Raw genomic sequence first — 922,746 nt, 5'->3', positions numbered from 1 at the left:
AAAGCCGGTCCGTTTTCAATGGCCTGAGCAAGAGCAGCCTCTACTTCAGCTTGTTGTGCGTTGCCTGCGATTTTTGCATAAACATCGCCTAAACCGTTTCGGGTATCAATATTCAAGGTTTTAAAAAGATCGGCATATTTTGTAAAAACATCAGCAAAATAAACTTCCACGATGGCGCCGAATATAATTGGATCAGAAACTTTCATCATGGTTGCTTTTAAATGCGCTGACAACAAAACGCCTGCCGCTTTAGCTTCCTCGATTTCTTTAGCAACAAAAGTTTTTAATGCCGATAAGCTAAGTGCAGAGCTGTCAATCACCTCTCCTGCTTTTAATGGCGAAAGACCTTTTAATTCAGTTACTGCACCATCTTCAGCAACAAATTCAATTTTAAACTGTGAAGCTGTTTCAACAGTGGTAGATTTTTCTGAACCATAGAAATCGCCTTCTGTCATGCTGGCTACCTTGGTTTTAGAATCTGCAGACCATTTGCCCATTGAATGTGGGTTTTGCTTAGCATAATTCTTAACCGCTTTGGGTGCTCTTCTGTCGGAGTTTCCTTCGCGTAAAACAGGATTTACCGCCGAACCTAAAACTTTAGCATATTTAGCTTTGATTGCTTTTTCCTCTTCAGTTTGAGCATTATCCGGATAATTCGGCAACGCAAAACCTTGCTGCTGCAATTCGGTAATGGCATCAACCAATTGTGGAATAGATGCTGATATATTTGGTAACTTGATGATGTTTGCTTCTGGAGTGGTTGCCAATGCACCCAGCTCAGCCAAAGCATCGCCAATTTTTTGATCGTCTTTTAAATACTCCGGAAAGTTAGCCAAAATTCTTCCTGCTAAGGAAATATCTCTGGTTTCTACATCAATACCTGCAGATGCGGTAAAAGCTTGTACGATAGGTAAAAGTGAATAAGTTGCCAACATTGGCGCCTCATCGGTTTTGGTGTAGATAATTTTTGATGTATTTGACATGTTTAAATTGATTTTGCTTTAAAAGGTTAACTATTGATCGGTTAAAATAAAAAACCGAGCTTTTTTTTTAAATCGCCTAAAGATAAAAGAATCGAATGAATTAAGGAACATTGTAATGTTATTTATGGTTTGATTGTTTTTATCATAAGTCAATCCAGTATTTTTTATTCAAAAACATCTGCACATTTTTTCTGTTGTATTTTCTGTGAAACATATCCCAATTTCCTGAAAAATATTAATTATGAAAAATCAGATTTTATACGCAACAATGTTGTCAGCTTCGGTTTTAGTAAGCTGCCAATCAAATTCAAACAAAACCTCTGAGCCGCAGGGCGATTCAACAACTTTAACTACAGAAACCCAGCAAGTAGAACTGCCTGCACCTGATACCACAGCAGCTAAAAACAAGTTTAGTAAGGTGCTCGGCTGGCCTGAGAACAAAATGCCGGTTGCGCCGGCAGGATTTGTAGTGACAAAATTCGCATCCGATATTAAAAGTCCGAGAAATACTTACATTGCTCCTAACGGCGATGTCTTGATTGTTTTAAGTAATTCGGAACGCAGTACCAAGGAAAAAATTGCCAACACCGTAACCGGAAAGGCAAAATCGGAGGTAGCTGGTGCCAGTGCCAATACCATTTTATTATACCGTGATGCCAATAAAGATGGCGTAGCGGAAATTAAAACCACTTTTTTATCTGGTCTTAACCAGCCTTATGGCGTAACAATCATCGGAAACTCATTTTATGTAGCCAATACCGATGGTTTGTGGCAATACCCTTATAAAACAGGCGACACCAAAATCTCCGGAACAGGGAAGAAAATTTTAAGTTTGCCAGCCGGAGGTTACAATAATCACTGGACAAGAAACCTGATTACCAACGAAGACAAAAGCAAAATTTATGTAACAGTGGGTTCAGGAAGTAATGTTGGCGAAAATGGCATGGAAAACGAGGTAAGAAGAGCCAATATCCTAGAGATTAATCCAGATGGAACAGGCGAAAAAATTTATGCCAGCGGTTTAAGAAACCCGGTTGGTGTAGATTGGGCACCTGGAACCAAAATGCTTTGGACTGCAGTTAACGAGCGAGACGGATTAGGAGATGATTTAGTTCCGGATTACATTACCAGTGTAAAACCAGGTGCTTTTTATGGCTGGCCTTATGCGTATTTTGGTCCTAATGAAGATCCGAGATTAAAAGGGAAAAATCCAGAATTGGTTAAGAAAACCATTGCTCCTGATGTTCCGGTTGGTTCGCACACTGCTTCGTTAGGTTTGGCCTTTTACAAAGACAAAAAATTCCCTAATAAATATCAGGGCGGCGCTTTTATAGGGCAACACGGCTCATGGAACCGTTCGGCATTGGCGGGATACAAAGTATTATTTGTACCTTTTAAGGATGGAAAACCAACAGGAAAACCAGAGGATTTTTTAACTGGTTTTATTGCTGATCAGGATAAAGCCGAAGTTTATGGCAGACCAGTAGGAATTACCCAGACACCAGATGGCGCTTTACTTGTTGCTGATGATGTTAGCGGCGTGGTGTGGCGAGTGGCTGCAAAATAATTTACCCTTAAATCCGCAGATATTACTAATTTATCTGCGGATGTTTTTGCTTGATTTTTAAACCAACAAATATTGAAATCTACATTTACTACTCTTTTGTTGCTTTGTTGCGGCATTAGCTTTGCTCAAATTACGAAAGTTGATAGCACCAGAAAGCTCAAGGACGTAGTCATCCAGGGGTATTATAATACCCAACCGCTGCTAAGGTCGGTATCTGCAGTAACATTACTGGACAGCAACCAACTCAAAAATCAGCAGAATAGCTCATTGGTAAGTTCGTTTAATACCATCACAGGCGTTAGAATGGAAGAAAGATCGCCGGGAAGCTACCGTTTATCTTTGCGTGGAAGCTTGTTGCGATCGCCTTTTGGCATTAGAAATATTAAAATCTATATTGATGAACTTCCTTTAACTGATGCCGGCGGAAATACCTATCTGAATGCTCTTGACCCCACTGCGATACAATCAGCTGAGGTGTATAAAGGTCCGGAAGCTAATATTTTTGGCGCTAACACTGGAGGTGCAGTTTTAATCCGTTCTGCTGGTTTGGATCAAAATAAAATTGAAGCCTCCTTAACTGCTGGATCTTATGGCCTGTTTCACCAGACCGCAAATATTGAAAGAAGTTTTAAAAATTACAGTTTCAGCCTCGTAGAAGGTTATCAGCGAAGTGATGGCTATCGCCAGAATAGTGGCATGGAGCGAAAATATCTGCAAACTTTGCACCGCTGGAATTACAATAATAAAGGCAGTTTGAAACTTTTTGCTTTCTACAGCGATTTAAGCTATAAAACACCAGGAGGCTTAACCTTGACTCAAATGCAGCAAGACCCTCAAGCCGCCCGCCCCGCCACGCCAACCTTGCCCGGTGCTGTTACCCAACAGGCGGGCATTTATAACCAAACTACATTTGCCGGCATAACCAATACTTATCAACTATCTGAAAATTTTAAGCATGTTGTATCAATTTTCACTACTTATACCGATTTCAAAAATCCGTTTATAACCAATTACGAAAAACGTTATGAGAGCACTTTGGGCTTGCGGACATTTCTTGAATATATTCATGCAAAAGAGAACTTAAAAGTAAATGCCCAGCTAGGTATTGAAAGTGCAGGAACCAAAACCCAGGTTCGAAATTTCAATAACAATGCAGGCGAAGCAACAGCAATGCAAGCATCAGACTGGTTAAAGGCCAACCAGGATTTTGCTTTTTTGAGATTGAATTTTGATATAGGTCAAAAACTTTTAATAGAACTTGCTTCAAGTATCAATTTCTTCAATTACAAATACGAAAGCATCTTCCCTATTTCGGTTGCAAAGCAAAAGCGTACATTCAGTGAACAATGGATGCCAAAACTGGCCGCTTCGTATTTGCTGAACACTAGCCTTTCTTTAAGAGCTTCCATCAGCAAAGGTTATTCGCCACCTACCATTGCCGAGGTAAGATCCTCAGATAATAACATCAATAATAATCTCCAGGCCGAACTGGGTTGGAATTACGAAGCTGGCCTAAGATTTAACAGCAGGAACAATCGTTTCTATGCCAATGCAAATGTTTTTCAGTTTGAACTTCGTGATGCCATAGTAAGAAGGTTGAACGCCAACGATACTGAATTTTTCATTAATGCTGGCGGTACCAGGCAAAAAGGCATTGAGTTAGAAACATCTTTCTGGATTATAAAAAACGAAGAATCATTTTTAACAGGCATTCAACTGAGAAGCAGTTATAGCTACAGTCATTTTCGTTTCAGTGATTTCCAAAATGGGAATACTGATTTTACAGGAAACAAACTCACAGGGGTTCCGGCAAACGTAATTGTTAGTAATTTACTGTTTGAATCAAAGATTGGCGTTTATCTCTTTGCCCAACATAACTATACCAGTATGATTCCGTTAAATGATGCCAATACGGCTTTTGCAGACAAATATCATCTGATAGAATTAAAAGCGGGTATTCGTGATTTAAAAATGGGCAAAACAAAAATCGAATTTTTTGCAGGCATAAATAATCTTCTAAATGAAAAATATAGCTTGGGCAACGATTTAAATGCTGTAGGCAACCGATATTACAATCCTGCAGCAGGCCTCAATTTCTATTCTGGATTAGCTGTAAAGCTTTATTGAAATGCAGTACCCATTTGATTTACTGCATTTCAATTAGTGACGATCTTAGTTCGTTAATGCCATTTCCTTTACAATTAATTCGCTCACTACAATATCTGTAGTAAATCTTTTTGAACCATCTTTCGCTTCATAACTTCCGGTTTGTAACCGGCCTTCAATGGTCAATTGTGTTCCTTTTTTAATCTGGGCTAAAGCCAGCTCTGCTTTGGCATTCCAAAAAGTTAAAGTAAACCATTGTGTTTTCTTTACCTCTTCACCCGAAGCACTTTTAAAATATTCATTTACCGCCAGATTAACTCTTGCTAATTTTTGATTTCCTGACAGGTTTTTTAATTCTGCATCTGCTCCTGCAAATCCAGTCAATACCACTTTGTTAATTGTACTTTCCATGATGTTAAAATTTAAATAACTTGATGTTTAACGAGCAGCAGTCACCACAACTACCGACAGGACAAAGTTGCAACAAGCAGTAAAACTTAGTCGGAGTTTAAGCATTTATAGTCGTGTATAAGCGTTTAAAACGGATAATGCTGCTCGTACTGCCTGTTTCGAAATCTAATTGACTAGCAAAAGCTTAAAATTTTTGACGTTCAATTTTGAAATGCTTACAATTCTTTTTAGTTTTAAACATCATCCCATAATAAATAAATCAAATTATTATGGACCGCTCTTGCTTAGATTGCGGCAAAGCCCTGGTAGGCAGAGCCGATAAAAAATTCTGCGACGATTCTTGTCGAAACAATTATAACAACCGCATAAAGAATGATTATTCTATTGTGGTTAAAAAAATTAACCTGATTCTTAAGAAAAACCGGGCAATTTTAGCTGAATTTAATCCCGATGGCAAAGTAAAGATGAAGAAAAGCAAACTCAATTCAGTAGGGTTCAATTTTGACTATCATACCCATACCTATATCACTCAGGCAGGAAAAACCTACCACTTTTGTTATGAATACGGGTTTTTGCTTTTAAATGATGATGAGCTTTTACTCGTAAAACGAGATGAAAAGTTATGGCTGAGCTAATTTACAAAACTGTTGGTTCCATTAACGCATGCATTCAAGGGATATCAATTTCCCAGATTATTTATACAGGACCGACCCAGATTATGTTCCTCGGGAAGCTCCGAGAAAAGCTAACTAAAAAAAAATCCGCTGGCAAAGGTTTTGGAATTTCGAGCAAGTTATAACGCCCTGCCTGCCGCAAGCAGCGACTTAAAATCATCCTAACTTCCAAAAGTTAGCTTAACCTTATACAAAAACTATAGCAAACATTGATAAAATATGGATCACTCAATAAAGGAAATACTGTGGAATCAACTTGGGGCAAGTATAGATATGCTTTTAAACGTCATTTCAAATTGCCCCGACGATTATTTTCTCATGAATAAACGATTTTATTTTATAGCATTTCACAGTACAATTTTTTTAGACTATTATTCTACAATTTCACCACAAGATTTTTCTCCGCTACTTTCTTTCACACAAAAAGAGCCGTCAGAAAGACCAAAAGAAGCTATTGGCGATTTAATACCCGATGAAATTTATAGCAAACAAGAAATAATAAAATACCTTAAACAAATTAGAGCGAAGTGCAAACGAATAATTTTCAGTTTAACAGCTGATGAATTGAATAAAAGGTTTAAAGAGGGAGATCAACCATATGATATGGATTATCCTATTTTGGAAATTTTACTTTATAATATGCGACATACGCAACATCACGCTGCACAATTAAATATGCTTTTACGACAGGATTTAGATAAACATATTGAATGGTCATTTCGAGCAGGTGATATAATCGACGAGTGATCACCACTAATTGCCGTGGATATTGACCTGATATTATCATTTTGAAAATAGATTTTAGTCTTGAACTAAAATTCATAATCCTCAACTTCATCGAAAAAAATTGCCGCACCACCATTGGATTCATTCTCCTCTGTCAATGATTCTGGTTCCTATTATCAGAGAATAGAAAACGAATAAAAATTTAATCCTGACACTTTTTTTGTAAAACCTATTCGAATGCTAATTAATCTAACTTTTTAGGAAATATGACTATAGATTTGATTAGTCCTGACAGGTTGGCGAATGGAAATACTTCGATAAAAAAGGAAAGTTTGTAAAAAGAGAATTCACTAAAATGATAACACTATGAACAGATCAAATAAACGGAATAATCTTTTTCACATTAAGTGGATGTCAAAAATTTCGATCGCAATATTGCTTTCATTTTCTTTTTGTTCATTTGCTCAGCAAAAAATACCTCCACCACCTGTAAAATCTGCAAAAAAAACACATACCATTCAGAGTAACGACACAACTTCTAAAGGTAGTTGGTCTTCGGAAAAACCAACTTTAAAAACTAGCCGAAATCAACATATTAATATTGGCTATGGTGAAACATACCAAAAGTTGCCGAAGTTAATTTTCGAAACTGCCGATGAAGCTGAGTTTTTAGCTCTTGAAAAGAAAAAATATATTGAAACTTTTAAGCCTGAAGGAGAAGGGAATTACTTTTACATTCAAACAAGGCTAAAAAAGCATAAGTTTAAGAAATATAATGATTACGGTGGAAAATTGGGTTGGAGCGGATATGAGTTCTCAGGATATTATCCGGCTACTAAACTTTATGCCATTACAGAACATTCAACGTCTGAAAATTTAAACTTTAGTCAATTATTTTTATTAGATAGTTTGAATGACTATAACTATAATATCATTTCGTTTGGTGATGCGAGTGTAGCCTTACCAGTTCCATCCATCAATAATAAATACTTTGTTTATTTCTACAACGCGGTTTATGAGCATAAAAACTGCGACATTGGAATTTTAAAAATAAATCATAAATCAAATCCCAAAACTTATTTAAGTGAATATGCGAGCTATCGCTCTGCTGATTTTGCAGTCGAAAAAATTATTTGGAAAACAGACAATAGTTTCATTGTAAAAGGCTACGAGGAAGTTTATGAGAATAATCAATGGATAAAAAAATACAAATATTTCAAAACGCAATTTAAATAAATGGATTAACTCCTGGTCGAGCTGTGCTGGTGTCGCTCTGCGGAAAAAGCTGAAGCTGAACATATATATTCCTATCAAATAATGTACAAGCTGTTATGAGTTTCCAGACTAAATGAATAAGCCATCATATCAAAAAAAGAAAAGAAATCGTAAAAATTAGTAAATTCAATATCTTAGTTAAAAGAATATTAAAATGTGCCAACAATATGAATTGTAACAGGCATTGACTATTGGATATGAAAACAACCCCTGAACACGATGAGCGGATTGCAAACATCACTTTTGCATCGGTTTACCCACATTACATCAAAAAGGTAGAAAGCAAAGGCAGAACGTTGGCAGAATTACATCAGGTTATTGAGTGGCTTACAGGTTTCGACATTCAAAAGCTGCAAAAACTTATAGAAGATAAAGCCACATTTGAAACTTTTTTCAATAAAGCAGCATTAAATCCAAATGCACAGTTAATAACAGGTGTAATTTGTGGCTACCGCATTGAAGATATTGAAACACCCTTAACTAAACAAATACGGTATTTAGATAAGCTGATTGATGAATTGGCTAAAGGAAAAAAGATGGAAAAAATTCTAAGGCAGTAGTTTAAATCAATATTATGGCAAAAACAAAAACAACTTATACCGGACAAAATGTAGCCGATTTTATATACGCTTATGTTGATAACGAGCAAAAAAAAGCTGATAGTTTTCAACTGATTAAATTGATGGAAGAATGGTCGGCCGAAGAAGCTAAAATGTTTGGGCCAAGCATTATCGGTTTTGGTAACTATCATTACAAATACGCCAGCGGACATGAAGGCGATGCGCCTATTATTGGTTTTTCGCCGAGAAAAAATGCACTTACTTTATATGTTTGTGCTGAAACAGAAGTAAGTAAATTGCTGCTTCCAAACCTTGGCAAATTCAAAATGAGTAAAGCTTGTATTTACGTCAAAAAACTTTCTGATATTAAGCTGGAGGTTTTGAAAGACCTTTGTTTGGAATCAATTAGATACATAAGTGAGCACCATGAATGTTCATGCAGGTAAACGACTTAGATCTACAAAAGGAATCAACCTTCCTTCAAGCGATATCATTAATTTTCCGCTTAATTAGGATGGATAAGGTTGCAAACACTTCCAAAGCTAAAAAAATGGCCAATATCAGTTTTAACCCCTTTCCTGTTTTGAAAAGTGAAAGACTTACACTCAGGCAATTATCATTAACCGATCAGCAAGATGTTTTCGCTTTGCGTGCTGACGAAGAAATTAACCGATTTCTGGACAGGAAACCAGCCGAAACGATAGAAGATGCCATCAGGTTCATCAATGTTATTAATGCGAACATCAAAAACAATATTTCGGTTTACTGGGCCATTACCCTCACCGAAACCAGAGAATTTGTTGGTACCATCTGTCTGTTTGATTTTTCGAATGATAAAACCAGTGTTGAAATTGGCTACGAACTCCTGAAGCGTTTTCAAGGCCAGGGAATTATGAGCGAAGCAATCGAAAAGGTGATCAACTATGTTTTTAAGGTGTTAAAATTTCAGAAAATACTGGCCGTAACCCATTATCAAAACTATGCTTCAGCTAAATTATTAACCCAATTTAACTTTCTTCCATCTAAAGAGATTGATAATCAACACATTGATTTTAGCACCTTTACATTAACTAATGTATATTTAACATCTTTATAAACTAACAAAAATACTACCTATGGCAATTATTAATCCACACGTTAACTTCAATGGCAATGCCGAAGAAGCTTTTAATTTTTATAAATCAGCATTTGGCGGCGAGTTCCAAAGAATTGTTCGTTTTAAAGATTTATCAAGTGAAGAATTTCCGGTAGATGAAAGTGAGGCAGATAAAATCATGCACATTGCTTTGTCTATTGGCCATAATACGCTAATGGGTAATGATGTTCCGGCTTTTATGGGTAAAGTAGATGAAAATGAAAACCGATCAAAAATTTCTGTAAGTGCCGAAAGTCGTGAAGAAGCAGATCGGCTATTTCAGGCACTTTCAGCAGGCGGAACTGTTGAAGTGCCGATTGACGACAGTATGTGGGGATCGTATTTTGGAATGTTTAGAGATAAATTTGGGATTGAATGGATGGTAAACTTCGAGCCGGCAGTGTGATCGGCGAGCAGCTCACAACTAAACTTGAAATCGGGATGGTAAACATTCACGCTCTTATGATTGAAATCAATAGTGAGACAGATAGCGGAAACTTATGAAATCCATCGTATTGCTTTTTTCATTGGTGATGTTTACATTTCCATCTTACAGACAAAAAATTGAGACATTGAAAATGAAACAGGAGAGCAATGATCATTTGACATTCACTAGCGGATATGCTGAAGTGAACGGATTGAGAATGTATTATGAAATATACGGTGAAGGAAAACCGATTGTGTTGTTACATGGTGGCGGTTCAACCATTCAGACGAATTTCGAAAAACTCATCCCCTTATTGGCTAAAAACAGAAAAGTTATTGCTGTTGAATTACAGGCGCATGGAAGAACGAGCGACCGTAATGCTGAGTTGACTTTTGAGCAGGATGCCGATGATGTAGCTACATTCCTCAAAAATCTCAATATCAAAAAAGCCGATTTTTTTGGCTTTAGTAATGGCGGAACAACTTGTTTACAGCTTGCCATCAGGCATCCAAAACTGATTAACAAACTGATTTTAGGCTCTGCATTAGCCAAACGAAACGGTGTGCCCAACTGGTTTTGGGATTTTATGGCACAGGCCAGACTGGATAATATGCCGGAAGCCTTAAAAAAAGGTTATAAAGCAGTTGCCGCAAATGAAAATGGCCTGCAAAACATGCATGATAAGGATGCCCGCAGAATGGTAAATTTTAAAGACATTCCAGATGAGCAGCTTAAATCGATTCAATCCTCAACCCTAATCATCATCGGCGATAAGGATGTGATCACACCTGAACATGCCATCAACTTACATCATTTAATTTCAAATTCATCGTTGGCCATTATCCCGGGAGGACATGGTGAATATATTGGAGAAATTACGACGATCAAACCTAACTTTAAGGAAAGTGATTTGGTAGTGCCAATGATAGAAAAGTTTTTAAATGATACGAGCCATTGATAGAAAGCCTGGTTTAAACATTCTCACCCGGTTATTGCAAATAATAATCCATTCTTTACGAATCATTAAGCAAATGAAGCGAATTTAAAATGTAGCCTGACGGGTTGAAATAGAAACTTTATTTTAGAATTATTAAACATATTTTAATTTATTGTTATGGCAAACGCAACCAACCAGGAAAATAAAAAATTAACAAAAGCGCACATCTTCTTATTGGTGGGTGTATTAGCTGCATTTATTATTTATGGTTTATATGAGGTAGTATGGAAGACAAAACTGAACGGAACCACACTGATTGATAATCCTACCGGTAAGCCACTGGCTGTAACCATTGATGGTACAGATTACGAAATTCCCGCTAATTCTTTTGAAAAAATCGATCTGGAAATTGGTCATCATAAAATTAGTTGCAAAGCATACCAAATCGCCGACCAGGATTTGCATCTCGACCCAACTGAATACGGGGTAATTAATCCAACAAAATCGAAGTACGTTATCTATAACATCATTTACACAAAAAAAGACTTGAGCAGCAAATTCAAGGCTTATCAGGTAGAAGGCAAGGAAATTTATTCGTTGCTTGGAGAGCCGGAAGTGACGACTGCATTATTTATCCCCGATAGAACTCTAGGAAAAGGTAATATTGATGATAAGGAACCTGCTATTGAGAATTACAATCGCATGAATCAAGATTATGCTTTCCTCACTAAAATATTCAGATTGAATGATTTCTTTGAGTTTTATGATAAGAATAATAAGTAGTTTTCATTATAGAACACTTATTAACCTGTCGCATTGAACCCTCAATATTGCCGTATTTGCATAGTTGAAAGCGCATTTTATTTGTAGATATTTAACTTATACTTTCTAAATCAAAAAGATAGAAAATAAGGAGTTAAATATTATGAGAAAAATAACAGTATTATCGATGATCACTTTAGATGGAGTGATGCAAGCGCCAGGTGGACCTGAAGAAGATTTATCAGGAGGCTTTGAATATGGTGGCTGGAGTGCACCTTTCAATGATGAGGAATCGGGGAAGGTAATGCAGAAGTTAATGCAACCTTCTGATCTGCTATTGGGTAGAAAAACTTTCAAAATATGGGAAGATTACTGGCCTAAGAATACCAACTACTGGCCAAGCATAAATGCGGTAACAAAATATGTCTTGTCGACTACAGTTACAAAATCTGATTGGCAGAATACAGTTTTTATTAACGGAATTGAAGATATTAAACAAATCAAAAATTCAGATGGATCAGACTTACAAGTTTGGGGTAGCAGCGAACTTATTCAACTGTTGTTAAAAAATGATCTGATTGATGAATTATGGCTTTTTATTCATCCACTAACACTCGGAAAAGGAAAAAAATTATTTATTGATGGTGCCATTCCAGCATCTTTTACCCTTAAAGAGAGTGTTGTTACGCCAAAAGGATTAATTATGGCCAATTTCTCAAGGGCTGGAAATGTGAAAACCGGCAAAAGTGGAAGTTAAATTTAACATTTTCTCTATCTTTAGGATTGGATAATCAAAATTTGAGCATCTCGATTTTGAAGTCAAAGTATTTACCCTAATCCGAATGAATTCATTTTTACCCATATTGGGTTTGATTATTTTAGCGGTAATTATCATCGGGACTTACCGCATGATCATTATAAAAAGACAACACAGAAAACTGAATGACCTCCGTTTTAACAGGGTAAAACCGCTTTATGATAAGCTCAATACGGGGACAGAACTTACGCCTACGGAAGTAAGGCCTTATGCCGAAAATCTGCTTGCCCGTGAAACGACTTATCAATTGTTAAGTGAACATCAAAAATTATCGCTGTTCCCAGGAGAATTAGTTACGATTGAAAAAGCAGCTGAAAGTAATCTGGCGAACTGGTTAGAATTTCCTACAGAATTAGGCACATGCCCTGATGAAATTGAACACATTAAGCGGGTGGGCATTGATTTTGATGGAAAACGCCACATGGTTTTTTATGAAGTTTTTAAATATAAAACGCTCGAGCCACATTGGGCAGCAAAAGACGGTTGGATTTTGGGAGTGGTTGGTCCGTATTTTGAAGATAGCAAACCCTATGATTTTCCTCAGGCAACTTTCAGCAGAGTAATCAGTACGTTGGAAACAACAAGCCCGGATGAAGAGGCAAAATGGGTACACGAACATATTTCGCGAAGACGATAATTTCTTGTTTTCTTAACAACAACAGTATGGATATTAAATCAACAACCATTCACAGTCCCTTTGCGCAGGCTTATTTTCATGGTACCAAGGCTGATTTAAAGCCAGGAGATTTGATTAACGTGGGAATTAGTTCCAACTACGGGCAAAAAAAAGCAGCTAAATACATCTACCTTTCTGCTACCTTAGATGCTGCAATTTGGGGTGCAGAACTTGCTTTGGGCGATGCAAAAGAAAGAATTTACGTGGTTGAGCCTACCGGCGATATTGAGGACGACCCTAATTTAACGGATAAAAAGTTCCCGGGTAACCCAACCAAATCTTACCGTTCAAAAGATCCATTTAAAGTGATCGCCGAGATTACAATTTGGCAGGGCCATCCTCAGGCACAGATTGAAACTATGAAAGCAGCCTTGGCAAAACTCAAGGATCAGGGCATTGAAGCCATTGAGGATTAGTTGTTTTTTTAATTCTTCTCCTTCATCCCAAAAAACTAGAGCCCGAATAACAAACCAACTTTTTACCAAATGGCAAATTCTTTATTTGTTTCTTTAGCTACCTTGTGCGCATGAAAGAATTGTTTGACTTCATCTTAAGGTTTGGAAATCTCAATCCGCAACAAATAGATTTTATTGCCGGTAAATCGATAACGCTGGAACTTAAAAAAGATGAATATTTTTCTGAAGCTGGAAAAATTGCCCGCCAGGTTGGCTTTATTGTCGATGGAATTTTACGCGTTTGCTATTATAATAACCAGGGAGAGGAAATCACTAAATATTTTATTGAAGAAAATAATCTTGTTGTCGATTTGGAGAGTTTCAATAATGAAATTTGTTCCAGTGCTTACGTTCAGGCAGTTACAGACTGTAAAATGATTGTTTTCCAACGGAAAGACTGGCTGGAGCTTCTGCAAACCATTGTAGGTTGGGACACCATCGTAAATAAAATTACCACCAGAGCTTTAATGCAAAAAGTAGAAAGAAGAAGTCCTTTAGTTTCCGAAGATGCAACTACCCGTTACCTGAAATTTCTAGAAATCTATCTCACTGTAGTTAACCGGATTCCACTATCTTATATTGCTTCTTATCTGGGTGTTACCCAATCTTCGCTCAGTAGAATCAGAAAAAATATCCGCTAGAACACTTTTTGCCAAATGGCAAATGATTTCAGTTTTTAAAGCCGCAGCTTTACATCATTAATTAAAAGATAAGAAAATGAAATCAGCATTAATAACAGGAGCCAATAGAAGTATCGGTTTGGAAACAGCCAAACAATTATCAAAACAAGGTATTTTCGTTTATTTAGGTAGCCGCGATCTTGCAAAAGGTAACGAAGTTATAGGTACGTTAACCGAAGAAGGATTTGAAAACATTAAAGCCATTGAAATTGATGTGACGAACGCTGATTCGATTATTGCCGCGAAAAATATCATTGAGCAGGAACAGGGAAAACTGGATATATTAATCAACAATGCTGGCGTTCTAGGTGTGAATCCTCAAACCGCAACGGAAACTGCTGTTGATGACATTAAAGCAGTTTTTGAAACCAATTTTTTTGGCGTAATCCAGGTTACCCAAACTTTTTTGGATCTGCTTCAAAAATCTGATGCGCCAAGAATCAGCAACATTACTTCAGGATTAGGTTCATTAACGTTGCATAGCGATCCAAGCTGGAAGTATTATCAGGTTAAAGCGGCCGCGTATGGCCCATCGAAATCGGCATTAAATGCTTACACCATTGTTTTAGCTTATGAGTTAAAGGATTCAGCATTTAAAGTTAATGTAATTGATCCAGGTTATACCGCAACAGACTTCAATCACCACAGCGGCCCCGGAACCGTAGAAAGCGCAGCCAGTTTCATTATTAAACATACGTTAACAGATGAAAACGGACCAACCGGACAATTTTTCAGTAATGATATTGAAGATGAATCAGGAATCAGTCCATGGTAGATTAATTCTTCAATAAAATTTCTAATGCCCTGCAAAGCTACGCAGGGCATTTTTTATGTAATATCTGTTAAGTTCTATTATATCCCTCAATCAACTACAGGTTGTGGGCTATAAATAATTTTGCTAATTTTATTTGAATCAAAATATACTTCATCAACTATTATGAGCTCAAATCACAGAACACTTTCGCCAGAGCAAATAGAAAATTTATTAAATATCTTAAAAGCCAGATTTGAAAAAAACAAGCATCGCCATGAACATATCTCATGGGATGATGTACAGGCAAGGCTTGAAGCTCATCCTGAGAAATTATGGTCGCTAGATCAAATGGAAGCAACCGGTGGTGAGCCAGATGTAGTAGCTATTGATGATAATACAGGCGAATATATTTTCTTCGATTGTGCCGCCGAAAGTCCTAAAGGAAGGAGAAGTTTTTGTTATGATCGCGATGCCTGGGAATCAAGAAAAGAACATAAGCCTCAAAATAACGCTCTCGGGGCAGCAAAAGCAATGGGCATTGCAATACTTACCGAAGACGAATATCGGCAATTACAGCAACTGGACAAATTTGATTTAAAAACATCAAGCTGGGTGAAGACCCCGGAAGATATCAGAAAACTTGGTGGCGCTATCTTCTGTGATCGACGATATGGTAAAGTGTTTACTTACCACAACGGAGCAGAATCTTACTACGGCGCCAGAGGCTTTCGTGGTGTATTGAAAGTTTAGTACGCTTTATACCTAACAATAAATTTATGCTCAGAAAAATTATCTTATTCTCATTTTTTAGTTTTGCATTTTCTCAGGCGTTTAGCCAGGTGCCGAGAAAAGTTTCACTTTATCTCTTTTCCCAGTACAACAAAACGCTTTCCGACCAAACCAAAGGCAATAATCCCTGGGGTTTTGGATTAGGAATGCAGGCAACGGCCAACACAAAAACTAAACTAAAACCTATGCTTGAAATTACCGGAGATTGGTATCTGGAAGACGATAAGGTATTGAGGTTAAATCCAGATGGCAGTTTTCCAACACAAGATCATACTGTGAATGAAATGATAAACGTGTTTGCCGGCACTACTTTCTCCCCTATTCCTGAGATTTATACTATGATAGCTGCAGGTCCGAGTTTTATTGGTGATCAAGTTTTATTAGGCATTAAACCCACATTTGGCTTTTATTTTTCAAAATCGAAAAGGTTAACAGCAAAGCTTGCCTACATTCATATTTTTAATCGGGATAAATTATCTGCTAAAGATTTCGGCACACTAAGCATTGGCGTTGGTGTAAAACTATTCTAGTATAAGTTCGCAATTGTCTTAAATACCGCCAAAAAATGCCGCTTTTACTCTTCCAGATACTGGAATACACCTTTAACTTTGATCAAGAAAAAGCAACGCGATGAATACAAAAAAAACCGATATTGAAAGTTACATTGCAGACTTTCCGGAAGAAACCAGAGCAAAACTTCAATTGATTCGGGAAGTCATTCAAAAAGCCGCACCGGGCGCTACCGAAAAAATAAGTTACGCCATACCTACTTTTGATTTGAAAGGAAATCTGGTACACTTTGCTGGCTATAAAAATCATATTGGCTTTTACCCAGGCAATGGTGGTATTGAAGCATTTAAGGAAGAAATTTCGAGTTATAAAAGTGCCAAAGGATCAGTACAATTTCCATTGAATGAACCCATACCAATAGATTTAGTAGCAAAAATCACTATGTTTAGAGTGGCTCAAAACCTGGAGAAAGCCGCCCTGAAAACCAAAAAAAAACAAGCTGATATTAAACAGAGCAAGTTTCGGGTGGTATAGCGTTTAAATCTAAAGTACTTTTGTTAAAATATCGATCATGAAAGCACAGGATGAAATAAACTTTAACAGGATTGCCAGAGCCATAAATTATATTCAGGCTAACTTTAAAAATCAACCCAGCCTGGAAGAGATTGCTGAAGAAGTAAACCTGAGTCCGTTTCACTTTCAGCGCCTGTTTAAAGATTGGGCCGGTACAACGCCAAAACGATTCTTGCAGTACATCAGCATCAGCTACGCGAAAAAGCTGCTACAGGAAAACGATAAAACCTTGTTTGATACAGCTGTAGAAACTGGCTTTTCCGGAAGCAGCAGATTACATGATTTGTTTATAAGCGTTGAAGGCATGACTCCTGGAGAATATAAAAATGGTGGCGAAAACCTAAAAATAAATTACAGTTACTCCGCAACACCTTTTGGAAATATACTAACGGCATCAACAGATAAGGGCATTTGTCATATCGCATTTTATGATGATGAATTTGCTGCATTCGCTATTTTAAAAAGCAAATTCCCAGCAGCAAATTATCAACAATGTGAAACCCTGGAGCACCAAAATGTACTGCAGATTTTCCATAAAGACTGGACGGAGATCAGTCAGATCAAGTTACATCTTAAAGGAACTGATTTTCAATTAAAAGTTTGGGAAGCGCTGCTCAAAATTCCGACAGGAAAACTTTCAACCTACGGCATACTTGCAAAAAAAATTAATCAACCCAATGCATCACGAGCTGTTGGTACCGCAGTTGGCAGCAATCCTGTAGCATTTCTTATTCCCTGCCATCGTGTAATTCAAACAAGCGGTGCGCTTGGCGGTTATCATTGGGGAACAGATCGCAAAATGGCTATGATTGGTTGGGAAGCCTCATTAGCAGATACATTACAGCATCGAGATAAATGATCATTAAACATCAGGAAATATCTGCTTCAGAATTAAGAAAGAAGATTAGAAACAGGCAGATTTGCTTTGGTGGAAATGCCGCTTTGAAGATATTTGGATTGCTAAGCTGCAAATCTGGTAAGCGAATGAAAGTTAAAAACCGGGTATTTTTTAAGACAGAAAGTGACGCATTATCGTATGGCTATCGCCCTTGTGGCCATTGCATGTACGCAAAATATACAAAATGGAATTATTCAGCAGAGCCGTAGATACATCCAAAAACTTACTGCCATACAACGGTACCGTAAATTACTATGGAAAGCTTTTTTCATTGGAACAGGCCAATCATTACTTTGATGAGCTAATGAAAAATATCGAATGGAGAAATGATGAAGCCTATATTATGGGAAAACACATCATTACCAAAAGAAAAGTGGCCTGGTATGGCAACGAAGGTTATGCTTACACCTACTCTAAGGCGACCAAACATGCTTTGCCATGGACGAATACTTTACTGGAACTGAAAAATATTGTAGAAGAAAGAACAGGAACATTGTTCAACTCATGCTTACTTAACCTATATCATAATGGCGATGAGGGAATGGCTTATCACAGTGACGATGAAAAAACACTAGGCAAACATACGGCTATCGCATCAATGAGTTTTGGTGCAGAAAGAAGATTCTTATTTAAGCATAAGCAAACCAAAGAAACCATTACGACATTTTTGGAACATGGAAGTTTGTTGGTGATGAAGGATGAAACACAGTCGCATTGGTTACATCGATTACCACCAACAAAAAAGGTTAATTTGCCGCGGATAAACCTTACGTTCAGAACAATGGTTGTTTAGGCCAAAGGATCGTGAAATCGCTATTTTTTAAATTCGCTAATATCTACAATGCGGTCATCGTCAGGATTTTCCTTTAAAAATGAAGTTCCCCGACTGTTCTTTTGCCAGCTGTAGTTCTGCTGAATTTCGTTAACCATTGTTGCCGAGTTGAGTACATTTGCAGGAACAGGTAGGTTAAGTGTTTCTCCAGTCAAATAATTTACCTGATACAAACCATCTTTTACAGTAAAAACCAACGTTGTTTTATCTGATGAATAAAGAATAAACTTGCCTTGAATCAGCTCATTAGGATTTTTTCTTTTGATCTGATAAACTTTCCCCCTAACGGTAGCCACCACAAAATCATTATTTACTACCAAGGTTGTGCGGGTAATCTCCTGCAGTCCCTTTGCAAAATCCTTGTCTCCCTTACCATTTGAAGCAATATTTAAAGCAACTGCATTTGGCACCCCTTCTTTAAGCGTGATGATATAAAATGGTGACAAGTCTCCAGCACCATCTTCTATCTGCACCAATACAGCTGTTTTTTGTGAATTAACAAATCTAGCCTCACGAAATTTATGCGCTACGGGTTTCGAACCCTCCTGAATATACAACGTCGTATCTTTCAGTTTCACGCTGAAACCACCTGAGCTATCAGGGTTTTTATCATAAACGTCTTCAATGCTTAGAATTTTATCTTTGTATTTCGGAAATTCATTGAAGTCATCCTGATCGGTAAAAGGCTTTGATACTAACGTTTTTTCTAATTTCCCGGAGCAGCTAAATAAAAAAATAGACAGGAAAAAGGCGATGATTGTGTTTTTCATAAAAAGGAATAGCTTTAATTTTTAGCTAATTTATTATGTTTATACTTAGCGAAACAACAAATGACTGATAAAATTTTTGCTTAACAGAAAAAATACAATTTTGATAAATCTGAATATTATCCAATATTCTAAAACTAAATATCAAAAACCACTATTTTAGCTAAGATAAACAACTGAAAATCTAACCATTAAGAATTATGTTAGTACAAGCGCTACTGGGTGAATTTCTTCAGGAAGCTGAAAGCACCCGAAAATTGCTAAACGCCATTCCTCAACACGTTTTGGAATATAAACCTTCTGAAAACTCGTGGACTACCGGGCAACTGGCCTGGCACATCGCTGAGATTTATAATTGGTATCCTTACACTGTTAAAGGTGCTGAATTTAACATGGATGACTACGAAGATGTAGAAAGGGATTATTCTGATATTGAGAAAATAAGAGAAAGATTTGAACGTAATTTTAGCAAAGCAAAGGAAAGCCTTGAATCCATCACTGATGAAAACTTAGATGACTTGTGGAAGATGACGGTTGGAGGTCAGGTTGCTATTCCAGAAACGCCAAGGGCACAGATCATCCGCGGTTTTTTAATGAACCACATTTACCACCACAGAGGTGAAATGATCGTTTATCTTCGCCTGAACGGATGTAAAATACCGGGATTATACGGACCAACTTTTGAAGATGAGCAAGCCATGCAAGCTAAACAATAACTAATGAATGCCTTTATAGAAACAGAACGATTAATGCTTAGGGAATTGGAAATTACAGATGCCAGGGGAATGTTTGAAATGGATTCTGATCCTTTGGTGCACCGGTTTTTAGGGAATAACCCGGTTTCAACCATCAGTCAAAGCACTGCCGATATTGCTTTTATACAGGCACAATATCAGGAAAATGGGATTGGCCGATGGGCGGTAATTGAAAAAGATTCTAATCAGTTTATCGGTTGGAGTGGTTTGAAACTAATAAGAGATATCAATAACAACCACAGCAACTATTACGATATTGGTTACCGGTTTAATAGGAAGTTTTGGGGTAAGGGTTATGCCACTGAATCTGCCCGAGCTGCTATCAATTACGGCTTTGAGGAATTAAATTTGGATCAAATCATTGGCATCGCCGATGTAGAAAATCATGATTCTATTAAAGTTCTGGAAAAACTGGGTTTAATAAAAATCAATGTATTTGATTATAAGGGACGGGATCATCATTGGCTAGTGTTAAAAAAAATAGCATGAAATCATTTCATGATGACTATCAATCAAATTTTGATTTTCTTGGTGGTCATCGTCATATCTAAAACCAAAGGTGTGTCACTAATCTCCTACAAATTTTAAATTTTCAGCAGGAACTTCTAAAAACTCCTGATAACTATTTGAATAAGGAGGTTGATCGTTTTCATTTCTATGCGCCGCTATTCTAATTAAAATAGTATTGTTATTGATCTGGTTTCCTTCTACACGTTCTCCCGCAGCAAAACATTTTTCCCTTATGCCTACAACACCCCCAACTGTAACATATGCGCAGTATGATTTTATAAATTGGTAGTATTGGACATCATCTTTCTTTTTACAACTACATAGTAAAATTAAAACGATGTAAAAATACCTGAAAATGTCAATTTTTTCATAATATATCTTCACTTAAAATTAAGATATTTTTCAATGAAGTAAGAATACCGTAGCTTTTTAAATAAATCTGAGACCGCTATTTGGTTTAATTTTTGATAAACAGAACTAAAATCTTAACACTATGAAAAATTTACTGATCTGCGGATTATTACTTGCTCTATTTTCTTCTTGTCTGGAAAAAATTGACCAGAAGAAACTTGCCCAAACTAAGTGGGAACTTACGGAACTTCCTGGCTTAACATTACCAGCAACAGCCAAGGCGACTTTGAATTTTGGCGATAGCCTTAAAGTAAGTGGAAAAGCTTTCTGTAATAGCTATGGCGGACAGGGAGAGATTATCGACAATAAACTGGCACTAAAAAATCTGTTCAGTACAAAGATGTTTTGTCAGGATTTAGATGCGGCCGAACGTGCTTACTTGCAGGCAATGAATCAGGTGAATACTGCAAAAATTGAAGGGAATCAGCTCTTTTTATCTAATGGAGAGAAAAATCTATTGACATTTAAAAAATTAGATTGATAACAATATCATATACAAAAGTCCGAAACAAACTATTTTAAGTAAATTCGGACTTTAGTTTATTTCCAAAGGATGCCATTAACCATCAAAGAAGATTTGAAGTTCTTTTTCTCAACGGCGAGAAATGCATTCATCTTATACCAAAAAAACGATCCCTTACGTTTAGCTGGGGCCACAGCTTTTTTCACAAATTTTGCTTTGCCACCAATCCTGATCATTTTAATCAGGTTATTTGGCATGTTTACCGATAGGAGAATGCTGGCCACGCATTTGTTTGAACGATTGGCTAATATTCTCGATGAAGATAGCATCCAGCAAATCAGATCAACTTTAAGAAACATTCGTGGTATTGATCAGGCCTGGTACATTACGTTATTCAGTTTTGTATTTTTCCTTTTTGTAGCCACTACGCTTTTCAACGTAATTAAAAATTCTTTGGAGCAAATCTGGAATATCGGACAAAAGGACAAAAAAGGATTTTTGAACACAATGAAGTCCAGAGCAATCTCAGTTATCATTATCTTGCTGGCCGGAATTTTATTTTTTATAGGTTTACTAGCAGATAGTATTCAGGCAATTATCGGTGCGTATTTAAACACCAATTCTCCTTCTTTTGGATTAATACTCACCTCCATACTTAATCAAATTATATTTGTATTTATTGTAACTACCTGGTTTACGATGTTATTTAGATTTTTAACCAATGGAAGGCCAACGTGGAAAGCTGCACTTTCTGGAGGATTGCTTACAGGGTGTTTATTTACTGCCGGAAAATATATTTTAAGGATTTTATTACCACTCAGCAATATCAGTAACATTTACGGGTCTGCCGGATCATTGATTGTAATCATGTTATTTGTCTTTTATTCTTCGCTGATTTTTTACTTTGGTGCATCATATATTAAAGCACTCAGCATCGGAAGGGAAACGCCGATTATCCCTAAAAACGGTTCATTTGCTTATGAGATGACAGAAGTTGAGCTGGAGAAAAACGATTAAATTAAAAAGGCAAATCCATGGTAGATTTGCCTTTTATTTATTAGAAATACAGTTCGCTTAGAACAATCTATATCCTAAACCAACCGTAAACAGATTTAATTTTGTTCCGGGATAGCCGGCTTTGTTAAGTTTAGATAAGCCCAATTCATATCTGGCTTCAACACTTAATTTTTTTAAATCAACACCTGCACCAAATTGCCATGCAATTGCCTGATTTTTGAAATTTGCTCTGAATACATTACCTGCCGCTTGTCCGAAACTCTGATTTTCATCTAAAATTAAAGAAAACATTGGACCTGTATTTAAGCGTACCCCAATTCCGGCAGCACCAAATTTAGTTCCTACTAACAAAGGAACATCAAGACTTGTAAAACTCACCTTGTTTACCTCTCCGGTGGCTTCACTAATTAAATCTGCTTTTTTGCCTGAAATATAAAGTTCCGGTTGGAAATGAATTCCTGCTGCACCAATTCTTGCCCAAACACCGCCATAAAATCCTGCCCGGTTATCACTTGCAAAGGTATTTTCTGAATCAAATTTAGAGAAATTGGCTCCCGCCTTTAATCCGAATTGAACTGAGGGTAAAACTTGCGCACTCGCAAAAAAGCAAACCATAAGTAAGGCCGCTGTTAAAGATAAAAATTTCATATTGGGAATGATTTAAGGTTGTTTAGCTTGTTGCATTGTTAATGGCTTCTTGTTCTTTCAAGGCCTCAACATTGTTTTTACTGCCAAAATTTTCCGTTTTGTTTGCAAAATAGTCTAAAATTGAAACAATCGTATCTAAATTATCTGACAATCTTTGGTGCATATCTCCCGCATCTTTCTCCAATCTGCTATCGCCCAACTCAATGTTATCCACTTCAATTTTACCAATCTTCTGAATAAGTGCCTGTTGTGAATTTTGTAAATCCTCAAGTTCACGCACAATCTTTTCCATTAATTCAAACTTCTTTAAAGTATTCATAGGTCTTATTATTTAATTTTTAAACTGTTTTATAATAAACCCCTACCTACTCAATTTGTTTTTATTTCAATTCATTTGGAATTCTGAAAAACAACTAATAAATTAGTTTAAAATTATTTCCTTATGAAAAAGCTACTGATTATCTGCATGTTATTTTCTCTCCAGGCCCTAGGCCAGGCACAGACTGTTGCAATTGATAAAGAAAAAATCTTTGATTTGTACCAGAACCAACGATATGCTGAAGCCGGAGAATATCTAAAAACAAGTTATGGTTCAGAAACAACAGATTTGAAGGCTTTAACGCAGATAGGTTATTGTTTTTTAATGGCCGGAAATAATGTGGAAGCTGAAAAATATTATGCAAAGGCTGATGCAATTCAGCCAGGAAATTTGCCTATTCTTTTTTCATTGGCCAGTATCAATACCAGACGAGGAAATACTGAAAAAGCAAAGTTGTATTACGGCAATATTGTAAAGCTTGATAGTAATAATTTTATCGTTTATAAACTTTTAGCGAATCTTTACCTTTCAGATAAAGATTCATTGAAAATGGTCTATCTGTTAAAGGCCAATAAATTGGTACCTACAGATGGAGATGTAGCGGCTGATCTTGCTGCTGTACATTCGGTTTACCAGAATTATGATCGGGCTTATGAGGTGTTGAATGTTGCGATAAAGGCAGATCCTGAAAATTTAGTTCTTCAACGGACTAAGCTGCCGATAGCGAATCTGCTTAAAAAATATGATGAAGTGATTGCTAGTGGTGAATCATTGTTGAAAGATAATAAAGATGCAAGCGTAATTAAGGATCTTGCAAAGGCATATTACTATACCAAAAAATATGATAAAGCCGTTACGCTTTTTAGGCAACTGGAGGAAATGCTGATGCAGAATGAGAATACGCTTTATGTTACCACGTTATGTTACCGGAATTTGAAAAACTATAAAATGGCAACCCTTTATGCGAAGAAGACAATAGACGAGGCCATTTCGCCAAATACTTCAAGCTACTACGCCTTGCTTGGCCTGGCTTACGAGGAGGATGAAAAATTTACGCTTGCTGATGCAGCTTACAAAAAAGGCTTACAGTTTAATTCAAATCCCAACTTGTATTATCGCCTTGCGACATTACATGATACTAAATTTAAGAGGAGTAAAAGTGCAATGAATTATTACCAACTTTATTTAAAAAGCAAGCCAAATCCAAAAAATGATGCAGAGGAAATCAAATTTGTGCAGGCAAGGATAGAACAGATGGCACTACTCACTAAGTAAGGTCTTCGAAAACAGGCTTTACATGATCCCAAAATTCATCAAGGGCGATAATTCTCGGTTTGAAAAACGAGATCAAATCTGGCCAGTGCTGCTGATTGAATACGCTTACTCCGTTGAGTGTTAAAGAAATCTGACTAACTGTTTTACCATATTCGTCGGTAAAGTCCCGGCTCCAATCCCACTCCTCATTGATCATGTTAGTAAACATGAGTTTAAACTCCTCAAACTGATCAAATATCAAATGTCTGATCTCAGCATCTGGATGGGTGAGCTGAATGGAGATTATCGCCTGTTTATTGGTCACATCCATTTTAAAGAAGATGTTTTTTACACCTGTTTTGTAGTTTACCCAATGAACAGTTGAGCCACTGGCAGAAGGAACAGGTTTCATATACTGTCCAAAACTGATCCAAAATTGTTGCCTTAGCCTCGCTGCCTCGTCTTTACTATACATATATTATTATGGCTATAGCGCCTGAAATTACTACAGGCTTTTAGCAAGCTGCAATATTATAACATTAATATTTGTATTCAAAATGGTAATCTCCCGAACCGATTTTCTCCTTTCTATCAGTATTGGGTAGCAACACAGTGGCGGTTGAGTTTGGCGGAACGGAAACATCAAGTTTGAAGACACCATTTTGCAAAGTCCATGATGATTTAACTTTACCATAAACAGTTTGCAGTTCGCCAGTTGCACTGGATAATTTTCCACCAGGTTTGGGAGCGATTAGTATTTCTTTGTAACCTGGATTTTCCGCTACAGGATTAATTCCTGCGATATTTTTATACATCCAATCGCCAATGGCACCATAGGCATAATGATTAAATGAATTCATATCTGCCGTTTGGAAGGTTCCATCTTGTTTAATGCCGTCCCATCTTTCCCATATGGTAGTCGCCCCCATTTTCACAGGATATAACCAGGAAGGATAGCTTTCCTGCATCAATAAATCGTAAGCAACGTTATCATAACCAAATTTACTTAATACATGGCATAAGTAAGGCGTACCTAAAAAGCCTGTGGTTAAATGGTTGCCGTAATCTCTGATGTTCTGAACCAGTCTTTCTGCTGCCTGTTTTCTATTTGCTTCTGGCAGCATATCAAACTGCAAAGCTAAAACGTAAGCCGTTTGCGTATTAGATGCAAGCTTACCATTTGCAGTCATATTCTCATTCACGTAAGCTTGTTTAATTCGTTGTAGAAGTGCTTCATATTTGCTCACTTCATCATTTTTCCCCAAAGCCCTTGCCGCATTAATGAGCAATTGTGTAGAATGTGCATAAAAAGTTTGGGCAATCATATACTTGTCGGTTACTGCTGCTCTGCCGTCGTTATCATCATTCGGGCGATAAAAAAGCCAATCGCCGAAGTGAGAGCCGGTGTTCCACAAGTCGTTTTTTGCTACGGAAGAAATATAATCCACCCATTTTTTCATGCTTGGATATTGTGCCGATAAAATGCCTTTATCGCCGTAAGCCAAATACATATCCCAGGGAATAATGGTGGCAACATCCGCCCAGCCGGCAGAACCAGCATCTCTCTTGGTAAGCACATTCGGTACCACGTATGGTACACTGCCATTTTCCAGTTGATCTGCCGAAACATCTTTCATCCATTTGGTAAAAAACCCAGCTACATCCATATTAAAGGCTGCTGTATTGGCAAAAGCTTGTGCATCTCCGGTCCATCCTAAACGCTCATCCCTTTGTGGGCAATCAGTAGGTACATCAACAAAATTGCCTTTTTGCCCCCATTGAATATTATGCTGTAGTTGATTAATCAAGGAATTTGAACTGGTAAAAGTTCCGGTCGTTTTCATATCAGAATACAATGCGACAGCGGTTAACGCATCAGCTGTAAGTTCGCCGGGATAACCATCTATCTTTACGTACCTGAATCCCTGAAAGGAGAAATGTGGTTCAAAGGTTTGAGCTACATTTCCTTTTAAAATATACTGGTTGGTCTGTTTTGCAGAGCGAAGATTGGTAGTGTAAAAATTACCTGCCTTATCTAACACTTCAGCATGGCTGATGCTAATTTTTGTACCTGCAGCTCCCTTCGCATTCAACATCACCCAGCCCACCAGATTCTGGCCGAAATCAACAACCGTTTCTCCCAGTGGGGTTTTAAAAATTTTAACCGGTTTAAAAGTTTCATGTTTTCTTACAGGCGGCCCACTCATGCCAACCAACTTTTCATTGCCTTTCGGGATAATTCTTACGGCTTTCCAGGATGAATTTTCCTTGAAACCTAGCCGATCCCAACCGGGTTGTTCTTGCCTGGCATCATAGGTTTCGCCATTGTAAATATCAGAATATAAGATGGGGCCATTTGCACTTTTCCAGGTATCATCAGTAATAAAAATTTCTTTAGTTCCATCCGTATAAGTTACTTCTAACTGAAAAAGCAGTGCCCTGGTATCACCGTAAAACTTGTTCTGCCCAGCAAAGCCGATGTTCCCCTTGTACCATCCATTTCCTAATGAAATGCCAAAAGCATTCCATCCGGTTTTTAATGAATTTGTTAAATCATAAGCCTGGTATTGGATGTGATTTTTGTAGCTGGTCCATCCGGGGGCAAAATAATGATCGCTGATTCTGTTTCCGTTCAGGTGCGCTTCATAAAGTCCTTTCGAAGTGATAAAAGCCATGGCGTTTCTAACCTTTTTGCGGACATTAAATTCCTTTCTAATCATCGGACTGCTTGCAGCGGTATCATTTCCGGCAACGTTAACCCAGTTTGAAACCCAGTCTTCCGTTTTTAAACCTGTTTGGAAAAATTGAACCGTAGACCATTTTGAAGTATTCCCATGGTTATCTTTCACCCTTACCTGCCAATAATATCTGGTATTAGATTTTAAATCGGCGCCGCTATAGGGAATTAATACAGACTGATCATTATTTTCTTTAGTACTCCAAACCTGTTTTTTTTCGATTGACTCATTCAGTCCCACACGGATCTCATAGGAGGTTTGCATCGTATTTTTGACATTGGAAACTATCTTCCAGCTAAACCTGGGATGTGCATCATCAATAGTAAAAGGATTTACTAAATGCTCAACAGTTAAATTTTCAACGGCAATTTTTTGAGAAAATCCTGTTATTGAGGCGAAGATAAGAAAAGCAAAAATAGCTGTAAATCTGGGCATTAATGAAGATGGATTCATATTAGTTGGCTCAATTTGGTTTGGATATACGATAATGGCGAATATCAAACGGCTAACCGTCCTGTACTGTTATGAACCAAAAGCAAAGAAGCCCCGATTAGCTATAAACGGGGCTTCTTTGCTATAAAATTTTTACTTTAATTTATTTGTTTCCCATTAAACGGGCAACATATTTTCCAATAATATCAAATTCTAAATTTACAGTATCACCAACCTGCACCTGGTGTAAATTAGTATGTTCGAACGTGTAGGGTATAATGAAAACTGAAAACTCATCAGCTTGTGAATTCACAACGGTTAAACTAATTCCGTTTACGCATGCAGAACCTTTTTCAACGGTTACGTTCCCGGCGGAACCGTCGTATTTAAACCGATATTCCCAGCTGCCGTCCAGTTCTTCCCTTTTTATACAAACTGCAGTTTGATCAACATGCCCCTGAACAATATGTCCATCGAGGCGGGCATTCATTTGCATGCAACGTTCCAGATTGATTTTACTGCCGACTTTTAAATCGACAAGATTAGTCTTTTTCAGTGTTTCATCGATAGCAGTTACAGTATGTGTATCATCGTTTAAGGCTACCACTGTTAAGCAAACACCGTTATGTGCTACGCTTTGATCTATTTTAAGCTCATGACTAATGGCTGAGGAAATGGTGAAATGTACGTTAGTATGATCGTTTTTGATGGCTTTTACTTCGCCTAGATTTTCTATTATTCCGGTAAACATTATTTAATATTTAATTCTGTTTTTTCTCCAATCAGATGTTTTTACAATCATTTTATCTCCCGTTTGCCCACTTTCTTTCTGATCGAAAAGCTGAGCAGCAATCAATGCAGCAATCATTGCCTCCTGCTTATCAGCCTTTTTCAAACTTTCCGGATTAAAATATTTACTAACAAAGTGTGTATCAAAAGCACCTGATCTAAAAGCATCATGTTGCATGACAAATTTACCAAAAGCCAGCGTTGTTTCTATCCCGGTAATATCATATTCTTCAATTGCCCTGATCATTCTATCAATTGCCTCTTCCCTATCCTTTCCGTAGGTGATGAGTTTGGCAATCATTGGATCATAATAAATAGGAACTTCCATTCCCTGTTCAAAACCATCATCAACCCTTACCCCATTGCCTTTTGGTGTTTTGTAGGTTTTCAATGTACCAATATCCGGAAGGAAATTATTGTTAGGATCTTCGGCATACACCCTCAATTCTACAGCATGACCATTTATTTTTAGATCATCTTGTCTAAAACTCAATGGCTCTCCTGATGCAATTCGGATCTGTTCTTTAACCAGATCAATTACTGTAATGAGTTCGGTAACGGGATGTTCTACCTGCAACCTTGTATTCATCTCTAAAAAAAAGAAATCGAGGTTTTCATCCAGAATAAATTCCACGGTTCCAGCCCCCGTATAATTAACCGAACGAGCTACATCAACAGCACATTTACCCATCTTAGCCCTGATTTCTGGCGTTAACACTGAGGAAGGTGCTTCTTCTACAACTTTTTGATGCCGCCTTTGAACAGAGCATTCGCGTTCAAAAAGATGTACGATGTTTCCGTGTTGATCTCCAAGCACCTGAATTTCGATATGCCGTGGAGAAGTTACGTAACGCTCGATGAACACTGCGCCATCGCCAAAAGCTGAAGTAGCTTCGCTTACTGCTAATTGCATTTGTTCTTCGAAATCATCCACCTGTTCAACAATCCGCATGCCTTTGCCGCCACCACCGGCAGCGGCTTTAATTAAAATCGGAAATCCCACTTCAACGGCCCGCTGTTTGGCTTCTCCTATATCTTGTATTGCTTCTTCAGTTCCAGGAACCATCGGAATATTGTATTTTAAGGCCGCAGCTTTTGCCGATAATTTGTTACCCATAATTTGCATGGCCTCTGGTGACGGACCAACTAAAATTAACCCGGCATCAGCAACCTGCTGAGCAAAACCTGCATTTTCTGATAAAAATCCATATCCGGGATGGATAGCCGTAGCGCCGGTTGCTAGGCAGGCTTTAATGATTTTTTCTCCAACTAAATAGCTTTGATTCGAAGGAGCTGGACCAATACAAACTGCTTCATCTGCATAGCGCACATGCAAGGCATCGCGGTCTGCCTCCGAAAAAACAGCGACGGTTCGGATGCCCATTTCTTTTGCAGAACGCATAATACGCAGGGCAATTTCACCGCGGTTCGCAATTAGTAATTTAGAAATTTGAGTTTCGGATTTTTTAAACATTTGGCTATTCACTAAGAATTATACTAAAATCAACCTGGTTACAAATGCAAAATGATTTCGATGGCTTCATCAATCATAGATTGACTCAAATCTAAATGCGTTACCAATCTGATGGTACTTGCACTCGTGGTATTGCAATGTAAACCTTTTTCTTTTAATTGATCAACGATTTTTTGTGCACTTCCTGATGCAACTTCGAAAACCAAAATATTGGTTTCAACAGGCATAATCGATTTTACATAACTTGTTTTAGCCAGCGCTACTGCCAGGGCTTTTGCGTGGTCATGATCTACTTTCAGGCGCTCTACATGATGATCGATGGCGTAAATACCTGCTGCAGCTAAAAAACCGGCCTGGCGCATACCGCCACCAAAGGCCTTTCTAAGCTTTCTGGCTTTTCTAATCATCTCTTTACTGCCAAGCAAAACAGAACCAACAGGTGCCCCAAGTCCTTTAGATAGGCAAATTGAAATTCCATCAAAGTACTTACCATAAGCACTTGCTTTATCGCCTGTGGCTACCAAGGCATTAAAAACACGGGCACCATCTAAATGCAATTTCAAACCTTTAATGTTACATAAATGATGAATAGGTGCGATTTGATTTAACGTGTAACATTTGCCGCCGCCTTTATTTACGGTATTCTCTAAAACCACCAAACTCGAATTTGGGTAATGGATATTATCTTCATTAATCTCGGGCTCGATTAATTCAGGCGTTAGAATTCCACGCTCTCCATTCAGCAGCCTTACCGAAGCCGCAGAGTGAAAAGCGATACCTCCGATTTCGTAGCGATAAACATGAGCCGTTTGGTCGCAGATTACCTCATCCATTGGCTGGGTGAAACATTTAATGGCGATCTGATTAGTCATGGTGCCAGACGGGCAGAATAATCCTGCCTCCATATTAAACATTGTAGATAGTTTTTGTTCGAGTGCCGCCACCGTTTCATCTTCACCAAAAACATCGTCGCCTACTTTGGCGCTCATCATCGCATCCAGCATGCCCGCTGTAGGCTTAGTCACCGTATCACTTCTGAAGTCTAAAAATCTGCTGTTCATTTCAATATTAATTGTAAAATATTTCTGACGATTAAAAAAAAGACCAATGCCTTTTCGAGTATAATTTTAAGGTTTTTAGGCCATTAAACGCTGTATATAGTGTATTTTTTACACACTTAAATTTTCACAACAACAAATTGTTAAAAAATTATTAAAAAAAAAGATACAAAATATAAGAGTTTTTATACTTTTATCGTGCTAAAACCAAAAATAAATAAAATGATAGTAATTGCAGACGGCGGATCTACCAAAACAAATTGGTGCTTGATTAACGAGGCCGGCAGAAAAATTTACTTTAACACCGAGGGTTACAATCCTTATTTTTCTAAGGGAGAATATATTGTAAAGTCTTTGAATGAAACTCTTCCAGACCACTTGGAAAGAGAAAAACTAACGGGAGTTTACTATTACGGTGCCGGATGTTCAACCCCGGGTAACGTAAAAATCGTTGCAGACGCAATGAAGTAGGTTTTTACAAATGCTGAAATTTTTGTTGGTCATGATCTTCTTGCCTCTTGCAGAGCACTTCTTGGAAACGAGCCAGGATTTGCCGCTATTTTAGGTACGGGAACCAATTCATGCCTATACGATGGAACTGACATCACTTTAAATATTGATTCTTTAGGTTACTTTTTAGGTGATGAAGGTAGTGGCTCTTACATCGGTAAGCGTATTTTGAGCGATTACATGAAAGGTTACATGCCGAAAGGTTTACGTGAAGCGTTTTATGATAATTATGCTTTAACTAACGAAGACATTTTCGATAACATTTATAATAAACCATTGCCAAACCGTTTTTGTGCAAGCTTTAGTAAATTTTTATACGATTTTAAAGATAACTACGAAGATTACGCTTTTAGCACAATCGATTATGCCTTTACCTCATTTTTCGAAGCTTTGGTTATTCACTACCCGAATTACAAAGATCATAAATTAAATTGTGTAGGTTCTGTAGGTTACAGTTTCCGTGATATTTTAAGTATTGTTGCCGATCGCTATGAAATGGGTGTTGGCAAAATCATCCGTTCACCTATAGATGATTTGGTTCATTATCATTTAGAATTGGCTCCTAAAAAAGCTTAGTCTAGACGCTTAGACCACAAAAAAAACCGATTTGAAATCCAAATCGGTTTTTTTATGCTAAAAAGTTATCAGCTCGCTTTATGGTCTTTCGACTTTTTACTTTCTACTTTATACTGTTTACTTTCTACTTAAAAAGAAATTTCCTTCCCAAAAAGCTTCGCATATTTTCGCTTATCGAAACGATACAGGGTAGCAGCCCTGTAAGAAACGCCTTTTTGTTTTTCGTCTAGTTCTTTTAATACGCCAAAACTTACAATCTTTTTCCTGAAGTTTCTTTTGTCTAGCTTTTTACCTAGTACCAACTCATAAACATGTTGCAATTGCGTCAGGGTGAATTTTTCTGGCAATAACTCAAACGCAATGGGCTGATGTTTAATACGACGCTTGATTTTCTCAAGGCCTTTATCATAAATCTTTTGGTGATCGAAAGCAAGTTTAGGTAAATCAGTTATCGGCAACCAGTTGGCTCGTTTTGCATAATTACTAATCGGACGAACCTCTTTATCTCCACCTAAACGGATCAAAGCATAATAAGCTAAAGTAATTACCCTACCCTGAGGGTGCCTGTTTGGATCGCCGAAGGCATAGTATTGTTCCATGAAAATACCACGTAAACCGGTAAGTTCATATAAAATTCGAGCGGCCGATTGATCTAAACTTTCATCAGCACCAACAATGTTACCGGGCAATGCCCACCAATCTTTAAACGGTTCTTCATTCCTTTCGATGAGCAGGATTTTAAGTTCCTTACCATCAAATCCAAACAAAACGCAATCTATCGAGAATACTGAATCTAAATGAGGTAAAATTTGTTCCAAGGTAAAATTTAGTTATTTTAAGCAGATAAAGGTATGACTTTCAATATTAAGTAAAAAAAATAAAAAAAATTACTTAGTGTAAAAATTACACACTATATTCGTATCATAGATGAAGCCAAATATTAAAAATATAGCTGTACTTACTTCTGGTGGCGATGCCCCAGGAATGAATGCCGCAATCAGAGCTGTTGTACGTACCGGAATATATCATGGCATCAATATGTTTGGTGTAATGCAAGGATATCAGGGACTAATTACTGACAACATAAAACCAATGGACGCCCGATCTGTAAGCAATATTTTACACTTGGGCGGAACGATATTAAAAACCGCACGTTGCCTTGAATTTAAAACTGATGAAGGGCAACAAATTGCATACAATAACTTAAAGAAAAATGATATTGATGGATTAGTGGTGATTGGTGGAGATGGTACTTTTACCGGTGCTAAAAGATTTTCTGAAACTTTTGGCGTGAAGGTAATTGGTATTCCGGGCACCATTGATAATGATTTAGTTGGATCTGACTTTACATTGGGTTACGACACCGCCATTAATACTGTAATTGAAGCGATTGATAAAATCAGAGATACTGCTGATGCACACGACCGTTTATTCTTCATCGAGGTAATGGGAAGAGATTCTGGCTGTATTGCCTTAAGAAGTTCAATTGCCAGCGGGGCTGAAGCCGTGCTTTTACCTGAAAAAGAAACCAGCGTAAATGATCTGATTGATAAACTTGCTTTAGGCGCTGCAACTAAAAAATCATCGAGTATTGTAATTGTTGCCGAAGGGCATAAACAAGGAGGTGCTTATGATATTGCAAAAAAAGTAAAAGAAACTTTTGATCATTACGATACAAAGGTTACGATACTCGGCCATTTACAACGTGGCGGAAGTCCAAGCAGTTTCGATCGGATTTTAGGCAGCCGTTTAGGTTTTGCCGCAGTTAACGCTTTAATTGCAGGAGAAACGGAACAAATGGTAGGATTAAAAGGAAATGAAATTAAGTTAACCAGCATTAAAGAGGCATTATCATCGCACAGCTTTAAACTGGAACCCGATTTAATGGAAATGACCGAAGTTTTATCCATTTAAGTATGATAGCGGTTGTTTATAGTGGATCGAGAACAGCATTTTGGAAATTAACCCAAAATGGACAGGTTGTAGCACATTGCAACACAACAGGGATCAACCCAACTTTTGTTGATCCGAAAACTCTTTTGCAAATACTAAACAAAAAAGTTGTTCTGGTAAATCATGCAGAAAACATCAAGAAGATTTATTTCTTCGCAGCCGGCGCCTCCTCTGCTGATCGTAAAGAGGAATTGGCAAAAACCCTTTCATCATTTTTCAGATACAGCAAGGTTTTTGTAGAAGATGATTTATTCGGGGCAGCGAAAGCAGCTTGTTATGATCAGCCAGGAATAGTTGGAATGTTGGGAAGTGGATCACACTGTGCTTATTTCGACGGCAAAAAACCATTGCGGAATAACTATGGCTTAGGTTATATCCTCGGTGATGAAGGTTCTTCAAATTACTTTGGAAAAATGCTCTTGAAAGATTTTTTAAGTGAAAAACTACCGAAAGATCTGGAAACGAAATTTATTAGAAATTATAATCTAGACCGCCCTCAAATACTGGAAAGGATTTACAACAAGCCACAAGCCAATGTATTTTTAACTTCTTTCTTTGATTTTTTTACACAAAATATTGAACACGACTATATCATCAAATTAATTGATGATGGATTTGAAAAATACTTCCAGAATTACATCATCCCTACAGTAAATAAATATGGTGATGAGGAAATTCATTTTGTTGGCAAGGTAGCTGCAGAACTGGAAGATCGTTTGCAATTGACTGCAGAACGACATAAACTTAAAATTAAAACAGTTATTAAAGAACCAATACTTAATTTATTAAAACATTACACTAATTAACAAAACAATGAGCAAAATTGGAATAAACGGCTTTGGCCGTATCGGCAGACTGGTTTTCAGAGCTGCATTAAAAAGAGGATTAGAGATTGTAGCAATTAACGATTTAATTGAGCCAGATTACATGGCTTATATGTTAAAATATGATACTACCCACGGTAAGTTTGATGGTACAATTGAAGTTGTAGATGGAAATTTAGTAGTTAATGGCAAAACAATTCGCGTAACTGCAGAAAGAAATCCTGCTGACTTAAAATGGGATGCTGTAGGTGTGGAAGTGGTAATTGAATCAACAGGTTTATTCTTAACCCGTGCTGACGCAGAAAAACACATTGCTGCAGGTGCCAAAAAAGTAGTATTCTCAGCTCCTGCTAAAGATGCTGATATCCCTACATATGTAATGGGTGTTAACCATGATAAATTAACTGCTGATCAAACGATCGTTTCTAACGCATCTTGTACTACAAACTGTTTAGCACCAATTGCTAAAGTATTAAACGATAACTTCGGTATCGTTGAAGGTTTAATGAGTACTATTCACGCTGTAACTGCAACGCAAAAAACAGTTGATGGTCCTTCTGCAAAAGACTGGAGAGGTGGCCGCGGTGGTTTCTCAAACATTATCCCTTCATCAACTGGTGCTGCCAAAGCTGTAGGTATGGTTCTTCCTGAATTAAAAGGAAAACTTACCGGTATGTCATTCCGTGTTCCTGTTGCTGACGTTTCAGTTGTTGATTTAACTGCCCGTTTAGAAAAACCAGCTACTTACGAGCAGATTAAAGCTGCAATGAAAGCAGCATCTGAAGGTGAGTTAAAAGGTGTGTTGGCTTATACAGAAGATGAGGTTGTATCATCTGATTTTATCGGAGATGATCATGCTTCAATTTTTGATGCAAAAGCAGGTATTTCTTTGAATGATAACTTCGTAAAAGTTGTTTCATGGTACGATAATGAGTGGGGATATTCATCTGCACTTGCTAAATTCGTAGAATACTACGCAAGTTTAAAATAATTTAAGGTTAATACCATAAACCGGAAAGCGACTATTGTAAATACATTAGTCGCTTTTTTTTGTGAAAATGATTTTCACTAATAAAATAATAGATAAAATCTTAACTAATTTATGTCTAATACATCTTTTTCTGACCAATTTATGCTTAAGACTTAAAACAACAGATTAATACACGCTTAAAAATTAAAAAAAAGCGTATAAAATTTATTTTTGAGAATATTTTTTAATGCTATCAGTGTATTTCAACAATATTTAACATTTACTTAACACAATTTCCGCTTATATTTGCAGCTCTATCATTTTAAAACATCAAAATCATGTTAAAAACATTTGTAAATAAAAAATGACAAAAAAAATATTAAAAAAAATCTTAGTGTATTTTTTACACTAAGATTTTTTTTACTATATTTGTAGAGTAATAAACGGAACGATATTTGTTTATTCATGACAAGAAAAATCATCCTCGAAAAAACTTTAAGTTTTAAAGAGGATTAAAGACAAAGCCTGGCTCATAACAGGTTTATATTTGGTTAGAAAAAAAGGAGACGCTTGGATGAGGTCTCCTTTTTCTTTATATAAACTTTTTATCAAGAGATTATTAAGTCACAATCATAGAGTAATGCATTGCGGATATCAGCTCGGAGAAATATGAATTAAAATTCAAAGAAATATTGCAGACTTAAAAGACCTATTACAAACTACAGCATTTTCGACTGATGAATTTGAATCAGCAGGAAAACAACAATGGAAATATTATTGGTATGGTTAGCAATGTCAATCGCATGACACGAGCCATGTTGTAGCCAAAATTGAACAATTTCTAACTACCATTAGCCCTTAAATTCAATTGGACAGATTAAGACGAAATTAATTTCTGTTTATTGGCAATTTGATTCATCCAGGTAAATAGTCTGGTGCGTGTTTCATCAAATGATGAGATAGAATTCCAAATTTCGATGAAAGTGAGCTCAAGAATCTGTTTAGACTTTAAGTCATCATGAACTGTTCTTTTGATGTTCCCGTAAATCGCACCTGAATACTGATGATACAATTCCTTAAATGCTGATTCATCATGATTTCTTAATCTATTTAAGAAAAACTCATAATCCGAACTCCAAACTTTAAGGTTTGATTTTACCAGATGATCAGAAAGAGGGATTGACAATTGCATTTTACAGTGTTACAAAATTACAACACCATATTCTTAGGTTTTGTTCTTGTTGTGCCTTAGTTTCAAACAACTAGCTGGAATACAATCCCTAAGAATATCTCATGCAGTTCCGGTAAGATGCTGGTTGAGTTGGCGTCATTAAAGTAATATTATTTAGCACAAATAGCAGATGATTTGTACATTTGCCTAACAATGAAGTTTTTGATCTACATATTGAGTTATGCAATACTCAGCCTGTCCTGCATTACTTGCGAGGATGTGGTTGAATTAGCGGCTAACCAATCTGAATATACTTCTGCGAAGATCGAAAAGCAAGGTAATGCAGCAGATCCTGATACCTGTTCTCCACTATGTACTTGCAATTGTTGTGGCCAGCCCTTAGTTGTTTACGCGAATACATCGGCGGCTAAAACATTAAAGTGTGTGCTTCCTAAGCATAAATTGACTCGATACAACAATCAATTTATCTCTGCTTATATTCAGCATATCTGGCAACCACCAAAATTGAATAACATTTATATCGGTTAACCGATTTATCCAACGGATCAAATGATCCATTTATTCAATTACATATATAACACATGCGAAAAATATTTTTATTGCTGTGCGCCCTGGTGTGCATGGTTAGTGCTTACGCACAAAATTCTCTTAAAGTAAGAGTTAAAGACAAACAGAATAATACGGCCTTAGCAGATGCCACTATATTGGTGAAGGGCACAAATATCATCCTTAAATCTGCTGCAGATGGCACGGCAAACTTAAATAACATTCCAAACGGACTGCAAACGATATTGATTCGAAATGTAGGATTTGAAGAACAAAAGTTAATGCTCACTTTCCCTTTCACTCAAAACGAAGCAATTGAAATTTTGATGGAACCGGCAGAAGATGAGTTAGAAGAGGTTATCGTTTCATCAACAAGAACGAGCCGAAGCATACAAAACACACCTACCCGGGTAGAAACCATCGAATTGGAAGAAATTGATGAGAAGAGCAATATGCGCCCTGCCAATGTTTCTATGATTTTGCATGAAAGTACCGGAATAGCCGTTCAGCAAACGTCTGCCACCAGTGCCAATGCCAGTATTAGGATACAAGGTTTAGATGGGCGATACACACAACTATTGAAGGATGGTTACGCCAGTTTTGGAAATTTCGCCAGCGGTTTAAGTATACTTGAAATCCCTCCTCTCGACCTTGCGCAGGTAGAAATCATAAAAGGACCGTCATCAACATTATTTGGAGCAGGAGCCATTGCTGGCGTAGTGAACTTCATTTCGAGGGTTCCGAGAGAGAAGGCAGATTTAAATTTTATTTTAAATCAATCAAACGTTGGTCAAACCAATATCGGAGCCTTCAGCATGCAAAGGGGAAAAAAATTTGGATACAGTCTGCTAGCTTTGGCTAACTTTCAAAAAGCTTACGATGTAGATAAAGATGACTTCACCGAACTTCCAAAAACAAATGATTTTACAATCCATCCAAAGGTATTTATTTACCCAAGTGAAAGAACGATGATTACGATAGGAAATGCTTTTACAAAAAGTGATCGAACCGGTGGAGATATTTTCGTTATCAATAAAGGGATAAACGCTGAACACCAGTATTTCGAAACAAATAACAGCACCAGAAATACATCTACACTCGACTTTAGCTATAAAACCGCTGAAAAAGATCTGTTAAAAATTAAAACGAGTTTCAATTATTTTAAGCGAGGGATATCGATTCCAGATTATAAATTTAATGGCGTCAATTACAATTCATATACTGATTTCAGTTACCTCAAAACATTGAAAAATCAGAGTTTGATTTTTGGCGGAAACCTGGTTTACGATAAATTCTCTGAACAAAATCAGGAGCCTGGTTTGAAAAAGGATTTCACGACCAGAACTGCTGGTGCCTATGCGCAACACACCTGGGATCTTTCAGAAAAATTAAAGTTAGAAAGTGGATTGAGAGCTGATTTTGTAAATTATTTTAATGCCAGCTACCGTCAAAACGAGGTTTTTATTTTACCCCGTGTTTCAGCTTTATACAAATTCGATGACCAATGGAGTTCCAGAATTGGCGGAGGCTTGGGCTACAAAACCCCTACCCTTTTCACTGAACAAACCGAAACTTTTCAATACCAAAACCTCTTGCCATTAAATCATGTGAAAGCAGAGCGAAGTTTTGGTGGAACTGCCGATGTGAATTACAAAACGGCTATAAGCGATGACTGGATGCTTAGCTTTAATCAAATGTTTTTCTTTACCAGAATTAATAATTCTACCATTCTTTTGCAGGATAACGATGGCAACTTTAGTTTTGGAAATACCCGTGAGCCTGTACGAAGCCTGGGTTTTGAGACCAATGCAAAGCTAATATTTCATGAATACTTTAAACTTTTTGCGGGTTATACTTTTACTGATGCAAAAGCGAATTACCTTCCGGTGATTCAAACCATCAGACTGTTGCCGAAAAACAAGCTTAACCTGGCCCTTCTTTACGAAAAGGAAAGCAATTTTAAGATGGGATTGGAAGGCTATTTTACTGACAGACAATACCTTTATAATAATCAGCAAACCAACGCTTTTTGGGAATTCGGTTTTATGGCCGAAAAAGTTTTTGGGAAGATATCTGTTTTTATAAATGCTGAGAATTTTACGGATACCAGGCAAAGCCGATATAAAAGTGTAGTGAACGGATCACATCTAAATCCTACTTTTGATGATATCTGGACGCACACAGAAGGTAGAACCTTCAATGGGGGAATTAAATTAAAGCTGTAATAATTAAATAAAACTTGCGAGTACAAAGAGTTATTGTATCTTTGCACCCTCTTTGGAAGCTTCCACTCCAAGGATTAAGAAAGCCTTTCAGCAATGAGAGGCTTTTCTTATTTTATCATTTAGCACTTTTAAACACCACCAAGGCCAGTGGCGGAAGCGTTATCTCAATTGAATACTCCTGCCTGTTAAAGCCCTCCGTTGATGGAACAATATCTCCTCTATTATTGATACCACTGCCATAATAAATGATATCATCTGTATTGAAAATTTCTTTCCATTTACTTTTGAATGGAACACCGATCCTGTAATTTTCCCTCACAACCGGAGTAAAGTTCAATGCGATAATTAATGTATCTTTTGCTTTTGGCCCTTTTCTCATGAATACAAAAACCGACTCGTTGGCGTTATCAGCATCCAGCCATTCAAAACCTTCATAACTAAAATTGAAATGGTACAAGGCTGGTTCTTTGCGATAAAGAAAATTCAGGGCTTTTACTGTTTCCTGCATACCCTTGTGGGGTGCATATTGTAACAAATGCCAATCTAACGATTGAGTGAAATTCCATTCATTGGTATCGCCAAATTCGTTACCCATGAATAGAAGCTTGGCGCCCGGGTGGGTAAACATATAACCATAAAGTGCCCTTAGATTAGCAAACTTTTGCCATTCATCTCCAGGCATTTTATAAAGCATCGGCGATTTTCCATGCACCACCTCATCATGTGAGAAAGGCAGCATGAAGTTCTCGGTAAAGGCATAAGTCATGCTGAAACTTAACTGGTGATGATGATGTTTTCTGCCTAATGTGTCTACCTTAAAATATTTCAAAGTATCATTCATCCACCCCATCATCCATTTCATTCCAAAACCTAAACCGCCCGCATGCACCGGATGGGTAACGCCTGGATAGGTACTGCTTTCTTCAGCAATGGTTTGAACGCCACTGAAATTTCCATAAACGGCTACATTCAAATCCTGAAGAAATTGAATTGCGCCGAAATTTTCTGGCCCTCCCTGATCGTTTGTCGCAGCATCACCATCCTCCCTCGAAAAGTTAAAATATAACATTGAAGCCACGGCATCAACCCGTAAGCCGTCGGCATGGTATTGATCAATCCAGAAAATGGCGTTGCTGATTAGAAACGAGCGAACCTCAGGCCTGTCGTAGTTGAAAATATAAGATTTCCAATCTGGATGAAATCCTTTACGCATATCGGCATGTTCATACAGGTGCGTTCCGTCAAATTCATATAATCCGTGTCGATCGCCAGGAAAATGAGAAGGAACCCAATCCAAAATAACAGCGATATTAGCTTTATGCAGTTCCTCAATTAAATACATGAGGTCTTGAGGAGTGCCGTAACGAGAACTTGCTCCAAAATAGCCTGTAATTTGATATCCCCAACTTGGAAAAAAAGGAAATTCCATCACCGGCATCAGCTCTACATGTGTAAACCCCATTTCCTTAACGTAGGGAACAAGTCTGCCGGCTACTTCTCTCGCTGTTAGCACCCGTTCCGGATTATCAGGATCGCGTTCCCAGGAACCTAAATGTATTTCATACACTGAGATCGGTTGATCCAATGCATTCATTTTTGCTCTTTTTGAAAGCCAGGTTTTATCTTTCCACGAATAATCCGTATCCCACACTACTGAAGCAGTTTGTGGAGGGTGCTCCCATCTTCTGGCATAAGGATCACCCTTTAAATGTTCTGACTCATCAAAGCCTTTAACGAAATATTTGTAAATCTCTCCTTTTGCTATGCCAGGTAAAAAGCCCTCCCAAATACCCGATTTATCCCAGCGTTTGTGAAGTGGATGAGCTTGGTTATCCCACTGGTTAAAGTTGCCAACAACACTTACCCTTATTGCATTAGGTGCCCAAACGGCGAAATAAGTTCCATTTGTTTTTTCGACATTGATGAGGTGAGAACCTAGTTTTTCGTACAACCGAAAATGCTTTCCAACTAAAAAAAGATCAATGTCGTAATCGGTAAATAAACTGTGTACCCAAACTGATTTACTGGTATCAACCTTGGCTATTGCTGTTTTTTTCTCTGAAACTTTTTTCGTTTTTGGCATGGTGAGTTTGGCTAGATAGATGAAGCCCCAAATGCTAAACAACATTTGGGGCTAAAAGATTTACAGACTTAAAATCTGAATTTCACTAAAGGTTTTTAGACACTTGAAGTGTAAAATATTTTGATCATCAATATGAAAATCACTTACTTCTTTGTTATCCACAATGATCTTTTTAACCTGGAACTTCAAGCCCATCACATTACAAACATAAAATTCATAATTAGGGGTATATAAGCCTTCAATACGCTGATTCACTTTAAACAAATGCTGATCAGCTTTTACGGTGAACTTCTTCTCGAGATAAATATCCTGTTCAAAAGCAAAAGTATCGCCGTGATCCTCATACATGTAAGAATTTACTTCGTAATCGCTTTGATAGATATTTAATACCACCTCTGTGATTGCTTTTTCATCAACATACTGCATTACCGGGTATTCCGGAATAACAGATCCCGCTCTAACAAACATTGGCATGCTGTCAATTTTAGCTTCAACGGTATATTCGTTTCCACCTTCTAAAACTTCATTGGTCCAGAAATTATACCATGTTCCTTTGGGAAGATACACTTTTCTTGAAATTGCACCTTGTTCTAAAACCGGGCATATTAATAGTTTATCACCATAACAAAACTCATCCTGGCGGAAGCTATTACTGATATTTTCTTGCTCCAGCATTACCAACGGGCGTAAAATCGGGAAGCCGTAACGGTGATGTTCCCAGAAAACTGAGTACAGGTAAGGCATTAAACGATACCGCAGCTCTATGAATTTGCGGTTGATGTCTTCAAAAAATTCGCCGAAACTCCATGGCTCACGTTCTGCAGTATCACCAGCAGAGTGTGCTCTCATAAAAGGCGAAAAAGTACCTAACTGAATCCAGCGAGTAAATAATTCGCCATCTGGCTCGCCACTAAAACCTCCAATATCTGTTCCACAGAAAGGAACGCCAGACACTGATAAACGCTGGCACTGAATATTCCCGATTTTCAAATGCTCCCAGGTGGCAATATTATCTCCGGTCCAAACACTGGCGTAACGTTGCATACCCGAATAGCCCGCTCTGGTAATGGTAAACGGACGTTTATTGCGCATCAGTTTTTTCAAGCCTTCGTAGGTTGAACGAACCATTTGCATGCCATAAACGTTATGGGCTTTACGGTGAGAGCCGCGGTAGCCATCATAATTATGGCGCACATCATTCGGAAACGTACCCGAACCAAACACTGCCGGTTCGTTCATATCGTTCCAAAAGCCAGCAACACCCATATCTACCAACTCTTCATACAATTTACCCCACCACTTTCTAACTTTCGGATTGGTAAAATCAGGGAATTGGCAACGGCCTGGCCAAACATGGCCTTCCATAAAATAATCATCGCTTCTTCTACAGAAGTATTTATTGTCTTTTCCTTCTTTAAAAACCCAATAATCGTCATCTACCTTAATTCCCGGATCGATCATAACAACGGTTTTAAAACCATCATCAGATAGCTCTTTGATCATTTTGCGTGGATCAGGAAAATATTTTTTGTTCCAGGTAAAGCAGCGATAGCCGTCCATATAATCGATGTCCAGGTAAATGGCATCGCAGGGAATTTTTCTATCTCTAAACTGCTTCGCAATTTCTTTTACTTTTGTTTCCGGATAATAGCTCCAGCGACATTGCTGATAACCTAAAGTCCATTTTGGAGGCATTGGATGCGTGCCGGTTAAGCTGGCATAACGTTTCACTACATCCATAATGTGCGGGCCGTGAATATAATAGTATTGCAATTCACCGCCATCTGCCCAGAAACTCGTTTTGCTTACATCCTCACCACCGAAATCGAAATAGGATTTGAAAGTATTATCAAAAAAGATTCCGTATGCAGCCTGATTATGAAGACCAATATAAAATGGAATGGTTCGATACAGTGGATCCTGGTTCCAACCGAAAGAATAGGCGTCGGTATTCCAATTTTCGAAACGTCGACCACGAAGATTGAAATTTCCAGATTTATCACCTAAGCCGAAAAAATTCTCTTCGGGGTGACATTTTTTAGTTGCATAAATATAGTAACCGCCGAAATCGACATTTTCCTCCCAGTGCATGGAATTTGCTTCATCAACCATTACCAAATTGGTAATGTTATCAGAAAATGAAACATGAAAATTAGCTTTTTCTATTTTACAGGTTACCGAATGTGTAGAAACGGTATAATGATCTTCATGCTCCTGCATTTTAAAAACAGAAACTTTTTGATCTACCTCGGGTACAGCGTAAGAAAAATCATCAAGAAAAACACCATGTGGTGCAAGCCTAACGCGAATAATCTCATCACTAACTACTCTTATTTCTACTTTGGCATCGCCATCAGAAAAATAAAAACGATTTCCTTCTTTCTTTACCTTTTTTACCGATCCAAGATATTGTTTAACAATCGGTTTTACCGATATATCAACAGGGTTATTTAAATGCTGTATTTCTTGTTCTTTTTCAATCAGGTCGTTTATCTCACTTGTCTTGTCGTTGGTATCTTCCATCCTTATTTATTCAAAATTTTAAATTAATTACCCTTAAACTGAGATGTGTTTAAGAAAGTACTATAATACAAATATTTTATAAAAGGGATGTATTAAAAATAAAAAAACCCTCTTCACTTTAAAAGTAAGAGGGTTTCAGAAAGCGCATATCTTTTAACTATGGATTATAAGAAAATGCTAAGTAATAAATTGCTCCCGCAGCCGGATTACCATAAGAAGTAATGTAATATTTGTTCATTACGTTAGATCCACCCAATTTGATTGATGATTTTACCGAAGGTATTTTAAAACTAACCTGAGCATCTAATGAACTGTAGGCCGGAACTTCTCCTGAAGCAAATGACGAATTCCAGTAGAATTTATCTTGCCAGCGATACGAGAGGTTATATCCTACATTTTTGATGATTTCCTTGTTTCCGAATCCTAGGTTAAAACGTACTTTCGGTGTATTGAAATCATTGATGTAATTTGCAGGAAGATCACCAATCTGGTTATACGAAACGTTTCCGCTGATATTATAGTTACCCACCAAATAATCTAAACCTAAGGCCGCACCATATGAACTTACCTCGCCGGCTGCATTTACCGGAACGCCAAATTTAACGAAAGTTGGAGCCGCCAATGTACCTACATTCTGATACACATCAACCGCGGTGATAAAATCTTTATAAATATTGTAATAGCCGTAAGCATCGACTAATAAATTTGGTAAAATTAAACCTTTATAACCCAATTCATAAGACTGAACACTTTCGGAGCGAACACCGCGATCATCAAACGTATATTGTTGTAATAAGGTTGGATTTGGTGTACCCGTAGCAGCTGATGCCAGGAATGCACGGTAACTCACATCTGTAAAAGCCTTATTGCCATTCAAATTGTACTTACCAAAGATGATTTCCGGCAAACCGCCAATCAAACGCTGAGAACCACCGCCCACCGATAGATCGATATACTGATTTTGGGTAGTTGGGTTACGGTAACCGGTTTGATAAGAAGCCCTGATGTTGTTATTTTTAGCCACAGTAAAGACCCCGGTGATACGTGGCGTAAAACGACCTTCGAAGTTCATGCTCTTATCATACCTACCAGCGAAGGTGAATTTAACTTTATCATTGAAAAACTTTTTACCGATTTGTCCGAAAGCACCATATTCGTTGATATCAATCGAATTGTTTAAATCATTGAAAATAGTTCCGGCAGAGTTCAAATCATATAATCGGTAAGAAGCACCAACCTGAAATTCTACCACGTTGTTGAAGGCATTGGTAAAATTATACATTCCCTCATAGTGATATAAGTTAGTTTTATCATCAAATTTAGCCCCATAAACACTTTGCGAAGGATTTGCAGAATTGATGGCAGTTGCGCTGATGGTGGTGTTCATGATATTGTTCATTGCCGTGGCAAACTGCGGACTTCCCGGCTCAAACCGGCCTTGATTAGCCACACCTCTTGCGGTTACATGCGCTGCTGCATCACTTTGGCCCGCTGCTCTTGCACCAACATAATTACCAATATATTGCGGAAACCAGGTGGTAGAAGGCTTAGAAACCTCATTAATATAACTTCCTAAGATAGATGAGATATAAGAATCGCCTGAGCGTTCCTGGGTAGTGTATCCTTTGATGGAGAAATCCTGACCTTTAACCTCCAATTTATATTGCCCGATATTAAAATTTCTGAGCGAATAGCGGTCAGAACCGGTGTAAACAGATGTTCCTGTTCCCCAGTTGGCTTGCGCAACGGCTTGAACGGTGTTGGTGATGTTGTAGTAAACTGCACCTGAAGCTTTTAACGATTTGGTATCATAATCAACCAGATCGCGTTCGTTGTAACCTGTTCTGGAAACATTTTGATCAGGAATTAAGTTAGCTTTTAAACCCACATAAAAAGGAAGATAGTTTTGTACTGCCGGACGCAATGCTGCTGGCAACCCCGCTAAAAATCCTGCTTGTTGTGCTGCATTTGGAATGGCAGCACCAAATGCACCATCCATTAAAGCTTTAATATTCGGTATGGCACCACCAGAACCAGCATTAATACCTGAAATTGTTGCATTTTGAACACTTAAAGCTACGTTACGCATGTTCTGGCTCACCTCATCACCATAAACATTTATCCCATCGTAATTGGTGTCGCTGTTACGATCGCCAGACTTGAACATCCTTGCATTACGGTCAAAGTTTGAATAGTTGGTGCCCATCCAGTCTTTAGCCTGCAGAAACGAAAAAGCCGCTTTCACGCCAAATTTATTATTCCACGATTTTGCCACGCGAACATCCAGTTGATTAAAAGGTTGTACGCTTGAATTGTCGTCATTTACATGGTTAATTCCTGTTTTATATTGAAAACTAGCGCCCTGATATTTGAAAGGATCTTTTGAAGTCATCAGTAAAGTTCCATTAATACCACCGGCACCGTACAAAGCTGACGAGGCGCCTGGCAAAAGTTCCACATTATCTACATCAAGCTCGGTAATACCCACAATATTTCCGACAGAGAAGTTCAGGCCAGGTGCCTGGTTATCCATGCCATCGATGTATTGGTTAAAACGTGTATTACCGTTTGAATTAAACCCACGGGTATTGATGGATTTGAACGTTAAACTTTGCATACTGCTCTCTACCCCTTTCATGTTGTTTAACGCATCATAAAAAGATGGTGCAGCAATTTCTCTGATGGATGCAGCACTCATTCGCTCAATAGAAACCGGCGATTCCAAAATACGTTCGGGCGTTCTTGATGCGGAAACTACCACGTCACCTCCTAAGGTAACAGCGGTTTCTAATTCAATATTGATACCCGCTGTGTTCCCGGTTACCTGGCGCTCAACAGTTCCATAGCCTACATAAGAGGCAACTAAAGTAAACGGAACTTTCGCGTTTGTTGTAAATGAAAAACTACCATCGCCTGATGAAGCTGTACCACCGGTTTGCCCTTTAATGGTTACACTTACACCCGCCAGTCCTTCTTTCGATTGCTTATCTTTAACGGTTCCACTAACCGTGATGTTTTGTGCCTGTGCTGCAATATTTAATGCAAACACTAAAAATAACACATACAAGATCTGTGTAAAGTTTCTTCTCATAAATGATTAAAATTTGGTTAGTTGTATTATTAGTTAGGATAAACTTAAATGCTTTTTTCGAATTAAACAAATTATGTTTGCATAATAATTTCAATTCATTTTATAATTTTGATTGATAGTCAGTTTGTTGTATTTTCATCTCATTAAATCAGCATTTTACCCGTAACTTAGTCAACTGATAGTTTTTAGCTAACCATTATTTATGAATAAAATTAAAGCGCTATTCTGTGTAATTATTCCTATAGCCCTAGCCTTCTTATTTAATACGAAAATTGGTCAAAACCCACCCCTTTTAAAGTTTTTAAATCCTTTTATGGGTTTTTGGCAAAATGCTGAAAACAATCATTTTATTTTTAACCACAAGGTGAAGATTAAAGGGGCTTTCGATAAGATTGAGATTGTTTTCGACGACCGGATGATTCCTCACATCTTTGCTCAAAACGACCATGATCTTTACCTCGCTCAAGGTTACGTTACCGCCATGCATCGCCTCTGGCAAATGGATTTTCAAACCCGTTTTGCGGCCGGAAGAATTAGTGAAGTGGTTGGGGAGAAAGCCATCGAAGTAGATCGATATCAACGCCGAATGGGTATGGTGTATGGTGCTGAAAATTCGTTAAAAGGGATGATGGCCGACCCTAAATCTAAAGAAATGATTCTGGCTTATACCGATGGAATTAATGCCTACATTAAAACACTTTCTAAAGCCAATTACCCGCTTGAATATAAATTACTTGATTTCAAACCAGAAAACTGGACACCCATAAAATGTGCGCTTTTATTGAAGCAAATGTCGGCAGTATTAGCCATGGGTTCCGATGAGTTTTACATGACCAATATCCTTAAAAAATTCGGTCCTGAAGTTACAAAAGATCTTTTTCCAGATTATCCTTTTCGGGAAGACCCAATTATCCCGGTAGGAACTAAATGGGATTTTACGCCATTGCCAACACCTAAAACGCCTGAAAGTTTTACCGCAGCTTTAACCGGTGATGTTAAAACAAAGCAAAAAATTGAGGGTATTGGCAGTAACAATTGGGCATTATCAGGTTCGAAAACGGCTTCAGGTTTCCCAATACTGGCGAATGATCCGCATCTGGACTTGACCTTGCCATCCATTTGGTACCAGATTCAATTACACGCACCGGGCATTAATACGTATGGAGTTTCATTACCGGGTGCACCAGGTATAATTATCGGTTTTAATCAAAAAATTGCCTGGGGGGTAACCAATGTAGCGGCTGATGTGCTGGACTTTTATCAGATTAAATTTAAAGATTCATCGCACAATGAGTACTGGTACAACAACAAATGGAATAAAACTACCAGGCGTTTAGAAACCATCAAAATCCGAGGCAGTAAAACAGAAATTGATACCGTGTATTATACCCACCACGGCCCGGTTGTTTATTTCCAGAAACCAAAATACGGAAGAGCAGATAATGTGCCTGTTGGCGATGCCCTAAGATGGATTGCGCATGAAAAATCGAATGAGTTGATGACCTTTTATCAGCTAAATCGTGGCAGCAATTATAACGATTATCGCAAAGCTTTAACCTATTACACTGCACCGGCTCAAAATTTCGTTTTCGCCAGCGTGGATAATGATATTTCCATTACGCCTAATGGAAAATTTCCGCTTAAATGGAAAGATCAGGGAAAGTTTATTCTGGATGGCACCGATCCGGCTTACGATTGGCAGGGATGGATTCCGGCTGCTCAGAATCCAACAGTTAAGAATCCACCACGTGGTTTTGTCAGCTCTGCCAATCAATCTTCTACCGATAAAACTTATCCATACTACATCAATTGGGAATTTTCTCCATATGAAAGAGGAAAACGGATTAATGATAGATTGGGAGCGATGAATAAAGCAACGATGGATAGCATCAGGCTCATGCAAACTGATAATTACAGCATTATGGCGCAGAATCTGATTCCAGCGATAGTTCCATTATTGAACAACGAAAGCTTAAACGCCACTCAAAAAGAAGCTTTAGGCTACGTATCAAAATGGAACAAACGTTATGATGCGGAGGAAATTGCTGCCAGCGTTTTTGAAATCTGGACCAAGCGCTTATCCTTCAACATCTGGAATGATGAATTTGTGGTTAAAGGCATTCCAATGCGTTATCCATCCAGAGACCGCACTGTAGAAATGATTTTAAAGGAACCAAATTCTAAATGGTACGACAATGTGAATACCAATCAAAAAGAATCATTGGCAGGTTTGGTAAATGAGGCATTCAAATATAGTTGCGACAGTTTAGAGCGTAGGTTTGGGCCTATCAATAAAGATTGGAGATGGAGTAATGTGAAACAAACCAATGTACCTCATTTGGCAAAAATACCTGGATTGGGCTCGAAGGTGTTGCAAATTGGAGGAGCAAAAAGCACCATCAATGCCATCAGCGAAACCAATGGACCTTCCTGGCGCATGGTGATTGAATTAGGTAAAGCTCCAAAAGGTCATGGCGTTTACCCTGGTGGCCAGTCAGGAAATCCGGGAAGTAAATTCTACGATAATATGGTAGATACCTGGGCAAATGGTCAATTATACGACTTGTTTTACATGAAAAGTGCCGATGATCAATCGGGCAAAATAATTTCTCGTTTAAAAATTTCCAAATAGCTAAACATGGTTTTCATCGTTATATTAATAATTTGTTTCTTTCTTCAAATGATTGCGCCTTGGTGGGTGATCATCGTAATTTCCTTTGCTACTTGTGGCATTATTGGCAAAACCGGGAAAATAGCTTTTTGGCAATCTTTTTTTGCTATATTTTTACTATGGATCGGTTATGCTTTATTTAAAAGTTTACCCAACGATAATGTGTTGGCAGGCCGGGTTGCGGTAATGACAGGCATTAAATTGTGGTGGGCTTTGCTTTTAGTCACCGGAATTTTAAGTGGACTGGTTGCAGGCATTAGCGGGTTTTGTGGTTACCATTTCAGAATGGCCATGCTTGCTAAAAAAACTGACGAGAAAATAGCATAAGGCTTCGTACTTTTGCAATACAATGCTTAATCAGGAAGATCTATTCGCTATAAAAACTGCAGAAGAGTTTAACGCTCATGCCCTTTCCATTTTTAAACATCAAGCAAAAAACTGCCAGGTTTATAAAGAATACATTCATCACTTAAAAATTGATGTTGATCAGGTAAAGAATATTGAGCAAATTCCGTTTCTCCCGATCAGTTTTTTTAAAACGCATCACATTTTAAGTAGCCGCAATCCGGTTGAAATTACCTTCAGCAGTTCGGGCACCACAGGCATGGTACAAAGCAGTCACCACGTTACAAATGTTAGCCTCTATGAGCAAAGCTATTTAAAGGCATTTGAACATTTTTATGCTGAAGTAAATGATTATTGTTTTCTGGCTTTACTCCCATCCTACCAACAGCGCTCGGGATCGTCATTAATTTACATGGTGAATGATTTGATTGAAAAAAGTGGCCATCCGCAAAGTGGCTATTTTCTGTATAACCACGATGAACTATTACAAACTTTGCTGGCTTTGAAAGCAAAAAGCCAGCCCACGGTACTAATTGGTGTAACCTATGCCCTGCTTGATTTTATTGAGCAGTTCGAGATTGATTTCCCTGAATTAATTGTGATGGAAACTGGCGGCATGAAAGGAAAAAGGAAGGAAATGGTTCGTGAAGAATTACATGAGCAATTAACAAAAGGCTTTGGTGTGCCATCTATTCACAGCGAATACGGCATGACCGAATTACTTTCCCAGGCCTATTCTTTAGGTGATGGTGTTTTCAATTGTCCAAGTTGGATGAGGGTTCTAATCAGAGATACCAACGATCCGTTAAGCTTAATTCATCACGGCAAAACCGGAGGAATCAATGTTGTTGATTTAGCGAATATCAACTCCTGCTCATTTATCGCAACACAAGATTTAGGCAAAATTAACCCAGATGGAAGTTTTGAGGTTCTAGGAAGGTTTGATAATGCTGACATTAGAGGTTGTAATTTGCTGGTGCAATAACTTACAACAATCGGTTATCAAAACTAAAAGGTTTGATTTCTAAAATTTTAATATTTTCTGCCAGCGGATGATTGACGTTCATCAAAAAATTGAATTCATCTTCTATAATTGCAGAAGGCACTCTTAATAATAAATATTTGTTTGTTTTTACAAATTCATCGCCGATCTTTTGCAATTCAAAAGATGATGGATATGCTCTCCAATTTTTAGGAAGTTGATTGAGGTTACAAAGCTCAATACTTTCATCACTAAGTTCAAAGATTGATAAGCACAGCTGGCTTGTATCACTAACATTGTCTATATTAACCAATACCTCCAGTGCAGCTAGGGCCCTGTTTTCTGCCATATAATGCATGGGCGTACCTGCAGAATTCCAGCGGCCACCAAACATTTTAGCACCAGTTCCACTGATATCTCTAGCATAATTGCAGTTACTAATACGATATAAAATCATTTAACTAAAAACACCATACTCTATCCTACCTAAAACCTGCAAAACCATTTCGAAACCTATACCCGTATCAAGTAAATTCAACGGCGTTTCATTATTCAATGCTTTATTGGGATGCCTGATCCAGGAGTTGAACGCTTTGGTTGTACCTAAAACTTCAATGCCACGTTCATATAGCTTAGCAAGAGCAATCGCTCTATCTGCATATTCGGTTTTAACAAGGGTATCTTGTGTGTAACGCTGTAACGTCCTATCCGAAATATGTAAAATGCTGGCAATTTCCTCCATGGTTAAAGAAATTTGTTTCCCCAAAGCTGTTAAAGATTTTTTTGGTATTCCTTTACGGGCAAGCGCTATTAAGTCAAAATCAGAGGGACTTGAATGCTGATTTCCCATCATGGCAGCCATAAGTGTTTCGTTTATAACACCATACGTTACCACTGGTTCCTCTGCATTTTTTAAATCATCAACTTTCTTTTTCATAACAGACAAATATACTCAAATATATACATTTTGTCCGATTCAGAAAACTTCATAAAAAATCCCAATCAATTGATCGGGATTTGTGAGATATAGTTTTTATGATTATTCAGCAATCAGCAAGAAATAATTTTTCTTTCCTTTTTGAACCACAATGAATTGATCATTAATCAGATGATCAGCATTGAATACCTGAGTGGCTTCAGCCACTTTTTCTTTGTTTACCGAAACTCCACCACCCTGAATTAATTTTTTAGTTTCTCCTTTTGATGGAAACACCGATGCTTTTTCAGCGAGCAATGTTGCTGCATCAATTCCGGCAGCTAATTCAGCTTTAGAGATTTTGAATTGTGGAATACCTTCGAACATTTCTAAAACCTGCTTCTCAGATAGACTTTTCAAAAACTCAAGTGATCCGTTTCCAAAAAGAAATTCAGAGGTTTTGATAGCCGTTTCAAGCGCTTCAACCGAATGCGTTTTGATGGTGATGTCTTCCGCCAGCGCTTTCTGTAAAATACGCAAATGAGGCGCAGCATTATGCTCAGCTTCCAAAGCTTCAATTTCGTCTTTAGTCTTTAAAGTGAAAATTCTGATCCACTTTTTCACATCATCATCAGAAGCGTTTAACCAAAACTGGTAATATTTGTACGGGGAAGTTTTTTCAGGATCCAGCCAAACTGCACCACTTTCGGTTTTCCCAAATTTGGTTCCGTCTGCCTTTTTGATCAGTTGGGTAGTTATAGCATAAGCTGTTCCTGCATCTTTTCTTCTGATGAGCTCCGTTCCGGTTACAATATTACCCCACTGATCTGAGCCACCCATCTGAACCAGGCAGTTTTCGTTTTTCCATAAATGATAAAAATCGTAACCTTGAATCAACTGGTAGCAAAACTCCGTGAAAGATAACCCTGAATCGCCTTCTAAACGTCTTTTTACACTATCTTTCGCCATCATATAGTTCACAGTGATGTGTTTACCAACATCTCTGATAAATGTAAAAAGGTTCATATCCTTAAACCAATCGGCATTATTAACCATAACAGCACCATTGCCACCTTCTTCAAATTTTAAAAACTTGGCCAATTGCGTTTTCATTCCTTTGAGATTGTGCTCAATCATTTCTGGAGTCTGGAGATTACGCTCATCAGATTTTCCCGATGGATCGCCAACCATTCCGGTGGCACCACCAACCAAAGCAAAAGGTTTATGTCCGGCTTTCTGGAAATGAATTAAAGTCATGATTTGCGTTAAATGGCCCACATGCAATGAATCGGCAGTAGGATCAAAGCCAATATAACCAGAAGTCATACCCTCTTTTAACTTCTCTTCCGTATTCGGCATAATATCATGCAACATGCCACGCCACCTTAACTCTTCAACAAAATTCGTCATTGTACAAACACTTTTATAATTGTGCGTGCAAAGATAAAATTTTAGCTTAGTTTAAAGCAAATTAGTTGGCAACCGTAAACCACGTTTTAAAATCGGCTTTGGCAGTATTAAAATCAGCATGTCCAATCAGGCAATTTAGTGCACCGTCATTTCTAATGGCCTGGTTCGGAACGCCTGCATTATTCAGCCAGTTATCACATAGTTTTACAATTAATGAAACTTCCTTATCCTCAACAGCATCCATATCCATTGAATTTAATGTTGCATATTCCTCGTTATTAATGCCGGGAGGTAAATCCCAATGTTTACCGTTCGCATCATTAATCATCATCGGGCGTAAAACAGGGTTCATCCTGATAAAATCAACTGGTTTGGCGGGCATAGATGAATTTAAAATCATATAAGCTACAAATGCCGCGGTATCTGGTGGGTCATTTAATATACTGGTTCCCATTTTCTGGATATCTTTTATCAAACCAGGTTCCTCATGTTTTGCTTTAAGTTCCTGATATTTTACTGGTATTTCCTCATCAAATTGCAACTGTGAAACTGTGCCTGTACCAATAGACAAAACCTGAATATGTTCAATTTCGTATTGTTCGCGGTTGCAAATGGCTTCGGTAACCGCTGCCAGAACCGGATTGTTGTTACCAGTTACGCCTCCGTCCCAATAATATTTTAATTTATTGTTTACCTTAAAGGTAGCCGGCTCATTGAAATAATTCACTGGAGCTGTACTGGAAGCATGAATCGCATCTACCAAACTTACCAAACAATCGGATGAGCTTTGTACAGCAGCTGGCAATTTTTTCAATTTACGTTCAATTACTGATGTTGAAGCCAAACTGTCACAATCGGTTCTGAATAACTCGGCCCGGTTGCGATAATAGTCATATCCGATGATTAAAAACTGTGTTTTAACATCATCCCCTATCGAAACGTGCTTTGGTATATGCATTAAATCAATTTGAGAGATTTTGGGCAATATTTCTTTTAAAGCCTGATGTTTTCTTTTAGTGGCATACTTTGCTCCTATTTTAAACAACCTTGCGGCACTTGAGAGTAAACTTTTCTCCCAGAAACTTAATCTTGAAAAAACCTTGCTTCTTAGTTTTTCGTCGCCAAAGATCTGCTCAATTTCAGATAAACGCAAATTTTCAGCCATTGCCGCAGCTACCAAACTTCCACCACTATTGGCGGCTACCAAATCAAATTTCGATAACACCTCATGCCCGGTGGGGTCAGGACTATTGAAAGTTTCGGCAAAGAGTTTACGTAAACATTTTACTTGAATGAGCGCCCAGGATCCACCTCCATCTAAAGACAGTATCCTGTATGTTTTCGAATTAGCCATGATGATTTATTAGGGAAATTAAATTTATAATTTATTAGTTTACAAAACAATACGATTTCTACGCTGAATATCACTTAGTTTAAGTTTTTGAACATCAAAGAAAACATTAACTTGTGACCATGAACTTCCTATCGCATTACTACTTTGATAGATCAAATGATGATGCCAATGTGGTAATGGGAACCGTATTACCAGATCTGATTAAAAACGCATCCAAAGAGGCAAATTTATATCCTCAAAAAAATGAATTTTTATTTCTTGGAAAACCTGATGAGGAAGCCTTGCTAAAAGGTTGGAAAAGACATTTACAGGTAGACTTAATATTTCACTCCTCGACCTTTTTTTTGGAAAAAACAACACAGCTCAAACAGTTGATTAAGCCTGTTGTTGAAGAGACTTCAGTACGTCCTTCCTTTTTGGCACACATAGGCCTTGAGCTCTTACTAGACCATTTACTTATCGAGCACAACCTTATCCAGGTTAATCATTTTTATGAAAAACTGGTTGCAGTTGAGAAAACTTCCTTAAATGATTTCCTGGCCCTTTCAGGATTAAAAGACCAATCAGTTTTCTTTAAATTTCTTGATGGATTTATCAGCAGTAAATACCTGTTGAGTTACCAAAAACTGGAAAATATCAGTTATGCCCTCAACAGGATTTGCATGCGGCTCTGGCCCGAGACTTTAAGTGAAAAACAATTAGAGGCGCTAACATTTGAGTTATCGATTTTTAAAACTGTATTAGAAAAAAATTTTATGGAAATTTTTGAAGAAATTGAGGGAAAGATGGTAAAATAGTTATGCCGTTAGATTTTAAAGAACGATAACTATTCTACAAATAAAAACTGGAAACCATGCAATCTGAAAGTTGAACTTTCAAATTACATTGGTTTATAGCGTTTTTGAACTTATTAAATACGGATAGTGCATTAGGCATTGAATAATTTCATTTTACCGATTTAAAATCTTTAACAGGTAAAAAAGTATCCTTCTATTTCTAAACCATTAAAATCAATTTATATTTGCTCTTATGTCGCTATTTGCAATAAGAGAAGAAATGGATGCGCTGGTTGCCGAGCTGAACCAGCATAATTATAATTATTATGTTTTGGCGATGCCAACCATTGGCGATTATGAATTTGATAAAAAGTTAAAGCATCTAGCCGACTTAGAAAAAGCCAATCCGGATTTTGCCGACCCAAATTCTCCAACCCAACGTGTTGGTGGCGACATTACCAAAAACTTTATTACCGTTCAGCACAAATACCCAATGCTTTCATTGGGTAACACCTACAATGAGCAAGATCTTCGAGACTTTGATGAGCGTATTCGTAAAGCCATTGGCGATAATTTTCAGTACGTGTGCGAACTCAAATTTGACGGACTATCAATCAGTTTGACTTACGAACATGGAAAACTAGTTAGAGCAGTAACCCGCGGTGATGGTACCAAAGGTGACGACGTAACCAACAACGTTAAAACTATTCATACCATTCCTCACCAAATTAAAACTGAAAAAGCACCCGAGCACTTTGAGATACGTGGTGAAATTTTTATGCATAAAGCAGCATTTCTTCGCTTAAATGCTGCCCGCGAAGAACTGGGCGAAATTCCCTATGCCAATCCACGGAACTTTGCTTCAGGAACAATAAAAATGCAAGATAGCAAGGAAGTGGCGAAACGCCCTCTGGATGGCTTTATCTATTTTTTATACACAGATAAAAACGAATTTAAAAACCACTGGGACAGTTTGAATGCTGTTAAAGATTGGGGTTTCCATGTTTGCGAGCATAACCGTTTGGTAAATAATATCGATGATGTACTGGCATTTATCCACCATTGGGAAACGGAACGATTCAAACTAAGCTACGATATCGATGGTATCGTAATTAAAGTAAATAGCTATGCGCAACAACAGGAGCTCGGTTTTACAGCAAAATCTCCACGTTGGGCAATTTCCTATAAATACAAGGCGGCAGAGGTTGAAACGGTCTTAGATAAAGTTACCTATCAGGTTGGTCGAACAGGTGCAGTTACGCCTGTTGCCAATTTGAAGCCGGTGTTACTTGCAGGTACCACAGTGAAGAGAGCCACCCTTCATAATGCCAACGAAATCGAGCGATTGGATTTGCATGAAGGAGATACAGTCTACGTAGAAAAAGGTGGAGAAATTATTCCTAAGATCATTAAAGTTAATCTGGATAAACGGATAGCAGGATCAAGCAAAGTACATTACCTGCACAACTGTCCGGAATGCGGAACCGAACTGATTAGAAAAGAAGGAGAAGCGGTACACTACTGTCCAAATGATGAGGGCTGTCCGCCGCAGATTGTAGGCAAAATTCAGCATTTTATTGGTCGAAAAGCAATGAATATTGATGGTTTGGGTGATGAAACCATTGAAACTTTTTACAAAAGAGGCCTGATTAATCACATCAGTGATTTATACACCTTATATCAAAAAGCAGATCAGTTAAAAGGAATTGAGAGATTCGGGGAGCGCTCCATTGAAAACATGCTTGCTGGGATTGAAAAATCAAAAGAAATGCCTTTTGAAAAAGTTCTTTTTGGATTAGGCATTCGATATGTTGGCGAAACAGTTGCGAAGAAGTTAGCTGCTGGTGTTAAAAATATAGATAAACTTTCTACGGCAACTGTAGAGGAATTGATAGCCATTGATGAGATTGGGCAGCGTATTGCCGAAAGTATTGTTGAATATTTCTCAAATCCTGAGCATTTAAGGCAGATAGAATTATTAAAATTAGCGGGATTAGCTTTTGAAATTGAAGAAAAGGTAATTACACTTGATAGCGATACACTTATTGGAAAAACATTCGTAATTTCGGGCGTTTTTGAGCAATACAGTCGCGATGAGTTGAAAGATCTTATTGAAGCCAATGGCGGAAAAATATTAAGTAGCATTTCTGCTAAATTAAACTTCCTTGTTGCCGGAGATAACATGGGACCATCAAAACTAGAGAAGGCTACAAAGTTAAATATTCCAATTATTAGTGATACAGAACTTTTAGCAATGATAAAATAAAAAATTATAGAACGAGTAAAAACGATTGAACATCCCTCAATCTATAATCAAAATTCAATAATTACAATATATAATGAACAAATTTCAGGGTACTGGGGTAGCATTAGTTACACCCTTTAACACAGATGGATCAGTTGATTATAATGGTTTAAAAAACCTGATTAATCATTTGGTGGAAGGAGGAATTGATTACCTCGTTTCTTTAGGAACAACCGGCGAAACCGCTACAATGACTAAGGAAGAGAAGAAGAAGGTGTGGGCCTATACCGCTGAAGTTAATGATAACCGATTGCCACTTGTTGCAGGAATTGGCGGAAACAATACCCTAGCCGTTGCCGAGGAAATAAAAAGCTTCGATACAAATGGTTACAGTGCAATTTTATCGGTAAGCCCCTACTATAACAAACCCACACAAGAGGGAATTTACCAACACTACAAATACCTGGCAGAGGTTTCTCCTTTGGATTTGATGTTGTATAACGTTCCTGGACGAACAATGACCAACATGAGCCCTGAAACAACTTGCAGGCTAGCACATGACTTCAAAAATATTATCGCAACCAAGGAAGCCTCTGGAAGTTTTGATCAGTTCAATCAAATTATGAGGGATAAACCTGAAGACTTTCTATTGATTTCCGGAGATGATCCTGTTACCCTACCGATGATGGCATTGGGCGCATCAGGAATTATTTCTGTAATCGGAAATGCATTGCCAAAACAGTTTTCAGATATGGTAAGGTTGTGCATGGCTGGCGATTTTAAAGGTGCTACACCGGCACACTTAAGTTTAGTGGAATTTACCCGCTTGGCTTTTGTAGAAGGCAATCCGGCAGGAATAAAGGCTGCCTTAAAACAATTGGGTATATGCGGAGATACAGTGCGTTTACCATTGGTTAAAGCCTCATCGTCATTAGAGCAAGCTATTGCGCTAGAATTGGAAAAACTTAGTCAGCCGGCATAAACTGCGCTAAAAAATATTTGGATTCCTTTCCGATCAAAAACAGGTTAATCTTTTGCTGCACAAAGCATCTGGATTAACCTGTTTTTTTGTGAGTAATTGCAAAATTACAAATTTTCAAAACCATAAAATCAATAAATTACAAGTTTCGAAATTGCTTTATTGAGTATAGCCAATGGTAACAAAACAAAGATATTGAGACAGGCATCATTATTGAATCTCGATCAGTACACACAAATTAAACATCACGGAAAAATTATTTATATAACTCTGGCAGGTATCATGCCAGGCTGCAAAGTTCTGCCATTGTTCCCATCGGAACAACGGAGACAACTTTTAAGCAATCAAAGAAAACAGCTGATGGAAATAAGATCTATCGCGTTTCAAGAAGAACTTTTGATTCCATTAATGCCCCTTATTTTTCCTTCTACTTTTTTATAATGGTAAGTTGGTCCGTTATGAGCAGTCGGAAAGAAGTGATGATTACAAATTTATCCTATAAACAGGAAAGTCCCGATGCGTATCGGGACTTTACTGTTATAAATATCTTTAGGTTTAAGCTTTGTTTTTAGTATCCTGCACTTCTAAACGAATGGCTTGAGCTAAGTTTTTTAAATCCTGCATGCCTTTACGTACTCTGGTTCCAGCAGCGCTGTTTCCTTTGTTATAAAACTTGTCTGCATCAGCTTCCAAAGCTGCAACTAAACTTTTTACTTCTTCAAATTTTTTCATTTTTTAGTACTCCTATAATTTTAAAGGTTTGAGTTTTAATTATCTAACTCTAATTTAAACTGTTTGTTGTATAAAAAAAATTTTTAGCCGCATAAAAAAATACCTTTAAAAGCGTTTTTTTCCACAATTAAACGATTTATGAACAACTACAATCACCACACACTAATTAAAACGCTATAAGACAGTAACTTACGATCATTCTAAAATAAAAAAGCCCTTTAAACGAGTTTAAAGGGCTTTAAAAAATTATGCTGATCTTTTATACAATGGCGAACTGATTCTCCTTATAATAGCCATTTTCAAGCTTTTCAGATACTTCACTGAATGCATCTAATGTACGTTGTACATCTTCCAGTGTATGAACAGCCGTAGGAATTAAACGCAATTCAATCATTCCTTTTGGAATAACAGGGTAAACCACGATCGAACAAAAAATACCATAGTTCTGGCGTAAGTCGAAAGTAATAGCGGTTGCATCTGTTAACTCTCCCTTTAAAAATACAGGTGTAACAACTGAATCTGTCACCCCCAAATCAAAGCCGCGTTCACGCAAGCCTTTTTGAAGTGTCATCGCAATTTCCCAAAGTTTATCTTTAAGCTCAGGCTTACTTTTCAACAATTCTAAACGTTTGATCAATCCTTTCACCATTGGCATAGGCAATGCTTTAGCGAAGGTTTGCGAACGCATGTTGTACCTTAAGAAATTAGTAATCTCTTCTGTAGAAGCTACGAAGGCGCCAATGCCAGCCATTGATTTAGCGAATGTACCAAAGTAAACATCAATACCTTCAATACAATCCTGCGCCTCATGTGTTCCGGCACCAGTTTTACCCATTGTTCCAAAACCATGTGCATCATCAACCAAAATACGGAAATCGAAGTCTTTCTTCAGATCTACAATTTCTTTAAGCTTGCCTTGTGCACCACTCATACCGAAAACACCTTCGGTAATTAATAAAATACCACCGCCAGATTCATTGGTTAATTTGGTAGCACGCTCCAGTTGTTTACGGGCACTTTCGATATCATTGTGTTTGTAAACAAAACGTTTACCCATATGCAAACGTAATCCATCGATAATACAAGCGTGAGATTCAGCATCATAAACGATTACATCATTCCGATCTACCAAGGTATCAATGATGGAAACCATCCCCTGATAACCATAGTTTAACAAAAACGCATCTGGCTTACCTACAAACTCGGCAAGTTCCTGCTCCAGTTGTTCATGATATTTTGAGTTACCGCTCATCATACGGGCACCCATTGGGTAAGCCATACCAAATTCGGCAGCAGCATCAGCATCTGCTTTTCTTACTTCTGGGTGGTTGGCCAGGCCTAAATAGTTATTTAAGCTCCAAACCAAATGCTCTTTTCCTTTAAATTGCATGTGTGGTGCAATTTCTCCCTCTAATTTTGGAAATGAGAAATACCCATGAGACCATTTCTGGTGTTGACCAAGTGGCCCCATGTGCTTTGCTATCTTATCAAATATATCCAATGTATTATGTGTTTTTTTATAATAAATTTTTGCGAATTTACGGTTTATTCGTCTTAAAATCAACCACATTAATCTGCTGGCTGTAAATTAAGATTTTTTAACAATCTAAATTTATGCCAAAAAAGCCCCGAGGATTAATCGAGGCTTTATAATTATATTTGGTTTGATCTAGTCAACATTATCGTGTAGGAATGAATTGTTTGGTCTAATTTCTGTACCGCCGTCCTGATCATTACTTAATGTGAAACGACTTACTTGTGATTCAGAAGAATGCTGAACCTGTTGCAACTGCATTTGCTTGCGTTTATAAGCCGGCTCATTCTCTAGCTCCTGTAAACCATTGGTGGTACGCAATTTCATGCTCAAATCTTTTAAACGTAAAATACGCTCTTTAGATTTTTTCAATTGTTCCTCCATCGATTCATCACTTTTATCATCATCTAAACCGGCAACAGGAATTTCAGGTTCTGGCTCTGGCGCTGGTGTAGGTGCAGGTTGTGCTACCGGGGTTTCGAAAACAAAATTAGTTTCAACTAACTTCACCTCAAATTCATATCCAGTTTCCTGTGGCTCTTCCACCTGTGGTTCTTCCTCTACCAAAGTATGGCGAATTACATTATTTTCTGGTTCTTGAACTTTCTGAGCTTCCGCTTTTGCGAACATTCCACCAAAAAGATCTGCTTGTGAAGCTTCTTCTTTCGCTTTCATTACAGGTTCGTAACTTGGCGCAGCTTTTGGCTGTATGAACGAGTTTACTGGCTCCACCGGACGAACCAAAGGTGCTTCTTCAGGTGTTAACAAAGAGATTTTCTTCTTGTTTTTTTCCTCGTGAACACGTTCTTCTGAAGTTTGGAAACCAGTAGCAATAATGGTTACCGATAGTTTATCTTCCAAAGATTCATCTGTACAGTTACCCCAGATTAAATCAGCAGATAATCCTGCCTTTTCCTGAATGTAATCTGTAATAATCGAAACTTCATCCATAGTAACCTCACGGGCACCAGAACTGATGTTCAATAAAATATAACGGGCACCTTCAATTTCATTATCTTTCAATAAAGGAGAAGCTAATGCACCTTCAACGGCTTGTAAAGCCCGGTCATCACCTTCAGCAGCATGACTACCCATAATGGCTACACCACTCTCTTTCATCACGGTGCGCACATCTTTAAAATCCACGTTGATATATCCCGGAACCGTAATAATCTCTGCAATACCTTTTGCAGCTGTAGTTAAGATATCATCAGCCTGTCCAAATGCAGAACCTAAGGTTAGGTTACCGAAAATTTCACGCAATCTATCATTAGAAATCACAAGATATGAATCTACGTATTTCTTAAGTTCCTCCAATCCTTCATCAGCCTGAAGCCTACGTCTTTTTCCTTCGAAAGAAAAAGGCGTGGTAATGATTGCAACAGTTAAAATATCAAGTTCTTTAGCAGCTTTGGCAATAATTGGCGATGCACCTGTACCTGTACCACCACCCATTCCTGCTGTAATAAAAAGCATTTTGGTTGTACTGCCCAGCATGGCTTTAATATCATCAATATTCTCTATTGCTGAGTTTTTTCCAACCTCAGGGATAGATCCAGCACCCATTCCTTCAGTTAAACTAGCGCCTAGTTGCACCTTGTTAGGGATAGGACTAGACTCTAAAGCCTGCGCATCTGTATTACAAATAATAAAATCTACACCAGTAATACCCGACAGGTACATATGGTTTACTGCGTTGCCGCCACCGCCTCCAACACCAATTACTTTGATGATTGACGACTTATCTTTTAACATTTCGAACTGCATATCTTTATGAATCAGTTGTTTAAAAAGTTTTAAATTCTGTTCATTACTCAACGTAATATTAACACTTTTTCAACAGACGTTTTCCACAAGTGTTAAGAATGTGGAAAACTCATCTTTTGTTGAAAAATAACTTAGCTTTTTAGATAATCTTCATCACTAACATTCATATCATCCTGAATGAAAGTTTTAGTTTTAGCCAGTAACTTATCAAATAAACCTGGTCCTCGTTTTTCTTTTTCTTTAACGGTTTTTGGTTTTTCTACGTACACGCCTGGTTGTTTCATTTCTTCAATCAGCTCTTCAGCTTTCTGAATTCCCTTAATCAGCAGGCCAACACTTGTAGCATACATCGGGCTTTTTAAATCATCATAAATCGCCTTAGGCATATCTTCGTATTTAGACAAGTGCTCATTTGGATAACCAATACGACAATCTAAACCTGTAACATATTCAACTGCCTGCGACAAGTGCTTCAATAAGGCACCACCACCGGTGATTACGATTCCACCTATTAATTTTTTCTCGTATCCTGAAGATTTGATTTCGTAGTACACATGTTCGATAATTTCTTCCATACGGGCCTGGATAACATAAGCGAGGTTTTTGACAGAGATTTCTTTTGGTTCACGACCACGAAGACCTGGAACACAAATGATTTCATTCTCTTTGTTTTCTTCCGCCAACGCTGAACCGAAACGTGTTTTTAAAAGCTCTGCCTGATTACGCATTACCGAGCAGCCCTCTCTGATATCTTCAGTAACACTGTTTCCTCCAAACGGGATTACTGCAGTGTGGCGAATAATTCCTTCATGGAAAATAGCGATATCTGTAGTACCCCCACCAATATCAACCAATGCAATACCAGCTTCTTTTTCTTCATCGCTCAACACCGATTCAGAAGATGCCAATGGCTCAAGAATCAAGTCCTGAGTTTGTAAACCAGCATTGTTTACACATTTGATAATGTTTTTTACCGCAGTAACCTGACCAGAAATAATATGGAAGTTAGCCTCAAGGCGTACCCCAGCCATACCAATCGGATCTTTAATGCCTGGTTCATTATCAATTGTAAATTCTTGTGGCAATACATGAATAATCTCCTCACCCGGAGGCATTACCAGTTTGAACATATCGTCGATCAACTTGTCGATATCTTTTTTACCGATTTCGTTGTTCAATTCTCTTCTTGTTAAAATCCCTCTGTGTTGCAGGCTTTTGATATGCTGTCCTGCAATCCCCACATTTACCACCTGTATTTCTACGTTGGATTGTCCGCTTGCCACTTCAACTGCCTGAGCAATGCCCTGAACAGTTTTTTGAATGTTAGAAACCACACCTCGTGTTACACCCGCCGATTCCGCCTTTCCTATTCCTAAAATTTCTATCTTACCGTGCTGGGTTCTACGACCAACGATAACACATATTTTTGTAGTACCGATATCCAATCCTACTACAATGGGCGACTGACTGGTAAATTTTGCCTTGTCCATATTCGTTAATTTTGTTGAGTTTTATATTGTTTTTCTAGGGATCTGATTTCTTTTTCTCTTTCTAACTTAAGCTGTGCAGCAGTTTTGGTTTTCTTTTTATCTGCAACAACCGAAGTCGTTTGTTTTTTATCCGCAGGTTTTGATTCCTTTGGTTTAGTCGCAGCGCTTGCTGCTGGTTTACTCTCTTTCGGTTTAGCGGCTTCCGGCTTCTTCACCTCCACCTTTTTAGCTTCAGCTTTTTTTGGTTCTGGTTTTTTAACCGTTTCAACTTTTTTAGGCGTAGCTTTGGCAGTTTGTTCACTAACAGTTTTTCCAATTACGGCATTGATCAAAGAGTCGGAAACTTTTTGTTGTATTCTCAAACTATCAGCTGACGAAATTGTTTTTGGTCTTCTGGCAATTTCAGTAGAATCTCTTTTTTCACACACAATTTGGTTGGTATATTTAATATTAATTGTGCGGTAAGTATCCCATCCAACCTGTGGCATTGCCTTTTTGTAAAACAACAATAAATTGGTCATTTTCTTTTCCAGTGAATCGGCATCACCTAAAATAATACGCTGATTGCCTACCCTGGGGATCAATTCAATATCATCTTTACCATCTACAACAATCTGTTCAATTTGTGAATCCCACAAAGTATCTCTTTTAATAAATAGCGCAGCTTTGTACAGATCACGAGCCAGCTGAGTATGCAGCGTATCAACCCGGCTTCCAAAAACCTCAGTAATATTTCCTGTAGCTACCAGAACATTTGCGGTGAAGTTTGACGATATGGGCATTTTTAATCCATCATTGTCAATGTAAAAATCCTGACCGTTATTGTTTAATATCCTTACTACAGGCTGTCTTTGTTTTACTTCGATATGCAATACGCCATCCATCTCTACATAAACCTTCGCAAAAGCGATGTAAGGATTAGACTGTAATTTCTTTTCAATCTGATGAATGTTGATGCGTTCAATATTTCTACCCAGCAATACCCCCTGATCTTCTCTTAAAATGGCATCAATTTCTTCCCGCTCAATAAAATTATCGGCTCCAGGAATGAGTATCTTAACATCGGTACATTTTACCGTTTGCTTCTTAACATTGATGAAACTTAAAAGCACCACCACACCTGCCAGACTAATCAGCCAGGCAAAGCCAGTAAATATTGCGCTCCAGTTAATCCTTTTAAGCATTGTTTAATATATTTTTTAGTGGATCGATAATGGTATCAATGTCTCCGGCTCCAACCGTTAAAATTAATTCAGGTTTGGCATCCTTAACATATTGAACCACAAAATCTTTTCCACATACTTTTTTATTTTTTAAAGTAATTTTATCAAGCAAAAACGTTGAATTTATCCCCTGCAAAGGCAATTCCCTGGCCGGATATATTTCCAACAACAGCAGTTCATCGGCTGTGCTTAAAACTTTCGCGAACTCATCGGCAAAATCACGGGTACGCGTAAACAAGTGCGGCTGAAAAATGACCGTCAGTTTTTTATCAGGATAAAGTTGGCGAACAGCATGAAAACAGGCACTCAGTTCTTCCGGATGATGCGCATAGTCATCAATATAAATTTGGCTTCCGTTGTTTACAATGTATTCGAAGCGGCGCTTTACACCTTTAAAGTTTGCTACTGCCTGTTTCACTTTTTCAGCTGCGATACCTAATTTTAATGCAATGGCGATGGCAACGGTTGTATTTTCTACATTGTGTTTGCCTGGCAACATTAAACTAATGTCGTTGATTTCGGCAGTATCATCTTTGTAGTCAAAAACAAACTTCGCCCCTTCCACTCTTATATTCTCCGCTTTTGCATTCGCGGTAGCACTTGCTGCATAGCTGACGCTATGATCTAAAGGCAATCCTTCATGAGCGTATAAAGTTCCGTTTTCTTTCAACTGACCAGCGTACAAACGAAAGGACTCCTCCAGATGAGATTTATCACCATAAATATCCAAATGGTCTGCATCCATCGAGGTAACCACCGCAATATCCGGATGCAACGTGAGGAACGAGCGATCATATTCATCTGCCTCAACAACTACTACATTGTTTTTCCCAAACAGCACGTTGCTATTATAATTGCTGGTGATGCCACCTAAAAATGCCGTACAATCGTAGCCAGTATCTTTTAATATATGCGCCACAATTGATGAAGTGGTTGTTTTACCATGCGTACCGGCTATACCGATGCAAAACATTCCTTTACTAATGATGCCTAAAACTTCTGAACGTTTTTTTAAGCTAAAGCCTTTGTCTCTAAAATGGCTTAATATTTTCGAATCTTTTGGAATTGCAGGCGTATAAACAATTAAAGTATCCTCATGATGATCTAGAAAAGCGCAGGGCAAGGCAGATGATTCATCGAGATAGGTGATTAAAATTCCTTCTTGTTCAAGCGCTTCGGTAAGTCTCGTTCTGGTTTTATCATAACCACAAACTACCTGACCGCGTTTGGCAAAATAACGTGCAAGCGCACTCATGCCGATACCACCGATACCTACAAAAAATACTCTGTTTATTTTACCTAATTCCATTTTTATTTAAGCTAAAAGTAGAAAGACCAAAGCTTAAAGCTTTTCTTTCTATCGTTTATTATATTTTGTTTGCTCTAATATTGCTTCGTACCTCGCAATGACGGATTGTCGATTTCGCTTTGGTCTTCCGCTCTATTCTCTAAGCTTTTATCAGTTTCAACACTTCACCAGCGATAATCTCATCTGCCTCTGGCAAAGCCATCTTTCCAAGATTTTCAGATAATTTTTCACACTGTTCTTTGTTACCTAAAAGTTCCAAGGCTTCTTTTACCAGGGTATCTTCAGCAGAACGATCATTAATCAGCAAAGCTGCGCCATTTTTAACCAATGCCATAGCATTTTTAGTTTGATGATCTTCTGCCACATTTGGCGAAGGCACCAGAATAACCGGCTTTTTGATCAGGCAAAGTTCAGCAATTGTTCCCGCCCCTGCCCGGCTAATAATTACATCAGCTGCAGCATACGCCAGATCCATCTTATTTAAAAATTCCAGGATACGAACATTTGGATGGTATTCCATTCCAAGGCGTTCAATAATTCCTTTGTAATAGTATTTACCTGTCTGCCATACTACCTGCACATCTTGTGCGATGATTTCAGGCAAATGCTTTTCGATGGCTTTATTTAAAGTACCTGCACCTAAGCTTCCACCCGTTACCATGATGGTTTTCTTCAGTGGATCGAGTTTTAAAAGCTCGGCCCCTGCATGGTGTTTGCCTTTGATATCAACCACTTCCTTGCGAACCGGGTTACCCGTTTTCAGGATGCGGTCTGCCGGAAAAAACTGATCCATTTCATCGAAAGCCACACAAATTTTGGATGCTTTTCTGCCCAGCCATTTATTGGTTACCCCTGCATAAGAATTCTGCTCCTGGATAAGATATGGAATTCCTTTTAACGATGCTGCGTATAATAACGGCCCAGAGGCGTAACCACCCACACCTACCACTGCATCAGGTTTAAAATCGGCTATAATCTGCATCGCTCTGCGAACGCTTCCAATTACCTTAAACGGCAAAGCAAGGTTCTTTACTATCGAACCTCTTTGCATGCCACTGATGTTTAAACCAATGATCTTATATCCGGCTGCCGGAACTTTTTCCATTTCCATGCGACCGTTTGCACCCACAAACAAAATTTCACAAGCGGGCACCAAGCGCTTTAGCGCATTGGCTATGGCTACGGCGGGAAAAATATGCCCGCCGGTGCCACCACCTGATATGATAATTTTTGGGGAATTATTCATTTTTTATTTAATTATTTTGAAATTACGCTATCGTCATTGCGAGGTAAGAAGCAATCTGATTAATATTTTTTTTTAAATAGATTGCTTCGTCATGCTTCCTCGCAATGACGACTAACCCTAACCAAACGCCGGTATCTCTCCAACAATTACTTTATTTTTTACTTTTTCTTTTTCTTCTTTTGTTGCTGCTCCGGCATTTTCTTCTACATCTCTGCTCACACTTAAAATAATACCAAACGCTACACTGGTAAAAATCATCGAAGTTCCACCCATACTTACCAATGGCAAGGGAACTCCGGTCACCGGACCCAAACCAACTGCAACCGCCATGTTTGCAAAAGCCTGAATGGTTAAACTGAAGCTCAACCCAGCTGCTAATAACGCCCCGAACGCCTTGGGGGCCCGGGTCACTATTTTGATACATCGGTATAAAAGCACCAGGTAAAGTACCATGATTATAATTCCTCCCAGTGTCCCCCATTCTTCAATAATAATGGCGAAAATAAAATCCGAATACGGGTGTGGTAGGAAATTCCTTTGCGTACTGTTACCTGGCCCTTTACCAAAAACCCCTCCAGTGGCCAAAGCAATTTTTGCCTGATCTGCCTGAAAAGTTTTATCTGAATGTTGCATCTCCGGATGCAAAAATGTATTAATACGCGACATATAAGTTTTTCTTCTCGGACCTAAGAAGAAAACGAACATGAGTAATACAAATCCTCCGGCACAAACAATAGCAATTTGTTTGATACTGATACGCCCGATGATTAATAATAAAATACTTACGCCAAATAACATCAATGCGGTAGAAAGGTTGGCTAATGCAATTAAAACAAACACCACACAAACTGAACCCATAATCGGAAGGAAAGACTCCCTTACGTTTTTGATGTTTTCCTGCTTTTTGGTTAGCATTCGAGCTAAAAAGGTAATCAATGCCAGTTTTGCCAAATCGGAAGTTTGGAACGTTAAACCTATTACCGGAATTTTAACCCAACGCGATGCATCATTTAAATTTGTACCAAATATCAACGTGTAAACCAATAGCGGTACCGTTACAATCATCAATATTTTAGATATACCTGCATAATATCGATAATCCAATAAATGGGCAATGTAAATCATTCCAATACCCATCAATACAAAAATGAGGTGTTTGGTTAGCAGTAATTTTTCTACCGCCTCCCCTTTTTTATACGCTAAAGTTCCTGTGGCACTGTAAACCGCCATTACAGATATAAGCGAAAGCAGGATGATGATCAGCCAGATCCATCTATCGCCTTTAGTTTTATTGAGTAATGCTTGGAACATATCTACCCTCCTTTTATAATTCTCTTACTGCCGCTTTAAACTGGTTGCCGCGGTCTTCATAATTTTTAAACAAATCAAAACTTGCACATGCTGGCGAAAGTAATACCGCGTCGCCACGTTTTGCTAAATGGAAAGCAATCTGCGCAGCTTCTTCAGCAGAGAAAGTATTAACAATAACTTCTACGTCATCTTCGAAAGCATCGTGAATACGTTTATTATCCTTACCCAGGCAAACAATCGCTTTCACTTTACTCTTCACCAAATCCTTTAGCATATTGTAGTCGTTGCCTTTATCTACCCCGCCCATAATCAGTACCACATCACTTGTCATGCTCTCCAGTGCATACCAGGTAGAGTTCACATTGGTCGCCTTGCTGTCATTGATAAAATCAATACCCGAAATCTTAGCCACATGCTCTAACCGGTGCTCAATATTTTTGAAATTGCCCATGCTTTCGCGAATGGTGTCATTTCTTAACTCTAAAACCTTCGCTACAATGCCCGAAGCCATGGAGTTGTAAATGTTGTGCTTGCCTTGCAAGGCTAAATCTGAAATAGACATGGTTAGTTCTTTATTTGGTTCTGTAAGGATGTGTATTGTATTCTCTTCTAAATAAGCACCTGTATCGATGTTTTTGGTAATCGAAAAAGGGAATGTTTTTGCCAAAGGGCTGATATTTGCTAATGCCTTTAAACTTTCTTCATCATCAGCGCAATAGATAAAAACATCATCAGCTTTTTGATTTTGGATAATACGCATTTTTGATGCAGCGTAATTCTCCAGTTTATAATCGTAGCGATCTAAATGATCAGGAGTGATATTTAAAAGGACAGCGATATCTGCTTTGAAATCGAACATATCATCGAGCATAAAACTCGAAATTTCAAGCACATAATAATCATAGCTTTCTGCTGCAACCTGGGCCGCAAAGCTATGGCCAATATTGCCTGCCAAACCTACATTCAATCCTGCATTTTTTAGGATGTGGTAGGTAAGCAAACTGGTGGTCGACTTTCCGTTCGATCCGGTAATGCAGATCATTTTGGCATCGGTATAGCGACCGGCAAATTCAATCTCAGAAATTACCGGTGTACCTTGAGCAAACAATTTTTTAACAATCGGAGCCGTGGCCGGAATGCCTGGACTTTTGACTACCTGTGTGGCATTTAAAATAAGTTCTTCCGTATGCTTTTCTGATTCGAAAGGAATATTCAGCTTCTCCAATGCCGATTTGTATTGGTTTGAAATGATGCCAAAATCTGAAACAAAAACATCAAATCCTTTCTGCTGCGCCAATTTAGCTGCACCCACACCGCTTTCACCAGCACCTAAAATAACAACACGGCCCTGCCTTGCCATTGCTGACGGAGTGGTGCTGGTTATGTTATTTTGATTGGTGCTCATGAGCTCTTCTATTTACTTTAAGTTTATAACTTTTAACTTTCTACTTTAAACTTTCCTTTATCTTAATTTCAATGTGACAACCGTAATGATCGCCAGCATAATCCCAATAATCCAGAAACGGGTAACAATTTTTGCTTCGTGATAACCTTTCTTCTGATAATGGTGGTGAAGCGGAGACATTAAAAATATTCTTCGTCCTTCGCCAAATTTTTTCTTGGTGTACTTGAAATAGGAAACCTGCATGATCACCGAAACGAGTTCTACTAAAAAGACGCCACACAACACCGGAATTAAAAGCTCTTTACGAATCATCAGTGCAAATGAGGCTATTATCCCACCGATAGCCAAGCTCCCGGTATCACCCATAAAAATTTGGGCTGGATAAGAATTGTACCAAAGAAAGCCTACACATGAACCCACAAAAGCACCGGCAAAAATCAGCAGCTCACCAGAATTGGGGATATACATGATATTAAGGTAGTCGGCCATTACAGTATTACCTGATACATAGGCCAAAATGCCCAACGTGATTCCTATTACTGCAGAGGTTCCGGTAGCCAGACCATCAATCCCATCAGTAATATTGGCACCGTTTGATACAGCAGTGATAATAAATACGGTAAACAGGATGAAAACCAGGAATGCGTATTTCTGATAATCGCCACCTAAAAACTTAAATACCTTTGCGTAATCGAACTCATTGTTCTTATAAAATGGCATATTGGTTTTGGTCGACTTCACATCCTGTGTATAGTAAAAAGTTTCCCCTTTCTGACGCAATACCATGGGTACAGTTGATGTGGGTTTTACATCATCCTGAACTGTTTCCCTTACTACAATATTAGGATGGAAATACATGGTACAGCCTACAATTAAACCTAACCCAACCTGTCCTACTACTTTAAAACGCCCTGCTAAACCTTCTTTATTTTTTTTAAATACTTTGATATAATCGTCCAGAAAACCAACAGCACCCATCCAAACGGTCGTAATGATCATCAGGATCACATACACATTTGTAATGTTGGCAAATAATAAGGTTGGAATTAAAATACCTAACAAAATAATGATTCCGCCCATTGTTGGCGTACCTTGCTTTTGCATCTGGCCTTCTAAGCCCAAATTCCGCACGGTTTCACCAACTTGCTTTTTATGAAGGAAATCAATTAACCTGCGGCCATAAACCGTAGTGATCACAAGTGATAAAATAATGGATATTGAGGCACGGAAAGTGATGTACTGGAACAACCTTAATCCAGGAATATCGTAATGCTTATGCAGGTATTCAAATAATAAATATAACATTAGCTGTTTGGGTTTAGTTGTTCAAGTAAAATTTCCTTATCATCAAAATGGTTCCTTACCCCATTGATCTCCTGGTATTTCTCATGACCTTTACCGGCCACCAAAATAATATCACCACTTTGTGCCAAATGGCAAGCGGTTTTTATTGCTTCTCTCCTATCTAAAATGGATAATGTTTTACGTTTATTGCTTGGCGATACACCGGCCTCCATGTCTGCAATAATACTTTGTGGATCTTCCGTTCTTGGATTATCTGAAGTTAAGATCACTTTATCGCTCCAATCGCAAGCCACCTGTGCCATCACCGGACGTTTAGTTTTATCACGATCTCCGCCACAGCCAATCACCGTAATCACCTGTTCCGTTCCTTTACGAATATTGGCAATTGTACTCAACACATTCTGAACTGCATCAGGCGTATGTGCATAGTCAACAATGCCTATAATTTTATTTTCAGAAGTAATATAATCAAACCTTCCCTCTGCGCCTGTTAAGCGGCTGAGAAGGGTCAGCACTTTTAATTTGTCTTGCTCAAGCAAAATCGCTGTTCCGTAAACGGCCAATAAATTATAGGCATTAAAGGAACCTACCAGCTTAAAGAACACCTCTTCATTATCAATATCCAGATGTAAACCACTAAACTGGTTTTCAATGATTTTAGCTTTGAAATCAGCAAGTTGCTTTAGTGCATAGGTTTTTTTATGTGCCTTTGTATTCTGCAACATTACCATTCCGTTTTTATCGTCGCTGTTGGTTAAAGCAAAAGCCGATTTCGGAAGGATATCAAAAAATGTCTTTTTTGCCTTTAGATAACTATCAAAGGTTTTGTGGAAGTCAAGATGATCATGCGTAATATTGGAAAACACACCTCCAGAAAAAGTTAGCCCTTCAATCCGGTGTTGTGAAACCGCATGAGAACTTACTTCCATAAAACAATAATCGCAGCCCGCATTTACCATCTTGCTCAAAAGTTCATTTAAGGCAATTGGGTTTGGTGTAGTATGCGTTGCCGGCACAACAGTATCATTAATATAATTTTCAACTGTTGACAACAGGCCTGTTTTATATCCTAAATCCCTGAAGAGTTTAAATAAAATGGTTGCAATGGTCGTTTTACCATTTGTTCCGGTAATTCCGATCAATTTTAGATCTGCTGATGGATTACCAAAATAATTGCCTGCCATAATACCCAGGGCCACTGAAGTATTTTCTACCTTGATGTAAGTCACCGTAAAATCGTGTACTTCTGGCAAATTTTCACAAATAATTACAGAGGCACCCTGAGCGATTGTTTGCTCAATAAACTGATGCCCGTCAGCCAGCGTTCCAACCACAGCGAAAAAGACATCGTTTTTTCCAACTTTACGCGAATCAAAGTTCAGGGCATTGATTTCCCTATCGGTTTTACCAACCAATTCTTTAATCGTGATGCCGTAAAGTAACTCCTGTAATTGCATTTTAATATTAAGTAGCGAGTAACAAGCATTTAGACTTTTACTCTATTATTATTTATCTCCAGACTTTCTGACTTTAGATTCCGGACTTTCTTCTAATTCAATTCTATCTGTACACCTAATCCTTTTCCTACCCGGGTGCCTGCAGCTATCGATTGGCTTGTAACCTTACCCGATCCAATCACTTTGGTTTTTAAACCTGCATTACCCAATAGGTACAAGGCATCTTTTAATCCCATACCAGAAACGTTAGGCATTACACCTTTACGTTCCGTGTTTTCCTGGAAAACTTCACCTGCACTGGTATCAACAATGTTGTAATATTCCGACTTGGAAGCAAAAAGCGGCTTAAACCCAAATGCTTTATAAACTTTTTGAGTGGCTTTGCTTTGTCCGGCCTTGGTTGGAGGATTACCCGTATTACCCACCAGACGTGTTGGCACATCATTGTACATCTGCATGTCGCTGGCGTAAATTCTATCTGCCACTTCTCTAAACACCGGACCAGAAACTAAGGCTCCATAGTAACCACCTCTAGGATCGTTAATTACCACAATCATAGAATACTTTGGTTTATCAGCAGGAAAATAGCCTACGAAAGAGGCCTGATACTGTTTTTTCGCTTTATAACCTTTGTTCGCATCTGCAACTTGCGCAGTTCCGGTTTTCCCAGCTATTTTATAAAGTGGATTGTGTACATATTGTTTACCACTTCCATCAGTCACCACACCTTCAAGCATCTTCTTAACCTTACTTAAAGTGACATCCGAGCAAATTTTATCATTGATTACTCTTGCTTTAAACTGCTCAATTGGATTACCTAATCTTCTTATTTCTTTCACAAAAATGGGGGCAATATATTTACCATCATTTGCAACTGCATTATAAAAAGAAAGCATTTTCAAAGGTGTCAGTTCCATCTCATAACCGTAGGCCATCTGCGGCAAAGTCATTTTACCCCAGCTTTTATTAGATGGATTTTTAATTGTTGGCCTAGCTTCACCAGGAATCTGCAACTGCAATTTTTCGTTCAAATGCCAGTCGTACAAATGATCCGTGAATTTTTTTGGATTTGCACCATACTTACTATTGATCAAATAGGCGATCGCCGCGTTGGACGACTGCTCAAAAGCTTTTTTCACGGTTACCACGCCAATACTTCCGTGAGAATCTTTAATCATGTGGCCAGGAATTTTATAATTTCCGGTTCCTACCATCATATTTGTGTCGATCAACTCATCTTCCAGTAAAGCCATGTAAGAGGCCAGCTTAAAAGTTGAGCCCGGATCCTGATTTCCGGCAATGGCGTAATTAAATTTCTCTTTATAAACACCTTCCTCAACTTTCGAAAAGTTTGCAACAGCTCTAACCTCACCAGTAGCAACTTCCATAACGATCACCACTCCATGATCCGCATCATATTTGATTAATTGTTTTTCCAGGGCACTTTGAGCCAGATCCTGCATATTCACATCAATAGTTGAAATGATATCTGCTCCATCTTTTGGCGCAACCTCTGCCTCTTCGTTTACAGGAATATAAACACCTCCGGCAATACGCTGCATCAATCTTTTTCCAGTTTCTCCGTTAATGTATTCTTTATAAGCACCTTCTAAACCCACACCATTCGCCACGTTTTCATTTTTGTAACCAATGGTACGGGCAGCCAATGCCTGAAAAGGAAGAATTCTTTTATTCTGCTGAACAGCGATTAATCCACCACTGAATTTACCAATATTATAAAGCGGAAAAGTTCTGATGGTTTTTAAATCAGAATAACCAACCTTACGGTGAATCAATAAATAACGGGCACTATCCTGACGACCTTTTCTTAGGTAACGGGCATAATCTTTTGCTGATTTATCCTGAAAAATCTGTGCTAATTTAATGCCCAGTGAATCAACTTTTTCATTAAAAACCTTATCATCAGCAATCCCGCCGGCGAACATATCCATACGGAGTTCATATTCCGGAACAGAAGTTGCCAGCAAGCTGCCATCGTTGGAATAAATGTTTCCACGGGTAGCCTCTACATTAACATAACGGGTAGATAAACTATCCGCCATGGCTCTCCATTTTTTACCTTGTACAAACTGCACCTGACCAAGGCGTAAAAACACCGCCAAAGCAAAAAGCACAATTAAGCCAAATGCCAGATATACACGAAGCAAGATGTTTGCCCTAATATTCATCGCTTTTAACAATTATTTTTTTTGGTGGTTCAATTAATTCTTTAATTCCGAGCGTATCTACCTTTTTGGCTACTTCTGTCAGTTTACTTTTAAACATCAGCTCTGCCTTTAAGGACTTATACTCCCATCTTAACTCTTTAACTTCTTTATTCAGCTTATCAATACTGCGCACATTGTTTACAGCAAAATGGCTGTTAGCGATGTAAATCATCCCTAAAAAAGCCAGGAAACACAAATAAGGCAAGGCATCGGTTGCCGCCTCTTTTGACACCAGCTTATCATTAAACAACCTGGAGATGAACGAATTACTATCCATTTTCTCCTCAGCCGTACGCGGTTTTTTGGGCGCAGCTTTTAACTCCGGTTCAGGCCCGATCTCTTCCTCTTCTTCTACCTCTTCTCTGAACTTATTCATATCTTTTCCGCTATTCTAAGTTTCGCACTGCGAGCCCTGTTATTTTGCACAATTTCTTCATCAGTTGCTACAATAGCCTTACGCGTAATCACATTAAATGGCTTTTGCTGGTTTCCAAAAAAATCTTTTTCTACCTCACCCTGAAACTTACCTTTTGCCATAAAATTTTTCACCGGGCGATCTTCTAAAGAGTGATACGACATCACCACTAAACGACCATCCGGTTTTAATACCTCAGATGCCTGCTGAAGAAAATCTTCCAACACCTGTATCTCGGCATTTACCTCAATACGCAAAGCCTGAAACACTTGCGCCAAATATTTATTCTCTTTACCTTTTGGAATGTGTGCTGAAATTGCTGATTTCAAACTATCAATATCTGTAAAAGGCTGATCAAGACGAGCAGTAACAATCGCACGAGCCAATGATTTCGCATTTTTTACCTCTCCGTAAATTCCAAAAAGCTTATGTAATTTATCTTCCGAATAAGTATTCAGCACATGAGCTGCCGTAAGATCACGGTGCTGATCCATACGCATATCTAAATCTGCATTGGAGCGGATAGAGAAACCACGTGCCGGCACATCGAACTGATGGGAAGATACACCCAGATCAGCCAGAATGCCATCTACCTGCCTGAACCCCTTTAAGCGAAGATTATTTTTTAAGAAGCCAAAATTCTGATCGATAAAAATAAAACGATCATCAGCAGGAATATTTGCTTGCGCATCAGGATCCTGATCGAAAGCAATTAAAATGCCTTTTGGACCAAGATGCTTCAATATTTCTCTTGAATGTCCGCCACCACCAAAGGTAACATCCACATAAACACCATCAGGTTTAATATTTAAGCCATCAATACAAGGCTGGAGCATTACTGGAACATGGTAATTATTCGCCATCAGCACCTCCTTTCTTACTACCCATTACTTTTTGCGCCAGGTTAGCAAAGTTTTCAGGCACGTCGTCGAAAATATCTTCGTATGATTTTTTATCCCAAACCTCAATACGATCTAACTGACAAGCTAAAACCAGATCACTTGCGATACCTGCGTATTCTGTTAAAGATTTTGGCAATAGAACGCGTCCGGCAGCATCCAGTGAGATTTCAGTAGCTCCACGCGTGAATGCCCTTACAAACCTCCTGTTTTCTTCATCGTAGATATTCAGTTTGGCCAAATCTGCCACTACAGCATCCCAAACATTTTTTGGATAGATAACGAGGTTTTTTTCAAAACCCCTATTAATAATAAGCCCCTCATTCTCTGCATTAGGCAATTGTTTCTTAAGCGCAGCAGGCACCATAAGGCGTCCCTTTGCGTCAAGTTTACAATCGAATTCTCCTAAAAGTTGGGTCATAGTGGTCTTTACACTTTTTATCTAGTGTAAAAGTAAAGAGTTCTACCACTTTTTACCACTTTTTACCACAAAAAAGTTTTCCACACCCTTTTTGTTACATTTTACCCATAAAATAAGACTAAATGAGAAATTAGCCTACTGCATATCAAAGCTTATACACTGATAACTAAGCGTTTCCAACCTTGTTATTTAAAAGTGGAAGAAAATCCCAAATTATTGGTATGGTGGGAGAAAAAAATTCCTAGAATAGTCATATTAAGCCTTAAAGCTACTAAAAAGCACATCAAGATCTGAAAGATTAAGGTTTAAATCTCACATACCCCAAAATTGCAAATTTTTGGGGTATGAAAATCTGAAGTCGACTGCGTGTTAGAGCAAATACTACACCCTTAAAAAGAAGATTGGTTATTGTCCAAAATGGTATTTAACTACATCAATACAGTTATGCTTCCTGAAAGTATTGCGCTTCCATCTGGGAAAGTAATTTTATAAAAGTAAGTACCAACAGGAACAGGTTTTCCATTGTAAGTGCCATTCCAGGGAGCAAGATAACCTACAGAAGAGAATATTTTATTACCACTTCTATTGAATATCTGAACTGTGCAATCAATATGTGTTTCTAGATTTTTAATTTGCCAATAGTCGTTTATTCCATCCCCATTGGGACTAAATGAATTTGGAACAAGCGCGACGGGTTCAACCGCCAGAACGCTGAGCAAACCCGGAATATATAAGAATTCATAATTTATAGAGGCTGCGTTGGAAACGCTGATCACATAATCTCCCGCTGGCGAATCCAAAACCGCAAGCGTACTGAGCCAAGGGAGAGTAATCAAATTTGCCGGAGTTTCTCCATTTACAAACCCAAAATATTGGGCTGTAAGAATTGGATTTTCACGGTGTTGATACCTCGACAGGGAATTTACCATGATCGTTAGTATTGCCGGAGAAACGGAACTTTCAGGTATTTGCAGGCCAATTGAGGCAGCACCATCAGAACTAATGAGAAGAGCACCATTATATTTGCCTACTGTAGCCTTGGCCGAGAGACGAACAAAAATCTTCTTACCAATGATTGTCCCGGAATGAGACACATTAAGCTCGTCGAAATAATTGACCTCATCAGTGCTAATTTGAAAGCCATCCGGAGCCTTCAGCTTTACATCAGAACTTAGGTTTGACCCGGACAAAGAGAACGAAGTAGGTTCTGATGGCGTACCATATCTCGTACTTAAGGTAGTCACTGGACCTTCGACTAAAAGAGATGGAACCGGTATAGTTGGATTAACGGTTATTTTAAAGGTTATTGAACCACTGTTACAACCAGACACGAAATCGCCCATAGAGTAAGGATTGGAACCCACCCTAATTCGGTTAATAATTGTATTGTTCACTGTGTTGATTACTGACACAGTGCTTCCAACCTGACCGATCACATAAAGACGGCTCCCATCCTTTGTTAAAGATAGACCTTCAGCATATTGATTTACCGCTATGTTGGCAATGATACTATTGTTACTTAAATTCACTATCACTACCTTATTTCCTTGCGAGGTTACATATAATTGTTTGCCATCAGCACTCACTGTCATAACATTCGGGTAGTTAATACTAATAGTTGAAATTAGTGTTCCAACTGCGGCGTCTAAGACCAAAACAGTTTGATTTCGTGTACTTACATAAAGTCTCGAACCATCAGGACTTAACACAGCGGCATTGGATCCTGAACCTATAGAAAATGTAGCCTCAATGGTATTTGTTAAAGTATTGATCACATGGAGCTCATCGCCATAAGCATTTGGAAGATAAATTTTGCTACCATCTTTATTAATCGACATAAAATAAGTAGATGCCGGAACAGAAAGACTGGCCATCCGGGTGTTGGTGAGTGCATCGATGGTAATCAATTTACCACTAAGATCAACGACGTAAACTCTTTTGCCATCGGGACTGACGCGTATTGAACCAAGGGCATTGTCCAACTGAATGGTTGCAATGACTTTATTTTCCAAGGCATCAATTACTGATACATTATGCGAATCGTAATTGGCCACATAAACTTTGCCTCCATCTGGACTTACAGCGACACCCGTCGGACCTTTGCCCACAGGGATCCTTGCAATAATATTATTGGTGTTAATATCAATAACCGATACAACATCTAGATAAACATCGGCAATGTAAGCATAACCAGAAGATGCAGGTACTGCTGTAATAGTGGCGACGATAGGGACCTTCGTATTATTTACTGCAGTAAAACTGGGAATATTACCAGTGCCACTTGCTGGAAGCCCAATCCCGGGTTGATCATTTGTCCACCGATACCCACAAATTCCTTGCGAAAAGGTTAAGGGAGTAGTGACTGATCTATTATCAACAATTTGACTGTTTTGCGCAGATGCCTGAAAAAAGAAAAAGGATATAAAAAAAATATTAACAAAATACTGAAGTGTTAATTTCATTGGGAGCATTAAGATACGTTGCTAAGATAAGGCTAATGATTAGCAAATATAGCAATGCTATAAAATTCTACACTGCTTCGCAATAACTAGCTTTCAAAAAAAAATGGGCAAGGAATTAATCCACGCCCATTCGCATTGTTTTTTCAGCAGAAACTGAAGATAAATTTATTCGTTAATGGCTTTTACCCCTGGCAACTCCTTACCTTCCATGTACTCCAGCAAAGCGCCGCCTCCGGTAGAAACATAACTTACTTCATCTTCCAAGCCAAATTTAGCTATTGCCGCAGCAGAATCACCACCACCGATCAATGAAAAAGCACCATTATCTTTTGTTGCTGCCACTACAGCTTCAGCGACTGCTTTGGTTCCTACCTGAAAGTTCTCCATCTCGAAAACGCCCATCGGACCATTCCACAATAAAGTTTTAGAATTTTTGATTACATCCTGAAATAAAGTTACTGATTTTGGACCGATGTCCAGCCCCATCCAATCTGCTGGAATCTGACCAGAATCTACCGATTTTCTATCAGCATCATTGGCAAATTTGTCTGCTATAACGGTATCAACAGGAAGAATTAGCTTTACCCCTTTTGCTTTAGCTTTTTCAATTAATTCCAAAGAAAGCTCTTGCTTATCAGCCTCTAAAAGCGAAGTTCCTATCTCACCACCTTGCGCTTTGGCAAAGGTATACGCCATGCCGCCACCAATGATGATATTATCAACTTTTTCAAGTAATTTTTCGATTAATAAAATCTTATCAGAAACCTTTGCCCCCCCCATAATAGCGGTAAACGGGCGTTCTGCATGGTTTAAGATTTTTTCTGCATTTTCTACTTCAGATGCCATCAGGTATCCGAAGTATTTTGCATCAGGGAAAAATTGTGCAATGATAGAGGTAGAAGCATGCGCACGGTGAGCGGTACCAAAAGCATCATTCACATATACATTGCCTAACTTGGATAACTTTTCAGCAAAAGCTACATCGCCTTTCTCTTCTTCTTTATAAAAACGAAGGTTTTCTAATAAGAGCACTTCTCCGGGAAATAGATTTTTTGCTTTTTCTGCTGCATTTTCCCCAATACAGTCATCTGCAAACTTTACTTCTAAATCCAGCATACGGGAAAGATCACCTAAAATATGCTTTAAAGAATACTTATCTGTCGGCCCTTCTTTCGGTCTACCCAGGTGAGACATTAAGACTACTGAGCCACCATCGTTTAGTATTTTTGTGATCGTTGGCAATGCAGCACGCATTCTTTTATCGTCTGTAATTTTGAAATCATCATTTAAAGGAACATTAAAATCTACTCTGATAAGCGCTTTTTTATCTTTAAAGTCTAACTGATCTATTGTTTTCATGTTTATATATTATTTTAGTTTTAGTCTCATTTCGTAATGGAAGCCGATACCCGGAATGTCAAACTCGGGCGACTCATTAATAAAACCCAATTTCTTGTAAAATGTTGCGGCAGTTGAACGGGCATTACACCATAAATAATCTGTATTGTATTCCTTAAGGTATTCTACTGCAAAATTGATCAGCGCTGCACCATAGCCCCTACCACCATAGTCGGGATGAGTGGCCATACCACGTAATTGATAACCTTCACCCTTACCCGGAAAAAAATCATTTCGCATTAGACTCGCAATTGATTTAATCTGCCCATCTGAAATATACCCCAGGTGAAAAGTATCGTATGCCTTGTCTCCATCAAAAACGCAATCCTGAAAAGGTTTTCCGTTTCTCAATACCATACTCCTAAGCGGAAGCACTTCTTCTGGAAGGATGAATTTAACCATAAATATATTATTGCAATGAAATATTAGACATCAAAATGACCTCTCGCAGGCTTCGCAAACGTTTGCAAAGTTAACAAAGCATTTGAAAGTGCATACGCATCAATCGTCACAATTTTGAATATTTTCCAACAATAAAAATCAAACCACGTTATTGATATTAACTAGATTAGTTTTGACCAGGAATTAAGAAATTTTGTAGTTCCGAATGATCAACAAAATCAAAACTAATTCTCTACCGAATACAGTTCCCAATTTCTATTCTCAATCACTTGCCTAAACCTGATACCCTGGCTTCGCCAGGAATGAAGAGTATTCTGATTTAAAAGCCCAAATCCATTAAAAGGATTTTGAGTTTTACTAATCAGAACATAGGACACATTGTGCTGAGGCTGGCCTAATGCAGCGAGAAACTTTCCTTCTCCAGGTGTTAAAAAACAGCGGGTAGAGCCAGTTAGTGCTATGATTCGGTAGGAGGTGGCATCATCAGAGAGAATGCCCTTATTGATTTCCAACTTTGCAATAGCCTCGGAAATCGCTTTGTCCTCATCTACCTCAATCTTCTGGGTTAAAAGTATACTAGCTAAAGCATTTAAATACTTACGTTCTTCTGGAACAAAACTTGAGCTAATTAGCAGGTATCCGGTAATAATTTGCAATAAGATTAATGCAAAATAAAACTGTTTGGTAAAGCGAAAAACGCGTATGTTCCGTGAATTTATTATAAGGGCCCAGCAAACGCAGATGAAGGCAGCATAGAACTGAACGGGAATATACACGCCAGGATACTTCATTTTCAGAAACTCCATAAAAAAAAATAGCGCAAGAATAACCATTACATTTCTGCTCATATTTTTGAGCATCCCAACACAAATCAGCAGTAAGGGGGCAAAAATCATGATACGAATTGTGATCAGAAAGTTTACCTCAGGAAAAACGCTATTGAACCTAAGCTCATTGTAGCTGTTGAGATTTTCGGTTTGGTTGATAATGGCCGAGTGATTTGCATAAGGGCTGTCAAGAAAATGGTTCGCATCTCCGGTGTAGGATAAATTAAGCAATCTAAAGACGAATATGGCTACAATAGGTAAAAGGAATACAATCAAATAGACTGCAAGCGTTTTATTGACTAGCTTTCGCCTGACTGAAATCTTATTGAATGCAAACGCAATTTTTTCCATGGGCTCACTTTGGACAATTTGCATGGATTGAAGTGCTGCAAAGAAAATTACCGGAAGTAGGAAAAGCGTGAGCCAGACGAATTTAAACCAGCAAAAAATCAGCAGTGAAAAATGGATGCTGGCAACTGAAATGTGATAGGAGGTATTACTGTGAAAATATTTGAACAGACTTGAAATAAAAAGATAAAAAAATATGAGTCCGAGATAAGCACTTTTTCCTGATACGGCGATGAATATAAATGCAGGGTGGAGAACAAAAGTCAGCAAGACTCCCAGAAGAAGCCAAGATCCGTATTGATGGCCTCTTGTTGAATTTACAATGATAAAGAACAATGCTGCCGTTCCGACTGCAGAGGTGATAAATGGTGCAAAGGTGGCATTGAAAATTGAAAAAAGAAAGGTTACCATAAATGGCAGCTGCGGAAATGTAAGCCCCACTAGCTTTACGCCATCAAGATTTCCTTCAACTAACAGTGCGCCCTTTTCCGCAAAAAAAAGTCCTTCATTACTATACACTCCCATAAAGAACAGTTTCTGGGCAATAAGAAGGTAATAAATAAAAATTAGCACCGACAGACCAAAAAGTTGATCGGTTGATATCTTTCTCATTATACTTTAATTTTTGAATGATGGGAATCAGATACCTTGCTTAAACCATGGTCAGTCTTTTCCCAATAAAATGGTTTAGTAATCAATTGCCATAAGCCTTTATAGGCGGCGATAGAGTGCAACAGCCAGTAAATCGGATTTGCGATCGAGAATAAAATTAGCTCATAATAACGTCTTTTAAAAACAGCGATCATGTTAAGATAAATCATTAGCATATTACCTATCGCTAAATTGAACATTGATATATAAAGAACCCAACCAGGGAATATCGTTCTGATATTCTTAAGATCAAAAACCAGATAAAAAACAAATAGCGTCAGCAAAAGCGGATAAAGCAGGAAAGTTACTGGTGTTGCACCAATAAAAAAATTAAAGCCAAGAAAACCTTTCCATCCTATTTTCCTAATGAGCTGGGCAGGGTTCCTCATATGTACCAAATAGGTTTGCATGTATCCCTTGATCCACCTGGATCGTTGTCTGATCCAATTGAAAGGCTCATTATTAGCCTCCTCATAAGTAGTGGAGTTGACCAATGCAACCTTATAGCCCTTTGCAAATGCCCGGATACCTAAGTCAGCATCTTCGGTAACATTAAAGGGGTCCCAACCACCAAGTTCAAGCAAGTTGCGAAGTTTAAAATGATTGCTTGTTCCGCCTAAAGGGATGGGAATATCCAAAGTCCCGAGTCCAGGCAACATATAGTCAAACCAATAAGAGTATTCCAAAGTGAACATCCTGGTTAGGAGATTTTCATTCCTGTTAAAATAGTTCAATGCACATTGGATGCATATGTAATTGGACGGAAGTTTACGGAATAAGGATACCACCTTCTTTAACTGGTCAGTGTCGGGAACATCCTCAGCGTCATAAATGGTGAGATATTCCCCTCTGGAGAAATGAAGCCCGTAATTACATGCTTTAGGCTTGGTTTTTGGCAAATGGAAAGGAACTACGATTACCTCGAAAATCGCTGGAAAGTCCAGATCCCTTACTGCGTTAAGTGTTTTATCATCATCCTCCTCAACCAGGAGTTTGATATCGAGCCTTTCTCTTGGATAATCAAGGGATTGTAAATTCCATATTAACTTTCTTATCAGCTTATCTTCCTTGTAAACTGGCAACTGAATAGTAAATATCGGAAGATCGATATCCCGGATGGAAGCAAGTTCTTTTTTGCTTACAGCCTGAAAAAGTTCAAGCTTGGAGCCGGTGAGGGCTAAAAAAAGCTTAAAAACAATTGCAATGAGAAAAAAGCTACTCATTAAAATGTTAATTAATATCGTAGTATTAATGAAGCTAAGAAATAAAGAAACTGTAGTAATTGCAATAGCAGAAAAAATGAAGACAAGCTGCATACTGCTAAAAGTGATGAATGCAGAGCTCTTAGGATCCCGTTCTAGCAAATCAAATACTGCTGCCTTTACATATTTATCACCCAGAAGTTTGTGACCAAGCCACACAATATCAAGATCAGACACTAGAAGTGGCTTCACCTTGCAACCATATTTATTTGAGATAAGCAACATATCAGCCGTCGCGGTGGGGTCAGCAAGGGCAACAATCAATTCATCACCTTGCATCCTTAATGGCAAAACCAAGTCCCGGTCAACCACTTTAAGGTCCATCTGACTAATGATCGCCATATCGATCTCCTCTTGACGGAGATCAGAGAATTCATAGCCCCCTTTTTTCAGACAAAGTTGATAGTCCTTTCGACTGACATATCCAAAGTTAAGTAGCACTTTTATAAGCGAAATGCCACTTGATTGAGAAAAACGAGCTATGCGCTGCCTGTCTTGATAATCCAGAAGTCCGTGCTCACTAAGTAGGTTAACAATGTATCGCTGTTCAGGCATATCAAAAGCGAAATATGCCTGTAAGTGTGCCCCCTTCTCCGATTCCAGAATTCCTATTAACTATATCGTGAAAAACACCTAAAAAGATCCAATTCTCTTTCCACACTCGTTGTCCGATTGCGATATTGGCTTTTACAAAAGTAAACTCTGTGTTGGAGGCAGGGTTCGCTGGGGTGAATTGACTTGATCTAAAAGAACTCACGCCGCTTAACTCACCAACCAATTGATTGCTTTTTCCTAAGTGCAGTCCTGAGGTTGAGATATAAGTCAACTGTCCAACCTGACCTGTAGGGTTTCCATAGTATTGCCTATACCCCCCTTCAATATTAAAATAAGCACGCCTTTCACTTCCACTGATCATAAGTTTAAGTTCTGATCCAAACTTACCATAGCCTGTTGCGGGATTTCGATTTTTAGAATAAGCAGGAATACTTGCCAGTGCCTGAGCGGAGAAATAATATTTTTGTTCATTGAAATGCAGAATATTATATTTCAGACCTACTTCTAAATCTGAGGGGGCGTTGTTAACATTGTTGAGATAATCATCTTGATATTGGGAAAAGGAGAATGGGATTTTGGCCACAAAATCCAATCTATCCGTAATTCCATATTCAAGATAGATTTGTGCTGTTACTGAACTGAACCGTCCATTGTTTCCATAAGGGGCTTTATTACCACTGAGATCTCTTGAGCTGGTACTTGCGAAATAGCTAAAGTATGGAGAGAGAAGGGTTTTACGCCTGCCCATTGGAAATCCGCTGGCCATAGTCTCGATGCTTATCAGTGAGAAAAAGCAGAAAACAATCAGATTTAATCTTTTGACATTCATTTGGATCAACATTATGATGAGATAATTTTTTGCGCATTTTTAACTTTAGATCGGACGTACAAATAGCCTAAAAAAACAAGTACAAGAATTAGCGATAGCGCGAGCAATTTGTATTTCTGCCAAAAGATTGCCCAGCGTCCAAGTCCCTGGCCCTCATAGACAATATTGTTATTGCTTGTCTCCAGATTGAAAACCAAATGACTATCCTGGTTGCTGATTAAAGTATTTCCGGCCAGCAGGTTTACCTGCTCATTGAGATCCTTGATCGCGTTTGCGAATAAATATTCCGATCCGCGATCATTTGGAATTGCAATTGAGAGTACGACGGGATAATCCTTGGTTTCAAATATTTGAGAGATAGCGGATCCTTTTGGACTGGACAATTTATATAGAATCTCATTTTTATTGTCACCGTAAATAGTAAAGTCATTCTCGTAGGCTAAGGGCATTTGAGCGAAAGTCATTAATAGTTTCTCAGTACGGTCACTGATCAGAATAAGGTTATTTCCTTTATAAGATGCTGCCCTACTTGCCAAATCAATACCAGGAAGGTAGGTGAGGTGATTACTGTAGTGATCATTGAGGTGGGCGAAGAGTTCACACACAGCTCTGATGGAAGAATGAAATACTTTGTTAGAGATCAAAATTGTTGACTGAGACTGAAAACAATCCGGATAAGCATAGAAACTCCTCTGCGCTTCAGTCAACTTATCACTAAGATCCACATAGGAACGTTCTTCATCGACCTGTCCAACGAAATTTTCAAACTTTCCAGAACAAATTCCGCTAGCAGGATAAAAGACAAACTCAGTTTTTAGCGTATTAAACTTCTTGATTTGATAGCGGTTAGCAGTGGCATTCACCTCAATAGCACCAGACTCATTCAGCTGCCGACTACTCAATAGCACATCATTTAGGTATATATTAAAATAGCCGCGATCGTCTTTAGCCATCGCCGTGAATTTAATCTGCATTTTTAAGTTGAGCTCTGAGGGAATTGTAGCGAATGCAGAGGTCTTGAATTCATACACATGACTTAAACTGCCAATACCACTCATCAGCTGATGACTATTCTGAAGATTTGCCAAAATCAGCCTGTTTTGTTTTTCAAAATCACGATGAACGCTTTTCTCAACAATTAGCTGATCCTGAAATGTACCAGAAAGAATTGCAGGGTTGATAAGTGCATCGGTTGCTTTATTCAATCCAGCAATATTGTTGGCTGTAACAAATAGTATTTGTTGGGGAATCTGTCCGGGTAAGTATTCTTTCTGCTTATAAAGATAGAGCAATCCACCCTGTTTACCAGCATCCGCTTTAATCTTTATACTGAGCCTGGATCCCGCCTTGTGTAATAAGCCAACAAAGATAAAGTCTGATAACGAATCTGGCATCTGCGAGACTGAGTATAGCGCGATCTTATCTACACCACTTTTACGAAGCTTAGTGTAACTCATTGCCACAGCCCGAAGTTCTGCTGGAGAGATTTCATCTGGATAAACTATGGCCTGTTTACTATAGATTGCATTCGAAAGGTTTACTTTAGAAAGGTTTATCTTGCCAATGGTTGCCCACCTAAGAGACGAGGAGGGAAGAATTTTGAGCCACAGACCCGGATTAGTATAATCCTGACAAGGATCATCACCTATGAAAAGCTGGGTTTTGATGGTCACTTTTAAAAAACCAGAAGAACTCACCGCTCTGGACAATACAATACTTAGCCCTGTCAAGCTGTCAGCATCGATCCTAACACTAGTTATAGGCTGATCATCTATCAAGACATGGATAAAGGATTTCTGGAAATTGATCACTTTGGAAGTTTCCACATCCAGCGATAATGTGCTCCCGGTCAACCGCTGAATCGGTAAAACCCTGATATAGTATGTATACTGTCCTTCAAGCCCTCTAATTACCTGCTCGCTAAAATTGTAACTTTGCGGAGGTTTTTGAGCGTATGTGAATATTGTTAAAATAGTAAAAATAAAAAATAGAATTATATTTTTCATGGAGAAATATATGGTTACGCGATTTCGGATTTAAATTTAAGGGTGTAGGAAACATGTTGTTGCCCTTGGTCATAGGTGAGCTTCCCCCCCATCTTTTCAGTGATCAACCTGGCCACATAAAAACCTGGGCCAAGGCCGCGTTTGAGACTTTGAACGGTAGGTGTTTTGGATTTCAGAGTGTCTTTGTGTAATGGAAAATTCACGTCTTTTGGCGCACAACTCAACACAAGCTCTGTCTTCAGGTTGTTCTTTACTACCTCAGCATAGATCGCATTTTTATTGTCTGAATGTTTCAACGCGTTGGCAAAGAGATTATAGAGGACTTGATCGAAATATATCCTGTCGAGTGGAATGAGTTCTTTTCCACCAGAACTGATCCATTGAAAAGCAATATTTTTCTGGTCAAATTCCGACTTCATCAAATTGACCATTGTTTGGATGCACTGATAAATATCAATCCAGGTCAAATCAATCTGGATATCACTTGCAAGCGTATTTTGCTGATCTGGAAATATTTCTGTGAGTTGCTGAAGACTTGCAATATTTGCATTAATCCCCTCCACGCATTCACTCGCCTGGTCCCCCTTGGTAATTCGTTCTCCGTCTATTCTGCCAGATAGGTCTTTGAGCGAAATCACGAACTGTTGAATATCCGATCGGACCAGTGCTAAAAAGCTATCTTGTTGAATAACCAGTTCCCCTAGTTTAGCATTAGAATGTTCAATCTGGTTATTTTTGTCCATTAATTCTAAATGAAGGGCATACAACTGGGTTGTCGTATTTTGGATCTTCAATCCATTCAGCGTGTTCTTCATGATAATGCCGTATCGGGCCAGCGGAATAAAGCAAGAGAAAAATCCGATCATAATAAATAATCCGGCACCTTGAGACAAATAGGTCTCCAAGGTCACTTGATTTATAGCGTGATATCCTATTGACAACATAATCAGCGTAGACAGTAGCTGAGCAAATGAGTTTACGGCTGGCCAGAAGACGGCCAGATTGAATAGCATAAATAAACTGGAATAGACTAGAAAAAACACAGAGGCGACCTCGAAGCTCACAACATTGCAAACCAGCGCTGCATTTGCAGAAATCAAAAAGAAAGTGGCGTGCAGCGAAACATTAATCGATCTGCCTGTTCTTCTCGAAAGATCATATACCACATAAATTAATAATATCGTAATGATTTTTAGAAGAAAGAGTTCCTGAAAAATAGAATTAGCGTATATAAAGTCCAATATACCCAGTAATGGATATAAAAACATCACTGTCCAAACAATAATGTTAGCATAATACAAAGAGTTTTTCTTAATTTGTTTATTATACTCGACATCATCGACGACAATAGCTTGCGGCATGCCGTAATTAGGGCGAAATTTCATAGGAAACGGGACAACTTTATAAATCTAAGACAAATAGCACATTGAAGCAAGGATTATTTTTATTTTCATTGACATTATTTTGTTTTTATGATTTATCCGCTCAGCAGGACCTTGCCTCCTCGCGTTTGAAAACCATTGGATCCGGTATCAATGTATCCTGGCTAGAACAAACCTGGAATTCGGGAGGGCTATATCATAAAAAACTCAAGCAGGAAGATTTTAATCTTCTTGCTTCTGCCGGAATTCGTACAATAAGACTGCCCGTTGCGTTTGAGAGATTTTATTTATCTGGAAACGATGAAGAAAAAAACGCAATAATTTCCAACATTGACAATGTGTTAAAGCTATGCCAGCGTTTCGCTTTTAAGCTTATCCTAGTTAATCATTCCGGGAGGCTTCAGAACCAAAGCTTAAATGAAGATGAAGAAAGACTTAAAATGCTTTGGGCAATGCTTGAAAAGAGATATCGTCATGTATCCTCCTCGCTATTGTACTTTGAACTCTTTAACGAACCCACATTAGAGGATGCAAAATGGTTACCTATCGCCGCTAGTGTAACTAAGCTAATCCATCAATCATCTCCGAAACGTACCTTGATCATTGGCGCTTCAAACTACAATAGCATTTACGAACTAAGCAGAATCTCCCCCTTATTGGATAAAAACATCATTTATACCTTTCATTTTTACGAGCCGTTTATTTTCACCCATCAAGGGGCTACATGGATCGGAAAACAGGTAACAACGACTGGAATTCCATTTCCCTATGCTGCAGATAAAATGCCCAAACTAAACACTGAAGCTAAAGGGACGGCCGGTGAAAAAAATTATTTAAATTATGTAAATGAGGGCAAAAAAGGGGCGATTCACGATAAGCTGATGATTATTAAAAATTGGTCGAAAAAAAACCGCGTTCCAGTACTTTGCAGCGAATATGGAGTATACCGCAAGCATGCACCATTCATTAGCGTATGTAACTACTTATCAATAGTAAAAAACGAATTGCAATCACTTGCCATTCCGGGAATTATATGGGACTACGACGATAATTTTTCCATTTTAGCTGGCGAGCCTAAGAACAAAAAGCTACTTCCATGCCTATTCCCTTAAAGGCTTGTACGAGTATAAATAAAGCGTTTAAAAATCATCTATGGAGAACCAAAGCGTAAAGAAATAAAAATCAAGCTCTTATACATCTTAATCAATGTTCACATCAGCATTCAATGAGCTGATTTTTTTTATCACATCGATTAGCCGGTTGCTGTATCCATACTCATTATCATACCAACCTACCACTTTTACCATATCGCCAACGATGGATGTTAGTAATGAATCAAAAGTGCAAGAGTGCGGATTATCAATGATATCAACTGAAACTATCGGATCTTCTGTATATTCAAGAATGCCCTTTAGTTCGTTTTCAGCAGCCAGTTTAAACGCAGCATTGATTTCTTCAATGGTGGTTTTCTTTTTCAAAAGACAGGTAAAATCGGTAAGGGAGCCATTCAACACTGGTACCCTAATTCCTGCTCCGCCTAAACGTCCTTCCAACTCCGGAAAGATATGGGTAATGGCTTTCGCCGCACCTGTGGTGGTAGGAATAATGGATGATGAAGCTGCTCTTGCCCTTCTTAAGTCTTTATGGTTAGCATCATGCAAATTCTGATCGCCAGTCATGGAATGTATGGTGGTGATATAACCTTCCTCTACCCCCCAGTTATCGTTCAAAATTTTGATCATCGGAGCGATGTTATTGGTGGTACAACTTGCATTTGAAAGTATCTTAAACGACAAATCAATTTTATCGTCATTCACCCCCAAAACGATCATCGGTATTTCGTCTGCTGCTGGTGCAGAAATTAATACCTGCCGGGCACCAGCTTCAATGTGTTTTTCCGCAGCTTCCATTGTTAAATTTCTGCCGGTGCAATCAACAACAAGATCAACTCTCAAAGCAGACCAGGGAAGCTCTTGCGCTTCTTTTATCGAAAAAACAGGAATTGATTGTTTCTCAATCACGATGGCATCGGGTTTGGCGCAAACCTGTTTTGGATAAACGCCGTGAATACTATCATATTTAAATAAGTGTGCCATTGTTTTAGCATCGGCTAAATCATTAATAGCCACAACATCAAAGCCTTCGGCCAAAGCCAAACGCAAAAATGTTCTCCCTATCCTACCGAAACCATTAATTGCCAGCCTCATTCATTTCTATAATTAAGGCGTAAAATTACTTTTTATTTTGATATTAAAGCAGAAGACCTGTAATGCAGTAATTTGTTTACAGAAAATTAACGTTTCAATCTGGATAAACGCCAAGTCAATAGCGAATTGAACACAATACAAATGGAGATGAGCAGCGCAATGAGCAGGAAATTACCCATATGCTGAAGCATAACCGTAGCCAAAATGATCAAGATATTGAGTACTGAGGTAATCGCAACAATTTGGTTTGGTTTTAAGCCCAAACGTTCCAGACGATGGTGAATATGATCACGATCCCCAAGAAACGGAGATTTTCTGTTCAATATACGAACGGTGAAAACCCTTAAAGAATCAAATATCGGTACAATCAATATCGACACTGCAATAGCAGGCGCTGAGTAAAAGGTTGGCTGATTATCACCGGTAAACTTGTTGATCTCAATAAATTTTATAGCCAAGGCAGCGGTGGTAAGACCGATGATCAAAGCCCCGGTATCTCCCATGAAGATCTTAGCGGGAAACCAGTTATGTTTTAAGAAACCCGCTATTGCTCCGGCAAGCGAAAAGCCAATAAATGCATAAGGTATCTGATCTGCCATCGCAAAGGCGATCCCGAAACAAAGACTGGCCAGTATTCCTATACTGGCTGCCAAACCATCGATTCCATCAATCAGGTTAAAGGCGTTATTGAGAAAAATGATGAGTACAATAGAGAAGATACCGCCCCACAGCAGATTCATATCGTTAATGTTGAGTACGCCGTACAAGCTGCTCAAGCGGAAACCACCAAAGAAAACCAGTATTGTGGCGACCATTAACTGAAGTATAAATTTTGTGCTGGTATTGGTGCCATATACATCATCTTTTAAACCCAGTGCGGAAAGTATGATACAAGAAACGGTTAAGAAATTCGCTTCATTGAAATTAATCATCGCAGAAAACAGCAAAATGCTTATGGTAAAGCTAGCTACTATTGCCAAACCACCTAAACGCGAAATACTTAAATCGTGATTTTTCCGGTGCAAGTCATTGCGATCGTACAAATTGTATTTACGTGAAGTGAATATAATTGAAGGAATAGTTAATAGCACCATAAAAAACGCCAATATGGCGATAAGGCCATAAAATAGGCCAGGATGTGCGCTGATCAAATCTGTAAACAAAACGGGAACGGTTTGAAACAAATATAAGGATTGATGTTGGTTTTGTGTTTATGATTTGATAATTACCTTGATATAGATCAAAGATAGGCAGTATTATACTAGTTAATTACTATCCTAATGCTATTTTGCAGATGATTTTGTCAAAATTCACGTGTATTTTTTTAATTTGAAATGGATCTTTTACCTTCGTGCGACCAAAAGTATCGAACAAAGTTTTCTGAGCGCATTGATACAAAAAGTCAATATCAAAACATTGACAAATGCCGGTTCGACAGTTCTTTCAAAATAGCAAGTAACCAACTTGTTATGCCGAAATCTATACCACATCGGTAAAATAGCAGAACTTTACACCAACGTAAAGGCTTAGCTGGTGCTTAGATAAAATCATGAGGTAACAGGAAAGAATCTTAAAATTGATTTAATTTACTTAATTTTTTCCTTAATAAAACTAGCAATGCTTTTGGGATCTTATTCCGTTTTAATGCCTTGTAATCGAATTTCATTGCTTTCCAAAGACTTAAAATATTCCGATTACTAAGTCCACCCAAACGCATATTAACCATTAAAAAAGGCAAATAAACCGCTTTCAGGTTGAAGGTATGAAAATATCGTAGTATCAAATCATAATCTGCCGCAGTGCCCATATTCAAGGCATAATTACCATAAGATTGAAATAGTTCTCTTTTTATATATAGGGTTGGGTGAGCAGGCATCCATCCTTTTTCGACATCAATTCTATTTGCCTGGTATGATCTCCACTGCCGAACCACTTTCATATTTGCTGGGTTGATATAATTAAGATCTCCGTGAACAGCCTCTACTCCTGGGTAAATAGTAAAAGCATTAGCAATTTCAGAAATCACTTCATTATTTATCAACATGTCATCTGCATTAAGTAGCCCTACCACATCGCCCGAAGCCAGTTTTATACCTTTGTTAATGGCATCGTAAAGCCCTTCATCTTTCTCGGATTTGAAATGAGTAATGTATTGTAGATACCTTTCTATTATCTCTAATGTACGATCAGTTGAACCGCCATCGATTACGATATATTCGATATCGGGATAGGATTGATTAATAATTGATTCGATACAATATTTGATGTATTGCTCTGCATTATAAACTACAGTAATGATGGAGATCTTCATTTTTAATTAACGATTGCCTCTTCCTGATTTGCAAAAAAGATATACCAGCAGTAAAGATAAATAATAACGGGATATAATGAACAAAGTCACAGTTGGTTGTCACTACTGTATAATAACTAATGAAACAACTGCTGGTGATGGCGGTATAGTACATGTAGCCTAAATTATAAACATTTCAAATGATTCCTCTATTTTCGAAAAATCTGGTTGAGGTTCTAAATTAAATCCTCCGTCATTTGAACCATCCTGATTCCATTCAACGGGCCGTCACTACCTGCAGTATAGGGTTATGTCAGAGTTGAGACTGCATAATAAATGCGGTATTGATATGAAAACCATCGACACCGTATGTCTAGAAAAAAAGGATTATCATTATCGTGTTGGTTAAATTTACCGTTTTCATGGAACGTACTGTTAATAATTTATTGATGCAGGAAGTTTTTCTAAATGCACATATTTCACTTATTCAAAACACGTATTCAAGAATATAAAAATTCTAAAAAAACTATCAGCGTGATGAATATTCCTGAATGAGCATTTCACCGCTAATCTAGTGAGAGACTTCGACCGCTGAAATGGAATGGATGCTAATCAATCAGACAAATAAATACCCATTTCCGCAAAAATTTAACCTTCTTAAAGCTTATTCTCATTTATAGTGGAAATTATGAACTAAACTTCTAAAGAGTTTTTCTTTTTCGAATCAGAATTAAACCAAAAGCAGCAGCGGAGGTGGTAAGTACCCAAGAAAAGTTATCAAGGTTGCAATCTATGATTGTGAATGATGAATAATAGTTACCTGTATAAATAGCGCCATCTCTTGGCCCCAAAATATCTGCAACACATACAAGAACACCTGCAGCTGCAACAGCAGTACCATTACAAACTTGACAGCTTCCATTTGGCGCAGGCGCCCAACATCTTCCATTCGCATCTGTAAACGCAGATGTAGTAAAAGCAGGTCCTGAAAGTATAGAAATAGAAGCCCTACTAGTGTACATCCTATTTGCAACTAAACAACCCTCAATAGCATTCACAGATATCGATAAAGTAAGCATCCCAACCATCAAAAGTGATTTAAAAAGATTCATTTAATTAGGTATTGATATATTGCGAAATTACATCATGCCTAAAGTTTAATCTATATTCACTTTATTCATTACTTCTTCAGGGAATAAAACAATTACAACTATAGTGCTATAATTGATTGTTTCCCCTTTATAAGAAAAACCGAAATACCATCTGCTATAGTTATTAGAAATACAATATAATAGTCAAGAGGTACATTAGTCACTGAAGACCCAGCTTTCACATACTTAACAATTGGATAATTAGCATTTCCATCAATAATACAATTTCCCATATCTGCATTGTAAAAGGATTCAGTCCTTGGGTTGATGATTCCAGAAATGTAGCCATTGCTATCATTATAATTTATATCGTAAAACTTTGGATCACTAGTTTAATTAGGCAAAGGGGTATTTGGGCCATATGGATATCTATCGCCTTTATAATTCTAGTATATCTTATTATTTTTTAAAAACCCATACTGAGCACTTGGATCACTAGCCATTAAGTTTTTGGTAAAAATTATAAGAGCATCAATAAGAGGATAGTTTGTATGGAAAAAATACAATTTTTTTTGTGTTGTTGATAATACTAATCTATAATGTTCATAAATTATAGAACTTAGCGATATTAGTTATGTTATTAATGATTTTTGCATGACAACTTATGTGTGTTGATAGAAATGCAGTTAGGCTATTCAAATGACAATGAAAACCAAACCAATGATTAACCAGATTATAAGACACATTATATAAAATTAACTAGCTATTTATCAGAATTAAGCGACTTTTAGGTTAAAAACAAACATTTAAGAATTATCATGAATAAAATGAACAACGATTTTAAAAAATTATGTCTACCGTTAATTTCTACATTTAAAATTGCCAGATATTTTCGATTTGTGACTACCAATAGTTCACAAATAGACAACTAATTCAATGAATTTATTTAAAGTTGAGAGGACTAGGTTCGGCCAGAATTCCCACAACACCCGCGGACCAAATTGTTGCTAACACCTACTTAAGGATTAACCGTTTAAAGAGTATACTCGAAAAATCTATGCAATTGGTAACAAAAAGACGGAACTCGCTATAAAGAGTCTAATTCGTAGTTTTGAAAGTTCTTAGATAAAATCTAAGTTTTCACTATTTTAGAGAAACTACCTGTGACTGCATTATCCCAACAATTTCCTTTCCGGTTCATAATTTGAATTATTGGTAATCACATCAACAGTTTCCAAAACTCCAAACAAGCATACTGAACTCCCTGATCAGAGTGGAATATTTGTATATCTTCAATCCTCCTGTTTGCTTTTGCCACCTGAAATGACTTAACCGTTATGTTTTTGGCTTCCATATTATTCCTGCCTTTCTCATTATCCTGGCAACTCTTGGCCTGGAAGCTTAAATAACTTTTTCAGCAAGCATAGCTGCAATTCTCGAATTACCATAAATTTTCTTGCTTTCTTGGTGAATCTTATTGATTTTTTCAAGTAGCAAGGTACTATCAACTAGACGTTTTCCCTTAGCATTTTAAGCAATAATAGAACCCGCCGTTATTTACCTGAAATACCCTACACATCATTTCAACTGAAAATATTAGTCGATGTTCCTTTATGAATCCGAATATCTCCAGTCTCCCTAAAAAAAAGATGCCGATAGCCTTTTTTTAGGATGTCGCTTTCCATTTGAGCATCTTTAAGCACTTTTTGCAGCTCTAATCAGCTTCTGATTCTTGGTCAATTCAGTCGTTCCTTGAACGGCCTCTGATTGCCGTTGTCTCCATTTACTTAAAAGAGTTTGGCTGATACCTAACTCATCAGCTACTTCTTTTAGAGATTCCTTGGTATGAGAAAGCTCTACGGCCATCTTTCTGAAGGATCCATCAAACACCCCTTTGCTCTTATAATTAAATTTAAAAGTTTCTTTCTAATCTGATGAATAATCCCTCTAGTCAAATATAGCAACACCACAAGCAGTAAATCTTTTTAAATTTGTAAATCAACTTTTTGAAAGCACTTCATTTATTATCACCACCAACAAAATGCCTGCTGACTGGGCTAAAATACCGGATAAAGAAGTGCTGGCCACAGTTCTACTAAACGGCTTTTATTTCGGTGCGAGGTAATTAGTCTTGCGGGGAAATCTTAAAGAATGGAAAATAGGAAAACAATACTTGCAAGTTAGAACCAGAAGATTAACTTTATACTCTTGTTCCCGTTTTCTGCGCGCTCTTAATTGACAATTCTTGTGCAGTACTGTTTCCCGATTACATCCATATAAAGAAGAATCCTAACTTGCGACGAATATTCAATCAACTAATTCTTCTAAGCGACTGATTGCGTAGTATGAAAAAACCGAAGCATGAGAATAAAAAAGAACCGGGAATTAAAAAATCATCAATAGGTAAAGGCATGGTGGAAGCGGAACAGTATGCAGGTTTGTTATAAGAATAGTTAGCCAACACTCCATTACCGCTAATAGATCCTCCTAAGCTGGATGATATTATACAAGGACTACTGGTGTCAGCAAATTCATATTGGGCGGGGCCTGTAGGACTAGCGTCGAAATAATTGATTTGTCCACATTTATAACCGTAATACGTTGGTGGTTTGGATCCGTCATAGTTATTATAATTAATAGGCACATTGTTGCCTGGGCTCTTATAATAGCTTATTGGAGTGCCAGGGCCATAAGGATATGCAATACCAAGATATTCAGTATAAATATTATTACTTATACGACACCCAGTACCAGATGTTTGAGCAATAGAGCGAACGGAAGTAAGCATTATTGCTAGAAAAAAAATAGACTTCATAAAGGGACAACGACAAATCAAAACAGTAGTATTTCTACTACAGAAATGCAAAATTCGTAATCTTTTGTTATATATTTATGAACAGACCTTGGAAGCTGGAATAGAAATTACAAAACATAGACAATTTGATTGGTATAAACATTATGAAAATTTATACTAATTTATAAGTTTAATGTTCCTAGGGGGCTTGTAGTAGATTATACTCAAGATTTGGAGGAAAAAAATCTATTATTGTTCGCCATACGAGCATTGTAAAACATTTGACATATATCATATTAAATTTCAAGATAACTTTAAATTTATCTTGTTATCCTTATTCTAATTTATCAAAATCCTTTCACCTAGCTATATAAAACGATTAATGAGCTAGTTAAGAATACTGTACTATTCAGAAAAAATCGAAGGAAATTAATTAAGGCTTAATATCGAACAAAAATGGATTAAACAAAATTCCATCTTGCAGTAACGCAACTAACATATAACTATTAATTAATTAGCATTGAATAATACATGATTGGGAAATCTGATTACTGACTGTTATTGAAAAATGGCTAAATGTGAATTTCGATAATGAAGAGATTTAAATTATTATATTAAGATAACCTTGCGATGACAGATATTATTCAAATAAGTTGCAGTTACCAAATTATTTAACGGTTGAAACCTTCCGTCTAATAAAATAAATACCTACAATGGCAAATAAAATATTTCCATAAATGATGTTGTGGTCAATAGGACACGGTATCATTCTGAAAGTCCCAGATGAACCAGGCTGCGTAGCCAATAGAGTGTTATCGCCCTCTGATACCTGACATCTTCCGGTATTAGCGCCGGATGTGATAAGCCAACCTGGGCAAACTCTGCAATTACTGGTTGAAGTAGTGGGTACCCAATTGCAATATCCAGGGAGTAAGCTTACTCGTCCGGTATTATTAGCATAGACATTATTCGCCCCATATGGTCCGTAGGTATGGGTAGCATTGTCCCATGAGGTATAACAGCCGGTTGCTGTTGTTTGCGCCAGTAAATTGAATTGCGATTTAAAGATAATCAAAAAAAATAAGATCAGTTTTTTCATATGGACAACGGGACGATGACGTCACAAATTTATGGAATCAACATTAGAAAAGACAAATAAATCTACCTAATCATACACTAATTGATTCTTCTTTACTTATAAGTGAGTATATACTAAAAAATTACTAGATGTGATATGTTCAATTAGCGACTGTTTTTGAACATAATGAAAAGGAGTTGCGTCTCAGTAAAAAGACATCCGATAGCCGCTATTATTGAACCAAATAATGTTAAATAATCGTAAATCGGCTATTTTACATATGTATGGGTATAACCATCTTGACATACTGTATTATTGTCCAGGACAGGGTACTATGTCATCTGTATCTACAGTACTATGTGGGTCAGAGAAAGGTGATCCTGAATCAGCCGACAAGTGACGGTAAAATTAAATAAAAATAGCTAATTATCAATAATTGCATTAGAATCCGAAACGCTTGAAGACGGACAGATTCTTGATGTTACAAGGGAAGTGAGATAGACGCATACTTCAATAGAATTAGAATAGCTACCATAATACATTGTATTTCCAAACCTGCAACCTTCGAAAGAATCTGCTTCTACAATCCAGAAAACTGATAACTACGCTTCCAATCCAAAATGGGGTAATTCTAATAATCTTGAAGCCAAATAATAACTGGCTCTTCCATTTAGAGAATTTTCCAGAATTAACTTATCCACTTGATTATAAAACGAACAAAAAAATATATCTAGAATAAGTTTGATAAAAAAAATAAGCACCCACTTTTAAGGATGATATTTTTACCAATATAGATTATTGTATTTGATTTTTTTTAAGCACAATTAAACAGTATTTTTGCAATAGAAGTGATCTAACATCATTATTTTCTTAAACATGATTCGAACAAAATTCCCGTTAAACTTCGTTTTATTAATTGCAATAACTTTTTTATTTAGCTGTGCGGCTCGCAAGCGACATGCGTTATTTAACGCACCTAGCGATATCGTCACAGATACAATCAAACAGGTCTATGTGGTAAATGACCAAGGGCTCAGTGATATTTATTACAAAATCAAAGTAAACGACCAGCTGACTGTCCGGAACGTGCAAAATCCTGAGTTTGGTGCAACAGGAAGTACGGGCGCAACAGGTGGTAACAGCATTTCTGGTAGCCAAACCGGCTCAAGTCAAAATGTACTTTCCTACCCTGTGGAACCTGATGGCATGGTGAATCTCCCTGCAATAGGAAAGGTTCAGGTTGTAGGTTTAACGAGAAGGGAGGCTGCAGTAAAAATTCAGGAAATTTATAAAACAAAGTTATTGAAAGACCCAATTATCGAACTTACAGTAGTGAATTTGAAAGTAACTTTGCTAGGTGAATTTGGCAAACAAGGCAATTTTTTGCTAGAGAAGGAAAATACTGACCTAATTGAGATCATCGGGGAAGCTGGGGGAATTACTAAAGTAGCAGATCCTAAAAGCCTGAAAATTATCAGAGGCGACAGAAGCCATCCGGAGATTATCTATGTAAACCTGAATGATATCAACAGCTTAGCGAGTAAAAAACTGATTTTGCAAAATCATGACGTCATTGTGCTTCAGCAAACCAAGGGCCAAGCATTAAGTGATCGTCTGCAAAGTTTTAATAACATTGTACAACCACTGCTGGTAATTATAAATCTGGCCACCTTAATTTTCGCTTTAACTCGCTAGCCAATGGATAAGGAACAGAATTTGGAGGCGAAAGCCGTAAGTCAGCAAATTGACTTTTATAAAATATTTCGTGTATTCTGGAGTAGGTGGTATTGGATTGCTGGTTGTGTTGCCATTGCCTTAGCAATTGCGAAAGTGAGAGTATTATACACAACACCAGTATATCAAACTTCGGCTTCATTAAAGATCCAAGATACTAACCCTGGTGTTAGCACAAATAATCAAATGCCTACCCAGGTTTACAACTATACTGATAAAATTCAAGCAGAAAGCTTTGTAATCAAAAGTAATGACGTAGTATTGAATGCAATTGCCAACCTAGACTACAAAATCTCCTACTATATAAAAGGCAGAATCAGAACGACTGAATTGTATCCTAATATTCCGTTTCAGATTGAAATTATTAAACAGGATTCACTTAACTTCAGCAGAGGTTTATATATTGTAGAGTCTATAGATAAAAAAACATTTAAGATAGGCGATCCAAATAATGGAAAGGCGAAGCTCACAACCCATCGCTATGGAGAACTGTTAAATCTTGGCAATATGCAGTTTCGTATAAAATCTGAGATTCCCGAGGGTGACTACAGATTTAAGTTCAATACGAAGGAAGATTTTGTCGGTAGAGCGATGGGCTTATATATTGCGGAGGCGGCACGGTTTACAAATGTAATGAGCTTAAGCTTAACAGACGGTAATCCAGTATTTGCTGCTGATATGCTTAATGCGATAATGAAAGAATATGTCCGATATGATTTGATTCAGAAGCAACGCTCGGCAAAACAGACAGTTGAATTTATAGATAATCAGTTAGGGTTTATAAACACAGAGGCTGGTAAATCAGGTAGTAATTTAGCTAACTATAAAACTCAAAACAAAATCATAGATCTCGGATCAGCAACAACAATGACGGTCAGTAAACTGTCTGAATACGAAAAACAAAAAGAGGACCTCAAAATCAAACAACTTGGAATTAAGCAGCTAGAAGATCAGGTCAATAACAATAGGTCGAAAGTCGAAATCGGACTAGATTTAGAAGGAGATTTAAATACCGTCTTGGGTTCCCTAGTAACCCAGTTAAATATTCTGCTATCAAACCGCGACACCAAATTGAATCAATTCACAGCAGACTCGCAACCAGTAAGGCAGATCGAACAGCAGATCGCTAATACAAAATTAAGCATTAGAAACAATATAAGGTTGATGCGTGAAAACAATGATCAAACAATAAGATATATAGACCAACAAATTTCTGGAGTCAATCTAAGGATGAGTACTATTCCTTTGAAGGAGCAAAACTTTGTTAAACTGAGCACCAATTTTGAAGTGAATAACAGGGTTCGTTCATATTTGTCAGAGAAAAAATTAGAAGCTGAAATGAATGCAGCAGCTACTGTAGCAGGTGCAGCGATAGTCAACCTAGCCTTTCCTAACTATAATTCTATCGCAGCAGACTCAAACAAGGTTTACACATTTGCGATTTTATTTGGCATTGGTGCGGGAATGGGATTGATTTTATTAGTACGTTTCTTGAATCCATACATCTACGATAAGGAAACTGTTGAGGGATTAACCCATACACCAATAATAGGTGTTATTCGCAAATTCCCAGATTTTATTGATCAGGATAATCGTCAGGCATTATCCATTGCAAAACCAAAGTCTGTGTTTGCTGAATCAGTACGTTCAGTAAGGACTAATCTAAGCTTTCTTGCCAGCCATAAGCAAAGTAAGATTATTTGCATTACTTCTGAAATATCAGGAGAAGGAAAATCTTTTGTAACAATTAATCTCGCAGGCACTTTAGCGTTAATTGAAAAAAAAGTAATTTTGATTGCCGCCGATTTACGTAGATCAAGGCTACATAAAGTTTTCGATGTAGATAATAAAAAAGGTTTAAGTTCAGTTCTTTCAGGTCAACATCAGGTTGAGGATGTTTTAGTTCATGATGACGTACATCATATTGACTTTATTCCTTCAGGTCCAGTTCCTCCAAATCCTTCTGAATTATTACATACTGTAGCCATGCAGGATCTTTTGAGAAAACTGGAAAGGGATTATGATTATGTATTAGTCGATACCGCTCCTGTAGGATTGGTATCAGATGCTATACCTCTAATCCGCCAGTCTGATGTCAATCTTTTTGTGATCCGATCAGGGGTATCGCAACAAAGGGCCGCAGCTATTCCTGAAAGATTATCAAGAGAGTATGGACTAACGAATCTTGCCATTATCCTGAATGCCTTCGGTGATGATGCCTTGTACTCGAACTACTATACTACAGATTATTCACGCGGTGGAGGAAATAGCACCTACTATTATTCTGACTATTCTGGATACTCTGGTTCAGGCTATTATGATGACGAAAACAGGAAATGGTGGATGTTCTGGAAAAAGAAATAGGATCCTTGTTGACCCTTTGTCCATAACATTAGCCCACTGTTAATTTAGTCATTATAAGCTTATATGCACCTATTTTTAACTTTTTCTGAACCAACTACTAAACCTATTGTTAGCCTTTGGAAATACTTCAATTAGTAAAGGTCGACAACAGGAGAAAATTACTCTCCTTGAGTCTAGTAAACACATAATAACAATAGCTTATAAATAAAAAACACAATTAATAAGTTAGTGCTAACTGTACTCTATTATTAATTGTTTACTTTTGATTTCGTTCCCACAAATCCAAACAGATTTAATTGCAAAGCTTATCGACATGATGATTGTTCCCCGAATTTATTCCTCCTATTTAAGCATTAAACCCAAAAATGCCATTCTAAATTCTCTTCAGGCAGAATCTTCTTTTTCTTACGAATAAATAGACAAATATAGTTTTACACGATTTGTTTAACGAACGAAAAAATACTCAATGCTGCATTATTTTCAAATAGTCCTGAATTGAAATATGATTGATCAACATTACAAATGGTATCCGGTTTATACCCGTTCTCGAGCGGAAAAAAAAGCATATGACGAGCTATTAAGGAAGGGTATTATCGCTTATCTCCCATTAAAAAAAACAGTCAGACAATGGAGCGACCGGAAGAAGATTGTAGAAGAGCCCCTCATTAAATCTTATCTATTTGTGTATATTTCGGGGAAAGAATATGCGGATGTTTTAATGACGAACGGTGTTGCGAGATTCCTTTACTTCTCGGGTAACATCACCAGCATCCCCGAGCAACAAATGAACGACCTCAAACTGCTACTTGCTACGGATGCAGATTTGGAGGTTTTCGATTATGATATCCAGCCAGGACAAAAAGTTTTAATCAAGGCAGGCCCGTTTAAGGGTATGGTTGCTGAAATGGTTTCGTTACATAATAAACACCGTATCATCCTACGTTTACATAATATGGGGTATGCGATTGAGATTAATACGTCGATGGGTTTTGTGGAGCCGCTATAATATGTGAGACAAGAGATATGAGAAAGGTTGATTGGAGCATAAATAAAAAATACTGAACTTTGTTCAGAAGAGTTGTGTGAGGAAGATTTACAATTAAAATTAACAGTCATTTTTTAAAAAAACGTGACTGAGAGGGCGAAGCTGTGTTTGGGAATAATTAAAATAAGAAACCTAGACTAGAAATCTGAAGCTTGAAAAAACCATGTGTAGGATAGCGGGAATTATTGATCATCAGGCTAATATAAGTCAACTACGGAAAGAGGTGAAAGCCATGTGTGATATAATGGCGCATGGGGGTCCCGATGGTGAAGGCTATTGTAGCGATGAAGCAAATGGCCTTGCCTTTGGGCACAGGCGCCTGGCATTGATCGACCTCTCTTCTAACGGACATCAGCCCATGTCATACAATAGTGACCATCTGACAATCACCTTCAACGGCGAGATTTACAATTTCCTTGAACTTAAAAAAGACCTGGTGGAAGCGGGATTTGATTTCTCCTCTCATAGTGATACTGAAGTAATCCTGGCGGCTTATCACCATTGGGGAGTTGCCTCGTTTAACCTATTGAAAGGCATGTTTGCTTTCGGGCTGTATGATCAATTGAAGAACAAAACTTTTCTGGTCCGTGATCCATCAGGGATTAAACCGTTACATTATTACAACGAATCAGGAAAGCTGGTATTTGCTTCAGAAGTGAAGGCATTTAAAAAAGCTAACATATTACTGAGCGAACTACCCGAATGGAAAGTCTACTTTTTAGCATTTGGACATATTCCTGAGCCCTATACCACATTAGCAGAAGTAAAGATGTTGCAGAAAGGCTCCTACCTTTGCTGGAATCATGAATCACATCAGGCAGAAATAAAGCATTATCACAGACAAAACCTAATACCTTACATCAAGGATTTTGAGGTTGCAAAACAATGCCTTCGCGATACACTTAAACGAGCAGTAAAGCGTCACCTCATTTCAGATTCACCTATAGGTGTATTTCTAAGTGGAGGTATAGATTCGAGTTTAATTACCTTAATGGCTGATGAAACAATAAATGAGACATCTGATCAGCAGACTCTCAAAACACTTTCAGTAAATTTCACTGAACAGGAATTTTCCGAGCAGCCTTATCAAAAGTTAATTGCTGACCAAACAAATAGCAATCATTCGGAATACCTCATTAACCAAAGTATTTTCAATCAATATTTACCTGTAGCATTAAGTGGTATGGATCAACCTACCATAGACGGTATTAATTCTTGGTTTGTGAACTATTTTGCAAAGGCAAAAGGCTTAAAGGCTGTGTTATCTGGAATTGGAGGGGATGAATTATTTGGTGGCTATCCGTCTTTTAAAAGAATGCGAATGGTTAGATACCTTGCGAAGCTTCCACAGTTTATACTCAAAAAGGGAATTCTTTTCAGGAAAGCCGCTTTGAAACGTTCCTACTACTTGAGTTATAGAAATACAACAGGCAAATATCTTTTTTTACGTGGCATCTATACACCTGATGAGATTGCTGAAATATTAAATCTTTCAATTAATAAAATCGATGATGTGCTCACCACAATGACTATATCTGAAGTACCTGCTCATCTTAGTCCTATTGAAGAAGCCGGGTGGTTGGAATCAAATTTATACATGCAAAATCAGTTATTACATGATACCGACGCAATGAGCATGCAACACGGTGTAGAAGTACGTTTACCATTCCTTGATCAGGATTTAATACAGCTACTTAACTACACTTCACCTGACATCAAATACCAGCTGCAAAAACCAAAGGGGTTTATGGTTGATGCCTTTATGAGTATTCTACCGGAAGCAATATGGAACCGAAGGAAAATGGGATTTACGTTTCCCTTTCAACGCTGGCTAAGAAGAAATGAGTTTTTTTTGAGGGGTATTAGTGACGACAGCCCGAAAATAGCTAGATTGAAAGCAGACTTTATAAATGGAGACTTGCATTGGGCTAAAGCCATCACCCTATTCTTGATGGAGGATTTAAAGTGGAAAGCTTGAGATATATGAATTTTCAAAATGCATAAAAAACAAAAGATTTTGTTTTTATCATTATATACTTTTGGATTTACTGGAGGAATTGAAAAAGTTTGTAGAGCGTTTCTAAAAGCTTTGTCTGAATTCAAAGAGGATGGAATTATTGGGGAATACAAATGCCTCAGCATGTATGATACTCAGGATGATCAACGATATACATCTGTCGAAAAATTTAAAGGATTTAATGGCAAACGATTTAGCTTTGGATTAGCATTCATCAAACATAGTTTACAGTCCAATATAATTGTCCTGAGTCATATCAACCTGCTCATTTTTGGATGGTTAATCAAAAAAATAAAACCTGCAACAAGGCTTATTCTTTTTGCTCATGGCATTGAAATCTGGAAATCGTTGAATGACTGGAAAAAGACTTTCTTAAAAAACCAAGTTGAGATATGGGCCGTAAGTCAATACACTGCTGGCAGAATCCAGGAAGAGCATGGAATTGCTGCTGATAAGCTTAGCGTAATAAATAATTGCCTTGATCCCTTTTTTGAAGTTCCAAAAGATTTTGGGAAGCCAATCGAACTGCTGGAGCGTTATGGTTTAACTAAGGATAGAAGAATAATTTTAACATTAACCAGACTATCTTCTAAAGAGCAGTATAAAGGTTACGACCAGGTATTATCAGCAATTAGCGGCTTGCCTGAAGATATTCATTATATCCTTGCGGGGAAGGCAGATGAAGCAGAGTTCAGACGCGTTAAAAAATTGCTGGAGCAATCAGAGTTACAAAATCGAGTAACCTTTACTGGCTTTGTTGCAGAGGAAGAGATTACACAACACTACCTTCTGGCAGACATTTTTGTGATGCCTAGCACTGCAGAAGGTTTTGGAATCAGTTTCATTGAAGCTTCAGCATGTGGGTGCAAAGTAATTGCAGGCAATCTTGATGGAAGTACAGATGCTTTATTAAACGGTGAATTAGGTACATTGATTAATCCAAAAAGCTTAGTCGAATTGCAAGACGCCATCAATAGTGCATTGGCAAATCCGGTTACCCCTAAAAAACAACAAGGTAAAACGCTTGAGAATTTTGCTTTTTCTAAATACAAACAAAAACTAAAACAACTTTTAATACATTGACAAACGAACACGAACATTCCTGGACCATTGAAGCCAAAAGTTCTATGTTTGATCTCAAACTAAATGAGGTCTGGGCATATCGTGATCTGTTATGGCTACTAGTCAGAAGGGATTTTGTTTCATTCTATAAGCAGACTATACTCGGTCCATTATGGTTTTTCATACAGCCCTTGTTTACTACCATTATTTTTACATTCATATTTGGTAACCTTGCGGGTATTTCAACAGACGGCTTACCTAAACCGTTATTCTACATGGCTGGAATCACCGCTTGGAATTACTTTGCAGACTGTTTAACCAAAACTTCTACAGTTTTCAGAGATAACGCGGGTATATTTGGGAAAGTCTATTTTCCAAGGTTAATTGTGCCATTAAGTATAGTCTTCAGTAATCTTGTGAGATTTGGCGTGCAGATGTTACTGTTTTTAATTCTCATGGTTTATTATCTTGCAACAGATGCACAATTCAACATTAGCTGGGCTATTTGCCTTTTCCCAATAGTTATTGTATTAATGGCCCTTTTAGGGTTAGGCACAGGAATGATTATTTCAGCCATGACTACAAAGTACAGAGATCTTGCTTTTTTAATCGGTTTTGGGGTGCAATTGTTAATGTATGCGACCACTGTGATTTATCCCCTATCGACAGCGCTGGAGAAATATCCAAAGTATGCCTGGATCATCGAGTACAACCCGATGACCCCCATTATAGAAACTTTTAGGTATGGATTTTTAGGTGAAGGACGTTTTAGTTGGTTTAGCTTAGGATATGCAACCGGGGTTACGACTGTTGTCCTACTTTTTGGAATCTTAGTTTTTAATAAAGTGGAACGAAATTTTGTGGATACTGTATAGATGATAATTTTTTTAGGAATGGAAAGTATAATGCTACAGGTATAATGAGAATTTGCTGGTATGTCTAATATTGCAATCAAAGTAGAAAATTTAAGCAAAGCCTATCAATTAGGTCAGATTGGCACAGGTACGATTAGTCGTGACCTTGAGCGCTGGTATGCGAGAGTTCGTGGTAAAGATGATCCATTTCTGCTAATTAGTGAGAACAACGATCAGTATATTAAAAGGGAAAGCGATGTCGTTTGGAGTTTAAAGGGCGTCACTTTTGAAATCGAGCAAGGAGATGCTGTGGGCATTATTGGTCGAAATGGCGCAGGAAAAAGTACGCTGTTAAAAATATTAAGTAAAGTGACAGCACCAACTATCGGCAAGATTTCCGGTAAAGGGCGAATTGCCAGTTTACTTGAAGTTGGTACAGGTTTTCACCCAGAGCTTTCCGGCAGAGAGAACATTTTTCTGAATGGCGCGATTTTAGGAATGCGCAAAAAAGAAATTCAGAGGAAGTTGGATGAGATAGTAGCATTTGCAGGTATCGAACGTTATTTAGATACACCTGTAAAAAGATACTCATCGGGGATGTATGTTAGACTGGCATTTGCTGTCGCAGCACATTTAGAGTCAGAAATATTAATTGTAGATGAAGTGTTGGCTGTTGGAGATGCAGAGTTTCAGAAAAAATGTTTGGGGAAGATGAGCGAGGTCAGTAAGAGTGAAGGAAGAACTGTTTTATTTGTGAGCCATAATATGAATGCTGTACAGAAACTTTGCGAAAAAGCCCTTTATCTGGATAATGGCCAAATTAAATTATCGGCAAACACGAGTCACGTGATCGAGCAATATTTATCTACCGCAAGAAAATATCAATCTATTTTTCATTTCGAAGCCCCCAGCGATGAAACTATTCAGGCTTATATTTACCAGTTACAGATAGAGGATGTATATGGAAATCAAATATCTGAAATACCGGTGGGTAAATCATGGCAGATCAAGATATTGTTTAAAGTTAACACCCTCCTACCGGAATTTATTGTGGCCATAGGCATTAATAATGCTTCAGAAATTGGTATAAGAACCTGTTGGAGCAATAGAATGACTACAAAACCTGGTTATTATCAGGCCGTTTTCAAAGAAGATAAATTATATTATTCTCCCGGTACTTATTACTTAACCCTTGGCTTATCCAACAGTGAAAAATCTATATTTTATAACGAAAATGCAGCATCTTTTTTCATTTCGGACATTGCAGATGCGGATTTGGATAAAAGTATTCTCAAAATCAATAACGTGGGGTTGATCCTAAATCCTATGCCTATTGAAATAACTCCGATTGATAGATAATATGGTAAGTTTCTTTAAAAGAATTATACGTCCATTATTAACTACTAAAGCACCGGTTGTTGAAGAGCTTAAAAGAGATGATAATTCAATTATTTATGAATGGGAAAAACAGGGCAAACCCGCTCCTCCACCTCACATTATTAAGCAAAAAGCAATTTTACAGGCAAAAAAGGCCTCGGGCTATAATATATTGATAGAAACCGGAACCTACCTCGGAGAAATGATAGAATCGCAGAAAAATACTTTCCGCATCATCTATTCCATAGAACTAGGGCACGACCTGCATATAGCGGCCAAGGCAAAATTTAAAAAAGAGGCCCATATTAACTTATTGGAAGGTGATAGCGGAAAGATACTCAAAGTGTTAATGCCCCAGATTAAAGAACCCGCAATTTTCTGGCTTGATGGTCATTACTCGGGTGGAATTACCGCCAAAGGCGATAAGGATTGTCCGATATTTGAAGAACTTACTGCTATTTTAAATGCTGATAAGCTGCCTCACATTTTAATGATAGACGATGCACGGTTATTTAATGGAGCTGATGGTTACCCTACCGTTGCTGAACTGAACAGTTTTATCAGGACTTTTACAACAGCATTTAAACAGGAAATAGAAAACGATATCATTAGCATATCCCTCTTTTAACTTTTTATCCTCCAAATATTTCTGAAATATTAAAATGATAATGAACACCTTAAAAAGAATACGGGGCAGAATTTATAGATTGATCAGCGGAAAATCTTTTAAACAGATCAATTTCGAATCCGAGTTTAAGGCATTTAAGGGAATGGATGTACTTAAAAGGTTCGATATGAACTTTAAAGAAGTATATCGCTGCTTGGATGATAATACCTCCGAAACCGGTTTTGATGCGCATTACGTATATCATGTGGCCTGGGCAATAAGGGTCGTAAAAGTAATAAACCCAGTAAAACATATCGATATTTCATCATCCCTTTATTTCTGTAGTACCCTGTCGGCATTTATCCCAACCGAATTTTATGATTACAGACCCGCAAACCTAACCCTGGATAAGTTACAGACAGGAAAAGCGGATTTGACGAAATTACATTTCGAATCTAACAGTGTGGATAGTTTATCATGTATGCATACGATAGAGCATATTGGATTGGGCAGGTACGGCGATCCTATCGATCCAGAGGGCGATGTAAAGGCAATTGCAGAACTAAAAAGAGTGATTAAACCAAATGGGAATATCCTTTTTGTAGTGCCTGTGGGCATGCCAAAAATTGCTTTTAATGCACACCGAATATATGCCACCAAGATGGTTCTGGATTTATTTAAGGGTTTTACCCTAAAACAGTTTTCGCTTGTTACCGATGCCAATACATTTCACTACGATGCCATTTTGGAAGAAGCTGATAAACAAAATTATGGCTGTGGCTGTTTTTGGTTTACAAAAGATTAAATGGTAATTGTTAAGTTAATGGGGGGTCTGGGCAACCAGATGTTCCAATACGCAGCGGCACGTTCCCTATCCTTTAAAAGAAAAGTATACCTCGATAAATCATTTTTAGATGAACATAAGGTAAGCAGCACTGATTTTACGGCAAGGGATTATGAACTTGACAAATTCAAAAATATCCAGGCCCGAAATGGCATTAAAAATTGCATTACTTTTTTTACCGATTTCCGTTTTCCGTTCAATATCCTGAGGTATTTTTTTGCCCGTTATGCTATTCTGATAAAACAGGTTGAAAATGAATTTATCGATTTGGCGAGTTGTAAAAATTACACTCTGATATACTTGGATGGATATTTCCAGTCCGAAAAATATTTCAGTCATATCCGTAAACAATTATTGAAAGAATTCGAATTTCCCCAGTTGGATACCGAAAATACCGCAATTAGAAATAAGATTATCCGGTCAGAGAATACGGTTAGTTTACACATCCGCAGGGGCGATTATAACAGTTCAGAAATAATCCATAACATCCACGGCGTATTGCCCTTAACTTATTATCATCAGGCAATAACTGCTTTAACCTTAAAGTATGGCAAACTTTCGATATACATTTTTTCCGATGATATGAAATGGGCAAAAGAGCACCTGCTGATCAATGATCAAGAAGTGCACTATGTAGATTTAAACCACAAAAAAAAGCACTGGCAGGATATGGCTTTAATGAGTGCCTGTAAACATCACATTATTGCGAACAGCAGCTTTAGCTGGTGGGGCGCTTGGCTGGCAGATACCGGTGGAGACACTTTTGCTCCATTGAAATGGTTCAACAGCGACGCAACAAAATTTGAGATAAATGATTTTATACCCCAAAACTGGACAATCGTGAATTATGGATAACCCGATGGTTTCGGTGATAATGCCTGCTTACAATGCCGAAAAATATATTGGCGAAAGCATTGAAAGTGTAATCGGCCAAACTTATACAAACTGGGAATTGATTATTGTTGACGATGGCTCTACTGATAAAACTTCCGAAATTATTAAGCAATATCAGGTAAATAATAATAGGGTATTTTACATATACCAGGAAAATGCAAGGCAGGGTTATGCAAAAAACAATGGCATAAAACACAGTAAAGGCAGTTATATCGCTTTTATAGATGCCGATGACCTATGGTTGTGCCATAAACTGGAAATCTGCATTAACGAAATCCAGAATGGTAAATACGATCTTGTTTTTACAGATTGTTTGCTATTTGAAGATCGTTTGCCCTATGATATTAGCACTTTAAAAAACATGGGCGTAACCAGCGCTATATGGCAGGGAAAAAAGGCAATTTTGGCTTTCTTGCATTATAACAGAATTCCAAATCTCACCGTTCTTGTTAAAAAGGACTCCTTACTAAAAGCCGGTAGCTTTACAAATAAACAAGCCGCAGAAGAATATGAAATGTGGCTTAAGCTTTTGGCAAATGGGGCAAGTTTTAAGGCCTTAAACACTCCACTTGCGCTATACAGGTTACATACCCAATCGGTTACCGCTACAGATAGGCATGCCACATTCGAACTGATACAGATTATCAAAGAATTTGGTATTAAACACCCAGCCTTTAAGGCAAGGACTTTAGAAATTGTGAACGAAAAATTAAGACATTGGTTATATCATGGTTCATATAAATCGACCAAAAATTTGAGAATGCTGATCAGTGGTTTATATCCTCCATTGCAAACACTTTTTTATAAGGCCATAAGTTTAGTTTTACCATTTGATATCTGCAAAAAAGTTATCATCAGGCTAATTTAATCTTGAAAAAACATCTCATTTTCACAAAATTGTTCGATACCGGCGGAAGTAACTCCAGCCTCAGGTCGTTAGTAAAGGTACTCGGTGCCGAGAATGTGCTTTTGATTGTGGAGGATAGCAATGAAATTTCATTCATTGATGATATAGATCCTTCCGGACGGTTACAAACAAAAGTTTTTAAAAACTTACATGGTTATGCGCACCTCGAATACAGATTAATTTCCAATGTTAAAGAATTTCTTAAAATACTTTGGTCGCTGATCAGGGTAATATTTTTATGCGCCAGATGGCGTACTTCCACCATCACGGTTTCCTCCGTAGAGCCGGAAAAATTCCTTTATTTTTTTTGGCTACCATTTCTAAGGGTTAATTATACGTTACACACCGTGCCCGAAAGAAAATATACAGCTTTTACCTCTTCTACCTGCAATTTCCGCCTCGGCAACCAAAAAAAAATAATTGTTGTTTCCCATTTTATGAAAAACACAATAATTAAGGCTTGGGACATCAAAAAACAGCGCGAGCAATCTATTATTGTAATATATAACTGTATCGATAAATTGCCGGTCATTAAAACACCTTATTACAACAAGGAAAGAAACAGAACAGTTGTTAGCGTTGGTAGGCTTGATAACAACAAAAATCCTGATACCTGGTTAAAAGTAGCCCAGACCATTACGGCAAAACACCAAAATATTTCTTTTATCTGGATTGGAAATGGTGACGGTCAAAATACCTATACTAACCGCAGCAAGAATCAGGAGGACATTAAATTTATCGGGTTTCAGGCTTATCCGGAAAATTGGTTAAAAGAAGCTTTCATTTATTATCAGCCCAGCAAAATGGAATCGCACGGAATAGCCGTAGTAGAAGCTATGAGCTGGGGTTTGCCCTGCATTGTATCAAATAGGGGCGGTTTATCCGAATCGGTAACCAATCAGTACAACGGTTTTTTGGTAGAGCCTTTAGATGTTGATAGTCATATTATAGCTATAGAGGAGCTACTGCAGGATAATGGAAAAGCCACCGAGATGGGAGATAATTCAAAAAAAAGGTTTAACGAACTCTATACCTATCCTATTTTTAAGGAGAAAATACAGGCATTATACGCTATAAATTAATGATTGCGCGATACAAACCAGGAGTTTCAGTTTTAATCTGTTGTTATAACAGTGCTGCACGGATTGCGACCACGCTAGAATATCTGGCCAAACAAAAAGATATTGAAAGTATACCTGTGGAAATTCTGATTATAGATAATGCATCAACAGATGATACCAAAGCGGTTGCGCTAAATACCTGGAATGAGGTCGGCAATAAAAATATAGACTTTGACATACGAAATCAACCCATTAAAGGAAAATCGTACGCTTTTAAATTGGGTGTGCAAAGAGCCAGTTTTGAATTTATATTAATCTGCGACGACGACAACTGGCTCGATGAAACCTATATCAGTACGGCTTTCCGTATAATGACCGCAGATAGAAATATAGGTGCACTTGGAGGGGTTGGTATTATTGAAGCAGAAGAGCCTACATTGATTTCTGAAGACTTATTAAAGAGGATTACTGTACACGGAAGGCAATTTTGGGCCGAAAACGATCATTGGGTTTATGGTGCCGGTTCTGTATACCGTAAAAATGCTATTGATGATTTTTTTGATAAAGGGTGGCTAAATGTTACCACTGGCCGTAAGGGAAAAAGCCTGATATCCGGTGAGGATGTGGAAATCTGTTATATGATTTATTTATTGGGCTATAAAATAACCGAAAACGAAAACCTAACGTTTAAACACTTTGTTGACAGGGCAAAACAGAGTAAAGATTTTATCCTCCGCATATCCTTTTGGTTAAGTTATTCGCAGTTTTTGTTGTTTTCTTATACAGACCACTTTAGCGAAAAAAAATCTGGTTTGTTTCGCTTTTCTATTGGCCTTTTGAGGTTAACGGGTTTAAAAATAATAAAAACAGAATTACGAATTGTTTTGAGGTACCTAACTGGAAAAGGGCATATTGATTTCGATCAAAAGCAGAGACTAGCGGAAAATCGCGGTTTACTTTATTCTATTTTACAAAATTTCCTGAAAGTAAAAAGGCATAGAAAACATGTTCAGCATGTATTGAACAAAGGTATATAAAAATAACGTTTTGGAAATTCCGCCGATATTATTTTTGGTATTTAATAGACCTACCCACACAAGAAAGGTTTTTGAAACCATTAGGGTTCAAAAACCAAAACACCTATTTATTGCGTCCGATGGCGCACGTAATGGAAATGAAAACGATGAAATAAATGTTAGCCTGGTACGCGAAATAGTTAAGGATATAGATTGGGATTGTGAAGTTAATACCTTATTCAGGGATAAAAACCTAGGCTGTAAAACAGCTGTTAGTGAAGCCATAACCTGGTTTTTTAACCATATTGATGAAGGCATTATTCTAGAAGATGACTGTTTGCCAGACCCTTCTTTTTTTAATTTCTGCGGTAGTCTATTGGATAAATACAGGTTTAACGATAAAGTAATGGCCATATCCGGTTCCAATTTACTCACTAAAAGAGAGGGTTATAATAGCTCTTACGTGTTTGGTCTGGGTGGTATTTGGGGCTGGGCAACTTGGAAAAGGGCCTGGAACCTTTATGATTTATCAATGGCGGGCTGGAACGACCCAAAAATAAAAAATAGGGTAAAAGCCCAGTTAAAAAGTAATTGGTATAAGCATTATTATCACATGTTCGATGCTGCTTTTAATCAAAGTTTGAACACCTGGGACATCCAGTGGTTCTATGCCATATTATACAACGAAAAGCTGGCCATTAACCCAGCTGTTAATTTGGTGCAGAATATTGGATTTGATGCTAACGGAACCCATAGCCATGGCAAAGAACTTTTTGCCCTGACAGAAAAAAAGGAGGCCATAAATTTCCCATTGATACATCCTGATAAATTAAAAATTGATTATCAATATCTTGATCTGTTGTACAGCGAAACATCATCGGGAGAAAAACGCAATATATTTAAAAGCGTTTTAAAGAAAGTGTACCGGGCATCAATTACCCTGACGAAAAAAAAATGAAAAAAATCCTTAAACGGTTTTTAATGTGGTTTATTGAAAAAATAAACCTCCACCACATGATCAGTGAAATTCAGCAGAAGAAAAACACGGAAAACATCCAGCATAGCTTAACCCATCATGGTGCAACTTTTTATGCCGAAGCGATAGTAAACAATCCAGACGGTGACAAAGCAAATATCACCATTGGCAACAACACCCACGTAAGGGGAATGTTGAATGTTTTTGCCTACGGCGGTAAAATCAGCATAGGCGAAAACTGTTATATAGGAGATCATTCAAGAATTTGGTCGGGTGAAAGGATTACCATTGGCAATAATGTTTTAATCTCCCACAATGTGAACATTATAGATACAAATTCGCACGAAACAGACGCGATTGAAAGATCCGAACGTTATATGGATCTGCTCAAAAACGGACACTGGCAAGATAAGGGCAGCCTTTTAACTGCTCCAATAATCATCAAAGATTACGCGTGGATCAGTTTCAATGCAACCATACTTAAAGGAATTACCATTGGCGAGGGTGCCATCGTTGCCGCAAATGCCGTTGTAGTTAAAGATGTACCCGATTATACACTTGTTGTTGGCAACCCTGCAATGGTAATTAAAAATCTAAAAGCATGAGGTTACTGATACTGGGATCCAAAGGTTTTATAGGTTCGCATTGCTATAGCCTGTTTAAAAACAACAAACAATTTGAAGTATTTGGAGCCGATGTGGTGGCGGATTATAACGATCCCGATTATACCATCATAGATGCCTCCAACGCAGATTTTAAAGTGTTGTTCGCCACAAATAAATTTGATTATTGTATCAATTGCTCCGGTGCCTCTTCCGTGCCCGATTCTTTTTTCAATCCTTCAAGAGATTATTTACTCAATGTGCACCATGTGGTACTCCTCCTTAATGCGATAAAAGAGCTAAACCCCACCTGTAGGTTTATACAACTTTCAAGCGCAGCTGTTTATGGCAATCCGCAGGTTTTACCCATCAAAGAAGAACATCAGTTAGCACCTATATCACCTTATGGATTTCATAAAAAACAGACAGAAGAAATCTGTATGATGTACAATAAGCTTTTCGATATCACTACTTCAGTGATCAGGATATTCTCTGCCTACGGAAACGGGTTAAAAAAACAGCTTTTCTGGGACCTTTACTTAAAATCGAAAGAAGTTAGCGGAATTCAGCTTTTCGGTACTGGTAACGAAACCCGCTCATTTATACACGTTATGGATATTGTTAATGCCATACAGGCTATTTTAAACCATCCAAATAAAGGTTTTCAGGTTTTTAATGTAGCGGCATTAAGTTCCCTTTCAATTGCCGAAGCTTCCCAGGTTTTCCTGGCAAAACTAGGTTATGAAGGCGCCATTAAATTCAACGGACTTGTACGTGCCGGCGATCCATTATATTGGCAGGCCGATATCACTAAACTTGTTTCATTAGGCTACACACAAACAATAAGCTTCGATGAAGGAGCCAGCAATTACGCAAAATGGTTATCAGAAAAAGAATAGGACTAAGCTACAGCTACAATGAAAACTGGATTGGTGGCACCTATTATATCGAAAATTTAATAGCGGCACTCGAACTGCTTCCGGATGATAAAAAACCGCATATTGTTTTGATTACAAACAATGCACACGATGCAGTAATTTCCAAAAAGAAGATCAGCTACCCTTATATAAGTTATCAGATAAGTTCGGGCGAAAAAAGTAATTTCTACCGTTTCATCAACAGGGTAAGTAATAAGTTATTTGCTGTGAGGTTATTTTCGCAACAGATAAAAAATCTGGATGCGGTTTTCCCCTATTCTAATAATGTACAACATTCCCTTGCCAAAACAAAGATTTATTGGATAGCCGATTTTCAGGAACATTTCGTGCCCGAATTCTTTAGTGAAGGGTATATTGCCGAAAGAAGATCGGTACAGTTGGTTATACAGTCATCGCAAGAAACATTGGTGTTGAGCAGTAACGATGCCCTATCTCATTTCGAAAGCTTATACCCCAACCATAAAGTTAAAACCAGGGTAATTCCATTTGCCGTTACCCACCCAAATTTTGAAAATTTAGCCATACAGGAACTTTTGAGCAAGTTTAACCTGCCATCAAAATATTTCATCTGCCCCAACCAATTCTGGAAACATAAAAACCATTTCACTGTACTGCAGGCAGTAAAAGAATTAAAAGATAGGAAGATAGAAATTACTGTTGCATTTACCGGGAAACAGGAAGATTATAGAAACCCCACTTATTACAGTGACCTTTTAAGCTATGTAGATGAAAATAACCTGCACCAAAATATCAAATTCTTGGGTTTTATCGACAGGGCCGAACAGTTAAGATTAATGGACCAGTCCGTTTCGGTTATCCAGCCCTCACTGTTCGAAGGTTGGAGTACAGTTGTTGAGGATAGCAAATCGCTAAACAAGGCGCTCATTGTATCCAACATCAAAGTACATGTAGAGCAATTGATCGATAGTACCGCTATCTTTTTCGATCCGCATAACAAAAAGGGATTAGCTGATATACTGGAAAATGTACATAATAGCACCAGCGAAATTCCATTATATGACCATGCAGATTATCGCGCGGATATTAAAAAATTCGGCGAAAATTTTATGTCCCTTTTAGGTTAAACCAATGAATATTCCAAACTTAAGCGTATACAGATCTGAATATGAAGCAGCTGGGCTATCATTGCCTTTATCGCCCGTAAAAAAAAACCATGGCGGTTTATTGAGCGTATTGCCAAAAGCAGCAGCCGAAAAAAAGGGCTGGCCATGGACAACGGAAACAGATGTTAAAGTTTTCGACAGTAACATCAATTGGCCTAAAATTACAGTGGTTACCCCTTCATTTAATCAGGGGGTGTTTATAGAACAGACAATCAGATCTGTTTTGTTACAAAATTATCCCAATTTAGAGTATATCATTATCGATGGCGGAAGTAAGGATGAAACCCAGGCCATCATTGAAAAATATGCTCCATGGCTAAGTTACCAGGAAAGCAGAAACGATCGCGGCCAGGGTCATGCCATTAACAAGGGCTTTAGTATAGCATCCGGCCAATATTATACCTGGATAAATAGCGATGATTATTTCCTCGAAAATGTTCTTCATAAAGTTGCCTACAAGTTTTTAACTACAAAAGCAAAATTTATTTATGGTTATGGCTACAGTTATAATACCGCTACCAATACCTTTCTTTTGGTCAAGGTTCCACCTGTATTAGATTTTTTCCTGAAAATACCCTCAATTATACAGCCTTCTACTTTTTGGACCGCAGCTATAAACCAACCAATATGGGAAGATCTATATTGTTCACTCGATTTTGAACTTTGGTTAAGGATAGCACGTGGGAACAGGAAATTGCTGATAAAAGAACCCTTATCAGTAGCAAACGGCCACGATATGGCCAAAACATTTAATCCGGAAATGAAGCATAAATGGGATGATGATGAAAAGAAAATATGGGCGGCAGATGCCCACGGACCTGTTCCGCATTGGCATAAGGTCAATTTTATCAACCGCATAAGACTAAAATTATTAGCGATCTTCAAACTAATCTAAAGCCAATATGAGGATCGCATACATTTCTTTTGAGTTTCCACCTGATACCACTTTTGGTGGCATTGCTACCTATGTTGATCAGGCGGCTAGGATTATGACCAAAAAAGGGCATGATGTTGAAGTTTTTACCTCCTCCCCAAGCAGGAACATTACAGAGGATTTAGATGGTTTCAAAATACATAGAATACTGACCCAAGACCGCAAAAACTTTAACCAGGAAATTTTAAGCATTTTTGAAGAGCGTTTTAATACAAAAGCATTCGATTTGATCGAATCTCCTGAATTTTCGGCAGATGGTTTGGCAATAAAAAAACAACTTCCGTCTCTCCCATTAGTTGTTAAACTGCATACGCCATGGTTTTTGATCGACAGAATCAACTTTAGTTATTTAACACCATTAAATAAAATAAGGTATTTATTAAGTGGTTGGGTAAGGGGTAAATTTTATAAACCTTTTTGGAAAGAGAAAAAAAAATCAACCGATCCTGATTACCAGATTACCCAACTTGCCCAACAGGTACACAGTCCTTCGGTTGATTTGGGCAATATTGTATCCCGGCACTGGATGTTGCCAAGAAACCGTATTATAACCGTTCCTTACCCTTACATACCCTCTCCGGCATTAACAGACATTGATATACAGAATGAAACCGGGATTGTTACCTATGTTGGGAGGCTCGAAATCAGAAAAGGACTGGTAGAATTGGCCAGGGCTATTAAAATTATATTAAAGCATAAACCCCATACCCGTTTCAGGTTTGTTGGTAGTGTTCAAGAATCGCACAAACCGGGGCTGAACATGAAGGAATACTTAAAAGTAGAGCTTCGCAATCATTTGGATAACCTTTCTTTTATGAAAGTAGCGGCCAACGAAATCCCTAACGTTTATAAAGAAACAGATATATGTGTTTTTCCCAGCATCTGGGAAAATTTCCCAAATGTATGCCTGGAGGCCATGAGTGCCGGAAGGGCAATTGTCGCGGGCAAAAATGGTGGAATGTACGATATGCTGAACGATTGCAACGGAGGCATACTCATCGATCCCTTAAAACCCAGGGAGATAGCCGCAGCTGTAATCAAACTGCTGGATAATAAAAAACTGAGGGTCGAAATGGGTACAAATGCTCGGAATAAAATATTAACAGTTTATAATCAGGACCAGATTGGCGAACTGATGGAATATCATTATAAACAACTTTTAAAATGATCCTGATTTCAGTTGTTATTTCCACCTATAACCCACACTTAAGCAGGTTAAAGCTTACCCTTGATGGACTCCGCAATCAAACATTGGCCTATTTCAACTGGGAGTTGATTATCATTGACAATAATTCTGACAATAATTTCCATGAACATTTAGACCTTACATGGCAACCTAATTTCAGGTTATTAACGGAAGAAGAGCAGGGTTTAACCTATGCTCGGATTAGAGGATTTAAAACTGCAGAAGCCGAAATAATTGTGATGGTTGATGACGACAATATTTTGGATGAAAACTATTTAAGCAATGTAGCTTCCATTTTCAATGCTAATCCATACTTAGGGGCCATTGGGGGTATATCAACGCCCCTATTTGAAACCACGCCCGCCAAATGGGTTGAAAGTTTTTACCCTAACCTGGCCCTGAGAGATTTAGGGAGGAAAAACATTATTAATAGATGGGAAAATAATTATCCCGAAGCCTCGCCGATTGGTGCAGGTATGGGATTGAGAAAAACAGCGTTAAAAAACTATTTACATAAGATCTGTTCCGGAAATAATATTGTTAAAGATAGGACAAAACTAAGCTTAAGCTCAGGCGGTGATAATGACATTGTTTTGGAAGTGCTTAAAGCAGGATGGGAAATCGGGTATTTTCCTGATTTATCCTTAACACACATTATTCCGGATGCTCGCACCGGGGTTAGATACCTGGCCAAATTAATATACGATTCAAATGTTTCGTGGGTTAGCCTGCTTGCTTCCCATCAAATTTATCCATGGCGTAACATTCCTCCCTACACTTATGTACCTAGGTGTATAAAGGCTTGGTTTATGCACAAAGCCTGGATGGGCAATAAAAATTATATCCAATGGAGAGGCGCCTGCGGACTATTTAAAGGATTATCAATCGATGGAAAAAAATAGGAATAACATTATCGATATCCTACGTTTTTTTGCAGCCTGTTGGGTTGCAGTCTATCATCTTAACCATCCAAATTTTTTCCCGGATAATGCTTACGGCAGCTTTATCAGGCTAGGATATTTAGGAGTGCCCATCTTCTTTGTCATTAGCGGTTATTGCATAGCTATTTCTATAAAAGATGCCACTACCGCCAATCAATTTCTTGTGAGACGCTTCTTCCGGATTTTTCCTACCTACTGGTTTAGCCTTGCATTGGTAGTGGGGGTTATATGTATTAATGTTTTTGTTCACGGCAGCAACTCATCAGCCATACTCCCCAAAAACTTAACGGGTATTTTAGCAACCCTTACCTTATTAACAAGCCCATTTTCATCGGTAGAACCAATTAATTGGATTTACTGGACACTGACCATCGAAATTATTTTCTACGCTATTATCTACATTTACCTCATTGTTCCAACTTCTATACGATTCTATTTACTATTGTTAGTTTCCTTGTTGCCCATATTTTTACACCACGAAAAAGGCGCACTATGTTTTATATCCTATTGGCCAGGTTTTCTTTTAGGCTTTTACCTTAAACAAGCACAAAAAAATGCGTACCGGTTTTTCGATAGGGAAATTTTACTGCTATTGACCGCATTAATAGGAATATATTATAATCCGAGTAAAGATTATTTCAACATGGCATTATACGCCACCGGTATTATTTTATTACTCAACTACTATGCACCCATCAAAAAAAACTTTGCTATTTTAGGTAACTTTTCCTACTCCATTTACCTCATACATGTTCCTATAGGCGTATATTTATTGGGTTATTTGAGGTCTATGCAGCTTTTCAAGGCGAATCTCTTTTTAAACATCGCCTTTGATTTCACAGTACTCCTATTGGTTGCCTTTTTGGCAAAACTTATTTATAAAAAAATTGAGGAGCCTTTCATTCTCAGGGGTAAAAAAGCATCAGATCTCTTAACTTTCCACAAACCTTTATAAACACACAATGAGATTGCTCCAACAGTTTATCAATTATTTTTATCGGTACCCACTTGCCAAACACCAATATATTATGCATATGGGTGGCTATTCCACCTATAATACAATGATTGAAGATCAAAAAAGCATGATAGAAAGTTCTAGTTTACTACCACCTGTAAAATCGTACGGAGACGGACTGGAGATTTATTTTTTAACCGGAAAGAAATACCTTTACCAAACCCTTTTCTGCATCCACTCATTGGTAAAAGTTTCGCAGCAGCAATTCAGGTTTATCCTGATCGATGATGGAAGTTTCGACGAAAATCTGATAAACCTTATTCAAAAACAACTTCCGCAGTCAGAAATTATAACGCAGGAAACCATCAATAAAAATTTAGCGCAGCAACTGCCCTTAAACCTTTTCCCGGTACTACACCAGAAGAGAAAAGAATATTCGCACATTAAAAAATTAACCGATATCCATACCATTAACGGTGGATGGAAACTGGTGCTCGATTCCGATATGCTATTCTGGGCCAATCCGGTCGAATTGATTTCGTGGCTCCAGAACCCGCAAAGGCCTATTTACATGTACGATTGCGAACAATCGTACGGTTATTCCGCTACTCTGATGCAAAATCTTTGCGGTTCGCCGATCCCCGATCGTGTAAATGTCGGGGTTATTGGCCTAAACAGTAAACAGATAGATTGGGTAGCAATTGAAAAATGGGTTGCAGCGCTCGAAAAAAAAGAAGGAACAAGTTATTACCTCGAACAGGCCATTAGTGCTATGCTTTTATCGGACAGTAAAAACCAAGTGTTGGATGAGTTACAATATATCGTAAATCCAACTGTTCAACAATCGCAGCGTAAAGAAGAAATGTTGCACCATTATGTAGATCGGTCTAAAATACTTTATTATAAAAACGCCTTGGATTTTGTTAATTAGCGTGATTAAAAAGCAATTGCTTTGGATAGCATTTTAGTCTCTTTTTGTATACCGGCATTCAATTGCTCTGATTATATTCATCAAACCTTAACATCAATCTGTAGGCAAACCCATGCCAACCTCGAAATCGTCATCGTAAACGATGGCTCTACCGATGATACAGCTGATAAAATTTCAAAAATTGATGATCACCGCATCAAGCTTATACAAAGCAAAAATCTGGGTGCAGCTAATGCCAGAAATACCGCTTTTGAAAACTCAAGTGGTAAATACATCATCTTTTTTGATGCCGATGATATAATTGCTCCAAACTTTGTAGAAAAACAGCTTCAGTGGATGGATAGCTGCAACAATAACGTTGTTTTATCGGGCTGGGGAAGATTTTATGCAGATGATATAAAAACTTTTGTTGCAGAGGAGATTCCGGAAGGTGGGATTTATTTTGAAGCCTGGATAAATGATTACTGGTATAACTGCAATCCTATGACTACTCCAGGCAGGATCATGATACCCCGTAACATAATTGACGAATCGGGAAGGTGGGATAGCGAATTAACACTGAATGATGATCTGGAGTTTTTTACGAGGGTTTTTCTCCAGGCAGAAAAAATAGTCTTTAATCCATCGGCCATGTTTTATTACCGGTCGGGGATTAATGGTTTATCCGGCAAAAAAGGAAGTAAAGCTTACTACTCTCTTTACGTTTCTATAGTAAAATCGGTTGATGATGTTTTAACGGCTTTTCCAGATCATCCAAAAATAAAACAAAGCTGCGCAAACATGCTTCAAAGTGGAATTTATGAAATTTATCCTTCAGAAAGACATCTGATCAAAAAAATGGAGCTAAAGATCAAAATTTTAGGCGGATCGGAACTAAAACCAAATGCCGGCGGTATTACCAAATACCTCAACCATATTTTTGGATGGAAATTAGTTAGAGTTGTGAAAAGGTTTTTAAAACTTGAAAACTAAACAATTTGACCGTACCCAGCATAAAAGTATTGGTTATTACTTATCGACGGCCCGTCTTATTAAAGCGTGCATTAATGTCACTAGTACAACAAAGTTATCCCCATTGGATTGCCGAGGTTCTGAATGATGATCCAGCAGATAACAGCGTGATCAACCTCATTAATGAAATAAACGACAAACGAATTTCGCTTTCCCAACCTGCTGTTAAAAGAGGTGGTACCGGCAATTTTAACTATGTATTCGATCATACCATAAATGAAACATTTGCATGCATTTTGGAAGATGACAACTGGTACGAAGCGGATTTTTTACACGATATGCTATCGGCTTTAAATTCGAATCTAGGGGTAAAAATGGCTGTTGCCAACGAAAAAATATGGAAAGAGGATATTAATAACAACTGGGTGGATACCGGGCAAACCATATGGCCAATTGAAAACGAAAACGAATTTTTCCCATTCCGATTGGTTGATAAATGTGGAACTGCAAAAATATGTAACAGCTCGATGTTTTGGCGCACTACAGGTGCCAACTGGCTTACCCCAACAGAAATCCCCATTGATGTTACAGAACATTTTAGGGAAAGGGCAATTCCGCATCCCATTTTATTAGTTAAAAAACCTTTGGTTAATTTTTCTGAAACCTTACAATCCAGTCGCACTTATAAAAGCAATGCATGGTCCGTTTACCAGGCGTTGCTTATCGCTTCTGTTTTCGAAGGCATTGAGCCAAATGAAAGAATAGTGCTTGCAGAAAAACTATGGGAGAAAGCCCGGACTGATGAAAAACTGTTTAAAACAGCATTGTTTAATGCGGCATGGGTATCAAAAGCTCCATTTATATTATTCAAAAAATCGACCCTCAGCGAGAAAATAAGATATGCATTAACGCTTATCAAAAATCCGAAGCTTATAACCGATTGCGCAGGTGCCGCGAAAAAACATCATTCTTCGTGGCAATTTTTATTAACCCATATACATGCTTAAACCAAAAAACAAAATTTGCATTATTTCGCATACCCACCTATGCAGAAATCCGCGTGCGCTGAAAGAAGCCCTTACTCTAGCCCAAGCTGGCTACAATGTGCATGTTTTAAATGCGGTTTATGATTCAAATCTTTTAGAAGAAGATAAAAGTCTGATAAAAAATCATCAGATAGGACTCCAACATGCTTCAGATTTATCAATAAAAAATACCTCATCCTTTTCTGACCGTTTAATCAAAAAAATAGCCGATTTTTTGGTTAAATTTTTGGGCGTCGAAACTAAATATGCATTGGGTTATGCGCCTGATAGGTATTATAAAAAAGCCGAAAAATTAAATGCTGATCTATATATCTGTCACCAGGAACTTCCGGTTTATATCGGGCTAAAACTTAGTGAAAATGGCTTTAAAGTAGCTTTCGATCTTGAAGATTGGCATTCGGAAGACCTAAACCCTAGTGCCCGTAAAACTAAAGCAATCCGACTCTTAAAAAAAGCTGAAAAATTTGCCTTAAGAAAGGGTATATACTGTAGCACAACTTCTAATGTATTGGCCAAGAAATTATCAGAATCTTATAAATCCAAAATACCAGCGGTAATTTACAATGTTTTCGATATCGCATTACCAGCGCTTAACCAGACTCGAAACAGTATTTTAAAACTAGTATGGTTTTCGCAATATATTGGCGAAGGCAGGGGCATCGAAGAATTCATTGAAATTTTACATCGAGTAGAAACACCCTTGGAGCTCAATTTAATTGGCAATATTGAACATACTTTTAAAGCCTTTCTGATTAAACAAATGCCCAAACAGCATCAGATTGTTTTTCATAATATTATCCAAAATCAACAACTTGATGTAGCGTTGCAACAATTTGATATCGGGCTCGCCATAGAGCTGTGTGAACCCGCCAGTAGAGCTTATACTATTACCAACAAATTTTTTCAATACATTCAAAACGGACTTCCGGTGATTGCAACAAATACAATTGGACAAAAAGAAATTTTTGAAGTGAACCAGCCGGGCATATTGATCAATTTTAACAGTTCTGATTACAAAAAACTTAATATATTCCTTGGTTCTGTAAAAAAATTAACCGATGCAAGAGAAATGGCATTAAATATGGCTAGCAAGTATAATTGGAAAATAGAGTCATTAAAACTCATAAAACTAGTTAATAATGCTTTACAATAAGAAAAAAGTTAGTTTACAAATCAATATTTCGCCATCCGATTATCCATCTGCCAAATTTATCCTACCCCACCAGCTATCTGCATTAACAGATCAAGTGGACGAAACGGTTTTAATTATCGAATCGAAACCCAGCAAAGGTAGATTTTCATTTGGCTGGCAGGAGAACGAAAGCAAATTGAAGGGTCTATTGAACGATCTTTCCCAAGATTATAAAATCAGGGTTATATCCGTAGATTACTCTGAAAAAGCAAAGGAGAAAATTGCCAAATATTTTTTTGGGATTAACCATATTCCCGATAAAGATTTTAGGGGTGGTCCATTCTATTGTTATTTTTTTGGTTTGTACCACTGCAAAAATGATCTGGTACTGCATTTAGATGCCGATATATTTTTAGGTGGGCGAAGCAGCACATGGATAACAGAAGCCGCAGATATTTTTGCCGAAAACAATTCTGTTTTTTGTGTCTGTCCACTTCCTGGCCCGCCCGCAGATGATGAAAAATTAATAGGACAATATATTATACACAAATTTGAAGATAGCTCCTACAAATTCCAATTAGGTGGTTTTAGTACACGGATTTTCCTAATCCTGAAGTCTTTGATCCACCAAAAAAAGCTAAGGCTTAAAAAACCTAGGTTAAAATATCAGCTCAAAGCACTAATAAGTAGAAATGCAAATGCCGATCTACCTGAAAATTTTGTTTCGGATTTTATGAGCGAACATCACTTAAAGCGTATTGATTTTTTGGGCAAAGGTAAAGGATTATGGTCTCTGCACCCCCCATATAGAAATGCATTTTTTTACGAAAACTTACCTTCCATCATTAAGAGAATAGAAAAAAATGATCTCCCAGAAAGTCAGAAAGGCTTTTACGATATCGTAGATGAAGTTTGCGACTGGAATGATGTAAAGATTAAATAGCAAATATTTATAATGAAAAGAGCCTTGATCATATCGCCCTACTTTGCTCCTTCTAATGCGGCAGATATGCAAAGAGTGAGAATGAGTTTACCATTTTACCGCGAATTCGATTGGGAAGTTGAAGTAGTTTGTGTTGCAGAAAAGTATACCGATGCAGTATTCGATTATTTATTAAACGAATCTGTTCCCAATGATATCAAAATACACCGCATTAATGCTCTGTCCAAAAAGATAACCTATAAATTTGGTCTCGGGAGTATTGCCTTAAGATCTCTATGGCATTACAAAGCTTTTGTAAATAAGCTTTTAAATAAAGAAAAATTTGACCTCATATTTTTTTCGACCACACAGTTTCCGGTTTGCGTGCTTGGCCCTTATTGGAAAAGAAAATTTGGAATACCTTATGTTATCGACATTCAAGATCCATGGTTTACAAACTATTATGAAGATAAGCCAAAACATAAAAGACCTAAAAAATATTGGTTTTCTTATCGATTAGATAAATATCTAGAGCCTATAGCAATGAAAAGCGTTAGCGGTCTAATGGCGGTATCTGATGCTTATATGGAAGATCTAACCATACGTTATCCACATCTATTGAAAGTGCCTAGGGCAACTATTACTTTCGGTGGCTTTAAAAAGGACCTGGAGATTGCCTCTAAGCACAACTCAAATTTTAAGCTTTCTTTTAATAAAATCCCTGATTACAGACATATTGTATATGTAGGTAGAGGCGGATTTGACATGCAAAGAGCAGTGATGATTTTGATGAAAGCGTTTAAGGAAGGTTTAAAGAGTTTCCCTGAAAAGTTCAAAATATTAAGATTTCATTTTATAGGCACTAGTTATGCTCCACTGGGAAGTGGACAGAAAACATTGCTAAGTGTTGCCGAAAAACTCGGAGTAGGAGATTATGTAACAGAGCAAACAGACCGCATATCTTTTTATGAAAGTATCTATAACCTTCAAAATGCCGACGCACTATTTATCCCTGGACATGAAAAGCCTGCATACACGGCATCGAAAATGTACCCATACATTATGACGGAGAAACCTATTATTGCCGTATTTAACCTAGAGAGTAGTGCAGCCCAATCATTAATAGCTTGCAAGGCTGGTTTTGTTGCTGATATATTGGATTTCAAAAAATCGATTATTGAGATTAAATTCTTTCTGAAAAACATAGCAGAGGATAAAGCTTTTGAAATTGAAACTGATTGGAACGAATTTGAACAATACAGAGCTAAAGCGACGACTAAAAAGCAATGTGACTTATTTGATGATGCTTTAAAAATATCTTAAGGTGGAAAAAGTTTCAATATCAGATCATTTAGGCTTCGGCTGTGTGGGTTTAGCTACCTATGATAGTTTAAACTATGCTTTGAAACTATTGGAACAGGCTTACGATAATGGTCTAAATTACTTCGATACGGCACCCATATATAGCAAGGGCTATTCTGAAATTATTTTGGGCAAGTTCTCACAAAAGAAGAGGGATAAAATTTTAATTGCCACAAAATTTGGGCTGGGTCAGGTAAACAGTAATTTAGTGCCAGCGGCCATGGCCATTTATCTGAATCAGAAACTCAGATCAAAAGAAACAGCGCAACAATCGGATAGCCCGCCTTCAAAAATAGATTTCCGTAAAATAGATAAACCCGATATTGAAAAAAGTTTGATGGGTTCGCTTAAACGTCTGAAAACAGATTATTTAGATTGCTTTTTACTTCACGAAGGTTTATCCAGTTTTTTAACGGATGAAGCATTCTTTTACCTGCAAAACATTAAAACTGCGGGGATTGTAAAAAAAATCGGCCTTGCTACCAATTATTTTTACCTTAAAGATGATCAGCAATTAAAAGACTGGGATATGCTGCAATACGATCATCATCCATTTAGCCAAAATCATGAAGCGTTTGTAAGCCAGTATCACAGTCAAACACACATACATCACAGTACCTTAAAAAAAATAAAAAAAGTAACAATTCCAGGGACTGAAGCAAAAGAGATAGCGGGAATAGTACTGGCCGCAGAGATCAGGAAAAACCCTAACGGGAGGATTTTATTTGCAACCTGTAACAACAATCACCTACAACAGAATTTAATAAGTACGGCAAAATATTTGTCTACAGATATTCACACACTAAACGAACTATTAAACCATGCCTTTTAAAGCATTTAACAGTTCGTTCTCCTTACCCGAAACCACATTCGATTTTACCATCATCGGCGCTGGTGCTGCAGGTATATGTTTAGCGGTTAATTTATGCAAACAAGGAAAACGTGTAATGCTGATAGAAAGCGGATCGTTTGAACCAGATCCGAAATACCAGGCGCTTAATAAAGTAGTTTTAACCGGAAAAAAGATGAATGGTATTACCGATGGGAGAAAAAGAGCTATTGGAGGTACAACTATAGCCTGGGGAGGACAATCGTTACCTTTTTCTCCGATCGATTTTGAACACAGAACATGGGTAACGGGCAGCGGATGGCCCATTCATTACGATGATATTAATCTTTATTATGCCAAAGCAAACAGCTTTATGGGCATTAGCAGCAATCATTATTATGGCGAAATGGCATTGGCAGAAATAAAGCTGAAAAACCCCGGTTTTGATGAAACGTTATTTGATTATCATACCTCAAAATGGGCAGATGAACCCAATTTTAAAACGCTTTATTACGACTATTTAGAGAAAAATGTTTTTGTAGTCTATCATGCTACTTTAAACAATATCGTATTGAAAAAAAATAGCATCGAAAGCATCGAAGTTATCAATTTTGAAAAAAACAGGCTTAATATACCCGTAAAAAACCTCATTATTGCAGCGGGGGGAATAGAAAGCAACAGGATTTTACTGAACTACCCGGAGCTATGCGGATTATATAAAAATTATGACTTGGTTGGAAAGGGCTTTATGGATCATCCCTGTTTGGATATTGGCGAGGTTATTACAAAAGACGGATTTAGATTGCAGCAATATTTTAATACACACCTCTACGGAAAAACAAAAACAAGTATACGCTTAAGCCTAAGCAAAATCCAACAACAAAAAAAACAATCTTTAAACGGTTCGGTAAGTCTATTTTTTGAGCTTGATCCAAGCCTTGATGTTTACCATAAAATAAAAGGACTAAAGCAAAAATGGTCTAAGGCTACACTATATGCCATTTTAAAAAATACAGACAAGTTATCCAAAAGCCTATATGCTTATCTTGTTAAATCATTTATCTATAAACCCAGTGCAAGGGCCATTATCTCGTTAATGATTGAGCAGGAATCGATCCCATCAAGTTATATTTCATTGGCAGATGAATTGGATGATTTAGGGCAAAAAAAAGTTAAGGTAAACTGGGACATCAGTTTTGCAACATGGAAAACTGTTATGACCATAACCGATAACCTGAAAAATGAATTTGAAAGGTTAAGCTTTGGAAAGGTAAACTATTATGAAAATATCACTACGGAGAATAAGGACTGGAAAAAGCTGTTATCTGATGTAAACCACCACATGGGTGGCTGCAGGATGAGTGATGTACCAGAAAAAGGTATTGTAAATGGTGATCTAAAAATATGGGGAATAAACAATGCTTATATTGCAAGTACAGCTGTTTTTCCAACCGCCTCACACTCCAATCCAACACTTACTCTACTTGCATTATGCCAAAGATTGTGTGCACATTTGAATAACGTCCATGAATCATAAATTAAAGAAAAATATTAAGTCTATCCTTTCCAGAATATTTGGTAATAAAAAAGGAATAAGTATTGTTAGGGTATTGTCAGGTAGTGCTAAAGGCGTAAAATTAACACTTGATCTTAAAAAAGAATCGTCATATTGGCTGGGTACTTATGATAAATGGATACTCGATAGGATAAATCTTGATCAAATTATTAAACCGGGATGGGTGGCCTGGGATTGCGGCTCTTATGTTGGTTTTTATGCCTCTATTTTTCGAAAACTGGTTGGTACAAACGGTTTTGTTTATGCTTTCGAAGCATCAAAAGAGAACTTCGAGAGGTTAAAAAATCTTCCGACCCTCAATAATTGGGATAATGTTATTATCCTACACGAGGCTGTTGGCCCCGATCATGCTGTTATCGATTTTATATCGAATCAGGGTGGTGCATCTGGCCCAGTAAATGATACCAATGAATTAAACGAAGGCATAAATATCGAATCGGTTGTTTCAAGGGGAATAGATGAGCTTGTACTAGAAATGGGGATAAAACCTCCAGACCTTATTAAATTCGACCTAGAAACAGCAGAAATATTTGCACTTGCAAATGGAAATCATGTTTATACAACCTATAAACCCATATTATTGTTAGAATTGCACGGTAGGGATTGCTTAATAGCTGCTTCTAAATTTTTAGATAAGTATAACTATAGGGCACAGGATATTTATTTTTTGCCGGAAAAAGAGCGCTTTTGGTATTCATCAAGCAATCCCCTCTCAAACGAAACTTACGAACCCCACATGTTATACTGTATCCCTGTAAAAAATAAACCTTGAAAAAACTAGCTATTGTCGTCTCGCATCCCATACAGTATTATGCACCTGTTTTTGAAAGATTATCTAAAGCATGTATACTAAAAGTGTTTTATACTCTTGGGGCCCAAATTAATGAGGAAGGTATATCTGATGAAGGTTTTAATCAAAAAATAACTTGGGATATCCCATTATTAAGCGGTTATGACTATGAAATTGTAAAAAACACTGCAAAACAGGTAGGTCATCATTATTACGGAATAAAAAATAAAGATCTTATTGCAAAAATTGGCTTATTTGCTCCAGATGCAGTATTAGTTTACGGTTGGGCATATACTAGCCACTTAAAAATACTAAAATACTTTAAGGGTAAGATACCCATATGGTTTAGGGGAGATTCGAATTTACTTGATTCGAAGAACCAAATTAAAAGCCTGTTTCGTAAGCTTTTTCTTAAATGGTTATACCATGATATAGATAAAGCTTTTTACGTAGGTACTGCGAATAAAAATTACTTTTTAGCATATGGTTTAACAGAAAACCAGTTAATATTCGCGCCACATGCTATAGATAATGAGCGATTTTCGAAGAAAAGAAGCAATGAAGCGCAGAAACTAAGGCACAAACTAACCATTGATCCCGCTGATAATTTAATTTTATTTGCTGGAAAATTCGAGCGCAAAAAAAATCCAAATATTCTTTTGACTGCTTTTATTGAGTTGGATCAGCCTGGCATGCATTTACTTTTTGTTGGTACAGGTGTTTTGGAAGAAAACTTAAAACTAACTGTCGAAAAATTAAAATCTGATAATCCAGCGTTATCTAAAAGAATTCATTTCTTAGATTTTCAAAATCAGACCCAAATGCCTATATTTTATCAGGCTTGCGACGTTTTTTGTTTGCCATCGCAGGGACCAAACGAAACTTGGGGATTAGCAATAAACGAAGCAATGGCTGCAGGTAAAGCTATTTTGGCCTCGGATAAGGTTGGTTGTGCTACAGATTTGGTTAAGAATAATGAAAATGGTTTCATATTTAAATCAGGTGATATTTCAGATTTGAAGAACAAAATAAGTAAACTTAACAAAAAAGCTATGTTGCATCAATTTGGAAACAGATCACGCACCATTATTGCTCCATGGAATTTTGATCGTCAATGTGAAATTATAATAAATCAATTTAATGGAAAACGTATCCACTAAAGTATATCAAAACGATGGTAACTTAACGGTTATCAGCCACGTCAAAAAAGAGGGTGCCAGAATTTTGGATATTGGCTGTGGAGTTGGAGATAATGCACGTTTACTAGTTGCCAAAGGACATGTTATTGACGGAATAACGCTTTCTCCACAAGAAAGAGATCTGGCACTGGAACACTGCAGAAATGTTTACATTCATAACTTGGAACTAGGCCTGCCAATGGAAGTATTAAGTGAAAAATATGATTATATCATATGTTCGCATATCTTGGAGCATATCGCATTTCCAACCAATTTACTTTTAGATATGCACAAAATTGCAATAGCAAATTTGGCAGAGGTAATAGTGGCGCTACCAAACCTAATGTACTATAAAACCCGTATAAAGATACTTTTTGGGAATTTTGATTATACCGATAGTGGTATTATGGATTATACCCACTTAAGATGGTATACCATGAAATCATCTACGGCATTATTTGAAAGCTTTAATTTCAATATTAAGGTCTCTTTCGTAGAAGGACTAGCTCCATTTAACCGTATTTTTAGTTTGATGAGTAAAAAGGCACCGAATTTCGTAAAAAAGTTCTTATTTTCAATGGCTCCTACTCTATTTGGGTCAGAATTAATATTGGTATTAAATTGCAAAGTCATTGAATAAAATAATTTCTGTTATTTTACCGGTTTACAACGCAGGCGATTATTTGACACAATCTGTTAACTCTGTTCTTAATCAGGATATTGATGATTATGAATTTGTGATATGTGATGATGCCTCAACTGATTCGGGCTTGGTTTATTTAAGAAGGATAGCGGAAAAATATCCTTCAAAAGTTAAAGTGTTGGCAAATGAAAGTAATTTGGGTTTATTTAAAACACTCAATAAGCTTATCTTAAATAGTACCTCAACACTGATCCATCTTTGGTCTCAGGATGATCTGATGAAACCAAATTGTTTGCGTAACTGTATCGAATTTCATACCCAACATCCGAATGTAAGTATGAGCTATCATAACCTGGATTATATCGATGCAGATAATAATATTATTCCTTTCCAAAAACTTGATGGTACACCAACTATTGTTTCTACTAGGCAATACGCTCTTACCTCATCAAAATGGGGATGTATGGCAGGTAATATTGCAAACGTTACCCTAAATCGAAAATATTTAAATGAAGTTGGGCTTTTTAATGAAGCAATGGTAGTAAGCGGAGATTTTGACCTATGGACCAGATTAGCAACAATTTCAGATATAGGGCGTAATACGGCAAATTTAATCTATCTCAGGAGCCATCTTGGGCAGCTTAGCAAAAGCTACAAAACAATTGCATTAAGAATAAAGGAGGATATTCCCATTCACAAGCGTATAATCGACCTTTTGCATAATCACGAAAAAAAAGTTGCATTAAGGTTTTGGAAATGGAAAATCCTACCTTCCTATTTTAATGACTTATTATTTCTATATTATAAGAAAGAATTTGCAGAATATCGCATACTTCTAAACTTGTTGAAAAAAGAAAGCAATATTTATTTGCTATCAACCAAGTGGATTGTCATTAGAGTTGCGAGATTTGTTAAAATGGATCTTTTTATCTATAAAAATATACTGGATAGCTAAGCATGAATAAGTTTAAAAAAATTGGCCAGTCTGGTAAAATATTATTATTCCTTTTCTTAGTTTATTCGGTAACTTCTCATAATCCATTCGAAACTGCAATAGCAGTGCTTGTGCCTTTCATCCTTATGCCCTTGCTATGGAAACGAAATGAATCTCCTTTTTTATTCTTAGGTATAATGCTTCAGTGGGCCTCGATTAACATTAAAGTATTTTATGCTAATTTTGAGGGATTAAAGTTTGAGGATGTTTTCGATAATTATCAGCATATACAAGAAGCTTTCTTTTACAGTAATATTGGATTGATTTCCATTGCTTTGGGAGTGTTTCTGATTGTTAAAAGATATGAACTTAAAGATCAGGGTTATGCCCATTTGGCCTTATCCTACGATTCAAGAAAGATTATTCCTATTTACATTATCATAAGTTTGGTGTACCCATTTATTTCAGAAGGTTCATTCAATTTTGGCGGTTTACAGCAACCTATTTCAAAGTTGGCCGATTTTAAATGGATGGTGTTCTTTATCTTTATGTTAAGCTGCCTCTACACCAAGCAGTTTAAGTTATTTACAATTATTGCCCTTGCCGAGGTGGTAATTAGTTTAACTGGCTTTTTCTCCAGTTTTAAAGATTACTTTCTCGTGGTATTTGGAGGAATTGTTGTTATTTATAGCAAAGATTTAAAATTTAAACAAGTTTTGCCCTTAGCGGCAATTACAGTTTCACTAGTTTACATGATGATCATCTGGCAATATGTAAAACCAGATTATCGCAGTTATCTCTCCGGTGGGCAACTTAATCAGAATGTTATTAGGTCAACAGGTGAATCTTTAGGCAAGCTCGGAGAACTGATAAAAAATGTGGATGATGACGCCATTAACTCTGGTTTCAAGCAAACAGTCGATCGTTTATCTTACATCGATTTTTTCTCTGCAACTATTGATTATGTGCCTAGAGTTGTTCCCCACACACACGGTAGACTGTGGGGAGATGCAATAGGACGTGTCCTTCAGCCACGTATTTTTTTCCCTGATAAGGCCGCCATTGATGATTCTGAAACAACTAGAACATACTCCGGTATTATGGTCGCTGGCACAGAACAGGGCGCATCTATCAGCCTCGGCTATATGACAGAAAACTATATCGACTTTGGGATGCCTGGTATGTTTATTAGCTTATTTATTTATGGACTTGTAGTTGGGCTCGTTTATAAATACGTAATGACAAGTAGTCCTAATAAATTAATCGGAACGGCAATGATTATTCCCCTATTTATTTTATTTTATCTATTCGAATCGGCTTTAAATAAACTAATTGGAGGGTTGTTAATGTACTTATTAATCTATGAACTCATCCGTCGTTTTGCCCTAAAAAAATTTCTGCAGCAAATTAAGATCTGAATGAAAATTCTCCACATCACTCCTTCCTACAAACCAGCATACATCTACGGTGGTCCCATTCAAAGTGTAGGGAAGTTGTGTGAAGAAATGAGCAGGTTAGCTAGTACCAGTTCAGATAAAAATGGTAATTTGAAAAGTTTGGGAGACGAAGAGAAATTAAATATAAATGTACTCACAACTACTGCTAATGGTATAGTAGAGTTGGATGTAAAAACCGGACAACCGTTTATGGTTAATGGCGTTCGAGTAACATATTTCAAAAGGTGGACAAAAGATCACAGTCATTTCTCAACGGGTCTATTATCATATTTAAGAAACGATATCCTTGGTTTCGATCATAACGACAGGCTCATCATACACATTCACGCTTGGTGGAATCTGGTTTCTGTTTTGAGTTGCTTTATTGCCAAATGGTACAGAGTGCCTGTTGTACTTTCTCCCAGAGGTATGCTTACAACCTATAGCCAGAATAACCGCAATTCATTTTCAAAAAAACTGCTACATAATATTATCGGAAAAAGGCTTCTACAATACTGCCACATCCACGCTACCAGTGAGCAGGAAAAAGATGATATACAGAAGATTATATCCCCAAAAAGTATTGCAGTGATTCCAAATTTGGTGAATTTAGAGGATAATGAAGAAGGTATCAAATATCAAGGAGAGGGGTATCTAGTACCTATCATCAAATATCAACAGGAAAGTTCGGGTAATGAAAAACTTCTAAACCTAATTTTCCTGTCACGGATAGAAGAAAAAAAGGGTTTGGAACTATTATTTGGTGCTTTAGCACAACTGGAGATAAACTGGCAGATCACCATCGCTGGATCCGGTAATAATGAATATGTCAAGCACCTTAAAGATAAAGCAAAAAGCCTCAATCTTAATTCACGAATCACCTGGATCGGTCAAGTAAACAATGAAGAAAAGTACAAGCTTATGGCGAAGCATGACCTATTGGTACTTACTTCATACAATGAAAATTTTGCCAACGTTGTGGTAGAAAGCTTGAGCGTGGGTACGCCTGTTTTGATTTCGGATCAGGTTGGAATATCAGATTACGTGATAAAGAACGAACTGGGATGGATTTGCGAATTGAACCCAGAGGGCATTAAAGACGAGCTAGTGAAAGCATTTTCGCAGCAGGAAAAAAGAGACCACATCAGACTGAATGCGCCTGCATTGATCACGCATGACTTTGATGACACTGTATTGGCGAACAAGTATCTAAAGCTTTATCAACAACTGCTGCGATGAACAGGCCATTTAGCTTTATTATTTTGACTTATAACGAGGAGATTCATTTGCCCCGGCTGCTTGAATCGATAAAGGATTTGAAAGCCCCCATATTTATCTTGGATAGTGGCAGTATAGATCGGACCCTCGAAATATCTACAAGTTATGGAGCAGAAGTGAAGACCAATCCTTTTGAGAACCATCCAAAGCAATGGGATTTTGCATTAAAGAATTTTGCTATTCAAACTTCCTGGACCATTGGGCTGGATGCGGATCAAATAGTTACGCAGGAACTGTTTGAGATGCTGGAAACATTTGATGATGAAAAACATAAAGAGGTGAACGGCATCTATTTCAACCGCAAGAATTTCTTTCAGGGCTCCTGGATCCGCTATGGCGGCTACTACCCTATCTATCTTTTAAAGATGTTCCGTACGGGTATTGGTCATTCTGACCTCAACGAAAACATGGATCATCGCTTTATCGTTCCTGGTAAAACACTCGTATGGAAAAAGGGGCATATCCTGGAAGAGAACCTTAAAGAAAATGACATTGATTTCTGGTATAATAAGCATAAGCGTTACAGCGACCTGATTGCACAGGAGGAAATAGAACGCATGCAGAACCTCAGGAAACAAGCGCTAAACCCTACCCTGTTTGGCAATCCTGATGAACGGAAAACCTGGATGAAACGTTTATGGTGGAAGCTACCTTTAGGTATCAGACCCTATTTGTATTATGGTTTTAGGATGTTTTTCCAAATGGGCATAATGGACGATAAAACGGCCAGACATTTCCATTACCTGCAAGGCCTGTGGTTTAGAAAGCTGGTTGATCAGAAAATCAAAGCGCTCCAAAAACGACAATAAATTAAATCTCATGATATAATTTTTATCTTTAACTGAATTTTAGCCGAACAAACCAGATGGACGAAATACAACTGAAAGCCACGAAAAAAGATGCTGATAAGAAAGCAATTAAGTTTGTGATTGCATTGTTTGCACTTTATATCCTGTTTAGTCAGGGCAATATATTTATGAATAGCGTAATGAGTCCGGGTGGAAGATTTTACAACGCCAGCATTGCGGAACATTTCAATTACATTCAGGGATTAAAATCAGGCTTAATTGTTCCATCAGTGTGGATTATTAAAGCTTTTGGCTTATATGCCATTTATAATGACTCAGATGTAATGGTAGTTGCAGGACCTTATCTACGCGTAAACTATTCTTGCCTGGGTTTGGGTGTGATGAGCTTCCTGGTAGCTTTTGTACTGGCTTTTCCTGCCTCATGGAAATCAACCTGGAAAATGATGGTGATTGGTCTGGTGAGTATTTACATTTTAAATATTTGCCGGATAGCGGGGCTTGGTGTATTACTTGGTTTCTTTCAGTCTCAGCGAGAAAACTTCACTTATCATCATGAGATTTTCAATGTAATTGTATACATCTGCATATTTACAATGTTATACTTCTGGATCAGGAAGAACACCGGAAAATCCACTTTTAAAAATGAAAACGACAGCCGTTCTGCTATCGGTTAAAACCGTCATTTTGCAAAAAACACAATTACATAAAAAATTTAATACCGGCAGTTATCGGATTGGTGCATCCAGACTGAAACAGTTTTTATGGTATTTTACGGATGTGTTTTTCTTCAGGAGCGGAATGATTCCAGTGAGTTCAATACTGGTGTTTTTGCTCCGCTTGTTTGGTGCCCGGATTGGTAATGACGTGAGAATTAAACCGGGTATACACATTAAATATCCCTGGAAACTAAGCATTGGTGATTACAGCTGGCTGGCCGATTGTTATATTGAGAATTTAGCTTGGGTAAGGATAGGTGCAAACTGCTGTATATCGCAACAGGCCATTCTGATGACCGGAAATCATAATTATAGTAAAACGTCTTTCGACCTGATCACTAAACCAATTACACTCGAGGAGGGTGTTTGGATTGGTGCGTGTGCTAAAGTTTGTCCGGGGCTTACTTTATTCAGCCATGCAGTACTCACCATGGGCAGTACAGCGACGAGCAATCTTGATGCTTATAGTATTTATCAAGGCCACCCTGCGGTTAAAGTAAAAGACAGGAATATCAGTTGATCACAGTTCCCATTATTATGCTGCATCATGTGGATGATTCTCCTGCAAGGGCATCTGAAGGCTGGACGATTAGCGTCAAAAAGTTTGATTTATTGCTGGACAGCATAGAATACCTCGGTCTTGAAACCACCACCTTCGAAGAAATCGTTCGGGAAGGCTGGGAACTGAAACAGTTAAAGGAAAAAGTGATTCTTACCTTTGACGACTGCGCTGCGAACTTATTCGAGTATGTAGTTCCAACCCTGTTGCAGCGTGGGATGAAGGCTGTGTTCTACATTCCAGTCGCTCAAATTGGCGGCTACAACAAATGGGATGTCACCAGTGGCAACATGCCTAAAATTAATTTGATGGATGCCAGTCAACTGCGCTACCTTTCCAAAAATGGAATGGAAATTGGCAGTCACGGTCATGAGCATTTACATGGTTTTAAGATTACAGAAAGTCAATTTGTAGAAGAGCTTAACACCTCTAAAAATATCCTCGAAAATCTTCTTTCCAAACCAGTCATTTCTTTCTGTTATCCTTATGGCGAGGTTCCTAAGCGATATAATAAACTCCTACGCACTGCTGGCTACCACCAAGGCATTTCTATTTACCAGCCATTCTCCAACCGCTATGCCTTACGCCGGACTGGTATTCATGCCTCGGATACGAAAAAATCAATCTCTTTCAAATTATCGAAACGCTATGCCCTTTATCGCTGGCTAATTGATAAGTTATTGAAGGTGTTTAAATGATTATTAGTTTGGAAGGGTTGCTACTGGTTTCCCTGTTAATCCCTTTTTCACTAGATAGGCTATAAATCTGGCAAATGGTTCAATGTCGAGCCACTTACCCGCCTGATCCAGGGTCTTGATGTATTCATCTCTCTTCTCTAACAGAATAACTGCCCTTACAGAAGCCTCAGGTTCACTTGTTAATAACTCAAAGAATACAGGCATGCAATCCCTCATCGCTTCAACATTTAAAGGAACATGTTGCGCGTTACTAATGTAACCTGATTGCGTCGGTATCTGGCAAGGTCTGAAAGTTTTAAAATCCCTGCAGCCATACTGGGATCAAAAAGCTCTCGATACCAGCGCGGGTGATCCTGATCGACCTGCTTTCCTGGATTTTGGCCATTCAGAATATTTTGACCGATTCTTTTACCATTAGAAAGGTTTGAAAATACCCACGCGCAGCCACGGCATCCTTTTGCTGCCTATCCGCTTCGTTTCCATCACCATTCCAGTCGCCTTCGGTAACTTTCTCTATTAACTCCTGAGAAACCCGATACCTTTCTATCGATAAAGAATGGTATGCATCAGTTACGTACATAGAATCAATATCATTTAAATAGCTATGATGATGATCAGGAAGCCCGGGGGATAGCGGGAAACTTTTAATAATCACCTCCCCCCTCTGTTGCCACATTAACCTGATTCGATTGACAAAGGGTGACTTTTCACGAGGAGATAGGTCTATTTTAAATTTGCTTTATAAGGGATCATTCTCTTGGACAGCATAGCCGGCCTGTTGAATGGTTTCAATAATCTGATCCGCAATTTTGTCACACCCGATATTTCTGAATGCACCTGCTAGCCTGCCGGCAATGACGGTATGTCCGTTTTCCAGCAAAACTGGGAGTAACTCGGAGGCATCCTGAATTAAGGAGAGTATTATTCTCGCATCTAATCCATTTTCTCCAAATACCGCCCTGGTTGAATGAATGATGCTGGTAACTGATACACTTTTAACCCGTTTATTTCAGTGACTAGTTCCTTAGGCGGCAGTTCTGCTCTATAGCTGAACAAAGATGTGTGATGAGCCAAAGGAGTCGGCCTATTATTCCCTTTTGGCGACCTGAGAAATAACTGTGCTGGTACTGACCAGTTATCTGCATGAATTTTCAACAATTGATCAGCAGATAAGATCCAGCGATTTCCATACCTAGAATTTAAAAATTTAACACAGAAATCCCAGTATGAACTATACCATGAGATAGTTTCACCAAAGCTGCCGCTGGATCTGAAAAACTGATATACCAGCCTTTAATGTTTCTTTTATAAATCCGTTCTTCAAAAGTAATTCCCTATAGTTAAGATTAGGGAGATCGCTGGAGGTCATGGCAATTTCCTTTTTATCCTGCAAATCCTTTAACGCATGCAAAGCTGCTGCTAGTTTCTACTGAGGTGTAGCCATCTGATTCTGGTTGAATGAATATACAAATTGTTACGAGGGTAAAGATACCAAAAACTGTAGTATATTTATTGTTTGATGTTGTCGTATTTTTATTATTTGGTATTATAATGACTTTATTGTTTGATGTACAAATGGATCCATAACCCCCACTTTCCAAAGTTGTCCCTTCTTATTAGCAATCTCCTTTAATGAACTAAAGGCATACTTACACTTTAGCTTCTGCCAGATCACATCATGTCCCTTAAAATCGCACATAGAAATAATGAATTGCCCGTTTGTCTTTAAATGATGCCTAATGCATTTATCGATTATCTTCAAAGGCTGATTAAAATAATATAGCGACTCGTTAAAAATGATAATATCGAATTGCCCTTCTAAACTGGAATAGTCAAAATCCAGCTGACTAAAAGTTGCTTCAGGAAATGTTTTTTTTGCCAGTGCAATAGCCTTCCCCGAGATATCTATGCCAAGATAATTAGTGCCCTGCTGCATGCTTTTTAAATAACTGTACAATACCCCTTGACCGCAGCCGACATCCAGAATACTTCCGTTTTTGTCTTGTACGCATTCAACAATGTATTGATAATGTGCTTCCTCATCTTTACCATACAGGTAATTCCAGGTTCCATCGGCAAACTGCTGTTCCCAGATACTTCGTGATACCCGGTTTCCGAAACCAAAACGGGATAAGAAAAGATTATAAGATTGACGACGGATTTTATTTTTAATTCTATCTAAAAGCAACTTCATAAAAATGGAAAAGGCAACAAATAACTAGATTAGAAAGATAGTCTTTTGAAATAAAAGTTCACATAAAAAGTACAGAAAATCTTCCTGCACCTGAGTAAGCGGGCGAACTCCAACCTATTCCTTATCCAGCAGGGTAGCGATCTCCTCATCAAGTTCTTCTGCAGAATCTCGCCTTCGAAGCTAGTAGTACGATACCAAAGGTTTACTTTTCGCAGAAGCAGACACGGTGAGCAATTGGCCTGAAAACAATTACCGAGTGGACCATTAAGCCGGCGGGAAGTGGTTTGCGCACTTATTAACTCCGAAGATCTAATCGTTAGAAATACCTGAGGCCTTTAATACGGCATCTTTTGGCATTACCTGATACTTTTGGATAATGGTCGTCCTCACCCATTCATCATTCCAAAAGCTAACAAATGTTTACAGTTTCTAAAGATCGCCTTTTATGAATTCATTTTTGAACTATCTGGAAAAGCTTCATCCGCTTTTACCACAGTTTATTGACGACCATGAAATGACCTGCCAGCTGGCTAGTGTATATAAAAAATTCATCCTCTCCAATCGATTCAAACAATGCAACATACTTTTTACTTAGCGATCTGGTTCGCGGTTTTAGCAAAGAAGGAAAAGAAGACATTAGCACCTGGTTTGGTTTGAAGACCAAAGTCTAGAGGCTAAGTGCCATCCTTATTAGCGTTCCATATACTCGGTGGAGTACCTTAAGGCCTTCGAAGATCGTGAAATAATTAGAATTAGTTACAGCATTACCGATGGAATGTATACGCAATTTCCTGAAGCTGCCATCATTGCAATAAGGCTGACGAAAATGCAATATCATAAGGCTAAGCAACGATCAATACCTAAACATAACACTCTCGTTATTAGCTAATTTACCTCAAAATTAAAAGCATTGAATTTAACATTGCCGGAATACCGCACATCATTTGGCGGGATATCTGGGCACGAGGTTGAAGACGCTCAGCACAGTCAGGAAGAGGGACGTTGTTGAAGGTTTGCCGAGCATGGCCTAATATCATACGAAAGATCGAATATTGGAGTTGTGAGACTGGATACTTGAGTCAAAGTACCACCTACTGAACGTTTGGTATCGGGGCTGGGAATAACGGCGAAGATTTTTACTTTTGTAATATACCAGTTATTTAGCTGGCAAGCATAAACATTGAGCATGAACATAATATTGGCTTCAACCACAACGTTATACGGCGGAGAATACCTAGCTTATCTGACAGATGAAATCATTGAACTTTTCTCAGGGCTAGATGAGATCGTTTTTATTCCTTACGCAAGGCCTAGTGGGATGAGTCATGAAGATTATACTAAGAAAGCAGCAACCTTTTTTCAGGGCATAGATATTAAAGTTTCGGGCCTTCATGAGTTTAAGAATCCAACTTTGGCTATTGAGAATGCAAAAGGGTTTTTCACCGGTGGAGGTAATACCTTCCTTTTGGTGAAAAAGCTGCATGATCTAGGGTTAATGGAAGTTTTAAAAGAAAACATTGAAACTGGCAAACCTTACCTTGGTTGCAGTGCAGGCAGTAACATCGGCGGAATCAACATGAAAACCACCAATGATATGCCCATTGTTTATCCTTCCTCTTTTGATTGTATGGGCCTTGTTCCCTTTAATATTAACCCACACTATCTAGATTCAAATCCGGATTTAAAACATAATGGTGAGACCAGAGAAACCCGTATAAAAGAATTTTTGACTCAAAACGATACTAAAGTAATTGGTTTGAGGGAAGGAAACTGGATTAGAAAAGTGGGCGAAAAAATTACTGTAGAAGGAACTGAGTTAACCCGCATTTTCGAGCAGGGTAAAGCCCCATACGAGTTGAATCCTGGTGCTGTATTACTTTGATCATAATAAAAAAGCCACCTAAATATCGGCAGATGAGTACCGTCAGCAGGGATTAAATATTCAATTATAGAAAAGAGAAAACCTGAAGATGAATAGTTAATCTTGGGTTAAGCGGTAAAATCTGTGTCAAATCAAACTCATCAAAGGGGTAAATACTTAAAAACCTAAATCGGATTAATACCGTATCTCTAATTGTACATCTGGAACTAACTGATGTATAACTTAGGTTACCTTAGGCGAAGCCTGAGAAATATAACATGACGCACTATCACTTTTGACACACAAATTAAAAGGGATTTATAAGCAGATACATTCAGTTGTATCTGCTTTTTTTTATGCCAAATGATGATAAAAGCTCTGATTGAATGAAGTACAACTTTTTTTTAAACCGAATAATGCTTTAAGTTAACAAGCATTAATTAGACGATTTTTTTGTATCATCGTTATTGATACTGCGCTCACTCTTCTTAATTGATCCTTTAAGTTTTCCAAATTTCCAGTTTAGTGAGCAGCTTACCCGTCTGAATGGGTTTTCGCGAATGCGCTCCTGCGTGAAGTTCACGCCTTCTGTAAAACTCCTGTACTCCCGGTTTTTTTGAAAAGGGTTCGCCACCATGGCAGATACAGTTAGTTTATCTTTAATAATATCCTTGCTGCCACTAAATCCCAGGTAATAATAATTGTTAGATTGCCCTTGCAACATTACATCTGGTGCTCCATAATTAAAAGACACACTTGTTTTCCAGGTTTTCTCAAATTTATAACTGGTGGTAAAACTAGAGTACCCGGTTAGGCCACTGTTTTGTGCCAGCACTCCATTAATCATACCTTCCAGCCAAATGTAATTTATATTGGCACTAACGTTCAGATTCCATTTTGCCGTTAAAGGATAATTAAAATTGGCGTTGGTACCTAATAATCGGGTTTTACCAATATTAAATGAAGTAACACGGGTCAGGTTTTCTGCAGGAAAATAGGTCGAAACCTCCTGCTGGGTATTGTTAGCGAAATTATAGCTTAAGCTTAAGTTTAACGATCCTTTTTTAAAGTTACTGTAGGTCAGTTCGAAATTGTTACTTAACGTCGCATCTAAATCAGGATTCCCGAAATATTCAAAATTAGGTCTCGATTTATCTACAAAGGGGTTCAGGTTCCATATCCCTGGTCGCTGAATTCTCTGGGTAAAACCAAGGCTTAAACTCTGACTGTTTTTTAAAGTCCGGTTGAAAGATACCGAAGGGATCAGGTTAAAATAATATGTTTTTACACTTGTGCTGGTAGTTTCGAAATTACCTGTAACATAAGTTCCTTCCAGGCGGGCGCCTGCTTTGAAAGTCCAGTCTTTAAGTTTGAGCGTATAGGTATTGTAAACACCAAATATATTCTGATCATTTCCATAAACATTACTCTGAGCCGGATCTATGATGTAGCTATTTTGAGCTGAATTAAAACCAAGGTATTGGAAATCACTATCACCCCGCCTTAATATTGCCTTTACTCCGGCTTCCAATGTTAATTTCTTCCAGGGGTTTACGTAATCAATCTGGGCCGTTTGTTCCTTCGAGCTGCTCACATTATCTTGTCTGTAATTCACACCTGTAAAATTTAACCGGTTGTTAAACATTACATCGTTGGTTTGCGGCTCTGAACTGTCGAAAAACTTATAAGAAAAAGTCAACAGGTGCTCTTTTTTATCCTTGAAGCCTTTTTGATAATTGAAAGTATAATCTGTTCCTCCCCATTCATAACGGGTTTTTCCGTCGAGATCATAGGAAGATAATACCGAGCCATCCCGCAAATCAAAATGCTGATTCAGGTTTTGCTGGTTATAACCGGCGTAGGGATTAATTTCTACTGTTATCAGGTTCAATGAGTCGATCTCATAACTTAACTCTCCTCCCCCCCAGGCCCATTTATTATCGGTTTGCTGAAAACCTAGTGAATTCAGGCTTGATGGAATCGCTACGCCGCGGCTGTTTCTTGCATCGGTGATTTTTACGCCATCTACCTGCCAAACGCCGGTCCCTGCATAAAAGTTTGCACCAAAGTTGCCTTGTTTAATGGTAAAGTTCAGGTTTCCGCTGGGTCCACCTGGAGATTGGTAACGGGCATTTAAGTTTCCGTTGTAGCCATTGTCCATCTTTCTGGAAGTGATGATGTTAATTATTCCTGATAATCCTTCGCTCTCATACTTCGATGGTGGTGTGGTAATGACTTCGATTTTTTGCACACCGGCTGCAGGCATACTTTTTAAATATTCTTTTGGATCTCGTGTCAGAATTCCTGAAGGCTTTCCATTAATTAAAATACGGTAATTACCAGTTCCTTTGAGTTTGACGTTGTCATCCGCATCAACTGATAATAGGGGAACTTTTCGCATCATATCCATCACAGAAAGCACCTTACTTTCTGCATCTGCCTGAATATCATAAACGATTCTGTCCGGCTCCTGTTTAATCAGCGGCCTGCTGGCTGCGACAGCAACTTCTCCAAGTTCATTACCTGATGAAACCACTAGGATTTTATTCAGATCCGTATCACGGCTGAGCTTCACCAGAATAGTTTTCGATTTATATCCCAAGGCGCCAATAATAACTTTGTAGTTTCCTTCCACAATTCCGGAAAAAGAAAATTTCCCATGTTCATTGGAAACAGCGCTTTTGATCACGGTTGAATCCTTGCTAAGCGCAATGGTAAAAAATTCCCCTGGTTTTCCCGAAACACTATCTATAAGTGTTCCTGAAAGCTGAAATTTGTTTTGCTGGGCCGTAGCCTGATTTGAGATGAGAATGCATTGAAAGACAATGCATAGCGTTAATAAGTACCTGCTCATAAAATAGTTTTGTCTGATCGGCTATATGCGATTTGTTATATACTAGATGCAAAAAAATTGAAAGTGTTGCATGGACAATGAATATTTTTCAGAATACTTTGAAAATCAATAAGATATTTTGTTTTACCATCGCCATGCTGATGATGAAATTAGTCTGAAAACCTGTAACCGCTACTACTGAAAACAGCATGACTCTGTTATAATTGATCGTTAAGTTTAACAGTTGTGCAAAAAATTAGATTGGAATAATGGGGCAAAGGGCATTAAAATGTGAGTCTTGAAGTGTTCCTTAAAGCAATATTGAGCTTTTTCGGCGGCATCAGGCCAGCAAACTCTTTTATATTGCGCAAAAATCACTTGGACCTCAAGAATAAAAAACGTTTAAAAACAATTCTCGGAATAGATTGTCTGAGTATTTAGTTTGTTTGGTTTAGTTTTAAAGACGGATGTCAATAGAACATAAAATATAGCCCCTTAGAAATATGGGGCTTTCTCCTTTTACAGACTCACTGAAAAGCATTCTAAACGAATCACATTCCTTTTCAAACAGATAAAACTAAATTGATGGGCAGAAAGCATGGTTAATATAAACTTTGTCAAACCTAAAGAGCGATTTTGTATTTCCTCACGGTCTAGAGAGCAATCGTTACCTAGACATCAATCATACAGCCCTGATTTTAAGACAAATGTTATCTTTTAAAATTAACAGAATTTGTGCGTTCATTAACTTCCGTAATGATATCCGGCGTCTGGGTGGATGGAACTGCCAAAGATTGGTTATTGGAATTTTGCATTTCTGAAAAATCTGGAAACAGTTGCTGCCTGGTCAGGGGAACCATTTCAGTATCGAAGACGTCCAGGCGTTTAAGCTCCGGGTTTGCTGAAACATAGACAGGAATCTTCTTTCCATCAAGCTCCATAGATAGAGAAATTAAATTGCCGTAACTGAGTGCCTTAATGCTCGCCATTTTTTTCTCCTCGTCCTGAAAATCCATAAACGGATATTTTTCAATGGTTTGCTGAAGGTTAAAGCCATATTCAGGAAAAAACCATTTTAAAGGATGCTCGCCATTTTTATCGGTTACTCCAAGATCGAGCTTGAACCAGACGGTCACTCTTTTCCGGCTATCTTTTTCTAGGTTATCCAAATCCTTGACAAAAATGTCCTTTTGCAAAGAAAGCCCGCACATCAGCTTATAACACTGAAGGGCGGTCATTCTATGATCCTGTACGATGTCGAATCGTTTATTTACCGGTTCAGTGGAATTATAGCGTTGCAGTTTGGCCTCAACTGCATTTAAAAAATAGACCTCACTGGTTGCTGAGCGGCTGAAGCGAATTTCAAAGTGCATGTTGTCAACTCCTTTTGAAGGGTCTGAGCGAAATTCTGCCGGGATATAGCGTTGATTGATACCGATAGAGAATGAGCGGGATCCTTTGTAAATCGCATCCTCCAATACCGAATTTAAGCGTGTCCCAAAGCCTAAATAGGCGAGTGATTTTTGCAAATATGCTAAGTTATTCTGATCCATGTGTTTTCTGTTTTAAGTGAACTGGTAATTAAACTGAACTAAATCACCTTGATATTTTTCTCATCGCAGGTTCTGTCTGCCGGGCAGGGATATCTTCGGTCCGGTGCCGCAACTTTCTTGCGCCCTCCATTTCTGAAAGCGCCTGATTAAACGCTGGCGTTCGGTGATCGAGCTGCTGGGCGTTCTCTTGCAGCGCAGCAATGCCCCGAAGAAGCAGATAGCTGATACCGCCGTCAAGTAGCACCGAAAGCACCAGCGCTTTGCGGTCAGATAAGATCCCATTAAGCGCTATAGCGCGATGCCTTAAACGGGTCCCGTCTTCAAGTTCCAATACTTCTCCTCTGCGAAAAGTGGATTTTTCTTCCTCAGATAGCAGCATGCCATTTACCCGGTCAGGGGCCTGGACTTTGGACACATCATAACTGACAAAGTCTTTAGTTAACGGATCGTATTCAATGTTCACCATGGTTGACCTGCCCTCTTCCTGCTCAACAGCTTTCCCTATGAAACTTCGCTTGCCGCTGATCAGCTCCTGGGTTTCCTGGTGATTAAGCAAAGGATGAACGCGCGGCTGTTTATAAATGGGGTGAATGAATAGTTCAACTTCGCCAGAATCCTGCCTGCGCAGGGAAAGCCTGGCATCTAACCGCTCAATAAGAAAATCTGCCCCTTTGATTTCATGCAGGGAGATCAGATCCGTTCGTCTTCCAGCAAGGAGGGCCTGGACCTGCGAGGGAGAAAGCAGCAACTGTTGATCATGATAAATACCTAACGCTTCAAGCTTGGAAAGCGGAAGCTCCTTCACATCAAATGGTGTTTTCATAGTCTTATCTTTTTTTGGTTGATGATGGTAAATTATTTTTTAATGTTTCGGCTGAAATCTGCTCAAGGGAAATCAATGGATGCTGAGCGATTTTTTTCTCCAGCAACTCACCATATAGCGGGTCTGCACTAGAAAGGGTAAACTGTATGCCAGAAGGCAGTTGCTCCATGCGAAGCCGCCCCTGTTTCAAATGCCCCTCGACCCTATAAATCTGGTCCTTATATAGGATCTCATCGCCCGTTGAAAGAAAAGGTCTTGGAGTCTCCGTTGCTGAAGCCAGCATTGTGGGATCAAGCTCAATACTTTGTTTTCGCTCGATGGCTAATAAATATTCAAAGATCTTTTCCGCATCAGCCGCCGCAGCATGAATTTCAAATGGGGTATCCTCGAGTACTGAAACCCAACTTTCTACATATGCCGCATGTTGTCCGGGGTCATGTCCGATTCGAAGTTCAGATCCAATTAGCATCGAGGCAATTTCTGCCCTAAGCTCCTCCTTGCTGTACTCAATCATACCATTATGAAGTAAACTTGCCCGGTCTAACCTGGAGGGATGTCCTGTCCAATGCGCCAGCTCATGCAGGGCGGTGGCATAATACAGATCAGCCGCTGCAAACTGGGACCGCTCAGGCAAAGTAATTGCATCGTATCTCACGTCATAATAAGCGGAATCAATGTAGCGATGATTGATTTCTGCACTGCTGTTTTTTATCAGCGCTTCTGCGCGTTCCATGGGATCCCATGAAATTTCTTTGGGGCCCGTTTTTACTATGGCTTCAAGTCCTGATATTTGCTGGGCATTGAAAACCCAGGCCGATGAAACTATAGGCCGGGATAGCGGAAGTCTTTGCTTTACTGGATTCCCCAGCTCATCAAAGACCATGCTACCCTTTTCATCCCGCATCGTTTTTTGCTCATGGGTTTTGACGAACTGAATCATGGTTCCTTTTTCGCCTTTAAGGATTTTGGCGCCCATGGATTCAGCCTGCTTAAAGGTGAGCCACCTGGGGTCCTCGTAGCCCGAGAGCAGCAAATTCATGGCATTAATCCCTTTATACCTGTTACCACTTTGCGCATTGTAAGGCAGCATCTGAATGGGCATTCCCTCTGTATTCCATGGTTTCTGCCACGGGGCAGTCCCTTTCTTCAATTGCTCAATGAGTGTTGATGCAACCTGTTCATGCAAGGGGCGTGATTTATTTTCCATCATTCGCCTCCTCTTCTGTTGGTAACTGATCTGCCACTTCTACCCCATACTGTTTTGCCTGGAGCGGAGATAAAGAAATCGAACTGTGATGGTTAAGCAATGAAAGCAGCACAGCTAAAGGCAGCTCATCATTTTGAATGGGCGCTAGGTTTTCCATAAGATTGTTTTGGTTTGTAGTTTTCAGAATTTCAAGGGTTCGCACAGGGTCAATGAATTTTCCGGCCACTTTAATAGATAGATGCAAATGAGGCGCAGTGGATCTGCCGGAGTTTCCTGAGATGCCTAGTACCTGCCCACTGTGCACCTGCTCAGAGGGGATGACAAAAACTTTGGAGAGGTGAGCATAAATGCTTTCTATTCCTCTATGGTTAATTTTTACATATTTTCCAAGAATGCTGTTCTCTCCGCTATCACTCACCATGCCGGCCATTACCGACATCACCGGCTCATAGTGAGCGCGCAGGTCTGTTCCGGAATGAAACTGCCATATTTTAGTAATGGGATGTATTCTCAAGCCAAAGGCGCTGGTTGGAATAAATCTGTTCAACGGCCAACTTACCTGGGCTTTCAGCGGGCAAGTGCAGCATAGCGAAATTAACAGCACAGATAGTGGAAAGACGGAAGCAAGCATTCTCATCGCTTAGGATGATGAAGATTGGCCTGCTGCGGGATTTCAGCCACATGCAAACGCTCACCAAGCGGATCAGTAGCCAGTGCTGTGGCAGATGGGGAGAACTTTAAAAGCTGAAAGGCATCCAGCAAAGCGGAAGGGTCTCCCCGATCCTGAAGCATATTTACTTTGAAAAGGGTTTTGAAATCTCCTAAAGGTATACTGCCCGAAGCCGACATCAGCAGCTGATACAGCGAATGCCTGTCTTTAAGCACATGGACCTGATGAAGGGCAAACTGCTCTTTTTGCAGACTGGCAAAGGTAATATCTACTTTGCCAAGCAGCGGGTCAATTGCGGATATGATGCCGATCTGCATCTGTTTAACTACGCCACCATTTATTTCGCTTACCAATGCGATAGTTCCATTAAAATTTTCCATAAAAATTTCGGTTTAAAAGTTTGGACTTAGCTGTTTGTTCTCAGGCAACGCAAAACCACGCCGTCCACTTCTTTATTGATTCTTGCAAAATTCTCTGTGAGAACTTTCTGTTTATTGCCTTTGAAATCATAATACCTTGGAAGTTCTATTGGCTGGGATTCTTCCTGAGCGATTGCTTTTAGGTCTAAATTTATTTTGCAATTGACCACTGAAGGAGAAAAACTACCTTTATATGCATGATCGGCTTCTCTGGCCAGCATCCCTACCATCTCTCCAGTTCCAAGTGAGGCAATTTTACCTGATGGGATGAGGTATTCCAGGCGTTCAGATAAAGAAAGCGAAGTTTTTGAACGGTCAATGGAGAGACTTTCAGATTCCTGTTTGATCTTGCCAAAAAGCTTTTCCAGCCAGTCCAGTGTTTCTTTGCTCCTGACAGATCCTGAAAGCACATTTCCTACGACCGAACAGATAGTATTGGCGACCTCTTTCCCGTAATGCTGATGGAACTGCGGAAGTTCCTGCAAACCCATCAGTACGGCCACTTTATTAGACCGTGCAGTGGCGATCAGGTTTTCAATGCGGTGTACAAAAATCGTCGGAAGCTCATCCAGTATCAACGCACTTGGCAGATTGCCTTTGGAATTGATGAGTCTGGTCAGCCGGTTAAGCACTACTGAATAACAGACGGAATTGATATTCTGCGTAGAGGGATCATTTGCTAACACCAGTATCGATGGTGAATTCTGATCGCTGATCTTGAGCGAAAAATCATCGCCCGAGAATACCCAGAATGTTTCCAGGGTGGCGAGCCGGGAAATAAATATTTTCAAAGTGCCCACCTGCCCTTCCAATTGATCGAATGCCTTGGCGTGGTAAGCGCTCATGAATGGTGATAATAGTGAGGCCAGCTCTATATTACTTACCAAGCAGTCGAAAATTTCCTGATAAGACCGGTTTAAAAAGGCGAGCACATGAGGAAGCGAGGAATAGCGGCCTGATTCATAGCGGGCAAAAAAATAAATGCAGGCGGCTAAAAAATTTATAGCACTTTGGGTAAAAAATTGGTCACTTCCTCCTGACTTATCTCCTTTTTTAAGCGCTTCTACCAGCGCTTCAGCCGTTTCGGCAGCATCTGCCAGGGTGGCAATATAATCACGCCGGAAAACATTTACCCTTCTGCTCATCTCAACTTGGTTTAAGTTCACAACGTTAAACTTGCGTCCGGATGGCGAAGCCTTTTGTGCTGATAAGTAGCGGCGGTAAGCCAGCGAAGCCAGATCGGGAAACTTAAAATCATAAAGACACATCGTGTATCCCTTATCGATCAGCTGCCGGATAAAGGGAATCACTACGCCAAAAGATTTCCCAGAACCAGGCGTACCAATGAGCAAGGTTCCCCGGAATATATTTTCAATATTGATAAATCCTTTTCTGACTTTTTTTTCATAGTAAAACAGCATAGGGATACTCACCGCATGCGCGATCTCGCTTGGCCTGGTCTCCTGCATAAAAGATTCTCCTTCCACATTCCACTTATCTTTGCCCAGTTTGGAAGAAATGATTTTGGAAATGTTATCCATCGCGATGTGCAGAACAATTGTTCCGCTTAAAAGCAGCATACCGTATATTGCCTGAAAAACCATTGGTGAGAAATTACGCCATGAAACTTCCAGCGAATAAACCAGAATACCTGCAAAGAGCAGCACAAGGCTAATAAATAGCGGAAGAAGGATATGCCGTTTTGGGGAAAGCGTCCTTTGCTTTTTACTCCTTGTTCCAATAGCTACCAGCATCACTAGCAGCATGATAAAAATCCTGCTGTATAAAGGATGTTCATAAATCTGAACCCTGCTCATCACCTGGTGCAGATTCACCAGCGCCTGCATCGATTGGAGATGAATCCCGGGAATGGCTGGAATGATGATAAAATACAGCAGATCCAGGAATACAAAAAAATAAATGGTAAACTGCATAAACCGGTGTAGCCCGATCAGCTCGCTGCGTTCTTCCATAATGAATTAAGGTTTGATGATGCAATTCACTCTCGCGTGATCAAGCTTTGGATGGCTGGAAAGCAGTGAATTTTCTGACGCTTTAAACAGGCTAAAAATCCTAAAAGCTATCTGCAGAGAGGATGTCGCGATAATTTAATGATAAGCTGACCAGTCTGGATGAGGGCTGTTTTTCACTTAGCTCAATGACCAGTTTTTTATCCGAAGAAAATGTAGCTTTATCAAGGACATAAATGTTTCTCCCCTGCTTGGAAAATTTATCCAGGGGATGCAAGGCTTGTTTTATTTTCAGGGGGAACTGCTGAAAATTGGTGGCCTTAAGGATTTTTTTATCGCTGATACTAAAGCTTATCCGATCAATCTGATATTCCAGTGCCGTAGCATTTTCAAAGCCAAGATCTAAAAAAATCAGCTCCCCGCAGCTTAATATCTGATGCACGCTGAGGCTGATGCCCTGGTTGCTAGCTTTAGCCAGCGACCTTATCGGCTTACTGGATATCACCTCGATGGCCTTTGTCCGGATCTGGGGCGTAGACAATGATGATGCAGCAGGCACAAGCGGAAGCATATGTTGGGGCAGTATTTCTATTTCGCTATTCGCCTGCGCTGCTTGTGGTGAGACCAGAATGATGCGATACTGGGCCAGAAACTGTTCTCCGGTAACAGTTAGAATACCCAGTTCACGGGGATAGCTAACAGAAGAATCCTGACGCAAAATCCGAAGGCGAAGCAGATTTTTCAGTGGCAGGTCTCCGGAAATTTTGCCAGTGGGTAAATCGACATAACTGATGGGCTCTGGTGAGCGTAAATGGACAGCACTTGTAGTGCTGATGTAAATAACAGGCAATGGATTTGCGGATGCATGAGCGGAAAAAATCCAGCTGCAGATTGCAAAAAAAACGATGATGTTGGCGCTTAAATTTTTCATAACAGCGGTTTATTTTTTAGTAGTGGTTGACGCATCTATCAGATAGATCATTGAAGGATAGCGTATCTTTGCTTTGTTGGAACGTATCATTCTATTCACCGCTCCGGTAGTCGACTGAAACATCCGCCCGAGTAGACTCATGAGCTGCTGGTTTTGATCAGTGGATGCTTGCATCGTGATTCCTGAAACCGAGCTAGATGCAAGCTCCCGGCTAAATTCACGGTAAGCTGAGGCCGGTACATAGATACCCTTAATCCCATCCAGATCATAAATCTCCAGCTTCACCGGGAAGATAACACCCTGATTGGCAATTGAAGATATACTCATCAGTACCCTTTGAGCAGAAAACCCGGTAATGAGCGCATAAACCAAAGTGCCTTTTTTAACTAATTGCTCCCCGATGCGGATATCGTCTAGCAATCTGATGCCAACGCGTGAGCCATTGAATCCTGTCAGCGATTGATCAATCATTGCCTGCATCAGCTCTGGAGATTCCCTACTTGCAAGCACCGTCAGGGAATCTGCAGGCCGGTATTGCTGCTTTCTGGCCTGTAATGGCGGAGGATCTTCTTTTAACTGGACATTGATTATTTGCGTCTTTAATTTTTCAGTTGATTTTATTGGCGCCAGTGAGGCCTTGTTCATGCTATCTACAATGGCCATCTGCGCGCGGAATAGCGTCATGGGATCAGCGGGCCTGGTGGGTTCTTTATTTACTGACCGCTGATAAGCCGATAATATTTCCTCAAGTTCTTTTTGAGTGGCGCTTTTGTTTTGAATCTTGGAACCTCTATCTGGATAGATTGACCTGGTTGCAACCAGATTGGACCCCTGTGCCAGAGAAACATCTCTGCGGGATTTCAGGGCGGCGCTAATGGAATCAAGCATTCTTTTTTCCCTGTTGTTATAAGCAGATGTCATCTTTTCCTCATCACTCTTTTCAAGATCAATGGTTTCCAGGGCGGTATATCCATCTCCTTTTTTATATCGGCGCTTAAAGGCTTCAAGCTTATCTTCAATTCCCTTACCGCGGACCTCCGCTGATACCCCGGAAATGCCGGTCTGCAATTCAGCCTCGGGCGTGCGGGGATCTTTATTAATTGACCTGCTACGCTGATAGACATAAAACAAAAGCAGGATGAATGGAAGACATATCAAAGGGATGACGTAGCGTGGCTTTTTAAAGTCTATTTTATTCATGGCCGTTTTAATTTTGAATGGAGTTGCTGAATTCTGTCCAAGATTTCCTCCATCCTTGAGCTATCTTGAGCATCTGGTGTTTTTTTATCTAAAAAGGTTTTAAGTTCTGCCTGCAAGGCCACTACTTCAAGCAATGCTTCAGGACCCGCCGGCAGTTTAAGCCCGGGCGCAGTTTCAGCCATATTAATCATTGGTTTAGCAGAAGGCGGCTGGCGAAGTACAGTGAAGCTCACTAGCGCCGAGAAGGCCATTGTGAGCACCATTGCCGAGAAAAAAACCTTGGGGTGGGATTCACTATGTGATTTCAGAAAGGAGATTGCCCGGAAAAAAAACATGGCAAAGCCCGTCCGGGCAGCAGCCAGAGAAATTTTTGGTTTGTTCATTGCTTATCGGATTAAAGTGGATTTTTTTCAACCGTAGAACGGTCCTGGTTTTCAAGGGTTTTCCAGGCGGTGATCAATACTGCATGGGGATTATGTTCTGAGCGTGCAGGCAGGTCGCGAAGGCGTCCCTCGGTGATGAGCGATCTGAGGGTCACTGCACTTTTCCGGTCAATCCGCTGAGTGGCGTAATACCGGAAGTAACCCCGCTTTTCATCTAGAGAAATCGAATCCATACGGATGGTGAGTACTGCAGAAGAAGAAAGCACGGCACTGAAAAAATTCCGCTCTTTTAAGTTATTATACTGCTGGGCACCGCTTTCATCAATCAGGTACATCGCCTCACGCATCTGAGACTCGATAAAGCGCTCATCAGGAATGAGCGAGAAAAAAAGGGTATGAAATCTGGCGATATGCGCCCTGTACTCCGCGCCCCTGTTGAGTTCAATATCAGTTCTTTTCGCCAGCATGGGATTGACGCCATCCTGAAGCACATAAATGGATTTTCTGGAATCAGAAACCTGCCGGTAAGCAAAATAGGAAACTGCCAAAGAGATGGCTAAAGCTAAAACAAAGCTCATAGCAGATAAAAATGTAGCCAGGCGTACCTTGGCCTCAATGTTTTTGACGATCATCTTGGCTATCCTCCCGAGATTGCGGCCGTAGCCATGTGACTCATTCTGGATGCCCCGCTTCCCATTGCGCTCGCTGCGGAACTTACGCCCGAAGTACTTACAATCCAGGTGGATATGCTCGGAACGGTAAACATGGTGAGTGCGCCGATAATAAAGGTTATGATGACAACCCCGAAAGAGAGTACCCCGTTTGCGGCAAACCAGCTTAATTTTTCAATACTTTCTCCATCCCCGCTGAGCAGCTCGGTGTATCTGGAAATCTCCGCTTCCAGCGCATACTGCTGAAAGAGTGAGGCTACATACATCACAAGATATGCAATACCTGAATATAAACTTACCGATATAAACCGGGCAATCCATTCGGTAAAAGATCTTTGATACCAGGGCAAAATGCTGGCCGCTACAGAGAAGGGTCCCAGGATAATTAAGATGGTGGAAAAGATAATCTGTACAATAAAAATCACATATACACTAATTCGCAGCACCCAGATAGCAAGGGTTTCCAGTAGCGAACTGGCCAGAAGCTGAAGACTAATCTGAAGCCGGTTCCGCATCTCTACGACCGGGTTCCAGACTTCAGCAAAACCTTCTTTAACTGAACTTTTTACTGATTCCCAGGCATTTTCATACCAGGTATCCGCCTCGGTTTTGGCCACTTCGGTGCTCGCCTGAAGCTTAAAGAGTTCATCGGCAACATCGACCATTAGCTTTGCCCTTTGCATGCGCAGGTCATTGATGTGCGTCTGGCTTCCGTCAAAAAGTTCTTCGGTTCTGTTTTCGATCAGTTCCCCCGGATAGGCAAGCACTTTTGTAAAAGCTGGCCACCAGAGAATTACCATGACCAGCCCGAATGGGCGCAGCAGGGGCATAATTTCCAGCCGCTTATCCCCGGAAATCATCCCGTAACTTCTCGCAGCGAAAAAAATGAGCATAAATATCGCGCTCAGCGCCTGCGCGTCTGCTAAAAACACATCATAATGACTCCATATGGTCTGCTTCATGGTTTTTAAAAAATGCATCATTCCCTCTTCATACACGCCGTTCCCCTGGAGAAAATTGAAGGTTTCTTTAAATGAGTCTGGCACATCAGCCGCCAAAGCATTTACTTTAGCGAGTGAAGAAAATACAAAATATCCGGTGTTCATAACTTTGAGTTTTTGAGTACTTTATCTGCGATCTCTATATCATTTAAACTCTGATCTTTAAAGCCCTTGGACCTTTCCTTGATCTTTTCTCTTTGTAAAGAAAGACGCAGGTAAGTTTTGCTTCTCCGAATTTTATCTTCCCATGCAGCCTGCAATTTGCGGTATTCTAGAAGTAACCTGTGGTATAAAAGAATTCTTGATCCTCTTTCCATATGGGTTGTCCTGGCCAGGTGAAGTCGCTCGGCTAAGGCCTGATGCTGCTGGGTATACCAGGAAATCATGCCTGTTTCGCTTAAATATTTTCTTTGCGCGGATGTCAATGAACCTAAAGGGATTTTCGGTAAATCATCCAGTGGGGATAGCGCTGAACGGTAATAAATCTGCCATAAAGGATCAGCACTGGATAGCGCGGCAGAATAAGCGGCATAGCTTGATAGCGCTGTATTGCGGATCGTATCGGCATGAAGCTTATAGGCATCTGCTGAAGATCTCATTGCTGCAATCAGTCCAAGCCGGAGCGTTTGCGGCCCGGTGGGGCTCAGGGGGCGAAGGTCAGTATCAGGATAATTGGGATGGAGTCCCCAGGTCATCCAGTACATGGGATTGAGTCCTAAAAATCCGGGTTTTGGTGTAAATTTATCAGCGTCCCAGGATTTAAACACCATACGTTCCTGCTGATTGATGATGGCCTGATCATGGATGGCCACCTGAGCGCTCAGGGCCAGGGGTAGCCAGGCCAGGCAAAATAAAAAAGTTAAAGCTTTCATTTTTTTAGCGTTTTATAGTTGTTAATGATTTTTAAAACCAGTTGTCTGTCAATGTTGATGAAATTTCTGAATGGGTTGAGCTGGGAAAATAGTGAGCGTTTTGAGGCCCAGTACATACTTTTTCGCATCGAATAAACCAGGGCCCTGATCACCCTTAATTCTAAAGAAATCTTTTTAAGCAGCGCGTCGCGTTTTTCAAAATTTAGCAGCAGGTCACTTTTCTCGGAAAGCACTACTGAGGATACGTTTTCAACCAGCGCTGCACCCCGCTGGCGAAGCTGGCTTGATACCTGCTCTGCAAAAAGAAGAAGATGAGGATGTTTTGATGCAAAGGCGATCATCTGATTGGTTTCTGAAAAAATCTCCGCGATGAGTGTGGAAATTTCTTTAACCGCAAGGATACTTTTCATTCCCTGATCTACCTGGGTAAGTGAGCGGTAGATGAGCTCCTCGGTCAGCACCAGGGCCCCGATATTGATTTTAATATCAGAAAGCCGCTCATGAATGGTATCGTAATAATTATGTGTGGCCATTTCAGCAGAAATCCTGACCATCCCATTCTCATTTACAGTTAGAAAGTGATCACGATCAAAAACAATCATCTGCGCGCTGGAAGACCCAAAGAGCCCTGCAGCTAAGAGTAGCAATATCCACTTTTTCATTTTTTGCTGATCTGTTTGAGTCTGGATAGAATACTTGATGCCAGCTGCTTATCCCGCGTGCCGGTATCAGAAAAGAGTTTCGCAGCAGGCTTGATTTTTCTTTTGGCAGCCGTCAGGGCATTGACTAAGCCAGAGAGATTTAGCGAAATGGAATGAAGTTCACTGATGACAAAGCTGGTGAGCATTTGACGGTCTGACCGGGACATGGCGTTTAATTCTCCTGCGCTTAAAATCAGTCCATAAAGGTATCGCAGCAGCATTTGCGAGCGGTAAGCAAAATCAATTTCGCTACTTATCGCCAGCAGTGATAAGCCAGGTGAGGCGCGTAAGAGTTGCATCAGTTTCTGCTGATCGGCGCTAATTTTATCCACCAGCGGAATGGCTTCCATTCCAATCTGTACACCCTCTATGGCCATGCCGACGGCGGAAAACTTTTTCTGGATATCGCGGTAAGTTGTTTTGAGCTGACTCGCCTGCGACCTATTGATCTCTTCAGTGGCGGAGGATATGGCCTGTTTGCCTCTTAGCTCGGTTTGCCTGGAATGCTCAGAGCGGCTGTTATCGACGAGCTGATGGAGTAAAGCGACATTGATCTGCGCCAGGCTGCCGGTCCAAATCAGCACCAGTAGCGAGATAAATACCATTCTCATCTTTTCAAAAGTTTACTTTTCGCCAACACCTCATCTGCAATGCGTTTATCTAAATTGATAAAGCCTGCATAAGGATTGATTGAATTCCAAAATCCGCGTATCGAGGCCCAATACATCACCCGGTAGATTCCATAAACCACTCCCCTGATAATAGATAGCTCAGTGACAATTTTTCCAAGAAGCTTGGCGCGCTCGCCGGAATCCATCAGGTTATCTCTAGATCCGTGCAGCACAAAACTGCTCACCTGGGCAGATAAACGCAATGCCCTGGCGTGAAATTCTTCTGCCCCGCTTTGGGCAAAGAGCAAGAGGGCAGGGTTTTTACCCGCAACCGCAACCGCTTTCTGACCATCGCGGATAATATCTTGGGTGATATCATAAATGTCTGCTACGGCAAGAAGCGAACTCACCGCGGAAGAAACTTCACTTAAGCCGCGAAAGATCCGGCTTTGCAGATCATTGGCAATGCCCAGCTCAGCGCTTACTGCAAGTTGTGCGCGTTGTAAGAGGGTAAGTTTTTCACCAGAAGAGCTCAGCTGGCTATTGATCATCACCGATTGGGTGGCCATCGCAGCTGAGGTAGTAGGGTCTATATAAATCTGCGCCTGTAGCTTTACTGATCCCAGGATCATAAGCAGAAAAAAGAATATTGTTTTCATGTCTACTGGTTTAGGTTAACTTTTTTGATGAATTCGCTTAAAGAAAGATTAGCGGCCTGGAAATCTGAGATAAAGGCATCCAGGGCTTTTCTGTATTCCCCATGCAGGCTGAGGTATCGTTCCAGTGCCCGCTTTTCAGGTTTTTCGGTAGAAAAAGTCATGTACTGTTTTAAAGAAACCTCTACGCCATATACCTCCCCTGAGTTGCCCCTTTTTATATAGACTTCCTTGAATTTACTGCGCCCTTTTTTATTGTCAAGCTGATTGATGGTAAAGATTTTTTTCTGTTCTCCCTCGCTAAGCGAAAGCAGTGAGGCAACCTTTTCATAATCATCCCTGAATTTGCCCTGATCTAAAAGACACACGGTGTCGGAATTGGCAATGATGCTGTTTTTTACGGTTTTACTCGAGATAATATCTTCCAGTTCCTGGGTCACTACAATCGCCTCTCCATAGAACTTTCTGACTGTTTTATACATGTACACCAGGTAGGAGGCCATGAGCTCTGAGGCGATCGCTTTCCAGGCCTCTTCTAAAATCAATGCTTTACGCTGGTGGTGGCGAAGCCGCATTTTTTGAAGAAAGACATCCATGATAATCATGGTGACTATTGGAAAAAGGACTCTGTGCTCCCGGATGGAATCGATTTCAAAAACCACGAGTTTTTCTTCGAGTAAAGATGCATCAGTGGATAAATTAAGGAGTTCCCCGAATTCTTGCCCAAGACAAAACTTTTTAAGCACAAAGCGGTAGGAGACGTAATCAAAAGAGATGTGATCTTCCTGACAGATGCTTTCGATGCGGGCAACTGAATAGTGATAAAACACATCAAAGTTCAGCTGCGCAGAATCATTATTACCGGCAAAATGATCGCTATAAAACGAAGCGATGACGCCGGAGATTACGGTATCTTCCACCGTAGAAACCTCGCCCTGAGGCCCTTTAAGTAATAAAAACACGAGCGTTTTTAAAAAATCGCGCTTCTCAATATTGTATTCATCGATACTGAATGCAAAAGGATTCATGGTAATGGGCTTCTGCTCAGAATAAGTGAGGTACGTTCCCTGGTAATAAGCGCAGAGCCCGCTGTAAGAATGCCCGGTATCTACGATGACCACATCCATGTTATACAGCAGATATTGTTCTACCAGGCTGTTCATAAAAAAGGATTTTCCGGATCCCGACCCGCCAAGCACGAATTTGGACCGGTTGGAAATTCTTCCCGATTCCATTGGCAGATCTGCCGGATCTATCGCGATCGGAATGCCCATCCGGTCAGTGAAGCGGACCAAAAAATCCGATTTTTCATTTTGCTGCAGCTGCTCTTTGAACATCAGGCATAACGCTGCCTGGCTCGGCAGCAGCACCAGATCATAGCCTTTCAGCATGGTTGCATTCGCAGGCAAAGAAGCCCTGAAAAGCTCCAGCTGGTTGTAGGCATTTTTAGAAGGGATGATGCCGATAGAAAATAGAGCAGATTCAATAAAGTTGGAGACCTCATCGATTTTATCCGCTTTCGCGCAGAGCATGATGTTGAAGTGTGCATGAATCAACAGCTGATTATCCCTTGCCACCTCAGCCAGCAGTGATGAAATATCTTCCATGCATAGCCTGTTTGCCGGATCGGGAATCCCGGAATGACGTTTTTGCTTTAATGTTAATGAGGAGATGACTGAACGCTGAGAGGGAATAGAAATCACCTGGTTATAAATCATGCAATCATAACCAGGGGTCTGATGAAGGAAAGCAAGGTTATCCATTGCAAAGTCACGCATACCTTTTCCGTCATTTTTGAGCTGATAGGCAGCCATGGAACCGGGCAAATCCATCCGGTCACAATCGATCAGGGATAGGCAGCGAACAGATTGTTTTCCGATATCAAGCTGGTTATCTCTCACGGAGATATTTTCTCTGGCCACCTGCCTGAAGGAGAAATCCATCGCCAAACACTGTCCGATATAGCGGTCCATCTCGGCTTTACTCAGTAAAGTTGGGTGAAGTCCCGAATCGTTCAGTAAATCCAGGATTTTAAAGACCGTCCTGGAAAAGGCATTTAGAGATTTGGCATCAAAGACATAAAATCTGCCGCGGTCAACCTGCCTGGTTAAAACAAGGTAGGTTTTAATCTCATGATATCTCCGGCCTGAAAAATGAGCGTCGTAAGACTGCTGAAGATATTCTTTGCTTTCCGCAGGCTTATAGTTTCGCTTGATAAACACATCCTGCTTTTGTAGCACATGCCCCTCTCCCATGATCTTAATCACCTTTAAAAGCAGCTCATGGTAATTTAAATACCCCCGCTCATCAGCACAAAGCAAAGTGACCGGATTTTCAATTTGCATGATCACCGAGAAATCTCCCGCCGCCGTGTAAAGCAGGTCAATCCCGGCATTACTGCTATAACCAATGTAGGGTAATTCGAAAACCTTCCTTTTCATAACCTGATCTTGTTTTGATGAACAAAAACTCCAGTTTCCCGTCTTTTATCATGCAGTCCTTTCTTTTGCCGGTATAAGGTATACCAGAACATTCCACCCCCTAACGCCAGGCTTAAAAAAACGCCCAGGTACATGTTGAAGATCGCTCCAAACAACCCTCCGGTAAATATCCCTGAAGCCAGGGAGCCAATCCCCCAACCAATGTATTTTCCTTTAAGTCCCTTGTAGCTCAAGGGCTGCTGGAGCCCCTTGTAGATTAAAAAACGCTCCATAATTTAGCCCTTAAACCCCAAAGAAGGCTTTGATGACTACCGAAACCAGCACTAAAAAAATGCAGGATCCTCCCCAGCTCATCACTTCTTTACTGATATCCCTATCCCCTGAATTCCACTTGATATACACCATAATCCCTCCTATAATACCCACCACCGCACCTATGGCCAGCGTCAGTGTGGATACCGGATCAATGTAGCTGGTCAATGTGGAAGTTGCGGCATTGATTCCGGTGGTTCCTCCCCCAGTTTGTGCATGCGCATTAACAGCAATGGTGATCATTCCTAGAATGACAATTGCGCTTTTGTTTGTTTTTTTCATTTTTGATTTTGTTTGATGCTTGATTAATTAATTATAACCCGAATAATCCCCGTAGAAATACGCCGCAGAGGTTTAAAAAAATACAGGAGAACAGCCATCCGGCTACCTGCCGGTCCACATGGTGGCGCCCCCCCTGCCAGTTGGCATAGACCCTGAGCCCCCCTAAAAGTCCAGTGATTGCTCCGATGACGAAAATGAGATCTGACAGGGAGAAATAATAGTGCCTGATCTCAGCGCTAGCCTGGTGAAACTCGGACAGGCCAGGCACCTGAGCAGCGTTGCTTTGGGCCAGAATTAAGGTAATCAGGTTAGCTACCAAGAAGATAACTGGGACACGCGGGCCCATTTAATAAGCAATTTTTTTGATGCATTCAATTGATTCACTCCTAGCCGCGGCCATTAGTCCATCAAAATCCAGCTCACCTGTTGCGCTAAGGGGTCCACTTTGAAGGCCTGTATGGTCGCCTATTACCTCACCGGCCTCGATCAGCTCCGAGCTGTCAATAGATTCTTGCAGATCAATCACCTGGAAAGACTGGTTTTGAAGATTTGACTGGGAAAGTTCACTTTTTTTCAGCCACAGGTCTGTCGATAGGTTAAGGGCATAATAAATAATATAAGCTATTCCCAGATAGGAAATAAAGTTGGTCCAGTTCATATTTTAAATTTTAGCATTTAGGTTCTATATATTTTGAGTAGAGCAAATCCAGGGAAACTGCCAGTTCATACAGGCAGGAAGGTGGCAGGCTCATGCTTGGGAGCTCAAGCAAAGCCGGATGAAGCGAAATCGCGCTTGAAAGATCGCCGAGTGATCGCAAAGATTTTTGCTGGGCAGATAATTCATCATCAAAGCCACCTGATGAGCTCATATTCGGGAGGAATATACTGCTTGACATGGGAGAAATCTTTGAGCTCAAAAGGGCGAATCTGCTTGCAGCGCTAGTGTTTAATAATCCATACTGGATGGGAATAATGAAAATTTCCACACACCTCATTAGCCTCATCAGGGATGGATTGGCGAATGCCTTTGGCAGATCGAGCAAAATAATCGCTTCCTTTTCAGCTTGAAGCTTATCAATTAAAACTTCGATCCTGTTGAGGTCCGAAGTGAAGAACTCAAATGGAAGCCGCTCGTTTAACAGCATAGATTTAGAATACAATACCTCCAGCGATCCTTCATAGGTCAGATCGATGAGGAATACCTGCTTTTTCTTTTGGGAAAAATAATGGGCCAATACAAGAGAAAGTGTTGTGCAGCCGCACCCGCCTTTTAGGTTACTTAGCGCAATAATCATGTTTTAAAATATTAGAATGAAACAGATCCTATCTCGAGAGGAGTTGCCGCGAGATACTTTCCTTTTTGACCGGAGAAATGAGCCGATCCAGATCCATGATTTCCGTTCCAGCCACAACACGGCGTTTATGATGGTCAATGATGGTGAAGCCGGTGATCTGATTTTTATTGGAGTGATAGCAAATTTCTATGTTTTTTTCAGCAAGCAGGTAATCTGAAAGCTCCGAACGAAATGCTTTGAGCTTCCTGGATGAACCATGAGGCAATGATTGGTAAACTGGAATGCAGGTATTATCCTTAGTAAGCAAATTAGAATTAATCATCCACCGGATTTCATCCAAATGCCCGGTTTCTATCTGGGGCTTTAAAACCATATGCTGAATTTTACCTTCGCTGATTTTAAGCAAAACCTGCCCGTACTTGACCATGTAAAAATATCCTCGTCTGCAAAATCCACGATAACCTTTTTGCCCGAGTAAGGTGGTAAGCTGATGAAGGTCTGAAAAGTGGTAAGCGAGTAGGGGCGAAATATCACGTTTAAATTCAGCCTGTACATCTACTTTTAAAATACGGTGGATGGCCGCAATCGCCCGGGGGCGATCAAAACTGTCGCTAATCTTTGACCTATCCAATCTGACATCAGTGGATACGATATGTACATGCATATTCGGCGTATCTGAATGGGAAAAAATCAAATAAGGCTGTTTATAATAGCCCATTTCAAGCATCCATCTCTCAGCGAGATTTTTCAGTGCATCTACAGACATCGATCTTCCTCTAGCTGATAAAACTGCATGAAACTGATCGAAACGGCTACGTGAATTGAGCGTTGATAACGCGCCAAGATAATGTTCAAAATCTGCACAACCCGGATTAATCAACCCATGAATGACGCCAAAATTCTTATAGCAAAGGAGTTCCGCGCACCCGCTACTGACTTTTTCCATATTGTATCTTACCGCAGGAAAACCTGTTGAAGTTGTAAAAAGCCTCACAATTAATTTCATTTTAGTCCTTTCGTTCTATTCTCATCAATAATTTACGAATCTGTTGCTCCAGTTTTTTCTGCTGCAAATGGTAGGAATTAATAAGCGCTTCCAGTTTTTCAGTATCGCCATTTTTGCAGTCAACACCTTTCTGCTGATGATCAATACTGGCATTAAGCAGGCTCATTTGCATCCCGATTTCACTTAATACACTCAGCAGTTTGGCTGAATTGATATTAAGCATATCCGGATGCAGAAGACGGTTCCGTAACAGCTCAGATTTATTCCAGCCCAGATCACTGCAAATCCTATTGATCACTGAGAGTTCCTCATCTGAGAGATAACACCTGACAAGGTTGCCGCGGTTTCCACTTCTTCGCTTGCTCATACTGATTTCCTTTTACCGGTTCCGTAGTGGAACGTTATTTGGGTTTGCTTTTCTTATCTCCGGATCTTTCTCAGCATGGATCATCGCGGTCAACTTCTCGTTAAAATCATTATACCCTTCATATTTAGCGGACTGATCCACCGCCTGGGGGAGCTGAGATAATGCCAGCATCGTAGCTTTTTTTCCTGCAGAGTCATGATCAAAAAAAAGCTCAATGGTCCTGTATTTACCTGCTCTTTGTATTGCGGAGTCGAGAAATGAAAGTGAATTGAGTACAAGTACACTTGCATCCTGTAAAGGAGAAAGCTTTTTCCAGCTTAAAAAGTCTAGCATACCCTCAAAAAGTACGATGGTCTCCGGATTACCTGAAATAAAACTCATTGCTTTTTTCCCTAAACATCCTTTGAAATAAGCATTACGCACCTCCCATCCACCTAGCTCATTTTGCCAGCCGGCAGCGAACATTTCACGTCTGGTACCATCTTTTAACTTTACACTGTAATAGAGTTCTTTTAAATGATTAGCTGAAACATCCATCACCCCTCTTCCCTGCAGATAATTACTGATGGACTTGTTACCACCAAGTTCTTTGCTTTCCCGGATGATGTAGCTGGGTAAGTGGAGTATCAGTTGAGTTTGTCTGGGGACAAAGGGCCTGCCCTGAATTTCATTGACCGAATTTCCTGAAACTTTGATCAGTTCCTCCACCGCTTCTTTGAAAGTTAGATTTGGCCAGAAATAAACAGCAAAATCTATCACGTTACCTCCTTTACCCATACCGTGATCATACCACAGACCCGCTTTTTCATTGACGCAAAACGAAGGAGCGGAATCATTGTCTCTCAGCATGGACAAGTAAAAAAGTTCTCCTCCGCTCTTTCTTAAGGGTTCATATCCGAGCCTGCTTAAGGTATCAACCAGATTAAGGTTTTCTCTAATCTGGTTCAAATCAAATCTGGGATTTTCCATATGTCAGCGTTTTGAAGGAGCGGAATGGTTGATATTGGTCTTATACCTTAAATAAAAAACAGGTTTGCCGCTTAACGCAACAAACCTGTTTGGATGAGGATAAAGCCTCAACATATTTCCGGAATTACTCAAGTCAGTTTCTAAAAACCGGGCCCTCGCCTGCCAATGCGTTTTCAGCTCGGGACTCTCACCTCCGCCTTCGCAAAATTTCCGGCTTTCGCCGGATAATATTTCATTCCCCAATGTCAAAGACCAGTAGTTTGCTGGTCAAAAATCATGATGAAATCATTGGGGATTTGACACTATGGCCAAAGTGCCTGCGATTTTCAAAAAATTTGAGTCTATCGAAAAGATGGAAGGAAAAAAAAGTTAAAGCTGAATGAGCAACGGTCCCGACGCCAGAAAAGGAAACTGAAAAAATTTCAGCTCAACAACTGAAAAAAATTCAGGAAAAATGAAAAAAATTCAGAAGAACGCCCCTGAAAAGCCCTTGAAACAGGCTGGCACAAGAGTTGAACAGTAAATAGCGGGACAAGTTCCAATGTAAGTTAATTGATTTATAGTCCATTTTTTTATTAAACCATTAAAAGGAGAACACACTATGACATTGGTTAAATTCAATCCAGAAAAGAAAAACAGCGCATTATTGCCAGGCTTTAATGACATTTTCGAATCCATACTTGGCGACACATTTTTCACAGATCGCCGCACCGCAAGCGTTCCTGCGGTTAACATTTCTGAATCAGCAGAAGCCTACCAGATTGAGTTGGCAGCGCCAGGGCTTAAAAAGGAAGACTTCAAGGTATCTATTGAAAAAGATATACTGAGCATTTCTTCTCAAAGGTCCGAAGAAAGCAGTTCAGAAAGCAAAACTTACAACAGGCGTGAATACAGCTACTCCGCTTTCACCAGGTCATTCACCCTGCCTGAAAGCGCAGATGCGGACAGGATCCATGCCAGCTATACTGACGGGGTATTAAAAATCACCCTTCCTAAAAAAGAAGAAGCGAAAGCAGTATCCAGACAGATTGAGATCAGCTAATCGCCGTGGAGAAAAGAATGCCGCCCGGGGCGGCATTTTTCTTATTGCACCAATATAAGACTGAAAGCCACCAAAGCCTAAAAGATAAAGCCCATGGAAACCGCATTTTCAATCACGGTCACGCTCAATCTGAAGCATAAAAAACTTCCCTATGGAAAATTCAGCCTTGGCAGGGATAAGGTTTCTTCAATGGAGATATTTTCAATGCTAAAAGGGAGAGGTGGATCCGAGCATTCCTGCTCCATTCAGATGGACCTTACTCAGGAAATCACCGGCCTTCCCGTTCCCATAGGCATGATCCATTGCAGCCTTGAAGAGTTAAAGGAAAATGTTTCGGTCATTTCACGAGAAATCTTTCGCATAGCCCAGCTCGAAGAGGGTGAGATCATTCCACTCAAATAAACAGAAATCAGAAGATGGAATTTAGCAATTGGCATCAGCGTTTAAATAATGAAAAAAAACGCATGCTGCCAAAACCATATCTAACGACTAAATCTCTTATATACAATCAAATCAGCAAGAAAACAATGACAAAAAAGAAGATCTTCATCGTTGAGGATGACCTCATGCTCCTGGAAACTATTCAGGATATCCTGCGCGAATATGGCTATGACTGCCAGGGATGCTATCATCCGGAAGAAGCACTGCCATTAATTGAAGCTTATCATCCTGATCTGGTGATATTGGACTACATGCTTCCTGAATGGAACGGCGGAGAATTATGCAGCGCGATACGGGCCATTGATCGTTTTGAATACATTCCTATTATCATTACCTCAGCATACGCCAAAATCCTGCTTTCGCTTTCTGAATACGGTTGCGATGCGGTACTCGAAAAACCCTTTGGCATACCAGAGCTCATGAGCCTGATCGCATCGCTATTGTCTTCAAGGCGAACGGACAGTGGGTTATTGCCCAAAATTAAATCCGTCATTAAGAGTGCACTGCCGGAGATATAAATGCACCCAACAAGCGGTTCTTCTGCCTGATCACACAAAAAGGCTTCATTTATTTTGCAAACGAGCAAATGTAAACAGCATCCGGAGTCAAGGTTATGCCGGAATATCTCATATTATCAAGCTTTGGGTGCTGGGTAGCGCATAGGGTTACATCTAGGAAACTCGCTAAACCAATTAAATTTACTATTCCTCCCTAATGAACACTGCCATCAAGATCCGCACGTTTGTTCAAATCCATCCTATTCATCTTACATTGAACCATCTTTTATTTTCTCTTTTAACTCCGAGCCAGCCGCCACCCATTCTTCGAAAGCTTTGATGGCATCGCTAGCCATGATTCGCCCAAAGCTGATATCCTGCTCCTCTATCTTTTTCCCTAACTGTTCACTTATAAATTCATCACCAAATCCTGCCCACTCAGCATCCCGCTTGGTATTCCCATAATATACCTGAGAGATATTTGACCAGTATATTGCGCTTAAGCACATTGGACAGGGTTCAGCGCTTGTATACATAATACATCCACTCAAATCAGCCTTCCCAATTTTTTTTGAAGCAGATCGGATGGCATTGATTTCAGCATGGGCAGTAGGATCGCAGTCAAGGGTAACGGTGTTTGGCTCCGCACTCAATACTTTCCCATCTCTAACGATAACGCAACCAAACGGCCCGCCATCCAGGGTTTTGAGATTTTTCTGGGATAAGGAAATCGCCTTTTGCATAAATTTCTGATGTGTTTCCATAGCCAATCAACAGATAGAAAAGCAAGAAGTTTCCACAACAATGATTAGGCTTTAAAAGACTTGGGCACATATTGATTTTTCTCAGAAATATACCCTACAATTTTATTTCTCATCTCATCGAGATATTTCGTGTAGCTTACATTCTTTCTTCTGCCTATCGAAATAAACTTCCGGTACGCCACTCCCAGATCAACATTCAGGCTCTGCTCCAGCCAATGCACCACCTCTGCAATCTCCAGCTTCCCATTATTTAGTGAACCAGAGAGAAAAATTCCATAGGCAAGCTCCACCAGCTTAATTTTTTCATCAGTCCACTTCAGCTTTCCTGTTAACAGAAGCGCATCGGGAATAACCGGCTCAGAACGAACGTAAATCAGCCTGATTCTTTCCAGAATATATTCCTGTAATTTCTCCAGTGCCCGGAATTTAGCGAAATTATAATCCTGATTCGTTGAGAAACCGTCATCACAGATCCCGATAACGCCGATTCCGGCCACATCAGGCAGCAGCGAATCCAGGTTACGGCGAAGAAAAAAAGTATCATCCATCACCTCTTCTTCCCTGGAATAATAATCATATAAAAAACTATGTAGCGAATAAAAACGCTTTATAAAGCTGAGCTCGGAAAGATAATAATCCCGGATCATATCATCTGTGCCAACGGGAACCCCTGAAATCAGATTAAAAAGTTCCACTTCATAGATATAAAGCATATAAAACCTGGGCTTCACAAACTTAAAAAACATCACTTCATCCAAATCACTTAAAAATCCCAACCGGACAACATGCGCTTTCAATTCTTTTAACGCGCCTGAAATCGCGGCAAGGCGGCGTGGGTAAAACTCAATGTTACTCCCCAATTCGAGTAATTCACCTTCAAGCCTATCATAAAGTCCATCAACAAATTTAGTATCCATAAATAAAAAATAAAGTATGTTAAAGCATCGGCCACTTGCTATGATGATCAATCCACCCTACAGGTATGATTATCAAATAAATAAGTTCTTATTTGTATATCTGTGTAGCAAAATATGCGGCCAGGTATTACCACTTCAGTCCTTTACTAACATCACCAGACAATCCGGTTCTGGCAATTGCAATCTTGCCCGAACTGATATCTGCAACCAGCTTCTCATTATAATTCTTGAATCCCGCATAAATCCAGGAGTTGTCCCTGCTGATATCCAGATCGGCTATAAATGCGCTGGTCGCCGCCCTCCCCGCCCGGTCATGATCGAAGTACAGTTCAATATTATCATACTTAATAGCCCTGGCTTTTGCAGTCTGCAGCATAGCGAGAGAATTAAGTACCAGAATAGATGCAGGATCCATCGGATGCTCTACCCTCCAGCTTAAAAAATCGAAATATTCTTCGAATACGCAGAGCCTTTTCGCTGAGCCCTGCAGAAAGCTTACACCTTTATGGCCCAGGCAACCCCTGAAGTTTTTATTCCTTACCTCCCATCCCCCGTTTTCGTTAGGCCAGCCAGGGGCAAAATATCGCCGGAGCTTTTTTCGATCATCCAAAGCAGCATAATAAACCTCATACAGATGGCCCTTCGCTACCAAGCAAATTCCCCTGCTGGCTAGATACCCGTTTATGGCGGCATTACTCCCCGGTTCATCCATCCGTTCGATTTCATAACGCTGGAACCGGACCGGTCTCTCCGTTTTAGCCTCACCGGAAGCCCTGTATTCTGGGGAATCAATGTCGACCTGGGCATACTCCACAATCTTATGCAATACTTCTTGGGGACCAGAGGGATACCAGTAGGCCAACGCAAAATCAATCACACTTCCGCTCCTGATTCCTGAAACGCCTGCCCCGCCGTAGTCAAACCAGACACCAAGTTTTTCGTGAACACACAGCGAGGCTGTATATTCCTCCCTAAGCATACTCAGGAAAAAATGTTCGCCATTAGATACTTTCTGTGGGGAATAACCCAGATTCCTTAGAAAATCAAGTAGGGATACCTTTTCCTTGATCTCCTTAACATTTAAAAAACCAGACATAGTATTTAATTTAATCATCCAAAAATCTGAGTAGAAAAAATTAACTTTTCAATATATACACCGACGACCAATTAATAAGGGCCAATGAGGCGGAACAATCCAGCAGGTCACATATTGCTGTGAGATAAACATTTCGAAAAATTATGCCTGCACTAAAATTATCACATCCGCTGTTTTGGAACTTGCCAAATCCTTACTAATGATCATCCACCAACTGTTCCCCTATGCAAAAGAAACATAAATTCATTGTGATACAAGCCAGAGCGTGTGGCTGAAATGTTTTGAATGATTTTGACCACATTTGATTCAAGCCAGGGTTAAATGGTGAGCACTTTACTTTGATCTTAACGCGGGAAATCTAAGTTCAACAAAAAGATTTCTGCCCCTATGTTCATATCTCAAATGTCCTTTTTCTTTAAATCGCCCTTTGAGGTATGCATCAAGACTGGCGAATTCAGTTTTTAATTCGGCAGAGAGAAAATGAGCTTTTAAGTTTTCAAAAATAATAGACAGCATTTGATCAGTTTCCTTTACTGAAAGCGTCTGCACTTGCTTTTCACCTGTAAATTCGCAGTTTTTAAGCAGCATGATAAATAATGGCATAAGAACCGATTTTGGAATGATGTAGTCTATACTTGGCCGACTTATTTTTAAGTAAATGGGTTGACTCGCAATTATGTTTTTGAGTTCAAGTCTGATACTTAACTGGTCTAATTCATCTGATAAGCGCAGAAATGTTGCAGAGGATTTTGTTGAAGTAGTGTAGCGTAGAACATCAACAAATTGATTGATCACATGCCGACCAATTTGATCTGTTTTGATTAGTCGGCTACTGATAAAACTCATCATACTAAAAAAGAAGTGATAGTCAATGTGATCGTTTAACATTGTCCCTTTATGCCGGTCCAGTAACTTCTGGGTGATTTGATCCTCCAGCATTTTATTGTATTGCGACTGAATAAACAGCAGCTTGTTTTGCTTTTCTTTTTCAAACCTTAATAAGTTATATATCCCGATGGCTGGAAAGGCGAAAGCAGCCGAACGATAAAAATATCCGGTAATACTTTGCATGCTAAACATTTCCTGACCAATTTCACGACCAGCTCCCAGCATCAAAAGCATATCTACCACCAGTTTCATTGCGACGAATATCGATGCTACAAGTAATATCAGCGCTGCTGAAATGGCAATACTTTTAGGATTTGACCAGGACAGTCTGGGGAAAGTTATCTTATAAAGCACATAAAACAGCACAATATTCACGGTGAAGTGTGCAAGGGAACTTGTGATTTGGGGCATCACACCTACATAGCCCCAGGCGAGTAAATATTCAAAAATAAAATATCCAGCCCATAATGCAATGTGCCACATCACATTATACGCTGGTCCGGGATATTTTTCCATATACACAATATTGGTATTTCACCCCCCAAAAAAGGGCTTATACAATTAAACAAAGCATTAAATAACGATGAGTCACATGTTTACTGCATGAAACAAAAGATCATCAAAAAGCTTAATGCAAGAACAGTTTTTGTATTTAAACAAAGGGGTAACATGAATGTAAAGACAACTGACCCTACGACAGTATTTACCACCCTGCTCACCCATGTTCAGCAGGACTTTAAATAATCAACCGAGCTTGCCCAATAGGCGATCTGAGAGATAAGCATGGAAAATTTCTGCATAATCGGCGCCGATGGACATCTTCTTTTTCATCGGCCCCATGATTACTTTTCCCGCGCTGAGGGTGACAATGTGCTTTAAGTTAATAATGCAACTCCTGCTAATCCGCATAAATCTGCTATCCTGCTGGAGATATTGTTCGATAGCGTTTAGCGTCACATGCATTTCATGTATTGTTTCTTCCGTATATATTTTGGTATAGTTCGTGCCCGTTAGTGGTTCAAACATCACAATATCCGCCCTGCGGACCCGCGCTGATATTCCTTTGATCTCTGTAGGTATAAATAGGTCATCATCGATCTCGCTATTCGATTGCAGGGGCTGAGCTGACCTGGAAATCACTTTAGAAATACATTCCACAAAAGCCAGCTTACTGACCGGCTTTAATAAATAATCATCCGGACTCGCCGAGAAAGATTTCAGGGCATATTGCTCGAATGCTGTGATAAAGACCAGATGCCTGGTATTTGCTCTTATAAGTTTCGCGAGATTTATTCCGTCCAGTTCCGGCATCTCAACATCCATAAAAACGATATCGATGTTGTCGTTTTTTTTAATGCCAGCAAGCGCTTTAAGGGAAGAAGAGTAAGTCTTCAATAAGATTAAATCCGGATGGGCACGTATTAATTTTTGTATTACTGACAACTCATGAGTTTGATCATCGACAGCAACACATTTAAGTTTTGTGGTCATCATGAACAATGGTTTTCAGCAAAATTAGCAATTACAGGAATATTTGCGCCTATTTTATCACACAAAACTCAAGATCTTTGGTAATTTAAAAAAATTTCATCCTTAAATATTCTGTTTCCATCATGATAATATGGGTTTATACCACTTTTATCTTTTGCTAAGAAAAAAGATGTTAAAATTCCGCAACTGAGGTAAACTCACTTGAACATGTTTTTATCCATTGTATTTGAATTCTTCAAAATCCGGAAGTCTATAATACCATTTACCTGAGATTTTGGCGGACTGAATGGTTTTAGACCTTCTAAGCCTGAAAAGTGTGGCTGTACTAATATTTAGTAGACGTTTGATATCTGCACTATCGTACCAATTGGTTATTAGGCTTTTCCGATAGATATCAAATGAATTGAGTTTTAGAAGGATATGCTGCTGGACTCTCATCAGCTCATCAATTCTTTTAATGATGTCTTCATTCATGGGAAAATGCATTAGGTGAGAATAGATAAAATTACATGGGTTAAAATAGTTTGTCGATGAATAAATAAAAAGTTGATTACCTAAATTATTGCGAAAATGAGTTTTGAAATTTTTAAAGATTATCTAACCAGCCATATTCCGTTAGAGGAAAATCTGCTGGCTGAACTACAACTCCGGACAAAAGAATTTACTATTAGTAAAGGTAATTTCCTGCTTTTACCAGGAGAGGTAAACAGATATACCTATTTTATCGTCTCCGGGTTCTTCAGAAGTTTTACACATGAAGAAGGCTTTGACAGGACGCTGGGCTTTTTTGGCCCCGAAGAATTATGCTGTTTAACAACCAGTTACCTCAAACAACAAAAAAGTAAAGAGGGCATTCTATGCGAACAAGAAGGAACAATTTACAGGGTGAGCTATTATGACTGGAGAGCATTGGAAGATATATCGCCAGAATTTTTACGACTAACCAAAAAAATATTAACAGATGAACTACTTAAACTCATTGATTATAATGAGTTAATCAGAACCTCATCTACCACAGAACAATATTTATCGCTAAAGAACAATCATCCAAATATTTCCATGCTGGTCAGCCAGAAAAGTATTGCTTCTTATTTGGGTATTTCAGAATCCACAATGAGCGGGATTATCAAATCATTACTTTTTAGTTCAAAGAAATAAGCAGGCTGTTTCTTTAAATTTTGAACTGCTGTTTTCCCTCGCAGCAGCAAACTTTGTATAGACAATCAGTTCATATATGTCTATAGTTACAAAAACAGCACGCCTGGAAAGGCTGCTCTCACTCATTCGGCGAGGGATGGTCAGTACTTCGGTTAAAACCGGAGCACTGATGGCCTGCAGTGACCGCACTATAAAATCTGATATTGCTCGGTTACGAAAAAGTGGATTTGATATTCGTTACAATCGGGGTATGAGAAAATACAATCTCATTGAAGACTAATCAAATTATGGTAATACCAGCGTGATGACTTCCATTGCTGTGGGAAATAACAGAAACAAAATTGGCGAGGTGTCCGAGACCGAGCCTGCAGATGATTCATAAAGCCCGAGGTGCTGGAAAGAGAAAGCAGGGGATCTGGTAAAGGGAACGTGGAGACAATGATAAAGTGCAAAACAACGGGAAGGGCCGTTCAAGGCTTGCACCGCTTTTTTAAAAGAAAAATAAATCAGGCTAAAGAAATGAAAATTTTAGACAAAGCAAAGATGACACAGGTGGCAAGGATCATTTCCATCAGGGCCACTGCCTATGTGGTGGTGCTGCTTATCGGGTTTATGATTTGTTTTATCAATGTGCTGATCCGGATTGAACTCCATCGGTGCAAACTAGCCTTGACTTATTCCAATACTAAAAAGAGGGTTATCCATAAATTCATTCACAACCGTAAGCATAGCCTATTCACGGTTATCCCGGATGATGGAGGCAACATTATCCGGGAAATGGAAACCATGGTCATTATGTTATGAAATAGTTTCCGGCGAGGTCCGCCAAAGGACAACCTTAAATAAATAAAAAACAAAAGTTTTTGGAACACTTTTTTGATGCTATAAAAAGTCAAAACATATGAACAGATTGTTCAATTTCAGAAACATTGCTGTAGCAGCAATACTTTCCCTTGCAGGTGTGATTGGCTTAAGTGCCTTTGCTCAACCTGAAAACCTAAGAACCGTTAAAGAAAAAAGAGCCAAACAATGGTTCGTGTATACAGGAAGCGACATAGCTGGTGAAAGCAATCAGCTAAATTACACCGAATATACCGCTGGTGGAGAGCCTGAGGATTGCGGTGGTGGTGAAATGCGTTGTGCCATCTATGCAGAGCCGGTAACCGTTTCAGGTACAGTAAGACCTGACTTGTCTCAGATTGATGCTTCCCAAACCAAGCACCAACTGCAACCTTAATTTTTAAGTAATCAAACCGTTGGCGCCAATCACGCCAGCGGTTTGTTTTTTTGCAATAGTTTTCTCGTGAAAATTCATGTAAACTAATCGTATCCATCTTCCAAGGTCAGTTCTGGGGTATCCCGCTCAGCTCGATTACACTATTTGGTATTGCCAGCGCATACTTTCGGTCCCCAGGTAGCAATTCAAAAATATTTCCATTGAGATTTCGCTTCAGGGTTATCCTAAACCGGCTTTCTTTATTAAGTCTTTTCAGATCTGCCCATCTTAAACCTCTAAATAGCAATTCCTTCCTTCTCTCAGTGAGTATAAGACCCAGTACATCTGCTGTATTGGTAATGGTATATGGAACAAATTTACCGGTGGCGTACCTTTTCACAAGCAGAGCATTCAAGTCTTCCAATGCCTCTGCGCCGGATCCTTTCCTGGCCTTGCTTTCCGCACGTATCAGCAGCATCTCATCTGTTGCAATCCCATTAAAGAGGTTGTTGGCAGCATAATAGCTTCCCTTGAAACCAAATCCTCCGCCCGTAGCTGCCGTGAAAGCCTTGAAGTATAATTTCTTCCGAAGATCATTTTCTGAATAGGAACGGTAAAGCGTACTGTCAATCCGGCCATTGACTGAGTTGGTCTGCGGGATTATGGCAGTGCTGAACACAATTTCAGCGTTAAAGCGGGGCAATGGAAAAGCGGAAGTGCTATTTAAAACGTTATAATCAATAAGTGTATTTTTCAATTGAAGGCATGAATCCGCATAAAGCCCTGCATTCTCATAATCCTGCATCACCAGGCAGGTCCTGGCCAGTAAACCAAATGCGGCAGGACGCGAGGGACGCATCACATGTTGCGGAGTAACAGGAAGCAGCATTGCAGCCATTTTTAAATCCGCTATAACCTGGTCATAACATTGCCGGATACTGGATCTTACGGAGACTTCATTAAAATCTGATCCTAACCGTAGAGGAATTCCTAAAGTATTAGTTGCCGAGTTATGATCATAAGGCAATGCCCATACCTGCAACGCTTCAAAAAACGACCTTGAACGATATAAAAGTGCAGACCCCTTGATCTGATCATATTCACTAGCGTTTGAGGGAATCCTTTCTAGTTTCTCTAAACCCTCCAGCACCACATTAGCCTTGTAGACAGGAATGTAAGTGGAAGCCCATTCTCCGGGCGTTATATTATCGTTGAATACATCCCTTTCCCATATATAAAGATTTTTTCTGGACACTGAGGTAAGGGAATTCCAGACATTATCAGGAAGATAATAGTCATCAGAGCAGACCTCAAGAGCGGGTGCGGATATGTTATTCATGTCATCGGCATAGTCCAAAAGTGCCTGCAGGTCGGCTATAGTTTTAGGGATCTGAATGGATTTTTCCGGTTTTGCATCCAGGTATTTTTTGCAGCTGCCAAATAGAAGCAATATGGCTACAAGGTGAAAAAACGTTAAAATTCTAGCGTAGTTTTCGGTTGGTTTTAATCTTTTTCTCATCGTCTTTATTTTAAAATTGAGCCCTTAATCCAAATGAAAGCATTTTTGGCGGGCTGATATCATAAGGGTAGTCCGGGTCAACGCCATCTTTGTTGGCGACCCAGAGCATTCCAAGATTTGAAGCATTCGCTGTTATGCTAAGATCCCTGACAGGTAGTTTTTTTAACTTTATACCAGGGACATTGTAAGCTATAGATACATATTGAAGCCTCAAATGATCGGCACGCCTTACAAGCGTTTCTGATCCTGCATAAAAAGCGTCCCTGTTTGGATCAGCCGGGTATATAAGAGAAGGGATGTCGGTAAAGCGTTCATCACCTTCTTTTTTCCATCGGCTCATATAGTCCGCATGCTGTACCCAGCCCGCAAACAGTGAACTGTATGCTACTGAACTCTTCCGGAAATAATAGCCGAGTTTATAGGTGATGTTAACGGAGAGTTCAAAATTTTTATAGTTTAGCGTATTTCTGATTGCACCTGAGACAACCGGTGTTGATGGGCCATTGTAGACAAGATCTGAAACCTGGGTTCCACTACCTATAATTGCTGTGTAATCAGTGCTGACCTTATCCCCGAGGTATCCCAGTGGATTTCCTGTTTGCGGATCAAGGCCGGCTGATCTATAACTAAAGATTGAATATACCGGGTATCCCTCTACAGGGGTAATCAGGTTACCCTGGGGTGTGATGTAATTAGATCCCTGATAAGTGCTCAGGTAATAATTCCGTACCCGGTTCTGGTTGTAAGCCAGTAATAATGTACTTCTCCATTTAACCTTGCTGTCTATATTTAATGTATTCAATGTCAGATCGATCCCCTTACCGCTCATGGCTGCGACATTTTTACGCACAGTAGTGACCTTCAGCCCGGTTGTGATATCAATTAAAGCATCGCCCAAAAGATCTGTCCCTTTTTTTTGATAGTAATCCAGGCTTCCGGAAATCCTGCCGCCGGAAGTTGCAAAATCGATTCCGATATTAAACATGCCGGTCTTCTCCCATCTTAGATCAGAATTCGCAAATTTGTTAATCACTGCCTGGGTAAATCCGGTGAGCGAATTTGGACTTCCTGTGTAGCTCATCGTCGTAAGGGCAGAGAGCGAATTATCAACATTCCCGCTGGTTCCATAAGTGGCTCTGACCTTGAAGTAGGAAAAGGTCGAAAGCGGAAAAAAAGCTTCCTTTGTCAGGTCCCAGGCTACTCCTGCTGACCAAAAAGGTCTTCCCTTTTGATTCGTTTTTACCGCAAAAATATTGGACTGGTCTTTTCTGATACTTCCGGAGAAACTGTACCTGCCTAAATAAGTATATGCCCCACTGGCATAATAGGCTATAGATCGGTTATCTGTCCCATAAAAGGTATTGTTGTTTCCAATAGTCGCCGTCCCGCCGTAAAATAACGGATAACTGTTGACCGGATCGACCAGTCCTGTTGCCACGCCAAGTTCATCATTGTAGCCAAAAGTACGATATGAATTACCATTGGTCCGGCTCTGTCCTACCTCAGCACCTATTACTCCGCTGATGCTGTGATCGCTCCATGATTTATCAACATCGACTTGCGTCCTGAGATTCTGAGAGGATAGATCAATTTTATTGAGGTCTAAAATGGAGCCTCTAGGAATGATGTATTTCGGGGCACCAGTCACCTGATTGAGCTGGGTAAATTGATTAATCATGTTTCTGGTGAAAAAACTTCCTTCCGTATTAAGCGTTTTTCCATCTGTGATTTGTTTTTCAAACTGATATCTCGCCCCAGCTTTCAGCCATGGTAAAATCTGGTACTCCAGATTAACATTCGCCAGAAAATCCTGTGATTTTCTTGAACTCTCTGAGTTTTTATAGTCTTCAAGTGGATAATACTTCCAGTCCAACAGTTTGCCATTTCCAGCTGTTGCAACATAACTTTCACGATAGATCTTGGGAATCGCAAGAGAATTACCTTCCCCGTCAGCAAGCATTGCATAAGGGTATAGCCCTTGAGATACTCCTGATCTGATCGATGCAGGATCCGGCTTTCCAGACCGGTTTGTGGTTGCGGTATACAATAGATTAGTTCGTAGTGAGAGCCTGTCGCTCAGGTTAAAGGCGTTTTGGGCTTTGATTGATAACCTGTCGTTTGTGGCAGATAGTTGGTTCTTTCCCTTATCGTATCCTGCTGAATAAAAATAAGTGTTCTTTTCACTGCCACCATTAATGCTAAGCGCGTACTGCTGATTGTAACCTGTGGAATATAAGTAGCGGTCGATATCCCCTCTTACATCATTTCCCTTCAGATCCTCAATTTGTCTATCAATCTGGGCTTGTTCTTCGGCTGTAGCGGCTGATCGTTTCCTAAGCAGTTCCACTATCTGTGATACTACGGGATAATTACTAGTGTTCTCTAGCAGGGACTGGTAATAGCCTTTTGAGTATAGAAACTTTTCGAGATCAATATAATCTGAAGACGATATAAAATTTTGGCTTTTGTAAATATCCGGCCTAGATGTTATACTCAAATTGCTGTTCAGCGCGATGGACATTTCCTGATTCTTACGTCCCGCTTTCGAGGTAATTACAATAACGCCATTACCAGCCCTCGCCCCCCAAATTGAGGATGCTGCTGCATCTTTTAAGACAGTAATGCTCTCGATATCATTTGGATTGATGTTGCTGATTTCACCTGCGTATGGGAAGTTATCCAATATAATAAGGGGAGACTTTGAGGCATTGATACTGCTGATTCCCCTTACCGTTAATCCCGGACGCTGGCCATCCCTGTCAAAGGACACTGCCGGAGTCATCCCTTCTAATCTGTTCAAGATGTTGGGTCCAAATTGTGCGTTCAACTTTTTATTGTCCACCAGATCCACGGAGCCTGTCACCCGTTCCCTCGCTTTTCGTTCATATCCGGTGGAAATTTCGACCGAGCCTAGATCAAGTGAATCCACTTCGAGGACTATTGACATTACCGTGCTTTTGTTGAAGTCAAAAGGAATCAACTTTGTTTTAAACCCTACAAAGGATACTTTCAAATCTCCTATTTCCATAGTGGTAGAAATGGAGAATTTTCCATCGCTATCAGAATTAGTCGATTTTTTTCCGATAGTGAGTATGGCTCCGGATATAGGGTTGCGGTCATTGGAAGAAATGACAGTTCCAGACAGCAGTCTTTCTCTTTGCTGTGCTAGCGTTTTAAAAGGACAGCAAAAGTAGGTTAAAATGAATAGCGTAGCCGAAAAACCCACACGCATGCAATGGTTAAATATTAATTCTTTCATTCCTCATTTGGATTAGAGCGTGGAGCAAAGTCATTCTTGAGCGGAAAGTCAATTGGATTTCCATTAACGATTTGCTGAATATTTTTGATTTTGGCCCCATTAATTCCTGTTATAGCCCTAACAATCCCTTTACTGTCGATAAAGATTTGATGTGATATGCTTCTGTGAGGAAAATGGCTGTTGAGAATGGAGTCGTTGAGTATAAAGGGCAATTTTACTCCCTTGGCATAATCGTTATTTTTCAGGAATTTGCTTAGTATTTCGTTGGTGTTTTTGGTGACCAGTACTACCTGTACTTTATCTCCGAACATTTTTCCTATTGAATCGAGTTCAGGTAATGACCGAATGCATGGGCCACACCATGTGCTCCAGAAGTCCAGTATCAAAAGTTTTCCTCTGTATGGTTTAATACTATGATTAACAATCTTGCCCTCTTTGTAAACATTATGGCTCAAATTCCACAGGCTCTCTGGGACAGTATCTCCAATGGAAAGCACTTGCTTTTGTGCAATTTGTCCGCTTGAGTCTAATGCCAGGAAGAAAAATAAATTGATAAAAAGAAAAGTTTTGATAAGATTTTTTAAAATAAGTAGCATGAATTTATACCTCACTAGCAACAGTAACTGCATGAGTGTACCTGGACGGTCATTGTTTTTGAGATTTAAATAAAAACAATTTGTAAGTAAAAGGCATGGCACAGCCATCACGGCTATAACTATTGGTTTTTCCATGAGTTTGTTTGATTAGTTGAAGGAAATTTTAGATTTATTCATAGAAAACCAAGGCAGGTTATCATTAAAGAACCTATATCTATTTAACCATTCAGGTTACCTGCCTTGATTTCAATGGGTTATACCGGGTTCTTAGGCTTTAAAGCATAAAGCCTATCGAAAGGATAGCGGTTGCTTAAGCTCATGTGATCTTAAATTGAATTATATGGTGTGTTAGAAAATTCAGGCAAAAACCAGCCCTTCCCCCATAAAATCATGCGGATACGGTAAACCGTATTTGTTATTAGGAAAAAGATACTTACCTTGGGATTGCGAAAAACCATCGTACTGCACCTTTGCCTAATCAGCAATAAAGGGCTGGTACCAAGCTAAATTAACCCGGCGGGACTCTGAGCGCTCTCTCTTTCACACAGCCTCCGCTCTTTTGGGCTATATTTTGACTTGGAATTCTGGCACGTATTACGATGGAGAACAGATAATGTTCTTTAATAATAGTTGTAAGGAATAATTACGAATCACTTCCTGGAAAAGAGGCGGTTTGACGGCGGTTAATTTTTTCGTTTTCATAAATGTTAATTTTTATGTAAAGCGATGTAATCTCTAAAGAGCAGAAGGCAAACCAGATTGGTATGAACCAATAGGGCGAAACTCAATGCTTTTGAAAGAGGTACCGTCAAGAACCACTTAAGCCAAGGCTTAAGTTCCACAAAAGACTGACATGAGTTGCGCCCTATTGAATAATATATCACGAAGATAACAAAACTCAATAGATACGGCGAACTCACGATCGGCTCATGTGGAAAGTTTGACGGTTTTCTTTCATGAGAGACATCGTAAAAAGCAAGATCTAATACTTACTCTATTTGTCGCTATTAAACTAATTATTAAACAAATATAAATATTACTTGACTATTATGCAAGTTTTTATCAAGATAAAATGTCTAAGAAAATAAATGATATAGCAAAAGCCATTAAAGATTCTCCTCTTCAGGTTACTGCGTTGGCATTATATCTTGACGTTGATGATACAACAATAAGCAAATGGAACTCCAATATTGCCCAGCCTAGTTTAAAACGCCTAAATGAAGTTGGTGAAATTTTAGAAGTTGATAATAAAGAGCTGCTTATTACACAGCCAAGAAAACAAACAGGGCTTGCTGCTGCGTTACAAGTCGAATATAAAAGATTATTATCTATTGGATTGACTAAAAAAGTAATAATAAAGGATGATAATGGCGACAATAAAGAGGTTAATAATCCGGAAATGGTGAAAAGATTGAGGGAGTTTGCCTCTAAATATGAGAATAATGCTAAACCATAAACAATTTTATTTCACCATATACCAATTACATTAAGGATTAGATAACCAGCAAGCTCATATTTAAACAACTAAATTAAGCGCTAACTTTTCATGACTAAGCCGATAATATTTGGAGAGATAAAAGGTATCCCAGAAGGCTATCAATTTCAAGATAGAAGAATAATGATGAAGGATAGTTTCCATAGAAACTGGTGGCATCACTCATAAACAATGCACCATGCTCATGGGCGATTTCGGCGATCTCAGCAACGGGCTGGATAACCCCTGTTTCATTGTTGGCCCACATCACGCATACCAGGTATGTCCCCGCCCTAAAAGTAGCGCGGAGCTGACTTAAATCTAGCACTCCATCACCACTTACCGGTAGATAACTTACCTCGACCCCACTTCGTTCTAAAAACCTACAAGTATCAAGGACTGCTGGATGTTCAGTTTCCAGAGTGATGATGTGTGGTGCGGGGTGTCCGGATAGCGAAATGCCTCCCCTTATCGCAATGTTAATCGACTCGGTTGCACCTGCTGTAAAATAGATATCTTCGGGATTGGAATTGATGAGCTCTCCAACTTGTTCACGGGCTTTTATCTCCGCGATTCTAGATGCTTTACCCAACTCGTGGGTGCTGGATGCATTGCCGTAAAGCTGAGTCAGGTACGGCATCATTTCGGCAAGTACCCGGCCATCGAGTGGCGTGGTAGCATTGTGGTCGAAGTAAATCATTTCCTGTGTCATCTCTTTGGTATCCGGCGCTTTGTAAATCGGGCTGCAAATATAGTAAACATGGCTTTAGCTTGCCTCCATAGTAGGCAAATAAAACACTGAGAAAACAATCTAAATATTCTGCGGCTTGCCCACAAGCTAATCATTATCGGAGGAAAATTTCAGGCTAACTTTTCCACATTTTCGCTATCTACCTGTAGATGAAATGCTCCAAGATAAAATATCCGCTATAGAGCAACACAATACGGTTCGTTAGCGTCTGTAAACTGTGTATATTTTTTACTCTCCGTTCTTTCGTTTTCATCCACAAAAGTTTCTCTGGGTTGATCCGGTTTTATAAAAATAAAAGAGCAGCCGCCATTTCAGTCTTTTTAAGTAATGGGGTTAAAATCCCAGGTCGATATCAAAAGGAGTTGGGTTAAAATCCCACCCATTCCGTTTCATGAGCGCTTAAATAAAAACCTTCTCACCGGTTTGGTTTTTGCTTTAGCGTTTTTATAAGCAGCTTAAACAATACCTGCTGTATTTCCCTTGAAAACTTAAAGACCGATTTATTGGGTTCAAGAATGTTTAGGCTAGGTCTCAAAAAGGAAAATAACAAATTAGCCCTGAGCTTGACATCAACCATTTCCAGATATGCTAAAATTGGCTGTTACCAGAAAATTTTATTTCTAGTTTGAAGGGAGCGTTTTTTGATAAAATTTTAGCTAGGGAATCTATTAATATCAAAAGATATCAACCTCTCATTCCTGATGTTCAAAGACAAATAAGCGTCGTTAGGCTTCGCCTTTAAGCACTTATCTTATAAGTCAGACTGTCTTCACATGAAAACATAATCCTTTATATAATGGAAAATATCGAAATTTTTGATCAAGCAAATCTAAGGCATATCGAATTAGTCATCATTCTTGCGCGTAAGACAACAGACTTTCTTTGAAATTTCTGAGGTAGTAAGAAATCAGGATAGATGTAGACGCTGCTGATTTTGCCAATTCGGATCACTTGAACAAGGGGTATTGAAACTACAGCTGCATTTAATGAAGGTCAAGGATCAGACTGCAACTTGAAACTGTGAGATGCACATACGTTATGAAACCCACGAATTGAGTTTGATAAATTGTGTCTATGGCAAGGTATACCGCTCAAGAATGAAAACGTCGAGTGCTGCGCTAAGCGAATGATATGTGAATATGAGTTAGCTCGTTGTGAATAGCAATACACTGAGGTATAAACAAAAAGAATTCCACCGCCCCCAAAAATAATGTAGATGATAAAAGTTTCGCAATTTAACGTTTGCGATCTTTAGCGGTCATGTTCGCGAGTGGGTATCGAAGCAGTCTCAGATGTTTACAAAAATTCAGAAAGATGGTTATATTCGTGCCAAGTAAAAAAACGCTAACTCAAATATGTCGAATCCCGAAGATGACTTCAAACTCCTGGCCATCAAACCCCTTAAGGGCTGTCAGAAAAAGTACGCTAATAATCTAATTCCCGGAACGCTCTACCCATTCTATCAAGATTATGAATTTAATCCAAAAAAGGGGCCGATCACTCAAATTAGGCAACTCGACACTGGTCATGAAATTTTTAATGCCTTTGTTCCTGAGCAGCGTGAGCTAAAAATAAATGTATCGGCTATTGTAGGTAAGAACGGTTCTGGAAAAAGTACCTTAGTCGAACTTTTCTACCTGTGCGCCTATTTAGTCGCTAATGCACATGGACTTCTTCCGATCAACCCTGTCTCCAAGGCTGGTATTAATGAAACCAGAGAGTTGGGCGAGATTAAGGAAGGTCTCAAACTGGAAGTCTACTTTCAGTCGAAGAGTACATACCATTGCATTGTTATGGACGCTGATTATACGCCCGGGGACCGAGAAAAATCAGACATTGTTTTTTATAACGTATTTGGTGAAACACTTATTCCAATGGCAAACTTTTTTTATACCATTGCCATCAATTATTCAATACATGGATTAAATGAAAGGATTGTTGGAAAGTGGCTTAGCCGTCTGTTTCACAAGCGGGATGCTTATCAAACCCCAATGGTTCTTAATCCCTTTCGCGATGAGGGTCTGGTCAATCCGAATGCGGAAATTCTTTTTGCGCAGAGCAGGCTACTTGCCAATATCCGTTTTAGTGCAGATCAGGCAGAGGAAATATTACCTGGGAGATCGGTGAAGGAAATTAAGTTCGTTATCGATCGCCAAAAACTCAGCAGAACTGCAGAGCATCATAATGATTTGGTCTTTGAAAAACTAGAGCAGGTTAGCAAAATGAGCAAGCAAGCTATTTTCAGGATGATCTATCTTAAAATGCTTGGTGAGGAAATATCTAATGAGGAACTTTTCAATAATGAATGGGCTGAACTCACCGTGAATTATGTGCTGAGCAAAATCATCCGGATTGCAAAAAACTACCCAGAATATAAAAAATTCTACAAAGAAGAGCAGAAAGAAAGCCTCCCTGAACTTACAGGCTTGCCTGCCTTCCTTAGCGCACTTGAAAAAGACAGAAGTCACATTACCCTTAAACTTCGGCAGGCGCTAAACTTTTTCAGGAATGATCCGTTAAAACTGGGAGAGCAGGGGATCTCGTTCAACGATGACATCATTACTATTGAAGGTTCGCTTTTTGCAAGGCGACTCCGAGAAAACCGGGAAAAATATCCATCGCTCGATCCTATGGAACTGATGCCGAATGCACCTTTTTCTGCCAAGATTGTCCTCAACGATGGACAATTTTTTCACCACCTGAGTTCTGGTGAACAGCAACTCGTGCATTCGGTTCAGGCAGTGCTTTACCATTTACTCAATCTGGATTCAGTCTTTCATTACAATGGTGAGGCGGTCAGGTTAACCTATTCAACCGTTAATATTATATTTGATGAGATAGAACTTTATTTTCATCCCGAATTCCAGCGAATGTTTGTCTCGGAAATACTCAAAAGGCTCAGTGCGTTGGATGTGCCAAATATTTCAAGGGTAAATCTGCTTTTCCTCACCCATTCGCCGTTTATTTTGTCGGATATCCCGGTAACCAATGTGCTGCATTTAGAGAACGGGATGATTAGGGAGCGAAAAGGCTTAACCTTTGCCGCAAACATCCATCAGATGCTTTCTGATAGTTTTTTTATGAAATCGACAACCGGAGATTTCGCAAAATCCCAGATTGAACAGATTATTCGATTTTATGAAAGCGTGCTGGCTGCCTTAAGCAAAGAGCAGGATGTTCAGAAATTCAGTATCGCGCCTATCCAATCATCAGGACCTGAACTAAGTGAGCTGGCTAGACAATACCAGGTGCAGAAAAAAAAATATCGTTTTATCATTGATCAGATCGGAGAACCAGTTATAACCGGGGTCCTGGAAAATCACATCACATTTATCGAAGACTGGCTAACTGGTCAGAGCCAAGATTGGTTGACCATTCAAAAGCAAAGATTGGAGCGGGAACTTGCAGCAATCAACAAGAAAATAACCAACAGGTCATGATTAGGATTCGCTATCCAAAAGACCCTGAAAAGCCGGATGCTTTTCAGGATAACTACTTCGAAAAACTGTCAGAGGCTTTCGACAATCTTTCCTTGATTGAAAAGGATCTTGAAAAAGTGAAGACTATAGCAGGAACGAAACTAACCTTCAAAAATCTGGTGACCGCGCCATTTGTGGAGCTAAGTAGCTTAAGTGCGGACTTGAATGCCTTAAGTAAAGCGGCCAGAAAGCGTCTTGGAAAGCTGATCGATTACAGCCGTTTGCAGCCTACTATTGCAGATTTTTTTATGCAGGAGATGAGCAGCGAACTGCACAGTTGTTTCTATTGCAATATCGACACAATCTATGCTTTTACCGAAATTGGGGCGTATAGCGATACCATACAGTTCATTAACCAGGCAGATAGCAAGGAGCTGCAACTGGTTAACCATATCGGACCTGTTACCGCCGCCGCGATAATTGCAAAAAGAAAGGTACATCCGATTTCTTCGCTGGACGAACTGAATCTGCGTCCTCAGGTAATCGATGCCATAAAAACCGCTCATCAGACACCTACACACAATCATTTTACACTCGACCATTTCTTTCACCAACAGGCCCACCCCTTTTTATGCCTGTCCTTATTTAATTTTGTCCCTTGCTGTTACGCCTGCAATTCAAAATTTAAAGGGACAAAAAAATTATACAGCACCAGTTCTTCATTATCTAGTCCAAGTTCGAGTGATTATAAATTTGCAGATGATGTCCGCTTCAAGCTTTTTTTTAAGGTTGAAAAGGATGAGGTAAAAACTGCAGATGACTTTACTGTGGATCTGGTTACGGAGCGAAATGTCTTGGATCACCAGGAATTTATAAGTGTTCTGAAGTTGAGAGGAAGATATGTCCATCATAAAAAAGAAGCGTTGAAACTTTTGCTGCTTAAACAAAAATATCCGGATTCAGCCCTGGAGCAACTTTCGGCTGTGACCGGCTTACCTGTTGATCAGATCAAGCGGGACCTGTTCGGGGCAGACTTATTTGAGGCAGCGTTCGATCATGCAGGTCTGGTCAAATATCGGCGGGATATCGCCCAGGGCATTGACGTAAGGGGTGTGCGAGAAACCTAAGCTTCCCTGGATCTGGCGATTGGTGTGGATCTTAGTCAGGTTCATTACGCATGGCCAAATTCAAGGATTCTAAAACGGCATTTTATTATTTTGATTTTTTATCATTTAACGCATCGAAATGGAATTTACAGCACTCGATCTGATCTGGACAAAAAATGTAACCAGAGACAAAGGAAATGCATGGGCCTACCAAGAGTTTCAGATTGGCGATACTTTTGATCTCAACTTTCCTTTGGGACATAACCGGATGGGTATAGCCAGCGCTCAGAAAGCAAAGGCAAACCAGTTGATACTCCTGGTCCAAAGCATAAAGAACCGTTTGCTCGGAAATCCCGGCACGTACCTCTCCCACATCGTGGCACCAGTAGACGACAATGTAGAACTTGACCCAACGGGAAGTCATCCTGTGAGACGGCTGGTGAGTGTAATTGCCCGTAATCCGCTGATGATCGTTAAGCCGGACTTTCTTGACTTTAGGGAGCCAAACCGCGGATGGACTTGTAGCCTTGACCTAATCAAGCCAATCAAAGCGAGTGGATTATCGTTTACCTTGGTAGAAAAGCAATTACTGCTATGGAATCTCTTTGAGCAAAAAGATATTTCGATTAAGGATTTGATCGATGAAAATTTGCGCTTACCGATAGATCCTCAAACGGGCTCAATGGAAGGCGAGGAAAAGTATAAGTTCGCTAGACATAAATACTATGAGCGAGACCCGCGTTTGATCCAGGATAAGAAAAATGAAGCATTAAGGTCCGGTGGATTAAAGTGTGAAGTCTGCCTGCTTAATTTTTCGGATAAATACGGCGATCATGGACTGGGTTTCATGGAATGCCACCATCGTTTTCCAATTGCGAAACATGGAAAACGCAGGAACCGGTTGGAGGATCTTTCCCTGGTCTGTGCTAACTGTCATCGCATGCTGCACCGCAAAAATGCCGAAAATTCCTACTACTCAGTTGAGGAACTTAAATCTTTAGTGGAGGGATTGCCAGGTGGATCAACAGCCCAGTTGAGCAAAGATTAACCTGTTAAACCTTGCGAGATTCAGGGGGATATGGTGCATCCTTATCTGCGTCGGCGGAATGGAGAAGAGCCGGTGGAATATCCTTCGCCGGAATTGAAAGAGATTCTGGGTAGAACATTAGGCGTGCCTTTATTCCAGGAGCAGGCGATGAAGATTGCGATCGTGGTGGCAGGCTTTACTCCTGCTGAGGCTGATGCCTTGAGGCGAAGCATGGCGACTTTTAAATTTAAAGGTTTAGAAATTCCTGTAACAGAATTAGGGTAAATATTTGCAATTCCTGTAATAGAATTAGGGTAAATGCATCAGGAGTTTACCTAAAAATTTTGGTTTTTTAGTGGACAAAACAACCTAATAAAAACAGCATTTTGAATCCCTTTTGATATTGTACTAAGGCACAAACAAATCATCCATGGTAACTTTGTTCTGTACCAGGCCAATAGAATACATATTGTCTTTGGTGCCATAGGTTGTAACCATGGCTAAGAAAAGTGCTTTTTTAGTTTTACTCTCCCGACGAAATATATCAAGTTTGTTCTTTAACTCAGTCGCATAGGTTTTATCTATGGCAAACTCAGCATTTGAGAACTTCATTTCACATATGCTTATCACATTATCCTGTCTGTCCAGCAAAAGATCGATCTGTGCACCATTTCCATCTTTAGGAGAATGCCGCCAAGCTGATGTTTCAGTGAATACTCCAGAAATACCAAGCGCTTGTTTAATATTATCTGTATGCTTCATGCAGATCGCTTCGAAAGCGTAGCCACTCCAACTCCTCCAAGAAGACGTTGATGATTTTTTTAACCATGTACCTCCACCGGTGGCTCGGGAATGTTCAATAAATTTAAGGTAGAAAAGGCTGTATTCATCGCTAAGCTTGTAAATACTCTGATTGGCATTCTTCTGGAAAGGCAGGTGCGGTGTAATGAAGCCAGATTCCACAAGTTCCTCAAGTAAAACACTGGTAGTCCCCCCACTTTGTAGGTTGCATGTCTGTATAATTTCGTTTCTTGTCAATCCCGAGGGTTTATCCGCGAGTGCCTTAACTACGGAAATATGCCTGTCTGCGTTTTCGAAAAGAGAACGGTATAGGTTTGCGAATTCTGTTGAAAGGAGACCATCCTTGGTGAAGCAAAGCCTGTCAATGACCTGGGTAGCACTTTCCCCTTTTTTTAGTTCTTTCAGGTAATGGGGGACACCCCCCATTGCCATAAAAATGGTTAGCACCTGGTAACGGTCAATATGTATATTATTACTTTTTAGGTACTGTTCTGTCTCGTACAATGTGAAAGGTAACAGGCGGATTTTACGTGTTAAGCGATTGTGCAGGCCTCCTTTGCTATTGACAACTTTTTTGATCATCCAAGTGGCAGCAGATCCACAGATCGTAACAATCAGGTTTGGCTGTTGTGAGGCCCATTGGTTCCAAAAATATTCAAATGCAGAAAGAAATCCAGATTTATGCGAACTTAGCCAAGGGAATTCATCAAAGAAAATTACAGCTTTTCTTTTTTTAAGTATAGGGGCTGCAAATTCCCTAAGTTGCCAGAAAGCTTCCGTCCAGTTCTTAGGAGCTGCAGGAGTTAATCCTGAGCCTAATGCATCTGCGATAGCCTTGCTAAAATTGAGTAATTGCACGCTAGCATTCGCGTCGTGAACTCCCGACAGTTCAAAAATGAGCTGTTTGTGGAAGACCGATCGGATCAAGAAAGTTTTTCCGACTCTTCTCCTGCCAAAGACTGCTAAGAGCTCTGATGAGGACGAAGCAAGCGCCTCAGATAATATTTTCTTTTCCGCTATTCTTCCGATGAGCACTTCCATATTTCTTCTTCTAAGAGATTAAAATAATTTTATCCACAGCCAAAACATTGTTCAAATATAGTGTTTTGGCTGTGGATAAAAAAAATATCTTCAGCCAAAACGTATATAAAATGAGTTAATTTGGCTGTTGATAGATAGATTTGCCTGAATAAAAGTTCTTTAAATCGCCCTATTATTTGCTATTTCCTCAGCTAAAGTCATATCCTTTGGAGATTCTTGCAATTTCAACTCCACTCTCTTTCCGGCAGCAATAATGTGCCCAGGAATTACATCTACATTCAAATTATAATCAAAGCAATTTTTCAATTTGTCACAATTTAGATCTACTGCCGAGTTCTCACAGACAAGGGATTCGAATATTTCTGATATCTGAAAAAAACTAAACTGCAGTAACTTTCGTAAGTTCCCTTTAAACTATCTTCAATAGTTTGTTCTCAACCAAATATTACTGTAAGTGAAGAAAAAAGAAAAAATTGAGCTTTTAAAACAAGAGCTTATTTACCAAGCAATTGAGTCTGAAATCCTAAGCCCAACTCTAAAGTTATTAATCAATCAGGCTGACAATCTTCTCTCAACACAACATCATATGAATGAGCATACTGTATGCTTCTTCAAAAAGCTTATAGATTATTTAGAAAGAACTAAATCTATGGAATCGATTTGTTTGGAACTATCAGTTTCAAGTTATCCCGATGCGATCATAAATTCGATGAAGATGGCCAAAGTATTTGCAAATAGAAAAGCGCAGCTCAGTATGAAAATTCGAGTCTTAAGACCAATCATTTTAAATTGCATCATGGAAAGTGCATCCCTAGAAACAAAAGTATTGCTTAACTCCGAATTATACGGCCGATATCTCAAACGATCGGAAGATTTCATGTTCGAATCGATTAAGGGCTAATACATATAAAAACTAAATGATTTGATTTTTACAGTGTTGGTGTTTTCAAAGCGACTATATTAACTTCTCCCCTGCATTCGGCATCAGTAAAGTTATGATGCAACTATAGACTACCGAGAGCCATAACGTTCCAAAAAAAATATCTGATGATTAAAGTTCCAAAGTGCGGTACTTATAAACACACAAATTACAATATGATAAGAAAATAATCGGATTAACAGGTGTGGATAGCTGTATCAATAGTATATTTTTTTATAAATAATAATAGCAAGGCAGGTAATTGGTAAGTCCACTACGTCGATAATATCATACAATTGGTTTTAAATCAAAATTTTAACTTTGAGAACTTCATTAGATCCGGGACGATTTAATTAAAAAGTATGAGCCTTGCAGGATTGCAAGGCTTTTTTTATAATACTAAAGGGCTATTTAGCTAATAAGCCAAACCTGTATTTTTGTAATGCGAATCTATATACATTACCATTTATTAACTTATGCCCGGATGGGATAGGATGACTTTAATTGCAAAAGCTTTTAAAGCTTTTGTGTTTGTTTGAATCAGAAAGCCTTGCAGGCATGTAAGGCTTTTTGTTAAGCTTTTAGTAACCCGTATTTGTAAGCAAATGAGATCAGGGATGCTGAATTTTTTGTTCGGGTTTTAGTAATGAGATTTTTGCGTAGTTTTTCCACCACACCTGGCTTACTCTGTAACTCTTCACTAATTTCCAGGTTTGTAAGGCCCTTGGCAACTAATTCTATAACCTTTCTTTCTGTTTCATCTATTCCCATAAAATCAGGGATAGGGGCATTAGCTTGATTCATAGCGGATGCAATGTCTAATTTTATGCCATTTTTTTCTTTTAAGACTAATTAAACATACAAGTTTTAGACTTATAGTATCCGGTGAGCCCCGTACTGCTAATATTTTGATATAATAACTAAAATTTAGTTGAGCTTCATGTAAACACCTAAAAGTCAACAAAGAAAATAATTAAAATTGATACCTAGTAAAAGCATTTAAGCGTATACATAGGGAGATAAAATTTGTTTGTTGAAGAATTTCAATGTTGTCGTGGATGTAAGTTTATCCAATTAGGAATTCCCTTTAGTACAATCGATTACCTTTAACATCCAATATGGTATTATTCGCCAGCAGACTTAACTTATTAAGCAATTTGACCTGGTGTTTAGTATTCTTTTCATATTTAGTGCGCTTAGTAATTACCCTAACCATGTCAAATAAGGATAAATATTCAAAATTAAACTAAGTTACACCTCTTATAGGGTGCAAAATTTACAGTGAGCAAAAAATTATAATCCGTCAGGCGATATGGAATATGTTGCCTATTAGATCATAGCCGGAAACGATAGGTAGTGACTGCTGGGCTATTAACAGTCTTTACCTAAATAAAAAGACAGACAAGCTGAAATCAACTTTAACGTATTAGTACCCTATTTTTAGTCTCGCTTTTACTCGTAATATGAAATTTTTATTATTGCATGGACAATTCAGTCTTGAGGATCAATGGATGACGATCCTTTAATTCTTTCGGATGAAAGATATAAATCCCTCTCGCCATTTTGCTTGAGGGATTTGCTTTATAAATTTTTCCTCTTCTCATGTTCCAATCGCGCACTTCCATGCCATTTTAGGTACTGATTGTAAAGGACAAATGTTAATATTTCCGACTTTTATATTCGCGTTTGTTTTAGAAATACAGATTAACATTCTGCTATTTTTTCAATACAGCAAAATGTTGATTCAGTATTTTAGTTATTTTTCAATGTAGAATAGATGTTTAGAACAATAGCACTATATAATAAAGAAAGAACTGCAAGGCTTCTACCTCAGTATTTTCAAGATTAATCAAAACCTCGTTGTTTCCAAAGTATTATGTAGTATTGATGTTCTAAAATTCCATACTAACTATTTCAACTTTTGTTCTCTCTGCTTCGCCATCAGATCTGCCCATGAATATAACTCTTTTAAGTTCAAGCGGGCTTATTGCAATAGCAGAATAAGCTAATGGTTTATTTAAATATTGGTTATGAAAAATCATAATGAAACTGCGCTAGATATGCACGCTATGGCGAGAGATTGAGAATCAATTTATTAAGCAAGTTTTTGAGATCATGCGCCTCCTGCGCATTAATACCCAGATTCTCTTTTATTTGGCTATGCAGGCGGTGCGCCTGCTGCTGCAAGTCCATCCCTTTTTTTGCTAAGGAAATAATGATACTGCGTTCATCTTTTTCAGATCTGGCACGTTTTACCAAGCCTTGCTCCTGCATGCGCTTTATTAGTGGAGTCAGTGTATTCGACTGCAATCTTAATTTATTGCCTAGAATACTCAAGTTGATATTATCGGTTTCCCATAAAACCATCAGGACAATATATTGCGGATAGGTAATTTCAAGATCATCCAATACGGGTTGATAACATTTTGTAATTAAGCGAGATGCGGCATAAAGAGGGAAGCAAAGCTGGTCTTCCAGTTTAAAATATGTATCCATGTTTACTGCTTTATCTATTTATTGATGATGATATGATCAACCAAAGCGTCAAAGATAAAAAATGTATAGCATAAAGCGCCGGCATGGTCACTTTATGCCTTAATTAAGGCTTATACTAGCTCTAATGCCACTTCAACATTTCCACGAATTGCATTCGAGTAAGGACAAATTTTATGTGCTGTCTCTAACAGTTCCTGCGCTTGAATAGTTTCGATGCCTGGTAAGCTTATCTGCAGACTTGCACCTAATACAAAGCCACCTTTTCCATCCGGATGTAGTGCAATATTTGCCTTAACGGTTGTTGGTACAGCAACCTTTATTCCTGCCTGATGCATTACTAAATTTAATGCGCTATCGAAACAGGCAGCGTAGCCCGCAGCAAATAATTGTTCCGGATTGGTATATCCTGCCCCGTTTCCTCCAAGTTCTTTTGGCATTCTCACTTCTAGCGATAATGCGCCATCTTCACTGGATACTTTTCCATTGCGGCCACCACTTGCTGATGCGCTAGTTTGGTATAATGTTTTCATTTTAATAATTTAGTTAATTTATATCGCAAGCGATTATATCGTTTGCGATATAAATATCCGATATAAATTTGATCTATCAAAATGTTTATTGAAAATTGTATTGATTGTGAAATTCTGAAACGCATGTATTGTAAGTCCGAAGACACTCATTTTAAAGTCACTAAGTTGATGTCTTGGTTTGTTTTAAAATGTTAATTTTTTCATTCGCGATAATATTTTCGTAAATTGATTTAACCAAAATATAAAGATTATGAACTTGCTTAAGAAAATTCAACACTGGGGCGATCAGCATCACCCAAAATGGCTTGATTATTTTAGAATAGTACTTGGTTTAATCCTCATATGGAAAGGGGTTACATTTTATACCCATATGGAAGCCTTCAGTTATTTGATGCGTGGCGCCATGTTAGGTACAGCGGTGAGTATCAGTTTACTTGCCCATTTAATTATCGTATTACATATTTTAGGTGGAATAGCCATTACATTGGGCACTCATACCCGATTATTTTGTCTTTTAAATCTGCCTATTCTTATCGGAGCCGTATTTTTCATCAACATATCAGGAGGGATTTTTAAACCCTACGCCGAATTCTGGCTATCATCTTTAGTTTTAACCGGATTAGTTTGTTTTATAGTAGAAGGCAATGGAATTTTATCTGTTGAAAGCGAAAAAGCGGTGAGTTAGTCGAGTATTTTAAAGCGAAAAAGAAATAAAAGTCAAGCTAACTAAATGATAAACAAGCGGTAATGTTTTGATTTAAATATTATAGTAAAAATCATTTGCAGATTGGCGCCAAATTCCTACTTTTGCAGCGGAGAGCTGGCAGAGTGGTCGAATGCGGCAGTCTTGAAAACTGTTGACTGTAACAGGTCCGGGGGTTCGAATCCCTCGCTCTCCGCCAGAAAAAACAAAAGCCCTTTGTCAAATGATGAAGGGCTTTTTTCATTAGGGTGGCATAATTTCTTCATTTGATTGAAATAAGAGATCAATTAATAACTCACGTCCAAAGGATTAAAAAGTCTTCTGAACCAAACAGGAAGTGTTTTCATTTGAAAAGCAGATTGTATGGTATGTGTTGGGCTGCTGTTTTCAATAAACAGATGTGAAATAAATTATGTATTTTTACCCCTGATCCTAAGAATCATCCAATTCATCACATCGTTGTCTTTTAGCCTTTTATTGAAAAAAAATGAGTGTACTGAAAAGAAATAATGTACATCAACTGGGTAATGGCAGCACTGCGATGATGTTTGCCCATGGTTTTGGGTGCGATCAGAACATTTGGCGCTTAATTGTTCCAGCTTTCGCTGAAAATTACAAAATCATTTTGTTTGACCATGTTGGAGCAGGGCTTTCAGACCTTAAAGCGTATGACCCTGTAAAATACAACGAATTGGATGGTTATGCCGATGATATCGTAGAGATTGCAGAAGCGCTCCAGTTGAAAGAAATCATTTTTGTAGGACATTCGGTTAGTGCCATGATGGGTATTATGGCCGCAGCACAATCGCCAGGCTTATTCAAAGCGCTTATTTTAGTTTCTCCTTCACCCTCATACATTAACGATGGCGATTATATTGGCGGTTTTAGCAGAATAGAAATAGACGAATTGTTAGCTTCACTGGATCGAAATCATTTGGGTTGGTCGATGACCATGGCACCAATGATTATGGCCAACGCCGACAGGGCTGAGCTGAGTGAGGAATTAACCAATAGCTTTTGCCGTACTGATCCAACCATTGCCAGGCAGTTCGCCCGTGCGACATTCCTAACTGATAGCAGAAGCATCCTAAAAACCTGCCAAACTCCTACACTTATTCTCCAGTGTTCTGAGGATATCATTGCCCCTGTGGAAGTTGGAGCGTTCATGCATCAGCAAATGAATAATAGTAAGCTTGTTATTCTGGAGGCAACAGGTCACTGCCCGCACTTAAGTGCACCGGCAGAAACCATTTCTGCGATCAAAGAGTTTTTATAATCGCTTTACCATTTACCCGATGAGCAATTTACCACACGAAGATCAGCTGGAGGAATTTTTAGAAAATTCGCTTTCAGGATATATTTCGACTACGCCAAAAGGAGAAATTATTAAAGCTAATGCGAAAATAGCTACATGGTTAGGATTGGAAGAGGAACAGCTCATCGGCAAACGCATCACCAGCATTCTGGCAGTAGGCAGCAGGATATTCTATGAAACACATTTGGCTCCGATGTTAAGGCTTAAAGGCTTTTTTGAAGAGGTTGCCGCAGAACTTTTGTTAAGCGATGGCAGCAAAATGCAGGTATTGATCAATGGCTATGCAAAAAAAGACGAAAAGGGGCATCCGCTGGAGATGCGACTAAATATTTATCGTGCCACAGAAAGAAAAGTTTATGAAGACAATCTTAGGCATGCCATCAGTGATGCTGAAAACACTATTCAAACCGAACGGGAGCTAGCCATTTTAAGGGAGCAATTTATAGCTGTTTTGGGTCATGATCTTCGTAATCCTCTTGGTGCGATCAAAACCGGTTCAGCATTACTTGGACGTTCCGTATTATCCGATCGTGATAAATCCATTGTATCTACAATTGCTAAAAGCAGCCTTCGCATGGAAGAATTAATCACCAATGTAATGGATTTTGCCAGGGTGAGATTAGGAGGCGGTATTTTGCTGGAGCTCAACGATGTAATGATTGAATCCGTTATTACACATGTCATTGATGAACTCATGATCTCTTATCCGGAGCGTAACGTGACCACTTATTTTAATGCGAAAAAATCAGTGCGCTGCGATATCAACCGCTTATCTCAAATGTTATCTAATTTACTGGCCAATGCGCTTACCCATGGATCAGTAGACACGCCCGTTAAAATTATAACTGAAATACAAGATGATATTCTGAAAATTACAGTAATCAATGGTGGGAGAGCAATTCCAACGGATGTACTCGAAACGTTATTTGAACCTTTTACCCGGGAAGCGAACACACCAAGCAAACAAGGTTTAGGATTGGGGCTGTATATTGCCTCACAAATTGCCAAAGCACACGGCGGACATTTAACTGCCAGTTCTGATACGAAAGAAACAAGTTTTACATTTCAGATGCCGCTGTAGCATTTGCTATTGCCAGTATTGATATCAATTTAAACAGGATACAGAGATCTGCATCCTGTTTAAGATTGTAATTATTGGGTTGGGTTTTGGGTTAATTTTCCAGGATAAGAGTTGATGGCACTCTGCGGAATATAATACACTACCCGAAAGTCGTTGGCAGATATATCTGCCGTTTGATTCTGCGGTCCCGGATATCGGCGTACTAAAGGTTTTCCGTTACGGAAAACATCAAAACTTCTTTCTGCCTGATAAGCCAATTCCAGCTGACGCTCCTTATCAATTAAATTGCCTGCATTTGCCGCAGTAAGTGATGAGTAGCCACCATTTACAATTGAACGTGTACGGATGGTATTCAAATCACTAAGCGCTTCTGTATACCGCTGTAATTTTGCATAGGCTTCTGCCCTGTTTAAATAAATTTCTCCAAGCCTGCTGATTACCGGTGAATGAAGGTGTGAATTTTCGCCTTCACGAGAATCTTTTACAATATAAAATTGTGGATAAACCCGGTTCAAAGTAATGAAGTTATCAATTACTCCAGTATACGTTTTTCCGTTCTTATAATTAATGCTGTAAATTTCCTGAGCAGCATCAACCGGTGTCAGGGTATATACATCTGCACCTTCGGTACAGGTTATTGTATTTCCATTTCGGGTGATATTGGCCTGCACATAGTTTAAGGTACTGGCAGCATCATCTTTAATAAACCGAAACACTTCTGTAAAAGCACCTGAAGCATTTGTAGCATAAGTTGGCTCAATAAAAGCAGCCCGGGCATCTACAATTTTATATTTTGCCGGGCGCCAGTCGTTCCTGCCGGTTTCATTTAACAGATCAATATATTTCGCACTGGCATACATTTCTCCCCAGCCCTGGCCGCCAATATTTGCATACATCCCACCAATTCCATAGTAATGATCTGATCCGGAGAATTCGGAAGCAACACGTTTAATGGCAAAAATGGTTTCCTTATTGGTTTCGGGTAAAAAGGTGTTATACTTCATAAAATCGGCTCGTGGAAGTAGGCTGTAACGCGTTGAGCCTGATATAACTTTTGTGGCATAATCTACCGACAGTTGAGCGAATGCCTGATTAGGATTTTCATAAGTTCCACTCATGTATAAATAAACCCTTGAAAGTAATGCCTGGGCAGCTTCTTTCGAGGCAAAAATAGAACCCTTGTTTACGTTAATGAGTTCTTCGGCTTTTTTCAAGTCAGCTATCACCTGCTCGTACGTTGCTTTCACACTGGCCCGATCCGGCAGATTTAAATTGATGACGTCGGCTGGTGTTCCGTTTACAATTGGAACGCCAAGGTTAGTTTCAGGGTTTTGGTAATATGGGCGACCGTATGCCCTCACCAGATAAAAATAGATTAATCCGCGGATAAAATAACACTCTCCTAACTTACTGTCTAATGTTGTGCTTTTACCCTGCGGTATCATACTGATGATGTTGGATGCCTGTGCGACAGCTTTGTAGCCGCTATCCCAAAAGGTTGATAACCTGGAATTGTTCGGTGTTCTTGCAAAAGAAATGAACTCATAAAAAGCATCTGTAGAAGAACCCCTGATCATGATGTTATCTCCGGCATATTCACCCAAGCGGTGCATCGGATCTGACCAGGCTTTCAGCTGGGCATAAGTTCCATTAAGTAATGCATCGATGGATTCTTCCGGATTGCTATTTATTTTTTCAGACTGTAGTGAACCAAATGGCTCTCTGTCTATTTTGCAGGATGATATTGCGATCACTGCAAACAATATAATTATGATCTTTTTCATTATGTATGAATTAGAATGAAACATTAAGTCCGAACATAAATTTTCTGGTCATTGGATAAACTGACGGACCTGTTGAGAAAAGCACATTTCCGGTATCTTCTGCAACCGGAATCTCCGGATCAACACCTGAGTATTTGGTGATGACAAACAGGTTTTCGCCGGAAATAAAAGCTCTCAGATTTCTGATTTTATACTTTTTCAGCTCGAAGTTATAGCCTAGCGCCAATGAACGCATTCTGAAAAAGTCATTGCTTTCGATATAACGTGAAGACACTGAATTGCCTTTATCCTGATTATTGTATCTTGCGACCGGATGGGTGGCAATATCTCCTGGCTTTTGCCATCTCGACCAACCTTCCATCAATTGCATTTGATTTCGATCCGTATATGTACCATCGGCATCATATTCCTGACGGGAGTAGTTATAAATTTTTCCACCAATAGAATAACCAAAAACTGCATTTAAATCGAATCCTTTATACCTCAGATAAGTGGTAATGCCACCAAATAAATCAGGAGAAGCATTGTCTAATTTTTCTTCCGTAGCTTTTGAATAATCTGAAGTTGTGGTTCTTGATATCTCATTACCCTCAGCATCTCTTGTTACCGTATACCAGGTGGGTTTACCATCTGCCGGGTTTACGCCTGCCCATTCCCTCATGTAGTAGGTATCTACGGGAAGGCCAATCTGGATTACCCTGTTGGCTGATCCGGCAATCCCCAAGCCATCACCAACAATCAGTGGCTTTGCGGTATAAGTTCCATCCAGATTTCTGGTTTTATAAATATCAGTAAGTTTATTGCGGTTGTGACCTAAGTTTACATCTAAACTCCAGGTCAAATCTTTCGTTTTAAAAATATCACCTCCCAGCGCAACCTCAATTCCTTTGTTGCTCATTTTACCAATATTTTGTGAAATACTGGTGATACCTGTTAAGCCGCTAATCGGTACGTTGTATAAAATGTTATCTGTGTTTTTGATGTAATAATCTACGGTTAACCTTGCCCTGTTTTTAAAGGCATTTACATCCAGGCCTATGCCACTGGTATAGGTTTGCTCCCAGGTTAAATTCGGGTTACCCAACTGACTGATTAACAAGCCAGGAATGCCATTATAACCTGCCGCTGGATTTACCGCATATAAATCATATTGAGGATATAAACTCGACGGACGGTTACCTACAGAACCGAAGGCCGCACGAAGCTTAAGTGTATTGATATATTTTGCTTTGAACCATTCCTCGCGACTGATATTCCAGCCTCCACTTACAGAAAAGAAATTACCGTACTTCTTTCCAAAATTGGAAGCACCATCTCTACGAAGCGATACCTGAGCCAGATACCTGCCATCATAATCATAATTGGAATTAAACAAAACGGACTGTACCGCCCACTGGCTAATTCCACCTCTGGTTCTTTCTGGTTTTGCAGTTACATCCAGCACCTCAAAGCCCGGAACTATACCTGTTCCATATGCATCAAGTGTTTTGCTCGAAAAATCATTAAATTCATAGCCCACCAGTGCATTTAAATTATGCTTTGCCCAGTTATTGCCGTAACGTAAAATCTGGTTGGTATATCTCCGGGTATATTCTGAACGATAATCCGTTACCCTTCCATTCACACTTAAGCCGCCATTAGATCGTGGATCGGTATAACCTGCTGCCGCATAACTGTTATAACGATAATTGTTAACGGAAGCGAAGGTGAGGTTTTTAGTGATTTTGATATCGAAATCTAAGTTCCCCATAAATTCATAATTCACGTTCGAACCTTTATTCCATTGCAAATCATACAAATAGTTGGTACTTGCTGTATTCACCCAAAGAGATGAACGGTGTGGCACCAAATTTCCGTTTGCATCGTACGGGCTATCCCACGGCAGATTCGAATAAATTGAGGTAACTGAATATTGCTGATCGAAAACGCTGCGTCTGGAGCCAACCACCGATGGCTTAATCGTTAGCCATGAATATGGCATATAAGTGGTATTTAACCTGAAATTATAGCGCTCATAATCATATCCTCGCACTGCTCCCGATTCATCATAATACCCTACGGATAAGAATGATTGCAGTTTTTCCGTTCCGCCCTGGAGCGATATATTGTGATTTTGGTTAAATCCTGTTTTGGTAGCCAAATCCCACCAATCGAAATTGCTGTTACGTAACTCTGGTTTCCAGCGTGGAAAGCTGATGGTGTTGGCGTTAGCAAAGGAAGAAAAGTAATCATATAATTCCGCTCCGTCCATCATCTGCAAATTGCCGTTTGTTAACTGGTTTACCCCTACACGTGAAGATACATCAATTGTCATTTGACCAGACTTGGCTCTTTTGGTGGTGACTAAAATGACCCCGTTGGCACCCTGCGAACCATAAATCGCAGTGGAGGCCGCGTCTTTTAATACTGTCATCGATTCGATATCCTCCGGGTTCAGTTCGCCGGGGCTTGATCCTACAATTACACCATCTAAAACCCATAGCGGGTTGGTTGTTCCATTTAAAGTAGCCTGACCACGAATAATAACCGAAGCTGCCGCTCCAGGTTTGCCCGAACCTGGTGCTACAAATAATCCTGGCGCTTTCCCGGCCAATAGATTCTGTACGTTTGGTGAGGTTACGTTCTTTAATTTATCTCCACTGATGGTACTCAAGGCGCCAGTTAAACTTTGGCGTTTTTGTACACTATAACCCACTACAACAAGCTCGTTTAGTGTTTCAGCAGATTCGGATAAAGTAATAACACCCATCGCTGCACTGGTAACGGCTACTTCCCTGGTGGTAAACCCAATTGAGCTGATCACAAGTGTTTCGCCAGCCTGTGCATCAATACTGAACACACCTAAATTATTTGATGAAGTGACACGAGTAGTTCCTTTTACCGTAATACTCGCTCCAGGGATGGCCCCGCCCTTTGTATCCTTTACCGTTCCGGTGATGATATCAAAAGCAACGGTTTCATTTAAACCTGCAAATTCATACTCGCCTGCTTTGTTTATCAGGGGATAACGAGTTCCGCTTACCGGTTTTACTTTGGCATAAAGTGATGTTTCTGCATGTGCCGCAACGGAGATACCCAGGTGGGCCAGGATCAGCATCGTTAGCGGCGCCAAAAATCGCTTCTTGTTTTGTTTTTGGTTAGTTGTTGGTTTCATTGAGTTAAAGTTTGTTGAATGGTTTTAATCAATTTTTTGTTTAGTCTCTTAATGGTTTGTTGGTTATTGGCATACGCTTTTATTTTGGTTAATTATTAAATTCATAATCCCTTCCGGCTTTCGTCATGTCACATCCAATAAGGCTGATAAAATCAGATTTAATCAACTTGATTTATTTCTATTGTCGCTATAAATTTTTCGAATGCAGCTATCTTTTCAGTGTATTTATTTAAGAGATGGATCTGGTTTTTCGCACGGTTGAGGTTATGTTCAGGGTAAGTTGCGCCGTAATAAATGTCGCCGTTCAAAAAGTCGGTCAAAAACCGTAGCGCCTGCATAAATATGATAAACTGACCTGCGTAGATGAACAATTCACGTTCGGATGATGTGAGTACCGCATCCATCTCACTCATGTAACCCCGATAGATTGCTTCAAAAATCTCGACACGAATATCGATCAGGCTAAAATCTGTTTCTTCTTCCGTAACCGGCGAAAGGTAGGTCCGCATCATATCCCCAACATCGCTTATAAAATATCCCGGCATCACCGTATCCAAGTCGATTACGCAGATTCCAAGCCCTGTATCCTGATGCAGAAGCACATTACTGATCTTCGTATCGTGATGAAATATCCTGGCTTTAAGCTGATTTCCTGCGATGATCTCATCATACTTTTGAGCGATATCCATATGTTTGGCCAACTGTTGAATGGCCCAGGCCGCAGCTGATAATCTGGACTCATCTGCCAGTTTCAGTGCTTGCCTGTATTGCGCCACACGCAGGCTTAAATTGTGAAAATCGCGGAGCGGGAAGTTGATTTTGCTTACATCGAAATCTTTAAGCAATCTGCTAAACTGTCCAAACTGCTTCGCCGCCTGATAAGCCTGATTCGGATGTACCACTTTATCTATCGTAATCGATTCAGGAACGAAGGGAAAAACCCTAAAAGTGTAGCCCCCGATATTTAGTACAGATTGGCCCGAACTGGTTTGAATCGGCCCAACAAACAAATATTCTGGCGCTGTCTGGTGCAGATAGCTTTTTAAATTGACGATATTTTCGATAATCTCTTCCGGGGATGTGAAAATATCGGTATTGATTTGCTGCAGGATAAAATCACCATTTTTGGTGCTTACCTTCCAGGTATTGTTAATTAATCCCCCACCAAAAAGACTGTATTCTGTTTCCGGCCCATCTAAATTAAAGGCTTTTAATACTTCTAAGATCATATTGTGATTGCTGGCTGCTTTGTATCAAGAATTAAAAGATCAGTCTGGAACAATTAAAAGCCGCTGTCATCAAGAGCAAAAACATTTTTCCGTTCTTTCCACTTCCCGTTGGTAAAGTCAGGGAATTTTTGTGGCATGTTGCCTTCTTTTAAAGACTGTGTAGATAGCGGAGCGATCACACTCATGGTTACCGAGTCATAAACGTCAATTGGAGTTTGTTTTTTCTGTTTTACAGCCTGAATAAAACCATTAAATACAAACCAGTCCATGCCGCCATGGCCAGCTCCTACGGCTTCTTTTTCGTATTTTTTCCATAGCGGATGATCATATTTCTCAAACCACTCTTTTACCGGCTGCCATTTGTGATCGCCTTTAGATTCTTTTTCGATATAGATAGATTTATTGACGTCCATCCAAATCCCGTCTGTTCCCTGTACCCTAAAACCAATAGAATATGGGCGGGGCAAATGCGTATCGTGGCTAAGCATTACGGTTTCGCCATTGGCGCAATTGATGAGTGTTGTTGTTACATCGCCGTTTTTATAATTGATTTTGGCATTTGGGTGGCCTGGAGACAAATCTTCCACGTAGGCCGCCAGGCCTCTCGCCTTTGAACTGAAAGATACCAGATTGGTGAACCGGTTTCCGCGGTTAATATTTGCGTATTGCATAATCGGCCCGGCGCCATGAGTCGGATATAAATCACCATCCTGATCGATGTTAAATTGTGTTCTCCATTGAGCCTCGCTTCTCGCATTCGGGCCAAATTCCACTCCGCCCCCATAGTAGGCCTTACCATCATTGAATAACACATTTCGGAGGTTATGCTGATAGCCACCCTCAAGGTGAACCAACTCTCCAAAAACGCCTTGCCTTACCATGTTTAAAGCAGCCATGACATCCCTTCTGTAACATACATTCTCTAAAGTCATGTATGGCATTCCGGTTTTTTCTGAAGTTTTTACGATATCCCAGTGATCTTGAACGGTTAGGCCGGCAATTACTTCGCAACCTACATACTTGCCAGCTTTCATCGCATCAACCGCCTGGTCTCTGTGAAATTGCCATGGTGTGGCAATGATTACCCCGTCGATATCTTTCCGATCTAAAAGTTTTTTATAAGCATCAGTACCACCGGTATATTCCTTTGCTGCAGCACGCCCCGCCTTGGCAATGGCTGCCCTGCAGATTTTAAGTGAACTTTCCTGCGTATCGCAGATTGCAACAATCTCTACATCATCGCGTAAAAGGCCTTCAGAAATATGGCTCATTCCTCTGGCGCCCACGCCGATATAACCAAGCTTAACCTTACTGTTATCTGATTTCGCAAATAGTGCCCCGCCAGGTAAAATCGTCAGGCCGGCAGCTGTCAACGTACTGTTTTTAATAAATTCTCTACGCTCCATTGTTTACCTAATTTGTTTGTTTTATGAGTTTTCCGCTTTGGAATTAAGATAAAACTAGGCGCAATTGAAGCGAAAAACGACAAATGAAACATCCAAACAACAGACAAAAGAATGAATGATTAAAATTTTGATTTTCAGCTACTTAAAATCAAATTTAAACATAGATGGATGATAAAATTTATGGATTAGCATGCAGAAAAAGGTATAGCAGCGATGAAGTAATTTGAAAATGAAGGCTGATTAATAAGATTCGCCGGTATTGAGATCGGATAATTCAGGAGATGCAGCCGTGCCTATTCCATTAAATAAAATTTTAACCCCCAATACTTTACCAATAGATTTATCATAGGTAGTGTTGAGCAAATTTTTATCATTAATAAACAAGGACACTTTTTTATTTTTTACTAAAAGTTTTACATTGCCTCCGGCACTAAAATCATAACTCATGTTGCTTAGATTTTTAGAGGTGCCATTTACTTGAAGTTCAGAAAAGTTATACTCAGAAAAAGCAGAACAACTCGGTTTTACCATTAATACACGGTGCCGACCCTCACTGCCAAGGATAAAGATGCTGGCTTGCATACAGGCAATTCCGGGCCTGCTTTCTTCAGTTTTTAATTGACACTTAAATAAAAAATTATCGCCGCTGATGTTACTGGTATGAATGTTACTAAAACCTATCATAAAAGGTTTGGAAAGGTTTATTCCGGCCGAATCCAACTGTTTGGCTGAAACAAATAATTTTTGCTTCGATAGCGGTTTGAGGCGGGCGATTGGGAACGCACTGAGCGAATCATGACCAGAATTTGCTACCCACCCCTTGGTTTGCATGGAAACCGCAATCGTATCGATCGCTTTATTTTTATAGAACAACCGAACATGTACTACACCAGGATTTTTAAAAAACTGCACCACTTCCTGGTTTGCAGTAATCGTTTTCAGCGGTCCTTCATCCATAAAGTTTATTGTAAACTGCTTATCTTCGTTTACATTACCTAGTCGCGATAATTTGAATATCGCCGTGTGCGGCACCTCACCATTCGGATTTTCACAAATCAGACTAACTTCACCAGGTTTAACCTGATCAATTTGGTTGAAGACTATAAACCCACCCACTGCAACGGCCAGTATAAATATAGCTACACCAATAATTAGCTTTGAAGTGCGGACTTTAGAAAGCTTTTCGTTGGGGGCGGCATGCTCGATATCAGCTACTTTAATTTCTTGTTGAATCGCTGGTGCCACCTGAGGTGCGAAACGGTTAATCAGCTCGAATTCCTGCCAGTCTCTATAACCGATAAATTGCGCCAATGCATCCCGGGTAGCTTTTTGAGGATAGTATCGGGTGGGCGTTTTCAGCCTTCCAAAAATCCTTTTTAACGTATTTTCACTCAAATAAACTTTGGTTTGCCTCCCTAGCTGGCTGTTTAAAAGATTATAATCCGGAGAGCGCCAATCTGCTATTGGCTTAGTGCCCATTTTTTCTTCGATCTTTTTACAACATAAATCTAAAATTTCGAAGAACCGTTTATCGTCAGATGGTGTAGGGATAGTTGTCATTATTAAGTATGATCTGAAGCTGTTTCAAAATTAATTAATGTTGTTCAGGATATTTAAAACTTATATGAAAAAATGCCAGACCAAGGATGATTCAGAAACCAGGAATGTGCTTTATCTCATCAACCCTGAGGTCTTGTACCCAAATAATCAATGCTCAATATCAAACCGGAAAGCGATTGACAAGTAATAGCCATCATGATGTAGGGAATAATTTTATGTAAGATGGCAAAAAGATAGCTAAAAAAGCTACGCAAACGTTTGTCCGTTTTCTCAACATTAACGAGCAAACATTTGTGGCGGAGGAAAAATTAAAGTTCGAGCATATTCAGGTAAACAACAGATTGAAAATATCAACCTGGAACTGATTTGAAGGAAAAAGGGCTGTATCATAGATCAGGTATCCTTTAAAGCCTTTATCTTTAACCTGAAAATAACCCGCAAGGGCGAATTACAGGTTTCAGACACTTATTCTGATTTCTCAGAAAGCAAAGGATGCCATTTCGTATTGATGATACAGCCGCTTAAATATTTTATATTTGGTTAGAAAAAAAACGCTCTACCTTGAGCGGCAGAGCGTCCACTATTTAATCTATCGTCCCGGAAAGACTAAAGTCTAAAGTTATCGCATATTTATTTTATTTATTATAGCCCTTTTGAGCTATGAGAATCACAAAACAAAGTGAATATTTTTATGGTTCAATTTAATTAAATGAGAGAAACTAATAATTCCCCAAAAATAATGGGTATAGATGACCTTGAACTCAAAATGATAGAATTGATAGCGCAAGGATTGACTTATACTGAAATAAGTGAAAAACTTAAATTAGAAGAAAATAAAGTTGAAAACATCAGGAAAAATCTAATTATCAAAACCCGAACGAAAAATACAGCATCGCTGGTGTCGTTTGCTTACAAGTATGGTTTATTAAAGGTTTAAAATTATCCAGCTCAATTGATTGATTTCAAATTAAATCTGGTGATACTTGGAAAGTTTCTGAAGATACCAAAAACAAAAAATGCGCTGCAAGTAGACAGCGCATTTTTTTTGATTGTTATTTCGCTATGAGTGATACTCAAAGCTTAATTTTTTGGATTAAGGTTTAATTTCAATCACATCGCCGGCGGTAAAAATTCCAAATTCAGCCTGACTGAACTTTATCAAGCCTTTACCGGTTTTTTTCAAATTCTTCGGTTTAGCCAAACGGATTACCTGGCTTTCGCCTGCAACTGTAGCGTTATTGCCGTGAACAATAATTGCAGTACTTTCATCAATGCCGACACATACCAGATCAGGATAAGCAGCCAAAGCTGAAATCAGGCGGTTGTAGCGATTGCGTTTTAGAAAATGCTGATCGATAATGGTATTTTCCAACAAACCCATACCCTGAGAAAACTCGATATTTTTATCCCAAAGTTTATTAAAGGTCTCTTTGTAAACCGTATCCAGCAATTGCTTTCCGGTAATCATGTACTTACTCATTACCGCAGCGCCTGCACTTGTTCCGGCAATGGTTGCACCGTTTTGGTAAGCTTTATGAATGGCTGCGTATACTGGAGTGTTCAATACTACATTCATAAAACGGCTTTGATCACCTCCCAGAATATAAATCAGCTTTGCATTGGCTAAAGAATCGGTCCATTTCCTGTCATTTACATCATGCCTTGCGAAATTGAAATTTTTAATGGTACGTGGATCGAGCTTTTGCAACTGTGTGGAAAGCGTTCCAAAACCGGCATCAGGAACTTCACTTGCCATCGGTAAAACTATGATGTAATCACTTGGTTTCAGTTCGGCTGTGTGGAGCATCTGCTTCATCAACGCATCAGAGCGATTGCCACCGCCGATAATAAATAGATTTCCTTTTGCTGTTTTGCTTTGCGCATTCGCGAATAACGAAACCCCAAGTAAAAAGGCTAATAAAAAAGCGTTTTTCATTATTTATAAATGTTGACTTCAATTTTACCATCGGCAGTAATTGCACCGCGATACATTCCTTCGGTATTAAAAGGCATCGAGATATTTCCCTTTTTATCCAATGCAATTAAGCCACCATCGCCACCCATTTTACCCACTTTATCCAACACAATTTTAGAAGCTTCATTTACCGATAGACCTTTATATTCCATTAAATCGGAAATGGTTTTTGCCACCACGTTACGGATGTAAAATTCTCCCCATCCAGTACATGAGACGGCAGCTGTTTCATTATTACAATAAGTTCCAGCGCCAATAATTGGTGCATCACCAACGCGGCCATACTTTTTATTGGTCATGCCGCCTGTTGAAGTTCCGGCTGCAAGGTTACCTGCTTTATCTAAAGCCACGCAACCCACAGTACCAAATTTGTAATCGTGGTTTTTGCTACCCAACAATTCTGATTTTTTGCTGCCATGATCTAAAACCGCTTTGGTAGAATCCTCTTTAATGGCTTGTTGTAAGCCATCCCAGCGCTCTTTAGTCCAGAAGTATTTCGGATCTACGATTTCTAACCCTGCTTCTTTAGCAAACTGATCAGCTCCGGCACCCACCATCATCACATGCTCAGATTTTTCCATCACCGCTCTTGCCGCAGAAATTGGATTTTTTACAGTAGTTACGCCGGCAACTGCTCCTGCCATCAGTGTTTTTCCGTCCATAATTGCTGCATCCAGTTCGTTTCTGCCGTCATGAGTAAAAACAGCACCTTTACCCGCATTAAAATGGGGATCATTTTCCAAAACATGAATGGTGGCTTCCACCGCATCTAAGCTGGATTTCCCGGATTTGATCTGGGCGTAACCGGCCTGCAAAGCCTGTGTTAAAGCCGCTACATAAGCAGCCTCTTTTTCAGGCGTCATGTTTTTCTTTAAAATGGTTCCGGCACCGCCGTGAATTACCATTACATATTTTTTCTGCTGCGCCGAAACATTCAATGTAAGTACACTGAATAATACTACCGCAAATAATTTTAATGCTCTCATTTTTATCTATTGATCTTTTTTATTTAACGCTCCGTTATCAATCCACCACCAATACCATTTTCCACCTGTAGCTTCATTAGCCTTAAAGTTAGCAACATTAAAGTTTCCGCCACCATTAACCGAGGCCGTAATTTCATAAACTGCCAATGCTTTTTCACCGTTGTTCCAGATTGCTTTTTTAAAAGCTTCCATTTGCTCGGGCTGTTTACCTGCATCAGAAGAAATGAAATAGGCATAACTGTAAGGTCTGGTCACCGAATAATCTCCAAAAACTTTGGCCATTCCATCTTTATCAATACAAACAGCAGTACGTTCATCAGCTGCGATACATTTAGCCGGGGTTTTCCAATCCTTATTGATCCTACCTAGAAACACAGCAGATCTTCCATCGCGATCGCGGGTTAAATAATGCTGATCAGTAATTACATTTTGCAAATACGGTGCTTTCAAAAAGTCGTTATTGTAGAGTGTAATATTGGCATCATAAGTATTGGCTAAAGCTTGTGCAGAGGTAACGCCACCAGTTTCTCCGCTGTAATAAAATCCACCTAAAATGGCACAACCGGCGCTTGTTCCGCCAACGGGCGCTTTTTTATCATTTAACAAATAATTTAATGCCTGTTCGGTTTTAGTTCCTTTCCAATTTCGCATGTAATCAGATTGATCGCCACCGGCGATGAAAACCATTTCTGCGTTCCTAATGATGTAAGCCACCGTATCATTGTTCGCCAATGCTTTGGTATTGATCAGCAAAGTTTCTACAGAATTTACGCTACCCAATCCGTTAATGTACGGGTTGTAAGCATCCGTTCCGGTGGCACGTAATACGACAACATCACCTCCTCCACTTCTTTCAATCATCCATTTAAAAGCCGCATCAACATCAGCACCGCCACCCATTAGAACCATTCCTCCATTTGTAGGCTTCACCACATTAGAAGTATCGCCAACAATGCCTATCGAAGCTGGACGGCGTTTAGCCATTGGTGTTGCCGTCCCGCCGCCTGTTGGCTGACTCGGTGTTTCAGTAGTTTTTCCGCAACCCGTTACTGAAAAACAGGTGGCCATCAAAAAAATAAATAAGGATTGTTTCATCATTAACATTTAAAAGACTGTATCATTATTTAGTTTGTCAACCTGAGCCTGTCAAAGACTAAAAGATTATCTTTTTGCGTTTCGACAGGCTCAACATGACAAGGCACAGGAATAATTATTTATAATTAGCCTAGTAATTAGGGTTTTGAACAGTTTGTTTATTTACAGAAATTTCTGCGGCAGGAATTGGAAACGCATACTGCGCCTGAGTAATTGGCAAAGTTATCGCTCCAGACGCATTTGCAGCATCAGCAGCTAATCTTACTACAGGTAAACTTCTTCTTTTTAAATCGAAAAAACGATGACCTTCGAAAGCCAGTTCTTTATAACGCTCTTCTAAAATAGCCGCAATTAAAGTTGGTTTATCAGCGAAAGTAGCATTTACATAACCATTGATTCGGGCATTACGTAAAGCGTTCAAATCTCCTGCTGCATCGCCAGTAGATTCTGCTTCAGCTTCCGCTTTAATCAGATACATTTCTCCGGTACGGAATAATTTAATATCAGTTAAACCTGGAGCTGTTGAAGTACCGCCGACATATTTATTTACCAAATATTGAGATCTGGTTCCTGTTCTTGTTGCATCAAATCTGATGTATGCCGGATAGCGTAAATCGTTCACTTTATCAAAAGTGTTGATCAATTTAAAAGCTGGCGCATATAAAACAATTCCCCCAGTTTGGCGGAAATAGAAATCGCCTAAACGTGAATCTGTTGTACCAACACGTTTTGCTTTCCAGATGACTTCGCTATCATTTGCATCCGTCCAGATGCCTGGAAACTGTGCTTTTGTAGCCAGTGGAAAAGCTGCAATCGCCTCGTTCGCATACGTGATGGCTTCGCTCCAGTTTTTCTCATACAAAGCCAATCTGGCCTGAATGGCTGAAACAGCCGCTTTGGTAATTCGGGTTTTATCTGTAAAAGTGGTCGGAATTAATGGTTTTGCAGCCACTAAATCTGCTTTTGCATTGGCCACAACCACTTCGAAATTATCTCTTGCAGGATAAATAATTGCTGAGGCTTTCATATAAGGAACGCCCAGGGCACCTGTTTGATAAGAAGATGCGTAGTTACGCAAAAGTTCAAAATGAAAGTAAGCCCTTAGCGCCAACAATTCTCCACGATAACGAGAACCGGTAGTGGCATCGGCTCCTGTTAACGTTAGTGCATCCAAACCCGCCAAGGTTCTGTTAATGCGATCGATGGCCACATAGAGAGTATAATACTGAGAAGTAACAGAGCCACTTCCGGCATTATATAACCATCTGAAAGCATCGCTATTTCCAACCGTGTTTTCTGTTGGGAAGGTTGCTTCATCTGAAACGGTAGAGACTACACCGATGGTGCCGCCATCTAAAAGTGCATAAGCACCCAAAACGCCTAAATTGATATCACTAATATTTCTGTAGGCCTTATCAGGGGATATGGTATCTGTTGGGACTAAATCCAACTTTGCACAAGACGATGTTAAAACTAACAACGAAAATATAAGTACGTATTTTTGATAGATTTTATTAATCATTGCTGTAAATATTAAAAGTTAACGTTTAAGCCTGCTGTGTAAGTTCTGGTATTTGGATATTGAAAACGACCGTAAACTGCATTATTTTCAGGATCTAAACCTCTCCATTTTGTCCAGGTTAATAAATTCTGACCTTGAACGAAGATTTTAACCACCTTAATGAATTTAGTTTTTTCCAGTAAGCTTTTTGGTAAAGCATAACCAATGTTTACATTTCTCAATCTTAAGAACGAAGCATCCTGAATATCTTTTGAAGTAAAGTTTCGTGGAAGATCGAATTTTTGCAAGATGGCATCATTTCCTGTATCACCTGGAACCTGCCATCTATTGTCTAACATCCTCACCGATTGGTTACTGGTCGCATAACGTTGGTTTTCATTATAAAAATCTTCGTTATTCCAACGCATTACATTAGATACGAATGAAAATAATGCAGATGCAGTGATGCCTTTGTAACTTAATGAAGTATTAAAACCTCCTGTAAAGGTCGGATATAAACTTCCCGAATTGGTGTTACTTTGCGTATTTACGTTATATGCTGTAGTAATCGATCCATCAAGATTATAATATTGAGGTTCTCCGGTTTGCGGATTAACACCTCCCCAATCCGGAGCATAATAAGTTCCGTATGGCAACCCAACTTTCAAAATCCTGGTGTCACCATCAGGATAGGAATCCACTAAATCGGTAACATGCAGGATTTTGTTTTTGTTGTAACCCGCGTTAACGCCAATTGTCCAGATGAAATCCTGGTTTTTGATCACATCTCCGCTCACCTCAAATTCTACCCCTCTGTTTCTCATTACACCAGCACTTAAATTCAACTCACTGAAACCCGATGTTGCTGAAAGTGGTTGATTAATGAACATATTGGTGGTTTTTCTATTGTAGTAATCAACTGTTACACGCAATCTGTTTTTCAACATGGCTAAATCAAAACCCGTGTTAAATTCTTTTACATATTCCCAGTCGAATGCATCGTTACCTGGCGTAGTTGCCCTTAATGCTGCCGCACCGCCGTAAGAGGTGTTTACTGCGTAAGTTGGTAAATACAAGAAATCGCCACCGAAAGGACTTGCCGTGATACCGTAACTTGCTCTTAAACGTAAATCATTAATTAATTCATTATTCTTTAAGAACTCTTCTCCTTTAACATTCCAGTTTGCACCAAATGAATAGAAACCATGCCATTTATTTTCTGGCGCCACTCTGGTCGATCCATCGTAACGGTAGCTTCCCGTCAAGGTATATTTATCATCATAAGTATATCTCGCTACACCCATGATTGATGCTAAAGCATTTTTAGTTTTGCCACCAGTAGTACTTGGTAAAAATGTTGCACTACCATTTGTTGCACCTGCCGGTGTTTCTGGTAAACGACCATCAATACCATAAGCGCTAAAACCAAATGAGTTGTAATTATTATAAACGTACTCATAGAAAGCAGAAGCTTCAAAATCATGGACTTCGTTGAATTTCTTAGCGTAAGTTAAACCAGTTGTTGAAATAATGTTGAAGTTTCTTCTGCTTGCATCCGTTAAACGACCTTTTCCACCCAAGGTGTTTGCAACACTTCTTGATCCGTAATAAGAATCCGGATTTACAAATTGCTGGTCGGTAGATTGACGGTAATCGATACCTGCCCTGGTTGTAATCTTCAATTCTGGCAAAATCTGATAAGCAAAATTGGTGCTGATGATTGATTTAAACTGTTCTGTTTTATCTGATGAATTTAGCAAACGTTCTAAAGCCTGACTACCTTCACGCTGATCTAAAATAAAATATTGAGATCTGTTTCCTGGGTGTACCAATGTACCATCAAATGCATAAGGATTTTCGTAAGGCAAAGCATAATAAACAGAGGCCATTGCTGTTCCTGCTCCGGTTCCACCCTCGCCTTCAGTAAAGCTGGATTGCGAATAACCGATGGATACATTTGTGCTTCCACTAAATTTACCATCATTAAAATCCAGGTTACTTCTTAAAGAGTAGCGGTCCAATCCAGTACGTTTCGCTACACCTTCCTGGCTATAATAATTCAATGAGTTATAAAAGCGTAGTTTCTCGTTTCCACCGCTGATGCTCACTTGTTGTTCCTGGAATTTACCACGTTGGAAGAAAATATCTCTCCAATCGGTATTAATTTGTTTTAAACTGTCAATGATATAATCCGCACGGGCACGAGATGCTGCCGTTCCTGCAGCATAGGTTGGGTTTTTTGGAGAATATGTCCAGCCTGGACCAATGTTACGGCCGAAACTTGCACCTATTTCCTCTTCGAACTGTAAGCGTTGCGAAGTGTTCATCATTTCGAAATTTGGTCTGCTTAAGTTTGAGAAACCATATTGCGAAGTATAATTAACAGCAACTTTACCGGCTTTTCCTTTTTTGGTTGTGAGCACGATTACCCCGTTCGATCCTCTTGAACCATATAATGCTTTTGCTGATGCATCTTTTAAAACCGTCGCAGATTCAATATCTTCTGGATTGATGGTTTGAAAATATCCGGCTTCAATTGGCACACCATCTAAAACAAATAATGGTGTAGATGAACCATTTACGCTACCAATACCACGGATCACTACCGAGGCACTTTGGCCTGGCTGACCAGAAGTAGAAATAACACTCATACCCGGAACGCGACCCTGTAAAATTTGATCCACTGTTAATCCCGGAACGGTATTAATTTTTTCAGCGCTAACCAAAGAACTGGCCGCGGCAGATTGCGTTTTGGTGTAATTGGTATAACCTGTAACCACCACGTCGCTTAATGTTCCGGCAGACGGTGTTAGCTTCAACGATCCCAATTGTGCTCTTGCAGTTACTTCCCTATCGGTATAACCGATATAAGAAATAACTAAAGTTGCGTTTTCATCTACATTTCTGATGGTGAAATTTCCATTGGCATCTGTTACAGAAATTGCAGACTGCCCTTTAACACGTACTGAAGCACCCGGCATTGGGTTTCCGTTTTCATCAACAATTTTACCTGTTACATCAATGGCTTTTGCAGCCTCATTGCGATTTGCTTTTGGAAAAATTAAAATGGTGTTTTCTTTAATCTCCCAACCAAAAGGCTGTGATTTTAAGGCTTGGGTCAACACATCATTCAGCTCAGCGTTTTTTAAGTCGATGGTCACTGGTTTCGATTTTTGCTGAACCAAATCGCTATCATACAAAAAGAAATAGCCGGTTTGGCGTTTGATTTCCTTTAAAACACGTACCAATGGCACATTTTTTTGGCTAATATTGATGCGTTGAGAAAATGCAGCAGCACTTACCTGAATGCATAAAACAGTCATTAGAAAAATAAAAATTTTCATAGCCCTAATAAATTGTTGGTTTAAGTAATTTGTAGTAAAGCCCATTGGTTTTTCGGCCGTGGGTTGACTACCTTGAGTGTAAAGATTCATACATTCAGTTGGGTTTAAGGTGGTTAATTGATTAGTTATTGTTTGGTGGCGGTTAAGCCGATTATTCTTTATTTATGATCAGCGATTACTTTTAACTGCCGACCTTCTAAAAGTTCAAATTTGATATTTCCTGTTTTTTCCAGCATTTTTAACACTTCAGATAGTTTTGATTTTCTGGGTACCATACCATTATACCTTTTGTTTGGAACCGTAGAATAGTCGATTTTGATATTATACCATCTTTCGAGTTGATTCAAAATAATCTTTAAATCAGAATCATTAAACTGGAAAAGGCCATTTTTCCAGGCGGTTTCATCATTTGTATCTACATCAGTTGATACATCGATTGTTGAGTTTTTTGCTAAGCCGGCAATGGCTTGTTCACCTGGCTTTAAAATTTTAGAAGATTTCAGATTACTGACTTTCACCTGGCCTTCCAGCAGTGTAGTTTTAATGGTATGATCATCCATGTAACCATTGATATTGAAGTGGGTACCTAATACCACCACATGTTGATTTTGAGTCTCCACCTCAAAAGGTTTTGCCTTGTTTTTTGCCACTTCGAAATAAGCTTCTCCAATAAGGGTAACCGAGCGTTGTTTACCCGAAAATACTTCAGGATATTTTAATGATGATGCTGCGTTTAACCACACTTTTGTGCCGTCAGGCAATATAACCTGGTACTGCCCGCCTTTCGGCGTGCTTATGGTATTGTATGCCGTAGTATTTAATGAATCTTGGCTACCTGCAACAGTATAAACCAGTAGACCATCTTTGGTTTTTGAAATTTTAACGCCATGCCTATCACTGATGTTTTCAGGCGTTTCATCGTCCAATACAATTTTTGTTCCGTTGGCTAATGTTAAAGTGGCTTTATCAGTACCTGGCAAAATATCAAGATTTTCAGTTTTTGCTGAGGGTAACGTTGCCGTAGTAAACGATTTCCTATTTAATAAAAAATACCAACCAGTCGATAATGTGATCAATAGTGCGGCAGCCGCTGCATATTTATAGAAAGGTATACTTCGAGGTTTCTGCTGAGAAGCAATATTGGCTTGAATAGATTTGAAAGTCTGTAATTCAAGATTACTGATTTCATCTGTCTCACCGGTTTTATCCGCTCCCTCCCCCAAAAAATTATAATATTCCTCTATGAAACGTATTTCTTCGGCGCTTGCATGGCCGGCAACATAACGTTTAATAATATTTTGTAGATCTTTTTGAGGAAAAAACTTACCCATAGTTCTGGCATTTATATATACATGTACCAGAAACTTAAAAATATCCCAAAATTATTTTAGTTTTTTTCAAAGAATTAATTTCTATGGATAATTTATTTCAAGAATGAGAAGCAAAATGCAGCGACAAGCAAAAAAAGGTGGGTTAAGCGGAATTTTAACGCATGCGTCGCCGTGGTTAACTGATTTTGAACCGTTTTTTGAGAAATATTAAGCTTTACGGAAATTCTCGCTGTTGATAAACCTTCAAAATAATGCATTAAAAAAATCTTTCGGCGTTTTTCGGGCAGTGCTTTGATAAATAATTCAATTAAAAGCTTTGCTTCGCGATCTAATAGTGCACCATCTGCATCAAGCGGAGAGATCAATTGATTTTCAAAAGATGTAGCGAAATAGTTGTTTTTTGGCGTTCTGGCAATGTGTTTCAACACTTGAAAACGAACAGCCGTATGCAAATAAGCGAGTGGTTTTTCTAAATCAAGCTCCGTTTTCCTGTTCCAGAGATCGGTAAAAACGTTTTGAATAACGTCCTGACATTTCTCTTTTTCGGGCAAACGCTTGTAAGCCGCGTTGTAAAGTTCTACCCAATAAAGTTTATAAATTTCACCAAATGCGGCCTCATCTCCTTGCTTTAATAAGTCAAAAAGTATTTTATCGTGCTCACTATTTCTCGAGGCGTTCAATGATCAGGTTTGTTAGGAAAACCAAACATAATCATTTTTAAGAACTTTTTGCTATTCCTCCTGATGAGAACTGAAGATCGTAAAGCTTTTTGTAATAACCATTTAGCTTCAGCAATTGTTGGTGGGTTCCTTTTTCCTTAATTTCACCTTTATCTAATACTATGATCTGATTTGCCTTTTGAATGGTAGATAAGCGGTGTGCAATCACAATTGAAGTTCGTCCATCCATTAAATTATCAATGGCCTTTTGAATTAACAATTCGGTTTCAGTATCAACAGATGAAGTTGCCTCATCTAAAACCAAAATGGCAGGGTTGTGCACCAGGGCACGAATAAAAGATATGAGCTGTGCTTGTCCGGCAGAAAGCGTAGCACCTCTTTCCATCACATTGTATTGATAACCGCCAGGCAAACGTTCGATAAATTCGTGTGCACCAACTTTTTTAGCTGCATTTACCACTTCCTCAATTGTAATTTCAGGATTATTTAAAGTGATGTTATTTAAAATGGTATCTGAAAAAAGAAAAACATCTTGCAGGACGGTAGCAATATTACTCCGCAAATAGTCGAGGTCAAAATCTTCGATACGAATTCCATCCACTGTAATTTCACCTTTTTTCACTTCATAAAAGCGATTCAGAATATTAATGGTTGATGACTTTCCGGCACCGGTTGCGCCAACCAACGCCACTGTTTCTCCTGCTTTAACATCGAAAGACAAGTCTTTCAACACGTAATTTTCATCGTTATAGGCAAACCAGACATTTTCGAATTTAATGTTTCCATCAAGTTTGGCTGGTTTTTCCGTTCCGGTATTCACCGTAACCTCATCTGTATCTAATACTTTAAATACCCGTTCTGCACCAACCATACCCATTTGCAGGGTATTAAATTTATCAGCCAGCTGGCGGATTGGCGTAAAAACCATCCCTAAATACATGATGAATTGTGTAATGGTTCCGGGTGTAACATCCAGCGGTTTCTCCAGAATACTTTTTGCACCGTACCACACCAGCAAACCTAACGACATGGCAGAAATTAATTCAACAACAGGAAAAAATATGGAATAATACCAATTGGAACGGATGTTCGCATCGCGGTAGCGTTTATTAATGGCGTAAAACTTTTTGTATTCCTGTCTTTCTCTTGCAAAATACTGAACGATAGAAACACCTGTGATATGCTCCTGCAAAAAGGTATTGAGGTTAGAAACTTCATTTCTGATTTCCTGAAAGGCAACTTTAATGGCTTTCTGAAACTTCCGTGTTGCGATAATTAACAACGGAATTGGCAAAAGCACCACTAAACTCAGCTCCCAATCGGTGTAGAGCATTACGCCCACGATTACTACCACCTGCAGCGAATCGCCAATCATCGAAATTAATCCTTCAGAAAAAATATCAGCTATGGTTTCTAAATCAGAAACGGTGCGGGTAATTAACTGGCCAATTGGTGTTTTATCAAAATATTTTAAACGTAAACTGGTAATATGGTTAAAAACTTTGATTCTTAAATCGCGGATTACCGATTGTCCAAGCGTGTTGGTTAAAAGCGTATGGTTATATTGAATCAGCGTTTGCAAGATCAACATAAAAATCATCAGCATGGTCATCTTTACCAAACCTGAATAATTACCCAGTAAAATATAATGATCAAGTGTGTATTTTATGAGGAAAGGACGAACCGGAGAAATTGCAGCAAGCAGAATCGTCAGAATAACCGACCATACAAAAACAGCACGGTAAGGCTTCACATATTGAAAAATACGTTTTAGCAATCCTGTATTGTATACTTCGCCTGTTACTGCCATTTTTAAGGATTATAAGTTATAGGTTATAGGTTATAGGTTATAGGTTATAGGTTATAGGTTATAGGTTATAGGTTTGGAAAGTGTTTTCTAAAAAGGTTTAATAAATATTTTCATGTTTTATCTCGAATGGTAAATGAAACTGCCAACTCATTACTTCAAACTACCTCAAATACGGATATTCTACTTTCACTAAATACAAACCACAGGCAGGTACCGATTGTCCGGCTTTGCTTCGGCTTTTACTTTCAATTACTGCTTTAAATTCTTCCAGGTTGATTTCATATTTCCCTACCCTGACCAAGGTACCCATAATTGCCCTCACCATGTTACGTAAAAAACGATCGGCTTCAATGGTAAACACCAAACCTCCATCTGTTTCTTCAAAAACAGCTTTTACAATTTTACAATTATTGGTAAAAGTTTGGGTATTTGATTTACTGAAACAAGAAAAATCGGTGTAATCTAACAACAATGCCGCCGCCTGATTCATTAAATTTAAGTCGAGCTTGTCTTTAACCAGCCATGACCGGTTTAATTTAAAAGGATCTTTTTCGAAATGAAGGTAATATTTGTAAGCTCTTGCAGTGGCATCAAATCGGGCATGCGCTTCTTCGTGAACCGGAATAATTCTTTTTGCGGCGATTTGATAGGGTAACATTGCGTTAATTCCTGCAACAGCTTGCAACACTTTTGATTCTTCCAGATTTTCTACGTCGAAATGCGCATAAAATTCAGTAGCATGAACACCAGCATCCGTACGACCACAACCTAACGTTTCAATCGGCTGTCGATAAAAAGTAGACATCGCTTTATCTAACAACTCCTGAACGGTAACGGCATTGGGTTGAATTTGCCAGCCGTGATATTGGCTGCCGTCGTACGCAATTTGTATGAAATACCTTTTTTTATTCAAAACGATGCAAAAATACTTTTTCCTTTTATTAGATAAGCCTGTAAAATGGAATTAAATATATATTTGTACACTTTATTAACTTAACATGATACAAAGAATACAAACGATCTGGCTTTTACTGGCAACAATTGTTTTAATTTTAATGTTGTTTTTACCAATTGCAACCAACCTTGGCGTTCAGGAATCAACGCTTTATATAAAAGGAATTCAGCAATCTTACAGCGGCGATGGTTTACTGGTAAAAACGAATATTCCAATATTATCCACCGCTATACTCATCACACTAATTTGCTTCATTAATATCTTTAATTTTAAAAGAAGAAGCCTACAAAAGAAGATAATTATTTTTACCATCGTTGCAATTATAGGCTTTGCTGTCTGGTGTAGTATCTACCTTAAACAACTTCCCGGTGGCATCGAAGGTGCATCTTTCGGCGTTGGTGCTTACCTGCCTGCGGTGGCAATCTTATTTTTATTGCTAGCAATTTTCGGTATTAATAATGATGAAAGGTTAATCCGCTCTGCAGAAAGGTTGCGTTAATATTTATAAAATTTTTCTTTTAAATCCGATTATAATGGAAACACTTTTATCTGTTATCCATAACCTCATGCTGAGGCACAAAGCATCTTCAACTGAATGAAAGAGATGCTTCGTCCTCAGTATGACAGCAACAATTAAAAATATTGCAGTGTAAAGCAGGCCTATTTTACAGCACAGCGTACATGTTATGCTTTTCAAAACGAAATGTTTATAGAAGATTTTAAGAAGCATTTTTAAACTTGCACATCATCCACTTTTCATCTTCTTTTTTGTATCTTTTGTTTCTTCCTTATTTTCAAATATTTAGCCCAAAAAACTATTTCCTTAACTATCAGTAAAATACGGATTATTAACCGTACCTTTGCGGCTCAATTAAAATAAAAGACGAATGACAAACCCATTTCAATTATTGGGGATAAGTGATGACGTCGTTAATGCCGTAAAAGAGCTTGGATTTGAAACTCCAACGCCTATTCAGGAGCAAAGTATTCCTGTACTGTTAGAAGGCACTAATGATTTTGTTGGTTTGGCCCAAACAGGAACAGGAAAAACAGCCGCATTTGGTTTGCCGCTGTTAGAACTAATCGATTTTAAAGTTAATAAACCACAGGCATTAATTTTATGCCCTACCCGTGAGTTATGCTTGCAGATCGCTAACGACCTTAAAAACTTTTCTAAAAACATTGCTAATGCCCACGTTGTTGCCGTTTATGGTGGAGCGAACATTATGCAACAACTACGCGAAATACGCCAAGGCGTTCAAATCGTAGTGGCCACGCCCGGCCGTATGTTGGATATCATTGGCCGTAAAGCCATTGATTTTTCAAATGTTAAATATGTGGTGCTTGATGAAGCAGACGAGATGTTAAACATGGGTTTCCAGGATGACATCAACGATATTTTATCAACTACTCCTGATGACAAAAAAACCTGGTTATTCTCGGCTACCATGCCGGCAGAAGTTCGCCGTATTGCTAAAAAATACATGCATGAGCCTGTTGAATTAACCATGGGCACAAAAAACACTGGTAACGTTAACATCGAACACGAATATTATATTGTTCGTGCCCGTGATAAATATGCTGCCTTAAAACGTATTGTAGATTTCAACCCTGAAATTTTTGCTGTAGTATTTTGTAAAACCAAATTGGATACACAAGATGTTGCCGAGCATTTAATTAAAGATGGTTACAACGCTGATGCTTTACACGGCGATTTATCGCAGCAACAACGTGATAAGGTAATGCAACGTTTCCGTGAGCGTAACATGCAATTGTTAATTGCTACTGATGTTGCTGCCCGTGGTATTGATGTAAACAACGTTACTCACGTAATCAACTATTCTTTACCTGATGAAATTGAAAGTTATACCCACCGTTCTGGCCGTACTGGTCGTGCCGGTAAAACAGGTATTTCAATCTGTATCATCAACTCTAAAGAATTAGGAAAAATCCGCCAGCTGGAGCGTATTATTGGTAAACAATTTACCAAAGCTGAGCTTCCTACAGGCTTTGATGTTTGTGAGAAACAATTATTCTCATTGGTACATAAAGTACATAATGTAGAAGTTAACAACGAACAAATCGATCAGTACATTCCTCGTATTATGGATGAATTTGCTGACTTAACTAAAGAAGATGTAATCAAACGTTTCGCTTCATTGGAGTTCAACCGTTTCTTAGACTATTATTCTAAAGCACCTGATTTAAATGCAGCTGTTGGCGATGAACGTGGTGAAAGAGGTGAGCGTGGTGAAAGACGCGGACGTGGTAGCGAAGGTTACACCCGTTTATTTATCAACTTAGGTTCGGTAGATGAGTTTACCCGTGGCGACATGTTATCATTTATCTGTAACAACGGAAAAATTGCTGGCAAAAGCGTTGGTAAAATTGATTTAAAAGGTGTTTTCTCTTTCTTTGAAGTAGAAGATGATGTAGCTGATAAAGTTTTCGAAGGATTTAAATCTGTAGAATTCAATGGCCGTCAGGTTCGTATCGAAAAAAGCGGAGACGGTGGACGTGATGGTGGTGAAAGACGCGGTGGCGGAGAAAGACGTAGCGGTGGTTTCGGCGGTGAACGCAGAGGCGGCGGTGGCGGTGGTTTCCGTGGCGGCGACAGAAGATCATCTGGTGGTAGCGGAAGACGTGAAGGCGGTAGTCGTGAAGGTGGAAACGCTGGTGGTGGTTTCAGAGATTTCTCTGGACGCAGCCGTGATGAAAAAGGCGGAAGCGGACGTAGAGAAGGTGGAAGCAGAGAAGGTGGAAGTGGCGAACGCAGAAAAAAATGGTAAATCACTAAAACCAAATATTTTACAACCGGTCTTGTTTATTCAAGGCCGGTTTTTTTTTGCTTAAATTCTTCTCAACTAAAAAATATTAACACAACATTTAAGCTGCGCAAATCAATGTAAGTCGGGCTATTTGTTATACATTATTTTTTACTGTTACTCTGAGCCGTCGAGTGCAGCAAAAAAATATGCCACTCCTATCCCGTTTAATTGGTTTCTGGTGCTACAACTATTAAAGGTTTCATGTCAAAGTGCTAAAATATCTTCATTTTTTTCAGCCAAAGCGCTATATTTAATCGTCATCTAAAAAAATTAAATGAGCATTTTAAATCGGCTGTTAACTTTTATTTTGTTAATTAGCATACAAGCCAGGGCACAAAATAATAGTCCAAAACCACAAAAAATGCAGTGGTTTGCTGATGCCAAACTGGGCATTTTCATTCATTGGGGTATTTATTCTGTAAATGGGATTTCAGAATCGTGGTCATTTTTTAATAACTACATCAACCACGACGCCTACATGAAACAATCAGCTGGATTTGGTGCCGAAAATTATCGTCCGCAGGAATGGGTAAATCTTATTAAAGAAAGCGGTGCTAAATATGCGGTGATTACTACCAAACATCATGATGGTGTTGCGCTTTGGGACAGTAAGGCCTCAAAAGCAACCACAACCTTAAATCACAGTGCAGCAAGAAAAGATTTAATTACGCCATTTGTTAGCGAACTTGAAAAATCAGGATTGAAAACAGGGCTTTATTTTTCACTTCCCGACTGGAGTTATCCAGACTATGATATTTTTACCCGGGAGCGAAAACGTTACGACATTAACAAGGAACCTAAACGGTGGGATACCTTTGTAAGCTACTATCATGCACAACTTAAGGAACTTTCCTCAAGGTACAATCCTGATTTGCTTTGGTTCGATGGCGATTGGGAACATACAGCGGAAGAATGGCAAAGCAATAAAGTTCATAGCATACTAAAAGCTAAAAACCCGAATATCATCATCAATGCAAGATTAGATCAACATGGTGACTATGAAACGCCAGAGCAAGGTGTGCCCACCATAAGGCCGCAAGGCAAGTATTGGGAACTTTGCTACACCATGAATGATTCGTGGGGCTATCAACCATACGACAGCCATTACAAATCATCAAACATAATCATCAGAACACTGGTAGATTGTATCAGTATGGGTGGCAATTTGTTGTTGGACATCGGCCCAAAAGCGGATGGAACCATCGCACCGGAGCAAGTTAAAATTTTGAAAGATTTAGGGCGCTGGATTAAAAAACACAGCGAAGCTATTTACGAAACACAGGCCGGAATTCCAGAGGGACATGTAAATGCAAAAACAGCATTATCAAAAGATAAAACACAACTCTACATTTATCTTGATTTCAAAACCACAAAAGGCATCTTGCTGAAAGGCATTAAATCAACAATAGAAAAGGTTGAAGTTGTGGGCAGCAAATCTGAATTAAAATCGACAAAGGTTAACGATACGGATTATATTTTTGATCTTCAGGAAAATGACTTTGATCATGATGTCACCGTGCTAAAAGTTTCCTTCAATAAAGAAATTTTGTTCTCAGAGAAAAAGGAGCAGCCACTTTCTTTACAGACATTATTTGAAGTTACGCATACCATGGATTTTTCTAACTTAAACTTGCGAACCCTCGCCGGTAATATCAATAGCGGAATAAATATTTTCGATAACACAAATCTTGCAGCAGATGGTTTAGGTTTTAAATCGGAAGTGAAAAATGCAAAAAACAGTATAAATGCCTGGGTAGTTAAAAATGCAGAAGCTTTATACAAAACTACTGCAGGAATTCCTCCTGGTCATTATATCGGCAATACGGCGCTATCTGCAGACAAGCAAACCTTGTATCTTTTTGTAGAGGGCACACCAACCGGACCAATTGCTATCAAAGGGCTAAAAAACAAGATCAGCAGAATAAGAGTTGTTGGCGAAGGTACAATGCTTGCCCATGAGGTTTACAATAAACTGTACTGGAGTGAAGTTCCGGGAATCGTTTATATCGATATTCCTAAAGATAAATTGGATAAAGAGTTAACCGTTATCGCAGTGCTATTAGACAGACCGATTGATTTATACAGAGAGAAAGTGGGTGCAGTGGAAAGCAATCTATAATTATTTAACAATTGTAAAATAGTAATTCAGCATGATGAATATTCTTAATTTGCAGTACTTTCGCTAATTATGCAGGCAAAATATATCTCCTATCAGGAAACCGGTTCATTTTCGAAACTGGTTTTGGATTATATCAATAACGAAGAAGCCCTTAAGGCTTTTTACAGTTATCGCCCTGATATGGAAGGCTTAGCCGAAGCCATTGAAAAACGGAATTTCTTGGGTGACAGAAACATCCTGGTTGAGGTGCTTAAAAAGCAGTATCAGCACATCCAAACCAATAAATCAGTAACCAAAAACATAGAGCTTTTAGCGTTAGAAAATACGTTTACCGTGACTACTGGTCACCAGCTTAACCTTTTTACCGGACCGCTTTATTTTATTTACAAAATTGTAACCGCCATCAATTTAGCTATTGAATTGAAGATGGCACATCCGGATAAGAATTTTGTGCCGGTATATTGGATGGCCACCGAAGATCATGATTTTGATGAAATCAATCATGTAAGCGTTGATGAAAAAAACATCAGCTGGATACAAACTACAAATGGTGCGACAGGCAGATTGAGTACCAAAACTGTTGCCGCTGCTGTTACCGCCTATAAAGGCTATTTAGGCATCTCCAAAAATGGAAAACACATTGCTAAACTCGTAGAAAAAGCTTACCTCGAACATGATAATTTAGCGGATGCCACCAGATATTTAGTAAATAAACTTTTCGAGAAATATGGCCTGGTGATCGTAAATGCTGATGAACCGGCATTAAAAAAACTATTTGCTCCTATCATCACCGCCGACATTGTTGAACACAATAGTTCAAGAAATATCGAAGAAAGTTCAAATAAGCTGGAAGAATTAGGGTTTAAGGCTCAGGTAAATGGTCGTGATATCAACTTTTTCTATTTAAAGGATGATTTGAGGGAGCGTTTGGTTTTTGAAAATGGAAAGTATTTGGTTAACCATACCGACATTAGTTTCACTGAAGATGAATTAAAAGCTGAGATTGGATCAAATCCGGAAAGGTTTAGTCCGAATGTGGTGATGCGCCCCATGTACCAGGAAGTGATTTTACCAAACATTGCCTACATTGGCGGAGGTGCCGAAGTGGCTTATTGGATGCAATTGAAAGCAAATTTCGATTTCTATAAAGTTGATTTCCCGGTGTTGTTGTTGCGAAATTCAGCTTTGCTGATTGATAAACGCAGTGCGGAAAATTTATACCATCTGGGTTTTTCGCTGGAAGATGTTTTCTTGCCCACCGAGGAATTAAAAAATCTTTGGGTCAGGAAAAACTCAACCGCTCAATTAAGTTTAGCCGACGAAACCAGGGCGATCAACAGTATTTTCGATCAGATTAAGTTAAATGCCTACAAGATTGATAAAACCCTTTCTGTTTCTACCGATACGGCAAAACAAAAAACTAACCGTTTAATTGAGAATTTAGAAAAGAAATTATTCAGAGCTGAAAAGCGCAAGCATGAAACCGCTTTGATGCAAATAGAAAATGTAAAAAGGCGACTTTTCCCGAATGGAACCATGCAAGAAAGAACCATGAACCTCGCCCCAATGTATGTAAACTATGGGGAAGATTTTCTTTCTTCCTGCATCGAAAATTTTGAACCTTTGGGTGGCGATTTTACTTTGCTTTTGCCCTAGACAAACCGTCATTGCGAGGTACGAAGCAATCTGATTATGAGATTGCTTCGTACCTCGCAATGACGAAAAATTAATATATAATGAACTTCATTACTTTTACCGAATCACACCTCCGTAACTTTACCTACAGCGTTTTTAAAAAAATGGGCTGCTCTGATGAACATGCTACACTGGCTACAGATGTATTGGTTCGTTCTGATTTGCGTGGGATAGATTCGCATGGCGTTGCCCGGTTGAGTGGCTATGTTAGGTTATGGGAAAAGAACAGGATTAATGCAAAGCCAAACATTAAAATCGTTCATGAAACCCCTACCACAGCAACCATTGATGCTGACGCTGGTTTAGGATTAGTTGTGGCGCCATTCGCCATGAAAGTAGCGATCGAAAAAGCCGAAAAATATGGCAGTGGCTGGGTTTCTGTTAAAAATTCAAACCATTTTGGTATTGCAGGTTACCATGCTTTGATGGCCGTTGAAAAAGATATGATTGGCATCAGCATGACTAATGCGAGTCCGCTGGTTGCCCCTACCTATGCGAATGAACGTTTGTTGGGTACAAATCCAATGTGTTATGCTTTCCCTGCAGGTAAATACCCCCCGGTAATTGTAGATATGGCTACATCAGCTGCTGCAAATGGAAAATTAGAGATTGCACAGAGAGCAAACAAACCCGTTCCTGATGGTTGGGTTCAGGATAAAAATGGAGAGAGTTCAATCGATCCAAACGAGTTGAAGAACGGCGGCTCACTTTTACCACTGGGAAGTGATAAGGATCATGGCAGCCATAAAGGTTATGGATTAAGTGCAACAGTTGATATTTTATCAGCTGTGCTTTCCGGAGCAAATTACGGACCTTGGGTCCCACCCTTCGTAGCCTTTTTAGAGCCCTCAGCAAATCCGGTTGGAGAAGGCTTGGGTCATTTCTTAGGTGCCATGCGTGTTGATGGTTTCCGCCCAGCTGAAGATTTTAAAAAGCACCTCGATAATTGGGTAGAACGTTTTAAAAATGCTCAAACCATGGATCCTGATAAAAAAGTAATTATTCCAGGTGAACCTGAGCATGAGTTTGAGCAGGAAAGAAAAGTAAGCGGAATTCCATTAATTGATGTAGTGGTAAATGATTTGAATGAATTGGCCTTAAAGTTGGGCATTCAAGGCCTCAGTTAACCATAAAAAAAGCCGCGAGTGTAACCAGCACTCACGGCGATAACTAACTAAGTACATATGGTTAACCTACCATAAAAAGGCAAAATCTTATTGAACCCGAAGCGTTTCCTTAAGGATTAACGCTTTACTGGAAGCACCAATCATAATTCTAAAGTCGCCAGGTTCCACAACAGCTTTCATATTTGCGTTTAGCATTTTTAGCATATCTGGTGTAATTTCAAAACTAATTTCTTTTGTTTCGCCTGGTTTAAGAAAGATGCGTTTAAACCCTTTTAGTTCTAAAACAGGTCTTGCAACTGTTGCCAGCATGTCTCTGATGTATAGCTGAGCAACTTCTTCTCCGGCCAAAGCACCAGTATTTTTTAGTTTAAATGTGGCAGTGATTTTCTCATCCACTTTAATTTCCTTTTTACTTAAAATCAAATCACTGTATTCAAATCTGGTATAACTTAATCCATAACCAAAAGGGAATAATGGTTCGCCACTCAAACTATTGTAGTCATCTCCCCTTCCGGTGGGCTTGTGGTTATAAACTAGCGGCAGCTGAGATTCGTGAATGGGATAAGTAATTGGTAATCTTCCGCCAGGATTATAGTCTCCGAAAAGCGTTTCCGCTATGGCGTTGCCACCTTCTTCGCCAGGATACCAGACATTTACGATAGCCGAAACCTGATCCATCCAGTTGCTCATGGTAATGGCACTTCCTCCTACCAATAGAACCACCACTGGTTTGCCAGTTTTGGCCACTTCAGTGATTAGTCTTTCCTGGTTTCCCGGAAGACTGAGCATGGCACGGTCCTGGAATTCTCCTTCTTTAATTCCGGCAGCAATAACCACAGCATCCGCCTGTTTTGCCAGCGCAACAGCTTCCGTTAATTCCTGTTCCTGGCGATCTTCAACATCTAAATTGGAAATTAATTTGATATAAGCATTGCCCCTAGTTTCCTGAAATTCTACTCGGATAATGTATTCTCTGCCTTTTTCGAATTTGTAAGGGATCAACCGGGTATGGTAAGATGTTTTTTCCCATTGATCGATGGCCAGTTGATCATTGATGAATAAGCGGAATCCATCATTTCCTTCCAGCCCAATTTTGAATTCTCCTGTTTTCGGAGCCATTAATTTACCTGTCCAACGGGCAGAATATTGATCTTTTGATAAGTTCCGATCCGGCGCATAGAGTGTCCACATGAAGTTGATTTGTTCATCAATTCTGATGAGATCGGGCTTGCCAGATAATGTTAAATTATTGAAATATTCCCCTTTTAATCCACTGGAAGTATCTGTTTTCAAATAAGCTTTTGGAATGGGCTTATACAATTGCGGATTGCGGCTACTGCCTTTTGCATAATTTACTTTTATCGTAGCGCCTGCTCTTTTTTTAATTCCATCTAGCATGTTCACTTTTCCATTGCCTGAACCACTGTAACCACCAAGACGAGCTTCAATGGCATCTTCGCCCAACACAAGAATATTTTTGACGTTTTTAAATGGCAAAATGGCTTCGTTATTTTTGAGTAATACGAAAGATTTTTGAGCCGCTTGTTTGGCGATGATTTTATGGCTTTTATCTGTAACTGCCTTTTGCGCATCCTTTTCTGAAACATAAGGATTTTCGAATAAACCCAATTCAAACTTTGCCCGCAGCACCCTGGAAACCGCATCATCTATGCGTTGTTTCGAAATTGAACCATCTAAAAAAGGTGGAATAAATAATTTATAATGATCGAATTCTGTTTGAAAGATCACATCTAGTCCGCCTTCCATAGCCTGAATGGTTGATTGCGAATATCCGCTTGCAGTGTGATGCAACACACTTGCTCCTCCAACAGCGCCTGCATCAGAAATTACGAAACCTTTAAAACCCCATTCGTTTTTCAATTTTTGGGTAAGCAACTGATAATTGGAAGTTGCAGGGGTTCCATCAAGCGAGTTGTAGGCTGTCATTAACGACCGGCTTTTACCTTGTTTAATGGTAGCCTCGAATGGCGGAAAGTAAATCTCTTCCATCAACCTGGCGTTATAATGTATCGGATAACTATCCCGGCCACCATCGCCAACATTGGCAATAAAATGTTTGGGTGTGGTTACGATATTTTGTTTTTCAAACGCACTGACAAAGGCAAGTCCCATTTGCGAAGAAAGAAAGGGATCTTCGCCATAAGTTTCTTCGGTTCTGCCCCATCTCACATCTGAAGCAATATTGACAACAGGAGTCAAAATATCCCTTATCCCTCTTAATTTGGTTTCCCGGGCAATAGCATTGGCAACGTTAGCCATGCTTGTTGTATCAAAACTTGCAGCCAAACCAATTGCCTGCGGAAAAGCAGTAGCGCCTTGTCGAACTAAGCCATGAAGGGCTTCATCAAAAGCAATAATTGGAATGCCTAAACGGGTTTCATTGATAAAATATTTTTGTATGGAATTGATTTTTTTAGCAAGCGTAAAGGCATTTTCAGTGGTATTGTAACTTAACATTTGGTTGGCTCCGCCACCACCTTGTGCCACGGCACTTACCTGCAAACCAAATATTCCGTTTTGATACCGCTTTTTATCTACGCCATCCAAATCTCCAGGAATCATAAACAACTGCCAGAATTTTTCCTCTGGTGTCATCCTGGCCAGTAAATCTTTTACCCGATCATCAATACTCGCCTTTGCGTCTTTGTAAATTAATTTTGTTTTTTGCTGAGCGGATGCAGAAAGACCCCCAAGAACGAAAAGACTAAATCCAACAGAAAGGATGATGTTTTTTATTTTCATTTTAACTGGGATATTATGGAGCCGTAAATTCGAAAGCTAAGGCCGCGGTTTGTTCAATCTTTGGAAGTGAAACAATAATTTCACCATTCACATTTTGCCATTTTATCTTTTTTCCCGTTGATAAAAGCCTTATATCGCTTCCTTTTTTAGGTGTGTTACCTTTCCATTTTAAGTTTGTTGGAACAGATTCATTAGGTTTTAAACAATAGATGGCGAAGATTTTCTTGGCATCCTTACTTTGAGTAAACCAGGTTTGTCCATCATTATAGTATTTTGTAATCCGGGTACCGTAAATGGCCTTTCCATTTTTTGAAGTCCATTTTCCTATTTCATTGAGTTGGTGCGTAACTTGTTCTGGCAAGGTTCCATCTGGTTTCGGACCAACACCGAGTAATAAACTTCCTCCCTTGGCTACAATCTCCACCAGCTTGTGTACTACTTCGGTTGATGATTTATATTGATCATTGGGAACAAAACCCCATGCTCCGCCTAACGTCATGCAACTTTCCCAGGGATAATCCAATTGCTTTTCCGGAATTCTTTGCTCGGGTGTTTGATAATTTTCAAAGGGGCCATGAACCGTCCGATCAACCATTAATAAGCCAGGTTGCGCTTTTCTGGCCATTGCAGCAATCTTAGGCATATCAATATCCTGGCTCCATTTCGGAATATTAGCGCCCCATGACAACACTTCTTCATTTACCGTTTCCAACGGACGAACCCATCCGCCATCGAGCCATAAGATATCTACAGTTCCGTAGTTATTCATCAGTTCGCTAATCTGGTTGTAAGTAAAATCCTTGAATTTGTTCCAGCGCCATGGATATTTCCGGATATCATAATTGTTATTGCGATCTGCTGTAGCATATTTTTGCCACCAATAATATTGCGAGTGCCAATCGGGTTTAGAAAAGTAGGCACCAATCATGAAACCATCTTTTCTAAAAGCATCAAAAACGTATTTGGCTACATCAGCTTTGGGGTTACTGGCAAAAGGACCTTTGGCGATGCTAAAATCACTTTGCTTGGTATCGAACATGGCGAATCCATCGTGGTGTTTCGTGGTAAAAACCAGGTATTTCATTCCGGCATTTTTGCCAGCGGCAGACCATTGTTCAGGATTAAATTTTGTGGGGTTAAATTGTTTACTGAAATCCCAGTACCACTTTTTATAGTTTTCATAAGAAACCGTAGAATCTCTTTCAATCCAGTCTTCTGAACAGATAGACCACGATTCGATGATACCCGGAATGGCATATAATCCCCAGTGAATGATCATTCCAAACTTTTTATCCTGCCATTGATCTAATTTGTCTTTTACCAGTTGATCTTTTGGCCATTCGTAAGTGGCCGATTGTTGCATGATATCATTGCGTTCTTGTGCAAACGAAAACACAAAGCAACATAGGAACGCAAAAACAATAATTAATTTTCTATTCATCTTAAAATATAAAAATCCCAGCCAAATGACTGGGATTAAATGAATTATTCAACTAGGGCATCCAGAAAATTTTTGTTTTTCTGGTGTCTTTACTTACAACTGCCTGATAGTTTTCACTGTTGAGTGTTTTTTCCTTCGCAGGATAAATCAATCTTGTTGGCGGCGTATCAAAACCTGATAACTTTCCTGCCGTTGGAAAAGTTAAAAGAGGGAAGCCCGTTCTTCTATACTCAGACCACGCTTCTGTTGATTGTAAAACTCCGTAATGAAGCCATTTCTGGTTGTAAATCAAGGTAAGTTTAGCCGCAGAAGATCCTGTATAAGTTGCTGTAGAAGAATTCACCCATGCATCTACAACTGATGCAGAAGGTGCTGTTACATTTCGGTAACCGCCACCTTGATTTAAATTATTAAGGTAATGATAAAAAGTAACGGATTGTCTTAAAGCCTTATCATATGCTGTTTTTGCAGAAGCAGTATTTCCCCATCTTTCAAAGGCTTCTGCTTTTAGGAAATTAACTTCTGATGAGGTAATTAATATGCCTGGTAACTTTTGGTTAAACAAAAACGTTGCTGAATCCAATACAGAATAATCCGCGAAGCTAGATTCTTGCTGAGCAGTTGTAAATGTGATTGGCATTGCTCTATAGTTGGCATTCTGAACAAATACATCCCTGTTGTTAATCTTTACTGTTCTACCAAATTTATCATAAATAACCGGAATCCTTGGATCATTGGCTGGTAACATCAAAGTATTTAACGCATAATCTGTAGCATACCAGCTACCTTCAAAAAAGGCATCTCTCAAATCACTTGTACTGTTTGTTAATGTTTGTAATAAAACATCTGATGTTGCCGGGTTGTATTCGGCTGTGTTATCGCCATCTATTAAAGGCGAGGTAGCCTGATTAGCAAGCATGGCTAAAACTGCTGTTCTGGCGGTTGCTTCATCAGTTCTGGAAATACGCATTAATAAACGCAGGCGCAATGAATTTGCATAGCGAGCCCACATATTCATACTTCCCTTTAACAGAATATCAGATTTTGAAAAAGCTGATGTTGTCGTATTGGTGTTGAAGTAAGTTGCTAACGCTTCCAAATCGGCAATAAAAGAAGTATACAATGCCTTTTGCTCATCGTATTTCGGATTGCTAATTGTACTGCTTAAGTTTAAGCTACCTGCTGCAGTGTATGGAATATCACCCCATAAATCTACCATTTTCGCCGCCTGTTCAATCAAAACAACTTTGGCAGCTTGCATGATTGCTTTCTGATTGGCTTGTTCAGCAGCAGATAACGATTGATATTTAACCTCCATTGTTCTGTATTGAGCCAATACACCACTACCATTTCCACCAGTGCTGTAAAAATCATCCCAATATTGTTGAGAATAGCCATCGCTTTGCTGATAAATGGTATTGCCATTTGCTATATAACTTGTTTGTGCATAAACACCTGGCATTTGTGTTAAAAACGTACGTACATTCCAATATTTAGCCGCAACACGGTCGTTATTGAGCATACCGGTGAATAATCCATTTAAACTGGGATCTAAAACCTTTTCCGGATTATTAAATTTTTCATCAAGTTCTTTTTTACAACCAACTACAGTCGATATTGCAATTAAAAGAAAGCTTGCTTTTATAAATAACTTTTTCATAATTTCTTATTGATTAGTTGGTTAAAAATTAGCGTTAAGTGAGAAACCAAAGTTTCTTGAAGCTGCTGTAGAACCTACATCAACACCTTGAGACCACCATTTATTTCCCAGAGGTGCCTCAGGATCTAAATCCTTTAAGGTACGGTGGATGTAAAATAAGTTACGTCCAATTAATGAAAACCTAAGGTTTGTGATACCTATCTTTTTGGTAAAGGTTGCAGGTATTTTATAGCTTAGGGTGATTTCCCTCATTTTAATGTAGTTATTTTTGAAAATTTCTGCTTCCGTCAATGAACCTTCACCCCAGTTATAAGTTGTGATATAATAATCAGCAGCAGAAAGTATTTTGGTATTTGGCAAGCCTGTTGTTTGGTTAACCCCTTGTAACAATACACCATCGTTGTAGGTTTTACCATTGCTTGTGTAAGTTAACCCACCGTTTTCAGCATCTCTAAATTCCATTGAATTTTCAAGCATACCTGCACCACGCATGTACTTTAAGTTTGGAGCAATCATTTTGCCGCCAAAACGATAATCAATAGTGAAATCTAAAGCAAAATTACTATAGCTTAATGTGTTGGAAAAACCACCAACAGCCTTTGGCATAATATTTCCAGCTTTAACATATACCGAATTATCCATTACATAAAAACCATCATCATTAATTAAATAATTTCCGTTAGCATCGGTTTTTCTTGGGCGAATGTAAATGTTACCTAATTCTTCACCTGCTTTTGCTACGATTTTTGCAGTAGCCTGATCCGAGCTATAGAAGTTAATTTCTGAATTGGCATCTTTTAAGGAGTTCACTTTAGATTTGTTGGTGGAGAAGTTTAAACGGGTATCCCATCTAAATTTGCCGGCAATTGGAGTAGCATTTAATGCCACCTCAAAACCTCTGTTCCCAATTTCGCCCACATTTATGATTTGACTTTGTGCACCATTTGTTGAGGTTACATCAAGCGGTAAAATCTGGTTCTTGATTTTGTTGTCATAATAACTAACATCAAAACCTAATCTACCTTTTAAGAAACGTGTTTCTAAACCAAATTCAGCCTCATGTTTTTTCTCCGGCAATAAATTTAAATTACCAAAAGATCTGGCGGTAACAATCGATGGAACTGAACCATTTACACTTTGAAGCGAGTTTTGAGTGTAGGCAATGTTAGCTTCATAAATTGGAGGGGCATTACCCACTACGCCATACGATGCCCTTAATTTACCATACTCCCAGAATGATGGCAACTTAACAATATCGCTAAATACAAAACCGGTATTTACAGAGAAATAAGAATATTGGTTGTTTTGAGGAGGTAATGTAGAAACATATTCTCTTCTACCAGTAGCTTCCAAAAACAGGAAATCCTTATAGCTAAAGTTTGCAATTCCCAGATAAGCATATTTTAATTGTTCTTTTCTTGTTTCTGCTGTTTCTGCAACGTTAAATGAGTTGGATAATGCAAAGAAATTCTCAGAAACTAATCCATCTCTGGTATTTGATCTTAAATCTTTAAATGTTTCTTTTCTTCCCTGATAACCTCCGCTTAGAGATAATCCGAAATCTTCACCTATTCTATTCGAATAAGTTACCAATGCATCACCATACAATATAGCATATTGGCCTTGATTAGTAGTGTAAGAACCTGTACTCGTGTTACCATTTAATGCACTAGGAATTTCAGTAAACTGTCTGTTTTCTGCTTTTATGCTTGTATAGTCATTACCAATACGACCTCTAAATTTCAGGTTTTTTGCAAAATCATAATTTAAAGTGAAACTAGATAATAACCTATTCTCGTTTTCCTGATAATTGTTTTTTAATTGTTGCCAGTAAAAATCCAGCAAATTTGTCGCTCTGATATTGTAAACAAATGGTTCAGGGCGAGCAGTTTGATCAAAAGTAGAATACTTGTAACCATTACTGGTTTGGTATTTTTCTTTCATCAAACTCATATCTTCTGCACGACTAAAAAAACCGGCGAATGAGCCCAAAACCTGACCCAACTGATATGGTCTGTTTACCGTTTTCGTGTTAACATAACTTACGATAACATCAGCAGAGACTTTTGGAGCTATTTTGATTGTAGAGTTTAAATTGAAGGTATTTTTAGAACCCGTATTACCAGGCTGTGTACCTTTATAGTCTAACCTTGTTGCAGAAAAGCGATAATTTAATGCATCAGTTTGGTTTGATATGGCAATATTCGCATTTGAGGTATATCCATCCTGATAAACATTCCTGTAATTGTTGGGTTGAGGTGAATAAGGGCGAATAGAACCATCCCACCATCTTACTTGCTGTCCTTCCATTTTAGGACCAAAATTAGCATAAGCTCTAAAGTATGGTCTTAAGCCAGTTGGCGATAATGGATCAGCAATCCAACCATCTTCTGTTGCACCATTCGCTACGTTAGTTTCTCTATCGTATCCAGGCCCGTAAGTATTCTGAAAATTAGGCAAGAAAGCAACTTGATCAATCGAACCCTGATAGTTAAAATCGATGCCTAAACCGCGACTTTTTGACCCTTTTTTAGTTGTAATGACAATCACACCACTGGCTGCATCAGACCCATATAAAGCAGATGCACTAGCACCTTTTAATACTGTTAAACTTTCAATATCTGCCGGGTTAATGTCTAAAATACCATTTCCACGAACACGCTGATCATCCCAGTAGTTGTTATTATTAGCTCCTGCAGCACCGTTTTGACCATCATTTCTAATCATTACACCATCAACAACATATAAAGGTTGCTGATTATAATTAATGGAATTAATACCGCGAATCTGAACGTTTACCGCACTACTTGCACCACCAGGCGCCGTCGTAATTTTCACACCTGCTGCCTTTCCATACAATGCAGATGCAAAATTTGTATTACCCGCCTCTGTTAGTTGCTTCGCTGTAACAGTGCTCACAGCATAACCTAAAGATTTTTCTTGTCTTTTGATGCCTAAGGCAGTTGTGACAACACTAACCTCATCTAACTGATTAGTACTTTCCTTTAATGTTACGCTTACTGTAGCCTGATCATTGTAAGCAACTTCCTGTCTTAAATAGCCAATTGCCGAGAAAACCAGGGTTTCTTTTGGAGATACGGCAATAGAAAATTTTCCACTACCATCTGTTTGGGTAACTTTTGTTGTTCCCTTGATGGAAACGCTCACACCTGGAAGCGGTCCAGATGCATCTCTCACCGTTCCGGTGATTGTTTTTTGTGCGTAGGATGTTATTGTTAACATGGTTAACAACAAGATACTCAAGCACCTTAAGTACACTCTTTTCATATTTTTTTAGTTAGGGTTTTGATTAGTTGTTTTAGGGATTTGGTTTTGGTTCTTTTATATATCCATAATTAATAGTTTATGCTTATTCAAATTGACTATGTTCTACAATCAGACTTGCGGCCGCCAATAGCTCAGCCTCATCAGTTAGCGTAGATAATTTTATAGTGGTTTGCCCCGCAATACGAGGGATACAGAATTGATTAATGGCTTGCTGAATGGATGGCAACAGCATTTGACCAGCCTTGGCACCTCTGCCACTCAACACAATACATTCCGGATTTAGAATATGAATTAATGTAGCCAGTCCTTTGCCAAGCTGAAAGCCCGCTTTTGACAGAATAGAAATGGCCAGAGGGTCTTGTGCAATCACAGCATCTAAAAAATGATCTCTCGGGTGTTTGCTTTTATCTTTGAAAAGCTCTTTCATGTTTGATTCACTACCCTCTGCCAGTGCTTTTTCAGCCTTCTCCGCCATTACGAGCAATGAGGTATCTACTTCAAGGCAACCCCGCCGCCCGCATGAACACAGATTATTGCTGTCTGACAAAGGGATATGGCTAAACTCACCTGCATATCCGCTGCTTCCGCGATAAAGTTTACCGTCCATAATCATCCCTAAACCTGTACCCCATCCAATATTCACCACCATAGCATCTTTCAGATCAATCGCTTCCCCAAAATTTAATTCAGCCAGTGCAATTAAACTGGAGTCATTATCGATAGATACTGGTAGTTTTATTTTTTTGCTGAGGTATTCGCGGAGGGTATCGCCCTTTTTAACAGGCAGATAAGATAAGTTTACTCCTAATTCTGCATTTACAAAACCCGGCATACCTACTCCAACCCCTACAATATTTTTTCTATTGATGCCTGATTCGTCAATACTTTGGTTAATGAAATCGATGAGCGCTGAAACATCACTGTTCTCATCCGACATATCAAATTCCAGATATTGCATTGGAATCACCACATTTCTGGAAAGGTTATAGATCGTTAGCCTGGTAATGAGCTGATCCATGGCTACGGCAACAATATATTTTTGATGATCAGCATTAAGCAAATACATAGATGGCCTTCTGCCACCCGTTGAAGGCGCTAAGCCTTGTTCAAGAATATAACCTTCAGCAATTAAAACATTTACTAATGAGGTAACCAATGGCAAACTTTTTTTAGTAAGCTTACTTAAATCAGTTAGCGATAAAGCCTTTTTATAATAAAGATGTTTGATAATGTCGGCCCTTAAGCGTTGACCTTTCTCAATAATGACAGACATATTTATTTGGTTTATAAACAAACTTAATAAATAAATTCAAAACATTCGCCAACTTATTAATTTTTTTTAAAAGTAATTTCCAAACAAAAAAAGGCCTAAATTTCTTTAAGCCTTTTTTTGTTTGGATTTAGATCATCAAACTAGTCAATTCCTTTGAATAACCTGCTCCAGCGTATTTTACTAAAGAACGAAGCGTCGCTGTCAATGCTCATCCAGATGAATAATGCTTTACCCACAATATGGTCTTCAGGAACGAATCCCCAGTAGCGGGAATCGGCAGAATTGTGACGGTTATCACCCATCATCCAATAGTAGTCCATTTTAAATGTATAGCTGGTTGCAATTTTATCATTAATATGCCATACACCGTCTTTTTTCTCAACTTTATTACCTTCATAAGTTCTGATTGCTCTGTAATAAAGTGGCATAGTAGTGCTATCGATTTTAACCGTCCAACCTTTCGAAGGAACTTTAATCGGACCAAAGTTATCCCGATTCCAAACCCGATTTGGATCGTGTGGGAAAACACCGCCTTGTTCAGGACCTGGTGCATCAGGACTTAAGGTTACCGAGCCCACAAAATCAAATGTCTTCAGTTTTTCAGCAATTTCCGGTGAAGCGTTTACAATATAGGTTTTATCTGAAATAGCCGGACTGTTACCTAAATCAAGTTTGAATTCATCTAACACAGCGTAGTTAAAATCCATTGTTTTAAAAACGACGCGATAAGGCATCATGCCGGTATTTTTTAAAGGTTCTTGTTTGCCATTTACCGATGCCACCCCATTACTCATGGAGATTACATCTCCGGGAATCGCGATGCACCGTTTAATGAAGTTTTCACGTTTATCAACCGGACGATCGACAATGGTAAAGTTGCTTCGAACCTGTTCACGCCCCATGTTGCGTACCATGTTGTAATAACTATCTGATTGATTTTCTACCGCTACGGTATCTCCTTCAGGAAAGTTAAACACCACTACATCATTTCGCTTAATTTCTGACAAACCTGGTAAACGATGATATTTCCACTGAACGCCGTCCCAATAAGCTTTTGTTGACGTAGTAAGTGGCATAGTATGATGCGCAAATGGAAATGCTACAGGTGTCATCGGGATGCGGGCACCATAGTTTACTTTACTCACGAAAAGAAAATCGCCAATTAATAGAGAACGCTCCATTGATCCTGACGGAATGGTATAAGCCTCGATAAAGAAAACACGGATGATGGTAGCTGCTACAACAGCGAAAACAATGGCGTCAACCCATTCCCTTGTCTTTGTTTTTTTCTTTTTTGTGGCATCCTTTTTTCGTTGCCAGAATTTATAATTCATATTATTTTTTATTGGTTAACTGTTATATAAACCGGTTAACTGTTATCTGATTTTATTCGATTTTAAGCCTATTAACTCCTGCTCTTTGCTCCCTCGTCTTTGCTCCTTATTCTTTGTTCTTTTCTTCCTGCTCCTACTCGAAAATATCGGTAATACTGAAAAACCCTTTTTTATCCTTTACCCATTCTGCCGCTACAACAGCGCCTAAAGCAAAACCAGCCCGGCTATGTGCAGTATGTTTTATCTCAATATCATCTACCTCACTGCTGTAAATTACCGTATGCGTTCCAGGTATATTTTCAATACGGTGCGATTCGATCAGCAATTGTTCCGCTTTCGGAAAAACTTCCACATCAGTTCCAATTACTTCATTCAACCATTCCGCTTTCCGTTCCAGATGATCTACAATCCCTTCAGCTAAAGTAATGGCTGTTCCACTTGGTGCATCAAGCTTTTGTGTATGATGAATTTCCTCAACCTGAACTTCATAAGCCGGGTAGTTATTCATCAGTTTTGCTAAAGTTTGATTTAATTTGAAAAACAAGTTAACGCCAATACTAAAATTAGACCCATACAACAGTGTATTGTTACTGGTGTTGCAATCATTTTTAACCTCCTGAAGTTTGCCATACCAGCCGGTGGTACCTACCACAACGGGAACATTTGCATCGAAACAAGCATTAATGTTATTTAAAACCGAATCTGGCGTACTAAAATCAATGGCCACATCTGCTGATTTCAAGTTTTGCCTGGTTAAATCTTCCTGGTTATCTATTGATATTTTTAAAACGATTTCATGACCACGTTCAAGGGCAAATTTTTCGATAATTTGTCCCATTTTGCCATAACCTAAAAGCGCAATTTTCATGAGTTGGAATTTAAAATGTTAGGGAGAGTTTTATTGCAGGTGTAGCGTTAAAACTATATATGCTATTTGAGTTGATCATTGTTGGCAACACCTTAAAAGATAAAGTGTCATCAATATTGAAGAAATGTAAACGGGCAGCCACATACGCATCAACTACATTGGCGAAATAAACCAATCCATAAGAGAAAAGCACAATTTGCTTGTTTCTACGGTAAGTGTCTTTTCCTGTCGTAATTCCCTGAGTAGAATATCTTGAAGTTATCTTATCTGGGTTTACAAATGGTCCATTTGGATCTGGTCTGTTATTATTTTCGTTACGGTATTGCAGCTCTGTCAAATAAAGATTGTATTGCTTACTGCTTTCTATAAAAGATAGCGTTAAAACCGTAAAACCACCATAAATTGCTCCTATTTTACCTATAGTGTAAATGCGTTGAAAGGTAAGGTTTTTGCCTGCCCTCGATCCATCATTTAGCAATTGCATGTTATAAATTTGCCCCAAACCAGGTAGAATGAGCGATTTAATTACAGCTTTTCTTCCGGCAACCTTGCCTGGATTAACATATTTAGCCTTCATTGAATCTCTTCTGGTCATTACCTTTGGAGAATCAACTTTCATAGGCCTGTAGTTCCGACTCTTTATAGTGTCAGTAGCTTTTGATACAGTATCTTCTACCTGAGCCGAAGCTTGGTTTACAAGAAAAAAAGTAAATAAGGAAACCAGTATTAAAAGCCTATGAAGTTGCATTACCAGTCTAATAATTCTAAAATCCTGTTTAAATCATCATCGCTCATAAAAGGAATTTCGATTGCACCTTTACCATTCTGACTTACTTTCAGTTTTACCCTTGTAGCAAATTTTGAAGCTAAATCATCCTGTAGTTTTTGATATTGAAAAGAAACAGCTTTTGTTTTCGGCTGATCTTCCACCTTTAGCGGCGCATGTTGCAAATTACGAACGAGTTCTTCTACTTTTCGTACGGATAAACCTTTTTCTAAAATTTCCTGGTGGATGAACAATTGTTTATCCACACCATCAACATTGATTAATGCCCTGGCGTGCCCCATGGAAATGCGCTGATCACGAATGGAAGCCTGAATAGCTGGGGGAAGTTTTAACAAACGCAGATAATTGGTAACGGTGGTACGGTTTTTACCTACCCGTTCACCCAATTGCTCTTGCTTTAAACCCACTTCATCAATCATCCGCTGAAAACTTAAAGCTACTTCAATGGCATTTAAATTCTCCCTCTGGATATTTTCAATCAATGCCATTTCCAGCATTTGCTGGTCGTTGGCACTGCGAATATAGGCCGGAACCTTTGTTAGTCCTGCAAGTTTAGAAGCCCTGAATCTACGTTCGCCAGATATTAACTGATATTTATTGGCAGATAATTTTCTTACCGTGATTGGCTGGATCAAGCCTTGAACTTTTATGGAATCAGCAAGCTCGTTTAATGCTACCTGGTCAAATTCGGTACGTGGCTGATAAGGATTGGTTTCAACTTCGGTTAAACTTACATGACTGATATTGCCAATCTGCTCAGTTTCGCTCACGTCATTCACCTGCTGTTTTGGTGGATGAGAAGATTCGCTATCATCTAAAAGCGCACTTAACCCTCTTCCTAAACCTGTTTTTCGCTGAAAAGATGTCATCTATAATTTATAAAGTTGCTGTATTTATGTTTTCTTCTTCCTTCAATAATCCGTTTTTCTTCACGATTTCGCGGGCAAGATTCAGGTAGTTAATGGCACCTTTGCAGTTTGCATCATGCATAATTACCGATACCCCATAACTCGGCGCCTCACTCAAGCGGGTGTTTCGTTGAATAATGGTATCAAAAACCAGTTCGTGAAAGTGCGTTCGTACTTCTTCTACCACCTGGTTCGATAAACGTAAACGAACATCGTACATGGTCAATAAAATCCCTTCTATCTCCAACTGAGGATTTAAACGGTTTTGAACAATTTTAATTGTATTAAGCAATTTACCTAAACCTTCCAGGGCGAAATACTCACATTGAACCGGAATGATAACCGAATCGGCAGCTGTTAAGGCATTGATGGTAATTAAACCCAATGAAGGAGAGCAATCTATAATAATAAAATCATACTGATCTTTAATTTTCTCTAAAACCGCTTTCATTTTATACTCACGGTTGTTCAGATTAATCATCTCGATTTCAGCACCCACCAGGTCGATGTGCGCAGGAAGTAAATCCAAATTTGGTGTATCAGTTTTCTGAATCGCCTGTAAGGGATCAATATCGTTGATGATACATTCGTAGATACTGTCTTTTATATTCCGGGGATCAAAACCAATGCCTGAAGTTGAATTCGCCTGAGGATCAGCATCTACCAATAACGTTCTGTATTCTAATACGGCTAAACTCGCAGCCAGGTTTATAGATGATGTTGTTTTACCAACGCCACCTTTTTGATTTGCTAATGCAATAATTTTGCTCATCTATCTATCCGAAATTTACTTAAAGCTTATACGGGCGTTGCTAAATCATGCCTTTTAATCGGCAAAAAGTTCTATTTTTGCGTTGTTTACGCCCTTTTTATCAATCAGCTAAGATACAAACTATATGGCAATTTTAGCAATAAGGGCATTTGGGTTTTGAACATCTTATTAACAATTCATCCATGATTACAATTATAGCAGCCACCAACAGACCCAATAGCAATACGTTAAAAGTTGCTAAATATTACCAGCAACAACTTAAATTCAAAGGTTCGGATGCTAACTTGTTCAGCCTTGAACATTTACCTGCAGATGTTTTAAATACTGATATGTATGGCAAACGCTCGGTGGCATTCCAAAAAATACAGGATTTAATTTCATCTACCGAGAAATTTATTTTTGTTATGCCAGAATATAATGGCAGTTATCCTGGCGTTTTAAAAGTATTGGTTGATGCCTGTAATTATCCGGATAGCTTTTATGATAAAAAAGCCGCTTTAATTGGGGTTTCCTCAGGTAAATATGGCAACATCCGCGGTGTAGATCACTTTACAGGCGTTTGCCACTACGTTCACCTGCATGTTTTGCCTTTGCGCATCCATATTCCGAATATTAAGCAAGAGCTGAATGAAAACGGAAATTTGTTTAAAGAAGATACCCTTAAGTTTACGGATGAGCAAATTGACAAGTTCATCAAGTTTTAAACAGGATTTTTGATTTCGAAGTCAGGGTCTGTTAAATTTCCCCTTAGATTCAAACAAATAAAATACACAGATTACCGATTAGCCGTCATCCTCCATTCACGCCTGCGCTCGTTTCTAACGAGTGCATCATAGCTATACGATTCTATCGTATTTTAATCTCCACCTTACTATTCTAAAGCATAAACAGCGAAAGATGCGAGCCAATGGTCGCCGCCATAATTACCAGCAAACACCAATGGAAGTGCATTGGCTAGAAATTTATCGGCAGTAAGTTCAAAGTGTTTTTTCCACTTATGGTTGTTAGGCAGCTCTTTGGCAATACCCTTCATACACCAGGCCCGGGTAAAAGATAAACCAACTAAATGAACACCCTGATAATCGTTAATATCGCTGATGATGGGCAAATCACTGATGCGCTCGATGCTTCTTTTCTCGTAAAACTTATTTAACCAAGCCAAAAAATCCTTATTTGGAAGCACCTTTCTCATTAAATCAGCTATTTCTAAACTCGGCGAAAAGAAGTCTGAACCATCTGGCTCCAGATAAGCGGGAGTTGCAGTATTATCTAAATAAAAGGCTTTTGCTTTATCGTTGATTTGTTTTTCAAAGGCTGAATCTTTAAAGGTTCTTGCCCAATCCAAAGCAAACACCAAACCAAATGCAGTGTTTGGATGAACGCCCGTTCTATTTGGATAAGTTTGTTTGGGCAGATAAGCTTTCCAAAGTTTTAATATCTGTTGTGTTAACGGTTGCAATGCAGCATACCATTTTTTTGCATCCGGATTATCCCAGGTATACAATTCCTGATCGAGCTTTAATAACCAGGCCCAGCCATAAGTACGTTCATAAGTATTGGCTACCTGATACTTGGTAAAATACTCGGCCTCTGCCTGCATTTTTTCAAGCTTAAAAGTTTTATTTAAAATGGCGATGATCTCCGCCTTATTCTTCAAATCTGGAACCGTTTTGAGTAAACGCAAGAGCATCCAGTGCCCATGAACTGAACTGTGCCAGTCTAAACAACCGAAAAATGCCGGATGTAATTCACTTGGAAGCAAACGCCCGTCAACTGCGGAATTTGCTACATGCGAAGTTTTATTCGGAAATTCCTGTCCTATACAGCGTATAGGCATTTTGGAAAGTTTTTCTGAAACATCAGCCGTTAATGTTGGTACAGTTTGCGAGTGAGCAAACAAAGAGATAAAAAGAAACGTTGCGATAGCGAAAAACTTCTTCATTGTTGAATTGACTAATAAGTTATGATTTCTTTTTGTGAGAATTAAACCATGTTATCCACGAATACCGCACGTCATCCATCTAATTTAGGCACCAAATCTAATCCATTTATCACCCTCATGCCCAAAAATAAAGGATCCCGGATGCAGCATCTCCGCCATATCTTCAATTAGTGAAACCGCATTTTCTGCATTTCGCTCACGATCAATATCATCGTTCAATAAAATGATTCTGTTGTTTGTTACGGCCTGCCAATCGGCACTTAAAACTGCAGGTACTTCACGCATCAGATCAGTAAGCGTTTTACCAGGCTGATAATAAATAATAAAAACTGCACTCATAATGTCTGATTCTATCATTCCACCTGCAAATGCAATCTCTTCTGAAAGGAAATAACTTGGGTTATTATTCACATCTAACAAAGCAATCGGCATTTTATCCATAAACTTAATCTTATGCTCCACAATATCTAAACGTTCTTGTAAATCTTCTTGCTTTGCGGCATCCAGGCCAATAAATAAATCGTTTAAAAAAGACATCTCCATTAAATTTATTAATTTGTGCAAAAATAACATTCCTGATCGCATGCGAGGTTCATTTCATTATATATTTTGGATTTTTAGTTGTTTAATTTTTGCCGGATGCAGGCAAACAGATGATCATAGCGACAAAAAAGTCTTTAGCATTAATCTGGATCAGGGCTTAACCTCCTTAGATCCGGCTTTTGCCCGCAATCAGAATGCGATCTGGATGACCAACCAAATCTTTAATGGTCTGGTTCAGATCGATTCTTCATTGCAAACTGTTCCATGTATTGCAAAAAGCTGGGCGGTTTCCAAAGATGCTCTGACTTATACTTTTAATCTTCGTGATGATGTTTACTTCCAGGATGATCCTATTTTTAGAAAGGGTAAGGGAAGAAAAGTAATTGCCAGCGATTTTGCTTATTCATTTTACAGATTAATTGATCCCAAAGTAGCATCTTCAGGCGGATGGATTTTTAGTGACAAGGTGAAAGATCAAAATAGTTTTATCGCCGTAAACGATACTACCTTTCAGATTAAACTGCAACGTCCTTTCCCGCCTTTCATGAACCTGCTGACTACTCAATACTGTTCGGTTGTACCAAAAGAAGTGGTAGAACATTATGGAAAAGATTTTAGAAGTCATCCTGTTGGAACCGGGCCATTCAAATTTAAATACTGGAAAGAAGGAGAGATTTTGGTGCTGCTTAAAAATGAGCATTACTTCGAAAAAAATAAGGCCGGACAAAAACTACCTTATCTCGATGCGGTAAAAGCTACTTTTATTACTGATAAGCAAAGTGGCTTTATGAGTTTCTTGAAAAAAGATCTGGATTTTTATTATAACGTTGATGGCAGTTACCGCGACGATATTTTAACTAAAAACGGGGAAATGAGTTCCAAATATAAAGGCAAGTTTACATTAACCAAAAGCCCGTATTTGTGCACAGAATACGTCGGAATTTTAGTCGATACTAATTTAGCACTTGTAAAAAATTCACCATTAAAAGTTAAAAAAATCAGGCAGGCGATTAACTACGCCATTGATCGGGATAAACTCATCAGATACTTAAGAAACGGGATTGGTCTTGCTGCTACCTCCGGCTTTATTCCAAAAGGGATGCCTGGTTTTGATAGTCTGGCTGTTCGTGGTTATTCGTACAACCCTGCTTTAGCTTCCAAATTATTAAAAGAGGCCGGTTTCCCGGAAGGTAAAGGAATGCCAGAAATAACGCTGAATACCACTACAACTTATAAAGATTTAATCGAATTTATTCAGGGCGAGCTTACTAACGTGGGCATCAAAGTAAAGATTGATGTTAGTCCGAGTGCTAGCTTGAGAGATTTGATGTCGAAAAACAGCGTTAATTTTTTCCGGGGTTCATGGCTTGCAGATTATGCAGACGGCGAAAATTTCCTTTCGATGTTTTACTCAAAAAACAAAGTTCCCTTCGGACCTAATTATTTCGCATTTTACAATAAGGAATTTGATCAGCTTTTTGAACAAAGTTATTACGAAACCGATGATGAAAAACGTTTCGCACTTTACCGCAAAATGGATCAGCTGGTGATGGAAAATTCACCTGTTGTTCCGTTATTTTATGATCAATCTGTTGTCATGCTACAGAACAATATCAGCGGCTATGGTTTTAACGCCTTGAGTTTAATGATCCTGAAAGAAATTAAAAAAGATTGATCGGTTACATTACTTTTTGTCTATGAGTTTACGCTTTAAAAAATCGGCTGTAGCTTCACTTACTTTTACTCCGTTAGAGAACTTCATCCAATGATGGGTATCATCAGGAATCACCAGAAACTCAAATTTGAACTTTTTGTCTTCAAAACGTTTCGCAAGGTCTACACTTTGAGAAAATGCAACATTGCGGTCATCATCCGCATGTATAATTAGTGTAGGTGATGTCCAGGTATTGATATAAGTTACTGGCGAAGATTGCATGGCTAGTTTAGCAGCCAAATCTGCATCTGGCGCCGGTGCTTTCCCTTCCACCCCACTATTGCTAAATCGATTATTTACGCCATGAATATCAACACCCGCAGCAAATAACTTCGAATCTTTCCCTAATGCCAAAGCCGTTAAATATCCTCCATATGAACCGCCGTAAATCCCAATTCTTTGACCATCTATATCAGGTTGTTTGGCCAGCCACTCGCCAGCGGCTTTAATATCCTGGTATTCTGAAGCACCTTGAGCCCCGGCATTTGCAGGCTTATGAAAGTCGTAGCCATAACCTAAACCTAAACGGTAATTCACAGATAAAACTGTAAACCCCAGCTGAACCAAATATTGATTTAATGCATAATCAATAGAATAATAATCCATCGGACTCCAGCCCAAATACATTTGCCGCTGCGGCCCACCATGAACATATACAATTGCCGGATGGTTTTGCACGGCTTTTTTAGGCGAAAATAACTGGCCATAAACCGGTTTCCCATCCGGAGCATTAAAGCGAACATGTTTGGGCTCAACCATTTCATTTAAAGGAAAATCAGCTGGAATGAGCTGCTCACCTATCAATTCCACCTTTTTATCTTTCGTTATTAACGCAGGTAACAATGGTCTTTCAGCAGTCGAACTTAAACAAATTACAGTCTGGTTATCTCCGGCCATTACCGGATAAGTTTCTATTCCTTTACCAGATGTTAAGGCCTCCATGTTTGCCCGATCAACCGAAACTTTGTAGATATGTCTTCTGTCCAGATCATGAACATCTACAATTTTGTTTGCAGAGAAAACAATCGTTTTTTTATCGTGACTCAGTTTAATGTTTTCGACAGTGAAATTTCCTGGTGTTAATAAAACTTTATTTGACCCATCTGGATTCATTGAATATAAATGTGGCCAACCATCTTCATAGGAAGAAAAAACGATTCTATTTGCTGCCCAAGTTAAATTTGCCCCGCCTTCAATTGAGGGATAAGAGCCCATAATGGTTTCGGGTGCTTTCCATATTGGTTTCCCTGTTCCATCGTTAACGTTAACAGTCCATATTGCCCAGGGCTGATGTTTTTTAGCTAAAATCGAATCCGTTTCTCCACCAGATCCGGGTGTTCTGATAAAAGCCAAATATTTACCATCCGGAGACCATGCCGGTGCATTATCTTTAGAAAAAGATGGTTGTAACCATTGTATCGACGTTTTCTCTTTGCTGTAGATGCCAATAAAAGAATGATCTGTTCGATTACTTACAAATGCAACCTGTTTACCATCCGGCGACCATTTGTAAGCTGAGTTTACACCTTTGGCATAAAAAAGATTTTTTGCTGTTATCGCCCCATTTACAGGAACAGTTTTTATCTGGCCTGCATTTACAAATAAAACTTCGTTACTTTTCGGAGATAACACGGGATAATCACCCTCGCCTAATGGAATTAAATCTCCGCCTGTAAACGGAATAGAAAACACCTGAACTTTTGGTGCGGTGATTGATGAATTGGCATTAACCGGACCGCCATCTCTACCCCCATGATCGCCACCTCTTACAAACACAATCCATTTCCCATCAGCTGAAATAGAAACGCTGGTTAATTCCTGACCATCATCTTCTTTAAAATCGGTAACCTTCTTCACTTTAAAAGATGGGGCTTCTGCCGTGTAAATATTTCTTATGCCTTGTTCATTAGCAGCCCATGAAATTTTAGCACCGTTAGCGGATGCTGTTAACTGATTCGGGAATGGATAGCTTAGTACTGATTTTAATGTGAAGGATTGAGCGAATATCTGAACCGATGAAAGGAGCAGCAAGAGAAAAAGCAGAGATTTTTTCATGTTAAATATTTAACGATAAATTACAAAAAAAGCCCTAACCGACATACGATTAGGGCTTCATATTTATTCTTTCAATAAAATTGTTACTGATCCCACCATAACTTAGTTGTTCTAGGCACTTCTGCAGGAACGTTAGCACCATTCTTACTACGCTCACCTTGCGGATAATCATTTCTTCTGATGAAATCAGGAAGGGTAACGTTCACCGGTAGTGTGAAGTCTTTGTATTTATAATCGTAACGGCGGGCATCATTCCATGCTTCTGGATTTAAGTATGTAGCTACATATTTTTCTTTAAAAATTAAATCCTTCGTGAATGCCGCCACACCAACTGCCACACGCGGATCTGCAAGGTACGTTGCCTTATCGGCTGCTGCTACCTGAAATTTATCCATATTGGCTGAAATTGCTGCCAGGTACGCGTTGTAGGAACGTGTCTTATCTGTTGTGAATGCAGCTTCAGCTTCAATAAATTTCATCTCTGCATAGGTGGCGATAAAAATTGGTGAGGTTGGACTGGTCCAGGGTGAATTTACAGAAATATAACATTCATCTTTTACAGTATTTGCTCCCGGCAATCTATTTCCAGCACCGTTTACGGTACCGATATAAACGTTATTAACTGTTCTATCTGTAATCTTCGCAATACGCGGATCAAACAAACCGTAAGTGGTACCGTTTAAGTGATCAATTAATTGTTCCGATAACCATCCACCTAAAGATTGTGATGCATTACTGATGGCAACACCTGCCCAAAAGTTGCGGACACTGAAAGTTGCCATTTGAGCATCTTCCGCGTTAGAAGCAAATGAACTTCCAACTGCTGATAGCACTGCTGTAGGATTATAGGTGCTCGTTTTGCTGACTTTATTTAATAACCGAGCTTTCAACGCGTAAGCAAATTTCAACCAGTTTGCCCTTTCATTAGCACCTGTTGTTCCGTAAATCAAATCGCTAGTTGCAGCTAATTTTACAGTAGCGTTGGTTTTAGCCAACTCTACAATAGCCTCATCTACTAAAGCCATGCTTTGGTTATAAATTTCCTGAGCTGAATCGTATTTCGGGAAGAAATTTGTAATATCAAAAGCCTGAGAAAATGGTGCACTTCCCCACATATCATTAACCATAATCAGGTTATAGGCCATCAGTACATCCGCAACACCTTTGTACTCACTCGAGCCCTGGGCAACGGCCATTTTTTTCATTTCATTGGCATCGGCTATGGCAAAATAAAGCGCATCCCATGTGCCACTAAAATCTATTGACTGATAAGTATCACCTGCACCTGCAGCAGCAGGATTAGCGGTGTACTGAACATATGGAACGATGGCACTCGCAACATTATAGTTATTTACGCCAGCCTTACTGGTTGATGTAGCCAGCAGAGACGCTAAAGTTGGCGTAGTTACTTGGTTAGGGTTTTTAGCAACGTTATCAAAATAGCTGTCTTTACAGCCTTGAAGTGCAATACTTGCCGTCAAAACCGATAATACTGTATATTTTAAAATATTTTTCATCATGATCAAATTAAAAACCAACATTTAGAGCAAACATAATTGTACGGGCAGTTGGATAGGTAAATCCGGCTGAACCATCATTGTTACTACCCGCATCATACGAACTTGACTCCGGATCTACACCGTAGTATTTGGTCCATAACCAAAGGTTATTTCCTGTTACTGAAACCGAAGCAGACCTGATTGCTTTTTTAGGTAACCAATTTGTTGGCAAAGCATAACTTAAACTCGCAGAACGAAGGCGAACCCAAGATGCATCTGTTACAAAAGGCTCAGAAACGTTTCTGTAAAATCTGCGGTAGTAACCTTCACCATAATCTACACCATCAGGACCGAAACGCTGACCTAACCAAACTTGCTTTGTATTTGGCGTTCCATTTGCAAGCACACCTTCAAACGTTCTGAATGATCTTCTGTCGGCAGTGTAATCTGGCAAACCGAAAGCAGAATAAAAATCTTCCAGCCAGTTATATTTTTCGAAGCCTAAACGGGCATCAAACAAAACATTCAAACTAAAACGTTTGTAGCTAAAGTTATTCCCCATACCGATAACATAATCTGGTTGTGAGTTACCTAAAATTCTTTGTGTACCACCAGAAATGATCGGGAAGCCATCAGCTCCAATAAGCAATGGCAAATTCTTATCCAAGAAGTTAGGGTCTTGAGGTTGTCCACCTGAATACCTGTTAAAATACGAACCATAAATGTTACCAAAAGCCTGCCCTTCAACCAACTTCATAGTTACACCAGCATTTCCATAACCCCTTGCGGCACCATAAATAATATCAGTTGGTAAGTAAAGGATTTTGTTTCTATTTGCTGATACATTTAAGTTAACACCCCATTTAAAATCTTTTCCATCAATAGGTTTTCCATTGATCACCAATTCGACTCCTCTGTTACGAATATTGCCAGCGTTGATTGATGTGGTTACATAACCTGTTGCTGAGGTAATTTGTGCCTGAATAATCTGATCCTTACTCAATGAATAATAATAAGTAAAATCAAATCCTAAACGACCTTTAAAAAAAGACATCTCCAAGCCAGTTTCGAAAGTATTTGTAAATTCAGGGCGAAGGCTTGGATTTCCGAGGTTAGACGCAAGCGTTAAACCTGTGGTTCCCGTTGGTAAACTGCCATAAGTAGCGAAACCTGACGATGCACCTGCATAAATTGGTGCGTCTTTTCCAAGTTTAGCATACGATAATCTTAACTTGGCCTGGCTAATTGCCGAAGGAAGTTTAAATTGGTCAGAAAATACGTAACTAATACTTGCTGATGGATAAAAGAATGATCTGTTTTCTTTAGACAAGGTTGACGTGATATCATTTCTACCAGTTAAGGTTAAAAATAAGTAGTTCTTATAATCGAAAGTAGCCTCTCCAAAATAACCTACTAATCTTTTCTGCGTGATGGATTGCGACACGCTAATTACTTTTGCATTGGCTAGGTTAAAAAAGTTGTAAATACTCAACTGACTTCCTAAACTACCGATGTTTTTTAACCGGCTATCATACATCTCCTGTCCCAACCTCAACGTACCATTAATATCACTTGTTATTTTTGAAGTTAAGGTTGCTAAGAAAGTACCATTTAATGTTCTAACTTTTGAATTATACTCGCCATAGAATCCCTGGTCATTGTCATACACCTGTTCGCCGGTAATGCCCATTGGGCCCGGTGCAGTTCTTACACGGTTATCATTATAGGTATCTAATCCAAAACGGTATGAAAAGTTCAACCATTTGGTTGGCTCGTAAGTTAATGCTGCTCCGCCAATGAAACGATTCACATCACTTTTCAACTGGTTCGTTTCTGTTCCCCAAATTGGGTTATTTGTTCCGATATACTTTTGTGTACCATTTTCGTTGATGTAATCTGCAACATCATAGCGAGGCGACCAATATGCCAAACCTTCACCAAACCGATCTGCACTGTAAGTATAACCACCTGCATTGCTAAAGTTCATATTCACTGAAGCTTTAAACTTAGGGCTAATGGTGATATCGGTATTTAACCTACCTGAAAGATTTTTGTAATCAGTATTTGGCATCATACCTTTTTGATAGAGTTGCGATACCGAAGAGAAAAACTTTACCGCTTCACTTCCACCGGCTACTGAAACTGAATTTTTAATCTGTTGACCCGTTCCAAAAGCCCTGTCATAATTGTCGTAAAGTTGATCCGGATGTGTTGGATCAAGTAGTTTTGCTTCTGCTATTGTTGGTCCCCATGCTGGCCCAATACCGCTTGGCGGATTTGCATAAACACCTAAAACACCCTGAGTATATTCAGTTTGAACAGCAGGTTTCTTCAAAACCTCATCAAAACCATAACTACTATTTAAATTGATGCTCAAGGCGCCTGCAGCACCTCGTTTAGTGGTGATAACCACTACCCCATTTACACCTCTTAGCCCATATAAAGCGGTTGCCGCACCACCCTTTAAAATGTTAATTGTTTCAATATCTTCCGGATTAATATCTGACGCTCTGTTGCTCACTCCTCTGGCTCCGTAAGCGGTGCCACCCGGATTTGCGCCCAATGTAGAGGTAGAATTATCAATCTGCACACCATCAATAACATAAAGCGGATCACTTGGAATACTTGGATCGATGGAGTTAACACCTCTGATTCTAATATTCGCACCCTGACCAGGACCACCGCCCATACTGGAAATGGTTGCACCTGCAACTTTTCCCTGCAAGGCATTGATTAAGTTCGGTTGGTGGTTAAAGTTTAAAGCTTTGTTGTCAACCTGTTGTGCAGCATAACCAAGTGATTTCGCCTGCCGGGTAATCCCTAATCCTGTAGAAACCGTTACCTCTTCAAGTTGTTGCGAATCTGAAGCAAGTGCCAGGTTTACGGTGGTTCGATTCCCTACTGTAACCTCCTGTGTTTTGTAACCAATTAAGCTAACTACTAAAACCGCGTTCGAGGAAGAAACCTGAATGGTGAAGTTTCCGTTTCCATCTGTCGAGGCTCCGGTATTTGCCCCTTTGACTTTAATACTTGCTCCAGGTAAAGGTCCGTTATCATCTGAAGAAGTTACTTTCCCTGTGATGGTTTTTACTTGCGCAAATGACGAGATGCCAACAAGCAACATACACACGAAAAGTAGCGAGGTAAAGATTTTTCTCATATCTCTATTGTTTAGGTTAATGTTTGTTAGTTAAATGCAATATATAGTTTTTAAAAATAAATTGCCGCATAAAACCTAAGCAAAAACTCAACACCTTCAAGCAAAAATCACAAAACACCACAGATTATCACTACAAGGGCATTAAGCCTAAAAATAAACTGCAAAATCAGGCATAAAAAAATACATTACTGCAAAAAGTTAACAAAAACAAATCCACTAAGTGTATTTTTTACACACTAAACAAAAAAAGTCCCCGATTTTACAACCGGGGACTTAAATTTATAATTGATTTGGGTTTTTATTGTTGTACACCGCCCATTCCACCACCACCTTGTTGCTGGTCTTGCTTAATGTCGTCGTTTTTGATTTTCTTTTTCTCCGTGAATTTCAATTTACCAAAGCTATAGCTAAAGTTAACACCAAAAGAACGTAAAGGATAGTAAACATTGGTACTTTGATAAAGTGTACTTACTTTATTGCCAACAGTTGTAACCGAATTGTTTACTGTTTTAATGTGTAAATCACGGGTGAAAGGATTTAGTGTATTGATACCAATTGAGCCTTTTTTATTTAGAATATCTTTTTTGAATGATGCTCCATAGAATACCATGGCATCAGTTTTACCTTGATAAGTTCTTCTTGGCGAATTAACAACACCAAACAATTCAAAATTATAGCCTTTACCAAATCCATAAGCCGATCGTCCGAAAATGTTATAATTTAAAAATGTTCCTGTACTTACGCCTGTTTGAGTATTGCTTACTTCGTAAGTATTTACGCCTAGGTTGGTCATCAATGTCCATTTTGGTTTCGGGTTGTAAGATGCAAAAACATTTGCTCCATAAGTTTGTGCGGTACCTACGTTAATATAGGTAGTTAATGTTTTATCAAAACCATTCTCTCTTAATGAGATAATTGAACTTTCAATTACATCGCCAGTTCTGCGGTAAAATACTGAGGCGTTAATCACAGATCCTTTAATGAAAGTAGAATAGCCTAACTCGAAGTTATCACTTAACTCAGGATCTAACGTAGGTTCTCCTTGTCTGATATTAAACTGATCACTTTCGTTACGGAAAGGATTCAGGTAAGCTAAACTTGGTCTTTGAACCCTGCGGTTATAACTTAATTTTAAAGTTGCATTACCTTTTAAAGTTTGTGAAATGATGGCACTCGGGAATAAGTTAAAGTAGTCGTTTTTCTGAATTCCACCTTGTGCGTTATTAAATCCGATACTGGTATATTCAGATCTTAATCCGCCTTTAAAATTTAGCTTTTTACTCAGCTTAAAGCTAATTACGCCATAAGCAGAAGCTACATCCTGGTTGTAATCGAAATTTTGGTTTGCATTATTTGAAAACGCACTGCTGATATCGCGAAAAATTCCTTTAGCTCCAACTTCAAGAATAGTTGATTTTGTGAAAGGATAAGTGTAATCCGTTTGAACAGTATATTCTTTGTTTTTACCTGTATTATCGTTGTTTACTGCCGGAAAATTACTGCCAATGATTTCGTTTTCAAATTCAGTGGTATTCCTGCCTGAAGATAATTGACCAGCAACAGTAAACTCCTCTCCTTCTTTTTTCGTAGTGTGTTTATAATCCACATTCCAATCGAAGTTGTTAAAGCCCATATCCATTGAACTGATGTTTCTGAATTGTGCTCCGTTTAAGATATAATTAGCACTTCCTGGACCTCCATTAGAGAAATTATTATACTTAATGGTGGAGCTTAGATTATTGTAAGCATTAAAATCATAATCAGCACCGAAGCTACCATTATACCCATTACGGCTCCATTTTGACACACCATCCTGGAAAATACTGGTGATATTTGTTTTGCCGACAGAATCTGTTCGAGTATTGTTTTCAAATAAAACTCTTGAATCCTGAGCATAAGCAAGGTTAGCACCCAAACTTGTATTGACACTTAGACGCCCAGTTTTTGCCGTTAGGTTAAATGCACCATTATTTTGACGGGTTCCGGCAGATAAATTTACCGTACCACTTACACCTTGCGCATTTGATTTTTTAGTGATGATATTGATAATACCTCCAGAACCTTCTGCATCATACTTTGCTGATGGACTGGTTATTACCTCAACACTTTTAATTTGCTCTGCAGGTATCATTTTCAACGCATCGGAAACGCTGCTGGCCATGGTACCAGAAGGTTTTCCATTAATTAACACACGAACGGCACCACCACGAAGCTGAACATTACCATCAACATCCACCGAAAGCATAGGCACTTTACGCATCACATCTGTAGCATCGCCACCTGCATTTGTCCCATCGGCCTCTGCATTATAAACCATTCTATCGATTTTATTTTCGATAACGGCTTTGGTTCCCTGAACCTGAACATCGGCAAGTGTATTTTCTGAGGAAGAAATATAGATTGTTCCTAGGTTTTGATCAGGCTTAGCTGGTGTTGTAGTAACCAAAATAGATTTGGTTTTATAGCCCATAAAGCCAATCATTAATTTATACGCATCTGGCGCAACATTTTGCAATGATAATTTACCTTTTGGGTCTGTTACCCCACCATTTACCGACTTACTATCTTTTACAGCGATTAGCGAAACTGTTGCATAATCAATGGGTTGTTTTGTTACTGAATCTAAAATAGTAGCTGTGATACGACCGAAAACTGTTGGCTTCTTAGCACCCCCACCAAAACCACCTGCAGGAAACTGTGCATGTGCGTTTATAAAAATTCCGACAGAGAGGATTAAGAGTAAAATTCTTTTCATGTTAATTTGTTAGTATTTGGTATTAGTCTGCGCAAGTTGCAATTTGTTACAACAGAGTAGAATACTTTTTACGCGACTTCGTTAATTTAGTCGGCAAAGGTGCGACTTTTATCGGTAAAAAAGATGTCAGATTAAAAATGTTTGGTGAATGATGTATTTCTTCAAAAAAAATGGATAATTAGCCATCGCTTATTATCCATTCCAGTATCTATTAACTTTATAATTAAAATTCAATTCCTCATTACCATCTTCAAATTAACATAAGTATATATTATCTCGATGTATTATTTGGCCTCGTATAGACCAGTTGCATTACATTGATGTTGCGCATGGCGAAAGCGGCTTCACAATAGTTTAGGTAATAATTCCATTTACGGATGAAATTTTCATCAAAACCTAAGGCTTTAACTTTATCCAAATGTTTGTTAAATTCCAGATACCAAAGATGGAGTGTTTTTGCATAATCTAAACCCATATCCTTCAAATCGACCATGGTCAAATCTCCGGTATTATTAATGGCTTTGTTGATTGCGGAAACCGACGGCAACAGTGAGCCCGGAAAGATGTGTTTTTGAATCCAATCTACACCGTTCCGTAATTTATCATACCGGCTATCTGGAGAAGTAATCACTTGAAAAGCGAAAATACCGTCTTTTTTCAGCAACGATTGGCATTTCTCGAAGTAAGTTTCCAAATATTGATGACCGACGGCTTCTAACATTTCAATGGAAACGATCTTATCAAACGTACCTTCGATTTTGCGGTAATCCTGAATGATGATTGAAACCCGATCTTCAAGTCCCTCTTCCTTTACTCTTTGTAGAGCAAGTTTTTGCTGTTCCTTTGAGATGGTTACTGACGTAACTTGACAGCCGTAGTTCTTTGCCAAAAAAATTGCATTGCCTCCCCAACCACTGCCAATTTCCAGAACATGATCTGTAGCTTTAACCTTTAATTGTTTTGCAAGGCGATCATATTTAGCATATTGCGATTCTTCTAAACTGACGTGATCATTAATAAAATAACCACTCGAATAGGTCATGGTTTTATCTAAAAATGTTGCAAAGAAATCATTGTTAAGATCGTAATGTGCTGAAATATTTTTCTGTGAACCGGCAAGCGTATTGGCCCTGCGGACATGGGCAAGCTTGTTTACCATTTTAAAAAGGTTAAGCGCAATTGATTTTGCTTTGCTTCCGGTAACCGAAGGCGCACTTTCGATATTTAAGAGCACCCATTTAATTACGTTTGTAATATTCGAAGTATCCCAAAGGCCCAGAGTATAACCTTCTCCAAAGCCGATATCGCCATATAAAGCTATTGATTTGAAAAAATCAGGATGGTTCACCTGAATATTGGCGGAAATCTTGTCTTCATGGTTACCAAAAGTGAGTGTTTCGCCATTTGGCAAGGAAAGCTCCAACTTACCTAGGGTCATTTTGGAAAGCGAATTTAATACCACTTTTTCAAAAAAACCAATATGTGTTTTGGTGGCGGCAAGCGTACTCATAATCTAAATCTATTTTGTTTGTGGTTTATAGGGTTTATATACGTTGCGTTGCAGTTCAGGGTTTTTAGCTTTTGGGTGAAATGGTATTTTTTTCATCCAAAGTTTAAAGGCCTGCCAATGAATCATGCCCATCACCTGCAATGGAATAAAAGGAATAGAAAAAAAATATTTTAGCAAGCTGGCATTGGTTAATGCTTTACTGCTACCTAATAAGGTACTGATAAAAAACCGCTTACCGTTTTTATCAATGTCATCTATTTTAATCTCCAGTTTCTCTCCGGGGATTTTCAGATTAAAATCAAAGGAATCGTCGTGATCAATAAATGGCGAAACGTAAAAATACTTTGTCGTAATTTTTTTGAAGCGATCACCATCCAGTTCTTCCTTCCCAAAGAAAAAAAGTTTCATTTCGCGATAGGTATTGCTAATTTCTGCAACACAACATACCGGATTTTCGTTTTCATAAAAGCAGAAATAAAATGAAACCGGATTGAAATTATATCCTAAAACATTGAGATTAGTTAGCAACTTAATTTTCAGTTTTGTTCCATCAACACCATAACCCTTTAAATAACTTTCAAGATGCTGGCGAGTGTTTTTTGTTGAATCCGGATTATTTCTTGGCAGTTGTAAATGTTCCGAATCGCGAAATGAAAACAGGTTAAATTTGTTGCGACTAAACCACCGAAGTTTTTTTGCCAGCAAATCAATCTCGTCTAAATCGATATAAAACATATATACATTATACCAAAAAGTATGTTTTTTTGGTGCCAGCCGATGGTGCATGACTTTGGCAGTGTATATTTTGGATGTAAGATGTGAAATGGATGATGGATTATGGGACATATTCGTTAAACCGGATTCAAAAATTTCTATTTACTAGATGAAATCTTAATGGTAGTAAATATTTTCTTCAACTCTAATGCTTCTGCTTTAAACCGTTCAAAATCTATTTTATATTTATCATCAGGATAAAGCTCACTTAGTGTCTTTAACCAATAAACACTTTCTCTCGCTTCTCTGTAAGAAATTCCAATCTTATAACTGAAATCTCGTTTACTAAACGCTCCTTGAGCTTCTTCATAATTTGCACCTATTGATGTTGAACACCTGCTTAACTGTAACATGGGTACTTTATAAATAAAATTATAAGGAAGTGTGCTTAAGAATTTCAACACATCAACGCCAAAGCGAAATGTTCTTTCTAACAATTGAGTAGTTTTTTCGTTCATCTTTAAAAAAATTAATACATAATATTTCGAAGGATGACCAATTAAAACTAACAAAAAAAATGGAGAACGTAAAGATGTAAGATGAATGACGGAATTGAAATGGCTTCATTAGTTAAATCGTCATAACCATTATCCATCTAAAACAGTCCATCAACATCATGCTACCCCATTCCCATCTTATATCTTACATTAAACATAATGCTACTCCATTTTCCATCTCACATCTTACATATTAACTCATTAAACACCTTACATCTTTAAACATAAATCCACTGCACTTTTATACGCATCTTCATGAAAACCATATTTAAAATAACTTCCGCAGTAGTAAATAGGGCCATTTTCATTTAACTCATGTAATCGCTCTTGTGCCCGCATGGCCGGAACGTCAAATAAAGGATGATGGTAATCTATTTGCTTTATGACTTTATCCGCATTTAAAGTTGCCGAAGGGTTAATAGAAACAAAGTAATTCGTTTTCTTAGAAACACCCTGCAAATTATTCATCCAATAAATAGTGCTTGGCAACAATTTATCGCCTTGTTTTTCTACACGATAATTCCAACTGCTCCAGGCCAGTTTAGCTTTTGGCATTTGATCTTCATCCGTATGCACCACAGCTTTATTAAGCTGATATTTAAACTTCGATAGCAATTCCGTTTCTAAAGTTGTTTTATTTTTTACGGTTTCAAAAGTTTGGTCTGCGTGGCAGGCCATAATTACCTTATCAAATTCAAAACGTTCGTTTATTGAATTTACCACTTCTACCTTTCCGTTCTCTAATCGTTTTACGGAAATAATTTTATTATTAATTCTAATTCGATCGCGGAATGGAGCAATTAGTTTTTCACGGTAAGCCTGACTTCCATTTTGCAAAGTGTACCATTGGTGCTGTGTATCTAAACCCAAAAAACCGTGATTTTTAAAAAAACGGATTAAAGTCACCGCTGGGAAATCTAAAATCTGTTCCATTGGTGCACTCCAAACCGCTGCACTCATGGGAATCAGGTATTGCCAAAGCATATCATCGCTATAACCAAATTCTTTGAAAAACTTTCCAATAGAATAGTCCTGATATGCTGGTTGATCTAAAATTTCGATGCTTTGTTTGTTGAAACGATTAATCTGCATCAACATTTTCAGGTAAGAAATATTAAAGATATTCTTCCGCTGTGCGAATAAATGGTTTAAACTGGAACCGCTGTATTCTAACTTTTTTGGCAGAAACTGAACACTGAAAGACATATCGGTTTTGATTACCGGAGCGGTAATCTCAGCAAACATTTCCGTCAGATTTGGATAAGTTTCATAGTTAAAAACCATGAAACCAGTATCTAAATAAATGGGTTTACCATCTTCTTCGAGTGTAATTGTATTGGTATGCCCCCCAATATAATCGCCTTGCTCAAAAACTGTGATATCATATTGATGTTGCAACTTATGGGCGCAACCCATTCCTGCTATTCCGGAGCCAATAATGGCTAATTTTTGCATTTTCTTAAATTAAATTGAGTATTTGGCTTCAGTCCTTTAGCTTTTGTTTAAGCTGTTTTTTCAAACAAATAATGACAAACCATCCATTCGTTTCCCTTATTATAATTAAATAACTCGGCACAACTCATGTAAAATAAACGCCAGTAAACCCACCATTTTACGGCCTGATCTTTACCATAAGTGTTTTCCAGAATTGGCATGATTTCTTGTTTGTGCTTATCCATATTACTCAGCCAGGCTTCAGAAGTTTTTCCGTAATTGGTTCCGTTTACTACCCAATGCCTGTCAATTTTAAGATCATCATTGAAATAGAAAAATAAATGGTTGGAAGGCATAATACCACCTGTAAAAAAGTATTTGCTCATCCAATCGGTTTCATCAATTACCTCGAATTTGTATGCCAGCGTTTTATGCGTAAAAATGTGAACGAACAATTTTCCGTCAGGTTTTAAGAAACCGGCAACCTTGTTCAGCAAAAATTTATAATTACGCATGTGTTCAAACATCTCAACAGAAACCACCCTATCAAAAGTATCTGCAATGGTAAAAGTATTCATATCAGCAGTTAAAACGGTTAAGTTTTGAATGCCTCGTTGCCTTGCCATTTCATCAATAAAAACTTTTTGCGTTGCTGAGTTTGAAACTACAGTAAAGGTGCTTTCAGGAAATTTCGACGACATGTACAATGATAGCGAACCCCAGCCACAACCCAGTTCCAGCACATTCTGACCATTTTGCAAATCTGCCCGTTCGCAGGTTAAAGCCAACATATCATCTTCCGAGGTATCAATATCCTTTACGCCCGGTTTCCAATAACCGCTGCTATATTTCAGATTTTTGCCTAAGCAATACTGGAAAAATTCTGTAGGCAATTCATAATGTTGCTCGTTAGCCTCGGAAGTATTTACCGCAATTGGCGACTGTTTTAACTCGGCAACCAGATCCATAAATTTCTCTTGTTGCAAAGCTTCATCGCCTAAGGTTTCATCATCTAAACGTTGTTTGCAAAGTTTCCTAATCCCCATACGCAGAGCGGTATCAGGAAGTTTGTCGTTTTCTAAAAGTTTATCGTACCACATTTGAGTTGTAAATTATATTTAAAAGTGATCGGTTCGGATGCAAAACCAGGGTATAAGGTTTAGGCCTGTAATCCACTACCGCTAACTTTTATAACCTTTTTCCATGGGAAAAAGGCCGAAGTTGTTTGCTGGTATTTTTTGTAAGCTTCGGGTTTGCTCCTTAAATTTTGTTCTTCATTGTTTGGAACACCTGTAACCCGGGTTAATAGATAGAAAATTATTGCCGGACTGATGATGGCAAGGATGCCCCATGGCGACGCTAATGCGAAGATGAAATACGCCATCCAGGTTAACCATTCAAAAAAATAATTGGGGTGGCGACTGTAATACCACAACCCTGTATCGCAAACCTTTCCTTTGTTTTTGGGATCTTTTTTAAAAGCAGCGAGCTGTTTATCGGCAACCATTTCACCCACAAAAGCAATTGCCCAAATGGCCAAGCCGATATATTCGAAAATAGAAATTTCTGTAGAGGTATTGGCTGTGATAATAAAAAATGGGATAGCGAGAATTACATTAGAGATAGCTTGAAACTGAAAGAAGACAAAGAAGTTTCGGTCGGCATTTTCGCCCCACTCACTGCGAAGTTGCTGATATCGGCCTTCCTCTTCATCTAAATGACCGATTACCCGTTGCCACAAATGAATACCTAATCTCAATTCTGCAATTAAAAAAATAGCACAAATTAAAATCTTGCGCATTTCATAACCTTCAGCTAAAAAGAAAGTGATAATGGTAATTACTGGAAAATTTAGCGCCCAAAAAACATCTACTACACCAGCATTTCTAATTTTTTTCGCCCATAACCAAACCAATACCATAATGGTACAGCAAGCAATTAACGAAATGAGTGCAATAAATAGTAGATGTTGATAATCCATCGTTAGGTTTAAGTGTTAAGGCGCAAGGTTCAAGGGAACGCATTTCGCCATTCACTTTCTACCTTTTTACCAGCAATTCTTTAACGCCCTCGCCTTCTTTTAGTTTATATAAATGAACCAAAACATAGGCTAGAGTGGCTATACTACCTAAACATACGAACAAAATTGTAACAGAGATTTTAAGAATAATGCTTTTTTCTTTGTAGAGCATCCATAGCGTGATAATGAATATGTTAGCATAAAAATCCCAAAGCGTAGCTCGCATCCATGGGATGGAACCAAGAAAATCCCACTGATCAAAAAGATTACTTTCTAAAGAAGTAGCAATTACTTTATAGCACATGAAAACTAAAAGTGCAGAGAAAACGATTTTTAGGAGGTTGATCATAGGGTACGATGTTATAATATTTGAAAAGCAAGTTCCTGTTCATTTCGGTTCCGAAAGTCCCGCCATCTGCTTTACTTCGTTACACTTCGTGCTCGCTCCTGTTGGGTTTAACCAATAAAACCTGTTTAAAAAATTAACCGTAACACTTAACCATCCAAAAATCTTCCTGGACCGTGGTGAAGTCTCACTCAAACACGATCACTGCACCACTTTAAGCAGTGGCCAACACACAAATATTTTAAGCTGGCAATTCTTCATTCTTTTGCCTCGAACGAAAAAAGCCTATGATCAGGACAACAATAAAGAAAGAACCAATACCAACTACAAGCTCAGGATGAAGAATGAATTTAAACCTTTCTAATCTTGATAATTTTCATCCAGTGCAATACTTTCATTACCGGATAAGTGGGGTCAAACTCCCACCATTTAGTTGCAAAGTTCGGGCTATTTGGTTTCTTGTGATGGTTATTTTGAAATAACTCACCCATTAACAGGAAATCCCAGGGTAATGAATTTTTGCTATGGTCATCATTATCGTGATTGGAGTAACCATATTTATGCCCGCACCAGTTCACAATAGCACCGTGTAATGGTCCCATTAAAAAGTGAATGGGTAACAAAATAAATAACCACCAGTGGTTGGCAAACATAATATAAAAACCGATGTAAAATAAGCCACAACCAATTCTCCAAAACCATGAATCACCAATTCGGTCAATCAGCGGCCATTCAGGATAATTACCCTGAAATGCAGGTTCTGGTTGGATTTTGAAATGCAGGTAATTCATGTACATATTTTTTGTTGCAATCATCATCCCAAACACATCCTTAAAAAAATGTGGAGAATGAGGATCTTTCTCTGTATCGCTATATGCATGGTGCATGCGGTGTAATATAGCGTACGCTCTTGGATTTAAAAATGATGAACCCTGAGAAATCAGTAAAACGAGATAAAAGAACTTTTCCCAAAAAGGCTCCATTTTAAACATCTTATGGGAGGAGTAACGGTGAAGAAAAAAAGTTTGACTGAATAAGGATAAAAACCAATGGCAAACAAAAAAAAGGAAGATAATCATGTATGGTGTGTATACTTTATAAACGTATTTTTTTAACGTTTAGTTTTTCTAATGGCTGGAAACCAAAAGCAGAAGTGTTATAATAAATGAGAATCCTGCACTGAATAGTCAGAACAGGATTCTAATGGAATATTTTTATCTACCGAAATCGTCTTGAACACGAACAATATCGCTTTCATCGGATGGATTTGAAGCATCAGTATGTTGCCAGATCTCCGCAACCACACCCCAATCTTCTAAACCTATCAAACGATGACGTTCGCCTTGTTGCAATTTTATCTGATCTTTTGGCGCATATGTTTTTACTTCACCCTCTTCATCAGTTTCGCTGGTTTTAATACCAACGGTACCTGTAACTACTTGCCAAATTTCAGCTCTGCGGTGGTGATATTGCCACGATAAACGTGTGTTTGGTGCAACTATTAATATTTTCGGGCTTAATTTGCCACCTATTTTTAAACTTTCTACATCTAATCCGTCAAAGTAGGTATCTGCAAACTGCTGAGCCTGTGCCTCATCAATAACAAAGAAACCACCCCAAGGACGTGTCTCATCGCGATTTACTACATTAAAACCTTCAATTTTTAAACGTTGCGCAACGTTATCGAATATTTCTTTTTTGTCGTTTTCCATAATTGGCGTAAAAATAACGCTTTGAAATTAAAAAAGCCCTTTCGGGCACTTTATTTTTTAAGAACTATTGATGTAGTGTTTAATTACTGTCGCTGATCGCCTATGCGGCTTAATAGCAGCTATTTAGTCTCGGCAAACAACACTTCCTGCCTAATTGAAGAATTAGTAAACATCTGAGGAACATTTACTTTATCCATTGCCAGTTCGATTGTTACAGAGGCATTCGGCTTACGTAGCTCCCGAGAAATATCACCAGTAATAGATGAGATTTGTTTAAGGGAAGAGAAATATTGCCGATCAAGGTTTTTAATATACTGGAGATTTCTTTTATCCTTTTTATACTCTGCATTTACGGTTTCGGAACAATTTTTCTGAAGATGATCCAGTAATGATAGTTTATCCGTAATTGCCGCCAAGGCAGTTTTAGAAACTTTGATACCGCTGATTTCTACAACCTGTTTGTTATTTATCACATAATCACGTCCGGCAAAAGTAATGGTAAATTTTCCTGATTTTAAAATGGATTGCGATACTGGCAACCGGGTTAAGCCACCTTCATGCTTGATCAATCTCTTATTAAATAGATACCGGTCGTTGTGCAGTTGTTCAATTAAATTACTTCCGTCAATCTTCTCGGAGTTGAGCGAACTTTCCTGAGCCAAAAGATGGTTTATGGAAAAAATGGAGAGCAGGGCGATAAAATAGATGTTTTTCATTTGTAATGATTGAACATCAAAATAACACAAAAGATTTGATTATATGTATAATTTAGTTTACAATTTACTTTACAAATGAACAACCTAAGGTTGTAAGATTTTTCGGAATAATTTAAGGAAAAGCAGAATTATTGTTTAACAGGATGAAATTGTTTATTGGTAAAAGGATGGGCTGCGAAATAACAATCAAAGTAATTCAAGGTGAAAAACTTTCGGCTTACTACGTTTGAAAGATACGCGTTCGATTAAGATTTTATTCTGCTAATAATTCTTTTGCTGAAACGTGAAATTATGAAAGGAAGTAATACAATCTGAAGCCGAAATCACAGCTCTCGCTTGTTTCTTCACCTAGATAAACATACATTTTTTAGTGTGTATTGAAAGTTTTCAGAAGATAGGCGTAAAACGATAACTTGCGATATTACCTCAAACTGAGATCAGTTTAACAAATGAAATGTATTTAAACATCGATCACACTTATATCGTTTTACTGGAATAAAAACTAAAATATGTTTAAACAAGAAACTTCGTGGGATACGATAAGTTTCAAAATTATGGCACCTCGGACAATTATGATCGCCAGGCGTTTTTATTAAAGAATTCATGTATAATAAGGATAGACATAAAAGTACTTAAAAATCTGCATGTTATGTTTTTTTCGAATTCTTTTTTTTCATTTCTTTGATAAATATCAATTCTGATGTAATAAATGTTAATTGATAAATTCAAACGAAAATTGAGCAGGGAGTTCGGAACTTCTATAGATAGTTGAAGCTTGCGATACATTTTTTCAAAAAAACCAATACAGAGAGTCAATATTGATGAAATAAAAAAGCCTCCATCATTCCTGATAAGGCTTGGTGGAGAATATCGGATTCGAACCGATCACCTCTTCACTGCCAGCGAAGAATAAATTTTGATTTAAATATCTAATTATCATTTATTTACAAAATATAGTATATAACAGTGTAACATATTTGAACCAAAGTCAATAAAAACAGAATAGTTATATTCAATATTACTAATATTTTTAGCGATTACAAACTGTGTTTATAATTTTGCTAGATGGCAAAGAAATTCAAATTCAGAAAAATGTATTTTGTTTGCGAGGATGGCAGAGTAAATGAGGATAATGTCGCAATGACGCTGGCTTATAATGATAGAGAAGTTGCTGAAAGAGTGTGTGAAAACAGAAGGTAACAGAACCATAAAATGTGGGATGATAAAACTAAACGGTTTCCCAAACACGCCGTGGAGGGATTTTATTTATTGCATGAAAGTTTGTTTGATCAGGGGAAAGGGAAATAAAAAAAAGCGTTCTGACATTTACAGCAGAACGCTCACTATTTAATCTATCGTCCCGGAAAGATTAAGTATCAAAATTAATAATCGAGTTGTATATGGTATATAGCCCTTTTGTAATATGCAAAAAGCCTTACTATCACGCAAGGCTTTCACTTCATTCTAAATCGTCCCGTGATTTACAAAGTCCAATAAATATAGTCTTATTAATTATACGAAAAACTATATTATAACGATAATCACGATTTAATGACTTATGTCAAGAAAAATGCGAATTTTGAACAAGATGAATAGCTAGTTTTATCAACTGTAGTTCTATATTTGACCTGTTAAGAAATTAGAGTTTAATCAAAAATCGTCCCGATATTTATAGACTCGAGCAGGTAGGCAAATGTTTACCTGCTTTTTGTTGATAGAAAAAATCCTTTTCGTTTCTACAAAATTACGTTGCAATGGGATAATTCAAAGAAGATCCAGCTTTTGATAATTTAATCCCTATTTTCTTACCCAACTTTGCAGAATTGCGTTCTACAATCATATTAAATATCCAAGCGATAAATATTGCTATTGGCAATCCAATTAATATAATGATAGATACGGGAAGATCAGAATGAAGCTGCTTATAAAAGAATGCTAAAATAGGAATGTGAACAAGATAGAGGCTGTATGATATCTTCCCGAAAAATAATAATAAAGGGTGCTGAAGAATACTTTTCTCTTTGGAAACAGCTATTGCTGAGACTATCAAAATTGAAGCCGCAATGGCTGTTAAGAAGTCTTCAAAAATAAAACTGTATTCGAGCAATCCAAGTCGTGGCAATTTCATGAATACATAGATTATTGTATGGGAATAGCTATAAATAATAACAGCAACTGTAAGTAATAAAACCTTAGTCAAACTGCTTAGTGAGGAATATTTTATGACTAAAGAACTTTGATTAATTACAATCAAACCGCCAGCGACGAACAACCAGAAATAATACAAAGTATGAATGTAACTATTTAGGTATCCCAAAGAAGGCAATATCTCTTTCCCTATTATGATTCCTGATGCAATACAAAGAATGACGAAAATTATTTTGTAAGAAACGCTTTTGAAGCTTAAAGCTATTAATATAAGCGGAAATAATATCGATAGCCTCATTTCATGAACCAATGACCAGATGACGTGATTGAGTTGATTGGTGTCAAAGTTTGTTATGAGAATTAAGTGATTGATGATCGTCTCTGAAGTAACTGGTGATTTCCAAAGAGAGCCAAAGAAAGTATCATCAATAAAATTAGCCCCTAAATAATACAATAAAAGGGAGAGCCCAATACTCGCAATGTAAGGGATGTAAATTCTAAATACACGCGCTGTAAAAAACTCTAAATAGTTAAAATAGCTTTTAGATTTGTATTGGTAGACTAATACATAACCTGATAATATGAAAAAGAAAACAACCGCCTCATGAGCTGCCTTGAAAAAATATAAAGGGCTTTTATCAATAAAGGAAGGGTATTGGAAGTTTCCTGAACAATGAGCAATTACAACTGTCACAGCAGCTATTCCTCTAAGAGCATCTAAAGTTTGGATTCTTGGTTTATGTTTACGTAGGACTTCCTCAGGCATGGCGTTGAAATTTTCTAAAATTATATATATAATGAGTTAGCCTGAATAGCCCTAAAATACTAAAAGCCCACCCCGAGACAGGTGGGCTTTGCTTTATTGAACCGTCCAGGATCCATTCGTATATCGATAAACACCTCGTGTTGAACCATCTGAAATATCCACTATCATTCCCTCAATAGGTGTTAGTGTAGACCTCTGAGCAATGGTCATTGGGGCACTACTTGAATTTAATGTGTAACTTAATGGCGTAGTGCTAATCGTTACAAAGGTATTTTTAAAAGCTAATAACTTATAGAGGCTTAAAATCTTCCAGGAATCATTAATAACCAGATTTTCCGAGACAAAGGATTTACTATTATCTGATTGCGGATTAAATGCCTCAACTGCTCCATTGTTTGAATTTGTTGTTGACGCAGTCATATCGAAAATATTATCTTTAATAACCCAGTCATAACCGTAAATCGGTATTACGCTTTCAACTGCAAAACGACTTCTAAAGGTATTGCCTTGAATAAAAACTTCCTAATCTTTTCATTTGTGCAATCAATGGCCCGGTGAGTAAAACCCAATATCACATTTCCTTTAATGTTCCAGTAAGCTGAATAATTGCATATACCAATAAATTTGACTCCCTTTCGCCTATTTTAAATTGACACCCAGAGTTGTTGCTTGAAAAAAGCAGAAATTGTTGTGCAAAAAGGCATTTTAGAGTTGATCTTTTAAGTCCTGTCTAACAACTGTTATTTTACAAAAATACGTTTTCAATCGTAGAGTTTCTCCTCCTCATTGATTCGCCGAATAATTCAACTCTCAAGGAGTGATGAACATACGGTCAAGAACGGCGTCAGCTATCGTTTTCTCGCCAATTATATCATACCATTCCTTAACCGGTATCTGTGAGGTAAGCAAAAATGACATAACTCGTATTCGAGGCAACTACCTCAATTAAGCCGATGAAAAGTGCAGAAGCATCGGTCGCATTTATACCTCTTGACATGGATAAAGCTTAGAATATGCTTGAATAAATAGCCTCTTGGAATTCGATAGGTTTCAAAATTTCTGCAACGAGGACAGTCTTGCCCATCTTGACTTGATTTGGTTAGAGTATTCATTAAAATAAGGATAGATCAACACAGAAACCAAACTGAGAATAAAATGTTTCGTATATTATTATTATTTCAAGAATTTATTAATAAAAAATTGCCTTCTCAGAAAAAAATTCAGTCATTGTGGTTTATACGATTAACTATGAAAAATATGATCATAAACTTTGGTTAGTTGATGATCAAAATAGGGCTTTCAATAAGTTGGTAGTCCTTTCCTAAAGAATTTGTTTGTTTGGTTTATAATAATTATAGGCTGTCGTGAGATAGCCTTTTTTGTTAAAACTAATTGTACTTTTTACGATTATTTATATGCTGAATTCAGCACACACTAAGATAGACAATAGCGGCCTGGATGTGGGAGTTCAGGCCGCATTTTAGTGTTTATCCGGAATTGCGCAAAGATGATTTAACTGGGTGGCATTCATCTAATTAATAGATAATTTAAAGGATTCGAAAATCATTTGGTATATGGTCAGTCTAAATTATGCTCAATGAATAGACCACATCGTACTAGAAGAGAAACAGCCGCGAATTCTGAACAAAATTCACCTACTAATAATCAACCCACAGTCTCCCCGACAATTCAGCCTGATAGATCATGGACTGAGTGGATCAAATTTTCCATTGCCATACTTGTTCCCTCTAAAATTTCGATACTAACAATCTATATCGCTAATGGTAAGGCAGTTGAGAATGAGCGTGCAACTAGACTTTTAGATATAAAAATTGAATATCAAAGGGAAGCTTTTAATAATCTTTCTTTAGCTATGAATTATGCAAGATATGGGAATTGGATATTCCGACCCATACTACACCACCCATTCCGAGGCATAGTACACCAGTCATTCCGAGCCAAAGTACACCAGTTTTTGTTTGAGCTAATTAAATATTCCGAGGCAAAGTGCGCCATTTTTGGTTCATTTCAGGATTATTTTTCTCTGCCATTCCGACACATACTGCACCATTATATTTAACCATATTACGCAATTGGGCATAGTTTAACCCGCCAATTATATAGGTTTGGTAAGCATCAAGCTTACCCCTGTAGATATGGCGAACAAACTGCTCAGCATGAATAAGATTAGACAGATACTCATTTTCCTGGATCAGGGTGTCTCCCAACGGAAAATAGAAAAAGAGGTCAGGGTCAACAGGCGTACCATCGCGAGTTACCTCGAAAAGTTCAGATCGACAGGTTTGACTTTTGGTGGCTTGCTAAAGCTCTCTGATAGGGACATCGATGAGATTCTTGGCCTTATAAACGAAGAGGTAATGGAGGATGCTGACCCCAGGCGGGTTCATTTTCTTGAACATTTAGAATATCACAATGAACAGCTCGCCACCAAAGAAGGCGTAACCAGGTTATTGCTGTGGGAAGAGTATATTACCAATTATCCGGAAGGGTTCCAGTATTCCAGATTCTGTGATCTGCTGCAGGAACATAACCGGGCCTCGAAGGCCGTTATGCATTTTGAGCATAAGCCAGCTGAGATGATGCAGGTTGATTTTGCCGGTGCGCCACTGCATTATCTGGATACTTCTACAGGAGAACTGGTTAGCTGTCCGGTGTTTCTTGCCATTCTTCCCTTTAGCGGTTACGGTTACGTGGAAGCACTTGTAGATGCAAAGTTGCCTCAGGTTGTATCGGCACTGAACAAAGCACTCATCTATATCGGTGGTGTGCCCAAAGGGGTAAAATCGGATAATATGAGGCAATGGGTATCCAAAAGCTCAAAGTATGAACCTGTCTTTACCGAGATGCTGGAGCAATGGGCTAACCATAATAAGATTGCGCTCTTTGCTGCACGCCCGTATAAGCCAAAGGATAAACCAAGCATAGAGAACTTTGTGAGGATAGCCTATATGCGCATCTATGCCAAACTTAGGAACCAGACCTTCTACAGTCTCAAGGAATTGAATGAGGCAATCAGAATTAAGCTTAATGAACACCACCAGCTTAGTTTTCAACGCAAAAGTTTCAGCCGCTATGAGCTATTCCACAATAATGAGTCTGCACTTTTGCAACCACTTCCAGAAACATCATTCTCTATCCAGCACTACACCAGGGCAAAAGTTCAGAAGAACTATCATGTCGTCGTAGGTGAAGACTGGCACTATTACAGCGTTCCCTTCAGATATATCGGCAAGGAGGTCAGGATTTCATATTGTATGGACAGCGTTGAAATCTTCCATAATTGCACCCGGATTGCCATACATGTCCGGAGTTTCAGAAAACACCATTTCACAACCGTAAGGGAACATATGCCTGAAGCTCACCAATCCTTTTCGGATGAAAAGGGATGGGATCCTGAATATTATCTGAAACAGGCTGAAAAAGCAGGTCAGAACACTTATGACTTTATTCAAAAGCTGATGCAGAGCAATCCCGTCATCCATCAATCATATGCTGGCTGCGCCGGACTGATGCGGCTCTTGAAAGCCTACGGGGCGGCAAGAATGGAAGCTGCCTGCAAAAGAGCACTCACCGGACACAGGTTTAAATATACTGTGATAAAAAACATTCTTGACAACAATATGGACATGGTCGAGGAAATAGAACAGAAAGAATACAGGACACCGCTACACCAGAACGTGCGAGGAGCTGAAGCATACAAAACCAACTAATAAAGATCAATATGAATACACAGAACACAGTAGACCAGATGAAAAGCCTAAGGCTGGGCGGAATGGCAAGGCGCTATGAGGCAACGCTACAATTGCCAATACACGAAATCCAGGACCCACATTCAATGCTCGCTATGCTTATCCAGGCAGAAATCGAGTACCGCGAGTATGCAAGAACAGAAAAATATCTCAGGTACAGTAAACTTAGATATCATGCCCTTCCCGAAGATATACTCTGTACTTCCGAGCGTGGCATTACCCGCGAACAGGTACTAAGACTCTCGGACGGCACTTTCATTGAACGTGGTGAAAATGTGCTTATTACCGGCGCTACCGGGTGCGGCAAAAGTTTCCTTGCCTGTGCACTGGGACGCAGTTCCTGCCTACTTGGATTCCGTACGCTATATTTCAGTATGAATAAGTTTCTGGATGCTCTTGCCCAGGCAAGGCTCGATGGAACTTACCTCCGATGGATTAAGGGGATATCCTCAAATAGGCTACTGATATTAGACGACTTCGGGCTTAAGCCCCTGAGCAATGATGCCAGGATTGCAATACTTGATATTCTGGAGGATAGATATGGCAACGGTGCGACAATAATAACCTCACAGCTGCCAGTAGATAACTGGTACAACTTTATAGATGAACCTACACTTGCAGATGCAATTATGGACAGGCTGTCAGCATCTGCTCACAGAATTGCACTCACGGGCAAATCCATGAGAAATAAAAAAAATCATTAAGTTTACAGAATATCGCTTTGTCCAAAAGTGATATGGTTAAAAGTTAGTGCTAAAGCCAGAACCAAACTGGTGCACTATGCCTCGGAATGTGGTGTACTTTGTTCGGAATAATCAGGAAAGATACACTATCTGTGGCACTAACAGATAAAGCGTTTATTGCGATTCAATTTTTTGGAACCCATGAACAGATTGGATTGTTGCAACAACATGTAATTGATATAAGGCAAGCTCAACTTGACACAAATAGGAGGAATGTTGGTTATCACAAAAAAAAAATAATAACGAGTATAGATACCATCATGAATTCATTAAAAAATGACTTAAGAAGGGAATTGAAACTCGAAGTAGAAACTAACCCCATATTCCATTTGACATACAATGAGGAAGAGGCTGCAAAAATAAAAGATTCTTTAAATAAAGCCAAAAACGCATATCAACTAGGTGAAATCAAGAAAGTGCCAAAAACAAAAAATACCTATTCAGATAAAAATGGAAATGTCTTCAGCAATACCAGAGAATCACGAATGGCCGATAAGAAAATTCGAAATTGAGCTATGCTTGTTGCGCCACAACAGGAAATATCCTTCACATAAAACTCCTATTGGTTTAATCGTTAGATAAATGAAATTAAATTGTATTGTGGAAATCAATCTAAACACATTTGGATTGTTGGGATAACGCTTTGGCTTATGACTATTGCATTAGGGATGATCTGGCCACAAGAACAATCCTACCCTAAATGTCACTATCAACCTGCCATTGACCTGCTGCTTTTGCATTCAGATGCACATCGAGCAGAATTATTTACGAAATAATTATGACATTCGTTTGCGAACTACCAAACCTCCAACTCCAGCCATAACGACTAACAGTATCCCAGAATTCGTATCAATAGGGCATGGAATGTTGGTGAAATTATACACTAGGTTATTTGTGCAATCTGTTGCACCGATGCAACATGCTGTTGTTGGACTTGCTACTGTAGCGCTAGTAAATCTTGGACAAATAGCTGTATTTGTTGTTAGCGTAGAAATCGGTGCGTCGTAACGTGGTAATAGAAAATTTAAACCACTACCAAAACCATTTCTCTGATAATAAATTTGAAAGCTGCCAACCTTCCCGCAACCTTGTAAATTTTGTGCAGTAGCATCCAAAATGGTTAAAGTTAATAGGCAGAAGCTGAATACTGCAAATATTGATAATTTTCTGGACATACAGCAAGTTATAGATAACCTACTGCTAATCAGCTGTTCACTTTATTCAATGATAGAAGCCTACATTTCTGAATGGCATCACTTGGATTTTGGTTACCCTAATTTATCATATGGTTCAAGCTAACTGAAGCTTGCCGAAAGTCTTTTAATTTTAAAACCAAACCTACATCCGGAATCCTTTCATTAGTGAATGATTGATAGTTTGGGAAAACTTGTGATTTCGGTATACTCGGTTTATTTAAAAATGATTTGCAAATATTCCAGAAAACTGAAACACTGATATCTGTATCAATCAATGACCATAAATCATAAAAATATCTTGCTGCTTGGGTTTTATGTTGAATGGCAAAATTTAATACGGCTTTGGTAACATCCTTTTGTCTTTCAACTCTTGCTTGATCATCATATGCGGTTCCAGCCACTCTTACTCTCGCGTATGCTAATGCCTGGTCACCAGTCATTTTTATGGTACCTGTTTTCGTCAATGGCAAAAGTGATACACCTTTCAATGATGCCTGCTCATCGATATAATTGTTAACATATTGATGAATTCCCTTATCAATCTGCAAAGTCACTCCTCCAAATTTATCGATTATGTCTGCTGTGTTGCTAAAATCAGTAACAATCGTATGAGATAAATTCGTTTTAAAGTTAGCATTGATGGTGCTAACCAATAATTCCTTTCCCCCCAGTCGATAGGCTGCATTTAGTTTTCCATTGCCATATCCTTTTATATAAACATAGGTGTCCCTTAGAATAGATGTGAGTCTTATTTCACTTTCTTTAACAGTTATGACCATTATTACATCTGCATTACCACGCCTCCCTAGTTCCCTAGAATCCGATCCAATCAAGAGTATTTGACTTGCAAATATTTGTATTGTGCTGGAGAGAATTATTAGGCTGAGGACAAGTATGTTCTTTAGCATAGGTAATGTTATTGGTTAGATGTTTTAGGGATTCAAAAATACTAACAGCGTGTCGCCTAGCATATAGCCTTTTTTGGCTAGGGTGCTGCTAATATTTTGAGTTGGAATCATCAGCGATAGCCTCATAAAGCCTTTAAAGTCTCCGGCTATAAAAATATTCTATTCACCACCTCAACCCCACCAGGTGAGTAGTGAGGCTCTGGAAAGAGGTAGACGTTTATTCCTATTGCGTATTGTTGATTACTCTTCCTCTCTAAAATAGAGCTTGTAGAAATTCATGGATTTATCTTCATCGTATCCACGCTCAATCAAATCTTCGCTGCCCATTACTGACACCTTGAAATTCTTATCAAGCTTGATCTCATTCTTAAACTGTCGGATTTTAGATTTTACTGCGGGCTCGGAAATTTCAGACGACTCACCAATACTTACTTCGTATTCTGATTCGTAATTTGACTTGTAGTCAGAAAATGTTTCAATAGCTTCCTTATTACCGATCACCTCGTTGGTGAATTCATCCTGATCATAGCTTTCCTTCTCTTTGAAGTATTTAACGGATCTATTAAGTAAATCGATTTTATCCGATTTGCTCATTTCATACTCATCATCAAGCTTCTCGGTAACGAAGTTTTTGAATACGCCCATCAGGTTAGCTGTTTTGGTGTAATCATCATTACGCACGATCAGCTTTAAGAATTCATCCTTCCAGTAAATGGCCTGAGCGGTTTTCTCCTTGTCAAACACAACCACTTTAAAACCTTCCTCGTTTTCAGTATTGAAGATTAAGCAATCTTTATCTAATTTGTTAAGGCTGATTGCATCCTGCTTGTATGACATCCCAAAACCATCATTTTTTGTATAAACATCAAGGTATGTTTCTTTGGTTTCGCTTTTAAAGATTCCAATTGCATCAAGCTGCTCACCTTCGATCTGTACCTTTTCGAAATAAGCCACGTACAACTCACTAGATTTTATTGTAGGATGGTTGGCGACATCATAAATGTGTTTGGCTAACAACTCCGATCCTTCGTGATGGCCTTCTGGCGTTTCGAATATCTTCCCTACTAATGCATAAACCTCATTCAACTGCAGGTTATTGTTTGGGTAGAAAACTAAATACCTCATTGCTTTTTTCGAGTGGTTTAAGGAAAAACTGCATTAAGAGATTATTCATTAACTCGTCGTCGATTACCAATGGTGCATCAGATAACTTGTAATACTCTTCCAGTAATTTGTTGCCGGTATGATGCACCGATAACGGTTTCATTGAAGCTTCAAAAAATGATATCATAATTTAAAATTTAGTTTGTATTTTTAGTGTATGGCTAAACGTGCTCCCAATCAAATACTGCTTATGGCAGGAAACGTCTTATTGAAGATACCCAAAAATGGAAGGCTAATCTTTCTCCAGAAGAACATGAGAAAGTAGAAAGCTTTTCTTTCGGGTAGACAATTACCATTGTTGCCATTATAATGCTAATTGTCTTTTTAGTCGCAGGTGCCGATGGATTGTTGAAATGGCTAAGTTGATCTACTGCTCCCCATTCCTATCAGCCAAATCGAAATCTTTCAGATTATAAGCTGATCCATTAGCCTGCTTACTTAACCTTGCCAATTCCTCCTGATCAATTATTCCCATATTGCCCTTGTACTTAGCCGCTAGGCTGACTGCATCTTGCAGAGTTTCTTTTAGTTCGCGCACCTGGCGCTGTAGTATTATTGTTGTGTTCATTACGCCGCTCTCCTTCTTTTGAGTTATTTCTATTTTTACATCTGGATCTTCCGACGATTAAATTGTGATTTTTGACCAATCACGTTTACCGTCATCAATCCAATTGAAAGCTTCCATCTTTAATCGTTCATATGGCAACTTCTCAATCTCACAAACCTTCTCAACCATTTATCCATATTGACAAGCGCTTTAAGTGTTGATCTGAAGTCTTCAATGATTAGTGGAAGGTTTTCTTCTGTAACCAGTCCAGCAAACTGTTCAATGGTCTTAATCTCATGCGTTCGCCCCGTAGGCTCGTAGTTTGTTCGCTCATTACACCGCTCTCCTCCTCAACTTTGCATTGTGAGTAAACCTCAATCTGTTGGATTTGCACTTACGCGATTTACCAGTTCCATATCTCAACCCGTATTCTTTGTGCGAAAGGCCGTAATCTCCCGGATAGTGCGTAAGAATCTAATCCACCATTGATATTGATTTCTTCTTTCGCCTTTTTGCGTTCATGGATTGTTTTAGCAACCTCGTTTACATTTTGGCTAGTAACCAAAGTTTCGCCTTTAGCCTGCGCTGTTCCCATCAATCCTGCCAGTGCCATGGCGAACCCTGCGCCCAACACTCCTAACCTTTTAGTGTTTCTTCTCATAATATAATTTTTAGTGTGTAATAGATAATTGTAATTGCGTTGGCTAAGCTGATCAGAATGATTGCTTTCCAAATAGTTCCTGTTGTGAGTTTAATGGCGGGTACACCAGCTCCTTACCGGTTAATACGAAGTATAAGTTTTGAAGTTGGTGGAGGTGATAAATATTCCAGGCAAAGAATTGGATGCTACTCGTATTGTTTATTCCAATAAACCACCAGTCATCTTGCTGTTCAATCACATATTCTACACTATTGACCCCTGTAAAATTGAATCTTTCGTCGGTTGAAGTATATCCAAGGTTGCACTGCCAAAGAACATCTTCTGTTATTGGAATACCTTTGATATTTTCCAGCATTATTGTACTTTCACCCAAAGCGAACCAATCTCGATCAGTCCATTTAAAAATGCCCTCGTGGTTAGCATAATTCCATTTGCCATTGTGATTGTAATTGGCATTTAGGAATAATTCATTTGCGTTTATCATATAGTTGCTGTTAAATAGGATGCTATGGCCATGCACACCCACCAAAGGATATGCTTTGCCTTTGTTGTGTTGGCGTTGGATTGATGCATAACTAGCGTATTATTTCAGGTAAAAATTCTCTATGATACTATTTGATAATTACTCATTTCTGTGTATTTTGAGGTTTTAAATCACTAACCAAATCCCTTTATTATGAGCACATTCCTTGTTTCACTACTTGCTTTCAATTTTTTATCGATGTTATTATTCATCATCGGCGTTCGATCAGCGAAACAGAATCCAGTTGATGATGATCATTAAACTTTAGGTATTAAAAAAGAGAGGGGAACCACTCCCTCTCTAATCGCCAAGTCACACGTAGTGTATCTTGACTAACCTAAACCTCAAACTAAACTGCCCAAAGGGCGAATGTCTTGCAACCCCGATCAGGATACCCTAGTGGGGTTGGGCTTGTTATGGTGCGGACTATTGCCACCCTCACATCTCTCAGCTGCTCGTTTCTAAATGTACTCGTCTAGTCCTTGTGGAGCACCCGCCTTCGATGCTATGCGCTTGACTGATTACCACGCCGTGCCCCATTGCCACTACTATATTAATTTCCCTATAGTAAACTTCATAGTTCCGATTGACTTACCTTTGTTTCACTCATGTACCTTTATGGAATCAATCCATCTGACCTACATAAAAACAGTTTCAATCTTAGTTTAAGCCTAAATGCGACCTTGCCAACTTTATACATCCTACACATTTAAGTGGTCTTTGGGCGGGTAAATAAGATACTAACCTACCGTTGCAATCGTTTCATTTGTCAGGATAAAAGGACTCGAACCTTTGACTTCTTGCTCCCAAAGCAAGCTATCTACCAACTGATATACATCCTGATGCGCTCGTCTTTCCGAGCTGTCCGCTGCCTCGCTGGAGTAGTCATCCGCGGTATGCCATCCCAACTACTAATCAGGTGATCTGCTTATTTTCCGCCTATGAGCGTTGCGTGGGGTCGGACTCGAACCGACGACCTTTGGCTTATGAGACCACTGAGATACCAACTGCTATACCCCACAATAAAAAATTTTATATCTTAGATCAACTAAACCACATAACCATGCACCTATTATTCATTGGCACACCTGAAATTATAATGTTAGTCGTTTTCGTTTTAATCGTTTACGGCTTCTATAGACTGATAAAGTATATGGTTGGCCGGTAAGCAAACGAGCCGAGCAATATTGCCCGAGATCGTAACGCTCTCAACGCCCTAAACCCAAGCCTATCATAAGCGTTGAGGTTTCAGGTTTAATGCCTTTAGGTAGCTTGAACCATCTAATTTCTATTCGGTTTATTTATCAAAACTCTGCTGCAAGTATCCACCACTGGATAAGGTTAGACCCCTACCTCTGCAACGCCAAAGCCACGACTTGTTTCAGATCGTGGCGAATTAGAAGAGTGACTTCAAATAACGTTCGGCGTGCTTGCCTTTACAATTATAATTATTATAACAAATAGTTATATAAATATTTTTAAAATTATTTTTTAATAGCATTTTGATGCTGATTTTTTTTTGCACTAGAAACGAAAAAAGCCACCCGTTGGGGAAGCTTCTAAGTTGATTAACATTCGTTTTATTTTATGTAATGCACGTACAAGTAGTCATATTCGGTTATACCAGCTTGGCGATTATAAAAAGCAAATCCCTGACCGTAATTTACAACATACTCACACGAAGAAAGTAACGTGTTATTCAAAAAGAAATAAACTTTGTTATTATATTTTCTGATCTTAACCACGCCTTCCATTGGAATATCAATTGGTGATCTCGTCGCCATTTCTCTAATGAAGGTAACTCCATGATAATAGAGAAATTTATTATCTTCTAAACTCATGGCATGGAAACTTCCGAACCCCGATCCATCTTTTGCTCCCCAGTTGAACTGAACCCTTCTATTTACTGAAAGATACTTAAATTCAATCTCATAATTCTTGGTGTGGTCAAAATTTATCGAAGTGGTCCACCCATATGAGCCACCATAATCCGAAGTAAGTTTGTATTTTCCACCAGCTATTTCCTGTTGATCACCATAACTCGGTCTTCGGCCCTGCACTAACCATTTGTTTGTGTTGTCGTTAAAATCATCTTTGAACGCTACCGTGAATTGATCGGCTGGGATTCCGTCACCTTTGTCGTATTGCACAATTACAGGTGGAGTTGGTTCTACAGGTTCATTCTTAGGTTTTTTACAACTAATCATACTGGCGGCTATCATCACCAGATAAATGTACTTTCTCATTTTAAGCTTAATTTAGATATTTATATAACTGATTTGAAGATAATCTACTTGCATTTTGCCTTTCTCGAAAGAATAGTATCCTATGTTTTGCCCCCTATGAAAGATATATTGTCCTTCATAAACTAAATTGCCATTCAGGAAAATGTAATAACGGTCTTTTACTCTGCGGATTTTCAACGTGTTTTGAGTTAATATTTCCACGTTTTTACCCAATACAATATATCCACCGTTAAATTCATTGTTGGCATCAACAAAATCCATTCGGTTGGTTCCAAACAAAATACGACTGCTTTGTCTCCCTGGTGCAGAATTCCACCAAAATGCAAAAGATTTACTTTCGTTGTTAACCTTCGTTTCGATTTCCCAATCTTTCGTTTGATCAAAGCTTATTTTATCTGTGGTTCCGTTTATTGTATTGACAACAGGATTGGTGAAGGTGTAAAAACCATCAGTAATTGCCACAGTATGGCTATAGTTTGGACTAGGGGCCTGCAACGTCCATGCGTTTCGATTGTCAACAAAGTCTTCTCTGAAATGCATTGAGAACTTGCTGGCGGGAATGCCAGTCGATTTGTTTAATTCGAACACCTCCGCAGGCACAGGTTGTGGTTCTGGTTCAGGTGTTAAAGTCTTTTTCTTGCAACTTATCAGTGCTGTAGTTACCATTAATAGGTAAAGATATTTCTTCATATTAGAGCGTTACTAAATCTTCGCCCAAAAATATCAAAATAATTGAGAAATGGAACTATTCAACAATAGGTTGTTTAGCTTTAGCAGCTGCCGCCCGTTTCGTCACCTCTTTCTCAATGGCTTCATTCTCTTCCTCGATATTATGAACTAAGCCAAGCTTTGTAACAGCTGCCCTGGTGCTTCATAACCCTGCTCCTACTAAAGCAATTATGTTCGCATATTCCTCGGTTTCATTAGATGGAAGATAAACTCGAAGCGTGGCGATATATCCAATCCCTGCGCTGGCTTCACTGCAATATTGATCTGGCATAGTGCTGCCTTTAAAAAGTTGCACCTACGCTGAACGCCCATACCCCATGCACCAGACTATTTGTTCATGGCCTTTAATGTTGCAGGAAGGAAACGAATCTTGATACCAATGATCGGCAAATTACTTCCAATTCCTTCTCCATCAAAAATGCTCATGTTTGGCGTGTTCGTATCGTAGTAAATGCCGTTTAGCAAATTTTCACGTTCCATCTTTAACGACTCAGGAGTACCAGCCGCTTCAAGCATTTTAAGATTACCACCCTCAGTTACTTCAAAGGTTTTACCGGTTTCACCACGCTTGCCCATGCCGAGTAAACCACTGGCCACCAATATCGGCGAGCCTGTTACAATGTTCTGATCGGCATGATCTGAATCCAACGTTTCTAAGCGTTTACGCTTTTGGATGATATCTTCATATTCCAAACGATCCTGGCTGTAATATACGAATGACGCCTTACCACAAGATTGTTTAATGTTACCCACCTCTTCCCAATCAGTCACGCCCTTAAGATAAGTGATGTAAGCGCCATTGATCCAGATATCAAACATCTCAACATCCTTATCCTCATCATCTTTGTTTTATACTCCCTGGTAAGCGCAATTGCATCACCAACATTATCAGTAACTAAAAAGATGGTGTCACCAGTTTCCTGGCTAAGGAGCATCATTCTTATGCGCTTTTTAAACTTACCAATCGCGCCCAATGGAACTCATCGCAATCTTCACTAAACCAAACTTCAGCACAACGTTTATATGTGTGGAGATTTCGCTGAAATTGGTTCTTCCCCACTTTTGGTGGTAAAACACATTAAATATCCTGCTTTCTGTCGTTAGTAACTTAATGAATGCCAGTAAAGCAATATTCAATAATGCCAGTCAATTTAAGGTTGTTTCGATAGAAAATCTATCGGATAGCTTTATAATCTATATTTCAAGTAAGAATAAAATGTCAATTTGTCCAAATTGTGAGGAAGACTCATCGAAAGTTCATAGTTATTATACAAGAAAGTTTGCGGATCTTCCTGCATTCGGAAAGCTTTCCCGAATTGTTTTGCGAGCTCGTAAATTTTATTGCAGAACTTTGGAATGTCCGCTTAAGGTTTTCATGGAGCGATATTCTGATCATTCCAAGCCATATCAAAGAAGAACCGACAGGCTACATGAAAAATTATTAAACATAACCATAGAGTCTGGTGGGAAATCCGCAGAACGTATTTGTAATCAGCTTTCGATTCCTACCTCAGACACTACTTTATTAAAGATAATAGAAAAACAAAAACTTCCCTACAACAAAGGTGTGATTACCTTGGGTGTCGACGATTGGGCTATTAAGAAGCGGGAGCGTTATGGAAGCATCCTTGTGGACCTAACTACGAATCGCCCAATCGCATTACTAAGTGATCGTGAGGAAAATACGCTTACAGAATGGTTAAAGCAAAGAAATCATGTGAAAATTATCTCCAGGGATAGATACGGTGATTATCAGCGGGCATCTACTAAGGGAGCTCCTGACGCTATCCAGGTTACGGACCGATGGCATCTGTTGAAAAATTTAGGTGAAGTGATGCGAAAAATTCTGGATCGGGAACATTTAGCTTCAAAAAAATTTAGGGAGGCTAAGCGTGCAACTAAAGTTACTGAACCGCAATCACTAAAAACCACTGCCCCAACTGCTCAACAAAAAAAATTTAAAGATGTGAGACTGCTGCTTGAGCAAGGCAATTCTATAAATGAGATATCAAAAAGAATCAAAATGAGCCGTGTAACGGTTAGGAAGTATAAGTATCTTGAGGAACTACTGAAAAAGAAGTATATCTCACCAACTGGGCTTGAAAACCATCTTCAATATATAAAGAAAAGAAAGGCAGAATTGCCAGAAATCCAGCTTAAGGCATTACATCAGGAGTTATTAGAGTGTGGTTACAGAGGTGCGTATTCTACTTTATCTGATGGTTTGGCGAGGTATGAAATGGCAATTGGTAATAAAAAAGTATTACCAACTGACCTCAGTTTTTGGAGGCCATCAATCACTTCCAAGCTGTTTTTTAAGGAAGAAAAAAAGCTTACAAAAAATGAAACCGATATTCTAAATGATCTCTGTGATTCCTCGGCAACACTAAAAAAATCCCTTAGCTTCATAAGAGAATTTCGTCACATGATGCTAAAGGATCGAAGTAGTGAGGGTTTAGATTCTTGGATTTCAAAGGCAATAATGTCTTCAATTAATGAACTAAGTGGATTCGCAAATGGATTAAAGCAATATCTAAAATCCATAAAAAATTCGTTCGACTTAGCCTAGAGTAATGGCCAGTTGAAGGAAACGTAAATAAGCTTAAAACGTTAAAACGGCAAATGTACGGGAGGTGTTCTCTTGGGCTTTTAGAAAAAAGACTAGTATTGGTCCTTCATAACCACCAAAATTGGGGAAGAACCAGTTTCTCCGAAATATACAAATTGTTAAGTATTGTTAACTGATTATGTTATATTTACCTTTGTTATTGTTATGTGATACACATATAAGTACAATACTTACAATGACAAATTTGTAAGTGCTTATATTTACAAATAATTTATAAATGATTGATTATCAAGGAGAAAATTTTCGCCATTTTCTTAAGAAAAGTAAGATTAGTGCCGACAAAGCAGCTGAAATTCTCCAAAAAAAATAGAGTTACTGTATATCAGTATTTCAAATCAAAGAACTTGAGCCAAGAAGTTGCAAGCAACATACTTACATCTTTTAAAGTTGACGAAAAAGACATTTGGGGCGTGGAAGTGCACCGAGTTGACGCAATTCCTACCAGGGTAGCGGATCCTTACGGATTTGAAGCTACAAAAGATAAATTTTATAAACTTCCTGACGACTCTCAAATTATGCAAGTTCCCTTGATTACCCAACGGGCCTACGCAGGCTATCTAGTAGGATTTTCCGATCCCGAGTTTTATGATGATTTAGAAACCATCCCCCCTTCCTGTTGATGCAACACATAGAGGTTCATATTTAGCATTTGAAGTTTCCGGAAGGAGCATGGTTTGTTACGACACCGATGAACTGGCTGACCTTAGTATTAGACCAGGCAGAATCGCAATTGGTCGAGATATACCAAAAGACAAGTGGAAGTAAAAACTTCATACGCATACTACTGACACTTGGATAATCGTTCACCGAGAAAAAGGAATATTAATTAAGCAAATTGCAAGTCATGATGTGGAGAACGGCACAATAGTTATACATTCTCTAAATCCAGAATATGAGGATGAACTATTAAATCTTAAAGACATCGAACAAATATTCAGTGTTGTACAGGTAATTAATAAAAAAAGGTAATGAAAAACATAATATTAGCACTGCTGACCATCCTCCCCTTCTTGGGCTTCTCACAGAAACAAGACACTACCATTTTCAATGGCGCCAAAAAAATAATTGTTAAAAACTCTGCTACCGCAAAAAGAATTACACAGCGGCTGGCGTTAGGTTGGTGAATACGGGATATTCATTCGACAAAAAAGATCAGGAGTTTAATCTATTAACATCACAACCAAAGGAGATCGAAGGCCGTAACTATTACCGGCAATTAATTTTCGAGGTGATTGCAAAAGACAACGAGCTAATCATTACGCCAAAGACAAAAAGGTTAAATAACGCTATCGGTAATTTGGGATCAGAAAATCTATTTGAAGAGGTGCCATACAGCAAAGCTAAATTAGCTATTGATGTTTATACAAGATTAACGGAACTCGCCAATTCAATCGGCGGCAAAATTATATATTCCCAATAATGAAACCCATCACCAAAGCCGAACAAAAGCGAATTGAAAACGAGGTGAAAACTTTCGTTATTCAAACTGCTATTGATCGCTTGCAAAAGATGAAGAAATCAAAGTACTGGCCAGAAGGTGGATTTCGACAGGGCTATGGGTTTAGTCACAAAATATATGGCTATTTAGATATTGTTGCGGTGAGCGCCCGATTCTTTGAGGGAGGAAATATGCAGGACAGTCGAATGATGGTAAATACATCACAGCAAGATGAAAATCTGATTGAAAAACAGTTTAATCGGGTAATCAAACTACTCGATGGATATGAAGCTGAAGGAGTGTCGTATAAATTTGAGCATGAAGCGGCAGCGGGATCTTCCTTCTGGTTCAAGTTCTCCATCCAATAATTTGGTACTTATGTAGTATTGACCAATCCCCAATCCAACAATACCTTTGAAGAAAATAAATGATAATGAGACCAACTAAGAAAATCAATAAAGTTAACGAAGCTGATCAGAAGCAATTAAATAGGTTTTTGTATTTTATAAATAAGTATGTTGGAAAAAATCAAACAGCAGTCGCTGAGGCTCTGGGAATGACACAGGCATATTATTCTTTGATCGCAAGTGGAAAAAGGAGAATCAGCATAGCTATTTTAACTAAGCTCAAGGAAAAGCATAAGCTAAACATACACTGGCTTCAAACTGGGCTAGGTAATGAAGTGTTTCAGACTGATCCGGATAACAAACCACAATCTACAGTAGGCAAAATTATTGATCTGCAGGCTGAAATTCTATCGGCTCATACTAAGATAGATATACTTGAGGTCAACTTGAACCAGGCTTATAAATTAATCCAGCAACTTGAAGCTAGGCTGGAAAAGTCTGGATTATAGTAATGCTATTAATGCAGACTGTATAGTTTCTACTTTCCCCCAATCCTTTTTTATATACTTATCAGTTATTTTATTAGCTTGAATTTTGTGGTTTAACGCTTCGGCTACATCATCAACTGAAAAACCACATGTATTGCGCGCTTCGGTACCAACCGTGTGCCTCGCTGAATAAAAATCAATGTATTCCAACTGGACATCCCTACTATCGTTTATTATATCTATAACTTGACGTAACCCAATAGCAAAGGCATTATTCAGGTAAGTGCTTCTTTGATAGCGTTTACCCAAATGTCCCACGTATTTATCTAATATCACCCTTGCCTCTTTAGCAATTGCCACACTAAACAAAGCTTTATCAGATCTTTTTCCTGCACTTTTACTTCTATTGTAATTAATCCTTGAACCTTTGATATCTCCAGGTTTCAATTCATACAAATCTTTTGAATTCATTCCTAACAAATAAATAGATGCCATGTAGAGATCTCTGGCAAGCTCAGCGGTCCCGCCATTGGGAACAACACAATCTCTGATCATTTTAATTGTTGATATAGGTACCGCTCTTTTTTCTGGAGATGGTTCGGAACCAATCTTGTACTTATTAAAAGGATTGTTCGGTATACGTATAATTTCAGTATCTTCATCATTATAAAAAGACCGAGCGGCGCTAAATAATATCCTAAAATTCTTCATGTAGTGATAAATCCCACTATCATTAAGTCCAGGATTGTGAACTGTTGATTTTCGCCCAAGTTAATTTGTCCTGACTTGAGTATAGGGCTTTCGAAGGTATGCTTCGTATCCTTTTAAGAATAATGAAGTGATCTCCGCTGTTGGCAACACTTCTCCATGATAATCAACCAGGTTATTGACAACGGCCTGAAAAGACCCTGCATAAGTGGACCTGCCTTGCGCTTTCAATTCTGATACCCGTGCCCTGCCAAATTCTATGAAATTTATTGCTCCATCTTTAACTTCATTCTTGCCCAGTATTAAACTGCTTAAATCCTGAACAGAAATATGATGTATGGTGTCTCCCAGAGAACTAATTTTTTTCTATAGTCAGCAAGCTCGCCTGTTAACACCGCGAACAAGTCTTTATCTTTTATGGTTGAATCTTTTTTTAATTGAGCATCTATAACAAAATGAGATGCACTTAAATAAGTTCTCTTGTATTATGATAAATCATCAATTTGACGTTATATTGCCCGTTCTCTTTTTTGTGAAGCTTAAATACTTTGAAATCTACATTAGCCATAAGCGAAATTCTGTAGCACAATTGTAACAAAATATTTCGTAAACCACCCTAATTTATATAGGTCATTTGTAACTCTAACAAGAAAGAGTTGATCATTAAAACGCCACCTAGCGCCATATAGACACAAAAAAAGCCCTTAAAAGGGCTTTAAATAATGGTGGAGAATATCGGATTCGAACCGATCACCTCTTCACTGCCAGCGAAGCGCTCTAGCCAAATGAGCTAATCCCCCAAAAAAAATGTTAATGATTAATTGTGGAGCAAAAATAGTAAATACTTTCTCTAAAGCAAATGAAAATTAATCTTTCAGCTTAAAAGCAAATAAAGCCATGATACATATGACTCCTATCGCCGACTGCAGCGGATAATTTATAAAAAGAAAAAGCACAAAATTCGCGATAAGCAGCATCAGGAAAAACATCAGTGCTTTATACCATGAATCCATGAAACACATGGAAATAATTGCAAGAATGTAAATTGGAATAATAACTACGGCCAGAAACATTGGCCGAAATTAATTTCCCTATGTTAAAAATCAGTTAACCTCTTATTAACTTTCAGCTTTCTGCTTAAGTAAAGCCTGGTATTCATCAACAAACTGACTCACATGAAAACCATCCATTAAAGCGTGGTTTACATGAATGGACACCGGCATAATTTTGCTTCCTTGTTCATCCCGGCACTTTCCGAAAGAAATTTTCGGACAGCTATCGTTAAATGAAAACTTTCGGGCATGAGACATTGATGAAAAATTTAGCCAGGGCAACGCGGAATAATGGATAACATTTTCTCCTGAGGACGAAGGAATTAACCCGGTTGTTTGTTGCACCTTTTCAATTTCTTTACCTGCTGCGATTTTGAAATCTTCAAACTGCGAAAAAAAATCCATGTAGCCGAAGCCAAAAGTTCCATTCGGACGATTGATTGTTGTAGCTGCATTTACGCTATCAAATTTCCAAACTTCCCCATCTATAATCCGGTACTTAAAAGCCTCGGTTCTATTTGCTGCCAGCAGCGATTTATGTAAGTAAAGCAAGAAAAAGGAAATGCCTTTTTCTTTTGCCTCCTGATAAGTTGCTGTGCAATCTACATCTACAGTAACACCGAAAAAAGGCTCTTCAAAAGTGTTAAAAAATTCAAAATGATCTTTTCTGATCCAGGTGTTTATATCTATTTTTTCTCTCATTTAATTAGTTGGGGTAAAACATCGGAAAGATTTTCTACCTGGTAAAAATTTGCATGCTCGACAGTGTGATCTATACGCTCATGCACCCAGGTGGTGTGATACGGTATATGAACGGCATGACCACCTATGGCCAACACGGGCAAAACATCGGATTTGAGCGAATTACCCAGCATCAGAAATTCTTCAGGCTTGCAATCAAGATGTTTAATCAGCTTTTGATAATCCCGCTCTTGTTTATCGCTCATGATTTCAATGTGATGGAAATAATGATCCAGACCTGATTTGGTTAACTTTCGTTGCTGGTCTAGCAAATCGCCCTTGGTTGCCACCACTAAGCGATATTTCCCATAAAGTGCTTTTAAAACTTCTTCTACGCCAACTAATAATTCGATCGGCTTGTTAAGCATGTCCTGTCCGAGTTGAATCGCTCTGCTAATCACCGCAGGGTTAACTTTCCCATCAGTAATTCTTAATACGGTTTCAATCATACTCAGCATAAAACCTTTTATACCATAACCATATAGCGGCAAATTGTTAATTTCGGTTTTTAGCAGTTCCGCTACAATACTGTGATGTGGCATAAAATCTTCCAGCAGACCTGCAAACTTTTCTTCCGTTTCGCGGAAATAAGGCTCATTAACCCAAAGCGTATCATCGGCATCAAAAGCGATAACGGTAATTTGATTGTTCATTGCTATGCTGTAATTTCGTGATGCAAATGTAAACCGCTCTGGCTACAGAATAAAGGACATTTGTCCATTTTCGAAAAATATGTTGAGAACAAACCCTACTTTTTTATCTTTCATCGAACGATTTTATGAGCACAACCAGGACACCGGAATTACGCTCAAAACATTTCGAAAGGGCTTTAGATTTGTTGAGCAAGGAGAAATAATCAAAAACATTTATATTGTTAAAGATGGAATTACGAAATGTTTTATCTCTGAAGAAAATGGTAAAGACTTTATTATAGAATTTTTGGGTAAAGGTGAAATTGTTGGAGAACTGGAAGCGATCAAAAAAATTAATTGCCTTTGTAATGTAGCGGCTATTAGTGAAGTAACAGCTTATGCCATTCCCAATCATGTTTTCTTATTTCTAACAGAAACGAATCAAGAATTTACCAGGATTTTATTGCAGGAGCTTTCTACAAGAATCATTCAAACAAGTTCTAGAGCTTCATTTCAGCAACTATACACGCTTGAATATGGTTTATTAAAATTATTAAGGCTTCAAGCTGATGAACATTTTTCTATTTCGAAAGAGGATATGGCCGCCTACTTGGGTATTTCAGTACGCAGTTTTAATAGAACTTTGCAGCAGGTAAAATCTAAAAACGAAGATGAGAAATTCAATAAATTTCTGGAAAATTTAGGTTAGATTCTACAGTTAGTAGAACATTTAAACCATTAGCTTGTTAATCAGCTATGCCTGAAATGCTAATTATTAATGGAAGTGCCCGATTAAATGGAGATACACAAAAATTTATCAGCCGGTTAACCGAAGGCATGGATTATACTCTGATTAGTTTAGTTGAGCATTACATCCTTCCCTATCATTACGAAAGCAGTTACCCTCCAGAGGATCAGTTTGAGCTATTAGCCAAGGAGATTTCGTATCACAAACACATTGTTTTTGCTACACCGGTTTATTGGTATGCCATGAGCGGAAGGATGAAAAATTTATTCGACCGTTTAACGGATTGGGTAACTTTAAACAAAGAAGCTGGTAGAAATTTAAAAGGGAAAACTTTAAAAGTAATTGCGGTGGGCACTGATGGAGATTTGCCCGATGGATTTATCATACCGTTTTCAAGGACAGCTGGTTATTTGGAAATGGATTTCAAAGGGTATCAATATTTTAATAGTGCTAATACAATTACAGAGGAAGAACTTACAGAAATTCGAAAATCTTTTTTTAGTTTTATATCAGTTTGACATTTACAACATTTTATATCATAAATAAATTTAAGAATAATACACATGAATGTAGAAGAAGTTTTCAAAAATAACGAAGAATGGATTGGCAGAAAATTGGCCAATAATCCAGATTATTTCACTGAATTAGCGAAAGGACAGACTCCAGAATTTTTATATATTGGATGTTCTGATAGTCGTGTTACTGCTGAAGATTTAATGGGTATACAGCCTGGTCAAGCTTTTATCCATAGAAATATTGCCAATTTGGTTAATAATGTTGATTTAAGCGTAATGACGGTTTTAAATTATGCTGTTCGTCATCTAAAAGTTCAACATATTATTGTTTGTGGTCATTACAATTGCGGTGGCGTAAAAGCGGCTATGCAACCAGCCGACATGGGTATTTTGAACCCTTGGTTACGTAACATCCGTGACGTTTACCGTACACATAAAGACGAATTAAATGCGATTGAAGATGAAGGTGTTCGTTACAACAGATTAGTGGAATTGAACGTTCAAGAGCAATGTGTAAATTTACTAAAGACAGCCGCTGTACAAGAAGCGATTACACTTAGAGGTTTAACCGTGCAGGGATGGGTTTTTGATATTCACACTGGCCGACTAATTGATTTAAAAATCGATTTCGAGAATATTTTGAAGGATATTAAAGAGATTTATAACCTGTTTGAGCCGAAAGACTCAAAGATTTAAGCTTACTAAGATCGCTTCCTAAACCTGTTAATTCATGGAAGCGTTCTATTCCAAAAAAATGAAAAGACCGATGTCTGAAAATATAGAAATTCACTTCATATTTCAAACATCGGTCTTTCTTACTATTGACGCTAAACTTTAGACTTTACACGTTCAACTAGCGCCCCATCCAACCGCCATCAACGGCTAAAATTGTTCCATGAACGTAGTCGCTTGCGCTTGAAGCCAAAAACAAAGTTGGTCCTTTAAAATCTTCAGGTGTTCCCCATCTTCCGGCAGGGATACGGGCTAAAATTGAGCTGCTCCTATCGGCATCTTCCCTTAATGCAGTTGTATTATCCGTTGCAATATAACCAGGCGCAATGGCGTTAACATTTACTCCTTTTGATGCCCATTCATTTGCAAAAGCTTTAGTTAAGGAAGCAATGGCGCCTTTACTGGCTGCATAACCAGGCACGGTAATTCCGCCTTGAAAGGATAAAAGTGAGGCCGTAAAAATTACTTTTCCACTTCCTCTCGCAATCATATCCCGACCAATTTCTCTGGTTAAAATAAATGGCGCAGTTTGGTTTACGGCGATTACCTCATCCCACATCTCATCAGGATGTTCTGCAATTGGCTTACGTAAAATGGTACCGGCATTGTTCACTAAAATATCAATTACCGGATGATCGGTTTTTACCTTTGCAGCAAATTCCAATGTACTTTCGCGTTTACTAAAATCACATTGATAAGCATAAAATTTTCTGCCTAAGGCAAGCACTTCTTTTTCAATTGAACTTCCTTGAAGTTCTAAGCTTGCAGAAACGCCGATAATATCTGCACCAGCCTCTGCCAATGCTAAAGCCATGGCTTTACCAATGCCTCTTTTACAACCCGTTACCAATGCAGTTTTACCTGCTAAATTAAATATGTTTGACATTTTTCTTTTCTTATTGATACTCAGACTTGTTTATCAAGTCATCTTCATTTCGAACTAAGTGGAGAAATCTTTTAAATTTTTTCGCTAAGAATATTCGTGAATTAAAATCTATTTCAATTCCGTGATGGCACAGTGATCCATATCGCCATAATCCAGGTTTTCGCCTGCCATACCCCAAATGAAAGTATAGTTGCTTGTTCCGGCTCCGGAATGGATAGACCAGTTTGGTGAAATTACCGCCTGATCATTTTGCATCCAAATGTGGCGGGTTTCTTGCGGCTGCCCCATAAAATGACAAACACTTTGCCCCTGCGGAACTTCAAAATAGAAATAGGCTTCCATTCGTCTATCATGAGTGTGTGCCGGCATGGTATTCCAAACACTTCCAGATTTCAGCTCGGTCATTCCCATTTGCAACTGGCAGGTTGGCAATACACTATTTACCAGAAGTTTGTTAATCACCCTATGATTAGCGGTTTCAGGTGTACCCAATTCTACAATTTCAGCATCAGCTTTGCTCACCTTTTTTGTTGGATAGGTATGGTGTGCAGGTGCCGAATTTAAATATAGTTTTGTTGGCTGAGCTGCATCAGCCGATTCGAAAGTAACTTCTTTTGTACCTTTGCCAATATATAAAGCTTCCTTATATTCCAGTTCAAAAATATCGCCATCAGCAGTTACAATAGCCTTACCACCTACATTGATCATCCCTAATTCCCTTCTTTCTAAAAAATAAGTAGCTTTAAGGTCATCAGGATTAGGCAAAACCAACTTTCCGTTTACTGGCATTGCACCACCAACAATGTACCGATCAAAATGAGACAAGGTTAAGTTTACCTGGTTCGCCTCAAAAACGTTTTCGATTAAAAAATTTTCCCGCAGTGAGGCGGTATCCATTTGTTTAACTTCTTTTGGGCTTTGAGCGTAACGACTTTCGAATTTATTCATTGGTTAAAGTTTGAGATAAGATTTAGAATCGGAAATCAATTCTTGTTCGCAAATATATTTATACGATACTTATTATTGGAATTAATACTCAACTTTATAATCTTTTTTTACGGCCTCTCCGGAATTGGAATAATTATCTTCCGCCCAAAAGCATAAGTAGTACGAGTAACAAAACCGAAAGTATGCCAATATTAGCTAAAAACTTGTTTAACAACTTTTTCCGGTAAAGCCAAATTGCTTCGATAGCTAAAAATAAAACGCCGATAATCGCCAGGGCTAAAAAAGCGTAAACTAATCCCAAACCCATTGAGTCTGATCTCCCACCCAAAATAATCATATATAGCATTATAAAGGCAATGGGCAGTGCAAATATCCTGATGAGTAAATGGCTAATCCAATTCTTATCACTCATATAGCTGTTTTAATTTTATGCTATATTTTCCAGGTATCTTAAAACCTCTTCCTTCTTCCTGCTCGAAACCAAAATATTCTCCTTGTTTTCCATCTGCAGATAACCCCCTCTGTAGTACTTTTTTACATATTTAAAATTTACTAAATAAGATTGATGACATCTTAAAAAGCCAAAAGGTGTAAGCAAACTTTCATATTCTTTTAGACCTTTGGATACCACAATTTCTCGCCCGTCATTGAGATAAAAACTAGTGTAGCCTTTATCGCTTTTACAAAACATGATATCCTCAATCGCAACCACTTCTATATATTCTACACTTTTTAGAGCGATGCGCTTGCTTGCACTAACCCCTTGCGCTAAATAATGTTCTTTTGCAATTGCTAGTTGTTGCTGCCCGAAGCTTTCATGTTCCCGGTGATGATAACACTTATTTAGTGTTGTGGTTAGCGAAACATCGTCAATAGGTTTCAATAAATAGCCAAAAGCGCCTAAATTTAGTGCCTGAATGGCATACTGATCATAGGCAGTGAGAAAGATGACTTGAAAATCCAACGTCCCTATCTCATCAAACAAATGAAAACTGTCGCCATCTTTTAATCTGATATCAGCAAGTATAATATCGGGTTTTAATGCAGGTATCTCCTTTGCTGCAACAGAAATTTCTCCGGCAAAGCCGACAACTTCCAGGTAATCAATTTTTTTTACGATTTGCAGGATATGCTGCAAAATGCGGATTTCATCCTCCAGTATATAAAGTTTCATAACATTTTATTTAGTCATTAATTATTGGGATCAGGATTTTTACCAAAACACCCTTTTCTGCTGACTCTTTTTTATCTTCTACCTTAAAGTGTGCAAGCTGTCCTTTAGAAGTAAAAAGCAAATCGAATCTTTCCTTTATAATAATTTGTGCAAGTGATTTCTTTTTTTGTTTATCGGCAACTTTCGCAGTTAGCCCACTACCATTATCATCTACCTCAATTAACAAACAATTATCTTTTGTTTTAAAAGCGATGTTCAAAAAACCTTTGTGTGAAATGTTTCTAAAACCATGTTCTATTGCATTTTCTACAAAAGGCTGTATTAGCATTGGCGGAATAAGTGTTTCGTTTAAATCCAGGTCATCATCAACAGTTATTTTATAATCGAATGCACCAGCATAGCGCATTTGCTGAAGCTGGATGTAATTATTTAAGGAAGCAATTTCTTCTTCAATTTCAATAAAATCTTTACGGTTTTGCTCTAAAATGCTTCTCAATAACCCAGAAAAAGATTTCAGGTACTTTACTGATTCATCGATATGGCCCGAAGCTACCAAACCCTGTAAATTGGCAATAGCATTAAAAATGAAGTGTGGATTTAATTGCGCCTGCAACAGCTTTTGCTCCATATTGAGGCGCTGGTTGTCAGATTTTAGCAAGTTATTTTTCGCTTTTAAACGTTGCTGACGGTAGAAGATGAAGAAAAAAGAAATGACGCCAAGGAAAATCAACACTATCAAAAACATTGAAGAACGTTGCTGTTTAATGATGGTTTCGTTCAGCTTGTTACGCCCATTCAGTTCTGCTATGTTGCGGTCTTTTTTTTCAGTTTCATATTTTTCGCTCATTTCTGCAACTTTAACTGCTTCAATGGCTTCGTTATTCTTAAGCTCTATTTTATGGGCAGCCTGGGCCGCTTCCAAAGCCCGGGCATAATCGCCTTTCATTTTATAGGCATCAATTAATCCTGCATAATGAACTTCTTTTTGCTTTCCGGAAACATCACGTTTCTCAAATTCAATGCCCTCTTTATAATATTTGATAGCAGAATCAGGTTGGTTATTTCGAATGAAAGTGGTTGCCAGATTATTAAACGCGATATCATTTAAATTATCCGTTTTCTTTAGATAATTAAAATATGTTTTGCTGGAAACCAATGCTTTTGCGGGTTCGCCTTTCTGACTGTAAAGCTGCGCTTCGTTATCGTATGTGCGGGCAAGCGCAAGGCTATCACCAATTTTTCCGGCCAATAAGCGGGCTTGATTATTATAGTAAGCCATCTTTTTAAAATCATTTAACCTGGAAGCCAGCAAAAACGATATATCGAAATAACGTTGCTTAATTACAGGATGAAAGTTAAAGGGATGGTTCTGAAAGTAGATCGCTGCATATTTTAATGAATTTTTCTCGTTGTGATTTTGAAAGTAAGCCTGCGCCAGTAAATCGTAAAACCTATAGGTTAACCGGCTTTTCATTTGCTCAGATTCTTTTAAAGCGGTAAATATTTGACTGGTTAGCGCCGATTCTACCATTGACCCATTGCCCATGTTTTGAGTTAAAATACCAAAGGTTTTCAAGAGCGAAACTTCATCGTTTGCTTTTGCAGGTTTTATCTTTTCATATTCTAATAAGGCGCTATCACGCTTTTTTTCCAGGCTATATTTTCTCGCTCTGAAATAATGAAAGTAAGGATTGGCGGCGTTATCAGGAGAAAGGCTTAATATACTATCTTCCTTAAGAATGTTTTTTTTAACCTTAAGTGCAGATAATGTATCAAATGAAATGATGAGGGATATATAATCTTTTTTTACCGCGGGATTTTGCGTGGTTGATTCGGCCGTTTTTGTGGCGCCATTTTTATTTCTGCAGGAAGAAATAAAGAGGATACTGCAAATGGAGCAAAGTAAAAATACGGTTCTGGCATTTAATATCATTAACGAGAGATTGATTTTATAAAATCTATAAATAATTTTTAAATATATAAATAGAAAACTTCCATCAAGAAATCAGTTAAACATTCGCTGCTTTTCAATCTATATCCGTATCGGATCGATGCTTATTTGAAAATCAACATCTCTCCCACCACTAAACTTTCGGAAATAATGATTAAACAAACGAATATCAGTTGCCAGTAAGCAGTTGTAAGTTGGCCCTCTTTCACTCCTCTTTTTCTCCTCAAATTCAAATCAGAAATAAGAAACCATCCTCTGATTTCTAAAAATTATTAACCATTTACTTAAAACAAAAAAAATCATGAAAAAACTAATGCTTTGAATCATTTATCCATTCTTCGAATAATTAAGCAAGCAATGGGGATAATAATCCAATATTGGCGAATAATAATCCCAGCAATATTTTTCACACAAGAGACTTATATTTATTTAAAATTTAAAATCGATGAAAACTTATAACTACCTGGAAGTAAATGCTGGCAAAGGAATTGGTTTTGCCCTGGCTTACGTAGCATTAATTGTGATATTATCTTTTGTTTTTGGAGGTTTCTTAGGTCTTGCTGATGCTGTAAATAATTTTGGCAGTAGCAAGGTACTGGGGTTTTTAGTGGGTATTGCCTGCATCGCTCCTATTTTCTTTCTGATGAAGTTTATTTACCCGAAAATCAATCTGACGACAAATGATAAATATGTATTGGTGAATCGGAAAAATCAACCCGATCTAATAATTAATTATGATCAGATTAATGCCATAGCATTAAATGCACAGCGTTTAAATACATTAACCATTTATGGCCAATCAAATGAGGTATTATTCCATATTCAACCTTTTAATAATCATCATTTCATGGCCGAGTTAGTGAAAGAGATTACCTCGAAAAACAGCTATAAGAAATCTGTAACGCAGAAGAGAATGTTAAACACGAATTATGACATGGTCGTTTATCAACGTGGTTAAGTAACTGTAAGTTGCATCCTCCGTTTTCCTTCATTCCCCTGGTTTTTAAATAGCAAACTAGCACATTGAGAAATTTGAGAAGACGACTAGGATTAGAAAGTCTGTACTTCATCTATGCAACTTGCTCTTCAACCCAGATCCTTTCTACTTCTTTAATTTAATCAAAAATAACTCCTTAGCATTTGGCGAATAAAAGGAAAAACCATTTGATGAATGGTAAAAAGCAGGCTTGTAAAGATTGGTTGCACCGCCTGCTTCCTCAACGGTAAACAAACTTGGCCGGTAACCGTTATGTTTTTCCTTTTCAACAACCAGTTTGGTCACCATGAATTGAAAATTCTTATCCGCAACAGTGGTTTCGAAAAATCCTTTTCCACGCCAATTGTAAACGCTGAAGCCACCATCTCCACCACCAATAATATGTGAATATTTCATTTTTGCTTCAGGATGAAAATGTAAAAGTTTAACGTCTTTGGGGATTTCAAAACTCACTTCTCCACTGCGAAAAACATCTTTACGATATCGGCTTGCACTTTCCTCATCAGGTATTTGGGTATAACCTGGCATCTTTTGCCACAGCAATTGCCATTCTTTATCCGCGTAGAAATAACATTGACGATACCAGACGTTTTCATTGGATAGTGAGCTGAAAAAATAATATTTCGCAGCTGACTTTATCACCTTAATTTTTGTCTCCACCCTGTCAGCATCCCAGCTTAAATCAGCATTTAGCTCTACTACTTTATGTCTGGTAGTATCACCATTTAGCGGCCAGGTATTGTAGTAGCTATTTCTATCGCTTGTGTAAACCATAAAATTATCAATAAACTGCCCCCAATACCCATTATAGGCTACATAAATTGAATCGATAACTGTTCCCCTTTGATCTATTTTGTAATAACGAATATCATGTTTTGTGTCCTCATCAACCTTTGCATCGCAATCTAAAATGAGTTGATGGTTTACGGATGGAAATATGCGAATGGGATTTGGCGATGCGGCACTTGATACCACCACACGGACTACCCGCTTTACTTCAAAAACACCTGATTTATAATGTTCATCAATTTTCTGAAAGCCAGAGTACCTGGAATCCACAGGTTCGTTATTTCTTTCTAAAACCAATTTCTCAGTCGGAAAGAAAATGTAAATTCCAATGCCCAGGATAAAAATTATACCGATCCCGATCCACATTTTCTTCATCTCCTATTCAACAAAAATCTATTTAAAAAAAGTATAAGTTACCTGAACGGCATTGGGCGATGCATAGTCACCTTCACCGCGTTTTTGAGTACTGTAAAAGGCTTTAATGATTCCATTTTCCAATTTGTAAATCCTTTTTGAACTTTTGTATTTATTTACATTTTCCAACTGTAATGCTCCGTCTTCATTAAGGCTAAAAGTTCTGGTTTGAAGATCGCCACCAAAAGTTTCAGTTAGGGTAAGTGGTAAAGTGTACTGATTGTTGCTATAACATATAGTAGAGGCAAGACGATTATCTAAAAATGAATACTCCAAACAGGTTTGTCCATTCTGCTTAATAATTTGATAAACACCATGCGATTTGATTTGTAAGTTTTCATAATCCTTTTTTGCGGTAGCATACCGAATGGAATCAAAAAATACTTTGCCGATTAATTTGTAACTTTTAAGTTGATAAGGATCTTTTACTGATATCGTGTTGCCTTGGTAATAGAAGTGTTTTTTTACGGTTCCTTTCTCGGAAATGGTAAATGGCAGATTATTTTGATAAGTAATAATATTGTGTTCCTCCCTACCATCTATAAATTCAACCCATTGCCCCAATGTATTAAATTTAAAAGTGAATTTTTCTTTTCCATTGGGCTGTAAGGTAATGCTGCTTACATTTTTTAAATCCATAAACTGAAACGGCAGTATATATTCCCGCAAAATCTCGTCTTGTAAGAAAGCGTTCATGTTTGGCTGAACCTCCTCATTTGCTTTAGTTGTTTTCGTCAGCTTTTCAACTGCTAAACTATCTTGCAAAAAGCTGCTATAATATGATGAGGTTTTATCAACACCCGTAGCCTTTGCAATCTGTTCGGTGAGTTGAGCCATCTTACTGCTTTGGAGAATTTTAGCATCAGGTTTACCATTCCAGAATAAAAACCCTTCATGACGCTCCTGGCGGTTGAGTAGGCTTAAATCCTGTTTCCCAACATTTGGTACTTTGATGAAAGTATTGCGGTAAATGTGATGGTAATTGACATCCTTTGCGGGGAAATTTAATTGCAATTCATCCCATTCTCTTTTAACAAGGCCACGCATGCCGTAATAATCCCTAGTCAAATCACTTTCTGTAGGTTGTTTCCGGTAAGTTCTGCTTTCCCTGTCCGACATCCATTTCACATCATAAATCACAATGTGGGGTTTGCCAGCTTCCAAGACCAAGGTATCGCAATCCGTACATATTTTCTCGCGTTCGTATTTGTCCTCTTGTGGCGAAACAGAAATCATTGGCGCCTTGCTTTCAAAAATTGCAATCGATGGTGGAGCGGCTTCGTGTATCGTTTTCACAACCGGTGGCGGTGGCGGTACAACATAGATCTTGACAGGTTTTGGTTTTTTCTTTACCACTTTCTTTTGTGCGGAAACTGTTCCCACTGTTAATACTGCAGTGATCATTAACAGTATTTTTTTAATATTTCTCTTGAGCATCATATTTACTGCTTTTTAATTCCATTGCCTGAGCGAATCCATGGCCTTGTTCATTTATGTATCTCCTCAACTTATTCCTTATGATTTAATTACCATTTTTCAGCACCATGCAATTCTTTACCGAACTCATTGTAAACTACACCTCCATTAACTTTTATTTTCCAAGAGTTGGTATCTTCATCATAATCCTGGCTGTAATAATCTCCATTCAGGTTTTTCACAACCACACCTTTTTTATTGATTAATACATAAGATTCATTTTGCAATTGAACCAGCGCCAACTTTGAAGTTGGGTAAAAACTATTGGCATACTTAAATTTAAACGGAATGGCCAGATTACTTGCGGTATTGATAAATCCTTTATCTCCGCTGGCATCTTCCACAAGAGCCAAACCTTCGCTAAAAGGTTCAGGATCTTCGTAACCTTTATCAGTAGCTCTTATTTTGATATTATGCTGTTTATCAACATAGTAATATTTAGTAACGGTACTTTCATCTTTCTTTTCTGCTTTCTCAATTAAAAGCAAACCATCATGGTAAGTTCCCTTAATCGTTTTGAATTTATTCTGGGTCAGGTTCTTGCCACTTGCATTAAAAATATTTACCTGATTATTTTCTTTCACTTTAAAATAATCACCATCTATATCAATATCGTCATATTTTAAAGGCAGAATAATTTTAAAATTTCGATCAAGAACACCTTCCTTACCATTTTTTAACACCCACCAGTACTTGCTATTTTTAAACTTTACATTATCATATTCCATTGGCAATACAATTTGCCCTGTAATGGCATTCACCACACCGTTATCTCCATTTACACGAGGCTCAATCTTTACATATTTGCCATCATAAATTTCTGACTCATCGATTTTATAAGACACTTTCTCCACCTTCTGGCTTTTATAATTGATCCAATAAGTATTATCAACGTTATCATATTGGTCCCAGTAAAAATATTGATTCAGTTTGCGGAAATGCTTATTAAACTGCGGCTGTATAACCCACTCACCTTCCTTATTGATAAACCCGGCTTTTTCTTTAGCAAAATCCATCGCCAGAAAGTAGCCGCCATCTCCCTCTTCATAATCTAAATTGTAAGTGGCATTGAAATTTCTTATCTGTGCCAGGCTGTCGCTAACTGAAAAACCGACACTACTTACCGGACCGGCAAAGGTGTAAATAACTTTTTTGCGATTACCTTTTTCAGCATCGGCTAAAGCTGCAGGCGCATTTAATTTAAGCCATTTTTCAAGATCTTTTTCAGTTTTTATTGCATCAGCATTCACCTGCTCTTTTGCCTTATCCAGTATTTTAATATAATCTTCGTAAAGCTTTCTTTTCGCCGGTGTAATTTCAGTGTTGCTGCTACTTCCCTTCTGAGACAAAACCCTGCCATCTTTGTAGTAAGCCTGTATTTTAATATCACGGTCGTTTTCAACATCAGGCAAGCTACAATGCACCTGATTACCCACAATGGTATCTAAGCGGATAATTCCGTAAGGTGTTTTAACTTCTGGACTGGCCACACTAACCTTGTACAAAGTTTTACTGGCCAATGGGAGACTAATTTTAAATTGAATGCTTTTAATTGGTTTAGGTGACAGCACTGCAATGTTATCATCAAAACTACTGGCTTTCCAGATGTATTTTTCCAGTTCATTCATTCCTTTTTCATCCACAAATTCATAATCTTCGCCCTTATCTTTTTCAATTTTTGTATGCTTTTTCGCGATACTATCACGGGTTAAAAAACCTTTATTTGTTTCGGTACCATCTAAAAAAACAAATCTCTGAAGAGCGTAGACAGGCTCCATGTCTGCATTGTCCATAAAGTAAGTGCTCTTCTCTCCCATTAACGCCAGCAAATCATATTCATCCTTATCTAAAGCAATAATATTATATGGGTATAGCAAACTGTTGTTCACGCTACGGTTTGTAAAAAACTTATTCAACACACTGTCGCTAACTTTTTTGGTGTTGTCTGATTCAAAATTGCTTTGCTGATCTGGCGAAAATTTTTCAGTCGTTGCCGCAGTGATCATGATTCTGGTTTCGCTGATTTTAATAATGGTATTCAAACCATTGATATCATCATCAATTTTTTCAATCAGATCTTTTTTTGATTGCGCCACGCAGGAACTAAAGCAAACCACAATAAAAACGGTCAGGTATTTTTGAATTTTCATCATATGAGATCAACAAATTTGGCTTATACACAAAGCATCTTTACGAATTTATTGATCTTTCAACTAGTAAATTGAAGCGATTACAATTCGTAGGGTTTGAAGTAATATTTGGTAGGTTTAGGCTATTATTTGCCCTTATTAGAGATCTTATTGACTTACTTTATCATGCAAAAAAGTATTAAGACCTATCTGTTAGTATTACTTTCAAAACAATTCAACCGCTTCTCTGCTTTTATAAATACGAAACCATCATGATTTTTTGATCCACAGATCTGATCGCTTCATCATTACTAAAAGATATATACAATGAAAGTTTTGAAAGCAATTTTGGCGGGCTTTGCCGGTGCCGCAGCCTTAAATATATTACATGAAACAGTGCGTAGATTTGATGCCGATGCACCTCGGGTCGATTTATTAGGTGAAGAAGCTTTGACCCGATCCATGAACAGTTTGAACCTCGAAGCGCCAACCGGAGATAATTTGTATGCCGCTACTTTAGCAGGCGACATCATTAGCAATGGCATTTATTACAGTGCAATTGGTATGGCCGGTAGTAAAAACATTTATTTGAAAGGTGCCGTTGCTGGCTTAACCGCTGGCTTGGGAGCAATTAAACTTCCCGATCAAATGGGATTGGATGATAAACCGGTAACCAAAACCGATAAAACGAAAGTGCTGACAGTAGCCTGGTATTTAATTGGTGGCCTGGTTACCGCGGCTGTTTTTGATCAGTTAAATAAACGATAAGTAGATTGATAATCACCTAATGGTGCAGTTTTCGTTCCTTTAAATATTGAATTAAATCTGCAGGGCGATCACTTTGAATAAACACAGGGTTAAAATCGGTTAACCAGCCCCAGCTTTCTTTCTTCTGATTTTGTTCTACTGCCCGATCGTCATCATGACCGCCATTGAGCGATGGCCATAAACTGTTCAGCCAAACGATTTGATTTTTGGCAATTTCAGGAAGCTTTTGTAAACTGGATAAAGTATCGGTATTGAAAACCGGTTGGATTACACTTTTTGCAGCGGATTGATACCCCTTAATAATTTCCATTGCATCTGATTTGGCCATGTTCACCACCACCATGATATAGGCATCCGCTGGAATTTTTTCTGCTGAAATCAGTTTTTGATAAGAAATATTGTCGCCAACATTTACGACGGCTTGCTGCATAGTTTCTGTTTCCCTCAAAACTTTAAAAACCTCCGGGAGATGATCATTTCCCTTATCTACATTGATTAGAATCTTTCCTTTTGCCTCGAGCATCATTTCTTTAAAAGTTGGTATTGGGTTTATCGTAACTCTGCCCAAACCATTTTTCAGCTTAAATTTGCTGATTTCCTCCAAAGTGAAATCGCTCACTTTCCCTTTACCATTTGTAGTGCGATCAATGGTATTATCATGCATCACCACCAACTGACTGTCTTTAGTCATTTTAACATCCAGCTCCATCATATCGAAGCCTTTGTTGATACAGTTTAGCAAAGCATTCAGAGAGTTTTCGGGTGCATTTCTCCAGTCACCACGATGCGCTGCAACAAAAATTTGCTTGTTGGTGCGGCTAAATGCAGCACTTAACTTGGCCGCAGGACTTTGTGCGAAAGCGGCAGTAAAGTCTATCCCTATCAAGAAAAAAACAACAAAGTAAAATCTATTTTTCATCATTCTAATTTAAAAATAAAAGGCGGTTAATTGCTCAACCGCCTGATGCAAACAATCATTAATAACCAGGGTTCTGATACATTTTTGCCGGGTCTAACTTGTACTCGTCAAAAGGAATAGGAAAATACCTGTCTTTAGTCGAAAAGTTACTCAGTTTGGCGTTGCCAAAATTAGCTTGAAGTTTTGCTCTAAAATAAGTGACCAGTTCAGCTGTGGTAAAGTTACGCAACAGATCAAACCATCTGTGGTTTTCAAAAGCCAATTCCACTCTACGCTCATGTAAAATAGCCAGTTTAAGTGTTGGATATTTTGCACTATAAGTTGCATTATTACGAACCACAGCATACAGAGGCACTCCTGCTCTCGCCCTCACCATATCTAAATATTGAATTGCCACAGCATCATTACCTTGTAGCATATTCACTTCTGCCAGCATTAAAATGATATCAGCAAAACGCATTAAGGGGAAGTTATTTCCACCATAACCGTTTACTGTTGCTGCTTCACTCGCATCGCGGTATTTGGTAATAAACCAGTCTAACACTCTGGTGTCAGCAGCGTATTTGATTGAAAAATCCTTACGGGGATCACCGCTTTCATAATCCAAAACCAAATCTGGCGTTACATTACCCCCAACACCTGTTGGTGCTCTTCTCGAATTTAGGGTTTCGCCAAAGGCCTGGTTATTTGCTGCAATGCTAGAAGCATAAGTAATATTTCCCTGGAGATTTACAATCTCGAAAATGACCTCCGGATTGTTTGTTTTCTTTGTTACATCAAATACATCTGCGTAAGGAATAGCTGCAAGCGAGTTAAAATTTTTCAGATTATAAGCCGACAATAAATAAGTATTTGCATTGGTTAAATTCTCTGCTTTACCACTTTCTAGCGTAGTAGCCATGGTTAAATAAACCTGACCTAACAATCCATTGATAGCTGCCTTTGAAGCACGCCCGGCAGATGCGCCTGTGGCTAAATTTGGCAGGTTGCTATTCAATGCATCTTTTAAATCGGCTACTATCTGTGCATACACTACTGACTGCGGTTGTCTGAATGTATTTTCAACCACTTCATTATTGCTCGTTAGTTGTTTGGTTACCAATGGCACATCGCCCCATTTTCTCACCAGATGAAAATAGATCAATGCCCTCACAAATTTAGTTTCTGCCAGGTATTGCGCTTTTAAATTGGCATCGGCAAAAGGTACTTTATCGATATTCGAAGTAATCACATTACACCTGGTAATGGTTGAATACAAACTTACCCAGTGATTTTTTAAATAAGTATTACTCGGTAAGATACTAAAGTCACCGAACTGGAACGGTTCACCGGCATTTGATTGGTTATCATTGGTACCAGTATTATCCGAACGTTGCTCCGTATATAAGTTACTGCTCTCGCCGATATTATTGCTGCTTCTCAAAGATTGATAAACGCCATTTACCGCAAGCAACACATCATTGGGTGAAGTGAAAAACTGATCAACCGTTATTGCATTTGGGTCCGTTTGTTCAAGAAAATCTTTTTTACAGGCCGATAAAGAGATCAATCCTATAAAAACTATGAATATATTTTTTCTCATTTTGATATATTTTAATGGTTTCATGGAAGATTAAAAAGTTAGTTTGATACCCAAATTATAGGCTCTGGCCAGTGGATAGTTACCATAGTCTACACCAGGCGTTAAATTGGCACCAGCGTTATAATCTACTTCCGGGTTATAACCTTTGTAATCGGTAATGGTAAAGGCATTGTCTACACTTCCAAAAATTCTGATGTTTTCTACATGAAGTGTTTTCGCAGCCGACTTTGGAAAATTATATCCCAAGGTGATGTTGGTACATCTTAAATAAGATCCATCCTGCACATAAAATGAGGATAAACGGGTACTGTTACTTTGCGTACCTGCCCGTGAAGCACGGTAATTTAGACCGCTGCCGGGATTAGCTGCGTTTCGGTAACGATCTGCTACTTCTACATACTGGTTACCCGATCCTTCAAAATTGTATAAGTAATAATCCTGACCATCCAATACATCGTTTCCTTGCGATCCGTTAAATGAAGCCCTGATATCAAAAGATTTAAAGTTTGCATTCACGGCGAAACCATAAGTAAAATCCGGATATGGGTTACCAATTACTTTTTTATCAGCGTCGTTCACCACGCCATCGCCATTGGTATCTTCAAAATATAAATCGCCTACTTTATATGGGTTAGACTGTGCAGATGATGGTGCAACTTTACCCAGTAGTTCCGGTGTTACCCTTCCTGCAACCTGGTAACCGTAAAACATACCAATCGATTGACCTTCCTGTGTCACATGGGTAATGTACCGTCTTTCTGCCCCAACACTAAAAATGGTGCTGTTACCACCCAGATTTAATACTTTGTTACTGTTGAACGAAATATTTCCGCTTAAACCCAAATTGAAATTATCGGTGCTAACCACACGACCATCCAACTGAAAATCGAAACCTTTATTTCTTACTTTACTATCTCTTAGATTGGTCAGGATGGTTGATGATCCTGAAATAGCAGATATCGGTTGGTTAAATAATAAATTGTAAGATAAACTGTAATAATAATTGGCAATTAATGATAAGCGTCCGTTGAAAAAGCTGAGGTCTGTTCCAAAATTATACTGTGAAGTTGATTCCCAACCTAAATTCTGGTCTTTAATACCTCCTGCCCAAACCGCAGTAGCAATGGCATTACCCGGACCAAAAACAACTCCACCTGGCGAACTCATGGTTTGGGTGTGGTTATAATCGCCAATGTTGTTGTTACCACTTAAACCCCAACTTGCTCTTAATTTAACCGAAGAACCTCTGCCCAAGAAATCATTATACCAGCTTTCTTGTGATAAATTCCATCCTGCCGCGGCCGATGCAAAAGCGCCCCACTTATTGTTCGGACCAAACCTTGATGAACCATCCATACGGAAAGTTCCACTTAGATAATATTTGCTGTCGAAGTTGTAGCTGGCACGACCGAAATAAGACAGTAAAGTGGTTACTGATTTGTTTGCTTCATTCAATACAAAATCTGTATTTGCAGCGCCTTTGTCTGATATTTCACCGATTTTATCACTTGTAAATCCAGTCGCAGTTACCCTAACTAAATCGCTCGTGGTATGTTGTGCAGAATATCCTGCCAAAACATCTAAATTATGTTTGCCAAAACTTTTAGCGTAATCTAAAGTAAATTCAGCCAGTTTATCTACCTGAGTTAAATTTCTAGCCACCGCATTTGCTGCTGCAATAGATGATGGCGAACCTGGTGCATTACCACCGCCGTTACTTAAACTGGTCGGGCGATAATAATCATACTTTTCGCTATAGTTATTGGTACCTAAATTGGCTTTGAAATTTAATCCACTTAAAATTTCGTAGTTAGCATAAGCATTGTAAGTATTTCTATTACCCAGGCGATTTACTTTCATTTCAGTAACGGTAGCTACCGGATTCTCTAGTCCCTGGTAACCAAACTGGTTGGCCAATGCAGACATGCCATATTTTATTGGATTTCCGTTGGCATCATTTGCAGGTAAGTAAGGTAAATAAAGCAATGCCGACATCATCGGACTAAAACGACCTTCGCCCACTTCTTTATTATTGGTTTGCGTTAACGAGATATTTGCACCTACTTTTAATTTTTTGCTGACTTGTCCTTCGATATTTGAACGAAAGTTCAAAGCCCTCATGGCGGTGTTCGTAACAATACCATCCTGATCCTGATAACCACCGCTTACAAAATACTTGATGTCTTTATTACCGCCAGAAAAGGCTAAATTATGACGTTGAAAAAAAGCGTTTTGATACAATTCATCCTGCCAATCGGTATTGAAAGCAGGGGCTTTTGCTGTTTGGCTGGCGAAATCGTAAATATCTTCCGGAATACTTACTGATGATCCATTACCCACATTTGTGGTTCTGGTGGTATTGTTATCAGAAAACATGGAATCGTTCCACGTCAGTCGCCCGCCATTTACCACTAAATCTTTGTAGGCATTGTTGCGGCCATCGATCATTAACTGAATAAACTGCGATGCATCCAAAAGCTTTACCTTTTTGTGCAATTGTGTAACACCGGCCTGCACATCATATTGAAACCGACCTTTTCCATCCTTACCGCGTTTGGTGGTAATCATCACCACACCTCCGGAAGCTCTTGAACCGTAAATGGCGGCAGAAGCGGCATCTTTTAAAATGTCAATGGTTTCAATATCCTCCGGATTGATGAATACGTTATTACCGGAAGGATAACCATCAATTACGTACAATGGATTTGAACTGGCGTTGATGGAACCCACACCCCGTACCCGGATTTTAGTTCCTGCGTACGGTGCGCCACTGGTTTGCGAAACCTGAACCCCGGCAACTTTACCTACCAAAGCCTGACCCACAGTTGGTGCACTTAAGTTCATTTCACTGGCTTTCACGCTACTGATTGCTCCGGTTACATCCGATTTTCTGATCTTTTGATAACCAATAGCCACCACTTCATTTAATGTATTGCTACTTTCCTTAAGTCTTATATTAATCCTTTTACCAGACGCAACCGAAATTTCCTGAGTTTCGTATCCGATGTACGAGAATACCAAAGTTGTTCCATTAGGAACGTCTAACGTAAATTTACCATCGCCATCTGTGGTGGTACTTTTTTTACTTTGTTTGTCGTAAACACTAACGCCCGGAAGCGCTTGTCCTTTTTCATCCGTTACCGTTCCACTAATTGCTGCAAAAAAACTGTTCAGCTTTATGGTGGGATTTAGTTTTCCATTGCCTACGGCCATGGCAGTTGAATTACAAACGGCCAAAAATCCAAGGGGCAAAAGTAATTTCCTACAAGTGCTTTTAATACTTGGAGCTAAAAAAAATGATACCATCTTTTGTGTTTAATGATTGTTTTTGAATAATAATTTGTTTGGAAAGTGATTTTACTGAGGGCAAAAGTATATGTGTACTTTTAACACTATGTATGCCTGAGGTTAACTCTGGAATAACAAATCCCAGTCAGTGTTAAATGATTATTAACAGTGAAATTGAAACGATAAAGTATGTCAATCATAATGAGGTTGGTAAAAACTTGTGATCCAAATAATTGTTCTTCAACTATACACATACTGAATATGCAGCTACGTTTTTTATTATTTATAGCTCTCCTTACTTCAATTACCATCATTTCCTGTAAGTCAGGAACGGTTAATCTATTCAAAGCAGCTAGCCCACATGAGCAATATCGTAGAAAACTCGAAACGGCAGGATTGGATAAAACCGCGATGGGATCGGCCTGGATAGCTGCCTCATCAAACAGTTTGCAAAAAGCATTGAACATTAATATTCCTTATCGTGAAACCGGTTATTTCGATGCAGGTAAAGTTCCTGCAGCTGCTTACCGCTTTTCAGCTACTAAAGGGCAAAAAATCACGATTGATTTAATAAAGAAACCCACCACTACTGCACTCTATTTAGATTTATGGGAGCTGAATGACGTGAATAATCCTAAGCGCATTGCATCTGCAGATACATTGAATCATCCCATTCAATACGAAATTGATGCGACAGGGAATTACCTGATCAGGTTACAGCCAGAATTACTGCAGAGCGTGGAATATACGTTGGAAATTACTTCAGGACCATCGTTGGCCTTTCCTACACAATCAAAAACAAAAAGCATTGGCAGTTACTGGGGAGATGGAAGAGACAATAATGCCCGGAAACATGAAGGCGTTGATATTTTCGGAAGTTTTAGAAGTCCGGTTGTAGCGAGCGCCGGAGGAACCGTTACCAGAGTTAATGAAAATAATTTAGGTGGAAAGGTGGTTTGGTTAAAGCCAAGTGGAAAAGATTATACCTTATACTATGCGCACTTAGATGAGCAAATCGCCGTTGAAGGGCAAGAAGTAAAATTAGGTGATACTGTAGGCTTAATGGGCAATACCGGAAATGCCAGAACTACGCCAACGCACCTGCATTTTGGCATTTATACTTTTGGTGGGGCAATTAACCCTTTACCATTCATCGATCCAGTGACCAAAACGCCAGGTAATATTAATGCTTCAGTTTCCAATCTAAACAAAACACTGAGAACAACTGGCAAAGTGAATTTATACTCGCTGCCTCAAAATAAATCTACACCCATTGCTAACCTAACTGCAGGTACAATAGTGAATATTAATTCGGCTACAGGAAATTTTTATAAAGCTGAATTGCCAGATGGAATTATAGGCTTTATTAATAGCAGTGAATTGACGCAAACCTCTAAACCTTTGCAAAAGTTTAAAATAAAGGCGGCTCGACAGAAAGCATTTGATCAACCGGATAGCCTGGCTGCTGTGAAACTGAATTTAAGAACAGGTGAAACGGTAGAAGTTTTAGGGAATTTTAATAACTATCAATTAATCAGCAATGAAACTGCACAAGTTGGCTGGATTGTTAAGTAATTTTGAAGATGAATATTTATCAGCAGACACTATCACTTAGCGAACGAAGAAGAGGTTTTCACATTATTACCGATGAAGTAGAAAATGCGTTACCAGAAATTAGGGGAATGAAAGCCGGTATTTGTCAGGTATTCATTCAACATACTTCGGCATCATTAACCATTAATGAAAACGCAGACCCAACTGTTCGGGTAGACTTTGAAATGTTCTTCAACAAAACTGTCCGGGAAAATGACCCGGATTACGAACATGATTACGAAGGGTCAGATGATATGCCTGCCCACTTAAAGGCAGCACTATTGGGCAGTTCGGTAACCATTCCTATCCGCAACGGAAGGCTGGCACTCGGAACCTGGCAAGGAATTTACCTTTGCGAACACCGGAATCGTGGTGGGCAAAGGCGCCTAGTTGTTACCGCATGGGGAGTGTAGAAAAATACGATTGTAAATGATCGTCTCGAACGCTGTTTTTAATGGCGAAGCAATTCACTTTAGCAAGCCTATTCGTTAAATTCTCAACAGCAAAACTCGTTGGTTTACAATCATGAATTTATTCAAAATTACTTCTCCTCTTCTTTTTTAACCTGGTCTATAATTTCCGGATGATTATCCTGAATGGATTTACGGGTAGACTCAACCTCCACCTCTTTTGTTGTAACGGCATAGTGGGCGGGATAAATCGCCGATCCATAAGCAATGGCATAAGCTTTTGTAAACTCCGCCCCAAAATAAAGAATGATAGACGAATAGTATGTCCACAACAGCACCACAACCAGTGAGCCCGTTGCGCCGTAGGTGCCGCCCACATCACTTTTTCCGATGTATACCGAAATGGCAAACTTACCGATCATAAATAAAACAGCCGTAACTACGGCACCGGCCAATACATCTTTCCATTTGATAATTGCATCTGGCAGAACTTTGAAAATCACCCCAAAAATCAATGTGATGACACTTAAGGTGACAACCAGATTGATAACGTAGAAAACATAAAATGAAACATCAGCAAAACGTGCCTGTAATCTATCGCTGAAAGCATCTAAAACTGAAGTCACTGCAAGTGATACGAGTAATACAAATCCTAAACTAATGATTACTGAAAAAGATAGAAAACGGTTTTGCAGCATCTTAACCCAGCCATGTTTGGGTTTTGGTTTTAAACCCCAAATCGTATTAATTGAGTCCTGAATATCACCAAAAATCGTAGTCGAACCAATTAACAAAGTTACTATACCGATGATTAATGCCATCGTTCCCTTGTTATCGAGATAAGCATTTTTGATTAGTTCCTGTAGCGAAGTTGCTGACTCGCGGCCCAGGAAACCTACTAGCTGATCATAAACTTTTCCTTCTGCAATTTCTCTTCCTAAAAAAATACCGCATAGCGAGATAATTACCACTAAAAGCGGCGCCATAGAAAACACCGTATAGTATGCGAGCGAGCCACTCAATTTTGTTACTTTATGATCGCCGAATCCTGTGAAGGCTGCTTTTAATACACCCCAAATTCCTTTTAATGTTACTTTTTGCTTCGCCATGATAAGAATAGTATTACGTTTATCTAAAACTTAAACCTCTTATATTTCGAATTGTTTGTATTAATTATTCCTAATGATTGTAAAAGCATTCCAATCTGCCTATTCCTTAATCACTGGAATATTAAAGCCAAAAGTAGAACCTTTCCCTTGTACCGAATTTACCCATATTTTGCCGCCGAGGCGTTTTACGATTTCTGAAGAAATATAAAGACCTAAACCTAAGCCAGGAAAAGTATGCTCTTTGTTTCCGCTCACCCGGTAAAATTGTTCAAAAACATGATCTTGCAGTTCAGGACTGATCCCGATACCGAAATCCTGTACACAAACTTTAACAGTATCCTGTTCATCTTTGGTATAAATCACTACCTCATTGGCATCTGGCGAGTATTTTATCGCATTGGTTAACAAGTTAGTAACTACCTGGCAAATACGGTCGCGATCACCGAAAATAGTTTTGTTAAAGCTCAGTTCCTTTTTAATAATGTGCCTGAAGGAAGTCCGTTGAACATCCTCAATCACCTCTTCTACCATTTCGTTGAAATCAAATTCGGCATTGTTAAATTGAAGGCGGCCAGAATTAATTTTCGTTACATCCAATAGATCACTAATCAAATTGGTGAGGCGATCTACTTGTTTGTTCATTTTACCCAGAAGATCTGCATTTTTGAAATCGCCCGAGCGTTTAAACATTGATTCCATTACCTGCGCATACGCTTTTAAACTGGTAACAGGCGTTTTTAACTCGTGACTCGCGATACCTAAGAAATTATCTTTCTGCTTTTCGAGTTCTTTTTGATGATGGACATCATTATTGGTTCCATACCATTTCGCAATATTGCCTTCAGCATCTTTCAGTGCCATGGCTCGCACCAAATACCATCGGTAGTTTCCGAACTTATCCAAACACCTGAATTCGATCTCATATGGCGATCCGGTTTGTAAAGCCACCTCCCAGGCTTTTTTGGCTAGCAAAAAATCATCCGGATGGATACTTTCCATCCAACGGCTGCCCAGGGTTTCATCAACTCCCTTGCCTGTTTGATCAAACCATCGCTGGTTAATGTAATCAAGATTTCCATCGGGCTTACTTGTCCACACGACTGAAGGTACCGTGTTCGCTAAAAACTCCAGTTCATTTACCACGCTCTGCAAAGCAAGATTTTTATCAGCCAGAATTTTTCTAATGTTCAACTCTGGTCGTAAATCTCTGGCTATGCCAGCAATGGCAACAGGTAAATTTGTAATCTCTTCCCTAATCATATACAATTGTTTATGAATGGGAATAATCTCTTTGGTTTCCTGATGAAGCAATTCTAACTCACCCGACCAACGTCCTTTAGAAAACAGGAGAGGTAAAATTTCATTCTTTATTTTTTCGTTGGATGAGTCGCTATGGTAATCAAACAGATTACTTTTCGGAATATTTTCTTCACTGATGCCGATTAAAGCCCTACCCGACGGATTGATGTAAACTGTATTCCCGTTCGTATCACAGTAATTGCAAAAATCTTCGCTACTCCCTACAATTGAAGCGAGTTTTTCCAGCTCAGCCTTCGCTTTAAGTTCCGGTCTTAGATCTCTGGCGGTTGCTCCCCTGCCAATAATTTCACCGGTCGCCGGATCTTCTATCAATAAATAACTTACCCTACAAGGGATAGTTTCCCTGGTTTTTAAATTCACAAGGCTAATGTTTCCTTGCCAACCTTTCACCTTATCTATTTCCTGAATGATGTGGTTTTGAACCCGATCAAGCTCTTCTGAAGTATAAAAATCTTTGGCACTGAGTTGAGTCACGTCTGCTGTAAGTTCAACGCCGAGCATCAGTCGGGATGCTTTGTTCATGTATATCACATTACCTTGCATATCGGCAACAGTCATGTGATCTGCATTATTATTAATCAATGTAAGCAACTGCTGTTCACGCCTGTCAGCGGCAATTTCACTGGTAATATCTTGTGCAATACCGGCAAAACGGTAAGCAACACCATCTTCATTGAAATATGCTTTACCTTTACAATGGACCCAGCGCAATACCTGCCCAATCTTACTTAACGTTCTGTATTTAATATCATACTGCCCGATGTTACTAGGATTGATGGCTTTAAGCACCGCCGCATTTACCAGTTGCACATCATCTGGGTGGATGCAACTCAATACATCTTCATATTTTATTTCGCCATCGCGGGGGAAACCAAAAAGCTCCCTGCAACGGGCATCCCAGTTTACAGTATTATGGATGGGATCTAAGTCCCAGGTTCCAATATCAGCAGAAATCAAAGCGAACGTTAAACGTTCCTGAGTATCGGCAATTTGTTTTCTTGCTGCAACCAGTTCTGTTAGGTGAGCAGCAGTATTTATAATGGCAAAGGTTTCGCCAGCCTCATTTTTTAGCGGCTTATAGGTAAACGTGAAATAGAAAGTTTGCAGCTGGCCATCCACTACTAAATCTGCAGGCGATTCTTTGGTATGGTAGGTTTCTCCTGTAGCGAAAACCTCATTTAATATTCCTATGAATGGTTGATTTTTTAACTCTGGAATACCCTCGATAAGTGGTTTTCCGATAACAACATCAGTTTTGCCCCATAAATCAAGCATGGCCTGGTTAGCCGCACTGATGATCATTTCTTTTCCCTGGTAAATGGCAGTAGGCATCGGTGATGCTTCAACCAAAGAATTGAATCTATCTTGCTCTGAATATAGCGTTGTCATTTTTTGTTTAGTTCATTAAAGATAGGAAATCTGGGAATATTAAGGCAAAAAAAAACAGCCCTGGCTTTAGCCAAGGCTGTTTTTTAAAAATTTTTTATTTTCCTTTTATCCATGCTGATAAATCATTGACCAGCACCTCCGAAACACTTACGGGCGTTTGGTATTGGCCCATAGTTCCTTTTTCAGTTTGTGGACTTAGCAAATGATTCAAATCGGGATAAAACTTTAGGGTTACATTTTTTTTCTTCGCGAGTGCGGTATTCCATAAATCGAAATCCGTTTTTCCTACCTGGAAATCGTTGCCACCTTGCAGCACATAAACTTTTTTAGTTAAGTTTTTGGCAGTAGCAACCTGGTTATAGGCATTTAAATCAGCCCAGTATTTTGCCGGCAAACCTAATATCACCGAATCAGGCTTGATGGTTGTTCCCAGTTGGGTGATTCTACTTTTATTAATTTGAAGAATCGCATCGTCCAGGTATTTTTTATTTTCTGCAGTGGTATCTTTTGATAAGTCGAACATGTACTTATTCTGATCGATAATAATGTCGCTCATTTTTCTTGCCGGAGCCGCTGCAACTACGATACCCGCCACATCCAGAGAAGTTGATGCTATTTTCGGTGCCAGCATGCCGCCTAAACTATGCCCAAAAACATAAATTGCTTTTGGATTAGCTCCTGCTACAGTTTTGGCAGAAGCAATCGCTGCAACTGCATCATCAAGTACTTCTTCTTTAACGGTATAAGGTTTTGAGAATTCGTTTGGATAAATCAACGTTCTTTTCACATAACGGATAGAACCAATGCCTTTTGACCCTAAACCACCAGCCAGATCCTTAAAAGGTTTATTTGCCCCAACGCTTTCATCCATATCACTCGGGCCAGAGCCATGAACAAAAACTACCATTGGAAAGTTTTTTACATTTTTGGGCACTGTTACAATTGCGGCGAGCTGTTTCCCTGCCGGGCCAATGTAAATCTGCTTTTCGCTATACAAATTGGTATCTGCATAAATGGGTTTTGCATAGGCAACCGCACTTTTCGGCGGCGCCAGAAAAATGCCCACTATCCTTTGTAACTTATTAAAACCTAAAATGAAATTTTGCTCGCCATTGGCAAACTTACCTTCAACAGTAACAGCAAAAAATTCTCCTTGCGCTCTGCTTTGAATTGCATCAAATGTTTCGGCCTTACCATATTTGGTACCAATATCAACCCAAAGTTTTTTTAGGTTATCTTCAGTAAGCTTTGTTTTGAGCGTATCATCAAAAAAGGCATGTGCATCAGCAAATTTCTCTTCCTGCAATACTTTGAAGAAATCATTTGCACTATTGAATAACTGGATAACATTTTGAGAAAATGCTGTGGTCGTAAAAAGTAAGGCAATTACAAATAAGATACTTCTCTTCATCATAAATCTTGTGTCATGTTTGGTTAAATCACAAGTATCAAAGTTAAGAATATTTGCCTCTTAATAACCTATTGAATAACTAACAAGTTTGTTTTAACTATTTTTAACATTTTCATACTTTTTCCATAAGATGTATGGAATAAACATAATCATTATTGCTACAACCGGAGGGATAAGCAACGCGATCTCATCGCCTACCAGGGCTCTTGAGGCGAAAGCACCGATAAAATTAATGGCAAAACCTGCATAAGCCCATTCTTTAATAACTTTTAAAGAATTCTGTAAGATGGCGATGGCCCCTAAAATTTTTGCCACCCCACAAATTTCAAGCAAATACATAGGATAACCCAAATGCCTGAATACTTCCTTTCCTGCTTCTTGCTGGGTAATGCCTCCAAAGCCGTCCATTAACATCAACAGAGCGAAGATTATGGTAGCCACCCAATACCAGGTTTTGATTGATTTCATTTTATAAAAATTTCTTATCGTAATTAATTAGCCAGTTGTTGCCGTAGCGATCGACCAAATTGCCAAATAGCGAGCCCCAAAAAGTTTCCCGCAAGGGATGACTGGCTTTTCCACCCCTGGCCAATCTTTCGTAACAAACTTTTGATTCGAGCGCTGTATCACAATTTAACATCAAGGCAACGGTATTGCCACTTACCAAACCGCTATCATCAATCATATCAGTTCCCATGATTACAATATCGTTTACTATGAGTACAGCATGCAATATTTTATCGGCCATAATTTGTGGCATATCACCTGCCATTGCAGATTCACCAATACTTTGCAGGGTTAACTCTCCACCCAAACAATCCTGGTAAAAGCGCATGGCTTCTTTACAATTGCCATTAAAAGTTAAATATGAATTTATACTTGCCAATCTATTTTTCTTTATTAATACCCACCATACAACGCACATCATTTTCATTGATGTATTCTTCTATACAATACCCTTCTGGGTCGATATCCGGCTGCCTGATTAGCTTTTGAAATGTGTTACCAATCTTTGGAACATCATTCATAAAATCTGTAATTAATTCTGCCAGATATTCTCCTTTTTTAATTGTAAACCTCTCCAAATCAGAATGATCAAACCTATCGCCTTCCCCTAGCTCTGCTGCAGCTTTGTAAATAATCTCTGCACCTTCTGGTCTGCTGATTCCGAACACTCTTCGTTGTTTGATATCAGGAATCAGGGCATGGAGTTTCTGATGTGCAGCCATGATCCCGTTTGGAAACGACCCTGCCTGAACACAAACTACATTGATATCGCTTACTAGATTATATTTTTCCATTGTACCACTTTTAAGCTAAACAAACCTACCTGCTAAGGATGTGAATATAAAGATGCAGAAACGACAATTGATGGGGTTGTTTCCGACAAGCCTCATGATTATATTTGTGTAAGAAAAAAGCATCTAGTCATAACCAAATTATAAGTGATGAAACATATATCCATTTTAGTTCCTCAAACTGCAGTAATCGAAGCGATTGCCGATCCGCGATATTTATTTACAGCAGTAAATGAGTTTTTGCAGGCATCAGGAAAACAACCGCTTTTTAAGGTTGAACTGGTGGCGGCAACTAAAGAAGTACGCCTGAATAACAGCGTGTTTTCTGTTCATGCAGATAAACTATTGGAAGATATTGATCACACGGATTTAATTTTTATACCGGCCATCAGCGGAAATATGACCTGTGCACTTCAGCTCAATCAAGAATTGTTGCCATGGATTACTAAACACCATTCCAGGGGTTCGGAAGTTGCTTCTTTGTGCATGGGCGCATTCTTGCTGGCATCCACCGGCCTGCTCGACGGGAAAAAATGCTCTACCCATTGGTTATTCGCCAATCAGTTCAGAGAAATGTTTCCAAATGTTGATTTGGTTGACGGAAGTATCATCACAGAATCACAGGGAATTTATTCTAGCGGTGGCGCAAATTCTTATTGGAATTTGTTGTTATACCTGGTAGAGAAATATACAGATAGAGATACCGCAATTTTAGCAGCCAAATATTTTGCCATAGACATAGATCGGGAAAGCCAGTTGGCATTTATGATGTTTCAAGGCCAGAAAGGCCACGAAGATGAGAAAATTAAAAAGGTGCAGGAATTTATCGATGGAAATTATCAGGAGAAACTTACCGTTGATCAACTGGCAGACATGCTGGCTTTGGGTAGGCGAAGTTTCGAACGCCGGTTTAAAAGTGCGACAAAAAATACGGTGATAGAATATATCCAGCGTGTTAAAATTGAAGCTGCAAAAAGAAGTTTCGAATCGAGCCGTAAAAATATTACAGAGGTGATGTTTGATGTGGGTTATACTGATAATAAATCTTTTAGAGATGTATTTAAAAAAATCACAGGATTAACGCCTATTGAATACCGAAACAAATACCATAAAGAAATTCCGGTATTACAAGCCTGATATTTTTAAAAAAAATTACTGTTTCGTACAATATTTTCAGATCTCGGCGTTTATGTATGTGAGAGCGTTAATTTAGATGACGGGGATGCTGCCTATAATGGTGGAATCCCCGTTTCTTTTTTCTAGCGGTTTTAAATTTTGGCCACAAAAAAAAGGGACAAAATGTCCCTTCTTGATATATGATGGAGTTACGAATTTTAAGTATTTAAGTCTGAAAAATCTGCTTTCTTTTCTTGCTGGGTATTTTGAAAATTGATCTTTCTTTCTGGTTTCAACATCAGATATAATCCGAGGGCGATAAACGCTAAAGCGCCGGTTATTTTTGAGATTTCAAAATCGAATATCACAATATGTTTCAACGTAAAAATTGCTCCTATAATGGTTAAAGCTAACCAGCCACTACCCTGAAAATTTTTACGATAACCCATCCATAAGCCAGCGCCTAACATAATGGTGTGCCAGCTTAAAATCCAACGTGGGATATCGAGGCCAGAGTTTCTAAGTAAGAATACTGAACCGATTACAACAATTAAAATTCCTAAACCTAATTGTTTGTCTGCCTGATTTTTTTTGATGAAAGTTTCCATAACCGTTTTGTTTTATGATTCAAATGTATCATGGAATTAATAGCTGAAGAATGGTCTTTCCACCAATCAATCAAAAACGTCGGTAAGTGAAATCAAATCGTCGGTTAAAATTTTTAGATGTTTTCAGTAAGTTCTAATTTACCGGTAGAAATTACTCGAAAACCATGATTTGATCTCCGGTACTCATCATTACTTTAGAAGTCAGGTTGATGAAAATACCGTGAGCCAACAAACCATCTACCTGGTTTAGTGCTGAAGCAAGTTTGGCAGGATCATCAATCAATCCAAAATCAGCATCAATAATGAAATTACCATTGTCGGTAATGAAAACCTCATTATCCTTTATTCTTTGAACGGCTTTGCTTCCCAAAATCAATATTTGATTAAACACATATTGATAAGCCTGTGGAACAACTTCAACAGGCACCTTAAATGCACCCAGCTTTTTTACCTTCTTTGATGCATCGGTGACAATAATTGAATTTTTACTTAGTGAAGCCATGATCTTTTCGCGGAATAGCGCTCCGCCTCCACCTTTGATTAAATCTAATGATTCGGTAAACTCATCTGCGCCATCAATACTGATGTCTATGGAAGATAACTCTCCCAGTGGAAGAATTTCAATACCTAAAGATTTTGCGAGCTTTTCGGTATGGATAGAGCTTGCAGCAGCTTTAATTTTCAATCCGTTTTTTACCATGATTCCCAGTTCCTGTATGGCAAATGTTGCTGTAGAACCGGTTCCTAGACCCACAATGTCACCATCTTTCACAAATTTTACCGCAGCTTTTGCAGCAGCCAGTTTTTCAGCATCCTGGTGGGTTGTTTCCATGAGTTAAAAATAGAAATTTTTTTCTGCGGATTTGAAATTGAAATTTGCAGATGGAATAAACATACTAAGTTAAAATTAGTGTTGCCCACCGAAAACGAGCGAAAGCAGAAATGAAAAACACCTTAAGCAAAAAAAATTATTGCAGCCGTGCAATAATTTCATTTTACAACGTTTATATAATTGAGAGCGTTAATTTAGATGATGGGGATTCTGCGATAATGTGGAATCCCCATTTCTTTTTTTGATCTTATTTTTGGGGTAAAATCGGACTGTAGGTAGCAAACTTCAGTCCGATTTTTTTTATTTTTCTGTTGATAATGAATAAGGAAAATCAGCCGGGTTTGAACCTCTCGTTTTATTCGGCGTTGCAGACATATTAAAGTTAAACACTGCTCCTTTTTGTAAACCACTATGGCTGATCCAGTTTTTGCTGTAAGCCTTACCATTCATTTGCAATGATTGTACATAACGGTTGCTATCGCTGTTCGCTGCTGCATTAATTACAACTTGCTTGCCATTCTCTAACGTTAAGGTTACCTTTTTAAATAAAGGCGCACCCAATACATACTGATCAACAGCAGGTGTTACCGGATAAAATCCCATCGCAGAGAAAACATACCAGGCAGAAGTTTGTCCGTTATCCTCATCACCGCAATAACCATCAGGCGTTGCTTTATACATTCTGTTCATGGTTTCGCGAACCCAATACTGTGTTTTATAAGGCGCACCACCGTAGTTGTACAGGTAAATCATATGCTGAATAGGCTGATTTCCGTGAGCGTACTGACCCATGTTGGCAATCTGCATCTCACGTATTTCGTGAATAACACCACCATAAGCGCTCTCATCAAATACTGGTGGCATAGAGAAAACAGAATCCAGTTTGGTTACAAATTTATCATGACCGCCCATCAATTTTGCTAAACCATCAACATCCTGGAAAACCGACCAGGTATAATGCCAGCTGTTACCTTCGGTAAATGCGCCGCCCCATTTAAACGGGCTGAACGGACTTTGGAATGTACCATCCTGGTTTTTACCTCTCATCAATCCAGACGCCGGATCGAAAAGATTTTTATAATTCATGGCTCTTTTCTTGTAAATATCAATTTCGGAAGCAGGTTTATTTAGCGCTCTGCCTAGTTGATAAATCGTGAAGTCATCATAAGAATATTCTAAAGTTTTAGCTGCATTTTCGTTTTTCTTTACATCGAAAGGCACATAGCCTAATTCATTGTAATATTTTACACCATCACGTCCAACGGCCTCCATTGGACCTTCATTGTTTGCACCATGTTTTAAGGCTTCCCACAAAGTCTGAATATCGTAACCACGCAAACCTTTAATGTAAGCATCAGAAACTACAGACGCTGAATTGTTGCCGACCATAATATTTGCATAACCCGGGCTGCTCCACTCAGGCAACCATCCACCCTCTTTATAATCGTTAATTAAACCTTCTTGCATTTCTTTGTTAATCGATGGATAAACTAAGTTTAAGAAAGGATATAACGCTCTGAAAGTATCCCAGAAACCTGTTCCAGCAAACATATAACCTGGTAAAATTTTTCCATTGTATGGACTCCAATGCACTATTTTATTGTTAGCATCTAACTCATATAATTTGTTAGGGAAAAATAAGGTACGGTACAGGCATGAGTAAAATGTACGCATCTGATCAATAGAACCACCTTCTACGGCAATTTTGCTTAAGGTTTTGTTCCAGATTGCCCTTCCTTTAGCTTTTGTTGCATCGAAGCCATCATTAGCCAACTCTCTTTTTAAATTTAAATCTGCCTGTTCAAAACTGATAAATGATGAAGCAACTTTAGCGGTAACCTGTTCGCCTTTTTTGGTACTGAAACCAATAATAGCACCGCTATGATCACTTTCCAGCTCCAGTTCATTATCCTTAAGTTTATTTCCGCTCCAGGTTTTAGCCAGTTTAAAATCTTTATTAAAATAAATAACAAAATAATTTTTGAAATTTTTAGGCAACGGCCCACGGGCATATTTAGTGGTATAACCTATAATTTTGCGTTCGGCAGGAATAATTTTAATGTATGATCCTTTATTAAGCGCATCTACTACTACATAAGAACTATCCGTTTTCGGGAAAGTGAATCTAAATTGAGCAGCTCGCTCTGTTGGTGTAATTTCAGTAGTTACATCAGCATCTGCTAAATAAACGCTATAATAATATGGTTTAGAAACTTCAGCTTTATGGCTAAACCAACTTGCACGTTCATCATCAGTAAAACGTAACTTACCGGTAACTGGCATAATTGAAAAAGCGGCATAATCATTCATCCATGGAGATGGCTGATGCGTTTGTTTAAATCCGCGGATTTTATCAGCATCATAGGTATACGCCCAACCATCACCCATTTTACCAGTTTGTGGAGTCCACATGTTCATTCCCCAAGGCAATCCAATGGCTGGATAAGTATTACCATTTGATAAGCTGGGTTTGGATTGTGTACCCATTAATGGATTGATCCAGTCTACCGGATCAGTAATTTTACCAACTGTTTGCGCAAAACTTGCAGATGCTGCAAAGCTCAACAGGGCGATAAATAATTTTTTCATTTGTTATTCTTATTGATGTGTTTTGGTTGTACAATTTTAAAGTTCCGGATTTTTCACATATTCTGCCCAAAGTGCATCCAAATCTTTACCTGTTAAGGTTGTCCATAATTCTGGTTTATAACTATGGTTTCTTAATGATGCATCTACCGCTTTGATGGTACCTGCTTTTACATGTTTTTCAATCCAGGCAAAAAAACGAGCTGTAATTCTATAGCTGTTTTTATAAGTATGTTCTGGTTTTAGTGCTGGCAAGGTCCATTTAGCGCCGGCATTATCTACGCCGAATTTGTAACGGGCATAATCTGCAACTCCTTCAGTTAACCAACCCGGCCCAACACTGTTGCCATAATCCTGAACAATGTGCATGACCTCGTGTGTCACCACATCGATATCTTCCGGGTGTTTGTCCATCCAAATTGAGCTGTAGGTTACTTTTCCATTCGATGTTGCAGCTACACCTTTGTAAGCGGTATCAACTGAAAACTTAACAGATTTTAAGGTTTTAGGATTATATTCTTTTGCCAGTTTTGGATAGACTACAAAAAATGTTTCAATTAAACGAGTTTTCAACTTCGGATCGAGTGCTGAATAGTTGCTCTCGAAAGTTAGTGTATAGCCATTGCGTTTTATAACTTCTTGTGCATTCGATTTAAATACCGTTGCACAAGTGAAGATAAATAATAAGGAAAGAAATGTTTTTTGTTTCATTTGATAAAGGTTTGCTTATTTAGTTAGCATATTGTTCTGCAAAATAAATATAATATGTAAAACGTTTTAGTAAACCTTAAAATATTTTTATAACATTTTTGTTCGGGAGATTAAACAGCATTTAAATCCGCCTTAAAAATAAGAAAGGAAGTTTGCGAAATACCTTTCGGCATACGCAGACTTCCTTTCTTATCAATTGAAAAAATTGGTTTTTTTAATCGATGTCTTTATTTACCAAATACATTGCCAAAAGTTCGTCGACAGTTTTTCCTGTAATTTCTTTCTAGGAAGCCGATGAATACGTGTCATCTTTCAGTTTCGCATTAAGCATAGCAATGGTATTCGGTTTTTGATATTTATCTATCCACAGCAAAAACCGGGCAGTTACTCTGTACCCCATTTTATAGTGCTGAAATGGTGCAGCTGGAGGCAAACTCCAATCGGCAGCTACGTTATTAAGACCGTACTGAAATCTACCGCAATCTGCCAAACCTTCTGTTAACCATTCCGGGCCAAGCGCTTTAAAATTCTGGACAATGTGCATCAGCTCATGCGTTACAATATCAGTGTCCTCCTGATGCTGAGACATCCATTTGGCGCCAATCAATATCTTTCCATTTCCAGAGATGGCCACTTTTTTATAACCCGTATCAATTGAAAGAATAACCCGTTTAGGTGCTTTTTCATTATATGCCTTTACCATTTTAGGGTAAACTTCGAAAAATGTGTTTATCAATTTCTGACCAAGCTCTTCGGAAATCATGCTTGAGTTATCCATAAAAGCAAGTGAATATTCACCACGTTCTATGAGTTGATCGCCCTGGGCGGCTGCCTTTATGGTAAACATACCACAAAAAAGAGAGAGCTTTATTAAAGATTGTTTCATTTCAACTGTTATTTACTTAGATTTTTTATCACTATATTTTAGGTTAACCTTATCAGGATTTTTACCATAATCGTCCCAAAGCTGATCAATATTTTTGCCGGTTAAATTAACCCACGATTGCTCGGTGTACTGATGTGCCCTTAACTGCTGATCGAGACTAGCAGCTAAGCCTGATTTAACATTTTGTTCTAACCAGGCAAAAAACCGGGCCGTGATGCGGTAACTGTTTTTGTAACTTTGTTTCGTGTTATAAGCTGGCAAACTCCATTTCGACCCTACATTATCAACGCCATATTGGTAACGAACATAGTCAGCTATGCCTTCTGTTAGCCATACCGGACCAGCGCTATAACCATAACCCTGAACAATATGCATTGTTTCATGTGTTACCACATCAATATCCGTTGGATGTGCTTTTAAATAATTGGCACTAAATAAAATACGGTTTCCGCTGGCTTCTGCAACAGCCTTGTAAGCTGTATCAACCACGAATAATACATCATGAGTTGATTTCGGATTGAATTTTTTTACCAGTGTAGGATAAATTTCGAAATAGGTATCGATCAGGTTCTGTCTCACTATGGGATCTAGTAACGGATCTTTACTGATAAAGGTAAGCCTGTAACCCCTGCTTTTTTTAGTACTGTAAAAAGACCAGCTTTTTGTCAATGCCTCTTTAAATTCGGCGTTGATTTTCTTTAGTGATTTCCCTTTAATCCATTCACTGTTAACCTTTATTTCTCCTGCTTTCGCCTTGATCGTTTCTGTTTCATTGTTTGCTACCTCCAGCATCACATCCCTTTTCGTTCGATAGCCATCAGCCGAAGCAAAACCAGGGTATAATACGTTAAACGCAAAAGTTAAATGACTTTTAGTTTCCGCATCCAATACATTCAAAGGATCGGCAATGGTAATCGTGAAGTCGCGTTTTCTTTGTGCTATTGCCGCAGTACCGATCGACACGAGCAAAAGGAGCGTAAAAAGTTTTTTAATCATGATCATGGATTTCAAAATAAATGAGCCTGCATTCGCAAGATCATTTTTAACATTTATTGTTTTTAATTAGTAAGTAATACCTGGAAAATCGGTTTTGGCTTTGGCCAACATTGGTGCCCAATCTGTGCCTTTCTCATCCTTTGCGCCAAAAGCACTTAATGCCAGCGGTGCCAGATCAAACTTAGCAGCGCCGCTCCAGAAATGTATAAATTCTCCGAAGAATGATTAATTTTGAATTTACACTAAAACGTTTTAGTTTTTTATTCTTAAAAAAAGTATCAACCAAACGGCGGACACCTTATTCGAAAGCAAGGGATTTCACTCCCTTAAAACTAAACCGTTTTATTAAACAATAATAAAGATTTACTTTTCAAAACAAAAATTTATTTCAACATTATATGAATTACTATTTTTTAGGTATAAATACGGATGAAATTCAAAATTTCAAGATTAAATGCCGATATCAAAACTAAATTTCGATAGATCTTTAAATATTTTATACAGAAATTTTGATTCTACCGACTTACCTTACCAAAATCACTGGACATTGCGTAAAATAAGCTAAGCAATCAGTTAAATCAAGCTTACATCACATCTACTGGCCGCACCTATCAACGCAGCATGCTCTTTCAATTCAGATATTTTAATTCCGGCATAGATGTCATTACCCTTTAAGGTTGCAATAAGTTCTGGCGAGAATTCATTAAATGCCTGTGCAATATTTCCACCAACAATTACTGTATCAATTTTATGCTTATTAATAATTGGAATTAAAAATTGCGCCAGATTATAACCAAACTCCATGAAAACCTGTGTTGCCAAATGATCGGTTTTTGCAGCATTAACCAACTCTTTCACGCCATCCAAACTAATACCACTTAATTGAGAATATCTTTTTACAAACCAGCGTGTTGCTAAATAATCTTCAGCAATACCATCTAAAAATGGAGAGTTCCACAGCGCTGCATCAGTTGCTTTATGGTTAATGCAAAGAGATGAGCCTAGACCGGTGCCTAATGTTAGTCCTAAAACATTGGCATTTCCTTTCGCAGCACCAGCAAAAACTTCACCCTGCAAAAAGCCCGCTGCATCGTTAATAAAATGAATATTTTCTGATGGAATATCTAATCGCTTTGCTAATTCGTCTTTGACGTTAACCTGGTACAATGATTTAAACTTATCCTGATCTTTAATTAAGGAAACGCCAAGTTCATAATCGAAAGGACCCGGCATTGCGATTCCTATCAATCTTGATTCAAACGGCAAGCCATCAAAAGCATCATTAATAATCTCCACCCAGGCGTTTAATATCACTTCTTTACTTTCCTGCGAATTTACAGCACTACGCTTTATCGAATTCTCAATCAAAGTTCTTTTTTCCAAATCAATTAAGGCGGCTGTGATGTGCGAGCCACCAATATCTACACCTAATGCTACAGGCTTTTCCATTCTTTTCTCTAAATATTTCTGTAAAAATAATTTTTTCTAACCATTACTAAAACGTTAAACTAGTTTGTTAATGAAAATGGCTTATCACTTTCTGTTAAACCTTTATCCAAAGCAGGTTTATCGCTCATTTCTAATTTTAATGTTCCTCCCTTGAGTAAATCCTGATGGGTAATAAAAGTGCGTGTGTAAGATTTACCATTCAAGCTGGCAGACTTGATATACACATTTGATACACTATTTTCCGGAGCATCGACCACAAACTTTTTCCCATTTTCCAGGTTAATGGTGGTTTTTTTAAACATTGGGCTACCGAACACATATTCTCCTGTTCCGGGCGTAACGCTGTAAAAGCCCAATGCACTTAACACATACCACGACGAGGTTTGTCCCTGATCTTCATCTCCAGGATACCCGTTTTCGGTCGCGTTGTATAATTTGCTCATTACCTCCCGTGCATGAAACTGAGCTTTCCACGGTTGATTGGCATAATTATACAAATAAACCATGTGCTGAATCGGTTGATTGCCATGCGCATATTGCCCCATGTTGGCCATTACCATCTCCGTCATCTCGTGAATCATACCACCGTATGTACCCACTTTCACTTTATTCGGCTGCGAAAATACAGAATCTAACTTAGCAACAAAATTTTCATTGCCGCCCATCATGTTAATTAATCCTTTTGTATCCTGAAAAACCGACCACTGCCAATGCCAGGCATTGCCTTCTGTAAAGGGTCCACCCCACTCGATCGGATCAAAATTTGGCGCCCATTTTCCATTAACATCTTTACCTCTCATAAAATGGGTTGCGGGGTCATAAACATTTTTATAATTATACATCTGGCGCTCGAAAATATCCATATAAAATTTATTACCAGTCATTTTTGCAAGCTGATAACCACAGTAATCATCGTAAGCATATTCCAACGTTTTTGCTGTCGCTTCGCGATATTTTGGATAAGGAACATAACCTAACTGATAATATTCTCTCCAACCATCACGCCCGTTTGCAGGCCCCCAGGGCCCTTTATTGGTTGCTTCATGCAGATAGGCCTCTAAAGCTTTGTTCGGATCGAAAGTGTGTAAACCCTTCGCCCATGCATCGGTAAAAAGTGAAATGGCATGATTGCCGATCATGCTTCCAGCCTCGCTCGGAAACGACCATGAAGGTAGCCAGCCACATTGCTCATAGGCTTCAGTCATTGCTTGCATGTATCGTCCCTGCATCTCTGGTTGAACCAAAGTATTCAGTGGAAACTGGGCCCTGAAGGTGTCCCAAAATCCTGTATCCGTATACATATAACCTGCATGAACCGTTCCATCATACGGACTAAAATAATGCGGTTTACCATTCGCATCGATTTCGTAAAATTTTCGTGAGAAAAGGCTGGCCCTGAAAAAACACGAGTAAAACGTCTCCATGTCGGCTTTAGTTCCGCCTTCAACCACTATCTTCCCTAACGATTTATTCCAAACTGATGCAGCTTTAGCTTTAGTTTGTTCTAAAGTTTTGTCAGCCCCCAGCTCTGACTTTAAATTTAATTCGGCCTGTGCCAGACTAATATATGATGAAGCCGTTTTAACCTGAACTTTTGTACCGGCTTTAAATTCGATATAAGCACCCTTTCCAAGTCCATCTGCCAAAGTTGAATCAGGATTAATGGTGTTTTTTCTGTTTTCCCAGGTTCCGTAAGCTTTAATCGGTTGATCAAATTTCAATACAAAATAACTCTTCCATCCTTTTTTAAAACCTTCGCCGTTATTTACATAGCCCGTTATTTTATTTTCCTTCGGATAAATTTGAACGCCACTTAAACGGGTGTATCCATCCAGAATCAGAAAACTTTTCTTTGCCTTTGGATAAGTAAATCTTAAATGTGCACCACGTTCTGATGGCGAAATTTCAGTGGTAATCTGATTATCTAAAGTAACCTTATAATAATTAGGTTTAGCAATTTCATTGGCATGACTAAACTTGGTTTCACGTTGATTTTCATCAACAACCAATTGGTCAACCATCGGCATTAACGAAAACACCGCATAATCTCTACTCCATGAACTGCACTGGTGCGCCTGCTGAAAACCCCTAATCTTATCTTTAAAATATTGATATTTCCATCCATCTCCGTTTCTGCCCGTTTGAGGTGTCCAGGTATGCATGCCAAAAGGCAGCGCTGTAGTTGGATAAGTGTTCCCCCGGGTCAGTTCGTGTTTGGAGTTTGTTCCCTGAAGGGTATTGACATAATTTACCAAATCTATCTGTTGCGCCAATAACCCTTTGGCAGCAAAACAAATTAAAATGGTGGCTAAAAATTTAAGTTTCATTTGTGTGGTTGTGTGGTTGATCAATTATGTATTTATTTTTCGCCTCAGCGAAAATCAATGTCTTGTTAATGAATGTGCTCTGCTCAAACAACTGCTTGAGCGATGTTTTTCCAGCGCAGAAAACTCATTTATTCTCTCTTAGGAAGGCATAAAATGATGAAGTATTTAACTTACCAGCTGATGTTAACGTTCACGCCTTCGCTAAAATTTTCGAAGCCCAATAAAAGCGTCTTCGATTTTTCATCCCAGTTATTTTGCATAAGCGATAAATTTTTACCCCCTGTACTGGCTGTAATTTTTGTGGGTTTACAGGCTAATAAAATGCGCATGATGCTATTTGTTTTAGATGGGCTCTTTGCTAAAAACTGATAGGATTTTTTGGCCGAAACTTCATCGGTTATTCTCGCCGCTGCTGCCAAAACCTGCGGTTTATTTTTATTTTCAGTTTTGTTAACATCAAATAAGTAAGCCTGCGTATTGGGTTGGATAGTTTTCGTATTTAACACAGGGAGTGCAGGATCAAATAAATCAATAAAAGTCCCGTTTAAAATTAAAGGTTCTTTGCTCTGACCTTCATCTAAAACAGCTGCAATAACAAATGGGCCACGCTCTAAAACAAAGTTGTTCTTTATAATAAATTTACCCGCTTTCGCATCGTTCTCGTACGCTCGTTTTACATTAACCATAAAATCGTCATCGCCATTGGCTTTTAAAATAAATTCTTTTGGATCTTTACGAATCAGATAAACCTTACCTCTACCAACCTCATAAATCCCCCCACTCTCACTTTGTGGAACATTCAACAATCTAAATAGGTGCTCAGAAGGTGCCTTAAAAGTATTACCATTGCTGTTCCACCATTCTTTTACATTTTGAAAAGGATCGTTATCTCGTCCATAATAAAGCAGTACGCCCCCATTTTTCACCCATTTAGCCAACTCCAGGTGAAAATCAGCTGATAAAGGTTTCATGTTTGCATAACTCATGATCAAAACCTTTATGTCTTTTAAGGTATTTTTATTGGCAAGATTTTCAATATGCACGGTTTCTAACGGAATACCTTGCTTCAACAAGGGAATAGCCATTCCATAAAAGTTTGATAATTGTGGATCATCATATCCCTGATGGGTAGGGAAACGCTGAAACATCATAGAATTTGATAGCAAAACACCAATACCATGACTTCCATTTAATGTGTTTTTTGATAATGGCATTTGATTTAGGGAATTGACCATTACCTGCATCTGCGTGGCATAAGCTGGTGAAATCGGCTGACGTTCTTTCATTCCCTCAACCGGAAATTTACCTCTGTAGATACGGTTCGGCCATGGCATCACCTCATAATTATCAACCATTGGATATAACAATTCTGCAGTGAAAGTAGCCTCATAGTTCACTTTGTAATCACCCCACGATCTGGATCTGTCTTCAATAGGATCGGTTAAAAAGTAAATCTTCCGGCCTGTTGGTGCGGTCATCGAAACCATTGATCCGTATTCCAGAAAGGCATTTTCGAAAACACGTTCCTTTTCCAGTCCATTATAATAAATCGGTTCACGCGAGGTTCCTGTCCATACCTGGGCAATGTAACCATCCATACCTTCCAAATTAGCCAAACTGGCCTCCGGACTTACAATTTGCCATGAGGAGTAATTGATTAAAGAATGTGTAGGCACAAAACATTTTACCCTTTTACCTTTGCTTTCACTATATGTTTTTACATAACTAAAAACTTCTTTAAGCGCATTGAAGTAAAGCTGATATTTCAATTTAGAAGATAAATAAGTTGCCTCTGGCGATTCATGCTGAGCCATCCACGGGAAACCATAATATTTTTGCCACTCGTCTTTAAAAGTCTGGCTGTAACCAGCCCGGGCCCAAAATTCTGGCTCTTCGAGATAAATTGCTGTTACACCAGCATCAATAGCCCGTTTTACATGGGTTTTCATGTAAGTAAGAAACGTAGCCGTTGGTACAATGTAAGGTACATTTTTACCATGCCAGATGGTTTCGCCATTACGCATCATCTGGCCTTCATCCAGATGATTTTTTCCATCCCATTCACCCAGGAAGTAATCTTTATATTGTCCCCAGGCAATTCCAGTCATGAATTGGACTTCATAGCCTTTATCACGATATCCCTTCACCCGCTCTTCAAACTTTCCGCCATCATCATTTATGCCATACACCATTGCGATATCTGAACGTACATCGTAATCAGGACTCCAGGGTGCAGAAACCTGAAAGGAAGTTTTTTGCTTGGATTTTACCTGAGCAGCAACATTACCTTGATCAATGCAGGCCCAAGCCAAGAATGAAATTGATGCGTAGAACTTTAACTTTTTCATAGCTGCATCTAATTAGTTGGAGCAAAAAGCTGCATAAATGCAACAGCACTACTCGATTCATACGATTGAACAATTCCTGTTGGGCAGGGAACTTTATAGTTTCTGTGCATAATGCCGCGGCCGAAATCCCGGTTGCCCCATGCGGTATTAGCATTAAAGACAGCCCATTTTGCATAATCACCAGCAGGATAAGCTTTGGCTAAATCTGCTAAGTATTGAGCAAAAATTGCTTTTAATACGCCTTGTTCGTTCCAATCTCCCTCAGCGGGTAAAATCCCGCTCGGATCGCTCATGGTATTTTTAGTGTAATTTGCAGCAATTTTGGCATCGTCTAAATAACTTTGCGTATTGGTATTTTTATACAGCATTACCGCAGCACCAATCGCTGTGCCCTGGTTGTATGTATAATCTTCGAAACCCGGATTATTGTCGCCAACCTTATGGTCAGCCACTCTGCCTTTCGCAATATCAAACAGGTTTATTCTAGACCACGCATAAATATCTTTTGCTTTTGTGAGATAAGCTTCATCTTTCGTAACGTTGTATAATCGCATGGCCGCAATTACCGTTGGATAATTAATACAGGCATTTTTACCGCTGTGTTTAAAATCCCAAAACATGCCACCTTTTACCGGATCGTAAGAGCCGCTCCAAACTTTTGCAAAACCAGATTTGGCTTTATCCAGATAGACTTGATTTTTAGTGATTTCATAAGCACGGGTGAGCGACATTACCCACCACATCATGTCATCATAAATAAACCATTCTACGGAATTATCCCAGTTGTAATTGTCGAAACGTTTTGCACCCCCGTCATATATATCTGTAATCATTTTGTAATAAGCGGGATCTTTGGTCCGCTCATAAGCATTCATCACAATATCCCAGTAAATGGCCTGCGTCCAGATGGCTGCAAGCCCCTTTTGCTCTGTGGTACTGTAATAAAGTTTATCGGCAGTGCTGTAGTAAATTTTATTGAATGAATTAAATGCAATGGTTGCATCGCCAGCAGAAAAACTCGTTGGCACAGTTGGAGGCAAGGTTGGTGGATTTGGCGTAGGTTCTTCGGTGCCTTTTTTGCTGCAGGAACTGAAGGAAATGAGCAGGATTAAACTTAGAAACGCAGCAATTATTTTTGATGTACGCCATTTTTTAGATATAGAGATGTTTTCCATAATGTGTGGTTCTTATGGTTTAAAAGATATCAGGGCGGCACTTACATAAGTAGATGAATGTAAGCGCCACCTGATTTTAGTATTTAGACCTGTTGGATTTACCAGCCAGGATTCTGCACCATTAAATCATCAGAGTTAACGTCTTTTGCAGGGATTGGGAATAAATAATGTCTTTTTGTAAACGTTCTCGTTTCAAAAGGAATTACGGTTAAGAAAGCCGGTAAATTCTGAGTGATATTTAAGCCATAAATTGGCCCGTTATCGGTAGTTTCAGCTATTTTCCATCTTCTGGTATCAAAATACCTTACGTTTTCGAAAGCCAATTCTGATCGGCGCTCGTTCCTGATGGCTTGTCTCATTGCTGCCTGATCTGCCGGAGCAGGAATTTGACCAGCGCCTGAGCCATATTGAGGAATACCAGCTCTTTGTCTGATTTGGTTTAAGTAATTTAAAATATCAGGATCACCAGGCGTAGATTCATTTAAAGCCTCAACATAATCAAGGAATAAATTTCCAACGCGGTATAAAATAACCGGACGGTTACCTTCATTCCAGTTCCCTAAACCTTGTGCTTTTCTTACGGCATAACCAGTAACCGTATAATCATTACCCCCAGTAGCTTTGCCTGAATTTCCGTTATTGTTGAATTGAGTAATAATATTGCCAAATCTGGTGTTTAACCACACACTGTTATGATAGGTAATATTCACGTAAAAACGCGGTTCGCGGTTAACCCATTGGTTATAGGTATCTGTTGCAATCGGACTTCCCGGAGCCTGAAAGTTTGTAGAACCCGTTCTTACATATCCAGAAGCCGGATCATCAATGGTACGACCATTAGCTGTGAAAAATGCGTCAACCTGATTTTGTGTTGCACCTAAACCTGCCGAACCCCGCACCTCTGAGTTCGAACCATTATGATATGGAGTCATTTCATATTGGCGAGATCCAATTGAAGACTCAACCCGTGTCATGATGATTTCATTGTTGAAACGATCAATAAATAAATCACGACAAGACAAATATGGATCGAAATTACCAGCGGCATTATTTTTTCTGAACAAACTGTAAGTACCCGGAACAAACTGTGTAATATATGCTTTAGCCGCATCCGAAGCTCTCTTCCATTTCGAAGCATCGAAAGTTTGATTGATTAATTGTTTACCATCTTTGTTCTTAAGGTTAGCCAAATCAGTATTACCATTATACAATGGGCTAGCTGCCAAAACCAATGCCTGAACTTTATAACTTAAAGCCATGCCTTTGGTAATGCGACCATAATTATCGTTACTCGAAGCATTAACAGGCAGGTTTGCTGCGGCTGCATCTAACTCACTTACAATATAATTAATGCACTCATCAAAGCTGCTACGAGGTAATCTTAATGTTTCGGTTGGTGCATCAGGCTCAATTACACTTTCGCCTAAAAGGACTACTGGTCCGTAAATACGTGCCAGGTAAAAATAATACATGGCTCTAAGTGCTCTCGCTTCATTTTTATATTGTACTGTTAATTGTGGTGTAATGTCCTGCGTCACCCTATCAATATTGGCGATAAAGAAACTGGCAGAGCGAATACCACGGTAAAAGTTGTTCCAGTAGTCGTTTACAAAACCGCTGTTGGCATCCCAGCTACCAATATTCATGTTATTACACTGGTTGAAACCCCACACCCATTCTGCTTCGTCGGATGAGCCTGTCCAAACGCCGGCATTACGCCCCGTATTTGGGTTACGCTGACCAAATTCATCAGGAATTTGACTGTAAATATTTGCCAGAAATTTTTCAGCTGTTTGACGGGTTGTAAAAGTTTGATCAAGTGTCAACCTATCATCAGGTACTTGATCCAGAAATCCTTTTTTACACGATGTTGCAAATGTTAAACCTGCTACAAGTGTGATGTATAATATTTTTTTCATTGTTGTAATCTTTAAAATTTAAGATTTAATCCTAACGATAATGTGGCTGTTTGCGGGTAACGGTTACCATTTGCTCTACCTCCCGTATTTAATTCTGGATCCCAAAGTTTCCAATCACTGAAAGTAAATAAGTTGGTACCAATTAAGTAAACCGCAGCATTTTTGATTTTAACTTTTTCGGTTAAGCTTTTTGGTAAGTTATAACTTAGCTGCGCCGTTTTAAGCCTCAAAAAATTTACATCTTTAACCCACCAAGAACTTTCTAAAGTATTGTTGGTATTATCCGCTTCGCCGTATGCTAAACGTGGATAAAATACATCCTGGCTAGGATTAGATGGTGTCCATCTATCTGTTGCAATGGTATAAGCATTACTTAAACCACCGCCACCATTAAATGGAAATATACCTGAACCACCTAACATAATATCGGCTCCGTGTACGCCCTGAAAGAAAGTGCTTAATGCAAAACCTTTATACGATACATTTAGGCCAAAACCATATACTTTGTTCGGAATATCGCCACGACCGATGTAGGTTTTATCATAATCATTAATTAAACCATCACCATTTAAGTCGGTATACTTAATATCCCCTGGGCGAATAGAAGCTTTTGATCCAGGAGTTGCACTGGCATCAATTTCTGCTTGTGTATCAAATAATTTCTCAGCAAGATATCCATATCTTCCTAAAACGTTGTTACCGATACGGTTCATCCATGGGTAAGGTTGCGCAGGGCGATCATCTTCTACAATTTTATCCTTATTGTAAGTGAAAGTTCCTCTAAAACCAACATCAACCTGACCCAACTTAACGTTATATTCCAACGTAGCGTCAAATCCGCGGTTATCAACCACACCTAAATTCCCGAAAGGCTGATTGGTTAGACCAATATAACCTGGAATTGATGCTCGTTGAAAAAAGATTCCTGTTCTATATTCTTTAAATAAATCGACAATTAAATAAAGGTTATCATTTAATGTTCTAATCTCCATACCCAAATCCTGCTTGCGTGATTCAGCCCAACTTGCATCAACGCCGTAATCGGTAACGTTAATTCCACCTGGGTTTGCAAAGTTTTGTCCAAACTGATAACCTTGCACATTATCTGGCGCTCCTCCATTATCTGATACTAATGTTAAATACGCGAAACGACGACCAGGTAAATCACCGATACCGGTAACCCCATCAGAGTATCTAAATTTCAAGAACGATATGGTGTTTTTCATGCCTTCCCAGAATTTTTCATTTGATGGAATCCATCCTAAACCAAATGCCGGAAAAGTACCAAAACGTTTATTTGGCGCAAAAGATTCTGAGCCATTATAACCTAAGTTAAATTCAGCGAAATAACGATCGTTATAAGAATAGGTCGCTCTAGCGGCTAATCCTAACTGACGGAAAGGAATCGATGAGGCAAAATTAGCGGCGAAAGGTTCTGTACGATCTTCTGAATAACCTAAAACTAAACCGCCAATACGGTGTTTGCCAAATGCTCTATCATAATTAATTGAACCCTCAGCATAAAACTTACGGTTACCACCTCTTGAAGGTTCATAAGACAAGTAATTTTGTGAACTGGTAAAACTCTGAATTAAATCCAATGATCCATCTGCTTTATAAGGGTTATTAATATCTCTTAAAAAGAACGTGCTTTCGCGTTTTGAGCGTTTTATAGAATTATTACTTGCATTATCAAACGCTGCCATTACGGAAGCAGATAATCCTTCAGTAAGCATTTTTAAATCCTGGGTAATTCTTAAATTACTATAAAGCTGATTGCCATATTCCGTTCTGTAGCCACGACGAGTTAAATCGGCATAAGGATTCCGGAAACCACCATTTGAAGAACGTCCTGGAACCAATCCGCCTGGATAAATTACTGGATACTCAACAGGAGATACATCTAAGGCTGAACCGAAAATCGATTCTGTTGTTTCCCCAGGATAGTTACCAGCAGAAACAAACCCCTGCAAGCCTAAATCTAGTTTAGTTGTTCCGGTAAGTTTCAAATTTAAATTACTGGTAAAGTTGTAACGTTTATAATCCATATCTGTATTATAAGACGCTAAATCGGATGTTTTTAAGAAACCCTTCTCGTTATAATACGCTAATGACACATAGTATTGTGCATTATCTACACCACCACTAGCATTTAAATTGGCCCTACGGAGACGACTATAGTCTTTAAATAATTCATTCATCCAGTTTACATTTGGGTAAACCAACGGATCGACACCAGAAGCCGTACGGTTGATATAATCTTGCGAATATTTTGCGGCCTGACCGCGACCAGTTAAAGCCTCATTAGCAAGATTCATGTAAGTTACACCATCTAAGGCTTCTGGATGGCGAGTAAATGTGCTTAAGCCTTCATTATAATCAAAAAAGATTGATGGTTTTCCAACTTTACCTCTTTTCGTATTTACAATGATTACACCATTAGCACCGCGGGCACCATATACAGCTGTTCCTGACGCATCCTTTAAAACTGTAAATGATTCAATATCTTCAGGATCGATGTTGGCAATGCTACGTTGAACCCCATCTACTAATACCAATGGCGAGCTGCTGCCGCCACCAAAGGTAGAGATACCACGCACCCAGATATCTGCTGCACTTCTTCCTGGTTCACCCGTACGCTGTACACCAACTACACCTGCAATTCTACCAGCTAGCGATTGGGTAACACTGGCTACTGGAATCTTAAGTTCTTTCGAATCAATGGTAGACTGGGCACCAATTAATGATACTTTACGCTGCGTACCAAAACCTACCACCGCAACCTCTTCTAGTGAATTAGAACTTGGCGCCAATTGAATGTTCAAATTTTTCTGGTTACCCACAGTTACTTCTTTCGCCTCGTAGCCTACATATGAAACAATAAGTACTGAAGATTCTGACGGTACACTAATGCTAAACGCTCCATTTACATCCGTAGCGGCAACTACTAAAGAGCCTTTTACTTTAACACTTGCCCCAGGAATTGGTGTTCCGGTTTCATCCTTAATTATACCTCTAATTACAATATCGGCGGCAGGACGCTTTGATTCCTTCGTTGCCATTGGTGAAGTATTAATATTTATTGCACCCGCTGATGCATTAAATGTTAATCCAAGTGCCAGAGAAAGTGCACCTAACTTGCAGGCGCTCTCTTTAGTCATAAGCCTTAGCTTAATGAGCCTAGTAAATTTTTTGTTCATAATGGTTGGTTTTGTACTTGGTTAGTTATCTTTTCAGATAGATTAGTTATTCTTTTTGCTTGTTCTTTTTATATGTTGGTTAGTACTTTATGGTTTATTTAATTCCCCAGCTATCGGCCAGCATTTTGATAAAATATCCACCTACAACACTCCTGGCCTGGAAGCCTGCTTTTTTTCCTGATATGGTCTCGTGCCAATCACTTAACGGCACTTTATCAGTAGTTTCAGCAGCATACTTGTAAATGGGCTTTATAAATTTTTGAAATTCCGGTTGATTATCGGTTAACGTTGCAGTCCACATAATCCAATCCGATTTGGTGTAAGCTTTACGACTGTCAAGCGGTAAGCCGAAAGTGTTCTGTTTGGTTAAATAGTAGTTGATTTCTTTGCGATAAACATCATTAGGAAATAAATTTAACTTCAGTAATTTATCCCAAACGAGGTTATATTTTTGGCTCCAGGTATTTTTATCGTTAAAGGTTAGGGCATAATGATCTCCCGCATCAGCCAATTTCTGCCAGTTCTTAACCATATCCAAAGCCGCACTTCTATATTTGGTGGCGATTTCCGTTTTCCCTAATTGCTGAGCCAGCTGGGCGTAAACACCCAAACCTACAATTGCTTTCACCGATAAATTTGCATTACGGGCTAAGTGACCGGCAAAATCATCTGTACACAACTGGTTTGCCGGATCAAATCCTTCTTTTAATAAGTACTCTGCCCATCTCGACATTTCCTTCCAGTGCTTTTCTGCGTAGCTTGCATTTCCTTCGGCCTTGGCAATTGCGCCAACTAAAATGATCATGTTACCGGCTTCTTCCACCGGCATATCTTCCCCATAAATCTGACCGTTGGCAACAGGATAAGTACCAATATCATGGGCAGGATAATCTTTTTTCCATTTCCCACTTTCTGAGTAGTAGAATATGCCGTTCAGCATGCCTTTTAACAATTCAGGATTATACAGCAGATACTGTGGTGCTGAGGGATAAGTTACATCCACCGTGTTGATAAAGCCTCCGCTAAAATTTTCTTTCGATAAAAATAAAATATCACCATTTGGTGCATAAACAATCTTGTGCGCCGCAATACTTTGGCGGTAAGCATACTTGCATAAATCAGCATATTCTTTACCACCAGCTTTTAGTGCATCGGCAACTAACTTCGCATCAAAAGCTTTTGTTTTTGCTTTTAAAGTTGCATAATCGTTATTAGCCTGTGTAAGTTGATTTTCGAAAGTACTTGATGCTGATGTTCTCCAGATTGGTAATAACTGATCGCCGAAATACTCTATAGATTTCAAATCATCGTAACCCAGCATCACATATTTTTCAACTGATTTTGGACCAACGGTGCCAAAAGGTATCACCGTACTCAAGTCTTGTGTTTTTACGTTTAACGCCTGACTTTGCTGAGGATATTTAGCCGATTTAAAACTGTTTAGGTTGTCGATTTGATTACCGATGTATTGCTTTGCACCAAATTTTGTCGGCACCGCAACATACATATAACCCCAATCGATTCTTAAATCATCATTTTTCTTTTTCAGTACTGGTTGTTCAACTGTACCTGCTTTTAAAATCGACAGATTGTTAGTGGTATTTTTCCAAACAGAAACCGATTGATTCGGCGTGTTTACTGCCAAATTTGAAGATGCACTAAAATATACATCAACTTTATGCGCTTTTCCATCAGCAGATTTGGCAGCATAGCTGATATAACTAATTGGTCTGGCTGTTAGTTTAATATTGTTCAATAATAACGGAGAAGTAAAAGTTACCTTTAGGTTTACGCCACCACATTTAAAATCGTAAATGGTGTTGGTTGCCTCAACAGCAACATTGGTTTGAACGGCTTTTAACACTTGGGAGCCATTAGGAATTTCTTCTACAATTCCAGCATCCAAATGCCTTCCTCCCGCAGTATTTTTACAATTGATCGCCAACAAATTTTCACCTTCTTTTAAAAGGTTATTTTCAATCGGGATATAAATATACTCATGCACCCAACCATCTTTCTGGAAAATCATTTTTCCGTTCAGGTAAACAGTAACATTATCATCATGACTAAGCTTTAAATATTTCTTCGCCGAAGAAGTGGAATGGAAAGCAAATTTTCTGCGATAGTAAATCTCGTCAGTGTTCCATTTTGTTTTAGCTGTTTGATCGTCTCCAAACGGCGCATCATCTTTTTTCCATGAACTATCGTCGAATGATAAACTGTTCCAGCCATCAGCTGCTTTTTTAGTGAGGTAACTGGCCTGATAACTGGTTTCATCTGCTGCCGGAAGAATAGTTTTGTAATTTTTGGATTCAGCACCTAAGAATCTGTAAAACTTTCCATCTACCTTAATTACACCCAAAAGCGATTGCTCTTTTCCAGTCCAGTGTTTGGTAACGGAATTGTTTAGTCCATCGCCGAAAGACCAGATGCTTAAATAGGTGTCATGTGCGATTAAAGGATATGCAGGAATTTTGTCTTGCGCCTGAACGCTAAAATGTAGGACGTAGCAGCATACTAACAGGTAGAAATTTCTCATAAATGGCTAATTTGGTTAATATCATTAAAACGTTTTACTAATCTTACCAATTAAAATCTTTCAGTTTGTAACGAAAGAAAAATGTTAATGTATGATATTGGTTAGCGACTAGTTAAGCCTGTCTGGCGTAAAACGTTTTACTAGATCAATATTAAAGAATTAAAATTCATTTTGAAAGCTCCAAAATGCAACATTTATGTGACGATGAACTATTAGTTATCTTTCGATTAGCTTTGCCGGAATAATCACCTTTTGGTTTTCTAGTTTATTTTTAGAAGAAAGCTGATTGAGTATTAGCTGAATAACGGTTTCGGCAATCTCTTCTAATGGTTGCTGCACAGCAGAGATGCTTGGTGTGTGGAGTTCGAAAACTTCATGATCATCGTAAGCGATAACGGAAAGTTCATCTCCTATTTTTTTATTGAGCTGCTTTAAAGCCTTTAATCCACTGATGGCTAAATAGTTGGTAGCGAAGAGTACAGCATCAATATCCTTAGAGCTGAATAATAATTTCATCTGTTCTATGGTTTCAGCCTCATCCTGGTTGAAATGGATTTTAAGTACCAACTCATCATTGTATGGGATATTATGGTCGATGAGTGCCTTCTTATATCCCTCAAAACGTTCGATAATTTGTTCTACATCAATATCGGTAGTTACCAGTGCAATTTTCCCTTTGCCGTTTTTAATAAAGCTTTCAATAGATTGATAGGAAGCCTGGAAATGATCGGCGCCCACGTAATGTGTATCAATATCTGATAAATTCCTATCAAATAAGATCACTGGTTTATTATCTGAAAGGAGCACCTGAATATCTTCTTCAATGCCTTTGGTTGGCGAAATGATGTAACCATCTACCTTCCTCGATTTGAACATATTGATCAGTTCCTTTGCCTTTTCTAAATTGTTCTCCGTACTGGAGTAGATAATTTTATATCCTTTTTTATATGCTTTATCTTCTATTAAGCGAGCGATACGGGAAAAAAATGAATTTGAAATATCTTCAATAATTAAACCTATAATATTGGAATTGCCTGTTCTTAAACTCCTGGCGATCTGGTTGGGTTTATAACCACTTTCTTTGATAATTTTTTCTACCTTTTTAATAACAGCTTCACTAATCGATTTTTCTTTGGCTTTACCATTGATGATAAATGAAACAGTTGTGATGGAGACACCTGCCTTAACAGCAATATCTTTGATTGAAAGGGTTTTCATTATTGGGCGTTCAAATTATTACATTTTCAAAAAGATACCATCCTCAGAATCGTTTTTGAATTTTTGCTAATATAAAGTATAATGATTAATATTTTTTGAAAATTAATCGATTTAGTTCTGAGGCAAATGTAGTTGGCTTGAATGTTAATTTTTGTTAAAAACACAAAAGGCACTCTATAGTGCCTTTTGTGTTTTTAAATTAATATCCTGGGTTTTGACGCAGGTTTTCGTTAAGTGTTCTTTGAATTAGTGGGATTGGGAAGATTTGCCTAAAAGCTGCTGATGGTGTATGATCCCACCAACTTGCTGTATGGAATTTACCAAAACGAATCAAATCATCTCGTCTGAAACCTTCGAAAACAAATTCACGTCCTCGTTCATTTAATAATTCATCCAATGTTAAGGTAGCCGTTGTATATTGATTTGCAGGCCATGTAGCGTCAGTAAAAGCACGTTTTTTACAGTCGTTTATTAACTGAACCGCCTCGGCATTCGCTGAACCCCCATTTTTACGCATTAACGCTTCTGCCTTTGCAAAATATACCCAAGTTAAACGATATAAGTTCCAATCGGTACAGTTATAGTTTAAATCGATAGGAATTGCTTGCCCGTTAACAGTGCCCACAACATTGTTTCCTAACTTATATTTGTTAAACCGAATACCGCTATTTTCTTCGCCCTCACTCATGTTAGATACCGTAGAATTGGCTCTCGCTCTTCGAATTTCATCAACAAAATTAATTTGCTGACCATCATACTCATTACCACCCGAAGCAAGTGCTGCTGCACCATTATCGAATCTAACTTGAGGACCCTGTAACAACCAGGTTGATTTTCTCAAATCATCATTAACGTATTTAGTGTAATTCCCCGGAACCATTACAACACCGTTATTTCCATTTCTAGAGCCACCATAAATCCTATCTTGCTGAAAATGGAAGAATTCGCCGGTCCAAGACGGCTGGGAGTTTGCTACCCTAAACTCATAAGCAATAGCAAAAATCACTTCTTTCGAAAGGTCGTTGGTACTCTTAAACTGATCCGTAATATTTGGATCTAGCGCCATATTTCCGTTTTGACCACCAGCTTCATTATTGATTAATTTATTGGCAGCAGCGATACAATCATCCCAACGGGCCGTTCCTGTCCAAACTTCTGCATTCAAATAAAGTTCCACTAACATAGCATATCCACCTGCTTGTGTCATGCGGCCAATCATATTTCTTGAAAGTTTCGGCGCTTTATCAATGTTATCTTTAATTTCTTTTTCAATAAAAGCGAAAACTTCAGCTCGGGGTCTTGTTTCTGGCTTAGCTGGCACACCAATCTGAGTAACAATTGGAATGTTTCCAAAAAGATCCATCAATTTAAGATAATGATAAGCTCTCAAAAGTTTCAACTCGGCAATGTATGCATCTTTCTCTACCTGAGTTACACCCATCTGTTGTAAAGTACGTTTCTCTAGATTTTCAATAGGATCATTACAATATCCAACCCCGCCAAACATTAGTGCCCAAGCATTATTTAATGGCCCATCATCTACTAACCAAGTGTGGTAGTGCAAACGTTTCCATTTACCACCATCTTCACCATGACGACCTTTAGTTGGCCAGGCCAGTTGGTCGCCAGAAAGTTCTGCTGGCCTCCACCAGCCATCCTGGCCTGAAGGAGTTGCCCAGGCATTGGCATGAGTATAAGGTCTTAATACTGCAGAAAGCACCTCGTTTTTATTATTGTAATAATTATCTGTAATTAATTGACTATATACCGTCTCATCTAGTTTAGTACATGCGTTAAAAAATATCGGCGATACTATTAATGCAGAGAGGATGATTTTTTTATATGTTTTCATTTCTTTTATTATTAAAATCCAAAATTAACACCGAAAACAAAGCTTCTTGTTGTTGGGTAAGGACTTCTAACATCGATACCTAAACTGCGTCCATTGATTTCATTTCCTAAACCAACATCCTGAATGGTATCAGGGTCGTTGCCTGTATAACCTGTTAGTAATGCCAAGTTTTGGCCTACCGCATAAACGCGTAAGCTTCTGAACGCTTTATCTTTGAATTTAAATGTATACCCAAGCGTTACCTCATCGAGTTTTAGAAAACTTGCATTCTCTAAATAATAATCAGAATACATGTATGTATCATTGATTTCAGCGTATTTGGTAAAAGCACTGTTTAACAAGTTACCTTGAGTTCCAAATTTATTTCCGTAAGATAAGGCAACGGTGTTAAGTGCGTCAAAGTCCAACTTGCTTCTTAAGAAAATTCTTAAGTCAAATTGTTTGTACGTAAAAGTGTTCCCCAATGAAAGATAATATTTCGGAATGGCATTTCCAATTGGCTGAAGATCAGTTTGATCTCTAAAAGGAGAAGTATTGATTTGCGCATTCGGAACTGCCTGTCCGGCACGGTTGGTAAACAACCATTTACCGTCTGGTGTAAAGCCTGCAAAACGCTTACCCCAAAACTCGCCAATATTACGACCTTCATAGGTACGGTATGCATTTCCGAGGGCACCTGCGCCACCAATGCTACCAAACTCCACCATATCTCTTTTATAGATATCGTTAGAGAAAGTCACTAATTTATTGTCGATAGTACTTCCTGCAAAATCAATATTCCACGTAAAATCCTTTCCTTTCATTGCAGCATAGCTTAATGAAAGCTCTAAACCTTTAGCTGAAATAGTACCTACGTTGGTATATATTGAACTTTGAACAAATGGAGGTTGAGGAGAAGTATAAGTATAAAGTAAATCAACAGTGTTACGTTTGAAAACCTCTATTGAACCACTTAATCTGTTATCAAACATTGCAAAATCTACACCTAAATTGTATTCACGTTTACGTTCCCATCTTAAATCTGGATTTGGATTACGAGAAGGACCGTATGTTTGTAGCCAGTTATTTCCTGGGAAAGGATATAAATTACCAGTACTTAGTGTTACTAGCGATGCATAGTTTTCAAAACCAGAGTTACCCGTTTCCCCATAACCTGCTCTTAGCTTTAAGAAATTAAGCCATTTGGTATTTTCCATGAATTTCTCACGGGTAATTTCCCATGAAGCAGATACAGCAGGAAAGCTAGCCCACTTATTGTTTTTTCCAAATCTTGAAGAGCCCTCTCTTCTTAATACCGCTTCAAAGTTCACTTTACCATCAAATGTATAGTGTACACGACCGAATAATGCAATTAGCGTATTATCGTTTTTATTACTAGCGATGCCGATTCTGTTTACTCCAACGGGCACACTACCTAAGTTATTTTCTTCAAAAAGATCATTCGTGTAGCCACGGTTATTTGCACTAAATTCTTCATTTACTTCATAACGATAAGAATATCCTACCATTCCAGTTAAACGGTGTTTTTCATTAATCGCTTTATTGTATTCTATCGTAGGTTCAAAGTTGAAATTTTGTTCTAGCCGAGTCCCTTTGTAAGCGTAGCCACCACCTGGAGAATCACCATTTTCAACAGAATTTTGACTTCCGATCTGGCGATACTGGTTATCAACAAACTGATTTCTCTGATAAGCAACAAATGCCGAAGCTTTCAAATCTTTTATAATATCAATGTCGATCTTACCATCCACTGAATATGTTTGCTGACTTCTTTTGTTTTTTTCCTGTGCTAAACGAGCAACTTCGTTAGTAATGTTTCTAGTAAATAAATAAGAGCCATCAGGATTAAAATATGATTCTGTAGGATTTTTAACTAACACAGTTTCCCAACCTCCGCCACCTAATAAATTGGCATTATTAATATTGGATGCAATATTAAACATTGCAGAAACCTTGTCTTTAAAACCCTTTTGTGTTAGGCTCATTCTAAACTGATATTGCTCTCTGCTGTTCGCCTGGGAGAAACCGTCCAATTTATTATAAGTAAATGAAGCACGATAGCTAGATTTATCGCCACCACCAGCAACAGAAAGATTTTGGTAATTGGTTAGATTATCTTTGTTAATCAGGTCATTAAAATAATCAAAGTCGCCTCCAAAATCCTTAGCTACATATTGTCCGCTTGCCAGTTTTTCCCGAAACTGAGTTGCATTCATAAAATCAGGGCGTTCATATAAGGTTTCATGTCTGAGGTAACCGTTGTAGCTGAACTGAGAAGGCCCTTTACGCCCTTTCTTAGTAGTTACTAAGATTACACCGGCATTGGCACGAGTACCATAAATTGCTGCTGCCGACCCATCTTTTAACACTGTAAAAGATTCGATGTCGTCTTGTTGAAGTAAATCCAAGTTACCTCCCGGGATACCATCGATAACAATTAGTGGAGAAAGTGATCCGGAAATGGAAGTTACCCCACGAAGCTGTATAGCTACACCTGAATTTGGATTTGAACTATTTCTTGAAATTTGCAGGCCGGCTACTTTACCTTGCAATAAATCAAGGGCGTTTCTAGCACCACTTTGTCTGAACTGTGAGGTATCAACTTTGGTAATTGCCGATGTCAATTCTCTTTGGCTACGTGTACCGTAACCAACTACTACCACATCATCAAGCTTAGTATCGGCCGATACTGCAAGTTTAATGTTTAAGCTGGTTTGAGTACCTACAGTTATATTCTGAGTTTTATAACCGATGTACGTAAATTGAAGCACATCATTTGCATTTGCTTCAATCTTAAACTGTCCATTCGGATCCGTAATTGATGAAACACCAGATGTGATATTTTTAACACCAACACCGGGGACAGGAAGATTTTGTTCATCAACAACTTTACCTGTAATCGTTTGCTTAGCACTAACTTGATGCCAGGGGATGTCGAATCCGAATAATTTCTTATGATCTTTATGATCAAAGCCTTCCGAAAACGCTGGCAAACTCGACAATACAATTGCAGAGAGACCAGTAAGTTTTAGTAAATTAATTTTCATTAGCTATTTTGTTATTTTGTTGGAAATTGAATAGGTTCTCGAAGATGTTTTATGGAAATAACTTTATAAAAATTCCATTACACATAGAAATGCATGATTTATTTAGGTTAGCGCTAGTTTAAAGGGTATGATTAATTTACCAATGTTAAAAAAATTTCAAGTGTAGTAAATCGATTTAATAGTAAAAAAAATGTTACAAAAACGTTTTACTTAAATTTACCTCATTTCTCACTGAGTTATAGGCATTGGAGCTCCTGTACTCTAATTAAATTTTAATCATTACAATATTTATTTTTTGAGATAATTAAAAATTAACTTCGCTGTTTTTTCAGATGCGCCGGGCTTTCCCATTAATAAAAGTAAATCCTCGTAATTACTAAGCATGGTTTTTCGTCCCTCACCTGAAACTATTGCCTGAAGTTCTTCGCTTAATTTCTTTGAATTACAATCCTCCTGAATGAGCTCTGTAACAATTTTTTTATCGACGATCAGATTGACCAGTGAAATGAACTTAATTTTCACCAACATCCTCGCGATAGCAATAGAAATGGCCCCACCGCGATAAACTACCACTTGTGGAACCTTGAATAAAGCCGTTTCTAATGTTGCAGTTCCCGAAGCCACTATTGCAGCGTGAGCGTGATGAAGTAGATTGTAAGTATTACTAAATAAAAGAGTGACTTTTTTGCCTTTTATAAATTGATGATAATATGCCTGATCAAATGTTGGTGCAGCAGCAATTGCAAATTGATAATCCGGGAACTGATCAGTAATGCTTAACATGACGGGCAGCAACCGCTCTATTTCCTGCCTTCTGCTGCCAGGTAGTAAGGCGATGATTTTTTTGCCGCTTAAATTGTGATTTGTTAAAAATTGAGGATCAGGTGAAAATGCTGCTTGCTCATCCAAAAGTGGGTTTCCGACATAATCCACGTCCATGCCCCACTCCTTGTAAAAATCTACCTCAAATGGAAGGATGCAAAACATATGATCGACAACCTTTTTAATTTTGAGCACACGCTTTTGGTTCCATGCCCAAATTTTCGGAGAGATGTAATAGCAAACCTTGATATTATTTTCTTTTGCAAATTCAGCAATTTTTAAATTGAAACCAGGAAAATCGATCAGGATCAGCACATCAGGTTTCCAGCTTAAAATATCTTCCTTGCATTTTTTAAGATTTTTGAAGATCGTTCTTAGATTTAGTACTACCTCGGTAAAACCCATGAAAGCCATATCGGCATAGTGTTTTACCAATTCACCACATTCAGCCTGCATTTTATCGCCACCAAAATAACGGAACACGGGATCACGATCTTCCAGCTTTAAAGCTTTCATTAAATTTGCACCGTGTAAATCGCCTGATGCTTCTCCGGCTACGAGGTAGTATTTCATTGGAGTAACTCACTTATCGTCATTGCGAGGTACGAAGCAATCTTAAATCGGATATCTAAAATAAGATTGCTTCGTACCTCGCAATGACGGTTATAGTTTTAAAAAACTTTATAGGCGAAAAAAATGAAGGCACACAAAAATGTGGCGGCTAAAATTCCCCGGCCAATATTTAATTTATTGTATTTGAAAAAGTGTTGCATCACATAAGCGTTAACTGCTATGCCACCGATGTATAATAAATCCGCTTTTGCTAACGATGCGACATGATGAATGATGTACCAGGCGATGGAGCATAAAATTGCAGGGATCATCAGTCCGATACCTAATCCGATCCATACCGAATCGTTCAGTTTTCTTAGCTTTTCGTTCATCGCTGAAAACTAGCCCAGGTTAATTCCGTCAGGGGCGGAAATGGTCGCTTTGCCTTGATCAGATTTCAATTGATCAGCACCTGTAAAATTCCATCCGTTTAAAGTTTGAATGGCGTGGTGTGCCGTTAAATCAAACTGAACCGGAACAACTGAAACATACCCGTGTTCCAAAGCCCAAACATCGGTATCTTCGCCTTTATCAAAATTCTCAAAAACTCCGGTTAACCAATAATATGGACGTTTGTATGGATCAACGCGTTCTTCGAATTCTTCCATCCATTTTGCATTTGCCTGGCGGCAGATTTTCACGCCTTTCAATTGATCACCTTTTGGAAAATTCACATTGAGCAAAACACCTTCCGGCAAGCCATTTTCCAGCACCTGTAAACAAATATCTTTAATATATTTTTTGGTATGGCTAAAATCTGCATCAGCTGCAAAATCATCCATGGAGAAACCAATAGATGGAATTTTTTCAATAGCTCCTTCCACTGCTGCCGACATGGTGCCAGAATACAAAACGTTAATTGAATTATTTAAACCATGATTGATTCCAGATACACATAAATCAGGTTTTTGGCCTTTGAATATTTTATTAACGCCAAGTTTAACGCAATCAACCGGCGTTCCACTGCATTTATACATTTCCACGCCGTTGTAAAGGTCAACTTTATCAAACCGGATCGGCTTGCCAATAGTAATCGCATGCCCCATCCCGCTTTGCGGACTATCTGGTGCCACCACAACTACATTACCAATTTCCTGCATTACTTCCATCAGGTTTTTTATTCCTGTAGCAGTAATTCCGTCATCGTTAACAACTAAAATATTTGGTTTTGCCTTGTGCTTTGTCATGTCGGTAAAAATACAGAATATAAAATCAAGGCACAATAACGCATAGTTTTATCTGCTAAAATGATTTATTACTACATGATTAGTTAGAAAATTCTTAAAGCATTTCATTCCATGATTGAAACCATATATATTTGGATAAATAACTTATTAACTGACTGCTGTAATTGGTTTACAGTAACCAAATGCTCCAATCACAATCATAAACCAAAATCAAATAAATGAAAATCAAACTATTTACGTTAGCTTGTTTTCTTGTTGCAAGTTCGGGCGTGAAAGCTCAAACCGCGTACCAATGGAAAACAGGTAATTCTGGTGGCTACCCTTATAAGTATGTAACCAACGACCCTACAAAATCGCGTTTCTATACGCTGAAAAACGGATTGACCGTCATTTTATCGCAAAATAATAAGGAGCCGAACATTACTTACAAAATGGCAGTAAGAGCGGGTAGTAATACCGATCCGAGAACCAACACGGGTTTGGCCCATTACTTAGAGCACCTTTTGTTTAAGGGTACTGATAAGTTTGGAACTTTAAACTATGCTAAAGAAAAACCATTATTAGATAAAATAGAGGCACTTTACGAAACTTATAATAAAACTACCGACCCAGCCAAACGTAAGGAAATTTACAAAGAGATTGATAAAGTTTCTGGCGAGGCATCTGAATATTCAATTGCAAATGAATATGATAAGATGATGAAATCGATTGGTAGCAATTCTACCAACGCCCATACATCAGTTGAAGAAACTGTTTATGAGGAAGATTTGCCATCAAATGCAATAGATAAGTTTTTATCACTTCAGGCTGAACGCTTCCGTGCTCCGGTTTTCCGTATTTTTCATACAGAATTAGAAGCCGTTTATGAAGAGAAAAACATTGGAATGGACAATGATGGACGTAAAATGTACGAGAAAATGCTTTATTCATTATTTCCAACACATAATTACGGTCAACAAACTACCATTGGTACCATCGAGCATTTGAAAAACCCTTCACTGGTTGAAATCAGAAAATATTACAACAAATATTATGTGCCAAATAATATGGCTTTAATTATGTCGGGTGATATTAACTACGATGATTTAATCAAAAAAATCGATAAGAATTTTTCATACATGGCTTCAAAGCCATTGGCATTGTACAATCCGGCACCTGAAAAACCACTAACTCAGGTTCAAAAGGTTGATATTTATGGCCCAAGCGCCGAAAGTCTTTATGTAGCTTATCGTGGTTTTGCACAAAACAGCCGCCAGAGTTTATTGCTTGATCTGATTGGCAGCATCTTATCAAACGGTAAAGCTGGTTTAATGGATATCAACATTAATAAACAGCAAAAAATGTTGAGAGCTGGAGCGGGTTATAATCAAATGAAGGATTATGGAATCTTTATTTTGTCTGGATCACCTAAAGCCGGACAAAGTTTAGAAGACGCACAAAAACTATTATTAGAACAAGTTGATTTGCTTAAAAAAGGTGAATTCGACGAAAGTTTAATAAAAGCAACGGTTGCCAATATCAAATTAGCAGAACTTCAGGGCTATGATAACAATGATGTTCGTGCCAACGCAACCATGGATGCTTTCATTCAAAATCGTGGTACCGAGTGGGACAAAACTTTAGCTGCAACCGATGCGATGGCAAAAGTAACGAAGAAAGAAATTGTAGATTTTGCCAATCAGTTTTTCATCAATAATTATGTATCCATCTTAAAACATAAAGGTGAAGATAAAAGCATTATCAAAGTTGAAAAACCAACCATCACCGCAGTAAAAACCAATGCTAATGAGGTTTCTCCTTTCACCAAAACCATTATCAGTTCTCCTGTAAAACCAATTGCACCAAAGTTTTTAGATTATCAAAAAGATTTGAATTTTGGTAAAGCTGGTATTGCAGATGTGATTACCGTTCAGAATACAGAAAATGGTATATTTCGCATGAGCTACCGTTTTGATATGGGTTCTTACAATTACAAATTATTGCCATATGCATCGCAATATTTGGCATTTTTAAGTACAGATAAATATTCTGCGGAAGACATTAGTAGAGCATTTTATAATCTTGCCTGCAACTATAACATTAATGTAGGCACCGAAATCACAACAGTTTCTTTAAGTGGTTTACAAGAGAATTTTGATAAAGCAGTATTGTTGTTAGAAGACGTGCTTGCAAACTGCAAGCCAAATGAAAAAGCTTTGGAAGATTTAAAAGGTCGCTTATTGAAATCGAGAGAAAATGCAAAATTAAACAAGGCTTCTATTTTAGGAGGTTTGATGAGTTATGCTCAATATGGCTCGGATAATCCTTTCAATTACGGATTAAGCAATGATGAAATCAAAAACATGAAATCTTCAGATTTGATTTACTTGTTGCATAACTTAACCAATTATAAGCACACCATCACTTATTTTGGCCCGAAAACGTTACCTGCATTTTCTGCTGATATTACCAAAGTTCATGCATTAGCTAAAGAATTTACGCCTGCAGCACCAATGAAAAAGTTTGTGTACACCAAAACCGATTCTAACAAAGTTTACTTTGCAGATTATGATATGGTGCAGGCTGAAATCCGCTGGGTACGTAATTCTGGATTATATGATCCGGCAAATGCGGCAAAAATTGGCTTATTCAATAATTACTTTGGTGGTGGCATGGGTTCTATCGTGTTTCAAACCATCCGTGAATCTAAAGCTTTAGCTTACTCTACTTTTGCAGTTTATTCTTCGCCAAATAGCAAAGAAAAAGAAAATACGATGATTGCTTACGTAGGTACGCAAGCTGATAAAATGAACGAGGCTGTAGCAGGAATGAACGAGTTGTTGACGGTATTACCGGAGTCTGATAAATCATTTGATCTTTCTAAAAGTAATTCATTGAATGGAATTGAAACGACAAGAATCACTAAAGATGGTATCATTTACACATATTTAGCTGATCAGAAATTAGGTTTCGATCATGATTCAAGAATTGATGAGTATGCAGCTTTAAAGCCGTTAACTTTCGCTGACGTTAAATCATTCCATAATGGTAATATTTCTGGTAAACCATATAGTTATTGCGTTGTGGCTTCAGAGAAAAAAATCAACCTTGCAGATTTAGCTAAATTTGGCGCTGTTACCAAACTAAATTTAGAACAGATTTTTGGATACTAAGAGAAAGCTTAAAGCAGAAAGACCAAAAATTAAGGCAAAGCCTAGTAAATAGAAAAGTGTTCCGGTTTAAACCCGGAACACTTTTTTTTTGGGCTATCACCTACAGCAAGCAAACATTTCATCATTTATTAAACTAAAAATGAATAATACCATCATTTCTATCTTCGGCATATAAGACCAATACATCCGTTCAACTTCATGCTGACGAAAAAAAGCACCACCCTAAGGCAGTGCTTCGTTAATTTAAGCGCATAAGTAGATACTTATTTCTTCATATAGTCGATCACGATTCCGTTTGCGACTAGTTTTTTATTAGTGGTTGTTAATTTGCTTCCGGCAGGTACCTCTACAATTAAAACAGAATGATTGCCAGCAATAGAAACATTACTTTTAGCGGCAATATTTTTACCAATTACCTTTTGACTAATTGCATCGTATAGATCAACTTTTTTAATTCCTTTTACTTTGTACGCAACGGTTTTACTTTGCGCATAAGGGTTATAAATTAAATAGGTTGGATAAGCTTTATTTCTGTAAAAATCAGTAGCCAAAACATCCAGTTTCAACACACCTTCGATATTAGTTTTCTCCACGATGGCGCCGAATATTCCGACGTGGCCGCTACCATAAACACTAAATTGGGATACATCAGGGTTTTTACCTGGTACCCATTTTGGCCCATCTCCCTGCGCAACCGGCCCTTTTTTGTCCATGTAAAGGGTATCAAAAGTAGAAGTTTTGGCGAAGCCTTCATAAGCGATTACACCTTTAGTTACAGCAGCATGTTGCGGGATGGTCTGTCGATCAGCAGGCATATACTGCGGATAAAAAAAACGTGAAGCGTTTACGGCATTTAACATCCATTTCCCAATTGCATTGGCATAAGATGGATCATAACGAACCGTTGGGATCAATGGCCAGGCTGCATCAAAAGTATTCATTAAAAAACCATAACCGCCATGATCAACGGTACTTCCAACCACGCCAGAAATATCATATCCATTCCACTTCCCCGTTAAAACACCCCAACCCTCACGGCAAACGGCCGTTCCATCGAACGTCCACGCAAGTAGCTTTTGCACATCGAAATTCGTTCCCTGCTCAACATTCATTCTTGCTGCTAAATAAGCACCAAATGGCATCAGCAATTCGTAAGTAGGATTAATCTTATTGCTTTCCAAGGCCGTCATCGCACTGATAGCACCTTTTAAATAGCGCTTATCGCCAAACTTTTTATAAGCAGCATATAACACCCAGGCATGGCCAGCCGCTGCATCTTGCTGTGCACAAATCTGGTTTTTCATAGGCTTCATTGCTGCATAGTCGAAATACGAATAGTTGTAATCGCCTTTTAAGATGGAATCGGCCTGATAAAATTTTTCAGCAATACTTTTTGCCATCCAATCGAAATCTTTCTCTTCCGGATATTGCTCGCAAACGGCATAAAACAACACATTCGGATACACATCATACCACCAGTCTCTGCCATAACCACCACCTAAAAGGGCTACTTCAGGAGCAGTATTGTTCATCATGATATTCCATTTGGTGTCGCGATTAAAATAGTTTTTCAACATCGCAGCATAGTTTACACCATTTTGTTTGCTCTTGTCTATCCCCACTAAACTTGCGCCCATCACAGCGCCCATGTTGGCCAAAGCCTCGTGGAACATGCCTTTATTGTTTTTACCCTGACGAACATCGCCAACAGCTGTGTAAATGCCCATTACCGGCTGATCGAAATTTTTGCGGGTGCTGTCCATCCAAATCATTGGCCAATATTCACCTTTTGCATTAAAATCGTAAACGGTTTTATCGAAGTTTTGTGCCATCAATTTCCAGTTAATAATTTTTAATGGCTGAGGCAAATTCGCCATTTCTTCTACCCTACTTAGCTTAAGCTGTTTTACCTGGGCATGAGCAAAGTTCCAGCTTGAAATAAAAATGATTGCATAAAGTACCTTAAAATTCAATCTCATATTATTGATATGTTTCGACCTGTAAATACAGATCAATTGGTTAATCTATTTGGTTTAAACTGGCGCAACAACGCCAGGTTCTTCATTACTTAAAATTGGTGCTTGATCAACATTTTCGATTTTGCCCTGTTTAATAATGTCTTTGGCCACCCAGTAAGAAGCCAATTGTAATATCGCTACAATAACTATGGCGTATCGCAAGGCAACTTCAACTGAAAAATAATAGGCCAAGATTAAAAATGTACCTGCTCCGGTTAGGCGTCCAATATACAAACCAGTTTCGTGATTTAAGATGTAGGCAAATTCACTTCTTTTCTCCTTTTTAGTTAGAATATCAATTACGCTAAACTGAATCGGAAAGTAAGCTAAATCAAGAAGCGGCTTAGCTAACAATAAAAATAACATGAAAAGAATTACGCCTAAACTACTGTACAATACACCATTGATTATCGCAGCAATTGCAAAAAGCACTAAGCCTGTTCCAAAAATATATAACCTGTGTTTCGGTGATGTATTTCTTCCGATGATGTACATGGCTATAGCCGCAATGATGGCACCGATTGATTGCGCAGTTCCTAATGCACCTTCTTTACCAACCAAAAGCATAATTAACATGGCAGGTGCAGTAACCAGAAAGCCCTGAACCAAGCCCTTTAGTGTAGCCAATCGCAATAACTTGTACCAATATGGATCAAACTTAAAATAAACAAATTTCTTTTCGGTCGGATTTTGAAAGTTCCCTCTGAAACACATGATAGAAGCCAAAATCGTAATTACGAAAACCATCCCGGTTACAATTTTATAAGCCAGATGCGCACCGCCACTTACCGCGTTAAATTCGATAAACCAACCAATCAATACTGGAATTACAACTGCAATAATGGTATAGAAAAATGTTTCCAAACCATAGTAATAATTTCGGTTTTCATCATTTGTAATGGCAAGTGCTAAGAAGTCTCTGTTCGCCCAATAAAAACCAAAAGACATCCCCATAATTAAACCGGCAATACCAATCCCGGTATTATCCAGGGTAGTTAACGACATCATTACCATCATGGAAACGCCGCTTAACATCATGCCCAACGAATACAAGGTTTTGATGGAAAACTTGCTGAGCAGAAAACCGTTCAGGAAAAACGTAATTGGAATGCCTGTATAGATCGTTAATTGATAAATGACAACTTTAACAGGATCATTGGAGCTACGCATAACGTAGGCTGCCACAAAAATATCGATTACAGGAAGTACAATACTGTAAATTAAGTTGGTAAGGGTAAGTACCCTGAAATTATACGACTGATTTTTGAAGTGCGTAATTTCTGATTTAAGTTTAGTCAGCATGGTTATATTCTAGTTGCGATAAAATATCTTGAATAGAGAATTTAGCACCGCAAACAAATTCATCTGCAGCACCATAGTAAATGGTCAGTTCATCGCCGTTAACGGTGTGGCCATTGGTAAAAACTACCTGACCAAAAAAACCGCACATCTCGTATTCAGCAATTGGGCGCATAATAGGTTCATCGGTTTGAGCGATTACCTTAGATGGATCGTTCAAATCCATTAAAAATGCGCCTAAACAATATTGATGTTCAGCATTGGCACCGTGATAAATCTCCAACCAGCCTTTTTCAGTTTTAATTGGGGCTGCACCGGCACCAACTCGTTTACTATCCCAATTATTTTTGCGGGTTTTGATAATGCACTTATGATTTCCCCAATGGATGCCATCAGGCGATTCGGCCAGCCAAATATAATTACCACCCAAATCGACACTGCTCGGGCGATGAAGTGTATAAAACTTCCCGTTGATTTTCTCTTCGAAAACAGCACAATCTTTATTATGTGGCGGAATAATCATTCCGTGTTTTTCGAAAGTTTTCCAATCTTTAGTTGTCCGCATACCCACACCGACACCTTCTGCTGAAACTGCTGTAAAGGTTAAGTAATAGGTATCATCAATTAATGCTACCCGGCAATCTTCAATTCCGAAAGCTTCAGCCGGTCCTTCTCCCTGTAATAGTGGATAACCTTCAGGTTGGTAAAAATTGACACCATCATCACTGCAAACTAAACGTAAATGTGAAAGTGTAGTTAAGTAATCGGCCCCTTTGTAATTGATTACACGAGGATCGTCGGCAATCAAATCAGGATCATTTTCCTTGATCTCAATAATTTCTATACCGTCACCTTTTAGAATTGGAAAAGAGATAATACCTTCTTTTTGTTGGGGTCTTTCTGCTACGCGAATAAGCAACCAGGTTTTATTTTGAAAAGTAAAAACGCCTGGGTTAAGCAAACAAGCAATTTCTAAACCTGGCCTGCTTGGAACTAAATCTTTTGGAGATAAAATTGGGTTCTGAGAAAATCTTTTAGCACTATCTGTCATAATATTTAGGGAATAGTTATCCAATAGCCAATAAAAATTGACCTGAAATGAGTTTAAAAATTAATTGCTGTCTGTTGCATGTATAACAGACAGCAATTAATTAACGATTAATAACCTGGGTTTTGTTTTAGCGTACCAGCAGAAGCATCAACTTCGGCCTGCGGTAGCGGATATAGATAATGTTTATCCTGGAAATTTTTGCCTTTCGCTGTCATAACAGTTTTAGCTAATTTCCAGCGTTTAAGGTCTAACATTCTTTGCGATTCGAAACCTAACTCTACTCTACGCTCAGAAATTAACCAATCTTTGATAACGGCTTTATCTGTTGATGCAGCACGATTAGGTAAAGTTGCAGCTGGAGGCAAAATACCTGTTGCGCCCACACTGGTTCTTGCTCTTGTTCTGATCTGATTGATGATGGAAACCGCATCAGCATATTGACCCAACTCGTTTTGAGCTTCAGCTTTCCATAATAAAACATCGGCGTACCTGATGTAAACTTTATTGTTTGCAGCATCGTCATTTCCTTTATTTGATCCGTTTGTGCTACCCAATAATTTATTTACATTTTGATTTGGAACATCAACCGTATAAAGTTTTCTTGGGTCATTTGCTTCAAAAGCATTTAAGAAATCGGCACTTGGAGCAAAGAAGCCCCAACCTAGTGGTGCACAAATACCATTACCTTTTAATGGATTTTGGTTTGACTGGTGATCGTAAACAAAAATATTTTCGTTTTCTGTAAATTCTTTTGTTTGATTAAAACTATCAAAATAATTGCTGTTCAAGCTGTAAAAGCCTAAACCTTGCAATTCATTAACGTTTGTTACCACATCTGCCCATTTCTCTGTATATAGCGCCGCTTTGGCCAACAAAGCAATAGCAGAACCTTTATTGGCTCTCCACTTCTCAGTTGCTGAACTGTATTTCGCATTTGGCAACAAACCTTTAGCTAAGTTTAAATCTGATTTGATTTTGTCCCAAACTACATTTTTATCAGCTCTCACTGCTACTTCGAAAGCTTCCTGATAGGTACTTACTGGTTTTAAGATTAATGGCACATCGCCAAAATTGGTAACTAAAGAGAAATAGTAATATGATCTTAAAAAATAAGCTTCACCCAATAGTTGATTTTTGCGGGCTGTTGTTATACCAGTAATCGCTTCAATATCAGGCTTAGTTAGTAGCTCAATGGCAATATTTAATCTTTTAATCCCCTCGTAATCATATTTCCATAACCCGTTCGGACCTCCGTTTGTAGATGTAAAAGTGAAATTGTTTACATCGTCCATCCAGGGCTGATCGCCATCCGGGTTCCATTTTTTCTCCATATCATCTGATGCGATATCCTGCATCACCAAATCATTCTGAAAAACCAAACCTCCAGACCAATCCCATTGTGCCAGAATATTCAAGCGGTTTGATAATAGTTGATAGGCAGAGTTAACCGAATTTTCTACTGTTCCTAACGTTGGTGTTGTATTTACCTGCTCTAAAGTTGTTAAACCTATCGCTTCGGTAGTAAGTTGCTTTTTGCAACCCGCGAATGTTACCACACTGAACATTGCGCCTATAAATAATATCTTTTTCATAATAATTGCAAAAAGGGTTTACAGATTAATTTTTAATCCTAAAATAAATGCTTTTGATTGTGGGTAAGTTCCCTGATCAATCAAAGAAGTCGACTCCGGATCTAAACCTGTATAATCTGTTACGGTGAACAAGTTTTGACCTGAGGCATATAAACGAACATTTTTAACACCTATTTTTTTAACATCGAAAGTATAACCAACTTCGATATTTTTTAACCTTAGGTATGATGCATCCTCAACAAAAACGCTGGAAACATTACCGCCACCATTATTATTAAAAGTTACTCTTGGTAAGGTGTTGCTTGTACCTGGGCCATTCCAGCTATCTAAAACAGAAGTCATGGAATTGAAAGGGCGGCTATCAAAATTGATAATTTGTTTTAAATCATTGTAACGATCTACACCTTGAACACCCTGAAGTAAGAACGAGAAATCGAACTTTTTAAACGATGAAGAAAAAGCAAAACCATAAGTTAATTTCGGAACCGGGTTACCGATTGTTGTTCTGTCATCAGCATTGATCTGTCCATCGCCATTCAAATCTTTAAACTTGATATCGCCAGGTAATGCACCATTTGCATTTGTAAATAAATGACTGCTTACTTCAGCTGGTGTTTGATAAATACCATCGAAAACTAAACCGAAATAAGAATTGATTGGCTGCCCAACTTCAGTTCTGGTATGCGTTCTGTCATCATTGATATTTTTTACAAACTCCTGCAATTTATTCACACGGTTTGTTAGCGTAGCGATGTTGGCATTTACGTTATACTTGAAAGCATGTTCCTGATTTCTGAAATTTAAACCAAATTCGAAACCTTTATTGGTTACTTCACCCGCATTTACGTAAGTACGATCAATTACCCCTACCGATACAGCTGGCAAGCCTACGGTTAACAAAATATCATCGGTTTTTTTCACAAAATAATCAGCAGTTAATGATAGTCGGTTTTTCAACACACCGAAATCAATACCGAAGTTGGTTTGTGTAGTTGTTTCCCATTTCACATCTGGGTTACCATAACGTACCACGTTTACGATACCGCCAGATTCTGAAACTAAAGTTTGGTAAGTATTATTTGGAATTTCCTGATTACCTGCTTGTCCCCAACTTCCTCTTAATTTCAATTCAGAAATCCATTGCGCATCTTTCATAAATTCCTCATTAGAGATAATCCATCCTGCTGATGCTGAAGGGAAATAACCCCATTTATTTGAAGGTCCGAAACGTGAAGAACCATCGGCCCTTAAAGTAGCTGTTGCGAAATATTTATTGTCGAAGTTGTATGTTCCGCTACCGAAAAACGATACCAAATTAAACTCACTTGCTGAACCTGAATTATAAATATTGGTTAAACTTCCATAGTCTAAGTACTGGAAACCTGAAGTGCTTTTATTAAAATTCTGTCTGCTGCCACCAATTGCTGATGATTTACTGGAGATATTCTCAGCACCAAGCAAGAAGTTTACATTGTGTTTCTGTGCGAAAGTTTTTACATAATTCAAAGTATTGGTGAACGTGAAATTCATTACTTCACCTCTATTCTCATCTAAATTATTAGGCTTATTATTTCTGCCTTTACCTGGATAAAGTTCATCAGGATTGTTGTCATTATCATCACCATAATTCTGAGCAAAGTTTTTATTGTGAGAAAAACTGATATCAACACCCACGCTTGATCTGAAGGTTAAAGATTTATCGCTTAAAAAAGCATATTCAGCATATAAATTTCCGAATGTTTGGAAAGTTTTACGCTTATCGTTTGTGAAGTTTACGATCGCAATTGGGTTTGAACTGAACTCGAAATTTTTATCCCATCCGTTATTATTACCAGTGTAAAAAGGTAAATCGGTATAAGGGTTTGCAGCCGAATAAGTAGGATCAGTAACGCTTTTGTAAACACCCAAAACTGGCGGACGCAATAATGCATGACGAATTACACCAGGAACATCGCCGCTTGAGGACAATTTATCTTGCTTCGCAAAACTTAACTGAAGATTTGTTCCTACTTTGAAGCGATCTGTAATATTTGCGTTTACGTTAGATCTGAAATTAAAACGTTCGTAACCATCATGATCTTGAACCACAATACCATCCTGTTTGTAATATCCTGTTGAAATTAAATACTGAACCTGGTCAGAACCACCGTTTACCGATGCCTGTAGATTTTTTGATTTTCCGGTTTCGAACAGTTCGCCTAGCCAATCAGTATCTGCCAAATCCGTTCTGCTTCTGGCCGCCTGATAAGGACTCACTGCGTTTGCCGCATTGCCTAAAGTGTTATGCCATGCCCGATCTTTAATGGTTAAATACTGATCTGCATTTAACATCTTTGGCAAATTAGTTGCCTGATGAAAACCTGCAAAATATTCAACATTGATATTCGCTTTGCCTTTCGTTCCGTTAAAGGTTGTAATTACCACCACACCATTAGCAGCACGGGAGCCATAAATGGCGCCAGCAGCAGCATCTTTTAAAACCGTCATCGATTTTACATCGCTCTGGTTTAAAAATGAAATATCGCGAGTAGGAACACCATCAATTACGTAAAGTACGTCGTTATTACCTAAGGTTCCCTCGCCCCTGATTCTCAGTTTGATACCATCGCCAGGAGCACCCGTATTGGCTGCAACGAATACACCGGCAACCTGACCTTGAAGGGCTTGCGCTACATCAACAATTCTGGTTTTTTGTAAATCGTTCATATCAACCGTAGCTACTGATCCGGTAATTGAAGCTTTCTTTTGTGAGGTATAACCCACTACCACAACATCGCTTAAAGATTGCGAAGCTGGCTTTAAAGAAATATTCAAACTACCTCCAGCTGGTGATAAAGTTGTGGCATTGTAGCCGATATAAGTAAAGGTTAAAGTTTGTGCTGAACCTGGCTGAAGTGTTAAAACATACACCCCGTTTCCATCAGTTGAAGTTTTGTTTTGTGTGTTGGTTTGCATCACAACTACTCCAGGCAAAGGCTGATTAGTTTCATCAGTTACTTTACCGGTTATTCTAGTTTGTGCATAGCTTGTAAAACCTGTAACGGCTAAAAACAAGAAAACCAACGTTGCATAAATACGTCTGTTTTTTTTCATAAAGATTTATATTTGATTGAGAGCAAATATAGAAAGTGTAGCAGGCAAGAGTAGTGTACTATAATAACATTTTAGTTCACTATTCTTGCAAAACAGCCATTTAAAGCTATTTTAATTAGGAAACCTCCGAGGTTGCTGTTCCTTCGTGTTGCTTTTGCCGATAATCATTCGGAGCCAAATGATAGATCTTTTTAAATTCCCTGAAGAAGTAAGATTTGTTATTAAAACCAGTTAAGTAGAAAATTTCCGAAACGTTAAGCTTTGAATTTTGGAGTAAAACCGCAGCATGTTTTAATCGGATCCTTTTAATAAATTCAGATGGTGTCATGCCCGCTAAAGTTTTAAGTTTGCGATACAGCTGCATCTTACTGATGCACAAAATATCTTCGAGTTTGGCAGCATCTAAATCAGGTTCTGCCAGATTATCTTCAACGGCCTTTACCAAGCTATTCAGGAATTCTTTATCACCCTGATCCATATCTACATCAACAAATTGGTTGTTAATGTTTCTATCCCTGATTAAATGGTTCATGCGATTGCGATAATCTAAAAGTTTACGCACACGCATTTGCAAGTAATTTACATGAAAAGGTTTGGCAATGTAAGCGTCGGCACCAGTTTCATAACCTTCAGTTTTACTCTCTTCTGTTCCTTTGGCTGATAACATGATAAATGGAATGTGGCAGGTTGCAGGCGCTGATTTAATATGTTTGCAGAGCTCAAGTCCGTTCATATCGGGCATCATCACATCGCTGATGATCATATCTGGTGCATTATTTTTCAGAAAATCGAGGGCTGCTTTTCCATTTTCGGCTTCATAAACGGTATACTGGTCTTTCAAAATATTTCTAATCAGGAAACGGAGCGACGCATCGTCTTCCACGATTAAAATGACAGCCTCTCTATCGCTCTTCAAATCGTTTATCAAGGCTTCCTTGTTGTTTTCTTCAACTGTATCCTGATGATAAGGCTTCAAAATCGATTCAAACAAATAAGAAGGCGCAGATGCCACCACTTCATTTTCTTTGCCCTCGATACTTTGTTTTAGTTGCAACCTGAAGCTAAAATAAATCCAATCGTTCTCCAGGTTCACTTTAATATCGCCGTCCATAATTGAAATCAGTTCTTTGGTGAAAGCAAGGCCAATACCTGTGCTTTGATTATTGATCTGCTTATTGTTCCCGATATGAAATTCCTTAAAAATGTTTTTTAAATCGCCTTCTTTAAGCTTGCAACCCGAATTGGCAACTAAAATCTCCAGCTCATTTTTCTCTCCTTCGCAGCTTGCTTTGAATATAATTTCATCTCCTTTACCAGAATGTTTAAAAGCATTTGATAATAAGTTGAAAAGAACTTTTTCAAACTTATCTTTATCAATAAAACCGGCAATCCCCTCTGGAATTTCTCTTACAAATTGCTGTTCATTTTTTTCAGCAGCAGGAATAAACAACTGAGTTAAGCTGTTGAGTAGTTTACTGATATCGAAATAATCATCACTTCTTTTCAGGTACCCTGCTTCGGCTTTTCTAAATTCTAGTAATTGCTGTACCAAATAAGTTAAGCGAGCCGTATGCTGGTGCACAACTGACAGGAAATAATTTTTATCTACAGACTTATCCAGTAACGATTTCTTTTGCATAAAATGCTCAACAGACCCCAAAATGAGTGTTAAAGGCGTTTGGATTTCATGAGCGATGTTGGTGAAGAAATTAATCCGCTGGCGATGTACCTCTTCATCTTTTTGCCTGAATAAATATTCGCGTTCAAGCTTAAATTTCATCTCCAGTTTATTCTTGCGGTAAAGGTGAAATGCATATCCCCCAGCAATTAAAAGCAATAAATAAAAGGCGTAGGCCGGATAAGTAAGCCAAAAATATTGCTTTACATCCAGTTTCAAAGCAACAATATCTTTAGTCCAAACGCCCTCGCCGTTGCTCCAGCGCACTAGTAATTCATATTTCCCCGGCGGAATATTGTAATAAGCTATTTTACCATCACTTCCAGTAAAACGCCAGGCCTGATCTAAGCCTTTAAGTTTATAGGCAAACTCATTTTTCGATGCATTAAAATAATTTAAAGCGTTGAAAGAGAATTGGAAAAAATTACTTTTTCGTTCCAGCTCGTAACTTTGGATAGTTTGCTGCTTTGCCTTTACAATTAAATATTGATTATTTTGGAATGCCTTGCCTCCAAGTTGTAAATCGGAAATGAGCAGGTTGGGCTGTTTTGTATTTTCAATAATATCTTTCGGATAAAAATAATTAAAGCCGTATATACCACCGAAAAATAAATTGTTGTTGGCTGCCATAAAAGTTGCACCATCGCTAAATTCATTGCTCTGTAAACCATCGCTCTCCTGGTAATTGGCAATGCTATTGTTCGCGGGATTGATTTTAGCCAACCCTTTATTGGTACTCACCCAAATATTCCCTAGGCCATCCTCCTGAATAGCATGAATAGTATTGTTTGGCAACCCTTTATCTGTCGTAATTTTTATAAATTTTGGCTTCTCTTTTAAAGATTCTTCATTCGACAAATAATTCAGGCCATAGCTGGTACCAATCCAAAGCCGGTTTTTACTATCGTAGAATAACGACAATACATCACTATGTGATAAACTTCCTTCGTAACCGAAGGCCTTGTAAGTTTTAAACTGACCAGTTTTTTTATTTAACACACTTAAGCCTCCGTAACGACAGGCAATCCATAAACGATTATCCTTCCCTTCTGCTAAAGCATAAATAATATCATTAATGGGCCCGTTATTTTCTGCTGATGAGGCAAACTGTTTAAAGTTTATTACTGCTAATGATTGGTCTGCGTTGCGAACGATGTTGGCGTGAATTAAGCCGTAACCGCTGGTCCCCATCCAAACTGACCCATTTTTATCTTGTATAATCGAATAAACCGACTTAAATTCAGGCAACTTCTCGGTGTTTTTGATGTCTTTCCAGTTAATGGTTCTCTTCAGCTTTAAGTCGTGTACGGAAAGTCCTCTGCCATCCGTACCAATATAAATTAACTGATCTGCACCTTTTCTAATGGCAAAAACAGAATTATTCTCTAAGCCAGAACTTACGTCTATTTTTTGCGGTTTTTTATTCCCTTCCGACCAGAAATTATTAAAAATAAAAACGCCGTTACCTTTTGTTCCTACCCATAAATTGCCAGAATTTTCTGCAAACGCCCTGATTGGTTTATTAATTTTAGTGCCGTTTATTTTCGTTAGCAAACCGAAAAAATTTTCTTTCGGATAAATTTGAATTAACCCGTTACCATCGGTTCCAATCCATAATACCTGGTCATTTCCTACGTTAAACCCAGTAATTTTCAGATTTTCAAGCGCACTGACTTCATTTCTTAAAAAATCAGTTTTTTTGAAAGTCTTATCAAAAACACTCATTCCCTGATTTTCCCATGCTATCAAATAGTGCGCTTTGTAAGCTGCAATGGCTTTAATTTTTCTAAGTGGCAAATCAAGTGGTTTTACAGCTAAGTTGCCATCCACTATAAATTGATGCTCCGTATTTGTGGTATAAATGATTTGGTTATTAACGCTGAAGAAATTGCTTATACCAGAAGGATCTGATATAGACTTTATGGTTTGGAGTTTATTTTGGCTAACTTTTGTTACAGTTAAAATACCCTTTTTATTCAGGTAACACAGCTTGTCGCCAACGAAATTCATTTTAACAATGGTCTCTTTGGTACCAAATTTTTGAAATGAAACAAATTGATCATGATCAAAATCAAACTTGCTTAAAACGCCATTCACAGCAAAACAAAAAACTTCACCTTTATCATTCACAATCAAATCATACTCGTTTTCACGTATTTTTTGAGGGGCAGTTTTTTTATAAAAATATCGGCTGAATTTTCCGCTTGGCTTATTGTAACGCGAAATTCCGCCAATCGTACTAATCCAGATGTTTTGATTTTGATCTCCTTTGATAGACAATATCACATTGCCGCCGATGCTATTTTCAACCTGATCTATATTATGATTGTATACACTGAAATGTGCACCATCATAACGATTTAGCCCATCCCAGGTTCCTACCCACAATAGTTGATCCTGATCCTGGAAAATAGTGTTAATCGAACTGTTTGAGAGACCATTTTTACTGTCGATTTGCCGATAATAAAAGGATGTTTTTGGCTTTGTATCGTTGGCCACAACATATTTAGAGGTTGTTAATCCTATAAGTAAGAAAAAAAATAAAAAATATGCTTTGCTCATATGAAGCTGGTCAATCAAAAATTTTACTGGCTAGAAATTCTGGGATGATTAAAGCTAGGCAAAAATATTCAATTCAAATTAAAAAACACCATATACCAAAACAGGCGATCAATTTCTTGACCGCCTGTTTTGATTATAATTGATGAAATTATAGCGAGTTAATCCACTTCACCAGTTCATCTCTTCCTTTACCGGTTTTTTGCTGAAGTTTCCCTAACAACTCATCATCCTGCCCGTCTTCATGTTTCAAATCATCATCAGTTAAATCAGCATAGGCTTGTTTAACTTTTCCTTTTATTTCGTTCCACTTTCCTTTAATTTCTAACTTATCCATTTTGATATATTTTATGTTTATACTCAATATTTGATATAACTAATTAACAGTGTTTGGCATTTTTTGTTTTCAAATAAGCTATTCAGCCGATGTAAACTGTTAAATCGAATTATTCCTAAAGGTTTTATGTGTATTTTTTATTAAATTGAGATATCATTCCCTCAATAGCCAAAACCTTATTAACTAAAACTAAAATTTGATGAAAAAACTACTCCTAAGTATGATTTTATCTTTCGGATTGATTTCACTTGCTTTCGCACAAAACAAGGTCATCATCGGAAGGGTTACATCCAGCATGGCTGGAGCAATTCCAGGTGTGAGCGTATATGTAAAGGGGGCTCCAGCCAACGGAACCCAAACAGATGCCACAGGTGCTTATAAGTTAAGCGTTCCGGGTGATGCGAAAACTCTAGTATTTACTTTTATTGGTTTTAAAACCAAAGAAGTTTCCATCACGGGCGCTACGGTAAATGCTAATTTAGATGAAGAAAATACAACACTTTCTGATGTTGTAGTTGTGGGTTACGGAACGCAAATTAAAAGAGATGTTACCGGCTCAGTTGCTTCAGTAAAATCCAAAGATCTTGAAAACCTGCCCGTAACGAGCTTTGAACAAGCTTTACAGGGTAAAGCTGCTGGTGTACAGATTTCGGCCCAAAATGGAAAACTCGGCCAGGGAATCACGGTTCGTGTTCGTGGTGCAGCCTCAGTTACCGCTGGCAGTGAGCCATTATATATTGTAGATGGAATCCCGATTACTTCCGGAGACTTTTCCAGTACAACCGCACCAACAAGTGCCTTAGCTGATTTAAACACGAACGACATTGAATCAATCGAGGTATTGAAAGATGCATCAGCTTCTGCTATTTACGGAGCAAGGGCTTCTAATGGTGTTGTGTTAATTACCACTAAACAAGGTAAGGCTGGAAAAACGCTTATTCAATTTAATGCTTTAGGCGGAATTAGCACGCCATCTAACCACAGAGAATTTCTGAATGCCGAACAATATGTACAAATTATCAGAAGAGCAGGTGCCGGTGCTGCAAATCAGGATTTTCTAAACGGCGATTATGCCACTCTTCAGGAAGGTTTAGATGATTACGCATCAATTGTTGAAGGCAGATTAAACCGTTACTCTGCAGGAAATAATGATTATCAAACATACAAAGTGAATACCAATTGGGAAAGAGAATCATTTCAGAACAACCCGATTACACAACAGTATGACTTAAACTTAACCGGTGGAAATGAAAAAACGAAGTTTTATATCGGTGGACAAGCACTCGATCAAAAGGGTATTGTTGTAGGAAATAGTTATAAGCGTTACAGCGGAAGGCTAAACTTAACCAATAAAGTTACCGACTTTCTAGAAGTAGGTGTAAACCTGAATTTCTCCAACAGCATTAACAATCGTTTATCAAATGACAACGCCTTTTCAAGTCCGCTACAATCCGTGGCCTTATCTCCTATTACGCCTTTTATCGATCCAAGATCAGGTTTAATTAGCGGAACACTTCCAGGTGCTGCATCTAATTACCCGGTTTATTATAATCCTTTCATTGGAATTGAAAATGCAGCCTACAAAGCAACTGTTTATCGCACCATAGGAAAAGCATTTGCCAACGTAAACCTGGCTAAAGGGTTAAAATTCAGCACTGATTTCTCTATTGATAATTTAAACCAAAATGAGGAAAGTTATTATGGATCGTTAACCTTTAGAAATACTGGTACCGCTAATGGCGATGGTCAGAATATTTCCACTTTTGTAATTAACACCAATACCAATAATTTCTTTAGCTACAATACAACTGCTGGCAAGAGCACTTTTGATGCGATTTTAGGAACCAGTTATCAAAAATCAACTACTAAATACAGTACGATTGAAGGACAGGATTTTCCTAGTGATGCCTATATCAAATTAGGTTCGGCAGCAACTAAAGTAATCGCGACCAGTAACGAAAGTGCTTTTAGTTTCCTTTCTTATTTTTTCAGAGCAAACTATAAATACAATGATCGTTATTTGGTTGGATTTAGTGTAAGAGCAGATGGTTCTTCCAGGTTTGGAGAAAACCATAGATATGGATACTTCCCGGCAGGATCAGTTGCATGGATTGCTTCAGAAGAAGATTTCTTAAAGAGTAGCGAAACCATCAGTTTGTTAAAATTAAGAGCCAGTTATGGATTGACAGGTAACGCTGAAATCGGTAATTATTCTGCCAGAGGATTATTTAGTGGAACAGGTGCTTACGGTGGAGTTGCAGGTCAGATTCCATCCCGCATAGCTAACCCTGATTTAACCTGGGAAAAAACCAAACAATTGGATTTAGGATTGGATTTCGGTATTTTAAAAAATAGAATCACAGGTACATTTGACTTCTATCAAAAAAATACCACCGATTTATTGCTTGATGTGCCTATCCCGCAAACAACTGGTTTTGCAACCATCACACAAAATCTCGGCAAGTTGAAAAACACTGGTTTTGAGCTGGGAATTAATACGGAAAACTTTGTTGGTGCTTTTAAATGGTCTACTGCACTTACGGCCGCAATTAACAATAATAAAATCACCGATTTAGGCGGACAAGTTTTAAACAGTAACGAAATCAATGCTGCCATTGCCGGGCAACCCATTGGCGTATTTTACTTACCGGAGTATGCAGGCGTAAACCCCGCTAACGGAGATGCTTTGTATTACCGCAATACCACAGATGCTGCAGGCAATTTAGATAGATCGACGACAACAGATATCAATCAGGCACAAAGAATTTTTGCCGGGAACCCTAACCCAAAATACACCTTCGGTTTTAATAATACGTTTTCTTATCAAAACTTTGATTTGGGTGTGTTTTTTCAAGGAGTGGCTGGTAATAAAATATTCAATGCTGGTGGCCAATACATGAGTGCGAATGCATCTAACGGTTATGATAATCAAACCGCTGATCAGATGGCTTATTGGGATAAGCCTGGTGATATTACCTCTGTTCCGGAACCAAGATTATTTTATGGAAACGGAATTGGCAATTCAACAAGATACATATCAAGTGGAAATTTTGTTCGCTTAAAAACGCTTACACTGGGCTATACCTTTCCTGCATCTGTTTTAACAAAAATAAAACTGAGTAAGTTAAGATTGTATGCTACTGCACAAAACCTGGCAACCATTACAGGCTACAAAGGCTGGGATCCGGAGGTTAATGCAGACTATCAATCAACCAATATTAATCAGGGTGTCGATTTCTATTCTGCACCTCAGCCACGCGTAATTTCTTTTGGTATTAACATTGGCTTATAATTTAAAGACGAACAGACATGAAAAAGACATATATATATAAATTTCTATTGGCATCAACGTTACTATCAGTAGCGTCATCATGTAAAAAAGCGCTTGAAATTTCTCCTGTAGATACCATTGAGCAAAGCAAAGCACTATTAACTTCTAAAGATGTAGAAGTTGCTTTAGTTGGATCATATTCAGCATTGGGAAGCAGAAATCTGTACGGTGGAAGACCTTTTTTAATGGCAGATTTCCTGGCCAATACCAATGCAATTGAATGGTACGGAACTTATGAAGAGCTTACGCAAACCATAAATAAATCACTACTGAAAACAAACACCTTTGTTAATAATGTTTGGGCAGCGGGTTATACTACTATTAATGATGCTAACAATGTTTTAGCCGCCATTGCAAAGGTTGATGCAGCGAAAAAGGATAAAGTTGAGGGAGAAGCTAAATTTATCAGGGGATCAGTTTATTTTGATTTGGTTAGATTGTTCGGTAAAGCCTATAATGATGGATCACCAACAACCAACCTGGGCGTACCCATCGTGTTGACACCAACTACAGCTGTTAATGATCAAAGTTATGTAAGCAGGGCAACTGTTGCTGCTGTATATGCCCAGGCTATTGCCGATTTAACCGATGCTGAAGCTAAGCTACCTGCAACAAACGGTTTTTTTGCAACAAAATCTGCAGCAGCAGGAATGTTGGCCAGATTGTACCTGCAGATGGGCAACTATGCCGCAGCTGGTGCGGCAGCGAACAGGGTAATTACCTCAGGAAATTATTCCTTAACCTCATCTTATATTGCTGCTTTCCCAACCATGGGATCCAGTGCCGGATCGAATACTACCGAAGATGTTTTTTCTATTCAGGTGACCACCTTAACAGGATTTAATGGTTACAATGAATTTTACGGTTCATCTACTTATGGAGGTCGTGGAGATGCTGTAATCTCTCAAGCCTGGATCGATGCAAATTATGTTGGAACAGATGATAGGGTAAATGCATTATATGATGATGGAGATATGTATACCTCAAAATTTGCAAATCCATATGGCAATGTTTCCATTATCAGGTTAGCCGAAATGTATCTGATTAGAGCAGAATGCAATGTTCGTTTGGCACCTGCCGCACCAATTGGAGGTAGAACACCTTTACAAGATTTAGCAGTGGTAAGAAGCCGGGCTGGCCTAACCACCACGAGTGCAACACTTGCAAACATTCTAAATGAACGTAAACTGGAACTTGCTTTCGAAGGTTTTGCCCTGCATGATGCAAAAAGGACGCAAACTAATATTGGATCGATTCCATGGAATGCAAATAATTTAGTTTTCCCAATTCCTCAAGTAGAACTGGATGCAAACAAAAATTTAACGCAAAACCCTGGGTATTAATCAAGTTAAATCCAACAAAAAAAGCCGATCAATAGATCGGCTTTTTTTTTAGCATTTTATTTTAAAGTTTTCGAAGCTTCGATAATTTGCTCCACTACCGCCGGATCCAATAGCGTTGAGGTATCACCTAAATTTGAGGTATCGCCTTCTGCAATTTTTCTTAAAATTCTACGCATAATTTTACCTGAACGGGTTTTAGGCAAGCCAGAAACGAAAAGTATTTTATCAGGCTTTGCTATCGCACCAATTACCCTGGTTACGGTTTGCAGAATATCTTTTTTAGTTAGCTCCTCTTCTCCATGCATTTCGGGATTTATTACGAAAGCGTAAATCCCTTGTCCTTTAACATCATGTGGATAGCCAACTACAGCGCTTTCTACCACACCTGCATGCATGTTGATGGCATTTTCTACTTCTGCAGTTCCAATTCTATGTCCGGAAACATTCAACACATCATCTACACGACCCGTGATTCTATAATATCCATCTTCATCACGTAAGCAACCATCACCTGTGAAATATAAATTTTCATAAGTAGAAAAATAGGTTTGTTTACAGCGTTCATGGTCTCCATAGGTGGTCCGCAGCATGCCTGGCCACGGAAACTTAATACAAAGGTTTCCACTCACACCATTTCCTTCAATTTCCTTCCCATTTTCATCAACTAAAATTGGCTGAATGCCAGGTAAAGGCAAAGTAGCATAACTAGGTTTGGTGGGCGTTACGGTTGCAATCGGCGAAATCATAATGCCCCCGGTTTCAGTTTGCCACCAGGTATCAACAATTGGCGCTTTTCCGTGTCCGATTTTCTCATCGAACCAGTGCCAGGCTTCTTCATTAATTGGTTCTCCTACCGAACCCAGTACGCGAATGCTGCTCAAATCCTTTTCATTTAAAGGATCATCACCAAAACTCATCAACGAACGTATGGCCGTTGGTGCTGTATAAAGAGTATTTACTTTATGCTTTTCTACAATATCCCAAAATCGCGAAGCATCGGGATAGGTTGGAATGCCTTCGAATAATACTGATGTAGCACCTTGAGAAAGCGGTCCGTAAACAATGTAAGAATGGCCTGTTATCCAGCCAATATCTGCAGTACAAAAATAAACTTCGCCAGGTTGATAATTAAATACATTGGTAAAAGTGTAACCTGCGTAAACCATATAGCCGCCACAGGTATGCACTACGCCTTTAGGTTTGCCGGTTGATCCTGAGGTGTAAAGAATGAAAAGCATATCCTCCGCATCCATTTCTTCTGCTTCACAGATATCGTTCACGTGTTTCACTTCATCTTCCCACCAAACATCACGGCCTTTCAGCATAGAAACGGGTGTACGGACATGCGTTAAAACGATACATTTTTCAACTGTCGGGCAGCCAATCAAAGCATCATCAATTACATCTTTAAGCGGAATCTGTTTATTGCCGCGGTAGGCGCCATCAGCAGTGATGACAAGTTTGCATTGAGAATCATTAATACGGTCGGCTATTGATTTTGCTGAAAACCCGCCAAAAATAACAGAATGAACTGCACCAATTCTGGCACAAGCTAAAACGGCAATAGCCAATTCAGGCACCATCGGCATATAGATGCATATGCGGTCACCTTTTTTAGCTCCGTTGCGTTTTAACACATTAGCAAAACGACAAACCCGTTCATGCAACATTTTATAAGTCAGGGTTACACTTTCTTCTTCCGGGTTATTAGGTTCCCAAATAATAGCGGGTTTATCCCCATTTTTTTCCAAGTGTCTATCGAGACAATTTTCAGTAATGTTAAGCTTTGCCCCTTCAAACCATTTAATATCCGGCTCATTAAAATTCCATGATAATACTTTAAACCAAGGTTTGCGCCATTGAAAATTCTGGGCAACCTCTCCCCAGAACTGCTCGGGGTTTTCTATACTTTTTTTATAATCTTCTTCGTATTGCTTAAAAGATGTGATTTGCATGGTGCTAGGTATATATTTTGTTAGTAGCGGCTAATTTAAATAAATATTGATGGAATTAAATATTCGAATTGTATCAAAAACGTTGTGGTTAATTAACGCGGAAAAAAACCGACAATTGCCGAATTATCTTAATTTTGAATTATGAGAAAAATTATCGCCATCATCTTTTGTCTGTTACTTACAAATTCATTGGTTTCATCGGCCAGTGAACATCTAACAGATACCTTAAAAAAAACAAATCAATACATCTTGTTTGCCAAAACAGCAAAGATCGATGATGTATTTTTTAGTAAAAACAAAAAATCCAAAGAGGAAATTGTCAATGTAAAGATCAGTTTTGCGACAGCAGAATCAAATTCCAATGCTATTAAAACTGCAGTTTTACAGGGAAATAAACAATATGGAGATGATAACCTTCCAACCATTTCTGCTGTGAAAATTTTGAAGGGAAAATATGAGGATATGAAGGGTGAATCAGCCACTAAAACATCAAGTTTATATACGTTTACCAAGCTCGAATTTCCCTTACATTTGCAAATAGTAACCATGGGTGAAACCCTTGATTTTGAGCTTTTAGAATCAGGGAAGTGGGATATCAATCTAAATTTAAAAAAATAAACACAGTACTATTGTCTTTTTAAATTATTATTCAGATATTTGCACACTCTTAAAAAAATTAAGCGACGATATTTTAACAACTATATTTACAAGTCATGTCAAGAGTTTGTGATTTAACAGGAAAAATGGCAATGAAAGGTAATAACGTATCACACTCGAACGTTAAAACCAAACGCAAATTTTATCCTAATTTGAAACTTCAGAAATTTTATATCCCTGAAGAAGACCGTTGGATTACGTTGAAAGTTTCTACTTCAGCGATTAAAACCATCAATAAAGTGGGTATTAGCGAAGCGATCAATCGTTTTGTAAAAAAAGGATTTTTGTAAAAACATTAACTGTTGAGATTAACAGTTTACAATTAATATTAAAATGGCAAAAAAAGGTAACAGAGTTCAGGTTATTTTAGAATGTACTGAGCACAAAGAAAGTGGCATGCCAGGTATGTCTAGATATATTTCTACGAAAAACCGTAAAAACACTACTGAGCGTTTAGAATTGAAAAAATTCAACCCAGTATTGAGAAAAGTAACAGTACACAAAGAGATTAAATAAGATTGATGATTTAACGGTAGAAGGTTTAGGGTGTTTTAACCCGCATTCTATCAATCTATCATTCAATCATTAAAATTATAAGAACATGGCAAAGAAAGTAGTTGCAACCCTTAAAACCGGTACAGGTAAAGAATATTCGAAAGTAATTACAATGGTTAAATCACCTAAAACTGGTGCTTATTCATTCAAAGAACTTATCGTTCATAACGACCACGTAAAAGATGCTATCGCATCTAAATAAGGTTAATATTTTTTAATCAGAAAATATTAAAGGCCGTTCCGTTTTAACCGGGAGGGCTTTTTTTGTTATATAAAATTTAGATATGGGCTTATTTGATTTTTTCAAAAAGAAAGAAACTGCACCTGAAGCTCAGGAAGCACTTGATAAAGGTTTAGAGAAAACCAAAGATGGTTTTTTCAGCAAAATTACCAAGGCTGTTGCAGGAAAGTCAACCGTTGATGATGAGGTGCTCGATAACCTTGAAGAGGTTTTGGTAACTTCTGATGTAGGTGTAAGCACCACATTAAAAATCATTAAACGCATTGAAGAACGCGTTTCTAAAGACAAATATCTCAATACTTCGGAGCTTAACTTTATTTTAAGAGATGAGATTCAATTGCTGCTATCTGAAAATAACAGCAACGATTTCCGTCAGTTCGAGTATGGCGATCATAAACCTTATGTAATAATGGTGGTGGGTGTTAATGGCGTAGGTAAAACCACAACCATTGGCAAACTTGCACATAAACTTAAAGAATCGGGTTTAAAGGTGGTGTTAGGCGCAGCAGATACATTTAGAGCTGCTGCCGTTGACCAGATTAAACTTTGGGGACAGCGTGTAGATGTGAGAGTGGTTGCGCAACCAATGGGTTCGGATCCAGCATCTGTTGCTTTCGATACTTTACAATCGGCTGTAGCCAATGGCGAAGACGTTGTGATTATTGATACTGCTGGCCGATTACATAACAAAATTGGTTTAATGAACGAACTCGGTAAAATTAAACAAGTAATGCAAAAGGTGGTTCCGGGTGCGCCACACGAAATTCTGCTGGTATTGGATGCCTCAACAGGACAGAACGCTTTCGAGCAATGCAAACAATTTACCGAGGCTACTGATGTAAATGCCCTGGCGATTACTAAACTAGATGGTACAGCTAAAGGCGGCGTGGTGATCGGTATCTCAGATCAATTTAAAATTCCGGTGAAATATATTGGGGTAGGCGAAAAAATAGGCGATTTACAACTTTTTGATAAAAAAGAGTTTGTGAGTAGTTTGTTCAAATAACTGAACTAATTTATTCAGCCTTTATTGGCAAATAAAACCCTGAAATAAACTCAGGGTGCGGGACGCTCCCACTTGTTTAAGTAATAGTAAGATTAAGTGTAAAAGATGAATACCAAAATAGTAAGAAATAAAGCTGCAATTAAACAACCTAAAATCAACGTGATTACGTTAGGTTGTTCAAAAAACATATACGATTCAGAAGTATTGATGGGACAGTTACGTGGCAATAACCTAAATGTTGTTCACGAAGCTGACAAAATGGGCAAGGACGATATTGTTGTGATTAACACTTGCGGTTTCATTGATAATGCTAAACAGGAATCTATCGATACCATTCTGCAATTTAGCGAACTTAAAGAAGCGGGTAAAATTGGCAAAGTAGTGGTTACAGGTTGTTTATCTGAACGCTACAAACCAGAATTAGAATCAGAAATTACAAATGTTGATGCTTTTTTTGGCACCAATGATTTACAGAATATTTTACACGAATTAGGTGCAAACTATAAACATGAGCTGATTGGGGAACGTTTATTAACTACGCCATCGCACTTTGCTTATTTTAAAATTGCGGAGGGCTGTAACCGTCCATGTTCGTTTTGCGCCATTCCTTTAATGCGTGGAAAACACATGAGCAAACCAATGGAAGAATTGGTAAATGAGGCAAAAATATTAGCTAAAAACGGCACTAAGGAACTGATTCTTATTGCTCAGGATTTAACTTACTACGGCTTAGATTTATACGGCGTTCGTAAACTTGATGAGTTGATGCGTCGTTTATCTGACGTTCCGGGAATTGAATGGATTCGTTTACAATATGCTTATCCAAGTGGTTTTCCGATGGAGATTTTAGATGCAATGAATGAGCGTGATAATATCTGCAAATACCTGGATATGCCATTGCAGCACATTACCGACAATATGCTAAAATCGATGCGCCGTGGTACAACGAAGCAGAAAACGATTGATTTGGTAAACCAGATTAGAGACAAAGTGCCAAACATCGCTATGCGTACTACATTAATTTGCGGTTACCCTGGCGAAACTGAATATGACTTTCAAGAAATGAAAGAATGGGTTGCCGAAACCAAGTTCGACCGTTTAGGTTGCTTTACTTATTCTCATGAAGAAAAAACACATGCACATACTTTGGTCGATGACATTCCTGAAGAAGTAAAACAACAACGAGTTGACGACATTATGGAAATTCAACAGGGTATTTCTTTCGATATTAACCAGGACAAAGTTGGACAGACTTTCAAAGTTTTGGTTGATAAGAAAGAAGGTGATTTTTTTGTAGGCAGAACCGAATTCGATTCACCAGAAGTTGACAATGAGGTACTTATTGATGCAGCAACAGGATATGCAGCCAACGGAAGTTTTGTACATGTAAAAATTGATAGAGCTGAAGATTTTGACTTGTACGGAACGATTGTTTAAATGCTTAAAGCCCAAAAACATACCTTTCGGGCTTATCTTAGGTATTTTTCTTTAAAACAAAGTAGATAATATAAAAAACCGATACTTTAATATCGGTTTTTTATATTATTAGTTTTTAGGCTCTGGTCTGTTTTTAATCTGGCTAGGTTTTAACCAAATTTTTGCACCCTTAGCGTTCACGTAATATTTCTCATTTTTAGAGTTGATATAAACGTTTGAGCCATCTGGAGCCATTTTACCTTTCCAGGTTTTATCAGCAACTTTTGAGCCCCCTTTTACAGCAACTTCAGCCGTTTTATTACCAACTGATTTAGCACCTTTACCTATGGCTTTACCAGTTTGATCTAATGCTTTACCAACTTCTGTTTTTTTCTCTTGTGCATTAACACTTAAGGTTACACCGCCAAACAATGCGAGCGTTAGTAAACCTATTGCAAATTTCTTTTTCATGACAGCTATACTTTTATTTTAATCAACAACAGTTGCCTGGGCAATTTGTTTTAAATAGCAGTACAGCAACTTGTTAAATAAACCTTCTTGGAGCGGTATCCCCCGATTTTTCATCGGGGATTTAGCGAAAAGAAGGACTGCATTAACCGATCAGCACAAAATTTGCTTTTCAAATCTTAATTTAAGCGCTCTGCAAGTAGTTTCATCTCAATTTGTGGCGATCGGTTCTCATACAAAATATTATGAACGGCCTTGCTGATGGGCATATCTACATTATAAGCTGAATTTTTAATATGCATGCATTTAGCCGCATAATATCCTTCAGCAATCATATTCATTTCCAATTGCGCCGATTTAACAGTATAACCCTTGCCTACCATGTTGCCGAAAGTACGGTTACGACTGAATTGTGAGTAGGCTGTAACCAATAAATCGCCCAGGTATGCTGATTCCATAATATCGCGATTAATGGGATGAACAGCGTCTACAAAACGTTTGATTTCCCGGATGGCGTTACTGATTAAAACGGCCTGAAAATTATCGCCATAGCCAATGCCATGGCAAATACCACTGGCTACTGCATAAATATTTTTGAGCACTGCAGCGTATTCCGTTCCAAAAATATCATCTGATACATTGGTTTTGATATACCTGGTATTTAAAAAAGATGCGAAAATATTTGCCGTTTTAATTTCGGTACAAGCGATTGTGAGATAGGATAATTTCTCCAGCGCCACTTCTTCCGCATGGCAAGGGCCACTAACCACCAGGATATCTTCGAAAGGAACATCGTATTTTTCATGTAAAAACTCTCCGATAATCAGATTATCTTCCGGAACGATACCTTTGATGGCAGAAATAATTTTTTTGCCTCTCAAATTTGCACTCGTAACAGAGGTTAAGGTTTCTTTCAAAAATGCAGCAGGTACGTTTAAGATAACAAAATCGGCTTGTTTAACAATAGCGTTGATATCTGAGGAAATATTGCTTTCCGTAAATTTTATCTCAACCGAACTTAAATAGTGTGGATTATGCTTAAACTTCTTAATATGATCGATAGCTACCTCGTTGCGCATCCACCAAAAAATTTCCTTTTCAGATAAATTATCTGAAAGCATTTTTATAATGGCAGTCGCCCAGCTTCCGCCCCCTATCATTGCTATTTTAGGTACCATGTTATCAAAAAATGTTAAAGGTAAAAGGTGTGATTAACGGCAGAAGGTTTAAGAAATAAGGCTAAGGATTAGACACCACGTTCTTAAACCATACACCATACCACCTAAACCTTTATTTACACCTTAAGGCCGCAAGTTACTATTAATGGCAAATATTAAAACAAAAAAAATAAAAGGCGCAAGGTATAGACGCAAATATGCATCGTAAACCTTGCGCCTTAACTCTTTAGCTTAAACCTACTTTTTACCGTCTTTGCTAAATAATTGATCTTTTGCTGTTTTTTCTACAATCATGCCGTCTTTTAACTTGTTTTGGATTGCAGAATACGGACCAGTTACAATCTCCTGGCCTGCTTTTATGCCAGATTTCACGATAATAAACTGATCGTTCTGAATACCGGTTGATACTTCAACCTTCTTCACTTTTTTAGTTTTATCATCAAAGCTATACACAAACTGTTTAACTTTTTTATCTGTTAGCTTCGATTTTTGTTTGCTGGCGTTTTCATCATTTCCCTGATTTTTCTCGCCATCGCCACCTTTGCTATTTTCGGTAAACACAGCTTGAATAGGAATAGCCAAACCTTTAACCGTTTCACTTTCGATATCAACAGTGGCTGACATGCCCGGACGGAAAATAGACTGCTGTTTACCTTCTATCTCCTCAGAAATCCTGATTTTTACCGAGAAGTTGGTTACCTGATCAACAGAACTGGTAGTAGTAGTTCCAACAGCGGTTGATGAACTTGCAATTTCTGTGACCACACCCCTGAACTTTTTATCAGAAAAAGCATCAACTTCAATAGATGCTTTATCACCAACTTTTACACGGGTAATATCATTTTCATTTACATCAACGTTCACCTCCATTGAGGCCAAATTAGAAATACGCATGATTTCTGTACCAGCCATTTGTGAGGTACCCAAAATACGGTCGCCCAATTCGATTGATAATTTTGAAACCACACCATCAGCAGGTGCATAAATGGTTGTTCTGGCTAGGTTGGCACCCGCCTCTTTCACATTCGCACCAGTTTGCTCTAAGGTAAATTTAGCTCCTGTTACATTTTCTTTGGCACTGGCTAAATTTGCTTTAGCTGTTAAAAATGCAGCTTTTGCGGCATCAAACTCTGAAGCAGAAATCACCTTTTTGTTAAAAAGCTCCACGTTGCGTTTGTAAGTAGCTTCTGCATTTACAAAATTAGCCTGGTTTTGCACCAACTGTTGTTGTGCAGAGGCTACACTTGCTTTTTGGGCATTGTAAGTGGCTACGGTGCGTTCGTATCCTGATTGTAAGATATCAGGGCGAACCTTACAAAGCAATTGTCCGGCTTTTACAATATCGCCTTCTTTTACTTTCAACTCAACAACCTCACCCGATACTTCTGAACTTAGTTTAACTTCGGTTTCCGGTTGAATCTTACCACTTGCCGTTACTGTTTCAACAACAGTTTTATCTGATGCTTTTTCGGTAGTTACTTTTTCGGTTTTATCACCGCCAATAACTCCGGTTAATTTTAGTACTACTAAAATTGCAACGATAACACCAATGGTAATTAATATGTGCTTCAGTTTCATAATTGTTTAATGTATTTCGTTTGTTTGTATTAAAGTTGTAATGTCTTGAAGTTTGAAAGGTTAATTCTTTCTTCTTTCGTATGATGCTTAAAAAGTGATTTGCTTCCCTAGGTAGTAATCGATTACTTTAGCCCTGAAAATCAAATCGTATTTAGCCAGGATGAAATCGATTTCAGCTCTGTTTCTATTGGTTTGTGCGGTGCTATAATCCAGTGAATTTACTAAACCCACGTTATAACGCTGATCTATTACATAGAAAGCGTCTTTTTGAGCCTCGAATGCGTTCTGTGTAGAACTGAAGCGGCTTTTGGCTGCATTCAAATCTGCAACAGCCTGATTAATCACTTTAATTAAGTTGTTTTTAGCTAATGCTTCATCGGTTTTGCGTTGCAATAATGTAATTTTTGCCCTTCTAACATTTGATCTCGTTGAGAATCCGTTTAAAATCGGAATTTGAATGCCCATACTTACAAACTGTCCAAAGTTATCTGTTAACTGGTTACCAAAAGCTGCATTCGGACGAAGTGAACTTGCATTAAACTGGTAATAGTAGGCAGAACCTAAACCACCACCGAATGTAATTTGAGGAAAATAACTACCTCTTGCTACATCGACTGCCTTTTCAGCTGCTTTGGTATAATTCCAGGCCAATTTAATATCTGGAAACGTCTCCATAGCTTGTTTATAAATATCGTTCGGAACGTATGTAGTTTTTAAATTTTCGATTTCATTTACCAAAGGGGGCTGCACTTTGAACGTCATGGGTGGCTGTATTTCCATGAGCTGACCTAATGTTAAATAAGAAATGGTTAACTGGTTTTGTGCATCAGTTAGGTTTAATTCTGCAGTTGCAGCCTGCGATTTTGCCTGAGAAATATCTGCCAGTGTTTTATTACCCACATCGAGCAACGCCTGCTCGCGTTTCAAAGTAGAATTTGCAACTTCTAATTGTTGCTGTGTCGCTTTGACCTGGTCCTGGTTATTGAGTACCTGTAGATAAGCAGTTACCACCTGAAGAATCAAATCATTTTTTACTTTATCTACATTGGTTTTTCCTGCATCTAACAAAAATTTATTCTGTCTGATCTGGTTTATCCTTGTGCCGCCGCCGAAAAGTACCACGTTGGCATTAAGGTTTGGATTCAAATTATAATTCTGCGTGTTTTCGAATAAACCAGAAACTTGCTGACTCCTTCCCCATTGCATGGATTGATTAATACTTCCGTTTAAGGTTGGCAACAGTGCATTTTTAGACTGGCGTAAATCTTCTTCACTAATTGAGGCGCTAAATGCAGCCTGTTTAATATTTAAATTATTTTTTAAAGTATTTTCAACAGCCTGTTCGATGGTAATCACTTCTTGCGCCTTAATATTCTGACTAAAGCTTAACGCCAATAATAATGCAGATCCGGTAATAAACTTATTTTTGGTAAACATTTTCATAATTTGTTTCAAATCTATATAAACAACTTTAATAATTTCAATCTGTACAGGCATTTACTAACTTTGGTGTCAAATGTACCTGATCAAATCGCCGCTTCTGCTAAAATGGTATTATCCATCACTTCTGTGGAATAAATCCCGTACCGAAAAAGTTATTTATTTGACCTTTGACGATGGACCTATACCCAATGTTACAGATTTTGTGTTAAAAACTTTAAAAGCCTTTAATGCAAAAGCCACTTTTTTCTGTATCGGCGATAATATTGTAAAACATCCCGAAGTTTATGCTCATGTGATAAACGATGGGCATGCAGTCGGCAACCATACTTTTAACCACTTAAAAGGATGGAAAACTGATGATGAAACCTATATTGAAAATACCTTAATGTGCCAGCAACTTACACGCACTAACCTTTTTCGGCCACCTTACGGGAGGATAAAAAAGTCTCAAGTCCGTAGGCTCAAGTCTTTAGTTTTAGATCGAAGTGAATCCAGACTTTCGACTTCCAGTACCGGACTGCAAATCGTCATGTGGGATGTGCTTAGCGGTGACTTCGACATTAATCTTTCCCCGGAAAAATGCTACCAGAACGTTATAAACCATACGGAAAATGGTTCAATTGTAGTTTTTCATGATAGCCTGAAAGCTTTCGATCGACTGGAATATACACTACCGCGGGCTTTAAAATATTTTTCAGATAAGGGTTTCACTTTTTCATCGCTCTAATTTCAGCGATTGCTATGCCAATTAAAACAGATGGCATTGCAAGCAAATAAATCGGCATTTGAAAGACTGTTAATATTTGTAGCGTTCATAATTGAACAATGCTGTTCATTAATGGACAGTTATGGAAGGGCTTTTACTCGGTATAAGTTATTTGCGATGCATATCACATGTAATCCAGATATTTTTATTCCTGTTTAGAATAATTCTAAATTATGTAATCGACTGCCTAAATTGGTTTTAAGGGTTGTTTTTTGCTATTTTTGGCTTTAGCCAAACAACTGTGTTTTATCAATCCAGTTGAAACAAATTAATGTACAAAACCATATCCTTTTCAAGAAGCTAATGTATTTTCCACTTAAGCTCCTATTGAACAGGGTAAAATATCTAAGATGAGTATTTATAACGATTATATCCAGGAAATTGAAGATAGAAAAACCCAAGGTCTTCACCCTAAACCTATTGATGGAGCTGAATTAACAAGTGAAATTATCAGCCAAATTAAGAGTGTAAATAATTTTAACAGAGAAGAAGCTGTTAATTTTTTCATATTCAACACTTTGCCAGGCACAACAGCAGCGGCAGTTGTAAAAGCACAATTTTTAAAGGAAATTATTTTAGGCGAAGCTGTAGTAGCAGAAATCACGCCTGATTTTGCTTTTGAATTGTTATCACACATGAAGGGCGGTCCTTCAATCAAAGTATTGTTAGATATCGCTTTGGCTGATAATGGTGATCGGGCTAAAAAAGCAGCAGAAGTACTTAAAACTCAGGTTTTCTTATATGATGCGGATACAGACCGTTTGAAAGAAGCCTACCACAACGGAAATGAGATTGCCACACAAATTTTAGAAAGTTACGCCAATGCTGAATTCTTTACCAAGCTACCTGAAGTAGCAGAAGAAATTAAGGTAGTAACCTATATTGCTGGTATTGGGGATATTTCTACAGATTTATTGTCGCCAGGTAACCAGGCGCACTCTCGCTCAGATCGTGAACTGCATGGTAAATGTATGATCACGCCACAAGCTCAGGCGGAAATAAAAGCCTTACAGGCACAACATCCAGATAAAAGTGTAATGTTGGTTGCTGAAAAAGGAACAATGGGTGTAGGCTCTTCACGCATGTCGGGTGTAAATAACGTTGCTTTATGGACAGGAAAAAGATCCAGCCCTTATATTCCGTTTGTGAATATTGCCCCTATTGTTGGTGGTACAAATGGTATTTCTCCAATTTTCTTAACAACAGTTGATGTAACTGGTGGTATTGGTATCGATCTGCAAAACTGGGTAAAGAAAACAGACGAAAATGGAAATGTAATCCGTAACGAAAATGATGAGCCTGTTTTAGAAGAAGTATTTTCGGTAGCAACAGGAACGGTATTAACCATTAATACCAGAACTAAAAAATTATACAACGGCGATCAGGAGCTGATTAATATTTCAAAAGCATTGACCCCGCAAAAAATGGAATTTATCAAAGCAGGTGGTTCTTATGCCATTGTGTTTGGTAAAAAAATTCAAACATTTGCTGCTAAAATTTTAAATATTGAAGCACCAACCGTATTTGCTCCGGCTAAAGAAGTATATATTGAAGGGCAGGGACTTACTGCTGCAGAAAAAATATTCAATAGAAATGCAGTAGGTTTAACACAAGGAAAAATTTTGCACGCCGGATCTGATGTTCGTGTAGAAGTGAACATTGTGGGTTCTCAGGATACTACGGGTTTGATGACTGCGCAAGAGTTAGAGGCGATGGCTGCGACCGTGATTTCTCCGATTGTAGATGGTGCTTATCAATCGGGTTGCCATACCGCATCTGTTTGGGATAAAAAAGCGCAGGCTAACATTCCTAAATTGATGAAGTTTATGAATGAATTCGGTGTAATTACAGCCCGTGACCCTAAAGGTGAATATCACGCCATGACGGATGTGATTCACAAAGTATTGAATGACATTACCATTGACGAATGGGCCATTATCATCGGTGGCGACTCACACACTCGCATGTCAAAAGGTGTAGCATTCGGTGCAGATTCTGGTACTGTAGCCTTGGCATTGGCAACTGGTGAGGCGGCGATGCCGATTCCTGAATCCGTTAAAGTAACTTTCAGAGGTGAAATGAAACCGCACATGGATTTCCGCGATGTAGTACATGCCACACAATTGCAAATGCTGCAACAATTCGATGGTGAAAACGTGTTCCAGGGTCGTATCATCGAGGTACACATTGGTACGCTATTAGCAGATCAAGCCTTTACTTTTACCGATTGGACTGCTGAGATGAAAGCAAAAGCATCTATCTGTATTTCTCAGGATGATACCTTAATTGAGTCTTTAGAGATTGCAAAAAGTCGTATCCAAATCATGATTGATAAGGGGATGGACAACCACAACCAGGTTTTGCAAGGATTGATTAATAAGGCCAACAAACGTATTGAAGAGATTAAAACAGGTATCAAACCTGCTTTGATGCCAGATACAAATGCGAAGTATTACGCTGAAGTAGTAATTGATTTGGATATTATCAATGAGCCAATGATTGCCGATCCGGACGTAAATAACGTAGATGTTTCCAAACGTTACACGCATGATACGATCAGAGATTTAACTTTCTACGGTGGTGATAAAAAAGTAGACCTTAGCTTCGTGGGTTCTTGCATGGTGCATAAAGACGACTTGAAAATTGTTTCTCAAATGCTTAAAAACATAGAGAACCAAACCGGTAAAGTTGAATTCAAAGCGCCGTTGGTGGTAGCTGCTCCAACTTATAACATTATTGATGAATTAAAGGCTGAAGGAGACTGGGAGTATTTACAAAAGTATTCTGGATTTGAATTTAGCGATGCATTACCAAAAAGCACCGCTCGTACAGAATATGAAAATATCATGTATTTAGAGCGTCCGGGTTGTAACCTATGCATGGGTAATCAGGAAAAAGCTGCCAAAGGTGATACAGTAATGGCTACTTCTACACGCTTGTTTCAGGGCCGTGTAGTAGAAGATAGAGATGGTAAAAAGGGAGAATCATTATTAGCTTCTACACCTGTTGTTGTTTTATCCGCTATCTTAGGTCGTATTCCGAACATTGAAGAATATAAAATGGCAGTAGATGGCATTAATCTAACTAAGTTTACGCCAATTTCTACAAAACAGTAGGAAACAATTAAACATATTTTTTGTTAATAAAGGGAGGCTGTCTGATGTATCGGATAGCCTCTTTAATTATGCAAGGAAATGCATAGAATGGTTTTAAATAACATATTTTGACAAATCTAAAAAATAAGTGTGTCAAAAATTGTTTAATTTAGTTAGCGTCGTTATTGACAACAATTTTAATAAAAATAGAGTATGGCTTTTGACATAGACATGATTAAAAAGGTATATGCAAACTTTGGTTCACGTGTAGACGCGGCCCGTAAGATTGTGGGTAGACCTTTAACATTATCTGAAAAAATATTATACGCTCACCTTTGGGATGGCGATCCTAAAAAATCATTCTCCCGTGGAACTGATTATGTTGATTTTGCCCCAGATAGAGTGGCAATGCAAGATGCAACCGCTCAAATGGCACTTTTACAATTTATGCAGGCCGGCCGCCCACAGGTTGCCGTACCTTCAACTGTACATTGCGATCACTTAATTACGGCTAAAGAAGGCGCCTCAATAGATTTACCTCACGCAAAAACTGAAAGTGCTGAAGTTTTTGATTTCCTATCTTCCGTATCAAATAAATATGGTATCGGTTTCTGGAAACCAGGAGCAGGTATTATCCACCAGGTGGTTTTGGAAAACTATGCCTTCCCTGGCGGATTAATGATTGGAACCGATTCACATACCGTGAATGCTGGTGGTTTAGGAATGGTTGCCATTGGTGTTGGCGGTGCGGATGCTTGTGATGTGATGGCTGGTTTACCTTGGGAACTTAAATTTCCTAAGTTAATTGGCGTTAAGTTAACAGGAAAGTTAAACGGCTGGACTGCTGCTAAGGATGTGATTCTAAAAGTGGCTGGTATTTTAACCGTAAAAGGCGGTACGGGTGCCATTGTAGAATATTTTGGAGATGGTGCAGTTAACCTAAGCTGTACTGGTAAAGGTACCATTTGTAACATGGGTGCAGAGATTGGTGCGACCACTTCTACTTTTGGTTATGATGAAAGCATGGAACGTTATTTACGCTCTACAGATCGTAATGATGTTGCTGATGAAGCCAATAAAATCAAAGAATATTTAACCGGTGATGCTGAAGTTTATGCTGATCCTGAAAATTATTTCGACCAGGTTATCGAGATTGATTTAGATACCTTAGAACCATACCTAAATGGTCCTTTTACGCCAGATTTAGCCACTCCGGTTTCTCAAATGAAAGTAGAAGCAGAGAAAAATGGCTGGCCTTTGAAAGTGGAATGGGGTTTAATTGGTTCTTGTACCAACTCTTCTTATGAGGATTTATCAAGAGCAGCATCAATTGCTAATCAAGCCATTTCAAAAGGTTTAGTTACTAAAGCCGAATTTGGTATTAATCCAGGTTCTGAGCAGGTACGTTACACTGCTGATCGTGATGGTTATCTGAAAACTTTTGAAGATTTAAACGCTACCATCTTTACTAATGCCTGCGGACCATGTATTGGGATGTGGGACAGAACTGGTGCAGAAAAAGCGGAGAAGAATACCATCGTTCACTCTTTTAACAGAAACTTTGCAAAACGTGCCGACGGTAACCCTAATACTTTTGCTTTTGTAGCTTCACCAGAAATGGTTGCAGCCATTGCAATTGCTGGCGATTTAGGTTTTAATCCATTGACTGATACGTTAACCAACGATAAAGGCGAGCAGATTAAATTAGATCCGCCAACTGGTTTCGAATTACCAACGAAAGGCTTTGCTGTTGAAGATGCAGGTTATCAGGCACCGGCAGAAGATGGTTCAAATGTGGAGGTTTTAGTTTCTCCAACCTCGCACCGTTTGCAATTGCTAGATCCATTTACCCCATGGGAAGGTACAGATTTAAAAGGTTTAAAACTATTAATCAAGGCTAAGGGCAAATGTACAACAGATCATATTTCTATGGCCGGTCCTTGGTTAAAATTCCGTGGTCACCTGGATAACATTTCAAACAACATGTTAATCGGTGCAGTAAATTACTTCAACGATAAAACAGATAACGTAAAGAATGAATTAACAGGTGAATACGGACCCGTTCCTGCGACTCAGCGTGATTATAAGGCAGCTGGCTTTGGCTCAATTGTAATTGGCGATGAAAACTATGGTGAAGGGTCATCTCGTGAGCATGCAGCGATGGAACCTCGTCATTTAGGTGTGCGTGCGGTATTGGTTAAATCTTTCGCCCGTATTCATGAAACTAACCTTAAAAAACAAGGTATGTTGGGCTTAACTTTTGCTGATAAAGATGATTACGAAAAGATTTTAGAAGGTGATACTATTGATATCTTGGGCTTAACAGAATTTGCTCCAGATAAACCATTAACCTTGGTGTTACACCACTTAGATGGTACTGAAGAGCGTTTTCCGGTGAATCACAGTTATAATGCTCAACAAATCGACTGGTTTAAGGCTGGCGGTGCGTTGAACATCATCAGGGCTGAAGCCGCTGCGAAAGCTGGCGCTTAGTTAGACATAACTATAAATATTACAAATCCCGTTTTGAGTAAAATCAAGGCGGGATTTTTTGTGCATTATTTCCCGCAAATTTAAAATGATAATTATAGTATGTATTTGCAGATTTCTTCAACAAACAGAAAGCTTCAATCTATTAAATCTGTAAACCTGATCAGCGAAAATTTGCGGCAAATGACCTAATTCCTTAAAAATTCCTGCCACCAATAACCAGAATATTTGATGGTACGTTTAAGCGTTTTAAAATCAGTATGTACCAACCCGAACCTGGCATTGAAACCTTCTGCCCATTCAAAATTATCCATTAACGTCCAGGCCATATAACCTGAAATATTTATACCCTCGTTTTTTGCTTTCAATACAGCAGCCAGATATAGCTCAAAATATTCAATCCTTTCTGCATCCACAACGCTTCCTTCAATCAGTTTATCATGATAAGCGGCACCATTCTCTGTTATCATGATATTTTTAACATTTGGATAAGCAGCAAATTGTTTAACAATATTATAAAAGCTATTGGCATTTATTTCCCAACCCATAGCTGTATGCGGTTTTTTTCTACTTTTTGCCTTTACCTCCCAAGCCTGTATTACCGGAATAAAAGCATTAAATTTAACCGTGAGCGGAAAATAATTTTGCAGCCCTATAAAGTCAAAATCAAATTTCATCCGATCATTTAAACGCCAGGTTCCATATTCGATTTGAAATTTCTCCAGCAGATCCCAATCCGCTGTAGGAAAACCTAAACCCAAGGCAGGTTCTATAAATAATCTATTCATTAAACTATCTACCCGTTTAGCGGCAAGAAGATCATTTTCACTTTGTGTATAAGGAATAATTTCTGAGCAGGAATAGGTGGTTCCAATATTTGTCTGGCTGATTTCTGCCCGCAGAATTTTTCCACCCTCAGCCTGTGCCAAAGCAGTATGAAAAACGGCGGGGAAGAAATTGCTTAATCCGGTTTTTCCAGGCGCATGAATGCCTAGCATATAACCCAAAGAAGTATAGCCAAAAGGTTCGTTTAGTATAATCCAGTTTTTTACTTTATCGCCATACTCCAATGCACAAATACTAACAAAAGCATTAAATGCGGCATTGATGCTGAAACTTGTCCAACCGCCTTCATCTTCTAAAGCTTGCGGCAAATCCCAATGGTATAGTGTAACATAAGGTGTGATCCCTTGCGTTAAACATTCGTTAATCAGGTTATGATAAAACCGTATTCCTTCCTGATTTACCTTACCCCTTCCTAAAGGTAAAATCCGAGGCCAGGAAATAGAAAACCGAAATATTTGAAAACCAAGTAATTTGACCAACGCTATATCTTCCTGGTAACGATGATAGAAATCGCAGGCAAGGCTAAGCTTATGGTTATTCTTAATTTTTCCCTTGCGATTGGTAAAGGTATCCCAAATAGACTTACCCTTCCCATACAAATCTGCCGCCCCCTCAATTTGCGGCGCTGCTGTGGCAACACCCCAAAGGAAGTCAGGTCCAAAATCAGTGGCTTTGATCATAGTTAATTCTGCTGGGCTCAAGTTGCAACTTTAATATTAACAAAACATTAAGTATTTAGTATTCAAAATGAAAACATTTTTTAATAGTTTTACTTTATGCGCTTATCATTAACTCTCTTATTAATTGTCATATTTTGCGCTAAGCTATGGGCAAATTTTGCGCCACCAACTAATGATGAGTTAGCTAATGCCATAAACATTTTAAATACAACAGCTTTTTGTAGTGCGGAGGGAGCATACAGTAATACCGATGCTACCTCCAGCAGCATGTACAATAAGCCCACGAGCTGGATAGAAACCGGTAAAGATGTTTGGTTTAAATTCACAGCCACCAAGTACGATGTCAATATTTCAGTTAGCGGCCAGGTTAATGCCACTAGCACAAATACATTGGTAAACCCGTTAGTCGCACTTTATACGTTTGAAACTGGAGCAACCGGAATTAGCGAATTGATTGGATCCTCTACAACTTCCAGTAATGTTACTTCATTTTACAAAGGCGCACTAATACCCGGGCAGGTTTATTATGTTCGGGTAAGTGCTGCAAATGAAAATACCGGCACATTTAAACTTTGCCTTGATAATTATTTTCCACCCATGCAACCTGGGCAAGATTGTGGCACCGTTTCTATTCTCTGCTCCAAAGAAACGTTTACGCAATTAAATGTTACAGGCACCGGATCGAGCAGAAATGAATCGGCAGGTACGTGTTTAGGCACGGAGTCAAACTCGGCCTGGTATATGTTTAAAGCATCCAAAGCCGGATCTTTTACTTTTGTAATCACACCAACGGTTATCTCTAATGATATCGACTGGATATTCTATGATTTAGGGATAAATGGTAATTGCAGCATGGTCAATGCATCAAATGCAATCAGGTGTGCTGCAGGCAGCGGGGTTAACTGTTCACCAAGTTATTATAAAACCGGTTTGAGTATGACCGAAACGGATTTAACTGAAGCGTCTGGTTGCCCTGCGGGGCAGAATGGTTTTGTGAAATATGTTGATTTGGAAGAAAACCATACCTATGCTATTCTTATCGACAATTTTTCCAGCGGGAACAACGGTTTTACTTTGGAATTTGGGGGAGATGCCGATTTAGCCGGTCCAAGTGCGGAGATTGCTGTTCAAAAATTAAATCCCTGTACAGATAGCCAGTCATACGTTTTTGAAGCTGTTGCTTCTAACTATGCTGATTTAAAATGGTCGTTTGGTGAAGGTGGAAGTGTGACAACAGCAAATGGAATTGGTCCTTAAACCCTTACTTATAGCACACCTGGCGAGAAGGTAGTCGTTTTGGAAGCAAAAGCAGCAAACGGTTGCAGCGTAATTACCACCCAGAGTTTTATTGTGGCTAAAACACCAGAGAAACCAGCAATTACTGCATCAGATATTAACCTCTGTCAGGGAGATCTATTGCAACTTTCAACACCCTCTGTAGCGCTCGCCACATACCATTGGAGCGGACCAAATGGTTTTACATCTGCTGACCAGAACCCTTCTATACCAAATGTTGGTCCGGAGCATGTTGGCATTTATAAACTATTTGTTCAGGTTGGCGATTGCATTAGTCAGGAAAATTCAGTAGAAATTTTATCGGTAGACTTAAAACCTGAAGCTGCCTTCTCTATTGTGGTTAATAATAAATGCGAATCCAATCAAAGCTTTTCTTTCATCAATGAATCAAAGAATTACACCAAAATAAACTGGAGTTTTGATCCTTCGGTAAAAACAAATGTTAATGCTGCCAACGATAGCAAGCTCATTACTTTTAATGCTCCCGGATTAAAAACCGTTACATTAACAATTGAAACCAACAACGGTTGTACATCTGTTTTCACACAGGATATTCTGGTCGAAATTAAGCCAGAGCTGCCTGAAATTACGATTAACCAACCTGCATTCTGCTTGAATGATGTAATTAGGTTGTCGGTACCTGAACAACAAAATATGAGTTATGCCTGGAGTGGTCCGAACAATTTCACGGCGACAACCAGCAGCATCGAAATTCCGGTAACTAACTTCAATCAAGCTGGAGAATACCGTATTGTGCTCACTTCAGGCACCTGCAGTTCAGATCCTGCCTCGATCATTATTCCTCCAATTGCCAGCGTTCCAGTTGCCAGTTTCTACACTGAACCATCATTCAATGTTAAATTTTCGGTACCTGCACCTGTCAGTTTTGTCAATACTTCTAAATATGGCGATTATTTCGAATGGAATTTTGGCGATGGCACCCTTTCATCAGAAAGAAATCCAGTACATACTTATCAAACAGATGGCACCTTTCAAATCACTTTAACCGCATTTTCAAATAACGGCTGCTCAAATTCCATCACGCAGGGCGATTTAATCATTAGAAAAGAAGCTTCCATTTTTACGCCCAATGCATTTTCACCAAATGGCGATGGTGTAAATGATGAATTTGTGGTAGGTATTACTAATTTAAAACGTTACAGAATTCAGATTTACAACCGCTATGGAAGCCAGGTATTTTTTACAGATAACATTTTCGACAACTGGAAAGGAACTTTCAAAAATAACGAGCTACCAACAGGCGTTTATTACTACGTAATTTTCGGCACACACCTAAACAACACCACTGTAAAGTATACCGGATCAGTTACGCTATTGAGATAAACTAAGTTAAGCTTAAACCAATTTGCTTCAACAAGATTGCGGCATTAAAAGTTGAACACGGTCCTTGCTTTAGTTTATAGTCAAATTTCATTTCACCATTAGTAAATTGAATATCAAAGTGAAAATTGCGAACCTCTTGCGGATAGTCATCTTTTAAATCTGCCAGCTGCAAATCGTGGGTTGCAAATAAACCAGGCGTTTTTTCGGCAATTAACTTCTCAATAAAAACTTTTGATCCTGAATATTTATCCTTGCTGTTGGTTCCGCGTAACATTTCATCGATCAACACAAAGGTATTTTTATCCTGTTTAATGTTGTTCAAAATCATTTTTAAACGATCAAGCTCTGCCTTAAATGTTGAAGTACTTTCGTTCAGCGAATCTTTAATTTTCATGTAACTATTAATCGAGAACACAGAGAGCTGCAATGATTTAGCATTCACCGGTGCTCCGGCATAGGCCAAAACCATATTAATACCAAGGGTGCGTAAAAACGTACTTTTCCCTGCCATGTTCGATCCGGTTACGATATCAACTGTAGGAGATTGTTCTAAGCAAAAATCATTATTCACTCTTTTATCGGCAGCAATTAAAGGATGACCTATTTCTGTTCCTTCAAGGCTGAATACATTTTCCATTTCAGGAAATACCCACTCCGGATGATTGTGTGCCAATGTAGCGAATGAAATAAGCTCTTCGAAATCACCCAGATGATCTAAAGCAGTAATCACATCTTTTGATGATGATTGATACCATTTATCGAGACTGATGCAACACTGCAAATCCCATAAAAACAATCCGTTTAAAAAACCTCCAACGATCAAATTCAATCTGGCATCAAACTTTTGAATCACCTTCGATAAAGTCCTGATTTCTTTGCTCACGGGGATTTCTGAAGTGAACAACCGGCGAATGTAACTGCTTTTCCACTGATGTTCTTCAGTCCATTTTATGGCTTTGGCATAACTGTTTAATAAACCTGATCCGCCACCAAAACTGTAAAAAACCAAATTGATTTTGGAATTGAGGAATATATTCATCCCCAGATGGATGAATACAAAAAGCCCTAGCAAGTTACTAAACAAACCACCAATAAAAATTGCAGCCAAAACCAATGCAAAGGTTAAGTAAGGCGCAGTGGCTACATAAAAACGCAAAAATTGCCCACGTACAAATAAAAGTTGCTGACCAAGGCTTCCTTCTAACTGGGTTTTTATTTGTTCAATTTTTTCAATGTCGTGGCCATGCAGGTTGGCCCTAAAATCATATGTTTCTGCTATTTTTTCCTGCATTTCTTTAACCGCCTCTTGCCGGGCTAAAATTTCGTCTTTGGTTAATTTGTTTGCCAATCGATTTGAGAGCAATATTTTACCTGTTTTGGTGTAACACCTGTTAATCAATTCGAACAGTGAAGCCCTTCCGAAAATATCAAGATCAGAAGTGTAAGGATGAGACTCCGATTCAAACTGGCTACCGTCATCATAACCATTTGGTTGAGCATTCAATTGATTCCACTCGTTCTGATAAACCCAATGCAATTGTTTTTGGTATTCGATTTCACGATCGAGCTTAGCTTGTTTTCTAACAACATATACAAATCCAACCACAGGCAATAGGAGTAAAACTTGGATTAGCGTCCTGCTGTTATCATCTGCTGAATTTAATAGCAAAACGAAAAATAGAACCTCAGCTAAAAACAAGCCTATCCGTACTAATGAGAGCTGATCTACCAGCTTTTTGGTTTGGTTAATTTGTGCGGTAACTTCAGTTATTTTTTGGCCGTAGCCAGATATTATTTGTGCTTGGGTTTTTAACATTATCTTTGAATCGCGGAAAATTCTAAAGATAGGAAAATATTAAATGAAGATTACTTTAATAGCCATCGGGAAAACGGAGGATAAGTATTTAATTGAAGGCATAGAAAAATACATCAATAGGTTAAAGCATTATATTAACTTTACTTTTTTGCCTTTGCCTGATGTAAAAAATGTTAAAAATTTAAGTGAGGCACAGCAGAAAGCAAAAGAAGCCGAACTGCTTCACAAACAAATTAATAATGGCGATGTTGTTATTTTGTTAGATGAAAAAGGAAAGAAATATTCATCGGTTGAATTTTCCAATTACCTGAACAAACAAATGATTGGCAGTGTGCAACATTTGATTTTTATTATCGGCGGGCCATATGGGTTTGATGAAACCATTTATAAACGGGCAAACGGTTTAATCTCACTCTCAGATATGACCTTTTCACACCAGATGATCAGGTTATTTTTTGTCGAACAGCTATACCGTGGATTTAGCATTTTGAAAGGCGAACCTTACCATCATGCCTAGAATAGAAATGACGAATAGATATGAATAAATCAGTATGGAATTAGCCTTTCCAAATCATCATAAAATAAAACAACATGTACGATAAATATAAAAGACAATACAGATTTAAAAGTAATCAAAGCGGCAATAATAAAATGCTTTGGATTAGTATCATCATTTCTTTAGTGATCATAGCCATCCTTTATTACTTTTTTTAAAGTGCATAAAAAAACACCAGACGATTAATCTGGTGTTTTAAAAAACTAGGAAAAAGCTTAAACGCCTTTTTTACTTGTCATGTTTGCTTTTTTAGCAGGAGCTGAAGTCTTAGTTGTTGCTTTCGCACTTCCAGCTGCCTTTGTAGCAGTAGATTTTGCTTTCTTATCAGCAGCTACTTTCTCTTCAGCCAATTTAACTTCTGCCGGAGAACCTGGAGTTTCAGGAGTTTCTTCAGTAAATAAAGGCAAATCTTTCAACAGGTTATACCAGGTAACGATTTTCTTCATATCAGAAGCATAAACCTTTTCCTGATCGTGACCTGGCGCCACTTCTAAAAAGAACGGACGCAAATCACTTTTCAAATCTGGTGTAGATCCTTTTTCAGAAATTTTAGCAAAAATATCCGCCAATTTAATTTCTTCCTCTTCGCCATAAACCGTAATATCTTCTAATGAAGCCAGTTTAGTATTGGTGATATTGGCAACAACTTTGGTTTTTTGAGCATCTAAGCCTTCCAAAATGTAACCTACTTTATTTTGTCCAACCAGTTTAAATAAACCTGGTCTGCCAGATACGGCAACAATTCCTCTTAAATTCATAATTTTTTGCTTAGAGCTTTGAGCTTAGGCGATAGAGTAAACCCTATGCGCCCAACACGCTGCTATTAATCTTCAATAATTTCAATTCCTAAAATTTTATCGCCCTGGCGGATATCATCCACAAGATCAACATTCTCAACTGCTTTACCAAAAACGGTGTGGTTACGATCTAAGTGCGCAGTATTGGTTCTGCTGTGGCAGATAAAAAACTGAGAACCACCAGTGTTTCGGCCTGCATGTGCCATTGACAACACACCACGATCGTGGTATTGGTTTTCGCCAGTTAATTCACAGTCAATTTTATAACCCGGACCACCAGTACCTGGCATTCCTGTTGCACCATCTTTTGAATTTGGGCAACCAGTTTGAACCATAAAATCAGGAATTACGCGGTGAAAAGTTACACCATCATAGAAGCCTTCGTTTGCTAATTTTTTAAAGTTCGCAACTGCCTTTGGAGCATCTTGCTCAAAGAACTCAACAGTCATATTTCCTTTTTCGGTTTTTATTATCGCTTTACTCATATCAAATGTGGGTACTTATTTAATTTTTAATTACTTAAAAAACTTCATGTTTTAAAAGTAGAGGGCAAAAATAGCAAATTTGTATTAATACAACATCTTTTATATTTAGTAAATGATCGCAATTCTATTCCTGGCGGCCAGCAGCCCCGCCATTCGCTATAGAAGCACATAAAACATTAAAATTTTCGTTAACGTAGTAAATAAGTTATTTTAGTGTTTTATCTCATGATGTCCATCCAAAGAAAATATATCATTTTGGTTATTTGCTTGCTCGCGAGCATTTGCGCAAAAGCCTCTTCCCTATTAATTTATATGGATGAAGACCAGAAAAACCACCTCAAGGCTTATGGAATTGCATATTGGACCATCAGCAAACAGGTAGAAGTTGATTGGCTGTTAAATTACCGCGGCGGCAGTTTTTTAATCAAGTACAATAAATCAGTTGAAGATGAATTAAAAATCAGAGGGGTTTCTTATGAGGTAATGGCTGATGGGAAAGTGGTGAGCTTACTCAATGAAATCAGTGATCCATCGGTTAATATGGAAATGGTTAAGCTGGAAAAAACACCCAAAATTGCCGTCTACTCACCTAAAAGCAAATTGCCCTGGGATGACGCCGTTACGCTGGTTTTAACTTATGCCGAAATTCCTTATGATGTAATTTATGATGATGATATTTTACAGGATAAGTTAACCAAATATGATTGGCTGCACCTGCATCATGAAGACTTCACCGGTCAGTATGGACGTTTCTGGTCATCTTTTAGGTATGCTACCTGGTACCAAGAAGATGTAAAGAATCAGGAAACACTTGCCAAAAGACTTGGGTTCAAGAAAGTTTCAGAAATGAAGTTATCGGTAGCAAAACACATTAAAGAGTATTGTGCTGGTGGTGGCTTTATGTTTGCCATGTGCTCCGGAACGGATAGTTTCGATATTGCTCTGGCAGCCGAAGGTGTTGATATTTGTGCGCAAATGTTTGATGGCGATGCGGCTGATCCAAATGCCCAATCAAAACTCGACTTTAATAAAAGCCTGGCTTTCCAAAACTTTAGATTGGATAACAATCCGATGAACTATGAGTTTTCGGACATAGACGCCACGCAAACCCGAAACCTCAATCAATCAAACGACTATTTTACCTTGTTCGATTTCTCTGCCAAATGGGATTTGGTACCCACCATGCTTACACAAAATCATGATAAGGTGATTAAAGGTTTTATGGGCCAAACTACTGCTTTCAAAAAATCAGTGGTAAAACCTAGTGTAACTGTTTTGGGTGAAAATAAAGGCGCAGCAGAAGTTCGTTATTTACATGGTGAAATTGGTAAAGGCCAGTTTACGTTTTATGGCGGTCATGATCCTGAAGATTATCAACATGCAGTTGGTGATCCGCCAACTGATCTCAACCTGCATCCAAATTCTGCAGGTTACAGACTAATACTAAATAATGTGCTTTTTCCTGCTGCAAAGAAAAAGCCACAAAAAACTTAATGTTATTTCCGTTCGTACGTATTTTGTTGACAATACATGAATATTCCTGTTATCTATACAATAAAGTACGCATGAGATAAATACGCAGCGATACAACTTCAGGCTATTGAAATATTTAAAAACTCATTGCAAACCAACGCTTTAACAAGTCTTTTCGTAACACGCATGATACTTTGGCACAGCTTTTGGAAACAGGGCTTGTAATTAACATTTAAACAAGATTCTTTACCTAAAGAAAAAATATCATGAAAAAGTTATTATTAAGTGCTTCAGTAGTATTATTAGCAACGGGTGCCTTTGCCCAAACAACAATGTCTGGTTCTGACGCAAGATTCGGTTTGAAAGCAGGTGTAAACTTATCTAAATTCCGTGCTAGCGATTTTAATGGCAGTTCAGAATTTAATGACAATGTGCAAAACAACGTAGGATTTAACGTTACAGCATTTGCAGATTTTGGTGTTGCAAATAACTTCTTTATCCAACCAGGTGTATCGCTTCAAAATAAGGGAGCTAAATTTGAACAAACAACCACAGTGGCAGGAGTTACCAGTACTACATCAAGTAAAGCAAATTTGATGGCTATTGAAGTGCCTATCAACGCTGTATTCAGAATTCCTACAGGTGATGCTGGTGCCATTCAAATTTCAGCTGGTCCATATGTTGGATTCAATATTTCTGGAAAAAATAAGTACGAAACAGTAACTACTGGCGGTAACGCTGCTGGAACTGTTTCAAATGAAGATGATTTAAAATTTGGTAGCAGCACAGATAAAGACTATAGTTCAACAGACTTTGGTGCTAACTTTGGTTTAGCGTATCGTACCAACTCTGGCTTTTTAGTAGGGGCAAATTATGGTTTAGGTTTATCTAACCTGGTACCAAAAGATTCAAGATCTGGTGACGGTAAATTAACTAACCGTGTATTAGGTTTCTCTGTAGGTTATTCATTCTAAGAAATACCTCTTAACAAAAAAGCTTCCTGATTCTATAATCAGGAAGCTTTTTTTATGCCCACAACATTTATTAATCGTAAAAATTCCAGCTTACTCCGAACTTTATTAAAGCATCCTGCATTGGGTAACGGTTTACCGTATAGTATCCCGGAGAAAATAATCCCTGGTTAATATAGTCGTATTTGATAAATAGATTAGCCCGTTTTAGATTTGCTTTAATATAAACATCAACAACTGGTTCGGATTTAAACACGCGGTCGCTGCCTATATAGAACTGTGCGGTTGCCGGCGAATAAGAGTAATTTGCATACTCCGAATTGTATCTCACATCAAAACCGATGTTCGCTTTAAGCACTTTAAAAAAGGTTTGATCAAGGTAAAAACTGTTATAAGTATAAAATTCCGGCGTTCTTAAAATTGCATTTTTATCTGTTTTTTGGTAGGCGATATAGTTTTCCAAAACAAACTTGCCAAAACGCCATTTTTTTGAGATATCCAGGCGAATCAAGCTAATGTCGCTACTTTCCTGAACAGGCAAAATTGCATTGGTACCATAACTATAATCAGCCATAAAGTACAGATAGTTACTGGTTAAAAAATATTTGGCCCCAGCGGTAAAACCATACTTATCATTTATAAAGTTAAAAGATAAGTTGTTAACTTTAGTTTTACTAAAATCCTGACGATCCCAACGATAATGGTTACCATGATAATAGTTAAATAGTGCCGCAGGGCTTTGATTTTGGGCATAAGCACCTAATTCTATTCTCCCTACAGATTTACTCAATAGTATTCTGCTTTTGGCCTCGTACAAATAATCTCCGGCATTTTCGCCCTGCAATATTTGCTGAACATCTAAATTTAAATCGATATTACTGGTAAAGCGATAACCGGCAGCACCCAACACAGTGATATTTTGATAACTAAACTGGCTCTGCTCATATTGCGTTCCATCTTCTTTATTGCCTAAAAACTTATGCTGGTAATAATCATGACGAATTCCGGCATCAACCTTTAATTCATTTTTAATAACTGTTGAGTTTTTTGGACGAAGAAAAAAACTATAAACAAATTCGTTCTTTAAGTGCTGTACGTGAGTGGAATCATTGGTAAAAGTTGTACTGGCAAAACCTTCGGGCATTACGCCATAAGTATCAGCTTCGTTTTTCGCAAAGTCGTAACTGTCATTATTATATTCTACCGTATACGTTACCTTATTTGTTGGCAAAACTGCACTACTAAAATTAGTCGAAGTATCAATCCGGCCTACATAGTAAGTCTGTTTTAAAAAGACGGTATTTTTGCGGTACAAGTTGCGGGCCGTAGTTAGTTTAACTGGCTCAGCTTCCCTGCTTATTTTATTGTAACCCGGCTCAAATATAGTTGAGTCTAAATTAGATCCGTTTTCGTAAGCACGCATGGTATTAAATATAGCTGAGGCCCACATGTTGTAACGTTTACTTGGCGATTGATACCAGGAAAAAACGGCAACATTCAAGTTATCGCCACGCTGCCTGCTGTAAAACCCTCTTGAATCGCCACGATTAAAGTTCACTCCGGCATTCCAGTTTTTCTTAATATTCTGACTGTGCGTTGCCTTGAATAACTGTTCCTTTTGCCCGGCACTAATCAGATATAAGCTGGTGTATGGCGCACGGGCCTGATAATAAATTATATCCTCAGGAGTTAAAGCATAATAATCAAGTGAATGAAATCCTGCATCGAAACCAATTCTTTTACTTGGCTCAAAAAGTAGTGGCCTTGCAGCTAATCCCATATTTCCATTATTGATAGTAGGATGTTGAGGCTGTAACAGCGGACTATAATTCTGGATGTTAGTTGTAGAGGTATCAAGTGGCAGCAAAACGATACTATCTCTGCTTAAAGCCAGTTTAGTAAAACGGATAAACTTTGCCGTGTAAATAATTGAATCTTTTGCATCAAGTTTTTTTCTGATTGAATCTGCCTCCGACTTATCATTTATACTCGTTTTTAAATCCTGGGCAAAAGTCTTTTGAATACCCGAAAGCACTAAAATCAATAAACAGATTTGAACAACGATACGCATATTACAGTTCAGCAATTAAACGGGTTAAAATCTCCGTCATTTTAGGTTCAGCCTTCGCGGCAGCTTCCAAAATCTCCTCTAAGTTAAAAGGCTGCAAATCTTCCGGAAAACCTTCATCGGTTAAAACCGAAATGGCAAAAACAGGTAAACCGGCATGGTTTGCCACGATCACTTCAGGAACAGTGCTCATGCCAACAGCGTCAGCGCCGATTAACCGTAAGTATTTATATTCTGCTTTGGTTTCTAAATTAGGGCCAGATACAGCGACATAAACACCTTTGTGGCATTTAATATCAACAGACTTAGCAATCTCTAGAGCCTTCGCAATGATAGAACGCTGATAAGGCTGGCTCATATCCGGAAAACGTGGGCCTAATGAGCTTTCGATTAAACCACGTAGCGGATTGTCTGGTTGAAGATTGATGTGATCTTCAATAATCATCAAATCACCCTTTTTAAATTCAGGATTCAAAGAACCAGCCGCATTCGAAACAATCAGCTTTTCGATTCCCAGGCCTTTCATTACCCGAACAGGAAAAGTAATTTGCTGCATGCTGTAACCTTCGTAATAATGCAAACGGCCTTGCATGGCTACAATTTTTTTACCGTTTAAGGTTCCAAAAATTAATTTGCCACTATGAAATTCTAATGTAGATATCGGAAAATTTGGAATATTGGAGTACATCAACTGATGCTCCACTTCAATTTCTTTAACTAGGCCGCCCAAGCCGGTACCTAAAATAATGCCTATTTCTGGTTTAAAGTTTTCGGTTTTACGTTTTATATACTCAACGGTTTCTTCTATTGCTCTTAACATAGTTTAAAATAAGTTCATCAAAGGTAATCTTATCTTCTTCAAATAAATCAACCTCGATGGGTAAAAAATATACGGGTAAATTTACCAGTAAATCTTTAAATCCCGCAGCTTTTAAACGTTTGCTATCCTTTTCTGTTGTGATGATTATTTTTTCTTTTTTCTTACTAACATCAAATGCCGATTTGAACTTTTTAATATCTTCAGTCTTGAAGCTATAGTGATCCGGAAATTTTTCATGCTTGATATGCTCTGTGTACTTTCCAAGCTCTTCAATTAAAGGGTCTGGGTTGGCAATTCCTGTTAAAAGGAAAATTTGACGATCTTTTAGAGACTCTAGTGGAAGACTTTCTTCAGTATATATATGCTGAAGATTACCATATTTTAAATAAGAGTGTAATACCTTTTGAGTGTTATTTGGCTGCAATTCATTGATTGAGGCTTGCTGAGCAACATGTAGTAAAGGAACAGGTGCCTTTGTTACCAGCAGCACATCAGCCCTTTTCCGCGACGAGAAAACATCCCTTAAATTTCCTGCCGGAAGTAAGAATTGCAATGTCCCAAGTTTTCTAAATTCGAAGAGCAAGATGTTTAATCCCGCAGTGACGGCACGATGCTGAAAAGCATCATCTAAGATGATCAGATCATGATTTTCCTTCAGCTTCTCAATCCCAACCACCCGTTCTTCGCAAACTGCTACCGTAACGCCCTCAAATTTTTGATAATATTGTAAAGGTTCATCACCAATTGTTTCTGCTGTTGCGGTATCGTCAGCCAGAATAAAACCCTTTGTTTTACGCCCATATCCCCTACTCAAAATGGCAATTTTATAATCGGCCAGCAATCTCACCAGGTACTCGGTTGTAGGCGTTTTCCCTGATCCGCCAACAGCTAAATTACCCACACAAATTATAGGTAAATCGAACTTTACAGATTTCATAATGCCCCAGTCATAGAGTTTCTTTCGGAGCGTAATGGCTAGACCATAGATAAAAGAAAAAGGGAGGAGTAAAAGGCGTAAATAGTTAACTAGCATACCGTGTTGTTTTCAAAAATAGGGATTATTTAAAATTTAAACACTGCTTTTTTAGCAATGACTATTAAACCAACCCTAGTAAGCAAAAAAGGTTTGTCAGAATATTATTGAAATGCTGGCGTTATCATATTTTATCACTATAATTTTTTGCATCAGTTCGATACTAATACTTAAAATTCAGTATAATTGTTAATTAACAAACTCAATTCAATGTCTCCAAATAAACGTTTAGTAGTTGGCCAAGGTCAGATCAGCGGCTACATTTCGATTTTTTTAGCGGTTTTAGCCTTACTCGGAATTTTATGTTTTCATTATCCGGAAAAACTAACCACCCCCGAATTTCGTGAAATTTACACCAAAGATAGTATGGAAGCACTGATGCTCGGCGGTGTCATTACCTCGTTCTTTTTTGCTGCATTAAGTGTTATCCTGAGTAAAAAATTAAAGTGGGGTTGGCCGGGTTTTGCTTTAGCAGCATTAGCAGTAATTTTAGGCGCCTTGAGCGTTGAAGGAAGAGATGTGGCCAAATCGAGCTGGCATTTTGGCTTAGACTGGATGATACTGGATTTATTATTGATGGTTGCCATTTTTGTACCATTGGAATTATTTTTCCCAAAAAACAATGAGCAAACTAAATTCCATGAAGAATGGCGAACAGATTTAACTTACTTTGTGATCAGCCATTTATTTATTCAGTTTTTCGGGATTGTAACACAAAAACCTGCCGTACTATTTTTTGGCTGGATGGGATTGGATAAACTACATACCTGGGTGCAGGGCCTACCTTTTATTGTCGCATTGTTTTTAGCTTTCTTTACTACAGATCTGTTTCAGTACTGGGCACACCGTTTTTTCCATACCCGAGTATCTTTGTGGCGTTTCCATTCCATACACCACTCAACTCAAAACATGGATTGGTTGGCCGGCAGCAGAACACACTTCATTGATATATTTTTCACCAGAGCGATGACCTTTATTCCGCTTTACGTCTTGGGGTTTTCATCAACGGTTTTTAATGTTTACATCATTTTCATTGCAATTCATGCGGTATTAATTCATGCCAATACGAGAATTAATTTTGGCTTCTTAAAATATATCTTCACTACACCACAATATCACCATTGGCACCATTGCGAAGACCCAAAATATTACGGGCATAACTTTGCATCCATATTTCCTTTTATTGATATGATGTTTGGAACCTATTATTTGCCAGGAAAAGAGTGGCCAGCAGGCACAGGCGTTCATGAAGCTGAATATCCTAAAGGTTTTGTAAAACAAACTATTTACCCCTTTACCAAAAGTCCGTTTGATACGGATTTGAAAATGGAAGAGAGAAGTGACCGGTAGTTTTAAATTTAGTTAATGCCATAATAAATTTTCGAACAAAGGGATAGATATAATTGTTACATTCTATATCTGCAATCCCTTATGCCCTTTCAAACAGAAATCTTAATTATTGGTGGTGGATTAGCAGGATTAACTGCAGCGCTTCATCTCAACAAATTAGGTTTTGATGTCACATTGATAGAAAAATCAGCTTATCCTCATCATAAAGTTTGCGGAGAATATATTTCAAACGAGGTCCATCCCTATTTTAACTGGCTCGGTATAGATCTTAAAAATCTATCGCCTACCCAAATTACAAATCTGCAATTCACTTCTGCAACAGGCAAGCAAGTGAACACAATTTTACCGCTGGGAGGTTTTGGCTTAAGCCGATACAGCATCGATTATTATTTGTATGACCTGGCCAAAAGCCGCGGAGTAAACGTAGTAAACAAAGAAGTTAATGACGTAGTTTATGCTGAAGATCAATTCTTAGTGGAGACTACATCGGGTGAGCGTTTTAAAGCTGAATATGTTTTGGGTGCTTATGGTAAACGTTCGGCTATCGATAAAAGATTAGAACGTAACTTTATCAATCAAAAATCTCCATACCTGGCTATTAAAGCGCATTACAAATCAGATTTCCCCAGTCATCTGGTAAGTTTAAATAATTTTAAAGGTGGCTATTGTGGAGTTTCTAAAGTAGAGAATGCTATTTTAAATGTATGCTATTTGGCAAATTATGAAAGCTTCAAAAAATATAAGGATGTTCAGGTTTATCAGGAAAATGTGCTTTATCAAAATAAAAATTTAAAGAAAATACTTGAAGAAGCTGAAATGATTTTTGATGCGCCTTTAACTATCAGCCAAATCTCTTTCAAACAAAAAGAGCCGGTATATAACCATATGTTAATGATTGGAGATACCGCTGGCTTAATTCATCCTTTATGTGGAAATGGAATGGCAATGGCTATCCATAGTGCGAAAATTGTTAGCGAACTGATACAGAAAAGAACTGAAAATAAGATCTCAAGAAGTTTTTTAGAAAACGAATACTCAGCCACGTGGCAAACAATTTTTGGAAGCAGGCTAAGGTTTGGAAGGATATTAAGCATGATCCTGCAACACAAAACTTATGAGCGACTGGCTATAAATTCAATGACTGCAATGCCTTTCGTACTAAATAAAATAATAAAACATACCCACGGACAACCCATAGAAACTGTAAATTAATGCCGATAGATACCAGATTTAGAAGCGATGCCCAGGAGTTGATGGATGATTTTGAAATGGAAGGCGAAGTATTACGTGATGCATTAGATAAGATTGCAAGCATCAACAAGCTACTCGGCGGAAATAAAGTTACTCTTGAAGGCGTAAAAACGTTATTAAAGAGCAAACCAAAAACTCAACTGGTGCGTATGACTGATATAGGTTGTGGCAATGGCGATATGCTTAGAACTTTAGCCGACTACGCAAATAAAGAAAATTTAAATTTCACTTTGAAGGGTATTGATGCCAATCTTTTTACAATTGATCATGCTAAAAAGCTATCAGAATCTTATCCGAACATCAGTTATGAATGTTCCGATATATTCGACGACTTGCAGGAAACAGAGGAGTGCGAGATTTATCTCTGTACGCTAACCTTGCACCATTTTAAAGATGACGAAATCATAAAACTGATGACTCGGCTGAAACAATCTGCTAAAATTGGAATTGTAATAAATGATCTACACCGTAGTGCTTTGGCATACAAACTTTTTAGAGCGTTATGCGTCGTTTTTCGGTTAAATGATATGTCTCGCGACGATGGGTTGATTTCCATCCTCCGCGGATTTAAAAAGGCAGACCTGCTGGAATATGCCAGAAAATTAAATTTAAAATCAAGTTCAATTAAATGGAAATGGGCTTTTAGATACCAATGGATAATTAAAACATAATGAGCGTAATTGTAAAAGCAGCGGCTAAGGCCTTACCCGAATTTTGGCGTGAAACAGCGGATATTATTCCTTTTTTAGATGGTTGGCTGAAAGATCAGGATGAGCGTTTTGTGAGAAAAGTAAAAAAGATTTTTGAAGGTGCTGCTGTTGATAAGCGTTATTCCTTTATGTCGCCTGAAGAAGTTTTTAGCGATTTGAGCTTCGAGGCCAGAAATGACATTTATATCCGTGAAGGGATCAAGTTAGGCGCAAAATGTTTAGAAAATGCGCTCGAAAAAGCAAACTGGAAGCCACAAGATTTAGACTATATTATCACGGTAAGTTGCACAGGCATTATGATTCCATCGTTAGACGCCTATCTAATCAACCTGCTTAAACTCCGTCAGGATATTGTGCGTTTGCCGGTTACAGAAATGGGTTGCGCAGCTGGTGTTTCCGGAATGATCTATGCAAAGAACTTTTTAAAAGCAAATCCTGGCAAAAGGGCTGCTGTTGTAGCTGTTGAATCACCCTCTGCCACCTTCCAACTGAATGATTTTTCAATGGCAAACATTGTTAGCGCTGCTATTTTTGGCGATGGCGCTGCATGTGTGTTACTAAGTTCCGACCCTAAAGATACAGGCCCCGAAATTATTGCGGAAGAAATGTATCACTTTTATGATGCAGAAGAAATGATGGGTTTTAAATTAACCAATACCGGGCTGCAAATGGTTTTAGATGTGGAGGTCCCAAATACCATCGAATCACATTTCCCACAAATTATTCATCCATTTCTGGCAAAAAATAACCTTGAAATTAAAGATATTGACCATTTAATCTTCCATCCCGGGGGAAAGAAAATTATACAGCTTGTGGAAGAATTGTTCAATAAATTGGGCAAAAACATTGATGAAACAAAAGCCGTTTTGAAGCATTACGGCAATATGAGTAGTGCTACAGTTTTATATGTGTTAGAAAATTATATGGATAAAAAGCCGGCGCCCGGAGAAAAAGGATTAATGTTAAGTTTTGGACCAGGTTTTTCAGCACAGAGAATTTTATTGCAATGGTAATATGAATGCCCAGGAAATTATCAATCAGCTACCTTACGGAAAAGAATTTTTATTTGTTGATGAGCTCTTGCAGGTTAATGAGGAATTTGTCAAAGGAACTTATACCTTCAGCAAAGACCTCAATTTCTATGATAGTCATTTTAAGAACAAACCGATCACCCCGGCGGTAATTTTAACGGAAACCATGGCTCAAATTGGTTTGGTATGCCTGGGAATTTTCCTGTTGAAAGATCAGCTGAATGATAAAAATCTGGCCTTCGCCATGACCTCCAGTGCGCTTGATTTTATGCAACCTGTTTACCCTGGTGAACAAGTTTGGGTAAGTAGCGAAAAAAAATATTTTAGGTTCAATAAATTAAGTTGTAGCGTGAAGATGGAAAACGTTAAAGGCGAAATTGTGAGTAAAGGAACTATTTCTGGAATGTTACTTTCCCAAGGCCATGAATAGCACTCGTGTAGTCATCACCGGTTTGGGCGTATGTGCACCAAATGGAACAGACATCGCTTCATTTACTCACGCGATTAAAAATGGAATCTCAGGCATCACCCACCAGCCTGATCTAGAGACTTTTGGCTTTTCTTGCCAGATAGCTGGGAAGCCAATACTAAGCGACGAGCGGATTGCTCAATATTTTTCACCGCTTGAACTTAGGAATTTAAACAGCACCGGAATTGTTTATGGAGTAATTGCGGGCTTAGATGCCTGGAAAGATGCCGGTTTAGAAAAAAGCGCCGATGATGAACCAGACTGGGATAGCGGAACTATTTTTGGAACCGGAACATCAGGTATTGACAAATTTAGATGGGCAATTAATAAAATTGATGATATGGAAATCCGAAAAATCGGAAGTTCTGTAGTGATTCAAACCATGGCCAGCGGCGTGAGTGCATTTCTTAGCGGCAAAATTGGTTTGGGCAATCAAATCAGTACCAACTCTTCTGCATGCGCAACCGGAGCCGAAAGCATTTTACTCGCCTTTGAAAGAATTAAGTCTGGCAAAGCAAAACGAATGCTTGCGGGGAGCACCAGCGATAGCGGACCGTATATCTGGGGTGGTTTTGATGCCATGAAAGTTTGTACGTTTAAACACAATCACGAACCTGGAAAAGGGAGCAGACCCTTAAGTGCCACGGCCAGTGGTTTTGTACCTGGAAGTGGCGCCGGAGCCATGGTACTGGAAACACTCGAATCGGCACTGGCCAGGGGAGCAAAAATTTATGCCGAGATATTGGGCGGCGATTTAAATTCTGGTGGTCAGCGGGGTTTAGGCACCATGACCGCTCCAAATCCACAAGCTGTTCAGCGATGTATCAAAAATGCCATTCAAAATGCCGGAATTCGTGCTGATGAAATTGAGGCAATTAACGGACATCTTACGGCAACAACAAAAGATGCGCTTGAAATCGAGAACTGGAAAACGGCTTTGAACGCCACAGCTGAGAATTTTCCTTACATCAATTCTTTAAAGGGAATGGTTGGCCATTGTATCAGCGCAGCAGGCAGTATCGAAAGCGTAGCCGCAGTTTTACAGCTTACGCATGGTTTTATTTTTCCAAATATCAATTGCGAGGACTTAAATCCCGAGATCACTGCCTTGATCAATGAGAACCGCATCCCGCAAAAACTTGTTAATAAACCAATAAAGATTGTTGCGAAGGCTAGTTTTGGCTTTGGCGATGTCAACGTATGTGTAATTTTTAAAAAATACAATCATGACTAAAGAAGCAATTATCTCAGCACTGAAGATGATCATCAAACCCTACAGCGAAGAAACAACAGTGCTTGAAACGCTCAGTGAAAACACAGATTTCATCAAGGATCTGAAAATTAACTCTGCTAACCTGGTTGATATTGTATTGGATGTGGAAGAAAAATTTGGTATTGAAATCGACAATGATTCGATGGCAAAAATGCTCACCGTACAGGCAACTATTGATGTGATACAATCAAAGCTTGGGAACAATGCAGGGGAATGATATTGTTGATTTATCGTTAGCTCAAACCCAAAGTAACTGGAGACGGAAAGGTTATCTCGACAAAATTTATAATGCGAATGAAATATTCTTAATCTCATCGGCAGAAAATCCCGATGTGATGGTTTGGCTGCTTTGGAGCATGAAAGAGGCTGCCTATAAAATACATAACCGCAAAACTGGTATTCGTGAGTATGCGCCTAAAAAACTAGTTTGTAGCGTTTTATCCACAGCAGATTTAACGTTAGGAATGGTAAATATCGATGAGGCGATATATTTTACTAAAAGCAGTATAAATTCAGCATATTTACACACCATTTCATCTCCTGTTCAGCATCAGCTAGATAAAATTAAAATCTCTATTTACGAATTCCCAAATCATCTTTCAAACTATAGGGATACAAAGCCAGCCTGCGTAAGCCATCACGGAAAATATCTGGCATTGACATATTAAAATAATTGCGGCTGATATTGACAATTGATTACTCTTATTTTAACCATCACAACTTAAATAATAACCACCGCATATTGTGGTTGCTACCTAAGGCTATTCCCCCATTTTCTTTACAGAAGAATAGAATTGCATCCCTCAAAAAGCCTTATCTTTGCCCAAATCATAAAAAATAAAATATGCTTAAAGGATTTTTTAACGTACCCACTCCGGTAAACGAACCTATATTAAATTATGGCCCAGGCAGTAAAGAACGTGTTCTTTTAAAAGAAGCGTTAGCTGAAGCTCGCTCGCACCAACAAGACATCCCGATGTATATTGGCGGTAAACAAGTTCACACGGCGAAAAAGGGTAAAGTGGTTCCTCCACATGATCATCAACATATTTTAGCGCAATATAGCATTGGCGATAAAACACATATTCAACAAGCAATTGATGCCGCTTTAGCTGCGAAAGAAGACTGGGAAAACCTTCCATGGGAACATAGAGCTGCAATTTTTTTAAAAGCTGCTGATTTAATTGCTGGCAAGTATCGTTACAAATTGAATGCAGCAACCATGTTGGGTCAAAGCAAAAATGCCTACCAGGCAGAAATAGATGCCGCTTGCGAGCTGATTGACTTCTTACGTTTTAACGTAAGTTACATGAGCGATATTTACAAACAACAACCTCCGGTTTCACCTCGCGGAAGCTGGAACAGAGTAGAGCAACGCCCCTTAGAAGGATTTGTTTTCGCCCTAACCCCATTTAACTTCACGGCAATTGCAGCAAATTTACCAGCATCAGCAGCGATGATGGGTAACGTTGTGGTTTGGAAACCTGCAGATACACAAGTTTATGCAGCTAACCTTTTAATGGAAATTTTCCGTGAGGCAGGTTTACCAGATGGTGTAGTAAATTTAGTTTATGCTGACGGACCAGAAACTGGCGATGTCATTTTCAACCACTCTGATTTTGCCGGCATTCACTTCACTGGATCGACAAAGGTTTTCCAGGAAATTTGGAAAACAATTGGAACAAACATCCATAAATACAAATCTTATCCTCGTATCGTTGGCGAAACTGGCGGAAAGGATTTCATCTTAGTTCACCCATCGGCACAAACTGATATTGCAAGTACGGCAATTGTTCGTGGTGCTTTTGAATATCAGGGACAAAAGTGTTCAGCTGCTAGTCGCATTTATATTGCCGAAAGCCTTTGGCCTGAAATTAAAAAATTGATGTTACGCGATTTGGCTACCTTTAAAATGGGTGGAACTGAAGATTTTACGAATTTTATTAATGCTGTGATTGATGAGCGTTCATTTGATAAGTTGGCGAAATATATCGACCAGGCAAAACAGGATAAAGGCGTAGAAATTATTGCTGGCGGAAATTACGATAAGAGCAAAGGTTATTTTGTGGAGCCAACTGTTTTAGTGGTTGATGATCCGAAATACACCACCATGTGCGAAGAGTTATTCGGTCCGGTTTTAACGGTTTACGTTTATGCTGATAAGGATTTTGATTCGATTTTGGAAGTAATTGACACCACTTCGCCATACGCTTTAACGGGTGCTTTAATTGCACAGGACCGTTATGCGATTGACAAAGCAAGCCATGCTTTACGGAATTCTGCAGGTAACTTTTACATCAATGATAAATGTACAGGGGCCGTTGTTGGTCAGCAGCCATTTGGCGGCGCCAGAGGTTCGGGCACAAACGATAAAGCAGGTTCAATGATTAACTTGTTGCGTTGGGTTTCGCCACGTACCATTAAAGAGGTTTTCGAATCGCCAACGGATTACCGCTATCCGTTTTTAGCTGAAGATTAACATCTTTGCAAAGATAAATATGTAAAAACCTCTGAGCAATCGGAGGTTTTTCTTTTTAATTGGGTTCGGATAGTTCTGAAATAATTAAAATAATGTCAGTCGGGCTTTGCGCTACACTTTGTACCCCCTTCAATTTCCTTTAGGAGACATTTTTTGCTGGTATTTAGGGTTGCATGGAAGAGCACCAGCTTTAAACCTAAACCCGACAGCCGCGGCAGCCCCGAGTTTTCCACTAGGGCTAAAGCAAATGGCGGGACTTCAGCACCTACGAAGAACAAAACCATTCATTTCCAAATCCTTTAAAACTATCCTCATTTCCAGCTGTTCTATATAAAAAAAAGATCATGGAAAATCAAGATAACGAAAACTTAAAAGATAAAAATGCTGATAATTCGGCAGATAGGACTAATATGCCTGATCAATTGGTTCCACGCCACCATAGTGATGAACATAGTGATAAAAATAAGGTAAAATCTGACGCAGGAAATTTGGGCAGAAATTTTGGAAGAGGCGATTTCGGCTCGGAAGAAGCACGTGAAGATGCTGAAAAAGGAAATAAAGGCCACGCCGGCAACATGCCGAACACCGAAGAAAAGTAAAGCCCTGGCATAAGCCAAGGCTTTTTTGTTATTTATTGATATCCTCTAAAACCTTATTGGTTAACTTTGGTACGGTATAGTGTTTCTTAACATTTTCAAGGGTAACAATGATGCCTTTGGTATAGGCGTTATGCTTGTAATTGAAAATCGTTTCCAATACATCAGGATCGATATAGCGGGCATTTGATCCATCAATAATTACATTGGTTTCGCGAGGAATATTGGTTAAAACCACTTGAATTGCTGCTTTGTTTAAAAATGATACCTCTTCAGCCAGTTTTATTCTGATGTTCTTTTTATCCCCTTCATTGGTAATTCTGTAAAAATATGGGTTACGCATGTTGGTGCGTAGCAGATAAAAAATAGATACCAGCATCCCTACAGCAACCCCTTTTAACAAATCAGTAAACAATACGGCAACAATAGTGATCACGAATGGCACAAACTGATCCCAACCTTTGTGGTACATGTGCTTAAATAAGCTAATTCTGGTTAACCGGTAGCCGGTTACCAATAAGATGGCGGCCAGACACGAAAGCGGAATCATGTTGATAATTTGCGGGATGAATAACAACGAAAGCAGCAACCAAACACCGTGAAAAATTGCCGACATTTTTGTTCTAGCACCTGCATTTACATTAGCCGAACTCCGAACAATTACCGAAGTCATGGGTAAACCACCAATCATACCGCTAGCAATGTTTCCTATTCCCTGCGCAAGTAATTCTCTGTTTGTTGGCGATACCCGTTTAATCGGGTCGATTTTATCAATGGCCTCGATGCTCAACAAAGTTTCTAAACTGGCTACAACTGCGATGGTTAAGGCTACGATGTAAACGTTTTTATTTGTCAGCTGCGAAAAATCGGGTGTAGTAAATAATCCCATAAATTCAGAGAAACCACCAACAACTGGTATTTTAACCATTTGATCGGCCCTTAAAGCGTTAGCTGTTCCTGCAAAAACTAGTGTACCAACCACACCAATTACTACAACAATTAATGGAGCAGGCACAATTGCCAGTTGCCTCACTTTCGGCCAGAATAACAAAATTAAGATTGATAGCAAACTGATAACCACCGCAGCCAAACTAAAATGCCCGATTGCAGCACTAATGGCAGAAAAAGTGTTTTCATGATCCTGCTGAAAGAAGCCTTCATCGCCGCTAAAATCTGTATCTACGCCTAAAGCATGCGGAAGTTGTTTTAAAATTAAGATTAAACCAATCGCTGCCAACATCCCTTCTATTACGCTTGAAGGGAAATAATTGCCGATTGTTCCGGCTTTTACTAGGCCCAAAATAAGTTGAAAAACACCTGCCAATACTACAGCTAGTAAAAAAGTTGGATAGCTACCCAATGAGGTGATTGCGCCTAAAACGATTACAGTTAAACCGGCCGCAGGCCCGCTTACGCTAAGCTGCGATCCGCTACAGGATGCAACCACAATACCACCAATGATGCCAGTGATTAAACCGGCAAATAACTCTGCACCTGAAGCCAGTGCAATACCTAAACAAAGTGGCAATGCCACTAAAAAAACAACAATACTTGAGGGAAGGTCTTTCTTTAAATTCTTGGCAAGAAAATATTTCTTCACGTCCGAACCTGAAAAGGCCGGGTTAAACTTTTGCATAACGATAGGATTATCTGGTAAATTTTAACGATTAAATCGTGGAACAATCCGCATAAATCACGATCACAAAAGATTTTGCCAAAAGCAAGGCATCGTCATTTGTTAGAGAACTTAAAAGGATCAGTTCAAAAGAGGAAACTAAACGAAGTTGGGTGGCGGTGTTGGAACCGTTGGATGATATGGATCTACATATCGCTTGAAATGCTCAATAAAACTGCTCTTCAAAATAAAGTGGCTTGAAGAGAACTCATAAGATAAGATCGGGTGGTTAAGCTCTAAAAGTTTAAAGTCTGAAAACTTGGCGATGTCTTTGGCAGCGTCTTTTCCACCTTCATGTTCCAATTCGATTTGCATAATCACCGCATTCATGATTTCTTTATCAATACTTGTACAAAATACCGGCGCACCAGAAATGACCATCTTCGCAGAGAAGATTAGCATGAATGCTGCAACGATGCTGTATTTGTATTTTCTTAAAACCATTTTAAAATTCTAATCTTATTCTAATGTGGTATTACAAAAATAAACGGATAATTGGTTTTTCAATACTTTAAGTTGTAAAAAATATTGAGGAGCCTATAATTCTCGCCCCCAGATCAATTTATCTGATATTTAATTTACGAAGAAAACATCAAAGTTCAGCGCTTTACTTAAGTCGGTTTGGGTCAAATTTAATTTTGATATAAATTATATCGGGTTGCTTGCTGATCATTTGATTACTACTGATAATATTAAATCGACATACTTTGTTAATCGTCAGTTTGTGTGTGAAAATCGAATGCTGAACTTGCATTACCGCAAGTAATTTTTAATTTTAAATTCTCAACCCTCGGTAATGGATAAGAAAATAGCAACACTTCAAGATAAAATCAACCAGGCACAGCTTGGCGGTGGGCAAGCAAGAATTGATAGTCAGCATCAAAAAGGAAAACTTACTGCCCGTGAGCGTATTCATTTTTTAATGGATGAAGGAAGTTTTGAAGAAATTGGCATGTTCGTTACCCATCGAAGTACTGACTTTGGAATGGAGCGTGAAAAATATCTGGGTGATGGCGTGGTAACAGGTTATGGAACCATTAATGGCCGACTGACCTATGTTTTTTCTCAAGACTTCACTGTTTTTGGTGGTTCATTGTCTGAAACCCATGCCGAAAAGATTTGTAAACTGATGGACATGGCCATGAAAAATGGCGCCCCTTTAATTGGCCTAAACGACAGTGGCGGCGCCCGGATTCAGGAGGGTGTGGTTTCTTTAGGTGGTTATGCTGATATTTTTTATAAAAATGTACAGGCTTCAGGCGTTATTCCGCAGCTATCTGCTATCATGGGTCCCTGCGCCGGCGGTGCAGTTTATTCGCCCGCTATTACTGATTTTATTTTAATGGTAGAAAACACCTCTTACATGTTTGTTACCGGGCCAAACGTAGTAAAAACGGTTACACATGAGCAAGTTACTTCCGAAGAACTGGGCGGCGCAACCACGCATGCCACTAAATCGGGTGTAACACATTTTGCCTGCGCCAATGAAATTGATGCGATTAATCACCTGAAGAAATTATTGAGCTATATGCCTCAAAATTGTGAGGAAATACCGCAGCACCTGGATTATGAAACTGGCGATGAAAGTAGATTATCATTAAATACGTTTATGCCAGAAAATGCTTCTCAACCTTATGATATTCGCGAAATTATAAATGAAGTTGCTGATGATAACAGCTTTTTAGAAGTTCATGCTGCATATGCCGAAAATATTGTGGTTGGTTTCGCCCGTTTAGCAGGTAGAAGCATTGGTATTGTTGCCAACCAACCCGCATATCTTGCTGGCGTTTTAGATAGCAATTCATCTGCTAAAGCCGCCAGATTTGTTCGCTTTTGCGATTGTTTTAATATTCCGTTATTGGTTTTTGAAGATGTACCAGGCTTTTTACCAGGAACCGATCAAGAGTGGAATGGCATCATCAGCAATGGAGCGAAGTTACTTTATGCTTTTAGCGAGGCCACGGTTCCACGCATTACGGTGATTACGCGTAAAGCTTATGGGGGCGCTTACGATGTAATGAACAGCAAACATATTGGTGCCGATATGAATTACGCCTGGCCAAGTGCTGAAATTGCCGTGATGGGCGCTAAGGGTGCTGCTGAAATCATTTTCAAAAAGGAAATTACAGCATCAGCAGATCCGCAGGAGAAATGGCTAGAGAAAGAAAAAGTTTATTCCGATATTTTCGCAAATCCTTATCGTGCTGCAGAACGTGGTTTTATCGATGAAGTGATTGTACCTGATCAAACGAGAATAAAGTTGATAAAAGCTTTCAAAATGTTAGAAAACAAGGTGGTGAATCATCCCCGTAAAAAACATGGTAATATACCTTTGTAATAATGTAAAATGGATGAAGCGGGAAGATGAAAAATGGTAAACGTTGTATCGCAGACAATATGCTCATCATCCTTCTAACATCTTACATAGTTACATCCTACATCTCAACACATGCTAAAACGAATAGATATTCTCCTGATGGCTTTTTGCACAGGTTTGATTGTCGCAAATATTTACTACTGCCAACCGCTGGTTATTTTAATTGCTAAAGATTTTAATTTAACAGAAACCTATGCAGGACGAATTACCTACATCACTCAAATAGGATACGCAACAGGTTTGTTTCTGCTTGTTCCGCTAGGCGATATGTTTGAACGTAAAAAACAAATTCTGATCATTACTGCAATGGCAATTTTAGCTTTGCTCACCGCGGCTGTTTCGCATTCGTTTTTCCTACTCGAAATTGCTTCGCTGCTGATCGGGATTTGCTCCATTGTACCACAGCTTATATTACCACTCGCCGCAAACCTGAGTAGTGATGAAAATCGCGGAGCAAATATCGGCATGATTATGAGTGGGCTATTGGTTGGTATTCTGGCATCAAGAGCCGTTAGTGGTAGTATTGGTTTCTGGTTAGGCTGGCGGGCAGTTTACTACATGGCTGCAGGAATCTGCGTATTACTTATTCTCTTGATGGCGAAACGTTTTCCCCAAAGTTTTCCAGCGTTTAAAGGCACCTACAAACAGTTAATGCGTTCGATGTTTGGTTACATTAAAACCCAGCCTGCATTACGAGAAACGTCAATCATCAACTTTTTAGCTTTTGCCATCATTAGTGCTTTCTGGACGACAATGGTATTATTTTTGGCCAATCCACCTTTCAGTTTCCAAACTTTACAAATCGGTTTATTCGGAATTGCCGGTGCGGCAGGTGCTTTGGCTGCTCCTCTTGTTGGTAAACTGAGTGATGGCAGCAATCCACGCAAAAACCTGATGATTGGTTTCATTTTGCAAATCATCAGCATTGCTTTGTTTTATTTCACTGGCAGTCATTTGTATCTGTTTGTTATAGGCATTGTACTTATTGATATTGGCCAGCAGGCCATTCATGTAACCAACCAAACCCGGATTTACACTTTAATTCCCGAAGCCAGAAACCGCCTGAATACCATCTTCATGTCAGTGAGTTTTATCGGTGCCAGCTGCGGCTCGGCACTGGGTTTATGGCTTTGGGGCCACGGCGGCTGGGCAATGTTTTGTTACGGTATGGCTGGAATAATTATATTTAACATTTTAATCTATCTGTTTTACGGAAATAAAAAATCCTCAGCTCATCTTTAAATAATTTATGAAATCTAAATTCGCTACTCTACTCATCTTCATTATTTTAATCAGTATTTCTTATTACACGAAGGCTAAGGAATCTTCAAATCAAACAGGCAGTGTTCAATCATTAAATAAATTCAAACTGTATTTGTTAGGGGTGGGAGTTGAACGTGAACAGAAAATATCGAAGCAATCGAGCTTATATTTTAGTGCTGCCATAGAAGTGGTTGCACCATTTTATCCTGAGCAACCGAGCCGTGGAAGTGATGTAATTCGAATAGACTATTCTGTCAATTTTGCTCCAATACTCGGTTTAGGTTTTAGAAACTATTTTAACTTATCAGAAAAAGAAAATTTAAAAAAAAGCACAACAAACAATAGTGCAAGCTATTTTGGCATAGAATATAATTTAATTGCGCCCATTTTGATCAACAAAAGATATACAACAAATTACGTCCATTCCATTTCTCCCGTTTGGGGTTTTCAAAGAAATACATTAAAAAACAAGAACATTGAATTAGCGATCGGGCCATCATTTCAAACTGACTTCGATCGCAGCCGCTTTTCAATATTGGCCAGAATTGGCTTCAGCTATTTATTATAACCATGTCATTAGTACAAATTGAACAAATATTTCCTTCACTCACCTGGCGCATCCGCCATGAGGTGATGTATCCCGAACTTCCTTTTGACAGCGTAAAGTTGCCAGATGATTTTGATGGCTTACACTTTGGACTTTATGCCGACCATAAACTGACTGGTGTTGTTTCGTTGTTTCAAAAAGGAGACGTTTATCAATTCAGGAAACTGGCCATTCTGACTGATGTGCAAAAATCAGGTTATGGATCTCAACTGATGAATTATATCTTAGATTTTTGTAAAATTCAGAAGGCAAGTAAGCTATGGTGTAACGCCAGAGTAAATGCTAAAGAATTTTATTATAAATTTGGATTCCATGAAACTGAAAAAACCTTTTTTAAAGATGGGTATGATTTTGTTGTAATGGAAAGGGATTTACAATTGTAGATTTACAAATTACAATTGATAGCAACTTGCCTATCTAAAGTCGTGAAAAATCATAGTTGATGACCTGGTCTGCAACATGTAAATCTAAAATTAAAAATGGAATAAGATGGACGGACTGATCTGCTACATGCAAATCTAAATCGTATATCTAAAATCTTAAATAAAAATATGGCTAAGAAAAAAGAAGACGCTAACCTGCCTAAGGCGCAGGATAAGAAAAAACATGTTGCTGTGGTAACCAAAAAATCGCTGCAGTTTTTAGAAGAATACATCAATAATCCTGCTCCTACGGGTTATGAGTGGGAAGGTCAGAAATTATGGTTAAATTATTTAAAGCCATATATTGATGAGCATTTTGTAGATAATTACGGGACTGCGGTTGGTGTAATCAATCCAAAAGCACCCTATAAAGTTGTGATCGAAGCCCACGCCGATGAAATTTCATGGTATGTGAATTACATCACGAATGATGGTTTAATTTACGTGATCCGCAATGGCGGCTCTGACCACCAGATCGCCCCATCCAAACGTGTTAACATCCATACCGAAAAAGGTTTGGTTAAAGCTGTTTTTGGTTGGCCTGCCATTCATACCCGCCACGGCGAAAAAGAACAAGCCCCTGAGTTAAAAAACATTTTTCTGGATTGTGGGTGCACAACAAAGGAGGAAGTTGAAAATTTAGGCATCCACGTGGGTTGCGTGATCACTTACGAAGATGAATTTATGATTTTAAACGATCGGTACTATGTTGGTCGTGCTTTAGATAACCGTGTTGGTGGTTTTATGATTGCCGAGGTCGCTCGTTTGTTAAAGGAAAACAAGAAAAAACTTCCTTTTGGTTTATACATTGTAAACTCCGTACAAGAAGAAATTGGCTTACGTGGTGCTGAAATGATTGCGCAACGCATTAAACCAAATGTGGCTATCGTTACTGATGTAACTCACGACACCACGACACCAATGATCAATAAAAATACACAGGGCGATTTATCAGCAGGTAAAGGTCCGGTGGTTTCATATGCTCCGGCAGTGCAAACTAACCTAAACAAGCTATTGATTAAAACTGCTGAGAAAAACGAAATTCCGTTTCAACGCCAGGCCTCTTCGCGTTCTACTGGAACAGATACCGATGCTTTTGCATATTCAAATGGCGGTGTTCCATCGGCATTGATTTCTTTACCATTGCGCTACATGCACACTACGGTGGAAATGGTGCACAAGGAGGATGTTGACAATGTGATCAGCTTAATTTACGAAAGCTTGCTAAACATCAAAGACGGACAGGATTTCAGAGAATTTAAATAATTGGTAAATAAATTAAGGCTTGGGGTTTATCTTCAAGCCTTTTTTTTGCACTAAAATTCAATTAAAACATCAATGAAAAAACTCGTATTAATCCGTCATGGTGAAAGTGTGTGGAATGTGGAGAACAGGTTTACGGGGTGGACGGATGTAGACATATCAGCTAACGGCTATCTAGAAGCCAAAAAAGCAGGAGAAATATTAAAGAAACACGATTACAATTTTGATATTGCCTTTACCTCACTTTTAAAAAGAGCAATCAAAACCCTTCATATTATTTTAGAAGATCTTGATCATTTGTGGATCCCTGAATACAAAAGCTGGCATTTAAATGAACGTTTTTACGGAAACCTGCAAGGATTAAATAAGGAAGAAACAGCCAAAAAATTTGGCGCAGCGCAAGTTCAAAAATGGCGAAGAGATCCGGATGAAGAACCGCCGGCGATTACCACAACCGATGAGCGCTGGCCTGGTAACGACTTGAGATATCAATCTTTAACACCTGATGAGTTGCCATTAACAGAAAATCTCAGCGATACGATTGCCCGGGTACTGCCCTTCTGGAATGAATCGATTGTACCAGCCATTAGTAGAAATGAAAAAGTGATTATCTCGGCTCATGGAAATAGCCTTAGAGCTTTGATCAAATACATTGACAACCTATCGAATGAAGAGGTTACCGCATTGGAAATTCCAACCGGTGTTCCTTTAGTTTATGAACTTGATGACGATCTTCGAAAAATTCGCCATTACTATCTGGAGTAGGCTTAAAAACAAAAACCCCTCAAATGTTTCCATCTGAAGAGCTTTGTTACTTTGAGAAGCGTAAAAGAAATTATTTAATATTTAAATCTGTTGCACCCTTTACATCAGTTGATATTTCGCCTAGAATGCCTGCATTAACATTTTGAGCAGTATAAACTCTAACGAAGTCGACCGTGTTTAAGGTTACTTTTTTACCAGTAGCATCAACAGCCCATGAAATATCAAAGCTGTTGTAAAGATTGGTTTTATAATCATCACCTGTAGAGTAACTATCGGTGTAACCCCAATCAAAAGCAGCATTGGATACAATACCAGTACTATTTAGTGTTGATGGTAATAATGTTCCTTTAAAAGTTATTTTCTCCTGATTTGAGGCAAACAGAGGATAAAAATTAATCCGCTTTGCACTGTTGTTTACAAAACCGCTATTCCCCTGATTATCTGTCCAGGCAACGTTTGCAGCCGCTTTCGGATTGGTGTAAGTGATTTCATAATTTTTAATGGTGATTGCTTTTGCATATTCACTTCCAGCCAATTCAAACCATTCATCATCAGGCAAACCATTGCCGTTTTTATCCTGGCTCACCATCACGATTCCTGGTTCAGCAAAAGCATAAGGTGGGCCAAAAGGATTTCCATAAATTGCTAAATCGGCTCCGGTTTGATTTACCACTGAGTGGTCAAAACCAAAAACGATGTAACCACCAAAACCACCTAACGAAACCATATTTGCAGTACTGCCAATTAATTTCTGCGCCTGCTCCGGAGAACCTAAAGAAGCATTATTAATATGCTGCCCCGGTGCTGGTGCATATTCGAAAACTTTACTGATAAATTTACTACTGGTTGGCGTAGCAGCAACTACCGGAACCGGAACAGTAATGGTATATTGATGTGTAAAACTTCCAGCCTCATTATATCCCTTGTAATCTACAATATAGGTTCCGGCTGTAGTTGGCGTAAATGCAAAATTGTAAGCTGTACTTACTACTTTACCATCCAGCTTCCATTCATGTTGAAAACCTTTTCCGTTGTTTGAAACTGCATATAATTCAGTTTTTGAATTTACCTTTCCTGTAATGGCATTTTCTGTAATGCCCATTTTCCCGTCAGGTGCAGTTACTGAATCTTTTTTACATCCGAAAATAAATAGTGATGCAGCAAATAAAACCAATAGGTGCTTGTTAATTTTCATTTTATTATATATTGAGGGTTAATTATTTAGTGTAGAAAACCAGATGAGCTGGTACATCTCCTGTAACTACAGAAAATTTCTTTTTACCGGTTTTATCAAAACAGTACAATGCACCAGGTGAAACATAATCCTTTGCATCGGTAAGGTAAATGTCTGATGAGATCGGATCCACAGCGATTCCATACGGCATCACAATATCTTTTTCACTACCATCTTTTATGAAACCGCCGGCAACAACAGTTTCATCTTTAACATTTATTTTTGAGTAGGAAACCACCGTTGACATGGTTACATTGCTCCAGGCTGTACTGATGATGTAAGCGAAATCTTTATCTATGGTAAAGGTGCTTGCTTCAATATCGAACTTTTTCTTCACGGCGTCAGTTTTGGTATCCACGACATAAAGGTTTGACTTTATATTATAATAATCACCTCTTGAAGTCACGTATAAATCACCATATTGATCAGCTTTTAAGCGATTAAGATTAATTGCAACATCAATTCTTTTGCTTTCTAAATTAGTGGTTAAATTTATTACAGAGATTGAACGCTCATAATCGCTGCTGGAATAACCGCCAGAATTCGCCACGTATAATTTATCGCCAACTACAGCCAAATCTTCAGGCTGGCGACCAACCGTAATTTTTGTATCGATTTTGAATGATGCCGTATCGATTACGCCAACGTAGCCATCGTATGATGTTACGTAAGCCTTATTTTTGTAAAAGGCAACGTAGCGACAGTTTGGAATATCAACCTGTGCCAATTTCTTCGTCGTTTTTACATCCAGAATCTCCAGTTTATTGGAGCCATTTACCACTACATAAAGTTTAGATCCATAGATTTTAATATCATTACCCACATCACCTAAACCTAAAGTTACACTAGGATTTGCCGCTCCATAAAGGTTTCTCCGGTAAACACCTGTTGCGTAATCATAGTAATCTAATGATGCTTTATTCGAACCGAAATTACCTTCATTCAAAATATAAAGGCCATTCACGGCGGTTACACCTTGGCCAGGTAACTGAACTTGCTCCTCTGGTGTAACTGATTTATCTTTCCGGCAAGACCATAAAACGGTGCTTAGGCCGAACAACAATAACATTTTAACTGTAGTAGAATTTTTCATTTTGTATTAATTAAATTTTGTAATAAGCGTAATTCTGAAATTTCTTCCAGGCATTGGGTAGTTAAGTACTACATCATAATACTGGTTAAAAACATTATTCACTTCAGCAGCAATGCTGTAGTTTATTTTTGAAGCATTGAAGGAATACCGAATTGCCAAATCATGAGTGTACCAGGGTTCGACATAGTTAACCGGAATATTTGCTTTCTGGCTATAGCGTTCGCCGGTGTAGATGTAACTGTAGCTTAAACCAAAGTTCTTATAATCTGATGCCAACGTAAACGAAGCACTATTCACTGGAATGTAAGGAATTTGCTGTCCAAAAAGCTCACTTGTAGGTGTAACATCCAATGCTCGCTCATAGGTATAATTGGCCTTTGCAACGATGTTAAGCTCGTCAAAATTCCAATGGCTCTGCAAACTTGTTTCTAATCCTTCCACCTCCACTTTGCCCAAATTTAACATGGTCCAGCGGAATAAAGTTAGGGTAGGTATGGCAACAATCTTATCTCTTACATCGCTATAATAAACATCTGTTTGAAGCGAAATATGATTGAGTTTATTACCTTCAAAAGATTTAGAATAGGTAAAGCCGAGGTCGTACTGACTCGTATATTCTGGATTCAGCTTGCTGTTACCAATAAAAGTATAGTACAGATCGTTAAAGGTTGGCATCCTGAAAATCGACTTATAAAATGCCCGCAACCTGAGATTATTTTTTGCAAAGGGTTGCCAGGAAGCCATTACTGTTGGTGTATATTCAGTTTTATCGCCTGCGGGTATATTACTTTTCACCTGATCGTTAACCAAAGTAGCTAAAACATTTCCCTGGATATTGAATCTTGGCCAGCTAAATTTTGTAGCCAGTGCAATTAAACCGGTTTGCCTTTTCGGGTAGGCAAAGTTTTCCAGGTTGGCATCCAATTGTTGATAGGTGTAATCTGTTGAGAGCGAAAGATCCCAGAATTGAGTGAAGTGATACAAACTTGCAAGCGACAAATAAAATTCTTGCTGCGTATATCGGTTATCTAAAGCGCCAAATATTGAAACCCGATCCGGATCAAGGTATCTGGTAAAATCATAAGCATATTTGGCATTTACTAAAAACTGAAGTTTTCGATCTGTTTGAGTTTCGAAGGAAGACTGAACAAAGAAATTATCATCCCACTGGCGTTGGGTAAAGTCGAATTTATTAGCAACAATGGCACCAGGTACTCCCCTCTCGCTGTTGTAGTTGTATAACTTGATTTGCCATTTGCTGCTGTCAGAGGTTGTCCCATAAAGGCCACCTTCTATACGCTTAGCAAAAATATCTGCGTTGCGCCTAACTACCGTAGTATCATAAACACCATTGGTGTAACGGTAATTATATTTTCCATTTGCGTTTATTAGCTCAGCATTTAAATTTAACGCCAAGCGGCTTCCCAATTGCTGGTTATAGGTGACTGAAGGATCAATCAAGCCGAAAGAACCCGTTTTCAAAGCCAACCGAAAATTCCTGTTTTGATCAGCCTCAAATGTTGGAACAATTGTTTTTAAATAGAGGGAGCTGGCAGATGCAAAAGCTTTAGCCGGCATTAATAAATCACTTTTTTGCCCGCTGTAAAGCGAAATCTCTTCAATGTTATCAAGAGAATATTTACCCAAATCTACCTGACCGTTTTGTGCGTTACCTAATTGTACGCCATCATAAAATACCGCAGTGTGGTTGGTACCCATGCTCCGAACATTAATGGTTTTTAAACCACCGATACCACCATAATCTTTCAGTTGAACACCTGAAAAATAGCGAATGGCATCAGCCACAGATAAGGCGTTTAGATTTTTTAATTCTTTACCATTTAATATTTGGAGGGGTGTGGGCGAAAGATTTTGTGTAGATCTTCTTTTCTGTTTGATTTCTACTTCTTTCAATACATTAGCTTTTAAAGAATCTGTTTGTGCAACAGATAATTCAGGCATGAGCATACCTGTCCAGAAAATGAACAAGCTGATAGAATAATATTTTACGCCATTAGAGGCAGGTAAAAACCTAAACATTTTGGTGTGAGTTTAATCCCCACAGCAAACAGAATTACAAGAAATGAAAATACGGAATACCAAAAGTACCTCATCTCTAGCTTCAATCCCCGAAAGCTATGAAATATTGCTAGAGGCAGGTCTTCTGACTTACTCCCGGGTTTCTTACCTTCCCATTTCTTGAATGTGAAACAGTGGCTTTATGAATAGAAATCCGTTATGGAGCTCACAGCTGCGGGACAGTTTTGGATTTACACCAAATTCCCTTTTAATTCCGGGTGTGAAGCGGAAACCAAAAGCATGGCAAAGGTAGCCAAAATTTGAGAAGAATTCTGAAAATATAAATTTGTGTGAAAAATTCACGAAACGCAATCATTCAAACAATTATCTCTGAAACATATGTGCTGAAGTGAATCTCGAATTATTCTTTTTCAGAGTCAGTAATTTCAATCCAAACCGGGCAGTGGTCACTTGTTTTCTCCCATCCACGAACATGCTTATCTACCCCTGCGTTTAAAAGCCTTTTCTCCAGTTGAGGACTAAGCAGAAAATGGTCAATTCTTAAACCTGCATTTCTGCCATAAGCATTTCTAAAATAATCGAAGAAAGTATAAATTACTTCATTAGGAAACAATTTTCTAATGGCATCTGTCCATCCCTGGGCAACAAGATCATGAAATGCTTTGCGTACTTCAGGTCTGAAAAGCGCATCTTCCACCCAACGTTCCGGTTTATAAACGTCGAGTTCAGTTGGCATTACATTATAATCTCCAGCCAAAACAACAGGTAAATTATATTCTAAAAGCTTTGCTGCATGAAGCGTTAGTCGTTCAAACCAAGCCAGTTTGTAATCCAGTTTTAAACCTGGCGCAGGGTTTCCATTAGGCAAATATAAACAGCCAACAACTACCCCATTTACCATGGCCTCAATATAACGGCTGTGCAAATCTTCCGGGTCTCCTGGTAAGCCTCTTTTTAATTCCTTTATTTCGTGTCCACGAGAAAGAATGGCCACACCGTTCCAGCTTTTTTGACCATGCCAAATTGCATTGTAACCTGCATCCAAAATGGCTTGGTGAGGAAATTTCTCGTCAGGAGCTTTCAGTTCCTGCAAACAAACCACATCTGGCTGAGTTTCTTCGAGCCATTTTAACAAAACCGGTAAGCGTCCGTTTACGCCATTTACATTGTAGGTTGCTATTCTCATCTTCAAAATATTGGTGCGCTAAATTAAAGGAACAAAATAATAATCAAATTAAAATGATATTAGAGATTTTCCAATTTTGTATATAAAACCATCTAAAACAATTAAAGTTGACTCTTTTTTCTTTTTGAATAAAAGTATTTTAAGTTTTTGCGCTTATCTTGCAATTATATTTAATTACTCCCGTTAATAAATGTCTGAAGTTGCTTTAAATATCCGCAAAGATAACGTAAAAGATATTCGTCAGTTATACGATAAATATGCTGGCATGCTTTTAGGTTTTATCCGAGGAACAGTTCAAGATCATAAGAGGTCGGAAGAACACTTAATTAAAATTATATCTGCATTTGCGATAGAAAGCAATGGCCGCCCAACCTCCTGGTTAGCGCTGAGGCAGTATGCACAAAATAAATTGATTGAGTTTTCTTCAGCAGACCATGAAGGTGGGAAGTTACGAGATGCCAACGAGATTAATGATGATTTAAATTTATTAACTGCTGACGAACGCGTTGTTTTTCAGGCGGTTTATTATCAGAAAAAATCAATCTCTCAGCTGGCAAGCCTACTTCACAAAAAAGAAGATATTTTGCGCACCCAATTAAAATCATCAGTAGATAAAATCAGGAAAGCTCGTGGAAATTAAAAAATTTATAGATAGCGGCCTAATGGAAACCTATGTAATGGGCGTGGCAACGGATGATGAAGTTCAGCAGGTGTTACTGCTTAAAAAACAATATCCTGAATTTGATGAGGCTTTAACAAAACTGGAGTTGGACATGGAAATACTTGCCCAAAGCATGGCTGTTCCTCCACCTCCCGGAATATTGTCTAAAATTGAGCAAGAGGTAAATGAAATTAAACTTCGTGAGCAAAATTTAGATCGTTATACTTCACCTGAACACAAATATCAACAAGCTGAACAGGAAAAAGTAAAGCAAGATCGGTACATCGAGGTAGAGTCTGAATCAAACCAAATGCGCATTCATAAAGCATGGCGATGGGTTTTTGCTGCTGTTTTTGTGTTGGGGAAAATATTTCTGGGTTTTGCCATTTATTTTTATCTGGAAAACCGTCAGGCGCAGGAGCAAATTAAAGATTTAAAATTAGAGATTAAAGATATCCGATTCATCAGATAAAAACGCGTTAAATAATATTTTTCAAAACGATAAGATCAATTGCTGGTTATAATATCTATAATTCAGCAATATGAACGATCAGCTATCACCAAACGGAAATCCAAAATTATATATGTTACTTTTAGGTTCGAAAGCACCTAAAAGAAATGTAGAGCAACACGATTATTTTTTCGGAATTGCTCATTCTTTAAAGGAACTTGTTCCAGATATCAAAGCCTTCTGGCCTGAAGCTGGTAATAGCATCCATATTGATGGCTGGCGTGAAGTAAATGAGGTTGATGGTTTCCAAATTCAGGTTAAGCCAAGAGTTCCCGGTCATAACACTTCTCAACACAAATTATTTTTTATTAATCTGGGTGGTTACCAGTCTGGCAAGTTAGAAGAACAGCACTATATTGTTTTAGGTGTGAAAGATGATCGTGCTGCTGCCATTCAGGATGCAAAAAAAACAGTGTTTTTTAAAACAAACTCTGTAAAAGGCGCCAATTCACATATTGATGAAAAATACGGAATTGACATTGATGATATTTATCGGGTGGAAGATATTTTGAGTCCGCAGCATAAAGAAAAGTATCATATCGACATTACACCGAATGCAGACCTACCAGAGGATGAAATCCATCTGGGTTATTTTAAACTAGATAAAATTTAAGGGATAGTTTGCTGAAGCAAGATTATACTAAACCTTTCCAAATAAATCATGTTATTAGAATACAACAAAAACCAATAATATGAAAAAGTTAATTTATTTAATGGCCGTTTCAGTTTCGGCCCTGGCATTTCAAGCGTGTGGCGGTGGAGATAAAGATGCAAAGGAAACAGCAGATAGCTTAAACATGAGCAAAGACACCACCACGAATACTGCTGCAACCGGTGGTATTGCCGTTGATGATGCTGATGCAAAATTTACCACAGCTGCTGCAGTAGGGGGAATGGCAGAAGTTGAGCTTGGCAAACTGGCGCTGCAAAAAAGTACTAATCCGCAGGTAAAAGAGTTTGCGACGATGATGGTGAATGATCATGGAAAAGCAAATACCGAATTGATGGAAATCGCTGCAGCTAAAAACATTACCTTACCATCTACAGTTGATGAAGAACACAAATCGAAAATGGATGACTTAAGCAAAAAATCGGGTACTGATTTTGATAAAGCTTATGTTGACGCCATGGTTGACGGGCATAAATCTACATTGAAATTAATGGAAGATGAATCTAAAAGCGGAGCGGATGCCGAGTTAAAAGCATTTGCAACTAAAACTGCTCCTGTAGTTCAAACACATTTAACAATGATTAATAAAATTAAAGATGGGATGAAATAAGTTTTCATCACATTATAAAGAAAAACCGAGGCGTTTACCTCGGTTTTTTTTATGCTTTTATTTTTTTCATGACCTGTTCTGATGCTGCTTCGCAGAAGTCGATACCCGAGTAATCTGGATTGTAACCCCCAATATAGGGAACCGCTAGAATATAAATACGTTCATTTGCTTCTCCATCTTTATCCACTACCTGGAAAAAATCGTTAATGGTTATTCCAGGAACACTCAGAAAATATTCTCCGTTTTTATGTTTCTTAACCAGTTTATTTTTTTGTTTCATTTCCTTCTCAGCTTTTTCAGCGTCTTTAAAACGCAATGTAGCCGGGCTTATCGTACCATCATCAATTAAGCCCTGAAACGGGAAATCTTCAAATGATAAGTGAGGTTGTCCAACGCAATCAACAAACATGCTGAAGCTTTCGGAAATCTCCTTTCCATTTTCATCTTTGTAGTAATAGGTTGCGCCGCCTTCAGGATTTGGTTCAACATGACTGTCATCGCCAACAGAAACAATATCCAATACGCCGGCATCATGAAGGGCCATTAAATCGCGACATGAACTTTGAGGTACGAAAGCAATCACTATTGAAATCAAAGGCATCAACACCTTTTGCAGTCTCAACATATCTTCTGCGGGCAAGTATTTCGCTGGATAATTCATTGCAAAACTCAACACTGCCAGTACTTCCTTCCAATAAATCGATTCTTTTTTCTCAATAGATTTTTCGGCTTCCAAATATTCTTTTTTAAAGAGATCAAAAGGCGGTAACTTTTCCCGATAATCCATCATGGCATCAACAAAAGTTTCCAAATCCATATCCTTTATCCGTTCATAAAATTTTGGCTCTTTCTTTTTAAATTGTTCCTTAAAATTTTTTTCAAAAACATAGTTGAGAGAAATAAAACCTCCGTTTTCTTTAATGTGCTTCTGAATCTGGCTTTTGGTGAGTGTGGTATCTTTACCTAAATGACTATCTTCCAAATGAAAGCGAATGGCAGGTAACAATCCATTTCTGGAATGCATGACAATCTTAAACTTACTGCTTTTCGGATCCAGTTTAAATAAATAGGTACCATCATCATTTTGCGTAAAAACACCATTATTTCTGGCCAGCGTTCTGATGGCATCAACGGCAGTTAACGATGAACCTTTCAAGGCAATAGGCGCATTAAAATGTTTAGCCAACTTTTTTGGTGGGTACGGGGCATCAAAATAACCAGGAATTTTACCTTCATATTTTTTGGGCCAATGGTGCCCGGTACAGATCATGATTTCGTCAAAAATCAATTCGTCTTTATTATCTATTTGTACCTTAACTTTTTTATTCTCTTTATCATCGAAAACGTTTGTTACCGTTGTGCGCAAATGAACTTTAGTAGAAATTGCCTTTTTTTCTGCCGCGGCCATTAAGAGATCAAATTGAGCTGAAAGATACTCACCAAAAAATAAGCGTGGTAAAACCTTATATTCGTTGAACTTTGAAGAATTGATGTCAAACTTTTTCAATATTGATTGAGGTGCAATTTTTACCCAATCTTCTATTGAACTGTAGATGATTGGAATCTCATTATCCGATACGTTTGTAATATGCTCCTGCGCTGCTCCTTCGGGACTGTAGGGCATACCCGACCCTAAAAATGCTTTTCTTTCAAAAATCTCTATTTCGATATTTTTTAAGCCTGACTCAATAAGTCGTTTATAGATAAAAAGTCCGCAAGGACCTCCGCCAAGTATTGCAATTCTTTTGGTTGAAACCTTTTTGCTCATGTATTAGGAGTAAGAAATTTAAAAAAATTATAATGCTTAAACAGATTTACCATTTTAAGCTTTCCTTACAATCCTAAAAAAAGGAAATTGTTTTGTGCATGAGGAACTATCTTGCTCACTAAGTGATCGAATAGCCTTTTTGTTTCTTTTCTTTTTGCAGAACTTCATCAATTGCAGCAGCAAGTTTTGTAAATACAATAGGCTTAACTAAAAATTTATCGCCATTTACGCCAAACGCATCGATTGCATATTCTTCATAAGAGGTTACAAAAAATAAAAACCGAACGCTATCACGCAAAATCTTTGCTACATCTAAACCTGATATATCCATTCTGATATCGAGAAATAAAAAGTCAATATCACTTTCTCCTTTCAGGTCCATAATGGCCTTTGCAGGATCGACATAGGTTTTAACATCAGCAAAATCAGGTATTTTGGAAAGAAAATTTGCAAGAATATCAATGCTGAGTTGATCATCATCGATAATTATACATTTATAAGGAGATTTATTAGCGTAGTCCATTTAGAATTTTCAATAGTGGAAGCAAATGGTAAGCCAAATAACCTGATACAAGCTGTAGTTTTTTGACTACAGAGCGTTATTGTTGGATTTGATCGGAAAACTATTACAATTTAGATGAGTTATTAAATCAATTAAGATATTATGAAATCACTAGACAGGTTTATTACAGCTCAGAGCGATAGTTATGATCATGCGCTTTCGGAAATTAGAAAAGGTAGAAAAACAAGCCATTGGATGTGGTATATTTTCCCGCAAATTGAAGGTTTAGCCCATAGTGATACTGCAAAATATTATGCCTTGAAGGATACGGTGGAAGCGGAAAATTATTTAAATCATCCTATATTAGGGAAAAGATTAATTGAAATTTCTGAAGAACTGTTGAAGCACAAGAATAAAACTGCCAATGAAATTTTCGGATATCCCGATGATTTAAAGCTTCACTCCAGCATGACGCTTTTTTCGATTTTACCGAATAGCAACCCGGTATTTAAAAATGTTATTGTAGCTTATTTCAATGGCGCTGATGATGAAAAAACAATTAGAATTTGTAACGCATAAATTTGGATAGTTTAAAACCAATGTGCTATTTTGCTGTTTCAATTATAATTCATTCATGTTTGAGCGCATGTTTGGGTTTAGATATGGGATAGGCTTCGCAGCCTGTCCCTTTTTTATGATAATGGTAAGGTGAAATAAAATACTGATCCTTTGCCAGTTTCGCTTTCTACCCAAATCCGCCCGTTATGGCGCTCTATAATTTCAGCACTTAAATATAATCCAATGCCGAAGCCTGATATGGTGTGATTGGTTTCTACGCGATAATAACGTTCAAATAATTTTTTGGCATCATGTTCCGAAATACCGATGCCTTCATCTCTTACACTAACAATTACTTCATTATCCGTAATTTCGCAGTTTACTTCGATATTGGTTCCATTGGCTGAATACTTATGTGCATTGCTTAGTAGATTTGAAATTACATTTCCAATTTTATCTCTATCTCCGTTCACTGTTACCTCACATGAGCTATCAAAGTTTATTTCATGTGTTGATGGAGAGATAAAAGACTCATCAATGGTTTCTTGCAGTAACTGATCTAGCCTGAAAGGTCGTTTATCTACCAGCAATTTCCCGGATTCTAACCTGGAAACATTCAGGAAACCATTAATCATAGCCGTCATCTTTCTAACCTGGATATAAGCCTTATCTAAAGCATTTGTAGAATAGTCATCATCTGCATTCTTCGCTTTGCGCTGGAGTACTTGCACAAAACCATTAATGGCAGTGAGTGGTGTTTTCAGCTCATGGCTTACCATCCCAATGAAATCGTTTTTGCGAAGTTCATCAAGCTTTCTTTCGGTAATATCCATAAACATTCCTGAATATTCTGTTGGATTGCCCTGTTGATCTAAGAAGACCTTACCAGTAGCTTTCACCCATTTTTCTTCTCCAGTAATTAAATTAGTTATCGGATACTCGGTATCACTTGATACATGATTTTTTAGTGCATTATCTAAAGCATTAAGAAGCATCTGGTGGTAATCATTATCCACTGCTTTCATCACTTCGTCAATATTTACTGAACGTTCCATACTCAAGCCAAGCAAATCTCTTACGAACGCCGACATGGTTATCTTCATGGTTTCAGGGTTGATACTCCAGGTACCCATTTTACCGGTTTCAATCGCCTGAAGCAGCTTTTCTTCGCTATCTGAGAGTTTTTTGATGTATGCAACAAGATCACTATGGGTTTGCGCAAGTTCTTGATTGGTGGCTGCTAACTCCTCATTGGTTGCGGCAAGTTCCTCATTTGCCGCTGCCATCTCTTCGTTGAGCTCCTGTAGTTCTTCCTGGTGTTTTTTCCGATCGGTAATGTCAATACATGAGCTGATATAACCTGCAAAAGTTCCATCAGGGTGCAAGCGTGGTGGGCCATTCGCCAAAAGCCATCTGTAGTTTCCTTCCTTACTTAGAATCCTGAATTCTCCTGTAAAAGGTGTTTTTTTTGCTAATGCAGAAAGATATATGCCCACATAACGTTCTCGGTCATCCGGATGTATCAAATCAGCCCAACCAAATTCAAGAAGATCATCCATAGATCTACCTGTCAATTCCACCCATGGTTTGTTGAAATATATTGCATTTCCGGTTTCATCGCCAACGGCTATAAAAATATCTGTTCCCTCGGCCATTGTTCTAAACCGTTCTTCACTTTCAGATAATTCACGTACCCGTTTTAAAACCCGTTCTTCTAAATCATTATTTAATGATGAAAGCTTATCCTGAGCCACTTGCAACTCTTCGTTTGTGGCCAACAGCTCTTCGTTGGTGGCAGCAAGTTCTTCATTAAGTTCTTGTTCCCTTTGCAGCGCCATCTCTTTTTCAGCAGCTCTTTCTTCAGCCTCTTTTTTCAAAAAGCGCTCCGTAACATCAATCGCTGTATGTAGAATACAAATTACCTGACCGCTTTCATCCTTTACTGCTTTATATTCAAAATCAAAATAAAAAGTACTGATTTCACCTTCGATCTCCAAATTAGCAGCAGTATCTTTTCCAGAAATAGTCAATCCTTCACGCCAAACGGTTTTGAACATATCTATAAATGGTTGCCCTTTGAGTTCAGGAAGGGCTTCCTCTAATGACTTTCCTATCACGCTTCTATCCTTGCCCCAAATACGCAGCATCGCGTCATTCGCTTCCTGGATAATAGCATCTTCTGTAACGTGAATGGCCGTTGCGGTATGTGTTAAATTGAAAACTTGCAACAATTGCTCGTTACTTAAGAGGTAATTATGATGACTCATTCTATGATCAGGATGAAATTTTGACGATAAATATTTTTAATTTTCAACAATTACTATTCCAACAATGAAAATATTAATTCCTTAGAACATATAGCTCTGATTTACTTGGCTGTTAATAAATCTGAATTTAACAACTATGAAGGGCAAAATAATGTTTGATTGTCTGTTTCGAAGTTATTAACATTTTTATGAAGTTGTGTAAAATTATTTCATTTGAACAAACCAACATTTCACTAAATTGTTAACCATAAAACAACAGATAAAAAAGTCCTGTGAGCGGGCAATCCGCGGAGGGCAGGCACATCATAAAAGGATACTTCCTTTAACAAAAAAAGATAGCCACTTAATATTTTAAGTGGCTATTCTTCTAGAAATGCTTAGCAATCTAAAGAGCGTTAAATTGAAGCAAATTATTTTAAACGAAATTAAATTCAAAAGCAATTAGATCTTTTAGATTTTGCTTTATTGATAAATGAAAGTACCCGTTCTCCTATTTCTTAATGGTATGGTTTTCGGCTGAACCCCATCTAAAGGATCTTGCTCCTCGGAGTTTAACAAATCGTTATACTTTTCTAACAGATGGATGTATTTATTCATCCAAAAATAAACAGAGTTTGGTTCAGCAGCCGGCTGTGTAGGTGAATCGGCGTTTGCTGTGACGTAGGCATTTCCATTAGGAAAAACATCAGGGAAAGAATCAGAGAGATCTTGCCCCAGCAAATTACCAATTTGCCAGATAACCTCGTGGCTCAGCCGATCTTGGCCAAACCAGTTGTAGATTGTTCTTCTGCTAACATTCAGTTTCCTTGAAAGTTCGCTAATTCCCATACGGTCCCGGCGCACTATGCGCTCAAGAATTTCACCATGTTTTGATTGAGTTGTCATTGAGATAATTAATTTCCTTTGGTTAAAAAAATTTATTAAATCAAATATCGGGGACGACTGACATATCAAATTTAATAAAAACCGTGTAAGGATGTATAAAACATGCGCATTATTTGACTTTTGTCAATATGAAGGCTAGAAATAGTGTGCAAAACGCCTTTTAAAGGGTATAATTACGTGTCTAAAAGAAGTAAATCTACGAATACAAACTACCGTTATTTTACATTTTTAGTGCGATTTGTGGACCGTTAGGTGAATTTCTTAAATTAATAACCTGCTTAAAATTTAGGGTGAATTATATAGCTGAACAATGACTTCAAACAAAACTAACCAAAACGACTTAGCGGTAAGCTAATTTTTAGACCGCCTTGATGATCAGATTAAAGACAAAACAGTTTCGATTTTATCGAGATTATGAAAAAAGTAACCAGTTTCGAAGCCAAGATGTGGGAACCGCAATCATCTAGCTGATATTGATCAAAATATATTAGCATTGATGATTGACAATTCTGTAAAACACATCCAAAATCTATATCCTTAAGCCTTATTTAGAAACAAGAGAAGACATAGGTTTTAACTTCTGTAAATAAGAAGTTACGCATCATCAAGTTTAATTTTGCAATATTTGGGCATTCCTTATTTCAAATAAACTAACTGAGATGATTAAAAAATTACAGCTTTATTTTTTATTGGCGGGCGTATGTGTTTCGTTGAATGCAAATGCACAAGATGCCATCAGCTATCAAACACCACCGAAAGAAATCGCTGACCTATTATTGGCAAAGCCAACACCTGGGGTAAGTATTGACGGGAAAGCAGAATGGATTTTATTCAGTGAGCGCAATTCATATCCATCAGTTGAAGAATTGGCAATGCCTGAATATCGTATTGCAGGTTTAAGGTTAAATCCGAATAACTATTCACCCAGCAGACAAAATTTCATCAACAATTTCAGTCTGAAAAATATTAAATCAAATCAAACTTTTCAGGTTACTGGTTTGCCAAGCCCATTATACGCTGGTAATATCAGCTGGAATCCTGCTGAAAATAAGATTGCATTTACCAACACTACTCAAAAGGGCGTAGACCTTTACATCATTGATCTGGCCACTAAAAAAGCGACCAAAACTAATAAAGCATTTTTAAATGTTGTTTTGGGAAGCGGTTTAACCTGGTTAAATGATAATACAATCATTTATCGCACTGTAACGAAACCTGCAAGTGCCGCTCCAGCAAAACCTTTAATGCCAAAGGGGCCTACCATTCAACAAAATTTGGGTAAAGCAGCACCAAGTGCAACTTACCAGGATTTAATTAAATCGCCTTTTGATGAGCAGTTGTTTGAGTTTTTCGCAACATCGCAACTGGTTAAAAATACAGCCGGAATAGAAACTCCTATTGGCAAGCCAGCTATCTATCAACGAGTAAATTTATCACCCGATAAAAATTTTATGATGATTGAAACCATTCGCAAACCATTCTCTTATTTGGTTTCGGCTTTTGGCTTTCCATCAACTGTTGCTATAACAGACTTAACAGGAAAACCTGTAAAAGTTATTGCAGAATTACCCTCATCAGAAGGTACACCTTCAGGTTATGACAATACACAAAATGTGCCGCGTGGGTTTGATTGGAGAGATGATGAGCCGGCAACTATTGTTTGGGCAAAACCACTTGATAGCGGTTTAATTAAAAAGAATGTTCCTTTTCACGATGCTGTTTATGCTTTGAGTGCTCCATTTACGGGTGCTGAAAAAGAACTTTTTAAAACGCAAACTCGTTACCGCGGTGTTCAATGGGGTGATGCAAACCTGGCTTTAATTATGGAAGGTTTAAGAAGTAAGCAAACTTCGAAAGTGAGCAGATACAATCCTGCAACAGGTGCTGTTGAAGAATTATATAGCCGCAACCAAACCGATGCTTATGGCAATCCAGGTTCTCCGGTTACCGTAAAAAATAAATATGGTCGCCAGGTGATTAAATTGGTTGACAATGGAACGAAATTATTGATGAATAATCCGGTTGGTTCATCAGAGAAAGGTGATTTACCATTCCTGGCCAAATTTGATCTGGCATCAAAGAAGAATGAGATTGTTTGGCGCAGCGCTGAAGGAACTTTCGAATATGTGAGCGATGTGATCAATCCAGATAAGTTGGTTTTACTCACACGCAAGGAAAGTCAAAAACTAGTTCCAAATTACTATATTAAAAATTTAGTTCTTCGCGTTGCCGATCAGCCAATTACAAATTTTGCTAATCCTTACCCATCATTAGATGGCATCACGAAAGAGAAAATTTCATACAAACGTGCCGATGGAGTTGATTTAACTGGTGATTTATATTTACCCAAAGGTTATAACAAAGATAAAGACGGCCCGCTTCCAACTTTAATATGGGCATACCCTCGTGAATTTAATTCGGCTGCCGATGCAGCACAAATTCGTGGTTCAAAAGATAAGTTTACCGCAATCAGCTGGGGTTCGCCAATTTACTGGGTTAGCAGAGGTTATGCTATTTTAGATAATGCGGAGATGCCTATTGTTGCTAAAGATGGTAAAAAACCGAATGATACTTTTATTGAGCAATTGAAACTAAATGCAGAGGCTGCGATAAATAAATTGTCTGATCTGGGTGTAGGAGACAAAAAACGTATGGCAGTTGGCGGTCATAGTTATGGAGCTTTTATGACGGCAAATTTATTGGCACATACCAACTTGTTCGCCGCTGGAATTGCCCGTAGTGGAGCTTACAATCGTACTTTAACGCCATTTGGATTTCAAAATGAAGAACGCACATATTGGCAGGTACCTCAATTGTACTATGAAATGAGTCCTTTCAGTTATGCAGACAAAATCAAAACACCTATCTTGCTCATTCACGGAGATTCAGACGATAACCCAGGAACTTTCCCAATCAACAGTGAACGTTTATTTAACGCAATTAAAGGTGCCGGCGGTACAACCCGTTTCGTATTCCTACCTTACGAAGCACATGGCTACCGTGGCAAAGAAAATATTCTTCACACCCTTTGGGAAGAAGATCAATGGCTGGAAAAATACGTTAAAGGCAAAAAATAATTCTCTCTATTGTTATCAAAAAGCTCCGAAGAATCGGAGCTTTTTTTATACAGCTCACATTTTTCCACAGGCTAGACTAGCTTATAAAATCCCTGATTTCACGTATCTTTATCTGGGCAAAACTGAACATTCCACAAACTTATTTGTTTATATTCCATGGACTATATTGACTATTATAAAATCCTCGATTTAAAAAAAGATGCTTCAAACGATGATATAAAAAAAGCATATCGGAAGTTGGCGAGAAAGCATCATCCTGATTTAAATCCAAATAATGAAGAAGCGAACAAAAAATTCCAACAGATAAATGAGGCTAACGAAGTTTTAAGTGATCCCGACAAAAGGAAAAAATACGATAAGTATGGCAAAGACTGGCAACATGCTGATCAGTTAGATGCTCAGGAACAGCAACGCCGGCAATACCAATCTCAAGGTGGTGGTTATAGTGGCGGAGGTGGATATTCTGGAGGTTTTGGTGGAGAAGATTTTTCAGATTTCTTTTCATCAATGTTTGGTGGTGGTGGCGGACGAAGCGGTCGAAATTCACCATTCAAAGGCCAGGATTATAATGCCGATTTACAACTGAACCTGATAGATGCCTACACTACCCATAAGCAAACCTTAACTGTAAATGGTAAACAGGTTCGAATTACAATCCCTGCAGGTGTGGAGAATGGCCAAAAAATCAAATTACCAGGCTATGGCGCTGCAGGTGTCAATAATGGTCCTCCCGGAGATTTATACATCAAATTCAACATTTCAGATCATCCCCGCTTTAAAAGGAAGGGAAATGACATTTATATCCAGGAAGAAATTGATTTGTACACCGCAATTTTAGGTGGAGAGAAAATTGTGGAAACCCTCAATGGTAAAGTAAAATTGAAAATACCAGAAGGCACGCAACCCGATACTACACTCCGGTTAAAGGGAAAAGGTTTCCCTATTTACAAAAAGGCCGATGCATTTGGCAACTTGTATGTTAAATGGCAAATTAAATTACCTACAAATTTAACTGCCGAACAAAGAGAATTATTCGAAAAACTTTCCAAAAGCTAACCAATATGGAAAATAATCTAATATCAGTTGAAGATGTGTGCATACATCATCAGGTCAAAATCAATTTTATTCAGTCACTGGAAGAATTTGGTTTGATTCATACCACTATTATTAAAAAAACGGTTTGGCTGGATAGTGATGAACTGTCCAAACTTGAACGTTACTTACGACTAAGTAATGATCTGGAAATAAACTTGGAAGGTTTACATGCAGTAGCGCATCTATTGTCTCAATTGAGTGAAATGCAAGAGGAAATTATCTCACTTAAAAATGAGCTAAATTATTATAGACCGTTAAACTAGATCCTTAAGACAATCGTTTGTGCAAAAATTTGATGTGAAAGTGAAAGCCAAAACGCAATCTTTTTAAATTAGTTTCTTAAATTGGCGATCTAATTTTTAAAAAATGAGTGATTTGTCTTCAAAATTCATCGAAAAAATAAAATCATCCTATAGCCCAACAGGGTCTTATATTTATTTGGGAGCAGGTATTTTGGATGGGCAAGTTTACAGCGAAGCTGAAGTTAATCTGTCGTTAAAAATGATGAACAGGCACGGACTAATTGCAGGCGCAACAGGTACCGGAAAAACCAGAACGCTGCAATTACTGGCCGAGCAATTATCAGATGCCGCTGTACCCGTTTTCATGTTAGACGTTAAAGGAGATTTATCTGGCTTGAATCAGGCCGGTTCTATCAATCCGAAAATTGAAGAAAGATCTCAGCAGCTTAACAAAACCTTTTCTCCTTCCGGATTTCCGGTAGAAATATATTCTTTATCTGGAAAAATTGGCGCTCAGATGAGAGCGACGGTTTTGGAATTCGGTCCAACACTTTTATCGAAAGTATTGGATTTAAACGATACTCAATCTGGCGTAATGGCGGTAATATTTAAATATGCCGACGATAATAAAATGCCAATTATCGATTTAAATGATTTAAAGAAGCTCGTTTCCTATTTATCAGAAGGCGCAGGAGCCGCGGAAATTAAAGAGGTATATGGCAGTATTTCTACTTCAACTTCCGGAACAATTCTTCGAAAAATTGTTGCCATTGAGCAACAAGGCTTAGGTGGAATGTTCGGAGAGAAATCTTTTGATATTAAAGATTTATTTGAACGTGTAGACGGAAAAGGAACCATTAGTTTACTAAATATAGCTGATGTTCAAAATCAGCCAGTTTTGTACTCAACTTTTTTATTGAGTTTATTGGCCGAATTATTTAATACCATGCCCGAAGTTGGCGATTTAGACAAACCTAAACTGGTTTTCTTTTTTGATGAAGCGCATTTGCTTTTCAAAAATTCGTCAAAGGCGTTTTTGGAGCAAATCGAAACCATCATCAGACTAATCAGGTCAAAAGGAATTGGGGTTTTCTTTTGCACACAGGCACCAACTGATGTACCAGAAAGTGTTTTAGGACAATTGGGAAATCGTGTGCAGCATGCTTTGAGGGCTTTTACGCCGAACGATGTTGATGCGTTAAAGAAAACGGTTAATACCTATCCTAAATCAGATTTTTACCAGATAGATAAAGTTTTAACATCATTGGGAACTGGCCAGGCTTTGGTTACTGTACTCAACGAAAAAGGTATTCCAACGGAGGTTTCGGCAACAATGCTTACCCCGCCACGTGCCATCATGGGACCGCTAACTGCAGTTGATTTTGAGAAATTGGTGCAGGCAAGTGGAATGTATTTAAAATATAAAGATGCCGTTGACCCGGAAAGTGCTTACGATATTTTAACTAAGAGAATTAATGACAGGGCCGAAGCGGAAGAACAAGAAAAACAAGAAGTTGCAGCCCAAAAGCAACAGGAAATAGAAAGTAAACCTAAACCTGGTGAAAAGAGTTTTATAGAAAAGGTGATGGGCGCTACAATTACTCGCCAAATTGGTAAAGAGATTGTAAGAGGCATTTTTGGAATGCTTACCGGCAAAAAAACAAGAACAAAAAGTGGTGGCGGCTTATTTGGTTTTTAACGCCATTTTAAATTTTAATAGTACTAAATACCTATATAACAATTAGCACCCAAAATAGTATTTTCGCAATAGGAAATGCTGGATACTGAAACAATTTATACGTAAACCGATAACTTGTTATGGTTAGGCGTGCTAAACGAATAACATAAAAAAAATAGATGAAACCTACCTTATTAATATTGGCAGCTGGGATGGCTAGCCGCTACGGAAGTATGAAACAAATTGATGGCTTTGGTCCGAATGGAGAAACCATCATCGATTATTCAATTTACGACGCTATCCAAGCTGGATTTGGCAAAGTAGTATTTATCATCAAAGAAGAATTTGTTGAGAACTTTAAAGCCATATTCGAACCCAAATTGAATGGAAGAATTGAAACAGATTACGTATTCCAGAATTTCGATTTGAAACAATTCGGTATTGAAGAAGAAATTTATAGAGAAAAGCCATGGGGAACGGCTCACGCAATTCTCTCAGGCAGAAAAGTAGTTAAAGAACCTTTCTGTGTGATCAATGCCGATGATTATTATGGCTTTGATGCATTTAAAAAAATGGCTGACTTTCTTACTGCAGAAGCCACAGACAGTAATTATTCTATCATTGGTTATGAGATCGGTAAAACCCTTTCTGAGTTTGGAGCAGTATCAAGAGGTGTTTGTAAAGTAGATGATGCTGGAAATTTAACTGAGATTGTTGAACGTACAAAAGTTTACCCTAAAGATGGAAAGATTTTTTACGAAGAGGATGGCGAAGAATATCCTTTAGATTTCAGCACTCCGGTTTCGATGAATTTCTGGGGCTTCACTCCTGCCGTTTTTAAAATTACTGAAGAACTTTTTGTTGAATTTGCGGAAGCAAACAAAGATAAACCTAAGGCTGAATTCTTTATTCCGTTAATTGGTGAAAATCTGGTTAAAAGCAATACCGCAACATTTAAAGTTGTACCAACATCAAATAAATGGTTTGGGGTAACTTATAAAGAAGATAAACCGTATGTTCAGGATTCGATTGATCAATTGGTTAAAAACGGAACATACCCTGAAAAACTATGGAGTTAAATTTAGATTCTGAAGTTTTACTAGCCTTCGGATATACTAAAGAAACTGCCACAATTACACAAATAGGTTCGGGTTTAATAAACCGAACTTATTTGCTTTCTCCCCTATCTGAAGATCAAAAGTACATTCTTCAAAACATCAATACTTCAGTGTTCAGGAAACCTGAAGACATTGCTAATAATTTAAAGGCAATTGCCGATTATCTATCAAAAAACTACCCTGATTATCTTTTCATCAAACCTGTTTCTACCGTTGATGGAAAAGAAATGGCTATGATTGAGAGTGAGTATTGGAGGATGTTGCCTTTCGTTCCAAATACCGTCTCTTTAGATGTTTTGAGTGAGCCTCAGCAGGCTTATGAAGCTGCCAAACAGTTCGGAAAGCTAAGTGCCTTGCTAAATAATTTCGATGCAAGCCTGCTTGAACCCACTATCCCCGGCTTTCATGATTTGGGTTTACGATTTGAGCAATTTACGGCTGCGCTAACCACCACAACCAAAGAATTAAAAGGTAAGGCTAAGCCACAAATTGATGATGCGTTAAAACATAAATACATCCTCGATTATTATGAATCATATTCACACCGGGAAGACTTCCCTGATCGTGTTATGCATCACGATACAAAAATTAGCAACGTATTATTAAATGCAGAAACTTTTGCGGGTATTTGTGTGATCGATTTAGATACCATTATGCCTGGTAAGTTTATCTCTGATTTAGGCGACATGATGCGGACGTACCTTTGTGCATTCTCAGAAAATGAAAAAGATTTAAGCAAAATCGAAATCCGCCTTCCATATTTCGAAGCCATGGTTAAAGGTTATTTATCAGAAATGAAAAATATTCTTACCGAGACTGAAAAAGAACTTATCTTATTTTCAGGCAAGTATATCATTTACATGCAAGCTTTGCGTTTCTTAACCGATTTTTTAAATGGCGATATTTACTATCCGACAGCCTACCCTACACAAAATCTCGATCGGGCTAAAAATCAGTTTAAGTTGCTTCATGAATTAACGGTGAACGAAAAAGAATTACAGGATATTATTGAAGAGCATCTAGCTTAGACAATAGGTAACCAATTTTGATAAATCAGACAGCAGCGAAAATACTTTTGATTTGCAGTACCTTGAACTTACTGTCATGCTGAGGCACGAAGCATCTGCAACCTATGAAACAGATGCATCATTTCTCCGCATGACAGAAGTTTGAAAAAGATTGTAGCGAATGGCGGGGCTGCCGTTTCCGAAGTGTACTGAACCATTCATTTTCAAATAAAAGAAAGTCGTCATTGCGAGGCACGAAGCAATCTTATTCGTTTATTATCAATTCATATCTGTGAGATTGCTTCGTGCCTCGCAATGACGAGCATATAAAAACAAAAAAGCGTTCCTGAACTTAATCAGAAACGCTTTTTATATTTAATCTTCGGTCTTCCGACTAAAAACTATTTCTCTTCTTTTACCTCTTCGAAATCAACATCAGTAACGTTATCACCGCCACCTTGAGGCTGACCATCAGCTTGTGGTTGTTCACCACCTTGAGGCTGACCGCCATCTTTGTACATTTCCTCAGATGCTGCATTCCATGCATTTTGCAATTCAGCTTGTGCTGCATCGATATCTGCGAAGTTACGAGCACCGTGTGCTGCTTTTAATTTCTCTAAACCAGCTTCGATTGGTGCTTTTTTATCAGCAGATAATTTATCACCAAACTCTTTTAGTTGTTTCTCAGTAGAGAAAATTAAAGCATCAGCTCCGTTGATTTTATCAGCTTCTTCTTTTTGCTTAGCATCATCTGCAGCATTAGCTTCAGCTTCTTCTTTCATTTTTTTGATCTCAGCATCAGTTAAACCTGAAGATGCTTCGATACGGATTTTTTGCTCTTTACCGGTAGCTTTATCTTTTGCACTTACATGTAAAATACCGTTTGCATCAATATCAAAAGATACTTCTACCTGAGGCACACCACGAGGTGCTGGTGGAATACCATCTAAAATGAAACGACCAATTGTACGGTTTTGACCAGCCATTGGGCGCTCACCTTGTAAAATATGGATTTCTACTGAAGGTTGGTTATCAGCTGCAGTTGAGAAAGTTTCCGATTTTTTAGTTGGGATTGTTGTGTTAGACTCGATTAATTTAGTCATCACACCACCCATAGTTTCGATACCTAATGATAAAGGTGTAACGTCTAATAACAATACATCCTTCACATCACCAGTTAACACACCGCCTTGAATAGCAGCACCAATTGCTACAACCTCATCAGGGTTAACACCTTTACTTGGTTCTTTACCGAAGAAAGCTTTAACAGCATCCTGAATTGCAGGAATACGAGTTGAACCACCTACTAAGATAATTTCATCGATATCGCTTGTGCTCAAACCAGCATTTTTCAAAGCAGATTTACAAGGCTCGATAGTACGTTTGATTAAACTATCTGCTAATTGCTCAAATTTAGCACGTGATAATGTACGTACCAAGTGTTTCGGGCCGCTTGCATCTGCCGTAATGTATGGCAAGTTAATTTCAGTTGAAGATGTGCTTGATAACTCAATTTTAGCTTTCTCAGCAGCTTCTTTTAAACGTTGTAATGCCATTGGATCTTTAGCTAGATCCATGTTGTTTTCAGCTTTGAATTCGCTGGTTAACCAGTCGATAATGATGTGGTCAAAGTCATCACCACCTAAGTGTGTATCACCATCAGTAGATTTTACTTCGAAAACACCATCACCTAATTCTAAAACAGAAACGTCATGTGTACCACCACCACAGTCAAACACAACAATTTTCATGTCTTTGTGTGCTTTATCTAAACCATAAGCTAAAGCAGCTGCAGTTGGCTCGTTAATAATACGTTTTACAGTTAAACCTGCAATCTCGCCTGCTTCTTTCGTAGCCTGACGTTGTGCATCATTAAAATAAGCTGGTACAGTAATCACCGCTTCAGTAACTTCCTGACCCAGGAAATCTTCAGCAGTTTTTTTCATTTTTTGTAGAATCATTGCAGAAATCTCTTGTGGAGTATATTTTCTGTCGTCGATTTCTACACGAGGTGTATTGTTATCACCTTTAACAACTTTATAAGGTACACGTCCAGCTTCTTTCGCACTTTCGTCGTAGCTGTTACCCATAAAGCGTTTAATCGAATATATCGTTTTTGTTGGGTTGGTTATAGCCTGACGTTTAGCAGGCTCGCCAACTTTACGCTCACCGTTTTCTGCAAAAGCAACAATAGACGGTGTAGTACGTTTACCCTCACTGTTCGCAATAACTACAGGCTCATTGCCCTCCATTACGCTTACGCAAGAGTTTGTTGTTCCTAAGTCTATTCCAATAATTTTTCCCATTGTATTTTATTTTCTCTTTTTAAGTATTATAATTTCTACTCCTATTAAACAATGCTTGTGCCAATTGGTTTTTGGCAGAAAATATACCTAAAAGACTGATAAAATGTAAAAAACAAGGCAATAGTTTACTGACAGCATGACAGAAACGGAGGAGATGTCAAATAAGTGAATGTGCGAAAAGGCCTAACATGCGAAAGAAATCATCAACCTAACCAATTTTAGGTCCTTTCCAACTGAGTAAAGATTTATTACTTAGGTAAAGGAAAACTTTTTTTTTGAACTATGACGGTTTAAGGTTAACGCTGGCAAAACATTGGTTAGGTTAATTTGACTTCTTTACTTTAAACAACCTAAAATCTTGCTTGTATGTTAAGAAAAATGAGTGATTAAACTGAAGTTGTTTATCGGTATGATCCAAATCAATGTGTGGTTCAAATCGAACATCGAGGTATAAATGCGGAATCAATTCCTTTTGGTAAGCGTAACGTAGCGAAACAATGTTTCGGCCGCTCTGCTTTAAACCATTGGTATATAAATTACTTGAAACTGATTCGTATAACGGCATACCTTTAATCGAAATGAAGTTATTTCCTTTCCAGTAAGAAGCGACTAAACTGCCCCACTTACTTTCTACACCGGCATTCAACCAAAGACCGAAACCACCTTCGTAGGCTCTCCTTTTATCTGGAGATAAATCTTTATAAACCGCAATATAGTTATCAGTATAAACTTGTTTGATATTGGTATTAATTTCCTTATGCAATTTCAATCCAGCCGCACCGTTTAAAACTGTACTAATCGGAATCTCCTTTAACACATCTATTTGTCCACCTTGATGAAAAGCTAAAAACTGTGCGGGAAAACTAAATTTCCAGCCATTATTTTCGGCAATTGTTGTTTCTGTAGATAAACCTCCAACAATTTCTTCTTTTGCGGCTTCACCTTTATCAATCATTTTCTGCCAGGCAATCCAGGCATCTAAATTAAAGTTCTTTCGTTCAACCAATAGCTGTGTTCCATATTCTATCGGATTGGTAATTGTTCTTTCGAAGTTGTAAAGTGGTTCGATGTATTTATGTTGAATGCCACCTTCCAGACTACCGAAAATCAAAGTTAAATTGCGTTTGTGATATTTTAAACTAAATAATGGTTTTGCATCCGTGATTCCGTTTCGACCAAAATCTTTTCGGATAAAAGCACCTGCGGTTATGGCCAAATTTGGATGTGCATAATAAACAATTTGCGGCTGCAACTGGGTTCCATACAAAGTATAACCGTCGTGGAAATCATTGGTGTATTCGTAGTTCCGGACGTAGTTGAAGTTGTAAAAATTAAAATGAACTTCATTTGTTAAACTGCTATCCGGGCGGATCCTGTTCTCTAAAGCAGATTGGTTAAACTGTGCAGAGGCAACATAAGAAACAAATAGAAATGATATAAATAGTAAGGCCTTTCTAAGACCTGTGTTTGTAAACATGTGCTTGGTTTTTATCGCTCAAATTTAGGATAGTTTTTTCGTAAAGTGTAAAGCAGCGCATATCAAGTATCAAGAATTGAATACAAGTTGACGCAAGAGAAACAAAGAACTTTCTTTCTTTTAACTTTGGTCTTTTTGCTTTACTCTTTAAGCTTATTTTTCAACCTGTAATTCTTATACAACTTTACGGCAATCATAATTGCCATCGCAACGCCCATGATGCCAATCAAACCGTAAATCCAATTGATGGCACTTTTTAAAATTACGATAAACACAATGGCAATCATGAAAATGGTAGCTAACTCACGCCACAAACGGAGCTGAAAACTACTTAACTTAAACTCACCTCTTTTTAGCTGCTTAACGATGTTTTGGCAAATAAAATGATAGACGAGCAAACCCACTACAAAACCAAGCTTAACATGCATCCAGGGCATTTGTAATAACATTGGATGTAATGTGAGCATAGAAACCCCAGCCAAAACGGTGATAATCATTGCAGGTGTAGCAATGATTTTCCATAATGTAGCTTCCATCTTCGTAAACTGATTCACGAGAATACTTTTCTCGGGTTCTGGTTTGTCGTTAGCTTCCGTGTGGTAAATAAAAAGACTTAAAATATAAAATAAACCCGCCATCCAGCTAATTACAAATACAATGTGTACTGCAACAAAATAATAATAATACGGCTGTAGGGTTTCGATCATTGTCTCTAGAATTTACGCTCGCTGTTCAAGTCCCTTTAAGGGATTTAGGGGATTAATACCTAAATTCCTTTACCACATCAATTGCGTACTTTACATTATCAAAAGGAATATCTGGCATAATACCATGACCTAAGTTGAAGATAAAACCCTCAGTGCCACGCATACGCTCAAACAATTTATGAATTTGTGCTTTAATTACAGCTTGATCAGCATATAAAATGTGTGGGTCTAAATTTCCCTGAACAGCAATACCTTTTGGCAAAGCATTTTTAATGTTCAATAAATCTGCATTCCAATCAACAGAAATAACATCAGGCTTTGCCTCGGCCATAATTGGTGCAAAAACCGAACTTCCTTTACAGAAAGAAATTACCGGAATATCTTTTCTATTTAAATTCGCAATAATTTCCTGGATATAACGGTGTGAGAATTCCTGGTAATCATTCCAAGACAATGCCAACGCCCAGCTATCGAAAATCTGAACGGCATTCACTCCCGCAGCAATCTGTAGATTTAAATAATCAGCCGTTACTTTAGCAATTTTAGCCAGAAGCTTATGTGCTAATTCAGGTTGGTTATGAATAAAAAGTTTGGTTAATTTAAAATCTTTGGAAGAACCTCCTTCAATTAAATAACTCATTACCGTAAAAGGCGCACCAGCAAAACCGATTAAAGGAATACTTCCATCTAAACGTTGTTGAATCACCTTAATCGCATCCGCAACATATTGTAATTCATCCAAACAATCAACATTTAAGTTTTCGATATCTTGCGCATTACGCACAGGGTTTGCAAACTTAGGCCCTACACCTTGAGTGAAACTCAAATCGCCACCCATCGCCTCGCCAGTTACCAAAATATCGCAGAATAAAATCGCCGCATCAATACCCAACAAATCAACAGGAAGCATCGTTACATCTGCAGCAATTTCTGGAGTTTTACACATCTCTAAAAAAGAGTACTTGTTTTTAATCTCCCAATACTGTGGCATAAAACGACCTGCCTGACGCATCATCCACACGGGTGGGCGTTCTGTTTGTTTAGAAAATGCTGCGTCTAAAAATAAATTATTCTTCATGATTTGTTGTTGCTACCCCTTTTATTCGTCATGCTGATGACGTATGGATAAATTTTAATTGCGCAAAGGTATAAATAAAAAAAAAACGAAGTACCTTTTTATTCCTAAAGCGGTGCCTCGTTTCTCAAAATGACAATACGAATATTATAATTTGCTTATTTCTCTTTCTATTTTGGCGATAATGTCTTTAGAGCGTGAAGATTCTGAAAGTTCTTTAGCTTTTGCAACATAAACTTCTGCCCGTTCTTTATCTTTTCTTCGTAGAGCGAGATTGGCCAAATGGATGAGCACATACGACTTCTCATTTTTACCTCCAACAGGAAAACGACTGGCCAGCTGAAAATGATATTCAGCCTTTTCGTAGTCTTCCTCTTTCAAAGCTATATTTCCCTGCATGAACTCGTAATATCCCCTACGATTTTTCGATAATCTTTCCGGGTTGGGTATTTCGGCCAGCATCAGCTTTGCTTTTCCAAACTCATTATTCTTAAAATATTTAGAAGCCATTAAAACAGAACTGTGCCTGAAATGACTCCAGATAACAAAGACAAATAAAAAGCCGGCCACAGCGGCCAACTCATATTGAGTGAAAAACACGCATACCAGTGCAGCCAGTAGGAAAACGGCCATCAATGCATACCTGCCGAGACTATTGTACATTAATGACTATCTGTAAATTTATAGCCTACACCACGAATGGAATGGAAATAAACTGGATTTTTCTGATCTGGTTCGAAATATTTACGGAACGTTAAGATGAAATTATCAATCGTTCTGGTTGATGGATAAACATCATAATTCCAAACCGTTTCTAAAATCTGCTCACGAGAAACCGCATCGTTTTTACGCTCAATTAAAAGCTTTAACAGCATCGTTTCTTTCTTGGTTAAAGGTGTAATTGTTCCATCATCATGTTTTAATTCAAAAGAGTTAAAATAGATTGTTTTATCACCAATTTTGTAAGAGTTTAATTCTTTTAAATCATCAGATTTTAAACTGCGTTTAACTAAAATACCCACGCGAAGAATCAGCTCTTCTAAATTGAAAGGTTTAACTAAATAATCATCAGCACCTTTTTTCAAACCTAATACACGATCTTCTGATGTATTTTTAGCGGTTAAAAACATAATCGGAACTTCTGCATTTTCTAAACGAATCGTTTCACAAACCTGGAAACCATCCATTTCTGGTAACATCACATCTAAAACAATTAGATTGAAACGTTCCTCTTTAAATATTTTAAGAGCCGTTTTGCCATCTTTAACGGCGTGAACTTTATAACCCTCCAGTTCTAGGTTTAATTTAATAGCATCCAACAAGTGGTCCTCGTCTTCAACCAATAGAATTCTTAATTTTTGTGACATAATTGAGATTAACTAAATGTTACTTCAAAAATACTTCCTTGAGGCAAATTGTCTTTTACTGTAATATCTGCATCATGGTATTGTAAAACCTCTTTCACAATAAACAAGCCTAAACCTGTTCCTTTCGCTTTCCTGACATTCTCATTACCAACGCGGTAAAACTTATCAAATATCAACATTTTTTCGGCATCTGAAATACCTGGTCCTTTATCAATCACACTTAGCTGAATATGTCCGTCAACCTTATCTAAAAGCACATTAATCTCGTCACAAGGGCTGGAATACTTTACCGCATTTTCTATCAAATTCGTCACAACTGACGATAAGGCAAATTTGTCACCCATGATCTGCAAATTTGGCTGAATTTGAGCATTTATCAATTGTTCATTTCCGCATGAATGAACCTGTAACCGATCCGTAATCTTATAAACCAGTTCCGAAAAATTAAATTCCTCTTTCGGAAAAGTATAAGAACGGTTTTCAATTTTTGTCGCCAGCAGCATATTTTCGACCAAATCATCTAAACGCTCAATATCTTTTAAAGAATTATTTAACAAAGAAACCTGCCGTGCTTTATCCAAATCTCTTTTAACAATGGTTTGGATGGAAAGTTTTATCGCAGCCAAAGGCGATTTCAACTCATGTGTAATCGACATTAAAAAATTCTGTTGCTGCTCCCTTAATTTATCTTCCCGTTTTAACGATTGGTGCAAAAAATAACCACCAATGCAAAGCAAGAATAAAAACACAGAGCCCTCTCCCATAATCATGGTCATGCGGCTAGGCTGCAAACGCACCACCAAAGTCCCCCATGATATAAGCTGGATTAAAGCGTAGAGCAGTAAGGCGTAAAATATGATAATGGATTTTTTCATTTGTGTTTAAAAGGATAACAAAGTACTTCTTATTACTAAATTATATCAATTGGAAAGCAAATTCCTGTTCATTTTGGTTATTTCAGTCCCGCTTTTTGCTTCAATCTTTTTGCGATTGTCAGTCTGAGCTTGTCGAAGACCTACATCAAAAAGTATTTCCGCTTCAATCGGGTTTAGGGAACTTAGGCTTCTGAAAGAAATTAAAAAACCACCCCAGGCTCCCAATAATCGGGCAATGTTTCATCATGCTTCCATCATTGCGAGGAACAGCCTGCCCCGACATTTCGGGGAAGCAATCCTACAACCATCGCTGTTTTACAAACCAGAGCTTAAAAATTGCTCCGTTCTTCGCAATGACGACTTGGCGAGCTCATAATTTCCTGCCTACTGCAGGCAGGTATGTCTTATATGGTTAAATTACTTCTTAAACACCAAATCCAGCGCTTCAAAAATTGCTCGCTTCGCTTTTTCCAATTCTATTTTTGTGTGTGCTGAAGATACGAAACCAACCTCATATCCCGACGGGCCCAAATAAATCCCTCTATTCAACAATTCACGGTGCATCACTTTGAACTTCTCCATGCTGCTTGCATCAATATCATCTGCCGATTGAATTTTATCCTTGTCTGTGAATGCAAACCAGAAAATTGAGCCAACCGTAAAAACCTTAAATTTATAATTTCTCGCGGTAGCAAAACGTTGAATACTCGCCACAAAATCCTGAGTTTTGTTATTTAAATCTTTATAAAAACCAGATTTATTTAGTTCTGTCAGCGTTGCAATACCCGCAGCCATCGCTACAGGATTACCAGATAATGTACCAGCCTGGTAAACGCCTCCATCAGGTGAAATATGCGCCATTATTTCAGCTCTTGCACCATACATACCGACAGGCAAACCACCACCAATGATTTTGCCATAGGTTACGATATCTGGTGTGATGCCGTAATATGCAGCAGCGCCCTCAAAACCAACTCTAAAACCAGTAATTACCTCATCAAAAATTAAAAGCGAATTATTTTCCGTACAGATTTTACGCAAGAAATGAATGTATTCTTCATCCTGCATAATGAGACCATTGTTAGCAGGAATACCCTCGATAATTACCGCAGCAATCTGGTCTTTGAATTGTGCGAATGCCTGTTCAATAGCCGTCTTATCATTTAGAGGAATCACAATCGTTTCCTCAGCAAAAGATTTTGGCACACCAGCAGAAGAAGTTTCGCCAAATGTAACCAAACCCGAACCGGCTTTTACTAAAAGCGAATCACTGTGACCATGGTAGCAACCTTCGAACTTTAATATTTTATCTCTGCCAGTAAATCCTCTTGCCAAACGAATTGCCGACATTACCGCTTCAGTACCAGAACTGGTAAAACGAATTTTTTCTACGAAACGATTGTTTTTAATAATCAATTCTGCCAGTTCATTCTCTAAGGCTGTAGGTGCACCAAAGCTCATTCCGTTCTGCATAACCTCAGTAACTTTCTCCCGAATTTTAGGGTTGTTATGACCTAAAATCAATGGACCCCAGCTTCCACAGAAATCGATAAATTGGTTTCCATCAGCATCCCAGATATAGCACCCATCACCCTTTTCAATAAAAAGCGGTGTACCATAAACAGATTTGAAAGCCCTAACGGGTGAGTTTACGCCTCCGGGGAAATACGTTTTTGATTTCTCATACAACTCCGCAGATTTAACCCTCGAAATATCAGGTTTACTTCCAGTATTTACCGGAACATCGGCCTCATTGCCTGAAAACATTTTCTTTAATGAATCTAACATCATAGTAAGTTTTAAGTTGTACGTATTAAGTTTTAAGTAAGTGCCAAACGCATAAACTAAACCTAAATTTCAACTCGTCGTTTAAGTGGTGAGTAGTAAGTTCTAAACTTACGTTAAAACGTAAAACTTAAAACCTATAACTTACAACTCTTTAAAGCCAATTGTTATTTAAAATATCTTTAATGTGGTAAGTAGTAATTATGCTTGCTCCTGCTCTGGCAAAGGCATGCATCGTTTCCATCACTACCTTTTGTTCATCAATCCAGCCACGTTCTGCTGCTGCTTTAACCATCGAATATTCACCCGAAACATTGTAAACCGCAATGGGCAAATTCGTGTCTTGCTTTAAACGCTGAATGATATCCAGGTAAGCCAAACCTGGTTTTACCATTAATACATCTGCACCTTCCTGTTCATCCAATTGTGCTTCACGTAAAGCTTCCAGCGGATTTCTGAAATCCATCTGGTAGGCTTTTCTATCGCCTTTGCTTGGTGCACAATCAGCAGCCTCTCTAAACGGACCGTAATAAGCTGATGCAAATTTGGTGGCGTGACTCATAATGGCCGCGTTTACGAAACCATTTTCATCCAATAGATTACGCATCGCTTCAATCCTGCCATCCATCATGTCTGATGGTGCGAACATATCTGCCCCGGCCTGTGCATGTGTTAAAGCCATTTTTGCGATTACATCAACGGTTTTATCATTCTGAACGTAATCGTTCTCCATGATTCCGCAATGACCGTGATTCGTATATGAACAAACACAAACATCGGTAACTACATATAAATCCTCCCCGAATTGTTTTTTCAATTCACGAACAGCAGTGGGTACCAACGAATGGTCGTGATAAGCAGATTTTGCATCCGGTGATTTTTCATCGCCCACCCCAAAAAGCATGATTTTATTCAAGCCTTTTTTCATTCCCGCTTCTACATCTCTAACCAAAGTATCAACCGAATAGTGGTTAACACCCGGCATGGCATCAATTGCATGCGTAACATTCGTTCCTGGCACCACAAAATAAGGGTACACAAACATATCTTTCGATAGTCGGGTTTCGGCTACCATCTCTCTAACCAACGGGTTTTTCCTCAATCTTCTCGGGCGATGTAACATTTTTTTAGTATCAAGTATATAGTATCAAGTATCAAGACTTGAGTATTATTTTTATGAGCGCCATGGTTCGTTTCTTCACGAAACATTATTTAATATTTTATTTTGAAAAGCAATTCCAGTAATTCTTAGGTTATCTCAGCCCCGCTTTTCGTTTCAATCTTTTTGCGGTTGTCAGTCTGAGCCTGTCGAAGACCTGCAACAAAAAGTATTTCCACTTCAATCGGGTTTAGAGAACTTCTATTTGTGTATAATAAACTAAATCCTCCCCCTGCCCCCTCCAAAGGGGGATATCCCTCAAAGTTTATAATTATAGCTAGCCGCCGAGCATTCCCCTCTTCCAGAGGGGTGTCCGCAGGACGGGGTTATTTTTTTATATATCTGCTATACTTCTTTCTCCAAACCTATTTTACTCACTTTAAGATTGCTTCGTACCTCGCAATGACGATGGGGTCTTGCTTATCGCTTTAGTCTTTGGTCTTTCAGCTTTATTCTTCTGCACCCAAACCCTCCACCTTAAACCTTTAAACCCTCAACCTCTATTTAATTTCTATTCCAAAAACTGCCTCAGATAATCCGATTTCATCAGGTGAATAAGGTAAAGTATATTTCACGCCCATTTCATCGAACTTCTTCCCTGTAGAATTACCGATGGCAATCACTTGCTGACCGGGTTCTAATAAATTATCAGCGAAATAAGCATCCACGTTTGATGGACTGGTAAAGATTAAAACATCAGCATAACTCTGGTCGATATTTTCTTCGATTACCGTTTCGTAAATTGGCAAATCAATCACCTTTGCGTCAGCAGGTAATGATTTTTGTATCGATTGCAGCGAATCCTGTGCTCTAGGAAACAGTACATTCTTCCCTGAAACCAACTTTGCGAAATCTTCAGCAACCTCCGAAATATCGCCACTTGCGCCAACAAAATCGGCGAAATGATTGAACTTACGTAAGGCATCTTCAGAACCTCTACCCACTACACCAAATTGTGTTTTCTTTGGTAACTGAGGCTTCAAATTGAAGAAATATTCTACACTGTTTCTGCTACTGAAGAAAATCCAATCAATATTTTTTAAAATGAACTGGTCTAAAACGGTAACAATAGGAAAAGTGCGAATTAACGACCTGCCTTCAATTTCTATGTTATTACTTTCTAAAGCTTTGCGGAAGTAGCTGTGCTCGCCAATTTCACGGGAAATAAAAACCTTTGCGGGCTTTTTGCGTGTTTTATCAAATTTAGCAACGATTTTTTCAGCTAAACCTGCAGTAGTTTCTGAACGTAAAAATAAGCGCTCAGGAAAATCATCAGCTGTTTCAGCTTTTGAAGTCCATACTTCAAATTCATTATCTTCTTTTTTGCAATAACAACCTAAAGGCATGTGACAACCACCTTCAAAAAGATTCAAAACTTTGCGTTCTACCCCAACTTCTTCTGCTGTAGCCGGGTCGTGAAGTTTTTGCAGCGCATCGAAAAGCTCGGTATCATTTTCCCTGATTTGAATGGCCAAAGCACCTTGAGCTGGAGCCGGAACAAATTCAGTTGGCTCTAATTCCTCAACATGAAATTCACTAACATCTAAACCTAAACGTTTAATACCAGCTTTTGCCAGCATAATCGCATCGTAGTCTTCATCACGCAGTTTTTGAATGCGGGTGGGAACGTTTCCTCGTAAATCTTCAATTTCCAAATCAGAACGTAAGCCTAAAAGCTGGGCTTTTCTTCTGTTTGATGATGTACCCACCATTGCGCCTTTTTTTAAAGAAAGCTTTTGAGAAACATCAACACAATCTTTTAAAATCAACAGATATTCCGTTGCCTCTTCGCGAGGTGGAATCGCAGCTATGGTTAATCCGGCAGGATGCGTAGTTGGCAAGTCTTTTAAGCAGTGAACCGCTAAATCGATTGTACCAGCCAAAAGTTCTTCTTCCAATTCTTTGGTAAAAAAGCCTTTTCCTTCCAATTTATCTAAACGCAAATTCAGAATTTTATCACCCTGCGTTTTAATAATTTTAATTTCCGCTTCAATTCCAATTGCCGCCAATTCACTTTGAATGTGATTAGCCTGCCATAATGCAAGTTCGCTACCGCGTGTTCCGATGGTTAATTTCTTCACTGTATTGTTAAATGATTTGCAAATCTAACTAAATACGGCCTTATCTAGTAAATTGTTTAAAAATGAGACAGTGAGGTTACAGTTCGGAGTGAAAAGCTGAAAGTTTGAAGTTGAAAGCTGAAAGTGAAAAGTTGAAAGTGAAAAAACTAGATGGTTTATATAACATTGAGAGAATTTTATGCGATTTGCGATTTCCGTCCCTTGGAGGGGTGCCCGCAGGGCGGGGTGGTCTTCATTTATCCAACAAATATAGATGTTACTACTGTTTCCGTTATTGCGAAATCGATTTTTCATCGATTGAACCAATCTCATTTATTATATTATTTATTAAAAGAGATTGCTTCCCCGAAATGTCGGGGCAGGCTGTACCTCGCAATGACGAGTGCTCTAAACAATGCCTCATGGGAGTTTTTAAGTTTCTTATACAAACAGATTATTCTAAACCTGATTGTAGCGAAAATACTTTTTGTTGCAGGTCTTCGACAGGCTCAGACTGACAATGACAAAAAGATTGAAACGGAAAGCAGGACTGAACCAACCGAAAAGCACAGAAAATTGCTTTTCCAAAAAAATAGAAAATTAACTTGGCGTTATTTGCGCCTAAACTTTGTGAACTTTGCGGTGAAATTAAGATTCTTTAACCAAAATTTCTTTGGCCATAATCATCGGAACGCTGATACATTTTTTCTCCATGTAGTTCATTACACGTTCCAGAACCTCACGGGAAGCTTCATCCATTTGGCTGATTTCATCGGCAAAAACACCATTTAAAGCGGTATTTTTGATTTCTTTAATCTTCCGGGGAACTTCCTGCATGGCCAGTTCGATGCGGCGTTGTTTTAAAACCGTAAAAAACTCTGCAATATTTGTGTTGATGATATCTTCTGCGTGAACCAGTTCGTTGTAACGCTCCTGAATATTTTTACGGGCAACTTCTTTTAAAGATTCTACCTCTATGTAATGAATTGGATTGTTGTGAATAACCGCCGGGGCAACGTCATTTGGAATAGCCAAATCAACAATTACCTTCTTGCCGGTATCGCCATTAAGCAATTTTGCGTAAAGTGCCTCATCAATAATAGCTTCTGTTGCACCAGTGCAAGTAATAATCACATCGAAACCTTCCGTAAAATTTTCTAACTCGGCGAGTGAATAAGCCTTTCCATTTAGTTCTTCAGCCAAAGTTTCGGCTTTGGAAAGCGTACGGTTAAAAATTGAGAAGTTTGAATACTTATGCTTGTTAAGATATTTCGCAATGTTTTGGTTGGTTTCGCCAGCACCAATAATTAACACGCGTGAATTGCCACACATGTTTAATTCTTTAAGCTTACGATAAGCCAAAGAAACCACTGAAACCGGATTTTTGGAAATATTAGTGTGCGTGTAAACCTCTTTCGCCGTTTTCACTACCCTATCCATAATCATCCGCATGTAATCGCCCGTAAAACCTGCATCGCGGCAATTTTCATAAGCTTTACGAATTTGCGCCAGGATTTCCTTTTCGCCAACAACCAAACTTTCTAAAGAACAAGACGTTCTTAATAAGTGATTAAAGGCTTCTTCGTTTTCATAAACCGTAACATTATCGAGAAAACGCTCCATGAATTCTGGAGGTAAACCCATATCCAAAACAGTAAGAAACTTGGTGACGAATTCTTTATCGGTTTTTTCTTTGGTAAGAAAAACAAATTCAACACGGTTACAAGTACCGATGTAAAAAATTTCGCTAACGGGAAGCTCTGCCTGAAGATTCCTCAACCTGTTATCTAGACTCTCGTCACAAATAACTAATTTCCCTAAAGATTTCAGGTCGATGTGGTGATGCGTAAAAGCTATTACTTTTAAATATTCCAAGTGCTTCCGTTGTTAACTATTATCGGGATACAAAAGTAACACGGTTGGTGCATGTCAACGTCATTAATCTGTAATTTACATTAATTTAGAACGGTTTTAAATAGATGCATAACCCTGACAAACCCAATGTTACTTTCAAAATTCTATTATGGATTTATGCCCTATTCTATATGCTGGCAGGCTTTAGTCATTTTATTTCTACTACCGGATATTATGCAATAATGCCAGAATGGTTGCCGGCTCACAAATTTTTAATTTACTTATCGGGCATTTTAGAAATTTCCTTTGGAATAATGCTGCTTTTTTCTAACACAAGAAAGTTGGGCGCATGGTTAATTATGCTGATGCTTATAGCCTTTATGCCCGCACATATTTACATGATTCAGAAAGCGCCATTCATGTTGAAGTCAATTGAAATTACACCCTTCATAGCATGGATGCGGATTCCCTTTCAGGCAGTGTTTATCTGGTGGGCATGGATTTATACGAAAAAATAGGATTATTTTGAAAAGCAATTTCAGTGTTGCTATTGAATGTTAGTCCCGCTTTTCGCTACAATCTTTTTGAACTTCTGTCATTCTGCTCCAATTCCGTCATTGCGAGGAGGAATGTCGTGGCAATCTTCCTCTTAAATCCAACAAAAAGTATTTCCGCTACAATCGGGTTTAGAAACACTGGCTTGCATAACAAACCTAAAAAGAAAATCAGCAAGCTCCATGGGCGCCTCTTCAATGAAACGGAATGGCAAATTGCCGATTCCTCTGCAAACAAAAAAAGGTAAAACTTAAGTTTTACCTTTTTGCAACTTGGGTATTAAATTATTTTTTTTCTTCTTCTTTTGAGGTTAAATCTTCCCATTTTTCCTCAGCTTGTTCTTTCAAATCTTCAGCCTTTTCCTTAGTTTCTTCCCAGATATCTTCTGCTTTTTCTTTGATATCATCAAAAGTATCTTCTGCCTTGTCTTTAAATTCGTTAAATTTATCCTTCAAACTATCAAAAAATCCGTTTTCTGATTCAGGGTTTGGTGTTTGGTTTTCTGTTGCCATAATTAAAAATTTTATAGCGTAAAACAAACACTATTCCACAACAGCTGTTAAAATATTATGATTGTACAAAATGATTTCAGCCTAAGCGGTGCAGACGGAAAGCTAATTATCGGAGATATTACTTTTGATGATAAAAACTCAAATACGCCAATAGTACTTTTTGTTCATGGTTTCAAAGGCTTTAAAGATTGGGGCGCACACAATTTAGTTGCCCGATATTTCGCAGCCAATGGTTATCGGTATATAAAATTCAACTTATCGCACAGCGGCGTACCGGCAGATAATCCAAAAGATGTGAGCGATTTAAATGCTTTTGCGAGTAATACCTTTTCGAAAGAACTCTTTGATGTGAATGCCGTACTTGATTACATTGAAAAGGTTTATGGTAACAATACTAAAGTGAATTTAATTGGCCATAGTCGCGGCGGTGGCTTAGCGATAATTGAAGCCGCTCACGATTTGCGAATTGCTAAATTGATTACCTGGAGTGCCATTTCAAATTTTGATAGCCTTTGGAAAAAAGAGCAGGAAGCGGAATGGAAAAGTACAGGCAAAATCTATGTAACCAATGCCAGAACAAAAGAGCAAATGCCTTTAAATGTTGAGCTACTGCAAGATTTTGAAGAAAATGCGGAAACACTAAATATTATCGAAGCTGCCAAACGAATTAATATTCCATGGTTAATTATTCAGGGTGATGAGGATGTAAATGTTCCTTTCGAAAATGCACAAAAATTAGCCGATGCGAATCCAGGTAGTAGATTGATAAAAATCGAGGGCGCAAATCATGTTTACGGCGCTTCGCATCCTTATGAAAACGAAACCTTGCCTCCACTTTTATTTAAGGTTTGCGAAAAGGTTTTGACATTTTTAGGGGAGTAAATCTCTAGATGATGAGACGAAATTCTTAATTAAGGCACAGCCAGAAAATGTACTTCTGTATGCTAATGCAGAGTCAATAGGTTAGAGATTAATCGGTACGTTCAGAATGATAACAGCAATCTTAATCATTGCCTCTGCTTACAAAACCACGCATATCGCTTCCACTCGGACTTTGGAAAATTTCTAAATCAAAGTAAGGAACCGCAGCAAGTAAATGGTCAAAAATATCGGCTGCCACCTCCTCGAACTTCCTTAAGCCCTTCTCTTTCGAAAACACGTAAATTTCGATAGGTAAACCATTTTCTGTGGCTTGTAACTGGCGCACCATAAACGTTAAATCGGTATTGATGAAAGGATTGCTTTCTAAATATTTTTCTGCATAAACTCTAAATGTACCAATGTTCGTCATGTGCTTTCCGTTAACCAGATTATTTGGATTTACTGCATTTTCAGCGTTAAACTTGGCAATTTGCAACTGGGTTTCCGCTAAATAATCTTTCAGAAAATCGATGTTTTGCAAACGGGAAATGAGTTCATCATCGCAAAATTTAATGCTCGAGATTTTAATATTGATGTGGCGTTTAATTCTTCTCCCCTCACTTTCTTCCATTGCCCGCCAGTTTTTAAAAGATTCACTCACGATGGCATAACTCGGCACAATGGTTACGGTTTTATCCCAATTACGCACTTTAATTGTAGTCAGGTTAATTTCTGTTACCTCGCCATCAGCACCATATTTTTCGACTGTAATCCAATCGCCAACTCGAACCAAATCAATGGCACTCATTTGTACGGAGGCCACAAAACCTAAAATCGGGTCGCGAAAAACCAAGATAAAAACTGCCGTTACCGCTCCAAAACCACCAAAAATATACAAAGGAGATTGGTTTAATATGATGGAGAGAATCAGGACGAACCCTAAAATATAAATAATGATTTTCGCAACCTGCTTGTAACTTCTGATGGGTTTATCGGCATATTTCTTGGAGGCTTCCATGATGGAAACCATGGCGTTTAAAAATGCATTGATGGCAAACATTGTGGCTAGCACCACGTAAATTCTGGAAAATATCAATGCATAAAAAAGCCAGTGTTTGAAATCAATAAATACGAAAGGAACGGCATTGTAAATAATGTATGCACCAAATATTAAAGCAAAAGCTCTAAAAACCCTGAATTCGAAAAGTGCTTTTTGCCAATCGGTTTTGGTTTTAGCACTTCTTACTGCAAAAATAAATACCTGCCTGGTTAAGAATATGGTAATAAAAAGGAATAGCGTTACGCCAATTAAACCAATAAAAAAATATGAATAAACCAGTTCGGCGCCAGAAAGGTCTTTTTCTATCAGCCAGTTTCTGAATTCGCTAAATATGGTTTGAAAGGTTGGAATATTCATTGAGTTAATTTAGTATTTATTGGCTAGAAAAGTAAATTGTATATTGACTTACGCCATATTGAGCTTTTTAAAACATATTTACATAGCTCTTCAATAGACTAGCTGCTCTGTCTTATAAGGCCACCATTGAGAATAAGTACTTCATCGATTGAAGCAATTTCATTTTGATATCGAAGTAGAAAGTGATTGCTTCGTGCCTCGCAATGACGGCCGTCCTGATTTTCACTTGAATTGATTTCTTAAAAAATAACAGGCTATTCTTTCTCTATCCAATTGCCATCACCTTTTATAATATCAATTAATTCATCCAAGGCAAAAGCTGTATTTACATTTTTCTTAACCACTTCCTGACCACGGTACAAAGTAATTTTGTCAGGGCCTGTACCTACATAACCATAATCGGCATCAGCCATTTCGCCCGGACCATTTACAATGCAACCCATAATTCCAATTTTAAGGCCTTTCAAATGGTCTGTTCTCGAACGAATCAATTGAGTAGTTTCCTGTAAATCGAAAAGCGTTCTGCCACAACTTGGGCAGGAGATATATTCAGTTTTACTGATTCTGGTTCTGGTAGCCTGCAAAATCCCAAAGCTGGTCGAGTTAATTAATGCTAGATTCTGACCTGAAGCATCTATCCAAATTCCATCGCCAAAGCCATCAGTAAATAATGCGCCAAAATCAGTTGATGCATAAAGCTGCAAATTATCAGCATTTAATGTTTCATAAGTGCGCTTAATAATTACCGGAGTTTGAATATTTCTTTCTTGCAAAGCGACAAAAAAAGCCCTTTGCTCTGCCATGCCGTGACTTGCTGTAGTTTTCAATACAAAAACGACATTTATCAACTGATGTAAAGACAAATGATTGAACTGCGCTGCATCAATTTCTACGAAATTTAAATGCTCATCTTTAACCGCAGCTTCGTTGAACTCATCCAAAGAAAATAATGGATGACAGTTATTTTTATCTTGAAGTTTCAACCAGGTTTGATAGTTGTAAACCTGCTTTAAATTCCCAGGAAAAGAAAATGACGGTAAATGATCACCCAAAAAAGCCAAATCGCAAGCTTGGTCTGATAGGTTATATTTATCTAAACCAGCGCTATAATTGTAACCAATAGCATTTAAAAAGTAAGGGTCTTTCAGGTTTTCTTTAGAAACATCAATCATCACAACCGGATGATGGTGACCTCCGATGTGCTGAACACTTTCTGTTGTTCTTCGCGAATATTGGTATGGATTGTAAGTTGGTGATTGTCTTTCGACAAGCTCAGGATGACATACGACAGTATTGCTTTCAACTTTCCACTTTAGACCTTCAGCTCTATTCACATACCTATCTGCCAATGCTTTTGCAACAGGCGCTTCAAATTCCGGATCTTCGGTTAAGGAAACACGAATGGTATCACCCAAACCATCTTCTAACAAAGTACCAATTCCAACGGCTGATTTTATACGCCCATCTTCCCCGTCGCCAGCTTCAGTTACGCCTAAGTGCAAAGGATAATTCATACCTTCTTTCACCATGGTTTCAACCAACAAACGATATGCTTGAACCATTACTTGCGTGTTGCTGGCTTTCATCGAAATCACCAGGTTATAGTAATTTTCGGCTTCGCACATGCGGATAAATTCCATCGCCGATTCTACCATACCCCGTGGCGTATCGCCATAATGGCTCATAATTCGATCAGACAGCGAACCATGATTGGTACCGATTCGCATAGCAGTACCATATTCTTTACAAATTTTGATTAGGGGAACAAACTTTTTATTGATCCGCTCTAACTCCGCAGTGTAGGCATCCTGCGTATATTCCAGGTTCTCAAATTTCTTTTTATCTGCATAATTTCCCGGATTCACACGAACTTTTTCCACAATCCTTGCCGCCATTTCCGCAGCATTTGGCGTAAAATGTATATCGGCAATTAAGGGAACATCGTATCCTCGAAACCGTAATTCTTTTTTGATGTTGGCTAAATTTTCAGCTTCTTTTATACTCGGAGCAGTAATCCGAACATATTCACAACCTGATTCTACCATTCGGATGGTTTGTTCAACGGTTCCAATGGTATCCATGGTATCGGTAGTCGTCATCGATTGAATGCGAATAGGATTATGGCCACCCAATGCGATGTCACCAATCTTTACCTCACGAGTTAGAAACCTCGAATATTGCGTTAAACTATTGCAATATCCACCTGCTAATTCAGGTTTTACCGATATATTTTCCATGCGACTGCAAAGATAAGGATTGTTGGAATGTTTTGATGTTGGAATGTTGTAATATCTAATTATAGAATTAGTGAATTTTGAATGAGTGAATGATAACCGCAACTTCTGAATTCAAAACTCAATCATTAAAAACTCAATAATTAATTATATCAGCCTGTCTTTTATCACCAGGCAATCAGCCGCTATATCATGCCAGCATTGATTTTTACGGTTTAAGAAACTATATAAGTACCCGAAGAACACTGGGATAACCGATAAAATTTTAGAAAAATTTCTGGCCAATGATCGACCAAATGAAATTTGCGAACCCTCAAGATCAGTCACCTTGATGTTAAGTATCTTTTTACCGATGGTAGCTTGGGTTTTTGATGCTTCGGCAATGCTTCCATAGATAAGTTTAATGACAAAAATGGATGGAAACGGAACTAAATAAGCCATGATCCGCTGATCTTTACCTTCTATAAAAATGAAACTTAGCAGAATAACGATGCTATAAATCCCGAAAATGATAAAGTGATCAATCACTGTTGCAAGCAATCGCTGATCGAATGCGGCAAAGTACTGAGGGGCCGTTTTTTGATATTTGAAACCCAAAAGCTCACGCAATTCAGGTATTGCGTGAGCCTCTTTGTAATCATCCATACCAGGTTTTCGGATGAATGTATTTGGTGTGATGTTTAAATCACTAAGCTGTGATAAATGATAAGGCCCTTGTGGCTTTCCGTTTATAACTACGGTATATTGATCGTTCATTAGATTAAAATTTAAAGATTTCGGCTGATGCTTTAGTCTTTAAGCTTTCACCTTTGAGCTTCTTAATATCTACTAACCTCAAAGTTACTCAATCCACCATCTAAATTAATAAAGATTTTTTTGGTTGATGTTTTGTAGTTTGATGTTTCATAAACACCATCACTTAATTTTTCAAAACCATCAAAATCTTTGGCTGATAAGCCGGTTTTAGTTTTGATGCGACAACCAGAATTTGTCGGAACTTTTATTTTCACATCGGCTACGCCGGATTTAACCACCACATCGGTAATCGGCAGTAAATCACTAAATTTAATGTCTAAAGCAGCTGCACCACCATCAAAACGAAATGTACGAACTTTGTAATCAGCAAAATCGAAATTTGCCTCGCCTGCACCAAGTTTCATTAAAATATCCCAGTTTGCAGCTTTGTTTAGCTTAAAATTTACCTCATTTCCGCTATCACCAAACTTCCATTTGCTTTTTCTATCGTCCATGCTAAAAGTTAACACGGTTGCCGAATCGGTAATGAGTTTTTTCAATGAGAAGTTTCCATGTCTTTTCTTCACATCAGCATTGATCAATTCAGCAGTTTCTCCATCTAAATTGAATGAAATACCTCCACCAGAAATATTTAAAACTGTTTTTTTAGCATTTTCAGTCGCTACAAATGGCTCAGCTAATTTCAAACTATTAAACGCCGTATCATTGCTATCCTCATCGTTGTCATCATCACTGTCATTATCATCAATACTAATATCAACATCCTTTTTAAATTTATTGCCCCACCAGCCACTTCGATCGGGTTCCTGCTGACCTTTAAAAAACAAAAATCCTAAAGCAACAACCAAAACCGCAAGGGATACCATGCTTCCGGCTTGTGAATTATTTCTATTGAATAAAATGTTAACACCGGCAATGATTAAAAATATTGGCCAAAAACTCCATACGTTGCGCCAGTAAAAATCAATGATACCAAAGTTTTCGAGTAGAAGTACACCACCAATAAAAAGCAGTAAAATACCCCATATTAATCTATCTAATTTCATAACGTTTATACTTGAGGGTTAGTTGATGTTGAATTATTGTCGTTTTTTGTTTCTTCCTCGGGTACTACTGTTTCCGAAAAATCAGCGGCTTTTTTCTGCTCTTCCTGATTTTGTTGGTTTTGAAAAGCTGCCCATTCGTTTTTTCTTTTAGATTTCGCGATAATGCTAATCCCCAAGGCAATAAAAATCAATGGCCACATGAATTTGAAAAGATTTCTAATGGTGAACCATTGGGGAATAAAATCGAGTTCATGCATTAAAAAGAAACATCCTATTACCAATAAAAGTAAACCAGCTATTGTTCTGCCTGCATCATTAGATTTATTTACCCTGTTAAAATCTGGCTGTGTTTCAAAAGGTTTTTTCTCAAAATCATTTACCGGCTGAGACCAGTTGGTATTGCCTGTGGCTGAACCTGAAAAAGGATCTGGATTACCAAAGGGCGGTGTATTGGGGTTGTTTTTGTTAAAATAATCATTAAATTTTGAGAATCTTGCTGCCGGATCGTTGTTCACCGGAACAATTATCCACATGATGATATAGGCGATTAAACCGCCGCCTGCCATAAATATGGTTGATAGTACAAATAATAGCCTAACGATGGTAACCTCAACCTGCATGTAATCTGCAAGTCCTGAAGCTACACCGGCAATCATCTTATCGTGTTCATTTCTAAAAAGCTTCTTTTCCATAACGCTGTTCATTTTGTGTTTAAAAATTCAGCGGCGTAATTAAAACCTCATCAACGTTAACCCCTTTACTTAAGTTTAAAATGGTGTACAAAGTTTCTGCTATATCTTCGGGCTGAACAAATTTTTCATCTGGTATGGTTGTTCCTTCCCATGATGAAGTTTTGGTTGAACCCGGCAAAAACGCAGTTACTTTAACGTTGTGTGGCGCTAACTCTTGCCGCAATACATTGTTAAGACTTAACATCGCTGCTTTTGTTACACTATAACTGCCACCATTTTCAACGGGCGCTTTACTGGCTACTGAACAGATATTAAAGATGTGCCCACGATGCTCTGAACGCATTTTTTTTCCAAAGAATTTGCTCATGTAATAGCTTGCATTAACATTTAATGATTGCTGCATTTCAAAAGTTTCATCATCCTCATCAAGCAAACTACCAGGAATATAGGTGCCCACATTATTTACCAAAACATCGGCAAAACCAAATGCTGAATCTATTTGATCTAGAAATTTGAGTACCTCTTCCTTTATTGAGCAATCCACTGAATAAATCAAAATTTTTCGATCCGCATCAAATAATTCATCCTGTAATTGTTCAAGTTCTTTTAAACCTCTGGCTACTAATGCCAGTTGGTAGCCTTGTTGCCAAAGTTTAATTGCAATAGCCCTTCCAATTCCTTTTGTTGCTCCTGTGATTACAGCTTTCATCGTGTACGGATTAGTTTTTGTTAACAAAAAACCATATTTATATTGAAAACCACGAATATTTTTGTAATTATCAAAGAGGGTCAACTTTTTTATCGTTTCTTTGTAGTACTATAAATGATCATTTAAATTAAGCAATACATACGGAATGAATTTTACCAATTTCGGCAGATACATCCTGCTACTTAAGTCTGTATTCAGAAAGCCGGAAAAACTGAAAATATACCTTAAAGAGATCGCCAAACAAATGGATTATGTTGGTGTGGGCTCTTTAGGACTTATTGCCATCATCTCTACTTTTATTGGTGCCGTAATGACTTTACAAATTGCTTTCCAGCTGGTTAGTGATTTTATCCCAAAAACAATTATCGGTTCTGTTAACCGTGACTCTAGTATTTTAGAATTAAGCCCTACCATTAGCGCAATAGTTTTAGCCGGAAAAATAGGTTCAGCAATTTCATCAGAAATTGGTTCGATGCGTGTTACCGAGCAAATTGACGCTTTAGAGATTATGGGAATTAACGCCCCGGGTTATCTGATTCTTCCAAAAATTATTTCGGGAATTACAATGGTGCCGATGCTGGTTATCATTTCAATGTTCTTAAGTATTTCTGGTGGTTATATTGGTGGTTCAATCTCAGGTGCTGTTACTCCTGCAGAATATATTCAGGGTATTACAACAGATTTTAATCCTTATACCATTACTGTAGCGCTGGTTAAGGCTTTTGTTTTCGGCTTTATTATTACTTCCGTGCCAGCATACGAGGGTTTTTACGTTCGTGGCGGGGCTTTAGAAGTTTCACAGGCAAGTACCAGAGCCGTAGTAATTAGCTGTATCTCTATTCTTGTTTGCGATTACCTGGTTACTCAATTGTTATTATAATGATCGAAGTTAAAGATATATACAAATCATTCTCCGGAAACGAAGTTTTAAAAGGCATTTCCGGAAAATTTGAAGAAGGTGTTACCAATTTAATTATTGGTGGATCTGGCTCAGGAAAAACGACTCTGCTCAAATGTATGGTCGGTTTACACCAGCCTGATTCAGGATCAGTACTTTACGACGGTCGCGATTTTACCCCAATGACTTACGAGCAACGTATTGAAGTTCGTAAAGAAATCGGAATGCTTTTTCAAGGATCAGCGTTGTTTGATAGTATGACGGTGGAAGATAATATTATGTTTCCATTAAACATGTTTACCGATCAAACCAGGGCAGAAAAAATTGAGCGTGTAAATTTTTGTCTGGAAAGGGTTAATCTCGCCGGAAAAAATAAACTGTTCCCGGCAGAACTTTCAGGGGGGATGAAAAAGCGTGTGGGTATTGCCCGGGCCATTTCTATGAATCCCAAATACTTATTTTGTGATGAGCCTAACTCAGGTTTAGATCCAAAAACTTCCATTGTAATTGATGAATTGATTCAGGAAATTACTGAAGAGTTTAAAACGACAACCATTGTGGTAACCCACGATATGAACTCCGTAATGGGTATTGGCGATTACATTTTATTTTTACACGAGGGGAAAAAATTCTGGGAGGGCAGCAACAAAGAAATTGCGCACACGGATATTCAGGAGCTTAATGACTTCGTATTTGCAAGCCGTTTTATGAAAGCCGCTAAAGATAAGTTTTAACTTTAATCGTCATTGCGAGGCACTATGCAATTTTATTAGATATTTAGATTGCTTTATATTTCTCCGTGACGGACCACATAGAATAATACATGATACAATTACTTGCCCCTACTCATTGGAAAGATTATGAACTGATTGATTGCGGGGATTTTGAAAAATTAGAACGTTTTGGTAATGCTATTTTGATCAGACCTGAACCTCAGGCCGTTTGGAAGAAAACGTTATCAGAACAAGAGTGGAAAAAAACAGCTAATATCACCTTCAGAGGCCGCTCTGCAACTTCTGGAGAATGGGTTAAAAAAAATCAATCCATGCCAGACCGCTGGCACGTAGAATACAAAAACAACGAAGTTGCCATCAAGCTTAGGTTAGGGTTAACCTCTTTCAAACATGTTGGCGTATTCCCGGAACAGGCTGTTAACTGGGATTTTATCTCTTCTTCTATCAAGAAATTTAAAACCCCACAGCCAAAAGTGCTGAACCTTTTTGCTTATACCGGTGCTGCATCTCTAATTGCAAATGCCGCTGGTGCAGACACAACACATGTTGATTCAATTAAACAGGTGGTAACCTGGGCAAACGAAAACCAGGAACTTTCGGGTTTAAAAAACACCCGCTGGATGGTAGAAGATGCCTTAAAGTTCGTAAAAAAAGAACTAAAACGAGGCAAAAAATACAATGGCATCATTTTGGATCCCCCAGCCTATGGCCACGGCCCAAATGGCGAAAAATGGAAACTGGAAGATCACATCCAGGAAATGATGCAAGATGTTGTTCAGCTTCTGGATGAAAAAGAGCACTTCTTAATCCTGAATACCTATTCTTTAGGATTTTCTTCAGTTATTGTAGAAAATCTAATCCGCACATCATTCCCTAGCGTTAAAAATTTAGAAACAGGTGAATTATATTTACAAGCCACTGCAGGCGTTAAATTACCTTTAGGTGTTTTTGGCAAATTCTGCAATGTGTAAATGTTGATTACTTTATTTTAAACTTCCAGATTTCCATCCTACTTTCATGCACAACAGATTCGGAAAAACTGTCTAAACTTTAATACTTTATAATATCTATGAAATTTCCTCAATTAGCGGGCACTCTAATCCTTGGGTTTGCTGCAATCAGCTTATTTGCCAACTGCAACGCAGATGGTAAGAGCGGAAGTGGCGCAAGCGCTGACACATCCAAAAAGAAAACAGATTCTACTGTCAACATTATGAAACCCGTTGATAGAAAACTGTATGATTCACTAGATAAAAAACTTGCTAACGGAGATACTACAGGCAGATGGCCGGTAAAAAATCAACCTACACCATTGGCTGGTGCCATTTTACCATTTAAACGTATTGTAGTTTATTATGGTAATCTTCATTCGAAAAAAATGGGTGCTTTGGGCGAATATGCACCTAAAGAAATGTGGCAACGCCTGAATACAGAAGTAAAGAAATGGGAAAAAGCAGACCCTACTACTCCGGTTCAGCCAGGCTTGCACTACATTGCAGCTGTTGCAAGTGGAACTGCAGGTAAAGATGGAAAATATATTAACCGTATGGGCAACAAGCAGATCGATTCAGTTTTGAAGATCTCGAAGATGCAACCCAATACAATCGTATTTTTAGATCTTCAGGTTGCACTAAGTACCATTAAGGCAGAATTACCGCATATTGAAAAATATTTACAGTTACCATATGTTCATTTAGGTATCGATCCGGAGTTTTCGATGAAAGATGGTTCTCTACCCGGCAAAAAAATTGGAACTTATGATGCGGCCGATATTAATTACGTTACCGGATACTTGGCTGATATGGTTAAAAAATACAATTTGCCTCCAAAAGTTTTTGTGTTACACCGATTTACCAAGAAGATGGTAACCAATTCACAAAACATCAAATTACGCCCTGAAGTACAGGTAGTGATGCACATGGATGGATGGGGTGAGCCGGAATTGAAAAAAGGAACTTACAGACACTTTATTCAAAGTGAGCCTGTTCAGTTTACTGGTTTCAAGTTGTTTTATAAAAACGATCTGAAAAAAGCTCCAAATAGATTAATGACTCCGGAAGAGTTATTGAAACTAACTCCAAAACCAATTTACGTTCAATACCAATAATATACTTTCGTAAAATACTAAATCCTCATTCATTCATTTGAATGAGGATTTTTTTATTTAGAATAAGCCAGCATAGCACTTTACTGGCTGGTAGAAATCTTCGATACGTTGAAATTTAATGCACTGAAAGTCAATTCAATGCACAATATCTTTACGTTTCAAAAATCTATACTGGCATAGTTTTCGTTAGATTATGCTTATGCAAAAAGCAACATTTGGCGGTGGCTGTTTTTGGTGCACCGAAGCAATATTTCAAACTATTAATGGTGTGAAAAAGGTGACTTCAGGTTATATGGGCGGTGAGTTAAAACACCCAACCTATATGGAAATTTCTCATGGGGATACCGGCCATGCAGAGGTTATTGAAATTGAATTTGATGAAGAAGTAATATCTTTTCGTGATCTGGCACTCATCTTTTTCAAGACACATAATCCCACAACACTTAACAAACAAGGGAATGATATTGGCAGCCAATACCGTTCAGTAATTTTCTATCATCATAACATTCAAAAACAGGAAGTTGAACAGCTTGTTGCTCACCTGGAGCAAGAAAATGTTTTTGAAAACCCAATTGTAACTGAGATTCTTCCCGCTACCGATTTTTATGAAGCTGAAGATTATCATCAGGATTATTTTAATCAAAACCAAAGCAAGCCTTATTGTACGTTTGTGATTCAGCCGAAACTAAATAAGTTTGCCAGCGACTTTAAAGAAAAGATTAAACCTGAACTTCTGGAATAATTAGTTTTCGAAGGTGAGTAAAGCATGTTGACTTGCAGTATGCATATCTCGCCAAACGCGATTAATTTCACTATCTTTTTTCGCTGCTTCAAGGCCGCAGTAGGGAAAAAGCAAATCTGCTGATCTCCGGCATGCATGAGCGAGTTTTCTGCTCAATGCACTTACTTGGAACAATACATTCGTGTCGATTATACCTGTATTGATCAACTGCTCCCACGACTGATCAAATGCGGCATAAAATTCAATCTTTAAATCGGAAACTTCTGCTTTACAAGTATTGAGTACGGAAGTAAAATAAGTAATCTGATCTTTCTGATATCTTTTCAAACCTGATCTTGAGAAGAATGCATCTTCCACCAACGTGATAAAATGATTTGCCATACCTAAACTATTCACCGCCAAAGTGGTTTCAGCGAGTTGTAAAAAAGGATAGTCAAATCCCTCATCACTTACTTCTATAGTATCGTTAATTTTGAAAGTTCTGTTTAGAGGAACTTCAAGGTTATTCACTTCAAAGGCGTGACTTCCGGTGGCAATTAAACCAAAATAAGACCACCCGGCTAAAATTTCTACTTCTGCTTTTTTAAGGATAAATGATTTAATTTCCGGATTGCCATCCACATCCAGCACATCTGATCCATCATCATTTTTAAGCACACAATTGGCCGTAAAAATTGTGGCATGTAAGGCACCACTGGCGTATTTCCAATGCCCGTTTACCAGGTAACCGTTACTGCTCTTTACTGCGGTACCGCCAACTGCACCACTGCCTGCAAAACAAACGCGTGGATCTGCAAAAACTTCTTTTGCCAGTTCAGAATCTAAAAATCCGGCAAACCATGCCGCTCCTGCACAAAGGGTAACGGTCCATCCCAAACTTCCATCGGCTTCCGCTAGTTCTTCTTCCAGCCTTAATATTTCAGGAAGTTTTTTACCTGCACCACCATAAATTGCTGGTACAAACAGCTTAAACCAGTTTTCCTGATAAGCAAGCGTTAAGATTTCGGGATGCAACGCTCCCATTTCTTCAGATTGTGCTGCGAATGCCCTTACTTTCTCTTGCCAGGTTGGGGTTAATGTATTTTGCATAAATGAATTATAATCTAAGAACCAACGAAAATTCATGTGATTCTTCAAGTTTCAACTATTAAACTGTTTTCAACGTCTTCTTTCCGATGATTTTTTTCCAATCCATAAATCCAAAGATGGCTACCACAAATAGAAATATGGTTAAACAGCCCATTAAAGGAAGTTTTTTGTGAAACAACAAAGGGATGGCTACGATATTGGAAATGTTGAGAAAAATCCAGTTTTCTATTTTTCGTTTAGCTAAAAGCCACATTCCGGCCCAGGCTGTTGAGGAAACAAAGGCATCGAGCAGCGGAACATCAGAATCGGTATGGTTGCGCAATGCAAAGTAAAGTATCCCAAATCCAAGCACAGATATGAGAATAGCAATTCCGATTTCATTCTTGGTGCTCCATGCCACCTGATTTTCGCCATCTTGTTTACGCTTTTTCCAGATAATCCAGCCATAAACACTCATCACCAAATAGTATATACTCAAAAGCATTTCCGCATATAGCTTTACATTTAGCAGTAAGTACATGGAAAGCAAAATAGATACAATACCCGTTGGATATAACCAGATGTTGTTTTTTTTCGCCAGTAAAACCTCTGATACGCCAAAGCCCACTGCTAACCATTCGATAATTGATGTGTGTAAAATCTGCTCTTGAAAAAGCCTGAACCACTCTTGAAAATCCATTTACAATACTTTTTGTCTTACGACCGATAAAAAATAATTGAAACTGCTTTCAGGGCGAAACAGTATTGTAAATTTAACCTCTTCCCTACGTCGGCATTATCCGAATCAGGTGCATCAAAAGGTAAGGTGTAAGTCAGAAGGCATAAGGTCAAAACCCTAAACCTTAAGACTAATGCCTTAAGCCTCTTAAATGGGTGTAATCTCAGCCTTTTGTTTGCTACAGAAATTGCAAAATTCAAAAAGCACCCCTTTGAGTAGGGCAAATATAGTTTTTAAATTGAAAGATTTTGGTTTTATTTCAATTGTCAATGTCGAAAATTTTCGGTCATTGCGAAATCAATTTGCCATCGATTGAAGCAATTTCATTTGTGATGATTGCTTATTTAAATGAAACTGCCAGGTTCCAATAAAATATCGGAACCTAGCAACAATGATTGATAAGTTAATACCCAGAATGACAAATAGCAGATTAAACCCTACTAAAACAATCCTAGCTGCCCTTTATCATCAATTTCTATATCATTAGGGTTAGTAATTTCGAAATCAACTTTCTTAACGGGTTTTTCTTCTACTTTAGGCTTTTCCTGAGTCTTTGGTTCCTCTTTTTTCGCAGGAGCTGGTTTTGGCGTTTCAACCGGCTGTTCAACAATCGGCTTTTCTTCCACAACAGGTTTTTCCTGCACTACCGGATCGGCTTTACGTTCAAATTTCGGTTTTGGTTTTTCTTCAGCAGGCACTTTTTCAGCCCCTTCAGTTTCTACTTCGCCGGCAACTGCTGGTTCCGTAACTTCATCCTGCGTTAAATTTTCATCTTCACCTGAAGGTTCATTTCCTCCCCCATCTTCATTTTCATCAATTTCCTCAGGCTCAACTTCAGGCTCTTCCAATTGTACCTTCTGCACATCGTGTGGCGACAAACGATTGCCATTTGCTTTCAGGCCTTTCACATCAATCAACTCAGCCAATAATAAATCCAGTGTTTCCGGAATTTGGGTTTTACCTTTCAGCACATCAACAATTACTTTGGCCCCGGCGTTAGCGGTTAAAAACAATAATCGCGATTTTGGTTCTTCGCTGATAAATACAACTTTCTTACCATTAGATTGTAACTCGAAATTGAATCGTTTAATGAAGTAATTTTGTGCTTTGCCATCAAAATGTACAGCCGCAAATACCTTTTCTGCATCGAACTTCTCAATTAAAAGCAAGCCATCATCAAAGTGGTTACTCAATTCGAACGAACTCAATTCATAGTAACCATCCTTATGCACCTGTAAAATCCGGTCATCACCGTCAAATTCCCCGAGGTACTTCCCTCTGCCATCAACATTTAAGCGTTTCAGCAAGTCATCATACCAAATTTTAAGTCCTGACAAGGTGGAAACACCTTTGCTTTTCAGGATAATTTTTTTAACCGGATATTTAGAAACAATATTTCCCTGAGAACCCCGACCTTTAATTGCCACTTCAGCAAAATCAAGGTCGAATTGGAGTTTGCGTAATTTAGAATGCGGTTTCAACGCCACGTTCACCACTTCAGCTTCACCATTTGGGTTAGCTGTGAAATATAAAATTTTCGATCCTTTTGAACCCTTTGTTAAATCGTATTCTTTATCGCGTGTTACGCCAACAACTGCAAAACGTTTAATGTAAGATGTGCCTGTAGAGCCATCTTTATAAATCATGTTGTAGATGGTCCGTTCATCATTTTTCTTGAATACCTGCGCATGAATAATTCCCTTACCAACAAAAGTTTTATCAGCCACCTTAGTGATCATGCATTTTCCATCTTCGCGGAAAACAATTACCTCATCAATATCCGAGCAATCTGCAATAAACTCATCTTTACGTAAGCCCGTTCCGATAAAACCATCCTGGCGATTCATGTATAGCTTCACATTTGCCAACGCCACTTTCGATGCTTCTACCCGATCAAACAAACGGATTTCCGTTCTTCGTTCTCTACCTTTTCCGTACTTATCCTTTAAACGCTGAAACCATGCAATTGCATAGTCGGTTAAATGTTTCAGATGATTTTTAACGATCTTAATTTCATCTTCCAGGTTTTTCATCTGCTCATCGGCCTTTTTCACATCAAATCGGGTGATGCTACTCATGGGCTTATCAATCAGCTTTTTAAAATCCTCAGGTAAAATTTCGCGGTAAAGTGAAGGTTTAAAAGGATCGAACAATAAATGTAAAACCTCTACTACCGTATCGAAGTTGGATGAATTTTCATATTCAGGATTTTTATACATCCCCTCCTGAATAAATATTTTAAGTAATGAACTGAAGAAGATTTTCTCCTGCAACTCGTGCAAGCGAATCTCCAGTTCCTTTTTTAGGAGACTTTTGGTATGTTTTGTATTCTCAATCAGGATATCGTTCACACTTAAAAAATGTGGCTTATCATCCTGAATGATACAAGTATTTGGTGAAATGGAAACCTCGCAGGCAGTGAACGCATAGAGGGCATCAATGGTTACGTCAGGTGAAATGCCTGGCGCCAAATGCACAATAATTTCCACATTTGCGGCGGTACTGTCTTCAATTTTTTTGATTTTGATTTTGCCCTTATCATTGGCAGCCAAAATACTGTCGATTACTGAACTTGTGGTGGTACTGTAAGGCACCTCAGTAATTACTAAAGTCTTTTTGTCTTTTTCGGTAATTTTAGCACGTACGCGGATTTTACCACCACGCTGACCTTCATTATAATTCGAAAAATCTGCTGCACCGCCTGTAAAAAAATCGGGTAAAATATTCGGCCGGGTACCTTTCAGCGCATCGATAGAAGCATCAAGAAGTTCAACAAAATTATGCGGCATTACTTTGGTTGCCAAACCAACCGCAATACCTTCTGCCCCTTGAGCCAATAACAATGGAAATTTTACTGGTAAAGTAATCGGTTCGTTGTTTCGCCCATCGTAGCTCAACTGCCATTCTGTGGTATCAGGGTTGAAAACAACTTCATTTGCAAATTTTGATAAACGAGCCTCGATGTAACGTGGTGCCGCTGCACTATCACCAGTAATTGGATCGCCCCAGTTACCCTGCATATCAATCAGTAAATCTTTCTGACCAATCTGCACCATCGCATCGCCAATCGAAGCATCGCCATGCGGATGATACTTCATTGTATTACCAATTACGTTTGCCGCCTTATTGAAACGTCCATCATCCATCTCTTTCAGCGAGTGCATAATCCGGCGCTGTACAGGTTTTAATCCATCGTGAATGTGCGGAACCGCCCTATCCAGAATTACATAAGAAGCGTAATCGAGGAACCAGTTTTCGTACAAACCGTTAATTGGGGTAATCGTATGTTTATGTTCTTCGTTTGGATTTAGGTTTTGGTCTGATTCTTCACTCATTTATCTACAGAAATTGGCAGCCGTAAATATAATAAAAATGATCGCACAGTGTAAATACAGGTTATTCACATTTAAAAATCGCCATTTCTTTACTTGTGATTTGGAAAGCAGGGTTCAAATCTTTTTTTGAAAGCCTCGTCCTGCTTTCCGCTTTATCTTTTAGTCATGCTTCGCCTTCGCTCAGCATGTTAACTAAAAGGATGCCGCTGCAATCAGGTTTAAGAACTCCTTTCAGCGTTTTTTAATTCAAAACCAGCAAAAAATTTATCAGATACTCCAGAATAATTTTTACAGTAAGCGATAGGTGATAATGTTAGTGCCCTGCATAGCCTGTACCCTCTTTTTTACATCGCTAATCACCATTGGGTAGGCATTATTGAAATCTCTGCTATAAGCTATGAAATCGCCACTTTCACTTTTGCCATCAATAACCCACATATGCCACAAGTTTTGACCGGAAACTAGAGAAATAATCACTTTACGTCCGCTTGCCAACTCATCTGAGATGGTTTTATAAAGTGCGTTAAAAGGAAAATTAGCATTTCTCTGGTTTTGAAATTGCTGCTTAAATTTAACTCCGTTTATTGTTTTACCATTGAAGTTACCAAATGTTCCATCATTCTTATTTCTCCAACTATTCTGCAAGCCAAAATAATTATCACTCAACTTACGATTGTATTTCAAAATCATTTCAATTGATGAAGGAATGCAGGAAGAAGGATAAATCTGTTGATGTTTATTTACCGTTTCTAAAATTGAATGTCTTTGTTGGGCAATTGAACTAAAAGTTATTAAGCCAAAAGCTACCCATATACGAAGAGAGCGAAAAAATAATGTCTTCATTGAGGATGATTAGATTCATTAAATGTAAACCTAATCATTCTATTCTCAAAGAAATTTATTCGCTTGAATCTGACAGTGCAATCAACACCGCTCCTGCAATCATTACCGTACCACCTACAACAAGTTGCCAGGTGATTTTTTCTTTCAAAAAAATAATGGATAGCACAATGGCAATCACCAGCGAAGTTCGCTCAATGGTTGCCACGTAAGATGCCGGCCCCATTGATAATGCTTTGTAAGAAAACAATGTAGATAGTGATGTAAACACGCCTGCCGATAGGAGGAATATCCAGGCATTTTTTTCTATTCCTTTCCAATCGCTAAAATTTCCCTGATAAAATACTACGGCCCAGGTGATTAATAAAATCAATACTGCCTGAATCGCAAAAGCCAGACTCGAATCTACATTTTTCAATCCTGCTTTTGTGAGCACAATTACCAAAGCTGCTGAAATTGCGGCCAGCGCCGCCCATACAATCCACATAGTTATCTCTTTTCTACATAACAGTAGAAACGATAAATAGATTGTAACAAAAAACAATAAGGCAATAACAGCTAAATCCTGTTTATGCTTTTACCGCCAGCCTATCTTCTACGAAGGAAAACGGCAACAGACTTTGAACACTTGGTACTTTTAAAATCTCACCTTTCAAACAATAAAAGATCACCTCAATTGGTGCCGATTGCTTACGCTCAAACTCAGCCATTACCTGCAGGCAACCGCCACAGGAAGTTACGGGTTTTAAAATTTCAAAAGCATCTGTTTGAGCGGTGATGGCCATACTTTCAATTACAGCATCTGGATAATTGGAGCCAATTGAAAATAGGGCTACGCGTTCAGCACATAAGCCTGATGGATAAGCAAGATTTTCCTGATTGCTACCCAGAATGATTTCTCCTGAGGCTAGCCTGATTGCTGTACCCACTCTAAACTTTGAGTATGGAGAGTAAGAACCAGCCAATGCCTGTTCAGATAATTTGCAAAGTTCAGCATCATTTTCTTTCAATTCATCAATTCCGGCGTACTGCTCGAAGCTTATATTAAGATTTAATAATTTCATTTTTAATTGATTATCAAACCGCCAATGTTAAATTTTTATAGCGGGCGAACAATTTAGTTTATTTTTTGTATTAAATATAAAATCTGCCATAAAATTAATTTTAATGGCATGCTTTTAGCATTTCACAACCACCAAACATGATCCGCTTTGAATAAATACGTACGTAAAAGTTTAAAAGTCCTGCTTTGGGTTATTGCCTCAATCATCATCCTTGTTGTTGGTATAGCCCTCTCGCTTAACATCCCTGCTGTACAAAATTTTGTGAAGGGTAAGGCTATTAACTACCTCAAAACCAAAACTAAAACAGAGGTCAGCCTTGAAAGTATTAAAATCGCTTTACCAAAAGATGTAGTACTAAACAAGTTTTACATTGAAGATTTAAAAGGCGACACCTTACTATATGCCGAAAAATTAGCGGTAGATATCAGCCTGTTCAAGCTGCTGAAAAATACAGTTGAAATCAACAACGTTGAACTAAAAAATATACGGGCCAATGTCAAAAGAATAAGTCCGGATACTACTTTTAATTTTTCTTTCCTGGTAGATGCTTTCATGAGCGACCAAAAAAAACCGGAAGAAAAGGTTGATAAGGATACTACTTCCACATTAAAATTCTCGGTTGATAAGGTTTCTTTCGAAGATATCGGTTTAACTTATCGTGATGATGTTGCAGGAAACGATGTTAAACTATATTTAGGTGCATTTAAAACGAAACTGAAAACTTTTGATTTAGCCGGTCAGCATTATGTTATAAAAGACTTAAGCCTAAATAATACTTCCCTCAGATATCTTCAGCAAAAACCTTTGGTAGAATTGGTTCAACATGTAACCAACAGCGTAGACAGTAGCCAGAAAGCTGCCGGAAAACTTCCTTTGATCGAGGTAGAAAATTTTGCTTTTAGTAATGTCAAAGTAAATTACGATGATCAGATTTCAACTACCAAAGCCATAGCTGATGTAAATGAGTTAGGCCTGGTTAACCTTAAGGTTGATTTAACAAACAGCAAATACACCGTTGAGGATGCAAAATTGAATAAATCAAATATTTTGTTTGCTTTCAAACCAGCTCCAAGTAACGATTTGAAAAAGGTAAAAGATACTGTAGTGCCTGAAAAATCGCCTTTGGGCTTAATGATTAAGAATATTAGCCTGGCAGACAACAACGTTCAGTTTAACAATTTGGGGGCAAAAGCCGCTCCTAAAGGAATGGATTTTAACCATTTAAAAATTACCGGGCTAACATTTGGTGCCGGCGATGTCAGCTATAGTGCCGATGGAATAAAAGCCAATGTCAAAAATGGATCGCTAAAAGAAAAAAGTGGCTTTGCCTTAAATGAGCTGAAAGGAAACGCAGTTTACAACGATAAACAAATTAAGCTGACCAACTTTGTTTTAAAAACGCCTAATACAACTATTGAAAATGCCACTGAGTTGAATTTTACGTCAATGGATGATTTAACAAAACATCCGGAAAGGGTAAAATTAGCTTTGAGCCTGAAAAACACTTCGATTGGTTTAAAAGATGCAGGTTATTTTAGTGATGCCATTCCAGCAAATTATCGCAATGAAAAAATCAAAATCAATGCTGATGTTAATGGATATTTAAATAACCTTAACATTCCTCGATTACAAATTAGTGGGTTAAAAAATACGCAGATTGATATTAGCGGTACCGCAAAAGGGTTGCCTGATATTAATAAAACCTTCCTCGATTTAAACATTAAAAAGCTTTATGTTACCAAGAGCGATATCCTTGTTGCCGTACCAAGAAAATCACTTCCGCCAAGCATCGAACTGCCAAATGTGATCAATGCAAAAGGAAAGTTTACAGGCTCCATGACGGATTTCAACACCAATATGAATATCCAAACGGATATGGGTGGGGCCATTTTAACAGCAGCCATGAAAGGCCCGAAAGGGAGAGAAAGTTATAAGGCAGATGTCGCTTTAAATAACTTCAACGTTGGTCGATTGTTGAAGATGCAACCTAAATTGGGGCGTGTTTCGGTAAAGGCCAATGTTGCCGGAACCGGATTGGACCCGAAAAAAATAAATGCAAAATTTAATGCCCGTGTTTTAAGTGCTTATTATAACAAATACACGTACCGCAATTTAAACCTTGCTGGTACCTATGCCAATCAAAATGTGGCCATAAAAGGCAGCATGCCAGATAGTAATGCTAATTTTGTACTTGATGCGAAAGCGAGTTTGGCGGGCAAATATCCTGCAGTGAAGGCTGATTTGAATTTAAAGTCGTTAAACCTTCAGGCCCTAAATTTCAGTCCAACTGTTTTAAGTGCTGCAGGTTTGGTAAAGGTTGATTTGAAAACAGCCGATGCCGATTATCTAAATGGTGCCGTGGATATTACAGGTTTACAACTTGTAAAAGATGCGCAAAGAATTAATGTTGATACCATTTCTGTTAGAGCGAAAACTACCGATACAGAAAATGAACTTACACTGAAATCCGAAATCATATCGGCCAAAATTGATGGTAAATACCAGTTAACTAAAGTTGGCAGTGCAATCATCAATGAAATAAATAAATATTACGCTTTCGGTACGGTAACTAAAATTCCTGATCAGCGTTTGAGATTTGCAGTACAAATTTATGATTCTAAATTATTAAAACAGTTTGTACCAGAATTAACGGTTTTCAAACAGTCTCAGTTTTATGGATTAATTGATACGCAAAAAGACAGCTTGCAAATTAAGGGGAACTTCCCACAAGTGGTTTATGGCGATTTTAAAGTAGACACCACGGTTTTAAATATTAATAATGATAACAACAAACTGGCTTATGCATTAACTGTTAAAAGTTTGCAAAGCCCGTCAGTTGCACTATTTAATACCGAGGTAAGCGGCGATGCAGCAAATAATAACTTAGGTGTAAACATATTCCTTCGCGATAGACAAAGAAAAGATAAATATGTAATTGGCGGAACATTTCAATCCATTAACAAGGATTTCAAGTTCAGCTTAGATCCTCAAAAATTACTGTTGGATTACCAGAAATGGGTAGTTTCTCAAGATAACTATATCCAGTTTGGTGCATCTGGAATTTTGGTTAACCAATTTCAAATCAGCAATAGTGGTCAATCTTTAGCTATCAATAGTAACCCTACGCAGCCAAATGCACCACTATCGGTCGAATTTAAAGATTTTCAATTGGAAACTTTAACCAAGTTTGCCGAAACTGATACAACATTAGTTGGCGGTCGATTGAATGGAACAGCGAATGTAAAAGATTTGGCTTCTACACCTAAGTTCGAAGCAAATTTAACTATTGATCAACTACGTTATCAAAAAGATGAATTGGGAACATTGCGTGTTGCAGTGAACAACAATACCCAAAATGCTTTTGAAGTTAATGTTGCCCTATCAGGTGTGCATGAGTTAAGGGTAAATGGTTTTTATTATACGGCTCCGCAAAGCGCATTGGATTTAACGGTTAATATCGATAAAATAGAGATGAAAAACATTGAAAGTTTATCGCAAGGCCAACTGAAAAACGGAACAGGAACATTAACCGGAGCACTTTCGGTGAAAGGTGCTCTAACTGCGCCAAAAATATTGGGCGACTTAACGTTCAATAATGCTGGTATAAATGTAGCTTATGTGAATTCTTATTTCCGTATGCCGAATGAAAAAATATCGTTCACTAATGAAGGGATTGCGTTCAATAACTTCACCATGCTGGATTCATTAAATCAAAAAGCGACTATAAATGGCAAGGTTTATACCACTGATTTTAAAAACTATCGTTTTGGTTTAGATATCAGGATGAATAATTTCAGGGCCATCAATTCTACTGCAGCCGATAATGATATGATTTACGGTACTGTGTTTTTAACCAGTGACATCAAAGTCAGGGGCGATTTAAATCAGCCCGATGTGAACATGAACATCACGGTAAATAAGGGAACTAAATTCTTCTTCGCATTGCCGGCTAATGATCCATCAATCATTGATCAGGAAGGAATCGTTCAATTTATTGATGCAGATGCGCCACCATTTAATGGTCAGAAAGCTTTGAAGGTAGATAGCATCAGCAAGTCTCCGATTAAAGGGATAAACCTGGTTGCTGCAGTTAAAATTGATCCTGAAGCGGAATTAAATGTTGTTGTCGATCCAGCAAATGGCGATGCGCTAAATATTAAAGGCGATGCAGATTTAAACGCAACCATGGATCCTAGTGGAAAAATCAGCCTAACTGGTCGTTACGAGGTTGTTGATGGTTCATATAATCTTTCTGTTGGTCCGTTAGGTAAAAAGGAGTTTAGAATTGTTAAAGGAAGTACAATTATCTGGACAGGCGAACCAACAGAGGCCAATGTTAATTTATCGGCTATGTATGAGGTTAATGCTGCCCCTATCGATTTATTAAACCAGCCTGACCTTGTTCAGGCTAAGACGAAAATTCCTTTCCAAGTATATTTGATGATGAAGGGAGAATTGCTAAAACCTATCATATCATTCAAAATTGACATGCCGGAAAATGAACGGGCTACAGATATTGGAAGTTTAGCCTACACCCGACTTCAAAATGTTAATCGTGATGAAAGCGAATTGAACAAACAAGTATTTGCTTTACTGGCGCTAAACCGGTTCATAGCCAATAACCCTTTCGAAAGTTTATCCGGAGGTGGCGGCGGCGTTTCAACACTTGCCCGTTCAAGCGTAAGTAAATTATTAACAGAGCAATTGAATAACCTGACATCGGATTTAATTCAGGGCGTGGATCTTAATTTCGGAGTAAATTCTTCTGAAGATTATTCAACAGGATCATTACAACAAAAAACCGATTTAGAGGTTGGCTTATCGAAAAAACTATTAAACGACAGGTTAACAGTTTCAGTAGGTAGTTCATTCGCGCTGGAAGGCCCGCAGGCACCAGGAGAAAAATCAACAGATATCGCCGGAAATGTAAATGTAGAATACGCCTTATCTGCCGATGGAAGATATCGACTAAGGGCTTACAGACGTAATCAAAACGACGTTATTGTACAAGGACAAATTATTGAGACAGGTTTAGGATTTACCTTAGTTGTAGATTACAACAAATTCAGGGAGATATTCCAGAAGAAACGAAATAGAAGAACAAGAAACATTGAACAGAAAGCACAAGATGAGAAAACTAACTAGACCTATTTTATTTGTATTGGCCTGTTTAGTTTATGCGGGCTGTAGCAGTACGAAATCCCTAAAACCCGGACAGATTTTATATACTGGAGCAGACATTATTATTAATCCTGATTCTTCGGGAAAAATTGACGATGAGAAACAGGTAAAGGCAGATCTGAAAAGTAAAACCAGGCCTCGCCCGAACAATAAAATAAAACTGGCTATATATAACTTTGCCGGCGAACCAAAAAAACCAAAAGGGTTAAGAAACTGGATTAGAAAAAAAGGTGAGCCACCTGTACTTTTAAGTGAAGTAAAACTAAAATATAATAATGATGTATTAACCAGTTATCTGTTAAGTGAGGGTTACCTGCAGGCTGCAGTAACCGGTGATACAGTAGTGAAGGATAAAAAAGGTAAGGCAATTTATACTGCAGTTACCGGCGAAAGATATAAAATTAATAAAGTTACCTTTCCGCCAGACTCAGGCGTTTTAACCAGAATTATTAATGCCAACAAAGATAAAACCTTACTTAAAGTTGGCGATTTTTATGATCTTGACGTTTACAAAAACGAACGTGTAAGGATTGACAATGATTTAAAAGAGAATGGTTATTTCTACTTTAGTCCTGATTATTTAATTATGCAGGTAGATAGTACCATTGGCAAAAACCTGGTAAATGTTACGGTGAAAGTTAAAGATATTGCACCTGATGCAGGCCTGAAACCTTATACCATTAAAAATATTAATATCTATCCTAATTATTCCTTGCGCAGAGATTCCACGCTTCGTCAGTTAAAACCTTTGCAGTATCACGATTTTAATATTTATGATGATCGGAACACATTCAAACCAAGATTATTTGATCGATTGGTGTTCTTTCAAAAAGGAGAGGTTTATAACCGTAAAGACCACAACCAATCATTAAACCGAATGGTAAATGTTGGTGCCTTTCAGGATGTAAGGGCAGAATTTTTACCAGTTGACAGTTTCAAAAATAATCAGCTCGATTTAAATATCTACTTAACCCCATTGAAGAAAAACTCGCTTTCATTCTCGGTTACGGGAACCAGCAAATCGAACAATTTTGTGGGCTCGGAAGTTAAAGTTACCCAAACCACTAGAAACCTTTTTAGGGGTGCTGAGCAACTGGATTTAAGTGTTAGCGGTGGTTTTGAAACGCAAACGAGAGGAACATCTTTGGGCAGAAATTCACTTTCTTTAACTGCAGAAGGTAAATTGACCTTCCCGAGGTTTATTGTACCTTTTTATAAACCGAACAGTACCACAGCATTTATACCAAAAACAATTGCCTCATTGTCTTACCAAATGTTAAACCGTGGTTCTGAATATACCTTACACGCTTTTAAAGGAGAATTTGGTTATAATTTTAAGGAAAATCAATACAAGGAACATAATTTGAATCCTATATCTGTGAGTTACATATCTACCGGTTTTCCATCCACAAAAACCAGAGATAGCTTATATGAAGTAAACCCACTTCTGAGAACAACTTTGGAGAACCAGTTCATCATTGGAAGTAATTATAACTTTACCTACACCAACCAAATGGAAACGAACCGCAGAAACAATACTTTCTTCTACGGTGCTATTGAAACTGGTGGTAACTTATGGGGCACATTTGTACCGAAAGATGCTGAAGGAAAACGTTCGATTTTCAATGTGCCTTTATCTCAGTTTGTAAGGTTAGAGGCTGATTTAAGAGATTACTACAAGATAACCAGAAACCTAACCTGGGCCAACCGGTTGAATGTTGGTTATGGATACGCCTATGGCAATAGTACTTCTTTGCCATTTGTTAGGCAATTTTTTGCTGGCGGAAGTAACGACATCAGGGCGTTTCCAGCCAGAACTTTAGGTCCGGGAACTTATAAAGTAGCAGATGACGCTATTTTTGCCGATCAGGGCGGTGATATTAAGTTAATGCTTAATTCAGAACTTAGGTTTAAACTGGTAAGCATTTTATACGGTGCCTTATTCGTAGATGCGGGTAACGTTTGGCTACGTAAAGAAGATACTGGTATACCTGGAACAACGAATAATGGGCGGCCAGGTTCAGAATTTAAACTTAAAAATGCACTCAGCGAATTAGCCGTGGGAACGGGAGCAGGTTTACGTGTTGATGCCACTATTTTCGTGATCAGGTTAGATGTCGCATTTCCTGTTCGTAAGCCTTACCTGGCAGAAGGCCAGAGATGGGTATTTGATGATATTGCCTTTGGCAATAAAGACTGGCGCAGACAAAATTTAATTTTTAATATCGGGATAGGTTATCCATTTTAGTTTTTCAATGAAAGTAATCAAGAAGATCAAGCATTTTTTTATAGCACTTTATCATCTTTTTATAGCAGCCGGAAAGGGTTTTGCTGAAGACAGAATTACTAAACTGAGTGCTTCGTTAGCTTACTATACTATATTTTCACTCACACCATTAATCATCATTATTCTATCGGCTGCTACTATTTTTTTAAGCGATAAAAGTAACACTGATACCCACAATAAGTTCTTCGCCCAGGTTACCGACATGGTTGGTCCTGATGCTGCTTCGCAAATACAAAGTTTTGTGGAGCATTCTACCAAAAGTGGTCAATCAACCATTGGTTTAATTATTGGTATTGCCACCTTGATATTTGGTTCGACAGCAATTTTTATCGAAATACAAGATAGTATTAACCTGATCTGGAAGGTAAAAGCAATTCCAAAAAAAGGCTGGCTAAAAATGATTACCAACAGGCTTTTATCTTTTTCGCTCATTGTTTCGATGGGATTTTTGCTTCTCGTATCGCTTGTGGTAAATAGTGTGGTGGTAGGCCTTGGCGACAAATTGATTTCTTTATTATCAGAAACCGAAATTGATAAGGTAGTACCCGTTGCTGACGATACTATGGCATTGCTCATTTACATCTTAAATAATGTGATTACATTGGCTGCAGTTACGGCAGTTTTTACTGTAATTTTCAAAGTGCTGCCCGATGTAGTCATTAAATGGAAATCGGCTATTATTGGTGCATTATTTACAGCAGTACTTTTTAGCTTGGGTAAATATCTGATTGGCATTTATATCGAAAAAGGAAACCCCGGGTCAGCATTTGGTGCCGCCAGTTCAATTATTGTTATCCTTCTTTGGATTTACTACACTTCTATTATTTTATATTTCGGAGCAGAATTTACACAGGCTTATGCAGAAAAATACGATGGTGGTATTGCCCCAAGTAAATATGCTGTATTTACAAAAATCACAATCGTAGAGAAAAAGGTTGATGTATTACCGCCGCAACATCCCGAAGATACCGTGAACGCACCTGATAAAAGTCTTTAGACGCTAGCCTATTTTTTTTGGCGATAGCTAATTTACTTTCTGATAAACTTCACAATTTTTTCCAGTAACTCCTGTTCCAGAAAAGGCTTTAACACCAGTTCGTCCATTCCGGAAGCTAAGTATTTTTTGCGGTCTTCCTGCATCACGTTCGCCGTAACACCTAAAATTGGTGTAGCCTTTCTGATCACATCTTCGCTGCTTCTAATTTTTTGTGTCAGCTCTATCCCACCCATTTCCGGCATTTGAATATCAGTTAAAATGATGTCATACACGTTTTCACTGAATAACTCAAATGCTTCCTTTCCATTGTATGCTGCATCAAATTCAACTTTGTGTTTTTTCAAAATGGTACTGGCCAGCAAAATATTCAGCATGTTATCATCGGCCAGTAAAACCCGTTTGCCTTCCAAAACCTGAGCTTCAATGCCAAGTGTTGAAACTGGTGCTCCTTCCGTTTCAGGCTTTGCTGCATTCTGGTACGGCAGTTCAAACGAGAAAGTAGAGCCTTTTCTTTCCACACTTTTAACCGAAATAGTTCCACCTTGAAACTCAACAATTTTCTTACAGATGGCTAAACCCAGGCCAGTACCCTGCTGCTTTTCTTTCGTGGAAGAATAGTAAACCTGTGCAAATTCATCAAAGATGATTTTTTGATCTACCTGATTAATCCCCATACCTGTATCGGTGATACTAGCATTTAATTTCGATCCGGTAGCATTATTAGCGATCAAACTTGCGGTTAACATTACTTTTCCTTCGCTGGTAAATTTAATTGCATTGCTTAATAAATTCATCACCACCTGCTTCAGCCTGAGCGGATCTCCTAAAATAAATCTATCGCTGGCAATATCCATATCCATTACAAAACCTATCCCCTTTTTATCAGCCTGGATTTTCATGCTATCAAAAACATCCTTAATCGCAATAGCGGGCGAAAAGGGTACTTGCTCCATAGCAACCTTGCCCGTTTCATATTTCGAAAAATCGAGAATATCATTTACCACATCAAGTAGCATTACAGATGAATTTCTGATGGCTCCAATCTGCTCCCTTTGTTCCGTCTGTAAATCAACTTTAGTTAATTGTTCAGAAAAACCAACAATAGAATTTAGTGGCGTTCTAATCTCATGACTCATATTCGCCAGAAAACGACTTTTTGATAAGGCATACAATGCTGCTTTATCGCTATATTCAATTAATGCTTTTTCATTCTTATAGAAATTAAAAACCATATACAACACAAACAGAACCAAGCCACCCGACAAGAATAGCAAAACCCAGGTAAAGCGATCGAGGTTTTCGACTGTGTTAAATGTTGTATTGCTGACTATTTTTTGCACTGATGCATAATAATCATTTTCACTAATCTTGTATTGCTTTAAACCGTTTACAATAGTCAAAATTAAACGATGATTGACATCGAGCAATTGTTTTTCCTTGGTTTTAAGTTGTTTGTTGGTACGATAAAGCTTTAAATAATAATCATTAATGGCTTTAAGTTGAAGTTTGTTGTAGGCAAGGTTGAGTGAAGAGGTATCGGCTGTAATAATTGTTTTAATAAATGTTAATCTGGAACTGTCAGCAGCAGCAGCCTTAGTTTCTTTGTTATTGATAGCTGCCATGATTCGTCCAAAAAACTTCTTTTTAGGCTGGGCTGTAACTTTTGGCTTTAGCGTGTCAATTCTAACAATACTTTTAAATTGTCTGGCTGTAAAAAGTTTACTTTTCGGATTAATTTTCTCAACATCTTTATCAACTTCGACCGAGAAGTTAATTAAACTGTCTGATAATCTTTTAAGCTGAATGAATTGTGTAGTACGAAGTTTCTTTTGCTTAATCAGCGCATCAAAACTATCTGATGAAAATGCGTGTTCTTTTGCATTTTGCTGCTCAATCGTATCCATAATTAAGGAGATCTCCTAATTTCATCTACAAACTGGTTATAATAATTCCGCTCCCCACTCACCACATACATTCTGCAGCTATTCTCTGCATTGTAAAGTTTAAAGATACAGCTGTCGAGTTTTGTAAAATCATTCTTTACCTGAACAATTTTATTTACCGATTTTAATAGTGGTATTTTAGAAAAATTAACGAATAACCTTGCAGTTATTCCAAAAATGGCTAAAATTAAAAATACAACTATTAAATATTTTCCTGCTGAACTTTTAGTGGGTTTCAATTTGCGTTGATTTAATTCGCGATTACATCAACGCCGAATTTTATGCTACTTCGTCAATTATTTTGGGTTCCTCTTCTACCTCGTCTTTTTCTACACGCAGATTTTTGATGATGTGTTGCTGCCTGTCCGGAGTGTTTTTACCCATGTAGTATTCCAGCAAACTTTTAATGGTTTGATCTTTTAAAATAACAGGATCGAGCCTGATATCTTTACCAATAAACAAACCAAATTCATCAGGAGAAATCTCTCCCAATCCTTTAAAACGAGTAATTTCTGGTTTGTTCCCTAATTTTTCGATGGCATTTCGGCGCTCTTCATCGCTATAACAATAAATGGTTTCCTTTTTATTTCGAACCCTGAACAAAGGGGTTTGTAAAATGTACACATGTCCTGCTTTTACTAAATCAGGGAAAAACTGAAGAAAGAAAGTCATCATCAATAACCTGATGTGCATTCCATCCACATCGGCATCGGTAGCGATCACAATGTTATTGTAGTGCAAACCTTCCAGGCCATCTTCAATGTTTAAAGCGTGTTGCAATAAATTAAATTCTTCATTTTCGTAAACCACTTTTTTGGTAAGCTCATAGCAATTAAGCGGCTTACCTTTTAAGCTGAAAACGGCCTGGCAATCTACATCACGGGATTTTGTGATAGAACCCGAAGCAGAATCTCCCTCAGTAATAAAAAGGGTAGTCTCGTAACGTTTCTCATGCGTAGAATTAAAATGAACCTTACAATCGCGGAGTTTTTTATTATGCAATGAAGCTTTCTTAGCCCTATCGTTTGCCAGTTTTTTAATTCCGGCAATGTCTTTACGCTCTCTTTCTGATTGATTGATACGTTTCAGCAAGGCATCGGCAACATCTGGGTTTTTATGCAGATAATCATCCAATTCCTTTTTAACAAAATCATTAATAAAGGTTGCCACAGATGGCCCCTCAGGTCCCATATTTTGTGAGCCAAGCTTTGTTTTGGTTTGCGATTCGAAAACAGGTTCCTGAACACGAACGGAGATGGCAGCAATAATGGATGAGCGGACATCAGAAGCATCGAATTCTTTTTTGAAAAACTCCCTAACGGTTTTTACCACCGCAGCCCTGAAAGCTGCCTGGTGTGTTCCCCCCTGTGTAGTGTGCTGGCCATTAACAAAAGAATGATAATCTTCTCCATATTGCTGCCCATGTGTCATCGCAATTTCGATATCATTACCAATCATGTGAATAATTGGGTAACGAATTTCTTCTGGCTTATTAAATTTAGAAAGCAAATCATAAAGACCTCTTTCTGAGAAATATTTCTGATTGTTGAAGTTAACTGTAAGGCCGGTATTTAGGAATACATAATTCCAAACCATACTCTCTACAAAATCAGGGATATAATGGTAGTTTCTAAAAATGGTTTCGTCAGGATAAAAGGTTATGGCTGTTCCATTACGCTGCGTGGTATCAATTACCGGTTGTTCGTTTACAATTTCTCCTTTAGAAAACTCAACTTTCTTTGTTTTACCGTCGCGGTAAGATTGTACGGTAAAACTTGTAGACAAAGCATTCACCGCTTTTGTACCCACACCATTTAATCCAACTGATTTTTGAAAGGCATTACTATCGTACTTACCACCAGTGTTTATTTTGCTTACGCAATCAATAACTTTTCCTAACGGAATACCACGACCGTAATCGCGAACGTTTATTTTTTGTTCCGAAACAGTAATTTCGATGGTTTTTCCTGTACCCATCACAAACTCATCGATAGAGTTATCTACAATTTCCTTTAACAAAACATAAATTCCATCATCTTGCGCAGAGCCATCACCAAGCTTACCGATATACATACCGGGGCGTAGTCTGATGTGTTCTTTCCAGTCTAATGATCGAATACTGTCGTCGTTATAAATTACTTCTGCCATAAGGTTGCTTATTTTTTATCAGGTTGTTTGAACTTTGTTTTGATACAAAGCAGCCATACCGAGGGATTTTCGGAGCAAGCTTTAACGTTCAACATGACAAGTATTTAGAATGATTTGATATCGGGAATTTAAAAAATTGTTGGTGTTTAATTTTGCAAATTCCGGGTAGCAAAAATTATTATGCAATAATAGATTTATTCTTTGATGCTCGCAAAATAAAATTTCAACAAAAAGACAGGAAAATTTTGAAAGTAAAATGGATGAAGAACGGATACGAATCCATGCCTATCTATGATCCAGCATCTCACATCACCCATAATTTCCTTATCTTCAACCCGTCAATTTATTATTCCCTTAATGCAACAGAAAAAGCAACTTTCGCTCTTCGATTTATCTATGATTGTGGTCAGTTTAGTAATCGGAATGGGCATTTTTCGCACACCGGTAAATGTGGCCGCAAAAGCTCAAATTCCTGAATTATTTTATCTGGCCTGGTTTATTGGCGGTTTTGTAGCGTTCTGTGGTGCTTTAACTTATGCAGAAATCGGATCTCGTTACCCGGTTACTGGTGGTTACTATAAAATTTTCTCCAAAGCTTACCACCCATCAATTGCTTTTGCCATTAACTGTATTGTATTAATTTCTAGTGCGGCATCGGTAGCAGCAATTTCCATTATAGGCGCTGAATATCTGAGCAAAATTATTTTACCTGTAGAAATGCAGAATGAAACCTATCGTGTAGCAATTGCCATCGCCACAATACTATTGTTTTACCTGATTAATCTGCTAGGCTTAAAAGCGAGCTCTAAAACCCAAAATGTATTAACCATTATTAAAATAGGCTTAATCCTGATCTTAATCTGCGCAATTTTCTTTGCTGAAACCACACAAAGCATTACACCAGCTTTTAAAACCCCAAACAATACTTTGCCAAGCTGGGCAAATTATGGGAAAGCTTTAGGCTTATGTTTGATTGCCGTTTCATTTTCATATGCCGGTTATGCGCAAACCATAAATTTTGGAGGCGAAGTTACCGAAGCGAAAAAAGTAATTCCACGTTCTATCATTATCGGCTTAACGATAATTGTAATCCTTTACATGGCCTTAAACTATGTTTATGTACAGGTTATTGGTTTCGAAGAACTAAAAACTGCTGAAAGTATTGCCGCAATCCTGGCTTCGAAAATATTCGGACCAGCGGGTTTTAAGATGCTTTCAGTAATTATTTTTGTTTCAGTAATGGGTTATGTAAACGTTAATTTATTAAGCAACCCAAGAGCCATGTTTGCTATGGGTGAAGAAGGCGCATTACCAAAAGTATTCGCCAGAATGAACAAAAAAGAGGTAATTAGCGTTAGCTTAACCGTTTTTGCGCTTGTTGCAGTTGTGATAATTTTCTTTGCCAAAACGTTCGATAAAATTTTAAACTACACCATTTTTTTAGAAAGCATCAGCATGGCAAGTTCTGCTGCAACAATTTTTATACTACGAAAACGCACCGCAAACTTAGATAATAAAACCATTTACACGGTTCCGCTTTATCCAATATTGCCAGTAATTTTTATTGCTGCCTATACATTTGTGGCTTTTAGCATTTATGCTGATGACCCAAACGCAGCCCTAAACGGCTTATATATTTTTATTGGTTTTCTAATTATCTATTTTATCAGCAAGGTGTTTATCAGAAAATAAAATCTGTTTAAAAAATTTAGAAAAGCAATGGCAGTGCTCATCGGCTTCGATAGTCCCGCCATACACTACAATCTTTTTGAAATCTATCGCCCTGATTAATTTATTTTTGTGGAAGGGGAACGATGAAGCTATTTACTACTACAATTTTACAAAAAGTATTTTCGTTGCTGTCGGGTTTAAGTGGCAAATTACGCCGCAATAGTTAAATAAAACCCTAAATTGCAGTGCTATTCTGATTGATGAAACTGAGGGATTTAGTTTAAGCGACCAACCGAAAACAGTAAGGTTAACCTGCATAAAACAAACCTGATTGGAGTGAACATCCCGTTAATCTGCAGCAGATTCAGCACAGAAATGCCATCGGGATAAAACGAAAAGCAGGACTATCGCAACCAAATATTACAGGAATTTGCTTTACAAAATAGAAAGTATAATTTTAACCTATTAATGAACAAAACACTCTCACTCAAACAAGAAATTGCTTATGCTGCCGGTATGATTGGCTGGAGTACCATGACGAACATTATCATCGTGATGCTCCCCTATTTTTATCTGCCACCGAGCAATGCTGGTTTGCCGCCGCTGGTTCCCCAACTTGTTTTTTTAGGATTGTTCAATATTTTATCCATCATTGCAGCGTCGGGCAGACTGGTTGACGCGATTTTCGACCCATTTATTGCATCCAGAAGCGATGCAAGTCAAAACCCTAACGGACGAAGAATGCCATTTATGAAATGGGCAATTGTTCCATCGATAATTTTTTGCGGACTGGTTTTTTATCCGATTAATAAAGGAGAAAGTTTGCATAACGCCTGGTGGCTAACCATTACGCTTTGTTTATTTTTTGTTTCGGTTACCACCTATATTATTCCTTATAATGCATTATTGGCGGAGGTGACCAACACGCCAAGACAAAAAGTAAAATTATCAAGCTATCAGCAAGTTGGTTTTGTTATCGGGATTATTCTATCGGCCTGCACCAACAATTTTGCCGATTTGGTTCAAATGAACTTTGTAATTGCTAACCGCAGCGAGGCCGTACAAATTGCCATCTGGGGTCTCTGTATTTTATCTGGTTTGGTGATGTTGCTTCCCGTATATTTCATAAACGAGAAAGAATTTTCTGTGGCTAAACCCACGCATATTCCACTATGGCCAGCCATTAAAAATACTTTTAAGAATAGCAATTTTAAATATTATCTAGTTTCAGATTTTGCCTTTTACACCGCTTTAAGTATTATTTCGAGTGGCTTATTGTATTTCTGTACAGTGCTTTTAGGATTGGATGAATCTCAAGGCGGAAAATTTATGGGCGTTATGGTCTTAGCTTCATTAATTTTTTATCCTGTGGTTAATTTCGGCTCGGCTAAATTTGGCAAAAAACCGTTCGTGCTTTCTGCTTTCGTTGTTTTATGCTTAATATTTGTTACTATTTTTTTCTTAGGCAGATTACCTTTGTTACCTAGCACCCAACTTTACATCCTGGTTTTATCAGCCTCTTTTCCGCTAGCTGCATTAGGAATTTTGCCTAATGCGATCCTGGCCGATATTGCTCAAAAAGATACCGTTGAAAGTGGCGAAAACCACGAAGGGATGTTTTTTGCCGTAAAGTATTTATTTGTAAAGCTTGGGCAAACTTTAGGAATTGCAATATTTGCGATGCTTACCATTTATGGCAAAGACCCTGGAAATGATTTTGGTTTACGTTTAAATGGTATTGTTGGCTTCGGACTTTGCCTTATTGCATTAATTTGTTTTAGCAGGTTTAGGGAAGAGAAATAGTTGAATGATAGAATGATTGAGTGATAGGATGATTGAGTGAAGGAATAACCAACACAAATTCATTCATTCAAAATTCACGCCTTCAATCATTTTATTTATGTATCTTTGCCGCTGAAGCAGGAATAAGGGCTTGCCATTCTAATATGGCATATTCTCTCCGCAAGTTAGTCCTTCAACAATTGATTGTTCTAGCTTCTTCGATAAATATTACAAAAAAACATACATGTTATTCAAAGAATTAAACCTCATTGAGCCAATTTTAAAGGCCCTTGAGAAAGAAGGTTATACACAACCTACACCAATACAGGAGCAATCCATCCCAACAATATTAAAAGGAAAAGATTTATTAGGTTGCGCACAAACAGGTACAGGTAAAACTGCTGCTTTCGCCATCCCGATGTTGCAATTACTGCACGAAAAACACATCAATACTAAAGCAACAAAAAATATAAAAGCTTTGGTTTTAACCCCAACACGTGAGCTTGCCATTCAAATTGAAGAAAGTTTTAAAGCTTACGGTAGTAATTTAAATTTACGTCACTTAGTTATTTTTGGTGGTGTAAACCAACACTCGCAAGTTGAAGCTTTGCGTAAAGGCGTTGATATTTTGGTGGCTACACCCGGTCGTTTATTAGATTTAATGAACCAGGGTTTTATCACTTTAAACACCATCGAACTTTTTGTTTTAGATGAAGCAGATAGAATGTTGGACATGGGTTTTATCCACGATGTGAAAAGAGTGGTGGCCAAGTTGCCTGCAAAACGCCAGACTTTATTTTTCTCGGCTACTATGCCCGATGAAATCCAGAAGCTAGCCAACACCATTTTATCCAGTCCTACGAAAGTAGAAGTTACGCCAATTTCTTCTACTGCAGAAACTATTGTTCAATCGGTTTATTTTGTTGATAAGCCTGATAAAAAGAAGTTATTGATTCATCTTTTAGAAGATAAGAACATTCAAACGGCTTTAGTTTTTACACGTACAAAACATGGTGCAGATCGAATCGTAAAAGATTTAGGTCACTCCGGAATTAAAGCTGCTGCAATTCACGGTAATAAATCGCAAAATGCCCGTCAACGTGCTTTAACAGATTTTAAAGATAGAAAAATACGCGTTTTAGTGGCAACCGATATTGCTGCCCGTGGTATTGATATCGACCAGTTATCTCACGTTTTCAACTTCGAATTACCAAATATTCCAGAGTCCTATGTTCACCGCATTGGTCGTACTGGTCGTGCAGGTGCAAACGGAATTGCCATATCGTTCTGCGATGCGGAAGAAAACGAATATTTACTGGATATCCAGAAACTGATTAAAATTACTTTGCCGATTGTAGATGACCATCCTTATCCTCTAAGCTGGGAAAATATGCTGGCCAAAAACCAGGTTAAACGCAAACCTCAGGTGCAATCGAAAGGTGGCGGTGGTAAAAAAGGTAACGGCGACGGAAACATGAGCGGCAAACCTCGTAATGCGAGTAATAACCGAAGGTTTGGTGGAAATAGAAGAAAAGCTGAAAGGTAAAAGTCTAAAGCAGAAAGACCAAAGCGGAAAGCTGCTTTGCAAATTACTGAAAAACCGAGTTGTAAATTACAGCTCGGTTTTTTTTATCCGTCGGCCGAAGCCGGACGGCAATGAATTGAGCAGTTTCTATCATAAACCTTACATGATCGGTCGTCATTGCGAGGCACGAAGCAATCTTACTACTAAATGTTTATAGCAATTCATTGAGATTGCGTCATAGCTCGCAATGACGGTAGCCCTAAAAGGAAAAACCCAGAATTGACTTTCTCAACTCTGGGTTTATTTTTTACTAAAAATCGCTAGAAAGCTTTTTGCTTTATTCGTTAATCTTTCAGCTTAAAAACTTAAACCACCACATTAATAATCTTTCCTTTTACAAAAATGATTTTCTTAGGTGCTTTGCCATCCAAAAATTTCTGGAATTGTTCATTCGCCAATAAAATCGCTTCCACTTCTGGTTGTGACAATGTTAAACTTAAATTTAAGTTCATTTTCATCTTACCATTGATAGAAACCGGATAAGCAAATTCATCTTCTAACAAATGTTCAGGGTTAAATGTTGGGAAGGCAGTATAAGACAATGTACCTGCATCATTACCCAACTGAACCCAAAGTTCTTCGCAAATGTGTGGCGCATAAGGTGATAAAATTACCACCATATCCCGCAAAATGCTACGTTTATTACATTTTAAATCTGTCAATTCATTTACTGCAATCATAAAACTAGAAACAGAAGTATTGAAAGAGAAACGCTCAATATCATCCTGAACCTTTTTAATAATTTTATGTAATGATTTCAGCTCAGCTTTGGTTGGCTCTGCATCAGAAACCGTGAATTCCCATGCTTCGTTGTGGAATAATCTCCAGAATTTACGCAAGAACTTGAACACACCTTCAATGCCGTTTGTATTCCAAGGTTTACTTTGCTCCAATGGACCTAAAAACATCTCGTACATACGCAAGGTATCGGCTCCATAACGCTCAATCAAATCATCGGGATTAACCACATTGAATTTTGATTTGGACATCTTTTCTACCTCAACACCGCAGATGTATTTTCCACCTTCAAGAATGAATTCTGCGTTAGCGTATTCTTCTCTCCAGGCTTTGAATTTATTTAAATCTAGTGTATCGTTTTCGACGATATTCACATCAACATGCAGTGCTGAAGTTTTATATTCCTTTCTTAATCCGGCAGAAACATAAGTATTTGTTGGTTTGCCATCAGTGTCATTAATTCTATAAACAAAATTACTTCTGCCCTGAATCATGCCTTGATTAATCAATTTCTTGAAAGGCTCTTCCTCTTTGGTATAACCTAAATCTTTCAAAAACTTGTTCCAGAAACGGCTGTACAGTAAGTGGCCAGTAGCGTGTTCAGAACCGCCGATGTATAAATCAACATCTTTCCAATACTCAACAGCTTCTTTTGAAGCAAAATCTGCGTTGTTCTCAGCATCCATATAGCGATACCAGTACCAACTGCTACCTGCCCAACCTGGCATCGTGCTTAATTCGTAATGTCCACCATCTGTCGGCACCCAGTTTTCTGCTCTCGCTAAAGGCGGTTCGCCAGTTTCTGTTGGTAGGTATTTATCAATTTCTGGCAAGATTAAAGGCAATTCTTCCTCCTGAACTAAATAAGGTAAACCATCTTTAAAATAAACCGGAATTGGTTCTCCCCAATAACGCTGACGACCGAAAATTGCATCACGTTGACGGAAATTAACCTTCGCCTTTCCAACATTTTTTTCTTCTAACCAGTTATTCAAAAACGGAACCGCTTCTTTATAAGTCAATCCGTTGATGAAACCTGAATTAATATATTTCCCTTCTTTGGTTGGGTCGGCTTGTACTTCTATTTCTTTTTGGCTATCCAAAATCTGAATAATTGGCAAGTTGAAATGCGTTGCAAATAACCAATCACGTTGGTCGCCACTTGGTACGCCCATAACCGCACCTGTTCCATAACCTGCAAGCACGTAATCGGCGATCCATAACGGAACACGTTCGCCACTTACCGGGTTAATTACATAAGTTCCTGTAAAAGCTCCAGAAACGGTTTTAGTATCCGCCATGCGGTCTAATTCCGATTTCTTTTTAGTTTGAGCAATATAGTTTTCGATATCTTGTTTTTGTTCTGGCGTAGTTAATTCAGCAACCCATTCATGCTCTGGCGCCAAAACTAAATAAGAAACACCGAAAATGGTATCTACACGTGTAGTGAAAACTTCTATATAGTCTGGAGTCGGAAGTCCGGAGTCCAAAGTCTTATTCGTCAATCTTAAATCGTCAATCTTAAATCGAACTGATGCTCCAACACTTTTCCCAATCCAGTTGCGTTGCATTTCTTTAATTGGTTCCGGCCAATCGATGGTATCTAAACCCTGCAAAAGCCTATCAGAATAAGCAGTAATTCTCATGCTCCACTGCATCATTTTCTTCTGCTCAACCGGGAAACCACCACGCTCTGAGAAACCATCTTTCACTTCGTCGTTTGCTAAAACCGTACCCAAAGCCGGGCACCAATTTACCGTACTTTCCCGAAGATAAGTCATGCGGTATTTCAACAACTCGATTTGTTTTTCTTCTTCAGTAAATGTGGCCCAATCGCTCGGTAAGAAAGATTTCACATCTTCATCGCAAACCGCTTTAACATCGGCTGTGCCAGATGCATTGAATTTTTCAATCAGCGTGGTTATATCTTCTGCCCTATCCGTTTCGATGTTATACCACGAATTAAACAACTGCATGAAAATCCACTGCGTCCACTTGTAATAAGATGGTTCACTGGTACGCACTTCACGGCTCCAATCGAAAGAAAAACCAATTTGATCTAACTGGCGACGGTAAGTGGCGATGTTTGCTTCTGTTGTAATTGCCGGATGCTGACCCGTTTGTATCGCATATTGTTCTGCCGGTAGACCAAATGAATCGTAACCCATTGGATGCAAAACGTTAAAACCTTTAAGGCGTTTGTATCTCGAAAAAATGTCTGATGCAATGTAACCCAGTGGATGACCAACGTGTAAACCTGCTCCCGATGGATAGGGAAACATATCTAGCACATAATATTTTGGTTTTTCAGAATTGCTTTCGGCTTTAAATGTTTGATTATCGGCCCAAAACTTCTGCCACTTTTGTTCTATTTCTTTGAATTGGTAATCCATTGCAAGTTTTAAATTTTTAAAGGGGCGAAATTACGGAAATTAAGGGGTTTAGTGAAACATAATTTTTAGCAGCTTCTTGCAGCGAAAACACGGATTTTCACGGAATTCTAATTTTATTTTTTCATCAAAGTAGATTTCAGATCGATCGTCATTGCGAGGCACGAAGCAATCTCATCAAACAGATTGCTTCGTGCCTCGCAATGACGAAGAACCCATAAAAAAAATGCGCCATTGATTTAAAACCAATGGCGCAAGCAAATAATCGGGATTAAGATTTTTATCTGGTTAAGTAATATTTTTTAACGATGTTGGTTTTATCAATTTTGGCGGTAAATTCGAGCTGTGTAGCCGACAATGTAGAAACTGTACAGTAAGAACTTCCTTCTGGGAAAACCATACCAAATTCGTTACCCAATGATGCCGTATAAGTTCCGATGGTACGTTGATTGGTTAAGCTTAATTCAACCTGATCGTCCTGGTTCGATTTGAAATCTATATAATCATTCATGGTATAGTTAAATGTTCCGTTAAGCGCCTGACTGCTATTACCAGATACTTCGATTTTATTAACGGTCCACTTTCCCATTATTCTTGCTTTAAGTGAGGTTTCGTCCTTTTTGCACGAAAATAATGTTGCCGTGACTAGCATTAGCAGACCCAGGAATGTAATTTGTCTTTTCATAGTGATTAATTGTTTTAGGTTGATTTAATAACGCCGTTTATTCAAATTTCGTACCGCTTAGACAAATCCACTTAATATTTTTATGTTTTGTGATGGAACTAATTTTGGCTTTAGGGCGTTAATGATGATAATATTGGTGTTTATCAGGTATAATTTATATTTTCGCAAAAACAAAATTGAAATACATGGAAGAATTCGAAGTAAGTGACGCATCTAAGAAAACCAAAACGGTATACATCTCTACTATTATTAGTATTGCGTTGGTTTTATTAATGCTTGGGCTGCTTGGGTTGGTACTTGTACATGCCAAAAACCTGTCTAACTACGTTAAAGAAAATATCGTTCTAAATATTATTGTTGATGAAGGTGCTAAAGAAACCGATGTTTTAGCGTTCCAAAAAGAATTAAATGCCAATAAAGCGGTAAAACAAACGCAATATGTAAATAAAGAGCTTGCTGCAAGGAATTTAACTCAGGATTTGGGTGAAGATTTTGTTAATTTCTTAGGTTATAATCCGCTCACCTCAACTTTTGATGTTTACTTAAAAGCTGAATACGCAAATAACAAAAGTATTGATGGTTTAAAAGCATCAATTTCAAAAAATCCTGTAGTGAAGGAAGTTGTTTATCAAAGTTCGCTAATTGATATGGTGAACAAAAACATCAACACCATTGGGTTAATTATTTTAGCCTTCGCTGCATTATTACTTGTAATTTCTATTGCATTGATAAACAACACCATACGCTTAGCAATCTATTCTCAAAGATTTTTAATTAAAAGTATGCAGCTGGTTGGTGCAACGAAAAATTTTATCAGACGTCCTTTCTTATTATACGCTGCCTTGCATGGTTTAATTGCAGCCTTTATTGCAATTATAATTTTGCTTGCAACCTTGATATATGCCCGCAAAGAAGTACCTGAGATCATTATATTAAACAACTACAAAGAATTTGGTTTTGTATTTGTTGCGTTGATCATCATCGGAATTTTTATTACAGGCTTAAGTACATGGTTTGCAGTAAGCAGATATTTACGTTTGAAATCTTATAATTTATATAGATAATGGCATTAGAAAAAAAATCAGGTCCTGTAGTTAAGGACGTTAAAAGCGAATTGGTTTTCACTAAGAAAAATTACCAGTTATTGTTAATCAGCATGGCAATTGTTGCTCTTGGTTTTGTTTTAATGATGGGAACTGAAGGCGACATTTATGATTTTAGAAGAACCTTATTGGCTCCGCTTGTGGTATTGTTCGGTTTTGCTTTCGGAATCTACGCCATATTAAAAAAATAAATTATTCTTAAGAATATGAAAATGAGAACGCTTGATTTGATTGGGCGTTCTCTTCATTTTTACGCCACCTAAAAAGCATTATGAACTATTTCGAAGCTGTTATTCTCGCAATAATTGAAGGACTAACTGAATTTTTACCTGTCTCGAGTACGGGGCACATGATCATCGGATCCTCTTTTATGGGCATAGCCAGCGATCCTTTTGTTAAACTGTTTACGGTGGCCATCCAATTAGGTGCCATTTTATCAGTGGTGGTATTGTATTTCAAAAGGTTCTTCAAATCGATTAACTTCTATATTAAACTGATAGTTGCTTTTATTCCTGCGGCAATTTTCGGTTTATTACTCAGCAAAAAAATTGATGAACTTCTGGAAAGTCCGATGGCGGTAGGAATTTCGCTTTTGGTAGGCGGAATTATTCTTTTGTTTGTAGACAAATGGTTTAACAAACCAACCATTAACGAGGAAGAAGATGTTACCTACTTAACGGCCTTAAAGATTGGTTTTTTTCAGTGTATTGCTATGATTCCGGGTGTTTCCCGCTCCGGAGCAACTATTGTAGGTGGTATGAGCCAAAAGCTAAGCAGAAAAGTAGCGGCAGAATTTTCATTTTTTTTAGCCGTACCCACCATGTTTGCCGCCACCGGGAAAAAGCTTTTTGATTTTTATAAAGAAGGAAATACCATCACGCCAGAGCAAACCAATTTATTAATTATCGGAAACGTTGTGGCTTTCATTGTTGCTTTATTAGCGATTAGAAGCTTTATTGGCTACCTTAATAAACATGGTTTTAAAATGTTTGGTTGGTATAGAATAGTAGCGGGTTTGATCATTATCATCTTACTGATGACTGGCCATAACTTACAAATTATATAATCTGTATCTTTGCGCAAAAAAGATTTGTGAGTACAGAAAATTCAAAATTCAAAGATTTCAATTTTGCCGAAGGCGAACTGTTGTTAATTAACAAACCCTACAAATGGACCTCATTTGATGTGGTAGGCAAAATTCGTAATTCTTTAAAGCCCTTAAAACTAAAGGTTGGCCATGCTGGCACACTAGATCCTTTGGCAACTGGTTTGCTGATTATTTGCACCGGTAAACTAACCAAACAGATTGATACTTTTCAGGCAGAAGAAAAAGAATATACAGGTACGATGATTCTGGGCGCCACTACACCATCATTCGATATGGAAACAGAAGTGGATGCCACATTTGATATCAGCAATATTTCAAACGAGGAGATTTACAACGCCTGTAAACCTTTTATTGGAGATATAGAACAATATCCGCCTGCACATTCGGCTGTAAAAGTAAATGGTGAGCGTTTATACGTTAAAGCCAGACTGGGCGAAGAAGTGGAACTGCGCAAGCGTTTTGTAAGCGTACCAGAATTTGAAATTACCCGAATAGAATTACCTGAAGTAGATTTCAGAATTGTTTGCAGCAAGGGTACTTATATCCGCTCTCTCGTATCTGATTTCGGCAAACAACTCAACAGCGGCGCTTACTTATCGAAACTCACGCGTACACGTAGCGGAAACTTTTTGCTGGCCAATTCGTTTGAGGTTCTGGAGCTCGTTAATTATATTCGTAGCAAGAAAGAAGAAGCTAAAACGGAAACGCAGATATGAACAACATCAAAAACCGAAACACACGATTTGTAAAAGAAGTTTTGCTGATCGTAGCTGGCGTAACTTCTGCATGTTTCGGTTTGAAGAGCTTCTTAATGCCAAATGAGTTTATTGATGGTGGAGTAACCGGAATTTCGCTTTTAATCAGCACTTTAACAAAATGGAATCTCTCCTACCTCATTGCAATCATCAACATTCCATTTGTAATTTTAGGCTATAGGCAAATCGGGAAAGCTTTTGCCATCAAAACTGCGATCGCTATTGCAACCCTTGCTGTTGCGCTGATCGTTCTGCCATTTGAGCCTATTACCCACGATAAATTGTTAATTGCTTTTTTCGGCGGATTGTTTCTGGGCGGTGGTATTGGTTTGGCCATGAGAGGCGGTTGTGTGATTGATGGAACCGAGGTATTAGCACTTTACATTAGTAAAAATAGTGTGTTAACAGTTGGCAATATTATTTTGATCCTAAACATCATCATATTTGCTTTCGCTGCGTACTTTTTAAATATCGAAACCGCACTGTATGCCATTTTAACTTATTTATCTGCATCAAGCACTATCGATTTCATCGTTAATGGCTTGGAACAGTACACCGGTGTAACCATTATCTCTGAGCGTCAGGATGACATTAAGAGTTTTATCATAAATGACATGAAACGTGGGGTTACCATCTACAAAGGAGAAGGTGGTTATGGAGAGAAAAAAGACCTCGACATTATTTTTACTGTGGTAACCAAACTCGAAATGAGCAAACTGCAATCGGCCATCAGGCAAATCGATGCTGATGCTTTCGTAATTCAGCAACAAATCGCTGATTTAAAAGGCGGAGTAGTTAAACGCCATTCTTTACATTAATTTTCCCCATCCCTTGAAAATATATCAAAACCTTTCAGAATTTCAAAGATTAGACAATGCTGTGGTAACCATTGGCACTTTTGATGGCGTACATTTTGGCCATCAAAAAATCATCAGGCAACTGGTAGCAAAAGCTAAAGCTGATCATGGCGAAAGTGTCATTTTAACATTCTTTCCGCATCCGAGAATGATTATTGATCCTGAAAACCAGGATCTGAAATTGATTAACACCATTAATGAGAAAGCAGCGATTTTGAAAGAACTCGGTGTAGATCATTTAATTATTACCCCATTTACGAGGGATTTCTCTAATCAAACGCCGGAAGAATATATACAACATACATTGGTTGAAAATATCGGCACCAAACATATCATCATCGGTTATGATCATCGCTTCGGCAAAGACAGAACGGGAAACCTGACTGATTTGAAAGCCGCCGGGGTCCATTTTGGTTTTACGGTAGAAGAAATCATGGAACAAGATATTCATGATGTGGCAGTAAGTTCAACTAAAATCCGTCAGGCACTTTTGGCAGGCGATGTTAGTTTAGCTGCTGACTATCTTGGCTACCCCTTTTCGATATTCGGCCGGGTAATTAAGGGTGATAAAATTGGTCGTACAATTGGTTTTCCAACTGCTAACCTTTTTGTTGAAGAAACCTACAAGCTTATTCCGGGCGACGGAATTTATGCCGTAACGGTTGAAATGAGTTTAGAAAGTGAAAAGCTAAAAGGTGAAAGTGAAAAGTCAAAACTTCAAAGTGGAGATACCGACATAAAACGTACGGCTTCAACCCTAAGCCTTCAACCTTCAACATTCAGAGGCATGGCTTACATCGGGCAACGCCCAACCATTAACGGAATGACCAGGAATATTGAGGTAAATATTTTTGATTTCGACCAGGAGATTTATGGACAAGATATTAAGATGAACTTTTTGAAATTTTTGCGCCACGATGTAAAGTTCACCGGTTTGGAAGCACTCACCTTACAATTACAAAAAGATAAAGAGGCTACACTTGCATTCTTTGCATCACAAGATAGCAATTAATCAAAATTCCCGTCCAATAAAAGCCTCAAAATCGTTATATTAGCGGCAATGAGGCTTTTTTACACCATCATATTTATCTGTTCAAGTTATTGTTTTGCCAGTGCTTTGCCACATGCAAAACATCATGACAATCAGTTTAAAAAAGCCAAATTGAGTTTTCTTTCTGATAAAAAGCTATTTAAGCTCAATGCAGATTCAGCCATGGAAAATGAAACCCTGGAGAAAGATTTGATCAATAATATTACCCCAAAAATTGCACTCGCTTTCTTATTGCTGATGGGTATTGTGGTCAACTTTTTCAAAAGCCACTTGTTAACCTGCAAAATAATTCTCAGAAAATTAAAATACAGCTACTGGTGTTTATTAAAAATGCTGTACCCTAAACATGTTTTTTGGTAAATAAATTGATTTGCTCACAGCAATGTGGATATTAAAATTCAAACCTAAGAAGCGTTTGAAAAATTATTTTAATCATTACCATTTTATCAATGCATTTACCCGATTTAATTGCCGATTTAGGATTAATTCTTGCCGCCGCAGGAATCACAACCCTCATTTTTAAAAAAATAAAACAGCCTTTAGTTTTGGGCTACATCCTGGCGGGCCTTTTGGTTGGCCCACATCTTGATTTTTTTCCATCTGTAACCGATACCAAAAGCATCAATATTTGGGGAGAAATCGGCGTAATCTTTCTTTTATTCAGTTTGGGATTAGAATTTAGTTTTAAAAAACTGGTAAAAGTTGGGGGCTCCGCCTCCATTACCGCAGTAGTTGAAGTTGTTTTCATGTTGTTAATTGGCTTTGCCGCTGGTAAATTAATGGGTTGGAAAACCATGGACAGCATATTTCTAGGTGGAATTCTTTCGGTTTCATCTACTACAATTATCATCAGGGCTTTTGAAGAACTCGGCGTTAAACATAAAAAGTTTGCAGGTTTGGTTTTTGGTGTGTTGATCGTAGAAGATTTAGTGGCGATTTTACTACTCGTTTTACTTTCGACGCTGGCTGTAAGTCAGCAGTTTGAGGGCGGCGAAATGCTGATCTCGATACTAAAACTTGCTTTTTTCCTTGTGCTTTGGTTTTTAGGTGGAATATTCTTGATTCCAAGTTTTTTAAAGGCAACCAGAAAGTTAATGAACGATGAAACCATGCTGGTAGTTTCCCTTGCTCTTTGTTTAATTATGGTTTTATTAGCCGTGAAAGTTGGTTTTTCTCCAGCTTTAGGTGCTTTTATCATGGGTTCAATCCTGGCAGAAACTACTCAGGCAGAAAAAATAGAGCACCTCACAAAATCCGTTAAAGATTTATTTGCGGCAGTTTTCTTCGTATCGGTTGGAATGCTCATTGATCCAAAAATTTTAGTCGATTACGCTTTGCCCATTGTTGTGGTAACCCTTGCTACCATACTTGGAAAATTTCTGAGTTCAAGCCTTGGGGCACTCCTTTCCGGTCAACCCTTAAAAACAGCTGTACAATCTGGAATGAGTTTAGCACAAATCGGAGAGTTTTCATTCATCATCGCTACATTAGGATTAACCTTAAAGGTTACCAGTGATTTTTTATATCCAATAGCAGTAGCGGCCTCAGCCATTACTACTTTTACCACGCCATATCTCATTAAACATTCCGAGTCGTTTTACAATTTCTTAAACAGGATTTTACCCAAAAAATGGCTGGATGGCATAGCAAGATACAGCTCAAGCACAGCCGGAATTACCACCTTGAGCGACTGGAAAATTCTGTTAAGAAGTTATGCTTTCAATACCATTATTCACTCTGTAATTATTATTGCTGTCATTTTTCTGGCGTCCAGATACCTGCAGCCGTTTATAGCAAAAAATGTTGTTAACGGTATTCAATCTACCATTATCAGTTTAATCGCCTCATTTACCTTAATGGCGCCATTTTTATGGGCATTATCCATTAGAAGAATACAGAAAACAGCCTATTCTCATCTATGGCTAAACAAAAAATTTACCCGCGGGCCGCTAATTGCCATTGAGGTTTTCAGGATTGCTCTTGGTATATTTTTCGTTGGTTTTTTGATGTACGAATTTTTCGATACCTGGATCGCCGCAGGAATTGCATTGGCATTGATTGTGTTGGTGATGGTTATTTTTTCCAGAAAATTACAGGCCTTTTATAACAAATTGGAGAAACGCTTTATGCTCAATTTAAATGCGAGGGAAAACCAGAAACCTGACATTTTACCTTGGGATACGCATTTAACAGAGATTAGGGTATCTCCTGAATCGGATGTAGTTGGGAAGACGCTTGCGGAGCTAATGATTAGAGAAAAACACGGCGTGAACATCGCCCTGATCGAACGTGGTAGAATTAATATTCCTACCCCGGGAAGAGATGAACGGCTTTACCCAAATGATAATCTGCTTTTAATTGGAGCAGATGATCAACTCGCTTCAGTAAAGGCATTACTGGAAGTTGATACCCCTGAAACAGAACAGGAAAAAAGTTTCCCTGATAAAGAAATGACGCTGCAGAAAGTTGTGATCAATACCGAATCGCCCGTTTATGGATTAAGTATCAGAAACGCAGGTATTCGCGAGAAAGCTCAGGCTCTAATTGTAGGCATCGAACGTGGCACCGAGAGAATTTTAAATCCCTCTTCTGAGTTTGTTTTCGACAATGGAGATGTAATCTGGATTGTTGGAAATAACAAAAAGATCAAAGATGTCATTTAATCAGCTAGTTGTCTTGCTACCTGATACCAATATCTTGATACTAATTTTATATCTTCGTGTATAACCTAACCTATGAAAGTTGACAGAGAAAAGAGTGAGTTTCTTGATGAAGTAATTGAACAATGGCAAAACGATGGCCTTATTACTGAAGAAACAGGCAACAAACTCCGCAAAAGTTACGAAGCCAAAAATTTTGATTGGCTTCGGCTGGCACAATATGCTTTCTGGGTAGCACTGGCTTGCGGCTTTATCGCCCTGGGCTCGCTTCTAATAGATAATTCGATATTGAATTACCTGAAACGGGTTTACAATACGCCGAATATTGTAATTGCAATTGTTTCCGGAGGTTTAGCCGCCTGGCTGTATATTCTCGGCTTTAGGAGAAAGAAAAAACTGTCACATTTAAAATTCAGCAATGAGACAATTGTTTTTTCGGCCATTTTGCTCACCGCCAATGCAATTGCTTATTTCGGCAAAGCATTAGATAATGGTTCAGGCAATTTCTCTATTCTTATTTTAATTTCGGTTTTTATTTACGGTGGTTTGGGTTACATTTTCCGTTCCAGATTAATTTGGATATTTGCTTTAATCTCATTGGGAGCCTGGTTTGGAACAGAAACAGGCTATTTAAGCCGCTGGAATTATTACTTCTTAGGCATGAATTATCCGCTTCGTTTTGTGGTATTTGGTGCAACCTTAACCGCAGCGTCTTTTATTATGAAAGCGCTGCCTAAAACGCAACATTTCTTTCAGGTTACTTATATCGCCGGAATGGTTTATCTGTTCATTTCACTTTGGGCTTTATCTGTTTTCGGCAACTTTGCCAGCTTAGAAGAATGGTACTCCGTAAGACAGTTAAGCCTTTTTTACTGGGCACTAATTTCGGCAGCGGTTTGTGTGGCCAGCACACTGTTTGGCTTAAAATACCATGATGACATTGCCCGGGAATTCGGCATAACTTTCTTATTTATTAACCTCTACACCCGCTATTTCGAATACTTTTGGGATAGCTGGCACAAAGCAATATTCTTTTCGGTACTGGCCGCATCATTCTGGCTAATTGGCAGAAAGGCTGAAAAAATCTGGAATGTAGAGTTTTTGAAATAACAGATAAATATCAAAGCTAAGGTGTTAGAACCAGGGTTATATCCATCAAGCTCAACACCAACCAAAAATAATTTGTAGCGCAAAAGCAGTAGCAATGAGGTTGCGGCAGTCCCGCCAATGCTGCAATCTTTTGGTTAAAGTTTGCCTGCATTTGAATAATGTCCAACCAAAAGTATTTCCGCTTATGTCGGGGCTATTTAACTCAATGTAGTATCCCTTCGGTTGGTTTTTATGCACAAACCATTGTACCTAAACCCGACATAAACGAGCATCCCGAATTTTTCGGGATAAAGTGTTTGGCGGGACTGAAAGCCCCCTTGCAACCAAACTTTCATTTCCAAATGATAGATTGATAACTAAAGAAGATTCAGAAACAAGTTCAAAATCACTATCTCTTTTCGTTTTTGAGCAGGATCAAATTGTAAATTATAACAGAATCACCAGTTGCTTAACCACTAGGTAAGCTGCCAAAACATATAAAAATATAGCGATTGATTTGTTGATGATTAGACTGCTTAAGGCGAACTTTTCCTGAATGAATGTTGCAAAATGAGCGTAAAGATATAGCGCTCCAGCCGAACCAAAACCTGACCCTAAAGCAAAAATAACGAGTGATAAATAGTCCGTTTCAATCCACTCGTGCAGGATAACGTAGTTGCCAAAAAATAGCCAAAAAGGAATTTGAACAGGATTTAATACGCCAAGTATCAATCCATATAATACGCTCCCACTACGTTTATCTTCCTTTTTACTGCTTGTTTTCGGCGCTTTTTTACGGTTTACCCAGGTAATGGTCCCCATCGTAATAAACATCAGGATCATAAAACAGTCCACCAATGTTCCCAATCTGACTTCACTAACCGCTTCATTAGGATTTATATCGCTCATCGCCCAACGGGCAAAACGCATCATACCGAAAGTAAAAAATACTTCAACGCAGGAGAACGACAGAATAAAGTACCAAACCTGGCGCATACCTTTATTAATGGCAAGCTGCGCCACAGTTAGATTAATATTGCCTGGAGGGATATAGCCCATGGCATTGAGAACGATGCCTATTAAAAAGGTTAGAAAAAGCATTGCCGAAATTATGGATTTAAATTTAAATGCGATGCTAAATATTTTCCGGTATAGGAGGTTTTCTCTTTAACCAAATCTTCCGGAATACCTTCAAAAACTAACTGGCCACCACCATCGCCACCTTCCGGACCAATGTCAATAACCCAATCGGCACATTTAATCATGTCCATATTGTGCTCAATTACTAAAATGGTATTTCCTTGTTCAATCAAGGTATTGAGTGCTTTCAAAAGCTTTTTTATGTCGTGAAAATGCAATCCGGTAGTTGGTTCATCAAAAATGAACAATGTTTTACTTGCATTATTTCCTTTGATTAAGAACGAAGCAAGTTTAATACGTTGTGCCTCTCCGCCCGATAAGGTGTTGGATGATTGCCCTAAATGCACATATCCTAATCCAACATCAACCAAAGGGTTTAACTTATTTAGAATTTTCTGATCATCTTTAAAGAACTCTACAGCCTCATCAATGGTCATATCAAGAATTTCAGAAACGTTTTTCTCTTTGTAAGTTACATCCAGCACTTGTTGTTTGAAACGCTTTCCACCACAGGCTTCACAAGGAAGATAAATATCGGCCATAAACTGCATTTCAATCTTCACTTCTCCCTCTCCCTGGCAAACATCACATCGGCCACCCTCTACATTAAAAGAAAAAGCAGCAGGTTTTAAGCCGGCCGCTTTCGCCGAAGCCAGTCCAGAAAACAAAGCACGAATGTCATCCCAGGCTTTTACGTAGGTCACCGGGTTTGATCTGCTCGAGCGGCCAATTGGGTTCTGATCAACCAATTCTACAGCACTGATTAAATCATAATTGCCAAAAATTCCATCATAAGCACCGGTTTGTTCTCCGGCATAATTGCCAATGGCTTTTTGTAGAGCAGGATATAGAATTTTCTTGACTAAACTTGTTTTACCTGAACCCGAAACACCACTTACAGCTGTAAACACACCCAGCGGAAATTTTACATCAACATTCTGAAGATTATTTTCACGGGCACCTTTAATCAGAATATGATCTTTCCACTTACGGCGTTTTTCCGGGATGGCAATTTGTTCCACACCAGATAGGTATCGGCCTGTTAAACTTTTTTTATCCTTTAAAATTTCTTCATAATTACCGCTGAAAACTAAATTTCCACCATGTGTACCTGCTTCAGGACCAATGTCTATAATGTGATCGGCAGCACGCATCATCTCTTCTTCGTGTTCAACCACTAAAACAGTATTGCCAACATTCCTTAACGAAATCAATACCTCGATCAGCTTATTGGTATCACGTGGATGCAATCCAATACTGGGTTCATCCAATACATAAATAGAACCAACCAAACTACTTCCCAAAGATGTTGCGAGGTTAATTCTTTGCGATTCGCCCCCGGATAAAGTATTCGACAGACGGTTTAATGTTAAATAACCTAAACCAACATTGTTTAAGTAGAGAAAACGATTATCAATTTCTGCGAGTAAACGTTTAGCTACTTTTGTATCAGTAGCATTTAATTTTAAATCATTAAAAAAAGTTAAAGCTTTTGACAATGGCATCAATACCACATCAATGATTGATTTTTCTGCAATTTTTACATACGAAGCGTCTTTACGTAACCGAGAACCTTTGCATTCCGGGCAAGTTGTTTTACCACGGTAGCGTGATAACATCACTCGGTATTGAATTTTATAAGTTTGTTCTTCCAGTTCTTTGAAAAAAGCATCCAATCCGGCGAAATATTTATTGCCCGTCCAAAGTAGTTGCTGCTCTTTTTCAGTTAGCTGACTGAATGGGCGGTGAATTGGAAAATCAAATTTTGATGAAGCTTTAATAAAGTTTTGCAACCAAACATTCATCTTCTCTCCTCTCCATGGCGCAATCGCATTATCAAAAACACTTTTGCTCTTATCAGGAATAACCAAATCTTCGTCAATACCAATTACATTTCCATAACCCTCGCATCTTTTACAGGCACCGTATGGATTATTGAAAGAGAAAAAATTAGGTGTTGGCTCTTCAAACTTAATTCCATCGAGCTCAAAGCGATCACTGAAATGTTTGGTTTTACCTTCCGCTTCCACATAACAATCACCTTTGCCTTCGAAAAATGCAGTTTGTGCCGAATCAGCCAATCTGCTCAAAGTTTCCTCCTCCTGGTTGGTTACAATCCGGTCAATTAAAATCTGTACAGTTTTATCGTCGGTTAATTCTGCATCTTTAAAATCAGCATCATCCAAAACAGATTCTATTTTTAAAATCTTGTTTTCAATCAATACCCTAAGGAAACCTTTTTGCAACAAAATGGCTAGTTCCTCTTTTATTGTGCGGTTATTGTGCGGATATAAAGGGCAAAAAATCGTTACTGTTGTATCTTCAGGCAGGCCATTTACATAATCTACCACCGAGCTTACCGAGTCTTTCTTCACTTCTTTTCCCGAAACTGGGGAAATGGTTTTTCCAATTCGCGAAAAAAGTAGTTTTAGATAATCATAAATTTCAGTTGATGTACCAACTGTTGAACGTGGATTGGAAGTAATTACTTTCTGTTCGATGGCAATAGCCGGCGCAATTCCTTTAATATAATCTACATCCGGTTTATTCATCCGCCCCATAAACTGGCGGGCATATGATGATAAACTTTCTACATATCGGCGTTGCCCTTCTGCATATAAAGTATCAAAAGCGAGAGAAGATTTGCCCGAACCCGACATGCCCGTAACCACCACCAGTTTATTTTTAGGAATGGCAACATCAATGTTTTTTAGGTTGTGCACACGAGCACCTTTTATAATTATATTTCTATGCGGATCTTTTTCGGCTTCTTTTTTGCTCATGTATGATTAAGATTTTAAAACATAACCCAATAAGTAAACATTGGGTTTTTAAAACATACAAAAATAGGGTACTGAGACGGTTAATTTATTTTTTAACATTTTATTTTTTGTTTTTTGATAAAAAAATAACTTTCTTTGGATATTAACAACCTCAGAACCAAACTAACACAATCTAAAAAAGCATAGGAGAGACGCTATAGAAATTAAACATCTACAAATTAATTTTTAGCAAACAGTACGGGATTTAGTGTAGGTAAACCTATGAATTTACAATCATACAATGATCAGGACCTGGTAAAGTTATACATTACCGGGAACGAGAATGGATTGCAAGAACTTTTAAGAAGACATAAAAGTAAAATTTATACTTCTATCTACTTATTGGTGAAAGACCAATATTTGGCAGAGGATATTTTTCAAGACGCTTTCATAAAAGTAATTAACACATTGCGATCAGGGCGATATAACGAGGAAGGCAAGTTCTTACCTTGGGTAATGCGTATTGCACATAATTTAGTAATTGATTACTTCAGAAAGGAAAAAAGAACGCCAATTATTACGAGTTCTGACGGAATGGATGTATTCAATATGCTACACTTTTATGATGAGAGTGCAGAAGAAAAAATGCTACGCGATCAGACACATAAAGATTTAAAGGAAATGATCCATTTATTACCTGATGAACAGAAAGAAGTGCTTTTAATGCGTCATTATGCAGACTTAAGTTTTAAGGAAATTGCTGATTTAACTGATGTGAGCATCAATACAGCATTGGGCCGAATGCGCTATGCGCTAAGCAACCTTCGTAAAATGCTTAAAACAAAAGAGATGACCTACAAGGGGTAATAAAAAAGTTACACAAAATGTTTTAGGGATTGAAATAAAGCATCTGAACAATCGTTAAGTTTATAAAACTTATCACATTTAGTTGCTTATGACAAAAACCTCTACATCAAAAAACAATGTAAATTTACCTACCCACAGTATGTTTCAGCCTAAAACTGATATTGAATCTGACGCCGAAATCGACTTATTTTATGACCAAATTAAAAGTAGGTTAGATGGCCTCGCTAAAAATCCTCAAGATGAAACCATCAATAAGATTTTAGCATACAGCAGATCAAAGTAAATTCTACACGAGCCAAAAAGCTGCCTCAAAATGAGGCAGCTTTTTTTTTTGCAAAAATGTAAGCAGATTTTAGAAATAAAACTTCTCTAAAAATACTATACCTCATTCCCATTTTCTAATTCCTATTTTCTCTCAACCTTTCAAATATCTTTTTACATTCCCGTAACGCAAAAACAGCTACCTTTACATAGTGTAATTTTAACACTAAGCAATATATGAATAAGAACTTACTACCACTTACCCTTGGTGGCTTAGGCATTGGAATAACTGAATTTGTGATGATGGGTTTACTTCCAGATATCGCAAAAGATTTGAGCGTGACCATTCCCCAAGCCGGATATTTAATTTCTGCATATGCAATGGGTGTAGTAATTGGCGCTCCCTTGTTAATTATGATTGCAGGTAAGTATCCGCCAAAAAAAATATTAATTGCACTGATGGTGATGTTTACAGCTTTTAATGCTTTCTCTGCTTTCGCACCAACCTTTAATACATTATTTATTGCCAGATTATTATCAGGATTGCCTCATGGTGCATTTTTTGGTGTCGGCTCGGTAGTGGCGAGCAGAATCGCTGAAAAGGGCAAGGCTGCACAGGCTGTTTCACTCATGTTTATGGGTTTAACCATTGCGAACATTCTCGGCGTTCCACTTGGAACATTTATCGGTCATAATTTTTCCTGGCGAATTTCTTTTGCCGTAGTTGTTTTTGTGGGATTAGTTACGCTGTTAAGTTTAAAACTCTGGCTGCCTGCATTAGAAGCCACTAAAAACCGTGATTTAAAATCAGAACTCAGTTTCTTTAAAAAGAGAGAAGCATGGATGATAATCCTCATGATTTCCATTGGAACCGGAGGTTTATTTACTTGGTATAGCTACATCGCCCCTTTGATGACTGACGTTGCCGGTTTCTCTGCTGGTGCGGTTACCTACATATTAATGCTTGCTGGTGTTGGAATGTTAGTTGGCAATTACATTGGTGGAATTTTGGCTGACAAATTTTCTCCGGCAAAAGCCTCGGCAGCGTTACTGTTAGCCATGGTAGTCACGTTAACAATTGTTCACTTCGTATCGTTTAGTCAACCGCTTGCTTTAATTATGACATTTATTACCGGAGCAGTTTCATTTGCTCTGGCAGCACCAATACAAATGCTAATGATCCAATCGGCAAAAGGATCAGAAATGCTGGCTGCATCTGCCAGTCAGGCAAGTTTTAATATCGGAAATGCCTTGGGTGCATTTTTCGGTGGTTTGCCGTTGGTTTACGGCTTCGATTATACTTCACCAGCATATGTTGGTGCCGCAATGGCTTTGATTGGTGCATTTTTCGCCATCTGGCTGATTAGAAGCACAACAACCAAAGGAGTTCCTGTAGCTAAAGAAAAATATGTAGTGATGCACTAAAAGCCTGGCGCAAAACGAAGAGATCAATTTTCTATATTTGCTCATGCTTAAAAAAGAACGTTATAAACTTTTTGTAGAACATTTTTCGGCAAAACAACCTGATGCGGAAACCGAATTGCATTACCACAACCCCTATCAGCTTTTAGTTGCTGTTATTCTTTCTGCTCAGTGTACTGACAAGCGAGTAAATATGGTTACGCCGGCGCTTTTTCAACGATTTCCTAATGCCAAAAGTCTTTCAGAGGCAACTCCAGATATTGTTTTTGATTACATCAAAAGTATCAGCTACCCAAATAATAAGGCAAAACATCTTGTTGGTATGGCTAATATTCTGATTAATGAATTTAATGATGTTGTTCCTTCAGGTATTGATGACTTGCAAAAAATGCCGGGTGTCGGGCGTAAAACCGCTAATGTTATTGCATCTGTAATTTATAATGCACCGGCAATGGCCGTAGACACACACGTTTTTCGGGTGGCCAATCGCCTCGGACTTACAAATGGCAAAACGCCCTTAGCCGTCGAGAAAGATTTGGTTAAAAACCTACCGGAACATGATATTCACATTGCTCACCATTGGTTGATTTTACACGGGCGTTATGTATGCGTAGCCCGAAGCCCAAAATGTGATGTTTGCGAAATTACTTACATGTGCCGGTATTTTGAGCGTTCAACCGCAAGAAATGAGCGGGATAAGCACCAAGCCTAAATTATTTTTAAAATACTATTGACATTAGCCAGAAAATTTTTATCTTAGCTAAATATTTTAGTAAAACAATTATCAACAATCAAGTTTATTAGCCGACAATTCAGTTATATTTACCGCAACAAATCAAATAAAAATGGCAAGCGCAAATCCAGATAAATTAAAAGCATTACAGCTTACATTAGATAAGTTAGAAAAATCTTATGGTAAGGGTACAATCATGAAACTTGGCGATACTGCTATTGAACCTATCGATTTTATTTCTACAGGATCAATTAGTTTAGATATTGCATTGGGTATTGGTGGTATTCCTAAAGGTAGGGTTATCGAAATTTATGGTCCTGAATCATCGGGTAAAACAACTTTGGCTACCCACATTATAGCTGAGGCGCAGAAAAAAGGTGGCATTGCTGCATTTATTGATGCGGAACATGCATTTGACCAGTTCTATGCAAAAAAATTAGGCGTTGATACAGACAATCTTTTGATCTCTCAACCAGACAACGGTGAGCAAGCTTTAGAAATTGCTGATAACCTGATTCGTTCTGGCGCTATTGATGTGATTGTGATTGACTCTGTTGCAGCATTGGTTCCTAAAAGTGAAATCGAAGGCGAAATGGGTGATAGCAAAATGGGTTTACATGCCCGTTTGATGAGTCAGGCTTTACGTAAATTAACAGGAACAATTTCTAAAACAGGATGTTGCTGTATTTTTATTAACCAGTTGCGTGATAAAATCGGTGTAATGTTCGGAAACCCTGAAACAACTACCGGAGGTAATGCATTGAAATTTTATGCATCTGTACGTTTAGATATTCGTCGTATTTCACAAATTAAAGATTCTGATGAGGTTTCTGGTAACCGTGTGAAAGTAAAAATTGTTAAAAATAAGGTAGCTCCTCCATTCCGTATTGCTGAGTTTGATGTGATGTTTGGAGAAGGTATTTCTAAAAATGGTGAAATTATCGATTTAGGCGTTGATTTTGGAATTATCAAAAAGGCAGGTTCATGGTTCTCTTATGGCGATACCAAACTTGGTCAGGGAAGAGATGCTGTGAAACAACTGTTAAGCGATAACCCGGAGTTAGCCGAAGAGCTTGAAACGAAAATTAAGGCAGAAGTTACTGGTGAGCAGTTAGCTGAAAAATAATTGCCAAAATTAATTTATAAAAAAACGCCTGACCAGATTTGATCAGGCGTTTTTTATTTTAGCCGTAATTCTAACTAACCCTGGCTAAATATAGCGTTGAAATCTTTAGTAATATACACAATAACTAAAAGTGCAGCAATTACCAACGCACCCAAAATAATAACTCCCCAACTTCCGTTAAGTTTATTCTTATCCTTTCTAATCAGATAATATAAGAGTCCGATCAATGGTATTGCACAAACAATCCAAAATATTAATGATGCTCCAGTCATGAAAAAAGTTAAAGTTAAAAGTTTAAGGTTAAAAGTTAGAGGTTAAAGTATCTGCTAAAATTCCATTCTCGCTTTGGGCGAAACTTCCTGCCCCACAAAATCCTTTGTTAAAAATTTCTGATAACCTGCAATGGCGATCATCCCCGCGTTGTCAGTACAATATTCAAATGCAGGAATATAAACCTTCCAGCCCAAATCGTTAGCAGTTTGCTGTAGGCTATCTCTAAGCCCAGAATTTGCAGATACGCCACCTGCTATTGCAATTTCATTAATATTAAATTGCTTTGCAGCTTTCTTAACTTTATTTAGTAAAATCTGAACAATGCTATGTTGTACAGAAGCACAAATATCATCTAAATTTTCGGCAATGAAGTTAGGGTTCTCTTTTTCTTGTTTTCTGATGAAATATAAAATAGATGTTTTAAAACCACTAAAGCTGAAATTCAAATCAGCAATTTGTGGCTCAGCAAATTTGTAAGCAAGCGGATTCCCATTTTTTGCATGTTTATCAATTAATGGGCCACCTGGATAGGGAAGCTGAAGGATTTTTGCCGTTTTGTCAAAAGCCTCTCCTGCTGCATCATCCAAGGTTTCACCAACAATTTCCATATCAAAATAATCCTTCACCAAAACAATTTGAGTATGTCCGCCTGAAACGGTTAAACACAGAAATGGAAAATTTGGTTTAGGATCATCAATAAAATGCGCTAAAATATGCGCATGCATGTGATTGACAGAAATTAAAGGTATATTTAATGCCAGTGCAAACGATTTTGCAAAGGAAACCCCTACTAGTAAAGAGCCTAAAAGCCCTGGGCCCTGAGTGAAAGCAACGGCACTTATGTCCTGTTTTGTAACCTGTGCATTTTTCAGCGCCTGCTCAATAGTAGGAACAATATTTTGTTGATGTACTCTGGATGCCAATTCAGGGATTACACCACCATAATTTTCATGAATTGTTTGGTTTGCAATAACATTGGCCGTAATTTTGCCGTTGTTACATATGGCGACTGAAGTATCATCGCAAGAAGATTCGATAGCAAGTATAACAGACAATTTATTTAATTTTTAAGCTGCAAAATTATTAAAAAACTATTTAAAATACTCCTTTGGGTAATTGCATCAATAATTTTGCTGCTGGCGCTTATTATTTTCTCACTACAGTTTAAGCCTGTTCAAACTTATGTTGCCCAAAAAGCTGCAGCATATTTGTCTAAAGAGCTTAAAACTACCATATCCATTAAAAGTCTTTACATCAAACCTTTCAAATCCATCGTATTGGAAGATTTGCTAGTGCTCGACCTTCAAAAGGACACTTTATTGAGTACTCCGCAATTTATGGTAGATATTAATCAGCTATCAATTGATAAAAAAATAATTAATATCAATACCGTCCAAATTAATAACGGCCAGTTTTTCCTAAAGGATTTCAAAGATAAGTCTTCTAACCTCGATTTCATCATTAACTACTTTGATTCTGGTAAACCTACTGTAAAGAAACCGGATAGCAAACCTTTCGATGTTACAATAGGAAGGGTGATCTTAAACAAATTTGCCTTTAGGTATAAAAATTATGCAGCGAAAGATACCGTTCAGGGTAAGAATGTAAATTTTGATAATGTTGATGTAAAAGAACTTAGTGGAATTTTTGATGGCTTGGATACCAAAAATCATTTGGTTAAAACCAATATCAAGAATTTAACTTTAAGAGAAAAAAGTGGATTTTACTTAAAAAATCTGACTGCAGAAACAACAATTGACAGTAACGCCATTGAACTCAAAAAGCTTCTGCTTGTTACTGATCATAGCCGCCTGACTGATTATTACCAAATGAAGTTTAAAACCTACAGGGATTTTAATCATTATGTGGATAGCGTGAGGATGAAAGCGATTTTTAAGGAGAGTCATTTATCATCAAAAGACGTGGCATTCTTTGCGCCGGAGCTTAATAGTATGAAAATTGAGCTTGATGTAGACGGACAGATTACTGGCTTAGTAAATAATCTTCGGGCAAAGAAACTCTCTATTCGCTCAGGAAAAGCAACACATATTAAAGGCGACTTCATCATAAAAGGGCTTCCAAAATGGAAAGAAACCTTTATGGATTTGAAGATTGAAATGGCCGGCACCAATAAAAAAGATTTGGATGAAGTGCTCGCCGGTTTTACAGGAAGTAAAAAAGCAATTATTCCATCCATCGTAAACAAATTCGGAAACATCAATTTTAATGGAAACTTTACAGGTTTTCAAAACGATTTTATTGCCTATGGTGAATTTAAAACCAAACTGGGAAGAATTGTTTCGGATGTAAACATGAAAATTGATAAAAATGATGTTCCTTCTTATACCGGAAACGTCAAAACCTTTGATTTTAACATCGGAAATTTGTTGGATGAAAAATCTCTCGGACGGATTTCTTCCTCATTATATGTGAAAGGACGAGGAACTGAATTAAAAGATTTAACTGAAAAACTCAATGGCGACGTAGCTTACATTGATTTTAATGGATACAGATATCGCAATGTTAAAATTGACGGCACGTTCGAGAAGAAAAACTTCGATGGAAAACTCAGCATCAATGATAAAAATGTGAAATTGATATTTGATGGCGGCGTTAACTTAAATCCAAAACTTCCGGTTTTCAATTTCAATGCGACCATTACGAAAGCAAGATTGAAAGCGCTTAAACTGCTTAATGATTCCTTACTGGTAGATGCAAAGTTTAGCACCAATTTTTCTGGCACGAACTTAAATAACATTGAAGGTCAATTGCTTATTCAGGAGATCAGGTTGCAAAATCCAAAAGGTATATACAATGTGGATTCGGTACAATTAATGGCCCAGGGAACCGGAGTAGACCGCGTGTTGGACATTAAATCAGATATTCTAGACGCAAGTATACGCGGGGAATATGATCTAAATTCAATTGTTTCTTACTACAAAGCTATCGCTAAAACTTATGTACCCTCACTCCGGGCAAACATCATTAAATACAAAAATCAAATATTTAAGTTTAACCTGCGGGTGAAGAAATTTGAGCCATTGGCACAGTTTATTTCGCCTGGCTTGGAAATGGCAGAAGGTGCAACATTGATTGGAGATTTTGATTCGAGAAATAATACCGCCACATTAAATGGCTATGTCAAAACCTTAAAATACAATGGAGTTGTCATTAATAATATTATTCTTGATGAAAACACTACGAAAGAACAGCTGCAACTTATTGTTACGTCAGATCGCGTACAGCTAAACGATAGCCTTTTTATTAAGGATGTTAACATTTCCAATATTCTCCGCAACGACAGTCTTGCTTTCAACGTGAAGATGTCGAACTCAGATGAAGCCAATCAACTGGATTTAAACGGATTGGTAGAATTTACAAAAAATGAAGATACTATTGCCCGATTGAGTGTATTGCCATCCATTCTAAAAATTAACAGCGAAGAATGGCGCATACAGGAAAAAGTCCGTATTGCCTTAAATAATGGCAAAACACTAATCAGTAACTTCGATTTAACCAATGGTGAACAGCAAATGACTATCGATGGATTGATTTCTGAAGACCAAAAGGATTTGCTGGTTGTTGGCTTCAAAGATTTTAACCTTAAAACGCTTAATCCGTTTACTAAAGGTTTTGGGGTGAAACTTAGCGGTAATGTAAATGGAATGACCAATTTATATGGCATTTTAAAAGCACCAAAGGTTAATGATGATCTAAAAATCGATTCGCTCACTTTCAATGACATCTATATCGGAACGCTAACAGATACCTCATCATTCAACAATGAATCTAGTAAGATTAATGTTTTCACCAGAATTACAACAGAAAATTCGGAAACCTTTAAGTTAACAGGTAACCTTGATTTGAAAGAGAAGCTAATTGATTTGAATGTGAAAATGAAGGATAGCAAACTCACTATTCTGGAGCCATTTGTAAAACAGCTTGTTTCAAATTTAAAGGGTGATATTTCAGCTGACCTCACAGTAAAGGGAAAATTGGATAAACCCCAGATCGATGGAAATATATCCTTTAACAAAGGGGAACTAATGGTTAATTATCTTAAAACTACCTATGTGATTACGGATGAAGTGAAGGTAGCCAATAGCGTAATCGATCTGGATGATTTAGAATTAAACGATTTGGAAGGCCATCAGGCTGTTGCGGTGGGAAGTGTTGACTTGAATAACCTTGATGACCCAACGCTGGATGTGACAGTAACCGCAAATAGCTTTATGGCTCTAAATACAACTTCAAAAGATAATTCGGTGTATTTTGGAAAAGCCTACGGCACTGGTGTTTTCAAATTCAGTGGCCCAACGAGTAAGATGAAGATTGATATTAAGGCCAAAACCGAAAAAGGTACTGTCTTCAATCTTCCGTTAAATAGTTCAGAAACTGTTTCTGATAAAGACTTTATTAACTTTATTAGCCGCGATTCGAGCAAAGTAGTAAAGAAAACTACCAATTTTGATGGTTTAACCTTGACATTTAAATTAACAATTGATCCGAACACTACGGCCAACATTTATACTACTTTAGGTAATTTAAGCGGAAAGGGAAACGCTGAACTGAATTTAAACATCAATAGTCTTGGCGATTTTGAAATGTCTGGCGACTATATTATTGAGACCGGAAGTTTCGATTTTACTGCTCAGGAAGTAATCAATAAGAAATTTGAGATCAGACAAGGTGGAACTATACGCTGGACAGGGAACCCTACCGCAGCGCAGATTAATTTGAAAGCAGTATATGCGTTAAGGGCAAATCTGAACGAGTTGTTTAAGGCAGCCAACAGAGATGCGAGCAGTAATGCCAACCAAAGGGTAAACACGGAAGTAGAAATGGGCTTAACAGGACTGTTGTTGCAGCCAGATATCAAACTGGATATATTTTTCCCTGCTCAGCCGGCCATTAAAGAAGAGCTCCAAACCTATCTTAGTGACCAAAATAATCTGAATTTACAGGCATTTAGTTTAATTATCAGAAGAAGTTTTGCCCCTGGTAATGGAGGTGAATCAATCGGTAATCAATTGAGTTCAACAGCAACAAGTACTGCAACTGAGTTGGTTTTTAATCAATTCAACAATGTTTTATCATCACTAAACTTAAACTTTGTAGATCTGAACGTTCGTTCATTAAGTGAAGCAAGTGCATCGGTAAAACTGTTTAACGATCGTTTAATTATCAACGCCGGTATTGTTGACCGGAACAGTTTGAATGATTTTACCATCATCGATTTTAACAGGAGTAATGTCGGTGGTGAGGTTGAAGGGTTATTCTTGATTAAAAAAGATGGAAGCTTATTGGGCAAGGTAGCAAATAAGCCGCCTACTATTCAAAGTATATTCGCCAATCCAGGTATAGACCAAAATAGAAATGTAACCTCATTCGGAATGGTTTACACACAGCAGTTTGATACCTTTAAAGAATTTCTTCAAAAGATTACCGGGGCTTATCGCAGGAATTTGAAAAGAAAACAAGAAGGAAATCCTGTTAAAACAAATAAATCGATCAGTAAAGAAGCGATTATCAATCAAAGTAAAGGAAACCCAAGAAGGTAGATTTGAGTTGAGCTTTTTGAGCTGCCAGTTAACAACAGACAAATTGAATTTGTTAGTTGGCAAATTCATTTAATTGAAAATTGCCAACTGAACTAAACTATCCTTTCATAATGGAATGACCCATTTTATCTCTTTTAGTTTTTAAGTAGCGCTCATTGTGCACATTACTTTCAATTTCGATTGGAATATTTTCTACAGCTTCTAACCCATAACCAATAAGACCAGCCCTTTTTGTAGGGTTGTTAGTCATCAAGCGCATTTTAGTTACGCCCTCTGATCTTAAAATTTGCGCACCAACACCATAATCACGTTCATCGCCTTTGAAACCTAACTTAATATTCGCTTCAACGGTATCAAAACCGGCATCCTGTAAATTATAAGAGCGAAGTTTATTAATCAGTCCAATACCTCTACCCTCCTGATTCATGTAAACAACAATTCCTTTGCCTTCTTTTTGAATCATTTCCAGCGCTTTATGCAACTGAGGGCCGCAATCGCATCTACATGAACCGAAAATATCACCCGTAACACAAGAGCTGTGTACGCGTGCAAGGATCGGTTCATCGTTTCCCCACTCTCCTTTTGAAATAGCCAAATGAGTGGCATTATTATCCAACTGCGTGTAAGCAGTCATTTTAAAATCGCCAAAGGCGGTTGGCAAATCAATAGTGACTTCTTTTTTAATTAAACTATCAATATTTAAACGATATGCAATTAAATCTTCAATTGAAATAATTTTCAGCTGGTGCTGTTCGGCTATTTTTAATAAATCCGGGAGTCTGGCCATTTCGCCATCTTCTTTTAAGATTTCAACCAATAAACCTGCAGGTTTCATTCCTGCCAGGCGAGCTAAATCAACAGCAGCCTCTGTATGACCTGCACGGCGAATTACACCGCCATCTTTAGCGATTAGAGGAAAAATATGTCCTGGTCTGCCCAGTTCTTCAGGATCGGTTTTAGGATTTACCAAAGCCAACATCGTTTTAGAACGGTCGCTTGCAGAAATCCCAGTGGTGCAACCATGGCCAACTAAATCTACCGAGACTGTAAAATTAGTTTCATAGGCAGCTGTATTTTTGCCAACCATTAAATCCAGTTTTAATTCCTTACAACGCTCTTCAGTAAGTGGTGCACAAATCAAACCACGCCCATAGGTAGCCATAAAGTTAATCACTTCTGGCGTGGCATTTTCTGCCGCTGTTAAGAAATCACCTTCGTTTTCTCTATTTTCATCATCTACAACGATGATCACCTTACCAGCTTTAATGTCAGCTATTGCCTCTTCTATGGTATTTAATTTTGTTTGCATTTGTATAAAAGCATATATGTAATGAGCATTTTCGAAACTTCTCGATTCCGTTGTTTCAAAAATTTGCTAGCACAAAGGTACAACCTAAATGAGCAATATGATGAACAAAATATCATCTGGAAGTAAATGATAGATCAGGCTTGTTTTTGTTTTATCCGAAGTAATTTATTGAAAACCTGCTTGTAATAATTAACATCAAATAAGGCCGAATCAACGGTAGCTTTATAGGTTAAAAATACGGCTAAAGGAGATAGAACAATCACAGCAATCCACATCGCAAATATTGGATTTAAGTTGCCCTCTCTTGCCGATTTTTCAGCTACCGTAGTAATGATATGATACACCAAGAAGAATGATATCGCAATTACTACGGGCAAACCCATACCACCTTTTCTAATGATGGCACCTAAGGGCGCACCAATAAAAAACAATAAGATGCATGAAGCTGCAAGCGTAAATTTTCGCTGATATTCAATTCTGGTGAAAATAATCTCGCCCACCAAATCATCATGCCGGGGACCTGTATTGGCTAAATTCTGCATAATACCGGAAACAGTGTTTGATGCATTGTCTAAAGCAAGTTTTTTAAAACCTCCCGGGATCGAGTTCAACGTGGCTTCGCCGATTTGCTTTGGCGCCATTTTTACTTTTGAATAGCCTTTTGTAACATTAAATTGTTTGAAGTTATTAGCTACAACCCGGTCGGTGCTCATGTTTAATGTATCTAACAACTTGCCCAATGAATCACCTTTTTTTGTAATTCCTTTTAAATTAAGCATAGGCGTACTGTTGCCAAAGGCATTGGGGTCTGTCCTGTTCATTTCAAAAGAAGAAAGATCAAAACGTGGCTCTGTTTCTTTAAATCTGCTTCGGTTGAAAACCTGGCGAGGATTATAGGCACCACTGCTGCTTGGCTGCTCCTCATACTGCACACCATCTTTTAAATTCAACAATAGAAATTTACCGTCGGCCGTTTTATTCATCTGCCCCTGCTTGGCCATAATCACTTTGGGAACGCCGTTTGTGCCTTTATGATCGTAGATCATGATGTTATGCAAAGTTCCGTCTTCATCTTTTGCATCTACACGGATAGAATAATTGGGAATACTATTATTAAAAACGCCGGGTTTGATAAGGAAAGCCAGTTTTTTATTTCGAACATCATAAAGCAAGGAACTGAATTTCAGGTTTGCTTTAGGAAGCATGTAGTTGGAAAATAAAAAAGAGCCAATGGTTAACATGATGATCACCACGAACAACGGCCGCATGGCTTTTTGCAGTGAAATTCCTGCAGACTTGATCGCCACCAGCTCGTAATTTTCGCCGAGTGTTCCGAAAGTCATAATAGAAGAAAGCAGCACAGATAATGGTAGTGCCATGGAAACATTCGCGGCAGAGGCATAAGCCATCAATTCCAATATGGTATACCATTCGAAACCTTTCCCAATTAAATCATCAATCCACTTAAAAAGAAAAAACATCAAAAGAATAAACATTACCACAAAAAATGTGGCAAGAAAAGGCTTTATGAATGCTTTTATGAGAAGAAGATGTATTTTTTTCACCTTACAAAGGTAAGCAATACGAAGCTAAACTAGGCACCTAAAACGCTAATCAAATAGTCAATTTGGTTATCCCAAATTAATTTTTTCTCAGCAAGAAGGTCATCTGTAGTAAAATCTGTTATGGAAAGCGCAACGTCGTTAGTTAATTCGTCTTGTACAATTTCCATTTCGAAGTAGCACTGCGGTTCGTCATCGAGCCATTTAAATTTCACTAATTTATTCTCTTTTATAGAAACGAGTTTAGCTTTTAGCTGTTCATCATCCCAGGTGAAGGTATAAACCTGATCGCGGAAATTTACATCATCGGCAAACCACTGCGATAAGCCATTTGGCTCACTTATAAAGCTATACAAAATTCGTGGTGACGATTTAACCTCGTACTCAAGCGTAAATTTTTTCTTTTCTGCCATGTTAATTCATTACCAGAATAACTCCGGAAGTATTTTTTTTATTTTATTTTTCTAAAGAAAGGTAATTTATTCTATATTTGCAACTCCAAAAAATAACCACCTAAATATTTGATAATATAAGCAAATATTTTTATCCGGCGGGGTAGCTCAGATGGTTAGAGCGCAGGATTCATAACCCTGAGGTCGGCAGTTCGATCCTGCTCCCCGCTACTGATCAAAAGCTCATCGAAAGATGGGCTTTTTTTGTTTACGCTGGTTAATTTATTCTTCAAAAATATTTTTTATTTTAGTTCAGGATTAAAATCCTGATTTATACTTATTTCGACATGCCCTGCGGAACATGTCGAAAAGCAGGATTGATAAGCCTTTCCGACTGACGTAAAACCAATAGCTTCGCCTTGCGGCTCTGGTTTGTAATTTAATCAGCGTACGCTGTAACGTCTGTACAATTGATTTTTTACCATTCAGCGTTTAATCATAAACCTTAGTGCAGGTTTTAGTATAATTTGCCGCCCATTTCGGGATATATCTGTTTTTTAGAATGTTATAGATTAATAAGGCCAATATTTTTAATAAGAGCTATTGGAAGTGCGGTAGTTTGAACTACCCAAAACAAGTGAACATCGGCTATGTTCTACCATTAAAAATAACTAAAATGGAAAACGAACAATCAGGCCGCAGAGACTTTGTAAAAAAGTCGATCACCGGAACAATTGCAATGGGAACAGGACTATCTCTTGCGGCATCACTATTTAGTGTCAACGAAGCAAATGCCTCAGAAGCTGAGTGGAACGGAGATCCAAACGCATCGAACGAAAAAGCTTTTAGAATGGGCGTTATCGGCCCTGCCGAGCTTTCATTGGCTACAAGCCAGATTGCTGCCAGTAAGGCAAGCAATAAAAATACAAAGGAATTTGCCGGCTTTGAGCTTACGGAGGCCATTGCCGTTACCGGTGTTTTAAAAGACCTGGGCACTCCAGTTCCACCGATGGATGCAAAAGCTAAAGCCACACTTGCAAAAATCAAGAATACACCAGCGGGACCCGAATTTGATAAAGCATATATTTCCGCACAACTGGAAAATCACGAATTCCTGCGTGATCTCGCTGCGAGTTATATCAGCAAGGGAAAGTTGGCAGGAGCTGCAGAAAATCAGGGCAGGCATTTGGCTACCTTGTCGCTTGCCGTGTTTAAAGAGCATGTTGCTATCACAAAACGCATACTTGGTGAACTTGGAGGCTAATATAAAAAATTAACGAGATCTGCTTTTTTTGGATCTTGTTAATTCAATCAGCTTGCAAATTGAACTCAAATCGGTTAAGAACAAACAATCTCCATCCCTTATAATAAATCTTCTTTCATTCCTTTAATATAAAGGATCGAGTTAGCTTTGTATATGTTAGGTAGCTCAGTCTCACCTCTTACTATATCTTGCGATCAAACTGATATTAAGGAAAACTTACAGTAATTTCTTTTTCCTGTATGCCCCTTATTTCATTAATCATTGCCCTAGCGAAATTTATTACTGCCTCAAAATGCTCATAGCAGTTATAACGTGTTGAAGCTCCGCTACTGGTTAAAAGTTCATCTTTCGATGGGCTTTTTTTGTTTTCAAACCTTCCTTCTCAACTAATATACAGATTAAATCTCAAGCGGCCGATCATTTTAAAAATACCATTACCATCCACTAATCGCCACTGTAAAAATTCAGTCTGATAAAAAAATGTCAGCTATTTTTTCACATTTTGCGGTTATCAATGAAACCTGATTTAAATCCCTCACTGGCTACCAAACCTCACTACCCTATCCTGGATGGACTCCGTGGCGTTGCCGCGATAATTGTTGTTACGTTCCATTTGGCAGAGCCTTTAGGAACTGGTCATTTAGATATTGTTGTTAATCATGGTTATCTGGCTGTTGATTTTTTCTTCCTATTATCTGGTTTTGTGATGGGTTATGCCTACGATGACAGGTGGAATAAAATGAGTGTTGCTAATTTTTTCAAACGCCGGATCATACGCCTTCAACCTATGGTTGTTTTAGGAATGACGCTCGGTGCTATTGGATTTTATTTTACAGACTCTACGATATGGCCGCTCATCCACACCGTTCCAATATGGAAAATGTTGCTGGTGATGTTAATTGGTTATACCATACTGCCAATACCCTTGTCGATGGATATCCGTGGCTGGCAAGAAATGCATCCTTTGAATAGTGTAGGATGGTCACTATTTTTTGAATACATCGCGAACATTCTTTATGCAGTCTGGATCAGAAAATTTTCTAAAACAGCCTTGACAATTTTAGTATTGATTGCAGCCGTAGCTTTGGCACACCTGGCCATTACAAACGGAGATCTTAGTGGTGGTTGGACACTTAATGTAGAGCAAGTTCGCATAGGTTTAACCCGAACCATGTTCCCTTTTTTTGCCGGGCTGTTACTTTCGCGGATAGCCAAACCAACCCGAATTAAAAATGCTTTTTTGTGGTGCAGCCTTTTAATTGCAATCGTACTGTATATGCCCCGCATAGGCGGAGCGCAGCATCTTTGGATGAATGGAATTTATGAATCGGTTTGTGTGATCATTATCTTTCCGTTAATCGTCTATCTCGGTGCCAGCGGCGTGATCCAAGGTCAGCGAGAACAAAAAATTTGCAAGTTTTTAGGTAATTTATCTTATCCGCTTTACCTCGTACATTATCCGATAGTTTATTTTTACGTAGCCTGGATTAGCAATAAAAAGGAAATAACCATTTTACAGGCATTGCCGTATGCATTATTGATTTTAGTAAGCGCCATTATTCTTGCGCATTTCTCATTAAAATGGTATGATGAGCCAGTCCGGAAGTGGTTACAGAAAAAACTAATGCTTTCTTCTAAAGTATCAAATTAGCTGTGGCTTGCATTGCATTAAACAAGGAACATTTTAAATCAACAAAGCAGCATTTTATCCGCTTTGCTGACTTAATAAATGAATTAGTAGCCCGGGTTTTGTACCAAAGCTTTATTGGTTTGAATTTCTATAGTTGGAAACGGCAATAAATAATCTCTGTCCTTGTTAAATAATTTCGTTTCAATTACACGCATATCTGCACGATTGGTTACATTACTATAATTGGGAGTTCCATTGGCATCAATAATTGGCGCATTGGAAAGCAATCCTTTTGGGATACGCCCGTATGCCGGACCAACCAATACTTGTTCCGCTATTCTCCACCTGCGGATATCAGCTAATCGCAAACCCTCCAAAGCAAATTCGTACTTACGTTCTTTGCGCACAATTGATCTTAATTCGGCTTGTGTTTTGCCACTGGTGATGGCTGGCATTAAAACTGCTCTTCTTCTCACCAGATTTATGGCGTCGTAAACCGTCTGATCAATTTGATTCGCCTCAATTTTAGCTTCTGCATACGTGAGTAACACCTCTGCATAGCGGACCAAAATAATATTCAATTCAGAATTCTGCCTGTCATTGCGATCAATTTCATCGGTATATTTTTTATAAACATAACCGGTAAAGGTTGCGAAAGCATGGGTAGCTTCCGTATTTGCAATGCGTACCGCAGGAGTGACATTATAATTCCAAATCTGTAAACTGTCTTTGTGGGTTTCGAACTGATAACCGAATATGATGTTCCCGGGAACTCCACAGGTAAAACTCAATCTGGGATCGCGATTTAAATATGGTCTTTGTGGATTATAAAGAGGTGATTTATCTATAGGAAGTCCATCGGTGCACTCGTATGAATCGATAAAACTTTGAAAAGGAACCTTATCGCAAACTCCGCCAGGTAAACGTGGAAGCAAATATTGAGGGGTAGTATGGGTGTTGATTGTTTTGGCAAACTGCAAAGCCAGAATAATTTCTCTGGATGATTCACCTGCGTATTTAAAAAGTTCGCCATAATTATTGTGAAGCGTATATTTTCCTAAATCCATCACCGCTTTTGCAGCTTGTGCGGCAACATCCCATCTTTCATTATACAAAGCAACTCTGGCTTTAATGGCTAGCGCCGCTCCTTTTGTTGCCCGGCCATCATTTAATACCGCCTGATTTAGTGGAAGGTTTACGGCAGCAGCATCGAGCTCACTAAGTATAAAATCTGCTACTTCTTGCTTGGTACTTTTCGGAATCTGGAGCTGATCTATTGCTACATCAGTTTTAACCAAAGGAACCCCACCAAAAAAAGTAAGCAAATAACTGTAATGTAAGGCACGGATAAATCGGGCTTCGGCTATACTTTGGTTGTAAAGTGCCGCCGGAATGGTGCCTTCTAATTTTTTTACATTATCGAGTAAAAAATTACAGCGGGCAATACCTTTATAACCTTCACGATAAAGCACAAGTGCCACGCGATTGTTTGCATCTATACTTCCTTTGCCAATGTTTTGTAAATCACCATTTGTTCTATCCCAGCAGATATCGGTAGCCGCATCAATAAAAACCTGCCATGGAACCCTTAAATTTCCATTTCCATAATTTTGTTCGGAGTAATTCAGTTGCTGATAACAGCCCAACAAACCAATCAATAACTCATCCTGATTGGAATAAAATGATTCCGACGACGGGTTAAAAGGAGATTTTTCGAGATAATCTTTCTGACAGGCAGAAAATGACAGCGAGAGTAACAGCACCATGGCTGTAAATATTTTTATTTTCATTTCGTTAAAAATTAACATCTAAACCAAAATTATAAACCCTAACTTGTGGATAGGTATTTCCTGTTCCAACCGGCGCCTCCACATCATATCCATCCCAAAATTTGTCTACAGTAAATAAATTGCTTGCATTTGCATAAATCCTTAAACCTTTTAAACCAATTTTAGCAATAGCAGCCGATGGCAATCGATACCCTAACTGAAGGTTTTTTAAGCGGAGATAAGAAGCATCTTTCAGCCAAAAACTCGAGGTTTGCTGATTATTGGTTTCACCGAAAGCCAGGCGTGGAAAACTTGCGTTAGGATTTTGCGGTGTCCAATAATCTTTGTGCATTTCCTGAACGGTACCACCATTAAAAAATGGCATTACAGATTGTTCATACAGGTATCCGTCTGCTTTTCCTACCCCTTGCAGAAAAATTCCCAAATCAAAACCCTTGTAAGAAAGGTTAATGTTTGCACTATATGTATATCGTGGAATAGTACTCCCAATGATTACCCGGTCGTTATTATCAATTACGCCATCACCATTCTGATCTTTGTATTTAATATCACCGGCCTTCACGTTTCCAATTTGCCTCGCACTGCCTGTAACTTCTGCATCAGACTGAAAATAACCAAGCGATTCATATCCAAACAACGAATTAATAGCCGAACCTTCGTTGCTTACCGTTATCGTAGTTTGGCTTACCCCTTTTAAGTCGATGATTTTATTTTTTACATCTGATACATTGATTCCGATGGAGTAGTTAAAATCTTTGATTTTATTTCGATAAGAGATGCCCGTTTCCCATCCCCTGTTCCGCACTACACCTGCATTTTGAAAGGGTGCAGTTTTTCCGTAAATCAATGGAACATCTAATCGCAATAAGATATTATCTGTTACACGATCATAATAATCGAATGAAACGTCGAAGTTTTTAAAAGCTGTTAAGTCGAAACCAATGTCTTTCATTTCCGTACTTTCCCAGGTAATCAGCTGATTGGCACCATCGTTTAATGCCCCTACAGTATAAATCTGGTTCGCAAACGAGTAAGAGCCAAGTTGGATGGATGAAATGGCTGGATAAGTGCCAATATTTTGATTGCCTAACTTACCCCATGATGCCCTGATTTTTAGTTGGGAGATCGTATTTTTTAATGGTTCGAAAAACTGTTCTTCAGATAAGCGCCATCCTGCAGACACCGAGGGAAAAAAGCCATATTTTTTACCATCCGCAAAGCGGGAAGAGCCGTCATATCTTCCGTTCAGTTCTAATAAATAACGTTCATCATAATTATAATTGAACCTTCCGAAGAAAGATTGTAATGCCCATTCCATCCTTGTTCCAGTGTTTTGTTGTGTTGCAGATGCTCCTGTAGACAATACCGGATAGGCTGGAAATATAAAGGTATTCCTCGATGCGGAGAGTACATCAGATGTATAATCTTCTCGTGAAGCACCAGCCAATAATTTAAAGGAATGTTTTGCCACAGATATATTTCCGGTAAGTGTAGCCCTCATGTTGTTATAAAGAGCCCGACTGTTTGATACATCTAAAGTAGCCAATGCCGGTTGGGTAAAAGCCAGATTTCCATCGGCTCGATAAGTTTTAATGGCCGTAACAAAAGTATTGTCATCAACCTGATCATATCGGGGTGCAATGGTTACATCGGCTTGAAGCCACCTGAAGGGTTTATAAGTTAGGGTTGAATTAAGACTTGCCCCAGGATTGGAGGTTTTAGCCAATCCACCCTCGGGGCGGCTGTAAGCAATAGGGTTATTTCCATTTGAACCTTCGCCATAACTTCCATTGGAGAATATGCCGGCAAAAATGGGTGCAATTCTGTTCATTTGATTAAACACCGAGCTACTGCCTCGACCTGGCTCTTTGGTTACCCGGCTCAAAAGCTGCAAATCTATAGTTAGGTTCAGCTTGTCAGAAAACTTAATATCAGCATTATTACGGAGGGTAATCCTTTTAAATCTGGATACTTCCAACAAACCAGCCTGATCGAAATAACCCAATGAGGCAAGGAATTTAACTTTTTCACCACCACCATTTACTGTTATAAAATGATTCTGCATAAAACCTGATCCGGTTAACACTTCTTTTTGCCAATTGGTATTTGGATACAGATCCGGATTGGTGCCATTCCGGGTATTGTCAATCATCGCCTGACTAAAGGTTGGCGAGGCACCGGCATTCACATTGGCTAAATTAGTGAGCTCCATATGGTCAACCGCATTTACCATATCCGGCAACCGGGTTAGCTCCTGAAAACCTACATAGTTGTTATAAGAAACAGAAAGGCTATTCGCATTGGCCCGTTTTGTGGTCACCAAAATAACGCCGTTGGCCGCCCGTGAACCATAAATTGATGCAGACGCTGCATCTTTTAACACTGAAACAGATTCAATTAAACTGGGATCGATGCTGTTTAATGATCCTTCAACATTATCAATTAAAACCAAAGGGTTAGCATCATTCAAAGTTCCGATTCCACGAATTCTGATCGTTCCGGCATCGCCGCCCGGGCGACCTGACGCCTGCGTAACGGTTACCCCCGGTGCTAAACCCTGTAACGCTGCAGATGCTTGTCCAACTGGTCTCATGTTTAAATCTTTCGATGAAACTACTGATACCGCACCGGTGAGATTTACTTTCTTCTGCGTTCCGTACCCCACCACAACTACCTCATTTAGGCGTTGGTCATCACTTATCAGTTTAACATCAATTATTTTTCTCTTGCCAACGGCCAACGTAAGCGACTTAAAGCCGATAAATGAAAAGGTTAACGAATCATTTTCAGCTACACTAACAGAATATTTTCCATCTAAACTGGTAACAGAGGTTTTGTTGCCTATTTTACTTTTGATACTTGCCCCGGGGATAGGACTACCCTGGGCATCATTTACTACTCCAACGACTACCGTTTGAGCTTGTGCAGTAATTGTAAGAAAGCAGCCCATAAAGAGTAGAAACCCTATACTTCTTCTTAAATTACCTTTTGTAAAGTTAATTCTCATATTGTCTGGTTTAGAATGTCGGGATGGTATTTAAATTTTATCAATCCGTGATTTATAATTACTTGAAGTAAAACTATACGATACAGTTATTGAATGATTAATATGCACCCATCGCTATGCGATGTGTAAATTATACTTGGTTATGAAACGAAATTAAATATTAAATAATTAAAAAGAAATATTTTTAAATTATATTTAAGTTAAATTAAAGTTTATTTAATATAATTCAACTTAATAACGTTTTTAGGTTTAAAATTTTGCTTCAATAGAACTTGGTGACAGATGACAAGTGAACCATCTATAGAACGGATAAGGAAAAGGAAACATAATACAGCTCTCTAAGTGCTCAATGAGCTATTCTTAAAAAATGCTTATATTGCAGCACTAATCAAAATGGCAATATTACAACATCCCAAGTTTCATAAAGCGTTTAACTTTTTATTAAAAAAAGAATGCATTATTGGAGTTTACCTGATCCTGGCCATTGCTGCAAGTTTTAAACAATACCATAATCATTCTTACAACAATTACCTCATCTTTAAATATGTTTACTGGCATACGGTAGATTTGCAGAACTTATTTAATAACTATCCAGAATATGGAGATAGTAACCACTACGGCCCGGCATTTTCTATATTTATTGCGCCTTTTGCCCTATTGCCTGATGGTTTAGGCATGTTCTTATGGAATATAAGCATCGTTTCCATATTGCTCTGGGGCATTTATAGTTTACCAATCGCCAGAAAAAAACAAACCATCGTTGCGTGGATTTGCGCACATGAAACGTTAACAGCCCTTTTCAGTTTTCAGTTTAATATCGCACTAACCGGCCTCATCATCCTCAGTTTTTCTTACCTCATTAAAAGGAAGGAAATTCAATCGGCCTTTTTTATTGCAATTGGCACACTAATTAAATTATACGGTATCGTAGGCCTGGCATTTTTCTTTTTTTCGAAAAACAAGGTTAAGTTTATTATTGCTGGCCTGGTTGCCTTTAGTATTTTGTTTGTGTTACCGATGGCGTTATCCTCACCTGCCTTCATCCTGCAATCCTATGCAGATTGGTTCAATTCCTTGGTTCATAAAAATGCTACAAACGCATCTTTAACATCTTTTCAGGATATCTCTATAATGGGAATGGCCAGAAGAATAAGCGGAAATGTTGAACTTTCAAACACACCCTTTTTGTTGGGTGGTCTTGTTCTGTTTGGTCTGCCTTATTTAAGAATCAATCAGTATAAGCATTTAGCTTTTCAGCTGATGCTATTGGCATCGACACTAATATTTACTGTAATTTTTAGCAGCGGTTCCGAATCTCCAACTTATATCATCGCTTTTGCAGGTGTGGCCATATGGTTTATTATTCAACAGAAGCCAAAAAGCAAATGGATAATTTCGCTGTTCGTGTTTGCTTTCATTTTAACCAGCTTGTCGCCAACTGATATTTTCCCCAGAAGTGTAAAAGAATTTATTCGTCTATATTCGCTCAAAGCCCTACCTTGCGTGATCATTTGGCTTACGATAGTTTACCAAATGCTGAAAGAAGATTTTGAATCTTATTTGATTGCCGATAAATGAAAAAGTTAGTTTCCATCGTAATACCAGCTTACAACGAGGCTGATAATATTTTCGTGATTGCTGAAAGTATTAAAAAAGTTTTCTCTTCCATAGCTTATCATTATGAAATTATTCTTGTGGATGATGGAAGCGCTGACCATACATTGGAGAAAATAAAAGAGTATTCATCTACGGCAGAAAATATCTTTTTCCTGGAGTTTAGTAAAAATTTCGGCCACCAGCTAGCAGTTAAGGCAGGTATGGATCATGCATTTGGCGATTGTGTTATTTCAATGGATTGCGATATGCAGCATCCCCCGGAGTTGATTCCAGATATGCTTAAAAAATGGGAAGAAGGTTTTGAGGTGGTTTACACCATTCGCGAAGAAGATAAAAGCTTATCAAAGGGAAAACGAAGTTCATCAAGCCTGTTCTATAAAACACTCAACTGGTTATCAGACATTGATCTGGAGCCGGGTGCAGCCGATTTCCGTCTTTTAGACCAAAAAGTGGTGAACGTATTTAGAAACTTTCAGGAGAATGAACCTTTTTTGAGGGGGCTGGTGAAATGGCTTGGCTTTAAACAATATGCCATTAGGTATAATCCAGCAGCACGTTTTTCTGGAAAAAGCAAATACACCCTGAAGAAAATGTTCAGATTAGCGCTACATGGCGTTACTTCTTTTAGCATTAAACCCCTGTATTCGGCAGTTTACCTAGGCTTTATACTGTCATTCGCATCAGTTTTGTATATTCCATACATTATCTATGCCTTTGCAAATAATGTTGAGGTGTCGGGTTGGGCATCTGTTATTATGACTATTGTTTTCTTCGGAGGTTTGCAACTAATCATTTTAGGCATCATTGGCATATATGTAGGTAAAATGTTTATGCAAACCAAAAATCGTCCAAATTACATTATCCGTTCAACAAATATCCCTCAAAAATAATGGTGCTTTTAAGTTTTGATATTGAAGAGTTTGACATGCCTTTTGAATACAACCGGGATATCTCATTTGCGGATCAGATTTCGATTTCGAGAACGGGTACAATTGCCATTTTAGATTTATTGGATAAACACCAGGTTAAAGCGACATTTTTCTGTACCGTAACTTTTGCTGAAAACATTCCTGATTTAATTAGGCGGATTACGGAAAGCGGTCACGAACTGGCTTCGCATGGTTATTACCATTCCGATTTCAAGCCGGAGCATTTATTGCAATCCAAGATAAAGCTTGAAGAACTTTCAGGTAAAGAGATTACAGGTTACCGCATGGCTCGGATGATGCCCGTAGATGAAAAGGAAATAGAAAAAGCTGGTTATACTTACAACACATCTATCAATCCAACCTATCTTCCTGGTCGATACAACAATTTCCATATATCCAGAACATTTTTTACGAAACAAAATGTATTGCAAATTCCAGCTTCTGTAAGTCCAGTCGTGAGGTTTCCGCTATTTTGGCTATCATTTCATAATCTCCCGTTAAGTATTTACAAAGCCTTAGCCCGCTGGACTTATAAAAAAGACCATTATCTAAACATATATTTTCACCCCTGGGAGTTTACCGATTTAAATGATTTCGAAAGGTTTGGATTTCCTGCCTATGTTCGCAAAAATACAGGAAATCAAATGGTGCAAAGGATGGATAAATTTATTCATTGGCTGAAATCAAAAAACTATCCTTTTGGTACTTTTCAGCAATTTATCAAAACGATTAATCACTAAACACCAGCACTTCACAAGTATTGATTGGCTAGCCAGTAAAAGTTATTTGTAACTTTCAGCTAGTTTTAATGCGTTATAGGCATTAACCACGCCGCCACTTACACATATTTCGTTGAACATTACGCGTACATTTTCGCCTTTTTCGTTTTTGTATTTTATTTTATGTGTAACCTTTGAAACAGATTTCATGATAATTTCCCGTACTTGAACAGGAGTTAAATGAGGATAGTAACTTAAAATTAATGCTGCCAAACCTGAAACTACAGGTGCAGCCATACTGGTACCATCGGCTTCTTCATACTTCCCATCAGGAACAGTAGAATTAATCAAAAACCCGGGCGCAAAAACATCAACATTATATTTTCCATAATTCGAGAAGCTTGCTTTTAAGTTATCATCATCTTTGTAAGCACTTGCCCCTACCTCAATCCAGTTTCTGGCATGAGGAAGCTTAAATTTTGCAGAATCTAACGGGATTGGCTTGATCAGAGGCGAACGACCTACTGTCGGCCTCATCCCCATACCATTATTCTGATTGTTTCTGGGTGGTGGAATAAAATCTGGCCGGCTAGGCTTACTATTTGCTTTTTTATAATCTTCCGCCTCTTTACTTTGGAAATACTTGTTAGGATAATTCTCTTCAAGATCATTATTTTGATTATCATTTCCTGCTGCATGCACCAAAAGAACGCCTTTACTTTCCGCATATTTCACGGCTTCATCCACAACTTTTTTATCCCACTTGTAACCTTTGCCAAAGCTCATATTAATCACTTTTGCACCATTATCTACTGCGTAGCGGATACCATTGGCGACATCTTTATCACGCTCATCACCCGTAGGTACTACTCTAATGGCCATAATACTGACATGGTTAGCCACACCCATAATACCTATTCCATTTTTACGATCAGCACCAATAATTCCGGAAACATGGCTGCCATGAAATGCATCTGGCCCTTTCACATCGCTGTTACCGTAGTTGCGTTGATTTGAGTTGGAATAATCGTCGCCCACAAGTTCTGCCCGCATATCATACTTCGGATTTAAATTGTACTTCAGCATGGCATCATACTGTTTGTATCCATCCTTGATACTTTTATAAAACTTCTCGAAACCTCCATCTTCCTTTGAGCCCTTCCTGATAATCGTTTTCACATATTCTTCCTCTTCATTATCGGCTTTATATCTATCTATATCCTCAAGCGTTGGCATTGGCTTATTATTTACCCGAGCAACAGAATCAATAACTTTATTAATGGCCATTAATACGGGAAAAGTTTTACTGGCATCTTCATACTTCTTTCCAAAATCGCCAACAATTTTTTGATAGATACGATATTCTTCTTTTTGTGCACTATCCAGCGGCGTAAGGTTGGTAGTTGATTGATATTTTGGATGATAGATTCTATATAACCGTATTAATTCCAGATTATCGAATTCAAGATTTCCTTTTTTTGACCCAATAAAGTTCCAGCCATGAATATCATCGATATAGCCATTCCCATCATCATCAATACCATTGTTTGGAATTTCCTTTTTATTCGTCCACAACACATTTTGTAAATCGGGATGGTTGATATCAACACCACCATCAATCACAGCTACAATAATATTTTCTTTGGGTTTCTTATCATTTAATAATTCACGATAAGCTTTTTCGGTGCTGATGCCGAAATAACCGTTTTCAGTCAAATCCAGATTATACCAATTGGCAGGCAATTGTATATTCTTACTTTGTGCAAATGCGTTAGCACTAAGCAAAATTAAAGTAATGATAAAAATTATTTTATGGTGTATTTTATTCATCATGAATTATGTACGTAATACTACAATAATACGGTTTTATTGCCTCGAGGTTGAAAGTTTTTACATTTTTTAACAGATGTAGAAGCTGCCTAATACCGATTGAACGAAGTTTTAATGAATGATGGATCAAATTGATTTTGGTAGTTTTAGAAACAAAAAAGGGCTATCTCAAATGAGATAGCCCATGAATAAATTAGCAGAGAAATACTAGTTGCTATAGCCTGGATTTTGCTGAGGCTTTAATACAGGGTTAGCATTAAGTTCTGTTTGAGGTAATGGAAGAACCAATTTATTATCTCCAGGTTGGAAACTTACAATTGCCCAATGTCCATTTCCAGCTGTTCTAACTACCGGCGTTTTGGTCCTTAATAAATCGAAGAATTTAAATCCTTCACCATAAAGCTCTTTTCCACGTTCAGCCATAATTTCGTTAATGAGCGCCTGGCCCGTATTTGCTGATGGAACTGTTGCCACACCTGCTCTTTGCTGAATAGCCAATAAAGCAGTTTTAGCTGCAGCTTCATTTGCCACACCTTGTCTTGCCTCAGCTTCAGCTTCAATTAAATACATTTCAGATGATCTGATAATTACCTGATTTTGTGCTGGCGTAGTGTTAAAATCAAATTTATTAATTAAGAAACCCTCCTGACCTCTTCTGGCACCGATAACACCATTCACTCTGAATTGCTGCAAACGAATGTCATTTGATGCAAAGGAATTGAAGAAGTTATCAGCAGCCCTGAAACTCGAATATCCAATATCAAAAGGATCGTAGAAAGAGTTTACGGTTAAGAAACCTGAGTTGTCATCCGTTCTCGAATTTAAAGCATAAATCCATTCTGATGACGGGTTGATAAAACCAGTAAGCAATGATGCTCCAGTACCAAGCGGTTTTCCAACTCTCGCAAGTTTTGCGTATTTACTTGCGTTTGGATAATCACCCATTGTTAAATATACACGAGCAAGAAAGCCTTGAATCGCCCCTTTAGTCATCCTGTAAACACTTGTTTTTGTTGCAGGAATGTTCGCTTCAGCAAACAAAAAATCGGAAAGAATTTGGGCGTAAACTTCTTTTACTTTAGCTCTCGGAGATAAAGTTCCGTTCGGACCTAATGGCGCTAGAACTAATGGTACACCTAAAGCTTCCGGATCAAGCGTGTATGGCTTAGCATACCATTGAATAAGCCAGAAATAAGCTTCAGCTCTAAGGGCTCTGGTTTCTGCGAAGTAAGCGCTCTTCTGCGCATCTGTAATAGGAGCAGTAGGTAAATTTGCTTCAAACTGATTTGCATTTGCAATCACTCTGTAACCTAGTGTCCAGTAATCTGATGGCTCAACAGAGCTTGGATTCTCAATAAACTGATACCCATTAATAAATCGTCCATAATTGCCGGCACCACTTACTACCAAAATGTCTCCACCTTTAACATCATTGTTTAAAATCATGTTGTATTTATATGAAGGATTGGTAGAAACGTCATACACGCCAGTTAAAGCTGCTGCGATTTTTTCAGGGGAAGAAAACGCTTCTGCTGCATTAATCTGCTGGGTAGGCGTTACTTCCAAAAAATCTTTCTTACAGCTAGATAAACTTGCAAGTAGAATGAGTGAAGAATATATCCCTATTTTATTTATCTTTTTCATAATATCTTATCTTAAAATTAAAAACCAGCTGTTAAACCAATTGAAAAGGTTTTAATGTTTGGAATATCATTGTTACTTGTTCCTGCAATTGTTGCTTCCGGATCAAAACCTTTGTGGGCAGCATATGTAAATGGATTTTCAGCCATTACAAATAAGCGGGCAGTAGATAACTTTACTTTACTTGCCCATTCTTTTTTCAAGGTATAACCCAGCGTGATGTTTTTAACCCTCATGTATGATCCATCATATAAAAATCTGCTGGAAGAACTATTTGATAAATCTGTATTAGATGCTGGCAAAAATCTTGGAGTTGTTGAAGTTGTATTTGTTGGAGACCAGGCATTTAGCACATCTTTAGACATCTGCTGACCTGGAGAAATACCATTATGCATTAAAGCTGCGTACAAAGCATCATAAACTTTTCCACCCAAAGAGAAGTAAGTGAAAACGCTCAGATCAAATTCTTTATACGATAATGTGTTATTGAAACCACCATAATATTTTGGTAAGGCCGAACCCAAACCAGTATATTGTTTAGCTTCTGCATACACCTTTGTAGTTACCTTATTGCCACTTGCATCATCTCTATACCACATTGGCCTACCATCTGCCTGATCAATTCCGGCATATTCTCTTAAATACCATTGATAACGATCTTGTCCAACTTTAAGAAGCTTGGTTCCGTCATTTGGATCAACAACCTCGTCTTGAGTGGATGAAATAACCTTATTTTTAATTTTAGTAATATTAAAAGCGATGTTCCATTTAAAGTTATCAGTTCTAATTGGCGTAGCGTTTAAGGCAAGCTCAATACCGGTATTATTCATCTCTGCCAAATTGGTGTTGATCGTACTAAATCCAGTTGTTCTTGATAGTGGCTTTGCGAATAGTAGTCCGTCAGATTTTTTCTCGAAGTAAGAAATTTCTCCACTTAGTCTGCGGTCTAGTACAGCAAACTCCAAACCAAATTCCAATGCTTTAGAGCGTTCCCATGCCAATTCATCATTGGCTAACTGGGTATATGACATACCTGCAAGCCCCTCATAAGCATTTGCAAGTGAGTATAGTCCCTGAGCTGCATAACGGCTAATATCATTATTACCGGTTACACCATAACTTGCACGTAACTTTAAGTCATCAACAAATTTTACATTTTGCATAAAATTTTCTTTGTTAATTCTCCATGCACCACCAACTGACCAGAAGTTACCAAATTTCTTGTCTGGGCCAAAAGCCGAGAAACCGTCTCTTCTATAACTACCTGATAGATAATATTTGTTATCGTAGTCATAATTAGCTCTGGAGAAATAAGATTCAAGTCTTGCTTCAGTATAAAATGATGAAGCAGTTCCTGGCGTCGATGCTGAAACTAATTCAGTTTGCCCTGCGAAACCATAACCAGTTGCCATTGCCGTAATTTGATCGTATTTGTTGCGATACGCTTCCTGCCCTAACAAAATGTCGAAATTATGTTTATCGATACTTTTATTATATGTTAAAGTATTAATAAATGTAGTGGTAATATCTTCCTTAGAATAACGATAACCTCTTCCTTTTACCCCCACAGCGTTACCATGTAACAAATTATAAAACTGATTCTCCCTCACTGCAGAATAATCTAAACTTACTGTTGATCTGGCGGTAAATCCATTAAGAAATTTTACCTGAGCATATGGAGATGTTGTAATACGGGTAATTTTGGTTAAGTAAGTATCCAACTCATTTAATCCAACCGGATTGAAATCTGGAGAAACCGGATTTACATAACTATATGTCGGATTACCATTCGCATCAGGAACCGGATTACCATTTGCGTCTCTTACGTATAATGAATAAATATTTGAAATAATATCGGCAAAACGAACCGGATTTGCACCACCACCAGCTCCTGGAGGTGTGTTCTGAGTTGAACTTGCCAAAGTATTATTAATACCAAATGAAAAGAAATCATTTACCTGATTAGATAAATTGAATTTTCCGGAATATCTTTTAAAGTCAGACCCGATTACAATGCCTTTTTGATCGAAATATCCGCCAGAAACATAATATTTCAGCTTCTCTGTACCACCACTTGCAGAAACATTCACATCTTTTGTTTGTCCTCTTCTTAGTACTTCATCCCTCCAATCAGTATCGTAAAATAAAGCTGCACCTGGAGCCAGTGCACCACCAGCTACAAACGGATTTGGTGTATTGAATGGGTTAACTGATAAACGTGTTCTTGTCAAAGTATTTGCTGCAACAGCTGCTGCATCTGGTGTTAAACCAGCTGCAATTCTTTGCGCATAATAACTATCGAAATACAGTTTGTAATACTCTTGGGCATTTAATACCTCGTGCTTTTTTACAGCTTGATAAGAATAACCACCTGTTACGCTTGCATTAAATTTTGTAGGACCAGCTTTACCTTGTTTGGTTGTAATTAATACTACCCCGTTTGCAGCACGAGAACCATAAACCGCAGTAGCAGCAGCATCTTTTAATATGGTTACTGATTCGATATCATTCGGATTTAATGACGATAAAACATCAGCGGTTTGAGCAACCGAAGTTAAATCTGTACCTGATGACGTTACTGCGATTCCGTCAATTACGTACAACGGTGTAGAACCTGCAGAAATTGACCCAACACCACGAACCCTCACTTGTGTCGCAGCACCAGGTTGCCCCGATACGCTGGTTACTTGTACACCAGCAGCCGCTCCCTGTAATGATTTTTGGAAAGATGTATTAGGTCGGTCTGCAAAGTTTTTTGACTCAACAACTGAAGCAGCACCAGTAAAACTTTCCTTTTTAACTGTTCCATAGGCTACCACAATAACATCATTAAGTTCGTTTGTACTTGCTGTTAATACAACACTATAGGTAGACGCTGCAGTTAAAATTCTAGTTTGCGAAACAAAGCCTAAGGCAGAAAATTCCAAGGCTTTGGCAGATGAATTTACTGAAACTGTAAAAACTCCCGTAGCATTTGTAATTGCTCCACCTGTTTGTCCTGTTATTTTAACTGTTACGCCTGGCAGCGGAAGCCCGTCCTCGCTAGATGTGACTGTTCCTGTCACTGTTCGGTCTTGAGCTAGTGCAGAAAATGCAATAAACATCAACACGAACAAACTTTGTAAAAGTTTTCTCATGAAATTTGGATTTTGTTTAGATTAATTAATGATTAATGCGACAAAAATAGAGGTTATTGCCATGTAAAACAAATTTTACATTAAAAATTAAATAGTTAAAGGACAAATACAGTCAAATTTTTAATAGAAATCCAAAATATATCAGCTAATTCAAATAAAAAACAAAAATTATCACGAGAAATTCAGTAAAACGAGATTAAAACTACATATTTAGTTAATTTAATAATTAATTATAAAGAAAATGGTAGTAATATTCAACTATATTATTCTGATTGGCTTATGAAAAAATTTTAGTTCAATTAAAACTTTTAAAGCCCCAGCAGTGCTGAATATTTAGTTCCAGTCCTGCTGTCCCTCCAATCTTTTTGGGGAAATTCGCTACATACCTGAAGGTTTTGTACTCCAAAAAGGATTTCCGTACCATCAGGTTTAGGTGGCAGCTATTTGTAATGAAATCGAGATGGGAAGGTTTATAAACAAGAAAGCCCTGCAACTTTCAGTTACAGGGCTTCTTTAAGATTTGGCACCGACCTACTCTCCCACGTGTTACCGCAGTACCATCGGCTCTGGTGGGCTTAACTTCTCTGTTCGGAATGGGAAGAGGTGGACACCACCGATATAGGCACCTAAATATTTTAAAGTTGTAAGTTATAAGTTGTAAGTTGTAAGCCTTTTGACTTTATACTTTTTACTTTAAACTTCAACATGACATATTATTGAAAGAAGTTAAGTTTTGAAGAACAAACAACAGTCTGTTTGCTTTGAAAGCTTCGGATGATTAGTACTACTCGACTGTGCTGTCGCCAGCTTTACATCTGTAGCCTATCAACGTAGTAGTCTTCTACGGTCCTATATGGAATTCTCATCTCGTGGCTAGTTTCGCACTTAGATGCTTTCAGCGCTTATCTATTCCCAGCGTAGCTACTCTGCAATGCCCCTGGCGGAACAACAGATTCACTAGAGGCTAGTCCAACCCGGTCCTCTCGTACTAAGGTCAGCCCCACTCAAAATTCCTACGCCCACAACAGATAGGGACCGAACTGTCTCGCGACGTTCTGAACCCAGCTCGCGTGCCACTTTAATCGGCGAACAGCCGAACCCTTGGGACCTTCTCCAGCCCCAGGATGTGACGAGCCGACATCGAGGTGCCAAACCTCCCCGTCGATATGAGCTCTTGGGGGAGATCAGCCTGTTATCCCCAGCGTACCTTTTATCCTTTGAGCGATGGCCCTTCCATGCAGAACCACCGGATCACTATATCCGTCTTTCGACCCTGATCGACCTGTATGTCTCACAGTCAAGCAAGCTTATGCTATTGCACTCCGCGTACGGTTACCAAGCGTACTGAGCTTACCTTTGAAAGCCTCCGTTACCTTTTTGGAGGCGACCACCCCAGTCAAACTACCCATCAAACAATGTCTCCCGCTTGGCGGGATTAGACACCGAACACAGAAAGGGTGGTATTTCAACGTTGGCTCCACGACGCCTAGCGACGCCGCTTCAAAGCCTCCCACCTATCCTACACATCCTGTGCCCAATGTCAATGTTAAATTGTAGTGAAGGTGCATGGGGTCTTTCCGTCCCGTTGCGGGTACCCGGCGTCTTCACCGGGACCACAATTTCACCGAGCTCATGGCTGAGACAGCGCCCAGATCGTTACACCATTCGTGCAGGTCGGAACTTACCCGACAAGGAATTTCGCTACCTTAGGACCGTTATAGTTACGGCCGCCGTTTACTGGGGCTTCGATTCAATGCTTCTCCTTGCGGATGACATCCCCTCTTAACCTTCCAGCACCGGGCAGGTGTCAGGCCTTATACTTCATCTTTCGATTTTGCAAAGCCATGTGTTTTTGTTAAACAGTCGCCTGGGCCTTTTCACTGCGGCTGACATTGCTGCCAGCGCCCCTTCTCCCGAAGTTACAGGGCCATTTTGCCGAGTTCCTTAGCCATGATTCACTCGAGCACCTTAGAATCCTCTTCCCGGATACCTGTGTCGGTTTGCGGTACGGGTTTTTATAACCTGAAGCTTAGCGGTTTTTCTTGGAAGTCTGATTACCTGCACTATCCACTCAGCCGAAGCCTCGCGGTACTATCAGCGTTCAGCTAGATCGGCGGATTTGCCTACCGTTCTAATACCTACAGCCTTTAACGATCTATTCCGTCAGATCGCGGCAGTGTCACTACTCCGTCCCCACATCGCAGTTATAAAAAGTACTGGAATATTAACCAGTTGTCCATCGAATTTCCCCTTCGGGTTCTCCTTAGGTCCCGACTAACCCTGATCCGATTAGCGTTGATCAGGAAACCTTATCCTTTCGGTGGGCGGGTTTCTCTCCCGCCTTATCGTTACTTATGCCTACATTTGCTTTTCTATAAGCTCCAGCACCCATTACCAGATACCTTCACTGCCGATAGAATGCTCCCCTACCGATATATTTCAATCCCATAGCTTCGGTGTACAATTTAATGCCCGTTTATTATCCATGCCCGATCGCTCGACTAGTGAGCTGTTACGCACTCTTTAAATGAATGGCTGCTTCCAAGCCAACATCCTAGCTGTCTGTGCAATCGGACCTCGTTAGTTCAACTTAACTGTAACTTGGGGACCTTAGCTGATGGTCTGGGTTCTTTCCCTCTCGGCGCATGACCTTAGCACCCTGCGCCTCACTGCAGATCATATTTCATAGCATTCGGAGTTTGTCTGGATTTGGTAGGATTTGACTCCCCCGCACCCAATCAGTAGCTCTACCTCTATGAAACTTAATATCCACGCTGTTCCTAAAAACATTTCGGGGAGTACGAGCTATTTCCCAGTTTGATTAGCCTTTCACCCCTACCCACAGATCATCCGGAAACTTTTCAACGTTTATCGGTTCGGTCCTCCAGTACGTGTTACCGCACCTTCAACCTGTCCATGGGTAGATCACAAGGTTTCGCGTCTACCCCCTCTGACTATACGCCCTATTCAGACTCGCTTTCGCTTCGGATCCGTGCCTTAAACACTTAACCTTGCCAGAGAGGAGTAACTCGTAGGCTCATTATGCAAAAGGCACGCCGTCACTGGACCTGCCAGCTCCGACCGCTTGTAAGTACACGGTTTCAGGTTCTATTTCACTCCCCTGTTCGGGGTTCTTTTCACCTTTCCCTCACGGTACTGGTTCACTATCGGTCTCTCAGGAGTATTTAGCCTTACCGGATGGTGCCGGCAGATTCCCACAAGGCGTCTCCGACCTCGCGGTACTCAGGATACTGCTAGACTAGCATTCTATACGTGTACAGGGCTATCACCTTGTATCGCCGGGCTTCCCATCCCGTTCCACTTCTGTTTGCTAATGCCACGTTGCAGTCCTACAACCCCACCTATGCCGTAACATGGATGGTTTGGGCTCTTTCCCTTTCGCTCGCCACTACTCAGGAAATCATTGTTATTTTCTCTTCCTCTGCTTACTTAGATGTTTCAGTTCGGCAGGTTTGCTCATTATATGTGACTGGTCTTCAACCAGCCGGGTTGCCCCATTCGGAAATCTTCGGATCAATTCCTATTTGCAAATACCCGAAGCTTATCGCAGCTTATCACGTCCTTCATCGCCTCTGAGAGCCAAGGCATCCCCCGTGTACTCTTTATTACTTTCTTCTACTCATATGCCTTTTGCGCCATATGGTATGCTTTTTTTGCTCTTGTTATGATGTCTCATACCAGTCATCTGATTACTCATCTGAATGGTGAGCACAAACACAACAGTCGCCTATTGTTGTTTGCTCTTCTTTTTTAACTTCTTCCAATATGTCAAAGAACTTTATTAAGGTATAAGGCTGAGGGTATAAAGGTTCAGGGTTTAATGTGCCCCAACCTAAGCCTATAGCTTATTCCTTATTAGTCAAAAACTGCGGTCTCGAACCGTTTCATGTGCCCCTTTGGCGTTTCTCTTCTTTTCTTTCAATCTGTCAATGATGGTCACCGATCCCGGTGATAGTCTTTTGTGTGTTTTAAAAGCTTTCTGCTTTGGTCTTTAAGCTTTGCAGCTTAAATGTGGAGAATAACGGAGTCGAACCGTTGACCTCCTGCGTGCAAGGCAGGCGCTCTAGCCAGCTGAGCTAATCCCCCAGGATTATTAAAGTAGTCCCGTCCAGATTTGAACTGGAGACCCCTACATTATCAGTGTAGTGCTCTAACCAGGCTGAGCTACGGGACTGTGCTGTATGGTCGCTGTGTTGCAGTTAGTATATTACCGCTACCGCTCCATTTGCTACCTAGCTTTCGTTCCGATGACCCTATGGTTAAGGACAACCGTCATTTCTTCTGGGTGTTTCTTCTTTTTGTTGATCCGTTGTTTCGATGTTAATTGTTTGGTATATGTCTTTCAACTTATATCCTACAACTCTCAACTTATAACTCTCAACTTATAACTTTTTTACTTTATCGAAATATCATGTTGCGCAGTGAGTAGTCAACTCTACTCCAGAAAGGAGGTATTCCAGCCGCACCTTCCGGTACGGCTACCTTGTTACGACTTAGCCCCAGTTATCGGTTTTACCCTAGGACGCTCCTTTCGGTTACATACTTTAGGTACCCCCAACTTCCATGGCTTGACGGGCGGTGTGTACAAGGCCCGGGAACGTATTCACCGCGTCATTGCTGATACGCGATTACTAGCGAATCCAACTTCATGGGGTCGAGTTGCAGACCCCAATCCGAACTGTGAATGGCTTTGTGAGATTCGCATCATATTGCTATGTAGCTGCCCTCTGTACCATCCATTGTAGCACGTGTGTAGCCCCGGACGTAAGGGCCATGATGACTTGACGTCGTCCCCTCCTTCCTCTCTGTTTGCACAGGCAGTCTGTTTAGAGTCCCCACCTTAACGTGCTGGCAACTAAACATAGGGGTTGCGCTCGTTGCGGGACTTAACCCAACACCTCACGGCACGAGCTGACGACAGCCATGCAGCACCTAGTTTCGTGTGATTGCTCACTGATCTATCTCTAGATCATTCACTAACTTTCAAGCCCGGGTAAGGTTCCTCGCGTATCATCGAATTAAACCACATGCTCCTCCGCTTGTGCGGGCCCCCGTCAATTCCTTTGAGTTTCACTCTTGCGAGCGTACTCCCCAGGTGGAACACTTAACGCTTTCGCTTAGCCGCTGACTGTGTATCGCCAACAGCGAGTGTTCATCGTTTAGGGCGTGGACTACCAGGGTATCTAATCCTGTTTGATCCCCACGCTTTCGTGCCTCAGCGTCAATAAGACCATAGTAAGCTGCCTTCGCAATCGGTGTTCTGAGACATATCTATGCATTTCACCGCTACTTGTCTCATTCCGCCTACCTCTAGTCCATTCAAGCCCATCAGTATCAAGGGCACTGCGATAGTTGAGCTACCGTCTTTCACCCCTGACTTAACAGGCCGCCTACGCACCCTTTAAACCCAATAAATCCGGATAACGCTTGGATCCTCCGTATTACCGCGGCTGCTGGCACGGAGTTAGCCGATCCTTATTCCTTCGGTACATTCAGCTTATTACACGTAATAAGGTTTATTCCCGAATAAAAGCAGTTTACAACCCATAGGGCAGTCTTCCTGCACGCGGCATGGCTGGTTCAGAGTTGCCTCCATTGACCAATATTCCTTACTGCTGCCTCCCGTAGGAGTCTGGTCCGTGTCTCAGTACCAGTGTGGGGGGCCATCCTCTCAGATCCCCTAGTCATCGTCGCCTTGGTGGGCCGTTACCCCGCCAACTAGCTAATGACACGCATGCCCATCTCCATCCCATAAATGTTTGATCATTGGATAATGCCATCCTGTGATTTTATGCGGTATTAATCCGGATTTCTCCGGGCTATCCCCCAGATGAAGGTAGGTTGCATACGCGTTACGCACCCGTGCGCCGGTCTCAAAGAAGCAAGCCTCTTCTACCCCTCGACTTGCATGTATTAGGCCTGCCGCTAGCGTTCATCCTGAGCCAGGATCAAACTCTCCATTGTAAAATGTGTTGTAAGATTCTGACCAGTTTTAACTATCGTTAAAAATAGTCTTCTTTTTAATTTGTCTGTTAGACATTGACTTTAAAATGTAATAAGGAACTCTGTACTTGAATTCGTACTTCATTACCCCACTACGCATCATTGACATCTCTTGTAAGAACTTAATCGGCTAAAACCTCACGGTCGCCTTTATATATCTGCTGGTTTTGGTTCCAGATGGTCTTTGTCGTCCATCCTGTGTTTTCACCAGTTTCAATCTTTGTTTGTTAATCGCTGTGGCATCCGCCACTTGATCTTTTTTGTTTTCCCTTCCTTTCAGTTGGGAGTGCAAAGGTAAGGATCTTTTTCTAACTTCCAAATAAAATAAATTTTATTTTTTCGTTGTTTGTTTTTCCTTCCCGCTTTTCAATACCACCGGTTTCAACCAGCTTCCCGTTCTTCCGAACCGGGCTGCAAAGGTAACGATCTTTTTCATCCCCGCAAATTTAATTTGAAATAAATTATTGGCTTTTTCCTACCTCACATCCCCCAGACCCATACTTTCATCATAACCCCTCTCCTCCGGAGCGGGTTGCAAAAGTAGAAAAAATTCCACAATACACAAATAGTGTAATGCCTTTTATTCCTCAGCCCTAGATAAAATGCTGTTTATCAAAGAAAAAAAAATATTGAAGGGGTAAAACTTTTCGAAGTCTTTATTGGTTTTATCAGGTTGCCTGGGCTGAATCGGAGGGTTTAGATGGAGAAGATATTATTGGGGAATGCGTTTTCGGCTCCGAATAGGCTAATTTTGAAACATATAGAGAAATACAAGTTCAAGATGATTGGCTTGTTTATGCTAAGCGATTGGCCGTTTGTTCCAGGCAATGGCTGCGCCACCTAAACCCGACCGAAGTGGAAAACCCGCAGCGAGGTACGAGCGAGGATTTGGAACAAAGGGCGGGACGATACTTATATAGTTGCAGTTGCAGTGCTTTCCAAATAATTAATACTGACCAGTACTCAATAAAACTAGTGTACAGGCACGGATTGGTTCAATATCATGCTGATCTAAAAGCTTTTCGAGCTCATAGTTTTCGGTTCCAGGATTGAAAATAACTCTTTTAGGCTTGGTATCTAAAATATAATTATGGTATTGAGGCTGAAGCGCCGGACCTATATATAAGGTAATGGTATCAATATCTTGATGAATTTCTATTGGTTTTTCGATTTCAACACCTGCAACTTCGCCCTTTTTAATGCCAACATTCACGATTTCGTGATTAAAACGCTTTAACATGTAGGCTGCTTTGTAGGAATATCTTGAGGGATCGGGAGATGCACCAATGATTAATGTCTTTTTCATCTTTTTTCTTTTTAAAATTTAGATAACAATGCGATTTGTCCGGAATGATAAGCATGGTGTTGCGCTAAACCATTTAACAACTCTGCGTAGGTAAGGCCAGATGCTAATGCCGGGTTTATTTCGCCAATGATCTTGTCATCCCACTGATTATCCTTAATTTCAATAGAATGCCTGATCAGCTCTTCATTAGCTACCTTAAAATCGAAGATGATTTTCTCCCATGCTTGTGGTGTTTTACTTTCAGGAGTTGGCCAATCGCCTCTTACCGGTTCGGATGCAACATTATGCATCAGCCTTGAGGTAACTTCTTCAGTCCATGAGGTTAGGTGAAGTGCGATTTCAGCTATGGAATGCGCATTTGGAATGAAATGCTCAAATGCATTTTCAACTTTAACATTGTTCAAAGTTTGCATCACATGATTTCCATGCCATGCATCGCCATTGAAGGCTTTTTGAATTTCCTTTGTGATATTAAGCATATTTTAACAACAAGCCTAGCAATATAAAGTTTTTAAGATGCATTTAAGATTGCGTTGGCGCAGTTAATTCCATCAATAGCTGCAGAGACAATTCCGCCTGCGTAGCCAGCGCCTTCTGCACAAGGATAAAGTCCTTTAATTTGTGGATGCTGAAAGGTTTCTTTATCACGAGGGATGCGAACTGGTGAAGAAGTTCTACTTTCTACCCCTACCAAAAGTGCCTCATTTGTATAGTAACCCCGTATCTTTTTACCAAATAAAGGCAAAGCGGCTTTCAGGCTTTTTGAAACAAATTCTGGCAGAATATTATCAAGCATGACACTTTTGGTTCCCGGCAGATAGGAATTTTTCGGGAGATCTATTGATAACTTGTTGTTTACAAAATCTATCATCCGCTGTGCGGGAGCAACTAAATTACCGCCACCAGCCTCGAAAGCTAATTTTTCTATTTCGGATTGGAAATTTAACATTCTTAGCGGATCGTAACCCTGAACATCATCTAGCGTTACCTGAACCACTGTACCAGAATTGGCAAATGGATTATTACGTTTTGATGGTGACCAGCCGTTGACCACAATTTCGTTTTCGCCGGTGGCACAAGGTGCGATGATTCCCCCCGGACACATACAAAATGAGAACACACCACGGGCACCAACTTGTTCCACCAAACTATAATAGGCAGGAGGCAAAAATTCAGAGCGGATATCACAGTGATATTGTGCGGAGTCGATAATTTCCTGCGGATGTTCTATCCTTACACCTAGTGCAAATGGCTTCGCTTCGATTAAAATATTTTTTTTATGCAATAACTCATAAACATCTCTTGCCGAATGGCCTGTAGCAAGAATGATATGATCAACAAAAAGTTTATCTTCAAAATTAATTTCAATACCTTTTACTTTACCGAATTCGGTAATAATATCTGTCATTTGCGTATCGAACATTACTTCGCCGCCAGCATTCAGTATTGTTTCTTTAATAGAAGTGATAATATGCGGCAATTTATTGGTACCAATATGTGGTCGGGCATCAATAATGATATCTTTCTCGGCACCATGATCTACAAATACTTGTAATACCTTATTGATATCGCCCCGTTTATTTGATCGGGTATAGAGTTTTCCATCGGAGTAAGTGCCTGCTCCGCCCTCTCCATAACAATAATTGGATTCTGTATTAACTAAACCCTGTTTGTTGATGGCTGCCAGATCTCGGCGACGTTGTTTTACATCTTTACCTCTTTCTATAATAATAGGTTTTAATCCATTTTCGATACACTGCAACGCCGCAAACAAACCTGCAGGACCAGCACCGATAATTAGTACTGGTTTAGCGTTACTGACATTTTGGTAGTTTATAACCTGTATTTCAATGTTTGGCTCCTCATCGATGAAAACTTTTACCTGTAGGCGAAAAATCACTTTTCGGGATCGGGCATCAATTGAGCGTTTTAAAACTTCGAAAGATTTGATACGGTTTTCTTGAATGGATAAGCCCTCGGCTAATTTAGCTTTGATTATTTCTGGTTGCTCAACCTGATGAGGGAGCAGCGTAATTTCAAGATCTTTTTGCATGTTGTTCGTCGGGTTTTTATCCCGAATTAATGCAAAGATAATAATGAATCGGCATATCTTCATTAGCGTTTATAACAATTGATTTTTACACAATCTGTCAGTTATTTTAATGAAATGTAACAAAGGCATGCAATTTGATATCTAATTTGTAAATTGAATAAATTTAATTTTGAACAAAACACAAAAATCATAAAAATGAAAAGATTAGTATTTGGAATTATTGCTGCTGTAATTGCAGTAAGCACATTAAGTTCATGCGGATATAACAGCATGGTAAGCCTAGATGAAAATGTAAAATCGAAATGGGGAACAGTACAAACCCAATATCAGAGAAGAGCAGATTTGATTCCAAACTTAGTAGCAACGGTTAAAGGTGCGGCCAAATTTGAGCAGGGAACTTTAACTGCTGTAACTGAGGCCCGTGCAAAAGCGACACAAATGACGGTGAATGCTGATGATTTAACACCAGAAAACATCCAGAAATATCAAGCAGCACAAGGACAATTAAGTCAGGCTTTAGGAAAACTATTATCTATTACGGAAAATTATCCTGAGTTAAGAGCAACTCAACAATTTAGCGATTTATCAGCTCAGTTAGAAAGCACTGAAAATAGAATTACCGTTGCCCGAAAAGATTTCAACGATGCAGTGCAGCAATATAACGGCAAAATAAGATCTTTCCCAACAAATTTAACAGCCGGAATGTTCGGATTTAAACCTAAGGGCTATTTTGAAGCTGATGCAACAGCTAAAGATGCACCAAAAGTAGAATTTTAATTATTGAACTTACATATTTAAGGGTAGTGCCTGTTTCATCAATAAACGGGCATTACCCTTTTTACTTCTTATAAAAAATAGACATGTCGTTATTTTCAGATTTAGAACAAGATAAAATAGCTGCTGCAATTGCCAATGCTGAAAAAGCTACATCAGGTGAGATAAGAATAGCAATAGATAAACATTGTAAAGTTGATCCATTTGAAAGGGCAACGGAATATTTTGGTCAACTGGACATGGATAAAACATCGCAAAGAAATGGTGTTTTAATTTATCTTGCACATGCAGATCATAAATTCGCGATTATTGGTGATTTGGGAATTAACAGATTAGTGCCAGAAGATTTTTGGGAAACTACCAAAATTGCAATGACCGCACATTTTGCCAAAGGCGATTTAGCTGAAGGAATTATTGCAGGAGTTGCACTCGCTGGTGAAAAATTAGCCTTGTATTTCCCGCCCCAAATGGGCGATATTAATGAATTGCCGAATGATATTGTTTACATGGATCATCAAGAAAAAAAATAAGCAAATGAAAAAATTATTCCTTTTATCTTTCTTCAGCTTAATATTCTCTTTTGCATTTGCTCAGGATTTTCCTGAAAAACCATCCACTTTGGTTAATGATTATTCAGGGGCACTATCAATCGAACAAAGAGCAATGCTCGAAAAAAAACTGGTAGCATTTGATGATTCATCATCTACACAAATTTCTATTGCCATATTAAAATCGGTTGGTGATTACGACATTAATGAGTATGCTGTTGAACTGGGCAGAAAATGGGGTGTTGGCCAAAGTGGCAAAAACAACGGAATAATGATTGTTGTAGCCGTTGGAGATCGGAAAATATCGATCCAAACGGGTTATGGTGTGGAAGGTGCATTGCCAGATGTTTATGCCAAACGCATTATTGACGAGGACATTAAACCCAACTTCAGAAATGGAGATTATTATGCCGGACTTGATCAAGCAACAACTGAAATCATTAAATATACAAAAGGTGAATATAAAAATGATAAGCCCAGAGTTTCCCCATCAGGTAAGAAAGGCGGCATTGGCAGTGTTGCGGTAATTATTATCATCGTGGTGGTAATCATCATTATTATGAGAAAAGGCGGTGGCGGAGGTGGCAGTGAAGTGATTGGCGGACGTGGCGCTTCGAATGCCCTATTCTGGGCTATGTTGTTCGGAAGCGGTGGTGGCCGTGGCGGAAACAGCTGGGGAAGCGGTGGCTTCGGTGGAGGTTCTTCCGGAGGTGGCGGAGGATTTGGCGGTTTTGGTGGCGGAAGTTTTGGTGGTGGCGGATCGAGCGGAAGCTGGTAGCTTTAGTTATAGTCCGTAGTCCGTAGTCCGTAGTCCGTAGTCCGTAAGTTGGAAAATTTAAAATCAGCTTGTTACAACAAATTTCCAACTTTTCAATATTTAACATTAAAACAACTATGTATAGGAAAGATTTAATCACTGCCGAAATACAAAAACTAGCCGAAGTTTTAGCCAGAATTATGGGTTTAAAACTGGAAGGTAAGTTAGAAGATGCTCAGATCATGTTTAATGAAACCATGATTAGTAACTTTTCCTTACCTATTGAGGTATTAGAAAGTAGTAATTTAGCTTCTTTTAATGCCTGGCTGGAATCCTCCAATCTTTCTCCTGAAAAATTAGATTCATTGAGCGAATTTTTATATTATGAGTTAGGAATTAATGCCGAGAGAAATAAACTGATTGCACCTAAATTAAATTCTATCTATCAATTCCTTTCTGAAAAACATAAAATCGTTCATCTGGTGAATTTTCATCGACAGGAAACCATTCAACAATACCTTTAATTCGGATTAAAAAATCAAAAAGACATGATGATAGAAAAGTGGCAAAGACTTGCTTCTAAATATTTAGTAAAAGAGAGATGGGCTACCCTAAGAGTGGATGAGGTAAAGTTGCCGAACGGTACTGTTAAGGATGACTATTTCGTATTGGAATATCCAGATTGGGCAACTGCAATCGCCTTAACTGAAGAAGGAAAGTTGATTCTGGTTCGTCAGTATCGCCATGCGGCAGACATTGTTTCTTTGGAAGTTCCCGGCGGTGTGATTGATGGTGATGAAGGTCCGGAAGCTGGTGTAAAACGAGAACTGCAGGAAGAAACAGGCTATACTTTTAAGACGTGTAAACTTATAGCTGAACTTTACCCGAATCCCGCAACGGCAAATAATAAAACCTATACTTATCTTCTAACTGGCGGAATTAAAACTCACGAACAACATTTAGATGAGCATGAAATTTTAAATGTAGAAGAATATACTATTGATGAAGTGAAACAACTACTTAAAGAAAACAAGATAGCCCAATGTATACACGTTGCCGCACTGCATTATGGCCTTGCCGCATTGGAACAAAATGCGCAGTAATAAATTAAATGTTTTTTAGCCTACGTTTAATGCTTAAACAAAAAGTCCTGATTTGAACTTCAAATCAGGACTTTTTGTTTTTCAGGAATCGACATAAAATTAGGGGTCTTTAAACCCTAAATCTTTTACCGAAGACCTTAATTAGCTCATTTTCAATTTCTTTTGAATATCATGAACGTAAGCCTTGAATTTCTTATCTGTATCAATTAAATCCTCTACCGTTTGGCATGCATATATCACCGTACTGTGATCTCGACCACCAAAGAAAGCGCCAATTGTTTTCAATGAAGATTTAGTATGGCTTTTCGACAGGTACATTGAAATTTGACGAGCCTGAACAATTTCGCGTTTACGAGTTTGTGATTTAACCATATCAACCGGAACTTCAAAATACTCACAAACCAATTTCTGGATATATTCCATTGAAATTTCTTTAGAGGTATTTTTGATAAAGTTCTTTAACATTTGTTTAGCTAACGCTAAATCGATCTCTTTCTTATTCAAGGTTGCTTGCGCAAGCAAAGATACCATAGCACCTTCCAGCTCACGAACGTTGTTGTCAATGTTATGCGCAACATACTCTACCACTTCACCAGGTAACTCAATACCATCGGCGTACATTTTCTTTCTTAAAATTGCAATACGTGTTTCTAAATCAGGAATCTGCAAGTCAGCAGAAAGCCCCCATTTGAAACGACTTAATAAACGCTCTTCTAAACCCGCTAAATCTTTTGGTGCTTTGTCTGATGTTAAGATTACCTGCTTACCAGATTGGTGTAAGTGATTAAAAATGTGGAAGAAAATATCCTGAGTTTTTTCCTTACCGGCAAAATTGTGTACATCATCCATGATGATCACATCCATTGCCTGGTAAAAATTAACGAAATCGTTAATGGTGTTATTCTTTAATGAATCTACAAACTGCTGGCAAAATTTTTCACAACTCACATAAATCACCAGTTTATCTGGCATGCTACGTTTAATTTCGTTTCCAATAGCTTGTGCCAGGTGTGTTTTTCCTAAGCCAACACCGCCATAAATCATCAGTGGATTAAATGAAGTTCCACCTGGTTTGGCAGCAACGGCATAACCTGCAGAACGGGCTAAACGGTTACAATCTCCTTCAATGTAATTTTCAAAAGTGTAATTTGCATTTAGTTGAGGGTCAACATTTAATTTTTTTAATCCGGGAATGATGAATGGATTCTTAATATCCTTATTAATTGAAACAGGAATTGGCATCGATTGCACTTTTGCCTCTGCCCCATTTCCATTGGATGGCATATTGGTAGTATAAGGATTACCGCTGTTTGATGATTTATCAACAACGATATTGTATTCCAACCTGCCATCCTCTCCAAGTTGCTTTTTTACAGTTTTACGTAGCAAGCCTACATAATGTTCTTCAAGCCATTCGTAAAAGAACAAACTTGGCACTTGTATGGTTAAAACCTTACCTTCCAATTTAAGGGCTGTGATTGGCTCGAACCAAGTTTTGAAACTTTGGTTCGGGATGTTATCCTTAATAATTTGAAGACAGTTCTTCCACACTTCTGTACAAGTTTTTTCCATTGCGATTTCTATAATTTATTGGTTTTCAGTGCCGATTCGATATAATAGGATGGTCCGTTTCGGGACTACGAATATTGAGAAAATTATCAACATTTTAAACAAAAATTTCAAATAAATCGTAACGTACTGATAAGGAATAGGGTAGCTTGCTTAACCTCAATTTTTTGTGTTGATAACTATTTATTAACATCATTTATCCACATTCCCGCTCATGTAGCGTCAGTATTCAAACATCATTTCAAATCAGCTCAGAAAAGCAAATTCTAAGCCACGAGCACGATCAGCAAGGTTTTTTGCACTGATTATCGATATTTAAAATCTCAAAAAGCTGATTATCAAAGCTATTGTTTTAAACCTTAAAGGCAGATGTAATTCCCATCCCCCTTACCGAAAAAAAACTGTGGTAATATTTCCACTGCTTCCGCACATTGTATTCAAAATTGCCCAAATAATTTTTCTGTGGATGATCAACATAATAAAGAAGAACGCAGTAATCTTATGGCTAGTATTCGCCGAAAACTTTTCGCATTACATCCGAAATTTCGCCTAATGTTGCATACTTCTCTACTGCATCAATTATAAAGGGCATGAGGTTCTCATTTCCTAAAGCAGCATGTTCCAAAGCTTTTAACGATTCTTTCACTTCGGTATTATTCCTTTGTGATTTGAGTTGGTGAAGTTTCTCCGTTTGAAGGATACGAATGGAATCATCGATATTGAAAACTTCTGTCAAACCTTCCTCGGTTTGTGTAAACTTATTTACCCCAACAGAGATTCGTTCACCGGTTTCAATTTCCTTTTGATATTGATAAGCAGCACTGGCAATTTCGTTTTGCATATAATCGCTTTCAATGGCATTTACAGAGCCACCCATTGCATCTATCTTATCTATATATGTCCAGGCGGCAGCCTCAACTTCATCTGTTAAATTCTCAACAAAGAATGAACCCGCCAGTGGATCTACTGTGTCTGTGACCCCACTTTCGAACGCAATAATTTGTTGGGTACGTAATGCGATTTTCGCGGCAGCTTCAGTAGGAAGCGATAATGCCTCATCATAACCATTGGTATGCAGCGATTGGGTTCCACCTAATACGGCAGCCATTGCTTGGTTGGTTACTCTGATCACATTATTTAAAGGTTGCTGAGCAGTGAGTGTAGACCCACCGGTTTGAGTGTGAAAACGCAGCATTTGTGCTTTTTCATCGGTGGCGCCAAGTTCTTTTGTAATTTTTGCCCACATCCTCCTGGCCGCCCTAAATTTGGCAATCTCTTCAAAGAAATTATTGTGGCAGTTAAAGAAAAACGATAATCGCTTTGCAAAAATATTAATATCCAAACCCTTATCAAGGGCCGCTTTTAAGTAGGTTTTTCCGTTAGCTAAGGTAAAAGCCAATTCCTGTACCGCAGAAGATCCTGCTTCACGGATATGATAGCCAGAAATGGAAATGGTATTCCATTTTGGAACTTCACGGCTGCAAAATTCAAAAATATCGGTTATTAGCCGCATTGATGGCTTAGGAGGATAAATGTAAGTTCCTCTTGCAGCATATTCTTTCAAAATATCATTTTGAATCGTCCCGGAAATCTGTTTTAAATCTGCCCCCTGTTTTTTAGCCAAGGCAATATACATCGCCAATAAAATGGAAGCCGTAGCATTGATCGTCATGGAAGTGGTGATATTCTTTAATTCAATTCCATCAAAAAGTATCTCGATGTCTTTTAATGAATCAATGGCTACACCTACTTTCCCCACTTCCCCATCGGCCATGTCATGATCAGAATCGAAACCAATTTGGGTTGGCAAATCAAAAGCTACAGACAAGCCAGTTGTTCCCTGCGCCAACAAATAATGATAACGCCTATTAGATTCTTCGGCAGTTGAAAACCCTGCGTACTGCCGCATTGTCCAAAGCCTTCCACGATACATATCCTTCTGAATTCCGCGGGTAAAGGGAAACTGACCGGGCACTTCATCCATCGGCTTTGCCGAAGTATAAATTTCTTTAATATTGATGCCCGATGTGGTGGTATGTTTATTATCGCTCATAAGGTTAGTTCAATGGTGATTGTTCATGAGTAACTAATTAGCTGATCAAAGCATAGGAAACACATGAATGCCTTTCCGTAAATCAATATAGCCATTCATCAATGATGCTAGATTTAAAACATTTTCTGAATATCTTTTTTGATCAGTTCAATAGTTAAATCGTATGGATTTTCGTCGATGCTTGCCATATGCTGCAAAATTGCCTTGCTCAATTCAATTCCATTTGAATCAGCAGGCAAGCCCTGTACTGCGTTATTGATCATGGCAATGGTATCATCTTTAAGTTTGCGTACAACATTCCAGGTAACGCTATCTATATAAAGTTGTTGGGTAATGTTATGTTGGTATTCAGAGCGTACTTCATTGAGAATGCCAGCTTGCAAGGCCCCGATGCCAATTCCTTGTTGATGCAGGCGCACCAGCAAATTGGCAGGATTGATACGGTCTGTAAAAATGATCAATCGTTCGTGTGCTTGTAACCGCAACGGCAAAATATGTGTTCGGTTCTCTTTATTAAGTTCAATATCTTTGAGGTTAAAAAAACGTTGTATATCGGTCTTCAGTATATAGTAAACCGCCATCAGGGCCAGAAAGATGCCTGCGAACAAAATCACTACATCTGTTAAAACTTGTTGAATATTCATGCTATTGTTTAAATACGGTAATATTAACTATCCGTTAAAAGCAAAAATGTGCATTATTATTTATATTTCCTCTATGAATACATATTCTCAATGGCAGAGCAGAGAACGATAAATTGCTTTTTTATGATGTTAATTATTATATATATAAAAGCAATTTATCTAAGTTTGTAATAGATAAAATTTAAATAACATGAGCACAACAGTTGACACATCATTTGCACCAGTTACTTTTTCAGAAGGCGCAGCAAAAGAGTTATATAAATTAAAGGATCAGCAGGAAATTAGTGAGGATTACGGCTTACGCGTTGGCGTTGAAGGTGGAGGATGTGCTGGCATGAATTACGTTTTAGGCTTCGATCAAAAAAAGGAAGGCGATCAGGAATTTTTTATAGATGGAATTAAGGTATTTATGAACAAAGCGCATCAAATGTATTTAATGGGCATGATGATCGATTGGCAAGATGGCTTAAACTCTCGTGGTTTTACTTTTGTTAATCCAAATGCAACCAGCACCTGTGGTTGCGGAACAAGTTTCTCGGCATAAATAAAATATAATTGTAACATAAAGTACAGTCCCGATGTCTAAACGTCGGGACTTTTTTTATTTTTACAGGCTTTGTCAGCCAAACGCTTAGCGCAATACTAAATGAATTACAGAGAAAACATCAGACTGGCATTAGAATCCATCAAAGGCAATCGCTTGCGCACCATGCTTACCGCATTGATTATTGCAATAGGTTTAATGGCCTTGGTTGGTATTTTAACCACGCTTGATGCAGTAAAGAAAAGTATGACCGATGCTTTTAGCAGCATGGGCGCTAACTCTTTTACCATTAGAAATCGTGGCACGGGAATTAGAATCGGTAACGGAAAAAGGCCTAAACCCTTCAAATCTATCCGGTATGAAGATGCGGTTAAATTCAAGGATAGTTTAAATGCTCCGGCTACAGTTGCGGTTAGTGTTTTCGCCAGTGGAGGCTCCACGGTAAAATATGGTACCTTGAAAACCAATCCAAATATTAACGTTCAGGGAATTGATGAAAACGGCCTGGCTTCGCAAGGCTTGAGCTTATCTCAGGGAAGAAATTTTGGACTCTCAGAAGTATCGTTAGGAAGCAATGTTTGTATTGTTGGAGGAGAAGTGGTAGAAAGGCTCTTTAAAGATTCTGACCCTATGGATAAGTTAATTAATGTAGGGAACAACCGCTTTAAAATTGTTGGTGTTTTAGCTAAAAAAGGATCGAGCATGGGTTTTAGTGGCGATAGAGCTGTTTATGTGCCTTTATTGAAGGCCAAACAAATTAATGCCAATGCCAATCCTTCTTATACCATTACCGTTATGGTTCCCGATAATAATGATCAGGAAAATGTAATTGGTGAATCTACGGCCTTGTTCAGAAATATCCGTAAGGTAAAGATTGGTGAAGGGAATAATTTTGAAATTACTAAAAGTGATGCTATTGCACAAACATTATTTGAAAACCTGGCCTTCGTTGCTATAGGTGGCGTAGCCATCGGGATTATTACTTTATTAGGCGCATCAATCGGGTTAATGAATATTATGCTGGTAAGTGTAACAGAACGCACCAGAGAAATTGGAATTAGAAAAGCGATTGGTGCCAACCCTCAGGTAATTCGCCGTCAGTTCTTAATTGAAGCGGTGGTAATTTGTTTAATGGGTGGTGTTTTAGGGATATTTTTAGGAATTGTGCTTGGGAACATCATTTCGCTGGCCATGGGTGGCGCATTTATTATACCATGGTTTTTTATTATTGGCGGTTTTGCCCTATGCGTTTTGGTAGGCATTATTTCTGGATACTATCCTGCTAAGAAAGCATCGAAATTGGATCCAGTTGAAGCGTTGAGATACGAATAGTGAATTGACGCTTAATCATCATTAGTTTTTAAGTTATGATGAATGTATCTTCTTTTTAGAAAGTTAGATTAAAACATTATTTAGTTGATGCTGACTAAGCAAACGCTGCATTAACGGCGTTGACAAACTATCTTCAAGCGCTGCTGCATGTTTGAGGTGATGCATATCGCTGCCAATGAAATCTACTAAATGATTCTCGACCATTTCCTCTGCAACTTTCTTAGCGCCCGAACCATAATAACCTGTTAAGGCAATAGAATTCATCTGTAGCAAACAACCAGTTTCGCGGATTTGATGGTAACTTTCAAAAGATCCATAATAATAAGGATACCGTTCCGGATGAGCCAAAACAGGTTTATAGCCTGAATCTTGCATCAATTTTATGATATCATACAGATTTTGAGGGGCATTGATGTACGATAATTCAAAAAGCAAATAGTTGCTTCCAAAACTTAGAATCTCTTTTTGCTTAACTTTTCTTTCTAAAGTTTCATCTAGATAATATTCAGCGGCAGCATCAACTTCTAAATCTAACTGAATTTCTTGCAGTCCCTTTCTCAATACATCAAGTGCCCGATGAATCGAATCAGGTGTATTCCGGAAATAATCTGCCATGATATGCGGCGTAGCAATTAACTTTTTAAAGCCCAAGGCCTTAAATTTTTTCGCTAAAGCGATCGAATCATTTATCGTTTGAGCGCCATCATCTATCCCCGGAATAATATGAGAATGCATATCTGTTCCAATATTTGAGAAGTTAAATTCGGGTACAATTTTCTTCTTTTTAAATAATCCGAACATCTTAATGGGTATAGCTTAATTTATTTCTTTGGGCAAATTTGCTGCCTCGGCTGATGGGGCTAATTTAGAAGAATAGATTTTATCGAGCAAATTATTTAAGCTTTCGCCAAGATCAAACTGCAAATCTTCATGCAATTTTTCATACTTATTAATGGTAACAGCCACTGTTTTAATGTAGTACACGGAAAACAGAATCATGTAGTCCCGATACCCAAAAATTGACTTCCGATACTCGAAAGGAACAATATTCAGAATAAATAACTTCAATTCAACTTCTCCGAAAGGATCTTTCGTAACCTTATAAAAATGGTTAACCGATGTGATCATCTTCCTAACCTTTACCAAAGCCTCTTTTGCGTTAAGCTTTTTAAGATCAGCAATCTGTTCCGTCACATCGGTTTTAATTTTTTCTTTCCGGTCTTCCAGATCCAGTTCATCTTCCAAAAGTTTGTAGTGAAGATGTTCTGTGAGCACTTTATCTTTAGCCACCAATCGAAGTAAAAGCTTATCTTTTTCTTTGATCGGCAAATCTGTGATAGCTGTTTTTAAATCTTTGTGCTCGGATAATTTCATTTAAAAAGGGTTAGCCTTAATGTATTTTTCCCACTCCCAGGCAGAGCGCATCATTTCATTAATATCGAGATTAGCCTTCCATCCCAGTTCATTGTTTGATTTCTGAACATCTCCAAATATCTGAACAATATCTCCTGCTCTTCTTGGGCCAATTTTATAGTCGAGTTTTTCACCAGTTACACTTTCAAAGGCAGAAATAATTTCTAAAACGGAAGAACCCCTTCCTGTTCCAATATTGAAGACTTCATAATTAGAATTTGCCTTTCCTTCTTCTAACCGTTTTATAGCAGCAACGTGTGCTTTAGCTAAATCAACTACGTGAATATAATCTCTAATGGCTGAGCCATCAGGCGTTTCATAATCATCGCCATATACTGTAATAGGACCACGTTTACCAATGGCTGATTGTGTAATGAAAGGAACAAGATTTGCCGGAACACCATTCGGTAATTCTCCAATTAATGCCGTTTCATGTGCACCAACAGGGTTAAAGTAACGCAGAGCGATGACATTTAAATCTGGCGTAACTGCGGCTGTTTCTGCTAAAATTTCTTCTGCAATTTGTTTGGTATTTCCATAAGGCGATTCTGCTTTTTTAACTGGAGCAGCTTCGGTAACAGGCAAACTATCTGGCTGACCATAAACAGTGCATGAAGATGAAAATACAAAATCAATTTCTTTGTTGAACGAAGTCAATAGGTTAATCAGTCCGTAGAAATTGTTTTTATAATATTTCAATGGTTTCTCAACCGATTCGCCAACCGCTTTTGAAGCTGCAAAATGAATAATTCCTGTTATATCGGTATTATTTTCAGCAAAATCCTGTACAGACTTATCATCCTGAAGATCAAGTTCAACAAAATCGAACCACTTACCAGTAATGGCATGTAATTGAGTTAAAATTTTAATGTTCGAATTGGATAGATTATCAACAATGATAACTTCGTAACCTGCATTATGCAATTCAACAACGGTATGCGAACCAATATATCCAGTTCCGCCGGTAACTAATATTTTTGACATCTTAACGGTTAAATGTGGTAAAATCCTTATGATCGATTTTCGCTAAAGCTTCTGGCGGTAGCGACTTGAAATATTCGTAGGTAATTTTTAACCCCTCTGCTCTACCCACTTTTGGTTCCCAGCCCAAAATTGCTCTTGCTTTGGTAATGTCAGGTCTTCTTTGTTTCGGATCATCCTGAGGCAGTTCCTTATACACGATTTTTTGAGATGTTCCGGTAAGTTTGATAATTTCCTCGCAGAATTGTTGAATGGTAATTTCATCAGGATTACCAATGTTTACCGGTTGAGCATAATCACTCATCAGTAAACGATAAATCCCTTCGATGAGGTCATCCACATAACAAAAAGACCGTGTTTGACTACCGTCTCCGAAAATTGTCAGGTCTTCGCCTCTTAAGGCTTGCCCGATAAATGCCGGTAAAACACGCCCATCATTCAGGCGCATCCTCGGACCATAGGTATTAAAAATTCGCACAATCCTGGTTTCTACTCCGTGAAACGTATGGTAAGCCATGGTGATGGCTTCCTGAAAACGTTTCGCTTCATCGTAAACACCGCGAGGCCCAACCGGATTTACATTCCCCCAATATTCTTCGGGTTGCGGGTTAACATTCGGATCGCCATAAACTTCAGAAGTAGAAGCAATAAGCATCCTCGCATTTTTATTCCTTGCCAACCCTAACAAATTGTGTGTTCCTAATGAACCAACCTTTAAAGTTTGAATTGGAATTTTAAGATAATCTATTGGGCTTGCAGGTGAAGCGAAGTGCAATATATAATGCAACTTACCCGGAATATGAACAAATTTAGAAACATCATGATTGTAGAATTCAAAATTCTCCAATTTAAAAAGATGTTCAATATTGGCCATATCGCCGGTAATGAGGTTGTCCATTCCAATGACATGAAAGCCTTCTTTTACGAAGCGATCGCATAAATGTGACCCTAAAAATCCAGCCGCACCGGTAATTAAAATTCTCTTTTTCCCCATCTTAATCTATCAGTTTTCTTCCTATGCTATTATAATAATAGCCAAGATCGATCATTTTTTGCAAATCGTACAAATTACGCCCATCAAAAACCACTTTATTTTTTAACGCCACTTCAATTTTATCAAAATCCGGGTTCCTGAAAACCGACCATTCAGTGGCAATCAGCAATGCATCAGCATTTTCTAAAGCCTCATATTGGTTTTTCGCATAGTTTACCTTATCGCCTATAGTAATTCTAACGTTACTCATGGCTTCAGGATCGAATACGGTAACCGTAGCACCGTTTGCCAGCAAAGCATCAATAATATATAAAGCTGGCGCCTCGCGAATATCATCTGTTTCTGGCTTGAATGCCAAGCCCCAAAGTGCAAAGTGTTTGCCTTTAATATCGTTTTTGAAATATTTTAATACTTTATCTACCAGAATGGTTTTTTGACGCTCATTCACTTCCATTACCGATTTCAGAATCTGGAAGTCGTAAGCATAATCATCAGATGATCTTACTAACGCCTGAACGTCTTTTGGAAAACACGAACCGCCATAACCTACACCAGGGAACAAGAAACGTTTGCCGATCCGTTCATCTGAACCAATACCTTTTCTCACGGCATCAACATCGGCGCCCACCAGTTCACAAAGGTTAGCAATTTCATTCATGAAGGTGATTTTGGTAGCCAAAAATGAATTCGCCGCATATTTCGTCAATTCAGAAGAGCGCTCATCCATAAATAAGATCGGGTTTCCCTGGCGAACATATGGCCCATAAAGCTCGGTCATTAATTTTTTAGCTCTTTCACTTTTTGTACCTAAAACCACACGGTCAGGTTTCATGAAATCATCAACTGCAACCCCTTCCCTCAAAAATTCGGGATTGGAAACCACATCAACTTCAACTGTGGTGTTTTCCGCAAATACCGCTTTTACTTTATCAGCAGTTCCAACCGGAACTGTCGATTTATTAACGATAATTTTATATTCTGTAATCAGTTTTGAAATATCCTTTGCTGCTCCCAATATATAAGAAAGGTCTGCGGCGCCATCGCCGCCTGGAGGCGTTGGTAAAGCCATAAAAATAATTTGGGCGTCTTTGATGGCATCTGCAAGAACAGTAGTGAAAGTTAATCTTCCTTGTTTAATATTTCTATGAAACAATAAATCTAAACCAGGCTCGTAAATGGGAACCTCACCATTTTGCATTTTTTGTACCTTTTGCTCATTAATGTCTACACATATTACGTCGTTTCCTGTTTCTGCTAAACATGTTCCGGTCACTAATCCTACATATCCGGTACCAATAACGGCTATCTTCATATATTTTTAAGCTTTTTAAATATATTCGTTTTATCTTGGCCACGAAGATAGGAAATTACAACAATGCTTTTGCTTTACATATTAGGAATTAGGCTTTACAATTTAATTATTTCGATTTTTGCGCTATTTAACAACAAGGCGAAATTATTTATAAACGGGCGGAAAAACCTATTTCAAGACATCAAAAATCAGGTCGATTCGAACCAAAAACACATATGGTTCCATTTTGCATCACTTGGCGAATTTGAACAAGGCAGACCTGTTTTAGAGAAATTTAAAGCGGTTTACCCTGAAAAAAAAATAGTGGTTACTTTTTTTTCCCCTTCTGGATACGAAATCAGAAAAAACTATGCCTTGGCTAATGTATTTTACCTTCCGATTGATACCGCTCAGAACGCAAAGCGATTTTTAAATCTCATCAACCCTGAAATGGCAATTTTCACTAAGTATGAATTTTGGCATTTCTATTTCAAAGAATTAAACACTCGGAAAATTCCATTATATGTAATTTCAGGAATTTTCAGGCCAAGCCAGGCTTTCTTTAAATGGTATGGTGGCTTTTATCGAAATATTCTTAAATCAGTTACTTACTTTTTTGTTCAAAATGAGGAAAGTAAGATTCTGCTCAATTCAATTGGATTAAATAACACTGTTGTCAGTGGTGATACGAGATTCGATCGGGTTTATGAAAACGCACAAACTCCGCGAAGCTTGCCAGAAATCGAAAATTTTATTGGTGATTCGCCTGTTTTAGTGTGTGGAAGTACCTGGCCCGAAGATGAAAAACTACTCTCTATCTTACCTGAAAAATATCCAAATTGGAGATTTATTGTTGCTCCGCATGAAATTCATGAAAGCCACATCGAAAGTATTGAAAAACAATTTCCAGATGGAAGCATGCGGTTTTCAGTTTTAGCGTCGCTATTAAAGGCAGGCAATACTCCGATTGCGAATGTGCAAGTCTTAATTATTGATAACATTGGCATGCTTTCTTCGCTATACCGGTATGGCAAGGTGGCATACATCGGTGGTGGTTTCGGAGCTGGTATACACAATACTTTGGAAGCTGCAGCTTTTGGCTTACCAGTAATTTTCGGCCCAAAGTATGATAAATTTCAGGAAGCGAAAGATTTGATTGCTATTGGTGCTGCGAAAAGTGTTTCTTCAGCAGATGAACTATTGAATGCTTTTGATAGCTTTTTAAAGAACGCTCAGGCCGCAAACGCAGCAAAAAAATATGTGGAAGAAAAAAAGGGAGCCACAGAAATTATACTTCATCAAATTTCATGAAATTAAGATTAGTTACGCTTTTAGGACTTCTATTTTTGATCAAAAACACTTTTGCTCAGCAAGAATTTAAAAAAATTAACCTGGACAGTTTAGTGCTAGTTACACCTATTGTAGATGCTGCTAAAATGGGCGATGGAAATGCCAATACTTTCGATGCAGCTTTAAGTTCAAAAATTTCTCAAGAATTGTTCGAAAGTTTGAAACATCAACTTCCAGGCGTTAGATATAAAAGCATACCTGATTTAGAAACTTTATCTCAGCGACAATATATTGATATAACGCATAATTATCTGACATGGAGTAAATCCAAAAAGCTTAAGGCGTTTGTTGTATTGAGTTTACGCTGCATATTGCAGTTTCGGGATATTATGGATCATCTGTCTACAAAGGTATCTATGCCAATCTTTTCGTTATAGATAATAAATTGAGAAAAATTATCTACTGTGATTCGAGTAGAACTTCAACAGAAATTACCGATCAGCAAGCAGTTTGTAAATTAGTTCTTAAACTAGTTGAGAAATACGTTACATTTAAACCAAACCAGCGTTAACAACATCGCTAACAATACCGGAAATTTCCTGATCGATTGAAACTACAAACACATCAGGCTCATCGTTTTGAGGTTCTTCTAAAGTATCGAACTGGCTTTTAAGTAAGCTAGCAGGCATATATTGATGTGATCTCTTAGCAATACGGCTGTAGATAAGATCATAATTTCCTTTTAAATAAATAAACTTCATAGCAGGATTATTTGACCTTAAATTATCACGGTATTTCTTTTTAAGCGCAGAGCAGGCAATGATGCAAGTGGTTCCATGTGCTGCATGATCATAACCAACCTTTGCAATCAGATTTAACCAATCCAGCCGATCTTCGTCTGTAAGGGGTATTCCCGCAGCCATTTTATCCACATTTCGCTGTGAGTGCAGGTTATCACCATCAATAAATTCTGCGTTTAATTTTGGTGCTAGCGCTTTACCTATAACAGTTTTACCACTTCCGGAAACACCCATTAAAATAATAAATCTAGCCATAAAATTACCTATTTAACCATTCCGGCGAGTGCCTCAATAAATACCGGGCTATCATTTAAACTTTCAACCAGCTGAACATGCTCACCACCCAATGCTTTAAACTCTTCATGATATTCAACTGTAATTTCGTACAGTGTTTCCAAACAATCGGCCACAAAAGCAGGGCTAAATACCAATAGGCGTTTTTTCCCTTCAGCCGCAAGTTTCTTCAATACATCAGTAGTATAAGGTTGTACCCATGGTTCTTTTCCTAAGCGAGACTGGAAACAAACCGTGTATTTATCCTTTGCAAGGTTTAATTCAGCAGCAATTAACCTGGCTGTATCATGCCCTTGGGCAGAGTAGCAAAACTTATTCGTATCATTTAAAGTTTGGCAGCAATCAGCATTTTTCAAACAATAACTTCCAGTGTGATCACATTTAAGCAACTGTCTTTCTGGTAGGCCGTGGAAACTGAATAATACATGATCATAACTTTCTACCTGGTGCTTGCGGGCATTTTCTGCAAAAACTTTAATCATCAATTCATTATCGTGAAACGAATTAACAAATGATATCGGCGGAACAGTTGGCCATTTACTCACCAATTCCATCACCAGTTGCATTACCGAGCCAGAACTTGCAGATGCATATTGTGGAAACATTGGGATAACCTGAATACTTTCAACTAAACCTGCTTTTAAATTGGCTAACGCAGATGCAATAGATGGACTTTGGTAACGCATTGCAAGCTCAACGTGGTATTCTTCGCCTAACCTCTCCTGCAACATTTTAGCTTGCAGGCGGCTATAATACAAAAGTGGTGAGCCATTTTCATTCCATATTTCTTTATACAGTTTGGCAGTTTTCGGGCTACGGAAAGGAACGATAATTCCTTTTACCAATAATGTTCTGTTTAACTTAGGAATGTCAATTACACGCTCATCCATTAAAAACTGATCGAGATACTTTTTAACGTCTGAAGTTTGCGGACTATCAGGTGTTCCTAAATTTACCAGTAAAATTCCCTTTTTGCTCATCTCGTATTAAAATATGTTCTGTGGCGCAAATATCGCTTTTTTAGTTGCAAGTATTCAGTACAAAGTATCAAGATTTAGTAAAAAGCCTTACCAGTATTATTTAGTTTTATACAACTGCCACCAGGGCATACTGGGTTTTTGATGATGTTCTAAATGATACCCAAAAAAATAGCAGGTAATAAAAGCTACAAAATGATTTTTTTGTAATGTTGAGGCGTGGTATTCATTATCATGTTCACCCTTATGTGGTAAGTAAGTTCCAAAATAGAATAACTGAAACGTACTCATTAATGATGGTAACACCCAAAAAAGTAGCAGATTCTTTTCCTCAACCCAAATATTCAGTACATTATAAGCAATCGCCATAATTACCAATTGAATGATGGTAACGTAATTCATCATAAAACGAAAATACCATTTCCAGAAACCATGGAGTGCAAAATCTGGATCAGCTTCGGTATGTACATGACTATGGTGTTGGTGATGCTTGGTATATAACCGGTTATAAAAAAACCCGGCATATATAAATACGGCAAGATAACCGAAGAAATTATTAATGGTTTTATTTGAGGAAATGGTGCCATGCATGGCATCATGGGCAGTAATAAATAATCCCGTATACAAATGCATTTGCACTAAAACCATTAGGTAAACAAATGGGTTGCTCCAATCGAAATCCCATCGCAGTAAAAAAAACAAGGAGGTAAACCAACAGATTATTACCGTTGATGCGACTAAAATTCCTGAAAATGAGTTGAAACTTTTCAATTTAGTTATTAATCTTCTTGTTTGTTCGATTAAACAGCTTAAACCGAAAATTGATTTAAGGAAAGGTTCTTTTAGTAGGTTTCCAGTTCGGCTTTAACTTTTTCCATCAACCACATTGGTGTGGAAGTAGCGCCGCAAATGCCAACTTTGTCGTTCTCGTTAAACCAGTTCTGATTTAACTCTTCCACATTCGAAATGAAATAAGAATTATCATTGTACTTTTTGCATACATCATAAAGCACTTTTCCGTTGGATGACTTTTTACCTGATACGAAAACAATTTTGTCGTAATGACTTACAAAGTTTTCCAACTCTTCGTAACGATTTGATACTTGGCGGCAAATCGTATCGTTTGCTTTAACCTCATAGCCACGTGACAGCAGTTGATCTTTGATGTGATAAAATTTATCAACGCTTTTAGTTGTTTGGCTATATAGTGTAAATTTCGAAGGCAATTCTACACCATCCAGCTCAGCCAAATCCTGAAATACAATTGCTTTTCCATCAGTTTGACCTTGTAAACCAATCACCTCCGCATGGCCATGTTTACCGAAGATTAAAATCTGCTCCTCGTCATCATGAGAGTTTTTAATTCTGTTTTGGAGTTTCAAAACTACCGGGCAGGATGCGTCAATCAGCGTAAGATTGTTTTCAAGCGCTAACTGATAAGTTGAAGGTGCTTCACCATGTGCCCTGATTAAAACCTTCTCATTTTTTAAGTCTTTTAAAAAATCATGATCAATGATTTTTAAACCACGGTTAGTTAAACGCTCAACTTCTTCATCATTATGAACAATATCACCAAGACAGTACAAATATCCCTCATTATCCAGAATATCTTCTGCCATCTCAATTGCATAGACAACGCCAAAGCAAAAGCCTGATGATTTATCGATATTGACTTGTAGATTATAACCCATTGTGTTGCAAAATTAAGCAAAAATATTTGATCCGGTTGTCATGTACAAGACAACAAAAAAGATTAGCTGCGAAACGAACATTGCTGTACCAATGTATTTTTGCTGCTTTAAGCCCAGGGCATAATAAAATTTAAATAAAATAAGCGAAACGATAAACCAGGCTACGAAATTTTGACCTGGAATTTCGTGTAAATCCCACTCCCAGTAGTCAAACTTCATGGCTACAGGCTCTAAAAAGTAATCGAAAATAACGAGTGTTATCGCACCTAAAACTGATGCCAGGATACTGTTTCTAATTTTCAGGCTTTTCATCATCTGCCCCACACTGAATATTAAAATAACCCAGTTTACGCCCATTAATATTGGAACCGCCGCAATTTTGTATCCTAATGTGTCGCCATAGTAATAACTTCCAAATATCTTCCCCGTATGAACACCTAAAACTTCAACCAGGAAACCGCACAGAAAAACACCTGAAACAAAAAGCAGCAACCTTTTAATGTTGGCATTGTAAGTGAATAAGATAATAGCAAACATCAGCAATAGGTGAAAAGGAACCAGTTTGATAAAATAAGGTTGTGTTACCGGCAATAAGAAACCAATCAAGCCCACCAAATGAAAAATAATGATTACAGCAACTGCAATTTTTTTAACTTTTAAATCGCTTTGATCGTTCTGCCCTTCCATGTACCTTTTTTTAATATGTGTTTTTGTATTGAAATCAATGAAATAATTAAAAAGAATAACATCTGTAATGGATGTAAAATCAAATTTATTAAAACATTCTGCCCTGATAAATAGGAAATCATCAGTCTGCTTAAAACAATTAATGTTATTGGTAATACCAGCAAATCTGCATTAAAGTTTAAACATAAAATTACTGGCCCTATAACTACCAAAAGCTGGTAAAATAGCAATATTAAAATGTTATTACCAAAACCCGCTAGTAAATTTTTACTAAACCCGCTTAGGCTTTCATTAAGGTTTTTATACATTCTGCAATAAATCAGGTTGTTGGCCAAAAGTGCCTCTGCATGATATTTTCGTTGTTTCACTAACTTCATTATCTCAACATCTTCTACTACCATATGTTTTACCTGCATATGCCATTGATTATCTCTATATCTGCTGGCTTTAAAAAACATGCATTGCCCGCTCGCTGCAGCAAAGGCGGGGTTTTCCGAAAATTTAACCAATCGCATTGGAAGTAAGTTCAGTAAAATAAAATGCATCAGCGGAACGGTTAACTTTTCACCGATTGTTTTCATAATTTGATTGGTGAAAACACTCAGCAAAGCTAAGTTGCCTTTCTCCATTCTATCAATTAAACTGTTGATGAGCCCTTTTTTTATAGATTCATCTGCATCTATAAAAAGCAGGTATTTTCCGTTGGCCAATTCTGCAAGTTGATGACAGGCATAATTTTTACCGAGCCAGCTTGTAGGAAGTGGCTTTCCTTTTACAATGTTAAATTTAGGTGTAGTTTCACTAAAAGCATTTACAAGCTCAAAAGTTTGATCAGTGCTGTCATCATCAAGCACAATAACTTCATAGTTTGAATAATCCTGATCTCTTATTGATTCGAGCAATGTAATGATATTTTCTGCCTCATTGCGGGCTGGAATAAGAATGGAAACCAGATCGTGGTAATGCTTAACAACCCTGGGTAATTTCGGGTTAGAAAGAAAGTTGAAAACAGTTACTGAAAACCTGATGACCAGGAAAATCAAAACCGCATAAATAAATATTGTCATTCAGTAATTTGTGTTTGTTTAACAAGCGACTGATCGTAATGTTTATTATAAGCACTTTTTAATAATTGCAAACTTACGTATTCTTCATTTTCCCAATGCTGAAGATAAATGTTTACAGTTGGTTTTCTTTTAGAGAAGTAATCGATAAAAGTGGCTGAGAATATTATGCTAACCTTTTTTTTACTGGAATTGATTACTTGCATTACCCCCTTTTTGAAATCGATATTTTTTTCATGATTGGAGTGCAACTTACCTTGTGGAAAAATTAAAACCAGGTTTTCAGGATCATCTAAAAGTTTACCGGCATAGCTTAGCGTTTCCAAAACATCCTTTCCTTTATTTTCTGCCGCAAATGCGCCAAGGTATTTTAGAAAACCAACTTTGTTGTAATTATCTGAATTTACAAGAACATGAAATTTTTTCTTAAAAATCTTTTTGTTTAGATAAAAGATGAAGAAACCATCCCACCAGCTAAAATGATTGCTTAATAATAATATTGAAGAATCTGCCTTAATATCAGTCCGATCGTAATTAAAAGCTGAAAAATCTTTCTTAATGATAAATTGAATGTACCAGGAGAAAAAGCAAAAAATAAAAGAATTCTTTTGGGGATGATACATGCATGAAAGTTGCAAAAAATCGGGGTTAATTGCAAGTGTATTTACGTTAATAGCGTCGGCAATGAAAATTAACTCAGATAAACGCGGTCTTCTTCGCCATCCACATCCATCACTACATCTACATGTTCTTTCAAAATCGTAGCTAACTCCAGTCCAACAAAATCTGTAGCGATAGGAAAAATTTTATGGCTTCTATCTACCAAAACCACAGTGCGGATTTTCTTGTGCGGGGTATTCAAAAACACACCCAAGCCGTAAGCAAGCGTTTTACCGCTATTTAGCACATCATCAATAATAATGATCACCTTATTTCTCCAGTGGCTTTCATCCAAATCTGTTTTGGCAACCAGTTTACTGCTTTCCTTCTGAAGATCGATACGCAAAAGCGTAAGCTTAAAACCCGATATTTTTTTTAAAACTCTTTCTAAGCGAATGGCAAGCTTATATCCACGATCCCAGATTCCGGCAAGCACGATTTCCTTTTCGTTCAAATTATCTTCTAAAATTTGGTAAGCGATGCGATCTATCTTTTGCTGAATTTGTTTCTTATTGAGAATTAAAAGTTGCGATGCCATTGTATCAAATAGGTTGAATACAAAAAGAACGATTTTAAGCATGAAATTCAAACTATTTGAAAAATAATTTCGATTGCTTGCAACGTTTTGACTTGAGCAGCGTCTAATGAATAACCAAAAACAAAAACCATGAAATTATTCATTAGATCGACTGCCCTATTACTTATTATTGGGAGCAGTTACATGGCGAAAGCTCAAGAATCGAAAAATTACCCAGTCAAAAATTTTAATAGCATTGGGGTAAGCAGCGGTATAGACTTGTATTTAACTCAAGGAGGAAGTGAAGCAGTAACCATCAAATCGGATGAAAAAACGCTTGAAGATATTGTTGTTGAGCAAAACGGCAGCAACATTAATATTAAATTTAGAGATGGTATTAACTGGAGTGGCCTTTTTAAAAACCGCACCATTAAAGCATACGTGAATTATAAAACACTAACGGCATTAGCTGCGTCTGGAGGTTCTGATGTATTCACTCAAAATCAGTTGAAAACTGATAAACTGGCCATCCGTTCTTCAGGAGGATCCGATTTAAAGCTGAATGTGGTTTGCAATGACATCACTATTCAATCGAGCGGTGGTAGCGATATCGGCTTAAAAGGAAAAGCAGAAAACATGACGATTCAATCGAGCGGTGGCAGTGATATTGATGCTTATGAATTTATAACCAACTATGCCAAAGTACAAGCTTCAGGCGGCTCGGATGTGGGCATCTTTGTTAATAAAGGATTGGAGGCTGCTGCCAGTGGTGGCGGAGATGTGAGTTACAAAGGAAACGCTTCCCTTAAGAAAACATCAAGTTCAAAAAGTGGTGATGTTCACCATGTGAATTAAAAGAATTTAGTTTAGTTAATGATAAATCAGCTGCTTTGTGGATGCAAAGTAGCTTTTTTTATAACGTTAAATACGGAATTACCAATCTTTTACCTTTTACCTTTATAGGGGTAATAAATGAAATTTGCGCCTTCAGGAACAATTACAAATACACACATAAAATCTTCAGGTTTTTTGTAAACCTTTAAAAACGATTCTTTCTTCTCCTTATTGATAATTCCTTTTTCAACAAACTCTTCCAAAGTCGAGGCCTGAATCGTCCAATCGGTATTTAGCTCTTCTTTATTCAAAATGAGTTCACCAATATTTACGGTGTGCTGATGCGCAATAAAAATAGGATGAGCAGATATTCCCTCAACCATAATTTCAATGGCAACCTCTTTAATCGCGTCGGCATAAAATTCCAGGTCTTTTTCTAAACTTACCAACGGACTTTCCTGTTTCTTTTGCGGTGCTCCGCTATCTTCCGGCGTTGCGCCTAATAATTCTTCTCTATCCATTTATATTAATTGAATTTTGAATGATTGATTGAATGAATGTTCAAAGCAATTTTATCCTTTAAACTTCAATAAAACTACGTTTTCTACGTGTTGCGTATGTGGAAACATATCTACCGGCTTAATACGGGCAACTTCATATTTGGCGCTTAACATTTCTAAGTCTCTGGCCTGGGTAGCCGCATTACAGCTTACATATACAATTTTTTCCGATTCCATTTCAAGCAAACGCTGCACAACATCTGCATGCATTCCCGCTCTTGGTGGATCGGTAATCACTACATCAGGCTTACCATGAGCCAAAATGAATTCTGCAGTCAGAATATCTTTCATATCACCAGCATAAAAAATGGTATTATCTATGCCATTTAACTGAGAATTGAATTTTGCATCTTCTATAGCTGTTGGAACATACTCTACCCCAACTACCTGTTTAACATTTTTGGCTACAAAATTAGCGATGGTTCCTGCCCCTGTGTACAGGTCATAAACCAGTTCATCCCCCTTAAACCCTGCAAAATCTCGGGTAATCTTATACAATTCAAAAGCTTGTTCAGAGTTGGTTTGGTAGAAAGATTTCACACCAATTTTAAATCTGATGCCATCCATTTCCTCAAAAATATGATCGCGTCCAGCAAAAACATTCACTTCCTGATCAAATATCGTATCATTCTTTTTTTGGTTGATGATATATAGCAACGAAGTAATTTGCGGAAATTCAGCTTTCAAGAAGTTCATCAATCCTTCTACCTGATTTTGATCTGGATAGGCAAATACAACCGCAACCATTACCTCACCTGTGCTGGAAGTTCGAATAATCAAATTACGCAACACCCCTTCATGATTACGTAAATCATAAAATGACAACTCATTGTCCAAGGCATATTTCCGAACGGCGTTCCTGATGGAGTTGGATGGTTCATCCTGCAAATAGCAATGCTCAATATCCAGAATCTTATCAAAACGTAGAGGAACATGAAATCCCAACGCATTCATATCAAAATCTTCATCGCGTTCTACATCAGCTTTTTCTAACCAGCGTTTATTAGAAAATGTAAATTCCAGTTTATTGCGATAATATTTATTTTTTGCAGAACCCAAAATAGGCTCAGCGTTGGAAGTATCTACTTTGCCAAGGCGCTGTAAAGCTGCTTCCACGTTTTTCTGTTTAAATTTTAGTTGTGAGTCATAACCCATGTGCTGCCATTTGCAACCCCCACAGGTTCCGAAGTGAGCGCAAAACGGATCCGTACGCAAAGCAGATTTTTCATGCAGTTGATCAATAATAGCTTCTGCAAAATTCTTTTTCTTTTTTGTTAAGCGAACATCAACTACGTCTCCGGGCACAGCCTTGTCGACAAATATTACTAACTCATCAGCCTTGCCAACTCCTTTACCCTCTTCAGCGATATCAATGATGTGTACGTTTGGAACTATGGTTACCGTACCTGGTTTTCTTCTACTCATTATTTGCAAAGATAAGGGTAAAAGCTGAAAGACTAAAGTGGAAAGCTAATGTCAGAATGAATACAAATAATCAGGATTTAAAGAGACTTCATTGGGGAAAAATTTGAAAAATATTAGGCGCAAAAATTTATGATCAGTAAGCCAACTGACAGCACAAAATTGATTTTGAAAAATTATTTTGCAAAAAATTTAAATGCGGCTCCCCAAAAGCCATCTAACCAATTAAATTTTAGGTCAAATTTCTCATCTACTTGTACAGAAAACTCTAATATTTCTTTGCTCATGATAAAAAACCTATCTATTTTAACAATAATACAAAATTCATACCGAAAACCAAAACGGTACAGATTAAACTTATGTTAATTTTACATCAATGAGTTAAAACTTTAGTCTCATTATATTTTAAATACCTGAACTATTGATTTCCAATACATTAATTCTTTTGCCGATATTATTTCGTAACTTAATATATCATTCACTAAAAATGGAGGTTCATCATGAACGTAATCCGTAAAATTGAACATTGGGGAGATGTTCATCATGCGAAATGGCTCGATTATCTACGTATTGTTCTTGGGCTAATTATCTTTGGTAAGGGCGTATCGTTTATTAGCGATACATCTGTCTTGCAAAATTTAATCACTCAAAACAATGTATTTGGCTTTTCAGGGATGATGATTAGTGTCGGCATTCATGTGGTCGCTTTTGCGCATTTGGTTGGGGGCATTTTAATCACACTTGGCCTGGTTACGCGTTTTGCAGCTGTGATCCAAATTCCGATTTTGCTGTTCGCCGTATTTTTTGTTAACCTCACGCCAGGCTTTTCAGCACCGAATTCAGAATTATGGTTATCAGTACTCGTACTCTTCTTACTCATCATGTTTTGGGTAGTTGGATCAGGACCACTATCCGTTGATGAAGGTTTGAAACACAAAACCGGAAAGCGATACACTTAAACAAGATTGAATATTCTTAGTATCTTTCGACTTTATTACTGACAATGAAAATCAAGATACTTTTTGCACTGCTCTTTGCGGGATTGACGACTTACGCCCAAAACACAACTCAGGAATATTTCAAATTAACGCGAAGTGGCTTCAACGAAAAAAATGCCTATGAAACCACAGCGTTTGTAGAAAAATATTTTCGTGTACCTGGAAACAGCGGATTTAATGCCAGTATATATTATGTAGAAAGCATATTAAAGAAGGCAGGTTTTGTAAAACAAAAACAAAACGAAGTGGAAGCGGCACTTACCTACCGCATTGAAAAACGCCCCATGAAAAACAATACCTGGGAGCCAGTTGATGCAAATATTGATATTGTTGGAGAAACACAGCCATTGATATCTTTTAAAACGAACCGCAACATGATTCCGATAAATTGTGGCTCTACCACTGCAGATGGCGTTACCGCTGAAGTAGTTTTTCTTGAGAAAACATCAGCAGCTGATTTGGCAAAACTTGATCTTAAAGGCAAAATAGTATTTTCCGAAAATCATCCTTCCAGGCTACTGCAACTAGCAACCAATGCTGGTGCAATCGGTGTATTAGGCTATGCCATGCCCAGGTATACACAACCCGAAGTTCATCAAACTTCCATTCAGTTTGGAAGCATGAAAGCCAATAGCGAGGTTTGGACCTTACTTCTATCTTTTGCTGCGAAAGAAAAACTTAAGGTTGCTTGTTTAAAAGGCTCCATAAAGTTGAAAGTTTCTATTCAAACGAAAATTTATCCTTCCGAAGAGCTAACCATTGTAGCGAATGTAAAAGGAAACATAAAACCTGATGAGCGTTTCGTTTTCAGTGCCCATGTACAAGAGCCCGGGGCTAATGACAATGCCAGTGGAGTAGGCACATTAGCTGAAATGGCCAGGCTTACTGCAGAGCTTTATCAGGCGAAAAAAATTGTACCGCAACGCACTTTAACTTTTTTGTGGGGCGATGAAATTGTATCAACCAGAAGATATATTGTGGAAGATACCAGCCGGGCAAAAGGCATCATGTGGGGAATGAGTTTGGATATGGTTGGCGAAGACACCAAAAAAACCGGAGGTTCATTCCTGATTGAAAAAATGCCTGATCCATCTGCCATCTGGACCAGGGGAACGGATAAACACACGGAATGGGGCGCTGGAAATGTGACCGAAAAAGATCTTTTCCCACACTACTTTAACGACTTTATTTTTGATATCTGTAAAGCACAAGGCAAATTTGCGAACTGGACAGTTAATTTTAATCCATTTGAAGGCGGTAGTGATCATACTCCATTTTTGCAAAGCAAAATTCCAGGTTTATTAATGTGGCATTTTACCGATGTTTTTTACCACACTGATAACGACAGAATTGATAAGGTTTCGGCCACTGAGATGAAAAACGTTGGAATTAGCGGCTTAACTGCCGCCTACAGTTTAATTTCTGCAGATGAACAAACAGCAATAGCAACCGTTTCACAGGTAAAAAATGATGCTTTGGCTAGATTAAAAACTGAATTTGAGCTGAGCAAAGATGCCATTGAAAAAGGTAAGGCTGTGGCTGATGAAAAACATATCATCGCTACCTGGAGTAAATGGTATGTTGATGCTTTGGCAACCATCAACAAAATGCCGGTTAAAGCCGAAACCACCCGTGTAGGATCGGCAATAAAATTCGCCACAAACGAAGTTGAAAAACAAACAAAAATTTATTTGGAGGGTTTGAAATAAATCCATGCCTAAACCAAAAGCAATAATTATCGGAGCAGGAATTGCAGGAATTGCCGCTGCGATCCGGATGTCTGTAAAAGGTTATCAAGTGAAGGTTTTCGAAGCAAATGATGCTCCCGGGGGAAAACTGGCTGAAATAAACTTGCAAGATTTTAGGTTCGATGCAGGCCCGAGTTTATTTACAATGCCACAATATGTGGATGAGCTTTTTAAACTGGCTGGGAAAAATCCACAAGATTACTTTGAGTATGAAAAATTAGATGAGATTTGCCGGTATTTTTACGAAGATGGACTGCAGCTGATTGCTCATGCCGACTTGGATAAATTTGCTGATGAAATTGATCAAAAAACACGTTCAAGCGCAAAAGAAATCCATCATTTTATCAAAAAAAGCCAAACGATTTACGAAGTAACCAACCAGGTATTTTTACAAAGATCACTTCATAAAATTAAAAGCTATTTACATTGGGATACACTTAAATCTGTATTTCGCTTTGGTAAAATCGATGCTTTCATAACACAGGCAAAGGCTAATCAGCATTTTTTTAAAGATGAAAGAATTGCGCAGTTGTTCAACAGGTATGCGACTTACAATGGCTCAAATCCTTACCAGGCACCAGCAACCTTAAATGTAATTCCTCACTTTGAATATCATTTTGGAGCATATCTGCCAAAGAAGGGAATGTTTAGCATCACGACGTCACTTTTGAAATTAGCACAGGATTTAGGCGTAAAATTTCACTTCAATGCCAAAGTCGAAGAAATCATTTATCAGGCTGAAGGTAAGACAAGCGAGGTAACAGGAATTAAGTGCAAAAATCAGTTACATAAAGCAGAAGTAATTATTTCCAATCTCGACATTTGGTTTACTTATAGAAACCTATTAAAAAATTTGAAAGCACCAGAGAAATTGCTGGCACAGCAAAGAAGCAGTTCTGCTTTAATTTTTTATTGGGGTGTAAAAGGAACCTATCCTCAATTGGGTTTGCATAATATTCTTTTCGCCAAAGATTACAAGGCTGAGTTTGACGGCATATGGAAAGACAAAACCATTGATCAAGATCCGACGATATACATCAATATCACTTCCAAACACATCAGACGAGATGCACCAGCCGGCAGTGAAAACTGGTTTGTAATGATTAATGTTCCGGCAAATGAGGGTCAGAACTGGGATGAACTGATTAGCCTAGCCAGGCAAAATATTCTTAAAAAAATAAGTGATATCTTAAAAATAGATCTAACGAAAAATATTATTTGTGAGCAAATTCTCGACCCACGGAGTATTGAGACCAAAACAGGTTCTTTCCAGGGATCTCTTTATGGTAATAGTTCGAACAGTCAGTTTGCCGCTTTTTTAAGACATCCAAATTTTTCTTCGAAAATTAAGGGACTTTATTTTTGTGGAGGAAGTGTTCATCCTGGCGGAGGAATACCCCTGGCACTACTGTCCGCAAAAATAATTGATCAGAATTTATCGAATTAACTATTTCTACTGATTGCTTCTTCTAATTTCTCAGCATCCAAATCAAAAGCATCAACAATTAACTTGGCTTTTGTATAAAACGGATCTCGCTCTTTTAATTTAACTTTTATGAACTCCAGCAGCTGCTCATCATCCAGGTCTTTGATCAATGGGCGCTTCTGGCGGTTGTGCAAACGGGAAACCAAAGCGGCAGGTTCCATTTGAAGATAAACTGTTTGTCCGTTTAAGTTCATCCATTCCATATTATCAAAAAAGCAGGGTAAACCTCCGCCAGTTGCCACCACACAAGTTGATGGATAATCGAAAGTTTTAAGCATTTCGCTTTCATACGTTCTGAAACCACTTTCACCATAAGCCTCAAAAAACTCCGCTATGGTTTTGCCAGATTTATTTACGATCTCTGCATCTAGATCTATCACCGGGCAATCCAAACGATGCGCCAACTGTTTAGCCTTTGTACTTTTGCCACAACCCATGTATCCGATCAGGAAAATCTTCATACGTTTAATTTATTCTTTTTTTTATTATGCTAATTTCACCCTTGGATCAACATATGCATAAAGAATATCCACAAGGATATTAATCACCACAAAAACAAAGGCAATAAATAGTATCGATCCCATTACAACAGGAAAATCAGACATTTCCAGTGCGCTTACTGTCGTTCTGCCCAAGCCGTTATATCCAAAAATATATTCCACAAAAAATGAACCGGCCAACAGAGATGCGAACCAGCCGGAAATTGCAGTAATCACCGGATTTAAAGCATTTTTTAATGCGTGTTTATAAATAATTGCATTTCTACTTAAACCTTTTGCCCTGGCTGTGCGAATATAATCCTGCGCCAGTACATCAAGCATGGCACTTCTTGTTAATTGAACAATTATTGCAAGAGGCCTCAACCCCAAAGTAATCATTGGCAACCAAAGGTTTCTTAAAGTCAAAATTTCTCCACTAAACGGATCATAAGAATACAAGCTGCCACTCATTTTCAGTCCCGTAAAGTCGCTAAGTACAAATCCAAAAAGCCAGGCAATAATAATTCCGGCAAAAAATGAGGGGGCAGAAATACCTAAAATAGCAAAAGCGTTTGCTGATTTATCGATCCAGGAATCTTTGTAGACAGCTGAAAGAACACCCAAAAACACACCAATAATTGTAGCGAAAATCATCGCGGTGAGTGCCAGGATAAAAGTATTTGGAACGGTTTCAGAAAGGATTGCCGTAACATCGCGTTTGGTTTGGTAAGAACTACGCAAATAAGGCCATTTAATTACCAATGCGTTTTGATCAAAGTTGATTATTTTTGCATAGTGGTATTTGGCTTGCGTAATACTATCATTCTCCAATACACTAATTGGAGATAAATCATTTACATACAGTACAAACTGCATTGGTTTCGATCGGTCTAAACCGAATTCCTTCCGAACAGCTTCCAAAGATTGCACATCCGCTCTTTGACCCATTGTCATCCTTGCCGGATCACCGGGCAAAATATTAAACAGCACAAAAACAACGAGTACCACACCGGCCATAACCAGCAACCCATACAACATTTTTTTTATGGCATATCCAATCATTATTTATCGAAATATTTTCTACTGAGCTGATCGAAAGTAGGCACATTATGGAAATGCCATTTATTTATTACCACACCATTTTTCAGCAATAGCACACCAGGATTAGCCCTAACCATACTTTTCAATGGAACCGCATCGGCATAAAACACTTCTGAAAACAGGTTATTTTGTTTAACGAAAGCCTCTGCATCCTGAGCTGAATTGGCCGTTAACAATACGGTGCGAATATTAAATTGCTGTGTAGCATTAATCGCCAAAGCATTCAATTTGCCTATTGCTGCCTGATTGGTATTTTTTAAATCGTATGCTACATAAACCAGACTATAGTATGGGTTTTCAATCAATTCTTTGGTGTAGTCAGTCCCCGAGGCATCAGTTATTTTTAGATCTTTAATTTTCGGCTCATAACCTTTCTTAACTAAGCGCTGTACAGGCTCACCAACAATTTCCCAATTATTGTCTTTCCAGATTTCTGTTTTCAGATAAGCTTTGTCGCTCATGTCTTTCTCTTCCTTCGTTTTCTTATTCACAAGGTGATACATGATTTCATACTCATCTGGCTTTTCTCCTGGAGGGATTACCATTTGAGAAGGAATATGTGAGCCCACTTTATAAGGTAAAAAATCTATAATCGGAAGTACATTATAGGTAAAAATCCCAAAACCCAACGCGATTAAAGTAATGGCTATCGCAATATTTCTTTGGGCTGCTTCCTTTTTAAATAACGGATGAATACGGTCTTTGTAAATGAAAATCACGATAATCAAAACCAATAAAACCAAATCTTTACTGAAAGATTGCCAAGGTGTAAGCGGGATGGCATCGCCAAAACAGCCGCAGCTGGTTACCACTTTAAAGGCGGCTGATACAAATGTTAATAGAGTGAAGAAAATAATTAAAAGCAATAATCCCCAGGCAACCTTCCTGCTCCAAAATCCAAGGAGTAAAAGCGCACCAAGTATAATCTCAAGCGTACAAAGCAGAATGGCAATACCAGTTGCCGAACCACTCAGAAAATTCATGTGAAAGACCTCGAAATATTCCTGTAATTTATAACCAAATCCGAGCGGATCATTGGCTTTAATTAAACCTGAAAATATAAAGAGAACGCCAACAAAAATTCTTGAAATGCTTAAGATTATATTCTTCATTATTTATTTTACTCCTAATTTGATCAGTGCGAATACCGAATAGTTGAGCATATCCTGGTAATTTGCTTTAACACCTTCAGATGCTAATGTTTGTCCTTCGTTATCTTCTATTTGTTTTACCCGGAATATTTTCATTAAAATCAGATCAGTTAATGAGCTAATGCGCATATCTCTCCAGGCTTCGCCATAGTCATGATTTTTTGCAAACATTAAATCCTTTGTTTCGCTAACTTTTTCTTCAAATGATGTTTCCACAAGTTCATAAGGCATCTCATTCGGATCAGTCTCCGTTAACTCCAGCTGCATCATCGCAATAATGCAATAATTAACAATACCAATGTACTCTGAAGTGATGTTCTCCCCTACTAAGCTTACCTTTTTTTCTTCCAGTGTGCGGATGCGTTGCGCTTTAATAAAAATCTGATCGGTGATGGAGCTTGGCCGTAAAATGCGCCAGGCGGTTCCATAATCTTTTGTTTTTTTAAGGAATAGCGATCTGCAAACAGCGATCACTTCATCAAATTCTATAGCGGTATTTGTTTGTGCCAATTCGGGTAAATTATTTAGTTTTAATGTATTTTTGTTGCCAAAGAACAAAAGCTAAAGATACATTTTTAAAGCGAAACCCAAATCCCGGAAGGGTTTATTATGGCAGAAAAAAACTTTTTCGAACCCAAAAAAAGCCTCAATGTAAAAGGCAGGTTAATTGATCTGAGCAAGCCTAAAGTAATGGGAATCTTAAACATTACGCCAGATTCTTTTTACAGTAACAGCAGAACCAAATCAATTTCTGAGGCGCTTTCTCAAACAGAAAATTTTTTACAGGAAGGTGCAACTTTTATTGATATTGGGGGTTACTCATCACGACCTGGAGCTATTGATGTTTCAGCTGCTGAAGAATTACGGAGACTAGTGCCCGTGGTGGAAGCGATTTCGATAATGTTTCCTGAAGCCATCATATCGATTGATACATTTCGGGCGAAAGTAGCCGAAGAAACCATTTACGCAGGCGCACACCTGGTGAACGATATTTCTGCAGGAGACATGGATGAACAGATGTTTGCCACTATAGCGCAACTCCAGGTACCGTATATGATGATGCATATGCAGGGAACACCCCAAACAATGCAACAGAACCCTGTTTATCAAAACGTAACACTTGAAGTGATAGACTATCTGGCAAAAAAGATTGCAGTGCTGCGTTCGCTAAAAGTTCACGATGTAATTATTGATCCCGGTTTTGGTTTTGGAAAAACCATTGCTCATAATTATCAACTGCTTAATGAGATGGAAGCTTTCAAAATTTTCCAGCTTCCGGTTCTGGTTGGTTTTTCAAGAAAGGGAATGATCCATAAGGTTTTGGGCAATACAGCTGCCGATGCGTTAAACGGCACTACCGTTTTAAACACAATCGCATTACAAAAAGGTGCAGGAATATTGCGTGTACACGATGTTAAGGAAGCAGTTGAGTGCGTGAAATTGGTGGAAATGCTAACCTGCGTTTAAATTGGTTATTTGTTTTAATTGGTTAACCGATTGCTAACAGAATGATGCAATATTTGATTCATGAATTGCTTAAATTGCAATACAAATCCCATTGTTAGATTGCATTGACGATTGATTCTAAACCAATTATTATGCATACGTACTCATTTGAAAAATTAGAAACTTGGCAGAAGGCAAGATTATTCAGAAAAAACATTTATTTGTTAGTCAAGAAGTTCCCCAGAGATGAGATTTTTGGTTTAACAAGCCAAATCAAAAGATCATCAAGCAGCATTGGTGATTGCCTGGCTGAAGGTTCTGCCCGAATTACAGCAAAAGATAAGGCCTATTTTGTTTCATTATCTTACTCAAGTGCCATAGAAACAATCAATCATATTATTGGCGCACATGATTTAGGCTACATTACCGATGCTGAATATAATTCATACAGATTAAATCTTGATGAACTCACCAACAAACTAAACGCTTTAAGAAAGTCTATTTTAAAGACTTGAATATAAAATCAGAACTCAATTTCTTACTATTAACCGATTCAGGCATTTAAACAATTAACCAAAAAAAACTATCTTGTGGCTGATGAAAGGTTTTGATTTTGATTTTCTTAAAGTATCGCCAACCGATGTAGTTGACATTGTGCTGGTTGCGATTTTGATTTACTACGTTTACACGCTTATTCGCAATACCTTAGCCGTAAATCTACTGGTTGGAATGTTCATTATTACGGTGTTTTACTGGATAGTAAAAGCCCTTCACATGGAATTATTAACCACCATCATAGAAAAGTTTATGAGCGTGGGCATCATCGCTTTAATTGTAATTTTTCATCCCGAAATCAGACGTTTTCTTTTGCTCATTGGTAAAAATGCTTTCCTTCAAAAAAATAAAGCCTGGTGGGGCTACTTATTCGGAAGAAAGGAGATAGAAAGGAATAATTTAACTAGAATAAAACCCATCATAGATGCTTGTAAAACGATGAAGAAAACCCGTACCGGGGCTTTAATTGTTTTTGTGAAATTTTATGATGAACAGTTTTTCGCCAATAGCTGTGAGGTTGTTGATGCAAAAATATCTAAGCGCTTACTGGAAAGTATCTTTCAAAAAAACAGTCCGCTGCATGATGGAGCAGTGGTGATTTCAGAAAATAAAATTAAGAGTGCGAGTTGTATTTTACCTTTAACAGATAACGATCAATTGCCATCGCAATTTGGTTTAAGGCACCGGGCTGGAATTGGCGTTTCGGAAACTACAGATGCCGTTGCGGTAATTATTTCAGAAGAAACAGGTGAAATATCTTACGCCAAACAAGGTCGGGTGAGGATGAATGTTTCTTTCGGAGAGTTGGAGAAACTGCTGAATAAAGACTTCTAGGAGCAAAGAAAAAAGAGCAAGGAACAAAGAACAAAGACAATAAGCCGCAAAGCCCAAAAAAAACAAGGATTAAAAAATAAACTCTTAATCCTTGATCTTTAATCTTTTACCTAAACTAGCAGTATTGCTCAAAAGCACCAATCAGATTATCAGCAATCATTGCCGCTGGTCTGCCTTCAATTTGGTGGCGTTCGATCATGTGAACCAATTTACCATCTTTAAATAACGCCATTGCCGGAGATGATGGAGGAAAAGGCATCATATAATTTCTGGCCTGATCTACCGCTTCTCTTTCCATACCAGCAAAAACTGTTACTAACTTGTCAGGGTGTTTTTCATGCGCAGCTGCTGCTCTGGCCGCCGGACGAGCATTTGCCGCTGCACAACCACATACGGAATTCACAACCACCAACACAGTTCCTTCACCTTTAATGGCTTGATCTACTTCTTCTGCATTTTTTAACTCTTGAAAACCTACGTTGGTTAATTCCTTACGCATTGGCTCTACTAAATATTCTGGATACATTATCTTAAGATTTTTATTTACAATTTGAATGGTACAAAAATAACAAAATCGGATGGCATGTATCATCCGATTTATATTTTTAAGGTAAAATTAAAACTGCTATTTAAAGCCTCTAAAAAATCTATCGTAGGCTTCGGGATTTGTAATTGCTCCTGCTACAACTAGCACAACAACTACTATAAAAAGTATGCTTAATATCGTTGCGATCATACCACAAATTTTTCCAGCTTTGGCATTTTTAAATGACGATTCTGTGTATACGCCAGGATTAAGCTGATACTTTTTAACATCTCCAGCACCTAAAACCCAGGCAATGATTCCAAAGATTAATCCGAAGATACCATAGAAACAACAAGCTGGAAGCGCCAAAATCCCCAATACTAATGCTACGGTAGAATTTGGAAGATTCTGCTGCCCCATTCCACCACCAAATTGTCCAAACGGAGGTTGCTGTTGAAAAGGCGGAGGTGTAATCGGACCAAAGCCTGAAGGTGGATTAGCCGGTTGTTCGGGTTTATTTAAATCGATAGGATTATTTTTCGGGGTGTTTTCCTGTTCTTCTGACATACTTAAGCGGTAAGTTGATGATTGTATATTTTATAAATGTAGTTGATTAGTACAATTACTGCAACAGCAAAAAATGAAATTTTAATTAGTGCTGCACCAAATTTGAAATCAAACTTTAAGTGTACCAAGGTAAAAACGATTACCGCCATTAAAGGAATAGTTGCGGGATAAAACTTAACCGAAGCTAGTAAATCACCTTTCAATAGTGCGATCAAAGAGCGTTGCAAACCGCAGCCAGGGCAGTCTAAACCAAAATAACTTTTAAAAGGACATGCAAAAAGATGACCATTTAACCAATCGAGAAAGCTAAGTTGCTGCAGGATCATTTATGTTTCCAATGATTTTAATTTGAGCATCTTTCCAAACTTTGTATTCCTCCAAATCTTTCAGCACTTGTTTGTAAACCAGGTTTAGCACAAAAATATCGTCGATAAAACCTAGCAATGGAACAAAGTCTGGAACAATATCTAGCGGAGAAAGAAAATAAATCAAGCCGCCCAAAATTGCAACAATGGATCTTTTTGGGATTTCTGTATACTCTCCGTTCACATAATCTTTTGCCACACCAAACAATAGGAGCATTTTTGCCCAAACGCCTTCAAGCTCTCCCTTATTTGTGATGGCTTTGCCTAAAGCATCTTTAATCGTGCTGCTGGCTTTCGACTTGTCATCCAAAATTAGCGCCGCCCTGTTTTCAGACTTTCTAAAAAAATCAAGTATTTTCTTTCTGTTGAACCTCATAAATAATGCTTTACAAATTAACGTCCAAAAAGATTAAACCCGTATGCTAGTTGCAACATTTACCAGAAAACGGTTACTTTAGGTAGAATGAAACGAGCACCTTTTATTTTAGCCCATATCATATTTAATTTAGGCTGCCGATGCACTCATCATTTCCAAAATATCGTCAATGTATTTTCTTTCGTTAGCTAAACGCGGAACTTTGTGTTGCCCACCTAACTTATCTTTTGCCTTTAACCAATTGTAAAAAGTATTGGCTGGAGCATTATGTACCGTAGGCCTGCAAAGCGCCATATCCTTGAACCTCTTCGCGTCGTAATCTGAATTAACCTCACGTAAAGTATTATCCATTACATCGATGAATTTCTCAAAATCGTTCGGTTGTTTATCAAACTCAATAATCCATTCGTGCCCGCCGGCTTTTTCGCCCTCAAAATAAATTGGGCCTGCTGTATAGTCTTTAATTTCTGCCCCGGTAGCTAAACAAGCTTTGGTTAGTGCCTGTTCGGCATTATCGATAATCACCTCTTCGCCGAAGGCATTTATAAAGTGTTTGGTTCGTCCTGTAATTTTTATCCGATATGGAGCAAGTGATGTGAATTGTATCGTATCACCAATCATGTATCGCCATAAACCACCGTTGGTAGAAATCACAATGGCGTAGTTTTTATGCAGTTCCACTTCGCCCAACAGTAATGCTTTTGGATTTTCATCGCCAATATTTTCCATTGGGATAAATTCATAAAAAATTCCGTAATCGAGCATCAAAAGCATCTCATCAGAGTCATCCTGATCCTGAATACCGAAGAAACCCTCAGATGCATTATAAGTTTCCAGATAATACATGTCATTCGATGGAATAAGCTGTTTGAATTGTTCTCGGTAAGGTGCGAAGTTTACTGCACCATGGATATAAACTTCGAGGTTCGGCCAAACTTCTAGCAGATTACTTTTACCGGTAAGTTCTAAAACCTTCTTGGCCAGCACAATTGTCCAGGTCGGTACACCCGAAATACTGGTTACATTTTCGTGGATCGTGGCTTCAGCCATCCGGTCCATCTTAATTTCGTAATTGTCCATTAAAGCAATAGACATGTCAGGAGTACGGTAAAACTCTGCCCAGATTGGAAGATTTTTAATCAGCACAGCTGATAAATCGCCATAAAAACAATCTTCGTTTAACTGATTTACCTGATGGCTACCGCCCAAAACCAAGCCTTTCCCTGTAAACATCTGATTATCCGGGCGGTTATTACAGTATATGGAAAGCATATCTTTCCCCCCTTTAAAGTGGCATTCTTCTAAACTTTCCTGAGAAACGGGAATAAATTTACTCCGATCGCTGGTGGTTCCGGACGATTTTGCAAACCACTTAATATCAGAAGGCCATAAGATGTTCTGCTCACCCGCCAACATTCTTTCAACGTAAGGCTTCAGCGTATCATAGTTTTGAATGGGTACGCGTTCCTGAAATTGCTGAGGCGTTAAAATTGATTTGTAATCATACATTTTTCCCCATTCCGTGTTTTCTGCACTATCTATTAAAGTGTGAAACCACTCTTGCTGAACGTCATGTGGGTATTTCATGAAAAGCTCGATCTGGTGGATCCGCTTTTTCATTAACCAGGTAAAAATTGAATTTACGATTGCCATTTGCTATAATTAAACATCAAATTTCTTACGCTTCAATACGAAATTAGCTCCTAAATATACTTTTCTTACCATCTCATTTTCTGCCAAAACCTCTGGAACACCTTGCTCAAGAATTTTTCCTTCGAAAAGCAAATAGGCCCTATCGGTAATGGAAAGTGTCTCCTGAACATTGTGATCGGTAATCAATATACCAATATTTTTATGTTTTAGTTTTGCTACAATACTTTGAATTTCCTCTACCGCAATTGGGTCTACCCCTGCAAAGGGTTCATCCAAAAGGATAAAATTAGGATTTGCCGCTAAAGCACGTGCTATTTCGGTTCTTCTTCTTTCCCCTCCTGATAAAAGATCGCCCCGGTTTTTACGCACTTTATGCAAACTGAATTCGTTAATCAGTTCTTCCAGTTTGTCTTTTTGCTCTTCTTTGGACATGTTGCTCATTTCCAAAATGGCCAGAATATTATCTTCAACCGTTAGTTTTCTAAAAACTGATGCCTCCTGAGCCAGATAACCGATCCCTTTTTGTGCCCTGCGGTACATGGCATCTTCCGTGATATCTTCATCCTCTAAAAAAATGCGTCCTTCGTTTGGCTTAATCAAACCCACAATCATGTAGAAAGAAGTAGTTTTACCTGCACCATTCGGACCCAAAAGCCCAACAATTTCGCCCTGGCTTACATTGAATGAAACATCATTTACAACAGTTCGTTGCTTGTATTTTTTGACCAGGTTTTCGGCTCTTAATATCATTTTTATTTATGATTTTTGATCTACGATTTACGATTACCATAAATCTGAATCTATAACTTCCACACCAAGCATCCTGAATTTGTTTCAGAATCTTTTAATGCTAATTAACTTTTATCCCTTTTATATTGAGTTGCAAACGCTTCTTATCTCGCCACACATTTTCTTCGATTGTATAACAAACAGAAAATGGAACTTTTGGTTGTAGAAGATTTTGAAATTCTGCTAAACCAAAGGCAATGCCTTCAAAAATAGGCGAATTTTGTTGCTTTACATTAATTTTTAGATGATTTGCACCTACTGCCATGGCATGTCTATCTAAGTAAACATTATGCGTAACAAAAATTGGCGCCATGTTTTCTGGCCCGAAAGGCCCCATTTGCGATAAAACGCGGAAAAACTTGCCATCAATTTGCGCCAGTTCTATTTCTGCATCTATTTTTATCATTGGCGTAAGCAACTCTTCGGTTATGGTAGCCGATACAATTTCTTCAAATTTATCGGCAAATGCACTTACCTTATCTTCTTGCATGGTTAAACCCGCCGCAAACTTATGCCCGCCGTACTGATCCAGAAATTCTGCACAACCACTCAAGGCTTCATACAAATCGAAACCCACTACAGAACGGCAGGAACCGGCTACATGTCCGTTTGATTTAGTCAAAACGATTGTTGGGCGATAATATTTTTCAGTTAAACGAGAAGCCACAATTCCAATTACGCCTTTGTGCCAGTTTTCATTGAAAACAACGGTGGTTTTTCTATTGATTAAAACCTCACTATCTCCTATCAAAGCCAATGCTTCCCGGGTAATATCTTGGTCGTATGTTTTACGTTCGGTATTTTTAAGGTTTATCATTTCACTTTGCTCTAAAGAATTTCCTTCTTCTTGGCAAAGCAACATGGCTACAGCGTGTTTGGCATGATCAATTCTGCCCGCGGCATTAATCCGCGGACCTAAAGTAAAAACTACATCAGTAATGGTATAATTTTCGGTTTTACCGGAAACTTCCATTAAAGCTCTTAAGCCCTCGCATGGATTAGTATTTAATTTCCTTAAACCATAGTAAGCTAAAATTCTATTTTCACCCACAACAGGAACAATATCTGCAGCAATACTGACCATGACCAGATCTAGATATTGCAAATATGTTTCCTTTGCCAAGTTATGTTTTTGTGCATAAGCTTGCGCCAGTTTAAAGCCGATGCCACAACCTGCCAGTTCTTTAAAAGGATATTTGCAATCTGCTCTTTTAGGATCTAAAACCGCAGCTGCATTGGGCAATTCATCGCCTGGTAAATGGTGATCACAAATGATAAAATCGATACCTAAGCTGTTGGCGTATTCAACTTTATCGATGGATTTTATTCCGCAATCTAAAGCAATAATTAACGAAAAACCATTCTGATAAGCATAATCGATACCTGCAGTAGAAATTCCATAACCTTCTAAATATCGATCTGGAATGTAATATTCTATATTTTCTGTAAGTTGAGAAAAAAAACTAAAAGCCAATGCTACAGATGTGGTGCCATCTACATCGTAATCGCCATATATTAAAATTTTTTCGTGAGTGGCCAGCGCTTTTTCAATTCTTTCGATGGCCTTATCCATGTCTTTCATCAGGAAAGGATCATGAAGATGATCGAGCTCTGGTCTGAAAAAATACTTTGCCTGATCAAAATCACAAACGTTTCTTTGTACTAAAATTCGCGAAAGTGATTGATCTATATTGAGTTGTTCTGCTAATTTCTTTACCGTGTCATCATTACAATTTGATGTCAGCACCCATCTTTTTTCCATTATATTTGTTTCCGAACAGTAAATATACTTTTTTAATTTAAATCTCTACATTTTGCAAGTTCATACCTTATTCGAAGGCACCTATTCTGTAGATGCCTCAAAAAAATTTATTCCTTTTGATTCTGCCATTCATAGTTTTAAAGACCGTCCGGCATCTTTATTCATCAATGTTCAGCCTTTTTTGGTGGAGTTAAAAAATGATTTAATCCTTTTTGATACCGGTTTAGGCTTTAGCGATGATCACGGCGAGCTGATTTTACATAAAAATATCCGAAATGCAGGTTTCGACCCAACTGATGTGACAAAAGTTTTGATGTCGCATTTACATTATGACCATGCAGGCGGAATGATTCATGCACTTGGTGATAAAACTGAACTCAGTTTCCCTGATGCGGAATATGTGATTAACCGTGGGGAATGGGAAACGGCATTTAGCAGTACCTCTTCTTCTTACCATACCGATATTTTTGAGTTTTTGCAACGCAATGCGCAGTTGAAATTTATCGAAGGAGATGGAAATTTAGATGAAACCATTGCTTTTGAATTTACTGGCGCTCATTGTCCAAATCACCAGGTTTTCCTTTTAACCGAAGGCAGTAGCAAAGTATTTTTTGGAGGAGATGTTTTGCCAGAACCGGGCGAGTTGATTAAAAACTTTATTGCCAAATACGATTTCGATGGCCGCAAGGCGATGGAATTACGCAAAGAATTTGGAAAAAGGGCCGCAGCAGAAAACTGGGAATGTTTATTTTACCACAGCAAAGAACAGGCAACCGGTTTTATTGATGAGGTTGACGGCGGTTTTAAGATTAGATAGCTGAGAGATGAGAGTTAAAAGTTGAAAGTGAAAAGTTGAAAGCTTAAAGTAAAAACCCATGGGTCTTAAGTTTCATTGCCGTCAGTTTCAACTGACGGAACTAAATAAAGCTGGCAGGGCTTTAGCCAAACCTGAAATTTACAACTTTTGTTTCTTGCAGTGCTGTTGGTTTTTAAACCCGATAGCAGCGAAGATACTTTTGATTAAACCTATAAGGTTTTCAAAACCTTATAGGTTTGAAAAAGATTGTAGCGAATAGTGGGAACAAACCTTAAAAATTGCTCAACAATTGCTTTCCAAAATTTCAAAAAATTATATCGCGTAAATGAGGTTGCTTCGTTCCTCGCAATAACGTTTTACAAAAAAAGGTCCCGATTTGCATCGAGACCTTTCCCTTTTCCGAGACAGGAATAATTATTTTTTAGCTACTAATTTCACACCAATTTCGAAGTTATCATCAATTGCTTTGTCGCCAATGCTATCGAAGAAAGATTTCGAACCGTAACGGATATCGTATTTAGTTCTATCAACTAAAATTTTACCAGCTAAAGCTGAAACTGTACCATCTGAATTTACAGTGATTGTTGCAGGGAAAGTTACAGGTTTAGTAATTCCTTTAATGGTTAAATTACCAGTTACGTTTGTACCAGCAACTTTAGTAATTACGAATGTTGCGGTTGGGAATTTAGCTGTACCAAAGAAATCGTCTGCTTTTAAGTGTCCTTCTAATTTAGCGCTACCATCAGCATCTTTAATTGAGTTCATATCGATAGTGAAAGTACCACCTGTTACTTTTTTACCATCAACATTTAACGTTCCTGATTGTAAAGAGATTGTTCCGTTATGAGAACCGGTTACTTTTTTACCAATCCAAGTGATGGTTGATTTTGCTACATCTACAGTGTAAGCAACTGGTTTAATAGTTGTAAAAGCTGATAAAGACACAACTGCAACTAATAAAAAAATTGAAGAGATTTTTAATTTCATTTTTTGGTTTTTTAAAATTTGATACAAAGATATGTTTAAGATAGTTCGGTTGCTATTGATGTATGTTAAGTTTTTCAAATAAGCCGATTTATTTTATAAGCATCCTATTGACAGAAAAATATTGCAGAGGTTTAATCTGCATCTTATAAAATGATTTGAAAAGCAGTTGCTGAGCTGTAGTTAATGTCAGTCGGGCTTTTCAATAAATCTTTTTTGGGTTTGTAACTGCTTAACCCATAGAAGCACTGCAACAAAAAAGGATATCATTTCAATCCCGTTTAGCTAAAAAGTTGGTGCTACTATTTTGGGTGGCAAAATGTTTAGCCTTTATTTTTATATTCGTTTACTCAAAAAAAGCATGTTATGAACCACCACGCAAAATCTATCCGTCCGTTTATTGGAGCCAGGGACTTTGAAATCTCAAGAAAATTCTACCGTGATTTAGGTTTCGAAGAAGTAACATTGGGCGAAAGCATGTCGGTTTTTAAAACTGGCGATATGGCTTTCTACCTGCAAAATGCATACGTTAAAGATTGGGTAGATAACACCATGATTTTTATGGAAGTGGATGATGTAGAACGGTTTTACAATGCTTTGTCAGCACTTGATTTACCTGGCAAATATGAAAACGTGAGGTTAACCCCCATCAGACATGAAAGCTGGGGCAGCGAATGTTTCCTGCACGATCCTTCAGGAATTTTGTGGCATTTTGGAGCTTTTTATTAGATAAATCTTGCTTTAATTAATTTCCAAATCTGTAGAAGAGTATTTTTTTATCAATTGCAGGTTTTTGCTATTTCTGTAACCTGGCAAGAACAATCAATTTTTTAAATTAACCGTAACCGTTTTTCCGTCACTTTTCACTTCTACAAAAGCTTCTAAAAAATCATTGAAACCATTACTGTAAGCTTGCTGTTTGTAATAATCAATGTTTCCATAAGCAGTATACCCTGTTCCGGCATATTCTTTTGTATTATAATTAAGTGAGTAATCTACGCTTGTCCACAAATAATATTTACCTGGCTTCATGTTAGGAAAAGTAAATTCGCCTGAAGTATTGGTTATCGCTTCCAAGCGTAATCTAATTGCCTTATCCTCCATAAATATATATTTATTCTTTTTCGGATTATTTAGATTTTTATCCTTCCAGAGTTTATAATAATCTTCAAAATAAGGTGTTACCGGAAATAATCGTACCGTAACCTTTGCAGCTAAAATTTTTCTTGGGGGATTATTTGCCCCATAAGTACTTTTGGGGCGGGTAAAAGCCACACCAGTTATGGTCCCGTTTCCTTCGGTTAAAGCGGCCCGGGTTTGTACAGAATCGAATTTAACAGTAGGATAAGTGATAATTTCACTAGCTTTTCTTTTAATAGCATCCTTTTCAGCCTTTTCTGGCTCCACATATTGGGCATTTGAAGCATAAAAGCCTAGCATCAATAGCGATACAAAAATCAATTTTTTCATACTCAATGTTTGGTTTCTACATTGCGTAATACAAAACCGATACCATTTAAAAAATTGAACTTTTCTACAAAAAAAAATCTGCAAGTTTTATGAATTCATTTTCATAAAACTTGCAGATGATTTATCTAATGAGATTGCCACGTCGGCTGAAAAAGCCTCCTCGCAATGACGGACTCGGCTTTGGAAAGGAAAACCTTAAACGTTAAACCCTAAACCCTAATTCTTAAGGAACGATTTCTTCCAAATAACTTTCAACCGGTGGGCAAGCGCAAATTAACGACCTGTCGCCATGGCTATCATTTACACGACCAACTGATGGCCAGAACTTACGTTCCAGTACATATGGCAGTGGGAATGCTGCAGTTTGACGGCTATAAGCATGCTCCCAATCATTTGCTGTAATTACCGCAACGGTGTGAGGTGCATTTTTCAATGGGTTATCAACCTTATCAAAAGTTAAATTTTCTACCTGGTCTATTTCTTTTTTAATTGCGATCAAGGCATCACAGAAACGGTCTAATTCATGTTTAGGCTCAGATTCTGTTGGCTCAACCATTAAAGTACCAGCAACAGGGAATGAAACCGTAGGTGCGTGGAAACCATAATCCATTAAACGTTTTGCAATGTCAGTAACTTCGATTCCGAAAGCTTTGAAAGAACGGCAATCTAAAATCATCTCGTGTGCACAACGACCTTGAGCGCCAGAATAAAGCACCGGATAGTGTTGCTCTAAACGAGCTTTCATATAATTTGCGTTTAAAATCGCATATTTTGTAGCATTGGTTAATCCTTCAGCACCCATCATGGCGATGTAAGCGTGAGAGATAATCAAAATTGAAGCTGAACCCCAAGGCGCTGAAGAAACTGCAGAAATTGATTTTCCTTTGTCGATATCTACCACCGCGTGACCAGGAAGATAAGGAACCAGGTGTTTTGCCACACCGATTGGACCCATACCCGGACCACCACCACCGTGAGGAATACAGAATGTTTTGTGTAAGTTTAAGTGACAAACATCGGCACCGATATTAGCCGGGCTAGTTAAACCAACTTGTGCGTTCATATTTGCACCATCCATGTAAACTTGTCCACCATTAGCGTGAATCGTTTCACAGATTTCAACAATGCTTTCTTCGAATACACCATGCGTTGATGGATAAGTAACCATCAAACACGATAAATTATCTTTATGTAATTCTGCTTTTGCTTTTAAATCTTCAACATCGATATTACCGTTTTCTAAAGATTTTACAACAACGATTTTCATATCGGCCATTGCTGCAGAAGCAGGATTTGTACCGTGAGCAGAAGCAGGAATTAATGCTACATTACGGTGGAAATCGCCTCTATCATGATGATAGGCACGAATAACCATCAAACCAGCATATTCACCTTGCGCACCAGCATTTGGCTGTAAACTCATTGCAGCAAAACCAGTAATTTCGCTTAACCATTTATCAAGTTCGTTAAAAACTGAATAATAACCTAATACCTGATCGGCTGGTGCAAATGGGTGTATGCGACCAAAATGAGACCAGGTTACCGGAATCATTTCTGCCGTAGCATTTAACTTCATGGTGCAACTTCCCAAAGCAATCATCGAATGGCAAAGTGATAAATCTTTTGCCTCTAATGATTTAATGTAACGCAACATTTCATGCTCTGAATGGTGCGAATTAAAAATTGGGTGTGTTAAATATGCAGAAGTACGTTGTAGAGCTGATGGAATTACGGTTTCTACGTTTTCTACCACTTCAACTTGATCTGCCGCAACTGCTTTAACTTTCGCAAAGATTTTCGCAATTAGCGCAATATCTTCAAAAGTGGTTGTTTCATCAATTGAAATTGTAGCAACGTTACCCACATAATTTAAATTGATTTCGTTATCTAAACAACCCGAGTGAATGCCGCCTTTTAAATCGCCTAAATCGAAACGAATGGTATCAAAATAAGCTGAGTTTAATTGCTCGTAACCTAACCCTTTAAGTGTTGAAGCTAAGCTTACCGCCAAACCATGTGTACGTTCTGCAATGGCTTTCAATCCTTTCGGACCATGATAAGCCGCATAAAAACCAGCCATAATAGCCAATAATGCTTGCGCAGTACAAATATTCGAAGTTGCTTTATCTCTACGGATGTGTTGCTCGCGGGTTTGCAAAGCCATACGTAAAGCGTAATCGCCGTGGCTATCGATGGTTACACCGATAATACGACCTGGGATTGAGCGTTTATATTCTTCTTTAGTTGCAAAAAATGCAGCATGAGGACCACCAAAACCCATCGGAATACCGAAACGTTGTGTGGTACCTACAACAATATCAGCACCCCACTCGCCTGGAGGCGTTAATAAGGTTAAGCTTAAAATATCAGCCGCAACTGTTAATTTAATATTTTGATTGTGTAATTCTGAAGCAAAGTTTTTATAATCGAAAACCTCGCCGTTACCTGCCGGGTATTGAACAATTGCACCGAAAAAATCTTCAGTAGCCACGAAATCTAAATGATTGCCGATTACCAATTCAATACCGTAAGGATTAGCACGGGTTTTTAAAATATCGATCGTTTGAGGAAAAACTAATTCTGAAACGAAATATTTTTTTGCCGCCTGATTTTTACGCGTACTGTATTGCATAAACATCGCCTCAGCCGCAGCTGTACCTTCATCTAAAAGAGATGCATTTGCAATTTCCATCCCGGTTAAATCGATAACCATCGTTTGGAAATTTAACAAAGCCTGCAAACGACCTTGCGCAATCTCAGCCTGATATGGCGTGTATTGTGTGTACCATCCTGGATTTTCGAAAACGTTACGTAAAATTACACCTGGCGTAATCGTATCATAATAACCCTGACCGATAAAGCTTTTGAAAACTTTATTTAACAACGAAGTTTGTTTTAAAGCGCCAAGATATTCAGTTTCTGATTTCGCTGCAGGCAAGTTTAAAGGTTGTTTTAACCTGATTGCCGTAGGAACAGTTTGTTCAATTAGCTCATCAATAGAATTTACGCCAACAGTTTGCAACATTTCAGCGGTATCTGCCTCATTTGGTGCAATATGACGATTTTGAAAATCTTCCTTGTAATGGATATTTAAGCTCATGCGGGTATGAATAATAAATTTGCTGCAAAGGTAGCAAAAACAGTGTTGTATTTTGCTATGTACCAGTGTAAAAAAGGTGTCTTATTTATGCTTAAAAGCGACTAAAATAGTAGATTTTGCAAATGAAAATTAAAGCAAACGTTTCCTCAATTTTAATGGAATAACTGATTATTTGGAAAGCAATGCTTTAACTAAAATTAAAGTTCGTTCCCGCCATTCGCTACAATCTTTTTGTTATTTTCTGTGATGCTGAGGCACAAAGCATCTGTTTCATTGGTTACAAATGCTTCGTACCTCAGCATCACCGTTTATTCAGTGTTTGCTGCAAACAAAAAGTATTTACGCTGCTGTCGGGTTTAGAAATTTAAACCTATGCTCAAATAAAGGTGTAAACCCTCCATAGTTTTATATCTTTGAAACTTTAATCTTAAACGCTCACATGCCAAAATCAAATCATAAGGTTGCGCTCTTAGTTCATGCCTGCGACCGTTACGAATTTCTTTACAAAGGTTTTGACTATGCATTTTCCAAAAACTGGGATTTTGACATTCCCTGTAATTACTATTTCGCAACGGAAGTGAAGGATGCAAACATTAAAGGCTTTAGAAACATTAAATCAGGCAAGGGCGAATGGGCAGATAGACTTGCAACCTTACTTAGAAGTATAAAAGAAGAATATGTGCTCTACTTCCAGGAAGATATGTGGCTTAGTAAGCCTGTAAATTCAGATTTATTTAAAGAATTATTTGATTTCGCCCATAAAAATAATACGATGCAAATAAAACTCCATAGTTCTGAAGTGTATACAACCAAACAAACTGATCATTTTATTGAGGGTTTTAATGTTTCAGAGCTAGACAATAATGCATCTCACTTTTTAATGTCGCACCAAATTACCCTTTGGAACAAAGATTTTCTACTGGCTCAACTCTATAAAAAAGAACATCCGTGGCGCAACGAGCGAAAAGGTACTAAACGATTAAAAAAACTCAACCCACTTATTCATCATATCGATTATTTTGCAGAAAACCAAGCAGCTGAGATCAACTCAAATCAGAACCCGATAAAAAGGAGTGAATATTATGCAGTTTCCCTTAACAGCATGCTTAATTTCAATGCTGTTCGTTTTATAGATGAACTGAAATCCGGTAGTTTACCTGAAAAAGAGTACGCAGCAGAACTACAAAATCATTACGACAATAATTTAACACACGACGGGAACCCTAAGCCTAAGAAAGTAGACTTGTTTAAAAAACTTAAAAACTGGTTTTTAAATACGAAGAAATAAGAAACTACTTCTGCACTTTCCAACCTTCTTCCTTATCTAACTTTAATTTATAAGTTTTTGTAATGAAGTTGCTGTTTTTACTGGCGTCCTTATCAAAAGGCTCAAAATCGGTGGTAACCATTTTTAATGATACTGTAACCTTGGCAGTACTCGAGTTCACTTGTTCAAAATCAACAGGCTTTTCATCAGATAGAACATAAGTTACTGTTTTTACAGTTGCTCTATCATTGTCTTGTTTCAATACCAACGGACTTGCTTTATCCGTTAAGGTAATTTGATAAACGAAACTACTATCTTTAGAAAGGAATTTCTTTTTAGCCTCTTTTAAACTTAAAGTAACCAATCCTTTTGTCGCTAAAGATTTGTATTTTCCTAGCTCAAACATATCGTTTGTGCTGTTAAATTTTATTTCACCAAAATTAAAGCGAGTGGTTTTATATTCTGGGTTAGCTTTTAAATAATCTGTAATTACTTCTCCAGCTTCATCCTGGTTAATAGTGGTTTTGGTTTTACATCCGGCGAAGCCGATAATTAGAAAAGATAAAATATAAAGGATATGTTTTTTCATGTTTATAATATTTGCTTTTTAAAGGTATTTATTTTTTTAATAAGTCTGAGGTTGGCAATTAGAAAGTTAGAAGATTTAATAAAAAATGAAGCAACGACGTCATCCTAAACCTTTACCTTCCACCTTTCCTCAAGTACTTCAGATTTGGCAACACCATTGCCGATAAAATCACACAAACACCCATCCATCTCAAAAACGAAACCTGCTCTTGTAAAACGAACCCAGCCATCATCACCGCAACAGGCAATTCAGCGGCACTTAAAATGGAACTCAAAGCTGTCCCGATTTTTGGTACACCTTCTGCATAAAATAGCGGAGGGATTACGGTGCCAAAAATGGCAATAATTAATCCCCATTTTAACAAGCTACCACTTAAAGCACCGTTATATAAAAACACAGGCGGAAAAAGAATAAAAATCAAAATGCATGCTCCCGTAATCATTAATGCGCTTTTTTGCAGCGCTGGGTATTCATTTCCGATTTTTCCACTCAACATTAAAAAGCCAGCGTAAGAAATTGCTGCTAATAAGCCAAATCCAATACCCTTTAAACTGAGGCTCGAAATTGAAGCCTCAACCATTCCGCTGGCTAAAATGGTTCCAGCTAAAACCAAAAGAATGGCTAAAAATTGTAATCCTGTAGGTTTCTTTTTGTAGATGATAAATTCTAACAAAATACTTATCCAGATAAACTGCATCAGTAAAATAATTGCCACCGAATTTGGAACAAGTTTTACGCATTGGTAATAAAATATCGAAACTAAACCCGTACACGTTCCAGCCAAAACCATTTTCCACCGAGGGGTAATTAGCTTAATTTCTTTGGCTTTGTAACTGGAAGTGCGGCTTTGAAAGAAAAATAAAACCCAAAGTATTACAGCACCAAAAAATGCTTGCGCACCAGTAACATCACCCAAAGTGTAGCCATCGTGATAGGCCAATTTTACAAAAGTGGAAAGAATGCCGAAACTGCAGGCACCAAAAAAAACAAGGAGAATTCCCTTTAACATGTTAATTTTTTATCGACAAGGTCATTGCGAGGCAAGAAGTAATCTTTTTGCCTGAGAGATTGCTTCGTGCCTCGCAATGACGATCGTATTTTTTAAAGTCTTTCAACTTCAAACTCATGAAAGTTGTTGTAAATATTTTTGAATGGTGGTTTCCAAACCCAGATAAAGTGCATCGCTGATTAAAGCATGACCTATAGAAACTTCGAGTAAACCTGGAATACTTTGAGCAAAGTAATGCAGGTTGTGCAAATCTAAATCATGCCCAGCGTTAATGCCTAACCCGAGTTTATTTGCGTGATGTGCCGCAGCAATATAATTCACAATCGCCTTTTCACGATCGCCGAAATAGTTGTGAGCGTAAGCTTCAGTATATAATTCTATTCTATCTGTTCCAGTTTCTGCAGCACCTTCTACCATTTCCACAACCGGATCTACGAAAACAGAAACGCGAATACCTTCTTCTTGAAAAACAGCAACCATTTCCTTTAAATAATCTTTGTGTTTAATGGTATCCCAACCATGATTGGAAGTAATTTGACCTTCAGCATCCGGAACCAATGTTACCTGAGCAGGTTTATTGGCCAATACCAAATCCACAAATTTATCTTCACGGCAATTACCTTCAATATTAAACTCAGTAGCAATGACGGCTTTTAAATCATAAACATCCTGATAACGAATATGGCGTTCATCCGGTCGAGGATGGACGGTAATTCCCTGCGCTCCGAAACGTTCACAATCTAACGCAACTTTAACTAAATCAGGATTATTACCACCACGGCTGTTACGAAGTGTTGCAATTTTATTGATGTTTACCGATAACTTTGTCATGTAGCAAAGATAATGCTTTGCCCTTGTTAATCTTAAGCTCTAAATAAATTTGACTTTTTTTTGCTCATATTTGTCCAAATCATCATGAATTTAAAGGATACAACATTCTATAAAGTTTTAATTGCGTTACTTGTATTTGTAAGCAGCTTCGCCCTTTTTAGTGGAGTTATGGAGCCAGATGGAGCACTTTACGCTTCGATGGCAAAAAACATCATCATTTTCGAAGATTGGTTTAACCTTTATGGTCGTGGAGCAGATTGGCTGGATAAACCACATTTAACTTTTTGGATCGCCGCCGCCTTTTTTAAACTTTTCGGCATCTCTGCCTTCGCTTATAAATTACCAAATTTCCTGTTTGGCCTTTTGGGTGCATGGTATCTTTATAAACTAGCAAAAGATATTTATAATGAAAAAACCGGATTAATTAGTGCTGTAATTTTTCTTAGCGCATTACATATCGGCACCTCTACTTTCGATGTACGAGCAGAAATCTACATCACCACCTTTACGCTGGCATCAATTTATCATTATTACAAAGCTCACAATCAATCATTCTGGCATATTGTTGCTGGTTCATTTTTCGCGGCTTGCGCAATTTTAGTAAAAGGAATTTTTGTGCTCATCCCTGTATTTGCAGGTTTCATCATCTATTGGTTATTTACCAAGCAATACAAACAGCTGTGGCAACCAAAATGGTGGATAGCAATCGTGTTGATTTTTGTTTTCATTACTCCAGAGCTTTACTCCCTTTATACACAATTTGATTTACACCCTGAAAAAGTTGTTTTTAACCGAACGGGGGTATCTGGATTAAAATTCTTTTTCTGGGACAGTCAATTCGGGCGCTTTTTTAACAATGGCCCAATAAAAGGCAAGGGGGATATCTCTTTCTTTCTACATACCACACTATGGGCATTTTTGCCTTGGTCGGTATTGTTGTACGCAGCGGTGATAAATCTTTTCAAAAAGAAAAATCGGGTTAGTTTAGCTCCAGAAAGTATTATGATTTGGGCGAGTGCTACGGTTACGTTTTTAATCTTCTCCTTATCAAAATTTCAGCTGCCACATTACATTTTAATTATTTTTCCGCAGTTTTCTATAATCACAGCGCTGTACTTACAAAAACTCGAAATAAAAGGCTTAAAAGCATTTCTAATGGTGCAGAATATTATTTACGCTTTGGTTATGCTTATACTTTCTGCATTAGCTTATTTCTTTGGCTTTAACAGTTATGTATTGGCAATTATCATTTTAGCGAGCCTTTTTCTTTTTGCATTTTGGTTTTTCAAGGGAACTAAAACTGAAACCATCATTGGCCGTAGTGTATTTCTATCTGTTGGACTCATGATATATCTTTTTGTATTTTTCTATCCGGCAGCATTGAAATATCAATCGGGCAGTGAAGCCGGAACATGGCTAAAGCAAAACTACCCAACTGCGAAACCAGCGGTTTTAAATTATATTGATGCTTTTTCATTTGATTTTTACGCTCCCGGGGAAGTTAAATATTTATGGAATTACGATGATTTAAATCAATACAAAAGCACAAAAGATTTAGTTGTTTATGTTTCAGAAACTGAATTATCAAAATTAAAAACGTTGTACAACGTTAAAGTATTGAATTCTTTTGAATACTTTCATATCTCTAAATTGACGCCGAAGTTTTTAAATAAAAACACCAGAAACCAGGTATTAGAACATTTTTATTTGGTTAAAGTAGAATAGCATGGATTTATTCTTCCGCATTATAAAATTTGGATTGACAGGTTTGCTGGGCATGGCGATAGATTTCGGTGCTACCTGGCTTTTTAAAGAAAAGATAAAAGTAAATAAATACCTCGCCAACGCCATTGGATTTACATTGGCGGTAACCAACAATTATTTAATCAACAGAATCTGGACTTTTCAAAGCACCAATGCCCATTGGGGAACAGAATTTAGCAAATTTTTAGTCGTTAGTTTAATTGGGCTTGGCTTAAATACATTCATTATTTATCTGTTTCATCAGAGAAAAAACGGAACCAACTTTTACGTTGCTAAATTTTTTGCGATTGTGATTGTATTTGTTTGGAATTTTCTAGCGAATATGCTGTTTACCTTTAAGTAACATTCTTCCCTATAAAATAAAATACCACTAACCAGATTAATCCTTTAATCAGGAAGAATAAAAAACCGATTAAGCCCACTCGCTTAAACCATAATTTTACTTTTTCTTTATTCATGGTGTTGCTCGTAAAGATAAATCTTTTAAGCTAAATTAGAAAGATTTTAAATAAGCTTTTTAATGATCAAACCTGAAGGTAGGGCAATGCAAATTTTATTTATGGAAGGTATCCAGAAATAAATCTTCTACTTTTTTGCGAGCCCAGGGCATTCTTCTCAAAAAATTTAAACTCGATTTAATGCTCTGATTGTTATTAAAGCAATCGATGCGAATCAACGTACCAAGTTTTTCCCAGCCGTAATGAGCCTGCAAATCCGTTACAATTTTTTCAAGCGTGATTCCGTGAAGTGGATTGTTTTTTTGCTGATCGGCCATGGCGCAAAGTTAAAGAAATTATAAAACTATTGAGGATTAAATTGGGCCAGCCAAACCGTAGCGTTTCCACATGCTGCATCATTCACAGTATGATTTATGATTTCAAATTGATGGTGCTGCAAGAGTAGCCGATATTCATCAGAATCCAATGAAGCATGAAAAAGTTTTTCACCACCATTTAAGCCCCAGGCCTCACCCCTTTCGCTGCCAGATGTAAATAAGAGCATCCCGCCAGGAACGAGATAATTAGCGAATATTTCAAACATTTTGGGTTGATCAATAGCCGGCAAATGGAAAAAGCTATGCCAGGCTATAATGGCATCAAACTTATTTCCAATTTGCAGCTTTCGCATATCCTGCAATAAAAAAGTTTCTGCCGGAAAGTTTTGTTTAGCCAAATCAAGCATTTTTTCACTTGCATCTACGCCTACTACTTGAAATCCTGATTGTAGCAAATATCCCATGATGGGCTTTCCATTTCCGCAACCCAGATCTAGAATTGTTGCCTGGTTTGGAAGAAGTAATTGAAGCCGATCTATGTAAGGCTTTTCAATCAGTTGACCGGGTCTGTTGCTGGCAAACCATTCAGCAATTTTATCATAACTTTTATATACATTTTCCTTTTCGCTCATCACATTCAGAAAAAAAGCCCTTAGATTTTCATCCAAGGGCTTTAAAATCATAATTATTATTTTCCTGCTGTCCAGGTATTGTTATCAGGATTAGAATCTGGTAACACTTTATTTGGATCGAGCGTTACCGCAACAACTTCTTCTGTTGTAGGGAAGCGAACTACCCATGAAGTATTTTTCATCCAAACATCAACTGGTACTTTAACGATCTCTTTTTTACCACTTGCAGTTTCTACCTGAAGAATAATTGGCATTGGCATTTTTTCGAGATTATTAACACGAATGGTATAGCCCACTAGTTTATTATCTTGCTTTACAGCTTCAACATTTCCAATTCCCTGATCCATTTTCCAATTGTTCAGGAACCAGCTTCTCCAAAACCAGGCTAAATCTTCACCTGCGGCATTTTCCATCGAACGGAAGAAATCGAAAGGTGTTGGGTGCTTATACGCCCAGTTCTTGATGTATTCACGGAAAGCATAATCAAAACGATCCTCACCTAAAATTTGATTTCTCAAAATGTTTAGTCCCCATCCTGGTTTAGCATACAAATTAACACCAATATTGCCTTCGATCATTCCATCAGGCATTTGCATGATGTTTTCAAATTTAGGGTTACCAATTACTTGTTTGCCGATGGCATTTAAATTAGCAGGGCGTTCGGCATATTCGCCGTTATTAAAGTTCTTAGATGAAATGCCGTTGATAAATGTATTAAATCCTTCATCCATCCATCCGTATTTACGCTCATTTGAACCAACAATCATTGGGAACCAGGTATGGCCGAACTCATGATCGATAACACCCCAAGCGTTACCTTTGGTTGCTTTCCATCCACAGAAAACGATACCTGGATACTCCATACCACCAATATTTGTTGCAATGTTTACCGCCATTGGATAAGGATATTCAAACCACTGTTTTGAATAATGTTCGATGGTTGATTTAACATATTCTACTCCACGGCCATAAGAATCAACGCCATTACTTTCTACAGGTTGTGCTGAAACGGCTAGGCCTTTTTTACCGCTAGGTAAATTGTAACGGGCAGCATCTAAAACAAAAGCTTTTGAAGAAGCCCAGGCAGCATCGCGGGCGTTCACAATTTTGTATTTCCAGGTTAATTTATCTTTTGCCGGACGAGATTTTGGATCAGTAACTTCTGCTTCTGTACGAATATGAACAGTGGCATCGCTGGTTTTGGCAGCGTTCCATCTTTTCAATTGTTCAGCTGTAAAAACTTCCTGAGGATTTAATAATTCTCCTGATGCCATTAAGATGTGGCTTGCAGGAGCAGTTAAGGCCATGGTAATATCACCATACTCGCAATAGAATTCTCCACCTCCCCAGTAAGGTAAGGTATTCCAACCAATTACATCATCGTAAACGCACATGCGTGGAAACCACTGTGCAATGGCATAAATTTCGCCATTTTTCGTTGTTAGATGGCCTGTTCGGTCCGATCCTTCTTTTGGTACGATGTAAGAGTAATCAATTTTAATGGTTACCACATCACCATTTGCAGCCATTGGTTGATCAAGGCGAATTTGCATCCTTGTATCTTCAACAATAGATTTGAATTTTACTGCTGCTGATTTTTGCGATACGCTAACATTCTGAATTTTATAACCTGCATCAAACGTTTCCCCTTGTGCGCCATAACGGCTGCGGGCTGGGGTAATCTGCTTCCCTCTTGAATCGTTTTTAAAAGTATTTTGGTCCAATTGCAACCATAAATAAGGTAACTTATCCGGACTGTTATTTTTATAAGTGATGGTAACCGATCCGGTAACCAGGCTTTTCGTGTCGTCTAAGCTGGCGGTGATATTATAGTCAACACGGTTTTGCCAATATTTAGGACCTGGAATACCCATTGCTGAACGAAATTCGTTTCCGTTCTGCGTATAAAATAATGGCCCGAAAGCCTCGGCCGGGCTGTAGTTTGTGGTTGGTGCAGTTTGTTGAGCATTTGCTGAGAAAACAAAGGCACAGCCCACATAACACAACGCAATTAGTTTATTAATTTTCATGTGAATAAGTTGTAATACAGGCGTAAAGATAAAAAATAAGCACATATGACGCCATATGTGCTTATAATGTTACTTTTTAAAACTGAATATTTCTAATTCACCTTTAACTTCGGTAAATCTTGAAGTTTACGCTGCTGCGGTGTTAACTTTTGCCATGCTGCATAAGCCTGTGATATATGATAGTTGTATCGAAAAGGTCTTTCACTTTTTACAGCTTCAATTGATGGCCTGTAAATAATCATGAAATTTTTTAATTCTTCTCCCTGTAATTTAGTTAGGTCGGTAATTGCTTTCTCACTAAAGCTGGCATCAATTTCCTCCTGATACATTTCCTTTTCCTCTAAATCGGCCTCTTTTCGTTGTTGTCTCTTATACTTTCCGTAACCCAAATTCAGATTTAAACCGCCAACCTTATCCTTCATCCTCTTCCGCCCTAAATTACCTCCCGTATTTAATAAGGTATATTTCTCAGCCAAAGGATCTTTTGCATCAGTAACCTGGCTATTCATACGCACAGCTCGTACGTCAACGTCGGCCAGGCTGGTTGATTTTACAGGAAGATAAATGCTTCTATTCAGCAAGCTGGTTAAGTATAAGGTATCGGTATGGTAACCTACCGCCGAGAATTCAATTAAATCTCCTACACTGGCAGGGATGGTATATTTACCGGTGCTAGTGGTAGTGGTTACCTTTTTGCTGTTTAAATTCCGAACAGAAACACCAGGAAGGGTAACTGATTTTTTATTGTAATCGAACACCACACCAGTGGTAACGGTTTGTGCCAAGGCACCAAAAGGCAGTGCAAGTAAGAGGAAAACGATCAGCTTATACATATATCAAAAGTAACTTAGTAAAACATTTCAAAGCTGCATTTAACAAACTTTAACATTACAACAAACGGATTAAGCAAGTGTTTGCGCATATCGTTCCTCATCGAAAGAAATTAGAATTGCTTTCCCATCCTTTTCGATCACTGGACGCTTGATAGCACTGGTATTTTCAATCAGATAAGCTATCGCTTTATCCTGGGTATCAATTGCCATTTGCTCATCTTTAGATAATTTTTTCCAGGTTAAGCCTTTTCTATTGAGTACTGTTTCCCAACCAAAAATATTGCACCACTCAGCCAACTTTTCTGTTGTGATGCCTTTCTTTTTGAAATCGTGAAACTCGAAATCAATTTGATGTGATTTAAGCCAATCAATAGATTTTTTTACTGTATTGCAGTTTGGTATGCCGTATACGATCATGGAAGTTATAAATTTTATGTGGTAAGTCAATTTACCGGAGCGAAGTTAATAAAGAGTTGTAAGTTTTACATGATAGTTATAAGTTCAGTTTATACGACTTAAGGTGATAAAAGAGTTAGGTTTTACGTGATTAGTTTTACTTTCAAAACTTATAACCTAAAACTTACAACCTACAACCCAACTGTTCATCACATTTTTTAAATCATCCATCACATTTTAAAAATCGAAACGGTAAGTCTAAGTAACATTGTAGTATAAACAAATACCAACATGATTATTCTCTCTGGCGAAGAAACCGCACCGAAAACGAAAAACATCAATCAACTGGAGTTTTGGATTTCCACTACACTTTACATTTTGGCCATCATAGGCATTTGCACTTCCACAAGTTATGGAACAGGAAATGCTTACCGTTTTATAGATAATCATATTGAATATAGCAGGCTGATTAATTTTTTTCTTCCTGAAACTTTTAAAGTAAGTCTGCTCTATATCAGTTTCTTGCTCATTAACTTCTGTTTTATGCCTCACCTGGCGAAAAAGAACAATGTTTTGCTAAACGTTATTCTTACCGTTCTTATTACCGGGTTTTCAATTGTAGCCTGGATGGTGGCAAATACTTATGCGCAAGCTGATCGTTTGGTAGAGGAAAATGATATTCACCACGGCTATGATATTTTGTTTGGTGAAGCTTTTACCTATATTTTCTTGCTTTATTTGCTGTTTAATATCTATGCCTATTTTAGCGAAAAAGGGATGGTCTTGTTAGAAAAGGTTCCTTTCTTAAAGCAATATAACAGCAGCATTATTCACGAAATTTTTACTTCGATAAAAATCTGGCTCATTACGCTAATGGTTTTCGCAGTTGTTTTTTCGCCTACCCGCGACTATGAGTTTGTGGTGATCTGGTTAATTGCGCCTCCTGTAAATATTATTTTTACTTTTTTCTCTATCTATTACATCATTCCAAATCTCCGTAAAACAAATAAGGGCTTTGGACGATACTTTTGGGGAAATGTTGCCCTTGCGATTATGATTTGCCTGCTGTTACTGCTGTTATTGGTTGGCTTTATGCGAAACGGCCCAGCAATTCCGATAGCGTTAATACTCACCTCAATTTGCATGGTTTGTGTAGCCACCCCTTTCGCCTGGTACATCTATAAAAACAAGTTTGAAAAGCAGACCGAAATTCAGATGCTTAAAACAGAATTAGGAAAATCGGATGCAAATTTGAATTTTCTGAAATCGCAAATTAACCCTCATTTTTTATTTAATGCCTTAAATACACTATTTGGCACTGCTTTACAGGAAAACGCCGAACGAACCGGTGAAGGTATTCAGAAACTGGGTGATATGATGCGTTTCATGCTTCACGAAAATACGCAGGATAAAATTTCGCTCACCAGAGAAGTTGAATACCTCAATAATTATATTGATTTGCAAAAACTCAGAACATCACGTTCAGCTGACATCAGAATTGATTCTCATATAGAAGAACAACTGAACAATTTGCAGATTACCCCAATGCTACTAATTCCATTTATTGAAAATGCTTTTAAACATGGAATCAGTTTGCAACAACCTTCTTATATTAAAATGACGCTGCAAACTAAAGAAGCAACCTTATTCTTTGACGTAAGCAACAGCATCTACATCAAAGCAGATAACGATCCGGAAAAACTGAAAAGTGGCATTGGTTTGGAAAATGTGAAACAGCGCCTGGCTTTGCTTTACCCTGGCAAACATGAATTGATTATCCGCGAAAGTGCCAACGAGTTCTTTGTGCATTTAACCTTGCAGTTGGGATAATCAATTTGTAATATTGCCACAAAAAACTATGATTGCCATTGCTATAGATGATGAACCGATTGCACTCGAGATTATTAAATCTCATGCGTCAAAAGTTCCGTTTGTAGAATTGAATGAAATATTCACCGATGCCTTTGCAGCAATTGGTTATTTGCAGCACAACAAAGTTGATTTAATTTTTCTCGACATTAAAATGCCTGACATCAGTGGCATAGATTTTTTGAAAAGCTTAAGCAACCCACCAATGGTTGTTTTTACCACTGCCTATACGGAACACGCCGTACAAAGTTTTGAACTTGATGCTGTTGATTATTTGTTAAAACCTTTTTCGCTTTCACGCTTTCTGAAAGCCTGCAATAAGGCCCATGAATTGTACAATCTTCGAAACCAGAAGCAGGAAGCTAAAACTGATTTCATTTTTGTTAAAGATGGTTATGAACAAATTAAGGTTGAATTAAACGAAATCATGTATGTGGAAGCATCAGGAAATTATACTCAAATTCAGTTGAAGGATAAACTGGTGAGCACAAGAATTACAATTAACGACCTTGCAGAACTTTTGCCCAGAACAGATTTCATTCGCTGTCATCGTGCGTTCATTGTGCCGAAAAATAAAATATCCAAATTCGACCGCAGCCAAATTTGGATAGGTGAAAAAATCATCCCGATCGGCGCTACCTATAATGGAATTCAGCTAACATAAACTTACAACATTTAAACATTTAGCACTTTCAACATTAATCGCTTAGCATTATCTTTGCCGCATGTCAACACAACTAAAAAATCTATCAGACTTCTCTCATACCACTGTTCCAAGCGGAGCGAATTACAAATTTGGAATTATTGTAGCAGAATGGAATGCTGAAATTACTGGTGCTTTGTATAATGGCGCATTGAAAACATTGCTTGAAAATGGTGTGGCTGAAGAAAACATCGTATCCTTACCTGTACCTGGAAGTTTTGAATTAACCGGTGGGGCGGAGATTCTATTGAGCAAGAGAACTGATATTGATGCGGTAATTTGTTTAGGATGTGTAATTCAGGGCGATACCAAACATTTCGATTTTATCTGCGATGCAGTAGCCCAGGGCATTACTAATGTTGGCATTAAATATAGTAAACCTGTTATTTTCGGAGTGTTAACCACAAACAACTTAGAGCAGGCACAAGATCGTGCCGGTGGCAAACACGGTAACAAAGGAGATGAAGCGGCAATTACAGCAATAAAAATGGCCGATTTTTCAGCAAATATTTAAAATTGCGTTTTAATAAAAATTTGTACCTTAGTGGTTTAATCCTCCAATCTAATGAAAAAAGTTGCCATCTTATTATTGGCGGTGTTCTGCACCATTACCATATTAGAATCATGTTCTTCTAAACTTTGCCCGGCTTATAGCTCTTATCCTGAAGGCAAACGCAGAAGAAACTAGTTTTCGATTATCAGATTTTTCATTTTTAGGTCATTTGCAGAACTTTATTTAACTGCAAGTGTTAGCCTATAAAACCATATTTTATGACCTGGGTTAACTTAACTTCAATAGATCAGCTTAATGAGATTAAATCTGCAAGCGGATACAGCCTCATTTTTAAGCACAGTACGCGTTGCTCCATCAGTTCGATGGCAAAAAGAAACTTTGAATTTAGCTGGGATGTTATTCCTGAAGATACGAAATTATATTTCCTTGATTTAATTGCTTACCGCGAGATATCAACTGAGGTTGCTCATTTATTTCAAGTGACACATCAATCGCCACAAATTTTATTAATTAAAGATGGTGATTGCGTTTTGGAAGCATCGCATAGCGATATTTCTGCAGAAGAAGTAGCTGAAGTAATCGCAGCTTAACTGAATCAAAGTCTTCTAAAAAATAAAAAAAGTCGCAAATTTTGCGACTTTTCTTTTATATCATAGTTTTTAAACTTTTTCTATCTCTAAAACCCTGGAAGTTCTTTCCCTGGTTTCTTTACAAAGTTGGGCATCTTTAGCCAATTCTTTACCAAAAGTAGGAATCATTTCTTTCATTTTCGCCTGCCATTCATCCGTTGCCAAATCTTCTTTAAAGCAGCGTCCTAATAATTCAATCATAATGGAAACTGCTGTAGAGGCACCCGGCGAAGCACCAAGTAATGCAGCAATTGATCCGTCGCCGGCACTGACAACTTCAGTTCCGAATTCTAAAATGCCACCTTTCTTTTCGTCCTTTTTGATTACCTGCACACGCTGACCAGCATATTCCAGTTCCCAATCTTTTAACTGTGCTGTAGGCAAATATTCTTTCAAAGCGGCCAATCTATCTTCAGGAGATTGTCTTACTTGCTCAATTAAATATTTTGTTAAATCGAGGTTTTGCAAACCAGCCGATAACATCGGACGAATATTATTAAATTTAATGGATTTCGGCAAATCCAAGAATGAACCATTCTTCAAAAACTTGGTCGAAAAACCGGCATAAGGTCCAAACAGTAATGCCTGTTTACCATTAATCATGCGGGTATCTAAATGTGGAACCGACATTGGCGGCGCACCAACAGCTGCTTTTCCATAAACCTTAGCATGGTGCTGCTTAATAATTTCCTCATTGGTACATTTTAACCACTGCCCACTTACCGGGAAGCCTCCAAATCCTTTACCTTCAGGAATATCTGATTTCTCCAGAAGTGGTAATGAACCACCGCCAGCACCTATAAATACAAATTTCGCTACGCGTTTGCGTTTTTCTTTAGTTTCTAAATCCTTAACTTTTATAATCCAGTTTCCGTCTTTATTTTTCTTTAAATCACGGATTTCATGATTAAAATGAAGACTAACATTTTGGTGTTCTTTAAGATGATTGAACATATCACGGGTTAAAGAGCCAAAGTTAACATCAGTTCCCAAGTCCATTTTAGTGGCTGCAATCTGTTCATTTTTTTTACGTCCATCCATAATTAATGGCGCCCATTGCTTCACCAGCTCAGCATCTTCAGTATATTGCATATCTGCGAACAAATTGCATTCATGCAAAGCTTCATAACGCTTTTTTAAGTAGTCTACATTCTTTTTCCCCCATACAAAACTCATGTGCGGAATCTTACGGATAAAATTCTCAGGATTTGAGATCAAGCCCTTTTCAATAAGATATGACCAAAATTGTTTTGATACCTCGAAATGCTCTGCAATTTGAATTGCCTTCTTAATTTCAACAGTACCATCCTTTTTTTCAGGAGTATAGTTTAACTCGCAAAACGCAGAGTGGCCTGTGCCGGCATTATTCCAGGCATCAGAACTTTCCGCAGCCGCAATATCTAACCTTTCATATATTTCGATACTAAGGTTTGGCTCTAACTCTTTCAATAAAACACCAAGGGTTGCGCTCATGATTCCGGCGCCAATTAGAATTACATCTGCGTCAGTTTTACCAACTGTCTTTTTCTTTTTTGTCATCTTATATTAAAGGAGTTACAAATTTAGAATCATTTTAAACATGAAACGAATTTTCGCATATGAAAACTGAAAAATTGCTAAAAAATGTGTTTTTGTTTAAATCGGGTAGAATTAATTAGGAAAAGTTAATCCAAAACGTCAAATTTAGAAGTGAAATTATCAAATCTTCATTAAGATTGGAATGAAAATCTAAACTTTGTCATTCGAGTAGTTAGCTAAATCATCTAAAGTAAAATATAAGCAGTTATTTAAGAGCGAATAATAGAACAAACACTACAGAAATTTGGATATTGCCTGCAAATAATCATCTCAAAAAAACTTACTACTTTAAAATTATATTTTTAATTACTGAATTATTTCCTTGCTGGGGTTTTTAAAATGAAGAATTTAATAATATTGATTTGTGCTGTTCTGCTTTCCGGTTGTTCCAAAGAGCAAACAGATGAGGCTTTACTGGACCTTGATAAACAAAGACTGGAAGAAAATATCAACTATGATAAGATTGTATTTTACAAGTTTGCTAAAATTGCCATTCGTTCAAATGCAGTTCTTGATACAAACAATGCAGATTATCAAAAATTTTCATCGCAAACCCGAAATATCATGAACACCATGCATCAGCTGGATACCAATAAAAAAAGTATCTCAGTTATGGAAGCATTACAACTCTATAACGATTATAGAAAAGTTAAAACTTTGGTTAAAAATACAGATGAAGATATTTTCCCTGGGTTGATTGAAGGTTTTAATGTGATGTATGGCGCTCCTAAGATAGACCTAAAAACCATCAATCCTGTAGAAAAAATCCGCACTCAAAATGTTGAACATGCTATTTTAAGTATGGCTGTGCTCACTACAAGAGATTTAGGTCAGCCCTTTGCGTTGTATGAATGTTCTAAAACCCAGCCAGAATTTCTGGATGATTCAGAGATTAAAACTTTACTGGAGTTTGTTCGCGGTTTTCTGTTTTTTGGGAACAACCTGTTTTATCTTTCTGAAGATGGTTTATCCCGCAATATTAAATGGCTGGATAAGAATGAGGATATTGCGCTTCCCTATACCAAGGCTTTTTTTGGATGGAGAAATTTGAGTGATGAGCAAACGTACATTGCTTTCCATGGTATGAATTATCTTTTTAGAGGTTTTGACAGAATGCGCATGGAGCGAAAAGTGGATGAAGAAAGATCTTTGGACGATTTCGATTTATTTGTGAAAGACATGAATAAATTAGGTCTTCAAACTGAGCTGGTATGGATAGTTGACGCTTATTTAAACCTGAAAAGAGAAAATCCGGAAAAGGCAGTTCCTGCTTTAAAAAAGCTTAAAACCAGCCCACTATTTTCAGAGGCTGAACGTGAAGCCATTCAAAAAACAATAGATTATGTTAAAAACCGTGATGCTGATGCAGCCTTGAATGGGGTTTACGATAAAACATTTATGGCGAAACTGGCCTCAAAATATATGATTTCTGTGTTATCAAAAATTGATTGGGAAAAGGTTTTACGAGAGAATGAGGTACCACATACAGCAGAGATTTTTGCAGGCATTAATAAATTCAAAGCCATGTCTAACGCGGTAAGTCAGTACACTCAAGCTACAACCATCGAAAACGGTAAAAAAGAAATCACTAAAAAAGGAAGTGAACTATTGGAGAAGGCAAAGAATTTGTGGTAAACTAATAATGTAGCTAACTTCAGACCCAACTGTTGTCACGCCAAACATTACAACATTCCAACATTTCAGTATTGCTACATTTCAATCCTAATCCTTAACTTTGCGATATGATTGATTTACCGGTAGTACCTGCTGTGACTGAAGTTAAACGTAAACCAGATTGGTTACGCGTTAAATTACCTGTTGGAAAAGAGTACGCTCAAGTGCGCAGTTTGGTTGATACGCATAAATTGCATACCATTTGCGAGAGTGGAAACTGCCCGAACATGGGTGAGTGCTGGGGTGCAGGTACGGCAACATTCATGATTTTAGGCAACATTTGTACCAGAAGCTGTTCATTTTGCGCAGTGGCAACCGGCCGTCCTTTGGCTGTTGATGTTGATGAGCCTAACCGCATTGCCAGTTCGGTAAAATTAATGGGCGTAAAGCATTGTGTAATTACCTCGGTAGATCGTGATGATTTAAAAGATGGAGGTTCAATTATTTGGGCTGAAACCTTACAAGCCATCCGCAGAGAAAGCCCGATCACTACGCTAGAAACTTTAATCCCTGATTTTAAAGGTCAATGGGATAATTTATACCGCGTTTTAGACGAACGCCCTGAAGTCGTTTCGCATAATATGGAAACCGTAAAACGCCTGACCAGACAAGTGCGTATTCAGGCGAAGTATGATAGAAGTCTGGAAGCTTTAAAAAGGATCTCTGAATTTGGGTTGAGAACCAAAACGGGAATTATGCTTGGCTTGGGTGAAACTGAAGAAGACATTTTCGAAGCCATGGATGATTTGGTTGAAAACGGTGTTCATATCCTAACATTAGGTCAATATTTACAGCCAACCCGCAACCACCATCCAGTTGTAGATTGGATTCATCCAGATACTTTTGCGATGTACAAAGAAGTAGGATTGGCAAAAGGATTGAAATATGTGGAGAGTGGTCCACTGGTTCGCTCATCTTATCATGCAGAAAAACATCTTTTCCCTATTGAAGGCATTGCATAAACATTAATTTCGCAGTTTATAATTAAAAAATGTTTTAGAAATCGCATTCCGGCAAGGAATAGATTTGTAAAACATTTTTTTGGTTTGTATGTTGTGTATTGTATCTTAGTAACCAATAGTGACTGCATTAAAAAAATCATCCCTAACAGAGCCTGAACTCGTTCTTGCATTGCAATCGAAAGATCCTGCAGTATTAAAAACATTGTACAGCATGTATTCCTCGGCACTTTATGGTGTTATTTCACGTATTATCACACATACTGAACTTGCAGAGGATGTGTTACAAGAAACCTTCGTTAAAATTTGGCAATCTGCCGCTCATTACGATAATACTAAAGGCCGCTTGTTTACCTGGATGATGAATATTGCAAGGAATTTATCTATTGATAAGTTGCGATCTAAAGATTTTAAGAATTCACTCAAAAACCAAGATATAGAAAATAACGTAAGTTTCGTTGATGAACAAAACAAGGTGACCTTTAACCCTGACGTACTTGGAGTTAAGCAACTTGTAGAGAACCTGAAACCAGACTTACAAGCAGTTCTCAATTTAGTTTATTATAAAGGCTACACCCATGTGGAGGCAGCAGAAAAGTTAGATCTGCCATTAGGAACGGTAAAAACCCGAATCCGCCTGGCTATTATAGAATTGAGAAGGAGTTTTAATTGAGCGTGGAAAATTTAAAAGCATATATCGAATCTGGAGTACTTGAGTTGTACGTTTTAGGTGATTTATCACCAGAGGAAACGTTGCAGGTTGAAGAAATGGCATCTCAAAACCCTGAGGTTAGAGATGAGATAGCAGCTATTGAGCTCGCTATGGAAAACTATGCTATGCAGAATGCCATAGAGCCATCTGCAGATGTAGAAACTAAATTGTTTGAAAAGCTTGGACTGCAAAATGAGGATGAAGTAGAAACAATTGGCTCTACCCCTCAATACCAGGAACAATCACGAATTGTGAGGTTAGACAATAGTGATGGAAAGATAAGGACGTTGCGTTTTGCCCTGGTAGCGTGTATAGCTTTGCTAGTGGTGAGTGGTGTTGCATTGCTAATTACATACAATAAATTAAATGCTGCCCACGATCAGATTGCGAGTTTAAACCTGGACAAGCAAAAATTTGCCGGTATCGTGAGTCAGCTTGAGTATGAGAATAAAGGGTTGGACAATATGGTAACCATGGCCGACAGCAAAGAATGGGCAACCATCAGAATGTCAGGCCAGGCTTTTAGCCCGAATTCGAAAATGAATGTTTACTGGAATAAAAAAGATAAGAGCGTATTGATTAACTATGTGGCGATGGATTTACCAAAAACTGATGCCCAGCATGAATACCAACTTTGGGCGCTAGTAAATGGAAAACCTGTAAGCTTAGGGGTTTTCGGAAAAACTGATTCAGTTACTCATGAGGCCTTGCAAAAAATGCAAACCATACAAGAGGCACAGGCATTTGCTGTTACCATCGAACCGATGGGCGGTAGTGTTAACCCAACAATGGAAAAGCTCTCCGTGATGGGTGGTGTTTAATTAAATTTTAAATCATAATATATATATGAATCCTGGCAGTTAACCTGCCGGGATTTTTTCTATACTATGATTTCTGTGCATATTTTACTTCTTCGTAAGGCTGAACCAAAACCCAGCCTTCGCCAAAAAACTCCAGTTGAAAAGATTCGCCACTTCCTCTTCCAATAAAAGAGCCAAAGGTGAGATTGGTTTTAATATTTGGAGATAGATTTTCAGACCAGGCGACAGTAGCATTTGGATCAGTATATACCGGTTGGTTTGCGCTTACCCTTAACAAAATTGGTTCGCCGTGTGTAGTAATGGCGATGTAGCCACTTCCGGATAATTTTACCTGGAATAAACCTCCACTCATCATTCCAGCAACGCTTTTCAGCATTTTAATTTCATTTTTGATGCTCTCTTCGAGTGCCAAAACATCATTGCCGTTTACAAAAATAGATTCGTTTTGCAGTTTAATAATTTTTACTTTCTTGCCTTCGTCGGCCAGATAAAGTTTCCCCGTACCTGCAGCATGCATCAACGATGTGCCTTCTCCTGAAATTGCCTTTTTCAACAAACCACCCAAACCTTTACTTAGCAATCCTTCGCGTTTGAAATCAACATTGCCAATATAAGCCACCATCGATCCCGCTTTCGCTAATATTTTTTGGTTTTTAAGGTTTACTTCCAGCATTGCTGGCTTTTCCAACTCGAAAAAGTCGTTTTCGTTCGGATCTTCCGCCGATTCCCTGATGAGCTCGTTGAGGGTATATTCTTTTTTTTCCATCGTAATTTAGTTTTATTTTTTTAACGTTCCTTGAGCAATCAATTTCTACACCAAAATCTAATGAAACTGATTATCTAATTTACTGCAACTTTAGCTGGAAGATAAGGTCAGTAAAATTTAAGCAAGTCGCTTGATTTCTACAGATATTTGTTCAGCTAAGAGGGCCGCATTTACCACAATACGTTCAGTGGCTAATTCATCGCCGGTTTTACCATGGATGTAACAGGCTAAAATAGCAGCATCTTCTGATGAGTATTTTTGAGCAAGAAATCCTACAATTACACCTGTCAAAACATCTCCCATCCCACCCTGGGCCATTGCCGGGTTACCCGTTGGATTGATATAAATTTTACCATCTGGTAAACAAATGAAGGTAAATTGATTTTTCAGGACAATTACTATTTTAAGTTTTTCAGCCTGAAACTTAGCGGTCATTAACCGATCCCACCAGATTTCATGATCGCCAAAAAGGCGGTCAAATTCTTTCATGTGTGGTGTAATGATGCTTTTTGCAGGAATTCTTTCAATAAGATCCGGCCTTTCTGCCAACATGTTAAGAGCATCAGCATCAATAACCAAAGGTTGGTTACTCAAAATAAGACGTTCCAAAAGTCGCTCATTCTCGATTGAAATTCCCAAACCCGGACCAATGGCAATGGCTTGAAATTTTGCAGGGTTTTCAATACGCGTAAACTCCTCTCTCGGCAAAGCCATTACTTCCGGCAATGTTGTATTCAATGCTATCAATCCGCTTGGCGGAATGCATGCTGTAATTAAACCTGCTCCCGTATGTAAACAAGCTTTTGACGCAAGCAGCGCAGCACCCATGGTATTGGTATTACCGGCTACAATTAAAGCATGTCCATAAGTGCCTTTATGACTAAAAAGTTTTCTGGGTTTAAGAAGATGATGGATATCGGCTTCTTCTGTTAAAAGAAAATCAGTTTCTTGCTTCTGGATAAAATTTTCATCTAACCCTATTGCAACAACTTCATAAGTTTCAGTTGCCATTGCCGATTCCGGGAAGAAAAAGTTGTTTTTGGGCCGTTGAAAGCAAATGGTTTTATAAGCTTTTATACCATTATAGTCAGCCCTTATTTTCCCCTCTGTAGGGAAACCAGTGGGCACATCAACGGCATAAACTTTTTTATTTAAGTTATTAATGTATACGGCTAATTCGGCGTATTTTCCTTCTAGAGGCTTGTTTAAGCCAGATCCTAAAATCGCATCGATAATGATATCTGCTTTAACATTTTTCAATTCAGCAACACTGTTAACTACTGTTTTTCTACACTTTGATTCATCTAAACGTTGTAAATTGATGAGAAAATCTTTACTTTTTTTATCACTGAAATTTAAGATGTAAACCTTTACATTTTCACAGCCATTGTTGCATAGCAAATGAGCAATAGCCAATCCATCTCCACCGTTGTTTCCATTACCACAGAATACAGCAATTTTTTTACTGGCATCAAACTCATCTCTCAGAAAGCTTTGAACAAAAGCACGGGCGGCTTTTTCCATTAAATCGATAGAGGCAATCGGCAGATTAGCAATGGCATGTTCATCGGCCTTACGCATTTGTACAGATGTGAGCAATTTTTGCATATAACTAATATAAGATTATATGAGCTAATGCGAAGAATATCATTTTATTCAAAGCAGATTGCTAACCTAGATCAAGGTGAACAATTCGTTATCAATGGTGATCAGAATATACATTTTATAACCCTTTTAACGTTTTCTATCTAAATTAAATTAAACTCTAATCAAATGAATCAAAAACCATCAAATGCATTTGTGGCTGCGGCCTGGATTGCATTGGGCATCGGAATGATTGGCTTTATTGTAGGCCTTTGGCGTTCCGATATGCTCCTAAACGAAAAAGGATACTATTTTACCGTACTGATGTTTGGCCTTTTTGCCGTAATTTCATTACAAAAAGCTGTTCGCGATAAACTGGAAGGCATTCCTGTAACCGAAATCTATTATGGTTTAAGCTGGTTTTCTACCTTACTTACCATTACATTGCTTGTTATCGGTTTATGGAACGCTACACTTTTACCAAGCGAGAAGGGATTTTATGCCTTTGCCTTTTTACTCTCGTTATTTGGCGCCATCACGGTGCAAAAAAATACGAGAGACAGCCAGATTTTTAACAAATTAAGGGATTCGCAATAACCCGAATAAAGCCGGTAGTTAAACACTATCGGCTTTTTGATGTTTCACAGGAGCGATTAAACTTGCTTGAAATACAAGCAGTGCTTTCTTTGCCGCAAAATGGGTTTGAGTAATTACATTTAAATAATCTTCCAAGGCAGCAAACAAAACTTTCAGTTCCTCATCAAAGTATAAATCGGCGCCAAAATATTTGTAATCGTGATTCAAATATTCCTTTAAACGAAGTCGTTCCTCTATCTTAAAGCTATCTCGATATTGATCATCCTCTAAAATGAAGAGAATACTTTCCTTAAACTTTTTTTCTTCTTTTTTAACCAGTACCATCTTATTTTTAATAAAATTAGGGTGATTAATGCTGTGCAAAAAAGAGGTAGAACTTAATAAATCGGTATAAATAATCTGTTGCTCCTTGAATTTATTGGCTATTTGCTGATAGGAAATCGCCAACTTTTCGAACGATTCATAAACATCCTGTGCTCTGGCTTCAAGGCGGAAATACTCGAAAATTTTGAAATCAATATCATCCAGCTGTTCCATTTTAGTCTTCATTTCTGCATTCAGGTATTCTAACATTTTTCTGCTATCAGCTTTTGAATATTTTAGCCCGCTATAGGTAAATGTTTTTGCTTCGATCAAACCAGAATCCAACCTGTCAATTACATTATAATCTGCCTCCAGCGCATTTAAATCATAAATCAAACTTAAATTTTCTTCTCCAAATAGTTCTACTATACTTAAGTTGGTTATGGTATTTGGTTTTGCAAAATCACTTGAGCTATACTTTGTGAACGGATTCCGAAAATCGAAATATCCATTAAATTCATCAGGGAAAGAATGATCATCATTTTGCCCGATTAGATCAACTTCAAAATCAGCTGCGCTTTGATTCACGGGGTCATTGCTGTAATCAACACCAGCAAACATAAAACCCGTAAGTTGCGCTGCAATTTCATCTTTCTTCACTAATAAATCTACCGCTAATCCATCCTGTTCATCTTCAACACCAGCATTCAACAGCTCTAAGCGTCTTATTCTATCTTCGGTTTCCGGATGTGATGAATATTCATGGTTAAAACTAAGTTTAGATTTGTTGAAACGATTGTAATAACTCAGATTGACTTCAGGAAAAAAATGAGTATAAGTCAGTTTATTTGCTTTGGCAATAAAATTCATTGCCATTAATTGTTGTGGATAAACATCTGCGGTTTTAATGTTGGCTTCGATTTTCCGATTGTAATAGCTAAGCACAGTGTCAAATGCCTGATTAGCAAGCTGCATCCGCAAGAGTGAATTAATAAGCGGCTTCGAACCCACCACATGCCCCGCCACGGCATCAGCATGATATTCCATCTCATGAGAAAGTTTGGAATAGTTTGTATTAAGCACTCCATAAACCTTAACTAAAATTTCCTGCATTAAAACAATAATTTTGTCTGATGCAAGAACAAATATCCCTAAGTAGGAATTTGATTCGGCAATTTTTCCTGTTAACTGATTGTAGCTTTCATTATCATACAAAATATCATGAATGATGCTATTTGCGTTATAAACATAACTGCCAACTTTCATACTTTTCTGCGAAAAATGTCCAAACTCATGCGCCAATATCGCTTTTAACTCATTTATTGTAGTAGTATTAATAAGGCCCATACCAATTTGAAGATTTTTTCGAATTGGCAAAAACATGCTCCAAAAGTTCGAATCATAAAAAACAGATGCATTAACTTCGGCAGAGAGATAAACTTTTTTAGGAAAATCGGTCTGTACTGCGCTTATGATTTCGTCAATCATCGAAAATAATTTTGGCTCCTCAACCCTTGTTACTTCAACCAAGTGTGAGCGGTCTGTTTTTTTATGCTTAAACATAAATTTAATCAGAAAAAAGAGGATCAAAAAGCCGAAACCAATCATACCGAGGCCTAGCAGAATGGTGTAAAAGTGAGTATAAAACTCCATTAACTTTATGCCCAGATAGCCACAAACCAAAGTTAATGTAACGGAGATGACGATGAGAAAAATATAGGTAAAAATGAACAGCAAAATTGCCCATATTGATTTAATAGCCGTTCTTCTAAAATCTATGGATGGCTTGAGTGCGTTTTCCAACATGAGATGAGGTTTGTTTATGCAAGATAACAAAATCAGGATTTTTTACAATCTGTAGACCGTATAAAAAATTTATAAGCATATTTGCTTACTGGGGCAATAAACAGATATTTTAAAGGGAAAGCACAAGAAAACCATGTCAGATAAAATCATAATAGGAGTTACCGATTGTAGCAAATTCGATATTTACAGTGATTGGGTTTTAAGTTATGATAAGCGGGTTGAGGTGATAAAACTGGGCTATAAACTCGATAACTTTAACGATATTGAAAAATGTGTCGGAATTGTTTTAACTGGAGGAGAAGACGTTCACCCCAGATTTTATAACCTTCCGGAGTATTATCACTATTGTTATGAAGATGATGTGGATGAGAAGCGTGATGCATTCGAATTTCAGGTTTTGGACTATACAGAGAAAAATGATGTACCAGTTTTAGGAATTTGCCGAGGCATGCAAGTTGGCAACGTATTTTTTGGTGGTACTTTAATTCCTGATATAGCCTCCTGGGGAAAATTTGATCATAGTAAAATGCCTGATAAGAGTGACCGTTATCATGAAATTATTGTGAATGAATCATCATGGCTTAATACAATTGTTCATACCACTAAAGGCCTGGTAAATAGCAATCACCATCAAAGTACAGATCGTACCGGAAGAGGATTAGTAGTTAGTGCACTCTCACCTGATGGTGTTACCGAAGCGATGGAACGACTTGATCCATATGGCAAATCATTTCTACTGTTTGTGCAATGGCATCCTGAAAGGTTAAAAGACCAGCAGAGTCCATTCAGTAAAAAATTGCATGACGCGTTTATTAATGCGATTATTTCCGGTAGGCAATAATGAATGTTACTTTAACATAAACACATTGCTGTCATTCCATTTTCCATCAATATAAGCACCATTATAAGCACATTCCAACCCCTTTTTTTCATTAATGGTGATGGCGCTATACTCAAAACCATAAATTTCATACTGCTTTTCGGGCGTAACTAATTCAAGTGTATCGTGAATGGAAAACCCGTCTGTGTATCGTAATTCTTTTGTTTTTGGATCTTCTGTCAACACTTTCTTTACTGGCTTACCAGCACCGTTTTTAAGTTTCAAAGTTAAGTTATTGAGGCCGGTGCGCTCTGGCAACACAAAAACTAAAGTCGTTGATTGATTCACGTTTTTTTTCACAACTACTTTTAAACTCTTCATCCTTAAAACTTTGAGATAAAAACCCGTAAACCATGTAAGCAATACCTACTGCTACAATCACGAAAATTATTTTTTTGTTCATCTAGAAATTTATAGTGGCACAAATATTTTTTGTTATTCATTTTAGTAAGTGAAATTTATGCAAAATCCATTAAAATAAAATCAAAGCCATCTTTTTTTAATAAATTGCGGATTAATAATTATTCGATTATACCGCAGTTTATTGATAATGAAAAACCTATTTCTGATTTTTTCCATCTGCTTATTCACAGCAAATTCTTTCGCTCAAAGTATAATAAATGAACCTGAAGTTGCTGAAGGCGACAGTCCGGTTGCGCAAGCGCAAATTGCCATCATACCAGAACCTGTTTCATTAATGAAAAAGGCTGGGACGTTTACGCTTCCGGAAAATATCAGCATTCAGGCATCTAAAAGTGAAGATTTGCAACAAGCGATAGCTGTGCTTTCTGAGCGGATTGAAACGGCTACAGGAAAGTTTGTAAGCCGTGTAACTACTGCAAATCATCCTACAATTAAATTAATAATCAATCCGCAACCTGATGCTCAATTGGGCATGGAAGGCTATAAATTAAATGTAAACCCAACTCAAATTGTAATTAGCGCCAACAAACCTGCCGGAATTTTCTGGGGTGTTCAATCTTTAATTCAGCTTTTTCCAGTAGAAATTGAAAGTAAGGAGCTGGTAGAAAATGTGAGGTGGAAATTGCCTTGTGTGGATGTGATCGATTATCCTAAGCTGGGTTGGAGGGGATTGATGTTTGATGTTGCCCGCCATTTTTTTACCAAGGAAGAAGTGAAAAAGTTTATCGATAATATGGTTCGCTACAAATTCAATCTTTTACATTTTCATTTAACTGACGATGAAGGCTGGAGAATTGAGATCAAAGGCTTACCTAAACTCACCGAAGTTGGTGCATGGAGTGTTCAAAAAACCGGAACCTTTGGCGATTTTATTCCTCCAACGGCAAATGAACCCCGCACCTATGGCGGCTTTTATACGCAGGAAGATATTAAAGAGCTGGTACAATATGCACAAGATCGCTTCGTCAATATTATGCCCGAAATTGATGTGCCAGGACACAGTTTGGCTGCGATTGCCTCCTATCCGGAACTTTCATGCACACCAGATGCGGTAAACTATAAGGTGCGTTCCGGCGAGAAAATTATGGATTGGAGCCGCGGGGCACCTCCTCTGGCATTGGTAGATAACACACTCTGCCCTGCAAATGAAAAAGTTTATACATTCCTCGACACCGTAATTACACAAATAGCAAAGCTTTTTCCCTTCGAATATATCCACATGGGAGGAGATGAAGCGCCCCATAATTTCTGGGAGAAAAATGACCAGGTGAAGGCATTAATGCAACGCGAAGGACTAAAAACCATTCCACAGGTTCAGGCTTATTTTGAGAAACGTGTTGAACAAATCGTGGTTTCAAAAGGCAAAAAGTTTATGGGCTGGGATGAAATTTTGGAAGGTGGTGTTTCACCTACAGCTTCAGTAATGAGCTGGAGAGGCCTAAAGTATGGTATTCAGGCATCAAAAGATAAACATAACGTGGTGATGAGTCCGACTGATTTCGCTTATCTGGATTATATGCAAGCCGATCAGATTACAGAACCGAAGGTTTATGCCTCTTTACGGTTAAATAAAGCTTATCAGTTTAACCCTATACCAGCTGGGGCTGATCCAAAATTTATTATCGGCGGACAGGCAAACCTGTGGACGGAGCAGATTTTCAATTTCCGACAGGTTCAATACATGCTTTGGCCTCGTGCTTTTGCCATCTCAGAGTCTGTTTGGAGTCCGATAGAGAAAAAAAACTGGACAAGTTTTATCGACCGTACAGAGCAACATTTTAAAAGATTGGATCTGGCAGAAATCAAATATTCTCCAGCCATTTACGACCCAGTGTTTACAGTTAAACGCAACGCTGATAAGCAGTTGATAATTGAATTAACGCCAGAAATTGAAGGCCTTGATATTTATTACAGCTTTGATAATTCGAGCCCGGATCGATTTTATCCAAAATATACCGGAGCACTAACGGCACCTAAAGATGCCAGTATGCTGAGGGTAATTACTTACAAAGGAAAACAGGTTGTTGGAAGGTTAATTAGCATGCCCATTTCCGATTTACTAAAAAGAGCTAAATAATGGGTAAAGAAATCGAAAGGAAGTTCCTCATTAAGGAAACTGAGTGGAATAGCTTTGCAAAGCCAGAAGGAAAACTTCTGAGGCAAGGTTATCTGGTAAGTGATCCAAATAAAACTATTCGCGTACGCACCACCGAAATTGCGGCGTGGATTACGATCAAGGGAATATCTACCGGCGCCTCAAGGTTAGAATATGAATACGAAATCCCTTTGAAAGAAGGACTTGAGCTACTGGATCAATTTGCTGAATCTGAACTGGAGAAAATCAGATATGAAATTCCGCATGAGGGCAAGATCTGGGAAGTTGATGTTTTCTCTGGCGATAATGCCGGACTGATTGTTGCAGAAATTGAATTGGAGTTTGAAGAGGAGAACTTCCAGCTTCCGGCTTGGGTGGCCGAAGAAGTTACCCATGAGAAAAAATATTACAACTCCTGCTTAACCATTCATCCTTATAAAAGCTGGACACCTAGATAATTTGATTGAATCTTAAGCATCCTTCTCAAAGGAAAATTCCATATACAGCTTTTGCCTTCACATCAACAAATGTGAATAAATAAAAAGATTGATTAGTCATTTAACATCAACTCAATTCCTATATTAGCCCCTTCAAAAATCATCCTTGTTTAATTTGCAACAAATGGTCATCCCGAAAAAGGCCATTTAACAATTTAAAATTTAAACAACAATATCATAAAAGGATGAAAACAAGTAAATTTTTAATGAGTGCTGTGATTGCAGGAACGCTATTTTTGGCGAGCTGCTCTCCAAAAGATGCAGATATTCAGGCTGCAGTGCAGGCAAAAGAAGCCGCAGGCATTGCCGTATCCGTAGCTAAAGGCGCTGTAACATTAACAGGCGAAGTTGCCGATGATGCAGCCAAAGCTAAAGCCGAAGAAATAGCCAAAGCTGAAAAAGGAGTAAAATCAGTCGTAAACAACTTAACAGTAAAACCTGCAGCTGCGCCAGTGGTCATTTCAGAAGACCCTGTATTAGCTAAAAATGTTGCCGATGCAACCAAAGATTTCCCAACGGTAAAAGCCAGTGTAAAAGATGGTGTAGTTACACTTACAGGTGAAATTAAAAAAGCTTCGCTGATTACCTTAATGCAGCATTTAAGTGCATTAAAACCTAAAAAAATTGAAAACAAATTAACTGTAAAATAATTCTACCGATGTTATTACAAGACAAATATAAGGCATTAACCGATGCAGCTGTTGCCGCTGGAATAAGTGATCTTGCTGTAAGAGCGCAAGACGGAATATTATATGTAGATGGAACTGCAGCCGATGGCGCTACGAAGGATCATCTCTGGGAAGTTTACAATCAAATTGATCCTAACTTTACTTCTGGCGACTTAGTACTGAATGTAAATGTTAGCGTTGATGCGGCTACCACTCATGCGAAAGTAATTACCCAAAGCAGCAATTTAAATATTCGAAAAGGTCCTGGAACGGATCAGCCGATTGTTGGTAAAGCGGCGCATCATGAAATCATTACCCTGGTAAATCGTAGCAATGATTTGTGGTGGCTGGTAAGAACTAAAGATGGTGAAGAAGGGTATTGCTATGCCCAGTATCTTGAACCTCAGGATTAATCAGTTTGAGTATCTTCTAAATCCGCTTTTGTAACAAAAGCGGATTTTTATTTAAAGGATGAATCACATCTTTCTTCAGGATAGCAGATGCTGATCTTTGGCAAAATTGAGCAAACCTATGGTTGATTTTACCCCGGTTTTTCTCCAGATATTTTTACGGTGAGTTTCAACAGTATGTTCCGAAATAAACAACATTTTACCAATTTCTGCTGAGGTGTGTTCCTTCGAAATGAGTCTGATAATTTCTATTTCCCGTGCAGATAAATTATTTATCTGATGTTGATGCGTATTTTGGGTAACATTTTTCAACTTAGATGCAATCGAATCCTGAATATAACTTCCGCCCTCCATTACCGTTACAATGGCCTTATGCAGTTCAGCATTTTTTACATTTTTAAGCAAATACCCAGAGGCTCCAGCCTTTAGCATATTGGTCATATTTAAAATATCATCATGCATAGAAAGCACCATCACTTTAATTTGAGGGTATTCTTTTTTTACATATTTGGTTAAGTCTAATCCTGATTTTTCACCCAGGCTAATGTCGGTTAAAATAAGATCAGGAACACTACTTTTTATTAGTTCCTGAGCTGTATCAACCGAATTTGCTTTTCCTACAACAACCAGATTGGCGACATCTTTCAAAATTGCCTCAATGCCATCCATGAGAATATCATGATCATCAACTAAAAATACTTTAATCTTTTTCATGTCAGCGATTTTAGAATCATAATTACTAGTAAGAGAACCTTAAAATGGTGGTAGTGCCTTTACCAATAGTCGAATCAACTTCTAAATGACCATTAAAAATTCGAATGCGACTTTCCAGATTTTGCAATCCTAAACCTAGTTTAATTTCATTTTTATCGTAGCCGATACCATCATCTTCAATCATTAGCAAAATTTCATCATCACTCATGTTAAGATGAACGCCAACATTTTTTGCTTTGGCATGTTTCAAAATATTGTTAGTAAGCTCCTGAAACGACCTGTAAACAACCACCGCCCTTACCTGATTCACATCATCAAACTCAACGTGTTTAAAAAATTTGAAAACGGTAAAGTTCTGCACATCATTAAGCCGATCTATTACCTGTTCCATTGCTTTCACCAAACCGAAGTGCAGCACCATTTCGGGCGTCATTTCATGCGATAGCATTCGCACTTCATTAGCCGCCTGATCAATGAGGTCATCTAACTTTTGCAGCTGTGCAATATCATTTTTCGCTTTTTTAAGTTGAAGCGATGCTGCGGCCAGCGTTTGCCCTACCCCATCATGCAAATCTCCGGATATTCGCCTGCGCTCATTTTCTTCAGTTTCCAAAATCGCTACAGCCTTATTTTTTTCTTCAAGAAACCTCTGTACCGCATTCTGGCTTTTATACTTGTTTTGAATATAGAAATAAAAATAAATACTGCTTGATATAAATACAGATAAACTGGCGATCAAAATAATAAGCCAACGTTGTTTATTACTGATATTAAGTCTGTTTTCGAGATTTTCTTCTTTAAGCTTGAGGTTTTCAGACGCCTTTTTCTCGCTATCATATTTCACCTGCAATTCAGCAAGTGCTTTGACATAATCTTCACTTTCATTTTCTTTCCTCAACGAAATGAGTTTTTCATAATACGAAGCAGCACGTTTATAATCTCCGGTTTTACTATATAATTTGCTTAGGATGGTGTAAGCATTCTCCAGTTTTAAATCTATCTTATTTTTTTGCGCTATCAATTCCGCTTTGCGGGCATATTCAATACCTGCTACAGGCATCTCTGACTTATTATAAACATCAGCAAGCTCAAGATAATCACTGGCCAGCATTGCAGGATCGGCAATTTTAGCTCTTGCTATACTGGCTTCATGCAAATAAAGTTTGGCCTTTGGAAACTGATTCCGATGGTAATAACTTCTGGCCAGAATATTCAGGCCGTTCGCCAGGTCCATCACACTATTTAATTCTTTAGCAGTTCGAATCCCTCTAAGTGCATATTTTTCAGCATATTGATAATGCTTTAATAGATTATAACAAAAAGCAATATTACATAATACCGTTGCCCTGTTTTGATATTTTTTTTGAGGGTTGAGCCTAAGAACCTCATTAAAAAAGTTGATGGCTTCGAGCGGCTTCGCATTTTCCATGTAGGCCCAGCCAATGCTGATTAAAGCGCCTGTTTTATTAGTGTGATCCTTGTTTTTCTCAGCAATGTCGAGCGCCATACTAAAATGATCTACTGCGTGATTAAACAATCGTTTTTTAACGTAGCATTGGCCTTTTAAAATATAAAATTTAACTACAGAAGAATCTTTTTCGATTAAGGCAATATTTTTAAGCGCACTATCAATTGACATGATGCAATCGTCTGTTGAGGCTTCACGATATTTTATCCAGGAGCGAAAAAAGGCACTTTCGATCTTCCCGTGCTGGTAATGGTACTGATTGGAGAGACGATTGATTATGGCAATTTGCTTTTTTGCACTACCCGCATCACTACGCATAAGCATGGGCACCTGTACAATCAGCCGATCGATTTCTTTTTGTTTATTCTGACCAAAAACTTTTGGGCAACAAGCAGCCAAAAGATAAAATAACAACACGATTTTGCCGTACTTATAAAAAGTAGATTGTTGCAAGCGCATCATATAGATTGGTTAGTGGTTAACCTAATTTATAAAAATTATTGCGATTGAAGTGTGAAAAAATATAGACAAAAAAAATCCCAAAAACTGATTACTAAATCAATTTTTGGGATCCATAGAAATAGATGAAATCTATCTGCTTCCTGCTGCTACGGCACTAGGCTTAATTATTGATTTTAATTCAATATCAAAAACCAGAGGCGTAAATGGATTGATAGGGCCACCGCCATTTTCTCCATAGCCTAATTTAGATGGAATAATAATTTTAATTTTGCCACCAATGCCGATCATCTTAACACCTTCAGCAAATCCCGCAGGCAACTGGCCCAAAACAAGCGGTCTGGCAGCGTACTGCGCCATAGGTGAATAAATCCCCGCCTCTTTTGCAATTGCTGCATTTGATGTATCGAATACATTGATTTTGCCATCAGCTTTTTTATTGGTAAACTGACCAGTATAATCCACCAAAATCGTATCTGTTAATTCAGCACGAACTGCATTTCCCGGTGCCTCGATGATATAATTTAATCCAGATGCCGTAGTTGTGATTTTTAGATCATTATCTGCAATGTACTTTGCTATTTTAGCTGCTTCGTTCGCTTTGTTTTTTGCGATCAAAACCTCATATTCTGCTTTATAAAAATCCCGTTTTTTATTTTCAAAAACTGAATCAGCTTCGTTTGCAACTTTATGCAACACCTTTTCAATTTTTACGGTGAAGGTTGCATAGTTATTTTTAGCCTCTGCTGGTTTTGGCTGTCCAGAATATTTAGCCATTGAATCCAAATTGAGTTTAAATGAGGCGCTATCACCTTCACCCAAAAGCTTCAATGCAGAAACCAGGTCACCTTTAAACATCGATTTCGTTACCGGGAAAAATGCCGGGCGTTCATTATCGTAAGTATTCACTAGCGTTGAGTCTCCATCTTTGGTCTCAATCATCTGTATTCCATTAAACTTAATGAAATCGCCTTCCTGAATTTTAGGCTTTCCTTCACTTTTGTAAATTTTATAGGTCATGTCTCCCTCGCCTTTTTCAAATTTATTACAAGCAGTTAGACCCAGAATTGCAGCAAATAAAATTATTAATGTTCTTTTCATTATTATTTAGATTGTATTGTAGACCATGAACCTAATTTGCGTTCATTTCGTCGTTTGGCAGGCTTTTAAACACAAAAATCTTGCCCAATATTATTGGGCAAGATTTTTTATTCATTGATTATAAACTTCTTACTTAATAGCAGGTGCTGCCGGGGCTGCAGGAGTTGGTGCTGTACCTTTTTTGATGTCAGTAATTTCGATATCAAAAACGATTGGACTGTATGGTAAAATACCTACCTGAGGAGCGCCTTGCTCACCATATCCAAGTTTTGAAGGGATAATGGCTGTAATTTTACCACCTTTACCAATTAACTGAATTGCTTCTGTAAAACCAGGGATAGTTGATCCAATAGCCATTTTAGTTGGGCCATATGGTCTTCCTGCTTGAAATTTACCTTCTTCTTTAGCAGTTTTTTCATCGCTGGTATCAAAAATAGGGTATTTTCCTTTATCATTTTTCTTCGTAACTCTACCTGTATAACTTAAAGTAACGGTATCGCCTAAAGCAGCTCTTTCTGCGTTACCCGGAGTTTTGATAATATATTGTAGACCGGTTGCCGAAGTAGTTGTTTTTAAATTGTTATCTGCAATGTAGGCTTTTAACTTTCCTTCTTCCGCGTTTTTCTTTTTATCTGCACTTGCTTTGAAATCAGCCTGGAAAAACTCACCAGCTCTTTTGTTGAAAGTTGAATCAGCTTCGCCCGCTTTCTTAGCGAATACCTTTTCAATTTTCACAGTAAAAGTGATGTATTTATCATTTTTGAATTGCTCTGGCTTAGGTTGTTTGCTATAGAAAGCCATTGTATCAAGGTTTACTTTGAAAGTTGCACTATCACCCTCTCCAAATAAGGTTAATACATCATTCATATCACCAGCATACATTTTTTTCTGAACAGGAAATACCTGAGGGCTTTCCATGTCATAAGTGCTGCCTAAAACCGAATCTTTATCATTTTTCTGAATAAAGTTCATTTTAACGATATCACCTTCTTTAATTTTTTCATTTCCTTCAGAATGGTGAATAGTGTATAACAAACCACCCGCTCCCTTTTTTTCTTTGTTACAAGCAGCTAAACCTAAAGTTGCCGCTAAAAGAACAATTATTCCTTTTTTCATTTTATAATTAAACTTGTTTTTATTTGGTTTCTTGCTTATGCAATTAATTGATTTTTATATTCCTCGAGTATAGATTTAAATTCATCTACTACCTCATTCAAAGGTTTTTCTGAGGCGCCACCGGCAGCATTTCTGTGCCCGCCACCGTTAAAGTACTTCTTGCAAATTTCGTTTGCAGGGAAATCACCTGTAGATCGAACCGATAGCTTCACTTTATCTGTTCTTTCGATAATTAGTGCCGCCAGGCGAACACCATTAATTGATAGAGCGTAATTTACAACACCCTCGGTATCGCCCGTTTCACTTTTAAAGCGAGAAAGCTCCTCTTTTGTTACAGAAATTATTGCTGTATTATATTCCCTGATTACCTCTAGTTTGTTCGATAAACAGTAACCCAGAAAACGCAAACGATCCTCGCTGGCATTATCGTAAACTGCCTGATGAATTTTCCAGTGTTCTGCACCAAGATCAATTAAATCAGCAGCAATGCGATAAACATTTGAAGTTGCGGACTCAAAACGAAACGAACCTGAATCTGTCATGATTCCTGTGTATAAACAAGATGCCACATCTTTGTTAATCCCTGCTTTGTCATCTAATTGGTTCACAATAAAATCATAAACCAATTGTGCAGCAGCACAGGCATTGATATCCCAATGACGATAATCGTCAAAATCTTCGGGTTCCAGGTGATGATCTATCATCACCTTTTTAGCGCCAGCAGCCCTCACCAATTTGCCAAGCTCATTGATGCGACCTAAGGTATTAAAGTCTAAACAAAAAATAATGGAAGCCTCATCTACCAATTTTGTAGCCTTTTCCTGCTCTTCAGTAAAGATGATTACATCTCCGTTATTCGGCATCCAGTGCAAAAAACTAGGATAATCGGTTGGCGTAACCACTTTTACATGATGACCTTTTTGAATCAGATATCCATATAAACCTAATGATGAGCCCATTGCATCGCCATCAGGTTTATGATGCGTAGTGATCACAATTCGTTGTGGCGTAGCCAGTAGGGATTTTAATTCTGTTAATGTCAACATATATTTTTGCGCTGCAAAGCTAAGTAAAAATTAATATTAATGTCAGCTATTTAACGTTATCCTTTTAATATTCATCAATTAAAACGTATTTTTGCAGAAAATTTCATATTCATACAATGAGCACTAACAGAACTTTTACAATGATCAAGCCTGATGCAGTTGCAAACGGCCACATCGGATCGATCATAAACGACATTACCAATGCAGGTTTCAAAATTGTTGCATTAAAATATACAAAGTTAACTGATGAAACTGCTGGTCAGTTTTATGCAGTTCACGCTGAACGTCCTTTCTATAAAGATTTAGTAAGCTTTATGTCTTCAGGACCTATAGTTGCTGCCATTTTAGAAAAAGATAATGCAATTGAAGATTTCAGAAAATTAATTGGCGCTACTAACCCAGCTGAAGCTGCTGAAGGAACTATCCGTCAGAAATATGCGAAATCAATTGATGCTAATGCGGTTCACGGATCAGACTCTGACGAAAACGCTGAAATCGAAGGCAACTTCTTCTTCAAAGCAGATGAGCGTTTCTAGTCTTTTATAAGAGAAAAAATTACAATGAAACCTCGATCATTCGGGGTTTTATTGTTTTATCAATTTTGTATCTTTCCAACTTAAAATAATCAACCGGATATAACGTTGAAAATAATCACAACACCATACACAATGAAGAAATTTTTATTAGCGGTATGCATTTCAAGTATCGCTGTTGCAGCAAATGCACAAACTAAAACTGCTGCAAAAAAACTTGTTGCCAGGAAAACCGTTACGACCACAAAAACAACTACGGTTATTACCGGACTGAGATCAGGCCTCGATTCTACGAGTTACGCCTTCGGGACATCAATCGGGTCGGGCTTAAAATCCACCGGTTTATCTACGTTAAATTACGACGTTTTGTTGAAGGGATTGAAAGACGCATTTACCGGCGGTAAAGTTATTTTAACCCAGGAACAAGCACAACAGTGTATTAACGAAGCCATTACAAAAGCATCAGCAGTAAAAAACAAAGCTGAAGCAGAAGCAAACAAAATTAAATTTGCACCCATGATAAAAGAAGGACAAGATTTCTTAGAACAAAACAAAAAACGTGCTGGCGTACAAACAACAGCCAGCGGTTTACAATACGAGGTTTTAACTGCCGGAACTGGCATAAAACCAACAGCTACTGATTCAGTTTTGGTTCATTACAAAGGAACTTTATTGAACGGCAAACAATTTGATAGCTCTTATGACAGAGGCGAGCCAATTAGTTTCCCGTTAAACAGGGTTATACCTGGATGGACTGAAGGCGTTCAGTTAATGCCTGCAGGTTCAAAATATAAGTTCTTCATTCCGTATAACTTAGCTTATGGCGAACGCGGCGCAGGTGCTGATATTCCACCATATAGTGCTTTAATTTTTGAAGTAGAATTGTTAAAAGTTAACGGCAAATAGCCTTAATTAAAACTTTCTTTACGCTTTGATGTTAGCATATACATAATTTAACATCATATGAAAAAGATACTACCTATAGCACTAATCGCATTTCTATGCACTACCTTAAGCAGTTGTGAACTTGTTGGAGGTATATTTAAAGCCGGCATTTGGTCGGGTATTATTATAGTTGTAGTGGTAGTTGCACTACTGATCTGGATTTTGGCCAAAATATTCGGCGGCGGAAGAAGCTAGTTTTAACCCGGCATCCTTAAGTTTGGAGCCCAAATAATAAGCCTGATTATTTTCATAATCAGGCTTATTATATTACAAGCGTATGCTATTGGATGTAATTTTAAAGAAACACCATTTCAGTGATTACCTGACTACCGGCATGTTCGTTTAACTTTTGAATAATTCCTTGTCTAACCAACACCAGTTCATTTTTAATCACCGAAGATTCTATTCTGATAAATAATTTTTTATCATGAATGTAAAGTTGAGTGGTTCTGTTGGCAATAGCGGTTCCCATAATTTCAGGCCACACCGCCAAAATAGAGGTTTCATCGAATTTACGGCGTAAGCGATACACGTCAAGCATTTTGCTCACGGCATCTTTCATGGTAATATCATTCGGTTTACGCATTTTTTATTTGTCCCTCTTCTACTTCAAACAAAGTTACATCAACTTCTATTTTTTCAAAAATAGATTTCACTCTTTCTTTCCCTGTATCGGTAATAAATATCTGTCCGAAATCGTGATGAGAGACCATTTGCATCAACTTCTGCACCCGGCTATCATCCAATTTATCAAATATATCATCGAGCAAAAGCAGGGGTTTGAATCCTTTATTTTTGGCGAGATAGGCATACTGTGCTATCTTCAACGCAATTAAAAAAGATTTCTGCTGGCCCTGTGATCCAAACTTCTTTAGGGGCATTCCGCTAATTACAAAAGCCAGCTCATCTTTGTGAATGCCCGTGGTGGTACGTTCTAAAACCCGATCCTTTTCAACCGACTTTTGCAGCAACTCACCAAAAGCACTATCATTCAACTGAGATTGATAATTTAATTCAACGGTTTCTTTATTTTCAGTAAGGTAGGTATAATATTGATTAAACAGCGGAATAAACTCATCCATAAAAGCCTTTCGGGTGGCAAATATTTTATTCCCCGCTAAAACCAGTTGCTCATCCAAAATCTCCAATAATGTAGGATCATATTTTCGGGTAATTGCAATTTGTTTCAGCAATGCATTTCTGTTGAGAAGAATTCTGTTGTAAGAGATTAACTGATCGAGATAGTGTGAATCGGTTTGAGAAATGACGTTGTCAATAAACTTTCTGCGTTCCTCGCTCCCTTCCATAATTAAATTCACATCATATGGAGAAACCATTACTACAGGAAATAATCCAATATGGTCTGCAAGTTTATCGTATTCCTTTTTATTGCGTTTAAACTGTTTTTTCTGGTTACGCTTTACGCCACATGAAATTTTTTCGTTTTTATTGCTTCGGTCAAAATCGCCCTGAATCATAAAAATTTCCTGCCCTGCTTTTATTTGCTGACCATCAATAGGATTAAAATAGCTTTTACAAAGGCAGAGGTAATGAATTGCATCGAGCATATTGGTTTTACCAGAGCCATTATCACCCGTAAAAACGTTTACCGTATCCGAAAACTGGATGTCAGCATCGTTATAGTTTTTGAAATTTAGAAGCGTAATATTCTTTAACCACATAAATATGGCGCAATTTACCGTTTTTTACCCTCTAAATAACTAATGTTTAATTAAATACTTCAAAATAAAGATTGATTCTTTGATTGAAAAATGTATTTTTGCAATCTTAAATTTTTTAAACAAACATGTCTACAACAGATAACCAGACAATTCAACCTACTAAAAAAGGTTCATTCTTACAGGAAAATAACAAGAGCTTACTATTTATAGCAGGTGCTGTGGTTTTATTAATTGGTGTATATTTTTGGTATCAAAATGTGTACTTGAAAGGTCGTGCCGAAGAAGCTGCAAGCAAAATGTTTAAGGCAGAACAATATATCGGTGTAGATTCTTTATCTAACAAAGCAATTAAAGGCGAAGGTGGTTATCCTGGTTTAGAGCAAATTGCTAAAGAATATGACAATACAAAATCAGCTAACTTAGCCAACTTATATTTAGGCGGAATTTACTTACGTAAAGGCGACTATAAACAAGCTGTGGAATCATTAAGTAAATATAGCGCTACTGGAAGCCCGGTTGCAGACCCTTTAGCTTTAGGTTTATTGGGTGATGCTTACAGTGAATTAAAAGATTACAAACAAGCTTCAACTTATTACAAAAAAGCTTCTGATAAAGCAAGCAAATTCACTTCTCCAATGTTCCTTAAAAAATTAGGTTTGGTTGCAGAAAATCAAAAAGATTTTAAAGGTGCAGTAGAGGCTTACACCAAAATCAAAACGCAATACCCTGAAAGTGCAGAGGCGCAAATGATTGATGCTTATATCGCAAGGGCTGAAGAACAAGTTAAATAATCATTTATCTAATACAATATAATGAAGAGATCATCGAAAGGTGGTCTCTTTTTTTGTGTCAGATATTTTATTCATCTTAGTTATTAATCAACAAAGAAACTGAAACGTTTGTGCCTTGAATTCTTTACAAGAATCTCGTTACCAACATCTCCCACTCTTCTTCCAAAGAAACATTCGGACGAGTTTCCTTTGCTTTCCTGTACCAGTAATCGGCATTCCAGATATCACCTTCTTTGCGATGTAAATAGGCATGAATACGAGAAGAAGAGATATCACTTAAAGGGTCCACTTCATTATGGGCATTGTTCCACTCTCCTTTGCCATCATACCAAAGTGCCTTTAATGGAACAGACAGATTTGGCTTTGGCTGATCTAATTTTAAGGAATCCCGGAATTCAGCTAAAGTCATAAGAGGTTTTTTGGTATGATTTAAGATTATTTATTGAAAGCGGTCATGGTGTGCGCCGGACCAACAGTTACATAACTTTTAATCAAATCTACACTTTTATCAATTAAGGCTGGAAGCTCGAGCTGTTCATCCTTATCGAACAAACCTAAAACAAAATCTACCTGACGGCCTTTTGGATAATCGCTACCAATACCAAAACGTAAACGGGCATAATTTTGTCCGCCGCAAACCTCTTCTATACTTTTTAAACCATTATGCCCGGCGCTGGAGCCCTGAAGCTTTAATCGCAATTTGCCAAGTGGCAAGGCAAGATCATCCACTACTACCAAAACATTTTCTGGAGCGATCTTTAATTCTTTCATCCAGTAATTTACAGCCTTACCGCTTAGGTTCATGAAAGTGGTGGGTTTAATTACGTGAAGTTTTTTTCCTTTAAAACTCACTTCAGCATAATAAGCTAAACGGATGTTATCAAAACTTCCTCCTAAATCTTTAACGAGCTGATCGGCAATATCAAAACCTATGTTATGACGTGTATGGGCATAATCCGGACCGATATTACCTAAGCCAACGATAAGATATTTCATGGCGCAAAGGTAAAGCTTAATGAGGAAAGACCAAAGATAAAAGCGGAAGCTTAAAGCAAAAAGCTTAAAGATTAAAGCTGAAGAAAGAATATTTCAGAAAATGCAATATATCGTCATCATCTCGAATTCATTCCAGAACCTTAATAATAACCTCATTAAAAATCCATACAATTCGCGACAGCAGAATGACTTGGTATCGGAAAGACTATCTGCAAAAATATTAACACAAAAGAAAACGGCTCGAAAAAAATTCGAGCCGTTTTCTTTAAAATCAAGAAAGCTTGATTATTTTTTACCTTTAGCAGCTTCAGTTTCTGCTTGTTTTAATGCTCTAGACATTGCAACAGAAACGATAGTATCTTCAGGAGTGTTAGTGATTACGAATCCGTCAACTTTAAGGTCGCGAACGCGGAATAAACTACCTACTTCTAATTTCTCTAAGCTTACTTCAACGTTTTGTGGCATGTTAGCTGGTAAAGCTTTAACGCGAAGTTTACGTAATTTCTGAATTAATTTACCCCCCATTTTAACACCTGGAGAAGTTCCCGTTAATTTAACTGGAATTTCCATTACGATTTCTTTCTCGTCGAATAACTGAAGAAAATCGATGTGCATTAATACGTCAGTAAGTGGGTGGTATTGAGTGTCTTTAACGATTGCTTTAGTTTTAGCACCGTTAACATCAATTTCCACAAAATTTACTTCCGGGGTATAAATAACATCTCTTAAATCAGCAATAACTACAGCTAAGTGTTGTTGCTCTTTTCCACCATACAATACCGCCGGAACCTTACCTTCGTAACGAAGTTCCTTGGCATCGCGTTTCCCTACGTTCTCTCTTGGAGAACCGCTAATTGCGATTGTTTTCATTTTATTTATATTTATTTATTAGTAGTAAGTATCAAGTATTGAGTATAAAGACATTAAGTCTTAACCCCCTACCCTCTACCTAAATTTTATACTCTAAACAAGTCACTAATCGAACCGTGTTCATTTACATTGGCAATTGCCCTCGCAAACAAACTTGCTGTGCTTAGCACTCTTATTTTTTCACTCTCCACTCTTAATGGAATCGTATCAGTCACGATCAATTCCGTTAAAACTGAATTTTCTACCGTTTCTACAGCTTTACCTGATAACACAGCATGCGTACAAACCGCTCTAACACTTGCAGCACCATTTTCCATAATCAGGGCCGCAGCTTTTGATAGCGTACCGGCGGTATCGCAAATATCATCAATCAACACTACATCTTGTCCGGTTACATCTCCAATAATCGACATTGATTCGATTTCATTGGCACGTTTACGGCGTTTATCACAGATAATCACTTCAGCATTGAAAAACTTTGCAAAAGTACGGGCCCGGTATGAACCACCCATATCTGGCGATGCAATAGTTAAATTTGGCAGGTTTAAGCTTTTAATATAAGGAACAAAGATTACCGATCCATCTAAGTGATCTACCGGAATATCAAAGAACCCTTGAATCTGAGCCGCATGCAAATCCATTGTCATGATGCGGTGAATACCTGCAGATTTCAATAAATTGGCTACCAGTTTAGCGCCGATTGCTACACGAGGTTTATCTTTTCTATCCTGACGGGCCAAACCATAATAAGGAACAACTGCTGTAATATAATGTGCAGATGCTCTTTTAGCAGCATCAACCATTAGCAAAAGTTCCATTAAATTATCGCTGGGCTGATAAGTAGATTGGATTAAAAAAACGTCACAGCCACGTATCGATTCATCAAAAGAAGGTTGAAATTCGCCATCACTGAATTTGTGAATGGTTACATCACCAAGAGGTTTGCCGTAACTTTCAGCAATTTTTAGTGATAGTCCTCTAGAACCTGTTCCGGAAAATAACTTTACCGGGTTAAACTGCAATGGCATGATCCGTGTAGTTTACGGTTAAAAAAAATCGGATCATGTCATTTTACAAACACGATCCGACATTAAATTTTCGTTGTCCGACCTGGATTCGAACCAAGACAAACGGTACCAAAAACCGTTGTACTACCCTTATACTATCGGACAATCTTTTCCGAGAACGTATCCTCGAAAGGGAATGCAAATGTAGGAAGCTTATTTTAATTTTGCAAGAGTGATTTTAAAATATTTTAAATTTCTTCCTGCCCTTCCTTTGTTGCGTTGCAAAGATAAAAAAATCATCATATCGGATGCAACATTTTATTTTTTTATACGACTTTTTTAAGTGAGAACCACTTAAATCATTTATTATCAAAGACTAAATTTTACTATGAATTATTCAAAAATTAACACCATCACGGGTTGGTTGTGCTTTTCTATTGCTGCAGTCACTTATATTCTCACTTTAGATCAATCTGTAAGTTTCTGGGATTGTGGAGAATTTATTGCTTCTGCCTTCCGAATGCAAGTGGTTCATCAGCCAGGGGCTCCTATCGTTTCGATGATTCAGCGGTTATTTTCTACGCTGGCCCTGGGCGATAAGAATATGATTGCTTACTTTATGAACGTTTCATCGGCCTTGGCTAGCGCCGGAACTATTCTTTTCCTTTTCTGGACCATCACCGCTTTGGCCAAAAAAACCATCATTAAAAAGGCAAAAGAAATAACAAGCGCTAAAATCATCAGCATTATTGGTGCTGGTTTGGTTGGTGCATTGGCTTACGCATTTTCAGATAGTTTTTGGTTTTCGGCTGTTGAGGCTGAAGTATATGCGGTGTCGTCTCTTTGTACCGCAATTGTTTTTTGGGGAATACTCAAATGGGAATCTATAGCAGATGAACCAAAAGCAGACCGTTGGTTGCTTTTTGTGGCATACATTATGGGGCTTTCGATTGGTGTGCACCTGTTAAATTTATTAGCTATCCCAGCTTTAATTTTTGTTTATTATTTCAAAAAGAATCCGAATCCAAACTGGAAAAGTGTACTCAAAGTTTTTATGATTTCTATTTTGGCACTGGCATTTGTTCAGTTCGGTATTATCCAATATATGATTTCTTTTGCCGCGAGCTTTGATTACTTTTTTGTAAATACAATCGGTTTAGGTTTCGGTTCTGGAATTCTGTTCTTCGCTACATTGGTTATTGGAGCATTGGTTTATGGCGTACTTTATTCCATCCGTAAGCATAAAAAAGGATTGAATTTAATCATGCTGTTCACGACTCTTTTAATCTTTGGTTACAGTTCTTTTGCTGTTTTAATTATAAGAGCACATGCAAAACCCAACCTAAATAATACCGATCCTGAAAATGCTTTTAATTTTTTAAGCTATGTAAACCGATCTCAATATGGCGATCGTCCTTTGCTTTATGGCGAAAACTATAACTCAGAAAAAATCGACATTAAAGAAACCGGGAAACTTTACAGAAAAGGAAAAGATAAATATGAATCTGCAGGAACCAAATCTGAATACGTTTTTGCAGATAAAACCCTGGCGCCAAGAATGTACAGTGATAAAGCAGAGCATATTAATTTCTATAAAAACTATATGGGATTTGATGATGCACATCAGCCAACTTTAGCGGATAACCTGAGTTACATGTTTTCATTTCAAACCGGACAAATGTACATGCGTTACTTTATGTGGAATTTTGCAGGCAGGCAGGATAATGAAGATGGGCAATTAGGTGGTCGCAACGGGGCCTGGTTAAGTGGTATTAAACCAATCGATGCCGTTAGACTTGGAAATCAAACCAATCTACCTCCATCTATTACCGAAAACAAAGCTTATAACCGTTTCTTCTTTTTACCATTGATTATAGGTTTAATAGGTGCGGTATGGCATTTCAAACGCAATCAAAAAGATGCAGGTATTATTGGTTTGCTGTTTGTTTTTACGGGAGTAGCAATTGTAATTTACCTGAATTCTGTTCCCATCGAACCCCGCGAAAGAGATTATGCTTATGTAGGATCATTTTACGCTTTTGCCATTTGGATTGGTTTAGGTGTTTTCGGACTTAAAGATTGGATTTTCCAGAAATTGTCTCCCGCAAAAGCCAGTGTTTTGGCTTCATTACTGGCCGTTTTAGCGGTTCCGGTTTTAATGGCAAATCAAGGCTGGGATGATCATGATCGTTCTGACAGTCATGTGGCGCATGATATGGCGGTGAATTATCTAGAGTCTTGTGCACCAAATGCTATTCTTTTTACTTATGGCGATAATGATACGTATCCGGTTTGGTATGCCCAAGAGGTTGAAAATGTTCGTCCGGATGTTCGCGTGGTAAATTTAAGTTTATTTACTGCCGATTGGTACATCGACGGTTTGAAGCGGAAGCAAAACCAATCTGAGCCTTTGCCACTAACCATCAAACCTGAACAATATGTGGCCGGCACCAGAGACGTAATGTATTATCAGGATTTTAAAATCGCTCAGCATGTTGAGCTGAAAGATATTCTGGAAGTACTGCTTTCTGAAAACGATCAGGATAAAGCAACCATGAGTGATGGCTCGAAGTATAATATCCTGCCAACAAAAAACCTGAAATTAACCGTAAACCCTAAACAGGTTTTAGATACTGGAACCGTGCCTAAAGAAGATGCTGGCAAAATTGCCAACAGTATGGAATGGACTTATGCCGGGAACTATGTTAGCAAAGGAACCTTAGCTTTGTTTGATATTTTAACACACAACAATTGGGAACGCCCCATTTATTTTACCAATACGATGCCGAAAGATCAATATGTAGGGCTTGATAAATACCTTTACACTGAAGGGATGAATAAAAGATTGCTTCCATTAAAACCAGATAGTGCTGCATCTGAAAATGAGGAATTGATTAATCCGAAACCGATGTTTAACAATTTGATGAAAGTGTATGCTTATGGAAATATCAAAAATGCCAATCACCTCGATAGACAATCGGCAGATGATGTAACTTATGTTTCGAACATGTTCGGTGGCTTGTTAACGAAACTCATCGATGAAGGAAAAATCAATGAAGGAAAAGAATTAGTGAATAAATATTTTCAGGTGATTCCAAATCGTTTTTATACGATGCGCCACGTTGTGAGCACCTTCTACGTTACAGAAAGCCTTTATCGCTTAAAAGATCTAAACCAGGCAAATGCATTGATCAGTAAATCTGCCGAGCACATCAATAAAGAGTTAACTTATTTAGCCGATGTATCAGAAAGTAAAAATCAACTGGCATCAGAACAAAATGTTCGTATTTACCTGACTTATCTGGCACAGATGGTGAAGCTAACCCAAACATTTAAACAGTATGAGCTTAGCAAAAAAATAGAAAATCAGTATAATGGATTGATCAATCGCTTTACGCCATTTGTTGCAGGCTAAACTACAGCGCATAAATATAACCCGTAAACAGCATTTCAGATTCTGTTTATGGGTTTTTCAATTTTAAAGAGGATGGAAAGGTGTAAAAATGCTCCATCAAAATGCGCTGAAGCCGTTAAATATTGTTAAATCAATCCAAAAATTTACCTGTTTTATCGACTAGAATAGTTAATTTCGGCAGCATTTTTATGTGAAAACAGTTTTTAATATCATTAAATAAACCAATGAATTATTCAAAAGTCAATAACATAGTAGGCTGGATCTGCTTTTTAATTGCCACAATAACTTACGTTTTAACCCTAGAGCCATCAGCAAGTTTCTGGGACTGCGGAGAATTTATCGCGTCAGCATTTAGAATGCAGGTAGTACACCAGCCAGGTGCACCATTGTTCTTGATGATCCAACGTTTCTTCTCGGTTTTCGCCGCAGGAGATTTAACCCGCATTGCTTACTGGATGAACATTGGTTCGGCTATTTCTAGTGCGGCTACCATCCTATTTTTATTCTGGACCATCACGGCATTAGCTAAAAAGACCATTGTAAAGGCTGGCGAACAATTAACAACCGGCAACTTAATCAGTATTATGGGTGCTGGAGCCGTGGGGGCTTTAGCCTATACTTTTTCTGATAGTTTTTGGTTTTCTGCTGTTGAATCTGAAGTTTATGCCCAATCCTCTTTATTTACTGCCATTGTATTTTGGGCAATACTAAAATGGGAAGCACATGCCGATGAACCAAAAGCCGATCGCTGGTTATTGTTCATCGCTTACATCATGGGTTTATCAATTGGTATTCACTTGTTAAACTTATTAACTATTCCAGCGTTAGCATTTATCTATTATTTCAAAAGAACAGGCAAAGCCACCACTTCAGGAATTGTAAAAACCCTGATTGTCGGCATTTTGATCCTGGCAGTAATTCAATATGGTATCATCCAGTATTTGGTTTCATTTGGCGCTTACTTCGACTTATTCTTTGTAAATACTTTAGGTTTAGGCTTTGGAACCGGTGTATTGTTTTTTGCCATTTTATTAATTGCAGCATTGGTTTGGGGAATTCGTTATTCTATCAAGCACCAAAAGAAATTATTAAACCTAGGCTTGATCTCTACCGTATTGATCATTTTTGGCTATGCTTCTTTCTCAATGATTATCATCAGAGCAAAAGCGGATCCAAACTTAAATAATAGTGCACCAAAAGATGCTTTCTCATTCCTAAGCTACTTAAACCGTGAACAATACGGCGATAGACCTTTAGGTTATGGTCCGAATTATAATTCAGAACGTACAGGCATTAAAGAAGGCGGAAAAACGATCTGGAGAAAAGGCAACGACAAATACGAGAAAGCTGGTGTAAAAACCGATTACGAGTATAATAATAATACTTTATTGCCTCGTATGTATAGCGATGACGCGAGACATGCTGCTTTTTACAAAGAATGGATGCGTTTGGATGATGCCAAGGTGCCTAACCTGGTTGACAACGTTGGTTTCTTATTCAGCTACCAGATTGGTTATATGTACATGCGCTACTTTATGTGGAATTTCGCTGGTCGCCAAAATGATGAACAAGGGCAAGGAAGTGGCCATGAGGGAACATGGATAAGCGGAATTAAACCAATTGATGCATTGTTAAGGGGAAATCAGGATAACTTACCTCCATCAACTGTTGACAATAATGCCTACAACCGCTTCTTCTTTTTACCATTAATTATGGGAATCATCGGCGCTTTATGGCACTTTAAACGTAACCAAAAAGATGCAGGTGTCGTGGCTTTATTATTTTTCTTCACTGGTATTGCCATTGTTTTATATCTCAATCAAAAACCTTTGGAGCCACGCGAGCGTGACTATGCTTATGTAGGATCGTTTTATGCCTTTGCCATCTGGATTGGTCTTGGGGCACTGGCGATTAAAGAATGGTTGTTTAAAAAACTTTCGCCAACCAATGGTGCTGTGGCTGCCACGGTGATCGGTTTATTAGCCGCTCCGGTAATTATGGCTCAGCAAGGATGGGATGATCACGATCGCTCAACCAAATTGGTACCTCATGATATTGCTTTAGATTATTTACAATCTTGCGCACCTAATGCAATCTTATTTACTTACGGCGATAATGATACTTATCCGTTGTGGTACATTCAGGAAGTGGAGAATGTGCGTCCGGATATTCGTATTGTAAACCTGAGTTTGTTTGATACAGACTGGTACATCAACGGTGCGAAAACGAAACAAAACGAATCAGAGCCGCTTCCAATTTCAATGAAGCCAGAACAATATGTTCAAGGCGAACGTGACGTAATGCCGTTTGACCAGAAAATTGACGGAACAGTTGAGTTGAAAGATATTGTTGAGCTCTTACTTTCTGATAATGATGGTGATAAAGTGATGATGCAGGATGGAACAAAATCCAACTTCCTGCCAACTAAAAACTTCAAAATAACCGTTAACCCGCAACAAGTGTTAAGCACCGGTACTGTTAGTGCAGCTGATGCATCGAAAATTGTTCCTGAAATGACGTGGACTTTTAATAAGGGATATGTAACCAAAGGAACCTTGGCTATGCTTGATATCCTTGCGCACAATGATTGGAAACGTCCGATTTATTTTGCTTCTACAGTTCCATCAGACCAGTATAATGGTTTAGATAAATATTTATACAGTGAAGGTTTAGCTTTACGTTTAATGCCTTTGAAACCAGATACTACTGCAGCTGAAGAAAGAGCAGAACAGTTAAACACACCGGTGCTGTATAATAATGTGATGAACAAATTCAAGTGGGGCAACATGAAAACAGCTAAATATCTGGATCCACAGTCATCTGATGATACTTTCATTTTCACTAATATTTTCAGTAACCTTACTGGAAGTTTGATTAAGGAAGGCAAAACTGCAGAAGCTAAAAAAGTGGTTGAAAAATATTATGCGGTAATGCCTCAAAAATTCTTTGGTATCCGTACGGTAGTGGTGAAATTCTACATGGCAGAAAACTTATATAAGCTTGGTGAAACTGCCAGAGCCAATGAGATTTTAACGCAGTCTGGAGATTACATCAATAAGGAGTTAACTTATTTAGCCGATCTTTCAGCCACAAAAGGTTTAACAGGATCTCAAAATATCCAAACGGGTTTATATTATTTAGATCGAATGATCAGAATTGCTAAAGCAAGCGGGCAGGATAAAGTAAGCAGTCAGCTAGAGAAAACATTCTCTGGTTTAGAAGCTAAATTTTCTGCTTACTACTCGCAACAAGCGCCACAATAAACATAGCATTGAGAATATTTGAAAGCAGCTTCATTCATTTGAAGCTGCTTTTTTTTGCCCAAATCTCATAGGCTTAGTTGCCTGCGCTTGTTAGAACGAGTGTGGGCATTTACTGCAAAAAAACCCTTCCATAGTGCCTGCGCTCGTTTCTAACGAGCGCATTAATAGCTTTACGATTCCATCGTAAGATACGAGCACCTATTGACGCTTGCGCTCGTTTCTATCGAGTGCAACTTAGCTTAGCGATTCTATGTAAAATACGATTAGCTTTTTACACGCTCGTTAGAAACGAGCGTGGGCATTTTTAATCGTGCGCATTTTAACCGTAAAATAAGAACTAATGCCTGCGCTCGTTTCTAACGAGCGCATTAATAACTTCACGATTTCATCGTGAAATAAGATTAAGTATTTACATGCTCGCTAGCAACGAGCGTGGGTATCTATTTCAAATAAATCTTATGAATAGCTTATGATTTTATATTAAATATATTTAGCTTTAATCTATGTCTGATCAATATACCGCTCGAGATCCTGACGGAATTTATTTTTTAACCTTTACAATAGTTGATTGGGTGGATATTTTTACACGACAATCTTATAAGGAAATTGTGGTAAATTCTCTAAAATACTGCCAGTCAGCTAAGGGATTGAGGCTATTTGCTTTTTGCTTAATGACCAATCACATTCATCTGATTGCTTCATCCAATGGGAAGAATAAATTATTTGAAATTATTAGAGACTTTAAAAAATTCACCAATCGAGCGATTATCGAAGAGATAAAAAATGGAAATGAAAGTCGTAAAAAATGGATTCTAAACAAGTTTGCATTTGCGGGAAAATACCTGGAACGAATTGAAAATTTTAAAGTTTGGCAAGATGGTTACCATGCCGTTGAACTGACCTCGAATAATTTCACTTACCAGAAACTAGAATACATCCATCAGAATCCTGTAAGAGCCGGAATAGTTACTGAGCCAGAACATTATATCTATAGTTCTGCATCAAATTATTCAAATCTAGGTGGAGTTATTGATGTGGAATTACTAGACGTTTACTATTAGTACTTGCTTTTTTATCGAGCGAATTAATAGCTCTAAGTTATATCGTAAAATACGATTAGCTTTTTACACGCTCGTTAGAAACGAGCGTGGGCATTTACTGCAAAAAAAATCTTTCCATAGTGCCTGCGCTCGTTTCTAACGAGCGCATTAATAGCTTTACGATTTCATCGTAAAATACGATCATCTATTTACACGCTCGTTTGAAACGAGCGTGGGCATTTTGAACAACCTTTAAAACAAAAAATCCCGCCTGGCTTTGCCAGGCGGGATCTTAAAATTTATTTATTAATGATTATTCGTTTACTACACCCATTTCACAGAATTTCTCAATTCTTTGTTCAACCATTTTATCTGTTTTAAGCTTGCCCAAAGCAGCCAAATCTCTCACAATATATTCTTTTAATGTTTTACCCATCAATTCCGGGTCTTGATGTGCACCACCAAGCGGCTCAGGAATAATTCCGTCGATCAGCTTGTTGCCAAACATATCATCAGAAGTTAATTTTAAGCATGCTGCAGCTTTCTCTTTGAAATCCCAGCTTCTCCATAAAATTGAAGAACAAGATTCAGGCGAAATAACAGAATACCAGGTATGTTCCAACATGTAAACCTTATCACCAATACCAATACCTAAGGCACCGCCAGATGCACCTTCACCAACAACCACACAAATGATTGGTACACGAAGTACTGACATTTCCAATAAGTTACGGGCAATTGCCTCGCCCTGCCCACGTTCTTCAGCTTCTAATCCAGGATAAGCACCCATGGTATCAATAAACGAAATTACCGGTTTATTAAATTTTTCGGCCAGGCGCATCAAACGTAAAGCTTTGCGGTAACCTTCCGGATTAGCCATACCAAAATTACGAAACTGGCGCTCTTTGGTATTTTTACCTTTTTGATGACCGATCACCATCACTGTTTGACCATTTACCGTAGCAAAACCACCTACAATTGCTTTATCATCTTTAACCGTTCTATCGCCATGTAGCTCGATAAAATCATCACAAATCATGCTGATGTAATCAAGCGTTTGTGGACGATCAGGGTGTCGGCTCATTTGAACCTTATTCCATCCGGTTAAGTTTTTATATAAGTTGTTGGTGGTTTCTTCTAATTTGCCATCAAGCTCGTCTAACGTGGCAGACATATCTACCTTAGTTTTGTCGGCAACTTGTTTAACCTTTTCTATTTGCTGAACTAAGTCGGCAATAGGTTTCTCAAAATCGAATGAAGTTTTTATTTGCTGCATAATTGAACCACAAAAATAAGTAATTATTTTTAGTTTGCAGGCTTGTTATCATAAATGCTTTTTTTGGTTTAGATTTTGGAAAGCAATGACAGCACACTTTGGACTTTTTAGCCCCGCCCCCGTTACTGCCACGATGAAGAATCGTGGGCATTCACTCAGGTCGGGTTTAGATTACACAAGCCTTTTCTGCTATTTGCGGATTACAGCGAAAAGCAGAAGTGATTTAGCCCTGATTGCAGCGGAAATACTTTTTGTTGCAACAATCGACAAGCATACGGTGACAATGACAAAAAGATTGAAGCGCAAAGCAGGACCAACTTGAATAGTTGTACTGCCCTTGCGCTTCAAATCAATTTTATTTCTAAAATTAAAGCTACGATTGAGAATTTTGCAGCTAACCTGAAATCTGGGTTAAAACTTAGCTGCCTCTCCTGCTTTTGGCAATGCCTTTTTAATAAACTCGCGAATGTGATTGTTCGAGTTTTTCAAATCTTCTTTGCGTAAATACATCATGTGCCCACTGCGGTAACCTTCCCAGCTCATACGGTCCTGAAATTTGCCGGCAGCATCCATCTGCCACATGCTGTATTTTGCGTTGAAGTAATCGCAAGCCCCATCATAGTAACCCGATTGCACCAATAAATGTAAATAAGGATTTTGTGCCATGGCCTGGCGAAGGTTATCGCCTGTTTGGTCGCCACTGCGATCCCATGGATAAACCGAGCCAAACATATTGTATTTAAGGTCGGTTTTGTAATTGAGCTCGTTTCGGATGTACATATTGATGGCCGGCGTAAAGGAATGCAACCATGATGTTAATTCTGCGTTATAATCTGGGCCATCGCCAGCACCCATTTTATCAATACCGCGGTAGCGAGAATCCAAACGTCCAACAGTGAAGCCCTTATCCCGCATCAGTTCCTTCCAAAAGAAATTGGTAGGCACATTTAAGTTGTAATCTATGATTGTTTTTTCAGTTAGGCCAGAATAACGTGCCATTTTAGCGGCAATGGCTTTCTTTTTTTCAGCGCTTAACATTCCGCCTTGAGAAATGGCTGGAATTAACTCGTTAATGGTAAAAGTTTCTACTTCAGGCAACATGGCTGTCAAATCTTTCGACTGCAAATCCTGAGGCAACAATTTGTGGTACCAGGCAGTTGCCGCAAAATAAGGTAAGCGTAAAGCCGCTTCTACCGGGCCGCCACGTTCAATACCTAATTCTGTTGGTGAAACTAAAACAACTCCATTCAAATACATCCATTGGTTATTTTGAAGTTCTAAAGCCAAACCCGAAACACGGGTAGTCCCGTAGCTTTCGCCAATTAAAAACTTTGGTGACGCCCAGCGGTTATTTCGCGTTACGAAAGTGTTAATCCACTCGGCTAAATACTTAATATCTGCCCGAACACCGAAAAATTTGTTGGTTGGAATATCTTTGCTTACAGCTCTTGAATAACCTGTATTTACCGGATCGATGTAAACGATATCTGCCACATCTAAAATAGAATATGGATTCTCTTTGTAACCGTAAGGCTGAACCGGATATCCTTCATCATCAATATTCAACACTACCGGACCAGTGTAGGCAATATGCATCCAAACAGAAGCAGAGCCGGGTCCGCCGTTAAAGGAAATGACCAAAGGTCTTTTATCCCGATTGGAAACATCGCTTCTTTCATAATAGGTGTAAAATAGGCCAGCAATTGGTTTCCCATCTTCATCCCAAACCGGGAGTGTGCCGGTTGTGGCTTTATAAGGAATGGTTTTGCCATCTACGTTTACGGAGTGATTGGTGACCACCGTGCTTTCTACTTTAATGGCACGCTCATTTCCTGTTGATTTTGGCTCTTCCTTTATAGGATTCTGGGTTGGACCTGCAGCATCCTTTGAGGAATTTCTTTTTGGTGTCTGCTGTGCATGACCAAGAAAACTGGTTAGCAAAATAGCGCTCAGTATAAGTTTAAATTTCATTAAGTTGGGTTTGGTTCATAAATATCAAATTAAACTGGCGCTAATCAAAACGCACATTAGAAATGTTACGCATAAAAAAACCTGGCACCGATAAAAATCGGTGCCAGGTTTTTGGATCGGATCTATTTTCTATTTATCCCACCAAACTTTTCCTACTAATTTATCGCCACCCGGAACTGCAGATGATGCCGCTTTATAATTTGCTGCATTCGAAACGCCTTCAATAAGCGGATAAGGGAATCGGCGTGGAATTGAGCCTCCCGTATTCGTATTTGGATATACAATTGGCACCAATGCCGGCAAACCAGTTCTTCTCCAGTTCGACCAGGTTTCGTAAAAATCCAACATGGTAATGGTATGCGCCCAGTATTGAGTAGAAATCATTTCTAAACCATTAGCGGCAACATAGGGGTGAGCAGCCAGGTAGACAGCGGCATCACCAGCACTTACTGCCATACTCGGATCAAACTGAGAAAGATAGGTCATTGCAGCAGTTACCCCAGCATTGTAATGTGTTGCTGCCGAACCTCCAATATTGAAACGTTGCGCAGCCTCTGCCCAAAGCAATTCAGTTTCTGCATAAGTTAAAATAATGGTATTGCCATCCCTTTTCAACATACCCGGATTTGGTGAAGAGTAATCGGTAAAATCTGTATAAGAAGCATCCTGACGAACATCTCGTCCTGCAATGCCACTTAAATCTTTTCCATTTGGCATTCCCTTTTGTACAGCTGCAGTAGTTACGAACGCAGGATTTTGGGCTTTTGTTACATCAGTTAAGTATAACTTTGTTACTGCCACTTTACTTAAACGAGGATCGTTATTCGTTTTTAAATAATTAATAAATGTATTGCTCCATCTGGTGTAATAATTCTCCTGACCACCATCGCCTAATAAAACCTGTGCAGCTCTGTTCTGCGTTACCCTACCACCGTTTGCATCATGCTTAAATAAAGCGTTATCAGCATCGCCAGTCATGGTTTTTCCAACTGCTTTGGTAATGTAACTTTGTGCTAAAGTGGCATCAGCTTTTGTTAAACGCATCGCCATGCGCAACATTAAACTTGCTGCAAAACGTTTCCATTTATTCACATCGCCAGCATAAACTAAATCACCGGTTACAGCATCGCCGCCAGCGGTTAATGCAGTTCCGGCTTCATCTACTTCTTTCAACAAATCAGTATAAATGGCTTGCTGCGCATCGTATTTGGGATAAAGATTTCCGGTATAATAACCTTTTCCTGCATCAAAGTATGGAACGTCGCCATATAAATCCGTCAGGCGTTGAAAAATCAAAGCTTTCCAGATTCTTCCAATTTGGTGTACGTTATTATACTGTGCTTTGCCTTTGGTAAACTCTACTAAATCTGCTGCATATTTAACTTGGTCAGGATAAGCTTTTTCCCAGTAAGCCGCAGTGTATCCTTCATTTAACATGTATTTATCACCAGCCCAATAGCCGATTACTGATGACATGCCTTGCATCATGGTAGATGCATAGATCAAGTTGCCACGCCAGGTTTCATACGCGAAATCGACACTTCCTGTGTAATTTAACTGAGCGGTTGATAATAGATAATTGGGATTATATTGTTCCTGATTAACCGATAGTGGATCGGTATTAATTTTTTCAAAGTTTTTAGTACAACCTGATATTAGTGCTAAGCCTGATAATAGAAGTGGTACGTATAATTTTATGATCGTTTTCATTTTCAATTCTTTTAAAGGATTATAACTTAACACTTAAATTTAAACCGTAGGTACGCACTGGCGGAACACCACCCAACTCCATCCCTGGAATAGTAGCATTATAACTCGATTCCGGATCGATGTTATCCGTTCTTTTCATCAAGATAAATAAGTTACGCCCAACAAAACTTACGTTTAAGCCTTTAATTTTGTTATTAAACATTTTAGCCGGGAAATTATAACCAAGAATCACCTGACGGAATTTAATAAAGCTTGCATCCTGTACGAATTGTTTTGAAACATTGTTCGCATAAGTGCCGTAGTAATTTGCCGCATTAACACCCAACTGATCACGATTTTCGAGTGTGGCCTGATGTAAACCGAAAACATAACCGTAATAATCAGTAGCAGAGAAAATTTTCCCGCCCCATTTACCATCTATTAAAAAAGACAGATTAACGCCTTTGTAACTAAATTCGTTGTTCCATCCGGCAGTCCACTTGTGGTAGGCCGATCCATAATCTTTTAATTCACCTCGTTGTGGTACGCCATTAGTATCCTTTACAATATTACCGTTGCCATCGTATAAGAAATCATAAGCCATAATCTGAGCAATTGGCTTTCCGGCAAGGTTTTGCAAAAAGCCAACATTGCTTCTCGAGGTGGCAAGTTGTTGGGATGCAGTACCTGGAGCCAAGGTGATTACCATGTTATCGTTACGGGATCCATTGATACTGGAAGTCCAGCTGAAATCCTGATTTTTTAGCACCACGCCGGAAATCAACCCTTCGAAACCACGGTTTCTCAGTTTACCGATGTTTAAAACGGCACCATTATAACCAGTTGTAGTTGAAGTTGGCACATCAATAATTTCATCCTTTGAATTCTTGTTGTACCAGGTAAAGTCAACATTTAAACGATCCCCAAAAAATCTCAACTCTGTTCCAACTTCCAATTCAGTAGCACTCGATGCAAACAGTGATGCGTTAGGAATTGCCTCATTCGCGATATTGCCTAGCGGACTATTATTGATTACTTCACTACGTAAATTGTAGTAAAGTTGGGTTTGAAAAGGCCCTGTAGCCTGCCCCACCATGGCATAACCTGCTCTTAACTTACCAAAGCTTAAAAAAGATGGTTTCCAAAGCTCAGAAAACACAAATGAGCCGCTTACCGCCGGATAAATTGTATTTAGTTTATTATCTCTGCCTGGGGTGGCTAAAGTAGAAAACCAGTCGCTTCTGGCGCTACCAGTTAAGTATAGGATGTCTTTGTAAGCTACCTCTAAAGTTCCGTACACCGATTGCGTTTCCTGATCTCGTTTGTAAGCCGATACTGATTTACCACCTGTATTGGCTAAAGTATAAATACCAAAAAGTTGGAAATTTGCACCGCCATTGGTCACCCCTTCACTTTCTGTTCTGCGGTAACTAGCGCCAATATTTGGTGTGATGGAGATGTCATCAATTTTGAATGATTTCCCGATTAACCCATCTACATTGATATCAGAAAATTTACTGTTTTGTTCAGTGTATCCTCCGTCTGCATCATAAGCAGTACCTGAGGGCGTAACGGCGATGTAGTTGTCGTTATAAGAATCTCTTCCGGCCCGGGCTTGCAAAAATAAACCATTATCAAAAGTGTATTTCGCACTTACCGAACTCAACAAACGTTCTCTTTTAGTATCATGAATAAAATCATTCGCTGCAAACCAAGGATTGGTGGCATACGGATTACCTGTATTGTAAGAAAGCTCGTTGCCATCTGGCTTTTTGCCTGGTTGTAAAGTAGCAATATTTACACTGGTAGGTAAGAATGCAGCATTGTAGTTAGCATTACCTGCACCATCAGATAACATCGGACGGTTTTTAGCCTGTTCTAAAATATAATTTACACGGGCATCAATCACCAGATTTTTAATAGGGTCAAATGTACTCGATAAAGTAAAGTTCTGTCTGTTTAAACCTGAATTAGGTACCACAGAACGGTTAGTTAAATCACTTGCAGATAAACGGATTACACCACCGGTGAACGATTTGTTTAAAGCCAAAGTATTGGTCCAGCTTCCTCCGGTTCTGTAAAAATCTTCAATATTATTTTTTTGCGCCGTATACGGTCTGCTCACCCCATCGAACTGAATCACATTTGATCCATCTAACGGCGCACCCCAGCTCGAACTTCCTGTAGATGCCGCAGCCAATTGTGTAGTTGGTTTCTGACCGTTTACCCCTTGACCATAAACATATTGCCAATCAGTTCTGTCCATTACCTGCTCAGCAACATAGTTACTGCTAAATTCAATGCTGTTTCCTTTACCGCTTTTGGTTGTGATTAAAATAACCCCTGCTTTCGCTCTATTACCATAAAGTGCCGATGCAGCAGCGCCTTTCAAAACCGAAATGCTTTCAATGTCATCAGGATTGATGTTACTGATTGCATCACCTAAATCGGGAGCATTATCATACTGACCGCCATTGTTTCCAATCCCAATAGTGCTTTTGTAACCAACCGGAGAGTTCTCCATTGGGATACCGTTTACCACATAAAGCGGCTGACTTGATGGCCCCATGCTGGAAACACCACGAATGGTTACGTTTGTTGCTGCACCTGCACCACCTGAAGTTCCGGCAATGTCTAAGCCTGCAACTTTACCCACCAAAGAATTGGTGATGTTATTTTCACGGGCCTGGGTTAAAGTTTCTCCACCAATTTGTGTAACAGAATAGCCAAGTGCTCTTCTTTCCTTTTTAATTCCCAATGCGGTAACCACAACGTCGGTTAGTTGTTTAGTATCTTCAACCAGAACAATATTTATTGTGGTTTGAGTACCAATTGAAACTTCTTTAGTTTGAAAACCTGCATACGAAACCACCAATACTGCATTTTCTGGCGCATTTAATGAAAACTTTCCATTAATGTCAGTCGAGGTTCCAATTCCCGTTCCCTTCACTCGAACGCTTGCACCTGGAAGTGCCCCACCTAATGCATCTTTAATTGTACCTGTAACCGGCACTTCTTTGTTTCTGCTAATCACAATCAGCCCACCATCAGAAACAGAATATTTCAGGTTTGTTCTGTTTAAAATAGCTGCCAAAACATCAGTTACCAAAGTGTTGGTTACAGTGATGCTTACGTCTTTGTTTACGGGCACGTACGAAGCACTATAAACAAAATGATAGCTGCTTTGCTGTTCAATAATCTGTAGAACCTTGCCCAATTTGGTCTTCTTCACATCGAGAGATATTTTCTCCTGAGAAAAAACCGATGCAGAAACATTCAGGCAAGTAATGAAAACCATAATACAGGTCAATTTCATTAGCATAATGAATTTTAAAAGCTTCCGGCGTAGCGGATGCCCTTGCAGTAAGTAATAATTAATCATATTTTTGTTTTTTTGGTTGCGTAAGTTCTTGGCAGCAATCTGTTTGCGCATAAACTGCCATTAATTAATCAAAGAAGAAATATTAAGGGCGGTGCTCCAACACCGTCCTTTTTTAAATCTACTTTGAGATGATTACCTGGTTTCCTTTTATCTCATATTTAAAATCTTCTACATCTTGTAAAGCCGAAAGGGCTTGCTCAATTGTTTCTTTGCTAAACGTTGCCGTAAAGCGATATTTTTCTACGGCAGTATTGGTAAACTTTATTTCCACATTATACCATTTTTCGAAAATGTCTTTTATTTCATCAAAATCCTGGTCGTAGATTTCGATGCGGTTTTTAGTCCAGGCAGTTTCTACAATCGTACTGTCTTTGATTAGCGTGTAATGATTAATTGCAATTTCCGGACGCGACAGAGAAGGTTTTGCCAGTTTCGATTTTTTAGGCTCATTTATGTTTTTGTAAAAAGTAACCTTTTGACTCGGCTTCAAAGTAATTATTCCACCTTTTCCACCTACAGCCTCCATTGTGATTAATCCACGAATCAAAGTTGCCTCAGATGTAATTTCATCAGGATAAGCCTTCACATTAAAAGCCGTGCCCAACACATCAATGTTAAAATCATTTGTATGCACTTTAAAAGGAACATCTTTGCAATGAACCACATCAAAAAAAGCTTCGCCGATTAAATTAACTTCCCTTGTTTTTTTATTAAAACCTTTGATTATTGATAATGAACTTTTTGCGTTTAATAAAACTGATGTTCCATCCTGAAGCCGAATCTTTTTACGTTCTCCACTTTTGGTTGCCCAGGTAAATACCTCTTGAACTGGCTCATTTTTTTTGAAGTTGTTGTAGCTTAAATAAAGTAGAAAGGAGCCAATAACCACAACTATAGCTGCCGCAATTTTTAACCATAAAAAGCGATTCCTCTTTAAAACTTTTATCTCCTTTGGAGACAGCTGATTCCTAAAATCATTTACCTGATGATTTAACTGCCGCTTATTTCCACTTAATATTACATATAACTTTTGTGCTTCTGCAATTACAACTGCTTGCTCGGGATGAGCATTTATGTATTTTTCCCAATACTCAATGCATAACTTGTCTGTTCCAGCACAATATTGCTGAAACGTACTATCAACAAGAAAATCTTCTGCATTGAATTCACTTCTATCAACCATTCTAATTCACCTTTTATATATCAGTGCCCAAAAGCTTTACTTTTTCCTAAGGAATTTTTAACTTTTTTTTAACATCACGAAATAACTGCGTTGAAATGCCCTTTAACTAAGAAATAAAAATTGTATTAATTTTGATTGAACGTGATTTAAATCGGAAACATGAAATCTTTGAGCGATGAAAGCGGGAAATGATCTGTTCGATTCTTCACCCGGTAGAAAGGACGACAGTAGTAAGTTTATGAGAAGGAAAGAAAATTTTTTAGGTATTAAATTCTTTTCTCAAAATCTTAAGCGCATCGTAAATGGTATTGTAGGCTGTTTTTATGGTTTGGTTACTTTGTTCAGCAATTTGCTCATAACTCAATCCATCGAAAAACTTTAAGTGAATGAGTTGTTTTTGGCGAAAAGTTAGCTTTTCCAAAGCATTTTTGAGTTGATGTTTGACCAATTCATCACTTTGTACTTTCACGATAAACTCTTCATAACTCATTTCCATCCAATCGCCATCTGCACCAGCATTGAATAATGCATCACTGATTTTACGTTTCCGCTCTAAAATTCTGAGTAATTTCCTTTTCAAGAAGGTTCGAAGATAAGCTTCCACATTATCTACGCGACTAAGCGTTTCGTGCTTCTCCCAAATGGTGGTAAAAACCAAATCGGTCGCTTCGCTCGAAGTATCTGCATCTGCACAAACCCTTATACCAAAATTTACCAAAGGATAGTAGAGTTCCTTATAGAGATCAAAAAACGCATCTTTATCGCCAGAACGAATTCGTTCCCATTGTAAGTGATGCGCCAGTTTATCGTTCATTTAGGATGTTTAGTTGTTAAAACAATATTAACTAAAAACATCAAGATTATGATGAACATAGCCGCAGATTTGAAGTTTTTGTAAACTAAACGCTCAATCTGCGGCTAAATACTAATCCTAAAATATCTATCTCAAGGCTACCTTACTAAAAATATGATATTCGCCAGGGGCCAAGCTTGCGATATAGTTATTAGAATTTAAACTGATGTTAGTCCCTGCTGCATCAACCCAGGTTCCCGAAGAACCAAAATCAATATTTGCAGTTTGATTGACAACGTCGAAATTCCCAACTACTATCACCGTATTTGCCCCCTCTACCAGCTTAATGTATTTAATCCCTCCGGCTAAACTATAGGTAGAACTCGTTGAATTAAAAATAGAATTATTCTTTTTTAAACGAATGAATTTAGTGTAAGCATTGTACAAAGCTTTTCGATTTGGATCACTATAATATTCCCATCTTATTGGTTTTTCGCCAGTTCTTCCGTTGAAATCAATATTTACATCATAGCCCAATTCGCCAAACTGCCAGATCATTTTTGGCCCTGGAATGGCAAACAAAAATGCGGCCGCCAGTTCTTCTCTTTTTAATGATGTGGCTAAATTTCCTTTAATCGAATAATTTCCTGATGCGTTGCCATATGTGATGTTCTTGAAGTTCAAACGTTCTTCGTCATGGCTTTCGCCATAGCTCACCAAATTTTCCGATTTAGAAAAACCATGATTGGCATAAAATCCCCACTGAAAATTAGAATTTGTCAGCCAGCCCATCGTGGCTTCATTCATATTATAATTCAAATTATTCCAAAGCATCATGCCATCATCTGCCAATACTTTCTCTTCTGATTCTTCTGCAAAATGTTCTAGAATAACGTAGAAATTATTCGGGTCTATACTTTTAATATAACTGTTATAGTCTTTCCAAATGGCCACTCTACCGGCATCATATTTTCTAAAAACATCATCCCCGGAAGACTGTGTTTGGGTAAAACCTTTGGATAAATCAAATCTAAACCCATCAATTTTATACTGCTGCATCCAGAATTTAATTACATCTTTCGAGAATTTTTTAGTGGCTGCACTTTCATGGTTAAAATCGTAACCTACATTAAAGGGATGTTTTGCATCAACATTAAACCAGGGACTGTTTGCCGTTGGTTTAGAACCATCGAAATACATTTGCACCATAGGCGATTGACCGAATGAGTGGTTTAAAACCATATCCATAATTACGGCAATCCCTTTACCATGGCATTCATCAATAAAATTCTGCAAGGCGGTTTTTGTTCCATAATATTTATCAGGAGCGAAATAAAATGATGGATTGTAACCCCAGCTTAAATTCCCCTCGAATTCATTTACAGGCATCAATTCAATAGCGTTAATGCCCATGTTTACCAGATAATCCAATTTCGTAAGCGTAGAAGCATAAGTATGTTCGGTAGTGAAATCGCGAATAAGCAATTCATAAATCACAAGATTATTTTTTTCAGGGCGAACGAAGCTATTGTTTTTCCAGGTGTAAATAGGCTGGTTGGCCTGCATTACGCTTACAATTCCAGTGGTTTTACCCGTTGGATAAGCCTTTAAATTAGGATATACCGCAGCCGAAATGTATTGATCGTTGTCTGGATCAAGTACTTTCTCGCAATAAGGGTCGGCAACTTTTAACTTTCCATCAACATAAAATTGATACGCATATTCAGTGCTTGGATTTAAGTTATCAATTTGAATCCACCATGTATTTCCATCGCTGGTCTTTTTCATTATCGATGCTGTTGTAGACCAATTATTAAAATCGCCAATTAATGAAACTGACGTTTTTCCTGGTGCATAAAGTGTAACAATAGCCGATGTTCCGTTATTGATAAACGCAACACCATCTTTTGCACCAGCAGGCAAATCGGTTGTGGGGTTTGTAGGTGTTTCTGTTCCGCCTTTAGTTGAAGTTTTTTTGCAGGAAGTATGGAACGCTGTTACAAGCAGCAATAGGTAGATGATTTTTTTCATTTGGTTAGGGATTTTTAGAGGATTTTGGTCATTGCGAGGTTCGAAGCAATCTATTTTCGATGAGATTGCTTCATCCCTCGCAATGACCAAATGTTTTTATACTGACCTATTTTCTTCAATAGACAGTTCTGACGCTAAAACTTCATCTGTTTTCTTTGGTTCTCTGATGAAAATGTAACAGATAACAGCGGCTAAAATCATTAAGCCACCGCCCAATTGAACGGCTAGAAGTCTGTCGTTATTTAATACATTACGCATTAACCAGCCAAAACCGAGTGATGCTATAATTTCTGGCAGTACGATGAAGAAATTAAAAATCCCCATGTAGATGCCGATTTTATCTTTAGGTAATGAACCGCTTAACATGGCATATGGCATAGAAAGAATACTTGCCCAAGCGATACCCACTCCCGTCATACATAGATATAACATGTTTTTGTCATGTACCCAAGCAACGCTGATTAATCCGATGGCGCCACATAATAAACAAATGGCATGCGTGGTTTTTCTACCCAAAGCATCAGCTATTTTTGGTAAAACCAATGCGAAAAGGAAAGTGATTACACTATAATATGCTAAAGTTAAACTACCGAAATCGGCACCTTGAGCATAGATAGGGTCAGCGGCATCTTTACCGCCGAAAACGTTTACCGCAACGGCTGTAGTGTAATAAAACCACATTAAGAACAATCCCGGCCAGGTAAAAAACTGAACCAAGGAAACGATTTGCATGCGTTTTGGCATATTGCTTAATGCATGAAAAATCTCTTTTGCCCCGCCTAAAAAACCACTATTGTTCTGTTTCAATTTTTCTTTAAAATCGGCATCTTGAGGTGGATATTCTTTGGTGGTAAAAACGGTCCACAGTACAGCGGCAAAAAAGAAAAATGCGCCGATATAAAAGGAGAACTTGACATTTTCAGGAATATTTCCCTGCGTTGCAGTATTCTCTAAACTGAATACATTTTTCATTAACCATGGCAATGCCGAGGCTACACTTCCGCCCAAACCAATCATCATGCTTTGCATAATAAAACCACGGTTAACCTGACTATCAGGTAATTTATCGGTAACAAATGCACGGAAAGGTTCCATGGCAATGTTGCCAAAAACATCTAAAACCCAAAGCAAACCTGCAGCCATCCATAAAACACTGCTGTGCGGCATGAAGATTAACGCAATGCTGCTAACAATGGCACCAATCATGAAATAAGGCCTTCTTCTACCCCACTTCGGATGCCAGGTTCTGTCACTTAAATAACCGATAATTGGTTGCACCAATAGACCGGTTAATGGTGCTGCCAAAAACAATAACGGAACCTGGTCAGGGTTGGCTCCAAGGTTTTCATATATACGCCCCATGTTGGCACGTTGTAAATCCCAACCAAATTGGATTCCGAAAAAGCCAACACTCATATTAATGATTTGTGCCAGTGTTAATTTCGGGTTCTCGAATACTGTTTTTAAGCTCATTGTATTTGGTTTATTTAACCGCAAAGGACACGAAGTGAAAAGCGCAAAGGTCGCAAAGCTGGATATTTATTATTTAAATCTTTGTGTTCTTTGTGGTTAATTTAATTGTGCATTTGGTTTTGTTTAACCGTAAAGGGCACTAAGTTAAAGCGCAAAGCTGGATGTTTATTCTTTGTGTTCTTTGCGAAAATCTTTGCGTTCTTTGCGGTTAATCTATTCGTTTAAAATTCTATTACTTGCGCCGAAACCGGGCCAAGTGTTACCGGAATGCTTGTTCCTGCAGGTATGTTTAGTTTTCTGTCAGTCAACAAATCCGTAACAGGAGAAGAATGTTTCACTTTTAAAATATGGTCAGGAATTTCGATGTTGGCTTCTAAAGTCTGATTTCTATCAAAGTTGGCAATGACCAACAGACGCTGCTTACCCGAATAACGGATAAAAGCATACATTCGGTTGTTCATATTTCCTGCTTGCGGAACATCATAAATTTCGCCGTTTACTACTGCATCACTGGTAGAAGTTATCTTTAAAAGCTGTTTGTAGTAAGCCCTTAAGTTTTGCTGCGCTGCATTTAATTTATGGCCATCAAATAAACCACCATTCATCCATTTCTGATGATTCGGAACACCCCAATAATCAAAAATTGTGGTGCGGTTATCATCGCCACCAAAGCCCTCAGCTCCTTTTCCTGGCTCACCTACTTCCTGACCGAAATAAAGCATTACGGGACCAGAGCCAAGCGTAGCCGAAACCACCATTGCAGGTAAAGCCAATTCAGCTTTTCTTGCAAAGCCTGCTGATGCAATGCGTTCCTCATCGTGATTTTCCAAAAAGCGCAACATATGTTTGCCAAAACCAGCGCTTTCTACCTGCCACACATGACGAACATCTTTCACATCGGCAGATGGTTCGTTTCTAATTAACCTTTTCAAGCCATCATATAATCCAACTTTATCATATAGGTAGTCGAATTTGCCTTCCTCTAAATACTGTTTGTAAACCTGCGGATTGTAAGCTTCACCTAAGAAAATCAAATCGGGGTTAACTTTTTTAACTTGCGGAATCACCCAGTTCCAAAATGCGATAGGCACCATTTCAGCCATGTCGCAGCGGAAGCCATCAACGCCTTTTTTTGTCCAAAAAATTAAAATGTCTCGCATTTTAGTCCAAACTGGCGGGATGGGTTCGAAATGATTTTGTCTGCCGTTTTGATAATCGACACCGTAATTTAACTTAATGGTTTCATACCAATCATCATATTTAGGCGATGCCGTAAAAGCATCATTACCCGTCGCTTTTGCAGGATTTTCATCAAACTTTCCATCCTGTAAGATAGAAAGCGGCGTTTTTTGTCCGTTGGTGGGCACTACAAAAGGCTGATTAGGAATATAATAAAAATCATTTTGCGAACTGAAAGCTTTATTAACGTCATCCTTAGCTCCAAAATCAATAACGTTTTTTGGCTTCGCGTAAGAATGGTAACTTCTAGCCACATGATTCGGCACAAAATCGATAATGACTTTCAGGTTCTTAGCATGCGTTCTTTTTACCAAGGCCTCGAACTCTTTCATTCGGTTCTTCACGTCAACCGCTAAATCCGGGTTCACATCATAATAATCACGAATGGCATATGGAGAACCTGCTCTACCTTTTACCACATCAGCATCATCAACCTTAATTCCGTATGCAGAATAATCGGTTAAACTGGCATGGGCGATAGCACCAGTGTACCACACGTAGTTTACGTGAAGTTCTTTAATGCCATCTAAAGCTTTATCCGTAATATCATTAAACTTTCCAGAACCATTTTGTTCAATGGTGCCGTAAGGAATATTTGTAGTGTTTTTATTCCCAAATAAACGGGGCAATAACTGATATATAACGATTTGTTTATCGTTCATATTTTTACTCTTTTTTTGTGCAAAGGATGATTGAGCAATTAGTAAAAGGAAAATTGCTATTACTGAAATCATTGAAATGAGGTTGCTTCGTCGTTCCTCCTCGCAATGACGAGGAGTCGAAGCCAATTTCAATACATTTTCCATTTCACATTTTACCTCTACAATCATACCAACTCCGCGTTATTCACTTCAATTTCTGCGTTTCCAGCCAACTTATAAACCTGGTTTCTAATTCCGATTTCTAAATCAACATCGTTATGGTTTTTAATGTTGATGCCATTCTCAGTGATATTTACTTTCAAAGTTGCACCTCTGAAACCAATGGTAAATGAGAACGATTTCCATTGTGTTGGCAAGAAAGGATTGAATTGCAATTTACCATCGCGGACACGCATACCAGCGAAACCCTCTACCACGCTCATCCACGTTCCCGCCATAGAAGTAATGTGTAAACCATCCTCGGTATCGTTATTGTAATCATCCAAATCTAAACGGGCAGTACGCAAATAGAATTCGTAAGCACGGGCCTCATCATTTAGTTTAGCAGCTAAAATACTGTGAACGCAAGGCGATAAAGAACTTTCATGAACCGTACGTGGCTCATAAAAATCGAAGTTTCTTCTGATGGTTTCCAAATCGTAATCTTCCTCGAAGAAATACAATCCCTGTAAAACATCGGCTTGTTTAATAAATGGCGAACGCAGAATCCGATCCCAGCTCCACTTCTGGTTAATCGGTCTTTCGCTTGCCGGCAAATCTTTAACTAAAGTTTGTTCTTTGTCTAAATAACCATCTTGCTGTAAGAATATCCCTAGGTTTTTATCTTTCGGATAATACATTTTTTCAATGATATCTGCCCAATCGGCAAATTCCTCTGCATCGAAATTTAAGCTTTTTAATAAGCTGTTATATTTTTCTGGTTGTTGAGTTTTTACAATTTCAGCAGCCTCGGTTGCATATTTCATGCACCATGTCGCCAATAAATTGGTGTACCAGTTGTTGTTTACATTATTCTCATACTCGTTCGGCCCCGTAACACCAAGCATTACGTATTGTTGTTTTTCACCGCTCCAGTTTACGCGTTGTTTCCAGAAACGGGCAATACCGATTAAAACTTCCAAACCGAAATCCGACAAATAACTTTCATCACCTGTGTAACGGATATAGTTGTAAATCGCGAATGCAATAGCGCCATTACGGTGGATTTCTTCGAAAGTAATTTCCCACTCATTATGGCATTCTTCGCCGTTCATGGTTACCATTGGATACAAGGCAGCGCCATCTTTAAAACCTAGTTTAGCAGCATTTTCTATTGCTTTACCTAATTGTTTGTGACGGTAAACCAATAAGTTTTTGCTCACTTCCTGCGGAGCTGTGGCCAAGTAGAAAGGCACACAATAAGCTTCAGTGTCCCAATAAGTAGAACCTCCGTATTTCTCGCCAGTAAAACCCTTCGGACCGATATTCAACCTGTCATCTTTACCTGTGTAGGTTTGAAATAACTGAAAAATATTGAAACGAATGGCTTGTTGAGCCGAAACATCACCCTCAATAATGATATCGCTTTCTTCCCATTTGGTTGCCCAGGCTTCAGTTTGTTCTTTCAATAAAGTATCGAAACCTTTAGCGGATGCTTTTGCAATAACTGATTTGGCTTCTTCTAGAAGTGATTCCTTTGAATAATTTTCAGAAGATAAGTTTGCTGCGATTTTAATTAAAGTAATTTCCTCGTTAGCCTTTACCTCAACAGAAAAAGTTTGTCCGACGAATTTTTCCTTGCGAACAGCCTCAGGACTGATATCCAATTTCTCGGAACCTTTATACAATTCGATATTGCTCCCGGTACAAACTTCGAATTCTGTTTTTTTCGTCCGCAATTTTATGTAAGCTTCTGTTCCGGTGATTTCATCAGAAACCATATCCCAGAATTTCTCATCATAATTACTATCCTGGTTTTTGACATCACCGTCGATGAAAGGCATCAACGTGATTTTTCCGTCAAAGTTTAAAGGCGTAATGCTGTAGCGGATGGCACCCACTTCGTCATCAGCAATGCTGCAAAAACGTGTTGCTTTTACTTTTACTCTTTTACCACTTTTAAGCTTTGCAGTGAAAGTACGTTCTAAAATACCGGCATGCATATCCAAAACACGTTTGAAATCGCTCACTTCAGCGGTAGCTAAATCTAAGATTTCATCCTCCAGTTTTACTTCGATACCTACCCAATTTGCTGCATTTAAAACCTTGGCGAAATATTCCGGATAGCCGTTTTTCCACCAGCCCACACGGGTTTTATCCGGATAATAAACACCTGCAACATAATTTCCCAAAAGGGTTTCGCCAGTGTAAGTTTCTTCAAAATTGGCACGCTGACCCATACGGCCATTACCCAAACTGAAAATACTTTCTGAAATTTTATTTAAATGTGGATCAAAGCCTTCTTCGATAATGTTCCACTCATCTGCTTTAATGTAATTCTTCATATTTAGTATCAAGTAGTTAGTATTAAGTATCAAGACGTGAAGCCCTATACCTTTAACCCTACAGTTTATTTACAACTCTTCTAAATCTTTAACCGTTAATTTATCTAATCCGCTTACCACCACGTCGGCATCAGTAAGCACACTTTTTTCGCCAATACCAATGGCTTTCATGCCGCCACGCTTTGCAGCTTCCACACCCGCAACCGCATCTTCAAATACAACACATTCATCAGGTTGAAAACCTAAAAGTTCAGCACCTTTCAAAAAAACTTCAGGGTCTGGTTTTGATTTTGTTACCATGTTTCCATCTACAATCTCATCAAAAAAATGAGCAAGATTAGTGCGTTCCAAAATGATTCCAGAGTTTTTACTCGCTGAACCTAATGCTAATTTGTAACCTGCTTTATGAATAGCTGTCAAAAAATCAACCGTTCCTGGCAAAACCTCAGCGGGCGTCATTTTGGTAATCATATCTACATACCAGCTATTTTTTAAAGTAGCCAATTCTTCTTTCTCTGCATCAGTTTTTTCGACTCCGCCCCAGGCCAAAATTTTATTTAAGCTTTCTACCCGGCTTACGCCTTTCAGTTGCTCGTTTTGTTCTTCAGTAAAATCGAAGCCCATGGTATTGGCCAAACGTTTCCAGGCTTGATAATGGTAAACCGCTGTATCTACCAGTACACCATCCAAATCAAAGAGACAGGCTTTAATTTGAGATGTTGCAGGTAGTGTATTTGATGTTTCTTGCATTGTTTTGTTTCTATATGTTGTCCACAGATATGCTAAACTGATGCCAACTAAATAAATAATTTCAAATCACTTATAGTCAATCTGCTACAATTAAATAATGGTTTTAAATGGTTCAGTATCGAACAATCCGTTCAAAAGTGAACACATTAACGCTGCTTTAATTTAACTCTAAAACTAAAGTTGTTTTTGCAGGTACTTTAATTTCTTTAAACGATACCGTTTCGTTATTGATAATGTTTTTGGCTGTGGTAATCCCATTTGTTCTTTCGGCAAAGCGATCTGTATTCAAAGTTTTTTCCTTTTCCGTATTATTAGAAATAACCATTACCGTACCTTTTGGTTGAGCATTGTATCTGAAATAAACATAAATATCATCTTCTGGAACAAACTGCATTAATTTTCCCGTTTGCAATGCTGCGCTATTTTTGCGGTAATTGGCTAAAGTTTTCACAAAGTTGAATGCTTCATTTTCTTTATTTGTTCTGCCATCGGCGATGAACTTATTTTTCTTATCGCCATCCCATCCACCAGGAAAATCAGAGCGTACTAAACCATCAGGGTTGGAGAAGTTTTTCATTAAAATTTCTGTTCCATAATACATTTGTGGAATGCCTCGCATCGTTAACAACAGTGCCATTCCCATTTTGTATTTATCGAAATCTTCATTCACCACAGAATAGAAACGGCTCATATCATGGTTATCCAAAGCAATGCAGTTTAAAGTAGGATCTTTATATAGAAAGTCGTGAGCAACAACATCGTATAAACGGTTGATACCATCCGTCCAGCCATTTTTACCATTTAAAGCTTCGTAAATCCCTTCTTTTATAGCCATATCGGTAATACCTGGCAAATGCGTATCGAAACCACGGTTAACGGTATTTCCTTGAGTGAAATAAGCCTGATTCGCCACTCCCGAAACAAATGTTTCTCCGAAAATAGATAGTGTTGGAAATTCAGCTTTTAATTTTAAAGCCCAATCAGCCATGTATTCAGGGTCGTTGTAGGGATAAGTATCCAAACGCAATCCATCAATTCCTGCATACTCAATCCACCAGATGTGGTTTTGAGTTAAATAATTTTGAACATAAGGATTTTGTTCATCCAAATCTGGCATAGAGGGCACAAACCATCCATCCAGCATCTTTTTACGATCAGCAGCGGATGCATGCGTGTCCATCACGGCTTGATCGCGGTAACTGGTTTGGGTATATTTTGGCCATTGATGCACCCAGCTTTTCATTGGTAAATCTTTGAAAAACCAGTGTCCGGTACCAATATGATTATGAACAATATCTTTAATCACTTTCATGCCTTTAGCATGAGCAGTTTCCACATATTTTTTGAAAAGTTCATTTGTTCCATAACGGGGATCAATTTTATAATGATCCGTTGCTGCATACCCATGATAGGAAGCTTTTTTCATATCATTTTCGATTTCAGGAGTCATCCAAACGGTAGTGATTCCTAAATCTTTAAGGTAATCCAAATGATTGATCACGCCTTGAATATCTCCCCCATGGCGGAAATACATGCTGTCGCGATTGAGTGCTGTTTCGGCTAAGCCTTTAACAACATCATTACTTTTATCGCCATTCGAAAAACGATCGGGCATTAACAAGTAAATAAAATCTTTTTGCGTTACACCTTGAATTCTACCTGCGGTTTTATCGCGGTTTTTTAATTCGTAGTTATAACTAAATATTTTTTTGCCTTTAACAGTGAAATTAATCGGGAACGTTCCCGCCTTTACTGTTGAAGAAAGTTCCAAATCCAAAAACAAGTAATTAGGATTTTCAACTTTGTTAACTTTTACCAGTTTAACACCTGGGTAAGATAAGGTTACATTACTTGTTGCAATATTTTCGCCATGAACAAGCAATTGCAATTTTGGATTATGCATTCCGGCGAACCAGAACATGGGCTCGATGCGTTCTAATTTTTGAGCGAACGAACTGAAACCAGCAAGTAAGATTAGAGAAACTAAAAATGATTTCTTTGCAAAACGCAAAGTGTTAGTCTGAGCATTAAAGGTTAGCGGACGAAGTAATATGTTAAGGGATCTGATCATGCTGAAACTTTATAGATTATAAAAAACCCCGTGGCATAACCACGGGGCAAATATGATAAGTTAGTTTTTAACAATGGTATACGTACCACCAGTCACTTTATCTCCTGTTCTGATTACAGTTAAGGTAATGGTATAGGTACCTGCAGCAGTTACTTTGATGTTATCGCCGTTTGGCGTTAAAGTAGCGCCTCCGCCTAAATTAAGATCCCAGGCATGTCCGAAGCGGAATTTGAACTCTCCAACACCTAAAGTTGTTTTTAAAGAGTAAACTGTTGATTTACCATCGTTCACGCCTTTCATATCAGTATCCGCTCCCCAGCCTCCTGGTGTCGCATCGCCAATTAACGACCATTCGTTTGGTGTACCAAAAACAATGGTGTTTTTATTTAAATCAACTGTTACCTGTTTTACGATTGCTTCTGGAGCTTTTAAGTTATCACCAGCGCTAGAGCTAATTTTACCAGCTCCGGCATCGCCATAAGCAACATCCCATTTCTTAGCGGGTGTAATTTTGAACTCTAAATTCCCAGCTGTGTAAGCAATCATACCAGTGTAAACACCATTACTGGATAAAGAAATTAAGCTATCAGCAGTTGATGGGTTCCAGCCCTGGTAAGCACCTGGAGCATAAATCCATGCAGAAGCCAGATAAGGCGTAGCACTTAATGTTACCACATTTGAATAAGTTAAATCATTTGCCGCAGCTCCTGATTTTAGTCTTACTTCAACTTGCGCAGGTGTACCCACTACGCCGCCCAATGCCAAAATCATATTGTTCACTTCAGTAATGGTTGGTGCATAGGTTTTTGCTGTAACCACAATCTCTCTTGGCGTAGCGAAATTGGTTCCTTTTAAGGCAAATTGTAAAGTTGATGTAACCGGCACCACATAGCCAGTCGAAGTAGCCAATGGATAAGTTAAGGTTGTTGCTGGTAACGCCCCGTTAGTTTGCACTAAATTTAATGTAGTGCTTGATGCCGTAAGTGTTCCTGCCGGAGCAACGTTAGAAACCGTTCTGATTTCATCTTTTTTACACGACCAAAGCGATACTGCAATTAAGCCTAAAGCTAAGGATTTGAATAATTTTGATTTCATATCTTTTGTTAATAAAGATTAATAACCTGTGTTTTGAACCAAATTCGGATTGGCAATTAAATCTGCCAACGGAAGTGGATAAAGATTACGGAAAGCTGGTAAAGCAGCACCTGCCTGAACACCACCTTTATATGGCCATAAATATGTTGAGCCGGCGAACTTTCCGAAACGGATCAAATCTGTACGACGGTGTCCTTCCCAGTATAATTCACGACCACGCTCATCTAAATAAAAATCAGTAGTAAGCGCAGCTGCACTTACGTTCCCCGAAGTATTGCCATAAGCTCTGGTACGTAAAGCATTCACATAAGTCAGCGCCAATGCTGCGCTACCACCTGAACCACCACGGGCAACTGCTTCTCCATAAATTAAGTATTGTTCTGCCAAACGGAATAAGGCAAAATCTAAAGAACTAAATGTTCCATTTAATGATCTGCCAGGAGCTCCGGTTGAAGTCACGTTTTTAAACTTAGTTACACGTAAACCATCTGTAAATTCGCCAACAGCATCAACTGCTCTTTTAGTACCGAAGAAAGCGCCACGTTTATCCAACGTTCCATTTGCATCAGGGAATAAGTTTGGTAAGTTTTGACGTGTTCTGTTACCACCCCAACCACCAGAAGGAACACCATATGATGTAGGATTCATATCAGCGTTAATTCCAGCGTTGATTAAGAAAGTTGTACCACCATAGTTTGTTCCATTAATACCATCGTAGTTAATGGTTAAAATGTTTTCGGTATTGTTTACTTCGTTATCTGCTTTAAACAAGTCCATATAGTTTGCTTTTAACGAATAACTGGCTGCAATTACTTTGCTTGAATAAGTGATCGCTTCAGTATTTTTTGCTGTTCCAGTGTAAACCTGTGCATTTAAATACAATCTGGCTAGCAATGCCCAGGCTGCACCTTTATCAGCACGACCATATTCGTTTGCTCTTGGCTCTGCCAAATCGCCTTCAATGGCTTTCAACTCAGATTCAACATAGTTGAATAAGGCCGCTCTTTGAATTTGTTTAGGGTTTACTTTACCAATGGCATCATCTTCTGTGATGAAAGGAGGATTACCAAAGGCATCTAACAATACCCAGTATTGGAAAGCACGTAAGAAACGAGCTTCAGCACGGTAACGGGTAATGGCAGTGGCATCAGCACCTGTAATGTTTCTGCTTGCTAATTTTTCTGCTGTACTTTCGCGTAAAAATTCATTAGCGAAAGTAATTTGCAATACGCTTCTTGAATATAAGCCACGCAAAAACTGATTATCTGGTGTTGGTGTTCCATAATCTAATTCAGGAATACCCACATCACCCCATGCACAAATGGCCTCATCGGTTACCAATTCTTGTGAGGTCCAGAATAAACGAAGGAAATCTGCGTAACCTGCATTTAATCCGCCCACATCACTATTATCAGAACCTGATGGACTTGTTAACGCATAAGTTGCATATAACTTTACCAAACTGTTTTTATAACCTGCCGGAGTTGCATAAACGGTAGCAGATGTTACATCGTTGGTTGGTGTTAAATTAAACGATTCTTTTTTGCATGAATTTAATGACAACAGTAATGCACCTGAAGCCAGTATCATTTTAAATGAATTTTTCATTTTCATATCTTTTCTTTGATAGGTTTTGATCACCGTCGCTTTAGCAGCTTTATTCTCAGCATTTAAATTGATCGTGTTCATCGCTATTAATAATTAAAAACCAACATTTAAACCTAAAGTATATGTTCTCGGACGTGGGTATAAATTGTAATCAATACCTGAAACTGATTCAGGATCGATTCCTTTATACTTAGATACGACAAATACATTTTGGCAGTTTGCTGATATACGCATTGAAGCTGTACCAGTTTTAGAAAGTTTACCAACATTATAAGATAAACCAGCATTGTCCATTTTTAAGAATGATGCATTTCTGATATAGTAATCACTTAGGTACTGAACACCTGATGCACCTGAGAAATTGGTATTATATAAATCTGATGTAGAGTTATTCAGGATACCTTGAGTACTTAACACGTTATTTCTGATCCCAAAGTTTGAAGAAATGTTATCATAGATGTAGTTACCAAAGTTTGCTCTCAATACGGTACTTGCTGTCCATCTTTTGTAAGTGAAAGAAGTATTGAAACCTAACGTGATTACAGGATCTGGTGATTTGTAAAAATATTGGTCAGCATCGTTTACTGCACCGTCACCATTTAAATCCTGATAAACACCTTCTAATGGTTTGCCATTAGCATTGTATACTTGTTTGTAAACAAAGAATGAACCTGGCAACTGATTAACGGCGTTATATTTTAAGTGAATACCTGTACCGCCGGTAATATCACCAGCATCAATTTTAAAACCTGAATTAGGATTTAATGTTAAGTTGGTTACTTTTCTTTTGTTATAAGCACCGTTTACACCGATATCCCATGTAGTGTTTTCAGTTTTGATCGCAACATAGTTTAAACTCACCTCAGCTCCCCTTACTTCCATGTTACCCACATTGGTTGTTAAAACGTTACTAAAGTTTGTGCCCACTGGAATGGTTACTGTACTTAATAAATCTTTGGTTTTTTTGTAGTAAGCATCGATGCTACCATACAATCTGCCATTTAAAAAGCCATAATCTAAACCGGCGTTATATGTTGTAGTACTTTCCCATCTTAAATCAGGGTCGTAACCTGCAGGACTGTAGTAGTTATAAAATGTATTACCCACCTGATACTGGCCATTGTTGGTACTTGCGTAATATTTTGATAAGTAATCATAGTTACCAATACCATCTTTATTACCGGTTTCACCATAGGTTAATCTCAATTTCAAATCAGAAATTACTTTGCTGTCTTTCAAGAAATCTTCACCAATAATTCTCCAGGTAAAACCTGCTGATGGGAAATAACCCCAACGGTTATCTTCAGCAAATTTCGAAGAAGCATCTGCTCTCATTGTTCCTGATAGGATATATTTATCAGCAAAAGTATAGTTGAAACGACCATAGTAAGAAAGCAATTTATTTTGATCAACAGAGAAAGGGAAAACTGGCGTAGTTTGTAATACACCTGTACCTCTATAAGTAGCAAAATTATAATTGGTTACTGCATCATCATAATAACCGTAACCGGCAGTCACATCAAATCTGCTTTTGCCTAAAGTTTTAGCATAAGTTAAATAAGCTTCAGAGAACTTGTTCATTTCTGTGTTCAATCTTCTTGAGAAAGAACCTTCAGTTGAGAAACTCTGTGCAGCATAGATTGGAACAATTGTACGTCCGTAACCTTTTGAATAATCATAACCAGCATTAATTACGGCATGTAATTCAGGCAAGAAATGGAAAGAATAATCTAGTTTTAAGTTACCAAAACTTCTGGCCGCATTACCATGATTATCTTGTTGTTCAATTAAAGCAAGTGGGTTACGCGGAGCGTTCGGATTTGGAACACCTGCAGAAGTTATCCACTCGAAATAATTTCCGAATTTGTTATTTGAATAAATCGGTTGTGTTGGATCGAACTGAATGGCTGCTCCAATTGCACCATCATTTGGGTATTGAGAATCGGTTAATGAACCTTTTAAATTCAATTCGATTTTTAAGTGATCTTGAAATAATTTAGGAGAAATAGAGAAAGCCCCTGTTGCTCTTTTCAACTTACTTCTCACTACAACACCTTCCTGATCTAAATAACCGCCGGAAACACGGTAAGGTACACCTTTAAATGAACCGGCAATACTCAAGTTATTGTCAGTAGTGAATGCGGTTTGATAAATTGCATCTTGCCAATCTGTATTTGCAGTACCCAATAAAGCCTTTTGTGCAGCGTTACCATTGGTATTTACGAAAGCACGAACCTCATCAGCAGTAAGTACATCAACTTTTTTAGCTACTGTTGAAATGGAATTATTAGTGCTCAGCGTAATTTGAGGCGCACCAGAGGTTCCTTTTTTAGTTGTAATTAAAATTACACCGTTGGAAGCTCTTGAACCATAAATAGCAGTAGCGTTTGCATCTTTCAGCACAGTAAAGGTTTCAATATCATTAGGATTGATTAATGAAAGCGGACTTGGTGCATTACCAATTCCATTTCCACTAAAAGGCACCCCATCAACAACAATTAATGGATCGTTGCTGGCGTTTAATGACGCACCACCACGAATACGGATAGTACTACCACCGCCTGGCGCACCGCCGCCCGAGATGATGTTTACACCGGCAACTTTACCCTGAATTAATTGTTCAGGTGTGGTAATGGTTCCTTTCTGGAAATCTTTTGAATTCACCGTAGTGATTGATCCGGTTAAGTTTTTCTTCTCAGCAGTACCATAACCGATCACCACAACTTCATTAAGTTTTTGTGCATCGGGTACCAACTGGAAATTTGCGGTAGCATTTGCCGAAACAGTAACCGCTTTATCAAGGGTTTGATAACCGATGAAACTTGCTGATAGAGTGATGGCACCATTTGTAAGTCCAGCCAATTTAAAGTTTCCGTTTACATCTGTTGATGTACTTCTTGTTGTACCTTTTACAACAACTGAAGCACCAGGTAAAGGTTGGCCGGTTTCATCAAGCACTTTTCCAGATACCGATCCGGTTTGTGCTTTTACGATTAATGCTGAAAGAACTAACAGCACCAAAAGCCCCTGTTTTAACAGGTAAAATACTTTCATATTCGAAGCTCGTTTAAGTATAAAAATTTGGTTAAATATTATAGTGAATTACACATAGGCCTAATTTACAGCACTTAATGAGATTTCAAAATTTATTTAAAAAATATATTTCGGAGTGAAAAACGCGTCGGGAAAATTTAACCAAATCATCACTTTTTCTTAATATAAAAATCACGACGAGCTATCAATTATAATTTTAAAAAACTGATTATCAATAAATTATAAATGTTAAATTTAAAATCAATGTGTATTTTTTACACTAAGCCATTTTCCGACTACTTTTCGGGAACGTTCCCGAAAAATCGAAAGCCAAAACCGATTAATTTTCGGGAACGTTCCCGATGATGAGGCAAAATTCTGCGTATTTTACACTAAGTGATGATTTTTTTTGAAGTTTTCAGCCTTGAAATCAAGGGTGATTTTCAGGCGTTTTTTGCCGGTTTGGCGGTCGAATTTCTCTTGATAATTTTAGATTGTAAAACTACCTCCGTTAAGCGATTTTTATCCTGATGATCATCAAGGATTTTGAATAATAATTTGGCGGCCTGTTCCCCTATTTCTGTTGCAGGTTGCGTAATGGTAGTTAAGGAAGGATTAAGTAATGGCGCAATCTCCAGACTCGAAAAACTGATTACCTTTAAATCATCTGGAATACTAATTCCCAAATCGTAACAGGCATAATAAGTGGCAAATGCCAAACGTTCAACAGAAGTGAACACCCCATCAGGTTTCAGCTGATTCAAAGCCTCCTTAATGATTACGCTATTTTCTTCATAACTGTTGCTGCAGTCAACAATTAAATTTTCATCAAATAAGATCTGGTGTTTGGCCAAAGCGTCAATATAACCCTGCATCCTGGTTTTACCAATAGAAAGGCTTTTGTTTACCACCATATAGGCAATACGTTTACAACCTTGCTCAATCAAATGTTCAGTGGCCAGAAAACTGCTGTTGTAATCGTTTGTAATCACTCTTGGGGTTTCGATATCCTCATAAATCCTATCAAAAAATACCAGAGGCAAGCGCTTGGCACCAAAGTTATTCAAATAATTGTGATCGTTTGCCTCGCCGGAAACCGACATAACGATACCTTCTGCTCTCCCGTTATGCAGGTGGCCGATAAAATTAACCTCCTTATGATAATCATCATCAGTTACATAAATAAGGATGTGATAACCATTTTCTCGAGCTACTCTTTCAATACCATGAATGGCCTGCGAGAAATAATTATTGGCTAACTCTGGAACAATAACGGCTATCGTTTTACTTTTTTGTTCTCTTAAATTACTGGCGTAATGGTTTGGTTGGTAATTAAGCTCTTTGGCCTTGGCCAAAATACGCTCTTTGGTAGCACCGCTAATGTCACTATTATCTCTAAAAGCCCTTGAAATTGTCGAAGTAGATAAATTCAAAGCTTCGGCTAATTTCTTAATGTTGATACTATCCATTTGGGTTTATAAAGCTGGTTAATTTAAATTTAGTTGTAAATATAAACTATAATATTTCGAAATAAATACAGCTATTCCTTCATAAAATAGAAAATTATTCCTTTTGAGTGTAAAAGATTATTAATGTTACCGCTTCATTCGCTTTATTTCCAGTTTTTTTCAGAACAAAAGTGAACTTCATCCCCAATGCTTGGAAGGCTAAAATAATTTCAATTTTCGAAAACAAAAAACCGTAAAGAAACATTATTAGTATTAAACAAATTATCATATTTGCCATCCAAATCATAAAAACAACCGATATGGTCAATATTTACACGTATGAGAAATAAGAAAATACTCATCGCTGACGACGACGAAGGAATTGTGGATGCTGTGACGATGATATTGGAGGTTATGGGTTATGAGGTAGCATATACTTACGACGGTGGAGCCGTAATTAATGCAGTAAAAGACCGCCCAGATTTAATTTTGCTCGATATTTGGATGAGTGGACACGATGGCCGTGATATCTGCAAACAACTCAAAAGCGATCCAGATTATCAGGAAATTCCCATTTTGATGATTTCCGCGAGCAGAGACATTCGCCAATCGGCTTTAGATGCCGGCGCTAACGATTTTATGGAGAAACCTTTTGAAATGGATTCCCTACTGAATAAGGTCGATTCTCTTTTAAATTAGCCTAGCCAGGTCAGCTGGTATTATATCTCACAAAAAAGTTCTCCCTTTAAATTTATCTCAATCATCTTTTTAGTTTCTGGATAGAAGTTTACATTCTTCATCCATCAAGTTAAGGTCTAACTGATCACCAGCACATTCAACTCTGAATTTTAAAACATCATCAATCCCCATTCCGGTTTGCATGCTGTAAAGTTATAATTCTTTCCATCATGTAAAGAAATAAATCTAATTGGGTGATGAGGATAAAAATGCCGAGATTTAAATTTTAAATGTCTGATCAGAATCCACCTGCTTTACGAAAGATAATTCATATTGATATGGATGCTTTTTATGCATCTGTAGAGCAACGAGATTTCCCGGAATATAGAGGAAAACCGATTGTTGTTGGCGGCAAGCCAGATAGCAGAGGTGTGGTGGCAACCGCGAGTTATGAGGCCAGGCAGTTCGGAATAAAATCAGCTATGTCATGCAGCAAAGCCTATCAACTTTGCCCTACTGCTATCTTTGTTTACCCCCGTTTTGATGCTTACAGTTCCGTTTCAAAATCTATCAGAGAAATTTTTAGCCGATACACAGATATTATAGAGCCACTTTCTTTAGATGAGGCTTACCTGGATGTTACGGAAGATAAATTAGGTATTGGTTCGGCTATTGATATTGCAAAATCAATTAAAGACGCGATTAAAAATGAATTGAATTTAACGGCATCAGCTGGTGTTTCCATTAATAAATTTGTGGCAAAAGTTGCTTCTGATATGAATAAGCCGGATGGACTTACCTTTATTGGCCCATCAAAAATTAAAGCTTTTATGGAGAAGTTGCCTGTAGAAAAATTTTTTGGCGTAGGAAAAGTTACCGCTGCAAAAATGAAAGCGATGCAAATCCATACGGGCTCCGACCTGAAGAACCTGAGCGAATCTCAGCTTCTTTCCCAATTCGGGAAGTCGGGAAAGTTTTACTACAAAATAGTTCGGGGAATAGATGACAGGCCGGTTCGAGCCAACCGGGAAACAAAATCAGTGGGTGCTGAAGATACCCTTGCAGAAGACACCAATGAAGACTCGGTAATGCATGATTTATTGAAGCAGATTAGTGAAACCGTTGCCAAACGCCTGGAGAAATATCAGTTAAAAGGCAAAACGGTTACGCTAAAAATTAAGTTCGAAGATTTTAAACTAATTACCAGAAGCCGATCTTTCCCCTTAGCGATACATAAGGCAGAAAACATTTATGCCGAAGCGATTAAACTTTTAAATGATGCAAACATTGGCAGCTTAAAAGTAAGGCTATTAGGCATTACCCTATCAAGATTTTATGATGAACATCCTTCAGAAAAGCTGGAAGATAATCAACTGGAATTTGACTTTTAAATTAAAGCCAATAACTGAACTTATTTCTTCATCACTATGCGATGATCGCTATCATCGATAATATTTACTTCAATAATCCCATCAGCGTCTCTAAGCAATCGTTTACAATCTTCACTTAAATACTGCAAATGTAGCTTTTTGTTCGCTGAGCTATATTTTTCAGTGAGCTTATTCAGCGCATCAATTCCCGACATATCAAAAACCTTACACTCTTTAAAATCGATCACTACATGATCAGGATCGTTGGCTACATCGAATATTTCGTTAAAATTAGCAACTGAACCAAAAAAAAGCGGACCAAGAACTTCATAGTGTTTCACACCATCCTGATCTATATACTTATTTGAGCGAATCCTTTTCGCACTATCCCATGCAAAAACCAATGCTGAAATGATAACGCCGATTAATACTGCAAGGGCCAGGTTGTGAAGCCAAATGGTTATAACCGCCACTGATATTCCAATAAAAATATCCTGCTTCGGCATTTTATTGATGACTTTAAAACTCATCCATTCAAAAGTACCAATGGCAACCATCATCATTACACCTACTAAGGCAGCCATTGGCACCCGCTCAATAACGGGTGCACCAACTAAAATGATAACGAGTATAGTGAGCGCTGCAATAATACCAGATAGCCTTGCCCTTGCTCCCGCCGATAAATTTACAAGTGTTTGTGCAATCATCGGGCAACCGCCCATCCCTGTAAAAAAACCATTGGTAATATTGGCAATACCTTGAGCAATACTTTCCCTATTTCCATTGCCCTTAGTTTCGGTAATTTCGTCAACCAGGTTTAATGTTAGCAAACCTTCTGTTAAGCCCACGCCAGCCATAATTAATCCATAAGGAAAAATGATTTTTAGTGTTTCTATGTCAAATGGGATTTTTGGAATATGAAATGGCGGAAAACCACCGCTTACTGAAGCGATGTTTCTGACCAGTTTGGTATCAATATTAAATGTAAGGACTACAAGAAAAACAACAATAATTGCAACTAATGATGCTGGAATTGCTTTTGTGATTTTCGGCAATAACAAGACTATCGTTATGGTTAAGGCCACCAAAGCTAGCATAATATATAAAGGTGTACCACTTAACCAGGCTACGTTTCCGTTCACGACGGTTTTAAACTGCTCCAGTTGCGACATAAAAATAATCACTGCCAAACCATTTACAAAGCCAAACATAACGGGTTGCGGAACGAGCCTAACGAATTTACCAAGTTTGAAAAGCCCAACCAGAATTTGTATAATACCTGCAAGAGCCACCGCTGCAAAAACATATTCAATGCCGTGGCTTTTCATTAGAGCAATCAATACAATTACCGTGGCACCAGCTCCGCCAGAAATTAAGCCTGGTCTTCCACCCAAAATGGCGGTAACCAAACCCATAATAAAAGCGGCATACAAACCCGTTAACGGTGGAAAACCAGCTAGAATAGCAAACGACAACGATTCGGGAATCATGGTCATGGCTACGGTTAATCCGGCTAAAATTTCAGTTCGGTAATTTATGCCCTTCGAAAAATCGAAAAGTTGAAGATAAGGTTTCATTACTGGATAATTACAGCTGCAAATATCAACTATTATAATGAATTGAGCTTACAGCGTAAACTTAATATCCTGGTAAAATCAACAAAAATTACTTTACCTGCTGTTTTAATTCTTTTTTGGTAAACTCCTTTTTAATTACTTCGGGCAAGTATGAGACGGTATATTCCTGTTGTGAAGTTAATATGGCATCGGCATTTCCATCTATACAAAAATGTGGGGTGATAAATCCATATAGACTTTTTGTGGTGGCCATGGTTTTATTTCTCACACTTTCAAAATCTGCAGACTTCAGGTACATCAGCAAAATAGATACACCATATACATTGCCTCCATTTGATTTGCTGTTTAAACCAAGGGCTGTGCCCGGATAAACGGTTTGTCCGACCTTAACCGCAAAACTCCCTTTCTTGAGTCCTCTATAGTTGGCCAATGTTCCATCAGCATGTTCAACAATCAAATCATTAGTTTTACTGGTATAGGCTATCCCATCAACCAAATCTGAATCGTATAAATCTTTCACTTCGACTACAATCCCTTTACGGATGGCCGTAACTGTATCCTCCTCTTTCGTAGAAAATCGATACACTTTCCAATCTTCGGGTGTGGTATTTCCGAAATAAGTAGCATTTACAAAAGATGACTCCACCGCCCTCATCTTTGCACCATTTTTAGCCGGCAAAGTGTAAACAAAAGCAGCATTATATTTCGGATTTAACTTTCCCCTAATCGACGAATAACTGTAAGAAAATCCAATTCCCTGGTCTTTATTTGTAGGAGTTAAGGTTGTCAGGGTTCCTGAATAACCTCGGGCTTCAAACTTGCGATTTCCAGGATCAGCAGTATTAGTTAACTGGTCAAATTTTAATACCACGGTGTAAAACCCTGGATCTGTTTTGTCAAAGTTGAAAGTTACACTTTTATCTGCATTAACTTTATAAGACAATTTTACCGGATTTTCTTGCGCAGCTGCACAAAACCAGGCACTAGCTGAAGCAAAGAAAACTGCCAGCGTTAATCTGAAATTCATCATGTGATAGATCGTTAATTTGCTGCAAATTAGAAATTAACACATTATCAGGCAAATTAATTTTAATGCGGCAAAAAAGATATCAATGTGTTTTGAGCCACTCTAACCTCCTTTGATCCGGCAGGTGCGTGACTTTAAAATTTTCAAATTTTGCTTCAAAACCTTTTCCATCCGGACTTGCAGCCATCAAGCCAATCATTACCGGGGTGTTATCCTGTAAAGGCGCATTACGAGTCATGATATAATGCTGATCATCCAAAGAATAAAAAATTTCAACAGCATCTAACCGTCGTACCACCTTAATCCAGATAAATGGTGGCACTTTGTCCAATGGCAGCACACTCCAATCGCTTTTTTCATGCGTAACTACCGTACTCACATTAAATTTACCATCTACAAATTCAACACCTGTTTTGATATAGTTTTGATGATCAATCCTAATCATTAAACCCATTTGATCGAAACGTGCTTTGTAAGCACCAGTGAGTTTAACTTTCGCTTCAAATTCTCCGCCATAGGTTCCATAATAAAATGGAGCATCATCAACAGTGAAGCCATAATGAGAAATTCTCCAATAATCACTATTTGGCGTTACCTGCATAATCAGGCTATTATTTTTTATCTCCCACTTTTCGGGTTCATTAAACCATTGCATCTTTTCCAGACTTTGTGCGTGTACTTTGTTCAGGCTGAACAGCGTGATTACGATGAGTAATAATTTCTTCATTTTGATCATATCATATTTCAATCTGCCCGGATGTTGCCCGAAACATTTAATCACAAAGCTATCTAAGCCAAAACCCAAATTCAATGGTTATAAATAACCACTATCTTTGCTGAAGATGAGAAAACTACTTAACACTAAACTACTGGCCCAACATTTCGAACTCAATCCAACGCCTCACCTGATGTTGGACAATGCCAAATCGATTGCCAGGATGTACAGCATAATGGAAAATTGCATCAGTGTGCTAAGTGATTTAAGGACAAGAAAAAGTTACATCTATAATGGCGCAGTGGCCAATTTACTTGGACTATCAGCTGACGAAACTGAAATTACGTCTATCTGGGAAGATGAATTGTTAAACAAAGTTCATCCCGAAGATCTGGAAAAGAAATACAAGCTTGAGTTTGATTTTTTTCAGTTTCTAAACACCATTGATGTTACCGATCGCACTGACTATCAGGTGATCACTAAGCTAAGAATTAAAAAAAAAGATGGAAAGTATGCTTTTGTGCAACACCGTTTGATTTATGTTGCCAGCTCAGAGGATGGCAGCATTTGGCTAGCACTTTGCCTTTACAATCTGGTTTTTGATCATCCTGAATTTGAAATTCCGCAGGGCGTGATTCTCAACAATAGAACAGGTAAGGTTATTAAGGATAACGAGGACCGGTTTGGAACGTTGCTATCGCTACGCGAAAAAGAAGTTCTTCAATTGATTAAACATGGTCGCAGAAGCAAGGAAATTGCAGATAAATTGTCGCTAAGCATTAATACTGTAAACCGCCATAGGCAAAATATATTTAGAAAGTTAAATGTAACTAACGCTATGGAAGCCTGCAAGGTTGCCGAAAATACAGGATTATAATTCAGATAACTAGACACGTTATTTCTTAACCATTGAAAGTAATTTCTTGCCTCCCATCATGATAGGGATGGCAATTAAACCGCCAACTATACCTGCCCCAAATTCTTTTATAGTAGATTGAAGATTTGGCAAAACATGATGCATAAACTCAATATTGTGAACGAAAATACCGCCGGCTACTAATATTAGGGCAATGGTTCCTACAACTGCTAACACTTTGATAATGATAGGAAGCGCTTTAACCAGCAAGTGACCCAATGAGCCAAAAAAACCTTTATCATTTGAACGCTTAATAAGCTTGTAACCCGCATCATCCATACGTACAATCAAAGCCACAATACCGTAAACCCCAACGGTTGCCAAAATAGCAACTACCGATACGGTTAAAATTTGAATGGCTAAAGACTTATCGAGTACGCTTCCAAGCGCAATAATTACAATTTCAATAGAAAGGATAAAATCAGTTAATACTGCCGATTTAACTTTTGCTTTCTCAGCATCGGCATCATCTTTTATTACTTCGACTGCAGCCTCATCTGCCGGCTTTGGCTTGTGGAAAAAATATTCGATAATCTTTTCTACGCCTTCATAAGCCAAATAAAATCCACCTAAAATTAAAATCACTTTAATGGCTATGGGAAAAAATGCCTGAAGTAATAAAGCTATAGGAACGATAATCAGTTTGTTTAAAAAAGAGCCTTTAGTAATCGCCCACAATACAGGTATTTCTCTTGAAGCTAAAAAACCAGTAGCTTTTTCTGCATTAACGGCTAAGTCATCGCCGAGTATGCCGGCAGTTTTACGTGTAGCCAATTTGCTTGCCATGGCAACATCATCCATTAAAGCACCTATATCATCTAAAATCGCAAAAAAACCTGAAGCCATCTGTATTTATTTATTATGCCGCAAAATAGAAATTCGCTTTCGCATTAAAAGAATAAAACTGTTTTTCTTAATAAAAGAGGATACAGGTTTTGAGCTATAAAGCTTTTCCACTTATCTCGCTTTCTTAATTTGCTACAAATTTCATTATTCGAATATTTAACAAACAGCGTTGAGTGGAACTTAAAACAACTATTGAGAATAACCAAAAATTTATTATTATTGGCTAAATTTAATTTTAAGCCTTTTTCGGCAGAAACAAACTAGTAATGCAAACTGTCAGCGACCTGGATTTAGTGAACATGATCAAAGCTGGCAATCATTTAGCGTTCTCTGAATTATATCAACGATACAAAATAGTTTTGTACCTCCACATTAAAAAAATGTTGAATAATGAAGACGAAACCAAAGATATTATTCAGGAAACATTTACTTATATCTGGGTGAACCGATTAGATTTAAATATATCTACATCTGTAAAATCATACCTATACACCACTGTCCGCAATAAGGTACTTAACGTCATTACCCATCAAAAGTTTGAAAATAACTATCTAAACTCTTTGCAAAACATCATTGAAATTGGTGAATTTTCTACTGATGAGAAGATACAGGAAAATGAACTGATCGCATTAATTGAGAGAGGCATAGAAAATCTTCCCGCTAAAATGAGAGAAGTCTTTGAATTAAGCCGAAAATATCACCTTAGCCACAAAGAAATATCTGAAAAACTAAATATTTCCGATAAAACGGTAAAGAAACAGATCAGTAATGCCATAAAAATACTGCGATTGGAAGTCAGAAACTTTATTTTACTATTTTCTTTCATTTAATTTAAAATTTATCTACTACCAGGGGGAAGTTCAATTGTCTTAGCCATATAAACCAGACATCCCACCCTAAGTAAAATGAACAGAATTAAAGCTGAGGAATTAATAAAAAAATATAAAGAAGGTAATTTAAGTGCTGATGAAAAATTGGTACTGGAAAAATGGTATGCCACATTAGAAGAAACGAGCAACCTTCATTTGGAACCAGGAGAGTTGGTAAAAAATCTGGATGACATTTGGAAAACGATAGAATTAAACACCACTCTAGCAGATAAAAGACCTGTAATCAAAACCATTTGGAAGCGTGTTGCAGCTATAGCAGCGATACTTTCATTGGTAATTATTTCAGTAATATATTTCAGTTCCCGCTCTGAAAAAAGTTCAGGCAGCGATTACAGATCAATTGCCAAAACAATTAAACCTGGCGGAAACAAAGCAACTTTGACGCTTTCGAATGGAGAAATTATTATTCTTGATAGTGCCAGTAATGGAAAACTTTTAGAACAGGCTGGAATCAGGATTACCAAAACTGCCGATGGCCAGATCATTTACACCGCTAACAGTAATCATAAACCAACCGACAAACCTTTAATTAATACCATTACCACGCCAACAGGTGGCCAATATCAAATCCAACTTCCTGATGGAAGTAAAGTTTGGTTAAATGCGCAATCTTCACTTCGTTATCCGTCATTTTTTAACGATAAAGAACGACTTGTGACACTTACAGGAGAAGCCTACTTCGAAATTGCCAAAAGTCCAAAAAAGCAAAATTTTAAAGTCACTACCATTAATCAAACGCTGGAAGTGCTGGGTACCCATTTCAATATTAATGCTTACAGCAACGAAGCCTCTGTGAAAACCACACTGTTGGAGGGGCAGGTAAAGGTTAGCCGATTGTTGCCTGATAAAAAAGTGGAAGTGCCGCTATTGCTTAAACCAGGACAGCAAAGTATTGTATCTGCTAAAACATTAAATGTAGAAAATGTAGCTCCAGCACAATTTACCGCTTGGAAAGATGGTTCGTTTGCTTTTAAGGATGCGGATTTAAAAACGGTGATGAGAACATTATCTAGATGGTATAATATCAATGTTTCTTATGAAGGAACTATTCCAAACCTGGAATTTAGTGGCGAGCTGAATCGCAACCTCAACCTAGATCAAATACTGGATGTATTGAGTTTTTATCAAGTTCATTTCAAAATGGAAGGTAAAAATTTAATTGTTGCTCCTTCAAATACCCAATAATTTAACAACCAAACTAAACCAACAAACATGAAGAAAAATTTACTGAAAGAATAGCAAAACCAGTTCATCAGATTAAAAAAAACCGCAGCAGTGTTGGCGCACTACTACGGCAATAAATCTGAGCTAAAGCTGGAGATATCCAGCGCAAATAATCCGAAACTATTTTATTAACCCAAACAAACAAAAGTATGAATTTAAATGCTACTGCGCTTGCTATGCCCACCACATGGCTACCACCTAAATTACTGTTAACTATGAAATTGACAATTTTTATACTCCTACTCGCTCTTGTTCAAGTTAGCGCAAAAGGGTACGGCCAGATTTCACTCAAAGAAAAAGATGCTCCACTTGAAAATGTATTAAATCTTGTAAAAAAACAATCAGGCTATTCGTTTTTCTATGATAGTAAAGATGTTCGCTCAGCGAAAATTACTATAAGTCTAAATAATGTTTCCCTTGAGCAAGCATTGACGGAGTTTTCAAAAAAAATCCCTTTGGATTTTAAAATTGTTGGAAATACCGTTTTAATCAAACGTCAGGAAGTTAGACTGCCCTTGATAAACCATGTCAATCTGGCGAGTACAATCAGCGGAAAAGTATTTGATGATAAAGGCATCTCTGTTCCTGGAGTAAATATTGTTTTAACCAGCAATGGGTTTAAACAAAATACCGTATCAAATTCTTCAGGAGAATACCAGTTTACCGTTCCTGCCGCGGGTACTTACACCCTTGAAGCGAGTTACATCGGATTTAACAAATATATTCAGAGCGTTGTTGTTAAAAACAGTAATATTAACCAAAACATCACCTTAATTCCATCTTCCGAAGATTTATCAGAGGTAATGGTAGTGGCTTATGGTAAACAAACCAAAGCTTCATTTACAGGTTCAGCAAAAGAATTAAAAGGTCCTGTTATAAGTGGCAGCCCAAGAGCAAGTGTGCAGGAAAGTTTGCAAGGAAATGTGGCAGGATTAATTTCAAGCAATGGATCCGGACAACCAGGTGCCGTTCCTAACGTAAGAATCAGAGGTATTGGATCCGTTAACGCAGGTAGCGGACCGTTATACGTTGTAGATGGAATTCCTTTGAACGATAATCAAATTAGCGGCTTAAACAGTTACGATATTGAAAACTTAACGGTATTAAAAGATGCATCTGCGGCATCAATTTATGGATCAAGAGCTGCTAATGGCGTTATTTTAATTACCACCAAGAGTGGGGCGGCTGGTAAAACCGTAATTTCAGCTTCTGTTCAAAGTGGTGTAAATAATATTATCACCATTAAAGGTACTGAAGCTTTAAATACATCGGAGATGCTTGAGTTATTGAAAGAAGGTTGGGTAAACAAAGGTAACGATCCAGCTTTGTTTGCACAGGAGATGGCTGCGAATAACGTTAATCCTAATGTAAATACAGATTGGTTTGATCTGCTAACCCGCACAGGTAATCATACCCAGGCAGATCTTTCTATTAGCGGTGGTACAGATAAAACTAAATTCTATATTTCTGGAAGTCATTATATTGCTAAAGCACCAGTACTAGGTAGTGATTTTACCAGAAGCACCGCAAATATGAGAATCAGTAATCAGGTTTCTGATAAGTTATCTGTTTCTGGCGGTTTGCAAATAAACAATCGCAACAACCATACCCAGGCAGATGGCAGCACCTTTGGTAACCCGGTTAGGATGTACTCGCAATACCAACCATGGTTAAGGGCTTACAACGATGATGGCACTTATGACTTTAGTTATTTTAACCGTTACAATCCAATGGCCCAGGTTTTAGAAAGTTATACCACCAGAAAAGCATATGCTTTAATTGGTAACTTCTTAGCCAAATATCAAATCACTAAAGATATTTCGATTGAGAACCAATCAAACATTAATTTTCTTTACGGAGAAAACGTAGAGTACAATAAATCAGGTGTAGGTACGTCGCGTACCGATGGAGGAAGAGCTACTTCAAGTACCGATCGCGTAATCAATTGGGTAAATACCTCAATACTAAGATATAATAAAACTTTTGGCGATTTTGGTTTAAAAACTTATGTTGGATATGAATCACAAAAAGTTACTGAAGTAGGAAACTATGTGCAAAAACGTAATTTCCTCCCGAACACTTACACTTTAGATAATGCATCCATTTTAGTTGATGGTGGATCAACAGGTACATCAAATGCCTTAAATTCAGTTTTCTTAAATGCTTCAACAGATTATAAATCTAAATATTACCTCAGTGCCTCTTTCCGCCGTGATGGTTCGTCGAGATTTGGATCTGAGAAACGATACGGTAATTTTTGGTCGCTAGGGGTTTCATGGAACATTTTGAAAGAGAGCTTCATGGAGGATCAGCAGGTATTTTCAGACCTTCGTTTACGTTCGAGTTATGGAGTTAACGGAAACCAAGACATTGGCAATTTTGCCTCAAGAGCGTTGTATGGCAGTACAAATTATGATAACTCACCTGGTTTGGTTTTCTCTAATTATGGAAACAACCTTTTAACCTGGGAAAAAAACAAGCCATTTAACATCGGCCTTGATTTTGGCGTATTAAAAAATCGTTTAACAGGAACATTCGAATACTATTCACGAGCAACATCAGATTTGCTATTAAACCGTCCGATTTCTGCAACCAACGGCTTAACAAGCTTTACAGATAATGTTGGTGCAATCAAAAACAGTGGTTTAGAACTCGAATTAAACAGCGTGAACATTCAGCCAAAAAACAATGGATTTGGATGGACAACCAGCTTCAACATTTCAACCATCAAAAATGAAATTACATCGTTAACAAGCCCAATTGTATCGGGCAGTTACAACCGTTATGTAGGTGGCGATTTCTATCAACTATACCTTACTGGTTACGCAGGTGTTAACCCAGCAAACGGCGAAGCATTATGGTTTACCGATGAAACGCAGACACAAACCACTAATAATTATGGCTCGGCGAAACAATATAACCAAGGCAGTGCCCTCCCTGATTTTTTTGGTGGCTTAACCAATAGTTTTACCTACAAAGGCTTTTCGCTAAGCTTTCAGTTATACTTCAACTTCGGAAATAAAATTTATGATAATTATGGTACAAATGTGAATTCTGATGGCTCGTTAGGGTTCGGACCAACCAATAGAATCAGCCGCTATTCTTACGACACCAGATGGCAGCAACCAGGTGATATGACTTTAACACCAAAAATGGTGTATTTAGGCACCCAATCTGGAACATCAAGCCAAAACTCATCTCGCTTTGTTTACAACGGAGATTATATTCGCTTACGTGATCTGACTTTAGGCTATGATTTGCCAGCACAGTGGGTTAAACATGTAAAGTTATCAAGTGCTAAAATCTATTTCAGGGCAAATAACTTATTTACATACATTAAAGATGACCGCATAACTTTTGACCCTGAGGTGGGCATCGACGGATTTGCGGACAAAAATATTCCTGTGTACAGAACTGCACTTTTAGGTCTTGATATTAAATTTTAATCTAGAATTACCATGAAAAAATTATATAACATATTTTATGCAACACTGATAGCACTCTTAATTACCTCTTGCGGTAAAGAGTTTCTAGAGATTGATCCTGAACAACAAGCGGCGGTAAATATGGTTGTTGTTGATTTACCAACAACCAAAGCTGCAGTAATGGGCACCTATTCCCTATTGCAAAGTGCTGCTTACTATGGAAGAAGCGCTGTAATACTTCCTGATTTAATGGCAGATAACATGTATATCAGCAGAAGAAATTCCAGCAGATACACCAGTTACGATCAATACATTACCAATACGAATGATGGAACAGCATCCGGATCGTGGAATATCATGTACCGCACCATTGTAAATGCTAACGTAATTATCGCGAAGGGAGAGGTTTTAAGTGTTCCTCAATCCGAGCAGGCAGAGGTTAGTCATTTGGTCGGAGAAGCCTACACGTTAAGGGCATTGGCTCATTTTGACTTGTTAAGATTTTATGCCGCACCTTATAATTCTACGCCAAATGCATCTCACATCGGTGTACCGGTGCTCGCTAAAAGTGGCACAAGTAAGGAAGATATTGTTAATCCTAAAAGAAATACAGTTAAAGAAGGGTATGATCAAATTGTATCAGATTTGAAAAAAGCAATTTCTTTGATGCCTGCAACACCTGTAGGATTTACGGCATCTAACAAAGGTCACATCAGTCAGTTTGCTGCAAAAGCATTGCTGGCAAGAGTTTATTTGTATATGGAAGACTGGGCAAATGCCGAAGCCATGGCAACTGATGTTATCAGCAGCAATAAATTCACTTTATTAAGCAATGCGAACTACGTTGGCGGCTCGACTAACTTCAGAATCCAGAATAATAGTGAAGCGATATTTGAAGTGGTATACAATGCAACAAATAATTTAGGAACAGATCGTTTAGCGGCATTTTTGTTTCAGGGATCGAGTTATGGTGATGGTTTAGCAACAGATGATTTGTATAACCTATACACGAATACTGATGTGCGTAAAGGCTTTATGACACGAGGAAGCAGAACAAGTGCTGAAAACCCTGCGAACGTGATTACGAAATATAATAATGTAACTACATTTGAGGAAGGCGTGAAAGTAATTCGTTTATCTGAAGTATATTTAATTCGTGCTGAAGCAAGAGCCAAACAAACAGGGAAAGAAGCACTTGCCATAGCCGATTTAGATTTGATCGCTAAACGTGCCGATGCCACTGCTCCTACTACAACTGCTACGGGAGTCGCGTTGCAAAACTTAATTTTATTAGAAAATAGAAAGGAATTTGCTTTCGAAGGTCATCGTTTGTTTGATTTAACACGTAATAAATTGGCTTTTACAAAATATCGCACAGGTGGACTTACCATTGCGATACCGAACAATTCATTAAAAACTGTTTTACCAATTCCATTAGCGGAGATGAATGCCAATACTAATATGGAACAAAATGAAGGTTATAAATAGCCTTATCTCACAATAAAAAAAAACGGCAACTCAATATTGAGTTGCCGTTTTTTTTGCTTAAAGAACTTGGAATGTTTTATTTAAAAATTAGTAATTGAGTTGACTGTTGTTTTAAATAAATTAAACCAAAAGAATTATTGGTTGTCATACCGCTATGTTCAAAATTCCTGCATTATTAGTCGTTGTAAAGTATATTTCAATCATTGTGATGATTTTTAATATCTCTATTGCTAATGGTGCGCCGAAACAAAATGACCCCGAAATAAAATTAATGCACTGGATCCTAAATAATGTTAAGAGAGAAGCTTTAGTCTCCATTCCGACTACAGCTAAAACAAACTCTACTCCAATTATTTTTGCCTTTCACGGACATGGGGGAAACATGACAAACCTGATGAAGAACAGGGCATATGAAAAGCTTTGGCCAGAAGCCATTATTGTATATCCGCAGGGACTGAATACTCCAGGACAGCTAACAGATCCGAAGGGGATTCGCTCTGGATGGCAAAAAGAACCTGGCGATATGGGTGATAGAGATCTTATTTTCTTTGATGCTATGTTAAAAACCCTCAAACATGATTATAAAGTTGATGAGAAGCGTATATACGCTACTGGACATTCGAATGGTGGTGGCTTTACTTATCTGCTTTGGGCTACAAGGGGAGATCAGTTTGCAGCTTTTGCACCATCAGCTGCCGTAGCCGGAAAGATTTTAAAGTTGATCAAACCTAAGCCTGCTGTTCACATTATGGGAGAAAATGATCCATTGGTAAAGTCTTTTTGGCAAAAATTAATGTGCAAGGAGATAATTAAAATAAATGGATGTGCAAAACAAGGAAATTTTTATGCTCAAAATGCTATAATTTATCCTTCCAGCACTCATAACTCCTTTGTATGGTATTCCCATTCCGGAAATCACACTTTTCCTTCAGAAGCCGATGAAGTTATTATAAAGTTTTTCAAAAATAATTCAAAACCTTAAACTTGGTTAATCGTAGCTTGCATGATAGATTTTAGCTCATCAATCTAGTTTCATGAAACAAAGTTTATATCCCACGGTGAATCTCTAATTAATCCCTACGTAACGCCAAGCAGATCAGCTATAAAAAAACAAAGAATAAAAAAAAGCCCCACTCGGACGGAGTGAGGCTTGGCTTGAATTTTCAAGCTCCTTCTGCTGGGCTCGAACCAGCGACCCTCTGATTAACAGTCAGATGCTCTAACCAGCTGAGCTAAGAAGGAATATTTTTCCTGGTTATTGGTAAACTTACCAAAATCCTTTGGCAATTTTATCATAAAAAATCCCCACATTACTGTGAGGATTTTGCTCCCTCTGCTGGGCTCGAACCAGCGACCCTCTGATTAACAGTCAGATGCTCTAACCAGCTGAGCTAAGAAGGAGTGCTGGTTGTTTCCTAAAACGGGGTTCTGTGTGCTTTGCAGCTCGCATACCCTTGTTCGTTTTGGGAATGCAATATTAGGGCTTTTAAATTATTTATGCAATATTTGCAGTGAAAAATTTTTAAAAAAATTCAAAATAAAATATATGAGTCTGATAATCATAGGTACTGTAGCTTTTGATGCTATTGAAACTCCTTTCGGAAAAACGGATAAAATAGTGGGTGGTGCGGCAACATATGCAAGTTTAGCTGCTTCTTACTTTTACAACAAAGCAAAAATTGTGGCAGTTGTAGGTGATGATTTCTTGAAATCGGATATAGATACTTTTAGCAAACACGGCATTGATACCGAAGGTTTACAAATTAAAGCCGGAGAAAAATCTTTTTTCTGGTCGGGAAAATACCATAACGACATGAACAGTCGCGATACCTTAATCACCGAATTAAATGTATTGGAAAATTTCGACCCAATTATTCCGGAAAGTTACCAGGATTGCGAATATTTAATGTTAGGCAACTTAACACCGCAAGTACAACAAACGGTAATTGAACGTTTAAAAAACCGCCCGAAATTAATCGTAATGGATACGATGAACTTTTGGATGGATATTATGATGGATGATTTATTGGAAACCATCAAATTAGTGGATGTTTTAACCATTAACGATGCTGAAGCACGTCAATTATCGGGCGAATATTCCTTAGTTAAGGCTGCAAAAAAAATCCTTACTATGGGACCAAAATACCTAATTATTAAAAAAGGAGAACACGGCGCATTATTATTTCACGAAGACCAAATTTTCTCTGCTCCGGCATTACCATTGGCTGAAGTGTTTGATCCAACGGGTGCAGGTGATACCTTCGCAGGTGGTTTCATTGGCTATTTAGCCAAAGTTGGAACCATTAATTTTAACAATATGAAAAACGCAATTATTTACGGCTCGGCATTGGCTTCTTTCTGTGTAGAAAAATTTGGCACAGAGAAATTGTTAAACCTCACCGAAGAAGAAGTTGCAGCAAGAATTCAGCAATTTGTAAGTTTAAGTTCATTCACAATAGAAGCTTAATTCGATATAAAGATTTAGCCGCAGATTTGCTGATTAAAAAAATGATCTGCAAATCTGCGGCTTTTTTGTTTAGATCATTTTGGCTATAGGAATAAATTTCTCAAAAACCGCCTCAGTATGTGGTGCATCAGGCAATTCATCTGTTAAATCTTGTCCGGCCCAATGCTCATAATGTTTACCATTGCGCCATAAACGGCTCTCCGTCATATCGTAAATCAAGCCTTTGTAAGCTACCCAAATTTGCGGTTTGTCCTGTCCGTTCCGCAAAGCGAGTTGTTGTTTGGTGTAAACCGGTAAATCCATTTATCAATTTTTCTGTTTTTAGAAGCGCAATTGTTGTGCAAAGTAATAACTTTCTTCCCGCTTTCCGCTTTACTTCGTGCCCGCTTCAATCGGGGCTAGATGGCAAAACTCGCTTTTCATTTTTGGGGTTAGCAATGCGCAGAAACATTGTTGATAAACCTAACAGCAGTGGAAATACTTTTTGCAGCGCCTCCCATAAATATGCGATCACGTTGTTAAAAAAGATTGAAACGAATGGCAGGGCTGGAAACCGCCATGCACTTCTGCCTTTTCATTTCCAAAAAATCCTTAAGAACGTTCTTTTTTTATTGCCCTGCTTTTAAAATATTCATATAAATAAACATTCATTAAAAGTAACGACATTAAATAAAAATGATCTTCGAAAGGAATGGTGCCTACTCTAAAATTTAAGTTTTCATTGTTATTATAAATTACCACCGGAATGGCTGTTAGAAAGCCATTAACAATGTAAAAAGGAATTAATGAAACCAAATATGCACGGTAAAATTTGTACATAAACCTTAGTTTATGATTTACATATTCTACGGCAAATAACACCACGAATAAAAAGCCGAAGTTAATAAGTGTGTACCAGCGGCTGTAGCCAAAAAAAAGAATAGCGAAACAAATTCCGAGCAAGGCATGGCTTACAGCCAAACTGTATTTTTGTAATTCGTTTTTAGGGAAATAGGCATTTAAACATTCGTAAATAAATATGCAGGCATATGGCACAGTCAGGAAAAATAACATTTCCTCCAAAGGTAATCCCCATAAGCTAATCCCAATTAAATAATCGGGATTGAAAGACCATACGTTAAGTTTAACAAACAGCAAATCCCATATTAAAAAAACAATACCCGTAATTAGAATGGCGGGCACCACAAATTTCCATTTGCTAAAAAAGTATACCTTCTTATCAAACGACAATATGAATGGAAAGAAAATAACAGCAATGTTTATGAGTAGATAGATATAGTTCATTTAAATAAATTTCTTTAAAATTTTGATTTCTTCAGCCGTACAACGTTTACTATCTACCATAAATTTAGCAACACTTTTGATTAGGCCATCATCGGCTATTCCGAAATTGCGGTTTTGGTAATGTTTAACAATCTCTTTCCGATCTACATCCAAATCTTTACTAAAACCCAAAAAACCTGGCGTGAAATGTTCAATTGAAAAGCGCATGAAACGGATCTCTAAATTTTCTTTATCCATGTCGACAGCTTTTTGCATGGTTTTTAAAGAAACTTTAACGTATTTTATTTTATTGTAGGGATTCCATGCATGTTTCGCTTTTAGTGCTTCCAAGGTTCCTAAATAAGCAGTAAGAAGCCCTGATCGGTTTGGTAGTTTTGAGAGTTTCTCATGTAAAGAATCTGTAAGCTTCGAACTTTCTACCGCCTTAACTAAATCGCTTTTTAAAACCGCAATTTCTTTGGCCGACAGTTGAGCTTTGCAAATGCATGTTGAAACCAAAAGCAGGAAAAATAAAATACTATTTTTAATCATGTGTGGGGTCAAAGGTAAGAAAAGTGAATTGGTTTAATAGATCGGTGATAAGATGTACACTCCTTATGATAAAGGTCATTTATGCTACCTATTTACCCTTCATTGATTATCCTGTTTATTGAAAATGAACTTCTGCCCGCCTTGCTTTAAAGTCATTTCTTTTTTCTCTAAATTAAATTCTAAAACAATTCCTGCACCATCAAACTTAAATACACCTTTCGATACAGCTTCTATTGGAAATGCCGATTGACCTGTTGCCTGAGCGGTTAACGTACCATTGTTTTCAGCAATCGTCATTTTAAAAGGAAGCATTTTGTTAACATAAACACCAGAATAAGCCTTCAATTCTTCGGCAGTTAATTGCATCGCTTTAAAATTGGGTGTTTTAAACGGCATCCCGTTGCTAATTTGCAATACCGCAATACTAATATCATTTAAGGGATAGTTTAAGCCATTTATGCAAGAAGCAATTGAGATTCCGCTTTCTTTAAAATAGTAAACTGCGCTGTAACTACCATAAGTACCACCATTGTGCCCAACACCTACCTGGCTGTAAAACGGAACGCTGATTAAACCCATACCAAAACTATTTCGACCATTAAAAGTACTCATCTGAGCATAACTTGCCTTGCTGATCAGTGTGCCTGTTGATAATGCATTTATAAAGACGAGCAAATCTGCAGGTGTAGATAAAATATCGCCAACACCAATTACATTCGGAAAGTAGATATCTTTGATATCATTCCAATTCTTAATCATTCTATAAGGTTTAGCTTCCTCTTTTCCGAGGTTGTTCGCTATTGAGGAGAAGGTATTTTTTAGATTTATCTTTTTTACAATTCTCGTTTCCAGCAGCTTGCTATACTTTTTACCAGTTATTTTTTCGAGAATGTAACCCATTAACAAGTAACCCGAGTTGCTGTACTGCTGCTTTTCTCCCGGAGCGAAATGCAATTTCCGCTTAGCAATCGTATCCAGCAATTCAGCTGCCGGATGCGGGTTGGTAATCCAATCTTTATCCACAACATCATTCACATAATCCATTAAGCCACTCGTATGTGACAGTAAATTCCTGATCGAGATCTCTTGAGCCCTAGGCATCTGAGGAAAATATTTAGATAATTTGGTATCTAACGATAGCTTGCCTTCATCAATAAGCTGGAAAATCATTACAGCTGTAAACATTTTAGAAATTGAGCCTATTCTATATTGTGTAGCCGAACTGGCTAAAATACTATCTGGACTTAAAGCGCTATACCCTGTAGATGTCTCATAAACAATTTTACTATTTTTAGCGACGGCAAAACTGCCCATGCTTTTATTTTGATCCTTTAATGCGTAAAAAAAGCTGTCTAACTTTTTCATATCAATCTCCTGAGCAAAAGAATTTAACATGAAAGCAAAAGTGAAAAGTAAAAATATAGCAGCTGATCTCATAACGAATTTGGATTTAATGACTGATTTTAACGGATATGTACAATAACACAGAGAATCCCACAAAATAACATTTCAATGCTACATTAAAAACTTTATATCATTTTTAATAAGGTGTAGCAAATTAGACCAAACAAAACCATCAAAAATCCTTTTATTTACATTATGGATAAAAAACCAACGGTAACCATTATTGGTGCTGGTTTCGCAGGGCTTTCTGCTGCTGCACTTTTAGCTAAAGATGGCTTTGACGTTACTGTTTTAGAAAAAAATGAAATGGCTGGAGGCAGGGCCAGAACATGGGAAAAAGATGGATTTATTTTTGACATGGGCCCCAGCTGGTATTGGATGCCTGATGTATTTGATAATTTTTATCAAATTTTCGGAAAAACCACAGCTGATTTTTATGACTTAAAAAGATTAAACCCCTCTTACAGGATTTATTTTGGAAAAGAAGATTCCCTTGATGTGCCATCTACGCAGGAAGAACTCTATCAGCTTTTCGAAACGTTGGAACCCAACAGCAGCAAAAATCTTGATTCTTTTTTAAAGCAAGCCAAATACAAGTACGATGTAGGCATGAACGAATATGTATTCAAACCATCGCACAGTGTGATGGAATACTTTGATCCCAGATTAGCCATTAGCGGCATTAAACTTCAGCTATTGGGTAATATGCGCACACATGTACATCAGCTTTTTAAAAATGAAAAACTGCGCAAGCTTTTAGAGTTTCCGGTTTTATTTTTAGGCGCCACGCCGCAAAACACACCTGCATTATATAGTTTAATGAATTATGCTGACTTGATTCTGGGCACCTGGTATCCGATTGGAGGCATGCATAAAATTGTAACTGCCATGCAAACCATTGCCGAACAGCAGGGTGTAAAATTTAAATTTGATACCGAGGTAAAAAGCATTGTAGTTAGAAATAATGTTGCAGAAGAGTTAATCACCAACAAGGGAAACTTTAAAACCGATTTATTGATTGGCAATGCAGATTATCACCACATTGATCAGCAGCTGTTAGATCGAGCTTACCGAAACTATGACGAAAAATATTGGGAATCCAGAACCATGGCCCCCTCCTGTTTGCTATTTTATATTGCTTTAGATAAAAAATTACAGCATGTACTTCATCATAATTTATTTTTCGATGAAAATTTTGATGAGCATGCAGAGGAAATTTACACCAATGCAAAGTGGCCGGCAAAACCTTTATTTTATGCTTGCTGTCCATCGGTAACGGATGAGCATGTTGCTCCTCCAGGATGTGAAAATTTATTTTTTTTAATCCCCGTTGCGCCGGGATTACAAGACAGTGAAGCCAAACGCGAAGAGTATTTCAACCTGCTTGTTCAGCGTTTCAAATCTTTAACCGGAAACGACATTAGCAAAAACATTCTTTTTAAGCGAAGTTATGCCATGAATGATTTTGTAGAAGATTACCATGCCTATAAAGGAAATGCATACGGCTTGGCAAACACTTTGAAACAAACCGCTTTTTTGAAACCAAAAATGAAAAACCGTAAAGTAACAAACATGTTATATACCGGTCAATTAACGGTTCCAGGCCCTGGAGTGCCTCCTGCAATCATATCAGGCCAAGTGGCAGCAAAAGAAATAATTAAAAAGATAAAAAAAGCTTGACAAATTTAAAATTTCCCTTATCTTTATATCCACAAAACAAAAACACTGCAAATAACCCTTAAAACGCAATATTGTTCGAGGTTTGCATTTGTTTCGAAATGAAAGAGAAGGCGAATTGTTGAAAGTAAACATAAGAATCAACTAACCAAATATATGATAAGCAAATAAGGCCTGGATTTTTTCCGGGCCTTTTGCTTTACACGATTTTTTCCGGCAAATTTTATTTTATTCTTCACAATTGAATATTTACCAAACTTTGTGGCAGACGCAGATTATCTGAAATACTTGAAGCGATTAATTTAGCGCCCTGCAAGCTGTAAAAAAAATCATAAAAAAAGTCTCAACTTTCGTTGAGACTTTCTGTTTTTCATTCGATGTGTTTTAAGCCACTTCTGAAAGGGCAGTATCTTTAGCGTATGTTTTCAAATATTTTTTCAAAATTCCTCTTGCTACGTGGATACGGGTTTTTACGGTACCGATTGGAATTTGTAGCATATCTGCGATTTCATGGTATTTATAACCTTCGAAATAGCGAATAAAAGGCACATAATATTCTTCAGGTAATTGCGCCAAGGCTTTATCAATATCACCAAGCACAAATTTACTTTCCGCCTGATTTTTAGTTGCGCTATATGATAAGTTTGCTGAAGAGATATCTTCGCTTTGCGTAATTAATGTATTTGTTTTAACTAAACGACGATAGTTATTGATAAAGGTATTTTTCATGATGGTAAACAACCAACCTTTTAAATTCGTACCTTCTTTAAACTTATTGTAATAAGTGATTGCTTTCAACATCGTATCCTGAACTAAATCATTGGCATCTTCCGCATCTTTAGTGAAGTTTAAAGCATATGATCTTAATGATACTGAGTGATGGTTAACCAGATGGTTGAATTCAAATTTTGTCATGATATGTAGCTTTAGGTAAGATAAAAAAATGAATTGATGTTCATTCAATCTAACCTAAACAAACTTAATACCAACTTTTTTTGGCACAGCTGTGGAAGTTTCAAATCTGCTTAATACGCACTTTCGTCACAGAATATTTACTTCGCGTTCTAAAGTGACTCCAAAACTAGACTTCACACTGTCTATAATCTGTTCAGAAAAATTAAATACTTCCGTGCCAGTAGCGTCACCATGGTTAACTAATACCAAGGCCTGGTTTTTCCATGTTCCGGTTTGACCGACTATTTTTCCTTTCCAGCCACATTGCTCAATTAACCAGCCCGCAGCAAGTTTGATTTTATGATCAGCAGTAGGATAATGTACTACATCGGGATGTTTAGCCACCACTTCCGCAAACTCATGTTTATCGATCACCGGGTTTTTAAAGAAACTTCCTGCATTTCCTATGGTTGAAGGATCTGGCAGTTTACTTACCCGAATATGAGAAACTGCCGCAGAGACATCAGCAATAGTAGGCTTTTCAATTCCTCTACGCTGTAATTCAGTTTCAATTGCGCCGTACGAAGTATTGATAGCCGGCTGTGTTGACAAACGGAAAGTTACTGATGTGATGATATATTGACCTTTTAATTCGCCTTTGAAAATACTTTCACGATATCCAAAATGGCATTCATTGAAATTGAAGGTTTTAATTTGACCTGTCTTAATTTCGAAAGCAGCACAGCTTTCAAAAACATCTTTAAGCTCTATACCGTAAGCACCAATGTTTTGAATGGGCGATGCCCCAACTGTTCCGGGAATTAAACTTAAATTTTCTACGCCTGCGAAATTGTGTTCAACACAGTAATTTACAAAGTCGTTCCAAACTTCTCCTGCACCCGCAGTGACAAGAATTTGCTCACCATCTGCTATTGATTCGGTTCCTTTAATGCTGATTTTGATTACCAACCCTTCGTAATCTTTTGTGAAGAGCACATTGCTGCCCCCACCGATCACCAGAAGCTTTTGCGATTTTGTGACGTCATCTTCAAATAAACTTTTTAAGTCTGCTTCAGAAAAAATTTCGGCGAAGTAACTTGCCTTAACATCGATACCAAATGAATTATAGGGCTTGAGCGAAATGTTTTCCTGAATTTGAAGCATATTGATTTTGTGTTTGCGCACAAAAGTAAAACAAAATGAGATGATATTATCAATCAAATCATTGGAGAGCGAGTAGATTAATCTACAATTTCCGTGATCTCTTTATTAAAGTTAAAACTGATTACCTCTCTTTTAACGTTTTTTATCCTAACGCCCGACAACTTCCACCCTACAAACTGTGGTTTTGTTTTTGTAATTTCAAGCAATTGATAACGCCTTTTGGTTAGCGCAGCACTAATCAAACCTACGCTATCCGACTCCTTCTGGCTAAGATGTTCAATCTGGCTTTCCAAAACAGCAAGTGTATCATCTAATTCATTCCCTTTTTTAATACTATCAGCATAAGCCCTAGGCTGTATGTTATATAAACTGTCGAATTTCGCTTCATCGAAATTAAGTTTTTGACCTGAACTTTCATATTTCGATTCAACGAGTTCAATTGCCCGGTCTTTATCTGTTTTATGTATACAGGAATACATTAATAACATAATTACTAATAGACAAAGGAAATTTTTCATAGCAGAAGTTTAAAATTATTAGGGAACACTGATTGATCCAAAAGTTTAACTGTTTAAAATATCCTTCCTTACGAACAGTAAACCGAAAGCTTTGCTTCGCTCCTTGCCCTGGTTTTTATGGTGGATTTTATGCGCCTTCCTCACCGCTTTTAAATAGGTGTTATTGCTTTTAAAGGTTTTGAATCTTCGGTGAACAAACCAATCATGAACGATAAAATATATTAAGCCATATAAGGTTATCCCTAATCCTACAAAAAATCTAACGCCAAAATTATCCCGATCAATATACATTAAGTAAAGCGATAGCCCTGCAAATAGTATCGCAAACAAGTCATTCCATTCGAAAAACGAATGTGATTTTTGATGATGACTTTTATGCATAAACCATAACGGCCCATGAAACAAATATTTATGAATAAACCACGATAAACACTCCATCGCTACAATGGTTAAAATGAGAATCATCAGGTTAATTAAAATCGTTATCACAGGCGTAATTTTTATTGTAATACTATATAAACCAACAAGAAAGATTTATAATGTCATTCAAATGTAAGCTTATGACAATTTATCAATCAATTGATTAACATCTCAAATTTAACATCTATTTTTGACTAAAATATTAAAAAAGTCAGAAAGTAGAAAAGTAAAATGATTGTAGCTGATAAAAAGCGAGAACAAATTATTGAAGGCGCCATTAAGAGATTTAGTCATTTCGGAATTGGAAAAACAACAATGAACGATATTGCTGAAGATCTTTCCGTGTCAAAACCATCTCTGTATTATTATTTTCCGGATAAGAAACACTTAATTCTTGGTGTGATAGAGAAGATTTTTAATGAGTTTTTTGAAGCCATACAAAAGAAATATAATCCTGAACTGGAACTGGAAACGATTTTGTTTAACACTATTGATGTGAGAAACACTTTTTTTCAGAAATACTATATGCTAAAAATTGCAGAAGGTGTTCCTGATTTACTCAACGATGAAGCCATTAAAACCAAACTTAACGGATTAAAAGATATAGAGCGTGATTTTTTTGCAAAGGTTTTCGGCAGCGCTAAAGAAAAAGGTGAAATAGCACATGAAGACATGTCGCACCTGGCAGAATTATACCTGGAGAGTTTGATGGGCTTAACTACCATGTGCGTAATGGAAACAGCTAAAGATATCCTTCCCGATAAAAAAGCATTAAATAAAATGACGCAGAAGCAAAAAGACCTTTCTTCGATTTTTACCAAAGGATTAAAGTGCTAAGGAGAAATAAGGAGCAAGGATTAAAGAGCAAAGACCCGAATAACAATAAATCTGATATAGTTTTATCACGTCGTGATACCTGATAAAACTACATTATACTATACAAGAACCCAAAAACAAAAAAACAATACATTATGCTTAGAGTAAAAATGGTAAAATTAATGCTCGTATTAATTATCGGCATTGGTTTACCACGACTGGTAGCTGCACAACAGCAGGTTACCCTAAAAGATGCGCTTACTTATGCGCTTCAAAATAATGCCCGTGTTCGTAAGGCAAAACTCGACATTGAAGGCGGCCGATATAAAGTTCAGGAAGTGCGGGCACAGGCTTTACCACAACTTACTGGTAATGCTGGGTTAACCTATAACCCAATTATCGGGCAATTGGTAGCCGACTTTGGCGGACAGGCGCAAGCCATTAAATTAGGGCAGAACTGGAATTCTACAGCTGGAGTACAACTTTCGCAACAGTTATTTAACCAACAGGTTTTTACTGGTTTGCAGGCTGCACGTTCTAGTGAGGAATATTACAACCTCACTTCTCAGTTAACCGAAGAGCAAATCATTGAACTGGTTGCTAATAACTATTATCAGGTTTTAGTGAACAGAGAACAGTTAAGTGTACTTGATACCAACATTAAAAATGTTAAAACGGTTGAAAAGGTGATATCAAACCAATTCAAAAACGGCTTAGCCAGGAAAATTGATGTTGACCGGATCAGCGTTAACTTAACAAACTTAACTACGCAACGAGAACAAGTGGTTAATGCTATTGTACAATTGGAAAATCAATTGAAATTTTCGATGGGTATGCCGGTGAGTAACCCTATTGAGTTACCCGCAACTGAGTTAACTCAGGCTGCACAACTTCCTGTTTTTGCAGATTCGGTAAATCTGGCAAACAGAACAGAAGTGAAAATTCTGGATACGCAGGATAAGTTATTGAGTTTACAGCGTAAAGCTTACCTCGCTGAATATTATCCGTCATTATCACTAACAGGAAATTACACTTATTCCAGTCAAAGTGATGGGTTTGACTTTTTAAGTTCAAATGCAGCAGCAATTGGCTATGGCGCATCGGCCATCGGCTTAACCTTACGTGTCCCGATTTTCAATGGCTTTTTAACACGCTCGAAAGTACGCCAGGCCAATGTGGAAATTTTGAAAGCAAAAGAAGACAGAAAAGAAAGTGTTAACTCTTTGAATCTGGCTTATGAAAATGCTAAAATCCAACTTCGCAACAACTTAAATACCATTAATGCACAACGTAAAAACGTTGAGTTGGCCCAGGAAATTTACAGAAGTACACAAAACAACTACAATAATGGGTTGGCTACCTTAACTGATTTATTAGATACAGAAAACTCACTGACTTCATCTCAAAACAGTTACACCCAGGCTTTATTAAATTATAAAATAGCCGAAATTCAATTAATAAAATCAAACGGAAATATTAAATCGCTAGTACAATAGAAATGAAAAGAGTAATTATAATCATTGTTGTAGTTGTTGTTGCCCTTGGCGCAATTGCTTATGTTTTAAATAACAACAAGAAGAAGGCAGAAGAAACAACAGCTTTTATTGCCAAAGGCAGTGGCGCTGTTGCTGTAAAAACAGCTTCGGTTGAACGTAAAGAAATTAATTTAGACTTTACAGTAAATGGAACTTTTGCTGCAAATCAGGAATTAAACTTTATGGCAGAAAACTCTGGTCGTGTAAGCAAAATATATGTTGAAGAAGGAAGCCGTGTAAGCAAAGGAACAGTATTGGCTAGAATTGATGCTGAAATTTTAAACACAGATAGAGAAACTGCTGAAGCTACTTATCAAAATGCGCTGAAAGACTTACAACGTTACGAAAGTTCTTTTAAAACTGGCGGAGTAACCCAACAACAGGTTGATCAGGCCCGTTTAAACACTCAAAACGCAAAACTTCGTTTACAATCTCAGCAACGCAAACTAAATGATGCAAACATCAGATCCTCTATCAACGGTATCGTTAATAAAAAAATGATCGAAGTTGGTGCGGTTGTAGCTCCTGGAACGCAGTTATTCGAATTGGTTGATGTTTCTAAATTGAAATTGAAAGTTAACGTAAACGAAAGTCAGGTAGCTAATTTAAAGATTGGTGATGCTGTGGAGATACAGTCGTCAGTTTTTCCTCAGGATAAATTTTCTGGTAGAGTAACCTTTATAGCTGCTAAAGCGGATGAGACTTTAAATTTCCCAATTGAAGTAGTCGTAACCAATAATGTTAAAAACAGCTTAAAAGCAGGTATGTATGGAACAGCAGTATTTAAATTCCCTAAACAGGCACCAGCTATTTTGGTTCCTCGTACTGCTTTCGTAGGTAGTGTTAGTAGCAACGAAGTATATATTTTAGATAAAGCGAATAATACAGCTCAAACACGTAAGGTTGTTTCAGGACGTATTTTAGGCGAAAGTGTTGAGGTTGTAGACGGATTAAAAGAAGGCGAAACTGTAATTACAAGCGGTCAGATTAACTTGAACAACGGTACAGCGGTTACTGTAATTAAGTAAAAAGTAGTATGCGGAATTAATCAGCCCGACAGGCTAAACTTAATTCTAAGCGCAATCTTACCATTGAATATTAAATAAAGAAAATGAAAATTACTGACATATCTATTAAAAGGCCGTCGCTGGTAATTGTGGTATTTACCGCATTAACTTTGATGGGTCTATTGAGTTATTTCTCGTTAGGATATGAGCTTTTACCAAAGTTCTCTTCAAACGTTGTATCTATCTCAACCATTTACCCTGGTGCTTCACCTAATGAGGTAGAAAGTACCGTTACCAAAAAAATTGAGGATGCTGTTTCTTCAATGGAAAACATCAAAAAAATCAATGCGAACTCTTATGAAAGTTTATCTGTAGTAATTATTACACTAACAGATAAAGCAGAAATAGATATTGCTTTGAATGATGCACAAAGGAAAGTTAATGCAATCCTGGCAGATTTACCTGATGATGTAAAACAACCATCATTAAGTAAGTTCTCGTTGGATGACTTCCCGGTGATTACCATGTCTGCATCAGGCAATATGGATGATATTTCGTTCTACGATTTGATGGATAAGCGTATTGCACCAATCATTTCCCGTGTACCAGGCGTTGCCCAGGTAAACCTAATTGGTGGTTCTGAACGTGAAGTTAAAGTAGCATTAGATGCTAAGAAGATGCAAGGTTACGGATTATCAGTGCCTGCAGTTCAACAAGCTATTTTATCATCAAACTTGGATTTCCCTACAGGTAGTGTAAAAACCAAAGCTCAGGATATTCTGGTACGTTTATCTGGTAAGTATGCCAATGTAGAAGATATGCGTGACCTGGTTGTAAGCACCAGTAAAGATGGCGCTCAGATTCGTTTGGGAGACATTGCTGATGTTCAGGATACACAGAAAGAAACAGAAAAAATTGCCCGTATCAACCGTGCCAACTCTATTGCGGTACAAATTATTAAACAAAGTGATGCCAATGCCGTAACGGTGAGTGAGGGAACTAAGCAAACCATTGAACAACTTAAAGCCGACTATAAAAATGTTGGTTTAGATATTAAAATTGTAAATGATAGTTCGGTTTATACCTTAGAATCAGCCGATGCGGTTATCCACGATTTAATGCTTGCCGTTGTGTTAGTGGCCATCGTGATGCTTTTCTTCTTGCACAGTTTGCGTAATGCTGTAATCGTAATGATCTCGATTCCGGCATCCTTAATCGCAACATTTATCGGTATTGCATTATTTGGGTATACGCTAAACCTGATGTCATTACTAGGCCTATCCCTGGTGGTAGGTATCCTGGTCGATGATGCGATTGTGGTGTTAGAGAACATCCAACGTCACATGGAAATGGGTAAAAACAAGGTTAGAGCCGCTTCTGATGCTACCCGCGAGATCGGTTTCACCGTTGTATCCATTACGTTTGTAATTGTAGTAGTGTTCTTCCCTATTGCGGTTAGTACCGGTATGGTGGCTAACATTTTACGCCAGTTTTGTGTGGTAGTAATTATTTCTACCTTGTTATCATTGGTAGCTTCATTTACCATTGTACCGTTAATTTTCTCTCGTTTTGGTAAGTTAGAGCGTATTGAGGGTAAAAACATCTTCGGAAAATTCATCCTTTGGTTTGAGAAACAATTACGCAAATTTACCCAGTGGATCACAAACCTATTAGAATGGACATTAAAACACAAAGCACTTACTTTGGTAATGATGGTGGTATTGTTCTTCTCATCTTGTGGTTTGTTAGCAGGCGGTTATATCGGTTTTGAGTTCTTCCCTAAATCTGATAAAGGTGAGTTCTTACTACAAATCGAGATGCCTAAAGATGTTTCTTTAGAGCAAACCAACTTCTACACGCAAAAAGCAGAAGATTACTTAAGTAAACAAAAAGACGTCATCCAAACCATCGCAACGGTTGGTCAATCGAGTGAAGGTATGGGCGCTAGCCAGTCTACTGCTTATAAATCAGAAATTAACGTAAAATTAAAAGAGAAAGAAGAGCGTGGAAACCTTTCTTCAGATATCATCTCTACTACTTACACCCGTGAATTGGAAAAAGTATTGGTAGGTGCAAAAATCAAAACCGTTCCAATCGGTATTTTGGGTACGGCAGATGATGCACCAATCCAGTTGGTGGTAATGGGTTCTGAATTAGACAGCGTATTGGCCTTTGCACAAAAAGCGCAGAATGTGCTTGCAAAAATACCAGGCGCTACGCAAACCAAACTTTCAGTTGAAAAAGGAACACCAGAAATTAACGTAAAGGTAGATCGCGATAAAATGTCGGCGTTAGGGTTAACCTTACAAACAGTTGGTGCCACCATGCAAACGGCTTTTGCCGGTAACACTGATGGTAAATTCCGTCAGGGTGAGTATGAGTACGACATCAACATTCAGTATCAGGATTTCGACAGAAAAGATATTGATGATGTACGTAATCTAATTTTCACCAACCAGGCTGGTGCGCAGATTAAACTTTCGCAGTTTGCGGATATTAAAGAAGGCTCCGGACCAAGTTTATTGGAACGTTTGAATAAATCAACTTCAGTAACCGTTAAAGCACAAACTGTAGGCGTTCCAACGGGTACGGTGGTAACCAACTTCCAAACTGAATTGGATAAATTAAAAAAACCTGCAGGAATCAGCTTCTACTGGGCAGGAGACCAGGAGAATCAAAGTGAAGGTTTTGGTACTTTAGGTATCGCCTTACTTGCGGCAATTGTATTGGTATACTTAATTATGGTTGCCTTGTATGATAGTTTTGTTTATCCGCTTGTGGTAATGTTCTCGCTACCGCTTGCACTAATTGGTGCCTTGCTTGCCCTGGCCCTAACTAATAATGCATTGGGTATTTTCACTATCCTAGGTTTCATTATGCTAATGGGTTTGGTGGCAAAGAACGCGATTATCTTGGTCGATTTTACGAACCAAATGAAAGCACAAGGAAAATCTACCCATGAAGCGCTAATTTTAGCTAACCATGCCCGTTTACGCCCGATTTTGATGACAACCATTGCCATGGTAATTGGTATGTTGCCTATTGCATTAGCAAGCGGTGCTGGTGCCGACTGGAAAAACGGTTTGGCCTGGGTAATCATTGGCGGTTTAACAAGTTCGTTATTCCTGACTTTGGTTGTTGTACCCGTAATGTACCAGATTTTTGATAACATGCTTCATAAATTTGGCTTTGATAAAAAAGGAAAAACCATTGATGATTTAATGGTTGAGCCTTACAAACACAAAGATGTGAACGAATACGATTTAGATCACGGACATTAAAATATAGTACCATCCAAATTAACAATCGATTAGGTCGCCCCCCAAAAGGCGACCTTTTTTATTAATATTTATTAGTAAAGGTACTTTGGTACGCTTCGCTTACTGCAGCCGGGCTGTTCGCTAAATCTTTTTGTGAAAGCAATCCTAAATTTAAAACTTGTGTAATAAAAGGATACCGCTTCCATCCCGTTTAAGAACAAAATGAGGTGCAATATCTTGTGTGTCAAACAAAATAATATCCAACATTGTATATTAGAGGTATGCTTAAAGTTGTTTTATCCCTCATCTTAGTCAGCGCATCTTTTTTGGCAAAAGCCCAGCACCCTCCGGTTTTTGCAGCAATGACCACCGATTCATCCTTCATTAAAATTTCCGATCTAAATATCAACCTTGTAAAATATTCATACAAACCCAATGGTGTGAGGTTTTTAGTGGTTCATGATAATGAAGATACAGGTGTAAAAGCAGGTTTTGATTACATCCGCTGGAGCGGCGGCGAGCTGATTGACAGCCAATATGGAGGTGTGAGAGATTACGTTTTTAGCCACATGGATGATCAATATCGCATCGACCCAAACGCGATTTATACCCAACGAGGTGTAAGCAGCAGATTAAAAAAAGATTATTTCAGTTCAAACGAAGTAGAGAAACTGATCTTAGATGCCGGCAAGCAGATTGTGGACTTTTACGACCCAAAGTCGTTGGGTTACATTTTAACTTTGCATAACAATGCCGATGGAGGATTTGGCATTTCCTCTTACCTTCCGGGTTATGATTTATCCAGCACAGCTGATTCAGTATTTATCAACTTCGGGATGGATGGCGATGATTTACTTTATGTTACCGAACCACGCTTATTTACGAGTTTGAAAAAAGCAAATATAAACGTAATTCTGCAATCAAAATTCGCAGAAAATGATGGTTCGTTATCGGTTTACGCCATGCAACAGAATATTCCGTATATTAATGTAGAGGTGCAACACGGACATCAGGAAGAAAATTTAAGATTGATCGAACTGGCTATCGCAACATTGAAAGAACACGGACTCATCAAAAAAGATAATCCGGTAATTCAGAAAGATAGCTTAACTAAAAATCCGCCTACTCAATAGCTTTCATTTTGCTAACCAGGAAACTTACAAATAACCCAAAGCATCCAATTACAGCATAAGAATACCGAAGGCTAGATAAAGCTGAAATGTATCCGATTAACGGCGGGCCCATTAAAAAGCCTAAGTAACTCACACTTGAAACGATGGCAATCGCCATCCCTGCAGAGATTTTGCCATTTTTTCCAGCAACGCTATAAACTGTAGGAACAATACTCGAAACGCCTACTCCAACTAACATAAAACCAATTGTGGCGGTTACTACATAAGGTAAAAAAACCGAAATAAACATTCCTGTTGATATGATCAACCCACTAATTTGGATGGTCTTTTTTCGGCCTAGCTTTGCGATGATTTTATCGCCTACAAATCTTCCAGTGGCCATCATCACCATAAATGATGCGTAACCTAAAATAACCAATGATGATGGTGCTTTAACAATTTCCTTAAAGTAAACGCCACTCCAATCGAACATTGCCCCTTCGGTAGCCATACTGCAAAAACCAATGATACCTAATTGTAAAAGTATCCCTTCAGGTTTGATAAATAATTTTCCTTTGCGTTCTGCTCCGGTGCCCTTACCGGGAACAAGATGTTTGTAATTTAAAAATACGTTGATGAAAATCAGCGCAACAATTATCCAGAAGTGATGGTAGGGAACAATATGAAGGTTAACCATTAACAATCCGACCAGTGCCCCGGTAAAGCCGGCAATACTCCAGGCACCGTGAAAGGAGGTCATAATTGGGCGGCCAAATAGTTTTTCTGCTTCAGAGCCCTGCGTATTTACGGCGATGTTACACATATTGCCAATCACACCGAACAGGAAAAGAAAAGCTGCCAAATGCCAGGAAGCAGTTGCTAAACCCAAATTGCTTAAAGCTAAAACATACAAGGGAGCAGTGATGGTAAGAATTGCTTTACTTCCGTATTTAGTTACCAAACCACCAGAAATGGGCATGGTAACCAATTGTCCCAGTGGCAGTGCCAACAGGATACTACCTAATTCTCCATCTGATAAATTTAAGCTGTGTTTGATATCAGGAATTCGGCTGGCCCAGGATGCAAATGCAATACCCTGCCCAAAATAAAATAATGAAACAGCTAAACGAATTCTGTTTGGAGAGCTCTGAGCGGGCAAGGGTTTAACTTCTATCTGATTTAAACTTTCGTAATTTGCCTTTGTGTCTTCCAAAACTTGTTTTTTTATATGAACGGGATTGTGCCGCAAAGTTCCTTAAATCAATTGGCAATTGAAAGATGTATTTATCATTTTAATACAATAAAATAATTGAGCTATGCTTTTCAACTATATCAGGTTCTGGAGAATAGTAACGTAGCAGAAAACAAAGCGTAAGGGCAACAAAAAAAGCCGATAATTACTCATCGGCTTGGTATTTGAGTTTGGTTTGTGATGACACAAACCCGGGTTTTCTAATTAAATATGTATTGCTCTGTTATCAGTAGCCGCTAATGCAGCTTCTTTCAACGCTTCAGTATAAGTTGGGTGAGCATGACAAGTACGGGCAATATCTTCTGCAGAAGCACGGAATTCCATTGCGATTACGGCTTCGGCAATCATATCCGCAGCACGTGGCCCAATCATGTGTACGCCCAAAACTTCATCAGTAGAAGCATCAGCTAAAACTTTGATGAAACCATCGGTATCCATACTTGCTTTCGCACGACCACTTGCTTTGAATGGAAACGAACCTGCTTTGTATTTTGTTCCTTTTTCTTTCAATTGCTCTTCGGTTAAACCAACAGATGCAACTTCTGGCCAGGTATAAACTACACCCGGAATTAAATTGTAGTTGATGTGCGGTTTTTGTCCGGCAATAGTTTCAGCAACATAAGTTCCTTCATCTTCTGCTTTGTGCGCCAACATAGCACCTGTAATCACATCTCCAATGGCATATACACCTTTAACAGATGTTTCCAAGTGTTCGTTCACAGGGATTTTTTTACCACGTTCTTCTACGGTAATTCCGATTTTATCTAAGCCTAAACCTTCAGTGTAAGCTGTACGGCCAACCGCAACAATGCAGTAATCAGCATCTAATGAAATGGTTTCACCTTTTGGTGTTTCAGCGGTAACGGTAACGGTTTTGCCTTTTGTAGTTGCGCCGGTAACTTTATGCCCCATGTAAAACTCCATGCCTAAGTTTTTCTTAAGCACACGCTGAAGCTCTTTACCTAAACCCGCATCCATGGTAGCGATGATCGATGGTAAAAACTCAACCACAGAAACCTTAGTACCTAAACGGGCATAAACAGAACCTAACTCTAAACCAATAACACCACCACCAATTACAACCATCGATTTTGGCACTTCTTTAATATTTAAAGCTTCGGTTGACGTAATGATGCGTTTTTTATCAATTGGCAAAAATGGCAGAGCAGTTGGTTTAGAACCTGTGGCAATGATTACATTCTTAGCCGTTAAAGTTTCGGTAGAACCGTCTTCTTTAGTAATTAAAACAGTGTTTTTATCTACAAAAGATCCAACACCTACGTAAGAATCAATTTTATTTTTTTTGAATAAATAAGTAATACCGGCCGTATTCTGAGCAACAACATCGTCTTTACGGGCGATCATCTGTTTCATATCAACTTTTAAATCTTTTAAGTTGATACCGTGGGTTGTAAAAGTATGAGCAGCGTTATGGAAATGCTCAGAAGAATCTAACAAAGCTTTAGATGGAATACAACCTACGTTTAAGCAAGTGCCTCCAAAAGTTTTATATTTTTCTATAACTGCAGTTTTTAAACCTAACTGAGCACAACGGATTGCGCCAACATAACCGCCCGGCCCTGAACCGATAACAACGACATCGTATTGCATAATTTCTTTAGAATTTTGATTGCCCAAATGTAGGTAAAAAAGGCGGAAAGCTGAAAGTCAAAAGCTTAAACACTAAGCACAAAAAGCACAATTTTACAATGAAAATGGATTGCACAAAAAATCTTTAATACCATTCTAATTTCCAATATTAGAAGATGGCAAATCTGTGGTGTCGTAAATTAAAAGCGATAAGTTTAACTGATTAGGATAGCACTCCCTGCTCCAAAATGTAATTTTTCACGTGAGAGAAATTTAAGAATAGCTGATCGGCAATTTTTAATTTTTGATGTGCCCTGATATTATTCTGAATCGCATAACAAGTAATTCCTGCGGCAACTGCAGATTTTACGCCATTTAAGGTATCTTCAAACACAATGCATTCTTCTTTTGCCAAACCCAATTTTTCTACACAGATATTATAACTTTCCGGGTCGGGTTTGCTTTTCGAAACATCCGTTCGAGTAATAAAAAGTTTGAAATATTTAGCCAGACCATTTCGTTCAAAAACCGCTTCTACATCCATTCTGGGGCTTGCTGTAACTACCGCAAGGGTCAATCCTTTTTCATAAAAATACTTTACAAAATCTAAAGCATGAGGCATCAGTTCAATATCTTTTGTTCTGAATCCCTCAAAAGTTAATTGTTCACGCCTTTCAATAAAGCCATCCAGCGCTTCCGTAATTTTATACTTTTTGATAATTGTATTGGCATTTTGGGGTAAAGGAATTCCTGCATAATTACTTAACCAATCTTTAAAATCGAGTGTTACCCCATATTGATCCAAAAACTCATTCCAACAATTAAAATGAAATTTTTCTGAATCGATTAATGTTCCATCTAAATCAAATAATAATGCTTTTATTTTACTCATTCGTTCCTTCATTTTGATCACTGCTTACTGTATTTCACAGATTTAATACCTTTTCTAATCGCAAAAATTTTCTTTAAACTTCTTCACCCGACTATGGAATTCTGACTATTTTACAACTTCAAATAGAAAAAATTGTTGAATCTGCGTTTTACCGAAATTGTTATCTACACAAAAAACTAATGATTCGTGTCCGTTAGCCAATCTCGGACCAAACGTAATTCCTTCAATATTATCGATGTGCATATTTAAACTATCAAAGTCAAAAAGTAATTTTTTAGTTAGTGGTTTAGGTGGATTTTTTAGGAATGAGGAATTGTTGATTACATTTTCCGCTCCGTTCAAGTCAACCAAATAAAGTTTCACGAATGAATGATCATCCCGCCCTTTTGCCCAGGCCCGTTCCATCACTATGAGCGTATGATTATTTATGGCCAGTATTTCAGAAATACCATTTAAATTCCAGTCGCTTTCAACCGTGGGTTTAATGGGTAACGCATCCAAATTGTAGGCATACTGAGCTACATTTTTTTTATTTGCTACATCAAATTTTAAAATTCTGGTTAATGCTCCATCAAACTCAAAGTGAGATTGTTGACCATCCTGATAAAGTGGCTCTTCCAAACTGGCGTACAAAGTGTTGTACTGATCAGCATAACTTAATCCCTCAAAAAATGCATTTTTACGCACACCATAATTTTGCTTGGTAATGTGGAAACCAGCAGGCAATAGAACGGTATCGAGGTATTTTCCTGCCGTAGAAATAAAAGTTAAAGCGGGCTGAACAATGGTTGTATCAGTTTTGCGAAACAATCTTTCCCCCTCATTGCTCCAAACAAAAGTTTTTTTTGTTGGATTGTAACGAACGGATTCTCCATCGGCTTTTGAGTTTTTACCAAATTGATATTTGGGATATTGGGTTCCATCTTCCTGCAATATGAATGTTACTCCAGTGACCTGAACAGTATCTATTTCATTGTCTTTGATGGCAATTTTTGCAGTGTAAATCCTTGCCGGACTAAACTGTGATGGATCATCACTGATCATATAGTATTGATCATTCTGTTCGTCGTAATCGATACCGGATAACCCCCCAACCAATGTATTTTGAAAAGTACCATTAAGTGGCATGATGTACTCACTTAAAAATTTGATTGATGAAATATTGCGTTCCTTTTGCTTCGCCACATTTTTTGTTGTGGAACAAGCGCTTAGAATAATTGCAAGAGTAAAAAGGAGAAGGGAGATTTTAGAAGGTATTTTTTTCAAATTGCTTTTTTTATTGCAAAAGTATCGAAATTGATGAAATAAATAAGCCGTTCCAAAAACATGAAACGGCTTTAATGTATTTACTTTGAGTAATTAGAATAATTTCCCGATCACACGATAAGAAATATTGTTTCCATCCACTACTTCTTCGTAATAAACATCATTTGGAGAAACAAAATATTTCTCATTTTTGATGGTTACTTCCCTACAGCCTTCTGGCAGTTGGGCAATAATTTCGCCAATTTGATGGGTATCAACCGGCCCATCGGTGGTATTCAAAATCCCGTCTTTTCCTGCTACAATATAAACCGTTGCACCATCAGCATTTTGCCCCTCAGTATAATAAACGCCCTTATATTCGTAATAATCTACGCCATCAATAGTAACCAAATTTGCGTCTTGTGGCAGGTTTGGTACTTCTGCACCAACCGGTGGCACCACCACTTCGTATTGATTGTTATTTTGCTGGTAAAATAAACCTCCGGAATAATAAAACTGATTAGGCCCATAACTAAACGGATAATACCCATACGGCAATACGCCAATTCGAAAACCTAAAAACGGTCTGTAAAAATTGTAATAACTATAATATGGACGATAATAACCTCTTCCATAACCCAGGCGATTGCCATATCCAAATCTATAACCAATACCCGGGCGATAGCCTGGCCGGTTATAGCTATAATCAGAACGGCCAGATCTGATAACTCCACCGCTGGACCTCGGCGCATAACCATTTCTGTTTGGTGTTTGAACAGATGGCCCTCTGGATATAGATCCACCTCTGGAGGGTGAAACCGAACCTGAGCGACCACCTCCAGTTGAAACTCCGCCCCCACCTGCTCTACTTGGCCGTTGAGCAAGAACATCTTCCGCATTTAAAGTTGTAATCATCGCTGCTGCAGCAAAAACCAACAATCCTTTACTTAATAACCTTTTCATGTATGTGTTTAATTTAATATCTGTATGACGATGAAAAATGATGAAAGATTACGCCTTTACATCATTTAACTAAATTTTGATAAAATCATGACCAAGCCAATTTCACAGCTAACAAACCTTTTACGGGATGTTTTTTCTAATCAATTCTTAATCGCCTATATTTAAATTTTATTATTCTAAAACTAATCCCAAATGAACTTTTTAAGATTTTTTTGTTTTCTATTTTGTCTGTTTGTTTCTAATGAATTGTTGGCTCAGCAAACTGATTCGGCTTTTGTTAGAGAAAACTACACCAAAATAGAACGCCAAATCCCCATGCGAGATGGGGTTAAACTTTTCACGTCGATATACCTACCCAAAAATCAAACCAAAAAATTTCCTTTCCTAATTAACAGAACTCCTTATACTGTAGCACCTTACGGAGAGGATAAATACAAGCTGAGTTTAGGAAATTTCCCTGCGATGATGAGGGAAGGCTTTATTTTCGTTTATCAGGATGTAAGGGGAAGATGGATGAGTGAAGGTATTTTTGAGGATATTCGTCCGCAAACCACAAAAAAAGGCAAGACAGCTATTGACGAAAGTACCGATACTTATGATACCATTGATTGGTTGGTTAAAAACATCAAAAATAATAATGGCAAGGCAGGAATTTATGGAATTTCTTACCCGGGATTTTATTCTACTACCTCATTACCCAATGCACACCCTGCACTAAAAGCTGTTTCTCCACAGGCGCCAGTAACCGACTGGTTCATGGGCGACGACTTTCACCATCGTGGAACTTTATTTTTAATGGATGCGTTCAGCTTCATGAGCAGCTTCGGTGTTCCGCGACCACAACCGATCACACCTGATAAAGGTCCGAAAGGTCTTCAATTTCCTATTCAGGATAATTACAGATTTTATTTAGAATCAGGCTCGATAAAAAACCTAAAGGATAAATACTTTGCCGATAGCATTAAGTTTTGGAACGACTTGTTCAAACATCCAAACTTAGATACTTTTTGGAAAGCAAGATTAATTACTCCGCACTTAAAAAATGTTAAACCAGCGGTTATGGTGGTTGGTGGTTTCTTTGATGCAGAAGATGCTTATGGCACTTTCGATACTTACAAAGCTATTGAAAAACAAAATCCGGGTGCAAATAATATTTTAGTTGCCGGCCCTTGGTTTCATGGTGGCTGGGTTCGCAGCGATGGTTCGTATTTTGGCGATATTCAATTCGGAAAAACAACCAGTATAGATTATCAAACGCAATTCGAGCTGCCTTTCTTCAAACATTACTTAAAGGGAGAAGGCGAATTTAATGCAGCTGAAGCTAATATCTTCGTGACAGGCTCGAATGAGTGGAAAAAATTCGCCAGCTGGCCACCACGAGATGTGGAAAGCAAGAACCTTTATTTACAACCTAATGGAAAACTAAGTTTTGAAAAGGTGAAAAGAACAGATAGCTGGGATGAATATGTGAGTGACCCAAACAACCCTGTTCCCTACCAAGACGGCGTTCAGGCCAAAAGAACCCGGGAATATATGATCGATGATCAGCGTTTTGCAGCCCGCAGACCGGATGTAAAAACTTACCAAACGGATGTACTAACTGAAGATATTACGATAACTGGCCCTGTATTAGCCAATCTCGTAGTTTCTACCACCGGAACTGACGCTGATTACGTGGTAAAATTAATTGACGTGTATCCTGAAGATGCGCCAAACCCAAATCCTAACCCTAAAAATTTGGTAATGGGAGGCTATGAGATGTTGGTACGCGGAGAAATTATGCGTGGAAAGTATCGCAACAGCTTCGAAAAACCCGAAGCCTTCACGCCTGGTGCAATTACTAAAGTGAATTACCCGATGCCAGATGTAGCGCACACCTTTAAAAAAGGACACAAAATGATGATCCAGATTCAAAATTCCTGGTTCCCGTTAGCCGATCGAAATCCACAAAAATTTATGGATATTTATCAGGCAGAACCAGGCGATTTTCAAAAGGCAACACATAGAATTTATCATGATGTGAATAACAGCTCTTTTGTTACGGTATCGGTTTTAAAGTAAATTTGATAAACGCGATCGTCATTGCGAGGTACGAAGCAATCTCCATTTCGATCGCACTTAATTTGTTTGTGAGATTGCTTCGTGCCTCGCAATGACGTAAATAAATATTAAATGAAAAAAATACTTACAGTTTTAGCTATTGCGCTTTGCATGACAAATGCTCAGGCACAAATGCTTGGCAAAAACCAGGTGAACTCAAGAGCAGATAGTTTACGTGGAACACTCACGCCTCTTCGTACCTGTTACGACATTAACTATTACCATTTAGATGTTAAAATTGATATCGATCAGAAATCTGTAGCGGGAAGTAATGAGTTTGTATTCACCGCCACCCAGGATTTCAATAAACTACAATTTGACCTTTTCGACAATTTAAAAGTAGAAAAAGTAGTTTACCAGGGCGGTGATTTGAAGTTTTCACGTGAGTACAATGCTGTTTTTGTAACCTTCCCTAAAACCATCAAAAAAGGAAGTAAAGATAAATTCACGGTTTTTTACTCCGGGAATCCGCGGGTGGCTAAAAACGCACCGTGGGATGGCGGCTTTATTTTCAAGAAAGATTCGGCGGGCAATCCTTTTGTTTCTGTCGCCTGCCAGGGCCTTGGCGCCAGTGTTTGGTGGCCTAATAAAGATCATCAAAGCGATGAGGTAGACAGCATGCTCATCAGCATTAGCGTACCAAATATCTTGCAGGAAGTTTCAAATGGCAGATTAAGAAGCACAGTGGAAAAGCCTGATGGGTACAAGCAATACAATTGGTTTGTAAGCAACCCGATTAACAACTACGATGTATCTTTTTATATCGGAAAATATGCACACTGGACGGATAGCTTTGACGGTGAAAACGGAAAACTAAGCATTGATTACTGGGCTTTGCAAGTAGATAGCGCTAAAGCTCGTCCGCATTGGGATGCCGATGTGAAACCCATGTTGAAGTGCTTCGAATATTGGTTTGGTCCTTATCCCTGGTATAAAGATGGCTACAAATTGGTACAAGCGCCACATCTAGGTATGGAGCATCAAAGTGCAGTGGCTTATGGCAATCAATTCAAAAAAGGCTATTTAGGAAGAGATTTGAGCGGAACAGGCCATGGTTTGAAGTGGGATTTTATAACAGTTCATGAAAGCGGGCATGAATGGTTTGGAAACAATATTACAAGCAAAGATATTGCTGATATGTGGGTACATGAAGGTTTTACCAATTATTCTGAAACACTTTTTACAGAATGTACTGATAGTAAAAAATCAGCTGATGAATATGTGATTGGCATTAGAAGAGGAATTAGCAATGATATTCCAATTATAGGCCCTTATGGTGTCAACAAAGAAGGTTCGGGAGATATGTATCCAAAAGGTGCAAACCTAATTCATAACATTCGCCAGCTAATCAATAACGATGAAAAATTCAGGCAAATTTTGCGTGGTTTAAACAAAACTTTCTATCATAAAACCGTAACCACTGCTGAAATTGAAAATTACATCGCAAAACAAAGTGGGTTAAAGCTCGATAAAGTTTTCGATCAATATCTGAGATACACTAAAATCCCGGTATTGGAATATAAAATTGATAAGGGAATATTGTCGTACCGTTGGCTAACGGATGTAAAGGGCTTTGATATGCCTGTGAGAGTAACCTTAAAGAACGGCACCTATTCTTTAATCAAACCCACAAATGATTGGAAAACGATTAAAGTTGATGCCAGTATAACTGCTGATAACTTCAAAAACGATCCAGCGTTTTACATCGACATCAAAAAGGGATAGACATTTTAACGGAGAGATTAAATAACTGTATCAGCTGGAAAAAAATCCATCAAATTTCTTCGCTGATGCAACTTTTCAATAAAATGATCGTCTTATAAACAAAATTTAAGTCACAACCAGTTTAAGTCGATCCTTAAATGGTAGAAAAATTATACCTATGAAAAAACTATTCACACTCTTGTTCACCGCATCGACACTGTTAACAAGTATTAATGCAATGGCGAATGACCAAATCAACATCACTTCATCAAAACATAGCGATGATGATAGAGACGTCAGAAATTTTAACGGCATTGCCTCTGCTGGGCCGATAAATGTTGTGGTTACATTGGGCAGTAAAGAAAGTTGCCGATTGGAAGGTGATTCCGAAGCCATCGCAAGCATCATTACCGAAGTCAAAGGAAATGTGTTAATTATTCGTCCTCAAAACAGCGTAACCAGCTGGTCTAGAAAATATGAGGGCAAAAAAATAACGGCTTACGTATCGGCAAGAGAATTGGCCAGCTTAACCATGAGTGGTTCTGGAAACATGGTGGTTAACGGAAAAATCAGCATGACTGATTTAACAACTTCCGTGAGTGGTTCTGGAAGCATCAAAGCAACTGCAGATGTTGATCACTACAACGGTGTAATCAGTGGTTCAGGATCGATAAATATCACCGGAAGTGCAGATCGTGCGAAAGTCGTGATTAGCAGTTCAGGGGCTTTTGAGGGGAAAGGCCTTGCAGTAAATGATTTAACTACGACGATCAGTGGTTCAGGAACAGTTAACATTAAGGCAGATCAATCCATCAGGGCAGTCATCAGCGGTTCAGGAAGCGTTAATTATTCTGGAAATGCTACTGTAGACAAAACCATTATCGGCTCTGGCAGAGTTAGAAAAATTTAAGGATTAAACATTTATTTTCAACGCCTCGGAGAAATTCGGGGCGTTTTTTTTTTCGAAAAGCAATTAGCGTATTTATTTTAGCGTTAGTCCCGCTATCGTTTCAAGTTCTCGCACGTTCCTCTCTGTGGGCTTTCCACTTTATCGGGTTTATACGGCACAGCCTGAGGATAAATTTGGATTTTCTGGCGATTTCAATTTTTATGTATTAAATTATCTGAGTTAAAATATTCAAAAGTAAATCACTAATGACAAGAAATTTATTCCTTGCAAATAGAATAAGAGAGGTTCTTTTAAATGGAAAGTGGATTGCCAATACAAATTTTAAAGAACAGATAATTAATGAAAACTGGGAAAAAGCCGTTCAAAAAATAGGCAACATAAATTCAATTGCAATGCTTACCTTTCATATTAATTATTATTTAGATGGATTGTTGAAAGCTTTTGAAAACGGTAAACTCGAAATTAATGATCGGTTTAGTTTCGATCTCCAGCCGATCACATCAGCGGAAGATTGGAATAATCTCGTGAAGGATTTCATCAGCAATGCGGAAAAATTTGCAAACGCAGTTTTAGCGCTCGACAACAGTCGTTTAGATGAAATATTCATCGATAAAAAATACGACACCTATTTACGAAATATTGAAGGTGTAATTGAACACAGTTATTATCACCTTGGGCAGGTTGTGCTCATTAAGAAAATGCTTGATCTGCAGTGAAATATGATGGCAATTCATCCGAGAGAATAAATGATAACTTTACTTTGTACAAAATTGGCCGACCATCAAAGCGAAACAACAATAAAATAATGAATACTAATCCCCAAGTTGACCTATTTTTTACCACTGCAAAAAAATGGCAGAAAGAAATGTTGCAATTGAGAGAAATCCTGCTCGACTGCGGTTTAACTGAAGAATTAAAATGGAGTAAACCCTGTTACATTTTCCAGGGAACAAACATTATCGTTATCCAGGGTTTTAAAGATTATTGTGCCCTGTTGTTTTTTAAAGGGATGTTAATGAGCAATGTAAATGGTATTTTAGTTAAAACAGGCGAAAACACACGTGTAGGTCGGCAGATCCGATTTACTAATAAGGAAGATATTATCGCAATGCAGGCCATTATTAAGGCCAATATTTTCGAAGCTATTGAAATTGAAAAGACAGGATTAAAAGTGGAAGCCGCAGCGCACGAAGAAATGAAACTCACGGAGGAATTCGAAAGTAAACTCGCGGATATCCCAAACTTGAAAGCTGCTTTTAACGCATTAACACCTGGCCGCCAGCGGGCTTATCATATTTACTTTTCAGCCCCCAAACAGTCAAAAACCAGAACTTCCAGAGTAGAAAAGTACATACAGCAAATACTTAGTGGTAAAGGTTTAAATGATTAGTAAACTTAAAATTGCACACCAATAACCGTTAAATTTTCAATGTAGTTTATTTTCTGGCTTGCTTTATCAAATTCATCGTAACCGGTGGTATGCACCCGGGTTAAATTAGTTGCCCCGAATTTGGTAGAATTTTGCAGGTACACATGTTTCCAAACATAAAATTTCAATCCAATTTTAGCAGATACACCATAACCTGAAATACTGAAGTGGTTGTTTCTGCCTAAACCGAAAAGATGAGCTTCCGTTCGTGGAACCATTAGTCCCCCTCCAATACCTGTTTCTAATGTTAAAGATGTATTTCCACCAGGTGCAACCCAAATATCGTCGTACCGCTCCAATTCTACATTGGCATAGTTAAAACCGTCGGTATGCTCATAAGTTAACATGTTTTCTTTAACATTAATGGTTTGACCATTGTATGTTCCGGCCATGGCTCCTGTAGATACATTTTCGGGTGTAATATTTGCGCCGATGGTTCCGGTAATGGCAACAGCTTGAGGGATATCCATTACATATTTCATATGATCCCAGCCGACTGATATACTGTAGTTATCTTTAATAAAGTAACCTACGCGAATATTATATTGTGGAACGGTAATTAAACTCGGGTTTAAATATGACCAATTGAGTTTCGATTGCCTGTCGTGTGCCGCTACATCATGCAGCGTGAAATCATAATTCGGCCCCTGAAATCTGATATCACTTTTACCATACCATGAATTATTATAACCCCAATGGAAATAAAAATCTCCTTTCCGGGAAAAGTTTCTTTTGTTTTCTGGGTTGAATAAACTTTTTGAACTAGGTGTATTGTTGATAGAAGAAGTTTTCAACTCTTGTGCATGCATCCGCTTGCCAAACAAGAGTGCTAAAAATAGGATCGAGAATTTTTTCACGGCGCAAATTGAGCAAAAACCGCTATCAATTACAACATCTTTAACATTTTGTAGTTGCCGATTTACAAAAAATGACTTTGAAACATTAATAACAAATTAGAATCTGGTGTAAACAGCAAATTGTACGATGCTATTGTTGGTATGGTTTGTTGTGTTTTTCACCGCCTGATTCATGTAGCCAAGTTCCAGATCTATCTTTTTTGAAAACCGATAGCCACCGGCGAGATAAAGCCTGTTTTGATCAAAAACACTTTTGTTAATTCGATCTTTATTTTGAATATTCAAAAAAACCTCATTCTGCAAGGCTACAAATACACCCCGATCGAACGTTGCCGCTGTTTTTTGTAGCGGTTGAATGAGTCTGAAGAAATAACGAAAGCGTTGCGCAAAAACATCCTCATTGGTACGCTCTATAAAACGTTGTTCTACCCTTACCCTATGGCTGGCAAAAATAGAGCTGAGTTTATGATTAAAAATATACTGTTCAAAAATACGGTGTTCATGAAGGAAAGTATTCGAAGCACCCTGCACCTGGTTTTGGGTAGTTTGCCATAAATATCCCAAAGCCACATTATGATCTTTATTGATAAAATATTGTAAAGCTGGTCTGATTAAAGTATTTCGCACATGATCCCAATCATCAGCAGAACGAATTTGGGCATCAAATTGCAACCCCCATTTCTCATTAAATTTGGTGTTGTTAACAAACATGAACCATCCTGAATTTTGGTATTGTGTTTGAGCAAAAAGCTTTCCAGTTATCCCCAGTAAAAAAAGTGTGGAAAGTATTAATTTTCTCATAAATATATTCGGTTTATCTGTGTGCCGCTAAAATAATAGAATTCTAAGAAAGACTTCTATTAACATTTAATTAATATTACTTTAACAATATCTTTACTTTAATGTTATGCCATAGCAAGCATTATTTAAATTTCATTTAGCCGTAAGGAATTAAAAATTTATCTTCGTTAAAGATTTGGTCTTTACAACACAGTGTAAAGAGCTAATTTCGACATTACAAAACGTAAAATAAGAACAAAATGATTATTGAACCGAGAATGAGGGGCTTTATTTGTTTGACTGCACACCCTGATGGTTGCGCTCAAAACGTAAAGAACCAAATTGAATATGTTAAATCAAAAGGTGCGATTAGCGGGCCTAAAAAAGTATTGGTAATTGGTGCTTCAACAGGCTTCGGTCTGGCATCCAGAATTACCGCAGCTTTCGGTTCGGATGCTGCTACCATTGGTGTATTTTTCGAAAAAGCACCTTCGGCAGGCAAAACAGCTTCTCCAGGTTGGTACAATAGTGCAGCTTTTGAAAAGGAAGCACATGCCGCTGGTTTATATGCGAAAAGTATTAATGGCGACGCCTTCTCGAAGGAAATTAAGGCAAAAACCATTGAGTTAATTAAAGCCGATTTAGGTCAGGTTGATTTAGTAATTTACAGTTTAGCTTCGCCGGTAAGAAAACACCCTGATACCGAAGTTTTACACCGTTCTACACTAAAACCAATTGGTGGCACATACACCAATAAAACGGTCGATTTTCATACGGGCAATGTGAGTGAAATTTCTATCGAGCCTGCAACTGAAGAAGATATTGCAAATACCGTAGCCGTAATGGGTGGCGAAGATTGGGCCATGTGGATTGATGCTTTGAAAGCAGAAAATCTGTTGGCTGAAGGTGCTACAACCGTTGCTTATTCATACATCGGCCCTAAATTAACTGAACCGGTTTACCGTAAAGGCACCATTGGCCGTGCTAAAGATGATTTAGAAGCTACAGCATTTACCATCGCTGATCAGTTGAAAGATATTAATGGTAAAGCATACGTTTCAGTAAACAAAGCTTTGGTTACACAGGCTAGTTCTGCTATTCCGGTAATTCCTTTATACATTTCATTGTTGTACAAAATAATGAAAGAAGAAGGTATTCACGAAGGTACAATCGAACAGATTCAGCGTTTATATGCTGAGCGATTATATACGGGCGGCGAAGTTCCTGTTGACGAAAAGGGAAGAATCAGAATAGATGATTGGGAAATGCGTGACGATGTACAAACTAAAGTTGCTCAACTTTGGGAAGAAGCTACAACCGAAACGCTACCTGCTATTGGCGATTTACCAGGTTACCGCTCCGATTTTTTAAGTCTTTTTGGTTTCGAAATTGCTAAAGTAGATTACCAAAAAGAAGCAAATGAGGTGGTAGAAATTGAGGGACTGGTAGATTAGTTGCCGTATGGAGCTTTTTCAAAATTTGTACCGTTAAATAGTTTATGAGGCTGGCTGATTAGCCAGCCTTTTTTATATCAAAAGAAATGATTTTCGATTTACAACCTACCCTGGAAGATGAGCTGATTAGGGCCGTTCCTTTGAAAGCCGGTGACTTTGAAAAGTTATATGCAGTTGCCTCCGACCCACTTATCTGGGAGCAACATCCAAACAAGGATCGGTATAAACGTGATGTTTTCGAAAACTTTTTTAAGGGCGCTATGGAATCTAAAGGCGCTTTTATCATCTACGATCAGGCCAGCGGCAATGTAGTTGGTAGTTCAAGATATTATGAACCCAATGAAGAAAATCACTCTGTTGCGGTAGGCTATACTTTTATTGGTCGCGATTTTTGGGGCAAGGGACAGAATGCTGCCTTAAAAAAACTAATGTTAGATTATGCATTTCAATTTGTTGAAAAAGTGATTTTGCACATTGGCGCCACGAACTATCGATCTCAAAAAGCAACCGAAAAACTAGGTGCGGTAAAGGTCGGTGAAATCGAAGTAGCTTACTATGGCGAACCAGTAAAATGGAATTTCGAGTATCAAATTGATAAAGTTAAATGGAAGAACAGGTAATATCTATTCGCAAATCACCTAAAAATGACATAAGCGAAGCCTTATGCAGATACCGTTAGTGCTTAATGGAATAAAGTCGTGTTTTAGTTTTAGTATTGTTATATTTGCATTCATCTCCATTTCCACTCATCTTTTAAAAAAACAAAACAAGTAAATATATATGGCTAAATCTCAGGCAACATACAGTAAAAAAGAGAACGAAAAAAAACGACTAAAAAAACAAAAAGACAAACAAGAGAAAAAGGAAGAGCGTCAGGCTAATGCAAAAAAAGGTTTAGCGCTTGAAGATATGATGGCGTACGTTGACGAAAACGGAAACATCTCTTCTACTCCACCAGATCCGAAAAAGAAGAAAGTAATCAATACAGAAGATATCCAGATTGGTATTTCGAGACAAGAAGATATCATTGACGAAAATCCGGTTAAAAAAGGAACAGTAACTTTCTTTAACGACAGTAAAGGTTATGGTTTCATTAAAAACACTGAAACCCAAGATAGTATTTTTGTTCACGCCAATGGTTGCGTAACTCAAATTAAAGAGGGCGACAAAGTTACTTTCGAGGTAGAAATGGGCCAAAAAGGACCAACTGCAGTTAAAGTTTCTAAAGTTTAGTTCTCCACACACCCAAACGGGCACCGTAAAAATTATGCAGAAAATTTCTGCTGCGCAAGGTTTTATAACAATATAATTCCGTCTATTAATGATAAAACCTAGCGCAATTTTTCCTTTTCCTTTACTACTCATTTCAAGAAAATCAGGTTTCAGTTGGCTTCGGCAAGTCCAGTCCCGCCATCGCTACTAGTCCTCATTTCGCTATGCTCCATTCCGGGCTAACCGCTCTGTCGGGTTTAGATGGCAAATAAGATGCGCTTATTAACTTTTGCAACAAGTGTACGTTCACCAAATGTTCCTATGGGATGTGCTAATAATTTACATTTTCGTTAAGGTGAAACACATCCACGCCTGTCTCTCGCCGCTTTGATCGTTTAATAGGTGCTAGAATGACCATAAATCAACGGCATTAATTTATCAAAAAATAAAAATTTAAAATTTTCGGTGTGGAATTTGTGCTTCACGCACATCATAACAGCACACACAAAGAAAAAACATTATGAAAAAGTTAATAGCAATTGCACTCGTTGCATTTTTGGGCCTTTCATCGGCAATGGCTCAACAAGTAGATTTACGCAGAAAAATTAGCGTGAGCGGTTCTGCAGAAACAGAGGTTACACCAGACATCATTTACATTGGTATTTCGTTAAAAGAGTATTTAAATGGCAAGAAAAAAGTAGAGATCACGGAGTTAGAGAAGCAACTTTATGCTGCTGTTCAAAAAGCAGGTATTGCGAAGGAAAATCTAACCATCAGCAATTTAAGCAGCTGGAACTACGCGACAGAGAAAAAGAAAAATCCTGATTTTTTAGCCAGTAAACAATACCGTTTGAAAGTTGCAGATTTAAATAAATTCAATGCCATTCTAGAAGAAATTGATGCAAAAGGAATTGCTAACACCAATATCGAAAGCTATGATTATTCAAAAATAGAAAGCTTAAAAAAGGATTTAAAAATTAAAGCATTATTGTCGGCAAAAGAAAAAGCAACTTACATGGCTGAAGCTCTTGGAAACAAACTGAACGGTGTAATTGAGATTCAAGATGGTGGCGACAATATTATACAACCCGTTTATAGAAATTACATGATGAAATCGGCAATGGCGGAGTCGGCAGATGCAGCACCTGAAATTGATTTCAAAAAGATTAAGCTAAATTTCACAGTAAATGTTGTATTTGAGTTGAGTCCAGATTTAACAGCTAAAAAATAAGATTTAAAACCTACCAGAAACATTTTGGTAGGTTTTTTGTTACGTAGACATCGAAACACTAAAAATTTAATTATTATGAAAAAATTCGTTTACACTTTAGCATTGATCTTCACTTTAGGCATTAGTTTCAACTCGGTACAAGCAGCTAACAAGCCGGCTAAAAACCCAACTGAACTTACAGCTGAGCAATCTGCACAATTAGAAAGAATTAAAACCCGTGTGGAAGAAATCAGAGACATGGACAAATCAAACCTTACAAAAGCAGAACGTAAGGCATTACGTAGCGAGTTGAGAGAATTGAAAGGTCAGGCTCGTGCAGTTTCTGGAGGTGTTTATCTTTCAGTTGGTGCCATTATCATCATCATCTTATTATTGATTTTGATTTTATAATCAGAAAAACATTATCTACCTATAAAAACAAAAAGCTTTGCAGTGATGCAAAGCTTTTTTTATGGGCTTATATCTTTGTTTGACGAGGAGAATCGATACAGGCTCTAATCAATCATATCAAAACCTGTGTATTTTACTAATGCTTCAGGAATTTTTATTCCATTTTCAGTTTGATAGTTTTCTAAAATAGACGCCACAATACGTGGCAATGCCAAGGCACTTCCATTTAATGAATGCGCCAATTGTGCCTTACCTTCTTTACCTTTAAAACGAAGCTTTAAGCGGTTGGCCTGGTAAGTTTCGAAGTTTGATACAGATGATACTTCTAACCAACGCTCTTGTGCGGCACTCCAAACTTCCATATCGTAAGTCATGGCAGAAGTAAAGCCCATATCGCCACCGCACAAACGTAATACTCGATAGTGCAAACCAAGTTCTTGTAATAGTGACTGAACGTATTGACTCATTTCTTCCAGTGTTTCATACGATTTATCTGGATGAGTAATTTGAACCACCTCGACTTTATCGAACTGATGTAATCGGTTTAAACCCCGAACGTGGGCGCCATAAGAACCTGCCTCTCTGCGGAAACATGGTGTATAAGCTGTATTTTTAATCGGCAAATCTTCTTCTTTAACAATTACATCGCGGTATAAATTTGTAACCGGAACTTCAGCCGTTGGAATTAAATATAAATCATCAATGGTTGAATGATACATTTGTCCTTCTTTATCTGGCAACTGGCCGGTTCCGAAACCCGATGCTGCGTTAACTAAATGAGGTACCTGCATTTCTTTATATCCAGCTTCAATAGCATGATCCAAAAAGAAATTGATCAAAGCACGTTGCAACCTGGCTCCCTTTCCTTTATATACCGGGAAACCGGCACCAGTAATTTTTACGCCTAATTCAAAATCAATAATGTCGTATTTTGCAGCCAGTTCCCAATGCGGTAAGGCTTTGGTTGGTAATTCGGCAGGTGCACCGTGTAAATAAACCACTTCGTTTTCCTCGGCCGTTGAACCTTTTGGAACCAAATCATAAGGTAAATTTGGTAACTGTACTATAGCATTAAACTGAGCAGTTTCCAACTCATTTAACTTTTCAGTAAGGTTTTTAATATTTTCTTTATGTGAACCTGTTTGTGCCTTAATGGCTTCAGCCTCATCCTTTTTCCCGGCACGCATTAAATCGCCAATTTGTTTGGCGGCTGCATTTGCTTCTGCGGAAATACGATCAAGAGTGGTTTGAGTGGAACGGCGGTCTTCATCAATTTTAATAACCTCATCTACCAACTCTGGTTGTTTAAAGTTACGTACACTTAAACGTTCTAAAACTTTCTCTCTATTTTCACGGATATAATTAACTTGCAGCATTATTTAATTTTTTTACAAAGATAAGATTGATTACGAATTACGAGTTACGATTTTAGATTTTTATGCCCATGGTTAACCCAATCCGCAAATCGAAATCTTAAATTTAGCTATACGTATGGCAATCGTAATTCGGAAATCTAAAATCGAAAATCAAAATGGGCAAACTATTTCTCGTACCCACGCCAATCGGCAACTTGGAAGACATGACTTTTAGGGCGATCCGTGTTTTAAAAGAATGTGACTTAATTTTGGCTGAAGATACCCGAACAAGTGCACCAATGCTCAAACATTTTGGCATTGATAAACGTGTTTTTTCCCATCATCAGCATAACGAGCATAAGGCTACTTCAGAAATTATAAAGTTTTTACAGGAAGGACAAAAAATAGCGTTGATTTCAGATGCCGGAACGCCTGCTATCTCCGATCCAGGATTTTTCCTCGTTCGCGAAGCGATAAAAAATGATATTGCTGTAGAGTGTTTACCTGGTGCTACCGCTTTTGTACCGGCCTTAGTCAACTCAGGCTTACCGACCGATGCTTTTTGTTTCGAGGGGTTTCTTCCGGTAAAAAAAGGAAGGCAAACAAAGTTTAAAAAATTAGCTGAAGAAGAACGTACGATTATACTTTATGAAAGTCCGCACCGTTTACTAAAAACCCTTGAAGAATTTGCACAATACTTAGGCGCTGAGCGACAAGCTTCAGTAAGCCGAGAATTAACTAAAATGTTTGAAGAAACCGTTCGCGGAACTTTATCAGAAATAAAATCTCACTTCGAAAACAATACTTTAAAAGGAGAATTTGTAATTTGCATTGCAGGAAAAGATTTGAGCAAGGATAAAAAAGCAAAGAACAAATACGATGATGCAGAAGATTAGCATCAATAAATTAACATCAATCAATTTTTAAAAACAATATGATTAGCATAGATAGATTTTTAAGTGACGAACAAGACCCTAAAGCGGTTGAAAAAGTTATTGGAAAATTAAACGACCTTTTAACTACAAATGAGGAAATATTATACCTCGCTGTTCAGAAAAAACCAGCTGTAAACTTGCTACCAGATAGTATTGCTGTTACCAATAAGCGCATTTTTTATTGCGAGCCAGGCAATCTGGGATTAACGATGAATTTTAAAGATATTTCCTTAAAAAACATTAAGGAGGTATCGTTCAAAGAAGAATTATTTGGGTCAAAATTTATCTGCGTGCCACAAACTGGTGAGAATATTGTTACCGAATTTATCCCTAAAACCCAGGCAAGAAAATTATATCAGGCTGCCAATGAGCAATTAGAGGAATATAAAGAAACGTTACGCCAGCAAAAATTGGAGGAAGATAAAGCCAATGCACCGGCACAGCCTGCGCCTCAGCCATTTGCAGATTTTGGTTCAATTGAAGCTCCTGCTCCTGTGGTTGAACCTGAGCCGATTCAAATAGCTGAGGTAGTTGAAGAACCGGAAGATGAAACCACTTTGAAGCTTCGTAAATTAAAAACCTTGTACGATAAACACCTGATTACGCAGGAAGAATATGAAGCAAAAAAAGGCGCTATACTAGATAGTTTGTAATATTTCGAGTGTCAGATTGAGCTTGCTGAAGCCTTATTCTATTCGACAAGTTCAGCATGATAAATCTCAAAAAAAAAATGAAATCCAACAAAAACTATCCCTTAGCCCTACTTAGCGCATTTCTTCTTTGGTTAGCCTGGCCACCAATGCCATTTACAACGCCTTTGTTGTTGATAGCATTGGTGCCCTTGTTTATTGCACTCGATTCAATTTTTAACAGCGATGCCGAAAAAAAAGGAAAAAAAGTTTTTCTCATCGCCGGAACTACGTTTCTTATTTGGAACACTGCTTCAACATATTGGGTATATAATGCAATAAAAGCTTACAACGGCACTTTTGTAGCCATTCCTGTTTCCCTAATTCCTTATGGATTGGGTGCTTTTTTAATGACTTCAGCATTCTGGTTGTTTTATAGGTTGAGCCGGTATACAAGCAAAAAAGTAGCCTACTTCGGATTGGTTGCGTTTTATATTGCACTGGAGTACCTTCAGCAAACCTGGGATTTAGCTTTCCCGTGGATGACACTAGGCAATGGCCTGGCTGGCATGCACCAACTGGCGCAATGGTATGATTACACGGGCATATATGGTGGTTCATTATGGATTTTAGTCAGCAATATCTTAGCGTTCGAGGCTTACAAAAAGTTTAAATCTGATAGCGGCTATCTTAAATACAGAGCAATAGGAATTTGGGCATTGGTTCTAATTATTCCAATTTCCATTTCACTCATAAAATATTTCAATGCCGAACAGCAAGGCACTCCAAGCAATGTTGTAGTGGTACAGCCCAATATCGATCCCTACAAAAAGCTAGGTGACATTCCACCGTCAGCGCAAATTAAGATCTTAACGCATCTGTCTGATTCATTGGCACAGCCCAACACCGAATACATCATTTGGCCGGAAACCGCTTTACCGATTTATGCTGATGAAGATAAAGTAAGAACCTATCCAGAAATTACAGATTTGCAGCAGTTTTTAAATAAGTATAAAAATGGATCGCTAATCACTGGGATTGAAACCATTAAAATTTACCCTGATAAGAGAACAGTTTCTGCAAAATATGATGAACGAAGTGGTCAGTACTGGGATAATTTCAATGCCGCCATGCAACTGGAAAACTCAGCAAATATCCAGTTCTACCATAAATCAAAGCTGGTTCCGGGAGCCGAAAAAATGCCTTTTCCTAAAGTATTTTCTTTCATGGATGGTGTATTTTCTGAACTGGGCGGAAGTGTAAGCGGTTGGGGTTGGCAAGAAAAACCGAGTGTGCTTTATGCCCAGAGCGGAATTGGAGCTGCCCCGGTGGTTTGTTACGAAAGTTTATGGGGCGATTGGATTGGTCAGCAAGTTAAAGATGGTGCTCAATTTATTGCCATCATCACGAACGATGGTTGGTGGGGCAATACCTCAGGAAAAGATCAGCATGAAATGTATGCAAAACTTAGGGCGATTGAGACCCACAGAGATGTTGCCCGATCTGCAAATACAGGGATTTCATGTTTCATCAATCAACGTGGAGATATCACTCAGCATACAAAATGGTGGACCAGAACTGCACTGAAAGGCGATATTAACCTCAACGATGAAATTACGTTTTATGTAAAAAGTGGTGACATTATTGCGAAGTTCTTTTGTATTGTCGCCATACTTTTAGCCTTAATTATTCCGTACCGAAAATGGATAAAAAAATAATTTATCATAAAAACTACACCTGGGTTTTCCTGCTGATTATTCTGATCTTAAATATTGCATTTGATCAGATATCAAAGTTTATCGTTCGTATGGAAATTTCTGATTATGAACACATCGTTTTAATTAAAGATTTTTTTACGCTGACTAAGGTTGAAAACAGCGGTGCTTTTTTAAGCCTGGGCGACAGTATGCCCTATGCATTCCGGTTAATCATCTTAACGGGCTTACCATTACTGTTTTTAGGTTACGGCCTTTACTATCTTTTTTCGAAACCTAACCTACCAGCAAGCATGCAAATTGCCTTGTGTTTCCTAATCGGGGGCGGTATTGGTAACTTGTACGATCGCATTGTTCATGGCTCGGTAACCGATTTTATGCACATGAACTTTCAAATTTTTCAAACAGGTGTATTTAATATCGCCGACATTTCCATCATGATAGGCGTTGGAATTTTATTCATTCAATCGCTAAAAGCTAAATTAACGCCGGCTGACTCCAGTTCAACTGAACACGAAGCTTAAAAACTTCACCAAATGTTAACCAATAATTGCATTCTATATACAAACATTAGGTTATATTTATTGTTAGAAATCTAATCTCAACAAAAAAATAAAATCAACATGAAAAGAAATGCAACAGCCGTATGGCAAGGTTCTATTAAAGAAGGTGCGGGTAAATTAACTACGCAAAGTACTACATTAAGTGATACACAGTATTCATTTAATTCACGCTTTGCTGAAGGAGTGGGTACCAATCCTGAAGAATTAATTGCCGCTGCACATGCAGGCTGCTTTACCATGAAACTTTCAGCAAATTTGGCTGAAGCGGGTTTTACTGCTACAAAACTGGAAACAAAATGTGAAATCAACCTTGATCCATCCAAAGGAGAAATTGTTGAATCACATCTGACACTCACTGCAGAAGTGCCAGAATTGACTCAAGAAAAATTTGATGAACTGGTAGCAGATGCTGAAAAGAACTGCCCTATTTCAAAATTGCTAAATACATCAATTACTGTTGATGCTACCTTAGCCTAACTAATATCATCCAGCTTGCCAACATTTTAGCAGGCTGGATACTAAATCAAATCGAAAGCCCTGGCATAATTGGATATCTCGAAAGATGATTTCGTGTTTAATTTCTCGCGAATATTTCTTCGGTGTGTATCAACAGTTGTTGATGAAATGCAAAGCTTGTTGGCAATTTCTATTGAGCTTTTACCCAAGGCCATTTCACGCAGAATCGTTTTCTCACGTTTGCTTAAACGCAAAAAATTAGCATAGTGATTTCTTGAGAAATCATTTTCTTCTAAAATTCTTTGTGCTTTATTAGCCATATGGTGCATGGCATCTACAGGAATAGAAACTGTTATCGTCATCAAAGGATGTTCTTCTTCATCACGCATAAAAATTTTAATGCTCGATAGATACCAATGCCAGTCCTGTGTATTCGGAAACTTAACTTGCTGGTAGAAACTCACTGTTTCATCATCTGAATTACGATGCATCAAAGCGGCAATTTTCGGCACATAATCTAATGCATCATCTGCGTTAAAATATTTTGCGTGGTAAACCTCAGTAGGTAATGAACAAATTTCATCCAGAGTAGTATCCAAAAGCTGTAAACCATTTTCAGACATATAGGCGATGGTCCAGTTACGCAAATCATGAAGAATAACTACTCCAGGAATATTATTGAAGGTAGAAATATGCATACTAATCTTACCGCACATTTCAGGGGTAAGATTTTGATTGTAAAACTTAACCATAATTGAGAGATAGGGATGTTAACCATCGTTAATCTACTCACTATTAGATACATATCCAATAAAAAATAAAATTTATTGACTTATATCAAATGTTTCCCTACAATTGGCATCCTTCTTCCCATACCAAATGCTTTTGGTGAAACCCGAAGTATTGGCGGAGTTTGATAACGTTTAAACTCCGCAACGTTTACCATTTTTAATATTCTATTCACAAGTAGTTCATCAAAGCCCTGTGCGATAATGGCCTTGGCACCCTGCTTTTTCTCTATGTGTTGATATAATATCTTATCCAGAATGTCATATTCAGGAAGTGAATCAGAATCCTTTTGATCTGGTCTTAACTCTGCTGAAGGTGGTTTAACAATGGTATTAAGCGGAATAATTTCTATATCCTTGTTGATGTACTTCGCCAATTCGAAAACCTGAGTTTTGTACACATCGCCAATTACGCCAATTGCACCACACATATCGCCATATAATGTGCCATACCCAACCGCACATTCACTTTTATTAGATGTATTCAGCAGGATATATCCAAACTTATTACTCATGGCCATGTTAACAATTCCACGTATGCGGGCTTGAATGTTTTCTTCTGCCAGGTTAAAAGGCAAACCTTTAAATGCAGGTGCCAGTATGTGATCGAAAGCTGATGCAGCATCTTTAATCGGGATAATTTCGTGCATGCATCCGATGTTATTTACTAAATCCATCGCATCCTGAACGGAGTGATCAGAAGAGAACTTTGATGGCATTAAAACAGACATTACATTTTCTGCACCTAAAGCCCTACAGGCTAACGCACAAACCACAGCTGAATCAATTCCGCCTGACAAACCTAAAACCGCCTTTTTAAAACCTGATTTAGTGAAATAATCTTTTATCCCTAAAATTAATGCGTCGTGAATTTGTTCAATATCAGTGAGGCGTTCTGCTTTCGGATATTTATTGCGAACATTTTCTATCTCAGCCAAATCAAATACCTGAAGATCTTCTTCAAAATATTTCATTTCAGCTTTCATTTCACCGTCAGCATCAAAAACCAATGATCCACCGTCGAAAATAATTTCAGTTTGTGCCCCAACCTGGTTCACATAAAACACCGGCAAATGATATTTTTTTGCATTATCAGCCAAAACCTTTATGCGCTCATCATCATGTGTATACGAAAATGGCGACGCCGCAATGTTAATCATCACATCTGGCTGTTCTTTAATCAACTCATCCATCGGATTTGAAACATACAGCGGATTATCATTAATGTTCCAGAGATCTTCACAAATGGTTAGCGCAATCCTTTTTCCCTTAAAATCGATGCAGTTAAAGTTTGTAGCAGGCTCGAAATAGCGGTATTCATCAAATACATCATAAGTTGGCAACAACGCTTTCCTGGCGATGGCCTTTATGTTTCCTTCTTCAATAAAATAAGCCGCATTAAACAAGTCTTTACCCTGTAGTACATCGTTCTTAATAGGCAAACCTAAAATACAGGCAATATCCACACAGTGTTTAGCAATTTCCTTTGCAGCATTTTCGCAAAGCGATATAAACTCATCAAATTCAAGATAATCTCTTGGAGGATAACCACAAATAGCCAACTCCGCAAAAACCACTAAATCGGCACCTTTTTCTTTAGCCAATTGAATGTGATCAATTATTTTTTTGGTATTGGCTTCGAAGTTGCCGATGTGATAGTTAAGTTGTGCAAGCGCTATTTTCATTTGTGAAGTATCAGTTTTAATATCAGAAAGTAAGTATCGGGATCTATTATCCTAGAAAAAGATACCAAAATTAAGTGCCAGATAATGGTTTCTCACATCACGGGTTTTGTCTGTTGTGATATTAGTGAAACCGTTATTGTAAGTTAATCCGGCTAATATACTGGCGTTACCAGAAATATCAAATTCTCCCCCGCCACCAATAATTAAGCCGGCACGATAAAATTTCGTATAGTCGGTAATCTTCAGATTATCTGCGAAAACTGTATTTCCGTTTTGTGCATCTTGTTTGGCACTGATGTTAAACGAATTTGAAAGACCAAATTGACCATACCAGCGTTTACCTTCTGCCTTTATTGTTTTAAGCTTTATGGTTAAAGGAACCTCGATATATTGTAATTTATACTTTAAATCATAAGCAACCGGCACTGTTCCGCTGTGATATGGTGCTGCATTGGCTTCTGTACTTTTCCCATTAATTGAGGTAATAGTTAATGCTGTAGCAAAACTATAGTTTGGTGCAAAGTTAAAATCGCCTATTAAACCGTAAGCAAAACCTAAACCTACACCATCAGTTTTTCCTTGCTCAGGTTTTACCCAACCAATTGTCGGTGTGGCGGTTAATCCAAGCCTGAAACCATAATTAATGGGAGGAAAATTTTGTGCCCAAACACCGAAACTGAAAAAAGATAAAATTATAATCGTCGAGATTTTTTTCATGCTTTATGTGATTATATTTGTTGTACATGATGTATAACGTAAAACACAAGCAAATTTATCTATTTTTTCTCTTGGCTTTTGTATTTATTTCCTGCAAGCAAAGTAATCGGCCAGATATAAGCAACATTAAAGTAGATATTAAGATAGAACGCTTTGATAAAGAGCTATTTGCATCAAAAGACAAAAATACCAGCTTAACAAATGCAGCGTTATCCAGTAAGTACGGTTTTTTTTATGATGATTACCTTCATAAAATGATCGGATCGCCTGATTACAACAATGATGAAATACTTAGCACCTTGTTTAAAGACCAGGCTTATACCGATTTAACAAAGGAAGTAGATAGTGTTTACCCTAACTTGAAAGTCCAGGAAGAAGGTTTGACAGAAACTTTCAAATACATTAAATACTATTACCCAAAAGCTAAAATACCTAAAATCATTTCTTTTGTATCGGGCTTTGCCTATCAAATGCCTGTTGGCGATAATTACCTGGGCATCGGTTTGGATATGTTTTTAGGCAAGAACAGTAAATTTTACGGTGCTATTGTACAGAGCGTTCCGTTATATTTATCCCGAAGATTTGCGCCCGAATATATCGTTCCACGTGTGGCAGATACTTATGCTCATGAGGAATTGTTTGAAGAACCAGATGAAAACAGGACGTTATTATCTAAAATGATATTTCAGGGGAAAATTCTTTATTTCCTTGATCAGGTATTACCAGAAAACATTGCTGATTCGACTAAAATTGGATATTCTTCCCAGCAATTACAATGGACACAAAATTTCGAAGGAGATATTTGGGCTTATTTTTTGGAGAACAATTTCCTATATGAAACCGATTACCAAAAAATTCAGGTTTTTTTATCGGAGGGGCCTTTTACCCCTGGTTTAGGAGAAAATCGTGATTCAGCACCGAAACTTGGCGTTTGGACGGGTTGGCAAATTGTGCGGAAATATATGGCAGAAAACCCTAAAGTTACCTTGCAGCAGCTTATGGCTGAAAATGATGCTCAAAAAATCCTCAATAAATCTAAATACAAGCCAAAACAGAAATAGTTTACAGCTTTCAGTTGGTGGCCAATTTTTTCCTAACTTGAAAATCAGGGCAATTTACAATCAGCCAAAAGCAATTAAACAATAAACCGGGTTAAACCGTTTAACATTTATATGAAAGTCGGAATCGTATTATCAGGCGGAGGAATAAGAGGAATAGCACACCTGGGAGTTTTAAAAGCCTTTAGCAACCTGGGCATTACTTTTAGCCAGATTAGCGGAACAAGTGCAGGCGCAATTGCCGGGGCTTTTTTTGCAGCCGGCATCGATCCGGAAGAAGGATTGAACATATTTTTGAAAACCAAGTTGTGGCGTTTCGTTCGCCCGGCTGTAGGTTCACTAGGTTTAATTAATATTGAAAATACCTCACAAATATTAAAAGAATACTTCCCCGAAGACAGCATCGAAAAGTTAAAAATTCCACTAACCATTGCCGCAGTAAATTTTAGTGAGGGTAGATTGGTATATTTTACAAAAGGCCCACTAATCCGAGCTATCCACGCCTCGAGCTGCATTCCAGGTATTTTCCGGCCAATTATGATTGACGGACAAATGTATGTTGATGGTGGAATTTTAAATAATTTCCCTGTTGAACCATTGATGGATGATTGCGATTTTATTATTGGATCATCATGCAACCACTTAAAGCCCGTTGACAAAATAACGGGAATTACAAATCTGATGGGAAGAGCAGGGATTATGTCAATCAATCACGATATGGAACGAAAAGCCAAGTTTTGTAATGTAATGATTGAGCCTAAAGGTTTAGGAGCCATCAGCACTTTTGACATGAAACGAGCTGAAGATATTTATTGGCTGGCGCATGAAGAGGCATTGATCACCATAAAAAATACTCCAACCATAAGAGACCTGATAACAAAATAATGACGCCCGATTTAGTGTTTCAAAAATCGTTAAGAACTTTTTTAAATCGCTATCATGCCATCTTCTTTTTCCTAATTATATCAATTTCAGCAGGAATAAGTTTTTATCTTTTTGAAGAGATAGCATATTTATTACCGCTATGGATAACGGCTATAGGCTTTGGTAGTTATTATTTGTCAGTCTGGATCACATCAGCTGATGCTATATTTGAAAAGCATGATCGGTTTCTGATGATTAACTTGTATGCGAAGAATTTGAATATTAACCGTACTTTAGATATTCAATTGTCTGATATAAGAGGATTTTCTCTAGACCAAATTACAAGAGGAAGTCATGCGATTTTGATTTATCTAAACGACTCAAGTTACTTAAAATTCTCAGTACTAAGACATAAAGAAGCTTTGGAATTAGAAGCTTACCTTTCTACTTTTTTGATAAGGCTATCAAAGGATACACATCCTAAATTTAAAAACTTCTCATCAGCATACCTGTACGCTATGAAAAAGGTGTTTCCTTTTTTAGTAATTACTATCGTTTTGACATTTCTAATAGTTAGCTATTTGCATTTTTCAAACCCTGCAACTTTTGTCATCTGTACGGTGTTAAACCTTATATGCTGGTTTATTATGGTAAGAAATCCCGTTAAAAAGGCATTCTTCAGGTTCGGAGCATTTTATTTCTTTTCAAATTTATTTATCTACCTTTCTCCATTATTAGCCATTGTAATCTGGTGGAAGGTTGCAGAAATAAGAAGTGAACCACTTCGGCTAAGCAAGCCACACGAACTGATTACCAAGCGACCAAATTTGTTTTATCGTTTCGATTATGCGGTCACTAATCCTAACGTTATTATCGCTTCTAACTATTTAATCTCGAAAAATTTAAGTAGTAAAAAGAAAACATTTAGTGTAACCCATTATTTTACAACTCCGCTGTCGAGCGTAGATTCTATTCGCATCAATGGAAGATACAACATCTGGTTATTGAAAACCTTCAAGCAAGAAATATTGAAAAGTTTAACTGCTCAGTTAAAATTTAGGCTTATACAGGATTACCATGTTAAGACTAAGGAAAAATTTAAGAATCTTTTTAGCCGAAAGCCAAATTTTTATAAACAAAACTTTAAAGATTTGCCGGCTACGCAATTATTGTATGGAAATGTGAATGCTGCAAATGTGAACTATATCCTTATTCCACATTGGGAAAGTTTACAGATTTATAAAAATAATGAGTTAAAAGAAGTAACCTTATTTTTTGCTGCTATCACAATCTTAAATTTAGTTGGTTGTATTTTTATTGCTATAAACAGGTAACTTAAGATACCAACTTTATCAACCTCTCCCCATCTAAAACCGGTATAGCTTTGCAAATATTCAGTTGCAAACAAAATACCACATCCTCTTCAATATTTAATTCTGCAAGGCGATGGCTATGCGAAGATTTGTGCAAATATTTTCTTAAATCATCTTTCGCCAAAACATATAAATCTTCGGCAGCTACGCTTGAATCATCAAAATGTTCGAAATTTTGACGGAGGTTGTTAACTACTGCACCAGCGAACAAAGTATCTTCCAGGTTAAACTGATCTTTCCAGCCGGCACAAAGTAACAGTACGTTTTTATCTTGCGAAGCCAGATAATTACAAAGCGCATCTAAGTTAAGAAATGAACCAATTACAACTTGATGAGCCCGTTTGTTAGCCAGATGCAACGCTTTTGTGCCATTTGTTGTGGTGAGTACGATTGTTTTACCTGCAACTTTCTCTGCAGTATAAGAAAATGGAGAATTTCCGAAATCGTAACCCGCCACTACCTCTCCATTGCGTTCTGCTGCCAGAAGGAAACCCTTGTCACTATAGTCTAAGCAATCTTCAACGTTGGCAACAGGAATGATGGCTTCAGCGCCATTTTCTATGCCATATGTAATGGATGAAGTTGCCCTTAAAATATCGATAACAACAACAATACTTTGTTCGATGTCATATAAATCGATCAATGCCGGCGTTAAACAAACTTCTATTTTTTTCGACATATTCTGAGTATCAAGTAGCAAGTATCAAGTATCGAGACAATTATCTTGATACTTGATACTAACTACTTATATCTATTTATAAAATGGAAACTTAACTACTTTGGCTTTAATTGGCGTATTTCGAATCAAAATAAAAATTTCAGTTCCCTCTTTTGCAAAATCTTTTGCAACATAACCCATACCGATTGCTTTCTGTAATGATGGCGCCTGTGTTCCGGAAGTTACCTTACCAACAATGTTTCCTTCTGCATCAGCAATTTCGTAATCATGACGTGGAATACCACGATCTATCATCTCAAAACCAACTAATTTTTTTTGAATCCCGGCTTCTTTTTGAGCTTGTAAAGCTGTTGAATTGGTAAATGATTTCGAGAATTTGGTAATCCATCCCAAGCCAGCTTCAATAGGTGAAGTGCTGTCATCAATATCGTTTCCATACAAACAGAAACCCATTTCTAAACGCAAAGTATCACGGGCACCTAAACCAATTGGTTTAATGTTGTAAGCCGCACCAGCCTCAAAAATTGCATTCCAGATTTTATCTGCATGCTCGTTATCAAAATAAATTTCAAAACCTCCGGCACCGGTATAACCTGTCGCCGAAATAACTACATTATCAACTCCTGCAAACGTACCTTTAACAAAGGTGTAATATTCCATTGAAGCCAGATTTACATCTGTTAAGCTTTGTAAAGCATCTGCAGCTTTTGGACCCTGAATAGCCAAAAGAGATGTTTTATCAGAGATGTTGTGCATCTCCACATCTTTATCATTAAACTGCTGAATCCAGTTCCAGTCTTTCTCAATGTTTGAAGCATTCACCACCAACATATAGCTTTTCTCATCAATGCGATAAACCAAAAGATCATCTACAATACCACCATCCTTGTTTGGCAAACATGAATATTGAACTTTACCATCATATAACTTTGAGGCATCGTTACTGGTTACACGTTGAATTAAATCTAAAGCATTTTCGCCTTTCAAAATGAATTCGCCCATGTGGCTTACATCGAAAACGCCAACGCTATTGCGAACAGTTGCATGCTCTGCATTTATACCTTCATAAGTTACAGGCATATTATAACCTGCAAATGGAACCATTTTAGCGCCTAAAGCGATGTGTTTTTCTGTTAAAGCGGTATTTTTCATGCTTAATATTTAGTTGCGCAAAAGTAGTAAGAAAACAGCAATGTTTTAGGGATAAATTTTGATGATCCTGCCTTATGGAAATAATGCTTTATAAAACTTATAAACTAAATTAGGAATCTGCTATTTTAGCATAATGATCAAAATCACCCGCATTCAATACACATTAACATTCCTATTATTGATATCAACTTCGGTATCATTTGCCCAAAAAGTATTTTCAGTAAAAACTGACCACAGAGTGGAAGCATTAAGTATTTTCTATACCTTATCAACAGCTGATACTTTGGAAGTAAAACCTACTCCATCCACTTACTACAGAGATGTAAAAAAATATTTCAAACCCTATAATCTACATCCCTCGCTAAATTGGTATCGCAATTTGAAAAATTGGGATGGTCCAGACATGGCTTCTATAGGGCTTTTCCTGTCTCAGAAATATCCATTTAAACTTATAATTCAACCAGAAGTTAATTACGTTAGAAATTCATCTGTAGACAGCTTTCTATACCATTTCAATGCTTTTTACAAGGAATGTAACGTAGCAAAATTCATTAAAAAACATGAGGCTGATTATCAAAAAATTAATATTAAGGCCGAATTTGTAATTGGCGAAAGCGGCATTTTAAATGACATAAAAGCTTTTTATAATTCAACTAGTACGGGCGAATTTATGATGTATACGGATGCCTTATGTAATCATGGAAGTAACGCCATAAGTTCATCTGATAAACAATTTGCGGGAAAAATAATATCTAAAGTTGGATATATTGAGGATAAATCAAAAAAATTGACTGACGATAGCGTTGTAAATTTTGAGCCCGCAATTAACGTTGTGGCGCATGAATGCAGCCATATTTACCTTAAGAATTTTTTAAAGCAATATCATGATCGATTGTTCAAAATCAGATCGCATTTTTTAACAACTAGTAAAGGAAGAAAAATAGCTGATGATCAATGGGAAAATGAGATAGATGAACTAGTTGTTAGAGCTTGTGTAGCAAAGATCTTATCAGTGAAAAATGGCATTTTAGCTGGCGATGAGGAAGTAAACAATCAGGCAAAACGCTTTAAATGGGTTAACGACTTATATATATTTTTCGACCTTTACACTCAGAATAGAAATCAATACAAAACCATTGAAGATTTTTATCCTGAACTTATCTTATTCCTTGAAAATAAAACTAGCTAAATTACACACTAATTAACCCCTTATAAATTTCTAACATTTTGCCGGCTATGAGCTTTATTCCGTGGTCGTTCTCTACTGTTTGCCTGGCATTCTCCCCTATTTCCATCCAGCGTTTAGGGTTGATGATACACTGTAAAATATACCGGTAAAACTCATCGGCAGAATCGGCAATTAAGATATCATGGCCATGACGACAATTAATTCCTTCGGCGGCAGTGGTGGTGGCTATGATACATTTTTTCATGGCCATGCCTTCGATTATTTTAACCCGCATCCCCGTTCCCGAAATCAGGGGCACAATCATAATGGCTTTTGAATTCATAAATTCAATCGCATCAAAAACTTCGCCTTCTACAATTAAGTTATCAGAATCATATTCAAAAAAATGCTTCTGCATATTTTTCCCGGCGATATAGAAACGAAGATCTTTATTCAGTTTTTCAATATCTGGCCAGATATCATCAAGAAACCATTCTAATCCTTCCTGGTTGGGCCGCCAGTCCATTGCTCCTAAATGAAAAAGCGTTGGAAAACTCGTTTTTGTTTTATCGATTCTATACTTCTCCAAATCAATGGCTACCGGAAAAACCGTCATCGGCACTTCGCATCCAAATCGAAGAATGCTTTGTCGGTCGGGCTCACTAATGGCAAATATTTGATGGAAGCGGTTAATCTGGTCGGTTTCATAAGCTTTTAAGCGTTGGGCCAAAAACGCAAGATATTTTCTCCTCACCAGAAACCTTTCTGAATGCGCAAGCCGTTCCCACATTGTAAATTCGATATTGTGTGCCCTGTAAATCAGTTTGGCATTGCTATTCGCTTTTACTACATCCAGGTAAGGCACCACAAACAATCCCTCAAACTGGATTACATCAAATGATTTTTCACGCAATATACTTTCCAATTGCTGAGCGGCCTCCTCACTGTAATATCTGGATACGTTGTAAGATTGGTTGGTGAAAATATTAAAAAAAGCAGACCAAACATTTACCTCAGTATCTACATCAACAGTATGATACTTAATCTGATCAAAAATAGGATCATTGAGATCTTCGATATCGATACTACCCTTCATGGGGTTCAAACTAAACAAAGTAATATCTGCACCAAGCTGCAGCAAACCTTTCATGGTGTTGTAAACCACAATTGGATAACCGCTATTTGGCGGAAAGGGTACCCGCTTAGTTATCAGCAATATTTTCACAATGTTGTGAAAATACGAAAATTAGACTGCTTTTGAAAACAAGTCGAGTTGCGGATCGCTAACGTTAAAAGTTTTTCTGTGAAATGGCGAAAGTCCTACCTCTATTACCGCTTTGCGGTGTGCTATGGTTGGATACCCTTTATTCGAAAGCCAGTTATAATGCGGGAAATCAGCATGCAGATTACTCATGTATTCATCCCGATGGGTTTTGGCCAGAATGGATGCTGCCGCGATGTTTAGATATTTACCATCACCTTTTATTACGCAGGTGTGCGGAATTTCGGGGTAGGCTTTGAAACGATTGCCATCAATAACCAGGTAGCCTGGCCGTGTATGAAGTTTTTCTACAGCCCTGTGCATCGCCAGAAAAGATGCATTGAGAATGTTAATGCGATCTATTTCTTCATGGTCACAAGAGGCGACTGCCCAGGCTAAAGCTTCTCTTTCAATAATCGGACGAAGCAAATCCCGTTGTTCATGACTGAGTTGCTTAGAATCGTTTAACCCTTCTAATACAAATCCCTTAGGTAAAATTACTGCCGCTGCAAATACAGGACCAGCCAAACAACCTCTTCCAGCTTCATCACAGCCCGCTTCTAAAAATTCTTCTTGAAAACAACTTAATAGCATCATGCAAATTTAAAGAATAACGATTAAATTTTGTGGATCGGATAGTAAAGCTTTAAATTAGTTTTAAACAATGATGTGATGCCATACAATGAAATTCTTGCAAATCGCGTTGCGGAAAAATTAATGCACTTGCCAGATGTTGAAGAAAAAGAAATGTTTGGTGGGTTGATCTTCATGGTTGATCAAAAAATGTGCATTGGTGTAATGAAGGACAAAGTGATGCTGAGGCTCGCTCCGGAAAGCCTGGTAGCTTTAGAAAATATTGATGGTTGGGAGCAGATGATGATGAGTAATACTGTAATGAACGGCTACATCTTAGTTTCGCAAGATGTACTAAACAGGAACGAAGATTTAGATTTCTGGATCAAGCTGGCTTTGGAGTTTAATCCGCTTGCCAAAGCTTCCAAGAAAAATAAAACTAAACAGTAGTATTTTGGCCCTTTACATCGAAAGCATCGCGTAAGCCAATGGCTAAAACATTAAAAGCATAAACAGTAAGCATAATGGCCAAACCTGGCAAAACCGCTAGGTATGCTGCATCCATAATGATATAGCCATAGTGCTCTTTAATCATACTGCCCCAACTTGCCATTGGTGGCTGCGCACCAAAGCCGAGGAAACTCAATCCAGTTTCCAACAAAATGGCCGATGCAAAATTAGATGAGGCGACCACTAAAATCGGTCCAGCTATATTTGGCAAAATGTGTTTGATGATGGTTCTGGAAGTGTTAAAACCTAATGCCCGAGCGGCTTCTACAAATTCTACCTCTTTCAGTGCCATGACCTGGCCACGTACCAAGCGAGCCACATCGACCCAGGTAGATAAGCCCACCGCAATAAAGATTTGCCAAAAGCCTTTACCTAAAGCAAAAGAAATGGCAATAACCAATAACAAGGATGGTAACGACCAAACCACGTTCATAAACCAGCTGATCCCTGCATCAATTCTTCCGCCGAAATAACCGGCTATAGCACCCAAGCTTACACCAATAAATAAAGAGATTAAAACGGCCATTAACCCTACGGATAGCGAAACCCGAATCCCTAAAATCATACGGCTTAATAAATCACGGCCATAAATATCAGTTCCCAACCAATAGGTTTTTTCATAAACGTTATATTGTTCAAACAAGGTGGCTGCTGTGCCTAATTTCGAATGGGGCGTACATCTAGGACATATTTCATTTAGTTTGTATTTTATTTCCTGAGCCTTCCCCTCATCTCCAATGTAAGGCGTAATGAAAACATTATTATCTACAAGTCTGTAAGATGTTATTGGAATACTTGTAACATTCGATTTTTGCCCGTTCAACATGCGTTCAAAAAAACCAACTGCTTTAATATTTGGATTTTTATTGATGATAATAAACTTGAAAGTACTTCCCGGTTTTTTCTTATTGAGCGGCAAAATCTGGGTATTGGCATTTGGGCTGCTATCAGGCGTAATGATGTAGCCTAAAATTCCCATCAAAACCAATAGTAGAATAAAAATAAGTCCGCTGAAGGCAAGCTTATTCCGCTTAAATTTTAACCAAACTTTTTTCGAAGGACTATTATCCATTATCTAACCATCCTGCCTTTCCAGTTGTATTTTCCACTGTTTCCGGCAATGCCGATGTAAACGATATAAAGTATATGCAACACATTTAAAGCGGGAATTAAAACCAATAACCTTCGCCTTTGCGCAAAGCCGGTCACGTCCCATAAAAATAATGTTTCTAAAATCATTTTAACCAATAATTGATAAAATGTTACCGACAAAAAACCGGGAATAAATAAGCCTGTTACAAAATTGGCAATGATACTTAAATTAAATATCCAAACAAAAACGCCCAAAACGATAATCGCTTTATTTTTATAACGGGTGCTTTTTGAAGCCCAACGTTTGCGTTGCTGAATAAATGAGCGCAGGTTTTCTTTGGCATGCGTATAAACGATAGCATCTCTATTTTTTAGAAAACCTATTTTACCTGGATATTTTGCGGCTATTTTATGAAGCAGCAGTTCATCATCGCCAGATGCCAGATCATCAATTCCCTGAAAACCACCAACCTCATAAAAAGCATTCTTCTCATACGCTAAATTAGCACCATTGCAAGTAGAAGGTTGTTTGTTACCAATAGTAGAAGCACCCAAACCTATTAGATATAAAAACTCTAAAGATTGCAACCGCTCGAATAAACTTTTCTCCTCGAAATAAGCTACTGGAGAAGAAATCATTTTATAGCCCTTTTCCTGATAAAAGCTTACCACAGACGATAACCATTTAACTCCCATTTTACAATCGGCATCGGTAGTTACAATCAAATCGCCTGAACAAGATCCAATGGCAGTTTGTATGGCTTTCTTTTTATAGGAATTTAACGCTCGATCTTCATTAAGCTTAATCAGATTTACACCGCTATCGGCATAAGATGCAACAATTTCAGCAGTCCGGTCTGTTGAATGATCATCGATAAAAATAATTTCTGTTAAATGTTTAGGATAATCCTGGTTAACTAAATCATCGATTGTTCTTCTGATGTTAAGTTCTTCATCACGGGCAGCAACAATTACCGAAACCTTTGTTACAGGCTCATTTTGGCTGATATTAATTTGCTTTAAGTTGCGCCAACCTTTGATGAAGGTAAGCACCAATAAACCATAAACCAGGGTTAAAGCGGCAGATAAAAGACTAATTAGTTTTAGGAGTTCCAAAAAAATTGAGTTTAAAAACGAAATAAGTGCCTAAGATAGCAGGAATAATAATATTTATAAGCCAGATGCTTGCTGTACATGCAATAACTGCTACATGTTGATTGGTAACATGTTTGAACAATTCTACCGCAGTAACACTTCTAATGCCCACATCAAACAAATCCAGCGACGGCAGTGCAGATTGAATCAGAAATAGCAGGCAGGTCATCATAACAATATCAAGATACTGCAAGCCCGGGATAAGCCAAACAAATAAAATAAAGTACTGTGAACTAAATACAGCATATCTTGCCAAACAGAATAGGATGATTTTAAAGAGTTCAGCTTTACGATAGCGGCCTAAAATACTATAGAACTTTTTGTATTTACGGGTGAATTTGAATGATAAAAGAATGCCGTTTAGCCATTGAATATTAAAAAAGAAGACAATAAAAAACAGGCAGAAAGCGAGCGCAAGCATTGTCACAGCTAAAAAAACCAAATTATCTATCGGTACGAAACGATAAATGAAAAAACAAGCCGCTATTGCGCCAAATACATTTGTTAAAACCAACTGACCGATGTTGCCAACCGTCATGGCTACTACGCCTACAATCCTACGCTTGGGCGAAAGGAAGAAAACCCTGCCACCATACTCACCTAACCTGTTTGGGGTGAAAATAGCCAGGGTTAATCCGCAAAAAACAGATTCAATAGCCCGGTAAAAACTAATGGCCTCAATCTGCCGCATGAGTCTTTTCCACTTAGCTGCTTCTAAAAACCAGTTTACAAACATCAATAAAACCACTAATCCGATGATACTAAAAATTTCAAGCTGAGAAATTCCTTTCAACAGCGAACCGAAGTTTTCAAGATTTTCATTCGCTACGAGCTTATGGTAAATAAACCAGAAGGCAAATACAACAATTGCAGCTTTTATAAGGATGGATAATATTTTTTTATTCTTGCCTGTCAAGATTATCTTTTTAGTTTGCAAATATGCTTAATATTGCTGTAATGTTGAATGAAAAAAAGGAACGGATAATTATGGGCATCGACCCCGGCACAGCGGTGATGGGTTATGGCGTAATTTTAGAGAAGGGAAATAAAACAGAACTGATTAGTTTAGGTATAGTGAAGATGACTCACCTTGATGATCCGTTTTTAAAGCTCCAACGCATTTTCGAAAAAACAGTGGTGTTAATCGATCAATACAAGCCTGATGTTTTGGCCATCGAAGCACCATTTTACGGAAAAAATATTCAGGTACTTTTAAAATTAGGTAGAGCACAAGGCATAGCCATTGCTGCTGCACTTTCCAGAAACATTCCGGTAACGGAATATTCTCCAAGAAAAATCAAACAATCTATTACAGGAAATGGAAATGCCACTAAAGAGCAGGTGGCAGCCATGTTGCAACGCTTATTAAACTTCAAAGAAACACCGGAGTTTTTAGATGCTACCGATGGTTTAGCTGTTGCGGTTTGCCACTCATTTCAAAAAATAACTGCCGGAGGGAAATCAAAAACCTATTCGGGCTGGGAATCATTTGTAAGTGATAACAAGACTAAAGTAAAAGGCCTGGTGGTGAAAGCGAAGAAATAGAATTAGTTTCGGCCGGTTAAACACCGACTGATAATTTGATTTAAATCTTAAACACTGACGAACAAAGTCGTCATTGCGAGGCACGAAGCGATCTCTTCAAAAACATTGCTTCGTGCCTCGCAATGACGGGAAGATAGAGAAATTCTTTTTCCACCAAGGAGCGGCGTCTCCACCGACCCACCAGTTAGCCACTGTTGCAAACTTTGCGACAAATAACTACTGGAACATGTAGTGGCCATACATTCGGAAAGATGATTTCCAGTTTACTGTCTATTCTCCATCAAATGCTTTGTTGCCAACTCTATTGCTATTTTGCTCTTCCTCACAAAATACCTGATGATAAAAAACACGCCAAAGCCCACTAAAAACAACATCCAAAGATTTGCAAGCGCAAGAATAATTTCTTTAAAAATTGTCCAGCCGTTTAAAATGTTAAGCCAAAGCCTGTTTGCGAATCCCGGGCGATAATCATACAGATTATCATTGGCTACAGTCATGGTGCTCACCGTATTATCCTGATAGAAGTTGAGTGTAATTGTACTGTACTTCACCCGAGCATCAATGCTCATATTATCAATCTTTCTGTCAACATACTCATCTTTTAATGCGAGAGATGTTTCGATGTTACCCGTTTTTTTGCTTGGGATATTTCCAATGTGTTTGGAAGCCTCTACCCTATTTTGTGCTTTTAAGTTATTGGCAAGATAATTAATACTTTGATCATCTAACTTCATTGATGAAGTATTTACAAATACAGCCATTTTAGAAATGGTATTGGTGAAATCATCCAATTTTTCTGAAGGCACCTTTGCTATTAAATAACCTTCTGTGCGATAAGATGTGATTTCTTTTAATGAATCAGTTGATTGTTTTACTTTTTCGGTTTCCTGAATAATGCTTTCTATCGAAAATTCGGCAACAGTTCCGCCCTCTGCTTTTATAGTTTTACTTAGCTGTTCTTTGGTATTTTGAACATCCTTAACCCGGAAACGCATGTCGGCCGTTTTGATTATTTTTGGTGTTGCAGCGCTATCGGGAATAACCATTTCTTTGGCTTCTGCGAGGTCTGTACTTTCACTGTTGTTTTTAGCATTTGAGCAGCCAAAAATTGTTAAAATTATGGCAATAGCAATGATATTCCTTTTCATGATTTAGTGGTTCTGATAAATTAATCATTTAAAATATTTGCTTCAAATGGCCATTTGAATGAGCGCTTTGGTTAGGTTATTTCGCTCTGTTTCCCTTTATACAAAAAACGGATTTAGGTAACCCAATTTAGATGACAGTTAACAATTGACACGTAGAAATTATCAGTTTACAATTGCGAATCTAAGGGTTACAACATTTCGAAAAGCAATTGCACTGGTTGGTAGGTAAAAGCAGTCCCGCCATACGCTGTAGCCCTCATCCGATGAAAAACGGAATTCGGGGCTGCCGCTTTTGTCGGGTTTAAAATAGTAAGGTTAACCGCTGCCAGCTAAACCTGACAGGAACGAGCACGAGCCCATTTGTTTCAAATGGGTAAGTAAAGTGGATGGCAGGACTTTCGAAACCGATAGTTTGAGAAACCTGCTTTCCTAAATATAAACAAACAAAAAAGCCGATCATATTCAAATATCATCGGCTTCTGTATTTAGAGAGAAAATATTTTATGCGTCTAAAATTTTGAATACGCCCTTAATAGCGATAATTGCACCAATGAAAAGAACGATCCATGATACTAAAGATAATACCCACGAATCGAAAGCAAAACGTGCATATGTACCCACCATACAAATTAGTACGCCAACAATCATTAATTTATAAATTCCTGGCTGGTTAGCCGTTTGCATACTTTCTGTATTGTGCTTTAATTCGTTGTTCTCCATAATCTTAATTTTTATGATGCAGCAAAAGTAATACTTATTGCTGAATAATTATAAATACTTAGTAACTTTTTAATCGTTCTAAACGCTGTTTCGCTTTATCCTTATCAGTAAGTTTTTCACCTTGATATAATGGCTTTTCCCAGTCGCCATACATGGGATTTGGCAATACAATAAACTTCACCCCAAAAAGGTTTTGATTTTTATTTACCTGATCGAAAGTATTCTTTTCCTCCCGATAAAAAACATTACTGAAATCGCTTAAATTATCGCCACAAAGCATTAAAATATTATGGGTTTGGGCAATTTTTTGCCTGCGAGGCTCTTTATTAGAAGTCCCTTTCGAAACCAATAGGTGCGCATCATTGGCATAAGGAAAACCGAAAGCCTGAAGGTTTTTCAAGGTAGCTGCATAATCTTTTTCATCACGATTGCTGAGGTAGAAAGTTTCGATATTTTTTGAAGCAGCAAATTTTAAAAAAGCCAACGCCCCAGGAACGGTATCAGCTTTCGATAAGTTCGTCCATTCAGTCCAATCAACCGGGTTATAACTTAAACCTTTTTTGATCTCATGGCCCTGAAAAGGAGAATTATCCAAAACGGTTTCATCAATATCAACAATAACACAATTAGGTTTTTTACTGGTATCGGCCCATAAAGCCTCTTTCAATGATAAGCGGGCAAAATTATAAGCCTGAAAACACAAAGCTCTGTATTCGCCCGATGTTTGTTGCCAAAGCACTGCGTTGGTATAATCTCGGGCTGGAGATTGTGCAATGGCCAAAAATGGAGCGGCTAGTAAAATAATGAAGATAAATTTTTTCATATTCTGGAATTATGCTACAAAGATATCAAGTCCTTTTTACGGGCAATAGATTTGTTTGATTTTAATTGATCTCGTAATCAAACGGTTAACATTTGGTCGCAAAAAATTTAACTTTCTTACTCCCCTGCCTGTATTCGATCCGTAGGATTTTGTTATTTTTAAGCACACACAAATAAAATCAGTTATATGAAAACCAAAAAGTTTCTAGGGCTTGCTATAGCCTTAATGTGCCTTGCTGCCTGCAAAAAAGAAAATCCAGTCATTGAGCCAACCGAACCTCCACCAGTTGAAAAACCCGATCCTTTAGAATTGCTTAGAGATTCTGTTTCATACGTTCTTGATGGAAAGTTAATGGTGCAAACAGAAACTTTAGGCCGGGGTTTAATTAACGCTAAAACAAACGTAAAGTTAGATTCATTGGTTAAACAGAAGGAATATATTTCTGGCGATCAAGACTCAGTGATGTTTGGCAGGTTTTTTAAGTTTACCGATGGAAACAGGAATGGTATAACCCTATCATTCGTGAAAAAGTATAATAAAAACCAAGCACAACCAGCAAGCAACCAAACATCATTGTTTATGCCCTTGAATAAGCTAGACTTATTTAGTGTTGGCGAGCGTAAATTTGCCCTGGATTTTAGTAGAAACAACTCACAAAATGGTGTTGTTTTCGAATTATCCGGAGATAACTATGGCCTTCAAACCAATGGTTATTCTAGTTTGGTTTACCATGCGTTATTAAAGCCCGAATTACAAAAGCAATCTAAGTTTGAAATTACCAACTTGCAAAAACTAAAATCAGGCAAATATTTGTTAGAAGCTAAATTTAATGCATCAGTCTATCGTGGAGATGGCACCAATATCAAGAAGATTGAAAGCGGTTTTATGAGAGTAAAAATTAATCCAGAGAGCATTTATTTTTAACTAAAAAAGCCCATTTCAATTAAGAAATGGGCTTTAATGTTTTTCAAGAAACTCAAGCCTTCCGACTTAAGATTTCCAGATTATATTATCCGTTCAATGCTGCTGCACCACTTACAATCTCAGTTAACTCAGTTGTAATGGCTGCCTGACGAGCCTGGTTGTATGAAAGTTTTAGGGCTTTCAATAATTCACCAGCATTTTCAGTTGCTTTATCCATCGATGTCATACGTGCGCCATGCTCAGATGCGTGAGAATCCAACACCGCTTTGTATAACTGAATTTTAATTGATTTAGGGATTAATTGCTCAACGATTTCTTCCTGAGAAGGCTCCAGAATGTAATCCACATTAGCTGCTTTTTTATCAGCTTTTGTTTCTACAGCTTCTTCAACCTTTGGCAACGGCAACAACTGCTCAGTAGTAATGTACTGAACGGCCGCATTTCTAAAACGGTTGTAAACTACTTCAACTTTATCAAACTCGCCTTTAAGAAAGCCAGCCATAATTGCATCTGTAATTTTAGTTACGTTTTCGAAAGTTAAGGCCGAAAATACTTCATTGTTGTTTCCAATAACATTGTATTTGCGTTTCTCGTAAAAATCCTGTGTTTTCTTACCAATAGATATAATGCTCACGTTACCGTTTTTCAACTGTTCGCTATATTTCTCGGCAATTAAATTATTGGCCGCTTTAATTACGTTCATGTTAAAAGCACCAGCCAAACCACGGTTTGATGATACGGTTACAATTAAAACCTTATTAGGTTCACGCTCTTGAATAAAAGGCGATGAAGAACCTTCCAAACTTGCTGATAGATTTCCCAAAATCTCTTTCAGTTTAGTTGCATAAGGGCGTAAAGCGATGATTGCATTGGTAGCACGCTTCAACTTAGCAGCCGAAACCATTTTCATAGCTTTGGTAATCTGTTGTGTTGATTGTACCGATGCAATCCGGTTTCTTACTTCTTTTAAATTAGCCATTCTTAATAAGTGTAAAGCAAAAAGTTAAAAGTAAAAAGCTTTAAACTTTCTACTTTTATTTTTCAACTCTATTAGTATTTACTTGAAATCTCTTTTGCTACGGTATCTAAAACACCAGTAATGCCATCATCAAATTTACCAGCTTTTAATGCTGCTAATGTTTCTGGGTGACGCATTTCCAATTGAGTTAAAAATTCAGTTTCAAATTCTTTAACTTTATTAACCGGAACATTACGCATTAAATTTTTAGTACCAGCGTAAACAATTGCAACTTGTTTCTCAACAGAAAATGGAGAGAATTGTGCTTGTTTTAACATTTCTACGTTACGTGCACCTTTATCTAAAACCGATTTCGTTGCAGCATCTAAGTCAGATCCGAATTTAGAGAAAGCCTCTAACTCGCGGTATTGTGCCTGATCTAACTTTAAAGTACCTGCTACTTTTTTCATCGATTTAATTTGAGCGTTACCACCCACACGCGATACCGAGATACCTACGTTAATAGCCGGACGAATACCAGAGTTGAACAAGTTCGACTCTAAGAAAATCTGGCCATCAGTAATTGAAATTACGTTAGTTGGAATATAAGCAGAAACGTCACCAGCTTGCGTTTCGATGATAGGTAAAGCAGTTAATGAACCACCACCTTTAACGATATGTTTAATCGATTCTGGTAAATCGTTCATATCTTTCGCGATATCATCATTTGCATTGATCTTCGCAGCTCTTTCCAACAAACGACTGTGTAAGTAGAAAACGTCACCAGGATATGCCTCACGGCCCGGTGGACGACGAAGTAATAAAGATACTTCACGGTAAGCCACAGCTTGTTTTGATAAATCATCATAAACAATTAAAGCTGGTCTACCTGTATCACGGAAAAACTCACCAATTGCAGCACCAGCGAATGGCGCATAAAACTGCATTGGAGCAGGATCAGCGGCCGAAGCAGCAACAACAACTGTATATGGTAAAGCGCCGTTTTCCTCTAGTGTGCGTACAATGTTCGCAACGGTAGAGTTTTTCTGGCCGATAGCTACATAAATACAGAACACAGGCTGGCCTGCTTCATAAAATTCTTTTTGGTTGATAATAGTATCGATACAAACCGCAGTTTTACCAATCTGACGATCGCCAATAACCAACTCACGTTGACCACGACCGATTGGAATCATCGCATCGATTGCTTTAATACCAGTTTGTAAAGGCTCATTTACCGGCTGACGATAAATAACACCTGGTGCTTTACGCTCTAAAGGCATCTCGTAAGTTTCACCTAAGATTGGGCCTTTACCATCTAAAGGCTCACCTAATGTGTTCACCACGCGGCCAAGCATACCTTCACCAACTTTAATAGAGGCAATTTTTTTGGTACGTTTAATTGTATCACCCTCTTTAATCTCGTCAGAAGCACCCAAAAGTACCACACCAACGTTATCTTCTTCAAGGTTTAATACAATGCCTTGCAGGCCGTTTGCAAATTCAACCAACTCACCCGATTGAACTTTAGTTAAACCGTAAACACGGGCAATACCGTCGCCCACTTGCAACACGGTACCAACTTCTTCCAGTTCGGTTTCTGATTTGAAGCCCGCCAATTGCTGTCTGATAATTGCCGATACTTCGTCTGGTCTTACCTCTACCATAATTTTAATTATATCTTTTTGTAAATGTAAATCTTGTAGTTCTTCTGTTATTCTAGTCCCGCTTTCTGCTTTAGTCTTTTTGCTTTCAGCTTCAAAGCCTATCGCTGCCAATCGGGTTTATATATTGTTGTGATGTAGTTCTTTTGTTAGTTCAGTATCCCTCATAGTTTGTAAATCCAACCTCGATACTTGATACTTAAATCTTGTTACTACTAAGCAGCAAATTCTTTTTTAAGTTTATTTAAACCACTGGCAATACTTGCATCAAACTGCTTATCGCCAACTTTTAAAATAAAACCACCAATTAGTTTCTCGTCAATTTTTTCGTTAACAATCACTTCCTTAGCGCCTAGTTCTTTTTTAACAGTTTCAATAATCTGTGCCTTAGCTTCCGCACTTAGCGCAGTGGCCGAAGTCACATCAGCAGTAACAATTCCTTTGATCTCGTTGTATTGTTTAATAAACTGTTTTGCTGTAGCAAATAAAATTGCCGAACGGCCTTTATTTACCACAGTTTTGAAAAAAGTAAGCGATAACTGACCTACTTTATCACCAAAAATTCCATTCAAAATGCCAACTTTTTTATCTAAAGGCACAATTGGATTTTTTAATATTGCTTCTAGCTCAGGAGTTTCGTCAACTACTTTTTCAAACAAAACCATATCATTGTACGATTCAGCTAAACCGTTGTTTTCAACAGCTAAGTCGATTAATGATTTGGCGTATCTGCCTGCAACTTTAATTTCTGACATATATTTGAGTTGAAAGTTAAAAGTTGAATGTTAAAAGTTTAACCCTGAGATTAAAACTTCAAACGTTGCACTTTAAACTTTATACTTTAAAACTTAATTTAATTCAACGTCTTTTAACAAATTAGCCACTAATGCTTCTTGTTTTGTTTTATCATCTAACTGCGTACGCAATACACGTTCAGCAATTTCTAATGATAATGTAGAAACCTGACCTTTAACTTCAGCTAAAGCCACTTTCTTCTGATTTTCGATTTCGATTTTAGCTTTCTCAATCAATTTAGCACCTTCAACCTGAGCTTGTTTTTTAGCTTCGTTTAAAATGCTATCTTTCAAAGTTTTAGCTTCTTTCAAAATCTCATCGCGTTCAGCACGTGCTTGTTGCATTAAATCTTGGTTCTGACTGGTTAAACGAGCCATTTCTTGCTTAGCCAATTCCGCTTTGTTCAAAGCATCATCAATACTTTGCTCACGCTCATGGATAGCTTTCATAATTGGTTTCCAGGCAAATTTACCTAGCAAAAACAACAACAATAAAAAAGCTATGCTATTCCAAACTAACAAGCCAATTTCAGGAACTAATAAATCCATCTTATATATTTAATATTCTTATTTTCAACTAATCATTTAAACAAGAACCTTAACGGCAATCCCGAAAAGGTTCTTGTATTAATTCTTTCTTTGATTATTTTGCGATCAAAGAAACTACTACTGCGAATAAAGCAACCGCCTCGATAAAGGCTGCAGCGATAAGCATAGCAGTTTGAATTTTTGAAGCGGCTTCTGGTTGACGAGCAATAGATTCCATTGCAGATCCACCAATTTTACCGATACCTAATCCAGCGCCTATTGCAGCTAAGCCTGCGCCGATTGCAGCTAATGTTCCAGTCATTTTCTGATTTATTTATATTTATTTAACAATAATGTTCTTAGTGGTGCTCTTCAACTGCCATACCTATAAACAAGGCAGAAAGAGTAGTAAAAATAAACGCCTGAATAAATGCAACCAAAAATTCAATTAAGCCGATAAACACAGCGAAGAAAATTGAAGCCGGAGCAATCCAAAGCGAGTTAAAAATAAAGATTAAGCAAAGTAACGACATCACCAAAATGTGACCCGCTGTAATGTTTGCAAATAACCTGATCGCCAAGGCAATTGGCTTGGTTAACGTACCAATCAACTCTAATGGCGCTAAAAATATCTTCATCGGAACAGGAACGCCTGGCATCCAGAAAATATGTTTCCAGTAATGTTTGTTTCCTTTAAACGTAGTAATTAAATAAGTACAAACCGCTAATACAATAGTTAAAGCAATGTTACCAGTTACGTTTGCGCCTCCCGGAAAAAATGGAACCAAACCTAAAACGTTATTTAACCAGATAAAGAAAAACACAGACAATAAATAAGGCATAAAAGCACCGTATTTATGACCCAAATTTGGTCTGGCAATGTCGTCGCGAACGAATAAAATAATTGGCTCTAAAAACGACTGTAAACCTTTTGGCGATTTACCATTTCTTTTGCGGTATGAAGATGCGATTGTACCAAATATAAGAACCAACAAAACCACTGATAACAGCATACTGAAAACATTCTTAGTTATCGAGAAATCAAGCGGGCGGGCATTGGTAACAACTTCTGCACCATCTTTCACTTCGTGAGATACAAAGGCACCATGCTCATTTGCAGTAGCGTTTGCGTAATAAATTTTGTTGTGTGCCATTACAAAACGTTGGCCACCTTTTTCTACAACATGGGTACCATCATCATTATAATTAAAAGCAGCAGAGCTAAAAGTGACTAAACCAGTATTTGTCCAAAGGATGATTGGCAAATGCAAGTGTACACCATGCTCTCCATGACCAAAAAGCGTAAAGAAGTGACTATCGCTAATGTGATGAAAAATGAATGAAGTAATATCAAAACCTTTTTCTTTTTCTTCATGCGCTTCAGCGTGGTTAACAACAGCACCTGGTTCATGAGTAGCGGCTACAGCTGTATCAACAGGTAGCGATGTAACAGTATCAGCTTGAGCGAAAGTATCATTTTTGATAGATAAAAACGCTATTAAAAGCGTAAAAACAACAATTACCTTCTTAACTTTCGACATGAAAACTTGGTTAAAATCCATTTATTGGCAGTTTTTTACTTTAAATTTTGGTGGCGCAAGTTACGCAACAAACAGTACATTTCAAAGACGGTAAACAATAAATAAAGAGAAAAAAAATTTACTATAAAAAGTAGACCGCTTTCCTTCGCTTTTATACTGTAAATCAATACAAAAGCCATACAAAAAATAAGCTTCACAATTACCGACCCTAATATTGCTACTACGCCTGCTTCCGGGTTTTTATGAATACCGATATGAGCCAATAGATAAGCGATGTAAGTTATTCCTCCTAAAAACCCAAAGATGAGCCAAAAGCTGGGCACCAAAATATCTGAAGCAGGAAGAATTTGTGGTATAAGAACAACTATACCGATCATTAAACCAACGAAAATTAAATATACGCTTGTAAATTTGGCCAGAGTCAATTGAAAAATAATTCTTTGCGGTTAAAAACTGCTGCAAAGATAGGGATTTTAATCACATTTTTGGTAAGCGTATCGCAGCAAAATGTTTGATTTTTAATTTGTTGCAGCACACCACAGGATGAATCAGGTAAACTTCTAATTTATTTTGTTACCTGTCTAATCACCTGGTAAAGTGCTATGCCTACTCCTAATAAAGCAAAAGCTGCAGTGATAATCTTGGTTTCACTATTTCTATGTTCATCAATTTTATAACCAATAAAAGTGAGTAAACCAATGGTAATGATCATCTGAAAGCCTATGGCAGAATATTTTGCGGCTGCATTTACTTTTTTCTTTGTATCGTCTTCTTTAGGATTTTCCATTTTTAAATGCAATAATTAAGTTAACTTTGGATAATTATAATTTGCAGCCAAATAAAATATTTTTGTTAAAATTTTGTTTATTGTACACCCACTAACGCAATTTATCATACTTGAAAAAACACTCTAACAAAGCATTAAATCCCTTCCTCCTCCTCATCAGCCTGCTTTTCATCTATGGCTGTGTAGCAAATAAAGATACTGCTATCGACCGTAAGTTTCAAAATTTAACGGCAAGGTATAACTATATCTATAACTCAAATGTTTTGCTAACTGAATATAATGAGGGATTACTACAAAGCTATACCGATAATTACGAAAAAATTTTACCAGTTTATCTCGATCCAGAGCCTCAGGTGAATCTGGTGCTTACGCCTGGCACACCGAATAAGCAATTAGATGAGGTCATCACCAAAGGCCAAAGTATCATCAACGATAAAAGCTTTAGTAATTATATTGATGATGCCTACATGTTATTGGGTAAGGCAAATTATTTAAAAGGAAATTATTTTATTGCATCAGAGTATTTTGATTATGTAGCCAAAACGTACAACAATAATTTAAAAACGTTTGTAATGGCCATGAACTGGAAAGCACGTAGCCAAATGGAACTTAATAACATGGTTGTGGCGGATAAAATCCTAGATACCATGTTACGTGCTGCCGATAATCTGAAAAACGACATTGCTGAGCCACTGGCTACCACAGCGCAAATGAGAATTTATCAGAAGCGGAATAAAGAGGCCATGTTATTGCTTGAAAATGCGGTTCGTTTGGGCGACGATAAGCAATTGCGTATTCGCTGGCGATATATTCTGGCACAACTTCAGGAGCAGGAAAACGATCTTCAAAATGCCTTTATTAATTATACTAAGGTAGAAAATAGTAACGCACCGTTTGAAATGTACTTCCACGCCAATTTGCAACGCATTAAAGTAAGAGCGCTAATTAGCGGTTATAAGGTTGATGAAGATAAAGCATTGCTGGCGTTACTGAAAGACGATAAAAATTTCGATTATACCGACCAGATCTACTATCAGGTTGGAGAACTTTTTTCAAGGGAAGGCAAATTTACCAAAGCCGAAGAAAATTATCAGAAATCAGTACAGAAAAGTACGAAAAATCAAAACCAAAAGGCATTATCCTATCTTAAAATTGCTGATTTAAATTTTAAGGAGTTTAACAACTACATCAAGGCGAAACTGTATTACGATAGTACAGTAATGATTTTACCTAAGAATTTTCCGGATTACGACAATATTGTTAAAAAGGCTGATAACTTAAAGTATTTAACCGATCGTTATACCATTATCGCGAAGGAAGATACCGCACAAATGATTGCCCAACTTCCATCTACAGAAAGGGAGGCAAGAATTAAGAATTATTTAACGCCTAAAGTAGAGGTGGCAAATGTGACTGTACTCAACAATCAAACGTTGAATAATCCAGATTTTCCGAACCAGTCGCTTAATTCGCCTCAGGTTGCTGCAGGTAGTACTTTCTATTTTAACAATAATGCGGCGATAAGTACCGGCTTTGCTGATTTTAAAAGGCGCTGGGGGAACCGACAACTGGAAGATAACTGGCGCCAAAGCCAAAGATCATCTGCACAGGAGAATACACAAGTGATGACCGGCGGCAATGTTGCCAACACCATTACACCTGCAAATGGAAATAATGTGCAATCTTCAACAGATCAAACATCACTCGAGAAGCAATATCTTGATGCGCTACCATTAACACCTGCTCTAATTGCCGCATCTGATCAAAAAATTATCGATGCTTATTTCGAAATTGCCAGTTTTTACCAACAGGAGTTGAATGATAAAAATGAAGCAAATAAAATTTATGCAGAGTTGTTACGAAGATATCCAAATAACAACCATCTGGATGCAATATATTACAGTTTGTATCTCAATAATAAAGGAGTTGATGAAAACAGATCGAACGAATTCAGACAGCTGGTGTTACAGAAATTTCCAGAGTCGAACTATGCTAAAACCATTTTAGATCCATCTTTTTCGGCGAAGCAAAGTACCATGGAAAACATTGCAAACAACAATTACAATGTTGCCTTCGAAGCTTATGCTAAAAAAGATTATCCAGGCGTAATTAAACAAGCAAACGATAACATCAGTGCTTTTCCTGATAACGATTTGGCACCACAGTACGCTTACTTAAAGGCAATTGCTGTTGGGCGTACAGCCAAGCTCGACCCTTTATTAACGGAGTTCAATGCGATTACGACACTCTATCCAAACGATTTAATTGTTACGCCTTTAGTGCGTGATCATTTAAAATACATCGAAGCCAATCTGGCTGAATTTAAACAACGCCCCGTGGCTTTAATTGATTTCGACTCAAATGAGCCTCGATTTGTGAGTCAGGCAAAACCCATTGCGGTACCAGCAAAACCGCTTAATAACGATATCAATGCTGCTGCGGAAGAAAAACCTGCCGAGACAATTGTAAAACCGGTTGAAAAACCAGCAGAAGTTAAGCCTGCTGATGTAGTAAAACCAGCAAGTATTTTTAGCGCAGCTACTTCAAACGAATACTATTATGTAATTGATGTCGCAGATGCGAGTTTAACTTTAAGTTCATCACGTTTTGGAATTGGCCAGTTTAACCGAGGTAACTACCCTGATAATGATTTGGCGCATAAATTGATTGAGCTGGATAACGATCAGTTGATTTACGTAACCAGCTTTATTGATTTGGAAGATGCAAAACTTTACGAGTCAAGCATCATCGGGCAATTAAAAAATATTATGAAAGTGCCTGCAAATCTTTACAGAGGCTTTATTATTAGTAAAGAAAACTTCGAAAAGCTGAACAGCAGAGATCGCATCAACGAATATTTAGAATTTTTAAAAGATAATTACAAGTAGTATGCATGCTGTTGAACGCAGCAAAAATCCGGTTCGTTAAAATTTTAATAAATTTGCGGCTAAAATAAGCTTCAATTGATTAGCTTTTGAACTAATTACAACACAAAATGAATAAATCCCTTTCTGCACTAGAAACAAGAAGATATAGTTTAATCATATGGAAAATAGTGGTTGGTGGCATAGCACTTTTTGCCATTTTCATCTCAATGATTGGAATGGGGCTTTTTGGTGCGCTACCTTCTTTCAGAGACATTGAACACCCAAAAAGTAATCAGGCTTCTGAAATTATTGCCGAAGATGGCCGCCCGTTAGGAACTTATTTTGTGCAGAACAGGTCGAATGTTACGTATAAAGATATCTCGAAGAACGTTATCAACGGACTTATTGCCACTGAAGACACCCGTTTTAAAGAGCACTCAGGAATCGACTTCAAACGTACATTTACCATTATTGGCTATAACCTGATTGGCAAAAAGCAAGGTGCAAGTACCATTACGCAGCAGTTAGCCAAAAATCTTTTCCCAAGGGAATCAAATTTGAATTTCTTTTCATTGGTATTAACCAAGTTTAAAGAATGGATTGTAGCGGTGAAGCTGGAACGGAATTATACCAAAGAAGAGATCATCACCATGTACTTAAACACGGTCGACTTCGGTAACCAGGCTTATGGCATAAAATCTGCCGCAAGGGTATATTTTAATACCACTCCAGATAAATTAACCTTAACCCAGGCTTCAACTTTGGTTGGGATGCAAAAGGGGATTACGATGTACTCTCCTACCCGCCATCCGGAGCGTTCCAGAACCAGAAGAAACACTGTAATGGCGATGATGGTAAAATCGGAATTATTAACCCAACAGGAATTTGACGAGCAGAAGGAAAAACCACTGGGCTTACACTTTAATGCGGCAACTGTTAATGATGGGATTGCACCCTATTTCCGGTCGGTATTAAAGAATGATATCAAGACAATTTTTCAGGAACAAGGGATTACCAAACCTGACGGAACACCTTACGATCTGGATCGTGACGGGTTGAAAATATATACAACCTTAAATTACGATATGCAGGTATATGCCGAGGAAGCTCAGAAAGAATATATGAAGGTTCTACAGGCTCAATTTATCAATAGCTGGAAGGGTAGAAATCCTTTTAAAGGAAAAGATTTACAGATTGAGCAAGGCGTTAAAAGATCAGATCGTTATAAATCGTTGAAGCTGGAAGGTAAATCTGACGAAGAGATCAAAACTGATTTTAATACCAAAACCGAAATGACCATTTTCACCTGGAAAGGAAACATTGATACGGTGATGAAGCCTATTGATTCGGTACGCTATTATAAAATGTTACTGCGTAACGCCATGATGACGATGGATCCGACCAATGGGCATGTTAAGGCATGGGTGGGCGGAATTAATTACGAACATTTCAAATATGACCAGGTAAAAATGGGTACCAGACAAGTAGGTTCAACAGCGAAGCCATTTACTTATGCAGTTGCAATTGAAAATGGTTATTCTCCTTGTTATACGGTATCAAACACGCCTGTAACCATCGAAGGTTACGGTGAAAACTGGACACCAAGAAATTCTGGAAAGCCTTTACCAGGAAGCATTACTTTACAAAAAGCATTGGCTTACTCACAAAACTTTGTTACCGCATATTTAATGAAGCAGGTTGGTCCGGTTGCAGTTTCTAATCTCGCTACCAAAATGGGCATTCCAAATGTTCCAGCCTACCCATCCATTTGTTTGGGAACTTTTGATTCATCAATATTTAATATGGTAGGCGCATACGGGGCTTTTGCAAATAAAGGAACTTATACCAAACCAATTTATTTATTAAGGATTGAAGACAAAAATGGTGTGGTACTGTTCTCGCAAAAAGAAATACCTAAACCTATTATGAGCGAGGAAGTTGCCTATGTGATGACCCGAATGCTGAAAGGCGTGGTTTCAAATGGAACAGGTTCGAGGTTAAATTATAAGTATAAAGTGAATGCACCAATCGGTGCAAAAACAGGCACTACTCAAAATAACTCTGACGGTTGGTTTATGGCGATTACTCCACAATTGGTAACCGGAATCTGGACGGGATGTGAAGACAGAGCCTTCCACTTCATTAGTACTAACCAGGGTGAAGGAGCAAATACGGCGCTTCCAATTTTTGCCGGCTTCATTAAAAAGGTTTATGCTAACCCGGCTTTGAAAATTAGTCATGCAGATTTTGAAGCGCCTAAATCAGGTGTATCTATCACTTACGACTGTAACCAATACCAGCAGCAGGAAGAAGGCACAACCGAACTCGACGAGAAACTGGGTTTTTAATACTCCTGTCCGCGTGAAGGATAGTAGTGGAAATCCTTTTGTGTTGCCTTGAGCGTAGCCGAAAGCAACACAAAAGATTGTAACGGATAGCCTGACCCTTTGCGCAGCTTAGGGACACGCCAAAATTCTCTTAAACAACATTAATCCTTATCCGTTTTAGATTAGGGTTTCGCATTTGAATTCTATTTTTTGTAACTGATGAGCACTTTTGACCATAAAACCGCATTAACCGCAATTCCGCACAAACCCGGTGTATACCAATACTGGGATGCCGATGGAAAGTTGATGTATATCGGTAAGGCGAAAGATCTCCGAAACCGGGTTGGTTCTTACTTTAATAGCGATAGACAGCAATTTAATGGTAAAACGAGGGTGCTGGTTTCAAAAATCAGAAAAATAACTTTTACCATTGTTGATACCGAAATTGATGCCTGGTTGCTTGAAAATAGCCTTATTAAAAAGCATCAGCCTAAATTTAATATCAATTTAAAGGATGATAAAACCTATCCCTGGATTATTGTAAAGAATGAACAATATCCACGGATTTATTGGACACGCAAAGTGATTAAGGATGGCTCAACTTATTTCGGTCCGTACGGATCGATCGGTATGATGCACACCATTCTTGATTTAATAAAGGAAACTTATCCGTTAAGAACCTGCAGCTTGCCGCTTAACGATAAAAATATTGCCGAAGGTAAGTTTAAAGTTTGTTTGGAATATCAGATTGGGAATTGCAAGGGTCCGTGCCAGGCCTACCAGAGCGAAAGTGATTACGATCAAAATATCGTTGAAATTAAAGAAATTTTAAATGGTAAAATCGGGAACGTAATTCGCGATGTAAAAGGAATTATTAAAACCGCTTCTGAGGAATTAAATTTCGAACTGGCACATCAATACTCCCGCAAACTGCAGGTATTGGAGAAATATCAAAGCAAATCAACCGTGGTAAACAGTGCCATTACCAATGTAGATGTGGTAAGCATTGCATCTGATGAGCGATACGCTTTTGTAAATTACCTCAAGGTGATGAACGGTACCATTATTCAAACTCAAACCATTGAAATTAAAAAGCAACTGGATGAAAGTGATGATGAACTTTTGATTACCGCCATGCTGGAATTCAGAACAAAATTTAACAGCACTTCAAAAGAAATCATTGTTCCTTTTGAACTTTCTTTGGAAGATGAACGACTTAAATTTACTGTTCCTAAACTTGGCGAGAAGAAAAAGTTGTTGGAACTATCTCAAAAAAATGTGCTGTTCTTTAAAAAGGAGAAACTCAATCAGTATGAAAAACTCAACCCGGATTTGAGAACCGACCGCATATTAACGACAATGCAAAAGGATTTGCGGTTAACGCAACTGCCTAAACACATTGAATGTTTTGATAACTCGAATTTTCAGGGAAAATATCCGGTTTCGGCTATTGTGGTGTTTAAAGATGCAAAGCCATCGAAAAAAGATTACCGCCATTTTAACGTTAAAACCGTTGAAGGACCGAATGATTTTGCCACCATGGAAGAAGCCGTTTTCCGTCGTTACAGGCGAATGCTGGAGGAAGACCAACCTCTTCCGCAACTGATTATCATTGATGGCGGTAAGGGACAGCTTTCATCAGCGATGAAAAGTTTAAAACTGTTGGGCATAGAAAATCGGGTAACGGTGATTGGTATTGCGAAAAGATTGGAGGAGTTGTTTTATCCCGGAGATTCATTTCCACTGTATTTAGATAAAAAATCGGAAACCCTAAAGGTAATTCAGCAGCTGCGTGATGAAGCGCACAGGTTCGGGATTACTTTCCACCGTAAAAAACGCGATCAGGGAACACTTAAAACTGAACTGGAGCAGATTGAGGGCATCGGCAAAACTACTGCCGACAAACTTTTAAAGCATTTTAAATCTGTTAAAAAAATAAAAGAAGCTACCGAAAAAGAACTTGGAGAAGTTTTAAACAGGAAGCAAATGTTAACCCTGCAGGAATATTTCAAGCAGGAATAAAACTACCATTTGTTAAAATTTTCGAAGGCTACACAAATTTAAACTTATCTCCATCAAACAATCCCTTATCGCTTAACTTTAAATGTGGAATCACCAGTAGCGCCATAAAAGAAAGTGTCATGAATGGTGCTACCAATGTAGCGCCCAGTTCTTTTGAGAACTGATCGATTGAGGTGTAAAGCGCAGCAACTTCATAACCGTTCTGATTACTCATTAAACCTGCAACAGGCAAAGGAAGCACTTCTTCTTTTCCATTTCCTAAAGCCACAACACCACCCGTTTCTTTGATTACCAGATTAACTGCAGCGCATATGCTGTTATCGTCGACGCCAACTGCGATAATATTATGGCTATCATGAGCAACACTTGATGCTATTACACCCTCCTTTAAACCAAAGTTTTTTACAAATGAAACAGCGATAGGCGCATGATGATAGCGGTTTACCACAACCATTTTCAATATATCGTTTTCTAAATCGCTAATGATGTTTCCATTAGAAACTTTAGGCACCACTGTAAGCCTGTTGGTGATCAATTGCCCATCTAAAGCCTCGATCACCGGAATTGTTTCCTCGCCTGTAAAAGCATAAGCAAAATCTTCCGCCTTTTTAAAACTGCAATCGAAATGATTCACTGATTCTTTATCCTGATCATGCTTTATCCAATCGCCGACAACCTCACCGTTTTCTGATAGCAAAACGCCATCTATAAAGGTTTGCTTTATCTTGAAGTTTACTAAATCTTCTGCAACAATGAAATCGGCAAAATCGCCAGTTTTTAATGCGCCAACATCCAATTTATAATGAAGAATCGGATTAATACAAGCCGCTTGTAAAACGTTAAAAATATCAATTCCCTTGCCCACTGCTCTGGCGCAAATTTCGTTGATATGGCTTTCAACCAAACTATCTGGATGTTTATCGTCACTGCAAAACATCATCATATCAGGCCAGTCATGAAGCAGATCGATCAACGCCTCAAAATTTTTGGCAGCACTTCCTTCGCGGATAAGAATTTTCATACCACGCTGTAGCTTATCCAATGCTTCTTCTGCGGTAAAACATTCATGGTCTGTAGAAATTCCTGCATCAATATATTGTTGAACCGCATCGCCACGCAAACCAGGTGCATGTCCATCAACAGGCTTACCTAAATCATGCGCTGCTGCAATTTTTTTTAAAACCTCTTCATCTTGATGAAGCACGCCGGGAAAATTCATCATTTCACTGAGGTATTTAATTTCCGGACGTTTTAAAAGCGCCTTAACGTCATCATGATTCAATTCAGCGCCAGCGGTTTCAAAAATAGTGGCAGGAACACAGCTAGGTGCACCAAAGTTAAACTTGAAGGGAACAGTATTGCCGTTTTCAATCATAAATTCCACGCCTTCCATGCCGCAAACGTTAGCAATTTCATGCGGATCGCTAATGGTGGCAACCGTTCCATGAACTACTGCAAGCCTTGCAAATTCACTTGGTATGAGCATGCTGCTTTCAATATGAACATGGCTATCAATAAAACCAGGAAGGATGAAATGCGCTTCATCTCTCCTTTCAGATATTTTATGGATGGATTTTATTTTTCCATCTTCTACCTCTACTTCACCAAAGAAAATATTTCGATCGGTAATTTCAACGATGTTTCCCTGGATTTTGAAATTGCTCATGATATCTGTATAACTGTGTGAATTGATTAAGCGGTTAATCGCCAAATTGGTAATACAATAACTAACCAATTCATACAATTACAACTCATAACTCTCTTTAATATTTTAATAATTTTTCAATCGTTTGTGCTAGTCTGGCTTTTGCCAAAAACCCATCTTCTAACGCTTTATTCATTGGAATTGCAGTATCTAAACTGGCACATCGCATGATTGGCGCATCCAGATATTGAAAGCAATGTTCGCCAATCCACGCCGAAATTTCTGCACCAAAACCATTTGTCAGGGTATCTTCATGTAAGATTAACACCCTGCCAGTTGATTTTACCGCATCACAAACAGCTTCCTTATCCCAGGGTTGTAACGTACGCAAATCAAGTAGTGTTGCTTCACTTTCCGGATTATTCTTCAGATAGTCCAATGCCCAATGAACGCCTAGACCGTAGGTGATGATGGAAAATTTATTTCCACCGGCAAGCTTAACCGCCTTTCCTATTTCAGTGGTAAAATATCCATCCGGAACAGCAGTGGATAAACTTCTATACAAATATTTATGTTCGAAATAAATAACCGGATTCGGATCTTCAATTGCGGCCAGTAACAAACCTTTGGCATCATCAGGAAAAGCCGGATAAACAACTTTTAAGCCTGGCGTTTTGGTAAACCATGCCTCATTACTTTGTGAGTGAAATGGCCCTGCACCAGTACCAGCGCCTGTTGGCATACGCACTACAACATCGGCTTTTTCACCCCAACGATAGTGCGTTTTAGCCAAATTATTTACAATCTGGTTGAAACCAACAGTAACAAAATCAGCAAATTGCATTTCTACAACAGCCTTGTAACCATTAATTGACAAGCCTAAACCTGCACCAACAATAGCTGATTCGCAAATTGGTGTATTGCGAACCCTGTTCTTCCCGTATTTAGCCGTAAAACCATCGGTAATTTTAAAAGCACCGCCGTAATCCGCAATATCCTGTCCCATCAAAACCAGGTTGGGATACTTTTGCATTGCCAAATCTAACCCATCAGTTATGGCATCTAAATATCTTTTTTCTGTTGAAGCCTGATTGGGTTCGACTACTTTCTGTTCATAAGGAAAATACATGTCGTATTCTTCCTGATTAGCATCAACTTCCGGTTCGGGTTCATCAAACGCTTCTTCAACTTCTAATTCAATATCTTTTTTGATTTTTGCCCTGATATCGATGATCGAATCGGCTGTTAAAATTCGCTGCTCAATTAGGTAATTTTCATAGTTACTTAACGGGTCTTTCTTTTCCCACTCATCAAATAACTCCTGCGGAACGTATTTTGTGCCTGATGCTTCTTCATGCCCACGCATTCTAAAAGTTAAACATTCCAATAAAATCGGGCGTGGATCTTTACGAATTTCATTAGCCAGTTGATGGATGGTATCGTAAACTTCAAGAATGTTATTCCCGTCAATTTGCCTGCCCTCTATACCATAACCAATGGCTTTATCAACCAGGTTTCTGCATCTGAATTGTTCTGATTTTGGCGTAGACAGGCCGTAGCCGTTATTCTCGATGAGAAAAATAACAGGTAAATTCCAAACCGCTGCCACATTAACTGCTTCATGAAAATCGCCTTCGCTGGTGGCACCTTCGCCAGTGTAAACCAACGTTGCTTTTTGTTTACCAGCCAGAACATCGGCTAATGCAATGCCATCCGCTAAGGCCATTTGCGGACCAAGATGAGAAATCATCCCAATAATTTTATAGTCTTGCGTACCAAAATGGAAAGAACGGTCGCGGCCTTTGGTAAAACCAGTCGCTTTGCCCTGCCATTGCGCCATCAATTTTTTTAAGGAAATATCTCTGGTAGTAAAAACCCCAAGATTGCGATGCATTGGCAAAATGTATTCATCGCTTTGCATCGCTAATGTAGAACCAACTGCAATAGCCTCCTGACCGATGCCTGAAAACCATTTCCCAATCCTTCCCTGGCGCAAAAGCTTAAGCATTTTCTCCTCAACCATTCGAGGGTAAAGCAATCTTTTATATAAATTTAACAGGAATGTGTCGTCTTTATTGCCGCGGTTAAATTGCATATTGGGTTAGATATTTTGTTAAGACTCTTTATTCTTCTTCATTTCTTCAAATTGTTTGGAGAAAGATTTATCTGCCACTTTCGGCATTTCCCGGTATTTACCCCAGCTTTTTCTGAAGAAGCTTTTAAGCATAAAATTTTTGAACTTTCCACCGAAAAAATCCATCCACTTCCGTTTCTGCATCATGCGGCTAAACATCCCCCAGCCCATTTCTTCTACTTTACCGTTTTCATGTGTAGCTGCAGCATCTCTGCGGTTGAGCAATAACATTTTATGGATATCGATTTTAACGGGACATACTTCAGAGCACTTTCCGCATAAACTGGAGGCATAACTTAAATGTTTAAACTCCTCCATACCTTTTAAGTGCGGTGTAATTACCGAGCCAATTGGTCCGCTGTAGGTGGTATTGTAAGTATGACCACCGATATTTTTATAAACCGGGCAAGCATTTAAACATGCACCACAGCGAATACAGTACAAGCCTTGTCGCTGGTCTTTTTGTGCTAATAAATTTGTCCGCCCATTGTCTAAAAGAATCACATACATTTCTTCGGGGCCGTCGGTTTCGTTAGGTTGGCGAGGTCCGCTTAAAATGGTATTATAAACCGTTAAATTTTGTCCTGTTCCATGAGAAGCCAATAAAGGCCAGAACAAATCCAAATCGGCCATTGAAGGAATAATCTTTTCGATACCCACAATGGCAATATGTATTTTTGGAAACGTGGTACTTAAACGGGCATTTCCTTCATTTTCTGTAATGGCGATACTTCCGGTATCGGCAATTAAAAAGTTTCCGCCACTAATGCCGATATCAGCATTCAAATATTTATCACGAAGTAATTCTCTAGCTTTTTGAACGAGCTGTGGAGGGGTCGCATCAATTGGTGTTCCAAATTTATCATGAAATAATTTGGCGATATCAGTAGCGCTTAAGTGCATGGCAGGCGTAACAATGTGGTAAGGTGCCTGCCCCAGTAGCTGAACAATGTATTCGCCTAAATCACTTTCTAAAGATTCGATTTGATTACTTTCCAGGAAATCATTTAAATGGATTTCTTCGGTGGTCATTGATTTAGATTTGATCACCGTTTTGCCGTTACTCCGCTTAATGATGTTTAGAATTTCTTGCTGAGCCTCAGCGGCATCATTTGCCCAAATCACTTTTCCTCCTCTACGTTGAAAGTTAGACTCAAACTCAGGCAAAAACTTATCAAGATTTTCCATCACACGCCATTTAATCACGTGTGCTTTCTTTTTTGAAGCCTCAAGATTTTCGAATTTTGATAGCCCGCGTTCTACTGCCGTATTGTATTTTCCAATATTATAATTGATGGTTTTACGATGCGGTAAATCAAAAGCTTTCTCATCAGATTTCTCTAAAAATTCCTCGGCAGTTTTCATCATAATTCAAAGATAGGAATTTCTCTTACGGCCTAAAGTAATGTGCATAAAAAAGCCCCAACTGCTATAGTCGGGGCTGAATTTTTATGGTTGAGGTATTGTACTACCTTTTTTTGGATTTCCTTTTCCATCTTTATCTACCGCTGGGCGCTTGGCTCTATTAGCCAGTTCCCATGCTGTAAAGTAGGTAAGTTTAGCTCTCTTAGTTAGCAATGGGAAGTTGATTTTGCTTACCTCATCGCCTGGTCTGTGATAGTCTTGCTCCAACATTCCATCATAATAAAAGATAATAGGAATGCCCAATTTAGCAAAATTATAGTGATCTGAACGATAATAAATACGTTGTGTATCCTGAGGATCATCGTATTTATAATCTAATTTCATTTTGGTATAAGTAGCATTCACCTGCTCACTTAAATTACCCAACTCACTGCTTAACATGTTTGAACCTACTGAATATATGTAGTTGGCAGAATCTGGTTTACCTAGATATTCTTCGCCGATACGGCCAATCATATCTGTGTTTAAGTTAGCTATTGTGTTTTCTACCGGAAAAATCGGATGCTGTGAGTACCAATCCGATCCCCACAAACCTTTTTCTTCGCCCACTACAGTCATGAAAAGAATGCTGCGTTTTGAGCCTTTGCCCGCTTTTTTAGCATCAGTAAATGCTTTTGCCATTAAAAGAACACCTGTAGTTCCAGATCCGTCATCATCAGCACCGTTGTTTATTTTGTCTGGTCCTTCCACCTCAGGAGTAATACCAATGTGGTCATAATGGCCAGTTAATACTAAAACTTCTTTCTTCAATTTCGGGTCAGTTCCTTCCAGGAAACCTAAAACATTTTCTCCACGAACTTCAGTTCCCTTTTTCATCGCACTTGCAGAAATGGCAACGTTTATCGTTTGAGATGCAGGTTTTGCGCTTTCAGTAACTTTTTTCTGAAAAGCATCAACCGAAGTATTCGCAGCTTTTAAAATTTCATTCGCTGTTGCGGTAGAAATGCTGATAATGGTGAACGGGTTTTGCTTTTTCATCCGCTCAACCACTTCTTCTGTTCTCATCACTACCTGGCCAGCTTCTAATGATGCTTTACGCTCTGGAGAAATATTATCAACAGTAGGATCGATTAGAATAACAGCTTTCGCTTTATTTTGGGCCAGGTAACCTAATTTTTTCTGTCTCGCCATCATTGCAGCACGGCGATCAACCTTATCTGTAGCTTTTGCTGTTGGATCTCCCGTAGCAAAAATCAACACAACTTTCCCCTCTACGTTAATGCCATCATACTCGTTAAACCCATCTTTAGAGATGCCGTAACCTGCAAAAACTATATCATCAGCACTGAAAGTAAAGCCGTTTAAGCCTACCGCATTACTGGTAATTAAATAATCTTTATAGGCTTGTTTTGGCTGGCCGTTGATGGTTAACATGCTTTCGCTAACAGCATAAGTAGCGAGGTCAATTTTTTGGAAGTATCCTCCATCAACAGGGCCTTTTAATCCAAGTGATTTAAAATAATCACGAATATAATCTGCAGCCATCCATGCACCTTTCTTACCGGTTTCACGACCTTCATATTCATCAGAAGCTAAAACGGAAAGATGTTTAAAAGCGTTTTCAGGATTTATGGCTTTGCTAAACCTAATTGCATCCTTGTTCGCTGCAAGTGGTTTAACTTGTGCAAAGCAGCCAACACTCAGTATCGACGCTAAGCCTAGGGTTAAAAATCTTTTATTCATTATGGGTAATAGTTAGTTTAGTTTGATAAGGTTAGCACGAAATTTTATTCACTCTTGTTTGATGACGACCGCCCTCAAATTCCGTATTTAAAAATGTAGTGGTAATTTCTTTTGCCAATTCTTCTGAAACAAAGCGGGCAGGAATGCATAAAACATTTGCGTTATTATGTTTTCTTACCAGAGAGGCAACCTCATTCTCCCAACATAAGCCTGCACGAATGCCTGCATGTTTATTGGCAGTAATGGCTACACCATTTGCAGAGCCACAAAGCAAAATACCATAAGTAAATTCACCGTTTTCAACAGCAGCGGCTAAAGGGTGTGCAAAATCAGGGTAATCTACAGAGTCCAATGAATGGGTACCAAAATCCCTAACCTCGTAATCTTTAAGGAACTCTTTAAGCACTTCTTTATATTCAAAACCAGCGTGATCTCCACCAATCGCTATTTTAATTCTAGTTTCAGACATGTCCAAATTTATATAGAATTCTAAAATGTATTCGTAATGTTTTCGTTAGTTAGCATAAAATGCTGCCTCCGCTTTTTTCTTCTTCCTTTCGATAAAGGCAGAAACAAAAATACTTAATTCATAAAGCAGGAAGAGCGGCGTAGCCACAATCAGCATCGTCATAATATCTGGTGTTGGTGTTACAATTGCGGATATGATTAAGATGATGACAGCTGCATACCTTCTGCTCGACCGCATCAGTTTCGGCGTCATTAATCCAAGTTTCGAAAGGATGAAAATGATTACCGGAAGTTCGAAAATAATACCAGTTCCTAAAGTTAACGTGGCAACTGATGATAAGTATGAATCGACAGTGAAAGTATTTTTAATTTCCTCACTTACCGTGTAACCTGTTAAAAAGTTAACGGAAAGCGGACAAACGATAAAATAACCGAATAGAATACCGCATACGAAAAGTACCGAAGCAAAAAAGACAAAGCCACTTGCTGATTTACGTTCATTTTCGTGTAAAGCGGGCTTGATGAAACGCCAGATTTCCCAGAGCAAATAAGGGAAACCCACCACAATACCACACATTACGCAGACATTCAACTGAAGATTAAACTGCCCAGCCATTTCAGTATTGATGATTTCTCCATTGATCTTGGTGATACACATATCTGCACCCAGAGAAGGAAACTTCTCTACCAGTTTACACATCATGCGATAAGTCCAGAAATCAGGTTTCTTAGGACCGAAAATTATCCTGTCGAGTATAAATTCATTGAAGTAAAAAGCGATACCAGTGAATACGGCAATGGCAATTACGGCTCGGATCAAATGTTTACGCAGAACATCAAGATGGTCAAAAAAAGACATTTCTGCCTCTAAGGTTGTACTCTTTTGTCCTATAGCTTTTGTAAGGGAAGTTTTTTTAGTGTCGCTCATGTTGAAAACAAAAATACCATTCTAATTGAATAGAATGGTATCTACGTGTTAAAGATAGAAATAGTTTATATTATTTAACAAAAAGCATATATAAATATCATCTAGTAAACGGGTGATAATCTATTTCTGTACTTTGATCAGGCTTAACTGTCTTAAATTGGATGCATTACTATAATTAAACTGATAAACACCGTCATCACCGGTTACGATTAATGATTTCGGCCCCGCAATCACGTCGAAACTTTTTATATTTTGCAAATGCTGAAGCATATTATTTCCAATCGCTTTATTATCAGTGATATTAAAGCTCTTAATACCAAAATTGCCCTCACATAAAAATAGATTATTTCCATTTACGCTTAAGCCATGAGGATTTTGCATAGGGTATGCTACAAGTAGCTTAGGTTTTGTTGGGTCTTCAATATCAACCACTTCGAGTTGATTACTGGCTTGCCTGCAGTTATTACCTGTCCGCAAAGTAACATAAGCGAATTTTCCTTGTACCACTACCGGGTCGCAGGCAAAAATGTGGCTATAAGTAGATAGCTTAACGGGATTGGCGGCATCGGTAGCATTAAAGATATGCATTCCGGTATTAGTGCCGATAAACAATTTATTGTCGTAAGGAAAAATAGTTTCCACTCCCCAGCCTAAATTAATTGATTTTATAAAAGATGGATTGGAAGCATTTTTCACATCAAACAAGCCTAACTCATACAAGCCAACCGTATAGAGATAGTCGTTCATTAAAGTAAATCTTGCCATTGAGCCGCCCTGACCAGAAGAACCGCCTTGAGAAGAAGAACTGGAATAGGCTGCGATATCATTGACGACGCCTCCCTTGTAAACCTGTTTCTTTACCACGGTATCTTTAGTATAAAAAAGATATTTTTGAACACCAGCAGAATAAACCTGCTTAAAAACATCATTTACCCTTTTAACTTGCTTAATACTATTCATATTTGAAATATCAAAAGCAAGCAAGTCAATAAAGCTATCAGCATAAAGAATATTATTTTGAATGGCAAGATCTACGTTGCCCGGAATTTGTATAAAGGCAGTGTTTACAGGGGCACTTGGGTTAACATTATTGAAGATATGAATACCTTCTCCTGGTTCGTTTATAAAAAGATAATCATTGTAGATATAAATTTTACCTGTTTTTTTTGTTTCTGTTGCTCTGGTTAAACCTACCGGCAGGGCTCTCATCTGCTCTACAGTGATCATTTTTGTAAGTTTGATCACTTCATATTCATCCTTCTTACATTGAGTAAATGCGGCAACAAGCAGAAGCAGCAGTACGTTAATTAGATATTTTTTCATATTTGAGGGTTTTAACTTAGAAACGAGTGTAATCTCCTAAACGCTACAAGGTTAGGTTAATAATATGAATTTTTTTCGATGAAATTTTCAGATTCTTCTATCAGCTAAAAACAAAAAAGCCAGGATTTTGCAAACCTGGCTTTCTGAAATATTGATTTTAAATTATTCTGAATCTACAAATTCGAATGTTTCCATGAATTTTGTGGTGAAATTACCGGCTCTAAAATTCGGATCTTTCATCAATTGTAAGTGAAAAGGAATAGTTGTTTTTACGCCTTCAATTACAAATTCACCCAGAGCACGTTCCATGGTGCAAATTGCTTCTTCACGGGTTTGCGCCACACAAATTAACTTTGCAATCATCGAATCGTAGTTTGATGGAATAGAATAACCAGCATAAACATGGGTATCCACACGCACACCATGGCCACCCGGAGAATGAAAATTAGTGATTTTTCCTGGTGAAGGTCGGAAATTATTCGCAGGATCTTCAGCATTGATACGACATTCAATTGCATGCATATCAGGGAAATAATTTTTACCCGAGATTGGAATTCCAGCAGCCACTTTAATTTGTTCTTTGATTAAATCAAAGTTGATTACTTCTTCAGTAACCGGATGCTCTACCTGAATACGTGTATTCATTTCCATAAAATAGAAGTTGCGGTGTTTATCAACCAAAAATTCGATTGTACCAGCACCTTCATAATTTACAGCTTGTGCTCCTTTAATAGCAGCCTCTCCCATCCTTACACGAAGTTCTTCGGTCATGAATGGTGATGGAGACTCTTCTACCAGCTTTTGGTGACGACGTTGAATGGAACAATCACGTTCAGATAAGTGACAAGCTTTACCAAACTGATCACCGATAATCTGGATTTCAATGTGGCGAGGATCTTCAATGTATTTCTCTAAATATAAACCATCATTACCGAAAGCAGCACCAGATTCCTGACGAGCACTATCCCATGCATTTTCGAACTCTTCATCTTTCCAAACTACACGCATCCCACGGCCACCACCACCGGCAGTAGCTTTAAGAATAACCGGATAACCCATTTCGTTCGCAATAGCGATACCTTCTTTAACACTGGTTAATAATCCCTCAGAACCTGGAATTGTTGGTACACCAGCAATTTTCATTGTTTCTTTAGCAGAAGCTTTATCGCCCATGCCATTGATTTGTTCAGGCGTGGCACCAATAAATTTGATACCGTACTCGCGACAGATGTTCGAAAACTTAGCGTTTTCTGATAAGAACCCATAACCTGGGTGTATGGCATCAGCATTAGTTAATTCTGCCGCTGAAATAATATTTGGAATATTTAAATAAGAATCTTTACTTGGAGGAGGACCAATACAAACAGCCTCATCAGCAAAACGTACATGTAAACTTTCGCGATCAGCGGTAGAGTAAACAGCAACCGTTTTGATGCCCATTTCCTTACAGGTGCGGATAATACGCAAAGCGATTTCTCCCCTGTTGGCAATTAGTATTTTTTTAAACATAATTTTTCGTTTAAATGCCATGGTTCGTGTCTCCACGAACCATTTGTGTTAAGCGGTTCGTGACGACACGAAACCGAGGCGTAATAAGACGGTTTACTAAATAGGTTCTACTAAAAACAACGGTTGATCGTATTCAACTGGTGATGCATTATCAACCAAAATTTTAACGATACGACCTGAAACTTCACTTTCAATTTCATTGAAAAGTTTCATTGCCTCAATAATACATACCACTTTACCAGTGCTGATTTCATCACCCACGTTAACAAAAACTGGTTTATCTGGGCTTGATGAACGATAGAAAGTACCAATCATCGGTGATTTAACCGTAATGTATTTTGAAGTATCTTCTGCAACTGGTACTGCAGGCGTTGCTGCAACCGGAGCAGTAGGAGCTGTTGCAACTGGCGCAGCAGCCTGTACAAGCGGTGCCTGAGGCACGGTAGCATGCACAACTGTTGGTGCCTGGTTTGTTTTAATCGTAATCTTGAAGTTTTCCTGCTCGATAGCAACTTCGTTTACTCCAGAACGAGAAACAAATTTAATCAGTTCCTGTATTTGTTTGATATCCATTTTTTAATCCTTGTTATGTAAAAAATAGTGTATAAATGAATTAACTAAGTTATACTTTTTTTGTTTTATTATTTGTTATTTGGGTTTTTTAGCTGTTTGGGAGATTAGTTAAATTCGAAAAAACTAATCATCAATACAACCTACTAACTATTATATGCCCATTTAAGATAAACCGAACCCCACGTAAAGCCTCCGCCGAAAGCAGCCAACACAATGTTATCTCCTTTTTTAAGTCTGCTTTCCCATTCCCATAAACATAAAGGAATTGTTCCGTTAGTGGTATTACCGTAACGCTCAATATTGATCATTACTTTATCAGTTGTTACACCCATGCGGTTAGCGGTTGCATCAATAATGCGTTTGTTTGCCTGGTGAGGCACTAACCATGCAACATCATCAGCTGTTAAGCTGTTACGTTCCATAATTTCTGCAGCTACATCTGCCATGTTAGTTACAGCAAATTTGAAAACAGTTGGACCTTCCTGGTGCGCAAAATGTTCTCTTGCATCAATAGTTTCGTGTGTGGCAGGCTTAACTGAACCACCGGCTTTCATTCCTAAGAAATCTCTGCCAGAACCATCGGTTCTTAAGATAGAATCCTGAATTCCTAACCCTTCTTCATTTGGCTCTAATAAAGCACAACCGCAACCATCACCAAAAATGATGCAAGTGGTACGGTCTTCATAGTTGATAATTGACGACATTTTATCGCCACCTACCACTAATACTTTTTTGTGTCTTCCTGATTCAATAAATGATGCACCAGTAGATAAACCAAAGATAAAACCCGAACAAGCTGCTTGTAAATCGTAACCCCAGGCATTGCTTGCGCCAACTTTATCGGCTAAAACGTTAGCGGTAGCAGGGAAAGTAAAATCTGGTGTAGTGGTGCAAAAGATAATCAATTCAATTTCCTTTGCATCAATACCTCTTTTTTTAAGTAAACCGTTTACAGCATGAACCGCCATATCTGATGTACCCAAACCTTCACCTTTTAAAATTCTGCGTTCTTTAATTCCCGTTCTGCTGGTAATCCACTCATCCGAAGTGTCAACAATGGTTTCTAACTCTGCGTTTGTAAGCACATAGTCGGGGACGTAACCATTAACTGCCGTAATAGCAGCGTGAATTTTACTCATTTGAAAAATTTTAAATAAATTATTTAAATGCCATTCTAATTTTTTCTACCAATCCGGTGGTAATCATTTCTCTGGATTGAAGAACCATATTTTTTACAGCTAACGGACTAGAAATTCCATGTCCGATAACAACAGGAGCGTTAACGCCTAAAACCGGACTTCCACCGTACTGTTCGTAATTAAAACGATCAAAAAACTCATCCTTTAACCCTTTTTTAATGGTTATCACATAAAATGATTCTGCCAGTTTAAGCATCACATTTCCGGTAAAACCATCGCAAACGATTACATCCGATTTATCGTTAAATAAATCTCTACCTTCTACATTACCCACGAAGTTAAACAGATTGGTATCTTTCATTAACGGAAAAGTAGCCATGCTTAGCATGTTTCCTTTTTCATCTTCTTCGCCAATATTCATTAACGCAACCCTTGGGTTATCAATTTTGAATAAATTTTCGGCATACAGGCTACCCAGTACACCAAACTGTAATAAAATATCAGGTTTGCAATCGGCATTTGCACCAACATCTAATAATAAGCCGGTGCCGCCTTTAAGTTTTGGAAGAATAGAGCATAAGCAAGGGCGGATGATGCCCGGGATAGTTTTAACGCTAAAAACAGCGCCAACTAACATTGCGCCAGAGTTACCAGCACTTGCAAACGAATCGATTTTACCCTCTTTTAGAAGATTAAAACCTACTGCGATGCTAGAATTTGGTTTCTGAACAATTGCTTTGGTGGGATGTTCGCCCATACCAATCACTTCATCAGTATGAACGTATTCAAAGTGATCCGGATTAAAACCCTCTTCTGCGAGAATCGGTTTAATCTGTTCGGTATCGCCAATAAGAACCAAATGTTCTCCGGCGTTTAGCGATTGATGAGCTGCTATTGCTCCCAAAACGATTGCTTTGGGAGCATAGTCTCCGCCCATTATGTCGAGGCCTATTTTCATAGAAAAAATCTGTTTGTGTTAAGCTCAGGTAAACCCTGATTTTTCAGTTGACTAAGGTATGACTAAAGCCGCTGAAAACACAAACAATTTTTTAAGAAAATTACCCGATTTGAGTATTTTCGATAACCAATTTACCGTTATAGTATAGGTTACCATCAACGTTGTATGCACGGTGAGGTACGTGAATAGCACCTGTTGCTGCGCAAGTTGCTAAAGAAGGTGTCACTGCTTTATAGTGTGTTCTTCTTTTGTTTTTTCTCTGTTTCGAGATTTTCCGTTTTGGATGTGCCATTGGTGTATAATCTAATTATTTTTTTAACTTATTAAGGGCTTCCCAACGTGGGTCGCTTGTTTGTTCGTTTTCTTCTGCCTGCTTATCAATAGAGAGTTGTTCTAAACGATCAATCATTTCCTGATCACAATCTTTATCTGCCTGCTCGCAGTTTTTGATATAAGGTACAGCCACGTTAATCATTTCGTATAAAGGCGCCGATATATCAATCTCGGTATCTTTACGGCTTAGCGTAATGATTTCTTCATCATCGCTTTCCAGCTCATCTTCAGCAAATTTTACAATTTGTCTTTCGTACAAGTTTACCGGGTAAGCAAACTCTGATAAACATTTATCGCAATCTAAATTTACTGTACCAATAACTTTGAATTTTAAAAGCAACATGGTCTCTTGTTTCTCAAGTTCCAGGTCAACCTTTAAATTTCCGCTTTTAATTAATGAATACTCAAATGCATTAAAAAAGCGGTCATCAAGCTCATAATCAAAGTGATGAACTCCCAATTTTAATCCGGTAAACGGTATAGAAAATTGTTTTAATGGCTTCAAAGTACTATAAAATTTTAGCCTGCAAATGTAGGGATAAAATAATTAGATTAAAAATGTTTTTTAAAAATTGTTAACATTCAAATCTTCTATTTAAGAATAGAGCCCGTTGAATAAATTTTTGAAAATCAATTTATTCGCTTCATTGGTTTCGAAAGTTCTGCTTTCCTTTCAGATTCACACATCAATCTGGTTTAGCTTATAAAAAGCTGTGTAAGGAATACTAACCATTAGCCAAAACCATTTCCTTGCCGTTTCTGCTCCATTCACTCCATGAGCCTACGTAAAGTTTTGGAATCGGTAAACCTGCATAATCCATGGCCAATAACGTGTGACAGGCCGTAATGCCCGAACCGCAATGAACGATTACATTGTTTAAATCAACTTTTTCTAACGCTGCAGTATATTTTTCGTTTAAAATGTCTGGTTCTAAAAAACGTCCATCAGCATCTAAATTTTCAGTGAATGGAATATTAATAGCACCAGGGATGTGGCCAGCAATGGTATCGATTGGTTCTGTTAAGCCTGCATAACGATTGGCATCACGTACATCGATCACAATATGATCATCGTTTTTAGCTACCTTTTCTACCTCATTAATATCTGATAGCGGCAAACTCCAATTTTGAACCTCGTATTCATCAACCGACTTTGGTATTTCGACCTTATTAGTGACAGGGAAACCCGCTTTTACCGCAGCTTGAAAACCTCCATCGATTACTTGTACTTTCTCATGTCCAACTGATTTTAACATCCACCAAAATCTGGCTGCTGCATTACTTCCATTTTTATCATCATAAATGATGACATGACTTTCTTTGGTGATCCCAAGTTTCTGTAGAACTTTACTAAATTGATCGAACGTTGGCAATGGATGGCGTCCACCTATAGCAAAGTCACCGATATTGGCTAAATCTTCGTTAACATCTACGAAAATTGCACCAGCCAGATGTTGTTCATCATAGCGGGCTTTTGACCCGGCGCTGGCATCAACAATTACAATTTCATTATCGAGATTTAACCACGTTAACTCTTCGGGTTTTAATATGGAAGAAATTTTGCTCATTTCGTTTAAATTTGAAACACAATTTTAACAAAAATAAACCTGATAGAAGTAGAAATACTTTTTTGTTGCAGCGTTTCGACAAGCTCAGCATGACCATCACTAAAAAGATTGCAACAAATAGCAGGACTACCGGAACCGATGAAATACAGTACCTTGCTTTTCTAAAAAATTAAACCTTGTATTTTGGGGTTCTGCTTTAAGCTTTACGAAGCATCATCTTTGATGTCGAACTGTGTTTCTACCACTTTTCCACCGCCACGTAATTGATTACTCAACATTTCTTCCTGCTCCCTGCGGTTTTTAACGATATGAATGGCAGAAAACAAAGCCTCGGTGAATGAAGTTGAATCGGCTAAATCTTTACCCGCAATATCATACCCGGTACCATGATCTGGAGAGGTACGCACAAATTTTAATCCTGCGGTATAATTTACACCATTATGGAAAGCCAAAGTTTTGAAAGGAATCAAACCCTGATCATGATACATGGCCAAAACCGCATCGAACTTTTTATAGCTGCCATTCCCGAAGAAACCATCGGCAGGATAAGGTCCGAATACCATTAAACCTTTATCGTAAGCTTCCTGAATTGCAGGCGTGATGATTTCTGCCTCTTCTGCCCCTAATAAACCATTGTCGCTGGCATGAGGGTTTAACCCCAGAACTGCGATTTTCGGTTTCTCAATCCAGAAATCCTTTTTTAGGCTATCATTAATCAGCTTTAGTTTGCTAAGAATTTTTTCTTTGGTGATTGATGTTGGCACATCTTTAACAGGTATGTGACCAGTAACCACGCCCACACGTAAATTTTCGCTAATCAAAAACATCAATACATCCTTACTCCCACTCTTCTCCTGCAAATATTCGGTATGACCGGGGAATGCAAATGTTTCTGATTGGATGTTGTGTTTATTAATGGGAGCAGTAACCAAAGCGTCAATGTCGCCAGCTACTAAATCGGCAGTTGCCCTTTCTAATGATAAAAGTGCATATTTTCCACCTGTAGCCGTTACCTGGCCCAGCTCAATTTTTACATCTTCTTCCCAGCAGTTAATCATGTTGGCTTTTTTCAATTGCGCCTGATTGGCGTGATTGATTACGTTAAAGCTGAAATCGCCAAGGTTATTTGCCTTTCTATGAAAAGAGGAAACCTTGGTATGACCATAAACAATTGGAGTACAATAATTTAAAATAGCAGGATTGGATAATGTTTTAATAATTACCTCTAAACCGATACCGTTCACGTCGCCTATACTGATGCCAATTTTAAGTTTATTGCTCATAATTAGTGGAAAATTTAGCGCAAATTACTGATTTGATTTGATAAATAAGGTATAGGATAGATGGTTTAAGGTAAAGCGTTTGTAAATTGAATTGCCATACCTTACACCCTAAGGCTTATAGCTTCCACCTTAAATCATTACCTTTGTTGCCATGAGTTTAGTAAAAGCGAAAAAACATTTAGGTCAGCATTTTTTAACGGATAAAGGCATTGCCAACCGCATTGTAGAAAGTTTGGTGAATACCGATAAATACAATCAGGTTTTGGAGGTCGGTCCTGGAATGGGCATTCTTTCTGATTTTTTGTTGCAACGCCAGGATTTACAAACTTACTTAATTGATATTGATACAGAATCTTTTCATTTTTTGAATGAAAAATATCCCCAACTCGGCGACCGGCTAATTAACGGAGACTTTTTGAAGCTGGATTTTGATGCGATTTTCCCGGGCCAGTTTGCCATTATCGGAAATTTCCCTTACAATATTTCTTCGCAAATATTATTTAAGATTTTGGACAACCGACAAAAAGTTGTCGAGATGGTGGGCATGTTTCAAAAGGAAGTTGCCCAACGTTGTGCTGCGCCGGCAGGAAACAAAGAATATGGAATTTTAAGTGTTTTTCTTCAGGCATATTATAAAATTGAGTATTTATTTACGGTAAAACCCGGAACTTTCAATCCACCACCTAAAGTACATTCGGCGGTGATTCGCTTAACCAGAAACGAAGTAGAAACATTAGATTGTGATGAAAAATTATTCTGGCGTGTGGTTAAGGCTGGCTTTAACCAACGAAGAAAAACTTTACGTAACGCGGTTTCGGCAGTGATGCCAAAAGATAAAATGGATGATCATATTTATTTTGAAAAACGGGCTGAGCAACTTACTGTTGATGATTTTGTGAAGTTAACTCAGCACATTAGTTCGTTGATGTAGGGGTTATTTATTGAAATTCCATATTTTCAAATTCGTTAAGGTTGCTTTTCCTCCTATAGTAAAAGCAGATAAACCTGTTGCCTTTTCTTCAGGAAATACCATGGTTGTGATTACTTTTTCACCACCATTTCCAAAAACCTCCAAAGAAGATTTATCGAACAAAACTTGGAACTTAATTTTTCCATCAACCGGATTAACTTTTGCGGTTTGAATCAGGTTTTTATCATTTTTAATTCCCTTTTCTGAACGCGAACAATCTACATAGATCTGTTTCTTCGCTACGTTATAACCTACTTCAACTTCTTTTAACAAATTACCTTTATTATCTTTTAACTGCGCAAGTTTAAACCCAATATTTTTAGCTTCATTGATCGAAAACTCTGCATCAATCCAGTAAGAATTTAATGTTGGACCCAGGAACGTTTCGCCATTTAAACCGATATTCTTCTTTTTAGCAACTTTTTCTCTTGAATGATTTTTTAGCTTATCGGTAATGATTTTTGATGGTTGCTGAAATAATCTGATTCCGTTTGGGGTAGTTTTTAGTGATAAATCTCTAGGAATAGACATCTGGCCTTTCCATGGGAAAGTTTCCTTGCCGCCAGGCTGCAACCAGCCCAATAAAATTTTCTGATTTTTAGGTGCATCGTTCCATGGTATGGCAGCATAAAAGGCGTCGCCATCATCAACCAATAAGGTTAAGTTCTCATCGTTGTCGTTTTTGAAGTCTTTTCCGTCAAAATCCCCAACAAAATACTGCATTGATGGTCCTTTCTTCGTAAATAAAGAAACGGCCAATACCCATTTAACGTGATTACGATTGCCATTAACGGGTAGTGGAATAATAAAAGGACATTCCCAACCGCTACCGATATCACCCTGATTACCAAAGTCGCTCAACTTTGTCCATTCTTTCAGGTTTGTGGAGCCATAAAATCTGGTCAAATGTTCATCAACCATGGCCACTGTCATAATCCATTGTTTCGAAGCTTCATGCCACCAAACATTTGGGTCGCGAAAATCCTTTTTATTTAAATCGATAATGGGATTTCCGGCATAATTGGTAAAGGTTAAGCCGCCATCATTACTAAAAGCCAGATATTGCGATTCATTTTTCTGCTTAGGTAAATCGGCTGTATAAAAGGCTAAAAGCGGCCCCTTTCCTTTCCCCAAACCGCTTACGTTTTTTTTGTCAAAAACTGCTGAGCCCGAAAAAATCATTGTTGTCGTATCTTTTGTGATCCGTTCTGGTATGGCAACAGGCAGGGTTTTCCAATTGATCAAATCTTTGCTGGTGGCATGCCCCCAACTCATGTGCCCCCATTTGTTCTCGAAAGGATTATATTGAAAATAGAGATGAAATTCTCCATTAAAATAAATCAGCCCATTGGGATCATTAAGCCAGTTTGCTGGTGAGGTAAAATGATAGTTTGGCCGCCATTGTGGTGTTGGCTCCTGTGCTAAAACGTTTAAGGAAAACAAAATGATAGAGGTAAAAATGATGTTGATTTTTCTCATAAGTGACGTAATTATTATAACAGCCAGGTTTTTTCCTTTGGCATATGATATCGATATGCGGGTATGTTTGACCTTAATCTTTAAAATCAGTAGATGCGTTGAATCACCATTACTTATTTACCATCCGCCTATAAATAAAAGTAAGTGTTTTTCTCTTTGACTCAAAACCATTTATTGACAATGCAGGCTTTAGGTAGTTTACTAATTACAACTGAATCTGCACTTCGAGATTTTCAATAAAACAACAAACCCCATTTCATTAATCTGAAACAGGGTTTGTTAATTTTACCTTAAATTAAATATGATCATATATTTGCGTTCTGAAGCGGATAAAATGCAATAACATTAGTCATTTTTTTATCTTTTGCTTTACCGGTAGGATTTGAAACATTCAAAATACTAATATATTTTGTTGGGTCGCCCATTGATTCAAAAATAATTACTTCCGCATAATTTGCTTCATTCATCAGCGATGGCTGATCATTCAAAACAACAAAATTTCGGTTGTTTAGCTCATTCAAAAGGTGCTCTTTGTTTTCAACCATGGGAATACGGTTTAGCGTCTTACGCTTGATCATCCACCGGTCATTTATCTCAGAGTATGGTTTAATAACCTGACCATTTAAAACAGAAAATATGATTCCGCCAAGGATGAATATAAATTCGCCTGCCCAAATTACCCACAGCAACAAACCGCTTACCGTATCAGTTCCTTTTATTCGAAATGATCCGACTTCGTTAAGATTTACAATTTCCTGAAAGAGAATATTAGGATGCGTAAAAAGGAAAAAGAAATCATCCGCTAATAACTTAATATCAGTTGCATTTAGGCTAAAGGTAAATCCTTTTTGGCTATAGATTAACGTATCGAAAAATACCCACTGAACATAAAAGGCAAATAATCCACAAAAAATGGCAATTGCAGTAACGATTTTCCGATTTCTGAGCTTTCCGATTTTTACACCAAGATCGATGAAAAAACCAAGGCCCATACCCAGCAAAAAAGCGATAATGGCGATGAACCAGATATTTGGTATTAGCCTACCTAGAATGATATATATGATAGGGAGTATAATGGATGCTAAAATTCCAATAGCAAGGGTAATGAGGATTGCTGATGTTGAAGCATATCCCTGAGGCGTATATTTATTTTCCATAAGAGCATTTAGATGAGAACTTAATTTGAACACCCAAGCTAACAAATTGTTTGATTGGGTGCTCAAATTGCTTATTTCAGTTTGCTGAGCGCAGTTTTAATTCTTGGCAACATATCTTTGATATCCTGAAGCGTACAAGCACCTACTGAAGCCCTGAACCATGGCATACTGTGCGCATTTCCGAAAGCAGAGAATGGGACCAGTGCAGCACCGGCTTCTTTAATTAAATAGAAGTTTACATCGGCGCTGTCTTTTAAAAGCTGACCATCTTCTGTTGTTTTCCCAATGTAATCGATTTTGATGGTTAGGTAAATAGCACCCATTGGCTCAACGGCATCAACATTAAAACCTTCGCTTTTTAATTCGTTGAAGCCATTGTAAAGTGCATTTAAGCTATCTTGAATTTGAGCTTTGAAGCTTGTTAAAAAGGTATCAACCTGTGCTTTATCGTCAAAATAATTCGACATGGCAACTTGTTCTGCTTTTGGTGCCCACGCACCCATGTGGCCAACCAAAGCTTTCATTCTGTTTACAATATCTTCCGGACCAAAACCCCAGCCTACACGAACACCAGTTGCAGCCAAACATTTCGAAGTACCGTCAACAAAAATGGTAAACTCACGCATTGCAGGACGTAAGGAAACCGGATTAACATGCTCTTTACCAAACGTTAAAAGAGAATAAATCTGGTCGTACATTAAATACAAAGGTTTTTCATCTGCGCCACGAGAAGCGTTTTCTTCTAAAATCACATCGCATATCTCAGCTAATGAATCTGCATCGAACATTGTTCCTGTCGGATTCAATGGTGAACATAAAGCCAACATCGTGGCGCCTTTTAAATGTGGTTTTAATTGCGCTGCAGTTGGCATAAAGTTATGCGCTGCATCAGTTTCTACCGCTATTGATTTTGCAGAAGTTAAATGACAATAATGGTTGTTGTTCCAAGATGGTGCAGGAAAAACTACAGTATCGCCCGGATCAATTACCGCTAAATAAGCTGCATATATTAACGGACGAGAACCGCCAGAAACTAAAATGCTATTGGTATTATATTCCAATCCAAATCTATCCTTTAATAGCTCTGAAACAGTTTCCCTTAATTGTAAAACACCATCAGCTGGCGGATAGTTGGTTTGATTTGCATTATAGGCATCTACAATTCCTGTTTTTAATTCTGTTGGAATTGGATAGATGTTCGAATCAAAATCGCCAATAGTTAAGTTAGCGATTGATGCGCCTTTGCGCTTCATGTCGTTAACTTCGTTACCAATTTTTATAATTTCTGAGCCAATTAAAGCACTGGCTAACTTTGATACTTTCATATGTTAATCTTTTTGTTGCCTGATGCGTCATTGCGAGGCACGAAGCAATCTTAATAATTAGCTATTGTATAATTTTAGTCTTTACAATGATGAATTAACGGATTAAATCTTCTATTGCTTTATTCACTTTATCGAAACCAAATTGAGATAAAACGGCTTGCATTGACGCAGCAATTTGTTCATTACAAAGGTTGCCGATGCTTCCTTCGTGTGTATGATGTATTTGGCTCGATGGTGCAAAAGTACCATTTTCTATTTGTTCGCCAACAATTTTATAGGCTTCTCTAAACGGCACACCTTGCAAAGCTAAATCGTTAACCACTTCAACGCTAAACAAATAGTCGTATTTCTTATCTTTCAAAATATCATCTTTTATGGTAATGTTCTGAAACATAAAGGTTGCGATTTCAAGGCATTCATTTAACGAAGTAATTGCCGGAAAAAGGTTTTCCTTTAACAACTGTAAATCGCGGTGATAACCTGATGGCAAATTGGTAATCATCATCGCAATTTCATTCGGCAAAGCCTGAATTTTATTGCAACGCGAACGAATCAGTTCAAAAACATCAGGGTTCTTTTTGTGCGGCATAATGCTCGAACCTGTTGTTAGTTCTGCAGGGAAGCTGATAAAGCTAAAGTTCTGGTTAATGAACAAGCAAACATCCATCGCCATTTTAGCTAAAGTTGCTGCAACAGCACTCATTGCTTGTGCTAAAACTCTTTCAGTTTTACCACGGCCCATTTGCGCATAAACCACATTGTAATTTAAGCTTTCGAAACCCAATAAATTAGTGGTTAAAGTTCTGTTTAACGGAAAAGAAGAACCATAACCAGCTGCTGAGCCCAATGGGTTTTTATTGGTGATTTTCCAGGCAGCAAGCATCAATTCCATATCATCGGCAAGGCTTTCGGCATAAGCACCAAACCATAAACCGAAAGATGATGGCATGGCAATTTGCAAATGCGTGTAACCCGGCATCAACTTATCTTTGTGCGTATTACTTAATTCTATCAGTTGGTTAAACAAAGTTGATGTTTGATTAACCGTATCTTCAATACAAGCACGGAAAAACAGTTTTAAATCAACCAAAACCTGGTCATTACGTGAGCGACCGCTATGAATTTTTTTACCTGCTTCACCGATACGTTGTGTGAGCAACCACTCCACCTGCGAATGTACATCTTCAACGGTATCTTCAATTGTGAAATTCCCAGCCTCAATTTCAGCGTAAATATTTTTTAGCTCTTGCTGAACCGTTTTAAGCTCATCGGCGGTTAGCAAATTAATGGTTTCCAGCATTTGGGTATGGGCCAAAGAACCCAATACATCAAACTTTGCCATTTGTAAATCGAGTTCACGGTCTTTTCCAACCGTGAAACTTTCTACAAACTTATTTACATCTATATTTTTTTGCCAAATCTTCATATCTAAACTTCGTCATTGCGAGGCACGAAGCAATCCTCTTTAGTTTTAAAAATTCAAAGCTTAACACGAGCAGTATAGATTGCTTCGTGCCTCGCGATGACGATTTGTGCCAATTAACCCACAACTACTGGTTTCAACATATTCACATAGCCCTCCACACCCTCAGCTACTTCCCGAACATATAAAAATTCATCAGCCATGTGTGAGCGACCAGAAAAACCTGGTCCACATTTTACTGACGGAATATCCAATAAAGCCTGATCTGAAGTGGTAGGCGAACCATAAGTAGTTTTGCCCAAGGCCACACCTGCCTGAACCACAGGGTGGTTTTTATCTATTGATGATGGTTTCAAACGAATCGAACGCGGTGTTACATCACAATCAACATTCGCACGGATAATTTCCAACACTTCTTCGTTTGTATAAGCATCGGTAACCCGAACATCAACTGTAAAAGTGCAATTGGCCGGCACCACGTTATGCTGTGAACCCGCATTGATAATGGTCACCGTCATTTTCAGCGGACCAAAAACTTCAGATACTTTAGGAAACTGGTAATTTCTGAACCATTCGATATCTTTCAATGCTTTGTAAATGGCGTTTTCACCTTCTTCCCGAGCCGCGTGACCTGCTTTACCATGAGATACACAATCCAAAACCAACAATCCTCGCTCTGCAATGGCCAGGTTCATTTCCGTTGGTTCACCAACAATTCCAAATTCAAGTTCACCTAAATCTGGTAAAACCAATTCCAAACCATTGTTTCCAGAAATTTCTTCTTCAGCCGTTGCTGCCAAACAGATGTTGTATTTTAAATTTTCCTGTTCGTAATAATATAAAAACGTTCCAATTAACGAAACCAGGCAACCCCCGGCATCATTGCTGCCTAAACCAAACAATTTATCGCCCTCAATGGCAGCATCATAAGGGTCGCGGGTATAACCAGAATTGGGTTTAACTGTATCATGATGAGAGTTCAACAACACGGTGGGCTTACTGGCATCGAAATGCTTATTGTATGCCCAAACGTTATTCATTTTACGCTGGGTTTTAATCCCTCTCTCCTCTAAGAACTGAGCAATTAAATTCGCAGTTCTGTCTTCTTCTTTACTAAAAGACTGGATGCGAATTAGCTGTCGCAATAAATCCAGACTTTCTTTTTGTATATTTTCTAACAACATAGTATTGAGTAGTTAGTATCAAGTATTAAGATATAGAGCCTAAACCCTACACCCTTAAACTTCCACTTCTAAGCTTCTTTTACGTACAAATTCCCTGCTTTTAAGGCCGATAATTTTATACCTTTTATTAATGATGAACTAAAGCCATTGTGCTCCATTTCGTTTAAACCAGCAATGGTACAACCTTTCGGCGAAGTTACCTTATCTATTTCTGATTCCGGGTGTGTGCCGTGTAATAAAAGTAAATCGGCGGCACCCTTTGCAGTTTGAACCGCCATTTTTAGCGCTTCATCGGCATGGAAACCAATTTCTACACCTCCTTGCGATGCGGCTCTGATGGCCCTCAAGAAAAATGCAATTCCACAAGCACAAAGTGCCGTAGCAGAAGTCATTAAGTCTTCGTTTATTTTCACTACCGAACCAACCGTTTCAAACATCTTAGTCACCTCAGCAATATTTTCTGCCGATGCATTATCGCTCGCCATACAAGTCATCGATTGACCGATTGCAATTGCAGTGTTCGGCATCACTCGGATTACCTCCACATCATCGCCTAATTTCTCACGCACCGCAGCACAACTTACACCTGAAATTACCGAAATAACCAAATGTTTAGCTGAATCAATCGATGAGTTAATCTCATCCAAAACCGCATTTAACTGCTGGGGCAACACAGCAAGAATCACCACATCAGCGTTAGTAACTGCTTGTTTATTATTGTTACTCACAACAAACCCAGCTTCAGCAAAAGATTTTAAATGGTCGATATTTCTACGGGTGAGCGTAATGTCGCCAGCTTTAGCGAAATCAGCCTTCACCAAGCCTTTTGCTAAAGATAATCCGATATTTCCGCTACCTATTATGGCTATTTTCTTCATGTGGTTCGTTTATTTGGTTTAGTTGGTTAAACTATTTTAATTGTCGTACAGCGTGTAATCGATGTTTGAAAAGCAAGTTCAGTAATGCTATTAATCTCAGTCCTGCTATTCACTTCAATCTTTTTTAAACACCTGTCATGCATTCTATCTTGTTAGTGTAAGGAGGAATGACGTGGCAATCTTTATTATTTGTTCTGCAAAAAAGTATTTCCACTTCTATCAGGTTTAAATTACTCTCGCTATTGCTAGAAACGAAGTGACCTCTCCCCACCAAACTGCTAAAAGGAGATTGCTTCGTGCCTCGCAATGACGGAGAGATTAAATAATTGCAATAAACCTATCCTCCATGCAAAGTCCCCTTTAGGGGATTTAGGGGTTCATTTTCGTTCCAAAAGTTCCTTCAGCAAGTTCATTTAATTCATCGGCTTTGCCAATATACACTGCGGAAACACCTTTTTTAATCGCCTCAAAAGCATTGTGCAATTTAGGAATCATCCCGCCTTGCACTGTTCCATCAGCCTTCAAACCTTCAAATTCATCTGTTTTAATTTCTCTAACTACAGAATCATCATCATTTACATCCCTTAAAACACCTTTCTTCTCGAAGCAATATACTAAACGCGTTTCGTATAAAGCCGACATTGCTACAGCAACCGATGATGCAATCGTATCAGCATTAGTATTTAACAACTGCGTATCACCATCATGCGTTATTGCACACAAAACAGGAACCAATCCGGCTTTCAACAAACTATCTAAAGTAGTCGAAGAAACAGAATGCTCATCCAAATCACCTACAAAACCATAATCAATTTCTTTTACAGGGCGTTTTTTGGCTTTGATAATATTTCCATCTGCACCTGTTAAACCAATAGCATTACTGCCTTTAGCCTGTAACTGGGCAACCATGTTCTTATTTATCAAACCAGCGTACACCATTGTAACAATGCGCAATGTTTCAATATCTGTAACTCTACGCCCTTCAATCATTTTAGCTTCAACACCTAAACTTTCACCCAGTTCGGTTGCAATTTTACCGCCTCCATGAACCAAAATTTTATCGCCAGGCAAAGCCGTAAAGTCTAATAAAAACTGATGTAAATTGGCAGAGTTATCGATTACGTTTCCGCCAATTTTTATGATGGTAAGTTGTTTCATATTTTTTTGAGCTTAAAGTCGAAAGCAGAAAGCTTAAAGCTTTAGTCTTTAAGCTTTCTGCTTATTTTATAATTCTTCCAGCATCGATTTTATCACCGCCTGTGCTGCCCATAAGCGATTGCCTGCCTCATGAATAACCAATGAATTTGGACCATCTAAAATCTCAGAAGACAATTCTAAATCGCGACGCACCGGCAAACAGTGCATTACTTTCGCATCGTTGGTAAATTTCAGCTTTTCGTTGTTCATCATCCAGCCATCAGGATAAGTTAAAACTTTACCATATTCTTTGTAGCTGCTCCAGTTTTTCACATAAACGTAATCAGCGCCAGCCAAAGCTTCTTCTATATTATATTGTATATCTGCACCTGGTGTAAATTCTTCTGCCAATTCATAACCTTCGGGTTGTGCGATGGTAAAATCAATCATCCCTTCTGCTTGCGCTTTGCACATCCATTCTGCAAAAGAATTTGGAACAGCCTGCGGCAAAGCTTTTACATGAGGTGCCCAAGCCAAAACAACTTTTGGTTTTCTTCCATCAGGTTGTTTAGTCCAGGTTTCGTGAATGGTAATAATATCGGCAAAACTTTGTAAGGGGTGGCGAGTTGCGCTTTCCAAACTCACGACAGGAACAGCGCAATACTTTACAAATTTGTTAAAGAAATCTTCACTATAATCTTCCTCACGATTGTTTAACTTCGGGAAAGAGCGTAATCCCAGAATGTCGCAATATTGACCCATTACGGCAGCAGCCTCACGAATGTGCTCAACGGTTGAGCCATTCATTACCACACCATCCTGTGTTTCTAAAGCCCAACCTTCTTTATCCAAATTCATGACCATCACATTCATCCCTAAGTTTAGCGCAGCTTTCTGAGTGCTTAAACGGGTACGCAAACTTGGATTCATAAAAACCAACCCTAAGGTTTTGTTTTTACCCAAACTTTGATGTGCATAAGGATTTGCCTTTAATTCTAGCGCATCTTTTACAAATTGTTTGATGCTTGGAACATCATGTACGGAAGTGAAAAGTTTCATTTTTTAAAGCTTAAAGGTTAAAGCTAAAGGCTGAAAGCTTACTGCGAAAATGCAGAAAACAAAGCCTGACTTTAACTTATTATGTTCTTAATCGCTTCAGCAAGCCTATAAGCATTGCCTTAACTTCGTTCGTTTTATTATTTATTTCTTGATACTTCTCCTCATTTAAGTATCTCAAATCCTTTGCCAGCAAACAAGCATATTCTGCTTCATGGCAGGAGCCTAATGCCATATCTAAAAACCGAGCAAAATCCATTGTGGAATTTCTTCCTGCCCCCTCTACAATATTTAAAGGAATAGAGTAAGCCGCTCTTTTAACCTGACTATGCAAATCATACTTTTCGGATGCAGGAAATAATGGAAGTATATCTGAATAAACAAATAGCACCATCAAATGCGCTTTTTTCCATACTTCCAATTTTTGATAATCTCTCATTTTCGTTTAAGCTTAATGTTTAAATAGAAAATAGGGATACACTAATTTAATCCTTTACCATCATATAAGCTAATTGCATTCCGCTTTTAGCTTTAGTCTTTCAGCTTATTTTACCAACTCACTAAACGCCGCCAAAAACTCATCAGCGTGTGCTTTAGTTAAATTCAAAGCTGGCAATAAACGGATAACATTCGGTTTTGCCTCGCCTGTAAAAATAAAATGTTTAAATAATAACTCCTTTTTAACATGGGCCAATTCTTCAGGCAATTCAATCCCAATCATCAATCCGCGACCGCGAACTTCTTTTACTTGCTCAAATTTCTTCAATTCGGTAATTAGATAGTTCCCGATTTCTTCAGCATTCTTCATCAGGTTATCTTTTTCCATCACCTCTAAAACAGCTAAAGCCGCAGCGCAAGCCAAATGGTTACCGCCAAAAGTGGTACCTAATTCACCATGCCATGGTTTAAATTTTGGTGCAATTGAGATTCCCGCTACCGGAAAACCGTTACCCATTCCTTTGGCCATGGTATAAACATCTGCTTCAACACCTGAATAATCGTGTGAATAAAACAAACCTGTTCTGCCATAACCGCACTGAACCGAATCGGCAATGTAAACTGCATTATACTCATCACAAAGTGAACGGATTTTCTGTAAGAAACTCTTCGAGGCTTCTTTAATTCCGCCAACACCTTGGATGCCCTCGATAATTACAGCTGAAATTTCATCGCCCTGCGATTTAAAAGTTTCTTCCAAAGCTACTTCATTATTAAAAGGCAGGAAGATTACATTTTCAGTTTGATTAACAGGTGCTACAATTTTAGGGTTATCAGTTACCGCAACCGCTAATGATGTACGCCCGTGGAAAGCACCTGTGAAAGCGATTACTTTCTTTCTGCCATTATAAAATGAAGCGAGTTTCAACGCATTTTCATTCGCTTCTGCACCAGAGTTTACCAGGAATAATTGAAAATCTTTTTTCCCAGAAACCTGACCTAGTTTGTCTGCCAATTGAACCTGCAAAGGAATTTTAACTGAATTGGAATAAAAACCAACCTTGTTTAGTTGGTCAGTCAAACGGCTTACATAATGCGGATTGGTGTGACCAATCGAAATCACTGCGTGACCGCCATATAAGTCTAAATATTTTTGTTCATTAGCATCCCAAACATTACTGCCAGATGCTTTTGTAATTTCTATATCGTTAAGAGGATAAACGTCGAATAGTTGCATGTTACGATGTTAAAAGTTGTACGTTTTAAGTTATAGGTTTGGGTGCTCTCACTCTCGAAATTAAATTGATAAGCATTGCCTTAACTTCATTAATACTGTTAGATAAAACTGTGAATTGCTCTTCAGTTAGGTAATCTAAATCTCTTGATAAAATCAAGAAATATTCTGTTTCATTAGCCGAACCCAAAGAGATACTTAAAAATTTCGCCAAATCTGCTTGTGAATTTTTACCACAACCTTCGGCAATATTTGCTGGTATAGATGCCGATGCCCGCCGAAGTTGATTTGTTAAACTATAAACTTCTTCCTTTGGGAACTTGGCACTTGTTTTATAAATACTAAGCGTAAGTTGATGGGATTTTTCCCAAACTTTTAAATCTTTGAAATTTTGCATCCACTTATAACGTATTACTTAAAACCTAAAACCCTACTGCTTTCAAACGCAGGCCCGCTGTTTCTTCCAAGCCAAACATTAAGTTCATATTCTGAACTGCTTGCCCGCTGGCGCCTTTTAACAGGTTATCGATAATGCTGATGATAAACAGTTTATTTCCATGTTTTTCTACATGAACCAGCGCTTTATTGGTATTTACTACCTGTTTTAAATCAATGTTTTTCCGACTAACATGCGTAAAAGGATGCGCATTGTAATAGTCTTCATAAATAGTTTGTGCTTCTTCTAAAGTTAAATCACTTTCTAAATACATCGCTGCCAAAATACCTCTGGTAAAATCTCCGCGTTGCGGGATGAAACTCAAAGTTTCTGAAAGAGCTGGTTGCAATTGCAATAAACTCTCACCAATTTCATTCAAATGTTGGTGCTCGAAAGCTTTGTAAATGGAAAGGTTATTATTTCTCCAACTAAAGTGGGAAGTTACTGCCAAACTCTGCCCTGCACCAGTTGAACCAGTGGTTGCATTAATGTGAATTTCTGCATTAATTAAACCTTTTGCCGCTAAAGGCAATAAACCCAATTGAATACAAGTTGCAAAACAACCAGGATTTGCGATGTTATGAGCGGATTTTATTTTTTCACGATTTAATTCTGGAAGCCCGTAAACAAAGTCACGATTTTCAAATTTAGCATTGGCGTTCAATCTGAAATCCTGAGATAAATCAATGATTTTGATATTATCATTAATCGGGTTTGCGGCCAAGAATTTCTTAGCATCACCGTGGCCAACACAAAGGAAAAGCACAGTCTCCCCTAAATCCCCTCCTGAAAGAGGGGACTTAAATAATTCTTCAAAATCAGTTCTATCTGTAAAACGTAAATCTGTATCGCCAATTAAATCAGTATGTACATCAGAAATTAAATTCCCTGCATTACTGGTGCTATTTACGAAAGCAATTTCAACATTTGGATGGTTAATCAAGATACGGAGCATTTCGCCACCTGTATAACCTGCTCCACCAATTATTCCTGCCTTAATTTTGTTACTCATAATCTGTTCTATCAATTATAGATGGATATGAAAATTAGTTTTAATAATCCTTCGACAAGCTACCGATGTAAAATCGGGATAAGTCAGGATGACAATTGTAAAGAGATTGCTTCGTCTTTCCTCCTCGCAATGACGAGGCAGGAACGGAAGCTTTCTACTTTAGTCATTTAGCTTTAAGCTTCTTCAGAATTCACTTTATGCCAAATCATTACCTGGTTACCAAAGATTTTAGAAAAACCTTTCACATCTTCGCCACTCCAGGCATTATTCATTTCGCCGTAGCTACCAAATTTATTACTCATTAAATCGTGGTTAGATTCAATACCGATAATGTGGAAACGGTAAGGCAACAATTCAACAAATACTTTACCGCTTACTACCTTTTGCGTATCTGCCAAGAAAGCTTCGATGTTCCGCATAATTGGGTCGTGGAATTGACCTTCGTGCAGCCAGTTACCGTAGAAAGAAGATAATTGCTCTTTCCAGCTTAACTGCCATTTTGTTAGCGTATGTTTTTCTAAAGTGTGGTGTGCTTTAATAATTAGAACCGGTGCTGCAGCTTCGAAACCAACACGCCCCTTAATACCGATAATCGTATCGCCAACGTGAATATCTCTTCCAATTCCGAAAGGTTGAGCAATGGCTTGAAGTTTTTGAATCGCTCTAACCGGAGCTAAAGTTTCACCATCAATTGCTACCAATTCCCCTTTTTCGAAAGTTAGTTCCAGCTTACGCGACTCTGTTTCCGAAACCTGAGTTGGCCAAGCGCTTTCTGGTAAAGTTTCATGAGAGGTTAGAGTTTCCTTTCCCCCTACTGAAGTTCCCCATAAACCTTTGTTAATTGAATATCTTGCTTTTTCAGCACTATATTCGACACCATGCTCGGCTAAATATTCTATTTCCGCTTCGCGGGATAATTTCAAATCTCTAATTGGGGTAATGATTTCAACTTCAGGAATAATGATATTGAAAATCATATCAAAACGTACCTGATCGTTACCAGCACCTGTACTGCCATGAGCAACATAATCAGCACCGATTTTTTTTACGTAGTTAGCAATTGCCGTAGCCTGACTAACGCGTTCTGCACTAACAGAAAGTGGATAAGTTGCATTTTTTAATACGTTTCCGAAGATTAAGTATTTAATGCACCCATCGTAGTAACTTTCAGTTTCATCTACCACAGCATGAGATTTCACACCTAAAGCATAAGCTCTTTTCTCAATCTCTTGTAATTCTTCGTCAGAAAAACCTCCAGTATTTACAATTACCGAGTGAACTTCTAACCCGCGATCTTGCGCCAGATAAATACAACAAAATGAGGTATCAAGACCTCCGCTAAAAGCTAAAACTACTTTCTTCTTCATTACTTATTAAATAATAGGGTAAATAAAAACATCAATACTTTAAAGCCTGATTTCGGCTTAGGTTTAACAACTAAACGTTGTTTGATGCGCATAAAACGCTCATATAATTTGGGTTTCTTTTGTAACTCTTCGGCAAATTTTTTGGCAGCATCATGTTTTTGAGTAGCCGGATCGTAAAGCATAGCGGTACACATGCAGTTTTTACGTTCCTTCATTTTCAATATTTCGAAGTTTACACAACTTTGGCAACCTTTCCAGAATTCTTCATCCTGTGTTAATTCTGAATAGGTAACCGGTTCATAACCTAAATCTGAATTAATTTTCATTACGGCTAAACCTGTGGTTAGTCCAAAAATCTTCGCTTTTGGGTACAAACTTCTGGAAAGCTCGAAAACTTTCTCTTTGATGGCATGTGCCAAGCCAGCTTTTCTAAATTCAGGCGAAACGATTAAACCAGAGTTGGCCACAAATTGTCCGTGGCTCCAGGTTTCGATGTAGCAAAAACCAGCCCAGGTACCATCTTTATGAAATGCAATAACGGCTTTGCCTTCTTGCATTTTATTTGCAACATAGTCAGGAGAACGTTTAGCAATGCCCGTACCACGTGCTTTAGCAGATTCGGCCATCTCGGTTACGATTTGTTCTGCAAATACACGATGTTCAGGAAGTGCAACCTGCACTATAAATTCGTTAATATCCATTCGTTTTCTAACGAAAAATTATAAGTATTCTTGTTAATTGGGTTTTTAGAGAGGATCAATTCCTCGTTACGTTTAGTGGAGTACTAAATACGTGGAGTAAAATTTTGCCGACTTGTGGGATAGTAAAATACGGGCTGGAAATGATTAATAAACAGACTTTTCCCAAACGCCAGTTGCGTTGTGAAAACAGAAAGTTTATGTAAAAAATTTTTAATCATCTCTTGCGTATTAAAACGGCTTTAACTCTATTGAGGTGCAAAGGTTTAAATAATAATTGAGTTACACAATATTAAACTGATTTTTTTATAAAATCATAACATTTTTTTAAACTCTCCTGACTTATGAGAAAGTGATCAGGCTAAATCAAAATTTTCACTTTATATAGCGCTGTTGCCATTGCTTCACGAATTTTAACATTATTAACAAAAACTGTAAGTGGTTTAACAATACTTAACATCATTTAACAACCAGCATTAGGGTTTAAAACGAATATTTGCAATGTTGTAGCGAATTCGTTGTCGTTGCCGTTTTAAAAGTATACGTTTTATCTTAAATCAAACCGAAAATTAATGAAGAATCTTTCCTTATTTAGCCCCAGAAGTTTAACCTACACTCTTTCAATTCTCTTATTCGTCTTAATTACTTTTAGCTCCTGTAAAAAAGAAGAAACTGACACCAACTTAAGTTACATCAGAATTATTAATTCGGCGCCAACTTTAGCTACCTATTATCCATTTATCAATAGCACATCGGTAAGTTCTTCAGCATTGCCTTATGGCGGTTCAACTGCTTACACAACCTATGCTACAGGTTCCACAACCGTAAAGTTTACCTCTGAAAATAACGCTGAAAGTTTATTTACCAAGACTATAAATTTAACCCCCGGCACTTATAACAGCTTTTACCTTATCAATAAACCTGGTGAACTGGAGGCTTTATTCATTTCAGACGATTTAACTATGGCATCAGCTGATCGGGCATATATCCGTTACATCAATTTAGCACCCGATGCGCCAGCATTAGATTTAGCAAAAACTGGCGAAACCACTGCATTAATTACAAACAAAAGCTACAAAACAGCAAGCGGGTTTATCGCCATAACACCTGGAACATATACATTCGATGCGAAGGAAACTTCAACCGGAACGGTAAAAGCAGTTTCAACGAGCGCAACCTTTGTGGCAGGATACCATTACGATATTATTTGCGGTGGCTTAATTAATCCAGCCAATGATACAGAACGAGCCATAAACCTGGCGACAGTTCTGATTAAATAAAAATTTTACCCCAAAAATTATCGTTTCAGGATTGCCAAAGTCGGCAATCCTTTTTTTTTTGAGATGATTGATGCTTTGCTCTCGAGCAGATTAATCCTACCAGACGTTAAAATTCAGAAATCTTATTTAGAATTGTTCAAAATAATTTGGATAATAAAATTTTCTAACGTTATTTTGCGGCTGTTTAGAATTAATCCAAATAAAATTTAACATGCACCAAGTCAGACTATTCAGTTTAACGCTCATATTCATCCTCCTCTCCATATTTTCATACGCTCAGCAAACTGCTACCATTAAGGGTACTGTTACCACATCAAACGGTAAACCAGCTGCATATATTTCGGTAGGCTTAAAAGGTAAAGGCCAAGGTACCATCACCGATGATGAAGGGAAATATACCATTAACCGTGTGAAACCCGGAACCTATACCATTAAAGCATCAGCAGTGGGAATTAATTCATCTGAGCAGTCGATTACAGTTGTTGAGGGCGAAAATAAGACCTTAAATTTTGTTCTGGTAGAAAACGATCAGGCCTTGGAAGAGGTGACCGTTGCAGGCATCAATAAAAAATACAAAGTAAGTTTACCTTCAGCCACCTTAAGGCTGAACGAGCCCCTACTGGAAGCGCCACAAAATATCCAGGTGGTAAGCAACCAGGTAATTAAAGATCAGCAACTGATAAGCATGAGCGACGGAATACTAAGAAATGTTAGTGGAGCCGTTCGTTTAGAACACTGGGGGGATTTGTATACCAACGTATTAATGAGGGGTTCACAAATTCAGGCCATGCGTAACGGCTTTAATGTAGTTTCATCATATTGGGGTCCGTTAACTGAGGATATGAGTTTCGTAGATCATATCGAATTTGTAAAAGGTCCGGCAGGTTTTATGTTGGGTAATGGCGATCCAAGTGGAATGTACAATGTGGTAACTAAAAAACCTACCGGATTAAATCAGGGTGAAGTTTCTTTTACCGCTGGAAGTTATGATTTATACAGAACAACCATCGACCTTGATCACAAGTTAACTGCAGACGGAAAATTCTTATTCAGATTAAATGCTGCGGCGCAAAGTAAGGGATCTTTCAGACCATATGAAGAAAACGATCGCTACAGCTTTGCTCCTGTTTTAAGTTATCAAATCACTCCTAGCACAAAATTAACGGCAGAATACACGTTGCAAAATGCAAAGATGACTGAAGTGGGTTCATATTATTTATTCAGCACAACTGGTTATGCAACACTGCCAAGAGATTTTACCCTCACACAACCTGGCGTACAACCTACACGCATCAATGATCACAGCTTAACATTCAATTTGCAGCAGCAACTAGGACAAAACTGGAAGTTAACTGCTCAGGCTGCATATTATAAATACTTACAAAACGGTTCAAGTTCATGGCCATCAGCGGTATATCCTAACGGGACAATTATCCGTAATGTTGGCATCTGGGATGCGGAAAGCTCCATGCACCTTGCTCAGGTATTTTTAAATGGTACAGTGAACACGGGCGGAATAGTTCACCGGATTTTAGCCGGATTTGATGGCGGAAAAAAAGATTACATCGCAGATTGGGGTCAGTCTCATGATCTAGATGCCGCATCATCGCCATTTAATCTAGCCAACCCAAACTATGGTTTTCCATCAAATGGTTACCCAAATTTCGATCGCTCTGCCAGCTTACAAGAAAGAGCCATTGCAGCGGGTGGATTAATGGGACAGAAATACTTAAGCGGTTACCTTCAGGATGAATTGGGTTTCTGGGAAAACAGAATCCGTTTAACACTTGCAGGTAGATACACTTATGTAAGTCAATCGGCTTGGGGTGGCTCACCAGATAAAGCGAAACATGTCACGCCAAGAGTTGGCTTAAGTGTATCGGTTGATAAAAATACTTCTGTTTATGCTTTGTATGATGAGGCTTTTACGCCGCAATCAGGCTTTTTGCGTAATGGTTCCACACCAAAACCGATAACAGGAAACAATAAAGAAATCGGAATTAAAAAAGATTGGTTCGATGGCCGCTGGAATACAACCCTATCGGCTTACAGAATTACCAAACAAAATGAGCTTACTGCCGATCCTAATAATATATTTGTCCCAAACCCTAATGATCCAACTAATACAATAAAAGAAAATTTCAGCATTGTTGTTGGAGAAAAAAGAGCACAAGGGATCGAGTTCGATGTTCGAGGAGAATTGGCCAAAGGCTTAAATTTAATTGCTAACTACGCCTATACAGACGGAAAAGTAACTGAAGTTGCAAATGGAGTCTCTACTGATGTTTTATTTGTAGGACAAGTTATTCCTGGTTTTGCCAAACATACTTCAAATGCCTGGTTAACCTATACGTTGCAAAATGGTGCTTTAAAAGGCTTAGGTATTTCTGGCGGATTTACTTATTTGGTTGACAGGGCAACGGCCAACTTCAGTCCAACAAATCCAGAGCAAAACTTACCTGATTATTTCAAACTGGATGGCGGACTTTTCTGGGCAAATAAAAAACTAAAAATCACGGGAAATGTGTTCAACATTTTAGATAAATACTTATACACCGGATCTTATTATACTGGATATTGGAATGCTCCAGATTACAATCAGGCTGCTTATTCATGGCAGGCTGAAGCACCAAGAAACTTTAGAGTTAGCGTAGCTTACAAATTTTAATCATACCGCCAGTAAAAACTTATCAGATGGTTTTTACTGGCTTTTATTTAAACCGAAAAATAATGAAAACGAAATTATCCCTATTAGTATTATTACTTGCCTTTAGTGTTACCAATGTTTTTTCACATGCACTGTGGATTGAAACTACTGCCAATGGAAAAAAAGGCCAGGCACAAGAAGTAAAAATTTTCTTTGGTGAGTATGAAGCCAACGAGCCTGATTCTGCAGCAAAATGGTTTAGCAATTTAAAACAGTTCAAGCTTGTTTTAACTGCACCCAATGGCGCAATAAAAGTTTTAACGGCTTCGCCGGATGTGCATTTCTTCAAAGCCAGCTTCACACCTGATCAGAATGGAACTTATAAATTATCAGTGGTACACGAAGTAGCTGACATTTATGAAAAAGGCAAATTGTTGTACTATGCTTTTGCAGATGTTGCAGTTGGAGGATCAAAAGTTAATACTGCTTTTCCAGCAGACGCGGCTTTAACAATCAGACCTGGAAAATATGTTCAAAAAGCTGGCGAATCAGCAACTTATCAGGTCATCTACAATAAAACACCATTGGCGAAACAAAAGCTGACCGTTGTAAACGCGGAGCGAAAAGTAGTTCCTACAGAAACCGATGCAGATGGCAAATTTACTTTTAAGCCAGAGCAAAAAGGAAACTATTTTTTAGAGGCCTTTACCGAAGAAAAAGCTTCTGGAAAATTAAATGGAAAAGATTACGAAAAAGTATGGCACTTGGTAACTTATACTACTCAAGTTAACTAAACAACATTACCCTTTTTTTAACCAATTGACAGGTAAACTGGCAGTTGGTTATTTTAGTAAATACAGCTTTAATGGCACTAACAAAACCAACACCAAAAAAAACTAAAAAATCAAAAATAAGAAGAGTCAGTGATTGGCTTCACCTCTGGCTGGGCATTGCCTCGGGTTTGGTGGTTTTTCATTTGGGCATTACCGGGTGCATTTTTGCCTTTCAGCATGAAATTACAGCATTCATCCATCAAAAAGAGTTTTTTGTAACTGTACCGGCGCAACCTCAAACGCTTCCTCTGAGTACATTGAAAGCAAATGCTGAAAAAGCTTTAGGAAAAGGTAAAAAAATCACTTTTATTTCTACTTACAAAGCACCAGATCGTGCATGGGAGTTTGGTGTTTACAAAGCAGGTAACCCTGAAGCATTCTGGTATTTTGATTCGGTTGATTATTACGATGTCGTTTATGTAAACCCTTACACAGGCAAGGTGACGTTGGTAGTAGACCATAAATATGAATTCTTTGCCATTATTAAAATGCTTCACTGGAGTTTTCTACTCAATCATCCCATTGGGCAACAAATTATCGGGTGGGCAACTATCATTTTTGTATTCCTGTTAATTTCAGGAATGGTTATGTGGTGGCCAAAAAATCTTAAGAAATCAAACTTCGATAAGAGTTTCAAAATAAAATGGTCGGCAAAATTTAAGCGCATAAACTATGACCTGCACAATGTTCTCGGTTTTTATGTGATGATCATTTGTTTAATCCTTGCTTTAACGGGACTAGTTTGGGCTTTCAAGTGGTTTCAAACTACAGTTTATGTTGTGGCATCGCGAAGTGTAACCCCGCCAGCCTTTGTGGAAGTTAAATCAGATTCTACCAAAACCATTTCAGCAATTCCTTTTGATGTTGCTTATGAACAGGCGAAGCAAAAATTTACCGATGCCGACCGGATAGGGATGTCGCCGGCTGCAGTTGGCACCGCAACCATTTATGCCACAGGTTACAGAGGTGAAGAAACCTACTGGAACCACGATGTGATACAATTTGATCAATATTCAGGGAAATTACTGAACCGGAAAAATCAATCAGAAAAAAACGCTGGAGAAGCTTTAATCGGCATGAATTACGATATCCATGTCGGAGCGATCTTAGGTTTACCGGGTAAAATCCTGGCATTTTTCGGCAGTTTAATCGCAGCTAGTTTACCAATAACCGGTTTCATTATTTGGTGGGGCAAGAAGAAGAAAAAGAAAAATCATGCAGTTTCAAATCATTAATACAACCTTAAAAACAATATAGAATGAAAATTTTTAACTTAATCGTCGGATTGGCAACACTAGTAACAGTTAGTGCGCATGCTCAAGATAAACTGGAGCAAGACAGAAATTCGATTAAAGCTTTGGCTGGTTTTTACAAAGTAAACTTCAACTATGCTGAAGTAACTTCTCCAAACCCTGACTATACTTTTAGCAAACCTTACAGAAGTCATGGTAACGAATGGGCAGAGATTATTGTTGATGAACCGAAAAAAATTGTGATTCAGCACATGTTAGCCATTAATGATTCTACCGTGATTAAGCACTGGCGCCAGGATTGGACGTATGAAGATCCGGAAATTATGCTGTATACCCAGGATAATGCCTGGAAAAAAGTAAACTTAACAGCCGCAGATGTAAAAGGAAAATGGACTCAAAAAGTATATCAGGTTGATGATAGTCCACGTTACCAGGGTTATGGAACCTGGAGTCACGTTGGTGGTCATGATTCATGGCAAAGTGAAACAGACTCACCTCTGCCGAGAAGAGAATCGACAGTTCGTAAAGATTACAATGTTTTAAATCGAGGCAGCAGAATTACCATTACCAAAGATGGTTGGATGTTTGAGCAAGACAACAAAAAAGTAGTTCGTACACCTCAGGGCGATAAATTGATTGCCACTGAAAAAGGGTATGAAGAGTTTACTAAAATTGATCCGGTAAAATTTGCCTATGCACAAAAATGGTGGGAAAACCAGAAAACGTATTGGGCAGCTGTGCGTGATGTATGGGCAGATTTTGCCAAAACTTCGAACACAAATTTCAAGGTTCAAACGAGTGCCAACGGAAAATTACTTTATGAAACGTTGTTCAGCTTAGGCGATCAATCAATCAAAGAAAAATGGTCTGCTACTCAAAATAAAGAAAAAATAAAAACGGCTCTACAGCCCTATTTAGTGAAATAACCTATTGCAAAATCACATCCTAAGCCATTTAATGTACGCGTTAAATGGCTTTTTTGTTGGCAAATGATTCTGATGGTTTAAATTTATTTATCCTTAAAATTTCCATCAACAATATTAAATTACAACCATGAAAAAGTTTTTGATGCTATTAGCCTTGTTTTCTTCTTTACAATGTTTCGCCCAGGATTCTGTATACACCAGAAAAATGGTTGATAAACTTAGCTCCAAAGCATTGTGGGGAAGAGGTTATACTAAAAACGGGATGCAAAAAGCGGCAGATTTTTTAGCGGCCGAATATAAAAAATCTGGCTTGATTCCTTTCTCGAATAATTACAAACAAGATTTCAACTTTCCGGTAAATACTTTTCCTGGCAAAATGCAGGTGGAAATTAATGGCAAAAATTTGGCGCCAGGAAAGGATTTTATCGTGAACAACGAGAGCCGAAGTATTAAATTTAAAGGAAATCTCTCGCAAAAAGACAGCTTAAATTTTCTAGCTTCGCCGCAGCTTCTGGTTTCTTTAAAAGATAAGTTAACGTGGTCTGTAGCGACAGAAGTTGGAGAGATCACTCAAATTCAAATAAACAGAAAAAATTTCAATGATCTGCCGAAAAAAATTATGGTTGATATCGAAAATAAATTTGTGCCGAATTTTCGGGCATCAAATATTTGTGGTTTAGTTAAGGGTACAAAATATCCAGATTCTATATTGATGATTACCGCTCATTATGATCATTTGGGCGGCATGGGCGCCGAAACATATTTTCCCGGAGCTAATGATAACGCCGCAGGAGTGGCCACCCTGTTGAGCTTGGCTAAATATTATGCCGCAAATCCGCAGCCTTACTCCATTGGTTTTATTTGCTTTGCTGCAGAAGAGGCTGGACTTTTGGGATCAAAATATTATACCGAGAATCCATTATTGCCTTTAAGCAAAATAAAATTCCTGATCAACCTTGATTTGGTAGGCACAGGCGAAGCAGGAATGACTGTTGTTAATGCAAGTGTTTACCCGAAAGCTTTCTCGCTTTTAAATCAGATCAACGATGCGCATAAATACATTTCAAAAATAAATTCAAGAGGCAAAGCTGCCAATAGCGACCATTATTTTTTTACAGAAAAAGGTGTACCTGCTTTTTTTATTTATACCCAGGGAGGACCGCCTGCTTACCATGATATTTTTGACAAGTCTGAAACGCTACCATTGAATGAGTATAACGATCTGTTTAAGCTGATAGTAAATTTCAATAAGAATTTAATGAACTAAGTTTCCATTTTAAGGATGAAACCTGCCGAATTTTATTTGAACCCCTTTAAAGGCAGGATGAATCCTATTCTATCGGCAATTTCAGTTTTGGATAATATTCCGGCCCATTGGGATAATTAAATAGATCAGGTTAGCAAATCAGCTCATATTTGAATCAACAAAAACAAGATTCATTATGAAAACCCTATTTAACTTCAGCCTAATATTATTTATTTTGATGGGCGTATCTATCAAGAGCGATGCTCAAAATCAAATTGAAATCGTAATTGTTGGCTCGGCCCATGACAATTCAAAATCGACTCAAGATTTTCAATCCATCATTAATAAACTCAAAAACTTCAAACCAGATATGGTTTTTGGAGAATATCTCCCACCTGCTGATTATGCTACCCTACCTGAAGATCATTGGGCTAAAAAAGCTTTTAGAAAAGGTCATGATTACCTTGAAAAACTAAATCCCGGAGAAGTTAAAAACCTTTCATCGAAAATTGCCAAAGATAAAAAAGCACTATCATCATTTGCATATTACCATAAAACCAGAATGAACCTGGCCGTAAATTACGCCAAAAACTGGGATAGAGGAAATGCTGATTATCAGATCTTCCTATTGGAAAATGACATGAAATCGCGTTTTGGAAAAGAAGAAATGGCAACTTACACCAAAATGTTTGGGATGACAGATTCGCTAAAAAAAGCTGGTTTGTACAGACCAGGAAGCGAATACGCCAAAATTTATTTTCCACTGATTTATCAGTTGAAGCAAGATCAGATTTACAATATGGATTGCCAAACTTATGATAAACCATGGGGAATTGCCTGGGGAAAGATGGATTCGGCTTACAAAGTGATGATAAAAACAGCGAAAGCCGACACTACCTCTGCAGAAGCAGCTACTGTAAAAGCAATGGACAAGTACTGGGCTTTTACAGAGGAAGAGTCTAAAATTTTTAATGCTGATCCCTATGCTGGTATGAATAGCGAAAAATACGGACGGGTAGATGAGGCATGGAATTTATATGGTGGACGCCACTTTTATGGCTATGCCGGATTTCCTACAGCCTTACTAAAAGATATGGTAGCGCCATGGTTGTTAAGAAATGAAGCCATGTGCAAAAACATAGTTGATCAGGCTATGGCTAAAAACGCCAAGAGGGTTGTTGTTGGCGTAGGCGCCTCACACCGGATTTTTATGGAAGAAATTTTATCAAAAAATCCGAACATTAAAATTATCAATTATAACGACTTAAAGTAACGCTTTCAATTTTATTCTAACTTCCCCGGCATTCACTTTCCGGGGATTTTTAATTTAAAATCATCCCGACTTCAAACAGAAATCCATCCCGCTCTACATTAATGTTAATCCCTTCCATTGTAATTTTTTTGATTGTGTTTGTAAAAGTGAACAAACAAAATTATTTTTAACTAAATATTTAGTTGAATAATTTTTATTGCAACACTTTTAAGTAATTGGCGTCTTGCATTAAACAAACCTGTTCATCCCTTTTTTATACTTGCTCATCACATTTTTAAAAACCAAACCTCAACCCACTATAAATTAGCAATTCCATTATTAAGACATGTATATGAAGAAACTATTACTATCGATCGCTTTTTGCCTTACCTTTTTAAATCTTTTTGCTCAGAAGAATGGAAGTATTACTGGTGTTTTAGCTGATAGCGCTAACCATAAAACCACCTTAAATTATTCAACGGTATCTGTTTATAAAACTGGCGATAGTGTTCTTAATAGCTACAAACTATCGGATGATAAGGGAACTTTCAAAATTAATAACTTGCAGGTTGGCATTAAATACCGTTTAGTTATTACGGCGTGGCAATATGGAACCTACCGGAAAGAAGTGTCCATTACGGCTGAGCAGCCAAATATCAACCTGGGCACACTTTATCTGTCGACACAGGCCAATGATTTAAATGAGGTAAATATTGTAGCAGACAGACCACCCATCATTGTAAGGAAAGATACCATCGAATTTAACGCCGAATCTTTTAAAACCTTACCCTCAGCTGTTGTAGAAGATTTATTGAAGAAACTACCAGGCGTACAAATTGGATCAGATGGCTCAATTCAGGTTAACGGAAAGGCAGTTAGCAAAATATTGGTTGATGGAAAAGAATTTTTTGGTGGAGACCAGCAAATAGCCACTAAAAACCTACCGGCAAACATTATTGATAAAGTTCAGGTGGTTGATGATAAGCAGGCGAAAAGACGAGATCCTGATTTGACAGCAGCAGAAATCCCTCAAATTATAAACCTGAAACTTAAAAAAGCAATTAAGAAGGGTGCTTTTGGAAAGTTATATGCCGGTGGCGGAAGCAAGGAACTTTATCAGGCTGGAGGATTGATGAACTTTTTTCGTGATACCACGCAGGTAAGTGTGCTTGCTTATGGAAACAATATCAATCAGCCAGGTTTTAACCCTAATGATGTGCAAAGGATTGGTGGATTTGCCCGAAGCGGTGTAAATTCTATGATGATGAGTTCAGGAGGATACTTTGAATTTAATGGTATTAGTTTCGGGGGTAGTTTTAACGGTATCCAAACTTCTTCAGGTGGCGGTTTTAATTTTAATACGTTGACCAAAAAAGGAATCAAACTCAACACCCAATACTTTTTTGGGCGGAACGATAATTTGCTTGAAAAACTGACCAATACCAACCAAACCTTAGGTAACGATCGGTTAATTACAAATGCGAATGAGAACACAAGCGCTTTAACGCTAAAACATAACATTGCAGGAAAATTAGATTGGCAAATAGATTCGCTCACACAATTAACCATTGAACCTTTTATAGTTTTAAACTCAACTAATACGGTAAGCACAAATTATTCTAGCAACACAAATGCTTCGGGCCAGTTGGTAAATAACCTGCAAAATTTAATCGATCGCAATTCATCAAGCAATAAATATCAGCTGGTTGCTGATTTGAGCAAAGATTTCAAGAAAGCTGGAAGGGCATTCAATATTGGTTTCGATGTATCTACCACGCCGAACCCAAATCTAAACTATAACCGGAGCATCAGCAATTTCTTTCTTACCCCGTCCACATCCGAAATTGATCAGCTACGTAACAATCAGGTTGAAAATTTTAGATCGTACATTTATACCAACTATAGTGAACCAATCAGCAAAAAGCTGAGTTTTAAAATTGATTTAAGTGGAAATATCCTCAATAATGAAAATGCACTGAGTACTTTTTACCGGAATCCGGCAAATCAATTATATGATATTGCTATACCTAATTTAAGCCAAACGGTAGAACAAAATGGCTTTAAAACAAATACTAATTTAAGTTTAAGATATAAAATCACAAAAGATTTTAACATCCAACCAGGTGTTGTTCATAACTATATCTCATTAAATAATCGTTTCAGCAATTCCAACAATATCGATCAGCGCTATAATTTTATATGGCCAACTTTCCAGCTGGTTTACAAAATTTTCAGACTGAATTATGATGCCCGTTTCACAGAGCCTAATGTGAGCTACCTTCAACCTGTTGCTGATAATACCAATGCACTTTATATTAGAAACGGTAATCCGGCGTTACTACCTGCCAGAATGCAGCGGTTAAGCATAAATATGTACAAATATGATCCTAAAAATCTGATCAATTACAATTTATACGGTTATGGAAATTTCACCAAAAACGGAATTGTAAATACTATAAGCATTAGCAATGGTGTGCAAACCGTTACTCCAGTTAACGTAAGTGGTATTTATAATTTCAATGGTGGGGCAAATGGATCAAGAGATTTTAAAATTAATAAAACAACGTTAAAATTGGGCATAGGTGTTTGGGGGAATATCAATCACGCTCCTGTGATTATCAATAATATCCGCAGTGATGCCAATGTATTTTACATCGGACCAAATGGTAATGTTCGTGTGAACTTTAACGATCTGGTAGAGATTTCTCAATTTTATTCGGTTAGTTTAAACCGCAGCCGTTATCAGGATAGTTTTTATACAAACCTAAGCTATAACACGCATACAGCAACTTCAGAACTGATCATTCGATATCCTAAAAAGGTTGTGTTTGAAACCAATTTCGCCATAACTGCCAATACACAACAAATTGCAGGCTATAATAACAACATTAAACTTTGGAATGCAGCTGTAACCTATCTTTTCATGAAAAACGACCGGTTACAATTAAAATTAGCGATTAATGATATTTTGCAAAGTAATGTACGTAGATCGGTTGAGATTACAGGAAATAGTGTGATTGATTACCAGACAAATAACTTAGGTAGATATGGAATGTTAACACTCACTTACAATATTCAAAACTTTGGACAAAAAGTGGGTGGCCGACAAACATTCTTCAACTTCTAAAAATTTGAAGATCATTATTCCAAAACACGAGGTCATCTATCTAAGTTAGATGACCTCGTGTTTTAAAAGCTGATGCTAAGCTAAAGTCAGTTTAACCAAATATTGATCTTCGCCATCATCAAATATCATTTCGCAATTCCAGCCTGTTTCTTTTGCAATTGTTTTGATCGTTTCTTCATCAACATAAACCCAGTTGAACCAATTCCCTTTTTCTCCTTTATATTCGTATTGATAAGAAACTTCACCATAATACTGATTTTGAGGTTTTGGCAGGTCTTCATAGAGATATGAAATATCAGATGAATCGAAAATCACTTGTCCTCCAGGATGAAGTAGATCTTTTATTCTGATTAGAAAATCTTTAAATCCGGCCAACGTTCCGGTTAGGCCAATGCCGTTCATTAGCATTAAAATGGTATCAAATTTATCTTGATAGGTAAAAACATCCTGCAGCAAAGCTTTTTTAACCCCACGATCTTTCATAATATTCACGGCTGCCTCCGAAACATCAATCGCAGTTACATCAATATTAAAAGCCTGCAACAGTAAAGCATGACTGCCGACTCCGGCACCAATATCCAACACTTTCCCCTCACACATTTTCAGAGCCTGTAGTTCCAATACAGGCATATCCTCATCATCACGAAAAAAAAACTCTAAAGGCATTTCTTCTGGCTCGCCGTAAGAATTATGCAGCCAAAGTATATCGGCTTCGCCGGTTTTATAAATATCAGTAAGCGCTTTACCAAAAACATCCATAAGGCAAAGATAAAAAAATGGAACATGTATTGGATTACTGTAAAACCAATAAGAATCGTCATTGCGAGGCACGAAGCAATCTCATTCGGTAAAAGATTGCTTCGTGCCTCGTAATAAATACTATGAATTTAAATCCGATAAAATCATCAAGTTAAAAGATTTCTCCGTCCGGTAGAAATAACAATCAATCCAAGATGAAGTTTATTCCAATTCAAACTCCTGATGGTATTCTGGAATAGCTACATGCTTAAATCCATGATCCTTCAATCTTGTGGCAAAATTTTGCTGAACGTCATATTCACCGTGAACCAAAAACAGCTGTTTTACTTTCGCCGGATCCTGGCAAGAAAGAAATTGCAATAAATCTTCATAATCGCCATGCGCACTCATCGATTTTATAGATTGAATTTCAGCTTTCACTTCATATTCATCTCTAAAAATTTCAACCACTTTTTTACCTGCAATTAACTGTCCGCCCAATGAATTTGGTTCACAGTAGCCTACCATCAAAATGGTGTTTTTCTGATTGCCGATATTGTTTCTGATGTGATATTTCACACGTCCGGCATCAGCCATTCCTGAAGCAGAAATAATTACACAAGGTCGCGGATCTTCATTTAACTTTTTCGATTCTTCAACGCTTTCGATAAAGCGTAAACCCTTGAAGCCAAAAATATCATGATCAACCTTTAAGACCTGTTTCACGCCATTATTGTAAACCTCCGGATGATTGCGCAAAATTTCAGTGGCCTTGGAAGACAAAGGACTATCTACGTAATATGGAACATCAGGCAGTTTGCCTTTCAACTCCAAACCATTTAAGGCAAAAAGCAACTCCTGAGTTCTGCCCACAGCAAAAGCCGGAATGATGACTTTTCCCTTCTTTACCTTGCAAGTATGGTTGATGATTTCAAAAAGCATGTCCTCAATTGGATCGAGATCTTTATGTAATGAATCGCCATATGTTGATTCCATTAAAATATAATCCGCCTGATCGAACTGCTGCGGGCTTTTTAAAAGTAAATCACCATAGCGGCCAACATCACCTGAGAAAGTAATTTTTTGGGTTTTCCCATCTTCGGTAATGGTTAAATGTACTGCTGCACTGCCCAGAATATGGCCGGCATCGGTAAATTTTAAACTAATGTGCTCATCGATTTTAAAATCTTCCTCATAAGCAACAATCTTCATCTGGCTTAATGTTTTGGTTACATCTTCATCAGTATAAAGCGCTTCCTCCATCTCTTCTCCTGCCCGCAGGTGCCGGTTAGAAAATTCAGCATCCTGCATCTGAATCTTTGCCGAATCCATCATCAGAATTCTGGATAAATCCATTGTAGCAGGTGTACAAAATATTTTACCCTCAAAACCATCAGCAACCAATTTGGGCAAAAGGCCACAATGGTCGATATGTGCATGAGATAAAACGAGATAGGTAATTTTTTTCGGATCAAAGCCAAAATAATCATTCAGCTTATCGGTAACATGGCCCATTCCTTGAAACAGTCCACAATCTAATAATATTTGGGTATTATTTTTTAGGGTAATAAGGTGCTTACTTCCCGTAACTGTACGGGCAGCACCGTGAAAGGCAATCTTCATTTAGATGTGGTTAGAATTTGAAATAAAAATGCCGGATATTTCCGGCATTTCCAATTTCGTTAAGCGTTTACTTCAGCAATTTTATCTTTTACCTTATCGGCTACTCCTGAAGCTTTATCAGCTAAGCCAGCTAATTTATCTTTTGATGCATCTAGCAAATCAGCAAAAAAATCTGATACTTTACCTTTTAAATCATTAGTAGAATCTGACGATAATGCTAATGCGATAGTTGCTCCCAATGCTGCTCCGGCTAATACGCCTACTATAATTTTTGTCTCTTTTTTCATGATGTTTGCTATTTAGTAATTAAACATATTTTACCTTGAGGTGTTTTAATTTTTTTCATCATACAAAAACCAATCCATAATGAAACAAGTATTTTTTATTGATCTTGATAACACTATTTACTTTACCAAACCAAATAAAGAGGTGTTAATGACTGGGCTATATGATCTGTTAGATCAACAAAATTTAAAGATCGATCAGGCAGATTACCAGGTAGCTAAAGATGAGATGTTGCGAACACCTTTTTTAAAAGTGGCAGAGAAATACCATTTCCCTAAAGATGTGGTTGATCATACTGTTGAATATCTTGCCAACAGAGAGGTGTTGAAGCCGCTTCAACCAAGCGACGATTATCCCTATATTAAAAGCTTACAAGGCCGGAAATTTATTGTTACGGCGGGCTTTCCAAAACAGCAAAAATCAAAAGTTATAATGTTGGGCATAGCCGATGATTTTGAAGAGGTGCACGTGGTTGATGTTTCTGTATCGAATAAAAAGCAAGCTTTCATTAATTTGATCGAAAAACATAACCTCAACAAAAATGAAATTTTAATCATTGGAGATGACGCAGATTCGGAAATAAAATTTGGTTTAGAACTTGGGATCGAAACTTTCTTGTTAGACCCTGACAATCTTCATCCAAACGCTAAGAGTACTTTTAAAGGAAAAGATTTGAGCAAATTACATCAAGCTGCAGGGCAATAACTACCCATAAAAAAAGCCCCGATTTTCATCGGGACTTTCAATCCATCTATCCTCGTCCACCTCTCGATGGCCTTCTTCCTTCAGAGCCGCTTCTTTCGCCGCCCCCTCTTTGTTGCTGAGGTGCTGCTTCAGTTCTTCTTTGTTCCTGGCGTTGTTGCATTTGTTGTTGCTGTTGGGCCCTTTGTTGTTGTTGCTGAGCATCACGCTGTGCCCTTTGCTGTTCAGCTTGCTGCGAACGTTGTTGCTGCATTTGCTGATCACGTTGAGCCCTTTGCTGTTCCATTTGCTGAGAACGTTGCTGCTGCATCTGCTGATCACGTTGAGCTCTTTGCTGTTCCATTTGCTGAGAACGTTGTTGCTGCATTTGCTGATCACGTTGAGCCCTTTGCTGTTCCATTTGTTGTGAACGTTGCTGTTGCATCTGCTCATTGCGTTGAGCCCTTTGCTGTTCCACTTGCTGAGAACGTTGTTGCTGCATTTGCTCATTACGTTGAGAGTTCTGTTGAGCAGCTTGCTCAGCACGTTGCCGCTGCATTTGTTGCGAACGCTCGTCATTGCCCCTCACTTCACGTTGAGCACGTTGCTGATCCTGGCTCATACGATCTTGCTGGTTGCGTTGCTGGCGTATTTGCTCCGAACGCTGCTGATCCTGACGGCTGTTCACATTTGCATCACCATTTCTTTGCTCAATTCCATTGGTATTTCCACGGCTTGTTCTTCCATTGGCATTGCGATCATAAGCCTCACCTCTATTGTTGGGTTGATTGTCTCTGCCAACGTTTGCATCATTTCCTCTGCCATTGCGGTTATCATTTCTTGAACCAAAACGGTTATCGCTATTCCCTCTTTGTTCATTATTGCCACGATTGCCATCGTTATCTCTGCCCCTTTGATCACGATTCGCATAGCCCTCATTTCTGCCGCCTCTGCTAATTCCTGCATTCCCTTGTTCAAATTTTCTTGGAGCAGCATTGCGATTATCAACTGCATTACGTTCCGGCCTTGGTCGGTAAATCGAAACTTCCCTTCCACCTACTCTACTTGCACCCGGGCGATTACTTTGCGCATAACGATAAACCGTTACATCACGATTGGTTGCTCTTCTAATGTCTTCCATTCTCGGGCCGCCATAATAACTTCTTCTGTTGTAAACATAAGTGTTGTTAATGATGGTAGTGTTGCGGATATAAACATTATTACGGCCGTAATCATATCTTGGAAAGGTATTAATGTAGATATTTCTTTGCGGAATAAAGTTCCAGCAAAATTCTGGTACCACATAACGGCGGCCAAAGCTTAAATTAATGTTAATGCTTGGCGCCATTGGTGCCCAGCCATAATAACCATCACCACTTCTCCAATCAACCCAAGCTGGCCCCCAGTTGGTATCCGGTAACCAAATCCATTGGCGGTAACTATTTATTACCCAACGGCCATAGTGAAATGGAGCCCAACCCCAATCATAATTGGAAACCCAGGTATTGCCATATTCTGTCATGGCCCAACGCCCGTTGGTGTAGTAAGGACGAAATGCATTTTGATCAACATCCGGACGCCAAACGTAACCATACTGCGGATCCTGAATCCAGGTTCCGTACGGACTGAGTTCATCATAAAAGGTTTGCATGGAAATATTCCCCGTGCTATAACCATCATCCTGGTAGCTATCTTGATAGTCTTGTGCCCTGACTAAGGTGGTGGTTCCGACAAGGAGCCCAAAAAGCCCCAGCACAACTGCCGATTTTTTCAGTGTTTTCATTTGTGTGTTTATTTTAATAACCTAACTTGTGTGTATCAATTAGAGAACCAAAAATTAGCAAGGTTTAATATGCATGCATAGTTTTTTCGTTTTCTGCCAAATCATGCCAATTAAGGCATATTTAACTATTATTTAACGTTTTATACACGTGATAATTGTGCAGAATATAAGTCATTCAGAAATAAAATTTGCTACACCACTGTTTACAAAAGAGATTATATCGAACGCTGCTAAAACTTTAAAACTAAAATTCTGTTTATTGTACCTATTTTTGCATCATGCAGAACGGCACTTTATATCTTATTCCTGTTCCTCTTGCTGAAGAGGTAGCACACAAAACCTTTACGCCCTATTTGGTTGATACCATTAACCAAATTGACACCTATATTGTAGAGAACAGTAAAACAGCTCGTCGATTTTTGAAGGAGGCAGGTTTAAAAACACCTCAGAAAGATCTAATCGTACATGATTACGGAAAACATAACCGTACTGACTTAGGGCAGTTTTTTAATGAGCTAAAAGCAGGAAAAGATGTGGGTTTAATGAGTGAAGCGGGTTGTCCGGGAATTGCAGACCCGGGTGCCGATATTGTAGCCGAAGCACACAAACGTGGGATCAAAGTTGTACCCTTGGTTGGCCCAAGCTCAATTTTATTGGCATTAATGGCTTCTGGTTTTAATGGACAGAGTTTTGCCTTCTGGGGATATTTGCCCATTGATAAGGAACAGCGCACTAAACGCATTAAGGATTTAGACTTATCAGCCAGCCGATATAAACAAACCCAAATTTTTATTGAAACGCCATTTCGAAATAATCAACTTTTTGAAGAAGTACTAAAAAGTTGCAAACCTAACACACAAATTTGTGTGGCCAGCAACCTAACCGCCGAGGATGAGTTTATTAAAACCCAAAGCGTATATAACTGGCGCAAGGAGGAAATCGATCTCCATAAAAAACCAACCATATTTTTAATGTATTAAATGAAATGGCCTGTGAAAACAGGCCATTTTGATTATTCCTTTAAAACACGTTAGCATATGGTAAACTTTGCAACTGCAAATAGTTGCATTTACCTGTCCACATAAACTGGATTGCAGCGGTATCGCCCGATTCTTCATCGGGCATTTAGCGGAAAGCCAGACGAACATTAATTTGCCTGCTGATATTGCTTTTCAAATTTTTATAGCTCGCGAAATTATATTCACATACAATTTCATCCGATAAAAATTTCCCACATTTTTCGGTGGAAAACTTGATTTTTAAAATCCTTAAATTCCGTAAATCCTGATTAGCTTTGCTTCCTTTAAATTGAAAATCTTAATATGTTAGCTCATCATAAAATCATAGCTGCAGAATTAAAAATTGCAGAAAAACAAGTTACGGCTACAGTAAGCCTGTTGGATGAAGGCGCAACCGTACCTTTTATTTCCCGCTACCGCAAGGAATTAACCGGAAGTTTAGATGAGGTTGAAGTTGCTGCGATCCGCGACAGGGTATTGCAATTACGCGATTTAGATAAACGCCGCGAAGCGATTTTGAAATCGATGACCGAGCTTGGAAAACTGACGCCCGAACTGGAAAAGAAAATTAATGAAGCGGAGACTATTTCACTTTTAGAGGACATATATCTTCCGTACAAACCCAAACGTAAAACCCGTGCATCTGTAGCGAAAGAGAAAGGCTTGGAGCCTTTGGCATTGCAAATTTTTGACCAGAAGCACTTTGATTTAGACGCTGAAGCAGATAAATTTATTGATGCTGAAAAAGGAGTAAATTCTTTAGCAGAGGCATTAGCAGGTGCTAGAGACATTATCGCTGAAATGATTTCTGAAAATGCTGAAGCCCGTACCAAAATGCGCACTTACTTTCAGGAAAAAGCAGAATTTAAATCGGAAGTAATTAAAGGAAAAGAAGAAGAAGGTATTAAGTACAAGGATTATTTTGAATGGAATGAGCCTGTTAAAACTGCTGCATCGCACCGTGTTCTGGCGATGCGCCGTGGAGAGAAAGAGTTAATTTTACGTTTGGATGCTTTACCGCCAGCCGAAGGCGCAATCGAAATGCTGGAAAATCAATTTGTGCTAGGCAACAATGCCGCATCGAAACAAGTTCAGCAAGCATTGGAAGATGGTTACAAGCGTTTGCTGGAGCCCGCAATGGAAACCGAACTTCGGGTGTTAACCAAACAGAAAGCCGATGAAGAAGCCATTCGGGTTTTTGCAGAAAATGCCCGTCAGTTGCTATTGGCTGCACCAATGGGACAGAAAAATGTATTGGCCATTGATCCAGGATTCCGTACCGGCTGTAAGGTTGTTTGTTTAGATAAGCAAGGCCAGCTTTTGGAAAACACAGCCATTTACCCGCACACCGGCCAAGGCAATGTGAAGAATGCCGAAATAACCATTCAACAGCTTTGCGAAAAACACAAGGTAGAGGCCATTGCCATTGGTAATGGAACTGCTGGCAGAGAAACTGAAGCATTTATCCGTGCTCTGAATTTACCACAAGTGACCATTGTAATGGTTAATGAAAGTGGTGCATCTATTTATTCTGCATCAGAAGTAGCGAGAGAAGAGTTTCCAACGCAAGATATTACCGTTCGTGGTGCTGTTTCTATCGGTCGCCGTTTGATGGATCCACTGGCAGAATTGGTAAAAATCGATCCGAAATCGATAGGTGTTGGGCAATACCAGCATGATGTTGATCAAAATAAATTACAGGCCAGTTTAGATGATACGGTTATTAGTGCGGTAAATGCTGTTGGAGTGGAGTTGAATACGGCATCGAAACAAATCCTGGCTTACGTTTCTGGCTTAGGGCCAACTTTAGCGCAAAACATTGTTGATTACCGGAATAGTAATGGCGCTTTCAAAAATCGGGAAAGCTTAAAGAAAGTGCCTCGCCTGGGTGATAAAGCCTATGAGCAGGCAGCTGGTTTCTTACGCATTCGTCATGCTGAGAACGTTTTAGATATGAGTGGCGTGCATCCGGAACGATATGCGGTAGTTGATAAAATGGCCAAAGATTTAGGCACAACAGTTTCTGCTTTGATGAAAGATACACAATTGCAAAAGCGAATTAAGCCACAACAATATGTTACCGATGAAATTGGTTTGCCAACGTTAAACGACATTCTAAAAGAGCTGGCCAAACCTGGCCGCGATCCGCGTGAAGCGTTCGAAGCTTTTAGCTTTACAGATGGCGTAAATGAAATCGGCGATTTGAGAATAGGCATGAAATTGCCCGGAATTGTAACTAACATCACCAATTTCGGTGCCTTTGTTGATATTGGCGTGCATCAGGATGGTTTAGTACACACCAGCCAACTGGCTAATCGCTTCGTGGCCAATCCAAATGATGTTGTTAAAGTACATCAAAAAGTTGAAGTTACCGTAATGGAAGTTGATGCTGCCCGCAAGCGAATTTCTTTATCGATGAAAACCGAAAACAGTCCAAAATCGGGAGACAAAATTCCGAAGCCCGAAAAAGCAAGGAATAAGGAACAACCAGCGAACAACAGCTACCAGAGAACGAAGAATTTTGCTCCAAAACCCCAGCAGGTAAAAAAAGATGCCGATGGCGATTTGCAGGAGAAATTAGCAAAGCTGAAAAGCTTGTTTAAATAGTTAATACACTTCGGCTCAATCAGGCATGACAACAAAAAAAGGAGAAATCTTAATTGCGATATTCAGCGATTAAAGATTTCTCCTTTTGTATTTGATCAAAACTTAGTGTTGATTAATAATCGTATTTATGCGTATAATCAGTTGTAGAAGTTACCGTAAAGTTTTGATCATTTGTAACGACTTGTCCATTTACTTCAGCTTTATAGCTCACTTTAAATGAAGGATTTGTAGCACCTGGATTTAAACATTGTTGACTGGTTGTAACTAATCTTAAAGGTGTTGTACTTTCAATTACATAAGTTTTTGTAGCGCCCAAGAAATCGTTTTTTCCCAAAGAGATGGCTGTTTCATTGTTTTTAGTCACACCATTAACTTTCCAAATGGTTTTTGCATTGTCAAGGCTTCCACCTACAAAAACAAATGATACGTAATCTTGCTCTTCTACTCCATCAACAGTTACAGTAAATTTAAAGTTTTTGTTCTCTGAATCGGTTGGCATTTCATTGCTTTCTTTTTTACAAGAAAACAAAATTGTTAAAGTTAGTAACGGCAGAATAGTAAAGAGAACTTTTTTTAAGTTTTTCATGGATTAAAATGTTAGGATGATTAATTATTTTTTTTCCAAAAAATCAACAATTATGCCAACAGAAACCCATCAAAAGCCAGTCAATATGCAGAAGATAAGGAACTTAACCTTAACTTACAGAAAATCAGCGTTAAACAAATTAAGAATAATTAATTTGAAAACTAAAAATCTAGTGCATTAAACTGAATATATTGCAAAATATAGTGAGCTAATATTAATACAATCAATAAAACGATTTACTAATATACGTTCCGATATTTTTTTGAAATGGTGCTCTATTTAAAGATTTGCAAACTTATCCTTGTGTTCCAGCCTTGTTTTCGGTAAACTTTCAGGATAATTATTTTGGATAAAAGTGATCATGGCTTCGCGTACATTGCAACGCAAATCAAAGGCTCTTGATGAATTAGAAGCACTCATTAGAAACCTAATCTCAATTGATCCGTCTTTATTTGTATCGGTAACCTGAACCACATTTACTCGTTTATCCCAAAGGGGATTAGTTGTTAAAAGCCTTGTTAACTCCTGGCGCAAGGGTTCAATCGGAATGGTATAATCCATATATAAAAACACGGTTCCGAGTAAATCTGCCGAAACCCTTGTCCAGTTCTGGAAGGGTTTTTCAATGAAGTAGGTAATGGGCAAAATCAATCTCCGCTGATCCCAGATACTCACCACAACGTAAGTCAGGGTTATTTCTTCCACTCTTCCCCATTCTCCTTCAACAATTAATACATCATCAATCCGGATGGGCTGTGTAAAAGCGATTTGAAAACCTGCCAGTAAATTTCCCAGAGATTTTTGTGCAGCGAAACCGATAATAATTCCACCAATTCCAACTCCCGTAAGTAAACCTGCACCGATTTTACGCATACTTTCGAAACTCAACAAAATGATAGCGGCAGTAATTAAAATGATCAGCGAAACAATGAACTTTCTTACAAACTGGAGCTGTGTACGGATTTTTCTTTCCTTCAGATTGTTTTCTTTATTGAGATCATATTTGAGATAAAAAAAGTCTTCCAGAACGTTAATCAACCTGATTAATATGAGTGCAAAAATTGCAGTAAGCGCAATTTCGAGCATTTTATCAAGGTGCAATCGAACCGACGCCGGCATCACCATAATATCAAGTGATGAATTTAATAAGAGCAAAGGAATGAACACCGCTATTGGCCTGCGAAGATGTTTAATGGTAGATTTTATAATCACAGAATCCCACCAGCGGGAAAGCATAATAAAGATTTCATGAATGATAAATTTAATAAGTAGTCCGAGTAGAATTGCGGCTATCCCAATAATTAAGTTCTTGATAAAAATAGGAATAGGATAACCGAAAAAATGGTCGAGATACTGCATAAAAGTAATTTGTTGGTTAAATATTAGCGCTTGCATTCATTTAACAACAACACTTATGCTTTGTTTCAGAAAGAAAAAATAGGCGAGATTAGGAGCGTTACACTTTAAAATTTAGGAATCAATACAATGATCTAATACCACATTTTTTACAGATTTGTCACGTTGAGCTTGTCGAAACGCCAAAACGAATCTCCAACAAGCTCAGACTGACAAAACTGGATATAAGACTGTTTAAATTTGTGCAACAAATTCTTTTATTGAAGCGCCAGGGTTATTGGTTTTCATGAAGTTCTCGCCGATTAAAAAGCCATTGAATCCAGCGGTTTTCAGTTCTTTAATGGTTTGAGGATTGCTGATGGCACTTTCGGAGATTTTCAAAAATTCATCAGGAATACGATTAACCAAATCAAAAGAAGTTTGAATATCTACCGTAAAATCTGCCAGGTTTCTGTTATTGACGCCAATGGCATCCAAATTTGGACAAATACTTCTTTCCAGTTCCTCCAGATTATGGACTTCCAACAAAACATTCAATCCTAAATTTTGTGCAAACTTGCCAAAATCATTAATTTGTTTTGGCGTCAGAATCGCTGCAATTAGTAAAATGATATCAGCACCCCAGGCTTTTGCTTCTAAAATCTGGTATTCATCAATCATAAAATCCTTACGAAGAATGGGGATCTGATTTACCGCTCTCGCTGCTAAAATATCATCAGTTTTTCCGCCAAAAAAATCGACATCGGTTAACACAGACAGCGCAGATGCGCCAGCATTATTGTAGGCCTGGGTAACCTCCGCGACGTCAGCAACACCATTGATCAAACCTTTTGATGGAGAACGTCGTTTAAACTCTGCAATAATTCCGGTTCTGTCTTCAGTCAACAAAAACTCTTTAAAAGAGTAAGGCGTACGTTTAAAATGATCCGCCTTCTCTAAATCTTGTATGGAGATCAGTCGCTTTGCATCAGCAACTTCTTCTTTTTTCCGTAATACGATTTTATCTAAAATAGACCCCCCACCCCCTAAAGGGGGCTTTGAATATCCAGCACTCATAGCTTATTTTTATTGTTTTTCAATAGTTTACTTTTGTTTTTCAACGTTGCACATCATTCCCCCTTTAGGGGGCTAGGGGGTTGTCAACCAATTCTCCATCATCTGTTTACCATGCTCGGTCAGCACACTTTCAGGATGAAACTGTACCCCGCGAACATCCAGGCTTTCATGTCTCAAAGCCATTATCTCACTTTTGTGATCTCTGGCCGTAATCTTCAAACAAGATGGAAAATTCTCTTTACTCACTACCCAACTGTGGTAACGACCAACATTTATCGTTTGCGGACATTCCCAAAATAGTGGTTCATCGCCATCCACAACGGTAACTGGTGTAGCTATACCATGCATCGGTCTGCCCAGGTTCAATAGTGTTCCGCCAAAAGCTTCGGCAATGGCCTGCTGACCTAAACAAACACCAAAAATACTCTTTGTTGGTGCATAAGTTTTAATCACATCCAATAATAATCCAGCCTCTTCAGGGATACCCGGCCCAGGTGAAAGCAAAATTTTGTCGTATTGCGCTACATCAGCCAGTTCGAATTTATCATTTCTCCAAACCACTGCTTCGTAACCCACCTCGTTAATTAAATGAACCAGGTTATAGGTGAAACTATCGTAGTTATCGATTACTAAAACAGCCTTTTTATCTTTATTTTCCATTGGTTAATTTTCTATTAAAAAATCCATCTTCCATCAAATGCCCTCGGCCATTTCTAAAGCCTTACGTAAGGCAGCAATCTTATTGTTCACTTCCTGCATTTCAGTTTCAGGAACTGAATCCGCCACAATACCCGCACCAGCTCGGTAATGCAGTTCGTTATTTTTACTCATAAACGTCCTGATCATGATGGCATGGTTAAAATCTTCGTTGAAACCCATGAAACCAATTGCGCCGGCATAAAAATTACGTCCCAGCTTTTCATTTTCATCAATTAATTGCATGGCTTTATATTTTGGCGCACCACTCAAGGTGCCTGCCGGATAAGTATCTGCAACCACATTAAAAGCACTTACATTTTCCTGTAAATGACCACTTACTTTACTCACCAAGTGAATCAAATGCGAATAATATTGAACCTCTTTAAATGATTTCACTTCTACACGATTGCAATGACGGCTTAAGTCATTTCTGGCTAAATCTACCAGCATCACATGTTCGGCACTTTCTTTTGGATCTTGCTCTAATTTTTTAGCCTGTTCTGCATCTTCGATATCATTCCCGCTACGCTTAAAGGTTCCGGCAATTGGAAAAATATTGGCCGTATTGTTTTTAATGGTGATTTGTGCTTCAGGTGATGAACCAAAAAGCTTGAAATTTCCATAATCGAAATAGAACAGGTAAGGCGATGGATTAATCGATCTCAAACATCGGTAAACATTAAATTCATCACCAGAGAAAGCCTGTTTAAAGGCTCTTGACGGCACAATTTGAAATACATCACCACGATAAATGTGCTTTTGCAGTTTCTCTACCAGATCCATAAAGCCCTGATCGGTTAGATTCGAAGTTTCTTCCCCCCGAAGCTGGAATTTGTATTCAGGATAATTTTTATTCTGAATCAGGTATTCCATTTTTTCCAATCCCCCCTCCTCTTCTCCCTCAAAGGTATTTTTAAAAAGCGTGATTTCGTTTTTGAAATGATCGATCGCAATGATGTACCGATATAAATGGTATTGCATTTCTGGAATCTCTTCTCCTTCTGGAGTTTCAGAAGTGAATTGAATATCTTCAAAGTGCTGAACCGCATTCCAGGTGAAATAACCAAAAAGCCCGCTTGAAATAAATTTAATTTCAGGCAGTTCAGTTTCTTTAAACTTATCTTTAAAATCTGCGATCTCCTGCATCAGATTTTTGCTTTCTGTAATGCCAACGGTACCATCCGGAAAATATGTTTCTAAACGTTTTCCTTTTAAGATAATTCCCGCAACCGGATCGGCACAAACAAAACTCATTGAATTTTCTCTGCTATGGTAATCTGAACTCTCCAGCAAAATACTGTTTGGATAAACATCACGTAAGCGAAGATAAATACTCACTGGCGTGGTGGTATCGGCAAGTAATTTTTTGTAAGTAGTATTTATTCTGTACATTTTTTTACGGTATTTCCGTCATTGCTTCGTGCCTCGCAGTGACGGGATTTATTATTAAAAATAAAAAGCCCGGCGTGTGGTTCTACGCCGGGCTTTAATGGTTCTTTAAGGTTTAGGTTGATAAAAATATTTTCCTCATACGCAGCCGGCGCAATTCTGTTTTGAATTACTTTGCCAAAGCCATGTATGTATATTGTTGATCATGAGCGACAAAAATATAAAGAATTTTGAATAATGGAAATATTTGTGAAATTTCCTGCAACACGTTCAATCCTAAAAAAAGGGAAATCTGCTTTTAAATCAGATTTCCCTTGTAAATTTTAAAATTTATTAATTAAATCTTTATCGAAACGCTATAAGCGCTACCAATAAATGCTTAATTTTTAAGATATCCCAAAAAATGATCTCCCTGGAACATTTTTTGTCATCACCAAAATAGAAACCACAATCAGCACCAAGGCCAATCCGAAGAAAATAGCAATATTACGATGTTTGTCTACAGCATCTGCAACTCTTTTCGATTTTGCATTACCAACAGTGATTAAAACAATGGCAACAATCATCATCGCGGTATGCTCTGCTTTAAAGTATCTGCCAATCGCATCGCTCATAGGCAATTTAGTAAGCGGACTTAAAAAATAAAGCACTAAGCCAATCAAAAACTGAATATGTGCACTAATTAGTGTAAACACATTTAATTTACGATTACCTTCTGTGTAAGTTTTTTTTCCAAACCAACCCGATAAAGCATTGATAACTGCAATTACTAATAAGATTAATACGATGTAGCGCCATCCAGAGTGCGCAGATTTTAAGATACTATACATTTTTATAAAATATGTTTGTCCAAAAATAGGGATTAATTGTAAAAAATAGGATATTCTGCTCAACCAACGCTAATTTATATTAGTTTTAAACAAAATAAACCCCCAAACTGATCATGAAGAAAATTTTACTCGCTGTTGCGATGGTATTTTCTACTACAATTATGTTTGCACAGCAAACCACCTTCCCTGTAAACGGCTCTTTTGATACGCGGCCAGGAATGTTTGCCTTTACAAATGCGACTATAGTAGTAAATGCCAACCAAACCTTAACAAATGCTACACTTTTAATCAAAGGACAAACCATCCAGGCAGTTGGCGCTGGTGTTGCTGTACCTAAGGGTTATGTGGTTGTAGATTTGAAAGGAAAATTTATTTATCCCTCATTGGTTGATGCTTTTTCGAATTACGGAATTGCTGAAGCACCCGCCCAGGCCCGGGGCTTTGGCGGACAACGTCAATCTATTTTTGTTTCTACCAAGAAAGGTGCTTATGGCTGGAACGAAGCCATCAGACCTGAAACTTATGTGAAAAATATTTTTTCAGTAGATACCAAAAAAGCTGATGAATTGCGTAAGGTTGGTTTTGGAAGCGTGAATGTAATCAGTCGCGATGGCATTGCCCGTGGTGTTTCTGCAGCGGTAACGCTGAACGAAGGCGCTGATAATGCAGTGATTCTGAAAGATCAAACTGCAGCAAATTACTCTTTCAACAAAGGAACTTCATCGAATGATTATCCTACTTCTTTAATGGGATCAATTGCTTTGTTGCGCCAAACTTATTACGATGCGCAATGGTATGGCAAACAAAAAGAGGAATACAACATTTCATTAGATGAATTTGGGAAACAACAAACCATTCCTCAAATTTTTGAAGTTGATGGATGGCAGAATGTACTTCGTGCTGATAAAATTGGAAAAGAATTTGGCAAGAAATTCATCATTAAATCTGGTGGCGATGAATATCAACGCATTAACGAAATCAAGGCAACTGGTGCAAGTTTGATCGTTCCGATATCTTTTCCAAAAGCATATGATGTAGAAGACCCTGCGGAAGCCAGAAATGTAACCTTATCACAAATGAAAGGTTGGGAATTGGCTCCAACCAATCCGGCAGCTTTAGAAAAGGCAGGTGTTAATTTTGCACTTACTGCCTTTGGTTTAGAAAACAGCCGTGATTTCTGGACGAATATCCGCACCGCGATTGAAAACGGTTTAACTGAGAAACAAGCTTTATTAGCGGTAACTACAATTCCTGCCAATTTATTGGGCATTGGAGATAAAGTTGGTTCACTGGAAAAAGGCAAAGTGGCTAATTTTTTAATTTCATCGGACAACTTATTCAAAAACGGCAATATTATTTTCGAAAACTGGGTACAGGGAAAACGCTTCATCGTTAATAAAATTGATGTGAGCGATATTCGTGGAACTTATAACCTCAATGTGGATGGCGCTGGCGCTTTAACTCTTAAAATCACCGGAACAGGTGGCGGCTCAACCGCTGCAATTGAAAGAACTGGTGTAGATAGCGTTAAAACCTCGGCTACTTTCACCAGAAGCGGCGACTGGGTAAGCATCAATTTCAATCTGAAGAAAAATCCGAAAGGCGATGTGCGTTTAAGCGGATACATTACTTCTGCCAACCCGATAACCATTAAAGGTGAATCTGCTTTGGCAGATGGATCTACAGGGAAATTTACCGCAACTTTTAAAGAGGCTGCGAAAGAAATGCCTAAAAAAGATGAGCCAAAGCCATCATTAGCGGTGGGTTCGTTAATTTATCCATTCACTGCTTTTGGTGCAACAGAATTACCAAAAGTGGAAACTGTTTTAATCAAAAACGGTACGGTTTGGACGAATGAAAAAGATGGCGTACTTCAAAATGCAGATGTACTATTAGAGAACGGAAAAATTAAAGCTGTAGGGAAAAACCTCTCTGCAGGTGGCGCAAAAGTGATTGATGCCACAGGCAAACACATCACTGCAGGTATTATCGATGAACATTCGCATATTGCTGGCGCTGGTGGTATTAATGAAGGCGCCCAATCTGTTTCTGCAGAAGTTCGCATTGCCGATATCATCAATTCGGAAGATGTAAATATTTACCGCCAATTGGCTGGTGGTGTGACCACTTCTCATATTTTACACGGTTCCGCGAATCCGGTTGGAGGTCAGTCGCAACTGATTAAACTTCGATGGGGTAAATCACCGGAGGAATTAAAGTTTGCTGGCGCTGATGGATTCATCAAATTTGCACTAGGAGAAAATGTGAAGCAAAGTAATTTTGGTACGGGCGCCCGTTTCCCGGTAACCCGTATGGGCGTTGAGCAAACTTTTGTGGATGAATTTACCCGTGCGAAAGAATATGAAAAAGCAATGAAAGTAAAAGGCAACAGCGTTCGCAGAGATTTGGAATTGGATGCGATCGTTGAAATCCTGAACAACAAACGTTTCATTACTTGCCACTCTTACGTACAAAGCGAAATCAATATGTTAATTCATGTTGCTGATAGCCTTGGTTTTAAAATCAATACTTTCACACACATTTTAGAAGGCTATAAAGTGGCTGATAAAATGAAAGCACATGGTATTGCGGGTTCTACTTTCTCAGATTGGTGGGCTTACAAAAATGAGGTTGCTGAGGCCATTCCTTACAATGGAAAAATTATGCACAATGTTGGCGTAACCACTGCTTTCAACTCTGATGATGCAGAAATGGCTCGTCACCTGAACCAGGAAGCTGGCAAATCAGTGCTTTATGGCAATGTTCCGGAAGAAGATGCTTTGAAATTTGTGACTTTGAATCCTGCACGTATGCTTCACATTGACGATAAGGTTGGGAGTTTAAAACCTGGAAAAGATGCCGATGTAGTGATCTGGACTGCTAATCCACTTTCAATTTACGCAAAAGCAGAGAAAACATTTGTTGACGGTATTGCTTACTGGGATATTGAAAAAGATGCGCAGGTAATTAAAGCACAGCAAGCTGAAAAAGCCCGTTTGATCCAAAAAATGTTAGAAAGTAAAAGTAAAGGTGGCAGAATGCAACGCCCAATGGGAGATGCACCACGCTTGTACAATTGCGAAACTTTAGAAAATTATTCAGCAGAATTAACCGAGAAAGAACATGCACACTAACATGAAAACATATTTAATGAGTCTGGCTTTTTCGGCAACAAGCCTGATGTGTTTTGCCCAGGCAAACATTTCGCCAGCTAAAAAACAAACTAAAACCATCGCCATTACGGGTGCAACCGTGCACGTGGGCAACGGAACAGTGATTGAAAATGGCACCATTCTTTTCAGCAACGGAAAAATTATTTCGGTTACTGCAAACGGACAGGTGCCACAAGATGATGTAAACAGAATTGTTGCCACAGGAAAACACGTTTATCCGGGTTTTATCGCAGCTACAACCAATTTAGGTTTAACAGAAATTGAGGCGGTAAAAGCAACTTTGGATTTTCAGGAAATTGGTGATTTCAACTCGCACATCCGCTCTATTGTAGCTTACAACACCGATTCGAAAGTTCCGGCAACGTTACGTAGCAATGGCGTATTAATGGCGCAGCCCACTCCACAGGGTGGAACAGTATCTGGAAGTTCATCAGTAGTTCAACTGGATGCCTGGAACTGGGAAGATGCAGCCATAAAAACTGATGACGCCATGCACATGAGCTGGCCGGTAACACCACGTTTCAGAGGCGGGTTCGGTGGCTTCGGCAGACCGCAAATGTCACCTGAAGCATTAACTGAAAGAACGCAAGCTGCAATTGCGCAGTTAACCTCTTTCTTCGCAGAAGCAAAAGCCTATTCAGAAATGGGCAAACCTGAGGTAATCAATAATCGCTTTGATGCCATGAAAAAAGTTTTCTCTGGCGAGGAAAAGTTATTTATCACAGCTGATAGTCAAAAAGATATTGTTGCTGCTGTAAACTTCGCCAAGAAATTCGGCATCACACCCGTAATCACCGGCGCTGATGAAGCTTATTTAATAGTCGATTTCTTAAAAGAAAATAATATCAGTTTGGTGGTAAAACAACCTCACGCCTTGCCAAACAACAATGATGATGATGTAAATATGCCGTATAAAAATGCAGCTGTTTTGGCTAATGCAGGTTTAAATGTAGTATTAAGCATCGATGGTTACTGGCAACAACGGAACCTGCCTTTTATGGCTGGAACAGTTACCGCTTGGGGTTTGGATAAAGAAAAAGCATTATCTACCATTACCCTTAATGCCGCAAAAGTTATGGGCGTTGATAAAATTACAGGAAGCATTGAAACAGGAAAAGATGCTACTTTCTTTATTTCTGCCGGAGATGCTTTAGACATGAGAACCAACAAAGTGGAACAGGCATTTATTCAGGGAAGAGATATCAACCTGGATAATTTGCATAAACAATTGGATAAGAAGTTCAGCAATAAGTATACAGCTGATAAAAAGTAGGTTCACAATAAGTTAACAGGAACGGCCAATATTAATTTATTGGCCGTTTTTTATTTTAACATCAATCCCTAAATCAAACAATTTATAAATCATTTGATAACATAAAATCGAATTTAGCTTAACACTACAACTACAATTTTGCATCATAAAAATCAGAACTAATCATGATGAAACCTGCATGCGCATCAAACAATATTCTGCGAGCTTATGCAAGCTTCATAACCTATTAAAAAATCAAACAATGATGAAAAATTTACTAGTTGCAGTGATGCTACTATTGTCTTTTGCTACCCATTCTGCAATTGCACAAACCACGCAAGCATCCATATCCGGTGTTGTAACTGATGAACAAAAGAAACCGATTCCTGGAGTTTCCGTTCAAATTAAAAACAATTCAACTGGTTTTACCACCAGAACATCTACCAATGCGCAAGGCGAATACACTTTTAAAGAACTTCCATTAGGTGGTCCATATACAGTAAAAGCCATTTACATTGGTTATGCTGAACAAAATAGAACTGGTTTTATGCTAAACCAGGGTGATGCTGTAAAAATCGCCATCAACATGCAAGAAACTTCTCAGAACCTGGGTGGCGTTGAGGTTAATGGTTCTGCCCTAAGAAATAAGGCACAACAGTTTGGCGCTTCAACAGAGATCTCATCAAAAACAATGAATCTATTGCCAGTAAACGGACGTAACTTTTCTAGTTTGACGGATCTATCGCCTTTGGCTGGTCCAGGTGGTATTTCCGGACAGTTGGGTTCATCTACCAACTTTACCATTGATGGTATGACTGCAAAAAACCCAACTTCATCTGGAAGTACAACCAGCCGAAGCGGTGCACCCTACTCTATCTCAATTGAAAGTGTTCGTGAATTTAAAGTAGTAACCAACCAATACGATGTGAGTTTAGGCCGCTCCGGAGGCGGTACAATCAGTGCAGTAACGAAATCAGGAACAAACGAAACTACAGGTAGTGCGTTTGCATACAACAGAGCAGATTTTTTAGCCAGTAGTTACGATATCAGAGGTAACAAAAGAGTAAACGATTTCTCTACTTATCAATATGGATTTAGTTTAGGTGGACCAATCATTAAAGATAAATTACATTATTTTGCTGCCTGGGATCATCAAAGAGATTCTCGCCCTTTACTAATTGCAGATATTAATTCAGAAGCAGACGAAGCCCGATTTAATATCACAAACAACACCTTAAACAACTTTTTAGCTGTTGCCAGAAACAAATATGGTGTGGCTAACTCCCCACAATTTGGATCTTTTTCTAAAAAAAGAGGTACAGATGCAGGCTTTCTTCGTTTAGATTGGCAAATTGATGAGAAAAATTTATTAACCGTTAGGGACAATTATACCAACGACAGAAATCCATTAGGATTAGCAGATAATACCGGAATTAACTTTTACGAAAGTTACGGTAATGATAAAAATGTTGATAATAGCTTATTGGCCACCTTACGTTCGACCATTAGCAGCAAGGTTACCAATGAATTAAAATTACAACATTTGTATACCTACCAGGCCAGCACGCAAAATGATGAATTAGGTTTTGCCATCCCCAGAGCTGTCGTTTCTAACTTAGAATCGATCACTCCTAGTGGCAGTCGGTTCGCTGCAGTTCAAATTGGTGGACATCGGTTCGGACAGGAGGGTTTTACCAATAACGTTCTGCAATTGGTAGATAATTTTTACTATAACACAGATAAGATCAAATATACTTTTGGTGTAGACATCATGTACACCCATGCAAAATCCTTGTATGGTAGTGAAGTTAATGGTCGATTTACATTTAACCGATCGGGTACAGGAGCAACTGCGCAAACAGCCTTACAAAACTTCGATAATTTAATTCCCATCAGCTATTACAGAGAAGTTCCTTTAGTTGATGACCCAACCGTAATTGGCAAGCTATGGAATACAGCAATTTATGGTCAAATGCAAACCAAATTGGGTAAAGGCTTAGATTTTACTGGTGGTTTACGCTTAGATTATAGCAAATATCCAACTTCGCCACTTAACCAACAACTGTTTGATGCCATTGGTGTAAGAACAGATCACAAATTAAAGCAGTTTTTAATTCAACCTCGTATTCAGTTTAACTGGGACGTGAATGAAAAACATACCGACTATGTTCGCTTAGGTGCCGGAATTTTCGGATCGGATGTGAACAATTATGTAACCATTAATAACCTAACGTTTGATGGTAAACACTTCGCTACAGTTGACGTTACTGGAACCGGCGTGCCTACTCCAAACTTTATTGGTTACAGAAATGGAACTGCAACAGCACCAACTTTACCAGGATTACAAATCCCTACCATCAATACTTACGCGGAGGACGCTAAAATACCAGTAGTTTACAAAGCCAACTTATCGTATAATAAATTAATAAATGATAAAATAAGAATAGGTATTACGGGTTACGCTACATTAGCACGTAATAACTATATGTATGTGGATAGAAATATGGTTGCCAATCCATTCTTCACATTATCAAATGAAGGGAATAGAGGTGTGTATGTACCTGCGAATACAATTATTGCTGGTAATGGTACTACTGATTGGAAAACAGGCCGCTTAACCAATGCATTCGGTAGGGTGTTAGAAATGAACAGTAAAGGTAAAGTAAATCAATTTGCCGTTGTTGTAGATGGTACCTGGAAATACTTTAAAGATGGAGAAATTTCAGCAAGCTTTACCTGGAATGATGCAAAAGACAATACGTCTTTCAATGGTAATGTAGCCAACTCAGCTACCCTATCACTACCAGTGGTAGATGACCCAAGGAACTTAAGCAATATGACTTATTCAAATGGTCAATTCAGAAACAAAGTGGTAGTTTATGGAACACTACCATCATTCTATGGCATTAAGGCAGGTATCCGCTATTCGGGAATCGGTGGCACGAGATATAGTTTATTATCTGGTGGAAATACCAATGGTGATTTTGTAGCCACTAACGATTTGGCGTATATTTTCAATACATCGAATACAAGTGTACCAGCGGCACTTAGAACTGCCTTACAAACATTATTGGCAAATGGCGACGCAAGCCAAAGCTTAAAAGATTATATCACAAAATACGAAGGTACTTTTGCGGAACGTAATGGAGGTATCAATGGCTTTTATGGTACGTTCGATTTAAGATTAGCCTACCAGTTTAAATTTGGCTCAAACAAGAAACAAAGCCTGGAAATTTCGGGCGACTTATTTAACGTAGCCAACTTGTTTAAGAAAACCTGGGGTACATCAGAAACTTTAGGTACGCAAGCACTTTATGCGGTTACTGGTTTTGATCCTGCAAGTTCGAACTATAACTACCGTTTAAATAACACAGGTGTTGTCATTCCAACAGGTAACCCATGGCAGGCACAAATTGGCTTGAGATACGGATTTTAGTCATCGCAAGATAGGCTGTATCTTTCCGAAAAGTCATAAAAAAAGGGAATGGGTTTTTATCCATTCCCTTTTTTTATGTTTGCATTACAAACAACAAAACTTTAATGGGATTATTATTAGACTACCTGAAAAACCACAAGTGGATTGTGGTTCTGGCGTTATTGCTTGCAGGTTTAAATATTGGCTTTTCACTTTTAGATCCATATATCACCGGCAGGATTTTAGATCGTTTTATTAACCAAAAAGATAAATTAACCTATAGCCAATACCTTTGGGGCTCTTTAGGATTAATCGGACTAGCCATTGGCGCAGCAATGATTTCGCGTGTGGCCAAGAATTTCCAGGATTATTTTACCAGTGTTATCGTTCAAAAAGTGGGCGCTAAAATGTATGCCGATGGTTTGCAGCATTCTTTAAAATTACCTTATCAGGTTTTTGAAGATCAACGCAGTGGTGAAACTTTGGGCATCTTGCAAAAGGTACGTTTAGATTCTGAAAAATTTATCACCTCTTTCATCAGTATCTTATTTGTGAGTTTGATTGGGATGATTTTCGTTATCGTGTACTCGGTTTCCATCAGTTATAAAGTCACATTGGTTTATTTTACAGCCATCCCAATCATCAGTTTTGTAAGCTGGTTTTTAAGCCGTAAAATCAAAGCCATTCAACGCTCTATTGTTGGCGAAACCACTGCTTTAGCGGGTTCCACTACAGAATCTTTGCGGAACATTGAGCTGGTAAAAAGTTTGGGTTTGGCCGATCAGGAAATTGAACGTTTGAACAAAACCACCTACAAAATTTTAGGCCTGGAATTGAAGAAAGTGAAATATGTGAGAAGCATGAGCTTTGTTCAGGGAACCACTGTAAATTTGGTGCGAAGCACGATGATCTTAGTTTTGTTGCTGCTTATTTTCGATAACGACATTACTGCAGGTCAGTATTTAACTTTCCTTTTTTACTCATTCTTCCTATTCGGTCCGTTGCAGGAATTGGGAAACGTAATTTTGGCCTGGCGTGAGGCAGAAGTTTCTTTAGGCAATTTTAAAAAGATTTTGAGTACGCCAATTGATAAGAAACCAGTAAACCCGATCTCTATTCAGAAGATAAAAGATTTAACTTTTAGTAATGTTGGTTTTAAACACCAAACTGCGAACAGAAACGCATTGGAAAACATTTCATTTAAAACGCAGAGCGGACAAACCATCGCATTTGTTGGTCCATCAGGGGCAGGAAAATCTACCCTGGTAAAATTATTGGTGGGTCTTTATCCAGCTAAGGAAGGTAAAATTTTATACAACGGCACACCAAGTGATGATATTGATTTAGATGCTTTGCGTGAGAAAATTGGTTTTGTAACGCAAGATACTCAGCTATTTTCCGGAACAATCAGAGAGAACTTACTTTTTGTAAATCCAACCGCAACTGATGATGAGTGTTATAAAGTATTAAATCAAGCTGCATGTCAAACCCTATTAGCCAGAGCAGATAAAGGTTTAGATTCGTTGATTGGCGAAGGCGGTGTTAAAGTTTCCGGAGGTGAAAAGCAACGCTTATCAATCGCCAGAGCATTACTTCGTCAGCCAGATATATTGGTTTTCGATGAGGCCACTTCCTCATTGGATTCGATTACCGAAGAAGAGATCACGAAAACCATTCGTTCTGTTTCCAATCTTACCGACCATATGACGATTTTAATTGCCCACCGTTTATCGACCATTAAACATGCCGACGTAATTTACGTGTTGGAAAAAGGCCGCATTATCGAGCAAGGATCACATGAAGCCTTAATCGCTCAAAATGGATTATACCAAGCCATGTGGCGTCAACAAATTGGCGAAAGAATTGTTGAGGTATAATAAAACTTCATCCTATGTTAGTAGCACAAATTGAAAGCAACGAAATCGGTATAATTATTATAATCGGTGCCATCCTTTGGCTGGCACTAATTTTAACTGCGCTTTATCATATATCAAGGAACAAAACCATGCTTTTCCCCGTAAAAGCATTATGGTTTATCATCATATTACTTGCGCCTTTTTTAGGCTCAATAATTTACTTGATCTGGGGGAAGAACAGAAAATTTTGATCTAGTGATCAGCTACAAAATAAGGATTTGGAAAGCAAGTTCAGTTCTCTTTGGTTGGTTTTTGTCCCGCTGTGCCATCGGATTTAGTTTGCAAAGTCATTCGCTTTTTTGATCGTATTGCCAACGTAAAATAAAGTGCTCTAGGCTTTCTAAGCTTGCGCTCGTTTGTAACGAGCGCACCAATAACTTAACGATTCCATCGTTTATCAGCAGAATAGTTTCCTAAATAAACCTGACTGAACGGAAATACTTTTAAAATAGCAGTAGCCTTGAATAAGCTTTCATGCTGAGGCACGAAGCATCTGCAACCGATGAAACAAAATGCTTCGTGCCTCAGCATGACAGTTGTTTTTAAAAGATTGGAGGAAAGGCAGGAACAAACTTAAATATAAGCAGCAGTTGGCTTTCCAATAAATTCTGCTCTAAGCTTTCGCGGTTTGTTCGTTTATATCCTGCAAGCTTAACTTTGTTAATGATTTTGTCTTTAGCCAAGTAATTCCTGCGATGGCAATGGTCATACTGCCGCCAAAAACAACTGCAGGTACCAGCCTCATATATTTCGCCGTTAAGCCTGATTCAAATTCGCCAATTTCGTTAGATGAGCCGATGAACATACTGTTTACAGCCGATACACGACCACGCATGTGATCTGGCGTAAGCAGCTGCATAATGGTTTGCCGGATGATCACGCTTACACTATCAAACGACCCCTCAAGAAATAGAAAGAAAAGGGTGAGGTAGAAGTTTCTGGAAAGTCCGTAGCAAATGATGCTTAAACCAAATCCTGTAACAGCAATTAACAGGTTTCGCCACGGTTTTCCCATTGGAGAAAATCTGGTCATTAAGAGCATGGTTATGACTGCACCAGAAGATGCCGCACCCCGCATCATGCCCAATCCGAAAGACCCTAAATGGAATACATCTTTTGCAAAAATTGGAAGCAAGGCTACAGCACCGCCAAAAAACACAGAAAACAAATCCAAACTCATGGCCCAAACCATCATTTTGGTTTTGAATACAAACTGAATTCCCTCCTTTAAACTGTGAAAGATATTTTGCGTGGGCGCAAATGTTGCTGGGTGTTTTTTAAATGTGAAGATGCAGATTAGGGATACCGATACTAAAAATACAATTACACTATAAGCTGCAGTAATTCCCCAAAGCCAGTTGATCAACCCTCCTAAAAGCGGACCAATAATGGTAGCCAATTGCCAGCTACTGCTGTTCCAGGTACTTGAATTAGGATAAAGTTCTTTAGGAATAATATTGGCCATTAACGAAAAGGTAGCAGGTCCGAAAAAACCTCTCGCTAAACCGATACAAAAAACCAAACCATACATAATTAGCACGATGAGATCTTCTTTCAAATGGAGGTATTTACTGGTAATGATGAGCATCAGCACCGAAGCCAGCCAAACGCCAGAGAAAATCTTAATCAGCAAACCACGCTTTTCGCTTTTATCGGCAATGTAACCGCCGTAAAGCGCAATACCAATTGCAGGAATGGCCTCACATAAACCAACCAGACCAAGCTTTAATGGATCATGCGTTAGCTCATAAATATGATAACCGATTACCACAGCCTGCATTTGGTAAGCAAGTGTGAAAAAGAAACGCATGCCTAAAAACGACCTAAATTCTTTAAAGCGAAGCGCTGCAAAAGGATCTTGTTTAACAATTACGGGGTTGGAGTCTGAATCTGCCACTGGAAAATATTTTTGCAAAACTAAGGTTTGAAAAATGAAAACCGCAATTGAATTAAATTCGCATGAGAAACGTTACCTGGGAATGATATTAAGAGATCTTATCGAAAGAAATTCCACGCTCCATTTTTTGGAGATGTGCCTTTAGAATGGCATTTTCTGGCTTCTCCAGTTGTGGATCTTCAGAAAAAATCTCGATAACGGTATTCCTCGCCTCTGATAAAATAACTTGATCTTTTGCCAAATCTGCCAGCTTTAAATCCAGCACACCACTTTGCTGTGTTCCAGTAATATCGCCTGGACCACGAAGCTGTAAATCAATTTCTGATATTTCGAAACCGTTGTTGGTACGTACCATAGTTTCTAAACGTACTTTACCTTCTTTACTAAGTTTATTTCCACTCATTAAAATGCAAAAAGATTGTTCTGCACCCCTACCCACTCGTCCACGTAATTGGTGCAATTGGGAAAGTCCGAAACGTTCGGAGTTTTCAATGACCATAACGGAAGCGTTTGGAACATTAACACCAACCTCAATAACCGTTGTGGCAACCATAATCTGTGTTTTCCCTTCAATAAACTGTTGCATTTCAAACTGCTTATCGGCGTTTGGCATTTGTCCGTGTACAATGCTGATCTGATAATCAGGGCGAGGAAATTGATAACTTAATTGCTCTACTCCCGCTTCCAAATGCAAGAGATCGAGTTTTTCACTTTCTTTAATCAGCGGATAAACGATGTAAACCTGTCGGCCTTTAGCAATCTCCTGTTTCATAAAACCGAACATGCGGAGCCGCTGACCTTCAAATAAATGCCGGGTTTCAATCGGTTTTCTTCCTGCAGGCAATTCATCAATAATCGAAACATCCAAATCGCCGTATAAAGTCATGGCCAGGGTTCGTGGAATAGGTGTTGCTGTCATCACTAAAATGTGTGGCGGGATGATGTTCTTGCGCCAAAGTTTTGCCCTTTGTTCTACCCCAAACCGATGCTGCTCATCAATCACCACCAGGCCTAGGTTTTTGAACTTTACTTTATCTTCAATGAGTGCGTGAGTACCAATCAAAATATCAATTTCACCGTTTTCCAGCTGCTCATGCAAAATGGTTCTTTCTTTCTTTTTGGTATTTCCGGTAAGAATCGCCACTTTAACCAAATCATCGGTTACCAATTCCGTAATGGAAGCATAATGTTGCCGGGCTAGAATTTCCGTTGGAGCCATCATACAAGCTTGGTAGCCGTTATCATTTGCTAAAAGCATACTCATGAGTGCCACGGCGGTTTTACCGCTTCCTACGTCGCCCTGCACAAGCCGATTCATTTGAACACCCCGTTGGGTATCGATCCTGATTTCTTTAACAACGCGTTTTTGTGCATTGGTTAGTTCAAAAGGCAAAAACTCTTTGTAAAAACGGTTTACTTTCTCTCCAACTTTATCAAACCTGGCCCCTTTAAATTTTAATTGCCTTAACTGTTTATTGTGAAGCAACTGCAACTGAATGTAAAAAAGCTCTTCAAACTTGAGCCTACGCTGAGCGGCATTTAAATCTTTTTCATTTTTTGGGAAATGAATATTTAAAAGCGCCATCCTCTTGTCTGGCAGCTGATATTTATCGACAATATATTGTGGCAAATTATCAGCAACCTGTGGAATTACCTGATCTAATAAACCGGCAATCAGTCGCTGAATTCCTTTGGAATCAAGCGTAAATTTTTTGAGCTTTTCTGTGGAACTATAGATAGGTTGCAGGGTTAAGTTTCCACGACCAACAGATCTGTTTTGATACAACTCCATTTCCGGATGTGAAATACTAAAGGTGCCATTAAAAAGCGTTGGTTTTCCAAATGCCACATAGGCTGTTCCGACAGTAATATGGTCTTCAACCCATTTCAGACTTTGAAACCAAACCAATTCCATGATACCCGTTTCATCTTTAAAAACAGCTACAATGCGTTTTGTTCTTTTATCGCCAATTACCTTTTTACTAATCACACGACCAATAATCTGGATATATTGTGAATCGGGGTGGATCTGATTAATCTTGAAATACTTTGTACGGTCAATGTAGCGGAAGGGATAATGCGCCAGCATATCTTGAAAGGTAAAAAGACTTAAATCTTTTTTCAAAACATCTGCACGACTTGGCCCTACGCCTTTTATAAACTCGATAGGGGTATCTAGAATCGACTGGTACAAATTCTTTATGCTTTCTTGTAAACAATGCGCTGTAGCAATTGCGCATTAAAAATAACGATAGACAACAGTAAAAGCAAATAGGCAAAAAGCTGATGCACATCTATCTCTTCTTTGAAATAGAAAAATGCAACGGTAAAAGCTACTATAGGATTTAAATAGATTAAGATACCGAGTGCAGATGATGGCATTCCCAGTAAAGCATAAGCATTTAAAAACAGGGGAATAATGGTAAAAACAATTGCAATTAAGAAAATATGTATCCAAAAGAATGAATCAGTAGGAAAAACATTCGAGTTACTTAAGTAGGTAGGCAGCATCATCAAGCCTGATAATATAAGCTGAATGCCTAAAAAATTAAACTTATCAATATCCTTAATAACCTTTAACACGATAACATAAACCGCATAAAAAGCAGCAATTAGAATTGCCCATAACACTTCCTGCAACGAACCCGTGGCAAGAAGTACAATGCTTACAAATGCCACAACAAGTGCAGCAACTTTGGCTTTTGTTAACTGTTCTTTCAAGATGATAAAACCGCATAGTGCCGTTAATAACGGGCAAACCATATACGCAAAGGCCGCAGCTTTTAAGCTTACACTATTTACAGCATAGATATAAGTAAACCAATTCCCAGTAATTAAAATCGCAGATAATATGGTTAGCGCTAAAAGCTTAACCTTTTTACTGGGCGTTAACGCTTTAAAGAATTCAATATCTTTGTTAAGCGCTGATCTTCTAAAGAGTAGAATAATGCCCCAAACCACAACAATGGATACAAATATTCGATAATACAATATCTCCTGTGGAGGAAATCCTTTAATGTTTCGCAAAGGAATTGACATTGTACCCCAAATGATATACGGGATAATGCCGGCGAGGAAATATTTACTCTTGCTGCTCGCCAAAATTTATGCTACAATGGCAATAACAGAAATTTCTACATTTACATTTTTTGGTAATACAGATACCTGCACCGTTTCGCGAGCAGGAAAATTTGCGGTAAAATATTGCCCGTAAATTTCATTTACTTGCCCAAAAGTACCCATATCACTCAAAAAAATAGTTGACTTCACAACGTGATCAAACGTTAAACCAGCTTCCAATAATACTGCTTTGAGGTTTCGCATTACCTGATGGGTTTCTTCTTCTATATTGATCAGATTAAGCTCTCCATTTTCAGGGTTGATTGCTACCTGGCCTGATACGAATAAAAAGTTACCTGCTTGTACAGCCTGGCTATATGGTCCAATTGGAGCTGGAGCATTTGTTGTGGTGATGATTTGTTTCATAATAAAAAGTAATTATTTAGCAAGCCATTGAATAAGCTTGTAGAGGATACCTGCCAGAAAAACTGTTATTGCCAATGCATTAATGAAATGCATAATCTTAATATTGATATTATCTGGCCTGTTAGGATCTTTTTTCCTGAAGAAGTACATGCTACAAACTTAATTAAAAAGGTTAATTCAGAAAATTAAAAGGCATAAAAAAAGTCCCGATTTGCATCGGGACTTTTTTTTAAACTTTATATTGAAATACTAGTTTCTAGCAGTTTCAACACGACGGTTTTGGATACGACCTTCTTCAGTATCGTTAGAAGCAATTGGGTTAGCTTCACCTAAACCTTTAGTAGCAACTTGACTAGCGTTAACACCAGAGTTTACTAAGTAAGTTTTAACAGAATTTGCTCTGTCTTTAGATAATTTCAAGTTATATGCAGCAGTACCTTCGCTTGAAGCGTAACCGTTTACAGTTACTTTACCACCGTTTTCACGTAACACTGAAGATAATTTATCTAAAGTTGGATAAGATTCAGTTTTTAATACTGATGAGTTGAAATCGAAACCGATTTTTTCGAAACCAGTTACGTTTGATGAATCAGCAGCAGCAGTGAATTTAGGAAGTGGACATCCTGAACCATCAACAGCAGTACCTGCAGGAGTTCCTGGGCATTTGTCGAATTGATCAGCAACACCATCACCATCAGTATCTTTTTTCAAATCTTCAACAGATTTTTCTACGTTAGATACACGGTTTTTCAATGCTTCAACTTCTTGACGTAAAGTTGGATCTTTTAACTCATCGTACATTGTAGCTAATGGGTTAGACCACTCTAAGCTTGGTTTTGCAGAAGAACCTAAAGAGAATTCTAAACCAGCGTAACCGTAAGAGAATTTATCTTTAGTAGTACCTTTAGCATAAACTCCATCAAAGTTATCAGCATCAACAAAGTTCATAGTATAACCTAAGTTAAAGTTAACACGCTCAGAAACTTTGAATTTAACACCAGCACCAACTGGGATATAGAAACCTTTTACGTAATCTTTTGGAGAATCGTGTCTGTCATCAGCAGGGCCTACAGATTTACCTTTCCAGTCAACAACAGTTCCATTAGTATAAGTTACTTTTGGAGCATAAGCTAAATAACCAGCACCGGCAGTTAAGAAGAAACCTACTGAGTTCTCACGACGTAAGAAATCGATAGAACCTAAATTAACAACACCACGTAAATCTACAGCATATTGTAATTCAGTTTCAAACTCTCTAACAGTTGAAGTTGGAGAAAGAACAGAATTGTTTGTTCCTGAAACTTTACCACGAACACCAGCTAATTCTAAAGCGAAAGAGTGACCTAATTGTTTACGGATATTTAAACCGTAACCTAAGTTCACATCCCATTTGTCAAAATCATTAGTACCACCAATAGCAATAACAGGAGCTAACACACCAGCATTAACACCAATTGACCAGGTTCTGTACTGTCCTCTTCCACCAAATACCTTGGTTGAAGAAGTTGTTGCAGGAGCATCTTGAGCGACAGCAAGAGTAGCAACTCCTGTTAATGCCACTAAAGAAAGCGCAACACTTTTCTTTAAAGTAGAATAATTCATAATCTTTTTTTCTTTTTAAGGGTAAACAATCTAATTGATTAATTTTTTAGTAATGGCAAAATTAAACAAAATTTTAAATTTTCAAACTTTTATACAAACTCTGTTCCAAACTTCTCTGTGATTAATGATTTTCTTACATTTGGCCATCACCTTGTTAAAATTGCATTTATTATGAAATATTCCCAAATTGATCAGAACCTCTTTATCTTAAATAGAAAAAACTTCTTTAAAAAGCTAAAAAACAATTCGTTAGCACTATTTAACGCAGCTGATGAGTTCCCAAGAAGTGGCGATCAGAACTATATCTTTAAGCAAAATCCTGATTTATTTTATTTATCTGGTATTGACCAGGAACAGACTATATTACTTCTATATCCCGATTGTCCTAATCCTTTGTACAGAGAAGTCCTGTTTTTAAGACAGACAAATGATTACATCAAAGTATGGGAAGGCTACAAGTATACGAAGGAACAAGCGAAAGCTGCTTCTGGCATTGAAAGCATTTATTGGCTGGAAGATTTTGATAATATTTTGCACAGCATTGTCCACTATGCAGAGAATATCTATCTTAATACAAATGAAAACGACCGGTATGCACACACTGTTCCCTATCGCGACATTCGTTTTATCGAGCAGATGCGATCGAAGTATCCTTTACACCACTATGAGCGGTCAGCGCCAATCATGCGTGAATTAAGAGCAGTTAAGTCGGAAGTAGAAATTGAATTAACCAAAAAAGCTTGTTCCATTACCCGTGATGCTTTTGTTAGGGTATTGAAATTCACCAAACCTGGTGTGAAAGAATACGAGATTGAGGCAGAAATTATCCACGAATTTATCAGGCAAGGCGGTACAGGACATGCATATACCCCGATTATAGCATCTGGCCATAATGCTAACATCCTCCATTACAACGATAATAATCAAACTTGTAATGATGGCGATGTAATTTTATTTGATTTTGGCGCAGAATATGCCAACTACAATGCCGACATGAGCCGATCGATTCCTGTTAATGGCAAATTCACTGCAAGGCAAAAAGAAGTGTACAACGCTGTTTTGCATGTAATGAAAGAGGCAACCAAATTAATCGTCGCCGATACAGTATGGAATAATTACCACGATGAAGTTGGTGAGATAATGACGGAGCAGCTTATTAATCTTGGTCTGCTTACCACTAATGATGTAAAAAACCAAAGCAAGAACTATCCAGCTTATAAAAAATATTTCATGCATGGCACCTCCCATCACCTTGGTATCGATGTTCATGATTTTGCCGGAAGATATACGCCATTTGCGGCAGGTAACATTTTAACAGTTGAACCTGGAATTTATATCCCTGAAGAAGGCTTGGGTATCCGACTCGAAAACAATATTTTGATTACTTCAAGTGGTAATATAGATTTAATGGCAGATATCCCGGTAGAAGCTGAAGAGATCGAAAGCATCATGAATAGCTAGCGGTTTAATGGACTGATCACATGATTGATTTTTTGGGCACTGACTGATCCAACAAAATCAGTTACAATTTCACAAACTCTTCTGCAAACCGATAAACATTAAAATCATCTTTTACTAAGGCTGCCTGAATATTTTCTTGCAGCCTTTTTTTGTCCACTGCCATCATCTTCTGATTTTGTATAATCCTCCAGGCTTTCTCTGCAAAAAGATGAACTTTCCGCTCATTTGTCATTTCAACTGGCTTCAGTATCCATTTACATAAATCTGTTACACCAGTATTTTTATCAGCGACAGTTTTTAATACCGGGATAGACTTGAGCCCTTGATGAACGATTTTTTTTAGGTTATTGGCGAAGGTATCGGCTCCATCACGGTCAGCTTTATTAATCACAAAACAATCTGCTATCTCCATTAAGCCAGATTTAATGTTTTGCACTTCGTCACCCGATTCGGGAACTAAAACCACAATCGTTTTATCAGCCAGGCCGGCAATTTCCACTTCCGATTGCCCAACACCCACCGTTTCAACTAAAATGATGTCGAAATTTGAAGCCTTTAACACATCAACCATTTCAATGGTTTTTGCCGAGATACCACCCAGCGCACCTCTTGTAGCCAGCGAACGGATAAATACTTTTGGATTGTTAAACTGTGCCGCCATCCTGATCCGATCTCCAAGCAAGGAACCAAAATTGAATGGCGATGTCGGATCTATTGCCAATATTGCCACCCGTTTATTTGCAGCAGTAAAATGATTGGTAATGGCATTAACCAAAGTACTTTTTCCTGCACCTGGAGGCCCTGTAATTCCAATAACAATATTTTCTGCCCGTGGATTCAAATTTTTTAATATCTGATCTGCCGGTGCAATATTATTTTCAACGAACGTAAGTGCCCGGGCCAAAATCTTATAATTGCCTTGCTTTACTTCGCTTAAAATGGATAGATGGGTATTCATCAATAAAACTATCTTTGTACAAATTAACAAAATAATAAACCACAAAGCGCACAAACCTCTGTCCCGAATGAAAGTTACTGGATTTACTTTTTTGAGAAACGCAGTTGTAAATGACTACCCTGCAAAAGAGGCCATTCTTTCTGTGCTGTCCTTGTGCGATGAGTTTGTAATTGCATTGGGTAATTCGACCGATGAAACCGCAGAACTGGTTCAAAATATCGATCCAAAAATCAGAATTATCGATACCACATGGGATGAATCTATCCGCGAAGGCGGAAGAGTTTTTGCTGATGAAACCAACAAAGCCATTGCCGCAATTTCTGCTGACACCGATTGGATGATTTATATTCAGGGCGATGAAGCCATTCATGAAGACTATCTTCCAATAATTAGGAAAGAAATGGAACTGGAGTTGGAGAATAAACAGGTAGAGGCGCTCTTATTAAAATACAAACACTTCTACGCTTCTTATGATTACCTGGCTGAATCAAGAAGATGGTATCGAAGAGAGGTTAGAATCATCAAAAATTTGCCTGGTGTGCACTCCTATCGTGATGCGCAAGGTTTTCGTATCAATGACAGAAAGCTGAGGGTAAAATTGATAGATGCTTATATTTTTCATTATGGCTGGGTAAAACCACCACAAGGACTTCAGGGCAAAGTCCGGAATTTCAATCAATTTTATCAAACGGAAGAATGGATTGAAGAAAATTATCCGGTTCAGGAAACCTTTGATATGCATAATGCCGATCGCCTGGTGCATTTTAAAGGGAGCCATCCAAAAGTAATGGCACCCAGAATCGGGGCGGCTAACTGGAAGTTTGAGAAAGATCTGACTAAAGAAACGCCAAAAATGAATTTCAGGAGAAGGCTATTGCAAAAGATTGAAGATTTAACCGGGTTACGCTTATTTGAGTATCGAAATTATAAAATTGTGAAGTAGATGCAAAAAAGCGTTTCAATTGTTATCCCAAATTATAATGGCAGGCACCTGTTAGAAAAGTATCTGCCATCGGTTTTTACAGCTGCAGAAAATACCGGCTCACAATTCGAAGTCATCGTGATTGATGATGGCTCGAAAGACAACAGTATCGAATTTATTCAGCAACATTACCCAAAGATAAAGTTGCTTATTAATGATAGGAACAGGGGTTTTTCATTTACTTGTAACCATGGAATTAGGGAAGCTCAGCATGAGTTAATTTTACTTTTGAATTCTGATGTTAAATTAGATCCTGATTATTTTAAGGCACAATGGAAGTATTTTGAACGGGAAGATACTTTTGGCGTGATGGCCCGTATCATGAGTTTTGATGAAAGCCGGATTGAGGATGCCGCTCGCCTGTTATATTATTCTGGTTGCAGAATCAAGGCGAACAAATTTTATTATAGCCAAAATCCAGCTGATGAAGATGTTTACACGGCATATCTTTCAGGTGCGAATGCTTTGGTTGACGCAAAGAAACTTAAGGAGTTGGGCGGTTTTGACGAAATCTACTCTCCTTTCTCATCAGAAGATTTTGACTTGAGTTTACGTGCCTGGCAACTCGGCTGGAAGTGTTACTACGAACATCAGTCCTTTTGCTTCCATCATGTGAGCGGCAGCACTAAAACACAAATCAAATCGAATTTCATTAAAAAAGTTTACTATCGGAACAGATACATCCTGCAGGGCATTCATCTTACCGGGATTAGAAAAGCCTTGTATCCCCTGCAACAAATATTTACAGAACTTATCCCAAAGTTAGTTACAGGCAAAATCTGGGTATGGGAAAGTTATCAGGAATATTTGAACCACCAGGCCCGGATTAACGAAAGCAAAAAAAAGTTAGGACAATTAAAGTTAAAACATCAATCTCAGCGCAACATCGATGATATCATCGACGTGATCAATCAATCAATTAAGCATAAGAAAATTAAGCGATTGTAATTTTAAGCTTCCTGGCTGCTGAAATTCCAACAGGTTTGTTTGAAAAGCTTACCTTTGCCAAGTTTTATTTAGATTTTTTTGGAGATGATTTGATTCATCGTCCATCTTACATATTCCATTTCACTTCAAATGAAAACATATTTTCGTTTATTATCTTTTGCCAAGCCGATAGAAAAATTTGCAATTCCCTATGTGATTGCTACGTTACTTTCCATTCTCTTTGGCACATTTAACCTGGCGCTATTATCTCCACTTTTTGAAACGCTTTTAAATGCCAATAAACAAGCTTGTGAAACCCCTAGTTTAACTGACAAGGCGGCATCATCATTTAGCCTTTTGGGTAAACTAAGAGAGTTTGTAGCTTATTCTATCCGGGTGAACACCATTGAAACCACCCTGATGTATGTATGTTTCGTGATTGTGATTTCTGTATTGCTTTCAAACATATTCAGATATCTTTCGCAACGTATCATGGAAGATTTACGCGTACATACATTGTTAAATTTCAGAAAAAGGGTTTTTAACAATGTGATGAACCTTCATGTAGGTTATTTTAACAGCGAGCGCAAAGGCGATATTATTTCGAAAGTTGCCTCAGATGTTCAGGTGGTTCAATTTACAGTGACCAATACGCTGCAGGTTGTTTTTAAAGAGCCTGTTACCCTTATTGTATATGTTATTTTATTGTTTAATATCTCTGCAAAGCTTACCTTCTTCTCTTTACTGGTAATTCCCATTTCGGCTTTCATTATTAGTAAAATTGTAAAGCGACTGAAGCAACAAGCCAAAGAATCGCATGAGTCTTTTGCAAAAATGATTGGTTTTTTAGATGAGTCACTCAGTGGCATTAAAATTATCAAAGCTTTCAATGCAACTGAAAGGATTAAAAATAAGTTTAACGAGGAAAACATCTTCTATTCGAATCTTACACGTAAAATGGTGAGGAGACAACAATTGGGTTCACCTGTATCTGAATTTCTAGGGGTGCTGATGATCTCGATCATTGTTTGGTATGGCGGTTCATTAATCTTACACAATGATAAAAATGCGCTGGCTGCATCTGACTTTATTGCCTACATCGCGATATTTTCACAGGTCATGCGCCCGGCTAAAGCCCTAACCGATTCGTTTAGTGGCATTCATTCAGGAATTGCAGCTGGAGAGCGTGTGCTGGACCTGATTGACACCAAACCACAACTGGTGAACTCTTCAGATGCCCAACCGCTAAAAACCTTTGAGCATGCATTAACGTTGAATAATGTTTCCTTTTCATATGGTGAAAAGCAAGTGCTTTCGAACATTAATATTGATATAGAAAAAGGCAAAACAATAGCTTTAGTTGGCCCATCAGGTGGTGGAAAAAGCACTTTAATGGATCTCATTCCACGTTTCCATGATCCGAAATCAGGCTCTATTAAAATAGATGGCAATGATTATAAAGATTTAACCGTCGAAAGCATTAGAGCGAAGATGGGTACCGTCAATCAGGAGTCTTTCCTATTCAACGATAGCATTTTTAATAATATCGCCTTTGCAAGACCAGAAGCTAGCGAAGAAGAAGTAATTGCGGCTGCTAAAATTGCAAATGCCCATGAATTTATTCTTAATACTGAAAATGGTTATCAATCATTTGTAGGTGACAGGGGTAATAGACTTTCTGGTGGGCAGAGGCAACGTATTTGTATTGCAAGAGCAGTTCTTGCCAATCCACCAATTATGCTGTTAGATGAAGCCACATCAGCGCTTGACACAGAATCAGAAAAACTGGTACAGGAAGCTTTGAATAACCTGATGAAGAATCGTACATCAATTGTAATTGCCCACCGTTTAAGCACCATACAGCATGCAGATAAAATCGTCGTTATCGATAAAGGAACTGTTGTAGAATCAGGAAGCCATACTGAATTATTGGCTAAAAATGGTTTATACAGAAGATTGATTGATATGCAGGCTTTTAATGATTAAGTATGGATAAGCCATTAGTTTCAATAGCCTTATGTACCTATAACGGAGAAAAATACCTGGTTGAACAGTTAGATTCTATTGTCAATCAGAGTTATCCCAACATTGAAATCATTGCAGTTGATGATTGTTCCTCCGATGGAACTGTTGATATACTGAAAGCTTATGCCGAAAAATATCCTTATTTTCAAGTATATGAAAATGAGATCAATTTAGGTTATATCAAAAATTTTGAAAAGGCAATTAGGCTTTGTACGGGTGAATTTATAGCCCTGGCTGATCAGGATGATATTTGGCATTTGAATAAAATAGCAGTTCAGGTTAACGAAATTGGAGCTAGCATTCTGGTTTATCATGATTCCACGTTCATGAATAGTGAAGGTATTTCGATGAACAAGAAAATGTCTGAAGTGATTAATATGTATCATGGCGAAAGTTTTAAGCCTTTTTTGTTTTTCAATTCACTCTCTGGCCATGAAGCATTTTTCAAAAGCTCATTGGTTCAATACAGCCTGCCCTTTCCTAAGGGTATTTTTCACGATCGTTGGTTAGCCTATACTGCAACAAATATTGGTAACATTAAATATATCGATCAACCGTTAGTTCAATACCGGCAGCATGAGAACTCGGATACCAATATTTTAAAACTTAAAAGAAATAAATCTGAAAATTCTATTCATGGTAATGCCAAAATATTAAAAGCCCTATCAGAATTTGAAATCTTCGCCAGTTATCAATATAACAAAGACAAAAGCTTTATAGATAAGTTGCTAAAACTTTATCGTACAAGATTAAATGCTTATTTCTGTTTTGGACTGATCTTTTTTATGTATGCAAACTATAAATCATTATTATTTATTTCCAAAAAAAGCACAATGAGCAAGTTGAATTTCATTTTTAAGCATATTTGGGGATCGAAATTTAAAAGCAAATGATTTCAGTAGCGGTTTCTATAATTATTCCAACTTATAATTATGCGCATCTCATTACGCAAACATTAACCTGCTTAGTCAATCAGCATTTTACAGATTGGGAAGCGATCATAATTGATGACGGATCAACAGATGAAACGGAAAAGGTCGTTGAAAAGTTCATCAAAAACGACAACAGGTTTTTATATTTGAAGCAACCCAATAGAGGTGTTTCTGCAGCACGAAACCAAGGTATTAAATTTTCAAAAGGCAAATACATTCAATTTTTAGATGCAGATGATTTAATTTCTCAGGATAAGATTGTGCTTCAATACAATGTGCTCGAACAACACGAGGATACCGACATTTCTTATGTAAAAACTAAGTATTTCGATTCAGGACGTTCAGATATTTTATATGATAATTTTGACAAAAGTGATAGCAGTCAGGCCACATATTTTAACGGCTCAGGATATGAAATTATAAAACAGTACATTATAAATAACCAAACCGTGGTTCAATCTCCACTTTTTAGAAGAGAAATTTTTGATAAAGTTCGCTACTTTCGTGAAGAAATGCATTATCTGGAAGACTGGGATTTTTGGTTAAGGTGTGCATTTGGAGAGCTAAAGTTTTCTTTTTTGGAAAATAAAGATGCGTTTAGTTTAGTGAGGATACATCTACAGAGTGCCAGTAAACAATCTACTAAAATTATTGAGGCAGAAGGAAAATTGCGAGATCTGATCAATCAGTATCTGGCAAAATCATCACTTCATAAACAAGAAAAGATGGAGTTAGAACAATTAAATAATAAATTATTAGTCGTTACTTTTAAATACTTAATGGCAAAAACACCCTATACCGCTTTCTCGAAATTCAGGAATTATTATCAATCCATAAATAACAAATCCCTTTTTTTTGCTGCCCTACTTAAATCATTTAATTTAAAACGTAAAAGCTAACGAATACCAAAGAATTTTTTGATTTTGATTGTATACCTTAGCTTTCGAAGTTGTTTCTTTGCCGCCCATAACTCTTCGTAGTCGGGCATAAAAGCCGAAAAATGGTCATTTATCACCTGTTCTCTTTCCTTAAGTATTGTGGGTATGTTTTCGGGAGCTGAACTCATTCCATCTTCACTAAATTCGCTTATAAATTTATCAATATGTTGGTAAGAGCATGAATGCTTACAGGCAGCCAGGATAAAGAATTTCCAATCCGAAACAATAGTAAGGTTTTCATCATACAAACCCACTATATCGAAAAGCGTTCTCTTGATAAAGGTTGAAGGATGAGGAATTCCGGTGAAATAGAACAGGCTGAATGTAAGCTGATCAGCAGGAATCCATTTTCGTCTCTCGCCATTATTATTATAGATCATGTTCCCGCTAACTAAATCGGCCTCGAATCCAACTTTAACAGCTTCTGCGATGACATCTTCTGAGACAAATACATCTCCACTGTTTAAGAAAATTAAATAGTCTCCTGTACTCGCTTTGATTCCTTTATTCATCGCGTCGTATACTCCTGAATCTTTTTCTGAGACATAATATGCAATTTTGCCACTATGTTCCTCAATGAGTTCAACACTCCGATCCGTTGACCCTCCATCAATAACCAAATACTCTATTAAAGCATTTTTTTGATTAACGACAGATTCTATGGTTTTTTGTAAACCCTCAGCATTGTTAAAATTTATGGTTATGACAGAGATTTTCAATTTTATAATCTATTTTAGCACCCCTTAAAGGCTAGGATAATTCTTCAAACCTAATAAATTTTTAAGAATGACTAAGATTTTTTATGACCATCAAATTTTTTCTTCTCAGTATTATGGAGGCATTTCGAGGTACTTTGAGTATTTAATGCGTGGCGTAGATAAATCAAATGAGCTAGATTATAAGTTAGGCGTACTGAAATCGAAAAATTACTACATCCGAAACGAAAAGCAACCATTAAACCATGGCATATTTAATGCTTTGTTCAAATCGACAGCTGACCTTATCAAAAGAAATAATTCTTATTGTAAATATCTTTTGAAGAAAAACGATTTTTCTGTATTTCATCCAACATATTACAATCCTTATTTTTTAAAATATTTAAAGCGGCCATTTGTTGTAACCATACATGACATGACCTACGAAGCCCTTCCTCAGTTTTTCTTATCAGATGATCCTATTCCATATTATAAAAGGATACTGATGGAAAAAGCAGATAAGGTGATCGCCATTTCAGAAACCACAAAACAAGATATTTTAAAGTATAGCAAAATAAAAGAAGATAAAATAGAGGTTATTTATCACGGCATAGACCTAAGTCCTGCAGTGTATGAAGATGTTCCAAATTTACCAGATGAATACATCTTGTTTGTAGGTGCCAGATGGAGTTATAAGAACTTTCATATGGTTGTTGATGCTTTTAAAATACTTTCATCAAAATATCCCAATTTAAAGTTAGTTTTAGCAGGTGGCGGTTCGCTAACCTTTGGTGATTCTGAATATTTAATGAGAAATAATATTGTTGATAAAACCATACAAATTTCTGCTACTGATGAACAGTTGAACACCATTTATAAAAAAGCCAAATGCTTTATATATCCATCCTTACATGAAGGTTTCGGTTTACCCATTTTAGAGGCCTTTAAAAACAACTGCCCTGTGCTGCTAAGTAATTGTAGTTGTTTTGAAGAGATCGCTGGACAGGCGGCTAGGTATTTTGAACATCACTCGCTTGATTCGCTTGTGGCGGAAGTAGAAAAAATACTTTTAGGTGAGGAGGTAAAGTTGGATTTAATAGCGGAAGGTAATCAAAGACTTCAATTGTATCCTATTGAAAACTGTATACGTAAAACCAACCAACTTTACCAAGCCTTCTCCTGACTAAGATAAGCTATCTTTAATTTTCTGCCAATCATTTTGGAGTAAACTAGTTTTCGTATCACTTGCTTTTCGCATAAACCGATCAATTTTTCTTTTCATTACGCTGATATGCCAAGGATATACAACTTCTCGTTCGAACAAATTTGCAGGTAGAGATTTTTTGGTAAATAAATGCAAACTTCTTCCGTCGGTATAAAAATTCAATCCGAAGCTATTGGCCAAATATTGCAGTGATTCTATCGTGTAGAAAGAAATATGCTGTCCGGTTTCTGGAATAAAATACCACCAATCGGTTACACAATTTAATTGCTTCGGTTGTAATTCGGTAGTGAACAAAAGGTTATCTCCATGCCGCAATATTAGCGATATTTCTTCCAGCGGATTTGCAAAATGTTCAAAAGATTCAAAGGAAGTGATGAGTTCAAACTGATCAGAACCCGAATCGGCAAGTGTAAAATAGTTGGCAAAAATATTAGTACAATAACGGTCGGTATGAAAGAAATCAAAGCCCTGATCTCTCATCATCCGTGTAAATAAACCATAACCGCCTGCATAATCAAGAAACTTTTTTGAGGAATCGAAATATTCATTTATCACTTTAATAGTTTTACTTCTTAAAGCTTCGTTTCTACTAGCCAATCCAACATCCAGCTTTGTAATCGCTGATGAATAGGCTTCCTCTAACCAATAGGGATCTTCTGTTTGTATAAAACCAGTTTCTAAACACTTGAAAAAGTCTACTTCGTACTTATTTAGGATCACTGAAGAAAAAATTCTTTCAGTAGCTCCGCCAGTTATTTTGCTTATCATACCATATATTAACAAGCAATAAACAAAAAGGTTGTAAGGCAACCATTTAGATTATGAAAATCATTGGTTAGATATAAATCCTGAAATACAGATATTCAAAAGTTAATGGTCTACTGTCCTATTAGCCATCTAAATCGCGTATTCTTAATAAGCACTACAATAAGATATGTACTAATGTATACAATCGCAAAACGCAGTAGCGAAACTAATATCAACTCAATAATTGAAAGCGTTTGTGTAATTGGGATATGAAAGGGTCTGAGAATTTCGGCTAAAAGGTTGTAAACAATAATATAATGAATAAGGTAAATTCCAAAAGTTGTTTCTCTGGGTTTAAAATATTTAGTGAAGCCGAAGTTTTTTATTTTCAAAAGAAGTAGCACGACCAATAGAGAGTAAAAGATATTGCTGACACGCAAAGTATTAAAGGGATCAATAGATTTAAGCTTAAACAATTCAACGATCTCTGCAATTGATAGATAAAACGAGATTCCTATTGATAATATCAAAAGCCAATAAGGAATTTTATCAATCAATGCTTGCACCTGGATCCAGCGGTGGTTTAGCTGGGCACCTAACCATAAAAAGAAAACAAAGCCAAAAATAGCAGTAGTATGCTGTTGAATAAACCACTGCTGATAAATATTAATGCTATATATTAAAGAAATCAGAATAAAAGCCATCCCTAACCAAATTGAATATAAATAGCGTTTAAAAACCAATAATACCGCAATACAAATTAAGAAATTGATAATGAACCAATAGTTAGTATATAGGTAGACAGTTTTAAAGACATCTCCTAACACATACCATCCATTAAAGGATAGGGTTTTATCGGATTCGATATAGTATTTAAGAAACATGGCTCCTACAAATATTAGCGACCAGATAAGCCAAGGGATTAAGGTATTTGACAATCTCCTCTTAAGGTACTGCCCAGGTGTATAATCTACAAACTTGCTTCCTAATAAAAAGCCAGCAAGAATAAAGAATGCCGCAGTTCCAAACTTTGGAAGTTGAATCAGACTCATATACGTAATGTGTGTAGCTGGAAAACCTGCATAAATATAGGTACCATTATAGGTGGAATGTTCCATCACTATTCCCATCATCGCTATGCACCTTATAGAATCAACAAAATCAAAATTCTTTTTTTTAGGGAGGTCTGTCATTCTTGAGTCGGTATGCATTAAATAAATATAGGTAGTTGAACCGGCAAATATCCGCTAAAAAAAAGAGTCCCGATAAAAATCGGGACTCTTTTAACATTTATGTATATAAAATATTACAGTTTTCTAGCTACTTCAACTTGTTCGTAAGCCTCAACAATGTCTCCAACTTCGATGTTGTTAAAGTTTTGAATGTTTAAACCACATTCATAACCTTTGTTTACTTCTTTCACATCGTCTTTAAAGCGTTTTAATGATGCCAATTCTCCTGTGTAAACCACAACACCATCTCTAACGATACGGATCTTGCTGTTACGAGTAATCTTGCCATCTAATACCATACAACCTGCGATAGTACCCACTTTAGTAATTTTGAAGGTTTCACGGATCTCCACGTTAGCCACAATTTTCTCTTCAAATTCTGGATCCAACATACCTTCCATTGCCGATTTAATCTCGTTGATTGCATCGTAAATGATAGAATATAAACGGATATCAATTTGCTCAGCTTCGGCTAATTTGCGTGCACCAGTTGATGGACGAACCTGGAAACCGATGATGATCGCATCTGAAGCAGAAGCTAACAATACATCAGATTCTGAAATCTGACCAACACCTTTACTGATGATATTGATTTGAATCTGCTCAGTCGAAAGTTTCAACAATGAATCGGCTAATGCTTCAATCGAACCATCCACATCACCTTTAACAATGATATTAAGCTCTTTAAAGTTTCCAATCGCTAAACGACGACCAATCTCATCCAACGTGATGTGTTTCTGTGTACGTAAACCTTGCTCACGTTGTAACTGCATCCGTTTGTTTGCAATATCACGTGCTTCAGTTTCACTTTCTAAAGCGTTGAAACGGTCACCCGCTGTAGGTGCACCTTGCATACCCAAAACCTGTACCGGTTGTGATGGACCTGCTGATTCTACTTTAGCACCACGTTCGTTTGTTAACGCTTTTACACGTCCGCTGTAACTTCCTGCCAAAATTGGATCTCCAACTCTTAACGTACCAGCCTGAACCAATACAGTAGTTACAATACCACGTCCTTTATCTAAAGCAGACTCAATAACTGAACCTGTTGCTCTCTTGTTAGGATTAGCTTTCAATTCTAGTAATTCAGCTTCTAACAATACTTTATCCAAAAGCAAATCAACATTTAAACCACTTTTGCTTGAGATTTCCTGTGATTGATATTTACCACCCCAATCTTCAACCAAGATGTTCATTGCTGATAATTGCTCACGAACTTTATCTGCATTTGCACCTGGTTTATCCACTTTAGTAAAAGCGAAAACCAATGGAACACCCGCAGCTTGTGCGTGATTAATCGCCTCTTTTGTTTGAGGCATCACTGCATCATCCGCAGCCACTACGATAATGGCAATATCGGCAACCTTTGCACCACGGGCACGCATCGCTGTAAAGGCTTCGTGACCTGGTGTATCTAAGAAAGTTACTTTTTTGCCTGAAGGTGTAGTTACCATGTAAGCACCAATGTGCTGTGTAATACCACCTGCCTCACCAGCAACCACATTTGCTTTACGAATATAATCCAGCAATGAAGTTTTACCGTGATCGACGTGACCCATAATCGTAACAACCGGAGCTCTTTCGATTAAATCTTCCTCATTATCTACTTCTTCAATTACGTTTTCTTCGTCTTCATCTGGTTTTACGAATTGGATTTCGTAACCAAACTCATCGGCAACAATGGTTAATGTTTCAGCATCTAAACGCTGATTAATTGACACGAACATACCCAGACTCATACAAGTACCGATAATTTTGGTTACCTGTACATCCATCATGCTCGCCAATTCGTTTGCCGTAACAAACTCAGTAACTTTTAATATTTTAGATTGAGATTCAAGTTCATTTGCTGCCTCTTCTGCGTTGAATGCTACATCATCACGTTTCTGACGACGCAACTTGGCACGTTGCGCAAATTTACCAGATTTACCTGCTCCACTTAAACGAGCAAGTGTTGCCTTAATTTGATCTTGAATTTCTTTCTCAGTAGGTTCTTCTTTAGGTCCGCTTGGTGTAGCATTTCTATTTTGGAAACCTGGTCTGTTGTTATTTCTATTGCCTTGGTAAGGCGTTCCACCTTGTCCGGCTGGTCTGTTACCTTGGTATGGCGTTCCACCACCTGGTCTGTTACCTTGATAAGGCTGACGAGGTTGGCCTGGTGCACCGCCTTGGCCTGCAGGATTTTGCCCTGGCTGACCCTGACCACCATGTTGACCTGGCTGCCCTGGAGCTCCAGGAGTTTTTTTACGTTTACGCTTACGTTTTGCAGCTTCACTATCACTAGATGATGCTACCGGACCGTTTCTTCTATCCGGAGTTGTTGGCAAAACAATTTTACCAATAATATTCGGGCCAGTTAATTTAACGGTACGTGCTTTTATAACTTCAGGCTCATTGCTTGCTGGTTTAACTTCAGCAGGTTTTTCTTCTGCTTTAGGTTGCTCAACTGGTTTAGCTGGCTCTGCTGCTTTCGCGGCAGGAGTTGCTGGCTCAGTCGGCGCAGGCGGAGTTACTGGTGTCTCTTCTTTTTTAACCTCAACTGGTTTTTCTTCAGCTTTTGGCTGCTCAACTGGTTTAGCTGGCACTTCTTCCTTCGCTGCCGGAGCAGGGGGAGTAACTGGTGCCTCTTCCTTTTTTACAGGGCGAGTTTTTGAGTTAAGATCATTTAGGTCGATCTTTCCTACAATTTTTACGCCTGGTAAGCCAGCCTCTTCAGCTTTATCTTCAGCCTTGGTTTCTGTCACTGGCGCTGCTGCCGCAGGAGTTGAAGTTTCTACCTTAGGGGCAGGTGTTTCAACAACCTTTGGTTTCTCTGCCGGAGGATTAAATGACTGAGCATTCTTAATCAGAATCTCATCGCTTTTTTCAAAGTCGGTATTTTTCTTCGGCGCTTCTACTGGTTTTTCAGTCTCAGGCTCGTCACGACGTATTTTACCAATCACTATTTGTTTGGCTTCTTCTCTTACGATCTTATCTCCCTGATACTCTTTTAATAAGGCATCATACATATCTCCCGTAAGTTTAAACATAGGGCTCTTCTCGGCAGAGAATCCCTTTTTGTTTAAAAACTCAACGGCCGTACCCATGCCTATATTAAGTTCTTTAATAGCTTTAATTAAAATGATTGGTTTGTCGTCTGACATTTAGCTCCTGTTATTTTTTCTTATTAATACAAAAGTAGTGTTTATTTGGCAATTACACCACTTATTCAAATTCTGACTGTAAAATCTGAACCACTTCTTTAATGGTTTCTTCTTCTAAGTCGGTGCGTTTTACCAAATCTTCTACTGAAAGTGCCAATACACTCTTAGCAGTATCGCAACCGATAGCCTTTAATTCATCAATAATCCAGCTATCAATCTCATCTGAGAATTCTTCTAGATCCACATCCTCGTCACTTTCTTCTCCAGCTTCGCGATACACATCAATTTCGTAACCAGTTAATTTACCAGCCAATTTAATGTTGTGTCCGCCACGTCCAATTGCTAATGAAACCTGATCTGGTTTTAAATAAACAGATGCATGTTTAGTTTCATCATCCAATTTAATAGATGTGATTTTCGCCGGGCTTAAAGCACGGGTAATGTATAATGAAATGTTATTTGTGAAATTAATCACATCAATATTTTCGTTTTTCAATTCGCGAACGATACCATGGATACGCGATCCTTTCATACCTACGCAAGCACCTACCGGATCAATACGATCATCGTAAGATTCTACAGCAACTTTAGCTCGCTCTCCTGGTTCACGAACAATTTTCTTAACAGTGATTAAACCATCAAAAATCTCTGGAACCTCAAGCTCGAACAAACGTTGCAAAAAGTCTGGCGCTGTTCTCGAAATGATAATTTTTGGGTTCGCGTTAATCATTTCCACTTTAGAGATTACTGCTCTAACAGAATCACCTTTTTTGAAATAATCAGCTGGAATCTGTTCAGTTTTAGGCATTAAAAGCTCATTACCTTCATCATCTAAAACCAAAGTTTCTTTCTTCCAAACCTGATAAACTTCGCCAGTGATAATCTCACCAACACGATCTTTATATTTTTTGAAGATCTCGTCTTTCTCTAATTCCAAAACTTTAGAAACCAAAGTTTGGCGGGCAGCTAAAATCGCTCTGCGACCGAAACTCTCTAACGTAATTTGCTCGATATAATCATCGCCAACCTCCAGAGTATTATCTAACTTAGAAACCTCAGCAAGTTCAATTTCTAAATCATCATCCTCAGAAAATCCATCCTCCATTACTTTTCTCGTTCTCCAGATCTCTAAATCCCCGTTATCAGGATTCACAATTACGTCACAGTTCTCGTCAGTTCCGTATTTCTTACGTAACATACTACGAAAAACCTCTTCCAACACACTGATCACCGTAGGGCGATCTATATTTTTAAAATCCTTAAACTCCTGAAAAGAGTCGATCAAATTAATTGTTGTAGTACTCATTTTTATTTAAATGAAATTAACACACTGGTTTCTAATATATCATTAAACGAAACTTCAGTTTGAACTGTAGTCGCTTTTTTCCCTTTTTCTTTAACCGATTCTTCAATCAGCAGGTTATTTTCTGTAACCGATAAAAGTTTTCCATCCTTTTTAAGTCCACCGTTAAGTTTAATACTCAAAGTCCGCCCTACGTTTTTCACGTATTGACGGTTTAACTTTAAAGGCTCGCCCACACCTGGCGAAGAAACTTCTAAATTATAAGCTTGCTCGATTACATTTTCTTCTTCCAAATGAAAACCAACATGCCTGCTTATAGCTACACAATCCTGTATGCTAATACCTTCGTCACCATCAACATGAATAATTAATTTATTGTTTGGCAACATTTTCACTTCAACCAAAAACAGTTCTGGCCGATCTGCAATTTTCTCCTCAACGAGGTCTGCAACTCTCTTTTCTACCTGCATATTTTAACCTGATTTCATAGAAAAAGGGGACATTGTCCCCTTCTCTTTTCTTCGATTACAATGCAAATGTAAGAATTCTTTATGAAAAATCAAACACTTGCGTTAATTATTATGCTGATTATTACCGCTTAAGTATTTGTCGCTGTGGTTGAAGATTATACTTTGCCGCCCCTGAAATCAACTTTCCGGCATTCGCAAATTCTACATTGATGAAACTTTCAACAGCATAGATTCTCCCTTTTTGAAAAGCCGTATCAGGAGTAAAAACCAGAGAATCGCCATTAACTTTGTAAGCACCTTTAACAGGCAAATCATCCTGCAAACTATCCAATTCACCTGGCTGCATCCAGACCGATACCAATTGATTCGAATCAGGATTGGATAAGTAAACATTCTTCACTTGCAACAAGCTTGCTTCATCAAAATTTTTAATTATTATTGAAGCACTATCCCCTGAAAACTTAATGATTGGTTTGTTGTTTGTATGTGAACACGCTAGTGCAAACATTGCGATTGCAAACATGGCCAAATATTTAAAGAAGTATTTAAACATTTTACAAAATTAACGATTATGAGATTTATTATTGAAGTTCTTTTGATGGGACTTGCCTTTTACATTGGCGCAAAACTGGTTCCTGGTGTATCAATTGATGGTTATGGAAATGCAATTATTGCAGCCATTTTAATTGCCCTTGCCAATGCTACGATTGGTTTTATTTTAAGATTATTAACCTTTCCTATTAACTTTTTAACATTAGGCTTGGTGTCATTTATTATCACCGTATTGATGATTCTTTTGGTAGATAACATGATGACTTCTTTCAACACATCAGGTTTCCTGGCAGCAGCATTTCTAGCGATTATTGTAGCCTTAATTAAAGCAATTTTCGGTGCCATTGCCGGAGAAAAAGAATAAGGATAAAAGTCATAAGTCTATAGTCTGGAGTCGATTTGGACTAAGGACTATAGACTTCGGACTCAAAACTATCTAATCACCTCTCTTGAGATCACCATTTTCTGGATCTCGGAAGTTCCCTCATAAATCTGTGTAATTTTTGCATCACGCATTAAGCGCTCCACATGGTATTCTTTAACGAAGCCATACCCCCCATGAACCTGGACAGCTTCAATAGTTACATCCATAGCTACTTTTGAAGCATACAACTTTGCCATCGAGCCGGCCTGTGTATATGGCAGGCCTTGATCTTTTAACCAGGCAGCCTTGTAAACTAATAACCTGGCAGCCTCAATTTGCGTAGCCATATCAGCCAATTTAAAGGCAATGGCCTGGTGTTCTGAAATTGGTTTGCCGAATGATTTACGCTCTTTTGCATATTGGGTAGCCAATTCAAATGCTCCTTGCGCAATACCCAAAGCTTGTGCAGCAATTCCTATTCTGCCGCCTTCTAAAGTTTTCATGGCGAATTTAAAACCAAAACCCTCTTCGCCGATTCTATTTTCTTTCGGCACCTTAACATCATTGAACATTAAAGAGTGTGTGTCAGAACCACGAATGCCCAATTTGTTTTCTTTTGGCCCAATGGTAAAACCTTCCATTCCTTTTTCTACGATAAAGGCGTTAATTCCTTTATGCCTGAGTTCCGGATGGGTTTGTGCGATAACAAGATAGGTGGAAGCCGTACTGCCATTGGTAATCCAGTTTTTTGTTCCGTTTAGCAAGTAATAATCTCCTTTATCTTCAGCAGTTGTACGTTGAGAAGTCGCATCAGACCCTGCTTCTGGCTCTGATAAACAGAATGCACCAATTTTTTCTCCCGATGCTAACGGCTTAAGGTATTTTTCCTTTTGTGCCTCGCTACCATAAGCTTCTAAACCATAACATACCAATGAATTGTTTACCGAAACCACAACCGATGCAGATGCATCAATCTTGGACAATTCTTCCATTACTAAAACATAAGAAATTGCGTCCAGACCACTGCCGTTATATTTCTCATTAACCATCATCCCTAAGAAACCCAGTTCGCCTAGTTTTTTAACTTGCTCAGCAGGAAATTTCTGATGCTCATCTCGATCGATTACTCCAGGCTTTAGTTCTTGCTGCGCAAAATCTCGGGCAGCCTGCTGGATCATCAATTGCTCTTCACTTAATTCAAAATGCATAACATTTATGTATAAAAGGTTAGTACACCAAATGTAGCATTTCCAATTGAAAAATACTATGGCTGCATAGCAATTAATTGCAATTAATCGTTAATCAATGAATTTCTAAGCAGCTAATAGTTGTATGCAGTTGTTATCGCCGCTGATTAATCAATACTTTAAATAAACTGATGCATCCTAGAAGAAGCGTTAATAAAAACTGGGAAGAGTGGATAATTGTAGCGTAAGCCAGTCCATCTTTAAAAGGGATAGAATATAGAACTAGTGATTGGGCAACCATCCAATGAAAGACACCAATACCACCTTGAACCGGTGCCACCATTGCAAAGCCAGAAAATACCATTGCGGCTATGCTTGCATTAATACCTAAACTGCTTGTGGCACTTATTGCCGAAAAACAGAAATACATAGATAGTACATAAAGTAGCCAAATGCCGAGGGTGTAAAGTAAAAACAAGCCTTTTCGTTTCAGTTTTTTATATGATCCAAACCCCTGTTTTAGGCTCACGAATATTTTCAAAAATTTCCTGCTAAATTTTTGTCTTAAAAAGTAAATAGCAACAACTAGAATAAGCAGCCCAATAGCAACTAGCGCTATTAGCCATGCATAATTAATAGAACTTAACTTTTCGCTAATATTGAGATAGATAACATTCTGCAGAAACGATCCTACAATCTCGTATTGAAAAATAAGCAGGCCCAAACTGCTTACAAATAATGCCAGCACATCGAAAAGCCTTTCTGTAATTACTGTACCAATGGAAGCAAACATAGGTACTTTTTCAGTTTTGTGGATAATACTGCATCGAACAATTTCACCAAAACGTGGCAAACCGAGGTTAGCTAAATAGCCGACCATCAACGCATGATAGGAACTCCAAAAACTAACATCATATTTAATGGACCCATAAAGCATTTGCCATCTTAAAGCTCTTAAAACATGTGCTATTAAAACTGATGCTGCTGAGGTGAAGACCCAAAAATAATTGGCCTTTTTTATTTCCAGCCAGATACTGGTTAAATCTTGTCCTCTAAATGCTAAATATAAAACACCTATACCCATCAAAAACAGGATTAGAAACTTTAGCGCTGTTTTGAGGTTGGGTATCACAAAATTATTTTAGCAAGTGATTATTATCATCTGGGAATACAAGGATCGGATTATATTGTTTAGCTTCTTCAATTGGAAGCGCACCGTAAGACATGATAATTAAAACATCGCCTAACTGAGCCAGGCGAGCCGTTGCACCATTTAAACAAATAGTACCTGTGCCACGCTCCCCTTTTATCACATAAGTTTCAAAACGAGCGCCATTATTATTATTTACGATCTGCACCTTTTCATTTGCTATAATGTTGGCTGCATCCATCAAATCTTCATCAATCGTAATACTACCAACATAATTCAATTCTGCTTGAGTTACCCTAACACGGTGTATTTTCGATTTTAATATTGTGATAATCATTTGGCAAAGTTAGTAATCAGTTTGGAGTTTTCACCACTGGAAGATGTAATATGGAAAATGCGTGATAGATTATGATTCGTATACAATGGAAAACAAATGATGAATGGGCTGCAATCTACCGTTTAACTCCATCTCACATCACTTTATAATCATATTATCAATCAATCTTGTTGACCCAACCTTTGCCGCCACCAAAGCCACTAAGCTGTTTTCGTTTTTCGATTTTGCCTTTTCTAAAGTATCGCCATTGGCAATCGTAAAATAATCAAGCTCTACCCCGTCAATACCTTGATAAAATCGCTTTGCTTTTTCTTCAAGCTCATCTAATGAAAATTCATTGAAATGGTCTGTTACGTATTGAAGCGATTTGCTTAGTACCAGCGAGTTTTCACGATCGACCGGAGAAAGATGGATATTTCTGCTACTCATTGCCAAGCCGTCATCTTCTCTGATAATTGGACAAGTGATAATTTTAATAGGCAGATGAAAATAAGCAAGCATGTTTTTAATCATTAAAACCTGTTGAAAATCTTTTTGACCGAACATCGCCACATCGGGCTCAACGGCATCAAAGAGTTTTTTTACAATTTGTGTTACCCCTTGATAATGACCTTTTCTAAACTCACCTTCCAAAAGAAATTCTGCTTTGCCTAAATCAATATGCCAGTTTTCATCTGCTCCCTGGGGATACATTTCGGCTATATTTGGCATAAAGACACCACTGCAACCTGCCTCATTAAGCATGGCTAAATCGTGTTCAATTGGGCGGGGATATTTTTCCAGATCTTTAGGATCGGTAAACTGCGTTGGATTGACGAAAATGCTACAAACAATAATATCTGCATATGTTTTGGCCAGCTCAATAAGTGAAATATGGCCATTGTGCAAAGCACCCATTGTGGGTACGAGCGCTATTTTTTTACCCGATGCTTTGAGAGGTTTTAAAAAAGCCTCCAGCGCTGATTTGGTTTTAAATATTTCCAATTGGACAATCTAAGTTAAAGCGGTAAAGGTGTAAAATAATCTAAACGAAACCAAACAAATGCTTGTCTATATTGATAAATAGTATTATTATGCTTATCTTTGCGGCTCATTATCTTTTATTTAACTTAATATTTTCTTAGAATATGGAGATGGCAAAAACGAAGCTGCTGATTGTTACACACGAGATGTCGCCTTTCCTCGAGCTTACTAAAATTTCTGAAATCACACGTCAATTACCTCAAGCCATGCAAGAGAAAGGATTCGAAATCCGCATCTTGATGCCTAAATTTGGTAACATCAACGAAAGAAGAAATCGTTTACACGAAGTAATTCGCTTATCGGGAATGAACATCATTATTGATGACAATGATAATCCTTTAATTATTAAAGTAGCATCCATCCCAGCTGCACGCATGCAAGTTTATTTCTTAGACAACGAGGAATATTTTCAACGCAAACAGGTATTTAGAGATGCTAGCGGGAAATTCTTCGATGATAACGATGAACGCACAATTTTCTTCTGCAAAGGCGCTTTGGAAACTGTTAAAAAATTAGGATGGGCTCCAGATATTGTTCACTGCCATGGCTGGATGAGCTCTTTAGTACCTGCTTACATTAAAACTACTTATAAAAACGATCCTACTTTCAAAAATTCTAAAGTAGTTTATTCTATTTATGAAGATTGTTTTGAGGAGAAATTGAACGCTAACTTCGCTAAAAAAGCTGTAATGGCCAATATGACTGAAGAGGACACAAAAGCCTTCTTACCATCAGACTGCAACAGCATGCACATTGGCGCTGTAACTCACTCTGACGCAGTTGTTTTAGCAGATGAAAACTTAGACAAAGATGTGTTAAAATTTGTTAAAGATTCAAATAAGCCAACATTAGCTTTTAACTTAACCGAGAATTTTGAAAACTTCTATTCGTTTTACGAAGAAATTTCAAATGACGAATTGGTTTCTGTTGCTTAATTAGGTATTATTATTTTAAATATGAAATTTACAAAACAAGACTTATTAACCCTGTTGATAGGTCTTTTTCTTTTTGCGTCGTGTAAAAATCCGGATGGTGTTGGTTTGGATGTAGATCCGAGCACAGCGATTACTGGTACATTAGTAAACAACGAACCTATAAAATCGCAAACGATAAAAGAAGGTGATGTGACTACCGCTAGCATCGGAAGTTATCCACTTGGTTATATGGTTGATCCAATTTTTGGCAAAACAGAATCAGGCGTAGCCATGACGATCGTTCCAGGTACTACAAGTTACGATTTTGGCACATCTCCAGTTTTGGATTCAGCGATATTGGTATTAAACTTAGGTACACAGTTTTATGGAGATACAGCAAGTACAAAATACAGCATCGATGTTTATCAGCTTACCAACAAAGTGACCAATTATAAAAGCTCAGATGTTCAGGCATATAATAGCGCTCTATTAGGTAATTTTAGCAGCAAAATTTTCCCAAAAACGCCTATCAAAATTTTTGATATTATTTCGGGTAAAGCCGATACGTTAAAAACCGTCCCGGCTCAAATCAGGATTAAATTAGATAAAGACTTTATTCAAAACAACTTATTAAACCTCGCTCCTGCCGCAACTTCTACAGCTGCTAAATTTGTAGATTATTTTAAGGGGTTTTATGCACAGGTAAATAAAACCTCGACTACAGGAACAGGTGGTATTGCCTTTTTAGATCTTACTGGGACAAACTCCTATCTGCAAATGGTTTATAAAAAAAATAATACTACCAGTGGTAGGGATACTGTGACGGTTAATTTTCCTGTAAGTCCATCGGGTGCTGCAGCAAATATTAAACATGATTACACAGGAACAGAGGTCGCTACGCAATTATTACCAGCAAATGCAAATACCCAGTATAATGTAACGTACTTACAAGCTCTGGCGGGCGTGAAAACAAAAATCTCATTTCCTACATTGGCTAACTTCACTAATACCTACGGCAAGGCAGTTGTAAACAAAGCAGAACTGGTTGTAGATTTAAGTGCAGGAACGTTCGCAAATCCATTTGCACCGGCATCAAGACTTTCGCTTTATCGTTGGGACATTGCAGAACAACCAACAAATGTTCCTGATCATAATCAAGGCAATACTGGTGATCCTCGCCAGCTTACAGATGCTGTTTTTGGTGGATATTATGATTCAGTTCGAAACAGATATGTTTTTGTCGTAACGGCTTACGTGCAGGATTTGATTGATAAAAAACTGACGGATTTTGGAACGTTTCTGGCTCCTACATCTTTAAACCAGTTCCAACTCACGCCGTCCGTTACATCCGCAGGACGAGCTGTAATTGGCGCTGCTGGAAATGCAACTAACAAGATGAAACTGAATATTTATTATACAAAAATAAACTAAGAGAAATCTACGTTTGACAAAGGCCTTACAATAAAAATTGTAAGGCCTTTTTTTTTGGTAATACTCGCATGCAATAATAAAACAAACGTTTGTTTAGTATATTCGTGGAGATTATTAATATACAAATTTATGTGTGGAATTGTAGGTTATATAGGCTATAGAGAAGCCTGGCCAATAGTATTGAAAGGCTTAAAAAGATTGGAATATAGAGGTTATGACAGCGCTGGCATAGCATTAATGAATAATTCTGGCCAACATATTTATAAAAAAGCAGGTAAGGTGGCAGTGCTTGAAGAATTTGCCGAAAGCCAAGATCGTTCTGGTTCAGTTGGAATGGGGCACACCAGATGGGCAACGCATGGTGTGCCATCAGATCGAAATTCTCACCCTCACACCTCAAATAATGATAAACTTTCGATCATTCATAATGGAATTATTGAAAATTATGCAACATTAAAGGAAGAATTAATACAGCGTGGGCATGAATTTAAAAGTGACACAGATACAGAGGTATTAATTCATTTGATCGAAGAAATCCAAAAAATTGAGGAAATTGATCTGCTTGAAGCTGTTCGCCTAGCACTTCAACAGGTAAGCGGCGCTTACGCCATTGTAATCATGGATAAGGAAAATCCAAATCAATTAATTGCTGCCAGAAAAGGAAGCCCGATGGTAATCGGTGTAGGCAAAGGTGAGTACTTTATTGCCTCTGATGCTACTCCAATTATCGAGTATACCAAAAACGTAATTTATTTAAATGATAATGAAATTGCATTAATCACTAAGAATGACCTCTTGGTTAAGCAACTAGATAATGTAGTGCAAACACCATTAATCCAGGAGCTTGAGCTGAAGCTTGAGATGCTTGAAAAAAGTGGTTTCGACCACTTCATGTTGAAAGAGATTTATGAGCAACCTAGATCTATCAAAGATTGTATGCGTGGGCGTATTTATCCTGAAGAAGGAAAAGTTCAGCTTGGAGGAATAAAAGAATATGCCGAAAAGCTGAAAAACATAGATCGAATTATCATTGTAGCTTGTGGCACATCGTGGCATGCCGGTTTGGTTGGAGAGTATCTAATCGAAGAATATGCCCGGATTCCGGTAGAAGTTGAATATGCATCAGAATTTAGATACCGTAATCCAATCATTACAGAGAAAGATGTAGTTATCGCTATTTCACAATCAGGTGAAACAGCAGATACCATGGCAGCTATTGAGATGGCAAAAGAGCGAGGAGCTACCATTTTTGGTATTTGCAATGTTGCGGGTGCATCTATTCCAAGGTTATCTCATGCAGGCGTTTATACCCATGCAGGGCCCGAAATTGGTGTAGCATCAACAAAAGCATTTACCGCACAGGTTACTGTCTTAACATTGATGGCCTTTTATATGGCACAACAGAAAGGTACAATTACCACTTCAAAAATGATTGAATTGCTAACTGAACTTGATAATATCCCTGAGAAAATCCAGCAAGCATTGGAGTCAAATGATATCATCAAAGAAGTGGCAGAAAAAATTAAAGATTCTACCAACTGCTTATTTTTAGGAAGAGGAAGTGGTTTCCCTGTAGCACTTGAAGGTGCATTAAAGCTTAAAGAAATTTCATATATCCACGCAGAAGGTTATCCTGCTGCCGAAATGAAACATGGACCAATTGCTCTAATTGATGAAGAAATGCCAGTTGTATTCATTGCAACACAAAACTCATCGTATGAAAAAGTAATCAGCAATATTCAGGAAGTTAAAGCGAGAAAAGGTAAAGTAATCGCTATCGTAACACAAGGTGATACTGAAGTTACAAAAATGGCAGATTACTGCATCGAAATTCCAGATGCTAATGAAGCATTTTTACCGCTTCTGGCAACTATTCCATTACAATTATTATCATATCATATCGCAGTAATGCGTGGCTGTAATGTTGATCAGCCAAGAAATCTGGCTAAATCTGTGACAGTAGAATAACCCAATTTAAACCTGCTCATTCAAAAATGGGCAGGTTTTTAAACCAACAAAGTCTGCCAGCTTTAAAGTGAATGTATTGTGAAACGTGTATTTTAAGTAAAAATCGTTAACAATTAAAATGATGATGGAGGTTCAATACAGGCTGCGCTAACTTGTATTTCTGCTCCATAAATATTTAGAATGGCAAATCCCCATTTTCATCAGAAGGCCCTATTGTAAACTCATCCTGAATCTTTGGCTCTGTACTTTGAGGGACAGATGCTGCGGGAGTTTGTTCAAAATCACTTTTCCTTCCTAACATGGTAAAGTTTTCGGCCACAATTTCAGTTACGTATTTCTTCACTTTTTCTTTGTCTTCAAAAGATCTTGTTCTAAGTTTTCCTTCAATGTAGACTAGTTTTCCCTTCTGGAGATATTTAGATGCGACTTCGGCAAGGCCACGCCATAAAACAATGTTATGCCATTCCGTTTGTTCTACTCGTTTTCCATCTTTATTGTAGGTTTCGGATGTAGCTAGGGGAAAACTTGCTACGGTAACTCCGCCATCTAAATGACGAACTTCAGGGTCTTTGCCCAAATGGCCTACTAAAATCACTTTGTTAATGCCAGACATAAATATTTTTGGTTAGTTTTTTCTTCTTGTAGTGAATATTCGCCAAGATGGTTAGTTAATCCATCCTGATTTTTAAAGGTATTCAAGTATAAAATCATGAATAACTTTTGGCTGCGGTAACTCATCTAACTTATCTAAAGAAACCCAATTAAGTTCCTTTTGTTTATTAAAGTTAAATATATAATTTTTTAATACAAAAAAACGCAAATGGATAATTTGGTGCGTTAAAATGTGTTTTCTACTCATCAAATGTGTAAAAACTGTATTTTGTCCAAATGTTTCTTTAACCGAAGAAATAAAGTTCTCCTCATTTAACGCAGATTCGTTCACTGTCTCGATACTTGGAAAATCATATAAGTGCTGCCAAATATCACCAGCCTTCCGTTCCCTAACTAAAATCTGATTGCCTTTCTGGCAAATAAAATAATTTAAATAACGATGCCTTTGAGCAGCTTTGCGAATTTTAACGGGAAGTTCATTAACCTGTTGATGATTAAGAGCAAAACAGCCTTGACTTAACGGGCAAATGCCACAATTTGGAGATTTAGGTTTGCACTGCATGGCGCCAAATTCCATTATACCCTGATTGTATAAAGCAGGATCATTCTGGTAAAGTAATTCGTTAGCCAATGTAAAGAACTGTTTTTTACCTGCTGGAGAATTGATTGGCGTATCAATGCCGAAATATCTGGATAACACCCTAAAAACATTGCCATCTACAACAGCTCTGGCCTCACCAGATGAAAAAGAGGAAATTGCAGCAGCGGTATATTCTCCAATTCCGGTTAATTTTAATAACTCATCATGCAGATTTGGGAATACTCCACTGAAGTTATTGACAACAATTTGAGCTGTTTTATGCATGTTTCTTCCTCTTGAGTAATAACCTAAGCCTTGCCAAAGCTTTAAAACCTGGGCTTCAGTAGCCGATGCAAAATCATTCACTGTCGGGAAGTTTTCTAAGAACTTAATAAAGTATGGCAGTCCTTGTTCAACACGTGTTTGCTGGAGTATAATCTCTGATAACCAGATTATATAAGCATCTTTAGTATGCCGCCAGGGTAGATCTCTTTTATTTATTTGATACCAATTTATCAGTTCATTTTGGAATGTCATCCCTGCAAATTACGGTGTAATTATTGGTTTTAAAAAAATCTTGCAATCGAGTGATAACATAACAGATAAAAAAATCATCTTTTATTTCCCTATCTCATTAAAAAGCAATACTTTTGCAACCCCAAAACAGTAGTAATATTAAAACACAATATATATAAATAAGTAAATATGACTAAGGCAGATATTATTTCAGAAATATCAACAAAAACCGGAATTGAGAAGGTTGATGTACAGGAAACAGTTGAGGCATTTTTCAAGGTTATCAAAACGAGCATGATTGGCGGTGAAAATGTATACGTAAGAGGCTTCGGAAGCTTTGTTGTTAAAAAGAGAGCACAGAAAACTGCAAGAAACATCTCTAAAAACACTGCAATAATTATCCCAGAACACTTTGTACCTAGCTTTAAACCAGCGAAAGTTTTTGTAGATAAAGTTAAAAGTAACTCAAAAAAAATTAGCGTAGAAGCATAAGTCTTATTTATATGAATAGCAGCATAAGATCAAAACAAATCATTATCATTGGAGCAGTTTTATTGCTTGTTGCTTTTCTATTTACAAGAGACATTAAAGGTTTAGTAAAACCGACAGAAGAAAATGGTAAAATGCCTGCAAATGGACAAATGGCCGGCGCAGAAACACCATCAACTTCATCAGTATTAAGCATCGAAACTTCATCTATAGCAGCTAAAAATGTATTAAACAAAAGTTTAGCTACGGACATTACAGCTTTAGAAAACAGTTATAAAGGTGCTAATGGTGCAGAGAAAATTGAACTAGCGAAACAACTGGCCCAGAAATGGGATGATGTAGAGCAAATCACTCCATCAGCACTTTATTTAGAAGTTGTTGCACAAAGTGAACCATCAACAAAAACATGGGTAGCGGCGGGTAATAAATTTATAAAGGCTTTTGAAAGTACGCAAGATAGTTTAGCTCAACCTGCTTTATTGCAGAAAGCGAATACATCTTACAAGAATGCACTAGAGAAAGATTCTACAAACATTGAAGCTAAAACTGGCTTAGGTGTAACAATAGTTAATGGCTTAGGCGCACCAATGCAAGGTATTGCAATGTTGCTTGAAGTTGTTGCTAAAGAACCTAAAAATGTTAAGGCAAATATGAATTTAGGTATCTTCTCAATAAAATCAGGTCAGTTTGATAAGGCAATTCCACGTTTTAACACAGTGATTGCTACATCTCCTACGCCTGAAGCCTATTTCTACCTGGGAACAGCTTTAGAAAATCTAGGCAGAAACAAAGAAGCAGTTGATGCTTATTTAAACAGCAAAAAATTAGCGGCTGACCCAACCTTATCTTCATTTATTGATAAGAAGGTGGCTGAACTAAAGAATAAAAATTAATTAACAGATTAATAAAAACATTTAAAACTTAAAACTATGCCAAGCGGTAAAAAAAGAAAAAGACATAAAATGGCTACCCACAAACGTAAAAAACGTTTAAGAAAAAACAGACATAAGAAAAAATAAGTTCTTATTTTGATCAAAGCCTTTTAAACCTCACAGTATCCGCTGTGAGGTTTAAATTATTTATATAGTTTTCATTATATAAAGTTTTAGGCTGGATCAATGTTTTTCGCGTTTATACTATCCATTTGTTAATAGGCGAAAGCCTTAAATCTGTAGCTGTTGGTAAAAGAATTAATTATCAATTCGACTCCTGCCGGAGTTACCATAGCGTTGATTGAAGACAAACAACTTGTTGAGCTTCACAAAGAACAAATCAATAATAACTACGCCGTAGGTGATATTTATTTGGGCCGCATTAAAAAAATTATGCCTGGCCTGAATGCTGCTTTCGTGGATGTTGGTTACGAAAAAGATGCCTTTTTGCATTATTTTGATTTGGGCCCTCAGGTGCAATCTTTAATTAAGCTAACGAAGATCAAGCGTAATGGCTCGGTTACAGGCACATTATTAGACAATTTAAAGCTAGAAGCCGACATAAACAAGGCAGGCAAAATTTCTGATGTGCTTTCTAAAAACATGCTTCTTCCTGTACAAATTGCCAAAGAGCCAATTTCTACTAAAGGACCACGTTTAAGTTCCGACATTTCGATTGCCGGCAGGTATGTGGTACTGGTGCCATTCTCCAATACCATATCTGTATCAAAAAAAATTAAAAGTAATACCGAACGTAATCGCTTAAAAAAGATTATTGAAAGTATTAAACCTCAAAATTTTGGGGTGATAATCAGAACCGTTTCTGAAGGACGTGGAGTTGCTGAAATGCAAAAAGATCTTTTAGATTTGATTGCAAAATGGGAAAACTTTATCAAGAAAGTTCCTTCTACCGAACCTTCAAAAAGAGTTTGGGGAGAAATGGACAGATCATCTACGTTAATCCGTGATATTCTGAACCCTGATTTTACAAACGTTTATGTGAGCACACCAGAGCTGTTCGATGATATCCGTTCTTATGTACACGATATTTCTCCAGAGATGGAAAAAATCGTAAAACTTTATAAGCAGAAGGAACCTATTTTCGATCATTTTGGAATAGAAAAGCAAATTAAAAACGCTTTTGGCAAAACAGTAAACTTACCGGGTGGTGCCTACTTAGTTGTAGAACACACCGAAGCACTTCACGTAATAGACGTGAACAGTGGAAACCGCACTGCCAGTAAAGAAAACCAGGAGGAAAACGCTTTACAGGTAAACAAAGAGGCGGCTAAAGAAATTGCCCGTCAATTGCGCTTGCGTGATATGGGCGGCATTGTGGTAATCGATTTTATCGATATGCACAAGCCAACAAACCGTAAAATGCTATTCGATTATTTGCGTGAGCTGATGTTATTGGATAGAGCGAAACATACCATTTTACCTCCGAGTAAATTTGGTTTAGTTCAAATCACCAGACAACGTGTTCGTCCGGAGATGAATATTGTTACGGTAGAGAAATGCCCTGCCTGTGGTGGCACCGGCGAAATTAAAGCGAGTATCGTTTTAATGGATGATATTGAAAATAACCTGAATTATATTTTACGTGAGCAGAATGAAAAAGGCGTAACCCTTAGCGTTCATCCTTATATCGAAGCTTACATTACCAAAGGAATTTTCAACCTTCAACGCCGTTGGTTTTTTAAATATGGCCAATGGATTAAAGTGAAGGCACAATCATCTTATTACTTAAATGAGTTTCACTTCATTTCCTCAAAAGATGAAGAGATCAAATTATAACTCAAAACACATTCAACAAAAGCCTGGATTATTATAATTCAGGCTTTTTTGCTTAAGAGTTTTTCCACACCTGACAGATTTCAAAGTGGTGCAGGAACAGTAGGGCTATTACCATAAATTACACGTGTTAAACCTACAAGATTTCTCATACAGAAAGGTTAAATTCGTAATCTAAAAATCAATAATCAATTGGCAAAAACAAAAACAGCATACTTCTGTCAGAGTTGTGGCTATGAATCAGCTAAATGGCTTGGAAAGTGCCCATCATGTGCACAATGGAATACCTTTGTAGAGGAAATCGTTGAAAAAGCGGCAACTTCAGTTCCAACATGGAAAACAGAAACCAGCTCCAGAAAATTAAGTAAACCTAGTAAAGTTGATGATATTCAATCATCAGTAGAAAGAAGAATTTTAACTGGCGACAAAGAGTTAGACAGGGTTTTAGGAGGGGGATTAGTAGAAGGTTCGCTGGTTTTAATAGGTGGAGAACCAGGCATTGGTAAATCCACATTGATGTTGCAGCTGGCTTTAAACCTAAAAGGCAAAAAATTACTGTATATATCTGGTGAAGAAAGTGAACAGCAGATTAAAATGCGGGCTGAACGAATTAAAGAAACCCCATCTTCAGATTGTTATATTTTAACAGAAACATCAACCCAAAACATATTTAAACAAATTGAGATTTTGGAACCAGAAATTCTGGTTGTAGATTCTATCCAAACGCTGCATTCTTCACATATTGATTCCACTCCCGGAAGTGTATCGCAAGTGAGGGAATGTACAGCAGAGCTATTGCGTTTTGCAAAAGAAACAGGTGTTCCGGTTTTCCTGATCGGCCATATTACGAAAGATGGCGCCATTGCGGGGCCGAAAATATTAGAACACATGGTTGACACCGTTTTGCAATTTGAAGGCGACAGACACCATGTTTACCGCATTTTACGCTCCATCAAAAATCGCTTCGGAGCCGCAGCAGAATTGGGCATATATGAAATGCAGGGAAGTGGTTTAAGAGAGGTATCTAATCCTTCGGAAATTTTATTGTCACAGCGTGATGAAGAACTGAGTGGGATTGCAATCTCAGCTATGCTTGAGGGCGCTCGGCCAATGCTTATTGAAACGCAGGCATTGGTGAGTTCTGCAGCTTATGGTACCCCACAAAGATCTGCGACCGGTTTTGATACCAAAAGAATGAATATGCTCCTGGCTGTTTTAGAAAAACGTTGTGGTTTCAGACTAAGTACACAAGATGTGTTTCTAAATATTGCTGGTGGAATCAGAGTAGAAGATCCAGCCATTGATCTGGCAGTACTCATTGCAATCATTTCATCACAACAAGATATTCCAATATCATCAAAAAGTTGTTTCGCGGCAGAGGTAGGCTTATCCGGAGAAATTAGAGCGGTAAACCGGATTGAGCAACGTATTGCAGAAGCCGATAAGTTAGGCTTTGAAACCATTTATATTTCTAAGTATAATTTAAAGGGAATAGATATTTCTAAATACAACTTAGATGTTAAAGCTGTAAGTAAAATTGAAGAGGTTTTCGAAATGATTTTTGGTTAGTTGGATAGAGTAAGACGGGGAATTTCATACCCACTATTCTACAAATAGCTGAACGATTTACCCACTTACACAATAGCAATATTTTTGGCACACCAGCTTAAAAACTATCAAAACGCTAATAATCAATCAAATAACACACAAACCCTTATACTTTGGCATTTTGGATTGACATTTGCCTAAGGTAATATGTTGTACATCATGGGATGTGATCTATAACAATAGGGATGATTTTCCTCGTTAGTGAGAGCTAGCGAGGATTTTTTTTGTCTTTACATATTTAGAAAAAATTTAAATAACTTTGATTCAGATAAATAACAGGAACAATAATAAATAAACGATGAAAAAAATCATATTAAGCCTTGGCTTTTGCCTATTTGCAGCAATCGGATTTGCACAGACAGCATATACTGGCCAAAAATTTGGCGAAGAGGTTAAACCAGGCAACGTGAAGCCTGCAGCTAAGATGGAAGCAGCAATGGGTGATAAAAAAACCGTTGATATGAAAATTGAAGGTAAGGTTGTTGATGTATGCAAGAAAAAAGGCTGCTGGATGACTTTGCAAATGCCAAACGGCGATCCGATGCGGGTAACCTTTAAAGATTACGCTTTCTTTATGCCAATGGATATTGTAGGAAAAAATGTTGTTTTAGATGGCATTGCTAAAAAACAAACCATCTCCGTAGAAACTTTACGTCACTACGCAGAAGATGCCAAAAAATCTCCTGAAGAAGTTGCAAAAATTACTGACCCTAAAAAGGAATTGGCTTTTGAAGCTAAAGGCGTGGTAATTTTGGATAAATAAGCGCAAGGATGAAAGAGCAAAGAGCAAAGAGCAAAGATAAAGGAGCAAGGATTAAAGCGCAAAGGATAGCTCAATAAAAAAGCCTCAAAATTTTTAAAATTTTGAGGCTTTTTTTATGCTAATAGATTGAACTATAAAACCCAGTTCCAACCAAATTCATCTGTTGCCAAACCGTAACGAATATCATTTAGTTTTTTAGCGATTCCATTTGAAACATTTCTTGTAGATGGATCGGTTAATTTATAGGTTTCGCCAAGGTAACCAATTTCACCTACGTGAGTTACTGTTGCAGCAGTACCCGCAGCAAAAGCTTCCGTTAAGCTTCCATTTTCAATTCCTTCAATTACTTCTTTCACAGAAACACGGCGTTCTTCAACCTCAATGCCAGCTTCTTTTGCAAGTTTGATAATGGTATCGCGAGTGACACCATCCAACACGGTGCTGCGTACGGAAGGAGTAATCAATTTACCATTAATTACAAAAATTAAATTGGCTGTTCCAGCTTCTTCAATATACTCATGAGTAACTGAATCTGTCCAGATTAATTGATCGAATCCTTCCTTTTTTGCTTGCTCGAAAGGATACAAAGAACGGGCGTAGTTCCCTGCTGTTTTAGCAAAACCAACGCCTCCTTCATCTGCACGTGTAAATTCAGTCTCAATCTTAACTTTCAATGCTGAACTATAATACGGACCAGTTGGTGTTGTCAGCAAAGCAAACTTATATGTATCTGAAGCTTTTACGCCAAGGTAAGGATCGGTTGCAAACATCACTGGACGAACATACAGGGCATAGTCTTCCTGATTTGGTACCCATTTTTCATCAACATTTATCAGCGCTGCTAAACCCTGCATGAAAACTTCTTCAGGAATAGTTGGCATCGACATTCTGGCAGCTGACTTATTGAAGCGTTCAAAATTCTTATCAGCTCGGAAAACACTAATCTTACCATCTGGTTGGCGATAAGCTTTTAAGCCTTCGAAAATAGCCTGACCATAATGAAGCGCTGAAATTGCCGGACTCATTGGAATAGGTCCGTAAGGAATAATTTGTAAATTTTTCCATTCGCCGTCTTCATAATCAGCGGTAAACATGTGATCGGTAAAAACCTTACCGAACGGTAATTGAGAAAAATCAGTAACTGTCAACCGTGTCTGATCAGCTTTAGTGATTTTTATATCTAATGTCTCGGTCATATTATTAAATTTTGAATGATAGAATTTCGAATGATATGCAAGCTGCAAATTAACCCACTCAATCTTTCAGTTATTCGATCATTGTTTTATTTGCGCAAATTAGGAAAAAACGAGCTTTTCTAATAGTGTTTTATGATATTAATCTTTGTTTTTGAGTGTTTTGAGTACACTAAGCACCCATCCTCTACCCCATTCTGCCATCTGCTCGTCCGTCCATAAAAATGGATAAAAGATTCTTTTTTGAAAACGTGGGGGCAAATATTTTTGCCAGTTTGTTCCACCAGTTGCAGCCACATCAACCGGGTCTTTTTCCAAATATCGAACGGCAGATTTATAATGAGACAAAGGCCACTCTACATTTACATACAGATCAAGCTTACGTAATTCATCGGCAAGCACTGAAACATCTGCTCCTTTAGCAGCCAGTTGATGATAAAGCGCAGAAAAATTGGTCAAAGAACGATCTTTAGCCAGCTGCAAAAATTGAGCAGCATATTTTTTAATAAACTGCTTTAAAGTTAAAGTTTGTTTTCCAGTTGCTAATTCGGTTGCACCAAATTTCCAATAGATATTTTCAAATTGTTCTTCAATGGTTGCGCTACTTAGTTCATCACGCTTGCTCTTATCCACAAGGCGGATAAAATCTGTGGCACAAATTTCAATCATACGGTATTGACCAGATTGGAAACCACTTGCAGGCAGAAGGGACATGCGGAATTTCAAAAATTGTTCTTTCTCCATGCCATCAACCATAACCTCAAAAGAAGTAGTCAGAGCATTAAAGTATGCATTGATTCTTTTAACCCTAGCTGTAAAAAACTCAACTGTTAAATTTTCATGTTCCGCAATCTGTCTGCACTCATGTAAAGCCAGTTTAAAATAAAGTTCAGTTATCTGATGATACATGATGAAAATTTCCTCATCAGGAATAGGCGTTTTCGGACTTTGCAGACTCAACAGGGTATCTAGATGGATGTAATCCCAATAGGTCAGAAAATCGGCATAAAGCAGGCCATCAAGATAGGAAGCCATATCCTGCCCCATTGCAGTATACTTTTCCTGTAGTTGATTTAGTTTATCTTTAATTTCTGGTGTAAAATCCATTGTTTTGTTTTATCCATACAAAGTTGATAAAGATTTTGGTAGAACTAACTAAAAATCTCTACTTTTGAAGCAATGGCGATGGGGTACCGCCAAAACCGCCAGAACAGGCTGATGACTCCTACGATTTTATTTAAAATTGAATTCAAATGCCTGTTAAAAAGTTAACGGAAGAATTTCTTCTGTCTTTTAGTCTCTTAGTAAAGCAAGATTTTGGTCGCGTTTTCTTGAATATTCTTAAGTGGTTATTCTTTTCTGTAACGATTGGATGCATTGTTGGCTCTGCCTCTGCATTATTTTTAGTAACTCTTAATTGGGCAACGAATTATCGCGAAAGCCATCTCTGGATAATTTCCATTTTGCCTATTGCCGGTTTAGTTATTGGTTTGGCTTACCAATATTGGGGTAAAGAAGTAGTAAAGGGAAATAATCTTTTAATTGAGGAATTACAATCGCCAAAAAAAATAATACCACTGGTTATGGCACCTCTTATTTTCGCAGGCACTATTATTACTCATTTATTTGGTGGCTCTGCCGGACGAGAGGGAACGGCCGTTCAAATTGGTGGCGCTTTTGCAGATCAATTTACTAAGGTATTTAAACTAAACCCCAATGATCGAAAAATCATTTTAATTAGCGGCATAAGTGCGGGCTTCGCATCCGTTTTTGGAACACCACTGGCTGGTGCTGTTTTTGGGTTGGAGGTTTTTGTAGTTGGATCTTTAATGTACAGTGCCATTTTGCCCTCGTTTATTACTGCTATAATTGCTGATTATGCTTGCAAAGCCTGGGGTGTTGGCCATACACACTATTCAATATCGGCAATACCAGAAATGAATACGATATCTTTACTATTATCGATGACAGCTGGAATTTTATTTGGCTTAACCGCCAGAAGCTTTTCAGCCCTAAATCATTCCATTTCAAACCTATTTAGTATTATCAAATATCCACCTTTAAGACCACTTTTTGGAGGGATTTTACTTATTGCCATGATCTATCTAATTGATAATACTCGCTTTATTGGCTTGGGTATCCCTGTTATCTCTGAATCGTTTACGAAGCAAGAACCCTATTATACTTTTGCCATTAAACTCTTTTTAACAGCACTAACCTTAGGCTGTGGATTTAAAGGTGGAGAAGTAACACCATTGTTTTTTATAGGTGCAACACTAGGCAGTTTCTTGAGTGTTTTTATGCCTTTACCCGTTGGGTTATTGGCAGGAATGGGCTTTGTTGCCGTTTTTTCTGGGGCGGCAAATACGCCATTGGCTTGTATTTTTATGGGTGTAGAATTATTTGGAACCGACTCAGGAGTTTTCATCGCCTTGGCTTGCATAACAGCCTATTTATTTTCTGGCCACAAGGGTATATACAGATCGCAAATGATCGGCAGCTCTAAGCATTTATTTTTAAAAAGGCATCAGTTTTTACGATAGTTTCTGCTAAGCACTTTGTGAATTGGCTTTGGCAACTTACATTTATCAAATCGATAATTGAGCTCCCAAAGCCTTGTAAATTAATACAATACCCTAAACTTGATGGTATGTTCAATCTTCTTCAGTGATTTAAATAACTGTTTATCGTATTCTGTATTGATATCTGTGATGGCATATCCAATTTCAGGGTTAGTCATTAAAAACTGACTCACAATGTTAATATCATGTTTAGCAAAAACGGTATTGATTTTCGCCATGATACCCGGAACGTTTTTGTGAATATGAATTAACCTGTGCGATTTATCAATTTTAGGCAACTGTAAATTGGGAAAATTGCTACTCAGATACGTTGCGCCCGTATTCATAAAATCTGCAACACGCTTAGGTACAAAATCAATGTTTCGGGGATTATTTTTCGGATCATCGAAAACCACGATGCCTTGTTTGGTACAAAGGTCTAGGTCAATTTTGTTTTTAGCGTTACCTAAATAACCAATCGTTTTGAGCTTGGCTGCGTTCTTCAATTGTTCCCTATCCATTTTCTCGCCGTCACCGAAAATGATGATGCCAACATCCTTCACATATTTTTCTTCGAACGAGGTTTTATGCCTGATGGATAAACCATCATTTTTTAATATCGAAATAGTTAAAGGATCTACATTCCCGATAACCAGACACAAGATTCTATTTTTTGGATAAGAAATGGCTCTTGGCAGATCATTTACGTAGAGAAACTCGTCGAAACTCGGTGTAACATGATCGGCCCTGGAAACAATACTTTCACGGGCAATATTTTCCGTAAAAGCAAAAAACTTGTTAATCAATCCACTTTCGCGTAATTGAAAATCAGAATAACCATCACCAATACCGAACAGTTCGCCTTCCAACTTTAAATGCTGCAACAATTTCACCTTCCCACCTTCCTCGCTCAAAGGATTGGCATGGTCATAATCGATTATTTTTCCATCACCTGTGGTTACAAAAGTGTTGGCATAAATATTCTCCTTTTTAATATGATACTGACTCACTACCGGGGTGATAAATTCCTTAAATCCTCCGGAAACGATGAGTACTTCGTCTGCATGTTTTTTGAAAAACTCAGCATTGCGGGAAAATGAAGTGGAGACTTTTTTCTTTAAATGTTTAATCAGCAGCTTTAGATGGTCTTCATTCGCTTCTAAAAGCTTAACTCGCTGCGCCAAACTTTCGGAAAAGGAAAGTTTACCTTCCATTGCAAAGTTAGTATAGTCTTCAATTTTTTGGAAAATAGCCTCTTTGTCTGGGTGGTTCTTCAAAGAGATTCTGGCGAGTTCATCAAGCGCTTCTACCTGTGTAAAAGTGCTATCGAAATCGATAATGTAATACGCTTTTTGTTTGGGCATTATTTTAAATGTTGGATAATTTCTCGAATGCTTTGTTCAACTGGTTTAAAAACGATTCCAGTTTGATCAATCACCTTATTATTATTGTAATAACTTAATGTAACACTGCTGTTTGCGGTATCTTTTGTTATTGATGGCTCTTTACCAGTGAAAACAGAAATAAATTTCAGTGCCCTCCAGGCTATGCCAAGCATCCAGGGTTTTGCTTCTTTGGTAGGTGGCTTAACTCCAAAACCGTTTGCGATTTGAGTAAACAAGTGTTTGTAATGAACATCTCCCGCGGAAATGATATAGCGTTCTCCTGAAACTTCACTATCCATCAATAAAATCATCGTTTTGGCAACATCTTCAACATCTACAAAACCCGATGCGCCATCAGTATAAAATGGGAAGCCATCCTTTACCAGTTTGAAAATGGCACCGCTTCCTTCAAAGCCCGCATTTTTGCCAATAATTACTGATGGGTTTACGATTACCGCATTTAAACCTTCATTAACGCCCCGCCAAACTTCCATTTCACCCTCGTACTTAGACAGGCCATAAGCGTGGGCTTTTGCATCATATTCCCAAAAATCCTTTTCAGTAATTTCTTTATTCCCTTTTTTTGCAAGCCCCAGTGCAGCAATGGAGCTTACATGTAAAAGCCTGCAGTTACGTTCTATGCAAAGGTTTACGATATTAGACGTACCATCTATATTTACATGAAATAACTTTTTTTTGTGCTTAGCATTGAGTGAAACAAATGCCGCACAGTGGTAAACCTGCGTAACATTTTCAAAAGCATCTTCTAAATCAGATAGTTCATTGATGTCGGCTTCAATCCATTCTACTGTACTGATAGCTGAAATGAGTGCGGGAATTTTTGAGTTTTTCCGTTTCAACGCCCGAACTGCTAAACCTTTATCGGTTAACTGTTTTATCAATTCAGATCCTAAAAATCCCGTGCCTCCGGTTACCAGTATCATTTTATTTTTTTCGAGCTATATGTGGAAATACGCATTCAAAAATAGATATTTGAGCCGAGAGTTTTAAATATATGTCATTAACGGATTTCTTTTCCCCAGTAAACGTAGATAGTTTTACACCAAAACAAGGATTTTTAACCAGTCAGCTGGGTTTAAAAGCCCACATTTTTACAGAATCATTTCCTGATTTTGAAGAAAACACTTACGATTTAGCCATTTTCGGCGTACTGGATGGTAGAGGTGCAGTTAATAACGAAGGCTGTGCGCTGGCACCTGATTATTTCAGAGAAAAGTTTTATAAATTAAATGAAGGCGCTTTTACAAGCAGAATTGTTGACCTAGGAAACATCAAACATGGGGCTACGATAGCTGATACTTATGTTGCCGTTAAAATGGTGGTTTCGGAGCTGATCAAGAAAGATATTATTCCAATTATCATTGGTGGAGGACAGGATTTAACTTATGCACAATATCTTGGTTATGAAGATTTAGAGCAAAAAGTTGATCTGGTGATTATTGATAATCAATTTGATATTGGCGATGATGACAATGAAGGAATTGCAACCCGGTCAGATTGCTATTTAAACAAAATATTTCTTCATCAACCCAACTATCTGTTTAACTACAGCAATATCGGCTATCAGACTTATTTTGTAAACCAGGAGAGTTTGAGTGTGATGGATAAGCTGTATTTTGATGTGCATAGGTTAGGCGAATTTGCACAGGATATTACTTTAACAGAACCAATTATCCGCAATGCGAATATGATTAGCTTCGATCTTGGCGCAATTCGTTCGGCAGATGCAGCAGCAAATGCAAATACAACACCAAATGGCTTTGATGGCGAAGAAGCTTGCAGAATTGCCCGTTATGCAGGCATGAACGATAAGTTAACATCAATAGGATTTTATGAGTTTAATCCGGCTTATGACAATAATAGCCAAACCGCCTTTTTACTGGCGCAAATGATCTGGTATTTTATGGATGGCTTTTATGCACGGAAAAAAGATTTTCCTTTAACGCCAAAATCGCAATTTATGATTTACAGAACCAGTTTAAAAGATGGGTCAGGGGAAATGGCATTTGTAAAGAGTAAAAAGTCAGACCGCTGGTGGATGCAGGTTCCCTACCCTTCCGGGCAGTCAAAAAATGAGCGCTACCACTTGGTTCCTTGCCGTTATGATGATTACCAAACTGCTGTAAATGGCGAAATGCCAGATTTATGGTGGAGAACCTTCCAAAAGCTATCATAATTTTACACAAGCTTTTACGTTCTAAAAAGCATATATTCCTAACTTTGAAAAACACTAAATCATTTCAATGAAAAAAATATTTTTGGCTGCAATTGCATTATTGCCATTTGCAGCTTTCGCTCAAAAACCTTTTACTTTAAATGGAACAATAAAAGGACTTAAAACCGGTGATAAAATTTACCTGGTTTACCGAGCTGGTGACCAATCAATCACCGACTCTACTACCGTAACCAACGGAGCATTTGCATTTAAGGGTGCGTTGACTGATCCGGCTTCGGGAAATTTGTTCCTGAACAAAAACCCGTATGTTAACCGCCCCGGAAAAGATGAGATTCTAGATTATAATACTTTTTATCTGGAGCCTACAAATATTAAAATAAACGGTACTGATTCTTTGAAAACAGCAGTAATTTCCGGATCGGTAATTAATGAAGAAAGTAAAAAACTCAAAGCTTTAACCAAGCCGGTTGATGAACAACTTAAAGCCATTAACCTGGAATATTCTAAACTTAGCCCTGAGCAGCAAAAAGATCCAAAAATCAGAGAAGATGTGATGAGCCGCTATGAAAAAGCAGCTGAAGGCATGACTCCACTTTTGCTTCAATTTGCTAAAGCTAATCCAAAATCTTATATCAGTTTAACAGCTATCGGTCAGCTTGCAAGTAACCCTGAAAAAGGTGCGGTTGCAGAGCAAGCATTTGTAGCGCTATCTCCGGAATTGAAAGAAACCAGTTTGGGAAAAAGATTGGCACAGGTATTTGAAGCGGGCAGAAAAACTGCGGTAGGTGCAATGGCGATGGAATTTACACAAGCGGATACAGCGGGGAAACCGGTTAAATTATCAGATTTCAAAGGTAAGTATGTACTGGTTGATTTTTGGGCATCTTGGTGTGGACCATGCCGCCAGGAGAATCCGAATGTGGTGATGGCTTATAACAAATTTAAAGATAAAGGCTTTACCGTTTTAGGTGTATCGTTAGATAGACCAGGCCAAAAAGCAGCTTGGTTAAAAGCCATTCAGGCTGATAAACTAACCTGGACGCATGTTTCTGATTTACAATTTTGGAACAATGAAGTGGCAAAAATGTATGGCATTCAATCTATTCCCGCTAACTTTTTAATTGACCCAACCGGTAAGATTGTAGCACGCGATTTAAGAGAAGCTGAATTACAGACCAAGTTACAGGAGCTATTGGGAAGTAAATCGAAATAAGAAATATTTCTAAAAAACGAGCCGCCGATTTGCAGATCATGATCAGTCTGCAAATCGGCGGCTCTTTTGTATAGCAGATTATATTAAATCAAATCCAATATCTTCTCTGAAATATTTTCCATCAAAATAAATTCTACCGGCATCGGCCGTAGCGGATTGTAAGGCGGTAAATAGATCTTTTTGCAAACTAGTGATGGCAATTACACGCCCTCCATTGGTTTTCACCACATCATTATCTAAAAGTGTTCCGGCATGAAAAGCATTTGAATGACGAAGATTTTCAATTCCAGTTATCGCTTTTCCTTTTAAATACTCGCCAGGATAACCACCAGCTACAATCATTACTGTAGCAGCTGTTTGATCAGAAATCATTAAACTAACCTGATTTAATTGCTTATTTGCTGTAGCCATAAACAATTCAACTAAATCATTTTCAATACGAGGGATTACACTTTCCGTTTCCGGATCGCCCATACGGGCATTGTATTCGATTACATAAGGATCGTCGCCAACTTTAATCAAACCGAAGAAAATGAATCCTGTATAATCAATATTATCTTTCTTTAAGCCTTCTACAGTAGGTTTGATAATCCTCTCTTCAACTTTTTGCAGGAATTCTGCTGTAGCAAAGGGAACCGGAGAAACAGACCCCATTCCGCCAGTATTCAAGCCTGTATCACCCTGCCCAATTCTTTTATAATCTTTGGCCGATGGAAGCGTAACATAGTTTTCGCCATCACTTAAAATAAAAACGGAAAGCTCAATACCACTTAAAAACTCTTCAATAACCACAGTTGCGCCGGCAGCACCAAATTTACCACCAAGCATAAGTTTTAGTTCTTCCTGTGCTTCTACCGTTTCAGTACAAATTAAAACACCCTTTCCGGCAGCCAGGCCATCAGCTTTTAAAACCACTGGCAACGCATGCGTTTCCAGATAGGCCAAACCATCTGCTAATGTTTCTGGGGTAAATGATTTTGAAGCCGCAGTCGGAATGCCGTGACGTTCCATAAATTGTTTGGAGAAATCTTTGCTCCCTTCCAGAATGGCGCCTTCTTTTTTAGGGCCAATCACCGGAATGTGGGCAATAGCCTGATCGGCCAGGAAAAAATCATGAATACCATTTACCAAAGGCTCTTCAGGACCAACTACAACCAAGTCGATATTTTCGGCCAAAACTACTTTTTTAATGGAATCAAAATCATTTACATTGATGTTGATATTGGTACCATACATGCCTGTTCCACCGTTACCTGGTGCAATAATCAATTTATCGCAGTGCGAAGATTGGCTCATTTTCCAGGCAAATGCACTTTCCCTGCCGCCTGAACCTAAAAGTAAGATATTCATATCGGCAAAGATAGGATTAGTGTTGGAAAATTGAATATTGAAATGCTGGAAAGTTGATCAGTTAGAAAGTTGGTATTGGGGAAGTTAGTGAATTGGCGATGATTTAGGTTGGAAAGTGGGTAACTTATAGAAACAATCTACTCGTAGGTAATTTTAACTTCCCTTTGCGCTTCTGGTCATTTGCTCTAACATATCCCACATTTCATCTGGAATAGCTTCCAAACCGTTCATTTGTCCGGCACCTTGCAGCCATTCTCCTCCATCAATCGTGATTACTTCACCATTAATATATCCTGAAAAATCACTTACTAAAAATGCAGCTAGATTGGCAAGTTCCTGATGCTCGCCTACTCTCTTCAGCGGCACACGGTTTTTAAAATCAAATTTTTTGGCTAAATCTCCAGGTAATAATCTTTCCCACGCACCCTTGGTAGGGAACGGGCCGGGTGCAATGGCATTGGTACGGATGCCATATTTACCCCATTCTACCGCCAACGATCGGGTTAAAGCCAAAACGCCTCCTTTTGCACAAGCCGAAGGAACTACATACGCAGAACCTGTAAAAGCATAAGTGGTAACGATGTTTAATACTGTTGCGGCCTGCTTCTCTTTAATCCAGTGTTTCCCAAAAGTTAATGTACAATTTACTGTTCCTTTCAATACAATATCAATAATAGATGAAAAAGCATTGGCCGATAACCTTTCGGTTGGAGAAATGAAATTTCCTGCAGCATTGTTCAATAAGACATCTACAGATCCGAAACATTCTAATGTTTTGGTCAGAACGTTTTCCACCTGCACTACCTCACGAACATCGCAAGCCACCGCTAAAACTTTTCCGCCGGTTTTTTCTTCCATTTCATCAGCAGTTTTCTGCAAAACCTCTTGCTTGCGGCTGGTAATGACCAAATTGGCACCTAATTTCAAAAAATAAATACCCATGGCTTTTCCCAATCCGGTTCCACCGCCAGTTATTACAATGGTTTTGCCTTTTAAAGCATCTTCTCTAAGCATCGGTGAGTTATAGTTGAGCATAATATTTGGTTAATCTGTTAATGATTGAATTACAAACTGGAATCCATTAAATTACTTTCTCTGCAGGCTTGCAATAATTGTTTTCAATATCTGACGGGTTGTTGGCGACCACCACTGGGCCAGCATTTTATCTAAAGTTTCAGTTTGATCTGCAGAAACTGCCCTAATCAATTCTTCCCTAATATTTAACTTGCTTTGCGACCAGGTATTGCTTTCGAGCTCCATGTACTTTTTGATTTTCCTTTCTGCCGCAGTTAGTAAACTTTCGTTTTTCACCAGCTCATCTATCAAACCAACTTTTAATGCTTCTTCAGGATTATAAAGTTTTCCAGTAAGTAAACTCCGTGTTGCCTCTGCTTTGCCAAGCCAGAAAGAATACAGCTGAAAAATGCTGCTCGGAACGATGATACCAACTGGCACTTCATTTAACCCAATAATAAACTGGCCTTCGGCCATGATACGATAATCGCAAGCAAGCGCTATCACACACCCTCCGGCAGGACTATGCCCACTGATGGCCGCAATCAAAGGCTTTTTAAAGGCAACTAAGTTAGCTGTAAAATTTAGAAAAAGCTTCCAGAAGGCTTTCGCCTGCACCTCATCATACTCATACAGTTCAACCAAATCTAAGCCAGCAGAAAAAAATGGTGCAGTACCTGTTAAAATAACACCACCAATATTGTCATCAGCAGAAATGTTTTTCAGCATATCATCGAGTTCAGTAATCAACTCACCATTTAAAGCATTTGATTTACCTCGACTGAAAGTAATAGTAGCCAATCTATCTTTTACACTTACTTTTATTGTATTCATATTAAACAGTTTCAAGATTTAACGATCAGGCAAACAGTAAACTATGCTTGCATAACATTCAAATTTATTTATTTTTCCTTATTTAACATCATAAGTGTAAACTTTTCTGGCTAAATGGCCGAAAGCATCGATTCCTTCCATCACCACCCGGTATTGTCCAGGCTCATCGGCATTAAAGAACTCGAATTTTCCTTTACCATCATTTTCGGCAACAACCTGTGGATTCCAATAGATCGTAGTACGTAAATCAGCCCGGTTGTTGCTTACCTCACCATCATATTTCGGTGCGTAGAACTCTCTGGAAACGGAAAATCCTTTAGGGTTTAAAGTGACTACGCCAGGTGCGTAATGGTTATAGCTAGCGCTTCCGCCACCACGTTTGGTTGTAATCACAAGTACACCTCCACCGCCTTGCGAGCCGTAAATTGCTGTGTTTCCAATGGTTTTTAATAGCTCAATTGATTCAACATCAGAAGGAATGATATTGTCTAAAAAATCCGCTTCCACACGCATGCCATCTAATATAATCTGCATGGGTGTATCCTGGCTTCTCATTAAATAAGGCGTGTTTCCTCTGAATATCACTCCTGGCAACCTGCCTTGCAAACATTGCGACAAAGTAATACAAGTAGTTAAATCGTCTGCCGTCATGATGTAATCTGCCCTGCCTGCTCCATTTAGGTTAGCAGAATTTTTGGCTGGGTTTTTTTTCTCTGTAATCGTAACTTCTTCCAGTTTAATGGTTCGTTCAAGCAAACCCAACCTGGTCATCTCGTTGAAATAATTATCGCTTTCTTTAATATATTTCATTAATGAGTTATTCACATTTACCTCTATATCTCCAGAATTCTTGTTCTTTGTTACAATCTGATTAGGAACAACATCAAGGCTTATATCTACAAATTTCCGTTCTGTTTTAGTTCTGGCCTGCACCACAAATTTTGTACTATCTGGAAAAGTAAGGTTATCGAAAACAAATTTACCATCGGCATTAGTAACCGTATCTAAAATAAAAAACGAACCCTTTGTAGCCATCAGCATTACCTTGCCGCCTGGAACAGGTTTTCCGCCCTTCTTCACTGTACCGCTGATGGGGATCGAATTTTCATGTTTGTAGGTGATGGCCGGACCGTTTCCGGCAGCTATATTTCTCCATAAAAAACGACTCCAGCCTTGTGTCAACAATAAATTGTCTAATTCTTTCATGGTTTTAAGATCATTATTCTGGAAATAATGGTTGGGTTTTTCAATATAGCCTGTTAAATCTGAGGTCAACAATAATGATGATAAGATATTGGTTTCATTGTCTTCATCAGGAGTTACCTTGGTTGCATTGGTAACAGCTACAGAAAAACTACTCAATACGGGTTTATTTTGATTGGTAGCTTCAAAACTAAAAGTTGATTTGCCTTTTCTAGCGGTAGATACTGCGGAAGTGTTCAGATTAACATTAATTAAATCTACAGTATTATTGATGAAAACTAAACGTTCTGCTACAGGCTGGTTAGTAGCGGAAAAAAGCGTAAACTGTACCACACCAATGGGAAGGTTTTTTTTTGGGATAGAGGCCATTAATACTTGCTTATCCATCTTGGCTTTAGAAACGTAAAATACATTTCCATACTGTTGTGCCACCACTTTAAGTTCACTGCCATTTACCAAACTTTCACTGGCCATGATTTTTACTGCCACCTTAGCTGTGTCTAAGTTATTCACTGCAAGCGTGTAGCCAGTTTTCTGAGCATAGGGCAACTTATAATCCTTACTTGAGCCATCTTTAAACTTGATTTTGACAGTATAGTTTTTTCCGGGTTGTGAATTAAAAACAAAACTTCCCATTCCCAGGTAAGTCGTTTCGAATGAAGTAATTTCGGTTCCTGTTTCGTCAACAATTGCGCCTTTGATGTCTTCTCCACGTCCGGTGGAATTCACTGATTTTACAGCAATTTTTTGGGGAAGATTTTCGATTAGTGAGCCGCCTTCAGGTAGAAACTGTACATCGACATCGTTTGAGGTTGAGGTAATCGGAATTGTTTTTACAACCTTTTGCTTATTATCAAGCGTTAATGTGGCTACGATCCGCCCTGATTTATTCGCCAATAGCTGGCTGCTTGTAAAATTAATTACGGCATCACCTGAAAGACTCGTTTTCGTTTTTCCTTTAGCAACTGATTTATAATCCAACTGAACATCATAATTTACCTCATTCTCCTTATAGGCAACACCATTTTTATCTTCAAAATGAATGTTTGCCACTACCTTATCTGTACTGTTTTCTTTTGTAAAAGTGTAATCGGTTTTAGTGAAAACTTTATTCGCCCAGCTATTTCCAATTTTTATTGTTTTATCGAAGAAAAACTCTGTACCGAAGTTACGCATGTAATTGGTGTAAGCCCTGATGCGGTAATTTCCTTCACTTAAAGAATCAGTTAATTTAAAATCTCCCCAGGTAATGCCACTTATTAATGGCAGTTTAACCTGTTTTTTGATTGAGTCTTTTTCATTAATTAGTTCTACATATAATACTTTACTCATTTGAGCAGGTGCTGCAGTTTTAGCATCAACAACATATCCCTTGAACCAGATATCATCTCCTATGGCGTAGTATGGTTTATCAAGATGGATATGAACTTTTTCTTGGGGAAATTTGCTGGTGTAGTCGTCAAGTTTTTTTAAAAGCAGTGTAAAAGGATCATCATCCATTTTAAAAGCAGAGAACCCGAAAAGAATTGTGAGAAAGCAGATTGCGAGTGTAATTTTGAATTTCATTTGTGGTTAGGGTAAAATAAAATATGCCTCAAGGTACAAAACCCGAGGCATATTTTTATGAAGGTAACGTGAATATTAACGTCAGAATTTGTTCTTCCACATCATGCTTTCAACTGGTCTGGTGGTTTTATTATTATACTTTGCATTGCCCTTGGTATTGTACATGGTTTCAATATTTCCTTCCACCACAAAATAAATAAGTTGACCTATTGGCATTCCGGCATAAATTTTTACAGGCTGCGCCACTGATATTTCCAGTGTCCAGGTATTGCAAAAACCAACATCGCCTTTACCTGCAGTAGCGTGAATATCAATCCCTAAACGACCAGTGCTACTTTTACCCTCTAAAAAAGGTACATGTCCGTGGGTTTCTGTGTACTCCAAAGTTACACCAAGGTATAAAGTGCCCGGATGCAATACATATCCATCCTTTGGTATCTCAAAATGCTCAATTTCGTTGTGCTGTTTCGCATCAAGAACTCTGTTCTTATAAGTTGCGAGGTATTTGCCTAAATGTACATCGTATGAATTGGTACCTAAGCTCTCTCTTTTAAAGGGCTCAATAATGATTGTTCCTTTGTCAATCTCATCTAATATCCTTTTATCCGATAATATCATTTTTTTTATGCGTATTTTTGGCCTAAATTATCAATTTATTAAGATAGTTTCACATGCTAATCTCAATTTTATAAATGCCAATAATTTATAATAAAAATGTTGATGAGGACTCGGTTCTTGCAATCTGGAAAATTGAAGAAACTGAAGCTGAAATGTTAGCTGGTTTACAGCTTAAACAACACGAACTCGATATTATCTCCGCCATGAATAATGGCAAAAGGTTGTTGCATTGGTTAAGTACAAGGTTGCTTTTACGTACCATGCTTAACACCAAAGAATACATCGACTGCCAGTTTGATGAAGACGGAAAACCTTATTTAACAAATTTCGATTATCAAATATCGCTGAGTCATTCTTACGACTATGCGGCGGTGATGATTAGCAAGAAACATGCTGTAGGCGTTGATATTGAATTGATTAAGCACAAAATTAAAAGCATAAAACATAAGTTTTTAAGCGATATCGAGCTCGCTCAGAAACAAATTGGCGACAATATCGACGGATTGTATGTAGCCTGGTGCGCAAAGGAGGCAATATATAAGTGGCACGGAAAAAAAGGTTTAGAATTTAAAAGGGATATTCATATCAAACCTTTCAAGCTAAAAAGCGAGGGAAATTTAAATGCTATTGTAGAGCTTCCTTCAGGAACGAGGGAACTAACAGTAAATTATTTCAAAACAAATGATGGTTATATGCTTGGCTACGTAACCAGCTAATACTTGATTAGAGGAGATAAACAGAGATGGTTGAGAAACAATCAGGAGAAGAATTAATTCCTACAAAATTTATCGATTGGGGTTTAACAGATTACCAAAATGCCTGGGATGCACAAGAAGAGTTGCTTAATAAAACCGTAGCCTTAAAAACGCAAAACAGATTAGACGGTACGCAGCTTGCAACACCTAATTACCTTATTTTTAATGAACATCCGCATGTTTATACTTTAGGCAAAAGCGGCCATCCTGAAAATTTATTACTCGATGAGCAAGGCCTTAAAGATAAACAAGCTACCTACTATAAAATTAACAGAGGCGGCGACATCACCTATCATGGTCCCGGCCAGATTGTTGGCTATCCAATCCTTGATTTGGATAATTTTTTTACCGATATCCATCTGTATCTGAGAACCCTCGAAGAGGCCGTGATTTTAACATTGAAGGATTATGGTATCGACGCTGGCCGTTACCCGGGTTACACTGGTGTTTGGCTAGATCCAGATAATGAAAAAGCCCGTAAAATTTGTGCAATGGGTGTTCGCTGCAGCCGTTGGGTAACCATGCATGGCTTCGCCTTTAATGTGAATGTTGATTTAGATTATTTCAAAAATATTGTGCCCTGTGGCATTGATGATAAAGCAGTAACTTCTCTTGAACAGGAACTGGGCTACAAACTCAATATGGAAGAAGTGAAGGAAAAACTCAAAGCGCACATTGCCGAACTTTTCAAAATGGAGTTGTTTGAGTGAGCTCAATGCACCTAAAACTTTTATTTTGTCATTTGCGTAAATTGAAGTATGAAAGTTTTATGGAGTGCTGCTTTATTATATTTTTTAACTTTGGCATGTACAAAAACGCCCAACATGCCAGCAACTGATTCAACTTCTAAACCAACGATAACACCTGTATCAGGAAAAGAGATAAGCTATTTAGCACTTGGCGACTCTTACACTATCGGAGAATCTGTTAAACAAGTTGAATCTTTCCCTTACCAATTACAAAGCCTGCTTAAAACTGAAGGGATTAATGTAAATACACCCAGAATCATTGCCACTACAGGCTGGACAACCAGCGAATTACAAAGTGCAATCGTTCAAACTAAGCTCAACCAAAAGTTTGATTTTGTTACCCTGCTTATTGGTGTAAATAATCAATATCGTGGAAACTCCATCATTACCTATAAAAAGGAGTTTGCAGAGTTATTACAAACAGCTATTTCGTTTGCCAATGGTGATAAAAGCAAAGTTTTCGTAATCTCAATCCCCGATTGGGGCGTAACACCGTTTGGAAAAAACTCAGGAAAAAGTCAGCAAAGTATTGCAAAAGAAATTGATGATTTTAACACCGCTAACCAGGAAATTACAATCGCAGCTGGTGTAAGCTATACCAAAATTACTCCTGAATCCAGAAATGCCACGCAAGACTTATCATTAATCGCAAATGATGGCCTGCATCCTAGTGCGAAGATGTATGGAGAATGGGCTTCAGCTTTAAAACCAAAAGTTGTGGCAGCATTAAAATAAGTTTCAGCACTATTTATTCTGTTTTTAAATTAAAAATTTTACTTTAGGCTAACTATTTATCTATTAACACTTAAAAACAGAAAAAATGAATGAGTACGAAACAAGCGGGGTAGCCGCGGGGATTGGAGCCGGAGCAGTAATTTTTTATTTAGCAATCATCGTTGTTTTGGTGATTGGAATGTGGAAGGTTTTCGAAAAAGCTGGTAAACCAGGCTGGGCAGCAATAATTCCTATTTACAATCTGATCATTTTGCTAGAGATTGTTGGTAAGCCAATGATTTGGATTTTGTGGCTGATCATTCCATGCGTAAACATTGTCTTCATGATTTGGCTTTATAACTTGGTAAGTAAAAGTTTTGGCAAATCAGAAGGTTTTACGGTTGGTTTGGTAATTTTCCCTTACATTTTCTGGCCTATTTTAGGATTTGGAGATGCGAGATATATCGGCCCATCTGCCGCTGAAGCTCAGAATGGAGGTTTTGGCAACAATCCATTTAACAATCCTAACAACCCATTTAACAATCCAAATAATCCTTTTGGCAATCAAAACACGCCGTTTGGAGATCAAAATAAACCAAATGATAATCCTCCGCCAGTAGTTTAATTATTACGGATGAGTATCACATTTATATTTTGCAGCCTAATCAACGTGATTGATTGGCTGCAAAATCATTTAATACCTTGCCCATTTAAAGCTCTAACCGGAATCGATTGTCCTGGTTGTGGTTTTCAAAGATCTGTAATAGCATTGCTACAGGGCGATTTTTCTAAAAGCTGGCATCATTATCCGCCAACAATTCCATTGCTTATTCTATTTGTAACCGCAGGAATAACTTATCGCTTCCCAATTAAAAATAATTCCTTCATCATGATGATGCTCATTATTGCTGTCGGCAATTTTGTATTGATTTCTTATCTGGTGAAGATATTAGCGCTGGTTAAACATTAATGCCGGAGGTAACGTAGTTGTAATCCTTCAAAACGGTTTCTAAAAACTGCAACTCATTCATTCCGGGAGGAATTGAAACGAATAGGTGTGCCTTAATTTTTGCAGCCATCGCGTAGATTAAATCTGCATTTCCGGTTTGATAATATCCCGTAAGCACTTCATGAATGAGTTCTACATCTCGATCATTTAAATGCATTACCTCCTTAAACTGCGGTTCATAGTTCTCTGGTAAACTGAAATTAAACGCAACTTGGTTAAGTTGTGTACGCGGTGTTGTTTTAATTAATGTTGTTTTGGCCAATAAGTCACCTAAACGTTGATGATTTTTCGTGAACGCCACTGAAACCAGTGCCACTACCCCCCATCCAAAAGGAAAACCGAAATCAATCATCCTAAACAACCACCTGATCAGATATTGCCCAAAAGTTGGTTGGGTGCCGTCCAGACTTACCACTTTAATCTTCATGATCTTTTTACCAAATGTTTGTCCGTTCATCGTTAATTCGCAAACCAAGTCATAAAAGGCAAAAATAACAAGATAGAAAATCAGTATAACCATAGCTGCTGTTCCCGAAAAGCTTAAGGAAGCGATAATCGTTAAAATCCAGAACACAATAAATAAGATAGCGAACCCCGCAATATCAACACATCTGGCTGCTATTCGTTCTCCCAGCCCGGCAATTTCATATTCTATATCTATGTTCTGAGCGGTATTAATCCTGATGCTATCCATTTTTCAAACATATTTATTTTTAAGGATAATTAATCTATCAGTCTTCTTAAATTTAGATGATAAATAACATTTTTTTTATAGCGATACTACAGGAGTTTTACCAAACCAGGTTCTTTTAGCAAAACAAACTCGTAAACTGTGGGTGTCGCTGACCTATCATACCTGGAACTAAATACAATTGGAAACATAAATCAAAGAAATATGGATATCGTTAAAGCATTACTAAAAGAATTTGAATCAGAATTCAACACAACGAAAAAATTTTTGGCGTTGGTACCAACGGATCATTTCGATTGGGCACCACATGAAAAAAGCATGAAAATGAAATCCTTAGCAAGCCACATTGCGGAGCTTCCGTCGTGGGTTAGTTTGGCCATTACTGCAGACGGCCTTGATTTCGCGACAGCGCCATACGAGGAGAAAAAAATACTAAATAACGATGATTTACTAATGCTTTTAGAAGAAAGCTATGCCAGTGGAAAATCTGAATTGGAGAAGGTAAATCCGGAAATATTAAACAATCAATGGATTTTGAGAAACGGCGACCAGATTTTGGGTGATTTAACAAAATATGAAATGATTCGGATTTCCTTTAGCCAAACCACACATCACAGGGCTCAACTTGGTGTTTATTTAAGATTGTTGGATATTCCTATTCCTGGTAGCTATGGCCCAAGTGCTGATGATCAAAGTTTTTAGCGCCTAGCTTAATTATTTTAGAATCGCATGGCATATGCATCAGAGGCAAGATACATACTGGTTGCGGCGTGGAATGCCTGGAGCAAAATTCAGGAACTAGCATCTATGCTCAAACCTGAATGGTTATTGAAAAGCAAATCCAGCTGAATTAAACAAATTTATTTCCGTAAAATTGTAGCATGAACAATAATACTGCAACCCGTTTAAATAAATTTATCAGCGAAAGTGGATTATGTTCTCGCCGTGAGGCTGATCGGTTTATTGAGAAAGGAAATGTTTTCATTAATGGCAAGAGGGCCAAGATTGGCGATCAGGTTTTTGCCGGAGATAAGGTGATGGTGAATGGCCATAACATCGAGCCTAAAGAAGAATCAAATTTTATCTTACTCGCTTTCAATAAACCTGTAGGAATTACCAGTACCACAGAGTCAAACGTTAAAGATAATATTGTGGATTATGTAAACCACAGTGAGCGTATCTTTCCAATTGGAAGATTAGATAAGGATTCTTCCGGCCTGATTTTTTTGACCAACAATGGCGATATCGTTAACAAAATATTAAGAGCAGGAAATAAACACGAAAAAGAATACCTGGTTACAGTAAATAAACCGATTACTGAAGATTTTATCTTCGAGATGAGCAACGGCGTACCCATACTAGGTGTCAATACCCGTAAATGTAAAGTACGCCAGGTAAGTACTTTTGTTTTTAATATCATTTTGATTCAGGGTTTAAACAGGCAGATTCGCAGAATGTGTGAGCACTTTGGCTACGAAGTGACAAAGTTAGAACGAACCAGAATTATGAATATCAATTTAAAAGGTATTCCAACAGGAGAGTTTCGTGAATTGGATGAAGATGAAATGAGTAGCATTATGAAAAGCGTCGAAAAATCATCATCTGAAGTAGCCTCAAAATCCAAAAACACCAAAAAGAAAACCAACCCCTGGGAAGAGATTCCAGAGCTTAGACAAGAACAACCGAAAAAAACGTTCAAGCCTGGTAAGCCCGCAACAAAATCCGGAGCCGGGAAAAAATCAGCTTCACACTCTTCAGGTAAAGCTCCTGCGAGAGGTGCTTCATCTTCGAGAAATTCGAAGCCAGTAAAGGGTAAATCTTCAGGAAAATCAAATACCAGGCAAAGAGGCAGATAGCCTGACAATTGTAAAATTCTGACTCTTAGCAATTTGCTTTCCTTTTTATGCTTTCAGCTTAATGGCATTTTAAGTACCTTTGCAGCAAATGGTAACAGCAAAAAAAATCGATATCCGCTCACTGGATTTGCCTCAGTTGCAACAACACTTAATCGCAATGCAACAGCCTGCGTTTAGGGCAAAGCAAATTTACCAGTGGCTGTGGGAAAAATCGGCAACTAAGTTTGATGACATGAGCAATCTTTCTAAAGAATTGCGCAAAACATTAGATGATAGTTTCTCAATAAATGCTGTTCAAGTTAATAACTCTCAGTTTAGTAACGATCATACCATTAAAAACACCTTTCGCTTAGCCGATGGAAACATCGTAGAAGGAGTTTTGATCCCGCTGGAAGATAGGATGACCGCATGCGTGAGTTCGCAGGTAGGTTGTAGTTTAACTTGTAAATTCTGTGCAACCGGTTACATGGATCGTAAGCGTAATTTAAATGCTGATGAGATTTATGACCAGGTTGTATTGATTGATAAGCAGGCCAAGCAAAACTACAATAATCCCTTAACTAATATTGTGTACATGGGCATGGGCGAACCGCTTTTAAACTATGCTAATGTACTTAAATCAATTGAAAGGATAACGGCTCCTGATGGCTTAAACATGAGTTACAAGCGTATTACAGTTTCTACTGCCGGTATCGCTAAAATGATTAAAAAACTTGGTGACGATGGTGCTAAATTTAACCTTGCTTTATCCCTTCATGCTGCTGATGATAAAAAGCGTAATGAAATTATGCCCATTAATGAAGCAAATTCATTAAAGGCATTGGCTGATGCATTAAAATACTATTTCGCCAAAACAAAAAATCCGGTAACATACGAATATATTGTATTCAATCATTTTAATGACGAAATATCAGATGCGATGGATTTAGCTAAATTTTGCAAACACATTCCTTGCAAAGTAAATCTCATTGAGTACAACCCTATTTCATTTGCCGATTTTACCAATGCAGAGGGAGACAAAATAGATGCATTTTCAAACTATCTAAAAAGTCAGGGCATCAACACCAATATTCGCCGTAGCCGTGGTAAAGATATCGATGCCGCCTGTGGTCAGTTAGCAGTTAAAGAAGAAGCAGGTATTTAGTCGGATAACGCCGTCAACTTTTCTACAATTTCGTCGAAGCCTGGGCGTTCAGCATGTTGTGGCAATAAACACAAGTCACGCAGCCTTGCCAACTCAACAAGAGATGGGTTTTCTTCCTCCACGCAAATGGATAGCAAATCGTCAAGAAGATAGCCATATGCTTTAACTTCTATTTTCTCTAAATAAAATGAAACGACAGCATTGTTTTTATTGTAAAATGAGGCAGCTCCAAAATCTCCAAATAGCGTATCTCCATTTTCATTAATTAGGATATTGTGCGCATATAAATCACCATGAATTATTCCTCTGGCATGAAGCTGTTGAGCTACCGATGCCATTGAGTTCGCAACTTTTAATACTTGCAACTTTGACAATCCAATCCCAGTATTAAAAATGTCTCTGGTACAACTTTCTAAACTTGGCGGTGCTCCCAAATTAAAAAAATCTTCAGGGATCAAATTCATTACTAAACCCCTTTTCTTTTCCTTTGAAAAATTCACCTTACCTAGCAAACCAACAAGCACTGGATGACTACCTGCGGCGATGTAAGCGTTCATCTCATCATCAGGATAACCATCACTCGTAACGTTGCCCTTAAATATCTTTATGGCAACATTTGTAATCGCCTCACCATTCGATCTTTCAGCTTTATAAATCGTACCGGAGGCTCCTTCACCAAGTAATTCTTTCAAGTTAAATTGTTCAAAATTTAATTCTTGAGCATCTGCAAAAGTAAAATCCTGCTTAATGTGATTTCCTGAAAATGCAAGCCAGGCTAAGTTTGGTAAACCTAAGAGCCATTCTGGTAATTCTGTGATTCGATTTGCAGCTATCCTAAGTAGGGATAAATTACTGCAGTTCGCTAATGTTTCAGGCAGAGAGGCTAACTGATTCCCGGCAAGCATCAGTTTTTGCATTCTTTTACAATTACCAATCGATGGCGGCAAAGCCTCAATTTTATTGCCGGTCAAAATAAGCCACCTTAAATTTAGATTGAGTGCCGATGCTGGAATGACCTTAATATTATTAGATTTAAATCCAACAATATCCAAAGCATCGCATCGTCCCAAAACTTCAGGATAAGTCGTAAATAAGTTATCCGAAGCGAAAAATATCCTGAGGCTTTTAAAGCGATAAAAATCATCAGGCAAATTTGATAACTTATTCGAAGATAGATCAAGATATTCGAGCGTATCTGCCAACTCAAAAAGTTCAACTGGGAATTCAGTTAAATTTTCCGAAATTTTTACAGAAACAGCTCCTTTTAATTCGCCCTTTTTCAGCTGAGATACGGTCTGCAAGTTTATATAAATATTTTATTCTGCAAATATAAGTATTGCAATCAAAGACTTAGCATATTATTAGGCTCCTACGGTTTTTAAATTATATTATTACTACCCACGATAGCGGTAAACTGTAAAAATTTTTTTTTAACTATAGACTTTATAAATTCAGGACGATCGTCATATTAAACTAAAAAATCAAAAACACCAGATTCTACTACACTTAAGAAAGGAATTGACACAATAGAACTTAATCTCCTCCTCAAAGACTGGAAATAATGCTTTCGAACTAACTTCTCGAACTCAACATCCATTTTTTGTGATAGTTTTTTAAGGATAAAAGCTTTACTTCGATTTGAATCTGAAATTGCGTACTCCACTAAGTCACACTTGTAGGAGTATTTAGCCCTAAACTCAATTAAATCTGTATAATATTGTTGTAAGTTCCAATCCATTCAACTATTTTTTAGTAAAAAACATGCAATGAAAAAAGTGTTTTTTCTGCATGATATCAATGGTACACTATCATTAAGCACACCAAATACAACTTATTGATCAGCTCAACAAGGTTACTAGATGATATAACAAAAAAGTATACAGATTGTTAAACCGGAAGCAAAAAAAAACCACCCAACTATTTTGAGTGGCTTTAATTCGTTATAACTCGTATCTATCCAGAGTACGTGCCTCACTATAAAAAATGAGTGTTCTAAATCGTCCCGTGATTTAACTCTGCAAGCAAAATTAGGGGATTATAGCGAATTGTTATATAGCCCCTTTGTACTAAAAAATAATACAAATGCCTTATAAAAAGCTAACAATGCATATCTCTTAAACCAAAATACCTATTCAATATGAATATCAAATTTTCAGTTACGAAATTAATCTGCCAAATTGTAATCATTATTGAAATACTTATATCAAATTAAATCCCAAGTTTGCTTACGATATGAGATGTCCATCTTTCAACAGTATCTGCCACATTGAGTTAATTACGGCGACTTCTATGCTTTGTTAGATATTGCTTAAGATCATATTTATCTTGATAGTCAAGGCATAAAAATACATACCCTCCATTTTTGTCCTTTACTGTTCATTACAGTTCTCGTTTCCAAAAATTTATAATTATTGTAAAGCTCTTCCCAAATCTTGGTGTTTGCATGCAAATCGAACATAGATACAATAAAATATCCGTTTGAATTTAAATTCAAAAAAATTGATTGCTCTATGATTTGAATAGGTTGTTCAAAATAGTAAAGAGTTTCATTAAAAATAATCACGTCATATTTATTTTTAACTTTCGCCCTGTCAAAATCCAGTTGCATAAATCTTTCACTTCCAAATCTTTGCTGAGCTATTTTTACTGCCTCTAAAGAAATATCCAATCCGAAATAATCAACATCGGATTTAACATTTTCAGATATATAATAATAAAGAACGCCTTGACCGCACCCTACATCAAGGATTTTTCCACCTGGCTTAAACCGCTTATATAATTCACAAATAGTTAGATAGTGTCCTTTTTCATCATCAGAATAAAGATAATCCCAATAGCCTGATGTAAACTGCTGTTCCCAAACGGTTTTGGATAATCGCTTTCCTAAATACATTTTACCAAAAAACTTATTTTTTATGATATTTAGAAGCCTATCCTTAATTCTATCAACAAAGATCATAATACGCATAATTTTACAGATACTGATTTAAGAATTAGTTAGAGAAAAATGATTCTGAAAAAAAGAACTACAGCTAAAGAATTGGTAAAACTAACTAAATACAAAACAGTATAGCTCGGGTAGGCAGTTTAATCTAGCTATTTATTTACTTAAAATAAACTAGTACACAAACGTAATTTAAAAACATAGAGAGAAAAATAGCCCTTACGGGCTATTAAACTTCATTAAGTAATACTTTAACAAGCTTTACAGTGATTCAGGCATATCGATTAAATACTCCAATTTGAAAAAATAAACAAGTATTCCCGATAGGTTCAATTGAACTGGGTGACATATCACCCGACATATTAAAAAATTAAGTTTTGAATAAATCCTTATCCAGTAAAAGGTTTCCTATCTTAAGTCTATGATCGTCAACAAAGTGAGGATGCTAGTCAATGTTCCTGTCTTACCGTATAGCATTATTTGAAATGGAAAGTGATAAACCTTTATAAACAAGAAAGCCCTGCAACTTTGAGTTACAGGGCTTCTTTAAGATTTGGCACCGACCTACTCTCCCACGTGTTACCGCAGTACCATCGGCTCTGGTGGGCTTAACTTCTCTGTTCGGAATGGGAAGAGGTGGACACCACCGATATAGGCACCTAAATATTTTAAAGTTGTAAGTTATAAGTTCTAAGTTGTAAGCCTTTTGACTTTATACTTTTTACTCTAAACTTCAACATGACATATTATTGAAAGAAGTTAAGTTTTGAAGAACAAACAACAGTCTGTTTGCTTTGAAAGCTTCGGATGATTAGTACTACTCGACTGTGCTGTCGCCAGCTTTACATCTGTAGCCTATCAACGTAGTAGTCTTCTACGGTCCTATATGGAATTCTCATCTCGTGGCTAGTTTCGCACTTAGATGCTTTCAGCGCTTATCTATTCCCAGCGTAGCTACTCTGCAATGCCCCTGGCGGAACAACAGATTCACTAGAGGCTAGTCCAACCCGGTCCTCTCGTACTAAGGTCAGCCCCACTCAAAATTCCTACGCCCACAACAGATAGGGACCGAACTGTCTCGCGACGTTCTGAACCCAGCTCGCGTGCCACTTTAATCGGCGAACAGCCGAACCCTTGGGACCTTCTCCAGCCCCAGGATGTGACGAGCCGACATCGAGGTGCCAAACCTCCCCGTCGATATGAGCTCTTGGGGGAGATCAGCCTGTTATCCCCAGCGTACCTTTTATCCTTTGAGCGATGGCCCTTCCATGCAGAACCACCGGATCACTATATCCGTCTTTCGACCCTGATCGACCTGTATGTCTCACAGTCAAGCAAGCTTATGCTATTGCACTCCGCGTACGGTTACCAAGCGTACTGAGCTTACCTTTGAAAGCCTCCGTTACCTTTTTGGAGGCGACCACCCCAGTCAAACTACCCATCAAACAATGTCTCCCGCTTGGCGGGATTAGACACCGAACACAGAAAGGGTGGTATTTCAACGTTGGCTCCACGACGCCTAGCGACGCCGCTTCAAAGCCTCCCACCTATCCTACACATCCTGTGCCCAATGTCAATGTTAAATTGTAGTGAAGGTGCATGGGGTCTTTCCGTCCCGTTGCGGGTACCCGGCGTCTTCACCGGGACCACAATTTCACCGAGCTCATGGCTGAGACAGCGCCCAGATCGTTACACCATTCGTGCAGGTCGGAACTTACCCGACAAGGAATTTCGCTACCTTAGGACCGTTATAGTTACGGCCGCCGTTTACTGGGGCTTCGATTCAATGCTTCTCCTTGCGGATGACATCCCCTCTTAACCTTCCAGCACCGGGCAGGTGTCAGGCCTTATACTTCATCTTTCGATTTTGCAAAGCCATGTGTTTTTGTTAAACAGTCGCCTGGGCCTTTTCACTGCGGCTGACATTGCTGCCAGCGCCCCTTCTCCCGAAGTTACAGGGCCATTTTGCCGAGTTCCTTAGCCATGATTCACTCGAGCACCTTAGAATCCTCTTCCCGGATACCTGTGTCGGTTTGCGGTACGGGTTTTTATAACCTGAAGCTTAGCGGTTTTTCTTGGAAGTCTGATTACCTGCACTATCCACTCAGCCGAAGCCTCGCGGTACTATCAGCGTTCAGCTAGATCGGCGGATTTGCCTACCGTTCTAATACCTACAGCCTTTAACGATCTATTCCGTCAGATCGCGGCAGTGTCACTACTCCGTCCCCACATCGCAGTTATAAAAAGTACTGGAATATTAACCAGTTGTCCATCGAATTTCCCCTTCGGGTTCTCCTTAGGTCCCGACTAACCCTGATCCGATTAGCGTTGATCAGGAAACCTTATCCTTTCGGTGGGCGGGTTTCTCTCCCGCCTTATCGTTACTTATGCCTACATTTGCTTTTCTATAAGCTCCAGCACCCATTACCAGATACCTTCACTGCCGATAGAATGCTCCCCTACCGATATATTTCAATCCCATAGCTTCGGTGTACAATTTAATGCCCGTTTATTATCCATGCCCGATCGCTCGACTAGTGAGCTGTTACGCACTCTTTAAATGAATGGCTGCTTCCAAGCCAACATCCTAGCTGTCTGTGCAATCGGACCTCGTTAGTTCAACTTAACTGTAACTTGGGGACCTTAGCTGATGGTCTGGGTTCTTTCCCTCTCGGCGCATGACCTTAGCACCCTGCGCCTCACTGCAGATCATATTTCATAGCATTCGGAGTTTGTCTGGATTTGGTAGGATTTGACTCCCCCGCACCCAATCAGTAGCTCTACCTCTATGAAACTTAATATCCACGCTGTTCCTAAAAACATTTCGGGGAGTACGAGCTATTTCCCAGTTTGATTAGCCTTTCACCCCTACCCACAGATCATCCGGAAACTTTTCAACGTTTATCGGTTCGGTCCTCCAGTACGTGTTACCGCACCTTCAACCTGTCCATGGGTAGATCACAAGGTTTCGCGTCTACCCCCTCTGACTATACGCCCTATTCAGACTCGCTTTCGCTTCGGATCCGTGCCTTAAACACTTAACCTTGCCAGAGAGGAGTAACTCGTAGGCTCATTATGCAAAAGGCACGCCGTCACTGGACCTGCCAGCTCCGACCGCTTGTAAGTACACGGTTTCAGGTTCTATTTCACTCCCCTGTTCGGGGTTCTTTTCACCTTTCCCTCACGGTACTGGTTCACTATCGGTCTCTCAGGAGTATTTAGCCTTACCGGATGGTGCCGGCAGATTCCCACAAGGCGTCTCCGACCTCGCGGTACTCAGGATACTGCTAGACTAGCATTCTATACGTGTACAGGGCTATCACCTTGTATCGCCGGGCTTCCCATCCCGTTCCACTTCTGTTTGCTAATGCCACGTTGCAGTCCTACAACCCCACCTATGCCGTAACATGGATGGTTTGGGCTCTTTCCCTTTCGCTCGCCACTACTCAGGAAATCATTGTTATTTTCTCTTCCTCTGCTTACTTAGATGTTTCAGTTCGGCAGGTTTGCTCATTATATGTGACTGGTCTTCAACCAGCCGGGTTGCCCCATTCGGAAATCTTCGGATCAATTCCTATTTGCAAATACCCGAAGCTTATCGCAGCTTATCACGTCCTTCATCGCCTCTGAGAGCCAAGGCATCCCCCGTGTACTCTTTATTACTTTCTTCTACTCATATGCCTTTTGCGCCATATGGTATGCTTTTTTTGCTCTTGTTATGATGTCTCATACCAGTCATCTGATTACTCATCTGAATGGTGAGCACAAACACAACAGTCGCCTATTGTTGTTTGCTCTTCTTTTTTAACTTCTTCCAATATGTCAAAGAACTTTATTAAGGTATAAGGCTGAGGGTATAAAGGTTCAGGGTTTAATGTGCCCCAACCTAAGCCTATAGCTTATTCCTTATTAGTCAAAAACTGCGGTCTCGAACCGTTTCATGTGCCCCTTTGGCGTTTCTCTTCTTTTCTTTCAATCTGTCAATGATGGTCACCGATCCCGGTGATAGTCTTTTGTGTGTTTTAAAAGCTTTCTGCTTTGGTCTTTAAGCTTTGCAGCTTAAATGTGGAGAATAACGGAGTCGAACCGTTGACCTCCTGCGTGCAAGGCAGGCGCTCTAGCCAGCTGAGCTAATCCCCCAGGATTATTAAAGTAGTCCCGTCCAGATTTGAACTGGAGACCCCTACATTATCAGTGTAGTGCTCTAACCAGGCTGAGCTACGGGACTGTGCTGTATGGTCGCTGTGTTGCAGTTAGTATATTACCGCTACCGCTCCATTTGCTACCTAGCTTTCGTTCCGATGACCCTATGGTTAAGGACAACCGTCATTTCTTCTGGGTGTTTCTTCTTTTTGTTGATCCGTTGTTTCGATGTTAATTGTTTGGTATATGTCTTTCAACTTATATCCTACAACTCTCAACTTATAACTCTCAACTTATAACTTTTTTACTTTATCGAAATATCATGTTGCGCAGTGAGTAGTCAACTCTACTCCAGAAAGGAGGTATTCCAGCCGCACCTTCCGGTACGGCTACCTTGTTACGACTTAGCCCCAGTTATCGGTTTTACCCTAGGACGCTCCTTTCGGTTACATACTTTAGGTACCCCCAACTTCCATGGCTTGACGGGCGGTGTGTACAAGGCCCGGGAACGTATTCACCGCGTCATTGCTGATACGCGATTACTAGCGAATCCAACTTCATGGGGTCGAGTTGCAGACCCCAATCCGAACTGTGAATGGCTTTGTGAGATTCGCATCATATTGCTATGTAGCTGCCCTCTGTACCATCCATTGTAGCACGTGTGTAGCCCCGGACGTAAGGGCCATGATGACTTGACGTCGTCCCCTCCTTCCTCTCTGTTTGCACAGGCAGTCTGTTTAGAGTCCCCACCTTAACGTGCTGGCAACTAAACATAGGGGTTGCGCTCGTTGCGGGACTTAACCCAACACCTCACGGCACGAGCTGACGACAGCCATGCAGCACCTAGTTTCGTGTGATTGCTCACTGATCTATCTCTAGATCATTCACTAACTTTCAAGCCCGGGTAAGGTTCCTCGCGTATCATCGAATTAAACCACATGCTCCTCCGCTTGTGCGGGCCCCCGTCAATTCCTTTGAGTTTCACTCTTGCGAGCGTACTCCCCAGGTGGAACACTTAACGCTTTCGCTTAGCCGCTGACTGTGTATCGCCAACAGCGAGTGTTCATCGTTTAGGGCGTGGACTACCAGGGTATCTAATCCTGTTTGATCCCCACGCTTTCGTGCCTCAGCGTCAATAAGACCATAGTAAGCTGCCTTCGCAATCGGTGTTCTGAGACATATCTATGCATTTCACCGCTACTTGTCTCATTCCGCCTACCTCTAGTCCATTCAAGCCCATCAGTATCAAGGGCACTGCGATAGTTGAGCTACCGTCTTTCACCCCTGACTTAACAGGCCGCCTACGCACCCTTTAAACCCAATAAATCCGGATAACGCTTGGATCCTCCGTATTACCGCGGCTGCTGGCACGGAGTTAGCCGATCCTTATTCCTTCGGTACATTCAGCTTATTACACGTAATAAGGTTTATTCCCGAATAAAAGCAGTTTACAACCCATAGGGCAGTCTTCCTGCACGCGGCATGGCTGGTTCAGAGTTGCCTCCATTGACCAATATTCCTTACTGCTGCCTCCCGTAGGAGTCTGGTCCGTGTCTCAGTACCAGTGTGGGGGGCCATCCTCTCAGATCCCCTAGTCATCGTCGCCTTGGTGGGCCGTTACCCCGCCAACTAGCTAATGACACGCATGCCCATCTCCATCCCATAAATGTTTGATCATTGGATAATGCCATCCTGTGATTTTATGCGGTATTAATCCGGATTTCTCCGGGCTATCCCCCAGATGAAGGTAGGTTGCATACGCGTTACGCACCCGTGCGCCGGTCTCAAAGAAGCAAGCCTCTTCTACCCCTCGACTTGCATGTATTAGGCCTGCCGCTAGCGTTCATCCTGAGCCAGGATCAAACTCTCCATTGTAAAATGTGTTGTAAGATTCTGACCAGTTTTAACTATCGTTAAAAATAGTCTTCTTTTTAATTTGTCTGTTAGACATTGACTTTAAAATGTAATAAGGAACTCTGTACTTGAATTCGTACTTCATTACCCCACTACGCATCATTGACATCTCTTGTAAGAACTTAATCGGCTAAAACCTCACGGTCGCCTTTATATATCTGCTGGTTTTGGTTTCAGATGGTCTTTGTCGTCCATCCTGTGTTTTCACCCGTTTCAATCTTTGTTTTTAAATCGCTGTGGCATCCGCCACCTGATCTTTTTTGTTTTCCCTTCCTTTCAGTTGGGAGTGCAAAGGTAAGGATCTTTTTCTAACTTCCAAATAAAATAAATTTTATTTTTTCGTTGTTTGTTTTTCCTTCCCGCTTTTCAATATCACCGGTTTTAACCAGCTTCCCGTTCTTCCGAACCGGGCTGCAAAGGTAACGATCTTTTTCATCCCCGCAAATTTAATTTGAAATAAATTATTGGCTTTTTCCTACCTCACATCCCACAGACCCACACTTTCATTCACAACCCCTCTCCTCCGGAGCGGGTTGCAAAAGTAGAAAAAATTCCACAATACACAAATAGCGGAATGCCTTTTATTCCTCATCCCTGGGTAAAACGCTGTTTATCAAAGAGAAAAAAATGTTAAAGGGGTAAAACCTTTTGAAGTCTTTAATGGTTTTACTAGGTTGCCTGGGCTGGATCTGGATGTTGAGAGTTTTTCAGATGAGCAGATTGTCTACATTATTGCTTGAACCATATCTCTATATAGCACAATAGGTTGAGGTAATTGTCCTGTTTATGCCAGGCGATTGGTCGTTTGTTCCGTGTAACTGCTGCGCCACCTAAACCCGACCGCAGTGGAAAACCCGCAGCGAGGTACGAGCGAGGATTTGGAACAAAGGGCGGGAGGATACTTATATAGTAGTAATAAAAGTGCTTTCCAAAAACAGTAACTTATTAAACAATAATTTAATAAATTAGATATATGTTAGCGCTAAAACGTTGGGGATATGATTTAATTGGGTTGTTGTTTCCAAACCCATGCAACGCTTGTGGCACTCCTTTATATTACAGCGAATATTTGATTTGTACCAAATGCCTGTATGATTTGCCTTTTACTGATTACCATATTCATGCGGAAAATAGAGTTGCAAAGCAATTGTGGGGCAGACTTGAGTTAAATGCAGCAATGGCTATGTTATATTTCAGGAAGGGAGCGAAGGTCCAGAATCTGATTCATAACTTAAAATACAATGCTAAAACTGAAATTGGTATCTTTTTAGGAAGCAAACTTGGAGAAAGACTAAATATGAGTTCGTTGTATGAAAATATTGACTTAATTATCCCGGTACCATTGCATCATAAAAAATTAAGAAAGCGGGGCTATAACCAAAGCAGCTTCATTGCCATGGGAATTTCAAGTGTAATGGAAATCCCTTTTAGTGAAAATGATTTAATAAGATCGACCGAGACAGAAAGCCAAACTAAAAAAAGCAGATATAACAGGTATGAAAATATGCAGGATGTATTTAAAGTGGCTGACCCAAAGTTGTTGAGCGGTAAGCATATATTACTTGTTGACGATGTAATTACAACTGGCGCAACTTTGGAAGCTTGTGCGAACGAGCTGATTAAAAATGGCGTAGCGAAGGTAAGCATTGCTGCGCTGGCTTACGCTGAATAGGTTAGCTATGAAATTATGTATTGCTTTAAATCGAAAATTATTTAAGTTTGATTTATGCGTGGCCTTATTTTTCTTGCGTTGATTTTTACTTGTATCGTTTTCGGATGCAGGAAAGAAGATCGTATCAGCACTGATCCTGACGCTAGACTTGATTTTTCTACAGATAGTGTTCTTTTTGATACCGTATTCACCTCAGTTGGTTCTGTTACCAAACGTTTTAAGGTTCTGAATAAGAATACTTCTGCAATTAGCATTTCAGAAATTAAACTGGCTGGCGGAGGTTTGTCTTCGTTCAGTATTAACATTAATGGGGAAAGCATCACCAACAGAAAAAATCTGGTAATTAGCGCTGGCGATTCTGTAAATATTTTTGTTAAGGTGAACATCAACCCTGATAATAAACAATTGCCTTTTATCGTTCAGGATTCAATTTTATTTTCAACAAATGGAAACCAACAGGCAGTACACTTTATGGCATATGGACAAAATGCAGTATTTGTAAATAAATCAACGATCAACTCAGACATTACCTGGTCATCAGCACTTCCGTACGTCATTACCGGTGCATTAACCGTTAGAAATAACACCACCTTAACAATTAGGCCTGGGGCAAAGCTTTATTTCCATAAGGATGCAAGCTTAAATATAGAAGGCACTTTAAGCGCAACAGGTACAGTTGATAAACCCATTATGTTTTGCAGTGACCGGTTAGAAAATGCTTACACCGATGAGCCGGGACAATGGAAGGGCATATTTATAAAACCGACAGCCAACGCAACTATTGCGTATGCGACGATTAAAAATGCTTCTGTTGGCATCACCTCAGATTCACTTTCAAAAAACGCCACTCCGAAGCTGATCTTAAGCAACACTGTGATTAAGAACATGCAAGTGGCAGGTTATATTGGAAATCATTCTGAACTTATTGCTTTTAACAGTTTGTTTTACAATTGCGGTAACTATCTGTTATATGCCGTTGGCGGAGGGAATTATAATTTGAAACAAAATACCTTCGCAGGTTACAATCCCAATTTTCCGCGTAAAACCGCAGCATTAACCTTTTCTGATTATTTATCTGTTAAAGCCTATAACAGGTTGAATTTAAATTTGATCAATAACATCATTTGGGGACAACTTAATAATGAACTGGATATCCAAAAGAAAACAACAGCAGCAATTGAGAGCAGAATCTGGAATAATTTAATTAAAACTAACGCTACTGCTTTTTCGAACAATGATAATTTAATCAACTCAGATCCAGGATTTATCAATACTACACTTGGAAACTTCGAATTAGCCAATAACAGTTCCGCGTTGAAAAAAGGCTACAACCTCAGCAATGACCTTTATTTTAATGACTACCTGAACCATGATCTCAAAAATGACCCAAGATTTTTTCCATCCACATTAGGCTGTTTCGAAAAAAACTAACTTTTTTCAAAGTCGTTAAAACAATTTCTCATTGCGCCCGTTTATATAATTGAGAGCGTTAATTTAGATGGTAAGGGTCGATATTTCTACTAAGGATATCGGCCCTTTACTTTTTATCTTATCCAGGTCATTAATGTGAATCGCTAAATCGGAACCCTACAGTTTTAAATTTTCGAAAAGACGCTTAAAACAAAAAGCAACTACAAATAAATGAAGTTGCTTTCTGAAACTAAATGCGATTATAACTTATTTATAAAGCGGGAACGCACTTACCAGGTTAATTACCTCAACTTTAACTGCGTTGATATTGGCTTCATCTTCAGGATTGGTTAGTACCTGATCAATTAAATCAACAATTTTTTCCATCTCCGCTTCCTTTAAACCACGAGTGGTGATGGCGGCAGTACCCACGCGAATTCCGGATGTAACAAAAGGTGACTTATCATCAAACGGAACCATATTTTTGTTTACAGTAATTTCAGCTCGCTCCAATGCGTTCTCTGCCACTTTACCGGTGATATTTTTATTTCGAAGGTCGATTAACATTAAATGGTTATCTGTACCGCCAGAAATGATACCATAACCTTTCGCCACGAATGCTTTCGCCATGGCCTGTGCGTTTGCCGCTACCTGTTTGATATAAGCACCATATTCTTCTGTCAAAGCTTCTCCGAAAGCAATTGCTTTCGCAGCAATGATGTGCTCAAGCGGACCACCCTGAGTTCCTGGGAAAACAGCCATATCTAATAAATTACTCATCATTCGGGTTTCACCTTTTGGTGTTTTCAAGCCCCAAGGATTTTCAAAATCTTTACCCATCATAATCATTCCGCCACGAGGGCCACGCAATGTTTTATGTGTAGTAGTGGTTACGATATGACAGTGTGGAAGTGGATTGGCCAATAAACCTTTAGCAATTAAACCTGCCGGATGTGAAATATCAGCCAATACCAAAGCCCCGATTTTATCTGCTACTGAGCGAATGAAAGCGTAATCCCACTCCCGTGAATACGCTGAGGCACCGCAGATAATTAATTTTGGTTTTTCAGCTAAAGCAACTTCTTCCAGTTTTTTATAATCAATTAAACCAGTTTCTTTCTCTACGCCATAAAATAAAGGCTGGTACAATTTACCGGAGAAATTTACCGGCGAACCATGCGTTAAGTGACCTCCATGAGAAAGGTCGAACCCTAAAATTTTATCGCCCGGCTGAAGAATAGCCAGCATAACAGCAGCATTTGCCTGAGCACCTGAGTGAGGCTGAACGTTAACCCAGGCAGCGCCAAATAATTCTTTAGCTCTGTCTATTGCAATTTGTTCTACTACATCTACCACCTGGCAACCACCATAGTAACGTTTTCCTGGCAATCCTTCTGCATATTTATTTGTCAGTACAGAACCAGCAGCTTCCATTACCTGCTTGCTTACAAAGTTTTCTGATGCGATAAGTTCTAAACCGTGCTCTTGGCGGTTTAATTCTTTATCAATAAGTTCAAAAATTTGGGTGTCGCGTTTCATCCTTATATAGGTTTGTATTTTTTGTGCAAAAGTAAGAAATTAATCGTTAACGAAGCGGTTGAATAGGAGTTAAATTGCTGCCCGAAAAGTTTGCTTTTTTTGAGTTAACTGTGAGCGTAAAACCAAACAATTGCAAAGATTCCCCAATGTGACATTCGCAACGCTATTCAGTTAATGATTTCACCTTGAAATTATTAAAGCCGCTTCCGATAGTAATTTCAATAATCTGTTGCTGCAGCATTTCTAAGATCGCTAAGAAGTTGTATACGAAATGAACCTTGTTCTCTGAATTCTTAAGTACTAAAGCAAAATCAATCTGCTTATTGATGTTTAGTAAGTTGGAGATGAAATGTTTTTGCTGTTCAATAGTGTAAGGATATTGTACAACGGTATGTTTAACCTCTTCGCTACGCAACTCATACTTTTGCATGGTGCGGTGGTATATAGTTAACAACTTGTATAAATCAAGCGATAGCAATTCGTCCTGATGAGAAGAGGATTCCGCAGCAAGTGATAAATCATGTTCAATGTTACCTCTTCGCTCTTGCTGCATTCTGGTTTCTTCAAAAACCTTCAATTCTTCAGCAGCAGATTTAAACTGTTTGTAGGCGATAAGCCTGGCAATTAAGTCTTGTTCGGGGTTAAGTTCAACACCTGATTCGTCAACCTCAATGCGAGGCAGCAGCATTTGGGATTTGATCCGCATTAAAGTTGCTGCCACTAGGATAAATTCGCTGGCAACTTCGACATTTAGGGCCAAAAGCTGGTGAATATAAGCCAGGAAATCATTAGTGATTTTCGCAATCTCGATGTCCTGAATGTTTAGCTCATCTCGTTCGATGAAAAACAAAAGTAAATCGAAGGGACCTTCAAAAACGGGAAGTTTGATTTCAAAATTCTCAGACTGCATTTAAACAAAAATAATAAATAACAGCGAGACGTAATCAGCACTTCTACGAATTAAAAGCAGAAATTAAATTCCATTACTTAAAATGTAGATGGTTTGTCTGGAATCTAAATGAAAAAGGAATTCTCTGGCATCATTAACTACAGATTTCCTGATTTTAACAACTTTGCCTTGAGAGTTGTACTCATCAACTATTTCATCACCAATCTTAACTTTGTTAAGTTTGTTTACAGGGGTTGAGTGTGTTAAATTTAGCATGGGATGTTTTTTTTACTAATGTGGTACTTTTTTTATCTATCGCGAACACAAGTCGACCAACTCAGTAATATGGTAGAAAATGATGCTACAAATATAGATAAAGTATACCCATAAACTCCTATAAAGTAGCTTTAATACTACACATTTAGGCGCTCACTGTGTATATCGTCTTAAAGATCTGGATTATAATTCTGCTTAGTTGAAGATATTCAGGAAGGGATGCGATTTTTCTTCTGTATTAAAACAAAAATACCTTACTTTGTATCTTGTTTTTTACCCAACTACTGAATGCAAGTTAAAGCTGGCCCCCTATTATCTAAAATCAACTATCCTGCTGACTTAAAGCAATATAGCGAATCTGACTTAGAACAAATAAGCCAAGAATTACGTCAATATATTATTGATGTAGTGAGTGTAAATGGTGGCCATTTTGGCTCAAGTTTAGGTGTTGTGGAACTCACTGTAGCACTTCACTATGCTTTGAACACCCCTTACGATAAGCTTGTTTGGGATGTAGGTCATCAGGCTTATGGCCATAAAATACTCACCGGCAGAAGAGAATTATTTCATACCAACCGCATATATAAAGGAATAAGTGGATTTCCTAAAATTTCGGAAAGTGAATATGATACTTTTGGGGTTGGCCACTCCTCTACTTCCATCTCTGCGGCCTTAGGCATGGCGGTTGCTTCACAGTTGAAGGGAGAATCGAACCGACAGCATGTTGCAGTTATTGGAGATGGTGCGATGACTGCTGGTTTAGCTTTTGAAGGTTTGAATCATGCGGGAATCGAAAACAGCAACGTACTGGTTATCTTAAATGATAACTGCATGTCAATCGACCCCAATGTTGGTGCCCTAAAGGAGTATTTAACAAGTATTACCATATCAAAATCTTATAATCGCTTCCGCGATGATATATCGAGTGTGCTGGCTGGCCTTTCTAAACTAGGGCCAAATGCACATAAGTACGTAAAGAAAATAGAAAAAAGTATTAAGGGTACGTTATTAAAACAAAGCAACTTATTTGAGGCGTTAAATTTCAGATATTTTGGACCTGTTGACGGCCATGATGTTAAACGTTTAGCGCAAACGATCAAAGATTTATCTGCTATTCCGGGCCCTAAATTATTACACTGTATTACAGTTAAGGGTAAAGGATTTGCATTGGCAGAAAAAGATCAAACCATATGGCATGCCCCAGGTTTGTTCGATAAAATTACTGGTGAGATCAAAAAGAGTGTTCCAGATAAGCCACAACCTCCAAAATATCAGGATGTTTTTGGACATACGATGGTCGAACTTGCAGAAGCGAATGATAAAATTGTGGGAATAACTCCGGCCATGCCTTCCGGCTCATCATTAAATATTATGATGAAAGCCATGCCTAAGCGAGCTTTTGATGTGGGTATAGCGGAACAACATGCGGTTACTTTTTCAGCTGGATTAGCCGCACAAGGATTGGTTCCATTTTGTAATATCTATTCCAGTTTCATGCAAAGGGCCTATGATCAGGTTATTCATGATGTGGCTATACAAAAACTAAATGTTGTCTTTTGCCTGGATAGAGCAGGATTAGCTGGTGCTGATGGCGCTACGCATCATGGCGCTTATGATATTGCCTACATGCGCTGTATACCAAATCTGATCATTTCTTCGCCAATGAACGAAGAAGAATTGCGCAACCTGATGTATACCGCCCAACAAGAAAACATGGGGCCGTTCGTGATCCGTTATCCTCGTGGAAATGGTGTAATGCCAGACTGGAAAAGACCATTTAAAACTTTGGAAATCGGCAAGGGACGTAAGATTTGTGATGGCGAAGATGTAGCGCTACTAACCATTGGTCATGTGGGCAATTTTGCTGTTGAAGCACGTTCCCAATTGAACACTGAAGGTATCTACCCGGCACACTACGACCTTAGATTTGTTAAGCCTTTAGATGAAGAGATGCTCCATGAGGTATTCTCAAAATATAAACATGTGATCACTGTAGAAGATGGATCACTTCCAGGTGGCATTGGTTCAGCTGTTTTAGAATTTATGGCTGATCATGGTTATACTTCAAATGTGATACGCCTAGGCATTCCTGATCAGTTTGTGGAACATGGCGAACAACCAGAACTTTGGGCAGAATGTGGCTATGATAAAAATGCCATCGTTAATGCTGTGAGGAAAGTTGGCTTCAAAAGAGTAACAGATAGTATGGTGGGGTAATTAATTTCACCTGATTAATATAAAGGCAATAACTTAACCGTTATTGCCTTTTTTTGTTATGCCGAAAGATAACCTAGCCGTAAAGGGCCATTGTTGGGCTTGCTATTTAAGTGGTTATTTGCAGTAAAGTATTCAATACTCTAAATTCATTTTTTCACCAATATCTAATTTAGATTTATTTTACTCCAGACAATATAATCCATCAATATAAGCAGATGCACAGTAGGGATAATAACACATACGTTTTAATCATGGCCGGTGGTGTTGGCAGTAGATTCTGGCCAAAAAGCAGAAACAGTTTTCCAAAACAATTTATCGATATTCTGGGTAGTGGAAAATCGTTATTGCAATTAACATATCAAAGATTTCTTAAAGTTTGTGCAGCGGAAAATATCTACATTTTAACCAACGAGATTTACACCGACATCATTGAACTTCAAATTGGTGCCCAAGCTAAAAAAAACATTATAGCTGAACCCTGCAGAAGAAACACAGCACCCTGTATCGCTTATGCCACCTTCAAAATCGCCTCGCTCAATCCGAATGCGAATATCATCATTGCACCTTCAGATCATTTAATTTTAAATGAAGAGGCATTCATTTCAAGTTTAACGGAAGCTCTTGATTTTGCTACTCATCACGATGCTTTGATTACCTTGGGTATCACACCAACTAGACCAGATACTGGTTATGGCTATATTAAGTTTGAGTCCTCTGGTACAAAGATTTACAAGGTTACAGAATTTCTAGAAAAACCATCCCTTGATAAGGCTACAGCATTTCTAAAAAGTGGTGATTATGTTTGGAATGCAGGCATATTTATCTGGAACGTTAAGTCAATACTTACAGCAATTGAAAAACATGCAACGCAACTGTTTTCAATTTTTAATCAGGCAGACGTATACAATACAGAAAGTGAAACAAAATTTATTTCAGATAATTATCCACTATCAAATGATATATCGATTGATTATGCCATTATGGAAAAGGCCGATAATGTGTACACTATTACCGGAGATTTTGGATGGTCGGATTTGGGAACATGGGCATCCCTACATGATGTAATGGAGAAAGATATCGACAGCAATACCTTTAATGGGAAGGCATCACTGCTAAAAGATACACAAAATTGCATTATCCAATTGCCCAGCAATAAAATTGCTGTAGTAAAAGGCCTAAGTAATTTCATAGTGGTTGATGATGGCGATGTATTACTAATATATCCTAAACCACTCGAGCAGGAAATTAAAAAAGTATCAAATTCTGTGGTTGAACAGTTTGGAGCAGAGTACCAGTAAAACCATCATTAATTGGTTCCAAAATACATGGTAATAAAGGGCTATTGTTTCAATTTTGAACTATAAATAATTTAGTAAACGGTATCACAGATCCAAATCGATCAAATAAAACTATTAGTAAAATATGAAAAAAGCGCTTATAACGGGAATCACTGGCCAAGACGGGGCATATTTAGCAGAGTTATTGCTTGAAAAAGGTTATGAAGTACATGGTATCAAACGTAGAAGTTCTATGTTTAATACCGATCGTATTGATCACCTCTACCAGGATCCTCATGATAAAGATATCCGATTCAAACTCCATTATGGAGATCTTAGTGATTCGACTAACCTAATTCGTATTGTTCAGGAAGTTCAGCCAGATGAAATTTATAACCTGGGTGCGATGAGCCACGTTAAAGTGAGTTTTGATACTCCTGAATATACTGCTAACGCCGATGGAATAGGAACTTTACGACTATTGGAAGCATTGCGTATACTTGGTTTGGAAAAAAAGACACGTATTTACCAGGCTTCGACTTCTGAACTATATGGTTTAGTTCAGGCTGTTCCACAAAGTGAGACCACACCATTTTACCCACGTTCCCCATATGCTGTTGCAAAAATGTATGCCTATTGGATTACGGTGAACTACCGTGAAGCTTACGGAATGTTTGCCTGTAATGGAATCCTTTTTAATCATGAAAGTCCATTGAGGGGAGAAACATTTGTAACGCGTAAAATTACCAGAGCTGTATCCAAGATAGCATTAGGTCTTCAGGATAAATTATTCCTAGGAAATTTAGATGCACAAAGAGACTGGGGGCATGCAAAAGACTATGTGGAAGCCATGTGGCGCATTTTACAACAAGATGTTGCTGAAGATTATGTCATTGCAACAGGTGTAACCACTACGGTTCGTGATTTTGTGAAAATGTCGTTTCAGGAAGTTGGGATAGAACTTGAATTTGTTGGAGAGGGTGCAGATGAAAAAGCCTTTGTTATTTCTTGTACAAATGTAGATTTCCAGATTGAGATAGGTAAAGAGGTTGTTGCTGTTGATGCGGCGTATTTCCGTCCCACTGAAGTAGATCTTTTAATTGGAGATCCAACAAAATCCAAAACTAAACTAGGTTGGGAACCCAAATATGATCTTTCTGCATTAGTGAAAGAGATGATGGCTTCAGACGTTGAGCATTTTCAAAAAGAACTTATGTTGAAAGATGCAGGATATCAAGTAAAAAATCAATTCGAATAGAAACTATAACTATATCACTTTGAAAAAGAACGCAAAAATATATATTGCTGGTCACCGCGGAATGGTGGGGTCCGCTATCTACCGAAAACTCGAAAGAGAAGGATTTAATAATATTATTACCAAAACATCTCAGGAACTCGATTTGCGTAATCAACTATCGGTTGTGGAATTTTTCGATCAGGAAAAACCAGAATATGTATTTTTAGCCGCTGCTAAAGTTGGAGGAATTGTAGCAAATAACACCTATAGGGCAGATTTCCTTTATGAAAATCTTGCCATTCAAAACAACATCATCCATCAATCTTATCTAAGCAATGTTAACAAGCTGATGTTTTTGGGTTCAAGTTGCATTTACCCGAAACTAGCGCCTCAACCATTAAAAGAGGAATATTTGTTGACAGGCTTATTAGAAGAAACCAATGAACCTTACGCAATAGCTAAAATTGCAGGCATAAAAATGTGTGAAGCTTATCGCTCACAATACGGTTGCAATTTTATCTCAGCTATGCCAACTAATCTTTACGGATACAATGATAATTATCATCCCGAAAACTCACACGTACTTCCTGCCCTGATCAGAAAATTTCATGAGGCAAAAAACAATAACCTGGATGTGGTGGAAATTTGGGGTTCAGGCATGCCAATGAGAGAATTTCTCTTTGCAGATGATTTAGCAGATGCCTGTTTCTTTTTAATGGAAAATTACAATGAAGCTGGATTAGTAAATATTGGTACCGGCGAAGATTTAACGATTAGGGAACTAGCTTTAACAATCAAAAATACAATAGGCTTTAATGGCGATATAAAATTTAACACCGCTAAGCCTGATGGTACCCCTCGCAAATTAATGGATGTAAGCAAATTACATAGTTTAGGCTGGAAACACCAGATTGATTTAAGATCTGGTTTACAATTGACGTATTCGGATTATCTATCGCATATCGCGATGATGAAATCTGCCTAGTCATCACAAATTAATTATTATATAACTTAAAATTACGAAGTGAAAATAGCTGTTATTGGAACAGGATATGTTGGTCTAGTTACCGGAACATGTCTTGCAGAAACCGGAAATGATGTGATATGTATTGATATCAATACCGAAAAGGTTAAAAAAATGCAAAATGGAGAAATTCCTATTTATGAACCTGGTTTAGATCTGTTATTTCATAGAAATATTGAACAAGGCCGACTTCATTTTTCAACAGACCTCGCTGCAGCTATTAAAGCTTCTGAAATTATTTTCATGGCTTTGCCCACTCCTCCTGGTGGCGATGGTGCTGCTGACCTCTCCTACATACTGGGAGCGGCAAAAGACATTGCAAACATCATTGAAGATTATAAAGTAATCGTTAATAAATCTACCGTTCCAGTTGGTACAGCAGATAAAGTAAAAGCTGTATTTGAAAATAATTCTAGCGTGAATGTGGATGTTGTTTCAAATCCGGAATTTTTGCGAGAGGGAGTTGCAGTTGATGACTTCATGAAACCCGATCGTATCGTACTAGGTACAAAAAGCGAAAGAGCAAAGGCATTGATGACCGAACTTTATAATCCATATGTTCGTCAAGGTAACCCAATCCTATTCATGGATGAAAGATCATCAGAGCTTACTAAATATGCGGCAAATTCATTTTTGGCAACTAAAATAACTTTCATGAACGAGATCGCAAATCTTTGTGAATTAGTAGGGGCAGATGTTGACTCGGTAAGAAGAGGAATAGGAGCGGATGAGCGGATTGGAAAGCGTTTTCTTTTCCCTGGTATAGGATATGGTGGTTCTTGCTTTCCAAAAGATGTTCAAGCACTATCTATGGCTGCCAGTGAAGTTAACTACGATTTTAAGATACTTAAGTCAGTAATGACGGTTAACCAGGAACAAAAACTACTCTTGGTAAGCAAATTACTGAAATATTATAATCAAGACATTAACGGTAAACATTTCGCTATATGGGGCCTCGCATTTAAGCCAGAAACTGATGATATACGTGAAGCTCCTGCCTTATACATCATTGATGAACTAATAAAAAAGGGGGCCACCGTAACTGTTTTCGACCCTGAAGCAATGGATAACATCAATAATATTATTGGGGATAAGGTTAGCTATGCAAAAGGCCAATATGAAGCGCTTGAAAACGCAGATGCATTGCTTATTGCTACCGAATGGTCCTTATTCCGTACACCCGATTTCAGCCGTATGGAAGAAAAACTTATTTCAAAGGTAATTTTTGATGGTAGAAATCTTTATGACTTGCAAAAAATGATTGATATGGGATATTATTACAATAGCGTTGGAAGAAAACTAATAAATTAATATGAATCCAAAAAGAATATTGATAACAGGAGCTGCAGGTTTTCTGGGATCCCATCTATGCGATCGTTTCGTTAAAGAGGATTATCACGTCATTGGGATGGATAATCTTATTACGGGAAGCTTGGCGAATATTGAACATCTGTTCAAATTGGAAAATTTTGAATTTTATCAGCATGATGTTAGCAAGTTTGTACATATCTCCGGAAATTTAGATTACATTTTGCATTTCGCTTCTCCCGCTAGTCCTATCGATTATTTAAAGATCCCAATCCAAACGCTGAAAGTTGGATCGTTAGGAACACACAATTTATTAGGCCTGGCTAGAAGCAAAGGTGCTAAAATGTTAATTGCTTCTACATCTGAAGTATATGGTGATCCAAATGTGAATCCGCAACCTGAAGAATATTGGGGAAATGTAAATCCCGTGGGTCCGAGAGGCGTCTATGATGAAGCTAAACGTTTCCAGGAAGCAATTACAATGGCCTATCATACCTTTCACGGTGTTGAGACTAGAATAGTCCGCATATTCAATACGTATGGTCCTCGTATGAGGTTAAATGATGGCCGAGTTCTTCCAGCATTTATTGGTCAGGCTTTACGTGGAGAAGATCTCACAGTTTTTGGAGACGGAAGTCAAACAAGATCATTTTGCTACGTTGATGATCTCATTGAAGGAATTTATCGTTTGTTAATGAGTGATTATGTTCAACCAATGAATATTGGCAACCCAGATGAAATCACCATTAAACAATTCTGCGAGGAGATAATTAAACTTACTGGAACTTCTCAAAAAATTATTTACAAAGATTTGCCAATAGATGATCCAAAGCAACGCAGGCCTGATATTACCAAAGCAAAAGCCATTCTGGATTGGGAACCTAAAGTTGATCGGGCGACTGGTTTAAAGATAACCTATAATTATTTTAGATCCTTAGCCAATGAAGAACTGGCCAAAGTCGAACATAAAGATTTCGCAATTTATAATCGGTAAAAAACTAAATCTATTAAAGCCTGCTTAAAAGTCAGGCTTTTTTTTTAAAAAAATCTTTCGTTAAACACACAACCCAAGATTTAGAATAGAACCAATAATATATCGCAAATAATTAATAATCAACATAATAGATTTACAAATTATATTCAATTATATATCATAGCCCTATGGGGCTATTGTAGTTCCGCACAATAATAAAGACTTTAGTACTAAGGTAATAGTATTCACACATGCCTCCCAAAACAAGTTAAACCCTGAAATAAAAAATGGATACGCCGCTATTTGTAGACGTCTTAGATTTTAAAGTTTTTTCTGATGACTTAAATGCTATTCCTATAGAAGGTGAGAAATGTCGAACGATCAATACTATTAGTCCTAACTCTTATGGCCTGTCGCTAAAAGACAGTACATTCGAAGTAGCACTTAAAAACACAGACTTTTTGGTTCTTGATGGTGTATACTTTGCATTCGCATCTTTAATGCTAAAAGGCAGGAACATAAAAAAAAATCAGGGGCCTGATGTATTTTACCATTTCATGGAACGCATGAATAAAAAAGGAGGTAAAATTTTCTTTTTGGGATCAAGTCTTGAAACTCTCCAAAAGATGGAGCAGCGTGTGAAAACTGATTATATAAATATTGAATCAAAAAGTTATTCACCACCATTCAAAGACCATTTCAATGATGAAGATAATCGGGCTATGCTTGATGCAATTAACTCTTTTAGCCCTGAAGTCTTGTTCATTGGCATGACTTGTCCAAAACAGGAAAAATGGGCTACCCAGTTTAGAGATAGAATTAATTCAGGCTTGGTTATTAGTATTGGAAATGTATTTGATTGGTTTGCGGGTACACAAAAGCCAATTCACCCTTTTTGGTTTAAGATCAGAATCGGCTGGCTGGTAAGGATTTTCCAGCGACCAGAAATTTTCCGCCGAAACATTAGAAATCAAATGACCTTTTTCGGTGACGTACTAATGATTTTTTTAAAACTAAAAAGAATATAAAAATGATAAAAGTTGCCTTAGTTGGTGCAGGAAAAATGGGTGTATCTCACTTATCAATTCTTGGCGCTCATCCAGATGTAGAAATTGTTGGGGTATGCGATACATCCAAGATTGTTACCAACTTCTTAGAGCGTTATTCTAAACTTGATTGTTATAGTGACTTTGGAAAAATGCTTGACCAAGTTAAACCCGATGCGGTTTTCATAGCGGTTCCTACAAAGTTCCATTATCAACTAATTAAAATGGCTATGGAAAAAAACATCCATGTTTTTGCTGAGAAACCATTTTGCCTCAATACCACTGAAGGACGTGAATTAATCTCGCTGGCAGCCAAAAACAAACTAGTTAACCAAGTTGGTTATCACAATAAATTTGTTGGAACTTTTAAGGAAGTTAAAAGGATTATTAAATTGGGTATGATTGGGGAAGTATTTCACTTTGTTGCAGAATCTTATGGCCCTGTAGTTACGAAACCTAAACAAAGTTCCTGGAGATCTAAACCAGAAGAGGGTGGCGGTTGCTTAATGGATTATGCTTCACACGTAATTGATTTGGTAAATGATATTGTAGCACCTATTACCGAGGTTAAGGGAGCAACACTTAAATCTATTTACTCAAATACAGTTGAGGACGCAGTGTATTCAGTAATGAGTACCACTAGC

780 protein-coding genes, 10 tRNA genes, 6 rRNA genes, 2 pseudogenes and 3 riboswitches (2 of these 801 running past the window's edge) are annotated in these 922,746 nt (G+C 38.2%); of the genes and pseudogenes, 337 read left to right on the top strand and 461 right to left on the bottom strand.

Annotated elements, in window-relative coordinates:
- Positions 1-983, bottom strand: partial view of an NADP-dependent isocitrate dehydrogenase gene (locus EA772_RS11550; RefSeq protein WP_124913362.1) — the 5' end (the start) only. 1,237 nt of this gene lie to the left of the window's left edge; only the first 983 of its 2,220 coding nucleotides appear in the window; the start codon lies at positions 981-983; its stop codon lies beyond the left edge, outside the window.
- Positions 984-1,224: 241 nt separating this feature from the next.
- On the opposite strand from EA772_RS11550, the gene EA772_RS11545 reads away from it, so the two are divergent.
- On the top strand, positions 1,225-2,550 hold the full coding sequence (locus EA772_RS11545) for a sorbosone dehydrogenase family protein (RefSeq protein WP_124913359.1): 1,326 nt from the start codon (positions 1,225-1,227) through the stop codon (positions 2,548-2,550).
- A gap of 72 nt (positions 2,551-2,622) precedes the next feature.
- Positions 2,623-4,677 carry a TonB-dependent receptor gene (locus EA772_RS11540; RefSeq protein ID WP_124913357.1) on the top strand — a complete coding sequence of 685 codons (2,055 nt, stop codon included), beginning with the start codon at positions 2,623-2,625 and terminating at the stop codon, positions 4,675-4,677.
- A 45-nt stretch (positions 4,678-4,722) separates the two neighbouring features.
- Here EA772_RS11540 and EA772_RS11535 read toward each other — a convergent pair whose 3' ends face one another.
- The gene (locus tag EA772_RS11535; protein WP_116169787.1) at positions 4,723-5,067 is read right to left on the bottom strand and encodes a single-stranded DNA-binding protein; all 345 of its coding nucleotides are present in this window, start codon (positions 5,065-5,067) and stop codon (positions 4,723-4,725) included.
- Between the two features lie 269 nt (positions 5,068-5,336).
- Between EA772_RS11535 and EA772_RS11530 the strand changes: the two genes are divergently transcribed.
- From EA772_RS11530 to EA772_RS11435, 20 genes are all read left to right on the top strand, one after another.
- Positions 5,337-5,702, top strand: a complete 366-nt coding sequence (locus tag EA772_RS11530; protein ID WP_010599565.1) for a hypothetical protein — start codon at positions 5,337-5,339, stop codon at positions 5,700-5,702.
- Between the two features lie 258 nt (positions 5,703-5,960).
- Positions 5,961-6,488: a DinB family protein gene (locus EA772_RS11525; protein ID WP_124913355.1), complete on the top strand. Its 528-nt coding sequence runs from the start codon at positions 5,961-5,963 to the stop codon at positions 6,486-6,488.
- Between the two features lie 345 nt (positions 6,489-6,833).
- Positions 6,834-7,703, top strand: a complete 870-nt coding sequence (locus tag EA772_RS11520) for a hypothetical protein (protein ID WP_124913353.1) — start codon at positions 6,834-6,836, stop codon at positions 7,701-7,703.
- A 236-nt stretch (positions 7,704-7,939) separates the two neighbouring features.
- Positions 7,940-8,302 carry a DUF2200 domain-containing protein gene (locus EA772_RS11515; protein ID WP_124913351.1) on the top strand — a complete coding sequence of 121 codons (363 nt, stop codon included), beginning with the start codon at positions 7,940-7,942 and terminating at the stop codon, positions 8,300-8,302.
- A 14-nt stretch (positions 8,303-8,316) separates the two neighbouring features.
- Positions 8,317-8,748 carry a DUF1801 domain-containing protein gene (locus EA772_RS11510; RefSeq protein ID WP_124913349.1) on the top strand — a complete coding sequence of 144 codons (432 nt, stop codon included), beginning with the start codon at positions 8,317-8,319 and terminating at the stop codon, positions 8,746-8,748.
- 68 nt (positions 8,749-8,816) lie between these two features.
- Positions 8,817-9,398, top strand: a complete 582-nt coding sequence (locus EA772_RS11505; protein ID WP_124913347.1) for a GNAT family N-acetyltransferase — start codon at positions 8,817-8,819, stop codon at positions 9,396-9,398.
- Positions 9,399-9,417: 19 nt separating this feature from the next.
- Positions 9,418-9,843 (top strand): VOC family protein, encoded by a 426-nt coding sequence (locus tag EA772_RS11500; RefSeq protein WP_124913345.1) that lies wholly within the window; start codon positions 9,418-9,420, stop codon positions 9,841-9,843.
- Between the two features lie 94 nt (positions 9,844-9,937).
- The gene (locus EA772_RS11495) at positions 9,938-10,822 is read left to right on the top strand and encodes an alpha/beta fold hydrolase (protein ID WP_124913343.1); all 885 of its coding nucleotides are present in this window, start codon (positions 9,938-9,940) and stop codon (positions 10,820-10,822) included.
- A 156-nt stretch (positions 10,823-10,978) separates the two neighbouring features.
- Complete coding sequence (locus EA772_RS11490; protein ID WP_124913341.1) at positions 10,979-11,584, top strand: hypothetical protein; 606 nt, start codon at positions 10,979-10,981, stop codon at positions 11,582-11,584.
- Positions 11,585-11,726: 142 nt separating this feature from the next.
- Positions 11,727-12,320 (top strand): dihydrofolate reductase family protein, encoded by a 594-nt coding sequence (locus EA772_RS11485; protein ID WP_124913339.1) that lies wholly within the window; start codon positions 11,727-11,729, stop codon positions 12,318-12,320.
- An 85-nt stretch (positions 12,321-12,405) separates the two neighbouring features.
- A complete protein-coding gene (locus EA772_RS11480; protein ID WP_124913337.1) occupies positions 12,406-13,017 on the top strand; it encodes a hypothetical protein in 612 nt (203 codons plus the stop codon).
- Positions 13,018-13,043: 26 nt separating this feature from the next.
- Positions 13,044-13,472 (top strand): NAD(+)--rifampin ADP-ribosyltransferase, encoded by a 429-nt coding sequence (arr, locus tag EA772_RS11475; RefSeq protein ID WP_124913335.1) that lies wholly within the window; start codon positions 13,044-13,046, stop codon positions 13,470-13,472.
- A 110-nt stretch (positions 13,473-13,582) separates the two neighbouring features.
- Positions 13,583-14,152, top strand: coding sequence for a Crp/Fnr family transcriptional regulator (locus EA772_RS11470; protein ID WP_124913333.1), 570 nt, complete (start codon positions 13,583-13,585; stop codon positions 14,150-14,152).
- A 76-nt stretch (positions 14,153-14,228) separates the two neighbouring features.
- Complete coding sequence (locus EA772_RS11465) at positions 14,229-14,966, top strand: SDR family NAD(P)-dependent oxidoreductase (RefSeq protein WP_124913331.1); 738 nt, start codon at positions 14,229-14,231, stop codon at positions 14,964-14,966.
- A gap of 162 nt (positions 14,967-15,128) precedes the next feature.
- Positions 15,129-15,695, top strand: coding sequence for a DUF4256 domain-containing protein (locus tag EA772_RS11460; protein WP_124913329.1), 567 nt, complete (start codon positions 15,129-15,131; stop codon positions 15,693-15,695).
- A gap of 26 nt (positions 15,696-15,721) precedes the next feature.
- Complete coding sequence (locus EA772_RS11455) at positions 15,722-16,264, top strand: hypothetical protein (RefSeq protein WP_124913327.1); 543 nt, start codon at positions 15,722-15,724, stop codon at positions 16,262-16,264.
- Positions 16,265-16,364: 100 nt separating this feature from the next.
- Positions 16,365-16,778 (top strand): iron chaperone, encoded by a 414-nt coding sequence (locus tag EA772_RS11450; RefSeq protein ID WP_124913325.1) that lies wholly within the window; start codon positions 16,365-16,367, stop codon positions 16,776-16,778.
- Between the two features lie 37 nt (positions 16,779-16,815).
- The gene (locus EA772_RS11445; protein WP_124913323.1) at positions 16,816-17,676 is read left to right on the top strand and encodes a methylated-DNA--[protein]-cysteine S-methyltransferase; all 861 of its coding nucleotides are present in this window, start codon (positions 16,816-16,818) and stop codon (positions 17,674-17,676) included.
- The gene (locus EA772_RS11440) at positions 17,673-17,924 is read left to right on the top strand and encodes an Ada metal-binding domain-containing protein (protein ID WP_210405024.1); all 252 of its coding nucleotides are present in this window, start codon (positions 17,673-17,675) and stop codon (positions 17,922-17,924) included. The genes EA772_RS11445 and EA772_RS11440 overlap by 4 nt, the downstream gene beginning before the upstream one ends.
- Positions 17,900-18,508 (top strand): alpha-ketoglutarate-dependent dioxygenase AlkB, encoded by a 609-nt coding sequence (locus EA772_RS11435; protein ID WP_124913321.1) that lies wholly within the window; start codon positions 17,900-17,902, stop codon positions 18,506-18,508. The genes EA772_RS11440 and EA772_RS11435 overlap by 25 nt, the downstream gene beginning before the upstream one ends.
- A 20-nt stretch (positions 18,509-18,528) precedes the next feature.
- Here the strand turns inward: EA772_RS11435 and EA772_RS11430 are convergent, their stop codons facing one another.
- Entirely contained in the window at positions 18,529-19,317 is a 789-nt protein-coding gene (locus EA772_RS11430; protein WP_124913319.1) for a hypothetical protein, read from the bottom strand.
- A 197-nt stretch (positions 19,318-19,514) separates the two neighbouring features.
- Here EA772_RS11430 and EA772_RS11425 point away from each other — a divergent pair, with 197 nt between their 5' ends.
- Together EA772_RS11425 and EA772_RS11420 are read left to right on the top strand one after the other, a co-directional pair.
- Complete coding sequence (locus EA772_RS11425) at positions 19,515-20,030, top strand: DinB family protein (protein WP_124913317.1); 516 nt, start codon at positions 19,515-19,517, stop codon at positions 20,028-20,030.
- A gap of 3 nt (positions 20,031-20,033) precedes the next feature.
- Positions 20,034-20,558, top strand: a complete 525-nt coding sequence (locus tag EA772_RS11420) for a GNAT family N-acetyltransferase (protein ID WP_124913315.1) — start codon at positions 20,034-20,036, stop codon at positions 20,556-20,558.
- A 78-nt stretch (positions 20,559-20,636) separates the two neighbouring features.
- Here EA772_RS11420 and EA772_RS11415 read toward each other — a convergent pair whose 3' ends face one another.
- Positions 20,637-20,963 carry a hypothetical protein gene (locus EA772_RS11415; RefSeq protein WP_124913313.1) on the bottom strand — a complete coding sequence of 109 codons (327 nt, stop codon included), beginning with the start codon at positions 20,961-20,963 and terminating at the stop codon, positions 20,637-20,639.
- Positions 20,964-21,072: 109 nt separating this feature from the next.
- On the opposite strand from EA772_RS11415, the gene EA772_RS11410 reads away from it, so the two are divergent.
- On the top strand, positions 21,073-21,471 hold the full coding sequence (locus EA772_RS11410; RefSeq protein ID WP_116169766.1) for an META domain-containing protein: 399 nt from the start codon (positions 21,073-21,075) through the stop codon (positions 21,469-21,471).
- A gap of 72 nt (positions 21,472-21,543) precedes the next feature.
- Positions 21,544-22,470, top strand: coding sequence for a YihY/virulence factor BrkB family protein (locus EA772_RS11405; protein ID WP_116169765.1), 927 nt, complete (start codon positions 21,544-21,546; stop codon positions 22,468-22,470).
- A 57-nt stretch (positions 22,471-22,527) separates the two neighbouring features.
- Here EA772_RS11405 and EA772_RS11400 read toward each other — a convergent pair whose 3' ends face one another.
- Both EA772_RS11400 and EA772_RS11395 read right to left on the bottom strand, forming a co-directional pair.
- A complete protein-coding gene (locus tag EA772_RS11400) occupies positions 22,528-23,118 on the bottom strand; it encodes a porin family protein (RefSeq protein ID WP_010599978.1) in 591 nt (196 codons plus the stop codon).
- Between the two features lie 22 nt (positions 23,119-23,140).
- Entirely contained in the window at positions 23,141-23,437 is a 297-nt protein-coding gene (locus EA772_RS11395) for a hypothetical protein (protein WP_116169764.1), read from the bottom strand.
- A 123-nt stretch (positions 23,438-23,560) separates the two neighbouring features.
- Between EA772_RS11395 and EA772_RS11390 the strand changes: the two genes are divergently transcribed.
- Complete coding sequence (locus EA772_RS11390; protein ID WP_124913311.1) at positions 23,561-24,712, top strand: lipopolysaccharide assembly protein LapB; 1,152 nt, start codon at positions 23,561-23,563, stop codon at positions 24,710-24,712.
- Here the strand turns inward: EA772_RS11390 and EA772_RS11385 are convergent.
- From EA772_RS11385 to EA772_RS11365, 5 genes are all read right to left on the bottom strand, one after another.
- Positions 24,705-25,166: a DUF4268 domain-containing protein gene (locus tag EA772_RS11385; protein ID WP_124913309.1), complete on the bottom strand. Its 462-nt coding sequence runs from the start codon at positions 25,164-25,166 to the stop codon at positions 24,705-24,707. The genes EA772_RS11390 and EA772_RS11385 overlap by 8 nt on opposite strands.
- Positions 25,167-25,230: 64 nt before the next feature.
- Entirely contained in the window at positions 25,231-27,882 is a 2,652-nt protein-coding gene (locus EA772_RS11380) for a glycoside hydrolase family 78 protein (RefSeq protein WP_124913307.1), read from the bottom strand.
- 142 nt (positions 27,883-28,024) lie between these two features.
- Positions 28,025-28,612 carry a riboflavin synthase gene (locus tag EA772_RS11375; RefSeq protein WP_124913305.1) on the bottom strand — a complete coding sequence of 196 codons (588 nt, stop codon included), beginning with the start codon at positions 28,610-28,612 and terminating at the stop codon, positions 28,025-28,027.
- Positions 28,613-28,615: 3 nt separating this feature from the next.
- Entirely contained in the window at positions 28,616-30,124 is a 1,509-nt protein-coding gene (gene accC / locus EA772_RS11370) for an acetyl-CoA carboxylase biotin carboxylase subunit (RefSeq protein WP_124913303.1), read from the bottom strand.
- Positions 30,125-30,162: 38 nt separating this feature from the next.
- Positions 30,163-31,185: a low specificity L-threonine aldolase gene (locus tag EA772_RS11365; protein ID WP_124913302.1), complete on the bottom strand. Its 1,023-nt coding sequence runs from the start codon at positions 31,183-31,185 to the stop codon at positions 30,163-30,165.
- Positions 31,186-31,404: 219 nt separating this feature from the next.
- Between EA772_RS11365 and EA772_RS11360 the strand changes: the two are divergent.
- Positions 31,405-32,268 (top strand): annotated as a pseudogene (locus EA772_RS11360) (N-acetylglucosamine kinase).
- Positions 32,269-32,396: 128 nt separating this feature from the next.
- On the opposite strand, the gene EA772_RS11355 reads toward EA772_RS11360, so the two are convergent.
- On the bottom strand, positions 32,397-33,086 hold the full coding sequence (locus EA772_RS11355) for an NUDIX domain-containing protein (RefSeq protein ID WP_010599987.1): 690 nt from the start codon (positions 33,084-33,086) through the stop codon (positions 32,397-32,399).
- A gap of 109 nt (positions 33,087-33,195) precedes the next feature.
- On the opposite strand from EA772_RS11355, the gene pfkA reads away from it, so the two are divergent.
- Genes pfkA through gap (EA772_RS11340) form a run of 3 tightly spaced genes read left to right on the top strand, consistent with a single transcriptional unit; the run spans position 33,196 to position 36,036 of the window.
- Positions 33,196-34,182 carry a 6-phosphofructokinase gene (pfkA, locus tag EA772_RS11350; protein ID WP_010599988.1) on the top strand — a complete coding sequence of 329 codons (987 nt, stop codon included), beginning with the start codon at positions 33,196-33,198 and terminating at the stop codon, positions 34,180-34,182.
- Between the two features lie 2 nt (positions 34,183-34,184).
- Positions 34,185-35,027 (top strand): hypothetical protein, encoded by an 843-nt coding sequence (locus EA772_RS11345; protein ID WP_124913300.1) that lies wholly within the window; start codon positions 34,185-34,187, stop codon positions 35,025-35,027.
- Between the two features lie 7 nt (positions 35,028-35,034).
- Entirely contained in the window at positions 35,035-36,036 is a 1,002-nt protein-coding gene (gene gap / locus EA772_RS11340; RefSeq protein ID WP_010599989.1) for a type I glyceraldehyde-3-phosphate dehydrogenase, read from the top strand.
- Between the two features lie 856 nt (positions 36,037-36,892).
- On the opposite strand, the gene EA772_RS11335 is transcribed toward gap (EA772_RS11340), so the two are convergent.
- Positions 36,893-37,207: a hypothetical protein gene (locus EA772_RS11335; protein ID WP_124913298.1), complete on the bottom strand. Its 315-nt coding sequence runs from the start codon at positions 37,205-37,207 to the stop codon at positions 36,893-36,895.
- Positions 37,208-37,399: 192 nt separating this feature from the next.
- Between EA772_RS11335 and EA772_RS11330 the strand changes: the two genes are divergently transcribed.
- Both EA772_RS11330 and EA772_RS11325 read left to right on the top strand, forming a co-directional pair.
- On the top strand, positions 37,400-37,735 hold the full coding sequence (locus EA772_RS11330) for a DUF6660 family protein (RefSeq protein WP_124913296.1): 336 nt from the start codon (positions 37,400-37,402) through the stop codon (positions 37,733-37,735).
- A 53-nt stretch (positions 37,736-37,788) separates the two neighbouring features.
- Positions 37,789-39,978 carry a TonB-dependent receptor domain-containing protein gene (locus tag EA772_RS11325; protein ID WP_124913294.1) on the top strand — a complete coding sequence of 730 codons (2,190 nt, stop codon included), beginning with the start codon at positions 37,789-37,791 and terminating at the stop codon, positions 39,976-39,978.
- A 115-nt stretch (positions 39,979-40,093) separates the two neighbouring features.
- Here the strand turns inward: EA772_RS11325 and glgB are convergent, their stop codons facing one another.
- From glgB to EA772_RS11310, 3 genes are all read right to left on the bottom strand, one after another.
- Positions 40,094-42,061 (bottom strand): 1,4-alpha-glucan branching protein GlgB, encoded by a 1,968-nt coding sequence (gene glgB, locus EA772_RS11320; RefSeq protein WP_246833916.1) that lies wholly within the window; start codon positions 42,059-42,061, stop codon positions 40,094-40,096.
- A 60-nt stretch (positions 42,062-42,121) separates the two neighbouring features.
- Positions 42,122-44,584, bottom strand: a complete 2,463-nt coding sequence (locus tag EA772_RS11315) for a glycoside hydrolase family 31 protein (RefSeq protein WP_116169732.1) — start codon at positions 44,582-44,584, stop codon at positions 42,122-42,124.
- A gap of 157 nt (positions 44,585-44,741) precedes the next feature.
- Positions 44,742-47,675: a TonB-dependent receptor gene (locus tag EA772_RS11310; RefSeq protein WP_124913290.1), complete on the bottom strand. Its 2,934-nt coding sequence runs from the start codon at positions 47,673-47,675 to the stop codon at positions 44,742-44,744.
- A gap of 202 nt (positions 47,676-47,877) precedes the next feature.
- Here EA772_RS11310 and EA772_RS11305 point away from each other — a divergent pair, with 202 nt between their 5' ends.
- From EA772_RS11305 to EA772_RS11295, 3 genes are read left to right on the top strand one after another with little or no spacing between them, the layout of a single operon-like run.
- Positions 47,878-50,307, top strand: a complete 2,430-nt coding sequence (locus EA772_RS11305; protein WP_124913288.1) for a penicillin acylase family protein — start codon at positions 47,878-47,880, stop codon at positions 50,305-50,307.
- Positions 50,308-50,313: 6 nt separating this feature from the next.
- Positions 50,314-50,673, top strand: coding sequence for a hypothetical protein (locus EA772_RS11300; protein WP_010599996.1), 360 nt, complete (start codon positions 50,314-50,316; stop codon positions 50,671-50,673).
- A 22-nt stretch (positions 50,674-50,695) separates the two neighbouring features.
- On the top strand, positions 50,696-51,676 hold the full coding sequence (locus EA772_RS11295) for an acyl transferase (RefSeq protein WP_124913286.1): 981 nt from the start codon (positions 50,696-50,698) through the stop codon (positions 51,674-51,676).
- A gap of 1 nt (position 51,677) precedes the next feature.
- On the opposite strand, the gene EA772_RS11290 is transcribed toward EA772_RS11295, so the two are convergent.
- From EA772_RS11290 to EA772_RS11275, 4 genes are all read right to left on the bottom strand, one after another.
- The gene (locus EA772_RS11290) at positions 51,678-52,130 is read right to left on the bottom strand and encodes an RES family NAD+ phosphorylase (RefSeq protein ID WP_124913284.1); all 453 of its coding nucleotides are present in this window, start codon (positions 52,128-52,130) and stop codon (positions 51,678-51,680) included.
- Entirely contained in the window at positions 52,131-52,610 is a 480-nt protein-coding gene (locus EA772_RS11285; protein ID WP_124913282.1) for an antitoxin Xre/MbcA/ParS toxin-binding domain-containing protein, read from the bottom strand.
- A gap of 102 nt (positions 52,611-52,712) precedes the next feature.
- Positions 52,713-53,999, bottom strand: a complete 1,287-nt coding sequence (gene tyrS, locus EA772_RS11280) for a tyrosine--tRNA ligase (RefSeq protein ID WP_124913280.1) — start codon at positions 53,997-53,999, stop codon at positions 52,713-52,715.
- Between the two features lie 61 nt (positions 54,000-54,060).
- Entirely contained in the window at positions 54,061-55,353 is a 1,293-nt protein-coding gene (locus EA772_RS11275; RefSeq protein WP_124913278.1) for a patatin-like phospholipase family protein, read from the bottom strand.
- Positions 55,354-55,472: 119 nt separating this feature from the next.
- On the opposite strand from EA772_RS11275, the gene EA772_RS11270 reads away from it, so the two are divergent.
- From EA772_RS11270 to dapA, 3 genes are all read left to right on the top strand, one after another.
- On the top strand, positions 55,473-56,150 hold the full coding sequence (locus tag EA772_RS11270; RefSeq protein WP_124913276.1) for a hypothetical protein: 678 nt from the start codon (positions 55,473-55,475) through the stop codon (positions 56,148-56,150).
- Positions 56,151-56,382: 232 nt separating this feature from the next.
- The gene (gene ligA / locus EA772_RS11265) at positions 56,383-58,395 is read left to right on the top strand and encodes an NAD-dependent DNA ligase LigA (RefSeq protein WP_124913274.1); all 2,013 of its coding nucleotides are present in this window, start codon (positions 56,383-56,385) and stop codon (positions 58,393-58,395) included.
- 73 nt (positions 58,396-58,468) lie between these two features.
- Positions 58,469-59,356, top strand: coding sequence for a 4-hydroxy-tetrahydrodipicolinate synthase (dapA, locus tag EA772_RS11260; RefSeq protein ID WP_124913272.1), 888 nt, complete (start codon positions 58,469-58,471; stop codon positions 59,354-59,356).
- A gap of 552 nt (positions 59,357-59,908) precedes the next feature.
- On the opposite strand, the gene EA772_RS11255 is transcribed toward dapA, so the two are convergent.
- From EA772_RS11255 to EA772_RS11145, 23 genes are all read right to left on the bottom strand, one after another.
- Positions 59,909-60,085, bottom strand: coding sequence for a hypothetical protein (locus tag EA772_RS11255; RefSeq protein WP_010602932.1), 177 nt, complete (start codon positions 60,083-60,085; stop codon positions 59,909-59,911).
- A 259-nt stretch (positions 60,086-60,344) separates the two neighbouring features.
- Entirely contained in the window at positions 60,345-61,586 is a 1,242-nt protein-coding gene (locus EA772_RS11250) for an aminotransferase class I/II-fold pyridoxal phosphate-dependent enzyme (protein WP_029204511.1), read from the bottom strand.
- 168 nt (positions 61,587-61,754) lie between these two features.
- Positions 61,755-63,386, bottom strand: coding sequence for a cell division protein FtsZ (ftsZ, locus tag EA772_RS11245; protein WP_124915025.1), 1,632 nt, complete (start codon positions 63,384-63,386; stop codon positions 61,755-61,757).
- Between the two features lie 131 nt (positions 63,387-63,517).
- The gene (gene ftsA, locus EA772_RS11240; protein WP_010601591.1) at positions 63,518-64,876 is read right to left on the bottom strand and encodes a cell division protein FtsA; all 1,359 of its coding nucleotides are present in this window, start codon (positions 64,874-64,876) and stop codon (positions 63,518-63,520) included.
- A gap of 5 nt (positions 64,877-64,881) precedes the next feature.
- Entirely contained in the window at positions 64,882-66,060 is a 1,179-nt protein-coding gene (locus EA772_RS11235; protein ID WP_124913270.1) for a cell division protein FtsQ, read from the bottom strand.
- Entirely contained in the window at positions 66,053-67,408 is a 1,356-nt protein-coding gene (gene murC / locus EA772_RS11230) for a UDP-N-acetylmuramate--L-alanine ligase (protein WP_124913268.1), read from the bottom strand. The genes EA772_RS11235 and murC overlap by 8 nt, the downstream gene beginning before the upstream one ends.
- Before the next feature lie 139 nt (positions 67,409-67,547).
- On the bottom strand, positions 67,548-68,654 hold the full coding sequence (gene murG / locus EA772_RS11225; protein WP_124913266.1) for an undecaprenyldiphospho-muramoylpentapeptide beta-N-acetylglucosaminyltransferase: 1,107 nt from the start codon (positions 68,652-68,654) through the stop codon (positions 67,548-67,550).
- 117 nt (positions 68,655-68,771) lie between these two features.
- Positions 68,772-69,965: an FtsW/RodA/SpoVE family cell cycle protein gene (locus EA772_RS11220; protein WP_116169719.1), complete on the bottom strand. Its 1,194-nt coding sequence runs from the start codon at positions 69,963-69,965 to the stop codon at positions 68,772-68,774.
- 13 nt (positions 69,966-69,978) lie between these two features.
- On the bottom strand, positions 69,979-71,370 hold the full coding sequence (murD, locus tag EA772_RS11215) for a UDP-N-acetylmuramoyl-L-alanine--D-glutamate ligase (RefSeq protein WP_124913264.1): 1,392 nt from the start codon (positions 71,368-71,370) through the stop codon (positions 69,979-69,981).
- Between the two features lie 57 nt (positions 71,371-71,427).
- On the bottom strand, positions 71,428-72,675 hold the full coding sequence (gene mraY, locus EA772_RS11210) for a phospho-N-acetylmuramoyl-pentapeptide-transferase (RefSeq protein WP_010601596.1): 1,248 nt from the start codon (positions 72,673-72,675) through the stop codon (positions 71,428-71,430).
- A complete protein-coding gene (locus tag EA772_RS11205) occupies positions 72,675-74,132 on the bottom strand; it encodes a UDP-N-acetylmuramoyl-L-alanyl-D-glutamate--2,6-diaminopimelate ligase (RefSeq protein ID WP_124913262.1) in 1,458 nt (485 codons plus the stop codon). Before EA772_RS11205 ends, mraY begins: the two co-directional genes overlap by 1 nt.
- Positions 74,133-74,224: 92 nt before the next feature.
- On the bottom strand, positions 74,225-76,321 hold the full coding sequence (locus EA772_RS11200; protein WP_124913260.1) for a penicillin-binding protein: 2,097 nt from the start codon (positions 76,319-76,321) through the stop codon (positions 74,225-74,227).
- Positions 76,311-76,736, bottom strand: coding sequence for an FtsL-like putative cell division protein (locus tag EA772_RS11195; protein ID WP_124913258.1), 426 nt, complete (start codon positions 76,734-76,736; stop codon positions 76,311-76,313). Before EA772_RS11195 ends, EA772_RS11200 begins: the two co-directional genes overlap by 11 nt.
- The gene (gene rsmH, locus EA772_RS11190) at positions 76,733-77,638 is read right to left on the bottom strand and encodes a 16S rRNA (cytosine(1402)-N(4))-methyltransferase RsmH (RefSeq protein WP_124913256.1); all 906 of its coding nucleotides are present in this window, start codon (positions 77,636-77,638) and stop codon (positions 76,733-76,735) included. Before rsmH ends, EA772_RS11195 begins: the two co-directional genes overlap by 4 nt.
- Positions 77,628-78,095 carry a division/cell wall cluster transcriptional repressor MraZ gene (mraZ, locus tag EA772_RS11185; protein WP_010601601.1) on the bottom strand — a complete coding sequence of 156 codons (468 nt, stop codon included), beginning with the start codon at positions 78,093-78,095 and terminating at the stop codon, positions 77,628-77,630. Before mraZ ends, rsmH begins: the two co-directional genes overlap by 11 nt.
- A gap of 428 nt (positions 78,096-78,523) precedes the next feature.
- Positions 78,524-80,557, bottom strand: a complete 2,034-nt coding sequence (locus EA772_RS11180; RefSeq protein WP_168187526.1) for a gliding motility-associated C-terminal domain-containing protein — start codon at positions 80,555-80,557, stop codon at positions 78,524-78,526.
- Between the two features lie 165 nt (positions 80,558-80,722).
- On the bottom strand, positions 80,723-81,916 hold the full coding sequence (gene pgk / locus EA772_RS11175; RefSeq protein WP_124913252.1) for a phosphoglycerate kinase: 1,194 nt from the start codon (positions 81,914-81,916) through the stop codon (positions 80,723-80,725).
- Between the two features lie 9 nt (positions 81,917-81,925).
- Positions 81,926-82,357 carry a GNAT family N-acetyltransferase gene (locus EA772_RS11170; protein WP_124913250.1) on the bottom strand — a complete coding sequence of 144 codons (432 nt, stop codon included), beginning with the start codon at positions 82,355-82,357 and terminating at the stop codon, positions 81,926-81,928.
- A gap of 224 nt (positions 82,358-82,581) precedes the next feature.
- Positions 82,582-84,144: a hypothetical protein gene (locus EA772_RS11165; protein ID WP_124913248.1), complete on the bottom strand. Its 1,563-nt coding sequence runs from the start codon at positions 84,142-84,144 to the stop codon at positions 82,582-82,584.
- A complete protein-coding gene (locus EA772_RS11160) occupies positions 84,144-86,000 on the bottom strand; it encodes a glycosyltransferase family 2 protein (protein WP_124913246.1) in 1,857 nt (618 codons plus the stop codon). The genes EA772_RS11165 and EA772_RS11160 overlap by 1 nt, the downstream gene beginning before the upstream one ends.
- 1 nt (position 86,001) lies before the next feature.
- Positions 86,002-86,766: a hypothetical protein gene (locus tag EA772_RS11155; protein WP_124913244.1), complete on the bottom strand. Its 765-nt coding sequence runs from the start codon at positions 86,764-86,766 to the stop codon at positions 86,002-86,004.
- A 74-nt stretch (positions 86,767-86,840) separates the two neighbouring features.
- The gene (locus EA772_RS11150) at positions 86,841-88,835 is read right to left on the bottom strand and encodes a cellulose biosynthesis cyclic di-GMP-binding regulatory protein BcsB (protein WP_124913242.1); all 1,995 of its coding nucleotides are present in this window, start codon (positions 88,833-88,835) and stop codon (positions 86,841-86,843) included.
- A 14-nt stretch (positions 88,836-88,849) separates the two neighbouring features.
- The gene (locus EA772_RS11145) at positions 88,850-90,220 is read right to left on the bottom strand and encodes a hypothetical protein (protein WP_124913240.1); all 1,371 of its coding nucleotides are present in this window, start codon (positions 90,218-90,220) and stop codon (positions 88,850-88,852) included.
- A 125-nt stretch (positions 90,221-90,345) separates the two neighbouring features.
- On the opposite strand from EA772_RS11145, the gene EA772_RS11140 reads away from it, so the two are divergent.
- Positions 90,346-91,329: a glycoside hydrolase family 5 protein gene (locus EA772_RS11140; RefSeq protein WP_168187524.1), complete on the top strand. Its 984-nt coding sequence runs from the start codon at positions 90,346-90,348 to the stop codon at positions 91,327-91,329.
- Between the two features lie 87 nt (positions 91,330-91,416).
- On the opposite strand, the gene gap (EA772_RS11135) is transcribed toward EA772_RS11140, so the two are convergent.
- From gap (EA772_RS11135) to EA772_RS11115, 5 genes are all read right to left on the bottom strand, one after another.
- Complete coding sequence (gene gap, locus EA772_RS11135) at positions 91,417-92,424, bottom strand: type I glyceraldehyde-3-phosphate dehydrogenase (RefSeq protein ID WP_124913236.1); 1,008 nt, start codon at positions 92,422-92,424, stop codon at positions 91,417-91,419.
- Between the two features lie 86 nt (positions 92,425-92,510).
- The gene (locus EA772_RS11130) at positions 92,511-93,587 is read right to left on the bottom strand and encodes an MraY family glycosyltransferase (protein ID WP_124913234.1); all 1,077 of its coding nucleotides are present in this window, start codon (positions 93,585-93,587) and stop codon (positions 92,511-92,513) included.
- A 407-nt stretch (positions 93,588-93,994) separates the two neighbouring features.
- Positions 93,995-94,735, bottom strand: a complete 741-nt coding sequence (locus EA772_RS11125; protein WP_124913232.1) for a glycosyltransferase family 2 protein — start codon at positions 94,733-94,735, stop codon at positions 93,995-93,997.
- Between the two features lie 680 nt (positions 94,736-95,415).
- Positions 95,416-95,826 (bottom strand): hypothetical protein, encoded by a 411-nt coding sequence (locus EA772_RS11120; RefSeq protein ID WP_124913230.1) that lies wholly within the window; start codon positions 95,824-95,826, stop codon positions 95,416-95,418.
- Positions 95,827-97,500: 1,674 nt separating this feature from the next.
- The gene (locus EA772_RS11115; RefSeq protein ID WP_256369981.1) at positions 97,501-97,695 is read right to left on the bottom strand and encodes a transposase; all 195 of its coding nucleotides are present in this window, start codon (positions 97,693-97,695) and stop codon (positions 97,501-97,503) included.
- A 67-nt stretch (positions 97,696-97,762) separates the two neighbouring features.
- Here EA772_RS11115 and EA772_RS22465 point away from each other — a divergent pair, with 67 nt between their 5' ends.
- Positions 97,763-97,930 (top strand): ATP-binding protein, encoded by a 168-nt coding sequence (locus EA772_RS22465; RefSeq protein WP_371683170.1) that lies wholly within the window; start codon positions 97,763-97,765, stop codon positions 97,928-97,930.
- A gap of 1,336 nt (positions 97,931-99,266) precedes the next feature.
- On the opposite strand, the gene EA772_RS11105 is transcribed toward EA772_RS22465, so the two are convergent.
- Positions 99,267-99,698: a hypothetical protein gene (locus tag EA772_RS11105; protein ID WP_124913226.1), complete on the bottom strand. Its 432-nt coding sequence runs from the start codon at positions 99,696-99,698 to the stop codon at positions 99,267-99,269.
- An 855-nt stretch (positions 99,699-100,553) separates the two neighbouring features.
- Between EA772_RS11105 and EA772_RS11100 the strand changes: the two genes are divergently transcribed.
- The 39 genes from EA772_RS11100 (at position 100,554) to EA772_RS10910 (ending at position 140,905) form a co-directional block, all read left to right on the top strand.
- The gene (locus EA772_RS11100; protein ID WP_124913224.1) at positions 100,554-101,372 is read left to right on the top strand and encodes a polysaccharide biosynthesis/export family protein; all 819 of its coding nucleotides are present in this window, start codon (positions 100,554-100,556) and stop codon (positions 101,370-101,372) included.
- Between the two features lie 3 nt (positions 101,373-101,375).
- A complete protein-coding gene (locus tag EA772_RS11095) occupies positions 101,376-103,775 on the top strand; it encodes a GumC family protein (RefSeq protein ID WP_124913222.1) in 2,400 nt (799 codons plus the stop codon).
- Positions 103,776-104,277: 502 nt separating this feature from the next.
- Positions 104,278-104,781 carry a UpxY family transcription antiterminator gene (locus EA772_RS11090; RefSeq protein ID WP_124913220.1) on the top strand — a complete coding sequence of 168 codons (504 nt, stop codon included), beginning with the start codon at positions 104,278-104,280 and terminating at the stop codon, positions 104,779-104,781.
- Between the two features lie 202 nt (positions 104,782-104,983).
- Positions 104,984-106,798 carry an asparagine synthase (glutamine-hydrolyzing) gene (gene asnB, locus EA772_RS11085; RefSeq protein ID WP_124913218.1) on the top strand — a complete coding sequence of 605 codons (1,815 nt, stop codon included), beginning with the start codon at positions 104,984-104,986 and terminating at the stop codon, positions 106,796-106,798.
- An 18-nt stretch (positions 106,799-106,816) separates the two neighbouring features.
- The gene (locus tag EA772_RS11080) at positions 106,817-107,920 is read left to right on the top strand and encodes a glycosyltransferase family 4 protein (RefSeq protein WP_124913216.1); all 1,104 of its coding nucleotides are present in this window, start codon (positions 106,817-106,819) and stop codon (positions 107,918-107,920) included.
- Between the two features lie 44 nt (positions 107,921-107,964).
- The gene (locus tag EA772_RS11075; protein WP_124915024.1) at positions 107,965-108,774 is read left to right on the top strand and encodes an ABC transporter permease; all 810 of its coding nucleotides are present in this window, start codon (positions 107,965-107,967) and stop codon (positions 108,772-108,774) included.
- A 60-nt stretch (positions 108,775-108,834) separates the two neighbouring features.
- Positions 108,835-110,112: a polysaccharide ABC transporter ATP-binding protein gene (locus EA772_RS22295; RefSeq protein ID WP_124913214.1), complete on the top strand. Its 1,278-nt coding sequence runs from the start codon at positions 108,835-108,837 to the stop codon at positions 110,110-110,112.
- A complete protein-coding gene (locus EA772_RS11065; protein WP_124913212.1) occupies positions 110,102-110,758 on the top strand; it encodes a hypothetical protein in 657 nt (218 codons plus the stop codon). The genes EA772_RS22295 and EA772_RS11065 overlap by 11 nt, the downstream gene beginning before the upstream one ends.
- Before the next feature lie 40 nt (positions 110,759-110,798).
- Positions 110,799-111,542: a DUF268 domain-containing protein gene (locus tag EA772_RS11060; protein ID WP_124913210.1), complete on the top strand. Its 744-nt coding sequence runs from the start codon at positions 110,799-110,801 to the stop codon at positions 111,540-111,542.
- Positions 111,543-112,436 carry an alpha-1,2-fucosyltransferase gene (locus tag EA772_RS11055; RefSeq protein WP_124913208.1) on the top strand — a complete coding sequence of 298 codons (894 nt, stop codon included), beginning with the start codon at positions 111,543-111,545 and terminating at the stop codon, positions 112,434-112,436.
- Positions 112,429-113,343, top strand: a complete 915-nt coding sequence (locus EA772_RS11050) for a glycosyltransferase (RefSeq protein ID WP_124913206.1) — start codon at positions 112,429-112,431, stop codon at positions 113,341-113,343. The genes EA772_RS11055 and EA772_RS11050 overlap by 8 nt, the downstream gene beginning before the upstream one ends.
- 2 nt (positions 113,344-113,345) lie before the next feature.
- Complete coding sequence (locus EA772_RS11045) at positions 113,346-114,464, top strand: glycosyltransferase family 4 protein (protein WP_124913204.1); 1,119 nt, start codon at positions 113,346-113,348, stop codon at positions 114,462-114,464.
- Complete coding sequence (locus tag EA772_RS11040) at positions 114,464-115,480, top strand: glycosyltransferase (protein WP_124913202.1); 1,017 nt, start codon at positions 114,464-114,466, stop codon at positions 115,478-115,480. Before EA772_RS11045 ends, EA772_RS11040 begins: the two co-directional genes overlap by 1 nt.
- A gap of 10 nt (positions 115,481-115,490) precedes the next feature.
- A complete protein-coding gene (locus EA772_RS11035; protein WP_124913200.1) occupies positions 115,491-116,417 on the top strand; it encodes a nucleotide-diphospho-sugar transferase in 927 nt (308 codons plus the stop codon).
- Positions 116,414-117,040, top strand: coding sequence for a DapH/DapD/GlmU-related protein (locus EA772_RS11030; RefSeq protein ID WP_124913198.1), 627 nt, complete (start codon positions 116,414-116,416; stop codon positions 117,038-117,040). Before EA772_RS11035 ends, EA772_RS11030 begins: the two co-directional genes overlap by 4 nt.
- Positions 117,037-117,936 (top strand): NAD(P)-dependent oxidoreductase, encoded by a 900-nt coding sequence (locus EA772_RS11025; RefSeq protein ID WP_124913196.1) that lies wholly within the window; start codon positions 117,037-117,039, stop codon positions 117,934-117,936. The genes EA772_RS11030 and EA772_RS11025 overlap by 4 nt, the downstream gene beginning before the upstream one ends.
- Positions 117,915-119,060, top strand: a complete 1,146-nt coding sequence (locus tag EA772_RS11020; RefSeq protein ID WP_124913194.1) for a glycosyltransferase — start codon at positions 117,915-117,917, stop codon at positions 119,058-119,060. The genes EA772_RS11025 and EA772_RS11020 overlap by 22 nt, the downstream gene beginning before the upstream one ends.
- Before the next feature lie 4 nt (positions 119,061-119,064).
- Positions 119,065-119,994, top strand: a complete 930-nt coding sequence (locus EA772_RS11015) for a glycosyltransferase family 2 protein (protein WP_124913192.1) — start codon at positions 119,065-119,067, stop codon at positions 119,992-119,994.
- Between the two features lie 7 nt (positions 119,995-120,001).
- The gene (locus tag EA772_RS11010; RefSeq protein WP_124913190.1) at positions 120,002-121,201 is read left to right on the top strand and encodes a glycosyltransferase family 4 protein; all 1,200 of its coding nucleotides are present in this window, start codon (positions 120,002-120,004) and stop codon (positions 121,199-121,201) included.
- The gene (locus EA772_RS11005) at positions 121,198-122,121 is read left to right on the top strand and encodes a glycosyltransferase (RefSeq protein ID WP_124913188.1); all 924 of its coding nucleotides are present in this window, start codon (positions 121,198-121,200) and stop codon (positions 122,119-122,121) included. Before EA772_RS11010 ends, EA772_RS11005 begins: the two co-directional genes overlap by 4 nt.
- Positions 122,108-123,115, top strand: coding sequence for an acyltransferase (locus EA772_RS11000; RefSeq protein WP_124913186.1), 1,008 nt, complete (start codon positions 122,108-122,110; stop codon positions 123,113-123,115). Before EA772_RS11005 ends, EA772_RS11000 begins: the two co-directional genes overlap by 14 nt.
- A gap of 7 nt (positions 123,116-123,122) precedes the next feature.
- Positions 123,123-124,046, top strand: a complete 924-nt coding sequence (locus EA772_RS10995; RefSeq protein ID WP_124913184.1) for a glycosyl transferase — start codon at positions 123,123-123,125, stop codon at positions 124,044-124,046.
- Positions 124,047-124,067: 21 nt separating this feature from the next.
- A complete protein-coding gene (locus EA772_RS10990; protein ID WP_168187523.1) occupies positions 124,068-125,018 on the top strand; it encodes a glycosyltransferase family 2 protein in 951 nt (316 codons plus the stop codon).
- Between the two features lie 5 nt (positions 125,019-125,023).
- Complete coding sequence (locus EA772_RS10985; protein WP_124913180.1) at positions 125,024-126,004, top strand: glycosyltransferase family 2 protein; 981 nt, start codon at positions 125,024-125,026, stop codon at positions 126,002-126,004.
- The gene (locus tag EA772_RS10980) at positions 125,997-127,196 is read left to right on the top strand and encodes a glycosyltransferase (RefSeq protein WP_124913178.1); all 1,200 of its coding nucleotides are present in this window, start codon (positions 125,997-125,999) and stop codon (positions 127,194-127,196) included. The genes EA772_RS10985 and EA772_RS10980 overlap by 8 nt, the downstream gene beginning before the upstream one ends.
- Positions 127,183-128,118 (top strand): glycosyltransferase family 2 protein, encoded by a 936-nt coding sequence (locus EA772_RS10975; RefSeq protein WP_124913176.1) that lies wholly within the window; start codon positions 127,183-127,185, stop codon positions 128,116-128,118. Before EA772_RS10980 ends, EA772_RS10975 begins: the two co-directional genes overlap by 14 nt.
- Before the next feature lie 12 nt (positions 128,119-128,130).
- The gene (locus EA772_RS10970) at positions 128,131-129,420 is read left to right on the top strand and encodes a hypothetical protein (protein ID WP_124913174.1); all 1,290 of its coding nucleotides are present in this window, start codon (positions 128,131-128,133) and stop codon (positions 129,418-129,420) included.
- 1 nt (position 129,421) lies between these two features.
- Positions 129,422-130,291: an aldo/keto reductase gene (locus tag EA772_RS10965; RefSeq protein WP_124913172.1), complete on the top strand. Its 870-nt coding sequence runs from the start codon at positions 129,422-129,424 to the stop codon at positions 130,289-130,291.
- Positions 130,281-131,825 (top strand): GMC oxidoreductase, encoded by a 1,545-nt coding sequence (locus EA772_RS10960; protein ID WP_124913170.1) that lies wholly within the window; start codon positions 130,281-130,283, stop codon positions 131,823-131,825. Before EA772_RS10965 ends, EA772_RS10960 begins: the two co-directional genes overlap by 11 nt.
- Positions 131,815-132,636 carry an FkbM family methyltransferase gene (locus EA772_RS10955; RefSeq protein WP_124913168.1) on the top strand — a complete coding sequence of 274 codons (822 nt, stop codon included), beginning with the start codon at positions 131,815-131,817 and terminating at the stop codon, positions 132,634-132,636. Before EA772_RS10960 ends, EA772_RS10955 begins: the two co-directional genes overlap by 11 nt.
- Positions 132,633-133,814, top strand: coding sequence for a glycosyltransferase family 4 protein (locus EA772_RS10950; protein WP_124913166.1), 1,182 nt, complete (start codon positions 132,633-132,635; stop codon positions 133,812-133,814). The genes EA772_RS10955 and EA772_RS10950 overlap by 4 nt, the downstream gene beginning before the upstream one ends.
- Complete coding sequence (locus tag EA772_RS10945; RefSeq protein ID WP_124913164.1) at positions 133,795-134,472, top strand: bifunctional 2-polyprenyl-6-hydroxyphenol methylase/3-demethylubiquinol 3-O-methyltransferase UbiG; 678 nt, start codon at positions 133,795-133,797, stop codon at positions 134,470-134,472. Before EA772_RS10950 ends, EA772_RS10945 begins: the two co-directional genes overlap by 20 nt.
- Positions 134,465-135,430, top strand: coding sequence for a glycosyltransferase family A protein (locus EA772_RS10940; protein ID WP_168187522.1), 966 nt, complete (start codon positions 134,465-134,467; stop codon positions 135,428-135,430). Before EA772_RS10945 ends, EA772_RS10940 begins: the two co-directional genes overlap by 8 nt.
- Before the next feature lie 2 nt (positions 135,431-135,432).
- Entirely contained in the window at positions 135,433-136,827 is a 1,395-nt protein-coding gene (locus tag EA772_RS10935; protein WP_124913160.1) for a hypothetical protein, read from the top strand.
- Entirely contained in the window at positions 136,828-138,084 is a 1,257-nt protein-coding gene (locus tag EA772_RS10930; RefSeq protein WP_124913158.1) for an XrtY-associated glycosyltransferase XYAG1, read from the top strand.
- Positions 138,081-138,932: a glycosyltransferase family 2 protein gene (locus EA772_RS10925; RefSeq protein ID WP_124913156.1), complete on the top strand. Its 852-nt coding sequence runs from the start codon at positions 138,081-138,083 to the stop codon at positions 138,930-138,932. Before EA772_RS10930 ends, EA772_RS10925 begins: the two co-directional genes overlap by 4 nt.
- 56 nt (positions 138,933-138,988) lie before the next feature.
- Positions 138,989-139,606: an exosortase Y gene (gene xrtY, locus EA772_RS10920; RefSeq protein ID WP_124913154.1), complete on the top strand. Its 618-nt coding sequence runs from the start codon at positions 138,989-138,991 to the stop codon at positions 139,604-139,606.
- Positions 139,575-140,168: a WcaF family extracellular polysaccharide biosynthesis acetyltransferase gene (locus EA772_RS10915; protein WP_124913152.1), complete on the top strand. Its 594-nt coding sequence runs from the start codon at positions 139,575-139,577 to the stop codon at positions 140,166-140,168. The genes xrtY and EA772_RS10915 overlap by 32 nt, the downstream gene beginning before the upstream one ends.
- Before the next feature lie 17 nt (positions 140,169-140,185).
- Positions 140,186-140,905, top strand: coding sequence for a polysaccharide deacetylase family protein (locus EA772_RS10910; protein WP_124913150.1), 720 nt, complete (start codon positions 140,186-140,188; stop codon positions 140,903-140,905).
- Between the two features lie 3 nt (positions 140,906-140,908).
- Here the strand turns inward: EA772_RS10910 and EA772_RS22240 are convergent, their stop codons facing one another.
- From EA772_RS22240 to EA772_RS10900, 3 genes are all read right to left on the bottom strand, one after another.
- Complete coding sequence (locus EA772_RS22240; protein WP_210405094.1) at positions 140,909-141,121, bottom strand: hypothetical protein; 213 nt, start codon at positions 141,119-141,121, stop codon at positions 140,909-140,911.
- 169 nt (positions 141,122-141,290) lie between these two features.
- Positions 141,291-141,581: a hypothetical protein gene (locus tag EA772_RS22235; protein WP_210405093.1), complete on the bottom strand. Its 291-nt coding sequence runs from the start codon at positions 141,579-141,581 to the stop codon at positions 141,291-141,293.
- Positions 141,582-142,451: 870 nt separating this feature from the next.
- Positions 142,452-143,099 (bottom strand): bifunctional 2-polyprenyl-6-hydroxyphenol methylase/3-demethylubiquinol 3-O-methyltransferase UbiG, encoded by a 648-nt coding sequence (locus EA772_RS10900; protein WP_124913148.1) that lies wholly within the window; start codon positions 143,097-143,099, stop codon positions 142,452-142,454.
- 1,186 nt (positions 143,100-144,285) lie between these two features.
- Between EA772_RS10900 and pepE the strand changes: the two genes are divergently transcribed.
- Positions 144,286-144,981 carry a dipeptidase PepE gene (pepE, locus tag EA772_RS10895; RefSeq protein WP_124913146.1) on the top strand — a complete coding sequence of 232 codons (696 nt, stop codon included), beginning with the start codon at positions 144,286-144,288 and terminating at the stop codon, positions 144,979-144,981.
- Between the two features lie 415 nt (positions 144,982-145,396).
- On the opposite strand, the gene EA772_RS10890 is transcribed toward pepE, so the two are convergent.
- The 25 genes from EA772_RS10890 to EA772_RS10770 all read right to left on the bottom strand — a co-directional run bounded on the left by EA772_RS10890 (position 145,397) and on the right by EA772_RS10770 (position 168,133).
- Entirely contained in the window at positions 145,397-147,814 is a 2,418-nt protein-coding gene (locus EA772_RS10890; RefSeq protein ID WP_124913144.1) for an outer membrane beta-barrel family protein, read from the bottom strand.
- 689 nt (positions 147,815-148,503) lie between these two features.
- Entirely contained in the window at positions 148,504-149,322 is an 819-nt protein-coding gene (locus EA772_RS10885; protein WP_124913142.1) for a hypothetical protein, read from the bottom strand.
- Positions 149,323-149,389: 67 nt separating this feature from the next.
- Positions 149,390-150,169 (bottom strand): DUF4099 domain-containing protein, encoded by a 780-nt coding sequence (locus EA772_RS10880; RefSeq protein WP_124913140.1) that lies wholly within the window; start codon positions 150,167-150,169, stop codon positions 149,390-149,392.
- Between the two features lie 4 nt (positions 150,170-150,173).
- Positions 150,174-151,379 (bottom strand): ArdC family protein, encoded by a 1,206-nt coding sequence (locus tag EA772_RS10875; RefSeq protein WP_246834089.1) that lies wholly within the window; start codon positions 151,377-151,379, stop codon positions 150,174-150,176.
- On the bottom strand, positions 151,366-152,007 hold the full coding sequence (locus EA772_RS10870) for a M23 family metallopeptidase (protein ID WP_168187521.1): 642 nt from the start codon (positions 152,005-152,007) through the stop codon (positions 151,366-151,368). Before EA772_RS10870 ends, EA772_RS10875 begins: the two co-directional genes overlap by 14 nt.
- A gap of 2 nt (positions 152,008-152,009) precedes the next feature.
- Positions 152,010-152,426 carry a hypothetical protein gene (locus tag EA772_RS10865; protein WP_124913136.1) on the bottom strand — a complete coding sequence of 139 codons (417 nt, stop codon included), beginning with the start codon at positions 152,424-152,426 and terminating at the stop codon, positions 152,010-152,012.
- A 26-nt stretch (positions 152,427-152,452) separates the two neighbouring features.
- Positions 152,453-154,438, bottom strand: coding sequence for a type IV secretory system conjugative DNA transfer family protein (locus EA772_RS10860; RefSeq protein ID WP_124913134.1), 1,986 nt, complete (start codon positions 154,436-154,438; stop codon positions 152,453-152,455).
- Between the two features lie 100 nt (positions 154,439-154,538).
- Positions 154,539-155,366: a DUF4138 domain-containing protein gene (locus EA772_RS10855; protein ID WP_124913132.1), complete on the bottom strand. Its 828-nt coding sequence runs from the start codon at positions 155,364-155,366 to the stop codon at positions 154,539-154,541.
- Positions 155,367-155,375: 9 nt separating this feature from the next.
- A complete protein-coding gene (gene traM, locus EA772_RS10850; RefSeq protein ID WP_124913130.1) occupies positions 155,376-156,566 on the bottom strand; it encodes a conjugative transposon protein TraM in 1,191 nt (396 codons plus the stop codon).
- On the bottom strand, positions 156,563-156,949 hold the full coding sequence (locus tag EA772_RS10845) for a hypothetical protein (protein ID WP_124913128.1): 387 nt from the start codon (positions 156,947-156,949) through the stop codon (positions 156,563-156,565). The genes traM and EA772_RS10845 overlap by 4 nt, the downstream gene beginning before the upstream one ends.
- 11 nt (positions 156,950-156,960) lie before the next feature.
- Complete coding sequence (gene traK, locus EA772_RS10840; protein ID WP_010603440.1) at positions 156,961-157,581, bottom strand: conjugative transposon protein TraK; 621 nt, start codon at positions 157,579-157,581, stop codon at positions 156,961-156,963.
- Between the two features lie 5 nt (positions 157,582-157,586).
- A complete protein-coding gene (locus EA772_RS10835) occupies positions 157,587-158,726 on the bottom strand; it encodes a plasmid transfer protein (protein WP_124913126.1) in 1,140 nt (379 codons plus the stop codon).
- Positions 158,723-159,493, bottom strand: a complete 771-nt coding sequence (locus tag EA772_RS10830; RefSeq protein ID WP_124913124.1) for a hypothetical protein — start codon at positions 159,491-159,493, stop codon at positions 158,723-158,725. The genes EA772_RS10835 and EA772_RS10830 overlap by 4 nt, the downstream gene beginning before the upstream one ends.
- Positions 159,490-160,155 (bottom strand): hypothetical protein, encoded by a 666-nt coding sequence (locus EA772_RS10825; protein WP_124913122.1) that lies wholly within the window; start codon positions 160,153-160,155, stop codon positions 159,490-159,492. The genes EA772_RS10830 and EA772_RS10825 overlap by 4 nt, the downstream gene beginning before the upstream one ends.
- On the bottom strand, positions 160,152-160,805 hold the full coding sequence (locus tag EA772_RS10820; protein WP_168187520.1) for a hypothetical protein: 654 nt from the start codon (positions 160,803-160,805) through the stop codon (positions 160,152-160,154). The genes EA772_RS10825 and EA772_RS10820 overlap by 4 nt, the downstream gene beginning before the upstream one ends.
- Entirely contained in the window at positions 160,802-161,464 is a 663-nt protein-coding gene (locus tag EA772_RS10815) for a hypothetical protein (RefSeq protein WP_124913118.1), read from the bottom strand. Before EA772_RS10815 ends, EA772_RS10820 begins: the two co-directional genes overlap by 4 nt.
- Before the next feature lie 2 nt (positions 161,465-161,466).
- Complete coding sequence (locus EA772_RS10810; protein ID WP_124913116.1) at positions 161,467-163,902, bottom strand: TraG family conjugative transposon ATPase; 2,436 nt, start codon at positions 163,900-163,902, stop codon at positions 161,467-161,469.
- A complete protein-coding gene (locus EA772_RS10805) occupies positions 163,899-164,174 on the bottom strand; it encodes a hypothetical protein (RefSeq protein WP_210405092.1) in 276 nt (91 codons plus the stop codon). Before EA772_RS10805 ends, EA772_RS10810 begins: the two co-directional genes overlap by 4 nt.
- Before the next feature lie 10 nt (positions 164,175-164,184).
- Positions 164,185-164,496 carry a DUF4134 domain-containing protein gene (locus tag EA772_RS10800; protein ID WP_124913112.1) on the bottom strand — a complete coding sequence of 104 codons (312 nt, stop codon included), beginning with the start codon at positions 164,494-164,496 and terminating at the stop codon, positions 164,185-164,187.
- Between the two features lie 31 nt (positions 164,497-164,527).
- Entirely contained in the window at positions 164,528-164,842 is a 315-nt protein-coding gene (locus EA772_RS10795; RefSeq protein ID WP_124913110.1) for a DUF4134 family protein, read from the bottom strand.
- Positions 164,843-165,154 (bottom strand): hypothetical protein, encoded by a 312-nt coding sequence (locus EA772_RS10790; protein ID WP_124913108.1) that lies wholly within the window; start codon positions 165,152-165,154, stop codon positions 164,843-164,845. It lies immediately after the preceding gene.
- A gap of 10 nt (positions 165,155-165,164) precedes the next feature.
- The gene (locus tag EA772_RS10785; RefSeq protein ID WP_124913106.1) at positions 165,165-165,791 is read right to left on the bottom strand and encodes an AAA family ATPase; all 627 of its coding nucleotides are present in this window, start codon (positions 165,789-165,791) and stop codon (positions 165,165-165,167) included.
- A gap of 28 nt (positions 165,792-165,819) precedes the next feature.
- Positions 165,820-166,797 (bottom strand): relaxase/mobilization nuclease domain-containing protein, encoded by a 978-nt coding sequence (locus EA772_RS10780; RefSeq protein ID WP_124913104.1) that lies wholly within the window; start codon positions 166,795-166,797, stop codon positions 165,820-165,822.
- Between the two features lies 1 nt (position 166,798).
- The gene (locus EA772_RS10775; RefSeq protein ID WP_124913102.1) at positions 166,799-167,164 is read right to left on the bottom strand and encodes a hypothetical protein; all 366 of its coding nucleotides are present in this window, start codon (positions 167,162-167,164) and stop codon (positions 166,799-166,801) included.
- Between the two features lie 12 nt (positions 167,165-167,176).
- Positions 167,177-168,133 (bottom strand): toprim domain-containing protein, encoded by a 957-nt coding sequence (locus tag EA772_RS10770; protein WP_124913100.1) that lies wholly within the window; start codon positions 168,131-168,133, stop codon positions 167,177-167,179.
- A gap of 601 nt (positions 168,134-168,734) precedes the next feature.
- Between EA772_RS10770 and EA772_RS10765 the strand changes: the two genes are divergently transcribed.
- The 3 genes from EA772_RS10765 (at position 168,735) to EA772_RS10755 (ending at position 170,134) form a co-directional block, all read left to right on the top strand.
- Positions 168,735-169,175: an Hsp20/alpha crystallin family protein gene (locus EA772_RS10765; RefSeq protein WP_124913098.1), complete on the top strand. Its 441-nt coding sequence runs from the start codon at positions 168,735-168,737 to the stop codon at positions 169,173-169,175.
- A 93-nt stretch (positions 169,176-169,268) separates the two neighbouring features.
- Positions 169,269-169,577 (top strand): hypothetical protein, encoded by a 309-nt coding sequence (locus EA772_RS10760; protein ID WP_124913096.1) that lies wholly within the window; start codon positions 169,269-169,271, stop codon positions 169,575-169,577.
- A gap of 14 nt (positions 169,578-169,591) precedes the next feature.
- Positions 169,592-170,134 carry a response regulator gene (locus EA772_RS10755; protein WP_124913094.1) on the top strand — a complete coding sequence of 181 codons (543 nt, stop codon included), beginning with the start codon at positions 169,592-169,594 and terminating at the stop codon, positions 170,132-170,134.
- A 248-nt stretch (positions 170,135-170,382) separates the two neighbouring features.
- Here the strand turns inward: EA772_RS10755 and EA772_RS10750 are convergent, their stop codons facing one another.
- From EA772_RS10750 to EA772_RS10725, 6 genes are all read right to left on the bottom strand, one after another.
- Positions 170,383-170,877, bottom strand: a complete 495-nt coding sequence (locus tag EA772_RS10750) for a nucleoside deaminase (RefSeq protein WP_124913092.1) — start codon at positions 170,875-170,877, stop codon at positions 170,383-170,385.
- Between the two features lie 44 nt (positions 170,878-170,921).
- A complete protein-coding gene (locus tag EA772_RS10745) occupies positions 170,922-171,794 on the bottom strand; it encodes an RteC domain-containing protein (protein ID WP_124913090.1) in 873 nt (290 codons plus the stop codon).
- A gap of 127 nt (positions 171,795-171,921) precedes the next feature.
- Positions 171,922-172,890 carry a toprim domain-containing protein gene (locus EA772_RS10740; protein ID WP_124913088.1) on the bottom strand — a complete coding sequence of 323 codons (969 nt, stop codon included), beginning with the start codon at positions 172,888-172,890 and terminating at the stop codon, positions 171,922-171,924.
- A gap of 333 nt (positions 172,891-173,223) precedes the next feature.
- Positions 173,224-174,294 carry a histidine kinase gene (locus EA772_RS10735; RefSeq protein ID WP_124913086.1) on the bottom strand — a complete coding sequence of 357 codons (1,071 nt, stop codon included), beginning with the start codon at positions 174,292-174,294 and terminating at the stop codon, positions 173,224-173,226.
- A gap of 228 nt (positions 174,295-174,522) precedes the next feature.
- The gene (locus tag EA772_RS10730; RefSeq protein WP_124913084.1) at positions 174,523-175,272 is read right to left on the bottom strand and encodes a LytTR family DNA-binding domain-containing protein; all 750 of its coding nucleotides are present in this window, start codon (positions 175,270-175,272) and stop codon (positions 174,523-174,525) included.
- 210 nt (positions 175,273-175,482) lie between these two features.
- Entirely contained in the window at positions 175,483-175,743 is a 261-nt protein-coding gene (locus tag EA772_RS10725; RefSeq protein WP_168187519.1) for a helix-turn-helix domain-containing protein, read from the bottom strand.
- 96 nt (positions 175,744-175,839) lie between these two features.
- Between EA772_RS10725 and EA772_RS10720 the strand changes: the two genes are divergently transcribed.
- The 3 genes from EA772_RS10720 (at position 175,840) to EA772_RS10710 (ending at position 177,664) form a co-directional block, all read left to right on the top strand.
- Positions 175,840-176,427, top strand: a complete 588-nt coding sequence (locus EA772_RS10720; RefSeq protein WP_124913080.1) for a Crp/Fnr family transcriptional regulator — start codon at positions 175,840-175,842, stop codon at positions 176,425-176,427.
- A gap of 519 nt (positions 176,428-176,946) precedes the next feature.
- Positions 176,947-177,231 carry a hypothetical protein gene (locus tag EA772_RS10715; protein WP_124913078.1) on the top strand — a complete coding sequence of 95 codons (285 nt, stop codon included), beginning with the start codon at positions 176,947-176,949 and terminating at the stop codon, positions 177,229-177,231.
- Positions 177,232-177,328: 97 nt separating this feature from the next.
- Complete coding sequence (locus tag EA772_RS10710; RefSeq protein WP_124913076.1) at positions 177,329-177,664, top strand: hypothetical protein; 336 nt, start codon at positions 177,329-177,331, stop codon at positions 177,662-177,664.
- Positions 177,665-177,770: 106 nt separating this feature from the next.
- Here EA772_RS10710 and EA772_RS10705 read toward each other — a convergent pair whose 3' ends face one another.
- Genes EA772_RS10705 through EA772_RS10695 form a run of 3 tightly spaced genes read right to left on the bottom strand, consistent with a single transcriptional unit; the run spans position 177,771 to position 183,152 of the window.
- On the bottom strand, positions 177,771-179,162 hold the full coding sequence (locus EA772_RS10705) for a RagB/SusD family nutrient uptake outer membrane protein (RefSeq protein ID WP_124913074.1): 1,392 nt from the start codon (positions 179,160-179,162) through the stop codon (positions 177,771-177,773).
- 10 nt (positions 179,163-179,172) lie between these two features.
- Positions 179,173-182,421 (bottom strand): SusC/RagA family TonB-linked outer membrane protein, encoded by a 3,249-nt coding sequence (locus tag EA772_RS10700; protein ID WP_124913072.1) that lies wholly within the window; start codon positions 182,419-182,421, stop codon positions 179,173-179,175.
- Positions 182,418-183,152, bottom strand: coding sequence for a TlpA disulfide reductase family protein (locus tag EA772_RS10695; protein WP_124913070.1), 735 nt, complete (start codon positions 183,150-183,152; stop codon positions 182,418-182,420). The genes EA772_RS10700 and EA772_RS10695 overlap by 4 nt, the downstream gene beginning before the upstream one ends.
- Positions 183,153-184,089: 937 nt before the next feature.
- On the opposite strand from EA772_RS10695, the gene EA772_RS10690 reads away from it, so the two are divergent.
- Positions 184,090-184,473 carry a hypothetical protein gene (locus tag EA772_RS10690; RefSeq protein WP_124913069.1) on the top strand — a complete coding sequence of 128 codons (384 nt, stop codon included), beginning with the start codon at positions 184,090-184,092 and terminating at the stop codon, positions 184,471-184,473.
- Positions 184,474-184,567: 94 nt separating this feature from the next.
- On the opposite strand, the gene EA772_RS10685 is transcribed toward EA772_RS10690, so the two are convergent.
- Positions 184,568-185,203: a cysteine desulfurase family protein gene (locus tag EA772_RS10685; RefSeq protein ID WP_124913067.1), complete on the bottom strand. Its 636-nt coding sequence runs from the start codon at positions 185,201-185,203 to the stop codon at positions 184,568-184,570.
- Between the two features lie 1,394 nt (positions 185,204-186,597).
- Between EA772_RS10685 and EA772_RS10680 the strand changes: the two genes are divergently transcribed.
- The 4 genes and pseudogenes from EA772_RS10680 to EA772_RS10665 form a co-directional block, all read left to right on the top strand.
- Positions 186,598-188,682, top strand: a complete 2,085-nt coding sequence (locus EA772_RS10680; protein WP_124913058.1) for an AAA family ATPase — start codon at positions 186,598-186,600, stop codon at positions 188,680-188,682.
- Entirely contained in the window at positions 188,679-189,788 is a 1,110-nt protein-coding gene (locus EA772_RS10675; protein ID WP_148093295.1) for a hypothetical protein, read from the top strand. Before EA772_RS10680 ends, EA772_RS10675 begins: the two co-directional genes overlap by 4 nt.
- A 118-nt stretch (positions 189,789-189,906) precedes the next feature.
- A complete protein-coding gene (locus EA772_RS10670; RefSeq protein ID WP_124913054.1) occupies positions 189,907-190,815 on the top strand; it encodes an HNH endonuclease in 909 nt (302 codons plus the stop codon).
- A gap of 3 nt (positions 190,816-190,818) precedes the next feature.
- Positions 190,819-191,049, top strand: a pseudogene (locus EA772_RS10665) (hypothetical protein); the annotation flags it as partial.
- Positions 191,050-191,202: 153 nt separating this feature from the next.
- Here the strand turns inward: EA772_RS10665 and EA772_RS10660 are convergent.
- A complete protein-coding gene (locus EA772_RS10660) occupies positions 191,203-192,636 on the bottom strand; it encodes an ATP-binding protein (RefSeq protein WP_124913052.1) in 1,434 nt (477 codons plus the stop codon).
- Between the two features lie 159 nt (positions 192,637-192,795).
- Positions 192,796-192,942, bottom strand: a complete 147-nt coding sequence (locus EA772_RS22060; protein ID WP_168187518.1) for a hypothetical protein — start codon at positions 192,940-192,942, stop codon at positions 192,796-192,798.
- 148 nt (positions 192,943-193,090) lie between these two features.
- Between EA772_RS22060 and EA772_RS10655 the strand changes: the two genes are divergently transcribed.
- The gene (locus EA772_RS10655; RefSeq protein WP_124913050.1) at positions 193,091-193,537 is read left to right on the top strand and encodes a hypothetical protein; all 447 of its coding nucleotides are present in this window, start codon (positions 193,091-193,093) and stop codon (positions 193,535-193,537) included.
- Between the two features lie 591 nt (positions 193,538-194,128).
- Here EA772_RS10655 and EA772_RS10650 read toward each other — a convergent pair.
- The 3 genes from EA772_RS10650 to EA772_RS10640 all read right to left on the bottom strand — a co-directional run bounded on the left by EA772_RS10650 (position 194,129) and on the right by EA772_RS10640 (position 196,581).
- The gene (locus EA772_RS10650) at positions 194,129-194,359 is read right to left on the bottom strand and encodes a response regulator transcription factor (RefSeq protein WP_124913048.1); all 231 of its coding nucleotides are present in this window, start codon (positions 194,357-194,359) and stop codon (positions 194,129-194,131) included.
- Positions 194,360-195,622: 1,263 nt separating this feature from the next.
- Positions 195,623-196,051: a MarR family winged helix-turn-helix transcriptional regulator gene (locus EA772_RS10645; protein WP_124913046.1), complete on the bottom strand. Its 429-nt coding sequence runs from the start codon at positions 196,049-196,051 to the stop codon at positions 195,623-195,625.
- 110 nt (positions 196,052-196,161) lie between these two features.
- Positions 196,162-196,581: an organic hydroperoxide resistance protein gene (locus EA772_RS10640; RefSeq protein WP_124913044.1), complete on the bottom strand. Its 420-nt coding sequence runs from the start codon at positions 196,579-196,581 to the stop codon at positions 196,162-196,164.
- 250 nt (positions 196,582-196,831) lie between these two features.
- Here EA772_RS10640 and EA772_RS10635 point away from each other — a divergent pair, with 250 nt between their 5' ends.
- From EA772_RS10635 to EA772_RS10620, 4 genes are all read left to right on the top strand, one after another.
- The gene (locus EA772_RS10635) at positions 196,832-197,266 is read left to right on the top strand and encodes a DoxX family protein (RefSeq protein ID WP_124913042.1); all 435 of its coding nucleotides are present in this window, start codon (positions 196,832-196,834) and stop codon (positions 197,264-197,266) included.
- 129 nt (positions 197,267-197,395) lie between these two features.
- Positions 197,396-197,483 (top strand) — tRNA-Ser (locus tag EA772_RS10630).
- Positions 197,484-197,771: 288 nt separating this feature from the next.
- Positions 197,772-198,560, top strand: coding sequence for an alpha/beta fold hydrolase (locus tag EA772_RS10625; RefSeq protein ID WP_124913040.1), 789 nt, complete (start codon positions 197,772-197,774; stop codon positions 198,558-198,560).
- A gap of 19 nt (positions 198,561-198,579) precedes the next feature.
- Positions 198,580-199,680, top strand: a complete 1,101-nt coding sequence (locus EA772_RS10620; RefSeq protein WP_124913038.1) for a PAS domain-containing sensor histidine kinase — start codon at positions 198,580-198,582, stop codon at positions 199,678-199,680.
- Between the two features lie 71 nt (positions 199,681-199,751).
- Here EA772_RS10620 and EA772_RS10615 read toward each other — a convergent pair whose 3' ends face one another.
- From EA772_RS10615 to EA772_RS10595, 5 genes are all read right to left on the bottom strand, one after another.
- Positions 199,752-201,464 (bottom strand): RagB/SusD family nutrient uptake outer membrane protein, encoded by a 1,713-nt coding sequence (locus tag EA772_RS10615; RefSeq protein WP_124913036.1) that lies wholly within the window; start codon positions 201,462-201,464, stop codon positions 199,752-199,754.
- 10 nt (positions 201,465-201,474) lie between these two features.
- Positions 201,475-204,618: a TonB-dependent receptor gene (locus tag EA772_RS10610; RefSeq protein ID WP_124913034.1), complete on the bottom strand. Its 3,144-nt coding sequence runs from the start codon at positions 204,616-204,618 to the stop codon at positions 201,475-201,477.
- 158 nt (positions 204,619-204,776) lie between these two features.
- Positions 204,777-205,847 (bottom strand): phosphotransferase enzyme family protein, encoded by a 1,071-nt coding sequence (locus tag EA772_RS10605; protein ID WP_124913032.1) that lies wholly within the window; start codon positions 205,845-205,847, stop codon positions 204,777-204,779.
- Between the two features lie 53 nt (positions 205,848-205,900).
- Positions 205,901-207,253 carry a Gfo/Idh/MocA family protein gene (locus EA772_RS10600; RefSeq protein WP_124913030.1) on the bottom strand — a complete coding sequence of 451 codons (1,353 nt, stop codon included), beginning with the start codon at positions 207,251-207,253 and terminating at the stop codon, positions 205,901-205,903.
- Positions 207,254-207,493: 240 nt separating this feature from the next.
- On the bottom strand, positions 207,494-208,813 hold the full coding sequence (locus tag EA772_RS10595; RefSeq protein WP_124913028.1) for a hypothetical protein: 1,320 nt from the start codon (positions 208,811-208,813) through the stop codon (positions 207,494-207,496).
- A gap of 709 nt (positions 208,814-209,522) precedes the next feature.
- Between EA772_RS10595 and EA772_RS10590 the strand changes: the two genes are divergently transcribed.
- Positions 209,523-209,750 (top strand): LuxR C-terminal-related transcriptional regulator, encoded by a 228-nt coding sequence (locus tag EA772_RS10590; protein ID WP_029204370.1) that lies wholly within the window; start codon positions 209,523-209,525, stop codon positions 209,748-209,750.
- A 156-nt stretch (positions 209,751-209,906) separates the two neighbouring features.
- Here the strand turns inward: EA772_RS10590 and EA772_RS10585 are convergent, their stop codons facing one another.
- The 9 genes from EA772_RS10585 to truA all read right to left on the bottom strand — a co-directional run bounded on the left by EA772_RS10585 (position 209,907) and on the right by truA (position 222,448).
- Positions 209,907-210,749 carry a cyanophycinase gene (locus tag EA772_RS10585; protein ID WP_124913026.1) on the bottom strand — a complete coding sequence of 281 codons (843 nt, stop codon included), beginning with the start codon at positions 210,747-210,749 and terminating at the stop codon, positions 209,907-209,909.
- Positions 210,749-211,774 (bottom strand): isoaspartyl peptidase/L-asparaginase family protein, encoded by a 1,026-nt coding sequence (locus EA772_RS10580; RefSeq protein WP_124913024.1) that lies wholly within the window; start codon positions 211,772-211,774, stop codon positions 210,749-210,751. Before EA772_RS10580 ends, EA772_RS10585 begins: the two co-directional genes overlap by 1 nt.
- 6 nt (positions 211,775-211,780) lie before the next feature.
- Positions 211,781-212,872 carry a cyanophycinase gene (locus tag EA772_RS10575; protein ID WP_168187517.1) on the bottom strand — a complete coding sequence of 364 codons (1,092 nt, stop codon included), beginning with the start codon at positions 212,870-212,872 and terminating at the stop codon, positions 211,781-211,783.
- A gap of 127 nt (positions 212,873-212,999) precedes the next feature.
- Positions 213,000-214,391 (bottom strand): RagB/SusD family nutrient uptake outer membrane protein, encoded by a 1,392-nt coding sequence (locus tag EA772_RS10570; RefSeq protein ID WP_246834088.1) that lies wholly within the window; start codon positions 214,389-214,391, stop codon positions 213,000-213,002.
- 11 nt (positions 214,392-214,402) lie between these two features.
- Entirely contained in the window at positions 214,403-217,714 is a 3,312-nt protein-coding gene (locus EA772_RS10565; RefSeq protein WP_168187516.1) for a SusC/RagA family TonB-linked outer membrane protein, read from the bottom strand.
- A gap of 158 nt (positions 217,715-217,872) precedes the next feature.
- Positions 217,873-219,045 (bottom strand): FecR family protein, encoded by a 1,173-nt coding sequence (locus tag EA772_RS10560; protein ID WP_124913018.1) that lies wholly within the window; start codon positions 219,043-219,045, stop codon positions 217,873-217,875.
- 92 nt (positions 219,046-219,137) lie between these two features.
- Positions 219,138-219,725, bottom strand: a complete 588-nt coding sequence (locus EA772_RS10555) for an RNA polymerase sigma factor (RefSeq protein WP_124913016.1) — start codon at positions 219,723-219,725, stop codon at positions 219,138-219,140.
- A 37-nt stretch (positions 219,726-219,762) separates the two neighbouring features.
- On the bottom strand, positions 219,763-221,535 hold the full coding sequence (locus EA772_RS10550; protein ID WP_116169646.1) for an ABC transporter ATP-binding protein: 1,773 nt from the start codon (positions 221,533-221,535) through the stop codon (positions 219,763-219,765).
- Positions 221,536-221,695: 160 nt separating this feature from the next.
- Positions 221,696-222,448: a tRNA pseudouridine(38-40) synthase TruA gene (gene truA, locus EA772_RS10545; RefSeq protein WP_210405089.1), complete on the bottom strand. Its 753-nt coding sequence runs from the start codon at positions 222,446-222,448 to the stop codon at positions 221,696-221,698.
- Between the two features lie 85 nt (positions 222,449-222,533).
- On the opposite strand from truA, the gene EA772_RS10540 reads away from it, so the two are divergent.
- The 5 genes from EA772_RS10540 to EA772_RS10520 all read left to right on the top strand — a co-directional run bounded on the left by EA772_RS10540 (position 222,534) and on the right by EA772_RS10520 (position 230,259).
- Entirely contained in the window at positions 222,534-222,989 is a 456-nt protein-coding gene (locus tag EA772_RS10540) for a DUF4293 domain-containing protein (protein WP_124913012.1), read from the top strand.
- Between the two features lie 388 nt (positions 222,990-223,377).
- A complete protein-coding gene (locus tag EA772_RS10535; RefSeq protein WP_124913010.1) occupies positions 223,378-225,279 on the top strand; it encodes a DEAD/DEAH box helicase in 1,902 nt (633 codons plus the stop codon).
- A 313-nt stretch (positions 225,280-225,592) separates the two neighbouring features.
- Positions 225,593-227,437, top strand: coding sequence for an alpha-L-fucosidase (locus EA772_RS10530; protein ID WP_124913008.1), 1,845 nt, complete (start codon positions 225,593-225,595; stop codon positions 227,435-227,437).
- Positions 227,438-227,506: 69 nt separating this feature from the next.
- Complete coding sequence (gene bshC, locus EA772_RS10525) at positions 227,507-229,093, top strand: bacillithiol biosynthesis cysteine-adding enzyme BshC (RefSeq protein ID WP_124913006.1); 1,587 nt, start codon at positions 227,507-227,509, stop codon at positions 229,091-229,093.
- 80 nt (positions 229,094-229,173) lie between these two features.
- Positions 229,174-230,259 (top strand): Ldh family oxidoreductase, encoded by a 1,086-nt coding sequence (locus EA772_RS10520; RefSeq protein ID WP_124913004.1) that lies wholly within the window; start codon positions 229,174-229,176, stop codon positions 230,257-230,259.
- Between the two features lie 87 nt (positions 230,260-230,346).
- Here the strand turns inward: EA772_RS10520 and EA772_RS10515 are convergent, their stop codons facing one another.
- The 10 genes from EA772_RS10515 to EA772_RS10470 all read right to left on the bottom strand — a co-directional run bounded on the left by EA772_RS10515 (position 230,347) and on the right by EA772_RS10470 (position 245,353).
- A complete protein-coding gene (locus EA772_RS10515; RefSeq protein ID WP_124913002.1) occupies positions 230,347-233,022 on the bottom strand; it encodes a glycoside hydrolase family 3 protein in 2,676 nt (891 codons plus the stop codon).
- Positions 233,023-233,035: 13 nt separating this feature from the next.
- Positions 233,036-234,463, bottom strand: coding sequence for an alpha-L-fucosidase (locus EA772_RS10510; RefSeq protein ID WP_124913000.1), 1,428 nt, complete (start codon positions 234,461-234,463; stop codon positions 233,036-233,038).
- Between the two features lie 52 nt (positions 234,464-234,515).
- Entirely contained in the window at positions 234,516-236,123 is a 1,608-nt protein-coding gene (locus EA772_RS10505) for a SusD/RagB family nutrient-binding outer membrane lipoprotein (protein WP_124912998.1), read from the bottom strand.
- Between the two features lie 21 nt (positions 236,124-236,144).
- Positions 236,145-239,366 carry a SusC/RagA family TonB-linked outer membrane protein gene (locus tag EA772_RS10500; protein WP_246834087.1) on the bottom strand — a complete coding sequence of 1,074 codons (3,222 nt, stop codon included), beginning with the start codon at positions 239,364-239,366 and terminating at the stop codon, positions 236,145-236,147.
- A 127-nt stretch (positions 239,367-239,493) separates the two neighbouring features.
- Positions 239,494-240,684 carry an ROK family protein gene (locus EA772_RS10495; protein WP_124912994.1) on the bottom strand — a complete coding sequence of 397 codons (1,191 nt, stop codon included), beginning with the start codon at positions 240,682-240,684 and terminating at the stop codon, positions 239,494-239,496.
- Between the two features lie 140 nt (positions 240,685-240,824).
- Complete coding sequence (lepB, locus tag EA772_RS10490; protein WP_124912992.1) at positions 240,825-242,018, bottom strand: signal peptidase I; 1,194 nt, start codon at positions 242,016-242,018, stop codon at positions 240,825-240,827.
- A gap of 133 nt (positions 242,019-242,151) precedes the next feature.
- The gene (dapB, locus tag EA772_RS10485) at positions 242,152-242,886 is read right to left on the bottom strand and encodes a 4-hydroxy-tetrahydrodipicolinate reductase (protein WP_010601675.1); all 735 of its coding nucleotides are present in this window, start codon (positions 242,884-242,886) and stop codon (positions 242,152-242,154) included.
- 10 nt (positions 242,887-242,896) lie between these two features.
- Positions 242,897-243,505: a DUF5683 domain-containing protein gene (locus EA772_RS10480; protein WP_124912990.1), complete on the bottom strand. Its 609-nt coding sequence runs from the start codon at positions 243,503-243,505 to the stop codon at positions 242,897-242,899.
- A gap of 128 nt (positions 243,506-243,633) precedes the next feature.
- Positions 243,634-244,542, bottom strand: a complete 909-nt coding sequence (locus EA772_RS10475) for a ParB/RepB/Spo0J family partition protein (protein WP_010601677.1) — start codon at positions 244,540-244,542, stop codon at positions 243,634-243,636.
- A gap of 7 nt (positions 244,543-244,549) precedes the next feature.
- The gene (locus EA772_RS10470; protein ID WP_010601678.1) at positions 244,550-245,353 is read right to left on the bottom strand and encodes a ParA family protein; all 804 of its coding nucleotides are present in this window, start codon (positions 245,351-245,353) and stop codon (positions 244,550-244,552) included.
- A gap of 182 nt (positions 245,354-245,535) precedes the next feature.
- Here EA772_RS10470 and EA772_RS10465 point away from each other — a divergent pair, with 182 nt between their 5' ends.
- Positions 245,536-246,057: an NADPH-dependent FMN reductase gene (locus EA772_RS10465; RefSeq protein ID WP_124912988.1), complete on the top strand. Its 522-nt coding sequence runs from the start codon at positions 245,536-245,538 to the stop codon at positions 246,055-246,057.
- 167 nt (positions 246,058-246,224) lie between these two features.
- Here EA772_RS10465 and EA772_RS10460 read toward each other — a convergent pair whose 3' ends face one another.
- Together EA772_RS10460 and EA772_RS10455 are read right to left on the bottom strand one after the other, a co-directional pair.
- Complete coding sequence (locus tag EA772_RS10460; protein WP_124912986.1) at positions 246,225-247,295, bottom strand: DUF2891 domain-containing protein; 1,071 nt, start codon at positions 247,293-247,295, stop codon at positions 246,225-246,227.
- Positions 247,296-247,379: 84 nt separating this feature from the next.
- Positions 247,380-247,832 carry a hypothetical protein gene (locus EA772_RS10455; protein WP_124912984.1) on the bottom strand — a complete coding sequence of 151 codons (453 nt, stop codon included), beginning with the start codon at positions 247,830-247,832 and terminating at the stop codon, positions 247,380-247,382.
- A gap of 19 nt (positions 247,833-247,851) precedes the next feature.
- Between EA772_RS10455 and EA772_RS10450 the strand changes: the two genes are divergently transcribed.
- The gene (locus EA772_RS10450; protein ID WP_371683165.1) at positions 247,852-249,513 is read left to right on the top strand and encodes an ABC transporter substrate-binding protein; all 1,662 of its coding nucleotides are present in this window, start codon (positions 247,852-247,854) and stop codon (positions 249,511-249,513) included.
- 9 nt (positions 249,514-249,522) lie between these two features.
- Here EA772_RS10450 and EA772_RS10445 read toward each other — a convergent pair whose 3' ends face one another.
- From EA772_RS10445 to EA772_RS10380, 14 genes are all read right to left on the bottom strand, one after another.
- Positions 249,523-251,607: a prolyl oligopeptidase family serine peptidase gene (locus tag EA772_RS10445; RefSeq protein ID WP_124912982.1), complete on the bottom strand. Its 2,085-nt coding sequence runs from the start codon at positions 251,605-251,607 to the stop codon at positions 249,523-249,525.
- An 83-nt stretch (positions 251,608-251,690) separates the two neighbouring features.
- Positions 251,691-253,127 (bottom strand): SusD/RagB family nutrient-binding outer membrane lipoprotein, encoded by a 1,437-nt coding sequence (locus EA772_RS10440; protein ID WP_199564040.1) that lies wholly within the window; start codon positions 253,125-253,127, stop codon positions 251,691-251,693.
- A 7-nt stretch (positions 253,128-253,134) separates the two neighbouring features.
- Positions 253,135-256,266 (bottom strand): SusC/RagA family TonB-linked outer membrane protein, encoded by a 3,132-nt coding sequence (locus EA772_RS10435; RefSeq protein ID WP_246834086.1) that lies wholly within the window; start codon positions 256,264-256,266, stop codon positions 253,135-253,137.
- Between the two features lie 298 nt (positions 256,267-256,564).
- Entirely contained in the window at positions 256,565-259,021 is a 2,457-nt protein-coding gene (locus EA772_RS10430) for an outer membrane beta-barrel family protein (protein ID WP_124912980.1), read from the bottom strand.
- Positions 259,022-259,292: 271 nt separating this feature from the next.
- Positions 259,293-260,531 carry a cyclopropane-fatty-acyl-phospholipid synthase family protein gene (locus EA772_RS10425; RefSeq protein ID WP_124912978.1) on the bottom strand — a complete coding sequence of 413 codons (1,239 nt, stop codon included), beginning with the start codon at positions 260,529-260,531 and terminating at the stop codon, positions 259,293-259,295.
- 9 nt (positions 260,532-260,540) lie between these two features.
- Complete coding sequence (locus tag EA772_RS10420; RefSeq protein WP_124912976.1) at positions 260,541-261,377, bottom strand: DUF1365 domain-containing protein; 837 nt, start codon at positions 261,375-261,377, stop codon at positions 260,541-260,543.
- A 26-nt stretch (positions 261,378-261,403) separates the two neighbouring features.
- A complete protein-coding gene (locus EA772_RS10415; RefSeq protein WP_124912974.1) occupies positions 261,404-261,763 on the bottom strand; it encodes a four helix bundle protein in 360 nt (119 codons plus the stop codon).
- Positions 261,764-262,012: 249 nt separating this feature from the next.
- On the bottom strand, positions 262,013-263,257 hold the full coding sequence (locus EA772_RS10410) for an NAD(P)/FAD-dependent oxidoreductase (protein WP_124912973.1): 1,245 nt from the start codon (positions 263,255-263,257) through the stop codon (positions 262,013-262,015).
- Between the two features lie 47 nt (positions 263,258-263,304).
- A complete protein-coding gene (locus EA772_RS10405) occupies positions 263,305-264,336 on the bottom strand; it encodes a cyclopropane-fatty-acyl-phospholipid synthase family protein (RefSeq protein WP_116169620.1) in 1,032 nt (343 codons plus the stop codon).
- Between the two features lie 59 nt (positions 264,337-264,395).
- The gene (locus EA772_RS10400) at positions 264,396-265,217 is read right to left on the bottom strand and encodes a DUF1295 domain-containing protein (RefSeq protein ID WP_124912971.1); all 822 of its coding nucleotides are present in this window, start codon (positions 265,215-265,217) and stop codon (positions 264,396-264,398) included.
- Between the two features lie 58 nt (positions 265,218-265,275).
- Positions 265,276-265,605 carry a DUF1475 family protein gene (locus EA772_RS10395; protein ID WP_116169618.1) on the bottom strand — a complete coding sequence of 110 codons (330 nt, stop codon included), beginning with the start codon at positions 265,603-265,605 and terminating at the stop codon, positions 265,276-265,278.
- A 347-nt stretch (positions 265,606-265,952) separates the two neighbouring features.
- Positions 265,953-266,681, bottom strand: coding sequence for an acyl-CoA desaturase (locus tag EA772_RS10390; protein WP_029204397.1), 729 nt, complete (start codon positions 266,679-266,681; stop codon positions 265,953-265,955).
- 135 nt (positions 266,682-266,816) lie between these two features.
- Positions 266,817-267,314 (bottom strand): phosphoheptose isomerase, encoded by a 498-nt coding sequence (locus EA772_RS10385; protein WP_124912969.1) that lies wholly within the window; start codon positions 267,312-267,314, stop codon positions 266,817-266,819.
- 119 nt (positions 267,315-267,433) lie between these two features.
- Entirely contained in the window at positions 267,434-268,030 is a 597-nt protein-coding gene (locus EA772_RS10380) for a hypothetical protein (protein WP_124912966.1), read from the bottom strand.
- 1,065 nt (positions 268,031-269,095) lie between these two features.
- On the opposite strand from EA772_RS10380, the gene EA772_RS22370 reads away from it, so the two are divergent.
- On the top strand, positions 269,096-269,230 hold the full coding sequence (locus EA772_RS22370; RefSeq protein WP_256370017.1) for a hypothetical protein: 135 nt from the start codon (positions 269,096-269,098) through the stop codon (positions 269,228-269,230).
- 544 nt (positions 269,231-269,774) lie between these two features.
- Here the strand turns inward: EA772_RS22370 and EA772_RS10370 are convergent.
- The 4 genes from EA772_RS10370 to EA772_RS22055 all read right to left on the bottom strand — a co-directional run bounded on the left by EA772_RS10370 (position 269,775) and on the right by EA772_RS22055 (position 273,172).
- Complete coding sequence (locus tag EA772_RS10370; RefSeq protein WP_124912964.1) at positions 269,775-270,944, bottom strand: acyltransferase; 1,170 nt, start codon at positions 270,942-270,944, stop codon at positions 269,775-269,777.
- Between the two features lie 93 nt (positions 270,945-271,037).
- Positions 271,038-271,364, bottom strand: coding sequence for a hypothetical protein (locus tag EA772_RS10365; protein ID WP_124912962.1), 327 nt, complete (start codon positions 271,362-271,364; stop codon positions 271,038-271,040).
- A gap of 390 nt (positions 271,365-271,754) precedes the next feature.
- Complete coding sequence (locus tag EA772_RS22290; RefSeq protein WP_246834099.1) at positions 271,755-271,862, bottom strand: ATP-binding protein; 108 nt, start codon at positions 271,860-271,862, stop codon at positions 271,755-271,757.
- A 1,070-nt stretch (positions 271,863-272,932) separates the two neighbouring features.
- Positions 272,933-273,172: a hypothetical protein gene (locus tag EA772_RS22055; RefSeq protein ID WP_168187444.1), complete on the bottom strand. Its 240-nt coding sequence runs from the start codon at positions 273,170-273,172 to the stop codon at positions 272,933-272,935.
- Between EA772_RS22055 and istA the strand changes: the two genes are divergently transcribed.
- From istA to EA772_RS10345, 3 genes are all read left to right on the top strand, one after another.
- Positions 273,101-274,675: an IS21 family transposase gene (gene istA, locus EA772_RS10355; protein ID WP_371683154.1), complete on the top strand. Its 1,575-nt coding sequence runs from the start codon at positions 273,101-273,103 to the stop codon at positions 274,673-274,675. The genes EA772_RS22055 and istA overlap by 72 nt on opposite strands.
- Positions 274,676-274,686: 11 nt before the next feature.
- Positions 274,687-275,418: an IS21-like element helper ATPase IstB gene (istB, locus tag EA772_RS10350; protein WP_124910880.1), complete on the top strand. Its 732-nt coding sequence runs from the start codon at positions 274,687-274,689 to the stop codon at positions 275,416-275,418.
- A gap of 131 nt (positions 275,419-275,549) precedes the next feature.
- Entirely contained in the window at positions 275,550-275,969 is a 420-nt protein-coding gene (locus EA772_RS10345) for a hypothetical protein (protein WP_124912960.1), read from the top strand.
- A 264-nt stretch (positions 275,970-276,233) separates the two neighbouring features.
- Here the strand turns inward: EA772_RS10345 and EA772_RS10340 are convergent, their stop codons facing one another.
- From EA772_RS10340 to EA772_RS10290, 11 genes are all read right to left on the bottom strand, one after another.
- A complete protein-coding gene (locus tag EA772_RS10340; protein WP_124912958.1) occupies positions 276,234-276,632 on the bottom strand; it encodes a hypothetical protein in 399 nt (132 codons plus the stop codon).
- Positions 276,633-276,730: 98 nt separating this feature from the next.
- On the bottom strand, positions 276,731-277,561 hold the full coding sequence (locus EA772_RS10335; protein ID WP_124912956.1) for an LCP family protein: 831 nt from the start codon (positions 277,559-277,561) through the stop codon (positions 276,731-276,733).
- Positions 277,562-277,801: 240 nt separating this feature from the next.
- Complete coding sequence (locus EA772_RS10330; RefSeq protein ID WP_371683164.1) at positions 277,802-278,686, bottom strand: nucleoid-associated protein; 885 nt, start codon at positions 278,684-278,686, stop codon at positions 277,802-277,804.
- The gene (locus tag EA772_RS22460; RefSeq protein ID WP_371683163.1) at positions 278,655-278,852 is read right to left on the bottom strand and encodes a hypothetical protein; all 198 of its coding nucleotides are present in this window, start codon (positions 278,850-278,852) and stop codon (positions 278,655-278,657) included. The genes EA772_RS10330 and EA772_RS22460 overlap by 32 nt, the downstream gene beginning before the upstream one ends.
- 240 nt (positions 278,853-279,092) lie before the next feature.
- Positions 279,093-279,293, bottom strand: coding sequence for a hypothetical protein (locus EA772_RS10325; protein WP_124912954.1), 201 nt, complete (start codon positions 279,291-279,293; stop codon positions 279,093-279,095).
- 382 nt (positions 279,294-279,675) lie between these two features.
- Positions 279,676-279,933, bottom strand: a complete 258-nt coding sequence (locus EA772_RS10320) for a hypothetical protein (protein ID WP_124912952.1) — start codon at positions 279,931-279,933, stop codon at positions 279,676-279,678.
- Between the two features lie 52 nt (positions 279,934-279,985).
- Positions 279,986-280,417: a hypothetical protein gene (locus EA772_RS10315; RefSeq protein ID WP_124912950.1), complete on the bottom strand. Its 432-nt coding sequence runs from the start codon at positions 280,415-280,417 to the stop codon at positions 279,986-279,988.
- Between the two features lie 808 nt (positions 280,418-281,225).
- Positions 281,226-281,298, bottom strand: a tRNA-Pro gene (locus tag EA772_RS10310).
- A gap of 738 nt (positions 281,299-282,036) precedes the next feature.
- Complete coding sequence (locus EA772_RS10300) at positions 282,037-282,702, bottom strand: hypothetical protein (protein ID WP_124912948.1); 666 nt, start codon at positions 282,700-282,702, stop codon at positions 282,037-282,039.
- 12 nt (positions 282,703-282,714) lie between these two features.
- Complete coding sequence (locus EA772_RS10295) at positions 282,715-283,392, bottom strand: hypothetical protein (RefSeq protein ID WP_124912946.1); 678 nt, start codon at positions 283,390-283,392, stop codon at positions 282,715-282,717.
- A 366-nt stretch (positions 283,393-283,758) separates the two neighbouring features.
- Positions 283,759-284,250 (bottom strand): hypothetical protein, encoded by a 492-nt coding sequence (locus EA772_RS10290; RefSeq protein WP_124912944.1) that lies wholly within the window; start codon positions 284,248-284,250, stop codon positions 283,759-283,761.
- Positions 284,251-284,542: 292 nt separating this feature from the next.
- Here EA772_RS10290 and EA772_RS10285 point away from each other — a divergent pair, with 292 nt between their 5' ends.
- From EA772_RS10285 to EA772_RS10265, 5 genes are all read left to right on the top strand, one after another.
- Positions 284,543-286,000: an ISL3 family transposase gene (locus EA772_RS10285; protein ID WP_124912942.1), complete on the top strand. Its 1,458-nt coding sequence runs from the start codon at positions 284,543-284,545 to the stop codon at positions 285,998-286,000.
- A gap of 281 nt (positions 286,001-286,281) precedes the next feature.
- Positions 286,282-286,680, top strand: a complete 399-nt coding sequence (locus EA772_RS10280; RefSeq protein ID WP_124912940.1) for a hypothetical protein — start codon at positions 286,282-286,284, stop codon at positions 286,678-286,680.
- Positions 286,681-287,180: 500 nt separating this feature from the next.
- Positions 287,181-287,480 (top strand): hypothetical protein, encoded by a 300-nt coding sequence (locus EA772_RS10275; protein WP_124912938.1) that lies wholly within the window; start codon positions 287,181-287,183, stop codon positions 287,478-287,480.
- The gene (locus tag EA772_RS10270; RefSeq protein WP_124912936.1) at positions 287,480-287,866 is read left to right on the top strand and encodes a hypothetical protein; all 387 of its coding nucleotides are present in this window, start codon (positions 287,480-287,482) and stop codon (positions 287,864-287,866) included. Before EA772_RS10275 ends, EA772_RS10270 begins: the two co-directional genes overlap by 1 nt.
- A 65-nt stretch (positions 287,867-287,931) precedes the next feature.
- Entirely contained in the window at positions 287,932-288,354 is a 423-nt protein-coding gene (locus EA772_RS10265) for a helix-turn-helix domain-containing protein (protein WP_168187515.1), read from the top strand.
- Here the strand turns inward: EA772_RS10265 and EA772_RS10260 are convergent.
- From EA772_RS10260 to EA772_RS10240, 5 genes are all read right to left on the bottom strand, one after another.
- Entirely contained in the window at positions 288,349-289,044 is a 696-nt protein-coding gene (locus EA772_RS10260) for a hypothetical protein (protein ID WP_124912932.1), read from the bottom strand. The two genes, EA772_RS10265 and EA772_RS10260, sit on opposite strands and share 6 nt — an antisense overlap.
- Before the next feature lie 60 nt (positions 289,045-289,104).
- Positions 289,105-289,302 carry a phage integrase SAM-like domain-containing protein gene (locus tag EA772_RS22455; protein WP_371683169.1) on the bottom strand — a complete coding sequence of 66 codons (198 nt, stop codon included), beginning with the start codon at positions 289,300-289,302 and terminating at the stop codon, positions 289,105-289,107.
- Positions 289,303-289,764: 462 nt separating this feature from the next.
- Positions 289,765-289,841: transfer RNA gene (locus EA772_RS10250), tRNA-Ala, on the bottom strand.
- Positions 289,842-290,159: 318 nt separating this feature from the next.
- Positions 290,160-290,795: a chloramphenicol acetyltransferase gene (locus EA772_RS10245; RefSeq protein ID WP_124912930.1), complete on the bottom strand. Its 636-nt coding sequence runs from the start codon at positions 290,793-290,795 to the stop codon at positions 290,160-290,162.
- The gene (locus EA772_RS10240) at positions 290,792-291,487 is read right to left on the bottom strand and encodes an HAD family hydrolase (protein ID WP_124912928.1); all 696 of its coding nucleotides are present in this window, start codon (positions 291,485-291,487) and stop codon (positions 290,792-290,794) included. Before EA772_RS10240 ends, EA772_RS10245 begins: the two co-directional genes overlap by 4 nt.
- A gap of 79 nt (positions 291,488-291,566) precedes the next feature.
- Between EA772_RS10240 and EA772_RS10235 the strand changes: the two genes are divergently transcribed.
- Genes EA772_RS10235 through EA772_RS10225 form a run of 3 tightly spaced genes read left to right on the top strand, consistent with a single transcriptional unit; the run spans position 291,567 to position 293,425 of the window.
- Positions 291,567-292,175, top strand: a complete 609-nt coding sequence (locus tag EA772_RS10235) for a Crp/Fnr family transcriptional regulator (protein WP_124912926.1) — start codon at positions 291,567-291,569, stop codon at positions 292,173-292,175.
- A 47-nt stretch (positions 292,176-292,222) separates the two neighbouring features.
- Positions 292,223-292,732 carry a flavodoxin family protein gene (locus EA772_RS10230; protein WP_124912924.1) on the top strand — a complete coding sequence of 170 codons (510 nt, stop codon included), beginning with the start codon at positions 292,223-292,225 and terminating at the stop codon, positions 292,730-292,732.
- A 45-nt stretch (positions 292,733-292,777) separates the two neighbouring features.
- Positions 292,778-293,425 (top strand): carbonic anhydrase, encoded by a 648-nt coding sequence (locus EA772_RS10225; protein WP_010603262.1) that lies wholly within the window; start codon positions 292,778-292,780, stop codon positions 293,423-293,425.
- A gap of 157 nt (positions 293,426-293,582) precedes the next feature.
- On the opposite strand, the gene EA772_RS10220 is transcribed toward EA772_RS10225, so the two are convergent.
- The 5 genes from EA772_RS10220 to EA772_RS10200 all read right to left on the bottom strand — a co-directional run bounded on the left by EA772_RS10220 (position 293,583) and on the right by EA772_RS10200 (position 298,402).
- On the bottom strand, positions 293,583-294,347 hold the full coding sequence (locus tag EA772_RS10220) for an SDR family NAD(P)-dependent oxidoreductase (protein WP_124912922.1): 765 nt from the start codon (positions 294,345-294,347) through the stop codon (positions 293,583-293,585).
- Between the two features lie 108 nt (positions 294,348-294,455).
- Positions 294,456-295,295: a 5-dehydro-4-deoxy-D-glucuronate isomerase gene (gene kduI / locus EA772_RS10215; protein ID WP_010603493.1), complete on the bottom strand. Its 840-nt coding sequence runs from the start codon at positions 295,293-295,295 to the stop codon at positions 294,456-294,458.
- Between the two features lie 133 nt (positions 295,296-295,428).
- Positions 295,429-295,707, bottom strand: coding sequence for a hypothetical protein (locus EA772_RS10210; RefSeq protein WP_124912920.1), 279 nt, complete (start codon positions 295,705-295,707; stop codon positions 295,429-295,431).
- 15 nt (positions 295,708-295,722) lie between these two features.
- Complete coding sequence (locus EA772_RS10205) at positions 295,723-296,469, bottom strand: LytTR family DNA-binding domain-containing protein (protein ID WP_124912918.1); 747 nt, start codon at positions 296,467-296,469, stop codon at positions 295,723-295,725.
- Between the two features lie 10 nt (positions 296,470-296,479).
- Positions 296,480-298,402, bottom strand: a complete 1,923-nt coding sequence (locus tag EA772_RS10200; RefSeq protein ID WP_124912916.1) for a histidine kinase — start codon at positions 298,400-298,402, stop codon at positions 296,480-296,482.
- A gap of 463 nt (positions 298,403-298,865) precedes the next feature.
- On the opposite strand from EA772_RS10200, the gene EA772_RS10195 reads away from it, so the two are divergent.
- Positions 298,866-299,378, top strand: coding sequence for a hypothetical protein (locus EA772_RS10195; protein ID WP_124912914.1), 513 nt, complete (start codon positions 298,866-298,868; stop codon positions 299,376-299,378).
- Positions 299,379-299,522: 144 nt separating this feature from the next.
- On the opposite strand, the gene EA772_RS10190 is transcribed toward EA772_RS10195, so the two are convergent.
- From EA772_RS10190 to EA772_RS10180, 3 genes are all read right to left on the bottom strand, one after another.
- Positions 299,523-300,581, bottom strand: coding sequence for a hypothetical protein (locus tag EA772_RS10190; RefSeq protein WP_124912912.1), 1,059 nt, complete (start codon positions 300,579-300,581; stop codon positions 299,523-299,525).
- A gap of 18 nt (positions 300,582-300,599) precedes the next feature.
- Complete coding sequence (locus EA772_RS10185) at positions 300,600-302,060, bottom strand: hypothetical protein (protein WP_124912910.1); 1,461 nt, start codon at positions 302,058-302,060, stop codon at positions 300,600-300,602.
- An 86-nt stretch (positions 302,061-302,146) separates the two neighbouring features.
- Positions 302,147-304,249: a WG repeat-containing protein gene (locus tag EA772_RS10180; protein ID WP_124912908.1), complete on the bottom strand. Its 2,103-nt coding sequence runs from the start codon at positions 304,247-304,249 to the stop codon at positions 302,147-302,149.
- A 303-nt stretch (positions 304,250-304,552) separates the two neighbouring features.
- Between EA772_RS10180 and EA772_RS10175 the strand changes: the two genes are divergently transcribed.
- A complete protein-coding gene (locus EA772_RS10175) occupies positions 304,553-304,993 on the top strand; it encodes a hypothetical protein (RefSeq protein WP_010601009.1) in 441 nt (146 codons plus the stop codon).
- Between the two features lie 16 nt (positions 304,994-305,009).
- On the opposite strand, the gene EA772_RS10170 is transcribed toward EA772_RS10175, so the two are convergent.
- Genes EA772_RS10170 through EA772_RS10160 form a run of 3 tightly spaced genes read right to left on the bottom strand, consistent with a single transcriptional unit; the run spans position 305,010 to position 310,800 of the window.
- Complete coding sequence (locus EA772_RS10170; protein WP_124912906.1) at positions 305,010-305,915, bottom strand: glycerophosphodiester phosphodiesterase family protein; 906 nt, start codon at positions 305,913-305,915, stop codon at positions 305,010-305,012.
- A gap of 55 nt (positions 305,916-305,970) precedes the next feature.
- Positions 305,971-307,494, bottom strand: coding sequence for a RagB/SusD family nutrient uptake outer membrane protein (locus EA772_RS10165; protein ID WP_124912904.1), 1,524 nt, complete (start codon positions 307,492-307,494; stop codon positions 305,971-305,973).
- A gap of 30 nt (positions 307,495-307,524) precedes the next feature.
- On the bottom strand, positions 307,525-310,800 hold the full coding sequence (locus EA772_RS10160) for a TonB-dependent receptor (protein ID WP_124912902.1): 3,276 nt from the start codon (positions 310,798-310,800) through the stop codon (positions 307,525-307,527).
- Between the two features lie 243 nt (positions 310,801-311,043).
- Between EA772_RS10160 and EA772_RS10155 the strand changes: the two genes are divergently transcribed.
- Positions 311,044-312,357, top strand: a complete 1,314-nt coding sequence (locus EA772_RS10155) for a M23 family metallopeptidase (RefSeq protein WP_168187513.1) — start codon at positions 311,044-311,046, stop codon at positions 312,355-312,357.
- Between the two features lie 8 nt (positions 312,358-312,365).
- Positions 312,366-312,788, top strand: coding sequence for a secondary thiamine-phosphate synthase enzyme YjbQ (locus tag EA772_RS10150; RefSeq protein WP_116169597.1), 423 nt, complete (start codon positions 312,366-312,368; stop codon positions 312,786-312,788).
- Positions 312,789-312,916: 128 nt separating this feature from the next.
- On the opposite strand, the gene EA772_RS10145 is transcribed toward EA772_RS10150, so the two are convergent.
- From EA772_RS10145 to EA772_RS10120, 6 genes are all read right to left on the bottom strand, one after another.
- Complete coding sequence (locus EA772_RS10145) at positions 312,917-313,894, bottom strand: YihY/virulence factor BrkB family protein (protein ID WP_124912898.1); 978 nt, start codon at positions 313,892-313,894, stop codon at positions 312,917-312,919.
- Positions 313,895-313,993: 99 nt separating this feature from the next.
- On the bottom strand, positions 313,994-316,603 hold the full coding sequence (locus EA772_RS10140) for a PAS domain-containing protein (protein WP_124912896.1): 2,610 nt from the start codon (positions 316,601-316,603) through the stop codon (positions 313,994-313,996).
- Positions 316,604-316,697: 94 nt separating this feature from the next.
- Positions 316,698-318,017: a DUF3887 domain-containing protein gene (locus EA772_RS10135; RefSeq protein ID WP_246834085.1), complete on the bottom strand. Its 1,320-nt coding sequence runs from the start codon at positions 318,015-318,017 to the stop codon at positions 316,698-316,700.
- A 90-nt stretch (positions 318,018-318,107) separates the two neighbouring features.
- Positions 318,108-318,482, bottom strand: a complete 375-nt coding sequence (locus tag EA772_RS10130; RefSeq protein ID WP_124912894.1) for a DoxX family protein — start codon at positions 318,480-318,482, stop codon at positions 318,108-318,110.
- A 1-nt stretch (position 318,483) separates the two neighbouring features.
- Complete coding sequence (locus EA772_RS10125) at positions 318,484-318,900, bottom strand: VOC family protein (protein ID WP_124912892.1); 417 nt, start codon at positions 318,898-318,900, stop codon at positions 318,484-318,486.
- Position 318,901: 1 nt separating this feature from the next.
- Entirely contained in the window at positions 318,902-319,315 is a 414-nt protein-coding gene (locus EA772_RS10120) for a transcriptional regulator (RefSeq protein ID WP_124912891.1), read from the bottom strand.
- Between the two features lie 147 nt (positions 319,316-319,462).
- On the opposite strand from EA772_RS10120, the gene EA772_RS10115 reads away from it, so the two are divergent.
- Positions 319,463-320,449, top strand: a complete 987-nt coding sequence (locus EA772_RS10115) for a GlxA family transcriptional regulator (RefSeq protein ID WP_124912889.1) — start codon at positions 319,463-319,465, stop codon at positions 320,447-320,449.
- Between the two features lie 197 nt (positions 320,450-320,646).
- Here the strand turns inward: EA772_RS10115 and EA772_RS10110 are convergent, their stop codons facing one another.
- The 19 genes from EA772_RS10110 to surE form a co-directional block, all read right to left on the bottom strand.
- Positions 320,647-321,036, bottom strand: coding sequence for a hypothetical protein (locus EA772_RS10110; RefSeq protein ID WP_010601570.1), 390 nt, complete (start codon positions 321,034-321,036; stop codon positions 320,647-320,649).
- Positions 321,037-321,187: 151 nt separating this feature from the next.
- Positions 321,188-321,868, bottom strand: coding sequence for a ribose-5-phosphate isomerase RpiA (gene rpiA, locus EA772_RS10105; RefSeq protein ID WP_124912887.1), 681 nt, complete (start codon positions 321,866-321,868; stop codon positions 321,188-321,190).
- A gap of 300 nt (positions 321,869-322,168) precedes the next feature.
- The gene (locus tag EA772_RS10100; RefSeq protein WP_124912885.1) at positions 322,169-324,457 is read right to left on the bottom strand and encodes a GH92 family glycosyl hydrolase; all 2,289 of its coding nucleotides are present in this window, start codon (positions 324,455-324,457) and stop codon (positions 322,169-322,171) included.
- A gap of 36 nt (positions 324,458-324,493) precedes the next feature.
- On the bottom strand, positions 324,494-325,165 hold the full coding sequence (locus EA772_RS10095; protein ID WP_124912883.1) for a basic secretory protein-like protein: 672 nt from the start codon (positions 325,163-325,165) through the stop codon (positions 324,494-324,496).
- Positions 325,166-325,448: 283 nt separating this feature from the next.
- Positions 325,449-326,051: a basic secretory protein-like protein gene (locus EA772_RS10090; protein WP_124912881.1), complete on the bottom strand. Its 603-nt coding sequence runs from the start codon at positions 326,049-326,051 to the stop codon at positions 325,449-325,451.
- A gap of 12 nt (positions 326,052-326,063) precedes the next feature.
- On the bottom strand, positions 326,064-327,047 hold the full coding sequence (locus EA772_RS10085) for a basic secretory family protein (RefSeq protein WP_246834084.1): 984 nt from the start codon (positions 327,045-327,047) through the stop codon (positions 326,064-326,066).
- Between the two features lie 573 nt (positions 327,048-327,620).
- Entirely contained in the window at positions 327,621-328,496 is an 876-nt protein-coding gene (locus EA772_RS10080; RefSeq protein WP_124912877.1) for an ROK family protein, read from the bottom strand.
- A 59-nt stretch (positions 328,497-328,555) separates the two neighbouring features.
- The gene (locus EA772_RS10075; RefSeq protein WP_124912875.1) at positions 328,556-330,823 is read right to left on the bottom strand and encodes a GH92 family glycosyl hydrolase; all 2,268 of its coding nucleotides are present in this window, start codon (positions 330,821-330,823) and stop codon (positions 328,556-328,558) included.
- A gap of 170 nt (positions 330,824-330,993) precedes the next feature.
- A complete protein-coding gene (locus EA772_RS10070; protein WP_124912873.1) occupies positions 330,994-333,171 on the bottom strand; it encodes a hypothetical protein in 2,178 nt (725 codons plus the stop codon).
- Between the two features lie 8 nt (positions 333,172-333,179).
- Positions 333,180-334,346, bottom strand: coding sequence for a glycoside hydrolase family 76 protein (locus EA772_RS10065; RefSeq protein WP_124912871.1), 1,167 nt, complete (start codon positions 334,344-334,346; stop codon positions 333,180-333,182).
- 98 nt (positions 334,347-334,444) lie between these two features.
- Positions 334,445-336,265 (bottom strand): RagB/SusD family nutrient uptake outer membrane protein, encoded by a 1,821-nt coding sequence (locus EA772_RS10060; protein WP_124912869.1) that lies wholly within the window; start codon positions 336,263-336,265, stop codon positions 334,445-334,447.
- A gap of 11 nt (positions 336,266-336,276) precedes the next feature.
- On the bottom strand, positions 336,277-339,426 hold the full coding sequence (locus EA772_RS10055) for a TonB-dependent receptor (protein WP_246834083.1): 3,150 nt from the start codon (positions 339,424-339,426) through the stop codon (positions 336,277-336,279).
- A 133-nt stretch (positions 339,427-339,559) separates the two neighbouring features.
- A complete protein-coding gene (locus tag EA772_RS10050) occupies positions 339,560-342,004 on the bottom strand; it encodes a glutaminase family protein (protein WP_124912865.1) in 2,445 nt (814 codons plus the stop codon).
- A gap of 216 nt (positions 342,005-342,220) precedes the next feature.
- Positions 342,221-343,222, bottom strand: a complete 1,002-nt coding sequence (locus tag EA772_RS10045) for a LacI family DNA-binding transcriptional regulator (RefSeq protein WP_124912863.1) — start codon at positions 343,220-343,222, stop codon at positions 342,221-342,223.
- 199 nt (positions 343,223-343,421) lie between these two features.
- Positions 343,422-345,074, bottom strand: a complete 1,653-nt coding sequence (locus tag EA772_RS10040) for a RagB/SusD family nutrient uptake outer membrane protein (RefSeq protein WP_124912861.1) — start codon at positions 345,072-345,074, stop codon at positions 343,422-343,424.
- A gap of 11 nt (positions 345,075-345,085) precedes the next feature.
- Positions 345,086-348,121 carry a SusC/RagA family TonB-linked outer membrane protein gene (locus tag EA772_RS10035; RefSeq protein WP_124912859.1) on the bottom strand — a complete coding sequence of 1,012 codons (3,036 nt, stop codon included), beginning with the start codon at positions 348,119-348,121 and terminating at the stop codon, positions 345,086-345,088.
- Between the two features lie 288 nt (positions 348,122-348,409).
- A complete protein-coding gene (lpxB, locus tag EA772_RS10030; RefSeq protein ID WP_124912857.1) occupies positions 348,410-349,516 on the bottom strand; it encodes a lipid-A-disaccharide synthase in 1,107 nt (368 codons plus the stop codon).
- Positions 349,517-349,614: 98 nt separating this feature from the next.
- Entirely contained in the window at positions 349,615-349,887 is a 273-nt protein-coding gene (locus EA772_RS10025; protein ID WP_010599794.1) for a hypothetical protein, read from the bottom strand.
- Positions 349,888-349,896: 9 nt separating this feature from the next.
- Positions 349,897-350,742, bottom strand: a complete 846-nt coding sequence (surE, locus tag EA772_RS10020) for a 5'/3'-nucleotidase SurE (RefSeq protein ID WP_124912855.1) — start codon at positions 350,740-350,742, stop codon at positions 349,897-349,899.
- A 218-nt stretch (positions 350,743-350,960) separates the two neighbouring features.
- Between surE and EA772_RS10015 the strand changes: the two genes are divergently transcribed.
- Positions 350,961-353,894: a pitrilysin family protein gene (locus EA772_RS10015; protein ID WP_124912853.1), complete on the top strand. Its 2,934-nt coding sequence runs from the start codon at positions 350,961-350,963 to the stop codon at positions 353,892-353,894.
- 263 nt (positions 353,895-354,157) lie between these two features.
- Here EA772_RS10015 and EA772_RS10010 read toward each other — a convergent pair whose 3' ends face one another.
- From EA772_RS10010 to EA772_RS09980, 7 genes are all read right to left on the bottom strand, one after another.
- Positions 354,158-355,873 (bottom strand): hypothetical protein, encoded by a 1,716-nt coding sequence (locus tag EA772_RS10010; RefSeq protein WP_124912851.1) that lies wholly within the window; start codon positions 355,871-355,873, stop codon positions 354,158-354,160.
- A gap of 54 nt (positions 355,874-355,927) precedes the next feature.
- Positions 355,928-357,214, bottom strand: a complete 1,287-nt coding sequence (locus tag EA772_RS10005) for an MFS transporter (RefSeq protein WP_124912849.1) — start codon at positions 357,212-357,214, stop codon at positions 355,928-355,930.
- Positions 357,204-358,262: a glycoside hydrolase family 130 protein gene (locus tag EA772_RS10000; RefSeq protein ID WP_124912847.1), complete on the bottom strand. Its 1,059-nt coding sequence runs from the start codon at positions 358,260-358,262 to the stop codon at positions 357,204-357,206. The genes EA772_RS10005 and EA772_RS10000 overlap by 11 nt, the downstream gene beginning before the upstream one ends.
- A 107-nt stretch (positions 358,263-358,369) precedes the next feature.
- Complete coding sequence (locus EA772_RS09995; RefSeq protein ID WP_168187512.1) at positions 358,370-359,854, bottom strand: RagB/SusD family nutrient uptake outer membrane protein; 1,485 nt, start codon at positions 359,852-359,854, stop codon at positions 358,370-358,372.
- A gap of 18 nt (positions 359,855-359,872) precedes the next feature.
- Complete coding sequence (locus EA772_RS09990) at positions 359,873-362,947, bottom strand: TonB-dependent receptor (protein WP_124912845.1); 3,075 nt, start codon at positions 362,945-362,947, stop codon at positions 359,873-359,875.
- Between the two features lie 115 nt (positions 362,948-363,062).
- The gene (locus EA772_RS09985) at positions 363,063-367,187 is read right to left on the bottom strand and encodes a hybrid sensor histidine kinase/response regulator transcription factor (protein ID WP_124912843.1); all 4,125 of its coding nucleotides are present in this window, start codon (positions 367,185-367,187) and stop codon (positions 363,063-363,065) included.
- A 148-nt stretch (positions 367,188-367,335) separates the two neighbouring features.
- A complete protein-coding gene (locus EA772_RS09980) occupies positions 367,336-367,521 on the bottom strand; it encodes a CsbD family protein (RefSeq protein ID WP_010599801.1) in 186 nt (61 codons plus the stop codon).
- Positions 367,522-367,720: 199 nt separating this feature from the next.
- On the opposite strand from EA772_RS09980, the gene EA772_RS09975 reads away from it, so the two are divergent.
- Positions 367,721-370,813, top strand: a complete 3,093-nt coding sequence (locus tag EA772_RS09975; protein ID WP_124912841.1) for a TonB-dependent receptor — start codon at positions 367,721-367,723, stop codon at positions 370,811-370,813.
- A 17-nt stretch (positions 370,814-370,830) separates the two neighbouring features.
- Positions 370,831-372,195 (top strand): RagB/SusD family nutrient uptake outer membrane protein, encoded by a 1,365-nt coding sequence (locus EA772_RS09970; RefSeq protein WP_124912839.1) that lies wholly within the window; start codon positions 370,831-370,833, stop codon positions 372,193-372,195.
- 56 nt (positions 372,196-372,251) lie between these two features.
- Here EA772_RS09970 and acs read toward each other — a convergent pair whose 3' ends face one another.
- Positions 372,252-374,150 carry an acetate--CoA ligase gene (gene acs / locus EA772_RS09965; RefSeq protein ID WP_124912837.1) on the bottom strand — a complete coding sequence of 633 codons (1,899 nt, stop codon included), beginning with the start codon at positions 374,148-374,150 and terminating at the stop codon, positions 372,252-372,254.
- A gap of 141 nt (positions 374,151-374,291) precedes the next feature.
- Between acs and EA772_RS09960 the strand changes: the two genes are divergently transcribed.
- The 6 genes from EA772_RS09960 to rimO all read left to right on the top strand — a co-directional run bounded on the left by EA772_RS09960 (position 374,292) and on the right by rimO (position 378,046).
- A complete protein-coding gene (locus EA772_RS09960; RefSeq protein ID WP_010599805.1) occupies positions 374,292-374,768 on the top strand; it encodes a hypothetical protein in 477 nt (158 codons plus the stop codon).
- Between the two features lie 95 nt (positions 374,769-374,863).
- Complete coding sequence (rpmB, locus tag EA772_RS09955; RefSeq protein ID WP_010599806.1) at positions 374,864-375,097, top strand: 50S ribosomal protein L28; 234 nt, start codon at positions 374,864-374,866, stop codon at positions 375,095-375,097.
- 43 nt (positions 375,098-375,140) lie between these two features.
- A complete protein-coding gene (rpmG, locus tag EA772_RS09950; RefSeq protein ID WP_010599807.1) occupies positions 375,141-375,323 on the top strand; it encodes a 50S ribosomal protein L33 in 183 nt (60 codons plus the stop codon).
- Between the two features lie 85 nt (positions 375,324-375,408).
- Positions 375,409-375,564, top strand: coding sequence for a DUF4295 domain-containing protein (locus EA772_RS09945; protein WP_010599808.1), 156 nt, complete (start codon positions 375,409-375,411; stop codon positions 375,562-375,564).
- An 82-nt stretch (positions 375,565-375,646) separates the two neighbouring features.
- Positions 375,647-376,609: a signal recognition particle-docking protein FtsY gene (ftsY, locus tag EA772_RS09940; protein ID WP_010599809.1), complete on the top strand. Its 963-nt coding sequence runs from the start codon at positions 375,647-375,649 to the stop codon at positions 376,607-376,609.
- Between the two features lie 105 nt (positions 376,610-376,714).
- Positions 376,715-378,046 carry a 30S ribosomal protein S12 methylthiotransferase RimO gene (gene rimO, locus EA772_RS09935; protein ID WP_116169563.1) on the top strand — a complete coding sequence of 444 codons (1,332 nt, stop codon included), beginning with the start codon at positions 376,715-376,717 and terminating at the stop codon, positions 378,044-378,046.
- Between the two features lie 108 nt (positions 378,047-378,154).
- Here the strand turns inward: rimO and EA772_RS09930 are convergent, their stop codons facing one another.
- From EA772_RS09930 to EA772_RS09915, 4 genes are all read right to left on the bottom strand, one after another.
- Positions 378,155-378,496: a hypothetical protein gene (locus EA772_RS09930; protein WP_116169561.1), complete on the bottom strand. Its 342-nt coding sequence runs from the start codon at positions 378,494-378,496 to the stop codon at positions 378,155-378,157.
- 176 nt (positions 378,497-378,672) lie between these two features.
- On the bottom strand, positions 378,673-379,671 hold the full coding sequence (locus EA772_RS09925) for an NAD(P)H-dependent glycerol-3-phosphate dehydrogenase (RefSeq protein ID WP_210405088.1): 999 nt from the start codon (positions 379,669-379,671) through the stop codon (positions 378,673-378,675).
- 237 nt (positions 379,672-379,908) lie between these two features.
- The gene (locus tag EA772_RS09920) at positions 379,909-381,249 is read right to left on the bottom strand and encodes an efflux RND transporter periplasmic adaptor subunit (protein ID WP_010603392.1); all 1,341 of its coding nucleotides are present in this window, start codon (positions 381,247-381,249) and stop codon (positions 379,909-379,911) included.
- 87 nt (positions 381,250-381,336) lie between these two features.
- A complete protein-coding gene (locus EA772_RS09915) occupies positions 381,337-382,746 on the bottom strand; it encodes a TolC family protein (RefSeq protein WP_246834082.1) in 1,410 nt (469 codons plus the stop codon).
- A 19-nt stretch (positions 382,747-382,765) separates the two neighbouring features.
- Here EA772_RS09915 and EA772_RS09910 point away from each other — a divergent pair, with 19 nt between their 5' ends.
- The 3 genes from EA772_RS09910 (at position 382,766) to EA772_RS09900 (ending at position 389,046) form a co-directional block, all read left to right on the top strand.
- Positions 382,766-383,419 (top strand): polysaccharide deacetylase family protein, encoded by a 654-nt coding sequence (locus EA772_RS09910; protein WP_124912835.1) that lies wholly within the window; start codon positions 382,766-382,768, stop codon positions 383,417-383,419.
- A gap of 389 nt (positions 383,420-383,808) precedes the next feature.
- Complete coding sequence (locus tag EA772_RS09905; RefSeq protein ID WP_124912833.1) at positions 383,809-386,574, top strand: bifunctional aconitate hydratase 2/2-methylisocitrate dehydratase; 2,766 nt, start codon at positions 383,809-383,811, stop codon at positions 386,572-386,574.
- Positions 386,575-386,766: 192 nt separating this feature from the next.
- Positions 386,767-389,046 carry an aconitate hydratase gene (locus tag EA772_RS09900; protein ID WP_116169558.1) on the top strand — a complete coding sequence of 760 codons (2,280 nt, stop codon included), beginning with the start codon at positions 386,767-386,769 and terminating at the stop codon, positions 389,044-389,046.
- Positions 389,047-389,231: 185 nt separating this feature from the next.
- Here the strand turns inward: EA772_RS09900 and EA772_RS09895 are convergent, their stop codons facing one another.
- Complete coding sequence (locus EA772_RS09895; protein WP_124912831.1) at positions 389,232-390,569, bottom strand: GH1 family beta-glucosidase; 1,338 nt, start codon at positions 390,567-390,569, stop codon at positions 389,232-389,234.
- 96 nt (positions 390,570-390,665) lie between these two features.
- Here EA772_RS09895 and EA772_RS09890 point away from each other — a divergent pair, with 96 nt between their 5' ends.
- Together EA772_RS09890 and EA772_RS09885 are read left to right on the top strand one after the other, a co-directional pair.
- Positions 390,666-391,826 (top strand): hypothetical protein, encoded by a 1,161-nt coding sequence (locus EA772_RS09890; protein ID WP_124912829.1) that lies wholly within the window; start codon positions 390,666-390,668, stop codon positions 391,824-391,826.
- Positions 391,827-391,865: 39 nt separating this feature from the next.
- Positions 391,866-393,209 carry a gliding motility-associated C-terminal domain-containing protein gene (locus EA772_RS09885; RefSeq protein ID WP_124912827.1) on the top strand — a complete coding sequence of 448 codons (1,344 nt, stop codon included), beginning with the start codon at positions 391,866-391,868 and terminating at the stop codon, positions 393,207-393,209.
- A 1-nt stretch (position 393,210) separates the two neighbouring features.
- Here EA772_RS09885 and EA772_RS09880 read toward each other — a convergent pair whose 3' ends face one another.
- Positions 393,211-395,025 carry a DNA mismatch repair protein MutS gene (locus EA772_RS09880; RefSeq protein WP_124912825.1) on the bottom strand — a complete coding sequence of 605 codons (1,815 nt, stop codon included), beginning with the start codon at positions 395,023-395,025 and terminating at the stop codon, positions 393,211-393,213.
- 43 nt (positions 395,026-395,068) lie between these two features.
- Here EA772_RS09880 and rlmH point away from each other — a divergent pair, with 43 nt between their 5' ends.
- Positions 395,069-395,542: a 23S rRNA (pseudouridine(1915)-N(3))-methyltransferase RlmH gene (rlmH, locus tag EA772_RS09875; protein ID WP_124912823.1), complete on the top strand. Its 474-nt coding sequence runs from the start codon at positions 395,069-395,071 to the stop codon at positions 395,540-395,542.
- A gap of 254 nt (positions 395,543-395,796) precedes the next feature.
- Here the strand turns inward: rlmH and EA772_RS09870 are convergent, their stop codons facing one another.
- Positions 395,797-396,339 carry a DUF5606 domain-containing protein gene (locus EA772_RS09870; RefSeq protein ID WP_010601313.1) on the bottom strand — a complete coding sequence of 181 codons (543 nt, stop codon included), beginning with the start codon at positions 396,337-396,339 and terminating at the stop codon, positions 395,797-395,799.
- Positions 396,340-396,404: 65 nt separating this feature from the next.
- Positions 396,405-396,863, bottom strand: a complete 459-nt coding sequence (locus tag EA772_RS09865) for a peptidylprolyl isomerase (RefSeq protein ID WP_010601314.1) — start codon at positions 396,861-396,863, stop codon at positions 396,405-396,407.
- Positions 396,864-397,175: 312 nt separating this feature from the next.
- On the opposite strand from EA772_RS09865, the gene EA772_RS09860 reads away from it, so the two are divergent.
- Both EA772_RS09860 and EA772_RS09855 read left to right on the top strand, forming a co-directional pair.
- Positions 397,176-398,357 carry an asparagine synthetase B gene (locus EA772_RS09860; RefSeq protein WP_124912821.1) on the top strand — a complete coding sequence of 394 codons (1,182 nt, stop codon included), beginning with the start codon at positions 397,176-397,178 and terminating at the stop codon, positions 398,355-398,357.
- Positions 398,358-398,602: 245 nt separating this feature from the next.
- Entirely contained in the window at positions 398,603-399,310 is a 708-nt protein-coding gene (locus tag EA772_RS09855; RefSeq protein ID WP_010601316.1) for a porin family protein, read from the top strand.
- Between the two features lie 70 nt (positions 399,311-399,380).
- On the opposite strand, the gene EA772_RS09850 is transcribed toward EA772_RS09855, so the two are convergent.
- The 3 genes from EA772_RS09850 to lpxK are packed head-to-tail and all read right to left on the bottom strand — an operon-like array spanning position 399,381 to position 403,228.
- Positions 399,381-401,378 carry a putative porin gene (locus EA772_RS09850; RefSeq protein WP_246834081.1) on the bottom strand — a complete coding sequence of 666 codons (1,998 nt, stop codon included), beginning with the start codon at positions 401,376-401,378 and terminating at the stop codon, positions 399,381-399,383.
- A gap of 1 nt (position 401,379) precedes the next feature.
- Positions 401,380-402,195, bottom strand: a complete 816-nt coding sequence (locus EA772_RS09845) for a purine-nucleoside phosphorylase (protein ID WP_124912819.1) — start codon at positions 402,193-402,195, stop codon at positions 401,380-401,382.
- Positions 402,167-403,228, bottom strand: coding sequence for a tetraacyldisaccharide 4'-kinase (gene lpxK, locus EA772_RS09840; RefSeq protein WP_124912817.1), 1,062 nt, complete (start codon positions 403,226-403,228; stop codon positions 402,167-402,169). Before lpxK ends, EA772_RS09845 begins: the two co-directional genes overlap by 29 nt.
- A 210-nt stretch (positions 403,229-403,438) precedes the next feature.
- Here lpxK and EA772_RS09835 point away from each other — a divergent pair, with 210 nt between their 5' ends.
- From EA772_RS09835 to EA772_RS09790, 10 genes are all read left to right on the top strand, one after another.
- Positions 403,439-404,578, top strand: a complete 1,140-nt coding sequence (locus EA772_RS09835) for a sterol desaturase family protein (protein WP_116169550.1) — start codon at positions 403,439-403,441, stop codon at positions 404,576-404,578.
- Between the two features lie 81 nt (positions 404,579-404,659).
- Positions 404,660-405,790 carry an NAD(P)/FAD-dependent oxidoreductase gene (locus tag EA772_RS09830; protein ID WP_124912815.1) on the top strand — a complete coding sequence of 377 codons (1,131 nt, stop codon included), beginning with the start codon at positions 404,660-404,662 and terminating at the stop codon, positions 405,788-405,790.
- Positions 405,790-406,500 carry a methyltransferase domain-containing protein gene (locus EA772_RS09825; protein ID WP_124912813.1) on the top strand — a complete coding sequence of 237 codons (711 nt, stop codon included), beginning with the start codon at positions 405,790-405,792 and terminating at the stop codon, positions 406,498-406,500. Before EA772_RS09830 ends, EA772_RS09825 begins: the two co-directional genes overlap by 1 nt.
- Positions 406,500-407,552 carry a type III polyketide synthase gene (locus tag EA772_RS09820; RefSeq protein ID WP_124912811.1) on the top strand — a complete coding sequence of 351 codons (1,053 nt, stop codon included), beginning with the start codon at positions 406,500-406,502 and terminating at the stop codon, positions 407,550-407,552. Before EA772_RS09825 ends, EA772_RS09820 begins: the two co-directional genes overlap by 1 nt.
- A gap of 1 nt (position 407,553) precedes the next feature.
- Positions 407,554-408,000, top strand: coding sequence for a 3-hydroxyacyl-ACP dehydratase FabZ family protein (locus EA772_RS09815; protein WP_010603019.1), 447 nt, complete (start codon positions 407,554-407,556; stop codon positions 407,998-408,000).
- Positions 407,993-409,273: a beta-ketoacyl synthase gene (locus EA772_RS09810; protein WP_124912809.1), complete on the top strand. Its 1,281-nt coding sequence runs from the start codon at positions 407,993-407,995 to the stop codon at positions 409,271-409,273. The genes EA772_RS09815 and EA772_RS09810 overlap by 8 nt, the downstream gene beginning before the upstream one ends.
- Positions 409,266-409,529, top strand: a complete 264-nt coding sequence (locus EA772_RS09805) for an acyl carrier protein (RefSeq protein ID WP_124912807.1) — start codon at positions 409,266-409,268, stop codon at positions 409,527-409,529. Before EA772_RS09810 ends, EA772_RS09805 begins: the two co-directional genes overlap by 8 nt.
- On the top strand, positions 409,516-409,980 hold the full coding sequence (locus EA772_RS09800; RefSeq protein WP_124912805.1) for a 4'-phosphopantetheinyl transferase superfamily protein: 465 nt from the start codon (positions 409,516-409,518) through the stop codon (positions 409,978-409,980). The genes EA772_RS09805 and EA772_RS09800 overlap by 14 nt, the downstream gene beginning before the upstream one ends.
- A 176-nt stretch (positions 409,981-410,156) precedes the next feature.
- On the top strand, positions 410,157-411,791 hold the full coding sequence (gene pruA, locus EA772_RS09795; RefSeq protein ID WP_124912803.1) for an L-glutamate gamma-semialdehyde dehydrogenase: 1,635 nt from the start codon (positions 410,157-410,159) through the stop codon (positions 411,789-411,791).
- 344 nt (positions 411,792-412,135) lie between these two features.
- Positions 412,136-412,390, top strand: a complete 255-nt coding sequence (locus tag EA772_RS09790; protein WP_116169540.1) for a hypothetical protein — start codon at positions 412,136-412,138, stop codon at positions 412,388-412,390.
- Between the two features lie 28 nt (positions 412,391-412,418).
- Here the strand turns inward: EA772_RS09790 and EA772_RS09785 are convergent, their stop codons facing one another.
- Both EA772_RS09785 and EA772_RS09780 read right to left on the bottom strand, forming a co-directional pair.
- The gene (locus EA772_RS09785) at positions 412,419-414,023 is read right to left on the bottom strand and encodes a SulP family inorganic anion transporter (RefSeq protein ID WP_124912801.1); all 1,605 of its coding nucleotides are present in this window, start codon (positions 414,021-414,023) and stop codon (positions 412,419-412,421) included.
- Between the two features lie 138 nt (positions 414,024-414,161).
- Complete coding sequence (locus EA772_RS09780; protein WP_124912799.1) at positions 414,162-414,506, bottom strand: hypothetical protein; 345 nt, start codon at positions 414,504-414,506, stop codon at positions 414,162-414,164.
- Between the two features lie 352 nt (positions 414,507-414,858).
- Between EA772_RS09780 and EA772_RS09775 the strand changes: the two genes are divergently transcribed.
- The 6 genes from EA772_RS09775 to gpmA all read left to right on the top strand — a co-directional run bounded on the left by EA772_RS09775 (position 414,859) and on the right by gpmA (position 420,759).
- Positions 414,859-416,400 (top strand): acyl-CoA carboxylase subunit beta, encoded by a 1,542-nt coding sequence (locus tag EA772_RS09775; protein WP_124912797.1) that lies wholly within the window; start codon positions 414,859-414,861, stop codon positions 416,398-416,400.
- 111 nt (positions 416,401-416,511) lie between these two features.
- On the top strand, positions 416,512-417,681 hold the full coding sequence (locus tag EA772_RS09770; RefSeq protein WP_168187511.1) for an MFS transporter: 1,170 nt from the start codon (positions 416,512-416,514) through the stop codon (positions 417,679-417,681).
- Positions 417,682-417,688: 7 nt separating this feature from the next.
- Positions 417,689-418,270: a hypothetical protein gene (locus tag EA772_RS09765; protein WP_124912795.1), complete on the top strand. Its 582-nt coding sequence runs from the start codon at positions 417,689-417,691 to the stop codon at positions 418,268-418,270.
- 2 nt (positions 418,271-418,272) lie between these two features.
- Positions 418,273-418,692: a GNAT family N-acetyltransferase gene (locus EA772_RS09760; RefSeq protein WP_124912793.1), complete on the top strand. Its 420-nt coding sequence runs from the start codon at positions 418,273-418,275 to the stop codon at positions 418,690-418,692.
- Positions 418,693-418,860: 168 nt separating this feature from the next.
- Positions 418,861-419,997: a M42 family metallopeptidase gene (locus EA772_RS09755; protein ID WP_124912791.1), complete on the top strand. Its 1,137-nt coding sequence runs from the start codon at positions 418,861-418,863 to the stop codon at positions 419,995-419,997.
- A 72-nt stretch (positions 419,998-420,069) separates the two neighbouring features.
- Positions 420,070-420,759: a 2,3-diphosphoglycerate-dependent phosphoglycerate mutase gene (gene gpmA / locus EA772_RS09750; protein ID WP_124912789.1), complete on the top strand. Its 690-nt coding sequence runs from the start codon at positions 420,070-420,072 to the stop codon at positions 420,757-420,759.
- Positions 420,760-420,829: 70 nt separating this feature from the next.
- On the opposite strand, the gene EA772_RS09745 is transcribed toward gpmA, so the two are convergent.
- The 4 genes from EA772_RS09745 to xth all read right to left on the bottom strand — a co-directional run bounded on the left by EA772_RS09745 (position 420,830) and on the right by xth (position 426,312).
- Complete coding sequence (locus tag EA772_RS09745) at positions 420,830-421,954, bottom strand: PKD domain-containing protein (RefSeq protein WP_124912787.1); 1,125 nt, start codon at positions 421,952-421,954, stop codon at positions 420,830-420,832.
- Positions 421,955-421,976: 22 nt separating this feature from the next.
- Positions 421,977-423,086, bottom strand: a complete 1,110-nt coding sequence (locus EA772_RS09740; RefSeq protein ID WP_124912785.1) for a YncE family protein — start codon at positions 423,084-423,086, stop codon at positions 421,977-421,979.
- Positions 423,087-423,092: 6 nt separating this feature from the next.
- Positions 423,093-425,126 carry a TonB-dependent receptor gene (locus tag EA772_RS09735; protein WP_124912783.1) on the bottom strand — a complete coding sequence of 678 codons (2,034 nt, stop codon included), beginning with the start codon at positions 425,124-425,126 and terminating at the stop codon, positions 423,093-423,095.
- A 96-nt stretch (positions 425,127-425,222) separates the two neighbouring features.
- Positions 425,223-425,417, bottom strand: a riboswitch (cobalamin riboswitch).
- 109 nt (positions 425,418-425,526) lie between these two features.
- On the bottom strand, positions 425,527-426,312 hold the full coding sequence (gene xth / locus EA772_RS09730) for an exodeoxyribonuclease III (RefSeq protein WP_124912781.1): 786 nt from the start codon (positions 426,310-426,312) through the stop codon (positions 425,527-425,529).
- A 190-nt stretch (positions 426,313-426,502) separates the two neighbouring features.
- On the opposite strand from xth, the gene EA772_RS09725 reads away from it, so the two are divergent.
- The 4 genes from EA772_RS09725 to EA772_RS09710 all read left to right on the top strand — a co-directional run bounded on the left by EA772_RS09725 (position 426,503) and on the right by EA772_RS09710 (position 428,764).
- Complete coding sequence (locus tag EA772_RS09725) at positions 426,503-426,952, top strand: sigma-70 family RNA polymerase sigma factor (protein WP_124912779.1); 450 nt, start codon at positions 426,503-426,505, stop codon at positions 426,950-426,952.
- Positions 426,942-427,445 carry a hypothetical protein gene (locus EA772_RS09720; RefSeq protein WP_124912777.1) on the top strand — a complete coding sequence of 168 codons (504 nt, stop codon included), beginning with the start codon at positions 426,942-426,944 and terminating at the stop codon, positions 427,443-427,445. The genes EA772_RS09725 and EA772_RS09720 overlap by 11 nt, the downstream gene beginning before the upstream one ends.
- A 70-nt stretch (positions 427,446-427,515) precedes the next feature.
- On the top strand, positions 427,516-428,097 hold the full coding sequence (locus EA772_RS09715) for a DUF1543 domain-containing protein (protein WP_124912775.1): 582 nt from the start codon (positions 427,516-427,518) through the stop codon (positions 428,095-428,097).
- Between the two features lie 79 nt (positions 428,098-428,176).
- Positions 428,177-428,764 (top strand): DUF4142 domain-containing protein, encoded by a 588-nt coding sequence (locus tag EA772_RS09710; RefSeq protein ID WP_010601934.1) that lies wholly within the window; start codon positions 428,177-428,179, stop codon positions 428,762-428,764.
- Positions 428,765-428,813: 49 nt separating this feature from the next.
- Here the strand turns inward: EA772_RS09710 and EA772_RS09705 are convergent, their stop codons facing one another.
- Positions 428,814-430,532 (bottom strand): FAD/NAD(P)-binding protein, encoded by a 1,719-nt coding sequence (locus EA772_RS09705; protein WP_124912773.1) that lies wholly within the window; start codon positions 430,530-430,532, stop codon positions 428,814-428,816.
- Between the two features lie 118 nt (positions 430,533-430,650).
- Entirely contained in the window at positions 430,651-431,055 is a 405-nt protein-coding gene (locus EA772_RS09700) for a LytTR family DNA-binding domain-containing protein (RefSeq protein ID WP_010602225.1), read from the bottom strand.
- A gap of 141 nt (positions 431,056-431,196) precedes the next feature.
- Here EA772_RS09700 and EA772_RS09695 point away from each other — a divergent pair, with 141 nt between their 5' ends.
- On the top strand, positions 431,197-431,613 hold the full coding sequence (locus EA772_RS09695; protein WP_124912771.1) for a DUF1810 domain-containing protein: 417 nt from the start codon (positions 431,197-431,199) through the stop codon (positions 431,611-431,613).
- Positions 431,614-431,726: 113 nt separating this feature from the next.
- On the opposite strand, the gene EA772_RS09690 is transcribed toward EA772_RS09695, so the two are convergent.
- Together EA772_RS09690 and EA772_RS09685 are read right to left on the bottom strand one after the other, a co-directional pair.
- Positions 431,727-433,859, bottom strand: a complete 2,133-nt coding sequence (locus tag EA772_RS09690; RefSeq protein ID WP_124912769.1) for a PAS domain S-box protein — start codon at positions 433,857-433,859, stop codon at positions 431,727-431,729.
- A 462-nt stretch (positions 433,860-434,321) separates the two neighbouring features.
- Positions 434,322-434,744 carry a helix-turn-helix domain-containing protein gene (locus EA772_RS09685; protein WP_116169521.1) on the bottom strand — a complete coding sequence of 141 codons (423 nt, stop codon included), beginning with the start codon at positions 434,742-434,744 and terminating at the stop codon, positions 434,322-434,324.
- 659 nt (positions 434,745-435,403) lie between these two features.
- Here EA772_RS09685 and EA772_RS09680 point away from each other — a divergent pair.
- The 6 genes from EA772_RS09680 (at position 435,404) to EA772_RS09655 (ending at position 442,982) form a co-directional block, all read left to right on the top strand.
- Positions 435,404-437,821, top strand: coding sequence for a S9 family peptidase (locus EA772_RS09680; protein WP_124912767.1), 2,418 nt, complete (start codon positions 435,404-435,406; stop codon positions 437,819-437,821).
- Between the two features lie 156 nt (positions 437,822-437,977).
- Entirely contained in the window at positions 437,978-438,877 is a 900-nt protein-coding gene (locus tag EA772_RS09675; protein ID WP_124912765.1) for a DnaJ C-terminal domain-containing protein, read from the top strand.
- 5 nt (positions 438,878-438,882) lie between these two features.
- The gene (locus tag EA772_RS09670; RefSeq protein ID WP_116169518.1) at positions 438,883-439,179 is read left to right on the top strand and encodes a chaperone modulator CbpM; all 297 of its coding nucleotides are present in this window, start codon (positions 438,883-438,885) and stop codon (positions 439,177-439,179) included.
- A gap of 103 nt (positions 439,180-439,282) precedes the next feature.
- Positions 439,283-440,857: a helicase HerA-like domain-containing protein gene (locus EA772_RS09665; protein WP_124912763.1), complete on the top strand. Its 1,575-nt coding sequence runs from the start codon at positions 439,283-439,285 to the stop codon at positions 440,855-440,857.
- Positions 440,858-441,015: 158 nt separating this feature from the next.
- Complete coding sequence (locus EA772_RS09660; protein ID WP_124912761.1) at positions 441,016-441,915, top strand: sugar phosphate nucleotidyltransferase; 900 nt, start codon at positions 441,016-441,018, stop codon at positions 441,913-441,915.
- Positions 441,906-442,982: a phosphotransferase enzyme family protein gene (locus tag EA772_RS09655; RefSeq protein ID WP_124912759.1), complete on the top strand. Its 1,077-nt coding sequence runs from the start codon at positions 441,906-441,908 to the stop codon at positions 442,980-442,982. Before EA772_RS09660 ends, EA772_RS09655 begins: the two co-directional genes overlap by 10 nt.
- Before the next feature lie 380 nt (positions 442,983-443,362).
- On the opposite strand, the gene dnaK is transcribed toward EA772_RS09655, so the two are convergent.
- The 11 genes from dnaK to hemA all read right to left on the bottom strand — a co-directional run bounded on the left by dnaK (position 443,363) and on the right by hemA (position 457,647).
- Entirely contained in the window at positions 443,363-445,267 is a 1,905-nt protein-coding gene (dnaK, locus tag EA772_RS09650; protein WP_124912757.1) for a molecular chaperone DnaK, read from the bottom strand.
- 322 nt (positions 445,268-445,589) lie between these two features.
- Positions 445,590-446,744 carry a hypothetical protein gene (locus EA772_RS09645; protein WP_124912755.1) on the bottom strand — a complete coding sequence of 385 codons (1,155 nt, stop codon included), beginning with the start codon at positions 446,742-446,744 and terminating at the stop codon, positions 445,590-445,592.
- A gap of 140 nt (positions 446,745-446,884) precedes the next feature.
- Positions 446,885-447,451, bottom strand: a complete 567-nt coding sequence (locus EA772_RS09640; protein WP_124912753.1) for a CopD family protein — start codon at positions 447,449-447,451, stop codon at positions 446,885-446,887.
- Positions 447,452-447,503: 52 nt separating this feature from the next.
- On the bottom strand, positions 447,504-448,529 hold the full coding sequence (gene hemE / locus EA772_RS09635; RefSeq protein WP_124912751.1) for a uroporphyrinogen decarboxylase: 1,026 nt from the start codon (positions 448,527-448,529) through the stop codon (positions 447,504-447,506).
- A 144-nt stretch (positions 448,530-448,673) separates the two neighbouring features.
- Positions 448,674-449,189, bottom strand: a complete 516-nt coding sequence (locus tag EA772_RS09630; RefSeq protein ID WP_124912749.1) for a hypothetical protein — start codon at positions 449,187-449,189, stop codon at positions 448,674-448,676.
- Positions 449,189-449,893, bottom strand: coding sequence for a response regulator transcription factor (locus EA772_RS09625; RefSeq protein ID WP_010602455.1), 705 nt, complete (start codon positions 449,891-449,893; stop codon positions 449,189-449,191). Before EA772_RS09625 ends, EA772_RS09630 begins: the two co-directional genes overlap by 1 nt.
- Before the next feature lie 8 nt (positions 449,894-449,901).
- Positions 449,902-450,768 (bottom strand): sensor histidine kinase KdpD, encoded by an 867-nt coding sequence (locus tag EA772_RS09620; RefSeq protein ID WP_124912747.1) that lies wholly within the window; start codon positions 450,766-450,768, stop codon positions 449,902-449,904.
- 417 nt (positions 450,769-451,185) lie between these two features.
- Positions 451,186-452,556, bottom strand: coding sequence for a glutamate-1-semialdehyde 2,1-aminomutase (gene hemL, locus EA772_RS09615; RefSeq protein ID WP_124915012.1), 1,371 nt, complete (start codon positions 452,554-452,556; stop codon positions 451,186-451,188).
- 151 nt (positions 452,557-452,707) lie between these two features.
- The gene (gene hemB, locus EA772_RS09610; RefSeq protein ID WP_124912745.1) at positions 452,708-453,676 is read right to left on the bottom strand and encodes a porphobilinogen synthase; all 969 of its coding nucleotides are present in this window, start codon (positions 453,674-453,676) and stop codon (positions 452,708-452,710) included.
- Positions 453,677-454,212: 536 nt separating this feature from the next.
- The gene (gene hemC / locus EA772_RS09605) at positions 454,213-455,793 is read right to left on the bottom strand and encodes a hydroxymethylbilane synthase (protein ID WP_116169504.1); all 1,581 of its coding nucleotides are present in this window, start codon (positions 455,791-455,793) and stop codon (positions 454,213-454,215) included.
- A 627-nt stretch (positions 455,794-456,420) separates the two neighbouring features.
- Complete coding sequence (gene hemA, locus EA772_RS09600) at positions 456,421-457,647, bottom strand: glutamyl-tRNA reductase (protein WP_124912743.1); 1,227 nt, start codon at positions 457,645-457,647, stop codon at positions 456,421-456,423.
- Positions 457,648-457,751: 104 nt separating this feature from the next.
- Between hemA and EA772_RS09595 the strand changes: the two genes are divergently transcribed.
- A complete protein-coding gene (locus EA772_RS09595) occupies positions 457,752-458,144 on the top strand; it encodes a MauE/DoxX family redox-associated membrane protein (protein WP_124912741.1) in 393 nt (130 codons plus the stop codon).
- Positions 458,145-458,465: 321 nt separating this feature from the next.
- Here the strand turns inward: EA772_RS09595 and EA772_RS09590 are convergent, their stop codons facing one another.
- Entirely contained in the window at positions 458,466-458,693 is a 228-nt protein-coding gene (locus EA772_RS09590) for a YtxH domain-containing protein (protein ID WP_010602515.1), read from the bottom strand.
- Between the two features lie 57 nt (positions 458,694-458,750).
- On the opposite strand from EA772_RS09590, the gene EA772_RS09585 reads away from it, so the two are divergent.
- On the top strand, positions 458,751-459,575 hold the full coding sequence (locus tag EA772_RS09585; RefSeq protein WP_124912739.1) for a S9 family peptidase: 825 nt from the start codon (positions 458,751-458,753) through the stop codon (positions 459,573-459,575).
- 121 nt (positions 459,576-459,696) lie between these two features.
- Here EA772_RS09585 and EA772_RS09580 read toward each other — a convergent pair whose 3' ends face one another.
- The 6 genes from EA772_RS09580 to EA772_RS09555 all read right to left on the bottom strand — a co-directional run bounded on the left by EA772_RS09580 (position 459,697) and on the right by EA772_RS09555 (position 466,408).
- Entirely contained in the window at positions 459,697-460,971 is a 1,275-nt protein-coding gene (locus EA772_RS09580) for a mechanosensitive ion channel family protein (protein ID WP_124912737.1), read from the bottom strand.
- 254 nt (positions 460,972-461,225) lie between these two features.
- Positions 461,226-463,208 (bottom strand): (E)-4-hydroxy-3-methylbut-2-enyl-diphosphate synthase, encoded by a 1,983-nt coding sequence (ispG, locus tag EA772_RS09575; RefSeq protein ID WP_124912735.1) that lies wholly within the window; start codon positions 463,206-463,208, stop codon positions 461,226-461,228.
- 144 nt (positions 463,209-463,352) lie between these two features.
- Complete coding sequence (locus EA772_RS09570) at positions 463,353-463,961, bottom strand: RDD family protein (RefSeq protein WP_010602511.1); 609 nt, start codon at positions 463,959-463,961, stop codon at positions 463,353-463,355.
- 62 nt (positions 463,962-464,023) lie between these two features.
- Positions 464,024-465,007, bottom strand: coding sequence for a LiaI-LiaF-like domain-containing protein (locus tag EA772_RS09565; RefSeq protein WP_124912733.1), 984 nt, complete (start codon positions 465,005-465,007; stop codon positions 464,024-464,026).
- Between the two features lie 5 nt (positions 465,008-465,012).
- Positions 465,013-465,699, bottom strand: coding sequence for a PspC domain-containing protein (locus EA772_RS09560; protein WP_124912731.1), 687 nt, complete (start codon positions 465,697-465,699; stop codon positions 465,013-465,015).
- Positions 465,700-465,718: 19 nt separating this feature from the next.
- A complete protein-coding gene (locus EA772_RS09555) occupies positions 465,719-466,408 on the bottom strand; it encodes an SDR family oxidoreductase (protein WP_246834080.1) in 690 nt (229 codons plus the stop codon).
- Between the two features lie 145 nt (positions 466,409-466,553).
- On the opposite strand from EA772_RS09555, the gene EA772_RS09550 reads away from it, so the two are divergent.
- From EA772_RS09550 to msrA, 5 genes are all read left to right on the top strand, one after another.
- Positions 466,554-467,288 (top strand): ABC transporter permease, encoded by a 735-nt coding sequence (locus tag EA772_RS09550; protein ID WP_010602507.1) that lies wholly within the window; start codon positions 466,554-466,556, stop codon positions 467,286-467,288.
- On the top strand, positions 467,288-468,040 hold the full coding sequence (locus EA772_RS09545) for an ABC transporter ATP-binding protein (protein ID WP_116169495.1): 753 nt from the start codon (positions 467,288-467,290) through the stop codon (positions 468,038-468,040). Before EA772_RS09550 ends, EA772_RS09545 begins: the two co-directional genes overlap by 1 nt.
- 89 nt (positions 468,041-468,129) lie before the next feature.
- Positions 468,130-469,011 (top strand): class I SAM-dependent methyltransferase, encoded by an 882-nt coding sequence (locus tag EA772_RS09540; RefSeq protein WP_124912727.1) that lies wholly within the window; start codon positions 468,130-468,132, stop codon positions 469,009-469,011.
- A gap of 98 nt (positions 469,012-469,109) precedes the next feature.
- Positions 469,110-470,147 (top strand): hypothetical protein, encoded by a 1,038-nt coding sequence (locus EA772_RS09535; protein ID WP_124912725.1) that lies wholly within the window; start codon positions 469,110-469,112, stop codon positions 470,145-470,147.
- 199 nt (positions 470,148-470,346) lie between these two features.
- Positions 470,347-470,889, top strand: a complete 543-nt coding sequence (gene msrA, locus EA772_RS09530) for a peptide-methionine (S)-S-oxide reductase MsrA (RefSeq protein WP_371683162.1) — start codon at positions 470,347-470,349, stop codon at positions 470,887-470,889.
- Here the strand turns inward: msrA and EA772_RS09525 are convergent, their stop codons facing one another.
- The 6 genes from EA772_RS09525 to EA772_RS09500 form a co-directional block, all read right to left on the bottom strand.
- Positions 470,890-471,978: an acyl-CoA dehydrogenase family protein gene (locus EA772_RS09525; protein ID WP_124912721.1), complete on the bottom strand. Its 1,089-nt coding sequence runs from the start codon at positions 471,976-471,978 to the stop codon at positions 470,890-470,892.
- 58 nt (positions 471,979-472,036) lie between these two features.
- Positions 472,037-472,657 carry a nicotinamide riboside transporter PnuC gene (pnuC, locus tag EA772_RS09520; protein WP_124912719.1) on the bottom strand — a complete coding sequence of 207 codons (621 nt, stop codon included), beginning with the start codon at positions 472,655-472,657 and terminating at the stop codon, positions 472,037-472,039.
- A gap of 65 nt (positions 472,658-472,722) precedes the next feature.
- Positions 472,723-472,917: riboswitch (TPP riboswitch) on the bottom strand.
- Positions 472,918-473,136: 219 nt separating this feature from the next.
- Positions 473,137-476,031, bottom strand: coding sequence for a DNA gyrase/topoisomerase IV subunit A (locus EA772_RS09515; protein WP_124912717.1), 2,895 nt, complete (start codon positions 476,029-476,031; stop codon positions 473,137-473,139).
- A gap of 288 nt (positions 476,032-476,319) precedes the next feature.
- Positions 476,320-476,874, bottom strand: a complete 555-nt coding sequence (locus tag EA772_RS09510) for a C10 family peptidase (protein WP_124912715.1) — start codon at positions 476,872-476,874, stop codon at positions 476,320-476,322.
- Between the two features lie 55 nt (positions 476,875-476,929).
- Positions 476,930-477,358: an EamA family transporter gene (locus tag EA772_RS09505; RefSeq protein ID WP_010601708.1), complete on the bottom strand. Its 429-nt coding sequence runs from the start codon at positions 477,356-477,358 to the stop codon at positions 476,930-476,932.
- 82 nt (positions 477,359-477,440) lie between these two features.
- A complete protein-coding gene (locus EA772_RS09500; protein ID WP_124912713.1) occupies positions 477,441-477,935 on the bottom strand; it encodes a cytidine deaminase in 495 nt (164 codons plus the stop codon).
- Between the two features lie 147 nt (positions 477,936-478,082).
- On the opposite strand from EA772_RS09500, the gene EA772_RS09495 reads away from it, so the two are divergent.
- The 3 genes from EA772_RS09495 to EA772_RS09485 are packed head-to-tail and all read left to right on the top strand — an operon-like array spanning position 478,083 to position 486,400.
- On the top strand, positions 478,083-483,080 hold the full coding sequence (locus tag EA772_RS09495; RefSeq protein WP_124912711.1) for a translocation/assembly module TamB: 4,998 nt from the start codon (positions 478,083-478,085) through the stop codon (positions 483,078-483,080).
- Complete coding sequence (locus EA772_RS09490; RefSeq protein WP_124912709.1) at positions 483,064-485,364, top strand: BamA/TamA family outer membrane protein; 2,301 nt, start codon at positions 483,064-483,066, stop codon at positions 485,362-485,364. The genes EA772_RS09495 and EA772_RS09490 overlap by 17 nt, the downstream gene beginning before the upstream one ends.
- A gap of 7 nt (positions 485,365-485,371) precedes the next feature.
- Positions 485,372-486,400: a YihY/virulence factor BrkB family protein gene (locus tag EA772_RS09485; RefSeq protein WP_116169485.1), complete on the top strand. Its 1,029-nt coding sequence runs from the start codon at positions 485,372-485,374 to the stop codon at positions 486,398-486,400.
- A 32-nt stretch (positions 486,401-486,432) separates the two neighbouring features.
- Here the strand turns inward: EA772_RS09485 and EA772_RS09480 are convergent, their stop codons facing one another.
- From EA772_RS09480 to EA772_RS09470, 3 genes are read right to left on the bottom strand one after another with little or no spacing between them, the layout of a single operon-like run.
- Positions 486,433-488,304, bottom strand: coding sequence for an ATP-binding protein (locus EA772_RS09480; protein WP_124912707.1), 1,872 nt, complete (start codon positions 488,302-488,304; stop codon positions 486,433-486,435).
- A gap of 2 nt (positions 488,305-488,306) precedes the next feature.
- Positions 488,307-488,582, bottom strand: coding sequence for a hypothetical protein (locus tag EA772_RS09475; RefSeq protein WP_124912705.1), 276 nt, complete (start codon positions 488,580-488,582; stop codon positions 488,307-488,309).
- Between the two features lie 40 nt (positions 488,583-488,622).
- Positions 488,623-490,491 (bottom strand): DNA topoisomerase IV subunit B, encoded by a 1,869-nt coding sequence (locus EA772_RS09470; RefSeq protein ID WP_010601714.1) that lies wholly within the window; start codon positions 490,489-490,491, stop codon positions 488,623-488,625.
- Between the two features lie 357 nt (positions 490,492-490,848).
- Between EA772_RS09470 and EA772_RS09465 the strand changes: the two genes are divergently transcribed.
- The 3 genes from EA772_RS09465 (at position 490,849) to EA772_RS09455 (ending at position 495,490) form a co-directional block, all read left to right on the top strand.
- Complete coding sequence (locus EA772_RS09465; RefSeq protein WP_124912703.1) at positions 490,849-492,183, top strand: APC family permease; 1,335 nt, start codon at positions 490,849-490,851, stop codon at positions 492,181-492,183.
- 447 nt (positions 492,184-492,630) lie between these two features.
- Positions 492,631-493,965 (top strand): MFS transporter, encoded by a 1,335-nt coding sequence (locus EA772_RS09460; protein ID WP_124912701.1) that lies wholly within the window; start codon positions 492,631-492,633, stop codon positions 493,963-493,965.
- Positions 493,966-494,188: 223 nt separating this feature from the next.
- Positions 494,189-495,490 (top strand): DEAD/DEAH box helicase, encoded by a 1,302-nt coding sequence (locus EA772_RS09455; RefSeq protein ID WP_124912699.1) that lies wholly within the window; start codon positions 494,189-494,191, stop codon positions 495,488-495,490.
- 344 nt (positions 495,491-495,834) lie between these two features.
- On the opposite strand, the gene leuS is transcribed toward EA772_RS09455, so the two are convergent.
- Entirely contained in the window at positions 495,835-498,660 is a 2,826-nt protein-coding gene (gene leuS, locus EA772_RS09450) for a leucine--tRNA ligase (protein WP_124912697.1), read from the bottom strand.
- Between the two features lie 277 nt (positions 498,661-498,937).
- Positions 498,938-499,342, bottom strand: a complete 405-nt coding sequence (locus EA772_RS09445; RefSeq protein ID WP_124912695.1) for a hypothetical protein — start codon at positions 499,340-499,342, stop codon at positions 498,938-498,940.
- A 185-nt stretch (positions 499,343-499,527) separates the two neighbouring features.
- Between EA772_RS09445 and EA772_RS09440 the strand changes: the two genes are divergently transcribed.
- From EA772_RS09440 to EA772_RS09400, 9 genes are all read left to right on the top strand, one after another.
- Positions 499,528-500,406 carry an ABC transporter permease gene (locus EA772_RS09440; RefSeq protein WP_010600303.1) on the top strand — a complete coding sequence of 293 codons (879 nt, stop codon included), beginning with the start codon at positions 499,528-499,530 and terminating at the stop codon, positions 500,404-500,406.
- The gene (locus tag EA772_RS09435; RefSeq protein ID WP_010600304.1) at positions 500,406-500,636 is read left to right on the top strand and encodes a DUF3098 domain-containing protein; all 231 of its coding nucleotides are present in this window, start codon (positions 500,406-500,408) and stop codon (positions 500,634-500,636) included. Before EA772_RS09440 ends, EA772_RS09435 begins: the two co-directional genes overlap by 1 nt.
- 80 nt (positions 500,637-500,716) lie before the next feature.
- Positions 500,717-501,511 carry an undecaprenyl-diphosphate phosphatase gene (locus EA772_RS09430; RefSeq protein ID WP_116169478.1) on the top strand — a complete coding sequence of 265 codons (795 nt, stop codon included), beginning with the start codon at positions 500,717-500,719 and terminating at the stop codon, positions 501,509-501,511.
- A 26-nt stretch (positions 501,512-501,537) separates the two neighbouring features.
- A complete protein-coding gene (gene truB / locus EA772_RS09425) occupies positions 501,538-502,269 on the top strand; it encodes a tRNA pseudouridine(55) synthase TruB (RefSeq protein WP_116169477.1) in 732 nt (243 codons plus the stop codon).
- Entirely contained in the window at positions 502,266-503,126 is an 861-nt protein-coding gene (locus EA772_RS09420; protein ID WP_010600307.1) for a YitT family protein, read from the top strand. Before truB ends, EA772_RS09420 begins: the two co-directional genes overlap by 4 nt.
- 13 nt (positions 503,127-503,139) lie before the next feature.
- Entirely contained in the window at positions 503,140-504,177 is a 1,038-nt protein-coding gene (locus EA772_RS09415) for a bifunctional riboflavin kinase/FAD synthetase (protein WP_116169476.1), read from the top strand.
- 48 nt (positions 504,178-504,225) lie between these two features.
- A complete protein-coding gene (locus tag EA772_RS09410; RefSeq protein WP_124912692.1) occupies positions 504,226-504,576 on the top strand; it encodes a hypothetical protein in 351 nt (116 codons plus the stop codon).
- 89 nt (positions 504,577-504,665) lie between these two features.
- Positions 504,666-506,879 carry a cation:proton antiporter gene (locus EA772_RS09405; protein ID WP_010600310.1) on the top strand — a complete coding sequence of 738 codons (2,214 nt, stop codon included), beginning with the start codon at positions 504,666-504,668 and terminating at the stop codon, positions 506,877-506,879.
- A 72-nt stretch (positions 506,880-506,951) separates the two neighbouring features.
- Positions 506,952-507,986: a DUF2157 domain-containing protein gene (locus EA772_RS09400; protein WP_124912690.1), complete on the top strand. Its 1,035-nt coding sequence runs from the start codon at positions 506,952-506,954 to the stop codon at positions 507,984-507,986.
- Positions 507,987-508,412: 426 nt separating this feature from the next.
- On the opposite strand, the gene EA772_RS09395 is transcribed toward EA772_RS09400, so the two are convergent.
- Both EA772_RS09395 and uvrA read right to left on the bottom strand, forming a co-directional pair.
- Positions 508,413-509,066 (bottom strand): LysE family transporter, encoded by a 654-nt coding sequence (locus EA772_RS09395; RefSeq protein ID WP_010600312.1) that lies wholly within the window; start codon positions 509,064-509,066, stop codon positions 508,413-508,415.
- An 8-nt stretch (positions 509,067-509,074) separates the two neighbouring features.
- On the bottom strand, positions 509,075-511,888 hold the full coding sequence (gene uvrA, locus EA772_RS09390) for an excinuclease ABC subunit UvrA (RefSeq protein WP_124912688.1): 2,814 nt from the start codon (positions 511,886-511,888) through the stop codon (positions 509,075-509,077).
- 261 nt (positions 511,889-512,149) lie between these two features.
- Here uvrA and EA772_RS09385 point away from each other — a divergent pair, with 261 nt between their 5' ends.
- From EA772_RS09385 to recA, 5 genes are all read left to right on the top strand, one after another.
- Positions 512,150-512,734 carry an RNA polymerase sigma factor gene (locus tag EA772_RS09385; RefSeq protein ID WP_116169471.1) on the top strand — a complete coding sequence of 195 codons (585 nt, stop codon included), beginning with the start codon at positions 512,150-512,152 and terminating at the stop codon, positions 512,732-512,734.
- 88 nt (positions 512,735-512,822) lie between these two features.
- Positions 512,823-513,017 carry a hypothetical protein gene (locus EA772_RS09380; protein ID WP_124912686.1) on the top strand — a complete coding sequence of 65 codons (195 nt, stop codon included), beginning with the start codon at positions 512,823-512,825 and terminating at the stop codon, positions 513,015-513,017.
- A gap of 215 nt (positions 513,018-513,232) precedes the next feature.
- Entirely contained in the window at positions 513,233-514,420 is a 1,188-nt protein-coding gene (locus tag EA772_RS09375) for an MFS transporter (RefSeq protein WP_010600315.1), read from the top strand.
- A gap of 43 nt (positions 514,421-514,463) precedes the next feature.
- Positions 514,464-515,129: an endonuclease III gene (nth, locus tag EA772_RS09370; RefSeq protein ID WP_029204163.1), complete on the top strand. Its 666-nt coding sequence runs from the start codon at positions 514,464-514,466 to the stop codon at positions 515,127-515,129.
- 133 nt (positions 515,130-515,262) lie between these two features.
- Entirely contained in the window at positions 515,263-516,276 is a 1,014-nt protein-coding gene (gene recA, locus EA772_RS09365) for a recombinase RecA (protein WP_010600317.1), read from the top strand.
- Positions 516,277-516,350: 74 nt separating this feature from the next.
- On the opposite strand, the gene EA772_RS09360 is transcribed toward recA, so the two are convergent.
- Together EA772_RS09360 and tsaD are read right to left on the bottom strand one after the other, a co-directional pair.
- Positions 516,351-516,548 (bottom strand): hypothetical protein, encoded by a 198-nt coding sequence (locus EA772_RS09360; RefSeq protein ID WP_010600318.1) that lies wholly within the window; start codon positions 516,546-516,548, stop codon positions 516,351-516,353.
- Positions 516,549-516,602: 54 nt separating this feature from the next.
- On the bottom strand, positions 516,603-517,604 hold the full coding sequence (gene tsaD, locus EA772_RS09355) for a tRNA (adenosine(37)-N6)-threonylcarbamoyltransferase complex transferase subunit TsaD (protein ID WP_124912684.1): 1,002 nt from the start codon (positions 517,602-517,604) through the stop codon (positions 516,603-516,605).
- A 75-nt stretch (positions 517,605-517,679) separates the two neighbouring features.
- Here tsaD and EA772_RS09350 point away from each other — a divergent pair, with 75 nt between their 5' ends.
- Positions 517,680-522,110 carry a translocation/assembly module TamB domain-containing protein gene (locus EA772_RS09350; RefSeq protein ID WP_124912682.1) on the top strand — a complete coding sequence of 1,477 codons (4,431 nt, stop codon included), beginning with the start codon at positions 517,680-517,682 and terminating at the stop codon, positions 522,108-522,110.
- Between the two features lie 97 nt (positions 522,111-522,207).
- Here the strand turns inward: EA772_RS09350 and EA772_RS09345 are convergent, their stop codons facing one another.
- The 3 genes from EA772_RS09345 to EA772_RS09335 form a co-directional block, all read right to left on the bottom strand.
- Entirely contained in the window at positions 522,208-523,419 is a 1,212-nt protein-coding gene (locus tag EA772_RS09345; RefSeq protein WP_010600321.1) for a bifunctional 3,4-dihydroxy-2-butanone-4-phosphate synthase/GTP cyclohydrolase II, read from the bottom strand.
- A gap of 134 nt (positions 523,420-523,553) precedes the next feature.
- On the bottom strand, positions 523,554-524,984 hold the full coding sequence (locus tag EA772_RS09340) for an LptF/LptG family permease (RefSeq protein ID WP_168187510.1): 1,431 nt from the start codon (positions 524,982-524,984) through the stop codon (positions 523,554-523,556).
- Positions 524,985-525,013: 29 nt separating this feature from the next.
- Complete coding sequence (locus EA772_RS09335; RefSeq protein WP_010600323.1) at positions 525,014-525,394, bottom strand: START-like domain-containing protein; 381 nt, start codon at positions 525,392-525,394, stop codon at positions 525,014-525,016.
- Positions 525,395-525,530: 136 nt separating this feature from the next.
- Here EA772_RS09335 and EA772_RS09330 point away from each other — a divergent pair.
- The 3 genes from EA772_RS09330 (at position 525,531) to EA772_RS09320 (ending at position 528,288) form a co-directional block, all read left to right on the top strand.
- Positions 525,531-525,604: transfer RNA gene (locus EA772_RS09330), tRNA-Met, on the top strand.
- A gap of 445 nt (positions 525,605-526,049) precedes the next feature.
- Positions 526,050-526,637 carry a DUF4142 domain-containing protein gene (locus EA772_RS09325; protein ID WP_010600324.1) on the top strand — a complete coding sequence of 196 codons (588 nt, stop codon included), beginning with the start codon at positions 526,050-526,052 and terminating at the stop codon, positions 526,635-526,637.
- Between the two features lie 514 nt (positions 526,638-527,151).
- Entirely contained in the window at positions 527,152-528,288 is a 1,137-nt protein-coding gene (locus tag EA772_RS09320; protein ID WP_124912680.1) for an acyltransferase, read from the top strand.
- Between the two features lie 83 nt (positions 528,289-528,371).
- Here EA772_RS09320 and EA772_RS09315 read toward each other — a convergent pair whose 3' ends face one another.
- Both EA772_RS09315 and EA772_RS09310 read right to left on the bottom strand, forming a co-directional pair.
- On the bottom strand, positions 528,372-530,057 hold the full coding sequence (locus EA772_RS09315; RefSeq protein ID WP_168187509.1) for a RagB/SusD family nutrient uptake outer membrane protein: 1,686 nt from the start codon (positions 530,055-530,057) through the stop codon (positions 528,372-528,374).
- A gap of 4 nt (positions 530,058-530,061) precedes the next feature.
- Positions 530,062-533,064 (bottom strand): TonB-dependent receptor, encoded by a 3,003-nt coding sequence (locus EA772_RS09310; RefSeq protein ID WP_124912676.1) that lies wholly within the window; start codon positions 533,062-533,064, stop codon positions 530,062-530,064.
- A gap of 393 nt (positions 533,065-533,457) precedes the next feature.
- Here EA772_RS09310 and EA772_RS09305 point away from each other — a divergent pair, with 393 nt between their 5' ends.
- The 3 genes from EA772_RS09305 to EA772_RS09295 are packed head-to-tail and all read left to right on the top strand — an operon-like array spanning position 533,458 to position 536,350.
- Positions 533,458-534,642: a glycosyltransferase family 87 protein gene (locus EA772_RS09305; RefSeq protein WP_168187508.1), complete on the top strand. Its 1,185-nt coding sequence runs from the start codon at positions 533,458-533,460 to the stop codon at positions 534,640-534,642.
- Positions 534,639-535,571 carry a glycosyltransferase family 2 protein gene (locus EA772_RS09300; protein ID WP_010602901.1) on the top strand — a complete coding sequence of 311 codons (933 nt, stop codon included), beginning with the start codon at positions 534,639-534,641 and terminating at the stop codon, positions 535,569-535,571. The genes EA772_RS09305 and EA772_RS09300 overlap by 4 nt, the downstream gene beginning before the upstream one ends.
- A complete protein-coding gene (locus EA772_RS09295; protein ID WP_124912672.1) occupies positions 535,571-536,350 on the top strand; it encodes a polysaccharide deacetylase family protein in 780 nt (259 codons plus the stop codon). Before EA772_RS09300 ends, EA772_RS09295 begins: the two co-directional genes overlap by 1 nt.
- Before the next feature lie 42 nt (positions 536,351-536,392).
- Here the strand turns inward: EA772_RS09295 and EA772_RS09290 are convergent, their stop codons facing one another.
- The 11 genes from EA772_RS09290 to EA772_RS09240 form a co-directional block, all read right to left on the bottom strand.
- Entirely contained in the window at positions 536,393-538,162 is a 1,770-nt protein-coding gene (locus EA772_RS09290) for a S8 family peptidase (RefSeq protein ID WP_124912670.1), read from the bottom strand.
- A gap of 204 nt (positions 538,163-538,366) precedes the next feature.
- A complete protein-coding gene (locus EA772_RS09285; protein WP_010602898.1) occupies positions 538,367-539,803 on the bottom strand; it encodes a RagB/SusD family nutrient uptake outer membrane protein in 1,437 nt (478 codons plus the stop codon).
- 17 nt (positions 539,804-539,820) lie between these two features.
- The gene (locus tag EA772_RS09280; RefSeq protein ID WP_124912668.1) at positions 539,821-542,937 is read right to left on the bottom strand and encodes a TonB-dependent receptor; all 3,117 of its coding nucleotides are present in this window, start codon (positions 542,935-542,937) and stop codon (positions 539,821-539,823) included.
- A gap of 518 nt (positions 542,938-543,455) precedes the next feature.
- Positions 543,456-543,567 (bottom strand): 5S ribosomal RNA (gene rrf / locus EA772_RS09275).
- Positions 543,568-543,696: 129 nt separating this feature from the next.
- A 23S ribosomal RNA gene (locus EA772_RS09270) occupies positions 543,697-546,573 on the bottom strand.
- A 397-nt stretch (positions 546,574-546,970) separates the two neighbouring features.
- Positions 546,971-547,044: transfer RNA gene (locus tag EA772_RS09265), tRNA-Ala, on the bottom strand.
- A gap of 13 nt (positions 547,045-547,057) precedes the next feature.
- Positions 547,058-547,132, bottom strand: a tRNA-Ile gene (locus tag EA772_RS09260).
- Positions 547,133-547,402: 270 nt separating this feature from the next.
- Positions 547,403-548,922: ribosomal RNA gene (locus EA772_RS09255) — 16S ribosomal RNA — on the bottom strand.
- The 16S, 23S and 5S rRNA genes sit together here with 2 tRNA genes alongside, the layout of an rRNA operon.
- Before the next feature lie 985 nt (positions 548,923-549,907).
- Positions 549,908-550,267: a CoA-binding protein gene (locus tag EA772_RS09250; protein ID WP_010601391.1), complete on the bottom strand. Its 360-nt coding sequence runs from the start codon at positions 550,265-550,267 to the stop codon at positions 549,908-549,910.
- Between the two features lie 11 nt (positions 550,268-550,278).
- Positions 550,279-550,746, bottom strand: coding sequence for a DinB family protein (locus tag EA772_RS09245; RefSeq protein WP_124912666.1), 468 nt, complete (start codon positions 550,744-550,746; stop codon positions 550,279-550,281).
- A 32-nt stretch (positions 550,747-550,778) separates the two neighbouring features.
- Entirely contained in the window at positions 550,779-552,320 is a 1,542-nt protein-coding gene (locus tag EA772_RS09240) for an NAD(P)/FAD-dependent oxidoreductase (protein ID WP_124912664.1), read from the bottom strand.
- 195 nt (positions 552,321-552,515) lie between these two features.
- Between EA772_RS09240 and EA772_RS09235 the strand changes: the two genes are divergently transcribed.
- The 5 genes from EA772_RS09235 to EA772_RS09215 all read left to right on the top strand — a co-directional run bounded on the left by EA772_RS09235 (position 552,516) and on the right by EA772_RS09215 (position 555,502).
- Positions 552,516-553,097, top strand: a complete 582-nt coding sequence (locus EA772_RS09235; protein ID WP_010601388.1) for a LemA family protein — start codon at positions 552,516-552,518, stop codon at positions 553,095-553,097.
- Between the two features lie 83 nt (positions 553,098-553,180).
- A complete protein-coding gene (locus EA772_RS09230) occupies positions 553,181-553,624 on the top strand; it encodes a TPM domain-containing protein (protein ID WP_124912662.1) in 444 nt (147 codons plus the stop codon).
- A 4-nt stretch (positions 553,625-553,628) separates the two neighbouring features.
- Positions 553,629-554,420, top strand: coding sequence for a YgcG family protein (locus EA772_RS09225; RefSeq protein ID WP_010601386.1), 792 nt, complete (start codon positions 553,629-553,631; stop codon positions 554,418-554,420).
- Positions 554,421-554,536: 116 nt separating this feature from the next.
- Positions 554,537-554,923: a hypothetical protein gene (locus EA772_RS09220; RefSeq protein WP_124912660.1), complete on the top strand. Its 387-nt coding sequence runs from the start codon at positions 554,537-554,539 to the stop codon at positions 554,921-554,923.
- Positions 554,924-554,947: 24 nt separating this feature from the next.
- A complete protein-coding gene (locus EA772_RS09215) occupies positions 554,948-555,502 on the top strand; it encodes an NUDIX hydrolase (RefSeq protein ID WP_010601384.1) in 555 nt (184 codons plus the stop codon).
- 141 nt (positions 555,503-555,643) lie between these two features.
- On the opposite strand, the gene dnaA is transcribed toward EA772_RS09215, so the two are convergent.
- The 3 genes from dnaA to EA772_RS09200 all read right to left on the bottom strand — a co-directional run bounded on the left by dnaA (position 555,644) and on the right by EA772_RS09200 (position 559,768).
- Positions 555,644-557,074, bottom strand: coding sequence for a chromosomal replication initiator protein DnaA (gene dnaA, locus EA772_RS09210; protein ID WP_010601383.1), 1,431 nt, complete (start codon positions 557,072-557,074; stop codon positions 555,644-555,646).
- 502 nt (positions 557,075-557,576) lie between these two features.
- Complete coding sequence (locus EA772_RS09205; RefSeq protein WP_124912658.1) at positions 557,577-559,124, bottom strand: methylmalonyl-CoA mutase; 1,548 nt, start codon at positions 559,122-559,124, stop codon at positions 557,577-557,579.
- 113 nt (positions 559,125-559,237) lie between these two features.
- Positions 559,238-559,768 (bottom strand): hypothetical protein, encoded by a 531-nt coding sequence (locus tag EA772_RS09200; RefSeq protein ID WP_010601381.1) that lies wholly within the window; start codon positions 559,766-559,768, stop codon positions 559,238-559,240.
- Between the two features lie 190 nt (positions 559,769-559,958).
- Between EA772_RS09200 and EA772_RS09195 the strand changes: the two genes are divergently transcribed.
- Together EA772_RS09195 and EA772_RS09190 are read left to right on the top strand one after the other, a co-directional pair.
- On the top strand, positions 559,959-560,312 hold the full coding sequence (locus tag EA772_RS09195; protein ID WP_010601380.1) for an iron-sulfur cluster assembly accessory protein: 354 nt from the start codon (positions 559,959-559,961) through the stop codon (positions 560,310-560,312).
- Between the two features lie 102 nt (positions 560,313-560,414).
- Positions 560,415-561,644: an ABC transporter permease gene (locus EA772_RS09190; RefSeq protein WP_010601379.1), complete on the top strand. Its 1,230-nt coding sequence runs from the start codon at positions 560,415-560,417 to the stop codon at positions 561,642-561,644.
- A gap of 63 nt (positions 561,645-561,707) precedes the next feature.
- Here EA772_RS09190 and EA772_RS09185 read toward each other — a convergent pair whose 3' ends face one another.
- From EA772_RS09185 to EA772_RS09165, 5 genes are read right to left on the bottom strand one after another with little or no spacing between them, the layout of a single operon-like run.
- Entirely contained in the window at positions 561,708-562,445 is a 738-nt protein-coding gene (locus tag EA772_RS09185; RefSeq protein WP_010601378.1) for a tyrosine-protein phosphatase, read from the bottom strand.
- A gap of 15 nt (positions 562,446-562,460) precedes the next feature.
- Positions 562,461-563,018, bottom strand: a complete 558-nt coding sequence (locus tag EA772_RS09180; RefSeq protein WP_124912656.1) for a hypothetical protein — start codon at positions 563,016-563,018, stop codon at positions 562,461-562,463.
- A complete protein-coding gene (galE, locus tag EA772_RS09175; protein WP_124912654.1) occupies positions 563,019-564,041 on the bottom strand; it encodes a UDP-glucose 4-epimerase GalE in 1,023 nt (340 codons plus the stop codon).
- 1 nt (position 564,042) lies between these two features.
- Entirely contained in the window at positions 564,043-565,032 is a 990-nt protein-coding gene (locus EA772_RS09170; protein WP_010601375.1) for a UDP-glucuronic acid decarboxylase family protein, read from the bottom strand.
- A 1-nt stretch (position 565,033) separates the two neighbouring features.
- A complete protein-coding gene (locus EA772_RS09165; protein ID WP_124912652.1) occupies positions 565,034-566,344 on the bottom strand; it encodes a UDP-glucose/GDP-mannose dehydrogenase family protein in 1,311 nt (436 codons plus the stop codon).
- Between the two features lie 63 nt (positions 566,345-566,407).
- Between EA772_RS09165 and EA772_RS09160 the strand changes: the two genes are divergently transcribed.
- Together EA772_RS09160 and EA772_RS09155 are read left to right on the top strand one after the other, a co-directional pair.
- A complete protein-coding gene (locus EA772_RS09160) occupies positions 566,408-567,634 on the top strand; it encodes a 3-deoxy-D-manno-octulosonic acid transferase (RefSeq protein WP_124912650.1) in 1,227 nt (408 codons plus the stop codon).
- Complete coding sequence (locus EA772_RS09155; protein ID WP_124912648.1) at positions 567,631-568,050, top strand: hypothetical protein; 420 nt, start codon at positions 567,631-567,633, stop codon at positions 568,048-568,050. The genes EA772_RS09160 and EA772_RS09155 overlap by 4 nt, the downstream gene beginning before the upstream one ends.
- Positions 568,051-568,164: 114 nt before the next feature.
- Here the strand turns inward: EA772_RS09155 and EA772_RS09150 are convergent, their stop codons facing one another.
- From EA772_RS09150 to EA772_RS09115, 8 genes are all read right to left on the bottom strand, one after another.
- Positions 568,165-568,668: a gluconokinase gene (locus tag EA772_RS09150; RefSeq protein WP_124912646.1), complete on the bottom strand. Its 504-nt coding sequence runs from the start codon at positions 568,666-568,668 to the stop codon at positions 568,165-568,167.
- 8 nt (positions 568,669-568,676) lie between these two features.
- A complete protein-coding gene (gene hemH, locus EA772_RS09145; RefSeq protein WP_124912644.1) occupies positions 568,677-569,687 on the bottom strand; it encodes a ferrochelatase in 1,011 nt (336 codons plus the stop codon).
- 96 nt (positions 569,688-569,783) lie between these two features.
- Complete coding sequence (locus EA772_RS09140; RefSeq protein WP_246834079.1) at positions 569,784-570,386, bottom strand: fatty acid desaturase; 603 nt, start codon at positions 570,384-570,386, stop codon at positions 569,784-569,786.
- 140 nt (positions 570,387-570,526) lie between these two features.
- Entirely contained in the window at positions 570,527-571,375 is an 849-nt protein-coding gene (locus tag EA772_RS09135) for a 4-hydroxy-3-methylbut-2-enyl diphosphate reductase (protein ID WP_124912640.1), read from the bottom strand.
- Positions 571,376-571,387: 12 nt separating this feature from the next.
- Positions 571,388-572,062, bottom strand: coding sequence for a carotenoid biosynthesis protein (locus EA772_RS09130; protein ID WP_124912638.1), 675 nt, complete (start codon positions 572,060-572,062; stop codon positions 571,388-571,390).
- On the bottom strand, positions 572,032-573,129 hold the full coding sequence (locus EA772_RS09125; RefSeq protein ID WP_124912636.1) for a glycosyltransferase family 2 protein: 1,098 nt from the start codon (positions 573,127-573,129) through the stop codon (positions 572,032-572,034). Before EA772_RS09125 ends, EA772_RS09130 begins: the two co-directional genes overlap by 31 nt.
- The gene (locus tag EA772_RS09120; protein ID WP_124912634.1) at positions 573,126-573,749 is read right to left on the bottom strand and encodes a 1-acyl-sn-glycerol-3-phosphate acyltransferase; all 624 of its coding nucleotides are present in this window, start codon (positions 573,747-573,749) and stop codon (positions 573,126-573,128) included. Before EA772_RS09120 ends, EA772_RS09125 begins: the two co-directional genes overlap by 4 nt.
- A gap of 68 nt (positions 573,750-573,817) precedes the next feature.
- Entirely contained in the window at positions 573,818-574,366 is a 549-nt protein-coding gene (locus tag EA772_RS09115) for a phosphoribosyltransferase family protein (protein WP_010603413.1), read from the bottom strand.
- A gap of 87 nt (positions 574,367-574,453) precedes the next feature.
- Between EA772_RS09115 and EA772_RS09110 the strand changes: the two genes are divergently transcribed.
- A complete protein-coding gene (locus EA772_RS09110; protein ID WP_010603414.1) occupies positions 574,454-575,158 on the top strand; it encodes a head GIN domain-containing protein in 705 nt (234 codons plus the stop codon).
- 89 nt (positions 575,159-575,247) lie between these two features.
- On the opposite strand, the gene EA772_RS09105 is transcribed toward EA772_RS09110, so the two are convergent.
- The 3 genes from EA772_RS09105 to EA772_RS09095 form a co-directional block, all read right to left on the bottom strand.
- Entirely contained in the window at positions 575,248-575,658 is a 411-nt protein-coding gene (locus tag EA772_RS09105) for a hypothetical protein (protein ID WP_116170307.1), read from the bottom strand.
- A gap of 51 nt (positions 575,659-575,709) precedes the next feature.
- Entirely contained in the window at positions 575,710-577,122 is a 1,413-nt protein-coding gene (gene rlmD / locus EA772_RS09100; RefSeq protein WP_124912632.1) for a 23S rRNA (uracil(1939)-C(5))-methyltransferase RlmD, read from the bottom strand.
- A 173-nt stretch (positions 577,123-577,295) separates the two neighbouring features.
- A complete protein-coding gene (locus EA772_RS09095) occupies positions 577,296-577,406 on the bottom strand; it encodes a hypothetical protein (RefSeq protein ID WP_010603219.1) in 111 nt (36 codons plus the stop codon).
- Positions 577,407-577,619: 213 nt separating this feature from the next.
- Here EA772_RS09095 and EA772_RS09090 point away from each other — a divergent pair, with 213 nt between their 5' ends.
- The 3 genes from EA772_RS09090 to crtD are packed head-to-tail and all read left to right on the top strand — an operon-like array spanning position 577,620 to position 581,312.
- Positions 577,620-578,078, top strand: coding sequence for a DoxX family protein (locus tag EA772_RS09090; protein WP_010603220.1), 459 nt, complete (start codon positions 577,620-577,622; stop codon positions 578,076-578,078).
- Positions 578,079-578,122: 44 nt separating this feature from the next.
- Positions 578,123-579,826: a M28 family peptidase gene (locus EA772_RS09085; RefSeq protein WP_124912630.1), complete on the top strand. Its 1,704-nt coding sequence runs from the start codon at positions 578,123-578,125 to the stop codon at positions 579,824-579,826.
- A gap of 4 nt (positions 579,827-579,830) precedes the next feature.
- Positions 579,831-581,312 (top strand): 1-hydroxycarotenoid 3,4-desaturase CrtD, encoded by a 1,482-nt coding sequence (crtD, locus tag EA772_RS09080; protein WP_124912628.1) that lies wholly within the window; start codon positions 579,831-579,833, stop codon positions 581,310-581,312.
- Here crtD and EA772_RS09075 read toward each other — a convergent pair.
- From EA772_RS09075 to EA772_RS09060, 4 genes are read right to left on the bottom strand one after another with little or no spacing between them, the layout of a single operon-like run.
- Positions 581,309-581,812: a shikimate kinase gene (locus tag EA772_RS09075; protein ID WP_124912626.1), complete on the bottom strand. Its 504-nt coding sequence runs from the start codon at positions 581,810-581,812 to the stop codon at positions 581,309-581,311. The genes crtD and EA772_RS09075 overlap by 4 nt on opposite strands.
- 24 nt (positions 581,813-581,836) lie before the next feature.
- On the bottom strand, positions 581,837-582,892 hold the full coding sequence (locus EA772_RS09070) for an ABC transporter permease (protein ID WP_124912624.1): 1,056 nt from the start codon (positions 582,890-582,892) through the stop codon (positions 581,837-581,839).
- The gene (locus tag EA772_RS09065; protein WP_124912622.1) at positions 582,892-584,043 is read right to left on the bottom strand and encodes a BT_3928 family protein; all 1,152 of its coding nucleotides are present in this window, start codon (positions 584,041-584,043) and stop codon (positions 582,892-582,894) included. Before EA772_RS09065 ends, EA772_RS09070 begins: the two co-directional genes overlap by 1 nt.
- Before the next feature lie 3 nt (positions 584,044-584,046).
- Positions 584,047-584,592, bottom strand: coding sequence for a DUF1599 domain-containing protein (locus tag EA772_RS09060; RefSeq protein WP_124912620.1), 546 nt, complete (start codon positions 584,590-584,592; stop codon positions 584,047-584,049).
- Between the two features lie 99 nt (positions 584,593-584,691).
- Here EA772_RS09060 and folP point away from each other — a divergent pair, with 99 nt between their 5' ends.
- The 3 genes from folP (at position 584,692) to cdaA (ending at position 586,917) form a co-directional block, all read left to right on the top strand.
- On the top strand, positions 584,692-585,549 hold the full coding sequence (gene folP, locus EA772_RS09055; RefSeq protein ID WP_124912618.1) for a dihydropteroate synthase: 858 nt from the start codon (positions 584,692-584,694) through the stop codon (positions 585,547-585,549).
- 131 nt (positions 585,550-585,680) lie between these two features.
- Entirely contained in the window at positions 585,681-586,043 is a 363-nt protein-coding gene (locus tag EA772_RS09050) for a four helix bundle protein (RefSeq protein WP_010602774.1), read from the top strand.
- Between the two features lie 82 nt (positions 586,044-586,125).
- Complete coding sequence (cdaA, locus tag EA772_RS09045) at positions 586,126-586,917, top strand: diadenylate cyclase CdaA (RefSeq protein WP_010602775.1); 792 nt, start codon at positions 586,126-586,128, stop codon at positions 586,915-586,917.
- Positions 586,918-587,032: 115 nt separating this feature from the next.
- On the opposite strand, the gene EA772_RS09040 is transcribed toward cdaA, so the two are convergent.
- From EA772_RS09040 to recJ, 7 genes are all read right to left on the bottom strand, one after another.
- Positions 587,033-587,443, bottom strand: a complete 411-nt coding sequence (locus tag EA772_RS09040; protein ID WP_010602776.1) for a BrxA/BrxB family bacilliredoxin — start codon at positions 587,441-587,443, stop codon at positions 587,033-587,035.
- A 99-nt stretch (positions 587,444-587,542) separates the two neighbouring features.
- Positions 587,543-588,010: a CCC motif membrane protein gene (locus tag EA772_RS09035; protein WP_210405087.1), complete on the bottom strand. Its 468-nt coding sequence runs from the start codon at positions 588,008-588,010 to the stop codon at positions 587,543-587,545.
- A 2-nt stretch (positions 588,011-588,012) separates the two neighbouring features.
- On the bottom strand, positions 588,013-588,336 hold the full coding sequence (locus EA772_RS09030; protein ID WP_116170318.1) for a DUF2752 domain-containing protein: 324 nt from the start codon (positions 588,334-588,336) through the stop codon (positions 588,013-588,015).
- Positions 588,317-588,751, bottom strand: a complete 435-nt coding sequence (locus tag EA772_RS09025; RefSeq protein ID WP_010602779.1) for a YkvA family protein — start codon at positions 588,749-588,751, stop codon at positions 588,317-588,319. Before EA772_RS09025 ends, EA772_RS09030 begins: the two co-directional genes overlap by 20 nt.
- A gap of 129 nt (positions 588,752-588,880) precedes the next feature.
- Positions 588,881-590,404 carry a GH3 auxin-responsive promoter family protein gene (locus tag EA772_RS09020; protein ID WP_010602780.1) on the bottom strand — a complete coding sequence of 508 codons (1,524 nt, stop codon included), beginning with the start codon at positions 590,402-590,404 and terminating at the stop codon, positions 588,881-588,883.
- A 9-nt stretch (positions 590,405-590,413) separates the two neighbouring features.
- Positions 590,414-591,154 carry an LPS export ABC transporter ATP-binding protein gene (lptB, locus tag EA772_RS09015; protein ID WP_124912616.1) on the bottom strand — a complete coding sequence of 247 codons (741 nt, stop codon included), beginning with the start codon at positions 591,152-591,154 and terminating at the stop codon, positions 590,414-590,416.
- Positions 591,155-591,254: 100 nt separating this feature from the next.
- Positions 591,255-592,955, bottom strand: a complete 1,701-nt coding sequence (recJ, locus tag EA772_RS09010; protein WP_124912614.1) for a single-stranded-DNA-specific exonuclease RecJ — start codon at positions 592,953-592,955, stop codon at positions 591,255-591,257.
- A 52-nt stretch (positions 592,956-593,007) separates the two neighbouring features.
- Here recJ and EA772_RS09005 point away from each other — a divergent pair, with 52 nt between their 5' ends.
- Positions 593,008-593,772 carry an MBL fold metallo-hydrolase gene (locus EA772_RS09005; protein ID WP_124912612.1) on the top strand — a complete coding sequence of 255 codons (765 nt, stop codon included), beginning with the start codon at positions 593,008-593,010 and terminating at the stop codon, positions 593,770-593,772.
- A 414-nt stretch (positions 593,773-594,186) separates the two neighbouring features.
- Here the strand turns inward: EA772_RS09005 and EA772_RS09000 are convergent, their stop codons facing one another.
- Complete coding sequence (locus EA772_RS09000) at positions 594,187-594,759, bottom strand: YceI family protein (RefSeq protein ID WP_124912610.1); 573 nt, start codon at positions 594,757-594,759, stop codon at positions 594,187-594,189.
- 363 nt (positions 594,760-595,122) lie between these two features.
- Here EA772_RS09000 and EA772_RS08995 point away from each other — a divergent pair, with 363 nt between their 5' ends.
- A complete protein-coding gene (locus EA772_RS08995) occupies positions 595,123-595,485 on the top strand; it encodes a VOC family protein (RefSeq protein ID WP_124912608.1) in 363 nt (120 codons plus the stop codon).
- A gap of 93 nt (positions 595,486-595,578) precedes the next feature.
- Here the strand turns inward: EA772_RS08995 and EA772_RS08990 are convergent, their stop codons facing one another.
- Both EA772_RS08990 and gcvP read right to left on the bottom strand, forming a co-directional pair.
- Positions 595,579-596,226, bottom strand: coding sequence for a hypothetical protein (locus EA772_RS08990; protein WP_124912606.1), 648 nt, complete (start codon positions 596,224-596,226; stop codon positions 595,579-595,581).
- 223 nt (positions 596,227-596,449) lie between these two features.
- On the bottom strand, positions 596,450-599,326 hold the full coding sequence (gcvP, locus tag EA772_RS08985) for an aminomethyl-transferring glycine dehydrogenase (protein ID WP_124912604.1): 2,877 nt from the start codon (positions 599,324-599,326) through the stop codon (positions 596,450-596,452).
- Positions 599,327-599,765: 439 nt separating this feature from the next.
- On the opposite strand from gcvP, the gene EA772_RS08980 reads away from it, so the two are divergent.
- The gene (locus EA772_RS08980; RefSeq protein WP_124912602.1) at positions 599,766-600,614 is read left to right on the top strand and encodes a hypothetical protein; all 849 of its coding nucleotides are present in this window, start codon (positions 599,766-599,768) and stop codon (positions 600,612-600,614) included.
- A 4-nt stretch (positions 600,615-600,618) separates the two neighbouring features.
- On the opposite strand, the gene EA772_RS08975 is transcribed toward EA772_RS08980, so the two are convergent.
- The 3 genes from EA772_RS08975 to EA772_RS08965 all read right to left on the bottom strand — a co-directional run bounded on the left by EA772_RS08975 (position 600,619) and on the right by EA772_RS08965 (position 603,022).
- Positions 600,619-601,182, bottom strand: coding sequence for a hypothetical protein (locus EA772_RS08975; protein ID WP_116170327.1), 564 nt, complete (start codon positions 601,180-601,182; stop codon positions 600,619-600,621).
- A gap of 112 nt (positions 601,183-601,294) precedes the next feature.
- A complete protein-coding gene (locus EA772_RS08970; RefSeq protein ID WP_124912600.1) occupies positions 601,295-602,191 on the bottom strand; it encodes a DMT family transporter in 897 nt (298 codons plus the stop codon).
- A 114-nt stretch (positions 602,192-602,305) separates the two neighbouring features.
- Positions 602,306-603,022 (bottom strand): pyridoxine 5'-phosphate synthase, encoded by a 717-nt coding sequence (locus tag EA772_RS08965; RefSeq protein WP_124912598.1) that lies wholly within the window; start codon positions 603,020-603,022, stop codon positions 602,306-602,308.
- 84 nt (positions 603,023-603,106) lie between these two features.
- Here EA772_RS08965 and EA772_RS08960 point away from each other — a divergent pair, with 84 nt between their 5' ends.
- Positions 603,107-604,747, top strand: coding sequence for a glycosyltransferase family 39 protein (locus EA772_RS08960; protein ID WP_124912596.1), 1,641 nt, complete (start codon positions 603,107-603,109; stop codon positions 604,745-604,747).
- 1 nt (position 604,748) lies between these two features.
- Entirely contained in the window at positions 604,749-605,129 is a 381-nt protein-coding gene (locus EA772_RS08955) for a GtrA family protein (RefSeq protein WP_124912594.1), read from the top strand.
- Positions 605,130-605,339: 210 nt separating this feature from the next.
- Here EA772_RS08955 and EA772_RS08950 read toward each other — a convergent pair whose 3' ends face one another.
- The 5 genes from EA772_RS08950 to EA772_RS08930 all read right to left on the bottom strand — a co-directional run bounded on the left by EA772_RS08950 (position 605,340) and on the right by EA772_RS08930 (position 609,473).
- Positions 605,340-605,561 (bottom strand): VF530 family DNA-binding protein, encoded by a 222-nt coding sequence (locus EA772_RS08950; RefSeq protein WP_116170331.1) that lies wholly within the window; start codon positions 605,559-605,561, stop codon positions 605,340-605,342.
- 26 nt (positions 605,562-605,587) lie between these two features.
- The gene (locus tag EA772_RS08945) at positions 605,588-606,244 is read right to left on the bottom strand and encodes a class I SAM-dependent methyltransferase (RefSeq protein WP_124912592.1); all 657 of its coding nucleotides are present in this window, start codon (positions 606,242-606,244) and stop codon (positions 605,588-605,590) included.
- Positions 606,245-606,249: 5 nt separating this feature from the next.
- Positions 606,250-608,223, bottom strand: a complete 1,974-nt coding sequence (locus tag EA772_RS08940) for a M1 family metallopeptidase (RefSeq protein WP_124912590.1) — start codon at positions 608,221-608,223, stop codon at positions 606,250-606,252.
- Between the two features lie 92 nt (positions 608,224-608,315).
- Positions 608,316-609,056 carry a hypothetical protein gene (locus EA772_RS08935; RefSeq protein WP_010602133.1) on the bottom strand — a complete coding sequence of 247 codons (741 nt, stop codon included), beginning with the start codon at positions 609,054-609,056 and terminating at the stop codon, positions 608,316-608,318.
- Positions 609,057-609,125: 69 nt separating this feature from the next.
- Positions 609,126-609,473, bottom strand: a complete 348-nt coding sequence (locus EA772_RS08930) for a Spx/MgsR family RNA polymerase-binding regulatory protein (RefSeq protein ID WP_124912588.1) — start codon at positions 609,471-609,473, stop codon at positions 609,126-609,128.
- A gap of 270 nt (positions 609,474-609,743) precedes the next feature.
- Between EA772_RS08930 and EA772_RS08925 the strand changes: the two genes are divergently transcribed.
- The 5 genes from EA772_RS08925 (at position 609,744) to ytxJ (ending at position 613,128) form a co-directional block, all read left to right on the top strand.
- Positions 609,744-611,282 carry a sensor histidine kinase gene (locus EA772_RS08925; protein WP_124912586.1) on the top strand — a complete coding sequence of 513 codons (1,539 nt, stop codon included), beginning with the start codon at positions 609,744-609,746 and terminating at the stop codon, positions 611,280-611,282.
- Positions 611,283-611,310: 28 nt separating this feature from the next.
- Positions 611,311-611,985, top strand: coding sequence for a LytTR family DNA-binding domain-containing protein (locus EA772_RS08920; RefSeq protein ID WP_010602130.1), 675 nt, complete (start codon positions 611,311-611,313; stop codon positions 611,983-611,985).
- Positions 611,986-612,046: 61 nt separating this feature from the next.
- Positions 612,047-612,538: a 6,7-dimethyl-8-ribityllumazine synthase gene (ribH, locus tag EA772_RS08915; protein WP_124912584.1), complete on the top strand. Its 492-nt coding sequence runs from the start codon at positions 612,047-612,049 to the stop codon at positions 612,536-612,538.
- 51 nt (positions 612,539-612,589) lie between these two features.
- Positions 612,590-612,712 (top strand): hypothetical protein, encoded by a 123-nt coding sequence (locus EA772_RS22365; RefSeq protein WP_255352363.1) that lies wholly within the window; start codon positions 612,590-612,592, stop codon positions 612,710-612,712.
- An 83-nt stretch (positions 612,713-612,795) separates the two neighbouring features.
- On the top strand, positions 612,796-613,128 hold the full coding sequence (gene ytxJ / locus EA772_RS08910; protein WP_010602127.1) for a bacillithiol system redox-active protein YtxJ: 333 nt from the start codon (positions 612,796-612,798) through the stop codon (positions 613,126-613,128).
- Between the two features lie 69 nt (positions 613,129-613,197).
- Here the strand turns inward: ytxJ and EA772_RS08905 are convergent, their stop codons facing one another.
- The gene (locus tag EA772_RS08905; protein ID WP_124912582.1) at positions 613,198-614,706 is read right to left on the bottom strand and encodes a malate:quinone oxidoreductase; all 1,509 of its coding nucleotides are present in this window, start codon (positions 614,704-614,706) and stop codon (positions 613,198-613,200) included.
- Positions 614,707-615,084: 378 nt separating this feature from the next.
- On the opposite strand from EA772_RS08905, the gene EA772_RS08900 reads away from it, so the two are divergent.
- The 4 genes from EA772_RS08900 to EA772_RS08885 all read left to right on the top strand — a co-directional run bounded on the left by EA772_RS08900 (position 615,085) and on the right by EA772_RS08885 (position 618,911).
- Positions 615,085-616,380: a short-chain dehydrogenase gene (locus EA772_RS08900; protein WP_124912580.1), complete on the top strand. Its 1,296-nt coding sequence runs from the start codon at positions 615,085-615,087 to the stop codon at positions 616,378-616,380.
- A 107-nt stretch (positions 616,381-616,487) separates the two neighbouring features.
- Complete coding sequence (gene lipA / locus EA772_RS08895; protein ID WP_124912578.1) at positions 616,488-617,381, top strand: lipoyl synthase; 894 nt, start codon at positions 616,488-616,490, stop codon at positions 617,379-617,381.
- 118 nt (positions 617,382-617,499) lie between these two features.
- Positions 617,500-618,051 (top strand): RNA polymerase sigma factor, encoded by a 552-nt coding sequence (locus EA772_RS08890; protein ID WP_010602692.1) that lies wholly within the window; start codon positions 617,500-617,502, stop codon positions 618,049-618,051.
- A 2-nt stretch (positions 618,052-618,053) separates the two neighbouring features.
- A complete protein-coding gene (locus EA772_RS08885) occupies positions 618,054-618,911 on the top strand; it encodes an anti-sigma factor domain-containing protein (protein WP_124912576.1) in 858 nt (285 codons plus the stop codon).
- A gap of 64 nt (positions 618,912-618,975) precedes the next feature.
- On the opposite strand, the gene EA772_RS08880 is transcribed toward EA772_RS08885, so the two are convergent.
- The gene (locus EA772_RS08880) at positions 618,976-619,677 is read right to left on the bottom strand and encodes an AIM24 family protein (RefSeq protein WP_010602690.1); all 702 of its coding nucleotides are present in this window, start codon (positions 619,675-619,677) and stop codon (positions 618,976-618,978) included.
- A gap of 117 nt (positions 619,678-619,794) precedes the next feature.
- The gene (locus tag EA772_RS08875; protein WP_246834078.1) at positions 619,795-621,285 is read right to left on the bottom strand and encodes an NAD(P)H-hydrate dehydratase; all 1,491 of its coding nucleotides are present in this window, start codon (positions 621,283-621,285) and stop codon (positions 619,795-619,797) included.
- Between the two features lie 165 nt (positions 621,286-621,450).
- Here EA772_RS08875 and yiaA point away from each other — a divergent pair, with 165 nt between their 5' ends.
- Positions 621,451-621,858, top strand: coding sequence for an inner membrane protein YiaA (gene yiaA / locus EA772_RS08870; RefSeq protein WP_010602688.1), 408 nt, complete (start codon positions 621,451-621,453; stop codon positions 621,856-621,858).
- Between the two features lie 18 nt (positions 621,859-621,876).
- Here yiaA and EA772_RS08865 read toward each other — a convergent pair whose 3' ends face one another.
- Positions 621,877-623,967, bottom strand: a complete 2,091-nt coding sequence (locus EA772_RS08865) for a M48 family metallopeptidase (RefSeq protein WP_124912574.1) — start codon at positions 623,965-623,967, stop codon at positions 621,877-621,879.
- A gap of 133 nt (positions 623,968-624,100) precedes the next feature.
- Here EA772_RS08865 and EA772_RS08860 point away from each other — a divergent pair, with 133 nt between their 5' ends.
- Positions 624,101-624,808, top strand: a complete 708-nt coding sequence (locus tag EA772_RS08860) for a gamma-glutamyl-gamma-aminobutyrate hydrolase family protein (RefSeq protein WP_124912572.1) — start codon at positions 624,101-624,103, stop codon at positions 624,806-624,808.
- Between the two features lie 6 nt (positions 624,809-624,814).
- Here the strand turns inward: EA772_RS08860 and EA772_RS08855 are convergent, their stop codons facing one another.
- Positions 624,815-625,168 carry a hypothetical protein gene (locus EA772_RS08855; protein ID WP_124912570.1) on the bottom strand — a complete coding sequence of 118 codons (354 nt, stop codon included), beginning with the start codon at positions 625,166-625,168 and terminating at the stop codon, positions 624,815-624,817.
- A gap of 229 nt (positions 625,169-625,397) precedes the next feature.
- Between EA772_RS08855 and EA772_RS08850 the strand changes: the two genes are divergently transcribed.
- The 4 genes from EA772_RS08850 (at position 625,398) to EA772_RS08835 (ending at position 628,943) form a co-directional block, all read left to right on the top strand.
- The gene (locus tag EA772_RS08850; protein WP_124912568.1) at positions 625,398-627,347 is read left to right on the top strand and encodes a beta-N-acetylhexosaminidase; all 1,950 of its coding nucleotides are present in this window, start codon (positions 625,398-625,400) and stop codon (positions 627,345-627,347) included.
- Positions 627,347-627,823 carry a CYTH domain-containing protein gene (locus EA772_RS08845; protein WP_124912566.1) on the top strand — a complete coding sequence of 159 codons (477 nt, stop codon included), beginning with the start codon at positions 627,347-627,349 and terminating at the stop codon, positions 627,821-627,823. The genes EA772_RS08850 and EA772_RS08845 overlap by 1 nt, the downstream gene beginning before the upstream one ends.
- A gap of 224 nt (positions 627,824-628,047) precedes the next feature.
- The gene (locus EA772_RS08840) at positions 628,048-628,512 is read left to right on the top strand and encodes a BON domain-containing protein (protein WP_210405086.1); all 465 of its coding nucleotides are present in this window, start codon (positions 628,048-628,050) and stop codon (positions 628,510-628,512) included.
- Positions 628,513-628,520: 8 nt separating this feature from the next.
- Positions 628,521-628,943 carry an SH3 domain-containing protein gene (locus EA772_RS08835; RefSeq protein WP_124912564.1) on the top strand — a complete coding sequence of 141 codons (423 nt, stop codon included), beginning with the start codon at positions 628,521-628,523 and terminating at the stop codon, positions 628,941-628,943.
- A gap of 75 nt (positions 628,944-629,018) precedes the next feature.
- Here the strand turns inward: EA772_RS08835 and EA772_RS08830 are convergent, their stop codons facing one another.
- The 5 genes from EA772_RS08830 to EA772_RS08810 form a co-directional block, all read right to left on the bottom strand.
- The gene (locus tag EA772_RS08830) at positions 629,019-629,654 is read right to left on the bottom strand and encodes a response regulator transcription factor (RefSeq protein ID WP_124912562.1); all 636 of its coding nucleotides are present in this window, start codon (positions 629,652-629,654) and stop codon (positions 629,019-629,021) included.
- A 25-nt stretch (positions 629,655-629,679) separates the two neighbouring features.
- Complete coding sequence (locus EA772_RS08825; RefSeq protein WP_124912560.1) at positions 629,680-631,584, bottom strand: histidine kinase; 1,905 nt, start codon at positions 631,582-631,584, stop codon at positions 629,680-629,682.
- 129 nt (positions 631,585-631,713) lie between these two features.
- Positions 631,714-632,682, bottom strand: a complete 969-nt coding sequence (locus EA772_RS08820; protein ID WP_124912558.1) for an FKBP-type peptidyl-prolyl cis-trans isomerase — start codon at positions 632,680-632,682, stop codon at positions 631,714-631,716.
- Positions 632,683-632,811: 129 nt separating this feature from the next.
- The gene (locus tag EA772_RS08815; protein WP_010601949.1) at positions 632,812-633,798 is read right to left on the bottom strand and encodes an FKBP-type peptidyl-prolyl cis-trans isomerase; all 987 of its coding nucleotides are present in this window, start codon (positions 633,796-633,798) and stop codon (positions 632,812-632,814) included.
- A 35-nt stretch (positions 633,799-633,833) separates the two neighbouring features.
- The gene (locus EA772_RS08810; RefSeq protein ID WP_124912556.1) at positions 633,834-634,844 is read right to left on the bottom strand and encodes a bifunctional oligoribonuclease/PAP phosphatase NrnA; all 1,011 of its coding nucleotides are present in this window, start codon (positions 634,842-634,844) and stop codon (positions 633,834-633,836) included.
- A 116-nt stretch (positions 634,845-634,960) separates the two neighbouring features.
- On the opposite strand from EA772_RS08810, the gene EA772_RS08805 reads away from it, so the two are divergent.
- The 3 genes from EA772_RS08805 to EA772_RS22045 all read left to right on the top strand — a co-directional run bounded on the left by EA772_RS08805 (position 634,961) and on the right by EA772_RS22045 (position 636,517).
- Positions 634,961-635,380, top strand: a complete 420-nt coding sequence (locus EA772_RS08805; protein ID WP_010601951.1) for a nucleoside-diphosphate kinase — start codon at positions 634,961-634,963, stop codon at positions 635,378-635,380.
- Between the two features lie 132 nt (positions 635,381-635,512).
- Entirely contained in the window at positions 635,513-636,283 is a 771-nt protein-coding gene (locus EA772_RS08800; protein WP_124912554.1) for an FKBP-type peptidyl-prolyl cis-trans isomerase, read from the top strand.
- A 57-nt stretch (positions 636,284-636,340) separates the two neighbouring features.
- Positions 636,341-636,517 (top strand): hypothetical protein, encoded by a 177-nt coding sequence (locus EA772_RS22045; protein ID WP_010601953.1) that lies wholly within the window; start codon positions 636,341-636,343, stop codon positions 636,515-636,517.
- Positions 636,518-636,617: 100 nt separating this feature from the next.
- On the opposite strand, the gene EA772_RS08795 is transcribed toward EA772_RS22045, so the two are convergent.
- Entirely contained in the window at positions 636,618-636,908 is a 291-nt protein-coding gene (locus EA772_RS08795; protein ID WP_010601954.1) for a DUF721 domain-containing protein, read from the bottom strand.
- Complete coding sequence (locus tag EA772_RS08790) at positions 636,901-638,004, bottom strand: DNA replication/repair protein RecF (RefSeq protein WP_010601955.1); 1,104 nt, start codon at positions 638,002-638,004, stop codon at positions 636,901-636,903. Before EA772_RS08790 ends, EA772_RS08795 begins: the two co-directional genes overlap by 8 nt.
- A 125-nt stretch (positions 638,005-638,129) precedes the next feature.
- Between EA772_RS08790 and EA772_RS08785 the strand changes: the two genes are divergently transcribed.
- A complete protein-coding gene (locus EA772_RS08785; protein WP_010601956.1) occupies positions 638,130-638,795 on the top strand; it encodes a tetratricopeptide repeat protein in 666 nt (221 codons plus the stop codon).
- Positions 638,796-638,919: 124 nt separating this feature from the next.
- Here EA772_RS08785 and EA772_RS08780 read toward each other — a convergent pair whose 3' ends face one another.
- The 4 genes from EA772_RS08780 to EA772_RS08765 all read right to left on the bottom strand — a co-directional run bounded on the left by EA772_RS08780 (position 638,920) and on the right by EA772_RS08765 (position 641,689).
- A complete protein-coding gene (locus EA772_RS08780) occupies positions 638,920-639,204 on the bottom strand; it encodes a hypothetical protein (protein WP_124912552.1) in 285 nt (94 codons plus the stop codon).
- 26 nt (positions 639,205-639,230) lie between these two features.
- Entirely contained in the window at positions 639,231-639,791 is a 561-nt protein-coding gene (gene pth, locus EA772_RS08775) for an aminoacyl-tRNA hydrolase (protein ID WP_116170357.1), read from the bottom strand.
- A gap of 285 nt (positions 639,792-640,076) precedes the next feature.
- A complete protein-coding gene (locus EA772_RS08770; protein WP_010601959.1) occupies positions 640,077-640,661 on the bottom strand; it encodes a 50S ribosomal protein L25/general stress protein Ctc in 585 nt (194 codons plus the stop codon).
- An 86-nt stretch (positions 640,662-640,747) separates the two neighbouring features.
- Positions 640,748-641,689: a ribose-phosphate pyrophosphokinase gene (locus EA772_RS08765; protein ID WP_010601960.1), complete on the bottom strand. Its 942-nt coding sequence runs from the start codon at positions 641,687-641,689 to the stop codon at positions 640,748-640,750.
- Positions 641,690-642,056: 367 nt separating this feature from the next.
- On the opposite strand from EA772_RS08765, the gene EA772_RS08755 reads away from it, so the two are divergent.
- The 3 genes from EA772_RS08755 to EA772_RS08745 all read left to right on the top strand — a co-directional run bounded on the left by EA772_RS08755 (position 642,057) and on the right by EA772_RS08745 (position 649,407).
- Positions 642,057-645,083: a protein O-mannosyl-transferase family gene (locus EA772_RS08755; protein WP_124912550.1), complete on the top strand. Its 3,027-nt coding sequence runs from the start codon at positions 642,057-642,059 to the stop codon at positions 645,081-645,083.
- Positions 645,084-645,307: 224 nt separating this feature from the next.
- A complete protein-coding gene (locus tag EA772_RS08750) occupies positions 645,308-648,346 on the top strand; it encodes a DUF2723 domain-containing protein (protein WP_124912548.1) in 3,039 nt (1,012 codons plus the stop codon).
- Between the two features lie 503 nt (positions 648,347-648,849).
- On the top strand, positions 648,850-649,407 hold the full coding sequence (locus EA772_RS08745) for a transposase (protein WP_124912546.1): 558 nt from the start codon (positions 648,850-648,852) through the stop codon (positions 649,405-649,407).
- A gap of 292 nt (positions 649,408-649,699) precedes the next feature.
- Here EA772_RS08745 and EA772_RS08740 read toward each other — a convergent pair whose 3' ends face one another.
- From EA772_RS08740 to EA772_RS08665, 16 genes are all read right to left on the bottom strand, one after another.
- Entirely contained in the window at positions 649,700-650,662 is a 963-nt protein-coding gene (locus tag EA772_RS08740) for an acetyl-CoA carboxylase carboxyltransferase subunit alpha (RefSeq protein ID WP_010603097.1), read from the bottom strand.
- A 411-nt stretch (positions 650,663-651,073) separates the two neighbouring features.
- Positions 651,074-652,633 (bottom strand): S10 family peptidase, encoded by a 1,560-nt coding sequence (locus EA772_RS08735; RefSeq protein WP_124912544.1) that lies wholly within the window; start codon positions 652,631-652,633, stop codon positions 651,074-651,076.
- A gap of 129 nt (positions 652,634-652,762) precedes the next feature.
- Positions 652,763-654,343: a SusD/RagB family nutrient-binding outer membrane lipoprotein gene (locus EA772_RS08730; RefSeq protein ID WP_116170522.1), complete on the bottom strand. Its 1,581-nt coding sequence runs from the start codon at positions 654,341-654,343 to the stop codon at positions 652,763-652,765.
- A 19-nt stretch (positions 654,344-654,362) separates the two neighbouring features.
- Positions 654,363-657,638 carry a SusC/RagA family TonB-linked outer membrane protein gene (locus tag EA772_RS08725; protein WP_246834077.1) on the bottom strand — a complete coding sequence of 1,092 codons (3,276 nt, stop codon included), beginning with the start codon at positions 657,636-657,638 and terminating at the stop codon, positions 654,363-654,365.
- Positions 657,639-657,822: 184 nt separating this feature from the next.
- The gene (locus tag EA772_RS08720; RefSeq protein WP_124912540.1) at positions 657,823-658,887 is read right to left on the bottom strand and encodes a FecR family protein; all 1,065 of its coding nucleotides are present in this window, start codon (positions 658,885-658,887) and stop codon (positions 657,823-657,825) included.
- Positions 658,888-659,146: 259 nt separating this feature from the next.
- A complete protein-coding gene (locus tag EA772_RS08715) occupies positions 659,147-659,701 on the bottom strand; it encodes an RNA polymerase sigma factor (protein ID WP_124912538.1) in 555 nt (184 codons plus the stop codon).
- A 126-nt stretch (positions 659,702-659,827) separates the two neighbouring features.
- Positions 659,828-661,711, bottom strand: a complete 1,884-nt coding sequence (locus EA772_RS08710; RefSeq protein WP_124912536.1) for an alpha-amylase family glycosyl hydrolase — start codon at positions 661,709-661,711, stop codon at positions 659,828-659,830.
- Between the two features lie 96 nt (positions 661,712-661,807).
- On the bottom strand, positions 661,808-663,184 hold the full coding sequence (locus tag EA772_RS08705; RefSeq protein WP_010601036.1) for an MFS transporter: 1,377 nt from the start codon (positions 663,182-663,184) through the stop codon (positions 661,808-661,810).
- A gap of 221 nt (positions 663,185-663,405) precedes the next feature.
- Complete coding sequence (locus tag EA772_RS08700; protein WP_246834076.1) at positions 663,406-665,085, bottom strand: alpha-amylase family glycosyl hydrolase; 1,680 nt, start codon at positions 665,083-665,085, stop codon at positions 663,406-663,408.
- A 164-nt stretch (positions 665,086-665,249) separates the two neighbouring features.
- Positions 665,250-667,568, bottom strand: a complete 2,319-nt coding sequence (locus EA772_RS08695; RefSeq protein WP_124912532.1) for a glycoside hydrolase family 65 protein — start codon at positions 667,566-667,568, stop codon at positions 665,250-665,252.
- A 69-nt stretch (positions 667,569-667,637) separates the two neighbouring features.
- Complete coding sequence (pgmB, locus tag EA772_RS08690) at positions 667,638-668,318, bottom strand: beta-phosphoglucomutase (RefSeq protein WP_010601033.1); 681 nt, start codon at positions 668,316-668,318, stop codon at positions 667,638-667,640.
- 157 nt (positions 668,319-668,475) lie between these two features.
- A complete protein-coding gene (locus EA772_RS08685; RefSeq protein ID WP_124912530.1) occupies positions 668,476-670,389 on the bottom strand; it encodes a glycoside hydrolase family 13 protein in 1,914 nt (637 codons plus the stop codon).
- 60 nt (positions 670,390-670,449) lie between these two features.
- Entirely contained in the window at positions 670,450-671,484 is a 1,035-nt protein-coding gene (locus EA772_RS08680; RefSeq protein WP_124912528.1) for a SusE domain-containing protein, read from the bottom strand.
- A gap of 18 nt (positions 671,485-671,502) precedes the next feature.
- Entirely contained in the window at positions 671,503-673,173 is a 1,671-nt protein-coding gene (locus EA772_RS08675; RefSeq protein WP_010601030.1) for a RagB/SusD family nutrient uptake outer membrane protein, read from the bottom strand.
- A gap of 12 nt (positions 673,174-673,185) precedes the next feature.
- Positions 673,186-676,146 (bottom strand): TonB-dependent receptor, encoded by a 2,961-nt coding sequence (locus EA772_RS08670; RefSeq protein ID WP_124912526.1) that lies wholly within the window; start codon positions 676,144-676,146, stop codon positions 673,186-673,188.
- Positions 676,147-676,568: 422 nt separating this feature from the next.
- A complete protein-coding gene (locus EA772_RS08665; RefSeq protein ID WP_124912524.1) occupies positions 676,569-677,594 on the bottom strand; it encodes a LacI family DNA-binding transcriptional regulator in 1,026 nt (341 codons plus the stop codon).
- A 318-nt stretch (positions 677,595-677,912) separates the two neighbouring features.
- Between EA772_RS08665 and EA772_RS08660 the strand changes: the two genes are divergently transcribed.
- Complete coding sequence (locus EA772_RS08660; protein WP_124912522.1) at positions 677,913-678,272, top strand: PleD family two-component system response regulator; 360 nt, start codon at positions 677,913-677,915, stop codon at positions 678,270-678,272.
- A 269-nt stretch (positions 678,273-678,541) separates the two neighbouring features.
- Complete coding sequence (gene dinB, locus EA772_RS08655) at positions 678,542-679,642, top strand: DNA polymerase IV (protein ID WP_010601026.1); 1,101 nt, start codon at positions 678,542-678,544, stop codon at positions 679,640-679,642.
- A 20-nt stretch (positions 679,643-679,662) separates the two neighbouring features.
- Here the strand turns inward: dinB and EA772_RS08650 are convergent, their stop codons facing one another.
- The 3 genes from EA772_RS08650 to EA772_RS08640 all read right to left on the bottom strand — a co-directional run bounded on the left by EA772_RS08650 (position 679,663) and on the right by EA772_RS08640 (position 682,952).
- Positions 679,663-681,198, bottom strand: coding sequence for a SulP family inorganic anion transporter (locus EA772_RS08650; RefSeq protein WP_124912520.1), 1,536 nt, complete (start codon positions 681,196-681,198; stop codon positions 679,663-679,665).
- A gap of 88 nt (positions 681,199-681,286) precedes the next feature.
- A complete protein-coding gene (locus tag EA772_RS08645; protein WP_124912518.1) occupies positions 681,287-682,228 on the bottom strand; it encodes a M23 family metallopeptidase in 942 nt (313 codons plus the stop codon).
- A 79-nt stretch (positions 682,229-682,307) separates the two neighbouring features.
- Positions 682,308-682,952 carry a DUF1349 domain-containing protein gene (locus EA772_RS08640; RefSeq protein WP_124912516.1) on the bottom strand — a complete coding sequence of 215 codons (645 nt, stop codon included), beginning with the start codon at positions 682,950-682,952 and terminating at the stop codon, positions 682,308-682,310.
- Positions 682,953-683,067: 115 nt separating this feature from the next.
- Between EA772_RS08640 and EA772_RS08635 the strand changes: the two genes are divergently transcribed.
- The gene (locus EA772_RS08635; protein ID WP_124912514.1) at positions 683,068-683,817 is read left to right on the top strand and encodes a response regulator transcription factor; all 750 of its coding nucleotides are present in this window, start codon (positions 683,068-683,070) and stop codon (positions 683,815-683,817) included.
- Between the two features lie 18 nt (positions 683,818-683,835).
- Here the strand turns inward: EA772_RS08635 and EA772_RS08630 are convergent, their stop codons facing one another.
- Complete coding sequence (locus EA772_RS08630) at positions 683,836-684,702, bottom strand: DUF808 domain-containing protein (protein ID WP_124912512.1); 867 nt, start codon at positions 684,700-684,702, stop codon at positions 683,836-683,838.
- 266 nt (positions 684,703-684,968) lie between these two features.
- On the opposite strand from EA772_RS08630, the gene EA772_RS08625 reads away from it, so the two are divergent.
- The 5 genes from EA772_RS08625 (at position 684,969) to EA772_RS08605 (ending at position 692,711) form a co-directional block, all read left to right on the top strand.
- Positions 684,969-685,532: an RNA polymerase sigma-70 factor gene (locus EA772_RS08625; RefSeq protein WP_124912510.1), complete on the top strand. Its 564-nt coding sequence runs from the start codon at positions 684,969-684,971 to the stop codon at positions 685,530-685,532.
- A 75-nt stretch (positions 685,533-685,607) separates the two neighbouring features.
- Positions 685,608-686,777 carry a FecR family protein gene (locus EA772_RS08620; protein WP_124912508.1) on the top strand — a complete coding sequence of 390 codons (1,170 nt, stop codon included), beginning with the start codon at positions 685,608-685,610 and terminating at the stop codon, positions 686,775-686,777.
- A gap of 254 nt (positions 686,778-687,031) precedes the next feature.
- Positions 687,032-690,262 carry a SusC/RagA family TonB-linked outer membrane protein gene (locus EA772_RS08615; protein ID WP_168187507.1) on the top strand — a complete coding sequence of 1,077 codons (3,231 nt, stop codon included), beginning with the start codon at positions 687,032-687,034 and terminating at the stop codon, positions 690,260-690,262.
- 12 nt (positions 690,263-690,274) lie between these two features.
- On the top strand, positions 690,275-691,729 hold the full coding sequence (locus EA772_RS08610; RefSeq protein WP_124912504.1) for a RagB/SusD family nutrient uptake outer membrane protein: 1,455 nt from the start codon (positions 690,275-690,277) through the stop codon (positions 691,727-691,729).
- Positions 691,730-691,883: 154 nt separating this feature from the next.
- Positions 691,884-692,711, top strand: a complete 828-nt coding sequence (locus EA772_RS08605; RefSeq protein WP_124912502.1) for a PHB depolymerase family esterase — start codon at positions 691,884-691,886, stop codon at positions 692,709-692,711.
- Between the two features lie 186 nt (positions 692,712-692,897).
- On the opposite strand, the gene EA772_RS08600 is transcribed toward EA772_RS08605, so the two are convergent.
- Together EA772_RS08600 and EA772_RS08595 are read right to left on the bottom strand one after the other, a co-directional pair.
- A tRNA-Asn gene (locus tag EA772_RS08600) sits at positions 692,898-692,971 on the bottom strand.
- A gap of 85 nt (positions 692,972-693,056) precedes the next feature.
- Positions 693,057-693,130, bottom strand: a tRNA-Asn gene (locus EA772_RS08595).
- 145 nt (positions 693,131-693,275) lie between these two features.
- On the opposite strand from EA772_RS08595, the gene EA772_RS08590 reads away from it, so the two are divergent.
- Entirely contained in the window at positions 693,276-694,196 is a 921-nt protein-coding gene (locus EA772_RS08590; RefSeq protein WP_124912500.1) for a PfkB family carbohydrate kinase, read from the top strand.
- A gap of 69 nt (positions 694,197-694,265) precedes the next feature.
- On the opposite strand, the gene EA772_RS08585 is transcribed toward EA772_RS08590, so the two are convergent.
- From EA772_RS08585 to EA772_RS08570, 4 genes are all read right to left on the bottom strand, one after another.
- Positions 694,266-694,499, bottom strand: a complete 234-nt coding sequence (locus EA772_RS08585; RefSeq protein ID WP_010601607.1) for a cytochrome b5 domain-containing protein — start codon at positions 694,497-694,499, stop codon at positions 694,266-694,268.
- Between the two features lie 288 nt (positions 694,500-694,787).
- A complete protein-coding gene (locus EA772_RS08580; RefSeq protein ID WP_124912498.1) occupies positions 694,788-695,480 on the bottom strand; it encodes a lycopene cyclase domain-containing protein in 693 nt (230 codons plus the stop codon).
- Positions 695,481-696,011, bottom strand: a complete 531-nt coding sequence (locus EA772_RS08575) for a hypothetical protein (RefSeq protein ID WP_010601609.1) — start codon at positions 696,009-696,011, stop codon at positions 695,481-695,483.
- 99 nt (positions 696,012-696,110) lie between these two features.
- Complete coding sequence (locus tag EA772_RS08570) at positions 696,111-697,448, bottom strand: serine hydrolase (protein ID WP_124912496.1); 1,338 nt, start codon at positions 697,446-697,448, stop codon at positions 696,111-696,113.
- Positions 697,449-697,610: 162 nt separating this feature from the next.
- Here EA772_RS08570 and EA772_RS08565 point away from each other — a divergent pair, with 162 nt between their 5' ends.
- Positions 697,611-699,095: an NAD(P)/FAD-dependent oxidoreductase gene (locus EA772_RS08565; protein WP_124912494.1), complete on the top strand. Its 1,485-nt coding sequence runs from the start codon at positions 697,611-697,613 to the stop codon at positions 699,093-699,095.
- Positions 699,096-699,476: 381 nt separating this feature from the next.
- On the opposite strand, the gene EA772_RS08560 is transcribed toward EA772_RS08565, so the two are convergent.
- The 4 genes from EA772_RS08560 to EA772_RS08545 form a co-directional block, all read right to left on the bottom strand.
- Positions 699,477-700,007: an RNA polymerase sigma factor gene (locus EA772_RS08560; RefSeq protein ID WP_010601612.1), complete on the bottom strand. Its 531-nt coding sequence runs from the start codon at positions 700,005-700,007 to the stop codon at positions 699,477-699,479.
- A gap of 126 nt (positions 700,008-700,133) precedes the next feature.
- Positions 700,134-701,150 carry a UDP-N-acetylmuramate dehydrogenase gene (gene murB / locus EA772_RS08555; RefSeq protein WP_124912492.1) on the bottom strand — a complete coding sequence of 339 codons (1,017 nt, stop codon included), beginning with the start codon at positions 701,148-701,150 and terminating at the stop codon, positions 700,134-700,136.
- Positions 701,151-701,227: 77 nt separating this feature from the next.
- Positions 701,228-701,668, bottom strand: a complete 441-nt coding sequence (locus EA772_RS08550; protein WP_124912490.1) for a hypothetical protein — start codon at positions 701,666-701,668, stop codon at positions 701,228-701,230.
- Positions 701,669-701,713: 45 nt separating this feature from the next.
- Complete coding sequence (locus EA772_RS08545; RefSeq protein ID WP_246834075.1) at positions 701,714-702,157, bottom strand: sterol desaturase family protein; 444 nt, start codon at positions 702,155-702,157, stop codon at positions 701,714-701,716.
- 162 nt (positions 702,158-702,319) lie between these two features.
- Here EA772_RS08545 and EA772_RS08540 point away from each other — a divergent pair, with 162 nt between their 5' ends.
- From EA772_RS08540 to EA772_RS08520, 5 genes are all read left to right on the top strand, one after another.
- Positions 702,320-702,925, top strand: coding sequence for a TetR/AcrR family transcriptional regulator (locus tag EA772_RS08540; RefSeq protein WP_010601616.1), 606 nt, complete (start codon positions 702,320-702,322; stop codon positions 702,923-702,925).
- A 134-nt stretch (positions 702,926-703,059) separates the two neighbouring features.
- The gene (locus tag EA772_RS08535; RefSeq protein ID WP_010601617.1) at positions 703,060-704,400 is read left to right on the top strand and encodes a TolC family protein; all 1,341 of its coding nucleotides are present in this window, start codon (positions 703,060-703,062) and stop codon (positions 704,398-704,400) included.
- A gap of 2 nt (positions 704,401-704,402) precedes the next feature.
- Positions 704,403-705,467: an efflux RND transporter periplasmic adaptor subunit gene (locus EA772_RS08530; protein ID WP_124912488.1), complete on the top strand. Its 1,065-nt coding sequence runs from the start codon at positions 704,403-704,405 to the stop codon at positions 705,465-705,467.
- An 83-nt stretch (positions 705,468-705,550) separates the two neighbouring features.
- A complete protein-coding gene (locus EA772_RS08525) occupies positions 705,551-708,727 on the top strand; it encodes an efflux RND transporter permease subunit (RefSeq protein WP_124912486.1) in 3,177 nt (1,058 codons plus the stop codon).
- A gap of 260 nt (positions 708,728-708,987) precedes the next feature.
- Entirely contained in the window at positions 708,988-709,839 is an 852-nt protein-coding gene (locus tag EA772_RS08520; protein WP_124912484.1) for a hypothetical protein, read from the top strand.
- Here the strand turns inward: EA772_RS08520 and EA772_RS08515 are convergent.
- From EA772_RS08515 to EA772_RS08495, 5 genes are all read right to left on the bottom strand, one after another.
- The gene (locus EA772_RS08515; RefSeq protein ID WP_124912482.1) at positions 709,829-711,031 is read right to left on the bottom strand and encodes an MFS transporter; all 1,203 of its coding nucleotides are present in this window, start codon (positions 711,029-711,031) and stop codon (positions 709,829-709,831) included. The two genes, EA772_RS08520 and EA772_RS08515, sit on opposite strands and share 11 nt — an antisense overlap.
- 243 nt (positions 711,032-711,274) lie before the next feature.
- Positions 711,275-712,681 (bottom strand): dihydrolipoyl dehydrogenase, encoded by a 1,407-nt coding sequence (gene lpdA / locus EA772_RS08510; protein ID WP_116170526.1) that lies wholly within the window; start codon positions 712,679-712,681, stop codon positions 711,275-711,277.
- Between the two features lie 202 nt (positions 712,682-712,883).
- Positions 712,884-713,552, bottom strand: a complete 669-nt coding sequence (locus EA772_RS08505) for an HAD family phosphatase (RefSeq protein WP_168187506.1) — start codon at positions 713,550-713,552, stop codon at positions 712,884-712,886.
- Between the two features lie 105 nt (positions 713,553-713,657).
- On the bottom strand, positions 713,658-714,818 hold the full coding sequence (locus EA772_RS08500) for an esterase-like activity of phytase family protein (RefSeq protein ID WP_148093294.1): 1,161 nt from the start codon (positions 714,816-714,818) through the stop codon (positions 713,658-713,660).
- A 93-nt stretch (positions 714,819-714,911) separates the two neighbouring features.
- On the bottom strand, positions 714,912-715,760 hold the full coding sequence (locus EA772_RS08495; protein ID WP_124912476.1) for a DUF6515 family protein: 849 nt from the start codon (positions 715,758-715,760) through the stop codon (positions 714,912-714,914).
- Positions 715,761-715,952: 192 nt separating this feature from the next.
- Between EA772_RS08495 and EA772_RS08490 the strand changes: the two genes are divergently transcribed.
- The 5 genes from EA772_RS08490 (at position 715,953) to EA772_RS08470 (ending at position 721,864) form a co-directional block, all read left to right on the top strand.
- Positions 715,953-717,821, top strand: coding sequence for a CocE/NonD family hydrolase (locus EA772_RS08490; protein ID WP_124912474.1), 1,869 nt, complete (start codon positions 715,953-715,955; stop codon positions 717,819-717,821).
- 111 nt (positions 717,822-717,932) lie between these two features.
- Entirely contained in the window at positions 717,933-719,585 is a 1,653-nt protein-coding gene (locus tag EA772_RS08485; RefSeq protein ID WP_124912472.1) for a M1 family metallopeptidase, read from the top strand.
- A gap of 157 nt (positions 719,586-719,742) precedes the next feature.
- Positions 719,743-720,474 carry a head GIN domain-containing protein gene (locus tag EA772_RS08480; protein ID WP_124912470.1) on the top strand — a complete coding sequence of 244 codons (732 nt, stop codon included), beginning with the start codon at positions 719,743-719,745 and terminating at the stop codon, positions 720,472-720,474.
- A gap of 245 nt (positions 720,475-720,719) precedes the next feature.
- Positions 720,720-721,190, top strand: coding sequence for a DUF1572 family protein (locus EA772_RS08475; protein WP_124912468.1), 471 nt, complete (start codon positions 720,720-720,722; stop codon positions 721,188-721,190).
- An 89-nt stretch (positions 721,191-721,279) separates the two neighbouring features.
- A complete protein-coding gene (locus EA772_RS08470; RefSeq protein WP_124912466.1) occupies positions 721,280-721,864 on the top strand; it encodes a YdeI family protein in 585 nt (194 codons plus the stop codon).
- 5 nt (positions 721,865-721,869) lie between these two features.
- On the opposite strand, the gene EA772_RS08465 is transcribed toward EA772_RS08470, so the two are convergent.
- Both EA772_RS08465 and EA772_RS08460 read right to left on the bottom strand, forming a co-directional pair.
- On the bottom strand, positions 721,870-722,760 hold the full coding sequence (locus EA772_RS08465) for a hypothetical protein (protein ID WP_246834074.1): 891 nt from the start codon (positions 722,758-722,760) through the stop codon (positions 721,870-721,872).
- A 96-nt stretch (positions 722,761-722,856) separates the two neighbouring features.
- On the bottom strand, positions 722,857-723,561 hold the full coding sequence (locus tag EA772_RS08460; protein ID WP_124912464.1) for a DUF2490 domain-containing protein: 705 nt from the start codon (positions 723,559-723,561) through the stop codon (positions 722,857-722,859).
- 239 nt (positions 723,562-723,800) lie between these two features.
- Between EA772_RS08460 and fabV the strand changes: the two genes are divergently transcribed.
- From fabV to EA772_RS08435, 5 genes are all read left to right on the top strand, one after another.
- Entirely contained in the window at positions 723,801-724,994 is a 1,194-nt protein-coding gene (gene fabV, locus EA772_RS08455) for an enoyl-ACP reductase FabV (protein ID WP_124912462.1), read from the top strand.
- An 86-nt stretch (positions 724,995-725,080) separates the two neighbouring features.
- On the top strand, positions 725,081-725,614 hold the full coding sequence (locus tag EA772_RS08450) for a GNAT family N-acetyltransferase (protein WP_124912460.1): 534 nt from the start codon (positions 725,081-725,083) through the stop codon (positions 725,612-725,614).
- A 160-nt stretch (positions 725,615-725,774) separates the two neighbouring features.
- Positions 725,775-726,227, top strand: a complete 453-nt coding sequence (locus tag EA772_RS08445; RefSeq protein WP_010601333.1) for a cold-shock protein — start codon at positions 725,775-725,777, stop codon at positions 726,225-726,227.
- Between the two features lie 499 nt (positions 726,228-726,726).
- Positions 726,727-727,437 (top strand): SIMPL domain-containing protein, encoded by a 711-nt coding sequence (locus EA772_RS08440; RefSeq protein WP_010601332.1) that lies wholly within the window; start codon positions 726,727-726,729, stop codon positions 727,435-727,437.
- Between the two features lie 75 nt (positions 727,438-727,512).
- On the top strand, positions 727,513-727,827 hold the full coding sequence (locus EA772_RS08435; RefSeq protein WP_010601331.1) for a hypothetical protein: 315 nt from the start codon (positions 727,513-727,515) through the stop codon (positions 727,825-727,827).
- Between the two features lie 104 nt (positions 727,828-727,931).
- Here the strand turns inward: EA772_RS08435 and serS are convergent, their stop codons facing one another.
- Positions 727,932-729,203, bottom strand: a complete 1,272-nt coding sequence (gene serS / locus EA772_RS08430; RefSeq protein WP_010601330.1) for a serine--tRNA ligase — start codon at positions 729,201-729,203, stop codon at positions 727,932-727,934.
- Between the two features lie 155 nt (positions 729,204-729,358).
- Here serS and rsmI point away from each other — a divergent pair, with 155 nt between their 5' ends.
- The 5 genes from rsmI to EA772_RS08405 all read left to right on the top strand — a co-directional run bounded on the left by rsmI (position 729,359) and on the right by EA772_RS08405 (position 733,501).
- Positions 729,359-730,078 carry a 16S rRNA (cytidine(1402)-2'-O)-methyltransferase gene (rsmI, locus tag EA772_RS08425; RefSeq protein WP_124912458.1) on the top strand — a complete coding sequence of 240 codons (720 nt, stop codon included), beginning with the start codon at positions 729,359-729,361 and terminating at the stop codon, positions 730,076-730,078.
- A gap of 38 nt (positions 730,079-730,116) precedes the next feature.
- On the top strand, positions 730,117-730,770 hold the full coding sequence (locus EA772_RS08420) for a PH domain-containing protein (protein ID WP_124912456.1): 654 nt from the start codon (positions 730,117-730,119) through the stop codon (positions 730,768-730,770).
- A gap of 77 nt (positions 730,771-730,847) precedes the next feature.
- Positions 730,848-732,464, top strand: coding sequence for an apolipoprotein N-acyltransferase (lnt, locus tag EA772_RS08415; RefSeq protein ID WP_124912454.1), 1,617 nt, complete (start codon positions 730,848-730,850; stop codon positions 732,462-732,464).
- On the top strand, positions 732,449-732,985 hold the full coding sequence (gene lspA / locus EA772_RS08410; RefSeq protein ID WP_116170411.1) for a signal peptidase II: 537 nt from the start codon (positions 732,449-732,451) through the stop codon (positions 732,983-732,985). Before lnt ends, lspA begins: the two co-directional genes overlap by 16 nt.
- Before the next feature lie 99 nt (positions 732,986-733,084).
- A complete protein-coding gene (locus EA772_RS08405; RefSeq protein ID WP_010601325.1) occupies positions 733,085-733,501 on the top strand; it encodes an OsmC family protein in 417 nt (138 codons plus the stop codon).
- A 41-nt stretch (positions 733,502-733,542) separates the two neighbouring features.
- Here EA772_RS08405 and EA772_RS08400 read toward each other — a convergent pair whose 3' ends face one another.
- The 3 genes from EA772_RS08400 to EA772_RS08390 all read right to left on the bottom strand — a co-directional run bounded on the left by EA772_RS08400 (position 733,543) and on the right by EA772_RS08390 (position 736,670).
- A complete protein-coding gene (locus tag EA772_RS08400) occupies positions 733,543-734,232 on the bottom strand; it encodes a response regulator transcription factor (RefSeq protein WP_124912452.1) in 690 nt (229 codons plus the stop codon).
- A gap of 80 nt (positions 734,233-734,312) precedes the next feature.
- Positions 734,313-735,953, bottom strand: coding sequence for an NAD+ synthase (locus EA772_RS08395; RefSeq protein ID WP_124912450.1), 1,641 nt, complete (start codon positions 735,951-735,953; stop codon positions 734,313-734,315).
- A 51-nt stretch (positions 735,954-736,004) separates the two neighbouring features.
- Entirely contained in the window at positions 736,005-736,670 is a 666-nt protein-coding gene (locus EA772_RS08390; RefSeq protein WP_010603555.1) for a porin family protein, read from the bottom strand.
- A 26-nt stretch (positions 736,671-736,696) separates the two neighbouring features.
- Between EA772_RS08390 and gldB the strand changes: the two genes are divergently transcribed.
- From gldB to EA772_RS22230, 3 genes are all read left to right on the top strand, one after another.
- Positions 736,697-737,731: a gliding motility lipoprotein GldB gene (gene gldB, locus EA772_RS08385; protein ID WP_124912448.1), complete on the top strand. Its 1,035-nt coding sequence runs from the start codon at positions 736,697-736,699 to the stop codon at positions 737,729-737,731.
- A gap of 111 nt (positions 737,732-737,842) precedes the next feature.
- Positions 737,843-738,613, top strand: coding sequence for a patatin-like phospholipase family protein (locus EA772_RS08380; protein WP_010601542.1), 771 nt, complete (start codon positions 737,843-737,845; stop codon positions 738,611-738,613).
- Positions 738,614-739,239: 626 nt separating this feature from the next.
- The gene (locus tag EA772_RS22230) at positions 739,240-739,926 is read left to right on the top strand and encodes a hypothetical protein (RefSeq protein WP_124912446.1); all 687 of its coding nucleotides are present in this window, start codon (positions 739,240-739,242) and stop codon (positions 739,924-739,926) included.
- A gap of 1 nt (position 739,927) precedes the next feature.
- Here the strand turns inward: EA772_RS22230 and EA772_RS08370 are convergent, their stop codons facing one another.
- Together EA772_RS08370 and gcvT are read right to left on the bottom strand one after the other, a co-directional pair.
- On the bottom strand, positions 739,928-740,644 hold the full coding sequence (locus EA772_RS08370; protein WP_010601540.1) for a 2-phosphosulfolactate phosphatase: 717 nt from the start codon (positions 740,642-740,644) through the stop codon (positions 739,928-739,930).
- A 72-nt stretch (positions 740,645-740,716) separates the two neighbouring features.
- Positions 740,717-741,796, bottom strand: coding sequence for a glycine cleavage system aminomethyltransferase GcvT (gene gcvT, locus EA772_RS08365; RefSeq protein WP_010601539.1), 1,080 nt, complete (start codon positions 741,794-741,796; stop codon positions 740,717-740,719).
- Positions 741,797-741,929: 133 nt separating this feature from the next.
- Here gcvT and EA772_RS08360 point away from each other — a divergent pair, with 133 nt between their 5' ends.
- The gene (locus EA772_RS08360) at positions 741,930-742,985 is read left to right on the top strand and encodes a DUF4932 domain-containing protein (protein WP_124912444.1); all 1,056 of its coding nucleotides are present in this window, start codon (positions 741,930-741,932) and stop codon (positions 742,983-742,985) included.
- 1 nt (position 742,986) lies between these two features.
- Here EA772_RS08360 and EA772_RS08355 read toward each other — a convergent pair whose 3' ends face one another.
- Both EA772_RS08355 and EA772_RS08350 read right to left on the bottom strand, forming a co-directional pair.
- The gene (locus EA772_RS08355) at positions 742,987-744,189 is read right to left on the bottom strand and encodes a glycosyltransferase family 4 protein (protein WP_124912442.1); all 1,203 of its coding nucleotides are present in this window, start codon (positions 744,187-744,189) and stop codon (positions 742,987-742,989) included.
- 21 nt (positions 744,190-744,210) lie between these two features.
- Positions 744,211-744,819, bottom strand: a complete 609-nt coding sequence (locus EA772_RS08350) for a ribonuclease HII (RefSeq protein ID WP_029204328.1) — start codon at positions 744,817-744,819, stop codon at positions 744,211-744,213.
- A 78-nt stretch (positions 744,820-744,897) separates the two neighbouring features.
- Here EA772_RS08350 and EA772_RS08345 point away from each other — a divergent pair, with 78 nt between their 5' ends.
- Positions 744,898-745,248: a TfoX/Sxy family protein gene (locus EA772_RS08345; protein WP_010601535.1), complete on the top strand. Its 351-nt coding sequence runs from the start codon at positions 744,898-744,900 to the stop codon at positions 745,246-745,248.
- On the opposite strand, the gene EA772_RS08340 is transcribed toward EA772_RS08345, so the two are convergent.
- Genes EA772_RS08340 through EA772_RS08330 form a run of 3 tightly spaced genes read right to left on the bottom strand, consistent with a single transcriptional unit; the run spans position 745,238 to position 748,471 of the window.
- The gene (locus EA772_RS08340; protein WP_010601534.1) at positions 745,238-746,380 is read right to left on the bottom strand and encodes an ABC transporter permease; all 1,143 of its coding nucleotides are present in this window, start codon (positions 746,378-746,380) and stop codon (positions 745,238-745,240) included. The two genes, EA772_RS08345 and EA772_RS08340, sit on opposite strands and share 11 nt — an antisense overlap.
- Positions 746,380-747,516: a glycosyltransferase gene (locus EA772_RS08335; protein WP_124912440.1), complete on the bottom strand. Its 1,137-nt coding sequence runs from the start codon at positions 747,514-747,516 to the stop codon at positions 746,380-746,382. Before EA772_RS08335 ends, EA772_RS08340 begins: the two co-directional genes overlap by 1 nt.
- The gene (locus EA772_RS08330) at positions 747,494-748,471 is read right to left on the bottom strand and encodes a lysylphosphatidylglycerol synthase domain-containing protein (RefSeq protein WP_010601532.1); all 978 of its coding nucleotides are present in this window, start codon (positions 748,469-748,471) and stop codon (positions 747,494-747,496) included. The genes EA772_RS08335 and EA772_RS08330 overlap by 23 nt, the downstream gene beginning before the upstream one ends.
- A gap of 41 nt (positions 748,472-748,512) precedes the next feature.
- Here EA772_RS08330 and ruvC point away from each other — a divergent pair, with 41 nt between their 5' ends.
- Entirely contained in the window at positions 748,513-749,100 is a 588-nt protein-coding gene (ruvC, locus tag EA772_RS08325) for a crossover junction endodeoxyribonuclease RuvC (RefSeq protein WP_124915005.1), read from the top strand.
- Between the two features lie 263 nt (positions 749,101-749,363).
- Here ruvC and EA772_RS08320 read toward each other — a convergent pair whose 3' ends face one another.
- The 3 genes from EA772_RS08320 to EA772_RS08310 form a co-directional block, all read right to left on the bottom strand.
- Entirely contained in the window at positions 749,364-750,248 is an 885-nt protein-coding gene (locus EA772_RS08320; RefSeq protein WP_124912438.1) for a DUF4349 domain-containing protein, read from the bottom strand.
- Positions 750,249-750,749: 501 nt separating this feature from the next.
- Positions 750,750-750,968: a hypothetical protein gene (locus EA772_RS08315; RefSeq protein WP_010601530.1), complete on the bottom strand. Its 219-nt coding sequence runs from the start codon at positions 750,966-750,968 to the stop codon at positions 750,750-750,752.
- A gap of 58 nt (positions 750,969-751,026) precedes the next feature.
- On the bottom strand, positions 751,027-751,791 hold the full coding sequence (locus tag EA772_RS08310) for a 5'-nucleotidase, lipoprotein e(P4) family (protein WP_124912436.1): 765 nt from the start codon (positions 751,789-751,791) through the stop codon (positions 751,027-751,029).
- A 186-nt stretch (positions 751,792-751,977) separates the two neighbouring features.
- Between EA772_RS08310 and EA772_RS08305 the strand changes: the two genes are divergently transcribed.
- Complete coding sequence (locus tag EA772_RS08305; protein WP_124912434.1) at positions 751,978-752,715, top strand: hypothetical protein; 738 nt, start codon at positions 751,978-751,980, stop codon at positions 752,713-752,715.
- An 85-nt stretch (positions 752,716-752,800) separates the two neighbouring features.
- Here the strand turns inward: EA772_RS08305 and atpG are convergent, their stop codons facing one another.
- The 8 genes from atpG to EA772_RS08265 all read right to left on the bottom strand — a co-directional run bounded on the left by atpG (position 752,801) and on the right by EA772_RS08265 (position 758,987).
- Positions 752,801-753,694: an ATP synthase F1 subunit gamma gene (gene atpG, locus EA772_RS08300; protein WP_010601527.1), complete on the bottom strand. Its 894-nt coding sequence runs from the start codon at positions 753,692-753,694 to the stop codon at positions 752,801-752,803.
- Positions 753,695-753,765: 71 nt separating this feature from the next.
- Positions 753,766-755,340, bottom strand: coding sequence for a F0F1 ATP synthase subunit alpha (atpA, locus tag EA772_RS08295; RefSeq protein WP_010601526.1), 1,575 nt, complete (start codon positions 755,338-755,340; stop codon positions 753,766-753,768).
- A gap of 212 nt (positions 755,341-755,552) precedes the next feature.
- On the bottom strand, positions 755,553-756,092 hold the full coding sequence (gene atpH / locus EA772_RS08290) for an ATP synthase F1 subunit delta (protein ID WP_116170429.1): 540 nt from the start codon (positions 756,090-756,092) through the stop codon (positions 755,553-755,555).
- Between the two features lie 93 nt (positions 756,093-756,185).
- Complete coding sequence (locus EA772_RS08285; protein ID WP_010601524.1) at positions 756,186-756,680, bottom strand: F0F1 ATP synthase subunit B; 495 nt, start codon at positions 756,678-756,680, stop codon at positions 756,186-756,188.
- 94 nt (positions 756,681-756,774) lie between these two features.
- Entirely contained in the window at positions 756,775-756,981 is a 207-nt protein-coding gene (gene atpE, locus EA772_RS08280) for an ATP synthase F0 subunit C (RefSeq protein WP_010601523.1), read from the bottom strand.
- Positions 756,982-757,018: 37 nt separating this feature from the next.
- Positions 757,019-758,200: a F0F1 ATP synthase subunit A gene (atpB, locus tag EA772_RS08275; RefSeq protein ID WP_238533670.1), complete on the bottom strand. Its 1,182-nt coding sequence runs from the start codon at positions 758,198-758,200 to the stop codon at positions 757,019-757,021.
- 35 nt (positions 758,201-758,235) lie between these two features.
- A complete protein-coding gene (locus EA772_RS08270) occupies positions 758,236-758,577 on the bottom strand; it encodes a hypothetical protein (RefSeq protein WP_246834073.1) in 342 nt (113 codons plus the stop codon).
- 188 nt (positions 758,578-758,765) lie between these two features.
- A complete protein-coding gene (locus EA772_RS08265; protein WP_010602430.1) occupies positions 758,766-758,987 on the bottom strand; it encodes an AtpZ/AtpI family protein in 222 nt (73 codons plus the stop codon).
- A 110-nt stretch (positions 758,988-759,097) separates the two neighbouring features.
- On the opposite strand from EA772_RS08265, the gene EA772_RS08260 reads away from it, so the two are divergent.
- From EA772_RS08260 to uvrC, 3 genes are all read left to right on the top strand, one after another.
- On the top strand, positions 759,098-761,875 hold the full coding sequence (locus tag EA772_RS08260) for a tol-pal system YbgF family protein (protein ID WP_124912432.1): 2,778 nt from the start codon (positions 759,098-759,100) through the stop codon (positions 761,873-761,875).
- Positions 761,876-761,982: 107 nt separating this feature from the next.
- Entirely contained in the window at positions 761,983-764,202 is a 2,220-nt protein-coding gene (locus EA772_RS08255) for a transglycosylase domain-containing protein (RefSeq protein ID WP_010602432.1), read from the top strand.
- 198 nt (positions 764,203-764,400) lie between these two features.
- Positions 764,401-766,203 (top strand): excinuclease ABC subunit UvrC, encoded by a 1,803-nt coding sequence (gene uvrC / locus EA772_RS08250; RefSeq protein WP_124912430.1) that lies wholly within the window; start codon positions 764,401-764,403, stop codon positions 766,201-766,203.
- A 28-nt stretch (positions 766,204-766,231) separates the two neighbouring features.
- Here the strand turns inward: uvrC and ade are convergent, their stop codons facing one another.
- The 15 genes from ade to pdxA all read right to left on the bottom strand — a co-directional run bounded on the left by ade (position 766,232) and on the right by pdxA (position 783,172).
- Positions 766,232-767,869 (bottom strand): adenine deaminase, encoded by a 1,638-nt coding sequence (ade, locus tag EA772_RS08245; protein WP_124912428.1) that lies wholly within the window; start codon positions 767,867-767,869, stop codon positions 766,232-766,234.
- A gap of 97 nt (positions 767,870-767,966) precedes the next feature.
- Positions 767,967-769,943, bottom strand: coding sequence for a thiamine pyrophosphate-dependent enzyme (locus EA772_RS08240; protein WP_124912426.1), 1,977 nt, complete (start codon positions 769,941-769,943; stop codon positions 767,967-767,969).
- 18 nt (positions 769,944-769,961) lie between these two features.
- Positions 769,962-771,350 (bottom strand): LutB/LldF family L-lactate oxidation iron-sulfur protein, encoded by a 1,389-nt coding sequence (locus EA772_RS08235; protein WP_124912424.1) that lies wholly within the window; start codon positions 771,348-771,350, stop codon positions 769,962-769,964.
- 81 nt (positions 771,351-771,431) lie between these two features.
- Positions 771,432-773,090 (bottom strand): M28 family peptidase, encoded by a 1,659-nt coding sequence (locus EA772_RS08230; protein ID WP_010600123.1) that lies wholly within the window; start codon positions 773,088-773,090, stop codon positions 771,432-771,434.
- Positions 773,091-773,121: 31 nt separating this feature from the next.
- Positions 773,122-773,559 (bottom strand): ribose 5-phosphate isomerase B, encoded by a 438-nt coding sequence (gene rpiB / locus EA772_RS08225; RefSeq protein WP_124912422.1) that lies wholly within the window; start codon positions 773,557-773,559, stop codon positions 773,122-773,124.
- A gap of 45 nt (positions 773,560-773,604) precedes the next feature.
- Complete coding sequence (gene tatC, locus EA772_RS08220; RefSeq protein WP_116170437.1) at positions 773,605-774,486, bottom strand: twin-arginine translocase subunit TatC; 882 nt, start codon at positions 774,484-774,486, stop codon at positions 773,605-773,607.
- Between the two features lie 120 nt (positions 774,487-774,606).
- Positions 774,607-775,809 carry an LVIVD repeat-containing protein gene (locus EA772_RS08215; RefSeq protein WP_124912420.1) on the bottom strand — a complete coding sequence of 401 codons (1,203 nt, stop codon included), beginning with the start codon at positions 775,807-775,809 and terminating at the stop codon, positions 774,607-774,609.
- Positions 775,810-775,971: 162 nt separating this feature from the next.
- Entirely contained in the window at positions 775,972-777,318 is a 1,347-nt protein-coding gene (gene accC / locus EA772_RS08210) for an acetyl-CoA carboxylase biotin carboxylase subunit (RefSeq protein ID WP_116170439.1), read from the bottom strand.
- A gap of 96 nt (positions 777,319-777,414) precedes the next feature.
- A complete protein-coding gene (accB, locus tag EA772_RS08205) occupies positions 777,415-777,891 on the bottom strand; it encodes an acetyl-CoA carboxylase biotin carboxyl carrier protein (RefSeq protein ID WP_010600127.1) in 477 nt (158 codons plus the stop codon).
- A gap of 143 nt (positions 777,892-778,034) precedes the next feature.
- A complete protein-coding gene (locus EA772_RS08200) occupies positions 778,035-779,030 on the bottom strand; it encodes a beta-ketoacyl-ACP synthase III (RefSeq protein ID WP_010600128.1) in 996 nt (331 codons plus the stop codon).
- A gap of 19 nt (positions 779,031-779,049) precedes the next feature.
- Positions 779,050-779,988, bottom strand: coding sequence for a phosphate acyltransferase PlsX (gene plsX, locus EA772_RS08195; RefSeq protein ID WP_010600129.1), 939 nt, complete (start codon positions 779,986-779,988; stop codon positions 779,050-779,052).
- A gap of 100 nt (positions 779,989-780,088) precedes the next feature.
- Positions 780,089-780,280 carry a 50S ribosomal protein L32 gene (rpmF, locus tag EA772_RS08190; RefSeq protein ID WP_010600130.1) on the bottom strand — a complete coding sequence of 64 codons (192 nt, stop codon included), beginning with the start codon at positions 780,278-780,280 and terminating at the stop codon, positions 780,089-780,091.
- Positions 780,281-780,295: 15 nt separating this feature from the next.
- Positions 780,296-780,781, bottom strand: a complete 486-nt coding sequence (locus tag EA772_RS08185; RefSeq protein ID WP_246834072.1) for a DUF177 domain-containing protein — start codon at positions 780,779-780,781, stop codon at positions 780,296-780,298.
- 265 nt (positions 780,782-781,046) lie between these two features.
- Positions 781,047-781,889 carry a sulfurtransferase gene (locus EA772_RS08180; protein ID WP_124912418.1) on the bottom strand — a complete coding sequence of 281 codons (843 nt, stop codon included), beginning with the start codon at positions 781,887-781,889 and terminating at the stop codon, positions 781,047-781,049.
- 203 nt (positions 781,890-782,092) lie between these two features.
- Entirely contained in the window at positions 782,093-783,172 is a 1,080-nt protein-coding gene (gene pdxA / locus EA772_RS08175) for a 4-hydroxythreonine-4-phosphate dehydrogenase PdxA (protein WP_010600133.1), read from the bottom strand.
- A gap of 151 nt (positions 783,173-783,323) precedes the next feature.
- Here pdxA and rsmA point away from each other — a divergent pair, with 151 nt between their 5' ends.
- A complete protein-coding gene (gene rsmA, locus EA772_RS08170) occupies positions 783,324-784,103 on the top strand; it encodes a 16S rRNA (adenine(1518)-N(6)/adenine(1519)-N(6))-dimethyltransferase RsmA (protein ID WP_124912416.1) in 780 nt (259 codons plus the stop codon).
- A gap of 3 nt (positions 784,104-784,106) precedes the next feature.
- On the opposite strand, the gene EA772_RS08165 is transcribed toward rsmA, so the two are convergent.
- The 14 genes from EA772_RS08165 to EA772_RS08100 form a co-directional block, all read right to left on the bottom strand.
- Entirely contained in the window at positions 784,107-785,621 is a 1,515-nt protein-coding gene (locus EA772_RS08165; RefSeq protein ID WP_124912414.1) for a glycoside hydrolase family 32 protein, read from the bottom strand.
- 305 nt (positions 785,622-785,926) lie between these two features.
- A complete protein-coding gene (locus EA772_RS08160; protein WP_124912412.1) occupies positions 785,927-786,778 on the bottom strand; it encodes a hypothetical protein in 852 nt (283 codons plus the stop codon).
- A 71-nt stretch (positions 786,779-786,849) separates the two neighbouring features.
- On the bottom strand, positions 786,850-788,103 hold the full coding sequence (locus EA772_RS08155; protein ID WP_124912410.1) for a pyridoxal phosphate-dependent aminotransferase: 1,254 nt from the start codon (positions 788,101-788,103) through the stop codon (positions 786,850-786,852).
- A 94-nt stretch (positions 788,104-788,197) separates the two neighbouring features.
- Positions 788,198-789,529, bottom strand: coding sequence for an argininosuccinate lyase (argH, locus tag EA772_RS08150; protein WP_124912408.1), 1,332 nt, complete (start codon positions 789,527-789,529; stop codon positions 788,198-788,200).
- Between the two features lie 113 nt (positions 789,530-789,642).
- Positions 789,643-790,710: a M20 family metallo-hydrolase gene (locus EA772_RS08145; RefSeq protein ID WP_210405085.1), complete on the bottom strand. Its 1,068-nt coding sequence runs from the start codon at positions 790,708-790,710 to the stop codon at positions 789,643-789,645.
- Positions 790,711-790,778: 68 nt separating this feature from the next.
- A complete protein-coding gene (proC, locus tag EA772_RS08140; protein ID WP_010600141.1) occupies positions 790,779-791,588 on the bottom strand; it encodes a pyrroline-5-carboxylate reductase in 810 nt (269 codons plus the stop codon).
- A gap of 369 nt (positions 791,589-791,957) precedes the next feature.
- Positions 791,958-792,746: an acetylglutamate kinase gene (argB, locus tag EA772_RS08135; protein WP_124912406.1), complete on the bottom strand. Its 789-nt coding sequence runs from the start codon at positions 792,744-792,746 to the stop codon at positions 791,958-791,960.
- A gap of 66 nt (positions 792,747-792,812) precedes the next feature.
- Positions 792,813-793,784: an acetylornithine carbamoyltransferase gene (locus EA772_RS08130; protein ID WP_116170450.1), complete on the bottom strand. Its 972-nt coding sequence runs from the start codon at positions 793,782-793,784 to the stop codon at positions 792,813-792,815.
- Between the two features lie 79 nt (positions 793,785-793,863).
- Positions 793,864-794,220 (bottom strand): four helix bundle protein, encoded by a 357-nt coding sequence (locus EA772_RS08125; RefSeq protein WP_124912404.1) that lies wholly within the window; start codon positions 794,218-794,220, stop codon positions 793,864-793,866.
- 105 nt (positions 794,221-794,325) lie between these two features.
- Positions 794,326-795,456, bottom strand: coding sequence for an aspartate aminotransferase family protein (locus EA772_RS08120; protein WP_124912402.1), 1,131 nt, complete (start codon positions 795,454-795,456; stop codon positions 794,326-794,328).
- Positions 795,457-795,481: 25 nt separating this feature from the next.
- Complete coding sequence (locus tag EA772_RS08115; RefSeq protein ID WP_124912400.1) at positions 795,482-795,850, bottom strand: four helix bundle protein; 369 nt, start codon at positions 795,848-795,850, stop codon at positions 795,482-795,484.
- A gap of 25 nt (positions 795,851-795,875) precedes the next feature.
- A complete protein-coding gene (gene argC, locus EA772_RS08110; RefSeq protein WP_124912398.1) occupies positions 795,876-796,901 on the bottom strand; it encodes an N-acetyl-gamma-glutamyl-phosphate reductase in 1,026 nt (341 codons plus the stop codon).
- Positions 796,902-797,074: 173 nt separating this feature from the next.
- Complete coding sequence (gene argG / locus EA772_RS08105) at positions 797,075-798,268, bottom strand: argininosuccinate synthase (RefSeq protein WP_124912396.1); 1,194 nt, start codon at positions 798,266-798,268, stop codon at positions 797,075-797,077.
- Positions 798,268-798,969 carry an N-acetyltransferase gene (locus EA772_RS08100; protein ID WP_010600148.1) on the bottom strand — a complete coding sequence of 234 codons (702 nt, stop codon included), beginning with the start codon at positions 798,967-798,969 and terminating at the stop codon, positions 798,268-798,270. The genes argG and EA772_RS08100 overlap by 1 nt, the downstream gene beginning before the upstream one ends.
- Before the next feature lie 569 nt (positions 798,970-799,538).
- Here EA772_RS08100 and EA772_RS08095 point away from each other — a divergent pair.
- The 8 genes from EA772_RS08095 to EA772_RS08060 all read left to right on the top strand — a co-directional run bounded on the left by EA772_RS08095 (position 799,539) and on the right by EA772_RS08060 (position 811,530).
- A complete protein-coding gene (locus tag EA772_RS08095; RefSeq protein WP_124912394.1) occupies positions 799,539-800,246 on the top strand; it encodes a DUF4397 domain-containing protein in 708 nt (235 codons plus the stop codon).
- A gap of 211 nt (positions 800,247-800,457) precedes the next feature.
- Complete coding sequence (locus EA772_RS08090; protein WP_124912392.1) at positions 800,458-802,914, top strand: TonB-dependent receptor; 2,457 nt, start codon at positions 800,458-800,460, stop codon at positions 802,912-802,914.
- Positions 802,915-802,976: 62 nt separating this feature from the next.
- Positions 802,977-803,687, top strand: coding sequence for a DUF4198 domain-containing protein (locus tag EA772_RS08085; protein ID WP_168187503.1), 711 nt, complete (start codon positions 802,977-802,979; stop codon positions 803,685-803,687).
- A 71-nt stretch (positions 803,688-803,758) separates the two neighbouring features.
- Positions 803,759-804,961 carry a PepSY domain-containing protein gene (locus EA772_RS08080; protein WP_124912388.1) on the top strand — a complete coding sequence of 401 codons (1,203 nt, stop codon included), beginning with the start codon at positions 803,759-803,761 and terminating at the stop codon, positions 804,959-804,961.
- 23 nt (positions 804,962-804,984) lie between these two features.
- Positions 804,985-805,905, top strand: coding sequence for a DUF6607 family protein (locus EA772_RS08075; RefSeq protein WP_116170458.1), 921 nt, complete (start codon positions 804,985-804,987; stop codon positions 805,903-805,905).
- A gap of 127 nt (positions 805,906-806,032) precedes the next feature.
- Complete coding sequence (locus EA772_RS08070; RefSeq protein ID WP_124912386.1) at positions 806,033-807,172, top strand: M28 family metallopeptidase; 1,140 nt, start codon at positions 806,033-806,035, stop codon at positions 807,170-807,172.
- Between the two features lie 175 nt (positions 807,173-807,347).
- Positions 807,348-808,424 carry a DUF5694 domain-containing protein gene (locus tag EA772_RS08065; protein ID WP_124912384.1) on the top strand — a complete coding sequence of 359 codons (1,077 nt, stop codon included), beginning with the start codon at positions 807,348-807,350 and terminating at the stop codon, positions 808,422-808,424.
- 331 nt (positions 808,425-808,755) lie between these two features.
- Complete coding sequence (locus tag EA772_RS08060) at positions 808,756-811,530, top strand: outer membrane beta-barrel protein (protein WP_168187502.1); 2,775 nt, start codon at positions 808,756-808,758, stop codon at positions 811,528-811,530.
- Positions 811,531-811,605: 75 nt separating this feature from the next.
- Here EA772_RS08060 and EA772_RS08055 read toward each other — a convergent pair whose 3' ends face one another.
- The 3 genes from EA772_RS08055 to EA772_RS08045 form a co-directional block, all read right to left on the bottom strand.
- The gene (locus EA772_RS08055; protein ID WP_124912381.1) at positions 811,606-812,289 is read right to left on the bottom strand and encodes a bifunctional 2-polyprenyl-6-hydroxyphenol methylase/3-demethylubiquinol 3-O-methyltransferase UbiG; all 684 of its coding nucleotides are present in this window, start codon (positions 812,287-812,289) and stop codon (positions 811,606-811,608) included.
- A 201-nt stretch (positions 812,290-812,490) separates the two neighbouring features.
- Complete coding sequence (locus tag EA772_RS08050) at positions 812,491-813,891, bottom strand: MBL fold metallo-hydrolase RNA specificity domain-containing protein (RefSeq protein WP_124912379.1); 1,401 nt, start codon at positions 813,889-813,891, stop codon at positions 812,491-812,493.
- A 59-nt stretch (positions 813,892-813,950) separates the two neighbouring features.
- Positions 813,951-814,178, bottom strand: coding sequence for a YtxH domain-containing protein (locus EA772_RS08045; RefSeq protein WP_010599784.1), 228 nt, complete (start codon positions 814,176-814,178; stop codon positions 813,951-813,953).
- A gap of 79 nt (positions 814,179-814,257) precedes the next feature.
- On the opposite strand from EA772_RS08045, the gene EA772_RS08040 reads away from it, so the two are divergent.
- Positions 814,258-814,881: an HAD family hydrolase gene (locus EA772_RS08040; protein ID WP_124912377.1), complete on the top strand. Its 624-nt coding sequence runs from the start codon at positions 814,258-814,260 to the stop codon at positions 814,879-814,881.
- A 46-nt stretch (positions 814,882-814,927) separates the two neighbouring features.
- Here EA772_RS08040 and EA772_RS08035 read toward each other — a convergent pair whose 3' ends face one another.
- A complete protein-coding gene (locus tag EA772_RS08035) occupies positions 814,928-816,640 on the bottom strand; it encodes a DUF6600 domain-containing protein (RefSeq protein ID WP_124912375.1) in 1,713 nt (570 codons plus the stop codon).
- A gap of 278 nt (positions 816,641-816,918) precedes the next feature.
- Here EA772_RS08035 and EA772_RS08030 point away from each other — a divergent pair, with 278 nt between their 5' ends.
- Positions 816,919-817,620 (top strand): SAM-dependent methyltransferase, encoded by a 702-nt coding sequence (locus EA772_RS08030; RefSeq protein WP_010599781.1) that lies wholly within the window; start codon positions 816,919-816,921, stop codon positions 817,618-817,620.
- 342 nt (positions 817,621-817,962) lie between these two features.
- Positions 817,963-820,266 (top strand): Tex family protein, encoded by a 2,304-nt coding sequence (locus tag EA772_RS08025; RefSeq protein WP_124912374.1) that lies wholly within the window; start codon positions 817,963-817,965, stop codon positions 820,264-820,266.
- A 112-nt stretch (positions 820,267-820,378) separates the two neighbouring features.
- Here the strand turns inward: EA772_RS08025 and EA772_RS08020 are convergent, their stop codons facing one another.
- The 6 genes from EA772_RS08020 to EA772_RS07995 all read right to left on the bottom strand — a co-directional run bounded on the left by EA772_RS08020 (position 820,379) and on the right by EA772_RS07995 (position 826,182).
- Positions 820,379-820,852: a hypothetical protein gene (locus tag EA772_RS08020; RefSeq protein ID WP_124912372.1), complete on the bottom strand. Its 474-nt coding sequence runs from the start codon at positions 820,850-820,852 to the stop codon at positions 820,379-820,381.
- Positions 820,853-821,131: 279 nt separating this feature from the next.
- Entirely contained in the window at positions 821,132-822,247 is a 1,116-nt protein-coding gene (locus tag EA772_RS08015; protein ID WP_246834071.1) for a mechanosensitive ion channel family protein, read from the bottom strand.
- A 195-nt stretch (positions 822,248-822,442) separates the two neighbouring features.
- Positions 822,443-823,264, bottom strand: coding sequence for an indole-3-glycerol phosphate synthase TrpC (gene trpC / locus EA772_RS08010; protein WP_124912370.1), 822 nt, complete (start codon positions 823,262-823,264; stop codon positions 822,443-822,445).
- 72 nt (positions 823,265-823,336) lie between these two features.
- Complete coding sequence (locus EA772_RS08005; protein WP_124912368.1) at positions 823,337-823,924, bottom strand: aminodeoxychorismate/anthranilate synthase component II; 588 nt, start codon at positions 823,922-823,924, stop codon at positions 823,337-823,339.
- 33 nt (positions 823,925-823,957) lie between these two features.
- Positions 823,958-825,355 (bottom strand): anthranilate synthase component I family protein, encoded by a 1,398-nt coding sequence (locus EA772_RS08000; RefSeq protein WP_010599775.1) that lies wholly within the window; start codon positions 825,353-825,355, stop codon positions 823,958-823,960.
- 383 nt (positions 825,356-825,738) lie between these two features.
- Positions 825,739-826,182, bottom strand: coding sequence for a cytochrome B (locus tag EA772_RS07995; RefSeq protein WP_124912366.1), 444 nt, complete (start codon positions 826,180-826,182; stop codon positions 825,739-825,741).
- 113 nt (positions 826,183-826,295) lie between these two features.
- On the opposite strand from EA772_RS07995, the gene EA772_RS07990 reads away from it, so the two are divergent.
- The 5 genes from EA772_RS07990 to EA772_RS22450 all read left to right on the top strand — a co-directional run bounded on the left by EA772_RS07990 (position 826,296) and on the right by EA772_RS22450 (position 836,129).
- Positions 826,296-829,316, top strand: coding sequence for an amidohydrolase family protein (locus EA772_RS07990; RefSeq protein WP_124912364.1), 3,021 nt, complete (start codon positions 826,296-826,298; stop codon positions 829,314-829,316).
- 1 nt (position 829,317) lies between these two features.
- Positions 829,318-830,628, top strand: a complete 1,311-nt coding sequence (locus EA772_RS07985) for an amidohydrolase family protein (RefSeq protein WP_168187501.1) — start codon at positions 829,318-829,320, stop codon at positions 830,626-830,628.
- A gap of 241 nt (positions 830,629-830,869) precedes the next feature.
- The gene (locus EA772_RS07980) at positions 830,870-834,043 is read left to right on the top strand and encodes a TonB-dependent receptor (protein WP_124912362.1); all 3,174 of its coding nucleotides are present in this window, start codon (positions 830,870-830,872) and stop codon (positions 834,041-834,043) included.
- 104 nt (positions 834,044-834,147) lie between these two features.
- Positions 834,148-835,899, top strand: a complete 1,752-nt coding sequence (locus EA772_RS07975; RefSeq protein WP_124912360.1) for an ABC transporter ATP-binding protein — start codon at positions 834,148-834,150, stop codon at positions 835,897-835,899.
- Between the two features lie 14 nt (positions 835,900-835,913).
- Positions 835,914-836,129, top strand: coding sequence for a PLDc N-terminal domain-containing protein (locus EA772_RS22450; protein ID WP_010599770.1), 216 nt, complete (start codon positions 835,914-835,916; stop codon positions 836,127-836,129).
- A 422-nt stretch (positions 836,130-836,551) separates the two neighbouring features.
- Here EA772_RS22450 and EA772_RS07965 read toward each other — a convergent pair whose 3' ends face one another.
- From EA772_RS07965 to EA772_RS07945, 6 genes are all read right to left on the bottom strand, one after another.
- Positions 836,552-837,853 carry an MFS transporter gene (locus tag EA772_RS07965; RefSeq protein WP_124912358.1) on the bottom strand — a complete coding sequence of 434 codons (1,302 nt, stop codon included), beginning with the start codon at positions 837,851-837,853 and terminating at the stop codon, positions 836,552-836,554.
- Between the two features lie 70 nt (positions 837,854-837,923).
- Positions 837,924-840,029: an ATP-dependent DNA helicase RecG gene (gene recG / locus EA772_RS07960; protein WP_124912356.1), complete on the bottom strand. Its 2,106-nt coding sequence runs from the start codon at positions 840,027-840,029 to the stop codon at positions 837,924-837,926.
- A gap of 5 nt (positions 840,030-840,034) precedes the next feature.
- Entirely contained in the window at positions 840,035-840,937 is a 903-nt protein-coding gene (locus EA772_RS07955; protein WP_124912354.1) for an EamA family transporter, read from the bottom strand.
- Positions 840,938-840,940: 3 nt separating this feature from the next.
- Positions 840,941-841,321 (bottom strand): RidA family protein, encoded by a 381-nt coding sequence (locus EA772_RS07950; protein WP_010599766.1) that lies wholly within the window; start codon positions 841,319-841,321, stop codon positions 840,941-840,943.
- Between the two features lie 12 nt (positions 841,322-841,333).
- Positions 841,334-841,471, bottom strand: coding sequence for a DUF6728 family protein (locus tag EA772_RS22445; RefSeq protein ID WP_010599765.1), 138 nt, complete (start codon positions 841,469-841,471; stop codon positions 841,334-841,336).
- Between the two features lie 99 nt (positions 841,472-841,570).
- Complete coding sequence (locus EA772_RS07945) at positions 841,571-842,923, bottom strand: OmpA family protein (protein WP_124912352.1); 1,353 nt, start codon at positions 842,921-842,923, stop codon at positions 841,571-841,573.
- 171 nt (positions 842,924-843,094) lie between these two features.
- Between EA772_RS07945 and EA772_RS07940 the strand changes: the two genes are divergently transcribed.
- Complete coding sequence (locus EA772_RS07940) at positions 843,095-844,384, top strand: aminopeptidase P family protein (protein WP_124912350.1); 1,290 nt, start codon at positions 843,095-843,097, stop codon at positions 844,382-844,384.
- Positions 844,385-844,445: 61 nt separating this feature from the next.
- Here the strand turns inward: EA772_RS07940 and meaB are convergent, their stop codons facing one another.
- Positions 844,446-845,342 carry a methylmalonyl Co-A mutase-associated GTPase MeaB gene (gene meaB, locus EA772_RS07935; protein ID WP_124912348.1) on the bottom strand — a complete coding sequence of 299 codons (897 nt, stop codon included), beginning with the start codon at positions 845,340-845,342 and terminating at the stop codon, positions 844,446-844,448.
- Positions 845,343-845,409: 67 nt separating this feature from the next.
- On the opposite strand from meaB, the gene EA772_RS07930 reads away from it, so the two are divergent.
- The 5 genes from EA772_RS07930 to EA772_RS07910 all read left to right on the top strand — a co-directional run bounded on the left by EA772_RS07930 (position 845,410) and on the right by EA772_RS07910 (position 851,107).
- On the top strand, positions 845,410-846,285 hold the full coding sequence (locus tag EA772_RS07930; protein ID WP_124912346.1) for a glycosyltransferase family 2 protein: 876 nt from the start codon (positions 845,410-845,412) through the stop codon (positions 846,283-846,285).
- On the top strand, positions 846,286-847,272 hold the full coding sequence (locus tag EA772_RS07925; protein ID WP_124912344.1) for a glycosyltransferase family 2 protein: 987 nt from the start codon (positions 846,286-846,288) through the stop codon (positions 847,270-847,272).
- A 129-nt stretch (positions 847,273-847,401) separates the two neighbouring features.
- Positions 847,402-849,237, top strand: a complete 1,836-nt coding sequence (locus EA772_RS07920) for an ABC transporter ATP-binding protein (protein WP_124912342.1) — start codon at positions 847,402-847,404, stop codon at positions 849,235-849,237.
- A gap of 2 nt (positions 849,238-849,239) precedes the next feature.
- Positions 849,240-850,169, top strand: coding sequence for a glycosyltransferase family 2 protein (locus EA772_RS07915; protein WP_124912340.1), 930 nt, complete (start codon positions 849,240-849,242; stop codon positions 850,167-850,169).
- The gene (locus EA772_RS07910; protein ID WP_124912338.1) at positions 850,166-851,107 is read left to right on the top strand and encodes a glycosyltransferase family A protein; all 942 of its coding nucleotides are present in this window, start codon (positions 850,166-850,168) and stop codon (positions 851,105-851,107) included. Before EA772_RS07915 ends, EA772_RS07910 begins: the two co-directional genes overlap by 4 nt.
- On the opposite strand, the gene EA772_RS07905 is transcribed toward EA772_RS07910, so the two are convergent.
- Complete coding sequence (locus tag EA772_RS07905) at positions 851,104-851,865, bottom strand: glycosyltransferase family 2 protein (RefSeq protein WP_168187500.1); 762 nt, start codon at positions 851,863-851,865, stop codon at positions 851,104-851,106. The two genes, EA772_RS07910 and EA772_RS07905, sit on opposite strands and share 4 nt — an antisense overlap.
- Before the next feature lie 67 nt (positions 851,866-851,932).
- On the opposite strand from EA772_RS07905, the gene EA772_RS07900 reads away from it, so the two are divergent.
- Positions 851,933-853,024, top strand: coding sequence for a glycosyltransferase family 1 protein (locus EA772_RS07900; RefSeq protein ID WP_124912334.1), 1,092 nt, complete (start codon positions 851,933-851,935; stop codon positions 853,022-853,024).
- Here EA772_RS07900 and EA772_RS07895 read toward each other — a convergent pair whose 3' ends face one another.
- The 6 genes from EA772_RS07895 to EA772_RS07870 form a co-directional block, all read right to left on the bottom strand.
- Complete coding sequence (locus EA772_RS07895; protein ID WP_124912332.1) at positions 853,025-853,834, bottom strand: class I SAM-dependent methyltransferase; 810 nt, start codon at positions 853,832-853,834, stop codon at positions 853,025-853,027. It abuts the gene before it with no gap.
- Positions 853,835-853,944: 110 nt separating this feature from the next.
- Positions 853,945-855,024 (bottom strand): acyltransferase, encoded by a 1,080-nt coding sequence (locus EA772_RS07890; protein ID WP_124912330.1) that lies wholly within the window; start codon positions 855,022-855,024, stop codon positions 853,945-853,947.
- Positions 855,025-855,119: 95 nt separating this feature from the next.
- Positions 855,120-858,188: a translation initiation factor IF-2 gene (gene infB / locus EA772_RS07885; protein WP_124912328.1), complete on the bottom strand. Its 3,069-nt coding sequence runs from the start codon at positions 858,186-858,188 to the stop codon at positions 855,120-855,122.
- 61 nt (positions 858,189-858,249) lie between these two features.
- Positions 858,250-859,494 carry a transcription termination factor NusA gene (gene nusA, locus EA772_RS07880; RefSeq protein WP_010601141.1) on the bottom strand — a complete coding sequence of 415 codons (1,245 nt, stop codon included), beginning with the start codon at positions 859,492-859,494 and terminating at the stop codon, positions 858,250-858,252.
- A gap of 2 nt (positions 859,495-859,496) precedes the next feature.
- Complete coding sequence (gene rimP / locus EA772_RS07875; protein ID WP_124912326.1) at positions 859,497-859,961, bottom strand: ribosome assembly cofactor RimP; 465 nt, start codon at positions 859,959-859,961, stop codon at positions 859,497-859,499.
- A gap of 121 nt (positions 859,962-860,082) precedes the next feature.
- Positions 860,083-860,484, bottom strand: a complete 402-nt coding sequence (locus EA772_RS07870) for a hypothetical protein (RefSeq protein WP_124912324.1) — start codon at positions 860,482-860,484, stop codon at positions 860,083-860,085.
- A 48-nt stretch (positions 860,485-860,532) separates the two neighbouring features.
- Here EA772_RS07870 and EA772_RS07865 point away from each other — a divergent pair, with 48 nt between their 5' ends.
- On the top strand, positions 860,533-860,877 hold the full coding sequence (locus EA772_RS07865) for a phage holin family protein (protein ID WP_116170492.1): 345 nt from the start codon (positions 860,533-860,535) through the stop codon (positions 860,875-860,877).
- 68 nt (positions 860,878-860,945) lie between these two features.
- Here EA772_RS07865 and EA772_RS07860 read toward each other — a convergent pair whose 3' ends face one another.
- From EA772_RS07860 to panC, 4 genes are all read right to left on the bottom strand, one after another.
- Positions 860,946-862,085: an acyl-CoA dehydrogenase gene (locus tag EA772_RS07860; RefSeq protein ID WP_116170493.1), complete on the bottom strand. Its 1,140-nt coding sequence runs from the start codon at positions 862,083-862,085 to the stop codon at positions 860,946-860,948.
- A gap of 133 nt (positions 862,086-862,218) precedes the next feature.
- Positions 862,219-863,196, bottom strand: a complete 978-nt coding sequence (locus EA772_RS07855) for a lysylphosphatidylglycerol synthase transmembrane domain-containing protein (protein WP_124912322.1) — start codon at positions 863,194-863,196, stop codon at positions 862,219-862,221.
- Positions 863,197-863,200: 4 nt separating this feature from the next.
- Positions 863,201-863,551 carry an aspartate 1-decarboxylase gene (gene panD / locus EA772_RS07850; protein WP_010601135.1) on the bottom strand — a complete coding sequence of 117 codons (351 nt, stop codon included), beginning with the start codon at positions 863,549-863,551 and terminating at the stop codon, positions 863,201-863,203.
- 138 nt (positions 863,552-863,689) lie between these two features.
- Positions 863,690-864,535 (bottom strand): pantoate--beta-alanine ligase, encoded by an 846-nt coding sequence (panC, locus tag EA772_RS07845; protein ID WP_124912320.1) that lies wholly within the window; start codon positions 864,533-864,535, stop codon positions 863,690-863,692.
- A 149-nt stretch (positions 864,536-864,684) separates the two neighbouring features.
- Here panC and EA772_RS07840 point away from each other — a divergent pair, with 149 nt between their 5' ends.
- From EA772_RS07840 to glmS, 3 genes are all read left to right on the top strand, one after another.
- A complete protein-coding gene (locus tag EA772_RS07840) occupies positions 864,685-865,509 on the top strand; it encodes a glycogen/starch synthase (RefSeq protein WP_029204282.1) in 825 nt (274 codons plus the stop codon).
- Between the two features lie 21 nt (positions 865,510-865,530).
- Complete coding sequence (locus EA772_RS07835; protein WP_124912318.1) at positions 865,531-866,919, top strand: DUF4270 domain-containing protein; 1,389 nt, start codon at positions 865,531-865,533, stop codon at positions 866,917-866,919.
- A 129-nt stretch (positions 866,920-867,048) separates the two neighbouring features.
- Complete coding sequence (glmS, locus tag EA772_RS07830) at positions 867,049-868,887, top strand: glutamine--fructose-6-phosphate transaminase (isomerizing) (protein WP_124912316.1); 1,839 nt, start codon at positions 867,049-867,051, stop codon at positions 868,885-868,887.
- A gap of 175 nt (positions 868,888-869,062) precedes the next feature.
- On the opposite strand, the gene EA772_RS07825 is transcribed toward glmS, so the two are convergent.
- Both EA772_RS07825 and mutY read right to left on the bottom strand, forming a co-directional pair.
- The gene (locus EA772_RS07825; RefSeq protein WP_010601130.1) at positions 869,063-869,500 is read right to left on the bottom strand and encodes a single-stranded DNA-binding protein; all 438 of its coding nucleotides are present in this window, start codon (positions 869,498-869,500) and stop codon (positions 869,063-869,065) included.
- A 72-nt stretch (positions 869,501-869,572) separates the two neighbouring features.
- Positions 869,573-870,616, bottom strand: coding sequence for an A/G-specific adenine glycosylase (mutY, locus tag EA772_RS07820; RefSeq protein ID WP_124912314.1), 1,044 nt, complete (start codon positions 870,614-870,616; stop codon positions 869,573-869,575).
- Between the two features lie 168 nt (positions 870,617-870,784).
- Here mutY and EA772_RS07815 point away from each other — a divergent pair, with 168 nt between their 5' ends.
- From EA772_RS07815 to EA772_RS07795, 5 genes are all read left to right on the top strand, one after another.
- Positions 870,785-871,087, top strand: coding sequence for an HU family DNA-binding protein (locus tag EA772_RS07815; protein WP_010601128.1), 303 nt, complete (start codon positions 870,785-870,787; stop codon positions 871,085-871,087).
- Between the two features lie 11 nt (positions 871,088-871,098).
- Positions 871,099-871,977 (top strand): M48 family metallopeptidase, encoded by an 879-nt coding sequence (locus tag EA772_RS07810; RefSeq protein WP_124912312.1) that lies wholly within the window; start codon positions 871,099-871,101, stop codon positions 871,975-871,977.
- A 285-nt stretch (positions 871,978-872,262) separates the two neighbouring features.
- The gene (locus EA772_RS07805; RefSeq protein ID WP_010601126.1) at positions 872,263-873,813 is read left to right on the top strand and encodes an Rne/Rng family ribonuclease; all 1,551 of its coding nucleotides are present in this window, start codon (positions 872,263-872,265) and stop codon (positions 873,811-873,813) included.
- Between the two features lie 189 nt (positions 873,814-874,002).
- A complete protein-coding gene (radA, locus tag EA772_RS07800; protein WP_124912310.1) occupies positions 874,003-875,379 on the top strand; it encodes a DNA repair protein RadA in 1,377 nt (458 codons plus the stop codon).
- A gap of 337 nt (positions 875,380-875,716) precedes the next feature.
- Complete coding sequence (locus EA772_RS07795) at positions 875,717-876,181, top strand: DUF4920 domain-containing protein (RefSeq protein WP_124912308.1); 465 nt, start codon at positions 875,717-875,719, stop codon at positions 876,179-876,181.
- A gap of 131 nt (positions 876,182-876,312) precedes the next feature.
- On the opposite strand, the gene EA772_RS07790 is transcribed toward EA772_RS07795, so the two are convergent.
- Together EA772_RS07790 and EA772_RS07785 are read right to left on the bottom strand one after the other, a co-directional pair.
- Positions 876,313-877,377 (bottom strand): branched-chain amino acid aminotransferase, encoded by a 1,065-nt coding sequence (locus tag EA772_RS07790; RefSeq protein ID WP_116170502.1) that lies wholly within the window; start codon positions 877,375-877,377, stop codon positions 876,313-876,315.
- 138 nt (positions 877,378-877,515) lie between these two features.
- Positions 877,516-878,481, bottom strand: a complete 966-nt coding sequence (locus tag EA772_RS07785) for a tryptophan 2,3-dioxygenase family protein (protein WP_124912306.1) — start codon at positions 878,479-878,481, stop codon at positions 877,516-877,518.
- Positions 878,482-878,546: 65 nt separating this feature from the next.
- A riboswitch (Fluoride riboswitch) is annotated at positions 878,547-878,609 on the top strand.
- An 18-nt stretch (positions 878,610-878,627) separates the two neighbouring features.
- Here EA772_RS07785 and EA772_RS07780 point away from each other — a divergent pair.
- Entirely contained in the window at positions 878,628-879,917 is a 1,290-nt protein-coding gene (locus EA772_RS07780) for a voltage-gated chloride channel family protein (protein ID WP_210405084.1), read from the top strand.
- 80 nt (positions 879,918-879,997) lie between these two features.
- Here EA772_RS07780 and EA772_RS07775 read toward each other — a convergent pair whose 3' ends face one another.
- Positions 879,998-881,299, bottom strand: coding sequence for an HAD-IB family phosphatase (locus EA772_RS07775; protein WP_010601120.1), 1,302 nt, complete (start codon positions 881,297-881,299; stop codon positions 879,998-880,000).
- Positions 881,299-882,264, bottom strand: coding sequence for an NAD-dependent epimerase/dehydratase family protein (locus tag EA772_RS07770; protein ID WP_124912304.1), 966 nt, complete (start codon positions 882,262-882,264; stop codon positions 881,299-881,301). The genes EA772_RS07775 and EA772_RS07770 overlap by 1 nt, the downstream gene beginning before the upstream one ends.
- A 71-nt stretch (positions 882,265-882,335) precedes the next feature.
- Between EA772_RS07770 and EA772_RS07765 the strand changes: the two genes are divergently transcribed.
- Complete coding sequence (locus tag EA772_RS07765; RefSeq protein ID WP_124912302.1) at positions 882,336-883,517, top strand: formimidoylglutamase; 1,182 nt, start codon at positions 882,336-882,338, stop codon at positions 883,515-883,517.
- A 67-nt stretch (positions 883,518-883,584) separates the two neighbouring features.
- On the top strand, positions 883,585-884,730 hold the full coding sequence (locus EA772_RS07760) for an AhpC/TSA family protein (protein WP_124912300.1): 1,146 nt from the start codon (positions 883,585-883,587) through the stop codon (positions 884,728-884,730).
- Between the two features lie 78 nt (positions 884,731-884,808).
- On the opposite strand, the gene purD is transcribed toward EA772_RS07760, so the two are convergent.
- The 5 genes from purD to dcd all read right to left on the bottom strand — a co-directional run bounded on the left by purD (position 884,809) and on the right by dcd (position 891,315).
- On the bottom strand, positions 884,809-886,080 hold the full coding sequence (gene purD / locus EA772_RS07755) for a phosphoribosylamine--glycine ligase (RefSeq protein ID WP_124912298.1): 1,272 nt from the start codon (positions 886,078-886,080) through the stop codon (positions 884,809-884,811).
- 153 nt (positions 886,081-886,233) lie between these two features.
- Positions 886,234-887,115, bottom strand: a complete 882-nt coding sequence (locus tag EA772_RS07750) for an SDR family oxidoreductase (protein ID WP_124912296.1) — start codon at positions 887,113-887,115, stop codon at positions 886,234-886,236.
- A gap of 51 nt (positions 887,116-887,166) precedes the next feature.
- Positions 887,167-887,928, bottom strand: coding sequence for an enoyl-CoA hydratase/isomerase family protein (locus EA772_RS07745; protein WP_124912294.1), 762 nt, complete (start codon positions 887,926-887,928; stop codon positions 887,167-887,169).
- Positions 887,929-888,006: 78 nt separating this feature from the next.
- Positions 888,007-890,697 (bottom strand): TonB-dependent receptor plug domain-containing protein, encoded by a 2,691-nt coding sequence (locus tag EA772_RS07740; RefSeq protein ID WP_246834070.1) that lies wholly within the window; start codon positions 890,695-890,697, stop codon positions 888,007-888,009.
- An 81-nt stretch (positions 890,698-890,778) separates the two neighbouring features.
- Complete coding sequence (gene dcd / locus EA772_RS07735) at positions 890,779-891,315, bottom strand: dCTP deaminase (protein WP_124912292.1); 537 nt, start codon at positions 891,313-891,315, stop codon at positions 890,779-890,781.
- Between the two features lie 74 nt (positions 891,316-891,389).
- On the opposite strand from dcd, the gene EA772_RS07730 reads away from it, so the two are divergent.
- From EA772_RS07730 to EA772_RS07710, 5 genes are all read left to right on the top strand, one after another.
- The gene (locus tag EA772_RS07730) at positions 891,390-892,031 is read left to right on the top strand and encodes a 4'-phosphopantetheinyl transferase superfamily protein (protein WP_124912290.1); all 642 of its coding nucleotides are present in this window, start codon (positions 891,390-891,392) and stop codon (positions 892,029-892,031) included.
- Between the two features lie 26 nt (positions 892,032-892,057).
- On the top strand, positions 892,058-892,780 hold the full coding sequence (lipB, locus tag EA772_RS07725) for a lipoyl(octanoyl) transferase LipB (protein WP_010602442.1): 723 nt from the start codon (positions 892,058-892,060) through the stop codon (positions 892,778-892,780).
- A gap of 114 nt (positions 892,781-892,894) precedes the next feature.
- Positions 892,895-893,554: an SGNH/GDSL hydrolase family protein gene (locus EA772_RS07720; protein ID WP_246834069.1), complete on the top strand. Its 660-nt coding sequence runs from the start codon at positions 892,895-892,897 to the stop codon at positions 893,552-893,554.
- An 85-nt stretch (positions 893,555-893,639) separates the two neighbouring features.
- Positions 893,640-894,158, top strand: a complete 519-nt coding sequence (locus tag EA772_RS07715) for a DUF5684 domain-containing protein (RefSeq protein WP_010602440.1) — start codon at positions 893,640-893,642, stop codon at positions 894,156-894,158.
- Between the two features lie 9 nt (positions 894,159-894,167).
- Positions 894,168-894,503 carry a DUF2752 domain-containing protein gene (locus EA772_RS07710; protein ID WP_124912286.1) on the top strand — a complete coding sequence of 112 codons (336 nt, stop codon included), beginning with the start codon at positions 894,168-894,170 and terminating at the stop codon, positions 894,501-894,503.
- On the opposite strand, the gene EA772_RS07705 is transcribed toward EA772_RS07710, so the two are convergent.
- On the bottom strand, positions 894,493-895,236 hold the full coding sequence (locus EA772_RS07705; RefSeq protein WP_116170512.1) for an RDD family protein: 744 nt from the start codon (positions 895,234-895,236) through the stop codon (positions 894,493-894,495). The two genes, EA772_RS07710 and EA772_RS07705, sit on opposite strands and share 11 nt — an antisense overlap.
- 201 nt (positions 895,237-895,437) lie before the next feature.
- On the opposite strand from EA772_RS07705, the gene EA772_RS07700 reads away from it, so the two are divergent.
- The 3 genes from EA772_RS07700 (at position 895,438) to rlmN (ending at position 898,233) form a co-directional block, all read left to right on the top strand.
- Complete coding sequence (locus tag EA772_RS07700; protein ID WP_168187499.1) at positions 895,438-895,935, top strand: DinB family protein; 498 nt, start codon at positions 895,438-895,440, stop codon at positions 895,933-895,935.
- Positions 895,936-896,114: 179 nt separating this feature from the next.
- On the top strand, positions 896,115-897,089 hold the full coding sequence (rluF, locus tag EA772_RS07695) for a 23S rRNA pseudouridine(2604) synthase RluF (protein WP_124912282.1): 975 nt from the start codon (positions 896,115-896,117) through the stop codon (positions 897,087-897,089).
- 88 nt (positions 897,090-897,177) lie between these two features.
- Positions 897,178-898,233 (top strand): 23S rRNA (adenine(2503)-C(2))-methyltransferase RlmN, encoded by a 1,056-nt coding sequence (gene rlmN, locus EA772_RS07690; RefSeq protein WP_124912280.1) that lies wholly within the window; start codon positions 897,178-897,180, stop codon positions 898,231-898,233.
- On the opposite strand, the gene EA772_RS07685 is transcribed toward rlmN, so the two are convergent.
- From EA772_RS07685 to EA772_RS07655, 7 genes are all read right to left on the bottom strand, one after another.
- Positions 898,230-899,384 carry a leucine-rich repeat-containing protein kinase family protein gene (locus EA772_RS07685; protein ID WP_246834068.1) on the bottom strand — a complete coding sequence of 385 codons (1,155 nt, stop codon included), beginning with the start codon at positions 899,382-899,384 and terminating at the stop codon, positions 898,230-898,232. The two genes, rlmN and EA772_RS07685, sit on opposite strands and share 4 nt — an antisense overlap.
- 1,181 nt (positions 899,385-900,565) lie before the next feature.
- Positions 900,566-901,201, bottom strand: coding sequence for a methyltransferase domain-containing protein (locus tag EA772_RS07680; protein WP_124912276.1), 636 nt, complete (start codon positions 901,199-901,201; stop codon positions 900,566-900,568).
- 527 nt (positions 901,202-901,728) lie between these two features.
- Positions 901,729-901,840 (bottom strand): 5S ribosomal RNA (rrf, locus tag EA772_RS07675).
- 129 nt (positions 901,841-901,969) lie between these two features.
- A 23S ribosomal RNA gene (locus tag EA772_RS07670) occupies positions 901,970-904,846 on the bottom strand.
- A gap of 397 nt (positions 904,847-905,243) precedes the next feature.
- Positions 905,244-905,317 (bottom strand) — tRNA-Ala (locus tag EA772_RS07665).
- A 13-nt stretch (positions 905,318-905,330) separates the two neighbouring features.
- Positions 905,331-905,405: transfer RNA gene (locus EA772_RS07660), tRNA-Ile, on the bottom strand.
- Between the two features lie 270 nt (positions 905,406-905,675).
- Positions 905,676-907,195 (bottom strand): 16S ribosomal RNA (locus EA772_RS07655).
- Between the two features lie 1,012 nt (positions 907,196-908,207).
- Here EA772_RS07655 and EA772_RS07650 point away from each other — a divergent pair.
- On the top strand, positions 908,208-908,906 hold the full coding sequence (locus EA772_RS07650; protein WP_124912274.1) for a ComF family protein: 699 nt from the start codon (positions 908,208-908,210) through the stop codon (positions 908,904-908,906).
- Positions 908,907-908,960: 54 nt separating this feature from the next.
- Positions 908,961-910,337 (top strand): hypothetical protein, encoded by a 1,377-nt coding sequence (locus EA772_RS07645; protein WP_124912272.1) that lies wholly within the window; start codon positions 908,961-908,963, stop codon positions 910,335-910,337.
- Between the two features lie 246 nt (positions 910,338-910,583).
- Here EA772_RS07645 and glyA read toward each other — a convergent pair whose 3' ends face one another.
- The 3 genes from glyA to EA772_RS07630 all read right to left on the bottom strand — a co-directional run bounded on the left by glyA (position 910,584) and on the right by EA772_RS07630 (position 913,020).
- Positions 910,584-911,855: a serine hydroxymethyltransferase gene (gene glyA / locus EA772_RS07640; RefSeq protein ID WP_124912270.1), complete on the bottom strand. Its 1,272-nt coding sequence runs from the start codon at positions 911,853-911,855 to the stop codon at positions 910,584-910,586.
- Positions 911,856-912,018: 163 nt separating this feature from the next.
- Complete coding sequence (locus tag EA772_RS07635; RefSeq protein ID WP_124912268.1) at positions 912,019-912,765, bottom strand: ScpA family protein; 747 nt, start codon at positions 912,763-912,765, stop codon at positions 912,019-912,021.
- Between the two features lie 63 nt (positions 912,766-912,828).
- Positions 912,829-913,020 carry a hypothetical protein gene (locus EA772_RS07630; protein WP_010599413.1) on the bottom strand — a complete coding sequence of 64 codons (192 nt, stop codon included), beginning with the start codon at positions 913,018-913,020 and terminating at the stop codon, positions 912,829-912,831.
- 288 nt (positions 913,021-913,308) lie between these two features.
- Between EA772_RS07630 and dxs the strand changes: the two genes are divergently transcribed.
- The 8 genes from dxs to EA772_RS07590 form a co-directional block, all read left to right on the top strand.
- The gene (gene dxs / locus EA772_RS07625) at positions 913,309-915,237 is read left to right on the top strand and encodes a 1-deoxy-D-xylulose-5-phosphate synthase (RefSeq protein ID WP_124912267.1); all 1,929 of its coding nucleotides are present in this window, start codon (positions 913,309-913,311) and stop codon (positions 915,235-915,237) included.
- Between the two features lie 251 nt (positions 915,238-915,488).
- Positions 915,489-916,535: a mannose-1-phosphate guanylyltransferase gene (locus EA772_RS07620; RefSeq protein ID WP_116168529.1), complete on the top strand. Its 1,047-nt coding sequence runs from the start codon at positions 915,489-915,491 to the stop codon at positions 916,533-916,535.
- Positions 916,536-916,659: 124 nt separating this feature from the next.
- Entirely contained in the window at positions 916,660-917,772 is a 1,113-nt protein-coding gene (gmd, locus tag EA772_RS07615) for a GDP-mannose 4,6-dehydratase (RefSeq protein ID WP_010599410.1), read from the top strand.
- 19 nt (positions 917,773-917,791) lie between these two features.
- Complete coding sequence (locus EA772_RS07610) at positions 917,792-918,736, top strand: GDP-L-fucose synthase (RefSeq protein WP_124912265.1); 945 nt, start codon at positions 917,792-917,794, stop codon at positions 918,734-918,736.
- 39 nt (positions 918,737-918,775) lie between these two features.
- Complete coding sequence (locus EA772_RS07605; RefSeq protein ID WP_010599408.1) at positions 918,776-920,086, top strand: UDP-glucose/GDP-mannose dehydrogenase family protein; 1,311 nt, start codon at positions 918,776-918,778, stop codon at positions 920,084-920,086.
- Between the two features lies 1 nt (position 920,087).
- Complete coding sequence (locus EA772_RS07600) at positions 920,088-921,077, top strand: UDP-glucuronic acid decarboxylase family protein (protein ID WP_010599407.1); 990 nt, start codon at positions 920,088-920,090, stop codon at positions 921,075-921,077.
- Between the two features lie 266 nt (positions 921,078-921,343).
- A complete protein-coding gene (locus EA772_RS07595; RefSeq protein ID WP_124912263.1) occupies positions 921,344-922,084 on the top strand; it encodes a WecB/TagA/CpsF family glycosyltransferase in 741 nt (246 codons plus the stop codon).
- A gap of 2 nt (positions 922,085-922,086) precedes the next feature.
- Positions 922,087-922,746, top strand: the 5' portion of a protein-coding gene (locus tag EA772_RS07590; protein ID WP_010599405.1) for a Gfo/Idh/MocA family protein. It continues 345 nt past the right edge of the window; 660 of the gene's 1,005 nt are visible here — the first part of the coding sequence; the start codon lies at positions 922,087-922,089; the stop codon falls past the right edge of the window.

This window comes from Pedobacter sp. G11, assembly GCF_003860265.1.
Lineage (GTDB): Bacteria > Bacteroidota > Bacteroidia > Sphingobacteriales > Sphingobacteriaceae > Pedobacter > Pedobacter agri.
The sequence above is the reverse complement of the archived record's forward strand: the minus strand, read 5'-3'. Positions and strand labels throughout refer to the sequence as shown.

Coding starts and splice junctions, on each gene's coding strand:
- EA772_RS11545 (WP_124913359.1), top strand. CDS start 1,225: ATGAAAAATCAGATTTTATACGCAACAATGTTGTCAGCTTCGGTTTTA.
- EA772_RS11535 (WP_116169787.1), bottom strand. CDS start 5,067: ATGGAAAGTACAATTAACAAAGTGGTATTGACTGGATTTGCAGGAGCA.
- EA772_RS11530 (WP_010599565.1), top strand. CDS start 5,337: ATGGACCGCTCTTGCTTAGATTGCGGCAAAGCCCTGGTAGGCAGAGCC.
- EA772_RS11525 (WP_124913355.1), top strand. CDS start 5,961: ATGGATCACTCAATAAAGGAAATACTGTGGAATCAACTTGGGGCAAGT.
- EA772_RS11520 (WP_124913353.1), top strand. CDS start 6,834: ATGAACAGATCAAATAAACGGAATAATCTTTTTCACATTAAGTGGATG.
- EA772_RS11515 (WP_124913351.1), top strand. CDS start 7,940: ATGAAAACAACCCCTGAACACGATGAGCGGATTGCAAACATCACTTTT.
- EA772_RS11510 (WP_124913349.1), top strand. CDS start 8,317: ATGGCAAAAACAAAAACAACTTATACCGGACAAAATGTAGCCGATTTT.
- EA772_RS11505 (WP_124913347.1), top strand. CDS start 8,817: ATGGATAAGGTTGCAAACACTTCCAAAGCTAAAAAAATGGCCAATATC.
- EA772_RS11500 (WP_124913345.1), top strand. CDS start 9,418: ATGGCAATTATTAATCCACACGTTAACTTCAATGGCAATGCCGAAGAA.
- EA772_RS11495 (WP_124913343.1), top strand. CDS start 9,938: ATGAAATCCATCGTATTGCTTTTTTCATTGGTGATGTTTACATTTCCA.
- EA772_RS11490 (WP_124913341.1), top strand. CDS start 10,979: ATGGCAAACGCAACCAACCAGGAAAATAAAAAATTAACAAAAGCGCAC.
- EA772_RS11485 (WP_124913339.1), top strand. CDS start 11,727: ATGAGAAAAATAACAGTATTATCGATGATCACTTTAGATGGAGTGATG.
- EA772_RS11480 (WP_124913337.1), top strand. CDS start 12,406: ATGAATTCATTTTTACCCATATTGGGTTTGATTATTTTAGCGGTAATT.
- arr (WP_124913335.1), top strand. CDS start 13,044: ATGGATATTAAATCAACAACCATTCACAGTCCCTTTGCGCAGGCTTAT.
- EA772_RS11470 (WP_124913333.1), top strand. CDS start 13,583: ATGAAAGAATTGTTTGACTTCATCTTAAGGTTTGGAAATCTCAATCCG.
- EA772_RS11465 (WP_124913331.1), top strand. CDS start 14,229: ATGAAATCAGCATTAATAACAGGAGCCAATAGAAGTATCGGTTTGGAA.
- EA772_RS11460 (WP_124913329.1), top strand. CDS start 15,129: ATGAGCTCAAATCACAGAACACTTTCGCCAGAGCAAATAGAAAATTTA.
- EA772_RS11455 (WP_124913327.1), top strand. CDS start 15,722: ATGCTCAGAAAAATTATCTTATTCTCATTTTTTAGTTTTGCATTTTCT.
- EA772_RS11450 (WP_124913325.1), top strand. CDS start 16,365: ATGAATACAAAAAAAACCGATATTGAAAGTTACATTGCAGACTTTCCG.
- EA772_RS11445 (WP_124913323.1), top strand. CDS start 16,816: ATGAAAGCACAGGATGAAATAAACTTTAACAGGATTGCCAGAGCCATA.
- EA772_RS11440 (WP_210405024.1), top strand. CDS start 17,673: ATGATCATTAAACATCAGGAAATATCTGCTTCAGAATTAAGAAAGAAG.
- EA772_RS11435 (WP_124913321.1), top strand. CDS start 17,900: ATGGAATTATTCAGCAGAGCCGTAGATACATCCAAAAACTTACTGCCA.
- EA772_RS11430 (WP_124913319.1), bottom strand. CDS start 19,317: ATGAAAAACACAATCATCGCCTTTTTCCTGTCTATTTTTTTATTTAGC.
- EA772_RS11425 (WP_124913317.1), top strand. CDS start 19,515: ATGTTAGTACAAGCGCTACTGGGTGAATTTCTTCAGGAAGCTGAAAGC.
- EA772_RS11420 (WP_124913315.1), top strand. CDS start 20,034: ATGAATGCCTTTATAGAAACAGAACGATTAATGCTTAGGGAATTGGAA.
- EA772_RS11410 (WP_116169766.1), top strand. CDS start 21,073: ATGAAAAATTTACTGATCTGCGGATTATTACTTGCTCTATTTTCTTCT.
- EA772_RS11405 (WP_116169765.1), top strand. CDS start 21,544: ATGCCATTAACCATCAAAGAAGATTTGAAGTTCTTTTTCTCAACGGCG.
- EA772_RS11400 (WP_010599978.1), bottom strand. CDS start 23,118: ATGAAATTTTTATCTTTAACAGCGGCCTTACTTATGGTTTGCTTTTTT.
- EA772_RS11395 (WP_116169764.1), bottom strand. CDS start 23,437: ATGAATACTTTAAAGAAGTTTGAATTAATGGAAAAGATTGTGCGTGAA.
- EA772_RS11390 (WP_124913311.1), top strand. CDS start 23,561: ATGAAAAAGCTACTGATTATCTGCATGTTATTTTCTCTCCAGGCCCTA.
- EA772_RS11385 (WP_124913309.1), bottom strand. CDS start 25,166: ATGTATAGTAAAGACGAGGCAGCGAGGCTAAGGCAACAATTTTGGATC.
- EA772_RS11380 (WP_124913307.1), bottom strand. CDS start 27,882: ATGAATCCATCTTCATTAATGCCCAGATTTACAGCTATTTTTGCTTTT.
- EA772_RS11375 (WP_124913305.1), bottom strand. CDS start 28,612: ATGTTTACCGGAATAATAGAAAATCTAGGCGAAGTAAAAGCCATCAAA.
- accC (WP_124913303.1), bottom strand. CDS start 30,124: ATGTTTAAAAAATCCGAAACTCAAATTTCTAAATTACTAATTGCGAAC.
- EA772_RS11365 (WP_124913302.1), bottom strand. CDS start 31,185: ATGAACAGCAGATTTTTAGACTTCAGAAGTGATACGGTGACTAAGCCT.
- pfkA (WP_010599988.1), top strand. CDS start 33,196: ATGAAGCCAAATATTAAAAATATAGCTGTACTTACTTCTGGTGGCGAT.
- EA772_RS11345 (WP_124913300.1), top strand. CDS start 34,185: ATGATAGCGGTTGTTTATAGTGGATCGAGAACAGCATTTTGGAAATTA.
- gap (WP_010599989.1), top strand. CDS start 35,035: ATGAGCAAAATTGGAATAAACGGCTTTGGCCGTATCGGCAGACTGGTT.
- EA772_RS11335 (WP_124913298.1), bottom strand. CDS start 37,207: ATGCAATTGTCAATCCCTCTTTCTGATCATCTGGTAAAATCAAACCTT.
- EA772_RS11330 (WP_124913296.1), top strand. CDS start 37,400: ATGAAGTTTTTGATCTACATATTGAGTTATGCAATACTCAGCCTGTCC.
- EA772_RS11325 (WP_124913294.1), top strand. CDS start 37,789: ATGCGAAAAATATTTTTATTGCTGTGCGCCCTGGTGTGCATGGTTAGT.
- glgB (WP_246833916.1), bottom strand. CDS start 42,061: ATGCCAAAAACGAAAAAAGTTTCAGAGAAAAAAACAGCAATAGCCAAG.
- EA772_RS11315 (WP_116169732.1), bottom strand. CDS start 44,584: ATGGAAGATACCAACGACAAGACAAGTGAGATAAACGACCTGATTGAA.
- EA772_RS11310 (WP_124913290.1), bottom strand. CDS start 47,675: ATGAGAAGAAACTTTACACAGATCTTGTATGTGTTATTTTTAGTGTTT.
- EA772_RS11305 (WP_124913288.1), top strand. CDS start 47,878: ATGAATAAAATTAAAGCGCTATTCTGTGTAATTATTCCTATAGCCCTA.
- EA772_RS11300 (WP_010599996.1), top strand. CDS start 50,314: ATGGTTTTCATCGTTATATTAATAATTTGTTTCTTTCTTCAAATGATT.
- EA772_RS11295 (WP_124913286.1), top strand. CDS start 50,696: ATGCTTAATCAGGAAGATCTATTCGCTATAAAAACTGCAGAAGAGTTT.
- EA772_RS11290 (WP_124913284.1), bottom strand. CDS start 52,130: ATGATTTTATATCGTATTAGTAACTGCAATTATGCTAGAGATATCAGT.
- EA772_RS11285 (WP_124913282.1), bottom strand. CDS start 52,610: ATGAAAAAGAAAGTTGATGATTTAAAAAATGCAGAGGAACCAGTGGTA.
- tyrS (WP_124913280.1), bottom strand. CDS start 53,999: ATGACGAATTTTGTTGAAGAGTTAAGGTGGCGTGGCATGTTGCATGAT.
- EA772_RS11275 (WP_124913278.1), bottom strand. CDS start 55,353: ATGGCTAATTCGAAAACATACAGGATACTGTCTTTAGATGGAGGTGGA.
- EA772_RS11270 (WP_124913276.1), top strand. CDS start 55,473: ATGAACTTCCTATCGCATTACTACTTTGATAGATCAAATGATGATGCC.
- ligA (WP_124913274.1), top strand. CDS start 56,383: ATGTCGCTATTTGCAATAAGAGAAGAAATGGATGCGCTGGTTGCCGAG.
- dapA (WP_124913272.1), top strand. CDS start 58,469: ATGAACAAATTTCAGGGTACTGGGGTAGCATTAGTTACACCCTTTAAC.
- EA772_RS11255 (WP_010602932.1), bottom strand. CDS start 60,085: ATGAAAAAATTTGAAGAAGTAAAAAGTTTAGTTGCAGCTTTGGAAGCT.
- ftsZ (WP_124915025.1), bottom strand. CDS start 63,386: ATGCAGTTCGAAATGTTAAAAGATAAGTCGTCAATCATCAAAGTAATT.
- ftsA (WP_010601591.1), bottom strand. CDS start 64,876: ATGGACAAGGCAAAATTTACCAGTCAGTCGCCCATTGTAGTAGGATTG.
- EA772_RS11235 (WP_124913270.1), bottom strand. CDS start 66,060: ATGCTTAAAAGGATTAACTGGAGCGCAATATTTACTGGCTTTGCCTGG.
- murC (WP_124913268.1), bottom strand. CDS start 67,408: ATGGAATTAGGTAAAATAAACAGAGTATTTTTTGTAGGTATCGGTGGT.
- murG (WP_124913266.1), bottom strand. CDS start 68,654: ATGAATAATTCCCCAAAAATTATCATATCAGGTGGTGGCACCGGCGGG.
- EA772_RS11220 (WP_116169719.1), bottom strand. CDS start 69,965: ATGTTCCAAGCATTACTCAATAAAACTAAAGGCGATAGATGGATCTGG.
- murD (WP_124913264.1), bottom strand. CDS start 71,370: ATGAGCACCAATCAAAATAACATAACCAGCACCACTCCGTCAGCAATG.
- mraY (WP_010601596.1), bottom strand. CDS start 72,675: ATGTTATATTTATTATTTGAATACCTGCATAAGCATTACGATATTCCT.
- EA772_RS11205 (WP_124913262.1), bottom strand. CDS start 74,132: ATGCAATTACAGGAGTTACTTTACGGCATCACGATTAAAGAATTGGTT.
- EA772_RS11200 (WP_124913260.1), bottom strand. CDS start 76,321: ATGAATATTAGGGCAAACATCTTGCTTCGTGTATATCTGGCATTTGGC.
- EA772_RS11195 (WP_124913258.1), bottom strand. CDS start 76,736: ATGAATAAGTTCAGAGAAGAGGTAGAAGAAGAGGAAGAGATCGGGCCT.
- rsmH (WP_124913256.1), bottom strand. CDS start 77,638: ATGGCGAATAATTACCATGTTCCAGTAATGCTCCAGCCTTGTATTGAT.
- mraZ (WP_010601601.1), bottom strand. CDS start 78,095: ATGACCCAACTTTTAGGAGAATTCGATTGTAAACTTGACGCAAAGGGA.
- EA772_RS11180 (WP_168187526.1), bottom strand. CDS start 80,557: ATGAAATTAACACTTCAGTATTTTGTTAATATTTTTTTTATATCCTTT.
- pgk (WP_124913252.1), bottom strand. CDS start 81,916: ATGAAAACAATAGATCAGTTAGACTTTAAAGATAAAAAAGCGCTTATC.
- EA772_RS11170 (WP_124913250.1), bottom strand. CDS start 82,357: ATGGTTAAATTCATCCTTCCAGAAGAAGTGCTTCCGCTTAGGAGTATG.
- EA772_RS11165 (WP_124913248.1), bottom strand. CDS start 84,144: ATGAGAAAGATATCAACCGATCAACTTTTTGGTCTGTCGGTGCTAATT.
- EA772_RS11160 (WP_124913246.1), bottom strand. CDS start 86,000: ATGCCTGAACAGCGATACATTGTTAACCTACTTAGTGAGCACGGACTT.
- EA772_RS11155 (WP_124913244.1), bottom strand. CDS start 86,766: ATGGCCAGCGGATTTCCAATGGGCAGGCGTAAAACCCTTCTCTCTCCA.
- EA772_RS11150 (WP_124913242.1), bottom strand. CDS start 88,835: ATGAAAAATATAATTCTATTTTTTATTTTTACTATTTTAACAATATTC.
- EA772_RS11145 (WP_124913240.1), bottom strand. CDS start 90,220: ATGAAATTTCGCCCTAATTACGGCATGCCGCAAGCTATTGTCGTCGAT.
- gap (WP_124913236.1), bottom strand. CDS start 92,424: ATGAGGCTGGCAATTAATGGTTTCGGTAGGATAGGGAGAACATTTTTG.
- EA772_RS11125 (WP_124913232.1), bottom strand. CDS start 94,735: ATGAAGATCTCCATCATTACTGTAGTTTATAATGCAGAGCAATACATC.
- EA772_RS11120 (WP_124913230.1), bottom strand. CDS start 95,826: ATGAATCTTTTTAAATCACTTTTGATGGTTGGGATGCTTACTTTATCG.
- EA772_RS11105 (WP_124913226.1), bottom strand. CDS start 99,698: ATGAAAAAACTGATCTTATTTTTTTTGATTATCTTTAAATCGCAATTC.
- EA772_RS11100 (WP_124913224.1), top strand. CDS start 100,554: ATGATTCGAACAAAATTCCCGTTAAACTTCGTTTTATTAATTGCAATA.
- EA772_RS11095 (WP_124913222.1), top strand. CDS start 101,376: ATGGATAAGGAACAGAATTTGGAGGCGAAAGCCGTAAGTCAGCAAATT.
- EA772_RS11090 (WP_124913220.1), top strand. CDS start 104,278: ATGATTGATCAACATTACAAATGGTATCCGGTTTATACCCGTTCTCGA.
- asnB (WP_124913218.1), top strand. CDS start 104,984: ATGTGTAGGATAGCGGGAATTATTGATCATCAGGCTAATATAAGTCAA.
- EA772_RS11080 (WP_124913216.1), top strand. CDS start 106,817: ATGCATAAAAAACAAAAGATTTTGTTTTTATCATTATATACTTTTGGA.
- EA772_RS11075 (WP_124915024.1), top strand. CDS start 107,965: ATGTTTGATCTCAAACTAAATGAGGTCTGGGCATATCGTGATCTGTTA.
- EA772_RS22295 (WP_124913214.1), top strand. CDS start 108,835: ATGTCTAATATTGCAATCAAAGTAGAAAATTTAAGCAAAGCCTATCAA.
- EA772_RS11060 (WP_124913210.1), top strand. CDS start 110,799: ATGAACACCTTAAAAAGAATACGGGGCAGAATTTATAGATTGATCAGC.
- EA772_RS11055 (WP_124913208.1), top strand. CDS start 111,543: ATGGTAATTGTTAAGTTAATGGGGGGTCTGGGCAACCAGATGTTCCAA.
- EA772_RS11050 (WP_124913206.1), top strand. CDS start 112,429: ATGGATAACCCGATGGTTTCGGTGATAATGCCTGCTTACAATGCCGAA.
- EA772_RS11040 (WP_124913202.1), top strand. CDS start 114,464: ATGATTGCGCGATACAAACCAGGAGTTTCAGTTTTAATCTGTTGTTAT.
- EA772_RS11030 (WP_124913198.1), top strand. CDS start 116,414: ATGAAAAAAATCCTTAAACGGTTTTTAATGTGGTTTATTGAAAAAATA.
- EA772_RS11025 (WP_124913196.1), top strand. CDS start 117,037: ATGAGGTTACTGATACTGGGATCCAAAGGTTTTATAGGTTCGCATTGC.
- EA772_RS11020 (WP_124913194.1), top strand. CDS start 117,915: ATGGTTATCAGAAAAAGAATAGGACTAAGCTACAGCTACAATGAAAAC.
- EA772_RS11015 (WP_124913192.1), top strand. CDS start 119,065: ATGAATATTCCAAACTTAAGCGTATACAGATCTGAATATGAAGCAGCT.
- EA772_RS11010 (WP_124913190.1), top strand. CDS start 120,002: ATGAGGATCGCATACATTTCTTTTGAGTTTCCACCTGATACCACTTTT.
- EA772_RS11005 (WP_124913188.1), top strand. CDS start 121,198: ATGATCCTGATTTCAGTTGTTATTTCCACCTATAACCCACACTTAAGC.
- EA772_RS11000 (WP_124913186.1), top strand. CDS start 122,108: ATGGAAAAAAATAGGAATAACATTATCGATATCCTACGTTTTTTTGCA.
- EA772_RS10995 (WP_124913184.1), top strand. CDS start 123,123: ATGAGATTGCTCCAACAGTTTATCAATTATTTTTATCGGTACCCACTT.
- EA772_RS10980 (WP_124913178.1), top strand. CDS start 125,997: ATGCTTAAACCAAAAAACAAAATTTGCATTATTTCGCATACCCACCTA.
- EA772_RS10975 (WP_124913176.1), top strand. CDS start 127,183: ATGCTTTACAATAAGAAAAAAGTTAGTTTACAAATCAATATTTCGCCA.
- EA772_RS10970 (WP_124913174.1), top strand. CDS start 128,131: ATGAAAAGAGCCTTGATCATATCGCCCTACTTTGCTCCTTCTAATGCG.
- EA772_RS10960 (WP_124913170.1), top strand. CDS start 130,281: ATGCCTTTTAAAGCATTTAACAGTTCGTTCTCCTTACCCGAAACCACA.
- EA772_RS10955 (WP_124913168.1), top strand. CDS start 131,815: ATGAATCATAAATTAAAGAAAAATATTAAGTCTATCCTTTCCAGAATA.
- EA772_RS10945 (WP_124913164.1), top strand. CDS start 133,795: ATGGAAAACGTATCCACTAAAGTATATCAAAACGATGGTAACTTAACG.
- EA772_RS10935 (WP_124913160.1), top strand. CDS start 135,433: ATGAATAAGTTTAAAAAAATTGGCCAGTCTGGTAAAATATTATTATTC.
- EA772_RS10930 (WP_124913158.1), top strand. CDS start 136,828: ATGAAAATTCTCCACATCACTCCTTCCTACAAACCAGCATACATCTAC.
- EA772_RS10925 (WP_124913156.1), top strand. CDS start 138,081: ATGAACAGGCCATTTAGCTTTATTATTTTGACTTATAACGAGGAGATT.
- xrtY (WP_124913154.1), top strand. CDS start 138,989: ATGGACGAAATACAACTGAAAGCCACGAAAAAAGATGCTGATAAGAAA.
- EA772_RS10915 (WP_124913152.1), top strand. CDS start 139,575: ATGAAAACGACAGCCGTTCTGCTATCGGTTAAAACCGTCATTTTGCAA.
- EA772_RS10910 (WP_124913150.1), top strand. CDS start 140,186: ATGCTGCATCATGTGGATGATTCTCCTGCAAGGGCATCTGAAGGCTGG.
- EA772_RS22240 (WP_210405094.1), bottom strand. CDS start 141,121: ATGAGGGATTGCATGCCTGTATTCTTTGAGTTATTAACAAGTGAACCT.
- EA772_RS22235 (WP_210405093.1), bottom strand. CDS start 141,581: ATGTGGCAACAGAGGGGGGAGGTGATTATTAAAAGTTTCCCGCTATCC.
- EA772_RS10900 (WP_124913148.1), bottom strand. CDS start 143,099: ATGAAGTTGCTTTTAGATAGAATTAAAAATAAAATCCGTCGTCAATCT.
- pepE (WP_124913146.1), top strand. CDS start 144,286: ATGAACATAATATTGGCTTCAACCACAACGTTATACGGCGGAGAATAC.
- EA772_RS10890 (WP_124913144.1), bottom strand. CDS start 147,814: ATGAGCAGGTACTTATTAACGCTATGCATTGTCTTTCAATGCATTCTC.
- EA772_RS10880 (WP_124913140.1), bottom strand. CDS start 150,169: ATGAAAACACCATTTGATGTGAAGGAGCTTCCGCTTTCCAAGCTTGAA.
- EA772_RS10875 (WP_246834089.1), bottom strand. CDS start 151,379: ATGATGGAAAATAAATCACGCCCCTTGCATGAACAGGTTGCATCAACA.
- EA772_RS10870 (WP_168187521.1), bottom strand. CDS start 152,007: ATGCTTGCTTCCGTCTTTCCACTATCTGTGCTGTTAATTTCGCTATGC.
- EA772_RS10865 (WP_124913136.1), bottom strand. CDS start 152,426: ATGGAAAATTTTAATGGAACTATCGCATTGGTAAGCGAAATAAATGGT.
- EA772_RS10860 (WP_124913134.1), bottom strand. CDS start 154,438: ATGGAAGAACGCAGCGAGCTGATCGGGCTACACCGGTTTATGCAGTTT.
- EA772_RS10855 (WP_124913132.1), bottom strand. CDS start 155,366: ATGAAAAATTTAAGCGCCAACATCATCGTTTTTTTTGCAATCTGCAGC.
- traM (WP_124913130.1), bottom strand. CDS start 156,566: ATGAATAAAATAGACTTTAAAAAGCCACGCTACGTCATCCCTTTGATA.
- EA772_RS10845 (WP_124913128.1), bottom strand. CDS start 156,949: ATGAACAAACCAAAAATTTCTCTGGCTGCTGCCCGGACGGGCTTTGCC.
- traK (WP_010603440.1), bottom strand. CDS start 157,581: ATGATCGTCAAAAACATTGAGGCCAAGGTACGCCTGGCTACATTTTTA.
- EA772_RS10835 (WP_124913126.1), bottom strand. CDS start 158,726: ATGAACACCGGATATTTTGTATTTTCTTCACTCGCTAAAGTAAATGCT.
- EA772_RS10830 (WP_124913124.1), bottom strand. CDS start 159,493: ATGAAAGCTTTAACTTTTTTATTTTGCCTGGCCTGGCTACCCCTGGCC.
- EA772_RS10825 (WP_124913122.1), bottom strand. CDS start 160,155: ATGAAAAAGTGGATATTGCTACTCTTAGCTGCAGGGCTCTTTGGGTCT.
- EA772_RS10820 (WP_168187520.1), bottom strand. CDS start 160,805: ATGAGAATGGTATTTATCTCGCTACTGGTGCTGATTTGGACCGGCAGC.
- EA772_RS10815 (WP_124913118.1), bottom strand. CDS start 161,464: ATGAAAACAATATTCTTTTTTCTGCTTATGATCCTGGGATCAGTAAAG.
- EA772_RS10810 (WP_124913116.1), bottom strand. CDS start 163,902: ATGAAAAGGAAGGTTTTCGAATTACCCTACATTGGTTATAGCAGTAAT.
- EA772_RS10805 (WP_210405092.1), bottom strand. CDS start 164,174: ATGGAGCGTTTTTTAATCTACAAGGGGCTCCAGCAGCCCTTGAGCTAC.
- EA772_RS10800 (WP_124913112.1), bottom strand. CDS start 164,496: ATGAAAAAAACAAACAAAAGCGCAATTGTCATTCTAGGAATGATCACC.
- EA772_RS10795 (WP_124913110.1), bottom strand. CDS start 164,842: ATGGGCCCGCGTGTCCCAGTTATCTTCTTGGTAGCTAACCTGATTACC.
- EA772_RS10790 (WP_124913108.1), bottom strand. CDS start 165,154: ATGAACTGGACCAACTTTATTTCCTATCTGGGAATAGCTTATATTATT.
- EA772_RS10785 (WP_124913106.1), bottom strand. CDS start 165,791: ATGATTATTGCGCTAAGTAACCTAAAAGGCGGGTGCGGCTGCACAACA.
- EA772_RS10780 (WP_124913104.1), bottom strand. CDS start 166,797: ATGAAATTAATTGTGAGGCTTTTTACAACTTCAACAGGTTTTCCTGCG.
- EA772_RS10775 (WP_124913102.1), bottom strand. CDS start 167,164: ATGAGCAAGCGAAGAAGTGGAAACCGCGGCAACCTTGTCAGGTGTTAT.
- EA772_RS10770 (WP_124913100.1), bottom strand. CDS start 168,133: ATGGAAAATCCCAGATTTGATTTGAACCAGATTAGAGAAAACCTTAAT.
- EA772_RS10765 (WP_124913098.1), top strand. CDS start 168,735: ATGACATTGGTTAAATTCAATCCAGAAAAGAAAAACAGCGCATTATTG.
- EA772_RS10760 (WP_124913096.1), top strand. CDS start 169,269: ATGGAAACCGCATTTTCAATCACGGTCACGCTCAATCTGAAGCATAAA.
- EA772_RS10755 (WP_124913094.1), top strand. CDS start 169,592: ATGGAATTTAGCAATTGGCATCAGCGTTTAAATAATGAAAAAAAACGC.
- EA772_RS10750 (WP_124913092.1), bottom strand. CDS start 170,877: ATGGAAACACATCAGAAATTTATGCAAAAGGCGATTTCCTTATCCCAG.
- EA772_RS10745 (WP_124913090.1), bottom strand. CDS start 171,794: ATGGATACTAAATTTGTTGATGGACTTTATGATAGGCTTGAAGGTGAA.
- EA772_RS10740 (WP_124913088.1), bottom strand. CDS start 172,890: ATGTCTGGTTTTTTAAATGTTAAGGAGATCAAGGAAAAGGTATCCCTA.
- EA772_RS10735 (WP_124913086.1), bottom strand. CDS start 174,294: ATGGAAAAATATCCCGGACCAGCGTATAATGTGATGTGGCACATTGCA.
- EA772_RS10730 (WP_124913084.1), bottom strand. CDS start 175,272: ATGATGACCACAAAACTTAAATGTGTTGCTGTCGATGATCAAACTCAT.
- EA772_RS10725 (WP_168187519.1), bottom strand. CDS start 175,743: ATGAATGAAGACATCATTAAAAGAATTGATGAGCTGATGAGAGTCCAG.
- EA772_RS10720 (WP_124913080.1), top strand. CDS start 175,840: ATGAGTTTTGAAATTTTTAAAGATTATCTAACCAGCCATATTCCGTTA.
- EA772_RS10715 (WP_124913078.1), top strand. CDS start 176,947: ATGAAAATTTTAGACAAAGCAAAGATGACACAGGTGGCAAGGATCATT.
- EA772_RS10710 (WP_124913076.1), top strand. CDS start 177,329: ATGAACAGATTGTTCAATTTCAGAAACATTGCTGTAGCAGCAATACTT.
- EA772_RS10705 (WP_124913074.1), bottom strand. CDS start 179,162: ATGAGAAAAAGATTAAAACCAACCGAAAACTACGCTAGAATTTTAACG.
- EA772_RS10700 (WP_124913072.1), bottom strand. CDS start 182,421: ATGAAAGAATTAATATTTAACCATTGCATGCGTGTGGGTTTTTCGGCT.
- EA772_RS10695 (WP_124913070.1), bottom strand. CDS start 183,152: ATGGAAAAACCAATAGTTATAGCCGTGATGGCTGTGCCATGCCTTTTA.
- EA772_RS10690 (WP_124913069.1), top strand. CDS start 184,090: ATGTCTAAGAAAATAAATGATATAGCAAAAGCCATTAAAGATTCTCCT.
- EA772_RS10685 (WP_124913067.1), bottom strand. CDS start 185,203: ATGACACAGGAAATGATTTACTTCGACCACAATGCTACCACGCCACTC.
- EA772_RS10680 (WP_124913058.1), top strand. CDS start 186,598: ATGTCGAATCCCGAAGATGACTTCAAACTCCTGGCCATCAAACCCCTT.
- EA772_RS10675 (WP_148093295.1), top strand. CDS start 188,679: ATGATTAGGATTCGCTATCCAAAAGACCCTGAAAAGCCGGATGCTTTT.
- EA772_RS10670 (WP_124913054.1), top strand. CDS start 189,907: ATGGAATTTACAGCACTCGATCTGATCTGGACAAAAAATGTAACCAGA.
- EA772_RS10660 (WP_124913052.1), bottom strand. CDS start 192,636: ATGGAAGTGCTCATCGGAAGAATAGCGGAAAAGAAAATATTATCTGAG.
- EA772_RS10650 (WP_124913048.1), bottom strand. CDS start 194,359: ATGAATCAAGCTAATGCCCCTATCCCTGATTTTATGGGAATAGATGAA.
- EA772_RS10645 (WP_124913046.1), bottom strand. CDS start 196,051: ATGGATACATATTTTAAACTGGAAGACCAGCTTTGCTTCCCTCTTTAT.
- EA772_RS10640 (WP_124913044.1), bottom strand. CDS start 196,581: ATGAAAACATTATACCAAACTAGCGCATCAGCAAGTGGTGGCCGCAAT.
- EA772_RS10635 (WP_124913042.1), top strand. CDS start 196,832: ATGAACTTGCTTAAGAAAATTCAACACTGGGGCGATCAGCATCACCCA.
- EA772_RS10625 (WP_124913040.1), top strand. CDS start 197,772: ATGAGTGTACTGAAAAGAAATAATGTACATCAACTGGGTAATGGCAGC.
- EA772_RS10620 (WP_124913038.1), top strand. CDS start 198,580: ATGAGCAATTTACCACACGAAGATCAGCTGGAGGAATTTTTAGAAAAT.
- EA772_RS10615 (WP_124913036.1), bottom strand. CDS start 201,464: ATGAAAAAGATCATAATTATATTGTTTGCAGTGATCGCAATATCATCC.
- EA772_RS10610 (WP_124913034.1), bottom strand. CDS start 204,618: ATGAAACCAACAACTAACCAAAAACAAAACAAGAAGCGATTTTTGGCG.
- EA772_RS10605 (WP_124913032.1), bottom strand. CDS start 205,847: ATGATCTTAGAAGTATTAAAAGCCTTTAATTTAGATGGGCCGGAAACA.
- EA772_RS10600 (WP_124913030.1), bottom strand. CDS start 207,253: ATGGAGCGTAGAGAATTTATTAAAAACAGTACGTTGACAGCTGCCGGC.
- EA772_RS10595 (WP_124913028.1), bottom strand. CDS start 208,813: ATGACAACTATCCCTACACCATCTGACGATAAACGGTTCTTCGAAATT.
- EA772_RS10590 (WP_029204370.1), top strand. CDS start 209,523: ATGAGAGAAACTAATAATTCCCCAAAAATAATGGGTATAGATGACCTT.
- EA772_RS10585 (WP_124913026.1), bottom strand. CDS start 210,749: ATGAAAAACGCTTTTTTATTAGCCTTTTTACTTGGGGTTTCGTTATTC.
- EA772_RS10580 (WP_124913024.1), bottom strand. CDS start 211,774: ATGAGAGCATTAAAATTATTTGCGGTAGTATTATTCAGTGTACTTACA.
- EA772_RS10575 (WP_168187517.1), bottom strand. CDS start 212,872: ATGATGAAACAATCCTTATTTATTTTTTTGATGGCCACCTGTTTTTCA.
- EA772_RS10570 (WP_246834088.1), bottom strand. CDS start 214,391: ATGATTAATAAAATCTATCAAAAATACGTACTTATATTTTCGTTGTTA.
- EA772_RS10565 (WP_168187516.1), bottom strand. CDS start 217,714: ATGAAAATTTTTATTTTTCTAATGACTGTTTTATGCATTCAGGTAAGT.
- EA772_RS10560 (WP_124913018.1), bottom strand. CDS start 219,045: ATGGGTAAGTTTTTTCCTCAAAAAGATCTACAAAATATTATTAAACGT.
- EA772_RS10550 (WP_116169646.1), bottom strand. CDS start 221,535: ATGGCAGTAACAGGCGAAGTATACAATACAGGATTGCTAAAACGTATT.
- EA772_RS10540 (WP_124913012.1), top strand. CDS start 222,534: ATGATACAAAGAATACAAACGATCTGGCTTTTACTGGCAACAATTGTT.
- EA772_RS10535 (WP_124913010.1), top strand. CDS start 223,378: ATGACAAACCCATTTCAATTATTGGGGATAAGTGATGACGTCGTTAAT.
- EA772_RS10530 (WP_124913008.1), top strand. CDS start 225,593: ATGAGCATTTTAAATCGGCTGTTAACTTTTATTTTGTTAATTAGCATA.
- bshC (WP_124913006.1), top strand. CDS start 227,507: ATGCAGGCAAAATATATCTCCTATCAGGAAACCGGTTCATTTTCGAAA.
- EA772_RS10520 (WP_124913004.1), top strand. CDS start 229,174: ATGAACTTCATTACTTTTACCGAATCACACCTCCGTAACTTTACCTAC.
- EA772_RS10515 (WP_124913002.1), bottom strand. CDS start 233,022: ATGAAAATAAAAAACATCATCCTTTCTGTTGGATTTAGTCTTTTCGTT.
- EA772_RS10510 (WP_124913000.1), bottom strand. CDS start 234,463: ATGAATAGAAAATTAATTATTGTTTTTGCGTTCCTATGTTGCTTTGTG.
- EA772_RS10505 (WP_124912998.1), bottom strand. CDS start 236,123: ATGAAAAAGTTATTTATAAAAGCAAGCTTTCTTTTAATTGCAATATCG.
- EA772_RS10500 (WP_246834087.1), bottom strand. CDS start 239,366: ATGTTAACAATAACATCCTACGCACAAAAAACAATCACCGGAACGGTG.
- EA772_RS10495 (WP_124912994.1), bottom strand. CDS start 240,684: ATGTCTGTCATTATTGAGAAAGGTCAACGCTTAAGGGCCGACATTATC.
- lepB (WP_124912992.1), bottom strand. CDS start 242,018: ATGAATTATAAATTCTGGCAACGAAAAAAGGATGCCACAAAAAAGAAA.
- dapB (WP_010601675.1), bottom strand. CDS start 242,886: ATGAAAATTGCGCTTTTAGGTTATGGCAAAATGGGACAAATTATCGAA.
- EA772_RS10480 (WP_124912990.1), bottom strand. CDS start 243,505: ATGAAAGTTGATTCTCCAAAGGTAATGACCAGAAGAGATTCAATGAAG.
- EA772_RS10475 (WP_010601677.1), bottom strand. CDS start 244,542: ATGACATCTTTTCAGCGAAAAACAGGTTTAGGAAGAGGGTTAAGTGCG.
- EA772_RS10470 (WP_010601678.1), bottom strand. CDS start 245,353: ATGAGCAAAATTATTGCATTAGCAAATCAAAAAGGTGGCGTTGGTAAA.
- EA772_RS10465 (WP_124912988.1), top strand. CDS start 245,536: ATGATTACAATTATAGCAGCCACCAACAGACCCAATAGCAATACGTTA.
- EA772_RS10460 (WP_124912986.1), bottom strand. CDS start 247,295: ATGAAGAAGTTTTTCGCTATCGCAACGTTTCTTTTTATCTCTTTGTTT.
- EA772_RS10455 (WP_124912984.1), bottom strand. CDS start 247,832: ATGTCTTTTTTAAACGATTTATTTATTGGCCTGGATGCCGCAAAGCAA.
- EA772_RS10445 (WP_124912982.1), bottom strand. CDS start 251,607: ATGAAAAAATCTCTGCTTTTTCTCTTGCTGCTCCTTTCATCGGTTCAG.
- EA772_RS10440 (WP_199564040.1), bottom strand. CDS start 253,127: ATGATGAAAAATATTTTAAAATATACAGTATTATCGGTTTTGACGGCA.
- EA772_RS10435 (WP_246834086.1), bottom strand. CDS start 256,266: ATGAGAAAAATCTTTACCTCGCTACTTTTCGTGTGTATGTTGCTTGTT.
- EA772_RS10430 (WP_124912980.1), bottom strand. CDS start 259,021: ATGAAAAGAATTTTACTCTTAATCCTCTCTGTCGGAATTTTTATAAAC.
- EA772_RS10425 (WP_124912978.1), bottom strand. CDS start 260,531: ATGAGTACGCTTGCCGCCACCAAAACACATATTGGTTTTTTTGAAAAA.
- EA772_RS10420 (WP_124912976.1), bottom strand. CDS start 261,377: ATGTCCCATAATCCATCATCCATTTCACATCTTACATCCAAAATATAC.
- EA772_RS10415 (WP_124912974.1), bottom strand. CDS start 261,763: ATGAACGAAAAAACTACTCAATTGTTAGAAAGAACATTTCGCTTTGGC.
- EA772_RS10410 (WP_124912973.1), bottom strand. CDS start 263,257: ATGCAAAAATTAGCCATTATTGGCTCCGGAATAGCAGGAATGGGTTGC.
- EA772_RS10405 (WP_116169620.1), bottom strand. CDS start 264,336: ATGTGGTACGATAAACTTTTAGAAAACGACAAACTTCCTGATACCGCT.
- EA772_RS10400 (WP_124912971.1), bottom strand. CDS start 265,217: ATGGATTATCAACATCTACTATTTATTGCACTCATTTCGTTAATTGCT.
- EA772_RS10395 (WP_116169618.1), bottom strand. CDS start 265,605: ATGATCAACCTCCTAAAAATCGTTTTCTCTGCACTTTTAGTTTTCATG.
- EA772_RS10390 (WP_029204397.1), bottom strand. CDS start 266,681: ATGATTATCTTCCTTTTTTTTGTTTGCCATTGGTTTTTATCCTTATTC.
- EA772_RS10385 (WP_124912969.1), bottom strand. CDS start 267,314: ATGGAAAACGACAAAAAAGAAATATTCGATAACGTTGCGCAACGTTTA.
- EA772_RS10380 (WP_124912966.1), bottom strand. CDS start 268,030: ATGAAAAACATCTATTTTATCGCCCTGCTCTCCATTTTTTCCATAAAC.
- EA772_RS22370 (WP_256370017.1), top strand. CDS start 269,096: ATGGCAAAGAAATTCAAATTCAGAAAAATGTATTTTGTTTGCGAGGAT.
- EA772_RS10370 (WP_124912964.1), bottom strand. CDS start 270,944: ATGCCTGAGGAAGTCCTACGTAAACATAAACCAAGAATCCAAACTTTA.
- EA772_RS10365 (WP_124912962.1), bottom strand. CDS start 271,364: ATGACTGCGTCAACAACAAATTCAAACAATGGAGCAGTTGAGGCATTT.
- EA772_RS22290 (WP_246834099.1), bottom strand. CDS start 271,862: ATGTCATTTTTGCTTACCTCACAGATACCGGTTAAGGAATGGTATGAT.
- istA (WP_371683154.1), top strand. CDS start 273,101: ATGGCGAACAAACTGCTCAGCATGAATAAGATTAGACAGATACTCATT.
- istB (WP_124910880.1), top strand. CDS start 274,687: ATGAATACACAGAACACAGTAGACCAGATGAAAAGCCTAAGGCTGGGC.
- EA772_RS10340 (WP_124912958.1), bottom strand. CDS start 276,632: ATGTCCAGAAAATTATCAATATTTGCAGTATTCAGCTTCTGCCTATTA.
- EA772_RS10335 (WP_124912956.1), bottom strand. CDS start 277,561: ATGCTAAAGAACATACTTGTCCTCAGCCTAATAATTCTCTCCAGCACA.
- EA772_RS10330 (WP_371683164.1), bottom strand. CDS start 278,686: ATGAGGTATTTAGTTTTCTACCCAAACAATAACCTGCAGTTGAATGAG.
- EA772_RS22460 (WP_371683163.1), bottom strand. CDS start 278,852: ATGATATCATTTTTTGAAGCTTCAATGAAACCGTTATCGGTGCATCAT.
- EA772_RS10325 (WP_124912954.1), bottom strand. CDS start 279,293: ATGAACACAACAATAATACTACAGCGCCAGGTGCGCGAACTAAAAGAA.
- EA772_RS10320 (WP_124912952.1), bottom strand. CDS start 279,933: ATGAGAAGAAACACTAAAAGGTTAGGAGTGTTGGGCGCAGGGTTCGCC.
- EA772_RS10315 (WP_124912950.1), bottom strand. CDS start 280,417: ATGATAAACGCAAATGAATTATTCCTAAATGCCAATTACAATCACAAT.
- EA772_RS10300 (WP_124912948.1), bottom strand. CDS start 282,702: ATGAGAAAGTACATTTATCTGGTGATGATAGCCGCCAGTATGATTAGT.
- EA772_RS10295 (WP_124912946.1), bottom strand. CDS start 283,392: ATGAAGAAATATCTTTACCTATTAATGGTAACTACAGCACTGATAAGT.
- EA772_RS10290 (WP_124912944.1), bottom strand. CDS start 284,250: ATGTTTGATATCTGGATCAATGGCGCTTACATCACTTATCTTAAGGGC.
- EA772_RS10285 (WP_124912942.1), top strand. CDS start 284,543: ATGAATGCCAGTAAAGCAATATTCAATAATGCCAGTCAATTTAAGGTT.
- EA772_RS10270 (WP_124912936.1), top strand. CDS start 287,480: ATGAAACCCATCACCAAAGCCGAACAAAAGCGAATTGAAAACGAGGTG.
- EA772_RS10265 (WP_168187515.1), top strand. CDS start 287,932: ATGAGACCAACTAAGAAAATCAATAAAGTTAACGAAGCTGATCAGAAG.
- EA772_RS10260 (WP_124912932.1), bottom strand. CDS start 289,044: ATGAAGAATTTTAGGATATTATTTAGCGCCGCTCGGTCTTTTTATAAT.
- EA772_RS10245 (WP_124912930.1), bottom strand. CDS start 290,795: ATGAGAGAAAAAATAGATATAAACACCTGGATCAGAAAAGATCATTTT.
- EA772_RS10240 (WP_124912928.1), bottom strand. CDS start 291,487: ATGAACAATCAAATTACCGTTATCGCTTTTGATGCCGATGATACGCTT.
- EA772_RS10235 (WP_124912926.1), top strand. CDS start 291,567: ATGTTGAGAACAAACCCTACTTTTTTATCTTTCATCGAACGATTTTAT.
- EA772_RS10230 (WP_124912924.1), top strand. CDS start 292,223: ATGCCTGAAATGCTAATTATTAATGGAAGTGCCCGATTAAATGGAGAT.
- EA772_RS10225 (WP_010603262.1), top strand. CDS start 292,778: ATGAATGTAGAAGAAGTTTTCAAAAATAACGAAGAATGGATTGGCAGA.
- EA772_RS10220 (WP_124912922.1), bottom strand. CDS start 294,347: ATGTCAAACATATTTAATTTAGCAGGTAAAACTGCATTGGTAACGGGT.
- kduI (WP_010603493.1), bottom strand. CDS start 295,295: ATGAATAAATTCGAAAGTCGTTACGCTCAAAGCCCAAAAGAAGTTAAA.
- EA772_RS10210 (WP_124912920.1), bottom strand. CDS start 295,707: ATGAGTGATAAGAATTGGATTAGCCATTTACTCATCAGGATATTTGCA.
- EA772_RS10205 (WP_124912918.1), bottom strand. CDS start 296,469: ATGAAACTTTATATACTGGAGGATGAAATCCGCATTTTGCAGCATATC.
- EA772_RS10200 (WP_124912916.1), bottom strand. CDS start 298,402: ATGATATTAAATGCCAGAACCGTATTTTTACTTTGCTCCATTTGCAGT.
- EA772_RS10195 (WP_124912914.1), top strand. CDS start 298,866: ATGAAAACTTATAACTACCTGGAAGTAAATGCTGGCAAAGGAATTGGT.
- EA772_RS10190 (WP_124912912.1), bottom strand. CDS start 300,581: ATGAAGAAAATGTGGATCGGGATCGGTATAATTTTTATCCTGGGCATT.
- EA772_RS10185 (WP_124912910.1), bottom strand. CDS start 302,060: ATGATGCTCAAGAGAAATATTAAAAAAATACTGTTAATGATCACTGCA.
- EA772_RS10180 (WP_124912908.1), bottom strand. CDS start 304,249: ATGATGAAAATTCAAAAATACCTGACCGTTTTTATTGTGGTTTGCTTT.
- EA772_RS10175 (WP_010601009.1), top strand. CDS start 304,553: ATGAAAGTTTTGAAAGCAATTTTGGCGGGCTTTGCCGGTGCCGCAGCC.
- EA772_RS10170 (WP_124912906.1), bottom strand. CDS start 305,915: ATGATGAAAAATAGATTTTACTTTGTTGTTTTTTTCTTGATAGGGATA.
- EA772_RS10165 (WP_124912904.1), bottom strand. CDS start 307,494: ATGAGAAAAAATATATTCATAGTTTTTATAGGATTGATCTCTTTATCG.
- EA772_RS10160 (WP_124912902.1), bottom strand. CDS start 310,800: ATGGTATCATTTTTTTTAGCTCCAAGTATTAAAAGCACTTGTAGGAAA.
- EA772_RS10155 (WP_168187513.1), top strand. CDS start 311,044: ATGCAGCTACGTTTTTTATTATTTATAGCTCTCCTTACTTCAATTACC.
- EA772_RS10150 (WP_116169597.1), top strand. CDS start 312,366: ATGAATATTTATCAGCAGACACTATCACTTAGCGAACGAAGAAGAGGT.
- EA772_RS10145 (WP_124912898.1), bottom strand. CDS start 313,894: ATGGCGAAGCAAAAAGTAACATTAAAAGGAATTTGGGGTGTATTAAAA.
- EA772_RS10140 (WP_124912896.1), bottom strand. CDS start 316,603: ATGACAACGCTATATTCAGAGCAAGATAGATTCAATTCTTTGGTTGAA.
- EA772_RS10135 (WP_246834085.1), bottom strand. CDS start 318,017: ATGATGAAGAGAAGTATCTTATTTGTAATTGCCTTACTTTTTACGACC.
- EA772_RS10130 (WP_124912894.1), bottom strand. CDS start 318,482: ATGAAATCAATCAAAACCTGGTATTGGGTGGCTACCATAATCTTCGCT.
- EA772_RS10120 (WP_124912891.1), bottom strand. CDS start 319,315: ATGGAAAAATATAATCTAGTAAGCGATATCAATGTAGTTTGTGTTCAG.
- EA772_RS10115 (WP_124912889.1), top strand. CDS start 319,463: ATGAAACATATATCCATTTTAGTTCCTCAAACTGCAGTAATCGAAGCG.
- EA772_RS10110 (WP_010601570.1), bottom strand. CDS start 321,036: ATGGAAACTTTCATCAAAAAAAATCAGGCAGACAAACAATTAGGTTTA.
- rpiA (WP_124912887.1), bottom strand. CDS start 321,868: ATGGAAACAACCCACCAGGATGCTGAAAAACTGGCTGCTGCAAAAGCT.
- EA772_RS10100 (WP_124912885.1), bottom strand. CDS start 324,457: ATGAAAAAATTATTTATCGCCCTGTTGAGCTTTGCAGCATCTGCAAGT.
- EA772_RS10095 (WP_124912883.1), bottom strand. CDS start 325,165: ATGAAACAAAAAACATTTCTTTCCTTATTATTTATCTTCACTTGTGCA.
- EA772_RS10090 (WP_124912881.1), bottom strand. CDS start 326,051: ATGAAACAATCTTTAATAAAGCTCTCTCTTTTTTGTGGTATGTTTACC.
- EA772_RS10085 (WP_246834084.1), bottom strand. CDS start 327,047: ATGATTAAAAAACTTTTTACGCTCCTTTTGCTCGTGTCGATCGGTACT.
- EA772_RS10080 (WP_124912877.1), bottom strand. CDS start 328,496: ATGGAAAAGCCTGTAGCATTAGGTGTAGATATTGGTGGCTCGCACATC.
- EA772_RS10075 (WP_124912875.1), bottom strand. CDS start 330,823: ATGAAACTTAAATTTTTAGCCACCATTTTAATTTGTTTTGCTGCCAAA.
- EA772_RS10070 (WP_124912873.1), bottom strand. CDS start 333,171: ATGAAAAAGTTAAAGTTCTACGCATCAATTTCATTCTTGGCTTGGGCC.
- EA772_RS10065 (WP_124912871.1), bottom strand. CDS start 334,346: ATGGAAAACATCTCTATATCTAAAAAATGGCGTACATCAAAAATAATT.
- EA772_RS10060 (WP_124912869.1), bottom strand. CDS start 336,265: ATGAAAAAAATATTATACATCACACTTGTAGCAGGTTTAACATTTGCA.
- EA772_RS10055 (WP_246834083.1), bottom strand. CDS start 339,426: ATGACTAAAGAGAGCGCCTGCAAGTTAGGTGCACTTTCTCTGGCACTT.
- EA772_RS10050 (WP_124912865.1), bottom strand. CDS start 342,004: ATGAGAAATTTCTACCTGTTAGTATGCTGCTACGTCCTACATTTTAGC.
- EA772_RS10045 (WP_124912863.1), bottom strand. CDS start 343,222: ATGAAAACCCTTTCAATCAAAGATATTGCTGTTAAGGCAGGTGTCTCC.
- EA772_RS10040 (WP_124912861.1), bottom strand. CDS start 345,074: ATGAAAACATATAAAAAAATCATCCTCTCTGCATTAATAGTATCGCCG.
- EA772_RS10035 (WP_124912859.1), bottom strand. CDS start 348,121: ATGAAAATTAATTTACTAAAACTTACTGGTCTCTCTGCAATTGTATTG.
- lpxB (WP_124912857.1), bottom strand. CDS start 349,516: ATGAAATACTACCTCGTAGCCGGAGAAGCATCAGGCGATTTACACGGT.
- EA772_RS10025 (WP_010599794.1), bottom strand. CDS start 349,887: ATGAACGAAAAGCTAAGAAAACTGAACGATTCGGTATGGATCGGATTA.
- surE (WP_124912855.1), bottom strand. CDS start 350,742: ATGACAAAGCACAAGGCAAAACCAAATATTTTAGTTGTTAACGATGAC.
- EA772_RS10015 (WP_124912853.1), top strand. CDS start 350,961: ATGAAAATCAAACTATTTACGTTAGCTTGTTTTCTTGTTGCAAGTTCG.
- EA772_RS10010 (WP_124912851.1), bottom strand. CDS start 355,873: ATGAGATTGAATTTTAAGGTACTTTATGCAATCATTTTTATTTCAAGC.
- EA772_RS10005 (WP_124912849.1), bottom strand. CDS start 357,214: ATGCTGACTAAACTTAAATCAGAAATTACGCACTTCAAAAATCAGTCG.
- EA772_RS10000 (WP_124912847.1), bottom strand. CDS start 358,262: ATGACAGATAGTGCTAAAAGATTTTCTCAGAACCCAATTTTATCTCCA.
- EA772_RS09995 (WP_168187512.1), bottom strand. CDS start 359,854: ATGAAAAAGATATTATTTATAGGCGCAATGTTCAGTGTGGTAACATTC.
- EA772_RS09990 (WP_124912845.1), bottom strand. CDS start 362,947: ATGAAAAAAAACAGACGTATTTATGCAACGTTGGTTTTCTTGTTTTTA.
- EA772_RS09985 (WP_124912843.1), bottom strand. CDS start 367,187: ATGAGCAAAGCATATTTTTTATTTTTTTTCTTACTTATAGGATTAACA.
- EA772_RS09980 (WP_010599801.1), bottom strand. CDS start 367,521: ATGGATAAGTTAGAAATTAAAGGAAAGTGGAACGAAATAAAAGGAAAA.
- EA772_RS09975 (WP_124912841.1), top strand. CDS start 367,721: ATGAAAAAACTACTCCTAAGTATGATTTTATCTTTCGGATTGATTTCA.
- EA772_RS09970 (WP_124912839.1), top strand. CDS start 370,831: ATGAAAAAGACATATATATATAAATTTCTATTGGCATCAACGTTACTA.
- acs (WP_124912837.1), bottom strand. CDS start 374,150: ATGCAAATCACATCTTTTAAGCAATACGAAGAAGATTATAAAAAAAGT.
- EA772_RS09960 (WP_010599805.1), top strand. CDS start 374,292: ATGAGAAAAATTATCGCCATCATCTTTTGTCTGTTACTTACAAATTCA.
- rpmB (WP_010599806.1), top strand. CDS start 374,864: ATGTCAAGAGTTTGTGATTTAACAGGAAAAATGGCAATGAAAGGTAAT.
- rpmG (WP_010599807.1), top strand. CDS start 375,141: ATGGCAAAAAAAGGTAACAGAGTTCAGGTTATTTTAGAATGTACTGAG.
- EA772_RS09945 (WP_010599808.1), top strand. CDS start 375,409: ATGGCAAAGAAAGTAGTTGCAACCCTTAAAACCGGTACAGGTAAAGAA.
- ftsY (WP_010599809.1), top strand. CDS start 375,647: ATGGGCTTATTTGATTTTTTCAAAAAGAAAGAAACTGCACCTGAAGCT.
- rimO (WP_116169563.1), top strand. CDS start 376,715: ATGAATACCAAAATAGTAAGAAATAAAGCTGCAATTAAACAACCTAAA.
- EA772_RS09930 (WP_116169561.1), bottom strand. CDS start 378,496: ATGAAAAAGAAATTTGCAATAGGTTTACTAACGCTCGCATTGTTTGGC.
- EA772_RS09925 (WP_210405088.1), bottom strand. CDS start 379,671: ATGGTACCTAAAATAGCAATGATAGGGGGCGGAAGCTGGGCGACTGCC.
- EA772_RS09920 (WP_010603392.1), bottom strand. CDS start 381,249: ATGAAACTGAAGCACATATTAATTACCATTGGTGTTATCGTTGCAATT.
- EA772_RS09915 (WP_246834082.1), bottom strand. CDS start 382,746: ATGCCTGTACAGATTGAAATTATTAAAGTTGTTTATATAGATTTGAAA.
- EA772_RS09910 (WP_124912835.1), top strand. CDS start 382,766: ATGTACCTGATCAAATCGCCGCTTCTGCTAAAATGGTATTATCCATCA.
- EA772_RS09905 (WP_124912833.1), top strand. CDS start 383,809: ATGAGTATTTATAACGATTATATCCAGGAAATTGAAGATAGAAAAACC.
- EA772_RS09900 (WP_116169558.1), top strand. CDS start 386,767: ATGGCTTTTGACATAGACATGATTAAAAAGGTATATGCAAACTTTGGT.
- EA772_RS09895 (WP_124912831.1), bottom strand. CDS start 390,569: ATGATCAAAGCCACTGATTTTGGACCTGACTTCCTTTGGGGTGTTGCC.
- EA772_RS09890 (WP_124912829.1), top strand. CDS start 390,666: ATGCGCTTATCATTAACTCTCTTATTAATTGTCATATTTTGCGCTAAG.
- EA772_RS09880 (WP_124912825.1), bottom strand. CDS start 395,025: ATGTTAAAAACCCAAGCACAAATAATATCTGGCTACGGCCAAAAAATA.
- rlmH (WP_124912823.1), top strand. CDS start 395,069: ATGAAGATTACTTTAATAGCCATCGGGAAAACGGAGGATAAGTATTTA.
- EA772_RS09870 (WP_010601313.1), bottom strand. CDS start 396,339: ATGAATTTAAGAGGAATTGTTGCCGTATCTGGCAGACCAGGTTTATTT.
- EA772_RS09865 (WP_010601314.1), bottom strand. CDS start 396,863: ATGAGTAAAGCGATAATAAAAACCGAAAAAGGAAATATGACTGTTGAG.
- EA772_RS09860 (WP_124912821.1), top strand. CDS start 397,176: ATGGATGAAGACCAGAAAAACCACCTCAAGGCTTATGGAATTGCATAT.
- EA772_RS09855 (WP_010601316.1), top strand. CDS start 398,603: ATGAAAAAGTTATTATTAAGTGCTTCAGTAGTATTATTAGCAACGGGT.
- EA772_RS09850 (WP_246834081.1), bottom strand. CDS start 401,378: ATGCGTATCGTTGTTCAAATCTGTTTATTGATTTTAGTGCTTTCGGGT.
- EA772_RS09845 (WP_124912819.1), bottom strand. CDS start 402,195: ATGTTAAGAGCAATAGAAGAAACCGTTGAGTATATAAAACGTAAAACC.
- lpxK (WP_124912817.1), bottom strand. CDS start 403,228: ATGCTAGTTAACTATTTACGCCTTTTACTCCTCCCTTTTTCTTTTATC.
- EA772_RS09835 (WP_116169550.1), top strand. CDS start 403,439: ATGTCTCCAAATAAACGTTTAGTAGTTGGCCAAGGTCAGATCAGCGGC.
- EA772_RS09830 (WP_124912815.1), top strand. CDS start 404,660: ATGCCCTTTCAAACAGAAATCTTAATTATTGGTGGTGGATTAGCAGGA.
- EA772_RS09825 (WP_124912813.1), top strand. CDS start 405,790: ATGCCGATAGATACCAGATTTAGAAGCGATGCCCAGGAGTTGATGGAT.
- EA772_RS09820 (WP_124912811.1), top strand. CDS start 406,500: ATGAGCGTAATTGTAAAAGCAGCGGCTAAGGCCTTACCCGAATTTTGG.
- EA772_RS09815 (WP_010603019.1), top strand. CDS start 407,554: ATGAATGCCCAGGAAATTATCAATCAGCTACCTTACGGAAAAGAATTT.
- EA772_RS09810 (WP_124912809.1), top strand. CDS start 407,993: ATGAATAGCACTCGTGTAGTCATCACCGGTTTGGGCGTATGTGCACCA.
- EA772_RS09805 (WP_124912807.1), top strand. CDS start 409,266: ATGACTAAAGAAGCAATTATCTCAGCACTGAAGATGATCATCAAACCC.
- EA772_RS09800 (WP_124912805.1), top strand. CDS start 409,516: ATGCAGGGGAATGATATTGTTGATTTATCGTTAGCTCAAACCCAAAGT.
- pruA (WP_124912803.1), top strand. CDS start 410,157: ATGCTTAAAGGATTTTTTAACGTACCCACTCCGGTAAACGAACCTATA.
- EA772_RS09790 (WP_116169540.1), top strand. CDS start 412,136: ATGGAAAATCAAGATAACGAAAACTTAAAAGATAAAAATGCTGATAAT.
- EA772_RS09785 (WP_124912801.1), bottom strand. CDS start 414,023: ATGCAAAAGTTTAACCCGGCCTTTTCAGGTTCGGACGTGAAGAAATAT.
- EA772_RS09780 (WP_124912799.1), bottom strand. CDS start 414,506: ATGGTTTTAAGAAAATACAAATACAGCATCGTTGCAGCATTCATGCTA.
- EA772_RS09775 (WP_124912797.1), top strand. CDS start 414,859: ATGGATAAGAAAATAGCAACACTTCAAGATAAAATCAACCAGGCACAG.
- EA772_RS09770 (WP_168187511.1), top strand. CDS start 416,512: ATGCTAAAACGAATAGATATTCTCCTGATGGCTTTTTGCACAGGTTTG.
- EA772_RS09765 (WP_124912795.1), top strand. CDS start 417,689: ATGAAATCTAAATTCGCTACTCTACTCATCTTCATTATTTTAATCAGT.
- EA772_RS09760 (WP_124912793.1), top strand. CDS start 418,273: ATGTCATTAGTACAAATTGAACAAATATTTCCTTCACTCACCTGGCGC.
- EA772_RS09755 (WP_124912791.1), top strand. CDS start 418,861: ATGGCTAAGAAAAAAGAAGACGCTAACCTGCCTAAGGCGCAGGATAAG.
- gpmA (WP_124912789.1), top strand. CDS start 420,070: ATGAAAAAACTCGTATTAATCCGTCATGGTGAAAGTGTGTGGAATGTG.
- EA772_RS09745 (WP_124912787.1), bottom strand. CDS start 421,954: ATGAAAATTAACAAGCACCTATTGGTTTTATTTGCTGCATCACTATTT.
- EA772_RS09740 (WP_124912785.1), bottom strand. CDS start 423,086: ATGAAAAATTCTACTACAGTTAAAATGTTATTGTTGTTCGGCCTAAGC.
- EA772_RS09735 (WP_124912783.1), bottom strand. CDS start 425,126: ATGTTTAGGTTTTTACCTGCCTCTAATGGCGTAAAATATTATTCTATC.
- xth (WP_124912781.1), bottom strand. CDS start 426,312: ATGAGAATAGCAACCTACAATGTAAATGGCGTAAACGGACGCTTACCG.
- EA772_RS09725 (WP_124912779.1), top strand. CDS start 426,503: ATGTCTGAAGTTGCTTTAAATATCCGCAAAGATAACGTAAAAGATATT.
- EA772_RS09715 (WP_124912775.1), top strand. CDS start 427,516: ATGAACGATCAGCTATCACCAAACGGAAATCCAAAATTATATATGTTA.
- EA772_RS09710 (WP_010601934.1), top strand. CDS start 428,177: ATGAAAAAGTTAATTTATTTAATGGCCGTTTCAGTTTCGGCCCTGGCA.
- EA772_RS09705 (WP_124912773.1), bottom strand. CDS start 430,532: ATGAGCAAAAAGGTTTCAACCAAAAGAATTGCAATACTTGGCGGAGGT.
- EA772_RS09700 (WP_010602225.1), bottom strand. CDS start 431,055: ATGGACTACGCTAATAAATCTCCTTATAAATGTATAATTATCGATGAT.
- EA772_RS09695 (WP_124912771.1), top strand. CDS start 431,197: ATGAAATCACTAGACAGGTTTATTACAGCTCAGAGCGATAGTTATGAT.
- EA772_RS09690 (WP_124912769.1), bottom strand. CDS start 433,859: ATGAGTCATCATAATTACCTCTTAAGTAACGAGCAATTGTTGCAAGTT.
- EA772_RS09685 (WP_116169521.1), bottom strand. CDS start 434,744: ATGACAACTCAATCAAAACATGGTGAAATTCTTGAGCGCATAGTGCGC.
- EA772_RS09680 (WP_124912767.1), top strand. CDS start 435,404: ATGATTAAAAAATTACAGCTTTATTTTTTATTGGCGGGCGTATGTGTT.
- EA772_RS09675 (WP_124912765.1), top strand. CDS start 437,978: ATGGACTATATTGACTATTATAAAATCCTCGATTTAAAAAAAGATGCT.
- EA772_RS09670 (WP_116169518.1), top strand. CDS start 438,883: ATGGAAAATAATCTAATATCAGTTGAAGATGTGTGCATACATCATCAG.
- EA772_RS09665 (WP_124912763.1), top strand. CDS start 439,283: ATGAGTGATTTGTCTTCAAAATTCATCGAAAAAATAAAATCATCCTAT.
- EA772_RS09660 (WP_124912761.1), top strand. CDS start 441,016: ATGAAACCTACCTTATTAATATTGGCAGCTGGGATGGCTAGCCGCTAC.
- EA772_RS09655 (WP_124912759.1), top strand. CDS start 441,906: ATGGAGTTAAATTTAGATTCTGAAGTTTTACTAGCCTTCGGATATACT.
- dnaK (WP_124912757.1), bottom strand. CDS start 445,267: ATGGGAAAAATTATTGGAATAGACTTAGGAACAACAAACTCTTGCGTA.
- EA772_RS09645 (WP_124912755.1), bottom strand. CDS start 446,744: ATGTTTACAAACACAGGTCTTAGAAAGGCCTTACTATTTATATCATTT.
- EA772_RS09640 (WP_124912753.1), bottom strand. CDS start 447,451: ATGATCGAAACCCTACAGCCGTATTATTATTATTTTGTTGCAGTACAC.
- hemE (WP_124912751.1), bottom strand. CDS start 448,529: ATGAAGAATAATTTATTTTTAGACGCAGCATTTTCTAAACAAACAGAA.
- EA772_RS09630 (WP_124912749.1), bottom strand. CDS start 449,189: ATGTACAATAGTCTCGGCAGGTATGCATTGATGGCCGTTTTCCTACTG.
- EA772_RS09625 (WP_010602455.1), bottom strand. CDS start 449,893: ATGTCACAAAAATTAAGAATTCTATTGGTTGAAGACGAGGACCACTTG.
- EA772_RS09620 (WP_124912747.1), bottom strand. CDS start 450,768: ATGAAAAAATCCATTATCATATTTTACGCCTTACTGCTCTACGCTTTA.
- hemL (WP_124915012.1), bottom strand. CDS start 452,556: ATGTTAGATTCATTAAAGAAAATGTTTTCAGGCAATGAGGCCGATGTT.
- hemB (WP_124912745.1), bottom strand. CDS start 453,676: ATGTTACATCGCCCGAGAAGATTGAGGAAAAACCCGTTGGTTAGAGAG.
- EA772_RS09595 (WP_124912741.1), top strand. CDS start 457,752: ATGCATAACCCTGACAAACCCAATGTTACTTTCAAAATTCTATTATGG.
- EA772_RS09590 (WP_010602515.1), bottom strand. CDS start 458,693: ATGGCAACAGAAAACCAAACACCAAACCCTGAATCAGAAAACGGATTT.
- EA772_RS09585 (WP_124912739.1), top strand. CDS start 458,751: ATGATTGTACAAAATGATTTCAGCCTAAGCGGTGCAGACGGAAAGCTA.
- EA772_RS09580 (WP_124912737.1), bottom strand. CDS start 460,971: ATGAATATTCCAACCTTTCAAACCATATTTAGCGAATTCAGAAACTGG.
- ispG (WP_124912735.1), bottom strand. CDS start 463,208: ATGGAAAATATATCGGTAAAACCTGAATTAGCAGGTGGATATTGCAAT.
- EA772_RS09570 (WP_010602511.1), bottom strand. CDS start 463,961: ATGAACGATCAATATACCGTAGTTATAAACGGAAAGCCACAAGGGCCT.
- EA772_RS09565 (WP_124912733.1), bottom strand. CDS start 465,007: ATGAAATTAGATAGATTAATATGGGGTATTTTACTGCTTTTTATTGGT.
- EA772_RS09560 (WP_124912731.1), bottom strand. CDS start 465,699: ATGGAAAAGAAGCTTTTTAGAAATGAACACGATAAGATGATTGCCGGT.
- EA772_RS09555 (WP_246834080.1), bottom strand. CDS start 466,408: ATGAAAGCTGTAATCACAGGAGCAACAAAAGGAATTGGAAGGGCTATT.
- EA772_RS09550 (WP_010602507.1), top strand. CDS start 466,554: ATGAATTTTACCAATTTCGGCAGATACATCCTGCTACTTAAGTCTGTA.
- EA772_RS09545 (WP_116169495.1), top strand. CDS start 467,288: ATGATCGAAGTTAAAGATATATACAAATCATTCTCCGGAAACGAAGTT.
- EA772_RS09540 (WP_124912727.1), top strand. CDS start 468,130: ATGATACAATTACTTGCCCCTACTCATTGGAAAGATTATGAACTGATT.
- EA772_RS09535 (WP_124912725.1), top strand. CDS start 469,110: ATGAAATTTCCTCAATTAGCGGGCACTCTAATCCTTGGGTTTGCTGCA.
- msrA (WP_371683162.1), top strand. CDS start 470,347: ATGCAAAAAGCAACATTTGGCGGTGGCTGTTTTTGGTGCACCGAAGCA.
- EA772_RS09525 (WP_124912721.1), bottom strand. CDS start 471,978: ATGCAAAATACATTAACCCCAACCTGGCAAGAGAAAGTAAGGGCATTC.
- pnuC (WP_124912719.1), bottom strand. CDS start 472,657: ATGGATTTTCAAGAGTGGTTCAGGCTTTTTCAAGAGCAGATTTTACAC.
- EA772_RS09515 (WP_124912717.1), bottom strand. CDS start 476,031: ATGAGTGAAGAATCAGACCAAAACCTAAATCCAAACGAAGAACATAAA.
- EA772_RS09510 (WP_124912715.1), bottom strand. CDS start 476,874: ATGAAGACATTATTTTTTCGCTCTCTTCGTATATGGGTAGCTTTTGGC.
- EA772_RS09505 (WP_010601708.1), bottom strand. CDS start 477,358: ATGTGGATTGTATGGGCGGCGCTGGCCGCAATTTCAGCAGCTTTGGTA.
- EA772_RS09500 (WP_124912713.1), bottom strand. CDS start 477,935: ATGAAATTATTAAATCTTAATATAAGCTTCGAGCAGTACGCCGGAATT.
- EA772_RS09490 (WP_124912709.1), top strand. CDS start 483,064: ATGAGAAAACTAACTAGACCTATTTTATTTGTATTGGCCTGTTTAGTT.
- EA772_RS09485 (WP_116169485.1), top strand. CDS start 485,372: ATGAAAGTAATCAAGAAGATCAAGCATTTTTTTATAGCACTTTATCAT.
- EA772_RS09480 (WP_124912707.1), bottom strand. CDS start 488,304: ATGGATACGATTGAGCAGCAAAATGCAAAAGAACACGCATTTTCATCA.
- EA772_RS09470 (WP_010601714.1), bottom strand. CDS start 490,491: ATGGCAGAAGTAATTTATAACGACGACAGTATTCGATCATTAGACTGG.
- EA772_RS09465 (WP_124912703.1), top strand. CDS start 490,849: ATGCAACAGAAAAAGCAACTTTCGCTCTTCGATTTATCTATGATTGTG.
- EA772_RS09460 (WP_124912701.1), top strand. CDS start 492,631: ATGAACAAAACACTCTCACTCAAACAAGAAATTGCTTATGCTGCCGGT.
- EA772_RS09455 (WP_124912699.1), top strand. CDS start 494,189: ATGTTATTCAAAGAATTAAACCTCATTGAGCCAATTTTAAAGGCCCTT.
- leuS (WP_124912697.1), bottom strand. CDS start 498,660: ATGGATTACCAATTCAAAGAAATAGAACAAAAGTGGCAGAAGTTTTGG.
- EA772_RS09445 (WP_124912695.1), bottom strand. CDS start 499,342: ATGAAAAGACAAATTACATTCCTGGGTCTGCTAATGCTAGTCACGGCA.
- EA772_RS09440 (WP_010600303.1), top strand. CDS start 499,528: ATGGAAGAATTCGAAGTAAGTGACGCATCTAAGAAAACCAAAACGGTA.
- EA772_RS09435 (WP_010600304.1), top strand. CDS start 500,406: ATGGCATTAGAAAAAAAATCAGGTCCTGTAGTTAAGGACGTTAAAAGC.
- EA772_RS09430 (WP_116169478.1), top strand. CDS start 500,717: ATGAACTATTTCGAAGCTGTTATTCTCGCAATAATTGAAGGACTAACT.
- EA772_RS09420 (WP_010600307.1), top strand. CDS start 502,266: ATGAACAACATCAAAAACCGAAACACACGATTTGTAAAAGAAGTTTTG.
- EA772_RS09410 (WP_124912692.1), top strand. CDS start 504,226: ATGAGGCTTTTTTACACCATCATATTTATCTGTTCAAGTTATTGTTTT.
- EA772_RS09405 (WP_010600310.1), top strand. CDS start 504,666: ATGCATTTACCCGATTTAATTGCCGATTTAGGATTAATTCTTGCCGCC.
- EA772_RS09400 (WP_124912690.1), top strand. CDS start 506,952: ATGAAAGTTGACAGAGAAAAGAGTGAGTTTCTTGATGAAGTAATTGAA.
- EA772_RS09395 (WP_010600312.1), bottom strand. CDS start 509,066: ATGCTTTTTCTAACCTTTTTAATAGGCATCGTTCTCAATGCCATGGGC.
- uvrA (WP_124912688.1), bottom strand. CDS start 511,888: ATGAGCAAAAAAGAAGCCGAAAAAGATCCGCATAGAAATATAATTATA.
- EA772_RS09385 (WP_116169471.1), top strand. CDS start 512,150: ATGAATTTACAATCATACAATGATCAGGACCTGGTAAAGTTATACATT.
- EA772_RS09380 (WP_124912686.1), top strand. CDS start 512,823: ATGACAAAAACCTCTACATCAAAAAACAATGTAAATTTACCTACCCAC.
- EA772_RS09375 (WP_010600315.1), top strand. CDS start 513,233: ATGAATAAGAACTTACTACCACTTACCCTTGGTGGCTTAGGCATTGGA.
- nth (WP_029204163.1), top strand. CDS start 514,464: ATGCTTAAAAAAGAACGTTATAAACTTTTTGTAGAACATTTTTCGGCA.
- recA (WP_010600317.1), top strand. CDS start 515,263: ATGGCAAGCGCAAATCCAGATAAATTAAAAGCATTACAGCTTACATTA.
- EA772_RS09360 (WP_010600318.1), bottom strand. CDS start 516,548: ATGACTGGAGCATCATTAATATTTTGGATTGTTTGTGCAATACCATTG.
- EA772_RS09345 (WP_010600321.1), bottom strand. CDS start 523,419: ATGCAAACAAAATTAAATACCATAGAAGAGGCAATAGCTGACATTAAA.
- EA772_RS09335 (WP_010600323.1), bottom strand. CDS start 525,394: ATGGCAGAAAAGAAAAAATTTACGCTTGAGTACGAGGTTAAATCGTCA.
- EA772_RS09325 (WP_010600324.1), top strand. CDS start 526,050: ATGGAAAACGAACAATCAGGCCGCAGAGACTTTGTAAAAAAGTCGATC.
- EA772_RS09320 (WP_124912680.1), top strand. CDS start 527,152: ATGAAACCTGATTTAAATCCCTCACTGGCTACCAAACCTCACTACCCT.
- EA772_RS09315 (WP_168187509.1), bottom strand. CDS start 530,057: ATGAAAATAAAAATATTTACAGCCATGGTGCTGTTACTCTCGCTGTCA.
- EA772_RS09310 (WP_124912676.1), bottom strand. CDS start 533,064: ATGAGAATTAACTTTACAAAAGGTAATTTAAGAAGAAGTATAGGGTTT.
- EA772_RS09305 (WP_168187508.1), top strand. CDS start 533,458: ATGGCAATATTACAACATCCCAAGTTTCATAAAGCGTTTAACTTTTTA.
- EA772_RS09300 (WP_010602901.1), top strand. CDS start 534,639: ATGAAAAAGTTAGTTTCCATCGTAATACCAGCTTACAACGAGGCTGAT.
- EA772_RS09295 (WP_124912672.1), top strand. CDS start 535,571: ATGGTGCTTTTAAGTTTTGATATTGAAGAGTTTGACATGCCTTTTGAA.
- EA772_RS09290 (WP_124912670.1), bottom strand. CDS start 538,162: ATGATGAATAAAATACACCATAAAATAATTTTTATCATTACTTTAATT.
- EA772_RS09285 (WP_010602898.1), bottom strand. CDS start 539,803: ATGAAAAAGATAAATAAAATAGGGATATATTCTTCACTCATTCTACTT.
- EA772_RS09280 (WP_124912668.1), bottom strand. CDS start 542,937: ATGAGAAAACTTTTACAAAGTTTGTTCGTGTTGATGTTTATTGCATTT.
- EA772_RS09250 (WP_010601391.1), bottom strand. CDS start 550,267: ATGAAAAAGACATTAATCATTGGTGCATCTCCCGATCCCTCAAGATAT.
- EA772_RS09245 (WP_124912666.1), bottom strand. CDS start 550,746: ATGCTTAATATCACAAAGGAAATTCAAAAAGCCTTCAATGGCGATGCA.
- EA772_RS09240 (WP_124912664.1), bottom strand. CDS start 552,320: ATGCAAAAAGATCTTGAAATTACGCTGCTCCCTCATCAGGTTGAGCAA.
- EA772_RS09235 (WP_010601388.1), top strand. CDS start 552,516: ATGAAAAGATTAGTATTTGGAATTATTGCTGCTGTAATTGCAGTAAGC.
- EA772_RS09230 (WP_124912662.1), top strand. CDS start 553,181: ATGTCGTTATTTTCAGATTTAGAACAAGATAAAATAGCTGCTGCAATT.
- EA772_RS09225 (WP_010601386.1), top strand. CDS start 553,629: ATGAAAAAATTATTCCTTTTATCTTTCTTCAGCTTAATATTCTCTTTT.
- EA772_RS09220 (WP_124912660.1), top strand. CDS start 554,537: ATGTATAGGAAAGATTTAATCACTGCCGAAATACAAAAACTAGCCGAA.
- EA772_RS09215 (WP_010601384.1), top strand. CDS start 554,948: ATGATGATAGAAAAGTGGCAAAGACTTGCTTCTAAATATTTAGTAAAA.
- dnaA (WP_010601383.1), bottom strand. CDS start 557,074: ATGGAAAAAACTTGTACAGAAGTGTGGAAGAACTGTCTTCAAATTATT.
- EA772_RS09205 (WP_124912658.1), bottom strand. CDS start 559,124: ATGAGCGATAATAAACATACCACCACATCGGGCATCAATATTAAAGAA.
- EA772_RS09200 (WP_010601381.1), bottom strand. CDS start 559,768: ATGAATATTCAACAAGTTTTAACAGATGTAGTGATTTTGTTCGCAGGC.
- EA772_RS09195 (WP_010601380.1), top strand. CDS start 559,959: ATGAGCACAACAGTTGACACATCATTTGCACCAGTTACTTTTTCAGAA.
- EA772_RS09190 (WP_010601379.1), top strand. CDS start 560,415: ATGAATTACAGAGAAAACATCAGACTGGCATTAGAATCCATCAAAGGC.
- EA772_RS09185 (WP_010601378.1), bottom strand. CDS start 562,445: ATGTTCGGATTATTTAAAAAGAAGAAAATTGTACCCGAATTTAACTTC.
- EA772_RS09180 (WP_124912656.1), bottom strand. CDS start 563,018: ATGAAATTATCCGAGCACAAAGATTTAAAAACAGCTATCACAGATTTG.
- galE (WP_124912654.1), bottom strand. CDS start 564,041: ATGTCAAAAATATTAGTTACCGGCGGAACTGGATATATTGGTTCGCAT.
- EA772_RS09170 (WP_010601375.1), bottom strand. CDS start 565,032: ATGGGGAAAAAGAGAATTTTAATTACCGGTGCGGCTGGATTTTTAGGG.
- EA772_RS09165 (WP_124912652.1), bottom strand. CDS start 566,344: ATGAAGATAGCCGTTATTGGTACCGGATATGTAGGATTAGTGACCGGA.
- EA772_RS09160 (WP_124912650.1), top strand. CDS start 566,408: ATGCTTTTGCTTTACATATTAGGAATTAGGCTTTACAATTTAATTATT.
- EA772_RS09155 (WP_124912648.1), top strand. CDS start 567,631: ATGAAATTAAGATTAGTTACGCTTTTAGGACTTCTATTTTTGATCAAA.
- EA772_RS09150 (WP_124912646.1), bottom strand. CDS start 568,668: ATGGCTAGATTTATTATTTTAATGGGTGTTTCCGGAAGTGGTAAAACT.
- hemH (WP_124912644.1), bottom strand. CDS start 569,687: ATGAGCAAAAAGGGAATTTTACTGGTAAATTTAGGAACACCTGATAGT.
- EA772_RS09135 (WP_124912640.1), bottom strand. CDS start 571,375: ATGGGTTATAATCTACAAGTCAATATCGATAAATCATCAGGCTTTTGC.
- EA772_RS09130 (WP_124912638.1), bottom strand. CDS start 572,062: ATGGAAGGGCAGAACGATCAAAGCGATTTAAAAGTTAAAAAAATTGCA.
- EA772_RS09125 (WP_124912636.1), bottom strand. CDS start 573,129: ATGACAATATTTATTTATGCGGTTTTGATTTTCCTGGTCATCAGGTTT.
- EA772_RS09120 (WP_124912634.1), bottom strand. CDS start 573,749: ATGTATCATCCCCAAAAGAATTCTTTTATTTTTTGCTTTTTCTCCTGG.
- EA772_RS09115 (WP_010603413.1), bottom strand. CDS start 574,366: ATGCTTAAAATCGTTCTTTTTGTATTCAACCTATTTGATACAATGGCA.
- EA772_RS09110 (WP_010603414.1), top strand. CDS start 574,454: ATGAAATTATTCATTAGATCGACTGCCCTATTACTTATTATTGGGAGC.
- EA772_RS09105 (WP_116170307.1), bottom strand. CDS start 575,658: ATGGATAGAGAAGAATTATTAGGCGCAACGCCGGAAGATAGCGGAGCA.
- rlmD (WP_124912632.1), bottom strand. CDS start 577,122: ATGAGTAGAAGAAAACCAGGTACGGTAACCATAGTTCCAAACGTACAC.
- EA772_RS09095 (WP_010603219.1), bottom strand. CDS start 577,406: ATGAGCAAAGAAATATTAGAGTTTTCTGTACAAGTAGATGAGAAATTT.
- EA772_RS09090 (WP_010603220.1), top strand. CDS start 577,620: ATGAACGTAATCCGTAAAATTGAACATTGGGGAGATGTTCATCATGCG.
- EA772_RS09085 (WP_124912630.1), top strand. CDS start 578,123: ATGAAAATCAAGATACTTTTTGCACTGCTCTTTGCGGGATTGACGACT.
- crtD (WP_124912628.1), top strand. CDS start 579,831: ATGCCTAAACCAAAAGCAATAATTATCGGAGCAGGAATTGCAGGAATT.
- EA772_RS09075 (WP_124912626.1), bottom strand. CDS start 581,812: ATGAAGATTTTCCTGATCGGATACATGGGTTGTGGCAAAAGTACAAAG.
- EA772_RS09070 (WP_124912624.1), bottom strand. CDS start 582,892: ATGATTGGATATGCCATAAAAAAAATGTTGTATGGGTTGCTGGTTATG.
- EA772_RS09065 (WP_124912622.1), bottom strand. CDS start 584,043: ATGAAGAATATAATCTTAAGCATTTCAAGAATTTTTGTTGGCGTTCTC.
- folP (WP_124912618.1), top strand. CDS start 584,692: ATGGCAGAAAAAAACTTTTTCGAACCCAAAAAAAGCCTCAATGTAAAA.
- EA772_RS09050 (WP_010602774.1), top strand. CDS start 585,681: ATGCATACGTACTCATTTGAAAAATTAGAAACTTGGCAGAAGGCAAGA.
- cdaA (WP_010602775.1), top strand. CDS start 586,126: ATGAAAGGTTTTGATTTTGATTTTCTTAAAGTATCGCCAACCGATGTA.
- EA772_RS09040 (WP_010602776.1), bottom strand. CDS start 587,443: ATGTATCCAGAATATTTAGTAGAGCCAATGCGTAAGGAATTAACCAAC.
- EA772_RS09035 (WP_210405087.1), bottom strand. CDS start 588,010: ATGTCAGAAGAACAGGAAAACACCCCGAAAAATAATCCTATCGATTTA.
- EA772_RS09030 (WP_116170318.1), bottom strand. CDS start 588,336: ATGATCCTGCAGCAACTTAGCTTTCTCGATTGGTTAAATGGTCATCTT.
- EA772_RS09025 (WP_010602779.1), bottom strand. CDS start 588,751: ATGAGGTTCAACAGAAAGAAAATACTTGATTTTTTTAGAAAGTCTGAA.
- EA772_RS09020 (WP_010602780.1), bottom strand. CDS start 590,404: ATGGCAATCGTAAATTCAATTTTTACCTGGTTAATGAAAAAGCGGATC.
- lptB (WP_124912616.1), bottom strand. CDS start 591,154: ATGATATTAAGAGCCGAAAACCTGGTCAAAAAATACAAGCAACGAACT.
- recJ (WP_124912614.1), bottom strand. CDS start 592,955: ATGGAAAAAAGATGGGTGCTGACATCAAATTGTAATGATGACACGGTA.
- EA772_RS09000 (WP_124912610.1), bottom strand. CDS start 594,759: ATGAAATTAAAAATCTCTTCAATTTTTTTATTAGTTGCAGTTGTGTCT.
- EA772_RS08995 (WP_124912608.1), top strand. CDS start 595,123: ATGAACCACCACGCAAAATCTATCCGTCCGTTTATTGGAGCCAGGGAC.
- EA772_RS08990 (WP_124912606.1), bottom strand. CDS start 596,226: ATGAAAAAATTGATTTTTGTATCGCTATTGATGCTAGGCTTTTATGCT.
- gcvP (WP_124912604.1), bottom strand. CDS start 599,326: ATGAGCTTAAATATCCATTACAAGGAAGATTTTCAAAATCGTCATATT.
- EA772_RS08980 (WP_124912602.1), top strand. CDS start 599,766: ATGCCAAAATCAAATCATAAGGTTGCGCTCTTAGTTCATGCCTGCGAC.
- EA772_RS08975 (WP_116170327.1), bottom strand. CDS start 601,182: ATGAAAAAACATATCCTTTATATTTTATCTTTTCTAATTATCGGCTTC.
- EA772_RS08970 (WP_124912600.1), bottom strand. CDS start 602,191: ATGTTAAAGGGAATTCTCCTTGTTTTTTTTGGTGCCTGCAGTTTCGGC.
- EA772_RS08965 (WP_124912598.1), bottom strand. CDS start 603,022: ATGACAAAGTTATCGGTAAACATCAATAAAATTGCAACACTTCGTAAC.
- EA772_RS08960 (WP_124912596.1), top strand. CDS start 603,107: ATGAATTTAAAGGATACAACATTCTATAAAGTTTTAATTGCGTTACTT.
- EA772_RS08955 (WP_124912594.1), top strand. CDS start 604,749: ATGGATTTATTCTTCCGCATTATAAAATTTGGATTGACAGGTTTGCTG.
- EA772_RS08950 (WP_116170331.1), bottom strand. CDS start 605,561: ATGGCCGATCAGCAAAAAAACAATCCACTTCACGGAATCACGCTTGAA.
- EA772_RS08945 (WP_124912592.1), bottom strand. CDS start 606,244: ATGATTTTAAAGCCCTTGGATGAAAATCTAAGGGCTTTTTTTCTGAAT.
- EA772_RS08940 (WP_124912590.1), bottom strand. CDS start 608,223: ATGAAAATTAATAAACTAATTGCGTTGTGTTATGTGGGCTGTGCCTTT.
- EA772_RS08935 (WP_010602133.1), bottom strand. CDS start 609,056: ATGTATAAGCTGATCGTTTTCCTCTTACTTGCACTGCCTTTTGGTGCC.
- EA772_RS08930 (WP_124912588.1), bottom strand. CDS start 609,473: ATGATCGTATACGGCATACCAAACTGCAATACAGTAAAAAAATCTATT.
- EA772_RS08925 (WP_124912586.1), top strand. CDS start 609,744: ATGATTATTCTCTCTGGCGAAGAAACCGCACCGAAAACGAAAAACATC.
- EA772_RS08920 (WP_010602130.1), top strand. CDS start 611,311: ATGATTGCCATTGCTATAGATGATGAACCGATTGCACTCGAGATTATT.
- ribH (WP_124912584.1), top strand. CDS start 612,047: ATGTCAACACAACTAAAAAATCTATCAGACTTCTCTCATACCACTGTT.
- EA772_RS22365 (WP_255352363.1), top strand. CDS start 612,590: ATGAAAAAAGTTGCCATCTTATTATTGGCGGTGTTCTGCACCATTACC.
- ytxJ (WP_010602127.1), top strand. CDS start 612,796: ATGACCTGGGTTAACTTAACTTCAATAGATCAGCTTAATGAGATTAAA.
- EA772_RS08905 (WP_124912582.1), bottom strand. CDS start 614,706: ATGACAAAAAAGAAAAAGACAGTTGGTAAAACTGACGCAGATGTAATT.
- EA772_RS08900 (WP_124912580.1), top strand. CDS start 615,085: ATGAAGAATTTAATAATATTGATTTGTGCTGTTCTGCTTTCCGGTTGT.
- lipA (WP_124912578.1), top strand. CDS start 616,488: ATGATTGATTTACCGGTAGTACCTGCTGTGACTGAAGTTAAACGTAAA.
- EA772_RS08880 (WP_010602690.1), bottom strand. CDS start 619,677: ATGGAAAAAAAAGAATATACCCTCAACGAGCTCATCAGGGAATCGGCG.
- EA772_RS08875 (WP_246834078.1), bottom strand. CDS start 621,285: ATGCAAAAATTGCTCACATCTGTACAAATGCGTAAGGCCGATGAACAT.
- yiaA (WP_010602688.1), top strand. CDS start 621,451: ATGAATCAAAAACCATCAAATGCATTTGTGGCTGCGGCCTGGATTGCA.
- EA772_RS08865 (WP_124912574.1), bottom strand. CDS start 623,967: ATGTTGGAAAACGCACTCAAGCCATCCATAGATTTTAGAAGAACGGCT.
- EA772_RS08860 (WP_124912572.1), top strand. CDS start 624,101: ATGTCAGATAAAATCATAATAGGAGTTACCGATTGTAGCAAATTCGAT.
- EA772_RS08855 (WP_124912570.1), bottom strand. CDS start 625,168: ATGAAGAGTTTAAAAGTAGTTGTGAAAAAAAACGTGAATCAATCAACG.
- EA772_RS08850 (WP_124912568.1), top strand. CDS start 625,398: ATGAAAAACCTATTTCTGATTTTTTCCATCTGCTTATTCACAGCAAAT.
- EA772_RS08845 (WP_124912566.1), top strand. CDS start 627,347: ATGGGTAAAGAAATCGAAAGGAAGTTCCTCATTAAGGAAACTGAGTGG.
- EA772_RS08840 (WP_210405086.1), top strand. CDS start 628,048: ATGAAAACAAGTAAATTTTTAATGAGTGCTGTGATTGCAGGAACGCTA.
- EA772_RS08835 (WP_124912564.1), top strand. CDS start 628,521: ATGTTATTACAAGACAAATATAAGGCATTAACCGATGCAGCTGTTGCC.
- EA772_RS08830 (WP_124912562.1), bottom strand. CDS start 629,654: ATGAAAAAGATTAAAGTATTTTTAGTTGATGATCATGATATTCTCATG.
- EA772_RS08825 (WP_124912560.1), bottom strand. CDS start 631,584: ATGATGCGCTTGCAACAATCTACTTTTTATAAGTACGGCAAAATCGTG.
- EA772_RS08820 (WP_124912558.1), bottom strand. CDS start 632,682: ATGAAAAGAACATTAATAATTTTATTTGCTGCAATTCTGGGTCTAACT.
- EA772_RS08815 (WP_010601949.1), bottom strand. CDS start 633,798: ATGAAAAAAGGAATAATTGTTCTTTTAGCGGCAACTTTAGGTTTAGCT.
- EA772_RS08810 (WP_124912556.1), bottom strand. CDS start 634,844: ATGTTGACATTAACAGAATTAAAATCCCTACTGGCTACGCCACAACGA.
- EA772_RS08805 (WP_010601951.1), top strand. CDS start 634,961: ATGAGCACTAACAGAACTTTTACAATGATCAAGCCTGATGCAGTTGCA.
- EA772_RS08800 (WP_124912554.1), top strand. CDS start 635,513: ATGAAGAAATTTTTATTAGCGGTATGCATTTCAAGTATCGCTGTTGCA.
- EA772_RS22045 (WP_010601953.1), top strand. CDS start 636,341: ATGAAAAAGATACTACCTATAGCACTAATCGCATTTCTATGCACTACC.
- EA772_RS08795 (WP_010601954.1), bottom strand. CDS start 636,908: ATGCGTAAACCGAATGATATTACCATGAAAGATGCCGTGAGCAAAATG.
- EA772_RS08790 (WP_010601955.1), bottom strand. CDS start 638,004: ATGTGGTTAAAGAATATTACGCTTCTAAATTTCAAAAACTATAACGAT.
- EA772_RS08785 (WP_010601956.1), top strand. CDS start 638,130: ATGTCTACAACAGATAACCAGACAATTCAACCTACTAAAAAAGGTTCA.
- EA772_RS08780 (WP_124912552.1), bottom strand. CDS start 639,204: ATGACTTTAGCTGAATTCCGGGATTCCTTAAAATTAGATCAGCCAAAG.
- pth (WP_116170357.1), bottom strand. CDS start 639,791: ATGAAATATCTTATCGTTGGCTTAGGTAATATCGGTCCGGATTATGCC.
- EA772_RS08770 (WP_010601959.1), bottom strand. CDS start 640,661: ATGAAAACAATCGCAATTAGCGGTTCTCCAAGAGAGAACGTAGGGAAA.
- EA772_RS08765 (WP_010601960.1), bottom strand. CDS start 641,689: ATGCCATTGCAGTTTAACCCGGTAAAGTTATTTTCCGGAACAGGTTCT.
- EA772_RS08755 (WP_124912550.1), top strand. CDS start 642,057: ATGAATTATTCAAAAATTAACACCATCACGGGTTGGTTGTGCTTTTCT.
- EA772_RS08750 (WP_124912548.1), top strand. CDS start 645,308: ATGAATTATTCAAAAGTCAATAACATAGTAGGCTGGATCTGCTTTTTA.
- EA772_RS08745 (WP_124912546.1), top strand. CDS start 648,850: ATGTCTGATCAATATACCGCTCGAGATCCTGACGGAATTTATTTTTTA.
- EA772_RS08740 (WP_010603097.1), bottom strand. CDS start 650,662: ATGCAGCAAATAAAAACTTCATTCGATTTTGAGAAACCTATTGCCGAC.
- EA772_RS08735 (WP_124912544.1), bottom strand. CDS start 652,633: ATGAAATTTAAACTTATACTGAGCGCTATTTTGCTAACCAGTTTTCTT.
- EA772_RS08730 (WP_116170522.1), bottom strand. CDS start 654,343: ATGAAAACGATCATAAAATTATACGTACCACTTCTATTATCAGGCTTA.
- EA772_RS08725 (WP_246834077.1), bottom strand. CDS start 657,638: ATGAAATTGACCTGTATTATGGTTTTCATTACTTGCCTGAATGTTTCT.
- EA772_RS08720 (WP_124912540.1), bottom strand. CDS start 658,887: ATGGTTGATAGAAGTGAATTCAATGCAGAAGATTTTCTTGTTGATAGT.
- EA772_RS08715 (WP_124912538.1), bottom strand. CDS start 659,701: ATGAACGATAAACTGGCGCATCACTTACAATGGGAACGAATTCGTTCT.
- EA772_RS08710 (WP_124912536.1), bottom strand. CDS start 661,711: ATGAAAAAAATCATCTACCTATTGCTGCTTGTAACAGCGTTCCATACT.
- EA772_RS08705 (WP_010601036.1), bottom strand. CDS start 663,184: ATGAGCTTAAAAACAGTATTCGAGAACCCGAAATTAACACTGGCACAA.
- EA772_RS08700 (WP_246834076.1), bottom strand. CDS start 665,085: ATGAACGATAAACAAATCGTTATATATCAGTTATTGCCCCGTTTATTT.
- EA772_RS08695 (WP_124912532.1), bottom strand. CDS start 667,568: ATGAAGAATTACATTAAAGCAGATGAGTGGAACATTATCGAAGAAGGC.
- pgmB (WP_010601033.1), bottom strand. CDS start 668,318: ATGCAAGAAACATCAAATACACTACCTGCAACATCTCAAATTAAAGCC.
- EA772_RS08685 (WP_124912530.1), bottom strand. CDS start 670,389: ATGATCAGATCCCTTAACATATTACTTCGTCCGCTAACCTTTAATGCT.
- EA772_RS08680 (WP_124912528.1), bottom strand. CDS start 671,484: ATGAAATCAAAATTATTCAAATCCTTAGCTTTAGGCTTAATTGCAGTA.
- EA772_RS08675 (WP_010601030.1), bottom strand. CDS start 673,173: ATGAACACGATCAATTTAAATGCTGAGAATAAAGCTGCTAAAGCGACG.
- EA772_RS08670 (WP_124912526.1), bottom strand. CDS start 676,146: ATGAAAGTATTTTACCTGTTAAAACAGGGGCTTTTGGTGCTGTTAGTT.
- EA772_RS08665 (WP_124912524.1), bottom strand. CDS start 677,594: ATGGATAGTATCAACATTAAGAAATTAGCCGAAGCTTTGAATTTATCT.
- EA772_RS08660 (WP_124912522.1), top strand. CDS start 677,913: ATGAGAAATAAGAAAATACTCATCGCTGACGACGACGAAGGAATTGTG.
- dinB (WP_010601026.1), top strand. CDS start 678,542: ATGTCTGATCAGAATCCACCTGCTTTACGAAAGATAATTCATATTGAT.
- EA772_RS08650 (WP_124912520.1), bottom strand. CDS start 681,198: ATGAAACCTTATCTTCAACTTTTCGATTTTTCGAAGGGCATAAATTAC.
- EA772_RS08645 (WP_124912518.1), bottom strand. CDS start 682,228: ATGATGAATTTCAGATTAACGCTGGCAGTTTTCTTTGCTTCAGCTAGT.
- EA772_RS08640 (WP_124912516.1), bottom strand. CDS start 682,952: ATGAAGAAATTATTACTCATCGTAATCACGCTGTTCAGCCTGAACAAA.
- EA772_RS08635 (WP_124912514.1), top strand. CDS start 683,068: ATGAGAAAACTACTTAACACTAAACTACTGGCCCAACATTTCGAACTC.
- EA772_RS08630 (WP_124912512.1), bottom strand. CDS start 684,702: ATGGCTTCAGGTTTTTTTGCGATTTTAGATGATATAGGTGCTTTAATG.
- EA772_RS08625 (WP_124912510.1), top strand. CDS start 684,969: ATGCAAACTGTCAGCGACCTGGATTTAGTGAACATGATCAAAGCTGGC.
- EA772_RS08620 (WP_124912508.1), top strand. CDS start 685,608: ATGAACAGAATTAAAGCTGAGGAATTAATAAAAAAATATAAAGAAGGT.
- EA772_RS08615 (WP_168187507.1), top strand. CDS start 687,032: ATGAAATTGACAATTTTTATACTCCTACTCGCTCTTGTTCAAGTTAGC.
- EA772_RS08610 (WP_124912504.1), top strand. CDS start 690,275: ATGAAAAAATTATATAACATATTTTATGCAACACTGATAGCACTCTTA.
- EA772_RS08605 (WP_124912502.1), top strand. CDS start 691,884: ATGTTCAAAATTCCTGCATTATTAGTCGTTGTAAAGTATATTTCAATC.
- EA772_RS08590 (WP_124912500.1), top strand. CDS start 693,276: ATGAGTCTGATAATCATAGGTACTGTAGCTTTTGATGCTATTGAAACT.
- EA772_RS08585 (WP_010601607.1), bottom strand. CDS start 694,499: ATGGATTTACCGGTTTACACCAAACAACAACTCGCTTTGCGGAACGGA.
- EA772_RS08580 (WP_124912498.1), bottom strand. CDS start 695,480: ATGAACTATATCTATCTACTCATAAACATTGCTGTTATTTTCTTTCCA.
- EA772_RS08575 (WP_010601609.1), bottom strand. CDS start 696,011: ATGATTAAAAATAGTATTTTATTTTTCCTGCTTTTGGTTTCAACATGC.
- EA772_RS08570 (WP_124912496.1), bottom strand. CDS start 697,448: ATGAGATCAGCTGCTATATTTTTACTTTTCACTTTTGCTTTCATGTTA.
- EA772_RS08565 (WP_124912494.1), top strand. CDS start 697,611: ATGGATAAAAAACCAACGGTAACCATTATTGGTGCTGGTTTCGCAGGG.
- EA772_RS08560 (WP_010601612.1), bottom strand. CDS start 700,007: ATGACAAAATTTGAATTCAACCATCTGGTTAACCATCACTCAGTATCA.
- murB (WP_124912492.1), bottom strand. CDS start 701,150: ATGCTTCAAATTCAGGAAAACATTTCGCTCAAGCCCTATAATTCATTT.
- EA772_RS08550 (WP_124912490.1), bottom strand. CDS start 701,668: ATGAAAAATTTCCTTTGTCTATTAGTAATTATGTTATTAATGTATTCC.
- EA772_RS08540 (WP_010601616.1), top strand. CDS start 702,320: ATGATTGTAGCTGATAAAAAGCGAGAACAAATTATTGAAGGCGCCATT.
- EA772_RS08535 (WP_010601617.1), top strand. CDS start 703,060: ATGCTTAGAGTAAAAATGGTAAAATTAATGCTCGTATTAATTATCGGC.
- EA772_RS08530 (WP_124912488.1), top strand. CDS start 704,403: ATGAAAAGAGTAATTATAATCATTGTTGTAGTTGTTGTTGCCCTTGGC.
- EA772_RS08525 (WP_124912486.1), top strand. CDS start 705,551: ATGAAAATTACTGACATATCTATTAAAAGGCCGTCGCTGGTAATTGTG.
- EA772_RS08520 (WP_124912484.1), top strand. CDS start 708,988: ATGCTTAAAGTTGTTTTATCCCTCATCTTAGTCAGCGCATCTTTTTTG.
- lpdA (WP_116170526.1), bottom strand. CDS start 712,681: ATGCAATACGATGTCGTTGTTATCGGTTCAGGGCCGGGCGGTTATGTT.
- EA772_RS08505 (WP_168187506.1), bottom strand. CDS start 713,552: ATGAGTAAAATAAAAGCATTATTATTTGATTTAGATGGAACATTAATC.
- EA772_RS08495 (WP_124912476.1), bottom strand. CDS start 715,760: ATGAAAAGGTTATTAAGTAAAGGATTGTTGGTTTTTGCTGCAGCAGCG.
- EA772_RS08490 (WP_124912474.1), top strand. CDS start 715,953: ATGAACTTTTTAAGATTTTTTTGTTTTCTATTTTGTCTGTTTGTTTCT.
- EA772_RS08485 (WP_124912472.1), top strand. CDS start 717,933: ATGAAAAAAATACTTACAGTTTTAGCTATTGCGCTTTGCATGACAAAT.
- EA772_RS08480 (WP_124912470.1), top strand. CDS start 719,743: ATGAAAAAACTATTCACACTCTTGTTCACCGCATCGACACTGTTAACA.
- EA772_RS08475 (WP_124912468.1), top strand. CDS start 720,720: ATGACAAGAAATTTATTCCTTGCAAATAGAATAAGAGAGGTTCTTTTA.
- EA772_RS08470 (WP_124912466.1), top strand. CDS start 721,280: ATGAATACTAATCCCCAAGTTGACCTATTTTTTACCACTGCAAAAAAA.
- EA772_RS08460 (WP_124912464.1), bottom strand. CDS start 723,561: ATGAGAAAATTAATACTTTCCACACTTTTTTTACTGGGGATAACTGGA.
- fabV (WP_124912462.1), top strand. CDS start 723,801: ATGATTATTGAACCGAGAATGAGGGGCTTTATTTGTTTGACTGCACAC.
- EA772_RS08450 (WP_124912460.1), top strand. CDS start 725,081: ATGATTTTCGATTTACAACCTACCCTGGAAGATGAGCTGATTAGGGCC.
- EA772_RS08445 (WP_010601333.1), top strand. CDS start 725,775: ATGGCTAAATCTCAGGCAACATACAGTAAAAAAGAGAACGAAAAAAAA.
- EA772_RS08440 (WP_010601332.1), top strand. CDS start 726,727: ATGAAAAAGTTAATAGCAATTGCACTCGTTGCATTTTTGGGCCTTTCA.
- EA772_RS08435 (WP_010601331.1), top strand. CDS start 727,513: ATGAAAAAATTCGTTTACACTTTAGCATTGATCTTCACTTTAGGCATT.
- serS (WP_010601330.1), bottom strand. CDS start 729,203: ATGCTGCAAGTTAATTATATCCGTGAAAATAGAGAGAAAGTTTTAGAA.
- rsmI (WP_124912458.1), top strand. CDS start 729,359: ATGGGCAAACTATTTCTCGTACCCACGCCAATCGGCAACTTGGAAGAC.
- EA772_RS08420 (WP_124912456.1), top strand. CDS start 730,117: ATGATTAGCATAGATAGATTTTTAAGTGACGAACAAGACCCTAAAGCG.
- lnt (WP_124912454.1), top strand. CDS start 730,848: ATGAAATCCAACAAAAACTATCCCTTAGCCCTACTTAGCGCATTTCTT.
- lspA (WP_116170411.1), top strand. CDS start 732,449: ATGGATAAAAAAATAATTTATCATAAAAACTACACCTGGGTTTTCCTG.
- EA772_RS08405 (WP_010601325.1), top strand. CDS start 733,085: ATGAAAAGAAATGCAACAGCCGTATGGCAAGGTTCTATTAAAGAAGGT.
- EA772_RS08400 (WP_124912452.1), bottom strand. CDS start 734,232: ATGGTTAAGTTTTACAATCAAAATCTTACCCCTGAAATGTGCGGTAAG.
- EA772_RS08395 (WP_124912450.1), bottom strand. CDS start 735,953: ATGAAAATAGCGCTTGCACAACTTAACTATCACATCGGCAACTTCGAA.
- EA772_RS08390 (WP_010603555.1), bottom strand. CDS start 736,670: ATGAAAAAAATCTCGACGATTATAATTTTATCTTTTTTCAGTTTCGGT.
- gldB (WP_124912448.1), top strand. CDS start 736,697: ATGATGTATAACGTAAAACACAAGCAAATTTATCTATTTTTTCTCTTG.
- EA772_RS08380 (WP_010601542.1), top strand. CDS start 737,843: ATGAAAGTCGGAATCGTATTATCAGGCGGAGGAATAAGAGGAATAGCA.
- EA772_RS22230 (WP_124912446.1), top strand. CDS start 739,240: ATGGTAAGAAATCCCGTTAAAAAGGCATTCTTCAGGTTCGGAGCATTT.
- EA772_RS08370 (WP_010601540.1), bottom strand. CDS start 740,644: ATGTCGAAAAAAATAGAAGTTTGTTTAACGCCGGCATTGATCGATTTA.
- gcvT (WP_010601539.1), bottom strand. CDS start 741,796: ATGAAAAATACCGCTTTAACAGAAAAACACATCGCTTTAGGCGCTAAA.
- EA772_RS08360 (WP_124912444.1), top strand. CDS start 741,930: ATGATCAAAATCACCCGCATTCAATACACATTAACATTCCTATTATTG.
- EA772_RS08350 (WP_029204328.1), bottom strand. CDS start 744,819: ATGCTATTAAGTTGTTTTCAAGAAGAATTTTTAGAAGCGGGCTGTGAT.
- EA772_RS08345 (WP_010601535.1), top strand. CDS start 744,898: ATGCCATACAATGAAATTCTTGCAAATCGCGTTGCGGAAAAATTAATG.
- EA772_RS08340 (WP_010601534.1), bottom strand. CDS start 746,380: ATGGATAATAGTCCTTCGAAAAAAGTTTGGTTAAAATTTAAGCGGAAT.
- ruvC (WP_124915005.1), top strand. CDS start 748,513: ATGTTGAATGAAAAAAAGGAACGGATAATTATGGGCATCGACCCCGGC.
- EA772_RS08320 (WP_124912438.1), bottom strand. CDS start 750,248: ATGAAAAGGAATATCATTGCTATTGCCATAATTTTAACAATTTTTGGC.
- EA772_RS08315 (WP_010601530.1), bottom strand. CDS start 750,968: ATGGAGAACAACGAATTAAAGCACAATACAGAAAGTATGCAAACGGCT.
- EA772_RS08310 (WP_124912436.1), bottom strand. CDS start 751,791: ATGAAAAAATTTATCTTCATTATTTTACTAGCCGCTCCATTTTTGGCC.
- EA772_RS08305 (WP_124912434.1), top strand. CDS start 751,978: ATGAAAACCAAAAAGTTTCTAGGGCTTGCTATAGCCTTAATGTGCCTT.
- atpG (WP_010601527.1), bottom strand. CDS start 753,694: ATGGCTAATTTAAAAGAAGTAAGAAACCGGATTGCATCGGTACAATCA.
- atpA (WP_010601526.1), bottom strand. CDS start 755,340: ATGGTAGAGGTAAGACCAGACGAAGTATCGGCAATTATCAGACAGCAA.
- atpH (WP_116170429.1), bottom strand. CDS start 756,092: ATGTCAGAAATTAAAGTTGCAGGCAGATACGCCAAATCATTAATCGAC.
- EA772_RS08285 (WP_010601524.1), bottom strand. CDS start 756,680: ATGGATTTATTAGTTCCTGAAATTGGCTTGTTAGTTTGGAATAGCATA.
- atpE (WP_010601523.1), bottom strand. CDS start 756,981: ATGACTGGAACATTAGCTGCAATCGGCGCAGGCTTAGCTGCAATAGGC.
- atpB (WP_238533670.1), bottom strand. CDS start 758,200: ATGTCGAAAGTTAAGAAGGTAATTGTTGTTTTTACGCTTTTAATAGCG.
- EA772_RS08270 (WP_246834073.1), bottom strand. CDS start 758,577: ATGATCGGTATAGTTGTTCTTATACCACAAATTCTTCCTGCTTCAGAT.
- EA772_RS08265 (WP_010602430.1), bottom strand. CDS start 758,987: ATGGAAAATCCTAAAGAAGACGATACAAAGAAAAAAGTAAATGCAGCC.
- EA772_RS08255 (WP_010602432.1), top strand. CDS start 761,983: ATGAATAAATCCCTTTCTGCACTAGAAACAAGAAGATATAGTTTAATC.
- uvrC (WP_124912430.1), top strand. CDS start 764,401: ATGAGCACTTTTGACCATAAAACCGCATTAACCGCAATTCCGCACAAA.
- ade (WP_124912428.1), bottom strand. CDS start 767,869: ATGAGCAATTTCAAAATCCAGGGAAACATCGTTGAAATTACCGATCGA.
- EA772_RS08240 (WP_124912426.1), bottom strand. CDS start 769,943: ATGCAATTTAACCGCGGCAATAAAGACGACACATTCCTGTTAAATTTA.
- EA772_RS08235 (WP_124912424.1), bottom strand. CDS start 771,350: ATGATGAAAACTGCCGAGGAATTTTTAGAGAAATCTGATGAGAAAGCT.
- EA772_RS08230 (WP_010600123.1), bottom strand. CDS start 773,090: ATGAATAAAAGATTTTTAACCCTAGGCTTAGCGTCGATACTGAGTGTT.
- rpiB (WP_124912422.1), bottom strand. CDS start 773,559: ATGTCTGAAACTAGAATTAAAATAGCGATTGGTGGAGATCACGCTGGT.
- tatC (WP_116170437.1), bottom strand. CDS start 774,486: ATGAGCGACACTAAAAAAACTTCCCTTACAAAAGCTATAGGACAAAAG.
- EA772_RS08215 (WP_124912420.1), bottom strand. CDS start 775,809: ATGAAAAAATATCTAATTAACGTACTGCTGCTTCTGCTTGTTGCCGCA.
- accC (WP_116170439.1), bottom strand. CDS start 777,318: ATGTTTAAAAAAATACTAATTGCCAACAGGGGAGAAATCGCTTTGCGT.
- accB (WP_010600127.1), bottom strand. CDS start 777,891: ATGGATATCAAACAAATACAGGAACTGATTAAATTTGTTTCTCGTTCT.
- EA772_RS08200 (WP_010600128.1), bottom strand. CDS start 779,030: ATGAGTAAAATTCACGCTGCTATTACGGCAGTTAATGGTTACGTCCCC.
- plsX (WP_010600129.1), bottom strand. CDS start 779,988: ATGAAAATAGGCCTCGACATAATGGGCGGAGACTATGCTCCCAAAGCA.
- rpmF (WP_010600130.1), bottom strand. CDS start 780,280: ATGGCACATCCAAAACGGAAAATCTCGAAACAGAGAAAAAACAAAAGA.
- EA772_RS08180 (WP_124912418.1), bottom strand. CDS start 781,889: ATGAGCAAAATTTCTTCCATATTAAAACCCGAAGAGTTAACGTGGTTA.
- pdxA (WP_010600133.1), bottom strand. CDS start 783,172: ATGAGCAATAAACTTAAAATTGGCATCAGTATAGGCGACGTGAACGGT.
- rsmA (WP_124912416.1), top strand. CDS start 783,324: ATGAGTTTAGTAAAAGCGAAAAAACATTTAGGTCAGCATTTTTTAACG.
- EA772_RS08165 (WP_124912414.1), bottom strand. CDS start 785,621: ATGAGAAAAATCAACATCATTTTTACCTCTATCATTTTGTTTTCCTTA.
- EA772_RS08160 (WP_124912412.1), bottom strand. CDS start 786,778: ATGGAAAATAAATATACGCCTCAGGGATATGCTTCAACATCAGCAATC.
- EA772_RS08155 (WP_124912410.1), bottom strand. CDS start 788,103: ATGAAAGTATCAAAGTTAGCCAGTGCTTTAATTGGCTCAGAAATTATA.
- argH (WP_124912408.1), bottom strand. CDS start 789,529: ATGAAGATTTGGCAAAAAAATATAGATGTAAATAAGTTTGTAGAAAGT.
- EA772_RS08145 (WP_210405085.1), bottom strand. CDS start 790,710: ATGTTGTTAGAAAATATACAAAAAGAAAGTCTGGATTTATTGCGACAG.
- proC (WP_010600141.1), bottom strand. CDS start 791,588: ATGAAGAAAATAGCCATAATAGGTAGCGGAAATATCGGATTATCTTTA.
- argB (WP_124912406.1), bottom strand. CDS start 792,746: ATGAAACAACTTACCATCATAAAAATTGGCGGAAACGTAATCGATAAC.
- EA772_RS08130 (WP_116170450.1), bottom strand. CDS start 793,784: ATGAAACTTTTCACTTCCGTACATGATGTTCCAAGCATCAAACAATTT.
- EA772_RS08125 (WP_124912404.1), bottom strand. CDS start 794,220: ATGAGAGATTATCAAAAATTGGAAGTATGGAAAAAAGCGCATTTGATG.
- EA772_RS08120 (WP_124912402.1), bottom strand. CDS start 795,456: ATGCAACTATTCGACGTTTATCCTCTTAACGATATAGAAATTACAAAA.
- EA772_RS08115 (WP_124912400.1), bottom strand. CDS start 795,850: ATGCAAAATTTCAAAGATTTAAAAGTTTGGGAAAAATCCCATCAACTT.
- argC (WP_124912398.1), bottom strand. CDS start 796,901: ATGAGTAACAAAATTAAGGCAGGAATAATTGGTGGAGCAGGTTATACA.
- argG (WP_124912396.1), bottom strand. CDS start 798,268: ATGAAGAAGAAAGTAGTTTTAGCTTTTAGCGGAGGTCTTGATACCTCA.
- EA772_RS08100 (WP_010600148.1), bottom strand. CDS start 798,969: ATGGATATTAACGAATTTATAGTGCAGGTTGCACTTCCTGAACATCGT.
- EA772_RS08095 (WP_124912394.1), top strand. CDS start 799,539: ATGAAGAATCTTTCCTTATTTAGCCCCAGAAGTTTAACCTACACTCTT.
- EA772_RS08090 (WP_124912392.1), top strand. CDS start 800,458: ATGCACCAAGTCAGACTATTCAGTTTAACGCTCATATTCATCCTCCTC.
- EA772_RS08085 (WP_168187503.1), top strand. CDS start 802,977: ATGAAAACGAAATTATCCCTATTAGTATTATTACTTGCCTTTAGTGTT.
- EA772_RS08080 (WP_124912388.1), top strand. CDS start 803,759: ATGGCACTAACAAAACCAACACCAAAAAAAACTAAAAAATCAAAAATA.
- EA772_RS08075 (WP_116170458.1), top strand. CDS start 804,985: ATGAAAATTTTTAACTTAATCGTCGGATTGGCAACACTAGTAACAGTT.
- EA772_RS08070 (WP_124912386.1), top strand. CDS start 806,033: ATGAAAAAGTTTTTGATGCTATTAGCCTTGTTTTCTTCTTTACAATGT.
- EA772_RS08065 (WP_124912384.1), top strand. CDS start 807,348: ATGAAAACCCTATTTAACTTCAGCCTAATATTATTTATTTTGATGGGC.
- EA772_RS08060 (WP_168187502.1), top strand. CDS start 808,756: ATGAAGAAACTATTACTATCGATCGCTTTTTGCCTTACCTTTTTAAAT.
- EA772_RS08055 (WP_124912381.1), bottom strand. CDS start 812,289: ATGGATGTTTTTGGTAAAGCGCTTACTGATATTTATAAAACCGGCGAA.
- EA772_RS08050 (WP_124912379.1), bottom strand. CDS start 813,891: ATGAAGATTGCCTTTCACGGTGCTGCCCGTACAGTTACGGGAAGTAAG.
- EA772_RS08045 (WP_010599784.1), bottom strand. CDS start 814,178: ATGAAAAAAGAGACAAAAATTATAGTAGGCGTATTAGCCGGAGCAGCA.
- EA772_RS08040 (WP_124912377.1), top strand. CDS start 814,258: ATGAAACAAGTATTTTTTATTGATCTTGATAACACTATTTACTTTACC.
- EA772_RS08035 (WP_124912375.1), bottom strand. CDS start 816,640: ATGAAAACACTGAAAAAATCGGCAGTTGTGCTGGGGCTTTTTGGGCTC.
- EA772_RS08030 (WP_010599781.1), top strand. CDS start 816,919: ATGCAGAACGGCACTTTATATCTTATTCCTGTTCCTCTTGCTGAAGAG.
- EA772_RS08025 (WP_124912374.1), top strand. CDS start 817,963: ATGTTAGCTCATCATAAAATCATAGCTGCAGAATTAAAAATTGCAGAA.
- EA772_RS08020 (WP_124912372.1), bottom strand. CDS start 820,852: ATGAAAAACTTAAAAAAAGTTCTCTTTACTATTCTGCCGTTACTAACT.
- EA772_RS08015 (WP_246834071.1), bottom strand. CDS start 822,247: ATGCAAGCGCTAATATTTAACCAACAAATTACTTTTATGCAGTATCTC.
- trpC (WP_124912370.1), bottom strand. CDS start 823,264: ATGAGTGCTGGATATTCAAAGCCCCCTTTAGGGGGTGGGGGGTCTATT.
- EA772_RS08005 (WP_124912368.1), bottom strand. CDS start 823,924: ATGGAAAATAAAGATAAAAAGGCTGTTTTAGTAATCGATAACTACGAT.
- EA772_RS08000 (WP_010599775.1), bottom strand. CDS start 825,355: ATGTACAGAATAAATACTACTTACAAAAAATTACTTGCCGATACCACC.
- EA772_RS07995 (WP_124912366.1), bottom strand. CDS start 826,182: ATGTATAGTATCTTAAAATCTGCGCACTCTGGATGGCGCTACATCGTA.
- EA772_RS07990 (WP_124912364.1), top strand. CDS start 826,296: ATGAAGAAAATTTTACTCGCTGTTGCGATGGTATTTTCTACTACAATT.
- EA772_RS07985 (WP_168187501.1), top strand. CDS start 829,318: ATGAAAACATATTTAATGAGTCTGGCTTTTTCGGCAACAAGCCTGATG.
- EA772_RS07980 (WP_124912362.1), top strand. CDS start 830,870: ATGATGAAAAATTTACTAGTTGCAGTGATGCTACTATTGTCTTTTGCT.
- EA772_RS07975 (WP_124912360.1), top strand. CDS start 834,148: ATGGGATTATTATTAGACTACCTGAAAAACCACAAGTGGATTGTGGTT.
- EA772_RS22450 (WP_010599770.1), top strand. CDS start 835,914: ATGTTAGTAGCACAAATTGAAAGCAACGAAATCGGTATAATTATTATA.
- EA772_RS07950 (WP_010599766.1), bottom strand. CDS start 841,321: ATGAAACAAATCATCACCACAACAAATGCTCCAGCTCCAATTGGACCA.
- EA772_RS22445 (WP_010599765.1), bottom strand. CDS start 841,471: ATGTACTTCTTCAGGAAAAAAGATCCTAACAGGCCAGATAATATCAAT.
- EA772_RS07945 (WP_124912352.1), bottom strand. CDS start 842,923: ATGAATTATTCTACTTTAAAGAAAAGTGTTGCGCTTTCTTTAGTGGCA.
- EA772_RS07940 (WP_124912350.1), top strand. CDS start 843,095: ATGAAATATTCCCAAATTGATCAGAACCTCTTTATCTTAAATAGAAAA.
- meaB (WP_124912348.1), bottom strand. CDS start 845,342: ATGAATACCCATCTATCCATTTTAAGCGAAGTAAAGCAAGGCAATTAT.
- EA772_RS07930 (WP_124912346.1), top strand. CDS start 845,410: ATGAAAGTTACTGGATTTACTTTTTTGAGAAACGCAGTTGTAAATGAC.
- EA772_RS07925 (WP_124912344.1), top strand. CDS start 846,286: ATGCAAAAAAGCGTTTCAATTGTTATCCCAAATTATAATGGCAGGCAC.
- EA772_RS07920 (WP_124912342.1), top strand. CDS start 847,402: ATGAAAACATATTTTCGTTTATTATCTTTTGCCAAGCCGATAGAAAAA.
- EA772_RS07915 (WP_124912340.1), top strand. CDS start 849,240: ATGGATAAGCCATTAGTTTCAATAGCCTTATGTACCTATAACGGAGAA.
- EA772_RS07910 (WP_124912338.1), top strand. CDS start 850,166: ATGATTTCAGTAGCGGTTTCTATAATTATTCCAACTTATAATTATGCG.
- EA772_RS07900 (WP_124912334.1), top strand. CDS start 851,933: ATGACTAAGATTTTTTATGACCATCAAATTTTTTCTTCTCAGTATTAT.
- EA772_RS07895 (WP_124912332.1), bottom strand. CDS start 853,834: ATGATAAGCAAAATAACTGGCGGAGCTACTGAAAGAATTTTTTCTTCA.
- EA772_RS07890 (WP_124912330.1), bottom strand. CDS start 855,024: ATGCATACCGACTCAAGAATGACAGACCTCCCTAAAAAAAAGAATTTT.
- infB (WP_124912328.1), bottom strand. CDS start 858,188: ATGTCAGACGACAAACCAATCATTTTAATTAAAGCTATTAAAGAACTT.
- nusA (WP_010601141.1), bottom strand. CDS start 859,494: ATGAGTACTACAACAATTAATTTGATCGACTCTTTTCAGGAGTTTAAG.
- rimP (WP_124912326.1), bottom strand. CDS start 859,961: ATGCAGGTAGAAAAGAGAGTTGCAGACCTCGTTGAGGAGAAAATTGCA.
- EA772_RS07870 (WP_124912324.1), bottom strand. CDS start 860,484: ATGTTTGCAATCGCAATGTTTGCACTAGCGTGTTCACATACAAACAAC.
- EA772_RS07865 (WP_116170492.1), top strand. CDS start 860,533: ATGAGATTTATTATTGAAGTTCTTTTGATGGGACTTGCCTTTTACATT.
- EA772_RS07860 (WP_116170493.1), bottom strand. CDS start 862,085: ATGCATTTTGAATTAAGTGAAGAGCAATTGATGATCCAGCAGGCTGCC.
- panD (WP_010601135.1), bottom strand. CDS start 863,551: ATGATTATCACAATATTAAAATCGAAAATACACCGTGTTAGGGTAACT.
- EA772_RS07840 (WP_029204282.1), top strand. CDS start 864,685: ATGGCAAAAACGAAGCTGCTGATTGTTACACACGAGATGTCGCCTTTC.
- EA772_RS07835 (WP_124912318.1), top strand. CDS start 865,531: ATGAAATTTACAAAACAAGACTTATTAACCCTGTTGATAGGTCTTTTT.
- glmS (WP_124912316.1), top strand. CDS start 867,049: ATGTGTGGAATTGTAGGTTATATAGGCTATAGAGAAGCCTGGCCAATA.
- EA772_RS07825 (WP_010601130.1), bottom strand. CDS start 869,500: ATGTCTGGCATTAACAAAGTGATTTTAGTAGGCCATTTGGGCAAAGAC.
- mutY (WP_124912314.1), bottom strand. CDS start 870,616: ATGACATTCCAAAATGAACTGATAAATTGGTATCAAATAAATAAAAGA.
- EA772_RS07815 (WP_010601128.1), top strand. CDS start 870,785: ATGACTAAGGCAGATATTATTTCAGAAATATCAACAAAAACCGGAATT.
- EA772_RS07810 (WP_124912312.1), top strand. CDS start 871,099: ATGAATAGCAGCATAAGATCAAAACAAATCATTATCATTGGAGCAGTT.
- EA772_RS07795 (WP_124912308.1), top strand. CDS start 875,717: ATGAAAAAAATCATATTAAGCCTTGGCTTTTGCCTATTTGCAGCAATC.
- EA772_RS07790 (WP_116170502.1), bottom strand. CDS start 877,377: ATGACCGAGACATTAGATATAAAAATCACTAAAGCTGATCAGACACGG.
- EA772_RS07785 (WP_124912306.1), bottom strand. CDS start 878,481: ATGGATTTTACACCAGAAATTAAAGATAAACTAAATCAACTACAGGAA.
- EA772_RS07780 (WP_210405084.1), top strand. CDS start 878,628: ATGCCTGTTAAAAAGTTAACGGAAGAATTTCTTCTGTCTTTTAGTCTC.
- EA772_RS07775 (WP_010601120.1), bottom strand. CDS start 881,299: ATGCCCAAACAAAAAGCGTATTACATTATCGATTTCGATAGCACTTTT.
- EA772_RS07770 (WP_124912304.1), bottom strand. CDS start 882,264: ATGATACTGGTAACCGGAGGCACGGGATTTTTAGGATCTGAATTGATA.
- EA772_RS07765 (WP_124912302.1), top strand. CDS start 882,336: ATGTCATTAACGGATTTCTTTTCCCCAGTAAACGTAGATAGTTTTACA.
- EA772_RS07760 (WP_124912300.1), top strand. CDS start 883,585: ATGAAAAAAATATTTTTGGCTGCAATTGCATTATTGCCATTTGCAGCT.
- purD (WP_124912298.1), bottom strand. CDS start 886,080: ATGAATATCTTACTTTTAGGTTCAGGCGGCAGGGAAAGTGCATTTGCC.
- EA772_RS07750 (WP_124912296.1), bottom strand. CDS start 887,115: ATGCTCAACTATAACTCACCGATGCTTAGAGAAGATGCTTTAAAAGGC.
- EA772_RS07745 (WP_124912294.1), bottom strand. CDS start 887,928: ATGAATACAATAAAAGTAAGTGTAAAAGATAGATTGGCTACTATTACT.
- EA772_RS07740 (WP_246834070.1), bottom strand. CDS start 890,697: ATGAAATTCAAAATTACACTCGCAATCTGCTTTCTCACAATTCTTTTC.
- dcd (WP_124912292.1), bottom strand. CDS start 891,315: ATGATATTATCGGATAAAAGGATATTAGATGAGATTGACAAAGGAACA.
- EA772_RS07730 (WP_124912290.1), top strand. CDS start 891,390: ATGCCAATAATTTATAATAAAAATGTTGATGAGGACTCGGTTCTTGCA.
- lipB (WP_010602442.1), top strand. CDS start 892,058: ATGGTTGAGAAACAATCAGGAGAAGAATTAATTCCTACAAAATTTATC.
- EA772_RS07720 (WP_246834069.1), top strand. CDS start 892,895: ATGCCAGCAACTGATTCAACTTCTAAACCAACGATAACACCTGTATCA.
- EA772_RS07715 (WP_010602440.1), top strand. CDS start 893,640: ATGAATGAGTACGAAACAAGCGGGGTAGCCGCGGGGATTGGAGCCGGA.
- EA772_RS07710 (WP_124912286.1), top strand. CDS start 894,168: ATGAGTATCACATTTATATTTTGCAGCCTAATCAACGTGATTGATTGG.
- EA772_RS07705 (WP_116170512.1), bottom strand. CDS start 895,236: ATGGATAGCATCAGGATTAATACCGCTCAGAACATAGATATAGAATAT.
- EA772_RS07700 (WP_168187499.1), top strand. CDS start 895,438: ATGGATATCGTTAAAGCATTACTAAAAGAATTTGAATCAGAATTCAAC.
- rluF (WP_124912282.1), top strand. CDS start 896,115: ATGAACAATAATACTGCAACCCGTTTAAATAAATTTATCAGCGAAAGT.
- rlmN (WP_124912280.1), top strand. CDS start 897,178: ATGGTAACAGCAAAAAAAATCGATATCCGCTCACTGGATTTGCCTCAG.
- EA772_RS07680 (WP_124912276.1), bottom strand. CDS start 901,201: ATGCGTATTATGATCTTTGTTGATAGAATTAAGGATAGGCTTCTAAAT.
- EA772_RS07650 (WP_124912274.1), top strand. CDS start 908,208: ATGTTAGCGCTAAAACGTTGGGGATATGATTTAATTGGGTTGTTGTTT.
- EA772_RS07645 (WP_124912272.1), top strand. CDS start 908,961: ATGCGTGGCCTTATTTTTCTTGCGTTGATTTTTACTTGTATCGTTTTC.
- glyA (WP_124912270.1), bottom strand. CDS start 911,855: ATGAAACGCGACACCCAAATTTTTGAACTTATTGATAAAGAATTAAAC.
- EA772_RS07635 (WP_124912268.1), bottom strand. CDS start 912,765: ATGCAGTCTGAGAATTTTGAAATCAAACTTCCCGTTTTTGAAGGTCCC.
- EA772_RS07630 (WP_010599413.1), bottom strand. CDS start 913,020: ATGCTAAATTTAACACACTCAACCCCTGTAAACAAACTTAACAAAGTT.
- dxs (WP_124912267.1), top strand. CDS start 913,309: ATGCAAGTTAAAGCTGGCCCCCTATTATCTAAAATCAACTATCCTGCT.
- EA772_RS07620 (WP_116168529.1), top strand. CDS start 915,489: ATGGCCGGTGGTGTTGGCAGTAGATTCTGGCCAAAAAGCAGAAACAGT.
- gmd (WP_010599410.1), top strand. CDS start 916,660: ATGAAAAAAGCGCTTATAACGGGAATCACTGGCCAAGACGGGGCATAT.
- EA772_RS07600 (WP_010599407.1), top strand. CDS start 920,088: ATGAATCCAAAAAGAATATTGATAACAGGAGCTGCAGGTTTTCTGGGA.
- EA772_RS07595 (WP_124912263.1), top strand. CDS start 921,344: ATGGATACGCCGCTATTTGTAGACGTCTTAGATTTTAAAGTTTTTTCT.